Source organism: Anabaena sp. FACHB-595 (genome assembly GCF_048568275.1).
In the GTDB taxonomy this organism is placed as follows: Bacteria; Cyanobacteriota; Cyanobacteriia; order Cyanobacteriales; family Nostocaceae; genus Trichormus.
This window is the reverse complement of record NZ_CP183473.1, coordinates 1,787,817-2,500,000: the sequence shown is the minus strand read 5'-3', so window position 1 is coordinate 2,500,000 and position 712,184 is coordinate 1,787,817. Positions and strand designations below refer to the sequence as shown.

Genomic DNA, 712,184 nt, shown 5'->3' with positions numbered 1-712,184 from the left:
CCTCCAGCTACTAAGATGTTTCAGTTCGCTGGGTTGGCTCTTTCCTGTCTATATATTCAACAGGTAGTATTTAGGGTTGCCCCATTCGGACACCTCCGGCTCAATGTTTGCTTCCAACTCCCCGGAGTATTTCGTCGGTAACCACGTCCTTCTTCGCCTCTGTGTGCCTAGGTATCCACCATTAGCCCTTATTAGCTTGACCACAATTCCATTGGTTTTATCCTGCATTCACAGTTTGTCTGTGTCTGCCTGCTAATCTAATCGCGTTTTTATGCAGTTTTCAAGGTTCTGGCTAGGTACTACCCAGCAGTCTAACTCCCGTTAGTTGCTGAATTTTTCCTCTTTCTTGGCTTGCCTTTTCATGTGGAGGTTAGCGGACTCGAACCGCTGACATCCTGCTTGCAAAGCAGGCGCTCTACCAACTGAGCTAAACCCCCAAATACAATTCAAAATTCAAAATCCAAAATTCAAAAGTAAATAACTACTTTTGACTTTTGTCTTTTAACTTTTGACTTGCTTCAGGTGGGCCATCCTGGACTCGAACCAGGGACCTCACCCTTATCAGGGGTGCGCTCTAACCACCTGAGCTAATAGCCCATTATCGAACCAAATCATAGTTTGAAAGCTTTGACAATATCTACGACCGACCTAGAGTAGACCATCTGTTCCTCTATTCGCTTTACGCTTTCGATTCTCAGTTGGGTAGGTCTCCCTAAAAGGAGGTGATCCAGCCACACCTTCCGGTACGGCTACCTTGTTACGACTTCACCCCAGTCACCAGCACTGCCTTAGGCATCCTCCTCTCCTAAAAGTTGGAGTAATGACTTCGGGCGTTGCCAGCTTCCATGGTGTGACGGGCGGTGTGTACAAGGCCCGGGAACGAATTCACTGCAGTATGCTGACCTGCAATTACTAGCGATTCCTCCTTCACGCAGGCGAGTTGCAGCCTGCGATCTGAACTGAGCTACGGTTTACGGGATTTGCTTGCTATCGCTAGCTTGCTGCCCTCTGTCCGTAGCATTGTAGTACGTGTGTAGCCCAAGACGTAAGGGGCATGCTGACTTGACGTCATCCCCACCTTCCTCCGGTTTGTCACCGGCAGTCTCTCTAGAGTGCCCAACTTAATGCTGGCAACTAAAAACGAGGGTTGCGCTCGTTGCGGGACTTAACCCAACATCTCACGACACGAGCTGACGACAGCCATGCACCACCTGTGTTCGCGCTCCCTAAGGCACTCTTCCCTTTCAAGAAGATTCGCGACATGTCAAGTCTTGGTAAGGTTCTTCGCGTTGCATCGAATTAAACCACATACTCCACCGCTTGTGCGGGCCCCCGTCAATTCCTTTGAGTTTCACACTTGCGTGCGTACTCCCCAGGCGGGATACTTAACGCGTTGGCTCCGGCACGGCTCGGGTCGATACAAGCCACGCCTAGTATCCATCGTTTACGGCTAGGACTACTGGGGTATCTAATCCCATTCGCTCCCCTAGCTTTCGTCCCTCAGTGTCAGTTACGGCCTAGCAGAGCGCTTTCGCCACCGGTGTTCTTCCTGATCTCTACGCATTTCACCGCTACACCAGGAATTCCCTCTGCCCCGAACGTACTCTAGCTCTGTAGTTTCCACTGCCTTTACAAGGTTGAGCCTTGCTCTTTAACAGCAGACTTACAGTGCCACCTGCGGACGCTTTACGCCCAATCATTCCGGATAACGCTTGCATCCTCCGTATTACCGCGGCTGCTGGCACGGAGTTAGCCGATGCTTATTCCTCAGGTACCTTCATTTTTTTATTCCCTGAGAAAAGAGGTTTACAACCCAAGAGCCTTCCTCCCTCACGCGGTATTGCTCCGTCAGGCTTTCGCCCATTGCGGAAAATTCCCCACTGCTGCCTCCCGTAGGAGTCTGGGCCGTGTCTCAGTCCCAGTGTGGCTGATCATCCTCTCAGACCAGCTACTGATCGTCGCCTTGGTGCGCTCTTACCACACCAACTAGCTAATCAGACGCGAGCTCATCTTCAGGCAATAAATCTTTCACCTTTCGGCACATCCGGTATTAGCCACCGTTTCCAGTGGTTGTCCCCGACCTGAAGCTAGATTCTCACGCGTTACTCACCCGTCCGCCACTATCTCCGAAGAGACCGTTCGACTTGCATGTGTTAAGCATACCGCCAGCGTTCATCCTGAGCCAGGATCAAACTCTCCGTTTTGAAGACATTTGCTTTTAGCTCTTTTCGACTTCTCTTTATACACCTTAGCCTGGTGTTTTTTATTTTCTTGACGCAGGCTATTGTCGTATACTAGCTTTCAAACTATAATATTTTCAAGGTTCGGCTCCCTACCGAGCGGCGCTTCGTCGCGCCCCTCTCTCAGGCACTTATCCAATATATCCAACCTACTCAGTCTTGTCAACTCTTTTGGCAAAATTTTTTTGGATTTTATTTGCTGTCGCTACAAAGCTTATGGGATGAGGGTTTTAGGCTATAGTATTCCTGAAAGTTGTTAGGGGAGTAATACAGTCGTGAGTAAAGCTGGTGTTTTGCCACCTTGGCTGGTTTTAGATCCATTATTACGTGGGTGGTTGTTGGAGGATATTGGTAGGGGCGATCGCACTACGAATGGTCTGTTAGCCGCAGATGTTACTCTAGGATCAGCGAAGTGGATAGCGAAAACACCAGGGGTAATTGCTGGCTTACCAGTTGCAGCAAGGGTATTTCAGCTTTTAAATGAAAAAGTTAGCTTTGTGACTACTGTTGATGAAGGTGCTTTCTGTGAACCGGGACAGGTCGTGGCAGAAATTCATGGTTCGCTGGATGCTTTGTTGATGGGGGAACGGGTGGCTCTTAACTTGGCTATGGGATTGAGTGGCATTGCAACGTTAACTAAAATATATGTAGAAAAAATTGCAGATTTACCTGCTTGCTTAGTCGATACGCGCAAAACGACCCCAGGACTAAGACTTTTGGAAAAGTACGCGACTGCTATGGGTGGGGCGATTAATCACCGTATGGGGTTGGATGATGCGGTGATGATTAAGGATAATCATATTGCGGCTGCTGGGGGAATTGGTAAAGCTATTACGCGTATTCGTTCTCAGATTCCTTATACATTAACCATAGAAGTAGAAGCGGAAACTATTGAGCAGGTAAAAGAGGCTTTGGAATACAAGGCTGACATTATTATGCTCGACAATATGCCCGTGGATTTGATGCGTCAGGCGGTACAGTTGATTCGTCAGCAGGATAATGGTGTGAAAATTGAGGCTTCTGGGAACGTAACCTTAGAAACTATTCGCGCTGTGGCTGAGACTGGTGTTGATTATATTTCTAGTAGTGCGCCGATTACTCAGTCGAAATGGTTAGATTTGAGTATGAGAATTACATAAATAAAGATTGGGGTTTTAACTGTAGAAAAACACAGCTAAAAACCCAACCACCAAAATTATTTTACAAATTAGGCATTAACGATATAAGGCGAGTTAATTGCCGCTACACGATCGCCATCCACTAAAGCTTGATAAACTATGGCCACTACCTCTGCGCGTGTAGCGTCGCGGGTGGGGTTGAGTTGTTTGATGTTCGGGTAATTAACAATTATGCCTTTTTCTATAGCTTTCGCTACTTCATCTTTGGCATAATCTGGAATTTTAGCTTGATCATCAAATGCTTTGATGGTATTTGTAACGTTAGCAGATAAACCAAGTCCTAGTCCATTTACTAATGAGACTACCACTTGTACCCGTTGGATGTTGTCGTTGGGACGGAAGGTGTTATCAGGAAAACCAGCCAGAAATAGACCTTGATACGCCTGCTGGATTACTTTAAATGCCCAGAAGTTTTCTGCTAAATCTTTAAACCTAATTACAGCCCGATTTGGTGACGGGTTGAAGGCTTTGACTAACAAGGCTGCATATTGCGCTCTTGTCATTGTCGCATCTGGTTTAAAGGTGCCATCAGGAAAACCACTCACTATACCTTGTCGTACTAACTCCCGAATAAATGGTGCTGCCCAATGATTACCAATATCTTTTAAGTTTATAGGGTTAGGTGTTGGGATTGGTGTTGGTGTTGGGATTGGTGTCGGGATTGGTGTCGGGATTGGTGTTGGGGTTGGGATTGGTGTTGGGATTGGTGTTGGGATTGGTGTTGGGGTTGGGATTGGTGTTGGGATTGGGATTGGTGTTGGGATTGGGGTTGGGATTGGTGTTGGTGTCGGGGTTGGTGTCGGGATTGGTGTTGGTGTCGGGGTTGGTGTCGGGGTTGGTGTTGGTGTCGGGGTTGGTGTCGGGGTTGGTGTTGGGATTGGTGTTGGGGTTGGTGTTGGGATTGGTGTTGGGGTTGGTGTTGGGATTGGTGTTGGGGTTGGTGTTGGGATTGGTGTTGGTGTTGGAATCTGACTAACTATGAACTCTACATTGCCTGTAACTTTAGTTGTGTCTAGTTGATTACCTATAGAAATTAACTTATGAGAACTGGCGTTTTGCAAATCAAATTTGGCGTTATTACGTAGGGTATTGCCTCCAGGATTACTAGTATTACCTATATCCGGTAGAGCATTACCAATGACTGTCAAACCATCATCAGTATTATTTTCAACGAGATTATTACGTAATATGGGACGAGCAGTACCAGAAACAACTATGCCTGAACGATTCTCGTAAATCTTGTTATCTATCAGCGTGGGTGATGTAGTATCACTGACTGCGATGCCAAAGCCAGTTTTAAAGCAGATATTACCTTGAATTTGTCCTTTGGAGTTTTTAGCGATCGCCATTCCATTAGCGGCATTCTCTGTAAACACATTACCAGTAATTACTGGGTTGGCATCACCTGTAGCAAATACTCCCTCACGTTTGCAGTTAATGAAGGTGGAATTAGCAACAGTAGGTGTAGTTGATTCTATCCAAGCACCACTGCCACGACTAGCCGGATTTGTCACAGTTACGCCTCGCAGTTCGGCGTTATTCAGAAGTACAAAAGTGACATTTTGTCCCGCAAAAGTACGGCTGAGGTAGTTTCCACTACCTTCTATTAAAATATTGCTGCCTTTGCTGGTTTCATTACCTACCACTTTGACGCTAGAGGGGATTGTGAGAGGAAAAACTTCACCACTTGCAGCATTGTAATTACCGTTGGCCAATTGAATAGTTGTATCAGGAGAGGCAACCTTGAGGGCTTGAGTAATCGTTTTGAATGGGGCTGTTTGGCTACCAGGATTGGCATCATTGCCTGTAGACGGATTTACGTAAAAAGTCTGCGTCATATTTATACCGATTAAAAATACACAGCCATCCTAGCGCTAACCTTGAGAATAAGTGGCGATCGCTAAAATTTGCAACAATGACTACCAAATAAGCCTGAGATATTCCAGAAAAGCTTTCATAAAACTAAGCGCCGAATGAGAATTATCCACGTAGGATAATAGACGGAATAAACATTTGCATTCAACCTAGTTAATTAGTTAGGCTATTGATAATCCTGTTACTTGTCTGGCGCGATATGGATTTTGAAAACAAAACCACCGCCCCAACTCCTGATGATGTAGACTTTACGCCCTCGGCTACAATTTGTAAGCCATTGGAGATTTTGTGCAATACAGAGGCTTTACTACGTCGCCCCACCGTTGCTACACTGGCTCCACTATTACCCCCGAAATGGGGTAATGGTTTGCAAGTAGTGTCTACAGTTGCAGACGAATCTTTAAAGGAACTGGCAGAAATTGATTTAGAAGAAATTAGCGATTTTGAATTGCGACCTGCCAGGATTTTTATTGGGTTAAGTTTCGTCGGTTTTGGTGCGTTGATAGTACTAGTATTAGTACTATATTTGAACACTTTGCACCCGGAACTAAATACTGTTAAGCAGATTCGGCAATACTGGTATCAATATATTTGGTTTGTCAGCTTGGGTATAGCAGGGATGTTTCTTCTAGGTCGAGAAGCGATGCGTCCTCACCATGAAGAGTCAAAAGTTAAGAAATAAGAAAAGTATCAGAGTAATTGCTGTCTTTGATATTACATAACAAAGATAATTTAGATTGGTAACTTGATTTAGATGAATCAGGATGCTTTTATTGTTACCCCCAGGGTCAAAAATTTCTCTGCGAAAGGATTATGATCCTGCTTATCAAGATGGATATCACGAAAAAGCTGAAGCAGTCCAAAAATTACAGGCAAATATTCAACAATTAGCTCAGTATCAAGATATTCTCTATGCTCAAAATACTTATGCTGTGTTGATTATCTTTCAAGCAATGGATGCAGCTGGTAAAGATAGTACGATTAAACACGTAATGTCTGGGGTGAATCCTCAGGGGTTTCAGGTATTTAGTTTTAAAGCCCCTAGTGATGAAGAATTAGATCATGATTATCTGTGGCGATCATCAAAAGCGCTACCAGAACGGGGACGAATTGGCATATTCAACCGTTCTTATTATGAAGAATTACTAGTAGTTCGGGTACATCCAGAAATTCTTAAAAAGCAACAACTTCCTCATAATCATAAAGGGAATGAGATATGGAAACAGCGCTTTGAGGAAATTAATAATTTTGAGAAATACTTAGTCAATAATGGAGTGATTATTCTTAAATTCTTTTTGAATGTCTCTAAATCTGAGCAAAAAAGGCGGTTTTTAGAACGGATTAGATATCCAGAAAAGAATTGGAAGTTCTCTGTAAATGATGTGCGTGAAAGGGCTTTTTGGGATGATTATATGCAGGCCTATGAAGAGGTTTTTCAGCATACGAGTACTGACTGGGCCCCTTGGTATATCGTCCCAGCCGATCGCAAATGGTTTACACGTCTTGTAGTAGCTGATATTATCTGTACGAAGTTAAAACAACTAAATCTTAAATATCCCACAGTCAGTGAAGCACATCAGCAAGAACTATTAAAAGCTAAGTATATCTTAGAACAGGAAGCTTAAGTCACAATTGATAAAACTATTCATGTGTTAAATGAGCCAAAAAATCTCATCAATAAAAAGCTTCTATTTGTTTCAGAAAACGACTAATAAAAAAGGCTCAGGCAGAAACGCCTGAGCCATTGCTAAGTGCAATGAATGTGCTGGATTAATGTATTAAGCTTCAAGCATTACATCAATCAAGCTTAGTAACGGTTGCGTCCGCCACCACCACCATAGCCACCACGATTACCACCACCAAAAGAACCTCTATCTTCTTTTGGTTTAGCCTTGTTCACTTTGAGGTCACGTCCCATCCACTCAGCGCCATCAAGCGCTTCAATGGCTGCTGTTTCTTCAGCATCTGAACCCATTTCCACAAAACCAAAGCCGCGCATCCGGCCTGTTTCACGATCAGTAGGTAGCTGAACACGCTTTACAGAACCATATTCTGCAAAAACGGCATTCAGACTATCTTCTGTAACGTCGTAAGAAAGATTGCCTACATAAACTGACATAGATTGTCTCCGAAATCATAGGTACGTAGAGATTTAGGTTTCGGAGAAAAGTCTGTAAATACCAAAAGGAAAAGCCCGTCAATACTAAAAACAAACGCGGTCGCCGAATTAACTCTCACTTTCTAGTATGGCACAGCAACCAACTATCAGGGGGGAGTTACAAAAACCGTTACATAAGTTTATAAAAGCAATCGATACCTAAATACCTGTGATCATTATCTTGTTAATCTCATCTTAACTTCATAAACGGTCTTTAGTTGTTTTTTACCGTTGTATATTTGCGGGGTAACTTAGCAACGCCCACAATGTTACTCCGTCCTCCTTAGGTTCTTTTGTATCATTTGCGGATTCGAGCTTGATACTTTTGAAGTACTTTTTGGAGACTTTAATTACTTATTGTCAGCAAATTGCTAATTTTTACACATAAATTCTAAAAGAGGCTGAGGAATTGGGAACAATTCCGGAAGGTCTACAGTACCCTTAGTGACAATTTAAGCAAAAGAGGATTAAACAATGCCAGAAACTAAATCAAAACTTTTAATTCCTGTTGTTGGCGCGGCTGTAGTCGTAGCGGGAAGTATAGCTGCCTATATGTATCTTAAAGGGCCTTCAGGGGATGGATCTGGTGCTTTAGGTAGCGCTAAACTAGTACCTTCGACAGCATTAATGGCTACTTACATTACTACTGATCCACAAGCTTGGGAAAAGTTACAACAATTTGGCACACCTGAAGCACAAAAGTTAGTCGCTAAGGGGTTGGAAGACTTTAATAAAGAAATGTCGAAAGATGGCAACATTTCTTACGAAAAAGATATCAAACCTTGGGTTGGTGGGGTAATGGTGGCTGTTTTACCTCCAAACGCAGCGAAACCTGCCCAATTTAATGCACCTGCGCCTGGAGCAAATCCACAGATCGCTTTACGGCAAGAACCACAAGTTTTAATGGTAGTTGGGATTAAAGATAAACTGAGCGCGTTAAATTTTGCTAATAAATTAAAAGCACAAAAGGGTGTTAAATCCCAGGAAACTGACTATAAAGGTGAAAAAATTACACAAACTCAGGCTGAAACTGGAGAGCCAACATACAGTGCTGTTTTGAATAATAGTTACTTAGTTTTTTCTCCAGAAAAACCAATTGTAGAAAAAGCTATAGATACCTATAAAGGTCAACCATCCTTTGCGGCTAAAGAAGGAGCTAATAGTATTCTCAGCAAGGGTGTGGATGTAAAAAATTCCCTGGCTCAAGTCTACATTCCTGATTATCCAGGGATGGTGAGACAACTGATAGCCGCAAGCCCCCAAGGAAATCAAGTAAATCCCCAAACCTTGAAACAACTGGATCAAGTAAAATCGATGGCTGCGGGTGTGGGAGTGGATGATGCAGGGTTACGATTAAAAGCGATCGCTAATTTAGATCCCCAACTGAATAAATTCCAATATGAAAACTCTGAATCGAAAATATTAGGTCAATTTCCGGCTGAGACTTTTGCCCTCATTAGCGGACAAGGAATTAGTAAAGGGTGGTCAACAGTTGTCGAACAGTCGAAAGATTATCCAGAATTTAAGCAAGCGCTCGAACAAGTACGCGCACAGACCAAACTAGTTAATCTCGACTTGGATAAAGACATTTTTGGCTGGATGGATCAAGAATTTGCTTTTGGTGCAATTCCCTCGAACCAAGGTGTATTAGCTAGTATTGGTTTTGGTGGAGCTTGGGTATTTGATACCAGCGATCGCAAAACCGCAGAAGCCACTTTGACAAAGTTGGATAATCTCGCTAAAACCCAACAAATTAATATTACTACCAGAAATATTGGTGGTAAAGACGTTACCGAATGGCAAATTCCCCAACAAGGAGCTTTATTTGCCCACGGTTGGTTAGACCAAGATACCGTATTTTTAGCAGTTGGCGGCCCTGTTGCGGAAGCTTTGGCAAATGCCAAGAATCAAACCCTAGACAACAGCGACAGTTTTAAAGCCATTGCAGGTTCTTTACAAAAACCAAATGGGGGCTACTTTTATTTAGATATGGACAGAACGATGACCTTATTCAATCGTTTTGCAACGCAAACACAGCGACCTATCCCCCCAGAAGCTAACGCTGTTCTCAGTTCCATTCGGGGCTTGGGTATCACTGCTAATAGCCCCGATAAATCCTTGAGTCAAGTGGAGATTTTGTTAGCCCTCAAACCTAATACAGCAAAGTAGCCATTTAAACTCCCCGATTTCTCCAAGAAGTCGGGGATCTGACAGTGATGTCAACTTTTAAGTTTTACCTTGGTTTAGTAGATTTGCATCCCGCAAGTATGTCATAAGTAAAAAAGGCTGTTCAACGCAAACTGACTTATGACTGTTGCTATAAACAAAGCTCCTGGTATAGCTTCTCGCTTGGTGAATGGCATACTGGCCATTAAGCCTCTAGCCAACCTCGCCAAGCACCAAGCTAGGCAAATGATGATTAAACGGGCCCAAAGAATTGGCGTACCTTGGATCAATGAAGTCAAGACATTACAAGCCCGTAACTGGACAGAAGATTTTGCTCAAGTACAAAATCCGCAAATCACCTACCCAGATTACTACCTGACTTCATTTCACGGCTATGATGAGGGGGATTTAAGTTGGCAAGCAGCTTTTGAACTGGAAGTGGCGGCACGTACTGTCCATGCAGGAATTTGGCAGGATGGGAAAGCCGACGGTGATGCAAAACTGCGCCAAAGTTATCACGACATTCTCAAAGTGCAAGTTCCTCAACCGCAAGACATTCTCGACTTGGGTTGTAGCGTGGGTTTAAGTACATTTACCCTACAAGAAACTTATCCCCATGCTCAAGTTACAGGTTTGGATTTGTCTCCTTATTTTTTGGCTGTAGCTAAATATCGCGCCCAACAAAGTCAGGCTCAAATCAATTGGATTCATGCTACAGCCGAGTCTACAGGATTGCCAGATAAAGCTTTTGATTTAGTTTCGCTTTTCTTGATTTGTCATGAATTACCTCAGTTAGCAACCCAAAAGATTTTCGCAGAGATGCGGCGTTTATTGCGTCCTGGTGGTCACATATCTATCATGGATATGAATCCGCAAGCGGAAGCTTACAAGAAAATGCCGCCCTACATTTTGACATTGCTCAAAAGCACTGAACCATACATGGATCAATATTTTGCCTTGGATATTGAGCAGACTTTAGTAGAAGCTGGTTTCCAAACTCCAACAATTACTAAAAATAGCCCTCGTCATCGCACCGTTATTGCTCAAGTGCGTGACTGATTTATTCCTATTTCTGTGGGCGGTGATTCCACCATTAGTATTTTTGGGGTACTACTATTATCGTGTACCCCATGCCCCGCCTTTATCTGTGCTGTTGTGGTTATTTCTGTTAGGGGCAATATCTGGTTTTCTGGCCTTGGGCTTGGAATATGTGTTTGATTCTGTCGCCAATTGGGTATTAAACTGGCAAAGAATACAGCGATCGCTTTTTGGTATCGCTTTACGTCAACTGATAGCGATCGGCCCGATTGAGGAGGGTTGCAAGATATTAGCAGTTGTTGTTGCCAACTATTATTTTCAACGTCGTTATCATCTCACATCTAGTAGCATTTTCCTCTTTACTATCGCGGCAGCATTAGGATTCACCGCAGAAGAAAACTGGATTTATCTTTATCATGGCACAGCAACCATCCTTGACCGGAGTATTGGCACACCAGTACACGCCATGTTTTCTGCTCCTTGGGGATACGCCTTAGGGAAATATTTTCATGCAACTGAGCGATTAAATCACTACAGAAATTTGTTGGTACGAGCGGGGATTAACTCGGTGATTTTTCACGCTCTCGTAAATGTACTCTCTAGTGCTTGGCGTTATTCACCACCTCTACGTTTCCTCAGCTATGGTTTCTTTCCATTATTGGTGTGGATGTTTTGGCGTATGGAACAATTACTGCGTCAAGTTACATCCCAACGTCCCCTGAATTTAATATCTGGTCATACTTCCCTCCATCGTTACTGGCAAAGAGGTTTAGTCTTATTTGCCCTCATGCTAGGCGGTAATGCCATTTTTGGGCTGTTTCTTTTAGCTAGAGTTATTAGTCCCTTGAGTCCAGCACAGATTTTTTCACCCGATTTTTTCTGGCTGATTATGAGTCGGTTTTTAACTAATTTAGCTTTCGGAATCCTGGCTTGGTTAATTTATTTATATTTAAGACATGGATCTAGCGATCGCTACTTCTAATAATATCTGCGGTCATTGGTGATGGTATAGCTGGGAACTGGGGACTGGGTGAAAAGTCCTGTTGTGTCTAGGCTGTATAATCTATGTGATGTCCTAACACTACTGGCAACAGCTATAAAACACAACTATCATTCATTAGTCCAACTCCAGATAAATAGCAAAAAACAAGGTAAATTAGACTACCTGGCAATTCGTGGATTATTTTTTACCTTTAATAACCAACTAACTCTACCGCATCTCTGCCGTCCCAATCTTGTAAATAAACTTTGACCACTTCTTCTTTCGCTGTGGGTAACTGCTTACCAACAAAATCTGGATGGATGGGGACTTCCCTATGACCCCTGTCAACCAACACCGCTAGACGAATTACTTCTGGTCTACCGTACTCGTTAACGGCATTTAAAGCTGCACGAATTGTCCGTCCTTTAAAGATGACATCATCTACCAAAACGACTGTTTTCCCAGTCAAGTCAAGCGTAATGCTGGTTTTAGCTGGCGTTCGTAAACCAATTTGGTTAAGGTCGTCTCGATAGAAGGTAATGTCTAAGGCTCCTACACCGACATTAATACCTTCTAGGGTTTCAATCTGACGTGCTAGTAGTTCCGCTAGTGGAACTCCCCTAGTGTAAATACCTAGTAGGACTAATTGAGATAAATCCCGTGTTCTTTCAACGATTTGAGATGCCAACCGCGTTAAAGTACGGCGGAGGTCTTCGGCGGAAAGAATTTCAATTACTTTGGCAGGCGTAGCCATACAACGATACCCCTGAGAATGAGTTAATAGGGAGTGGGCGAAGTTAGGAATTGAGGCAGGGGGAAAGGGGGGAAATGTTTGAGCAAGTTTTCCCTTCTGCTCCCCTACTGCTTCTCCCTCATACCTTTAGCGTATCAGGAGTATAGCGACCGCCACACCTAGCCAGAGCAAAAAGCTATATCTAGTCAGTTGCAAAGCTATTTGAATGTGTTGTGGGTTGATGGGAGAAGTGGGATCTCCTAAGAGCGGTTTTTGCTTGGCTATCCCACCATACCAATTTGTCCCCCCCATCTGCACACCCAAAATGGCTGCATAGGCGCACTCGCTCCAACCTGAGTTGGGACTAGGATCATTAATTGCATCACGGCGACAAATTCGCCACACATCCCCAGGCTTCCCTGATAATAATCCTAAAGTTATCACTGTCAAGCGGCAAGGTAACCAAGTTAAGTAATCTTCTAGCCGCGCACTGAACCATCCTAAATATGTATATGGTGCTTCTTTGTAACCCACCATCGAATCGAGGGTACTGCTAGCTTTATATGCCAAAGCCAGAGGAACTGGCCCTACATGGGGAATGCAGATACCGACAATAGCATAAAACAGTGGAGCCATTACCCCATCTGTCGCATTCTCTGTCACTGTTTCTAAAACTGCTCGGAGGATTTCCGATTCTGGTAAGTTATCTGTATCTCGACCAACATAATTACTCAAAGTCTGCCGAGCTACTGTTAAATCGCCTGCTTTTAAAGGTTGTAAAACATCAATAGCTGCTTTGCCTAGACTTTTCAAAGCAAAACAACTAGCTAACATGATACTTTCTAGTGCGATCGCTAAAACAGGATTTAGCCATCTCGTCATTTGAATGATTAACCAACCAACCCCACCGCTACCAACAATCAAAATTATTGCAAGAATAATCCCAGCGATGCGTTGTGTGAGAGATTTTTGACACAGTTGGAGAAAAATTTTGCTCAACCATGAAATTCCCCATCCCATAACTTGCACCGGATGAGGCCAACCCCAAGGATCACCTATTAAATAATCTAAAATTACAGCAATGATTAAGACATAGATGTTATTAGTCATGAAGGAAAACAAATGTCAACCGACAACTGACGATTGCTAAACCACAAAATTTGCTTCTTCTCCGAGAGAAGCTTGCCAGCTACGGGCATCGTAATACAAATCTGCCAAAGTAATACTGTATAAAGCCTCTTTTAGTTTTTGGTTGAGTCTTTGCCAAAGGCTAAATGTTACCCAATCTTCTGTTTGTGCTGGGGTCGGAGTATGGCGGGGTAAATTAGTGATAGTTTCATCGACTGCCTCTAAAATTTGTCCTATGGATATTTTTGCTGGTTCTCGTGCTAGTTGATAGCCACCAATGCTACCTCGAATTGATTTGACTAAGCCAGCACGACGCATTTCTATTAGTAATTTTTCCAGGTATGGAGCTGGGATATCTTGACGTTTAGCGATCGCTTTCACAGATGCAGGGCCATAGCTAGGTTGCAAACTTAAGTCCAGCAAAGCCTTTACACTATAGTGTCCTTTGGTTGTTAGTTTCATTTTGTTAGTTGTCAATTGTCAGTTGTCAGTTGTTTTTTCATTACCAATGACTAATGACCAATGACTAAGGATCAGTTTTACTTATCATTTTTCTCCTTAACAATCAAGCCGACTAAGGAGACAACTTTTTACTCGACTTTAGAAAACTTAAATAAATATAGTTTAGCAGTGATTGATTAACTATATATAGTTATCCCGATTATCAAAATTAAATTGTCTTGCAAATATTGGGAATTGTGCAACAATTTTGCTTATGAGTGTAATATACTTGGCTAGGCTGAGATAAAAACTAAAGGATATTGTTCCTATTAGCTCAACGTCAGCTAAAATAAAATCGATTCAACTACTTAAACCCCTGATTTTTGACCTAAGTTGATGCCTAAACAGAAAAAAATAGAACCCCTAGTCGGTGAAGAACTGCTCAAAAAAGTCAAAGAGCTAGAGAACCTTAGCAAAGAAGAAAAAGCTAAACAGTGTGGCTACTATACCGTTACCAAAAATGGTATAGAGCGTGTCAATATGATGAAATTCTTAAACGCCCTAATTGATGCGGAAGGCATTCAGTTAGACAGCGCTCCCAATGCCAACGGACGTGGTGGACGGAGTGCTAGTTATAGAATTAGTGTGCAATCGAATGGTAACTTATTGATTGGTTCGGCTTACACAAAACAGATGAACCTCAAACCAGGAGATGAGTTTGTCATCACTTTAGGGAAAAAGCACATTCGTCTTAGACAAGTAGATGGCGAAGAAAGAGAAATCCTCGAAATCGCAGAAGCTACAGCATAATTAATAGTTAGTTGTCAGTTGTTGATTTTTCCAATGACCAATGACTAATGACTACTGACCAAACGGTAAAGTGTCTGGCGTGTGACTGCCAAGTTACACGTTAATGCAATTTGCTCCCTATCTAGCAACCCTAGAATATGGTCATGGTTGTCTCGTGCTACCACAGGTAACTGATGCAAACCTCTAACCTCCATGCGGTCTAAAGCCTCAGACAAAGGTTCATCACGCCAAGCATAGAGGATCTCTTTTGTACAGATATCGATGATGCTTTGATGGGTGAAATTACTTTGGATTTCACTTGCAGAATTCGGGTAATTTTGCCATACAGAAAGAGTACGGTTGAGGTCTTCTAGGGAGATAATCCCAACTAGTTGTTCTGCATCATCAATAACTAAAGCACTGCGTGTGCGATCGCTGATCATTTCCCTAGCAGCTTCTAAAATGCCCAAAGTCGCAGATAGCTTTTTTGGGCAAGCAAGCATAGCATCCTCTACTAAAATTTGCTGCAAAATTTCTACTTTTTGGTCTTTCGGAATTGAAAGACCAATTTGCTGTAAATTGGTATGAGAATTCGTATTTGGTTTAATCCTTTCTACTAGCCATACACTTAAACCCACAGCCGCCATTAAAGGTAAAACAATTCGGTAATCGCGGGTAAGTTCAAATAACATTAAAATTGAGGTCAAAGGCGCTCTCACACTTCCAGCTAGGACGGCAGCCATACCTACCATTGCATAAGCCGGAGGTGCTGCCATATATTCGCCAATTCCTGGCGCTATGAGTGTGAGAATCTTAGCATAAGCTGAACCCAATGAAGCACCTAAAAACATTGCCGGCGCAAACAAACCGCCAACAAAACCACTACCCGCACTAATGGCTGTTATCAGCAACTTTAAAACCAACAATATCAATAACAAATCTAGAGAAAATTTGACATCTTGCAGCATCGCTTGTACTGTGCCATAACCGATGCCCAAAATTTGTGGGAATTTTAAAGCTACTATGCCAATAATGAAACCCCCAATGATAGGGTGAATTGGCTGAGGAATTTTATCTAAAAATTTAAACCCAGGAATCGAACCGGCAAAACAAGCTTTTCCCCAATTAATAGATTGTTTATAAGCTACAGAAACCAAACTAGCACCCAACCCCAAACCCAGATAAAGGGGCAATTCCAAAGGGCTGCGGACTTGGTAAACAGGTAAAGCAAAAGCAGGTTGCGCCCCTAAACCAATTTGTGCAATTAAAGCCGCTACTACCGCCGCCAACAGCACTACACTCACGGCGGAAGTGGCAAAAGATGTTGCGCCCATGACTACTTCTAAGGCAAAAAATACCCCGGCAATTGGCGCATTAAATCCCGCCGCCAAGCCAGCGGCCGCGCCAGCACCTAAAAGTAAACGCTGACGTTCTTGCGAAACTTGTAATATTAAGGACAACAGCATTCCGAAATTAGCGCCAATTTCCACACTTGGCCCCTCTGGCCCCAAAGAAGCACCACTCCCCAAAGAAACGGCAGCCGCTAACATTTTTGTAACAGGACGTAATTGTCCTTTGATTTCGCCACCCTCAGAAGCGGCAATGAGTGAGGATAGTCCGGGGCCAAAGTCTTGTGTACGCCAGCGCATAAATCCAACTATTAGCCCTCCTAAAATGGGGACAAGAGCTAATGTCCAAGCGCCCCAAACACCAATTGCACCCATCAGATTTTCTAGCATCAGGTGGTGAATCAGCTCAATCAAATAGTGAAAAGTCACCACCCCCCATACCAGTGCCACCGCCAATGAGTACGGCTAAAAACAACACGATAGTTTCTGGGGAAAGTTGAAATCGGTTAATGAGATGTGTTACTTGGGAGGAAGGTGTAGGAAAAGCAGATGGTTCTGTTACCTTCCTTAGCTCAGTGGGAGGCAGTAGAGTCATTGAAAGGCGAGGTAAATGTAAGAAAAAATGTAAATTTTTATTTGCTATTTCTCATTGTCAGTCATTATTTATCAACCAGACAAGTAAATTTGGTGAACCAAATTTACAATCTGTAGCTAAAAAAAATTTTGCTAAACCAAATTTTTCTAGAGATAATGGTTAAATGAGAAAAGATGGATCAGAAAGTAACAATGGCAAATCACAAAGTGTAAGTAGCTTTCATGTAGGGCGTACACAAATCAAGGACGAAAAGAGGGTTACAGGTTTAGAGCTTTTTACTTAGCAGGAACTAAATGCCTCGCTACCGTTAATAGGACTCAGTATGGGCTTAAGCCCCGTTTGACTCACACAACTTTTTCAAGCTAGATGGTCATTTGATAGAGAACCTAAGGACGGAATGATGATAGACGTTGGACATTTATTCTTCTTATTCTCTATCCCCTGCCTTATATGGGATTTACCCTGACCCCTGTTTTCCCGATATTAATTCTCTTTATTAAACGCAAGAGTATGGTATGTACGCACTGAGTAGACGGGTGACAAATCAGCAAAAAACAAGAGACATATTTCATTAAATCTAGCTATACTCGTGTTGCAACCATTAAGTCGTCCTTAGTAGAAATACAACCGTGTGGGTGGTTAAAGGCTACTTTTATACTACACTGGCGCGTCTACTAAGTATTGCTGGGGAACTTAATATGGGTATTCTTAATATAGCGAGTAAATGGACTAGCGGACGAGGTAGATGAATACACACACCTTTGATAATCATTACGTTACTTGCCCAATTTGCCAAAGATACGCTAAGGCAAAACCAATCAAAAGTTATATGGGTTTATTTACTTGTCCGCATTGTCAGGAACGAGTGGTGGTTTGTCAAAGCGGCCATTATGTTCGTGACCCCTTTACGCTCAACCAGATCATGATATGTTCTGCTCTACGTCGTCAAAGTAGTCCTATAGCTAGAATTATAAGAGATTTTATCCTTTTTAAGCGTCCTTTGGTAGCTTTAGCGGTGGGAAGTGTGATTTTCTTGGGAATGATGACTATCACTCAACAAGAGACAAATTACAATCAGCAATTACAGCCAGGGACTGAGGAGGTTAAGTAGAGACTTTTAAGAGGAAGGGGGGCAGGGAGCAGGGAGAAATAAGAATTAATGATATCCTTCTCCTAACTCAGTACGTTGCTCAACGCCCCGCTAACCCTAAAATCACTCTGCACTTTTTTACAACCGATTAGTTTCTTTGGTTACTAGTTGCCAACCTTCAGTTTTGTCTAGTAGCTGAACAGAGTCTAATTGCAGACGTTGGGAATCTGATGAACTGATGAGTAGATACGGTTGTCTGTCGTAGTGCCAATGATGTTTTAGTTCTTCGACAGAGGCGGGAATAATATGGCGATCGCTATAAAAATCCAATGATGGGCGATGATAAGGAAAAGATGTATAAATCTTCTTTGCAGCTGGATTTGCTTTCTCTATCATGGCCGCTACAGGTTTTACAGGGTAAGCTTGCCATAATTCCCAAACCCAGTAGTTAGATTTCATCAACAGCAGCAGGGAAATATAACTACCCCAAAACAATATTTTGAGAAATTGTCCGTCGCCTCGTTCTGCTAAAATAGCTCCCATAATCATTGTCAAAGCGACTGCGGCAAAAATTAGCTGTAGGTCAGTTTTGGCAGCGATACCCCAACTAAAGTGAATGCTAGCAGCTGAAGCTACTACGGCTAAGATTGACAAACCAGCGACCCAAGTGCGGGGATAGGATGAGAGTAAAGGTAAGTTTTCTATTTCTGCTAACTGTGCGCCAAAAGCTAAGGCTAGGCTGGGGTAAATGGGGAATATATACCAAGCAAGCTTCACACTCATGAGAGAAATGAGTAGTAAATAAACTATGCTCCATACAAGTATGAGTCTTGCCCAGCTAAGATTGCGATTTTCCCAAAGTAACTTTGTCGTTTGTGGTAAGAAGATTAACCAAGGCCAAGTCCATTTAAGGAGTTCAACCATGTAAAACCAAGATGGTTGAGCATTCTTGTGATTAACTATACCCGTTTGTTGTAGGGATTGAAGAAGCAAGCCATTCTGGACAAAATCATTGCCATATTGTACTATTTGAGCGCCATACCAAGCAGCTACAGGCAAAATCCCAATGGCGATCGCTATCCATAGATAATAACTGGTAAGTAGCCTTGGTGTATCCCAAAACAAAAATACTAAGACGACTGCACCTAATAAAAAACCTGACAGTCCTTGAGTCAGACAAATTAATCCTAAACTTAAACCTATGCCGAGACAGTAGCGTAAATCTCGACGCGATCGCAATACACACAGCATCATCACCAACAAGAAACTCACCACCGCCCCTTCTAACATCGCCAAGCGCCCATAACGGACTACAGGCAGCATGGTTAAGTAGATTAAGGCACTATAAATCGCTGCCCAGCGTTGACGGAATATCTCTCTACCAAGACAGTATAGTAATGGTACTGATAAGGCGGTTAAAATTGCTCCTGGTAAACGTGTTGTCCATTCATTCACACCTCCTAAATAGTAAGCCCCTGCAATCAGTATGTGCATGAGAGGCGGTGTATCGTGATAAGGTTGCCCTCTTAGGGTGGGATATAGCCAACGTAGGGAATTGGCCGATTCTTGTGTTATTTCCCTAGCGATTTGGGCTATAGTTCCCTCATCCCAATCTTGCAGGGGTAATCCTCCCAAGTTAACGCTAAATAATAGTAATGCTGCAATTAACAACACTACTAGCCATAAGCGATCAATCCATTTATCAACTGCGCGGTGCTGTCTTTCCAGATGACCCCAAATAAAGCTTCCTTCCTGCATATTCTATGATAATCATTTTACTTGCTGGTTTGATTACATAGAGATCAAAGTGAATCTCTAATGTGCCACCCAGTAACAACTTGTTTACTGAATAAATACTAAATTCCCAGGTTAGCTCAATTTTCTCTAAGCAGCGATAATTTTTTGGGGAAATTTCCCTAAATTTTGCTTCAATTTATTTAATAATTATTGTCATGTAAAAATGATACAGACTTTTGGTAAAAATGGGGACTATTCAGACGTAGGGGAAAGGGTGCAAGGGAAAAAGAGAACTGTTAACTATCGACTAAAAAATAAAAATTACTTGTAAATCCCAGTGTTGATTTTGACGAATAATTTCAATTTGCCGGATAAATTCTCGGAAGTAAAATCTGCGCTCTGATTCTGATAGGTCTAACCAAAATTGAGGTATAGAAACTGCCTGAGCAACAGATAGCAAATTTACCGGAGGAAGGGTGGCTAATTTTGCTTGTAGTGTAGAAATTTCTGTCCGGAGTTTGTAAGTTCTTAACTTGGCTGTTTCTGTGTCTAAAATACCAGTTTCTACTAGATTAGGTAACTGTTGCAGTATATTTTGTTGATGAGCGATCGCTGCTTTTAAACTATTCTTAACAGTATCTAGTTGGGGAAAATTCATCCCTGCTACCGCCAAAGGTAATTCACTGCAAACCTTGGCAATTGTCTGTTCCAAAATCTCTTGGTAAGCAATAGCTCGACACTTGGGGCTTTGGGGACACTTGATGGGACGTAAATAAAGATACTCTTTGTCTTGATGGCGTTGGGTGACACGGGTAACTGTCATGTGTGACTGACACTGCTGACAAACAACCAAACCAGCTAGAGAACGGGGTGCGCTAGCACTACGGGAAGGTAAACGACTATTACGGCGTAGAAGTCGGTCAACTTGAGCAGCTTCATCTCTAGAAATGATGGGAATATGAGTATCAGAGATAATTTCCCGATTTTGATAAGCAGTATCCCCACGATAAACAGGATTAGTTAACCAACGCTTACCAGTGGTGACAGAGATTTTCTTGCCGTATTTTTTGGCTAAATAACGCACCGCACCACGCAAAGAACTATAGAGTAAAAAGTTATCAAAAAAATCCTTCACCACTGGAGAAGTACTACGGTCGAGAATATATTTATCTTTACCTCTGCGATAACCATAAGGTGCTTTACCAGGAGGTGGCGCAGCATCTAGACGATTACGAGCGTGTCCTTGACGAATGCGACGGCTACGATGTTGACGTTGAATTTCCTGTAACAATCTCAGCAAATCAGCCCGCAGATGAGAAGTTTCTGAGTTGTAGGCTTGCTCTATAGCGATGATGCCTATACTCATCGCTTCTAACTGATTGAGGCGATCGCTTACTTCTTCTAAATTATCCCCTAATTCCTCCAAACGCCGCACAATTAAATAATCACAAGATTCAGTTTGACAATCAGTCAATAATTGTTGCAATTCTGAGCGCTGTCCTAAATCCGCATACACCCGTTCCACCTCCCACTCCCAATTAATCTGCACAGGAGAGGTTTCTAGTAGAGGGTCAGTGTAAGTGTAGGCGATAATTTTCATTAGTTTAGTTGTCAGTTGTCAGTTGTCAGTTGACCGTTAACTGTTACTGTTGACTCAATTCGATAATGTTCCCATCTGGGTCTTGGGTGAAGAGTGCGGGACGACCGGAGGCGCTTGGTTGAATGGGGTAGTTTTTGTTAATTAACTCCTGCTTGGCTGCTTCTAAGTCGGCGACAGAAAAAGCTATATGGGGATTACGTCCCCACTTTTCGTTGGGGTTGTCGGTGGGTACATCTGACGCAACGATGAGATGAATTTGATAGTTACCGACTTGATACCATATACCCGGATATTTTAACGAACGGTCAATTTTGGACAATCCCAAAACTTGACTGTAGAACTGTTCCGCGCGTTCTAAGTCAGTCACGAGAATAGCTGTATGAAGACCTTGGGTAATCTGCATTGTTGGTAATGAGCGATGGAGTTCCGTCCATCGTAAGTGATGGCTTTTCATCTTCCATCCTACAGAAAATTACCCATTACCAATTACCCTCATTCTTAAGTTGTATACTCAGCGTTAATCTTCACATAGTCATAACTTAAATCGCATCCCCAAGCTTTGCCAGTGCCATGACCATTACCGACCTTGACAGAAATTAAGACTGTATCTTGCTGAAGATAAGCACCTGTGGCGGCTTGTTTTAAATACGCGCTGGCGGCGGCGCGGTCAAATGGGAGGGGTTGACCATTGTCTAAGAGTAAAAAATCTCCTAGCTGAATTTGCAGATTTTCCTGCTCGAAGGGAACACCAGCACGTCCGGCGGCGGCGGCGATGCGCCCCCAATTGGGGTCACGACCAAAGATTGCAGACTTCACTAATGATGAACCGGCAATAGTTTTGGCGATTTGTCTAGCTGCTTGTTCATCATGTGCGCCTGTGACTTGCACTTCTATAAGACAGGTTGCACCTTCGCCATCACGGGCGATCGCTTTGGCTAAATGCTGGCATACTGCTGTTAGCATGGCCTCTAATTTTTCCGATTCTGCACCGACTTCAGTAATGGCTGGGGTGCGAGACTGTCCATTGGCTAGGGCGATTAAACTATCGTTGGTACTGGTATCTCCATCTACTGTAATGGAATTGAAGCTTCTATCTGCTGCCCTAGTTAACATTTGTTGCCAAAGATGGGAGGAAACTGCGGCATCACAGGTAACAAAAGCTAGCATTGTCGCCATGTTGGGATGAATCATCCCTGAACCTTTGGCGATACCACCAATGCGGACTGGACGATCGCCTATAGTTGTTTCTAAAGCAATAGATTTTGTGACTAAATCTGTAGTGATAATTGCCCCGGCGGCTGCATCTGAACCTGTATCTGTAAGGGATGCTATTAGTTTAGGAATACCGTTGCGTAAGGCATCCATTTTAATTCGTTGACCAATTACCCCCGTGGAAGCCAACAGAATTAATTCGGGGGATATATTTAACTCTTTTGCTAACAACTCGGCACTTTCTTCTGCATCCTTAATACCTTGACTACCTGTAGCGGCGTTGGCTTGTCCAGCATTGCAAAGAATGGCGCGAGCGCTTTGCTTGGCTTGTAAACGTTGCCGACAGTAGTCTACACAAGCAGCCTTTACTTGACTGGTTGTGAATACACCAGATGCGATCGCTTCTACATCTGATACTATCAAAGCTAAATCTGGCAACCCCGAAGGTTTGAGTCCTGCTGTAATTCCCGCCGCCCGATAACCTTTTGGTGCTGTAATTCCACCAGTAATTTCCTGCCAGTCTGCCATCTTTATTTTTACCCCTACAACGAAATTTAGTGGCTTGACTGGCGATTATATCAATTCGCAATTTGCAATTTGTAATTCGTAATTTGTAATTCGTAATTCTTGACATGGGGTATTGCTTCTTTTCCCTGCTTCCCAGTCAAGTAAAAAAGGAGAGCCACTTGGGCAGCTCTCCAGATCATCAGGGTGCATCTACTTAGCACAGTATATCACTTTTGCCCTGAGGAGTAATACCCACTATTTATTTTTTGTATAAAGATTATTAAGAAATTTCACGGACAGTATTGAACTCAAAAAATCATACAAAGTTCTTGAAAAGGCAGGGGGAGAACTTATTCCAATATTTTCCCCCAATCCCCATTACCCCTTATCCCCAGAGGGGCCCCCACCTTCCCCAATCCCCACTATGAGATAAACTGACATTTATAAAATAGGCAGTGGAAGACTTGCACAAAAAGAGATAATATTAATCTTCTGGAAGGAAAAGTCGCAAAAAGAGGGACTAGAGTTTAAACATATTCCTTCTTTAACTTTCCCACTTATGAAAATCTTCAATATCCAATCCTTAGCGAAAAACATTTAAATCCTGTGACTTTGAGCTTGTCTGTTGCTAAATCTCATCGCCAACCCTGGCCCGGACTGATAGAAGCCTATCGTGAGTACTTACCTGTCAGCGACAAAACGCCAGTTGTGACTTTGTTGGAAGGTAACACTCCTTTAATTCCGGTGCCAGCGATCGCAGAACGTATCGGTAGACAAGTAAGTGTGTTTGTGAAATACGATGGTCTCAACCCCACTGGCAGTTTCAAAGACAGGGGGATGACTATGGCGATTTCCAAAGCTAAGGAAGACGGAGCCAAAGCGGTCATTTGTGCGAGTACAGGCAATACCTCAGCCGCAGCCGCAGCCTATGCTCGTCGTGGTGGGATGAAGGCTTTTGTATTGATTCCTGATGGTTATGTTGCCTTGGGTAAGCTGGCGCAAGCACTACTTTATGGTGCAGAAGTATTGGCAATTAAAGGCAACTTCGACCAAGCTCTAGAAATCGTCCGGGAAATGGCAGAAAGTTATCCCATCACGTTAGTAAACTCAGTCAATCCCTACCGCTTGGAAGGTCAAAAAACAGGAGCTTTTGAAGTGGTGGATGCTTTGGGTAATGCCCCAGACTGGTTGTGCATCCCAGTTGGTAACGCGGGAAATATCACAGCATATTGGATGGGTTTTTGTCAATATCATCAAGCCGGGAAATGCGATCGCCTACCCCAGATGATGGGCTTCCAAGCCGCAGGTGCAGCCCCCTTGGTAAATGGTCAGCCTGTATCCCATCCCGAAACCATCGCTACCGCCATTCGCATTGGCAAACCAGCGAGTTGGGATAAAGCGATCGCAGCCCAATCAGCCAGTCAAGGAAGTTTTAACGCCGTCACTGATGAAGAAATTCTCGACGCATACCGACTATTGGCATCATCAGAAGGTATTTTCTGCGAACCCGCTAGCGCTGCTTCCGTCGCCGGCTTATTAAAAGTCAAAGACCAAGTACCCACAGGCGCAACAGTCGTATGTGTCCTCACAGGTAACGGTCTTAAAGACCCAGATACAGCAATTAAACACAGTCACAGCCAATTCAAACAAGGTATTGAGGCAGATTTAAGCTCTGTAGCCAAGGCGATGGGATTTTAGGAGTTTAGAGACGCGATTAATCGCGTCTGTACAATTGTCATTACTCATTACTTCCCCTGCTCCCCTACTCCCCACTCCCCCGTCCTCGTTCCTTTGCCAAACTATCAATTGCATCACCCAAGGCAGTAGTTAAGCTTTTGCGGGTTTGGGCGTGGTTCTCTTGTTCGGTTTTCAAGGCTTGGCGTAGGCGATCGCGTTCTTTGATCACATCAACCAGTTTGGCTTTCAAGTCCTCTACGGTACGGATTTGTGCTAATTCTTGCTGTACGCCGGCGCTAGCTGCTGCATCGGGTAAAGTTTGTCCGTCAATCCCCTTGAGTTGTTGAATTTCCGCCTTGAGGGAGGCGATCGTTTGGCGAAAGAAATCCGTATCTGTGCGGCGTTGTTCTGCTTCCGTGTTGTAGAGTTTGCGCCACTTTTCAGCACTTTCCCAAGCAGCATCCCGTTCTTGTTGCTGTTCTATTAATTGCTGCTTGAGTGTTTGGATTTCTGTTAGCCACTGTTGTGTTAGGTGTTGACCAATTTCACTACTTTCAGCCATTTATTTACTTACTTCTCCTATTGTTGGACTATATAAACGCAATTATTCTTTAAATACGAAGTTTTAGTTAGGAAACTAATAAAACAAACAAAGTATAACTGCTTCTCTGTATAAAACAAGTGTGAGCCGAAATGCACAACTTTCAAGTTGCACATTTTGGCTCAGTACCGTGTCAATACAACGTAAAGATAGATAACACAGTTAAGCAACTTACCATAACCAGTTTTCCGATAGATGCGATCGCCAGTCAACTCTGGCACATTATTTAAGTAAACTTATCTGCCATCACTAAAAATCATGGTTCAGTCTCGTTTTGTTCGCTTCTTTCGTCACCTGAATTGGCACACACTCAAAAAAACGTTTACCAGGACAACGGAAAGACGACTGTTGGGACTGGGTTCCGAAATTGCCTTCAATGCGATGTTATCTTTATTTCCGGCAATTCTCGCCGTACTCACTGCTATTGGTTTCTTTGCAGACTCCTTGCAAGACACCTTTAGACAACTAGCAGCGCAATTAAGCCAAGTTGCACCAGAAGAAGCAATGGTATTGATTCGAGAGTTTGCTGGTAGAGAAATTGCCAACTCTCGAAATAGTGGCTTGTTTTCTCTAAGTTTTGTCATAGCTATTTGGACAGCTTCCGGTGCTGTAAGTACTGCTATGACTGCCTTTGATCAAATCCATCAAATCCCTCAAGAAAAGATGCGCCCGTTTTGGAAGTCTAAACTTGTGTCTTTAGGCTTAACAGTTGGGACTATCTTACTGTTGGTACTAGCTTCTTTCTTAGTATTTATCAGTGATTTATTGTTGGGAATGGTGGTAAACGAAAATGGTGCTTTGATTTTTCTATTGCATTTGTGGCAGTTATTACGCTGGCCTTTAGCATTAGGGATTGTAGCTACAGCCTTTAGTTTTATTTATCGTTATGGGACTAGTGTTTGGAAACCAGGCACACCGATAATGCCAGGGGCGATTGTAGCAGCAATTTTCTGGGCAATTTTATCTGCCTTATTTCGGCTGTATGTAGCGAATTTTGGTAACTATAACAAAGTTTATGGGGCTGTGGGGACAGTGATAGTTTTAATGTTATGGCTGTGGATGAGTGCGGCTGTTTTGTTAATTGGCGACCAATTAAACGTCACTGTCGGCGAAGAAATTCACTCAAAAGCATCCAAGGATCTACCACAAGAGGTTCGTCAATAAGTATCGTGACAACTCTTGTAAATTTCCCAAATACCAGTACAATGTTGAACAATTTTATTGCGAAAAACGAGCGATCGCCTGAATGCCTAATTCTTCTCCCAAGTTCCCTGATATTGACTATAATGCTCAAGCCGTTACTTTAAAGCGTCTACGTAAATTAAGCCGCCTGTTAGATACAGTCATAACTATTCCTGGCACACCAATAGCTATTGGCTTAGACCCACTAATCGGATTTATACCTATTGGTGGTGATGCTTTGGGTTTAATACTTTCCAGTTACATCGTATTTGAAGCAAGGCGGCTAGGTGTGCCTAAAAAGATATTGAGTAGAATGATATTTAATATCATCATTGATAGTTTATTGGGTAGTTTTCCCGTCATTGGTGACATATTCGACTTTGCGTGGACAGCAAATGAATATAACATCAAGCTAATAGAAAAACACTTAAATAGTCATTAGTCAACAGTCAACAGTCAACAGTCACCCTCCTCCATCTCCCCATTCGCCAATTTCTGCTGTAGAATGCCTTAACGAGTGTTGAGATCACTCATTGAGCAAAGACATGAAAGATTGGTGGCAAGAGACTTTCCCCAAGGGGCGGCAAAGTCTGATAATTAGTGACGTTCATGGGTATCCTGTACAAATTGCATACGGTGAAAAAGGTACAGGTAGGCCATTATTTCTCATACACGGTATGGGTAGTTGGAGCTATAATTGGCGTTATAGTGTAGCTCCATTATCTAAGTATTTCCGCGTCATTTGTGTAGATGCTAAAGGTTTCGGTTTTTCTGATAAACCTTGCTTGCGTCAAGAAAAGAATGGGCATCAAGTCATTGAATTAGAACGCATTATTCAATGTTTATGTGATGAACCAGCTATTGTTGCAGCTGAATCCTTAGGTGCATTGGTAGCTCTTGCCTTAGCACAAAAAAATGCCGAATTAATCGGACGGTTAGTAGTAATTAATGCGCCAATTTTTGCTGATCGTTTACCCCATTGGGCAATGTCTATACTTGCCCAAACACCAATAGAAATATTACAAACAATCGATGATTTGCGTTTAGCTTATTTATTTGCGCCCATAGTTCGAGAAGTTATGGCGGTAGAAAGACGTAAAGTACTGTTTGATCCGTCAATTTTGACTCAAGAAGATGTGTATTGGATTACTTACCCATTTATTGAAATTCCAGGAACTTTGGTTAAAGTTGCCGAAGAGTTACAAATAGCGGCAAGAGAAATCGAGAACTGGCAAGCAAATAAACCAAATATGCTCAGTGAAATTCAAAATAAGTTGAATTTAATTGAGGCTCCCACATTAATCTTATGGGGCGATAAAGATAGCTGGTTTCCTGCCAGCCACGGGAAAAAATTACATCAACACTTACCTAATTCCAAGTTGCAAATTTTAGATAACTGCTATCATGATGCTTCCACCGGTTCTGCAAAAGTTGTCAACAAAGAAATTTTACAATTTCTCAAGGAGACAGATTTTTTATAACCATGTTTATTTAATTAAAAAACATAAATTATTCCAACTATAGGAATCCTATTTGATTTGTGAACAAGACCAAGAGATAATACGGAGAGGGATAAAAGTCTAATAGTAAACAATGAAAAGTCAGCATTTACAAGCTACTACACTTGCGGGGGAAGTATCGCAGCAATATTTAAAAGAGGAAACTGCACTGAATGCGATTGCTGAATTACAAGATTTTATAGATATGTGTCCAGATGCGCGTGAAGTAAGGAAAGCATTGGCAGTCAAGCTAGTTTATCAAGGTTACTTGTATGATGAAATCCAAAAAATTTTAGACGTATCGCGAGGGTCAATCACAGGCTGGAAGCAAGCCTATGAAGAAACTGGAATTGACGGACTGCGACTAAACTACAAAGGGAGAAAGAGCTATCTGAATGCTAAACAACTCCAAGAGGTGTTGAGCTGGCTACAAACAAAAGATTGTTGGGAGCTTGGGGAACTAGAGTATCAACTAGCTTTTGAGTATGACGTAGTTTATGAGTCAAAGCAAAGCTACTACGACTTGTTCTCCGAAGCAGGAATCAGTTGGAAGAAAACCACAAAGGTAAATCCGAAAGCCGATGAGAATGCTGTTGCAGAAAAAAAAAGAGATTGAAACATTGCTGGCAAATAACCGAGAAGAAATCGAAACAGGAAAGTTAAGAGTATTGTTAATTGATGAGTGTCATTTAATGTGGGGAGATTTAAGTGGTTATGTATGGGGAAAAAGTGACCAAGAAATCGCAGTCCCAGTTGTCAACGAGCGAGATAAGCAGACATACTATGGGGCAGTTGACTATCTCCTTGGAGAATTAGTTCTCAAAGCTTATGATGCTGGAAACTCAAAAAATACTATCAACTACCTAGAATACTTACTAGCTAACTCTCCCGACCAGCGATTACTAATTTTTTGGGATGGGGCTAGCTACCACCGTTCCAAGGAAATTAGAGGTTTCTTGGACTCTGTTAATCAAAGCTTACCAACCGAGCAATGGAAAATACACTGTGTCCGTTTTGCCCCTAATTGCCCAGTACAAAATCCGATAGAGGATATTTGGTTACAAGCCAAAACATGGGTTAGACGTTTTTGTGCTTTAATTCCTTCATTTTCACATTTAAAGTGGATATTTGAGTGGTTTATTAGACACACTACCTTTGATTTTGACACTCTACAGATGTACGGAACTTATTCAAAAATCAAATAGGATTCCTATAGACGGTTAGTAGTTAGTAGGGTGCGTCAGTATGAATGATTTCTTGGTACAGCTAGGTTTTCTCGCACTGACGCACCCTTGTATATTAAAAGAAGTGGTAGACCGTCGCACCCTAGGTCATTAAAGACCGCTTTGTAGCATGGGTCACCACAACAATCTCTTTGACAGAACTCGAACAGTCGCCGGGGTCAAAGCTTTAAACTACTGACATTTAAAGTATACAGTCCGCATCGGGCAAGGATGAGTGAAATCAAGGGGATGAATTAAAAACTTCTTGACAAAATAGTTGAGATTCAAAAATGGAAAACATCTCTGTGTGGGTAGGCATTGACGTGAGCAAAGCGACCCTCGATGTTTATATCCGTCCCATCGGTAAAGCATTGAAGTTTGCTAATACAGAACTAGAAATATTTAATTTAGTTGAACAATTAAAATTTTATGATTTGAACCTCATCGTACTAGAAGCAACCGGAGGATTAGAAACAGAACTGGTCATTCAACTACAGGCAGCAATGCTACCAGTAGCATTAATCAATCCACGTCAAGGACGAAATTTTGCCAAAGCCACTGGTAAACTCGCCAAAACAGATGCTATCGATGCACAAATATTGGCACACTTTGGGGAAGCAATGAAACCTCAAGTGTTAAACATTGAGTCACAAGCATCTCGTCAATTAGGAGAATTAATTAGTCGTCGAAGACAATTAGTTGAGATGCAAACTGCTGAAAAAAATCGACGCTCACGCGCCCGTGGTAAAGCATTGGCAGATATTGAAGCACACATTGAATATCTTGACGAACGTCTCAAACAACTCAATCAAGAAATTGAGCAATTAACTCAAAACAATCAACAATGGATTGAAAAAGTTAATTTACTCAAAACTACTCCTGGTATTGGCCAAGTTATTTCGACAACTCTGGTTTCTGATTTGCCAGAACTCGGTCAACTCACTGCCAAACAAATTTCTCGCTTAGTTGGTGTTGCACCTATCAATCATGATAGTGGTCAACACAAAGGTAAGCGCATGATTAATGGCGGTCGCGCTCATGTTCGTGCCACTCTTTATATGGGTGCTGTTGTTGCTATGCGTCATAATCCGGTTATCAAGGCCTTTTATGAGCGTCTTGTCGAACGTGGTAAATCGAAAAAATTAGCTCTCACTGCTTGCGTTCATAAAATGTTAGTCATTTTAAATGCAATGGTTCGGGATAATTTACCTTGGCGTGTTACTGACAACTTACAACCCATTCCCAACGCTTAATCACAATTGACCGTTTTTATACTTGGAAATACTCTCCCTGATGATCCTATTGCCGCATTTGGGTCAATTTTTGATGCTCTTTTTTATCTTCACGGGAAATCCAGCAACTGGGGAAGATTCTGCGGCGAAGCGGAGTGGCTGGTGCGGGCTGCTACCATCTTAGCCAAGAGCCACAAGTCTTTTTGCCCGTACCAGCCACCGCAGAATCTAGCGCAGCGTTCCCCAGTTGCGTCAATGTTCAGAGTCCCGGTTTTTGTTAACGATCGCTTGACTTTCAAGACAGTCGCTACAGTTTCAATATTTTTTATCTGGAAGTCTCCAACCTTAACTAGTGCTGTATTTCTTCCCGCCTTCCTCATCCCATCACAACCCCAAATCGACGGCGATACGATGGGCGCAGGCGAAGCCAGAAAAGGCGACTGCATTTAAACCCTGTCCGGGAAATGTACTGTCTCCTACACAATACAGTCCCTTGATAGCGGTGCGATTAAAAGGCATGGACAACAATCCTCGCAGTTTACGTCTGGGAATGGGGCCATAAGTGCCGTCTTCTCGCCCTAAAAAGCGGCGATGGGTACGGGGTGTGCCTACTTCTAAATAATCTAAACCTGCATCTAAGCCAGGAAATATCTTTTCTAGTCTGTCAATAATTCGCCAGGCTGTCTCTTCTTTCTTCGCTTCGTAGTCACTCACAGACAACCCATGCCAATCATTCATCCAATTAGGCGTAAAGGCATGAATTATATGGTATCCTTCTGGGGCTAATTCTGGATCAAGCAATGTGGGTATGGAGACAAACAGTGTGCCTTCTGGTTGGGTCATATTTTGCCAATCTTCCAAGATAATATGATGGCATTCTGTCCCTTGAGGTAAGACTGACTCTTTGACCCCTATGTGTAAACTCAAAAAACTGGGTGATTTTTTATAGTTCTGTTGCCATTTTTTCTCATTAGATGGTATTTGATCTACAGGTAGTAATTTGTCAAATGTGTCCCACCGTGTAGCATTAGAAACTATCCGTTTGCCTCGATAAATTTCACCATTAGTTAGTTGCACACCGACAGCACAGTCTTTTTCAGTAATGATTTTTGCTACTTTGGCTTGATATCGAATCTCGCCACCAGCTTTTTCTAAGCCTTCTACGAGCTTCTGGGCAATTTGACCTACTCCACCCTTGGGGTAGTTAACACCGCCATAATGCCTGTCAGAAAAGACCATACCTGCATTAATCATCGGTGTCATCGCTGCTGGCACTACAGACCAGCAGTAACATTCTATATCGATAAATTTCAATAATTCTGGGTCTTTGATGTAGCGACGGGCGATATCCCCAGCATTTTGAGGCAGATACTTAAGTAAACCTAGACACGCTAAAGGATGTTGCAAAAACGATCGCAGCAAATACCGAGGTTCTTCTAATGACAACAACTCCATGCGGTTGAGACACTTAAATACTTGCCAACATTCGTCATAAAAGCCACGAATCCCCTCTTTTTCATGAGGAAAGTAAGCAGCAAGATTTTGCAAAAACTTATCATAAACCCGGTCAACTTTCAGGTTTAAGTTGTTGGGTAAGTGGTAGTGGATTTGTACAGGATCGGCGATCGCATCTACACTACTATTTACAGCTTGTAAAGCACGGGTGAGTAAGTTTGTAGTCCCTCTGTTCCCTAAGCCAAAAATCATGGAAGCTCCAACGTCAAAACGATAGCCTTGACGCTCAAAGTAGCCAGCACTTCCACCAGGAATGATATAGCTTTCTAGTACCAGAACTTTCGCTCCCTTGGTTGCGAGTTGGGTTGCTGTCACTAGTCCGCCAATGCCAGACCCAATCACGATGACATCAAACAAAGAATTTTGGGAAGTAGTTGAGGTTACGGACATAAAAGCTGCACTTACATGGAATTAACCAGCCAAACCGTATTTCATAATACATCTATATCTGGTAAAGCTTACGCAATTTCCTCAAATTTATCGTAAATAAAAACTCGACCCACAAGGGGATAGAGTTTTGTCAGTTGTCAGTTGTCAGTGGCAAAGATATGTAAAAACTTAATTTTGAATTTTGAATTTTGAATTGTTAAGTGTTTACCCATACAAAAAAGAGGGATGAGCCTGCTACCGCCGACTAATCCCGTCTGCCGATCCTTAAAGAGAGGAGAACACTGACAAATAATATAACTCGGATTGAGAATACCTGTCAACTATTAATGAAAATCTTTTGCATTAAATTTTGATATCTCTGATTTAGCTCACAAATCCCCATCCACAAAGCCAAATTAATTAGGACTTAGGCACCCAGATTTTCTGTTGAGACTGGGTGTAAGGGTTTCAAACCCCTATACCCCCATACCTTTGATCTTTCGTTTTCATACATAAGTCATAATTAATTACGAATTACGAATTACAAATTACGAGACAGAGTATGATGATGTTTCAGTTCTCATAGAATTAAAATTGGCAATTTCCGGCTATGACGGTACAACTGCGTGTTTACGTTCCTCCCCATCCTTTAATTAAGCACTGGCTGGCAGTTGCCCGTGATGCTGCCACACCTTCAGTCTTATTTCGTAGTGCCATCACCGAGTTGGGTAGATGGCTAACTTATGAAGCAGCGCGGGAATGGTTGCCTACAGAGGAGACGACGGTACAAACTCCCTTAGAGATATGCCCAGCGACTGTAATCAATCCCCAAGTGCCTGTGGCAGTGGTGCCGATTTTGCGGGCAGGATTAGGCTTATTAGAGGGGGCGCAAACTGTCTTACCTTTGGCTTCAATTTACCACCTGGGTTTGGTGCGTAATGAGGAGACATTGGAAGCTTCATGTTACCTCAACAAATTGCCAGAAAAATTTGACCCCCAAACTAGAGTGTTAATTACCGATCCGATGTTAGCTACAGGCGGGTCTATCATGAAGGCAATGTCAGAATTAACAGAACGTGGCGTTGACCCGTCTTTAGTGAGAATTGTCTCTGTAGTGGCAGCACCACCAGCTTTACAAAAATTGAATGCGGCTTATTCTGGTTTGATAGTTTACACCGCAACAATTGATGAAACGGTGAATGATCAAGGGTTTATTGTCCCAGGATTAGGCGACGCAGGCGATCGCATTTTTGGGACATGAGCTACTATGCAGCTAGGGAAGGAAAAAAATAGCTTAACTAATGTAAAAGTTGCTTCAAGGCGGTATTATGAGTCAGCGTGATGGTTTTGCTAGCGGTTTTTTCGCAGGGGCAGTATTCGGCGGCGTAGTCGGCGGTATTCTGGGTGCTGTGATTGCTTCTCGACAAAGTGAAGAATTAATCGAAGACGGGAAAGAGTTAATTAATGGCTCAGGAGAAAGCAGGAAAGTACCAAGCAAACGTCGTCAAATGATATCCCCAGATGGCGATAACCTAGAAATGGAATCAGCACGGCGATCGCTAGAAGATAAAATTGCCCAGCTAAATGCCACAATTGACGAAGTGAGGAAGCATCTGGGCAACGTTAATGGTAGTCCAGAACAGTCTATAGGCGATCGCTCCCTTAACAAAGATTCTTAAATAATTATTGTTGGAAGAAGGCAGGAAGCAGTACTCCTTCCTTTCCTCTTCCCAATCCCCAATCTCCATTTCTAAGATAATGGCGGTTAATGCGGCAACCATCCACATACGTCATAACTTAGAGTAAATTAAAATCAATAATAAGACCGCTTTAACACCTAGTAGGAAACTAAACCATCCATGAATTTACTGATTACTACGTTAGTTACATTCGTCACTATTTACAGCTATTTACTCATTATCCGGGTTCTTTTGACCTGGTTCCCTCAGATTGATTGGTATAACCAACCATTTGCAGCTTTAAGCCAAATAACTGACCCCTATCTGAATCTGTTCCGTTCCATTATTCCCCCCTTGGGTGGTATGGACTTTTCTCCTATCCTCGCCTTTTTAGTGTTGAATTTAACTGGCGACTTACTCAGAACTTTAACTAGACTGCCATTTGTACAGGGATTTTAATCAACCTGAGCCATAAACTTGTAGAGACGTAAGGTAAACAAGTCTCTACAAGTCTCTTCATTTCCAACTTACTTGCGGACTTGTGCGCTAAACCCAGACGCTTTGAACTGCTTCAGCTTGAGAGGTAAAGGCTGATTTGCAGGTACGGTAATTCTCAATTCAAAATCACTGGTTCCTGGTGGAACTTCAGCAATAGAACCCAGACGGGTACGGTTTTGTAATATCGGGTCGTTGTTAGCATCATAAATGCGCCCGTAGATATCTGCATCATAGACTGTCTTATAAGTACCATTTTCCGCTTTGCCGGTGACAATAAAGCAATTAGCGGATGTACTGCTGTTAGTAGCTACAGTCCCCTGTGCTAGTTCTGCTGGACACTCCTGATAAGACAAATCAGATAATTTAATTTGAGTCAACGCTATAGCAGATGGAGTCCATACCCAGGAAATCAACACCACCAGACAGGAAATAACGACGGTCGTGATGAGTTTAGCTAAAGGCTGAAAGTTGAATATTAGTGTCGTACTGTTTTTCTTTTTCATATCTGTATAAGGTAGCAAGGAAACATACATAAACTTTATAACGGGGACTGGTGACTGCGGACTGAGAATTGGGGGAGAATAACACAACTAACCACTGACAACCGACTAATGAATTTTATTTACTTTTGTAATAATTATTAGATTAGACCCTTGATCGCAATTCAGTTATGACTCCAGATGAGATTGCTACGGTATTGCAAACAGCTTTTCATCGTTGTGATGCAGCTAGCTGTCCTCTCAGTGCTAGGCAGAAGGAGATTTTATTGCAACTTGTGGAGGAAATTCAAAGGCAATCTTTTTCTGGTGGGTCAGATACTCCTAATCCTTTAGATGAACTCACCCCAGAAGAATTAGAAACATTTTTAGCTTTCGTTAAGACAGAAGAAGAACAAGACCGCACTTGGAAGGTGCAGTTACTCAACGACTGGCTGCATAACCAAGACTCAGGAAATGTGCAGTTTGTGAGAGAACGGTATGGGTTGCAGTGGCTAAACCGTGTTGAGTCACATCATTTTGACAAATATGCTTATTTTGAGGATGCACTAAAACTTAGAATAGGCGATCGCATTGAAGTTTCCAATGCCCTCTGGGAATGGGTGCAAGATGATGGCCCTTGCAAACGAGAATGGTTTGGTGCGATCGTAATTCAACTAGACGATGCTTCTACTAATTGCGTCGTGCGCTTCTACAACGGCGCTGAGTACGAAATTCCAGGTGTATATGAGTGGAATCGTTATAACTGGCGCTGGCCGAAGAGGTAGAAGGGGATAATGCAGGGAAAATAGGAAAGAAGAAGCACAAATCAACCTTATACTCGATGCAGGTTGATTGATGAGCGTTGCCCATATGTCGTCCCCTATCGAAATTATTTTAATATTAGCTACAACTTTTTATCAGGCGATCGCTATCTTAATAGAAAATCGACAGTCGCCACCAGGAAAACTGATTGATGTGGGTGGATATCGCTTACACCTCTACACGGCGGGACATTCTAGACCCACTGTGGTTTTAGAACACAGTTTAGGTGGAATTGAAGGTTATTTACTTGTGGAAGAAATAGCCAAACTGACACGAGTTTGCATATATGATCGGGCTGGATATGGTTGGAGTGATAATAGTCCTCATCCACGGACGAGTAGGCAAATTGTCGCAGAGTTAGACTTTCTCCTCACAATAGCAGGAATTGAGCCACCATATATTTTAGTAGGCAATTCTTTTGGTAGTTATAATGTGCGCTTGTATGCTCACTATTTCCCAGATAAAGTACTAGGAATAGTACTTACTGATGGACTCCATGAAACGGGAATGCTGAAAATGTCCATCTATTTACAGGCTTTAAAACTATTTTTTGTTTCTGGCTTTTTTATGTCTATTTTAGCCTCAATTCTGGGCATTATCAGATTACTCAATGTGATTGGCACATTTGAGATTATCAAACGAGAATTAATTAAATTTCCTCCAGCAGTACTCAACCCCATTAAGCGTTCTTTTTGCCGTCCCAAACACTGGATTACCATGATTAGAGAACTCTTAAATCTGGATAAAAGCAGCCGTCAACTTCACTTAACTAGGCAATTTAGGGGATTACCCATAGTTAGCATCAAAGCGAATACTTTTTTCCATCCTTCCCTTTGGACTATCCTGTTACCTATGAAAGCAGCTAATCATTTACGGGAGCAAATGCACAAGCAAATAATCAATTTATCCACAGATTGTGTACAAATTAATGCTGAAAAAAGCGGACATTTTGTTTGGATTGATCAACCAGAATTAATCATCAATGCTATTCAGATTATTTTAAACAAGCTTGATGGTGCAGATAATTAATTGGTAATCTCACTTTAGACCTAAGTGCTTAATTAAAGCTTGACGCATGACATCTACAGGAATATCGTCCTGCTGCAACCAAATTTTTAAAGCAGCTACACCTTGCTGAACTAACATTTCTAAGCCGTCGATAATAATTGCGCCTTGTTGTTGGGCTTTTTGGAGAAATTGCGTTGGTTTGGGAATATATATCAAATCATAGGCAATAGTACCAGTTTGTAAATTCACCAGTTCCTCTGCACTCAAAGGCGACTCATCAACCTGCGGATACATCCCTATCGGGGTTGTGTTCACCAGTAAGTTAGCTTGAGGGATGAGCTTTGCTAGATAATCCCAGGTATGCACTTGTAAATTCTCAGCAATGGGGGAATTTTCCCAACTGTGGCGAAATTCTTCTAAGCGTTGCACATTGCGCCCCACCACATGAATTTCCGCAAAACCCAGTTGATAACAACCAGCAACAACAGCTCTCGCAGCGCCACCATTACCTAAAATTACGGCGATTTGCTGACTCCAATCTCGTTTATATGTTGTCTGCAAAGGGGCAATAAACCCTTCTATATCTGTGTTTGTCCCCACCCATTGATTATTTTGACGGGTGACAGTATTTACCGCGCCTATAGCTTGAGCAACTGGGCTAATTTCGGAAAGCAGGGGGATGATTGCTTGTTTGTGAGGAATGGTCACACTAAAACCAACAACACCAATAGTAGCCAAAAGAGCGATCGCTGCTTCTAAATTATCTGGTGCTATAGGAAAAGGCAGATATACATAATCTAATCCTAATTGAGCGATCGCTGCATTGTGCATCACTGGTGAGAGCGAATGTTCCACCGGATGTCCAATTACCCCTAATAGTTTAGTTTTGCCTGTAATCATTGTTTTTAATCATTAGTCAGTTGTCAGAGACGCGATTAATCGCGTCTGTACAGTTGTCTTTTCCCTGCTTCCCCTACTCCCCATTCCTAGCTCTACAATTATTAAAAGCTACTTAACATTTCTTTGTAATATGCAGATAACTACAGCCCCTTCTACAACTCCAATTCCTGGGCAATATTGGCAGTGGCGAGGGCATAAGATTTACTACGTTCGTGCGGGGGAAAAGCAACCGCAGCGCCCACCTTTGTTATTGGTGCATGGCTTTGGTGCTTCTACAGACCACTGGCGTAAGAATATCACAGGACTGTGTGATGATTTTGAAGTATTTGCGATCGACCTTTTGGGGTTTGGGCGTTCCGCTAAACCTAAATTACAATATGGCGGCGACTTGTGGCGTGACCAACTCCATGATTTTATCAGTGAAGTCATTGGTCAAAAAGCAGTATTAGCAGGTAATTCCCTTGGTGGCTATGCTTGCTTGTGTGTTGCTGCTCAACTTCCTGAGAGCGCAGCTGGTGTAGTTTTACTCAATAGCGCTGGGCCATTTAGTGAAACTCAAGCCACACCAGAACCAGAGGCTTTACAATCACAAATTCAGCCCCCCAAACAATCCTCACCTTTACAAAAAAGATTTGGTAATAGTGTTAAGTGGATTTTTCGACAACCTTTAGCCCAATTTTTATTATTTCAATACGTGCGCCAAGGTTGGGTCATTCGTCGAACTTTAGAAAAGGTATATCTTGATAAAAGTGCAATTACAAACCAATTAGTTGAAGAAATTGCTCGTCCTGCTTACGATGTTGGTGCGCTGGATGTATTTGTCTCAGTTTTTAGCAGTCCTCAAGGAGAAAAAGTTGATGTGCTATTAAAGCAATTAACTTGTCCTTTATTAATGTTATGGGGTGAAGCTGATCCTTGGATGAATGCTAGAGAACGTTCTCAAAAGTTTCGCTTATATTATCCAGAACTCACTGAACATTTTCTTAGGGCTGGTCATTGTCCTCATGATGAAGTACCCAATCAAGTAAACCCACTTTTACAAGAATGGGTTTTGTCAATTGCTCGATGAATCAAGGGTTTGTACCAAGGTTGGGACGGTCTACTACTTCCCTCAATATACAAGGTTGGGTTAAGCAAAGCGCAACCCAACATTGACCTCGAAAACTCAACATAGATTCCTGGTGTTGGGTTTCCTTACGTCAAACGCCACTCGCCCCAAGCCGGGAGACCCGTCCAAGGCGGTGGCTTCCCAGCCTACAATTGTTTGCTCTTGTGTGTTGCATCATTTTAGTCGTGTCAGTCCACGACATAAGATTTATTATTTCATAAGAGATTTAATTTCTTGCTCTATTTGTCCACTAATAATTTCTTGACCCATGCTAGGTTGGGCAAGATTAACCTTCACGAAATTTATCTGATCTGCTGCCGAGAATTTATTATCTTTATTAGAATCTTTGATAATCTTGATAAAGATTTCCTTCCGTCCCGGTACAACTGCCCAATTAATAATTTTAGAATTGTTAGGTGTTACTTGTTGCAGATTCTTTCCCGACAAATCAGACATATAACCAATTACAGCATCTTCTTGATTGAATTTATTATCTTTATTCGTATCTTGATCAATAATTTGATAAAGCCAAACTCTTGTAGATGGCTGACCAGTTGTTTTTATTTCTACTAAATCAAAAGCCTGGATAATTGATTTCTTATTTAATAAAAGGTGACTTGCACCGTCTTCTTTACGATAAAAGATGAAGTTATGGAGTAACACATTATATCCTTTAGAAGAACGAGAATAATCGAAACTAGCTTCTTTTTCTATATCCCTACCTGTGGAATTAACTGGAATCATCAAATAATCTGTCGGCTCTTTAATAACTAAGTCGCCATAGATAATTTGAGGTTGTGTTTGTTGCTGTCCAACAGCCTGTGCTGATTCTGTTCTTTGGGAAATATTAGTGTTGCAAGATAAAGAAAGACTTGCTACGAATATTGGGGCTACAACATTCTTTAAAAAATTATTTTTTTTCATTACCTGTTCCTATCAGAAAATATTTCCATCTTATTATATGTGTTGCCAAAAATTAACCAGATTTATCAGTCTTACTCTGTCGAGTTAGTTTTTATGGTCTTTCGTAAGGTAACACCAAAAAATAAATTATTCCAAATTGACGGTTGTTAGGGTGCGTCAGTAGGAATAATTTCTTGGTACCACTAGGCTTTCTCACACTGACGCACTCTACATTTTGGATATTTTTTATCGGTAAGTTACTAAGCACTTATATCAAAATTCAACTTTTCCAGGTGAACAAAAAAATAGCCCACGAATGTGGGCTTGTCTGTACTATTTAAAGTGCATAAAATACCCCAAACAAAGTACTTTGGTTGCTTGAGTACCTGTCTTAAACTGGTAGTTTTACCCCAGTCTTTTTACTAGGCTTTCAAGCGTAAATTATGACACTCCTTGCATTATGTATAATACTTTATCATCTCTTTATGTTGAAAAGCATTAAAATATTGAAAAACCTGGTGCAGGTTGACCAGGTTTTCCAAAATTCACAGATTTCAAAATTGTTAAATTTAATAAGGAAACAGTTGAGAAATTTTACAACTAGGGTGGACATAAAAATTAGCAAATTCAGCATTCTTTGTTTTTCCGCTTTGGGATTTGGTTTTGCCTGCTTCGGGCTTTTTACCACATCACATAAAATATGCTGGGATTTGCTTGGGCTGATGACGGGAGACACCGAGTCATTACCCATTAAGTTTGGTTTTTGGTGTCTTGATATTTAAGTTAGCACCTAGTTAATTATGATCAAGTGTTAGTTTACTAAAGTTGATATTTTGTAGATTTTTGCAATAAAATCTTAAAGCTTTGATCCCCAACTATCTTTTGTGGATAATTGGGGTGATATTTAAGAAATCTTTTACCAATTCCACATCACAGGACTATCATCATGATGGTCGGTAACAATACGACCGATCGCATCAATTTCGCTAATTTCGTCAGTAGAGAGTTGAATATTGGCAGCTTGGGCATTATCTTTCGCTTGTTCAGGATAACGCGCACCGGCGATCGCATTCGTTTGGGGTTGGGCAATTAACCAAGCCAGTGCTAACTGCGCCAAAGTAGCGTTATGGCGTTCGGCGATGGGGCGCAGTTTATCTAAAGCTTGTTGGGCGCGTTCAAAATTTTCGCCTTGAAACAGTTTATTTTTAGCTCGGTTATCGGCTGGATCAAATTCCTGTCCGCGAGTAAATTTCCCTGTCAACAATCCCTGAGCTAAGGGCGAATAGGCCAAGATAGAAATATGATTTTCCACACAGTAGGGTGCTGCATCCTTTTCTACTTGTCGCCAAAATAGAGAATAGGGAGGCTGTAAGCTGTCAATTCTGCCATATTGTGAGGCTTCTGCTAATTGGGTGCGGGAAAAGTTAGAAACACCAATGGCGCGAATTTTTCCCTGCTCTTTCAGGTAGTTCAGGGCGTTCATGGTTTCCTCAATTGGTACTATCGCACTATTGAAAGCACCAGCAGGCCAATGAATTTGATACAAGTCTATGTAATCAGTCTGGAGATTTTTCAGGGAGCGATCGCAAGCTTCAATCACTTGATCATACTTGAGATGGTTGGCGAAAACTTTTGTTGCATATTCCACTTGGCCACGCACATCAGACAAAGCCTCAGCCACAATCTGTTCAGAATGTCCTTCGCCATAAACTTCGGCTGTGTCAATGGTGGTAATTCCTGCCTCAAAAGCCGCCCGAATGGTTTTAATCGAGTCAGCATCTTCAATTCCCACCCACATTTTCTTCCCGGCTTGCCAAGTTCCCATGAGAATGGGTGAGATTTTGACATCAGATGTGCCTAATGTTCGCTTTTCCATAAAAGTTCTCTAAATTCACTTCCCTGGATAGTTTCATACTTTAACGGTCTTTGCTTCAAATTAAATCAGAGTTACAGTAAATGCCGATGCTAATAGAATTCAAAATGCAAAATACCCTTTGCTACGCAACGCTACCGCGAAGGCTTCTCCAACATTGTCTTTAATTTTGAATTTTGAATTTTGAATTTTGAATTGGAGCGAAGCGACTTGACTACAACGGTGCATACCCTCAAAGAATGGGCAGTGGCGATAAATGCCTTAGAAGGCGGCAAAACAATCATGTTACTGCGGAAAGGCGGTATTCATGAAAACAAGGGACGCTTCCAAGTAGCTCATGAACAGGTTCTGCTCTATCCCACCTATGAACATCAACAGCCTTCCTTACTCAAGACTGAATATGCAGGTCTTGTACAGCCAGTAACATCTGGTTGGCATCCAGAAACGGTGAGGATAGGAAGTTGGGCGCAAATTACCGATATTCTGCCAATCAGTGATGAGGTAAGCGTCAACGCTTTATTACCTTTCCATATTTGGAACGAGAATTTTATTAGCGATCGCCTAAAATGGAAACCACAACAGCCAATATTTATTCTCCTCCTGCGGACTTACAAACTACCCCAAGAGCAGGAAATTCCCTACCGTGCAGAATATGGCGGCTGCAAATCATGGATTGATATCACCTCACCCATACAACTACAAGATTCTCAGCCAGTTTTGTCTGACTCTGACTATGGGCAGATTGTAGAAGAAATTCGGGCGATCGTGTAGTCATGGGTAATTGGTCATTATTCCTTCCCCATTACCCCTTCATCCCCACAGGGAACTCACCTTTTCTATTCCCTAGTCGCACCGTCAAAACTCTTTTTTTGAAATAAAACTTTAAATATTTTCTAAAAAAGTAACTCTTGATACATACGCTTATGAAAACCGCATATACCATTGAAAAAATCTTAATCCTAGATTAAAGGCAGGTATGAAGCTTCTTCGGCTTTTTTCCCTAATTAGCTGATGATAAGCAATCTAAATATCTCATATTTATTTACGTAATTGTACGATTTTAGATTGTACATAAGTTGACATACCCTAAGAACACTCAAATTATCCCACAAGGGTGATGTAACCGTTGACAAAATTCTGTCAATATGCAATATGCACTTAATGCAAAGGAGTCTGCCATGTATCGACAAATGTGCTGGATATCTAAGACTAGCGGAGATGGGGACAAGATTTTATATCTGCAAACTGCTCCCAGCCAGCCCTGGCGACCATACACAGCTTTTCCCCAATATTCAGTACCAGATTATCAGATTCCAGGTGGCTCAAAAGGTTGGGCAACCTATCAGAAGTTACTAAAAGCAGGCTGGACATTAGTTCCCAGCGCCCGTGCCAACGAATTTGGTAGCAGTGTTCATGCAGAGTCTATGGTTAATGGACAGTAGTCATTAGTCATTAGTTATTAGTTTCATATCTCCTCTGGGAGAACCTTCGCCGCGTGGGTCGGCTGCGCCTTCTAAGTCGCCTTCTTTGGTGACAACGATCGCATTAATATTACCCCAAGGATTAGTTTCTTTGATGTTATGTCCGCGTCGGCGTAAGTCTTGTAGGGTAAGCGCGTCTAATCCCCAAGTTTCTACTCGTAATTCATCGGGTAGCCACTGGTGATGTATGCGTGGGACAGATACGGCTGCACCAACATTCATATTGTATTCTAAAACATTGAGAATAATTTGCAAAACTTGAGTAATGATGGTGCTACCACCAGGCGCACCTACTACCATACGGAGGCGTTCGTTCTCGGTGATGATAGTTGGTGTCATACTCGATAAGGGAGTTTTGCGGGGTGAAATCGCATTGGCTTCGCTGCCTACTAACCCAAATACATTGGGAACCCCTGGCGCAGCAGCAAAATCGTCCATTTCATCGTTGAGCAAAATACCAGTCCCCGATGCAACCACTCCAGAACCAAAACCATAATTAACGGTAAAAGTGAGGCTGACTGCATTACGTTCTTCATCGACGACATTTATATGGCTGGTTTCGGGAGATTCATAGCGATTTGCATATATTCTCTGGGGAATCTCTGCTTTCTCCAATTGTTGTAAAATTTCTGGGGCAATGGGTTTGACTTGGGTTGAGGGTGTGGCTCTGTGTAAATCAATTTCTGCACGACGCTTTTTGCCGTAGGCTGGACTAATCAGTGCTTGTAGAGGAATTTTGACAAAATCGGGGTCGCCTAAATATTGTGAGCGATCGCTGTAGGTAATTTTCATTGCTTCTGTGAATAAATGCAACGCATCGGGATGATGCCAACCCCAGGATTTTAAATCTGTGTCACCAATAATATTTAACATCTGCAATAGCAACACACCGCCTGATGAAGGTGGTGGCATTGAGCAGATTTTAGCTTGACGGAAATTGCCACAGACAGGATTACGCCAGATGGGTTTGTAGGCTTTCAGGTCTGCTAAGGTAATTAAACCGCCATTTTTCGCCATATCAGCCGCGATCGCACGGGCAATATTACCAGTGTAAAAGCTTTGGGGATTTTGGGCGATCGCTTCCAAAGTACCTGCCAAATCACGCTGCACCAACTTTTCCCCAGGCTGATAAAATTCACCGTTGCGAGTGAAGATTTCCCGTGCTGCTTGGTTGCTGAGAATTGCTTGTTTGCGGGTTTCATAAACTTGGATTGATCGCCAAGTGGGTTTTTGATCAAGAACAAAACCATCTTTCGCTAGTGCGATCGCAGGTTTTACCACCTCATGCCAGGGTAATTTACCATAACGACGATGCACTTCATACATCCCGGCGATCGTTCCTGGTGTAGCTACCGCCAAATAACCGTTGACACTTGCATTTGGACGCACCTTACCTGCATCATCCAAATACATCTTTCTCGTGGCTTTGAGGGGTGCGCGTTCCCGAAAATCTAACGCTTTGATTTCTCCTGTTTTCTGGGAACGCATCAGCAAAAATCCCCCGCCACCAATTCCGGCAGAAAATGGCTCAACTACGGAAATTGCCAAAGTTGTGGCTACTGCTGCATCGACTGCATTACCACCTTTGCGTAACATTGCCACACCAGTCTCACTTGCCAAAGGATGGGCAGATACTACCATACCTTTTTTACTACGCAGAGGTAAGGTAATAGTGGCTGAGGCTAGTTGGGTGTAACAAAGAACCCCAAGGGAAAAAACTGTACATACAACCCGCTTTGACTTAGTAAACATAGGCATTTTTATACTTTTTCCAGGGAAAGAGGACAGAAACACTATGGGTATAATTGATTAGGTTCAGGTACTTGTTTACTAGCCTACATCTAGCAATGGCATAAATGACATCATCTGAGATCAGGGAACACCAAAAAATAAATTATCCGAAATTGATGGTTTAGTAGGGTGCGTCAGTGGGATAAAACCTAGCTATACTCATAAATTATTCATACTGACGCACCCTACATTTCGATAATTTTTTATCTAGCAGTCTCTTATGTTGTGCAACCTAGTTTTACTATCTTCTATTCCCGATTGCCTGCGATTTTTTGTAGATTATAGTAGCTAAATACACTGATATTCGCTATATTCCCGTAAGTACTATATTAAAAATATTCTTATGAGAATCACTTGGAAAAGTATAAAAATTTTTGCAGGTCTTGTCTGCACATTTAGCCTCACACAGTTTTTTGCTACAAATACTCCTGTCCAAGCAGCTGAGACAGTCGTAGTGAGATTTGGGTTATTTGCCGAATCTATTCCTGTGGCTGACTTACAGAAAGCGGCGGAGACTGGCGAATTTCCTAGCAGTTTAAACCTATTCACAAGACGATTATCAGAACAACAGCGCCGCACTATCATTGGAGCGCTGAGGATGAGAGTACCGTTGAATGTGGTAACCATCAGTAGGTTACTAAATACTCAAATTGGGACAACTATTCTCAATGACTTATCCACGGCCGTAGTTCGCAAAGATCAATCTGGTGCAAAAGCTTTAAGAGCTAGTTTGGTGTTGGGTTCTACTGCACCACAGGGTCTTTCTATTCTCAGCTTTATTGCTGCTTACCCCAGTCAGAGCCTAGAAATTAACCTACCCCAAGCTTTCCAAGTGGCGGGGAGTTTAAACAATGCTTTCTGGCGTACACAACAATTTATGCTGGCGATTAGTCCTCAACTTGATCCCACCAAACCGCAGATTTCCTTACCTTTTGACCCTAGCCAACCAGGAAACGCCCAAGTACAAGTACTGAAATTGAACTTGAACGATCAAAAACGCGATCGCCAAATTCCGGTGGATATATACTGGTCAACATCTGCAACTCAAGAAAAACCTGTAATTATCTACTCCCACGGGATGGGATCAGTCCGCACAGATTTACACTATTTAGCTGAACATTTTGCCTCCCACGGTTATATATTCGTCGCCTTAGAACATCCGGGAAGTAATCAGGCAAATACAGATTTAGCAAGCAAAGGCAAAGTGCGACTTTTACAACCCCAAGAGTTTTTAAATCGTCCTCAAGATGTCAGTTTTGTTTTAGATGTATTAGAAAAACTCAACCAAGCAACAGGTAATCCCCTACAAGGGAAACTGGCAACTGATAACACGATGGTGATTGGCTATTCTTTTGGCGGGGGTACAGCTTTATCCTTGGCTGGAGCCGAGTTACAAATAACCGGAATCAGAGAACGCTGTCAGAATAAATTAACTATTTTAAGCCTGGGAGAAACTATCCAATGTGTTGCTCAAGAATTGCCAGAAAAAACTTATCAACTGCGGGATAACAGAATTAAACAAGCAATAGCTTTAACTCCCACGACTTCATTAATGTTTGGCGAAACTGGTTTAACAAAGGTGCAAATCCCGACTTTAATTGTCGCTGCTTCCGCAGATAAAACTACTCCCGCTTTAACCGAACAAATTGTGGGATTTAGCAAAATTCCATCTCCGAAATGGTTGGTGGGAATCATTGGCGGTACACATTTGAGTGTGAAAGACCCCAGTGCCACATTAGATCAGGTAGACAAACCCAATACACCCCTAACTGGTGGTGAAATAGTCGGAGAACAGGCTACCGATGTTCGCCAATTTGTCAAGGCGATCGCTCTAGCAATGGCGGCACAACTCACGCCAGAAGCCGAAAAATATGCGGTCTTCCTCACCCCAGATTACGCTCAGTTGGCTTCAACCCAGTCATTTCCTTTTCGCATAGTTACAGAAATCCCCCCACAAGCTATTCCCATAGGTAAACAATAGTAAAGACGCGATTAATCGCGTCTCTAACAACCGTACAGACATGATTAATCGGGTCTCTGACTAATGACTATTAGTCCCATTTTCTAATACGGAACTCCTTATGAGCTTGAGAATTTCTGCTACGAGAATATTAGGGTCTAAAGGTTTATTAACATAGCCTTGGAATCCAGACATGAAAGCCATATTCAAGCTGTCTTCTGAGCCTAACGCAGTGAGAGCGATCGCCGGAATATTCCTGTTTTCTAATAGGGCATTGTTTCTAATTTCGTATACTAATGTATATCCATCCATATCGGGCATGGCAATGTCAAAAATCAAAATATCAAACTTTAGTTGTTTGATTGTTTCTAATGCTTCCGATGCTGATGTAGCTGTTGTTACTTGAACACCATAGCTTTCTAAAACGCAGGCAGTTAAAAACAGACTGTCAGCATTATCATCTACTGCTAAAATTTGCAACCCATCTAAAGACTGAAAATAATTTGTAACGTCTTGTGGATGCAGTTCTTCCGGGTTATTCGCCATGCTATTATAGCCTCCCTAGTTGCCTAAACCAATTACGGAGGAAGTCATACCAAAGGGCTAGTGACCTCTAGCCCTTTGGTATACATCTGTAAATCAAACTACCACAACCTGGGGTTGGTTGATTTAATGTGAGTCTCCAACAAAGGCACACCTATGGGAAGGGTGAAAGGAATCTTGCTCAAAGTTTACCTGTGAATACCCTATCAGCCGGGCCGGTCATATAAATTCTTTGGTCTACTTCTGACCATTCAATTTCCAAGGGGCCACCAGGTAATTCTACAGTGGCGAGGCGATCGCTTCTTCCAGTCAATACCGCCGCTACCAAGGAAGCACAAGCCCCTGTACCGCAAGCTAAAGTAATTCCTGCACCACGTTCCCAAACACGCATCTTTAAATAGTCACGGCTGACAACTTGAATAAATTCGGTGTTTGTCCGTTGGGGAAATGCTGGGTGATGTTCAAATTTAGGGCCGATGATTTCTAAAGGAATCGCCGCCACGTCTTCGACAAAAGTAATACAGTGGGGATTCCCCATGCTGACACAAGTAACTTCCCAAGTTTGCCCTTCTACTTCTAGGGGTTGGTTAATGACTTTCCCATCAGCAGCACCAAGAGTTGTCGGAATTTCCCCAGCTAGTAACCGAGGTAAACCCATATCCACCTTGATTTGTCCATCAGGGGTGAGTTGGGGGGTAATCACACCAGCCAAGGTATGAATACGATAGGTATCTTTATTACGAGAAAGCCCTTCCAAATCAGCCAGAAATGCAGCTAAACAGCGAATACCATTACCACACATTTCCGGTTCTGAACCATCGGAATTAAAAATCCGCATGGTGTAATCAGTACCGTTTTCTCCAGGTAAGGCAAAAATTACACCATCAGCCCCGATACCAAAGTGGCGATCGCACATCTCCACCGCTTTCTCTGGAGTGATTGCCGGCGTTTTAGAAGCGCGATTATCGATGAGAATAAAATCGTTGCCTAGACCGTGATACTTAGTAAATTCGATTGCCATTTTTCCCATGATGAATTATCAATGATTAGGTATTGGTGATTGGTAATTGAGAATAAATTTTCATCCACTACCCATTACCCATTACCTATTACCTATGACTTAATCCCTCAATTATTCCATCATTATCAAAAATGGCTATAACTGAATTTGACACTTCACTACCTAGTATTCGTCAACTACAAAACCTGATTAAACAAGCAGCACCAGTAGAAATCAAACTGGTGACAGGAGATGCAATTACAGGTAGGGTTTTATGGCAAGACCCTACCTGTGTGTGTATCGCCGACGAAAATAGCCGCCAAACTACTATTTGGAAACAAGCGATCGCCTATTTACAACCCAAAGGCTAGGGATTGGTGAGACCAGTCCTGTTCCCGTATCGTCCCGTAGGGAAGGCGGGTTTCCCGCGCCCTGGGAACTGGCGTTAGCGAGCTTGCGTTCGCTTTTAGCGTCTCGTAGAGAGCGTCACCCGAAAGGGAATTAGGAAAGAAACGAACATACCTTGATTCTGTTCGGCTTTCTTAATTTTGAATTTTGTTGGCGTAGCCTACTCTTCTCCTTCGGAGACGCTAACGCGAACGAGAACGCTACGCGAACCCGCAGGGTATTTTGAATTTTGAATTTTGAATTTTGAATTGTTAACCCCGCATCTCTTTAACTACTTCCGTCTCCTTGGCTTTTACTATGGGAATCGCTAGAGGTATTTCGTTGACTACGGCAAATAGAGGCTGTATTTGATTCAGACTTGGGAGGCTTCCGCATAGTAGAACTTGGTCGCCAGTCCGGAGGTCAATGTTGTCATTGGGAGAGCGAATAAATTTACCGTCTCGGCGTATCGCTTGTACTTTGATACCGCTTTGTATATCCAGTGCCAAATCCTTGAGGGTTTTACCCAAAACGGCGGAGTTAGCATCGACGGCTACCCACTGACAAGCGCTGTTTTGCCCTGGAACACCTACCTTACCTTGGGCAAATTCCTCTAATGCTGCTAGTTCTTCTTTAGCGCCGACAATCAACAAGCGATCGCCTGCTGCTAATTTGGTTTGATTGCTGGGATAATCGATTTCTTCACCGTTGGCGCGGCGGATTGCCATTAAGCTTACGCCTGTTAAATAGCGCATATCCGCTTCTTCTAAATTCATCCCAATTAGGGGAGAATCGGCTGGTAGAGCATACCAACGGCGATTTAAATCTTGAGTAGCTTGCTGTAAGTGGCGGGAAACTTCATCAGCGTTCCGTTCTGGGCGAAAATCTAAGTAATGATCGCTGCGGATTTGCTGCATTTCTTGTTGTAATAAACCTGATGTCCAGCCTACATCGGTTAATAAGTGAGTCGCCATTTCGATACTGGCTTCAAACTCTGGTTGCACGACTTCCCTCGCTCCCAGTTGATACAGCAACTCAATGTTTTTGTCCTGGGTGGCGCGAACCACCAAATCTAGTTCAGGACAGAGTTCCAGGGCGCGTTTCACACACAAACGGGTACTCATAGGGTCAGGAAGAGCGATCGCCATACCTTTGGCATGACTTACCCCTGCTGTTTCTAGAACGTGGAGGCTGACGCAATTACCGTATACATAAGGTATTTCCGCGTCTCGTAACTGTTGAATCCGGCTTTCTGATTGGTCGATAACGACTACAGGCATATTGTGTTGCTGCAACAACTTCACCAAATTCTTACCTACTCGCCCATAACCGCACACTACTACATGATCTTGAAATGGTAGGTCTTCTGATATATCTAATGCTTGACCTTCTCCAGCTATGTAGGGTTTGAGCCAAGGTATGGATTCGGCAAAGTTAAATACTGCTGGCAGTACACGTAACACAAATGGGGTAAGCATGAGTGTTACAGCTGTAGTCCCCAATATCAGTAAATATACGCGTCGGGAAACCAACCCCAGTGCCTGTCCCTCACTGGCTAACACAAAGGAAAACTCCCCAATCTGCGCCAATCCCAAACCAGCGATTAAGGCTGTTTTTAATGGGTAGCGGAATAGTTTGACCAAGGGAGTAATAATCAAGAACTTGCCCAAGAAAACTAAAGCTACCAACCCCAGAATTAGTTCTATGTTCTGCAACAAAAACACTGGGTCAATGAGCATCCCAATCGCTGCAAAGAATAAACTAGCAAAAATATCTCGTAGGGGTTCTACATAGGTCAGGGTTTGGTCGGCATACTCCACCTCAGATATCATTAACCCAGCGACGAAAGCCCCCATTTCAATTGACAGGCCTAAAGATTCTGTCAGCAGGGCAATACCCAAACACAGCGCCACCACACCTAATAAGAATAGTTCTCGGCTTTCTGTGCGGGCTAACAGTCGCAATAAAGGCGGTATGACCCAAATCCCAGCCGCCACCGCCCCAGCCGCAAATAGACCAATCCTGACCAAGGCTGTGAGGACGGCCACAACAATAACTTCCCCCGGTTCATGCAAAGCAGGTAACACCGCTAGCATTAATCCCAGCGCCAAGTCCTGGACTACCAAAATCCCCAGCATTACTTGACCGTGGGGCGTTTCCGTTTCGTTACGCTCCATCAAGCACTTGAGAACAACGGCTGTAGATGATAGGGAGAGAATCGACCCTAGAAACACGCCCTTAGCAGGTAAGGCTCCCCAGGCTCCCGTTAACCCACAAACCAGCACTGTAGTTAAGATTGTCAGGGCAATTTGCAGCCCACCACCACCAAGGGCGATCGCCTTTACTTTTTTCAATTCAGCAAAGGAAAATTCCACACCCAAGGCAAACAACAAGAAAGCAACGCCAAACTGTGCCAGAGTTTCTACTTGAATAACTTCTTTAATCAGCCCCAGCCCAGCCGGCCCCACTACCATCCCGCCGATGAGATAGCCCAGCAGCACAGGTTGTTTGAGCAACGCCGCAAACAATCCACCACAGGCAGCAACGGCGAGAACTGACACTAAATCAACAATTAATCTAAAATCTTCTTGCACCAGTTTTTCTAAGAACCATTAAGACCTATTAACTTTAGAATACAAATTTTTAACTATCTGGGGGAAGGGAACTGTACCAGGACAACAAAATTTATGTATTTTTTTAAAGTTAGGACTTATGCACGCAGATTTTTTGTTGAGATTGGGTGTGGGTGTTTAGGGGTGTAGGGGTGTAGGGGTGTATAGGGGTGTAAGGGTTTTAAACATTCATAGACAAATATTTAGCCAATTGTTCGAGTACAAGAGATTGAGCCGAGTGCAGAAAAAAGTGGTCGCCGGGGAATATATGTAAGTTAAAGTCAGCCTTTGTCTGCTCTCGCCATGCTTGCAACTCATCACAACTAACTTCCGAATCTTGTAATCCGCCAAAAACTGTAAGGGGACATTCTAAAGGTAATTCAGGAGTATAAATATAAGTTTCTAAAACTGCAAAATCAGCTCGTAAAATCGGCAAAAATAGCTGCATTAGTTCTGCATTTTCTAATACTGTCGATGGTGTACCGTTGAGATGGCGTAGTTCTTCTATAAAAGCTGGTTCGGGTAGATTATGAATAGGTGGATGTAAATCGGGAATGTGTGGGGGGCGACGACCGGATATAAACAAGTGAACCGGGTGAATATCATACTGTTTGTGCAGGAAACGCGCCACTTCAAAGCTGACCAAGCCACCCATGCTATGTCCCAGGAAGGCGAATGGCTTGTCTAAATATGGGTAGATAGCGGAGGCGATCGCATCCACAAGCGGTTCCATCTTGTGAAAAGGCGCTAACTGCATTTGTCTTCCTCGCCCAGGAAGTTCAATAGCACACACCTCTACAGATGCAGGTAGATAATTTGACCAAGTGCGAAAGATAAAAGAACTACCACCCGCATAAGGAAAGCAAAATAAACGCAAAGCCGCTACAGGATTTGGCTTGGGACAAATTACCCAAGAGTTGTAACTTGATGTGTTGGTCTTCATTACATTGAATTATCTGGGATTTTTTCTCAACAAAACCATTGTAGAGAAGTTAAACCTCTCTACAAATAGAAACTGAGAAATTATTTATGATTAATCGTTCCAGGATAATTACTCTATCTTTTTTACTAGCCTTGAGGGTTTTATTTAGTCAACACTTCCCGAAGATAACTAGTTTAGAGGACTATACTTTGACAATAGATGATTTAAACGCTTGCGTTCGTAATGCGTTAAACCTGGGACAGATTTTTCAGATTTTTCTAATTGCTGGTAAATTAAATCTTGTTCAAACGCCTCTATACGTTCTTTGAGTTCTCCATATAATTCTTGATGGCTGAACTCATTTGCAAGAGCCGAGGCAATTTTTTCTCGTTCTTGACCAAGTAATTGACCATTGAATTGATAGTTACCGTGAGTGTCTTGAGACAATAATTCCAGAGCGATCGCTAGCAACAGAGTATCATAAGCCCAAATTAATTCTCGACTAGAACTAATTTCTTCAGGAATTAAGTCGGGAATATTTTCCTCTTGTTCTTTCTGAGTACGTTCATAACAGTCTCGATAAAACTCTATTTGACTGAGAAAGTAAATCGGAAAACCTAAAGAACGTACCAAAACGCATAAACTACTTTCGTCTTCCGCGACATAGGGAGTTAAAGAACGGCTAAAGCGACTATAAAGTCGGAGTATTTCTTCTTTATCTTTTGCTCCTACCCAAAGTGTAATTTCTGGTTGAGAAGTTGGGTTTAAGTGAGCATCACTATCTTGAAGACGCAACAAGAGCTTCGCACTGTTATAAAGTTGATTTAATCTAATACTAGCTGTATTTTCTGCGATCAAATCTGATTTTAAAACGTCTCCAATGGATAACTTACTTAAATGTTCAAACTGCTTTCTGGCAAACAAATCCAGTTTGTTCTGAAATTCTGTGGACGAAATTTGCCATGATTGAGAACGACTAACTTCTTCTTGGGTAAATTTATTAATGGGTAGAGTTTTGAGAATATTTTGATGATAATAAATATCGATATCTGAGTTTGTTAAAATAGCTAATCTAGTTTCCGAATAATTTGTCGAGGCTTTATCATGTTGAGCAATTAAAATATCATATATTTGAGAAAAATTAGATAAACTTTGCCGTAAAATCTCAGTCTTTTGTTTAGATGTTTTAATCAAATGATTCGCTACTTCAACGCGGATATTTTGAGCATAGAGGTCATATTCTAACTTTAATTGGTCATTATAATTACGGCGTAATTCCACACCAGTAGCTTTTAAACTACTTTCTAGGCGTTTGATTTGCTTCTGAACTTTTTGAATGCGATCGCGGATACTGGTACTGTACTTCAGCCAAACTATACCTAAGTAACTGAGTACACTAACTAAACCCCAAAGTATGTAATTCAATAAGTTGACCCCTATCTGTTGTAATAATATCCAAAGGGTTGATTGGCTGAAAAGCCCGGTGAGCAGCAAAATCCCAATTAAGGCAATAGCAACGACAGCAGGAAAAACTATGAGATATAGAGAACGAAAACGGTTTTCTTCTGCTATCAATTCATTTAATTGATCTGTAGCTATTTCATGTTGATTTTCTAAATAATTTAACTGTTTTTGTGCCTGACTAATCGCTGTTTGTGCCTTGGAACGAGCATCTTCAATTGCTAATAAGCGGGTTTGTCTAGTTTGTTCGAGTTCTGCATTTATAGCTTGGTGATAGTCGGAAACAGCTACTTTTAATTGTTCTTGAATTTTCTGTAACTCTTGGGTGAGTGCTTCCGAATTAGTCTCAGCTATCGTGTCTTGTAATTGTTGTCTTTGGGATTTGAGTGTGAAGAATTGATTGAGTAGCTTTTGACTATTTTCTTTGTTGATTGTGATCTGCAACCGAGTATCTAAAAATGATTCGGCGGCGCGTAGTTCTGTAATCAGATTTTCTGGGTGATCGCTAATAGACTCTGTTTGCAATTCCAAATAAGGATTATTCAAAACAGTAGATAATCTAACAGCTTCATGTAAGCCACTAGTTGCAGCATCCGCATATTGATTAATCTTCTGGTCTAAGAGTTTGGTTAAGGTGGCTTGTGCTTGTTTACCACAAATTTCTAGAGTGCGCTTAGATGAAATCAGTTCTTTATTTTCAAATTGCTTATAAGCACATTGCAATTCCATCCCATATTCTTGTGTCTGGCCGGGACGAATATCAAGACGGGGGCTGAAATCTTGCCAAACTGGTTTACCGTTGTCTCGTTCTAATTGCTGCAAAGCATCGTTATAATCTTCGCTGAGGACAAATTCTTTAGCATCTAATAGTAATTGGCGATTTGCTTCAGGAGTGAGTTTTGCTGAGGGGAGAAACTCCTGGGTGATAATATCGGCTGCTAACGCTGTACTCAAACGATCTACAACTGTCTGTGCAGGAAAAAATAACTCCCCATAGCCAAAGGTACTGTAAGCAGGAAGTTTTCCCCGGATTGTATGCGCCCCAATCAACAATCCACCTGTCTCCGGTTCGACAGTCAAGAAACCTGCAAAAGCATCAGCATAACTATCTAAATTGACTCCTAGTTCCCCAATTCGTTCGTCAATCAGCCAACAATTATCAAAAGGAGGTCTTTTTTGAGTACCCCTAATGACAACTCCTTTAGTCATTTTGTCGTCTAATTCCTTCAGGAGTTGATAAGCCGCACTATAATCCTCAGTTCTGGCTTGAGCAAATAATCCTGGTAAGAGTAATAAAGCTTCCAAACTATGGGGAACGTCAGCAAAGTAGACATTAAATAGCCAATGAATCAAGCGGGATAGTTCAAATACCAGTTCTCGCGCCCGATGGTCGTTGGCTGAGAACATGATATAGATTCTATACCAAGAACTGATATCAACTCCAGCATTTTTCGCGGCGATCGCTTCTGGAGATTGGTTAACTGATTTAATTAAATCAATTAAGGTAGTTTGCAGGTCTTTAGCCCCTTCTTTAAACTGGTGACGCAGTTGGGAGACAGCAGTTTGTCTAGGGTTGGTGAGTGTGAGGTCAAAACTCGCATCGGCAAAAGAATCTAACTCATTACTAAACCCAAAAGTTTGACCGTCCCAAGTCAGAGTGTAAGCCTGAATTAAGCGACTTTGGGGGTTAGGAAGTTGTGGGAGTTGCCGCTTGATAGCTGCACATAAAGCCGTACTGTGAGGATCGAGTGCAAGTAAGATAGTTGGTTTTGGCATGAGGCTAGTACCACTACGCGGAATTTTAAATGCTGGTTTTGGCTGAGTAACAGTGAAAATATTTGCTTGATTTACACCGTTATGTATTAGCTAATCACATCCAAATCTTCTAAATAGGCATCAATTTCTTGAATTTCCATTTCCACCTGTTCTTTGATTGGCAGACCGACTCTATTATTCTTTAAAAGCTCATTAACTTGCTTAATATAGCTCTCTAGAGAAAATCTCGCTTTTTCTTTGTCTTGGTGGGTAATTTTATCGACTTTCTGAGCAATTTCTTTAACTAAAGAAACATTGTTTTTGAAAGCTTTAAATGCTGATTTGCGGTCATCTCCCAACAACAAAGTTCCACCTTCTAATTTTCTTGCTTGGTCTGTATGGACAAAATATTGCTTCCTCTCATTGACAATTAATGAATATGGATTAGGTGCTAAAGCTAAAGCAAACCAACGCAGCGCTCCGCCGTCATCTTCTGGAGGAATTAAATTTGCTAAATTCGTCCAATTACGGTGCAAATGTTTGAAGACCTTATCTGGATCTAGATAAGCCATCTCCATATCTTTCATCCCATTCAGAGTAAACAAAGGTACACCTATTTCTATACGAAACAGTGTGAGTTTATGAGGTTCACCTGTTGGTACAAAAGAAACATTACCTTTGCCTTTAGGTAGACGATTAGAAAGCGGGGGATTACTAAAAATAGTGTTGTTACTTTCGACTCCGTAGTAATAAAATTCTGTAATGACGTGTTGCTGTTTAGCAGGAATTTCGGAATCTTGATATTGCCACAAAGGAACTGCAAGTTTACCAAGTTGCTGTAAATCCTCTCCCGCATCTTCTGGGTTACTATCTGCTAATACTTGCTCAATATTCATACTAGTGAGTGGACGATAAGTTTCATCCATAAAGGCTAAGATTTCATCTTTCACATCTTCTGCCTTTTTCTCAGACCAATTAGTTAAACTTTGAGACTTTTCTCGATACCAACGGATAAAGTCTTCACCACTAACTTTGGGGCGTTTCGATTCTAAATCAACGCGTTGAATAGTATGGATAAACGGATTATCAGAATTTCCTTGGCGGCTAACTTCGGCGTAACTTTGTTCTACATCTCGATAAACTTTATCTAGGTTGCTGTGTATGCGTTGACATTGTTCCTGAATTTTTTCTATTCTAGTCCGCAGCATACCGCAGAGTTCCGCCGCCTTATCACAGCGTTTCCAGTGTAAGTATATCCGCCACTTTTGGTCAGCCCGTTCTTTATATCTCTGACAAGCTGCTTGAATAGTATTCTTATTGGGAAACCAAGCTTCGGCGGCTTCTTTAATTTTTTCTTCTTGGGGTTCTAATTTTAAAGTGGAAAAATTAGATTGAGCTTCTTTAGATTTGCGCTGTACATTCTGCTGTAACTCATCTATCTTTTGATAAAGACTACTCACGAATTTTAGAGTAGAAGCTAGACCATTGGGACGATTCAGACTACGCTCCAACCAAGCCTCAATAGTAGTAGTTGCAGTCTGTTCTAAGCGATAAAAATTCATCGCCAAATCTTTAGCCGTCCTTTGCTCCATTTGATCCAACTGTCGCTTGTAAAGTTCTTTGATAGTCGGTAAAGATGCGCGGTCATATTTCATTTCCCCGATTCTGAATTCTGGTTTGACTTGTCCACCGCGATCGCTCTCTGTCAAACTATCTAATACGGTAGTAGCTTCTGCTAATTTGCAATCTTGTAAAAAACGCTCAATTTCGCTGGCTATATCAATATTTGCAGTAGCAGCCATCAACTCGTTTTTCAATAAGTTCTGCGTGTCTTCTAGTTTCATTCGCTCGTACTGCTGTACTGGCAAAGCCAAAGTAGCAAAGCCAAAACTACAATAATTTATATTTCGTCCTCGGACTTTCTCTCCAACTGCCAAATAAGCACGAATATTATCAGCAACGTTGGCAGCATCTAGACCAATTTGAGAGCCAATTTGAATATACAAACCATCGGCGATTAAATTTTGTAAGTCGTTAGGACGGCTAACTACAGTACCATTTTTGTTCACACCATCCATCAAAAATACTGCATCGAAAGGAGGGCGATCGGCTTTGACTTTGGTAATACCATAATCAATCTCTAAAGGATTAGATGGTGACAAATTCCAAAAGTGTTCAATTTCTTTGAGAGCGCCATAAGCATTGGATTTTACTAGATGAGTTTGGGGAAGATTGGCAAATACTCTAGGTAATACAAATAATCCCGTAACATTGGAAAAGCTATTAAGATATTGTCTGGCTAAAAATGCCACATCTAGAAAAGTACCGCTACCCGTTCCTCCAGCTAAACTACCAACAATAAAAACTTCCACACCATCACGATTAGATACTTGAAATTTGTCTAAGAATGCTTGTTTACTACTGCGAATTTCGCGGACAGTATTAATCGCCTGACTAATTAAACCGTTAATATCGCCTACTTTTGCAAAGAAAGCCAACCGTCCACGGGCGCGAATCTGACCTGCACCACTAATCAAGCTGGATGTGGGAATATTTCTCGGCCACCATTCATCAATATGATCGTTCCGCGTTAAAGGTAATGGATTAGCGACGGAAATCGCATAAAGTTCATTAGGTTCTAAAACAACCTTAGTACCATCAGGTGATTTTTCCCGGCTTTGAATATTTTCAGTGGTATCAATAGAGAGAAAGCGAATAATGTCTGGTACGTCGCCATAAACATCGATGAAGCGCTTTTTCAACTTGAGTGCAACTTCATAACCCGTACCTCCTAAACCGATGACAACAGTAGGGCGAAAAACAACTGTGGGACGTGACATTTAATTTCCTCTAATATTTTTTAAAAATCTGTCAGCCCACTGTTTTGTTCATAGGGCCGTTGATTACCAATCCAGTTAAATCGCAGCTTTACGTTATCAACCTGGATTGTGTCTTCATCGTAAAGTTGATATGTAGTTATCTTTTCATTATTGACAAAAGTAATACCGCTTAAACTCCGTACATATACATATTTTTTACCAGACTGCCAATTGATGACTAATTCTGCATCACTATTTGTAGAGGCGATCGCTGGAACTAATGCACTCAAGTTGACTTTTTGCTTGTGCTGGTGAGTAAGGCTAATATATTGTTCTTCTGGTGATATGGGGACTGGTTCTAATAGTTCTAGTTCCCCTTCTAAATGGTTGCGAGTGCCAATATCTTGGGCTAATTCCCAAGGAGTTTTACGTTGAATCAAGCAAATTATGGTTAAGGTAATTAAGAAAAGCAGTAATATCAATAGCAACCAAATAACGATTTTCCGTCCCAGTGGCATTAAGATCCGTACCTGAACTTCGGCACTGAGGGGATTCGTCAGGGGGTGATCTGGAGTAACAACTACATTGAATGTACGCTTACCATCAAAACTACTATCAGCAACTTCAAGCTGTATAGGGATTTTGGTTTCTCCGACTGCCAAAGATACAGGTGTTGAAGGCTCCTTTAAAGAAACATCTTTAGTCTTGCCTTGCAGTTGTAAACTAGCTGTTCCAGATATATTGCTGCGAATTACTAAAGTTTGCTTTTGGCTAGTTTTTCCTGCTTCTACAGAATCGAAGTTTAGGCTATTTGGTTGCATTGACAATTGTGGTTTAATCGTTAAAGATAAATCAATAGCTTGTGGGGCAATAGCTTTATCAGTTGCTGTTAACAAAAACCGCAATTTTCGATTACCTCCCTGTGCATTTGCTGGAATTTGTAAACTTATAGGAATAACTTTTTGTTGATTAGCTGCTAAGTCAATTGTGCTAGGCAAAACTAGGCGAATACCACTTTTTTCTATGTCTTTTAGTTGCAACCTCACTTTAGCATTGACATTACTGATGCTATTAATATTTAGTGCTTTTGTAGTTGTACCTGGCAATACAGGCGGCAAATCAACAGTAGATAAACTAACATCAATCTGGGGTTTAATGAGTCTTGGCCTAATATTTTGAGCCAACTTGTTTAATTGCACTCCTCCAGGGTCACGCAAAACGCGCCCTTTGCCACAAAGTGCGGGATTACTGGCAAATTCATTTAATTGTTTTTCGTGTTCTTTCAATCCTAAAGATACGAAAAATACATAAGGTTTACATTCTTGTTCCCGTAAAAGTTGCGTACTTTGAGGAATCGGCACAGGATTAGGAATACCTTGGACATCTTCCAATCCATCTGTTAGGAAAACTATACTCACAGTCCTATCCGCAGTATTAGGACGTTGATTCAATTTTGCAGAAGTAGAGAGCGCTTGTTGTACTGCTTTCCCTGTGTGAGTACGCACACCATCAGCTTTGAGGTTATTAATTATTTGTTTGAGTTTACCCCGGTCTGGATTGCTGGCAATAGGAATTTCTTGAGCTTGCAAAGTTACATCACTATCGAAATTATAAATAGTAACTGTATCCCCTACTCTGGCAGTATTAACAAATTCATTAATAGAATTTTTGACTTGAGTAAAGATATTTCTTGTCCCGCCAACACCGCGCATGGAAGCAGAAGTATCTACTACTACAATCCAGTCAATTCCACCTTTGGGATTTTGAGCCAATACCCTAGAAAAATGAGAAATTGATAATATCAACAAGAGACAAATACTGGGTATTGAAGTAAATTTCAAAAAATATCTCAAGTAATTAAAATTCATGGATAGATGTCTCCAGTCATAAATTTATGACTTTTTCTGGAAATTAATGGGTAATGAATCTATTTTCAGTGATATTTAGCCAAAATATTTTGACCATCTTCACCAAGCTTATCTACCAAAGCTTCTATTTGTTGAATAGCGAGTTTTGAAGGTTTAGTATGCCCATTTTCCCAACGATTTACAGTAGGAAAAGTTACACCAAGAATTACCGCAAACTCTTCTTGGGTTAAACCCATAACCAGCCTAATTTCTTGAATGAATTGACCGATTTTTGGTTGTGCAAATATTATTTTCTTTTGGCGAGACATTCGACTTCCTAACCCATTAACTGGAGGAATGTAATAAGTGATATATCAAGTTATATATTAACTAGACAATTTAGGAATGTCACGTCTCTATAGTGTTCAGTGGATTTGCGTAAGTTTAAATAATATTTATAAATATGCTTAAAATTTTCTTAGAAATATTTCCTATATTAAATGCCTTATGTCTACGTAATCATAACAATATAAAAAATAAAATTTAGATTATAAATTTTGGCTTAATAATGTACTATGGCATGAAGCATACATCCTGTGATCCATTATCATCAATGTTTAGCAAGAAATTAACATTTTTTATTTTGCATATTTTATTGGTGGTAAATCTACTCATTCCAAAATCGTTAATGATTATTATATAGTCCAATAATCAGCACAATTCATGATGAGACGAGTCAAGACTTAGATTAGGCGATCGCCTCCATCAAGCAAATATCTTAAGAAAAATTTTATACTAAGCTTCTAAGTGTAAAAACTTTCTGCCGATGGGTTTTGCTAAATCTATCTATGGAATGAATCAGAATTATTGATGAAGCGATCGCAAGTATAGCAATCACATTCAATACAGTCATAGCTGACTATAACAACTGTATTGACCTGACAATACTGATCCGCAAATACTATCTCAACAAGAAGATTGGCTAGCTTTGCCCACCCTACGCATATTTCAAAGGCGAACAAAATTAAAGACAGTTGGAGTCGGGGATGTTTTACCCCAACTCAACTGATACTACGTGTAGATGTAGCGCAAAGTTTGTAGCAAGATCCCGGCTTCCGTCCCTCAGAACTTTGTAAGAGAGGGGTCTTTAACCCTTGAATTTACGATAAGGTTTCCATTAATCTTCACAGTATTTCAACTAAAAGGAATAATGCGGCGTAAAACTTGAGTTACTATGTCTCCTAATTGCCATTGTGCAGTTTTTGTGGGGAGTAGTAAAAGTTAAATATGACAGAAGTTATCAGCACGCAGTCTGTAGTAGATTTAGCTGCCATTGCCGGGAAATTCAAGTTTCCAGGTACAGTAACAAATGTTCAAGCCTTTGGTAGTGGCAATATTAACGATACTTTTTTAGTAACTGTTGATTCCTTAGAAGCACAGCATTTTGTTCTGCAACGGATAAACACTCAAGTGTTTCGTCAACCTGAACTGATCATGCAGAATATGCGTATCTTTAGTGATCATGTTCATCAACGTCTACAATACGCCCCCCCGAACCGTCGTTGGGAAGTTCCGCGCGTACTTTCCACCAAAGATAATCACGATTACTGCACAGATACTCAAGGGAATTTCTGGCGAGCGATTAGCTTTATTTCTGGGTCGCAATCTTTCGACACCATGCAAGATTTGGCACAAGCTCAAGAAATCGGCTATGCCTTGGGGATGTTTCACAACTTAATCAGCGACTTATCACCAGAAAAACTGGCTGATACTTTGCCAGGATTCCATATTACGCCGCTTTACTTGCGTCACTATGAACAGGTTTTGGCAACAGCTAAACCGCAACCATCCCCAGAATTAGATTATTGCTTGCAATTTGTGAGCGATCGCCAAAGTTATGCCTGTATCCTAGAAAATGCTAAAGCTGCGGGTGAGTTGCCGTTACGTCTCATGCACGGCGATCCTAAAATTAACAATATTATGTTTGATACTTTTACTCACAAAGCCGTCAGCGTTATCGACCTCGACACGGTTAAACCCGGTCTAGTACATTATGACATTGGTGATTGTTTGCGATCGGGCTGTAACCCTGCTGGGGAAGAAACAGAACATTGGGAAAGCGTTGCTTTTGACACTGATTTATGTCAAGGAATTTTACAAGGTTATCTGTCGGTAGCAAAGGAATTTCTCACCGATAACGATTACGCATATATGTATGATGCTATACGCCTCATCGCCTTTGAGTTAGGACTGAGATTCTTTGCTGACTACTTAGGGGGGAATGTTTACTTTAAAATCAAGTACCCAGAACATAATTTAGCCAGGGCGCTTGTGCAATTTAAACTGACAGAAAGTATCGAATCTCAAGAAGTCAAGATTCGTAAAATTATTCAAGATATAAAATGAGTCACCAGATATTTTCTCTACAACCATTCCCCTCGGAGGAATCTTTAGTTGATCTCAAAATTGCTGGTAATATTAGCCGCCATAATAATCAACTCACTATTAATTATCAGGTTGTTGGTGAATTAGCACCAGTTGAGATTCCTTCGTCTGTAGACATACCAACAAGAAAACATGAACTATGGCAAGATACTTGTTTTGAGTTCTTTATTGGTATTAAAGATTCTCAACAGTATTGGGAATTCAACCTCTCTCCCTCTCGAAATTGGAATATATACCGCTTTCATGGATATCGCCAAGGAATGCAGGAAGAAACAGCTTTTACTGCACTACCTTTTAGTATTGAAAATTACTCAGATAGTTTGGAAATGTCATTGAATGTCGATTTAGAAAGAATTATTTCTCCTGAACAACTTATTGATGTCGCAATTACTACAGTTATCAAACAAAAAGATGGCAAGATAACTTACTGGGCTTTAGTTCATCCAGGTAAAGAAGCTGACTTTCACATCAGGGATAGTTTTATAATTAGGCTATGAGATGTTGTCCCAGTTGTATATAGTATTTTTAACTAAGGGAATTCGAGATAAAAAAATATCCAAAATTTAGGGTGCGTCAGTGTGAGGAAACCTAGCTGTACCAAGAAATTATTCATACTGACGCACCCTACTAACTTTTTTCTTCCGTTCTGCCCTCTGGCAGATAAAAAATAATTATGTGATTTTAATAAATTTTTTGTGAAATCAAAAAAAATAACCTTAACTATTTGCTATACATAATTGAAAGATTCAGCTACAAAACAATGGGTTCTCTACAAATTACCAAGAAAATTTCATATTGTGCTGATATAACATTAAGCTTAACGTAAAAATCATTTACATAGACGTTCATTAGAGTCTATTAGAGTTCGTTGTAGTAATTAGCCATGATATACCGAAAATTCAAGTAGGTGCTTTATCTTGCTACATAAAACATCGTACTAATTAAAAATTTGCATAATTTTATGGAAAAAAAATTAGCTCCACAGTTTGATAATTTTTACCAAAGCTGTAGACGGTATTTCCAAAAACTGTCTCGCAATAAAAACTTTCGGAGTTTGAAAGTATACCTTTTGATACTTACTATAGTTATGGTGGTAATTATTAATCCCTTAAGCAGTAATATATCTGGAATTGTTAATATACTACCAACAACTACTGAGAAAATAACTCATAAATCATCTGCACAGCAAACTGATAAACAATCGCATAAAACCTCAAATAAAGCAGCGTATAAAACCTCTTGGATAGGTAACACTTTTGGTGGTAAAAAGTGGGTACAAATTCAAATGGAGGGTATATATGTTACTCCCAATGGCACAGTTTATGTAAATAGTCATTGGGATGAAGCTGGTAGAGAAGTAGGTATTTATAAAGATGGGGATGTGATTGGTAAAGCTGATGACTTACATGGTTGGGGAAGGTTGGGAGGTAAAGCAATTACAGCCAATCAAAAGTACCTCTATGTAGCTATGCGGCAATCCCACGAAGGCAAACCAGAAGATGATTACCCGCCCAAGGGAACCACTTGGTACAATGTCCGACGCTATGACTTGTCTGGAAAACCTGCGCCCTTTGCTGGAGGGCGTGGTTGGGATAAAAGTATGCTCATTGTCAATAGTAAAAATGACGTTACTGGACTAGCAACTAAAGACAAAGAGTTATATGTAAGTGATCCTGCCAACGATCGCCTCCGCGTTTACAATACAGATACCATGCAGGAACTACGCAGCTTTAGCGTTCCTAATCCTGGTGCGATCGCCGTTGATCGGCAAAATAACTTATGGGTTGTGCAAAAGAAAAAAATAGTCCGATATTCGCCTCAAGGTAAGCAATTAGCCCAACAAATCACCGATGTTGCCAACCCAAGTGCGATCGCCTTTGATCCTCAAGGTAGATTACTGGTAGCTGATAATGGGAAACGTCAGCAAGTACTAATTTATAACATCGCCAATAAACCAAAACAGGTAGGCACTCTCGGTGATAAAGGCGGTATCTATGGGGGTACTTCTGGCGAAGTCAAAGACGGGAAACTGTATGGTATTACCGGAGTCGGCACAGATAAAAGCGGCAATATCTACGTTAGCAATCATGGTTTTAATAGTACTGGTGCTGACTTGAGAAAATTCTCGTCATCGGGAAAACTCCAGTGGCGCTTACTCGGTTTGCAATTCATAGATAACGCCGATGCTGATCCTGATAGCGATGGTAGAGACGTGTTCACCAAAAACGAACACTTCGTCATGGACTACAGCAAAAACAACGGCAAAGAGTGGACATATAAAGGATATACCTTAGATAAGTTCCGCTACCCAGATGATGGACGACTCCACACCACACCCACATCAGCTTTTGTCCGTCGCTTGGGTGGAAAACGCCTACTCTATCTCTCCTCAGAAATGATGGCAGAACGGCTGTTGATATACCGTTTTGATGGTGAGATAGCTGTTCCCTGCGGCATTTTTGGCAAAAATCATCTCAGTTGGCCTCCTAACCAACCAAAAGACGGTAGCTGGTTATGGCGGGATGTGAATGGTGATGGTTCCATCCAAAACAACGAATACAAAACCTTGGGTGAAGAAGATGGTTCTGTCTGGGGTTGGGAAATAGACAGCAAAGGAGATATTTGGCAAGCGGCCGAAGCTGGCTACATTAAACACTATCCCTATCAAAAATTAGATAATCATGGCTGTCCCATTTATGGACAAGCTGTTGGGGGCAGAATACCCATGCCAGCACCTTTCAAAACTTTGACAAGAATCAAATACTTCCCCAAACAAGATGTTATGTATCTTGGAGGCTACACCAATGAACATCCTAACCTTGATGGTGATTGGGGATTAGTTGGTACAGAAATAGTTCGTTACGACAACTGGAGTAAAAAAAGAAACCTCCGGTGGCGAATAGTGCTTCCTTATAATCATCAAACAGACCCCAAATTACATATCAAATCAATTGATGTGGCAGGAGATAGAGTTTTTGCCGTTGCTAGTAAAAAAGCGGAAGTTTATGTCTATAAAGCCACCACAGGGGAAGCATTGCAAATGTTAACACCAGGTGCAGAAGTAGGAGGCGAAAGCGGCTGGATTGATATCCCCTACGGCATTCGCGCTTTTCGTCGTGCCAATGGTGAGTATTTAGTATTTGTGGAAGAGAACGCTAAAGGAAAGGTGTTGATGTATCGATTACCTGGGTGAATTAACCAGATAGATCCCCGACTTCTTCAAGAAGTCGGGGATCTAAAAGAACTTCCGGATCATTGTCACAAACTAAAGATTTCTTTTGTGGAACTAGAATAAAAATTATTTTTATGCGTATACTACATATTTTGAATCACGTCCGCGAAATTGGTAATGGCATCGTGAATGTGGCTGTAGATTTAGCTTGTCTGCAAGCCAAAAACAATCATGATGTAGCTGTAGCATCTGCTGGCGGAGAATATGAAACATTATTTGCTCAATATGGTGTTAAACACTTTGAGTTAAACCAAAGTCGGACACCCCTAAATTTAATTAATGCGGCTAGGCGTTATCGCGCAATTATCCGAGAATTTCAACCGGATATTGTCCATGCTCACATGATGACGGGAGTTGTGCTGGGAAGATGTCTTAAAGCTGATTCTGAATATGCTTTGGTGGCTACAGTACACAATGAATTTCAACGCAGTGCTGTACTCATGGGATTAGCAGATAGAGTAATTGCGGTGAGTCATGCTGTTGCTAAATCAATGGCTAGGCGTGGTATTCCTGAGCATAAATTGCGAGTAGTACCCAATGGGACATTAGGCAGCGTCCGTACTCGTAATATTAAAGAGTACTCACCAGTAGAATTACAACGACCAGCGATCGCCACTGTAGCCGGGATGTATCAGCGTAAAGGCATTGGTGAGTTAATCGCTGCTTTTGCACAGATTGCCCAAGATTTCCCCCAAGTTCATCTTTATCTAGTTGGAGACGGCCCGGAAAGGCAGATTTTTGAGGAAAAAGCCCAAGCTACAGGTTTGAGCAATACACGCATTCATTTTGAAGGCTTCCAACCAGAACCACAACGCTACTTATTAGCCGCAGATATATTTGTACTTGCTTCTCACCGTGATCCTTCTCCCCTGGTAATTCCAGAAGCCCGTGAAGCCGGCTGTGCGATCGTCGCTACCAGCGTAGATGGCATTCCAGAAGCATTAGACAATGGCAAAGCTGGTGTTTTAGTTCCCCCAAAAGATAGCTCTGCTTTGGCAGATGCCCTAGCAAAATTACTTAGTCAACCTCATCTGCTCAAACATTGGCAAGATCAAGCACAACAAAATTTAGAATTACTGACGGTTGGGCGTGTGAATCAACAAACTTTAGCAGTTTATGCTGAGGTTAAAATAGAAGTTAGAAACGTAATTTGTCATACCCTAAAAAAAAGCTAGTATGTTTTGCGGGGTCGTCAGATACTCCCGGTGGGTGGCTGATTTATGTTGCTCTGTAACAGTTTCAGCACCCCTAACCTCTACTCTTTTTCTCTATAAATTTTCAATGCACCAAAGTAGGAAACTTTGTGTATACTTTGATGAATCTTTTTAGGATGATTATTAAATTTAGTCTTTGCTATTAGTAGGAATTGGCTAAAAATATAAACTTTTATAGACAATAATCAATTAAATTTTACTTGGCTGTAGGTGCCATTTATCAGCTGACGGTTTTTCTGGATTGGGTCTGATGCTTTTCTTATGGGAAGCTGCACAACATCTTTGCTCCCAAGAAAAACGCTAAATGAATGCCGCTAACTGCTAAAGATATCTCTTTTCCCTGGAGAGGGTAGATTTTTAATGTGTATTTTTTAGTAAATTTAATTACTAAAATGTAATCTAATAGATACATATATTCACGTAAAACCCTGAATTCTACAGTTAAATAACCTTAAGGCTCATTAGGTTCACTTAGAAATTCAGTAATTACAGTGAGTAGAACTATGGTTTTTGACAGCTGTATTTCCGAGCAACATACTTATCAAGTTACACAGCAGCTAGAAAAAGAGTTGCGCCTTACTAATTTGCTGATGGATTGTGTCACAGATGCGGTGTTCTGGGTAAAACCAAACACCAGGATTTTATACGTTAATGATGCTGCGTGTAGTTTAGTAGGCTACTCCCGTGAAGAACTGCTTTGTATGAGTATTCAATACCTAAACTTAGAATTTTTGATGGAAGTTTGGTTACAGCACTGGGAAACTATTAAACAAAAAGGGTCTTTATATTTTGAATCTCTGTATAAGACTCAAGCAGGTTTAAGTTTACCTGTCCAAACCACTGTTACCTATATGGAAGAAGACGGTAGGGAATACGGCTGCATCTCCATCCGTGAGATTAAAAAACGTCAACCAGAGTCATTTCAGTTGCAACAAAATCCAGCACTAGATATTGTTGAAACCAAAAAGTCATCAGAACCCTGTAAATCAATATTTCCCTCTGGCTCTCAGCTCAATCAGGTCTTTAAATTTATTGAGTCTAACTACGACCAATCCATTGGCTTACGTGACGTAGCCCAAGCAGTTGGTTACTCCCCAGCTTATTTAACTGATCTAGTCCGGCGACATACAGGGGAAACTGTCAATCATTGGATTATTAAGCGACGGATGGTAGCTGCACGAACATTACTCCTAGAAACTGACCAGTGTGTGAATCAAATTGCTGAGGCTGTGGGGTATCAACACGAGGGTCATTTCTTCCGTCAGTTTCGCCAGTACCATGACACTACGCCCCATGCTTGGCGAAAAATGCAGCGTCAGGTGGCGACATCACAATAGAGACGAAAAAATTGCGAGTCCGATAAAAAGATTGTGCATTGTTTTCCCATCTCGTGTCTTCTAACCTGCTAAATATCTATTAGTCTCCCTTTTTATCAGAGTGTTTTAGAGGTGATGATGATCAACGAAAAAGCTTTTTATCGTTGATCATCATCAAACTTGTCTGCATTGTAAAAATGAAGCATTTCCGGCGGTTATTTTATCCACCTGCTTGGCCGATCGCTGCCAAAATTTCGGTAGCCTTGGTCTGTGCTGTGCTAGTACCGATGATTTTTACGGCTTACTACAACCTACAACAAAGTTTAAACAGTGTAGAGGCTGGGGAATATCACAAACTAGAGCTGCTAGCTAGCAGCAGCGCCAGTCGTCTTGATCAATTAATTATTGATTATCATCGGGTAGTTGCTCAAATTAGTAGCGATCGCCATGTGGTAGATTTTCTCTCAGCTACCACACCAGAAAACCATAAAGCTCAAGGCCCCAACCTACAACAGACCATCCAAAATGTCCTCCGTTCTCATCCCAACTTGGATGTTGTTTTACTGATGGATAAAAATGGTCAATGTCTGGCTGCAACAGATCCTAAATTTATTGGTGAAAACTATTCCCACATCCAAGGTAACTTTTATGGGTCTAGCACTTTACTTGGTGAAACTAGTGAAAATCCGGGTATGTTCTTTTCCCAGCCTGTACGCTCGCCTCATGGGAAAATTATCGGTCTCACCGTTATCAAAATTCGCCAAGCAGATATCTGGGTAATTATCAATGCTTTGCAACTATTAGGCTCCCAGAATTACGTCTTCGTCATTGATCAACAGGGAACTATTATCAGTCATCCTGATCCATCTGTGGTTAACCACAGCCTAAATATTCCTGAGTTAGGGGTGATGTTGAAAACTACACAACCAGGTCACGCCACCTATCACTTGCCAAAATCTCACATTTCCCAAATAGTCGGCTTTGCACCCTTAGCTACCCAACCTTGGGTATTGGGAGTTAACCAACCCAAAGCAGAGTTTACCGCGCCCTTGCATCGTCTGATTTGGCTCAATAGCAGCAGCGTGGTGATTGTTGGCGGAATTACGGCCATTATCGCTCTGCTGTCAGGGTTGAGTATTTCCCGACCGATTCACGCCCTCACCGCCGCCGCCCAAGCCTTGGAGGATGATAAGTTTGATGCTCAAGTAGTTGAGTTACACCAGAGTTTGGTGGAATTAGGTCATAGAGAAGATGATATCGGGCAATTAGTCCGAGTTTTTTCGGAAATGGCGGAGGAAGTCAGGTTACGCGATCAACGGCTGAAAATGCAGGTTCAGGAATTGCGAATCGAGATTGATCAAACCAAAAGAGCCAATCATGTAGCCGAAATAACCGAAAACGAACACTTTCAGCATCTACAACAAACAATCCAAAAAATTAAACACCAGGATATAACCACTCATGAAACCGAAAAAGAGTACTACCAGCGATTGCAGACTCAAGTGCAATCCTTAAAAGAGCGATCGCACAACAGCAAAAACCAGCCCTTAACAGATCCAACAGAACACACATAATTTATTTTCCAATCACCAATTACCCATTACCAAATATAATTTATGTCCCAAATCATCGCTATTCACTCATTTCGTGGCGGAACCGGCAAATCAAACATAATTGCCAATATAGCGGCTACTATGGCGTTACAAGGGCAGCGTGTAGGCATCATTGATACAGATATCCAATCACCAGGGATTCATATTATCTTTGGTCTTAAAGAAGAAAAAATTCAACTTACCCTCAATGACTATCTATGGCAACGCTGCGATATTCAAGATACTGCCTATGATGTTACAGATACACTAGTTACCGAACCAGGAAATACAACTAAAGTTAAAGGTAGCCTTTATCTAATTCCTTCCAGCATTAAAGCAGCAGAAATCGCCAGGATTCTCCGGGAAGGATATGATGTAGTCAGGCTTAATGATGGTTTCCAAGAACTGATCCGTAGTTTGAAATTGGACTATTTATTAATAGATACCCACCCCGGTTTAAATGAAGAAACTTTAGTTTCTATTGGAATTTCTAACGTATTATTAATTATCCTCCGTCCAGACAGTCAAGACTTCCAAGGAACAGCAGTAACAGTGGATGTCGCTCGTAAATTGAAAGCAGCAAAAATCCTCCTAGTCCTCAACAAAGCATTACCATCCTTGAATTTCTCTGATTTAAAACAACAAGTAGAACAAATCTATGACGTACCTGTAGCCGGGATTTTACCCCTGGCGGAAGATATGGTACAGCTAGGAAGTAAAGGTCTGTTTTGTCTGCGTTACTCCCAACATACCATTACGCAAATCATTCAAGAAATTACTGAGCAGATTGCTGGTTTAGTTGTGAGTCACTAATAGCAATATGAGCAATCAACAATCATTTCACACTCAAGTTTTGACCAACTTTGGCGCAACAGCTTTAGAGGTTGAGGAACTATTGATATATAACCAAAATGTTTTTGCTCACAATAGCTTAATCCATCCCCTACAATTTCCCTTATCCCCAGAACTCCATATAGAAGCTTGGGAAAAATATGCAGTTACAGCCAAAATGATAGGCGCATTTGCAGTACTCAAACAGAAGTTAGTACAGTTACAATTTCCCATCCAAAAAGGGATCTCTCAGACAGAAGCCTATAGAAAAGCCACTCGTAAGGGTGTATCAACAAATGGGATGTTAGAAGCATCTGGTTTAGTCTTACAGCAACCCCAAAAACTCCAATTAATCCTCCATCAAAGTTTGGCGGGAACAATCCCCGTATTACTAACTGAAAACAGAGAAGATTTTGTGTCTCTAGTGCAAGCCTTAACAAAGCATAACGAACCCCAACCTATTCCTCAATCAATGGGAGCTTGTATAGTTCGTGGGTTCAACAATTGGGACAGGATTCGTCAATATCGCCAAAAATGGGAAGTAGAGCATTTTGCCTCTAATTGGAATACAGAGTTTCAACGATTAATCCTACAGAAACATCTCTATCAAGATACATTTATTATTTTAAGTAATATCCCATATAGCAATATTTCAGCCGAAGAAATAGGACTAAAAGCATCACAATGGCAAAAATTGTCACTCACAATTCGTCTAGAACATGAATGTACTCACTATTTAACATATCGTCTATTTAACTCTATGCGAAATAATATATTTGACGAATTAATTGCCGACTATAGAGGCATTATTGCTGCTACTGGTTATTACCAAGCAAACTGGTTCTTACGATTTTTAGGCTTAGAATCATTTCCTCAATATCGAGAAGGAGGTAGACTGCAAAACTATCGCGGTAAACCGCCACTTTCTGATGGAGCTTTTGTAATTTTACAAGCATTGGTAAAAGCCGCCGCCGAAAACTTACAGCGTTTCCATGCTCAATACGCCCAAAAGCTAACAGATACTAATATGCAAATCCTAATGTTAATCACTTTGACATATTTGACATTAGAAGAATTGGCTACCCAAGAAGCACACTTTTTCATCCAGAACACTTTAGACAGATTACAGAGTAATTGCTTGGGACTTACACCAGCGTCATAGATTTTGTATCAACGTAGATAAATAATTGGTCTTAGTTATGACAGAAGTTTTACTCAAAGAACTAACTAAAAGTGATATTGACTGGATGGTTGCGATAGGTCATCAAAGAGAAATAGCGGCTGGTACTACACTTATTCAACCAGGAAAAGCTGCTGATTTTTTACATATTTTATTAGATGGTACATTCAGCGTTACTATCCCGCAACCAGAAGATAATCCCCTAACTCGTGCTTTTGCAGCTATTGAGGGGAACGAAATCTTCGGTAAGGAGATTGGGAGATTATCTAGGGGTGAGATAATGGGAGAAAGTCCCTTAATTGGGACACGTCCACCAGCTACTACGATTAAAGCTGTGGAAAAGTCCCTGGTGATGTCAATTCCGGTTGGAGAATTAGCGGCGAAATTACAGCAAGATGTGGGTTTTGCGGCGCATTTTTATCGAGCGATCGCCATCATTATTTCCGATAGAATACAAAATACCATCCATCAACTTGGTCGTCGTAACCTAGCACAAAGTCAACATCTACGAGATGTGCTGTTTATCCTGGGAGAATTACACGATAGTGACATAGATTGGATGATGGCTTCTGGTACTCCCCAAAAAATCCCAGCTAATACCATACTCATCCATGAACAAGGAACTGTAGACGCACTGTATATTCTCCTCTATGGAAAAATGTCCTTGTCTATTTCCCCAGATGAACAGAATCCTTTAGCGCGTGCTTTTGCAGCTATTGAGGGTCATGAAATTCCTGGTAGAGAAATAGCCAAATTATCTAAAGGTGAAATCATCGGCGAAACACCCTTTATAGATGGTAGTTTACCCCCTGCAACTGTTAAGGCAATTGAAAATTCTGTAGTCTTAGCAATTCCCCGACAGCAACTAGCCGCAAAGTTACAACAAGATGTGGGATTTGCATCAAGATTTTACCGAGTAATTGCGTCTTTACTGTCCCAGCGATCGCAAGCAATGGTGAGTCAGCTTGGTTATGGTAGGCGAGTTTATAGCCGGGGTCAATCTTTACGTGAAGGGCTAGAGTATGACGATGAATTAGATATTAACACTTTAGATAGGATGGCGATCGCTGGTAAAAGATTTGATTGGATGTTGGGAAGATTAAAAGTAAGTTAAATTTTTCCTAATAAATATCTAACGAAAAAAAACAGAGTCTTATCCAAAAATTCTGCATTGTTCTATTAGTTTATTTCTTTTAATGTTTTTGTTATTCATAAGAGGTATTTGTATGTCTATTGAAAGCGCAAAAGCTTTTTATCAGAGAATCACAACAGATCCAACTTTCCGCACTCAAATTGAAAGTTATTCCAGCGAAGAACGTATAAGTTTCTTACAAGGAACAGGATATAATTTCACAGAAGAAGAATGGGAAACTGCTACTGCTGAGATTTTAGAAACTAGTTCCCCTGATGAGGAACTTAACGAAGCGGAATTAGCAGCGATCGCTGGTGGAACAAAAACTATTCATTGGATCAAAGGTATCTTCCCTGGTGTAGTTGCTCTGTACGGTGTAATTCTTGATCCACTTGATCCACGCGATTATCTTTCATAGCTATCAAACGTCATCGCCGTAATTATAAAAGCTGTTATACGCATCATATAAATCCATAACAGCTTTTGACTTACACAGCTAATACCAAAACACTGGGCAAAACTATGTCTGAAAAACACCATCGAACCAGTTATGCCGTTTGGGAAATCACATTGAAATGCAATCTTGCTTGTAGTCATTGTGGTTCACGGGCAGGACAGGCAAGGCATCAAGAACTCTCGACAGCAGAAGCTCTTAACCTTGTTCAGCAATTAGCTGAGGTGGGAATTAAAGAAGTAACTCTCATTGGCGGAGAGGCTTTTCTACGTCCAGACTGGTTAGTAATTGCGAAAGCTATTACCGATGCTGGTATGCTCTGCGGCATGACTACGGGGGGTTATGGCATCTCTTTGGAAATGGCACAGCGTATGAAAGAAGCAGGAATTGCAAAAGTTTCTGTTTCTACCGATGGCATGGAAGCAACCCATGATCATTTACGGGGACGAAAAGGCTCTTGGAAGTCTGGCTTAAGAACCATGAGCTACCTTAAAGAAGTTGGCATTCTCTTCGGCTGTAATACCCAAATCAACCGTCTGTCTGCCCCTGAATTTCCTAGTATTTATGAGCATATCCGCGATGCAGGCGCGCGAGCATGGCAAATTCAACTAACTGTGCCAATGGGAAATGCCGCCGACAATGCAGATATCCTTCTCCAACCCTCTGAGCTATTAGACTTATATCCTATGCTGGCTCGTGTTGCTCAACGAGCTAACACCGAAGGGGTAAGAGTTGCTGCTGGTAACAACATCGGTTACTACGGGCCTTATGAACGGTTGCTGCGGGGACAAGGTAAAGAGTGGGGATTTTGGCGGGGTTGCGGTGCTGGGCTATCAACTTTAGGTTTAGAGGCGGACGGCACAATTAAAGGCTGCCCTTCCCTACCAACAACCGCTTATGCAGGTGGCAATATCCGAGAACGTCCACTAAGGGAAATTGTAGAACAATCCGAAGAATTGCAGTTCAATCTCTATGCTGGTACACCCGAAGGAACAGCGTACTTGTGGGGATTCTGCAAGACTTGTAAATTTGCCGAATTGTGTCGCGGGGGTTGCACTTGGACAGCACACGTATTCTTCAATCGTCGGGGTAACAATCCTTACTGCCACCATCGCGCCCTAGAATTAGCAAAGCGTGGCTTACGAGAGCGAGTTTATCCAAAAGTGTCAGCCCCAGGAGTTCCCTTCGATAATGGCGAATTTACCATCATTGAAGAACCACTTGATGCACCCTGGATAGAAAATGATCCACTCCACTTTACGGCTGACTCCATCCAATGGCCGGATAGTTGGCAAAGTAAATCTGAACTTTTTTATTCTGTAGCAAGATGAATCATTTAAACGAAGAAAATCAGGACGCAAACATTTCCTCTGAAGAACTGTTAGTTTCTCAACCTCTCCTACCTCGGTTTGCTTGGGAAGATGAACGAGCTTTTTTGAGAGAAGTAATTAAGGCTAAACAGGCTTTAGATATAGCAGAATTGACTGCTATTATTTGGCAAAAAACAAATCATTAACATATTTAAAATTAAAATAAAAAAAACGTAGTATTAACTAAAAAAAGTACATTGTGTCCTTAGCGTTTTTTTTATAAACTTAATTTAAGTAATAACTTAATTTCCACCTTAGTAGTGTTAGGAGATAAATGGAATGAGTGAGCAAACTAAAACTCGTAAAGATGTTGAAGCACAAATCATTGTGCAAGCATGGAAAGATGAAGCTTACAGACAGGAATTACTGAACAATCCTAAAAAAATAGTTGAACAAGAATTTGGTGTTCAATTACCAGAGGGAATAACAGTTCACGTCATGGAAGAAAATGCTTCTAACCTCTATTTTGTAATTCCTGCACGCCCTAACTTAGAAGATGTAGAATTATCAGATGAGCAGCTAGAAGCCGTTGCTGGTGGAGCGTTATGGACACTTACGCTCCTTTTAATTCCTATCGCTCATGGCGCTCTTGAAGAACATAATTCTAGAAAATAATCAATCTAAAAATTAAAGAATTCATGATTATGTAAGTCTCATACAGATGGAAGCTTAAACTAGTATTACATCTGATAAAACTTACTATTCTTTTCTTGAATTCATCAGTCCACCAATCAATTAAACCCTTAATTAGTTTAAGTAGGAAATAACCAAAATGAGCGAACAAACAAAGACTCGTAAAGAAATTGAAGCACAAATAATTGTTCAAGCCTGGAAAGACGAAACCTACAGGCAAGAGTTATTAAACAACTCTAAAGCTGTAATTGAAAGAGAATTTGCTATTCAATTACCAGAAGAAATAAATGTTCATGTAGTGGAAGAGAATGATTCCAATTTCTACTTCGTAATTCCTGCACGTCCCAATTTAGAAGATGTAGAGTTATCTGAAGAGCAGTTAGAAGCGGTTGCCGGTGGAAGTCTTGGAGATATATTCACTTTTGTTGAGAAAACTTATGATAGATTAAAAGACTTTGGCAAAGAAATATATAAAGCCATTGTAGATTAAAAGGTTTTGGTAAAGAAATACACAAAGCTTTTCTCCAGAAAACACTGTGATCATAGATTGTTCTAAAAATCACACTTCGCTGTAAATCAAGTTGGTGTAGGAGTTTTTTCTTACACCAGCAAAAAAACTCATCATGGACGATGGATAATACATTAAATTATTATGCAAAATTTAAATGATCCTAAAGTTATTATTAAATTCGTAATCATAAGCATTTTTGTGATTGTTGTTATTTTAAATGGAGCAATGCTTTATGATCAGGGAAAAGATTTTGGTGCCGAAATCTATAAATTCTTTTTTCCAAGTCCTAAATAATACAAATCATTAAAACATTTACAATGAAACCGGAGAGGTTTTTCATAAAAAGTAATAAATTAATTATTTTAAATTGATTATGAACGTTTCTAAGCAATCTTTAATTAAAATAATAGAGCGTTCTAGTAATATTTCTGAACGTCTTAGTAGTAGTTTTATTTTCAATGACCGTCAAATAAATGCAAATCAAAATAATGCTAAATTAGAAAAATGGTATCAATTTATCGCTAAAGGAAATCAACATAATTTTGAAAAGCGTTTATTGTGGGATGGCTTAGATACTAATACTATTAGCTGTGTTTTAGGTAATGTTAATCTAGCTGATGAAAAATATCTACCCAACTGGGTGGAAACTTTAAAAGCAGGAATGCAAGTTGCTACTTTTGTTATTCCAGAAAATTCAAACAACAAATTCTTACAGCAGCATCGGTATTTAGATCCTGAACGTCCGTTTCCGTTTGAAGAAATTCTGGTACCATTTGTTGATGTTGCTAAAAAAAAATTAATTGAGTCTGCTGGATCTAGCTATTATTTATTATCACAAAATGCTCATATTCAAATGGAACGAAGTCTCCTGGAGCATTTGACTGGTATTTGCATCTCTCCTTTGGAACTGGAGTTCTCAATTTTTCGCTCTTTAAAAAGTTCTCCCTTAGTTCGTTTTATTAATCAGTTGCAAAGTAATTGTTCTAAGCAGCAGTACACAGATTTTGTTAACAAATTACTTAAAGACGGACTACTGTCTTTCTTCCAAGAGTACAGTGTATTAGCTAGATTGATAGCAACATCTGTAGACTTCTGGGTAGAAGCGACTGGAGAATTTCTCTCAAGATTGGCATCAGACTCGGATAAAATTCAGTTGACTTTTCAGCCAGAGCAAAAATTAGGGCAAGTTGTTAGTGTTCAATTAGCAATGTCTGATTTTCATAATCGTGGCCGTGCTGTAATTGTGATTAAGTTTGCTTCAGGTTTCAAGCTAGTTTACAAACCTAAAAGCTTAGGCTTAGAAAAGGCTTATTTTGATTTTTTAGATTGGATTAATCAACAAAAAATTAACTTGCCCCTGAAGCTGCTGAAGATAATTAATTGCTCTAACTACGGTTGGATGGAGTTCGCTGAAGCTTTGCCATGTCAAGATCAAGACGCAGTGAAACACTATTATCAGCGTGCCGGTATGGTGCTGTGTATTGTGTACCTCTTAAAAGGGAACGACTGTCATTGTGAAAACTTAATTGCTTGTGGAGATCAGCCAGTTCTTGTAGATTTAGAGACACTTTTACATCACCGTACTTGGTTAAGTAAAGATGATGCTGATGCTAAATCTATAGCAAATGAATGTTTACAAGATTCTGTTGTTGGTACTGGTTTCTTACCAGGATGGCAAATTTTGCCTTATGAGCAAACTGAGATACTGAAGTTAGACTTCAGTGGATTGGGAGGTTTTGGTGAACAAGAGATGCCTTACCGAGCAATGAAATGGAAGCACATTAATACAGATAGCATGGTTATTGTACGCGAGTACACTAAATTACTACCAAAAAAAAATCGACCTTTTGGTGAGAATATTGATACCTCGCTGAATAACCACAGCAAAGAACTCATAGATGGATTTCGGCAGATGTACCAGTTCTTGCAACAAAGAAAAGAAGAACTGTTAGCAAGTGATAGTCCAATAACGGCATTTAGCAACCAGAAAGTACGGCTTGTAATTCGCAATACTACTGTTTACGCTTCTATTTTGCAGAACTCTTTAAATCATAAATGCTTGCGAACTGGAGTAGAACATAGTATTCAGTTAGACTTACTAAGCAGAGCATTTCTCTCTTCAGAAGATAAACATCCTTTATGGCCATTATTAGCAGCAGAAAAGCAAGCTTTAGAACAGTTAGATATTCCTTATTTCACGGCATATTCAGATAGTAATGTAATAGATATTAGTTCAGAGCAAACTATCAATAAATTTTTGAGTAGTTCTAGTTATGACGATGTTATTGCCCATCTGCGACAGATGGATGATGCAGATTTAGCGAAGCAGATTAGCCTGATTAGAGGTTCACTTTACTCATGTCTGACTAATGAACAACTAAATTCTTTACCATTAGAGAATCCTAACCTGTACATGGACATAGTTGCCCCCATAGAAAGACGAGGTATGTTACAGCAGGCGATCGCCATCGCTCAACAACTAGAGCAGCAAGCTATTCGCGGAAAGGACAATAGTGTTACCTGGATTGGGATGGGATACTTGTTTGAGGCGCAAAGGTTTCAATTACAGCCAGTAGGCAATAGTTTATATGATGGTTGTTGTGGCATATCTTTATTTTTAGCAGCACTAGCGTCTGTTACGAATCGAGCAGAATTTGGTGAATTATCCTTAGCATCTTTACAGTCCCTACGCAAAACTTTACAAGATCCACATATTGACCTTCAGCAAAAGCTAATTGGACAAATGGGTATTGGTGGTGCTACAGGATTAGCTTCTATTGTTTATGCCCTAGTTCGTATTAGTGAGTTTCTCGGCGAAGTAGAGCTGATTCAGGATGCTCAACAACTAGCTTCTTTGATGGTAATAAATGAAGCGACCGTTAATCAAGCACCTGGAGTAATGACTGGTGTTGCTGGTACAATTCTTAGCTTATTAGCTTTGTACAAAGCTACAAAAGAACCTGCTACTTTACAGCAGGCTATTAGCTGGGGCAATTATTTACTAGATACTCGTGTAACCGTAGATGAAGTCTATCAAGCCTGGACTAATGCTGAAGGCAAGGTACTACTAGGATTTTCTCATGGTGCTGCGGGTATTGCCTATGCACTGCTTCAATTATATGCAGCTACTGATGAGCCAATCTTTGCATCAGCAGCTCGAGAAGCTATTACTTTAGAACAACGTTTATTCTCGTTAAGCAGCAATTGCCAAGACTTGGATTTAGTTAGCATTGACAATAGCTTACTCTCATCTACAACTGAATGGTGTTCTGGGCTAATTGGTATTTCTGTGGCTCGGTTAGGAACTTTAAACATCCTCGATACAGATGAAATTCGTCAAGAATTAGATATAAATTTACATACAATACATCACTCAAGTTTACAGGTTTTAGATAACATCTGCTGTGGCAATTTTAGTCATATAGAAATGTTATTAGTTGCATCTAAGCAACTTTCACACCCAGAATTACTAGAAACAGCAAATAATCGAGCAACTCAAGTTTTGTCTAGAGCAAACCAGATTGGTTATTTTCAACTTCTTCCTCATTTACCAGCCGACGTATATAGTTTTGGTTTTTGTCAAGGAATAGCTGGTATTGGCTATGAGCTATTGAGATTATCATGTCCAGACTTACTACCTTCAATATTGTTATGGCAGTAAGTGAGTGAGACTTCCGTTAAAATTTGTTAACAAAATAAAACTTCTTACACCATTTTAAATTTTGGATTGGAAATCGCTTGGTGTATATGAGTTTTATATGTCCATCTGTTGCAATTATTTTCCAAATTTGTATGAGAGCGATTCAAAGGCAAAAATGTACTTTTTTACTTTAAAAATAGCATAAAAAAATCTAAAAAAAGGTGAGTTCTATCTGGAAAATGTGCATTGTATTGAAAAGTATTTTGATGGCAAAATGCCATTGCAACCTTTAAGGAGAAACAACAAATGAGTCTAGTAATGACATGGAAAGAACTCGAAGAAAAAATTATAGTAAAAGCTGGGCAAGATGAGTCTTTTAAGCAGGCTTTAGTATCTAATCCTCGGTCTACTCTGGAAAAAGAGGGAATTAATCTTCCATCCAGTATTGATGTTAATTTGGTGGAAACTACTCCAGGAAATTTATCTTTGCAGGCGTTACCAAATTCTGAGCAAGATACATTATCTGAAGCAGAGCTAGAGTCAGTAGCAGGTGGTAGAATTAGTGGCGAAGTTTCAGTTACGGTTAAAGTTAAGTTTTAAGTTAAATGTCTAGCCTAAAAATAAGATTTTAGGCTAGATAACTAGTGTTTTAAATTAATAAAATACAAATTCCTATTTTCCACGGCATAAACGAAAATTATATAAATAAAATCATGAGTGATGTATGTTTAGTATTAATGCCTTATGCAGCAGTTGAAAGACCATCAATTGCTCTTGGTTTATTAAAGGCTCGTCTACAACAAGCAAAGCTTGAACCAACAATTTTATACCCAAATATCCAGTTTGCAGAAGAAATAGGCCTTGATGTATATGCTATGATTAGTGAGAATTTTATTGAAACGTTCTTGGGTGAATGGACATTTTCTGGAGTGTTATTTCCTGAATTTAATCCTAACCATTCAGAGTATTTCGATCTTATTTCTCCATGTTTCAAAAGCTACGAGAATTATTTGCCTGATAGGAACCTGAAAGAAGCATTTTTGGCAGTACGTGAGCAGGCTACAGCATTTATTGAAAGTGTTGCTCAGTCTGTAGCCAATTTACAACCCCGTATTATTGGCTGTAGTTCTACATTTCAGCAGCATTGTGCTTCACTTGCTCTCTTGAAACGTGTACGAGAGTTAGCCCCGGAAATTATTACTTTTATGGGAGGTGCTAACTGTGAAGGGGCTATGGGGTTAGCTACTCACACACATTTTTCTTGGGTAGATTTTATCATTTCGGGAGAGGGTGACGATTTATTTAATGAGTTTTGCTATCAGCTTTTGGATGGTGGTCGAGAGGTTGATCCATCAATATTGCCTTATGGTGTAATTAGTCCATCTCATCGGACTTCTACCAAAATCAGCATAGCCGCGCCAAGAGCTTCCGTACAGAACTTAGATCAAGTACCAATTCCTGACTACGATGATTACTTTCAAACCCTCCATGCTTCTACACTTTCGCCCTACATTCAATCTGGACTTTTGATTGAAACCTCTCGTGGATGTTGGTGGGGGCAAAAACATCATTGCACTTTTTGTGGATTGAACGGAAGTGGTATAAATTACCGTTCTAAATCTCCTGATCGTGTGCTGAAAGAGTTTACCCAGCTATGTGAACGTTATGGACTGCGTAAATTTCAGGTGGTCGATAATATCCTAGATATGAATCACATGAATACGGTTATTCCGGTTCTTGCTGCTGGAGATGAAGCTTACAATATTTTTTATGAAACGAAAGCTAACTTAAGGTGGGAACATCTGCAACAATTGGCACAAGCTGGTGTTCGTTGCATCCAACCAGGCATCGAAAGTATGCACAACTCCATTTTAAAACTGATGAACAAAGGTAACACAGCCTGGATGAATGTGCAGTTATTGAAATGGGCTAGAGAATTAGGAATTATTGTATTTTGGAATATACTTGCGGACTTTCCAGGGGAGTCAGATGAGTGGTATGTGGAGATGATGGAATGGCTACCTTTAATTGCTCATCTCCAACCACCAAGCGGTGCATCAGAGATTCGTTATGACCGATTTAGTCCTTACTATGAGCGACCATCGGACTGGGGTTTAAACTTGTCTCCTTTGCGCCCTTATAAATACGTATATCCACTTGCGCCAGAAATACTTAGTGAACTTGCCTACTTTTTTGAAGACCAAAACAATTTGGTTACTCGTTATGCAACAGAAGAAAATGAACAAACAAGTGAAAAAACAGAGCGTCCAGGGTTAGAAAACTTGAAACTCTGGGTAAACCAATGGAATCGTTTATGGCAGTCTTTGTACTACAAGGAACATAAACCAGAGTATTTACCAATTTTGAGCATGAATGATAGTGGTAGCTTAATTACAATTTATGATAGTAGACCATGCGCTACCGAAAGTCTATTGTTTCTAGAAGGATTGGCTTATTGGGTTTATAAAGTTTGCGATCGCGCTTTGACTTATCGAGAAGTAGTGTCAGAAATTAATAAAAAGCTTGACGTTCCGGTATCCTGGGATGAAATATTCCCCATTGTATCTGAGTTACGAGAGCGTAAGATTTTGTTAGATATCGATGGCAGACTACTCAGTTTAGCATTAAAGGGGTCTTGTTCACCTTATCTATCAGTTTCAGAATTACCTGCTGGCTATATTGATCTTCATGAGTTCCGTCGCCACAATAGTAAATCTAGTGAGAAGGTTTTGTTACCAAACTAATGCTACAAAAAAAGGCAGTATATTCCGCAAAGAATCCTTAGAGCGTCTATCTTCTCCTGAAAGATTAGACCAACTGATGCAGGTAGTCAGTCCTAAAAGCTGGCTACCTCTTGTGGCGTTGGGTTCTATTGTGGGAGTTGCTTTTATCTGGAGTATTTATGGTAGCATTCCCATCACCGTTGAGGGTCGGGGTGTATTGATTTACCCTAGCAATGTTGTACCCCTACAATCCAAAAGTGCCGGGCAAATCATGGCGTTGAATGTGAAAGTGGGGGATGTGATTAAAAAAGGGCAGGTGTTGGCGACAATTGACCAAGCTGAACTGCGTAAGCAACTGCAACAACAGCGAGGGAAACTAACACAACTGGAATCGCAAGATAAAGCTGTTGGCTCACTACAAGGGCGGAGGTTGGAACAAGAGGAGCGATCGCAGCAACAACAGCGTCAGTACCTCCGGCAGCGTATACTGGAATTGGAAGCTATTACACCTTTACTCAAAACCAAAGGTAACACCTCTGTTGATCAGCAACGTCAAGGCTTACAGCAACGTCTCCAGCAAGCTCAAGCTCTGACTGCTGTGTTTCTACGGAGGATGAAAATTCGCCAAGAATTATTTCAAAAAGAAGGGGCGATTTCCGGTGATGAAGCCCTCAAAGCAGAACAGGAATATCTGCAAAACTTAGAAAAGATTGCTGATATTCAAGCACAATTAAAAGAACTTGATGTCAAAGAGACTCAACAAGAAAAAGATTATCGGGAAAATTTGACACTTGTGGCTGACTTGCAGTCACAGTTGAAACAATTAGATAGTCAACAGGCTTCCGTGGCTCAACAAGATTTAGAAAATGTCACGGCGAGAAATAAAGAAATTCAAGAGGTGAAGCGAGAGATTGGCTCTCTAGAACTGCAACTGAGTGATAATAGCCAGATTATTAGTCAACATAGCGGACGCATTTTAGAAATTACCTTGACACCAGGGCAAGTTGTTAACGCAGGTACACGGTTAGCTACCATAGAGGCGGAAAATCCCCAGAGTAAGTTGGTTGGTGTTACCTATTTTCCTGTGGCGGAGGGTAAGAAAATTCAGCCAGGGATGTCTATCCAAATTACTCCCCAAACGGTGAAGCGGGAACGCTTTGGGGGGATTGTGGGTAATGTCACCAGCATTTCTCGCTTCCCGATTACCAAGGAAGCGGCTGCTAATGAAGTCGGTAATTCTGAGGTGCTGGAAGGTTTAGTATCTCAACAGCAAGGATTAATACAAGTATTCTCTCACTTAGAATTAGATGCCAACACACCAAGCGGTTACAAGTGGTCTTCTTCCACGGGGCCGCACCTGAATATTTCTTCTGGAACTACTACCGTTGTGCGGGTCAAGGTAGAAGAACGCGCTCCCATCACCTTTGTTTTACCAATCTTGAGGTCTGCCAGTGGTATCTACTAAATCTACCGTAGTAACACTGGTTAATCCTTGGCAGTATGTAAAAAAAATACTACCACCTAGAAGGCTGCGAGTGAAAACGCCCACGCTGCTACAAATGGAAGCGGTAGAATGTGGTGCGGCTGCTTTGGGAATTATTCTTGGTTACTACGGTCGAGTTGTACCATTGCCACAACTGCGGCGAGACTGCGGAGTTTCCCGCGATGGCAGCAAGGCATCTAATATGGTGAAAGCTGCCAGAACTTATGGACTAGAAGCTAAAGGTTTTAAAAAAGAACTGAAGCAAGTACAACAATTACGCCCTCCTTATATTGTCTTTTGGAACTTTAACCATTTTGTTGTGGTAGAGGGATTTGGTAAACATCAGGTTTATATCAATGACCCCGCTACGGGGCCGCGTCATGTATCGTTACAAGAATTTGACGAGGGATATACCGGAATAGTACTGGTGATGGAACCAGGCGCAGAGTTCCAAAAAGGTGGTCGCAAACCCAGCATGATTGCATCTTTGTGGTCACGGTTACAGGGGGCTGAGAGTGCTTTAGTTTACTGCATCGTGGCAGGATTTTTCTTGACGATTATTGGGTTGGTAATCCCCGTATTTAGTCAAATATTTGTCGATGATATCTTGGTGCAGGGACGAATGTTATGGCTGCACCCTCTACTTTTGGCAATGGCGATCGCTGCTATACTGCAAGGATCACTCACATTACTACGACTACGCTACCTACGCCGACTCAAAATTAGACTAGCTGTGGGTATGTCTAGCCGTTTCCTCTGGCATATTCTCCGCCTACCAGTGAGCTTTTATGCTCAAAGATTTGCTGGGGAAATCAGTAATCGCACTACCCTAAATGACCAAGTAGCCGATGTTCTGGCTGGACAGTTAGCAACAACCATCATTGACACATTGATGGTGCTTTTTTATGCTTTGGTGATGGTGCAGTATGACTGGGTACTTACCTTGATGGTGGTCAGTTTTGCCGCCGTGAACGTCTTAACTTTGCAATGGATTTCTCGTCAACGGATAGATGCTAATCAACGATTAATTCAAGAATATGGGAAGGCGGCGGGTATATCTATCGCTACATTACAAAGTATAGAAACACTCAAAGCATCAGGGTTAGAGTCTGATTTCTTTTCTCGATGGTCTGGTTATTACACCAAGGCGCTCAATTCCCAACAGGAACTAGGAATTACAAACCAGACATTCTCAGTTTTACCCACACTGCTATCGGCTCTCTCCGCCATGTTGCTCTTGATAGTCGGTGGTTTCCGCGTGATGGATGGACATCTAAGTATCGGTATGCTCATCGCCTTTCAAGGTTTAATGTCTGGTTTTCAGCAACCCGTCAACAATCTCGTCAACTTTGGTACGACTCTCCAGGAATTAGAGGGAAACTTGATTCGTCTTGATGATGTGTTGGATAACCCCGTGGGGGAAGTAGGGGGTAAAACATCGTCTTCATCACTCCAGGCGCTTCCTAAATTGCAAGGATATGTGGAGTTAAAAAATATCACTTTTGGTTATAGCCGCTTGGAAGCGCCTTTAATTGAAAACTTTAATCTGTCAATTAAACCAGGACAGCGTGTGGCGTTAGTGGGGGGAAGCGGTTCTGGTAAGTCTACCATTGCCAAACTTGTAAGCGGACTGTATCAACCTTGGACTGGGGAAATCTACTTTGATAGTCAACCGAGAGAGGAGATTTCCCTCCAACTACTGACTAACTCTGTGGCGATGGTCGAGCAGGAAATTTTGCTGTTTGGCGGTACGGTGAGGGACAATTTAACCCTTTGGGATACTACTGTACCAGATAAAAACCTCATGAGGGCTTGCCAAGATGCTGCGATCGCTGATGTAATTTTCTCTATGTCTGGAGGTTATGATGCCGAACTCATCGAAGGTGCTGCTAATCTCAGTGGTGGTCAACGACAACGGTTAGAAATTGCCCGTGCGTTGGTAAATAATCCCTCTATCCTAGTTATGGATGAAGCCACCAGCGCCTTAGACGCAGAAACAGAAAAAATCATTGACCAAAATCTCCGCCGTCGGGGATGTACCTGTATTATCGTGGCGCACCGATTAAGCACTATCCGCGACTGTGACCAAATCATTGTCCTGGAACGGGGGAAAGTAGTACAACAAGGTACGCACCAAGAACTTTGGCAAGTTGAGGGTGCATATTCGCGTTTGATTCGGACGGAAGGATGAAATCAATTCAAAATTCAAAATTCAAAATTCAAAAATTTATTTCCCTATTTCCCAATCCACTAAGGTACTAAGTAAAAATCCTCCGCGCCCCTTTGCGCTTTCCTTCGCGCCCCTTTGCGTTAAAAAAATAACTCCGTACCTCACTTGTTTAGGAATTGCTATAGCAACCAACAACAATCACCTAATCTAAATAGCCAAAATGAAACTACAGGGGCAAACTTACATAATTAATGGCAATGAACCAATTTTACTCAATGACCCGTCGCGGGTTTGGGTGGTTCAATCTGGTTCTATGGCTTTGTTTGCAGTCACAGTGAAAGATGGCGTGATTGATGGAACTCGTCGTTATTTATGTAGTATTAGCCAAGGTGAGGCACTTTTCGGCACGGTTTATCAGCAACGCCAAATTCTCGCGGTTCCTATTGGGGAAGTTGAGTTACTGCTGTTACATCCAGAATGTTTTCGCGGGTTAGGAGCGAAAGCTAATGCTTGGATAGAAAATTGGTTAATGGAACTTAGTAGTGTATTGTGCCAGATTCCCACACCCAAAATTCAGGTAAAAACTGAGGGACAAGAACGATTTTCCTTAAATAATGGTCAAAATTTCCAACCAGCCGCAGGTTTAACTTGCTGGGTGCAGCTTCAGGAAGGGAATGTTTGTTTTCTGGGATTTGAGGAATTGATTTTAGCCACAGACGTAGCCTTCCCCATGAATGACAAAATGTGGTTAACCCCAGTCGGGGGAGTGCAACTAACAACTCATACTACTAGCGAATACGAAAATTCAGATATACTGCTGGCTGGTTTATCTCAATTACATACTCAAATCTTGTCTTGTGTGACTTTATTAGATGAGCAAGAAGCACAAGCAGAACTGACAAGGTTGCAAGAACGTCAACGCCTGAATCGTCGAGTCACAGCCGAAGCTTTAGGGGAACTATCATCAACCCTCAATTCTCAAGACGGTGACTTTTTCTTAGAAGGTACTCCTTTATTAGTGGCTGCTGGTGCAGTCGGTAGGGCTATGGGTATCAAGATTAGCCCTCCATTGCGTTCGGAAAATCTCCAGCGAGTGAAGGAACCATTAGAAGCGATAGTCAGGGCTTCACGTATCCGAATGCGCCGGGTGTTGTTGCGGGATAATTGGTGGCTGAAAGATGCAGGTGCTTTAGTCGCCTATACTAAAGAGAATCAACCAGTGGCGCTGTTACCTGCTGGAAATCGTTATGAAATTTTTGACCCAGTTAACTATAGCCGTGTGGTAGTAAACGAGGGTGTAGCTGCAACATTAGCTCCTGTGGCTTATATGTTTTATCGCTCTTTACCCGATAAAGCACTCAGGGCTATTGATATAGTCAAGTTTACCCTCCGAGGACACGGGTGGGATTTACTACAAATTTTATTTACTGGTATTTTCATTACCCTGTTGGGGATGATTACACCTTATGCCACTTCAATAATTATAGATAATGCCATCCCCGATAGCGATCGCTCTTTATTATTACAAATCGGCTTAGGGTTATTAGTTGCAGCTTTAGGTGCAGGTTTATTTCAACTGGCTCAAGGTTTTGCCTTGCTGCGAATGGAAACCTCTGGTGATGCTTCTACTCAAGCTGGTGTGTGGGATAGATTACTCAATTTGCCAGTCTCTTTTTTCCGAGAGTACACCACAGGGGATTTACTCTCACGAATTTCCTCAGTCAGTGCTATCCGTCGTCAACTTAGCGGTAGAACGCTGATTAATTTTATTACTAGTATATTTGCGTTATTTTACTTAGGACAGTTATTTTATTACAACTATAAATTAGCCCTGATTGCCGTTGCTAGTGCCGTAGTGGCGATCGCTATCACGACAATCTCTGGTATCCTTCTATTATCAAAAGTGCGACCTCTGTTAGAAGTACAGGGTAATATTTTCGGGCAAACAGTACAGTTAATCAACGGCATTTCTAAACTGCATATTGCCGGGGCTGAAGAACGCGCCTTCGCCGCTTGGAGTAAAAACTACACTCGACAAATCAAGCTAGAACTCAGCACCCAATTGGTAGAAGATTTTGTTGTAATCTTCAATACAATCATCCCCATCATTACCTCTGGAGTCCTATTCTGGTTTACCACCAAGCTCTTAGAAGAAGCTCAAACTTCCGGAAGTATCGCCTTTTCCCTTGGGACTTTTCTCGCCTTTAACACAGCCTTTAGCAACTTCACCAGAGGAACCACAAACCTCAGCAATACAGTTACCCAAATTTTACAAATTCTTCCCCAGTGGCAACGCACACAGCCAATTTTAACCACCATACCAGAAGTGAATCTCAGCAAATCTGACCCTGGCAGGCTGGCAGGTAAAATTACTGTAGATAATGTAACTTTTTGTTATCGTCGTGATGGCAACTTAACCCTGGATAATGTCAGTATCTCTGCTGAACCAGGAGAATTTATTGCTCTAGTAGGTAGTTCTGGAAGCGGTAAATCAACTCTGCTGCGGCTACTACTGGGATTTGAAACACCCCAAGCCGGCAGCATCCATTACGATGGTCAAGACCTTTCCGGCTTAGATGTGGATGCAGTCAGGCGACAGTTAGGTGTTGTGTTACAAAATGGTCAGCTAAATTCAGCTTCCATTTTTGAGAATATCGCTGGTGACGCACAGATTACCCTAGATGAAGCCTGGGAAGCAGCGCGGATGTCTGGTTTTGCTGAAGATGTTACCGCCATGCCTATGCAAATGCACACGGTAGTCAGCGAAGGCGGTGGTAATCTGTCTGGAGGACAAAGACAGCGATTGCTGATTGCTCGCGCCTTAGCATTAAAGCCCCGAATTTTGTTATTTGATGAAGCTACCAGCGCCCTCGACAACAGAACCCAAGCAATAGTCAGTGAAAGTCTAGATAAATTACAGGTTACCAGAATTGCGATCGCTCATCGACTAAGCACAATTCGCAACGCTCACCGCATCTATGTATTACAAGCAGGCCGGGTAGTACAACAGGGAACTTTTCAAGAGTTAGCAAATACTGAAGGGATTTTTGCTCAGTTGATGGCTCGACAAATGGCTTGATTGTTAATTCGTTTTTGTGAAGCGAAGATGGGAAAATTTGAGTGTATTTGGTTACAAGACTGGGATTTTGACTATGACAAAAAAATCACAACTAGTACTTTTAAAATTTAGTACACCAAGTTGCCAGTACCACGTAACTGTCGCAAAGAATTAATGCAAAAAGGACAGTCACACGTAAATATCCTAATTGCGGCTTCGCTTTCTTCATCGGTGAAATCAAGTTCTGCAACTGTATCATCAGATGGCCTGGATGAGACTACCATCGATTTAGGTGCAGGAGCAGCCTTTGGATCTCTTTCTGAATCTCGAATACACACAAAATCCTTCATACCGTGAGGATTAGTAATACAGGTACGACCATCATTAGTGTGTATTAATCGCTGAGTCAGGTTAGCCTGGGCAGGGTTGATTATCCCTAGTGTAGATACCAGCGATGTAAAAATTGAAGAACTGGCGAACAAACTAAGTATGAGTTTTCTGTTCATAAACTCCCTAAAAGAGTATAACTAAACGTTTAGGTTATGCGATTCACTATCAAATATCAAGTAAATTTTTGTACCCATTGATTTGATAATGCCCGTTACCGTAAGCTTATTCTCTAATTAGATTAAATTTCCGGACAAACTTGGCTTTCTCCTCTTGATAATGAAATACTGTTTAAGTATTTTTATTTAAATCGAAGCGTGAAAATAGCTTATTACTTCCCTCGTTATATAAGCCTGGGTATTTCACAATACCAAGTGTTGGATTTCTGAAATAAAAACTGTTTTTTGTGGATGGCTGTATTTAAGGGACTTCCAGATAAAAAATATCCAAGTAGGTAGTTCTTCCCCTACCTCTTTCCTGGACTCTAGTATCTGCCACTGGGCAGAAGTAAAATATCCACAATTTCCCCGACAGTTAAACCCCAACCTGCCAAAACAGTCAAAATCCAAAACGAATCTATTTTTTTGAAGCCGGCAAAACGCAGTTCTAAATCAGCTAAAAGAGTGGTTGCTATAGGAATAAGAAACAAACTTAATAACATTGACCAAGTTGCAACTAAAGCAATAGATGCACTTAAGACTATAACTACTACTAAAGTTCGAGAACCAAAAGAAACTATGGTTTCTAACCAAGAAATACTCTTGCGGACTACAGCTATAGCAATAGTGGCGATAAAAGCTCCGACTAACCAAACGATGTGATGTGCAGCAAGATACCACCCCAAAAGGGCATAAGCTAACCAAAGCAGTACTAGTGGCATCACAGGAATTTTTTGAAAATATCCTATATTCATAGTTCCTATGCTGATGAAGAATGCTGAGTTAAAAGACTCTCACCTTTGTGTGCGTGATGCTACGCGAACAAGGAAAAGACCAATGAGAGCATCGTCAAGGTTGGGGTATTCATAGTAGTACCAAAGTACCAAGTAATTCTTACTTTGTTCAGAAATCTGCACTCTGCACTGAGCATGGTAGAAATAATATTAGTCTTTAATCATATATTAATAGAATTAAATTGATATAATATTATCAACTCAAATGAGGATTTTGATATAATTGATATTATAACTTTAGATAACTTCAAAATACTAATTTTAATGTAATAAAAAATAATAGTTACTTAGAGGAAGTATCTTAATTATCAACTGTTAGTGTTTTGATAGCTGACTTTAACCAGTCAATATAAGTTTCCTCACGACGCACGATTAATTCCACCATTAGCCTATGTATTAATTGCTCACGAATCTCCACTTCATCTTCAACCGGTGGAAAGTTGATGGCTTCACAATTGCTGATTTTTTCATAGTGAGCTGCTAGCTGCTGTTGTAGTAGACTAGCGATCGCCTCATTCGATAACTGAGCTGCAAAAAATAATTGTACAAGTAAAGGTTCTCTGACTATAGGCAAGGGCTGGGGGGATTGCAGCCACCGTACAAACTCGGTTTTGCCCATTTCTGTGAGACTATAGACTTTACGGTTGGGGCGATCGTGCTGAATCTCAACATGGCAATTAATCCAACCCTGCTCAAAAAGCTTATCGAGCGTCTTATAAATCTGTCCTTGATCGGCTGGCCATAAGTGAGCAATACATTGATCGAAACAATTTGTCTTGAGGTCGTAACCTGTCATATCTTCTTTTTGTAGGAAACCGAGAATTATATATGCTAAGGACATAGACGGTTTTCCGAAAATAAAGTAGTAAATACTGCCTTTGATAGCTCCTATATTGATTATGCTAATATATGAATATTCATATATAAAAAACAAATGCCAAAACGAAAGCATTCTCAACAATAATATTTACTTTGTTGATGGCAGACAAAGAGTCTGCGCTATATTTTCGGAACTTACAGACCACAAATCCATCATACACAAAGCATAATTGAATGGATGACTGATTCCTGATATGGCATTGACCAAAGTAGTTTGATGAGAAGCGTTTGTGATGCCAACCTGAAGAGAAATTTCAGCTATTAAAGAATATCGTAATGGGAGGATCGATTCCATTGACTTCTAACACGCTTTTACAACGTATAAATCAACATCAGCACCTTAAGAATTTACGAAACAAATTACTCAAGCTGCACAAGGTTTTGCTAGACAAAGAACGCATTACCTATGAACAAGTGAGTGGCAGAATATCAAGTGGAGAATTTTTGCAACTTGTAATTAACCATGAGCAATTTGCTTGGTTACATAGTATTTCCGAGGTGATTGTGCAAATTGATGAAATCCTCACAGCAGATGAACCCATATCGCCAGATAACGTCAAAAACTTGATTGTCGATATCCGTACTTTACTCTCGCCATCAGAAGAGGGAAATACATTTGCTAGAAAATACTACACTGCACTGCAAGGTGAACCTAGCGTGGTTCTAGCACACGCAGAAGTGTCACAACTGCTTGCATCTGCTTGAGGACATATAAGCAGTCCCTGGATATGTTGATAGATAGGGTTCCTACTTAATTTTTGAGATACAAGTAGACATTGCCTGAGAAAACCATCATCAGGAAAGCGGTGGCTGTTCTCCACGTTAGATTTAAGAACCTGAAAGGATTCAAAAAAAAGCACTGTGAGACATCACGGTGCTTTTCTCTATCTACAGGAAGAATACATGATAGTACTCTGCTGTGTAAGATACTCAGAACTAAACATTTAAATCGTCTCAGCTAAAGCAATAGTCATATAGGTGAGGAAAATCTCAATTGTCCAGAGTAAGAAAGCAAGTGGTGTGATATTGATTACTTAAGGCTTCGCCATAACTTAAGAATTTTCATGTTCCTGATGATTATTAGTATGTCTGTCGGTTTCTAGAAGTCGTGACATAAACACATCAGGTTTTCTACTGACAACTGAGACAACTTTATCAATAGCAACTACTTCGCTGACTTTGACAATCATTTCCCACAAAGTATCTTCCTCCGTGTCTTTGTTGTGAGTTCTATGTTTAAAGCACAACAGATCATCCCAAATCCCAATAATGGTTGCGTAATACCATTTATCTCGTATCAGTATCCAGATTTCTTTCTCTAGGTAAGTTTGTAGAATAGATTTCACAATTAGTGCAGTAGTAGTAAAACGATGTGCTAAATACTATGTGGGTATGAAACACTAGCACAATCGTAAAAATGCGTAACTTGCTAGATACTTTACTAACAGTAATACGGAAGAACCCCTATTTATAACTTTGTGTAATCTTTACGTATTTAGGGTTGAAATTGTGACTCTATTTCTCTTTTAAATACTGTCACTTAGGAAATGAAAGTTTTATAAATATTTAAAAAATTCCTCTGGTACTAATCTAAGTTCACCAGATTTAAAGCGGTCAATATCTATCCACATTGCTCTATGTTTGTGATGCTCAGATTCATAAAATACTAAACTCTCCAACTGATGAAACTTGGGATCAGCGAAATCACATTGATAAAGCTGTATAATTTCATGTCCCTTTCTAGCATTAAATGTAAATAGGTTTTCCATACAACCTAGATAGCGAATATTTATTAATTCTGCTTGAATTTCTTCTTGGAATTCCCGTTTCAACGCTGCTAGACTGGTTTCGCCGAAGTCTACACCACCACCTAAAGCACGATAAAAAGTTGATTGCTTTACGGGGTCGTAGCCTTCAGAAACAAAAATGCGGTTACCATCTCGAACCAATCCTAAGACTATTACCCGAATTTCGCCGTGTTTAGTCATTTTTAGATTAATTATCGTAAATAGAGTGAGGGCGACTGTCACTATCTTCGACCGGCCAATTTTCATTCTCGCCGCCGACGTAGAATGCTTCAATAGTGACGTATTCTTCACTGAGTTGAGTAAGAGCATTGATCAGAAGATCAATAGCGATCGCATCACTAGTTCCTAAATCAAACCAACATCGCGCCCATTGTCCTTCATACTCAAACTCACCCATGTTGTGCATCAGCGCTAATAGGCTTTTGTCATAACCTCGTGAGTCATAATTAAGATAACTTAAATCAACCCCAGTTTCTTGTACCTGGAGATTTTCGGCATTAAATGCACCCAACTTCCCTAGATAAAACCAGGAATTAAAGACTTCTTCTACATACTGCTTTTCTCTTTGAGAAGGGATGGTACTAAATTTTAGCCACATCCACACATCAAATTGATCAAATTCACGAAATTGAATGTGCATTTTTCTGCAAATTTAACTCACTGCAAATAAGCATATCAGGGGATTGGGGATTGGGAATAAACAATCTCTATGTGTGCTAACTAAGTACACACTTTGTAAGTTCGTAGCAACTCCTCTTAAGAAAACTCAGCGTACCTCCCTTCTCTACAAGAGGCTGCGCCAACGGGTTCACCAGTCGCCTGCGGTTCGCGTAAGCGTCTCGTAAGAGAGGGAAACCCTCCCGCCGCGATGGTTCACCGCGCTTAACCTTACATACCTCTGCGTTTAAAAACACAATGATTTTAGATAAAGCTGTACTAAATTAGCAAGATAAACTAGAATCATCTTTTTTCTGCATCTTCCCTTAACCCAACAATTAATATGTCAAAGTTATTCCCTGGAGAAGTCTTCGCTAATACTGCTGATTTTGACACTGGGATTCGCCAATTATTACCTCGCTATGATGAAATGCTGGAGGTAATCTGTCGTTGTCTGCCTTTGACAAGTCGTCGCATTTTAGACTTAGGTTGTGGTACAGGCGAACTTAGTCTCAAAATACTCCAACGCTGTCCTGATGCTCAAGTCATTGCTTTGGATTATTCACCCCGAATGCTGAAATTTGCCCAAAATAAAATCGTCGCATCTGGGTATAAAGAACGTTGGACTGGTTTACAAGCTGACTTTGGCGACTGGGCTATCAATCCTGAGACGTTGAATATTGGTAATGAATTTGATGCTTGTGTATCATCCCTAGCCATTCACCATCTCTATGATGAAATGAAGTTACAGCTATTTCAGCGCATCGCTGCTAGTCTGACACCAAACGGTTGTTTCTGGAATGCAGACCCCATCTTACCAGAATCACCCACCCTTGCGGAAATTTACCAAGCAGCACGAGAAGAATGGGTAAGTGAACAGGGAAGCAATTTTACAGAAGTCCGCGCTAAAGTTGGCGATAGTAGCCCCCAAGGATACTCCAATCCAGACCAACTTGCTACTTTAGATACCCATTTGCAAATGTTGACAAAATCTGGATTTACAACGGTAGCAGTACCTTGGAAATATTATGGTTTAGCCGTTTTTGGCGGTTGGGTGAAATAAAGTTAGTGCTGAGTCATAAGTTAACAGGTAAGACAGATTTTGCCTCAAAAATGAATAAATATTTAATTAATCGTCTACTAGTTGCTATCCCCACACTAATTGCTATTAGTCTGGTTATATTTACTATTTTGGCATTAGCCCCTGGTGATCCAATGGGTGAATTTGCCCTGAATCCTTCCATCACGGCAGAGGTGCGGGAAAATATCAAAAGGTCTTTAGGATTAGACCAACCAATTCATATTCGTTATATCAAGTGGGTGATAGCTTTTGTGCGTGGGGATATGGGCTATTCTTTCACTAGTCGCAGTCCTGTAATTGATTTAATTCTGCAACGTCTACCGACAACATTATGGGTAGTTGGTGCTGCTTATTTACTAGGTGCAATTTTGGCTATTCCTTTGGGTGTGATTTCTGCCCTCAAGCGCCATACAATAATTGATCATGTTTTAACTACTTTAGTATTTTTCGGATTTTCTCTGCCAACTTTTTTCACAGGGTTACTATTTATTATTATCTTTAGTATTCAATTGAAATGGTTACCCTTTATTTATAACAGTACATTACAAGTAAAAGATTGGCAGAGTTTTATAGCCCAAATCCAACAATCTATTATGCCAATTTCGGTGTTAGCACTTTGGCAAACAGCTATGCTAATGCGCTTTGTCCGTTCAGAAATTTTGGAAAATATTCACCAAGATTATGTTCGGACAGCTTATGCAAAAGGATTATCCAAATTTGTAGTTATTCGACGGCATATTTTACGAAATGCGTTAATTCCTGTAGTCACATTAATAGCATTGGATATTCCTAGTGTGTTTACAGGTGCTTTGGTAACAGAAAAAGTTTTTCGTGTTCCTGGTATTGGTGCTTTATTAATTGACTCTATTTATAAAAATGACACGCCAGTGGTGATGGCAATTACCTTTATATATGCAATTTTAATTGTGATTTTTAATCTGGTTGCCGATATTCTCTATGGTTTCTTAGATCCTCGCGTTAAATATACAAAATAATTTATGTTAAAACGTTGGCTAAATCGCACTTCCACAATACCCGAAGTACCAATTATAAGTACTATCGCTGGGCAAGAAAGCCTCACTCAAGAAGCATGGCGAAAGTTTCGCGGTAATCGTCAGGCTATGTTGGGTGCTGTGGTATTACTGATTATCGTTTTGAGTGTTGTGTTTGGGCCTTTGATTTACTCTGTCCCTATCAATAAAATTGATTTTGCTAAGTCCACCCTACCACCTAGTTGGGAACATCCATTTGGGACTAATGATTTGGGTCAAGATATATTAGCCAGGATTTTGTACGGTGGCAGAATATCAATTGCTGTGGGTGTGTTTTCGATGGTGGTGGCGATAACGTTGGGGATACTCATCGGCGCACTTTCAGGATTTTATGGCGGTTGGTTGGATGTGGTATTGATGCGGTTAACTGATTTGTGTTTGGCTTTACCGCGCCTACCCTTATTGTTATTGGTGATATTCTTGTTTCGGGATGCCATCAAGGCGATCGCTGGCCCAGAACTAGGTATATTTGTCTTAGTCGTGCTAGTTATCGGCGGACTCAACTGGATGTCTGTCGCTAGGTTAGTTAGGGCTGGGTTTTTAACTGTGCGCGAACAGGAATTTGTCACAGCCGCCCGCGCCCTCGGTGCTTCCCCCAGACGGTTAATCTGGATTCATATTTTGCCAAATGTCATCAGTCCGGTATTGGTAGCAGCGACTCTCTCTGTGAGTACCGCCATCGTCACGGAATCTACACTCAGCTTTTTTGGTCTGGGCTTTCCTCCTGATGTCCCGACTTGGGGGCGGATGCTTTACGATGCACAAAACTTTTTGGAGTTTGCGCCCTATATGGTGGTTTTTCCAGGGACGGCCATATTTCTGACTGTGCTGAGTATTAACTATATAGGTGATGGTTTACGGGATGCCCTTGATCCTCGATTGTCTTAAATTAGCTAGGTGATTGGTGATTGGTAATTGGTGATTGGGGACAAATTAACTTCTCTTTCATTACCCATTACCCATTACCCATTACCCATTCCCCACAATTAGTTAATTTCTTAATTGCACCGGCATAGCCAAATAAGTCATCTTCAAACCACCCAGGGGAGTGAAAATTACTGGAGTTAGATTTTGGTTGATGTGCATTTGAATTTCTGGGGATGGTAAGGCTTTGAGTCCTTCCATTAAGTATTTGACATTAAAAGCAATTTCTATATCTTCCCCAGCAATTTCCGCATTCATCGACTCTCTCCCACTGCCCATTTCTTGAGCTTCACAAGATAAGGTCAGCTCTTGGGCAGTACTATCAATAGTTAGCTTGACGATATTATTTTTCTGGTCTGCTAGTACAGCAATTCTTTCTAATGTGCTTAAGAATTGTCGGCGTTCAATGGTCACTTGTCGCTCAAATTGGCGGGGAATAAGTTGGCGATAAGCTGGGTATTGACCTTCTAATGTGCGACTAGTTAGGCGTTGGTTTTGCCATGCAAAGACGACTTGACCTTGGTCTAAATATAACGCTATGGGTTCCTCAGAGGCGGCATTATGAGCCAACATCCTTTCTAGTTCGCGTAAGGCTCTAGCTGGTACTGTTACCTCTAATTGCTGGTCGTTATCTTCTAAGGGACGCTCATTAGTGGTTTCGACTACGGCTAGACGATGCCCATCAGTAGCGGCAAATTCCAAGGTATCTTGTTTAACTGTCAGATGTACTCCTGTGAGGACTTGCTTAGTTTCGTCGCCACTAGTAGCAAATAATGAACCCCGCAATCCTTCAATTAAGGAAGTAGCTGTGAGATAAATAGCTGTGGTGTTCTCAATTAGGGGTAATTCGGGAAACTCTCCCGCTCCCATTGCTCGTAATTGGTACTTTCCGGTTTTTGGGGTCAGGCTAACTATTAAACCTTCTCCGGTTGCTGTACCGTCGGTGGCTGATTCATCATCTAGGGTAATTTCTCCCTCTGGCAGACGTGAGGTGATATCTACCAATAATTTAGCAGGAAGTGCGATCGCTCCACTTTGCCATACGTCAGCATTAAAACTAGTACGGATACCCAAGCTAAGATCAAAGGCTGTTAAGCTTACTTGATTAGTTTCAGCATCCGCTTGCAACAGCACGTTAGCAAGTACTGGATGAGTCGGTCGTGATGGTACAGCACGATTGACGAGGGAAAGGTTTGTACTGAGGTCGCTTTGGGCGCAAACTAATTTCATGGGGAGTGGGGAATGGGGAGTGGAAATTGAAAATTAAGAAAAGTAGTTTGTAGTCTTAATTTTAAAACAGTGAGTGGTATAAAATCTTATCTGAATTTGCACCTTTTTAACTGTTTTTCTAGCGGGTTTCATTTTAATACAGGCATTTACAGGAAAATCCTACAACCAAATATAAAAGAGTTTTCTTTGTCTACAGCCTATTTAAATCTGTGGAAAACTTGTGGAAAAACCCTTCCTCTTTTCCACAGGGTAATTATACTTAAGCTAATCTTTGCTCATAAAGTGTCAAGTTTTCCACAAAAAACAGCTATTTTTCCACAGGCAAGATTTAAATTTAATCTAGCTTTATACAATTTTTAATATTTTCAAATCATTAATTGAAGCGAGGCTGTGGAAAACGTCGAATTTTTATGATCATGGTTTTCGAGAACGGCTATTCATCTTGATGCGATCGCTCAATTGACGTAAAGTTTGAGATAAACCGCGATCGCTTTCTACTAATTGAGCAATCTTGTCACAACTATATAACACCGTTGTGTGATCTTTACCGCCAAACTCCTCACCAATTCTAGGGAAACTTAAATCGGTATGTTGGCGCATGAGATACATCCCGATTTGGCGCGCCCAGCTAATTTCCCGCCGCCGGGAGTTACTTTTCAGGTCTTCAATTGAGATATCAAAATTGTCAGCAATCACCGTGAGAATGGCCTCAGGGGTAGCTTCTATTTTCTCCATTGGTGTCACTAACACTGGTGCAAGATTGGCAACAGTCATGGGTAAACCCCAAATGGAAATGTACGCTAGCGCTCTAGTTAAAGCCCCTTCCAACTCCCGAATATTAGAAGTAAAGTTAGTAGCAATATACTCAATGACATCACGAGGTAGACGGATTTTTTCGTACTCTGATTTTTTCTGCAAAATCGCCATTCTCGTTTCTAAATCCGGTGCTTGAATATCTGCAATCAAACCCATCGAGAACCGCGAACACAAACGCTCTTGCAGGCTAGGAATCTGATTTGGTGGACGGTCAGAAGCAATCACTACTTGCTTACCTGCCTCATGCAATGTATTAAAAGTATGGAAAAATTCTTCTTGGGTGTATTCCTTACCCTCAATAAATTGAATATCATCTACTAACAACACATCAGCAGCTCGATAATGTTCTCGGAAACTCTGCATACTGTCGTTACGAATAGCTGTGATGAGATCATTTGTAAATTGCTCGGTAGAAACGTAAAATATCTTAGAATTTGGGCAAATTTCCCAACGGTAATGCCCTATTGCCTGCATGAGATGAGTTTTTCCCAGTCCTACACCACCACATAAAAATAAAGGATTAAACTCTCTCCCCGGAGATTCCGCTACAGCTAGAGAGGCTGCATGAGCCATCCGATTATTAGCTCCGACGACAAACCGCGAAAATACATACTTGGCATTTAATTCTGTATTCGGTTGTCTGTTTTGATTCGGAGTTTCGTTGATAATATTTGTAGTTGGTAGTTCCCACTCTCCACCCCCACCAATTTCCTCAAATTCTTCGCCTTTAGCCACTGTAATGTAAATTTCTACGGGATGTCCCAAAATACTTTGTACGACATTAGCAATAGTAGAGATGTAATACTTCTGTAACCAATTACGCGCGAAAGGGTTAGGTGTAATTATTACCAGACAATTATTTTCTAAGCGTTCTGCATTAGCAGTTTTAATCCAAGTTTCAAAGGTGGGGCGAGATAGTTCTATCTGTAGACGCTCTAGTACCTGACTCCATAAATTGTCAATGGGCATTTCCATCATTTACCACCTTTGCTGCTAATCGTCACAATAGAAGATATAAGCAAGCACCAACTTAGCATTCAGACGCTCTAGACCTGGAACCAGCTTTTGAGTTGTAATCATGTTGGGACTTACGCATGAAGACGAGAAATTTAAAGTTGGGGTGAGGTGTAGGGATATAAGGTTATAAGTGTTCAAATACCTTACACCCTTACACTTTTCCCACGCAAAGAGTCTTGTTGCATAAGTCCGAATCAAGTTCAGACAAACCCAGTAGGCAACATCCTAGCACTCACTGACCAACACGGAGAAACAAAGACACATGAAGACATATAATGGCGAAGCAAACAAGATTCATACTTCGAGTTTGCCCCACAAGGGGGGCAGTAGTGCGATTTTGATGCTGCTGGGTGGGGTAACAGCTATGTTTCTAGGAAGCTGCTCCTTTCTACCCACAAGGACAATACAATCCCAAGCCAATCAATCTCAGCCCCAGTCTAATGATAATAGTCCAGCAATTGTCCCTCCAGCTATTTTTTCATCCACCGGCGACCCTAATTTTGTCGTCGGAGTAGTACAAAAAGTGGGAGGGGCTGTAGTTCGGATTGATTCTGCCAGAACAGTAACTTCCAGGGTTCCAAATGAATTTAATGATCCTTTTTTCCGCCGCTTTTTCGGAGATGGAGTGCCAGCACAACCAAGACAGCGAGTAGAAAGGGGTAGCGGTTCAGGTTTTATTATTAGTTCCTCTGGTCAAATTTTAACTAATGCCCATGTTGTTGATGGTGCTGATGAGGTAACAGTTACCCTCAAGGATGGTAGGAGTTTTGATGGTAAGGTACTTGGTGAAGACCCGGTAACGGATGTAGCCGTCATTCAAATAAACGCTAATAACTTGCCAACTGTCGCTGTCGGTAATTCTGAAGTTTTACAACCAGGTGAAGCAGTTATTGCAATTGGTAATCCTCTAGGCTTGAATAATAGTGTTACGTCAGGAATTATCAGCGCCACAGGTCGTTCTGGTAGTGATATTGGCGCAAGTGATAAGCGCGTTGACTATTTGCAAACAGACGCGGCGATTAATCCTGGTAACTCTGGCGGCCCCCTGCTCAATGCTCGCGGTCAGGTAATTGGTATGAACACAGCTATTATCCAAGGCGCTCAAGGTTTGGGATTTGCTATTCCTATCAACACTGTGCAGAAAGTCTCTCAGGAATTAATCACTCAAGGTAAGGTAGATCATCCCTATTTGGGTGTACAGATGGCAACCCTCACGCCACAAGTTAAGGAAAGAATTAACGAAAGATTTGGCGATCGCATCAATATTACAGCAGATAGAGGCGTTTTACTAGTTCGTATTGTCCCTGGCTCTCCCGCCGCCAATGCTGGACTTAGACCAGGAGATATCATTCAAAGCATTAATAATCAATCTGTAACAACCGTTGAACAAGTCCAAAAAATTGTAGAAAATAGCCAAATTGGCCAACCTTTACAAATTCAAATAGAACGCAATGGCCAAACAACACAAGTAAACGTCAGTCCAGCACCTTTACCTGCGCGGAGAGAGGGGTAGGGATTGGGTATTGGGGATTGGGGACTGGGGACTGGGGTCAAAATCCATAGCTAAGTATAGTTTACGATTAATCAAAATTACTAGCTGTAAAGCGTAAAGCCCCCGTATTTTTAATAAGCGAATGACTCAAAAAATCTGAAATTGTTACCATGTACTTAGTATCAGAGCGTAGAGTATTACAATTCCCGATTACCCAATCCCCAATCCCCAGTCCCCAGTCCCCATTCCCCAAATGAATCCCGAATTGCTCCCCATCATTCAATTAGGCAATCCCACGTTACGCCAAAAAGCTGCTTGGGTGGAAAATATTCATGATGCAACTATACAGCAATTAATTGATGACTTAATTGCCACAGTTGCCAAGGCTAACGGCGTGGGAATCGCATCTCCTCAAGTAGCACAGTCTTATCGTTTATTTATCGTCGCTTCTCGTCCTAACCCCAGATATCCTCATGCTCCAGAAATGGAACCAACCGCCATGATCAACCCTAAGATAGTGGGACATTCGACAGAGATAGTCGAAGGTTGGGAAGGTTGTCTTAGTGTTCCGGGAATTAGAGGATTGGTTCCTCGGCATCAAGCAATTGAGGTCGAATACACGGATCGTTATGGAAATTTACAAAAACAAACCTTAACTGATTTTGTTGCTCGTATATTTCAACACGAATTTGATCATTTAGATGGTGTACTGTTTATAGACCGCGTAGAAAGTAATTTAAATACAATTACGGAGGAAGAGTACCAAGAATTAGTAACTAAAAATACAAAATAAAAATTCTTTTTAAGAATTAAACCCAACAAGTTTTTTTAATGTATACTTAACCTATTGTTAACCTAGAAAGCCGGGTGTAGCTATCGAGTAAATGGCAAAAACTATTAGTAGTCGTGTAGAGTTAAGTCCGCATCTAACCCTGTCTTCTGACTTAACCTCTAATCAGCGTCAAAGCGATGAAGTAAAAGTGAATACGAATAGCAGTAGATTGGGAGAATATCCCCAATTGCAACTTTCTGCTACTGGTATGCAGGTTGTACACGCAACGAATGGACGCATACGGATCAAGGCGACTGATGGTAGTTTTAGCGCCAACGTCAAAACAATAACCCAACACTTAAAACACTATAAAGGTGTCAGAGAAGTTGCTACCAATGAGCAAACTCTCAGCATGGTAGTCATCTTTGATGAACATCAACTGTCACTACCGCAGATGTTGGGTATTTTGCAACAACTTAATATTCAAACAGCGCCAAATTCACCTTTATCAGACCCCTTTGCTCCTTGGAAATCTGTTGATTTTTGGAAAGAGCAGACTGTCTCATTTATTCCCTTAATGACAGGTTTGGCAGTGACAGGAGGTTTAGGTGTTAGTGGTTTAGCGGCAATTCCCATTTATATGATTACGGCAGATGCAACTCGGCTAGTAATTGACTATCTAGAACCGCAAATTACGGGATCAGATGCAGTCAAAGAGTCGGCAAAAGCTGTGATCATAACTGAAGAAAGTAAGCCAGCAACCGCAGGAAACAAAATTACTAAGACAACTATTAAGTCTGCACAAGTAACTTATAGTATCGTCCATGAAATTCATGGTAGGATTAGGTTCCACATACCTCAAATAGCTAGCGATCGCGCCTATGCAAAGCGTCTAGAAAGGTTATTAAAAACTGATCCTTTGGTTAGTAACGTGCGGATAAATTGCGATGCAGCATCTTTGGCGATCGCATATCAAGGTGGCAAAGTAGCTACATCTCATTGGGTGAGTCTGATGGAATTAGCCTTGCAGACAACCCTACCTACACAAGCCACAACAAAAATCAATCAGTCCACAGATATAGCCATAGAAAAATTGAGTACAAGTTCACCAACGTTGGCAGCAGAAGCAGTTAGTCAGCCAACAGAAACAAAATTGTTCTCCAGCGCAGACCAAACCCTAAATATTTCTCATTTCTGGGTTGATATGAAGCCTGCCGCATTATCCTATTCTTTAAATTTTATAGCTAACTTGCCGTTGTAGAACGTTCCCAAGTCAGGAACAATGGAGGAATCAAAATGGATGATTCTACATCCTCATCATCAGATGCTGTCCCGCGACCGCCGCGCCACAATTGCACACATCCCATAAAAGTATTTTATAGTGTTACCTACGCCCTACCCGGACAAGTAGCATTTTGTATTCCGCGAATTAGTGAAGATCCAAACTACTTGCAACACTTACAAAGCTTGCTAGCAAAGGAGACTGAGATTACCACGGAGGAAGTTCATCTCACTACAGGGTCTTTAGTAATTGCTTACCAGTCTGGACTAATGTCTGATATAGAGATGCGTGAGCATCTAGCTGATCTAATCCAGGCTGCTGATATGACGGATGATACAGACTTAACGCCTGAATCACCAGTCATAGAACCAGTAACTTCATCTCCTCCCCCTCAGTCTGTCACTCATTCACAACCAACTGAGCCACCGATAAAAGTAGCTCATAGCGTTGTTCATGCGATCCCTGGACGAGTGCGGTTTCATGTCCCGCAAGTCGCTACAGATCCAGCCTATGTCCAACGCTTAGAAGCTTTACTCCAATCAGACCCAGTAGTGATCAGTGAGCGAATTAATCGGGAGGCTGCTTCTGTTGTAATCACTTACAAACCAGGAAAAGTACAAAGGCCAAAACAGCAATTGCAAAGTATTTTCGCAGTAGCAGTATCACACTTTTCCAGTTTGATTCAATCTGCGGCAACTGCCAAGATATCCAGTCGTGTATAAAAGCAAGTCTGCATTCTCTCAAGGTCAGAGGCTAGATGTGCATCTGTCCTCCTCCCCAGTAGTTCCCAGAAAACAAGCTTACCCAACATATTTTGAGATTTAAGAAATGGCAAAAATGACAGTTCAACTAGCGTCGCTTCCTGTGCAAGAGTCTTATGTGACATTGGAAGAAAAGAGTGGGGAAGCATCCATAACTCCCCTACCTTACAAGACAGTAGGGGAACAAAATAACAGAGTGGCCTTAACTTCTGCTCAAGTGCAATCCTCTAAGAAAATTCCCCATGTCACTTATAGTGTTGTTCATGCAATTCAGGGTAGGTTGCGGTTGCGTGTACCTCGCTTACGCAACGATGCAGACTATGGACAACGGTTACAAACTTTACTGGAAGCTGATCCCCTAGTAACAACTGTCAAAATTAAGCCAGCAGCCGCATCCTTAGTTGTTAACTATAAAGCAACTGCTGTAACTGATGCCAAGATGCGATCGCGCCTTGATTGTCTCATAGTAGCTGCAAGTGACCCTGGCATCGTCCTGTTGAATCCGAAAAAAGTATCGCCATCAGAAGAAGAGGAAAAGCCTTGGCCGGGAATGCAGCTTTCGGTGTTAGCCACTGGTTTGGCGGTGCTTGGGGGGCCTTTTGGGGTAGCTGTCCCACCAATTGTCACGGCGGGAACCATTGCTCTAGCAACCTTACCCGTGTTTAAAAGAGCAGTAGATGGAATTGTCAAAGAACGCAAATTAAGTATAGACTTTTTAGACTTTATTGCGATCGCCATTACTACAGTCCAAGGACAATTTCTCACCCCATCCCTGATGTTGAGTTTAATTGAGATTGGGGAAAATATCCGCGATCGCACTGCTCGTTCTTCCAAAATGCAGACGTTGGATCTCTTGGGTTCATTGGGTCAGTTTGCTTGGGTGGAACGTGATGGTGAGAAGACCCAAATCCCCATCCAGCAAGTGTTACCAGGAGACACTGTGATTGTCTATCCAGGGGAACAAGTACCCATAGATGGCACAATCTTGAGAGGTAAGGCTTTACTTGATGAACAGAAGCTCACAGGTGAATCTGTACCCATTTTGAAAAAGCAGGGACAGTCTGTATTTGCCTCAACATTGGTACGGGAGGGCAAGGTATATATATTAGCCGAAAGAATCGGTAATGATACGCGGGCAGGGCAGAGCATTAAGCTGATGGAAGAAGCCCCTGTTCATGATACTCGGATGGAAAATCATGCCACCAAAATCGCCGAAATAGCAGTTGTACCAACTTTGTTATTAGGGGCAGCCGTATTTGCCATCACCCGTAACCCAGTTAGAGTAGCCAGCATTCTTACCCTGGACTTGTGTACAGGGATTCGCGTATCTATTCCCACAACGGTTTTAGCAGCCCTTTCCTATGCAGCACGACAAGGGATTCTCATTCGGAGTGGTCGCGCCTTAGAGCAGTTAGCAGAAATTGATACCATTGTTTTTGATAAAACAGGTACACTCACCCAAGGGGAAGTGGCCGTAATTGGCGTTGATAGTTACAACCCTGAAGTTGCTCATGATCGCATATTAGCGATCGCCGCCGCCGCCGAACAGCGTTTAACCCACCCCGTAGCCGAAGCCATAGTCCGCTATGCAGAAGCCCAACAAGTAGCGATACCCAGCCGCAGCAAATGGGATTATAAACTCGGTTTGGGTGTGAAGGCAGAAATTGACGGTGAAACTATTTACGTCGGTAGTGAGCGCTTTTTACGTCAGGAAGGCGTTGATATGGAAGTCCTCAACGGCAATGGACACAAAGCCACATCAGTGATTTATGTCGCCAGTAACGGGAAACTTCAAGGTAAAATAAGATATAGTGATATTCTCCGCCCTGAGAGTCGAGAAGTAATTTCCCAACTCATGACGGTGGAAGGTGTGGAAGTCCATATGCTCACCGGCGATAACAAGCGTACAGCCATGACTGTGGCCGCAGAATTGGGAATTGCCCCAGCGCATACCCACGCAGAAGCTTTTCCCGAACAAAAAGCAACAGTAGTCCGTGGACTGCACGAACAAGGTAAGACAGTTGCATTTGTTGGGGATGGGATCAACGATTCGCCAGCTTTAGCCTATGCTGATGTTTCTGTGTCCTTTGCCCACGGTTCGGAAATCGCCCGTGAAACAGCCGATGTGGTGCTAATGCAGAATGACCTACATGGATTATTAGAAGCAATTGCGATCGCTCGTCAAGCTAAAAGTTTGATTCGCCAAAACACTGGCATCGTCGCTATTCCCAACTTGGGAGCCTTATTGGTAGCGGTGTTGTTCGGTTTGAACCCATTAGCAGCCACAGTAGTCAACAATGGCTCAACAATAGTTGCTGGAGTGAACGGTTTACGCCCCATCCTCAAGCAATCCCCAAAAAAAGCTCTCCCAGCAGGGAGATGAAATGACTAATCTAGCTAGGTTAGGCTAGACAGCTTTCATACAAATTTTCAAACAAATTACTGGAGGAATTAATTATGCCTAAAATCACTGATTTAGTTGAAGAAGCCGGCGCACCTGGATTGATTGCAGGTATTGGCGCAGTACTGTTAGCACCTGTTCTCATCCCAGTTGTTGCAGGTATCGGTAAACCCATTGCCAAATCAATCATCAAAGGTAGTCTTGTTGCTTATGAAAAAAGCAAGGGAGCTTTTGCAGAACTGGGTGAAACCTGGGAAGATATCGTAGCCGAAGCTAAAGCTGAACTAGCAGAAGATAAGGAAACACCAGCATTTGAGGCTGCTAACACTATTGATAGTTCCTCTGATAATGGTGTATAGGTTAGTCAATTTCGTTTCCATAGAAGCGACTTGATTGATCTAAATATTGATGAGATGGGTAATTTACCCATCTCTAAAATTCCCTCGCTAATTAACCGCCGATGAAATTCTTTGATATCTAATTATTATTGGCGGAACCTGATTAGTAGGGTGGGCAATGCCCACCACAACCATGATACGGTGGGCATTGCCCACCCTACAGATGCTTAGATATTTATGTTCAAGCGCAGGCTACGCCAAATAATCAAATCGGATTCCTATATCAATATATTTATATTTGAAAATTTGCTATTCAAACACTAGTTTTATAGAACTTGTGAATACGGACTAATAATAAACCAAAGTATCAGTTTGGAGGGTGGCTCATGTTGACCAATAGTCATGGTAATCTCACGAAAATGCCAAAAGTTAAACAGAAAATCAACTTCAATACGCCATCCTCGCCTATATCTACAAAAATTATTAGTGATACCCCAGGAAGATTAAGGTTGAGAATTTCTCACTGTCACCGTCAAGCGGAGACAATGGAACATATTGCTAATGCACTAGATGCACAAGCTCATATTAACGAGGTGCGGACTAATGTTGATCATGGCAGTATTGTCATTAAATATAGTGAGAAAAATGGCACCTTGGATGATGTTTTGGCAACATTGAAAAATTTAGGAATTATTTTTGGCGAGATTACCCAAGGTAGCACCGAAGCAGCTACTACTGTATCAACTGCCGTTGTAGATTTGAATAAACGAGTCAGACAAGCAACCGATGGCGTTGTCGATATTCGTTTCCTTTTCCCCTTGGGACTTAGCATTCTCGCAGTGAGACAGCTAATTATTAAAGGTTTGCAATTTGAAATTATTCCTTGGTATGTGTTGGCTTGGTACTCTTTCGATAGTTTTATAAAATTGCATGGCATTACGCCACAAAAGCCAAGTACAGAGGCTGGGGAATAGATACTGGGGATGGGGGATTGGGGACTGGGATAATTTATTTTGAATTTTGTTGGCGCAGCCTACTCTGCGAGTTCTCCGCAGGAGTAGCCGTAGGCTATTTTGAATTGTTAAAGCCTCTAACCCCTAACCCCTAACTTCTAAAATTAGCTAAATACACGATGTTGCAAGGAAGGCATTTGGCGGCGGACTTGTTCTAGGCGTGAAGGGTTGATTTCCGCGATCGCAATTCCTGGTTTGTCACCGGCATCAGCTAAAATCGTTCCCCAGGGGTCGATAACCACAGCGTGTCCGTGGGTGAGGCGGCGACCGTAGTTATTACCTGTTTGAGCAGGTGCAATTACATAGGCGGTATTTTCAATAGCTCTGGCTTGCAGTAAAACTTGCCAGTGGTCTTTGCCTGTAAAAGCAGTGAAAGCAGCAGGTATAAAAATAATATCTGTTCCCTTGTCTGAGAGATGGCGGTAGAGTTCCGGGAAGCGGACATCGTAGCAAATAGAAACGCCGATATTGCCTAGATATTCCGAAAAATGGACGGGGGGTAATTGCTGACCGGCGACAACAGTACTAGATTCGCGGTAGGTATTACCATCAGGAACATTGACATCAAAAAGGTGTACTTTATTGTAGCGAGCAAGTTCTTCACCACTGGGACTGATGAGAATGGTGGTGTTATAGACTCTACCTGTATCACTTACCGGTACGGGGAAACTACCACCCAAAAGAGTCACTTGGTAGCGCTGCGCCATCGTTTTAATAAAAATCTCACTTTCACGAGCGATCGCTTCTGCTTGAGCCAGTTTATCCTGTTCTTCACCCATAAAGGAAAAATTTTCTGGCAAACCCACTAACTCAGCACCCCGACGCACCGCCAGATCAATTAATTCTTCTGCTTGTGCCAAATTCTTGTGTAAATCAGGCACACTGGTCATTTGAATAGCGGCAGCTAAATAAGACTTCATAGACTTAAAAAAACAGTAGAGTTGTGTGAGATAGATACTTAAATATACCGTTAGTTGGTGACTGGGAGTAGGGGTTGGGGACTAGGGATTAGGGACTGGGGTAGGATAACAACTGACCACTGACAACCGACCACTGACAACTAACTAATTCAATCATCCTACGGGCTATAGCCAACTGAACCCACTCAAGGTAAGTTGTTATCAAACTTTGATAAAAGCGCATTGCTGTGGATACATCTATTCTGATTCAAACTTTTATTGCTGTGTTCGTCTTGGCAGATGCGATAGGTAATATACCCATAGTTTTAGCTTTAACCAAGGGTATGGAACCGGAGGATAGGAATAGAGTAATTGATAAAGCGAGTATTGTGGCGATCGCAGTTCTATTACTATTTGCCTTTGGTGGTCAATATATTTTGACTTATTTAGAAATTAGCATGGCATCCTTACGGGTAGCCGGGGGGTTGCTGTTGCTGTTAATTGCTTTGCAAATGCTGCGGGGAGAATTGGAGACACCAATTACCGAAGAAGGAAGGGATGTGGCAATTACACCCTTGGCTTTGCCATTGTTAGCCGGGCCGGGTACGCTAACAACAGTGATGTTATTTATGTCTAAATCCCAAAGTCCACATTTGGCTGTAGTGTTAGGGATTTTGGCGGCGATGTTTGTTACTTGGTTGATTTTGCGCCTAGCAAATCCCATAGAAAAACGGATTGGTGTAGAAGGTGGGGTAATTGTCACCCAGCTTTTGGGTTTTCTCTTGGCGGCGTTGGCAGTGGAGATTGGTAGTACAGGGATTCGGGAGTTATTTTTGCAGTGAGTTGATTCTTTACTAATGGGTAATTGAGAATCAGTTCTTATCAATCACCCATTACCAGCTATTCATCTTTCAAATTAAACCTTCCGATTCGGCAAATTTCCGTAACCGTGGGAGACATTGACGCTGATAAAAACTACTTAATGTAGGAATTGCCAGCCCAAATTGCTCAGACAATTCTTTCCAACTTACTTCCGGAGGTAAGCGCTTGAGAATTAACACCTGACAGTTGACATCAGGACGGCCTTTTACATGAGTACCGCGCAGTTCTCCGCTCAAATCTCTCTTTACCCAAGTTTCCAACTCTTCCAAAATTGGTGGTGTTTCCGGCGTAGCTGCCAAATTCTCTACAGGATCAATAACATCACTGCTCTCACCTGATTTAGATTGACGAATCCTTAAAGGAACTGTTGTTGCTTGTTCTTTATTTTGGTTGATATAAAAGTCTTGTAATCTACGCCTAAGATAGGCATTCAGCCAGGTAATCACAGTCCCATAAGTAGGATCATATTTTTGTCCTGTCAACCCTTCACAAACGTTGCGACAAAAGTACAACCAAGTTTGTTGCAGTGCATCTTGATAGTAGGGAGTGTATTCCTTCCAAAGTTTACGGGAAGTCAAGCGAATAATTTGCGTGAGCAGCTTTTGACGCTGAGGGCTTCCGGGTGGATGTCCGCAGGCTTGAGCAACTAGGGAGCGTAGCTGTTCATCAAATTCAACCATAATCGTCTTGGAGAAAAAAGCAAGAAAGCGTTAAAACCAGCAAGAATATATTATTATTAAGCGTCACAATCCTCCAGAGGATAGCTCTGTATCGTAATGTTATCTCTGAAATTAGAAGAGTAAGCATAAATAAGTAATAAGTACTGAGTGAATTAGGAAACTCACTCAGTACTTGTGTAACAGTTATCAAAATGTAGGGGTGTCAACAAAATATTTACCCCTAAAACATTTGGTAAAATCCTGGTTTTTTGCCTACATATTAAAGCAGATCACAAACAACTAATATGTGCAGCGCTATAAATTTGTGTTTATAGTCTTAGCCAGGAAAAGAAATTTTCCCACCAAGGAAGTGTTAGATTACTTACTGTCAATTTCATTTTTTGACGGATATCTTTAATATTCCAGTTAGTTAACTTAGCTAGAGTTTGGGCTTCTTGTTCAAAACGTCTTGACAAAGAGCGTTTATATTCTCTACCAGCCTGACACGTTGCTTCTCCTGTAAATGGATGTTGCAATACATATCTTCCTTGAAAAGATTCACGGTTAGATGTTTCTTGAAACATCAAATCTTCTGGAAACTTGTCACGGGTGTAGCGGACGTGTAGGCGCGAGATAAAGACATTACTCACAGGAAATCGGCGAAAGCTAGGAGAAACTGGACTAGAAGCATCTCTATCTAACCAAAACACACCGGCTTGTTTTAATTCATCTGGAGTTAAAGGATCGCCAGAGCAGGGGTCACAACTACCCATGTCCCAGGCATATTCTAAGAAAGCGACTTTCTTACCTTCTTTGGTGTATGCCGTTTGGAAAGTGGACTTGTAAAAGTCGCCAAATTCTTCTTTTACAAATAAGGGAATATTGGCGTTAGAGGGGATTTTGACTGTCCGATAGTTGGTGATTTCCGCTTGACCTTTAGGTGAGAGGACATAGACAATTAAATCTTGCTCTGTAGTAGCGTTAATCATGCCTAAGCGGATAGGTAGCATGAATTTAGAGGACTTGTAAGCAATTTGCAGTGGGCGGAGAAATTGATAACCAGATTGCTCAAATTTATCTAAGTTGACCTTGGCAACAAAGAACTTCATTGAGGAGCGAATATAAGGCTTAAGTAGTTGTTTTGCACCTCTAGGAATTTTGTAACCATTGCGGTTGAGCCAAGTTTCCAAACCGCCAGATTCTTTGGCGCTTAAAACCACAATGTCATATTCTCCGACATTAAAGCGTGCCTCCACTGTGACACCCAAATTGCGATCGCCTCTTCTTCTTGCCACTCCAGATTCATTAACGGCGGCGCTAGGTGCTGGTAGTGCCTGTAGTGAGAAATCTTCCACAGCACAAGGATTAGAGTCGAAATATTCCACCAAGCGCGGCGCACTAAAAGCATCCAAACGCTCAATAATTTTGGGTTCAGCCACACGTACCTGCTCTTTTTTAATCACCGTCGGTACAGGTACAACCATCGCAAAATCTTTAACTTCACCCTGGTAGTCGTTAGCCATAGTCAACACAGTGCGATCGCCATCCCGCGCCAACACCACCTGAGATGCTTTGTTATATAACTTGGTATCAGCCTTAGCCACATAAAATCCACAAAACGCCCAAGCCGCAGGTGCAAAGCACAGCACAGCAAGCATTACCAAGAACAAAGGAACAAGTAATTTCAAACGCTTCATGTTATACCTCTGTTGTGAAAAGATGAGGAATATTAGGGACAGGAATTCTTTAATTTTGAATTCTCGTCACGAAGTGACGGGGGTGACTCCCCCAACCAAGAAAACAGTGGGGCTGACCAGAGAACATCAAAGAAAATGGTCAAAGGTGCAAAGGCGAACAATACCCAAAAAACTGCGGTGGGAACAAAGAAATAGTTCCGCAAAATAAACGTGAAAATGGCAATGCTAAATGCCCAAACAATCCGCCCAATTCGGGCATTAGGAATTGACCGGGGGTCTGTAATCATAAATAAGGCAAACAGCAATAAAGACCCACTCATCAATCGATGCCAATAAACATCCCAAGTCCAGCCCAACCAGAGATTACGCATGGCTTCTAGTAACGAGTAGCTTCCTAAAAAAGCGGCTGTTGTATCCCAGCGACCGATACGCTGTAAAATCATGCCACCAGCACCAACGAATAACAGCCCATACCACCACTCTTCACCCCACCGACCAGGGGAAACCCAAGCATCAGGAGTTAAAGCCAAGGCAGAGATGATGCCAAAATTAGCCGGGTTGAAGAAATGCTTATTGTTGACTTGAAAAACAAATTTACTAGCGATCGCGCTAGCTGCGGCTAAAGCCATTGTTGTCCAATGGTCAGCACGCAACAATAAGCTTAGTCCCAAGGAGGTAATCAACGCACTGCGGAGATTTATTTCAGGGAATGGGCAATAGGAAGTAGGGCTTGGAGACATTTCTTCTCCCCTGCCCCCTGCCCCCTGCCCCCTGCCTTGTTTCACCAGCGACAATAGCCATTGTGTTAATAGACAGGTGGCGATCGCTACTCCTATTAATTCCGGTCGCAATGTCCAGTCCCTTGTACTAATCCCTAGTATGAGAAACAAGCTCAGAAAAATAATTTGATAATCCCGTATATCTTTGAGCAACATTAACCCTTTATTCAGGGATTTCCCCTAGATTTTCCCTTAATCTAAGCGAGTTCAAACCTAAATCATATTGCCGTTACAGATTTTGTTACAAGTCAAGCTTTGTTTGGGGAGTTATTGTTTCTTAATTTTGCATTGGTCTAACTCACCCATTAGGTAGAGAACTAGAATGGAGAGTCGCTTCGTTAGTCAGAGGATATTTAATTTCAGGCTTTTTACAATCAGCTCAGGTTAGCTAGCAGTAAAACTCTCAGAAACCTATCTGGAGGCAATATGCAGCACGATGAGTTTATTGGACAGGTGCAACATCGCGCCCATCTCAGTTCGCGGGGTGATGCTGAAGTAGCCACCCGTGCTACTTTAGAAACATTAGCCGAACGTTTAGCTGGAAACGAACCGAATAACGCTGCGGCTCAACTACCTAAAGGAATTGCTCAATATCTGCAACACCAAGACGCAGGCGCTGGAATACGCTTTTCTTTAGATGAGTTTTTTCAGCGAATTAGTCTCAAAGAAGGGGTAGAACTACCACAAGCCGTGCATCATGCTCGTGCGGTGATTGAGGTCTTGACTGAGGCTATCAGCTCAGGGGAAATTGATGATCTTCGTTCTCAACTGCCATCAGAATTTGATCCTTTGTTTGAGGCAGGAAGTCAAGGAAAGATGCGATTTAATACTTAAACAGTGAATTGAGGTAAACCACCAGGAGTGTGACACCATGCTATTTAAAGATCGGACAGTAGCAGGTCAAGTTTTGGCTAAAAAATTAGCAGATTATGCTAATCGCTCCAATGTGTTGGTTTTAGCCTTACCTAGAGGTGGTGTACCTGTTGGTTTTGAAGTGGCTAGGGCTTTAAATGCTCCCTTGGATGTGCTGGTAGTGCGTAAACTGGGTGTACCAGACAATGAAGAATTAGCAATGGGGGCTATCGCTTCTGGTGGTGTACGGATACTAAATCAAAGTATTGTCAATGACATTCAAATCTCCGATGAAGTCATTGCCAGAGTTGCAGTCCAAGAAGAAAGGGAACTAGAAAGAAGGGAAAGTATGTATCGAGGCGATCGCCCTTTTCCCAATCTAAAAGGACAAACAGTGATTTTAGTAGATGATGGTTTAGCTACTGGTGCAACTATGTGGGCTGCTATAATTGCTGTTCGACAACAACAACCCAAAGAAATTGTGATTGCTGTGCCGGTTGCTGCACCGGAAACCTGTGAGGAAATGCAAAGCAAGGTGGAAAAAATCTTCTGCGCTAATACACCCAGTCCATTTTATAGCGTAGGTATGTGGTATGAGAAGTTTCCACAAACTACGGATGATGAAGTTAGAGAGTTATTAAACAAAGCTAACAATAACCATGAGCCATTATTGTCTGGGAATTAGAAACGCTGTTTCTTGATAATCAACATGAATAATGAATTAAAGCAAACTGCATCCCAACTGCTAGCAGCTATGCTATCCAATCCCCACATTTATACCCAAATTAGTGAAGAGGGTGGCTATGGACAAATGGAACAGGAATTAATTCTAACGGCTGTAGAGATGGCTGAAAGTTTAATTCATACCAATTTAAATTAGAGACAGGGCAGATGAGGTAAACTGAAAATCGTTGTTTTTAGATGTTTCTACTGATGGTTGGCGTGACATCAATAGAAGTAAAGGAAAGCTTGGATAATTTAGTAGAAAGGTTGCGTCAAGCGGAAACAGCAAAGGTCAAGGAACGCTTGCAAGTGCTGTACTGGCTCAAACAGGAGAATCCTTTTTTTTGCAGTTTTCTCATGTTGATACCCAATGCTATCAACAGTTCTTGAATGAATTTTCTCAAGCATATCCAGATAGTCTCAACATTCTTCAAGTTGATCAAGGCCGCTTTCATACAGGCAAGGAGCTGATTGTGCCTGAGAATGTGTTTTTGTTGTTTCAACCACCTTACTGTCCAGAACTCAATCCCATTGAGCGCTTATGGGGATATCTCAAAGCTGACCTCAAATGGGCTTCTTTCCAGACACTTGATCAACTCCAAGCCAAAGTTGATCAACTCTTGGCTGAGTTAACTCCAGAATTAATTATGTCCATTACCGGGTATTCTTTCATTCTTGATGCCCTATCTGCCCTAAACACCATTTAATTTGGTATGACATGGCGACAGTCCAACATTTTCAACGTCTTCAAACGCCCCAGTATTGCCTTGTTGGCAAAATCCTATTAGTTATAGTCAGGCGATCGCTTCTAAAATAGGATTATGCTGACAACTGACAATCAATTAATACGTCTGTCCCAAGGACAACTGAATTTACTCGAAACCTGTCCGCGTAAATTTCAACATACCCACTTAGAACATCTCAACTCACCTTCAGATCCCGACCATACGGACAAACTAACTTTAGGTAGCCGCTTTCACTTGTTAATGCAGCAACAAGAAATGGGTCTGCCAATTGATAGTTTCTTGCAAGCTGATACCCAACTACAAAACTGGATGTCTGGTTTTGCTAATGCAGCACCAGAAATTCTCACCCCAGCAACCGATAGACAAATTTTCCGAGAAAGTGAACACTACCGCACTCTACAATTTCAAGACTATTTGCTCACTGTTATCTATGATTTATTAATTGCAGACCACCAACAAGCTCAAATTCTCGACTGGAAAACATATCCTAAACCACCAGACAAGCGCAAGTTAGCCCAGAATTGGCAAACGCGTTTATATATGTATGTATTAGCTGAAACTAGCCAATACTCACCCGAAAATATTTCTATGACTTACTGGTTTGTACAATCTCAAGGCAAGCCCCAAAATATTCAATTTAGTTATAGTAATAATTTACACGTTCAAACAGCGAAAAAACTTCATCAATTACTAGGTCAATTAACTCAATGGCTGAATAGTTATCAACAAGGGACTTTATTTCCCCAAGTACCAGTAAATAGTAAAGCCTGTGATTATTGCCAATTTGCTAAAAAATGCGATGGGCTACGCCCCACCATTGGTGATCGTCTCCTACCGACAATCGGACATAAACTAAATAGTAGCGAATCAAATTCTCTGGAAATCACAGCACCAGCAATCAATAAATCTTTCCCTGCTCTCGATGCTATTGAAGAAGTATCACTTTAGAAAAAAGTACTTAAAATATATACCTCTTCCCATGTCAATAGACTAATTTAGCCTCTATTTTTTAACAAAATTATGGCCACCTTTGACGAAAATGATATTATTTACGTGCGTGAATTAGGCATAGATGATATCGCCCCTGTATATCATTTAGGAGAAGAACTATTTACTAGTGATTTATATCCTTACCTTTATCGTACTTGGGATGAATGGGAAGTAATTGGACTATATAACACAGATCCAGAGTACTGTTTAGTTGCCGAGACAGATGGAGAACTAGCAGGATTTATTCTAGGAACTATTATTACCAAAGCATCTTGGACTTATGGATACATTTTATGGCTAGCAGTTAACCCTAAATTTCAACGTCAGGGAGTTGCTGACAAATTAGTTGATAAAGTCGTTGCTCGTATGATCGAAGATGGGGCGCGATTTATGCTAGTAGATACTGACCCCACAAATACACCAGCAGTTAAATTTTTCAACCGCAAAGGTTTTGGCAATATCCGCCAACATATCTTCCTATCAATGAATTTAAGCAAGCATCCATATTATGGCAGACTAATTGACTACGAACATCAAAAAGCTGAGAGAGCAGGTTATAGACGTTCTCGTCCTGCCATTCGCGCACGTAAAGCAGATGGAGGTGCTAACGAGGTAGTCATTAATCCCTTAATCAATGAAACCCAAATTAATGATGAACAAAGTCCAATTTAGTTTTTGAATTAATTCAATGCAGTGGATTATAACAGCAACTGAACAGCCACCAGAATGGTTTATTCAAGCAGTGAAAAAGTATGTATCTGCATCTAAAGGGATATATGCAGCACAATTACTATGGCAACGGGGAGTAAAAGAAGAATCACAATTAGCAGCCTTTATTAACTTTAAAAATTATCAACCAGCCAGCGCCTTTGAGTTTGCTCAAGAGATGCAGTTGGCAGTGGCAAGATTACAACAGGCACGCAACAAAGGTGAAAAAATTACCATTTGGGGAGACTTTGACGCTGATGGAATTACTTCGACTGCTGTTTTGTGGGATGGTTTAGGTCAATTTTTTCAGCAACATCAACAGTTGAATTATTACATTCCTAATCGACTCAAAGAATCCCACGGATTGAATGAATCTGGTATCGCTAATTTAGCCAAACAAGGCTGTACATTAATCGTCACCTGCGACACAGGTAGTACAAATATTGATGAAATTATCTATGCCCAAAAATTAGGTATAGATGTCATAGTTACAGACCATCACACCTTACCTACAGAACGTCCACCAGTCACAGCAATTATTAATCCCCGTTATTTACCCAACGAACATCAGCTATTTCATTTATCGGGCGTGGGAGTAGCTTATAAATTAATAGAAGCCCTTTATAAATCCTTACCTGATGTACCCCAAAATCCTTTAGAAGATTTACTCGATTTAGTTGCAGTCGGATTAATCGCTGATTTGGTGCAACTTAGTGGTGATTGTCGTTATTTAGCACAGTTGGGTATTCAGAGACTGCAAACTGATTTTCAACAACCACCAGCCGCCAGGCGTAGACCAGGAGTAGGGCGATTATTAGAATTGTGCCAAAGGAATGGCGATCGCCCCACAGATATTTCTTTTGGTTTAGGACCACGCATTAACGCCGTTAGCCGCATTCAAGGCGATGCTAGTTTCTGCGTAGAACTTTTAACCAGTCGTGATATCAATCGCTGTCATCAATTAGCCGAAGTCACAGAACTAGCAAACACCAGGCGCAAATCTTTACAGAAAGATGTACAAGCACAAGTCACCCAAAAACTCACTCAGTTAGACTTATCCACCACCAGCGTCATTGTCCTTGAAGACCCCCAATGGCCAGCAGGCGTATTAGGCTTAGTCGCTGGACAAGTCGCCCAAGAAACAGGTCGCCCCACTATCTTGTTAAGTACTGAGGGACTGGGCAATGAGGAGGATTCTTCCCCATCTCCAATCCCTAATCTCCAACTCCTCGCTCGTGGTTCCGCCCGTTCAGTGAATTCCGTCGATTTATACCAATTGGTGAAACACCAAGCACATCTATTACATCGCTTTGGCGGTCATCCTTTTGCTGCTGGGTTGAGTTTGTTAGCCGAAAACATCCCTCTCTTTACCCAAGCAATTAATCAGCAACTACGGCAAACCTTGGGTAGTGTCAATCTCACCCCAGCAGTACAAGCAGATATAGTAGTCACAGTTGCAGACTTAGGTAAAGAGCTATTTTTAGAATTAAAACTGCTAGAACCTTGCGGTATGGGCAACCCCGTTCCCAAACTCTTGATTCAAAATTGCTGGTTTGAAAATGCTTGGCATCGCAATCAACAAGATTGGCAAGGTAAAAAAGTACAATATATTAAAGCCGAATTTGATATCCGTGACGACTCCAGCAAAAATCCCTTTCCCGGTATTTGGTGGGGACATTACAAAGATGAATTACCCATAGGTAGATGTGATTGCATAGCGGAATTAGACTACAACACCTTCAAAAAACGCTACGAAATCAGATTAATCGCCCTCCGTCCCAATCCCAACTCAGAACTCAAAACCCAACACTCAACTCAAATTCTTGACTGGCGCAACCTCCCCAATCCCCAATACCCAGTACCCAATCCCCAGTCCCTCATCCTAGAAGAATGCCCCATGAATTGGGATGATTTACGCGCCTGGTGGCGGCGATCGCTCTACAATAATCAACAATTAGTCCTTGCTTGGTCTAAACCCAATCTGCAACCACCGCAAGAAATTTGGTTGACCCTAGTTGGTATTGCCAAATATCTCAGTCGAACAAATCAATTAGCCACCCGCACACAAATTTTAGAAAAACTGAAAATTAGCGACAGAAGCTTACTTTTAGGCATCAAAGCTTTAAAATATTGGGGATTTACAGTCACAAGACAAGACCGGTCTTTGCAATTCATCTGGAGTTCTAATAGTGTAGTTGAAAGCAATGCCGACGCTGCTATTGCAGAATTTTTAGCAACCATCAGCGAAGAACAATTTCAGCAGAAATATTTTGCAGAAGTACCTTTGTCTACTATTGTGGCAATGGTTAACAGGGTTTAACATGAATTAAATTTCATAAATTATGAATAATTTTGTGACAGCCAAAAATTCTTGGGATGCAACTTTATATCAAGATAAACACGATTTCGTATGGCAATATGGCGAAGACTTGCTGCAATTACTCAATCCCCAACCTGGAGAATATATTTTAGATTTAGGTTGCGGTACTGGACAACTGACGGAAAAAATTGCCCAGGCTGGTGCAGAGGTTTTGGGAACTGATAATGCAGCCACAATGATTGAGAAGGCTAGACAAAACTATCCTCATTTGCATTTCGATGTTGCTGATGCGCGAAACTTTCGAGTAGATAAACCATTAGAGGCCGTATTTTCCAATGCCATGCTGCATTGGGTAAAAGAACCAGAAGCAGCGATCGCCAGCATACATCAAGCATTAAAATCAGGAGGGCGCTTTGTAGCTGAGTTCGGTGGTAAGGGTAATATACAAAACATTATTGAAGCTTTATACAATGCTTTAGAAACCCTTGGTATTTATAACCCACAAGCACTAAATCCTTGGTATTTTCCCAGCATTGGTGAATACGTTAATATACTAGAAAAACAAGGATTTGATGTTACCTATGCAGCTTTATTTAACCGTCCCACGACCTTAGCAGAAGGTGAGTTCGGCATGGCAAACTGGATTCAAATGTTCGCCAGTGCTTTTTTAGCAGGACTAACTCCAGACCAACAAGTACAATTAATTCGTGAGGTTGAAGCTACTCTCCAAAACAAACTTTATCACCAAGAATCTTGGACAGCAGATTATAGAAGAATCCGTATAGTCGCTATCAAAGCTCAATAATAGCTAGTCATCAACAAATATACATTACTCTCTCTAGAGCATATAGTCTCCAGCCACGTAATTTCAGTTATGCTTAGACACAAATTGCCATTATTACTAACCATAACTCTTAGTACCATTCCCATTTTGCCGATTCCATTATCGCTGGCGCAAACCACATCTATACCTCTACCTTCAGACGCACCTTTGGATCTAGATTTACTAACCCAACCAAAGGACTCTGTAATTACAGCTAATACAATTAACCTATCAGGATTAACCACTCCGAGCTTATGGTGGTCAAAAGAAAACTCTGAAAACAAGCTGCTAGATAATTGGATAGCATATCCAGCTACTGAAAATGAAGTTGGACGAGTAGATTTAATTGTCAATCAGCAAATTTGGAGCTTGTTAGACTATTTAGAACGTTATGATTTTGTAAATCGCCTGGGCAGTACTGCAAGAAGAGACGGTTACAATGTCCGAGTATTTAATTATCAAAAAGACCTACTAGGTTCTTATACCTGTAGCTATAATCCTATTTCTGCGAACTGTAATATTCAGTTGAATACTCAATACAAGTTACGTCGCTATCAATAGCAAATCACAATAATACCAAACAAAAACCCCCTTTTTTTAAAAAAAAGGGGGTTTTTGGTAGATTAAAGAACCTGGCACCGAGCGATTGTGGCATAGGGCAACCCCTAGACTATCGTAGCCATAGCAGCGTTTCACCTCTGAGTTCGGGATGGGGTCAGAGTGGTACCACTGCACCATAGGCACCAGGAAAACTTGTAGGGTCAGAAACCCTGAAGACTGCAAAAAACGCGATATGCCAAAGATTGTGAGGTCAAGCCCTCGGTCTGTTAGTACTCCTCAGCTTCATACATTACTGCACTTCCACTTAAAGCCTATAAACGGGTGTTCTGCCCGTGACCTTACCTACTTTTTGTAGTGAGAGCACTCATCTTGAGGTGGGCTTCCCACTTAGATGCTTTCAGCGGTTATCCGCTCCGCACTTGGCTACCCAGCGTTTACTGCGGGTACAATAACTGGTACACCAGCGGTGCGTCCTTCCCGGTCCTCTCGTACTAAGGAAGGCTCCTCTCAATGCTCTTACGCCTGCACCGGATATGGACCGAACTGTCTCACGACGTTCTGAACCCAGCTCACGTACCGCTTTAATGGGCGAACAGCCCAACCCTTGGGACGTACTTCCGCCCCAGGTTGCGATGAGCCGACATCGAGGTGCCAAACCTCCCCGTCGATGTGGACTCTTGGGGGAGATCAGCCTGTTATCCCTAGAGTAACTTTTATCCGTTGAGCGACGGCCATTCCATTCTGCGCCGTCGGATCACTAAGGCCTACTTTCGTACCTGCTCGACTTGTCGGTCTTGCAGTCAAGCTCCCTTTATGCCTTTACACTCGCCGCACGGTTTCCAAGCGTGCTGAGGGAACCTTTGCGCGCCTCCGTTACCTTTTAGGAGGCGACCGCCCCAGTCAAACTGCCCACCTGAAACTGTCCTTTTTCCGGATAACGGAAATAAGTTAGAATCCTAGCTTCGCCAGAGTGGTATCTCACCGTTAGCTCCATATTCCCCACAAGGAATACTTCATCGCTTCCCACCTATCCTGCGCAAGCGAAGCCCGGACACAATTCCAGGCTACAGTAAAGCTTCATAGGGTCTTTCTGTCCAGGTGCAGGCAGTCCGTATCTTCACAGACATTCCTATTTCGCCGAGTCTCTCTCTGAGACACCATCCAGATCGTTACGCCTTTCGTGCGGGTCGGAACTTACCCGACAAGGAATTTCGCTACCTTAGGACCGTTATAGTTACGGCCGCCGTTCACCGGGGCTTCGGTCGTCAGCTTTAAGCTTTCGCCCTGACCAACTTCCTTAACCTTCCGGCACTGGGCAGGCGTCAGCCCCCATACTTCCTCTTACGAGTTTGCGGAGACCTGTGTTTTTGGTAAACAGTCGCCTGGATCTCTTCACTGCGACCCACTTCTTAGGTGGGCACCCCTTCTTCCGAAGTTACGGGGCCATTTTGCCGAGTTCCTTAGAGAGAGTTATCTCGCGCCCCTTGGTATTCTCAACCTCCCTACCTGTGTCGGTTTCGGGTACGGGTACCATATGTTCATCACATTACTAGCTTTTCTTGACACTATCCTTCACCACTCGGAGTTCGTAAACTCCTCCCAAACCAATCAGGGTATGGCTATCTTTCATGCGTCCCTAATAATGCTCCCATACAGTAGTCAGGGATTGTTGACCCTGTGTCCATCGACTACGCCTTTCGGCCTCGCCTTAGGTCCCGACTAACCCAGAGTGGACGAACCTGGCTCTGGAACCCTTAGGGTTTCGGGGCATTGGATTCTCACCAATGTTTGCGCTACTCAAGCCGACATTCTCACTTCCGTCTCGTCCACAGCTGCTCGCCGCTACTGCTTCTTCCTACTACGGAACGCTCCCCTACCGATTAATAAATTAATCCCACAGCTTCGGTACATCGCTTAGCCCCGTTCATTTTCGGCGCAAGATCGCTTGACTAGTGAGCTATTACGCACTCTTTCAAGGGTGGCTGCTTCTAGGCAAACCTCCTAGTTGTCTAGGCAATCTCACCTCCTTTATCACTTAGCGATGATTTGGGGACCTTAGCTGGTGGTCTGGGCTGTTTCCCTCTTGACGATGAAGCTTATCCCCCACCGTCTCACTGGCAACGTGTGCTCTGGGTATTCTGAGTTTGTCTCGATTTGGTACCGGTCTCCCAGCCCGCACCGAAACAGTGCTTTACCCCCCAGATATAATCGTTACCGCTGCGCCTCAACACATTTCGGGGAGAACCAGCTAGCTCCTGGTTCGATTGGCATTTCACCCCTAACCACAACTCATCCGCCGATTTTTCAACATCGGTCGGTTCGGACCTCCACTTGGTGTTACCCAAGCTTCATCCTGGCCATGGTTAGATCACCAGGGTTCGGGTCTATAAACACTGATTATCGCCCTTTTCAGACTCGGTTTCCCTTTGGCTCCAGCATTTCCGCTTTAACCTACCAGTGCCTATAAGTCGCCGGCTCATTCTTCAACAGGCACGCGGTCATCCGTTTAATCGGACTCCCACTGCTTGTAAGCTAATGGTTTCATGTTCTATTTCACTCCCCTTGCGGGGTTCTTTTCACCTTTCCCTCGCGGTACTGGTTCACTATCGGTCACACAGTAGTATTTAGCCTTACGAGATGGTCCTCGCTGATTCACATGGGATTCCTCGTGCCCCATGCTACTCGGGATTCAGCTACTATCCTTTGACTTTCGACTACAGGACTTTCACCTCCTCTGGTGCAGTATTTAGCTGCTTCGTCTAGTCTCCGTGATTCGATATCGCTGTCCCACTACCCCAGTCAGTAAACCAACTGGTTTAGGCTCTTCCCCTTTCGCTCACCACTACTCAGGGAATCTCTTTTGATTTCTCTTCCTCCAGCTACTAAGATGTTTCAGTTCGCTGGGTTGGCTCTTTCCTGTCTATATATTCAACAGGTAGTATTTAGGGTTGCCCCATTCGGACACCTCCGGCTCAATGTTTGCTTCCAACTCCCCGGAGTATTTCGTCGGTAACCACGTCCTTCTTCGCCTCTGTGTGCCTAGGTATCCACCATTAGCCCTTATTAGCTTGACCACAATTCCATTGGTTTTATCCTGCATTCACAGTTTGTCTGTGTCTGCCTGCTAATCTAATCGCGTTTTTATGCAGTTTTCAAGGTTCTGGCTAGGTACTACCCAGCAGTCTAACTCCCGTTAGTTGCTGAATTTTTCCTCTTTCTTGGCTTGCCTTTTCATGTGGAGGTTAGCGGACTCGAACCGCTGACATCCTGCTTGCAAAGCAGGCGCTCTACCAACTGAGCTAAACCCCCAAATACAATTCAAAATTCAAAATCCAAAATTCAAAAGTAAATAACTACTTTTGACTTTTGTCTTTTAACTTTTGACTTGCTTCAGGTGGGCCATCCTGGACTCGAACCAGGGACCTCACCCTTATCAGGGGTGCGCTCTAACCACCTGAGCTAATAGCCCATTATCGAACCAAATCATAGTTTGAAAGCTTTGACAATATCTACGACCGACCTAGAGTAGACCATCTGTTCCTCTATTCGCTTTACGCTTTCGATTCTCAGTTGGGTAGGTCTCCCTAAAAGGAGGTGATCCAGCCACACCTTCCGGTACGGCTACCTTGTTACGACTTCACCCCAGTCACCAGCACTGCCTTAGGCATCCTCCTCTCCTAAAAGTTGGAGTAATGACTTCGGGCGTTGCCAGCTTCCATGGTGTGACGGGCGGTGTGTACAAGGCCCGGGAACGAATTCACTGCAGTATGCTGACCTGCAATTACTAGCGATTCCTCCTTCACGCAGGCGAGTTGCAGCCTGCGATCTGAACTGAGCTACGGTTTACGGGATTTGCTTGCTATCGCTAGCTTGCTGCCCTCTGTCCGTAGCATTGTAGTACGTGTGTAGCCCAAGACGTAAGGGGCATGCTGACTTGACGTCATCCCCACCTTCCTCCGGTTTGTCACCGGCAGTCTCTCTAGAGTGCCCAACTTAATGCTGGCAACTAAAAACGAGGGTTGCGCTCGTTGCGGGACTTAACCCAACATCTCACGACACGAGCTGACGACAGCCATGCACCACCTGTGTTCGCGCTCCCTAAGGCACTCTTCCCTTTCAAGAAGATTCGCGACATGTCAAGTCTTGGTAAGGTTCTTCGCGTTGCATCGAATTAAACCACATACTCCACCGCTTGTGCGGGCCCCCGTCAATTCCTTTGAGTTTCACACTTGCGTGCGTACTCCCCAGGCGGGATACTTAACGCGTTGGCTCCGGCACGGCTCGGGTCGATACAAGCCACGCCTAGTATCCATCGTTTACGGCTAGGACTACTGGGGTATCTAATCCCATTCGCTCCCCTAGCTTTCGTCCCTCAGTGTCAGTTACGGCCTAGCAGAGCGCTTTCGCCACCGGTGTTCTTCCTGATCTCTACGCATTTCACCGCTACACCAGGAATTCCCTCTGCCCCGAACGTACTCTAGCTCTGTAGTTTCCACTGCCTTTACAAGGTTGAGCCTTGCTCTTTAACAGCAGACTTACAGTGCCACCTGCGGACGCTTTACGCCCAATCATTCCGGATAACGCTTGCATCCTCCGTATTACCGCGGCTGCTGGCACGGAGTTAGCCGATGCTTATTCCTCAGGTACCTTCATTTTTTTATTCCCTGAGAAAAGAGGTTTACAACCCAAGAGCCTTCCTCCCTCACGCGGTATTGCTCCGTCAGGCTTTCGCCCATTGCGGAAAATTCCCCACTGCTGCCTCCCGTAGGAGTCTGGGCCGTGTCTCAGTCCCAGTGTGGCTGATCATCCTCTCAGACCAGCTACTGATCGTCGCCTTGGTGCGCTCTTACCACACCAACTAGCTAATCAGACGCGAGCTCATCTTCAGGCAATAAATCTTTCACCTTTCGGCACATCCGGTATTAGCCACCGTTTCCAGTGGTTGTCCCCGACCTGAAGCTAGATTCTCACGCGTTACTCACCCGTCCGCCACTATCTCCGAAGAGACCGTTCGACTTGCATGTGTTAAGCATACCGCCAGCGTTCATCCTGAGCCAGGATCAAACTCTCCGTTTTGAAGACATTTGCTTTTAGCTCTTTTCGACTTCTCTTTATACACCTTAGCCTGGTGTTTTTTATTTTCTTGACGCAGGCTATTGTCGTATACTAGCTTTCAAACTATAATATTTTCAAGGTTCGGCTCCCTACCGAGCGGCGCTTCGTCGCGCCCCTCTCTCAGGCACTTATCCAATATATCCAACCTACTCAGTCTTGTCAACTCTTTTGGCAAAATTTTTTTGGATTTTATTTTTTTGTCTCTCCCTATTCCCCCACAGCCACCCTTTTCAGGCAACAATGGTGTAGGAATTTTGCTGACTGAGGGAGGTTAGAGTATGAATTTTCAATCGGTAATAGCTACGTTGCATCAGTTCTGGGCTGAACGGGGTTGTTTGATTGCCCAGCCTTATGATATTGAGAAGGGTGCAGGAACAAAAAATCCCCACACGTTTTTAAGGGCGTTGGGGCCGGAACCTTGGGCTGTAGCTTATATTGAACCGTGTCGTCGTCCTACCGATGGGCGTTATGGCGAGAATCCAAATCGTTTCCAACATTATTATCAGTACCAAGTTTTGATTAAGCCATCGCCAGATAATATTCAGGATATTTATCTTGATTCGTTGCGGGCTTTGGGTATTCGACCAGAAGACCATGATATTCGGTTTGTGGAAGATAACTGGGAAGATGCGACGGTGGGCGCTTGGGGTACTGGTTGGGAAGTTTGGTTGGATGGGATGGAAATTACTCAGTTTACTTATTTCCAGCAGTGTGGGGGTATTGATTGCCGTCCGGTGTCCATTGAGATTACTTATGGTTTAGAGCGATTGGCAATGTATCTGCAAGAGGTGGAGGCGATTACGAAGATTCATTGGACGGATGATATTACTTATGGTGATGTGTTTCTGCAAAATGAGATTGAGCAGAGTACCTATAATTTTGAAGCGTCTAATCCTGAGTTGCTGCTGACGTTGTTTAATTTGTATGAGCAGGAAGCTAGTCAGTTAACGGAGAGGGGTTTGGTTTTACCTAGCTTGGATTATGTGATGAAGTGTTCGCACACGTTCAATTTGCTGGATGCGAGAGGTGTAATTTCTGTAACTGAACGCACTCGTTACATTGCAAGGATTCGTCATTTGGCGCGGAAGGTGGCTAATTTATATGTTGAACAAAGGGAGAAGTTGGGTTTCCCTTTGCTAAAAAATGTCCCAGTTGCACGGTAGAAACTTGTGCTTAATATTTGTTAAAACTTAGTAATATTTCTTAACCCTCTGTAAACAAAGGAGGGTTAAGTGTTTGTTTGACAAATATTCATGGTGCGAAAGAGATGGTGAATTGGAGTGAAGTTTTAGAACCGATTGCGGCTTGGTTTCGTTCTTTGGGGGTTCCTGAAGTGATTGTACATTGGGGACATCCTTTGATGATGGCGATTGTGATTTTTATTTTGGGTAGTTATGTTGCTTGGGCTGGTTGGCGGGGTAAGTGGCTGGAGGAGACAGATAAGGATGGGGCAATGAAGAATCGAATTGCTCATAGACAACTAGCGCCTTTGCTGTTTTTATTTTTGGCTGGTGGTTATACAGGTGGGGTGTTGTCTTTGGTGATGCAGCATAAACCACTATTTGAAAGTCCTCACTTTTGGACTGGTTCCCTTGTGTTGGTACTGTTACTCATTAATGGGGGAATTTCCTTGAGTGGATTTGGTGGTGATAAAAAAATTTTACGGGCAGCTCATGCTTATTTGGGCAGTGTGGCGATCGCTATCTTATTTGTCCATGCTGTTCTAGGCTTTAATTTGGGTATTTCTCTGTGATGTGTTGATACAACATTTATAATTCAAAGCCTGCACGCGCGGGCTTTGTTTGTATAAACCTGATGAACTATACTTCACGAGAAGTATCAAGAAGATTGCCATCAGGTGCTTGTGCAAGAAGTCTTATGATTCAAACTAGTGGTGTCATTATCTGCCTTGGCTACATTTTAGGATTGTTATTTACGGCAGTTCCGGGGAGTGGAGTGTGGATTTTAGTCTTAGGAATTGTGTGTGCAGTCTTTTTGAGAAGAGGGGCAAAACCACAACGACTTCTACAAAAATCAGCAAATGATGTAGTGTCTAATAGTTTACTCCTAACTCCGCTTCCACGAGTGTGGTTAATTGCTGGGTTGGTGGGGTTGTTAGCAAGTTTTTATTTTCAATGGCGTGTACCTCAACCAACAGCAACGGATATTAGTAAATTTGTCTCATCAGATAGCAATAATCAAGAACAACTGGTGATTGTGCGTGGGGAAGTCGCTAGTAATCCTCGCTTGACTCGCAGCCAAAGGGGGCAATTTTGGTTGCAAGTATCTCAGTTAGATGAAGTGAGAAATCAGAAAGATACGAAAGAAACTCAAAAAGGGGCGAGTGGTAAGTTATATGTAACTGTGCCTATACTCAAGGCTACTGGTTTACATCCTGGGCAAGAAATTGCGGTGACAGGGGTGTTGTATAAACCGAAGGCTGCATCAAACCCTGGGGCTTTTGATTTTAAAAAGTATCTGGAGCGGGAGGGGACATTTGCTGGCTTGATGGGACGGCAGATTAATATTTTGGATGAAGAGGAACAATGGGGATGGTGGCAAATTCGAGAACGGATTGTGCGATCGCAAGTTATGGGGTTAGATATACCAGAAGGGCCTCTTGTCAGTGCAATGGTGCTGGGTAGCAAAGCTGTTGATTTACCCTACGATATCCGCGATTTATTTGTACAAGCAGGATTAGCCCATGCTTTGGCAGCTTCAGGGTTTCAAACTTCACTGATTTTAAGTGTCATTTTACAGCTAACTAAGCGGGCAAAAAAGGTGACTCAGGTTAGCCTGGGTGCGTTGGCTTTGATTATTTTCCTGAGTTTAACGGGATTTCAGCCTGCTGTACTTAGGGCTGTGATTATGGGTTTTGCTGCTTTGGTGGGCTTGGCATTAGATAGGAAAGTGAAACAGTTGGGTTCACTGTTATTAGCCGCCACTATATTATTAGTATTTAATCCTTTGTGGATTTGGGATTTAGGTTTTCAGTTAAGTTTTTTAGCGACTTTGGGATTAGTGGTGAGTGTCCCGGCGATTACTAGTTTTTTGGGTTGGATTCCCCCAGCGATCGCCTCTTTGATTTCCGTTCCTCTGGCTGCTACAATTTGGACTCTACCGTTGCAACTATTCGTGTTTGGGGTTGTGCCTGCTTATAGTTTGCTACTAAATATTATTACCACACCGTTAATCTCAATTATTAGCATTGGTGGAATTATCAGCGCGATGTTTGCATTAATCTTGTCTGGTGCTGGTAGCTTTGTGGCAGGTTTTCTCCACTATCCCACTGATTGGTTAATTAAATTAGTCGAAATTTTCAGCCAGTTACCAGGGAATTCATTGATTGTAGGTAGCATCTCAACTTGGCAGTTATTGGCAATTTATGGACTAGTTTTCCTGGTTTGGTTAGTAAACTGGTGGCAGAAACGCTGGTGGTTTGCAGGTTTAATGGCTATTGGCTTGGTTTTATTTCCCGCTTGGCATTCTGCAAGTACGTTATCGCGGGTTACGGTATTAGAAGCTGGGGCAGAACCTGTGGTGGTTGTGCAAGATAGAGGTACAGTTACTTTAATTAATAGTGGGGATGAGGGTACAGGACGCTTTACGATTTTACCCTTTTTACAGCAGCAAGGTGTGAATCAAATTGATTGGGCGATCGCTACTGATTTTCAACGCAATAATAATGATGCTTGGTTAGAAGTTCTGCAACGTTTGGCAATTAAAAACTTTTACGCCTACGCTACCAATAAGGAAAATTCTCTAGCAGATCAAGCCATACCTCAAATCTTACAAAAGCAAAAGGGCATTTATCAACTTTTACCTGTTGGGCAAACTATTAATCTTGGTTCTACGGTAGCCCAATTAATCAACGAACAACCAATGATGCAGTTGCAAATGTTAGGCCAGAGTTGGTTATTGGTGGGGGATGTGGAACCGAAAGAGGTAGAAAGAATTATGAAAGCTGGAGGTTGGCCTAGTCCTCAAGTTTTGTGGTGTAATGCTGAGTCTTTAAAGGATTTAGTCATGATGCTCAAACCGCAGGTGGCGATCGCTTCTTCTGGTAGTCTTGAGAGTACGGTCTTATCTGAACTCAGTAAAACATCAACTAAAGTTTTCGTGACAGCCCAAGATGGGGCTATTCAATGGATGCCCAATGGTGAGTTTGAATCGTTTACTCAGGTGTCTGAGAGTAAGTCTTCCGTTTTGTAATATTTGGTTTTATTTCACACCGAAACAAGGAAAGTTGATTAAAGATTTTGGGCTAAAGCTACAGCACCCCATAATGGTGCATCGTCGGCTAATGCTGCCGGCACGATTTCCAATGGTACTTCTGGTAATGCTGTGAATCTGGCTGTTTCTTGTAATACAGTCCACCAAGTTTCCCCTGCTTTGGTGACGCTACCACCTAAAATAAAACGTTGGGGGTTAATGAGATTAGCTACGTTACCGATACCTACACCTAAAGCCCAAGCAGATTTTTGCAAAACAGCTTGAGCTAGATGATCTCCTTTTATAGCCGCTTCGCTGATTAGTTGACCTGTGAGTAAATTTAAGTTATTCCCTACCAAATTTCTGAGTATTTGTCCGTCTTCCCGTTCTGGTTGATTTTCTAAAATATCTTTGGCATTTTGCGCCATATAAGGCCCTGATGCTAAACGTTCTACGCATCCACGCTTACCACATAAACACATAGGCCCAGCAGGTTCTACAACTATATGGCCAATTTCACCAGCCATCCCAACTGCACCCCGCCAAGGTTTACCGTTGAGTATCCACCCGCCACCCACACCAGTGCTGATGGTAATGTAAAACAGGCTATCGTATCCTTGGCCTGCGCCAAAGTGCTGTTCGCCTAAAGCCGCAACGTTGGCATCGTTGTCTACACTGGTAGTTACACCAAACTCTTTCTCTAGCAAGCTTTTGAGGGGAATATTTTCCCAGCCAGGGACGTGATGAGATAGTCTGACAGTCCCAGTGGTTGCGTCTACGGGGCCGCCGAAGCTAACACCAATGGCGACGGGAGTTGCACCTTGGAGTAAGGAGTGAATGAGCGATCGCATAATTGCCAAGTCTGTGTTAGCATCGCCATTAATTGGGGAAAAGCGACGTTCATAACGCAACCATTCTCTAGAATCAGCATTTACTAACCCTGCTGCTAGCTTCGTTCCCCCAAAATCCAGCGCTAAAGTTAATTTCATCATTTTTTCGTCAAAAACCAATATTCAGGTTAAGTCTAGGACATCACAGCAAAAAGTTTACCTGTGCATTGGTTAAATCTATGATGTTATGTCATTTAATCTTATCTATTGAGAATTTTTATTATTTACATTGATTTATCCAATAGCTATAAATATGGATTTTTCTATATTTAAATGCTTATAAACCTTGCCCAGAAGTAGGTTTGTGAAACACACGGATTTAAAATTCATCATAAATATTAATAAATACTTGCATTTATGATTTCTTTAGGTTAAATTCAATAGTAGCTGTCTAAAGAATTATTTCTCACTGTGTACAGTTGAGTAAAATAAACACAGGGTTAATATCCAACTTATAAGTCCAGTCCGCATAAAAACTAAGATTTTTGGATAGTTCACCTGTATTTAGACGATTGAAACATAAATACACGAAATTCAAAACATCTTTTCCCGACAAAAGTTAAATGTGCTGAATGTGAGATAGTTAAAAACATAACGTCTCCTGAGCCTTCTACCTTTTTTTATAAAACTATTGATAAAAATTCTCAATAATATGTATTACCTGCCACCATCAATTTCATCTTCCTAAAAAATAGCGTTGTTGCCAAGACATGATACTTAGACAGTAAAAGTCTAAATCAATACTAGTTACAGAAAAACATAATTCAACTATCTTTAGGATTAATTTGTGATCAATATATTAATTTTTTATTCAGTAAATTCCCTCAAATCTATTTTCCAATGAGAAGTTATAACCTCAGTAAATTAGTCATAAATACTGCTATTCTTGCTCTATTTGCTAACAAGTTGAGTAAATACGTAGCTGTCAATTATTGCTTTGTGGCTTCTGACAAGTTAAACATTTGGAGATGTTAACCGGATATGACCAGGAAGTTATTGATATTTTATATAGAATTATTCTTAATAGGGAGGACGCTGATTGAAAATAATGTTATAAAGTGCCTACCTGGGGTTAGTCCTTAAATAAAAAGGATTAGTTTTGACTTTTTGAAATGGGAATTTTGTAATGTGGAAAACAATACTGTTTTTCATTAATTCGTCAACAAGAAAAATAAATTAGTATAGAAAAATGAGTAATATTTTTTGTTCAGACTACACAAGGAAAGTAGAGGAAGATATCATTGGTAGTGGTACTGATTACCAAACATATATTCTTGTTGAGTGTCCTCAACCCTGGCTAAAAAATGCTTTCAGTTCGAGATGGGTTCCGAATAATTTACAGATGCTGGTAGAAGAAGTATACAAAGCTAAACTACCAATTAGGTTTCTTTTAATTGCTAATGATCTTACCCATAAAGCAGATCATACAACCCTCTTAATTTATCAAAAACAAGAAGGCTTAAGTCGTGGATATTTCAAGCATGAATTTAAATTAACGCACATTGAGCAAGTAGCTGGTATTGTCAAAAAATGGTTATGGGGTAAGCGACCAGAGTCTGATATAGAAACAAATATAACGAGAGATATTTTAGTTTGTACACACGGTAGTTATGATAAGTGTTGTGCTAGATATGGTAATTCTTTTTATTTCCATGCTAACGCTACTATCTCCAATTTGAAGTTAGAAAATGTCCGAATTTGGCAATCAACTCACATTGGTGGTCATAGATTCGCACCCACAGCAATAGACTTACCGGAAGGGAGATATTATGGGCTTTTAGATCAGGATTCTTTTCTATCAATCTTGACACGTACTGGCGATATTCAAAGTCTAAAAAAAGTATATCGAGGTTGGGGAATTTTACCACCAGTTATTCAAGTTCTAGAAAGAGATTTAATGTTGAGTCATGGATGGAGTTGGTTTAATTACAGAGTTTCAGCCAAGATTTTAGAGCAAAGTTTGGACAACAATACTATGGTGGGTGAATTAACTTTTGAGCAAGGCTCTAGCTCTTTGTATACATATCGAGCTAAATTGATCAAAGATATAGATAGGACTATCAGTGTGAAGAGTTCTTGTAGTGCTAACCAAACTTCAACGATTGTCAAATACGCTGTAGCCGATCTTGGGTTAGTTACGGAAAATGTCCTAACTCTTAGTAAGTAGAAATCATAATTTATATTATATCAGAGGATTTATCTACTGAGAGCGATCGCTACACACATCGTCTTATGAGCCTATTGGCGTGGCAAAGCTAAAATATTGCAATGTATTTTTGAGAAAATTGAGATAAATCAATACTTTTGCTTTATTTTTCATAAATTATTTTAAGCTCTTGCCACGCCACTATATTGTTAACCATGTGAAGTTCTCCCTGAAGGTACCAGTATTTTCCCAACCAACTCTATGGCTGGCGAAGCAGATATCACCTGCGCCATCAAGCCTGAATGCTGTATAGATAAATATCTCAGAAATTTATGGTGGAAAATACGTAATTCATACATAATATTGATAGCTAAGGGTGAAATTACGGTTATACTCACTCAGATATTAAGTAGTAGTAAGTAAAAATACTCGTAATTCGTCTTTAATTGCTAAACAGTTGTTGATACTTGGCGGTATCTTCGCTTGTGGAAATTGTATCCTGGGGCTGTTAAACCGCCAATATTATGTATTGAGTGAGTTGAAACAAATGCTTAACAATCTAGTACAACATCTCCAATATAGGAAAAAACAATTTACACGTCTGCTTGAAAGACTACGCTCATATTTTTATGTATGGTTAAATGTAAAACACATTCATGGTAAGAGATTGACTTGGTGGAGTAAGTCTGATTGTACCGTTCTTTCTGTTGTTCGAGACTGTGAAGACTATATTGAATCTTTTATTCAACATTACCTAGCACTAGGTGTTAAACATATCGTCTTGATGGACAATGGTTCAAAAGATGGAACCATCTCGCGGGCTGCTAAATATAAACAGGTTACTATTGTGGAGTGCCATTTAAGTTTTGCAGAATATAAACGCGATATGCGTCAGTTCTTGATTGATCATTATTCGTTTAATCGCTGGTGTCTGCTAGTGGATTGTGATGAATTCTTTGATTATCCATGCTCTGATGAAATTTCGTTTAGAGACTTATTAGCATGGCTGGATATCCACAGATATAATGCTGTAATGGGACAGATGCTAGATATGTTTCCTCGTGGAGCAATTCAAACACAGAGTAATGGGAAAAATCTTGACTTTCTGCAATCGCATCGATGGTTTGAAATCGCAGATATCGAAGAGAAATTGTTACCTTCTGGACTGAGTAATAAAATGAAGGATAAGGCTAATTTAAAGTTACATTATGGTGGCGTTCGCAACAGAGTATTTAATAACTCACCTTTCCTCTCAAAGTTTGCATTATTGAAGCCAAACTTTCGATTACAGTTAGTTGGTAGCCATCTAGTACAATGGGCAAACATAGCAGATATTACTTGTGTTATGTTCCATTATAAATTTCTGCCTCAGTTTACACAAGTGGTTGATAAAGCGGTACGAGAAAAACAGTATTACAACAATTCTTCAGAATACAAACGCTATCAGGAAGTACTACTAGAGAACAATACATTAATTCTACATTCGCATAATTCAATTGAATATAGAAATATTAATCAGTTGTTAGAACTGGGGTTTATAAAAGTAAATAAAAACTATATTCAGTACAAACAAGAAATAAATCAAGGTCAAGAAAATACAAGAAATTAGTGATTTACTTGATGCTAATCAGAGCCACCCCAAGACCAAGCTGGATTGCCATTTTTTAAACTATTTTTTAGCACCACTAGGGGATAATTATTAGGATCAGAACCACCTGCCAAATCTAAGATAAAGTAAACTTTGCCTTTAACAAAGTGCATTCGTAAATAATTAATGTTTCCAGAGTAGTCTTGTCCATCAAACTTGGACATCCCAGCAGATGCCGAGCATTTGGTATATCTCGGCTTCAATTTTCCCACCCATGTAACGCTAAAGTTATTGCTAGTAAGCACTGAAATGTTACTAGCGTAGGCACTCAAGTTAACAGAGCCATCCGTTGTAAAACTACCTTCTTGATAAGGTCGGGGTTTTTCAGTAACCGAAACTTTGTCTGGACAACTTTGTTTTTGTTCATTTTCGCTATAAACTTTTAGCTCAATATTTTGTGATGGATTTTGTGCAGAGGTACTTAAGCTGGATAACAGAGGTACTAGAGTAATACCAGCACCCAGGATTAAAAGCCTAAATGAAATTATATTCATCCTGAAAAACCTTAGATACTAATATTTGATCTTTAGCAAATGATTTTGATATGTAACCATATGAGATATTAGAGCTACCTTTTTTTGGATAACTCATCAACTAGGTTCCCAGCATTTGGAGATTATGCAGAGTAGAATAAAGCCCTCCTGAATTTAACAGTTCCTCATGGCTACCTTGTTCCACTAATTCACCACGTTTTAACACAAAAATTCTATCTACGTTGCGAATTGTAGACAGGCGGTGGGCAATAATGATGGCAGTTCGCCCAATTAATAATTCGTTTAATGCTTCCTGCACTAAGGCTTCTGTACCAACATCGAGACTTGCAGTGGCTTCATCTAGAACCAAAATTTGAGGATTGCGAATAGCTGCACGAGCAAAAGCTAACAGTTGCTTTTGTCCACTAGAAAGATTTGTACCCCGTTCTCGCAATTTAGTATCGTAACCTAAGGGTAGTTCTTCGATAAATTCGGCAATATTTGTTTGTTGTGCGGCTGCTTGAATTTCCTCAAAAGTATAGTAATCACCTAAAGTAATGTTGCTTTTGACATTACCAGCAAATAAAAAACCCTCTTGTAAAATTACCGCCATATAACGGCGTAATTCTGCTTGAGGTAACTCGCGGATATCAATTCCATCGACTAAGATACGTCCTTGGGTGGGTTCGTAGAGACGACATAAAAGACGGATGATAGAACTTTTACCTGCGCCAGTAGGCCCTACTAATGCAACTTTTTCGCCAGGACGAATAATAAAGTCTAAGTCTTTGATGACGTAATCATCGTCTTTATAGGCAAACCAAACGTGTTCAAAACGTATTTCTCCCATGTTTGGAGTGTCGCTGATATTTTGAGATTCCAAATCAGCCACAATTTCATCAATGTAACCAAATTTAGCATCAAAAACGGAAAAACGAGAGTTGGAGCGATCGCTTATTTCTATCGGTTCATCTAAAATGTCGCTAACCCGTTCAATGGCCGTAAATCCAGATTGAATCACGGTGAATTTTTCCGCAAAATCTCGTAAAGGGTCGAATAAGCGTTGGGCGTATAAAATAAAGGTCGATAAAGTCCCAAAATCAACTTGATTGTCTGAAAGTAACCATCCACCCACCCACAATACACCAGCGATCGCAATTAAGCCAATCCATTCCAGAGTTGCGGAAACAGCCGAATCAAAAAAGATAGTTTGATCTACCTGTTTGGTATAGCGTTGGTTAGTAGTCCGAAATAACTCAGCATTAAACTTTTCCCGGCGGAATAACTGGACTACGTTAATCCCCAAAACATTCTCTTGTAGCTGGGAATTCAATAAAGAGAGTTCTTCCCTCGCTTTGTAATTAGCTTTGCGGTACTCTTGTTGGAAGTAAATAATTAACCAAGTAACTGGTAACAACATCACCAGGAGCAAAGAAGCAAGTTGCCACTGGATAGAAAACATTAAACCAGTAATGACCACCATCAAAACTACGTCAGAGACGATGCCAATAGCACCAGTGGAAAATACGTCTCCCAATACTTCTACATCACTGGTGAGTCGGGTAATTAGTTTACCAACGGGTGTACGGTCGAAGAAACGGACTGCCAGAGAAGTTACATGATGAAATAAGTCTTGGCGAATAGCGGCTGTAATTTTTTGCCCTAACTTCTGTAACAAATAGCCTTGGTAACCCGTCAACGCTAAACGAACAACAATTGTAAAGAGTAAGACTCCCTCAATTATATGTAGCCCTTGGGACAAGGGGCGATTTCTCAAAAACTCGTATGCGCTAGATTCCTTACGAATTAAGGATACAGCTTGTCCAATTAACAAGGGTTGTACGGCATTAGCCAAAGCAAGTGGTAATAGCAGTACCATTGCCAGAATTAGGAGTTTAGTATTACGCCGGGCGTAAGGAACCAAACGGGAAAACAGCCGCCAGTCATTGTTACGCCAACGGTTTCGTTTGTAAGATTTTTGGGAAAGTTGGTAGATGCTCATAGTAGGAGCATTATATTAATTTTTAATAGACTGTGTGTAAATTGTTTGATTAGAAAAACACCTGTCTGAAGGTAAAGTGCGCTTTCGTTGTGATGCAATGCCTGAGATAGAAACCGTAAGATTAAGACTCAGATGCTTTACTCTAGGTGACTCTCGAAAATAGTAGCGATCGCTCTTCCAGAAAACATAGCATCAAGACGAGTAATTGAGAAAATAGCCATGAAGTATCAAAAGCTAGCTTACTACGCCATCTCTCAATCACAATGGCAAGCAGATAATAGTTTGTATTTGATAGAACCTTAGTATCTTACAGGTACGTTAGTTACATTACTGCGAAACTGTACCATAGCTTCACTAGCACCAAAATATACCGCAATCTCAGATAAGAGCATTTTTCTTTGTGTTGCCCATAGTAAACCACGTTTGGGAATTTGCAGGCATCCTCCTAAATAAGTGGCTTCATCTTCGTTAATTTGTTGACGTTTTGGTAGCCCTGTTAATGGATCGAAACCAACCCGCTTATGATTTAACAATACATGAGCTATTTCGTGCATCACATTTGATTCGTATCTTGTATCTGCGTGAAGGGGATTATAAACAATTATTAGGGGGCGATCGCATACAATTGCTCCTGACCACTCATCACTGGCAAGTAATCTTTGTACTTGCTCTGCTGGTAAATTGGGAAACTGATCAGGTGTCAAGACTGTTGCCCCTAATTTAGCGGCTAGGGTGTTTGCTGGCAATCGCTCAAAAGCTTTCAATTGAATTAAGCTGCGTTGTTCAGTAGTGATTACCTCACAGCGTTGTCTAAAGTCTGTCGACAGTTTTTCAATTAATGACATAGTTATGGGTCTTGCTTCAATTCGTCATCTTGTTGCGAAAGGTCTCGATAGGCTGCTTTGACTAAGGACGCTAAAGCATTGGCGATCGCTGGATCAAGTTTTTTGTCGGCTCGTAATTGAATTGCGATCGCTTCAGGCGTATCTGGTTGATCCTCCTCCGTAGTTCTAAATAACTCCGCAGGTGGTACTTGTAGCCAGTTACAAAGCGCTAAAAATGTTTCCATGTCCGGCATTCTACCGCTCTCTACCCTTGATAGAGTAGATGGACTTACATTCCCAATTTCTACCGAAGTTTCTCGCAACCCTCTACTACCTCGCTTTTTGCGAACTAGGCTCGCCAAGCGTTCTATATCTAGATAACTTCCCATTCTCCTATCCTTGCGTCACGTAAAAATCAATCGTTTCTTAGTTGACACACCATAAATAATCCTGTATGGTATGTGCAACAAATGTATCATGAATGAAAAAAGCGTGGTGCTGAGTAAATCCTCTCAAAGAAGGATGATCGCTTATGGAAATTAGCGAATTTAACAGTCTTGTTATTGGTTTAGCAGAGTTTGTCCGCCGAGATGGCAAGTATCCATATCCAGAACTACTACGTCATGGTCTGAATAAACTAGCACTAGAGTTAACTGCTGTACCATATCCGCGTACTCTGAATGGTCTTTTAGTTCTACTGGAAAAACCTGTGAAAACTTGGTATCCAAGGCGCTTCATACCAAAAGAATTTGACTCAGATTTTGGCTTACTTTACGAAGGAGGACTTAGTGAAGAAGCAAATCGATACTTTTATGAAGAACTGCTTGAGCGGACAAAATTATCAGAGTCCGCAACTGCTACAACTCAGCAGATTGCTATAGAAAATCTCCAATTTCAAAGAATTTTGGCACGTTTACAAGAGTTATATAACAACGATAGTAATCCTGAAAGTGTGCAAAGGGAATATGTTTTACTGCGTCGATTTCTGATTGAGAATCGATACACAACTAAGGCACATATCCGCAAAGTATTTTTGAAAACAAAATATATTCACATCCAAGAAGTTGGAGAACTCTATGATGAGTGTGAAATAGAAGAGCCTTCCTGGAATTGCGATCGCTGCGGCCCTTTGTTTAAAAAGTATGGCAAGCTACGTGGTATTAAACCTAGTGTTTGCAACGACCATCGGCAAAGTCTGCCTTATGTGAAAAAGATTACATGGCAACATGGGTTGTGTCGCTTGAAGTTTGGGATTCACTTGCGTATCTGTTTACCAGGAATACCGGAAATACGGTTATTTGAGATTTTGGCAGAACTACAAAGTAAATTCCCACAACAGCTTTGCGCCATTCATCTTTACCCTGGCATTGATCGCTATGACTTACAACTGTGCTTCTGTGACCAAACAACCTGGGCTGTAGATATTAAGGATTATCAAAGTCCCTACAAGTTAGCACCGAAGTTAACACCTCTATTCAGCGAGGGAGATTTACGTTATCACGAAAGTTTTTATGTCATTCCTATCGAACGTTTGCAACAAACACAGAATTATCTAGAAATTCTTCGGGAGCAGGCGGCAAAACTGCCAAGCAGTATTCATCTTTTGAGTGATGCTGTTTTTGAGAAACGAGTGATTAATAAAATTGAAAGCTTGCTGGAGGGGAATAGCCAATGAGCCAGAAGACCTTATTTGAGCTACCAAGAGAGTTTATAGACCGCCTCGAACAGTTGAAGGATGAAGGCTTGGAGCGTATTCAGGCTGAATTGCTACTTCAGGTAGAGCTTTGCTTTGTGCTGATGGAGCGTTTGGGACTCGATGATGAGCCAGTTACTGCACCTTGGGCGGTTTTGAGTGGGATGCCCTTAAGACATCCGCGTTTACAAAACTTAGATGAGATGGCAAGAAAAGCGATCGCCAACGCTCGTCAAATTGCTCCATTTTCTGCCCGCTTCGCTTGGTTAGCTGCCTTGCGTTCTTATCTGAAGATTCCTTTAGATTGGCGTAACTACGGAGATTTCACACCGCAAAATTGGGATATCTATATTATTCATGCTGCTAAAAACCTCAGACATCCAGCAAATCAAGATGTATATGAACGGTGTTTAATAGCCAATTTGAATTTCCGGCTTCGTAAAGTTCAGCAAGTAGAGCTTGACGTTGCTTATCAATTCGAGGCGAAGACAGGAGAACAGACAGTTATAGTCCCAATCAAATTTACCCAGCAACAGGTACGTAATGCACAGATACAGCACTTACCCTGGTTTGCCACATCTCGTTCTCGCAGTTCTTTTTCCCTCCGCATTTCAGATTTAGAGCAAGATGCAGCCTGGATTGATGAACGAGAGGAAGCGTTAACCCGACAATATGGGTGGGATGAAACCGCCAAAGGACATTGGGTAAATCGCTTCCGCAAAATTAATTTCCACAGAGTACAGGAAAATGCCACACTGCTTCAGCAAGAGGAGCGGATTCTAGAGTTAGATGGCTTCACAAACATTGCTGGTATGGTTGCCTCTGGAAAGACCACCTTTTCGCAATTGCTGACTGTAAATATTGTGCGACATCATGGCGATCGCCGCATCACCTTAGTCGTTAGTGATGTGCAATCAGCGATTAAATTAGCTAACCAAATCAATTGGTGGTTCTGTGACGACCCAGAGAATGATGAGCCGATAGCAGTACCAATCTTGGGGCGCAGTAAACGGGATGCACACCTGCGGAGTTTCTCTACGTCGAAGGATTATCTTGAACATCAGCAACGTGGACAGCCTCACTGGGGTGAACGTTGGTTAGGCACAGCTTGTCCTCTACAGGGTCAGATTAATAAGCGTTCCTTTCAGGAATTTTTAAATAACAAACCCCTCAAACCAGGAACAGAACCTTGTTACTCTCTGCAAAAAATGCCTGCAAGCGATGTCTACGACGGGCTACGCCTACGCGCCAGACGAAGTAAAAGCAGAGGTTCATTTTATTTGTGTCCATTCTTTGCCAAATGTCCATCCCAACAGGTTTATCATGATATGCCAAATGCCCGTGTTTGGATTACAACTCCAGGCGCAATGGCAATGGCAGGATTACCACGCCATCTAGAGTTGCGTCCTATGAAAATAGGTGAACTCGTCTACGAACAATCAGATTTTGTTGTTTTTGATGAAGTAGAGACGGTTATTAAGTGGTTTGATGACACCTACGCTGAGGAGGTGGTGCTTACTGATGGTGGTAAAAACGGGGTTTTTGATGATATTGGCGTGAAAACAGAACAATTTTCCACAACTAACCGTGTGATGCCCCCGTTAACTCAGAGATGGACTGGTGCAGAACGTGATGCCCAAAAAGCAATTACAGCCACACTAACGCTACTTGATAAACATTTTGGACATCAGATTCTACGAGATTGGATTAAACGCGGTTACTTTACACCCAACACTCTGCTGTTTAAATTTGCCCGTCGTCTGGCGGGATTAGAAGAATTTGAATCTCCAGAAACCCCAGAAGCCCATTCGCAAGCCAATGCTCGACTGATAAAGCCAATTGTGCGTTATTTTGATGCACTACTCAACGAGGAAGATCCTTTACGGATGGATTCTCCTGAAAACCCAAGTCAAAATCCAGTGTATCGTCTGGCAGCGCTTATGCAGGAAATTAACAGCACTGGTGAAAGCGCATTAGATGACAAAATATACATAGCTTGCAGAGCTTGGATTCTGGAATTTTTTCCGAATACACAAAGGCGTTTAGAACGGTTGCGAACAGAATTAGAGAATCGTCAGCACAGTTCGCCACAATCAAGCAATGAGAATGAGGTAGATACTATAGAAACTTTGGCTTATCGCCTACAATTCGCGCTGACGATCGCTCTTTTGGATAGACACACGCGCATTGTCTTCTATGAGTGGCAAAATCGGCCCCAATCAATTACCGATGATTCACCCCATCAGCGTATGCCGACGGCGATGTTGAATATTTTGCCGCTACCCCTTACAGGACGACAATTCGGCACATATTACTCTAAAGACAATGAGAGCGATAAAAAATCCAAGAATCGTAGTAATAATGCCCTAACATTGTTTGCTTATACAAATATTGGACGTTGCTATATTCTTAACTTTCATCATTTACTAACAGACTTTAATGGACAACGCGGGCCTAATGTGCTGGCACTTTCTGGAACATCATATTTACCACATTCTACTAGCTTTCACGTTGGTAATCCGCAGGGTATTTTAATGCCGGAACAAGAGGCAATAAAAGCGATCGCTCAAAGTTACTTCAAGTTTCTGCCTCAATTCGACCAAAAGAACCAACCCCTGCGTATTTCCGGTAGCGCTGAACGAAAAAAAATGGGCTTATTTCAAGAAATAGCGCGATCGCTTATTGGTAGTAACGGTACAGGTCATCTAGGTCAAGAACTTAAGGAATTGAGACATCTTGGTGATGATGCAAATTACCACTGGCGCGATCGCGATCGTATTTTATTATTAGTCAACTCCTATGATCAAGCCCGTTGGGTAGCCAAGGAAATTGGTAATTGCTGGTCAAGTATGCAGGACTCTGTTTATCATTTAGTCCCTGATAATACAGATACATACACAGAGAATGACTTTGATGAAATAGACCGACTTCTACAACCAACTGACAAAGGTGCGCTCAATCGTGCAGATATTGAAACTTTCGGGCAAACCAACGGCAGAATTTTAGTTGCGCCGATGAGTGCGATGGGGCGTGGCTTCAATATTTTGAATGGCAATGGTAAAGCCGCATTTGGTAGCGTTTACTTTCTAACTCGTCCCTATCCCCATCCCCATGATACACAAGCGATCGCCCAAGAAATGAATCGACGCGCTTTAGACTGGGTGGATAAAGATGCCTTTACAGCCTGGTTACAGGGAGATGGAGTCGTTCAACGTGCAGAAAAAGTGCGGCAACTAGCAGCGCGTTATTGGCGATCGGTTGAACAGCGCTCATACTATAAAACTCTACGTGATGATAAGGAATTACTTGCTTATCCAAGATTTGATTTGGCTGCAACTACTGCTGGGTTAGTCATTCAAGCCGTTGGTCGTCTGTTGCGTGGCGGTGTGCCATTTCGTGCTTATTTCGTTGATGCTGCTTGGGCCCCTAAGAGTGCTGCCAGAATAGCTAATCCTGAACTGAATGAAAATGATACTGAACAAACAAGCCTACTCGTCGCCATGATATTACGAATTTGCGACTATGCCAGCGAGGAAAACAGCGTGGGCAATGCACTTTATCAGCCTCTTGCTGAGGCGATGGAAACAATTAATGACCTATATTTTTAGCTTTTTGCGTGCAGGAGTTGACAATGCCTAAAAAATCTGATTCAAATTCCCTTTTACTGGCGCGAATGACGCTTCGGGAAGATGCTTTAAAAAATTTGCAAATTGCGATACTTCAGTTTCCATTTGCCGAAATTATTGCGGAATTTCGTAACAGCATGGAAGAGGTTTTATCCCCAAATCGCAAAAAAAAGGTTCATGTACCTTACAGACAGTTGAATAATGGTTTAGTTGCCTGTGCATCAACTTTAACTCATGGTTTTGAGTATTTTGATAGAGGTGATTATCGAGCTTTAGCTGTAGGCACAAATGAAAATCCCCTTCGAGTTCCCACACCAGAACAAATACATGAGTTAGTGAGTATTTGGGCGCAGGAATGGACAAAGCAATTTTCTGGTAAGGGAAAAACAGATCAGGTCGCTAGTGTTTGCGATCGCTTCCTAGAAAAAATAGACATATTTCCCTCTAATTGGTTTTGGCAATCAATACCAACAGAAACCCTGATCCAAAATATTAACGCCGAAAAAGGACTTGGATTTCAAGCTATACCCAGCCTACTTGCAACTATATTGCATGGAAAAGCCTGTGTTATTCGCTCTGGACAAAGAGAGCAAGAAATTCGCTGGAGAAAAGCACAAGGCGATGGTTCAGGAAGAACGGGACTATTCCTAGTTAGTCAACCATTTGTTGCCTTTTACCTAGATGAGAACGGCAAGGAAAGGACAGGATATTTTGTCTATCGCTTAGATTTTCGCTTACAAACTCAAGCAGGAAGGTTTAATGAAATTAGTCAGATCAAACCTTGGATTTTCTTACATTTAAGTTGCCAGAGATATAGGAATCCTATTTGATTTGTGAACAAGACCAAGAGATAATACGGAGAGGGATAAAAGTCTAATAGTAAACAATGAAAAGTCAGCATTTACAAGCTACTACACTTGCGGGGGAAGTATCGCAGCAATATTTAAAAGAGGAAACTGCACTGAATGCGATTGCTGAATTACAAGATTTTATAGATATGTGTCCAGATGCGCGTGAAGTAAGGAAAGCATTGGCAGTCAAGCTAGTTTATCAAGGTTACTTGTATGATGAAATCCAAAAAATTTTAGACGTATCGCGAGGGTCAATCACAGGCTGGAAGCAAGCCTATGAAGAAACTGGAATTGACGGACTGCGACTAAACTACAAAGGGAGAAAGAGCTATCTGAATGCTAAACAACTCCAAGAGGTGTTGAGCTGGCTACAAACAAAAGATTGTTGGGAGCTTGGGGAACTAGAGTATCAACTAGCTTTTGAGTATGACGTAGTTTATGAGTCAAAGCAAAGCTACTACGACTTGTTCTCCGAAGCAGGAATCAGTTGGAAGAAAACCACAAAGGTAAATCCGAAAGCCGATGAGAATGCTGTTGCAGAAAAAAAAAAGAGATTGAAACATTGCTGGCAAATAACCGAGAAGAAATCGAAACAGGAAAGTTAAGAGTATTGTTAATTGATGAGTGTCATTTAATGTGGGGAGATTTAAGTGGTTATGTATGGGGAAAAAGTGACCAAGAAATCGCAGTCCCAGTTGTCAACGAGCGAGATAAGCAGACATACTATGGGGCAGTTGACTATCTCCTTGGAGAATTAGTTCTCAAAGCTTATGATGCTGGAAACTCAAAAAATACTATCAACTACCTAGAATACTTACTAGCTAACTCTCCCGACCAGCGATTACTAATTTTTTGGGATGGGGCTAGCTACCACCGTTCCAAGGAAATTAGAGGTTTCTTGGACTCTGTTAATCAAAGCTTACCAACCGAGCAATGGAAAATACACTGTGTCCGTTTTGCCCCTAATTGCCCAGTACAAAATCCGATAGAGGATATTTGGTTACAAGCCAAAACATGGGTTAGACGTTTTTGTGCTTTAATTCCTTCATTTTCACATTTAAAGTGGATATTTGAGTGGTTTATTAGACACACTACCTTTGATTTTGACACTCTACAGATGTACGGAACTTATTCAAAAATCAAATAGGATTCCTATATGCTCATGAACCATTAATAGAAACTAATTATGGACGTGATATCTCTGTGTTGATGGGTATGAATGAAGAGCGCTTATCTGGGTATGATATAGATTCTACTTTAATCAGACTCACTATTGACAATAATGGGAGAGAGGAGAGTAAGCAGTGGGAATTTCAATTACCAAATTTGCTATCTGCTTTTAAGGCGCGATCGCTTCAATCTAGTAGTGATATTCTACTTAATCCAATAAAATACAACAATTTACAAAATAGACCTGATTGGAAAAAAGATGAATATTATATAGTTCACGCTGAAGGATACAAGTATAAACATGAAAGCTCTAAAAGAAAACACAGCATTAAACCTGGATTTAGTTTACAGGAGCGCGGAGATATAGTAAATCAAGTATTGCAATTATTAGATAATGTACTTATTCCAGATGAGCCAATACAAACTGACATTCCTACTCCATCTGGACAAAATACGCCCTTGGCAATGCGTGATTACAAATTTATCTCCCAGCCTAAAACCATAACAAAACAGCAAAAAGAAAAGCTGAGTCAAGACAAAATTCAAGAACTTGTAGCTAAACATCATCAGGAAAGAAAAATAATCATTGCTAATGCTATCCAACGAGTATTAACGGGAAAATTTATGTATATTTTTCTGTTATGGCGCGAACGAGATACCCATGATATTGTCTATCAAAGTTTACGTGATGTCTTTTTATTAAATGAAGACGAAGACTTTCCTGATTATATTAAACTATTATCTGTGTGGATTGATAATGATAAACTTTTAAAGCCACTAGATACAAATGGATTAGCTCCTAAAGATGGTCAAGAGTTTGATAAACAAATTAGTAAAGAGTATCAGCATAAACGCGAAGAATGGCGCAAGTCTTTGTAAGTCAAACTTAAACCTTTGATTGACTGTTCCATCCAACCTTACTGCTTGGCAATTGTGGAAGTTGGACAAACCAAAAAGAAAGGATTATATCCACAGCAAAATATCTATGGAGCCGTTAGGGAAGCTTGTGTGTTAGAAGAACTTAGTTCCCAAATGGTGCAAACGGTTTCACCAAAATCTACTAACCAAGAAGATAATAATAAAAATGTTACACCCTCTTATAGTAAGAAAACTGAAGGGCGTATATTAAACGCTGTATTGGATTTGACACTACGTCAGACTGGCACGCTATATGGTTTACCTTCAGAAGTTTATGAACAGGCGGGGATAGAGAAGGAAATTGCACAAAACCTAGATGTGATTGCCTTGTGCCGTCGTAAAGTCAATCAAGCTAGGGAAAATATCCACTATGTTCTTGCTGTCCGTCTACGGGCAACGGGTGAGGTTGATGTATTATTTCCTAATACAAAGGATTGGATTCCTTACCCACGAGCAGGAATTGAACTTGGGAAAATTTTCTCACAGGTAAAACGCGATCGCCATCTTTTCAAAACAGTCCAATTAAAAGGGATAGAACTAGCTAAATTTGCGGCTGATGTATTCACGCAAATCAGCGATCGCCCCACACTGGTTTTAATCGAGGCTGAGGGATGGCGCAACGAGCGTGGTGAGGATAATGAAGGTCAAGCTTGGTTTCAATTGAAAAATGAATATCTTTTTGCAAAGCGTGATGTGTTAGATTTCCAACACGTTCCGGGTCATGGTTGTGTGTATCCCCGTGACCATAAAGCACTCAAAAACTTACTTGGAATCATCCGCTTACGCTCTGGCGATGAGACAGCCCAATATATCACTAATAGAGAAACCTGGGATGAAAACTCTTCAGCAAGGGATCTCATCAATTTAAGTGGTTTTTACGATATATCTATACCTGAGTTACTTCATTATTTCTCAATTGGTAAATTACCAACAACACAAAAAGCACAAGATACACTAACAACAAGGGAACTCTATATGCTTGATTCTCAAAATGACGAATACGGTGTAAATATTGCATTCAAGCATCAACAAATCTTAGAAATGGTTCCATTTTTCGTCCATCCAAATTTCCAAAAAACAGCAGAAAGTCTCAAAATACTTTGTCGAGTACCGCATTATCTACGAATTTCACCAGCATGGTCTATGGGTAATATTATCTCACCATATCCCTTGCATTTGGGTAAACAACTTATAAAAGATCATTTATGTGTTTTAGGCATAGAAATTTGATTTAATATTTCACGTCATCACTTCGTGCAGAGCCAACAACAACTCATTGACTGTGTAGGGCTTGGCTAAGAATGAGTTAGCACCAGTATTGACTATTTCGGTTAACTTAGTTTTCGATATGAGTCCACTGGTAGCTATAATTTTGACTTGGGGGTTAATTTTCTTCAAAGTGCGAATAGTGGTTAAGCCATCGAGTACTGGTAGCATGATATCCATTAATACAGCACTAATTTTATCGGCATTTTTGGCATAAAGAGCGATCGCCTCCACCCCATCACTAGCAACTAAAGTCTCATATTGATGACCTTCTAAAGATGTTTTGGTAATATCTTGGATTGAGACTTCATCATCAACAATCAAGATTAATTCTCCATGACCAGCCGGCGGTAATAGATGATCTATATGGGGTGCTTCCGTACCACCCACAGATGGTAAGTAAACTCTAAAGGTAGTACCCCGCCCTTCTTCACTATAGACATTGACGAAACCACCGTGACTTTTGACAATCCCTAAAACCGTGGAAAGACCTAAACCAGTACCTTGTCCTACAGCTTTGGTGGTAAAAAATGGCTCAAATATCCTATCTAAGTTTTCTGGAGAAATGCCCACTCCTGTATCCGACACCGTAATCATGATGTATGGGCCTTGTTTAGCTTCCAAGTTCATCCGGGCGTAGTTTTCATCAATCAATAGATTTTCCGCAGAGATTGTCAACGTACCACCATCAGGCATAGCATCGCGGGCATTGACGCAAAGATTCATCAGCACTTGATGAAGTTGGGTACTATCCCCAGAAACCATCCACAAGTCATTTGGTATATCTGTGTAAACTTCGATGGATTTGGGAAATGTTTCCTTCAAAATTTTCACAACTTCCACAATTAAATGTTTGAGTTGTAAAGTGATGCGCTTTCCTTCCACACCTCTGGCGAAGGACAGCACTTGCTTCACTAAATCAGCACCACGTTTAGCATTGATTTCTAAAATCTCTAGTAAATGCTGAGTACGTTCATCTGCGTCAGGAAATTTGAGTGGTAGTAATTGCGCTCCTGCTAAAATTGGTGTCAAGATATTGTTGAGGTCGTGAGCAATGCCACTAGCTAGAGTTCCGATACTTTCTAGGCGTTGAGTCCGAAATAATTGCGCTTCTAAATGTTTTTTCTGGGTAATATCTGTATCTACAGAGAGAATGGATTTTGGTTTTCCTTGCTCGTCATAGACTAAACTCCAACGACTAGCCACAACAATTTCCTTACCAGTTTTGGTAACTTTGTTTAATTCTCCTTGCCAATTACCTTGAGAGATAACGTTTAATAAAGCAGTTTCCACTTCTAGAGAAGGTTCACGAAATAAAAGATCACTAGCATTTTTACCTATCACCTCATGGGCTTGCCAACCGTAGAGATTTTCTGCACCTTTGTTCCAAAACAAAATTTTATTTTCTAAATCGCGCACACATATACCATCTGTGGTGATGTCTAATAAGGCTGCTTGTTCACGAATTTTAGCTTCTGCTAGTTTACGTTCACTAATGTCAATACAAGCACAAGTAATGCCAACAATGTCTTGTGACTCATTCCGCAATGGCTCGACAGTTAAATCATAGTATTTTGTCCCTAGAGGAGTACCGATAGACACCACCTGACGAGTCCCTATACCTGTAGTGAGGACATGATATTTGATGGCAGTGAGACATTGGGCATCCTGCTCAGACATAATTTCCGAGTCTTGTTTACCCAACATTTCTTCAACTGTCCACCCAGCAATTGGGTTATAAATCCAGGTATAACGTAAGTCTCTGTCTTGATTAAAAACGAAAATAGGAGAGTTTTTCAGCGCCACCCGAAACCGTTCCTCGCTGTGACGCAGAGCTTCTTCTACTCGTTGACGTTCTATGGCATAACGAATGGAACGTACTAATAAGTCTCCTGTGACTTGTCCTTTAACTAAATAATCTTGCGCTCCCTTCTGCATGGCTTTGAGTGCTAAATTCTCATCATCTATTCCCGTTAGCACGATGATGGGAAGAACGTTGGTCTCACGGTTAGCTCTGACAAAGGTATCTATACCCTGACTGTCGGGTAAAGACAAGTCTAATAACATGACATCAAAGCGTGGAACCGAACCATCAGAAGTATCACTAGCAAGAATTTTCAGTGCTTCCGATAATCGCTCTACTGGATATAACTCTAAATTGGCTGTATTTACCTCTTTGATTAACTCTTGAATTAAAAAAGCGTCACCAGGATTATCTTCTACCAATAAGACTTTGATAATTTCATCTGCCATTGCTTCACTCCGGTGGCAGCTTGACGATCGCAAACCAAAAGTTTTCTATGGACTGTACAATTCTAACGAACTGGTCAAAGTCAACAGGCTTAGTTATGTAACAATTGGCTGCTAGGTTATAAGCTTTGAGAATGTCTTCCTCGGCCTGGGAAGTCGTCAGCACCACTACTGGGATGCGTTTGAGATAACTATCAGTTTTAATCTCTGCCAATACTTCCCGCCCATCTTTTCTAGGCAGATTGAAATCCAGCAGCACTATATCTGGATGAGGTACATTGGCGTATTTATCTTGTTTTCGCAGAAATGCCATTGCTTCCACGCCATCCTCAACCACACTCAGATGAACGGAAATTTTGCTATCTTCTAAAGCAATACGGGTGAGTTCTACATCTCCTGGGTTATCTTCTACCAACAAAACCTCAATTGGCATAATCGCTGTTGTCATATTCACGATTGTTTCCCTGCTTGTTCTGGAATTGTGAAGTAGAATGTCGAGCCTTGACCCGGTTCCGACTCCACCCAGATATGACCACCGTGGCGCTCTATTATTTTCTTACAAATTGCCAAACCAATGCCTGTACCCGGATATTTACTTCTACCATGCAGACGTTGAAAAATGATAAAAATACGGTCTGCATATTGGGGTTCTATACCGATGCCATTATCACGGACTGAGAATAGCCAGGTTGTATGGGGACTGGGGACTGGGGATTGGGGATTGGGGACTGGGGGGGGATTGGGTCTTTCTCCCCCTGCCCCCGAAGTTCGCCCGGAGGGAAACCCTCCTTGCGACTTCTCTTCCTGCCCCCTGCCCCCTGCCTCTACTACTCCAACATGAATTTCTGGTGCTGCTTCTCGGCGAAATTTGATGGCGTTGGCGATGAGGTTTTGAAAAATCTGGGTTAGTTGGGTAGGGTCTGCCATGACTGTGGGTAAGGGGTCATGGGTAACAACTGCACCAGATTCTTCGATCGCTATTTTGAGATTGGCGATCGCTCGTTGTAAAATAACGCCACAGTCAACGGCGACAAATGGTTGTCCACGGGTGGTAACGCGTGAATAATTCAACAGGTCGTTGATTAAGGTCTGCATCCGCCTAGCACCATCAACGGCGTAGGTGATGAACTGTTCAGCGTTACTGTCTAGTTGATTTTTATACCTCCTTTCCAATAACTGTAAATAACTAGTCACCATCCGCAAGGGTTCTTGTAAATCATGGGAGGCTACATAGGCGAAATTTTCCAGTTCAGTATTAGAACGAGCGAGTTCTTGACTTTGCCTAGTTTGTAGTTCCAATAATTGTCCTTGGGATAAAGCAATTCCCATTTGGTTGGCTAGTTGTTGCAATAATTCCAACTCAAAGTTATTCCAATGGCGAGGATTTGTACACTGATGGGCAATCAGCAAACCCCAAATGCCATCCCGATTGAGAATAGGGACTACGAGGTTAGCTTTTACGCCAAATCCTTGCAAAAATTCTCGATGACATTCTTGAATATCTGCTTTAGTAACATCTACTATGGCACTGACTCGCCCTTGGCGATATTTATCAACGTAATCTTTTTGAAAACAAGGGTCAAGGATATTTTGTCCCAGTACCACAGGCCAGCCAGGTAACACTGATTCTTGTACTACTGTTCCCGAACCATCGGCCCAGAGTCGGAAAATCAATACTCGGTCTGCTTGCAAAAGTTTCTGCACTTCTTGAACTGATGTATGCAGAATCTCTTCAATATCAAGGGTTTCCCGAATTTTGACGGTGATTTCCGCGAATAATTGCGATCGCAAATTCTGTTTTTTTAATTCCTCTTCTGTTTGTTTGCGTTCCGTAATATCTGTATGGGAACCTACCATCCGTAACGCATTACCCGCCTCATCCCAAAGCGCCTGACCTCGGTCTAAAATCCATTTATAACTGCCATCTTTGCACAGTACACGATGTTCGGTAACGTAATGGGAAGTTTTTTTCGCCAAATGGTCTTGAACCGCTTGCATTACCCAATCTATATCATCAGGATGCACCCGCTTTGACCATTCATCAATGTGGTTAGTAATTTCGTCGTCTTCATACCCCAACATTTGTTTCCAGCGTGAGGAGAAGAAGACTTCATCAGTTTTGATGTTCCAATCCCAAATACCATCATTGTTACCAATTAAAGCTAACTGCCAACGTTCCTCACTCTCGCGCAGGGCGGCGGCTGTATATCGACGTTCGCTAATATCTTGGAAATAAACAGATAAGCCGTCTTTACTTGGGTAAGCATGAATGGCAAACCATTTGTGCAGTGGCGGGTAAAACTCCTCAAACTTGACACTGATTTGTTTGGCGATCGCGCGTCTAGTTTCACGATAAAATGTTGAATCTACGTGATCTGAAAATACTTCCCAGATACTTTTACCTAATAGCTCATCTGGTGTTTTCTCTAACAACTTGGAAGCTTGACCATTGACGTAGGTAAATCGCCATTCGTAATCTATGGCAAAAAACGCGTCAGTAATACTTTCCAGTATATTGGCAATCTGCTCTCTAGCTGTTTCCGACTCCGCACGCGCCGTTTGTTCATGCTTAATCAACAGTTCGCTAATCTGAGATACATGGGCGACATTGCGCCTCAGTTCTAGCTGACTAATGACTAGGCGACTTAAGGCAACCAGTGCATCAATTTGTGGCTGATTAAGTTGTTTTGGTATCCTGTCAATGACGCAGAGGGTTCCCAAAAAATGACCCTCTTGTGTCAACAGTGGTACACCTGCGTAAAATCTCACATGAGGGTAGGATTTAACGACTGGGTTATCAATGAAGCGATCGTCTGCTAAAGTATCCGGTATAACAACAACATCTTGCTTTTCCTGGCAAAGATAGGATAAACCCACATTCCGGGGCATTTCTGGTACGTCTATACCCAGTTTGGCTTTAAACCATTGACGATTTTCATCAATAAAATTGACTAAAGCTATGGGTGTGCCGCAAATAAACGCAGCTAACTGAGCCAGATTGTCATAAACTTCCTCCGGTTCAGTATCTAGAATTTGATATTGGCGTAAAGCTGCAAGTCTCGCCTGTTCATTCTGCAAAGAGGATTTCATTAAATTTTGGAGAAAAAATCCAGATATAAATTTTTGTTAAAAAAAGATACGAAATTATCTGAAAGTTTTATTTCAGAAATACAAAGTCGAACTATCTTATAGTTTAGACAAAGTTTTTAAAAAAAATTAACTTAAAAATAATTGTTAAACATTTCTATTTACAAGAAGATGCTTTCGTAAAGAAGTTTTTGTTGAAAGTATATAATCAGTTGCACCTTCTATCAGTGACAACTGACTACTAACACCTGACAAAACTAATTTAAACTTTAGTCAAAGCACCCTCTCGTAATTGCTCAACTAATTGATGTAAATTCCCTGTATTCAAGCGATAACTAAGGGGATGAGCAATTAACCGTGCCGTACTTTCATATAAAGTTGTAATTTCCACCAAACCATTTTCTTTTAAAGTCCGGCCTGTAGAAACTATATCGACAATTGCCTCAGACATTCCTGTGATTGGCCCTAATTCCACGGAACCGTAAAGCGGGACAATTTCCACAGGTAAATCTAAACCTTGGAAGAACTCGCGCGCCGAATTGACATATTTAGAAGCAACACGACTGTGAGCAGGTAAATCTAGCGGTGATTTGTAGGGACTAGATGCTTTTACCGCCACCGACATCCGACAATAGCCAAACTGTAAATCAACTAAATGAGCAACTTGTGGTTGTTTCTCACGGAGGACATCGTAACCAATAATACCAATTTGAGCTTGTCCATACTCCACATAAACAGGCACATCTTGACCTCTAACTAACAACCCTTTCGCCGTTCCACTAGCATCAGTGATTTGCAACTGACGATTCCCTGAGTCTAAAAAAGCACTAAAATCCAACCCTACAGATTGCAGTAGGCGGATGCTATTTTTGAGTAGTTCCCCTTTCGGCAACGCAACAGTTAACATTCGTTTTCTTGGTATCCTTGGCTAGAGACACTTTATCGTGTCCTTGTCTTAGCAGTTCATTAATATTGAGAATATCTCTAATGCTTACCTCAAGCAGCATGAGAATTTTATTGGTTGATGATGAAGTAGAACTCACTGTCCCCTTGAGCCGTGTGTTAACTCGTGAAGGTTACACCGTAGAAGCAGCTTATGAGGGGAAAAGTGGTAGTGAAATGGCGACAGTAGGCAATTATGACCTACTGATTTTAGACTGGATGCTACCAGGGAAAACGGGCTTAGAGATATGCCAAGAACTACGCCGCCAAGGAAAAATTACACCAGTTCTTTTCCTCACCGCCAAAGATACCCTAGATGACCGTGTACAAGGTTTAGATGCTGGTGCTGATGACTATTTAGTCAAACCCTTTGAACTGCGAGAGTTGTTGGCCAGAGTCCGTGCTTTATTACGGCGTTCTAGTTCCCAAACCTATGAAGCTACACCAGGAAGATTAACTGTAGCCGACCTAGAACTTGACTGTGAAAATCAAGTCGCCTACCGTCAAGGACGAGTCATTGAACTATCGCAGAAAGAAAGCCAATTGCTGCAATACTTTATGGAACACACGGGACAACTATTAACTCACGCCCAAATTCTGCAACATCTGTGGGAAGATAACGAGCCACCAAATAGTAATGTTATCGCCGCATTAATCAGATTGCTACGCCGTAAAATCGAGGTAGGCAAAGAACTTCCCTTAATCCACACAGTCTACGGTAAAGGCTATCGCTTCGGTACAAATTTAGTTGAATAAAAAAAGACCCTAGTTTTTATACTAGGGTCTAACCTAAATTTTATTGATAAGGAAATTATGTGTTGTCAAGCTTGGAATATCTGAGAATTAGCCTACATTGGCTAGAAGTAACTCTCTTTCTTCTGACTGGCGTATTTGTACTTGACCGTCATCGTTGACATCAGCAATGGCTGTGTCTCCCTCGGTGATTTCTCCAGACAGCAACACTTCCGCTAAGGAATCTTCTAGGAGGCGCATGATTGCACGGCGTAATGGTCTAGCACCGTAGCTGGGGTTATAACCTTCTGTTACTACTAATTCTTTGAACCGTTCGGTAACTTCTAAGGTAATTCCCTTCTCGGTCAGGCGGCTGGCGACATCACGCAGCATGATATCAGCGATTTGCTTGACTTCATCTCTCGACAGTTGAGTGAAGACGATGACTTCATCAAGTCGGTTGAGGAACTCAGGACGGAAGTAATTTTTCAGTTCTTCGTTGACTAAGTTGCGGATGCGGTTGTAACTAGCTTCGGCTTGGTTGTCAAATTCAAAGCCTAAACCGCCGCCACCTTTTTCAATTACCTTAGAACCAATGTTAGAAGTCAGGATAATCAAGGTGTTCTTGAAGTCCACTTTCCGACCTTTGGCATCGGTGAGGTGTCCGTCATCTAAAAGTTGCAGCAGCATATTGAATACATCGGGGTGCGCTTTTTCGATTTCGTCGAACAGCAACACTGTGTATGGTCTACGCCGCACGGCTTCAGTGAGTTGTCCGCCTTCGTCGTAGCCGACGTAACCAGGAGGAGAGCCGATGAGTTTAGAAACGGTGTGGCTTTCCATGTATTCGGACATATCAAACCGAATCATGGCATCTTCCGCGCCAAAGAAGTAAGCTGCTAATGCTTTGGCTAGTTCGGTTTTCCCGACTCCGGTAGGCCCGGAGAAAATAAAGCTAGCAATGGGACGGTTGGGACTCTTTAACCCGACTCTGGCGCGACGGATGGCGCGAGAAACCGATGTAACTGCTTGCTCTTGACCAATTAACCGTTTGTGGAGAGTATCTTCTAGGTGCAGAAGCAACTCAGACTCAGATTCTGTCAGCTTGTTAACTGGGACACCAGTCCAAGAGGCGACAATTTGGGCAATGTCTTCTTCATCCACAACTGGCTTGATGGTTTGGCCAGTGGTGGCTGCTTGCAGTTCTGTTTCTAGGGCAATTTCTTCGTCACGGAGTTTTGCGGCTTTATCGAAGTCTTGGAGTCTAACTGCTTCGTTTTTGCTTTTGGTGATGTCAGTCAGTTGGCGCTTGAGTTCCTTGTTAGGGGAAATTTGCGAGTTCCGCAGGCGCACACGAGAGCCAGCTTCATCAATTAAGTCTATGGCTTTATCGGGCAGGAAGCGATCGCTAATATATCTATCAGCCAATTGCGCTGCTGCTACCACAGCCTCATCGGAAATATGTACTTTGTGGTGCTGTTCGTAGGCTCCGCGCAAACCATAGAGGATATCAATGGTTTCGGCTACGGATGGTTCCCCGACCATAATCGGTTGGAAACGTCGCTCTAAGGCCGCATCGCGTTCGATGTATTGACGATATTCATCTAATGTGGTAGCGCCAATACATTGCAATTCACCCCTGGCCAAGGCTGGTTTGAGGATATTGGCTGCATCTAAGCCGCCTTCTGTTCCCCCTGCACCAACTAAGGTATGAATTTCATCTATCACCAGGATGATATTACCCGCAGAACGGACTTCTTCTACGATTTTCTTGATGCGCTCTTCAAAGTCTCCCCGGAAGCGAGTTCCCGCTACCAGAGAACCCATATCCAGGCTGACGACTTGTTTATCTTGCAAAATGTCGGGGACATCTTGGTTAATAATACGCTGTGCTAAACCTTCAGCGATTGCAGTTTTACCAACCCCTGGTTCACCAATTAACACGGGGTTATTCTTGGTACGACGGCCGAGAATCTGCACAGTACGCTCAATTTCTTTTTGCCGACCTACTACAGGGTCGAGTTTACCTTCTTTGGCTAATTTCGTCAGATTTCTGCCAAACTCTTCCATCATCGGTGTTTGGTTCCGTCTGGAACCGCCACCACCCACAACCACGGTTGGGTCTTCGCCTAAGCGACGGATGACAGCAGAGCGGACACTCTTGAGGTCAACACCAAGATTCTGTAAAACCTTAGCGGCGACACCTTCACCGGCTTCTGTTAACCCTAAGAGTAAATGTTCTGTGTTGATGTAGTTATTTCCGAGATTATGCGCTTCTCTAAAGGACTGCTCGAAGAGGCTTTTCACTTTCGGGGTAAAAGGAATTTCTGGCGGTACGAACCCAGAACCCCTACCAATGATTTTTTCAACCTCACGACGAGCGTCTTTAAGAGTCACACCCATCTCAGTCAGCACTTTGGCAGCAACCCCAGTTCCTTCTCCCATCAAACCCAGGAGAATTTGCTCAGTTCCTACGAAATTGTGTCCCAGGCGACGTGCTTCCTCCTGAGCGAGCATAATGACTTTGATGGCTTCGGAAGTGAAGTGTTCAAACATAGCGGGTTCTTGCTCCCTTGCTGCTTGGACTTTGGGTGACTTAAAAATTCACCCTTTTGTTAAACTTTTTTGTACTTTCTTAAAGACAATGTATCTTTATCTAAGGATAGGTGACAGTGGTGAGAGCCGTATTAGCTCAGGTGTAGTTGCCGTCATGAGTAATTATGGTGCGATGGCAAGAATCTGGACTCTGGACTCTGAAGGAATTTACACTCTACCTAAAGGTATAAACCATGACTGAAAACCACGGAAGTAAAGACCAACAACATCCACTCTACAACCGCGATCGCCCCTTTATAGATATTCTACTAACTCAAGAGGCGACAGACCATAATTTAGCCGAATTAGCTAGGCTCAAAATCCGCTATCAAGGCTTCCCTGGCGCAAGAGACATACAAAGCGACCTGAATAAAGTTTTGCAACAATGGGGGTTAACCGAAGCGGAACTATTCGAGAAAACCCGCCAAATACATCAAATAGGCGGCATTTATAAGAGTCGTGGTAAAAGAGATGAGCAGGATTGGAATTAATAGCAATTCAAAATTCAAAATACCCTACGGGAAGGCTTCTCTACGAGACGCTACCGCGAACGCCAACAAAATTCAAAATTAAGAATCGGCGCTTTGCTGTACTAACTAGTCATGTGAATCTCATCCCATTCAGAGGGGGATAGGGGTTGTGTCTCCAGTTCTATATCAAAACAATTGTTAGCAGCTGTAATTAAAGCTGAAATAATATCATCTACACTCAGGTTAAGTTTTACAGGGTTAAAATCTTCTACACCGAATACCTGTGCAAATAGTTCTGTATCTGGCTGGAGACGGATAGAACCATGTTGTAAGATTACGCCACCGCATCGCAATTGAGCGCTACCTATGAGTTTGGCTCCGGTTGGTAAGACTAAATCTGCACCTGTAGCTGTACCAAAACAGTTGGGATTGTGGATGTAACCACGTCCGGCTGTACCATAGCTTAATGCAAAACCGAGCGATCGCCATCCTTGAATTAAAAACTCACAAATCTTCTGGTATGCCACCAGGCGATTATCACCTAGTCCCGATGTTACCACAGCATAAGTTAAATCACCTTGGTGAAGTACTGCCCTACCACCTGTAGGACGACGCACCAAATCTAATTTTTGATTTTGCCAAGTCAGGTTTTGCCAATGTTCTGGATATTGGCGTTGATGATAACCAAGGGAAATGGCAGGTGGCGACCAAGTGTAAAATCGTAGAGTGGAAGGATACTTACCAGATTGGTGTTGTGTTAATAGCCAACGGTCAATTGCCATTTGTACGCTACCGGGAGCTGCTAATAAAGGAATTAGTCGCCAAACCTGCTTACTAGCCATCGAAAATTTAAAATTGCTTAAGCTGCACCAAATTCTGATTGTAAAGCTTCGTCATTGTCATCGGCGATCGTTGCCACAATAGTAATAATCCGCGAAACTTCCCCTGGAGATAATTCTGCCAGAGTGCGTGTAGAAATAACTACTACTTGATCCTCTATAATCCCAAAACGTGCCTCAAAAGTACTAGAACAGTTTAACTCCAGCAAATGACGCAACAACTTTGGTTCATTCTTGGCTGGTAATTTGAGTACTACTGACCAAACTGTTATCGTGTCTTCATCACTTTTGCCAGTGAGTTGAACAAATACTTCCACTGTGCCGTATTTAAACTTCCATAGATAACCACCTTCTGGAGTGTGACTAACCATTGCACTATCATCTTGTTCGAGGGAGTCAATGACATTTTCAATGACTTCCACATGATTAATGCTGGCTGTCTCTGTAATTAGTTCATCTATACATTCGTTATTAGTTAGGGTTTCTTGGTAGCTTGTCATACAGATTTTTCTCTCAATCTATCATTTGTGATCTACACATACTTTATAACTTGTGGGCTAAAATTGGGTTTAGTCTCAGGACGTAGGCAATGGGACTCTCAGGTTTGGTAGGGTACGTCAGTGCGATAGATCCTAACTATACTCAGAAATTATTCATACTGACGCACCCTACTGGCGTGTCAAGGCTAAAGAAAATGTAAATTCTGACCTGCAAAGATTTTGCATTATTTAGCCGTAGGGAAAAATTTTAGGCGATAGCGATAAAGTGCAACTGGGCGATCGCCTGCGGTAAAATAATTAGGATCTTGCGGCGAAAGGTAGACAGCAGTAACTTGATCTGCTTCAATTGCTGGGGATGATGTCGAAAGTTGATGGTAGGCGGTGGTAGATTCGACTGAATTTAAATAAGGAAGGGAACCGCCTTTAAATAATTGTTGGAAAACTTCTGTAGTAATAAATTTACCATCTGCTGTAGTTTCGGTAGCCCTTGCTGTAACGATGGAAATTAATTGCCGTTCCCCACGTAAAAATGTAATCTGACGATTAGGCGAATCTGGGTCTACTTTAACTGATAATACGGCTGCATCACCTAAATAAGACCTAGCTAAATTCAAACTGTTAAAAACTCTATCAGCAACCACAATTGTTGATTTAGCATCTATCTGAGGAAGGAATTTTAAGCCAATAGTGGGAGGTTGTACTTCTATAAATCGTACTAAAAAGCTGACGGGCTGATTTAGTTGCTGACGATTTCCTTCAAAACCAGGTGTAACAATATCCGGTGCTAAAGGTGCTGCTAAATCTACCAAGGTACTCTTAACTTCCCAAGTTCCAGCCATCCATTTAGGGTAAGCCAAATCCCCCTTAGCTGGCTGCACAGAAGTTAATTTTTTCCACTGGGGAAAATGAGCCAAGCGTTCAGATAGTTCACCTGCATTTGCATCTCCATTCCACCCCACTAACAAGAAAATAATTAAGCAAAAACTCCAAATAGCTCTTATTGTCAGCATTATCTATATCTATTTATTATTGATTTTTTATTAATCAGAGATTTAATCCATAGCAATTATTTTAGTTAAGCGATCACTCAACCATACAAAAATAAGATCCCCAGTTAAGGTATAATGGACAGCTAGGCAAACACCATAAGTTTCCCAGCTAACTATAATATTGATTTTCCATTGAAAGACCTCTATAATTTTCTAGTCTGATTATTATACTAATTCGCCATTAAAATAAAATATATTGAAAAGGACAATCAATGAATGAACACACGCAAGAGTGAAGTTTGTTTATTATACTCTGAATCAAATCAAGCTACAGCAAATCTTTTGAAAGATGCTTTAAATTACTACAGTATTGATATTTGGGAAGCACAAAATATATCTATAGGCAGCCAAATCATAAGTGAAACAACAAAGGCTTTAGAAAAGAATAAGTTCGTTATTGTTTTATGGTCTAATACATCTGTCAAATCAGCTTTGTTGACAAATTTAGCGGCGGAAGCCAAGAAAAATGGCAAGGTATTGATTTCTGTTTTGATAGAACCAGTAAAAATCCCTGGAGAATTTTTAGATATTCAATCTGCTAATCTTATAGGCTGGGATGGAGATAGGGAGAATGAGCAAATTGTTAAACTTTGGCGGCTCATTCAAGACCAGGTTTTAAAACATCGCCGTAAAAAGATAGCATTTAATAAATTTAATGCTATAGTTACCCTGTTATTAACTATTACTGGGCTAATAATTGCTGTTGCAACACCAGAAGTGAGATGTTTTTTAAAAATACAATGTTCCGAAAACTCATTTAGTAAAAGTAGTCAAAATTTACCTGATATAAATTCATCAAGTTCTGTATTAAAAAATCCTGAATCTCCTCTAAAATCTGATGATTCTTTATTAAAATCCTCTTCCAATCCCATATCAAATAAACAGCCTGAGTTAAACACCGCATCACCAATAGAAAATTTTACAACTATTGAAAGAGATGGGTTAGAATTTACTTTACAGAAGTGTGCAAGAAAAAATCAGAATATCAAATGCGAGTTGCAATTAATCAACACTCTTAATGATGATCAAAGACTGATTATGTATGGTAATTTTGCTGGTCTGAGAAGCAGAATACTAGACTTAGATGGTATTACCTACTTTGCTGAATCAGTTGAAATTGATGGAAATGTAGAAAAATATGTGAAGACGACTTTAATCCCAAAAGTTAAGAATAAACTCATTATTAATTTTACTAAAGTGCCTGCACAAGTAAACCAAATTCAAGTTTTGGAAATTGCAGCCGCCTATGGAAGGCCAAATAAAAACATAGAAGACGCTAGATTCCATAATATTGTTATATCCAACTAAAGTTGTACTGGCAAAGGTTCCCAAACCTCGCCGTACTTTTCTTTTAAAGCGTGCCAAGCTTCTACTTGTCCTGGTTCATATTCTCCAGGCTTACCCCATTGCAAAAATAAGCTTAAAGCCGACTCTTGTTTCTCATCTAAAAAACGGATAGCGTAAGTTGTAAAATTGCCTCTTTTGGCTTCACCAGTTTCAAACTTTACTTGCGTAATTTTTTCCATATTCAAGTGAAATTCAAAGCCTTCAGTGTGCATATTGGCATATTTACCCTTAGCTAATTCTGCATAGAATAGCTTTTCTATTTTTCCCCGTGCTTCTAATACAGCCGCGCTACTAGTAACAATTAACCGCAGAGTTCCCAATGTTTCGCAAGCTTCCAAAAAATCTTTCAGACTATGACTCATACCCGTTACCATTCCTTAGTAATGATTATTGACTATTGACTATTTTTCATACTGTTCATAGGCGCTGACAATGCGCTGAACTAGAGGATGACGCACAACATCTTTTTGGGTAAATTCACAAACAGCAATACCTTCAACGTGCTTAAGAACTTGTAAAGCCACTGTCAAACCTGATTGTTGATTTATTGGCAAATCAGTTTGTGTGATGTCGCCTGTAATTATCATGCGAGAACGAAAACCCAAACGAGTTAAAACCATTTTCATTTGGGCGGGTGTGGTATTTTGGGCTTCATCAACAATCACAAAAGCATGGTTGAGGGTGCGTCCCCGCATATAGGCGAGGGGTGCGACTTCAATAATTCCCCGTTCTATCAAATTGGGGACTTTCTCTTGGTCGATGAATTCGTAAATTGCATCGTAAAGCGGACGCAGATAGGGATTAATTTTCTGCTGCAAATCCCCTGGTAAAAACCCCAGTCTTTCACCAGCTTCTACCGCCGGACGTGTCAAAATCAGCTTTTCTACCTGATTGGCGAGGAGTGCTTGGACGGCTAGGACAACGGCCAGATATGTTTTACCAGTCCCCGCCGGGCCGATGCAGAAGGTGAGGTCACGCTTGCGGATGGCTTCGATATATTGGCGTTGTCTGAAGGTTTTAGCTCGGACTTCTTCACCCCGGCGGGTTCTGGCTAGGACATCTCGCTGTAGTTCTTGTAGTTCATATTCGCGGTGATTATCTACAGCTTGACGAGCTGTTAATATATCAGCACTGGAGATAGTGTTGCCCTGAATCCAGATACTTTCTAGCGATCGCACTAATTTTGTCGCTAAATCTCTTTGCGTTTCTGTACCATAGATATGTAACTCTTGCCCACGCAGTACTAAGGTGGCTCCTGTTTGCTGGGAGAGAATTTTGAAATTTTCTTCTCTATCACCTGCAAGAGCGATCGCACTGGGAATGTTAGGCAGCTGAATTATGAAAGCATCTGCCATAAGTATTTTTGTAATATATTAAGAAGCAATTTTGACTCGCTTTGCGTGTCAGTTGTGAGTTGTTTTTGATTTGCTTTAATGGCTTTTTTATCTCATTTTAGAACTGTTTATTTTTATACTATTCTATAATAAATATCTATTTAATCCTAGATTCCACAAAGGTTTTATCTAAATTCAGGGATAAAATTCGTTTCTATTATTCGTTAATAATGGAATATTTAATTATATTTAAATATTTATCAAGTAGAGACGCAATAACGTCTCCACTTTTCCAGGTTTGAGCTAAAAAATCACTACAAACCCTTAATTCACCCAAGGAATATTAAGTTCACCACATTAACCAAAGGCTTTCCTCTGATTTAGTAGCGGCCACCCTTGCGCGCAGCTTCTGCTTTGCGCTTGCGGCGCAAGCTAGGTTTTTCGTATCTTTCCCGACGTTTAACTTCTGATAAAATCCCGGCTTTTTGAATTTTCTTTTTAAAACGTCTAATTGCCGAGTCAATAGACTCATTCTCACCCAAACGGACTTCAGCCACTCCCTGGATTCACCTCCTGGAAGAGATTTTCACAGTTGTGTATCACCATCATTAACTGTATACGGTGGGTAAATTTTCTAGGTAGCAGCAAAAAGATGCTGACATCTTTTCACCACTTCCTCAGTTTATCGAAGTTTCTGAGCGGAGTTAACTAAAACCGCTCAGGCTTCTTCTCTATTGTTAACCTAGTACAGCACAGATTAAATCAATTAACCATTCAAAATATGTGAAAAGCTTGCTGAAATCAGCTTTTTGAATTTTGAATTCCGTGTAGGGGCGCTAACGGGTGCGTGGTTTAACAACCGGTCGCGGCGGGGCGTTTCCGCTTCTTTCTCGTGATATTGGCGGAGGCGTGCGTTCTTGTTGGTCTTCCTCAACAAACATTCCTTCTCGGCCTGGAGTGGTGCTGCCGTAAATGTCCAGGTAAACTGATTGTCCAGCAAGTTCTGCCGCAGCAGAAATCACTGTGCGAATCGCCTGAATATTACGACCTCCTCGGCCAAACACTTTCCCTTTATCTACACTTTCAAAGGCGATGCGAACCCAAGCCCGTTTCAGGGTGGGAGAAATTTCACAATCGACGCTTAAAGACTCTGGAGCTTCTAAAAATGGCTGCATCAAGAACTTGACTAGCCCGACGTAATTGGGGCTAGCTGTTAGTGAGTTAGCTGTAAGACTATGATGCGGGTTTTGCACTGACCTGTTCAAAGACATTTTGTTTTTGTAAGATGCGACGTACCGTGTCAGTAGGTTGAGCGCCTTGCTGTAGTCGCTTGACAATACCAGGAACATCCAATCGCACTTCATCAGTTCTAGGATTGTAATATCCCAACTCTTCCAAGGGGCGACCGTCGCGGCGAGAGAGGTTATTCATAGCGACAATACGGTAGCTCGCTTCCCGCTTTTTACCGAATCGTTTCAAGCGCAGTTTGATCATGATTGAAGAAACATTCTCCTGTTTGTAGGTAATTAAGGAAGCGGCTATCTTAAATCCAAGACTTCCTTTATTGAAATGCTAATTTTAACACTTGCTAAGGGTTTAGTGCTATTGGTCATTAGTCAAAAGTCCATAGCCCATAGTCAAAACCCTAATCTTTGACAGTTGGCTACAGATTTCCAAAACCTTTTTTCTTTTTGTCTTTGGGTTTTTTCTTCTTTGTGCCTGCACCGCCGCTATTGTAGCCGCGCCAGCCAGGGGCTGCGGGACGGTTACTACCACCACCGAACATATTACCCATTCCACCACCGCCACCGCCAAACATTCCGGGCATTCCTGGGAAATTACCTTGACCCATTTGCTGCATGAGCGATCGCATTTTTTGGAAATCAGCCACTAGTTTATTCACATCTGCTTCTTTATAACCAGAGCCAGACGCAATCCGTCGCCGTCGGTTGGGCGAACTTGCCAATAAATCAGGGTCGCGGCGTTCCTGCATTGTCATGGAATTAATCATCGCTTCACACCGCTTGAGTTGGGTTTCTCCCTGCTTTAGCTGATCATCTGAGAGTTTACCCATCCCCGGAATCATTTTGAGGAGACCCCCCAGCGATCCCATATTTTTCAGCATCCGCAGTTGCTTGACAAAGTCGGTAAAGTCAAACTTCGCTGACAGGATTTTCTCCTGCATTTTCTCAGCATCAGCTAAATCGAACTCTTCCTGGGCTTTTTCTACCAATGTCAGCACATCACCCATACCCAGAATTCGGGAAGCCATGCGGTCTGGATAAAAGGGTTGTAGGGCTTCGACTTTTTCCCCCACACCCACAAACTTAATCGGCGCTCCTGAAATTTGCCGTACCGACAACGCCGCACCACCACGGCTATCACCATCCATCTTGGTGAGAATTGCCCCAGTAATACCTATTTGCTCATGAAAGGTGCGGGTGAGGTTGGCGGCTTCTTGACCAGTCATCGAATCCACCACCAGCAACGTTTCGTGGGGTTGGACGGTTTCTTTTATTCTGGCTAATTCCGCCATCATGTCTTCGTCAATTTGCAGACGACCTGCTGTATCAATGATGACCGTGTTCACGCCCTCTGCTTTGGCACGTTCCACACCTTGACGAGCAATTTCTACAGGGTCTGCATCGCTTCCCAGTTCAAATACTGGTACGTCAATTTGTTTACCTAATGTGAGCAACTGGTCAATCGCGGCTGGACGATATACGTCTGTGGCTACCAACAAGCAACTGCGTTCTAATTTCCGTAAATGTAAAGCTAATTTGGCGGTGGCTGTGGTTTTACCAGTACCTTGTAAACCAGCCATCAAAACAATTGTGGGCTTTTGTTCCACTTCCGCCAGGGGAACATTCTCTTCCCCCATCACCTGTACTAGCTCATCGTAAACAATCTTGATGAACTGCTGGTCAGGTCGCACGCCGCTAATAACTTCGGCTCCCTGCGCCTTGGCTTCAACTTCGCTAATAAAATCTTTGACTACTTGGAGGTTAACATCTGCTTCCAACAGGGCGCGGCGCACTTCTCGCAAAGCATCTTGAATGTTAGATTCAGAAATTTTATCTTGCCCGCGCAGCTTTTTCCAGGCGGATTCTAAACGGTCTGCTAATGCGTCAAACATATCTTAGTTACAGTTATTGAGCCAATGGGGTGTCCGAACCAGCTATGGAATGCGATTCAGAAATTTTTATAATGTGCTATTTACCAGCTTAGTAGTTTTTCCCGCGACTTGAGCAGGAGGATACCATTGATCTGTTGGATGTCAATAATGAGTCCGTGATTAAAGAATTAGCTGATGATGTTGCATCCTGAGAATTAGTCCACAGTAAAGTAGCCGAACAAGCAGCATTGGCAGAATACGGTTAATTTGACTGTCCTAGTGTCTTTACTTGGCTTGTCGAAGGAGCTTGATTGGATATGTGAGATGGCAAAACAAACGATTAACTTGTAACAAAATTGTCTCGCCCCAACCCTAAATCTACGACATATAGAGGAGCGCTAGTTCAGATACCTGTTAGGTCAACCGTTTAATATCTGCACAGCTATAAATATCACTCTGAATTTTAGTTAATTAGATTAATTTTTATTTAAAGGAATTAGAATTTAGTATCAAAAATAACAATTCAATGGTTAAATATCAAACTAATATCACAATCTAAAGCTTGACCTTGTGAACTCTCAGGGAGCTAGCTGATTCATCAAGGGGAAATTTAACCAAGATATGAGTAGACGAATTAACCGACGCAGATTTTTAATTTACGGCTCTGCAACTATTGGTAGCAGCATTTTGCTGAAGGCTTGCGCTAATAGCACCCCAAACGCTACAAACAGTCCAGCCACCTCTGGGAATGCTTCTCCTGTGGCTGCTAGTGGTGGTAACACGATCAAAATAGGTATTCTGCACTCCCTTAGTGGCACAATGTCTATCAGTGAAAAAAGCGTTGTGGATGCTGAGAAATTAGCTATCAAAGAAATTAACGCGGCTGGTGGTGTTTTAGGTAAACAAATTGAAGCCATTGTTGAAGATGGTGCTTCTAACTGGGATACTTTTAGAGAAAAAGCCACCAAGTTGATTGATCAAGATAAAGTAGCTGTAGTTTTTGGTTGTTGGACTTCAGCTAGCCGCAAAAATGTTAAGCCAGTCTTTGAAAGTAAAGACCATATGCTGTGGTATCCCGTGCAGTATGAAGGTCAAGAGTGTTCTAAAAACATTTTTTACACAGGTGCAGCGCCAAATCAACAAATTGAACCTTCTGTTGATTGGTTGTTAAAAAATAAGGGCAAAGAATTCTTTTTAGTAGGCTCAGATTACGTTTTCCCTCGGACTGCTAACACTATTATCAAAGCCCAATTAGAAGCTTTAGGTGGAAAAACAGTTGGTGAAGATTATTTACCATTAGGTAACACGGAAGTTACACCAATTATCAGCAAAATTAAGCAAGCTTTACCTAACGGCGGGGTAATTTATAACACCTTGAACGGTGATAGTAATGTAGCTTTCTTCAAACAGTTAAAAGGTGCTGGATTAACACCAGATAAACATCCTTCTATGTCGGTAAGTATTGCGGAAGAAGAAGTTAAAGCAATTGGGGTTGAGTATTTAAAAGGCCACTACGCTGCTTGGAATTATTTCCAAACAGTAGATACCCCTGCTAATAAGAAATTTGTCGAAGCTTTTAAAAAAGAATATGGTGCAGACCGGGTGACAAATGACCCGATGGAAGCTGCATATATCGCTGTGTATTTGTGGAAGCAATCAGTAGAAAAAGCAGGTAGTCCTGATTTAGCAAAAGTGCGGGCGGCGGCTTATGGTCAAACCATAGATGCACCTGAAGGTAAAGTGACAGTCAATACTAATCACCACATATCTAAAATTGTGCGGATTGGTGAAGTTAGAGATGATGGTTTGTTTGATATTATCTATGCTACACCTGCACCAGTTGAACCAGTTCCTTGGAATCAATTTGTGAAAGAAACTAAGGGATTTGCTTGTGATTGGTCAGACCCAGGGAAGGGCGAAAAATATAAAAAGGCCTAATTCAAAATAATTCGTAATTCGTAATTAATTATGAATTACGAATTACGATGATAGCTTTTGGTGAAAAATAATGTTAACAGGTTTTTTAGATGCTGTATTTAATGGTATTAGCATCGGTTCTGTGTTATTAATTGCTGCCTTGGGATTAGCCATTATTTTTGGCTTGATGGGTGTGATTAATATGGCGCATGGCGAATTGATGATGTTTGGGGCTTATGCAACATTTGTTGTGCAGAATGGCTGTAAACAATTAGGTGGGTTTTGGTTTGAGATTTATATATTTTTGGCGTTAATTATTGCTTTCGTTTTCACCGCATTTATTGGATTAATTCTTGAAAGAGGTGTGATTCGTTATCTCTATGGACGACCTCTAGAAACTTTACTAGCAACTTGGGGCGTTAGTTTAATTTTTCAGCAGTTTGTCCGTAGTGTAAATTGGGTGTTAATAATTGGCTTGGGTTTGTTTTCTCTCTTGTTTTTTGGAGGTTTATGGATTTTAAATTCCCGCGCCAATTTAGAGAGGATTCGTAACTGGGTTGTGGCGGTGATTTTCTTGCTATCTTTGGGGGTAACAATCACCACTGGTAACGTATTAACTCAAACTTATCAACTAGCAGTAACTCAACCTTGGTTTGGCGCGCAAAATGTCGATGTAACTGCGCCTAGTTGGTTACAAACTGGCATATCTTTAGGTGGTGTGCAATTACCATTCGCCCGATTATTTATTATTGTTTTGACAATAATTTGTGTGGGTGGTATTTATCTATTTTTACAGCGTTCAAGCTGGGGATTAAGAATTAGGGCGGTAACACAAAACCGGAGTATGAGCGCTTGTTTAGGTATCCCCACCGAAAAGGTTGATGCGATTACTTTTGCTTTGGGTTCTGGTTTAGCGGGTGTGGCTGGGTGTGCAATAAGTTTGCTCGGTTCTGTAGGGCCGAATACGGGACAAAACTATATTATCGACACATTTATGGTGGTGGTGGTTGGTGGTGTGGGTAATTTAGCTGGTACTATTGTCGCTGCTCTGGGAATTGGGACAGCTAACTTTTTGATTGGTTCTGGGACTTTAGCTTTGTTATTTTCTCCTGTGAAGCCTCTAGCGGATTTATTGACATTTTTTGCTACCACAAGTATGGCTAAGGTGTTGGTATTTGTGTTGATTATTGTCTTTTTGCAGTGGAAGCCTGGGGGGATGTTTCCGCAAAAGGGTCGTAGTGTTGATGTTTAATTTTTTTTAATCTCACGCAGAGACGCGGAGGGCGCAGAGAATGAAAAAGGGAGGACGGTTAATATTAATTGAGGTTGGGGTGGTGGTAGCGATCGCTCTCATCCTCATTTTAATTATGCCACTGGTGCTGTCAGAGTTTCGCTTGAATCTGTTGGGGCGATTTTTGTCTTTGGCAATTGTGGCTTTAGGTATTGATTTAATTTGGGGTTACACTGGTTTGCTCAGTTTGGGACATGGTATCTTTTTTGGGTTGGGTGGATATGCGATCGCAATGTACCTAAAACTGCAAATCCCAGAGGGTGAGTTACCTGATTTCATGGAATTGTATGGTGTCACGGAACTTCCTTGGTTTTGGCGACCTTTTTATTCGTTCCCCATAGCAGTGGCGGCTGTGGTGATAATTCCAGGGTTGCTGGCGGGGTTATTAGGATATTTGGTATTCCGCAATCGGATTAAGGGCGTTTATTTTTCGATTTTGACCCAAGCGGCGATTATTGTATTCTTCAACTTTTTTAACGGTCAACAGCAATTTTTTAATGGTACTAACGGGCTAATAGATTTTACAACTTTGTTTGGTGCAACTGTCAGCGATCCAAAAACAAAATTTATCTTCTACACTCTCACAGTCCTGTTTCTCGCTGCTACCTACGGGATTTGTCGCTGGTTGACTAGCGGACGCTTTGGACGACTGTTAATTGCAATTCGAGACGATGAAAGCCGGGTGAGATTTTCTGGTTATGACCCTACAGATTTTAAAACATTAGTCTTTGCAGTTTCTGGTGCGATCGCTGGTATCGCAGGAGCATTTTACACCCTGCAAAGTGGTTCTGTCTCACCTAGAGCTATGGATATTGCTTTTTCCATTGAAATGGTGATTTGGGTAGCTGTGGGGGGACGCGCTACATTAATCGGGGCAGTTTTGGGAACTTTATTAGTTAATTATGCCCGTGCTTTTTTGAGTGAACAATTTGCCGAAATCTGGCTATTTTTCCAAGGCGCATTATTTTTAATTGTCGTGACCGTCCTTCCTGATGGCTTAGTAGGATGGTTACGTAGTCAAAACATTCCTTTTCTCAAACGCCCTCAACAAATTTCTACATATCCCAGTTTGGAAGAAGACCCAGAAGTACAACATGAACGCCAAAATCTTGGAAACTGAAAATGTTACTGTTAGCTTTGATGGTTTTAAAGCTCTAAACCAACTAAATTTTAGTATGGATGTGGGGGAATTGCGAGTAGTAATTGGCCCTAATGGTGCGGGTAAAACTACATTTTTGGATGTGATTACAGGTAAAGTTCAACCGACGATAGGCAGAGTTTTATTTAAAGGAAAAAACCTGCGTTCTTTACGTGAACATCAAATTGCACGGCGAGGAATTGGGCGCAAATTCCAAACACCTAGAGTTTATCTCAACCTCACGCCACGGGAAAATTTAGAAATTACCAGTAACCGAAAGAAAAACGTTTTCTCTACATTGTTTGGGCGTTCTCAATCTACGGAAGAAAATAGTATTAAAGGTTTATTAGAAACCATTGGCTTAACGCCTAAAGCAGACATACCCGCATCTTTGTTATCTCATGGAGAAAAGCAACGTTTAGAAATTGGAATGTTAGTTGGACAATCCCCAGATTTATTACTTGTGGATGAACCAGTGGCAGGTTTAACTGATGAAGAAACTTATAATATCGGCGAATTACTTTTAACATTAGCGCAGAGTCATTCAATTTTAGTAATTGAACATGATATGGAATTTGTCCGCCAAATCGCCAAGAAAGTCACAGTTTTACATGAGGGTTCGGTACTCTGTGAAGGCAATTTTGAAGAAGTCCAAAATGACCCTCGTGTCGTTGAAGTTTATTTAGGACAACAATGAGGGGTGTAGGGGTGTAGGGGTGTGTAGAATCAAGACAACAGACGCGATTAATCATATATCTAAACAATTGTACAGACGCGATTAATCGCGTCTCTGAACCAATATGCTAAATATTTCTAACCTTAACGTTTACTATGGCGAAAGCCATATTCTCCGCAATGTAGATTTAACTGTACCAAATGGGCAAATGATCTGTCTAATTGGGCGCAATGGTGTAGGTAAAACAACCCTACTGAAAACAATTATGGGTTTACTGAAACCTCGCAGTGGCACTATTAACTTAGCCGGGAATTTAATCAACTCCAAATCTCCAGACCAAAGGGCGAAAATGGGAATTGGTTATGTTCCTCAAGGAAGAGATATTATTCCTCGTTTAACAGTCAAGGAAAATCTGCTGCTGGGGTTAGAAGCTAGACAGAAACAGGTGAAAAAAGCTGAAATTCCGGAAGAAATTTTTAGCTTATTTCCTGTGTTAAAAACCATGTTATCGCGGATGGGTGGTGATTTAAGTGGTGGACAACAACAACAACTGGCGATCGCTCGTGCTTTAATGGGACAGCCTCAATTATTGGTTTTAGATGAACCCACAGAAGGGATTCAACCTTCAATCATCCTAGAAATTGAAGCAGCCGTCCGTCGCATTATTGAAACTACAGGTATTTCTGTTTTACTTGTAGAACAACACTTACATTTTGTCCGTCAGGCTGATTACTATTACGCTATGCAAAAAGGGGCTATTGTTGCATCTGGTTCCACTGATGAACTTAGTCAGGATGTGATTCAACGGTTTTTGGCGGTTTAATTCACGCAGAGGCGCAGAATCAATTCAAAATACCCTACGGGAAGGCTTCTCTACGAGACGCTACCGCGAACGCCAACAAAATTCAAAATAAAGAGTTTGAAATTTCAGCACATCAAATTTCATCCTCTGATTCAGCAACGCCTCAAATTTGATTAACTAGATGTTCTATGGTATCAGCGTCATTTGGCAAGGCGGCGGTGAGGACTTCGCTGCCTGTATCTGTAACTAAAACATCATCTTCAATGCGGATTCCTCGGACATCGGTAAATTGTGATAGGCGTTCCCAATTGACTGTGTATTGATATCTTGAGCGAGTTTTTTCATCGTTTAAGATGGCGGGAACTTGGTAGAATCCGGGTTCAATTGTGACTAACATTCCTGTACGTAGGGGACGATTTAAACGGAGGTAGCCTAAGCCGAAGCGATCGCTCCTTTTCTTCCCTTCTTCATAGCCGGCTAAATCGCCCAAGTCTTCCATATCGTGGACATCCAAACCCAAGAGATGACCGATACCGTGGGGGAAAAATAAAGCATGGGCATCTTTTTCTACTAAATCTTCGGGATTACCTCGCAAAATGCCTAAATTTACCAAACCTTCGGCAATAACCCTAGCCCCTAATAGATGAATCTCTGCATACTCCACACCAGGGCGGATGTTGGCAATGCAGGTATCATGGGCTGCTAAGACTACATCATATATATCCCGTTGTGTGGGAGAAAATTTACCAGACACAGGCCAGGTACGGGTAATATCAGCAGCCCAACCTAATTCTGTTTCGCCGCCGACATCGGCTAGTAATAAATCCCCTGGTTGCAGAGGATGGTGATACTGTTCGTTGTGTAAGACTTCACCGTGGACTGTGACAATACTGTTATAAGCAGTCGTCATGTTGTGAGCCAGGAAAACGCTTTCCATTGCGGCTCTAATTTCTGCTTCTATTTTGGCGTTGGTGGTGGCTGCCATGCCGGCTTTGTGGGCTGCTACACTCACAGTTGCAGCTTTGCGTAACTCAGCTAATGCGCCTGTGTCGTGGGTGAGGCGTAAGGTAACGATCGCTTTCGCTAATTCTAAATCAATTCCTTCTGGCTGACCTTGCGGTAAAACCCATCTGTTCAGTAGTTGGGATTGCTGCGTCCAAGTTGTAGCATCTTGGACGGCAATAGTGGCTGCACCTTCCAGGAAAGGCGTTAATTCTGATAAGGGTTGAGCTGCATCCGCACCAATAGTTTCAGCTATTTCCTCACGTTTTGGCGTTTCTCCATGCCATAGGGCGCTACCGGGTGCAGGATCATCGATAAATAATGTTAACTTACCTGCTTTTAGGTAAATTGCGGCGTTGGGTAGGGGTAAGCCAGCAAAATAGAGGAAGTGACTGCTAGCCCGAAACGGAAAACGATTGGCGGGAAAATTGCGCGCATTGCTACCACCTGACCATAAAATCGCGGGAAAATCGATGAGGTGGGCTAATTTTTGACGGCGATCGCGCAAAGTATCAGCTAGAGAACCCATAATTAGTTATCGCTATTTAATCGTTATCTTCTTTATCATTATCCTGGCTGTCATTTTCTGGCTCTTGATCATCATCATCTTTGTCATTTTCCCTGTTTGGTGCTTCAGGTTGTGTGGTTGATGGTTGTATTTCTGTAGGATTGGATGGCAGCTTTTGTTCAGCATTACAACCGACCAAGCCCACAAAAATTAGACCTGTAATGATTTTGAGTTGCAAATTACGGCTTGCATTGAACATTGACTCAGGCTTGTGGAGATAGTTTACTAATTTCTAAGGTACTGCATAGCCCGTTATTCATGCTCAATAGGACTTACCTTGTTAATTACGAATTATATTTTTAAACTTTATGGGACAACAAATTATTCAAGTAGATGCTTTCACCGCTAAACCATTCGCGGGTAATCCTGCGGCTGTCTGTGTTTTGCCTACTCCCCAAGATGACTCTTGGATGCAAAATGTAGCCCAGGAAATGAATTTATCGGAGACGGCTTTCTTAGTCAAACAAGATGATGGCTTCAATCTGCGGTGGTTCACGCCGACAGTGGAAGTACCGCTTTGTGGTCATGCAACCTTAGCCAGCGCTCATGTTTTGTGGTCAGAGGGGCATTTGTCCCCCGATGAAGTTGCTCATTTTCATACCAAAAGTGGTTTACTCATTGCCAAGCGCCAAGGTGATTGGATTGAGTTAGATTTTCCGGTAAATCATTCACAAGCAATAACAACGCCGCCTGAACTAGGTGAGGCTTTGGGTGTGCCATTGAAAGTAGTTGTACAGAACTCTTTGGGCTATTTGGTAGAGGTAGAGTCTGAGGATTTAGTGCGGCAAATGCAGCCGAATTTCTCTAAACTGGCAACCTTACTAACTGGTAATGCTATTGTAACCAGCCAAACTCGGACTGATTCCCAGTATGATTTTGTTTCTCGTTTTTTTGCTCCTGGTTTGGGTATAAATGAAGATCCAGTTACAGGGGCGGCTCATTGCTGCTTGGCTGCTTATTGGCGCGATCGCCTGGGTAAAGATGAGTTTGTGGCTTATCAAGCCTCTAGCCGTGGTGGGGTGGTGAAGGTGCGTTATGGGGGAGGCGATGCCTACGGCGGTTCGCAAAGCGACCATCGGGTATTTCTCGCAGGACAGGCGGTTACAGTTTTACGGGGGGAGTTAATTTAATGCAAAGGGGCGCAGAGGTACGCAAAGAGAAGTCTCCGCGTTCCTTTGCGTTTACCTCCGTGTTCCTCTGCGTTTGAAAATTAAGCGCCAGAATAGATAAATAAACCTATGTCTTATTTTCCATGTCTAGTAAAAATACAACTATGCTAAGTTGTGACTGGCCGATTGAGCAATTACCTGGATTGAGTCAAGAGGAACAATCCCGACTGCAAAATTGTGGGATTCAAACTACAGCAGGGCTTGTCAAACAGGGTAAAACTTTAGAGTCCAGGCTGGCTTTGGCGAGTAGATTACAAGTTCATCCGCAATATGTAAATAAATGGATCGCCTTAGCAGATTTAGCCAGGATTCCTGGTGTGGGAACACAATATTGTGGTCTGTTACTTCATGCTGGTGTTGCTTCTGTGGCACAGTTAGCCCAGATTCCCACTCACCGATTACACAAACAGATTTTACGCTTACAAGTCGCAACCTTGCAGCGTCGAGATTTGTGTCCAGCAATTGAATTAGTCCAGCAGTGGAGTCAACAGGCGAATATGGTCAATGGTCAACAGTCAACAGTTAACAGTTAACGGTGATTCCCTAATCTTTTGCTAGTACCCCATTGAGGAAGATATCAGCTAGGCCTTCTGCCATTTGCTGCATTTCTTGGGGGGAAGCGTCTGGCTGCATGAGAGTATTGTTAGAGAAGCCAGCGATCGCAAACATTCCCAGGAATACTTTGGCTACTAGATTGGCATCTGTTTTGCGGTAAATGCCTTTATCCATTGCGGTTTGGAAGAAGGCTTCGGCGACATCGGTCATTTTACCAATGACTTCTTCTTGAATGTGATCGCGCAAGTCTGGGTGAAACTGCACTTCCATGAAGCAAACCCGCATTAAGTCGGCGTTTTTTTGCAAATTCCACATCCGGCGACGCATCACCTGAGCGACTGCTTTATAGCTACCCATTTCGCTCAACTCTGTGAGCAAATCTGTGAGAATGTCCACCCAGCCAGCAGTTGCTACTTCTACCAAAATCGCTTTTTTGTTAGGGAAATGCCTAAACAAAGTACCTTCGGCTACACCTGCGGCTTGTGCTAAATCGCGGGTGGTAGTGCCATCAAAGCCTTGGGAGGCAAATAACTTTAGCGCTGCCTGTAAAATTTTGGTGCGTGTCTGTGCCTCTGAAGGCGGGGGAGAATTAAAAACTCGCATAATAGTTATTGTAAAATCTCCGGAACACTACTTGTAGCATTATTGTCTAACGTCAGGTACAAAAAGCACAGAAAGCTTAATACAAGATTAACGCTACAATTCTCGATTAACCTGTTGCTTAGGTAGTGGATATTTATTTACTTGTTGCTTATGAATCAACTTAGTCGTTCAATATCGCGTCGGCTGTTGGCAATCTTGATGGCAACAGTCGTTCTATGGTGGGGATGGACACCAGAAATAGCATTAGCACAAACGCCAATTGCTCTCCAACCAAGCAAAACACCAACTGCAAAAGTTCCTACTTCAATTCAACCCTATCTAGACCGGGTAATTAAAGATTTGACGGAGTTCCGGCTGGATAATGGCATGAAGTTTATTGTCTTAGAACGCCATCAAGCACCAGTAGTTTCCTTTCTCACCTACGCGGATGTTGGAGGTGTGGATGAACCAGATGGTAAAACTGGTGTCGCTCACTTTCTTGAGCATTTGGCGTTCAAAGGCACTACACGCATTGGTACAGAAAATTATCAGGCTGAAAAACCCTTACTTGAGCGCTTGGAGCAGTTAGACACACAAATTCGAGCAGCGAAAGCCAATGGTAAGCAAGATGATGTTGTGAGGTTGCAAGCGACTTTCAAGGAAGTAGAATCACAAGCTGGCAAATTAGTCAAACAAAATGAACTGGGGCAAATTGTCGAACAATCTGGGGGTGTAGGTTTAAACGCCAATACCTCAACGGAAGCGACACGTTATTTCTACAGTTTCCCGTCCAATAAGTTAGAACTGTGGATGTCATTGGAGTCTGATCGATTTCTTGATCCTGTAATTCGCCGGGAGTTTTATAAAGAAAAAGATGTGATTTTAGAAGAGCGGCGGATGCGGGTGGAAAATTCACCTATTGGGATGATGGTGGAGAGGTTCATTGATGCTGCTTATAAAGTTCATCCTTACAGACGACCGGTGATTGGTTACGACCAAGATATTCGTAACTTAACGCCAGAAGATGTACAGACGTTTTTTAACACTTATTACGTACCCAGTAATTTGACTATTGCTGTTGTCGGAGATGTGGAAGTAGCTCAAGTCAAACGCTTGGCGCAAACTTACTTTGGACGCTACAAAGCAGCACCTAAGCCACAGTCAAAAATTGCCACAGAACCCAAACAAACACAAACACGAGAAGTTACTTTAGAACTCGCTTCTCAACCTTGGTATTTAGAAGGTTATCATCGTCCCGCAATGACTCATCCAGATAATGCGGCGTATGATATTATTGCCAGCTTGTTAAGTAGTGGACGCACATCAAGACTATATAAGTCTTTAGTGGAAAAAGAACGTGTAGCATTAAACGCTCAAGGTTTTAGTGGTTTTCCTGGTGATAAATACCCCAACTTGATGCTGTTCTATGCTCTCACGGCTCCTAATCATACAGTTGATGAGGTAGCGCTGGCTTTAAGTAAAGAAATTGACAAGTTGAAAACTGAACCTGTATCTGCGGTGGAATTAGAACGGGTAAAAACTCAAGCCAGAGCTGGTTTATTACGCAGCCTCGATTCCAATATGGGTATGGCGCAGCAACTTCTGGAATATGAGGTAAAAACAGGTTCTTGGCGCAATTTGTTTAAACAATTAGATGACATTGTGGCTGTGACTCCTGCGGATATTCAGCGAGTGGCAAAAGCAACGTTTACGCCGGAAAATCGCACAATTGGCAAGTTGTTATCGAAAAAAGCATGAGTAATACACCGCAAATATGAGGAAAGCAGCAACAGATATGCACAGGCGTAAACAATTCAAAATTAGAAATCTAAAATTCAAAATGGCAAAAGGCAAAAGGTTTATTGTGGCATTGGTGGCTATTTTTGCCTTTTTAGCTGTAACTTTTAACTTTTCGCTGACGGCGACAGCAGCAGCCAAACACTACACAGAGTTGCAGTTTGCGCCCTTACCGGAGGTGAAGTTACCCAAGTACGAACGGTTTGTGTTGCAGAATGGCTTGGTTGTCTATCTCATGGAGGATAGGGAACTACCTTTAATTGGTGGTACCGCACTAGTCAGGACTGGGAGTCGTTGGGAACCAGCAGATAAAGTGGGATTGGCTAGCTTTACCGGTGGCGTGATGCGGACTGGTGGAACTAAGCAGCATTCACCTGATGATTTGAATCAAATATTAGAACAACGTGCCGCATCTGTAGAAGTGAATATTGGTGAGGCGGCGGGTAGCGCTAGTTTTGAGGCGCTGAGTGAAGATGTGGAAACAGTATTTGGGCTATTTGCTGAGGTGTTGCGATCGCCAGTGTTTGCTCAAGCTAAACTAGATTTGGCGAAAACTCAAGCTAAAGGTGGTATCGCTCGCCGCAATGATGATCCTGATGGTATTGCTTCTAGGGAATTTCGCAAGCTGATTTATGGCAAGGATAGTCCCTATGGTCGTATTACAGAGTATGCCACTATTAACGCGATCGCTCGTGAAGATTTGGTACAGTTCCACCAAAAGTATTTCCACCCCAATAATATGATTTTGGGCATTGTGGGAGATTTTGATGCTAAAAAAATGCGATCGCTCATTCAAGCTAAGTTGGGTAACTGGGCGCGTAACCCACAATTTACTAAACCAACTTTACCAAAAGTCTCCCCAGCAAATACAGGTGGTGTGTTTTTCGTCAATCAGCCCCAACTTACCCAAAGTAGTATTTTAGTTGGGCATTTGGGGGGTAAATTCGATAACCCCGACTATGCAGCATTGGATGTATTGAATGGGGTGTTAAATGGTTTTGGGGGACGTTTATTTAATGAAGTGCGATCGCGTCAAGGTTTAGCCTATTCTGTATATGGTTACTGGAGTCCCCGCTTTGACTATCCTGGGATGTTCATGGCTGGTGGACAAACCCGTTCCGATGCGACTGTGCAGTTCGTCAAAGCCTTACAAGCGGAAATAAAACGCATCCAAGCCCAACCAGTAACAGCAGAAGAATTAGCCCGTGCTAAAGAGTCTACTCTCAATTCTTTTGTATTCAACTTCCAAGACCCCAGCCAAACCCTATCCCGATTGATGCGCTATGAATATTACGGCTATCCGGCTGATTTTCTCTTCCGCTATCAAAAAGCCGTAGCCGCCACCACCATAGCTGATGTGCAACGGGTAGCCAAGCAATACCTCAAACCAGATAATCTTGTAACTCTGGTGGTGGGTAATCAAACCGCTATTCAACCACCGTTAACTCAATTAGCTGCTCAAGTCACACCAATTGATGTGACAATTCCTAGTCCACCACAACAAGCGCAGAATTAATAGTTGAGATCATCAAATCGGATTCCTATAAATGAGTGATAATCCCAGGTTCTCTAGAGAACCTGGGATTACTGTTTTGACGAAGACAAAGCAGCTTCACCGTTATACAAAATCAGCTTTTATAGACACAAATACTTGAATTATGTCTATAAATCTAGCCTAAAAATATTGATTTTTCTCAAGGACAAATCAAAATATAAGGCAGGACTTCCCATCTTTCCGATTAGGGAAAATCCCTGTAACGAGCTAACCGATATAATCGTATTGAAAGAGGCAAGCAAATGGTAAGAATAACAATTTCTGATCTTTCCCCCGATGATGAAGGAAAATCATTGAAAGACCTCACTACTTGGGAACTGAAGTCTGTGTATGCAGGCTTGGAAAGAAGATATGGCGGTAGAAGAAATCGAGTTGCTGAACCGTCAGAAGAGTCAACACCACCCACATTGAATGATACTAATGGAACTCTTGATCGATGGATGGATTCACTAGAATTACAAATTCAAGACCTGCGACAACAGCTTGGTATTAATTCATGATTGTTTGTTAATTACAACCTAATATTTATGATGTCGTGTATTTTGATATTAGTTTTTATCAAAATACACGATTTTTTATTACGCGAGTGCGTGTGATACCAATTCAAAATTCAAAATTAGGTAAGCCAAGCAGAATAAGAATTTTGGAGTGTTATAGCCCTAGCCAGATAGATTAGGACATCTAGTTCAGATAAAACCCTGACAACACAATGCTTCCAAGTCTGTTAATATATCTGTCGCGTTCGTTCTTTTTCACATTGGTGTTAGTTATCAGTTGCTTTTATCAGTTTACAAGTGCAGCAATAGCTTGGCGAACTAAGTTGAAGCGTTGAATTACAATACTATATTTTTCACAAAATATTGTGCCGCAGATTATCACAGTTAGCAAGCTTTAATTTTAGGTAATGTAAACATGAAAAACAGACATATGGAATTTATTTATGTCTTGCTGATTGAAGTTTTAGGCTTGATTTCCCTAAAAAAGATCAATAAAAATTGAATCAACGGTTAAGCAAAACAAACTTAATCGTTGACGGAATTCGCTAAACACAAACATTGTTTCAGGAGTCCATCATGGCGTTTATTGCTGTTAAAGAATTACAAGCTACTGGTGCAGAATTATTCCAAGATTCTGAAAGCTTCCTCAACGAGTTGAATAATCTTGACAATTCTGTTCATGGTGGTGGCTATAACTATTCCAATACCACAAATGGAGTTTTAGACTTAGCTGTGAAGGGATTTGAGTTTGGTGTTATCACCTATGGTATCGATGCCATTGGACACCTAGCTAAGTCCTACAGTGACGCTGGTAACGGTTATTACTAAATTTCCATTACTGACTGTGTAAAAACTGAGCAAAATAGCTCTGTTGCAATCGTGGCATGAGCGATTAAGTTTTGCAATTCTTAATCGCCTGCACTTCCTACTCAAAACCAAAATAGTTTTAGGAGTCCATCATGGCGTTTATTGCTGTTAATGAATTACAAGCTACTGGTACAGAATTATTCCAAGATTCTGAAAGCTTCCTCAACGAATTGAACAATCTTGATAATTCTGTTCATGGTGGTAATTATTCTAAAACTACCAATGGAGTTTTAGACTTGGCTGAAAAAGGATTTGAGTTTGGTGTCATCACCTATGGTATCGATGCCATTGGACACCTAGCTAAGTCCTACAGTGATGCTGGTAACGGTTATTACTAAATTTTCATTACTGACTGTGTGAAAACTGAGCAAAATAGCTCTGTTGCAATTGTGGCATGAGCGATTAAGTTTTGCAATTCTTAATCGCCTGCACTTCCTACTCAAAACCAAAATAGTTTTAGGAGTCCATCATGGCGTTTATTGCTGTTAATGAATTACAAGCTACTGGTACAGAATTATTCCAAGATTCTGAAAGCTTCCTCAACGAATTAAACAATCTTGATAATTCTGTTCATGGTGGTAATTATTCCAATACCACAAATGGAGTTTTAGACTTAGCCGTGAAAGGATTTGAGTTTGGTGTTATCACTTATGGTATTGATGCTATTGGACACCTAGCTAAGTCCTTCAGTTCTGCTGCGTAAATACTAAGATAAACGGATTTCTTGCAATTGTGGCATGAGCGATTAAGTTTTGCAATTCTTAATCGCCTGCACTTTCTACTCAAAACCAAAATAGTTTTAGGAGTCCATCATGGCGTTTATTGCTGTTAATGAATTACCAGCTACTGGTGCAGAATTGTTCCAAGATTCTGAAAGCTTCCTCAACGAATTAAACAATCTTGATAATTCTGTTCATGGTGGTAATTATTCCAATACCACAAATGGAGTTTTAGACTTAGCCGTGAAAGGATTTGAGTTTGGTGTTATCACTTATGGTATTGATGCTATTGGACACCTAGCTAAGTCCTTCAGTTCTGCTGCGTAAATACTAAGATAAACGGATTTCTTGCAATTGTGGCATGAGCGATTAAGTTTTGTATTTCTTAATCGCCTGCACTTTCTACTCAAAACCAAAATAGTTTTAGGAGTCCATCATGGCGTTTATTGCTGTTAATGAATTACAAGCTACTGGTACAGAATTATTCCAAGATTCTGAAAGCTTCCTCAACGAATTAAACAATCTTGATAATTCTGTTCATGGTGGTAATTATTCCAATACCACAAATGGAGTTTTAGACTTAGCCGTGAAGGGATTTGAGTTTGGTGTCATTACCTATGGTATCGATGCCATTGGACACTTGGCTCGTTCTTTCAGTTCTGCTGCATAAAAACTCAAATCAATAATTCTGTTAAGATTATGGCATCAGCGATTAAGCAATATCATGTTTAATCGCTTATAAATTCCATCAAATTACAGTCTTTTTCTGTGAGTAAAAGTAAACTATTTTTTGGTTTTTTCTTAAACCAATAAAATTATCTAATATAGAGTGTATTTAATCAATGTCAAATTTTTGCATTTTTCTAAAATGGCGAAAATAATTGTTTCTGAATTACATTCTCATGATTCAGAAAATTTTCTAACCGACCTAAATTATGAAGAATCTGGATTAATATACGGCGGTAATCAGTATTCATATAATCAAATATTTATCTTAGCAGAAAAAATATTTCGATTTATCACAATATCATTTGCTATTGCTACCATCCTAAAAATAGTTAATTCATATATTGGCAATAGTCATAAATAGATATAGAGCTAGTATTAGATTTTTGAAATATACAGAGGAAAGCCATTGCAGACTTAAAGACTTGTAGCCTTAGATCAAGTGCGTTGGGCGAAACCAACCCTACAAATATTTAGATATAAATGTTGTAACTCATCTTAAATATATGCCACCATTTATCCTCAACTCTCAAAATGTATGTGATTACTTAATTTCTTTAAACTTGTGTACTCTTGAGGAAGGAGCGTCGAGTAAAGTTGAACTGAAACCAGCAAAGAATTTTAATTTATTAATTACTTTCCCAGAAGAAAGAAAACTACTAGTTAAACAAGAACGTCATAACTTAGAAGGAAAGACGACTGGTGAGTTTGTTCTGGAATGGCGCATTCATGATTTTGTTAGCAGATTTCCAGAAATTAACCACATACGTTCCTATTTATCAGAAGCGATATACTTTAATTGGGAAAATTCTATTATCATTTTCAACTATCTTGATAACTATCAAGATTTGATGGATTTTTACATTAAAGAGAATTTAAATTTATTTCCCACCCAGCTTGCTAATGCAGTCGGGACTACTTTGGCGTTGATTCATCGCACCTCATTTAACTGTGAAGAATATCGAGATTTCTTTCAAAATCCTGGTGAGAGTAAATCTAACCCAAGAACACCTCATCTAAATCGAGGATTAGATAGACTAACTCCAGAGATATTTGGTAAGGTTCCTGCTGATGGTCTGAGATTTTTTGCCCTATATCAACTTTACGATAGTTTGGGACAGGCGATCGCACAATTAATCAACAGTTTTACTCCCTGCTGTCTTACCCATAATGACCTGAAGTTAAACAATATCCTCGTCTCCCTCAATTGGGAAGATATGAGTGATGAAAATATGGTGCGCTTCATTGACTGGGAACGTGGTAACTGGGGAGACCCTGCTAACGATTTAGGAACACTCATTGCCAGCTACTTGCAAATTTGGTTATACAGCTTGGTAACTGGTAAATCAATTGCCATTGAGGAGTCGTTACGTTTAGCTGCCACCCCTTTGTACGTTCTCCAACCTTCAATAAGAGAGTTGGTGACGGCTTATCTTACTCATTTCCCAGAAATCTTAGAACATCATCCCGACTTCCTACAACGAGTCATGCAATTTTGCGGTTTAGCACTCGTTACTGCTATTCAGGCTCAACTCCAGTACGAAAAAACCTTCGGTAATGTGGGTATTTGTATGCTACAAGTCGCCAAAAGTTTGCTGTGTCGTCCAGAAGCATCAGTGCAAACAATTTTTGGTGTCCAGTTATCAGACCTCTCTCCTGTAAGTTTGTCTCAGGTTTAATTAGGGAATCAGGCGTGGGGAGTGGGCGGTAGAGGGAGATGGGAAAGCTAAAGTGACATCCGCCTCATCTCCTTCATCTTCCTCATCCCTTCATATCCTACTCATATCATTTACTAACAAACCTCTATGCAAATATTAGATTCTCTATCTGTACAATTGTCAGATATTCCAGAGTTATTGCAGATATCATTGCAAGACATGATTCATAATATCGAAATACAGTCTCAGTATTGTATTAAGCATCCCAACTATAAACCCTTAGAATTACCTGAGTCTTCAGTCTCTCGGTTTCAAAAATTATCTTTGGATTTACAGAATAAGTATTTGAGTCAGCAACTGCGTAGTTTTCTCTACGGCATCTATTACAATGGCTCGTTGAAAAGTGTTCTGGCCTCTGATGCAGAGATATCTAATTTAGCCGTCAATAAAAATCTAGAAAACAACACATTTTTAGGTGTAGACCTAGCTTTTTACGATCGCCTGCATGAACATAATAAAGGTACTGGCTACTGGAGTTATGGTTGGCAAGTTCTCAGGGAAGAATCAGATGGGACTTTGGCAGTCCATCGGGATGGTTTAACTCTCCACGTTCCGCCGGATGGTTTGCGAACTCAGATGATGGGTAACTCTGCTGCTATCCAATTGCCAAAAAATCTCGTCCAAAACGGATTTTATATGGCGGTGGCTAATGCAGGTGCAGCGCAACAATATCAAACTTTGGTACGTGTTTATTTCAACTTAACTCCAGATGGTGCAGTTGCAGTCATGGATGCTTTGACTACACACCTCAACGCTATACCGATTGCTTTCACATTTAAAGCACTATACAACCCCTCTGATTATGTTCGCCATGACTCGGCAGTACTGTATTTTGATAAAAATGACTATGAAAAGGTTTACCCTGTTCTGAAGACGATATATGCAGAAAATCAAACGCATTTTCAGGCACAAGTACCCCTATTTACTAAGCTTATCGCACCAGGGTTAGCGATCGCCGAAGAACCAAACCATAGATTTGCCGAACAGGAAAGCTTTGGTACACACCGTTGTCAAATAATTGCTAATGGTTTGCTGGAAGCTTGGCAACAAGGTAATGATACGCCAGCAGGTAGAATGACTGCAATTTTACAACACTTCTCTTCACTCAACATCGAATTGCAGCGTCCCTACCTCAATGCTTATTCTGAAGATATCTATACACCTTTGTAGTTAAAACTTCATCTAAACGATGAAAGTTAAAGATGTATTGATATCTGTGTAAAGTTTGACTGTTGATAACCTCACAGTTATTGGGAGCTATTCCGGCGGGCAAAAGGGCTTTTTCTCAACATTTAAATTCACGTTTATAATTTAGGCTGATGACTCAAGAATCTTTCCAGCATCATCAACTTTGTAACTGTACAATTCTCACTGAAGAATGGGAGGCTATTCTCCAAGCTATATCTGTCGGTAAGTATTCTTGGGCTTGTGTTTTAATGCTCCATACTGCTGGATATAATCCTCTTACATATATACCATATCGTACATATATTCGCCTACTCAAAAATAATAGTATGCCAGATACAATTAAAACTCGTAAACTTCAGCATATAGGTGCAAAATTTGTAGCTATTAAAATAAAGATGATGGAATTAGATTAAAGTATATTTAAGTAATATTATCCCCAAAGTCTTATAGGGAAATCCAACTTTATTATCATACATATTTAATTAACTGTAGGGTGGGCATTGCCCACCCAAAGCATAATCAAAAAGGCAATTACCCATTACTCATTACCAAAATAGTACATCAACATTAGGCTGGTCTAGGCAATTCGGAAGAAGAATTATCATTTTGAGAAAGTTCAGCGACAATTTCTAAATTAGTGATTTGTTGTTGTAACCAATGGGTAAAGAAATCTTTAAGTATTTGAACCCGGCGTGATTCATCTAATTCTGGTGTAATGATTTCCTCCACTGCAATTATATGCACACCTTTGGGTGTAATTATTGGTTTGAGAAGCTGGGGAGGTGTAGCAGCAAAGACGGCTGCGGCTATTTCTGGGCGAAACTCCGAGCGATAGCGAATCCCTTGATAACCTCCAGCCCGGCGAGTTTCGGGACTTTGAATATATTGACGAGCGATTTCTTGGAAACTAATTTCACCTTCTTGCAAAGCATAAAATAACTCTAAGGCTAAGTCTTCATCATCTAGAATTACTTCATAGGTTGCAGCTCCAGTGTAATCAATTTTATGAGCATAAAAAAAAGGTTCAACTTTGTCAGCAAATAAATGTTCAGCCAATTTCATATGTAATAAGTTTGATTTGGCTACTTCCTCAAAATCATCGATAGTTAGATAGTGTTTTTGTAGCCAATTCCAAGTATCATCTGCCTTTAGCAAGCGGTTAGCAAAACGCATACTATCGGCAGATTGTTGTAGTTCTTCTACACTTAATTCAATACCTACTTTTTCAGCAGTATCAGCAATGATTTTCTGGGTAGCGATTGCTTCTAGTATACTAGGCATTTGAAAAGAGACTTTAAGATGAGTGATAATGTCCTCAACAGAGAGTTTTAAAAACTTTTCCATATTGATATTTGCTCCACCTATTAGCTTAAAATAATTAGTTTTCGAGGCAATCAGGCATTCTTTTATTATCATCGCCTCATTAATTATTTATAGTCTCTATCTAATGGTAGTTTTAATTATTTGATGCTTAGATGTTATTTATAAAGCAAAAATAAAATTATTGTAGTGGCGTGTCAAGCCTTAAATGTTGCATTAAAACATCTTTTTTATCCGCTTTCATCCCCGTACCCTGCGGGAAGCAAGCTACATCTGTGTTTAATTTTTTCAATTTAATGCACTATTTTAGTTTAGACAGTCCACTACTAATATGCCACGGTCTTTGCCTTGTTTCCTAAAGCTCTAAACCACCTTTTTGCAGCTTTTTGAAGGGGTCTAAAATAAAGTCAATGACTCGACGCTGGCGGATAATAACTTCGGCGGTGGCTGATTGTCCAGGGGTTAAGGTAATACGTTTATTCCCAGCTTGAATATAGGGATGATCTAAAGTAATATCCATTTCATAAACTTCTACGTTGCCTTGGCTAGTAGTTTGAATTTTCGAGTCAGGAGAAATCCAGCTAACACGTCCTGGTAATACTCCATAATCTTGGAAAGGATAGGCATCAAATTTAATTTTTACTGGCATTCCCACTCTCAAGAAACCACTGTGTTGACTAGGCATGGAACTTCTGAGAATGATTGCCGCATTCTTAGGCGCAATTTGAGCAACTATCTGTCCAGCTTCGACTACAGGGCCTGGTTTATCGATTGGTAGATCAAAAATCGTACCATCAACAGGCGATCGCACTACTCGTTGCTGAATCTGAATCTTGAAGGCGTTAATCTGGCTCTTGGTTTGGATGATTTCTGATTGTAGGGTAGTTAGTTGGTTTTGTAAGTCTTTGAGTTGTTCCTGACTCCTTAACAGTGCTAACTTACCTGTCTGCACAAGACTTTGATAGCTGCTTTGCTGTTCTTGGAGGCGGAGTTTTGCTTGTTCAATGTCAGCTAAGGTTTGGCTGACGGTGGTTTGATAATGGCTTTCTTTTTCTTGTAAGCGTAGCTGGGCTTGAGTAAAATCAGAGTTGGCTTGCAATAGGGAACGTTGACTGTCTTCCGCTATCTTTTCTAGTTCTACTACTTTAATTTGAGCGATCGCACCTTGTCTCAAAAGTCGGCGATAACGTAAAACTTCTTTAATATCTCTTTGCAAACGGCTATTGGCTAATTTTCTTCCTAGTTGACTAGTATTGATATCCTGTCTAGCCTGTTCAACTAGCGCTAATTTTTCTAACTTCTGTAAATTATATGTACTCTGCCTAGCATCCAGGTTTTGCTGCGCCTGATGCACTTGCGCCATTTTCTCTAATTCTTGGGCTTGGTTTTGCTGCTGTTGGATGTTAATTGTTAACATCAATTGGTTTTTTAGTAGCTCTTGCTGTCCTTGGCGATTGATGAGTTCTTCTAACCTTGTCTGTGCTTGTTCCACCTGGGATTGCAACACATCAGACTCTAATTCCAATAGCACTTGTCCCGCCTTGACAGTCGCCCCTTCTGCCACATTGACAGCCTTGACACTACTAGTAACAGCAACACCTAATTTTTGAGTTGCGCCTTGGGGTTCCAAACGCCCTCTAGCACTTCCCGTTTCATCAACCTTAGTAAACATTGCCCAAGGCAAAACAATGATGGTAAAGCTGATGAGCAAATACAGCATCGAGCGCGTCCAGCGCTGCGGTAACGCATCTAGTAGTTCTTCTGTGCCGTAAAACCAATCATTTGTCTGCGTCAGTGCCTGTGTCTGATAATCAACTAAATCATGACCACGTTGCACCTGAGCCGTCTGTGGTTGCACAAGTACAGATGATGAATTAACAGATGGGTTTGGCATAAATTATTTGACGGGATGTGGTGGGATATGGAAAAGTAGGCGGAAAGAGAACTGTTGATGGTTGACTGTTGACTGTTGACTCTTACCTCATTACTCACTACTCAACTGCTGTTGATTGAGGTAAAAGTAATGCCCTCTTCTGGCAATTAATTGATCGTGATTACCGCTTTCGACTAATAAGCCGCGATCTAATACCAGAATTAAGTCTGCGTGGCGCACGGTGGAAAGGCGGTGAGCAATAATGACACTTGTGCGCCCTTTGAGGATGGTTTTGAGGTTGTTTTGAATAATGCGTTCCGATTCGGAATCGAGATGGCTTGTGGCTTCATCTAACAACAATAGGCGGGGGTTTCCTAACAAAGCACGGGCGATCGCTAAACGTTGTCTTTGTCCGCCAGACAACATCCCCCCACCTTCACCAATTTGGGTTTCATAACCTGCTGGCATTTGTTTGATAAAGTCGTCCGCACCTGCTAAACGGGCGACAGCAATAATTTCTTCTAAGGAAGCCTCTGGGTGAGCAATGCTGATATTTTCGCGGATTGTGCCGCCAAATAAAAATGTATCTTGGTCTACAACGCCGATTTGTGAACGGAGCGATCGCAGGGCTATATTAGTTACATCTTTGCCATCAATGAGAACTTTTCCATCTGTCGGAGGGTATAGACCCAAAATCAGTTTAAATAAAGTGGTTTTGCCGGAACCACTGCGCCCTACTACAGCCACGGTTTGCTCTGGCTTGATTTCAAAGCTGAGGTTTTCTAAAATATTGCGATCGCTTTCTGGATGGTAACGAAATGTTACATTGTCAAAGCGGATATGACCAAGTAAATTACTGATAAATTGCCGATGTTGGTGTTGTAAATCTTCCTCTGGTTCTGCCTCTAAAACATCATTAATTCGTTCTGTAGAAATCACCACTTCTTGTAATTGATTCCACAAAACTACCAGCCTTTGAAATGGACGGATAATATTACCTAACAACATATTAAAGGCGACTAATTGCCCGATAGTCAGTTGGTTTTGAATCACCAACCATGCCCCAAACCAAAGTAGGCTGGTAGTTACCAGAGTTTCTAAGGCAGAACTAAAAATTTGTAATTTGTTACTAATTATCTGTCCACTGAAGGTTTTTCTGATGACATTATTCAGCAGTTCTTCCCAATGCCAACGTACTGTTTGTTCGATTGCCATTGAGCGAATTGAGCGAATACCAGAAAGGGATTGAATCAGATAACTATTTTCGTTGGCTGTAGCACTAAAAACCTCTCGACTAATGCGGCGTAAAAAGGGTGTAGCGATGATTGCCAATAACATAAAAGGCGGTACAATCGCTAAACTCATCAATGCCATTGCTGAACTATACCAAAACATCAAAGCTACATAGATAAACACTGTCAACAAATCTAAAATGATTGACAATGCTTCCCCAGTTAAAAAGCGTTGAATCTTTTGGTTTTCTTGGACGCGAGAAACAATATCCCCGACGTAACGCGACTCAAAAAACGACAAGGGTAAACGGAAGGTATGTTTAATAAAACCTACCAATAGCGAGATGCTGATACGGTTGGCTGTGTGGTCTAACAAATATTGCCGTAGTCCGTTCAATACCACACGAAATAAGCCAAATATCATCAACCCCAAACCGACTGCATTTAATGTTAAGGTGCTTCCTTGAACAATCACCCTATCTAACAATAATTGGGTAAATAGGGGTGTAATTAATCCAAACACCTGAATCAATACCGAAGCGCTGAATACCTCTACTAATACCCGTGTGTGGGGTTTGACTAACTCAAATAATTGCCAAAATGATGTATTTGCTTCTTCGTTTTCTTTCAGCTCGGTTGTCGGTTGCAACAACAAGGCGTAACCAGTCCAACCCGCTTTAAATTCAGCAATACTCAAGTTACGTTGACCGATCGCCGGATCACCGACAATTACCTGTTTTTTGTTAATCTCATAAACTACAATATAGTGTTTACCCTCCCAATGGGCGATCGCTGGTAAGGGTTGTTGTGCTAATTTATCAAAGCTAGCTTTTACCGGACGAGTAGTAAAACCAATGGTTTCGGCGGCGGCGGTTAAACCCTTCAACGATGCACCACTGCGATTGACGTTAGTTAAATCCCGCAGTCGGTTCACACTCAAACGCTTACCCCAATAGCGACTAATCATCACCAAACAAGCCGCACCACAATCAGCCGCACTTTGTTGCTCAAATATGGGATAGCGCTTAATCAGTCGTCCCCACCAATGACCAACCTGAAGACGAGGACTAGGGAAATAAGCTCGGCGTTGTTTTGGCTGTGGCTGCGGTTCCGGCTCCCTCACAACCGGAGAACGAAGACTAGGTAAAGGCGACTGAGAAGCGTTTTCCCCAGTCCCCAGTCCCCAATCTCCAGTCCCCAACTCCGGCCAATACTCCTGTGCTACTTGCCAATTCTCCTGCTTGAGAATATACACAATAGCTGATTGTGTGACTTGCCAATTGATTTGCTTTGAATATTGGGAGATGGTTCCGGGTTGGAATGTGCGTCCGTTATTATTTTCCAATTCTCCGCGACGCAATATCCACAGCTTGGTATCTGGAAATATCTGTGATGGTAGGGAACCAATATCTAAACTATGTCGCTCAAATAAAGCTAAGGCTTTGATTATCTCCTCAACTGAGGAATTTTGCGGCAACAAAGAGTTTTGACAACACAACACCAACAAATCCCAAGTTTCGGCGTGTTTTTTCAGGCGATCGCCAACACTGGAATTTTCGCCCATCAAATCTTGTAAAATCGTCTGGGGAAGATAACCCAATTTCAAGTTCACCGAAGCTCTAGCGACATAAGGAATAAAGTCTGCATCAGGAAACAGAGTCAATTCCCCAAAGGATGCACCAGTTGAAACGGTCGTAATTAAGTTGTGAGCGTCATCTAATAGCCTGACTTTACCCCCAAGAACAATATAAATCCCCGCCGATGCTGTCGCCGCTTGCCAAAATTGTTTGGCGATTGGTGGTTCAATAATTTCTAAACCTTGGATGCACTTTTCTAACTCCCGTTCTGACAAAGACTCACCCAATATATGAGTGAGTTGTTCCGCTAAATATTGCCGGGAAAACCCTGATGGCATTTTCCCACCTCCAACCCCAAGGGGGAATTCAAAATTTAATAGGACTTACTCTTTTGAGGCTGGGTGTGAGGGTGTAAGGGTGTAAGGGTGTAAGGGTTTCAAATATTTGTACCTCTATACCCCTATACCCCTGTACCCCTGTACCCCTGTACCCCTATACCCCTATACCCCTGTACCCCTAATTAAGAATTAAAAGACCAATTAAGACTAGGTTCAGATGTGGTTTTTAAGTCGCCAATTGTAATCGCAGCATCCTCTAGAGAATTAGTTTCTTTTGGTTGGGAACCTTTGCGTTTAGTGGAAAGTCCCATTTGTTTAAGCAGGCGATTAATGTGGCGATCGCTAATTTCAATGCCTAATTCCGAGGCTAAATGTTTGCTTAACCATTGAGCCGTCCAGTGAGTAAAAGCATACCCATAATCACGAGGACTATTGCTGACTAACTCTCTTAATCTTTCCAGATATTGAGTATTAACAATCTTCGGTCTACCTATGGGACGTTCATTCCATTTATGTGCTAAACCAGCCTCGGCTAAACCAATCCAATAACGAGCCATTTCTTGGGAACAACCTAATATTTCACAAATTTGAGTTTGAGATTTACCAATATCAGCCATTAACATTATTTCAATGCGGCGGCGATATTCTGGCTGTAAATTGTTTTGTAAATGTTTGAGTAAAGCCTTCCGTTGGAAAGGTGTTAAAAACTTGCTCTCTTGGTTTTCATAAGTAGCAAAAACTGTTTCTTGATTAAAACTGTGTGACATAATCATTACCAGTTGCTGTCTAATGTGAAACTGCGGTAAACTTGTGTATTACAACTAAAAAATTAGTTGCAAAATTAATCTCTCATCAATATCCGATGATGAGTGTCTACCCCCTTATCTGAGAAGATTAAGGCGGCTATTTATCAACATTTAGTACTCAGAATCTAGTAGCCATAGCAGTTGTACTATCGAGACTCCCACCTCGCTGCTAACGATCCACAACTAACAACTGACACGCGTAGCGTAGTAAAATTCCTTATCCAGTAGTAGTCAGCAAACCTAACAAAATATGCTGATAGCATATATGTCGTCTCTCCTGATAAACAGCATTATCTGGTAAAACACCTAGAACGAATTAGTTTTGCACTGGTTAACTGGAATAAATCGGCATTTGTTCTGAAGCTTGGTGTAATACTGGTATTTTTTTGCCGATACTTTTCTAAGGTCTAATACTCAAGTCTGATTTTTAGGATGTTACTGAACTTTGCACTTTTAGTTCAGAGGTAAGCCTCTTAATCTTTAAACTTAGTTTTTTTAGAGACTAATAAGAGGTTAAAGCCTGTTATACATAGGAGTAAAAACATATGCAGCTAGAGCTAGGTATAGGTGTAAACAATGCTATTTACATCCACCTAACAATAATTGTTTTCAGCAGTAGAATCTGATGTGCCTGGAGTTAATTAAAAGACTAAATTCTCTTAACAGTGACAGTGATTTAATTTAGTGTTTTACACCACTGTTATTCTTTTAAGAATTTTTCATCATATAGTCAATAGTTTTCGTTGGAAAACTTAAAACTTCATCAAATCTTTATATTAACCATGCAAAGAATAACTATTACTTATTGAACACGATAAAAGTTTGAATATTAGATTAGTTTTGCTTTTAGTTTGCGGACAAAAAATCAAACTGAATAACTGCATTTTTTAGTGGATTTCTTCTAGTTCAAGATAATAATTATAAAGATAATAAGTAGACATACATCTACCTTGAGCAGGAAATATATCGGATTCATATTTGATTTCCGAAAAGTCCTTGTATTGGACAATAACTACACTTATTAAGTAGTAAAGATACAATAAATTTGATTAAATTTACAATAACATAACTACTGATAAAAATATTTTTATACCAACAAAAATAATTTCCTTTTTTAGGTGTATATATCTTTACAAGAAAGCCAAGCAAATAAATTATATCAGTTATAATTATGTCACAGAATAACATTTGAAATTAGGTACTCTCTCAACAGAAAATGTAAAACTTGATTATTTATATTCTAATGAAATATATTTGGCTTCCAAGAATAGTTTTCAATATTCTTGTAATTGATTTTCTACAGATTAATTTAGAATCTTATTTAGTTCAGTAATCAACCATTGGTTAAACATATTATTGAGAATTTCTTGATATCTTTCCCCCGTTAATTCAGCAGGTATAAATTCCTCTACCATAAATAGGTGATAACCTTGCTCAGTTTGTAGGGGACTTATTAACTGTTTAGGAGATGTTCTAAAGATAACTGTGGCTACATTTACAGGGAGAGAAAATCGATAAACCTTACCTTCGTAACCGCATCTTTGCCTACGAACAGCATCAACATCATATAAATATGCAGCCTCATAGAAACTAATTTCCTCATCTTCAATTTGGTAGTAAATTTCTTGAGCGAGTTTTTCCGAATCGACAATAATTTGATAGAGACTAACTTGCTCAAACTCCAGTTGATTTTGAATAAAAAAAGCTTCTACTTTATCAGCGAATAAAAAATTAGCTAACTTTTGAGATAATAAGCGATCGCGTATACCCATTTCCCAATCCTCTGGGGAAGCCAACTGATCTGCTAACCACGCCATAGTATCTGCGGCTTTCTCTAAACGCTTTTCCCGACGCTGGCGGTTAGCCTCAGCCTCAATTTCTTCCGTTGTCACGGTGATTCCCCTAGCCTCAGCCACCTGCAAAATCAACCGTTGAAATAAGATTTTTTGATATACCTCTTTCAACTGCATATTTTTTTTGAGAAAATTGACAATTTCCTCAGGTGCAATAAATACTTTGGTTAAATCACTCATTGATGTAATTAGAAAGTGACTATATTGAATACTGGACTTATGAAAGGCTTTTTGGCTTGATGATTTTAGCAATAAGCAAGTGGTGCAAGATATACAGCAGGTTGTGACTAAATGAGGTACACAACTGGAGAACTAAATATAAAAATTATTCTTCTGCCTCCTGCCTCAAAGCAAGTGAATTTGTACCTCATGCAAATGAAAACTGCTATAAGTTAATAGTCATTAGTCAGAATTTATCTTCTCCCCCCCTTCTTAACACATAAAAAAGCTGGAGGCTAATTAATCGGGTTAGCTTCCAGCAGTATTAAGATTTGCTGTATAAATTACAAATTTATCTAGCAGAGGTAATCCTATCTGGTAGGACGAGGATTCCTAAATTTTAAAAAGGACAAGAACTATAAGTTCTACCAGCTACGACAACAGTCAAACCACCACTTTTATTCTTTTGTCTTGCTACTTTTGGTATGGTTCAAGCAATACCATTCCCAGTATAGAAAGTTTCCCGAAGTCCTCACCACCACATGAGAACTCGATATAGAGCATGAAAGTTAAGATTAGTAGGTGCCAGCAAACCAATCTTAATCCTTGCTCAACTTTCTCGAAAAAAGAACCGTTAGTAATAGTTAGCTTGTCCGTCTTGCTGTAGGATTTATTCAATTCCCCAAACACTAAGTGCTTCAGCAATAGCACTCAGTTTTGTAGGTTTCATAATTAGATAATTGTTGATTGTATCAACAACCTCTATTTGAGTAGCTATATTTAATGTATAGGATTCCACTACTGAAAATTTGCCATTTTGGCAGAATTTAGTAATTAATTTACATCTGCTGTAAAACTTGCCGAATGTGATCTGATGTCACCTCATCAGTAACTGTCACTACACCAATTTGAGTTGGTAAAACAAACCGTACTTTACCATCTTTGACTTTTTTATCTAATTGCAATGCCTCAATAATCCCTTCAATATCTAATCCCACTGGTAACTTTGTCGGTAAACCCGCTTTTTCAATTAAGGCATTTTGACGGTCTGCATCTGCTTGTTGCCACAGTTCTAAATTTACAGCGATTTGCCCAGCCGCTACCATACCGATACCTACTGCTTCACCATGTTTGAGTAGCCGATAGTTAGTTAAGCTTTCCACCGCATGACCAACAGTGTGTCCGTAATTCAAAATCGCCCTCAGTCCACCTTCTTTCTCATCTTTGCCGACAACATCAGCTTTAGCTTGGCAAGAACGAGTTAAGATAGCATCCACCAGTTCTGGTTTGATGTAGCGCAGTTGGTCGAGACGCTTACTCTGTTCCAACTGGTTGAATAATTCTGCATCCCAAATCACGCCATATTTAATTACCTCCGCCATTCCTGCGCGAAATTCACGTACAGGCAAGGTTTTTAATACTTGGGGATCAATTAACACGAATCGCGGCTGATGGAACGCACCAATCAAGTTTTTCCCGTGGGGATGATTCACACCTGTCTTACCACCAATAGCCGAATCTACCATTGCTAAGAGTGTGGTAGGTACTTGCACCACATTAATCCCCCGTAGCCAAGTAGCGGCGGCAAAGCCAGTCATATCACCAATTACCCCTCCCCCCAAAGCCACCATTGTGGAGGAGCGTTCTAGGCGATTTTCTAGGGCTATATCGTATAGTTTTTGAATAGAGTTAAGGGTTTTATAGCGTTCCCCGGCTGGCAAAGAATAACTTGCTACTTGAAATCCAGCAGCTTCTAAGGAATCAACAGCAACTTTGCCGAAATGCTTAAAAATCGTGGGATTAGAAACCAGTAATACTTTCTTGCCCAGTTTTAACCCAGCCAAGCTTTGACCAATCTGATCTAAACTTGCAGGTGCGATCGCAATCTCATAAGACTGCGTTGGTAGATTCACATTAATTACAGAAGTCATTACCCAAACCCCAACAAGCGCCGTGGGCTGTATTTTACCCTATTCTGGGGAGGAGATGGGATGACATATCTTTATTTCCAAACTTCAGTTAAGTCCAACACAAACCCCGGTAAGACATTTTCCCCTGACAAGTTGACAGGATGATTAAGGATTTCCACATCTTGACCTGGGCGATAAACTTCTACTTGTCGATTTTTGCGGTCAATTAACCAACCTAAACGAGCGCCATTGTCGATGTATTCTCTTATCTTGGCGCGTAACTTTTCTATAGAGTCATTCTTAGAACGTAGTTCCAGCACAAAATCAGGACATATCGGGGCAAAAGTCTCTTGTTGTTCTATATTTAGGGCATTCCATCGGTCTTGACGTATCCAGGACGCATCAGGAGAGAGCGCGCTACCGTTGGGAAGATGAAAACCGCTTGAAGAGTCAAAAACCACTCCTAACTTAGCTTGGCGGTTCCATAACCATAGTTGGGCGTTAATATCCGAATTTCTACACCCTGTATCGCTCCCAGTTGGAGGCATAACAATTAACTCACCCGTAGCAGTTCGTTCTAATTGTAAATCTCTGTTAGCCAGTGCTAACTGTACAAATTGTTCGTGGGAGACTGTCAGCGTTAGTGTAGGTGGAATATTGACAGCAAGAGTCGGGGATAAGTCAGTTTTTGTCATTGTTCCGTCCTGAAACTGGAACCAAAATATTAGTCTTCTAGTTAGTTCCAGATTAGCATTTACGCCAGATTTTCTTAGGGACTGGGGATTGGGCGAAAATCTTGGAGTAAGTTCTCCCCCTGCCTCCCCTGCTCCCCTGCCCTGCCCTGCCCCCCTGCCTCTTTTGACCAGTGACCAAAATTTAATGATTCAATAGAGTTAGTAGAATATTGTGGAGAAAAATAAATGTTGGCAATAGTAGCTTATATCGGCTTTTTGGCTTTGTTCACTGGCATAGCTGCTGGTCTGCTGTTTGGTTTACGCTCTGCGAAGATACTGTAGTGTGAAAAACTAGATTCCCAACTTCTTCAAGAAGTCGGGAATCTGAAGCGATTATGAATTACCCATGACTACAGGTTGTGGTCTTTGGGACGGAGGACGCATTTCTAAGCCGAGTAGGTTGAGCATTTCCTGATCAGCATCGTAATCTGGACAAGGTGTTGTCACCGTCAGCATTTTATTATCGTCGCTGGAAAAGATGGAATTTGCTCCTGCCATAAAACAAAAGGCTTGTTCCACTTGAGAAAGTCTCGCCCTACCAGCACTTAAACGCACATCCGATGTGGGCATAACTATACGTGCAGTTGCAATCATTCTGACTACATCCCAAACAGGTACATCTGGTTGATCTTCTAGAGGTGTGCCTTCTACTTGGGAGAGAATATTAATTGGTACGGATTCTGGATGAGGATTGAGGGTGGCTAAGGTTTGTAACATTGCCACACGGTCATCTATGCTTTCACCTAAACCGAGAATGCCGCCAGAACATACGGTAACATTAGTCTGTCGGACGTTTTCGATAGTGTTTAGGCGATCGCCATAAGTTCTCGTGGTAATAATAGTGCTGTAGTAGTCAGAGGAAGTATCCAAGTTATGGTTATAAGCATACAATCCTGCTGTCTCCAACTTCTTGGCTTGCTCAGATGTCAGCATTCCCAGAGTACAGCACACTTCTAAACCCATGTCTGTAACATCTTTGACCATTTCTAGAACTCGGTCAAATTGAGAATTATCTCGCACCTCCCGCCAAGCCGCACCCATACAGACACGGCTGACACCCTTTTGTTTAGCGTTTTGGGCAATTTCCACAACCGTTTGCTTATCAAGGAGTGCTTGGGGTTTGACTTCAGTTTGATAACGAGAAGACTGGGCGCAGTAACTACAATCTTCAGGACACGCACCTGTTTTAATCGATATCAGCTTACATACTTGTATTTGTTTAGGATTATGAAACTGCCGATGTACACTAGCAGCTTGATAAATCAACTCTAGCAATGGCGTATCATATACTGCGCGAATCTCTGCTTTGTGCCAATCGTAGCGTATTCTTCCCACCGACATCAGTATAGTATCCTTATTTCAGTATTAGGGACTGGGGATTGGGGACTGGGGACTGGGGATTGGGGGAGACAGCAAGAGTTTTGAGATGTTTCTTTCTCATTTCCCTCATCCCCTCATCTCTTCCCGCCAACCAATCTTAAAACCGTAGCTTGTACAAATCAAAGAACTCCCCTGGTTGTCGTCCAACTACTTTAGCACCAGCCGCGTTAATTATTTTTTCCCACTCGGTGACAGGTTCTAGAAACACTTCCGCGCCCAAGTAAGTTTCCAACACCGCCCAATCTTCAGCTTGAGGGTGTGCAGCGTTGAGGATATCAAAAACAAAATGTCCATCTGGTTTGAGTACACGCTTCACGGCTTGTAACACAGATGTCCAATATTCCAGGGGAAAATAGCAACTGAATCCTGTAGCGATCGCTAGATCAAAATAAGACAATGTGTATTTTAACTGATGGGCTGCCCCTAATTCCACGCCTTTGAATAACTTGGAGTTCAACTGGGAACCACGAGAATTGAGGGTATCTCGCGCTACATTGCTTACATCTTGCCCATAAAAAAATGCTTGCCAATCTCGCCAAGGATAAATCAAAAAACTAACTCCACAACCAATATCTAAACAGTGCTGATTTTTTTGGGGTTGGGCCATTTCCCAGAAAGGAGAAGCAATCTTTCCTGCCAATATGCCAGAAATCCATTCTCGATAAATCGGCATTTCCTGTACTTCTGCTGGTAGTTCTAAGGATTGATTTTGATACTGTTGGTTAAAGCGATATGCTACCTGTGCTACCCTTTGTTGCCATTTATCTGAACGATTGATGTTGTCTGTGTAAGGATTTTGTGAAGTAGACAGATGGCTTTGAGACGACTTTTGAGACATTAGGGCTACATGACTCCTGAAATTTATTGTGATTACAAAGTAAAATTAGACAACCTATTTAATCAAGGTGAGTTTTCTCAAAGAAAGTGTTTATGTGAAGGGTGTAAGATTTTTCTGCAAAAATTCTTGTTTGAGCTAACCGAAGAGCCTTTTGGATGGTAAAAGTGAGAAAAATCTGACTACTGAATACAATATATGGGCAGACTTTTTTGTTTGGCAGTCCCTCACAATTAGGAATTAGTAGTTATTTGCTTCGTCAGGAATTAAGACTCAGGACTCAAGACTCTCTATGTTAGCAGGCAAAATTTTACAGGGTGGAAAATACACCCTCATCCAAGAAGTAGGACGTGGTGGCTTTGGCATTACGTTTAAGGCTACTCATCATTACTTAGGACATGAGGTAGTGATGAAAACCATCAACGAACGACTACGCCAACACCCTGATTTTGCAAAGTTCGAGCGTCAGTTCCAAGATGAAGCCAGAAGACTCGCCACTTGTATCCATCCTAATATTGTCAGGGTAAGTGATTTTTTTGTTGAGGATGGATTACCTTACATGGTAATGGAGTATATCCCTGGAGAAACCTTAGGAGATGCTTTTGTTTTACCGGCCATACCTTTACCAGAAGAAACTGCAATTCATTACATCCGCCAAATTGGGGCAGCATTGCAGGTAGTACACAACAATGGTTTGCTGCACCGGGATGTTAAACCAGATAATATCATCCTCCGTCAAGGTACACAGGAGGTAGTGCTGATTGATTTTGGCATTGCCCGTGAATTTAATAGCGGTGTGCGTCAAACTCACACAGGGCTAGTATCTGAGGGCTACGCCCCCATCGAACAATATTTAACTCAAGCACCGCGCACACCCGCCACCGATGTTTATGGTTTAGCGGCAACTTTGTATGCACTGTTAACAGGACAAGTCCCCTTACCAGCATTATTGCGCGATCGCGAACAAATGCCAGCCCCCCGTGAACTACAACCCCACCTCAGTGCAGCCGTAAATCAAGCTGTCATGCGGGGTATGGCCGTAGAATCTCGCTTCCGTCCACCAACGGTTGCGGAATGGCTACAACTACTACCAGGTAGTGGCGTAAATTTGCCAATTCACGCATTACCTACTCATGTAGTGCCAACCATTGATTTGTCTGTGCATCTGCAAGAAAAGTTTTCTGGTGCCAAAACATCCGGTAGTGGTAAAAAACCATCACCCCTGAAAAATCTTGCCTTAATAGCTCAAAAGTCTGGCACTTCTCAAGTCTTCCTGGGTGTCATCATAGCTGTGGTTGCTGCCGCCGCCGGATTTAGTGCCACCAGCCTGTTTTCCCGCTCTTGGACACAGCCGTCGGCAAAACCCCTGTTTGAAGAACGCCCAATGGTACCAGTAGGAGGGAAACCTCAAGTTGATTCTAGTCAAGAGCGAGATAATACGAGACAAAACTCTCAAAATTATTCCGCAAGCGAAACTACACCTGTATCCCCTTCTAGAAGACGCAGGCGTAATCTAACTAACCAACCAAGCGAATCTTCCAATCCCAACAGCAATTCTTCAGAACAATCACCACAACCAAATACAGGAGAATCACAGCGCCGCAATTATGAACAACCAGGGCTGTCACCTAATACATCCTCCACACCATCCCTCGTAGAAAAATTGCGAGAAATCCGTTCATCTCGCACAGCCAAACCAGCCAACACTACAGATACTAGTCCACCGTCCTCAACTCAAAATTCCACCACACCAGTTGAGCCGCCAGCAAATTCTATAGTTGTGCCGGTACAACCCGCAGAGCCAAAAAATTCAGATTCTTCTGTGGTAGTTCCCACAGTGGAAGTAAAGCAAAATTCCTCTACTGATAGTCAAATTCCAGCACCGTCACAGAAAAACGAAAAATTTCCTGAGAATACACAAATTAACAATTAAGCATTGTAATCGGGAATGGGTAGCAATGATGCAGCAAAGCTTTCAGGGTTTATACTTATATCATATTTTTCGGGAAATGGTATGAGCCAATATCGTTCAGTTAAGGCTAAAAATAAAAACTAGTGTAGGTTGGGTGGAGCGATAGCTCCACCCAACCTACATTTCTCTGAACCGTATTGTGGTATGAGCGATCGCCTCTTTCGCCTCAAGCTGTCTTAAAAAAGCGAATGATTTCTCGCACATGATCGAGGAATTGTCCGTCAGTAGAAAGCTGGGCGATCGCATTTCTGGCTTCTCTGGATAATCGCTCATGTTCAGTTTGATTTGTAGCTCGTAATTCTTCTAAATTGGCAGCGATTTTCGCTAAGTCTCGGCGGGTTTCCTCACCAAAACGTTGTTGTGTGGCTACTAAAGAATAGGGCTGTTCTAAGTTAAATTGATCATCCAAAACTTGGACTTTCTGTTCTAATTCAACAAAGCGATGACGGAGTTCTACTATATCTTCGCGGGGATATTTCCATTCTTGGCTAATCATTGTTAGCCGCGCATAGATATACTCATAAGCACGAATTGCCGGTCTGAGGATTGTTAATAATAAAGCTGCGCCAGAACTGATATAACCTACGGCACTAATACCTGTGGCGGCGAGGAGATAAAGACCAATAGCTGAAAACAAGTGTAAAGCCAAAGCCACCCACAGCGATCGCTTGGCTAAACTTTGGACATATCGCACTTGTCGCTCATCCACAGGAATTTCTTTTTCCCTGGACTGTGCTGCTTCAGCTAAAACTTGTTTAGCTTGAAAATGAATATTCCAAGGTACAGTCACAATGACTAACAACCACCAAAAACTTGCCCCCCCAATTACCCAATCCAGAAAGCTACCCGCAGGTACATGAAACCATTGCAATACGCTAAAAGCTAGCAATACTGTAATGACAATTCCGGCAATAGAACTAATAAAAAAATTTACATACATATAGCCATTTCTCCAATAAGACTAATTTGTAATAGTCTTGCCAGGCTATTACAAATTACGAATTAGTTTCATCATGGCTATGCTGGAGGATTTATACAGAAAAGTCTGTGATGCTTTTTCCAGTTGCATATATGATTTATGGGATGAGATAGCTATGCCAAACTGGTTCCGTATCTTTACTAGTCTTATCTGGAAGTAGCAATCGCCAAGTTTTACCTTCTTGCTGGATTTGTAGGTAAACATCAAAGGGTTGTTGCAGTTTGGTTAACTGTCTCTTGGGTAACTGGAAAGTTAAGTCATAAGTTCCCAAAACGCGGAAGGCTGGCAGATTTTGAATTGTCAGGGGTTGTTCTTGGCGAATCTTGAGGTGTTTAATTTCAAAGCCTTGGAAATTTAAATCTAGCTGTTGATTAAGTTTTTCTTGGGTTTGTTCTAGCTGGAGTGCGATCGCTCTCTGCACTAATTCGCTAGTCGGCAATAAACCAATATTATTACAGCCCACTAATAATAGTAGTAATACTGCTGTGAAAAAAAACCGCACCATGTCACTTGTAATAGACTTCAGCGATAGTATAGCGGTAGATACCTGTAATTTTTTAGTCAATAGTCATTAGTCAGTAGTTATCTTTCCCAGATCCCTGCTTCTTCCCTATCCTCTATCTCTGGCGATGAAAAAAAGTTGGTGGCAATTTTTGGGATTAGTGATGGCGATCGCGATCGCCATTGTTGCTTACCATAGTTGGCAAGTGCAAAGTTCGTCTTCAGCATCTGCCCCAGTCACTGTTAAACTCAGTGGCTGGGGTGGTTCTCCAGTGGAGCAAAAACTATTGAAACAGGTTTTGCAAGACTTTGAAGCACAGCATCCACACATCAAGGTCAAATATGAGGTGATTTCTGACCAATATATGGATGTGATCAAAACCCGCTTGATTGGAGAAGCTGCGCCTGATGTCTTCTACTTGGATGCCCTGGAGGCTCCTTTTTTGATGAGCCAGAATGTGCTGGAACCACTGGATAATTACATCACTCCTGAATTTGACTTAAGTGACTTTGAAGCTAATCTCCTAGATAACTTTAAATATCAGAACCATATCTACGGTTTTCCTAAGGATTATTCTACCTTGGCGCTGTTTTATAACAAAAAAGCCTTTGCTGCTGCTGGTTTGAGCAGTCCCCCAGCGACGTGGACAGAATTACGCACCTACTCCCAGCAATTAACAGGTAAACTCAACAAGTATGGCTTTGGGGAAGCACCGGAATTAGCCCGTCAAGTTTACAAAATTAAAGCTTTTGGTGGAGAAGTTATCAATCAGAATGGTTATGCTACCTTTGCCAGTGAAGCTGGTTTAAGGGGATTTCAATTAGTGATAGACCAGTATCAAAAAGATAAATCATCTGCTCAAAAATCTGACGTAGGGACAAACTCAGGTAGTGAGATGTTCGGTCAGGAGAAAGTGGCAATGGTAATTGAAGGTAATTGGGCGATTCCATATTTACAAGAAACCTTTCCGCAATTGGAGTTTGCAACTGCACAATTACCAACGATTAATAACAAGAAAGGCACAATGGTATTTACTGTTGCTTATGTGATGAGTAAGCAATCACAGCATAAAGCCGAAGCGTGGGAATTAATTTCCTATCTCACAGGTAAAGCCGGAATGCAGAAATGGACAAGTACAGGCTTTGCTTTACCTACACGCAAATCAGTATCTCAAAAATTTGGATATGAGCAAGACCCATTGCGATCGCCTTTAGTTGCCGGTGTTGATGATGCTACACCCTGGCAGGTTGGTAAATACCCAGCGCCAATTGTGAATAATTTTGATAATCAATTTGTCAGTGCCTTACTGGGACAACAACCCTTAAAACAGGCGATGCTAAGGGCGCAGAATCAAGCAAATAAGCAAATTAGAGCAATGGAGTGAAGCTAGCCAGGGGGAAGAACTAAATTGCTATGTACAAAAGTTGCACAGCAACGTCTCTATTAAATACTTGGTAGCGATCGCCACCAAATAAAATCCTGTCATGTTAGTAATTAAAACTTGATAAATCTTGGTGTTGGGGTATTTAACAGTCTTGACTTTATTTAAATCCAGAGAATCAATCAACACATATATAAATACTACCATTACCATTAGAAAAACGAATTTCTATTTTTTCAGCCTGATTGGCATAGCACAGCTATCAATTACGATAATCTTTTTAAAGTCAGAGATCATCTACTACTGATTTGCCAATAGAATAATTTTGAAGACCCACGATATCACATCAACATCCCATCCGACCCAATCATCAAACGCATAAAATATCTTTTTTGTCTAGTCTTACTATATTGCAATTTCTTTTTAGATATTGCTATTTAACCCAAGCAAATCACAATTAAAACCTAATATTGAAATTTTACTCACTATCAGTTTAGCTAACTCGTTCTGCGGTCAATAAGATAATGAAGATTGACGAATTAACTATGCCATTCAACGAGATGCCGATTGATTTACATAATTTATATCATTTGATTGATCGTCATCCTTTAACGATTGATCCTGATAGTTATGTCATTGATGCTATTAGATTGATGAATCAACAAGGTAATAGTTCACAATCAACCAGCATAAACTCGCCGGGAACTTATAGCAATAAGAATTCAACACAAACTAGCTATGTTTTAGTAGTTAAGGCAGGAAATCTTTTAGGAATATTCACAGAACGGGATTTAGTCAGGTTGACTGCATCAAAATTTGATTTATCAGATTTAAAAATATCTGAGGTGATGACACAACCAGTGATCACGATGAAAATGTCAAACTTCCTAGATATTTTTACAGCTTTGTCCTTATTACATCAGCATCAAATTCGTCATCTGCCAATTTTGAACGATAGAGAGCAATTGATAGGGATTGTGAGTGCAGCTAGCCTGTTGCAAGGATTGAATCAGTTAGAAACTTTTTGCTGTCTGCAATCCTTACAAAAACCACAACAGATAGAATTTTTACGCTACCCATCTCGTAATCCTTTCCAAGAGCTGGAGCATCACGACGAATTTCTGGGATTTAGGAAGGTTTGGCAACGAGACATTGTTGAGGTTCAACAGCCAAAACAAGCATTACAGCAAAGTGAGCAACTGTATCGCCAGTTAGTTGAGCTACAAACTGAGGTAATTTTGCGTGTTGATAATTTAGGGAGACTGACATTTGTTAATCCAGTAGCTTGCAGAATTTTTGGCAAGCCAATGGATGAGTTAGTTGGTCAGCTAATATTTGAGTGGATGTTTCCTGAGGATGAAATCCCTCAAGCAAAAGAATATTTCCAAGCCCTCAAATCCCCACCCCATAAAATCAGTATTAGTGAGCAGCCTGTATTAACACCCAGTGGTATACGTTGGTTTCAATGGAATGTTATCGGCATTAAAAATACAATTGGCGAGGTTGTTGAGTTTCAAGGAGTAGGCAGAGATATTACCGAATGCAGACAGGCGGAAGAATCACTACGACAGAGTGAGGCAAGATTAAATTTAGCCTTGGAAGCTGCCAATATGGGTATCTGGGATTGGTACCTTTTGACCAATGAAACCATCTGGTCTGCCAATATGGGATTACTGTATGGTCTGCCAAGTACAACTTTATGTCCTAGTCCTGAAGACTTCCTGCAATTAATCCATCCTCAAGACCGAGAGAATTTCTCTCAGTCTGTCAAAAACAGTATTGAGCAAGGAATGCCATTTACCGTCGAATATCGGACTGTCTGGAAGGATGGTAGTATTCACTGGCTCAATAGTAGAGGTCAAGTCTACTATGACAAACCTGGTAAACCAATCAGGATGATTGGCACTACTAGAGATATTAGCGAACGCAAACAAGCAGAGGCATCCCTACGGGAAAGTGAAGAACTCTATCGCTCAGTGGTAACAGCCATGAGAGAGGGTATTATCTTGCAGGATAAGGTCAAAATTATTGCTTGTAATGCAAGTGCCGAGAGAATTTTAGGGTTAAGCAAAGAGCAAATATTACAACGTACCTGTGTTGATGAGCGTTGGCTGACGATTCATGAAGATGGCTCCCCGTTTCCTGGTGAACAGCATCCAGCAATGGAGACGCTACGTACAGGCAAACCCTGCTCTAATGTGGTCATGGGAGTTTACAAGCCGGACGGACAAATAAGCTGGATTTCGATTAATTCTCAGCCTTTGTGTCGGGAAAATGAAACGGTTCCTTATGCTGTAGTTACATCCTTTGCCGATATTAGTGAACAGCAAGCTGCACTACGCTTACGCCAACAAGCAGAGCAGAAAATCCGCGAGCAAGCAGCTTTACTAGATATAGCCACCGATGCCATTTTTGTCAAAGACTTACACACCAATATCTTATTTTGGAATCAAGGTGCAGAACGCTTGTATGGTTGGTCACAACAGGAAGCTATCGGCCGTAATGCCCAAAAGCTACTATATTCTGAAACTTCATTGCACCTGCATGAAGCAGCTCTCAACGTTGTTATGGAGTTGGGATTGTGGCAGGGGGAGTTGCAAAAACTGACTAAATCTGGCAAAGAAATTATTGTGGAAAGCCGTTGGACACTGATGCGTGATGCAGCTGGGCTACCCAAATCAATTTTAATTGTTGATACCGATATCACCCAAAAAAAACAACTAGAAGAACAGTTTTTCCGCACCCAAAGATTAGAGAGTCTGGGTACCCTTGCAGGTGGTATTGCTCACGACTTGAATAATATCTTGACACCCATTTTGGCAGCGTCCCAACTGCTGAAAGTCAAATTTCCCGAAGATAAAGGAGGAACACCTACGGCGGGCGGTACATCTTCCCAACACCTGTTAGAGATTGTGGAAAACAACGCCAGACGCGGAGCAGGTTTAGTCAAGCAGGTGCTATCGTTTGCACGCGGTTTTAAAGGAGAACGGACAATAGTCCAACTCAAACACTTAATTACCGATATTATTCTGATTGGTAAACAGACATTTCCCAAGTCAATTGAATTTACTAGTAGCTTTCCCGAAGTACTGTGGGCAGTCTGTGGGGATGTTACTCAATTACACCAAGTGTTGATGAATCTTGTCGTCAATGCCCGTGATGCCATGCCCAATGGTGGGAAAATCAACGTTACAGCAGACAACATTTTTATTGATGAAACCTATGCCAGCATGATTTTAGAGGCGCAAGTTGGCAATTACATTCAGCTGACAGTGACTGATACCGGTGCAGGAATATCTCCAGAAATCTTAAATAGAATTTTTGAGCCATTTTTTACGACAAAAGAGGTGGGAGTAGGTACAGGTTTGGGACTGTCAACCGTGCTGGGAATTATCAAAAGTCATGGGGGTTTTGTCAAGGTTTCCAGCAAAGTTGGTCAAGGTAGCCAATTTAAAGTGTTCTTGCCAGCAATTCCAGCAACGCCAGATTTAACGATAGAAGAGATAGAAACACCATCGGGCGATGGAGAATTAATTTTAGTTGTCGATGATGAAGCGCCAATTTGCGAAATTGCCAAGGTGATTCTCGAAAAGTTTAACTATAAAATTCTGACTGCCTGTAATGGTATTGAGGCGATCGCACTTTATGCCCAACACAAACATCGTATTAGTGCTGTTCTCATGGATATGATGATGCCAGAAATGGACGGTATCACAGCCATTCGCACCTTGAAAAAAATGAACTCAAAGGTACAAGTTATTGCTAGTAGTGGGATCAATTCTACGGAAACAGTGGCACAAGCAGCCATGATCGGTGTGCAGCAAGTTTTACCTAAACCTTTTACAGCCAAGGAATTATTAAATAGCCTACATCACGTACTTAGAAGTTGCGGTTAGAGTAAATGGGGGGAAGAATTATGTTTTTTCTCCTACATAAATACCCAAACAACGAGCGCTCTGTACCAAAGAACCTTGGGGATTTACGTGTAAAGGACTTTGAGCGACAACGTCCTGAATGGGTACTGGGATAGCTTCGCCATTTTGCCAAGCTACCATCTGCCCAAATTTACCTTGAGCTATTAAATCAACGGCTGTTTTCCCAAAAACTGTTGCTGTTAAACGGTCTAAAGCTGATGGGATACCGCCACGCTGAATGTGTCCCAATACAGAAACTCTGGTATCGATGAGATTTTTACTACATTGAGCAATTTGATCCGCAATATATTGACCGCGACCGCATTTAGAAGGCGCACAAGAAGAGGCAATATTTTCTTGCACATCTTCCAGACATAGTTTCGCACCTTCGGCAACAACAACGATCGCAAATTTGCGTTGCCAGCGATCGCGCAATTCAGCTATATGTTGACATAAACCGCTAATTGTGTATGAAATTTCGGGGATTAAAATTACATCTGCACCGCCAGCAATACCCGCGTGTAGGGCTAGATGTCCGGCGCTGCGCCCCATAACTTCGACAATCATCACGCGATCGTGACTTGCAGCCGTAAAAGTCAAGCGATTGAGGGCATCAACAATTGTATTCACCGCCGTATCAAAACCCACGGCGCGTTCTGTCAAAGCCACATCATTATCTATAGTTTTGGGAATCGCCACTAAATTCCAATTACCTCGGCTAGCCAGTTCATGGAGGATACCCAGACTACCATCACCGCCAATGACAATCAAAGCATCCAAAGCCAAAGCCTGATAACTGGCAAGCATTTCATCCACATGGGCTAAGGTATCACCCTTATTAATTGTGCCTAAAATCGTACCACCCATATTCAGCAGAGGATCGATACCGCGCAAATCCCAACCGTGCATATTGAGAGCGATCGCTTGACGCTCCCGTAAACCCTGAGTGGCATAAGGTATACCCAATACCTCCCAATCATAAGTAAGCGTTGCATGGCTAACAACTGCGCGAATTACGCAGTTAAGCCCTGGACAGTCGCCGCCACTGGTGAGGATACCAATTCGTTTACGCATATTAGTTTTGGCGTTAGCCTCTCTTAACAATTCAAAATTCAAAATTCAAAATTCAAAATTCAAAATTCAAAATTCAAAATTCAAAATTAAAGACAGTTAGAGTTGGGGATTTAAACCCCAACTCTACTGATACTACGTGTAGACATAGGGGTCTTAAACCCTTGAATTGACGATAAAGAAGCCGTAGGCTATGAGTGAATTTTGTAGCTTGCTTCTCTTCCGAGACGCTACTGTGTTGGCTTTAGCCTCTCGAAGAGTACCCGTAGGGTATTTTGAATTTTGAATTTTGCGAAAAGTTCTGTAGGCGGGTTTCCCGCCGTAGGAAACTTTTCAAGACGAATTTTGAATTTTGAATTTTGAATTTGTATTACCCGTGATAATGGGAAGGCTCGTAAACCCGCCCCCAGTCTGGTTGATAGGTTTGCAGCGCCCGCATATATTGAGCGCGTTCAAAGGCGCTGGGGTTGGGGCAGTGTTTTTGGCTCATGCTTCCTTGGAGTTGCTGCACAGATTCGTATTCATGTTTTTCCATCCATTGGCTCATTTCCTGTTCGATACACCTGATATGGTCTATGCCATGTCGCAATAAGACAGAACACAACATCGTAATATTGGCTCCCGCCATGAGCATTTTTAAGACATCATGCCCGTTGTGAATGCCACTGGTAGCAGCGAGGTGAGCATTGATGTGACCATAAAGAATGGCAATCCAACGCAGAGGTAAGCGCATTGCTTGAGGGGTGCTTAACAGTACATGAGGCTGTACTTCTAAGGTTTCTAAATTAATATCTGGTTGGTAAAAACGGTTAAATAGCACCAAAGCATCAGCCCCAGCATCATCTAAACGCTTGGCCATGTTTGCCATATTGGTAAAATATGGACTCAGTTTAATTGCTACGGGAATCTGTACAGATGCTTTGACAACTTTGAGCATATTGATATAACTCTGCTCTATTTGTTCGCTAGTTAATTCAGGATCGGTATGAACAGAATAAGTATTTAACTCCAAGGCTGCTGCACCTGCTTGCTCAATCATTCTGGCGTATTCAGTCCAGCCATCTAGTGAAGAACCATTCAAACTGGCAATGATGGGGATTTTTACCTTTTCCTTAGTTTTTTGAATCAGGTTTAAGTATTCTTCTGACCCCAGGCGAAAATCTTGGTGTTCAGGGAAATATGTTAAGGACTCAGGGAAACTCTCGGTTCCATAAGTTAAGTGATGATGTAACTCATAACTTTCTAAACTCAACTGTTCTTCAAACAACGAGGGTAGAACCACTGCTGCTGCGCCTGCATCTTCCATCCAGAGAATATTGTCTATTTCTCCAGACATGGGAGACGCTGACGGGACAAGTGGCGATCGCAATCGTAATCCTAGATAATTAGTAGTTAAATCCATGAGTATTTTCCTGAAAAACTTTTAAATATAGTCAACAGTCAACAGGTTTGGTAGGGTGCGTCAGTATGAATAATTTCTGAGTATATTTAGGCTCTATTGCACTGACGCACCCTACATTTTGGATATTTTTTATCTAGAAGTTCCTTATCCCTGTTTAACCTCTCTCGCAGCCAAATATTGATACATCTGCCACCGTATATTTACATCCGTTTGCGCTTCTTTGAGTAACTCTTTTGCCACTTCAGGGTTAATTTTGGTCAACATCTTGAAGCGGTTTTCTAAATACATAGACTCTTCCAGAGGTAGCGTTGGTGTGCGGGAGTCAAGTTGCAGGGGATTTTTGCCTTGCTTAACTAAATCCGGGTGATACCGATACAGTAACCATCTGCCAGAATCAACGGCAGCTTTTTGATTTTGCATTGCGGTACTCAAGTTAATACCGTGAGCAATACAATGGCTGTAAGCAATAATTAACGAAGGCCCAGGATAAGCCTCTGCTTCTAAAAATGCTTTTAGGGTGTGTTCATCCTTTGCACCCATCGCCACACTGGCAACATAAACATTACCGTAAGTCATTGCCATCAAGCCTAAGTCTTTTTTCGCAGCAGGTTTACCGCCAGAGGCAAACTTAGCTACAGCACCTTTGGGTGTGGCTTTCGACATTTGTCCGCCGGTATTGGAATAGACTTCTGTGTCGAGGACGAGAATATTTACGTTGCGTCCACTGGCTAAAACGTGATCTAATCCCCCATAGCCGATATCATAAGCCCAACCGTCACCACCAATAATCCAGACGCTCTTTTTCACTAAGTAATCAGCCAGACTCAGAAGCAGTTGGGCTTTGCTTGTCAATTCTGGGTTGACAATGGCTTGTAACTTTTGCTTGAGTATAGAAATGCGATCGCGTTGTTCCCAAATCTCAGCTTCATTGTTTTGCTGATGATTCAAGATATCATCGACCAATTCCCTACCTACCACCGTCGCCAGTTCTTGGAGTAATTGGGCGGCGATTTCTGCTTGTTTATCTATAGATACCCGGAAACCCAAACCAAATTCGGCATTATCTTCAAATAAACTATTAGACCAGGCCGGGCCTCGTCCTTGGGCGTTTTGTGTCCAAGGTGTGGTAGGTAAATTACCGCCATAGATAGAAGAACAACCGGTAGCGTTAGCAACAATCATGCGATCGCCGAACAACTGTGTTGCTAATTTAATATAGGGTGTTTCTCCACAACCAGCGCAAGCCCCAGAAAATTCAAATAATGGTTCCTGCATCTGTTGTTGATTAATGTGGGTCAGCTTCAGTTCCCGCCTATCGGGGTTGGGAATACTCAAGAAGAAATCCCAGTTTTCCCGTTCGGCTTGGCGTAACGGTAACTGCGGCTGCATATTAATCGCTTTATTGCGTGGTTGCGCCTTATTCTTTGCCGGACAAACATCAACGCAAATACCGCAGCCTGTACAATCTTCTGCTGCAACCTGAATGGTAAATTTTAACCCATGCCAATCATGATCCTTCGCATTGGCACTCTTAAAGGTTGACGGTGCATTCTCTAATTGTTCTGGTTCATAAACCTTACTGCGAATCACACTATGAGGACACACCATCACACACTTACCGCACTGAATGCAAACATCTGTATCCCAAACCGGGATTTCTTGCGCGATGTTGCGTTTTTCCCATTTCGCTGTTCCCGTGGGATATGTGCCATCGTTGGGTAATGCACTCACAGGTAATTCATCCCCTTCACGGGCAATGATTTTAGCCAGGAAATAGGGGATTGGGTATTGGTAATTGGGTATTGGGGATGGGGAAGAATCTTCTCTAGTAACTAACTCATACAAATTATCTAAGGTGGTATCAACGGCTTTGATATTCATTTGGACGATTTGGTCACCTTTTTTGCCGTAAGTCTTGCGGATAGATTTTTTAATTTCGGCTATAGCTTCTTCCCTTGGTAGTACATTAGATAGAGCAAAGAAACAAACCTGCATCACCGTATTAATTCTTCCAGCCATCCCCGCTTCACGGGCGACTTTATAAGCGTTGATTACATAAACCTTGAGTTGCTTCTGTTGAATTTGTGCCTGAATTTTACCCGGTAGGCGTTCCCACACTTCATCTTGATCATAGGGAGAATTTAATAAAAGAGTACCCCCCTGGACAATATCTTTGAGGATGGGGAATTTTTCTAAAAAGTCCCATTGATGACAAGCAACAAAGCTGGCTTGGATAATCAGATATGTAGAACGGATGGGTTGAGAACCGAAACGCAGGTGAGAAACCGTCACCGAACCCGATTTTTTCGAGTCGTAAACAAAGTAACCTTGAGCGTAATTATTTGTCTCTTCACCAATAATCTTGATGGAATTTTTATTCGCTCCTACGGTTCCATCAGCACCCAAACCGTAGAAAATAGCTCTAACTATATTGTCTGGCTCAATATTAAAGTCAGGGTCATAATCTAAACTGGTGTGGCTAACATCATCATTAATCCCAATTGTGAAATGATTTTTGGGTATAGTAGCTGCCAAATTATCAAACACCGCCTTAACCATCCCCGGCGTAAATTCTTTGGAAGACAACCCATAACGACCACCAACAACTTTAGGTAACTGCTCCCCTGCCTCATACAAAGCCGCCACCACATCCAAATACAACGGCTCACCCGATGCGCCTGGTTCTTTGGTACGGTCTAAAACAGCAATGCTACGAGTAGTTGGTGGTAAAGCGGCTATAAATCTCTGGCTATCAAATGGGTGATATAGCCGCACTTTGATGACACCAACTTTTTCCCCAAGGGTGTTGAGATAATCGACAGTTTCATGCACAGTTTCACAACCAGAACCCATAAGAACGATGACTCGTTCTGCTGTTGAATCGCCATGATATTCAAATAGTTGATATTGTCGCCCAGTCATTTGGGCAAACTCATCCATAACTTTTTGAGTGATGTCTGGACAAGCTAGGTAATAAGGATTAACGGTTTCTCTCGCTTGGAAATAAACATCAGGATTTTGGGCTGTACCGCGTAAAACTGGTTTATCTGGTGTTAAAGCCCGTGACCGATGGGCAATTACTAATTCATTAGGAATAAATGTCTGTAAATTTTCTGTTGTTAATAATTCGATTTTATTAATTTCGTGGGAGGTACGAAAACCATCAAAAAAATGTAAAAAAGGTATGCGTGATTCTAAAGTTGTTCTTGTAGAAATGAGCGCAAAATCATGGGCTTCTTGGACTGAAGCCGCGCACAGCATCGCAAACCCAGTCCCACGGGTAGCCATAACATCGCTGTGGTCGCCGAAAATTGATAGGGCTTGGGCAGCGAGCGATCGCGCCGCAATATGAAATACTGTAGGTGTCAGTTCTCCTGCAATCTTATACATATTAGGGATCATCAGCAATAATCCCTGAGATGCGGTAAATGTTGTTGTTAATGACCCTGTTTGCAACGCCCCATGTACGGCACCCGCTACTCCCCCTTCACTCTGCATTTGTACCACCGTCGGTACAGTACCCCAAATATTGGGTTTACCTTCACTAGCCCAAGCATCGGCCCACTCTGCCATCGGTGAAGAGGGTGTAATCGGATAAATAGCAATAACTTCATTGATTTGATAGACGACTTGGGCAACAGCCTCATTGCCATCTATCGTTGCAAAAGTTCTGTTTTTCATCTTCCTGGCCTGTGAGAGTTGCTGCACTAAATCATCAAACTATTAGTTTGACTGAGATTTAGCCCTTAGCTTCTATCTTGAAATTAAGCCCAAAAGTTGAGGAACTTGTGAAGAAATGCCAGGGACATTCCCATAGCTTTGTCCAGTACACACCATAAAACCAATTCGCAATGGGCTAACTAACGCCCCGCTTCTCTACGAGACGCTACCGCCGGCTACTCCTGCGGAGAACTCGCAGAGTAGGCTAACGCCAACGCAATCCGCAATTAATTCAGCCACCCGCTAGGGGTGAGGTTACATCAAATTCAAGTTTTTTTCAGCACTAAAGTGCTTACTACAAAGCTAAGAATAAAAATTTATCTGGCTAGCCATAAAGCAGCATTACGTACAAAAGCTTGAATATCTTCTAAAGCACGAGGTTCTAACTTCATGCCATTTCCTGGCGGTTCATCGACAAAAGAAGGGCAACCTTTTTCTGTGTCCCAATTGTAATCAACAAAATGATGAAAACTGGAAGTAGCGATTGCCCTACCCAGTCGATTTTGCTCTTTGTCTGTATAGTGTTCAGTTGCGACAATCAGGTTGAAGTTGCGGTGAGTAATTAGACTCTTTCCTAATGCAATAACTTGAGAATTTAAATTATTTGGGTTGACTCCAATACCACCTTCATGGGGATGAGATGGGAAAAATTCAATCAAGCCAGAAGGTGAATGAGGGTTATATAAGAGTTCATGAACTGGTTCTACAGGAGTGATTTTTTGATAATCTCCATTAGCTCCAGAATGGTAGTTAGGCCAGGAAATATACGTTGTATGTGGATCATCACGGCTCCAACGTGAATCGTCAGGATCTGGGTTTTTGGTATTAAAATAATGAACATCACCAATATCAATTAAACCGCACATAGAGCAGCCCATATCTTGATGGTCTCGTGTTGTGAGGATTCCACCACCCCGTTTTCTGAAAGCGTTAATTCCAGCAATATCTTTGTCTGTTAAACCATCACCAGTATCTAGAGCAAATAGCCAGAGTTCATCAAAGTCTGACTGGTCTAGTGTCCCTAAAATAGGGTCATTCCCGTCGGCATCAGAGGAGCGATCACGTGATAAAACTGTAAATAACGGTTTTCCTGATTTATCTTGAATAGATTTTAAATAATCCTGCAATAGAGAAAAACGAAAGATACTCCAGTCATCTTCAGTTGAGGCGATCGTTGTTTGTAAAAGAATGCGAATTGGTTCTGCCATAAAATTTTCAGGTGAATTATTCTACCAATTGACTCATGGCTATTAATGCTTGCATTACTTTACAACAAATTGCTATCAAATACCATAAAGACGAATTAAGACGAAACAATCCTCACACTTATGGAATTACTTCAAAATTCTCAATTGTGAGAAATAATTCTTCATCAGCTATTTGACTGTTGTAATCAATATTAATTTGAGTCGGATAACCAAATTGAATGAATTGTTTAAATTCAATTTATTTTTTGATTAAGAATCATTCAAAACCCCGATTTGAAGATTTCGGGGTTCCTGTTTCTCATGAGTTAAAAATTAAGATGCCAAATTTTAATTTTTAGCCGTCTTGCTAAAAAGTTTGTAGTACAACCACGTACTGATTTCTTTTAACGGAAACAACACATAAGTCAGAGGATTAATCGTCACGATAATATTGCGGAAATCTCGGCGCGCCAAAAACAAAATTGCACGAGCTACTTGCTGTGGTGACATCACTCCATAGGGATTGAGTTGACTTTTAAAGGGGCCAAGAATTAATTTGCGAATTATACAGTCCCCATCCAAGCGCTTGAGAGTCACAAGATTTCCTAATGTACGTTTGCTGAGTTCATAAAGCGGACTCAGTGCAGGAGAGGCTTCCGCCTCGGAAGTATTTACCCAAATTTCTTTGGTTGCTTTTGCTTGTGGCCCCTTCACTGTGGTTAAGAATATATCCATCAGCCGCAATGCAGAAAAAGCATTTACTTCATAAGAAGAGTTAATTGCTTCTGGTGTGCGACTGGTGTAAACATTAATTCCGTGGTTGATAATCAAAATATCTACTTTTTCTAAACTGGCTTTGAGTTCGGCTTCATTACCTAACTCCCAAGCGATGACTTTAAAACTACCATCGGTTGGTAATTTATCTGGATTAGTGGTTAAGGCCACAACTTTTGCATTCTGCTGAAGCAATTGCGCCGTCAATGCTTGGCCTAAAGCACCAGACGCACCAGTCAGCGCAACAGTTTTACCCTTGAGAGATAGTCCTGTTCCCAAAATCTTATCTACTAAGGAAAATACACCGCTATAATAAGCGTCAACATCATCAAAATGGTGCCGCCAATGGTAAGACCGATTTACCCACCAAACAGAAGGAATTGCCTCTAATGGGCCTGGTAGGTGATTATAATCTGTGTCGATTGTTCCTTGGAAATATCTCAGGGATGCGCCAAACAAGAATGTGCAAGCATAGGCTACTCCCAGCCACAAGCCGATTTGTTGGACAAATAAGGCAATTATCGTTAATAGGACTACTAATAGGCTTGATTCTAAAATATCGTGATAAAGTTGGGACTCTTGGTAAGCTTTGAGCGAAACTATCGACAAATCCCGGCGATATGCTGCATGATGCTTGTTGTGCCATTTACTAAGCCAATTGACTTGGTGACACAAGGCATGGTAGCTGTCTCTCAATATCTCTGCTAGTAGTAGGGAGACAAATCCCCAAATTGCAAACTGCCAGCAGGTATTTACTAGGACTGAATCAATCTTTACTCTAGTCAAAATTTCAGTTAAGCTTTCGGCTAATATTGGTATCATGTCTTTGCGCGTGTTACTTGTCTTAATGTTTGTTCATATTCTGATCAGAATAGATTAAGGCAGAGTTACAAAGCAAATTCAATTGGCTGTGTCAGTCTTTCTTGTTGGTGTGATGGGCGCACTCAAATTTCCAGACGTTTCACCCATAATATCAGTGATAATCAGCGAATCTCTACTAATATTCAGTATTCTATAACACAAAAATATTTAACTATACTGATAAGCCCCCAGTAAGTTACTCAAGGCTAAGTTTAAACTCTTACTAAAAAATGTTACCTAAACTTTAACTTCCCAGACGTGTATCTATCTTTGAGAGACAATAAAAATATAGAAGCAGTGAGGCTAGATTGACAATTAAATTCTGCTTCTATGAATTTGTTCCATACCTCATCAGACTTGATAGAAGCTACAAACGGAGGTGTACAATGACTCACGATTTTCCTATATATGACCCCAATACTTACCTGATTTTCAAAATCAGTATGCTAGTTTTAATGCTGCTTGTACTATTGATAATTTCCGCAGCTCCCGCCATTTAGAAATAACTCAACTCCATCTCAATTATCCCTATTGCCCCAATTTCTGTGAAGTTGGGATGAGATTATGCTAAACAGAAGCAATCTCACACAAAAGCTGGTAATCTTTACCGCTTTGTTAAGCAGTGGGCTAGTTTTTCATCAGCAAGTTAAAGAACCGCAAAGACTATTTCAGTTAAATTCCCACTTTTGGGTATCAGAGAAAAAAGTTAATATTGCAAATTTAGCAGATGGCAACTACCAGTTTTGTAGCCAACCTGATCCTCAAGATTGGCGAGATGGTGCAGGTGTTTGTGCCAATTTTCACAAAAATGGACATCGCTTTGATGGCTATTATGGCTATCCCCACTCGGATAACTTTGTCTGTATTCGAGGAAATATCAAAGGTAATTTGATTGCAGGTGAAGCGTTATCTATATTATGGGCTGATGAGGAGCAAAATAATATATCTACATCTGGATTTAAATGGGATTCAGAGGAGCGATTGACACTCAGCCAAGGTAATTTCATTAGTACTGCCAATCATGAGGATGCTGTGCAGTGGATTATTTATCGCCAAGCTTTACTAAATCTTGAGGGATTCTATCAATACAACCGCCCTCGGATGACACCTGTATCTCAACTATGTCAGTGGAGGTGAAATCACCAATTAACTAGCGTGGTTCCAGTCGCTTAACAACTCATATTCCTGTTTAATTTTTTTAGCTTTACGTAAAGGTACTCTAGGAGTGCCGATATCCATACTCATAAAAGATTGTTGTCTTTTTTTGTCCGATTTTTTAGCTGCTTTTGGACAAATAGTCTGTATAGTTGTCATTTTTGGATAAATCCTTGATATAAACCGAGAATTCAGTTTATATCAACAATTTCAAAACGGCAAATATCCCATAGACATAGCTTTGGGTCATATTTTTTAACCTATTAGTATATTTTGCAATGATGTGTCAGTTGTCATTTGTCAGTTGATATCAATTCTCTCAACTCACCAAGTTGGAATCCGATTTTCTTAATTACGTAGGCGTAAGCCTAACCGTAGACTCATACAGATTAAGAATTACAAGTACTAGTTTTTTGCCAAGAGTTAGGTGATTTTGTGTTGGGTGTATTCACAGTGAGGACAACTTCACCTTGAGGGCTGATTACCCATCCCGTAGCTTCTACAATATTAGTTTGGGTTGGAGTAGAGATGCTTTTGCTGATAGGAGAATTGGGGATTGTTTCTACATTACTTACAGATACCCAATCTGTAAGAACAGCATCAGAATAAAGGAGTTCATTAGGGTTGTTTGGCAAACCACCACGCCCGGTGATGATAAAACTGTCTTGATTTTGTCCTGCAACCGCTTGACAGACTTGGGCTAGCCGGGATTCAACAGGTTGTGTTGGTAAATTAATTAGTCCTTGGTCGGGTTGAACTTCTGGGGTATCGATTTCGACTGTACCGTTTAGCCCAAATTCAGAACTAGCGGTGATGTCGTTGGTGAGTGGATTCTCTTTTTCTCGAAACTCTATGCCAAAAACGCTAAAGGCATTGATGCTAACTTTACCACCTTGGCCTTTAAAAGCATTAGCTGTAATGTCACTATTTTCACCAGGAACGGCAACGATAAAGCCATTGGGAATATTAATAAGAATATTACCGCCATTACCACTGCCGCTTGTAGTACCTGCTCTAGTAGAGATGAAACTAGCACGGCGTAAAAGTAGTTGGTCATCTATTTGCAAATTGATATCACCACCATTACCTGATCGAGTTGTAGCATTCAAATTTGCTTTACCATCAAGGCGAATTTCGCGGGCATTAATTTCTATTCTGCCAGCATTCCCTGTACCCAATGCGTCCACTGTAACTGTAGCGCGATCGCGCACATTAAGTTGACCTGTAGTAATTAATATAGAACCTGCATTGCCACTACCTCGACTGCGAGCAAACAAGCCACTAGGGAATTGACCAATTGGCGAACTTCCGCTTATTTCTATAAAATCAGAGGCTTTTATTGTAATATTTCCCCCATTACCTTGACTATTTGCCAGAGTTGTAGCTGATATGACTGCACCATTTTGGACAAACAAAACTGGAGTATTAATTATTAAGGAGCCTGCATTCCCAGCGCCGGAAGTCTGAGCAAACACACCACTGGGACGTTCTCTAGAATCCTTCGTATTCCCACTTATTTTGACGAACTCTGATGCGGTTATTTTGATTGTGCCGCCAACACTCCGAATATCATTTCCTCTGGTACTAGCTGATATGTTGCCTCCATCCTCAACAATTAACCTACCCGCTTCAATCGTCAAATTTCCTCCAGGGCCTTTACCGAGAGTTAGAGTAAACAGCCCAGTATTAAAACCTGCATTTTCTAGGCCATTGGGTACTATTCCGGCCACTCGTACCGAATCAGTTGCCTTGACTGTGACATTGCCCCCGGAAGCGGTAGACTCAGCACCAGTTACGGATGCTGTTACCTGTGAGCCGTCTGCCAGGGTTAAGTTTTCTGCCTGGATGAAAATTCCGCGACTACTTTGGCTACCCTCTGTGTCTGCTACCACTTGCGATGCACGAGAGAGTCCAATTTGCTTACCTTGAATCTCGATATAGCCAGCACCTTGACCACTGACATCTACTCTAGATTGATTGTTGAGGAATACATCAGCTAATACTGCGTCATCAGAAAAACTTAAAATTTGGTTGTTGATGTCGTTATTAGCATTCAAATTTATTCCTACTGTACCTACTCCTAGTATTCCCCCCATAGCGATTTGGCCACTTTCTGCCTTGATTGTCCTACGCCGGAGAAAGCTAACATTACCACCATCTAGAGTTACATTTCCACCTACTAATGCCAGGGTTTTGCCTGTGGGAACTGCTAATTCCCCTTGCACATTTATCTCTCCCCCTGTTCTGCCAAATTGCAGTCCAATAGGTACACTCATGGTTAATAAAGGTTGGGGAGAAGTGGCGCTAAAAATGGTGCGATCGCCAAACTGAATTCCACTAGCTGTACTCGCCACGAAAGAACCACCTATATTCAGTGTGGCATTCGGCCCAAAAAAAATCCCATTGGGATTAATCACAAACAAATTGGCATTGACACCAGAAGTCTCTAACTTCCCGAAAATATCAGAGCGATTATTACCTGTAACTCTGACAAAAATGTTCTGGATGCTACTGTTAGGAGCTACGAAAAGTGCTGAACGTCCTTCATTAACGTTAAATTCTTGGAAACTATGAAATAGGTTATTACCCCGAACCGATCCTCCTGTAACTGCTTCGGTGGGATTATTATTGTAGTTTTCACTCACCTGAGACCTTTCATTACCTAAGGTTTGATCAGGAATAATGACACTTTGAGCAAAGGCGCATTGAGCAACAGAAGAAGCGATACTTATGCCTATAACACCAGCAGATGTTAGGGAAATTGCTAAGTTCAATTGCCATGAACTACCTTTGCCGTTTTGAGTCATTTCAGTTATTTAGCGTCTTTACTAGCTGAAAAATAGGGAATGGGACAGGGAGATGAGGCACAAAAGTGGGGAGGGGGGAGCAAGGAAAAAAATTACAGAAAGATTCCCCCTATTCCCCCTACCTCCTCACAAAGATATTTATGCAAACTACATAGGTTTATTATTCAGAATCAGGGTCGATTGCGGGAGATGTTGACGGATCAGCATCCGGATTAACAACCTTTTTTTTCGGCTTTGCTGATGGGTTAAATATTTCGTCAAATTCATCTGCAATGTCCCTTGGGTCGGGGCTGATTGGTCGATCATCACCATCATGAACGGCAAATATAGTTCCCAACTTTGATATTGCGCCAATGTTGAACCAAGAATTAGCTTGTCTTAATGTGTAAGCTGTCATATTGATGTACCCCCCTTGCAAAACATAGGAATTGAATCTGACAAGGCAGAAGCATTGCAACCAAGTCACAAAAACTTCATCACAAGTAATGGAAAATACAACTGTTAAGTAAGGGAACACAAAAAATACATTATCCCAAAATAGCTTTTAGTAGAGTGCGTAAATATGAATAATTTCGTGGTATTTCCGGATTTTATCTGACTGACGCACCCTATATTAGGGATATTTTTTATCTGGATGTTCCGAAAAAAACTAATCCATCTGTGTACTTATCAGTAACGGTTTCCATTTTTATGCAGTAATTTCACAATTTTTTAGCAGCCGGCCGTTTCTATAAGCTTCTTACACCACCAAATATGAAAAAGGGAATAGACCGAGGGATGAGAGGTTAATATTTTTTACTGAAAAGTGTTGCCTGACCTACAAAATTGGGAACTATGATTTATACACTACCCCTATGAGTAGAGTCGGTCAAGCAAGTAATAGCTTAATATTTTGGTATAACTATTAACTTAATAATCGCCTCCGGGTTATTGTCTATACATTTTTACTGGAAGTACAGTAGTTTGTGGATGAGGACTATAAATTAGGCTAAACCAGGAATAGAGCCGGATGACGATGGCTGAACTACAGATTACACTGTGTGTAATGTCTATCGCTCGTTGCTTTTAGCAACACTTAAATAAATTCTTAAAAGTCTTAATCCTGTTATATCAAAAATTACCTATGTCATTGCAACAGCGTAATTTTGGGGAGACTGGCGATTTGATCTTAGGTACGCAAAACCAAGAGCAAAACTTGCCAGAAACTTCGGCTCCTGTCGGCACACTAGCCCGCAGAAAAGGTACTATTTCGACATTTCTTGCTCCCTTAACTCAGGATACTTTTAAACAAGTTGTTACAGAAGTCGAGCAAAAACTCCAAATTGTGCATCAAACCCTGTCAATGTTGGATTCTCACGGGTTTGAAAATATCCTGCAAGAGATGTTGCAGTCAATTACCTTAAAAACTGGGGAATTGTTGGGGGCAGATCGGACGACTATATTTTTGCTAGATGAAGAAAAACAAGAATTGTGGTCGATTGTCGCCGCCGGAGAAGGCGATCGCTCCCTAGAAATTCGCATCCCCGCCGACAAGGGGATTGCCGGTGAAGTCGCTACTTTTAAACAAGTAGTTAATATACCCTTTGACTTTTATCACGATCCTCGGTCGATATTTGCCCAAAAACAAGAGAAAATCACTGGCTACCGCACATATACAATGCTGGCTTTACCGCTATTGAGTGAGCAAGGGCGATTAGTCGCGGTGGTACAGTTACTCAACAAATTAAAACCTTACAGTCCTCCTGATGCACTGCTAGCAGAACGGATTGATAATCAAGGTTTTACCAGTGCAGATGAGCAATTGTTTCAAGAATTTGCGCCCTCAATTCGCTTGATTTTGGAGTCGTCACGCTCCTTTTATATAGCGACGCAAAAACAAAGGGCGGCGGCGGCGATGATGAAGGCGGTAAAGTCTCTGAGCCAAAGTAGTCTGGATTTAGAAGATACCCTCAAACGGGTAATGGATGAAGCCAAGGAACTGATGAACGCCGATCGCAGTACCTTATGGCTGATAGACCGCGATCGCCATGAATTATGGACGAAAATTACTCAAGATAATGGTTCTACTAAGGAGTTGCGCGTTCCCATAGGTAAAGGTTTTGCCGGGATCGTCGCCGCATCCGGTCAAAAACTCAACATCCCTTTTGATTTATACGACCATCCAGACTCGGCAACTGCCAAACAAATCGACCAGCAAAATGGCTACCGCACCTGTAGTTTATTATGTATGCCTGTATTTAACGGCGACCAAGAATTAATTGGTGTGACCCAACTGGTAAATAAAAAGAAAACCGGAGAGTTCCCCCCCTATAATCCAGAAACTTGGCCGATAGCGCCCGAATGCTTCCAAGCGAGTTTTGACCGCAACGACGAAGAATTCATGGAAGCTTTTAATATTCAAGCCGGGGTGGCTTTACAAAATGCTCAGTTGTTTGCCACAGTCAAGCAACAAGAGCAAATGCAACGGGATATTCTGCGGAGTTTGTCCAACGGTGTGATTTCCACAGATAAGTCTGGGACAATTATTGCAGCGAATGAAAGCGCCCAGCGTTTGTTGGGGCTGGAATCAGAAGATCGTTTGGAAGGTAAACTCATCAGTGAGGCGATCGCCATTAAAGAAGGCGATTTTAGCAAATGGTGTCAAGATGCCTTACATGGGACAGACCTCAAAGGCCGCCAGCAATATTACCCAGACCGCACACTAGTAAGCACTGAAGCAGCACAAAATAGCATTAACCTATCGATTAATACCATTGCCGATGCTAGCGATCCCCAGCAAGTCTGCGGCGCGTTGGTGGTGATGGAAGATATTAGCGATGAGAAGCGCCTCAAGAGTACGATGTATCGCTACATGACTCAGGAATTAGCCGAGGAATTGCTGAAATTAGACGATGCTAAACTGGGAGGCGATCGCAAAGAAGTTTCCATCCTCTTTTCGGATATTCGCGGTTACACCACTTTGACGGAAAATCTGGAAGCCGAAGAAGTCGTAAGTATGCTCAATGAATATTTTGAGTCGATGGTAGAGGCTGTATTCAAACACAAAGGCACTCTGGATAAATACATCGGTGATGCGATTATGGCCGTGTTTGGTTCACCTTTGCCCTTAGAAGAACACGCTTGGATGGCTGTAAAAACATCTATAGAAATGCGTCATCGCTTACAAGAATTTAATCAAAAACGTTATGCAGCTAATAAACCCCGAATCAATATCGGTATTGGCATCAATTCCGACACCGTAATTAGTGGCAACATTGGCTCTAGTAAACGTATGGAATTTACAGCTATTGGTGATGGTGTGAATCTGGGTTCCCGCTTAGAAAGTGTGAGTAAGCAGTATGGTTGCGACATTATTCTCAGTGATAATACTTTTAAACCATGCCAGGAAAATATTTGGGCTAGAGAACTAGATTTTATCCGTGTTAAAGGCAGAAATGAGCCAGTATCTATATACGAGTTAATTGGTTTACGTTCTGACCCCATTGCTAGTGAAAAATTGCAGGTAATTGAGCATTATCACAAGGGACGGGAATATTACCTGCAACGTCAATTTTCCTTAGCAAGAGCAGAATTTGCCAATGTTTTAGCAGTTGATAAACATGACAAAGCCGCGATGTTGCATCTGCTACGCTGTCAGCATTGGTTACAATCACCTCCAACAGATTCAGAATGGGATGAAGGGGTGTGGACGTTTCAGGAGAAGTGATATCAATTCAAAATTCAGGTGAGTCTCCATTTGAGACTCATACCATTTCCCGAAAAAAATGCAACATTTTAGCCTTGCCATACCACTACGTGTAATCCATCATTACTTCGTAGTAGGGTAATGGATTTTGCCCTGCACCCATTAGCCAGCGTGCATCGGGTTTCCATGGGCCGTTGAGTTCTTCGCGGCGGCGGGTGTAGACGGTTAGTTTATTGTCTGCAAATTTCAGCAGGTTGTATTGCCAGGGATAACCGGGGTTAAGTTCGCGGGTGGGTGCGCCTGAAAGTACCTGCATCAAAGGACCAAAGCTTCATGAACAGTTAGCCCGTCGCAGGTTTCCGCTTCTTCCTCCACGGATGTGGACGTGTCCGTGGAGGAAGAAGCGGAAACCTGCGACGGCTAACTGTTCCATGAAGCTTTGGTCTTTGATGCGGTCTTCCCAGGCGCTATCTAGGGGATGATGCCATACTGCTATTTTGATGCAGTTTTGATAATATTGATTGCGGCGAATGTCTGTGAGGGCGTTGGTGAGTGCATTTATGTTAATGCTGGCACGGGATTTGTAATGATGATCCAATTGCCAAGCGGAGTTTAAGCCTAGAATGAGTAGGTTTTGGTTAGGGAAATGGTCTAGGGTGTATTGCTTCTCATACTCTAGGGGATAGGGTTGGTTTTTAATGGCTTGGTAGAAGTTGCTGAAGTGTTCAAAGCGTCTTTTGTGGTTTTCTGGATCTACAACTGCAATATATGCACCACCATCATCAATTACACAACTCTCATCCATTGACTCTTGATATTTTTTGCGAAGTGTTGGGATGTAACCTTCTTCCTCTGAGATTTGCCAATTGAGGTCATGATTACCAGGGGCGATGATAATTTGCTCAAATTTGAGGGAGAAGTCTTGGCGAAGTTCATCAAGGAATTTTTGGGCGGCTGCGTATTCGTCGGGGGTTGATTTGTTGGCGATGTCGCCGGAGAGAATGAGGGCATCAAGGTGAGGAATCTGGAGTTCTTGTTTCAAGTCCATCGCTAGTTGGTTAGACCACTTGTTGGCTTCGTCAGGTGTGCCGAAGTGCAGGTCTGAGAGGTGGAGGATGTACATTAGGGATGTTTTACTTGGCTGGGATGGGGGAAGATATAGTTGTGGTTTCTGTTCTGTGAGACATCTATAGTATTGACAGTTTTCTTGTATTGCTTCCAGTGCTTCTAGTGCAGAATACAAAGTATTCCCATTATTTGCTGACACAAACTCTTCATTTTCTAACCGATTCATGAGCATAGGAATAGCCTGCTCTGATTTGATTTCTCCCAGGGCAGATGCCGCACTATCACGCACAGAGGAGTTTTCATCTTCTAGTAAATTAATTAGCCCTGGAATAGCCTGCTCTGATTTGATTTCTCCCAGGGCAGATGCCGCACTATCACGCACAGAGGATTTTTCATCTTCTAGTAAATTAATTAGCCCTGGAATAGCCTGCTCTGATTTGATTTGTCCCAGGGTAGATGCCGCACGATAACGCACAGAGGAGTCTTCATCTTCTAGTAAATTAATTAGCCCTAGAATAGCCTGCTCTGATTTGATTTCTCCCAGGGCAGATGCCGCACGATAACGCACAAATGAGTCTTCATCTTCTAGTAATTTAATTAGCCCTGGAATAGCCTGCTCTGATTTGATTTCTCCCAGGGCAGATGCCGCACGATAACGCACATCGGAGTCTTCATGTTCTAGTAATTTAATTAGCCCTGGAATAGCCTGCTCTGATTTGATTTCTCCCAGGGCAGATGCCGCCCTTCTACGCACAGAGGAGTTTTCATCTTCTAGTAATTTAATTAGCCCTAGAATAGCCTGCTCTGATTTGATTTGTCCCAGGGAAGATGCCGCACTATAACGCACAGAGGAGTTTTCATCTTCTAGTAAATTAATTAGCCCAGGAATCGCCGCCTCTGATTTGATTTGTCCCAGGGCAGATGCCGCCCTTCTACGCACAGGGGAGTTTTCATCTTCTAGTAAATTAATTAGCCCAGGAATCGCCGCCTCTGATTTGATTTGTCCCAGGGCAGATGCCGCCCTTCTACGCACAGGGGAGTTTTCATCTTCTAGTAAATTAATTAGCCCAGGAATCGCCGCCTCTGATTTGATTTCTCCCAGGGCAGATGCCGCACTATAACGCACATCGGAGTTTTCATCTTCTAGTAAATTAATTAGCCCAGGAATCGCCGCCTCTGATTTGATTTCTCCCAGGGCAGATGCCGCACTATAACGCACATCGAAGTTTTCATGTTCTAGTAAATTAATTAGCCCAGGAATCGCCGCCTCTGATTTGATTTCTCCCAGGGCAGATGCCGCACTATCACGCACATCGAAGTTTTCATGTTCTAGTAAATTAATTAGCCCAGGAATCGCCGCCTCTGATTTGATTTCTCCCAGGGCAGATGCCGCACTATAACGCACATCGAAGTTTTCATGTTCTAGTAAATTAATTAGCCCAGGAATCGCCGCCTCTGATTTGATTTCTCCCAGGGCAGATGCCGCACTATAACGCACATCGAAGTTTTCATGTTCTAGTAAATTAATTAGCCCAGGAATAGCCTGCTCTGATTTGATTTCTCCCAGGGCAGATGCCGCACTATAACGCACATCGAAGTTTTCATGTTCTAGTAAATTAATTAGCCCAGGAATAGCCTGCTCTGATTTGATTTCTCCCAGGGCAGATGCCGCACGATAACGCACATCGGAGTTTTCATGTTCTAGTAATTTAATTAGCCCTAGAATAGCCTGCTCTGATTTGATTTGTCCCAGGGCAGATGCCGCACGATAACGCACAGAGGAGTTTTCATGTTCTAGTAATTTAATTAGCCCTAGAATAGCCTGCTCTGATTTGATTTGTCCCAGGGCAGATGCCGCACGATAACGCACAGAGGAGTTTTCATGTTCTAGTAAATTAATTAGCCCAGGAATCGCCGCCTCTGATTTGATTTCTCCCAGGGCAGATGCCGCACGATAACGCACATCGAAGTTTTCATGTTCTAGTAAATTAATTAGCCCAGGAATCGCCGCCTCTGATTTGATTTCTCCCAGGGCAGATGCCGCACTATAACGCACAGAGGAGTTTTCATGTTCTAGTAATTTAATTAGCCCAGGAATCGCCGCCTCTGATTTGATTTCTCCCAGGGCAGATGCCGCACTATCACGCACAGAGGAGTTTTCATCTTCTAGTAATGGATTGAGATGAGAAATTGCTTTTTCAGATTTAGTTAAACCTAGAAGGCAGATTTTGAATAATAAAGGAATTTTTAACCCAGGTATTAAATCAACTGTCTGCTGCTGCAACTCTGGCTTTGCTGCACCTGCTAACTTTGCGCCTAACTGGTAATCTACCTTTAAGGCTAAGTTCACCACTCGCACCGCCAGCGCCCTATCATCCACCAATTCCAGCATCAATTTTAGGGGTTCAGTCCATTTTAAATAATTTAAATACTCTCGCTGGAGAGAGTCATCACTGAGGCTTGGTAACAGCTTGAGCAAACATTCGGCGGTGTAATATTCCTGAATTAGTTGGTGGCGAAATTCAATTTGGTCATTTGCAGCCAGTTGAATTAAATCATGGTTGAGTAAATCTTTCAACGATTCTGATGCTTGGTCACGGGGTGGATTAAATCCTTCATCTTTCAAAAGCTGCGTTAAAACTTCCTCTGCTTTTGACTTGAGTATGGCAACATTCAATTCTGTCAGCTTATCCCCTTTGGTCATGTTGAACGCCAAATGTTGTAATAACCATGACCAATGATCCCGTGACACACCTTTAACTGGGACATTTGGCTTCAACTCGTTCTTATAACGTTGGGTCAACTCGCGAAACAGCAAACCCAAGTTCGGCGGGATGTCTCCTGTTTCAACAAACAATAAACACAGCATAAACAGCAGCAACGGTGTTTCCCCAAACTCCCGCAACCTGTCGCCTAAGTTCTGCAACATCTGTTCACCCTGTGCTGGCAAATAGGCGCGGACAAATTGCTGCATTTGTTCTGCTGTCAGGGGTTGCATTTCCAGCTTCTTGGTAATGCCCAAATCACCCCCCACGCCTAAATCCCGCGTGGTGAATATCATCGGCGTGGTTTTTTGGTTGTCTTGCCGGAATTTATATAAATCTTGTCGCGCTTTCTCTGAGGGTAATTCGTTGATACCATCTACCAGCAGCAAAAATTGCCCGTCAAACAGCAGTTGTTCTATGGTTGCAGTGTCTAGTAGTAGGCAATGGCGTTTCAAGAAATCCCGAATCAAGTCTAGGATTGAGGTTTGGTAATAGCGCAACTCTACTAGGATGGGGATTTGACCTAACCCCCCGACCCCCTTCCCTGCAAGGGAAGGGGGAGCTAATACTCCCCTCTCCGCGTCGGGGAGGGGTTGGGGGAGGGGTCTCTCCGCTTCTTCTAGCAATAACCGCAATAAAGCTGTCGATTTCCCTGAACCTGGTCGCCCTACTAGCAAAACGTGTTCTTGAGCATACTTTCGCAACCCTGCTAGCACGTCTAAACGCTCAACTTGCTCCTGGCTGGCGCTCCTTTCTTCCTTGGCAGATTGTACCGTCTGCACTATAAAATCTAACAGTAGGGGCGATCGCTTCTGCTCAATTCGCTGCTGTCCTACTACATCCGTCAACGTGTAAGCATTCCACCATTGGGCATAATCTTTGCAGAGTGATTCTAGGTAGTCATTCCAGTTGATCATGGTGTGCCGGATAGTGAAATGCTGATTTTGGGGAAAGAGAAAGGGATAGAGAGAAAGATTAAATGTTGCTTACCTAACTTCTAGTGAGTGTGTTTTATAGACATGGTTTAATTTACTGACTTAAATTGTAACTTTATTGTTCAGTTTATAATTCTCGTTCACGAGTATCAGCATCTCGTTCACGAGTATTTTTATCTCGTGGGCGAGTATTTTTGTCTCGTGGGCGAGTATTTTTGTCTCGTGAGTGAGTATTAGAATCTCGTGAGTGAGTATTAGAATCTCGTGAGTGAGTATTTTTATCTCGTGGGTGAGTATTTTTATCTCGTGAGCGAGTATTTTTGTCTCGTGGGCGAGTATTTTTATCTCGTGGGCGAGTATTTGAACATCTTAAGCCACTAGAATATCGATTCAGTAATCACAAACCTAACCCCCCAACCCCCTTCCCTACGAGGGAAGGGGGAGAATTAGCTCCCCTCTCCGCGTCGGGGAGGGGTTGGGGGAGGGGTCTTTCTAGGATGATTGAATTGCTGTACTAGGGGAAACACATCTAAGGTAAGCATTTTACGTTCATCTTTTGCACTCAGCCCTGTTTATGCTAACTTCATCTCAGTGAACTCTACTAACAACAATGTCTTACCCATTACCAACTGAAACCCAGTCTCAACCCCTGAGTGATTTTGAATTAAACTTGCTCAAGGAGGAATACTTTTTTCTGCAAAACACTATCGAAGACTACAACAAGCAGATTTGGGTAATCAAAGCACTGGGAATTACTGGGACTGGTGGTGTTTTAACATTGATGTTACAGCAAAGACCCAACGCTACAGCGATCGCTCTCATCGGTTGCACGATTCCCCTATTTTTCTGGATTCTCGAAAGTCAATGGAAACACTTTCAGCGCGGTTTCTATCCCCGCGTTTACGAAATTGAGTATATTCTCACTAATACATATAGTTTCAAAACCCCTGGGATTTACAGTAGTTGGTCGCATACCCACAAGCGCACCAATAACCCCAAGCGCCAAGGCTATCTCTGGGATGGTCTTTTAAATCGCAGTGTCTTTATCAGCTACGTTTTAGAAATAGCTTTTCTCTTGTTCATGGCGGCGATCGCTCCTATTATTTGGAAGTAGGATTAAACTTTACTAGAGGCGATCGCCACTACCCTTTCTGCTTGATTGACGGTAATCTTTCCTAAGCCAAACTTTTCAATGACTGCGGCGTTAGTTGTTAAGTGTGTACTCACCTCAGCCACTTTATACTGACTGGACTCGGAAGCCAGAACCGCCGGTAATAATAATTGATCTGCTAGGTGTTCATCAACTGGTGCGCCAGTTTCATGGAATTGTAATAGTTGTCCGCAAGCAATCTCTGCTACTTTTTCAGAAGACAATCGCAAACGTCCAAAGCCACCAAAACCCGTCAAACTATTACAATACTCAGCCGTTAAAAAAAATCCCCGCCCCTGGTGCAACACCTTTTTCACGTAACGCCTGCATAGATACCCGCAAACCTGCTGTACGTAACAAATTCTCAGCCCGATTTGCCATGCGCTGGGGTATATGTGCAGGTAATTCTGTCGCCACAGCTAGTCCTTGTACCCGCTTTAATTCTCCCCTTTCCAGCAAGTTAAGACCGCAGAGTTGACAGCCTCCCTTCACCTGTAAATTGACTTCTCCCCCACCCCTGGGATACCATCCCCAAGCACCTAACTTAACTTGTGCCTTGATTCCCATGCGACATAACATTGGCAGATATACTCGCTCAATGTAGGTGACTGTGGGGCTGAAAATGACATGAGTTCCACCCCGTAAGGTGATATGAGAATCACCATCTGCTAAAGCTAAAGGTAAGAGAATTGTCTGCAAAACCAGAGTAATCGCCCCAGCCGAACCACCTTGCTGTACTTCGCTGACATCAAAAATATAATTTCCTGCTTTTACCCCACCACCAGGTATAAATTCCAGCATCGTGGAACCTAAAGCATCACCTTGCAATTCCCCATGACAAATTCTCGCCGCCGCACGCACTGCTGTTAAGTGTTGTGCTGCTAATCCTGGCTTCCTGCGTCCGGCGCGAATGCCGGCAATACGTATGGGTTCACCAGTGATGGCGGCTAAACTCAGGGAAGTGCGGAGGACTTGCCCGCCTCCCTCGCCGTAGGAACCGTCAATGTTAATCATACTCAGTAGTCTGGGCGATGAATCAATTCAAAATTTTTGGGGATTGGGGACTGGGGATTGGGGATTGGGGACTGGGGACTGGGGATTGGGGACTGGGGATTGGGGATTGGGGACTTCTCCCCCTGCCTCCCCTGCCCTCTGCCCCTCTGCCTCAAGAATGGGAAGTGTCGAACTCAGTTATGGCGCTAGGTGTTGTTGTACTTGGGCTACTAGTTCATTTGTCCAATAGTTAGCTAGTTCGGCGTTGGCGGCTTCTACCATGACTCTGATGACGGGTTCCGTACCGGATGCCCGAACTAAAATTCTACCAGTATCACCCATTGCTTTCTCGGCAAGAGCGATCGCTTGTTGTACTGGTGTGCAGTTTTGCCAACTCAGGCGGCGATCGCGGTCTACAACTCGCACGTTCCGCAATAATTGGGGATAGGTCTGGAAGCTTTGGTCTATCAATTCGGCTAAGGAAACACCAGATTGTTTGACCAAACTTGCCAAGTGTAAGGCTGTTAACAAGCCATCCCCAGTCATTCCATAATGGCTACACAGGATGTGTCCTGATTGTTCACCTCCCAACATTGCCCCAGTTTTGATCATTTCTGCTTGCACATATTGATCGCCAACGGCGGTGCGAATTAATTTACCACCCTGTTGCTGCCAAGCTTTCTCAAAGCCCAGGTTTGCCATGACTGTGGAAACAATCAAGTTGTCTGGGAGTTGGTTTTGTTGTTTGAGGTACAATCCCCACAGGTACAGGATATAGTCGCCATTTACAGGACGACCTGTGGGATCTACAGCCAAAACGCGATCGGCATCGCCATCAAAGGCAAAACCTAAATCGGCGTTGTGTTCTTGCACAGCCGCTTGCAACATTTCTAGGTGGGTGGAGCCGCAGTTAACGTTGATGCGATCGCCATCTGCGGCATTATGCAGGGAAATAACTTCTGCCCCCATCTCTGCAAATACTGATGGTGCTAATCCCACGGCTGCACCCCAAGCTAAATCCAGCACAACCTTCATTCCCTGAAGATTCACTTTATTTTGCCAGGGTCGTTTTAAAGCTTCGCCGTAATTCTTCACCAATTCCCAACGTGAGTAATGCCGTCCACAATTACTGACATTACTTGTAATTGGCAGATTTCCCCGCAGACCTTTTTCAATTTCTGCCTGTAAAGCCTGGGATAACTTACCACCATTAGCACCAAAAATTTTAATCCCGTTATCTTCGGGAGGGTTATGACTAGCAGAAATCATCACGCCGCCAATGGCTTCACTCATACTAGTTAAATAAGCCACGCAAGGAGTAGGACATAAACCTAAATACCAAACTTCTAGCCCGGCTGCGGTTAACCCTGCACTCAAAGCCATCGCCAACATATCACTAGAGTTACGGGAATCCTGTCCTAAGATTACTGGCCCTAATTGATCAGCATGATTACGTAAAACTACGCCTGCCCAAAAACCAATTTGCAACGCTAAAGGCGCACTCAGTAATTCCCCTACTTTGCCACGAATACCATCTGTACCAAACAGAGGTGTTGCTGGTAGGGATATTAAACTGGGTGCAAAGTTGCTCTCAAGGACTGTTTCTAATCCATTGGATGTAGCTGCACCATCTATTACGTAGTTCTGAATCCGAGTTATAGATGAAACCATATTTTTAAACACCCCTCACATCACACTAAGAATTATTACTTTAAGGCCAGTTCGGCAGATTTTAAGGATTGAGTGCTGAGTAAACAACCCAGTTGCCAATTCCCCTTTGGATACTCTTCCCTACGGAACGCTCCGCGAACAGCGAAACGCAGTCGCCTGCGGAAAGCTCCGCGAATGGAGAAGCAAGCTACGCGCAGCGTCAAGTAGAAAGGGAAACCTTCCCGCAGCGCTGTCTCACCAGTTCCTATCAAACTCACGTAAATTTCCACTCTATTAAATAACTAAGAGTCAAGACTTTTTTGATTTGCTTTTATGATAGTTATTTTTCTTTGAAAAACAAATTTATTTTTCACGTTTTGCTTAAGTGAAATTACTTAAAAAAATGATGGCATTGTCAATATTTTATGAAGATTTTATTTACTGAGTTTTAATGCTCTTCAGTTTAACTCCTGACTTCAATAGTCGCCAGTACTACTTGACAACTTTACAGAAGTCTCATAAATTCCACGGTTTGCTCCAGCGATCACATTTCTCTGAATGCGGCTCTCCCCGCAAAATTTTTCTTGGTATTGGCATTTTTACTGGCTTGATTTGATATTTACTTAACAAAAGTACAAATTTTAGTTACTTAAAAAATATTAATATAAATTCTCATCAAATAGTTCTAATGTTACGTTTTAGTGGCATTTTTTAGCCGTCCGTAATTTAAAACTCTGGCAGTTGACCTTTTAAGGTTGAGAAATTTAGTATGAGCAGCAATTTAGCAAACAAACTACGTGTAGGTACGAAAAAAGCCCACACAATGGCAGAAAATGTAGGTTTTGTCAAATGCTTCTTAAAAGGAGTGGTAGAAAAAAGCTCTTACCGGAAGCTAGTGGCCAACTTCTACTACGTCTACTCCGCAATGGAAGAGGAGATGGAAAAGCATAGCCAGCACCCAATTGTTTCTAAAATAAACTTTTCCCAACTGAATCGTAAGCAGACTCTAGAGCAAGACCTGAGTTACTATTACGGCGCTAACTGGCGGGAACAAATTCAACTGTCGCCAGCAGGTGAAGCTTACGTACAACGCATTCGGGAAATCTCTGCAACCGAACCAGAATTGTTGATTGCCCACTCTTACACCCGTTATTTAGGTGATTTATCCGGGGGACAAATTCTCAAAAACATTGCTGTGACAGCGATGAATTTGAATGATGGGCAAGGAACTGCATTTTATGAGTTCGCAGATATTTCTGATGAGAAAGCTTTTAAGGCTAAATATCGTCAAACATTAGATGAGTTGGCAATTGATGAAGCGACAGGCGATCGCATTGTTGATGAAGCTAACGCCGCTTTTGGTATGAACATGAAAATGTTCCAAGAACTAGAAGGGAACCTCATCAAGGCAATCGGCATGATGCTGTTCAACACCTTGACTCGCAAGCGCACACGCGGCGCTACCGAACTAGCCACTGCTGAGTAATACCAATGCAAAATTCAAGATTTCTGAATTTTGATGAATTGGTGTAAATTTTCGTAAATTAAAGGGGCAACTTCCCTGGGTTTACCTGCAAAGAAGCAGGCGATCGCAGAGAAGTTGCCCCTAATGTTTGGCTATTGGGTACTGGGGATTGGGGATTGGGTACTGGGCGAAAATCTTGCAGTCACTTCTTCCCCCTTGCTCCCTGCCCCCTGCTCCCTGCCTCTTCTTAGAACATACCCATACCACCCATACCGCCCATGCCACCCATACCGCCCATGCCACCCATGCCGCCCATGCCACCCATACCGGCATCAGCAGGAGCAGCAGATTTTTTCTCTGGTTTTTCCACAACGATCGCTTCGGTGGTTAAAACTAGACCGGCAATGGAAGCGGCATTTTGCAATGCTGAACGCACAACTTTTGCAGGGTCAATAATACCAGCCGCAATCAGGTCTTCAAATTCCCCAGTAGCAGCGTTGTAACCGATGTTGAAATCGCTGTCTTTGACTCTGGAGACGATGACAGAACCTTCTGCACCAGCATTATCGGCAATCTGACGTAAAGGAGCTTCTAAAGCCCGTTTAACGATGTCAGCACCGATTTTTTCTTCTTCGTCAAAGTTTTTCTTAATCTCGTCTACCTTACTCGCCAAGTAAATCAGAGTTTTGCCGCCACCAGGAACGATACCTTCAGCAACAGCAGCTTTGGTGGCGTTGAGTGCGTCTTCGATTCTCAGTTTGCGGTCTTTGAGTTCGGTTTCAGTTGCTGCACCGACTTTGATCACTGCAATACCACCAGCTAACTTGGCAATACGTTCTTGCAATTTCTCGCTATCGTACTCAGAGTCAGTCTCTTCCAACTGTCGGCGAATTTGTGCAATCCGCTTTTGGATTTCTGGCTTAGTAGTATTACCAGCAACAATTGTGGTGTTGTCTTTTTCAATTGTGATTTTCTGCGCCGTACCCAAAGCTTCTAGAGAAGCGGTATCTAAGCTTAAGCCAATTTCTTCCGAAATTAGTTGACCGTCTGTGAGGATAGCGATATCTTGCAACAATGCTTTGCGGCGTTCGCCAAATCCTGGGGCTTTAATTGCCGCCACAGAAAGTACACCCCGTGCTTTGTTCACCACCAAAGTTGCTAGGGCATCTCCTTCTACATCTTCAGCAATGATCAGTAAGGGTTGACCCAAACGAGCTACTTTTTCTAGAACGGGGACTAATTCTTGAATACTGCTGATTTTTTTGTCAGTAATCAAAATCCGCACATTTTCCAACTCCACCGTTTGGCGCTCGTTGTTGGTGATGAAGTAGGGGGAAATATAACCTCTGTCAATCTGCATCCCTTCGACTACTTCTAGTTCAGTTGTCAGGGATTTAGATTCTTCTACAGTGATTACACCGTCTTTGGTGACTTTTTCCACCGCTTGGGCAATCATGGCACCAACTTCTTCATCATTACCAGATGAGACAGTGGCAACTTGAGCGATCGCACTACCTTCTACAGGCTTGGCGACCTTAGCAATTTCCGCTACCAAAGCCTCGGTAGTTTTATCTATACCGCGCTTGAGACTAACTGGGTTAGTACCAGCCGCGACGTTCTTCAAACCTTCTCTAATTAGGGCTTGTACTAAAACGGTAGCCGTAGTTGTGCCATCGCCAGCTACATCCTTGGTTTTGGATGCTACCTCTTGAATTAATCTGGCACCAGTATTTTCTAAAGGATCTTCTAATTCAATTTCTTTAGCGACGGTAATACCATCGTTCACAATTTGGGGTGTGCCATATTTTTTTTCTAAAAGCACGTTGCGACCCTTGGGGCCTAAGGTAATTTTTACAGCATCAGCCAGGGCATTGACACCCCGCTCTAAAGCACGCCGTGATTCTTCATCAAACGAAATAATTTTTGCCATGTTTCCTTTCTCTTGCGCTTCCATTAGACAATTTAGCACTCACAGGCTCAGAGTGCTAAGAACATCAAAAACTTTAGATCATGTGTGGAAGTAAAAAAAATTGATTAATATACACTTGATGCTCATGTAGGATACTGGCAGTAATGGTTGAATTGGGAGATGAATATCTACAACTCCCTTAGGTCTATAGGCATTGCTGACCCTAGCGGTTCCGGCTGGTTGGCAGTAGTATTCACGTTTATGTTGGCTTGGTTGGTAACGTGGCGTTTGATTCCCACGATACGTAAATTTGCCTTGCGGGTGGGTTGGGCTGACCAACCAAATGCCCGACGACTCAATCGAGAACCGTTGCCGAATGCAGGGGGTTTAGCCATTTATGCGGGAGTAATTGCCGCATTGGTGTTAGCTAGCCTTTTGCGACCCATTGAGCTACAAAACGTTTTAGCTCAGGTATTGACTATTTTACTAGGGGGTTCGATCCTAGTCTTGATCGGCTTTATTGACGATCAGTTCGGATTACCCCCCTCTGTACGGTTGTGGACGCAAATTATCACAGCTTTATTACTAGTTGCTAACGGTATTGTCGTTGATGTGGATTTCGGCACACCCATCGACTCCATTCTCTCAATGTTGCTGACTGTGCTGTGGGTTGTGGGTATTACCAATGCCGTCAACTTGATGGATGGGATGGATGGATTGGCAGGAGGCATTAGTTTTATCACTGCCATGAGTTTGTTAGGCGTATCTGCCCAATTCCCTAATAAGGCTGCGGCTACCTTAGTTCTGGCTGCTTTAGGTGGTGGGGCTTTAGGCTTTTTGCGTCACAACTTCCATCCCTCAAAAATCATCATGGGTGATGCTGGGGCGTACTTTTTCGGTTACGTGCTAGCCGCAACTAGTATTTTAGGTAGCCTGCAAAGAAATACTATATTTGCTCTTGGCCCCACCGTTTTATTTTTGCTGTTGCCAGTATTGGACACAACCCAAGTGTTTATTCGACGGCTGCTAGCAGGTAAAAACCCCTTGAGTACCCCCGGCAAAGACCACCTACACCACCGTTTACTCGATTGGGGATTTTCCCAACGTCATGCTGCATTTACCTTGTGGTCAATCACTTTGGTGTGCAACTTACTGGCAATGAGAGTCCAAGGGATGAGCGTGATGGTCATAGTTACCACGGCCATCAGTATTATTCTGCTGCTTGGCTTTACAGTCTGGCAAAGAATCCGTCAGCAGTCCTGATGGTTGGGAGCAGGGGGCAATCAATTCAAAATTCAAAATTCAAAATTAAGAAATAATGGCTCCTGATTCCTCACTCAGTACTCAGCACTCATTAAGCCATCACCATACCGCCATCGACATTAAATACTTGTCCGGTAATATAGGCGGCGGCGGGGTCGGCTGCTAGGAAACGTACCATACCGGCAATTTCCTCTGGTTGACCATAGCGACCTAGAGGGATGTATTGCAAAATACCCTCAGATTTGAGGTTGCTGGTCATGTCTGTAGCGATGAAACCAGGGGCGACGGCGTTAACGGTAATGCCACGAGAAGCTAATTCTTTAGCAACTGTTTTTGTAAAGCCAATCACACCTGCTTTGGCGGCACTGTAATTCGCCTGACCGGGATTACCCATTTGTCCAGCTACAGAGGTAATATTGATAATTCTGCCAGAACGTTGCTTGAGCATAAGTTTACTGACGGCACGAGTGCATAAAAATACACCAGTTAAGTTAAGGTCAATAACTGCTTGCCAGTCTTCTGGCTTCATTCTTAATAGCAATGTGTCGCGGGTAATACCTGCATTATTTACCAAAATATCGATGCGTTTGAACTTATCGATCGCCCCATTGATCAGATTGTCTACTTGCTCAACTTGTGAAACATCGGCTTTTAAGGCTACAGCTTCACCACCAGCACCTGTAATTTCTGCTACTACCTCATCGGCAGCAGTGCTAGAACTAGCGTAATTGACCACTACAGTAGCACCATAATTAGCTAATTCTAAGGCGATCGCTCGTCCAATCCCCCGTGAAGCGCCTGTAACAACGGCAACTTGTCCTCGTAAATTTTCACTTAAGATTGCCATAAAATATTCCTCTAGGTTTAAAATTCCCGCGCTAATTATCTTATGGCGATTTGTACCTACATCTCATACCATTTTGGATTTTAGATTTTCGTTGAGGAACTACTTGCTGTATCTAGTTTCTGCTTATCTATCGTTGGTCTGATCAGAGATTCAAAATTCGCTTATATCCTAGTGGTTCTGGCGACGAAATTGCAAATTGCACAAAGAAACTTGACTACAAAATAACCAACTCTCTCAATCCCTAATCCCCAGTACATATACCTTAAGAAAGAGATGCAAAGTTTAGCAACAATAAAAACAAAATAACGTTACACCATTTCTAGAAAGCAGACATTAATATTAGATTCAATCAATAAAAATGGTGTGTGTCACATGACTGAGAAAAAACAATTCAACAGCTTTGAAGAGATGCTATCTGGTTCTGATTTACCTGTTTTAGTAGACTTTTATGCTGACTGGTGTGGCCCCTGTCAGATGATGGGGACAATTTTACAACAAGTAAACAATCAACTTAAAGACCGCATACGAATTGTCAAAATTGACACAGAAAAATACACAGAGTTGGCAACTCAGTATCAAATTGCAGCTCTACCAACACTGGTATTATTCAAACAAGGTAAACCAGTAGATCGAATTGAAGGTGTATTGCAAACGCCCGATTTAGTACGGCGTTTGCAAAGTTTCGTTTAGTCAAGATTAAGTTAGAGATGCAAATTTTTGCATCTCTACATATTAATTATTATTAGGTAGAGAGATTGAATGTTCAAATCAATCTAAGCTATCAGGCATTTAATCTGCATATAAACGAGCCATTAGTCTTCTTCATTTTCCCGAATGGCTGTTTCAATTTCTTCTGGGTATACTGTGGCATAAACCCAAGCATTAGTTAAGTCAGTTGCAGATAAAGTGGGATAGTCTTTCAAAAGTTGAGCTTCACTAATACCTAACCTACGCGCATTAATTAAAACCCAAACAGGAATACGGGTTCCGGTAATACACGCATCCCCACCACACACATAGGCAGTTTTCTCAATCCCTCGCCAAGGGTTGCCCAAACTTTGAGCAAGTAACTGAATTGCCTGTGCTTTCTCGTTTGGTGTCAAGGCAAGTAGTTGTGATTCTAACTTCTGAAGTGTCATAAAATTGCCATGCCCAGAGGAAAGACATATTTATATATTTTAACGGAAACAGCATGATATTAAATGAGAGAAAGCGATAGTTGACGGAACCTCATCACTCTCACTCTATTCACGAATTTTGTCTCCTGTTGGCTAAGGGAATAAATTCACAATTTTTGATAATTTAAGTACGCCTGACATTTAAGCAGCACCATTCTTTGCGTTTCCACATAGTAGCGACTACCCAACCGTGTTTTTCTAAAGCCTCAGCAACAGAGGTAGATTGTTCAACTAAAATCCCGCTAAAAATAGCCCAAGTGCTAGGTTTAGATATCTCGCTGATTTCTGGGACTAATTGAATAATGACATCAGCTAAAATATTGCAAACAATACCATCTACCGGGCGTTCAATCAGTTTCTTTAAGATATCTACGCTACCTTCTGCTGGTACTAGGCGTTCTGGGTTTACTTCGTTGAGGGCGCGATTGCTGAAGGTTGACTGCACAGCTAAAGGGTCGGTATCTACTGCATAAACTTTCTGTGCGCCTAATAAAACTGCCCCAATCGAAAGGATACCAGAACCGCAGCCAATATCCGCAATTATGACAGGTTCTTGGTTCCCTCCTTTACTGATAAACGATTTGGGAACCTCACTCAATCTCATTTCTAGGGATTCTAGACATAATTGAGTAGTAGCATGGTTTCCTGTACCAAATGCTACGCCAGGGTCGAGGCGGATGATTAACCTATCGGAGTTTTCCGGTGATGGTAGCCATGCGGGGTTGATGAGAAAGCGATCGCCTATTTCCTGGGGATGCCAATATTGTTTCCAGCTACTCGCCCAATCTTCCTCATCAATTAGCTGCCAAGTCAAGGTAGGAGAAGATAATCCTATACACAGGGCATCTTGTTGCAACCATAGCCCCAGCGCCGCTAAATCTAATAACTGTGCTTGAAATATCGGCAAATAACCCTTAACTAAGCAAGAATCACCCTTACTTTCGCTAGCTGTACCACGACAACCAAAATCTTCCAGTCGCCAAGAAACAGAGTCTTCTAGCGCCGATTCACATGAAATCTGTAGTTCCCACCAAGTGTTTGCCATTTTTGAAAATTGAGAATCCAGAATTCAGGAGTCAGGAGAAATAATTTCTGCTGACTTCTGACTCCTGATTACTGACTCCTATAGTGTTACTGTATACGCGTCCCGAATGCCGGGTACTTTGGTGATTTCCGCTAAAATGCCATCTGGTAAAGGATCATCAATGCTGAGAGCCATAACGGCATCACCACGGACGATTTTCCGCCCTACCTGCATACTGGCAATATTGACATTAAAGCTGCCCAGTAAGGAACCGAGTTTGCCAATGATTCCTGGCATATCACGGTGCAAGGTAAACACCATGTATTTGCTTGGTGGGACGTTAATCGGGAAGCCGTCAACGTCGGTGAGGTGAATTTCCTTATCGCCTAGCAATGCGCCGGTCACGGAATGAGTACCTAAGGTTCCTGTCGCTTCCAGGCGTAGGGAACCAGCATAGTCACGGGCGGAAGCGTCGCGGGTTTCAATAACCCGGATTCCCCGTTCCTTGGCTTCTATGTTGGCGTTGACGTAGTTTACTCGTTCCCGTAGGGCTTGGTGTAGTAATCCTTTGAGGGAAGCAATTACTAAAGGCTGACTCTTGTTAGTAGCGAGTTCCCCTTGTAAGCGGACAGTGAGTAGTTCTACCCGCCCACCTGCTAGCTGTCCTACCAACTTACCCAAGGTTTCCGCTAACTGCATATAGGGTTTTAGTTCTTCCAACACATCGGGGCCGAGTCCGGGGATGTTGACGGCGGAACGTGCGGGTAAACCTAAAAGTACATCGCGGATTTGTTCAGCTACGTCAATAGCTACATTCACCTGGGCTTCTGTGGTGGATGCACCTAAGTGGGGGGTAAGAATGATATCTTTACCGATCGCTCTTAAATCTGATTCACCCAGTGGTTCCGACTCGAACACATCCAGCGCCGCCCCAGCAATTTTCCCTTCTTTAATCGCTGCGGCTAAGGCTGCTTCATCAATAATGCCCCCACGGGCGCAGTTGATAATCCGGGCGGTGGGCTTCATTTTCGCCAGAGTGGTGGCGTTGATGATGTGGGTGGTTTCTGGGGTTTTGGGAATGTGCAGGGTAATATAGTCAGATTGCTGCATCAGCAAATCTAAATCTACTAACTGACAGCCAATTTGTTCGGCCCGTTCAGTGGAAATGAAAGGATCGTAAGCTAACAATTTCATCCCCATTGCTTTAGCAACAGCCGCCACATGGGAACCAATTTTGCCTAAACCGACAACCCCTAAAGTTTTTTTATAAACTTCCGCACCTACGAAAGTTTTACGATCCCACTCACCGCGTTTCACGGAAGCGTTAGCATCGGGGATGTGGCGAGACAATGACAGCATCATCGCCAAGGCGTGTTCGGCGGCGGCGATAGTGTTCCCCTCAGGAGAATTGACAACAACAATTCCTCGACGAGTAGCAGCCGGAACATCTACATTATCCACACCCACACCGGCACGACCGATGATTTTCAGTTGTGTACCTGCTTCAATAATTTCTTGAGTGACGCGCGTACCAGAACGAATCATTAACGCGTCATACTGACCAATAATTTCTATTAATTCTGCTGGTTTGAGACCTGTATTGACATCAACAGTAGCGACTTGCGAGAGAATGTCAATGCCAGCCTGGTCAATAGGATCGGAGACGAGAACCTTAGACATGATTACATCATTTATAGTGACAAGTTTTGCTGCACAAGACTTTTTAGTTTAGACTTTATTCGTTACACTTCAGCAAAAAATCTGCGTTTTAATAACAACTTAACCTTCACTCACACCATGTACTAGAGGATATCAGAGTGTAGGTGTGGGGGTATAGGGGTATAGGGGTATGTGGGTGTAAGGGTGTAAGGGTGTGAGGGTGAAGCCACACCCCTACACCAAAGAAACCGCTATAATACTGATGAAAACACTGGTGTAGAAGATTTTGGGGCAACCCGTCATGCTAAACTTCAACTTGCCAAGGTACTTACCTTCAGCCGACGAACTACCAGACTCTGACGAAACACCAGTGGATAACGAACTGCAAGAACTTATCCCAGGATTACTAAAAGCAATTCTGCTGCTACTCTGGGCAGAACGGATGGACTGGTTTTTTGGTGTAGATATGGGTGTTTATTTTCACCCCGATCAACCACCAATTGTTCCAGATGGGTTTTTGAGCCTTGGGGTAGAAAGATTTTATGATGAAGAACTGCGTCCCAGTTATGTGCTGTGGGATGAACAAGTTACGCCAATATTGGTGTTAGAAGTTGTTTCTCAAAACTACCGCAAAGAATACAGTGATAAATTAAATGACTATGCCGCTTTGGGTGTACTTTATTACGTCATTTATTCTTCTCGCCGCCGTCGCAAACCCCATTTAGAAGTACATAAATTAGTGAACGGCAAATATGAATTGCAAGAAGGAAACCCAATTTGGCTACCAGAAATTGGCTTAGGAATTGGTTGCGAAAGGGGAAATTATTGCGGTGTAACGCGGGAATGGATGTATTGGTACGACGAAGCAGGGAAGCGTTATCCCACACCAGAAGAACAGATTAAACAGGCGCAACAACAAGCGCAACTTGCCCAACAACGCGCCCAGCAGGAAGCACAACGCGCCCAACAGTTGGCGGAAAGATTACGCGCCTTGGGAATAGATCCTGATAATTTGATTTGAGATTTAACCTTGACGTTTCTGCAATAACCTGGAAATTTCGTAACCTTAAACAAGTTGGTGTATATACTCGTATTCAGAATATCAACAGACACGGGTATGCTAATTGAATGGTTTGGTACTTGGATTGCAGGAAAAGCATTTGGATTTTTGGTTAAGACTATCATCAGCAAGGAATTTTTAGAAGAGTTAGTCAAAGATTACGCTAAAGATTTTTTCAGAAATATTATTCATAATGCTGTGACTGCGCCATTCCAGCGAGAACCACTACAGAAAGCTGAAGTAATGGCGTTTGCAGAATTTCTGCAACTCATGCAGCAAGATTTGGAATACGGTGAACTATCAAAAGAAGAAATTGAAAATTATACCCAGCCGTTACAGCAGTTTTTAAAGCAGCCAGAAGTTAAACAAATTTTGGGTGATGCTTTCGACTATGAATGTGAGGCTATCAATACTAAGAGATTACAAGAAATTTGGTATCAATTGGTCGCCTCTAGTTCCTTATCAGAAGATTTTAAATGGAAGAAGATAGGCAGAGAATATTTATCAAAAGTGAAGAAGATTATTCGAGAATTTCCCGAAATGAGGGCAATTCTTGATTCTCAGAATATAGAACAAATTAAAGAAAACACACAAGCCATAGCTGGCATTATTTCTCAATTCGATTTAAAACGCTATCAAGAAGCAATTAGTGAGCGTTACGGCAATTTAAAATTAGACAGTTTAGATACGACTGGCTACGCTTATAACGAACTCAAGTTATGGCGAATGTTCATAGCTCAAGATGTGCGGGAAGTGCATCAAGTTTTGCCGCGAGTTCATGAACTGCCGAAGGAACACTTTAGAAGGCTGCGAGAAACTGACCAGATAGAGGCAGAAATTGCTGCCGAGGAATTGCAAAAACTCACAAGGGTTTATTTAGAACAGCCACTACTTTCAGTATTAGATGTTGTTAATAATAAGCAAAGTTATAAATATGTTGTAATTTTGGGTGATCCTGGTTCTGGTAAGTCTACGCTGTTGCAGTATTTAGCTTTGAATTGGTCTGAGTCACCATTAGATAATGTGATCTCACAACCAATTCCTTTGTTAATTGAGTTACGTACTTATATGCGGCGGCGGGATGGGAATGAGTGTCATAACTTTTTGGAATTTTTGGATAAATGTAGCGGTGCAATTGAACATCTCAATCAACATCAATTACATCAACAGCTACAAGCTGGTAACGCTTTAGTCATGTTTGATGGGTTAGATGAAGTATTTGACCCTGGTAAGCGAGAGGATGTAATTACAGATATTCATCGCTTTACTAATGAGTATCCTAATGTGCAGGTGATTGTTACTTCTCGCGTAATTGGTTATAAACCGCAACGGCTTCGTGATGCTGAGTTTCGCCATTTTATGTTGCAAGATTTGAACTCAGCACAAATTCAAGATTTTATTCACCGTTGGCATGAGTTAACTTTCAGTGATGAAGCAGATAAACTTAGAAAATGGGAAAGGCTGCTAAGAGGAATTGAAAATTCAAAAGCCATTACAGAATTAGCAGGAAATCCTCTGTTGTTGACGATGATGGCAATTCTTAATCGTAATCAAGAATTACCTAGAGATAGAAACTCACTTTATGAACAAGCATCGCGGGTATTGTTGCATCAGTGGGATGTGGAACGGGCTTTAGTTGAAGATAAACGACTAGATCATAAGACTATTGATTACAAAGATAAGCAAGCTATGCTGCGTCAAGTTGCCTATAGTATGCAAACAAGTGGTGCGGGTTTAGCTGGTAATGTGATTAGTGCTGATCAATTAGAAAATATTCTGACTGAATATTTAAGAACTACAGAAATTAATCAACCCAGACAAGCTGCGAGGGTAATGAGAGAACAACTGAGAACTCGTAACTTTATGTTATGTTTCCTCGGTGCTGATTACTATGCTTTTGTGCATCGCACTTTTTTGGAATATTTCTGTGCTTGGGAGTTTGTCTGGCGGTTTGAGAAGGAACGCAGTCTTTCAATTGAGGATTTAAAAACGGAAGTTTTTGGCAAACACTGGCGTGATGAAACTTGGCATGAAGTCTTACTATTAATTGCTGGTATGATTGATGCCAAGTTTGTTGGTGAAATTATTGATTATTTAATGGTGCAGGATGGTGAAGAAAATAAATTCATCAATATGTTTTTAGCCGCTAAGTGTCTTGTCGAAGTGAGAAATCGTTCATTGATAGTGTCCATTTCTGATAAATTACTGAACTACCTAAAAAACTTAACTAAATATGATATCTGGTATTATTATCGCCCTGAATACGATTCCGAAGAAATTAAGTTTATTCGAGATATCCGCACTCAAGCAGTTAGAGAAATTGCAGCAGCTTGGCAAGATTCAACCGAAACTAAAACTTTTCTCCAACAACTTGCTACAGTGAATGATGACTCAGATGTAAGGCAGAAAGCAATACAAGAATTCACCCAGGCTTACAAAGATGATCCTACAACTCAAACATTTCTCCAAGAAATTGTCACTGCAAATAATTACTCAGTGGAGCGACGAATAGCAATACAAGAATTAGCTCGGACTTACAAAAATAACCCCACGACTAAAAGTTTTCTCCAACAAATTGCTACGGTAGATGATAGTTGGGATGTGAGAATGACAGCAGTACAAGAATTAATTAATGCTTACAGATATGACCCCGCTACTAAAGCATTTCTCCAAGAACGTGCCACTATGGATGATGATTTGGATGTACGAAGAACAGCAGCACAAGAATTAAATCAGACTTGCAAAGATAAATCCACCACTAAAATAATTCTCCAAGAACGTACCAATGCAGATGATGATTTTGTACGAATAATAGCTGTACAAAAATTAGCACAAACTTACAAAGATGACCTCGAAACTAAAACTATTCTCCAAAAATGTGCCACTGTAGATAAGCGTTGGGAAGTACGGCGGATAGCGATACAAGAATTAGTCAAAGCTTATAAAAATGAACCCACGACCAAAACTTTTCTCAAGGAATTTGCTATCAGAGATGATAGTTGGGATGTGCGAAAAACAGCATTACAAGAATTGGTCAAAGCTTATAAAGATGACTCTACAACCAAAATTTTTCTCCAAGAACTTACTACTATGGATAAACATTGGGATGTGCGAAGAACAGCAATACAAGAGTTAGTTAAGGCTTACAAGGATGACTCCACTATCAAAATTTTTATTCATAAACGTGCCATTGTCGATAATGATTCGGATGTGCGACGAACGGCCGTACAAGAGTTAGTTAAGGCTTACAAATATGACCTCACTATCAAAACCTTCCTTAAAGAATGTGCCATTACAGATGATGATTCGGATGTGCGACAGACCGTAGTCCAAGAATTAGCTAAGGCTTATAAAGATGACATCTGTACCAAAACCATCATCCAACAACTCGTTACTACGGATAATGACCCGGATGTGCGACGGACAGCCGTACAAGAATTAGTCAAGGCTCACAAAGATGACCCCAATACCAAAACTATTCTCCAGCAACTTACCACTGCGGATAATAGTTCAATTGTGAGATGGTCGGTAGTGCAAGAATTAGCTAAAGCTTTTAAATCCCAGCCTGAACTTTTGGAAACATACTACAACTGTGTTGTTAATGACCCCTTTGAAGGTAGCCATGATAGTTTTAGCCCAAATCCCCGGCGCGTTGCTCTTGAGATAATTATCAAACAGTATCCCCAGCATGAAAAAACTTTACCACTGTTGCGCGACAGAGCAGAGAATGATCCAGATGAGCAAGTGCGGGAGTATGCACAGAAAAAGTTGAAGGAGTGGCAGGGATAAAGGTAGGGCAAAGCTATTTCTAAGAAAATCAAGAGGCTTCAAGGCTAATTACTGCGAGTAGGGCTTAATCATATAGGGGTTGTCAAAGGTTTGTAAAAATTAATTAATTCCGTGCAGTAGGCGAGGTAGTTTAGATAGTCATCAAGGATAAAATTCTGTCCATGCGCCTGACTTCGCTTGATGTATTTCGCGGTATTACTATTGCAGGGATGATTCTCGTCAATATGGCGGGGGTTGCAGATGATGTCTATCCTCCCTTAGCTCATGCTGAATGGCATGGTTGCACACCAACTGATTTAGTATTTCCTTTCTTTTTATTTATTGTTGGTGTGGCAATGTCTTTTTCTCTATCCAAATACACCCAGGAGAATAAACCCACCTCGGTTGTTTACTGGCGCATCTTCCGCCGCGCCGCCATCCTCTTTGTTTTGGGTTTGTTACTCAATGGCTTTTGGAATAAGGGTATATGGACGTTTGATTTGAGTAATATCCGCATCATGGGGGTATTGCAGCGTATTAGCCTGAGTTACCTGTTTGCTTCCTTGACAGTCCTCAACCTACCGCGCAAAGGACAATGGATACTAGCTGGGGTTTTACTCGTCGGCTATTGGCTCACGATGATGTATGTCCCTGTACCTGACTATGGTGCTGGTGTGTTAACGAGGGAAGGCAACTTTGGGGCTTATATTGACCGCCTGATTATACCCAAATCTCATCTGTATGCGGGGGATGGGTTTAAAAATTTGGGAGACCCAGAGGGACTTTTCAGCACGATTCCTGCTATTGTGAGTGTTTTAGCTGGTTATTTTACTGGGGAATGGATACGTAAACAGCCAGTACAAACACGGACAAGTTTAGGATTAGCATTATTTGGGATTGGTTGCTTAATTGTTGGTTGGGGTTGGGGTTGGGTGTTCCCCATTAATAAAAAACTGTGGACAAGTTCTTATGTGGTGTTTACCAGTGGTTGGGCTTTATTGCTATTAGCCGCTTGTTATGAACTAATTGAGGTGAGGTTAATCAAACGCTGGGGTAAGCCTTTTGAAATTATGGGGTTAAATGCGATCGCTCTTTTCGTTCTATCAGTTTTACTCATTAAAATCTTAGTCAGAACCAAAATCGGTACAGGGGAAACAGCCCCCAGCACCTTTAACTGGATATACCAAAACATCTTCGCTTCCTGGGCTGGAACCTACAACGGTTCTCTACTATTCGCCCTAGTCACCGTACTATTATGGTGGGCTGTCGCCGTCCTCATGTACCGCCAACGCTGGTTCCTCAAAGTCTAGTAAGCTGTTACGCATTTAAATTGCGTATTTTCGCGCTTAGGTTGTCAAACGCAATCAAATGATAGAGGTATGGAGCTTTGAAATTATCAATCATCACTGCAACATACAATAGACCTATGCAGCTTGCATCTACTGCACTGCCAAGCATTCAAAGTCAAACTGACCGCAATTTTGAATGGCTCGTCATCAATGATGGGGCTAATCCTGACACCAGAGATATTATCACCAGCATTAGGGTAAATGCTGATTTCCCTATCACTTACATGGAAATGGAACACCCTGACCCTTGCAGTGGCTTTGGCTTGTGCTACGCTCGTAACCTGGGACTAGATGCAGCTAGTGGTGAGATTGTTTCATACCTAGACGATGACAACAGTATAGCCCCTGAATTTGTTGCCTCAATGCGGCAGTACTTTAAACAACATTCCAATCTTCGATATAGCATAGCAAGACAGCAGCGCCGCCGCGATGTCATCCGTAATGGTAATGTTGTTCGCCAAGGAAAGCCGTTTGTTTCACCTAGCGATTGCTGCTCCTTACAGCAGCTTTTATGGCAAAAAGAGATATTCGACAGCAATGGTTTCGTCCACCACCAGAGCAATGCTCCTAGATGGAACCCCCAGTTTCAAGTATTCGCAGACTACGAGTATTTACTGCAATCTGCTTGCATCTGGGGTGACAGTGGCTTTGGTTTCAATGACAGCATTCTTATTAAATATATCCAGTCTTCTATTGGTATTATTGGTAGTTCTAATTATGAGCAATGGGCAACTGAGCTATTGCTAATTATCACTAATCAAGCTAACTATTCCATCCTTCAAGGCAGTATTGTTGAACGCTTAGAACAGCTTGTAGATAGTTATAGTACTAAAGCACAAATTTCATTAAGTCCAAAAGCATTTTCTTTATAAAAAAAGAAAGCAGCTTATCAATAGTATAGGATTTACGCACCCAGATTTTCTGTTGAGACTGGGTGTAAGGGTGTAAGGGTATTATGGGGGTGTAAGGCTTTCAAACATTTATACCCCTACACCCCTATACCCTTCTCCAAACCCTTGATCTTTTGTTTTCATGCGTAAGTCCTTTAGTATATCAATCTGTTTTGAGACTAAATGATATCGGTGAAAATTGGTAATTGCTAATGATACAAAACAATTACCAATTACCAATTACTCATTACCTATTATCAGTTTCCGCCGAGTTCAACCAGTGACCAAATTCTTCCAAAAAGCGGTCGCTTAATATTGCTTCACGAATTTTTTGGGTAAAGCGAATGAGTTCGGTAATGTTGTGAATGCTCAATAAGGTGTAGGCTAAAATTTCTTGCGATCGCACTAGATGAGAGATATAGGCACGGCTGAAATTTTGACAAGCATAACAAGGGCAAGTTTCATCTATTGGGGCAAAATCTTCACGGAACTTAGCATTTTTTAAGTTCCAACGTTCGCCTTTGACCATTGCTGTACCGTGTCTCGCCCAACGGGTGGGAATGACGCAATCAAATAAGTCTATACCAGAGGCGATCGCAATTACCATCTCTCGATAAGTTCCCACACCCATCAAGTAACGCGGCTTGTGTGCTGGTAAAAGTGGTGCTGTAGCTTGCACAATTTGCGCCATCATTTCTGGTGGTTCGCCCACACTCACCCCACCAATGGCATAACCAGGTAAATCTAACTCAGTTAAAGTATTGGCAGCTTTAGCCCGTAAATCCAGATATACCCCACCTTGAACGATACCGAACAACGCTTGATCCTGGCGTTGATGAGCCGTAATGCAGCGTTCCAACCAACGGTAAGTCCGCTCAGTCGCCGCTTCTACTTCCTGGCGATTAGCTGGGTAGGGGGGACATTCATCGAACGCCATGATAACGTCAGCCCCTAAAATATTTTGAATTTCTATAGAGCGTTCCGGCGTTAATTTAATAATTTGTCCGTCACGAGGTGAGCGAAAAGTCACACCTTCTTCCGTAATTTTTCTCATTTCGCTCAAGCTGAAAACCTGAAACCCACCAGAATCGGTGAGCATCGGCCCATTCCAGCCCATAAATTTATGCAATCCACCACCACCAGCCACAATGGCTTCCCCTGGTTGGAGATGGAGATGATAAGTATTAGAGAGAACCATCTGCGCCCCAGTCTCCTTCAGCTGTGCTGGTGTGACAGTCTTTACATTAGCCAGGGTTCCCACTGGCATAAATCTCGGAGTTTCGACAATTCCGTGGGGAGTTAAAAAAATCCCAGATCTGGCTTTTGTTTGGCTACAACGAGCTAGGGATTGAAAGGAAAATATGGCACTCAAGGTAAGATTCAGTTTGTTTAAGTATATGGACAAAAATAATTAAGAAGTAGTTGCTCCTTACTTCAGCACTCACCAAAAATAATTGGTAATAAATAAACAGTAACTGATTAGTCATCACCCTTTACCGCTTATCTATTGCCAATTTTCAACTTTTATCTATTTGTTACATACTTGTGAATTTTCCCCACGACTTACTTAGACCTTGCTTATGCTGTGATGGATGGAGTTCAAAGAAGAGGAGAAAAGGGAAATTACAGTACACAGCGTGTCAGATTTAACTCTAATTCTTCTGCTTGATTGTTTGTTACATAGTTGTAAATTTTCACCACGGCTTACTTACTTATCAGCCAATAGTATGAAATTCATGCGACTTCAGAGAGTTTAATCATTGGCAGTAATAGTATTTTATTGTTGAGCTTGCTGAGACAATAAAAAGGAAAATATGGTCAAACTCATCCTCATTACTGGTGTCAGCCGAGGTCTGGGTTACGCTTTGACAGAGCGGTTTATTCAAGAAGGACATACGATTATTGGTTGCGCTCGTTCCCAAGTCACTGTTGAGAAATTAAGCCACAAATTTGGCTCACCCCACAACTTTGTCGCCGTGGATGTAGCAGATGAGGCACAGGTAAAAGCTTGGGCAGAACTTATACTCAAGGAATACGAACCACCAGACATATTAATTAATAATGCAGCAATTGCTAATCAACCAGCACCTTTATGGGAAGTTCCCTCTACGGATTTTTCCCAATTGATTGATATCAATATCAAAGGGGTTGTGCATATAATTCGCTACTTTATACCTGCAATGGTACAGAAGCGACACGGCATTATCATTAACTTGAGTTCCGGCTGGGGACGCTCTACTTCACCCTTAGTTGCTCCCTATTGTGCCTCTAAATGGGCAATTGAAGGGTTAACTCGTGCTTTGGCGCAAGAACTACCTGCTGGGATGGCGGCTATTCCCCTCAATCCAGGGATTATTCACACGGATATGTTGGATATTTGTTTTGGAGAAGAAGCCGTCAATTACCCACCGATTTCTCAATGGGTATTAAAAGCTGTTCCCTTTATTCTCCAGTTGAAACCCACAGATAACGGTGTACCCTTGACTGTTCCTAGTTGAAATTAAGGGTTGGGAGGAGGGGGGTAACGGAAGCAGGGGGAGCAGAGGGAGCAAAGGGGAAGAACTAATGACAACTGACCTGACTATCGATACAGCCAAACTCTTAGTAATGAGAGTAATTGTTCAGTGTCTACTGGTTTAGTGATGTAATCGGAGGCACCGGCTTCAATGCACTTTTCCCGATCGCCTGGCATGGCTTTGGCTGTTAAAGCAATAATGGGTAAGGTGCGGAATTGCTTTTGTTGACGGATACTACGGGTAGTTTCGTAACCGTCCATTTCTGGCATCATCACATCCATTAACACGGCGTTGATGTCAGGGTTGGCTTGCAGAATATCTATGCCGTCTCTGCCATTTTCAGCAAATAAGACTTGCATTTGATAGCTTTCTAACAAACTGGTGATGGCAAAGATATTTCGCAGATCATCATCGATAATTAAGATTTTGCGATTTGCTAAAATTGTGTCGGTTTGATGTAATTGTTCGAGTATTTGGCGTTGCGGCTGGGGTAAATTTGCTTGTACTCGATGCAAAAATAGGGAAGTTTCGTCTAGTAAACGTTCAGGCGATCGCACATTTTTAATAATTATACTCTCTGCTAGTCTCCTAAGTTGCGTTTCTTCTTGACGGCTGATTTCTTTACCTGTGTAAACAATAATTGGTAATTTCAATAAACTCGGTTCTTGTTTGATTTGCTCTAGCAGTTGTAAGCCACTCATATCAGGTAAACCAAGATCCAAAACTATACAATCAAAGTGCTGTGATCGTAAAATGTCTAAGGCTGCGGCTCCTGTATTCACGGCTATACTCTGGACATCACCATTACCAATAAGTTCGATAATACTTTGGGCTTGTACAGGATCATCTTCTATCACTAAAAGACGTTTTACCTTGCGGTCAATAAAGCTTTTGATTTCTGTTAACGTATGATTTAATATTTCTGGAGAGACGGGTTTTTGTAAAAAAGTAATCGCCCCTAACTGTAATGCCCTTTGCTCTCGGTCATCAACAGAAAGTATATGCACAGGAATATGTCTAGTTTGAGGATCGTGTTTGAGGCGGTCTAACAGCGTCCAGCCATCCATATCCGGCATATAAATATCTAGAGTAATGGCATTGGGCTGATATTGTTGTGCTAAGGCTAAACCTTGTTTGCTGTTTAAAGAAACAATAGCTTTAAAGCCTTGTTGCCTTGCCATATCTAGTAAAATTCGAGCAAATTTATCGTCATCGTCTATGATGAGTAACAGGCGATCGCCTTGTTGAATTATCCCTCGATCATCGGCGATACTATTAGCAATAGCAATGGGTTGTAAATTTTCTTGAAATACTGGCGACATCTGGTGTGGGGGTGATGTCTGCTGTTGTGAAATTACTGTTGTTTTAGTTTCTGGATAAGTTTGAGGTAAATATAGGGTAAAAGTACTTCCCTGTCCTGGCTGACTGACTAATCCGAGCCTACCACCTAACATTTGAGCTAGTTCGCGGCTGATGGATAAACCTAAACCTGTTCCTCCATACTTGCGACTGGTTGTACCATCTACTTGCTGAAATGCTTCAAAAATAATTTGTTGCTTCTCCTGGGGAATACCAATACCTGTATCACTAATAGCAAAAGTAATCATAGGATGATTGGTATTAATTTGGTCTAAGCCAATTCTTAAATTTACCCCTCCTTGCTCAGTAAACTTAAAGGCATTAGCCAAGAGATTTTTCAGAATTTGTTGTAAACGTTTAGGGTCGCTTAATATTGTTGACGGCAATCGCTCATCACGCTCAATACTAAAACTTAATCCTTTATCTTGGGCGACTTGCTGAAAAGTCCGTTTTATATAATCATGCAAATCAGCAAAATCTATCGGCTCTAGTTCTACCGATAAAGTACCAGATTCGATTTTTGCTAGGTCTAGAATATCATTAATTAACTCTAAAAGATCAGTTCCTGCCGAATAAATTGTTTGGCTATATTCTACCTGCTTATTACTTAAGTTACCACTTGAATTATCTGCTAGGAGTTTAGCTAGAATTAACAGACTATTAAGCGGTGTCCGTAACTCATGGGACATATTCGCCAGAAACTCTGATTTATATCTGGAAGACAATGCTAATTGCTCTGCCTTTTCCTCTATGAATTTTCTCGCTTTTTCAATCTCCTGATTCTTGCGCGCGACTTCATTATTTTGAAGTTCTAATAATTCTGCTTTTTCTTCTAGTTCTTCATTTAGTTGCTGTAATTCTTCGTTAGATTGTTGCAACTCCTGTTGCTGCTGTTTTAAAAGGAATTCCGAATTTTCTAAATCTTGTGTTTGCTGTTCTAGGAGTTGATTACTTTGTCTCAATTCTGCGGCTAAAGCCACAGATTCATCCAAGAGATTTTGCGTTTGTGCGCTAGCATAAATACTATTTAAAAATACACCAATAACTTCGCTAAATTGGTCTATAAATGTCAAATGTAATTGACTGAAACGATGAAAAGAAGCAATTTCAATCACGGCGATTACTTCTGTTTCAAACAGTACTGGTAATACAATAATATTTAGTGGTAAAGCTGCTCCTAAGCCGGAACTAATACGGATATAGTCACTGGGAACTTCCGTTAACAGGATTCTTTGTTTTTCTAAGGCGCATTGTCCTACTAATCCCTCTCCCAATCGCACAAAATTATTTAAATGTCGGCGCTCATTGTAAGCGTAGCTACCTATTAATTTGAGTGTAACCTCGTCATGAGTTCTATCAATCACATAAAATACACTTTGCTGAGACTCTACTAGTGGCGTTAGTTTTGACAAAATTAAACTAGACATACTTTCGAGGTTGCGCTGTCCTTGCAATAGCTGAGTAAATTCAGCTAAATTAGACTTGAGCCAATTTTGCTCCTCATTTTTTTGGGTTGTAATGCTTAGGTTAGCTACCATTTGGTTAAATGTACGTGTCAGGATACCAATTTCATCTTGGCGGATGCTATTTGGTAAAGTAACTGCTAAATCTCCGCTAGACATTCTCTCTGCTGCATGAGAAATTTGCTGTAATGGAAAGGAGATATGTCTAGTCAATAAATACCCAATTAACGCGAGGATGAAAGAGACAAGTGGAATGCTATAAGTAATAGTGGCAAGAGTATTGTTGGCAGCATTTTGTGCCATTGCTGTTCGCTGCTCTAATAATTTCAATTCTTCAGCATTCATCTGCTGGCTGATGTTCCTAATTTGTGCCATTACTGCTCTGCCTCTATCTGATAGTATAGATTTCTGAGCAGCTTCAAAACCTTGAGCTTGTCGCAAATCAAGCACAGTTTGCATCACCGCTCTTCTTTCATTAATTAGTGGCTCTAATCTGGAAATATAGCCATGTTGTTGAGGATTATCTGATGTTAACTTTTGCAGTTCTTTAACTCTTATATCTAAAGACTTTGTGGCTTTTTGATAAGGTTCTAAATAGCGCATTTCTCCAGTAATAATGTAACCCCGTTGCCCACTTTCTGCTGTGGACAACAGACTATTAAGATCAGCAATTTGTCTGAGTACTTGGTAAGTATGTCGTTCTTTACGGGAAGCAGCAATTAGTTCTTGAATACTTTGATAAGAAATAAAACCTATTGTACTCAGAATGGTGATGCTAATAGTAAATCCCGCTCCGATTTTAGAGCCAATTTTGAGACGGTTAAACATTATTACAGGATTATTGTCAAGCTAAGGTTGCTGTTATTAATTAATATCCGCAGTTTATACAAATATCTAATAACTAAGATATAACGAAAAGGTTGATTAAAAGAAAAGTATTGATTGTTAATCGCAGATTACAGAACGCAATTTTTTCAATTAAAAGCGGGAAAATTATAGGTTAAGTAAAATTAACGTTTACGCTTCCTAGTTAGGAATGCTACAAACAAAATTGTATTTTCAGCGTTTTTATGCAGTGCAAGCATCAAAACCTTATACAAACACTTGTTTTTCATTATTTGTCAATTAAATACCAAAGTATAAAATTTTGAGGTAGTTGATGCTTCATCAGCAGTTTTGCATATCTATTTTGACTAGCTTAGTAACCATTGTTGCTTACCCAGCGTTAACCTATAATCCCTTTTTGACACCATCTACTTTGCCTATAGTCCCAACAAATAGTCCAACTCTGTTAGCAGCAAGTTATCTTTCACCATTAGAACAGCAGGTGATTGAAGAAATGAACAAAGTGCGGACAAATCCTAGATCATATGTACCTATCATAGAAAATTATAAAAAACGTTTCCAAGGTAATCGGGTGAGAATTTCTAGTAATACCTATCTTGTTACCCAAGAAGGAGTCAAGGCGGTAAATGAGGCGATCGCTTTTCTCAAGTCAGCCCGTCCTGTGGGAAAATTAAGAGCATCTAAGGGAATGTCTTTAGGTGCTAGAGACCACACGAAAGACCAAGGCCCAAAAGGTGTAACTGGTCATGATGGTAGCGACGGTAGCACCCCCTTCACTCGCATTAATCGCTATGGAAAATGGCAAACCACGGCTGCGGAGAATATCAGCTACGGCCCAAATACTGCTCAAGATATTGTCATGCAATTGATTATTGATGATGGCGTACCATCACGCGGTCATCGTACTAATATTTTTAACGGTGCTTTTAAGGTCGCGGGTGTTGCTTACGGTAATCACAAAGTTTACAGGACAATATGTGTAATTACTTATGCAGGCGGGTTTTTGGAGAAATAAAACCAATTCGCAATTACGTTTTCTCACAGGATTTTAACCCCGCGACAAAACCTTTCGCCTTTAAAGGCGAGGTTTTAAACCTCATTGTTTCGATAAGGGAATAGAAACTAGAGACTTTGCGAAAAATTTTATTCATATTGTGGAGCTAAGTATATCTTATTAGCTCCCCAGTTATGAAATCACTGAAGAATAAATTGCAATTTTGGAAGTCTGTTCCCCAAGCATCACAAAACAGTCTGGAAATATCATTACCAAAGTCTACTCTATCACCCCTAGAACAACGAGTGGTAGAGGAAATGAACAAAGTACGGACAAATCCCCAAGCATACTTACCAATTTTGCAAAGTTACCGCCAGCGCTTTCAGGGGAACAAAGTTAAGTTGGCTGATTACGTTTATTTGCAAACTCAGGAAGGAGTAAAAGCAGTAGATGAGGCGATCGCTTTTCTCAAGTCAGCCCATCCTGTGGGAACATTAAGCATATCTGCGGGTATGTCTTTGGCTGCAAGAGATCACGTCCAAGACCAGGGTAAAACAGGTGCTACAGGACATTATGGCAGCGATTGCAGCGATCCTTTCACTAGACTTAACCGCTACGGTAATTGGCTAGTTACCGCAGGCGAAAACATTAGCTACGGTTCCAACACCGCCCAAGATATTATTATGCAGTTAATTATTGATGATGGCGTACCGTCGCGCGGTCATCGCACCAATATATTTAACCCTGCGTTTAACATTACAGGAGTAGCCTTTGGGATTCACGCCAGTTACAGACAAATATGTGTGATTACCTATGCAGGCGGTTATACGGACAAATAACCTATTCTGTTTTTAAGTTGCACAATCCATTGGTTAACTGTTAACAGTTAGCAGTTAACAACCCTTATTAGTAGCTATGCTATTTAGACGCGCACTAGCTTAATTCTTGTTTCCCTACTATTCAATGTTGCTTTTGTTTTCAAAAATTAAACTGATGCGCTTGACATTCATATATGCTTATATAACTGTAGAGATATTTAGCTATGTAAAGGAGTCTCATGGTTAATTCGCTGACAACTCCAGAGCCTCAAACGCTGAAGCCAGGTGTTAAAGCACCTGTACAGGAAACATTATTAACACCTCGGTTTTATACTACTGACTTCGATGCGGTGGCGAATTTAGATATTTCCGCCAATGAGACTGAGATTCGCGCAATTGTAGAAGAACTACGTGCTGACTACAACCGCCATCATTTTGTGCGTGATGAGGAATTTAAACAATCCTGGGATCATATTACTGGAGAGAAGCGCCGCGCCTTTATTGACTTTTTGGAGCGTTCTTGCACCTCCGAGTTTTCGGGATTTTTGTTATTTAAGGAATTATCACGCCGCATTAAGTCCCGTAATCCTCTATTAGCGGAAGCTTTTGAATTTATGGCGCGGGATGAGGCTCGCCATGCAGGATTTTTGAATAAATCCATGTCGGATTTAAACCTTTCCCTAGATTTAAATTATTTAACCAAAAATCGTACATATACCTTTTTTCCACCAGAGTGGGTGATTTATACAGTCTACCTATCGGAGAAAATTGGTTACTGGCGCTATATTTTGGTGCATCAACATATGCAGGAACATCCCGAATACCAGTTTTATCCCTTATTCCGCAAGTTTGAAAGCTGGTGTCAGGATGAAAACCGACATGGTGATTTCTTTAAGGCATTGCTGCGATCGCAACCTCAACTATGGAAAAATTGGAAAGCACGGTTGTGGGTGCGGTTTTTTCTGTTGACTGTGTTTGTTACTCATACCATGACTGTATTTGAACGGGCATCATTTTACGAATCCATTGGGATTCATCCCAGAAAATACAACAACAGAGTCATTCAAGAGACAAATAACACCTCAGCCAGAGCATTCCCCCTCATCTTGAATACTAATCACCCGTTATTTTTCTGGCGGTTAGAACAGTGTTGGGAAAATAATTTCAAACTAGCAGCAATTAAAAACAGCAAACTGCCCAATTTCGTAAAATTCTTCCAGAGAATACCACCCGCCACGGCGATTTTCTGGAATATGCTGCGGCTTTTCCTGATTAAACCAATTGATACGGAAGCAACACGGGGGACGGTTCTTTAAGAGGGGTTTAGGGGTTTAGGGGTTTAGGGGTTTAGGGGTTTAGGGGTTTAGGGGTTTAGGGGTCTAGGGGTCTAGGGGTTTAGGGGTTTAGGGATTAAAAACCTTCACACCCTCACACCCTCACACCCTTACACCCTTACACCCTCACACCCTCACACCCTCACACCCCCAAAACTACTGATTTGTCAGAATTAACTCCGGCTGTGTCTCTTCTGGGTCTGGCAAACCGTACATTGAGCGATAGAGTTTGTCGTATTCCTTAGCGGATTTGTACCAGCTGAAGTCTTGACTCATACCGCGTTTTTGTAGTTCTTGCCATTGTGGTTTGTAGCGGAAGCCTTCCCAGGCGCGAATCATGCAGGTAAATAAGTCGAGGGGTTCGTAGCGGTCGAAGCAGTAGCCTGTACCTGCTTCGTTGATGGGGTCGTGGTGGGATACGGTGTCAACCAAGCCTCCAGTGCGGCGGACGATGGGAATGGAACCGTAGCGTAAAGCCATCATTTGACTAATACCGCATGGTTCAAAGCGACTGGGCATCAAAAAGGCATCAGTACCAGCGTAGATGCGGCGAGATAGGGCATCGTTATACAGGAGGTAAGTAGCCATACGACCGGGGTAGCGGGATGCTAATTGCCACATTTGGGTTTCGTAGTAGCGATCGCCTGTTCCCAACAAGACGAACTGAGCATCAGTATAAGCCATAAAGCGATCGAGCATTTGGATGACTAAATCTAAGCCCTTCTGCTCGACTAACCTTGTCACCATGCCAATTAAAAAGGCATTGCTGTTAACTTCTAATCCTACTTCTTCTTGTAAAGCAATTTTGTTGGCTTTGCGTTTATCTAAAGTATCGGCAGTGAACGTTTGAGCAATATATTTATCATTAGCTGGGTCGTAAACTTCCGTATCTATACCGTTAACAATCCCAGATAATTTACCACTGATGAAAGACAGCAAACCTTCTATTTTCTCACCGTAAGCCGGGGTCTTGATTTGCTCGGCGTATGTGGGAGAAACTGTATTTACCCTGTCCGCAAACTGGACAGCCGCCGCCATTGTGTTGTGTCCCTGCATATACCAAGGACACCAAGTAATTTTATCTAAATACCAACGCCAAGGCCCTTGGTAAGCCAGATTGTGGATAGTGAAGACTGTGGTGATATCTGGTGATTGGTTCATCCACACAGGAATCATGCCCGTGTGCCAATCATGACAGTGAATAATGTCGGGTTTCCAGTAATTCCAGCAAAACTCAGCCGCACCATTGGAAAACAAGGTGAAGCGCCAGTCTTCATCATCTCCCGAATAAATCCGCCGGGGGGTAAAGGCTGGATGTCCAAATAAATACAAGGGAACATCAGTACCAGGCAGAACTGCTTCGTGAACTGTAAAGTCCTGAAACATGGCGTATCCCTTCCATATTGGATCTTTGGGAATCTCCATTTTGTCTGGCAAAAAGCCGTAATAGGGCAAGAAGATACGTACATCATGCCCCATTTTTCTCAAGACCTTAGGTAATGCACCGACAACATCACCCATCCCTCCTACTTTTGCAATGGGTGCTGCTTCTGCTGCCACAAATAGAATCCGCATGGTATTTTTTGTTTCCCTGATTCTGCCTATACAGTTATCAGTATCAGTTATCAGTTCTTAATTGTTCACTGTTCACTGACTACTGATTACTTATCTAAACATATATAGTTGACCAATCGATTAAGAACCACGTTGGATCTCTGCAAAGATTGTATTTAAAATCTCTTGCGCTCCTTGTTCACGGAGGAGTTCTGCTAATCTTATACCGATCGCTTCGGCATCACTAGCATTACCAGAAACAGTGTCTTTCACCAAGTTTTGACCGTCTACACTAGCAACTACACCTGTGAGGATTAATTCATTACCATTGATTTCTGTATTTACACCGATGGGTACTTGACAACCGCCTTCTAAACTGCGTAAAAAAGAGCGTTCAGCCAGACAGCGATCGCGTGTTTCGGGGTGTTCAATGGCTTTGAGTACGGTGATTAATTCCGCATCATCGGCACGGCATTCAATCCCTAAAGCGCCTTGTCCGACAGCGTGGAGAGAGATTTCTTTGGGGAGGATTTGGTGGACGCGATCGCCCATACCTAAGCGCTGTAACCCAGCAGCCGCTAAAATTAGACCGTCATACTCACCTGCATCTAGTTTAGCTAACCGTGTATTCAAATTTCCCCGTACATCTTTAAATGTCAAGTGGGGAAATTGGTTGCGTAACTGCGCCAAGCGTCGTAAAGAAGATGTCCCAATTACCGCGCCGGCTGGTAAGGTATCAATTTGCTTATCCTTAAAATTTTCATGCACTACTAGCGCATCTGCCGGGTTTTCCCGTTCTGTAATCGCGGCTAGTGCTAACCCTTCCGGTAAGTTAGTCGGCAAATCTTTCAGGGAATGGACAGCAAAATCAATCTCCTCATTGATCATTCCCACTTCCAGTTCTTTGGTGAATAGTCCTTTATCGCCGATTTTGGCTAATGCTACATCAAGGATTTTGTCGCCTTGGGTAGACATGGTGTGGACTTCAAAATTGATATCAGGGAAACTGTTTTGTAATTGCTCTCTAACCCAGTATGTCTGAACTAGAGCGAGTTGACTTTTACGAGAACCTATACGGATTGTGCGTCTAGCACTGGAAACAACTGAAGTCATAAAACAATATGTCAAACCAGGCGATAATTTCACTCTCATCTAGACTACCGCAGTGGGTGACTCCCTGATTGGTTTCCCCTGATGCAAATTAAGTTTATTTTGGCCTTTCTTTACACTCTTTTACATTATTTAGAATTACTCAACATTTTCTGATTTCTATTGTCAGTTGCTTTTGCTCTGGTTTAATACCCTACCCCTTTATCAGTGGAGTTGTTATAGGTCTGGTTGCAGATATTCTTGTAATTCTTGAGTACGCTGTTGTGTCAGCTTTTCTAAGCAATTCAAATAAACACTAGGGGCAATACTTCCCCCTTCATACTGACTGGATTCAAACTCACAGCTACTATCACGAAACTTAATCCACGCCTGCTGTGCAGCAATTAACTTTTGTTTTCTAGAACGTTGTAACTTTGGTAAAAGTTGTTTGTAGGCTTGGTTTAATTTTTTATCAGCATTTTGATAGGACTGTGTTGAACATTGATTAATTTCGAGTTGAGTTTGAGCATTGTCGCAATTGATGTTTTGAACCAAAAGCATTGGCTTGGCACTCGCCGCAGTGGAAAAAAGCAAAGTACTGCAAGCGAGAATGGGGATGAGTAGTTTCATGATGAATAAAAGGACAGGGGACAGGAGGGAGAGAAATATATTAGGGCATAATTTTTTGCCTGGAAGCACCTTACACCCTTATACCCCTACATTCTCAAACTAGAGTTTTACGGGCAAAGTGTCAGATAAAAAACGTTAACCTACCGCAAGAGGGAAGTGATAATTGCCCAAAAATGCTAGGAATAAGTTGGAGCTTCAGCGAATAGATACGCTGGGTGCAGTGCCATCGCAACTGATCTTCTATTTAATATGAATCGTTCTGCTTGTCTTATTTTTAACCCAGTTGCTGGTCAGGGTGATCCAGAAGTTGATTTAGCAGCAATTCGAGCCATCCTAGAACCAGAAATGGATCTGGATATTTACCTGACAACAGAGGAAATCGGCGCAGATAAACTGGCGCAGGAAGCTGTAGAACGGGGAGTAGAGACAATTATTGCTTCAGGGGGAGATGGTACATTATCTGCTGCGGCTGTGGCTGTGGCTGGGACTGATATTCCCTTGGGAATTATTTCACGAGGTACAGCCAATGCTTTTGCGGTTGCATTAGGAATCCCTGATACAATTGATGCCGCTTGTCGGACAATTTTGCAGGGAGTAACTCGCAATGTAGATGTAGCCTATTGTAATGACCTGCCGATGATTTTGTTGGTAGGTATTGGTTTTGAAGCGGAAACTGTGGAAAGAGCTGACAGGGAATCAAAGAAACGCTTTGGGATTATGGCGTATATCATGGCTGGCTTTCAAGAGTTGAGAGAATTAGAGAGTTTCGATGTAGAAATCGAAACCGAAGACAAAATCATCAAAACTAACGCCTCAGCCGTCACAGTGGCTAATGCTGCGCCTCCTACTTCCGTTTTAGCTCAGGGGCCGGCTGGCATTATTTATGATGATGGCTTACTAGATTTGACAATCGTAGCGCCTAATAGCAAAGCTGGAGCGATCGCTGCTACTTATCATTTGTTTCAGTCTGCTTCTTCAGGAAATGCTGCCGAGCGCGATGATATCGGTTATGTACGAGCAAAACAGTTTAAAATCACCGCAGACCCACCACAAAAGGTAGTGATTGATGGTGAGGTTGTGGGTAAGACACCAGTTGATATTAAATGTTTACCAGCAGCCTTAAAGATTTTTGTTCCGTCAGCACCAGAAGAGGAGCTAGTGGAGAAGCTGGAGGGATTACCCAATTTGACTATTGAACTGAAAGAACCAGCCGAAGATTAGGGGTGTAGGGGAATGTCACGCTTGTAAACGTGAAACTCCTGCTATGACTGGGTGTAGGGGTATGAGGGTGTAGGGGTGTAGGGGTTAGGAGAAGAACATTATTTATGAAGTAACGCCGTGTGCAACTTTCTCTCAAACCTAACCCCCAACCCCTTCCCTGCGAGGGAAGGGGAGCAAGATTCAAAGCCTCTCTCCGCTTCGGGGAGAGGTTTGGAGAGGGGTTTCAAAAATAAGTTGCACATCGCGTGAAGTATCTTGATTTAATTATTAGTTGTGTTTCCCTTACCCCCCTATACCCTTACCCCCTTACACCCAGTCTCAACAGACAACCTCGTTGCGTAAGTCTTAATTAAATATTTAGGAGTAAGTAGTATTGAAATTAGTCTCTGATCCAGCAATACCTAAAAAAATCCGCAAGATGCAGCAACGGGTACGATGGCAAGACCCGTTAATATTGGCACGGAATATTGACCAAACTCGGTTAGAAATTGAGGATGGCAAAACGGGAGATGGGGAATTCTCTTTTTTAGTAGTTGGTGATAGTGGTTCCGGGAAACATAGGGGACACAATCCCCAGCGCCAAGTAGCAGAATTGATGTTACCCCATCATCAGGAATGTGGTTTTCTCCTGCATACTGGCGATGTCATTTATCTGGTGGGGTCTAGTGAATACTACAAGCCAAATTTTATCCAACCCTATCGTGAGTTAATTGTTGGGGGAGAGAATCCCCGACAGATTGCTTACGACAAGATGGTGTTTAAGTTACCGATTCTACCTGTACCGGGGAATCACGATTATTATGAGTTACCCGTTTTATTAAGTTTATTGTCTGTTTCTACTTGGCCGCTTCGCTATTTATTGCGATCGCGTTTAGATATTGATGTTGGTTTCCGTGGTTCGGGTACAGGTGAAGCTTATGCCAAAGCCTTCCTCGATTATCTCAAAGGATTACAACTACCAGGAGATTTACCCCGTCATTTAGATCAACATTACACCGCCAAAACCGACACAGGGCGTTGTTTGGTTTATCAACCAGGAAATTTTACTCGCCTTCCCAATCGTTATTACACTTTTCGCTACAGTGGGATAGATTTTTTTGCTTTAGATTCCAATACATTTAACGATCCAGAGCCTTTACCCGCAACCAGACAAGGCGAGAGCGATCGCGCAACTTTAACCAAGCGCCGGGACGAGTTAGAGCGAGAGAAGATGCAGATGATTGAAACTTCCGCCAAATTAAACCCAGATAACCCCAGCGAAGCGGAACGTTTAGATGATTTGCACTCAAATGTGTCTCAAATTGAGGAAATTATTGTTGATATCGATAAGCAATTAACCACTGATTCCCAACCAGCGCAGACTGACACCGAACAACTAGACTGGCTCAAGCAGAAATTAATTGCATCGTGGAATAATCCAGCAGTGCGGGGAAGGGTAATTTATTTCCATCATCCTCCCTATGTCACTGAGGCGACCAAATGGCTACAATCTCAGACTCTGGCGATTCGCAGCCGCCTACGTGACGTATTGGATGCAGTGGCGCAAGAAATAGGTGACATCAATCAAGGTCGTCCCCTAGTAAATTTAGTATTGAACGGTCATGCTCACTGTTTAGAATATCTGCAAACCTTCGATACCGGACATGGTGATGCGAATGTACACTGGCTTGTCTGCGGTGGGAGTGGCTATAGCCTACGCCGTCAGCGCCAAGAAGGCCCAGATTTAATAGAAGATGGTAAATTGATGGCGCGATCGCATCTCTTCGTTGGTCGCAATGGTCAAGGTTCGCAAAAACACCGTCCCTATTCCTGTTTGCGTATTGATGTGACAGGCGATGAGCAACCGAAATTTATCGTCCGTCCTTTAGTTGCCGAATGGTATCAGCGTCACTGGCACAATTATGAACTTCCGCCTTTAATTATCTGAAAACCCAAAATCCCCATTACCCCTTATCCCCAATCCCCAATCCCCAGTCCCCAGTCCCCAGTCCCCAATCCCCTTTACCGAGAAATCCGATACTGCTGGGCTATGTAATAAAATAGGGGATAGTAATTGGGAAATTCTTGACTGGGGCTTTGTCCTTGCCAGTTATACTTAACTTTGTGTTGCGTCAGCGTTAGCGTCATCGAACTGACAGAATTACTCGCTTCTATCCCTAATATTCCAGTTAACCCTTGAGTTGTTTGAAAGTTATATTTCTCTGAGGTTGGAGATTCTATGAGTTGATTACTCGCCCAAGCTCGAATTTCTACTGAGTTGCTTTTGGGTGATACGAAAACAACTCCATCGGCGTTTGTTGGTGTTGCTAAAGCATTCCAGTTACTGGGATAGGGAAACTCAAAGCCATAGCGGACATTTTTGTAAGTTCTCCATGTGATATCTGTAACGTTGAAAACCGGGGCAGAACAACCGTACAAAATCAACAACAAAGCGATCACTGTACCAATACAAGTAGATTTAGTATAAAAAAATTTTATAAATTCCAGAGTTTTTACTGTCAATGTAGACATAATTCCACATTTCTTAAAAAGTGGAATTATCTGTATATATATGATTTGCGAGATCATTTTAGTCATTTGTCTCTACTTAGAGCTAATTAATAGTTTAGTCTTTTAAATCACTTAGATTAGTCATGATCTTTGTAACAAACCAAGATCAAATGTAAACAAAAGTAACAAAATAGCCGTCAAAGCGTTTTACTGTCTTGACAACTAAGACGGTAGTCGATACCGTTATATACATACCCGGGTAAGGCCATCGAAAAGTTATATGCAAACTAAGCAAAAGGTTACGTTATATCTATCGCCAGAACTGCACAAAAAGCTGAAGATTCGTTCGGCCATTGATTCCGAACCGATGTCTGAACTTGCTGAACGCGCCCTTGATTTCTACCTAACTAACTCTGATTTAGTTGACGAATTGGAGGCGGCTGCTTACGGACGAACTCACAAAGTTTATTCATGTCCTAATTGTGAAAGTTCAGTAGTATTACGTGATGGGGAACTGGTGGCTTTAGGAAACCAACCAGGACTAATTGGTCAAGACCATCTTCCCATTGATGAAATGGCTGAAGCAGAAACCCATCCCAAGGGTGAGGAAGAATTGGTTCCTTGCTAGATAGGAATTAGATAAGGAAGTCATAATTCTGTTGTTGTCACCAACAAAACGATGTCTTTACTGTACTAGGGTCTCAAGAAGGTCGATTTATGAAAGAAGAGCTCAACATTCTCATTCAAGCTCAATACCCACTAATCTACCTTGTGACCTCCGAGGAAGAGCGGGCAGAGCAGGCAATTTCCACAATCGCCCAAGTGTTAAGGCCCCAACGCCGAGTTTTTGTTTGGACAGTAACTCATGGCATCGTGGAGTATGGTCAGCCCCGGAATGTCGGTCAACATAATACTGTTTCGCCAGAGGCAGCAATAGACTGGATCATCCGGCAGAAAGAACCTGGTATATTTATTCTTAAAGATTTACATCCATTTATTGATGCTCCCGCGACTACAAGATCATTACGAGATGCGATCGCCAGCTTCAAGGGTATGCAAAAGAACATCATTTTGATGTCGCCGATGCAGCAAGTACCCATAGAACTGGAAAAAGAAGTAGTCGTTCTAGATTTCCAACTACCAGATATGTCTGAGTTAAACAAAGTTTTAACTCACCACCTAGACCAGAGCCGTGGCAGACGCTTGACCACAGAAGCGCGGGAAAAACTCCTCAGAGCAGCTTTGGGCTTAACCAAAGATGAAGCTGAGAAGGTATATCGCAAAGCGCAAGTAACTACAGGGCGCTTGACCGAAGAAGAAGTAGATATAGTTCTATCTGAGAAAAAGCAACTAATTCGGCGTAATGGCATCTTAGAATACATCGAAGAAGATGAAACCATTGACGCTGTAGGTGGCTTAGAAGAATTAAAAAAATGGCTCAAACAACGCTCGAATGCGTTCACAGAAAGAGCTAGAGAGTATGGCTTACCCCAACCGAAAGGGATGCTAATTTTAGGGGTTCCTGGTTGCGGTAAGTCGTTAATCGCCAAAACAACATCCCGCCTGTGGGGTTTACCACTGTTGCGTTTGGATATGGGGCGAGTTTACGACGGCTCAATGGTGGGGCGAAGTGAAGCTAATCTGCGTAACGCCCTGAAAACAGCAGAATCTATCTCACCAGCCATTCTCTTCATCGATGAACTGGATAAATCCTTTGCTGGTAGTGGAGGTTCTGGTGATTCCGATGGTGGTACATCCAGCCGAATATTTGGTTCTTTCCTCACATGGATGCAGGAGAAAAAATCTCCAGTGTTTGTTATGGCGACAGCCAACCGAGTAGAACGCTTACCTGGGGAATTTTTGAGGAAAGGTCGTTTTGATGAAATTTTCTTTGTGGATCTGCCCACACCTGAAGAAAGGAGTGATATATTCAAGATCCACCTGAGTAAACGCCGTGAAGACATCACCCGGTTTGATTTGGAGCAACTCGCCAAGATGTCTGATGGATTTTCCGGGGCAGAAATTGAACAAGCGTTAGTTGCGGCAATGTACGAAGCCTTTGCCCAAGACCGCGAGTTCACCCAATTAGATATTATTGCTGCGCTTAAAGCTACATTGCCACTGTCTCGCACGATGCAAGAACAGGTAACAGCCCTAAGAGACTGGGCTAGACAGAGGGCAAGACCCGCCGCAGCCTCCGTCGCTGAATACCAGCGCATGGAGTTTTAAAAGCTTTCCCTGCTAACCCAGGGGGAAAGGCTAGCCAACAAAAGCTAGCAGTTACGAGAAAAAAGCCGCTCCCACATTATGCGCGGCTTCCCTGAAAACAAACGTTGTCCTTTTTCTCAATCTTCTCATTGGAGGAAACCCAAATGTCTCACTTTAGCACTCTCCGCACCAAAATCACCGATGCCGAAATCCTCAAAGCTTCCTTGCGCGACCTGGGCATCAGCGTAAAGACTGAAGCTGATGTTCGTGGTTACAATGGTCAGCGCCTTCGCTCCGACATCGTTGCAGTTTTGGACGGCGAATATGATCTAGGTTGGTCTCGCAACAGCGATGGTTCTTTTGACCTAATCGCTGACCTGTGGGGCGTTGCTAAAAAGCACAACCAAACCGAGTTGATCAACTCCATCAACCAAAAATATGCTGTTAACAAAACCTTGGCTGAAGTAAAACAGCGCGGTTTACAAAACGCCAATGTGAAGTTGGTATTGCAATAACAATTTCTCTGCGCGTTCCCAAAGCTGCACGGGTTAACCACATCATAGCGGTTAGCCCGCTTTTTTTATGCCTTTTCTACTCCAGTAAATTCCAAAAGTAACCATCTGGTGCAATGAAAGAGAAACTTTTCTCTCGAAATTCATTTTCAATAATGCTGGTAAACTTTTGTACATGACTGGACTTGATGCGATCGCTATATGTTGCCAATCCTCGCACGCGGTAAGTGTAAAGAGACATTCCCAAGCTACCAGGCTGGGCGGCTTCAAAGCGTGACTCTAAATTCATGGCTTCGGGAAAGCGAATAACATAAAGTCTGCCACTACGTGCGGCCATCAAGTCAGACTGAGAAGAACGGGGGTCATCAAAGGTAGTGACAATAAACTTCTCCCCTGGTTTCAGGTCAAATAAATCCCGACCGGCTGGTGAAGATTCATAACTAGTTTCTACATCATCACGCACACGCAACAAACCCAAAACCTCTTCATAAAATTTCAGGCTTTCCTTGCTGTCATCCTGAACAATAATTCCGATATGGGTAAACTGGCTAGACTTAAATGTGCTAGCTTGGTTAATTTCTCCGTAATGGGGCAGAGTATAGCCAAATCGTTGGAACAATACCTGACGAGTCAAGGGTTGCAAGAGTAGCATTTCTCTTACTCCCACAGCTTGATCAACAAAAGGACGACTTTTTCTCTCTTTGTTATAAATTACTTCCCAATAAGGGTAACTATATCTCACAGCCCAACCGGAGGATTTTGCATCTTCTGCATGATTTAAGACAGTTAATATATCAGCAGTTAAGCTAGTAGCCCAACGATTACCCTTAATTTTCATGGAAGATAAACCCAAACCTGGATTTGTGGGGCTTTGCCAAACCATCAACCGAATCAAACCATGATCTGCATTTTGGTGATACAGGCGAATCGATCGCAAACCAGAGTTTACCCCATACAATTGATAGGCCAAGGCCTGGGGTAATTCACCAACTTGACCAATCCGATAGCCAAATTGCTCCCAATATTGAATCGCAAAAATGGGATCGGGAACGCCTATACATACTTCATATATACCAGCGATCGCCAAAGGCGGGGCGTAGCCCATCGCTGTTTCTTGCCCCTGAGTCATGCCAAATTCACATTGATCTTGCCTAGACTAGTCTACACTTTAGGAAATGGATGATGTCTGTATCAAGCTAGAAAGGCGGTTTAAATCTTGTAAGACAGTAGTAGCAGATTGGTAGCGATCGCTAAAATGATAACGCACCATCTTATCTAAAATTAGTGCTAGTTCTTCGCTAACTGTGGCATGACTGCGCCACATCACATTTCCCGTTTCCGGGTCTGGTGGGAGTTCTTGGGGTGGTATTCCCGTGAGTGCTTGAATCCCCATCATCCCCACAGCGTAAATATCACTAGCCAAACGAGGATGTCCTGCAAATTGTTCTGGTGGTGCATAGCCACGCGTTCCAATAGCGACTGTAGCTAATTCTGTTGTTTGATCAGTTGGCGGCTGCATCAACTTGACTGCACCAAAATCAATTAAAACTAAGCGATTATCTTCCGCCGACCTAATAATATTAGTTGGTTTGACATCTCGATGAATTACCCGATGTTCATGTACAAATGCCAAAACCTCTAAAACTCCTTTGAGCATTTCTACAACAAAAGCTTCACTCTGTAAACCTGCGACAGGTGGTAATTCCTCATGCAAAGTATGCCCAGCAATATACTGTTCTACTAAGTAAAATTCTTCATTCACTTCAAAATAAGCCAGCAGTGCCGGAATTTGCTGATGCTGACCCAAAGATTCTAAAATTTCTGCTTCTGTAATGAACAAACGCCGCGCCACTTGCAAAAACTTTGTATCCTTGCGTGCTGGCATTAACTTTTTGACCACACAAGTAGGATTCCCTGGTCTTTGAGTATCTTGTGCTAGATATGTGCGACCAAATCCACCAGCACCAAGTACACTGGAGATCGAATAACGACCACCCAATAACAAATCATCAGCATTTTTTCTGGGTGTGATCACAGCAGAATCATGGTAAGGGTATTGGTCATAGAACGCTGTAGTATCTGCTATTGCTGTCGCTTCGTTCAAGAGAATATTTAACTGCTCAATTACCTCTTGTTGTTTCTCCACTTGCAACATGATTACCTTAGTTTGTTGTTGAGTGCGGTAAGTCCTATAAGTCATCACACTCACCCCACTCATAACTAAAGTTAAAGCTGGTGGAATTAAAGGTATCCACCCAGCTTGCAGAAATAAACCAGCGCAAATTACTACCAAACCCGTTAAGGCTATACCCACAACTAGGACGACTAGTAAAGGATGCTTTAGCCGCCATGCCAAAATGCCACCCACTAATGACCAAGCCCACAGCCAAAGCAGTTCAGCCCAGTCAGGCCAGTACCACATCAGAGGTCGCCTATCCAATACCGCACTGAGTAGCTGGCTAGTGATCTGTGTATGTATAAAAACTGATGGGGTTCTGGTTGGTTGCCCTTTTGCTGCACTATAAGGTGTATATAAACCTGGATGAATACTAGATGCAGTCGTGCCAATAATTACCAAACGGTCTTTGACCAAGTTAGGGTTAACTTGGTTGTTTAAAACTTCTGTCAGGGTGAATGTTTGAGCTAAATGATCAGGATGACGATAATTGAGTAATATTTGATAACCTTTAGCATCCACACCTTTGTAACTACCAGAATTAGGTGTCAGGATGGGAAAGATGGTTTTATCAAGATAAAATTGATGTTTTTTAAAATCTACGTGAATACCTGTTTGCTCTAGGTAAGTAATTGCGGCTAAAGCTGCTATGGAGAATTGTGTCGCACATTTACTATCATTGGCTTCAGAAAACACCAAAGCACGGCGGACAACTTGGTCTGACTCAATATCAGAAATTACATCGTTATAGCCGATATTCTCCGGCGGGAAATTTGGCGGGGGTGGTATTTCTGACCGACCCATACTGCTTGATAAGCAGGCGCTGATAATATTGGTGGGATTTTCCAGCCCCATCCCTAGATTTTTCTGTTCTGGTCGGTAAAGATTGAGAGCAATAACACGGGGTTGATAGGATGCAAGTTTAGCTAACAATCGATTGATGGTATCATCAGCTAAAGTCCAACTTTTTTTTGCTAAATCCTCTTCAGTAATTGTAACTAGTAAAATTCGGGAATCAGGTGGTTCTGCTGGACGCGATCGCAACATCTGATCATAGGCTTTCAATTCCCAAGATTGTAACCATTTCAGTTCCCTAACTCCCCACACCAAAGCCGTGACTCCCAAACTAGTGACTAAAATTATTTGCCACCAGTTATTGTTAACAGCAGTGTCACGGTAACTTTTATCCTTTATAAAAGCAGCACGGAGTTTGTTTGATATTCCAATAATCACAGGATTGGGGCAGTAGCCAAAATTTTGTTACAAGCTGACCAACTAAAGCTTTCTTTAATTTAGCAAGTTACTGGCTACAGGCGATCGATAGTCATTAGTTATTAATCATTAATCAACTGCTATTCCTCATCTCCCCCATTTTACTACCTACACCCCTTCATCTTCTTCAACCAAATTAGGAACTGGGGAGGGTAAATTTAACTGAGGTTCTTCAAGTGAAGCATTAATGGTTACATCAGTGAAATAGTAGCCAATAATCTTGTCATAGTTGGAAGCAACGGCCAAGAAAGCCCCACCAAGTATGTAAATGGGTAATGGTAGGGCAAATCCTTTCACCCAATCAAATAACTCTGCTAGGGCAAACAAAACCACAAAACAAGCAAGCCAAACCCTCATTCTTCCATCCTCCGTGCAAGCATCTCTACTAATAGGGTAAATAGCTTGCATGATACTTGATGTTCAATTTAACCACAACTGCTCGATATTATTTAACAATTGCTGACTGTTGACAAGTCAACAACGGTTGAGCCGATCGCAATACTGCATCCAGTAAACCAGGAAACAAAGTCTCTAAGTCTTCACGCCGCAATCTATTGATGTGTTGTGTCCCTTCTTTACGGGTCAGAACTACTCCTGATTCTCGTAAAATTTTGAAGTGGTTAGACATAGTGGATTTGGCGATCGCAAAATCAAACTCAGCACAACATTGTTCCCCCTTGCTTGCTAACAATCGCACAATCTCCAATCGCGCTGGATCACCTAAGGCATACAGCACTCCTGGTAAAGAAATATCTTTTCGGTCTGGATGATACAGAAATCTCATAGTTGCATTATCTCTGAAAATAAATTATATTTTTATTATTCGATAATATCGAATAAACGAATTAAGGGGCAAGTAATATGTCATCCATTACAAATGTTACAGAAGCCACATTCAAGCAAGAAGTTCTGGATAGCAACGTTCCAGTTCTAGTGGACTTTTGGGCCCCTTGGTGTGGCCCTTGTCGGATGGTAGCGCCGGTTGTGGATGAAGTTGCTAGCGAATACGAAGGACTAGTGAAAGTGGTAAAACTGAATACAGATCAAAATCCCACTGTTGCCAGTCATTACGGAATTCGTAGCATTCCTACACTAATGGTTTTTAAGGGTGGAAGGCAAGTTAATACAGTTGTAGGGGCTGTTTCCAAGACCACATTGACTAAGACTTTAACACAGCATATTCAAGAAGCGTAACCCGCATTTCTCACAAGCTTTAGGTGTCTGATGAAGCAGAGAGGCAAAGGGGAAATAACCTGTATAAGAACTCTCCTCTGCTCCCTGTTTCTATCTCTCAAGTATCCACATCCCAATTACGAGAAACTGAGATTATGTCTACCAACATCAACCTATTCTCTTCCTACCAATTGGGAGAACTAGAATTACCCAACCGGATAGTGATGGCTCCTTTAACCAGACAAAGAGCTGGTGAGGGAAATGTACCGCATCAACTTAATGCTATCTACTATGGTCAACGTGCTTCAGCAGGATTAATTATTGCCGAAGCTACCCAGGTGACACCCCAAGGACAAGGGTATCCCCATACACCAGGCATCCATTCCCCAGAACAAGTAGCAGGGTGGAAACTAGTAACTGATACTGTACATCAACAAGGGGGCAGAATTTTTCTGCAACTGTGGCACGTCGGCAGAATATCTCACCCTGACTTGCAGCCAGATGGGGGATTACCTGTAGCACCTTCAGCCATTGCGCCTAAAGGTGAGGTATTAACTTATGAAGGCAAGAAACCTTATGTTACGCCTCGTGCTTTGGACACATCAGAAATTCCCGCTATTGTCGAACAATATCGCCAAGGGGCTGCAAACGCCCTAGCGGCTGGGTTTGATGGTGTAGAAATTCATGCTGCCAATGGTTATTTAATCGACCAGTTTCTTAGAGATGGGACGAATCAACGTACAGACGAGTATGGGGGTGCGATTGAGAATCGCGCCCGACTTTTATTAGAAGTAACCGAGGCGATAACAAGTGTGTGGGATTCCCAAAGGGTAGGAGTCAGACTATCGCCTAGTGGGACATTTAACGATATCCGTGACTCTCATCCTTTAGAAACATTTGGTTACGTAGCTCAAGCACTGAACCGCTTCAACTTATCCTATTTACATATCTTTGAAGCTATAGACGCAGACATTAGACATGGTGGCACAGTTGTACCTACTAGCCATCTACGCGATCGCTTTACAGGTACACTCATTGTTAATGGTGGTTATACCCGTGAAAAAGGCGATACTGTCATAGCCAACAAAGCAGCAGATTTAGTTGCCTTTGGGACGCTGTTTATCTCCAATCCTGATTTACCTGAACGCCTAGAGGTGAACGCACCACTCAATCAGGCAGACCCCACAACCTTTTATGGTGGTGGTGAAAAAGGCTATACAGATTATCCATTTTTAGCAGTTGCTAATAAGTAAGAGGTTGTAACCATAGGCTAGGCAGTCTCAATGAGACTTGTTTCATGGACACAGAGGAAAGACATCTTTTCTCTACACCCCTACACCCTGTTTCCAACATTGCATCATCAATCATAAGGGAGAATCTCATGAGTACCATCACCCAAATTCAACCGCTAGATGTACCTAGCGCTATAGTCCAGCGTCGCTCGATTAAAACTTTTAAAACAGACCCCATTGCCCCAGAATTACTGAAACAACTAGTAGACTTGACTGTAGCCGCACCCAGTAGCTTTAATATTCAAGATTGGCGAATTATTTTGGTGCAAGATGAGGCGCAAAAAGCAGCCCTTTGTGCCGCCTCTTGGAACCAAAAACAAATTATCGAAGCACCTGTAACTTTTGTTTTCGCTGCCGATTCCAGCGTAGGTGAAGGAGACTTAACCCCGGTTTTTGAAACAGCATTGGCCACTGGGGCTTGGAATGAAGGGACTGTGAATTATTTTAAAAATGCTATTCCCCAATTTCAAGCAGGACTGGGAGATAAGCGCCGGGAATATGCGATTAAGGATGCAATTATTGCTGCTACCCATTTGGTATTAGCAGCAGAAAGTTTAGGCTTATCCACCTGCTTTATGAATGGCTGGATTGAAGACCAAGTAAAAGAAGTAATTGGTGCGACGGATAATTCTGATTTAGCGATCGCTGTCTTAGTTCCTGTAGGCTATGCAGCAGAACCTCGCTTAAATCCAGGTCGTCTGCCATTGTCTAGCAACGTCTCTGTAGACAGAATTGATAATCCCTATGTAGGTTAGGGAGTAGGGAGGGGGGAAATCTTTGAGTAAGTTCTCCCCTCTGTTCCTTGCTCTCCTCAGCGAGTGGCTGTGCTTTTGCAGATGCGATCGCTTTTATATGGCGTACAGTCCTCTTTAATTACGAATTACGAACTACAAATTACGAATTATTCCCTTGTTGTATCCTCAAACTGTTGCGTAATTTGTATTTTTATATGTCTTCTAGCCACAAACTGCGGCAGTTACTTGCAAATCCTGAAATTATTGTAATTCCTGGTATCTACGATTGCCTGAGTGCCAAACTGGCTGAAAATATTGGTTTTGATGTGGTGGCTACCAGTGGTTTTGGTATTGCTGCATCTACTTTGGGTTTGCCAGATTACGGTTTTCTTACAGCTACAGAAGCGCTTTATAGTGTGGGGCGTATTGCTCAGTCCGTGAGTGTTCCTCTCATTGCCGATTTAGATACTGGCTATGGCAATGCTTTAAATGTGATGCGGACTATCAAGGATGCTGTGCAGTTGGGTGTGGCGGGCGTATTGTTAGAAGACCAAGAATGGCCGAAAAAGTGCGGACATTTTGAAGGGAAGCGAGTTATACCCACATCTGAACACGCTGGCAAAATTCGTGCAGCAGTAGAGGCGCGGGGTGATAGTGGTTTAGTCATTATTGCGCGTACCGATGCCCGTGGCCCACTGGGTTTAGAGGAAGCGATCGCCCGTGGTCATGCTTACATTGAGGCAGGCGCAGATATACTATTTGTGGAAGCTCCCCAGTCTGTGGCAGAATTAAAGGCGATCGCCTCAGCTTTCCCTCACACACCCCTAGTAGCCAATATTGTTGAAGGCGGCAAAACTCCCCCACTATCTGCATCAGAACTACAAGATTTAGGCTTTAAAATCGTGTTTTTCCCCCTTACTGGTTTATTGGCAGTAACGCAAACTTTAACAGCTTGCTTAAGTCATATTAAAGAACAGGGAAGCACAGCTAATTTTACTGACATAGTGAACTTTCAAGATTTTCAAGCCCTTGTCGGCGTTCCCCAATTTCTGCAAATGGAACAAAAGTTTAAATCGTAAGTCAAATAATTCTCATTTCCCGACTATGGCAAGATTAGCTAGGATCAGCATCTTGCCTTTGTGTTCAATTAACCTGCCATCTCAAAAGATTACCTTGAGTGGAGTAACATTCAAGCAACAAAACCCAGTAGTACCGAGGTTTTGTGATGTTTTCCCATATCTGAACTGAAGCGTATTGCCTTATACCCCTATACCCTTATACCCTTACACCCCTTTTACCCACTGTTAATTTTCAATTTTTTCCTCTAAATTGTGGGTACTCTATTAAATAAGTCTTATTTTTAGGTCTTTCTGCTCTATTTAACTTACCGTGACACTTTCAGAGGAAAGCGTCCGTCTATTTTATGTAAGACATCTATTAAAGTTATAAATTTGACCAAAAACTTCCCTGATAATTCCAGCATGAGCATGAAATAGCGAATATCAATTAAGTATCCGAAAGATTTTTTATGCTTTTAAAACTAGCCAAAAAAAGTACTATCCTTCGCTGCTGTACTTACTTATGTATTACTTTAGCCTCTTTAATTGCAGTCCTCAGTACAAATACTAGTGCCTTAACTCAAGTAGCAGGTAATTCGCAAATTCCCCAAAAACCTATAGCTATTCCTATTCCAACTCTTAGTACTAACTTGATTTGGCCTACGCAAGGATATATTTCCCAAGGCTTTCGCAAATATCAACATGAAGGAATTGATATTGCAGCCCCATCGGGAACACCAATTTTCGCGGCGGCGACTGGGAAAGTAGTCAAAGTCGGATGGGATGAATGGGGACTAGGTAATGCTATCGAAATCAAACATCCTAATGGTAGCGTCACTGTTTACGGACATAATCGCCGTTTGTTAGTCAGCAAAGGTCAACAGGTGAAACAAGGACAAATCATCGCGGAAATGGGGTCTACAGGTAATAGTACCGCACCACATTTACACTTTGAATATTATCCCAATGGGAAAGTAGCCGTTAACCCCATGACTGTTTTAACATCTTCTACCGCCAGCAAAATTTCCTCACAACCTGTTGCTAGTAATACAGCTAAAGTTAATCAAGCTAGGCGAGTACAGGAAAATCCCCCAACCAAACCTGAAAATAATTCTTCCCCCACTCCCTCCATACCAATCCCCATAGAACAGCCAGTCTCACCCGCGCAAAACATTCCCGTAGCGTTTGCACCGATAGTTACTGATACGAGATGCAGTGGTTTGACGATACTTGAAGGTGAGACAACAAATATACTAGTCCGAGTCTGCAACGAAAATGGGCAGTTGTTTTATATTGGTGAGTTGAAACAAAATCCAAACCAGCCCGTCAAAATACCAGCCTGGAGTATCGGTAAAAATAGATATCAGGCAGATAATGGTAGTTTCTCTTACGTAGTTAGTCCGGAACAAGTGGAAATTTGGCGTAATGGTAGTCAGATACGTACCGATAGTTTTTATACTTCTAATAAATAAAAAAATCAGGTTAACTATGAGTACAAAGATGAGCATTTGCTGATATTTCTTTAAATTTCATCAATGATGAAAAATGTGCCGACAATTGTTTTTATAAATTTTCTTACTTTTTGCTGATACATAAAGGGAAAACACTCTATGATCAGTAGTATAAAGTACACAAATCTGGTATTTATTGTCATCTTTTAGCTGTTAGACATAAGGTGTTCACTAATGGAATTTATTGCTTATTCTTCTATGGTCATTGCTAACCAAGAGGCAAATGGTCAAACTGAATATCTGGAATATGAACTACCAAAGTTTGATTTTAGCTGGGGTAAATTGCTCAAGTCTTCCGCTTGGCTATCTGTAGCCGGCTTAATGGTATTGTTTACAGCCCTGACTCAAGTTAATGGTGCTTTGGCCGCATACGTGCGTACTAACGGCAGTTGTCTAAATGTGCGTACCTCCCCTAGCATCAATGCCAAAGTCGTAGACTGTATCCCTAATGGAACTCAAATCAATTCCACAGGCAACGTTAATGGTTTTGCTCGCCTATCTGGTAACAGATACGTAGCGGCTAAATGGGTGAGTGGAATGTCTGGTGGTCGTCCTGGCAACCCCGGCCCTGGTGTTGGGGGGACTGTCACACTGCGCCTTGGTTCTCGTGGACAAGCAGTTTCCGCAGTGCAGAGAGCGATCGGAGTTGAACCCACAGGGTATTATGGTGCAGTAACAGCTCGACGTGTGCGCGAGTTTCAAGCCAATAATGGCTTACGTGCAGATGGTATCGTCGGCCCACAAACCCGCAACGCGCTGTTTAGAGGGAACCAAAACCAACCACCAACTGGTGGCCCTGTAACACTGGGTTTCGGTTCTCGCGGTTCAGCCGTTTCCGAAGTGCAGAGAGCGCTTGGTGTGGAACCCACAGGATATTATGGTACGGTGACAGTCCGTCGAGTGCGTGAGTTTCAAGCCAATAATGGTTTACGTGTAGATGGTGTAGTTGGGCCAGAAACTCGCAGCGCCTTATTTAGAAGTTAATAACTTTAGCGAAAATCTTCACCCTTACCCCATAGCTTATAACTATGGGGTAACTTATTTATTGGTTAAGTAAGTCACAGGGTGTAATCAGAGTTAGAAATGCAACGGTTATCATAAATATCTTGAATAATAGCTTCTGGTGTGCGTTCATCTTCCCAAGCACCAAAGGTTTCCATAAAATTATCTAGTGGATGAGTGGTTGGTACTGCTTTAGGTAGTGTGATGATTTCTCTAGCTATTAATTGTTCTGCTTCAGGAATACCTAAATTTTGAGTTTGTTCTTTAGCTATCACCATAATTTGCATTAATGCTATAGCTTGACGTAGAACATCACTTTTACTTCCGCCTAGCTTATTTGCCAATTCTTCTAATATCTGATTCAGTTCAGGTGACAAATCTAGGTTTAAGTGAACCATCCCTTGAGTATTAGTCATGGTTCTCTCCTTATGTAAAATATTAAGTATATCTTAGCTTGTCAGAGGCACTGAGAAGCGATGTCTGATGACAAAGCGCTATATGTCTACGCACTTACTCAAATTCCCACACGATTGAAATCGCAACTATTTATTCTATTAACAATCCTTTGTAGGTTGGGTGGAACAGAGTGAAACCCAACAAATCCTCTCTTTCCATAACAAAATTTTACGTATTAAATTATCTGGTTGAAATTAAGGTTATTTGGTGTTGGGTTACGGAGCAAATATCAATTTGTTATGCTGCAAATATACAAGCTTGCGCCTCTACCCAACCTACACCGAATGTCTCACTGTATCCATCCAGTCTAATCGATTAATTCCTTGATAGTGGATGTTATCAAAAACAATTTCTAAGCCATTTACCTCAATTCAAACAAATGGATTTATGATTTTTAATTTATTCTCTATTAGCTGATTATGCTGCATATCTTCTGAGTAAATGATGGAACATTCACTTAATAAGGCTGTAGATACAGCACTTTGCGCGACTAACTGGTACAGTAGCAACAGTGAGAAAAGTAGTTTTGGAGTTGCTGACTTGAGCATAAGAGAACTCCTAGTGACAACAGTTGTACTACTGCCAAAATATTTTTTGGTGAAAACTTGCGGATAAATGCTTTGAGTTGCCACCAGAGATGTTCTATGGGGTTAAATTCAGGTGAATAAGGTGATAAATAAACTACCCTTGCGCCTACGGACTCGATCATTTCAATAATCCCCTTCATTTTATGTGCTTTGAGATTATCCATGACCACTACTGCCCCTTTCCACAATTTCGGTAATAGCTCTTGTTCCACAAATTTTTTGAAGTCTTCTCCATTCATTGATGGCCCTAATGTTTTGAGGGAGAGGATTGATTTGTTAGTAATAGCCCCCACTACGGTAACTCTGCTTCCACGGTAAAATGGTTTGACATCATAAACTCTGTCTCCCTTTTTACTTCTGCCCATTCCTCTCGTTAATCCGAGTAATACGCCCATTTCATCTACAAAAACTAGGTCATCTGCAACAATATCTCGGACGCTTTCCCAGTAAGAAAGCCTTTTATTTTGTGTAATTTCTGTTCCTGCTTGACTACTTCGTACTGTTTTTTTTGAGGGTGAGCTTCTGTTTCTGAAGAAATCTGCACATTGCACTCTCACTTAACCTTACCCCTGTCTTTTCTTCCCAATACTCACAGTATTCGGCTAGGGTATAGTCTAGATGTTCTGCTACCATTTGCTCTATCTGTTGTTCATAACCAGATACTTGGCTTGGTTTTCCTCCTGTCGCTACACTTGGCTCTAGCGTCCCTTTTTCTCGTTTTCGCTTCACGAGGTTTTGTACTGTATTTTTACTTACCTTGAATCTTTCTGCTACTTTGCGAATAGATGTATTTCCCGCTTCGTAAACGCTAATAATTTTTGAGCGCAGGTCTACTGAGTAGGGTTTCATCTGATTTTTTACTTTTATCTTCTCAACTACTGTACCAAACCGTTAGACAAAGTGCTGTATAATCAAACTATCCCAATAAGAGTAGTTATATTTAGCGTGAATTTCTAATGCTTGTATAACCTCTGTTGTGTTAATTGCCTGAATTGGAAAGGTATTAACTATATCTGATATAATCGTGGTTGCATCAGTTTTAGATGTGATTTTTTTCTGGTTAAAAAATGAAATAATTCACCTAAGACCTGAGTGCTAACTAGCAGAAATGAATAATTATTTTTAATGATTTCTGCAACTTGTTGGGATTTTTCGAGCGGATTTTTAGCATAGAGATAAATCCAGAGGTTAGTATCGAGAAAAATTTTATCTTTCATAAATTTCGTCTCGATTAAATTTGTAATCTACGGGTATTTGGAAAGAGTAGTTATTAACTCGTGCTAGAAATTGCTGTATTTTTGAGGCTTGATGATCTTGATTAGGTTCGCTGGGTTCAATAATCATAACTTGCAGGGTTTTACCTTCTAATTCGGAACTGAGTTTTTCACTTAAAATAAGTTCGCCGTTGGTGCAGGTTGCTTTGATGATTTGCAGCATTATGAATAACTTTAAATCCTAACAAATAAATTTTCTGATTACATTATCTGGGGGAAATTCAGGTATTTTGGTGTTGGGTTACAATGCAAACATTAATTCGGACTTCTTTTTAAGATTTTTCGATCATCAAAATCATCAATCTTAGAATTAGGGTATCTGAATTGTTACGTAACCACCTGATCAATTTTTTCTATTTCCTGATTTTTATGCTGTTGATTAAATTCTTCAAACAAAGTAAAAAATCTATCCACTGCACTTTTTTCATCTGCTGAATGGAAAAGAATAATACTTGACCATAACTGACCTGTTTCTACATTAAATCTGTGTCTTATCCATTGTAAAAAGTTTTGAAATTCTACTTCTTCTTCTGTTAAGTTAATACCAATTTCTCGACGTGCAAAGTAGTAGCCGTCTAAAAATGCTTGCAGGCTAAAAATAGAATTTCTACCTAAGTACATCGCAGGTCTTTTTTTGATCTTTTGCAGTAAGTTGTATAAATTATTCATACTTGACTCACTAATTCTCTAGGTTAAAAGTAACTTTCTGTGATTTGAAACTCTAATCCTGCATCTAGAATAGGTGAATAGAGATTTTGTATCCAGTCTAATCGCGTTATTCCTTGATGGTGGATGTTATCAAAAACAATTTCTAAGCCATTTACCTCAATTATAACACCTTCATGATGACCTGTAGTAGCAATCAATTCACCAATGCTATCATCATAAATCCTGCCATAAATTGAATCTTGAGAATTTGTATCTATTTTAATATGCTTGCCATGAATACTTTGTCTGATCAAAAATTCTTTGATTGCTCTAGCACAGGGAATGCAATCAAAAATTCCGTAACTACTAGCAATTGCTATAACTTGTTGGTAGATTATATCCTCTTTATTCAAAATCGCCCTTGTTGCTAAATTTTAATATTTTTACCTTCATTACTATTTATCAGGGGTTAGTGTTGGGTTACGGCGTAAGTATTAATTCGTTGTGCTGCAAATATGCAAGCTTGCGCCTTAACCTAACTAACATTTAACTAAAAGCTAATACCTAATAATCTTCCTTCTTCATTCTCATCTGTAAGTCTAAGTCTGACAAAGGAATGAAAATTAAAGTCAAGTGCAGAAAACTCTGACTGTGGAATCATGTCTGAATTTAATGTGCAGATATATTGAAAGCCACGGCTTCTAGCCTCTCTATCTACTAACTGTAAAGCAAGAGATATTTGTCTTTCATCTACACCATCAAAAATTGTACTATCATGAATTAGTATTCGGGGTGAAGGATCTCGTTCTGACCAAAGCTGTGCCAGCATTAAATCATAGCAAAATATCTTCATTTTATCGATACCTTCACTACCATCTCGCCCAATTTCTACTCCAAAAGTAAAACCATTTTTACCTACATCAATGATAAGTCTTCCAGGAGTATCATAGAGAAATCGAGAGTTTATTCTGAATAAATCAATAGCACGTTCAGCTTGCTCATTTCGTTCTCCATAGTCGCGTCTAGCACGTTGAAGCAAGAGTTCTTTTTCAATTTTTAGGCTACTTCTTTCTTCTTCAAATTGTTTTAATTCTTCGATACGTTTATTAATTTCGTTTAGGTTAGCTACATTATCAAGATAAATTTCTTGTAGCATTGTATACTCTTCCAAAGCACCGTGCGTCTTTAAAACTTCTAATAATTCCGCACGCTCATTGCTTTTTTCTCGAATAAAATTTTCTCTAGAAACTAGATCCCGCCTAAGACGTTTGATTTCACTTCCTAAAAACTCTCTACGATTTTCTATTAATCGGCGATGAAATATTTCTACTTCTTCTAGCCTTCTAACTACTAATCCTGGCAATTCAATGCCAGCATTCTCATATATACTAACGATATCATCTGGTCTTGGTTCATCTTCTGATTTAAGACTAGATTGATAAAACTCTAGTAATTTCTGGTCAGTAATATTTTTATTTGTTGCCTCATGAATTTGCGATGTTAAAAAATTAACTCTTTCTTCTAATTCATGATATTGCTCTGCTACACGAAAATTGTTCAATGTTTCTTTTCTTTCACGTAGTTGAGCTTCGACCTGAACTTTTAACGCTTCAAGCTCACCTAACGAACCTAAAATTCCAATCGCAACGCCAGATTCTGTATCTTTTTTAAGTTTTTTAATATCTGTTATCAGTTTTTGTTTATCATTTAAAAGTTGCAATTCTCTTGCGTCTTCCCAAGCCAGACCAAGGAGAAAAGAATTATTAATTTGTTTTTCCCAACTCAGTTGATTTTTGTGATGCTCAAATGGTGTAGAAAATGCGTCTCTTCCACGACGGATAAAGTAAGAAATAAGTCCTCTAAAAGTAGGCTTGTATTTCTTATCATAATCAATGCTTAATCCAAATGTTAAATTTCCTAAAACAGCCTTCCAGTCATCCAAACTGAGAACCTTGTGACCTTCTTGTTCTTTGGGTTGAATAGGCCAGTTAGTAGTATTTCCATCTATTACTACCTCAGTCTTATCTTCAGTATTTCTTGTGACGGTGATAATTTGATTTGCAAGTGTAAGCTCTAAACTAAAAGCCCAACCACGAAGATTTCTAGAACCAAGTCCTTTAGCTTTCTGAATTGTTCCTCCAAGACAAAAGTGAATAATTTCAATGAGAGTAGATTTACCCAATCCATTACGGGAATCTCTTTGTCCAGAATCTTCTGTACGATCTGCTAAAACTATATTTAAACCAGGTCTGAACTCAACTGTTTTAAATGATGGCTGATTACAACGAACAGCATGAATCATTGATGACACCTCCGAAGTAATCCCATCTCCATCTCAATTGCTCCTATAGTGTATAGAAGATCAAGCGTTAGTACAAAACGTTCAAATGTAGCAACCTCTGGCATGGTAGAAACAGCACTCCAAAGAGATGAAACTGTTCTTGGTTGGTACAATTGTTCTAATATTTTAGCACCTACTCCTAACAAAGAGTAACTATAGGAATCCTATTTGATTTTTGAATAAGTTCCGTACATCTGTAGAGTGTCAAAATCAAAGGTAGTGTGTCTAATAAACCACTCAAATATCCACTTTAAATGTGAAAATGAAGGAATTAAAGCACAAAAACGTCTAACCCATGTTTTGGCTTGTAACCAAATATCCTCTATCGGATTTTGTACTGGGCAATTAGGGGCAAAACGGACACAGTGTATTTTCCATTGCTCGGTTGGTAAGCTTTGATTAACAGAGTCCAAGAAACCTCTAATTTCCTTGGAACGGTGGTAGCTAGCCCCATCCCAAAAAATTAGTAATCGCTGGTCGGGAGAGTTAGCTAGTAAGTATTCTAGGTAGTTGATAGTATTTTTTGAGTTTCCAGCATCATAAGCTTTGAGAACTAATTCTCCAAGGAGATAGTCAACTGCCCCATAGTATGTCTGCTTATCTCGCTCGTTGACAACTGGGACTGCGATTTCTTGGTCACTTTTTCCCCATACATAACCACTTAAATCTCCCCACATTAAATGACACTCATCAATTAACAATACTCTTAACTTTCCTGTTTCGATTTCTTCTCGGTTATTTGCCAGCAATGTTTCAATCTCTTTTTTTTTTCTGCAACAGCATTCTCATCGGCTTTCGGATTTACCTTTGTGGTTTTCTTCCAACTGATTCCTGCTTCGGAGAACAAGTCGTAGTAGCTTTGCTTTGACTCATAAACTACGTCATACTCAAAAGCTAGTTGATACTCTAGTTCCCCAAGCTCCCAACAATCTTTTGTTTGTAGCCAGCTCAACACCTCTTGGAGTTGTTTAGCATTCAGATAGCTCTTTCTCCCTTTGTAGTTTAGTCGCAGTCCGTCAATTCCAGTTTCTTCATAGGCTTGCTTCCAGCCTGTGATTGACCCTCGCGATACGTCTAAAATTTTTTGGATTTCATCATACAAGTAACCTTGATAAACTAGCTTGACTGCCAATGCTTTCCTTACTTCACGCGCATCTGGACACATATCTATAAAATCTTGTAATTCAGCAATCGCATTCAGTGCAGTTTCCTCTTTTAAATATTGCTGCGATACTTCCCCCGCAAGTGTAGTAGCTTGTAAATGCTGACTTTTCATTGTTTACTATTAGACTTTTATCCCTCTCCGTATTATCTCTTGGTCTTGTTCACAAATCAAATAGGATTCCTATAGTAGAAATATGTTTTGTTGGTAAAATCAATGAGGAGTTATAAGTAGAAGAATATTCTATAGAATTGGTCATCGCTCAAACACCTCACATTTCTCGAAGAGATATGATAGAACTGCCAAGCCAGCTGCGGCTTTCCTAAAATCTGAACTATTACCACAGGAAAATTGACGTAAAGACTCAAATAAAGCGTCTCCTGTAATTCCTTTTTGTAATAATTTTTGATACTCCGTAAGAAATCCTGCTGTCAATTTGTCTGGAAATTCAGGACGTAGAACAGCATTATGTTCAATAAAACGACCAACATCTTTGACTTTACCCATTCCCATTGTTATTAGAGAATGAACCTCTTGGGTGAGATGATTTTTTGATATTTTTTGTGTTATGTCTGTGAGGCTAAAGTTAATTTCAGGAGAAGCAGGTTGCATACCAAGAATAAATTTAGTCACAACATCTAGCTCATCAAATGTAATAGAGGGCATTTCACGAGCTATAGATTCTCTTCGTTGCATACTAATTGTGCTTATTTCTTCTTCCCAACCAGAAATTCTTTGTCGAATTTCTTTGATATCCTTTTCTAATTTAATCTTCTCTTTTTCATTCTCTGTATATCGATATTGATCTTCTAATTTTTTTTGTAATTTTCTATCCTCTTCAATGTGTTTCTTTAAATCTTGTTCACGTTCTTGCTCCATCTCCACAATTTACTTTCCTTTCAATCGCATAATCAAAGTTTTCCAAGCAGCTTCTAAGTCTATTCCTGTCCCTAGCTCTAATTCACCTTCATAGTCCAAAATAAAAGGGACAATAGGTATACCAACTTTCAATCTGTGCTTGAAATCTAATTCAGGGGCATTGATCACTTCCACTAATGCTGATTGACTAGGAGGTAAAGCAGTACCACTTTGTTGTAATTTATTGATATTTTGCTGTATTCCTTGTAAGATTAATTGCATTTCTCCATCTGTTACTTGATTAGTTTCTATTGCATCTAAAACCGTAGCAATCATAATCATCTGAGATTGATCTAACTGTTCAGTAAGTGCCGCAATTATCCTCTGTTCACCCGCATCATAACGAGCTAGTAGTCCTTGACGTAAGTGATTAATGTTTTCATAGATAGCCTTCTGACCAGCATACAATCTATCTATTTTGGTGTTCATCTGCTGCAACTGGGTAGCTACGTTCTGCATCTGTACAGTTGACTCACCAGTTATTTGCATTTGCAGTTCATCGTATTCCTTCTGATAACAATTAGCCGATTCACGCAATTGCTGAATTTCCCGCTCGTACTTAGCCTGGCGGCGTGGATCATCTTCATATCGCAAAGAATCTTGATACTTTTTGAGCAAATCTTGGTCTTGTCTAATGTTGTCTTCTAAGTGTTTGAGTCTTAGCTCGAAGTTGGAAGGCATCACGGTCTAAGAGTTATTACGTTAGCTTAAGTATGAAAATTACTGTAGCACTTTAGATAAAAAAATAGGAAAATATTGAATTATCATGAACAAATTAAAGAAAAGCTGAGTATTTAATTCAGTATTTACAATATGAAAAATCCCTACCATCTTGTAAAATTGGCAGGGATATAATATCTCAATTAAATAGAAAATTAATGCACCAATTCAATAGCCCGCTTAGTCAACGCCTCAGCAGTCAAACCATTAAACGCCATCAACTCACCAGCACTAGCTGTAGTTTCCCCACGCTTCCAGGCGAAGGTATCGCGCTTGCTGTTACTCCGCAACATGATTGGTTCTAACATCGCCGCCGCGCCACCAGTGACACCAATTAAGGCATCGCCAGCAAATAATTCGGCGAATTTAGCATCATCAATGAAACCGTTATCAGCTTCAGAACAGGTATCCCAAGCTACATCATGAGAACGATACAAACGGCGGGGGTTGATGATAGAAACTATCTTCACTCCGATACCTTCAGTTTCTAAGAAAGCTGCGGCTTCAAATACTGGAATTAATGTCATATCACCAATGACAGCAAACACAACTGTCTTACCACCAGCAATTTCATGTAACACTACTGCGCCATCTTCTAAACCTTGGCGAGTTTGTGCAAAACTGGTGCGAATTGGTAAGGGTGATTTACTGGTGGTGATGACAATTCCTTTATTCTTAGTTGTCAACGCCCAGTCATAACAAACTTGGGTACTGTTAGCATCGGGGGGGAATACTGGAAAAACATTGCCGTTCCGCATCATGGAAGCAAAATAAGCTTCGATTTCAGGACGTTGGTGTGTCCAACCGTTGCGTCCTTGTTCTAATGCGCCGGCGGTGAATAAGGTAATTGTTGAAGGTGTTTGGCGGCGTAATTCTGCCATTGCTTGGATGACGGTTTGCCAAATTGGTAAACCGTTGATGGCGAAAGATTCATAAGAACACCAGAGGGTTCTTGCACCCATCAAGGATAAACCAACGGCTAAACCTGCACAAGCATCTTCACTCAGGGGTTCGTAAACTTGCCCGTTTGGTGCTTGGTTATATAATTCGTCGGTGGTGGGGTGGATAATCTTTAAGGCTTGGTTGATGTTACCAATACCTGATGCTTCGTTTCCGTCGGCGTTGGTGACTAGGAATTTCGCATCTTTTTGTCCGACTGCACCCACAATTCGTCCCATTGCGGTGGTTGAAACTTTGGGTTCGCCGCCTACTGCGTATTCTTCTAAAGGTAACGCGCCTAAATCTGGCAATGGTAACTCAAATTCTGTCACCACTGTCTTAGCTGCGGGGCCGCCACCTGCGCGTTCGGCGTTGGTTCTGACGATTTGCCAAGCTTCTAGGGGTAATGCACGGGTTTTTAATGCACTCACAATGTGGGGTGCGTCTAGGGTGTCTTTGGGGTAGAGGTTGTGTGATTTTGCACCTCTGGCGTGAACGCCTGCACCTTTGAGTTGTTTGATAATAAAGACTGTTAACTTCCCACCCAGGGCGGAACGGGCAGCTTTATCTACAGCTACGAGTATCGCTTTGGTAAAGGCTAGGCGTTGCTCAAGGGAAAAGGCGGTACTATCAACATAATCCCCTGGTTGGTTTTGGTCGTCAAATTCTTTGGCATCAACTAAGATGACTTCCTCAAATCCATTACCTTGCCAGAATGCTGTCATCTGTGCGTTGGTTTTCAGGGAAACCATGCTGTGATGTTCTTGGCTGTAACCGTTCCACACTAACACCGGTAAGAAGTTGGTGACGCTGGGATAGGCGGTGTTAAAGTGCGCCATTGAACTCATGATGTAGGGTTCACCTAGTCCACCGTCGCCGAGGGTGAAGGGGAAAAGTTTGTCACGGTGGAGGAGTGCAGCCGCCATTGCAAAGTGCTGTCCTTGTCCTAGAGGGCCGGCGGGGGCGAGAATACCGGGGATGTAACCGGAGAGGTGTCCTAAGAGTCCATGCTTTTCGCGGAAGCGATCGCGCAATTGTTGTACTGTAGATATGCCCATATCCTCTAAGGAGCGATCGAGGAACATGGCACTATAAAACCCTGGTGCGTGATGTCCGACTTCGGTAATAATGTTTTTATACCCCAGCATGACCAAGGCTGCATAGGCTTCTGCTTGGCTAGCAAAGCCGCCGGGATGCCCAGATGCCTTACTTGCAGTGACTTGTAGTGTTAAGTAGCGGAGGGCATCAGCAGCTAGTAAGGTTTGATACACAGCTTTTGGGTCTTTCGGATCTGCGATCGCTACTTTTCCCGATTCTATCGCAGGTGTGGCACCATAAGTTTCAAAATCTGGTAGCGCCTCACCAAAATATTGAATACCTTCTGAAAATTCGGGAAGCGCTGACGAAGCCTTGGGTGTGATTGCAGTCATGCTGAGTACCTGATAAGGATGATGGGAAACTATTGATGCTCGATGAATTTAACAAAAATTTTACATCTTTAGCGTTGTATCAGTTTATAAGTGTTTGGCAATGCTAAATATAAGTAGTTCAAATAGTTCTGTTCCAAGTGATGGCAAATCATAGGGATAATGGTTACAACCAAAAAGGCAGAGATAACTAATATGGCAGCGTCTATTTATCCATCTCCAGTAGATAAGCTATTGACCTACGGTGATTGTAGTAAGATGCGAGATATCCCCAACTATGTGCAGAAATTTGGTTTTAATGCAGACCATGTTCCTGACTTAATTCGCATGGCGACCGATGCGGAATTAAATAATGCTGACCAAGATAGTGTAGAAGTCTGGAGTCCAGTCCATGCGATACGGGTATTGACTCAATTAAGTGCAGAAGCAGCAATTCAACCCCTGGTAAATCTATTTCACGAAGTCGATGACGATTGGACACCAGGCGAATTAGCTGAGTACTTTGCTACAGTTGGGGCTGCGGCGATTCCTACACTAGAAGCATATCTGGGGGATTCTTCTCATGATGCTTACCAACTCGCCGATGCGGCTACAGCCTTAACTAAAATTGCTGAGAAACATCCTGATTTACGTGACCGATGTGTAGCAGTGTTGACGCAAAGGTTAGAAGACTTTGCCAATAATGACCCAGAATTTAACGCTTTTTTGATTGGTGAATTGCTTGATTTACAAGCTGTCGAGTCTGCACCAGTGATAGAACAAGCGTTTGTGGCTAATCGAGTACCACCTTTCATTGTCGGTGATTGGGATGATGTACAGGTGGAATTGGGGTTGAAAACCCGTGAAGAAGTTCCCGAAAAAAGGTTTGCGCTGGAAGAATTAATCAATTACTACAAGCAGGAACTTGGACAACCCCGTGGTTTTGCACCACTTGTGAGTAAGAAGCCGAAGAAGCAAAAGAAAAATAAAAAACGCAAGTAATAAAGTGCTGAGTTCCTAGTCAATAATTATTTGGTTGGCTCAAATTCATATCTTGAAGTTTTCATCAGCCGATGAACTGTCAAATTTTCTCCAACTCAATAGCTGAAAAACTCACTCTGTGAGTGTTTTCTTATTTTTAATGTTGAATTGTTTATGATTTTGCCCAAACCCAGCTTAGAAGATATAGAAATCAAGTTGCTGTTAGAAGGTGTTTACCAATACTACGGTCATGACTTCCGCAACTATGCTGTGTCTTCGCTCAAACGCCGCATTTACAGCTTTATGCGCTTGGAGGGTGTAGATAATATTTCAGCATTACAAGAACAACTACTGCACGATCGCACTTGTCTAGAAAGATTTTTGCTGAGTTTGACGGTAAATGTCACATCTATGTTTCGTGACCCCAGTTTCTATCTGGCTTTCAGAAATCAAGTTGTACCCATCCTCCGCACTTATCCATTTATCCGTATTTGGCACGCTGGCTGTTCCAGTGGAGAGGAAGTTTACTCAATGGCAATCCTCCTACAGGAAGAAAATCTTTACCACCGTTGCCGGATTTATGCCACCGACACTAATGAGAAAGTATTACAAAATGCCAAAAGTGGGATTTTTCCGCTCAAAATGATGCAGGAATATACTCAGCTTTACTTAAAAGCAGGTGGTAAGCAGTCTTTCTCCGAATACTACACGGCGGCTTATGACCATGCGATATTTCGGGCATCATTACGAGAAAATATTATTTTTGCCCAGCATAATCTAGCCACGGATAGTTCTTTTAATGAGTTTAATGTCATATTCTGCCGGAACGTTTTAATCTACTTCAATCAGATACTGCAAAAACGAGTACACACACTTTTTCACAATAGTTTATGCAGTTTTGGCATCTTGGGTTTAGGAAAGCAAGAATCTATTAGATTCACTCCTTACGAGCAGTATTATGAAGAAATAGCCAAGGGTGAGAAACTCTACCGGAGGCTAAACTAGTGTCTTATAAAATTGTAGTTATTGGCACTTCTTTAGGGGGATTATCAGCACTGCAAACTGTTCTCGGAAATTTACCGGCTGACTTCCAACTTCCAGTGGCGATCGTCCAACATCGTCATAAAAATTCTGATGGCACTCTCAGGGGAATGATCCAAGAATCTGCTTTGTTACCCGTTAGAGAGGTGGAAGACAAGGACGAAATTTTACCAGGACAAGTTTACCTAGCTCCAGCCGATTATCATTTATTGGTTGAACCCGGTTATTTTGCCCTGTCTACTGATGAGCCTGTTTCTTATGCCAGACCATCTATTGATGTACTGTTTGAATCAGCTGCCGATATTTATGGGGAACAAGTCATTGGTGTAATATTAACAGGGGCTAATCAGGACGGTATGCAAGGGCTGAAAAAAATTAAAGCTAGGGGGGGGTATCACTGTTGTGCAGGAACCCACCACAGCCGCCAGCGCCATCATGCCGACAGCAGCAATATCTGCCGTTACAGTAGACTGGATTGTGTCACTTTCAGAAATTTCTCCCCTACTAGTAAATCTTGGTTACTCTACACGGAAATGAACTCATGCAGCCAGAACCCAAAGTCAACATCCTCTTAGTGGATGATAAAGTGGAAAATTTACTGGCACTAGAGGCAATTTTGGAGCGTCTAGGCGCTAATTTAGTCAGGGCGACTTCTGGGGAGGAAGCTTTGCGGTGTCTGCTGCACCAAGATTTTGCAGTAATTTTGTTAGATGTACAGATGCCAGGGATGGATGGTTTTGAAACTGCCACCCTCATTCGTAATCGTGGGCGATCGCGCCAAACTCCGATTATCTTTCTCACGGCTTTCAGTACCAGTGACCAAATGCTGTTCAAGGGTTATGCACTAGGAGCAGTTGATTATCTTCTCAAACCCATAGATGCAAATATTCTCACTTCTAAAGTTACAGTATTTGTTGAACTTTTTAAGAAAACTCAAGCAATCCAACACCAAGCAGCGCAACTGGCGGCGATTAACGCCGAACTAAGACAAAGTGAAGAACGCTTCCGTTCCTTGAGTACCTGCTCGCCCATAGGTATTTTTGAAACCGATACCGCAGGATGTTGTAAATATACAAATCCCCGCTATCAAGCAATTTGTGGCTTGGATGCGACAGAGAGTTTAGATAAAAGATGGCTGGAATCTGTGCATTCAGAAGACCAGGAAAGAGCGATCGCTAGTTGGTCTACTTATATTTATCAAGGCGGCGACTATTCAGATGAATTCCGCTTTCAAACAGTGGATGGTAGCCTGCGATGGGTGCAAGTACGCTCCTCACCAATGCTTTCTGGTAATGGTGAATTGCTTGGCTATGTCGGTACACTTGAAGATATTACCGCCCGTAAGCAATCCGAAGAAATTCGCGCTCAGGTAATCCGCGAACAAACCGCCAGACAAGAAGCAGAGGCGACAAATCGGATGAAAGATGAATTTTTGGCTGTTCTCTCCCATGAACTCCGCACCCCCCTAACTTCCATGTTGGGCTGGTCAAAAATTCTCCGTGCCAAAAAACTAGACGAAAAAGCCACAGCCAGAGCCTTGGAAGCAATTGAACGCAATGCTAATTCACAAGTGCAATTAATAGAAGATATTTTAGATGTATCCCGGATTATTCGCGGTCAACTGCGGCTAAATTTATCTCCCGTCAATTTGATAACTGTGGTGGAAGCAGCTCTAGAAGCAGTGCGTCCCCTAGCAGATACAAAAAATATGACCATCAACACTGTACTTGACTACACCTTAAGTCCCGTCAGTGGCGATTTTGCCAGATTACAGCAAATTGTCTGGAATCTCCTGACTAACGCGATTAAGTTCACACCGAAAGAAGGTCAAGTAGAAATCCGATTAGAAGGGATAAATGGTGAATTATCTGATGATTTGACTCATGCTCAAATCCAAGTCATTGATACAGGTGTTGGCATTGCAAGTGAATTTCTGCCTAAAGTCTTTGAGCGTTTCCGCCAAGCAGATAGTACCACCACGCGATCGCATAATGGATTAGGGTTAGGGTTGGCAATTGTCCGCCATTTAGTGGAACTGCACAACGGTACGATTTTGGCAGAAAGTCCAGGTGTGGGCAAAGGAGCTACCTTTACTGTGAGATTTCCCCTCATTCAAGAAAATAGGGAAACTCGACCAACACCAACGGAAAAACTTTCTGGGGATGCTGCTAACTCTTCTCCCCTTGCAGGCTTAAAAGTTCTCATTGTTGATGATGAAACCGATACTCGCAACTTTTTAGGCTTCTTGTTTGAAGAATATGGGGCGATTTCCTCCACCAGTGCATCAGTCGAGACTGCGTTAGCCGTTATCGAACAGTTAAAACCAGATATCCTAATTAGTGATATTGGCATGGCGGAACAAGACGGTTATAGTCTCATCCGCAAATTACGCTCCTTACCACCAGAACAAGGTGGTAAGATTCCCGCGATCGCTTTAACCGCATATTCACGAGAAGAAGACCGCCAGCAAATTATAGAAGCTGGATTTCAGCATCACCTCTCCAAACCGATTGATCCCAACAAATTAATTTCCGTAGTGGCCAGTATTTTCCACCTATCCCCAGCACTAAGCGGGTCAGTGTAAATACTTAACTGCTTCTCTCAAACAAAGCCCGATAAACTGGTTCTCCCCGATTCTGGGTTGTGGTTTCTCTCTCTGTAGCCACTGGGAGGGGATTTTCGGTTAACCATTCTCCTGTGCCAACTTTCTTAAAAGCTGGATTAGCAGCAAAGCGATCGCACATTTCCACAGCCACAAATTCCATATCTGATTGCAAAAATACCACGCCGCCCACGGCCAAATAATTAGCTATATCTTGAACTAACTCTGGTTGGACTACACGGCGTTTAGCGTGGCGAGTTTTAAACCAAGGGTCAGGGAATTGAATGGTCACACGCTGTAAAATCCCTGTAGGCAAAGAGGATAATAGGGGCTGTAGTGAATTATTGGCGTTGCAATATAAATAGTGGAGGTTGGTTAAACCCAACTGAGAACGAAACTGATTTGCCTCTATTACCAAAGATTCTCTAATTTCTAACCCCAGGAAATTCCAATTGGGTTCTACCTGCGCCATTTGCAACACAAATCTACCCCTAGCACAACCAATATCCAGGTGTAGCGGTTGGTGCGGAGTGCTATAAGCTTTTTCCCATTCCAGAGGATTGGCTGGGGTGAGATATTTTTGCGCTAGTGGGTTGACGTGCTGACGGACGCGAACAAATGGCAAAGCTGACACTCCTGAAATCACAACTTTAAATATAGCAATTAGTCAGTTGTCAGTTGTTGGTTGACTGTTGACTGTTGACCGTTGACTGTTGTTCTTTTCTACCAATCTCCAGTCCCTTATCCCAAAAACCACACCTAAACAGACGGACACCACTACCATTGGAAATATTAAAATTGCTTAACACTTCGTTACACTAAGAACAGCGAGTGAAGATAAAAACAAAAACTCGCACTCTGCAATTCAAGGTGAACGACATGAATGGCACAATCCGCGCCGGCAATCTCTTCGGCATTCCTTTTTATATCCATCCGTCGTGGTTTTTAGTTCTAGGCTTAGTTACCTGGAGTTATAGCGGTGGACTCTTAGCAGAATTTCCCCAACTTTCTGGGAGGCTGGCTGTGGTGCTGGGATTGGCGACGGCGTTGTTGTTGTTTGCGTCTGTCGTCGCCCATGAATTAGGACATAGCTTTGTTGCTATCCGTCAAGGAATTAACGTTAATTCCATCACACTATTTATCTTTGGTGGCTTGGCTAGCTTAGAAAAAGAGTCCAAAACACCAGCCGGAGCCTTCTGGGTAGCGATCGCCGGGCCTTTGGTCAGTTTATTATTATGTGGTACCGTCACAACAATTGGCGTGACTACGGCAGTCACAGGGCCATTGGCGGCGATTCTGGGAGTTCTGGCTTCTGTGAACTTAGCATTGGCATTGTTTAACCTGATTCCTGGCTTACCTTTGGATGGCGGAAACATCCTCAAAGCCATTGTTTGGAAGGTGACAGGTAATCCATATAAAGGTGTCACTTTTGCTAGTCGCGTAGGACAAATATTTGGTTGGGTGGCGATCGCTTCTGGTATCTTCCCCATACTATATTTTGGTAGCTTCGCCAACGTGTGGAATTTGTTAATCGGCTTCTTTTTACTACAAAACGCTGGTAACGCAGCCCAATTTGCCAGAGTGCAAGAAAAACTCACAGGCTTAACAGCAGCCGACGCTGTAACGACAGATAGCCCTATTGTTTCTGCCCATCTTAGCTTGAGAGAATTTGCTGATGATCAGATCATTCAAGGACAGAACTGGCGACGGTTTTTAGTTACCAACAACGCAGGACAATTAGTAGGTGCGATCGCTCTTGATGATTTGCGAAACATCCCCACCATATCCTGGACAGAAACTCAAATTCAACAAGTGATGCGGCCGATTCAATCTACCACCATCAAATCTAGTCAACCATTGTTAGAAGTAGTGCAATTACTAGAGCAACAAAAATTGTCTGCCCTCCCCGTAATTCTTGACAATGGCGTACTACTAGGCATTTTAGAAAAAGCCGCTATCATCCAGCTATTGCAAAACGGAACCCAACCTAACCCTGCATAATTTTCTCATCGAAAAAACGCTCCTTCTATCAAATCCCTTAGAGTTGCTGAGGGATTTTTTTTAATCATTATTATTGATGTATGCAGTCCATAGGGATTACCTATGGCAATTTCTTGATTTGGGTACCGGATACCACCTATTCTTGATATGAAATCCGTGTAAACTCATCAGTAGAACCACAGAGGGACACCAAAGGTCATTGGTGTACCGAAATCTTATGTAAATTTGCTCAATGGCAACCACAACCTTTCTAATGAAAAGTTACGAAAATGACTCAATTTCAAGGCTGTAACCGAATTTTATCCCTGATTGTGGTGAAACTTGTTTAAATAATAGATTTTTTTTACAAATAACTACGGTTAACCCTTACTAAAAAGACGATTCCTGTGTTAGAAGCAAGCGTATTCGCCACAATCTTATGTGGATTTTTCGGCATTATCCTCAAAAAAAGCCTTGTCATGAAGATCATCTCAATGGATGTCATGAGTACAGGGGTGATCGCCTATTACGTATTGATAGCCTCCAGAGAAGGTTTGTTCACACCAATTTTAGCAAGTGAACAAAAGGGGACTTACGCCGATCCGGTTCCCCAGGCGGTTATATTGACGGCGATCGTTATCGGTTTTTCGATTCAAGCCTTAATGCTGGTTGGTGTCATGAAGTTGGCACGGGATAATCCCACATTGGAAAGCAACGAAATCGAGAAGAACAATACCCCATGACTACTATTACCCTCACCTGGATTACACTACCGTTTTTACTAGGGTTCATCATTTATCTTGTTCCCAAACTTGACAAATACCTCGCTCTGGGTGCGGCTCTTGCCTCGGCCGGATACGCAGCCCAGTTATTTGTGGCTCAGTCACCCCTAGAACTGAGATTACTGGATAACTTCGGTGTCACCCTCACACTGGACGAATTAACGGGCTACTTTATCCTCACAAACGCCCTGGTAACGATCGCCGTTATCCTCTACTGTTGGCAAAGTGATAAGACGGCTTTTTTTTACGTCCAAACCATGATGTTACATGGTAGCGTTAATGCCGCTTTTGCCTGCACGGATTTTATCAGTTTATACGTAGCGCTAGAGGTAAGTGGGATTGCGGCGTTTCTCTTGATTGCCTATCCTCGAACGGACAGATCAATTTGGGTAGGCTTGCGCTATCTGTTTATCAGCAACGTAGCCATGTTGTTTTATTTGGTAGGTGCGGTGCTGGCCTATCAAACCAATCACTCGTTTGCTTTTTCTTCCTTACGCGGCGCACCACCGGAAGCGCTAGCCCTGATATTTTTAGGGCTACTGGTAAAAGGTGGGGTATTTGTATCAGGATTGTGGCTACCCTTAACCCACTCCGAATCAGACACGCCAGTTTCCGCATTGCTTTCGGGGGTTGTAGTCAAAACTGGCGTCTATCCCCTGGTACGTTGTGCGCTGATTTTAGACGAGGTTGACCCCGTAATTAGAATCTTGGGAGCAGGAACAGCTCTTCTGGGAGTAAGCTATGCAATCTTTGAGAAAGATACCAAGCGTATGCTGGCATGGAGTACGATTTCGCAATTAGGCTGGATTATGTCCGCGCCAGAGGTTGCTGGTTTTTACGCACTAACACACGGCTTAGTAAAATCAGTGCTGTTCTTAATAGCAGGCTCCTTACCAAGCCGAAACTTTAAGGAGTTAAAAAATAAGCCCATAAATACCTCTGTCTGGATTGCTTTAGTTATAGGCAGCTTATCCATATCCGGCTTTCCATTGTTTTCCGGCTTTGGGGCAAAGTTGTTGACAATGAAGAATCTGTTACCTTGGCAAGTTATCGTTATGAACGTTGCGGCTTTGGGAACAGCTATAACGTTTGCCAAGTTCATATTTTTGCCACATGGGGGAAAACGTGAGGTAAAACAAGGTTTATGGCCTGGAGTGATACTCCTGATCAGTGCGTTGATCGTCGCTAATATCGTTTATTATGACGCTTATACAGTTGACAACATCATCAAAGCACTAGCAATTATCGGCATTGGCTGGCTAGTGTATTTGTTTATTGTTCAAAGATTGACTATTAAACTCCCCCGTGTACTAGAACAATTTGAGCATCTTGTCGGTTTCATGAGTCTGATGTTAGTTCTACTCTTCTGGATGGTATTAGCATGACCGGATATCTAAATGTTTTATTGCGATTGGCTATCTGGTTCCTGCTCACTGCCAATCTGAGTGTGGCAAATATCATCATCGGTGTGAGTATTGCGCTCTTATTGCCACATAACGACAAAACCCAGGAAAAATTGAAGGATTGGTTACGGGCTTTGTGGCAAAGCATCATGGCATTTCCCATTGCCTATAAGGAAGCATTGGAAATCATCCTCACTCCCCATGATGAAGAAGTGATAGTTATGGAACGTGTCCCCGCCAGAAGGACACCCGGACTCATATTCCTGGATATATTCATCATTACCTTTACACCAAAAACCATTGTTGTGAAATACCACGAAGATGGCTGGTATGAAGTACACCGGATTCAACGGAGGAAAAAGCCATGAACCTGTTATTGATAGCAATGATTCTGGCTTTGCTCATACCTATCTATGAGGCTTGGAAGAATGAGCATATTTGGCAAAAAATGTTGGCATTGGCCAGCATCTGCTCCAAATCTGCCGTTCTCATCTTGATGGTATCCGTATTACGCGATGATTGGATGATCGGCATTGTTGGGGTGATGATCCTCAGTGTAGGTAATGCTGGATTAATGCTGTTGGCAAATGTGCTGAAACGGATGAGTGATATATGATAGATGTCTTAAGTTATACCTGCATATTTATAGGCATTATCTTCTGGTTTTGGGGAACATCTTTCCTATTGGGTAAGCGATCGCTATTATTCAAGCTGCATACCCTCTCAGTATCGGATACCCTTGGCTCAATTAGTATTGTCTTTGGGTTGCTCTTGCAAAGACCCAAAGAATGGCCGTTGCTCATTCTAGGTATCATTTGCTTGGCGATGTGGAACACAATGTTGGGGTATGTATTAGCATACTGTTCTAGTAATGGGGGTAAAGATGACTAAATACGATCTCTTCATCTACATCATTACCGCTTTACTACCGTTGTCTGCTTGTCTACTAATAGTACAAGTTAACCCATACCATGCCTTGGTAATTAGGGGCATCCTGGGAGCAGTGGCGGCCTTAGCCTATACGCTTTTGGGTGCGGCAGATGTGGCTTTGACAGAAGCATTAGTGGGTACGATGTTGGCCATAACTTTGTATGCGATCGCTGTTCGTTCATCCTTAGTTATGCGTCTTGGTATCATCGAAGACCCAGTAAGTGAGGCTGAAAGTAGTTTTGGGCAACTAATGGATGAGTTACGCAAAATTTTTGGCAAACGCTATATGCGTCTAGAACTAGTTCCCTACCCCAATAACCAAGCTTTGGAACGGGCGCTCATAGACAAAGAAGTTCATGCAACCTGTAGCAGATTGGAACATGACAACGGGTCTGAAGACCTCTCTTACCAGACTGCCATTAGGGTGAAACGCATCTATGAAATCATGCAAAGCGAACTTGCATCACCAGCAGCAGTCCTCACCTACGTAAATACACCAGAGTTAGGGGAGGAGCATAAATGAAATGGATCTACATTGCCGCCGGGATAGCGCTGTATATAAAAATGCTCGTCCTGCCGAATTCCGCACCAAAACTGCTGGATTTCTCTATCGTGGAATCGATAGTTAAAGATGGTGGTATACCCAATGCCGTGACAGTCATCATTCTCAGAAATCGGTTGTATGACACTATATTCGAGGTAATAGTATTTACAATCGCCATCATGGGCGCTTATTTCTTGCTGGCTAATGAAAGGCCATCCTGCGCCATCTATCGTTTCACAGATAAACCATCAATTGTGCTAGCGCGTTTGGGAGCAACAATTACCTCTTTGGTGAGTATTGAGTTGGCTATTCGCGGACATTTAACTCCTGGTGGTGGCTTTGCGGCTGGTGTGGCCGGTGGGACGGCAATCGGCCTTGTAGCCATTACCTCATCACCAGAGCGGATGGAAGCGATTTACAAGCGTTGGCACGCCGCCACCTGGGAAAAGATTTCAGTTTTAGTCTTCATCATCCTGGCAGTAATAACTTTGTCCGGATTAGAATTACCCCACGGAGAGATGGGCGCTCTTTTCAGTGGTGGGGTAATACCATTACTGAATATCCTAGTAGCAATCAAAGTTGCATTGGGTTCCTGGGCAGCTATTTTGGTGTTTATTCGTTATCGCGGATTGTTGTAAGCAACCAAATTATTGATTCACCCGATGTGCATCCCCTGCAAGGAGGAGCCACTGCGTTGCGCGGGTTCCCCCCGTTGTAGCAAGTGGCGTAGAAGCTTTAATTCTTGCTCCCCTTCCCTTGTAGGGAAGCGGTTGGGGGTTAGGTTTGAAAAAAGTTGCACACGGCGTTGATTCCCTATTTCCACCTATATAAGGATGTGCCAATAGATTTTCTGGTGCTAGAGTTTTCTTATTACTAGAAATTCTCGGAATTTAGAGCAATTGCTAGAATTATCTATTGTGGAACCTATTTTTTAGGAGTGAACGTGAACAATATTTTTATTCGTAAAGAATTTTTGTTGTTGCCAGGTTTAGCTGCTCTAGCAGTTTTTGGTAATAGTTTCTCTGCTCAGGCTCAAACAGTTATTCCTGCTGAGAGTCAACAGTTGACTGAATCATCTGCAACCGTGTCAGCAGACACAGAGGCACAAAATCAAGATTCGGCGATCGCTTACCCTATATCTAATGCAACTGAAACACAGCAGTTTCCCAGTGTTAATACACAGGATACAGCTACTCGTATCATCACACCTGTTCCTGGGACAGTAGCTACTACATCAGCTACCCTAGCACCAGAATATGTAGAACCTTCTGCTCAACCATCTGCTATACCATCATCTACATCCACAATTGCACAATCAGATATTGACCCAGGTAGACCAACTCGTGGCGGTAGAAGCTACATTGGTGTTGCCGGTAATATTGGTATAAGTGGTGATGACTCATCTCTGAGTGATGGTAACTTCGCAGCCATTAGCAAAATCGGGTTGACGAATGCTATCTCCGTTAGACCATCAGCAGTGTTTGGAAGTAACACCACAATTTTAGTTCCCATCACCTACGATTTTACCCTACAAGCCGCAGACGCTTTTAGTGAACCCCTAGCGATCGCACCTTACATCGGTATTGGTGCAGCCATTAAAACTGGTGATGAATCCCAAGTAGGGTTTTTAGCCTCCGGTGGTATTGACTTGCCACTAAATGCTCAATTTACCGCCACAGCCGCCGTCAATGCTGGCTTCTTCGATAGCACTGATATCGGTCTACTCATAGGTGTCGGCTATAATTTCTCTGGCTTCTAGTTGAATAGGGGATTGGGGATAAAAAAGTAAAAAGTAAAAGATTTTTTCTTTTGACTTTTACCTTGGATGGGGGATTGGGATTAATGTCCTCCAATCCCCACCTCTTTCAACTACTTAGGAGTCACTTTGTCAATAGTCTTAATCTTGCCATCGTCGCCTACTGTCCACACATCATAGACACCGATGACATCACCATTTGCATCAATATCAACGTTACCACTAGCTCCTTGATAGTTGATATCTTTGCCCTCCTGGAGTAACTTTAGCCCTTCACAAACATCAGTAACTTCTACACCAGGCGCACTAGATACATCACGGATTTTACCAGCAATACCCACACCAGTATTTTCCTTGGCGGCTTGGGCTGCCAACACTAACAAGGCTGTCGCGTCCCATGCTTGGGGTGCGAATTCTCCTGGCGCACTGCCTTTTTTCGATTGCCAAAGCTTTGTTAAGGCTTCTAATCCTTTACCATCGGAACCAGGAACTGTGCCAATGATGCCAGAGGCGATAAATTTACCATCAGCAGTTTTACCGACTTGCGCCGGAAACTCATCGGATTTCATGCCATCTGTCAGCATGATTTGTACACCTTGAGCCACACCTTGCTGATAGGCTGATTTTAGTAGTAAGCTACCTGTTTCTACGTAAAAAACACCAAGAACTGCATCTGGCTTACCAGCAAAGGCCGCCGCCGCTTCGGTTTCAAAGGTGGTTGCTTTGGGGTCGTAGCGTACAGGATTATTTTTGTTAACTACAGTCCCACCGAGTTTTTCAAAAGCTTGGACAAATGCTTTTTCAAAACCCACTCCATAGTCATTGTTAATCACAATGGTGGAAACTCGCTTAAAGCCTTTCTTGTTGGCAAGTTCGGCTAAGGCTGGGCCTTGATAGCTATCAGGGGGAACTGTCCGCGCCCAAAAGCCATTAAAGTCGCCTTTCTGCGCTTTTTCGGTAAATACGGGACTGGTACTACCAGGGGAAATTAGTAAGACTTTATTTTGGGCCGCAATGGAGACGGCAGCTGTGGAAACGCTGCTAGCAAAAGAGCCGACTACACCCGCAACCTTATCTACAGTTGCTAGTTTAGTCATACCAGCCGCGCCTGCTTTCGGGTCTGTTTGGTCGTCTACAGCCACTAGGCTAACAGGTTGACCATTCACACCGCCGCAAGCGTTGACTGTTTCTACTACTAAGGGAACAGCCGCAGCCATTTGTTGTCCAATAGATGCTAAATCGCCTGTTGCTGGCAGGAGAGAACCAATTTTTAGCCCTGACCCACCACTGGTCGCAGTGGTGTCTGTGGCTGGGGTACTAGTTGCGCCATTGTTAGCTGCGCCATTAGGTGTGGTATTACTTGTTTCACAAGCTGCTAAAAGAAAACCTGCGGTGAAGGTAGCTAAACCTAAACTGAGGGCAGCACTAATTCTTTGCATAGATTACTTTCACTCCTCAAAGATGCGGGAGCCTAAAAGTAAGATTTAAACTAAATTTTCAAGTTAGCTTAATCTTAACAGGACTCTAAATGTTAAATGATAACATCCACCTTTAGAGATAGAAGTACTTACCCCTAATATTAGTGTTATCTATTAACACTAATATCCTGTTGACAAGCAATAAAAACGGAGAGGGAGGGATTCGAACCCTCGGTACGGAGTTGCCTGCCGTACAACAGATTAGCAATCTGCCGCTTTCGACCACTCAGCCACCTCTCCAAGGTGACAAGAATAAATACTAGCAGCTATTTTTGTTGATGTCAAATAGTTTTTGTCGGTAGTCGGTAGTCAGTAGTCAGTAGTCAGTAGTTAGTGGTTTTTAGTCAAGGGTTTTTTACTCTGGACTATTGCCCCTTAAGGTACTTTAGGATAACCCCTGCTCCTGCGAAGACGCTACCGCGAACGGGAAACGATAGTTGTTTTCTGACGCAAGGCGACACGCCACTCCCTCAAGTCGGGAAACCCGCCCACGGGGGTGGCTCAGGAACGCACTATTTCACTGGTAACTATTGACTATTGACTAATTTTTATAACACTTGCGATCGCATCCAAGCTATGGGTAGGGTGCGTAACTTTTTCCATTGGGGGACGTAAGCGCGTTGACTGAAGACATCATAATCGTTGCGTTCAATCACATCTAAAATTTGACCGTATAACATAGAAGCTGCCCACACTGGCCAACGGGCATCGGGGGCCAGGTGAGTAATGCCCTTTTCTGCTTCAGCGTAGAATTGCCGCGCTCTCTCTATTTGAAAGCGCATGAGGGAGCGCCAGCGCTCATCTACAACGCCGTTGCAGAAGTCTTGCTCGGTGTAGTTAAATCGTGCTAAATCTTCCAGAGGAATGTAAATTCGTCCTCGTCTGGCATCTTCACCAACATCCCGCAGAATATTGGTAAGTTGATTGGCAATACCTAAGGCGATCGCTTCTTGTGTGGGAATATATAGTGGCTTGCTTTGATGCCAAGGTGCTGTGTTGGTGGTATTGTCTACCTCCATCACGGCTGTTGACATTAACCCTACAGTCCCAGCGACGCGGTAACAGTATAGGTATAATTCCTCAAAGGTTTCGTAGCGACTACGATGTAAGTCCATGCGCTGTCCGGCAATCATGTCCCGAAAGGGCTGAATGTCTAGATTAAAGCGTTGGATTGTGTCCACCAAGGCTACGTCGTAATTTTCTTTGGGGTGTCCCGCAAACATCGCTTCCAGATGCTGCTCCCATAGGTCTAGGGTTTCTGGCGTAGTAATGGCGGATGCGGGCCCGTCCACTAATTCATCTGTACGGCGACACCAGGCGTAAATTGCCCAGATGGCTTGGCGCTTTGCCGGACTCATCAGCAATGTACCCAAGTAAAAAGTTTTGGCATACTTGGCTGTGAGATGCCGACAAAGTTTATATGACTCGTCTACAGAGACCAGCGTTTTCATGCGCGGGGGGGAATCAGGCAGTTGCAGCATTCGTTGCAGGCGGTCGGGTTAGCGTTTGCAGGTTTGAGGTGTTGTCCTCTGGCAGCGATTCACAAATCGCCTGCGCTGTTAGCTTACCAGAAAGTACGGCCCCTTCCATACTGCCTAAATAGCGCTGCATGGTGTAACTCCCACTTAAAAAGAAATTGGCAATGGGGGTTTTTTGGGCTGGACGGTACTGTTGACGACCAGGAGTCGCTTTGTAAACTGAACGCGGCGTTTTTACGACGTGAGATTTCAGCAATTTTGCTGGATTATCTCCTTTAAAGTGGTCGGGGAAGAGTTTTTCCAACTCGACCATAGTAGCAGAGACAATTTCCTCGTCGGATTTACTAATCCAATCTTTGGCAGGAGCTAGAACTAATTCCAGCATTGAGCGGTCGGGATTAGCATATTCACGACAAGTGTTGCTCATATCAGCATAAACGCTGAGGAGGGGCGATCGCGAAAACAACAGGTGATCAATGTCTGTTAATTTCCGATCAAACCACAGATGGAGGTTAATTACTGGCACGCCTTCTAAACCTTCTAGCTTCTGGAAAAACTCCATTTGCTGCCAAGGCTGTGGCAACATGACTTTCAAGGGGTCAACTGCCATAGCTGACACGTAAAAGTCTGCCGTAATCACTTCATCTGGCTCTCCATTTAACCCGCGCAGCAAGAACCCTTTTACTGTACCATCCGGATTGAGCAAAATCTCTTTTAGAGGGGCGTTGAGCCTGACTTCTCCACCCCGTTCGGTGATGTAATCAACGATGGGTTGACACAGCCGTTCTGTGGGAGAACCATCCAAAAAGGCTATTTTGGAGCCATATCGCTCTTGCAGAAAGCGATTTAGGGCTGTTAATAAAATTGTGGAGGAAACTTCATCAGGATTAATAAAGGTTAAGGCCTTAGATGCAGCAATGAACACGTCACTTGCTACCCGCTCACCCACACCTTGCCTTTTCAACCAATCTGAGAAGCTGTACTTGTCCATCTCCTCGACATACTTCTGTCCTCGAACTATGGCTGGAAGCAGTCCAATGGCGAACCTAATCTTCTGCTCCCAGGTCAACATATCGTTGTTGCGAAGGATCGAGGCAATGATGTTAAAGGGAGAGGGGATATCCGGAACATCAAAACGTGAGAGTGTTCCAGGTTTATCTGGTTGATTAAAAATCAGTGTATGTTCTTTCCACTGGAGTCGGTCTTCAATACCCAACTCCTTGAGTAATTGCAGCATATTGGGATATGCCCCAAAGAAGGCGTGTAACCCGGTTTCGTACCAGTCGCCGTCAGAGTCTTTCCACGCCGCCACAAGGCCACCCAATACGTCCCGACGCTCTAAGACTATGGGAGTGTGACCTGCGTCCGTGAGATATTTCGCGCAGGAAAGTCCTGCTAGACCAGCGCCAGCGATCGCTACTCGCATTTAAACCTACTGTTCTTCAATATTTCTTAATGGTTTTGCCGTTCTCATTATACTTTGCAATCCGTTACATTTGGCAGTAATTGTGCGATCGCTTCTAGAAAAAAGTTTATACAGGGGACTGGGGACAATGAAAAAGCAGGGGAGCAGGAAGAGGAGTCGCAAGGACGGTTTCCCTCCGCCTGCTTCTTATCAATAGCTCAGATGTGAACTATCTCTATTGAGAGTGTAGGATAGGGGCTGAGATTATTTATGCTGTTAATCCAGTCTTTAGCTACACAACTATAGGTTAAGCATTATGCCAGCATTGCAGAGACTAGAACGCTTTGGAAATCACTTAATAATGGGTATTTCTGGTACTAGTTTGAGTGATGAAGATAAACGCGCTTTGGGTGAATTGAAACCAATAGGGGTAATATTCTTTGCTAAAAACTTTTTAGATGGTGTACCTTACGCGGTTTGGCTGGAAACTTTTCAGGAGTTACATAGCCAGATACAAGAATATGCAGAACGCGATTCCATGTTTTTTACCTTAGACCATGAGGGAGGACGCGTTGTAAGGACACCTTTACCGATTACGAGATTTCCTCAGGCGTTGTTGTTGCGATCGCAGGCTCGTGAAGTAGCAAAAGCCACGGCAATTGAATTAAAATCTTTGGGCATCAACTTATCTTGGTCGCCTGTAGCTGATATTTATTCCCACCCGCAAAATCCTATTATCGGTTCTCGCGCTTTTGGTAATACCCCTGATACGGCGGCGGCTGGTGCGCGGGAATATTATTTGGGACTGACAGAAGCTGGAATTGTGGGATGCGCCAAACATTTCCCCGGACATGGTGATACGAGTAAGGACTCCCATGTGGAATTACCAATTCTCAACCTGACTCCAGAGGAATTACAAAATCGAGAACTTATTCCCTTCAAAGCTTTGATTGAAGAAGGGATTCCCCTCATTATGACCGCCCATATTTTATTTCCCAAAATCGACCCAGATTTACCAGCTACCCTATCCCGCCCCATCCTCAAAACTATATTGCGGAAAGAACTTGGTTTTCAGGGTGTGGTCGTATCTGACGACTTAGACATGAAAGCAGTTTCAGATATGTTTATGCAAAGTGGTACAGTCGCGCGGGCTTTTAATGCTGGCTGTGATTTATTTATTGTTTCTCGTAATATCCACGCGTCTTCTATCGAGCGTACATATAAAATTGCGGAAGATTTTACTGATTGTTTAACTGATGGTAGCTTGGCTGAGTCAGTGGTAGAGTCCGCTAAGGAGAGAATCGAAAGACTATTGGCAGTAACTCCAGAATATTCTGTACAGGCGTTAGATAAAGATACTTTAGTCCGTCATGCCGAATTAGCGATCGCCTGTTGTTTTGAGAATAGTCAATAGTCAATAGTCAATAGTCCATGATTAAAAACCTTCATTTTTAACTGTTGATTAATGACTAATCACCCTAATTAACTTGAGTTCGGGTTAAAGATAAGAAGGTAAAACCAAGTCAAGATGAAGGCTAGGCTTCTTAGGTTGATTCTAAGAATACTTCTAGAACAAGCCTTTGAGGATATTAATATTGAGTAATTAAATAACGTAGTTACTTAAAGGATTTACTCAACTCAAATAAATTGTGCTTTCATTTTCAGTATAATTTTCATGGAACCCTTACCAGATACTTGGACAGATATTCAACCTGATACTGTATATGTTTCAATCAGTGGTCTGCTAGTTTCGTTTGCTAGTGAACAAATACAAATAGGATTAAAATATGATCAGAAAGGGAAACATTTAAAAGCCATTGAGAAAGGGCAAGTACCCCTTCGCGGTAATGTTGGGTTGGTGGCTTCCCAAGAATCAGGTTACGATTTGAAATCTAAAGTCTTAGGTAAAGGTGGCGACCGCCGATTTCATGCAAAATTCATTGATGGTATATTACACTTCCCTGGTTTGGTAACAGAACATTAAACCCACATAACTATGACAAGACTCGAATTAAAAAATCATCAAGTTTGGCGAGATTTAACTGAAATCTTAGAAAATTTAGATGGTAATATTCTTGTTCAAGAACATCTTGAACAATCTGATTATAAAGTATGCGGTTACTGGGATGAACAAGATAAATATTATGAAAAAATTACGTTACCTCGTCCCCTAGAAACGGAATTAGTTAGCAGTTCTATTGGTGTTACTCACACTGAACGTTTTTTACAACTAAAGTTTTCACTTAGAGCTTTTGGTACTTATGCCATACAAGCGCAGAATAATCATACTCAAAAGATTGGTGAATTAGTTCTTGTTTATGATGAAAATCTAGAATTTATTGATGAGAATTGGCTTTTAGATGTCGATTCTCCAATGCTTGAAATAAGTTAAACTTCACTTATTGTTTGCATCGATTTCTGGGCAAAATTCGTTGTGTCGTAAGATTCGGATCATCTCTCGCCCTGGATGTTTGAACAACACATAAAACTCACTATTGGGCATTCTCAAGCTTTCAGGAATGAGATAGGTTTCGATTGGTTCTGTTAGCACTAACCCATGCCCAGGAAATAGAATAATAGTAATCTCACCAGCACGTAGACATCCTAAAACTCTTGCAGGGACGCGCACATAAAAGGATGAAGTATCTTGTTGGTGCATACACTTTATATACCACTCCCAACCAAAGATTTAGTTAATGGCACTTCATCAGTAGGACAGGTTGCTGGGTTTAACACTATTTTCAGCTTACTACCTGTCCCTTTCCTTATCCCGAACTCAGGTTAATTAACCAAAATGTTTGATAATTGCGTCGGCAAATTCAGAACATTTTAGAGGTTCAACTGGTGGTTCGAGTAATCTAGCTAAATCATAGGTGACTTGACTGTTAGCGATCGCATCGCTTAAACCTTTCTTAATTAGGTCTGCGGCTTCTTGCCAACCCATATACTCCAACATCATTACCCCAGATAAAATGACTGAACCTGGGTTAATTCTGTCTAAGCCAGCGTGTTTAGGTGCTGTACCATGAGTGGCTTCAAACACAGCGCAGGAATCGCCAATATTTGCCCCTGGCCCCATTCCTAAGCCGCCGACAATAGCAGCCGCCGCATCAGACAAGTAATCGCCGTTTAAGTTCATTGTCGCCAGAATTGAATACTCATCTGGTCTGGTTTGGATTTGTTGAAAGATACTGTCAGCAATCCGGTCATTGACTAACACTTTTTCTTTCCACTTACCGTTACCGTGGCTTTCCCAAATTGAGTTAAGAACTGTTTCTACTTCCTTGACAATTTGCGCCTTTTTCTCTGGAGTAAGGGCATCAAAACCAGGGTCAATTTGACGGGCGTTGTCTTCCAAGGAAATGTTCGGGTTTTTCTCCTTGTTGCTTAAAATCCAAGATTCCCGTTCAGTGACAGTCTCTTGGCGGAACTCACTTGTAGCTAATTCGTAACCCCAATCACGGAAAGCGCCTTCGGTGTACTTCATGATGTTACCCTTATGCACCAAAGTCACTTGTTGCTTGTCTTTGGGTAATGTGAGGGCGTGTTTAATGGCGCGGCGTACTAGGCGCTGGGAACCTGTTTTACTGATGGGTTTGATCCCTATACCAGAATCGAGGGGGATTTGCTTTTTACCGTGTTCTGGGGTGGCGGGGATGAGTTCTTTGTTGAGGATAGAGATGAGGCGATCGCCTATTTCACTACCTTGTTTCCACTCAATCCCTAAATAAATATCTTCCGTGTTTTCCCGATAGACAATTACATCAAGTTTTTCAGGATTTTTGTGGGGTGAGGGTGTACCTGCATAATAACGGCAAGGACGTACACAGGCATATAGGTCAAAAATTTGTCTGAGTGCCACATTTAAGGAACGGATACCACCACCGACAGGGGTAGTCAAAGGCCCTTTAATTGCCACACCATATTCCCTAATGGCTGTTAATGTATCCTCTGGTAAATACTGATAAGTCCCGTATAAATCACAGGCTTCATCCCCAGCGTAAACCTTAAACCAGCTAATTTTACGCTTGCCTTGATACGCTTTGGCTACCGCCGCATCTAGTACTTTTTCTGTAGCCGGCCAAATATCAATTCCTGTTCCATCGCCCCGAATAAAGGGGATAATTGGATTGTCAGGCACAACCGGCTCACCATTTTTGAAGGTAATTTTTTCTCCGGTTGTAGGGGGGGTAATCTTGTTGTACATATTTCACACACTCCACAAAGATACGTTGTGTATTGGGGATTGGGGATTGAGGATTGGGTACTGGGGATTAGGATTTTTTGTTGTTTTCGCCTCTACTTTCTACTCCCTGCTCTCCTACCTCTTCCCACTCCCTCATTCATTGAGTCGCAGATTTTCCCCCTATTCATCTTTTTACAGCATTGGAGGATTTCGGTATAGGATTTTCAGTGAAACCGCCGCAATTTTGTACGATCAAAAATAGTAAACTACTTTTCGCTATCATTGCTTCGCCATAAAGAAGGCCGATAGCTGACCGCTTTTTCACGCTCCCGCTAATTACGAGTAATGGCATGACAGACCCAATGATTGTATCAGGCACTGCTAATGACATCGACTCCCTCCGGCAACGGCTAATCGCTGGGTCTATCCAAGTCCAACAACAGATAATCCTACAGTTAGCTGATGTGGGCAATGAAGGATTAGATGTTTTGATGGAATTTTTACTGAAACGTCGTGAGAACCCAGCGACTTGGATTGATGGGAAGGCCTACCAAGTCCTTTACGAGTCGGATGCACCTCAAGCCCAGGAATTTTTGCAAAATAATTTTCCTGAGGGCATTGTAACTCTAAAATCAAGCTGCGGGATTAATTACAATCCTTTGCAACAATTACTAGCTCAACAAGATTTCCAAGCAGCAGACCTCCTGACCATCGAAACCATGTGCGAAATAGCAGGGCCGATGGCTGTCAAAAGGAAATGGCTGTATTTCACTGACGTGGATAGTTTTCCCACCGATGACCTACAAACCATTAATCAACTGTGGATAGTTCACTCTGAAGGTAAGTTTGGCTTTTCCGTACAAAGAGACATCTGGTTGAGTTTAGGGAAAAACTGGGATAATTTCTGGCCGAAAATTGGCTGGAAAAGCGGTAATAATTGGACTCGCTACCCCAACAGCTTTACTTGGGATTTAACTGCGCCCAGAGGTCATCTACCCTTGTCTAATCAATTGCGGGGTGTGCGGGTGCTTGCTTCGTTATTTGCTCATCCTGCTTGGTCTAAGTGATGGGGATTGGGGACTGGGGATTGGGGATTGGGGGAAGGGAAAGAAAAGAACTAATGACAACTGACCAATGACTTATGAGTAATGCTACTAAACGAGAATTTTACGTCATCATTGAACGGGATGATGATGGGTATTATGTGGGAGAAGTTCCCCAACTAAAAGGCTGTTATAGCCAAGGAGAAACCATTGATGAACTAATGATAAATATGAAAGAAGTAATCGAACTATGTTTAGAAACTGAAACTGATGAAAATAAACCAGAATTTATCGGTATTCAAAAGGTAGTGATTTGATGCCGAAATTACCAGGTTTAACTGGAAAAAAAGTTATTAATACCCTTGAGAAATTAGGATTTCAAGTGGTGCGTCAACGAGGTAGTCACGTACAAATGGAACATGATGACGGTCGTTTAGTCACTGTTCCTGTTCATGCTGGTAAAACAATAGGTAGAGGGTGGCTCAGTAAAATATTACGCGATGCTGAACTTACAAGAGAAGAGTTTATCGCATTGCTGGAATGAAAAATTAGGGAAAGTTTCCAGTCGCCAAATTCAAAATCTCAGATAGGATAATGGCAAAAGTTCGTTTAGAAGATATAAAGCGTCGGTTTAACAATGTCACCGCAATTGAGGAAATCTCCTTTGAAATTCCGGATGGTGAGTTTTGGGTTTTGGTGGGGCCTTCTGGTTGTGGGAAGTCTACAATTTTACGAACGATCGCTGGTTTAGAAAATGCCACATCAGGTAATCTGTTTATTGGCGATCGCTTGGTAAATAACATCCCCGCAAGAGCGCGCGATGTGGCGATGGTGTTCCAAAATTACGCTCTTTATCCCCACATGACGGTGGCGGAAAATATCGCCTTTGGGTTGAAAATGCGGAAAATTAACCCGAAAATTGTCCAAGAACGGGTGGTGGATGTGGCGCGATCGCTTTCTTTGGATCATCTGTTAGATCGCAAACCCAAACAACTTTCCGGGGGTCAGCAACAACGGGTAGCATTAGGGAGAGCGATCGCCCGTGAACCACAAGTATTTTTATTAGATGAACCATTGTCTAATTTAGATGCCCAATTGCGAGATGATACTAGGGCAGAATTAAAGCAGTTACATCAACAATTAGGCATTACAACTATCTACGTCACCCATGATCAAGTCGAGGCGATGACTTTGGCTGATAAGATTGTGGTTTTAAGTGGCGGACGGATTCAACAAATTGGCGAACCTCAAGGGATTTATGCTCGTCCTGCTAATCAAATGGTGGCAACTTTTTTAGGTAATCCACCGATGAATATTTTACCTGCAACTTATCAACTTGCAGGTTTTGATATCAATGGACAATTACTCGCAATTCCAGCATTTCTCAGGGAGAAGTTACAACTCCGGTCAGCACAACGGGTGAATTTGGGTATTCGTCCAGAACACATATCAATTAATTCTGACGCAATTAATGACCAGAGTTCAGGATTGTTAGTCGATGTCAAATTAGTTGAACCTTTAGGAAGAGAAACATTAGTTCGTGTGAGTTTACCCGATTCAACGGTACTATTGAGCGTTCAATTGAGTGGAAACGTGCGTCTACATCCAGGCGATCGCCTTTCTCTACAACTTGATTTAAATCAGTTGTTTATTTTTGATCCTCAGACTGGCTATAAAATATCACCCCAGGATTAACTAAACAACTTCACCCCACTTTCAACCCTAAGCAAATGCGATCGCCATTATTCAGTCTAATGATATTTACCAAATTACATACAAGCCAGTCAATGCCGTCTTAAAAATTCGTCGCTGGGAAGATTTTAGCTGTATCCAGGAAATAGATTTACCTGAATGTACTATTGTCGATTTAATCGTTCCCAGTTATTTAGAGATCGCAGTCATTGGGGAATAGATAACAATCCTGCACCAACTTTGGTTCTCTATAAAGTTTGGGAAGTATCCCTACCCTACGAGGAAAATAATAGTAGTTTATGACTTCAAACGATTAGCAGTGAGGAGAATGATCGCAATCCCCAGCGTATAAGCAGCCAAATCTCGCCAGTCGAAAGTAGATCCAATTGTTAAATGGGCTAGACGGGAGTTTCGCCAGCCTAAAATATCAATGAGATTAAGAAACTGAAGAAACTCAATCAAGTAGGCAAATATCAGAGTCCCAATAGCAACCTTCCGTAGTGGAACTGCAATAAAAGCATGAACAAAGTAAGCAATCACCATGACAATTAAAACGTCGCCCAGTAACGGTCTAATCCAATCATCTCGGAAGAAGAGGGCAATGATCACAACTATTGCAAATAGAATCGCAAACAGGGTGAAAGAGGTACGATTAAATCTCAACCACTTGAGATTACGGAATTGTTTAGGCACGATTGATTTCCTGGGTGTGATTCGCCAGGATCGTAACATTGTTCTTTAAAATTTGTCTAAATTAAAAGTCTGATTGGTACGGTTTTGTGAGGTGCGTAGCTCCTGCCAAGTTAATCAATTTATCAAGTGAAGAATGCAACTTAGGTTTGAATTGATTTATAAGCTTTTTAGCAATATTCATATATTGGTTAAATTGCTGATTAAATATCATGTTGTAATTTATACGGTAGTTTGTTCAAAGGTAACATCTTCGTAAAGCTCGGCGATCGCTCCTTCAAACCCAATACTATTAAGGCGAAACATTTTATCCTGCTCTGTATAATTTTGCAGAATCCATAAACCATTATCACCACGTTTAAAACATTCAACTCGCTGACGTTTTGTATTAATCAAAACGTATTCTTTTAGAGTTTCGATTTCCTGGTAATCTACAAATTTATCCCCTCGATCAAAAGCTTCAGTAGAGTTAGACAAAACTTCTACAATTAAACAAGGAAACCTTTTATGATTAGGTGTTTCCTGATCACGTTGATCGCAAGTAACCATGACATCAGGATAGTAATATCTATTTAAAGATTCAATCCTGGCTTTCATATCAGCAATGTAAACACGACAACCAGAACCACGTACATGATTACGGAGAAGTGCAAACAAATTTCCCGCAACAGTGACATGAGCATCAGTAGCTCCAGCCATTGCATAAGCGTAGCCGTTGATGTATTCATGTTTGATAGGACTGGTTTCCTCTAACTGGAGATATTCTTCGGGTGTGAGGTATTCTGGTTCAGGTGAGGCAATCATAAGCAATTTCCAACATTTTTAGTTATCACGATTATTATGGGAAGCATCTTGTCACTATTAATACATATATGCGGCTTCCTGTTATTCCCTTAACTCTAATTTTAACTCTAGCTTCCCCATCTCTAGCACAAGCACCAACTCCAACCACCGAAGAACAGATAACACAAGCTGTGATGTTGAATAGTAGCGGTGAATCCCTTATTTACAAGGATTTTTTTGGTGTAGGGGAGTTACAAGCAGCTTTGGAAAACTTCCAGCAGGCGTTAGCTATTTTTAAAAAATATGGTGCTAAGGCTGGAGAAGCTAACAGCCTTGTAAATATTGGATATGTGTATTTTCGTAAAGCAGAGTACGGGAAAGCACTCGAATATTTTCAGTCCTCCTTAGATATTCGCAGGAAAATCAAAGACCGCCAAAATGAATGGATACCCCTTTCTTATATTGGTGAAGTATATGTCAATTTGGGACAGTATCCCAAGGCGCTGGAATATTATCAACCAGCTTTAGCTATTATCAAAGAACTGAAAGCAGCTAATTCCAAAGATTCTAGTTATGCTACTAGCGAAAAAACTCTGCTAGCTGATATTGGTGCGGTTTATTTTCGTATGGGACAGTATACAAAAGCTCTCGATTTTTATCAGCAAACATTGGCAATGCAAAAAGCTGATGATGATAAAATTGGTGGTATTCAAACTTTGAATAATATCGGTGTAGTTTACGTTAATTTAGGCAACTATAAACAAGCCTTAGATGCCTATCAACAAGGTTTAGCTGATCTGCAAGAATGCTGCTCGAATTATACTGGCACAAAAGCAGCAATTATTAATAACCTTGCCAGTACTAATTTTAGTTTGGGTCAATATAAAAAATCTCTAGAACTAGCCGAAGAATCAGCAAATATTTATAGCAAAATTAATCATGATGCAGAAAAAGCCACGAAACAAGAGATAAAATTACTTTATGATTATTTAGGTCAAAATTCCCAAGCTTTGCAACAAGTTGCCAGTCGTGCTAATGTTGGTGATGGGTTTGGTAAAGACTCTTTTCAGTTCCAAGGCAGAGCTTTAAATCTCAATAATATTGGACAAATTTACTTGAGTCTGGGTAAATATGACCAAGCATTAAAATTGTATCAACAAGCTCTAAATATATATAAAGAGAATAGCTATAAACCAGGGATTGCTGTAACTCTCAATAATATTGCTAAGGTGCAAAGTAATTCAGGTAAGTACCCGCAAGCTCTTGAGTTAAATCAGCAAGCTTTAACTATTTATCAAGAAATAGGCGATCGCACCGGGGAAGGTGTGACAATGAGTAATCTAGGGCAAATACACCAAAAGCAAGGCCAGCAGGAAAAAGCTTCAGGATTGTATCAGCAAGCTTTAGCCATGCACAGACAAGTTAGCGATAAAGTCAGTGAAGCTGCAACCCTCAAACTTTTAGGCGATACCCTGTCTGTACAAAATCAACCACAACTAGCGATCGCATTTTACAAGCAATCAGTCAACCTCACGGAAAGTATTCGCCAAAGTTTACGCACCATCCCCGCAGATATCCAAAAATCCTATACAGAAACCGTTGCTGAAAGGTATCGCCGCCTGGCTGATTTATTACTCAAACAAAACCGTCCCAGCGAAGCACAGCAAGTTTTAGATTTACTCAAAATCCAAGAAGCCAATGATTTTATCGGAAATCGCCGTAGTCAAAGCCAAATGACAACAGCAGTAGTTAATACTGGACAAAGGGGAGTGAATACAGAACCCCAGCCAAGCCAAAAATTACCACTGCAACCCCAAGAACAACAGATTTCCCAAAAGTATAGCGCCATTCAAGATCAAGCGATCGCTTTTGGGCAAGAACTAACAAACCTCCGCCAAACTCCAGCAAATGCACGCACAGCCATCCAAGAAAAACGCATTGCTGAATTAGTGAAACTTGAGCAAACAATCACGGCTGAGTTTAACAAATTTACCAAAACACCTGCTGTAGTCGCTCTTGTACAGCAATTATCTGCAAATTCTGGACAGGAAAATCTCAGCTTAAGACAACTTAATTCTTTGCGGGATAATTTGCGACAGTTAAATAAAAAAGCAGTATTATTATATCCCTTAGTGTTAGACGACAGATTGGAATTAGTTCTCGTCACGGCGGATGCACCACCAATTCATCGTCCAGTTCCCGTCAAACCAGCAGAACTAAATCAAGTCATTAATGAATTTCGACAAGCCATAGTTGTTCCCTATAAAGATAGTAAAATTCCAGCAAATAAATTATATAACTGGCTCATTAAACCTATAGAGAATGACCTGAAACAAGCTAATGCTCAAGCAATTATTTATGCTCCAGATAGCAAACTCAGATATATACCCTTAGCTGCATTATATGATGGCAAAAATTGGCTGATCGAGCATTATATCATTAATAATATTACTGCCGCTAGCTTGACCAAATTAAACAATAAACCCCAAGCCTCTCTACCAACTTTAGCCGCAGCATTCACCAAAGGCGACTATAAAGTAGCAGTAGGCGAACGTCAAGAAGTCTTTAGTGGTTTACAGTTTGCTAAAGTCGAAGTAGACAATTTAGCTAAGATAATTAAAGGCACAAAAATACTATTAGATAATGATTTTAGTCCCCAAGTTACAATCCCCCAAATGAACGATTATAAAATCGTCCATCTGGCGACTCATGGGATGCTGGTAAGTGGTGATCCAGAAAGTTCATTTATACTATTTGGTAATGGCGATCGCGTCACTCTCAAAGATATAGAAAACTGGTCTTTATCAAATGTTGATTTAGTAGTATTAAGTGCCTGTCAAACAGGTTTAGGTAATCAATTGGGTAACGGTCAAGAAATTCTCGGTCTAGGATACCAAATTCAATTAACAGGTGCAAAAGCTTCCATTGCCTCACTATGGGCTGTTTCTGATGGCGGTACACAAGCATTAATGGATAGCTTTTATAGTGTCTTAAAAACAGGTAATTTAACTAAATCTGAAGCTTTACGTACAGCACAACTTGCCTTGTTGATGGGTAATAATCAGTTTAATCATCCCTATTATTGGGCATCATTTATTTTAATTGGCAATGGGCTTTAAATTGTCAAGCTTTGAGAACCCCGACTTCTTGAAGAAATCGGGGTTCTGGTTTCGCTATTATTCCTTGTTATTCAATTAGAAATTGTAGCCAATACCTAATAGCAAACCAACATCAGTTTCATCCACAAAAGCTGCATTAACAGCACCATTTACAGTAAATCTCTCGCCTAAAGGAATATCAACACCACCAGTTAACAGTAAACCAATATCAGTATCGCCACTAGCTTCGATTGCTACACCAGCGCCAACATAAGGTGATACGGCGAATGGTTGCACAACACCAGGCTCTACTGCGCGGGGGGTGAAATCCAAAGTCAACGGCACTAGAAATACGGTATCATTACCAAAAACAGCCGATGGTCGGACTGATAGATTGCGCGTCAAACCAACTTTACTAATAACTGCAAAGTTGCTATCGCTGAGAGCTGTATCACCACCTAAACCAATGTTACCAGCAACCCCTATGTAACTAGAACCGCCACGGGTAGCTCTACCTGGAGTTACAGCACCCGGATTTTGTGCTTGAGGGGTTCCTTCTTGTGGCTGCTGACCAGTTAGATTAGGTGGAATCAGGACTTCGTTAATAGCGTGGATAACGCCATTGCTAGCTTGAATATTTGCTTGAACAACTCTAGCCTCATTAACGGCAATTTGATTATTGGCTGTGTCAACTCTCACATTGACTGGCGCATCGCTAGCAGTTGTCAATTGTCCAGAAGAGAGTTGGTTAGCCGTTAATTGACCAGGAACCACATGATAGCGGAGAATTCTCACCAACAACTCTCTGTTCTGTGGTTGTTGTAGTTGTTCTAGAGTACCCGCAGGTAACGCCGCAAATGCTTCATTAGTGGGAGCAAAGACTGTGTAAGGCCCTGGTTGCTCTAGAATATCTGTTAAACCTGCTGTCCTCAATAAAGTAGTCAAAGTACTAAAAGAGTTACTTGATGCTGCCAAAGCAACAATATTATTAGAACCTTGTGTACCTCCTGTCGTACCAGACCCACCCACTATGTAGTTAGCAGCTGCAACATTGCTAGGTAGAGGTTGTACTTGTCCTTGTCGAACTAAAGCTTGATACAAAAATGCTGCTGCTTCTCCACGGGTAAGAGATGTTGACGGATTCAGTTCTCTCACATTCGGGTAGTTAACAACTATGTTGCTTTGTGTAGCTGCGGCTACGCCGTTGACAGCATAGTCAGGAATTGCCGAAGCATCTGCATAGTTATTACTAAGAACACCTGATGCAGTATCAGTTGTAGTTAAGTTTAAACCACTGCTTAAAGCAACGATCGCCTGTACTCTAGGAATTTGTTGATTGGGGCGAAACACATTCCCTGGATAGCCAGAGAGAAATCCCGTTTCGTAAGCTTCCCGAATTGCTTGCGATGCCCAGAAACTCGCAGGTACATCTGTAAATCCAGATGCACTTAATTGTCGGACTGGTTGTTGATTAAACGCTTTTTGAATTAATGTGGCAAACTCAGCGCGACTCACTGCCTGGTTTGGTCTAAAAGTACCATCGGGAAAGCCAGCAATGATATTTCTTTGTGCTAAAGCTTGAATAAATGGTTGCGCCCAGTAATCTGAACTGACATCAGAAAAGTTGGAACTTGTAGTAGACGGAGTTTCTGTAGGAACAGGTGTTTGTGCTGAAGCTGGTTTAGAAACTATTAAGGGATTTGCTGTTATCGCTGTCATCCCCAAAGCCAGCAAAGTTGTGTAGGCTAATGACCGTCGAACCGAACTAAACATGAAAAATTCCTCCAAAATTAAGTAAATAAATTACACAAAGACATCAATTGACTATGGGAAACAACTGCTTGTATAGTTGATTCAATGAGAAGCCGAGACATTATTTTTGGTTTGGAAAATACCAAAATGATGAATATAATTTTCCTCGCAAACATCAATTTCGCTAACAACATAGTTTTCATCTTCTAAACTAAAACCCACAACATTATTTGTAAGTTTGAGAGTTATTAGATAGAAAAATATGTAGTTAGGAGATGCCAAGCCCATTATTATGGAAGGGGCTGGAGTCGAAAACGTCCATTCATAATCAACATCTAGTAATATTAGAACTGCAAAGGTTATTAGTCTTATAAAGAGAATTGTTACAGATATTAACCCGTTTTAATAACTAGCTAAAGGTCATATTTTCCAGATATTTTCTCATACTTTAGATAGTTGTACGCTCTTGAGCAATTCCGAGCTATCCAAAGTAAGTACACCCAAATAAATATTATTATGGAAAGAATATTTATGTCTGACTTCAAAAGTCAGGCGTAAGGAACTTTCAACCACCAAAAATGTCCCACACTTGCGGGGCGTAGAGAAAGCTATAGGATTCATACTTGATTTCTGAAATATTATGTAGGGTGGGCATTGCCCACCGTATCAAGGTTCTGCTGGGCAATGCCCACCCCTACAGATACTAAGATTTTTATGCGTAAGCGCAGGCTACGCCAACAATAATCAAATCGGATTCCTATATATCGGTCAATACGGTTCAGTTAAGGAAAAATGTGGTGGCGTGGCAAGGCTAAAATGATAGATTATGCTGGTCACTCCAGGATGCCTTATGAGCGTTCATCCCAAAGCACCGAAAATCTTGGATGGTGTGTTGCTTATGCTCAACCCTTGATATCACCAACTTTATGCTCAAGAATGTTCCTAAAAAATGGCTTTTTCGGATATTAATTACTATCATATCTGCACTATTATTTGCTATTTCATCTACAGCAATTAGTATTTATTCCTATGGAAGCAATAGTTACAATAACAAAGCAGATGCAGCAATAGTTCTAGGTGCAGCAGTTTGGGGGGAAGAACCATCACCTGTTTTTCGAGAACGAATTAACCATGCCATTAATCTATATAAAAATGGGGCTATTAGTAAGATTATTTTTACTGGTGGAGTGGGAGAGATTAACGAACTGGCTGAGGCTATTGTTGGCAGAAATTACGCCATAGCTAGAGGAGTAAAAGCAGCCGACGTCTTAACAGAAACTCAGTCTCGGACAACTTACCAAAATCTTAAAAATGCGATAGAAGTGGTGGGTACTAATGAAAAACCTACCAAATTTTTGATTATCAGTGATCCATTGCACCTAAAACGAGCCGTTTTAATGGCAAGAAATTTGGGAATTGATGCTTATCCTTCGCCTACACCTACCACTCGCTATCGCAGTTTTAACAGCCAAATGGAATTTTTAATACGAGAAACTTATTTTTATTTTATTTACCTTGTATTTAAAATTTAGTAACATTTACCTTCACACCAGAATCAAGTCCGGGGACTTTTAAATACTCTACTGGCTCAACACGTTGTGGTGTGCGATTATCTGCGGGATTGACACATTCTTTAAAAAGAGCATCTGGATTATTGAGTAAATCAAACGGGCTGAGACTTTCACATCCTTTTTTCTGTTCTAGGGGAATAGAAGTTTCTTGAAGATTTTGAGGTTGTTTTGTGACACTATTCCACTGACTATTGATTGTCACTGGTTCTGTGGTTAGAGCCGCAGCCTCATGGCGTTCAATGATAGTTTCTGGCAAATTCTCCTGGTTAATATTACCATTTTGGGGTAGTGCGATCGCTGGTGGGATTTCGCCCATCACCTCTGATGGAACGTAGCTCAGTACACTGACTACAATAATTGCAATGATGGAAAATGCTTTCATAGTAACATTACTCAATGATGAACTTTCAATCAAACTTATAATTTTCCGGCAACAGGAAATTAAATCATACTCAATAATTATAGTTTTAGGGAAAAATTTTTGGTAACAGGTAATAAGTTTAAAGAGATGAAACCCAAAGTGTATAGAGTAGCGATCGCTACAATTAAAATACTCTTTTAAACACAAGTTAAGTACAGCAATTAACATCAATTAAGTTTGACTATCTTGCGGATAAATGTGTTACCGAAAAAATTCCCGCATTACCCCTACCGGAGATGCACAAAAAGTAGTTGAATATGTACTAGTAACTGACCAAAAAATTGATAAGAATGAGAATTTTGGCTGCGACAGTTGTACTAACTTCTTCTTTGCTGATGACTGGGTTTATTCATACCTCAGCCTTAGCCAACAATGCGATGACACTTTCTCAGTCAACCCCTAAGTTGCAGCCAAACAAAGCTCAACCGATAAATATCAGTAAAGCTGAGTTTGGTGTAGCAGTCCGTGACGCTGGAGGGAAATTTAACTTCACCCCAACAATCAGAGTTCCGCTAGAAGAGGGTAGTAAATACGGTTGGCGGATTCAAATTCAAGATGTTAAAGGTCAAGTGACATGGCGCGAAGTTCTGCGCTTACCAAAACCCCCAGAAACTTGGGCTACAGATAACGGTGAAAATTTTACATTATCAGCAGATGGTACAGAAGCAGTCACCAAACGCACCCAGTTACCAAAGGACGGAGTGATTGAAAACTTTTGGACGATCGCACCAGGTGATCCACCTGGTAAACATATAATATATGTCTATGTAGATGACCATCTCGTCGGTAATTTTGAGTTTGAAATTGTTCCCAAAGGAAATCGGGAAGTTAAAGGTAGGGAACAACTAGGTAAGATTTAGGTAATTGGTAATTGGTAATTGGTAACCCGTAGGGTGGGCAATGCCCACCTTAATAAATTTAATTTTGAATTGTTATTTTTTGGTGTTCTCTTCATCTCTCTACACTAGCAATCTACAAGGTATCTTGGAAATGGAGGTCTGATAATTGCTGAGTGGCGATTATGAATACAGAAGAATTTCTGCGATTGATGGAAAAACAGCGCTCATGTCCTCAAACCCTACCGAAGGCGCTGCAAGCTCTGTGGTATGACAAACAAGGTGATTGGAACCAAGCTCATGAGATTGTACAAAACGCCAGTGATGTTGATAGTGCTTGGGTTCATGGGTACTTACATCGCAAAGAAGGCGATTTGAATAATGCTCGTTATTGGTATCAACGCAGCAGTCAGCCAGAGTTTGTTGGGGAGTTAAATCAGGAATGGGAACAGATAACTTCTTTCTTACTCAAGAAGGTAAATGCAATTCATGGATGCTGAAGCAATCAAACGCCGTTATGCAGCAGGGGAAAGGTATTTTCCCGCCGCGAACCTAATTAGAGCCAAGCTGATTGGAGTCTACTTACCTGGAATAAATTTATGGGGAGCAGACTTAAGCGGCGCTAACCTAGCGAAAGCCAAACTCTGGGGAGCCGATTTGAGTCAAGCCAACTTAGCCAATGCTAATTTGACTAGAGCTAATTTGTGCGGCGTGAAGCTGAATCAAGCAAATCTGCGGGGAGCTAAACTCAACTTGTCTAAGTTGTATGGAGCAGATTTAACTGGTGCTTATTATGACGAAACTACGAAATTTTCTAGAGGTTTTGACCCGGTAAGTAGAAATATGCGGCAGTTTTAACAAAAGCTTTGCCTTTTGGAGTTTGCTATGGTACTGTTTTTACAAACATCTGCACCTTGAAAATTAAATAAGTACATATAGCGTTTCTCGTTTGTCTGCAATACGTTTTGACTTCTATCCTACAAGGAGACAGGCTTTAAGGCTTACTCTGGAGGTTAAGTCTGTATTAGACTCAACTGCAAACCGCTATATTCTTAACTTGTAATCGAATGGTTAGTTTCGTCAAGTTATTTTATTAAGAAATGTAACCTGAGGGGGTCGCCTAAAGCCTGAAAAGCTTATTATCTCGTTGACCCCCTCAGATAGCTTACCCTATAAGGGTTTGAGTCACCTTGATGATGTAGTTATTGTCAATAAGCGATCTCTATTGACAGGTAAAATATACCCCCCTCAGTTTTACAGTTCTGTAAGTCTTATTTGGTAAGCTTTCTGTAAGTGTAGGGTTTTTAATCTCTTACCCCTCACGGGGATGGAAACTATATATCATACCAGCCCAACCAGTTGGAATTGCTCCAGCAGTTTTTAATCTCTTACCCCTCACGGGGATGGAAACTTGAAGCAGTTGCAGCCTTTTTGCGAGCTTCTTCTACTTGTTTTTAATCTCTTACCCCTCACGGGGATGGAAACAGTATGCTGACCAGCGCTCCACGCTTGGTCGATTTCATCTTGTTTTTAATCTCTTACCCCTCACGGGGATGGAAACGATCGAGTCAGATCTACCCAGCGGGCGCTGAGCGCTTTCAGTTTTTAATCTCTTACCCCTCACGGGGATGGAAACCCTAACTGTTCGGTTGCTTTTGTGGCAACCTAAAAAATTGTTTTTAATCTCTTACCCCTCACGGGGATGGAAACATAAAAGACATATTATGCCTTGTTTGCCCTATCATAGACAGTTTTTAATCTCTTACCCCTCACGGGGATGGAAACAAATATATTGAGCAACCTACGTTGCATACAATATAATCCAGAGTTTTTAATCTCTTACCCCTCACGGGGATGGAAACTTTATAAAACCGCCTCTACCTTGAGCAACATCTTGTTGGCGTTGTATAAATGCGGGATGAATTGAGACTTTTATACAAAGCAGAATATTGATTCTTTGCGCCTACTCTTCGAGTTCCGCTTGCAGTATGCGTGATACAAAAATCATCCCACTAATCAGCAACGCCCTTGTTTTTAAACTCTTACCCCTTGCGGGGATGGAAACTTCCATTCCAAACCTTCTGTGCCACACATAGAAAAAATGTTTTTAGTCTCTTACCCCCTGCGGGGATGAAAACACTAAAGGATGCTCAACCACCAAGCCTTGAAAATTAAGGTTTTTAATCACTTCCCCTCACGGGGATGAAACAGAAAGACGATCGCCTAAACTATCCAAATATGTAGAGAGACACAAATATTTGTAGGATAGGTAGAGCGATCGCCTTTTAACTAAAGCCTATGCAGATATCATCTTCCGGCTATATCCTAGCGTTGGACTTGGGAACAACTGGAAACCGGGCATTTATCTTTAACAATGCAGGTAAAATAGTTGCTCAAGCATATAAGGAACTAACACAACATTACCCCCAACCAGGATGGTTAGAGCATGACGCGGAAGAAATCTGGCAAGATACCTGCTGGGTGATGAAGACAGCCATCGTCAATGCACAAATATCTCCTAGTGAAATTGCGGCTATAGGTTTGACTGTACAACGGGAAACTTGCCTACTCTGGGACAAAACCACGGGGAGACCATTACATAAAGCCATTGTTTGGCAAGACCGCCGCACGGCTCCCCTGTGTCATCAGTTACAGGAAAAAGGCTATGCTCAGGAAATTTACAGTCGTACTGGTTTAGTAGTTGACGCTTATTTCTCCGCAACTAAACTCCGATGGTTATTAGACTACATCACAGGCGTTGATTTAAAAAATGTTTTGGCAGGTACAATCGATACCTGGATATTGTGGAAATTAACAGGTGGGAAAGTCCACGCCACCGACCACAGCAATGCTAGCCGCACCATGTTGATGAATTTGAAAACTGGTGAGTGGGATGAGCAACTACTAGAGATTTTGCAAATTCCTGCCCATATTCTGCCGCAAATTCAACCCAGTTTGGGAAAATTTGGTGTTACAGATACCAGCTTATTAGATGCAGCTATCCCCATCACAGCCATTTTAGGCGATCAACAGGCAGCTTTGTTTGGTCATGGCTGCGATCGCCCCGGTTTAATGAAATGTACTTATGGCACTGGTAGCTTTTTAGTAGCTCATACTGGCTCTAATATTGTTCGTTCTCAACATCAATTAATTTCTACAATCGCCTGGACACAAGCCGATAAACAGGAAAATATCAATATTGGCTATGCTCTAGAAGGCAGTATGTTTACTAGTGGTGCTTGTATCCAATGGTTGCGTGACGGCATCAAGCTAATTAAGACGGCTGCTGAAACTGAGACCATGGCAAATCAAGTAGCCGATAACGGTGGGGTGTACTTTGTCCCCGCTTTTAGTGGACTAGGCGCACCCTACTGGGATATGAACGCTAGAGGAGCTTTTTTTGGCATTACAGCCAGCGTCCAACCACAGCATTTAGTCCGGGCTGTATTAGAAGCGATCGCCTATCAAGTGTTAGAAGTAGTACAAGCCATCAATGCCTCTTGTAGTAGCCCCATGCAGCGCCTAATTGTCGATGGTGGTGCTTGTGAGAACAATTTCCTCATGCAGTTCCAAGCAGATGTTTTAGGTATTCCCGTAGAACGTCCCACCATGCGCGACACAACAGTACAAGGTGCAGCCTTCGCCGCAGGTTTAGCCGTGGGATTTTGGGATAGTTACACAGCATTAGTTAACCAACGCCAGATAGACCGCATTTTTGAACCAGGAGAAGGAAGCCAAAACGCCACAGCCAATTTTGCGATATGGCAAAAGGCAGTTAAACGGAGTCTTGATTGGGTGTAGGTATATAGGGGTGTAAAGGTTGAGAGTAGAGAAAGACTATTGATACTCCCCATTATCCATTATCCCGACTTAGCCGCCAACTTTAAATCCAAGGTATAAAAGCCAACTTTATTCGGTAATCTAGCAAATCGTCCTGTGCGATAACCCCGTGAGAGTTCATTCAAGACTTTGCCTTTAACCTCTCTAGTGTCTTCTTCATCTAGTTCTCCATAAAGTCCAGAGATGACTTGAGCCACACTAAAAACTTTACCTGGATGTTGTTTGAAGAAAACACTCAAAGCATCAATTAAAAATTGCCCTTCAAAAGGTTCTAACATGGGGACGACTTTGGTCTTCGGGATGATGACAGGTTTCTTCTTCTTACTTCTGCCATTTTGGGAGTAAGTATGAGTGCGGTTGGAACTTACCAGACCTAAATCCAGAGTGTAACATCCGGGTTCATCAGGGATGCCAAACCAAGCTTGTCTTTCTCTACCTTGTGTTAGAGATGATTGAACTCTACCTTTGACTACTCTAAAAATATAAGACTCCAACTCTCCATAAAGCGATCGCACAATAAAATCTATATGACATACTGCCCCAAGATGTTCTTCTAGTAGCTTTTTAATCGCTTCCATGCGGGTAAGAGATTGATACTCAGGTAACATCGGGATATCAGTTCCCTTAATGGTTTCTGGAGTAATTTCTATGGTTGGTGAAGAACTTGGTTCTGGAGACTCGTTGTTATCTTCATCTGTATTCACAAAACTCTCTATTTCCAAGCTTCCTGAGTTTTGGGACTCAACTTCTTTAGACTCCACCAAGTTAACCTCAGTGGGAGAAATCCCATTAGTTGCAGATGGTAGAGATTTTTTGGGGAAAGAGGTAGAAACGTCTGGAGAGATATCACCAATGGATATTTGCTCTTTCTTTTCCGCACTAGGAGACCAAGTAGATAATAAAGCTTCTACATGATCCAGCTGCGATCGCGCTTGTGTAAATAAGGTTTCGTACTCTTCTACAAGACGAGCATAATAGTCTCGTAATTCTAACAGTGGGGAGACGAAATCTTGAGGAGGAGGGTCTAATTGCAATTGAGAATTTATCATGCTTCAAATCAACCTAAATCAGTGTCGCTTTTGTAAATAGTTGGACGAGGCTTGGCTTTGCGAGTCGGCTGCTGAGACTTTTTCGGCGCTTGTGGTGGACGACATATCTCGCAATATAAAGGGCGAGGGCCAAAAGTCTCGCGTTTTGTCGCCTCGTTACACTCCTTACAGACAAAGTTAAAAACGCGAGTGTGAATTAGCCGCTTATGCGCCCTAACAGTATATTCTCTAACATCAATTAACTTACTGGTCATAATCAAGAGTATGGAATTACAAGTCTCTCAATATAGCTATTCAAGCAAATAAACTAGGATCAGTGTGTGTTTAGTTGTCTGTTTTATTCAAATTAGCAATTTTAGGAAAAACACTAGATGCCAACTTGGCAGATAACAAACTAGAAACATTAATTGCTTATCTTATTAGCATATAGCGCATTATCAACAACTAGGTAATATTTGCCACTATATATCTGACTTTTAGGAGATTTTTGTATAAATTCGGGACATATAGGAACCTGATTTGATTCTTGTTGCCATAGTTTGCGCTGGCGCTGAAAAACTTAGGTCTTTGTAGGGTGGGCAATGCCTACTAAAATAACCCTGAGAAAAAAGAGTTTTGCTATGGGAGTGGGAAATGATTTTGGCGCTTCAGTTGGGAACTCTCAACAGTAATTTCACTATATGCGGTATTGTGAAGCGTTAAGCTACCTCCCATGTTTGCGTTGTTAGGGCTGCTATGTTGAGTGCTGAGTAAATAGTCTATTAAGACATCTACTCAGCACTTAGGACTAATTAATTAGACTCAATACTATTCCCTTGGCTCTAACCAATATTGACTTTTACGACTTTATTTCTTTCTGACTCAGCTTTTGGTACAGTTAGCCGGAGGATACCGTTTTTGTACTCAGCTTGTACTTTGTCGTTTTGAATTAGAGACGGTAGGGGAATAACTCGTTGGAATTTACCATACCTAAACTCAGAACGAGTAATGCCATTTTCTTCAGTCTTAGTCTCAGACTTCCGCTCACCAGTAATCGAAATCGATTCAGGAGTCGCTTCTACATGAATATCAGTTGCTTCTAAGCCTGGGACTTCTAGTTTCAAATGAATAGCATCATCCTTTTCTTCAAGTTCAGCAGCAGGTACGAAGGCAAATCCCACTTTTTCAGCCCCATCAGTTGGCATTAACCTATCAAACAAGCGGTTTATTTGCCGTTGTAATGTATCCATTTCTCGGAATGGTTCTAACCGCTCAATTTCTCGGAATGGTTCCCATCTTGTAATTGCCATAATATCACCTCTAAAATGCAATATTTGCTTATAAGAAGGCTATTATTAAGCTTTTTGCTGGTAAACGAAGAGGTATATGATCGAATCAATCTGGAGTTTGGCAAAGCTTAATTTCTAGCTCCTTCACTAAAAGATTAGATCAGGATCAAACGCCTGTAGGTTCGGTTCCATAACCAAGAGCGATCGCAATAACCGTACCCACCCAAAACCATTGATAAATCTACCCTTTTACTGATGTTTTTTCCGATTACAGTACATAAAAAAAATAATAAACAATCCTGTGCCAAATAAATACTTTAAGGGATCAGGAATCCTGGGGTTAGGAGAGAAAAATCCCTCAATAATCCCGGCTATAACTAACATTGGCACAATCCCAAATAATAACTGCACTGCTTGAGAACCATAAAATTTCAAGGCATCACCTCGACGATATTCACCAGGGAATAAAATAGCTCTTGCTATCAACAACCCAGCCCCACCGGCGAAGAAAATGGCGGGTAATTCTAAAGCGCCATGAGGAAAAACAAATGCCCAAAAAGGATAAGCTAAATTATTCTGCCCTACCAATGTACCGATAGCACCAATGAGCAAACCATTAAATACCATCACATAAGTTGTGAATGCCCCGGCTGTCATCCCACCTGCAACCGCACCAAAGGACACCTTGAGATTGTTAATCATAATCCCACTAGATGCCAAAGGTTCAATCCCCACAATTGACCCCATCCACAATTTATGCTCATCTCGCACTTGAGAAATTAGGCGTTCTGGGACGATTAAAGACATGAATGTCGGGTCTTGCCAAGCATACCACCACGCAACTATTAGACCTAGAAAAAATAAAGCGGTAGCTGTGGCAGTGTACGCAAATGTTCGCTGAATCACTGCGGGTAGTTCCCATCGGTAAAATTCCACCACCGCTTGCCATTCTTGCCTTCTCGAACCTTGGTAAATCTGCGTATAGCCACGAGTTGTCAAGGATTGTAAATTATGTATCAAGATATTACCGACTTGCTGGGTCTGAGCGCGTGCCAAATCTGCCGCAACTGAACGATATAAACTAGCTAACTCCCGAATTTCTGTAGCTGGGAGAGACTTTAACCCTTTTGTTTCTACCTGTCTTAATAAAGCATCTAAACGCTGCCAGTTTAACTCTCGCCGGGCAATCCAACGTTGAATATTCATAAATTTTGGGAATATTAGCAATTAACGTACTTTAAGATAGCCTCAAATCCACACCCGTAATTTCAAGGAAATTTCGCATCTATGGCAGGAAACTTTGGTTCTCCCAGTCCCACGCAACCACTGAGTGTAGGAAATGTTGTCAGTGCAGGGCTACGGTTGTATCGTTCTCATCTTAAGGACTACTTTCTATTGGCATTGAAGGCTTATGTCTGGGTGCTAGTTCCAGTTTATGGGTGGGCCAAGTTTTATGCCCTTACATCGCTGATTTCGCGCCTGGCCTTTGGTGAATTGGTGAATCAGCCAGAAAGCATTTCATCGGGTGAACGTTTTGTTAATTCCCGACTGTGGCAGTTTTTGTTGGCAATGCTCTTATTACTTCTTGTTGGTATTGGCATTGGTTTAGGTGTAGTAATTTTATCTATTTTATTAGGAGTGGTATCGGCTGCATTTGTTGGCGGAGTAGGACAACAAGCCAACCCTGCGACTTATCTTGTGTTTATTCTCGCGGCTTTTGTCATCGGTATTGTGGCGCTATTAGGGATTTTGTGGTTGGTGACACGTTTTTACTTAGTAGATTTGCCTTTAGCTGTAGAGGAAGGTATCGAGGCTACTTCTGCCATTAGTCGCAGTTGGGAATTAACCCAAGGTCACGTTTGGCGGATACTGTTGATTTCCTTTGTTGGTTTCTTAATCACAATCCCAATTCAAATTGTGGTTCAGATTGCTACAAGTATTCTGCAAGCGGCATTTTTACCTTTAATCAGTGAGGGTAATACTGTATTCGCTCTGCTTTATTTTGTCCTGGTTTTAGTTCTTATTTCCGGCAGTGGTGCGTTGTTGATCCCCTTTTGGCAAAGCATCAAGGCTGTAATTTATTATGACTTGCGGAGTCGTCGTGAAGGGTTAGGCTTGCAGTTACGCGATCGCGAAATTTAACCCACCATTTCATAGTCCCAGCAGCCAGAACCCTGACCCTGAAAAGTTTTATTAGTTTTGAATTGATATGCACCTGTTCAACCGTGTCAAATACCGTACACCAGAAAGTGTAGAGATAGAGTTTACCGTTGCTGGTATCGGTAATCGTGCCTGGGCTTTAATCATTGATTATCTGATTTTAGCGGCGACTTGGGTAGTATTCTTCCTTGTCTGGGCTTTTATTTCCGCGCAGTTAGTAGATTGGTGGACAGAAACTTTCGGTTCGGCGACGGCTGTTTGGCTAGTGGCGATCGCATTTATTGTTAGCTTTGTTATGTATACGGGCTACTTTGTCTTTTTTGAGACTTTATGGCAAGGCCAAACCCCCGGTAAACGCTCAGTTAAAATTCGCGTAGTTCGAGATGATGGCAGACCAGTTGGTTTACAACAAGCTACTCTGCGAGCTTTATTGCGACCTTTCGATGAGTTTCTGTTTATTGGGGCTTTTTTAATTATTTTTAATAGTAAAGAAAAGCGTCTTGGTGATTTAGCCGCAGGCACAATTGTGATTCAAACAGAAACACCAACTACTTCAGCCACTTTCACTATTTCCGAACAAGCCAAGTCACTCTATGCAGAATTATCACAAATTACTGACTTATCAAAATTATTACCCGATGACTTTGCTGTTATTCATCAATATTTACAGCGACGTAGTGTAATGGGTAACAAAGCCAGAAGCGCTTTATCCATCAAACTAGCCGAACAAGTGCAAGCAATTCTGCACTTAGAAACGTTACCGGCAACTGTTACCTCTGATGTTTTTTTAGAAGCTGTTTACCTCGCTTATCGTGGAGTGGGAAGTGGGGAGTAGGAAGTGATGAATCAAGAATACTCAGTAACATATTCATCCCCCTGCCCCCTGCCTCTTATCTCCTCACCCAGCTTTCAAGTTGAAAGTGATGATTTGTTCCAGCAGTGCCATAACATCGCTACGACTGAGTTTTTCTTTACCGTTGGCGATCGCATCAATGGTTCCATGTGCTAATGTCAAGGGAATTTGACAAAAGTTGAGCGCTGGCCCATCTGGTAAAGCTTGGGTGTAAGCATCCGCTAGGGCGAGATTCCGCAGGGCATACTCCTGCATATTATTTGCGTCCCAACCGTCAGGAAAGAAGCTGACTCCACGCCCTAAATCTTCCACATGGTTACGTAGGATATTAACTGCTTGCAAACCTCTACCAAACCCAATCGCTAAAGTCCGGTTTGTTTGTGTGCCATCATACCAAGCCCATAAATCTGAGAGTAGCAACCCAACTGCACCAGCTACCCCAAAGGTATAGCGATCTAAGTCAGACTCTGTATGAATTTTCCAGTTGTTTTCTGCCCAATAAGCCATACGGTCTGACATAGCCGCCGTTGCATCCCAAATTCGCGGCGCAATTGTTTCTGGTGCAAGCAGAGACCACTCTCGAATCCTCATGGTGACTTCTTCCAGGGTATTCTCGTAACCGCTAAATCCGGCAGCGAAGGCATCAACAGGAAAACCATCAACCCCAGCTTGTAGAGTCAAGCTAATCCCACGCAACAGCTTTGCTTTTGTGGGGTTATCAAGGGTGGGATGGTCTTCGATTTCATCGATAGCACGCATACACAAGTATGCGGATGCGACTGCCTCTTGTAATCCTGGCGGTAAAATACTAATTGGAATATAAAAAGTACGACTAGTTTCTTTGAGGATTTGCAAGGCATCGCTACGTAAATCCATGTTTTCACTCCTCTGTTGATTTTTACACCACATCCCACTACCAGTTTTTTGATAATACTGGATATTGTTTTGACTAAACTGGAAAAACTAGAGATTAGCTAGTATTGCTCCTAAATATTAATGTTTTTTTGTATCAAAATTAACAAAATTTTCAATTTATTAAAATCACATCTATTTTGATGTGATTTGTGCTGTACGTATTTGCGTTGTTGTTTGATATTACATGATAAATTCTTGGTGTAAATATAAACAGTGATAGCAATGTGACATTCTGTAATATACCAAATTTATCTTGTTATTCAAAGTTAATTCCCCAGTATCGAGTCTTAAAAGTCCCTGTGGCAGAGATTAATTTTTAGATAACGACTACGTGCAACCTTAAGATATTGATAAACAAAAAAATACTCAATATGTGTGATGTGTCAGTTAGAAAAACTGTGGACGCACCGAAAAATTATTATTTATGTAACCATCTAAGAGGCTATTTTAAAAGTATTTTTGTCTGTATAGAAAACCTTTTTTCTTCGTTAAATATTATTTAAAATTAGTATTTACTGTCTGTTCAATGGGGATTAGAAACTATTTAGAAAATAAATAAAAAACTATATTTATTAGATAGATAAAGATATGAGATTGTCTTTCTTGTTCAAGATATATGAATTTGATTTAATCATTGTATATAATGACGTATCTATAGTGTGTGTATAGCCCGTACTATATATAATTCAAAAATCAAATAGTAGTCCTATATAACCTTTGGTGTAGGGAATATTATAAATTTTGAATACTGCATAATTAATTTTTATTTAACGTCTATCAAGGGCTTTCAATTTGTTTACATCAGTTGAGAAGAATATGTTAAAAATGAATTTCTGTTCATTTATTTATATTCATAGAAGCACTTTACCAGGACTAATTAGAAGTGCAAAAACAAAATGGTAAAGATTTTAAGTGTTAACAGCATTTAAGAAGATTTTAATTACTGACACAGCAAGATATATATATAGATAGATGTAAACCAATACTTTTGGCAGTAGTTTAAATCAGGTAACCGCGCATACCGATAGTAAATCATCCTAAACATTACAATCGTATAGGAATCCGATTTGATTATTGTTGGCGTAGCCTGCGCTTGTGTATAAAAATCCAAGTATCTAGTCCACTTGCTCCAAGCAGGGAACCTCCTTCTCAACGTTCGCAGAGCGCAGCGTTGCCTAGCAAAGACACTCCTCCAGAGAAGCAAGCGTTCGACTAATCTCACGCCGAAGTCTACCCGTAGCGTCCCCCAGGGAACGTAGAGAGGATCGGACTGCCTAGCTTACCAACGCAGTGGCTCCCCTACGCATAATTCAAAAATCAAATAGTAGTCCTATATATAAATAAAGTTACAAAAGCCTCAATGTTAGAATTCAACCACTTGCGACTGCACAATATGCACGGTTCACTAGTGGCAAAAATTGCGAGTGCGATCGCCACGTTGGTTAGTAGTTCCATATTAATTGGCTGGCTACTTGACATACAACTACTCAAAACATTTTTTTGGAGTAGTTCAGCAATAATGAAACCGAATACAGCATTATGCTTTACACTCTGCGGTATTTCTGCATGGCTTTTAGTAACGAAACCGTTGGGGGAACCACATTTTAGCCAGAGACACAAGCCCTACAAAAAACTGTCTAGAGCTTTTAGTGTCTCCACTACCATTATTGCTGGGCTGAAAATTTGCGAATATTTGTTTGGCTGGGAATTGGGAATTGACAAACTGCTTTTGGGTGATGTGCTTACTACCATCAACACACCATATCCAGGGCGAATGGGGTTGAATACAGCAATTAATTTTCTCCTCATAGGCATAGCTTTAGAACTGCTGATTTATCCACGAAATCATCGCAGCTATTGGTATGCTCAGATGCTCGTTCTCTTTACCACCGTGATTTCCTTACAGGTGGTTGTCAGCTATGCCTATAAAGTGAAATTTTCTTACACAATTAACCCGAATATTACCTCGATGTCCTTACAGACAGCATTATTATTTATAGTGCTGTGTATTGGCATTTTGTCTGGACGAGCAGAAAAAGGGCTAATGAAAATAGTGTTTAGCGATAGCTATGGGGGTTTAATTGCACGCCGCTTATTAGTAGCAGCGATCGCTGTACCTTTGTTTTTGGGGTGGTTAATCCTCGAAGGACAAAGAGCCGGCAGATATGGCCCAGCTTTTGCTGTTTCAGTCTTTGCAGTTATATTAATTGTCATTTTTGCGATCATCATCTGGCAAAATGCAGTAGTCATCGAACTCCTGAGCCAACAACGCGATCGCGCTCAAGAAACCTTGAAAGCTTATGAGGAAAAACTGGCAAGCCTTGTCGATGCCAATATTATCGGGATTATTTTTTCAGACATTTACGGTGGTATCCAACAAGCCAACGAAGCATTTTTGATGATGGTTGGTTATTCTCAAGAAGACTTACTTACAGGCAGACTTAATTGGAAAAATATTACACCACCAGAATATATCTACTTAGATGAGCAAGGTATTGCGGAAGCTCAAGTCAACCCCAAAGGAGCTTGTACACCTTATGAAAAAGAATACATTCACCAAGATGGTAGCCGCATTCCCGTATTAATTGGTTATGTATTGCTAGGAGAAAAGCGCGAAGAATCAGTTGCCTTTATTTTAGACTTAAGCGAACGCCAACAAGCACAACAGAAAATACTCCAACTGAATAAAGATTTACAGCGTCGCGTCGTCGAATTACAAACTTTATTAGATGTGATACCTATTGGCATCGGTATAGCAGAAGATCCAGAATGCCAACATATTAAAATTAATCCAGCTTTTGCCAAGCAATTGCAACTTTCCACAGATGTAAATGCCTCCCTCAGCGCTCCCCCAGATCAAAGACCAACAACATTTAAAGTATTTCACGAAGGTAGAGAACTTTTACCAGCAGAACTACCCATGCAGTACTCTGCGGCTCATGGTGCAGAAGTATTAGATTATGAGGTTGATATAGTTCATGACAATGGCGAAATCATCAAATTGCTGGAGTACGTTGCGCCACTGTTTGATGAAGATGGGAACACCAGAGGCTGTATTGGTGCATTTGTAGACATTACAGAACGCAAGCAAGCAGAGGAATTGCTGCGAAATGAGCAAAAATGGCTAGAAGATGTATTGAATCTGATGCCCAGACCATTACTGTTTATTGAGCCAGAAACAGCACGGGTCACCTTTGCCAATCGGGCAGCCGATGAATTAGCTGGTGGTGAATTTCCCAGGGGAGTAGCAGCCGAAGAGTATCACACTGTTTATCATTTCACAGATATCAATGGTAATCCCGTACCCAATGAGCAAATGCCTGGGGTAAGAGTTGCCAGAGGAGAACGTCTAGAAGGATTAGAGTTAGACTGGCATACCAACGATGAAGTTCTATCTTTACTCATATTTGCCGATACCTTACCAGCCATGCACGGTTATCCGGCAACCTGTGTAGTAGTATTTCAAAATATAACTCAGATCAAGCAGGCAGAAAAAGCTCTGTCCTTGGGTTATCAACGGCTAAAACTACTATTTAGTACAGCTAATGACCTGTTATCAAGTCAGGAACCAGTAGCGCTGATTGATAGTTGCTTCCAGAAACTGGCACAGCAAATTGGACTGGATGTTTATTTAAACTACCTGGTAGAAGACAATCCTCAATCTATGCGTTTAGCTTCTTATCGAGGCATTTGTCCGGAACTAGCGCAAGAAATCGAGTTTTTAAGGTTTGGGGAAGCTGTCTGTGGTACAACTGCTCAGGAACGTCATTCCATCGCTTTAGAGAACGTCCAGCAGTCAACCGACCCTAAAACACAGCTAATTCGCTCTGTGGGGATTAACGCTTATTACAGTTATCCATTGATTGCTCAAGGCAGACTTTTGGGGACACTCTCCTTTGGCAGTCGTAGCCGTGCCAACTTCACCGACAATCAAAAAGGGATGATGCAGGCGGTTTGTGACCAAATTGCGATCGCTATGGAACGGGTAGAATTGATTAATTCTTTGCAACGGCAGACAGAACAATTAACAGAAGCCAATCGCATGAAAGATGAGTTTTTGGCTATCTTATCCCATGAATTGCGATCGCCTCTCAACGCCATTCTCGGCTGGGCGCAGTTATTACAAGCTCGTAGGCTGAGTGAAGCGCAAACCGCCAAAGGCTTAGAAACCATCGAGCGCAACGCCAAAGCTCAAACCCAACTCATTGAAGACTTACTAGATATTTCGCGGATGATTAGAGGCAAGTTACGTCTCAACGTCCGTACTTGTAACCTGATTCCCATCATTGAAACAGCCATCGAGAATATTAACCTCGCAGCCCAAGCGAAAGAAATCGACTTAACATTCTTCTTAGAAAATCCAGCTACAGAAAATTTACCATTTCAGGTTTCCGGCGATTCAGAACGCTTGCAGCAGGTTATCTGGAACTTACTCACAAATGCCATTAAATTCACACCTTCCGGCGGCAAAGTAGAAGTTAGACTCACCAAAAATCCTGGTTGCGAACAAAACGAACTCATCACCAATAACTATGCACAAATCCAAGTCATCGATACAGGGATAGGTATTAACTCCAGCTTTCTACCTTACGTATTTGACCGCTTTCGCCAAGCTGATAGTTCCATCACCAGATCCCACGGTGGTTTAGGATTAGGTTTAGCGATCGTCCGCCATCTAGTGGAGTTACATGGCGGTACAGTTCATGTACATAGTCCCGGTGAAGAACAAGGTTCTACATTTACAGTCAAATTACCTCTCCTATCGGAAAATAAAGCAACTAGCATTGAGCCAATTAGCCCAAGAGGAGAAAATCTCACCCCCTTGCCTTTATGTCCTTCACTATTGGGGGTGCGGGTGTTAGTGGTAGATGACGAGTCAGATTCTCGTGATTTCATCAGCACAGTATTAGAACAATGTCAAGCTCAAGTGAGAGCAGTGGCAACAGCAAAAGAGGCATTACAGATAATTTCCCAATGGAAGCCGGATGTTTTGGTAAGTGATATCGGAATGCCAGAAGAAGACGGCTACTCCCTAATTCGCAAACTACGCTCCTTACCACCAGAACAAGGAGGAAACATTCCCGCCACCGCCTTAACAGCCTACGCCAGAGCCGAGGACAGAACAAGAGCCATTCAAGAAGGATTTCAACTACATTTACCAAAACCCATTGAACCCACAGAATTGGCTACAGTCGTCGCCAGTTTAATTAAGCGTGGTCAGTAGTCAGTTGTCAGTCAGCAGTCAACAGTCATCAATCATCAGTTGTCACTTATCCCCACAAAGCAACCCAAACCGAATTAACCCGCGCTCATAGCCGCGACGCATTAAGCCTAGTGATAAGGCTCCTTGGATGGTAGTCCAACCTGCGCGGAGTAAGCCGAATATTGCTTGGGGGGTAAAGGCGGAATCGATGACTATGTTCCAAAATTGGGCGACGGATTGCGACCAGTCGGCGGTGCGGATATTATTTAATGGTAGTTGACGTGCGATCGCTTCATACTCCGGCAACGAAATTACATAAGGCAAACAATACACCCGATAAATATCTTCTAGGTGTTTTTTTTCATCAGCCGTCAGTGGTGTTTTATCAGTGGGACGATGACACCATGTCACCATGATTAACTTACCGCCCGGTTTCAAGACTCGATAACACTCTTGCAAAAACTTGGTTTTATCTGGCATATGTTCGCCACTTTCTAGCGACCACACCAAGTCAAAAGAATTATCATCAAAAGGCATTGCTTGGGCATTTGCCACTAAAAACTGACTTCTACCACTTAAACCAGCTTCCTTGGCTCTTTCTGTGGCTCTAGCGGCTTGCACTGGACTCAGGGTAATTCCTGTAGCTTTAGCATTCAACTTTCCTGCCAAATACAGAGAACTACCACCAATACCACAACCCACATCTAGTATATTTTCTGCTGTTTGTACTCCTGCCCAAGTGAGTAATTCTTCAATTAAATCAATTTGCGCCTGACGGCGGTTTTTTTGTTCAGTACCGTCTGCACCATAATAGCCGTGGTGCATATGTTCGCCCCAAATCTCTTCCCACAGCCCAGAGGAAGCATCGTAAAATTGCTGAATTTGTTGGTAAAGTGTTGCACTCATGAAAAAAGCAGTGTTAATACAAAACAGAAATTAAAAAAACATATTCGTAGGCTACCATGTGTGTTTTTAATTAAATAAGAAAGTTTTTGCTTCCTCAGAGGGATCAACATTATGGCTCCTATCCGTAAAAATTTATGAGTTATAGCCTTAAATTAAACAACCACCATGAGCTAGATAATTTGAGGATTTTGACCGTTAAATATTGAATTTTTAATTGCTTATGACCGTTTCGCGCACAGTTTGCTTGGGATTTATAGCTGTCATCGTAGTAGGAACTATCTTGTTGATGATGCCTTTCTCCACTAGCAATGGTAATTGGAATGACCCTATTGTGGCAATTTTCACATCAACTTCAGCAGTTTGTGTAACTGGTTTAGCAGTAGTTGATACTGGTACTTATTTTTCTTTTTGGGGACAGTTCTTTATTGCCCTATTAGCGCAAATTGGTGGTTTAGGCTATATGACAACTACCACCTTTTTGATTCTGCTGATTGGTCGCAAATTTGACCTCCGGCAAAAAATCGCTATTCAACAAGCTTTAGACCGCCCTGGTATGAGTGGTAGCACCCAAGTTATTCGTTCAATTATTGCCACAACCCTAATTTTTGAAATTACAGGTGTCTTTTTATTGTTACCAGCTTTTGTCCCTGATTATGGCTGGAATCAAGGACTATGGTTAGCCATATTTCATAGTGTTAATGCTTGGAATAACGCTGGTTTTAGTTTGTTTAAAGATAACCTTATTAGTTATCAATCTTCTTCTTTAGTCGTTTTCACAATCACAGGATTAATTATCTTTGGGGGAATTGGTTATCAGGTAATTTTAGAAACATATATTTGGTTGCGCGATCGCATCCTCAAAAAAAAGGAAACTTTGGTATTTTCATTAGACTTTAAAGTCGCTACTAGCACGACACTAATACTTTTATTTCTAGGCACAATCGCCTTCTTTTGCATAGAAGTAAGAAACCCACAAACCTTTGGTTCACTCAATTTAAGGGATCAATTTTTAGTAGCTTGGTTTCAATCAGTTACTCCCAGAACTGCTGGCTTTAACACCATTGACATTGGCAAAATGACAACGGCGGGTCTATTTATCACAATTGCCCTCATGTTTATTGGTGCAAGTCCTGGAGGTACTGGAGGAGGAATGAAAACCACCACACTGAGAGTTTTAACTAGCTGTACTAAAACAATTCTTCAGGGTAAAGAAGAAGTTTTATTATATGAACGTAAGATAGCAGTTGCTCTCATTTTAAAAGCAGTTGGTGTTTTAGTTGGTTCTATAGCAACCGTCATTTTAGCCACAATTCTCATATCTCTTACAGACCCAAAACTAGATTTTATTCAAATTCTATTTGAAGTAGTATCAGCCTTCGCTACCGTAGGTCTTTCAACTGGTATTACAGCTAGCGTCTCCCCAGCAGCAAAGCTAGTTTTAATTATCACTATGTATGTAGGTAGAGTAGGAGTTTTACTACTAATGTCTGCTATATTAGGAGATCCGCGACCGACAAGGATTCACTACCCTGAAGAAAACTTACTCGTAGGGTAACTGAAGAAGATAGGAAGCAGGGGAAGTCAGGAAAAATTATTGGCAACTGACACCTAACAACTGACAACTAACAACTGATAAAATTTGAAAGAATAGGCAAAAGAAAGCTTTGAATTAATTTAGTCTAAGAGTTTTTGCTTTCAATACAGGGATTAATAATAAGGATTTCAACTGTGAATCTGTCATCGCTAGGTTTTTTTCGCAGTTTACGCAAAGATAATAACCAATTTGCTGTAATTGGCTTGGGTCGTTTTGGTCGTTCTGTCTGTTCAACACTGCATAAGTTAGGCTATCAAGTGCTAGCAACAGATATAGATGAAAAACGAGTATCAGCAGCGTTGACGGAAGAAATAGTTGGTCATGCTTTACAACTAGATTCAACCGAAACAGCCGCGCTTAAGGAAGCGGGTATTCTGGAATTTGATACAGTAATAGTGGCGATTGGTAACTATGTTCAAGAAAGTGTGATCACCACTTTAAATGTCAAGGAAGCTGGAGTACCTCATGTAGTTGCTAAAGCTTCTAGTGAAGTCCATTACAAGCTATTAAAGCGGGTTGGTGCAGATCATGTTGTTTTTCCTGAATATGAGGCGGGTTGTGCGTTAGCACGTACACTAACGAAGCCATCAATTCTTGATAGATTCGACCTCGATCCTGATAACAGTATTGTAGAGTTAATTGTGCCAGATGAATTTCACGGGAGAACTATTGCAGAATTGCAGTTACGCAACCGTTATGGGTTGAATTTGTTAGCCGTGAGTCAAGATGGTAAATTTCAAATTAACCCTAACCCCGGTAAACGTTTAGAACGTGGTACGGCAATGGTGGTTATAGGTTGTGATAGGGATATTAATCGCTTGCCAATTTAAAGCCTAAAAATATGACGGGCGTTTTGCCCGTCATACAAAAATTTGATAAAATTATGCAGTTTCCAGCTTCCTATTTTTAACGCAGAGTAACGTTGGGGTTAGCGCCGAGGCACGCATAGGTTTTTTGGTGATAAGTAGAACGGCTTAAATAATTCACGCTATGTCATTGCGAATGAAACGAAGTGGAATGAAGCAATCGCAAGGGTTATGCCGATTTTACAATCTGTTACATAGTTAGGTTTATTCTCACCGACTTACTTAGTTCGCTAGTTCTAAAATAATTGAGCGTATCTTTATCGAGAATTGGTATTAGGGAATATTGGTGGAAACTGCTTTTGTTCATCCGAGACAGGTACTGCACCAGAATTAGCTGGTTGTTCTTTTGGTGCTGTTAGTTGAGTTAGTTTTTCTAAGAGGTTATTTGTAGAGTTGTCTGTCGGCTTGGGTGTGGATGCTTGTCTTTGTTGCAGCTTCTGCTCCTCGATTTTCTGAGCAACTTGCTGCATTAACTGCTCAGTCTTCTCTGTTTGCTCCAGGTTCCCTTGTTGGCTGTATTCTTCCTGAGCGCGTTTGAAGGCGTTACTAGCTTTTTGCAGCTCGCCCTGGTTATATAAAGTTATTCCCAAGTTATAGTAAGCTAAGGCGTTTTTGGGGTCTTGGCGAACAGCTTGGGTATAAGCGGCTATGGCTTCCTCTGGTCGTCCTTGCATCGCCATCAGGCTGCCTAAACTACTGTAAGCTGCCGCATTTTTGGGATCTAACTTCAAAACTTCTCTATAGGCAACGATCGCCTCCTCCATTTTACCTGTTTGTTGCAGGGCGATCGCTAAATTATGATGAGCGTTGATTTTACTGGGTTCGAGATTAACTGCATCTTGGTAAGCGGCGATCGCCTCCTGCAATAATCCTTGTTCGTATAATACCAAACCCAAGTTATAATAAGCCTCCACCCTTCTGGGATCTATCACTAAAGCTTGGCGATAAGCTGTAATAGCACCCTCTTTTTTTCCTTGTTGTTGCAATGCTAAACCCAGGTTGTAATATGTTTCTCCCAAATTTGGGTTAAGTCTAATTGCTTCTCCATATTCCTGAACCGCCACATCTAGACGGTTTTGCATCAGGTAAATATTTCCTAGATAAGCTCTAGCCATTGCTAAATTGGGTTCTCGCTGCAACGCTTGGCGAAAAGCGTTTTCTGCACCTTGCCAGTCACTGCGGTTGTAGCGTGTAACCCCCTGTTGATAAAAGCTAGCTGTTTCCAAATCCCGCGAGATGGGAGTTTGTGCCAACAACTTGCTTCCTGGTAAATTCACAACCGGTGCAGCCAACACCAAAAAAGCTGATGCAGCACAGAGAACACCCAAATGCGGCTTTTGCCAATCTGAAATATGCTGACAGGTGATTGACGATAAACCGCAAAACCACTGTTTAATTTGCTGTTGTTTATACATAGTGGTATCTCTGTACTTATGGTTAAGATCCTTACAAGTAAGAGTACCCACTACAACATGAAAAATTAAAAGTTCAAAATTAAAAAATTTTGGCGGCAGGGGTAACTAATTTACAGAGGTTGTATGCAAACTCTCTTCTATTGCTCGACTCCTCTGGCTTCCGGTAGAATCAACATGGCATCACCAAAAGAGTAGAAACGATATTGAGAGGCGATCGCTTCCTGGTATATATTTAACAAGCGTTCTCTGCCAATTAGCGCACTTACTAGCATTAATAAACTAGAGCGTGGCAAGTGAAAATTGGTGATTAAACCTTCGACAACCTGCCATTTATAGCCAGGATAGATAAATAAGTTGGTTTTTCCACAAAATTCTTGTAAATTGCCAGATGCGGCTGCTCCTTCTAAGGCACGGACTACTGTAGTTCCTACAGCAATAATTCGACCGCCGGCTGCTTTGGTGGCTTTGATTTGTGCCACTGTGGCGGCGGGGACTTCAATCCATTCCTCGTGCATTTGATGAGTGGCTACATCTTCCACTTCCACAGGGCGAAAGGTTCCCACACCAACGTGGAGGGTAATAAAAGCTTGATTGATATTGCGATCGCGTAATTTTTGTAATAACTCTGGAGTAAAGTGTAACCCAGCCGTAGGCGCTGCGATCGCTCCTGGTTCCTCGGCATACACAGTTTGATACTGTTCATCTGCCGCTTGAGATGTAGTGATATAGGGTGGTAGGGGTATTTCCCCGAATTTATCTAAAAGTTGCACCAAAGATTGCCCCTCTGGTAAATCAAACTGTAATAAACGCCCTCCTGTGGCTTTGTCGGTTTCTAAGACAGTAGCGGTTAGCTGGTGGGGACTGGCGACTGAGTATTGGGGACTATTTTCTATTCCCAAATTCCTCATACCTAGTCCTTCAAAAATAATCTGTGTGCCTTTTTTAAAGCGTTTTCCTGGTTTAACTAAAGCCAACCAACAGTTAAACTTGCGCTCTTCTAGCAATAAAATTTCCACTTCCGCACCAGAGCTTTTACGCCCGTATAATCTTGCGGGGATGACCTTCGTATTATTCATGATTAATAAGTCACCAGGACGCAAAATATCCGGTAAATCACGAAAAATTTGATGTAGAGGTGGTGTTTCTTTACCTGTTGTTTGAGAATTGACGACTAGTAGACGAGAACTGTCTCTGGGAACTGCCGGATTTTGGGCAATTCTTTCTGGCGGTAGTACGTAATCATACCCAGCCAATGAACAATCTAAATTTGTATCCTCTGCTGCTGCACTAGAAGTTTGTTCAAGGTTTAATTGTAATATCTGTTTCTTCATTGAAATTCCCGATGCTTGGAATAAGTTTGTTTACATTTTTTTGACAAAAGTAGTCAATTTTAGACCTAAATTATAAGATTGACATTATGGCGTAACACTTAAGCAATTTGATAATAAATGGGTAAACTCCCCCATGCAAAGACGGGGGCATTTACCCTACCGGGATACCAATCAATTGAGGAAGATAGAGATGTAAGATTGGATTTGATCCCAAACACCATGATGGAATACCTATACTATCTGGCAAATGCCAGTTTAACTCTGAGGGTCGTTCAATATCTACACGGTAGACCCCAGTTACCTGTTTCGTTCGTTACCGTGATTCATCAAATAGATGGTTGGGTGGTTAGGATCAAACTTAAAAATCCCGTCTCGTCCCAAGAAGATGGTGATTTTCGAGCCTTCCTAAATGAACTGGGAATTAGCTATGAGCCACCGATGCGTGTGCAAATGGCACTGTGGAGCTTAGAAGCTGGACAGTGTCCTGTAGATGTTATGCGCCGCTATCAAGTTGCGATCGTTTCACATGGTAGCCCAGAAAGAGAAGAAATAGAAGCTTTCCGTCAACAGTTTGTTAGAGGACTAGGTTACTGTCCAGAAACACTCGCGTAAAATCGATGGTCATAAACTGTGTATTTGCTCATTGGTAATTGGTAATTAGTGGTAGCAAAATATCATTTACAACCAGTTACCAATGTCATGAAAAGATTCATTTTCTGGTAGCAAATATCAAAACAATTATTAAAATCACTAACAATATTAGGGACTTCCAAATAAAAAAATATCCAAAATGTATGGTGCGTCAGTATGAATAATTTCTGAGTATAGTTAGGTTCTATCGCACTGACACACCCTACCAAACCATCAATTTCGGATAATTTATTGTTTGGTGTTCCTTTAATAAATTAGACAGTCAAAAGCCGCCGGAATATATTCTTGTAACTGAAATTTATATTCTCCTATTGCAGCATGATCCTGCTGGGAAATTCCCTGATAAGCAACAATCGCCACATCGAAGCGACAGATATACTCAGCTTTATCAGGATATTTGGCTAAAAATATTTTTGCCGTCCGCTCAATTTTTGCTTGCTTTTTCAGCGTAATTGCACCTCGTCCTCCATCATCCCAATTACCTGGACTACGAGTTTTAACTTCGACAAATGCTAGTATAGATTCTTGATTATTTCTAGTGTGTTGGGCAATGATATCAATTTCGCCCCAACGGCAGGAAAATTGACGATGTAAAATTATCCAACCCGTAGATTGTAACCATTGGGCTACAAAGTCTTCGCCTAAGTTGGCAATATTTAAATGTGACATAAAATAATCGAGTAATCTAGAGTTTTTATACCAAGTTGCAGTCCAAGTTAATCACTTGGGCTAGGAATATAGAGTAGGTAACTAGTACTGCTGCTATATGGGAAAGAAGATTAGTTTTTTGAAGGGATATTTTGCCAGCCTGATTGAGCCGAAGTTCGTACCGACTGCGTTGAAGGTTGCGGTTGTTGTTGGCTCTATTTTATTTATTATCAATCATGGTAGCGCTTTATTGCAAGGAAATATGGGGCGCGATCGCTGGGTTTCGGCACTGCTTACTTATGTAGTACCATACTTTGTGAATATTCATGGCCAATATATTAGTATTCGTCGCCATAAATCACTGTAAAGTCATAAATTTATCTCAATTGTAGGGTGGGCAATGCCCACCAAGAAGATATACACTGGGCATTCCACCCTAATAATCATCTGTTTCACTTTTAAATTCTTAAAGCCATTGTCCACCTCGAAAACGCCAACGGGGAAATATAATTCTCATAATGCTTTGGGAAGCAATAAAAACTGCTAACCAAACCACACTGTAGTGTATTAAAAAAGTATCTGCTGGTAGTACTTCTTTCGGAATAGGTAATGGTAAGAAGCCAAAAATTTTAGCTCCACAAAAAACAAATATTAATTCCCAAATCCCAGCCATAAGTTGATAAGCTGCCGGCCAATCCCGATCCCAACGGAACTTTTGTAGATAGTTATAAAGGACATCCCACCCTAAACCAAAAATAGCGACATAAGCTAGTATCCAAAAATAAACAGAATTAGCACCGGGGCCAATTAAACCCATTGCAAAAGGCGAGGATACTAATACACCGACGGTAGCAAGTAATAACAGTCTGGTTTGCCAACGACCAAATAAAGTTGGAGTCATAGGAGTAATGAGTACGAAAGATAATTTATATTTTGCTCATGTAATTTGAATTTTTCTCGCTCACTTACTAATTAGTAATAACGAATTTTATGTACAATTTTACTACGGCTTCATTTCTAATAATTCGGGAACTGTCACAAATTTATACCCTTGCTGTTTCAGTCCACTAATAATCTGTGGTAGGGCTTTTACTGTTCTTTGACGATCGCCTCCACCATCGTGCATCAAAACTATATAACCAGGTTTTGCACCTTTAACAACGTTTTTCACAAATACTTCAGGTTTAGCACGGGGGTCAGTGTCGGCTGAAGTCAAAGACCACATGACTACAGCGTTTTTCTGGCTTTTAGCATAAGCGACTAATCCATTGTTTAAAACTCCTCCAGGGGGACGGAATAAATGAGTTTTCACCCCGGTAGTTTTGTAAATTAGGTCAGATGTGCGTTCAATTTCACTCTTGGCTGTGGCTTCATTCATGCGTCTATACCAATGATGCCAAGTATGATTACCAATAGCGTGACCTTCAGCTACAACTCGTTTAGCTATGTCCGGATTTGCTTGTATAGCTTGTCCTACCCAAAAGAATGTCGCTTTAATTTGATTTTGCTTGAGAATCTCCAAAATTTCTGGCGTGGTTTTTTGCCAAGGCCCATCATCAAAGGTGAGAGCGATGACTTTCTCGTTACTATTAGTTTGTACCTTATAAACTGTTTTCCCTTGATATTGAATCGGTACAGTAAAGGTCAGCTTGTCTAATTTAGGTGGTGGCGGCGATTGGGGTTTAACTGGCGATTCGACTTGGTTGCGGGGAACTGGTAAATCTTGGGTGACTATTACAGATTGGTTCCTGTGGAAGGCCAAAAGAGTACCCACTGTAATAGAACAAGTTACCAAAAAAGTGGCGATCGCCATCACGCCAAGAGATTTTTCTGTTTTCAGGTGGTTGTTGGTCATGTCAAGATTCCCAAAACTCACCCTATGATAGGCGAATATTTTTTATCTGGAGAAAATTGACATTAGTTATTTCCTCAATCCCATCACTTGAGCTGATAGTCCGGTCGGGTATGATAGCCGGCTAAATGTTCCCAGTGAATCACATCTTCCAATAGAGATTGATAACCCAGGGTATTGGGATGCAGACCATCTTCAGTTAAACGTTTGTTGCGCCAAGCGTCCCCCCGTGCCATCCATTGGTCGAAAATATCTAAATAGGGAATTTGCCGTTGATTGCAAGCAATGCGAGTTGCTTCTTTGTAGCGATATTGATCGGCATGATTAAAATAAAAGCAATTTAAAAAAGGCATTTTGGCTTCATCTACTGGAACCATCCCCACGAATAGCACAGGACAAAGCTGCTGCGCTTGGTCGAGTAAGGAAGCGATTTCCGATTCAAATAAAGCAAAATCTGTACAGTTACGTCCATTCAGACGCGTTAACCGCGCTGAATCGTTAACGCCGACAGAGAGAATAATTAAGTCAGGGACACGATTTCGCAATTCGCCACGATGCCGAAATTCTACCTCTAACCTTTGTGCTACTTGCTGAGTGCGATCGCCTCTAACTCCCAAATTGTACAGCACATGACCAGAGCTATCAGGCAGCATCCACCAGCGCCGCAACTGCTCCACCCAGCCCCCCTTATCTGGGTCGCCAAAGCCATATACTAAACTATCCCCCAGTGCGATAATCTTCAAAGGCTGACATTGAGTTGGTGATAAGGACAGCTGCATTGAGGAATAAGCGGGAAATGTTTGCATCTTAAAAAGACTGTATTTTATATCTTTACAAGATTCTATACATTTCTACACCATTACGGGGTATATTTTATTTCTTTTGTCCCAAAAGCTTGATTGAGGTGACAGTTGACAGTTGACAGTTATCATGGTTCAGTCCCCACTCCTGCCTAACCTCCTTAACCCTCATTTGTCACTCTAGGCAGAGGAAAAGCATCGGTGAGAGGTTAGAGTGATTGCACATTTGTCAAGAGGGTGCGGGAAAAGGGGATAAATCCAGGTTGGAGACTGTTTTTCGCAGGGCTTTGACAACTCCTAAATCTTGATTCTCTTTTGCAGCAAAGTACTTAATGGGGTCATCAGCGTTACCTTTATCGTAGGCAACGCTGAAATGGTACAAACCTCGAAAAATCATCTCCAAAGAAATGCGGTCAAATGGTAAAGCTAATTCATCAGCTACCGCATCTCCCAAGTCAACTAATACTGCATAAAAGAGCCAAGTTGCCCACACTTGTAACTTCACACCATTAATAGAACCAGTCCATAAATACGACAGTCCCAATAAACGTTTAACCACATAAAAAGCTTCTTCAATTCTCCATCTTCTCCGATATAAGTCAGCAACGACATAGGGAGGTAATATTTGCGGATCGAGGACAGAAGTAATATAAGAATAACTAGTTTTACCAACCTTGAGTTCAATTAAACGTAAAGTTAGAACGGGTGCGCCACGACGAACAGTACCCAGTTGAATCAATCGGTCTTTAACCGAATGGTCATAACTAAAAATCTTTCTGATAATGATTGTTGAGCAACTTTTGTGGGATGACACCATAATAAACCCTCTCTTGCTAGGAGACGATTTAACTCTTGAACACCAGGAACTTGCCGCCATAACAGTGTTAAGACTGCTGCTACCATTAATGATAAATTCAGAATTCTATCTCGTAATCCTAACTGCTTATAATATTTTTGTTGAGCAAAAACTGCTGGAGTTAATAAAGCTTTTAAGTGATTAGCTAGGGCTTCATTATCTATCGTGGGAGTGTGATGTCGCTGTGCATGGTCAGAGTTGACTTTTGGTCGCTTGGACATAGTAGTAAAGCAAACTTTCCATTACCTCGTTTGATAATTGAATTTACCTAACAATGTTGTCCACTGTTTACGTCGTTACAATACTTTTTTATCTGCTGTTTAAGCTATTAAAGACTTTTAAGATAATGATAATCAAAAATAGGGGGAGGAAGCGAGCGTCGCTCGCTTCCTCCCCCTCCTCCTCACACGATTATCATTCTTACTAAGGATGTTTTGAGTATTTTAACTGATTGACAAAAAGCGCTTTATCTTAACCTTTCACCAATGATCTAAGCCTTTAATTCGGTTACATTCTGATGATCTAACTATTCGGTAAATCGTTCAAGTTATTTTTACATGATGCCTAAATGAGTAATAAGCCGAGCCGGAGGCGGATAGTCTCCGGTGGGTGCAACTTGAGTAGTGCTATTTTATGACTCTGATGAAAGAAAAAAATTTAGGTTGGGTTGAACAACGTGAAACCCAACAAAACCAAGGATTTTTCGTGTTGGGTTACTCTACGAGAAGGCTGCGCCTACGTCCCTTAATCCAACCTACTCCTAAATTTACCAAAGCCTTAAAAATCAAGGGGTCTGAATTTTTATTTAACGAGAGCCATAGAAGAGTGGTAGTTACTCAGGAGTCAATACTGAAATTGGTTAAACATTTTTGGTGTACTTCGTGGTGGGAGTTGTGACCCCTCACCCCGTTTCCTGGTCTCACAACTTAAAATAAAAAAAACGACCACAGTGATTACCGTGATCGTAGACGAATTAACTATACAGTACTGATTCTACTACAAACAAACGTCTATTACCCTATCCCCCAAAAGGGGGTTTTTTTCCGGGTGAAATATGCTCTCTCGATTATCTGGGGATTGGGGACTGGGTGAAAGGTCTTTTTGTGGCTAGGTCGTATCATATATTGATGTCCTAACACTACTGGCGACAGCTATATCTCAACAAAAAATTAAGCTTGCTGCGCTACTAGGGCAACCAAAAGTTAGGCAGGATGGATTGACCTACTTTACGTACGGTTTGGTTGAGCGATCGCGCCACTTGAATATGGGCTTCATCTGCTTCTACTGGTAAAATCTCAACAGGTGTACCTTCTCCCAAATGTGACATTACTAAATTAGCCGCTTCCAAACCTGTAACATAAGCTTTTTCTTGTGACCAAGAACCGTGGCGATTGACAATCCAATCACCACTCATAAAGACATTATCGAAACTAGTCTTGGCAGGTAACATATAGGGATAGCTACCAGGGGCAAAGTGAGTCACTGCCTGGGGTAGGCGAATTACACTGCTATCAATTACTTTTGCTTCTCCAAATCCTGGGACACAGGTTGTTAAATAACTTTGAACTGTGGCAACAATTTCCTCATCACTCCAATTGAGAAACTGATTAGCATGATAAAAATCAGCTTCAATTACCGTTCCTGCCTCATTTTTATATTCATCATGTAAGGCATTCAAATCAAAGAATGTCCAACCTGTAGTATTATCGAAACCAAAACAAGCATTAGAGGGGCGGGGAATATCAATTTTGCGGTCAAACCAAAGTCTGGTTGCTAAAACATCGATTGCCCCTAAATTGTTTAAATTACGAAATTCGGCTCGACTTTGTAAACTAGGGCTACTAGAAACGATTTTTTTCATCCCAGTAATACCAACGGCAAAAATCACCGCATCAGCCTCAAATACTTCATTTCCACAAACTACGCCTGTTGCTTGATTATTACTATCAATAATTAAATCGGTAACTCGATGTTTGGGTAGCACCTTTGCCCCAGCTTTTTCTATACGTTCCACCCAAGGACGAAATATTTTTTCCCCCACAGTTCCCCGACACCAAACTACATCAAAATCAGCTTGGTGAGCCAAAATGAAAAAGTAAAGCATCCCCAATGTAGCGGCGGCTGAACATTGTTCCCCAGGGGCAAATAAACCCACCAATAACATTGGCTCAAAAGCTTCTTTGTACAGTCTTGCCGAAACCCCAAAATCTTTGAATAATTCCCTTGCGGTTACGCTGTCATAACGTCGCCAAGCCGCATCAGAATTATCAAAGTCAACCACTGCATACAGTAAAGGTAAGGCGCTGAGGCGGTCAATTAAGGGCAGACGTTGAAATTGAGTATAAACAAAAGTACCTAAAGGTGTGGGGAGTCTGGGCAAATCTTGAAAAATTGGTGATTCTACCTCCAAACCCGCAGGGGAATATTGGGCGGAACGAGTCCAGGTAGTGAAGGGATGAATGTTTAATTCATTAATGAGAGCAAATATATTTCTGTAAGGATACCAGAAGCCATGAATCCCAGCTTCTACAGATTTACCCTCTGTGGTTTGCCAACCAGCCACCAGTCCACCAGGGTAGGGGCCTGCTTCCAGAAGTGTTACATCATAACCCTGTTTTGCTAGTTGGTAGGTAGCACCTAAGCCAGCCCAACCAGCACCTACAACTATCACGCGTTTTTGTTGTGACCCTTCTGTCATTTTGCTCTCCTGTTGTGTTCCCTCACTCAACTAATCTATCAGTCCTGAGGGTGGGGAGTGGGGAACCGATAAGTGTAGGTTGTTGATTACTTTGCCCTGAAAACACGGGTAGAGGGTGTAAGGGTATAAGGATTGACTAAAAAAATTGCACTACTTTAAGTCGATAATAAATTAGAATTAAGCTTTTATTGGTTTAGTGTGCAGTTCTGAGTTGTCACAGGCAGTGCTTGGACAACAGAAATTAGAGATAAAAATCTACTTATTGATTGTTCCAGATTTAGAGAAGGAAACATTTAACTATCTATGGCTAGGCTATCTAACGAATTACAACGCCACTTTTTTGAAGAAGAAAGACCAGAAAAAGTAACTTTAGCAGATATTCTGCTGCTGGCTGGAGAAAGGATTTTTGGCTTTTTGCTGGTAATCTTGTCTCTACCATCAGCTTTACCTGTTCCTGCACCTGGTTATTCAACACCATTTGGTGTCCTAATTTTTCTATTAGCCATTCAGCTCATCGCTGGTGCCAAAAGCCCTTGGTTACCACAAAAAATGATGAATCACCCAATTGAACTGCAAACAGTCCAGAAGTTCTTGAAGGCGGGAATTCCTTGGTTAAAAAGAATTGAAGCGATCGCTCGTCCCCGTTTATCTTATATCTGTACTACTCTAGCAGGTAGAGTAACAATTGGGATTGCGATCGCCTTAATGGCAATTTCTATGATGATTCCCATCCCTGGAACTAACACTTTGCCAGCAATGGGTATTTTCGTGACTGGTTTTGGTTTATTAGAAGATGATGGTGCAATTAGTTTAGGTGGCTTAGTTCTCTGTATAATGGGCGCGATTTTAACTACTTCCATTCTCATGGCCTTAGCTTGGGGCGGTTCCAGTCTTTTAGATATCATCAAGACTTGGTTAGGAAGATGAGAAAATGGGGGGTGCTGAAGTGCAGCAGGCGGTCGTTCAGCCCATGCTGAGTTAGCAGAAAGGAGGCAAGATTTATTAATTTTGAATTTATTGCCCTTATACCCTTACCCCCCTACACCCTTACCTTTATTTCACAAACTCAGTCAAGAACTTGAAGGCTTCGAGGATATAGGTAGCGCATTCTTTAGGGGAAGTATTGTAAAACGATCGCCACGCTGAAGCCTTATCCTCATCATAGCGATCGCCGCGTTCTGGATGTTGTTCTAACCAAGCCAAGCGTACGGCGTGGCCAATGAGTACATCTAGTACTATGTATTCTTCGATTTGTAGGTTGGGGTTTCTAGAGGCGATCGCAGCTAGTTCCATTAATGCTTCAATATTAACTTGGCGATATTCTGGCGCTTCGATTTTATTTAGCAAATGCTCGATGCGTAGGGCAAAATTCTTTTCACCGGCAGTCATTTCTGACAGAATTACATCACTATCTAAACGATTGCGTCGCTCTAATTTATCGCCAATGACCAACCCTTTGCAATGCTGCATGATTAGCCAAACTTGCTGAAAGAAATTTTTCGGGACGCGGTTTAATGCACCCTCGGCTTGGCGGAAGCGTCGCCAACCACCGATAGGAACTTCCATTTCTTCGCTAATAGCAGGTAAGATCACCCAGTCAATATCAGTTACCTTTTGCTTGACGTGCAATGATTCCTGCTGGCGCAATAGTTGACTCATCCCTGGATAAGCTGTTAATACCTGCTGTAATCGTGTCTTAACTTCAAATGGTGGCAGTTCCATCAAGCGTTCGTAGGCTTCATCTTGGGTAACTTTTAACTCTTGGGCGAGTTCGCTGGTAATTAAGAGGATGAGATACCCAACTCTCAGGGTGAGTAGTCCTTGAAATGATTCGGTTTGTGATCTGATGAGGATACCCAGATAGATCAGGACTTCTTGCGTCAGCACGCGATCGCGGATATCCTCACGACAGAAGTGATTGATTTTATCAGCAATTTCATTGTGAGGCATCGGTACGGAAATCAATGACGCTTCACTGTAAGCCCTACCTACAGCTATTTGCTTACCTCTAATCAAAATACTTGTCACTGCATCCGTTAGTCCAATATCCACCATTTGCCGCAAACCAGCCGCCCGCCGCACCACTGCCCAAAAACCCAACTCCCCAGCTTTGGTGTAAACTTCATCCAGTAAATCGGCTACAGTAACTCGTTGATTTGTCCCAAACCCTGTATCAAACTCCAACCCCTGCAATCGAGTCAAAGTCTGCAATAATTCAATTTGCTCATATAAATTTTCTGATGCACGCAAGGATGACAGCAGAAAATCCAAGTTAGTTTCGTATTCCACCTGAAATTCTTGGCTATGTCCCAAACGCCAGTTTTTCCCAGGATGATAAGCCAAGTAATAACAACGTTTGCCAGCATCTTGCACTGCTGACTGGTAAAATTCCACATCTTGCAGGAAATCAATTCTTTGGATTGCCCCTGTCAGCATCAATTGATTCAGTCGCCCTAATTTTACTGCCACACCATTACATACACCATCTTTCAATTCCTGCATGAGTTCTAGTAATGCTTGAGAACCAGTTTCCAGCATGGTGTGAGTCAACATTAAAGTTAATATGGGACGACCTAAATCGCTCCAATACTTTTGGATGTATGCAAGTTCACTTCTTATCTGGTCTACCAAAAAATGGTAATCAAGGGTTAAGTAAAACTGCTGAGAATCTAAAAATGAAGGTAAAAAAACAATTGTCTCACCCCGGAGACGAAAAACTCTTGATGTAGTCAAACTTCTCAGCCGCCGCACTGGACGACCTGTTAAACCAAGTTTATCGTTACGCCCAATTTGGGTATAAATAGTTGATAGTTCACTAGCTTGTCTAACTTGAATTGGTGCTACTTGCTTTGGTGTTTGCGTTTCAATACCGTGAACTGCTAGTTGTGCTTGTAAGTCTTCATCTTCTGCTAACAAGACAATCTGCACTAAAGCTTCGCGTTTTTTACCTATAGTTAAGTGTCTGCCTAAGGGGTCAACATCACCAACGGCTAGTAACCCCTCACTCAACATTTGACCAAGATAATACAAACTCTGCGCCCAAACTAAAGGTACATTTTCATTTGGTAAACGGGGTTGAGTTTGGGGGGCTAACTTTTCCGCTTCCACATTTTCGGCGGGAACATAATACAATTCTGGTAATAAACGTAAGCTATGACCTATGTTGGCCGATACGCCATCACGCTCAATGAGTAACTTTTCTAACTGCTCTTGATAAAATTGCGCTTGTTTTGAATCATCACAAAATAACCCATCAAGGGCTAAATAAGTAAAAAATAATGGCCATTCGCATTCTATATGCTCAAACTGTTTTAGTTCCCAAGGTTCGTAGTGCAGACGTTGGGTGTCTTCTAAAACGGTTTGGTGTCCATCACGTAAAAAGCGTTTGCAGCCGTATTTGCCTTGGAGTTTGTTGATAATCTCGTTGAGGGTGCGTTCTCTCAATTGTGCATCTTCTACCGCAAACGCTGGATAGCTAATAATACTTAACAAAGCTGCATCAATTTCTTTAGAAGCAGATTCTCTAGGTAATAAGGATTCTAGAGTGCTGCGAGTGCGAGCGATTTCATCGGGTAGCACATGAATTACTGATGCTTGACTACCCCGCACACCAAACAAATCCAGTTCGTTCATCGCTTCTAAGGCAGCTTTTGCCATACCTACAGAACTGGCGTTTAACTCAGCATTGCCATGATTAATTTTATTACCCCGTTCCCAAATACCATAATCTGGTGTGCGGTAAGCTCGGCCGATGTAATAAACTAAATTTTGGACAAAGTTGACTTCATCAATGGTGTAAATTATCTGCAATCCGGAAGCAGTCATCTGTGCCAGCATCAATAAAAATATAGATGTGGCATCTAATTGCAAATGTCCCCATTCATCATCACCTACGACAATATCACCAGTAGCGGTGTTGTATTTGGCGTGTAACCCATCCAAAGGTGACTGAGTTTGTTTAAATTGTTCTACCTTGTGCGCCTGTCGCATCATCGCAAACAGCAACCCACGCATTAACTTAATGACGCTGTGTTCTAATTCATAGGTACGCCCTTGGTCTTCATCCACCTTACGGTACGCCAGCGCTAAACCCCAAACTGCCAAAATGCTGTAAACATTATCTCTGACCCAAGCATCTGTATAATCACCGTGGGCAGTAATTGCTGTACTCGCAGGTAACAAACCAGTGATGGGATTTTGACGTATCATAATCACGGTTTTGATTTGCTGGTAGTAATATTCCAGTCGAGCTTGTAATTCGGTGGCTGTTTTCATAATCTAAGTTAAACGCAGCTTGCGGATTTACCCTGTGGTGTCAATTATGTAAGCCAAGCCAAGGCGAGGGCGTATTACAGCAGAGGGTGGTGAGGATTTATTATTATCTCGCGTTAGTGAGCATTTGGTCACATGATTGTTAAGGAATGCTCACGAAACCCTTTCACAATGGGAAATATTACAGTTGCAGTCTTTTAACCCAGATTCCGCAGGTGCGATCGTAAATACTGTATTTTTGAAAATGACCAAGTAAGGCATAGTCGCAGGCATCTGTGATCAGATGAATCTAGTAGAACAAAGTAAATAATTAAAGGTTTGTAGTGAGAACTTTAGTTCTCTCTGCGAGACGCTCCGCGAACAGAAAAGGACTAAAGTCCTTACTACGAACTGAAGTCTAGTATTTTTACATCACTTAACATAGGTTGTTTTTTTCAAGTCGTTCTACTCATAAGTTAAAAGTAGAATATTTAACAACACGTATAATCAAAAAAAGTCCGCACAGGCGGACTTTACAGAAACCTAATTCCTAAACCTGCGACACTCCATCCAATAACCCGTCAGAGACAACCACACCATTAGTAGCTGCAATCTGATCAACAACTGTTAACTCGCCCAGGTTAATTAAAGGTAATAAATGGTCATATAATTGCATCGCTTGTAAACAATTATTGATATTAGCAACCGCAGTGTTATACACATCTACTTTTCCTTCCACGACACCAAGTAAGCGGTTATTATTATTAATCTTTTCCTCTGCTTCTTGTTGGAGTCTTTCTTCTAAATAAACTCTTGCTTGTGGGTACTGTTGTAAAATCCCATCTCCTTGCTGTTCCGCCATTGGTAACAATTGAGTTTTGAGAATTTGGTTAATAGTCTGACGGAAGGTTTTACGAATAGTATGAGAAACCTTTGGCTCAAAATCCAACTTTAATAATTGTCTAATTGCTGGCTCTGCTTCTACCATACTTTCGCTATCGTAACTTTGTGAAGTTTGCAGCAAAGTTTGGCGGAATTGATATATAGAAAAAGTATTTTCATCATAAAATTTTGGACTTTCTCTAACAAAGCGATCGCATTCTACACTAGCTGCATCTACTAGAGATTGAGTCACACGTTTTTCTAAAGCTTTGAGTTCTTGTTCAATTCCTGCATCGTTACCCAGCAAACGATACAACTGGCGATAATATTCTGATTTACGAATCTTCTCCATCAACCTTTGGAAAAGATTAGTCATTAGTTCCTGAGATGAATCTACTAATATATCTTCTAATTGGTTCGCCAAATAATAAAACGCCTCTACTAAAATTGCGAGTAATGGCGCAGTAGCATTACGTGGATGACTCAGAGTCGCACGACGATAAGCATCAGCTACAGAAAACGTATCCAATAATTCATCTAAACGACGAATCAACCGTGATTGCAATTGGCGAAAATCTGTCTCAAATCTGTCACAAGCATGATTAATTACATGATTAACCTCCTCTGTGATGTGTAGGTTGTAATCTTTACCAACTTGTTGCAATTGCTGATTGAGATATTGTAATTCCTGCGCCTTCATCATCTCAATTTCACGGGGCTGACTATCTAAGTCACGATGCACAGTCTGATAATGTTTTTTCAGATTAATACAAATATCTTCTAAATCATCGGCGAGATTTTTAAAAAGCTGGGGACGCTTTTCTTCAGTTAGATAACGTGTGATAGCTGTGCGAAATTCTTCAATCCCACTATCTTGAATTAATTGATTAATTAACGGTGTTCCCTGTTCAGCTAAAATCCGTATATAGTTTTGATTAGGTGTTTCAAAACCATTGAGAGAAATCCGAAAATTACTAGAAGCTAATTTACCAGAACTGACACAATAGTTATTAAAGGCGTAAACAAACTGTGGCGTTTCCTCATTACCATTTACACCTTTGGCACTTTCTCCAAAAATAGAATCTAAACCAAATCTATCTTGAGTACTTGTTTGTTTAATCTGACTCCCATAAAAACCGAGTAACCCACTGGTTTTATAAACCCTGCTTGTATCCCGGAATTGCGCGTTGATTAAATCATCCAAACGTTGCCTTAATTGATTATTATACCAAGTTTCGTCGATGCGGTTGAAGACATAAAACACGCGATCGCGTATTCCCCCATTTTGCCGCATCTTTTCTAAAAGTTCTGTTTCCTCTTTCGTCATATCACCAGCACAAGCAGGTTTCAGCACACACACCACCGCCGAAGTATCAGGATGTTGTATCTTGGCGTAGGTTAGTTGTGCATCTTTTTCCACTGGTGCATCAATTCCTGGGGTGTCAATAATTACGTTTCCATCTTGCAAAAGCGGATGGTTGCAAAAATATTCAATCTGTTTTAATACGGCGCTATTACTACCACGACGAGCATATCCAGCCGCTTCTTTCAGATTAGAAAAGTTAAAATGCTCCATCGAATATGTAGCATTATTTATTGTATGAATATGTTGACGATTCGCCTCATATCCTTGTAGTAAAAATATTAATGCTTTAGCTTGTTTGGCACGTTCTGATTTACTCTCTCCACCCTCCTGCTGAATAATTGCTTCACACCCTTGATGTAATAAGCTAACCACTTCAGCTTGATTAATATTAACTGCTGTCGTAAATCCCAACTGTTGACACAGAGAGTTTGCTTGTTCCCGAATTTCTACCTCACTTAAAAAAGTTAAAACTACCCGTTCTTTCTCTAATTCTGCATACTCAATTTTGCACTCTGTACCTGTAGCGTGTCCTTCTGCACTGTATAACAATTCCCGTTCTAATAGTGCATTAATAAGCATAGATTTACCTGCACTAAATGCACCAGCAAACACAATTTCAAACTTGGGAGAAATCGCTTTACCTAGAGAAGTTTGGACAGACGTGATATCTTGCGATCGCAAAGATAATTCCTGCTGTAAAAGTTGTAATATAGACTCAACTTGCTCTTTTAAATTATGACACTGTAAAGGCATACCCGACATAAAAGCACCTATAAGCTTCTATGTAAAACCTAGCAAAAACTTTATACTAAAACTTCAGTATTAATACATACCAAATTCATCTTGTTAACATTAGAGTTTGGCATATATTTGGAATTAATCAACTTGATTATTTAGCTTCCTACTTGACAAATCAGTTTAATATCATGTGTGTTGAATGGATTTCTCGTTTTCATCCGTAAGTCCTAAATCATCATCATGAGCATTATCGTCTTCGGTAGCATCAATATAGATTTAGTTGCCACAGCACCCAAGTTACCAGGTGCAGGAGAAACCTTACTGGGAGAAGACTTTTTCAAGGTTCCTGGGGGTAAAGGTGCAAACCAAGCTGTAGCATTAGCAAGATTGGGAGTTCCTACCCAGATGGTGGGACGCGTCGGCGCACAGAGTTTTGGTGCAGAACTGATGCAAAATCTGCAAGACGCTGGCGTACAAACTGACAATATTTTTGTAGATGAAACTGCAAGTTCTGGAGTGGCGATGATCACCGTAGCTCATAACGGTGAAAATCAAATAGCTGTCATTCCTGGTGCTAATGGGCGAGTCAATCAAGTAGATGTAGAACGATTATCACGCATATTACCAACAGCTACAGCCCTGCTATTACAATTAGAAATTCCTGTACCTGCCGTTATCGCAGCTGCCCAAGCAGCAAGAAGTAACAATATTACAGTAATTTTAGACCCCGCACCTGCACCATCAGATTTACCAACAGAACTTTACTCCTTTGTTGATATCATTACCCCCAATGAAGTAGAAGCTGGGCAACTTGTGGGCTTTCCGGTAGACGGGGAAGATGCAGCGCGAAAGGCAGCAGGGGTGTTATTGCAAAAGGGCGTGAAAAGTGCGATCGTTAAACTGGGCGCTAAAGGTGTTGTTTGTGCCACAAACAAAGAGACATTTTTTGTCCCAGCCTTCTCCGTGGATACGCTTGATACTGTAGCGGCTGGTGATGCCTTTAATGGTGGTTTAGCAACAGCACTTTATTCTGGGCTTTCCTTACATCAGGCAGTTATTTGGGGTGCGGCGGCAGGTGCTTTAGCCGCAACAAAATTAGGCGCACAAACTTCGTTGCCTGACAAGTTGACATTTGAGGCCTTCCTCAAGGAAAGGGTTTTGTGACTTTTGTGAAGTTTCTTATACTTAAAGTTTCCGAAATTCCTCGGATTGCACTTGAATTTAAAACTATTCAAGATACTCCATACAGGAGAGTAGATTCATGACCAAGCAAAACTTCACGAAAACATCTATCAACTTTGTAAAAGCTTTTCTGGCTGCCTCCACGATGATTATGGCTTCTGTTGGGCCTGCCCTTGCTAATAACAAAGTTGAAATTTTAGGTGCAGAATATGGTGGTAACGGTTGCCCTGATGGGTCTGCTAGTGTGAATGTTAGCCCTGATGGTCAAGAGTTAAGTATTCTATTTGATCAATTTATCGCTCTAGGCAATAAAGCAGCAGAACGTCGCAAAAGCTGTAATATGAGCATTCCGATTAAAGTACCCCAAGGCTTTCAAATTTCCCTCTATGATGCTGACTATCGGGGCTATGTTGCTCCTGGTACCACTGGGAGACTAAGAGCAGAGTACTTTTTTGCAGGTCAGCGCGGGCCAGTTTTCTCCAGAACATTTAGAGGCGAAACCGACTACAACGTCCGAGATAAATTAGTTACTGTGGGTAATGTTTGGTCACGTTGTGGTGACAGTGTAAATATGCGTGTGAATGCTGCAATGACTGCTAGTGGGCAAGGGATGGCAACTGTTGACTCTTTTGACCTAGCTCACCGTGGCTTGGTTTATCACGTTAAATATCGCAAGTGCCGTTAGGTTTTTTCAAAGCTAGGAGTCAAAAAACTCTTAGCTTTACCAAAATGTCAGACTGGGTTTCTTATATCTTGTAACTAACGACGTATCTTGTAACTAACGACGAAAATCGCGGCTACAAGCGGACTGAGCAGACTGATATGTATAGCAGTCTGAATCTCATGCAATTTCTATACCCTAAATCATGAACACATCCTGGGTACACTAATGACAACACTTAGTGTTTAAACATCATCAGGGTTGCGGCTGATGACAAATAACTCACAGGGGAAAATGAAATGGTAAAAACAAGTTATGAATTCGACCAACCTATTTTACCTGCCGGATTTTCATTAAAGGCTAATATCCTACTGCGTTTTCGTGCGGAAATACCCGAATCTCCCCGACGCAACCTTAACCTTTCCCTTGTAATTGACCGCTCAGGTTCTATGGCAGGTGCAGCTTTACATCATGCGCTGAAGGCGGCTGAATCTGTGGTAGATCAACTTGAGCCAAAGGATATTCTCTCAGTGGTCGTCTACGATGATGCAGTAGATACCGTTGTTCCACCCCAACCTGTAACTGACAAACCTGCGCTCAAAAAGTCCATACGTCAGGTGAGGGCGGGTGGTATTACTAACTTATCGGGGGGATGGCTTAAGGGCTGCGAATATGTCAAGCATCAACTCGATCCGCAAAAAATTAATCGTGTGCTGCTGCTGACTGATGGTCACGCCAATATGGGTATTCAAGACCCAAAGATACTCACAGCCACGTCAACCCAAAAAGCGGAGGAAGGTATTACTACAACTACTTTGGGTTTTGCTCAAGGTTTCAATGAGGATCTACTAATTGGGATGGCGAGAGCTGCTAATGGCAACTTCTACTTCATTCAAAGCATTGATGAAGCAGCAGAAGTTTTTAGCATTGAACTAGATAGTCTTAGATCTGTAGTAGGTCAAAACTTGAAAGTAACACTAGAGTTAGCTGATGGTATCACTCTGGTTGATACTTTAAGTCTTGCTAAAGTTAGCCAAAATGAAGCTGGTCAACCTGTAATTACCTTGGGGGAGCTTTACGAGGGAGAAGACAAACTTCTGGGTTTGAGTTTGATGATATCCTCTGCTCAAGTAGGTGAATTACCATTGATGAGGCTGCATTACAGTGCTGATGTAGTGCAGAATGACATTATTCAAAGTGTTTCCGGGACAACAGATGTTATAACCAAAGTTGGGACAGTTGAGGAATCAGCGTTAGCCTCTTCCAGTCATATTATCCTTGACCTCAGCCGCCTGACGATCGCTAAAGCTAAAGAAACAGCCCTCGAATTAGCAGAACATGGTCAGCATCAAGCTGCGGAAAAAACCCTCCGTGATTTGGTGCAGTATCTCCGAGACCAAGGCTTAAATGAGAATTTTGAAATTGCGGAAGAGATTGATCAGCTGGAGTATTTCGCAGGTCGAATCGCACAACAAGCTCTAGGTAACGCCGGACGTAAAGAACTGCGGGATCAAAGTTATCAGACAATGACGCGCAATCGCGGTGATTTGGCGGGGCGCGGTGTCACTGCTGGCGATGAAGTATACGCAATGCCGGTTGTCAATGAAATCGGTACTGGTGTGGAACTTTCTTGCGTCCGCGAAGGCGGTAAACTACGGATTAAAGTTATATCTGATGGTTACGACCAAACTAAAAATGTTCAATTTCCCCGTTCTATTCGTGCTGAAGGAGCGCGGTATATTGTTGAAGGGCTAGAATTGTCAAGCAATGGCTCTTTCTACCGTGTAGTTGGCAAAGTCAGCCGTTTTGCCAAACCTGGCGAAACAGATATTTTTGTTGCTCCTAGACAATCGAGGTCAACTAGCACAAGTAAAGCCTCCAAAGCCCCAGCTACTGCGGCTGATCTTCCCACCACTGATACCATAGATCATGGTGTTCTCATTCAATGCGTCAAAGATGGCAGCAAGTTACGCGCTAGAGTAGTTTCCGACGGATATGAACCGGATTGGAATATGCGTTTTCCCCGTTCCATTCGTGAGGAAGGAATGCTTTATGTGGTTGAGGAAGTGAAGACAGCACCCGATGGCAAGTCTTATATTGCTTCTGGTGAGATTAAGCGATTTTTACAACCGAATATTACTAACTAAATAGAAGGTAAGAGTTGGAAACATAAGACTTACGCACCCAGATTTTCTGTTGAGACCGGGTGTAAGGGTTTCAAAAATTTATACCCCTATACCCCTACACCCTTGTCTAAACCCTTGATTTTTCGTTTTCATGCGTAAGTCCTAGATGTTACCATTAAATAAATATTCGGTTCTGGTGGGGAGCAGTCACCAGAGGTAACGGGGAAAGTATACCTGCAATCTTTCGTAGGTGAACGGTGTAAGTCCGGCGCTGTCCCGCAACTGTGAAGGAAAGAAAACTCTTGTAACTTTCCCAGTCAGAACGCCCGCCGAAATTGACGATTCTCAACATCTGCGAGGTACGGATGACTACTGATAATTCTTTGGGTGTGGCAGAACACACACTATTTGTTTGTAAAACCTGCGCTAGTGTTTGGCAAGATGGTAAACGTGTAGGTGAAAGCGGTGGTCAAAAACTTTTAAATCAACTCCAACAGCTAGCACAAGAGTGGGAGTTACGCGATAAATTCCCTATCCAAGAAGTGGAATGTATGAGTGCTTGCAACCGTTCTTGTGTTGTAGCCTTTACAGGGAAAGGTAAATTAACTTATTTATTTGGGGATTTAGCTGTAGATGATCATGCCTCTGCGGTATTGGAATGTGCTGGTAAATACTACGATAAAGCAGATGGTTTACTACCTTGGTCAGAACGTCCCGAACCTTTGAAAAAAGGCATTCTCGCCAGGATTCCTACCTAACTTTTTTGCATTCAAAATGCAAAAGACCTTACATAAAGGTTGCGCCAACAAGCTCCCACTAATTGTCTTTAATTTTGAATTTTGAATTGGAGCGAAGCGACTTGACGATGCGCTTGTTAATTCTGGGTGGAACTGGAGATGCAGCCGAACTCAGTGCTAAAGTTGCAACTATTCCAGGTATTGAGGCGATCGCATCTTTAGCTGGTCGTACCCGTGAACCCTCTCTCCCATCTGGTAACGTCCGTGTGGGGGGTTTTGGTGGTGCGCCTGGATTAGCTGACTATCTGCGTCAGATGCAGGTTGATTTATTAATTGACGCTACCCACCCTTTTGCTGCACAAATTTCTGAGAATGCGGCGCTGGCGGCTGATGAGGTGGGGATACCACGTTTGATGTTAATCCGTCCTCCCTGGGTGAAAGTAGCAGGCGATCGCTGGATAGAAGTTGACACTACAAGCGCCGCCGCCGCTATTTTAAAAAATCAAGCCAAAAGAGTATTTTTAACTGTTGGCAGACAAGAACTCTCCGCCTTTGCTCATCTACAAGATATTTGGTTTCTCATGCGGATGATTGACCCTCCGGTTGCTGGTGTTTTAGTTCCGCCTGGGGTGATATTGTGCGATCGCGGCCCCTTTACCCTACCCCAAGAAAAAAACATCCTCATTCAACATAATATTGATACTTTAGTTAGTAAAAATAGTGGCGGTGATGCCACCTATGCCAAGATTGTTGCAGCAAGAGAACTAGGCGTACAAGTTGTCATGGTCAATCGTCCAGCCGTAACAGGCGGCGAACAGGTGACAGACACAGATGCGGCGGTAGCCTGGCTGCTAGAAAAGTTGTAATCATCAGTTCTGCTACACTCCGTTCATAACAGCCACTTAATTTTTGCTGTTGTACTCGGTTTCCAATGCTTTCAAAACTTTGAGATATAAGTCTTCCACTCTCTTAGTTTGAATATCGCCAATGGAAGCATAATGTGTCAAGCCAGGAGAACCATTAACTTCAATAATCACATAATCTACCATTGGTCTGGTAATATCTTGAGTAATTATATCCAAACCCATTAATCGTAATCCCATATCTTTTGTGACATTTAAAGCCAATTTCTGAAAGTCAGGATGAATATTGTCCGTAACATCCACGGCTTCACCACCACTAGATAAATTGGCATTATCTAAAAGATACACAACCTTACCGTTGGGAATAATACTGTTTAAAGTGAGACTTTGCTTCTGCAACTTGCGTTTAATCCTAAAGTCATCAACATCAATAATTTTTTTTCTCAAAGTTTGGATAAAACCATCTTGCTTACGTTGTATTAATTCTGTAACAGTTGATTTTCCATCTCCAATTACTGATAGAGGTAGCCTTTGATATGCCGCTATGATTTCATCGTCTATCACCACAATTCTATAATCTTTACCTAGATAAAATCTCTCAACAATCAATCCTGCATTAGCTCGAAATATTTTTTTTGCTACTTGATAATATTCCGTTTTATTATGTACTTTTGTAACTAATTTTCCTTGGCTCAGATTAATAGGTTTAATAATTACTGGAAATCCAATAAGTTTAGCATATTCAAATCCAGCATCAATATCTCTTTTATTACCTATTTTTTTACAAAACTTCTGACTAAAAAATGTTTGTCCTTCGGTCACATGATAACCAAAATGTTTAAGGAAAAATTTTGAATAACCCTTATCTTTTGCTATCTCTGCGGAACCAAAACCGTTAATATTTAATTTCGTGGTACTAAAAAATGATTTTTTCCCATTTTTAAATGTAATATGCCCCACTAATTCATATTCTGGATCTACCACAACAACCGCACCTATTTGGGGTGCTATCTTCTGAATTATTGACGTGACTAATGGCATTTTTTAGTCCAAAAGTATAATTTAATGCAGGAATTTTAACTAACATCTCAACCTTGGTCAAGATAAAAACTAATAACTAATAAATTCAATTATTTTGCCATTTATCTTGAAAGTTTATGTGAATGTTAAGAAATTATCTAAAGCAATCTAACCAAGATTTCATTCTTATTAAACACTTATATACTATATAACATAAGGACAGAATATATACTAGAAAACTCGATTTTATTGTAAGATTTAATACAACATATTTTAAATAAATACTAGTACTAAGTTTATCTGAAGAAATTATACCAAGAACTACAGTAATGGCAATTTACTAAATTTAATTTTCAGCGTAAGTTTTGTTTCTATCGTTGGAGATCGCTGCTAAACAACTGGAGTCAATAATCTGTAGTAAAGCCAGTCTATCGCTGATTTACAACTAGGAAGTGGCTACAATTCATAACTTAAGTTAGGTCTAAAATATAGCACTCAGTGTTGACAATTTTTAAATAATGGAATAACAAGGTGGCAGATCATAAAAAAAGAGTTAGTAAATTTCTGTTCAGATATTTACTAACACCTTACTGAAACTTTATACGGTTAAGACAATCATGCCACAAAACACTGAATACCCAACAACAAACTCTGAAACTCAGCCAATCGCCTATAAACAACGTCTAAATTCTTGGGCTATTGCGCGGTTGCTTCCTGATACACAACGTGAGATTGTGGCTCGCTTTCGCAGTCGTTCTGATGCAGATGGTTACATACAGCATCTACGCCAAGTAATACCGAATGCTTCTTTTATGATTGTTTTTGACTGTCAACGTGAAGAAGCAGCTATTTAAAGTTTGACTATGTTTCTAGCTCAGGGTGTAGGGGTGTAAGGCTTCCCTACCCCTAACTTGAAAAAGCATGGGAGGCTGGGGTAGCAGGGTGAGAAAGACATCTTTCATGTTTGACTGTGAAATTTGCTGCATCGGGACTGCATTTTTATGCAGCTTCGACCCAATATTCAGGGAATTTTGGTGAGATTATAGCGATCGCTTCCTGTAACGCTCTCATATTGCTAGATTTGCCAAGGATATCTACAATCAAGCAAACTAGCAGCAAATAACGATGGTATCTACTACTACACGTTTTTCAGATATTCCCAACCATTGGGCGCGTCCGTTCATCGAAGCTTTGGCAGCAAGACGGATTTTAAATGGCTATCCTGATGGAACTTTTCGCCCTAATAATTCAGTTACCCGTGCTGAGTTCGCCGCTATAGTTGCAGCCGTATTTAATATTTCCGTAAAACGTCCGTACATTAATTTTACTGACGTACCGACAAGTAATTGGGCAGCAAATGCCATTAAAAAAGCTTACGAAACCGGATTCTTGAGTGGTTTCCCTGATAAAACTTTCCGTCCTAGTAATCAAATCTCTAGGGGGGATATCTTAGTATCTCTAGTCAATGGACTGGAAATAGCGACAAAGATTAAACCGGATTTACTAGAAAAATTACCGGAAATTTATCAAGATGGAGCTAATATACCAGCTTATGGCAGAAATCAAATTGCGATCGCCACTAGTGCAGGTTTAATCTCCAGTTTTCCCAATATCAAATCACTTAACTTCACTACGGCGGCTACTCGTGGTGATGTCGCCACAATTATTTATCAAGCTTTAGTTTATCTCGGTCAGGCAGAAAAGATTGCCTCTGTTTACTTGGTGATACCCCCAAAACCCACCTTACCCACCGTGCGAGTCAGCCATAACAGAGAGTTCCGGGGGGCTTGGATAACCACAGTCTGGAATAGTGATTGGCCTTCCAAAGCTGGACTTTCTGTAGCTCAACAGCAGGCTGAATTGGTGGCAATTCTTACCCGTCTCCAACAGTTGAATTTCAACGCCGTAATTTTGCAAGTGCGACCAGAAGGAGATGCTTTATATGCGTCCGAGTTAGAACCTTGGAGTGCTTGGCTAACAGGGACTCCTGGCAAAGCTCCAGAACCATTTTACGACCCATTACAGTTTGCGATCGCCGAGGCTCACAAACGCAACCTAGAAGTCCATGCTTGGTTCAACCCCTACCGCGCCAAAACAAGCACCAGGAGTGCGCCTAACGTTCGTCCCCACATCTCCGTCACCAATCCAGAGGTAGTCTATCAATGGGGTAATCAATTGTGGATGGACCCAGGGATAAAAATTGTCCAAGATAGAGCTTACAACGTCATCATTGATGTTGTCCGCCGTTATGACATAGATGCAGTCCACCTCGATGATTATTTCTATCCCTATCCCATTCAAGGCCAGGCTTTTCCCGATGATAAAACCTACGCTGCCTATAAATCAGCAGGTGGACAACTTAGCTTAAACGACTGGCGACGGCAAAACGTTGATCAAATGGTGTTGCGACTGTCTCAAGGAATCAAAGCGACAAAATCTTACGTTAAATTTGGTATCAGCCCCTTTGGCATCTATCGCCCCGGACAGCCACCAGGAATCACAGGCTTGGATGCCTATAGTGTACTGTATGCTGATGCCAAGAAATGGTTAGAGCAAGGCTGGGTGGATTATTTAGCACCGCAACTATATTGGCGTACTGACCAAACCAATCAGAGTTATCCTGTATTGCTGAAATGGTGGACAGAAATTAATTCTAAGCGGCGACACATTTACGCAGGTAACAATATTGGACAACTTGACGGTAAGGCTTGGAAAAATGAAGAGATAGAAAAACAAGTCAAAATCAGCCGCAATCAAGCCGGAGAACTATCTCTGGGCAATATCTTTTTTAGCGTCAGTTCCATCATTGAAAATCGCCAAGATATATCGACAACTTTCCAAAATTCACTTTATACTACACCTGCCATAGCACCTGCTATGCCTTGGCAGACTGCAACTACACCACCTCCACCAAAAGAACTGCAAGTCAACAACCGCAGACTCAGTTGGCAACCAGGAGATAATCAACCAGTCCGTTCTTGGACACTCTATCGTCAAAGTGGCAGTAATTGGATACTACAGCGAGTCTTGTCTGCTGGGACAAACTTTGCCACAGTCCAACCAGGAACCTATGCTGTCTGTGCAGTAGACAGGTTAGCAAATGAGAGCCAGGGTGTAGTCATTAGCGTTAGTTGAGCGTGGGGAGTGCTGAGGGGGGAGTTGAGTAGAGAGTGGGAAATTGATTATTCTCCCTCATCCCTCTCATATCTCCCAATCCCCTCTTAACTAATTACAAAAATCATCTACTCTAATATCTCGCCAAATATCAGAAACTTGCCAGCCTGAGTTGCCAGCAGACTGAATTACAGGATTATCTCTTAAAGGAATATAGTTAGGTTCTCTAATATCTATATATAGTTCTTTTTGTTCTTCCATAATTGGTTCTGCTAGATCCATAGGATCTAAAGGCAGATTTTGATCTTCTGTTTCCTCCATCATTTTGATTTTTTTCAGAACTAATTTCTCGGATTTTTTTATTAGTCGTATATCCATTGGTTTTTTATGCCTTATACAGTGAGAGAAAAAGGATAATCTAAAGACTGATTTTTAGACACACTAGTACACTTCTTCAAGAATCTTGAGAGAGATCCGTAAAAAGGTTTTATGGTGTCTAATGTTGGAAAAAATACTCAGGAAAACTAGGATACACTAAATCCAGGTAAAATAAAACTTATGGGATAAAAATTTTATAGAAAATAAGGGAAGCTAATACCAAACAATTATGGACGACTAAATGTTTAGCTTGAATCGCCAGAAGCAGACAAATGATTTGCTTTACCCTTATTTCTCATCTCTTTAAAGATTTATCATTTTTATATAAAAATATTCATAAAACAAAAATAAATTTATTCCAGGAAAAATAAAAACGGGATGTATACACATTAATTATCATTGTTTTTAATTACAAGGCGACAATTATTCTATCTCAATTTTTGATGCAATTAGCTTAAGTAATGCCAATTAAGTTTGGCAGTGCTGGTTTGCCCGGATAAACAGGATTACAGATATTTTATTGAGTGCCAATGAAAGCGCCATTCTCTGCTGCAATCATAGCTATGGGCATTATGCGATCGCTCATCTGTAGATGAATTGCAGACTAACTTGGATATTCTCCTCTATGCCCCCAGAGTTTTACAGCACTTCCCAATGCTACGATTTGGATAGACTTGTACTAATGTATTCAGATTTTTGATGGCTGCCGATTTTGCCGCTTCCGTAATTCTAGATACAGCACTTTCTGTATCTGGATTAACTGATTATCTCCGCTTACTGCTGGAACATGATGAGCAACTACGGCAAGTGTGGGTAGTTGGGGAAGTTTCTAGTACTAATCATCACCGTAGTGGGTTATTTTTTACACTTCAAGATCCTGATGGTTCCGCAGCCATTAAGTGCGTGGTATGGAGTAGCCAAGTACCAAAACTTGCTCAACTACCCGTAGCGGGTGAACAACTAATTGTTTTGGGCAGTATTCGTTTATATCCACAAAGGGGAGAGTATCAATTATCAGTCTGGCAAGCTGTACCTGCTGGAGTTGGTTTACAAGCACTACGTTATCAGCAACTCAAAAATCGCTTGTTGGCTGAGGGGTTGTTCGACCCCCAAAGAAAGCGATCGCTTCCTATCCATCCCCAAACCATCGCCGTTGTTACTTCACCGACGGCTGCGGCTTGGGGTGATATTCAAAAAACCCTTAAACATAGATATCCCGGTTTACACGTTTTATTTTCTCCTGCCACAGTCCAAGGTGAACAAGCTCCAGAATCTATTGTGAAGGCGATCGCACGAGTAGAAAAAGATGGTCGTGCTGAGGTACTAATCTTATCGCGTGGGGGTGGTGCAGTAGAGGAATTAGCTTGCTTTAATGATGAGCGTGTAGTCCGCGCTGTAGCTGAGTGTTCCATACCCGTAGTTACTGGGATTGGTCATCAACGAGACGAGTCTTTAGTAGATTTAGTAGCTGATGTTTGTGTGCATACACCGACGGCGGCGGCAGAAAAGGTTGTACCATCACTGGCAGAATTATCCAATCAACATCGTCAGCGTATTATCGCCTTACATCAAGTTTTACTGCATACCCAAACCTCCGCAGAAAACCAACTACAAACACTACGCAACCGTTTGCAGAATCTCCGTTTAGATAGACACTTGCAACAAGAGGCGCAAAAATTAAATTGGCAACGTCAGCGATTGTTGCAGTTAACAATGGGGCGATCGCAGCAAGCCAAGCAGCACTTAGAACTTTTGCGACAAAAATTGATCAGCCTCGACCCCAAATCCGTATTACAGCGTGGTTATGCAGTGGTGAGACAAGAAAACGGTGCGATCGCTCGTTCTGCCGATGAATTAGCTGTAGGAAATGAGTTATTCATTCAACTGGCACAAGGTGAAGTTAAGGCCAAAGTGATAGAAGTAGAACAACGGCAATGAGGGCAGAGAGATTAATGGTTAAGCGTAAGAACTCCGATAATTCGGATACTGTGGCACATGGTAATTACGAGGCAAAGGTTGCAGAAATAGAAGCGATTATTTCACGGATTGAATCAGGAGAATTGGAACTAGAAGCCGTTTTTGAGCAGTTTGCCAATGCCGTCGAATATTTACGCCAATGCGATACTTTTTTACAGCAACGACAGCAACAGATGGATTTGTTAATTGAAACTTTGAATGATGAAGACAATTCAGAGTTATAAAAGTCTACCTTTATCTTCAACTCAAGGGTTGAAGACCCCTCTCTTACAAAGTTCTGTGACGCTCTCTACGAGACGCTAAAAGCGAACGCGGACTCGCTACCGCCAAAAGCCTACCCATAGGGTACCTCTCCCCTGCAAGTCCACTACGTTGGGCGGGTTTCCCGACTTGTTCGCGTAGCGTCTCGCAGAGAAGCAAGTGACGTAGAGGCTTCAAAAACCTAATTTTTCGTTGAGCTTCAGGATATTTAAGCCCCTCTCCGCGTCGGAGCGAAAAGTCTGAGCGGAGGTTTCCTCCGAACAGAACTTTTAAAGAGAGAGGGGTTTGGGAGAGGTCATCGGAACTGCCTTAAAATCAATCACTTTCTACTCCAGACAAACGAAAACTGCTGCAACTGACATCTTTTATTCGGTTGCTGGGTACTATAGGTTTATCTAAATAGCCATATCTTCATAAAGTCACCCACCAATGAACTCTATTTGTGTAAACGAAATGTAAACCTACGATGTTTTTCTCCTTATTTACTTAGAAAATTAAGATTTTGAAAAAAATCAGTATTTACCGAAAAATCTCAAAACTTAAAGAATGGTATAAAGTAAAAAATCCAATAATTGGGAGTTAGCAAAGCAGGGTTTTGCAAAATATATATAACTTTAATTATGCCTTTAGATAGGATCTATGGGCATAATTGTCGATTGTCAAAAAAAGAGAAGTTAGTAGCAAATAACTTGACAGGAAAGCAGCCATGAATATAAAACGCCAGCTAGTCAAGACAATCAGAAAAACAGCGAAATTATTTAGAAAAAGCATATTTAAACAAAACCATTTATCTACACTTAAAAGGCAGATAAACTCCACACTGCGCCATCTGTTTATTAACAAAAACCGTCGCAGAGCAGCAAATGCTGGATTTGTGCTACCAACAGTAGCAATGGTTGCTTTAGTAGTTGTTCTACTAACCACAGCAATTTTATTTAGGTCTTTTGAACGGGCTAAAAATGCCAGTAACGTCCGTGTAAACGAGGCAGCTCTCAATGCTGCTGCCCCTGCAATTGACCGCGCTAGGGCAAAAATCAATAAGCTATTTCAAGACCCAAGATTACCACGCGCTACACCAACAGATGACGCGCTTTATAGTACATTGACAACAAACATTGATGAGTATACTTTTGGCGACGAAACTCAGTTAAAACTTACTCAAAGTTCTAACGAACTTAGAACAGCGTGGATGTACCCTATAGATACAGATAACAACGGTAAATTTGATAGCTATGCTCTTTATGGAATTTACTTTAAAAATCCACCCGTGACTGGCGGACAATATACTCGTGCCAGAAACCCTCTAGAGGCAAGAACTCCGCCGATGACTGTTGGGACTGTCAGTAGCAGTTGTGGAGCAGGTCAAGATACAAGTGCAGCCTTGGTAGGTAACACAGGCTGGTTTAGAAATGGTACTAAGTTGAAAAAAGCCTTTTTTGCTTACACTGCCAGTGTTCCCATTACCACAGAACCCACAGACACCAATTATGAGAAGAAGAAAGGTAGTCAAGGCTTCTCGGCTTTAGAGCTTCAACAAGACCGAGTACAACTGCCTTTAGTTAACAACGCTGTTGTTTATGAAGATGACTTAGGAATAGCCCCTGGGCCTGCTTTTAGGTTAAATGGACGTATTTTTACTAACAGTAACCTTCTGGCTGGTTTACCTACAGGTGGTGATGGCATCAGACTATATCAGGTTAGTGGAAACGCATCCTGTTTTTACGATCCAGAAAACGCCAAGATAGTTGTTGGAGGCAATATTGGATCTGGAATAATTACAGAGAACAGTGATACCAATGGAGTATCAATTGATCTATATAAAGGTAAAACACCTGGTGCTGCCAATACTGCGCTGAGAAATTCATCAGTTAATAATAAATCAGTTTCTCATTCCCCAAGACAAATCGCTTACAATAGCCTAGCTTATACTCAACGTGTCAACCGTTTAGTTACTGCCCAAACAGCTAACGCTGAAAGTAGTGACCCGTCAGAAGTTACTCAAGGGATGCAAGATGTATTAACCAAGCAAGGTAGAAGCTTAACCGACTTAACGACTGCTGAAAGAGCTAGTTTACGCTTCAAGCAACTAGAGCTTTATTTTAGAAGACGTACCCGCAGAGTTCCTTATGCTGAAGTGGCTTTTGATGGTGATGCTCTAGGAGATTACAAAGTTGGTGGTACTAAGGAAAGTGAAGTATTACAAGGTGCTGACAATACTTTACGTCCCCCCGATCCTTGGATTTATCCTGTTGATCCTGCCGATGGCTTAAATGCAACCGGTTATGCAGGGTTGAGTTTAAATGCAAATGGGACTGACAAGCTCAGACCTTCTGCAACTGAGCCAAGTAAACTTTCAAGACAATTACAAGGTGTAGAAGGATACTTTGGCGATCGCGCTGTCGTTGGTAACAACCTACCTCAACTTTGGTGGGATCAAGCTAAAGGAGCATTTGTAGGGCCAAATGCCGATGATACCCAAACTATTAGTAACTATAAATGGGATGATGGCGATGGCGATCGCACTCGTCGCAGTCGTGTAGAAACATTGAAAGATTTAGGTAGTACAGACCGAGATGGAGATTGGGAATTAGCAGCAGCCCAAGTACCAAATAGTCCAGAAGAACCCGTCGGTGGCTTGCGAGTAGTAACTGGCGCGGGAATTTATTTGCCTAATACTGTTACTGCTACAAATTTGTCGTCAACTACCTTTACTGGACTTAACCAGCAAATTTGGCCTGATCTTTCACCTGTTAGAACCAGTTCAGTACCTAGCCCCATTCAACCTTATAAAGATTATGGACTAAACGTTACTTATGAAGTACGTCAACCAACAGATCAACCATATCTGCGGATGCGGGCAACAGCCGTCTATCACTACAAATCTGCTAGTTACAGTCAGACTAGTCCCACACCTATTGCTTGTGTTAGCAGCTATTATGACCCTACTAATAGCACTACGGCGCAAAATATATCAACCCTGCCAATTAATGGTGCAACTGGTGGTTTATCCAACAATGGTATAGTTTACCCTTTTCCTACAACTAAGACTGAAAGTTCTTACAGCAGTGTCCTGAGTTATCTGGCAGATTTAACCTATCCCAATGGACGTTCAATTGATGATAGATTACTGAGAAGAGCTTTAAACAAAACAGATGCGACGAAACGCACTCTCTCAGAAAAGTCTGCTGTGGATGCAGCAATTTGTGGCTTGGCAATTTTTGATGGTACTCTGAATACTCCTACAGATACAGTCATTGATCATGGCTCTATTTATGAAGTTGCTTTTTTAGACCCCAGACAAATTCAAGCAACTGATATTACGACTGGGAGTAGAAATTATGATCGATTTAGAAGAAACAGAAAACCTTTAGAAATCCGTGCCACTGTCTTAGATATTAATAAGCTGCGTAGAAAAACAATCGGTACCACCACACCAGCACAGGAATATTTATTACCCAATAGCGGTATTATCTACGCTACTCGTGATGATGCACTACTAGATTTAAGTGCGGCAGCAGATCCAAATGCTCCCACTGAAAGTGAGAGGCTAGAGAGTGCCGTAGATTACAGACTTGATCCTAATCGTCGTCCTAATGCCATTATGCTCATTAACGGTCAAAAAATTGCCCGTAATGACAGCAATACCTATCGAGACGCAGAGAAGGGACTGATTTTAGCTAGTAATTTGCCTGCCTATATTAAGGGTGACTTTAATCTTCACACTCAAGAGGAATTTAACACAGCATTAGATGCTGATTGGGGCAATTTCTACAGCCGCACCGGCTTAAATACTAACTTTGCTTGTCGTCCAGGCGACCCTAGATTACCGCAGTGTACAACTGGTGATCAATGGCGCTCTGCTGCGGTATTAGCAGATTCTCTGACTGTACTTTCTAATAACTTTAGATTTGGCTTCCGCAACGAAGCAGACCATGATTGGCAGCTTATCCAAAGTACAGTTCCTACTAGTCCGATTAACTATGCAACTGCCGGGACTTTCTCCACAGAAAACTCTTTTGTACCAGTTGCCAATTGGTTTAATCCCTCCGCCGATAGCAATGGAAATTTTCCAGCCTTTCCCAAAGATTTAGATGCAACAACAGGATTCCAAGGAAGTTCCTATCTCAACAACTTTGTCACCCCAATTGTACGAAAAATTCGGGCTAAACAGCTATTACTGGAAGTTTGTTACGCTAGTACTTGCGATGCGCCTAGAAATTGGACAATTAAAAATGCCTGCCCAACACAAGCCATAGGACAGAGTACTTGGAGAGATAAAGATAACAACGGTGTAGCAGATATTATTGGTAAACCAGCAACATCAATTAAAACAGGAGTCATTGGTGGTTCGCCAATAGACTGTAATACCAGTGATATTAACCCAAATAAACCATCTAGAATTGCCTTTGTACGTAATTTGGATACTGGTGCAATAACAACTCCACTAAAAGTTTATGGCGTTGCCAGTGATGGCAAAATAGCAGAGTTTGACTGGCCTTTAACAGGAACAACACTACCAAAAGACGGGGTAGATGCAAGCGGCCAGCCCTACTTCATACCTTGGCTAGAAGGAACTGCTTCTGGTAACAACATTCGTTATGATTTTGTGTTCCAACACAACAGACCATTTGGTACTCCTGAGGTTCCAGATAACGATTTTGTCAAAGCTGGAAAGCATGGTAATTGGTTACAAGAAGCCACAGCAACGACTGTCAACGTAATTGCCGCAGTTGGAGACACCCCAGCCGCAGTTCCTAAAACAACTAGCCCAACTCGTGGGGCGGAAGATAATGGTGGTTTACACAACTTTGTACGCTTGATTGAAAATTGGAATACTGCTGCTACCGAAACAGCACTCAAAATCAACGGGGCTTTTTATCAAGTTAAACGTAGCACTTATGCTACTGCACCATTTATGCCTGTATTTTCAGGTAGCGCCTATCAAATAAATAACTTTGGCGCTGGCGATAGAGGTACAGTTCCCTACTACCTACCTCCTCTGCGGCAATGGGGTTATGATGTGGCGTTACTATCTCAATCGCCTGACTTATTAGCCCAGAAATTAGTCACAATACCCGATGATTTGCCTGATGAGTTCTTCCGAGAAGTTGGTAGAGATGATCCTTGGGTGAGAATTCTGTTGTGTGCCAAGAAAGCCGCAGACGATACAAATGCCATAGATGCAGATCAACGTGGTTCTTGCTCGTAAGAATCAAATTCTCAAAGTAGGTGATGAGCAATGATCAAACTTAAAAAACAGCAACAAAAAACTTCTTGTAGTGATTCCGGTTTTACCATCATTGAGTCTTTGGTAGCAATCATCGTAGTAGCAATTTTGCTAACAGCGATCGCACCTGTACTAGTGATGTCAACAGCTACCCGTGTTCAGGCAAGACGTGTGGAACTAGCAACACAAGCTGCCAAATCCTTCATTGATGGTGTGAGAACTGGAGCGATCGCCGCACCAAGCCAAACCATTGAAGTTGCTGCTTCCAGCACATCTGATCCCAGACGGATTGCCGATGTTGCCGGTACACCACCGATCACGGGGAGACCAGAAGATTATTTAGTTAACGATTTAACTAAAATGGCACTCCCTTCATCGGCAAGTGGCTTGTACTGCTTTACAAGATCCGGCAATATCACCACAACAGATTGTACGAACAAACCATTTGAATATTACATTCAGGCTGCCCGAATTACTGTTCCAGGAAGTTCAGCCAATGATGGCTATCGCTTGGCCATTCGAGTTTATAGGGCAGATGTTGATTTTACGAAAACTCGAACTGCTAGTACTGGTCAATCTAATAAGAAAACACAAAATTCATTTACTGGTAACTTAGGCGATCGGCAAGCACCACTACTCGAAATGACAACCGACATTTCTAGCACTAGTACTTCCTTTAGGGCTTTATGTCAGCGTCTTGGAGTGGCGACGAATACAGCCTGTAATTAATGAGCAAAATCTCATGTGTATCTATCCATCAATATTCACTAAAGGGAAAACCAGAGTATGATGAGGGCATTAAAATTCCTGCTTCAAAACCAGTTGAAACGCTCCAAGCTCATAGAGGAAGTTGGTGGTTTTTCCTTGATTGAATTATTGGTAGCTATGATTTTGGCAGTATTGGTAATTACACCATTAATGGGCTTCATGATCAGCGTCATGAATGCAGACCGACAAGAACAGGCAAAGGTAAGCTCAGAACAAGAAATTCAAGCAGCAGTAGATTACATTGCCCGCGATTTGCAACAAGCTATCTATATCTACGATAGCGCTGGTATTGATGCTATTAGAAATGAATTACCTAGTTCAACCTCAACAGATAGAGTTCCTGTCCTAGTTTTTTGGAAAAGAGAACTAATTGAAGACATCATTACAGTTACAGCCGGTGAAAAAGATGATACTTATGTGTATTCATTGGTTGCTTACTATTTAATCAAAGACAGCAATACTAACTGGTCTAATGCTGCTCGTATTGCTAGGTGGCAGATTAGGGATGGTGTGCTGACAACGGCTAGTAGTGGTGTAACTTGCGATGGATATACAGGCAAATATATCAGTAATGATTATTGCCCAAGTAAAGGTTTTGCACTATTCAGCCTTGATGGCGCAGGTACTATCCATGAAAAGATGAACGCCTGGAAAAGACTCAGCCAATACACTACTAAAGATACTAATGGAGCAGATGTAGTGAATAATGTCACTCCCGGAGCGCCTGTAGTTTTAGTTGATTATATTGACCAGACAATACCAAACTCACCACTAATCATACCACCATCAAAGATTACCTGTCCTACTGGCTCAACGTTGGTAGCTCCAGATACAACTAATTTTAATACCCGCGATACGTTTAAAATGACGAGTTTTTATGCCTGTGTTGACAGAGTTAACACTACGGCACAGGTATTTTTGAGAGGTAATGCGATCGCCCGCCTACAAAGCAATAACCTCAATTATGCCGATAACAAAAGAGCTTATTTTCCAAATGCAAGTATACGAGTACAAGGACGTGGATATTTATTTACTCAGTAAATGCCGAAAACAATAGCGTAATTTAAGGCAGTAGATCATGAAGAAAACACGTTTACATCCGTTCAATATCGACAGGAAAAATAGCATAATCAAATCTTTATGTCTGCCTAATCGCCAGTTTGGAATATACACTCAATCAGATTCCGGCTTTAGTTTAGTAGAATTGATTGCAGTAGTGATGATGGTAGGTATATTAGCAGCGATCGCTCTTCCTGGCTGGTCTGCTTTCGTTAATCGTCAAAGAGTCAACAAAGCTAACGATGCTGTTTTAGCATCCATACAAGAAGCACAGCGACAAGCTAAACGACAAAAACTAAAATATAGTGTCAGTTTTAAAGTTGAAAGCCAAATTCCTAAGATTGTTATTCATCCTGATTCTGAAGCCGCATCTACTATTGTTGACACCCCATCTAAAAAACGCTGGCAAGTTCTAGGTGAAGATTTAGACATCCGCTCTACTGGACAAATCAAACTCTTGACCAATCTCACGAGCAAAAACAAAGTTAGTACTGCTGTCAATGCAAGTTCCACTTATTTAAACACACCACAAACAATTACTTTCGACTACATAGGTAGTCTAACAGGTCTAGAATTTGATCCGCCAGCACCAACTGGCTCCACTGCAATACCACATATCAAAATTGTTGTAGCAAATAATAACGTTAAGCGTTGCGTTATCTTAAAAACGATTCTGGGTGCAACAATGACCGAGAAAGATAACAATTGTAATTAAATAAGTGGATGATGTAGCAAATTTTCTTAAATCTTAGTAAGAATACTGTACAATAACCTGCACCTGCAAAGCAAAATTGAAATATAAGGTGCAGATTTTTAATTTTAACTTTTAACTAATTTAGCTTAAATATTTACTAGCCATCAGTTGCAGTTCAGCCTAAAATAACCTCGGTTAAGTCTTTAACATCATCCAGACACACCCAACCAGAAACTACAATCTAAGTACAAACTGCAAAAAATGACTGCAAATCTTGATTTAACTATAGCTATACCGACTTACAATGGTGCGAATCGTTTGCCAGAATTATTAGAACGGCTGCGAAACCAAATTAACACCGAAAATATTTCCTGGGAAATTATTGTTGTCGATAACAACAGCACTGACAATACAGCCCAAGTTGTACAGCAGTACCAAGAAAATTGGCATTGCTCCTATCCTTTAAAATACTACTTTGAAGCTAAACAAGGTGCAGCCTATGCCAGAAAAAAAGGTGTAGAAGTTGCTTCAGGTAAATTAATCGGTTTTTTAGATGACGATAACTACCCCATCCCAACTTGGGTAGCAGCCGCTTGTGCTTTTGCTCAAAAGTACCCCAAAGCAGGGGCTTATGGTAGCCAAATACACCCGGATTGGGAGGTAGAACCACCAGAAAACTTTAAGAGTATTATTCCTTTTTTAGCAATTACAGAACGCGGTAATAAACCTCTATTTTACGAGCCGAGAAAAAAACTTCTTCCCCCCTCTGCTGGACTGGTTGTCCGCCGGGAAGCATGGTTAGAGAGTGTACCAGAACAGCCAATTTTAACTGGTAGAGTTGCAGGTAATATGCTGACTGGGGAAGATTTAGAAATGCTGTGTTACCTGCAAAAATCGGGTTGGGAAGTTTGGTATAACCCAGAGATGGAAATATATCATAGAATACCAAGCTCTAGATTAAAAAAAGAATATTTAATTCCCTTCTTTAGAGGGATTGGTTTGAGTCGGTATGTTACCAGGACAACAAATGTTCAAGGATATTACAAACCATTTGTCCTTGTTGCATACATGATAAATGATACCAGAAAGATTATTTTACAACTACTTAAGTACGGAACCAAGATAAAAACTGATTTAGTCATAGCTTGTGAAACAGAACTGTTTTTCAGTAGCCTAATTAGTCCTTTCTATCTGTGGAAAAATGGGTACTTAACTAAAAGTGGTAAGTAAATAATTGAGAAAGCTGGGATTATGCAACAAGAACTACAAGAGATAATTGAAACGGTTGATTTTACCGTAGCTATTCCCACATGGAATGGTGCAGAACGTTTACCCCAAGTTTTAGACAGATTATTGGCGCAAACAGGTACAGAAAACCTACGTTGGGAAGTCATCGTTATTGATAATAATAGCAGCGATCGCACACCCGAAGTAGTAAGTGATTACCAAAAAAAATTTACTCAATGTCAGTTGAAATATTTTCTAGAAACACAACAGGGATTAGCCTATGGAAGACTCAGAGCAATCAAGGAATCCCAAGGTAAATTTGTTGCTTTTTTAGATGATGATAACTTAGCTGCGCCTGATTGGGTTTTACAATCTTATAATTTTGGCGAAGAACATCCCCGCGCCGGTGCATGGAGTGGTCAAATACATGGTGATTTTGAAGTTACACCACCAGATAATTTTTCCCAAATTCAGGCTTTTTTAGCTATTAGAGAACATGGTCAAAAAGCTTATATCTTTGATGCTGAAAATTTAAAACTACCCCCTGGTGCTGCTCTTGTTATCCGTAAACAAGCTTGGCGAGAAAGCGTACCGCAACAGTTAGTTTTTAAAGGGAGAATTGGAAAATTAATGATTGGTGGAGAAGATACAGAGGTTCTCTTATATATATATAAAGCTGGTTGGGAAATTTGGTATAACCCCAAAATGGAAATCTATCATAAAATACCCCACGGACGACTTGAAACAAGTTACTTAGTTAATGTCGCTCGTGGTTGTGGTTTATGTATTTTTCAACTCAGACTAATTAATGCTAAAAAAGGTGAATTGTCGATAATTTTGCTGAGAACAATTTTAGGCAATATTCGCAGACTATTTCACCACATAATGAAGTACAAAAATAATCTCAAGGGAGATATAGTCGCACTTGTAGAGTTCAATTTTTATTTGGGTAGTCTTTTGAGTCCTATATACTCACTCATGTTTTATTTCAATAATTTAACCAATGAAGATATAAGTTTAAACAATGACTGAATCCAATTTTGATTTACCAATAATTTCTGTAATTATCCCAGCTTATAATTGTGAAAAAACTATCAAAAAAACAATTGATTCGGTTTTAGATCAATCTTTTACTGATTTTGAATTAATTGTCATTAATGATGGTTCACAAGATGCAACATTAGACATTGTTTCTCAAATTGAAGATTCGAGGATTAAGATATTTTCCTTTGAAAATGCTGGAGGAAATGTTAGCCGGAATCGGGGTTTAAATCTTGCAGTGGGAAAATTCATCAGTTTCCTAGATGCAGATGATATTTGGACACCTAATAAACTAGAGTCACAATTAGAGGCTTTACATAACAATCCTGGTTTTCATGTTGCATATAGCTGGACTGATTATATTGATGAAGATGGTAATTTTTTAATTTCTGGTAGACGTGTAACACTTAATGGAGATGTCTATAAAAAGTTGTTTATCAACAATTTTTTAGAAAATGGCTCTAATCCTTTAATTTGCAAAGAAGCTTTAATTGCATTGGGAGGATTTGATGAATCACTAAAGGCCGCTCAAGATTGGGATATGTGGCTAAGATTAGCTAATAAATATTCTTTTGTGGCTGTTCCTTATGTCCAAATATTATATCGGGTTAGTAGTAATTCTCTATCTTCTAATCTGGTGAGACAGGAAAAAGCTTGTAAGCAAGTACTAGAAAAAGCTTATCAAGCAAGACCTGCGATTGGTAATCATATTTTGCATTTGAGTATAGCTAATCTTTACAAATATTTAGCTTGTAAAGCCCTGCAAAAGCCTTACAGTCGAAGTAAAGGTCTAGCTGCTGTTAAATTTATTTGGCAATATTTTCTGTATGATTCTTCTAGAATGAGGCGGATAAATTCTACATTAAAACTTTTATTTAAAGCTCTGATAATTATTATATTACCTGCTGGTTTATCTACAGAATTACTAGCAAAAATGAGGACAAAATCTCTCAATCCACAGTTATCAGCAATTTCTGGCAGTTAAAATATTCACAACATATATCCAGGTGCTTTTACTATCTCTATTTGATAATAAAAATGGCTTAAATTGCCAAAATGAACGGGGTTTTACACTTCCAGAGATATTGGCAGTTATTCTCATGGTTGGGATATTAGCAGCTTTAGCATTACCTTACTGGTTAACTTTTGTAGATACTCAACGCCTCAACAAAGCTCAATACGAAGTTCACAATGCCATACGACAAGCCCAAAGCCAAGCTAGTAAGGAAAAATTGACGTGGCAAGCTAGTTTCCGCGAACAAAATGGTATAGTTCAATGGGCAGTTCATCCTGCTAGTGTCAGCCCTACGAATGCTAATTGGAATAATCTAGATTCTCGTGTGCGTTTAGATGGAGAAAGCACTTTACAGCAATCAAACAATGTGAGGCGAATTCAATTTGATTATCGAGGAAGTGTTAAACAACCACCTCTAGGCAGGATTACTTTATCAAGTAAGTCTAGAGGCATGATTAAGCGTTGTGTCTATGTTTCGACAATTTTGGGAGCAATGCGTACAGCTAAAGAGCGTAATAGGGCTAATAGCGGCGGTGATTATTGCTATTAAGATATTTTTAGTTAGCTTAAACAAGGTATGCTGTGCTGAAATCATCAGAAACTTTACAACAGCACTTAATTATTTTCACGCGCTATCCAGAACCAGGGAAAACAAAAACCAGATTGATACCTGCTTTGGGTACTATTGGTGCTGCCAAGCTGCAACGGCAAATGACTGAATACGCTTTATTTCAGGTTAAGGAACTGCAAAAGTTAATTAATATATCTTTAGAAATTCGGTTTGCGGGGGGAGACCTGCAACTTATGCAAGATTGGCTTGGCGCTGAATTGGTTTACCATTCTCAAGGTGATGGAGATTTGGGTTCGCGGATGGCGCGATCGCTGTATGATTCCTTTCAAGGTCAGGCAAAGCAAGTTGTAATTATCGGTACCGACTGTCCTGGATTAAATTCTCATATTCTTGCTCAAGCTTTCGAACAAATTTATACAGTTGACTTAGTACTTGGTCCAGCCATTGATGGTGGTTACTACTTAATTGCTTTACGTCGCTTCATCCCTGAATTATTTGCCAACATCGACTGGGGGACTTCGCAAGTATTACACCAAACTGTGGATATTGCTCATCAACTCAACCTCTCATCCTATCACTTACCACCATTGGCTGATGTTGATAGACCAGATGATTTACCCATTTGGCAACGAATTTGGGAAACAGAAGTTAAGATGAGGTAGGTCAATTTATCTCATTCACCCTTGTATTATACAATACATAATTATCTTTAGTTACACTCTAGGAAACCGATGCCAATGTAGAGCAGTTTCCAACCCAAGGGTAAAAATTTTGTAACATGGTGGCATTGCGTTTTATTTCATATATATGGGTAGATTCATATAACAAGCAAGGTTACGGGAGCGATATTCAAGTAACTTTAAAGAGGACAATCACTCAATCTGAACTCAGTACGTACCAATTTGAAAAACTATGGTTAACCGCTTTGCTGCTGTAAATGCCTCCCTAATCCTTAAAATCGTAGGGATAGTCTTAATTGTTTCGTTTTTGCTGGATTTTCTGATTCTGTTATTGCCATTTCAACCTACAGACAGGTTATGGCAGATTAACCTAGCAACAGCACTAGTTGACCGGGGTATTGTCCCTTTGGTTGGCTTGGGAGCATTATTTACTGGCTATTGGATGGACAGTGCTAGCGATGGTGGCTCGAAAGGATTTGATTTAAGATTTCCCGTTTTAATACTCTCCAGCCTTTTGGGTTTAATGTTCCTGCTGATTTTTCCCTTACATCTCAATAATGTGAGACAAGCCAGTGTGCAAACAGTAAACCAAATCAATCAAGAGGCAGACCAGGCAGAAAACCAACTCAAAAACCAATTATCTCAATTTCAAGCCCAAGCCAACACCGAGCAAGGAAAGGCTCAACTAGAACAATTGCGAACCCAAGCTAAAGCTCAATTCACTGAACTGCTGCGAGATGATCAAAAATATCAACAAGCTTTGAATAATCCCCAACTTCCAACAGCGCAGAAAGAATTACTCAAGAAATTTAAAGCCAATCCTCAAGAATTAGATCAGTTTATTGCCCAGCAAACAGATCCTCAAGGACTGGCTAATCAAAGATTAAACCAAATTCGCCAGCGAAAAGAAGACGCTGCCAAGCAAGCTAGAGACAATGCGTGGAAATCTGGACTGCGAATTGGTATCAGCAGTTTGATCTTGTCTATTGGCTACATCATTATCGGTTGGTCAGGACTCAGAGCTAGCGGTGCTTTCCAAGGCGGTGGACGTAAAGGTAAAGTACCTGCACGCTAATTTAAGCTAGGGGCTAGGGCGTGTTTGTTAATCAACACTCTTAGCCCTTCGTTAGCCATAGGGTATATAGACTGTTTTTGGCAATACTTAAAGATACCTAGCGTTTAGCAAAATTACTGTAAGACTGGGCAATGTTTTCTATTTACATACTGACTTATAACGAAGAACTAGATATTGCAAGTTGTATAGAATCAGCGATGTTATCAGATGACGTCATCGTTGTAGACTCATGTAGTAGCGATCGCACTGTAGAAATTGCCAATCGTTATCCCATTCGTGTTGTGCGGCACGCCTTTGAAAGCCACGGTCGCCAACGTACATGGATGCTAGAGTCTCTCCCTCCAAAACACAAATGGGTATATATTCTCGAAGCTGATGAGCGGATGACACCAGAGTTGTTTGCCGAGTGTGAACAAGCAATTACCACTTCCGAATACATTGGTTACTACGTTGCTGAACGGGTGATGTTCATGAACCAATGGATTCGCCATAGCACTCAATATCCCCGTTATCAGATGCGTCTGTTCCAACATGGCAAAGTTTGGTTTACCGACTACGGGCATACGGAACGAGAAGTTTGTGAAGGCGCTACCAGCTTTTTAAAAGAAACCTATCCTCACTACACTTGCAGCAAGGGTTTGAGCCGTTGGATTGAAAAACATAACCGTTATTCTACGGATGAGGCGAAAGAGACTTTATATCAATTAGAAAATGGCAAAGTTGACTGGCGAGATTTGTTGTTTGGTAAATCGGAAGTTGCTAGGCGGCGTGCATTAAAAGACTTGTCTTTACGACTACCAGCTAGACCTTTGTTACGTTTTTTATATATGTACTTTCTCTTAGGCGGTTGTCTAGATGGACGTGCAGGAATGGCTTGGTGTACATTACAAGCTTTTTATGAATACCTGATTTTATTGAAAGCCTGGGAAATGAAATATCTACCTATCCCTAGTTTAGAACCGGAGATAGTTCCTAGCAGTGACAGCAACCAGGAAGCAGCAAAAGAGGAACTAGGGTCAAGGGATTAAACACTAGAGTCGTGATTTCACTTAGCTCAAAACTGACATAATTCTTAAGCCCACAAATAATAGGTTAAAATTTATAAAATTATATTTTCATAAACATCCCTCGTGTTTAGTTGTTGTAAATTGAAAGCATATCGTTCTCATCAATTTACTGGACTTGTTTTTACAGTCATAGCAGCTTTCAACATATCGCGGTAGGATTGTAATAACTAAGAAATTAGCAACAATCATTTACAAGTTGTACAAAGAAAAGTAAAGTCCTCACAGACAAACTAGTTTTTGTGCTACTTGGAATGTGTTTATATGGACAAGTATCGAAAAAACTTATTTCCGAGTGAACGCTTGGAAATAGCTTGGCTACAATTCCAATACTTGTCTTTGAGACTAAGGTTTGGAGTACAAAGGCTACACGTTATATCTGATTAATTAGACAAATTTACTGGAATGAGTACCAATAATGAAAGTTCCACTATCCTAAAAAAAGAGAATAAGGGCTTGGGAATTGACCGCCTAAAGCAGGACTTAAAGAATGACCTAATTGCTGGCTTGTTAGTAGTAATTCCCCTGGCAACCACTATCTGGTTAACAATTACCATTGCTAATTGGGTAATTGACTTTCTCACTCAAGTGCCTAAACAACTTAACCCTTTTGATGGATTACATCCCATAGTAGTAAATATACTTAATTTTGCAGTAGGGCTAGCTGTACCTCTACTAAGTATTTTGATTATTGGGTTAATGGCTAGGAATATTGCAGGAAGATGGTTGTTGGATTTTGGTGAACGATTATTACAGGCAATTCCTTTAGCTGGGCAGGTGTATAAAACCCTCAAGCAGCTTTTGGAAACACTACTAAAAGACTCCAATGGGAAATTTCGGAGAGTCATTTTAATAGAATATCCCCGTCGGGGAATATGGGCGATCGCCTTTGTTACAGGTGTGATTAGTAGTGAAATTCAATCTCAAATGCCTCGTCCAATGTTGAGTGTGTTTATTCCCACCACACCAAACCCGACTACAGGCTGGTACGCTGTAGTCCCAGAAGACGAAGTAGTTAACCTCTCCATGTCCGTAGAAGATGCTTTCAAAGTTGTAGTCTCCGGCGGCATTGTTGCACCGAATCCCTGTCTACCCGACCTAGACTTAATCCAAGAGCATAAAATAGAGAAATCCCTGCAAGAGATGAAGCAGATATAGAACAAGAGGGATAGGAAAGAAAATTCTGACTCTATTACTGTTACCGGCAACTCAGCACTTACCGCCAAATAAATCTAAAAAAATCCGGTAACTTCGTACCTAATACAGATAAGATGGTTGTCTGGCTTTGTCAAAATTGAATAATTTGTCACCCAGCAATTAAATTACTACTGAAATATTTAACTATTATGCAAGACCGTAAACCCCAGCAAATCGCTCGTGAACTGGCACTTTTAAGCCTGAGCCAGTTACCATTAAACCCCAAAAAATTAACCGAAGAACACCTGCCCAAACTAGTATTGGCTACAGTACGTACCTTGAGAGCAGAAGTACAAGATACCTTGGATAATGCGGCCGCTGAATTGCAACGTAGTAACGATCGCCTGTTAACCAGTCAAACACGGGCTTCAGACTTAAATACTGCGCGTAATATGCTGCAAGAAGCAATTTCCTACACACAAACAGCCATCAATCAGCTAGGTGCATCTGTTGAGTTTCCTGAATTAATTCAGCTAGCAAATCAAGACAAGGAAGTAGGCAGATATGCCATCAAACTTGTCAAAATCATCAATGAAGAACGCAGCGTGATTGATGAACAAATTACCTCTGCCCTAGTTGATTGGCAAGTTACTCGCCTGGCACAAATTGACCGCGATATTCTTCGCATTGCCGTAGCAGAAATGATGTTCTTTAATCTGCCCAACAGCGTGGCCATTAACGAAGCCGTAGAGTTAGCTAAACGCTACAGTGGCGATGAAGGACATCGTTTCATTAACGGTGTACTACGCCGAGTCTCAGACCAAAAAAAGGCGCTGAGTGTTTAGTACTGTAAAGATCTGTAGGTATGGCTGTGCTGAAACAAGTAGTGGAGTGTTGAGCAGAGTATTGAGTCAGATTTAATTCATCTCCTCTGCTCCCGTTCGGACTTCCCTGTGGGACGCTACGCGAACGGCGTGAGCGCTCAGTTGAACGTTGAAGCTCACGGCGGAAGCCCAGTCCCTGATCCCTTATCGAACAATCCGACTTTAAGAGGTGAGGATAACCAGGAGGTTTACACACTAGTTAGGAGTCCACAGTTAAATTAAACTTATAACTCATAACTCGTAACAACTATCACCGCTAGCTGCAATGGTTTTTAATTGGTTCCGTCGTCAAACTAACGATTCCTCGGATAGCCCATCGGAAAAACAACAACCAGAAACACCTCCAGTCACAGAATCTCAAGTAGAACCAGAAGCAACGTCAACTCCTGCTGCGACTGTCCCAGACTCAACAGCAGATTTATTGGCGTTTGCAAAGGCTGCTTACAAAAATCTTCAAGAGAAACAAAAATCTCAGGAAGTAGAAGTGACACTGGAATCAGTAGATGCCGAAACGCCAGTACAAACAACTGGCGTGGAAGAGGAGGCAACTGCTGAGACGGAAAATCTAGAATTATTAGTAGCCCATACTACCTCAGTTGAGGTGGTAGAAAATATCCCAACTCCCGTGATGGAAGGGGAAGTAGCTAATCAAGAGGAGCAGGAAGTAACTTCGACTAGACAAGAAGATGTAGAAATCAACTTAGAACCATTAGAACCAGTAGCAGTATCGGAACCAACCCCACCGCCTACATTATCATTCTTAGAACGAGCAGCCGCAGAACGGGAAGCTAGGCAAGAGCGATTAATAGCCAATGCGATTGAAGTACCGGAACTCGAAGTAGTTAGCCCAGTAGCGGCTAATGCCACATCAGAAACAGTTCCAGAAATTGCTGGAATATCCTTTGATGAAGGCTTTGTTTGGTCAGCAGAAGTGTTGGCAGCCCAAGGAAGACGGCCAGAAGATATATCGATTGAAGAAATTACTTGGCTCAAAAAGCTACGACAAGGATTAGACAAAACCCGTCGGAATATTCTTAACCAACTAAAGGCAATTGTTGGACAAGGGCCTCTCAATCAAGCAGCTGTAGGAGAAATAGAAGCTTTACTTCTGCAAGCTGATGTGGGTGTAGAAGCAACCGACTATATTATTAGTTCACTCCAGAAAAAACTGCGGGAAGAAATCACTCCACCAGAAGAAGCGATCGCTTACTTAAAACAAATCTTGCGGGATATGCTAGATGCACCCCTCAAAACTTCCCATAAAGCCAGTTTTGCTCCAGAGAAAGATAGCTTAAATATTTGGTTAATTACAGGAGTCAATGGTGCGGGAAAAACTACTACCATCGGTAAAATATCTCACCTCGCACAACAATCAGGTTATCGATGCTTGATTGGTGCAGCCGATACATTCCGAGCGGCGGCTGTTGAACAAGTAAAAGTTTGGGGTAAAAGAAGCGGTGTAGAAGTAATCTCTAACCCTGGTAAAAATACAGATCCGGCCGCAGTGGTATTTGATGCGATCGCCGCAGCCCAAGCACGAAATACAGAATTACTATTAGTAGATACAGCTGGGCGGCTGCAAAACAAGAAAAACTTAATGGATGAACTCAGTAAAATCCGTAGAATTATCGACAAAAAAGCCCCGGATGCCAAAATTGAATCGCTTTTGGTGTTAGATTCCACTTTAGGTCAAAACGGATTGCGACAAGCTGAAGTCTTCTCTCAAGCAGCTCAACTCAGTGGCGTAGTATTAACCAAGTTAGATGGTACAGCCAAAGGGGGGGTTGCTCTTGCTGTAGTGCAGCAGCTAGGCCTACCCATCCGCTTTATTGGTGCTGGGGAAGGCATTGAAGACCTACGCCCCTTTTCCAGCTACGAGTTTGTAGAAGCTCTCTTGAGTGGCTAAGAGGCAGGGGGCAGGGGGCAGGGGGAGAAATGACTCCAAGATTTTCACCCAATCCCCAATTCCTATGATTCCTTTTTGCCAATCTGATTTATTTTCGATAACATTACGGTTGTTATTTGCTAAAATTTCAATCTAATGCCGTCTTAATAGCGACCAAAGGAAGTTGTTTAGATGCAGCGTAGGCGATCTTGGATAGCAATTAAACAGCTTTCCTAAACTTATGACTACTTGAGGGTTGTCAGTAATCTTTAAGAAAACTTCATGTATTATCAGTAAATTGAAGTACATTAATGGAAATTCCTCTCCGAAGATAGAAATTTTCTCAGCAAATGTAATACTTATGTTGATTTAAGTCTTACGTCTTTATACTCTTGCAAAAGCGCTAAACTTTAACCCAATATGGTTTAGCGATCGCCAAATAGAAAATTTATTAATTGTCAATCTAAAATTAACCCCTTTCCAGTGCAATAACCTGTGCCTGTGCCTCCATTTTCCTCTCAACCCACGGACAACAATAATAGTGCTGCGACAGATGTCACACCAGTCGTAGCACTCAAAGAACTTGTGTCACGATTGCACCGGGAACAGAACAAAATCCAAGATTTGCTGAGTTCTTTAGGATTTGCCCTGAGGAGCTTCAATAATCTGAACCAGTTTTTGGAACTAATTCCTCTAATGGCAACAAGAGTGACGGATGCTGATGGTAGCGCGCTGTTTCTCTACAAACCTAATGGCCAAGTCAGATTAGAACAATTACATTGGCAAGACAGCCGCCAACGCAAAAACATCCGCAAAGCCTTAGAAACAGCTAGTAGCCAAATCACACTTTTACCTAACACTGCGCCTCTAGCTAACGCCACAGGAATGCTAGATGACCAGATGCACCGCTACCTGGGGCCAGATGTGCAAATCTTTGGTACGGCAATTTTAGTCAAGCATACAGAACGGGGATGGTTGTATGTATTAAGCCGCGATCCTGAGTATAGTTGGACAGAAACTAGACAAAAGTTAGTGCGGTTAGTTGCAGACCAAACCGCAGTGGCGATTGAAAACGACGAACTGGCAGTAGAACTGAGGAAAAAAGAACGTCTAGACCAAGAATTAGAAATTGGTGCAGAGATTCAAAGACGATTACTGCCACGTCAGTGTCCTCATATTCCTGGTGTTAGTCTAGCAGCACGCTGTAGACCGGCCAATCGCGTTGGTGGAGATTATTATGATTTTATTCCCACGAATCAAAGCCAAATTCACACATACACCAAACTTGGTCAAGATTCGGGTCGTTGGGGTTTGGTGATTGGTGATGTCATGGGTAAGGGTGTTCCTGCGGGGTTAATTATGACCATGATGCGAGGAATGCTACGGGGAGAAGTATTACACGGTAACTCTCCGGCGGGGATTTTGCAGAATCTCAACCGAGTTATGTATGCGGATTTGGAAAATTCTCACCGCTTCATCACGCTATTTTATTCTGAATATAATCCGCATAAACGAATTTTGTCCTATAGTAATGCAGCACATAATCCCCCTTTGTGGTGGCACGCAGCTACAAAAAGTGTTACCCGCCTAGATACTCTGGGGATGTTAATTGGGCTGGATGCTAATAGCCAATACGAAGACGGTCAGGCACAGCTAGAACCTGGTGATACAGTTATTTATTATACGGATGGTTTGACCGATGCGGCTGCGGCCAGTGGCGATCGCTTTGATGAAGAAAACTTTGTTACTGCTTTCAGTACGGCTTGTCGGTACTGTAACGGCCCAGAAGAAATTGTCGATTACCTATTCGACCGAGTTCAGCAATTTATCGGTGCTGACAGACAAAATAATGATGATATGACTTTAGTGGTCTTACAGATCGAATAATTTATCGAGTATAAAAGGGACTGGGGATTGGGGATTGGGCGAAAATCTTGGAGTAAATTCTCCCCTTGCTCCCTGCCTCTTTTCTTCCTATTAGGGTGAGTTGTGTTTAAATTTCTCACGAAACTTGACTATCTACTGAAGGAAACCTTCTTGGGTTTGCTGCGCGGTGGTTGGATGAATTGGGCTGCCGTCAGTACTGTTACAGTATTACTGTTTTTATTCGGCTTGAGTTTGCAAACTTCTTGGCAAGTAGAAAAGCTGCTCAATCAGTTTGGTAGCCAGTTAGAAGTATCTGTTTATCTTGATTCTGGTAGGTCAGCGCAAACTATTGAACCGTTTGTGGTGCAAATGCCGGATGTGGTAGGGATGCAAATTATTACTAAAGAGCAAGCCTGGACTAAATTAGTTAAAGAACTAGGAATTGCTGATATTGAAGGTGCTACACAACAGCTAGGGGAAAATCCTTTAGTGGATGAGATTAAGGTCAAAGCACGTAACTCTCAGTCTGTGCCGATTTTAGCAACTCAATTGGCTAAATTACAGGGAGTTGATACGGTTCAGTATATCGATGAGGCGGTTAAACGCATCGCCCAGTTGCATCGAGGACTCAATTGGATGACGCTGACAATCACAATGATTTTGACTTTAACAGCGATCGCTGTCACTACAACAACTATTCGTCTAATTGTGATGGCACGTCGGCGGGAAATTGAAATTATGCAGTTAGTGGGAGCAACTTCGGCCTGGATTTATCTACCGTTTATTTTACAGGGGATAGCTTTTGGTTTATTTGGTGGTGCGATCGCTTGGAGTTTTATATCTGTAATCCAACAGTTTACCGGGAAGTTACTCACCAATCAACCAGAATTTATTCAATTTATTAGCAATGGTTTACAACTCACGGCCACACAGGTTTTGCTACTACCTTTAATTTTGTTAAGCTTTGGTGCAACAGTAGGATTAATGGGTAGCTTATTTGCTGTCCGACGTTTTGCCAAAAGTTAGTAAGCAATGCGTGTCTAAATTGCATAACTATTAATAAAGGCTGTCAACGGTCAACGGTCAACAGTTAACCGTTAACAGTCCTCACAATGGATTGTGCAATTTAAAAGCAGAATAGCTTAGTCAGGACTTTAGTCCTTGTTTCCCCAGCACTAAACAAGCCTCAAAACTGATATGCTACTGAGCATTTAGTATTTATTACCTACTATGTCATCTCAGTGGGAACGTTTATTGCTTAATCTTGGTGAATGGCAAGGTTCATTTACTCGGTTTTCACCCCAAGGTCAACTTTTAAATGATATTCCAACGGTTGTTTCTTTGGCAGGATTGAATAACAATCAAACAGTCCGCCAGATTATTCGTCAAGAAGATACAGAAAAGGTTCTAGAGTATAGTTCCTTGGCCAGAAGTGTGCTGTTTTTTGAAAATGGTGCTTTTTCTCAAGGTTCAATTCAGTTAGCTCCATTCTCGGAATTTGGTGCAGAATTAGGTTTAATTCATGAAAATCGCCGCCTGCGCTTGGTGCAGTTATTTGACAAAAACGGTCAGTTAGACCAACTAACTTTAATTCGTGAACATTTAGCAGGTACACCAGCAACAGAGAACGCACCCTTACAAATTGATGATTTATTAGGCGAATGGCAAGGTGAAGCAATAACAATTTATCCTGATTGGCGATCGCCTGATACTATTTCTACAAACCTCAAATTACAACTAGATGAGAATGGGCGCTTAATTCAAACCTTAAATTTTGCAGGACGCGCCATAACTTCTACTGCTACTATCAAAGGCTCAATTATTCTCTTTGATCAAGACCCAGAAAAACAAGTACAAGTCTTACTTTTACCTAATGGTGCTTCTGCTACTTCTCCACTCAAAGTACAGGTACGTCAAAGCTTTATTTTAGAAGTGGGTTGGTTAATTCAACCAAACTTACGCCAACGTATGGTTCGTAGCTATAGCGATAAAGGCGAATGGGTGAGTCTAACTTTAGTCACTGAACAACGGCTTAAAACTCATAAGTTGTGACATATTAAAATCCGAAAAAGGGAAATATAAGTTTGTAGATCAGGTTATACAAACTTTAAGGAATTAAGTATGAAAAGCTTCAATTGCAAACCTGCAAAACCTTTGTGGGGAATTTTTGCTACCCTCACAGGCGCGGCTTCTATGCTAACAGCTATAGTAGCATCACCTGTTGCTGCACTTGCCACTACACCAGTATTTAGTTGTAGTGCTGAAGGTGTTTTTGTAGAAGTTTCCCGCCTCAATAATGGAACGTTACGCTACGCTGCATATAATATCCCGACCACGCTAAAACGTCCTGATCTCCTACTAGATGGTGGTACAGCCAGACGTAATGAAAACGGAGATGTTGTTTACAGATTTAGAAACAAAAATTATCTGTATGCTGCTGTGCAAGATACAGGTTATGGAAGAGTATTAGTTTATAAAAATAATCGGCTCATTGCTACAAAATATTGTGGTGATGTTTAAGATTAATTCCTAACACCCTACGGAAAGCAAGCTACGTAATTCCTAATTTGTGATTACGTTAAGCGCAAGTAAAAGAGATGACCCAACGCATTATCGGCTTAACTGGAGGTATAGCGACAGGTAAAACCACTGTCGCTAATTATTTAGCTAGCGCTCATAATTTGCCAATCTTCGACGCAGATATTTACGCTAGGGATGCAGTATCTTTAGGTTCGCCGATTCTGGATGCGATCGCTAGGCGTTATGGTAAAGAAATATTACTACCAGATGGCAGTCTCAACCGCCCAAAGTTGGGTGAGATGATCTTTCAGAATCAAGATCAACGCCATTGGGTAGAAAGTTTAATACATCCTTATGTGCGCGATCGCTTTCTCAAAGCAATTGCTGAATCCACTTCCCCAATACTGGTATTAGTCATACCTTTGTTGATTGAAGTGCAGATGACGAATTTAGTCACAGAAATTTGGGTAGTAATTTGTTCGGAATCACAGCAGTTGCAAAGATTAATGGAGCGCAATCACTTAACTTTAGAACAAGCACAAGCCCGAATTAATAGTCAATTATCTCTAAAAGAAAAAGCAGCGATCGCAGATGTAGTTTTAGATAACTCTTCATCTTTAGACGCACTGCTCAAACAAGTAGATATCGCTCTTAATTTTGAACTTTGAATTTTGTAGCTTTAGCTTCCAGTAGGGTATTTTGAATTGACTACATTTCTCCCCCAACTACTACATCTCGAATCCGTAAACTAGGGCCGCCACAACCGACAGGTAAGCCATTTTGCCCACCTTTACCGCAACCGCCAGATTCATCCCAATAAAAATCATCACCAATAGCCTCAATATCAGCCAAAGTTTGAAAAACATTTCCTGAAAGCGTCACATCTTTTACAGGTTCGGCAATTTTCCCGTTTCTAATCATCCAAGCTTCCCCGGCGCTAAAGGTGAACATTTCGCCATTAGTCATACCACCTAGCCAATTACGAGCGTAAACACCTTCTTTAATCCCAGTAAATAAGTCTGCAACTGGTGTTTTACCGCGTTCAATCCAAGTATTGGTCATCCGCACAATGGGATTGAAGTGATAATTGAGACAGCGAGCGTTACCCGTTGGCTTTTCCTCTAACTTACCGGCGGTTTCGCGGGAATGCAAGCGTCCTACTAAAACACCGTCTTTAATTAGCTGGGTAGTAGTAGCGGGTGTACCTTCATCATCATAAAAATAACTACCACGATGTCCTTCTGGGGCTGCACCATCAAAGATTTGCAGTTCTTTAGGGCCAAACCGCCTGCCGATGGTCATCACGTCTAGTAAATCTGGATTTTCGTAAGCCATGTCAGCTTCGGAAAGATGCCCAAAAGCTTCGTGAACAAATAAACCTGTCAGAACGGGATCGATAACCACAGTGTAAGTATTACCTTTAACTGATGGTAGAGACAAAGCTGCAACAGCTCTTTGTGCCGCATTCTTAACTTGAGTATCTAAATTAGTTAAATCCTCGTAGGCTTTGCGGGAACCTGTAGTTTCCCTACCAGTTTGCACTGTTTCACCATTTTTAGCAGTGGCAGCAAAGCGCATTTCCATATCCACCCAAGACTGTTGAATAAGAGTCCCTTCTGAAGTGGCGAGGATAATTTTTTGGCTACTGTCACTATAACGAACTGAGGTTGTAGTGATGCGGTGGTCAACAGTTTTGAGTAAATCAGTATAGCGATCGCATAATTCTTTCTTCTTCGCCAAGGGAACTTTTCGCGGATCTGTACCTGTCAGGGGTAGCCTGCATATAGCTTGTACTGAGTCCATAGGAGCCAGGATAGTTTCCTCATCTCCTACCATACGGGCGGCGGCGATCGCTTCTTCAATCCTGTCTTGAATCGTTGCCAATTGGTTAAAGCAGCTCAACCCCCAACCACCCTTATAACAAGCGCGGACGTGTCCACCAATTGAAATCCCTTCGCTGAGAGTTTCTACTTTATCGCCACGCAACAAGATATCAGTTCCTTCTGCTTCCTCTAGGCGAATCATTAAATAATCTACACGCGACGAATAACGGGCGATGAGGTCAGATAGTAAATTTTGTGTGTCAGCAAGTATAGTCGGCATTTCTTAGGTAGTCACCACAACGGACTGTATTTATTTTGCAATTATTTGGGTAATATCTGCTAACGGTTTCAATAATTAGGGGTATGGGGTTAGGGAGAGGTGTACTGACTTTTTCTCTAAATCAAATATGAGTCCCATCTCACTCTCTGGGTGCTGTTTAGTAAGCTAATGCCGTGTGCAACTTTCTCTCAAACCTAACCCCCAACCCCTTCCCTCGCAGGGAAGGGGAGCAAGATTCAAAGCCTCTCTCCGCTTCGGGGAGAGGTTTGGAGAGGGGTTTCAAAAATAAGTCGCACATCGCGTAAGCTACTCTGCTTTTAGGTTACACAATCCATCGTGAAGGCTGTTAACTGTTGACCGTTAACAGTCAACAGTCAATCTGTAGTTCAAGATTTATCAGATAAAAATTCTGTACTTTCTTCTGTACTTTCATAGTCAGTAAGTCTAACGTGTTCAAAAAACTGGGAGATCCAAGGTAGAGCCATTAAAATTCCTGTTAACACTAACAAAAATACAGAAATGCCTATAATTTGATCACGATTAATTTCTAACACTCCACGTAGAATTACCTCCCGTAATGCAGAAACTATCGTAATTTCTGCGGCTGCTCCTACTGATATTTTCTGTGATTGTAAGTAGTCTATTAACAAACGAAATAATTCTACCAAAATCAAAATAAACAAGATATCTGATGTGACTTCCCTCAAATCTAATGGTCGTAAAAAAGATAAAAACATATCACATAGACGAATGAGCATGACACAAAATAAGCCCATGCACAGGGAAATTACGATAATATCTTGAAAAAATTCAAGATTACTGACAATTCTATCTCTATGGAACCAACTATTTAATTTTGTAATTATTCTTTTAGGCATAAATTCTCTGGTAAGACCATAAATTATCTAACTTAATAATAAGCAATATAAAAAATAACTTTTATAAAATTTTTGACAGTTTGCCAAACCGATAACACTGATGAAGTAAAATAAAACAAATGTGACTTTAATTACATTTGTTTTCATATAAATGATAGAAAAGATACCTAATATAGTTTAGTGAACCTAAACAATTTTTAAAGATGCACCTGAGCTACCTGAGAAGACTTTTTAAGCGTCTTATGTGAATAAGATTCGCACAAAAATATAAAAAGACTTATCATAGGTGATAATGATTATCCGTATGGTAAGATTTGAGGCTTTTATAATATGATGGCCGACGTAATTACAGATTCAGTTCCCGTTACTGTTCTGACTGGCTATTTAGGCGCAGGTAAAACAACCCTACTCAACCATATCCTCACCTACGAGCATGGCAAAAAAGTTGCTGTCATCGTTAATGAATTTGGGGAAGTAGGCATTGATAACCAATTAGTTATTGATGCAGATGAAGAAATTTTTGAGATGAACAACGGCTGCATCTGTTGTACCGTTCGTGGGGACTTAATCCGGATCATTAGCAATTTGATGAAGCGCCGTGATAAGTTTGACCATCTAGTAATTGAAACTACTGGATTAGCTGACCCTGCACCAGTGATTCAGACATTCTTTGTAGATGAGGATATGCAAAGTCAACTGTCTTTAGATGCAGTTGTAACGCTGGTAGATGCCAAGCATATTTGGCAACATTGGGATGCAGACGAAGCCCAAGAACAGATTGCCTTTGCTGATGTGATTTTACTTAATAAAACGGATTTAGTTACCCCATCAGAATTAGATGAATTGGAAAAGCGGATTAGGTCGATGAATGCGATCGCCAAAATCTACCGTACTCGTAATTCTGAGTTAGCAATGGACGCTTTGTTGGGTGTGAAAGCCTTTGATTTAGATCGTGCTTTAGAGATAGATCCCAATTTTTTAGGTGAAGATGCCCACGAACATGATGATACTGTTTTTTCTGTGGCTTTAGTACAAGAGGGTGAACTCGACGGGGAAAAATTAAACGCTTGGATTTCCGAATTGTTGCGTACCCAAGGGACTGATATCTTCCGTATGAAGGGCATATTAAATATTGCTGGGGAAGATAATAGATTTGTCTTCCAAGGGGTGCATATGATATTCGATGGTAGACCCGATCGCCTCTGGAAACCCAACGAAAAACGCAAAAACGAACTAGTATTCATCGGTCGCAATTTAGATGAAGCCCAACTCAAGCAAGATTTTCTCGCTTGTTTTGCTTAAAAGACACTAGAGGGCTAGGGGGCTAGAGGCGAAGGACTAGTTAAAAAGATATTTACTAACCCCTAACCTCCAACCTCTAATCTCTCACCTCTCACTTCTCTAAACAACGTATGAACCTAACAAGCAGCAAAAATAAGGAATTTGAAGAACACTATTCAGGGATGCTGGCAGAATACGTAACAGCGATCGCCTGGTCTCCACAAGGGAATACTCTAGCCGCAACTTCGGCGGCTGGGGAAGTAGTACTGTGGCAGGATGGTGAGTTAACAACGCTGCAAGCTGGTAATGGCCAGTCTGTCGATTGTCTCGCTTTCTCCCCTGATGGCAAATTTCTCGCCGTTGGTGGACAAGATGGACGGGTGAAAATCTGGCAAGGACAGGAATTAATCGCCACCTTAGAAAATGCACCTGCATGGGTAGACAAGTTAGCTTGGAGTCACGCTAGCAACCAGTTGGCTTTTAGTTTGGGGCGTTATGTACAAATTTGGGACGCTGATACTCGTGAGGTTGTCACTACCCTGAATTTTGCCGACTCATCCGCATTGAGTATTGATTGGCGGATTGATGGTCAATACCTAGCAATTGGTGGTAACAAAGGCATCAAAATTTGGCACGCCCAAGACTGGGATGAAGAACCATATATTCTCAATATGCCTACTGTGAGTGTGACTATGGCTTGGTCGCCTGATGGTAAATTCCTGGCTTCAGGCAACATGGATCGTAGCGTCACCGTGTTGGAATGGAATAATCCCGACCCTTGGGTCATGCGTGGCTTTCCCGGTAAGATTCGCCAACTAGCATGGTCAGAAGCAACCACCAAACTAGGCGCACCAATACTAGCCTCTGCCAGTGTGGAAGGTATTGTGGCGTGGGAAAAGCTAGAAGATGAGAACTTGGGATGGGAAGCGCGAGTGTTAACTAATCATGTAGGTGTGATTAATGCGATCGCCTTTGCACCTAAAAGCTTCTTACTAGCCTCGGCTGCAACTGATGGCTGGCTTTGTTTGTGGAACAAAGCCAAGGAAGTATCCCAAATTCTTACGGGTGTAGCCGATGGATTTTCCGCCCTAGCATGGCATCCCCAAGGTAAGCTAATTGCCGCAGGTGGTGAAAAAGGAGAATTACTCATTTGGTCAAAGATTTTACGGGGTCAAGGATTTGGACGTAATTAATTAGTATTTATTCACTAAAGTTGAAGATAGTTAATAAATTGGCTATGCTGTATCAGAAATAGTAATTATTTGTGAATTATGTACTTAGTCAAACTAGTTTTACTGGCCTGTCCTGTACTGATCGCATCTATGTTGCTGGTAGCTAACCCAGCAAAGGCAGTTAGTATCAACTCTGTACTTGATACACAAGCCATTACAGCAGTGTCCACACAGCCCATTTCCCAATCGACCACTCTACACTTAACTCGCTCATCTAATCCCATCATCGATCAATTGGGTTGTAACTGCGCCAACTGCGTCCAAACTAAGCTTCAGTTATTACAAGGGAAGTTACCCACTGGTAATTTTTGAAGTGAAAAAGCATAAATTTTTGGAGGCACAGCATTGCTGTGCCTTTATTCTTATATTCAATTGACTCCTACAAAAATCTGATTTGACTATTGCATAATCTAAATACTACTAGAGTAGGCATTGCCCACCACAAGCCGACTGTAATATAAGAATCAAATGGTAGCCCTATAGGTAATAGCTAATAGGGAATCATTTGATCTTCCAGCCAACTAAAAATTAGTATAATTTGATTAACAAATATCTATTATTTTTATCCAGTCAACAACAGTAAATAATGCCAAAAAAAGTATTAGCCAACAATTTGTTACGAGTAATTTTAACTATTTTCACCACTACATTTGTTGGATGTAGAAATCAAACTACAAGTATATCTTTTACCCAGACTGCCAATGTGGTTGATGAAAATCTCCCGAAAGTTGTAGCAACCACAAGTGTACTGTGTGATTTAACTAGACAGATTGCTGAAAATACGATTAATCTCATCTGCTTAATTCCCCCTAACAAAGCACCTCAGCTTTATCAAGCAACAGCAGAAGATAAAAATGCTCTTGAGCAGGCTAATCTAATTCTCTATAACGGTTATAATCTTGAGTCAGAATTAATCAAGCTAATAAATACCACCAAAAACTCTGCACCTAAAATTGCTGTGAGTCAAATTGCAGTTCCTGTGCCACAGCAAATCCCTGTAAATTCTCGTAGAGTAAATAACCCTTATGTTTGGCATAATCCTAAAAATGCTATAAAGATGTTGGAAGTTATTAATAGCAACCTGAGAAAGTTGGAACCCAGTAATGCCTCCATTTATGGTGATAATACAAAAAAATTAAAACCGAATTAACTCAACTAGATAATTGGATTAAATTAAAAATTGCCACTATTCCCAAAGAAAAGCGCAAATTAGTAACAACTTATAATGCAATAAATTATTACACAAATGCCTATGGCATTCCCTCCACTACTATTGGCATTGAAGAACAAGTAACAGATCAGAGAATCAAAAATCTGACTCAGTATATCCAAAAATCTAATGTACCGACAATCTTTGCAGATATGACAGATACATTAAAAGTGATGGAATCTATTGCTACTGAGGCGGAAGTAAAATTGTCAGAACGGCAACTATACACTCAAGGATTGGGAGAACCAACAAGCGATGGTGACACTTATCAAAATATGATGATCGCTAACACACGCACAATTGTGGAAGGTTTGGGAGGTACATACTTGATATTTCAACCCAAAACCCCAAAGTAGTATCTAATTATTCTTCTTGTCCCATCATTGCTAATATTGCTATAGCTTGGTTCAATCAGTAAATAAATTTATTGATGTAAATGATAAAAACTCCACCCACCAGGGGATGGAGTTTTTGTCAGTAGTCAGTGGTCAGTGGCAAAGCGAAAAGTGCGGTCTTGGTTTCTACCCAAGAGGAGCAACTTTTCAAGAAGACACCTAAAAACCACCCATGAGGGGATGAGGCATTAAACCAGACCAGATCCTTTCAACAACTGACAACTGACACGCGCAGCGCAATAAATAAGTAACAACACTATTGTCACTTTTGCTTGCCCTATCCTAGACAAAAATCCTGACTAGGCAACATAATCTCCTGATGGACAATCAGTATCACTGTAAGATTTAATCGGAGTATTCTGAATTGTCAGAATTAATTTCCAAGGAAACCCATGAACAAATTTATCCTAACTCTAATTTCTAGCCCCGTTTTGATAGCATCTATTCTGTCTATGACAGTTATGGTCAATCATGCACAAGCAATTGAGCCAGAAGTCAAAAACACAGATAAGTTATCTTGTATCAGAAATAAACATAAGGTTGGTTTGGTCTGTGCTAGGGCTTCTGTTTTAGCCCAAGTGCCTAACTATGAGCCGGAAATAGAATTTTCCCAAGAAGATGCTCCTATGTTGGAGTTCAACGATGCAGAAAGCGATATAGCAATTACCTTGTTTGGTTGCGACTGTCCTGCTTGCATCAACTCTTTCCGTCAGATGCGCGGTGCAACTCCTTTGGTTTACTAAAATTGTACAAGCAAGCTAGCTATGAAAATACAGGAGGCAGTTTTTCAACGACTGCCCCAGATTTATTAGGGTAACAGATACTCTGGTTACCCTAGTGTATTTTGTCTGAGTCAATGACAACCAGCCCAAGTTATCCATCTGTGAGAGAGACCTAAGCGCAAAACTCTACCAGTGATTTCTTGCTCTGTAATTACAGCCCCAGAGAAATTTGCCCCTCTCAATTCTGCTTCCATGACGTTGCTACCAATTAAGTTTGCTTGTTTGAGATTAGCGCCACTTAAATCAGCACCGCTCATTTCCGCTTCGCTCAGGTTAGCACTGAATAAGTTTGCCAAAATTAAATTGGCACCCCGTAAATCTGCTCGACTGAGATTGCTTTGTTTTAAATTGGTGCTAATTAAGTCTGCACCGATGAAGTTGACTTCACTCAAGTTAGCTCCACTCAAGTTAGCTCCACTCAAGTCTGCATCAGTTAAATTAGCACGACTGAGATTACATCCGCTCAAATTAGCTTGACTAAGGTTTGCTCCACTTAAATCAGCTTCGGCAAAATTTGCCCCCCTCAAATCAAAAGCATAAAGGTTAGCTTGATGCAGATTTGCTCTGTGAAATTTTCGTTCTCCTGCGTTATATAGATCTAGAAGTTTATTAGCATCCATAAGGACACCTCTCAATGTTTGCGGGTAAGTAAGTCTAGTTGTGAATCAACACGAACCACACCACACCAAAGAAAATCTATTAAGTTTTGGGCAATAAGAATTTTAGGGAAAACTTGTAATTTTATTGTGCTAGATTTTTCAGTATTTTGTACAATCACTTAACGAAAGGATATAATCCCTGAGCGTAGTTTATAACTTAGGGTTGTGATGCTGAAGTTTTACTACAATCCCATCTCTGTTAATGCTCGTCGAGTTTGGGTAGCCTTACTAGAAAAACAAATCCCTTTTGAACCATTGTTGTTGAATCTCAATGGTGATCAGTTTCAAGAGGAATTCACGGCAATTAATCCCCTCCAGCGCGTACCTGTGATAGTGGATAATGGCTTACGGGTGATAGAATCTTTGGCAATTTTGGATTATCTAGAGACAAAATATCCTACTCCCTCGTTGATTCCTAGTGAGCCTGGAGCGATCGCTACAGTTCGTATGGTAGAAATGATCACAATCAGCGAGCTTCAGCCTGCTACAGTCATCTTGACTCGGCCATTAGTAGAATTAGATACCGATGCCAAAAAACTCGTATCGGCTCAAGAGGCAGTAGCGAAAATTTTACAGTTTTATGAAACTCTTTTAGGTGAACAGATTTACTTTGCAGGCAAAGATTTCACACTGGCAGAAGTGGTTGCAGGTACGTTGATTCCTTCTCTCCCCCTTTTTGGGTTCTCTTTAGATGATTACCCCCGTCTGCTAGCCTGGGCGGAACGACTAGAAGAGCGAGAAAGTTGGCAACAAACCACCCCAGATTTTGCATCCATCGCCGCCGCTATCCCTAACATCAAGGCAATTCTAGAACGCCGTTTTTAAGAATGGGGATTAGGGAGTCTAGACAATATGGTTCTGCCTCAAGGGAAAATCTACAACGAAACATAAAGATATAGCTAGGGATTAGGGACTGGGTACTGGGTGAAAAGTCTTTTTGTGTCTAGGTTGTATCATCTATTGATGTCCTAACACTACTGGCGACAGCTATAGCTTTTTCTGATCTAAAAATAGGGTGTAAAGGTATGAGAGTTTAGATGTTGAAAAATCTCATACTTTTACACCCTGGAAGAACAAAAAAGCTTTTTGCTTCAGTGTTATTTTTATTTTCTATGCCAAGAAACTTTAGGTAAAATTTGCTTTTGATCAACTCGTCCTTGATACTTGACAGCAAAGTTTAAGAGAGAATCTAGCAGAGAATCAGAGAGATAATGAGGTTGCAAACCTAAATCGAGTAGTTTAGTGTTTTTGGCATTGAAGTAATGTTCTTCTTTCTCGATTCTGGGATTATCGAGATTATTGATCTCTACATTTAATCCCAAGGCATTGCCAGCTTTTTTCACCATTAATGCCAAGTCACCAACACTGAATTGTTCAGTAAATTGGTTAAAAACACGAAACTCACCCGATGGAGCCGGATTAGCGATCGCTAGTTCCACACATCGCACCGTATCCCGAATATCCAAGAATCCGCGCGTTTGTCCACCTGTACCATAAACAGTTAGGGGATGACCTGTTGCAGCTTGAATACAGAAACGGTTTAACGCTGTACCAAACACACCATCGTAATCTAGTCGGTTAATTAAGAGTTCGTCCATCCCCGTTTCTTCGGTGAGAACGCCGTAAACCACACCTTGATTTAAGTCTGTTGCCCGCAATCCCCAAATCCGACAAGCAAAATGGATATTGTGGCTATCATGAACTTTACTCAAGTGGTACATTGAACCTGGTTGCTTGGGATAAGGTAGGGTATCCTTGCGCCCATTGTGTTCAATGGTGATGTAGCCTTCTTCGATATCAATATTAGGTGTGCCGTATTCCCCCATTGTTCCTAACTTCACTAGGTGACAGTCAGGAAAATCTTCCTTCATTGCATATAGCAAATTCAACGTACCCACAACGTTATTGACCTGGGTAACAACTGCGTGTTCGCGGTCAATCATCGAAAATGGTGCTGAACGCTGTTCGCCAAAATGGACTATGGCATTTGGCTCAAATTTATGCAACGCTTTTTGGAGAAATTCATAGTTGGTAATATCGCCAACAAACAGGTCAATAGATTTGCCTGTTAAATCTTGCCAGCGCTGGAGACGTTGCTGAATTGGTGCGATCGGAGTCAGAGTTTCGATACCCAGTTCATTATCCCAGTGCCGACGCACCAAACTATCTAATATTCCAACTTCATAACCGCGATTGGAAAGATAAAGTGCGGTTGCCCAACCGCAATATCCATCGCCACCAATAACTAGGACTTTCATTTTCACCAGTTTTTACTCGCTGATAGCTTAATCTATCAGGTTTGGGTACCCCCTCACTCATCATTCTGGAAGATGTGGAATCAGAAAGGACTCCTCATTTCCACGAGAAAACAATGTCTTCCTGCGGCGATCGCATTATGAGGATCACTCACTGATTGGTCTGATGAGCAAGCGAATAGTATCTTAAGATTTTGTTTACGAATTAGATATTCGATGATAAAGCAAGCATTTCAAGGAAGTACGGTATTTTGCACCACCCACCTTCTACATACCATTTCTCATGCAGATATCATTCCTATATGTGAGTCAATAGCCTGACCTTGGCTCAGAAAGTTTTAAATTTTGCCAAACGGCAACCAGATTTATTAAGCAATTTGAACTAAAAGTTAAGATTGATGTGACTCTATGTAACAGTCAGTAATCAACCAATCAGAGGTAGCAACTCCTTGAGGTAAGATCCTGAAAATAGGAAAAGGCGATTACATAGAGTCTTAAGACAATGGCACAGGATCGAAAATCAACAGTTATAGTCACTGGAGCTTCTTCTGGGGTTGGTTTGTACGCTGCAAAAGCCCTTGCTAAAAGAGGATGGCACGTCGTCATGGCTTGCCGCAATTTAGAGAAAGCAGAACAAGCCGCGCAAGAAGTTGGCATCCCCAAGGATAGCTACAGCATCATACATATTGACTTAGGCTCATTGGATAGTGTGCGCCAGTTTGTGAATGACTTTAGAGCTACTGGCAAATCCTTAGACGCTCTATTGTGCAATGCTGCCATTTATATGCCCTTAATCAAAGAGCCTTTACGCAGCCCAGAAGGTTACGAATTGACAATGACCACCAATCACCTTGGTCATTTTCTGCTGTGTAAGCTCATGCTTGAAGATTTGCAGAAGTCATCGGCTGTGGATAAACGACTTGTGATTTTAGGAACTGTCACCCACAACCCAGACGAGCTAGGTGGTAAAATTCCTCCGCGCCCAGACTTGGGTAATTTGGAAGGGTTTGCCCAAGGCTTTAAACCACCAATTTCTATGATTGACGGTAAGAAATTTGAACCAGTAAAGGCTTACAAAGACAGCAAAGTTTGTAACGTCTTGACCATGCGGGAACTACATCGCCGTTATCACGAATCTACCGGCATTACCTTCACTTCCCTTTATCCCGGTTGTGTTGCCGAAACACCACTATTCCGCAATCACTATCCCCTATTCCAGAAAATTTTCCCCTTGTTCCAAAAGTACATCACTGGCGGATACGTATCCCAAGAGTTGGCAGGAGAGAGGGTTGCAGATGTGATTGCTGCACCTGAATACAAACAATCTGGTGCTTATTGGAGTTGGGGAAATCGTCAAAAAAAAGATGGTAAGTCTTTTGTACAAAAGGTTTCTCCCCAAGCTCGTGATGACGAAAAAGCCGAACGCCTATGGGATTTGAGCGAAAAATTAGTCGGACTTGAGTCACAAAAGCCAGTTGCGCTCAATAGCTAGTAATTTGTGTTGGTTGTTGACGGTTGACGGTCAACTGTTAACAAACCGCATAAAAAAAATTCCCACCCAAGTCAATGCTTGGGTGGGTAATATTGAGTAGGTACAAATTAATGTATCTTAAATCATTACCAAGATTATTTAGTCTCTGTAAAATCAGCGTCAATTACATCATCACCACCATCAGATGAAGTAGTACCGCCATCTTGAGGAGCCGCACCTGGTGCAGCACCGCCACCAGCTTGTTGATAGATGTTGCTACCAACTGCGAACAATGCTTGTTGCAATTCTGGGGTCAGTTTCTTGATTTGCTCGTCGTCTTCCTTAGCAACCGCTTCCCGCAGGTCTTTCACTAAACCTTCAACTTTGGTTTTATCCGCTTCGGGGACTTTATCCCCCAATTCTTGTAGCTGCTTCTCAGCTTGGTAAGCCAAAGAATCGGCTTGGTTTTTACGCTCAATTTTTTCCCGGCGTTCTTTGTCAGATGAAGCGTTTTGTTCCGCTTCTCTCACCATGCGGTCAATGTCAGTTTTATCCAGAGTGGAAGCACCAGTAATACTGATGGACTGTTCCTTACCAGTACCTTTGTCCTTAGCGGTGACGTTCAGGATACCGTTAGCATCAATGTCGAATACCACTTCGATTTGGGGAACACCTCGTGGTGCTGGGGGAATACCATCAAGGCGGAAGGTTCCCAAGCTCTTGTTATCGTTAGCAAATTCCCTCTCACCTTGGAGGACGTGAATTTCCACGTTGGTTTGACCATCCACGGCGGTAGAGAATACTTCTGATTTCTTGGTAGGAATTGTGGTGTTACGGGGGATAATCTTGGTCATCACACCACCCAAGGTTTCTACACCCAAGGATAATGGTGTTACATCTAACAACAAGATGCCTGTAACTTCACCACCCAGTACACCTGCTTGAATCGCTGCGCCAACTGCCACAACTTCATCAGGGTTAACAGTTTGATTTGGTTCTCTACCTAACAGATTCTTAACGAGTTGTTGTACGGCGGGGATACGGGTAGAACCACCAACTAAAACAACTTCATCAATATTCTCTTTCTTGAGTTTGGCATCCCGTAGCGCCTGTTCGACGGGAATACGGCAACGGTCAATCAAGTCAGCACAAAGTTCTTCAAACTTAGCGCGAGTCAGAGTCATATCCAGGTGTTTGGGGCCGTCCTGGGTAGCGGTGATGAATGGAAGGTTGATTTCTGCTTGGGTCACGCTGGAAAGCTCAATCTTGGCTTTCTCTGCTGCTTCGGTTAAGCGTTGCAGTGCTTGTTTGTCTTTGCGGAGGTCAATACCTTCGTCTTTTCTAAACTGTTCAGCTAGGAAATCAACGATTTTTTTATCGAAGTCGTCACCACCAAGGTGGGTATCACCAGAAGTAGCCAATACTTCAAATACGCCGTCGCCTACTTCTAGGACAGATACGTCGAATGTACCACCACCAAGGTCAAATACGAGGATGGTTTCATTGCTCTTTTTATCAAAACCGTAAGCCAAAGAAGCGGCTGTCGGTTCGTTGATAATCCGCATGACTTCAATACCAGCGATCTTACCAGCGTCTTTAGTCGCTTGACGTTGGGAGTCATTGAAGTACGCGGGAACGGTAATTACTGCTTGGGTTACAGTTTCACCAAGATATTTACTAGCATCTTCCACTAGTTTGCGGAGAACCTTGGCAGAAATTTCTTCTGGAGCAAATTGTTTACCGGCTCCAGGAGAGTCTACCTTAACGTTACCGCCACTGCTGAGGACTTTGTAAGAAACTTCTGTAGCTTCGTTTGTAACTTCGTCGTAGCGACGACCAATAAAGCGCTTAACAGAATAGAAAGTATTTTCGGGGTTCATCACCGCTTGGCGCTTGGCGATTTGCCCTACTAGGGTATCGCCGTTTTTAGCAAATGCCACTACCGACGGTGTGGTGCGGAAACCTTCTGCGTTGGCAATAACTGTGGGTTTACCACCTTCCATTACTGCGACGCAGGAGTTAGTTGTTCCTAAGTCAATTCCAACTACTTTTGCCATTTTAGGTGCTGGCTCCGTATAACTACAAATGAATGGGAATATAAAGGGCTTAATTCTTGAACTAACTAGTGAAAAAAGCAGTCAGTTCAGTATCCATAACCTTTGATTTGGTCTTCCTGGCTGGGAAATTCCAAGTTATGCTGATATATATACTGAAGCTCAGGGATCGCCAGTCCATGAAGGGTGGTTTCCCGAACCTTGAATGGGACGGTTAATTTTAAAATTTGTTTTTAGCTGGTTCATGGATTAAACTGCTGTCACTCTGTCTAATTTATGAGAATTAATACTTTGAGTAATTAGGGTCAACCGTAACGTTAATGTGGTGTTTGCCGTCTTTAGAGATAAATAACCCTGGTTTGCCTAAGATAAACCCGGCAATAAATGACGCGATCGCTCCACTAATTACGTTAAGTTACTGATATAAATACATCATTGGTAATTGCTGATTCCCTTCCTGTCCCCAGTTTTTCTTAGATAAAATTACTACGGTGATACATAACCTTTCGCAAACTTGATGAAAAGCGCTGACAGACAAAATCCCCAATCCTCCTTTCCACGTCCTGACATCCTCGCACCGGCTGGTAACTGGGAATGTGCTAAAGCTGCTATAGAAAATGGGGCAGATGCGATTTATTTTGGTTTGGATAGGTTTAACGCCAGAATGCGGGCGCAAAATTTTACTGAGGCGGATTTACCGGAATTAATGGCATTCTTGCACCTGCGGGGTGTGAAAGGTTATGTCACCGTCAATACACTGATTTTTCCCCAAGAATTGGGGGAAGCGCAGCAGTATCTCCGCACAATTATTGCTGCTGGTGTGGATGCGGTGATTGTGCAGGATGTGGGTATTTGTCGGCTTATCCGTCATCTGTCACCGGATTTTCCCATTCATGCTTCCACACAAATGACCATCACTAGCCCGGCTGGCGTGGAATTTGCCAAGTCTCTTGGTTGTGAATTGGTAGTACTAGCCCGTGAATGTTCTCTTGCGGAAATTAACAAGATTCAACAGCAGATTGCTCAAAGGGCTGCTTCTCTACCCCTAGAAGTTTTTGTTCACGGGGCTTTATGTGTAGCCTATTCTGGTCAATGTTTGACTAGTGAAGCCTTGGGGGGACGTTCTGCTAATCGTGGTGAGTGCGCCCAGGCTTGCCGAATGCCCTATGAATTAACTGTTGATGGGGAAATTACAGATTTAGGGGAACGCAAATATTTACTCAGCCCCCAAGATTTAGCAGGATTAGAAATCTTGCCTGATTTGGTCAAGTCAGGAGTGACAAGTCTCAAAATTGAAGGGCGGTTAAAAGCTCCAGAGTATGTGGCTAATGTTACCCGTGTCTATCGACAAGCATTAGATCGGGTGATAGGACACTCACAAAGGGATCATGTATCACATCAAGAACGCTACGACTTAGAAATGGCTTTTTCTCGTGGACTTTACACGGGTTGGTTTCAGGGAATTAACAATCAAGAACTAGTTCACGCCAGATTTGGCAAGAAGCGAGGGGTTTACTTAGGTGAAGTCAGCCGCATTCGCCATGAAGAGGTGACAATTAAATTAGAAGCGCCTGTGAAGCCAGGGGATGGTGTGGTGTTTGACTGTGGTCATCCAGAGGCAAAAGAAGAAGGCGGTCGAGTCTATGGGGTAGTGCAGAAGGGTAAAGAAGCAGTATTAAGCTTTGGTCAAGGTAATGTGAACTTCCGCCGCGTTCATGTAGGAGATAAACTGTGGAAAACTAGCGACCCAGAACTTGATAAACAGCTGCGCCAAAGCTTTGCTGGCGATAATCCCCAATTTCAACGTCCCATAGACTGGGAAATTCATGGGGAAATTGGTCAGCCATTGATAGCGATCGCCCGCGATGAACTCGGTAACATTGTACAAGTAGAATCAGCAATCTCATTAGTTGCAGCCCACACCAAACCCTTAGATACAGAACGTCTACAAGAACAATTCGGTCGTCTTGGTAACACCCCCTTCCGTTTAAGAACCCTCACCAATCACCTCAGTGGTGCTGTCATGGTTCCCGTCAGTGAGTTAAATCGGATGCGGCGAGAAGTTGTCACTCAATTAGAAGAATTACGCAGTCAACCGAAACGCTGGCAACTACGTAGTCATGTTTCTTTTCAAGACCTCCTCCCCCCTTTATCTCCCCCATCCCCTATCTCCCCCTCCCTCATCGTTCTAGTCCGCAACCTCAAGCAACTCCAAGCCGCCCTAAAAACCGATGTCGAAACCCTATACTGCGAATTTGAAGATCCCCGCACCTACAAAGAAGCAGTAAAAATAGTACATGAAGTCAGACAAGAAAAACAAAAACTAAGCCCTCCCTCTGCCCCCGAAGTTCGCCCGGAGGGAAACCCTCCTTGCGACTTCTCTTCCGGCTCCCTGCCCCCTGCTTTTCCCCAAATCTTCGTCGCCCCACCCCGCATTACCAAACCCGGCGAAAACTGGATTTTACAGCAAGTCCGCGCCGCCAACGCCGATGGTTATCTGATCCGCAACTACGACCAGTTAGAATTTTTTGCAGGCGATATTTGCATTGGTGATTTTTCGCTGAATGTTGCCAACCCCTTAACCGCCGACTACTTTAAGCAAAACTTTGGTTTGAAACGGTTGACAGCATCCTATGATTTAAATATCAATCAACTAGAAAACTTACTTACCAGTTGCCCAGCCCAGTGGTTTGAGGTGACAATCCATCAACATATACCAATGTTCCACATGGAGCATTGTGTATTTTGCGCCTTTCTCTCAGAAGGAACTGACTATACCAATTGTGGCAGACCTTGTGAAAAACATGAAGTGAAATTGCGCGATCGCGTGGGTAGTGAACACGTCCTACAAGCAGACGCAGGCTGCCGTAATACTGTATTCAACGGCACAGCCCAAACCGGAGCAGAATACGTACAGCGTTTGATAAGCTTGGGTTTACGTCACTTCCGCCTTGAGTTTGTCAATGAGACACCTGAGCAAGTAACTAAAACAATACAGCGTTATCATCAATTACTGAAAGGTGAAATTACAGGTTCTCAACTGTGGCGAGAGTTAAAACTACAAAATCAGCTAGGTGTAACTCGCGGCCCCTTAAGTGTAGCAGCACTGCGATGAAATGCTTGCTGGGAGAGGAAAAGAATCCGCCACTAAAATTCATAAAAGCGGAGTCCTCCCTGTGGGACTCTACGCGAACGTGGGTGGTCGAAGTTGCTCACCCTGCCAATGCAGGTAATAGGTAATTGGACTACCATTACCTATTACCCATTACCCATTACCAGATTCCTCATCCCCTTGTGGGTGGCTGTATTTAATTTTGAATTTTGAATTTTGAATTTTGAATTGTTAACCTCTCACATCCTCAAGTCCCCTTGATATTCACACTTAAAACCTCGACTTTGCCAAGTTGACATATTTACTTTGCTCAGTTGCATAACTTTTGGGCATTGGGGCTGAATAATTTGACTCAAGCCAGCCCATAATATGCTACGAGTGACATCTAACCCTGTTTTGATCCAAGACTCCCGATTACCAGGAACACCAGTTTCTTTAACGACCTCAACTTCTACCCAAATACCATGAGCGCCTAAAAGAATCTGTGCCATCCATTTAGCTCTTGGTAAATGAGTGGGTGAAGTAATTAGTCTAACTTTATGCACTCCCCAACGTTTTAAAATTGGCACTCCATAGTAGAAATTTTCAAAGGTGGAATTGGCACACTTTTCCAGCCAAACATTAGACAAATCTGCCACCTCACGCTGGAAAATTAGCTTGATACATGGGTCTGGAGAACCTTGGGAAATTAAAATGGGAATTTGTGGATATTGTTTGGCTATTTGGGCAATATAAATTTCCCGTCTAATACTACCGCCAAGGACAAAGAAGGCATCTGGAGGCTGGGAAGAAGCAAAAACTAGGGTTATAGTGGTGATGATTAGCCAACTGCCAATTACCAGACATAAAACCCACACAAGTTTTTGTATTAATTGCCACTTTTTCCTTATATCTTCCCTTGTAGGGACTGATAAATTTCTGTTGAATTTGCGCCTCATGACACAAGATAAAAAAGCTTGGTTAGTTAAGCTTAAAAGACCAGCAATTCTCTAAGAGAAGTGCTATCTTATAAAATTAATATGGGGTGTAAAGATGACAGTAATAAAACTGTCACACTATTGTCACACTGCTAGATTAGACTAGCCAAGAAACTCAAAGAAATAGTAATGATTGTTAATAAATTAATGCAAAATATTAGCATACTTTAAAGGGGAGAATTAATGAGGGGAGTGTAGCTGAAAATTGAGTATAAAAACTTAAAACTTTACCGAAAGTCTGATTGCTAAACTGTCAAAATCACAATAAATCCCTGCTGATATACATGAACTCATCTGCGAAACATCACTCGCTGCTCCAGGTTGCTATGATTGGAGGAGCGATCGCTACAACAGCAACTGTATCTGTATTTGGCCCGGCTTGGACTCGTAGCGTTCGTGCCGCTTTACAAGACAGCCCCAAAGCGGTAGTAGACCAAGTATGGCAATTAGTAAATAACGAATATGTTGACGGCAAGTTTAATCAACAAGATTGGCTGGCAGTTAGAAAAAGTTTATTAAGCAAAGATTATTCATCTAAAGAAGAAGCTTACGTGGCGATTCGGGAAGCCCTGCAAAGGCTCAACGATCCATATACAAGGTTTATGGACCCCAAGCAGTTTGAAGTCCTTACCAGTCAAACATCTGGGGAAGTATCTGGTATAGGTATCCGCATGGAGTTGAACGAAACAACCAAGCGGCTGACTGTTTTAGAAGCCATAGAAAACTCTCCAGCCTTGAAAGCTGGGATTAAAGCAGGTGATGAAATCCTAGCAATTGACGGCAAACCCACTCAGCAAATGAAAGTGGATGATGCCTCTAAATTAATTCGCGGTAAAGAAGGTACAGCCATTACTTTACGTCTAGGACGTACTGGCCGCAACACTTTTGATTTGAAGCTCACAAGGGCCAAAATAGAAGTACCAACCGTTGTGTACAACCTCAAGCAAGAAGGTAGCAGACGGGTTGGTTACATCCGCTTACGGGAGTTTAGCGCCCATGCCGCCGAGCAAATGGCACGAGCTATCCGCAATTTGAACGGTCAAAAAGTAGATTCTTATGTATTAGATTTACGGGGAAACCCTGGTGGTTTATTACAAGCCAGTATTGAAATTGCTCGGATGTGGTTAGATGATGGTGGCATTGTCCGCACCGTTAACCGTCAGGGATTTAACGAAGATACAAAAGCTAACCGGACTGCCTTAACAAAACTCCCCTTGGCAGTATTGGTAGATGGTAACTCAGCTAGCGCCAGTGAGATTCTGACTGGTGCGCTCAAGGATAATAAACGAGCTGTAGTAATTGGTGGTCAAACCTTCGGCAAAGCTTTAGTCCAGTCAGTTCATGAACTACCTGATGGTTCAGGTTTGGCAGTGACGATCGCTCACTACTATACCCCCAACGGCACAGACATCAACCATAAAGGTATTACACCAGACATCAAACTAGAGTTAACCGACGCACAGGAACGCCAATTAGCCACCAACCCCAAACTAATTGGAACTCAAAACGATCCGCAATATGCCCGTGCGATCGCTGTATTATCTAGCAATACCTTTGCTCGTCCTCCCCTCAATCAAAACAATCAACCAATGAGTCTAGGTGCCAATGAGTTGAAGTTTTAAAAATCTGTTCTATGAGTGATTAGTTACCAGGTGTTCATATATCAGCATTTTTTTGCTCCATAATTCTGGAGCCATAACCAGAACCTGAGTGGTGCGGGAATACTAGAAAAAGAAAGAAGTCAGGCAGAGAATATCTGACTCACTCCTATACTAAATTAGTATTTCCCAACCCACACTCTCAGGTTTTATGAATCATCAGCAAAATGATCCAACCACCGCCAACAGCTTTTTGCCAATGGTATCGGTGGTTGTTCCTATTTATAACGGTGAAGCAGATTTACCAGAGTTAATTAGCTGTTTTTTATCTCAAATCTATCCCCCAGAAAGGGTAGAGTACTTATTGGTAGATAATAACAGCAGCGATCGCACCCTCTCCTTCATCGAAAAATCTGCGGCTAATTCCCCAATTAATATTCGTCCCCTCAGCGAAAATAAAATTCAAAGCTCCTATGCGGCTCGTAACATGGGAATCCGGGCTGCTGTTAGTGAAATTGTGGTATTCACAGATGCTGATTGCCGTCCCCAACCCCAATGGCTGAATGCACTAATTAAACCTTTTGTCAATCCAGTAGTGGTAATTGTTGCAGGTGAAATCGCTGCTTTACCAGGAAAAAACTTATTAGAAAAACACGCAGACCGCCAAGATACACTCTCGCAAAAGCACACCCTAGCTAATAGCTTTTGTCCCTACGGTCAAACAGCTAACTTAGCCATCAGACGCACTGCCTTTACTCAAGCCGGGTTGTTCCGTCCCTATCTCACTACTGGCGGTGATGCAGATATTTGTTGGCGAATTTTGCGGTCAAATATTGGTAGTTTAGAATTTGCCCCAGATGCCATTGTCCAGCATCGTCACCGTGCCACACTCAAGGAGCTAGCCAGTCAATGGCGACGCTACGGGCGCTCCAATCGTTATCTGCACGAACTACATGGTGTAAACTTAATGCCTGATATCAGCCTCAAAGATATTGGCTACCGTTTAACACGTTGGTTAATTAAAGAATTACCACGGGACAGCGCCAAAGCGATCGCAGGTAAAGCCAACTTGGTAGATGTATTCAATACTCCCATTAGTCTGTTCACCGCTAGAGCGCGTGCAGTCGGACAACGGAATACCAAACTACCCGAAGAAGCGAAGACAATTGAATGGTTGTAGGAAGTTTGAATTTTCGATCCATGATTCGCTACATTGGAACAAGGTAAACCATAGGAAATTTTTAGATGTCAGCACAATTGTTACTGGTAGATGATGAACCCGGATTGAGAGAAGCCGTCAAAGACTACTTGCAAGAAAGTGGTTTTAGCGTTCAAGTCGCCAGTAATGCCCGTGAGGGTTGGGATTTGATGCAGCAAAGCACACCAGACCTCGTAATTTCCGATGTGATGATGCCTCAGGTAGACGGATATCAATTTCTCAAGCAATTGCGCGAAGACCCCCGCTTTCAATCACTCCCCGTGGTATTTTTAACAGCTAAAGGGATGACAAGTGATCGCATCCAGGGATATCAAGCTGGAGTTGATGCTTATCTACCTAAACCCTTCGACCCAGATGAACTGGTAGCCATTGTCGAAAACTTACTTATCCGTCGCAACAGCAAGCCTCAAAAAACCACCGAAGAAGGCGAAACACCAGATATAGCCGAACTAGCAAATCAAATTGCTCAAATCAAAGCTTTATTAACTCAAAGGAATGCAATTTCCCAGTCACCAGCGCCTTTTAAAATTGACCTTACTCCCAGAGAACAGAGTGTTTTAAACTTGGTAGCTGAAGGACTAATGAATAAAGAAATCGCCCGCCGCCTCGAAACCAGCGTGCGTAACGTCGAAAAATACGTCAGTCGTTTGTTCAGCAAAACAGGAACTAACAGCCGTACTGAGTTAGTGCGTTTTGCCTTGGAACACGGACTAGCCAAATGAATCAATTCAAAATTCACTCATACCCTACGGGTACTCTGCGAGAACGCCTTTGGCGAACGCGGTAGCGCTCCGCAGGAAAGGCTACGCCAACAAAATTCAACATAAACTAGGACTTTAACTTTTCCCACAGCACACTTTACTCAGCCAGGAAAGGAAAGGATAACCCTCTTTCCTCCCCTGCCTTCCCTGCCTCAAAAGCTCGAACTGTATTGGGAAATATCTTAAGTAGCAGTACAAATACTATTACATTTAATAACTAAGGATATTGCAGCATCAACTGTCAATTTTTTTTAAGATGTGAGAGATGCCATTGCAGAATTTGGGGCAATTTTTACTATTAATCTCCGCACATAGAAGTAAAACCCTGGTCAGAGCCATTGCCATCACAAATAAGACCTCCAAAACTTTTATCAGTCTCAGAAACAAAACATTAGTGCTAGTAATTACTCATCTATATAAGTACAGTAAATGGTAAAAACTACGATTGTAGATGCTCTATTTAGCTTTTCGGAGAGTAGGGTAAATTTGAGCTTATTAACAAAGGCATTAAGTTATACAAGCCAACTCAATATTTAGAGCAAATAGGTAAATGGGCTAACTTATAAAAAATTAAGATTTTCTGCCCAGTATTTGATTTGCCACTACTCAAATTGCAACTTTATTTCTAACTATTGATTAGTATCAACAGCATTACGTAAACGCATCAATTGACGACGCATTTGAGGTGATGCTTTAAACTCAGACACTTCTTGTGCTTTTACAGACGCTTGTAGCATCTCTAAAAAGTCATCCGATCCTTCCGTTAGGGCATCTAGCAGGATCTGCATCAGTTGTTCGCGATCGCCCAACAAGCTTTTTTCCTCAACTAACCGGAATTTGAGATGTATTTCGCACTCATAGACACCGACTTCTATATTATTTATTTGCCGTGGTAATGCTTTCGAGTTCATAGTTTTAGAGATTCCTGTGCTTGGTGGTATGAAGTTGAGGAGATATATCTCCTACAAAATTTCTGTATAGTCTTTTGAATTCGTTTTGCCTGAATTAACAATTTCTTTTCAATTCACCGCATTTATCTTCCATTCCATGCTCCTGATTTTTTTTAGATAGATTTTTATTGTCGAAGATTGAATCTTCCTGTGTCAGTTGTATTTCAGGTAAGCCATAACTATTATTCAGTTTTTGAGATTATATACAATAAAGTTTCTGTAAGAAGTTGTTCTAGGTTTTTAAAGCTTTTCACATCAACTTTATTTTAAAGTCAACAATAGTTTGAGTTTTTACTGAACTTTTCGTGTTTACACGTAAGTAAATCCCTCATTTTTTTTGATTTTATTAAAGCTAGACGTAGTTGTATGCTAATTACGTAAAATTACCCAATGTACGTTTTGTTCATCATCAAATTCAGGAGTGGGAGATGAGCAATTTTATCAAAAGTAAAATCTTGGTTTTAAACCATAGCATAGACTCTAAGTTCAACTAAAGAAAATTCAATCAACCTCTGGGGAAAAGGGAAAAGAGGGGATAACTGACTCCAAAATTCTTCCCTAGTAGTCTGCCAAGAGAACTTTGCAAGGTTAATAGCAGCAAAAAAATCTCTTTCTCCCCCGAAGTTCGCCCGGTTCGCGTAAGCGTCTCGTAAGAGAGGGAAACCAACGCCACTTGCTATAAGTCGGGAAACCCGCCCAACAAAGTGGCTCCTCCTTGCGACTTCTCCCCCTGCTCCCCCAGCCCAGCAATTTTGGGTTGGTGAACTACTAGCCTCCAGCACCCATTTAATTTGAGTGCTTTGCAGCCCATATATAGCGTCTACAATTATTTCAGTGTAATTAACCTGAATCTGACACCCTGCTATGGAAAACGCAACGCTGCTCAAGTCTACAACCCGACACATCCGCATTTTTGCAGCAGAAATTGACCGGGATGGCGAACTAGTCCCCAGCAATCAGGTCTTGACCTTGGATATCGACCCGGACAACGAGTTCAACTGGAATGAAGATGCTTTGCAAAAGATTTATCGTAAGTTCGATGAATTAGTCGAAGCCTCAAGCGGTGCAGACCTGACAGACTACAACTTACGCCGCATTGGGTCAGACTTAGAACATTATCTGCGATCGCTCCTCCAAAAAGGCGAAATCAGCTACAATCTCTCTGCTCGCGTCACTAACTACAGCTTAGGGCTTCCTCAAGTGGCCGTTGAGGATAAATAGTACGCGATATCCCCAGAACCCCGACTTCTTGAAGAAGTAGAAGTCGGGGTTCTGACTTATTTTAATAAATGTGTTAATTTGAACAGCACTAAATCAATTAGATATTTATCATCCAATTGGAGTGCTGTACGAATTATATAAGCGTTAGCCTACTCTACGATTTCTCCACAGGAGTAGCCGCAAGCTAAACTTAAGCTAGTTTGCTTTCCTGCGGAACGCCACTCACACCTGTAGGGTATTACTAAGGATGAATTGTCCAGATGTTTAGCTTTTAGTATCTTAATTCTTAATTAAAGTTTATGACCGTTCCACAACTTATAAACTATGGAAATATCTGTGTTGTTTGCGATCGTTCATGATTAACGCAACCAAAGCAAACAATCTTGACAGGATGAGTGTTAGCGGCTCTAGCAAGGGAAAGCAACAGATAAATAAAAGCTATGATGAGGCTGTAAGGTTGACAAAGGAGTATGGTGTTTGCATAAGTTCAGATAAGTACTAATATCTGTTGGTATCTACCAGCTAAAATCATGATCCCACGATGGATAACTCGAATTCAAGAAATATGAGCGGTCTTCATTCTTGCCGCTACCAGTGCTGTTGAAACAATTGCCAATCGCTGATCGGTGCGAACACTATGGAAAATGATGCGGCAACGCTCTACTGTCCAAACGAACTTTGTCAGGCTGCGAACCCCCTGACACACAAGTTTTGCCAGCGATGCTCCACACCCTTACCCAAGCGTTATTTGTGGGTGGTGGGAGATAGTCTGAGTATTGGCAGTACCGGAGAAATATTAGCCGATCGCTATTTAATTATCAATCAGTCTGTTGTTTTAGATACTAAACCCGGTTTACTACCCCAAGCGCCCGATTTAGAAAATACCCATCCCATCAGACCTTATCTGCGGCTCATCCCCTATCGGTTAAATATCCCCCAAGTGTATGGGATGCTGCCGATAACCGATGGCTACGTCCACAGTCAAGTTCTATTGTTGGAAAAATCTCCTCTGTTCGCAGACAATTTAGCTCAACAGGTGCATTTGTGTAGCGAATTTACCGATGCTTGGCGCTACGCTACATCAATGCGCCAACTACATTGGCTGTGGCAAATTGCCAATCTTTGGCAACCTTTCAAGAGTGAAGGCGTTGTATCTAGCCTACTCAACCCATACCTGTTGCGGGTGGAAGGGCCATTAGTGCGGTTGTTGGAGCTGCATTCTGACTCGACAACGGCGCTAGAATTGCCACAATTGGGCGAATTTTGGCAACAACTACACCAGGAAGCCAAACCAGCCATAGCAGAATTTGTTCAGCAAATTAGTCATTTGCTAATTCAAGGCGAAATCAAATCCTCAGAGGTACTAGTTGCCGTTTTAGATAGAGGATTGGCAGAACTAAGCAAATCACAAACACCTACCATTCAAATTGCCACTAAAACCGACACCGGCCCCAGCCGTCAACGGAACGAAGATGCTTGTTATCCTCCCAGTGGCACACTATTGAGCAAACCACCCCAACCCACTGCCTTGGCTATTGTTTGTGATGGCATTGGTGGACATGAAGGCGGCAATGTTGCTTCTAATTTAGCAATTGAAACTATCCAGAAACAGGTACAACAGCTGACCAACGTACCACCAGACCACATTGAACCATCACTGTTGATAGCTGATTTAGAACGGGCAGCAGCCGTTGCCAACGACAAAATTAGTCAGCGCAATGACAGCGAAAATCGCCAAGGGCGAAAACGCATGGGTACAACCTTGGTGATGGCTTTACCTATTGCCCACGAAATGTATATTACCCACGTCGGCGACAGTCGCGCCTATTGGATCACCCGTCACGGTTGTTATCAAGTTACCCTTGATGATGATGTGGCATCACGGGAAGTAAGATTAGGCTACGCTGTCTACCGTGAAGCGGTACAACAAGGTGGTTCAGGTTCGCTGGTGCAAGCTTTAGGCATGAGTCCCAGCAGTTCACTACATCCCACAGCGCAACGATTTATCCTCGATGAAGATGGGGTGTTTCTGTTGACTTCCGACGGGTTAAGTGATTTTGACCGTGTAGAAGACTATTGGGAAACGGAGATTTTACCAATTCTCACGGGTGAAGAAAATAATATAGTTAACGTGGTTGAGCGATTGGTAGACATCGCTAACACGAAGAATGGACATGATAATGTGACGATCGCCCTAGTCAATTGTCGAATTAAATACACCGAACCACAAATCACTCTGAAGGCCGTTGTTCCCGACAGCACTCATATCAAAACTGTAAATCTGACATCAAGAGGGCTACAGCCAACCTTACTAGAGGCTAAACCAGAACAAAAAACTAAAGTAGTTCCCAGCAACTTACCCAATAGAATCAGCAAACTACCCCTAAATCTCATCGTGCCGTTAATCTTGGTGGCGACAGCTGGTGTCTTGGGATATTGGGTCATGTTACTGCGATCGCCATACGCCAATCCCACAGTCACCCCAACTGGGACTTTACCATCAGCCACCCAGAGTCCCAAAGTACAGCAGCGATCGGTGAATAATCTCGCACCTGGATGGATAATTAAAACTAACAGTGAAATCACCTTCAATCAACAAAAGTTACCCCCAGAAAGTTTTTTAGAAGTGATTGATAAAAAATTCAATCCTCAACCTGCTCCAGGGATTTATGAAGTATATTTACGTCTTTGTAACCCCCAGCCAGCTAGCACTAATAATTTAGCCACAGAACCTCTGCCACCTTCAGATCAACCAATCAAAACGGAATTAGCTCAACTGAAACGATTTGCTGTGACAGTTTTACAACCCAATCAAGACAGCCCTTGTGATAGTATCTCTCTGCCACGAGACATCTCACCTCCAGCAGCAAATACTCCTAACAATCCAGGTGCAGATGAATCAAATAATCGATAAACTGATAAAAACCTGAAATAATACAGATAATAACAAAACGCAATTTACAAGCCAAAAGTTTTTCTTAAGAAAAATTACAGTTGGCAATTATCGTAAATTCAAGAGTTTCACGCCCCTCTGTGACGCTCTCTACGAGACGCTAAAAGCGAACGCGGACTCGCTAACGCCAGCGGCCGGCGCACTCTACGGGATCTTGCTACAGACTTGGCGCTAAGTCTACAAGTAGTTTCAGTCTGGGCAAAATTCCCCTACTGAATACCCATAGCGGCGCGTAGGCAAAATATCTCGACTGCGACAGCCTCAGTAACCATAATTTTGAATTGTTCTTACCTCGTAGTGTGCTAATCCATGCCCTCCCTGAATCTGGCGATCGCCCGTCTCATCAACACTGGCAAAGATAGTTTCGCCATTTGGGTGGTAAAGGCTCCCTATCCCAGTGGCTATGTTTTGCGTGACTGTACTTGGCCTGCCGAACTCAGTCAAGTTTGGCAAGAATGGCAGCAAATGTTTGCTGGTCATAGTGGTATTCACATTTCTTCAGATACGAAACCTCCATTAACAAACTCAGTTCCGGGGAATATAGTCTCGCTCCCCTCCGGGCAAACCACTGGTTATAGTAGTCGCCTCATGCAATACCTGGGGATGAATTTATGGCGTTGGATATTCGAGGGGCCAATTCTGGGGAGTCTGGAACGTAGTCGCGGTATCGCTATGGGTCAACATACACGTCTGCGCTTTCGTCTGGAAATTCGTGACCCAGATTTAATCGCCCTACCTTGGGAAATTATGCAACGGGAACCAGGACAGCCTGCTGTATCCCTCTCCCCAGATGTGTTATTTAGTCGTACCACCAGTGAAGTTGAGGCTTTACCATATTTACGTATCGATCAAGCTTTAAAGGTGCTGCTGGTTCTCGGACACGATCAAAACCTGCAACTGCAAACAGAAGCCGCTATCCTAGAAAAAACCCTGTTAACTGGTGGTCAAGTAGCTGGTTATGGTCAGGGTTATGCGCCATGTACAGTTAAAACTCTCATCCAGCCTACACCCCAAGAGTTAATTCAAGAGTTAGAAACAAAAGCATATAATGTATTTTTCTACGCTGGTCATGGTCTACCAGGCCCAGATGGGGGATTGTTGTTTTTGCGCCCAGGAATGAGCCTGAACGGCATAGAATTATCCCAAGTATTAACCCGCAGCGCTTTAAAGTTGGCTGTATTTAACGCTTGTTGGGGAGCGCAACCAGCAGCTATTAATCATCAGGCCATTCCTGCTAGTAGTTTGGCAGAAGTTTTAATTCGTCATGGTGTGCCGGCAGTTTTGGCGATGCGGGATGAAATCGCTGATCATGAAAGCCACAGTTTTATTCAAGCCTTTGCCGAAGCATTGCGATCGCGCAAGCCCATCGATGAAGCAGTGGCGGAAGCCAGACAAGAACTGTTAACACTATATAAGTACAATCAACCCGCTTGGACTTTACCTGTTCTCTACTTACATCCAGATTTTGATGGTGAACTCATCAAAAGTTTTGATGAAAGTGTAACGGAAATGCCCGATACTGCTATTCCTAACTCTAATTCTTCAATGCCGATCGCCTCATTGCGATCGCTCTCCCCCGGAGGCCGCAGCTGGTTTTTAAGAACTGGTGTCACACGTATCGGTCGGACAAAAGATAATGATATCGTTATCCCGGAACTTTCTGTTTCTAAGCGACACGCCGAAATTTTGTGCCGGAATAATTTTACTGGTAATCAAGCCCGAACTTATTATCTCCAAGATTTCTCCACTTATGGCACGACCTGGTTTTTAGGGTCTAATGGTTGGCAACAACTTCTGCGGGAGGAAGTTCCGTTAAAATCAGGTATGCAGTTAAAGTTTGGTAGTTCAAGAGGTGAAATCTGGGAATTTATTATTGAAGATTCTTGAATGAATCATGGGGAAGAGATATTTTCATAATTTGATTATGGGCTTCTACCCGTGTGATTTTATCTTCTCAATTGGGAAAATATCTAGAATCGATCACCATCGTCACCTCTGTTATAGCTTTGGCCAGACATATTAGGACATCAAGCAAAGATAAAACCCTAACAATAAAAGGCTTCCAAGTCTGTCATACAGTCAACATTCAACAGCTATATCTATTGGGCTAGGGGAATTACCTTGAAAAATTTTTATTCATCAGGTAAGGGAGATTTTGTCATGAGTTAATAGCCAAAGTTTTGGAAAAACAGTCCACAATAAAACTAGGCATTAAACTAGATAAAAAACAAATGGCGACTAACAACTGATATAGCCAATGCAGTAAACGACTAATTTGAAGATTATAAAAAAACGTTTTTTTTTTGCGGAAATCCAAATCTGAGTGCTGTAGCTGTCAATGTCAACTAAATCAATTTATCAGGAGGCAATCAATGACTCATAAAACTAACGGTTCAGACGCTTGCCATTCTGTAGTATCTCAAATGGAATTAGATTTATTAGCAGCTTTATTAGAACCAGAGGATGCAGCCTATCCTTGGAATCCCTCTGACGATGAGTCAGAAACATATTTTGAAGAACTAGAGCGTAAATTTGCTCAAGATGTATCTGATGAAGAATTTACCACCAGGGCGCAGGTTTTTTACGACAAACTAGATCACCTATGGTCAGGAGTAACACCTTCTTCATACTACAATCATACTACGTTGTCGGTAGTTGTAGATCATCTTCAAGAAAATTTACATACAGCTTTTGCGACTGGTATCCCACAAAATTGGCTAAATGCGATCGCCACCAAAGCAGCAGAAATTTTCGCTTCTCAACAATCTCTAGGCGAACAACTAGTAGAGTGTGTACAGAGTGTATTACCCACATGGGAAGCAGATGACTTGTTGATTTTCGCCCGTCCCTATGCTTATTCCATGCGGAGCAGCGAAGGGCAAAATTTAACATCTATAGTTGATAACGTTAATAATCAAGAGTGGTCTGCTCTATCAGAAGTTGAGCAAGCAAAGTTAAGTGTAGCGATCGCTTACTATGCAATCAGACAACTCAATGATTCTCCGTCAGAGTCTTAAATTCTAAAGCTTTTTTATATATTTTGACCTTGATACTTTTCCCGTGAACAGTGATTTTGCTCACAGGTGACACTTTTGTCGGATTTTTTTAGTTTTTGAGTGTTAGGTTTTTAGGCACAAGGAAACACCATAGTGTAACCATAAGCCTATGCAAAAATTAGCGCAATCTACCCTAAGAGAGAGAAACAAAGTTTGGCAAAGATTTAGGTGTGAGCGCTCATTAGAACGCTCAGTTGAGTCATCGACCCTTACTCAGGAATCTATTTAGGATTTAGGATCAAGAAAACGGGTGGCAAAATTTTGCGATCGCGTTGGCGATAAAGCTCTAGCTTTAAGAATCGCTGCCATCAAGAAAGCATAAGACAAGACCCCAACAACAACTAAGAGTAAATTATTACTGTGTCCGGCTGTATTCCATAAAGCGTGAAGTGCGGCGGCGCTGAGGTAGCCAACGGCGAGAATTTGTTTAGCATGACGGGGTTTAAGAGCAGCTAACCCGATAAAATATCCCAGATAACCACTATAAGCCATGTGGCCGGCTGGCAAGCCTAAGATTCGAGCAATCAAAACTTGTAAACCCACTTCTGTACCTGCTTGTAAGGACGCAGCTGGTACATATTGTCCCAGAGTTTCCAATAAGGTAAAGCCTACAGCCGAAGCCGTTCCCAAGAGAATACCATCCAAAGGTTCCCAAACACCGACACGTTCTCGCCAAGCGGGTGGTAGTCCCAAAGCAATGAGATATACTCCCAATATGGGCAAAGCTTTGAGTAATTCTTCCATTAAGCCAGCACCAAAAAAGTACCCCACAAATAATTCTGTGAGGCTGCTGACAGGCTGATCTATGGGTGGTACGCTACCAGGAAGGACTTCCCGAAAAATGAAAATAAATAAATTTAATAAGGGACTGAGTAAAATCAGTGTTGTACTCAAAGCCGCACCAACTAACACCCACCAAGGTTTAGGCTTGCCGCAAAGTCGGTAAATAAAATAGTAAGCAGCCAAAGCTATATAAGTTGCGACAATCACTTGATTGGCTTGTGGCCTACCCACAGTTGCAAACATTAACACCACAAATACTACTGTCAGTATTCCTGGGACAAGATAAGCTTTGCGTGTTAAATCCTTACCAGTGGAAATAATCGGAAACAGCTGGGTGAAGCTCACCGAATCTGGTTTAGGGGGGTGCTTGGCTGAGGGTAGGGGTGCAACTTGGTTAGTGATGATTGTCGGTTGGGGAGCGACTGCGTACTCAAACAGGAATTGCGGCCCATCAGCACCCAAAGAAATGCGATCGCCTGCGTGTAACTCCTGGCATCCGTACAAGCGTTGACCATTTAAATAAGTACCGTTGGCACTATTCAAATCACAAAGTACCCAGCTAAATTTGCTATCTACAGATGAAGCAACGGGACGAACCACAGCATGACGACGGGATACCATCCGATACATCATGGCATCTAAAACAACTTGGCAGCTGGGGTCACGTCCAATTACCACTTCTTTACTGGTAAGCGAGTAGCGAGATTCTGACCCAAATGCTGCTCCGTTACCAGACACTAGCCGCAGAAAAGCATTATGTCTTGCGTTTTTGCCTGTCATCGAGTAGGTCTTTCCAAACTAATTCATAAAAAATACCTGGGCATTCGGCGTTAACCTCAGCCACACCAACAGCAGCATTGCTAAATACACTATAGCTCTACTCTCTGTGAATAAATTTAAAATTCACTCATGCAAAATTTAAAATTCTTTATCCTCATTGTGACAAGTATTCTCACTGCAAAAAGTATTTTTTGTATCTTTATTTATTAGATATATGAATTCTGGAAATCCGGTGATTAATTAAAAGTACAGCCATTGAACATATACTTAGTAATATTTACCACATTTTTTATATGTAGGAATAAAATTACCAATTGGCATACTAATTAGGACTTATACCCAAAGATTTTCTGTTGAGATCAGATTTCTGAAATATATGTAGGAGAGCCACTGCGACCTTACTGGTTTCTCGGCTAGAAGCAAGTGACGGTGGGCAATGCCCACCCTACAGATACTTAGATATTTATACGCAAGCACAGGCTACGCCAACAATAACCAAATCGGATTCCTATACTTATTGGGTATTCATTAAAACTGAAAATCTCGTATTTTGTCTTTTAAGTGTATTTTTTAGATCGAATAAATTCTGTAAAAATACTGTAAAAATCAAAGTCTTATATTCTATAGGAATCCTATTTGATTTTTGAATAAGTTCCGTACATCTGTAGAGTGTCAAAATCAAAGGTAGTGTGTCTAATAAACCACTCAAATATCCACTTTAAATGTGAAAATGAAGGAATTAAAGCACAAAAACGTCTAACCCATGTTTTGGCTTGTAACCAAATATCCTCTATCGGATTTTGTACTGGGCAATTAGGGGCAAAACGGACACAGTGTATTTTCCATTGCTCGGTTGGTAAGCTTTGATTAACAGAGTCCAAGAAACCTCTAATTTCCTTGGAACGGTGGTAGCTAGCCCCATCCCAAAAAATTAGTAATCGCTGGTCGGGAGAGTTAGCTAGTAAGTATTCTAGGTAGTTGATAGTATTTTTTGAGTTTCCAGCATCATAAGCTTTGAGAACTAATTCTCCAAGGAGATAGTCAACTGCCCCATAGTATGTCTGCTTATCTCGCTCGTTGACAACTGGGACTGCGATTTCTTGGTCACTTTTTCCCCATACATAACCACTTAAATCTCCCCACATTAAATGACACTCATCAATTAACAATACTCTTAACTTTCCTGTTTCGATTTCTTCTCGGTTATTTGCCAGCAATGTTTCAATCTCTTTTTTTTTTCTGCAACAGCATTCTCATCGGCTTTCGGATTTACCTTTGTGGTTTTCTTCCAACTGATTCCTGCTTCGGAGAACAAGTCGTAGTAGCTTTGCTTTGACTCATAAACTACGTCATACTCAAAAGCTAGTTGATACTCTAGTTCCCCAAGCTCCCAACAATCTTTTGTTTGTAGCCAGCTCAACACCTCTTGGAGTTGTTTAGCATTCAGATAGCTCTTTCTCCCTTTGTAGTTTAGTCGCAGTCCGTCAATTCCAGTTTCTTCATAGGCTTGCTTCCAGCCTGTGATTGACCCTCGCGATACGTCTAAAATTTTTTGGATTTCATCATACAAGTAACCTTGATAAACTAGCTTGACTGCCAATGCTTTCCTTACTTCACGCGCATCTGGACACATATCTATAAAATCTTGTAATTCAGCAATCGCATTCAGTGCAGTTTCCTCTTTTAAATATTGCTGCGATACTTCCCCCGCAAGTGTAGTAGCTTGTAAATGCTGACTTTTCATTGTTTACTATTAGACTTTTATCCCTCTCCGTATTATCTCTTGGTCTTGTTCACAAATCAAATAGGATTCCTATATAAACCTAATAAATACACAGAATTTACAGAAAACAAGAGAAAATTTTTATCTGTTAAATAGCTAAATTCAGTGATGACGAATAGATTTACAATAGCTATAATGTATGTTCAAAATAAATGACAGATAGTTAAATATCTGAATTTACATTTTGCAAATTTTCGGCAAATATTAGAGTTTAGTATTTTAATTCAATAACCGTAGTTTTCCCGCTACGGTTATTTTTTGCTAAAAGATGAAAATTTTCATAGTTGTATCTTGAATTTAATCATTTCCCGTGATTTTACCGCGCCAAAAAATAAGTTTTATGAATACAAAGAAAATATAGTTATTCAATTTATATCTGATGTTTTTAAAACCATTTAGCGGCTTAATGGTAATTGCCTCATTGACATTAAACGGAATAGCAATTACCTACAGTGGGCGGAGCGCTATTGCCGAAGCAAAGAGTAATAATTTTTATCTTCAAGTAGGCGCAGATCAACGAGGTTTTCCCATCGCTTTAGATTTGGCCTCTATCAATGGCACTAACTTTACTCTTGTCCAACAACATGGCGAAGGTATAGCTAAAAGAAGGCTTCATGCAGCTTGTAGTCAAGGTAGATTATTTACTAAAAAGTTTTCCCTCTACGCTGCCAATGGTAAATTAACCAGTGAAGATAAAACCGAGCAGGAAATTTTTCCTAAGCCAAAAACTCCTGATGCTGCTTCTATGGAAATTGTTTGTCGAGTAGCAAATAATCATCAAAAAAAATAATTTCTGATTACTAACGCTCTTCTATTACTCTCGTTAGATAAAAATTCATAATCCTTGATTGTTAAGGCTTTGATAAATTTACGAGTAGGTTGGGTTGAGGAACGTAGGCGCAGCCTTCTCGTAGAGTAACCCAACACGAAAAATCCTTGGTTTTTTTGGATTTCACTAAAGTTCAACCCAACCTACATTTTTTTATTTCATCAGAGTCATAAAAGAGTGCTAATCACTATAGTCCCCGACTGATAGAATAAGTCGGGGATTTTTGTTTGAAACTTTTGTGAGGTTTTAGAAGTCTGATGTTTCAAATTATGTGAAAAACCAACAATGTCTTCTACTAGCCAGGGCGTTCCAGGTTTGCCCGATTTGACCCATCCAACAGAGCTAATTCAGCTTGGGTCACAATTAATTACAGCTTCTCTATTATTAGTATTTTTAGTCATAGCTTTGGGAATAGCGATCGCTCTGATGAGTTTCGCTTTGCGACACAATTCGTCACAACAAACTATTTTTATTGGTGAATGGGCTATTCGTTATGCCCAAATTTTGCGGGGCTTGCAACACTTAGCCTTAGTATTAATTTTATTGGTGGGAGGATTTTTTCTCTCTTCTACCTTAAGTAATCGTTATCACCACTGGGAACAGGCAAAAATTGCCCAAGTAGTCCAAAGCGTTTCTGGGGATAAATTAGAACAAATCGCGCCGCAAGTGCGCTATGTCACCCAAGAACCTTATACTTACAACACTCAAGTTAATGGCAAAATCGTCAAAGTCAATGATACGCAACAGGTAAGCCGCTTACTATCCTTGGCAGGCTCGCAAATTCAGGTAAAGTTGGAACAAAGCACCGATGTACAAGGACGTAGTGCGGTTTATCGTGCAGACTACACTGCTGATTACAAAGTAGTCAACCGCCTCAAGGATATTAATAATTTCTTCTTTGAAATACAGCCGCCTAATGGCTACTCATTACTATCTAACTATAAAGTAGAGCGCGACCGCACCAGGTTAGAGCCAGTCAATCCAGGGAATTATAGCTTTGCCTTTCGTTTGGAACCAGGACAAGAAACCAGTTTTCGCGTTACTTATCAGGCGCAAGGAGGGCCGCGCTGGGTTTACAATAGCGCCGGACAGCTATTATCTAACTTTCGCCTGACAACAATAGCCAACTTTCCTGGGGCGGATTTTGCCAGTGGTATCGTACCGAAAGAGAGGAAAGCTGATGGACGCAGTACTCAATATACTTGGATATTTGATGATAATGTTTCTGTGAAAAACCCGTTTGGGGTATTCACGAATACAAACCCCATCCGCCAAACAGGCATTATTCCCCGTTTATTATTATTAGCACCAGCATTATTTTTGTGGTGGATCTTATTGCTATATTTATCTCTACCGATAAGTTTAACAAACGTAGCGATCGCCAGTAGTATCTACTTTGCTTGCTTGTTGACATTAACCTACTTAAGCCGCTTTATGGATGCTCAATTAGCATGGACGATGATTTCCCTTGTCCTACTAACCTTAACTTGGGGCTTGGGTTCCACTCGTAGTGCGTCTCTGGCTGCCATCATTTGTACCATCGCTGGGGCAGTAGTACCAGTATTGGGATTATTAGTACCATACAGTGGTCTGACCCTGAGCGTTGCAGGTTTACTGTCTGTGATTTGGTTGGCGGTGCGTCACTGGTATAACTGGAATATCTGGCAACCAGAGGATAGTAAAAGTTAATTAGAATCTGGTGTTTAAGGGTTCCATCAGTTTCTAACACGCCAATGGGCATTGATTTGTTTATACAAAGGTAGTCAAGGCGAAATACTCTACAGCAGGGTAGATGGTGGTAATTTAGAAAGACACGCAGAATTAGAAGTAGTGGAAAAGCGATCGCTACGACCAGATGATATCTACTATTAGTTAAATTCAGAAGGTATGATTTTTGCTGTCACAACTACATCTGGGAGTCCATCTGTCTTTATTTATGTCCTACGGTATTTGTTAATAAACGTTAGCAAAAAAGTATCGGAAAAAGAAAATGTCCGTATTTAGTAGACCCCTACCCCCCGTATTTAACAGTATTGAAGAAGAACGCCTACACCGCAAACAGCGTCTAGCAGCAGCTTTTCGCCTGTTTGGCAAGTTTGGCTTTAGCGAAGGAATTGCAGGTCACATCACAGCTCGTGACCCGGAATTTACGGACCACTTTTGGGTAAATCCCTTAGGGAAGTACTTTGGACACATTCGAGTTTCTGACTTGGTATTAGTGAATCGAGATGGTGATGTGGTCAAAGGCGACGCACTGATAAATCAAGCTGCTTTTGCCATCCATTCCCAAATTCATGAAGCTCGTCCCGATGTCGTCGCGGCTGCTCATGCTCACTCGATTTATGGTAAAGCTTGGTCTAGCTTAGGTCGTCTACTCGACCCTTTAACACAAGATGCTTGCGCTTTTTACGAAGACCACGCCTTGCTGGATGACTATACAGGGGTCGTTTTAGAAACTTCTGAAGGTAAACGACTGGCTGAAACCTTAGGTAATAACAAAGCGCTGATTTTGCGGAATCATGGCATTCTCACCGTAGGACACACAGTAGATGAAGCCGCATTTTGGTACATTAGCCTAGAGCGTTCTTGCCAAGCTCAACTACTTGCGGAAGCTGCGGGTCAACCCAAAATAATTGGCCATGAAACTGCCCGTTTAACCCATAGTCAAGTGGGTGAACCGAAAGCAGGTTGGTTTAGTTTTCAGCCTCTTTACGATAGAGTCGCGCGCGAAGAACCTGAATTGTTTGATTAGGCACAATTCAGGAGGCAGAAAGTCAGAGGAAAAGCTGTTAGAGGCTATTTATAAAGTAAATTAGTGAAAATCGGACAGACCTAGAGACCGGACATAAGTAGACATAACCTTTATACAGCAAGGGACAGAGGCAGACATCTAGACACAAAGTAGACAGTGGACAGAAAAACCCTAGCTCACCACTATCAGGGGTTTCTTATTTGCCCGCGCTTTGCGCCTTTTTATTAAATTCAAATTTCACATCGGTTAGTTTTTCCGATACAACCCATAGTTTTTTGGCGAGTGCTTGGTCTTTGGATAACTCGTTTGATTCGACTTTTATTGGATAGCCGCGCATTTCCATAAACCCATTGGGGCCGAAATATTCTGCGCCTTTTAAGCCTGCTTCGATTGCCGCCCGCAGAGTCGGTAACGCACCCATTGTGATGTCTTGAGCAACGATGCCGTTGAGATATTTCACAATGCCACCCGCAGTTCTCTGCAATTCGGTTGCAGTCCAGCCCGGATGCGAGGCGGTTACAAGTGTGTCGATACCGTTATCTTTTAGTTTTCGGTCGAGTTCGTAGGTAAAGTAGAGGTTGGCAAGTTTGCTGTCGCCGTAAGCTTTCCATTTAGCATAACTTCTCTGCTCCCAATTCAAATCATCGAAATCTATCTTGCCCATATTATGTGCGCCGCTCGAAACATTAACGATTCGAGAGCCTTCGGTGCTAATCAAAAATTCTAAAAGTTGTCCCGTCAAAGCAAAATGTCCGAGATGATTAGTGCCGAACTGCAATTCAAAACCATCCGTCGTTTTTGAATACGGCGGAATCATCACACCCGCATTATTAATCAGTAAATCCAGACGCAAATAATTTTTCCGAAAGTTTTCAGCGAAATTTTTAACTGATGCTAAATTCGCCAAATCAAGTTCCATCAACTTTACGTCGGCATCTTTATTCTGTTGAAGGATTTTTGCCAGTGCCTTGTTTCCTTTGTCCAAATTGCGAACCGCAATGATTACAGACGCTTGTTTATTAGCTAAAACCCGCGCCGTTTCGTAACCGATGCCACTGCTTGAACCCGTTACAATTGCTAGTCTTCCTTTTTGAGGAGGAATATTTTCAGCGTTCCATTTTTCATTTTTCATTTGATTTACTCTTCTCCTAATTAATTAATCGAATATTCGTTTAATGTACTCGAAAAAAGAATTAATTCGTTACTGCATCCCATGCAATTTTATAGGTGGTTTCTAACATTTTTTCGTCCAAAATCAAAGCACCACTAAAATGCTCTTTTATCAATCCAGTCAGAGGCGCAAAGGTAAAAGCGGTAAAAATTTCCAGGGGAATATCCTTAAAAACTTTCTCTTCTTTACCGCGATTGAACAAATCTAGCATTGGCTTAAAATAGCTCAAACTTTCATCTTTGCAAATGCGGTCAACCATTGGGGAATTAGCAAATTGCTCCGTAAAAGCAAATCTGACCGGATTTTTAATCGCGTATTTATAATAATTATTCCAGATCATTTTAAAGGCTTTCTCCACTGATAGGTTCTGGTTGACACCTTTTAAAATTTCTGCACTTATTTCCTGCTTCACGAACAAATATATTTTATTGAGAAGCTTTTCTTTGTTTTCAAAATAGACATATATCGTCGCTGGCGAAACATTCGCGGCTTTGGCAATTTTCGACATCGAAGTGTCAGCAAAACCATTGGCAGTAATCAGTTCGATTGCCGCATCACAGATGGCTTGATTTTTTTTATTGTCTTTATGCCTCATAGTTACTATAATAAACGAACATTCGTTTATTTACAAGTAAAGCTCAATTTGATGAGCAGTTAGGGGGAGATTTATTTTTTGGATATCCCCTATGCTATTTTTAGCCTAAAGTATAGGACTAGGTGCTATACTTTAACCAGAGAGACTAAAAAATGAAAATTTACAAAAACCGTACTTTTGACCGTTGGGCGCGAAAGGAAGGATTAAAAAATCTTAGTCTCTGTAACGCTGTAAACGAAATGGCACCAGGGCTTTATGATGCTGACCTGGGAGGTGGACTGTTTAAAAAACGCATAGCAAAACCAGGGAAAGGTAAGAGTGGTGGATTTCGGACACTAATAGCTACTAATAATGAAGATGTTGGTTTTTTATTTTTGGCTTTTCAAAAAACGAACGCAGTAACATTGACTCATATGAAGAAGAAGCTCTGAAAATGTTATCCAAGCAATTACTTGCTCATACACCAGAAGAGCTTGAGCAGGCAAAAAATAGTAATGCGTTAATAGAGGTGAGGTGATTTGTAATGCGGAAGAAGAAATCAGCAATTCTTGAAGCAGTTCATGAGACAGCAGAAGACCTACACAAAGCTGGGCTAATGAATCAAACTACATTGCGCGAATTTGAACACCTATGTCTACCTCCTATTGAGCCTCTAGAACCATTACAAATTAAAGAAATACGGGAATCATCTCAAGTCAGTCAAGCTGTTTTCGCACGTATTTTGAATATAAGTACTTCAACAGTTCAAAAGTGGGAAATAGGACAAAAGCGGCCTAGTGGAGCATCTCTTAAGCTACTGCACTTGGTAAAGAATCGTGGGTTAAACAGTGTGCTGTATTAAAAACCTCAAACTAAGAAAATCCCGTCCCGAATTTCTTACTTTTATTTGTACAGCCGAGACTTATCAATGATTTTGACAGCCAATGTGGAGTAGCTTTATTGCCCGGTCGAGACTATTTCTTGTTTTTTATAGTTTAGTGCCTTAAAAAAACTCATAAACCATAATCTAAAACATATACTTATTCCTGAAATGAGTGAAGCAGCCATATATGCTGTTATGACTAGGATTATGCTACGTCGTCTTGTTGCCTAAAGATTTACTTTATAAATAGTCTCTAAGCCTAAAAAATTAGACCAGTGTAGGTTGGGTGGAGGAACGGAACCCAACATTCTCAAGTCTGTGCTGGGTTACGCTATCGCTACAACCAACCTACTATTCTCTTAACTGAACCGGATTGAACTATCACGAAGAAACTATCAAGCCATTAAGTTAAACAAAAGCTATTTTTTCTTCTTGGTATTTTTATGGCTTTGCTTTCCGGCTTCAGAGTGCTGTTCGGGTGTACCACCACGAGTTTGCGTTTCTTCGCCGCTATCTTCAATTTCTTCGGTGTCTTCGCTTTCTTCGCCACCTTGTTTCTTGCGTCCACCACCATGAGAATGTTTACCGCCCTCACGGCCGATTTCCGCCATGTGTTCTCTGTCTTGGCTAACAGCTTCTCCGCCTTTGCGTCCAGCTTCACGAGCTTCTTCGGGGGTAAATTCGTGAGCAGTACCTTTTTCATGAGCAGCCTGTCCGCCTTTGCTGGCGATTTCACGTTGCTTGTCTTCATCCATAGAAGCAAAGCCACGTTTACTTGTATCTGACATAATCTTGCTCCTTGTTACTAAGCAGATTTGTTGACTTTTCAGCCAGTGAAAATCTTTATATGATTCGTTATCAATTTAGCCAAGTAATTTAGTGACCTTCATGTCCCATTAGTGGGAATAATTTATGATTGAGCCTCAACTTTTGACATATAACCGAAGTTACTAATTTTAAATAGACCGACAAAAGAACTAGAGACCAGAGGCTAATATTAATGAGTAGCTGAAATGAAGAGTTCTCTGCTGATATCTGCGGTTATGGCTCTTATTAACCCAATTTACAAGCTGATGGTAGATTTAGTCTTCTGATTCATTACCGATTATCCATTAAGCTGTCGCGTATTTAACTTGCAGTTCTTTTTGTGTTGGCTGTTAACAGTTGACAGTTAACCGTCAACAAACCATACAAGTGACTATGTAATTTAAAAGCGTAATGGCTTATCAATTAGCTATTACCTGCAATTTTTTGTATTAAACTGAGTAACCTAGAAATGTAGGTATTTTTTATTTAAAAGCTGAACCACAGACTATTAATCTAGGGTTTAGTATCACAAGCCTGCTACTGGCAGGTTTTATCGTCTTTATATTTTATCCGCTAGGTATTTTGCAAAAGTCTAATGATACAAACTCACTCTGAAGTCAAGCGCGTAGAGGAACTGCGCCGGTTGTTGCAACAAGCTAGCTATGCTTATTATGTCTCGGATGCACCTATCATGGAGGATGCAGTTTATGACCAACTGTATCGGGAACTGCAACAACTAGAAATTCAGCATCCAGAATTAGTTACACCAGATAGTCCGACACAGCGCATCGGGGAAAGGCCAGCAACACAGTTTCTCTCGGTACGTCACAATATTCCCTTATACAGTTTAGAGAATGCCTTTAATGTAGAGGAGTTGCAAGCCTGGGATCAACGTTGGCGGCGACAAGTTGCGCCAACGGAGGCGGAATATGTGGCTGAACTGAAAATTGATGGTTCGGCGATCGCTCTCACTTACCAAAATGGTATTTTAGTTAGGGGTGCAACTAGGGGTGATGGGGTGACGGGGGAAGATATCACCCAAAATGTCCGAACTATTCGCTCCATTCCCTTGCGGTTGAATTTTGATGGTATAGAAAAAGTTGAAAAGGTAGAAGTCAGGGGTGAGGCTTTTTTACCTTTGGAAGTGTTTAAACAAATCAATGAAGAAAGACAAAAAGCCGGGGAACAGTTATTTGCTAATCCGCGTAATGCGGCGGCTGGTACACTCAGACAGCTAGACTCCAGAATTGTGGCACGACGGCGGTTAGACTTTTTCGCCTATACCCTGCATATTTCGGGGATGGATGACGCGAGTATTGCTAATACCCAATGGGAAGCGTTGGAATTGTTGCAAAAAATGGGTTTTCGGGTGAATCCTAACCACAAGCTTTGTCAATCTTTAGCTGAGGTGGCAGATTATTATAAATACTGGGATACAGAAAGATTAAATTTACCCTACATGACCGATGGGGTAGTATTAAAGCTCAATTCCTTTAAGCTCCAAGAACAGTTAGGTTTTACCCAAAGATTTCCCCGGTGGGCTGTGGCGTTGAAGTATCCCGCCGAAGAAGCACCCACCCGTGTAGAAAATATTGCGGTGAATGTGGGGAGGACGGGGGCGTTAACACCATTGGCTCAAATGCGTCCAGTGCAGTTGGCGGGAACTACTGTTTCTAGAGCTACTTTACATAATAGCGATCGCATCGCGCAATTAGACATCCGCATCGGTGATACTGTCATTGTCCGTAAGGCGGGGGAAATCATCCCCGAAGTTGTGAGGGTAATTAAGGAACTGCGCCCGGCTGACACCCAACCCTTTATTATGCCTACTCATTGTCCTGTTTGTGGACAGCCTGTGGTGCGAGAGACGGGCGAGGCGGTGACTCGCTGTGTTAATGCTTCTTGTCCAGCAATTCTCAAAGGCTCAATTGAACACTGGGTGAGTCGTGATGCTTTAGATATTAAAGGTGTGGGGGAAAAACTTGTATATCAGCTTGTAGATAAAGGCTTGGTGCATTCCGTCGCTGATTTATATGACTTGACAACAGAGCGATTATTTGCATTAGAAAGAATGGGAGAAAAATCGGCACAGAAATTAATTGAGGCGATCGCTCAATCAAAAAATCAGCCTTGGTCAAGGGTATTATATGGTTTGGGCATCCGTCATGTGGGTAGTGTTAATGCCCAATTATTGAGCGAAAAATACCGCGCAGTCGCAGAATTATCTTCAGCCAAACAATCAGATATAGAAGGTATTTATGGGATTGGTGCAGAAATTGCCCAGTCTGTTTACCAATGGTTTCGCATTAATGCCAATCAAAGTTTAATTGAACGCTTACAAGCGGCAGGGTTAAAACTTGCGAACACAGAAGAAATACCAGTCATGAATAATGGTATCCTAAAACTAAATGGTAAAACCTTTGTAGTCACAGGTACCTTGCCAACCTTAAAACGGGATGAAGTTAAAGCTTTAATTCAAAAAGCTGGGGGTAAAGTGACTGATTCCGTAAGTAAAAAAACCGATTATTTGGTTGTAGGTGAAGATGCAGGCTCCAAATTAGAAAAAGCACAAGCATTGGGGATTGCCCAGTTAACTGAAACACAGTTGTTAGAAATTTTAGAAGAATAAAGACTAAGGATATTTTAAGCATTGAACTCTAGATATCGGGTCTACATCAACCAAATAAACTAAATTAAAATTTTTCCTCTTCCTAAGAGGATGTTTTAAAAGTCGAAAATTATACTAAGAGCCGCTCTCCCAGCCTATCCCTACGGTGTACACACAAGTTATTCGATCCCCCTAAATCCCCCTTAAAAAGGGGGACTTTGATTCTTTTTCCCCCTTTTTTAAGGGGGGTTAGGGGGGATCGAAACGTTATGGAGCAAGGTTGATCAGACTTGTATGTACACAGTAGCAGCCTATCCCCGTTAGGCAACGGGGATAGGCTTTAAAGCCCCCATTCCCCACAGGGAATGGGGTTAAGTTTTTAAGATTTTGATGTTAGTAATAATACTTTTCAAACATCCTCTAAAGTAAGAATTTGGTTATTCATTACAAAATCGAATAGCCAAATTCACTGTATCGCGTTAACATTTCGATACAGTAAACATAGACACAGCAAATTTCCCCAATTATCACTAAACACGTCGAATTATTTCGGCTAAACTCATGGACTCTAGGCGGCCTTCCAAGAAATCTCAACCCAATACTTCAACCGCTAAAGCCTCTGAAGAGCAAAAGGGTAACCAGGAAGAATTGTTTCCCATTGTTGGTATAGGAGCCTCGGCGGGAGGATTAGAGGCTTTCACAGAATTGCTGAGTCATTTGCCAACTGATACTGGTATGGGATTAGTCTTAGTTCAGCACCTCAGCCCCCATCAAAAAAGCTTATTGACGGAGATTCTTTCCCGAACAACCCAAATGCCTGTATCAGAAGTACAGGAGGGGATGGCGGTGGAACCAAATCATGTTTACGTCATTCCTCCCAATACCAGAATGACCATTGCTCAAGGGGTACTAAAACTGATACCTCTGGAAAAGATCCGGGGTGTATCGATGACAGTCGATAGTTTCTTGATTTCCTTAGCAGAGGATCGGGGAAACAGAGCCATTGGCGTGATTTTATCAGGGGGCGATTCCGATGGCGCACGGGGACTAGAAACAATCAAGGCGGCGGGTGGTATTACCTTTGCCCAGTGCGAGGAATCAGCCAAAGTCAGTAGTATGCCAAATACAGCCGTAGCTTCTGGTCATGTAGACTTTATCCTCACCCCCCAAAAAATTGCCGAGGAATTGGCAAATATCAGTTCTCATCCCTATGTTAATCATCCAACACCCAGCAAACAGGTTGACATCATGCCGGAAGGTACTGATTCACTCTCCATCATCTTTAGTCTGCTACGGGCTGCTACCGGGGTTGACTTTACCTATTACAAGCAGACTACCCTCAAGCGGCGCATCCAGCGACGAATGATGTTGTACAAACTGGAAAAGCTGGAGGATTACGCCCAGTATCTGCAAAATAATCAGGCGGAAGTGCTGGCATTATATCAAGATTTATTAATCAAGGTGACAGGGTTTTTCCGAGACCCCGAAGCCTTTGAAGCCTTAAAGACTAATGTCTTTCCCATTATTACTAAGAATCGTACGCCGGATTCACCCATCCGTATCTGGGTAGCAGGATGTTCAACTGGTGAAGAAGCCTACTCTATGGCTATATGCTTACTAGAATTTTTGGCAGATAAAGTCGCCAATACACCCATTAATATTTTTGCCACTGATATAAATGAAGTGGCGATTGAGAAAGCTAGAATCGGCGTTTACAAACCTAGCGAGGTAGCAGATGTCTCTCCAGAACGTCTACAGCGCTTCTTTGTGCAGGTAGAAGGTGGTTACCAAATTAGTAAACCAGTGCGGGAACTGTGTATTTTCGCCAGACAAAACTTGATCAGTGATCCCCCATTTTCTCGGCTGGATTTAATTACCTGTCGCAATGTCTTAATTTATTTGGGAGCTACTGTGCAGAAGAAGCTCCTGCCAATATTCCACTATGGTCTCAAATCAACTGGCTTTTTGATGTTAGGCACATCGGAAACAGTGGGTGAATTTTTTGATTTGTTTAACTTGGTAGACAGAAAGAACAAGATTTATTCCCGAAAAATAGCTCCGGCGCGGCTGGGTATAGATTTTATTTCACAAAACTATCCTTTGGAAGCATTTAACCCCCAGCCAAAAATCAACGAGGATGTTTTGAATAATCAGGAAATGCAAAAAGAAGCTGACCGGATTGTATTAAATCAATATGCTCCCGTTGGTGTTATTGTTAACGACGATTTGGAGATTTTGCAGTTTCGGGGACAAACTAGTTCATATCTGCAACCTGCACCTGGTAGACCAAGCTTTAATTTGCTGAAGATGGCAAAAGAAGAATTGCGGCTAGAACTACGTACCGCCATTCACCAAGCGAAAAAACAGGAAATGTCGGTGAGGAAAGAAGGCATAGAACTCAGGGAAGGTGAACAAGTTAGGCAAGTGAGGATTGATGCCATTCCTTTCCAACTAACTGCTGGGGGAGAACGCTACTTTTTAGTTCTGTTTGAGGATATGCCGCCATCAGTGACTGCGGCACCACAAGCAGCGAGCAAAAATCCCAACGTTAGCTCTAGACAGCGCCAACAAATGAATGATGAGCAGGAAATTAACCGCCTCGGACAGGAACTAGCAACTACAAAAGAGTATCTGCAATCAATTATTGAAGAACAGCAAGCCACCAATCAAGACCTGAGAGCAGCCAACGAGGAAATTCTTTCCAGCAACGAAGAGCTGCAAAGTACCAATGAGGAACTGGAAACTGCTAAAGAAGAAATTCAGGCCACCAATGAAGAATTAAACACAATTAACGAAGAACTACAACGGCGAAATGTCGAATCAAATCAGGTCAGCAACGATTTACAGAATCTACTTAGTAGTATCAATATTCCCATCCTGATGCTGGGAGGAGATATGCGGATTCGGCGCTTTACTCCCACCGCAGGGAGAATCTTTAACCTGATTGTTACAGATATAGGCAGACCACTGAGTGATATTAACCACAAATTGACTATTCCTGACTTAGAGGCACAAATTCTAGAGGTAGTAGGTACACTCAACCTGAAAACCCAGGAAGTCCAAGACAATGATGGGCATTGGTATGACCTGCGAATCAGACCTTATCGGACAATAGACCATAAAATTGACGGTGCTGTAGTCGTGTTAGTTGATATTGATGCCCTGAAACGCAGCACCGAAGAACTCAGAGCATCTAAAGATTACGCGGAAGCGATTGTGGCAACCATCCGGGAATCTTTAGTAATTCTGGATATAGATTTACAGGTGATTACCGCCAATCAGTTTTTCTACGAAAAATTCCAGGTAACACCAGAAGAAACAGAACACCACCTCATCTATGAAATTGGGGATGGACAGTGGAATATTCCTCAGTTGCGATCGCTCTTAGAAGACGTTCTCCCCCAACAAACCCAATTTCAAAACCTAGAAGTTGAGCATAACTTCGAGCGAATCGGGCAGAAAATCATGCGGCTCAATGCCCGGAAAATGACGCTATTAGACAATAGGCGAATGATTCTCCTGGTAATTGAAGATATCACCCAGCAGAAGCAGCTAGAGGCAGAACGCACCCATCTTTTGGCTCAAGAACAATCAGCCCGGAATGCGGCTGAAGCAGCCAATCATGCCAAAGATGAGTTTTTATCAATTCTCTCCCACGAACTGCGGAACCCGCTCAATTCCATGCTCGGTTGGGCTAATTTGCTACGAACGCACCAACTAGAAGAAGTTACAGTTAACCAGGGTCTAGAAGCCATCGAGCGCAGCGCCCAGGCTCAAAACCATCTCATCAGCGATTTGTTAGACGTTTCCCGCATTAGCTCAGGTAGGCTGAGGATGGATGCTCAAGAAGTTGAGCTGATTCCTGTAATTGAAGCAGCGATCGCTGTGGTTCGTCTAGCAGCCGAAGCCAAAAATATTCAAATTGAAACTAAGTTAGATCCCACACACACACCAATGCTAGGCGATCCAATTCGCTTACAACAGGTCATATGGAACTTACTATCTAACGCCATCAAATTCACCCCAACCAAAGGCAGAATTGATGTCACACTAGAGTACACTTATTTCCAAGCGCAAATTCAAGTTAAAGACACGGGTGCTGGTATCAAAGCTGACTTTCTCCCCTACGTTTTTGAACGCTTCCGCCAAGCTGATGGCACCAGAACACGCTCAAATCAAGGCTTGGGATTAGGACTTTCTATTGTGCGCCACTTGGTAGAACTCCACGGTGGTACAGTGGAGGTAGAAAGCCAAGGTGAGGGTCAAGGGTCAACCTTTACAATCAAGCTACCTGTGCAAGCTAACCGAAAAGAAAATCCTGTGGCGACGGTTCAAGAGCCAGTCACCTTAACCAATGTGCCAGAAATACCCACAGATAATCTACCTTCCCTAGAAGGTGTGCGGGTGCTGATAGTAGATGATGAACCAGATATCCGCCTACTATTCAAATTAGTACTTGAAGAATACGGGGTTAAAGTCACAGAAGTAGCTTCTGCAAGGGAGGCTTTATCAAAACTCAGAGAAAATCCCGGCTGTTACGACATACTCCTATCTGACATCGGTCTACCAGAGGAAGATGGTTATTTATTAATGCGTCAGGTGAGGGCGCTGAGTGCTGAAGAAGGTGGACAAATTCCCGCCGCCGCACTGACAGCCTACGCCGGTGATTCAGAATACACACAGGCTTTAGCAGCAGGTTTTCAAACTCACATCGCTAAACCCATCGAACCATATCAGTTGGTGTCTTTAGTTGCTTCCTTGGCGGGAAGGGTTAGGGGGGTGTAGGGGTGTGGGGAAGCTGACAAAAATCCTAATTCAGCACTTTTCTACGTAAACAATACAGGCAATTAACCACAATAAACCTGCTGCATAGCCAGCTAAAACGTCAGTAGGCCAATGTACCCCTAGATAAAGGCGACTAAAACCTATGGACAAAATTAAAGCCATAGTTGCGGCTAAAATCGGTCTGCGCCATTGGGGAAATTCTTTGGCTAAAACATAGCCGATGTAACCATAAACTGCGGTAGAAACCATTGCATGACCACTAGGAAAACTATAGTGGACTGCATTCACTAGATAATCCCACAATGCTGGACGCGCTCTACCAAAAAGCTCTTTTAACAGGAAATTTAGACCTATTGCACCTACTGTAGCTATACCCAAGCCTGTTGCTTCTCGATGGCGATTGTAACGCCAGAGATAAGAACCTAACCCTGAAGAAATTAATAAAAAAGGTAGTGGTTCACCCAAAAACGTGATGGACTGCATCATCTGATCAAGCAGGGGATTGTGCAGCCTTTGAAGCCCTAGTAAAATACTTTCATCTAGACCATATTTAAATAGCAGTCCGGCGCTAAAGGCAAAGGTAGTAGCTGTGGCTGCTGCGAGAATAACTTGAGTGTTGAGCTTGTCTAATTGTGGCGGTATGATGATCTGTATGTCTGGCTCTGCAATTCGGCTGAGATTAACAGAGACTCTTCTATAGTCCAAAACAATATCTTGTAGGAGAGAGGCAATAGCTTTTAGGCTAAAATTAGGGCGAAAAACCACCAACACATTACCCGTTAAATGATTAGCACTCACTTGGGTAATGATATCTATGTTTAATAAGCGTAATTCAATATATCTTTTCAGATCTTGGGAACCATGCAACCCCTTCACCTTAAATCTTGCTCTACCCTTAACAGCAGTATGTACTGCTCTAATCAAAGAGTATTCATCAGATAGATGACGAGAATCATCTTTAGTTTGAGATTTCAGCGATTCCTGTAATAACATTTTGCCAGAGGACTCAAAACTATAGTTTTGTCTCCTAATTCTAGCGACATTAACAATTCAAAATACCCTGCGGGAAGCGCCAGCGCTACAAAATTCAAAAATAATGCCTAAGTCTAGGATGGACAATGCCCACCATATCCAAATTTTTCGGGAAATACCCACCCTAATACATATAATTCAGTAATTAGATAAGAATCTTATCAGTAGCCATCATGAACTGTGTACACAAGAAAACTTGAAAAAGGGAAAATGAAACTATTTATTTTTGAAAAGATTGTTTAGGGTATGGAGTCGCTACGAGTTCTGAGAAACACGGATATAAGCAAATTACCAAGTCTGTCATTCTAGCTTATAACACTCGCTGCAACTCCATATAATCTCTGAATTGATTGATGAAATCCAAAAATTCTTCAGATGAGAGGAGATGAGAATAGAAGGGAACCAACTTTAATGCTTTACTCTTGGCTAATCAAAGGAATAATGTTTTTTCACGCCGCTTTTAATTTCCCATATACAGGACATTCCAACCGGAAAGGTTACTAAATCGCCTTTACCCATTTGTACTGGTTGTCCACCGTCAGGCGTAACAATGACATCACCTTCTAAAAAGTAACAAGTTTCTTGAGTATCATAAGTCCAAGGAAATTTTGAGACCTCTTTTTGCCAAAGTCCCCATTGGAAAACACCCAACTTCTGGAGTATTTCTGGACTAGGTTGATGCTCAATTTTGATTTCCATGTAGTTTATTCTCGATTCACAATTAGCAGTAAGACTGGATATCTTCTCCACACTTATCTACTAAATAACACAAAGCGCGAAAACGTAAACCAACAAATTGATCATACAGGGGATTGAGCTTACACATGGGGGGAATATGGGCAATAATCCGACCAAATACCACGATGTCACGCTCAAAAGGACACTGAGCAGGAATCAATTTTGCAATAAAGTGAGCTAGCTTACGATTTTGTATTTCTAGTGCATCAATCCACTGACGTAAAGGTTGTAATGGATCAATTTTAGATTGAGTATTTTTTGGCTGATTACCAATAGGATGAATAACAGCAGACAGAAAAATATGTTGCTCTTTTGTTTTCAGCACAGTCATAATATTTAATCTCCTTTGAGAGAATCAACTATTTGCCATTTCGCAACTTACCATACAATGTTTAACCTGAAATTATGAGGAATTTGTGAGGATTGACAATTAAAGCGTTAAACAGCTAGTTTTCAGGGATTTTGTAGGTAAATAAGGGGGACTGATTGTTATTTAAACTTAACTAGATAAGTAAGAACTGTCCCGTTAAATACAAAATAACAAAGAAAATATAAAAGTGGGATTTCTTTAACTTATTGATTGCTAATATTCCAGATAGCAATCCCATATCTTAAATTTAAATCTCCAGTTCTGAAACTACACAGTACCCTAAGATGTACCTTTACCAGCAAAAATACTATTTGCTGATGCTATAGCTATATTTCCTAAGGCTAAACTCTACGGATACTTGATTTTAGAGTATGAGGTATCAAATAAAATGTCTTATAGGTTACATAAACTGACCTGAATATTATTTAATAAGTTCCCAGTGATCCTCTGATAAGCATAAGCTAATGTACTTGTGTCCATGTTTTATCAAAACCTGAATAAACTGACATCCTCCATACCAGAAAATACCCTTTTTTACAGTAAAACTAACAAACAAACACAAGAAAATTTGAAAATTAAAAGGGACAAAATATGTCTTAGGGGAAAGGGGCGTGGGGAGCAGACTTTGTGTACAACATCTCTTTTACTGGCCACTGATCACTGACTATTGACTAATTAACAACTTTTCTCTGCCTCCCAAGGCTAGCAGCCATACTAGTACTACAATCCAGTGGATGAAGACGATCGCCCATAGGGAACTTGTCAAAGCATAGGCTATTGTACAGCACAATCCTAAAAGTCCGGTTAAGGTTAGGAATATTGGGTGAAAAAAGGTCGGAAACCCCCTCTGATATAGGGTTTTGGCGTTTAGGGGATGATAGAGGATAAACAAGAGTAAAATAAATCCTGCCCATAATGTCCATCCATACCAGTTAATTACTTCTAGAGGATGAGGAAGGAGTAATACGCGGAAGACTAATTCCTCGGCGATCGCAGGTGTGATGATTGCACGTAAGATGATCCCCAGTTGGTGGAGGGGATTGGCAGAGGTAAAACCCCACGACAAAAAGCCAGAACGCCAGCCTAAAGGTAAGGCGATCGCACTATATATTAAGACGGTGATCCCCACAACTAGCCAATCTCGTATTTCTGGCATTACTAAAGATGCCAGTAGGCGGTTTAACAAAATGGGTATAGGTGCAATGTTGGTAAAAGGTATGGTGATTTCTCCTAAACCCAACGTCGGTGCTACGGGGGCAATATCGGGGTTTTCGCCGCCGATTTGATTGGTGCGTAGAAACCAAAGTTTGGCACCATGTCTGAAAAATAAGGCGGCTATTTCATCGTGTGCTTGTCTGGGAAGCATCGTCCGCCAACTTGTCAAGGCGGCCCAAGGAGAGCGATCAGCTACGCTGGGCGGAACGCCATCGCGAAAAGGTTTTGTCCCATCCCCAATACCCGTAAGATAATCTGCGTGACTTTTCCAGTCTGCACGGACGATCCCCAAGGGAGTTAATTGGCGTTGCAAGTCTGAACTCAATCTCACTAGTTGCCCAAAGCGTTCAGTTTGGGGATCATCGGGATGATTACTCAACCACTGCTGAATGGCTGGGTTTGAGGCTACTTGCTGAGTAATTACTTGGATGGCGATATAGAGTGCTTGATTCGCATCTTGAACGCAAGAAGTCGCCGGGGTAACCGTGGCGCTACCAGTACCATCACCTGTGCGATAGCGCGCCATCATAATCTGCAATTGTCGCTGAAATCCTGTCAGGGGAGAAAGCTTGATCCCGTCAAAATTGTAGTCTTGGGTAACTGGTGCAAACTTAATTAAGACATCAGAGATGGGTCTTGTAGCGGCCCATCCCCATTGTAAGTTCCCCATGTAATCTGCCCAAGAATGTCTCCCAGCAATGATCCCATCTGAGTTATTGGCGTAAATTTGTTGATACTCAATGGCAAATTGTAATTCTTTGGTGATGGGATCACGAACTACTTGGGCTAGTCCAAAAGCGAAGTGTCCGGTGATTGTATATGCTGTGCTACCTTCACTTTTTTTACCACCAATACCACCAAAGTTATGCAGGACTATGGCGCGATCGCCTTCTTGCCAATTAGATGCGGTTAATTGGGATTGGCGGGTGGTGGGATCAAGTAAAACAGTCCGGATTGTACCTTTATCTTGGGGTGCAATCTGCCAATTCTGGTTTTTTATGTAGGTTAACCCTGGTTGTTGTCCTAAAACTACGTGTTGTGGCTGGATTTTTAAGAGCGATCGCGGTACTATCCCCTGAACAACAAATATTCCTTGAGTATTCTTTGCGCCATAAATATACCAACCCGCTTGTCCGGCGGGGGATTTTTCGATTTCTCTAGGTGTAGAGGGTGGGATATTGCGCGTATCAATTACTTGTTGAGGAATCCGCACCGTTTCCTCTATACCATCGAAATTACCGGAGACTCGATTGTAATGACGCACGCGAAAAAAATCACTGGGACAGGGGGAAGTCCCTAAACAAACTGGCGGTGCAGGATATTGACTACTAGCTGGTTCTGGATTGAGGATTTTTACTAAACCATAAAACCTGCCGGTAGCCATTACAGGTTCGTGGGCAATTTGCAGACGTGGCTGATTATCACTTTCTTTCACCAACTCACCATCGTCTAAGGTGACGATCACATCATCATTTGGTCTAGCACCAGCCAGGGATTGCAACGGCCCTACTTGCAGACGACCATTCAAGCGAAATGGGTGAATAATTCCCTTGGCTTGGCTTTCTCTTGTTTCATCAGTAAAACTTATATCTTGCTGCACAGCTTGCACATAAGACTGTGACTCTGGCTCGTTTTGCCATTCCAAACGCACAACTTTACCGATTAAATTTTGTGCTTCTGGCGGCGCGTGTTGGACTTCCATCCATACCCAATCTGATCCCGGCTGTATTTGCTGCTGATTTGGCAATACTAATCTACCTGCCCATTTGTCCACAGGTTGATAAAGGTCAGGGTTGACAGTTTGATTTGGTGGATAAAACTGTGATTGATTGAAGTCTTGCTGTTTGTGAATGGCGTAATTGCTTGATGGCGTATGTTCCACCGTAGACGTTCGCGGGTAAAACAGCAAGACAGCGATCGCACTCAGTAGTAATAAAACAACGAATATCCCAAATCGTAATTTCGTCTTCTGTTGCAACCGTTGTTTATTCGACGGTTTTTCATTTTGCATTGCTGTCAAATCATACCTTGGAGATTGGTTATGTCAGATATTGCCGCAAGTGTAAGACGATACTCAAGCCTTCCTGGCAGTTATGATACCAAAATTTCCAAATCCTCACCCACAAGGGCATAGGAATTTTTGTCATGGGTAATTGGACTATTAACTGTTAACAAGGCTACCTTTGATAAAATTTTATTTGTGATATTGGAAAGCTACAAATACTGAATTTATTCCGAACTGTAAGTGTCTTATATATCAACAATAATCATATATCTATATATTAGCACTTAAGCATATATGGAAATACTGGGACAGGAAAACCTTAGATATAAAAGTGTAATTGAATTTTTAATACTATTATTAAGAGTATTTGCAACGGCATTGTCAGTCATTTTTCATACAGATATATCTTAAAAAAGATAGCCGATTTAGGTGCTTGTGTAGAAAATAATGCCTATATAAAAACAGCCTATTCTACGTAAATACTATGTTTATCAATGTTTATTATCGAAATTAAGGTATTTTTTATCACTAGTCAGAAAAATGAAATTACTGTAAGTGGTCAAGTTCACATTAGGGATTTATTAGATAAACCAAATTGATTATATGAGTAATTAAGAGAATTATTTACTACATTCTTACTAGCAGTCTGAGCATTAGTATGTTATACGGATTAATGAGCAATTGTACAAATAGCAAAAGATTCTGCATTTTTGAATGCGATTTTAATTAGGGAATTTGTCATACAATTCCACAACCAATCTAGAAAATTTCGGCAAAATCATGGTTAACTCTGTCAATACCCGCCCCGAAATTTTATGGCGACAAGTTTGGGGATTAGCCGCTTTATTAGCTGCCATCATCTTCAGTTGGATGGCTTACAAGTTTTATCAACCGAGGATTTTAGAGGAATTGGAATTTGTCGGACTGGTTGGCTGGTTGGGGATATGGCAAGGGTTACTAATAGCTGTGATTGAACCGATGATTGGTGGGTTGTCCGATCGCATTCAGCAGCGTTTGGGTAGTCGCTTACCTATGATTAGTCTAGGGGTAGTCCTAGCTGGTGTCATTTTTGTAGCTGTATCACTGTTAGTTCAACAGAATTTACCCATAGGTATACGTTGGGTTGTGCCGGTGTTGATGACTGTTTGGGTCATCGCCATAATTATTTTCCGCGCCCCGGCGATCGCACTTTTAACGCAATTTGCCCCTAAAAGCGAGTTACCCCAAGCGAATGCAGTGTTGGTGTTCGTCTTAGGACTGATAGGCGCTATCAATCCCGTGTTAAATATTTGCCTCGACAATATGGGTGCATCTATCACCTTTCTTGTGGGAGCGATCGCTTTAATTTTGGCAGCATATATTATGCAATTATTCACGCCTAAACATTCGTTGCACATCTCTAGCCTCAACTCAGAACCAACGGTTAAGACTCCTGTGCAGATGTTTATCCTGATTTTCATCATTGGCTTAGGGACAGGAATTGAACTTAACCTACTTTTATCAATATTTCCCCAAGTATTACAAATACAACTACCCAACCTGACAGTAGAATTTATTGCTTCTGCCATGTTGTTAGTCTCGGCGATCGTCTCTGTTCCTTTGGGCGATTGGACAGCACAACTAGGTGCAAATAAATCTATGCTACTGGGTTTGGGTGCAATGACGGCCTTAATGGGGCTAGCCTTGTTAAATGACAGCGATAAACTGGCGATCGCTTTCATCCTGGCATTTGGTATTAGCTTCAGTTTAGTGTTTATCAGCATGATTCCCTTAGTGTTAAGTAAGGTTCACCCCAGTCGTGCAGGTTTAGGTACAGGACTATATTTTGGTGGTAGTGCCGGCGGTACAGCCATAGTTACGCTGCTCATCAAAGAATTAGGAAACACATCTATAGGTGCTTTTTTATTAGCTGAATTTGCTTTTGTATTAGTAAGTGTCTGTATTCTTTTAAGCAGAAGATTTCGTATATTGCCTTATTAATTTTTTAAAAACCCACAAACTAATATTTGATTTCTGGAATATGAGTAGAGTGGGCAATGTCCACCCTACAGATACTTTGTTTTTTAATACATTTCACAACTTCAGAATAGTTAAAAATACATTTCAGTTTTATCTATTGAAATTTCCTATAAACATATTCACAATTACGTCAAAAGTAATTATTGAAATAGAGTATGTTAAATAGGTGGATATCATATTTATTTCTGGGAAAATACCCATTAATTTAGTAATACTCACATCTTTATTGATAAATTATTTATTGGTAAGCAGAGTAAATGCTAAAACTCAAAAAAATATCGATTTAATCGAACATAATAATAATTATGAGGAACAATCAGAAGTAATATCTGTTGATTATTTGCGTTGGAGAAATAAAAATTATACACCAACCCTAGCGAATGAGCCAGCAAAAGTTTTTCCTAATCCCAATGAAATAAATGTTCCCACTCCAATTAATCCACTCCAAACACCAGATACTAACTCTGAGCAAGATGACACCTCTATTCAGCAAAATATCACTCCAGCTATATCAAAAAAAGATTTAGAATTATTTATATTAAATGCCCTTAGTAATAGCGCAACTAAATACCCTTGGATAATTGATCCCAGAGATAATTTTAGTTTTTATTCCTCGACTTTTAATCCTCTAAAAGATACGAGATATATTGATTTATCAACTAAGTTTTCTTCGGAAGAACCTGTAATTAACAGATTCACCTTTGCCGAGTTTCCCAAAAAAGATCAACTTTATTGGATATTACCAGGTAATCGGGTCGTTGTAGAAACTAAAGGTTGGCAAAGTGGAATCGTATATCAAGGAGAATCAACCGATAGTGTTACTAGACAAACCATTAGATTAACTCAGAGACTTTGGGGTATGCAGGCAGTTTTTTCACTTCCCCAAGGTGTTCAAGAACTCATAGACGAAATTGGGATTAACCAATTCGCTGTCGAATCAGTAGCGGCGGAAGTTAATAATCCTGTAGGCGTTACTGCTGCTCCTATTAATATTAATAGAAGTAGTGCAGATAATTCTATAACTTCTATTGTTCCTAATATTTCATCACTGACGACGGAAAAAGATCCTCTAATATTACAAAATTTTCCCACAAGTGATTTACAGCCATTATTAGGAGAAGTAGGTTTGACTCGCGGAACCGTAATTCCTGAAGACACTTTGAAAAAAGCAGGCTTTGTTTGGGGAAATCCTTTAACTAGGCAAAGAACTAGATTTATTCCTGTAATTACATCTAATCCAGGGATTAAAGTTGGTAACAGAGAGCAATTCGGTAACTTTGATTTATTCAATATTTTACTCAATAGATCAATCAGCGAAAATCAACAAAATTTATATTACTTAAATTCTTTATATTGGGTTTCTCTAGGCGAAAGACGCAGTAATTTAGGAATCAGGAATACAATTAATAAACATGACTGGCACAGATTTTATTTTAGCCGTCCTCATAGTCGTACACTATTAGAATATGACTCTTTAGAGCCTAAAGCGACCTATACTAATATTTCTAGCAATCCTGGATTTTCCTTATCTTTATCATTCTCGGAAACCAAAATAGACGAATTGCAAACAGCTAACTCTACATTAGGAATGTTAATCGGTGGTGTTTTTAACTGGATTAATTTTCCCCATCTAAATGCAAGTTTACAAGAAGCCCGCGAGAGATTATCTAGGCAAGAGGGTTTTGCAAATTTAGACTCAAAATCCACCCCAGGACAAAGAAGAAAAATTAACCAAGTACTGAATAGAAGCTTATTTTTAAGTAACCGTACTAGTGGTTTAGAGCAAGTTTCTGGAAAACTGACTTTTCCTAGCACTATCACACCTAATAGTTCGAGTTTATGGCAAATTCGGACTGGTAATCATCAGCGAGCAGTTCAATTAATTGATGGAAAGCGTACTTGGAATGAGGGTAAAACTTTTATCTCTAAAGCAGAAGTTTCTAATAATAGTTTTGGTCGTTTAACATCCGTTAATGTACCTTTTTCTTCACAACAGACACCAAACCGCTCCTTGGCTACGCGAGTTACTTTAACTGCTCCTGACGGTCAGGAGTATGTTCAAGATTGGAACTCAGCTAACATAACATCTGTTCCTATCGATATTCGTGCATTTGATATTGCTTTTGACCGCATTGAATTAAGCCAAGATGGTCAAATTAAGAATCATTTACAGACTTTTGGGGGATATTTATCTTTACCCGCGATAGAAGCTTTATGGGCTGGTTCTTCTGGGAAATGGAATTACAGTCTTAGTTCTGGAATCTGGTTTAATTTACAGCCAGATAGTGCATTTAATATCGCAAATAATTTTGGTTCTCAAGAAGCCATGTTAGGTATTTACACTAATGGAGTGTTGAATTTTATCAACACTCATATAGAATTTGATGCAGATGGAAAAACCCGAAGTATTACTAACCACATTCCATCTTTGCAATTTTCTTGGAACAGTGCAGCCAATTCTCAGAATCCGAATTACCTAAATTTAAGCTACTTTTTCTCTCACCAAAATAGAAACTTAAACTATTCTCTATCTACAGCCTTTCTACTTGTAGATAATCAATCTAGTCTCACACCATTAGGATTTATTCAGGGAAAATGGGGTTTAAATACAGGTTTAGAGTTTAATACTTCTGTAGAAATCAGAGATGAAGTTTTCTATACATTTGATGGTCTAAAAAGAATAAATCCTCATTGGTCTGTTGGTGCTTATTTACAAAATTTCCGAAATATTGACAAAGGCACCAGAAATCGAGTTTCTAATTTCTCTTATGGCTTGCTCATTCAGCATAATACTCCTGGTAGTAATAACTTTTGGGAGTCTCGAATTGGCATGAGTGGAGACATATTTGAGGCTCGTTTTGAAGGAGGCTTTCGATTTTGATATTGAGTTTATTGTGCTGTGTGTCAGTTGCCAGTTGTCAGTTGTTTTACTTCTGGTTTAACACCTTCCTTGTAGGCAGTCGAGAAAAACTCTATCCTCTTGTGGGTCGAGCTTTTTTTAGTGTTTTACCACAGAATAAAAAGATACTAGATTTGACAAACCATAGTCTATTCAAATGAATAAAATTAGAAAATATGTGGAAATTACTGGAAATTTCCTGTATAATTGTTAGGGTTTGGTGATTTAATTTTTCAGAGACACCACGTAAAACGACTATTGGTCAAACGTGTATGTACGGAAAAAAAGACCAGCTTCCCACAGCTGGTCTAGTTGATTCTTTTAGCGTTGTCTTCTCATATAGAGTTAAAACCCGGCTGCGTATTCCCAAAATGCAACGGGCAACTTTTCTTAACAATATTGTAACAGGCAACACAGTTTTTTTGAAAAAATTTACCGAAAAAAGATATACCCGGAGGTAATCAGCCTCTATCTTTCAGAATATTTCAAAAATGTCAATGGGGGGAGAAGAGGCTGACGGGTGTAGGGTTCTTACGCTATACCCTCAAAATATGGGTTTAGGGTGTAGGGGTATGGAGATATAAAGGTTTAGAGGTTGATGAAACTACTATTCTTTCGTTGTTGCGAGAGTCGTCACTCATTAAAAACCTACACCTGTGAGCGCAGAAGAGGCAGAGGCAGATGGGTAGCCATTAATGGCTATTAAGTAAAGGCAGGAATTTCTCAATGAGTCCAATTGTCACGGCTGGTAGTTCCAGCTGTGGAGTTAATCCTACATTTTCTAATTGTTGAAACACTCTGATTGCTTGGGGGTTTTGTTCGGCCAAACGTCGGCCAATTTCTGGCCCAGTGAACTGAGACTTTTGCCCCCAAATAATTGCTGTGGGGATGTTTAACTGTTGAATGTACAGGGATAAATCGAAGCATAAGTCACCCCGAACAAATGATAATGCTGCATACTCAGCGTTGGTCTGTTGGGCTGATTGTAAATAAGCTTCGACAATTTCGTCATATACTCGGTTAGCTTGGGCGAATTGCCGTTGTTCTAAGAAACTACGAATACCTGCACTACTAGCAACTCCAGTGCTGTATAGTACGCGATCCAGAAGAGGAATACTGACGATTTGAGCAAAAATACTGCGAGAATAGTTTTCGCCAAAATCCGACAGTCCGGCTGGTGTGACAAGAATAAGCGACTTAAATAAATCTGGATGTGCGATCGCTACTCTAATTGTAAATGCTGCGGTGAGAGAAGAGGCGATCGCTGTCACTGGTCCCGTACAAGTCCGCTCAAAAAACTCTCGAATAGTCGTTAAATAATCTTCAATTTGATAATTGCGCTCTGGATGTTCCGATTGACCCCAACCAATTAAATCTGGCGCTAATACGCGATATCCCGAAGCAAACGCGGGATATACTTTCGACCACTCATAAGCAGAAGACCCGCCGCCAAAGCCATGCAGAAACACCAAAGTTTCTTGGTCATTAGTCTTCTCATTATCCTGCCAAAGCGACCCTGTGGCAGTGTAATACACCATCTTACCCAGTGAAGTAATTATAGAGCGTTGCTCAAATCCTGGTGCTTGAAACATAGTGTTAGTTATTAGTTATTAGTTATTGGTCAGTTGTCATTAGTTTTTTTCTCTCCCTGCTCTCCTGACTTGAAAGGGGTGTAGGGGTGTGAGGGTATAAGGGTGTAGGAAAAGTGAAACCTGTTTCATCGGGACTGCCTTCTGCCTCTTACAATTGCTATTATCGATGAACCAAGAATTATGACACCTCTAGCCAGCGTCAGATTAAGTAGATGTAAAATCACTGGCTTACTTGTAAAGATTCAGTAATTTTTTTTTCATCACCTAAAATATTTTTTGCCTATAATTACCCGATAGCAAGGTTTACTGAAATTTCCTTTTGGTAGCGAGGATCACTTAGGCAATATTTGGGGATCAATTTTTTGTGGTAGTCTACAGAAAACTTACGGATAAATTATGAGTGTGTAAAACTATCTGCAACGCTCATAAACGATAGTTATATTTTATTTGTTAGCACATAAAACAAATAACTATCATTAGTTTTGTGATTCTCTAGGTAATGGTAAGGCGGGGTGTTGTGGTCAAGCAGGCTACTCTTCAAACGGATAAAGTACCAAGATTTGAAGATATTAAATTTGCACGTAATCAATTTGATGTGCAGAAACAAATTGTAGCTTCAGTTAAACGGAGCCAATCGGAAGAAGGAATTGACGTTAGTACGATAGATGCACAAACCTGTATATGTCTGAACTTAGAGGACTTAAAGTGCTTTGAAGTCGTAGACCATCAGTATGAACGTTGGGGAGTGATTTTTCAGAATTCACTAGCCATACAACCGTCAAACCCAGCTTTTCCGACTAATTCCGGCTTAACAGTGTTGATGGGTGCGCCCAAAAGTGGATTTTTGGAAGCGACATTCTTGCGTCCTGTGAACCAAGTAAGCGCTTGTGTCACTAGTTCACAGAGGCTGGTACTTTCTGCTTACGATCGCGATCGCCAGTTATTAGCCCAAAGTATACTCCCCAGCGCCAATCTTGCCAACTCAGACTCGGCCTTACCTCCTAACACTTTATTATCGGTCACAGTTGAGAACATTCACTCTGTTACCTTCTGTGCATTTGATGGTCAATTTACATTGAGTGAATTTCGTTTTTCCGTTTAAAAACAACCCAGAACAATTTTAGTAGCAAAATCGTTTGATCCACTTCAACCCAGGTATTCTTATAGAGTATTATTGATTGTCAATTTACAGTATTTGGTATTGGGAAAGCACGAATGCTTAGTATGGGTAAGACTGTGAGCTGATAAAACGTTATGAGTTCTGAGTAACGAGTGAAAATTCAACCTCACTAGTATTAAACATCCTAAGTCATCCTGTCCTTATACCAAGTGCAACTTATACATTAGACAATCTTGTAATGTTAGGTAGGTAAACACTGTGGTAAAGGCTTTGTCTTCTTGGCAGCAATTAATCAACCAGATGCCTAACTGGCTGCTTCCAGAGCTTAAGACTAAAGCCACCAAGCGGCGGACTTTTCAGCATCTCTCAGAGCCAAGCGGTCTTCTAGGCTTGCTGATAATTACTGTGGCGATGCTGTTGTGGAACTGGAAACTACTATTGGCTCTGCTGGTTGGTATTGGCGTAATGTCATTAGTCTACTCAATGCAAAAATGGGACTGGCAATTACGTTGGGTAGAAATTCAAAGGTTTTTTAGTGGCCCAAATCGGCGATTAGTCATAGCTGTAGGTGGTGGTGGACTCAGTACTGTCAGTACTTATATGGCCGCGTCAATTTTGGCTGACTCTCCTAGTCCTTGGATAGCGACTGGGGCGATCGCTCAAGGATTAGGGACATTGTTAACTATAATTTTACTTGTATGGCAACTTGTCAAATCTTATACTGGTAAAGAGGAGCAAAACTTTGAGCAGTTGTTCCTCAATCTTACAGAAACAGACTCCCTAAAGCGGTTGGTTACTTTACGCCGATTAACTAAAATCATCACCACTCAACAAATTGATTCAGGACTGCAACGAGAGATTAGCCAATGCTTGCAATTGCTACTGGCTCGTGAGGAAGAGCCAATAGTTCGGGAGGCGGCTTTGGATAGTTGGCAAGCTTTAGAGCAATCACAACCATTACAATCTAGTCCTATGCCAACTCTGATACCTTTATCAACCAAAGTTAAAGCAAGGGTTTCTCATTTGTAATCCCTGACTATTTACGATATAATCTACCATCCCGAACCTGAACTACAGGCCGATTACATCGGCGTACCAGTTGCTCATCGTGAGTAGTGACAATCACAGTTGCCCCAAAAGCATTTAATTTTTGTAGAATCTGCATTACTTGCCAAGAGTTATCGGGATCGAGATTGCCTGTAGGTTCATCAGCTAATATTAAGGGCGGCGTTCCCACTATCGCCCGTGCAATACTTACCCGTTGTTGTTCTCCTCCAGAAAGTTGATCAGGAAAGCAGTCAGCCTTAGAAAGCAAACCCACTAATTTGAGTGTAGGTTCTAAACGCCTCTGAATTTCCTTACGAGTGTAACCTTGTGCTTGCAAGACAAAAGTGACATTTTCCGCGACTGTTCGCTGGGGAATTAGTTTGTAGTCCTGAAAAACAATGCCAATACGTCGGCGTAATAATGATAAGCGATCGCCCCGTAAATTTGTGACACTACAGTCATTAACAATCACCTCTCCTTGGGTGGGTAACTCCTCGCCATACAAAAGTTTTAGCAGAGTTGACTTACCTGAACCACTAGGCCCTGTAATAAATAAAAATTCTTTCTTTTTGATCTCTAAGTTAATATCCAGCAAGGCATGGCAACCATTAGCATAGGTTTTGGTCACCCCATTTAACTGCACCATATTACTGGTAGTAACACTTTCCTCTTGGGTTGGACTTGCTTTTTCATGAATAGCCTGTTCGGCAGTGACTGGATTCGTTAATAGGGGCATTACTCAATTTTCCTTAGGCAATAGGCAACTGTTCAGTGTAATATTCATTCTTTCCTGCCTAGCTCGGCAGGTTTACCCTTCTCTGAACAGTATTAACTTAAAAATAAGGATTCCCAACTCATGCCTGGGAATCCCAAAATCAAAACTCAAAATTAAAATTTTTCTAATCTTCAAAATGGCGCAAGTACTATCTCTTGGGTGAGTGATGTACTAAATCGCACCCTTCATAGTCAAACGGTAAACAAAAGCTTTCACCGCAAACTGAGGCAGAGCCAACATTCGCCGCCAACGCCAAGGCTCTTTATATAAACGATATAGCCATTCCAAATTATTATTAGCCAACCAAGCGGGGGCGCGATCTTTGCTTCCTGACCAAATATCAAAACTACCACCAACACCAATCCAAATGGCTTGAGGACACAAGTGACGATTTTGGGCAATCCATAATTCTTGCCGTGGAACACCCAAACCAACCAAAATTACCTGTGGTTGTAATTGGGCGAGAGTTTTTTGCAGTTGTTGTTCTTCTTGTGCAGAATGGTAACCGGAGTGAGTACCTACTATATTCAAACTAGGTATTTTTTGCTGCCAATCATTCGCCGCTTGTGCAGTTACTCCTGGCGCTCCTCCATAGAAGAATACAGTTTTATCTGCTTGCTCTTGACCGATTGCTTTTAACAAAGTTTCCGCCAGTTCAATTCCCGGACAGCGCTGGACTTTTTGCCAACAAAGCCACCGCAAATACATCACCACTCCTGCACCATCAGGAATTACTAATTCAGCATTCTGAATTATGTTGTTCAATGATGTATTTTGCTGTGCCTGCATCGTCATTTCTGCATTGAGTGTCACTACATGAGCGCCTTTCCCCTGTCGCAGGCATTCCAGTAACCAACTCGGATAGTCACTCATTACATGAACTGGAATTCCCAGTACTGAAAACACTTTAGATGATGGAAACATAGCCCTTTAGCCTCACACCAGACTCTCTCGACGATAGTTTATCAAATTTTCTAATAGGTTGCCTCTAGGCTGATAGAGGAGTAAATTTATCCAAATAAGCCTTTTAAGACAACCCCAGATGCAAAACAAAGCCCTAATTTTGCTTATTTTGGATGATAAAAACAGCTTATACTGCTTAAGTAAGCTTTTATCAGTGATTTTTGACAAATCGCTAAAAACATTAACTTTTTTCTTTATTTTTGATGAAAAAACTACATAAGATAGTTAACAAACAGAACAGGCTAGTTTCCGTGAAGATATCTCAAAGACGAAAATTTTTTGCTGTAATCAACAATTCCAGAGCTAGCTGAGGGTGTGTTTATCTTGATAGGACTTACGCATGAAAAACGAAAGGTCAAGGGTTTGGAGAAGGGTATAGGGATATGAATCAATTCAAAATACCCTACGGGAAGCTAAAGCTACAAAATTCAAAATAAATGTTTGAAACCCCTACACCCTTACACCCGGTCTCAAAAGAAAATCTGGGTGCGTAAGTCCTGCTTGAGCCTGACACCTGCCAAAATAGAAAGCAGAATTAAATGCGTCGGTTTAGACAGAGTGCTTATATTTGAGGTATGGCTATCCGATTTGATGATTTAAGTGTAAGGTTTTCATGAGAGCGTGTATTAGTCATACACCCATGCACAAGACTACATGACGAGAAATTCTATATTTATTGTTGGGTAACTGCTGAAAACTGTATCTATGAAAAATTTCCGATAAATACGATTTTGAAGTTAAGCTAGCGTGACGGGTAGAAATTGACTATGAATAAAATTCGGATTGCGCTGATTGAGGATCATGATCTCACCCGTGTGGGTATTCGGACAGCACTGCTACAAAAAGAAGAAATTGAAGTGGTGGGAGAAGCTGCCAATGCGACAGAAGGACTAAATATGTTAAAAAAGGTACAACCAGATATTGCGATCGTCGATATCGGTTTGCCAGATAAAGACGGAATTGAGCTAACAAAGGAATTAAAATCAATCAGTAACGGCGCAGACTTACCAACAAAAGTATTGATTTTAACCTTGCGTGATAATAAAGAAGCAGTTTTGGCAGCTTTCGCAGCTGGGGCTGATTCTTACTGTATGAAAGATATTAGGTTTGATAATCTACTGGAAGCAGTTAGAGTAACTTATAATGGCAACGCTTGGATTGATCCAGCGATCGCCAGAATTGTACTACAACAAGCACAACAACAGTCTCCAAAACCAGTAACCACCATAACAGAAGCGAAAAATTCCTTCGCAAACTCAGAAACCGAAGATAACTTAGAGACTATCGACTCCTATACCCTGACGGAAAGAGAGTTAGAAGTATTACAGCTAATTGTCGAAGGCTGTAGTAACGCGGTCATCGCTGAACGCCTTTACATTACAGTCGGCACTGTAAAAACCCACGTTCGCAATATTCTCAATAAACTCTGCGCCGATGACCGCACCCAAGCTGCTGTCCGCGCCTTACGCTCTGGATTAGTGGGTTAAATTTACTAGCGATTTAAAGATTTACCAATAACTCAAAGAGTAAAGTTATACTTGTCAGACAAGTAAGCTTTTCATCAAAGATTACTTTTGAGAACGCCTTTTGACGACTCAGTGAGATAACAGTTGCCATATCTCGCTAATTTTTAGTATCCGAGAAAGCAAGTCAAATATGACGGAAACTAAGGTAGAAAAACTGAAGCTCATGGTAGTAGACGATGAGCCAGATAATTTAGATTTACTCTACCGTACTTTTAGGCGAGACTTTCAAGTATATAAAGCTAATCATGCCCGGAAAGCTTTGGAAATTCTAGCTCAAGAAGGCGAAATGGCTGTAATTATTTCAGATCAAAGAATGCCTGAAATGAACGGTACCGAATTTCTCAGCCTGACAGTAGAAAAATTTCCCGACACCATTCGGATTTTACTTACTGGTTTTACAGATGTGGAAGATTTGGTAGAAGCCATTAACTCTGGTCAGGTTTTCAAATACATCACCAAACCTTGGAACCCTGAAAGGCTAAAAAATCTAGTTGAGCAAGCTACTGATACATATCGGTTGGTCAAAAAGCGCACCCACGAATTGCGTCGGTCTTTGCGGCGGGAATCCTTATTTAACGCCGTCACAACAGCAATTCGAGAGTCCTTAGATTATGAGAGTATGCTGCAAAAAATCGCAGCTACCATTGGACAAACCTTTGAAGCTACTTGTTGTTTACTCAAACCAGTAGAAAACAACCGCCTCACTGCAAATCAGTTTTATTATCAAAATCCAGCATACAACTTACCTGATAGCGCCTTTGATCCTGCTACTTTAATTTCCCAAGTACTCGAAACCGGCCATTATCAAATTGCCCAAGAGATATACAATGACAATCCCTGTAACTACTTGGTTGTCCCCCTATCTTACCAACAGCACTTGTTAGCTGTCTTGGCTCTTTACCAGTGGGGACGAGAGCATCCTTGGCAAGACGAAGATATTCAATTAATTACGGGTGTGGCTGAACAAGCAGCTTTAGCCGTTTCCCAAGCAAAACTCTACCAACGCCTGCAAGAAAAACAACAGCAAATTAGTGCTGAATTAGAAGTGGCGCGGCAAATTCAAAATAATTTACTACGCCAAACCCTACCGGATATAAAAAGCGCAAAATTACAAGCTTGCTGCTATCCTGCAAGAGAAGTAGGAGGCGATTTTTTTGAAATCTTTGTTCACCCCCACCAAAGGTGATGTGTGGTTAGCAGTCGGTGATGTTTCCGGTAAAGGCGTACCTGCTGCTTTATTCATGGCTAGTGCAATTTCTGTTTTAAGACGGGAATTAGCCCAAGAAATCCCAGCCGAACCCAATGTAGTTATACACAATCTCAATCATGCCTTATGTGATGACTTAATTAGTAACAATTGCTTTATTACTTTTGTGCTAGCTCGTTATACACCTACTACTAGAGAGTTAGTCTATGCAAATGCTGGACATATTTATCCCCTGGTTTGGTCAAATCAAATTGCCCCAGAAAAACCTAACTATCTTACCGTGAGAGGCATTCCTTTAGGCATTTTACCGAAATGGCAGGCTAAGTCGGGTAGTTTGATTCTGGCCCCCGGAGATACACTACTGCTGGCCAGTGATGGTATCACGGAAGCAATGGTATCAAATAGCTTATTGAAACAAGTAAAAACCGTGGGTGGCGTTCAGCTAGCAAGTCATTCTATGCTGAATCAAGATGGTCTGTGGCAACTCTTACAACAAGAGCCTCAACCACTATCTCTCAACCATTTACTATCACGGATTCAGGCAGATAACCACATTCAAGAAGATGATCAAACCATACTCTCACTGGAGGTTTTGTAAGTTATGAAAAGTGAGCTTCACGTACCAAGCGACTTGAACTATTTAAACATAGTGGAACACTGGTTATTGGGATGCTTGAAAATCCAATTAGGAGAATCTGTTGATTGGTCAAGACAGTCCAGTCGCTTACGTTTAGCGTTAGTAGAAGCTTACTCTAACGTTGTGCGTCATGCCCATAAAGAGCAACCAAATTTACCAATCTTACTACGCTTGGAATTTAAAGAACGAGATATTGCTTTAGAAATTTGGGACTACGGCACAGGTTTTGATATGTCTACCTACTTCCCGCCCAATCCTGATGATAGGCAAGAAGGCGGCTATGGTTGGCTAATTATGAATCGTTTAATGGATAAAGTCGAATATCAGTTACAAGTTGATGGGGCTAATTGTCTCAAGTTAGAAGCTACTATACCGGAATTAGCTAATAATTAAAGCTAGTTTGGTAATTTGACAATCTGATTTGTAAATTGACTTATTTACTGGGACTCGTCAGCCCATAGTGCAGGCTACACTAACAAAAATCAAATAGGAGTCCTATATTTAGATTTGGCTGAATATTAATGCCAAACTCTACTCCTTACCATTAATACTAATATTGGTAAATCTATAACTGGCTGATGTACATTTCTGATGAAGGTTATTGGATTTTTCTCGCCAAACTGATTTAATCGGTTATCTGGCAGACATACTGCCTCATAATTGAAATGTCTATCCGCTACATTTAAAATGCGAACTATTGCGGAAATTAATGAAAAAATTAACCGTAAAACGGCGACAGTCCTAACGGTTGAGGAATTAAAGGCACGAGTTTTAGAAGTTGGTGTGAGTAAAGTTGCTCAAGAGGTTGATGTAGTTACTACTGGCACTTTTGAACCAATGGAATCAACTGGCGCTATTCTCAATCTCGGACACACTGACCCACCAATCAAAATTCGCCGTTGCTGGTTAGATGGTGTTCCAGCATACAGTGGTTTTGGGGCTGTTGATTTATACCTGGGTGCTAGCTGTGCTGTAGACTTGATGGACGGTGAAGAAGTCCGAGAACGTGGCGGCGGTCATGTGATCGAAGATTTAATCGCAGGTAAACCTATACACGTCAGAGCGCAAGGACAGGTAACTGATTGTTATCCGAGAGCGAGTTTTGAAACAACAATTACCCGCGACACGATAAATCAGTTTTATCTATTCAATCCTCGGAATCTCTACCAAAATTTTATCGTAGGTGTGAATGGAGGCGATCGCCCACTTCATACTTATCTCGGCCCCTTACAACCACGTTTGGGTAATGCTGTTTACTCCAATCCTGGGGCAATTTCTCCCCTATTCAATGACCCTAACTTACAACTCGTTGGTATTGGCACAAGAATTTTCTTGGGTGGTGGGATTGGTTATGTGGCTTGGGAAGGTACTCAACACTTTCCCTTACAAAAGCGCCTAGCCAATCAAACCCCAATTGGCCCGGCGGCGACTCTAGCTTTAATTGGTGATGCCAAGCAAATGGATGCTCGTTGGGTGAGGGGTTGTTATTTCAAAAGCTATGGTCCTTCGTTGATGTTGGGCGTAGGTATCCCACTGCCGGTGTTAAATGAAGAGGTTGTAGAACACTGTGCAGTTCAAGACCAAGATTTAGTAGCGCCAATAGTAGACTTTTCCATTCCTCGGCGCGTTCGTCCCACATTTGGTTTGGTGAGTTACGCCCAACTCAAGTCTGGGCGTATCACCATTGAGGGCAAAACAGTCCGGGCTGCTCCTTTGGCTAGTATGTTTCTAGCTCGACAGGTAGCCTTAGAGTTAAAACAGTGGATTGAGGCAGGTAGTTTCACTCTTACGGAACCAGTAGCACCGATTCCCAAAGAGCGTTCGTTTCTGCCTCAAGACCGTTGGACGGATTTTTAGGGATTGGGGATTAGGGATTAGGGATTGGGGATTGGGGATTGGGGATTAATATTTCTCCCCAGTCCCCCTACTCCCCAGCCTTCCCTGCTCCCTACTTCCCTGCCCCCTTCCTACTCCGTCGGCTTGGGTTTCTTCACCGGCTTGGGAACCGGTGCTTTCGGTTGGGGTTTGGAAACCGCAGAGGTTTCGCCACCGACTTTCTTGATTGGGCGGGGCGTTTCTCCTGGTCTTCTGGGGGGGAATGGTTTTCTGAAACCACCACGGGGGCCACCGCCGCCGCCGCCTTTAAACGGTGGTCGGCGTTTTTTGGGCAAGTCAGCAATCGCTTCTGCCGTTTGTACTACCAGAACGTCACCTTCTCGCTTGGCTTGGAAGTCCCAAAACTTCCCTACCGCTTTGGTGGTTAACACACCCCGCAGTTTCAACTTGAAATATTTGGGCTTATCAGTTGGTTTACGTGGAGCCTGCTTAATTTTAACAACTAAGCTTTTAGCATCGAAAGACTGATAAACTACTTCTCCACGGACGGAAAAACCACCATCAGGAATATTGGATGAAGGCGCTGGGGATTTTGTAGCTGCTTCTGGCTCTTCGGGTATGGTTTCTTGTGAAAGCGCATCTTGCTCATCTTCTTCTGTCGAATTTTTAGCCAGATTTTCTGGTTCCCAAACTCCGACGATTTGGATATGCAGAGTGTCGTTTTCTTGCCTTGTGCGGGGATAAACTACCCACAAATGGTCTTGTTCTAGGTCTAGATGATTTTTGACTAGGCTCATAATCCGACCCAGGAGGACGGCGTTGAGTTCTACGCCATCTGTGGTCAGTAAGATACCTTGGGTAAATTGTTCATCGCTGGCACGGTAACGACCCCGGACTAAACCAATGGCTCTGTATTGCATTGGTTCACTGGGAGGTGGAATTGGTTGCTGGCGATCGGCTAAGTTCTCATCTGTGGCATTCTCACTAGTGTTGAGTGACGAATTTTCAGGCTTAGAGGACTGGGGTGCTGCTATATGAATATTAGCGGCCGCCTCTATGTTAGTTTGAGGCTGATCTGAGGCAAAAGAGTTGGAAGATTCAGGCGAAGGCATCAGGTCGGAAGTCATAAAAACTCCTTGCGGCGGAGACACATCCCAATTATGGGATTTTACTAAAGCATCGAGAAAGAGCGCTTGTGTGGCTGATGAAAGTATATTGGCTTTTCACAAAATCACACGAAAACGCTCTATATAATTTTAAAGACGCTAGACTCGTCATTCTACTCTAAATCTGTAATTTAGCGCCTTTACACTAGTTTCGGAAGCATATCACAGCTTCTATTCTGATGGCTCCTCCTAAAGTCATCACTTACTTTAGCAGTGCTAACTTGTGGTTTGTTATAAAATTCACAGGTATTTGACGGTATTCCGCAAAGTTTTGGAAATTTTTAACTTTCTAATTTGTGTCGATAATAATGTGATTATAGATATGGAGGGCATTTAAATCGTGTCTCAACCGCGCAATCGGTGGATAGTTCAACTCATCTTGGCGCTAGCAGTTCTAGCTTTTGTGGGTGTTTCAGTTGTTCCCATTATTGGGGCGTTGAATGATAATACGTCACCCTCAAACCAGAATAGTGCTAGTAACCAAGGCGACTCGCTCGCCTCTAATCAACAATCCAAATTGGCAGACGAAGTACGTGGATATGAATTGGTTTTACAACGGGAACCAGAAAATCAAACTGCATTGAAGGGTTTATTACAAGCGCGGCTGCAACTTTTAGCTTTAAAACAAGGTAATGTCCAGAGCGTGATAGAGCCTCTGGAAAAGCTAGCCAAGCTTAATCCTAATCAGTCGGAGTATGGAGTGCTATTAGCCCAAGCCAAACAGCAAATTGGTGACAAGGAAGGGGCGGCTACAGCTTATCGCTCAATTTTGGATACCAAACCTGGTGATTTAAAGGCTTTGCAAGGGATGGTAGTTCTTTTGTTAGATCAGCAACGTCCAGAAGCTGCGGTTGGTTTGTTGCAAGATACTCTGACTAATGCTGCCCAAGCCAATACCATCCAGCCGGGGAGTGTGGATGTAGTGGCTGTACAGGTGCTACTGGGTAATGTTCATGCTGCTCAGAAACGTTATCCTCAAGCGATTTCGGCATTTGACCAAGCAATTCAGAAAGATACGAAGGATTTTCGTCCAGTTTTGGCAAAGGCTATGCTGTTGAAGCAACAAGGAAAAGCCACCGAGGCTAAACCTTTGTTTGATAGTGCCTTGGCTTTAGCGCCGGCTCAATACAAAGATGAGATTAATAAAGCCGCAACTGTATCTCCTGCACCTGCTCCGCCTGCACCTCCCGCTCCCACTCCTGAAAGCACCCCGAAGCAATAAAGAAAACTCTAACCCCCAATTTTTAGGGGGTTATTGATGAGTAGGATAAGAATTTTAAATGTTGAATTGTTACACTCCTTCAATAGCGGCGACAATACCAAAAATCAAAAATAGGCATCCGCCGGCAAAGGTAAGCTGACGTTCAGAAATTTTCCCGGCAATCATTTTGCCCCCAATGACAGCGATCGCCGCACAAATGGCATGACCTAAAATGGCTCCTATGGTGACACCAATAATGTTATTACCTGCGGCTAAGGCTATGGTGGCTATTTGGGTGCGATCGCCCCACTCTGCCATAAAGGTCAAGACAAAGGCTTCTAATATAATTGATAAGGGCGTTTTTTGTTTTGGTAGCTGTAAATCTGCTTTTTCTACGGCTGCTTTCGCCTCTTCCATCTCTTCCATCACTTCAGCTTTATCCGCCGCCGCCGACATCTTACTAGCGTCATACAACAGTTTCAGACCAAAGGCAATAAATAAGGTTATTTCAGCGTAATAAATGTACACTGGTGGCAATAGAGATGCAGCTTTGCCAAATAATACCGAGAGTATTGTCATTGCGGCTAAAGCGCCCACCACTCCTGTAAATACCCATCGTCGGGAATGGTGCATTGCCAAGATCATGGCGATGAAGAAAGTTTTATCTCCCAGTTCTGAAACTGTAATTAGTAATAAACCTGCGGTAAAAGCTGTTAGCACTCTCTCAAGCTCCTGAAAAATGTTTACCGATGTGAAGCTTGATGAATGCCAAAAGACCCCACCAAGCCACATCTTAAATGTGAACTTAGTGAAGGTCTCGCTTCCAAATATTTTCTAGTTGTCACCTGAACCAGGCTCATCGCCAGTATGTTGATTCAGATGTACTGGCTTTTGCCAGCAGCTACTCCCCTTCTTATCAGAATAAAATTGTATAGCAATTCTCAATGAATTGTAAATATATTTTTAGCTGTTGAGTGCAAATATCAGGACATATCCACCAATGCCATACTTAACTGATGCCAGGGAAATTCGTGCCATAGTTGCTGGATATACTCAAGCTACTACTTTATGGATAGATACCGAGGTCGCTGACTATAAAAGTCGTAATCCTCGATTATCGCTGATTCAGGTATTAGATGATCCTAACGATATGAGTGGCGATCGCGTTTACCTTTTGGATGTACTTGATCAGCCTGATTTAGTAGCTGACTTTGTTGATAAAATTATGGTAAACACAAATATTGAAAAGGTGTTTCACAATGCTAACTTTGATGTCAAACTTCTGGGCAATAAGCAAGCCAGAAATATTACCTGCACTTTAGAAATTGCCAAAAAAATTCCTTATTATCTCTTGCCAGTACAAAATTACCAACTGCAAAGTTTAGCTAAATTATTATGTAATTTTAATAATATTGATAAACAAGAACAAGGTAGCAATTGGGGACAACGACCTCTAAGCGAAGAACAAATAGAATATGCTTATTTAGATTGTATTTACCTGGCTCAAATCCATCGCCGTTTGTTAGAACTGCAAATAGAAAGCAACCCCGATCCAGAAACATTAGATATAACAGTTATCAACTCACGCTTTTCCCAAATAGAAGAACAGTGGAAATTGTTAAATTCTGAATATGAGTATCTACAAGAGCAATTAAAAAAAGCTATGCAGACTCAAAATATATCGGAAACTTCTACTTACAAACTCACCAGTTATCAACGCAAAGTTGTGAAAGTACAGTTTTCTGAGTTGTCTAATCTAGTACAAAATCAAGGTATTAGTTTAGATTTTCCAGTTACATTAACTCAGAAACTACAAAAAGATTTAGGGGAAAATATCGAACAACTATCTGTAGATATCGATGAAAATACTTATTTACGGCTAACCCTGAAAAATCAGGATGATTCGTAATTATTAATAGCCTAAAAATTAGAGCATTTTTGAGCAGTATAGCTTTGCTTACCCTAGTGAGATGCAAACAACAATAATTTAGGACTTACCCATGAAAACGAAAAATCAAGAGTTTAGACAAGGGTGTAGGAGTATAAATTTTTAAGAGCCTTACACCCAGTCTCAACAGACAACCTGGGTGAGTAAGACCTGTTCATATCATATTTAGTCTGAACCTGATCCAGACTTGGTTAGATTTATCAATTCTTAATTTAATTTTTTGAGTATTTTAACTGATTGACAAAATTTACTGCGCTTTTAATTCTCACCAACGCTCTTGGAATACACTATTTTTGTGGAGATTACAAAATTTTTTGGTGTCAATGACATTCCTGATTTATGTTGTTTTGATTAAAAAATTCTTTAAAGAGACAAAATTTTAGAAATTACTGAGATGATCTCCTAAAGATATTTGTTCCCTATATAGATTTTAATTTTTGCTTGACTCGCTTAGGTTCGCTAAATCCAATTTTGCGGAGCCTTTTGATGTCTTTAACTGATGACCTGCTGCAAGCTTTAAAGTTAACATTACCGGACAACAACGTAAACATCGTAGTTGCTTATCCTGGTTCTGGTGGTGATGGACCAAGCTACGTAGACCTTACAATCTCCAACGGTAATTTCCTCAATGGACTGTATGACACCTATTGCATTGATGCGAATCAAACTATTGTTCCAGGGCAATCCTACCAAGCGCAAGTTTATTCTAGCTATAATGACCCTCTGCCAACAGGGATAATTGATAAACCCGAAAACCTAGATGAGATTAACTGGTTAATTAACCAGAAATTCGTAGGCAAACAATCTTCAGGGGGTCTCGGTGCCTATACCTCCGGTGATATACAGGTAGCCATCTGGACTCTGCTTGAGAACACAGTTCCTTCCAACATATTAGGTACAGTAGGCGCATACAACCAAAACCGAGCCAATCAGATTGTTGAAGCAGCCTTTCAAAATGGTGGAGGCTTTGTACCTGGTATCAGCCAAGATGGCATACCTCAAGATATCGGAATTATTGTTGTTCCTGTTAACCAAACAGGAACTAATATTGCACAAAGTACCATTAATATTCTCAAGACAGCTGCTTTGGGTGATTTTGTCTGGGAAGACCTCAATGCTAATGGCGTTCAGGATGCCAATGAAGCGGGTGTAGAAGGTGTTACTGTTACCCTCACTGGTGGTGGCAAAGATGGTGTCATCGGTACAGCAGATGACACTAATGTCACCACAACCACAGATGCCAATGGTTCTTATCTATTTCCACTTCTTTTGCCTGGTGTAGAGTACAAAGTTACCTTTAGCAATCTACCAACAGGTTTTGTCTTTACACAGTCCAATCAAGGTAATGATACAACCGATTCTGATGCTGACCCACTCACCGGTCAGGCACAAATCATCGAGCTGAATCCAAATGAGTTCAATCGCACTATTGATGCAGGTATATATAGGAAGGCAAGTTTAGGAGACTTCGTATTCAAAGATGCCAACAACAACGGCATTCAAGATGCAGGAGAAGTTGGAGTTGGTCAAGTCACAGTCGAATTAATCAACCCAACAAATGGGGATGTCATCGCCACAACCACAACAAATAGCAGTGGTGGCTATCAATTCAGTGGTTTAACCCCAGGTAATTACCAAGTCAGATTCACAGCCCCCACAGGCTACATCTTCTCCACCGCCAACCAAGGCAGCAACGACGAATTAGACAGTGATGCCAACCCCAGCACAGGTTTAACCCAAACACTCACCCTGACATCAGGAGAATTCAACGGGACACTGGATGCAGGTTTAGTACCCCTAGCTAGTTTGGGTAATTTCGTCTTTGAAGACAAAAATGCCAACGGCATTCAAGATGCAGGGGAAACAGGTATTGGCAATGCCACAGTTAACCTCTTAGATGCAGCCGAGAATATCATCGCCACAGCCACAACAGATGATAATGGACTGTACTCATTCACCAACCTGCGACCAGGAGATTACAAAGTCCAATTTGTACAACCCAATGGCTTCAACGGTGTTAGTCCGCAGAATGTAGGTGGGAATGATGCCATTGATAGTGATGGGTTAGTTTCTGATATCGTTAACCTATCGCCAGGAGAGAATGACACCACAGTTGATGCTGGGTTCTACAAAACCGCTTCATTAGGAGACTTCGTATTCAAAGATGCCAACAACAACGGCATTCAAGATGCAGGAGAAGTTGGAGTTGGTCAAGTCACAGTCGAATTAATCAACCCAACAAATGGGGATGTCATCGCCACAACCACAACAAATAGCAGTGGTGGCTATCAATTCAGTGGTTTAACCCCAGGTAATTACCAAGTCAGATTCACAGCCCCCACAGGCTACATCTTCTCCACCGCCAACCAAGGCAGCAACGACGAATTAGACAGTGATGCCAACCCCAGCACAGGTTTAACCCAAACACTCACCCTGGCATCAGGAGAATTCAACGGGACACTGGATGCAGGTTTAGTACCCCTAGCTAGTTTGGGTAATTTTGTCTTTGAAGACAAGAATGCAAATGGAATTCAAGATGCCGGAGAAACAGGTATTGGCGATGCCACAGTCAAGCTCTTGGATACATCCGGAAATGTCATAGCCACCACCACAACAGATGGTAATGGATTGTATTCCTTTACCAACCTGCAACCAGGAGACTACAAAGTCCAGTTTATTCAGCCCAGTGGCTTTGATGGTATCAGTCCCAAGAATGTAGGTGGGAATGATGCCATTGATAGTGATGGATTAATCTCCGATGTAGTTAACTTGTCTCCTGGAGAAAATGACACCACTGTTGATGCCGGCTTCTATCAAACCGCTTCATTAGGAGACTTCGTATTCAACGATGTTAACAACAATGGCATTCAAGATGCGGGAGAAATTGGTGTAGGGGGAGTCACAGTCGAACTCATCAACCCAGCGAATGGGGATGTCATAGCCACAACCACAACAGATGCAAATGGTGGCTATGGATTCAGTGGCTTAACCCCTGGAGAATACCAAGTTAAATTCACCGCCCCAGCAGGTTACAACTTCAGCCTTGCCAACCAAGGAAACAATGATGCATTAGATAGTGATGCCAACGTCAGCACAGGTATCACCCAAACACTCACCCTGGCATCAGGAGAATTCAACGGGACACTGGATGCAGGTTTAGTACCCCTAGCTAGTTTGGGTAATTTTGTCTTTGAAGACAAGAATGCAAATGGAATTCAAGATGCCGGAGAAACAGGTATTGGCGATGCCACAGTCAAGCTCTTGGATACATCCGGAAATGTCATAGCCACCACCACAACAGATGGTAATGGATTGTATTCCTTTACCAACCTGCGACCAGGAGATTACAAAGTCCAGTTTGTACAACCCAATGGCTTCAACGGTGTTAGTCCGCAGAATGTAGGTGGGAATGATGCCATTGATAGTGATGGATTAATCTCCGATGTAGTTAACCTATCGCCAGGAGAGAATGACACCACAGTTGATGCTGGGTTCTACAAAACCGCTTCATTAGGAGACTTCGTATTCAACGATGTTAACAACAACGGCATTCAAGATGCGGGAGAAGTTGGTGTAGCAGGTGTAAGCGTTACCCTCACTGGTGGCGGTGCAGATGGCATTATCAATGGTATTGGCGATACTACCGTTACCACAACTACTAATGCCGGTGGCAATTACAATTTTGCCGAACTCACACCTGGTCAACAATATCAAGTCGGATTCTCTGGTCTACCAGCAGGATTTCAGTTTACTCAAGCTAATGTCGGCGCTAATGATGTTGTAGATTCTGATGCTAATCCCAGCACTGGCAAAACTCAGGTTGTCACCCTTGTCTCTGGTGAAAATAATCTCACTTTGGATGCGGGAATATACCAAAATGCTGGTGACTTATCAATCACTAAAACAGATGGTTTAACAAATGTCACCCCAGGACAGCAGATAACCTATACCATCGTGGCGCGAAACAATGGTCTGATTACTGCTACCAATGCGCTGGTGAGTGATATCATCCCCAGCAACTTGACCAACGTCACTTGGACAAGCGTGGCCAGTGGAGGTGCAACAGACAACCAAGCCAGTGGTACAGGCAACATCAATGATCACGTCACCCTGACAGGGGGTAGCAGCATTACCTACACAGTCACAGGAACGGTAGTTAGTAATGCAGCATCCACAGGTAGTTCGACCAGATTTGACTTTGATGGCAATAGTCCGTTGGATGGGACAGATGGCAATACACGCACATTCACCCAAAACGGAATTACGGTCACAGCTAGAGCCTTTAGCCGTGTTGATGGCACAAATGGTGCTTGGAGTGCGGCTTATCTGGGTAGCTATACTGGTGGCTTAGGTGTTACCGACAGTAGCGAAGGAAATGGCGGTAACAACACTCATGTGGTTGATAACGTTGGGGGAAGGGATAACTACGTCTTATTCCAATTTTCAGAAGCAGTGGTGTTGGATAAAGCTTATCTGCAATATGTCCTCAAGGATAGTGATATCTCTGTCTGGATTGGTAACTTTAACAATCCTCTCACGAATTTAAGTGACTCAACTCTCAACAGTTTTGGGTTCTACGAAGCTAACGTTACTACTAGTAGTAGCGATCGCTGGGCTGATGTGAATGCAGGTAATTATGTTGGTAACACCATTGTCATCGCTGCTTTAGATACAGATACCAGTCCTGAAGATAATTTCAAGCTTCGCTATCTGGATGTTCTCAAAGCCATTCCCGCTTCTTTGGTCAATACTGCTACGATTACTGCTCCCAATGGTTTCACTGATACCAACCCCAACAATAACAGTGCTACTGATACCAACACTATCGTTGCTCCATCTGGTGACTTATCAATCACTAAAACAGATGGTTTAACAAATGTCACCCCAGGACAGCAGATAACCTATACCATCGTGGCGCGAAACAATGGTCTGATTACTGCTACCAATGCGCTGGTGAGTGATATCATCCCCAGCAACTTGACCAACGTCACTTGGACAAGCGTGGCCAGTGGAGGTGCAACAGACAACCAAGCCAGTGGTACAGGCAACATCAATGATCACGTCACCCTGACAGGGGGTAGCAGCATTACCTACACAGTCACAGGAACGGTAGTTAGTAATGCAGCATCCACAGGTAGTTCGACCAGATTTGACTTTGATGGCAATAGTCCGTTGGATGGGACAGATGGCAATACACGCACATTCACCCAAAACGGAATTACGGTCACAGCTAGAGCCTTTAGCCGTGTTGATGGCACAAATGGTGCTTGGAGTGCGGCTTATCTGGGTAGCTATACTGGTGGCTTAGGTGTTACCGACAGTAGCGAAGGAAATGGCGGTAACAACACTCATGTGGTTGATAACGTTGGGGGAAGGGATAACTACGTCTTATTCCAATTTTCAGAAGCAGTGGTGTTGGATAAAGCTTATCTGCAATATGTCCTCAAGGATAGTGATATCTCTGTCTGGATTGGTAACTTTAACAATCCTCTCACGAATTTAAGTGACTCAACTCTCAACAGTTTTGGGTTCTACGAAGCTAACGTTACTAATAGTAGTAGCGATCGCTGGGCTGATGTGAATGCAGGTAATTATGTTGGTAACACCATTGTCATCGCTGCTTTAGATACAGATACCAGTCCTGAAGATAATTTCAAGATTCGCTATCTGGATGTTCTCAAAGCAACTCCCGTTTCTCTGGTCAATACTGCTACGATTACTGCTCCCAATGGTTTCACTGATACCAACCCCAGCAATAATAGTGCTACTGATACCAACACAGTCATAGCTGCTCCTGGTGTGCGTACCCCGGACTTCTGGGCAAATACAGAGTGGCAAAAGTTCTGGGATGGTAATCAAGGCAACGAGCCAACACAAAAAACACTGACTAGCGACCTTCTGTTCGCTCCTTATACCAACTCTGCCCAATCGGGAAAAGTACTTGATCCCGTGACTGGACAGTATCATGTGGGGTTACTCATCGGTGACTTCAACCGCAACGGTATAACTGATGCAGGAGAAGACACCCTCTTCTATACTCTCAATCAAGCACGCCAGATTGTTAATTCCTCCGCACATCCCAATGCAGATAAGCGTTATGATCTCGGTCGCTCTTTAGTGGCTAGTTGGTTAAATTATGTCGCGGGGAACCCCATTGACACCGCTAATGCAACTGATAAGGATGCTCGATACTATATCAAAGAAGGTATCAATTGGTTGCAAGCTTTAACTCCAGATGAAAATGGTGATAAGAAAGGTGATGGAGCCATTCATCAAATGACTGGTAGCAGTGTCACTAGCCCAGGGTTTAATGATACTTGGTGGAGTTATGGTATTTCCAGCGCATCGAGTTTACCAAATGCCTATAAATCCAACACCAATGTTTCCTATGGGATAGATGCTGGTACCACCATTAATAGTAACCTGGAGCATTACAACAACGGTTTGGGGCTTGCAGATCATGTTTTCTCTGGAGGAAACGCATAATAGCCTAGAAGACATCATTGTGATTAATTATTTTGATGACAATGTTTTTGTTTCCTTGAGTCTGTAATCATGCTTGCCACTAATTAACAGAATTGATCTGAGCGCATTTGAGAAAAATGTAGCTTAGATCAATTCTTGACAACATTTTTTAAATCAGAAAAATTATGAGCTTGTCAATTAAGATACGTACTTATATAAGCTCTATAATAATTTTGAAATAGCACCCAATTTAAAAGTTAATCTGTGTTAAGAAGATGACTATTTCCACTTCATCAAATCAAATTATAGGATTTAAATTATTAGAAGAATGGACAAATACAAAAACAGATTATCCTAGAAATTCTACAATTCATGAATTATTTAGAATTCAAGTATTAACAACACCTAACTCCGTTGCAGTTGAGTATAAAAATCAGAAGATTACCTATCAAGAACTTGAAAATAAATCAAATCAATTTGCCTATTATTTGCGGCATATTGGAGTAAAAAAAGAAACTTTAGTCGCTTTATATTTAGAACGTTCTCCTGATGTAATTATTGCTATATTAGCTATTTTAAAAGCAGGGGGAGCTTATTTGCCATTAGATATTTCCGCTCCTTTAGAACGATTGGAAACTATCATAAAGGATGCCGAAGCGTTCATTTTAATTACTCAAGAATCTCAATTAAATTATCTGGAAAAAATTACAGATGAGATTCAAACTATCTGTATTGATAACCAAAGTAATTTAACGGATTTTTCTGATGATATTTCTCTGTGTAGTGAAGTCACTGCCCACAATTTAGCCTATGTTATGTACACATCAGGCTCAACAGGTAAACCCAAGGGTGTTTGCGTAGAACATCGTGGTGTTGTACGACTAGTGAAAAATACGAACTATGCTAATTTTAGTTGTGATGAGGTTATCTTACAACTTGCTTCTATAGCCTTTGATGCAGCAACATTTGAGATTTGGGCTGCTTTATTAAATGGCGGAAAATTGGTATTGATGCCAATCAACATACCTTCTTTGCAAGAAATTGGTATGGCGATTAAACAATACCATGTTACTACTTTATGGTTAACAGCCGGATTATTTAATTTAATGGTAGAGGAGCAAATAGAACATCTAAAATCCTTGCAACAACTTTTAGCAGGGGGTGATGTTTTATCAGTGTATCATGTCAGTAAAGTCATAGAAGAATTACCAAATTGTCAATTAATCAATGGTTATGGCCCCACGGAAAATACAACCTTTACCTGTTGCCATAAAATTACTGTTAATGACCTGATAAAAGATTCAATTCCTATTGGTCGTCCCATTGCGAATACCCAAGTATATATACTCGATGATGTTTTACAATTAGTTCCTATTGGGATTGCCGGTGAACTCTATATTGGAGGTGATGGGTTAGCACGGGGTTATTTAAATAAACCGGACTTAACAGCAGAAAAATTTATTCCCCATCCTTTTAGTGATAAACCCAACAGTCGTCTCTATAAAACAGGCGATCGCGTTCGCTGGCTACCCGATGGTACAATAGAGTTTTTGGGACGAATTGATTTTCAAGTAAAAATCAGAGGCTTCCGGGTAGAATTGGGTGAAATTGAGGCAATATTAGCACAGCATCCATCAGTGCGATCGGCGGTTGTACTAGCACAGGAATACCAGCCAGCAGACAAGCGATTAGTAGCATACTTTACTAGGGAAGAAAATTGCAACACAGTAGCCCCTAGTGAATTACGCCATTTTCTCCAACAGAAATTGCCAAATTATATGATTCCATCGGCTTTTATCTCGTTGGAGAAGTTACCTCTTAATGCTAACGGTAAGGTAGATCGAAAAGCTCTACCGAATGTAGATAAAATCTGCATAGATACAGATAGCAATTTTGTTTCCCCCCGTACCCCGACTGAGGCAAGGCTAGCTAGTATTTGGGCAGATGTTTTGGGTATACAAGTAGGAATCTATCAACCATTTTTAGAAGTAGGTGGACACTCCCTTCATTCCACTCAGATTGTTTCCCGCGTGCGGGACTGTTTTGGAATCAATTTGCCTGTTTACGCAGTTCTAGAGGCATCGACAATTGCTGAGTTGAGTCGATGGATTGAATCGCCAGATCAGCAACAACAGCCTAAACAGAGTGTTCCAGCATTGCAACCCATTTCGCATCAAAATAACCTACCTCTGTCGTTATATCAGGAACGATTGTGGGTGTCAGAACAAAAATCTGGTTTCAAACCGATTTACAACCTACCAATGGCCTTTCGGCTAAAAGGAATTCTGCACATTTCGAGTTTGGAACAGGCCATCAACACAATTATTCAACGACACGAATCTCTGCGAACTACATTTCCCATTCTGGAAGGACTACCTGTTCAACACATTGCTTCAGAATTAATTATTGCCATTCCCATTCAGCAGGTTGAGAACGATGGGAAAATGGAGATACAACAGTTAGTCAATGCAGAAGCCAGACAACCATTTGACCTGACACAAGAGCCACCAATTCGCGCTCGGTTACTGCGGTTAACAGAGAAAGATCATGTACTGATGATCACGATACATCACATTGTTGCCGATGGTTGGTCATTAGGAATCTTTAACCAGGAGCTATCAGATATCTACGCAGCTTATACCCAACAATCTCCTTGTCCCCTAGCTCCACCATTATTTCAGTACAGAGATTTTAGCCTTTGGCATCAGCAACAGTTTCAGCAGCCAGAGGTATATACCCCTTTAGTAGAGTACTGGAGTCATCAACTAGCCGATGCCCCTCCTTTACTGCAATTACCAAGCGATCGCCCTCGCCCTCCATTACAATCTTTTCAAGGACGTATCCAATCATTTCAAATTGACTCAGAGCTAACGCAGCAACTAAAAAACCTCAGCCAACAGTCTGGATCTACGCTATTCATAACACTGTTAGCAAGTTTCGTGATTTTACTGCATTCCTACAGTAGTCAAAAGGACATGGTAATAGGTTCCGCAGTTGCAAACCGCAACCACACCGAAATTGAATCTGTCATTGGCTGTTTCTCTAACATTATGCCGCTTCGCATCAGTCTAGCGGGGAATCCGTCTTTTCTCAATTTACTCCAGCACTTACGCCAAACTACTCTAGAAGCCTATATCCATCAAGACTTTCCTGTTGAGCAACTGCTACCTACTCTACAATCAACCAGAGATTTAAGCTACTCTCCCTGGTATCAGGTGATATTTAATCTGCTGAATGTACCTATGAGTAATCTAGAGCTAACTGGACTGAACATAGAGTCACTACCAATTGAGAAAAATACTGCTCTATTTGATTTGTCTCTGTTAATGTGGGAAACAACCGCAGGCTTATCAGGAATCTTTGAATACAATAGTGATCTGTTCAATGAACGCACAATTGAACAGTTAATCCAAGACTTTCAGGTCTTATTACAAAAACTTTTAGCCAATCCAAATCAGAGTATTCGATCACTACCGATGTTGATGAAGGACGAACAATATTGGCAGCAACAGAAAAATCAACTAACTCACCATATCTCATCAAATATCAATCCACCTGGACAAGTCACGAACGCGACAGATTTTTTTCCTCAAGATGATTTAGAGCAGCAACTAATCACAATCTGGGAAAAAGTTTTGGGTGTTTCATCTATAGGTGTTAACGATAATTTCTTTAATTTGGGAGGACATTCTTTATTAGCATTACGCCTATTTGCCCAAATTGAGAAAACTTTGGGCAAAAAACTGCCCCTAGCAACTCTTTTTAAAGTACCAACAATTAAAGAACTTGCTCAGGTAATTCGGCACACAGAGAATTTAGAATCTTCATTTACTCTAAATTCCTCCCAATTTGATCCAGAAGATTATCGCAAACTTATGGCCATTAATGCTGGCCGTCAGGGAGAAAAACCTAGACCTGAGTCCTTAATCGTCAGTTTTAATCATCAAGGTAATAAACAGCCATTTTTCTTGTGTGCTAATGCTTTAGATGAAGTGTTGCCACTCGCACCATACCTTGGGCAGGAACAACCAATTTACTTTATGGAATCAGGTTTATCTGTCTTTAAACATAGAGCTACAGAAGAAAATATCCAAGCACTTGCGGCTTATCATCTGAATGACATTCTCACCTTGCAACCAAAAGGAGATTATATTTTGGGTGGTTTTTCTTTTGGTTGTTTAGTGGCTTATGAAATTGCCAAACAACTTGAGCGTCTTGGTAAAAAGGTTGCTATCCTCACAATAGTAGATTTTCCTGGTTCTGATCCGATTTTCCATTACTATTTAGCTAACATATTTCCCATCTTCCCCAAGATAAGACTGTTTTTACAACAGCCTCACAAAAGTCTCGCTAAAAAGAATAAAAACAACTCCTCTTCCAGAAAGAAGAACTTGCAGCCTCGTATTACACCAGGCTACTCTGGCAAGATTCACCTTTTTTTAGCTAGCGATTTGTCTTTATCTTACAAGTTATTACGTTTTCTTTTTCCTCTTTTTGGTTGGAATAAGCAAATAGTAGAGAGGGTTTACCAACTGCCGGGTAATCACAGAAGTTTGCTCGAAGAACCTCATGTGAAGGTGTTAGCAGATAGATTCACTCTTTTGTTTAGAGATATCAATTTTTAGCTTGATGTAGAGCGACAAATAATTTGTCGAAGTGGTCAAATAATTTGTCGCTCTACAACAAAAATCGGGATGACTGGATTCGAACCAGCGGCCCCTTCGTCCCGAACGAAGTGCGCTACCAAGCTGCGCTACATCCCGTTAAAAAAATTATACGGCCCCCTTAGCATAACATAAATAATAGTCAATACCGAAAAGATATCTACATCTATATATTATATATAGATGAATCGGAACGGGATTTGCTTGCTAGGATTAGATTTGTATAACATTCAGTGGTAAAAGCGGATTGTGACTGTAAAACCAGACTGGTTGCGGGTAAAAGCGCCTCAATGGGAGCGCGTTGGTAACGTTAAAGAAATTTTGCGGGATTTAGCGCTAAATACAGTTTGTGAGGAAGCGTCATGTCCAAACATTGGTGAATGCTTCCAAGCTGGTACAGCCACATTTTTGATTATGGGGCCAGCCTGCACCCGTGCTTGTCCTTATTGTGATATTGATTTTGAGAAAAAACCCAAAGCGCTCGACCCCACAGAACCCACACGATTAGCCGAAGCTGTGCGGCGGATGAGACTGAATCATGTGGTCATCACTTCTGTGAACCGAGATGATTTACCAGATGGTGGTGCATCACAGTTTGTCAAGTGTATTGCAGAGGTGCGCGCGGTTTCGCCTCAAACCACAATTGAGGTGCTAATCCCTGATTTGTGCGGTAATTGGGAGGCGTTAAGGATCATTCTCCAAGCATCACCAGAGGTATTAAACCATAACACAGAAACGATTCCTCGCCTTTATCGACGAGTCCGACCCCAAGGTAACTACGATCGCACCCTAGAATTATTGCAGCGATCGCGTCAAATTGCTCCCTGGCTTTACACCAAATCCGGTATCATGGTCGGCTTAGGCGAAACTAATGCCGAAGTTCGCCAAGTGATGCAAGACCTACGTGCTGTGGATTGCGATATCCTAACAATCGGGCAGTATCTCCAACCCAGTCAAAAGCACTTGCAAGTCAACGATTTCGTTACTCCAGAGCAATTTGCTGCTTGGCAAGTTTATGGTGAAGAACTCGGATTTTTACAAGTTGTCTCCTCACCTTTGACGAGAAGTTCTTACCACGCCGAACAAGTACGACAATTAATGGAGCGTTACCCACGGAACAAGTAGAAGCGTAATCAATCGTGTCTCTACAATTTTGAATTGAGAATTTTTAAATCGGTGCAAGAAACTACTATATCGATTTTGGGTGCAGGTGCTTGGGGTGCATCTCTAGCAAATCTAGCAATAGCCAATGGTAACAGGGTGCGTGTATGGTCACGACGAGGATCTGAAACATTGTCAGCAGTTTTGCAGGGTGCGGATATAGTTCTATCTGCCATTTCCATGAAAGGAGTGAGAGAAGTTGCTTCACAAATTCAATCTCTCACTCCTTCACCAGAAACTATTTTTGTCACGGCTACCAAAGGTCTAGAACCAGAAACGATTTATACCCCGTCGCAAATTTGGCAATCGTGTTTCCCCCATCATCCAGTAGTTGTCCTATCTGGGCCAAATTTATCTAAAGAAATCGACCAATCCCTACCAGCCGCCACGGTAGTAGCTAGTCGTGTAGCTACCGCCGCCGCTACAGTGCAGCTGGCATTTTCTTCGTCTCGTTTCCGCGTCTATACAAATCCTGACCCCGTAGGTGTGGAGTTGGGGGGTACACTCAAGAATGTAATTGCGATCGCCTCTGGTGTATGTGACGGTCTACATTTAGGAACTAATGCCAAAGCCGCTTTAGTCACGCGCGGACTCACAGAAATGGTTCGCATTGGCAATTGTTGGGGTGCAAAGACGGAAACATTTTATGGTTTATCTGGTCTAGGGGATTTGTTAGCTACCTGTAACAGTCCTTTAAGTCGCAATTACCAAGTTGGCTATCAATTAGCCGGTGGTGAAACACTGGCACAAATTCTAGCAAAATTACCAGGAACCGCCGAAGGAGTAAACACTTGTCAGGTATTAGTCCAACTAGCTAGGCAACAAAATATAGTTATCCCTATTACCGAGCAAGTTTACCGATTACTACAAGGCGAAGTTACACCACAGCAAGCCCTTGATGAACTCATGCTCCGAGATATTAAGCCGGAATACAACTAATTGGCGATTGGTGATTGGTAAGGGGTAATTGGTAATTGGTTAATAGTCAACTGACAACAAGTCCCCAATTTAACTCATCACTACTCATCATCCCCATTACTCCACACCATACTGAGTCCTCAAAAATCCTGAGAAAAAAATTAGAAAATCGTCAGGAAATTACTTATATACCCATGTAGATGTGACTATGCCGATAATAAACATAATTTTTACTGAAATATGTTTATACAACATACCCAAGTTACAGTTAATAGCCAACAAGGTGAAAACGCTGACTAAGTAATTCGGAAATTAAAATCTAATCGTAAATTTGAATAGCTATTGGTTCAATCAGACTCTCAACAGCCAACTATAGTTAGGCTGTAATGTCTGAAAACAACCACTAAGGTTTTTTTGTAAAAAAAATTTTAGTGAAAACCTTAACCGTGTTAGTTCATCTAGAATCACGGGAACAATAGCAACAGTTAAATAGCTGACCGCAATCTATTGTTACCTGGAGCCATAGAGACGATCTTATGCCAGCAACATCTTTTTACGCAGATGCCGCCTACAATACCCAAAAATCCCGCCAGGCTTTAGACCCTGATATCGCCATTGATGACAGTGATTTGTCGGTGGATGAGATCCAAGAATTAGAGATAGCTGCTGCTGATCCCGCTACTTTTGGTGCTAGCGCTAACCGTCGTAGTACAGACTTAGTACGTCTATACCTTCAGGAAATCGGTCGAGTCCGTTTGTTAGGACGGGACGAAGAAGTTTCTGAAGCTCAAAAAGTCCAGCGTTACTTAAAGTTGCGGATAGTGCTAGCTAATGCTGTCAAACAGGGAGATGAAGTTGCTACTCCTTATCTACATTTAATCGAAGTTCAAGAGCGTCTAGCATCAGAACTTGGCCATCGTCCTTCCTTGGAAAGATGGGCTGCTACTGCTGGTATCAACTTATGTGACCTGAAGCCAATTTTATCGGAAGGTAAACGTCGCTGGGCAGAAATTGCCAAGATGACGGTGGAAGAATTGGAGAAAATGCAATCTCAAGGTCTTCAGTCAAAAGAACACATGATTAAGGCTAATCTGCGCTTAGTCGTGTCTGTTGCCAAAAAATACCAAAATCGTGGTTTAGAATTATTAGACTTAGTTCAAGAAGGCACTCTCGGCTTAGAACGAGCTGTAGAGAAATTTGATCCAACTAAAGGATATCGTTTTAGTACCTATGCCTACTGGTGGATTCGCCAAGGGATCACAAGAGCGATCGCTACTTCTAGTCGCACAATTCGCCTCCCTGTTCATATTACAGAAAAATTAAACAAAATTAAAAAGGCTCAACGCAAAATCGCTCAAGAAAAAGGTCGCACTCCTACTTTAGAAGACCTAGCAATTGAGTTAGATATGACCCCTACCCAAGTGCGGGAAGTTTTACTAAGAGTACCCCGTTCTGTTTCTTTGGAAACCAAGGTAGGTAAAGATAAAGACACTGAGTTGGGAGAATTATTAGAGACTGACGGTGTAACTCCTGAAGAAATGTTAATGCGAGAATCTTTACAAAGAGACTTGCAACATTTATTAGCTGATTTAACTAGCCGTGAACGTGATGTCATCTTGATGCGTTTCGGTTTAGCTGATGGTCATCCTTACTCATTGGCAGAAATTGGCCGCGCTCTGGATTTATCACGGGAGCGAGTACGCCAAATTGAATCTAAGGCCTTGCAAAAACTCCGCCAACCCAAGCGTCGCAACCTTATCCGTGACTATTTGGAATCTCTGAGTTAGATAGTTAATAGTCAATAGTCAATAGTCAATAATCAATAATCAATAGTAAACAAAATCCATACTATAGATTATTGACTCTGGACTATTTATTTCATCACAACCAATTAAGCATAACGGCAGATTTTGCCCCTGGTCACGGAGGAAAACTCATCACCTTGTGATTGGAGTTTATACATTAATTAACATAATGTGATTTATTCTCGCCTAGCAATTTAACAACTACTTGTTACTTATAGGAAACTTTTGCATTTAATTAAAATGTATTTTTGCAAAGCATTGCTTGGAAACATAAAATAGTAACCATTGATATTACATAAAGTCAATAACTAAGATGCCTGTGTAGCTTGAGATTCACGATTAAAATTTTATATTATTGAACTTGTAATTTTCGATTTTAAATTGTTAATAATAAGCATTGTTACTAGGTTTTTGTAGGTGATTTTCACTAATCTTGATTAAAAGTTTAATAAATATTCTCAATAAGCAATGTTTGTTGCAAATCACTCCAAATATTTGTTATATTCTCAATTAACAAGCTTTGTTGAGAAAAATTAGTATGACTGTCTACACAAATACTTCGCTCAAGGCAGAATTAAACGAAAGAGGCTGGCGTTTGACCCCTCAACGGGAAACTATCTTACATATCTTTCAAGAACTTCCTCAAGGCGAACACCTGAGTGCAGAAGATTTATATCATCGCTTGGAAGCTGACGGTGAAGGAATCAGCCTTTCAACGATTTACCGGACGTTGAAGTTGATGGCTCGGATGGGGATTTTACGTGAACTGGAATTAGGCGAAGGACACAAGCACTACGAAATTAACCAGCCTTATCCCCATCATCACCATCACCTAATTTGTGTCAAATGTAACTCTACTATTGAATTCAAAAACGATTCAATCTTAAAAATTGGGGCAAAAACTGCCCAGAAAGAAGGTTTTCACCTACTGGACTGCCAAATGACAATTCATGCAGTCTGCCCCAAGTGCCAACGTGCGCTCATGCCACTTTAGCACCTGGGTAAGATAACAAGAGGAAGTTACTCAATAATCCAAAAATGAAGTTTTGAGAAATTCCTGATTAGTCGTTATCGGAGGTAAGCAAACTGTTAAGGAATCACGGTAAAAACATGGAAGCGGATGTTAAAAGCGTCCGCTTCTCACATCAGCTAGACTGACACCGTAGAATTCCTGGGCTTGCTTTATGGCTTTTTTCGTATCATCTGCCATCACTCCATTGAGTTGTCCTTTATAGAAACCCTTTTCTTGTAGTCGTCTTTGGATTTCTAAGACATTAAAATCACCCTTGGTAGCTTTAGCTTTATTCAGTGAGCTATGTAATTTTGCTCTGGTAGTGGGGCCAGCAATACCGCTAGCAGCCAGATAATTAGCAGCTTGAAATCTTTTTACTGCTTCTGCTGTGTAGGGGCCAAAATAACCATTTGGCTGTCCCTGTAAATATCCTGCTTGAATTAACTGTTCTTGTAGAACTCGCACAGCTTCGCCGCGATCGCCTACAGTAAGTTTATCTTTGACAGTTGCGGTTGCTCGCTTAGGGGGGTTTTCTCCACCAACACCTATTGGCGGTAATCTTCTAATTGTGGCTGGCCCAACAATACCGTCAACATCTAGTCTATACGCGGTTTGAAATCTTTTGACTGCTTCCTCGGTAATGGGGCCAAAAACGCCTGTAGCATTACCGTAATAAAAACCTGCGACTCGCAAACGTTGTTGCAGCGATCTCACCGCCTCGCCTTCATCTCCTTTGACAAGGTAGTTAGGATCACGGCGCTTGTTGGTGGCTGCATTAACACTAGCAGTTGTGGTATTTCTTGTAGTTTGTGTACGTGCAGCAGTTGTGGTGTTTCTTGTAGCTTGTGTACGTGCAGCAGTAGCTGTACTGTTTCTTGTGGTTTGTGTACGTGCAGCAGGAGTGGTTCTGACTTGAGTAGCCGTTGTGCTATTTTTTCTCGTTGGTGTACTAGGAGTACTATATTGTTGGACTTGGTTAGCTACCGGAGAGGAACGCCACTGGTCTAATTTTTCCAGAGTGCTGGCTCCTACAACACCATCAACTGGTAAGCCAGCCGCCGCTTGAAAGCGTCGAACCGCTTCTTCTGTAGAAAAATCATATACCTGAGTTACAGGAGCTTGATAAAAGCCTGCTTGTTGCAGTTTTTGTTGGAGATTTCTGACAGAAGGCCCTTGATCTCCTCTTTCCAATGCCCAGGCACTACTAACACTGCTGAGAACAGATAATGTCAGCGCTAGGGGTAGCATATGCTTCCAAGCTCTACTTGATAGGCGTTTCCAGTCTGGTGCAGCTGCTTTGTTAAATAAGTAGCTTAAAGACACCAAATCACCTGGGTCACTATCTTCGTAGGCGAAAGCTAGGTGCAAATACGCTATGTTGTCCATATTTGTTTCCTACACCATTTATTTTGCTTCGATGGTTGCTTCAGCTTGATGTACTAAATTACGCAAGTTTTCAAGTGTTTCTATATTCACATTTTCCCATAAACCGCGTTGGTTTGCCTCTAATAGTCTTTCAGCAATATCACGCAGTGCATGGGGATTTTTATTCTCAATATACGTGCAAACTACTGGATCAAGCAAGTAGGCCTGCATAACACCTTGATACATATAGTCTTCTACACATCTGGTAGTGGCATCATAGGCAAAGAGAAAATCTACGGTGGCTGCCATTTCAAATGCACCTTTATACCCGTGGCGCATCATTCCCTCAATCCACTTAGGATTAACCACACGAGAACGATACACTCTGGCAATTTCTTCTCGCAGTTGGCGGACACGCGGTTGGGATGGAATGGAATTATCACCAAAATATGTTTCGGGATTTTTCCCTTGTAGGGAACGTATCGCAGCCGTTAAACCACCTTGAAATTGATAATAGTCGTCCGAATCAAGCAAGTCGTGTTCGCGGTTGTCTTGATTTTGCAGGACAATTTGCATCTGTCCTAAACGTTGAGTAAAAGCTTCGGGAGAGGGGATTGGGGATGGGGGATTAATTTCTGTCCCTGCTTCTTGACTTTTGCCTGAAGAATAGGCGTAACAGCTCCAGTTGATATAGGCGTTGGCTAGGTCTTGGTCGTTTTGCCAGTTTTGTGATTCGATTAGGCCTTGGAGTCCGGCTCCGTAAGCACCTGGTTTAGAACCAAAAAGGCGATAGCGCGATCGCTCAAAGGCTGTTTCTGGAGTTAAGCCTTGTTGTATCCAAAAATCGGTGTCTTGGCGGATTTGGGCGGCTAGGGGGTTTTGTTCTGGGGGTTCATCCAGAGCCGCAACTGCGTTGACAGCTTGCTCGAATAAATCCATTAAATTGGGGAAAGCGTCACGGAAGAAGCCGGAAATGCGTAAGGTGACATCGACACGAGGTCTACCTAAGATGCTTAAGGGCAGTATATCTAAATCAACAACCCGTCGTGCTGCACCGTCCCATACTGGTTGTACGCCTAATAAAGCCAAAGCTTCGGCTATATCATCGCCACCAGTCCGCATCGTTGCAGTTCCCCATACAGATAAGCCTAGTGTTTTGGGATACTCGCCATGCTCCTGGGTGTAACATTCAACCAAGTTTTCTGCTGCTTTTCTACCAATATCCCAAGCAGTTTCTGTGGGGATGGCGCGTATATCAACAGCATAAAAGTTTCTCCCTGTAGGCAAAACTTCAGGTCTGCCCCTTGTGGGTGCGCCAGAAGCTGCACTGGGTATATATCCTCCATCTAGCCCATGTAGGAGGTTGGTAATTTCTGCGTGGGTTTGTTGAAGGGATGGGAGGAGTTTGGATTTGATCCAGTTGAGGACTGTGTTAAGTGGGGCAGGGGGAGATGAGGAGGAGGGCAGGGGGCAGGAAGAGAAGTCGCAAGGAGGGTTTCCCTCCGGGCGAACTTCGGGAGCAGTGGGGGGATTGATTAGTTGTTCTACTAATAGGGCGGCGTGTTCTTCTAGGGCTGTGACGGCATCGCCGACTGTGCGACAGGGATTTGGGGTTTTTGCGGCTAACAGTTTTTGGTCTTGTGTTGATAATGGGGTGCTGAAGTTGTCTGTGAGGGGGTCGAAGTCTAAGCCCCAAACGTTGGCTAAGGCTCTGGTGATACCTGTAGAGTAGCGGTTGGGGATGCGAGCGATCGCTACTATTAAATCCCTGAGTTGTCGTCCTTGGGGACATTGCCCAAAAATGTGCAAGCCGTCTCTGATTTGGGCTTCCTTCAATTCGCAGAGATACCCATCTAAGGAGTTCAAAATCAGAGATTCAAAATTGACGATATCTTCTTCCTTTTCAATACCTAAATCTTTGTAAAGATTTTCTTGGATGACTAAATCACGAATGCGATCGCGGATTACTCCCAAGCGGGAAGGATCTAAACTTTCTGCTTCGTAATACTCATCAACTAAATTTTCCAGCTTTTGCAAAGCGCCGTATAGTTCAGCGCGGGTCATTGGGGGCGTAAGATGGTCTATAATCACCGCCTGAGCGCGACGCTTGGCTTGGGAACCTTCACCAGGGTCATTGACAATAAATGGGTATAGGTGAGGCATAGGGCCAAAAACTGCTTCTGGATAGCAATTACTAGATAAAGCCAAGCTTTTACCAGGGAGCCATTCTAAGTTGCCATGTTTTCCCACATGAACAACAGCATCAGCACCAAAAGATTCTCTCACCCAATAATAAAAAGCTAAATAAGCATGGGTCGGTTCTAAATCTGGCGCATGATAATTCAAGTTGGGGTCAATATCATAACCCCGTGATGGCTGGATGCCTACGAAGACATTGCCGAACTGGATACCAGGAATGGGACAAGAAGACGAGGGAAAATTACTGGCTTGTTCTCCTAGTCCCCAATCCCTACCCCAACGCTCATTAATACCCTGCTGCACTGTTGCTGGTAAACCAGCAAAATACTCTTGATATTCCTCACTAGATAAGCTTTGCTGTACTGGGCGTATTTCTCTGCCTTCTGGGTCATTGGTTACACCAGCCGTGAGCAGTTGAATTAATTCGTCGCCATTGGCGGGTAGGTTTGACACGACATACCCAGATTGCTGTAAAGCTTTGAGGATTTCTACACAACTTTCTGGCGTGTCTAGCCCCACACCATTAGCTAGGCGGCCGTCGCGGTTGGGGTAGTTTGCCAAAATTAGAGCAATGCGGCGCTGTTGGGGCGGTTGGGAACGGAGGTGTACCCAATTTGCTGCGAGTTGGGCTACAAAGTCGATGCGATCGCTTATTGGTTCGTAAACTACCACATCTGTTTCTAAATCGGGATTGCGAGTTTGTATTGCCTTAAATGAGACAGCCCGGCTAATAATTCTGCCATCTACTTCCGGTAAGGCGACGTTCATCGCAATATCACGGGGAGAAAGTCCGTTTAACTGTGCTTCCCATTGTTCGACAAATCCGCCACTGAGAATCACTTGTAAAACTGGGACATCTAATTTTTCCCAAAGTTCGGTTTGGGGTGCTTCAGTTTCTAAACGGGCTAATGAAAAGCTTGTAGTGTTAAGTAAAAGTGAAATTTGTTGGGAATCTTTAGGCTGAAAAAAATCAATCAACTCTGCTTGCACATCAGGATCACGCAAAGAAGAAATAAACACCGGCACAGGCTGTAAATTTCTCTGCCACAAAGCCGCACACAACGCATCAATCACCTGAATATTTCCCGCCAAATAGTGGGCGCGGTAGAAAAGAATCCCTACTTTGGGGATTAGGGATTGGGAAGATGTGGGAGAAAATTCTACTTCGTTACCTTTGTCTCCTTGTCTATTTGTCCCCATTCCCCATTCATACAACCCAACACGAGGAACCCTTTGTGGCGCTGGGGGCTTATATGTAGTTTTTAAAGATACATCTGAAATAAGTTGTAGAGCGTTAACAATATTTTCTACACCACCTTCATAAAAATACTGCCATATTTGGTTAACAGTACCTACAGGCGCGGTAGACTGGGAGATCAATTCAGGATCGAGAGCATCGTCCCCAGGCATTACAATTAGGGTTATACCAGTGCGTTCCACGATTTCTTGGACAACTTCTAAACCATACGCCCAATAGGAACGTCCCCCTAGTAGGCGCAAAATAATTACCTGGGCAAGTTCTAAAACTTGTTCGGCATAAGTATCTATACTTATTTGTTGTTGCAATAGCAACAAGTTAGCTACTCTGATTGCCGGAAATGTAGCAGGTAATTTGGGGACTGCGGCTGCCAAGGTTTGAATATCGGTATCAGCAGCCGTAATCAACACAAAGGGCGCTGGGGTTTGTTCCAGAAAAATTACACCCTCTGACTGATTCCATCCTACCGATGTGGTACTTATACGATGCATAATCCTTTATTACCGCTTTAAACTGTTGGTTAGAACATAATCAATACATTTGTCAGCCCAGCCCCTCTTACCAGACTATCGAAAATGCTGAGTTCTCCTGATTTGAGCTTTTCTCGAAATTTGCCTTTAGTTGTATTCAATCAACTCGGAGAATTGTTGCAGCAGATGGCTCAATCGGTAGAAACTAGTACTTTGTTACTCACTGAATCCTTGTTATCACGGGTTCTCGTGCCGATGGAGTGGCACGGTCAGAGGTTTACTTTGGTGGTTTCTGAAGGATTTAGCGCGCTTTTGCTGGGAAACGGGAAGCAACAAGAAGTACCAGAGTCGGAAAGTTGGGTTCTTGCTATGCCTTCCCCATTGAATCAAAGCGCTACTGGAGATAGAGAAACACAAAAGCCAGAAATATACTCAACTTCCAGTATTCCACAGGCTGCTCAACCCACACTAACGCTAACAGAGCTTAATACTAGGTTGACATTTAATTCAGAGGCGATCGCTTCCTTCCTGGCAAAATTGAGAGACTTGTTTGGGGATGATTCCTATACTCACCAGCATCTTGAACGCTATCGGCAAATTTTAAAACCTAATGATGCTACACTCCAAAGTCAATTTACTTTGTTGTTATTAGAACATCTTTTGCCTAAGCAAAATGAGTCGGTAACAACTTCCGCCAGTGTAAATAATTCTGAAGAAGTGTATTCTTGTCAAGCAGTCGAAGATGCTCTCAAAAAGCAGATTTCCCAAGAGCGACTGTTAAATCAAGTTACCACCCAGATTCGCAAAAGCCTAGATTTGCCAGTAATTATGGCAACAGCGATCGCACAAGTACGGGAGTTTCTAGAATTAGACAGGTTAGTAATATATAAATTTGAGGGTTCTGGAGTCAACACGCAAAACACAAGGTCACCCCGCCTGCAAGACTGGCAAAATTACGGTGGTTGTATAGTTTATGAAGCTCGTGCCACAGATATCATCCCATCAGTATTAGATTATCAAGAACAAACTTGCTTCAGTCGTCATTCTCAATGTTGGGATAAATATCGTCAAGGATTTACCTTAGTTATCGATGATATTGAAACAGCTTATGCCTTAGAAGAATGTTTGTTGAATTTTCTAAGGGAAAGCCAAGTTAGAGCAAAGTTAGCAGCACCGATTATTTTTGAAGATAAACTTTGGGGCTTATTAATTGCCCATCAGTGCTATAATCCCCGCCAGTGGCATGATAGTGATAAGAATTTACTCATTTCCATTGCCGAACAATTAGCGATCGCCATTCATCAATCAGAATTAATGCGATCTCTGCAAGATTCTGCCCAAAGGCTCACGCAAGAAAAACAAACCCTAGAGCAGCGTGTGATTGAGCGCACAATGGCTTTGCGCGATGCCCTCTTGGCGGCGGAGGCTGCTAGTCGCCTCAGAAGTGAATTTCTCGCCACCATTAGTCATGAATTACTCACACCTTTAACTTACGTCATCGGGATGTCTTCTACTTTATTACGTTGGCCTTTGGGTGAGTTGAGTCAACGGCAAAGAGATTATTTACAAACAATCCACGACAGTGGTGAACATTTGTTAGACATGATCAATGACATCCTCGATTTATCACAAATTGAGGCGGGAAAAACCGTTTTAAATATTGCCGAATTTTCTTTAGTCAAAATAGCAGAAAATACTATAGAATCTCTACTAGAAAAAGCTTTATCAGAACAAGTCAATCTCAAACTGGATTTACAAATAGATCCTAGACGCGATCGCTTCACTGCCGATGCTGCACGAATAGAACAGATCCTTTGGAATTTATTAACTAACGCCATTAAATTTACCCCAGAGGGTGGCAATGTCACCTTACGGATTTGGGTAGAAGAAGATACCTCTATATTTCAAGTAGAAGATACAGGTATTGGTATTCCTGAAGAACAATTACCGTTATTATTTGAAAAATTCCAGCAACTTGATACACCCTATCGCCGCCGCTACGAAGGCACAGGATTAGGTTTAGCTTTAACTAAGCAATTGGTAGAACTGCACCGAGGACGCATTGAAGTTGAATCCACTGTAGGTATTGGCTCAATTTTCACCGTGTGGATACCATATCAAGAAATTAGGGCCTAGAGACTTTGCATACAAGTCTCTACTGACCGACGACCCGTCGTTGAAAAATAATCATTTCGTTACCAATAACTGGGTTACGAGCTATTAACTTATCTTGAGAATCAACCATTTCTAAGTGGGAAAAATCTAATTCTTGAGAACGCTGTAGGATTTGGGATGCTATTTGGTTCTGCTCTGATTCTTTGAGTGTGTACCAATCGTCATTGATTTTTACGGTCAAATTGCTGGTGCGGAAATTGGCTTGAATTGATTTTATGATGCCAGAAGCGATTTGATTGCTAATTTCTGCCACTTGATTTTCGATGGCTGCAATCAAGGTTTGTTCTGGGGTTAATTGTATTGGTGGTGTTGGTGTAGGAGTGGCTTCAGGTTCTGGTGTAGGTTCTGGTTCTGGTGGCTGAATTTGTGTTTCTGGTTCCGGAGTTATTTCTGCTGTTGGTGGTGGTTCTGGTAAGCTTGGCTCTGGTGGAGCAGAAATTGTGGGTGTTGGTGTGGGAACTTCCTCAACAGGGGGAAGTGTTGCTACTTCTGTAGGTTTGTTAGAGAAAATACTGGTAGTTGTCCACACTAAAACTACAGCGATACTAGCAATAATCCCCGTCAATGCAGTATCTGATAATTTGGTTGATAAATTAGATGGGATAAAAGCACGGCTTTTCAGTAAAAACCTACCCCATCTGGACTCTAGCTGTTGTAAAAAACTGGGAGTTGCTTCCGTACCCGGCGGCGGTGCTGTTTCCAGTTTCTCTACAGTAGTTTCTAAAATCCCAATTGTACCTCGCAGAAATCCGATAATTGCTGCCTTCCAAAGAGGCTGCGGGACTCTCCTCTGGCGGGGTTGATTGGCCGGCGTAACTGTCGGTTCCGGTTGATTGGGTTGTTCGGGAAGATTGTCTTGTGACATGGAACTTTTACCAAAACCAACAAATCAAAGACAAACTAGCTGCATCTTTTTGCTTGTTTCTCTTTTGCCCTAATGTATCATTTCATGGGTAATGGCTTCGGCTAATTTGGCTATTGATTAATTTGGTGATTTATGAATCTCAAACGCCGTCAATTTTTATTTTTAAGTAGTCTCAGCGCTGTTGGAACTGGATTATTAGCCTGGAAATTCGCCCATAAATATTACCAAAGTAGTGATTTGGCGATCGCCTCACCACCCAAAAAAGATTTACTTTTACGTTTTGTGTCGGTGGCTGACACGGGAACTGGGGCAAGAGGACAATATGCTGTGGCTAGGGCAATGACGCTTTACCACAAGCAAAATCCCTATGATTTAGTAGTTTTAGCTGGCGATAATATTTACAATAATGGTGAAATTGAAAAAGTGAACGCAGTTTTTGAGCGTCCCTATCAAGATTTGCTCAAACAAGGAGTGAAATTTCAGGCTTGTTTAGGTAATCACGATATTCGTACTGATAATGGTGATCCGCAAGTCCGCTATCCCGGTTTTAATATGAACGGACGGCGATATTATACATTTCGCCGCGATCGCGTACAATTTTTCGCTTTAGATACTAACAGTAATGCCGATTGGCAAAATCAGTTAACTTGGTTAGAAAAAGAATTAAGCAGTAGTAATGCCCCGTGGAAAGTAGTATTTGGGCATCATCCCATTTATTCATCGGGGGTCTACGGCAGTAATCAAGCTTTTATTAAAACTTTCACACCACTATTTCAGAAATACGGAGTCCAGCTTTATATCAACGGACACGAACACAGTTATGAACGCACTCGTGCTATTGACGGAACAACCTATTTAACTTGTGGTGCTGGTGCGGGTAATCGTCCTGTAGGGCGTTCAAAATGGACAGAATACTCTACCAGTGATTTAAGTTTTGCTACCTATGAAGTTTATCCAGATAGGATAGAACTAAATGCGATCGCTACTAATAACCGTATTTTTGACAGGGGAATTATTAGAAGGGTAGAAGTGTCAGGGGTGTAGGGGTGTAAGAGAGAATCACTTTTGACAACTGACAACTAACCACTGACCGATAATCAATGCGGCGCAAGCTGCTAGGCGATTAAAATCGCCGTCAAGTATTTTTCTGATTTTGAATGTACTCCTTAACCGCCTCCAGTGGTGCGCCCCCGACTGTAGAGACAAAGTAAGAATTAGTCCACAGCGTAGGTAGTCTTTGTTTCAGGTGTGGAAACTCTAAGCGTAGGTAACGAGACGTTGCGCCTTTAAACCGTTTAATTGCCTTGTGGACACCAAATTGCGGGTCAACCTCAATCAGTAGGTGGACATGATCCTCTACTACCTCCATTTCCAAAATCTCAACCTGAATTTCTGCTGCTATTTGTTGTAACAGTTCTTTTAGCCGTGTATCAACACCATCTTTTAATACCTTGCGTCTGTACTTGGGAGTCCAAACTATATGGTATTTACAAGAGTAGACTACATTGTTGTTAAATTTATATTTTCGCCTCATGCAATAATTATATAGCCTTATGCTGTATAATCTTTTTATGGGTGAATATACAGTTAGAAAACTAAAAATTGGTAACACTCAACAAATGAGTGATTTAGCTAGTGCATCTGGCGAGTTGTATTCTCGCACAGTAGTTAGTTTCTGGCGTACAGTTCGCAACAAGGATTTGTGGCTCAAGCCTTCATCTATGATGCGGTGGCATAACTCCAACAAATTACACGCTCACAGTGCAGATGCAGTTGTTCAGAGTTTTTACTCTAGCCTCAAATCATGGAGGACAAGACGCAAAGCAGATCCAAATGCTCACCCACCAAGACGACGTAGACGATTTTTTAAAGTTCAATGGAAGTCGTCAGCTATCAAGGTAAGAAATGGGAAGTTGCACTTATCCAACGGCAAGGGTAACGCACCCTTGATTGTTGATTGGAATTGGGAAACTCCCAAATTAGTGGAAATGGGGTGGGACGGCAAGCAATATGAAATTCGTGCTTGTTATGCTGTTAGCCAAACTCAAACAGTTGAAACTGGAACTGTTGTGGGTATCGACTTAGGAGAAATCCACCTTGCTGTCGCCCATGATGGAGAGCAAACTTTCATCCTGAATGGTCGATTGCTACGCTCTAAGCGTCAATATCAGAACAAACTTAAAGCCAAACTGGCATCATTAATTCATCAGAAAAAGAGAGGATCTAAACCTAAGAAAAGATTAGTTCGTTCCAAGCAACGTCAGTTAGCTAAAGTCAAAAACCAAATTAAAGATATCCTGCACAAACAGACCAGTAAACTTGTTTCTACGCTCAAATCTAGAGGCGTACAAACCCTGGCAATAGGTGATGTCAGAGATATTAGACAACGAATTAATTTTGGCACTAAAGTCAATCAAAAGCTGCATCAATGGTCACATGGCGAAACTCGCGCCTTTCTCACCTACAAATCTCAAAGGTTGGGGATGAAAGTCGAGATTCAGTGTGAGAGATACAGCAGTCAGGTTTGCCCATCATGTGGTCAACGCCACAAACCCAAAAACCGCACCTACAAATGTAAATGCGGATTTGAGTTTCATCGAGATGGGGTTGGTTGTGTCAATATTCGTAGAAAGTATCTGGGATGTTTTGATGTCCCAGTAGTCGGCGTTATGGCTGCGCCCATTGGCTTGAGATTTCGTCCTCATCTCCAGTGTAGCTCTGTGCAAGCGGTAGCAATGCACAGTGAAATAATCTCCTCACTTTAGTGATGGGGAGACAGTCAATAATGTAGTATCTACATTACTACTTACATAAAGCTTTCTCCTGCAACAATGTCAGAGCATCTTACCCTTCCAACAAATAAACCTCAAGTTACTCATTTCTCCTCTGGCCCTTGCGCCAAGCACCCTGGTTGGTCTGTGTCGAATCTGGAAAACGCCTGCTTGGGTCGTTCTCACAGGTCTGAAGATGGCAAAGCCAAGTTGTCTGAAGTGATTGAACGTTCCAAACAAATTCTCGGTTTACCTGCTGATTATCGTTTAGGTATCGTTCCGGCTTCTGACACGGGTGCAGTGGAAATGGCCTTATGGTCGCTACTGGGACAAAGACCTCTAGACATCTTGGCATGGGAAAGTTTTGGTCAGGAATGGGTCAAAGATGTTGTCGATGAGTTGAAGTTACCTGATGTGCGTCTGTTGAAAGCACCCTATGGCGGGTTACCCAATTTAGATGAGGTTGATTTTAGCCATGATGTGGTGTTTTTGTGGAATGGCACGACTTCTGGTGTGAGAGTGCCGAATGGTGATTGGATCAAAGACGATCGCCAAGGTCTAACCATTTGCGATGCTACATCTGCCGTATTTGCGATGGATATTCCTTGGGAAAAAATAGATGTATTGACTTACTCTTGGCAAAAAGTATTGGGTGGAGAAGCCCAGCATGGTGTGATTGTCCTCTCACCCCGTGCTGTGGAAAGACTCGAAACTTATGAACCAGCTTGGCCTATACCGAAAATTTTCCGCCTATCCCAAAAAGGCAAATTAATTGAAGGCATTTTTAAGGGGGATACCATCAATACACCATCGATGTTGTGTGTGGAAGATGCCCTAGATGCGTTGATTTGGGCGGAAATTGTTGGCGGTTTACCTGGTTTAATTAGTCGTAGTGAGGCCAACTTAGCAGCGATCGCTCAATGGGTGAAACAAAGCAATTGGGCAGATTTCTTAGCTGAGAAACCAGAAACTCGCTCTTGTACTTCAATTTGCTTAAAAATCATTGATGCTGCCTTTGCTAGCTTGAGTGCAGAAGACCAAGGCAAATTTACTAAGAAACTAGCAAAACTTTTGGAAAAACAGCAAGTGGCTTATGATATTGCCCCCTATCGTGCTGCGCCTCCAGGCTTGCGAATTTGGGGAGGCGCTACGGTAGAAACTGCTGATATTGAAGCTCTGCTTCCTTGGTTAGATTGGGCATACGTGACTGTCAAAAGTGAGTTTGTGCCAGTAGCTTGAAGTAATTCGTAATTTAGGACTTACGCACCAGGTTGTCTGTTGAGTCCGGGTGTAAGGGGGTAAGGGTATAGGGGTGTAAAGGTTTCAAAGATTTATACCCCTGTACCCCACACCCTTGTCCAAACCCTTGATCTTTCGTTTTCATGCGTAAGTCCTAATAATTAATCATTCGTAATTCGTAATTAACACTCTTAATTACGAATTGTGCGTTTTAAACAATTTAGAAATTAATTACTCATAAAACCAATAAAAATTAGCTTGATTATAGAATTTATTAATAATTATTATATTTATTTGTCCTTTATCTTCAATGAAAGGATTTAATTATCTGTCTGTATTTTCTACGGAAACCGTAAAAAATATACTAATCTCGATAAGTTAAATAACCATAATTGTAAATTTGTATTCCTCACAAGGGTTGGCTCTGTGAAGTTGTTAAGTAAGTCTTGGGAACTGCTTGACACAAATTATCACAGTAGTTAAATTTACATTAACCTAACAAAAATCAAGGTCATAGATAGCTGAATATTGTGCGGGATTCATATAGTGTTTGCACAATTTCTGGGAATTTATATCAGAAAACCTGATTCCGAGTTAGGATGAATGCTTAGTAAGCATTAGTATTAACATCGAGTTCAATTTTTTAGATTTTATGGACAAAAGTCCACAAGATGGCAGTATAATCCTCCCCTGAGTTTGGTGAGCCAGTCTCCCAGCGCGGGGGAGACAATAGGAGGTAAAATCATGCTCACACAGGATGTTCGCATTGCGCTCATGGATGTTGCTGATTTAAACCAGCTCAAGTGGGATTTAAATCGGCTGCAACCTGTAGATGTAGGCGAGTATATTACTCAATTGCCAGAAAAGCAGCGAGCGATCGCCTTTCGTCTCCTCAACAAAAATCAGGCAATTGATGTATTTGAATATTTGCCGACAGAAGTTCAAGAAGAACTAATTAACTCCCTGCATGATGCACAGGTGGTGCAACTTGTGGAGGAAATGAGTCCCGATGAACGGGCAGAATTATTTGATGAACTACCTGCTGGTGTCATCAAGCGGTTATTACGAGAACTCAGTCCCGAACAAAGACAAGCAACCGCTACTATTCTCGGTTATCCCGAAGGTACAGCCGGGCGGGTGATGACTACTGAATATGTGCGTTTGCGTGAAGGTTTGACGGTGGGAGAAGCCCTGAGTAAAATTCGCCGTCAGGATGAAGACAAGGAAACAATCTACTACGCCTATGTTACAGATGACAACCGCAAACTAGTACGGGTTGTTTCCTTACGACAATTGTTATTTACCTTTCCCGATGTCTTGATTCGTGATATCGCAAGCGATCGCGTTGTTAAGGTCAGAACCGATACACCCCAAGAAGAAGTCGCTCAAATTATGAAGCGCTATGACTTAATTGCCATCCCCGTAGTTGATCGGGAAGAGCGATTAGTCGGTATTATCACGATTGATGATGTAGTCGATATTTTAGAAGAAGAAGCAACGGAAGATATTCAAAAGTTAGCTGGGGTGAGTGGTGATGAAGCTGCTTTGTCTTCGCCTCTACTCACTATCCGCAACCGCTTACCCTGGTTGTTAGGAATTATGGCTTTGTATATTGGTGCAGCTAGTGCGATCGCTCCTTTTCAATCAATTATTGCTGCTGTACCAGTATTAGCTGTGATTATGCCCATATTTTCCAATACAGGGGGAACAGTCGGCATCCAAGCATTAACAGTTACTATTCGTGGTTTAGGTATAGGTGAAGTCACACCCAAAGATACTATGAAAATTCTGCGGAAAGAAATTTTCGCAGGTTTAGGGACGGCTGTAGTCTTAGCTATAACTATGTTTGCCCTTTCTTTAATTTGGGCTAAACCCCAAGAACGATGGGTAGCGGTGATTGCCGGTACAGTCATGGCAACTAATACAATGGTGGCTGTAACACTTGGTACTTTGTTGCCAATGGGTTTGAAACGCCTAAAATTAGATCCTGCTTTAGTCAGTGGCCCATTAGTCACCACAATGCTTGACACCATCGGCTTTTTAACCTTCTTAACTCTAATTGCTACAGCCTTAAACGTGTTTCACTTACCGACTTAGTTGTCAGTTGGCCTTTTTTGAATTTTGAATTTTGAATTTTGAATTGGAGCGAAGCGAGTTGACTATGGACTGTTGACTATGGACTAATGACTAATGACTAATGACTAATGACCAGTTATGCCTACTTCGACTTGGAATCGTCACCACGTCCTTTCTTTAGCTGACTTTACTGCTGCTGAATACGATATTGTTTTAAAAACTGCTGCCAGTTTTCAAGAGGTATTATCTCGGCGGACAAAGAAAGTACCAGCTTTGCAGGGACAGGTGGTGGCAAATTTGTTTTTTGAACCATCTACGCGCACTCGGAGTAGTTTTGAACTTGCTGCTAAACGCCTCAGTGCAGATACGCTAAACTTTGCTGCGTCTACTTCTTCCATGACCAAGGGAGAGACAATTCTCGATACAGCAAAGACATATTTGGCAATGGGTACTGATATTATGGTGATCCGCCATAAAGAAGCAGGTGTACCAAATGCGATCGCTCAAGAAATGGATCGTTTAGGTGTACGTGTTAGTGTCCTCAATGCTGGCGATGGTCAACATGAGCATCCCTCCCAAGGACTACTGGATTTATTTACTATTTGTAGTTTAATCGACCCGGCCAATCCTAGATTAGAGCTTTTGCAAGGGAAAAAGATCGCGATCGTTGGTGATATTCTTCATTCCCGTGTAGCGCGATCCAATATTTGGAGTTTAATTGCTAGTGGCGCGCAAGTGCATCTAGCCGCACCACCTACTTTATTACCCAAATTTTTTGCTGAGTATATCTTTGGAGAAGAAACAGCACCTCCTGGACAATTATTTATCCATTGGCAATTAGAACCAGCTTTGCAAGAGGCTGATTTTGTCATGACTTTACGCTTACAAAAAGAGCGTATGACTGCTAATTTATTACCTAGTTTGCGAGAATATCATCAATTGTTTGGCATTACCCGCGCTAAATTGCAACTATGTCAGCCAAATGTCAAAGTTTTACATCCCGGCCCTGTTAACCGTGGTGTAGAAATCAGTTCCGATTTGATGGATGATCCAGAATTTAGTTTGATTCAGTCCCAAGTTACCAGTGGCGTAGCGGTACGCATGGCATTGTTGTATTTAATAGGTAGTGGTAAGACTTGATCATCAGTAATTGGTAATGGGAAATAACACTAATTACCTATTACCTATTACCCATTACCAACGAGACAAACTATAACCCGATAATGTCAAGGTTAAGATAAAAATCTTGGTAGACAAAACCAAAAGCAAGAACCACCTTCACTACGTGGAGCATAACCAATACTACCCCCCCAACGCTCAACCGTAATTCGGCAAAAATAAAGGCCTAAACCAGATTTTCCACTACTTTTATCTTTACCTTGAGAAAACTTTTGAAATAAAGTGTTAACCGTTTCTAGTGGTACTCCACTGCCTTCATCATCTACAGAAACGTATATATAATTTTCTTTTGATTGTAAGCGGATAATTACTGTAGACTCCGGTGGGCTGTAGCGGACAGCATTTTCTAGTATATTAAAAATTACTCTATCTAAACGAGATTTATCTCCCTGTACTTTCCAGTTTGCTAAAGGATCAATAGCATCAGCTAACGTTAAGTTGATATTGTTTAATGTAAAACTAGGTTTTAAGGTTTCGACGACATCATTTATACAACCTAAAATATTTGGCGCTTCCTCACCATCAACAACAAAATTTTCTAATGCTATCATTTCCGCAGAAAATGTATCTAAAACTTTTCTCATCAGATTTTCTTGATTGAAAGATTGTTGTTGACAAACTTCCAAATAATTTCTTCCCTGAGGAGTTAAATTTTCAAATTCTAATAAAGATAAACACCCAACCATAGCATTTAATTGTCCCGCAATATCATGGATTAAACAATGAATTAGTATTTCTTGCTTTTGATTATTTTTTATCAATTGTTGATAATTTAGTTGCCGTTGTCGAGCCTCTTGTATAATATTTTGCCTATGTCTATAGCTTTCCTCTAAAACTTCAATTAATAATATTTTTTTATCTTCGACAAAAGTTGCATGAGCTTCAAATTGATATTCTTTACCTTGCGGATCTATTTGTATCCAGATACCCGAAGTTAAGTTTTTACAATTACTAGTACTCCAAAATTCTTCGGCATCAAACAGAAAGTTTTCTAAAAAATAAAATTCTTCTTGCAGAATGGAAATCTCCATCCCTAAACTGAATTTCTGCTGACAAAAATCCCTAAACCAACTAGGTAAATTACTAATAATTTTAAATAATCCAGCCTCGATTCTCTCTAATACAACAATGTTTAAAGCCGCAAATAGGTTTTCTGTAATATGTGCATTCATAATTATCAAGAAAGTTCAGCATGATAGTGCAGTTTAACAGAAATGACTATAGGAATACTATTTGATTTGTGAATTATAAGTAGGGTGGGTATTGCCAATCATGTCAGGTTTTTAATGGGCATTGCCCAGTCTACAGATACTTATGTTTGTTCAATAATCAAATCGGATTACTATATGCAGCAGAAACAAAGTTTAAGATGTTAAAGAAATGCTTTGCATTGAGAGACAAAGCATTTTTGTAATTTGTTATATTCTAAGAATATGACTGAATTTTAGCCTTTAGTTACTAGTTTTTTTAGATAAAGTTTAATAAAAATTATAAATAATTATACAAGATTATCTGGTGTAATCAAGGGTTACTGGTATTATTTTGATGCACTGACCCTAGACCAAGATGAATGAACATGAACGGCACTCTTATTGGCGTGCTAACACAACTTTAATTAGAAATCTTTTAATTATTTGGATGCTGGTTTCCATAGTTTTCAGCATTCTGTTAGTTCAACCATTAAATGGACTACGTTTTTTTGGCGTGCCTTTTGGCTTCTGGATGGCACAGCAAGGATCAATCCTAACGTTTGTGGTATTGATTTTTGTTTACGCTTTCCAAATGGACAAGCTAGACCGCAAACATAATATTAAAAAGTAAGGAAAAACTGTGTCAGTTGAAATTTGGACGATTCTCATAGTTGGACTCTCATTTGTTGCCTACATCTATATTGGTTGGCAATCACGAGTCAAGAGTAGCAAAGACTTTTTTGTGGCAGGTCAAGGTATTCCTTCCATTGCTAATGGTGCAGCCACCGCCGCCGATTGGATGTCTGCCGCTTCGTTTATTTCAATGGCGGGGCTGATTTCTTTTTTGGGTTATGACGGTTCTATTTACCTCATAGGCTGGACTGGTGGCTACGTGCTGCTGGCATTATTATTAGCTCCATATCTGCGTAAATTTGGTAAGTATACTGTGCCAGATTTTGTAGGCGATCGCTATTATTCTAATGTGGCGCGTCTAGTGGCAGTGGTAGCCGCAATTTTTGTTTCCCTCACTTATGTTGCTGGGCAAATGCGCGGTGTGGGTATTGTTTTCAGCCGCTTTTTGCAAGTTGACATTAACACAGGGGTCATCATCGGGATGGTGATTGTCGGCTTTTTTGCTGTGTTGGGGGGAATGAAAGGTATTACTTGGACACAAGTAGCCCAATATGGGGTGTTGATTTTAGCTTACTTGATTCCAGCGATCGCGATCGCCTGGAAACTCACAGGCAATCCCATTCCTCAGTTAGCATTTACTTTTAGCGATGTTGCTACGAAGCTGAATCAAATCCAAGTAGATTTAGGATTTCAAGAATATACCCAGCCTTTTGTCAACAAGACAATGCTGGATGTACTGTTCACCACAATCGCCTTAATGGTAGGTACTGCTGGCTTACCTCATATCATCGTCAGATTTTACACAGTTCCCAGTGTCCGCGCCGCCAGATTTTCAGCTGGTTGGGCGTTGTTATTTATTGCCATTCTCTACACCACAGCGCCGGCGCTTTCTATGTTTGCCCGTTACAACTTAATTACTACCCTGCACAATCAAACGATTACAGAAGTACAACAGCTAGACTGGGCGAATAAATGGGAAAAAACTGGATTGCTGAAGTTTGAAGACAAAAATAATGATGGTCGTCTCCAGTTAACCCCCAAAAAAGACACCAATGAAATTACCATTGACCGGGATATCATCGTGCTGTCTACACCAGAGATAGCAAAACTAGCACCTTGGGTAATTGCTTTGGTTGCGGCTGGTGGTTTGGCGGCTGCTTTATCGACAGCATCAGGATTATTACTCGTAATTTCTAGTTCCGTAGCCCACGATATTTATTACCGTATCCTCGATTCCAGCGCTTCGGAAAAGAAACGAGTGTTTGTTGGGCGCGTCATGGTGGGTTTGTCTGTTGTTCTCGCTGGCTACTTTGGTGTAAATCCACCGGGGTTTGTGAGTGAAGTAGTAGCTTTTGCCTTTGGTTTAGCGGCTGCAAGCTTCTTCCCAGTTATTGTACTCGGAATTTTCGACAAGCGTACCAATTCCGAAGGGGCGATCGCTGGGATGTTGTCGGGGTTAATTTTTACAATCGTTTACATCATTGGTGTGAAGTTTGGAGGTATGCAGCCTTGGTTTTTTGGCGTATCTCCTGAAGGAATTGGCACGTTGGGTATGTTGATTAATCTATTAGTGACACTCGTAGTTTCGCGCCTCACCCCACCGCCACCAGCCGAAATTCAGGCGATGGTAGAAGATTTACGTTCACCGTCTATTGAAGAAGACGTGCAACCAATTGGGCATTAGGAGTAATTCTTAATTTTGTTGGCGTAGCCTTGCCGTAGGCTATTTTGAATTGATATTACTACTGCCCCAACTCTTTGATATTATTCATCGCTTGCTGGTACAAGTCGTTATTGTTTTGTCGCTGGAAGATATCTGCTGCTTTTTGCAAATCTTCCAGCGCTCCTTGTCTGTCACCTTGGGCTGCACGGGCATTGCCTCGATTATTATATGCAGGGCCAAAGTTAGAATTGAGGCGAATGGCTTGATTGTAGTCTGATATGGCTCCTTGCCTATCCCCCTGGGATGCACGGGCATTACCTCGGTTGTTGTAGGCGATCGCATATTTGGGGTTGAGGCGAATGGCTTGGTTAAAGTCTTCCAGCGCTCCTTGTTTGTCCCCTTGGACAGAACGAGCATTGCCTCGGTTATTGTAGGCTTCGGCGTAGTTGGGGGAAAGGCGAATAGCTTCGTTGTAGTCGGTAATCGCTCCGGCGTTATCACCTAGAGAGGCGCGGGCGTTTCCCCTGCTGTTAAAGGCTTCGGCATCGTTGGGGGAAAGGCGAATGGCTTCGTTGTAGTCGGCGATCGCTTTTTGTTTGTCTCCCAAATCAAAGTAAGCTAATCCTCGTCCCCTATAGGCAGCGCTATAGTCAGGATCTAAACCAATCGCTTTATCATAGGAGGCGATCGCCGCTTGTGAATCACCTTGAGCGTGCTGTCTTTGCCCTTGAACGTAAAATTGCCCAGCTTGAGAATTGTTGGTTGTCCGACGGCTAGGAGGATTTACTCCTATTTCTGTTACCAACACTTCTTTATTATTACTACAGGAAACGCTGGTAATTGCGCTCAGTGCGGTAAGCACACCTATAGTTAATACTCTTTTTAACTTCACCCGCCCTTGCTCCAATAACCACCGTTTCATAACTTGCTCTAAACCGCTATGATAACTGGATAAAATTAGTACCAAACTCAGTCAATTATCCAACTAAATATTGGTTCTTACTGTATCCAGATATCCTGAGTCAATGAATTTTGGAGTTTAGATTGTTGATTTTAGATTGAATAAAGTCTTTTCATCAAAAATCAAAAACCTAAAATTATCATGATCAATTGACGTGCTGATCTCTTTTACCCACGGTTTAATTAACAGTTAATTACTGGATCAATCGGGAAATTTAGCAAATAAATTATTGCAGTAGAAAATTTACGGTGCTATGTGTTAGGACTTACGCACTCAAGTTATCTGTTGAGACTGGGTATAAGGGTGTAAGGGTTTTAAAAATTTACACCCCTACACCCTTAATTTTTCCCAGTCTATTAGCGATGTTAGGCGATCGCTGGTATTTTGATAAGGGACTTCCAGATCAAAAAATATCCAAAATGTAGGGTGCGTCAGTATGGATAATTTCTGAGTATAGTTAGGTTATATGGTACTGACGCACCCTACCAAACCATCAATTTCGGATAATTTATTTTTTGTTGTTCCCTAAGCGTACCCATAGGGTATTTTGAATTGATTACCTTTCCTACCCATTTGCGGAAGATTCAAACACACCCACAGGACAAGCAACATTCGTCCCACCTAAACCACAATAACCATTGGGGTTTTTCGCTAGGTACTGCTGATGATAAGCTTCCGCGTAGTAGAACTCTGGTGCATCTAGGATTTCTGTTGTAATCTTTTCATACCCTGCACTGCTGAGAGCTTGCTGATAAGCGTCGCGTGAAGCTTCTGCTAGCTGTTTTTGCGCCTCTGAATAGACGTAAATACCTGAACGATACTGAGTCCCCACGTCATTACCTTGGCGCATTCCTTGAGTAGGGTTGTGGCTTTCCCAAAAGACTTTAAGTAGCTGAGTGTAACTAATTACCTTGGGGTCAAATACTACCAATACAACTTCGTTGTGACCTGTCAAGCCTGTACATACTTCGTCATAGGTGGGGTTGGGAGTAAAACCAGCCGCATAACCAACAGCTGTGCTGTAAACCCCCTGCTGCTGCCAAAACTTACGCTCTGCACCCCAAAAACAACCCAAACCAAATAAGGCTTTCTCAAAACCGTCAGGAAAAGGAGGTTTTAGTGGGTTCTTGTTGACATAGTGGTTAGCCGGTACAGGCATAATTTGCGCCCTTCCAGGTAAGGCTTTTTCAGGGGTGGGCAACGCTAATTTTTTACCAAATCCAAATAGTGCCATTGATTTTGAGTCTGTGTTTTTACATACATCTTTAATTTACTTAATATTTTAAGCCTTCTGCCATCCCCAGTCATTTTTCTGGGGAGTCAAGAAGAGGAAAAGGGGCAGGGGGCAGGGTGACAAGGGGAAGACAGGGATTGAGCTTTTCCCATGTTCCCCTCCACACAAGAGTAAAAGGGGCAGGGAGCCAGAAGAAACCTGCTCCCCCTGCCTCTTATGGTTAACTTTCCGCAGTTTCTAATTCCATCGATACTGAAGCATGGACTAAGGGTAGTAGAGGGCCTAGTTGCTCTTGTCCATTCACAGCTAAATCACTATGACAGAGATAAATTTTCTGTGATACACGAGATAGCAAATCAGTCAAAATTCTTTCTAGTCGAGTTTGTTCTGCTAATTTTTCATCTTCTGCTGTCCAAGGTTGTCCTAACCTATCTTGTAAGAAAAATGGCGCACCGAATAAGGTAGCTGCACCACCTTTTGCCCACAGGGGAGAACCTGCATCCAGCCAAAAATGCCACTGGTGAAATCTTCGACTAGAACGATATTGGAAAATGGTGGCAATGGTGACAGCTTTTTTCACTGAGCCAATGGGACGTAAGGGGTAAGGGTTGGCGGTAATTGTACCCCGTCTTAGCAGTTGAATAAATTCTACGATGGGTGCGTTGACTGGGGAATCCTGCGGAATCAATTCTTCTTTTGTCTCTCCTACTTTTCTACTTTGCCGTAACCTAGTGTCAATTTCCCAATAATGCTGGGCTGTCTCTAATAATTCTCGTAGTGCGGCTAACTGATCATAGGGTAGGTTGCTGCCATTCCATAAAAAGCGTTGAATTGCTCTATCTAATAGGGAAATGGGGCTGGGAATCAGGCGCAGTTCTTGTTGCGATCGCTGCTCCTCTAACCACTGTAATATCTCACTATAGGCTGTGGTGGCTGCGTAACCAATCCGATCCCACCGTTCAAAGCTTGTTACTGGTAGTAAGTTGGGATGGTCGGGATGGGGGACAAAACAATAGTCAGCGATTAATCCTGCTCGTACTGGGTCGATTTTGGTGGGGACTGGGGATTGAGGACTGGGGACTGGGGACTGGGGACTGGGGGGTGTTGTTAGGGTTTCGGGGGGTTCTGGTTTTCTACTTAAGACAACTAGCATCTCAGCTACTGCATCCCGGTCTACTAAGCGTCCCAAACCTGGATAAACTAGCGCCAGCATGGTGAGCAACGCTCTGATGGGTGGCGAACTAATGAGGGGGCGTTGGTCGTTGAGGGATTCGACGGGGATATTTTGTTTGGTAAGGATTTCTGTTAGTGTATAGCGGGCGATCGCATCTAAACCAGGGGCGATAATTGCCACCTGTTCTGGTTGTACTTCCCCTGACTTAATGGCGTTGACAATTACTTCGGATGTTTGCCGTAATAGTTGGGCGCGGGATGTGGTTTGGACTGATTGCACCATCGGTGGTAAACCCGACGATAATATTATTGGTTCGCTGAGGGATTCGATCATTGGTGTTGCTAGTCTATCTGCCAATGATGCTGGTGCCAATCCCATCAAGGTTTCGATTTGGCAGCGTCTAGCCAATCCTGCCATATATTCGGGATCAGCTCCCAGTCCTAAGCGCACTCCACCATCAGGATTGTAACTAAAAGCGGCGATCGCTCCTTGATCTAACAACAACTCAAATAATTTCCGCACTACACTAGGATATTCATCCACATCATCGGCTAGCACAGCTTGATATCTTTTAGCTAGGTGTTGCTGGTAATGCTCATGGTTTAACAAGTGCTGACTGTAAAGTTCAGTAATAATGCCATAAGTCAGTAATCCTCGTTCTAAGCACCAATTGCGCCAATCTAGTAATAAAGATGCCAAAAATTCCGGTTCTAAATTAACGTTATTATCCTCTAAGCCTGTTTGCAAAACCTGAGCAATGTTTTCACAAGGGATACCACTATAAGCCGCTAGCTGCATCAAGTCCAAAATACGTCTGACCAAACGATATTCATTCACTCCCGCACGTCGTAATATTTCTTCATCTAAATGCGATCGCCAGAGTTTTGTTGCCAGTTCTTGCTCTGTTTCTGGGCGCAATCTTACAGGAAATTGTGCCTTTAGATTCAACAATTGAATCAGCAAAGGCCAAAATAAGATAATGTCATCCTGAAAAAATCCTAGTGGTGTTTTTACCCGAATTGGGTATTTACCTTGAGTATTAGTAACAATTTTGTCACCTAAATCTCGGCGATTATCATCATTCGCCGATAAAACTAAAACTCCCGGTTTAGCTTGTTGAATATCCCAAGATAAAGATAAAGATGTGCTTGCTTTTAATTTTGCTTTTTTAGTATAAAATAATTCATGAACTTGGTTGTCATGTTGCACCCAATCACAAAATTGTCTTACCAAACGAGTAGTCTTGCCACTACGGCTACTACCAACAATCCAAATAGAATGAGAAAGCACAAATTATCTCCTGAGCAGATTTGTTAATATATTTTTTGAGTTATTTTAAAGTAAATAAATCTTACTTAATCATTAATTTACAGATAAATGCCTACAATGAGGAATTCTATTTTTAGCGAAAAAATCTATCCTATTCTCCTGTCTGCTTATCGCTGGTATTTACGAACTCCAGAACGTTCTTTAGAAGAAGCTTACAAAGCTGCATTAAATATTAAAGCCATAGAAGATGAACACTTTAATGGTAACAAAATAGACTTTAACTCAGCCATCTACAGCAATAGTGTGATGGATTATTTTGAGTCTGATTTAGCCCAAGAGTTAAAGACAGCTAGAATGCGGCTAACTGAATTTCGTTTTAGTCGTTGGTTTTCTAATGAATCTCATCAAAAAGCTGCTCGCAAAGCAGGGATAGAGTATCCAAGCTCTAATGTAACTTTAGAAAAATTAAAATTCATTGATGAAGTCATCTCCAAATATATCATCACTGATTATGAAATAGTGGCACCATCTGGAGTTTCAGAATCACAGGTTAGAACAACTAGTTCACAACCACCTGAAAACCCATCACTTACCGACGCTTTAAGAACTAATGATATTAATAAGAATAATTTAGTCGAACGCATTTATACCCCAACATCACCACCACAATTAATCAAACAAAGAACAGAACAGAGTAAAAAATCGAGAGGCAAAGCAGATACAACAGGCATTTTGCCACGATCTATTTTGAGTACCATTGGGCGGTTACAAATTGAATTAGACCCAAATGCCGAACAGGATGTTATTAACAATTTCCGACAGGCTCAAAAAAGAAGTATCATATCGATTAGATTTATTTTACTAATAATTATAGTACCTCTTTTAACCCACCAATTATCAAAAGCTCTCATCGTTAGCCCCATTTTTAACCATTTTAAAAATGATCATACAGAGCAGATATTTTTGAACTCTGAAATGGAGGAAGAAGCATTATCAACCCTACATAGGTTTGAAGAAAGAATCAAATTTGAAAATCTGATTAGTAATGCACCTCCACTTTCTGCTGAAGCCATAGAAACTCAAATAAAAGAAAAAGCAGAAGAACTTGCAGCAGAGTTTCGAGGTGAAAGCTCTAATGCAATTAAAAATGTGTTTGCTGATATCTTTTCTGTTGGTGCATTTATCTGGTTGCTGCTTGTCAGCAAGCCTTCGATTATGGTACTCAAAGAGTTTTTTGATAATGTTGTCTATGGTCTCAGTGATAGTGCCAAAGCATTCATTATTATTTTATTTACTGATGTATTTGTCGGATTTCACTCTCCTCATGGCTGGGAAGTAATTTTAGAAGGTTTATCCCGCCACTGGGGACTACCGGCCAATAGAGATTTTATTTTCTTATTTATTGCAACTTTTCCCGTAATTTTAGATACTATCTTCAAATACTGGATTTTCCGGTACCTCAACCGCATATCGCCTTCCGCCGTCGCTACATACCGTAATATGAATGAATAAGAGCCATAAGAAAGTGCGTTGTCTAGATTTTGATCAAACTCAATGATCTCCGGTTCACTAGATTTGTATAGTTTTATATTTGCCTTTTTCTATTGTTTTAAGTATAAATACTGTTTGTATGTGAGTGTGTGTTAGTCGCTAGTCTCAGTTTTTTTAGATATGCTTTAACACCCCTTCCCCTTTTGGGTAGAGCCTTTTAGTTTAGCTGGGAACTACTCACAGGTCTATCTCGTCATTTTTGCTGACTGTGAATCGAGTAATAAATTGTGTCTAATAAAGTAATTATTTAGACATAAATGCCGTTAATAGCACTTGGCGTAGTCAAATACGAAGACTCATATCGTGAAAATGCCGTGTTTTTATGACTTTACTGACCTCATCAGAAGGTTTGCGGTGTTTTTAGTGTCTCTTGTTTTTTAATTTGTACTCGTTACCGAAATCAGGTTATTGCGGGTTGTATCTAGTCAATGTTCCTGCTTACATCAGTTACCAGCTAAATAACGACACCAACTAATCTGGACAAAGCAGTCCTGACAAAAAATTTCCCTGACTCATCACAACCTCCGCTACCGTTAGCAGTACTCACTGCTTTTAAATCCGTAGTGCAGAATCTTTATGTAACAAGGCTTTTGAGCCTATACCTTGCTAAAACTAGTAGGCTTTTGTTTTCCTGACTGACAGCAAAACTAGTTTATTGACAAAACCTAAGCAACCATCATGCCAAATCATCTATTCCACTGAATTTTGGCATTTAATTACTGATATTTTATGTGAGGTGAAAAATGTTCAAAATTTTATTTGATAGCGATTTAATATTAGATGCCGTCATGAATCGCACCGAACTTGCTGAGGATGTCAGGACGTTATTAGAAAATTTACATCCATCTATTCGATTATACTTAACAGATGTTGGGTTACAAAAAGTCTCTACTTATACTTACTGCTTAAAAAATAGCCAGATTCCTGAGATCATAGTTGATTGGTTACAAGAGCAAATTCAAATTTGTCCTATCGATCAGGGTTTGCTGCAAAAAGCACGTTATTCGCCTCTCAGAGATTTTGAATCTGCTGTAGAACTGGCTTGCATCAACCATTATCAATTAAATGCGATTGTTACTAATAAACCAGAAGATTTTATTGTTACTGCTCATCCATTATGCGTATGGTCGTTTGCTGACCTGTGGTTACGCGTCAATTTAGAAAGTCAATTACAAGCGACTATACATAGTTGATATATGACAAATCTAGACTGAAAATAGTACTATCACAATTTTAAAATCTTTATATCAAAACTACTTTAAACAAAAATTCTGTGATTTTGATAGATATTACTATAGGATTCATACTTGATTTTTTAAATCTGCGTAGAGAAACCACTGCGTTGGTAAGGTAGTCTAATCTTGTGGGTTTACCCGATGAGGAAATGCCGAAAGGGTTCCCCGGCTTGGAGCAAGTGGCTTTGAGCAATGCCACCCTACAGATACTGGGATTTTCATGCACAAGCACAGGCTACACCAACAATCATCAAATCCGATTTTTATATAAGAATAGGTAATAATTAATGAAATTTCTCTTCTACAACTTTTGAATATCAGCTAAGATTTATAGCTAAATTAAAATTTAGCTTAAGATATGTTAACAAAATCTTATTTACTCAAGAACAGACAAGACTAAATTTTTTTTTGTAATTTGATAGCGCGGGTTTTCTTTGGTGCTAGGATCTAGCACTATAGGTAAGATTAAAGTGCTGTAGCTGTGAAACAAAAGCCAAAACCAAGAATCGCTTTGTTGCGGGAAAAAGCAGGACTAACTCAGTTGGAACTGTCCCGTCTTGTTGGTGTGACTGAAAGCACTATTCAAAACTGGGAAAGTGGACGGACTGGAACAGACCACATTGAAAGAATTATTAGGTTTTGTAAAGCCTTGAATTGTCAAGTAGAAGACCTAATTGAGTATAAAGATGAAACAACAGAAACCTCTGTGAATAAACCAACTTCTTTAAGCGACATTCATCATCTGTTAGGAACTGAAGAGGCTACTTTTGCTAATAATTCTGAGGCTGGGTTTTCTCAACAGCCAAAAGCACCTGAAGCCAGTTTCTAACTGTCAAATTTAAATTATCACCTCCGACCAATTACTGGCATTATGCTTAGTAATTGGTAATTGTTTATCTGTGATTATTTATGGGAAGTCTAATTGGGAATTTTCTAAAGGAATTGATTGTTGCCATAGAGCATCAACTGTAATAAATTGGTAGCCTTGTTGTAGTAGTTGCGGAATCAGGATTTTAATGGTTGCAGCTACATCTTGTCCACCACAAGCACCATCATGTAGAACAATTAGTGAACCGTTTTGTACTTGGTTAATAACTCGCTGTATTACTTGTGTAACGCCAGGCCTTACCCAATCTTCTGGGACGACACTCCACATCACTGGACGATATTTCCATTCTTGTAAGAGATTTAAGGTTTTGGGTGTGAACAACCCATTAGGAGGTCTAACATCGCGCACTTTTTCAGGTGAGAGGTTACAAGCATTGTAGATGGCTGCTTGGGTTTTTTCTAAACTCTGTTGGAGTTCGATAGGCGATAGCATGGGGAAAGAGCGATGATCGTAACCGTGTAAGCCGATCCAATGACCACGATCGCATATTGCTTGAGCAATACTTGGTGAACGGTTAACACAAGCACCTAACCAAAAAAAGCTAGCAGTGATATTGTAGTGATCTAAGACTGCTAAGACTTGTGGGGTGTATTGGGGATGGGGTCCATCATCAAAAGTCAACGCGATCGCTCGACGATGGCGATCGCCACTCCAAAGACAGCCAGGAAAAGCTGGTTGTAGAATCCGATGAACAATAGGAAAAATTGGAGCTAGCTGAATTTTTACCATTCCCTCACCTCAGCTATGTGAGGTTAAATCTTAACAGATTTTTTCTGCTGAGATGGTGCTAAACGAGTAATCTTCGGTCTCGTCTTTCCCAATAACTCAAAAAATAGCTCCTCATATTGGTCAATTGCTTGCTCAAAAGAGAAGTTTTCTTCTGCAAATCGTCTACCTTGATTGCCTAACTTTGTCGCTAATGTCGAATTATTATATATATCCAATACTGCTGCTGCTAACGCTTCCGGTGATTCTGGTTCCACAATCATACCGCCACCACTTTCTTTAATCACCTTGGCTGCTGTACCAGTTGCGGGAACTGAACCAATAATTGGACGACCAGAAGCTAATGCGAGTGGAATCTTAGAAGGCATATTAAAAGCAATCACGTTGCTTTTCTGCACAATTAAGTTGACATCAGCCGTTGCCAACATTTGCGGTACCTGTTCTCTTGGTTGCAATGGTAAGAGTAGAACATTATCTGCTCCACAAGATAGACAATATTTCTGTAATCTAGATAAAGCCGTTGATTCACCAATAATGACGAAACTAATATCTGGAATGTGACGTAAATAGGTAGCTGCGGCTATTACTGTCTCTAAACCTTGCGTTAGTGCGATGTTACCAGAGTACATCACAACAAATTTGCCATCTAGTTGATGGACTGTTCTCCAAGAATTGTTTTTAGCTAAGGGACGGACAAAATTAACATTCACCCAATTAGGAATACAAAGAATTTTTTTAGCACTTACTCCCTTATTTATTAAATTCTCACGAAAGCCGTCGGCTATGACGCTAATCTTAGTGGCATTTTTATAAGCAAATTTTTCTATAATTTCGCAAAAGCGAATCATTAATTTATTGGTCATCAATCCGACGCGTACAGCTGCTTCGGGTAAGATGTCCTGTACATTTAACACTACGGGACACTTATAAAACAACCCAAGCAGGGTTGCTGGTAGTGAAACTAGAAGTGGCGGTACTGTTAATAAAATTAAGTCTGGTCTTTCGCCATTAAAAGCTTGTGGCAAACTAGTGAAGATAAAACTTAACTCTAGTAATAATCTATCTATTAATTTAGGTTTAGACTTAATTCGTAAATAACTACGCTGGATAGTTACGCCATTCTTTTGTTCTGTCACATACCACTTGCCTTTGTATCCATCGTAAATTTCCCGTTGTGGATAATTAGGCATTCCTGTAATCACTCGCACCTGATGTCCTCTCTCTACCAAACCCTCTGCCAGTTCAGTCATCAAAGGTGCGATACCGATTGGCTCTGGATAATAATTGTAGGAGTAGATGAGAATGTGCATGATTTATTAGTAATTTTTCTAATGTGTAACGGAAATTATTTTTGATATAGTTGAAACACTTAAGTTAAGTAACAATATATTCTTTGTTCGTAGATTTGTAATCGGAAACAATATTTAATATTAAAATTGATATTGCCTGTTTCTTTAGGACAAAAATATAGGGATATCTTTGGAAACATCATTTTCAGTTATCCAATTTTAAAATACACATTGCATATTATTTGTAATAAAAATACTGTAGGCATCAATTTACCTTATGTTGTAATTATTGCTTTTCATTACTCAACTCGTATTGTAGCTTTATAGCTCAGTTTTTTGAGGGTTTTTACTGATGGTTTATCAAATCTTTAAATTTTTCACGAAATTTCATTTAAATCTTAGAATCTTATAAACATACATTATTGGTAGACATTTCCCTTATACAAACGGACGTTTACGTCAAAAATTTTTAGCATTTGGTAAATTTATAATACTTTTAAGCCTAAGAAATATGAAATAAGCCAAATACTTACCCATTTATTTGTGCATTATCAAGCGAATAGATTAGGTTTACCACTTATTTATTCATCACTACCTATTGAAGCAATTCCTGAAAATGATCGCTCAAATACTCAAACTGGGGAAACATGAAACAACAATAGGGTGTGTTATATTGCCATACGCCACGCCATGTTGACATTTGGCGAAACGCGTTAGTCTACGAACACACCCAAAACTTCTTGTTTTTTAAAATTGATTTAGCTTAAAAAAGGCAAGAGGCAGTAGCCGGAGGCAAGCCGTAAGGCTGGGCAGATACGTCTACGACAGGCTCCAAGTATGGGGAGTGTCCCCAGGGAAGGTAGAGCAGGAAAAACAGCTTTTTTCGTCAGTTCATCATGACTACTTATATATTTGCAGTAACCTACCTGAATTTGGCTATGCCAGTCTTGCAGTAGCCAAATCTCGGATTAAATTTGTTCTAGACGATAGGTAACTGTTTACGGAATTAATTTCTTCACTACTGAGGGCTTGTTGACTATTGAGCTGTTTCAACAACTGCTTGACTAAATCTGTATCACTGAGGCGAAGAAGAGTGCTGGACTGGGTTTGTTCAACCAGAGACCAAATTTGACGTAGTGTTTTTGAGTTTATGGGGCAGACCTTCATCGCAATCACTCCCTTTACTACTGCATATAAGTGCTGTTAACAACCTAAAAAGAATCTTAAATTATAAAATCTAAAGAAAATCTTAAATATTACAAATATTTACTAATTAGATCTATATCTAATTAGAGGTGCGCCAGTGCGATGAAATCTAAACTATACTCGGAAATTACTTATACTGACGCACCCTAGCAAACTACGCTCAAATTCAAAAAAGAGCAAATTAACAACGCTTTAGCTGTGCCAATAACACAACTATCTCATCAATTGCTTGGCGCAAAGCACTTGCAGGCTGCTCCGATTGATTCACCATAATACTAAACGCTAAAGGTTCATATTGAGAGCTATTGACGTATCCAGATAAAGAAATTGCACCGCTTAATGTACCAGTTTTAGCTTGTACGATGCCTTGAGCTGGAGTATTACGAAGGCGGTTGCTCAAAGTACCACTTTTTCCGGCTATAGGTAAGGAAGCACGATATACATTGGCGGCTGGTGTTTTGGCTATTCCTTGCAAGGTTTGTACTAAAGCTTCAGGGGTGACTAAATTACGGCGTGATAAACCAGAAGCATCTATCAAAACATAACCTGTCGGGTCAACTCCTAATTTATTTAAGGTCACTTTAATAACATCTAAGCCAATATTAGCAGTACTTTTATTTTGCACTCTAGGTTGTTTGAAAGCCAATGCTCTTAACAATGCCTCGGCATACAGATTATTACTATTTTGATTTGTCTCTATCAATAATTGTGATAAAGGCGGAGACTGTACAGCAGCTAATTCCTGTTGATTAGAAGCACTAGAAGCAACTAATGTTGTACCCAAACTAATTTTTTCTGTGGATAAGGCACTACGAAAACGCCGCAGGAAGTAATAATTAGGATCAACTACAGGCAATTCTACTAAATATGGAGTGGAATTAGCTGCAATTTGTCCTTTAATTCGCAGCACTTTTCCTGTTAAATCACGGCTAACATCAATATAACTTGGTTGGTTTGCTGCAACTGTCACAGATTGATTGATGATCAACCATTGTCTTGCTTCATTGGGGTCATTCCACAACAATTGTGGAGTCTTACCTACAATTTGAGGAATAAGTTTTAAACCAAATACATTTTGATTCAAAATAAAACTATTGACTGGCGCACCATAATTTGACTGCACATCTTCCCATTGCCAAGTCGAGTTAACAATATCCCCTTGAATATAACTATCATCAGCAATTAGCTGATTAACTTGGGTGATACCTTTTTGTTTTAGTTGTTGTGCTAGTGATTGCAATTGAGTATCGCTGAGGCTAGGATCACCTCTACCAACAATAGTGAAATTGCCATTACCATTTTGATAAATTGAAGTACGAATACGAAAGTCTGCACCTAGTTGTTGTAAGGCAGCAGCTGTAGTCAGCAATTTAGCATTAGAAGCAGGAGTGAAGTATTTCTCTGCATCTCGGCTGTAAAGAGTTTGCATAGATGACAGAGGTTTGACTAAAATACCCCAGCGCACTCGATTGAATAAAGGACGATTGACTATTGTATCTATGGCTGTTCCCAATTCTGCCGGACAAATAGATTTTGTGGTTGGTGTAGGTGCGGTTGGGGTTTGGGCTTTAACTAGTTGCTGGGTAACACTAACTTGAACACTAATAAATAATGCCATCAAGCCAAGAGAAATTTTTCGGGGCATACAGAGTGTTTAAAACTACTTGATGATGATAACTTGCTTATGAATTGAAGCAACAGGTGCGGGAAAGCATTATTCTCTAATGAGAGGCTGTTAAACTGTGGAAAATCAGTATAATCGCGCTTTTATTGAGTTTATGTCATTAACTGCTACGGCGATCGCTTCACCCTGTTTTCAGGTTTCACAAAATGTAGGGGTCTAAATCCCGTTACAACACGGAAAAAGCGAATTGCGTTGGCGTTAGCCTTGCCCCAGGCTATTGCGAATTGGTTTAAGTTGGCGAGGTGGTTCCTATCTTCATTTGCACTATTACCATAGTGCCTTCATCAACCTTACTTCTCACATTAACAGAACCCCCACAATGCCATAACAATCTCTGGACAATTGTTAGTCCTAAACCTGCGCCATTGGTCTCATCAATTAGCCCCGATCGCACACGATAAAAGCAGTCGAATATTTTGGGAATTTCGCCTTCGGCAATACCGATACCTGTGTCACGAATTTCTAGTATGACGTATTCACCTTGTACCTTAGCTCTAACCCAGACCCGACCACCATTAGCTGTAAACTTGAGGCTGTTGTGCAGCAGATTAATGACGATTTGGCGCAATCCACCATTGACACACAAAACACTTGGCAGGTCTGTAGGGATGGTGTAGCCTAGCATGATGCCTTTTTCTTGGGCTACTGGTTGATAAGTGCTGACGACTCCAGGGACAATATCTGCAAGTTTGACAGCTTCTAAAGTTGTGGTTTCTAAATTATGCTCTAGTTCTACCAAAGTCATGAGACCGGCAATCAAAACACTTTGGCGATCGCACTGGGTATTTAACATTTGCAAATACCTCTGTCTTTGGTGTGGTTTCAGGGTGGGCGAATTCAACAGCGAAAGCGCAGTTTTCATTTGCGTCAAGGGTGTACGCAGTTCTTGACACACATTAGTTAAATATTCATCTTTCAATTGCTCTTTTGTTTGCAATTTTTGATTATGCTGCTGCAATTTAGCAATGCGTTCAACACTAATGCGACGATTAATTTCATTTTGTCGTTGGAGCTGCTTGGTGAGCATCTGGCTAATGAGGGCTGGCTCACAAGCAGTTGGGCAAATCAAATCGCTTGGTGCTATTGGCTTTAATTCAGAGGTAACCTCTTGTTTTATTCCATCTAACACACGCTGAATGACTTGATGTTCAACCGAAGTAATCGTTAATAGGGGTTGATTTTTATTATTTTGTGTCTTCCCCAAGGGACTAATTTTGTTATTTTGCCGTGGGCGATAAGCTGCTATTAAACTGCAAAATTTTGTCGATAATACTACCAAAAAATATTCTCGTTGTAAGTGATTATTTGGTAGTAATGGCACATTAAAATAATGCTCATACAAACAAGATAAAGACGTTAAATTTTCTTCTCCCACCTCTGATTTACTTTCTCCAACTTGGCAATTGTAAATACGACCAGAGTTATCCACTGATGACTGATAGCGGACTATTTCTGTAGACCAAACTTTTCCTGGTGGCAGCTTAATCCATAAAGTTGCACTGAGTTGCTGCTCAATCAGTAAGTCTATTTGCGCTCTCACCAGTGATAGCAAGGTCGCCGGACTGAGAGTCACTGTTTGAGAAGGCGCTTCCACTCCTAAAGCCAGCTGATAAACGGACAAATCCTTATGCAGAGAGTCATTCATGAGTTAAGCACAACCAATAAAAAGCAGGGGAGGAAAAAATAATTACTTTTTTGAAGTAGAGGGAAAGCCTAACTCATGATTGGTAGGGAGAAAAGCCACCCTGGCGCTTTGGTAATTGGTAACAGGTCTATTGCCAATTACCTATTACCAAACCCCCATCTACAAGGAGATGAAGATTTTCACAATATTACTTACATATATGTTTGTTACACAAAAGCCACGTAAACACAATAAATTATGAATGAAAAAATTACTAACTACTACTTTTGTTAATAAAAATGACCAGTTTGTATTGCAAAGATTATAGATTTATCATGTATTCTTTACAATAGCAGTTCTCAGTGATTTGTAGTATTCAGTAAATGCGATTAATTTTATACAGTAAGCCCGGTTGCCATTTATGTGAGGGTTTGCAGGAAAAACTAGAACAGATCCAAAATTTGAGTTTTGAGTTAGAAATTCGTGACATTACAACCGATGAAAACTTGTTTGCTGCCTATCAATATGAGATTCCGGTTCTTTGTCTGATAACGCCTGGAGACGAGAAAGAGCAAGCTTTACCCCGCCCTTCTCCCCGCGCTAGTGTTCAGCAATTGGCACAAATGTTGAGCAAGTATTTAGCCAATCCGGAAAAAAATAATGCAGAATAGGCGCAAGAAAGGCGTGTGTCGAGGTTCACAACATGAAATTGCGGGAATTACTAGCGACAGTAGACAGTGTTGAAAATTTACCTCCGGTTTTGGCGGATGCGGAAGTTAAAGGCATCAAGACTAATTCCCATGCTTGTGGTGCGGGTGATTTGTTTATTGGAATGCCAGGAACGCGGGTAGATGGTGGAGAATTTTGGCCTAGTGCGATCGCCTCAGGTGCGATCGCCGCGATCGTTTCTCCTCAAGCGGTGGAGAAAAATCCTCCCCATGATGAGGCTGTTGTCATTAGCTCTAACAACATGACTAAAGCTTGTGCCGCGATCGCCGCAGCTTTTTATGGTTATCCTGGGCAGAAACTCAAGCTAGTGGGTGTGACTGGTACTAATGGTAAAACTACCACTACTCACCTGATTGAATTTTTCTTAACTAAAGCTAAATTATCTACCGCCTTGATGGGGACTCTCTACACTCGTTGGCCTGGTTTTGAGCAAACAGCCACCCACACCACCCCCTTTGCAGTAGAACTACAACAACAGCTAGCACAAGCTGTCAATGCTGGTTGTGAGTTTGGAGTCATGGAGGTCAGTTCCCACGCCTTAGCACAGGGTCGGGTGCTTGGTTGTCCCTTTGAGGTGGGGGTATTTAGTAATCTCACCCAAGACCATCTGGACTATCACAGCGACATGGAGGATTATTTCGCAGCAAAAGCGCTGTTATTTAGTCCTGAGTACCTCAAAGGACGAGCAATTATCAATGCTGATGATACCTATGGTCAAAGATTAATCAAAGCTCTGAGTCCCGAAAAGGTCTGGAGTTACAGCGTTAATGATAGCAGTGCTGATTTGTGGATGAGTGACTTGAGTTATGAGCCTAATGGTGTGACAGGAACAATCCATACACCAGAAGGTAATGTCAGTTTCCGTTCACCCTTGGTTGGTCAATACAATTTAGAAAATCTTTTGGCGGCTGTCGGCGCAGTTTTACACTTGGGCTTAAACTTACAACTAATTGCCAATGCTATACCGGAGTTTCCTGGTGTACCCGGACGGATGGAAAGGGTGCAGATTAATCCTGACCAAGATATTAGCGTCATTGTCGATTACGCCCATACCCCAGATAGTTTAGAAAATTTACTCAAAGCGGCTAGACCGTTTATTCCTGGGAGAATGATTTGCGTATTTGGTTGCGGAGGCGATCGCGATCGCACCAAGCGCCCCAAAATGGGTAAAATCGTGGCTGAACTAGCAGATTTAGCCTTTGTGACTTCCGACAATCCCCGGACTGAAGACCCAGACAGAATTTTAGATGATATTCTGGCGGGGATTCCCGACACAGTACAACCGACAGTTATAGGCGATCGGGCGATCGCTATTCGTACCGCCATCTTACAAGCTCAACCCGGTGATGGGGTGCTACTGGCGGGAAAAGGTCATGAAGACTACCAAATTCTCGGTACAGAAAAAATCCACTTTGACGACCGAGAACACGCACGCGCCGCTTTGACAGAAAGAGAAAAATTATAAGGAATGTGTAGGGTGGACAATGCCAACCGTATCATGGCTTTGGTGGGCATTGTCTACCCTATGTGTATTTCAGCGTTGCTAAATTTTAGAGAATAAGCAAAAACTGTGGTACGTGATGACTTAAAATCTACGAGTCCTCTGATGAAACGTTCCCCTTCACTAAACGGTGAAACAAACGGCAAGGCCAAATGCAGGCTCCACAAAGAGTTACAGAGGCAATGGCTACAACAATACGCCAGTTATCCTTCAATGTATGAGTAGATTTTGATGACTCGTCTTGCCTATCTTGGGTTAGTTCTGGCAATGAGTGAGCTAGCTGACCAGCTGTACTTACCCCTTCAATCGCCGCTCCAATTAGATAAGCTACAAGGGCAATACCTAGCCAGTGATTCATGATATTTTATTTGTGAACTTTTGTGTTAATGATTTTCCTGTCCTAAAGATAACCTGCCTTCAGCAGTGTCTCGAATTAGGGGCAGTTTAGATGTGATGTAACTATCCAGGCTACTATCTACCTGTGCGTCGAGTCCCTGGTTGACTTTTAATTGCTGGGTGAGTAATTGTACTAGAGAGATATCATCAAATTGAAGTAAAGTGCTGACGTTAGTAGACTCAATTACAGCCCAAAGCTGGCGTATTATTTTTGTGGTGATCATGAGTCTCTAACCTCTTAAGCTTTTCTTTATAATTGCACATTTTTCGGATGGGTGGGGAAATATTTGTTGAAGAATTATCAAGCCATTGGAAGATAAAGTAGAATGGTTGGGTAAATTCTGGTATACGACATAACCAAATCTTATGGAAACCAAAAAGCTCCACATCTGTAAGCTAGAGGCGACTCAGGAATGGTTGTGTTTAGATGCAAGGGCTTACATTGCAGAATGTTTAGAAGCTTGTGTCACTGTGGAGATGCTGGCTGATTTGAGGGAAATCTTTCCACGTCAAGCATTGACAGTAGCTAGTGTTCAGGTTTGCGAATTGCAGAGAAAGCGCATTCAGCGATGGCTGAAAGAACAAAATGGAGAAGTCCATGATTTAGGGGAATCGTCCCAGGTTTTGCAGAGTGCTATGGATACATCCTTGGGTCAGTGTTCATCGTAATTGAGTCAGGCTAACTGTGCAAGCGATCGCCTCTGAAATAACTGCAAATATTTAAGGTGTAGGGGAAACAACTAATAATTAAGTCAAGATAAGTTACAGTAAGAGTTTCATGTTTACCAGCACGATATTTCTCTTAAAATGGTTGATACCGCAGTGAAAAGTGAATACCATTTTCTTGCAGTGTATTTCCCCCATCATTAATATTCGTTAAGGGAATACCATAATCTAAACGTAGGTTTAAGTCTCGACTTGGTTGCCAAAGCAAGCCTAAACCAAGACTAGAAATTGTCTGCGGTTGGGGGTTACCACCGCGATTATTCCACACAGTACCAATATCAAAAAACGGTGCTATCTGCAAAGCATTAGAGTTAGCAGTTAAGGGAAGACGGACTTCTATCGAAGCAGTGAACCCATTGTCGGCTACGAGTTTGTTTTGAGTATAACCACGAACTGTATCAAACCCACCAATACTAAATTTTTCTAATGATAATAAAGAGTCTCCCGTCAGTTGGGCATTGACTCTAGTTAGGATTAATGTTCGTGAGGATAATAACTGCACCCATTGAAATTGTCCTAACCAAGAAAAGAAGCGCCCATCCGTATCAGTATCGTTGACTGTAGCATCAAAAGCCCCAATACCAATGCTAAATTGGGATCGAGCTGCTAAAACCCTTGTGGCATCTCGTTTTACCCAATCTTGAGAAAAGCGAATGGCTGTAATTTTTGATTCTCCATCTTCCGCACCAGGAGAAAAAGAAAAAGGGATATTCTCAAGGAGAAATGTTTGCGAACGGCGTAAATCTAAACCTAAACTCAGACCAAGTTCTGTTTGGGGTTGGCGGTAGAGAGGATGACGATAACTGAGAGAATAGGTTTGAGTTTCGCTTCTAATGTTCAAATCGCGGAAATCGTCTGTAATAATGCGACTATTGGCATTATTCACCCGAAAGCTCAATGTGTCATTATTGCCATTTAGAGGAATTGTGTAACTGACATCGTACAAGTTGAGTCCTTCAGTAATTGTATATTCAGCAGCGAGGCGATCGCCAAAACCCAGCAAGTTATCATGATTCAAAAATACCCCTAGTTGAGTCGAACCAACACTAGGAGTTTGATTATTGGCTGTAAAAACTCCCCCATGAAATGCCGGCGCTTCAGTGATATTTACCAGCAAGATATTACTACCAGCAGTGCTGCCAGCGCTTAACTCAGCATTTACCCGTTGAATCACGGGGTCTAGTTGTAATAGTTGCAATGCTGCTTCTAGGCGTTGGCGATTTAATGGCGTGGAGGTAGCTTGGGCAAGACGCGATCGCACGTATACTGATTGAAGACTTCTTAACCCAGTGATCTCAATTTTCTCTAGTTCCCCTTCCACCACCTGAATTTTCACCACACCATCAGTCAGATTTTGATTGTTGGGTAAAAATGCGCCACTGGTGATGTAACCGTTTTGAATATAGAGTTCGGTAATATCTGAACGTAGTTGAATTAAATCTGCAAAAGTAACTTGACGCTTCTCGAATGGTTCAATCAACTTGGCGATTTCATTTTTTAAGACTGTAGCCCCCAAAACTTCGATTTTTTTGACTAAAAAGCTTTCACCAATAGGAGAATTAACATCCGATGGTGTTGGCACAGGAGGCACAGGAAGGATAGGTGTAGTAGTAGGAGAAGGAGGAGTGGGAGTAGCAGGACTAGGGGACGATTTAGGGATAGTTTGGTCAATAGTTTCTGGTGTAGTTGGGGGAATTGTCACCCCTGCTGGTGGTGTAGATTGGGCAGACGCGACACCAGGAACGCTAATTAAGGTTAGTAGCAGAAATAATCTAGAAAAGGGAAATTTTGCTTTGATTCGCGTATCATTTCTGCCTAAGTCAATATTTTTCACATTCTTGAAATTAACAATTAACGCACAAGTATTTTCACTTAAGTACAGTCTAAATTATCACGGTTATTCTTGACATACAAGCAATTAACGACATTTGAAATTGCATAAAACAGCATTGCCATTTGAGCAGAAGCAAGGTAGGAGAAAACTTAAGGGTGTAGGGGTAGGTAGGGTGTTGACTTTGATGAGATTGACCTATTTTTTATTCATACAATTTTGGTGTCATCATCGGTGAACCAAATTAAATGAGTAATGAGTGGATTATTTTTTAATCCAATCGAATTATGGTGGTCACAACTCAAATCTTTCTTACGCAGTTTTTCTCCAACTACAACAGAAATGCTTGATAAACTAATATCAGTTGCACACGACTTAATAAATCCTCGACATTTAAGAAACTGGTTTGCTAATTGTTGCTACTGTACCTCATACCATTTCCCGAAAAAAATGCAACAGATGCGTATCAACGTAGCGACTGTCTCAAATATTTTGTGAATTGGTATCATAGCAGCCGAAAATACTGTAAGTGTGGGCTTACAGATGTAAGCCCACACTTTGTATATATCTAGAACTATCAAATTAAGCCAAGAACAATAAACTAATTGTTCAAGTTATTTTTTCTTGACTCCTTAGTTAATGAGCGTTGCAGCAACAAATATACAGAAGGGACAAAATATAAAGCAATTAAAGTAGCTCCTCCTAACCCGCCGACAATGGTAATGGCAAGCGGTGGCCAAAAACCACTGGCATCTAATAATAGGGGGGTAAATCCAATAATAGTGGTTAAAGTAGTTGCAATGACATGACGGGTGGAACGGATGACTACTTTTCTGGCTGCATGGCGATCGCCTTGACGGGCTTTGGGGTCATGATTAAGGGAACTCAGAACCACAATTGAATCATTGACTGCAACGCCCATCAGACCAATCATGCCTAAAATTGCCGTAAATCCAAAAGGATAATTAAACAAAGCTAACGATCCCAATCCTAAACCCATCGATAAAATAGCAACCACTAGGATAATGCTTGCCAGGCGAAAAGAACTAAAAGTTAGAACTAAACTGGCGATCATCATAATCATTAACACCCCAACGGTAGAGATGAGGTTACTTAAAGCATCACCCCGTTCCCCTTCTTCTCCGCCAAAATCCCAAGAATAACCAGAGGGTAGGGTAAAGTTACTTGCTGTTAAACGATCTTGAAAGTCAGTCTGTACCTGAGCTGCTAGCATTCCTGCTGGAATAAAACCCTGTACAGTATTAACTCTTTTGCCGTTGCGACGAGAAATCGTCACCACATCTGGAACAATTTCCAAATTTCCTACAGCAGACAAGGGAACAACCCTATTACCGGACTGATTTGAGTTTTCTGGAGATAAAAGGGTTGATGAAGCAATATCCCCTAAATTCCCTCGTTGTGATTCTAAACTACGCACCCTTACTGGCAATTCTTCCGTCCCCTCGAAAATCGAACCCCCGACGATTCCCTCTAAATTGGTGTCCAATTGTCTAGCAACGGCGGTTTTGTCTAATCCTGCTAAACGCAGTTGTTCTTCATCTAGATTTAATGCCAACTTCGGTAAGGTTTCCGTTAAATTAGCGCGGGTATGGATGACATTGGGTGTTTTGGCTAATTCAGCTCGCAGTTGATCTCCTAACTCTCGCAATCGATCTAAATCAGATCCATAAACTCGCAGTTCAATGGGTGCGTCAAAAGGTGGACCTTGTTCTAACTGTCGGACAATAATTTGGGCTGCGGGAAAGGCTTGATCAAGTTCTTGTTGCAAGGTTCGGATTAAAGAGCCAGACTTGACATTTTTCTGAAGTTGGACAAGACCCTGAGCATAATTAGGAGAATTTTCCCGATTTTGAATCACATTGTAATAAAAAGGTGGCGCACTTTTGCCGATAAACCATTGAACATCGGCAATTTCGGGATGGCGTAACATCAATTCTCGCGCTTGAGTCACTTGGGATTGTGTTTGTTGCAAAGAAGCTTGAATGGGCAATTCAAAATTTACATAAAATTGACCGCGATCTGTTGGGGGGAAAAATTGCTGCTCCAGATTAGCCAAGGAGATAAAACCCCACAATGGTAGAATCAAGCTTAAAGCTATGCTCAATAAGGGTCTGCTGAAGGTGCGATCCAGACTCCAACTGTAAAGTTGTCCTAAGTGATGGTGAGAAAAACCCACTTGCCACCAACTTCCTGATGCTGGTGTGGGTTTCCAATAATGTAACCGACCTGCTAAAGCGGGAATCACCGTGAGAGCTAGAAATAAAGAACTAACTAGGGCGAGAATTACAGTTACCCCAATAGTTCCCGTAAACTCTCCCGTTCCTCCAGGTGCAGTGGCGATCGGTACAAAAGCCAGAACACTGGTAAATGTGGATGCCAGTAAGGGAGAAAAGATTTCCCGGACAGTAGTAGCAACGGCTTTTTTAGGTGTTAGTCCTTCTCGTAAATAAATTTGAACTTCATCTACAACGATAATGGCGTTATCAATTAACAGTCCCAAGGCAATAATCAGACCAGTCACAGAAATTTGATGTAGCGGAACTCCTAAAAGCTTCATGCTACCAAAGACCATGAAAACAGACAGAGGTAAAGCAGAACCAACAATTAACGAAGACTTCCAGCCCATCATGAATAGGGTAATGCCAACCACCAAAACAGCTCCAGTGATTAAATTCATTAACACTTCGTTGAGACGCTGTTCTACGTAATGACTTTGGTCAAACAGTATTTGCAGACCAACGCCGTTTGGCAGTTGTTGCTGGAATTTATTCAAGGTTGTATTGGCGATCGCTGCCCAAGCATCCAAACGCTGTTCTGATTCAACAAATGCAGAGATGGCGATCGCTCGACGACCCTTTACTAAAGCTAATTCTCTAGGGGGATCTAAAATTCCCTTTTTAATCTGAGCAATATCTCCTAGTCGTACTACATTGCTAGAGTTACCCAATTGAATTGATAAGCGATTAAGACGGTCAAGAGAATCAAGTTCCCCATTAATTTCTAATAATAAATTACTTTGGTTGCTCCGCAGTTGCCCTGCCGCAACTTTAGCATCACTCTGTAAAATTTGTTGAGATACGGATTGTATTGTTAACCCTAAATTCGTTAGTTGTTTTGGGTTAACCTCAATGGCAATTTCTTCTTGGGGGGTACCAAACTGCTCGACCTTTTCTGTTCCCCCAATCAAACGTAATTGATCGTCTAATTCTTGCGCCCAACGGCTTAAAATTGCATAATTTGGGGCTGATTCCAAATCCCAAGTCAAAGCGACAATTAAAGCATTAGCTTTAGGTTTCGACTGTTCAAATTTAGGAGTTGCGGCACCTGAAGGCAATAGGGGAATCGTATCATTGATTTTAGCCCGCACCCGTGACCAAACAGGATCGACATCGTTGATTGTTTCGTTTAACTCAACTGTAATGCTGGAGAATCCCAGACGTGAGGTGGATTCAATATTATTAATTTCTTCTACTTCAAATAGGGATTGTTCTAATTTATCGGTGATTAGGGTTTCGACCCGTTCTGGTGCCGCACCTGGAAAACTCGTTGTAATCACCGCAAATCGGGGAGTAATTTCTGGATCTTCAATGCGAGGTAAACTAAAAAAGGAAGATAAGCCCCAAACAGCGATCGCTAAAACTGTTAATATTAGTAGCCGGACATTCTGATAAAAAAGATTGTTCATAGGATATTTTTATAGTAAATTCAAGGGTTTAAAACCCCTCTCTTACAAAGTTCTGTGACGCTCTCTACGAGACGCTAAAAGCGAACGCAGACTCGCTACCGCTACGCTGCCGGAAGTCGGCGCACCCTGCGGGAAGCAAGCTACAGACTTTGCGCTACGTCTACACGTAATATCAAATTGGGATTTAAATCACCGACCACAACTGTCTTTAATTTTGAATTTTGTTGGCGAAGCCTTCCCGTAGGGTATTTTGAATTTTGAATTGTTAATTGGAACTCCCTAATGAGATAGGACGTACTTTTTGGCCAGGAACCAGCCGATTTGTGCCATTAGTAATAATTTGTTCATTACCTTCTAGGGTTCCCCGTACCAGAACCCGTTCCCCGTCAGTATAAAGAACTTCTACATCTTGACGTTCTACTTCAAAGCCTCCGGGAACTGTTCCTAAAATGTAGACAGACCACAACCCCCGTATACCACGTACTAATGCTGTTGTTGGCAGCCAATAACCGGAAGTTGATATCTTTTGTTTTAGTTGCCAATTGACGATTTGCCCTGCTGTTAAAGTTTTACTGGCAGCATCTTCCAATTTTAAAACTACGGTTATGGTACGAGTAGCTTTGTCTAGTTCTGGTAAGAAGGAATCAACCTTTGCCCGATAGGATTTTTGACCCACCTGTATTGATTGAACTTCCCCGATTTTAATTTGAGAGGTGAGGGATGCAGGAATGCCTATATGGGCTTTCACCTGTTCTACTTGAACCAGACGGACGATCGCTTGTCCACTAGAAACGGCTGTGCCTAGATCAAGATAACGCTGAGAAACTTTACCAGAAAAAGGAGCTTTGAGAACACTTTTTTCTAAATCAAGCTCTAAACTGGCTAGACGGCTTTGTAATTGTTTGAGGGCGGCTTTTTGAGCCTCAATCACTTCTGAACGAGTTCCGGCTAATAATTCATTGAGCTGACTTTGGGCTTGTTTTACCCTAGCCTGTTGAGCAGTAATCACTTCTGAGCGAGTTCCGGCTAATAATTCATCCAGTTGACTTTGGGCTTGTTTTACCCTGGCTTGTTGACTATTAACATCGGTAATCGCTTCGTCAAATTGTTCACGAGCGATCGCTCCTTGATTATAAAGGGCTTCTCGCCGCTTACTTTTAGAGCGTGCTAATTCTAACTGTTCCTGTAAATTATTGACATTAGCCCTTGCTGAGGCGATCGTTTGTATCCGAGGCCCTGATTGCATTTCCTTGAGTAGCGCCTGTTCTTGTGCTAGTTTAGCTCTCGCTGTATCAATGGTTTCTGCCCTCGGCCCAGCTTGCAACTCTCTCAATTGGAACAGAGCCTGTTGCTTTTGAGCAAATAATTCTTGCTTTTGAGCCATCAACTGACTGGTATCTAAACGGGCTAAGGGAGTGCCTGCACTCACCCATTGTCCTGCTTCTACCGCAAGTTGGACAACTTTACCAGCCCGTTCAAATCCTAAATTACTAGTATTTTGGGCAACAATTTCTCCGGTATAGGTACGAGACTGCTGATAGGAACTGGCAGCAACTAGATTATCCACTTCAACGGGCAGGAAATTTTGATTTTCTGCCATTGCGGAACTAATGGGTTCTACTGTTTGACGAATTGAACCCAGCCAAAAACCCAATCCCAACAAGAGTAGGCTACTTAGGCATAATCCCCAAGAAAACCTCAAAGAGCTTTTAGGAGTTTTATTCTGTTCAACAGAGGAGGCAGCAATCTCTAGAGTTTCTTCCGGTGATGAACATGAAGCAGGATTGGTATCTTGCATATTAACTATTTTCTTTCCTAAAGCAGTATTTGAAGGTTATTATCACTATCATCTCCTTAGGTCTTAATTACGCAGGAAATATTGCCCCAGGATGAATTTAACAACGATGACGATTTTTATTTTTGAGCCGAGAGCCAAATGCTAGTAAACCTAGCCCCAAAAAGCCGATGGTTATAGAAGGTTCAGGAACGTCTACAATTCTTAATTGAACTGGAAAACGAATCGAGACAATGGGATCTAAAGGACCGAAAGGATCGGAGACAGATACGAAATCAGGAACAACTCCAGCATCTTCACTCACCAATTGGATTTTATTCCCTCTTACATCTGCTAAAAACGCATCAGCTAAACCATAACTTAACCCATTAAGTCCCGCAACTTTAAATGCACTAAAGGGGTTGCTAATAATGGCTTCGGTGTCATCGTCAGGAGCGCGAGTTGCACCATATTCTAAAAATGAATAAATATCGCTATAGCCAAAGGTGACAAATTTGTTACCATCTAGCACAAGAAAACTTTCTACTTCGTCAGGATTAGCCGAATAGATACGCTCTTCTAATGTGGAAGTAGGAGAAGAAAAATAGTTCTGTCCATTGATATCCTCTCCTAAATTCCAAGTTTTGGTAAAGTCCCTATCTTTGGCACCAAAACTAAATCCAATCCGATCAGTCGTAATGTTATTCTCAGTTAAGAAAGTCGCAAAATTGCCAAAGCCTGTAATGTCATCAAGTAAAGTAGCTGCTTGTCTGGCCCCTGGTAGATTTTCAGGGCTAAAGTCAATCCCAGCAGCATAATAGGGAGCAGGATTATTAGGAGAATTGAGACTCATTTCTATATGACCGAATCCATAGGCCACAAATCCTTGAGGATCGGGATCTGTCGCACCCACGCGCTCTCCAAATAACCGTAGACAGTTATTAGATGAAAGGGGTCGAGTTTTGACAAATTTGACTGAGCTATAATCGAAGAAATTGCCAGTTTCGCAAGTCAGGCTTGCCGCACGCACTGGTGCTGCGGATATCATATTTGCGGTTGCTGTTACAGTCATCCCCAGTAATATAGAGAGGTATTGAGTTCGCATAGTTAGTTGTTCGACTCCAAATGATGATGTGGAATTAGTTCTTGATTTTTAACAATCAAACGGGCTAAGAGATTATTGGACAAATAGTTTAATTGTCAGTATACCTAGAAGGAATTACGTATAATTCTTAAAACTTACTATAAAACAGAAATTCCTCAGAGAAATGGAGAATCTTTAGCTAAATTCGCTGATTCTTTATAAGCTACTGAGGAATTGATGAAATCAAGTTATATTGGTCAATTTTCAGGAAAAACCTCTATCGAACACTTCTTTTGTGTCGTTTTATTTGGGTAACAACGCCACCTCCTGCCAAGAACATTAAACCTAAAATCGATGACGATTCAGGGACTTCTCGGACAATTCTGATTTCTATGGGAAAGGAAAATGTATAAATTTCAAATCCTCCATTGACTGAGACCGCTAAATCCTCTGGATCAAGAATGTCTTCAGAAAACTCTTGAATTTTTCCACCACCTGCTACTACATCTTGCAAAAAAGCATCAGCAATTCCTGATCCCAATCCCTCTAAGCCAGGTGCTTTGGAGGGGGAAACTGGATTAGAAAAAAATATATTGGGATTACCAAAGACGCTATCTGGGTTATCATCAGCTGAAGCAAAAAAGGTATCTGAATATCCAAACTTAATAATTTTAGTGGTTTGATACGTTAAATAACGCTCAAAACTTTCTGGACGCGCGCGGTAAATTGATTCTTCGACTGGAGAACCAGGACGACCAAACCAATCTTGTCCCAAAACATCTGCCCCTAAATTCAAGGATTGAGTTACAGAAAAGCCAGGTTTCTGCCCAAAACCGTAACCAATATCACTTAATGGAATGCCATTATTATTCAAGTAATTCATTAAGTTCGGAAAATTTGCGAGGCTTTCAAGGGTCGCAGAACGCGTCGCCCCCGTAGGATCTGGGCTATTTTCCCGACCAGTTACATAATAACGATTATTAAGATCACTGCGAAAGCCGACGTGTCCAGCATCTGGAGCATTCCGGTCTAGATTAGAGTAAGCTGCATATCCTTCATTCTGGTTTTGATCTCCAAAAAAGAAAAGAGATCCATTAGCTGGAAGTGGACGAGATTCAATAAATTCCAGTCGATCAAAATCAAAGGTTTGAGCTTGTGCTGCTTGAGGAATTGTCAAAACTGTAGCACTCGCTAATCCTAGTAAGCCAATGAGAAAAGTACGCATTATTTTTAATACACTCCTATCAATTGATTAGGTTTTTCGATTCTTCGTTATTTCTTTCTCGCTACTAATACTGTTCCCGTAACTACAAACATCGCCAGTAAGATGCTGGGTTCAGGAACAGAAGCAGTATCTAAGGGAATAAAACCCCGATCTCCTCTAGCTTCCCCTATTTTTAAACCAGGTATAAGACTTGCCACTTCATTGGCTGATTCTGGAGTTATGGCTGCATTGATAAGAAAGTTACTAAATTCTGTGGTGAAAACCAATTCAATGGGTTCAAGAAACCAAGTGCGATTTTTTAAATCGATTGTTGGGGCCTCGAAGGTATTAACAGTCATGATCGGTAGATTAGTTGTCACTGTATCGATCGCGAAAAATTCATAGTTTTCATTAAAAAAAACTGAAAGTTCGCCTAATTGTAGTGGCGACGCTACACTAAATTTAGTTGGGTCAAAATCAAAGAATAAACTGCCGTTAAACTCAATGGTTCCTGAGATGGGAACAAAAGTATCTGTCTCTTCATCATAAAGGAACTCAAAACTTGTTCCGCGATCGCCTGGATTAGTTGCTGGTGGTAACACTGGCCAACCGAAGTCAAAACCCTCTGCTGGAGGAACTACATTATCTACAACCGATAGATTTAAGCCAATAGCTTTTAGAGAATTCAAGGCATCAGCATCGAGTCTAATACTCTCCTGACCTGAGACAAAGCGATAGGGTCTAAAGTCTGCCGCTTTCACTGATGAAGACAATATGGTAACAGTCGCAGTTGCAGCAGTGATAATACTCAGTAAACCTGAAAATGTAGCATTTATTTTTTTCAGCATTTAATAGTCCCTTAATTTTTTCCAATTTTCAGAACTTGCCACAGAACTACAAGAGGATGTTTGAAAAGTTCTTTTGTTTGTGGCGAAACTGTTTAGACCCGATCTAAGAGGATGTTTGAAAAGTGATTGGATGTGATTTTAAGCACTCGTTGATCCCCCCTAACACCCCTTAATAAGGGGGTAAAATGAATCAAAGTCCCCCTTAAAAAGGGGGATTTAGGGGGATCTAAAATGTTTTGCTACCAAGCATGGGACTTTTCAAACATCCTCTAAGTTGTGAGCCTTAACTGAACTGTATTAACTTACTTACAATGTAGATTTCCTGCAACAGTTATTATTTGTGACTTGAGTTTAGTTTTTTTTAAATGCCCATACAATGGATTATTTTCTGCCAAAAATGGAGATTTTTTATGTAGAATTAGACGCAAGTCTTGTGCTGTAATTTGTAGAGTTCCAATCAGAGGAGAAAAAGGTAACTACCGTGTACAACGTAACAAATTTAACCGCAAATCTTCAGTTTAATTGTTTGTTACATATTTGTAAATTTTTTCCGCTACTCACTTAGTCATCACCGTTGCCATCTCTATACTTTCATTTCATATCACTGAATATCAAAAGTTACCAATACCTAGATATAGGAATCTGATTTGATTTCTGTTGGCGTAGCCTGCACTAGCGCATAAAATTCTCAGTATCTGTAGGGTGGGCATTGCCCACCGGCTCATAGTTTTGGTGGGCAATGCCCAACGCCACCTGCTCCAAGCCGGGAAACCCGTCCAACGCAGTGGCTCCCCTACGTGTATTTCAAAAATCAAGTATGAGTCCTATAGTTTTTTTAAACGTTTTTACTAGCACACTCATGTGGTTTCAAAATTACCTTGTTTGCAGTTTTTATGATTTATTTTTTCCCGAAACATAAACATAAACTATCTATTTTTGATATTATTATATAAATTAAATTTTCAATAATTTAATTTGTCAATTAAAGATTTTTGATTATAGATTACAAATCTAAACAAAGCACTTCATGTATATAAATTAATTTCGACTTAAATTATTTATAAATAAGATTTAATATTAAACCAATAAGCTACTTCATGGTGAAAGAAAAAGCATAATTCCTAAATTAACACTATATGCAGCTTTTTCTTAAACCTAACCCCCAATCCCTTTCCTACAAGCGAAAGGGAGTAATAATCAAAGCCTCTGAGTAGAACAACTCAAAAAAACGAACTATGTGAAGGTAAATAAATACATCTTCCTTGATATTTGCGATCGCTCTGTTGCCCTTACTCATTGGGGTTTAGACGAGTTCACAGTGCGAACTAGACTACATCCCATCAATTCGATTGTTAAGTAATGTAACAGAACGACATAAAGATTAGTATGTTTATTGATGAATAAATACACGGAGAGGACTCACGCACTTTATAAATAGACAGCCTACAGTAAAGTACCGCGTTGGGTTTATAAGCTTTCTATTGCCATCTCTTCTCACTTCTTCTGCCCCTTTAGTGTTAGTTCATAAGCTAATCAGAGATGATTTATAGAGTAAACCTTAAATTTGTAATGGCGTGTTAAAGCAAAGCATAACGCACCACTATCATACGGTACGTTACGGCTATATATAATTTGCTCACACACCCAAATCCTTACACAACCGTAACACACCCTACTTAATATTCACTTTATAAATGGTCTCTGCAACTGACATCTATAAAGTATGTATGACACAACCCGCATAATCAGACTTTCGTCCATGTATGAATCATACTTGCTGTAAAGGCTCACATTTATTAACAGCAAAATTATATTTTTATGTAATAAGATTGCATAAAAACTACTTTACACCCTGAATAATATAGATAAAAGCAACAAATTTACGACCTGACAATCTGGAAGAAATTTATTTCCACCCAAAGTCCAAATTCCATCTCAAACTATCAATTAGTAAAAATTGACATTATGTTTTCCAACCAAAATATTTCCTCTACCAACACATACTCTCAATCAAGCTTATCTGAACCAGTTTCCTTAATTCAGCATTTGATCAATCAAGTGAAGGAAGCAATATTTTGTTTAGATTATCAAGGTCACTTTCACTACATTAATGATGCTGCTTGTTCTTTATTAGGGCATTCTAGACAAAAATTGTTGAACATGACCATTGATGAAGTAGAGATGGATTTTCTTCCTTCAAGTTGGTCATACTACTGGCAATTACTTAAACAACAAACTTCCTTAACTTTTAAGAAAGTTTGTTCTTCTCAAGAATATCAATCCATAGAAGTCACTATTAAATCTCTAGAACATGGAAGTGAAGTTTTGGGCTGTATTCTAGCTCATACATTCTCGACAAAGAATCCAGATATTTCCTCTGATCAAGGTTTATATTTAGATGAAAAAAATCAGCCTGTTCACCCATCTAATAAGTCTTTGTCAAGTGCTGACTTTTATCCTAATTGTGTACAAATTCGACCAATTTTTGAATTTATTGAGCAAAACTATCACTTACCCATTAGTCTTAACGATGTTGCCCAAGCAGTCGGTTATTCTCCTGCATATTTAACTAATTTAGTTAAGCGTCGAACCCAATTAACGATTATTGATTGGATTCTCGAAAGAAAAATGCTAGAAGCTCGTTCATTATTAATTAACAGCGACAAGTCAGTAACAGAGATTGCTATGGCTGTTGGCTTTACAGATGCTTATTACTTTTCTCGTCGTTTTAGCCAGTATCATAAATTGTCACCCAGAAGTTGGAGACAAAAATATCAATCTTTGCAAACAATGAACTAATAAAAATCCATCTTTCCCTAAAAATAACCTATGGTTTACTGAGAGAAAACTTCATAGAATAGGTATTAAGACAGCTAGAATTTTAGCTGAATTAAATTTTTTGTTGACTCTTTCTCTAGCCTAAACTACTAAACAATATGAAAACCATTCAACCCTGCTCTGTAGAAGATATTCAAAGTTGGTTAATCGATCAGTTTGCTCAACAACTCGATGTTGATCCAGATGATATTGACATGGAAGAATCATTTGATAATTATGATCTAAATTCCAGTAAAGCTTTGATTTTACTAGGTCGATTAGAAAAATGGTTGGGTAAAGAGTTAAATCCCGTTTTAATATTCAACTACCCAACTATTGCTCAATTGGCTAAACGCTTGGGGGAATTATATCTTTGATTACCCATGTTTTTGCAATCAATCACTTAATTTAATGAAGAGCCAATAGATTTATTGTTATTACCTATCCTCACCAATATGATGATGTTATGATTGAGGCTAGTTTTCTAGATGTTTATCAAACCCGACATTTACTCTATCAACAATTGAATTAATAAAGTTGTAGAACGAGGAAAAACCAAAGCTCTATCCTTGGCTAACAGAAACCTCGTAAGAATTTTCAAAAAAAATTTCATATCAATATCTAAATTGACCAAGTGATGTGAGGAGCCAGACGTTTCCATTTCTCCTGTTCATCATGATGTAAAATCACGGATTTATAAGATGGAACCTATTGCAATTATTGGTATTGGTTGCCGTTTTCCTGGGGCAGATAGTCCTCAAGCATTTTGGCAATTGTTGTCTAACGGAGTTGATGCAATTACGGAAATTCCGGCTGAACGTTGGAATATTGACGAATTTTACGATCGCAATCCAGAAACTCCAGGGAAAATGAACGCCCGTTATGGTGGGTTTCTATCCCAAGTAGATCGCTTTGATCCGCATTTTTTCGGTATTTCTCCGCGAGAAGCCCTATTAATGGACCCCCAACAGCGACTGTTATTAGAAGTAGCTTGGGAAGCTTTAGAAGATGCGGGAATTGTCCGCGAACAACTGACTGGCTCAAAAACTGGCGTATTTGTTGGCATTTCCACCAATGATTACAGCCGCATCCATCCTGAGTTTGATAGCAATCCTCAAGGTTACGATCTCACAGGTAACTGTATTAATATTGCTGCGGGTCGTCTTTCCTATTTGTTTAACTTACGGGGGCCGAGTTTAGCTGTAGATACGGCTTGTTCCTCTTCTTTGGTGGCCGTGCATTTAGCTTGCCAAAGTATCTGGAATCAAGAGTCTAGCATGGCGATCGCCTCTGGAGTCAATTTGGTTCTTTCTCCCATTGGTAATATTGCGTTAAGTAAACTCAAAGCCCTTTCCCCGGATGGACGGTGTAAAACCTTTGATGAAAGTGCCAATGGTTATGTGCGGAGTGAAGGGGCTGGCTGTATTATTCTCAAACCTATTGCCCAAGCATTAGCAGATCATGACCCCATCTATGCGGTAATTCGGGGTAGTGCGATTAACCATGATGGTCGCAGTAAAGGATTAACTGTTCCCTACGGGCCAGCCCAAGAATCTTTGATACGTCAAGCATTGCAGCAAGCACAAGTCCAGCCTAAAGAAATTAGTTATGTAGAATTACACGGAACTGGAACACCTTTGGGCGATCCGATTGAAGCGATGGCTATAGGTGCAGTCTTAGGGGAAGGACGAGATGCAGCGCATCCTTGTTTGGTAGGAGCAGTTAAAAGTAATATTGGACATTTAGAAGCAGCTGCGGGGATTGCCAGCATCATTAAAATGGCTCTTGCCCTCAAATATCAACAAATTCCTCCCAGCCTGCATTTTCATCAACCTAATCCCTACATTCCTTTTGATCAGTTACCTTTACGGGTGCAGACTAGTCTTATTCCTTGGCCAAAAAGTAAGTATGGCGCGAAAGCCGGAGTTAGTTCTTTCGGATTTTCGGGAACTAATGCCCACGTAATTTTAGAAGGGGTTTCATCATTTAACTCTCCTGAACAACAAACTTGCAAATTCCCCCATTTATTACCTTTATCAGCCCATACACCCGCCGCAGTGCAAACCCTAGCGCTAGGGTATCAAGACTTGATTAACGCACAAAAACTGACTCCAGAATTTGTGCAGAATCTTTGCTACAGCGCTAGTGTCAGACGCACCCATCAATCCTATCGTAGTGCCGTTGTCGTCAATTCTCCCGAAGACTTACCATCTTGTTTACAAGCCCTAGCAACCGCAGATATTACCACCCAAACAAAACAGTCAAAACGCAAGCCCAAAGTTGCCTTTGTGTTTTCTGGACAAGGCCCCCAGTGGTGGGCGATGGGACGGGAATTATTAGCCCAAGAACCTGTTTTTCGGGCAGTGATTGAGGAATGTGATGCTTTAATTCAAAAGTATGCCCAATGGTCATTATTAACAGAGTTTGCTGTTCCTGAGTCTCAGTCTCGCTTCCAAGAAACCGAAATTGCCCAACCTGCCTTGTTTGCCTTGCAGGTCGGATTAGCTCATTTGTGGCGTTCTTGGGGAATTGAACCCAAAGCCGTGGTAGGGCATAGTTTAGGAGAAGTAGCTGCTGCCCATATTGCCGGGGTTTTGAGTTTAGAAGATGCAGTGCATTTAATTTGTCACCGGGGACGGTTAATGCAGCAAGCCACTGGTAACGGCAAGATGCTAGCAGTGGAATTACCAGCTACGGAAGTTGAACCTTTATTAACGGCTTGGGCTGGTCAATTGGAAATTGCCGCCATTAATAGTCCCACCGCAACGGTAATTTCTGGACAGTCTCAGGCATTGCAGATATTTGTTACCCAATTACAACAGCAACATCCCGATATTTTTTATAAAGAATTACCCGTTAATTATGCCTTCCATAGCCAACAAATGGCTCCCTTTGCTGAAGCTTTAGTTGAGAAATTATCACACATCCAGCCCCAAGCAGGAAGCCTAGCAGTTTTCTCCACAGTGACAGGCGATAAACAAGCTGGTGAGAAATTTAATGCTGATTATTGGGGTCAGAACCTCCGCCACACAGTTTGCTTTGCACCAGCTTTGACAGCTTTGATTCAATCGGGCTACACCCAATTCGTAGAAATTAGTCCACATCCCGTATTATCAGGATATATCAATGCCTGTTTGAGAAAGCAGGAAGTTGATGGGGTGATATTACCATCTTTAAAACGGGGTTTTGGAGAACGGGCAACCCTGTTAAAAAGTCTGGGAACACTGTATACCCTTGGTCACTCAATAAATTGGCAGTCTTTATATCCTGATGGCTGCCAAATGGTGGATTTACCCCTTTATCCTTGGCAAAGAGAATCTTATTGGGTCAGTGAATCTCAACCCCAGTTTCAAAAAGCACTACCAGCTTCTTCTTTACTAAATTTATTAGTAGCAGGAAAAACAGAACAACTCACCCAAGAATTAAGCAACCATCACCAGTTATCTCCTGAAGCTAAACAATTTATTCCCCAATTACTACAATTATTGGCTACAGGAAAATCTACAGCAAAAATTACTCAAGATTTAAGTAATGCCCGTTATCGAATTGAATGGCAACTTAGTCCTTTAACTGTAGATAATAAAACCTCTGAGGCTGAACGTTGGTTAATTTTTAGTGACAACCAAGGGCTAGGACAAGAATTAGCTGCTGTAGTTAATGACTCTTGTATTTTAGTTTCATCGGGTGAGAGTTACGAAAAATTATCATCCAGTCATTATCAAATTAATCCGCATCAAGCTGCTGATTTTCAACAATTATTAGCGGATATTTCTGAACCCATAACCAAAGTAGTTTATCTATGGAGTTTAGATAGTTCCATAAATTTAGAAAATTCTCAACCTCAGTGCTATAGTCATCTGCTGTATTTGGTACAAGCATTAGCTAAAATTAGCAGCAAAATTGCGCCTCAACTGTGGATTGGTACACAACAAGCTCAAGCTGTCACGCCCAGCTGCCATCAAATTAATGTTGCCCAAACCCCTTTATGGGGCATGGGTCAGGTCATAGCCCTAGAATATCCCCAACTTTGGGGCGGATTAATTGATTTTGGCAACCAGGATGTTGCGGCAACGGCCATAATTGCAGAGATGACGGCAAAAACTGGAGAAGACCGGGTAGCATTTCGGGATGGGAAACGATATGTTGCCCGCTTGATGCCGATTTCCGCTCCATTACCCGCACCCCAACCCTTAATTAGTGATGGCAGTTATTTAATTACCGGTGGTTTAGGGGCTTTAGGACTGACTCTAGCAGAATGGTTGGTACAACAAGGAGCGCGTCATTTAGTTTTAACTAGTCGTCAAGGGCTGTTAAATCAGTCTGAGGAGAAACAACAAAAAATCCGTGCTTTAGAAAATCAAGGGGCAACTGTCAAAGTTGTAGCGGCTGATGTTAGTGATTATCAGCAAATGTCTCAACTATTTGCACAAATCCAGTTAAATTCTCCCAAGTTGCGCGGAATTATTCATGCAGCCGGGGTATTAAATGATTGTTCGATTGCCCAAATGGATTCGGAAACCTTTACCAAGGTATTTCAACCCAAGGTTACAGGTGCATGGAATCTCCACCAACTCACCCAGGACTTATCTTTAGACTTCTTTGTTTGTTTTTCTTCCATGTCTGCACTACTGGGTTCACGGGGTCAACTTCATTATGCTGCTGCCAACTCTTTCTTAGATGGACTAGTTTACCATCGCCAGAGCTTAGGTTTACCAGGTTTAAGCATTAACTGGGGGCCTTGGGCTGAGGGGGGAATGGCTACCCAAGGTTATGAGGTGGGCTTAAAACGCATGGGTATTGAACCCTTAGAACCCACAGCAGCCCTGCAAGTTCTCGGCGGTTTATTGGGGAGTGCATCGATGCAAACTATGGTAGCAGCTATTAATTGGTCTGCTTTTGGGAAGATTGTTGCTGCCAAAGGACGAGTAGCTTTTTTAGAAGCATTATTGACCCAAGAAAGTAAAGATGGCAGCAATGGTGAGAATTTCCGCCAAAAATTATCAGCCGCACCCCTTCATAGACGACCAGCTTTACTCACCACCCAAGTACAACAAGAAGTTGCCCAGGTATTAGGTCACAGTGGGTCTTATGTACCGGAAGTTGAGCAGGGATTTTTCGATATGGGGATGGACTCTCTGATGTCTGTACAATTCAGGCATAGTCTTGAAGCTTTACTTGCTGTCTCTCTCCCCTCAACCTTGGTATTTGAATGCCCCTCTATTGGTGATGTGGTTAGTTATTTAATGCGAGAAGTGTTTGCTTGGCAACTCGATGCCGATGATTCATCTGCAATGGAATCACAAGCCAGTGTAGTTATAGAAAATACGATCGCCCAACTAGAGGGATTATCCACAGCAGAAACCGAAGCCCTCATGGAACAAGAAATCGCCGAATTACAAGCATTGCTGTCTTAAAGGAGAAATTTTAAATGCAAACTCAAGACTTAACACCTTTACAAAAAGCTATTATTGCCCTTAAAGAAGCCCGTACAAAGATTGAAAGCTTAGAACGGACACAAAACGAACCAATTGCCATTGTGGGTATGGGTTGTCGTTTTCCTGGGGATGCCAACAACCCAGAAAAATTTTGGGAGTTATTACGTCAAGGAAAAGATGGCATTACCACAGTACCACCCCAACGCTGGGATATTGATGCCTATTACGATGATGATCCTGATGTCCCCAATAAAATGTATGCCCGTTATGGGGGCTTTATTAACAACGTTGATCAGTTTGATCCGCAGTTTTTTGGCATTACCCCTAGAGAAGCGATCGCCCTTGACCCCCAACAACGGCTATTGTTAGAAGTAAGTTGGGAAGCCTTGGAAAATGCGGGAATTGCCCCACAAAAGCTTACAGGTACGCAAACAGGCGTGTTTGTTGGTATTGGTATAGATGATTATGCTAAACGGCAAATTAAACATCACATTCCCATTGATGCCTATACGGGATCGGGCAATGCTTTTTGTTTTGCGGCGGGACGTTTATCCTATCTTTTGGGATTGCAAGGGCCAAGTTTAGCCATTGATACAGCTTGTTCTACCTCTTTAGTCACCATTCATTTAGCTTGTCAGAGTTTACGCAATGGTGAGTGTAACTTGGCTTTAGCTGGGGGCGTGAGTTTAATGCTGTCCCCCGAAGTTACCCTGTATTTATCTAAAACCCGCGCCCTTTCTCCTGATGGTCGTTGTAAAACCTTTGACCGAGATGCTAATGGCTATGTGCGGGGTGAAGGTTGTGGGATGGTAGTTCTCAAACGCCTCAGTAGTGCCGTTGCTGACGGAGATCATATTTTAGCTGTAATTCGTGGCTCCGCAGTTAATCAAGATGGTGCTAGTAGTGGGTTGACAGTTCCCAATGGGACGGCGCAACAAGCAGTGATTCGTCAAGCTTTGGCTAATGCCAAGGTGACACCGGCACAAATTAGCTATCTGGAAGCCCACGGGACGGGAACTGCTTTGGGCGATCCGATTGAAGTGCGGGCTATTGATGGGGTTTTTGGTAAAGGACGTTCCCCAAATCATCCCCTGATTCTCGGTTCGGTGAAAACCAATATTGGTCACTTAGAAATTGCTGCCGGTATGGCAAGTTTGTTGAAAGTGATCTTATCCTTGCAACATCAAGAAATTCCTCCCCATCTTAATTTTCAGGAACTCAACCCCGATTTAGCTGCTTCGGCCAAGTCTTTAAAGATTCCTACCAGCATTATTCCTTGGCAACCTACAGAACAACCGAGAATGGCAGGAATTAGTTCATTTGGCTTAAGTGGAACTAATGCTCATATCATTATTGAAGAACCGCCCCAGTTAACGGTTACTCCGGCGGAAGTCGATCGCCCGCTTCATGTTTTAATGTTATCGGCAAAAAGTGAAGCTGCTTTACACACCTTAGCTACTGATTGGGAACATCTTTTACGCAACCATCCCGAAACGAATTTTGCCGATTTGGCATTTAGTGCCAATACCGGAAGGGGAAGCTTTAATCATCGCTTGGCAATTATCGCCCAATCAACCGCACAAGCAAGGCAAAATTTAGCCGCTTTTAATCAAAAACAACCATCCTTGAACGTTTTCAGTCAAGAAGTAGAAAAAGGACGACAACCGAAAATAGCCTTTTTATTCACCGGACAAGGATCTCAATATGTGGGTATGGGCAGACAACTCTATGAAACCCAACCTACATTCCGTCAAGCTTTAGACGAATGCGATCGCCTATTACAACCTTACTTAAAAGAATCCCTATTAAGTGTTTTATATCCCCAAACTCCCACAGCCAACCCCCTAATCAACCAAACTGCTTATACCCAAACTGCCTTATTTGCTATTGAATATGCTTTGTGTAAACTATGGCAATCATGGGGCATTCAACCCCAGGGAGTCTTGGGTCATAGTGTAGGCGAATATGTAGCGGCTTGTATCGCTGGTGTATATACTCTCCAAGAAGGCATAGAATTAATCGCCCAACGGGGACAACTAATGCAGGCCTTACCCCAAACAGGGACAATGGCGGCTGTATTTGCTCCGGTGGAAACCGTGGCGAGGGCGATCGCTCCTTACGCTAACGAAGTGACGATTGCTACTATTAATAGCCCGGAAAATGTGGTGATTTCTGGGGTGAAAGCAGCCATAGCTTTGGTGCAAGCTGATTTAACCGCCCAGGGAATTGATGTCCGTCCTCTGCAAGTCTCCCACGCCTTCCATTCTCCCATGATGGAACCGATGTTAGGGGAATTTAAACAAGTAGCAGCGAAGATTAATTACCAAACTCCTGGCATTGATTGGATTTCTAGCGTGACAGGGGCAGAAATTACCCACAGTATTGATGCAGAATATTGGTGTCAGCAAATACGTGATTGTGTGCAGTTTGCACCCGCGATGGAGACATTAGCCCAACAAGGTTACGATGTGTTGATCGAAATCGGCCCCCATCCTGTTTTAACCAGATTGGGAAAACAAACTTTATCCGATCCCCAAATCCTCTGGCTACCATCTCTGCATCGAGAACAAAACAATTGGCAATCTTTATTACAGAGTGTTGCCACCTTATCAGTTCATGGGGTAAGGCTTGACTGGTCTGGGTTTGAGCAAGATTATATTCGTCGTCGTCTGACTATACCTACCTATCCTTTCCAAAGACAACGGTATTGGTTAGCCGAAGCAGAATCTACTCAACCGGAAGTTATTCCTGTTGCTGCCATTTCCCCGGAAACATCAACAATTGTTGCAGCCACAGAAACCTTAGAAAGCCAGATTCTCTCCTTAGTGGCGAAGATTACCGGGATGAATCCTCAACAACTCAGTCTGGATGCCACTTTAGAGGGGGGTTTGGGCTTAGACTCGATTATGATGACCCAATTAATGAATGGGATTATCAAATTCATTCCCCCAGGACAAAGGGAAAGTTTCCATCAGGTCTTTTCTCTGCGGGATTTAATGCAAATATCAAATTTAGGGGAACTGTTAAAGGTTCTAGAACCTTGGCAAACTGTTGATTTACCAGCAACCACAGCAGTTGATGTAGTCCCATCTGCTGATATTCCCGCAATAGATCAGACAAGTGATGTTGTAGACATTCTCCATAGTCAATTACCTCTATTAGTAAGTTACTGGAGTCTCAATTCCAATAGTTTGTTTACCAAGGTACAAATTGAAGGTGACTTTAACCTGGAGATTGCTCAACAAAGTTGGCAAGCATTGATAGATAGACATCCCATGTTAAGGGCGCGGTTCCACATCCCCCAAGGGGCAACAAGCTTTGCAGACTATCAATTGCAAGTGTTGAAAAATCCCACCCCTCCGGCTATTCCCCTCAAGGATATCAGACATCTTGCTTCTGAGGAACAAACACAAGCGATCGCTCAAGAAGTCAACTATTGGTTAAATTATCGCTGGTCATTAACCCAATGGCCACTACATGGATTTTCAGTGTTACAACTATCTGATTCCGTCTATCAACTGTTCTTGGGAAATGAACATTTGATTGCTGATGGTTTGAGTAATCATGTAATTATCCGAGAATTTCTGGAAATCTATCGCGCTCTTATTGATCAAGATACCCCTGACCTTCCCCCGGCTGTATCAGTCGCTGATTATCAAGCGCAGGTGCGAGCAATGAACGCTTGGCAAGATGTTGAGGAAGACCGAGCTTTAGCAGCATACAACAACTCTCAACGTCATACTGCTTACCTGTGGAATCCCCAGCAAAAGATTCGTCAGCAAACTCCTTTATTTGATAATCAAAAATATATCCTGTCTGCGGAAACCACTGCCAAGTTAATCACCAAAACCCGTGAATGGCGAGTACCTATGAATACCCTCCTCTTAGGGGCATTTATTCAAACTGTGGCCAAACTGGATACCACCTCAGAAAAAATTGGCATACAAATCCCTACCAGTGGTCGGGTGTATCCGGGAGTGGATGCGTCAGGCGTAATTAGTAGTTTTGCTCAAAATTTAGCCCTGAGTTTTACCCCACCCCAAGCACAACAAGATTGGCAAACATTTCTCACCGAAATTCAGCAAACGGTTCAACAACACATTGGTAGTGGTTTAGACCGGGCGCAAACCAGACAAATGGGAGTTATTTTCCGGGATAGTTTTGTTTTAGAAAATGGCAGGATTCCAGACCACAGCCTTTCTTTAATCCAAGGAGCTTTAAAATCTAACTTGTATCTTCCTTATACAGGTCAAACCCACATTCATCCTAATTATGGGTCTTTATCTGTGACTGAGTATCAAGCAGGAGGAATGAATGCTTCCGGAACGATTGATATTTTACAAGAAATTTTTGATAGTCGTCTGCACTTGTTTGCTAGCTACGATGGCAACACCTTTGATGTGAAGGTGATTGATAGTTTGATGAAATCCTATCTAGCACACATTGAAGAATTAGCTACATTACCAATTGAAGAACAAGTTTCCTCAGCGTTGGTCTCTCCTATCTTTATCAATAAAGATATTGGGAAAAACTTACGCCAAGTTACTTCCGAAATTTGCCACTGGGCGATCGCAGAATCAGAAATGAGTGATGATTTAGAAGCGGATTTAGGACTCGATTCTCTAGAGCTAATTCGTTTGGTAACTCGTTTAGAAAGCGTGTATGGCAAAAATTATCGTCAAGCCCTCCTGAATTGCCGCACTTTACAGGAAATGGTGGTTGTTTTGAGTGCTGAATCCCTAGCCATCAGCGCGTAGGAACCAGAAACCGGGTTTTATCTATTCTTAATTACCGTAAACCCGGTTTCGTTGGTTTTGAGCAATACATTATTGAGTGAAGACACGATTCATCGCGTCTCTACAGATGGTTTATTTTTTCCAATTGGTATTACCTTAATGAGGTGCAAAAACAATAATTAAACGCATATAAACACCGATAAACGCTGATAAATTTATATTCCAGCCGACCAGTAAACGCTATAGTAGCAAGGATATTTTTAAATATGACCTTAACTTCAGAAATACCCTATTATCAGATTATTCAGCAAGCGCAATTAACCCCTGATGCGATCGCTGTTCTTGATGAAACCAATCCTCTGACTTATCAACAGTTAGATCGTCTCTCGAATCAAGTGGCTACTTATTTACGCACTCAAGGAGTAGCCCCCAATACCAGAGTCGGGATTATGGCTGAACGGGGAGCCAGAATGATGATTGGTATTTTAGGTATTCTCAAAGCTGGCGGGAGTTATATCCCCCTCGATCCTGGTTATCCCACTGACAGACTGCGTTACATCCTAGAACACGCCACTATCCAGACTCTACTTACAGAACATCAAGTTAGTCAACAATTAGTGGCTTGTGTTCAGGAAGCGTTACCTTTACAAACGGTGATGTTTTTAGATGAGGGTGAACCTTTAGGAGAAATTCAATCATTAACTCAAATCACTGCTGAAACCTGGCAAAGTTTAAGTGATGATGCTTTAGAACTTTGTAACAGTCCCGACGATTTAATGGTGATTCTCTACACCTCTGGCTCCACAGGTCGTCCCAAAGGGGTAATGCTGAATCATCGAGGTTACATGAATCGTCTGACATGGATGCAGAATACTTTTTCATTACAACCAGGCGATCGCGTAGCGCAAAGAACCTCTTTTTGTTTTGATATCTCGGTTTGGGAAATTTTCTGGACATTAATGTCAGGCGCGACTATTTGCCCTGTGCAACGGGAAGTAGTTCTCAATCCTTGGGAATTCGCTCGATGGATTCAAGAAACTCAAATTAATGTCATGCACTTTGTTCCTTCCCTGTTTGGGGAGTTTATTAGTGCTTTAGAAAATGAAACTTGGAGTTTTCCCCAATTACGTTGGTTGATGTTTAGTGGGGAAGCATTACCCATGTCCTTTATTCAGAGGTGGATTGACCGTCATGGACTCAAAACCGGACTAGCCAATCTTTATGGCCCTACAGAAGCTTCCATTGACGTTACTTGTCACTTGATTACGGAACGTCCTGATGAACGGCTGACGACGCAAATTCCCATTGGTAAAGCTATCGATAATGTTTATGTAAAAGTTCTGGACGGGGGGATGCAGCCTGTACAACCTGGAAATATGGGAGAACTGTGGCTTGGTGGAGTCCAATTGGCATTAGGCTATCTCAAAGATCCAGAGAAAACTGCTCAGGCTTTTTGTCCTAACCCCTTTACTGATATTCCTGGTGATTATATTTATCGGACAGGAGATTTGGTCAAAGAATTGCCAGATGGAACCATTGAGTATCATGGACGCATAGATCATCAAGTGAAAATTCGCGGTTTCCGCATTGAATTGGGAGAAATCGAAAGTGTGTTAACCACTCATCCCGATGTCCGTGAAGCCGCAGCTCTGGCCGTTGATTATGGGGAAGGGCAAAAGCGATTAGTTGCTTGTATATCGGGAAATAAAATCAAAAATCGTTTCCTCAAGGAATATCTAGAACAGAAGCTTCCTCATTACATGATTCCCCAAAGATTTCTCTGGTTGGATAGTTTACCCAAAAATCATAATGGGAAATTAGACCGCAAAGCATTAGTGACTCAATTAACCTCTGATTCCCCTGATTCCTCTCCTTCTTTACTACCTTTATTACCTCTAGGCCCAGCTCAACGTTGGTTAGTCAAATATTTTGAACCTCCTTATCAGTGGTTGGGTTATACCCGTTTTCTCTATCATCAATCCCTCAATGTAGATATCTTCAATCAAGCGGTTAATCACCTTGTTCATCGTCATGCCGCTTTCCGCACGATTTTTGTACAGAATCAGGGACAATGGCAACAACATATTCTCAATCAAACACAATCCTTTGTTGCTGAATATTGGGATGGTAGTCAGGTAAGTCAAGAAGAACGGAATCTGAAAATTGAGCAATACATGGAAGCAGTAGCCAAAAAAATTCAGATTGACAGTTGGCCGATGACGGCCGCGATCGTCGTAAAGGTGAGTTCTAATTGTTACGATATTACGATGATTGCTCACCATATGATTACTGATATGTTGAGCGCGACAATTTTATTTAAAGAACTTTGGAGTGCTTATCATCAACTTTTATTGGGTGTTGCTCCCACATTTCCACAGGCTAAATCCGAATCCTATGAACATTTTGTTCAATTATTAGTGAATGAGGATAACAAAGGAACCTTTGAGCATCATCTCAAATATTGGCAATCTCAATTCCCTGATGCTAAAAGCGGATTTGAGATTCCTATCGACCATGTGAAAGGGGTCAATATAGAAGCCTCGGCGGAAAAAGAATGTTTTCGCCTTAGTCAACAACAGACAGAACTTTTATTGAATCAAGGAAAATCTTATTATGGTTCTAATGTCTACTTGATCCTACTCGCGCCGTTATATCGTTTAATGGCTAATTGGAGTCATCGCCCAGGGGTGGTAATTAGTCATCGGAGTCACGGCAGAGATTTAGGACAAGGAAGTACTTTCATGGAAAGTATGGGGAATTATGCAATTAATTTCCCTGTAGGTATAACCTTGGGTTCATCTGCGATTTGGCAAGAAATTATTCAAGAGATTAGCGATCGCTTTCAAAGTTTACCCATGAATGGTGTAACCTATGATTGGATTGGCGATCGCTTACCTGAATACCTCTACCCTGACAGCAATCTAACTCCTATACGGGTTAATTATTTAGGGAATCGTTCTGTTCCTCCGTCTAACCTGTTTGAGTTTATACAAACTGTCCGAGACTGTCGTTTGTCACTCCCCGATCAAAAACGTACCACACTCATTGAATTTTTCTTTTTGATAGTTGATGGTCATTTAGAGATCACAATTGAATATTCTCGTAATTTTCATCTGGCTACAACAATTCAATCCTTAGGAAAACAATATCTCCTATTGCTTGAGGATCTTTTGACTCCTGTCTCTATCCAAAGCACTACTGACGCTCCTACGTTCCTACCTCTACGCTAGCTAACACCTCTATGCGTTTATAGAAGAATAGAAGTAAATATGGCTGACAACCCTTGTCTTGTAGGCAAGGGTTAATTTTTGAGCATCTACCTCAGTGATACGAAAAATCAAAGCTGTGGGTAGGGGAATCAGGGTATTAAGTTAGCAGAAACCTATACCATTGAACCCTTAAGCCATGTCTAAATCCTTGATTTTTCGTTTTCGTGCATAATTCCTATAAATCTACTGTTAGATACATAGTGCAGAAATAAAAAATCTCCATTTTTGAGCAATTTAGTTTAGTTTTTTGATGCAAAACTACTAAGGACAATAGAAGATATCCTACAGATTTTTATTTATTTTATCGTCCAACAGCAAAAAACAATAATCTCCATTTTTGACAGAAAATAATCCATTGTTTCAAGCATTAAGAGAAGATATATTGAAGTTATAAATAATTCAGTATTTACGGTTAATAGATTCAGGATTCACAACTGAATATGCCAAAAACAAAAATCGTAAATTTAGACCAATTGAGTTGATTCAATATATCTAACCCCAAAAGAATATGTAAATTACAAGCCTCTAATATTTTCCCTACTACTCATTATTGGAGAAGACAAAAGGAACATGGATACACAACAAAAGACCCTGAAAAATTCCGCTTTACAACAAACACCTATTGCCATTATTGGTATGTCAGCCTTGTTTGCCAAAGCAGAGAATTTACAACAATATTGGGACAATATACTAGCTAGAATCAACGGTATTTCTGAAGTTCCAGAAACAGCTTGGAGCCTTAAAGATTATTATGATCCAGACCCCAGTACGCCTGATAAAACTTACGCCAGAGCAGGGGGATTTCTCCCAGAAATCGATTTTGATCCCTTAGAATTTGGATTGCCACCGGATACTCTTGAAGCTTTGGATTCAGCAAATTTATTAGCGTTGGTATTGGCAAAACAAGCATTGAAAGATGCTGGTTATAGTGAAGGAAAAGAATTTAATCGAGAAACAACAGGAGTAATTTTAGGGGCTAGTGGACTTTGGAAAAGTATTACTCCCTTAACTGCTCGTTTACAATATCCCGTTTGGGAAAAAGTTTTAAAAAATAGTGGTCTATCCGCAGAACAGACCGAAAAAATTATTGAAAAAATGCAGGCAGCTTTTGTACCGTGGACAGAAAATTCTTTCCCAGGTATGTTGCCTAATGTGGTCGCAGGAAGAATTACCAATCGTCTAGATTTGGGAGGAACTAACTGTGTTGTTGATGCGGCTTGTGCTAGTTCTTTAAGTGCTTTAAAAATGGCAATTAGTGAACTGATTGAAGGTCGTTGTGACATGATGTTGACCGGGGGCTTTGACACAGACAACTCCATCCTCAACTATATGTGTTTCAGTAAAACCCCAGCTTTTTCTAAAAAAGACTATCTTAATCCCTTTGATGCTACATCCGACGGCATGATGGTGGGAGAAGGATTAGGAATGTTAGTTATCAAGCGGTTGGCAGATGCAGAACGGGATGGCGATCGCATCTATGCAGTAATAAAAGGTATTGGCACTGCCAGTGATGGTCGCTATAAAAGTATCTATGCGCCCCGTGTTGAGGGACAAGTGCGAGCTTTACGGCGAGCCTATGAAGATGCAGGCTTTTCTCCTGCGACTTTAGGATTAATGGAAGCTCATGGTACAGGTACGCCAGCTGGTGACTTCTGTGAATTTACCGCCCTCAATCAAGTTTTGACGGAAAATCAGGCAGGAAAACAACAAATCGCTCTTGGTAGTGTTAAATCTCAAATCGGTCACACCAAAGCTGCTGCTGGCGCTGCTAGTTTAATCAAAGCGACCCTAGCCTTACACCATAAAATCCTGCCACCGACCATTAATGTCACCCAACCTAATCCGAAATTCAAAATAGAAGAGTCTCCCTTTTATATCAATACAGAAACTCGTCCCTGGATACAAAATGGCGACATTCCTAGACGGGCGGGGGTCAGTTCTTTTGGATTTGGCGGCACTGACTATCATGTGGTTTTGGAAGAATATACCCCGACACTTCCCCAAGGAGGCGATCGCATCCATTCCACAGCCCAATCTATTTTATTGTGGGCTGATACGCCACAACAATTATCTCAAAAGTGTCAAGCGACTCTTGAGCAACTGCAATCTGACAACGGCGGCGAACAATATAATCAACTGCAAAATCACAGCAAAACAGCCCTCATCCCCGAAACATCTGCCCGTGTGGGCTTTGTGGCTACCTCTCTAGAAGAAGCCCAAAAATTACTAAAAGCAGCGATTAAACAACTGCAAATACAGCCCCAGGCTTTTGCCTGGGAACATCCCCAAGGGATTTACTACCGCCAAACTGGTTTATCTCTCAAGGGTAAAGTTGTAGCTTTGTTCCCCGGTCAAGGGTCGCAATATCTGAACATGGGGCGAGAAATTAGCTTGAACTTCCCAGAGATACAACAAGCTTATCAAGCTCTGGATCAGTTGATGGCTCAGGATAACTTGCCAGCTTTGTCTGATGTAGTCTTTCCAATTCCTGCCTTTAGCCCAGAAACAATCAAGCAACAGTCCCAACAATTACAGCGCACAGAAAACGCTCAACCTGCCATTGGAGCCTTGAGCCTGGGATTGTATAAAATCTTGCAGAAAGTAGGATTTAAGCCCGATTTTGTGGCTGGTCATAGCTTTGGGGAATTAACTGCACTTTGGGCGGCTGGGGTGTTTAGTGATGAGGATTATTGTTACCTGATCAAAGCCAGGGGGCAAGCCATGACTATTCCCCAAGGGTCTCATGATTGCGATCGCGGTACGATGTTGGCCGTCAGTGGTGATGTGGCAAAAATTAAGCAACTGATCGCCGGTATGACTAAGGTGCAGATTGCTAATTATAATGCTCCAGAACAAGTAGTACTGTCTGGTTCTAAACCCGAAATTGCCGCCCTAGAGAAAGTATTAAGCAAACAGGGCTACACTGTTACTCCTTTAACTGTTTCTGCTGCTTTTCACACCCCCTTTGTTCGCCATGCAAGTCAACCCTTTGCAGAGGCGCTCAATCGGGTGACCTTTAATACTCCTCAAATTCCTGTCTATGCAAACATGACGGGTAACGCCTATCCGACGGAGGCAACTGCCATCAGGCAACTGTTGGAAGCCCATCTTTTAAATGCCGTTCAGTTTGCACAGGAAATCGAAAATCTTTACGCCCAAGGAGGATATTGCTTTGTTGAAATTGGCCCCCGACAAATTCTCACCAACTTAGTTAAGCAGACATTAGGCGATCGCCCCCATATAGCCATTGCCCTCAACCCCAGTCGCCAAAAAGACAGTGATGTCCAACTGCGTCAAGGAGTCATCCAACTACGAGTAATGGGATTGTCCCTGGAGGATCTTGATGCTTCTCCCCGAAAATTGCCTGCTCAAAAAAGCAAATCTAAAGGATTATCTATTAAGCTCAATGCCACCAACTACATCAGTGACAAAACAAAAGCTGCCTTTGAATTTGCTTTCAAACCTGAGCCTGTAGTGCAGCTAGCTTCCACCCCTCTTGATCAGGTTGCTTCTGATGCAGCAACTGTTGTTTCAGATTCCCCTGCTCAACCTTTAGTGGCTTCATCAAATGATGAGATTGCCATTACCCCCGTCTCTGTGATGGAAGAGTCGGTATCTCTAGGAGAAATTTACCATCAATCTGATTACCAACTTATTATCTCTAAGGACGAAACAAATACCATGAATAACTCTACTCATAATACTGTCGCCTATCTTTTCCAACAGTTTTATCAACATCAAAAAGAAATGCTACAGGTTCACGAACAATACGTGAAGACTCAATCCCAGAGTTTTCAAGCATTTCTACAATTACTGCAACAACAGGAAGTTCTTATTCCTCAAGGTTCAACCTCTGCTATTGCGGAGCAAACAGTTGTTGTCCCAGCACCAGTGGTGGAACTTCCCCAGACACCCGTCGCTTCTGTGGTAGAACTTCCCAAGACCCCTGTTGCACCTGTAGTGGAATCTCCCAAGGTAACTCCTGCACCTGTAGCTGAACCCGTTCATATCTCCCATATTGCCAACTATTTAGAGCCTCGTTATTCTGCCCCTACTCCTCAACCCACATTAGTTGTCACTGAAACTGCTTCTCCTGCGGCTAGTGAAAGTTACATTAGCCGAGCATTAATGGAGGTTGTCAGTGATAAAACTGGTTATCCTACAGAAATGTTGGAATTAGAGATGGATTTAGAAGCGGATTTAGGCGTGGACTCCATCAAGCGTGTAGAAATTATGGGAACTCTACATGAATCTTTTCCTCAGTTACCCAAACTTAGCCCCGAAGAACTGGCGGAAAAGCGTACCCTGGCACAAATTGTCCAATATTTGGCAGGACAAATCATGGTGGCAGAAAAAAAAATAGCTTAGTTAATGTGGCTCCGAATCCTCGGAGTCATGGAGAGATTGGACGTTACCAGGTGAAACTGATGTCTTTACCCGCCCCTGATTTTTGGAATGTTCCTAACACTCCTTACCAAACTTGTTTATTAACCGACGATGGTTCATCAACCACGACTGAAGTGGCTCAATGTTTAAGCGATCGCGGATGGCAGGTTATAGTTCTCAGTTTCCCAAATTCTTTAGTTCCTAAGCGTCCTATCCTTCCTGCTACAGTTCACCGAGTAATTCTGACCAATTTGAGCGAAGAACATTTACAAGATCAATTAGCAGGGATTTTCCAGACCTACGGTTTGATTGGCACTTTTATCCATTTACACCCTATCAGCCAGTACCTTTACAATCAACCAGATACTCTAGTAAATCCTGATAAGGCAATTCTTAAGCAAGTATTTTTATTAGCCAAACATCTCAAATCTAGCCTCACTCAAGCGGCAAACCAAGGAAGGAGCAGTTTTCTGACTTTGGCTCATTTAGATGGAGAGTTTGGATTAAGTGGACAACAGGATTTTAGTGCAGTTAGTGGCGGATTATTTGGATTAACCAAAACCTTAAATTTAGAGTGGCCTGCTGTATTTTGTCGTTCCCTTGATATTAGCCCTGATTTAGATGCAGCTACTACTGCTCAAATTATTCTGGCAGAACTACATGATCCCAATGCCTTAATTCAAGAAGTGGGCTATACCACAAAAGGTCGTGTTACTTTGACTTGTGAATTGGCTGATTTAGGAGTTTAAATTGTCAGGAGTTTAGGAAAATAATCTCAACTAAACTCCAGTTAAATTTTGTCCATTAGCAATAGATTATATCAAGTTCGGCTAATTACATATAATTTGGTTTGATGTGGGGTAATAGCTAACAGGTATTTTTCACTATTACCCATTACCAACTACCAAGCGCCACAGATATTATTTGAATTTGGACGAACATGATATTATTACTCGTTTCATTTAACAGTTGTAGTCGATAAATAAAAACTGGCAATTACTTAATTCTCATCATGAATACTCATACTAAACTAAATTCATCATCTGTCGTTGTTGTCAGTGGTGGTGGCAGAGGAATCACATCGGAATGTATTATTTATTTGGCTCGAAAATATCAGTGCAAATTTATTCTGTTGGGTCGTTCTGCAATTTTAGCAACAGAACCGGAATGGAGCATTGGTTGTGTTGATGAGTCGGAGTTAAAAAAACGAATTATGCAACATTTAATAGAGCAGCAAGAAAAACCAACGCCCATAAAAGTGCAGAATCTTTATAAAAAAATATGCCAAAGTCGGGAAATTTATCAAACCCTAGCTGATATTAAACAAGGAGGCGGTGAAGCAGAATATTTAAGTATTGATGTGACAGATACCTCTGCTTTAAAATCTGCATTAGCTCCTGTCGTCGCACGCTTGGGAAGAATTACAGGTATTATTCATGGGGCAGGAAATCTGGCAGACAAGTTAATTGAGCATAAAACAGAACAGGATTTTCAAACTGTTTATAATGTAAAAATAGAAGGTTTACACAGTTTAATAAATTGTGTCGATATCGCACAATTAAAGTTTATTGCTTTATTTTCTTCTTTTGTTTCTTTTTATGGCAATGTCGGTCAATCTGACTACTCATTAGCTAATGAAATTTTAAATAAATACGCTTATTTGTTGCAAAGAAAATATCCAGAGTGCCATGTGGTTTCTTTTGGATGGGGGCCTTGGGATGGAGGTATGGTAACACCGCAACTGAAACAATTATTTACACAAAAAAATATTAAACTAATTCCTCTCAGGGTAGGGGCAGAAATTTTGGCGGAAGAGTTAACCCAAGACCACACAAAAGTTCCCCAACTTATTATTATGAGTCAAGGAATTTCCGTCTTACCAAAAGCTTTTAGCCCAGAAAAACATAGTTATCGTTTATATCGGCGCTTAACCTTACAGGGTAATCCTTTTGTTTACGATCATGTAATCGGCGGTAATGCTGTTTTACCTGCCGTCTGTGCCTTAGCTTGGATGACAAATATTTGCGAGCAATTTTATCCTGGTTATCATTTTTTGAGTTGTCAAAAATATAAGGTGCTTAAGGGTATTGTTTTTGATGATAACTTAGCTAATTTATACTGTCTTGATTTAACCGAAGTAGAAAAATCCGAGGAAGAAATTCAGTTAGAAGCGTTGATTTGGAGTGAAACCCCTAAAGGCATTCCTTTATATCATTATCGGGCATTAATCAATATTAGTCAAAAATCCCATGCTCAACAAGCTTTAACTTTTGAAGATTTTAACTATTATGAATCTTCTTTGAGTTTAAACCCTTATCAGGAGGGGATTTTATTTCATCATCAGAGATTTAGAGGTATTCAAAAGATTCTCGAAATCACTGCTAATAAATTAATTGCTTCATGTTTTTTACCAGAAATATCTCCTGCTGAACAAGGGCAATTTTTAACGCAGTCTTTTAACCCTTACACAGCCGATATGTTTTTTCAATGTTTATTAATCTGGGTAAGACAAACCTATGGCTTAGGTAGTTTACCGCTAGAATTAACGGCATTGAAACAGTTTTATACTCTTCCTTTTAACCAGGAATTTTTGATTAATTTATCTATTGAAGAGCAGAGTGAAACTAAAGTAGTTGCCAGTGCGATCGCCCATGATATTCAAGGAAAAGTATATCTAGAAGCTACTAATATGCAGGTAACTTCAAGTGCGCGTTTGAATCAATTATTTCTAAATAATACGGTTGCTTCTAAAAATACTGTTTGTATGTAATTGTTGTCTTTCTCTACAAACCCAATCATGTATTCGTCTTCTTGGAGTATCTATGGCACATTCTCGACTTGCTATTGTTGGCTTAGATTGCTTTTTAAATCAGCATTTAAATTCGGAAATATTCTCAGCCTTAATTTATGATGGCAAGACCATCAAAGACATTAATCATCTTGATACCGGGGTAGAATCTTTCACTGTTTTATCGAAAATATCTCATCAAGCCCTGCAAGACTGCCAAGTTAATTGTTATAAAAATGTTGCTGTCATTACCGCCAACAATCAAACCGTAACGGCAGAGAATTTGGGAAAACATCTATCTAATTTATGGAATTTTTCAGCGATTACATTTAATTTAGATGGACAGAAAGATTGTTTACTTAAAGCTTTAGAAATCGCCCAACTGCTGTTAACTGCGAAAGAAGTTGATACCGTCATTATTAGTGTAGTCAATTCTGAGCTTAATACTCATAGCGTTCATGGTGGAGCCATTATTGTAAAAGATTATGCAGTGGCTCAAAAAGATGGCGATCGCATCTATGCGGTACTAGAAAGCTTTACCCGCATTGCAGATACCCTCTCTCCTTCATCTGTAGCAATTCAACAAAGTTGTCAAAAAGCTTTGCAACAAGCCAACATCAGCCCTTCAGAGGTTGGCTATATTGAAGTTTGCCACCAAAGCCTTGTAGAAGAAAATAGCCCAGAATTTACCGGCTTAATTAATGCTTACGCTACCCATCAACATGACCTAACCTGCGCTGTAGGTAGCGTCAAGGCAAATTTGGGTGATTTGGGTATTGCGGCGGGAATCATTAGCTTAATTAAAACAGCCCTATGTGTTTATAATCGCTATTTGCCAGCATACCCCCAATGGCAGCAACCCCAACACCCGGAAATCTGGCAAAATAGCCCTTTTTATGTGCCTACAAGTTCTTATCCTTGGTTTTTGTCAAAAAATCAGGAAAAGCGCCAAGCTGCTGTGAATATGGTTGCAGAAGATGGCATTTATGGTCATATTCTTCTCTCGGAAGATCCGACCCAAACCAGTCGTAGTCTTAGCTATTTACCCTACGCTTCCTTTTACCTTTTCCCCATCGCGGCTGATGACGCTTCATCTTTGCAGACACAACTAGATGATTTAGCTGCCAGAATTGAAACTAGTTTATCTTTACCTCAGACTGCCCAAGAAAATTTTAGCCAGTTTCAACGTAATTCCCAGTCCCCTTATGTTGTGGCGATTGTTGGCGACAACAAAGAAACCCTACAACGGGAAATTAAACAAGCGAAAAAAGGTATTGAGAAAGCATTTAGGGAAGGAAAATCTTGGAAAAGCCCTAAAGGAAGCTATTTTACTCCCAAACCCCTCGGTAAACAGGGAAAAATCGCTTTTGTTTATCCAGGGGCTTTTAATTCCTATTTAGGTATGGGACGCAATCTGTTCCAATTGTTTCCCCAATTGTGGAACCGCATCGCCAGCTTAGTTAATGATCCAAATCAATTCTTACAAGCAAAACAACTCTACCCCAGAAGCCAATATTCCCTATCACAGCGAGATTTAGAAGCCTTAGAAACTGAGTTTATCGCCAAGCCTTTATCCCTACTAGAAACCGGAACTGGTTTTGCGGTGATGTTCACGGACATTATGCAGCAATATTTCCAGATTCAACCCCAGGCAGCTTTTGGTTACAGCATGGGGGAAAGTACCATGATGTATAGTTTGGGAGTTTGGCCTAATGCTGATGCAGGAAGTCAATATATCCATTCTTCCCCACTGTTTCGCGATCGCTTAATTGGGACAAAACAAACAGTAGCAGAATATTGGGGCGAACCGACTGGGGAAAATTTATGGAGTAGTCATGTGTTAATGGCTTCACCAGCAGCAGTCAAACAATGCTTAGAACAAGAACCACGAGTTTATCTTACCCATGTTAATGCACCCCAAGAAGTGGTGATTGCTGGCGACCCCCAAGGCTGTTTACGGGTGATTGAACGCTTACAATGTGATGCTTTTCGTTCTCCGTCGGATATGGTGCTGCACTGTGAAGCTATGCAGTCGGAATTTGCCGCATTTATGCAGCTGAACACTGTCAATATGGGAACACCACCGGACACAGTATTTTACTCCTCTGCTAATTATCAACCAATTCCTCTAGAACAGTTGGCGATCGCTCAAAACTTATCACAAGGAGTCTGTCAACCCTTGGAATTTCCACGTTTAATCGATCGTGCTTATCAAGATGGGGTCAGAATTTTCCTAGAGTTAGGATCAGGCGGTAGCTGTTCCCGTTGGATTACAGAAACTCTCCAGACACAAGATCACCTCGCTATGTGCGTTAATCGTCGAGGTGCAGATGATTTGGCTACCATTGTCAAAATGTTAGCCCAATTGGTGAGCCATAAAGTAGACCTGGATTTATCACCCCTCTATCTTCCCCAGGAAACACCAACCCAAATTACAACCCTCAAGGAAACAGTTCCAACTTCGGTAGCTTCTCTTCCTTGTCTATTTAATGAAGATGATATTTTAGAGTTTATTGAAGGAAAAGTATCAAAGGTTTTTGGCGAAAACTATCAAGAAATTGACAGCTATACTAGACGTGTAAGAATGCCTTCGCCTCCCTTTTTATTTGTCAGCCGTGTAACTCAATTAGAAGGAAAACTAGGAAATTATAAATCAGGATTTATTGAAACAGAATATGATATTCCCCCAGATGCTTGGTATACAATTGATGGTCAATTAACTGTTGGCATCTGTAAAGAAACTGGTCACGGACTGTTGATGTTATTAAGTTATTTAGGGACGGATTTTGAAAATCAAGGTAAACGCTCTTTCCGCTTATTAGATTTATCAGCAACCTTCCTCTTTGAACAGCCAGAAGCCATAAAAACATTGAAGTGTCGAGTCAAGATTACTTCTTCTGTGAAAACTGAAAAAAGTTTACTCATCTTTTTCCAAGGAGAAGCCTTAATTGGTGATCAAGTGTGGATGAAACTCCATGACGGCTGTGCAGGACTCTTTTCTGATGAAGAATTAGAACAAGGACAAGGAATTGTTGTTTCCGAAAGTGAAGCAAGAGAACGTCAGCGAATTACAAAACAACAGTTTACACCTCTACTAACTTGTTCTAAATCAAATTTCACATCAGAAGATATTCTTGCTTTAACTCTGGGTGATTTAGTCAAGTGTTTTGGGGAAAGATACCAACAAAATTCCATAAATCCATCCTTAAGATTACCACCAGCAAAACTACTCATGTTAGATAACGTGATGATGGTTAATCCACAGGGAGGAGTAGCCGGACTAGGATTAGCCATTGGGTCAAAAGAAGTCACACCGGAAGATTGGTATTACTTCTGTCATTTTCGGAATGATCCCACCATGCCAGGGAATTTAATGATTGAAGGATGTATCCAATTAGTGCAGTTTTATTGTTTATTTTTAGGGTTACAAACTCGAACCAAAGATGCTCGTTTTCAAATCATTCCTGGCAAAACTCAAGCAGCACGTTTTCGAGGACAAGTTACCCCCCAAACAGGCACATTAATGTATCAAATGGAGGTATTAGAACTTGGACTCTCTCCTCAACCATATGCTGTGGCTAATGTGGATGTTATTTTTGGCGGAAAAACCATTGCTACTATTAAAAATATTGGTGTTCAGCTTGTTGAAAAACCACTTGCCATCAAAAATTCTATCACTGAGCTTAATCATCAACCCGTTTTATTCAATGAAGAACAACTAAAACAATTCGCCAAAGGCTCAGTTTCTGCTTGTCTTGGTTCAGAATTTGATATATATGAAAATCGCCAATCTGTTCGCCTACCTAATGGAGAGTTTCAGTTAGTTAGTCGGGTTTTAGAAGTAGAAGGCAAGCGTCATGAACTGCAAAAAAATTCACAAATAATTACAGAATATGACGTAAAACCTGATGCTTGGTTTTACGAACATAATGCTTACCCCAATTTACCCTACTGCACCTACATTGAAATTGCTGGACAACCTTGCATTTTTTTAGGGGTTTATATGGGGGCAACCTTATTATCTCCTGATGACGATCTGCATTTTCGCAATTTAGATGGGCAGGGAAAAATTCTTAAAGAAATTGACCTCAGAAATAAAACTATTACTGATAAAGTCCGTCTTCTATCTACGACTGCCATTAAAGGGGCAATAATTCAAAAATATGAGTTTGAATTATCCTGTGAGGGAGAACCATTTTATCGCGGCAATATGGTCTTTGGTGACTTTAGCACTGCCGTCTTAGCCAATCAAGTGGGGTTAGACGGAGGAAAACGCCTGAAACCTTGGTATCAAGAACATGAAACCTCCGCTTTGAATTTAACAACAATTCTCTTAAAAGACCCCAATTGGCGGCAGAAACTCTATCAAATTAATCCGAATAAACCCCATTATCGCCTCTCGGAAAAATATTTAGATTTTCTGGATGAAATGCTCATAATTGAAGGTGGTGGAAACTATCAAAAAGGGTACATATATGCCAGAAAATCAATTACCCCTCAAGATTGGTATTTCCCCTTCCATTTTTATCAAGACCCGGTCATGCCTGGAGCCTTGGGAGTCGAATCAATTATCCAAGCTATGCAGGCCTATGCTTTGCAGTTAGACTTAGGCAAATCATTCAGAAATCCTCGATTTGGTCAAGCTATTAATCATGAAATAACTTGGAAATATCGGGGACAAATTACGCCAGAAAATCACTTAATGTCTTTAGAGGTTCATATTTCTAAGATTGAAGTCGAATCTGAGCGCATCACAATTATTGCTGATGCCAGCCTCTGGAAAGAAGACTTAAGAATTTATGAAATTAAAGATATTGCTTTGTGCTTAGTAGAAGCATGATTTACGCATGAAAACGAAAGATTAAGGGTATAGGGGTACAGGGGTATAAATAAATGTTTGCAACCATCACACCCTTACACCCTCACACCCCTACACCCAGTCTCAACAGACAACCTGGATACGTAAGTCCGCAATACCCATTCAATTATTATTTGAGGTTACCAAAAATGCTCACTCAAGGTACATCCATCGCCACCCTGAATCCTCCAGATTCTATTGCTTTCGATCATGAAAGTATTCAACAAAAATTGCTGAACTTACATCAACCTTGTTATGTATTTCTGAAAAATAATCAAGTAGGAGTATCCCATCAACCTATTGAAGGCATACAAGCACAAATGATGGTGAATGCCATCTTACCCCAAAAATTGGGCGATCGCAGTTTTCTTGATTTTCATGGAGTTAACTACGCCTATGCGGCTGGCGCGATGGCGGGGGGTATTGCCTCGGAAACCCTAGTCATTGCCTTGGGAAAAGCCGGATTTTTAGCCAGTTTCGGGTCAGCAGGATTAGTACCGCAACGGGTAGAAAAAGCTATTTTCCAAATTCAACAAGCCCTGCCTACTGGCCCTTATGCCTTCAATTTGATTCATAGCCCCTCAGAAGAAGCCCTAGAGCAAGGGGCTGTGGAACTTTACCTCAAACATGGGGTGAGGACAGTAGAAGCCTCAGCTTACATGGATTTAACCCCTCATATTGTCCGCTATCGTGCAGCCGGGCTACACCTAAATTCTCAAGGGGAAATTCAAACCCACAATAAAGTCATTGCCAAAATTTCCCGCTCTGAAGTAGCTCAAAAATTTCTGCAACCTGCACCGCTAAAATTCCTCAAATCCTTAGTAGAACGGGGATATATTACACCGTTACAAGCTGCTTTAGCCGAAAAAGTCCCCTTGGCGGATGATATTACCGTTGAGGCTGATTCAGGGGGTCACACTGATAACCGTTCTTTGGTATGTCTGCTACCCAGCATTATCGCCTTACGAGATGAAATTCAACACCAATACCATTATGACCATCCCGTAAGAGTAGGTGCGGCTGGCGGAATTGGCACACCGGAAGCGGCTTTAGCTGCCTTTATGATGGGGGCTAGTTATATTGTCACAGGTTCGATCAACCATAGTTGCATAGAAGCTGGAACCTCTGACCATACCAAACAATTATTAGCCCAAGCAAGCATGGCTGATATGGTGATGGCACCCTGCGCTGATATGTTTGAAATGGGGGTGAAGGTACAACTACTTAAACGGGGTAGTTTGTTCCCCATGCGCGCGCAAAAATTGTATGACCTTTATAAAACTTATGGAGGAATTGAAGAGATTCCCCCAGAGATACGTCAAACTCTAGAAACACAAATTTTCCGCAAAAATTTAGATCAAGTTTGGGATGAGACCGTTGCTTATTTTTCCCAACGAGATCCTGAACAAATTGCACGAGCTAATAACAACCCTAAACGGAAAATGGCTCTGATTTTTCGCTGGTATTTAGGATTATCTTCTCGTTGGTCAACTAGTGGAGATGAGCAGCGCAAAATGGATTATCAAATCTGGTGCGGCCCCGCAATGGGTTCCTTTAATGAATGGGTGAAAGGTTCCTATTTAGAATTGCCTGAAAATCGCACAGTTGTTGACGTAGCCACACATATTATGCAAGGTGCTGCCTATTTATATCGTCTACAAAATTTGAAATTACAAGGTCTTAATCTGCCATCTCAATACTGTTATTACAGTCCATTCAATATTTAGCTTCTAGCTCAATAATGCACACATATTAACAAGGGATTTATGACTAATAAAACAATCGATTCTCCTTTTGCTCCTGGACTGCCAGCCCTTTATATTGTGGCATTTTTATCAGGAATCTCTTTAGGGTTATTTAATCCATTTATTTCCACCCTAATGAAACAAAATAACATCAATGATATTGTCATTGGTGCTAACTCTACACTCTACTTTTTTATCATTGCTATTGGCACCCCATTAGTTACCAAAATTCTCCGTCAGATAGGTTTGCGTAAAACCATGATGTTAGGGTTTTTGCTCATGGGAATAACTGCACCTTTATTTCCCTTCACAACCCAATTGTCTGCTTGGTTTTTGATACGTGCCGTGATGGGTTTAGCTTGTTGTTTATATCTCATCTCTGGACAAACTGCTATCAACTATTTCTGTAATGATAAAAATCGGGGCATTGTTAATGGGTTAGATGCTTTATGTTTTAGCTTAGGATTTGGAATTGGGCCAGTCATGGGAGCAGCTTTTTACAATGCTTCCCCTAAAACAACATTCCTCTTAGGTAGTGGATTAATTTTGAGTGGCATTATTGTCGTATATTTAGGACTACCAGAAAAAGAGATTAAGTTTCAAATCCCCCGCTTTCAGATTATTAAAAAGCTTAGGCTTCCATTGCATGGTTCCTTTGCCTATGGGTTTAGTGTCGCTACATTAGTATCTCTTTATCCTCTCTATTTACTAGAACAAAATTATGGCGTTGAGCGCATTGGTTATATTTTTGGGTTGTTTATTTTAGGAGGATTAATATCAACAATTCCGGTAACTCATTTAGCTGATCGCATAGGTAAAGTTAAAGCGTTGAGGTGTAGTGTGATTGTCGTGATTGTTTCGGTTATTGGTCTATCTTTTATAGACGATCCTAATATCACACCTTTCTTCGCTTTTATTTCTGGTGTAGGAATGAGTCCTGTTTTTCCCTTGTCCTTGGCTTTAATTGGGTCAAGACTGGCAGTTGATGAATTATCCTCTGGCAGTGCTTTATTTACCTCCATTTATAGTGCGGGATGTACGGCTGGGCCAATTTTATCGGCAATAGTGATGACGTTGCTCGGAACGCAATATATTTTTATGCTAATGATGGTTATTTTTGTTTTATTTTTCCTGAGTTTAAGCAAACAGAATAAATATAACCGTTCACTTCTAAGCGTTGAACGTTAAGAGATTGCTTGAAAAGTTTTTGGTTGTCATTTTAAGCACTTACTAATCCCTCTAGCTCCCCCTTGTAGCGAGTGGCGTGGATTTAGGGGGATCTAAGTAGGTCAGTGTAAATAATTATTGTTGGAATAAGGCAGGGAGCAGGGGGAGAAAGAATTTGAGCCTTATTTACTTTTCTTCACATAGTTTGGTTTTATTGCACCGACTTACTTAAAATATTTAGCTTTTTAACGCAGAGTAACGCTGGGGTTAGCGCCAAGGCACGCAGAGATTTTCTCATGATATGGCTGTAGCCAGATATATTAGGACACCAAGCTAAGGTAAAACCCTGACAATAAAAAGCTTTCCAGTCTGTCAACAGTCAACAGCTATAATTCGCTAGTTTTAGATGAGGGTTGGTACTACTTATTTCATCTTCCACGATTGGGGTGCTTGTTCTTACAGGCATCCCTTCGTTTTTCATAGCTACTGCCTAGCGTTTAGATAAGAGTTTATCTACAAATGAGTATTAAAAGTAGCTGAAAGCTTTAATTGTTATAGTATTGCTTGATTATTATTTGGAAATTCTATTTCTAGAGAGGGATTACTAACAGACCTAAAAATAAGCTTTATAGTAAAACTATACACATTAATTTGTTGAGGTTAATTATCTTATCCTGAGTCATAAAAAATACAATAAAATCCCTTGCAGTGGAGGTGTGGCAAAGAACCGTGACCGAGTTTATTAGTAATAATGATAATCAAAATAACGAGGTATGGCTGGTCAATTTTTGCGAAAAACCTAATCCGGATGATTTTCCTGAGCATATCTAAGTAGAGAAGAATATATATATCATTCCTAATATTTAGGTATAAACGCCTTCATCTAGCCAGTTACTTTTGGTTTTTTAGTTACAGCTACGAAGGCAATAGAAAATACTGGTTTGGAGTTGTGTAACTGCTAATAAGAGACGCAGGAGTCAGGGATGAGCCAAAGTTTAGTCAGAGTGCTGTTGGTTGATGATGGCGAAAGTGATTACATCTTAACTTGTAATTGGTTCAGTGAATTTCGGGTAGCTAACTGCAAGTTAGAATGGGTAGATAATTATGAAGCGGCAAAAGTAGCGATCGCCAAAAATCAGCATGATATATATTTAGTAGACTATCGTTTAGGCTCCCGCAGTGGACTAGAACTGTTACGCGAAGCAATTGCCGATGGCTGCACCTCTCCGATAATTTTGCTCACAGGTCAAGGAGACGGAGAAATAGATATAGAAGCCATGAAAGCCGGAGCGGTAGATTATCTAGAAAAGAACCAACTGAATGCACCTCTCCTAGAACGTTCTATTCTCTATGCCATTGAGCGTAAACAAACAGAAAAAAAAATCCGTGAACAAGCAGCGCTGCTGGATATTGCCAATGATGCCATTTTTGTACAAGATTTAGATGGGCAAGTTTTATTTTGGAACGAAGCAGCAGCAAGGCTTTACGGTTGGCAAAAAGCAGAAGCAATTGACAACAAAACTCAAAATCTCTGGCAAGACAAAAACTTAGCCTTATTGCAAAAAGCACTGGAGACTCTACAGCAAAAAGGTTCATGGAAGGGAGAATTACATCAAACCACAAAATCTGGTAAAGAAATTATTGTTGAAAGCCGTTGGACATTAGTACATGAGTTTGGGAATAAATCCCAATGTATACTCATCGTCAACACAGAAATCACCCAAAAAAAGCAATTAGAAGCTCAATTTCTTCGCGCTCAACGATTAGAGAGTATTGGCACTCTTGCAAGTGGTATTGCCCATGATCTCAATAATGTTCTGGCTCCTATTTTGATGACAGCACAACTTTTAGAATCACAAATCAAAGATGAACGTTCTCGGCGACTATTGCCAATATTGATTACTAACGCTAAACGCGGGGCTAACTTAGTTAAACAAGTATTATCATTTACTCGCAGTCTTGAAGGTGAACGCACCTTATTGCAATTGAAGCACCTAGTGGGAGAAATTCAGCAAATTATTAAAGAAACATTTCCCAAATCAATTGATTTGGTGGCGCACATTTCTCAGAATCTTTGGACTGTTTCTGGTGATGCTACCCAGTTACATCAAGTACTGATGAATTTGTGTGTTAATGCCCGTGATGCGATGCCCAAGGGCGGTACGTTGAAAATCACGGCGGAAAACTTCTCGATAGATGAAAATTATGCCAAAATGAATATAGATGCCAAAGTCGGCCCCTATGTAGTAGTTACAGTTACTGATACGGGAATTGGTATTCCTTCAGACATATTAGATCGGATATTTGAGCCATTCTTTACCACGAAAGAATTGGGTAAAGGCACGGGATTAGGACTTTCAACCGTACTCGGCATTATTAAAAGTCACGGGGGTTTTATTAATGTATATACGGAAGAGGGCGAAGGCAGCCAGTTTAAAGTGTATTTACCTGCTCAGGATACCAAAGAGCTTTTAGAAGAAGCAGAGTTGGAATTACCTCCAGGAAATGGAGAGTTAATCTTAGTTGTCGATGATGAAGCTGCTATTAGAGATATTACGAAAACATCTCTAGAGTCTCATAATTATAAAGCAATTACAGCTAGTGATGGAATTGAAGCGATCGCCTTATATGCAGAACACCGAGACGAAATATCTTTGGTGTTGACAGATATGGTAATGCCCTCTATGGATGGCTTAACAACTATTCGGACATTGCAAAAAATTAATCCTCATGTAAAAATCATTGCTGTCAGTGGCTTGGCGGCTCATGATAAAGTCAACACAGCTTATAATATGGGTATCCAAGCATTTTTATCGAAGCCATACACCGCTTACCAATTATTACAAACAATTAATGCAGTCCAGCATAAGAATTAATTCTTGTTGCTAGGCTTATATTATTTGTAGAGTTGGGTAATTGCTAATTGGACTTGACGCATGAAAACGAAAAATTAAGGGTTTGGACAAGGGTATAGGGGTATAAATGTTTAAAACCCTTACACCCTTACACCCAGTCTCAACAGACAACCTCAGTGCGTAAGTCCTATGTTAATTAATAATAGTAATAAATAATTATATATTCAGTTGATATCTAGGACTATGAAATCAGTGCTGCCATCTACACCCATTGTTACGCTCAAACCCAAAATTGAAGATAGTTTTGCTATCACTTTCGCACCTTTATCTCTAGAAGAAATTCATGCTCTAGCCGATGACTCGGCTAATGGTGCGGTGGTAGTAATGAGTGGGATGGTTCGCAATCAAACCGATGGAAAACCTGTAGTTTCCTTAGAATATCAAGCTTATGAACCAATGGCATTGCGTGTATTTTATCAAATAGCGGCAGACATTCGCTCGGCTTGGCCTGCTGTCAATCGGGTAGTGATTCATCATCGTATTGGGCGTTTGCAGGTAGGACAAATCAGCGTTTTAGTAGCCATAGGTTGTCCCCATCGTAGTGAGGCATTTGCAGCCTGTCGCTATGCAATTGATACCCTGAAACATAACGCCCCCATTTGGAAAAAAGAACATTGGCAAGATGGTTCTAGCACTTGGGTAAGTATTGGTGCTTGTGAACAGTCAGGACAAAATTGCTAAAATTCCCGAATTAGTTGCCTATGCCCGTGTTTCGTCTAGAGAACCTACGGTGTACACACAAGTCCAAGTAAAGTAATAAGAGCAGGAGTTGAGGAGAGTGAGCGCACCTCAGAATTTACTCAATAAGCTCACCAAATTCTTCAATTTCAGCTTCACCCTTAACACGTCTACCACTTTCATCTCGTCCAATAAAATACCACTTGATTTTCTTGTTAATTAATTCAGCACTACCACCCCAATTTTGAAAATCAGTGTACTGACAATTAGGTAATATCATTCCTCTTGGGCAGGAATACCATTCAATAAAATCATTACGAGTAAAAGGTTTACCCGTGAAGTTTGTGAAGTACCATTGTCTTCCAATCCAAGTAAAAGCACCAAATTCTTCAATAACAACTGCTCCAATTAATGACTCAATTGTAGTGAGTTTTGCCATCTATGGCTACTACTTCTAAGTGATAATTGTCTCCTGGTTATTGATGAATTAAACCGAGGAAATGCTGCTGCTATATTTGGTTCAGTTTTTCAATTGCTGGACAGGTAAGAAGACGATTGGTCGAGTTATGAGGTTGATGTCTCGGAAATGTAATTGGTTGGTTTATTTAATGTAATGGGACATAAAGCTAATATTTACCTTGAGGGTTTAATAAAAATTAACGGCAGTAATTTTGGTATTTTTACTGGCAACTTAAAATCTCAATTGGAAAGAGATTCAAACAGTAATTGATTGAGACTACTTAAAAATTTAGAAAATCGCAAAATTAACAATCCCCCTAACTTATTTATAATTGCCACTATTAATACATCAGATGAATCTATTTATTATTTAGACAGCGCTTTTAAGCGTCGCTGGGACGGGGAATACATAGATGCTCCAAGCGATGATGGTATAGAAGATGATGAGAGCATAACTTATGATCTGCTTAAAGTAAAATTAGTTTTAGAAGAACATAAAGGCTTTGAGCGTTTTCGGAGATATCTAGTCAATCAAAAGCTGTAAAAGCCAGTAATATACAAGATGATTGATACCTTACTCGCACCATCTCTACCAAATTATTATGTAGAACGTCTCGAATACAGCCGAGAGTTAAAAACTCGTCTGCTGAAAAATTCATCAGATGTAGGTGCTTTGGTCGTGACAGCTATTGATGGCTTGGCTTCGGTTGGTAAATCTACCCTGGCAATGGCTTTGGCATATGACCAAGAGGTGCAAGCTCATTTTTGTGACGGGATTCTCTGGGTAACTTTAGGTCAACAGCCTAATCTTTTATCGCTGCTTAGTGCTTGGGTACAAGCATTGGGGGACTACAACTTTAAACCCATCAGTGTGGAAGCAACTTCCAATCAACTGCGTACATTGTTGTATGAAAAAGCTGTGCTGCTAATAATAGACGACGTTTGGAATATAGAGGATGCACAAGCATTTAATGTTGGTGGAGCTAGCTGTCAAGTTTTGGTAACAACCCGCGATGCAGAAATCGCCGAAGCTCTCGGAGCTAACCCCCCATGTTGTTTGGATGTGATGGAACCATCCCAAGCAATGGAACTGCTGACTAAAAAATTAGGACGCTCGATTACTGCTATAGAATATCAGCCAGCGCAAGATTTAGCTTCATCCGTTGGTTATTTCCCTCTGGCGTTGTCATTGGTAGCTGCTGAAATCGCCAGTTGTACAACTTGGACTCAATTATTAGAGGATTTTCAGCAAGAGGTAGCGCGATTAAAAAATCTTACTCGACCAAAAGCAGAAGAAATTACTGATGAAACCATTTTAAAACGCTTGCGCTTAACAGCATCATTAAATTTGAGTCTCAAGCGAATGCCTAAAGAAAAGCAGGAGCATTTTTCTTGGTTGGGGGTATTACCGAAAAATGTTACCATCACTAAGATGATGGCAGCGACTCTATGGAAAATGGATATATATGATGCTGCTAAGACATTGGAATACTTAGAAAATAAAGCAGTTTTATCGCCTGGAGTTCCTTTAAAAGATGGGACACCAACGTACCGTTTACATGACTTATTTCATGACTTAGCACGTAATTTGTTGACTGCTCCACCAAACCCAGAGGATGAAGATAATCTATCGGGGTTGGGTATAACTTTAGCCTCTGCTCACGCTACTTTTTTGGAGACATACCGAAATAAAACCTCTGAAAATCTTTGGCATACCTTACCCAATGACGGGTATATCCATCAGCATTTAGTTTGGCATTTGTCCAAGGCTCAAAAGGTAGAAGAAATTCACGAATTATTACGAGAAGATTCAGAAACAGGAGGTAATGGTTGGTACGAAGCTTGCGCGCGCCTATCACAAACTGCCAATTTTGTAACTGATGTTTTTCGTGCTTGGGAATTGGCAGAAAACTCCTGGACTGAAACAACCTTGGCTCAAGTTATTGGGTTGCAGTGTCGCTATGCTTTAATTATTGCATCCCTTAATAGTTTAACAGTGGATTTACCAGTAGGGCTGTTGGTTGCGTTAGTTGAAAAAAATATGTGGACTCCTGAGCAAGGACTCAGTTACGCAATACAAAGCTCGAATCCATCACAGAAAGCAAACTTGCTTACACAGCTAGCCAATCATTTGCCATCAAAGTTAAAAGAATTAGCACTGTCGAAAGCTCTGGCTGCTACTAGGAAGATTGATACCAGGGAGGCTGAGGATGAAAAGTTTCGCGTCCAGGTACTAAGTAGTTTGGCTGTTAAACTGCCACCAGAATTATTACCAGAGGCTCTGGCTGTTGCCAGGCAGATTGAGTATGAGAGCTATCGCGCCCAGGTACTAGGTAGTTTGGCTGACAAATTACCGCCAGAATTGTTACCAGAGGCTCTGGTTGCTGCCAGGGAGATTCAGGATGAGGAGTTTCGCGCCCAGGTACTAGGTAGTTTGGCTGATAAATTGCCAGAATTGTTACCAGAGGCTCTAGCTACTGCCAGAAAGACTGAGGATGAGTCTAGGCGTGCTCGAATTCTAAGTAGTTTGGCTGTTAAATTGCCACCAGAATTGTTACCAGAGGCTGTGGCTGCTGCCAGGGAGATTCAGGATGAGGATTCTCGTGTCTTTGTTCTAAGTATTTTGGTTGATAAATTGCCAGAATTATTACCAGAGGCGTTGGCTGCTGCCAGGGAGATTGAGAATAGCTACAATCGCCGCGATGCTCTAATTAGTTTGGCTAATAAATTACCACCAGAATTGTTACCAGAGGCTGTGGCTGCTGCCAGGGAAATTCAGGATGAGGCGAATCGCGCCGAAGTACTGGGAAGTTTGAGTGATAAATTGCCAGAACTGTTACCAGAGGCGTTGGCTGCTGCCAGGGAGATTGAGTTTGAATCAAGTCGCGCCTATATTCTAAGTAGTTTGGCTGATAAATTGCCAGAATTATTACCAGAGGCTCTCGCTGCTACCAGGGAGATTCAGAATGGTTATAATCGCGCTGATATTCTAAGTAGTTTGGCTGATAAATTGCCACCAGAATTGTTATCAGAGGCTCTCGCTGTTGCCAGGGAAATTGAGGATGAAAAGTATCGCGCCGAAGCCTTAAGTAGTTTGGCTGATAAATTACCAGAATTATTACCAGAGGCTCTCGCTGCTGCCAGGGAGATTGAGGATGAAAAGTATCGCAACGATGCTCTAAGTAGTTTAGCAAATAAATTACCACCAGAATTGTTATCAGAGGCTGTGGCTGTCAGAGAGATTAAGGATGAGAAGTATCGCGCCTATATTCTCAGTAGTTTGGCTGCGAAATTGCCGGAATTGTTACCAGAGGCTCTAGCTGCTGCCAGGGAGATTCAGTTTGAGTCAAGTCGCGCCCAAGCCTTAAGAAGTTTGGCTGATAAATTTCCAGAATTGTTACCAGAGGCTCTAGCTGCTGCCATAGAGATTCAGGATGAGGAGTATCGCGCCCAAGCCTTAAGAAGTTTGGCTGATAAATTGCCACCAGAATTGCTACCAGAAGTTGTGGCTGCTACTAGGGAGATTGAATATGGAGAGTTTCGCGCCTCTATTCTGGGTAGTTTGGCTGTTCAGTTGCCAGAATTGTTACCAGAGGCTGTAGCTGCTGCTAGGGAGATCGAGTATGATGCGTTTCATTCCGATGCTCTAAGTAATTTGGCTAATAAATTCCCAGAAGTGCTACCAGAGGCTCTGGCTGCTGCCAGGGAGATTCTGAGTGAGCATTGTCGCGCCGATAGCTTAAGTAGTTTGGCTGATAAATTGCCACCTGAATTATTACCAGAGGCTGTGGCTGCTGCCAGGGAGACTGAGGATGAGTACTATCGCGCCTATGTTCTAATAAGTCTAGCTGATAAATTCCCAGAATTATTACCAGAGGCGGTAGCTGCTGCCAGGGGGATTCAGGATGAGTATCCTCGTTCCTTAGCCCTAAGAAGTTTGGCTGATAAATTGCCAGAATTATTACCAGAGGCTCTCGCTGCTACCAGGGAGATTCAGGATGACGGGCATAATCGCGCCTATAATCTAAGTGATTTGGCTGATAAATTGCCACCAGAATTGTTACCAAAGGCTCTGGCAGCAGCCAGGGAAATTCAGGATGAGTACTATCGCGCCAATGCCTTAAGTAGTTTGGCTGATAAATTGCCACCAGAATTGTTACCAGAGGCTCTGGCTGCTGCTAGGGAGATTCAGGATGAAGAGTATCGTGCTGATGTTCTAAGTAATTTGGCTGATAAATTGCCAGAATTGTTACCAGAGGCTGTGGCTGCTGCTAGGAAGATTCAGGATGAAGAGTATCGTGCTGATGTTCTAAGTAATTTGGCTGATAAATTGCCAGAATTGTTACCAGAGGCTGTGGCTGCTGCTAGGAAGATTCAGGATGAAGAGTATCGTGCTGATGTTCTAAGTAATTTGGCTGATAAATTGCCAGAATTGTTACCAGAGGCTGTGGCTGCTGCCAGGGGGATTCAGGATGAGAAGCATCGCGCCCAAGTCCTGAGTAGTTTGGTGGATAAACTTTTACAAATACAAAAAACTCAACTTTTTTGTCTCTGGGGAAAAACTCTTCACATCTTATCTGTTTACACTCGCCCAGGCTTACTTAGTGATATAAATATACTAACTCCAATTATAGATACTTTAGGTGGCGAACAAGCATTGAGAGATACAGCTTCTGCTATCCAAGATGTTTCACGGTGGTGGCAATAAAATTTAAAAATCGCTCTTTGAGTCAACATACGTAAATATAACGATTGATAAAAGTCTTGGACATCGCGGGTTGTATTGTTACGATTGATGCAATGGGTTGTCAAAAAGAAATAGTTCACGCAATCGCTCAGAAACAAGCAGATGAGGTTAAAGCACTGCTGGAAAGGATAGCAGAGCTTTAACCTCTTGCTCTAGCCTTTCTATTTTTTGATCTTTTTCTTCTGGACTTATCCTTGAACATTACCATCTTTCTTCCCTCACCGGAATATCCCTGACTTTCCTACCTGGGCAGTTACTTAATATGCTTCAAATAAACCCAAAATCCTCATTTAGAGGCGCGATTTATCGCGTCTGATAAAGCTAATGATCCACACCAATTGCCACCCATTAAACTTTTCAAGCAAGACTTTCTAACTGAATCACCGCAAACGCTGATTCTAACGCCTGTATGCGGCTTTCTACCTGATTAATTTGGGCTGACAACTTGCCAGAAGACGCATCCTGTGTTTTCTGAGGCTGACAGAATCGCTGCAAGTCAAGGTGGGTAATGCGTCGCTGTACTTGTCCACGGGTAACAACTATCCAAACGTGGCGATGATGTGCGATCGCATCTTCTACTATAGATTCAATGGCGAGGGCAGCTGTTATCCCAATACTAGGGACTTCACTAAAATCTAATACTATTGCTTGATAGTTCTGCACGAATGACATCCGGCGAGAGATGCTTTTAGCTGCACCAAAGCTCATTGGCCCCCCTAATTTCAGCAGTAAAATATCCCCTCCGGCTTGGGTGAGAATTTCTTGCTCGGTGGGAGTAAGATTTTGATTTCCTGTGGGGTCAGTAATGACTTGAATATTATCACTTTGGACATCGCTTAACCGTTTAATTGTCAGGACATTGGCAATAAACGCTCCTACTAGTACCGCCGTAATTAAATCTACAAATACGGTGAGAAACAACACCAAATACATTAATCCCGTACCCTTCAAAGAAAGACGGGGCGCACGTTTGATAAATCCCCAATCGAGAATATCAATACCTACCTTGAATAAAAGTCCCGCCAGCACTGCATTAGGAATCTGCGCTGTTAATGGACTTGCCCAAAACACAACTAACAGCAGTACCAAAGCATGAATCATCCCAGATAAGGGCGTTTTCCCCCCAGCTTGGACATTTACAACTGTCCGCATGGTTGCGCCTGCACCGGGTAATCCGCCAAATAACCCCGCCAACATATTGCCAATTCCTTGCCCTATTAATTCCTTGTCAGAATCATGCTGAGTACGGGAAATATTATCAGCCACCAAGGAAGTTAACAGCGAATCTATCGATCCCAACACCCCTAACATCAGCCCATACCTGAGCATATCTGCTAACTCGCGGAGATTAAAGGTGGGCTTGTGGAAAGTGGGGAATCCGCTAGGAATCTTACCAATGCGCGCTATATCGGCATCTTTGAATACCACCACTGAAATAATTGTTACCGCCACCAAAGCTAATAGAGGGGAAGGTATAACCCGATTTAGTTTGGGTGGAGCAGCAAAGACAATAATCAACGTCAGTAACCCCAGCCCGACAGCCACCCAGTTAGGATTACTTAGATAGGCGGGCAGTTTTTGTAGAGTTGTGACTACGCCACCCGTGCCGGCATGACCCAATAAGGGGGGTAATTGCAGCAAAATGATAATTACGCCAATCCCTGACATAAAGCCAGAGATGACGGTGTAGGGCAGGAGGGTGATATATTGTCCCAGACGCATCACCCCAAACAGGATTTGCATTAGTCCGCCCAACATGACAACGGTAAATGCAATTTCTAACCCCGTATCGGGATAACGCGCCATCAAGGTAGTAATCACGGTTGTCACTACCACAGTCATCGGCCCTGTAGGGCCAGAAACTTGGGCTGGTGTTCCCCCAAACAAAGCCGCAAAAAAGCCGACGATGATCGCACCATAAAGTCCTGCGATCGCACCTGCACGGGAAGCGACACCAAAGGCTAGGGCTAAGGGTAAAGCGACAATCGCCGCAGTTAAGCCCCCAAATAGGTCGCCTCGCCAATTGCGAAAGTGAATTTTGTTGATAGGATTAATGGACACCGTATTATTACTCTCAATTAGAAGACTTGATCAACGAAAGACCAGTACGGGAATATTGCTGCTGCGAAGAATTTGAGTTGTGGTGCTACCAATAATCAGATGACGAATACGGCTATGTCCGTAAGCCCCCATCATCAGTAAATTAATCTTGTTTTCTTGCACATATCGAGCGATCGCTTTTTCTGGTTCACCTTCTAGGAGGCTACAAATCGGCTCAAATCTAGCTTTTTGCAACAATTGTTTAGCTTCATTCAGTCTTGTAGATGCTGTTTGATCTGAGTTACTTTTAGCTACTGTCAGTAAATGTACTTCTAAACTTTGAAATACAGGATAATCTACTAAAAATTCTAGTATTTTTTTCCCAGTTAAACTAGCATCATACGTTACTAAAATGCGATCAATTATTTTAAATTCGCGGGGAGTAACTAAGCATGGTTTACTACTACTACGAATAATCCGATCTAAATTCGCGCCTAAATGTCCCGATGCAAAATCTGCGGCTTCTCCCCGTTTACCTAAAACAATTAAGTCATGATTTTCTGCAAATTCATGGAAACAATCTACTAAAAATCCTGTTTTATTCGTTAACTTAAAATCTTCTATACCCTCAGCTTTAAGAGTTGCAGCAGCATTTTGTAAAATCAATTTTGCCCGTTGATTATTCAACTTGGCTTTTTCATGTTCTAAGTTAACTAATTCATTCAGCAATTGTTCTGAAGCTCCCAGCCCAATACTACCGCTTAAGTTACCCGTAGAAACTACCTTTTGACTGCGAATATCGGTGACAAACAAAACATTAATTTTGGCGTGAAATTGACTAGCAAACCAAGCTCCATATCGATATACATTTTCAGCATAAGCTGACCCATCGGTACAAAGTAAAATATTTTTCATGGTAGTTTTATCCCTTGTTAATCAAAGGGTGTAAAGGCAATCTACTGCTTATTCACAGCATCGGATTTTTGATGAGTTGCTAATTTATTCAACAACGTAGCACTAGCTTGATTCAGCCCGATTAGTTCAACTTCTGCCCCATTGCGGCGAAATTTCAATACTGCTCTATCAAGTACCTCCACTGCCCCTTGATCCCACAGGTGAGCATGAGTTAAATCAATGGTGACACGCTCCAGCAATTCGGTAAAATCAAAAAATCCGAGAAATTCATCTCTAGATAAAAAGAAAATTTGTCCCACTACTTTATAGATGCGATGCGTACCATCTTCACTTAGCACTTTATCGACAAATACCAATTGAGCAATCTTGTTAGAGAAAAATACTGTACTCATAACGATACCTGTCACAACACCCAGGGCAAAATTACGGGTGAAGATTGTCACAAACATCGTCGTTAACATCACAGCCGTTTCCGTGCGGGGAATGCGGGAGATATTTTTAAAGGATGTCCAGCGAAATGTCCCAATTGACACCATAATCATCACGGCTACTAGTGCCGCCATTGGCATTTGTTTCACCCAATCCTGTAAAAATAAAATGGCAATTAATAGGAACACTCCAGCCGCCAGGGTTGATAATCTCCCCCTTCCGCCAGACTGGACATTAATCACCGATTGCCCAATCATCCCACATCCGGCCATGCCCCCAAAAAATGCCGTAACTATATTTGCAATCCCTTGTCCTTTGGCTTCTTGGTTTTTATCGCTGGGGGTATCTGTGAGTTCATCTACTAGTGAAGCGGTTAAGAATGAAGCCAACAAACCCACGATCGCCAATGTTAAAGAATAAGGCAGAATAATCTTGAATGTTTCTAGAGTTAACGGCACTTGGGGCAAAGCAAAACTTGGTAATGCAGTCGGTAACTCTCCCATATCCCCCACTCTGGGAACTTTAAGTTTGAGTGCGATCGCGGCTATAGTCATCACCGCCAACGCCACCAAGGGAGAGGGGACGGCTTTAGTAAAACGCGGCAGAATATAAATAATCCCCAAGGAAAGGAGAGTCAATATATATACGGTGGGTGGTACATTCGTCAGTTGTGGTAACTGGGCGAGGAAAATTAACACCGCTAGGGCATTAATATAACCAATCATCACCGCCCTAGGTACAAATCTCATTTGACGGCCTAGTTGCAGGAATCCAAATACAACTTGAAAGACCCCTGTTAACAAAGTGGCTGCGAATAAATACTGCAACCCATGATCTTTGACTAAATCAATCATTAACAGAGCCATCGCCCCTGTAGCGGCAGAAATTGAACCCGGCCTCCCCCCTAAAAAGGCTGTCATGACGGCAATAATAAATGAGGCATATAGCCCCACTTTGGGATCAACCCCAGCAATAATCGAAAAGGCGATCGCCTCTGGAATCAATGCTAGTCCCACAACCGCACCTGCCATAATGTCTCGCTGAGTGTTAAAAAACCACTCTCGCCTCAAAATTGTTCCGTTCAAGTTTCCTCCTAGCGTCTCAATTAAAATAAAATTGCCAGTGCTTAATTCAGATTAAAAATATATCGATTGGCAATAAAATTTTGTAATTAATAATTCCTATTACCTTGCTGCAAGTTGTTCATGATATACATAATTACAATCAATACTTTCTTTATATCTTAATAATTAAAAACTACTAACTTGTAGTTATTTCATACTGATTGAAGACTGATTGAAGAGTGATATCATATATGGATAATTTGTCTTGTTTCAAACTGTTGGAATAATCTCTTGAATCAAGATTTTGAATCTTATTTTGGTATCAAACAGTATGTAAAAAGCTTAGTATGTGAACGATAAACTATATGCAGACTAATCTACAGACCGATAAAATAGCCTGTTTTTATGCAAGCATAGTTAATTACAAATACTTTTGATAATTGCAAGGCTCAGTTTGTCCTTTAAGGTGGACAATACCAACTATTTAAAGCTACTGAAGAGATAGTTGCCTGCGACATGAACTAAACCTGCTGAATATTGAATCAATACTAGGACATTTATTTCGTAACGTCAGCATATCACAGCGTCGTTACAATCGCAAAGCAGCTTCGCTATGATATTACTCTTTGCTCTTGGCAGAGATCGCCGGTGTCTTTGATTTAACTCCTGGCATTGGAGCGACAATTGGCATTACCCTAGTTTCGTTAATTGCTTGTGTCCTTCTCCAGCAAGTAGAAGAAAATTTACTCATGCCGCGCATTATGCAAGGCTCAATTAACATGAATCCAGTTTTTATGTTCTTTGCTTTACTAGTAGGAGCTAAGGTTGCAGGATTAGTGGGAGTTTTCTTATCAATTCCCTTAGCATGAGTGTTAATTAGTTTGTTTGAAATTAAAGAGATGCAAGGAGGGGAGCAGAAAAAATGAGGGGAGGCAAAAATGCGGGTATACAAAGATAAAGAGCAGGGAAGAACAATTACTGACTACTGACTTTTGATGAAGACCAAATGGGTAGCCGATTTACTTGTTGTACCGTTAATTCTGCGTAGGTTGTACCATCATTTTGGGCGACTTCTTGACTAAAATAGCTTTCATCTCCCTGATGTTGATGGGGGCCGCTACTGTAAACTGTATAGCGATTCTCACGACGAGCGCGATTATAAGGAGAACCTATAGTCCATCGCCATCGGGACGGAAAAACTATTCCGCCAATGTTTTCAATCCAATCTTGCTCTCCCCGAAAATGGTAAACGTGCTTTGCGACATCAAAGCCTTCATTACCATCAAATACACCTCCGAAGGAAACTACAGTAATTTCCACGGGAAGCCATTCGTCTAAATAGGGAGCAGCACCTAAAGCCACCTGAGCGCCGCCACTTGTACCCATTAAAATTAGCTGAATTGGTTCTTTTGGAGATGTGGGAATTGGTTGCTGTTTCTCCATTTGCTCGACAATTGTTAGAGCGATCGCTTGGTTGTAGATAGGCCCGTAGCGATTATCGGCGGAAACAGCCATTCTCCAGACATTACGTGCTTCTAGTATACGTTCGGTTAATGTAATTGTAATTTTAGCAGCGATCGCCCATGCTTCAGGCAGTGTAATTATTCCATTACTGGCTCAGGTGAAATTATCACTGCTAATTTTTATATTTGTAATCAACGCTTTCAGTGTAATAGCAGGTTACTATTTTTGGATATTTACCATTTGGAAAACCGGAAAACAGTTGCGATTATCTATTCCTACCTATAGAAAACTGCTGATTCCAATTGGCTTTGCTCATACTCCCCAAATCTTCAACTTTTTTACAGTGATTCCGCTTTTGGGAAGACCGATTGAAATTGGACTATCAGTCTGGAGTTTATTAGCAATAATTGTAGTTTTAAAAGGTTGGTTGAATATCAAATTGGTTAGGGCGATTTTAATTTGTTTAAGTGGTTGGCTAATTGTACAGATTGCCATTGGATTAATTCAAATTACACTCCAACGGCTGATAATTGAGACTAGTTAGAGAGTGCATCCCACTTTTTATGCTTTCAAAAATAATAAATAAGAAGGAAGGATTGTGACAGAAATCGGAAGTCAGGAACTAATTTTTGATTTTGAAAACATACTGAAACTTAAATCCATATTTAACAAGGCTCTTATCTTAAAATCCGTTCATAAATCAAATCCTCTGATTAATTTCATGTAAAAAAGTCTTAAACCAACAGAATTCAAAAATTTCAACATCTCATTTCGTTGGTATTAAGCACATAATTGCTCACTTTTTTGGAAAAAAGAACATTAGCAAGATGGTTCTAGCACTTGGGTAAGTATTGGTGCTTGCGAACAGTCAAACATGATCTAATTAATGTTCAATAATGGGGCAAATGGTTTTATGAGAATTATCAGGCTTTATTTCCCACCCAGAAAGTAATCCTGATAATTCTTGCCTCAAAATTAGTAATTGCTGAATTTGCTCATCAATAGCTTTTACCTTATCTTCTAGTTTAATTTTGATATGTTCACAAGGTAATTCTCCTCCATCGTGGACATTTAAAAATTCCTTGATTTCTGACAAGCTTAATCCTAAACTTTGAGCGCGCTTAATAAAGTGCAGTCGTGCCAAAACATCAGAATTAAATAATCTAAATCCTCCCTCGGTTCTGCCTGATGATGTGAGTAGACCAAGTTCTTCATAGTAGCGAATGGTTTTAATGGGTACGCCGCTTTCTTTGGCAACTACACCAATTTGTTTTGCTTCTGTTTGGGCTAACATACTTACCAAACCTTCAGTGAGATATGATTACTAATCTTATACTAAACTCTCCAGTTAACTAGAGAGTCAAGTTTCAAAGATTCTCCTGATGCACCGTGAGACCAATCTCCTGACTGTAAGATAATTCCAAGGTGTAATCTCATGAGAAACTAATGTGAGTAGCAGCTATTTCTTCACTCGCGTTTGCTGATTCGACGGCGATCGCACCACGAAACATATTCATCCCGCAGGTGAAAGCATATTCACCTATAGCTTTAGGGGTAAATTCCACAGTTATTACTTGATTGAGTGGTAAATCTGCGGCAATGTGAAAGTCTGGAATCAAAACCTTTTCTAAACAACTACTGGGATCTTTGCGTTCAAATTTCAGTCGTACTGGTTTCCCAACTTGTACTACAATCCGACTTGGATCATAGCCTCCATCAACGGTGATGGTTACTTCCTGAATATTCTCAACTGTTGCAACTGCTGTTTGTGATTTGGGTTTACTCAGCAAGAACCACCAGAGTTCTAAGCCAATTAGCCCCAATCCGCCGAGGGTAATGGCTAACTTGTTTCCTAATGGCTGGTTAATGGGTTGAAATTGATTGGTTTGGACTGAGTGCGCCTCATGTGATGTTTGTGCTGCTGCTTGACCAGATGCAATTCCGAAGACAATTCCTAAACTGGCTATACTACCGATGAGTGCTGTTTTGTTCACCATTGAAAAACCTCCTATACAAGTGTTTTAGGTTGGAATTTACGTAAACGCAGAGCATTTGTGACGACGGAAACCGAGCTAAAAGCCATTGCTGCACCGGCGATGATGGGATTAAGTAACCAACCAAAGATGGGGAAGAGAATCCCGGCGGCGATGGGAATACCCGCAACGTTATAAATGAAGGCGAAAAATAGGTTTTGGCGGATGTTGTGAATGGTGGCGCGGCTGAGTTGAATGGCTGTAACTATGGCTTGCAGATCGCCGGAAATTAGGGTGATGTCACTCGCAGCGATCGCCACATCTGTACCTGTACCAATCGCAATTCCCACATCGGCTTGAGCTAAGGCTGGTGCATCATTAATCCCATCACCAACCATGGCGACAATTTTGCCTTCTGCTTGTATTGCTTGCACTGTAGCGGCTTTTTGGTCGGGACGGACTTCTGCTAAGACTCTTTTAATCCCCACCTCACGGGCAATACTTTCGGCGGTGCGGCGATTGTCGCCTGTGAGCATGACAACTTCTAAACCGAGTTTTTGCAATGCTCTGATAGCTTGGGTGGAAGTGGGTTTAATCGCATCAGCAATCCCCATTAATCCGGCGATTTCCCCGTCAACTGCCAACCACACGGCTGTTTTACCCAGATATTCTAAGCGTTCTTTGTCTTGCTGCAAGGCTTGAGTGCTGATACTTAATTCTTCCATCCAGCGTTGTGTACCAATCTGCACAAGATGGTGAGTAACAATACCTTGTACACCACTACCTACCACGGCTGCAAAGTCTGTGACATCTGCTAAAGTTACCTCCTGAGATTGAGCATATCTCACAACTGCTTCTGCTAGGGGATGTTCAGAATTGCGTTCTAAGGATGCGGCTAATTGTATCAGCTTGATTTCGTTGCTGTTAGCAGTACCGTCAACTGTGACAAAATCTGTAACTGTTGGTTTACCTTGGGTAATTGTGCCGGTTTTATCTAAAACAATTGTTTGAATTTGGTGCGCTAATTCTAGGCTTTCAGCTCCTTTAATTAAAATTCCGTTTTCTGCACCTTTACCAGTACCTACCATCACCGAGGTTGGCGTGGCTAAACCCAAAGCACAAGGACAAGCAATAATTAACACCCCGACCGTGGTAATCAATGCCAGGGTGACATTACCCATAAAGTTATACCAAATAATAAAGGTGAGAATAGCGATCGCAATTACCGCCGGCACAAACCACCCCGTAACTTGGTCTGCTAATCTTTGAATGGGTGCTTTTGAGCCTTGGGCTTGCTGCACTAGTTGGACAATTTGCGCCAATACGGTGTCTTTACCAACTCTTGTGGCTCGAAACTTAAAACTGCCAGTTTTATTGATGGTTGCGCCTATCACTTCATCCCCTGGTTGTTTTTTCACAGGTATACTTTCCCCAGTTACCATCGCTTCATCAACTGTGGATGTCCCGTCAACTACTTCCCCATCAACAGGAATTTTTTCCCCAGGACGAACCAGCACCACATCACCAATTTCTACTTCCTCAATCGGTACATCTACTTCTCGCCCGTTGCGAATCAACCTGGCTGTTTTCACTTGTAAACCGATCAGCTTGCGAATAGCTTCTGAGGTTTGTCCTTTGGCGCGATTCTCAAATAGCCGCCCCAACAAAATCAAGGTAATTACAATTGCCGCAGTTTCATAATACACATCTGGCATCAATCCCTGGGCGATGAAAAAACTAGGAAATAAAGTTGCAAATAAAGAATAGAAATATGCTGCACTCGTACCTAAAGTAATTAGGGTATCCATTGTGGCCGCATGGCGCTGGAAAGCTTTCCAAGTGTTGATGTAGAAGGAGTAACCACACCAAAACTGTACAGGAGTGGTCAGGACTAATTGCAGCCAAGGGTTATGCAGCCATATGGGAATCAAAGGTAAGTCTAACCCTGTCATCATTGGTAGTGAGCCAATCACCAGCACGATGCCTATGATGCCCCCTACTGTGAGCTTTCGCATCAAATCACGGGATTCTTGCAGGCGATATCTTTTTTCTTCATCATCTTCTCCTGCCATCAAGTTTTGTTCTTGGAGGGGAGATGCAGAATAACCTGCGGCATCCACCGCATTTTGGATGGCTTGTAAATCTGTTTTTCTGGGGTCATAATTAACTGTTGCTTGTTCTGCCCCAAAGTTCACACTACATTCATTTACACCTGGGACAGAACTGATAGTATCTTCAATACTTTTAGCGCAGGAAGCGCAACTCATACCGCGTAGCTTAAGTGTCGCATTCTTCATTTGCGGACTCCAATTATCAAGTCATGTTCAAGACTGATTTCATCTTGAATCCTCCAGTGAACTGGAGTGTCAAGAGGGTAGAGGAAAAGAATTGGAACTACGCAAAAAGTCCTTTTTTAAGAGCCAAGAGCAGGGAGTTTCACAGGTGTAGGTTTTTAATCAAGTGATGAGTCCCCACTCTCACACTAACGAAAGAATAATAGTTTTATCAATCCCTACACTCTAAACCCGTATTTTGAGGGTGAAGTGTAAAAAACCTATATCAGCCTGCGATCGCCTATTGTCTCAATAGAGATGAGGAAAGATGTTCATGAAGGGTTTCCATCGGGTAGCGATCGCAAAACTGAATAACTACTAAAATTCCATGAGCATTATAATTATTTTATTATTCACCCACTGACTAAATTTAACAAGTAAGTCGCCACAATAAAATCAAACTATGTGAATAAAAATACATAAATCTGAAACCCTCTTCCTGCCTAACTTTTATACAGCAGACTCCGCAAAATCACTCACGGCTTTTACCTGACCATAACGATACATATCCACACCCAACCACTTAATTTGAAGTGAAACGAAACATTTTCTTGATTAAAGCTTTATACAAGAAAACGTATTACTACAGTTTTTTTATTTGGTTAACGAAAGTTAAAACTTATATATAGCAACCCACTTTGATTTTTGATCTTACTTGTGTAGACGAAGAACAGGGTACAGGATAAAGGGTATTAATTTGCAGGGTACACGCAAAAAGCATCTCTTCAATTGTTATACCAATTTGAAAAAAGAAAGAGACAGATAAGGAAATTTTAATCCTTGTTATATCTGCCTTGCTTAATCTTGAATTGGTATTAGTTTTTCAGAAATCAAATAGGCATCCTGTCACTGTTCAGAATTAATTGATAATAACTGAAGACAAAGAAATATGACGACCATTTCTAACTTAAATAACGGCATTTTTACTGTTAGCGCAGCAGGCAACGTCAGCGTTGATTTTCTCTATGACGGCGGGATGAATAAGGGAGAATTAGCAATTTTCAGCCTGGAAGGCATGGAAAATATGGCGGTGGGTTCTATAGAATTCATCCGAGAAGCAAGTAGACGCGCTCTCAGCAATTCTCAATCTGGTTATGTAGTTGTTCGAGATCAAACTGAACGCGCTCGTTTCACCGACCTGAATCAAGAATTATCCTGGGAAAAGGACTTTAACAGTGGCGTTTACAATGGGCCACAAACCTTTCAGATGAAAGCGGGTAGTAAATTTGCAATGATGTTAATTGCAGATAGTACCGTCTCTAAGATTGCTCAATATCCCACATCTAGCAACAATATCCTGTTTTCTTTTGGTTCAGTAGATAGCGCAACCGGAAAAGTTTCTCCCCAAATTGCAGACATCACTGGTAAGGGCAATACCTTCGGTTGGGAAGATAACAATACCTTAAAGTCTAATGATCGTGACTTTAACGATATGGTAGTGCAAGTGTTGGGTGCAACAGCCAATGCGCCCTCTCTCAAAGACTCCACCTACAGCAACCGCAACTGGTTAAATACCGGAGTCGGACAAGAATTATCAGACTACGCCAACCGCCCTCTGTTTGAAACAGGTACTTTTATCGTCAATGGCACTGGTCAAGTTAAATTAGACTATCTCTATGATGGCGGTGCCTATCAGGGACAATTAGCTGTATTTAGCCTCAAAGGTATGGAAAAATACCAGCCAGGTTCCTTAGCATTTATCAAAGAAGCGGCCACCCGTGCTTTAAGTAACTCTACACAAGGTCGCATTCTGATCAGCGATCGCCAAGAAGGAGCGCGGTTTGATGGTAATGTTAGCTGGGAAAGTAACTTTAATCAGGGCAGCTACCAAGGAATTGATTCTTTCACGATGAATGCTGGCGACGAAGTGGCATTCATGCTGGTACAAGATACTAGCATTGAGGAGATTTATCGCCAGCCGCAAAATAGCTACGTATGGGGAAAACAAGTCATTTTCTCGACCGACAAAAATCAGATCGTTGCTGTCGATAATAAGGGAACCCTGGCATTTGAAGATATGATCGTTGGCTCTAGTAATTCTTACATAGATTACAACGACGTTGTTTTCCAAGTCCAAGGACTAAAAAGCAACAACATCACTAACATGGATGCAGTCGTTAATCCTAATCAGGACTGGCGGACTACTGCTATTGGGCAGGAAGTACTCAAATATACTAACCGTACTATCTACAACGAAGGTGTTTTTCAGGTCGGCGAAACTGGAAAGGTAACTGTTGACTATCTTTACGATGGCGGTGGCTATCAAGGTCATTTAGCGGTCTTTAGTCTCACCGGCATGGAAAACTATATTCCTGGTTCCAATGCTTTTATTAAAGAGGCGACAAATCGCGCTCTCAGTAATTCTCAGATGGGTTATATCTTAGCTAGAGACCAACAAGAAGGGGCGCGTTTTACGGAAAAAATGCCTTGGGAAGCCAATTTTAATTTTGGCCCCTATCTAGGCGTGAAAACCTTTCAGATGAAAGCAGGCGATACATTTGCCTTTATGCTTGTACCTAACACAACTGTTCAGGAAATCAACCAAACTCCAGGTATCAGTAAATCTAGTACAGCATGGCAAATAGGTAAACTCCCTCTCTTTTCCATCCCCGAAGCTAACCCTAGTGTAGCTGGTGGACAGATGGTAGATATAGATGGCAACGGTACTTTTGCCTTTGAAGATATTCCTATTGCCGCATCTAATAGCGATCGCGATTATAACGATGTGGTCTTCCAAATCAAAGGAGCAAAAGGAACCGTTCAGTCAATAGATAACTTCTCCAACTTCGAGCGTGACTGGCGCACCACTACAACTGGAAAACAATTACTCGACTATGCTAATCGGGCTTCTTTCGATGAGGGTGTGTTCACTGTTGATCAAACAGGCCAGGTAAAAATTGACTTTCTCTACGATGGTGGAATGTATTCTCAGGGAGAAGTCGGTATCTTTAGCCTCAAGGGAATGGATATCTACAAAGCTGGCTCTGATGCTTTTATTCAAGAAGCACTTCGACGCGCCACCAGCAATTCTGCCAATGGCTATGTTGTAGTTAAAGATGCTCAAGATGGCGCTCTCTATAGTGACAATACTGGCGTTCTCGACTGGGAAGCTAACTTTAATGCTGGAGAATATCAAGGAACGAAAACTTATAATCTCCAAGCAGGGGATACTATTGGTTTTGTTTTCATGTCCAATGGCGCACTCACGGATGCTTTAACTGGACAAACTATAACAAATCAAAATAGACCTCTATTCTCAATGTCGGCGGCGAATTTAGAAGATCAAGTCCAAGTAGCAGGGGTGTTAACAGGCGATAAAGGAGCTATTCTTGGTTTCGACGACGTGCCGTTAAATCGCGTTCCTAATCGAGACTTCAATGATTTTGTGATCAGTATTCAAGGTGTTCAGTCTCTTGGCATTTCCAAAATAGAAAATGTCATGGCTCACAATCTTAATTGGGTTGATACAGCAATAGGCCAGGATATAATCAATCATTTTCAAACTGGCATCGTTTCATCTCTAACATCACCATCAGTTATGACTTTGGTTTAGACATGAAAGCTAATCACCTCAGCAAAAATATTGCACCTGAAGATTGAAATCACGGCTATACGAGCAGCCTACGGCTCCAGACTCAAACAAATTCATTTCACCTAGTCCGCCCAGGCGGACTAGATTTGTATAGCTAAGACCTTCAGTCGTTCGGGCTTGGTGCAAGATATTAAGTCTACATATCGTTAGTCAACATCTAGTTGATGGGAATACTAACAAAATGTAGATGTGCTGTGCATTGCTTCTCGAACAGAAGCAACAAGTGACTTGCTCCATGAGGTAGATATAAATGGATACTGCAAATTCCCAACCCATCATTCCTGGATATCAAATTAGCTCTCAAATTTATGCAGGCTCAAAAAGCCGAGTGTATCGAGCTACGCGCGAGCAAGATACACTCACCGTCATTATCAAAGTTCTCACCTCAGAATATCCCAGCTTTAACGAATTACTACAGTTTCGCAACCAATATACTATTAGCAAAAATCTTAACGTTACCGGCATCACTCATCCCTTATCATTAGATGTTTACGGTAATAGCTATATTTTGGTGATGAAGGATACGGGGGGAATTTCTTTACGCCAATATACCGAAACGGCTAAACTCACGCTAATTGAGTTTTTGGCGATCGCCATTCAATTAACCAATATTCTCCACGGCTTACATCAAAACCGGGTGATTCACAAAGACATTAAACCCGCAAATATTCTAATTAACCCACACACAAAACAAGTTGAACTCATTGACTTTAGTATCGCTTCATTACTTCCTAAAGAAACCCAGGAAATTAAAAGTCCTAATATTTTAGAAGGAACCCTTGTTTATATTTCCCCAGAACAAACTGGCAGGATGAATCGAGGAGTAGACTATCGCAGTGATTTTTACTCTCTGGGAGTGACATTTTATGAATTATTAACAGGAGAATTACCATTTAATAGCAATGACCCGATGGAATTGGTGCATTCTCACATTGCTAAACAACCAAATAAATTTAACCCTGAATCAATACCCCAGGTCATTTCAGATATTGTGATGAAGTTGATGGCGAAAAATGCCGAAGACCGTTATCAAAGTGCCTTGGGATTGAAACATGATTTAGAACTTTGTTTAACACAACTCAAAGATACAGGAGCAATTCAAAACTTTGAGATTGGTCTGCGGGATATCTGCGATCGCTTCCTGATTCCCGAAAAACTCTATGGACGGGAAACAGAAGTTGCAAACTTACTCGCCGCTTTTGAGCGCGTCGCTAATGGTGCATCGGAAATGATGCTAGTGGCAGGATTTTCGGGGATTGGTAAAACTGCGGTCATCAATGAAGTCCACAAACCGATTACTCGTCAGCAAGGATATTTTATTAAAGGTAAGTTTGACCAATTTAATCGCAACATCCCCTTTAGTGCCTTTGTGCAAGCTTTACGGGATTTAATGGGGCAATTATTGTCAGAATCGGACACCCAACTGGAGCAATGGCGGACGAAGATTCTCTCATCTGTGGGAAATAATGGGCAAATTTTGATTGAAGTGATTCCCGAACTAGAACGGGTGATTGGCAAGCAACCTGCTGCACTAGAACTATCGGGAATGGCGGCGCAGAATCGCTTTAATTTATTGTTCCAGAAATTTCTAGAAGTTTTCACTACAAAAGAACGTCCTTTAGTCATGTTTCTGGATGACTTACAGTGGGCAGATTCGGCTTCCCTAAATTTGATTAAACTGTTGATGGAGGATGAGAACTATCTGCTTTTGCTGGGTGCTTATCGAGATAATGAAGTTTCACCTGTACACCCCTTCATGTTGACAGTGACGGAACTAAAGAAAACGGATAAGACTGTCAATACAATTACCCTTGCACCTTTAGCTTTGAGTGATACCAATCAGCTGGTAAGTGATACATTACATTGTCCGACTGAGCGATCGCTCCTCCTGACTGAATTAATTGTCCGCAAAACCCAAGGTAATCCTTTTTTTACCACGCAGTTTCTCAAAGCCCTCCACGAAAATGAGTGGATTATATTTAATCGCCACCAAGGCTATTGGGAATGTGATATTTCCCAAATCAATGCGCTATCACTTACCGATGATGTGGTGGAATTTATGGCGCATCAGTTACAGAAATTACCCAGCGAAACTCAGCAAATACTCAAGTTAGCCGCTTGTATTGGTAACCAATTTGATTTGGTTACTTTAGCAATTGTTTCTGAACAATTACAAGCACAGACAGCAGTAGCTTTGTGGAAAGCCTTACAGTCAGGATTGATTCTGCCCCAAGGTGAAGTATATAAATTTTATTTGTCTGATGATCAGCAAAATCTTAACAATCAAAATATCAAAAATGTAACCTATCGATTTCTGCATGATCGTGTTCAACAAGCCGCCTATTCTCTGATTCCTGACGTACAAAAGCAAACCACCCACCTGAATATCGGTACTTTACTTTTAGCCAATTTATCAGTTAATGAAAGAGAAGAACGTATTTTTGAGATAGTTAACCATTTAAATATTGGCAGTAAATTAATTACCCAAACATCCCAAAAAGAGGAACTAGCCAAACTGAATCTGTTGGCAGGCACTAGGGCAAAGTCTTCTACAGCATACTCTGCGGCTTTGGCATACATTACTGCGGGGATGGAACTTTTGTCGGCTGATTGTTGGGAAATTGATTATCATCTTAGCTTGACATTGTTTAAAGAAAGGGCAGAAGTAGAGTATTTAAATGGTAATTTTGCCGCAGCCGAATGTTGGCTGCAAGAGACCATAGGCAAGGCCAAAGCGCCCTTAGAAAAAGCTGAAGTTTACAATATGGCGATCGTGCAACATACTCTGCAAGCCAATTATCCAGAAGCCATCCAAGCCGGTCGCCAAGCACTTGCTTTAATTAATATTGATCTTCCTGATGCAGATTTTGACATAGTACGTGATGCCGAATTAGCAATCATTCAAGCAACCTTAAAACAGCGTTCATTTTCCGAATTGATTGATTTGCCAATGATGTCCCAACCAGAGCAAAAAATGGCAATCAAGCTATTAATTAGTATGGGGCCACCAACCTATCGTTCTCACCAAAGACTCTGGTCTGTCATTTGTGCCAAAGCGGTTAATTTGTGCTTGCAGTATGGTAATACCCCAGAAATTGGTTATATCTATCCGGCTTTTGGTGGCTTACGAGGATACGCCTTGAGTAATTATCAAGGTACAAGTGAACTGCTGGATGTTACACTCCAATTAATCCAAACATTTAATAATAAATCTGCCGAAAGTGTTGCTTATCTGATGATTGGTAGCTCTTTGAGACATTGGTCTCATCCCCTCTCTGTTGCTACCGAAGATTATCTATCATCCTATCGAGTAGGTTTAGAGTCCAGTAATTTGCAATATGCAGCTTATGCGTTCGGGCATAATATGTATTGTCGATTTTATCAAAGCGTTCATCTAGAACAACTGTTTACCGAAATAGTGGAATCCTTGGCTTTCAGTCGAAAATATAAAAACCAGTGGGCGATCGATCTATTTTTGGGTGGACAAATAATCTTAGCTGAATTGATGGGGACAACGACTGATATTAGTGAGTCTAACTATTTAGAGCAATGTCGCCAGCATAAAAATTGGCAAGTAATTTGTATTTACAACATCCTCAAAAGCCAAATTCTCTTTTGTTCTGAACGGGTGGAGGAAGCATTCTTCTACAGCGAGCAAGCTGAGTCAGAAATTATTAACGTAGCGCCCCAAGGATTATTACCCTACGTTCACCATTGCTTTATTCATGCGCTTTTATTACTGACCCGCTATCCCACTTTGTCGGAACAACAACAGCAAAGTGCTTGGGAGAAAATTTCTACATATCAGCAAAAATTAGCGGTTTGGTCACAAAATAACCCTGTTAATTTCCTACATCTATCTTGTTTGGTTCAGGCGGAAATGGATCGGGTTGTAGGCAATTCTTTAGGGGCTATAGAAAATTACGATCGCGCCATTGCCGAAGCTAAAGCCAACACCTATTTTCAAGAAGAAGCTCTAGCAAATCAGCTCGCCGCCAAATTCTACCTTGATTGGGGTAAACAGAAGATAGCCACCAGCTATATGGAAGAAGCTTACTACTGTTATGCCCATTGGGGTGCAAAAGCCAAAGTAGATGATCTAGAACATCGCTATCCCAATTTACTATCTCCCATTTTCCAGAAAGCAGCACCAACTGTCAGTCCCTTAGTAACCCTAACCTCAATTGATATCCCCAATATCTCGATTCACTCCTCCACATCAACCAGCCGCTCATCCAGCACCAGGATTAATACAGCCCTTGATTTTGCAGCCATCCTCAAAGCCTCTCAAAGCCTCTCCAGCACTATTCAATTAGATGAACTACTGCAACAACTAACTCAGATTATTCTGCACAACTCTGGTGGCGATCGCTGCGCCTTAATCCTACCTAATAGTCGAGGAGAATGGCTCCTGCGCGCCATTGCAACAACTGACTTCACAGAACTTTGTTCCGAACCTGTGGAGGGTAATCTTAACTTACCCGTCAAGCTAATACAGTATGTCAAAAACACCCAAGACATTGTGGTGATTGACGAACTCAAAACCGATTTACCTGTAATTGATGAGTATTTACATCAGCAACAACCACAGAGTGTGCTGTGCTTGCCAATTTTAAATCAAGGAAATTTAATTGGGATTTTGTATTTGAAGAATTGCTCCACCCGTGCTGTATTTACGAGCGATCGCATCCTCATCCTCAACTTCCTCTGTACTCAAGCAGCCATCTCTCTGGAAAATGCTCGCCTTTATCAGCAAGCCCAAACTTATGCTCAACAGTTAGAACAATCCCAACTGCACATAGTCCAAAGTGAAAAAATGGCATCTTTAGGTAACCTAGTTGCCGGAGTTGCACACGAAGTTAACAACCCCATCGGTTTCCTTAACGGTAGTATCAGCAATGCCAAAGAATATGTCCACGATTTAATCGGACATTTACAACTCTATCAACAACACTATTCCCAACCTGTAGCACCAATTCAAGACAACGCCGAAGAGATAGATTTAGAATTTTTAGTGGCTGATTTACCCAAGTTGCTTAATTCCATGACTGAAGCAACTAAGCGGATCACATCTATTAGTACCAGTTTGCGTACCTTCTCCCGTGCTGACACCGACCACACAGTGAGTGCTGACATACATGAAGGTCTTGATAGTACCATCATGATTTTAAAATACCGCATTAAAGCCAACCAACACCGTCCTGAAATCATTATTCAGAAAGAATACGGCAAAATTCCGCCAGTCGAATGCTTCCCTGGTCAATTAAACCAAGTATTTATGAATATCTTGGCAAACGCTATTGATATGTTTGACGAGATGGCTCAAATGCACACATTTACCGAAATGCAAACTCATCCCCAGAAAATTACTATTCGTACTGAAGCAATTTCCAACCAAGTTTCTATCCGAATCCGAGATAATGGCAAAGGAATGAGCGCCCAAGTCCAACAAAAAATATTTGATCATTTGTTTACCACAAAAGGAGTCGGTAAAGGTACAGGATTGGGACTGGCGATCGCTCGTCAAATTATCACAGAAAAACATGGTGGGACAATCAAGGTTAATTCTATCTTGGGAGAAGGGACAGAATTTGCTATTGCAATTCCCCTCTAAGTTCGCGGTAAGGTCTAACTTATCCTCTAGGGACGCAACCTATAAACCCTTACTTGGCAAGGGTTTATCAGTGATTTTTTAATGCCGTTAATTTATCAAGCGGTCATATAACTTGGTAAACAACGGCTAAGAATCCCCTGCCTTTTCTTCCAAGTGACTGTAGTAAAAATTACTCAGGCAGGGGAGTTTCAATTAACTACCAATTCAACAACACCAGACTGATTGATATCTCAACATAGTTTAGCGGTAGTAGTAGTAAGGAGAGCGGTATTGATACTTCCCATATACACCCCGTCTCCCATAATCTCTGTTACCCCAATAATAATTAGGGTGATGGTGTCGGTGATGATGATAATGCGGTTTTTTGTAGTGATGGGAAGGATAATCTCGCTGAGGGTATGAGTAACTTCTTTCGCGGTAATAGTAAGAAGAGTCTCGTTTTGGATACAAGTAACCTCTTCCTGGATCAGCTTGAGACTCAGAAGGGAGAGCAGCAACAGCCGCAGTTCCCAGAAACAGCGCCATAACGATAGATGCTAAACGTTTCATGTGCTAGCCCTCATAGAAACTACATAAATTATCCCTATAGCTTCTCAAGGGGAGCCTTCTAACTCAGGGTAGATAAAGCTTCAATCAAAAGTCTGATAAGCTATGAAGCTTTTAAATTACATAGTCACTTGTATGGTTTGTTGACAGTTGACAGTTGACGGTTAACTGTCAACTGTCAACAGCCACCATGAAAAGATGTGCTTTGGAATTTTGAATTGATTAGTCTTTACACCCAACTTTCATTCAAAAACTACAGTGCGATTTCCATAAACTAAAACCCGATTTTGCAGATGTAGGCGCACGGCTCTGGCTAAAACGACTCTTTCTAAATCCTTACCCTTTCTAATTAAATCCTCAACTTCATCGCGGTGGCTAACTCTGACTACATCTTGTTCAATAATTGGCCCAGCATCTAATTCCGGAGTAGCATAGTGAGCTGTGGCACCAATAACTTTCACGCCGCGTTCAAAGGCTCTATGGTAGGGGTTTGCGCCTACGAATGCTGGTAAGAATGAGTGATGAATATTAATAATTTGCGGAAATTTCGTAATAAAGTCTGCACTAACAATTTGCATATATTTTGCTAATACAACTAAATCAATTTCATATTGTTGCAGTAATTCTAATTGTTGGGCTTCCTGTTCCGCTTTGTTATCTTTATTAATAGGAATGTGGCGAAAGTCGATGCCAAATTGATCTGCAACTACTTTTAAATGGGGATGGTTACTAATAATTAAAGGAATCTCAACCGCAATTTCTTTGGCGCGTTGTCGCCAAATTAAATCATAAAGGCAATGGTCTTGGCGACTTACCCAAATGGCAATACGTGGGATTGTATCAGAAAAATGTAGTTCCCACTTAGCGCCTAGAGGTTGAGCGATGGCATTAAACGCGGCCCCAATAATCTCTCGCGGCAAATTGAAACCCTCTAACTGCCATTCAATGCGCGTGAGGAATAACCCAGCCGCAAAATCGGTATGTTGGTCAGCGTGAATAATATTCCCACCATTAGCGTAGATAAAGTTAGCGATTTTAGCGACTAATCCCCGTTGGTCGGGACATGAAATTAGTAGAGTTGCAGTCGGGTTGGTCACGTCAGTTCGCTCCAAATTTGAAATTCAAAATACCCTAAGGGTGAATTCTGAATTTTATCTGTATATCTGCTTATTGGCTATTGGTGGGAGTTGGTTAAGGTAGATTTGGCGTGGATTGTGGTTCAACTTTATCCAAGCTTACAGGTTGTTTCCACTCTGATAGTTCTCTATTGACAGCATTTTCAAAATCTGTAGATACCAATAGCACATTTACCTTACCATTTGGTTGAGGTCTAGGGTCAGCTTGGGCATAGACAAAACGACGGTTAAAATCAGGCTTGCCCAGACTTAACTGATGGGTTTTTTGATTTTTGAGGTTAATGTTGATGGTGGCTTGGGGTTGGTCTAAACCAAATTCGGCTATTTGGTTAGCTGGTGTTGATATAGTATTCGTACTCTTTCCTTTTACCAATAAATCCATCAAATAACTAACTATAGGCTCGTTTGCAGGTTCTGATACAGGAGATTTAAGCAACCACTTAGGCTGATTAGACTGCGGGTTCCGTTCCAAATTCACCGTAAGTTTCTGAGTTTTTACAGTTAGAGACTGGACATCATCTTCTGTAAAAGAAAAGATTTGCTGTTGATTCTCCCTAGCCTCTTCTCGCTGAGTAGCACCTCGAATTTCCCAGAAATAAACAAAACCACCCAACCCCAGGGCTAACAATATTAAAATTAAAGTCTTTTTAGTCATTGCTCATTGGTCATGGGTCAACAGTCAACAGTTAACTCCTCTTATCTACGCTTCCACCAGATGGTGGCGGCGGTGACTAAGCCGAGTAAGGGTAAAACGAACAGAGAGGATAATGTTAAGAGGTTGGCTTGTGAGGTGGATAGGTTCATTCGTCTATTTTTTGGTTCTTTGGGACGAATCGAAAGGGGTTGCTGGTCTTGCTGACTTAGCCAGGTGACGGAGTTAAGGAAGACATCCCCATTTAATTGTTGTTGAAATATGGTGTTGGTGACAAATTCTGAATTCCCTATCACTACTAGCCGTGATTCGGTGGCTGGTTTTTCAGGCTTCTGTTCGCTTGGGGGAGTGAGATTTGCTGGAGTTGGTGTTATTGGGGATGGTGAAGGCGTGGGGTTTGCTGGTGTTGTTGTTATTGGGGATGGTGAAGGAGTAGGGTTTGCTGGAGTTTGGTTTATTGGGGATGGTGAAGGAGTGGGACTAGATGGGGCTGGTAGTGTTCTAGTTAAAGCTACACCCAAGGTTAAAGGCCCTTTCAGGTCTTTTTCGGGGTTAAACTGCAAATTTTCGTTTTGTAGGTCGCTTTCTGCCCAACTGTTGGGATACGCTTTGGTTTTTAATAATGGGGTAGACTCTACACCAGCTACCGGAGTAATTTCTAAAGGTCTGGCTAGGGGATAAAAGGAAATATTGTTACCAAACTCTTTTGTAATCGGGTGTTGTCCGTAATCTGTAACTATAGGTGCAGCAGGGCCGAGTTGTGCGCCAGTTCCAGAGACATCGACGGCTAAACGATCATCTAAGCGTACACCCCATTCTTGCAGTAAGCTGTTGAGATTGGGGTTAGTGCTGGGGTCAATCATGAGTAGAGCGTTACCACCACGATTGAGATAGTCTTGTAATGCTTTGACTTCTGCGTCAAATAATCCGCGTTTTGGGCCTGCTAGGACTACAACGTCAGCATCATCAGGCACTTTGGCATTTTCTACTAAATTCAAAGGTGAGGAATTATAGTTTTTATCACCCAATGCTTGGACTGCTTGAGAGATTGCACCTTCACCCGCAGTAATTGGGTGTTCGCCGTGACCTTGCAGGAAGTAGACTTTGGCAGTGCGATCGCTAATAATTTGTTGTAGGCGATTAGTTAACCGAATTTCTGACAGACGTTCATTCACATTCAGGGTTTGCACTAATTGTCGTCTGTTGCCAGATTCTAAATAAACCTCACCATAATCTTTAACGCCAAACTTTTCCGCTAGTCCTGGTCTAGTTTGGGGATTAATATACTCAAACTGAAAGTTAGGACTTTTGCGGCGATAATTTTCTAAAATTTGTCGGTCTTGGGGATTTTGGATGACATCAAACACCCAAACTTTTACTGGTTGTGGGAGATTTTGCACCAGTTGCTGTGACTGTGGTGATAGGGTAAATAGCTGGGCTTCTGTTAAGTCTGCCCGTATTTGGTAGCGACTCCCTAAAAAGTTTATCAGTCCCAAAATCACCAAAACTGCCAGAGTTGCCGCCAGAGCGTTAGTACCAGCTTGGGTAGAACGTCGTTTCCACCAATGACTACGCTGACTTTGCCACGCTAACCACAACCCAATGATGACAATTCCAGAAATTAATAATACTAGGGTAATTGTTCCCCAGGTATCAGAAACTAATCCAGACGTTAAACCCGCGACAATCAAAAAAGGGCCCAACCAAAATAAATATTTCCAAAGTTGCTTTTGTTGAATAATTTTCATTGGTCATTGGTCATTGGTCATTGGTCATTGGTCATTGGTCATTGGTCAACTGACAACTCACAACTGAACTAATTACGCTGAAATCTCAGTGCATCAATTGATTGGGCTGTGAGAAAGATTCCCAAAAATATGTAACTGGCAAATAATATTAAGGCGCTGGTGTCAAAAATGCCTTGAATGAAGGTGTTGTAATGTTTTAGTAGAGATAAATGTCCAATTATGTCTCCTACGGGGCCACCGATACCTTTAGCAATTACATCCACAAATAACAGCAATAAAACTAGGGCAAAGGTGAGGACAGCAGACAAGATAGTGCTGTCGGTTAAGGAAGAAATAAACATTCCTAAGGATAAAATGGCTGCTGCTAGTAAGATTAACCCCAAATGAGCGAGTAGGGGTATTGTAGCTGGCATTGGTGGATTAGAACTACTAAGGGCGATCGCTTCAAATAGTAGCAATGGTACAACTAGAGTAATGAAAAATGTCAGCACACCTAATAATTTACCAACGGCTACTGCCCAATTAGTGACTGGTGAGGTGGCTAAAAGTTCCAATGTGCCGCGTTTGCGTTCTTCGGCGTACAATCCCATCGACAACACTGGCAAGATAAATAATAGTAGCCAACCCAACCGATCTAAAAATGCCTGGATAAATTCCGCCGGCACATCAATTGGGGGGACTGGTACTCCTAGTTGTTGTCCTTGTACATCCAAAGAAGCGACATATACTAAAATGCCATTTGGCCCCAGTAAAATCATCACTAAGAATAACCCAGCGATGAACCAAAATACAGAGGCGATCGCATAAGCTAAAGGTGAGACAAAATAACTCTGTAACTCTCGGCGATAAATGGCAATAATATTACTCAGGATTATACCCATTTACGCTGCTTCTCCTTCGTTGGTTGCTGAATCCTTCACAGATGTGAGATTCTTTTCTTCTGTGGTTAGTTGCAAGAAGACATCTTCTAGGGTAGCGCTGACACGGCGCATTTCATACAAACCAAATCCCGAACTGATTAAACTTGTGGCGATATCTTTGCCGGCTTCGCTTCCCGGTTTTGAGAGTACACGCAAGTATGCACGGTTCTCTCTGGGAAGATGATGACCAGGAATAGATTCTACCAAGCTCACCCCAGGCACTTTTTGTAATACCTGCTTGGCTAGTGTGATTTCCCCCTCAACTTCAATTTCATAACCTGATCCACCTGTCAACTGGGTCATCAAATGTTCTGGTGTGTTTGTAGCTACCACCTTACCGCGATTGATAATGGCAACACGGTTACAGGTCATGCTCGCCTCTGGGAGAATGTGAGTAGAGAGAATTACTGTGTGGGTTCCCGCGAGGCTTTTAATTAAATTCCGTACATCGATGATTTGTCTGGGGTCGAGTCCCACCGTTGGTTCATCGAGGATAATTGCTGGTGGGTCATGGACGATCGCCTGAGCAATACCCACCCTTTGACGATATCCTTTAGATAATTTGCGGATAATTACTTTACGCCTATCCTCCAGATTACAACGTTTGATCGCTGCGTTTACCTTGAGAGAGCGATCGCCTGCGGACACCCCTTTAATTCGCGCCACAAAATGCAGAAATCCCTCCACCGTCATATCTGTATATAACGGCGGGGTTTCTGGTAAATAACCAATGCGTTGACGCACCGCCAAAGAATTGTCATGGACATCAAAACCAGCAATTTTAGCTGTCCCACTACTTGCAGGTAAATAACCAGCCAAAATTCGCATCGTTGTCGTCTTCCCCGCCCCATTCGGCCCCAAAAACCCCAAAATCTCCCCAGGTTCGACACTAAAAGTCACATCAGTAATTGCTGGGGTGGAACCGTAGGTTTTACTTAGATGTTCAACTTCAATCATCAGTTTCGTCGAGCAACTTCATCTAGGGTACTCAACAATATTGACATTTTCCCAACCCTCTTGACTTGATTCTAATTATCATGTTTTTTAAAATACTTCTTATGAAGTATTAACACTTAAATATATTTTTCCGCGAAGTCAACAATCCTAAGCTAAGACTCCGCATGGAACAAAAGAATACATAACGCGGTGTGCAACTTTCTCTCAAACCTAACCCCCAACCCCTTCCCTGCGAGGGAAGGGGAATAAGATTCAAAGCCTCTCTCCGCTTCGGGGAGAGGTTTGGAGAGGGGTTTCAAAAATAAGTCGCACATCGCGTAATACATACCTCTAAACCCAGAAAATGTCATTTTGGATTTTCTCAGATCAACCTAACCTACACATAATAGATAGTAAAGCCAATAGACAAAACTATGCGATCGCCCATCAACCTCTTCACCGTCGAAGAATACCTAGAACTAGAAAAATCCAGTGAGATTCGCCACGAATACCTGGGCGGACAAATCTTCGCCATGTCTGGCGGTAGTAAAGAACACAATCTTATATCAGGGAATATTTACTCAAGACTACGTTCCCATCTGCGGGGTACTTCCTGTAGCGTCTTCATGGCTGACATAAAAATCAGACTAAAACTCACCAATGAAGCCAAAAACTTATTTTACTATCCAGATGTTACAGTCACCTGCGACTCACAAGACAAAGACCGCTTTTACTTAAATTATCCCTGCTTAATTATCGAAGTTCTATCACCAAGCACAGAACTCACAGACAGAAGAGAAAAACTTGTTAATTACCGTACTCTAGAAAGCTTACAAGAATATATATTAATTTCCCAAGATGAAATCAAAATCGAAGTTTACCGCAAAGATAACCAAGACAATTGGTCACTAGAAATCTTAAGCCAGGGAGATGAATTAAAATTGAACTCTATAGGATTAACCCTCACGATGCCAGAAATTTACGAAGATGTCATCACTATATAAGGTCAAATAAATCATGCAGCTAGCCCTACATATTACAACCCGAATTATTCCCGATACAAACTTATCATCAGCATAATATGCGGGAATGATTAAATAACAGTTTGCCAAGATTATCCCAACCCATTCCCATTGTGATTTGCAGCGAAGCCCTGATATAAGTAGTGTTGTTTCATGATGGACGTAATTTCAACAAACTGTTGCTCAATCATTAATGGTGAACAATACGCCCATTACCACAGTCTATGTCAACCCAGCAACGGGGAATGACGCTAACACGGGTTCGCGGCAGAGTCCGTTTAAAACCCTTACCCGCGCTTTAAAAGCCACTCCACCAAAGATTGTCCAACTGAGTGCTGGGACTTATAACACTGCAAATAAAGAAGTCTTTCCCTTGGTTATTCCTGAGGGGGTAACAGTGGTGGGGAACGAAGCCAGTAAAGGCGCAGGAATTTTGATTTCTGGAGGGGGAGAGTACCAAAGCCCTAGCTTTAGTGTGCAGAATGTCACCTTAGTTTTACTCAATCGAGCGAGTCTCCGGGGTGTGACTGTCACCAATCCGATAGCTAAGGGTACTGGTGTGTGGATTGAATCAACTGCACCTAACATTGCTAATAATACTTTTACTAATTGTGGTCGAGAAGGCGTATTTACTAGCGGTACAGCCAAACCAGCGATTTTAGATAATGTGTTTTTGAAAAATACAGCTAGTGGTTTATTTATGGCACGCAACAGTAAAGGGGAAGTGTTGCGGAATGTGTTCCAAAAGAATCCTTTAGGTATCGCTATCAGTGACTTTGCTGCACCTTTACTCGTTAATAACAAACTATCAGAAAATCGGACAGCGATCGCTCTTTCTCGCAATGCCCGTCCTGTACTACGTCATAATTTACTCGTCAAAAATACCCAAGGCGGATTATTAATCAATGAAAACGCCCTCCCTGACTTGGGTAGCAGCCAAGATACGGCTGGCAATATTTTTAGTAATAATGGTGAATTTGATATACAAAATACTACAACCCAAAAATTAGTTTCTGTAGGCAATCAGTTAAATCCCACCCAAGTCAAGGGATTGGTGGAATTTCCCGCCGCCATCATCGATATTCCCATACAGTCGGCTAACATTCGTTTTCTTGACCTAGCTGGACATTGGGCAACCGCTTTTGTGGAAGCATTGGTAAACAAGGGACTAATGAGTGGCTTTCCCGATGGCACATTTGCCCCCGATGCACCAATCACCCGCGCCCAGTATGCGGCGGTGATTGCCAAAACCTTTCAACTCCCCGCCAACAATCAGCCGCCCAAATTTACCGATATCAAATCAGATTTCTGGGCAGCATCAGCCATCACCAAAGCCGCCCAGATGGGATTTATTAGCGGTTTTCCTGATGGAACCTTCCGCCCCATGCAGAACTTAAGCAAAGTGCAGGCAATCGTTTCCATTGTTAATGGTCTGAAATTAACTGGAGGTAGCCCCAATGTGTTAACTGTATACCGCGATCGCGCCCAAATTCCCAGTTACGCCACAAATCCCCTCGCCGTCGCCACCCAAAACAGCTTGGTTGTCAACTATCCCCAAACCGATAGACTAGAACCATTGCGAGATATTACCCGCGCCGAGATAGGGGCTTTAATTTATCAGGCATTAGTAGCTAATGGGCAAGAAAAAGCGATCGCTTCACCATATATAGTCAGCCCTGAAGTTGATACTCCCTCCTTCACCGACCTGACAGGACACTGGGCTGAACCATTCATTCGCGGTTTAGCCAGCATGGGGATCACCAGTGGTTTTGCTGATGGTAGCTATCAACCCAACAAACCCATGACCCGCGCCCAATATGCGGCGATGGTAGCAGTAGCCTTTAACCCACCAGCTAGAAGACCAGCTACAGATTTTGCTGACGTACCCAAGAATTTTTGGGCATACAAAGCCTTACAAATCGCCGCTAGTGGCGGCTTCGTCAGTGGTTTTAGCGATCGCACCTTCCGCCCCGACCAAAACGTCCAGAGGCTACAGGTCATCGTGTCTCTAGTCAACGGATTAGCCCTATCGACAGTTGATGGCAATAACTTACTCATCTACACTGACAATAATAATATTCCTGAATATGCTCGCAAAGCCGTGGTTACAGCAACGCAACAAAAAATTACTGTCAATTATCCAGACCCGAAACAGCTAGCACCAACCAGAGAAGCCACCAGGGCAGAAGTAGCCGCAATGGTCTATCAAGCCTTAGTCGCCATACAGAGAGCGCCAAGTATTAATTCACCCTATATTATTTCGACAGTTGGCAGTTGAACAAGTAAAATAAAAAACACTGCTTTTTTGTCGGAAAACTCTTGGTAATAAATCCTACAGCCAAAAACACGCTAAACACGCTAGGCTATATGCGATGGGTCGATGATTCATACCTATTGCCAGCAGCTAAAGGTCTTATGTCAACATCAGTACCAAACACCTATGCCAAATTGGCAAAAGCCCTACTCATTAACTATAGTTTTGACCTCAGTGGTTATCACGTTGATGAGTTAGTTAACCGTTGGCAAAAACAATATCCCGCCGACTGGCTGCATCTAGCAGTAATTGAGGCACTATATCAAGGTCGCTATAAAGCTATCTCAGTACAGCAACTCTTGGCATTTTGGCAAAGGCGGGGTCAGGAAATATATCATTTCAACATGGAATTTGAACGCCTGATTTGCAGCAAATTTCCTGAAAGCTTAACTCCAATGGCTGCATCCGAACAATATAGCAGACAAGGAAAAAACCAAAATCAGACCCTACAATTGATGAGTTTCAAACAACAGGAACAAGTCAAAGAAGAAGAGGAACCCCCAACCGAAAAGATGTTGGCACTTTCTAGCACGAGTGTGACAGCTAGTATTGAGGTAAGTGTAAGCCAACAAGAAGATTATCTGGGTCAGCCTTTCTCCCTCAACCCTGATATATCCACAAAACTGCTGCCAATATCAGTCACTCATCCACCTATTGGGCAGTTTACCCCACAAACAAGCGATCGCTCCGAGTCCTTCACCTCAAAACTCAAAGCAATATCTAACGAAAATTCCTAATGATGAACAACAGAAGACTTAATCATCTCTGTTAGTCTGCGGGCATTTCCATGAAAAATACTCTTATTTTGAAGCCATAACCTTAGTAATTGTTTCTATATCCACTTCTTATATTTAATACCAATCTTAAAAAAGAATGTGACAGATATTACAGCCCCAAATACTTGTCCTGTCTTGATTCTTAATTTTGAATTGATATTAGTACAACCACTAATAAAGTTAGTCAATCTCCGCGCCCCTCTGCGTTAAAAACATAACTTCAATACTTTGAGCAGCCTTCCCTGGTAGGGAAGGTGCTAGGGTTAAGTTCCGTCAAACTCCCCGTAATCCATTAACTAATTCTGACAGTCTTAGGTGTATTTCTGCGTCTCTTGTTGATACTTTCCTCATCAATATCTACTTCTTGAGAAGAGAGAACACTTTGATAATCACGACTGTCTTGATAGTAGGCGAATGTTCTGCTTAAATTTGCCAAATCTCTAGTATTGCTTTGTTCACGAGGAATTGTAGTCCAATTAGAAATTTCAACTAGACTAGCCCTTGTATAGCTAGAAGTTAATCCAGAAAGCGTCGTATTACTACTACCTGTGTTTGACAAAGTACTCAAATTAGCACTGGGGAGTGTACCACCATTCGCTGCTGTAGAAGTGAGAATCTGACGCGCTTGAGCATCCGTGAGATTATTCCTCGCACTCAGCATCAGCGCCACCACACCCGCAACGTGAGGAGCTGCCATTGATGTTCCTGGCATAAGACCATATTTAGCACCTGGAAGCGTCGAATATATACCTATGTCTAAGTTGCTGTATGCACCAGGGGCGGTGACGTATGCCATTGGAGTTGTTCCAGCACGATTGGAAAAATTAGTTAGGGTTCTATTATAATTAACTGCTCCCACAGCAATTCCAAACTGGTCTGCATAGCGAGCTGGGTAGCCAGGTGCTGACTCACTTTCATTCCCAGATGCGGAGACAACAATTGCTCCTTTACTGATGGCATATTGAATAGCTGAGAGAGTATCAGGTGAAGGATTAGATCCTCCTAAGCTGAGATTAATCACACGCGCCCCATTATCTGCGGCATAACGAATACTATTGCCTACGGAATTACCTGAATTTGCTCCTTGAGAACCACCCAACGCTTTCAATGCCATAATTTTGGCATTATAAGCAATACCAGTCACTCCAAAGGTATTTCTCACAGCAGCAATAGTACCAGCGACATGAGTACCATGACCGCCTTCATCTAGTGGAGTATTGTTGTTGTCGAAAAAGTTCCAACCATAGATATCATCGATGAAACCATTGCCATCATCATCTATGCCATTACCCGCAATTTCTCTGCTATTCCTCCACATATTGGCACTCAAGTCTGGGTGTGTATAGTCAACTCCACTATCCACAACCGCAACGATAACACCTTGACCAGTGTATCCCTTCGCCCAGACTTCAGGTGCTTTAATCGCATCCGCTCCCCAATCATTACCACCCAAGTCAGGGACATCAGCAAAGGTGCTTTGATTAAGGGCTTTGGCTACGGCGGCGGCGGCGTTGACTAAGCCATAACCTGTAGTGGAGTTAAATCCACCACCATTAGCAGGGTTTAAAGTAATGGGTGTGTCTACGTAAAAACCATTGTTACTTTCATTGCTCTCAGCAACAGATCCTGCTCCATCGGCTTTCAATATGACGTAGTATTTGCCAGGATTCAGAGTTGAATTAAACGTAATAGACGTGGAGCGAGAAATAACGCTACCAGGTGTCAGACTAGCATTAGCCTCAGTTTCAATACCTAAGTAGATATCATCATCACCGAATGCCGTATCTCGTGAAAGATAAAAACTTGTCTTACTGCCTCCAGCAGTTCCATTACCTTGGTTTTTCAGTTGATAGTTAACTTGCAGTGTAGTCCCGATGGCAGCACTACTAGCAGATGTAGCATTTTGGATCACTAAATCTGGTGCAGTAATCGTGATCGCTCTCGCAGCGACGTTATTATTTTCATTGCTTTCTCTTATTGTTCCATCACCATCAGCTCTATACAGCAGATAATAATTACCAGGAACAGTGTTGCTTCTAATTGTTAAAGATGTAGAGCGTGAAGCTACGGCAGAGGGTGCAAGACTAGAGATGGAATCAAAGCCTAAGTAGACATCATCATTACTGAGAGTTTGGTCTTGGGAAAGATAAAAATTAGTGAAATGAAAACCAGCATTGCCATTACCTTGGTTTCTTAATTGATAGCTAAGTGAAATTGTTGTCCCAATGTTTGCGCTGGTAGGAGCCGAAGGATTCTGGACAATTAAATCTGGTGCCGCAATTGTAATCGCTTTGGCGGTGACATTGTTGGTTTCGTTGCTTTCACTGATTTCACTATTGCCATCAGCTTGCAATAGCAGATGGTAGTTACCAAAATTGATATCCCTACTTATAGACCAAAGGTAAGATTCCGAACTATAAGTGCCAGCATTTAGTACAGGATAAAAGTAGTTCGGGTCAGAGGCTAGCAATATATCATCGTTACTAAGAGTTGTGTCCCTAGACAAATAAATCTTAGTTCTATGATTACCAGCACTAGCATTACCTAAATTCGCTACTTGGTAGTTGAGTGTAAATATGTTACCAGGGTCAACAATACTAGGAGCGGAAATATTTTGGATGATCAGGTCGGGTCTTGGGCCATTAATCGTAATAGCTCTAGAAACCACATTATTATTTTCATTACTTTCTGCCACTGTGCTATCAGCATCAGTTCTGAACAGCAAATGATAGTTACCTCCGGCGATACTATTAGCTATAACAATCGAGGCTGTTTCGGAACTGACAGCACCTGCGGCAATGCTATTGACTGCATCTGAACCTAACAACACATCATCTGTACTGAATGTTGTGTCTCTAGAAAGGTAGAATCTGGTGGTACTCGCAACGGCATTTCCAGCACCTTGGTTTCTTACCTGATAACTCAATGCGATCGCACTACCTACTGATGCTGTCGTTGCTGCTGTGGCGTTTTGAATAATTAAATCAGCTGTGTTAATTGTGATGGCTCTAGAAACCACATTATTATTTTCATTACTTTCTGCCACTTTGCTATCAGCATCAGTTCTGAACAACAAATGATAGTTACCAGCCGCAATGCTATTGGCTATGACAATCGAGGCTGTTTCGGCGCTTACACCACCTGCGGCAATGCTATTAACTGCATCTGAACCTAACAACACATCATCTGTACTGAATGTTGTGTCTCTAGAAAGGTAGAATCTGGTGGTACTCGCAACGGCATTTCCAGCACCTTGGTTTCTTACCTGATAACTCAATGCGATCGCACTACCTACTGATGCTGTCGTTGCTGCTGTGGCGTTTTGAATAATTAAATCAGCTGTGTTAATTGTGATGGCTCTAGAAACCACATTATTATTTTCATTACTCTCTGCCACTTTGCTATCAGCATCAGTTCTGAACAACAAATGATAGTTACCAGCCGCAATGCTATTGGCTATGACAATCGAGGCTGTTTCGGCGCTTACACCACCTGCGGCGATGCTATTCACTGCATCTGAACCCAACAACACATCATCTGTGCTGAATGTTGTGTCTCTAGAAAGGTAGAATCTGGTGGTACTCGCAACGGCATTTCCAGCACCTTGGTTTCTTACCTGATAACTCAGTTGGATAGTACTACCTACTGATGCTGTCGTTGGTGCTGTGGGGTTGTTTTGAATAATCAGGTCTGGATTCCCTGCCGAAGTAATATTAATTAGATTGCCAAAGGCATTATTATTTTCATTGCTTTCACTCACATAGCCATCAGCATCAGCATAGTAAATCAAATAGTAGTTACCAGGGTTGATGTTACTACCAATGGTGAATGTGGCTGACTCTTGTCTAGAAGCACCAGCCGCCAGACCACTCACATAGTCCAAACCTAGATATAAATCACTACTATCAATATTCAAATCTGGAGATAAGTAGAATTTGGTATTGCTATCACCAGCACTTCCATTACCTTGATTCCTGACTTGATAGTTAATTTGAATACTGCTCCCAACCCTTGCTGAGGTGGGAATTGAGGCGTTTAATACAGTTAAGTCTGGCTGGGTAATTGAGATTGCCGCGCCGAAGGCATTGTTATTTTCATTACTTTCAATCACATAGCCATTACCATCCACATAGTAAATCAAATAGTAGTTACCAGGGGTGATATTACTACCAATGCTGAGTGTGGCTGACTCTTGGCTAGAAGCACCAGCCGCCAGACCACTCACAGAGTCAAAGCCTAGATATCTATCACTACTATCGAGATTAAAATCGGGAGATAAGTAGAAGTAGGTGAAGCTGGCTCCAGCACTTGCACTACCTTGGTTTCTGACTTGATAGTTGATTTGAATACTGCTCCCGACATTAGCAGAAATGGGAATTGAGCTGATTGGTGCTGTTAGGTCTGGTAGGAGTGATGCTTGTGTAAAATTAGCGTCACTTATATTATTTCTTCTTAAATCATTACTTAGGTAGCTATTAGATGCTAAAACTTCTGTCGCTTCACCTGTGTAACTACTACCGATGATTGAGTTTATGGCAGCATCGAGGGGAAAGTAATCTTTATTACTATTAAAAATCCTAGAGTTCCTAGCAGATGATAATGTATCGCTTAAGTTGCTATATTCACGGGTAACACTCATGAACTATTTAACCTCAAAGAGTAAAAAAATTTATACAGACATAAATGCTAAAACTATCTATTCATCTAGCTAAAGACTAGATGCAGCAAAAATTATAATTATTTTTCCAAAATATAAATATGCAGAAAGATGCACAATTTAGCCGTGAAATTATCCAATGAAAGAATATTATTTTTATTTTTAAGTAGAAAACTAAAAATGACCGTAGTGTAAAAATTTGCTAAATTATCAAAAAGCTCATTTGCTTTTTGAGCAAAAAAAACGAATAGAGTGTTGCTCTATTCGTCCAAAAGTATGATTGTGAGTAATAGGTAACAACTAAAAAACTACGACTGCTTACACATTTGCTTGTTGACGTTGGTACAGTGACCAATACAAGCCTTTTTGTTGTAAAAGCTCTGGATGGGTTCCCCGTTCTGCAATCACGCCTTTTTCTAACACGAGAATCAAATCTGCTCGTTTTAGGGGTGCAAAGCGGTGAGCAATCAGAAACACAGTGCGGTTAGCAGAAATCTTTTGCAGATTTTGTAACACTTGCTGTTCGGTTTCACTGTCTAAAGCGCTGGTGGCTTCATCCAACACGAGAATCGGCGAGTCGGAGAGAAACAACCTGGCTAAAGCAATGCGTTGTCTTTGTCCACCTGATAAAGCTGTACCCCTCTCTCCTACGTTCGTTTCGTAACCGTAGGGCAATTGACTGATAAAATCATGGGCTACAGCTAATCTAGCAGCTTCCACTACCTGCTCGGCGGTAATATCAGGATTCCCCAATGTGATATTTTCCAAGATGGAACCGTTAAATAAGAAGTCTTCTTGAAGAACTACGCCAATTTGTTGTCTCAGGGAGGACAAATCTGCACTTTTGATATCAAAACCATCAATCAGAATCCGTCCTGATTCAATTTGATAAAGCCTTTGTAGCAACTTAGACAGGGTACTTTTCCCAGAACCACTACGCCCAACAATTCCCACAAACTGTCCTGGTTCTACATTAAAGGAAATCCCACGCAGTACGGGTTCTGTATTGGTTTTGTAGCGGAAAAATATTTGCTCAAAACTAACTTGACCTTTCAGGGGTGGTAAAACTAAACCAGTTCCCATCTCTGCTTCTGGGGCGACGTTGAGAATATCCCCAATCCGGTCTACGGAAAGTAGGACTTGTTGCAGATTTTGCCACAACTGTACTAGGCGTAAAAGTGGCCCTGTCACCCTACCAGAAAGCATTTGAAAGGCGACCAATTGACCAATTGTTAGTTTTTGGTCAATGACTAATTTTGCCCCAAACCACAGAATTAGTAAAGAGGAAAAGTTTGTGAGAAAGTCGCCAATATTACTGCTAATGTTGGATGTGGTAGAGGCTTTGAAACCAGTACGCACGAAACGAGCAAATAATCCTTCCCAGCGATCGCGTGCTACTGATTCAGCTGCATGAGCTTTGACAGAATGAATACCTGTAACTGTTTCTACTAAAAATGATTGGCTGTCGGCACTGCGGTTAAAGGTTTCGTTTAGCCAGTTACGTAAAATTGGTGTAGCAACTATAGTCAGTGTGGCAAATAAGGGCAGCACCGCTAACGCCACAAAAGTGAGAGGAATATTGTAATAAAACATCAATGCCAAATACACGACGGCAAAGATGCTATCTAAAATTACCGTTAGTGCTGTGCCTGTGAGAAACTGACGAATTTGTTCTAGTTCCTGAACCCTGGCTACGGTGTCGCCTACACGCCTGGACTCAAAATAAGCCAAGGGTAGGCGCATCAAATGACGAAATAATTGTGCTGATAAGCTTAAATCTAAACGTCTGGCTGTATGAGTAAAGATAAATAACCGCAGAATACCCAATATCGATTCAAACACAGCGATTAACAAAAGTGCGATCGCCATGACATCGAGAGTTGGTAAACTCTCCTGTACCATGACCTTATCAATCACAACTTGGGTAATTAGTGGTGTACCTAAACCCAATAGTTGCAAGGTAAAAGACGCTAATAATACTTCTGCTAAGAGTTTGCGATATTTCCAAACGGCTGGGGTGAACCAACTCAGGTTAAATTTTTCTTGTTTGGATATCAGTTCTACTTGCCACAACTGACCATCCCAGCATTGTTCCACCACTGATTGTGGTAGACTCTCACAAAGATTATCAGGATTTAAGGGATTAGCAATAATTAAGCGATCGCCTTTGACTCCATAAGCTATCACCCAAGAAGGATCAGGCGTGGACTCGGCTTGTAACAGCAACAAAGCTGGGAAAGTCAGCTGACGCAACTCAGCCCAAGTCATTTGCAATCTTCGCAGTACGAAGCCTAGTTTTTCTCCGGCTTCTACCACTTGTTTAGGACTTTGCCCCCGCAGTTGGCGTTGTACCCATTCCAAATTCACCGCATTTTCCAGGTGTTGGGCTGCCATTGTTAAACAAGCCGCACCCGTATTCCAACTGCTAACAAAAGGATAACTCAGGGTTACAGGTGTAGGACTTTGGGGAGTTTGTTCTGGAGGCGTAAGCGGTTGTTGCAAAGCAGGAGACTGGACGGATGTGACCTCATTCTCCATCTCAGTATGCTCTTGTTTCGACAATCCCAGCCAAAAATCTTCCATCGCGGGAGTAGATATTTCCGCCCACAGATGTGTATCCCAACAAGCCACTATCACTTCCTTACTAGCAGCTACGGCTTTGTATTCTCCCGGTAGCTTTTGTAAGTCACCAAACCAATCTCCCATTTGTATAGCAGCTAAGGATTGACCGCTTCCTTCCTCCCGCAAGCGGACTTTCCCAGCCACAATGAAAAACTGATAACCACCAGCTTCGCTTGACCAGATTTTTTCTCCCAGTCGATAACGACGGATTTCTAAACGTTCTTCTAAAAGGGATCTTTGTTCAGGCGTAAGCCAATTGAGAGGTGGTTGATTCCAAGGTATAGCAGCTAGCACTTTGATTTTTAGAGATTCGTTATCTAGAAGTTTTAATTCACTTGTAATTTCACCGTCAGCTTTTGAATTTTCTCTGCTAACCATTTTTCAAATAGTTCGTTTTGTAACGCTTGCTTGAGTTGAATATCATCTAAAGACGCTGGTAGAAACTGTTCCACCCGAAACAAACCATAACGTCCATCAATTTCTATAGGCCCGACTAATTGACCAGGAGTAGCCACATCAATAGCAGCCCGCAATTTGTCTGGCATAGTTCCCCGACTAATTGGCCCCATCATGCCATTAACCAGGCGATCGTCTAATATAGAATACTCTTTGGCTAATTGTTCAAAACTGCCCCCTTCTGCAATTTGCAGTTGTAATTCCTCTGCCAGTTCCCTACTATCAACCACAATCCGCGATATCACCACCCGATCCAAAAAGATTTTCTGCTCAATAAAATATTCTGGGAGTTTAGCTTCTGTCACCAAGGTTTTCAATTTTTCTAATTTAAAGTTAAAAGTAATTGAGGCATGGAACCTGGCATAGTCCGTACCATTGTTCGTTAACCAGTCTTGAAAGGCTTGGGGGTCAGCTAGTTGATTTTTGAGGCGAAAATCAATCACTGTTTGTTCAGTTAATGCCGGATTGATCTCTACGTCGTCTCGCCCTTGAATTTCCTGCTCAATGACGTACTGACGAAGGACATCACTAATAAATTGACCCAACTTCCCTGAGGATTGTAGGTATTTTACGGTTTGTTCAATTGAAATGGGTCGGTCATCAATGCTCAAAAATGATAGAGTTTCCATGAAATCACCTGGTAAAAACAGCTAAAGATAAGATTCTATAAACTATTAATAAGTAATGGCAACTTTAAAAGATAAAAATATTTCAGCTTAATTTGATTTTGTATTTTAATTGACATTTATTTGCATAGTCACATTTTTCTACTCCAGATATGAATCCGAGAAAGAATTTAAGCATATTTTCAGTAATATTAAGTAGTGAGTCCTAAGTCTTTGGTCTAAAAATAATTTTTTAGTCTCCAGTACATAAAACTATTACCCTAACCAAAAGAGCTTGCCCAAACAAAGGCAACTAACATGGCAGCGATCGCCCCAATTAAGGTGTTAAGAATATTAACAATTTCATTAGTTAACCATGTGTATTTCGATTGCAATGTTGCACCAATTACACTTTCTAAATTTGTGGCAATCAAAGCAGCCAACACACACCAAACAATTCCCAAGGGAGAAATTAAACCGACTCCCCAACCTATAATAGCGATCGCCACAGAACCCACCACACCAGCTAAAGTCCCCTCTAAACTCACAGCCCCCTCTGTACCTCTAGGAACTGGTTGCAAAGTCGTAATTAAGAAAGTACTTTTGCCGTAAGCTTTACCCACTTCACTAGCGCAGGTATCAGAAAGTTTCGTACTAAAACTGGCGACGTAACCGAGTAACAAGAGGGACTGGGGACTGGGGACTAGGGATTGGGGACTGGGTGAAAAAAGACCAGCATTTATAATTCCTATGCCTACAGCACACAGCGCCGCAGTTAAAGCAGAACCCCACACATTTTCCGGGCCTCTTGCGCCCGAACGCTTTTCGGCAATACCAAGAGCTTCTTTTTGTGCCATCCCGATACGTGTGACACCAGAACCTACAAGAAAATAAAAGGTAACTACTAAATATCCTTGCCAGCCTAAAGTACCCCAAATCAATATGCCCAATAACCAAGCATGAAACACACCTGCTGGGGTGAGCAGTTTTTTAGGGGCGAACCAGACTAAACTCAATAAAATAGTATTTAGTCCTAGTCCTACTAACCAAGGATTGGCAGAGCTAATAAATGAAAACATCAGCAAAAAACCACGAGTAGTTTCGCCAGGATATCAAAAGAATAACGAATTTTAGGACTTCTGTGGTTAATTTCCTTTACTTCCATCCAAACAGCGCATAGATTATATTCCCTTTACGGGTAAAGTTCACTATCAACAGGCAAAACTACCCACAAATTTTGTTAGTCGGATATGGGAGAAGGGGTGTAGGGGTTTAGGGGTGTAAGGGTGTAGGGAAAGAAATTTACCCACTTCTTACTCACCCCTTATTCCCGCTATCATGATGACAACAATGCTCACCCAACTCTGGTACAGGATCATAACCCCCTGGGTGGAATGGATGACAACGCAAAATGCGGCGAATCGCCATCCAGCCACCACGGAATACGCCAAATCTTTCAATGGCTTCGATGGCATACATTGAGCAAGTGGGTCGAAAGCGACAAGTCGGGGGATATAGTGGCGAAATAAACATCCTGTATCCCTTGATCAACCAAATAAATATTTGCTTCATAAGCGTCGCCCAAATCTTATAAATTGGTAAGAAACGTACAAACTTTCTATCTTGTATTATCTTTGTTAAACTTAGTTTCCGAATTAATCTCAACACCGCCTTTATGGCTGCAAATTACTATTGTTGCAGCTTGGGTATTCTTCATTCTGGCGATCGCTGGCTTGGTAAATCGCTTTGCCACTAGCGATTCGGAAATAGTCCGAAAAATAGTTCACATTGGCGCTGGCCATGTGATTTTACTGGCTTGGTGGTTAGATATTCCTGCCAGTGTAGGTATTGGTGCTTCTGTTGTGGCAAGTATAGTCACTCTGTTGTCTTACATTTTCCCACTTCTCCCAGGTATTAATAGTGTGGGTAGACAGAGCTTAGGCACATTCTTTTACGCTGTCAGCGTCGGCATTTTAGTGGCTTGGTTTTGGCACATACAGCAACCCCAATATGCGGCGATCGGCATGATGGTAATGGCCTGGGGTGATGGATTAGCGGCTTTGGTTGGACAGCGATTTGGTAAGCATAAATATAAACTTTTGGGAGCGCAAAAAAGCTGGGAAGGCTCCTTAACTATGGCTTTAGCTAGTTATTTGGTATGTAGTTTAATTTTACTTGGTGTATTAGGGAATGTTTGGCAGACTTGGCTTGTATCGCTAGCAGTGGCTTTTGTCGCCACTAGCTTAGAAGCCTTTTCTTTATTAGGTGTTGACAATTTGACAGTGCCTTTGGGTAGTGCTGCCATAGCATTTGCACTAATTCAGTTCTGGCCACTGCATTAAATGGGGAATAGAAAGAGGCAGGGGCAGGGAGAATAACTTTCGCCTTCAGAAAACGGTTACACTCCCCGCTACAGCTCGAAGTTGCTCCTCTTGGGTGGAACCTTCGCTAAGTGCAGCTATGCCCACAAGGCTTTACAGCACTTATTACTTAGTTCAGAATATTTTTTCAAAGTACTTGACATATCCCCTACACAGACTGCTATATTAATAAAGTCGAAAGCTTTGGGGCGTCGCCAAGTGGTAAGGCATCGGGTTTTGGTCCCGACATCCCTAGGTTCGAATCCTAGCGCCCCAGTTATTAATGATTAGAATCCATACCTCACTAGTAAATAATCATCGTATTCTTTGAAAAGATATTAAATAATACGATACAAAATCTATTAGTTTAAAAATTAGGTTCTTGCGCCTGTTTTATGGAGAATTAATACTAAAGTGCCAGTTTAATAAACTGCGTAAACGGAAATTGTTGAAGTTACGGAAACCATATCCAAGACGTTTAATCAGCTTAAGTTTATTATTAATACCTTCTACAGTACCACTGGTAGTTCTACCATCAAAATAACCAACTATTTCCCCAAACCATCTAATCATTGTTCCGATAGATTTGGGAAAAAGTAGCATGGCATCATACATCCAATCCAATAATTGAATGATGCTATCTCCCCAAGATGTGTGAGATTCAAAGATTTGTCTAAATTTTTCTTTCAAGGAGTGCATCTTTGCTAGAGTTGGTGATACTTCTTGGACAGCTTTCAGTCTGATTTTTTGCTCTTCGTTTAACGAGTCTTCATTTTTAATCAAGCTATATTTACTTTTATTTAATCCCGCTAATATTCGTTCTTTTTCTGATTTATCTTCTAAAGACATTGCTGCTTTTTTCTCGGATTTACGTATTGTATCTAATTCATCATTTACCTGTTTCATCACATGAAACCTATCAGCAGTTATATTTGCATTGGGCATTAATTCTTCGACTAGACTTTTATAAGGAGACCACAGGTCTATACTCACTTCTTGGATTTGCTCAAGTACCTTGAATCCCCATCCTTTCATGACTTCACCGATTTCTTCTATCCTTCTTGTCTTCACTATCTCAATTGGTTTACGAGTATCTAAATCTACTATTACTGCCAGATAATTTCCTTGCCCTTTCACTAAGGCTATTTCATCTATTCCTAACCTTTTTAATCCTCTTAAATTTATCTTCTGTATTTGGGTTACTTGCCTTTTTAACATCGATTCTACTTCCTCATCACTGAGGTCGTTTCTTTTAGCCACGCTATGAATGTTGCTATTCAATACTTGCTCTACTATGCTAGCTGCTAATCTTTTTGTATATCCTTTGCTCTTTTCTACAAACTCTAGTTTCTCACTAAACACTTTTTTACACTTATGGCATTTAAATTGACGACGATTTATTTTTAACAGAACTGGTTTTTCACTCCACGGTAAATCGTGAATCATTCGCCAATGGTCTTGGTGTATACTTTGAGTTACATTTCCACAATTTGGACAGCTACAATGGTTGACGGCTTTTTCGATTGTGATAATTATTCCTGCTCCTTCCACTTCTTGACAATCTAACACTTTCGTCTCTGGTAGATTGAGGATTTGCTCTACGGGAAATTTCATAACTATCGCCGCCAATTCCTGTGCTTGATCTATAATTATCTTACTTTCGGTAATTAAACATACCTTCAAAGCTGTAAAGTATTGTATCTACTCTAGTTTAGGCTTCAATCTTTATAAATTTTATCCATTAATTTTCATTACTTTTTGCTTTCTCCATAAAATATCCGAAAGAACCAAAGTTTACTTAGCCAAAATTGGAAATATCAAACCAATTTGGTCAAGAGAGTTACCATCTGAACCTAGTTCAGTCACGGTGATTAAAGATTGTGCTAACCGATATTTTCTTAGTTTTGTAGTAGAAGTTGAACCCAATACTACTATTGCTAATAACCAAAGTATAGGTATTGATTTGGGTCTAAAAACTTTTGCTGTCATGAGTAATGGAGAAAAAGCGTTAAGTCCTGACTACTCAAAACATGACCGCAAAATTCGTAAACTACAAAAGAAATTAGCACGACAACAAAAAGATTCAAAAAGGAGAAACAATACTCGCGTTAAAATTGCTAAACTGCATAACCAAATTGCTGATACTAGGAAAGACTTCTTACATAAGTTGTCAACCAAAATAATTAACGATAACCAAGTAATTGTTTTGGAAGATTTAAACGTGTCAGGAATGGTTAAAAACAGTAGACTATCTAGGGTGATTAGTTTGCAAGGGTGGCGAGAGTTTAGAAACCTTTGTGAAGCTAAATCAGAAAAATTTAGCCGTGATTTTCGCGTAATAGATAGATGGCAGCCAACAAGCCAAATATGTTCATGTTGTGGTTTTCGTTGGGGTAAAATCGACCTTTCTGTTCGCTCAATACTTTGTTTAAGTTGCGGTACTGAGCAAGAAAGGGATGAAAACGCATCTAGAAATATAGAAATGGTCGGCATGGGGCATCGGCACGACCTTAAACGGGCAGGGAGTGACTGTCAGACTACTTCGGTAGCAAGTTACTGTGAACTGTCAAGAATCACCGAGGTAGAATCTCGGTGAGTATGTCAACACGATCATTAACAACTGAAACAGGTTCGCCCAGCTTCCTGTTAACAAATAGAGACGATTATTTGTCTGGTGATTTTAAAGCCTGATCCAAAACTTGTCTAGCCTGTTCTGCTTTAGTTCGTGCTTCTTGGTAGCGTAGGTTTGCTTGAGCAAAATTCTTGAGAACTTTAAAACCTTCCTTGAGGCGAGTAATTTCTTCTTCCGTTACAGAATCATCGGAAAATAAAACATCAACAGCCTTGCGAATTTCTAAAGCTTCAGAGCGTGACTCCTGCACTTTTAGCTTGAGTGTGGCTAAGTTACTCAAGACTTGGACAGCTTGTGTAATCGAGTCTTCACCACTAACTGAGTCAGTAGATGGCTCTTTCACCTCTATTAATTGTTGAGGGCCAAATCCTTCTTCTAATTCTGTAGGCAGCTTACCAGCATCAATCAACTCAACCAACTGATCCATAGCTTTGTCGCGGGCTTTGGCTGAATCTTTCCCAGAAACGGTGAGGATAATTTCCGGACTTTGAGCTAGTGTGTACTGAACCATATTGTAATTAACCAGGCCTAATAAGCATATTTTAACATTAAAGGGAGTGGGAAGGAGATGGGGAGAAAGTAATTCCCAATTCCTACATAGCCTACGGCTTAGGCTTACACCTAAAAAATTTAAAATTGAGATAACTTCCAAAAACTCACAACTCACCACGCCAATAACAAGTCTCCGAGAATCAAACTTTATACTTGAGTAAAGGAGAAAAATTTCAACAGGAGGGGAAGAGCTATGGCTCCCAATCCCACTATTATGCAGGCTGTGGAAAAACTGGGTTACCGAGTCACTGTTGGTGATGTGGCAACTCAGGCTGGGTTAAATTTAGCGGAGGCTGGGCAAGGGTTGTTAGCTTTAGCTAGCGATGCGGGTGGACATTTGCAGGTAGCAGAAACGGGTGATATTGTTTACCTGTTCCCTCGAAACTTTCGGGATGTTCTACGGAATAAATATTTCAAGTTACGATTGCAAGAATGGTGGCAGAAGATATGGAAAATTCTGTTTTACCTAATTCGCATTTCTTTTGGAATTTTTCTAGTTGCTTCCATTGCACTGATTACTATTGCCATCTTTTTGATCATCACGGCGATGAATTCAAGTAACGATAATGACGATCGCAGTAGTAATTCTAGTGGTAGTTGGGGGTTTTTCTATTTCCCTGATTTATTTTGGTACTTCAGCCCTAACTATGGCTATTCTGCACCAGAAAGACAACGTCATAGCCAGGAAAGCAGTGATCTGAATTTCTTTGAGGCTGTATTTTCATTTTTGTTTGGCGATGGTAATCCTAATGCCAATTTAGAAGAACGCCGTTGGCAAGAAATTGCTACTGTGATTCGGAGTAGTCGTGGTGCAGTGGTAGCAGAACAAATTGCCCCATACTTGAACGATATAGGCGAAGTCTATCAACAAGAATACGAAGATTATATGTTGCCTGTGCTGTTACGATTCAACGGGCAACCAAGTGTTAGTCCTGAAGGGCAAATTGTCTATTATTTCCCAGAGTTGCAGGTGAGAGCCAGCAAAAAACAACAGCAGCCACTGTCAGTTTATTTGGAAGAATTTCCCTGGCGTTTTAGTGCGGCTAGTTCTGGACAAATTATGCTCAGTGCAGGTTTGGGTATAGTCAATCTAGTTGGTGCTTTGGTACTGGGTAGTTTATTGGTAGACGGTACGGTTGCTGCACAATTGGGTGGCTTAGTCGCTTTCGTGCAGGGAATTTATTGGCTGTTGCTGGCTTATGGGATCGGTTTTTTGGGTGTTCCTTTAGTACGGTATTTCTGGATTAAGTGGCGTAATGGAAAGATTGCCGGACGTAACCGCGATCGCCTCAGCCGTGCCAGAATATTAACCAGTGCCGATGCAGCTTTACAACAAAAAATCAACTACGCCAGTCAGTTTGCCCAAGAAAAAGTTATTGGCACTGAGGATTTAGTTTATTCTACCGAAACAGACTTACTCGACCAAGAAGTTGAGCGATCGGCGCAAATTGAGGCTGAATGGCTCAAAAGATTGGAGAGAGGGGAATAGGAGACAGAGGCGAGAAACAGCTACACAGCTACGACGCTTTTAAATTACATAGTCACTTGTATGGTTTGTTGACGGTTGACGGTTAACAGTCAACCGTCAACCGTTAACAGCCAACACGAAAAGATGTACAAGTTAAAGCAAGGGCAGCTTACCCAATCCCCAATCACTTGGCCTTGATGGGTGTGAGGGCGACACCACGATAGTAATGTCCTAGTATTTGCAGATGGTTAGCGCCGCGTAAAGCTAAATTATAAGCACCCCATTGGCTCATACCTAAGCCATGACCAAAACCTGCACCTTGGAGGGTAAAGCTACCATCTGCGCCTCTGGTGACGTTAAAGCGAGTACTTCTGAGTTTCAGGGCAGTACGCACTTCTTCACCTCGCAGGACTTTTGTACCTTTATCACCTACGACTCTTAAAGCTTTGACACTGCGGAACGGTGAGAAGGATTCGGCAACTACTTCCCTAATATTGCCCACACCAGAAATTCTGGAGCTAATTTCTGTTGGGGTAAAAGTTCTTTGCCAATTACATTCTTTAATGTTTTGGTCGTAGTCTTGAACAGCACGTAGATAAGGAAGGGGATTACTCCAAACATCTTCCACATTTTCCGTGTGTCCACCAGAACAAGCGTGGAATACCGAAAGAATAAGATTATTGTTATAGGTTAATACTTGCCCGGCTGTAGCATCAACGGCGGCATAGGTTGTAGGAGATTCGCTGCTAACACCTTTATAAATTTGCCAGCGATCTGGGGTATCACCTAAATCGTAAACCGGGTTACTGCGCTGTTGTTCTCGCTTGTATAGGGCATAGGTACGGGCGGCGATCGCTTGCGCTTTTAAGGCTTCTCCCGGCCAGCTAGAATTCATTTCTCCACCAACAACGCTGTAGAGATATTCTTCTAAATCTACCCAGTTGACAACATCTATACCTTTTTCAGTGGGGACAACCAAAGTTCTCCCCCGAAACCAGCGATCGCCTATATAAACAAATCCTTTACCAGATGGTTCAATCCAAAACAAACCAGACTGCCATTTATCTAAAGCCACTCCCCCAGGCACAGCTTGGGCATAAAAGGCACTCATTGCCGGCAATTGTCCCAAAGTACGTCCTGTACTATCTTTGACAATTGCCGTTGTGGAACTGCCAACTCTAGCTTGATTGACTCCCCTTTCAATGGCTACACGCAAAATGACAGAGGCTTGCGCTGGGGCAACCAAAGCGATCCACAATAAGATACCTAGCCACCAATGACGGACTTTAATCTGGGAAAGTAAAGAGCCTAACAACAGTTGAAATTTCATGCTGATCATCAAGTCACATTAGTATCTGTTAGCAGTTCTGAACTATAACGTCCACAACTTAAGATAAGACAGTTTCCTCAACTAAGAGGTTGCCACTTTCTAACAATTATGCAATGTGTTTTGGATTCGGGAGGACTGTTGACTAAACTGAGCGATAAGCAACGCGGAGGCTTTGGATGAGAATTATCAAAGAGGCGATCGCCATCAATCCACCCCAAAACCAATAGGGTAATAGTAAATATTTTTCCATCTGGGCTGTATCTGATAATCCCAAAGAACCAGCAGAATCACTAAATAGATAATTTAATTGATGGTAGGTACTGACGCAGGCTTGTACACCTAAAAATTGAATGGCAAATCCCTGCATCCATCGGGGGGCTTTGAGGGAAATTCCCAAAATGATTAATCCTAATAGGGGAATAGCTGCCAATCCAAAGGGGGAACGTACCCAAATTAATGTAGATATTAATAAAAAACTCCCCAGGATTTTCAGGCTCAGGGAGGCGGTAGTAAAACTACGGGAGGCTAAAATCAAGGCTGCACCTGCAAGTGGTGGACCCATTGGCCCGGCGGCGGCAACTAAACCTGGGCCGATGGGGCCTAAGGATCTGCTGATAGCATAGCTGGCTACACCGGAACCATTACCAAAAATTTGTAATTGCTGAAACTGACCACCCAAAAGCACAGCCATTAAGCCATGCCCCATTTCGTGAAACCAAGTAGCTAGGATGGTAAAGGGGTATAAAATATAATTTCCGCCTGGAACTTGCCACAACATTGCTGTAGCGATCGCTGCTCCCACTAACCAAGTTAACCCCATACGTTCAACTTCTATCGGGGCTTCTCGATGCAGTAAAGTTTCAAAATCTTTCCCTGGCTGGCTCATAATTAGTTTGTAATTCGTAATAGTCTTCGACAAGGCTTGCGCCTACGGAATTCGTAATTATTACTATTTTGTACCCATATTTTAGATATAAGGGTGTAGGGTTTTAAACAGTGATACCCCTACACCCTTACACCCCTATACCCTGAATTTAGTTAAGCGAGTTTAAAGAGGAAAGTTACCAAATCGCCTTTACCTAAACTGATGCGATCGCCTGGTCTGAGGCGGTGTCTATTGCCTGGTAGTAGAGGTAAATTGTTAATGTAAGTGCCGTTGGAACTGCCTACATCTTCTATATAGTGCGCGTCACCTTCTAAGCGGATATCCGCGTGTACCCTTGAGACAATCTCGGAGTTGGCAAAGCCGGAAACATCAACATCGGGAGGAATGCGATCGTTAGGTTTACCGATATGAACCACAGATAAGCTGGGCGGTAGTTCTATTTCCTGATCGCTTTGAACATGAACTAACCGAGCTGTAATTTGCTGTAATTGTGTTCTAGCAGGAGAAGGAGGTGCGGCTACAACAGTTTCTGGCGCTGGTGCTGGTTCTACTGCTGGAACTGGTTCTGGGGGCGCTACGGGTTCGGGTGGGGGAGTAGGAATACTTGCTTCTACCACTACGGGTTCGGGTGGTGGTGGGGCAGGTGTAACTTCCACTACTACAGGAGTTGCATCTGGGGGTGCTGCTACGGCTGTTGGTGGTAAGGGTGCAGGTGCAGGGGGATTCTCGTTAGCAACCGGATCAAGGCCTAAGGCATTGGGTTGTAACAATTCTAAAAGCGGGTCGGGATTAGCTAATGGTGGTACTTCTACTGGAACATCAGGGGCGATTGTAGCGACAGTAGCAGCAGGTGCGGCGACTGAGTGCAGGTTAAAGCCACACTGACCACAGAAAGCAGCATCAGATTGGACAGTTGCGCCACAGTTGGGACAATTACTAGTGGCGGGTAACGGCGTGTAGCAAGCTTCACATTGGACAGCGCCGTCTGGATTGGGGTGGTTGCAATTTGGACAGACGATCATTGATTTAAGCCTTTGTTCAAGAGCATCCTAAAATATATTGCTAACAAGCAAACTAACCTTGGGAGCGGCTTTTGCAGTAGACACCCAAAGGTTAGACTTGTTTTTATGAGAAATGCAGCAAGGCGGTGACTCTAGCTTCCGATTTTAACAATTACTCGTGATGGGAAAATCAAACTGAGAGTTCCGCGCCTGCGGCTGCATCCAGTAGCCACAAAAGTTCACCTTGGGGCTGGATGAAGCGGGATGGATAAGCTAAGTCATCTGCACTCGGAGCAAATACTTGAGCAAGGGCTGGCCGTTTGTTAGCACCTGCAACCACAAAAATTACACTGCTAGCAGCGTTAATGAATGGGTATGTGAAGGTTATGCGGGGATTACCGTCTTTATTACCCACAGTAATTAAGCGATCGCGTACTTGTAAAGCTTCTGTGTGGGGAAACAAAGATGCAGTATGGGCATCATCACCCATTCCTAGCAATACCACATCCAAAGCGGGAAACTCTCCGGGTGCAGAGTTAAAAAATGTTTGCAAGTGCTGTTCATACTTAGCAGCCGATACTGCCGGATTATTATCTAAGGTGGGGACAGCATGAATATTCTCGGCGGGGATATCAACGCGGTCTAGCCATGCAGTACGTGCCATCAGTTCATTACTATCGGGATGATCTGGTGAGACATAACGCTCATCTCCCCAGAAAACATGAATTTTATCCCAAGGTAATTTTTGGGCAGCGATCGCTTCATACAACGGCTTAGGTGTGCTACCGCCGGATAAGGCAATGGTAAATCGCCCCTGCTGTTTTATGGCAGTATCTAACTTAGTCAGGATCAAATCGAGCGATCGCGCAATTAGCGCTGTTTGATCCGGTAGGACTTCAACCGTTTTTTTCATGGCTTCATCATCACATTGCCTGCTTCCAGCAATACAATACCTAACTTCTGACAACCCCCCTTTTTAACTTTTGAAACTCTTAACATCAAAAATTAGGTGGGTATAAGTCAATATAATTTATCCTTATCACTTTCTCTAGCTGCTTGTCAGTAGTCAGTCGTACTAACCACTGAAGACAAGAACTAGTCAAGAAGAGGAAAAGGGGCAGGAAGAGAAGTCGTAAGGAGGGAAACCCTCCGGGCGAACTTCCCTACGGGACGCTACGCGAACGGGGGCAGGGAGATGTGGAGAAGGTTTCCCCCTGCCTCTTCCGGTCAAACAGTTAAGGAAATATTGCATCTGGCGGGGAAATTTTGTATAAAGTGCCGGCTTCCGCTATCTTAAGTTTTGAGATAATAAATTGCGCTTAACATGACTTCGCTTTTCCCACACCAAAAAGCCAAAGCCTTAAAACCCAATAGCCGTCGTCCTGCTAAGGAACTATGCAGTGAGTGCGGGCTGTGCGATACATACTATATTCATTATGTCAAGGAAGCCTGTGCTTTTATTACCCAGCAGATAGATACACTCGAAGAACAGGCACACCAGCGATCGCGCAATCTCGATAATCCTGATGAACTCTACTTTGGTGTTCATCAAGACATGATTGCAGCAAAGAAACAGCAACCAATCGCAGGCGCACAATGGACTGGTATTGTTAGCAGTATTGCCATAGAAATGCTGAATCATGGTTTAGTGGAAGGCGTTGTCTGCGTCCAAAACAGTAAAGAAGACCGCTTCCAGCCCATGCCTGTGATTGCCCGCACCCCAGAAGAAATACTAGCAGCGCGGGTAAATAAACCAACACTTTCCCCAAACCTTTCCATATTGGAACAAGTCGAAAAATCTGGGATGAAGCGACTGTTAGTCATTGGTGTTGGTTGCCAAATTCAGGCCTTACGTGCTGTAGAAAAAAAATTGGGTTTAGAAAAGCTCTATGTTTTAGGTACACCTTGCGTAGATAACGTTACCCGCGCCGGACTGCAAAAATTCTTAGAAACCACCAGTCGCTCACCTGAGACAGTCGTACACTATGAGTTCATGCAGGATTTCCGCATTCACTTCAAGCATGAAGATGGCTCAATTGAGAAAGTACCCTTCTTTGGCTTGAAGACCAACCAACTCAAAGATGTCTTTGCTCCTTCCTGCATGAGTTGTTTTGATTACGTCAACTCTCTAGCCGATTTAGTTGTTGGTTACATGGGCGCACCCTTCGGCTGGCAGTGGATTCTTGTCAGAAATGATACAGGGAAAGAAATGCTGGACTTGGTACAAAACCAGTTAGATACTCAGCCTGTGATGTCCGAAGGAAATCGACAAGAGGCTGTACAACAGGGAATATCCGCCTACGACAAAGGTGTGACACTTCCCATGTGGGTGGCAAAAATTATGGGTGTGGTGATCGATAAGATTGGCCCTAAAGGGTTGGAGTATGCGCGGTTCTCCATTGATTCCCACTTTACCCGCAATTATTTGTTTGTAAAGCGGAATCATCCTGAGAAGTTAGCAGCTCATGTGCCGGAGTTTGCCAAGCGCATCGTGGGGCAGTATAAGTTACCGGAGTGACCACCTTCAAGCCTCTCCCACAGCGTCGATCGCCGCCTCTAGGGCGATCGCCACATGACTCCAATGAGTCCCCCCCTGGCAATACACCACATAAGGCTCACGTAAAGGCCCATCCGCCGAAAATTCCAAAGTACTCCCCTCAATAAATGTCCCCCCAGCCATCACCACCTGGCTCTCATACCCCGGCATATCATCGGGAATGGGGTCAAGGTAAGAACCCACAGGTGAATTCTGTTGTACAGCCTTACAGAAGGCAATCAGCTTCTGCGCCGAACCCAATTTAATCGCCTGAATCACATCCCCACGGGGCGCAAGGGGTGCAGGATTGACTGGATAACCAAGTTTGTCAAATACATAACCAGTCAGGTGAGTTCCCTTCATCGCCTCACCCACCATCTGGGGCGACAAAAACAACCCTTGGAATAACAGGCGATTTTGGTCAAATGTCGCCCCACCGTAACTACCAATACCAGGAGCAGTCAGGCGACAAGCGGCTGCTTCTACTAAGTCAGCCCGTCCAGCTACATAACCACCAGCCGTCACAATCGTCCCACCAGGATTTTTAATCAAAGAACCAGCCATTAAATCAGCACCAACATGGGTAGGTTCCTGGGTTTCGATAAATTCACCGTAGCAGTTATCCACAAAGCAAACAGTGTGAGGATTTTGCTGTTTGACTAAATTAACAACTTTTTCAATATCGGCAATGGATAAGCTAGGCCGCCAGGAATAACCACAAGAACGCTGAATTAAAACTAAGCGAGTGTGATCAGTAATACTAGTACTTAAAGTTTGCCAATCGATAGATCCTTGGGAAGTTAACTCCAATTGGCGGTATTTTATGCCAAACTCAATAAGGGAGCCTTGACCTTGACCCCGTAAACCAATAACTTCTTCGAGCGTATCGTAGGGGGAACCAACCACTGCTAACATTTCATCACCAGGCCGGAGTACACCAAACAGGGCGCAAGCGATCGCGTGAGTTCCCGAAACAAACTGCACCCGCACCGCCGCAGCTTCAGCACCCATTACTTCGGCAAAAACTTTGTCTAAAGTTTCTCGACCTAAATCATCGTGACCATAACCACTTACACCAGCAAAGTGGTGCGCTCCTACACGCTGATTACGAAAGGCTTCCAGCACTCTTTTCAGATTTTGCTTGACCTGAGCGTCAATTCCAGAAAAAATCTCTAACAGTGCCTGTTCTGCTTGCCGCAGCTGTTCCAAGCTGTTCATTACTTCCTCGTTAACAAAAAAACTATAAATATGCGAATTGCGGAATCGCACAGACTAGGCTGAACAATTTTAATTCGAGTTACTGCATGACAATTGCTACTTCAACTAAACCTCAAATCAACTGGGTAAATACCCTATTTTTCCTTGGGCTACACATCGGCGCTTTGTTTGCCTTTATCCCTAGTAACTTCAGCTGGGCGGCAGTTGGTGTGGCTTTATTGCTTTACTGGATCACTGGTGGTTTGGGTATTACCTTAGGCTTTCATCGCCTTGTTACCCACCGCAGTTTTCAGACTCCCAAGTGGTTGGAATATTTTCTAGTGCTTTGCGGGACTCTCGCTTGTCAAGGAGGGCCAATCGAGTGGGTCGGTACACATCGCATTCATCATTTACATTCCGATACTGATCCAGATCCCCATGATTCTAATAAAGGTTTCTGGTGGAGCCATATTGGTTGGCTAATTTATCACTCTCCCTCCCACGCTGATGTTCCTCGGTTCACCAAAGATATTGCCGAAGACCCAGTCTATCAGTTTTTACAGAAATATTTCATTTTTATCCAGATTGCTCTGGGGTTGTTGCTGTTATATCTAGGCGGGTGGTCTTTTGTGGTCTGGGGAGTTTTCTTTCGCATCGTTTGGGTTTACCACTGTACTTGGTTGGTAAACAGCGCTACCCATAAGTTTGGCTACCGCACCTATGATGCTGGTGACAGATCCACTAACTGTTGGTGGGTAGCTGTCCTAGTGTTTGGTGAAGGTTGGCACAACAACCACCACGCTTTTCAATATTCAGCTCGTCACGGGTTGGAATGGTGGGAAGTTGATCTGACTTGGATGACAGTGCAATTGCTGCAAATACTCGGTTTAGCAACTAATGTCAAACTAGCAGACAAAAAGCAGTAATTAGTTTATTATGTGTCATTAGTTATTTGTCTAAAAAATGACTAATGACTTAGTAATTTTTTCGCAACCAAATATCTACTCGTTAGTTCTCAAATAGCTTCTGGAAATTAGTTACAGGTGCGCTTGGCTAGCTGAAGTTGCTATGATGCAGAACGTTAATTCTCAAGTACTTTGCGGCAAGTTACTTTTGTGGTGGCTTGGTAGAGGGTTTTGTTGTTATTCAGGTTTTCATGACTACATCAATCATCAAAAATCAGGAAATAAAAAATAAGCTTAGTAATCCCGAACTAAGGCTCAAAGATATTATTAAAACTCTGCCAAAGGAATGTTTTCAGCAGAACCGTCGCAAAGCGTGGACACAAGCACTACTTAGTGTTGTGATGGTGGGTTTAGGTTACTGGAGTTTGGCGATCGCACCTTGGTTTCTGTTACCCATTGCCTGGATTTTTACAGGTACAGCCTTAACAGGTTTTTTTGTGATTGGTCACGATTGTGGACACCGTTCATTTGCCAAACGTCGTTGGGTAAATGACTTGGTAGGGCATATATTTATGATGCCGTTAATATATCCCTTTCACAGTTGGCGGATTAAGCATAATCATCACCACAAACACACCAACAAGTTAGACGAAGATAATGCTTGGCATCCTATCAGACCAGAAGTTTTTGCCAGTTGGGGTAAAACTCGTCAGTCTGCCTTTAAGTTGTTTATGCGTCAAAGGCTTTGGTGGGTAGGCTCAGTTGGACATTGGGCTGTTGTGCATTTCGATTGGCGGAAATTCAAAGTTAAAGACCAAGCTGATGTGAAACTTTCTGTTGCTGTAGTAGTTTTATTTGCCGCAGTTGCTTTTCCCACCCTCATCGCTACAACTGGTATTTGGGGATTTGTAAAATTTTGGTTTGTGCCTTGGCTTGGTTATCATTTTTGGATGAGTACCTTCACCATTGTTCACCACACATATCCAGATGTTCCTTTTGAAGCAGAGAACAAATGGCATGAAGCTATGGCACAGTTATTTGGGACTATTCATTGTGATTATCCCAAATGGGTAGAAGTGTTGTGTCACGATATTAACGTCCACGTTCCTCATCACCTTTCTACAGCTATTCCTTCTTATAATTTGCGGCTAGCTTACAGCAGCATTCAAGAAAATTGGGGTGATTATCTACATGATGAACTTCGCTTTTCTTGGTCTTTAATGAAGCTCATTACTGACGAATGTCAACTGTATCAAACTGATGTTGGCTATCAGCCTTTTAAAGATTATTACGCAGGACGATAGGTTTTTTAGCCAGTACTATTAGCTAGTAGGATGCTTACTTAAAACCCTCATGGCAAAAAATAATTTATGATTCTGTAAATTCAATAAATTTTGGCAGTTCACTATTTACTGATGATTAATATGTGAATTGCCAGAAATTTTTGAATAACAATTCAGAAATCATAAATAATAACCCACACATTAAAATCCTATTGCTGGATGTGGCGTGCTTACCTGGGTCATTATCCATTAATGGATTCTCAATTCTGTCTTTTCATCTCTTGAACACTTCTTTGGATGTGTGAGAGCTATCTTCGCAGACATCGCCGAATCATAGTTACTCATTCCTACTTCCAGTAAAGTCCGATTTATATCCCACAACAGAATCAAGTGCAATCAACTACAATCCCCTCCGATAATTCTCCTAGCTTTGGCCAATCAGAGAATACCACTACACTGCCATTTACTCTTCAGGATTTAAAAGCGGCTATTCCGGCTGAGTGTTTTCAACCCAATGTCAGCAAATCACTATTCTACTTTTTTCGTGATGTTCTGATTGTCGGTTTGTTATACGCAGTCGCCCATTACCTAGATTCTTGGTATTTTTGGCCAATTTTCTGGTTAATCCAAGGAACGATGTTTTGGGCTTTGTTTGTGGTTGGACATGACTGCGGACACCAATCTTTTTCTAAGCATAAATGGCTCAATGATTTAATTGGGCATCTGACTCACACCTTCATATTAGTCCCTTATCACGGTTGGCGTATTAGTCACAGAACTCATCATAAAAATACTGGCAATATCGATAATGATGAAAGCTGGTATCCTGTGACTCAATCGCAATACAAGGAAATGCCATTAGGGCAAAAGATAGGCCGTTATTACGTATTTCTACTGGCTTATCCAGTGTATTTGTTTAAGCGTTCTCCTAATAAGGAAGGCTCTCATTTTTTACCTAGTAGCTCTCTTTTCAAGCCATCAGAAAAATGGGATGTTATCACCAGTACCGTACTGTGGAGTTGTATGGTTGGTTTGTTAGGTTTCCTAACTTATCAATGGGGCTGGATGTGGTTGTTAAAATACTATGCTGCACCATACATAGTGTTTGTAATTTGGCTTGATTTAGTCACATTCCTACACCACACTGAAGCTGATCTTCCCTGGTATCGTGGCGAAGATTGGACTTTCCTAAAAGGTGCAATTTCCAGTATTGACCGCAATTATGGTTTAGTCAATCACATCCATCATGATATTGGTACTCATGTAGCACACCACATTTTCTTGAATATTCCTCACTATAATTTGCTGAAGGCTACCGAGGCAATTAAACCAGTCATGGGTGAGTATTACCGCAAGTCAGAAGAACCTATTTGGAAGTCATTGTGGCGTTCTTGCGTGAGTTGCCATTTTGTCCCCGATACAGGCGGGAAAGTTTACTACACTTCTAACAATCAAGTAGTGAATAAGTAGATCAAAAAACTTAATATCATGTTCGTCTGAACCCTAATAATATTTGCGGCATTTGATCATCGTTGATATGTAAGTAAGAGTAGAAATTACCTATTAGCTATTATCACTCAAACCAAACATATTATAAGTAATGACCCGAACTTGATATAGGATGTTGACTACGTTGTGCTGTAAGCACCATATTTTCTGAACTTGAATCCATAAAATAAAGGCAAAAGAATTACTTCTTTTGCCTTTTTAATTTAGATGATAACTGTTAGACTTTAGTCTTCGTAATCGTCATCGTCTTCGTCATCATCCTCGTAATCATCATCTACTTCATCGTCTACTTCCACTTCCGCTTCTACGAGGTCATGGATTTCATCAGCAATCAACTCATCATCATCGAGAATTGAGCGACGGTTATTAAATCCAGTTTCCGCAAGACCGGGAGAATCTAAATTGTAGGCGCGAGCTGTACGGTCATCTAATACCATATCTAGAGGATCATCGGTTTCATCCAAGACACTGGTGGTTTCCAGCGTGGAATAATCTTCCAGCATCCCAGGTTCATCATAGGTATTGTAACCAGTTCCCGCCGGGATCAATCGCCCAATAATCACGTTTTCTTTCAAACCACGCAACCAGTCGGATTTACCCTCAATAGCTGCTTCGGTCAGAACCCGTGTTGTTTCTTGGAAGGATGCGGCAGAAATGAAACTGTCTGTATTCAACGATGCTTTAGTAATACCTAACAATACTGGAGTATATTGCGCTCTCGCTCCGCCAGTAATTGCCATTGCTTCATTCACCTGCTCGACTTGGCGCAATTCTACCAACTCACCAGGAAGCATAGTGGTGTCACCACCATCATCAATCCGCACTTTGTTGGTCATCTGGCGCACAATCACTTCAATGTGTTTGTCGGCGATGTCAATACCTTGGGATTGATACACCATCTGCACTTCATTCACGAGGAATGTTTGCACTTTTTGTAAGGCGTGGCTAGCACAAGCATAAACCCCGTCTTCCGAACCTAGACTGAAGAATACTTCCAGAATTTCGTGGGGATTGGAAGGCCCATCACTCAATGGTTGTCCGGCTGGTACAACGGAACCATCGGGCATGGCTAAGTTTTGCCCAGGGCCAAGAGGATAATCGGTGACTACCCCATTGGATTCTATAACTTTGATGGCGATCGCTTCATCACCATCACCGTACACTACCTTAACCTCCCCACCCCGTTTTGCTAAAATACAAGCTTCTTTGGGTTTCCGGGCTTCTAGTAGTTCTTCAATCCGAGGCAAACCTTGAATGATGTCTCCAGTTTTTGCCCGTTCAAACACTAGCAGCACTAAGTTATCACCCCGTTGCACCAAGTCGCCATCTTCTATTTGCAATACTGCACCAGGGCTGACTCGATAAGGACGACCAGCACGGATAGTCACGGCATAGTTCTGAGTGCTAAGGGCTGCGTCTTGAGTGGTGGTGCTTTCACCCGCATTTTTCACCCCTACAATTTGCCCAGATTCTTCGGCAAAGATACCAGGGGCAAGTTCTGTACCTGCGACGATTAAATCACCGGCTTTGACTTTGGGCTTGGCACTGATATTTAGTGTTGCCATGTCGCTATGACGCAGCACTAAACAACGACGCACTGCTTCGCTTCCTTTCTGCACTCCCCTGACAATCCCACCTTCTTTAGACAAGATTTGGGTACGTGCAACTACGGAACCGGGAACAATTGTGTCTCCGTCTTTTACCTCCAGGCTAGTTTGGGTACTGCCTTGGGTAGCATCGGCGGCGATGTCACGACGCAAAACTAAGGATTCCAAAATTACTAGCTGTAAGCGCTGAACATCTGCATCCTCAAGGTCAGGTATTAATTCAATATCTGCCGCTAGAGGAGAAGCATTATGTTCTTGTTCACCTTCCTGCTCAATTTCCAATACTAATTGGGTACGCAGGAGTTCCACACCTTCCACCGACTTGACGCGTTCTGAATCTTTGTAAGGCAGTCTTTGTACTGCCCGCATTTGAATCGAACGTCCTGTTTGTTGGCTAACAGATGTAGTAGATGGTACATCAGGGTTACTGGGTACAGCGAATTCCACCACTGGACGGCTCAACAGTGCTGGGCCTTCCGGCGATTCTACATACTGGATGTAACGCAGTTCTGTGGCGACTTGCCCTAATAGTTCTTCACCAGGTTGTAACAGGGTATTATCTCGCCCAATTACTGCTTCTGGATCATCTACCATGAGCAGTTCTCCTGGCTTCACTACCACTTCCCGGAGAATGTCATTTTTCTGGGTAACTTCTACCACACCACTGTTTTGGCAGAAGATGTCTTTAACAACTTCTGTACCAGCTTCGACATACTGTCCGTCTTCTACCAACAGCAAGGAGATGTCTTTGTTAACTTCGTGGGTTTCTTCGGGAATCCACAACAGTGTACCGCCCTGTACCACTTCATAACCAAGCTTGGCTTTACCTTTCTTTTGGACTTCTACACCCGCGAATTTCAGGAAACCACCGGTGGTTGTGCGATAGCGGTCATCAATTAACTCAGCGACAACTTGACCATTCTGCACTTTTGTGCCTGGGGTTGCCCGCAGGTTAAATACTTGGTTGTTACCGGTGGTAATTAAGTAGTTGTTACGACCTTGGGAACTCTGGACGGTGACTGTTGCTTGGTCTAAGACCACAGAAGCAGTAATGATTTCAATTTCTCTAGTACTCTTACCAGGGGTAGCTTCTGGTAAACGTACCACACCACCATGTATAGTAGTTAACTTAGTCTCTGCCAGTACACCGTTAGTTTCGACGCGATCGCCATTTTTCACTACCAATTCTGCACCTGGTGGCAAGTTATACACTTCCCCAGAGAGAATCCAAATCAAACCACCTCTGGCGGCTGTGGTAGTAGTGTTACCTTGACGGTCGGTTTTTTGTTCGGGAACAACTTCGGCAAACTTCACTTCTCCGGCTAAGTCAGAGGCCACATCTTTTACGGCTTTTTCTGTATTAGTCCGGGTGGTACGACCACCGAGGGCAACTTCTGCTAGTAATTGACCTTTTTTGACCTGTTGTCCATCAACGATATAGATTGTGGAACCTTGGGTCACATGAATTTCTTGAGGTGCTGGGGTTTCTGAACCTTCCTTGCGTGGTTCCAGAATCATAATCCCGTTGCTTTCTACAAACAAGGCATCTTCCCCGTGGCGGGTGCGATGGGTTCTTGTCCGCAGTTTCCGGGGTAGCTTGATAGTTCCATCCATTTTGGAACGGACTTGTTGTGCTACTTCCCCAGTAAACACACCACCAGTGTGGAATGTTCTCATGGTGAGCTGGGTTCCGGGTTCCCCAATACTTTGAGCCGCGATAATCCCGACAGCTTCGCCTAAATCTACCATTTTGGCGTGAGCCAAACTCCAGCCATAGCAGTGCTGGCATACAGAACGGGCAGCTTCACAGGTAAGAGGCGATCGCACCACAACTTCTGCCACCCCAGCTTTTTCTATTTCTTTGGCTAAGTCATCAGAAATGGGGGTATTGCGTGGGGCAATCACTTCTTTTGTTTTGGGATGGATCACATCTTCTCCCACCACCCGTCCTAGCAAGCGTGTAGATAGCTTGATCAAGGTTTTGCTACCTTCGGTCATCGGTCGGACGGGAATCCCTCTGGTCGTCCCGCAATCAATTTCCCGAATGATTACATCCTGGGATACGTCTACCAAACGACGGGTCAGATAACCAGAGTCGGCGGTACGCAACGCTGTATCTACTAACCCTTTTCTCGCACCGTAAGACGAAATAATATATTCTGTAACCGTCAGACCTTCGCGGAAGTTAGTTTTGATGGGTAAGTCAATAATTTCCCCTTGAGGATCTGCCATCAATCCCCGCATCCCCACCAACTGACGCACCTGGGAGATATTACCCCGTGCGCCAGAGAACGCCATCATGTACACGGAGTTGAGTGGGTTGGTCTGTTTGAAGTGAGTAACCACCTCGTCCTTGAGAGCTTCACTCGTACCGTTCCAGGTATCAATTACCTTTTGGAAACGTTCTACTTCCGTAATTTCTCCCCGTTGGTAACGGACTTCAGTAGCGCGAATTTCCTCTTCGGCAGCCTCCAAAAGACTCCGTTTGCTAGGTGGTACCATCAAGTCATCAACACTGATGGAAACCCCGGCTCTGGTAGCATAGCGAAAGCCTAAATCCTTCAACTTATCCGCCATCACTGCGGTACGCGCCGTTCCATAATGGGTAAACGCCCAAGAAATCAAATTTCTCAGTTGACCTTTGTCAACGACGCGATTGCGAAAAATCATCTTTTCGTTAGTCATTAGTCATTAGTCCTTTGTCGTTGGTCATTAGTCATTAGCCATTAGTGAATAGTCCCTAGTTATTGCGATTAACTATGGACTATTCACTTTGGACTCTTAACTAACTGGCAAGTGCTTCTTGAATCGCTTTATTGTAAATAACGCGACCTGGAGTGGTGTATATATACTGAGAAATTACATTTCCCTGAGCGTCTTCCCTGACTCGGCGGTACTTATATAGTACAGTCCGGCTACCATCTTCGTTAGTTGTCACCTTCACAGGTTCTGTATCTGGTTGGTCAGATTCTACATCACCATCAAACCGCACGTAGACATAAGCGTGTAAGTCAATTTGCTCTTGCTGGAAGGCCATAATCACGTCATCCAGAGAAGCAAAATACTTACCCGCACCTTTGGTAGCACCTGGGTTTTCCGCAGTTAGGTAATAAGCCCCCAATACCATGTCTTGGCTAGGTGTGATAATTGGTCTACCTGTAGCTGGTGAGAGGATATTGTTGGAAGCAAGCATTAACAACCTTGCTTCTGCCTGGCTTTCCAAGGATAGGGGGACGTGTACTGCCATTTGGTCGCCGTCAAAGTCAGCGTTAAATGCAGGACACACCAAGGGGTGGAGTTGAATGGCTCGACCTTCCACCAAAATTGGTTCAAAAGCCTGAATACCCAAACGGTGTAGGGTAGGCGCACGGTTAAGCATGACTGGGTGTCCTTCAATCACTTCTTCCAGGACATCCCAAACACTGGGGTCATTGCGAGAGATTAACTTTTTCGCAGCTTTGATGTTATTCACCATGCCACTGCGAATCAGACGATTAATGACAAATGGCTGGAATAGTTCAATTGCCATTTCTCTGGGCAAGCCGCACTGGTGAATTTTCAGCTTTGGCCCGACCACAATTACAGAACGTCCAGAGTAGTCAACCCGTTTACCTAACAAGTTTTGCCGGAAACGTCCTTGCTTACCTTCAATAATGTCTGATAAAGATTTTAGGGGTCGGTTGTTTGCCCCAACCACAGTACGTCCCCGACGACCGTTGTCAATCAAAGCGTCTACTGCTTCTTGCAGCATCCGCTTTTCGTTCCGCACGATAATTTCCGGTGCAAGAATCTCTTGCAGTCGTGCCAAACGATTATTCCGGTTAATTACCCGACGATATAAATCATTCAAGTCACTGGTAGCAAACCGTCCACCATCTAACTGCACCATTGGGCGCAAATCTGGAGGGATTACAGGAATCACTGTCATCACCATCCACTCTGGCTTAGAACCGGTAGCGATGAAGTTATCAATTACCCGCAGGCGCTTAATAAGTTTTGCTCGTTTTTGTCCTTTAGCACTGCCAATTTCTTCCCGTAGACTTTCCGCTTCTTGCTCTAAATTAATATCAGCCAGCAAGCGCAACAGTGCTTCAGCACCGATACCTACCTCTACACCTTGCAATTGAGAATCTTCACTATAGATTTGGTCTTCAATTTCTAACCATTGATCTTCACTCAGTAGCTGCTTGTAGGTTAGGGTTTCGGCATTACCGGGACTGAGAACAACATAAGAGTTGAAATAGACAATCTGCTCCACATCCCGCAAAGGCATATCTAGCAGAATAGAAATATAGCTAGGAATCCCTTTGAGATACCAAACGTGGGCTACTGGGGCAGCGAGTTTAATGTACCCCATGCGGTGACGGCGTACCCGTGACTCGGTAACTTCCACGCCACAACGCTCACAGACAATGCCTCTATGGCGGACTCTCTTATACTTACCGCAATGGCATTCCCAATCTTTCGCGGGGCCAAAAATGCGCTCACAAAATAAGCCATCCATTTCAGGCTTGAGAGTCCGGTAATTAATCGTTTCTGGTTTGGTGACTTCACCTACGACCTGACCATTAGGTAATGTACGCTCACCCCATTGGCGAATACGTTCTGGTGATGCCAAGCCGATTTTAACGTAGTCAAACTGATTAGTTTGGGCGGGTCTCATACTTAAGTGCTGAGTTCTGAGTAAAGTATTCAGTTAAAAGTTATGAATCAAGAAATTTGTCAGGTATGAGTACTGAGTTTTTATCCTCAGCACTCGGCAGGGGCTAAATACCCCGCTAGCGCTAACAGTCATCTCTATTCATCATCGTCCAAGGATTCGCGGGATAGCGATTCGTAGGTTGGTCGGGGTGGTGTACGGCGAGCTAATTGGTCTGCCATTAAATCGACTTCGACATCCAGGGAACTACCATCAGCTTGGGTTTCTACTTTATGTACAGCAATGTCTAACCCCAAGGATTGCAGCTCTCGCATCAATACCTTGAAGGATTCTGGTGTTCCCGGTCGAGGAATAGCCTTGCCTTTAACGATCGCATTTAATGCTTCGTTCCGTCCCTGCATATCGTCTGATTTCACAGTTAGCAGTTCCTGCAAGGTATAAGCTGCACCGAAGGCTTCCAATGCCCAGACTTCCATTTCCCCGAAGCGCTGACCACCTTGTTGGGCTTTTCCACCCAATGGTTGCTGAGTCACCAAGGAGTAAGGGCCTGTAGAACGGGCGTGAATCTTATCGTCTACTAGGTGTACGAGTTTCAGCATATAAGCTACGCCGATAGTTACTGGTCGGTCAAAAGCTTCCCCTGTACGACCGTCGTACACCATGATTTTCCCAGGGTCATCTGGGTTATACACCCAATCTTTACCTGTTTCATCCCTTGCTTCTTGTAATTTGCCATGCACGATGCGGCGAGATGACTCTTCCCCATACATTTCATCGAAGGGAGTAATCTTAAACCTGACACCCAAGGTATGACCAGCCCAACCCAATAGACACTCAAATACTTGTCCCACGTTCATCCGGCTGGGTACACCAAGGGGATTGAGGACAATATCCACAGGGGAGCCATCGGGTAAGTAAGGCATATCTTCTATGGGCAATATGCGGGAAATAATCCCTTTATTACCGTGGCGACCTGCCATTTTGTCCCCGACTTGGATTTTCCGCTTTTGGGCTACATACACCCGGACTACCATGTTTGCTCCTGGTGGTAGTTCGTCCCCTTGTTCACGGGTAAACAAGCGCACGTCCACGACACGTCCTTTCTCTCCGTTGGGTACACGGAGGGAATTATCTCTCACATCCCGTGCTTTTTCCCCGAAAATCGCCCGTAGTAGCTTTTCTTCTGGTGGCTGATCGGACTCACCTTTTGGTGTAACTTTTCCTACCAATATGTCTCCAGCTTCCACCCAAGCCCCAATCCGAATAATTCCCTGTTCATCTAACTGACGTAGGGCATCTTCCCCGACGTTGGGAATTTCTCTGGTGATTTCTTCTGGGCCTAGTTTTGTCTGGCGGGCCTCAATTTCATATTTTTCGATGTGAATTGAGGTGTAAATATCATCTTGTACCAGTCGTTCGGAAATTAAAATTGCGTCTTCGTAGTTATAGCCTTCCCAAGGCATATAAGCGACGACGATATTTTGTCCGAGTGCCAATTCCCCGCCTTCCGTGGAGGAGCCATCAGCTAGCACCTGACCAGCAACTACACGCTCACCAATCCGTACTAGGGGTTTTTGGTTGAGGCAGGTATCTTGGTTGGAACGCTGATACTTGGATACGGTATAGCGAATTTCTTGTCCCTTCTGACTTGTCAGTTGTCCGTTGTCAGTACTTTTGCCACTAGCTGTGGGTAGTTGCCCACTAACTCGGACACGTATTTCCGTGGCATCCACGTAGACAACATCTCCATCAGTACGGGAGACAATCACCATCCCTGAGTCTCTCGCACCTTGAGCTTCTAAGCCTGTTCCCACCAAAGGACGCTCTGGTTTCAGTAGAGGTACAGCTTGCCGTTGCATATTGGAACCCATGAGGGCGCGGTTAGCGTCATCATGTTCCAAGAAGGGAATCATACTGGTAGCTACAGAGACAATCTGTACTGGCGATACGGCTACATAGTCTACTTGTTCCGGCGTTGTGGTGGAGAATTCCTGACGATAGCGGACTGGTACTTGGGGACCAATAATGTAGCCATTTTCGTCTACGGGAATATCGCCTGGTGCTACCCGCAGGTCGTCTTCTTCATCGGCGGTCATGTAAGCGGCGGGTTGGTCAAATCTCACCCGACCATTTTCCACCGGTCTGAATGGAGTTTCTAAGAAGCCATACTGGTTAACACGGGCGTGGGTCGCCAAGGAACCAATTAGACCAGCGTTTGGCCCTTCTGGTGTCTCAATGGGACAAATCCGTCCGTAGTGGGAGGGGTGAATATCGCGCACAGCAAAGCCTGCCCGTTCTCTGGTTAAACCACCAGGGCCAAGGGCTGACAGACGGCGTTTGTGGGTCAGTTCTGCCAAAGGATTAGTTTGATCCATGAACTGACTCAATTGGCTGGAGCCAAAGAATTCTTTGATGGCGGCTACCAATGGTTTCGGGTTAACCAAGGATGCTGGTGTTAATACTTCTGCGTCAGAGACGGTCATCCGTTCCCGAATAATTCTTTCTAGGCGGTTTAAGCCTACTCTGACTTGGTTTTGCAACAATTCACCGACGCTTCTTACCCGACGGTTACCTAAGTGGTCGATGTCGTCAATACTACCGATGTCATACTCTAGGTTGATCAGGTAATCGACGGCTGCCAGAATATCGCCAGAGGTGAGGACGCGTACTGTGTCAGGAACTGATAAGCGCAATTTTTTGTTAAGTTTGTATCTACCGACTCGACCCAAATCATAACGTTTGGGGTCAAAGAAGCGGGAGTCTAACAATTGTTGCCCGCCCAGTACGGTTGGTGGTTCACCGGGTCGCAGTTTACGATATAACTCCATCAGAGCTTCTTCTTCGGAAAACTGCCCTTCTTTTTCGATGGTTTTCTGGAAGTACTCTGGGTGGCGCAGAGCATCAAAGATTTCGTTATCTGATAAGCCTAGAGCTTTTAAAAGTACTTGGGCTGAAAGTTTGCGGGTTTTATCTATGCGTACCCACACCAAATCATTCCGGTCGGTTTCAAATTTCAGCCATGCTCCCCGGTTGGGGATGAGACTGGCTGAATATGTGCGGCGACCGTTTTTATCGATTTCTGATTTGTAATAAACTCCAGGCGATCGCACAATTTGATTGACAATTACCCGTTCGGCTCCGTTAATAATAAACGTGCCGCGATCGGTCATCAAAGGTAGATCCCCGATAAATACTTCTTGTTCTTTGATGTCCCCTGTTTCTTTATTCAACAGGCGGGTAGGAACATACATTTGTACAGCATAAGTACTGTCACGGCGTTTTGCTTCTTCAACGCTGTACTTCGGCTCCTTAAGTTTGTAATTATGTCCTAAAAAATGCAGTTCTAATTTGCCTGTATAGTCTGTAATAGGACTAAAGGAGTTAAGTTCTTCGATCAGCCCTTCTTCTAAAAACCAGCGAAAGCTTGAACGCTGGATTTCAATCAAGTCGGGCAACAGAAAGGCGGGTTCAATATAATTTTCGCTAATCATGCCTCTACCTTTGTCAACCTGGTTAAATTTTTTAGATGACACTACAGTTAGTGTCATTAGCCGTTTGGGAACTTCTCCTGTATGCTCACCTGATTATTTACAGGCAATGGCAAACGCAGCAATTGAAGCTGGAGAGTGCGATTTTGACAAGAGGGGTAATAACCCCCAATTGCCAGTCAAGAGTATCCCTATCAAGCTACGCAGCCGATTTCCCAACAGCAGTTGTTTGTAATATTTTGGAATTTGATCTGTTTTCCTCACTTCCCCTCCCAAAAGCGCGTTAATTCGCGTGACGCAGCTCTAACCTTTTGTCTTACCGATATACCTTTTATACTCGTGGTGGTATCTCGAAATAAAGGAAATTAGCTGCATTATGGAGGTTTTGATTCAAAACGGCCTGATTTTGCTGGGTTTTAATCACAAGGCAATTTCTTTTAACAATTTTCTATAGGTTCAATTACAGGCGTTGTGTAGCCAAGGTTTATCTCAATTTGGGTTGAGATTATCCGCTTGTAGAGGTAGGAGGATGGTCAAGTTGATAACTTTACAAAATCACGTTTAGGAGTTATTAGTTCCTTCCTTCATCATTATGACGCACACAAAATGTTTTGGAGGGATTAATCTTAGCATATTTTTGTCCTCCTAGCGGTTTATTTATTTTGACTGAGAGCTAAGGGAAAAAGGGATCGGGGATTGGGTAGCGGGGAATGGGGAAGAATCAATTCAGAATTTAAGAATTTTTCTCCCTACACTCTGCCTTGTTTCTACTTAGTGAGTTTTATAACACCAGACCGAATAATTCACAGGCATTTTGGGCAGTTTGAGCAGAAATTACCTCTAGTGTTTCTCCACGTAACGCGGCTACTTGTTCGGCTACATGGCGTACATAAGCAGGCTCATTCCGCTTTTCTCCGCGTTTGGGAACCGGTGATAAAAAAGGGCAGTCTGTTTCAATCAGTAGGCGATCGCTTTTTACCATTGCAGCTGAGGCTTGAATACTCTTGGCGCTTTTGAACGTAACTGTACCGCTAAAGCTAATATAAAAGCCTAAATCGAGAAACCACTGGGTTTCTTCCGGCGTTCCGCCCCAACAGTGCATGACACCCCGAATTTTAGCGCCTGTACGCTCCTGCCATGTTTGCAAGACTTCTCTTACCGCCACCGCCGCATCCCGACAGTGAATAATTACTGGTAAGTTAAGTTGGGAGGCGATCGCTAATTGTGCCTCAAATACCATGCGCTGTTGCTCATCGTTATCGGCTTTATAGAAATCCAGCCCCGTCTCGCCAATTGCCACTACCTTAGAATCGGAACGAGCTAAAGATAAGATTTGCTCGCCTGTGTCACTTTGCCATTTATCCGCATCTAAAGGATGCAGGCCTACAGCAAAACTTAGTTCGGGAAATTGGTGAGCGATGGCTTGAATACTAGGAAACTCCTCCGGTTCAACACAGGAATGAACTAAATGCACAACTCCTGCTTCTTGCCAACGCGATCGCACCTCTGCCAAATCTGGCTGGAAGGTGTCAAAATTTAGGTGTACGTGGGTATCAATTAGCTGCATTTTTGTTAGTTGTCAGTTGTCAGTTATTGGTCGTCAGTAGTAAAAAAATAACTGACAACTAGCCACTGACAACTGACCATTATGCTGTTTGCTCGATGGGTTTGAGTTTGCTGGCAAGTCTAGACTTTTTCCTAGCCCCATTGTTGGGATGGAGTATGCCCCGTTTGACTGCTTTGTCGATTCTGCTGTAAGCCGCAGCTAGGCGTGTTTGCGCTTCCTGTTTTGATTCTGGAGTAGGATTAGCCGCATAGGCTTGTACAGCGCTGAGGTAATTTTTCATCAGCGTCTTAACTGATGATTTGTAGGTTTTGTTACGTACCCGATTGCGTTCTGCTATTTGGGCGCGTTTAAGGGCAGACTTATTATTGGCCACAGTCGATTCCAAAAAGAAAATTATATGTACACACACTACTAGACTTACTAATATAGCATCTGTGTTGCCAATGTGAAAATTTAGGAAAATTTTTTCAGTCAGGTTTTTTCTGAAGCTCAGTAAGCATATATGGGTAACAAAATCAACAATAAGATCACTAGTGTGTGCTAAACCGAAGAAAACAGTTTAAAATAAGGTACTCTAATCAAAAAATATCCATTCTCAAATTCTGCCAAACTTAGTCAAGTAGTAAGAACACCAGTTGTTTAGTTCGTTACCAAAATGAATTTAGTTTCATGAAAAACGGCAATGGTTAATCACCTGGAGTAGCGGTATAAACACCATTACATATCTATGCTACGACCAAGACTAGTTGCTAAAAGATAAACATAAGTAAAAATTATCTTCAGGGCCTGTTTTTCCTAATTAATTACACGAGAACTAGATGTGCCTCAGCGCAATCTTTCGACTCAGAAATTTCCGGGAAGAGGTTTAAGGGAATGAGGGATTGGCGCTCCTATTCCCTGCCGTAGTCAATAAAAGGCGATCGGACTGAGAAATTTAGTTGCCTCCCCAAGTAAATCAGGTGCTGGATACCTTGGGGGAGTATCAAAAAAATCCAGGTTAAGCTAGAAGAGAGAATTAGATAAGGCTTGGCATCCTTTGGGGTAAAAAGTAGAAATAATTCTCAAGCGGGTATATTCTAAATTTTGGCATTGTCCTTACTCCATGCTGCGAATCATTACTCAGCAGGCAGATGTTAAAGCAGAACTGCAAAGAATCTGCGATCGCACTCACGACGAACAGGTGCTTCACAAGGAAGCAACTGTGCGTGAAGTGTTGCAAGCAGTGAAACGCCAAGGCGACAAAGCTGTTTTGCATTACACAGACGAATTTGACAATCAAATTCTCAAGGCTGAAGAGTTGCGCGTTACAGGTTCAGAACTGGACGCAGCTTACCAACAGGTATCCCAGGAACTGCTGGAGGCGATTCAGCTAGCTAGCCGCCAAATTGAAGCTTTTCATCGTCAGCGAGTCCCCAAAAGCTGGGTACACTTTGGCGATGATGATATTGTCCTGGGCAAACGCTACACTCCCATAGACCGTGCGGGTTTGTACGTTCCTGGTGGTCGTGCTGCTTACGTCAGTACAGTGCTGATGAACGCAATTCCGGCGAGGGTGGCGGGTGTACCGCGTATAGTGATTGCGACACCACCAGGCGCACAGAAAGCGATTAATCCCGCAGTGTTAGTAGCAGCTCAAGAAGTTGGGGTGCAAGAAATTTATCGGGTAGGGGGGGGCGCAAGCGATCGCTGCTTTGGCCTATGGTACAGAGACAATCCCCAAGGTGGATGTGATTACGGGGCCTGGTAACATCTATGTCACCTTGGCGAAAAAACTAGTTTACGGCAATGTGGGGATCGATTCCTTAGCAGGTCCTAGTGAAGTGCTGATTATTGCCGACGAAGGGGCAAATCCTGTCCATGTAGCCACTGATATGCTGGCACAAGCGGAACATGACCCAATGGCTGCGGCAATTTTGTTTACCACAGACCCAGCTTTGGCAAAGAATGTCCAAGTAGCGGTGGAAAGACAATTGGTAGATCATCCACGGCGGATAGATACCGAAAAAGCGATCGCTCATTACGGTTTAATCGTGCTGGTAGAATCCCTAGATGCAGCAGCAGAACTCTCGAATGAATTTGCACCAGAACACCTAGAGTTAGAAGTTAAAGATCCTTGGGCTGTATTACCTAACATTCGCCATGCAGGAGCTATATTCCTCGGTTATTCCACACCAGAAGCCGTAGGAGATTATCTAGCAGGCCCCAACCATACCCTACCTACATCTGGTGCTGCCCGTTATGCCTCTGCCTTAAGTGTAGAAACTTTCCTCAAACATTCCAGTATTATTCAGTATTCCCAAACTGCGCTCAACAAGGTAGCTGGAGCCATTGACGCTTTAGCCACAGCCGAGGGCTTACCCTCTCACGCTGACTCAGTGAAGCGGCGAATTCAGCAAGATGAATGATGAGGAATGTTTAATTTTTTCCTATACTTTTGGCAAAAGTTACTCAGTGGTTGCAAACTGAGACTCTGGCCAGCTGTCGCCTCAAGGACAAAAAGCTTCGCATAGCGAAGACTCCACCATACAAACTTAGACCTAATGTGAGGCATTGTTGAGGTGTAGCTGCCAGTAGCTTGGTCTATCTACTTATATCAGGGGTCTACTCTGGAGGAGGCAACAGCAGTGGTAAAAAATGTTTTGGTAGCGCTAGATGGTTCAGAAATTGCCCCAAGAGTAGTTGAGGTATTAGATGAATTAGTGTTGTCACCAGACGGCACAGTAGTTTTGTGTCATGTGTTTCCTACAGCAGATTCAGAGATGGAATTACCTGCTGACCTTCCCCACCCAGAATCTACTACAGGTTCTTATTTTCAAATTGAAAAACAATTGCAATATTATCAAGACAACTTATCGGTTAAAACCGAATTAGAACTGGTGACAGGAAACCCAGCCGAAGAGATTATTCGTTTATCTAATATTTATCAAACCGACTTAATTATTATTGGTAGTCGCGGCTTAACTGGCATGAAACGCATTGTGTCAGGTTCTGTCAGCAATCAAGTAGTGGAAGAAGCTAATTGCTCAGTCTTGGTAGTCAAGCCCAAGTGAGGTTAGAGGTTAAAGTAGAGTTAAAGTCGGCTTTTCCCTACTTCCCACTTATATAAGCCAGTGGAGTTTGTTGGTACAGAATCTATCCAATCTCCAACTTTTCCAGAGTTGAGATTAACCGTTGAGCAAGTTTTATCTACTGAGTATTAGAAGTTTTTATTTTTCTTGAGTTGTTAAAAACTGGCGCAAACTTAATAAACTCAAGGTTTGTCCCAAGTTCAAGGGTAAAAGTGACACCCCTTCTAAACGCGACTGTACCCAACCGTCTCCCCAGTACCATTCATGAAAACCATCGATACCACCACTGAGTAGCAAGCGCAGACAGTTGGGTTTGGCTACATCTACTCGATGATGAATGGCTACCGGCCCAGCCCAGGTTGTAAACTGCAATCCTGTGTGTAGTTCATCTGGTGTTCCTGGCGCAAAGCGTTGTCCCATCAGCCATTTTTCTAGTTGTACCGGACGCAGCAAACTATCATGAATGGCGTTTGCTGATGCTACAATTTCGATTCGCAGTTGGCTTTGTTGAAAATTACCTAGCATTTGTAAAAGCGGGATGAATATGGGTTTCTATAGCCATCCTAAATCACAGATCAACAACTTGATTACCTATTACCAATTACCAAAGCCGCTCATCATAAAACATCTTTAACTGTGGATGCTTGCGTAAGTTCTGTATAAGTTAAGTTTTGTTATAATAGGATAATTATTTTTGTGCCTCTAGCTTAACAGCCAGAGCATTTGTTAAGAAATTATTATTGGTAAGGTTCTTCATGGCGGATCAATTAATTCGCGCCACAGCAGCCGATGGCGGAATTCGTGCAGTGGGTGTGATTACCACACGGTTGACGGAAGAAGCACGGCAGCGTCACAAGCTTTCTTATGTGGCTACGGCTGCTCTGGGACGGACGATGGCGGCTGGCTTGCTAATGGCTTCTGGCATGAAACGAGTTGGTTCTAGGGTAAACGTCCGGGTGAAGGGTGATGGGCCTTTGGCTGGGATTTTGGTAGATGCTGGTTTGGATGGGACGGTGCGCGGTTATGTAGGCAATCCACATATAGAATTGCCTCCCAATGCCAAGGGTAAATTAGATGTGGGTGGCGCGGTAGGAAATGGTTATCTCTATGTTGTCAGAGATATTGGTTATGGCTACCCTTACTCTAGTACGGTAGAACTGGTTTCTGGTGAAATTGGTGATGATGTGGCTCATTACCTCGTGACTTCTGAGCAAACACCTTCGGCGTTGATGTTAGGGGTGTTTGTTGGGGCTAGTGGTGTAACGGCGGCTGGCGGTTTGCTGGTACAGGTGTTGCCGAAAGCGGCTAGAGATGAAGCTTTAGTGGCAAAACTAGAATCGCGGGTGGGGGCTTTGTCAGGGTTTACGCCGTTGTTGCAAGCAGGTAAAACTTTGCCGGAAATTTTTCATGATTTGCTGGGTGATATGGGGCTGACGATTTTTCCCGAAAGCCAAATACTGCGCTTCCATTGCGGTTGCTCATTTGATCGCGTGTTAGGAGCATTAAAGATGTTGGGAGAAGCCGAATTACAAGATATGATTGTTAAAGATGATGGAGCTGAAGCAACTTGCGATTTTTGTGGCAGGGTTTATCAAGCAAGCAGTGAGCATCTCGCTCAATTAATTGTGGATTTGCAAACTGAGTCTTCTGTGTCGGGTTAATGTATAAAAGGGATCTGGATCTACTAATTATTAATGGTATTTAAAGGAAAGATAATGTAACAAGTAGCTTTTAAATTATGAGAAAGTTACTATGGCAAAAATAGCATTATCATTCTAAAACAGATCGCTATTCAACTATTTTGGTGTGAGAGATGACAGAGCGGGATATCCCAGAAAGTTGGCATCCAACCAGAGGAAGAAAACCAGATGAGATAGATGGTGTGTCCCGATCGCCACAAGTCGGTGATACCCAAGCATTTGGTGTCCCGGCTCCTGGTTCTGCTAATACGGTGAGGCAACGAATAGATTATACTACCGAAGAATTACCTATAAATCAGCAATCGCCAGTAACTAATATTACGAAAAAAAGTTTTGTTAAGTTGCCTCGCTGGATGCAGGGTTGGGTGGGTTGGGCTTTATTGTTAACGCTCCTTCCTGGTGGTATCGGGTTTCTGGCAATGGCAATGTTGCTGAAGTTGCCATCTGCGCCTAACTGTCCGGCGATGTTTTGGCCTTTGGCAAGTGCTTCAGTGCGGATACATTGCGCTCAATTGGCAGCTTCTAAACAAACGGTTGATGACTTGTTGCAAGCGATCGCTTTAGTCAAGCAACTGCCACAAGATCACCCACTGCGGGGCGAAGCTGACAGGTTTTTAGAAGACTGGTCGCGGGATGTTTTAGAATTAGCAGACGAGAGTTTTCAGGCAGGGAATTTAGAACAGGCGATCGCTACAGCCAAAAAAATACCTCAAGACCTGAAAGTTTATAAATTGGTAGATGAACAAATCAGCAAGTGGCAAACGATTTGGAACCAAGCTCAAGGCATATACACGGAAGCAGAAGAGGAACTGCGGCAACAACGCTGGCAATCGGCGTTCATGGTCGCTTCTCAATTACTGCGTGTAGATAATAAATATTGGGCAAGCGCCAAATACGACCAACTCAACGACATTATCACCTCATCCAAGGAGGATGTGGACAAGTTAGACAAAGCCCAAAGATTGGCTAATAGTAAAGTTGTAGATAATTTACTAGAAGCAATTAAACTGGCTGAGTCGATTGAGCAGAAAAGTTACTTGTATCGCAAAGCCCAAGAATCAATTCCCGCGTTTGGACGCAAGATGCTGGAGTTGGCACAGGCAAAGATGGATGCACGGGATGCAGATACAGCTTTAGAAATTGCTAGGCAAATCCCTGAAAGTACTGGATTGCAAGCGGAAGTTGAAGATTTTATGGCTTTGGGTGATGCTCAAAGGAACGCTTGGTTGGGTAATATTGCAGGTTTGGAAACGGCAATTAGTCAGGCACAACAAATTAACGCGTCTCGACCAAACTATGATCAGGCTCAACAGTTAATTAGCCGTTGGCAGTTGGAAATTGAAGATGTTGCCCGTCTAGAAAGGGCGCAGGGATTAGCGAATCAAGGTACAATCAATGACCTAGTAGCGGCGATTGCAGAAGCACAGATGATTCCTGGTGGTAATCCTCGTGGTTCGGAAGCTAGACAAAATATCAACCGTTGGCAGTCGCAAGTTGAAACTATCGAAGATAGACCATATTTGGATCGGGCGGAACAAATTGCCTTGTTAGACGATGTTAACTCTTTGCAGGCAGCGATCGCGGAAGCTGGTCAAATTCGTCAAGGTCGGGCTTTATATCCAGAAGCACGTAGAAGAATTAGAACTTGGGTAGGTAAGGTACAGCGCATTCAAGACCAGCCTTATTTAGATCAAGCACGGGAATTTGCAGCACGGGGTGATTTATCGGCGGCGATTAATGCAGCTCAAACCATAGCATCCTCCGGACGGGCGCTGTCTGGGGAAGCACAAACTGCAATTGATGACTGGCGATCGCAAATTCGCGCCAGAGATAACTGGAATCGCGCCAGGGAAGTGGCGGCGGCTGGTACTTCACAAGCTCTAGCGGAAGCAATACGCATAGCCAATCAGGTATCTAATAATAGTATTTTGCGGATGGATGCAAATGTAGCTATTGATCAATGGGGTCAGCAAATACTAGATATTGCTCGTTCTGAGGGTAGTTCTGATATGTCTAAGGCGATCGAAACTGCTCGGTTGATTCCACGCAGTAGTTCTGCCTATAGTGCGGCGCAGGAACAAATTAAAATTTGGCAGCAATTTCTCAATCCTGCACCTCAGCCTCAGCCTGAGCAATTTGAGCCTTCAACTATTATTAATGGGCAGTAGTTTGGATCTAAGCTATTGTGCTATCCCTGATAGGGATTGATGTTAAATTATGCTGAATGTGACGCGTGTAAACGTGAAACCTTAGTGTAATAACAATTCAATTAATGATTGCAACACATCCTTGGGTGAAGACGCGATGAATCGCCTGTCTACAGATGGTTTATTTGTCGCATTCTTTTTCAAATTGGTATAACTGGATGTAGGGGCTTTCAAGAGTAGGTTTTTTGTATTGAACCCCTAAACCCCTACATCCTTACACCCCTACATCTTAAGGATTTGCACTTATCTTCGTGTCATTCGGATGAGAGCTTAATGCACTCAGAGATTCGGAAGATTGGTATCTTGCCTGAACAATGGGGTAGGAATCCCAAACATTCTTATCAGTCAAAGATTTGACTAACTTGATATATTCGGCGTGCGCCCAAGCTAAAGGTGTGGCGCTATTCGTTCCTTCACCAGTGATGTATTTATGAGCAGTATTAGCACCAACACCATCCCACACTTGTTCAGGAAGCATGAGACTTTCGTTAGCAAAATATTCCATTGCTCGTACATAAGTATCCCGTAGTTTAGCAACCTCTTGATCGCTAATAGTTCCTCCATGTTTAGCTTTAGCTAACTCAAGTTCATAATGACCACGTTCACCAGTGAAGAACGGCCAAATCCTTCCTCTGCGATCTTTTTTCTGTCCGTCATCAATATCCCGAAAGTTACTACCATCGTTGATTTGTTCACCATAGCCATCATTGCCATAACGTCGGAATCCTGGATACTTTTTACCATCAAAAGCTATGTCATACCTAACCCTTAAAGCTTCTGAGAGGTTGATATTATCCAAGGCGCAAACACTGGCAGCAATGTGAGCATCATCTCCTTTTCTGACTCCATAACGTACCAGTTCCAAGAAACCACCATCTAAAATCTGGCGTTCATCCGCTTCTAGTAAACTATTGTTGTCGTGGATGCGACTTCCATCGTTAGGATCTGCATTAGGGGTAACTCTCAGAAGATATTCACTAGAGCCATTACAGTTCTTAACATCTCCAGTTGTGGTAAACATAAATTTATCCACATTCTTTTGATATTCATCTGCTTTACTGAAATAGAATGCGGCTGCACCAGGATCATCAGCTGCATTTTCAGCAATATCAGCTGCCGCAACTAACCCAGTAATAATCGCAGCCGTTGTAGAGGGGGAATATCCTGATTGTTCTTCCCATCGTTCTTGATGAGTGCTTGGTGGATTTATCTTGCGGTTGTTTGCTTGATTAGAGGTATGTATATTGACATTACCGCCATTAGCCAGAAATTCTGCGGCAGGTTTCAACATCGTGCGATATTGCTGAGTGATTTCACCATCCGACAAGACTCCGGCTTTCCACAATTTCCAACCCAACATAATGGGCATAGCAGTTTGATCTAACTGCACTCCCAGCCATTCCAAGGTTCCATCAACGTGAGTTTTTTGTAAAAACCAGCCTGTAGCCCCAGAGTTACCTAGTGTATCTGATTGCACTTGTACTTGTGGGAGGTATTTAAAAGCCGTTAAAGGAGTTTCTTTATCTCCTAAAGCTAACAACGCCATCGCCGCTTGATAAAAGTCTCTCGGCCAAACCGCTCGATAGCCTGTGGCAAAGGTGTCTGCGTTCACAGTATCTCCCCAAGGAACGGATAAAGAAGCAATTAAAGCCCCTGGATTTTCTTTATCTTCCATACTTTTGAGGGTGAAAGCACTAGCATATAGCTGTTTCCCCTTGTCACCAGTGTTGGCAATCATGGCCGGCAGATTGCTAAGACTTGCTAGATAATCTTCCCATCCTACAGCGTTGCCTTTGCCGTTGTATTTTGCTAACAGACTTTCGTAACCTTCTTTTAAAGAAGCATCGGCTTGTTCAGTTGCTGCTTCATAGGTGCTGCCAAAGCCTACAGCAATATTAAAGGTGGAAGTTTGTCCTTTACTGAGGGCAGGCAGTTGACCTATCATAGCTACACTCCCCGGCTTGCTCTGATCAGTGTAGTCATAAGTCCAGTCCATCACCCCGTTGTCTTTTAAATCTTGATAGCCGTCACTACGAGCTACATATCCAGCTGAGGTTTTCACAAAAGGTAATGAACTCTTCAAACTGAGATAAACAATTTCTCCTTCCCTAGCATTGAGACTATCGCTTTTGACAAAAGCTACATCTTCTTTGCCAGTATTATTCATGTGAGGATTGATGAGAATGTAGGGGGTAATGTTATCCTCATTCGCAGTAAAGATCACTTTTGTAAACAAGGTTTGGTGATCAGGATCGGTAAAGATGTGCTTTTCAATAGTGTATTTGCCTTCTTTATCCGTATTGATGACACGATAAGCGGGAGAAAGCGGTCTACCATCACTATCTTTATCTAGATAGTCCACCTTGCTTTCGGTAGCAACCTTCTCTTCGTCAAAAAAACCTTTTCCTGTGACTAAAAATTGTAAGTCGTTGATCTGGGCGCGATCGATTTCTCCATAAGCGGTTTCCGTCACAATGCCTTGAGCAATCGAAAACCAAACCTTGGAGATGGCATTTGTAGGAGCGCGATCGCTATATTTGTTATTCACATACTGTTCATAGGATGTTCCAATGCCTTGCTTTCCAGCATAAGACCAAACAGAGGAAACACCCGGTGCGCCTGGTGCAATACCACCGCCGACTGCCCAAGCAGCGTTTGTTCCTAAGAACAAAACCGAGCAAAGAGCAATTAAGTTAACTAACAACCAACGTTTCATATAGATGAGTTGTATTCCCTTGTGAGTACAATTGAGCTTGGTATTGATGGACTATTCAAATTTGAAAGTGAATGTACGGGTTTTGCCTGTGATCCAGTGGATCACATAGACTGAAATGCACATTTCGGGATATCTGCATTCAAATTACCCAGGTGCATTTCGCATAAAAATGTCTCCTATTCGCTTGTAAACAGCTACGACAGATAGAATTTTTTCCATAGTAAAAATAGTCTCACTATGCCAATGTTTTCAAAAAACTGATACTAGGGGCGAAAAAATACTCGCCACCTTTCATATTTATCCAGAGTTGAAAATTGTATTCTTCTGTTTCTGGTTCACCCCATTTTTTAGGCCATTTCTGAGTTCCTGATGGTTGACCAATTAACGGATCTGGGCCAGTATTCACCTGAACAAAATTCTGAGGATTAGCCCATCTTGATTGCATAAAATTAAACTGATTTTCAATATTGGATTGAAAGCAAAGAAACAGTAATCCTGAACCTGAAACTGGTTCTTTACTCGGATTATTTTCGCCATAACTCACTGCCCGACGAGTAATTCTATGACCTCTTTCTTCCTTAAATGCTTCATCAAAGTGACCATCAGTAGTTAGCAATCTAGCTGTATCTCCACGAGGATTAGTCTTGCGTGTATGAGAATGAAATGGACATTTAGTTGCTGCTAAATCGCCATCATAATTAAAGTTATTCGTGGGTGTAACTGCGTAAGTTGGTATATCTGAAAGAGTTACTGGAGTACCATCAGCAAAACGACCTACAATTAACGCTCCAGCTAAATTTTCCTGAATGTTTAATTTTTGAGCTAATTTACGCTGATCTTCGCGGAATGCTTTCACATTCTGTTCGAGTTTTCGGTAGACTAAATAACTGCCATAGCTATCTTTTGTGTTCCCGTTAGGATCTTCAACTAAAATACTATCCAAAGGAGCTTTCGGATCCCATTTATCAAAATCACAGTTGTTCACCCTCTCTCGCACAACGTCTCGTTTCATAAACAAGGGTTGACTTACACCATCAACAAAGCCAAAGTGTTCAATAATTTGTCCAGCCTGATTTCTGAGAATAAATCCATCTTCTCGGTGAACAATTTCCGCTATTTGACGTAGCTTTTGCGTTATTTGATTGACAATTTGTAATAAGTCTACAATGTCATCATCGGCAATCAAAACTAAGGCATGAATTTCACTCTGAAATCCTAGTTCCCAGGTTGCAATTTTAGGATCACCCAAGGAACTTCTAATTTCTTCATTTTTCATACCCATTCTAAAGGGCTTATCTCCAGGTATTTGAAACGGTTCAATTTCTAAATATTCATATCCGTGACGAGACAAGAAAAAGTTAGCGAATACATCTCCTGATACGCCTTTTTGTCTATATTTAAACGCTTCATCTGCCTGCTTTTTTGCAGAGGTTATATAAGTTTGAGCAAAACTCTGAATCCACTGCTTAACTACTTCTACTTGCTCAGGCTTGAATTGTAAAAATAGATGAACACTATGATCTCGTCCATGTCCTTTCAGAATATTACCCTGTAAATCATTCAGCAGATTTCGGTATTTACCAGGATTTTCTGAATCAATGCCATCTTCTGGTAAGTTTTTCAAATCTTTTTCAGTCAGTGCCATGAATTAATTCCTTTGCCAATTATGCTCATGCCAAAGTAACAAAATAGGGTTAAGCTGCAAGCTTGACTATCTTCGCCAGGGAAGGCTTACCTAAGTTGTTGAGGTAAAACATCATATAATACCCAGGAGGATAAAGATTTTTATTCTCTGGTGCTTTAAAGCTGATGGAAGACTCATCTCCTAAAACAACATCTTCTAGTGGCAATTGTGCTAACCGTTGTCCATAATCGAAAGAGTGAGTTACTGACCCCAGTTTTACCAGGACAAGAGAGCCATCTTTAGTCGCATTCTTGACAGATATAGTATTAGATTGACTGTATCCCAGCTTATTGGGAGCTTTAAGAATTTTAGGGCGAGAACCAGGCTTAAATAGATAAGGAGGACTGAAGATTTCCCCTTGCCAAATTTCCGCAGGCACAAAGGGTTCTTTGTCATCTTTAGCAAAATAGCTTTGAGGATTTTGATAATATTCTTCTAGATTAAATTCCTTCTTATTCTGTCCAGACTTATCTCTCAGATCGGCGAATTTATAATAGGTCTTGGCATCTTGTAAGATATCAACATGAGCAGTGCCATCTTCATCCCTTAAAGCGCGGTTAGCATTGCCCCCGATCGCTAAAACACGAGCATCCGGTAATAATAATGCTCCATTATGATATAGCCTGGGGAGTTTTGCAGGATTCATCGGCTTGGTTTGATAACCCCCAGGAGCATCAGCAGCAGTCATCAACAGAGGCTCATAGACAGGCTTATACTCTGGATATTCGCCACCATTAACAACTAATATTTCCTGCGTCGGTAAAATTACAGATTGGAGATTAGCTCTGGGCTTATCCAGAAAATTTGGCACAATTTCCCACTTGCCGTTCTTTTCACCACTTTTTGCCGGAGATAGCCAACGCTGTAAACTAGTAGCAACTCTTGATCCTGGTGGGAAACCATTAGTATTATTTAATCGCCCAAAGTTAATGCTATTAGTGCCGATGATGCCCCCAAGGAGTAAGACATCTTCTGAGTTGGGAACTTGTAGGGCTGTTCCATAGGCTTTGGAGCTTTCTGCCCTATCTGGGCCTACTTCAAAGCTGACAGATAATGCCCCCTCTGTATTCTCTTTGACAGACATTAAATAGCTTTTTTTACTGCTATGTGGGACTAAAACCCCAGCAATACCAGCCTCGTCTCCGGTAATCAAAAGTCTACCATCAGCAGTAGGAAAGACGCGAGGATAGAGGTCTATACTATCGTAGCTATCTACATCTTTGAGTTTGGTATTAAAAGGACTATTCTTGATAGTTGTGAGGTCTATGTACTGGAGCTTTTCTGTTTTGGGATCATAGATTTCTAAAGTGGGATTAATCTGATTTGGCGCATCAACTTTTAGTCCTGAAAAGATAACCACTTTACCATCAGCAAGGGAAATCAAACTGGGATACCACCGTCCTTGTTTGAGTGGTTTTAGAGCCGACCATGTTCCGGTTTTCCAGTTATACAGGTTGATTTGTCTATTACCTGTAAATGCGCCTCCTGGGTAATAGCGTCCAGTTCCACTGACAAAAAGAATGTTACCGTTGGATAGTTGCAGATGTCCGGTGCAGAATAAATCATTGGTTTCCCCAGCCTGGATAGATGGTGGGGAGGGAATGCGCTCAAATTTTCCAGTTACAGGGTCAAGAAGACCTGTATTATTGATGACATCATAATTTCTGACATCAACTCCCTCAACAAGATCGACGTTCTCTTGTTCTTTTACTTGAGTGGTGCGAAAACTACTACCATTAACTACTAAAACTTTTCCATTAGGTAGCAAGATTGTATGCACAGACTGCATTCTGTCTTCTGGAGGGGGCATAGGTAGAGTTTCCCAAGCCCCCATTTCTTCTTTTGTCCCAATTATGGGGGTAGCGATCGCCTGCTCCCAACCGCAGATACTAATAACGAAAGCCAGGATAAAGACTAGAAAAACCGAGACAATTGTTAGGCGTTTTGATTTGGAGACTATCATAGCCAACTATTTAGCGCTGATTTTATTTAATTCTTTTCGAGTTACCTTGATGGCCTCATGAGCAATATCGTAAGCATTGGGGTATTGATTTGGAGGATCTTCATCAGGTATCCAAAACTTACGTCTGGTCAGACGCAGAGAGTCCACAAAAGCGGGGATAGCATTGAATATCTCCACGGCGATCGGGCCGTCATAAACCTTGAGAATAGGTGCTAAAAAAGATTTCCAGGGAAGCCAACTGGTATGAAGAGCGCCGCGATCTGGGGGAGAAACTTGCACATAATGCAGTCTTCTTTGTTGGGCAAGATACTCCACTTGTGTTTTAAATATCTCTGGCCCCTCACCATCTAAGATTTCATGGGCGCTATCAATGACTACTCCCACTTGTTTACTCGTAACGCCTTTGAGAAACTCGATTAATTGAGATAATTTGTTGGGGCCTGGTGTTTCCCAATGGGTGATCGGTTCAATGGCTAATTTAACTTTTTTTCTCTCTGCATATTCGCCTAACTTATTCAGAACGGGTTGGGCGTTAGCATAACGAACTTTGAGATGTTCTTGAAGTTTATCACTCCAGATAGGTTCATTGAAGTCTGTTGTCGGAAAAACGCCGTAAGGGATGACAATTGGCCCCATCATAATTTCACCCCCTAAAGCGGCGGTGATATCAACCCGTGACTTTAGATACTCTAGAGCTTCTTGTCGTTGTTCTGGATAGCTAGAAGAAGGATCGAAGGTGCGGGTAGCTCCCACGTTAGTGGAAATTTTCACGTTTTCTAACCCTTCACTGTCCAAACAATGGCGTAGATTCGTGTAATTTTTTAAATCTTGGGCGTAATTTCCGGGAAGTCCGGGAGCAATGGGAAACTCAAACCCACTATAACCAAAAGTTTGCAGCTTTTTGATATGAGCTACCACAATTCGCCGATAATCTAAGTTATCAGGTTGCAAATTAGTGGTAAACATAAAAAAGCTGATGTAAATATCAGGCTTTGCTGGCAATTTACTCATTTTGTTATTTTTTTTGAATTGGTATTACTTAGTAGTCCTTACCCGTAAGCCATTGAATCAATGCGTCGGGATTCTCTATCACAGCTTTTGGATCAAACATCGGCCAAATATAAACAATACCTTCTTCGTCAAGACGAAAGAAGTTGTGTAGGGTGTATAGAATTCCTTTTGTTGTCCTCATCTGCCATACCCCACTTGCTCTTGGGTATTCAACAGTGGTTGACATGATGTTCACCTCTGACACACGGGTTGTCACACCCTTTAGAAAAGATATAACTTCCTCAATTCCTTTGAAAGTATTACCACTAATAGGACTCAGAAACTCAAGGTGACAAGAAAACTGTACTTGGGAAAAATCACCAGTTTCAAAAGACCGAAAGTAAGTTTTAAGCATCTCATGATATTTTTCTGTATCCATTTTTTTAGATTCCCAGGATTAGAGTTTTACAAGATTATCAAGGTTTTACATTCCAAATTTGACGAGAAATTTTCCAGCGATCGCAATCCTTTTTCATTAACCATAAAGCTCGATATTTGACTTGTCTTGATGGACTGCCATCTTTTGGGCGAATTGTGGCTAAAGAAATACCGATGACATAACCACAATCGCCTTTAACTTCGATTTCCTCGGCTGTGAAAATCGGATCAATATCTTGATTAGCTATGGTGTCAGCAAACCCTTCCAAAATATCTGGTATACCGCAGCGATCGGGCCCATTCGGTGGCATCCATAGAGCATCTTCCGTATACATATCGGCATAAGCAGATAAGTCTCTCCCCCGGACATTATCGGGATAGACTTCTTCAAATATGCTTCTGATCTGATCTTGATCATGCAATTTCATTTGTTTTCCTCGGTTACTAAAACTTATATATTCTGGCTCTTGCGTTGGTTTTATGATGTGGCATTGAAATAGCCGTTTTATAGCAAGGCTTAAGAACTTCAACTCCAGTCCTACTAAGGAATATAGGCTCTGATTAGATTTTATTTCTTATTCGACTCCATAAAAGGAACTGAAGAGCCTATATCCTTACCTTTATTTTTCCCATAAACACAGGTAAGGACTAGGCTGTTCCATATCTAAATTACATAAGTAGGATTGGCAAAATATCTATTCCACAATATTTGGATATGATGCAAAGATGAAACTTAGATGTGGAACAGCTTCCCAGATGTAGATAGTATGACAATGTTGAAATAGATTACAACAAAAGTGAATAGCAATTTTAAAGGTATGCTATTCATGGAAATAGGTTATAAGTCAGTCACTTGGCGTAAATAATTACGAGCTATTAAAGCATAAGTTAAAGGATTAGCTTTGTTTGGATCTTGTTCTGCCTCTACCATCAGCCATCCTTCATATTTAGCTTTAGCAAGCTCTTGTAAAATTGGCTGAAAATCAATTGCACCATCTTTATCTCCCGGAACAGTAAATATTCCTGCTCGGATGGAGTCTAAAAAGCTACGACCAGTTTTTTTCGACGCATCTAAAATTGGCTGACGAATATTTTTCAGATGAACGTGTTTGATCCGATTAGCATACTTTTTAGTGACTGCTAGAGGATCAACTCCTGCATAGTACAAATGACCAGTATCAAGCAGCAGCTTAACATTTTCAGAATCAGTACCTTTCATCAATCGGTCAATATCCGCGAAGTTTTCTACTCCTGTACCAATATGAGGATGATAAACCAACTGCATACCGTTTTCGTTGGCGATGGAACCCAGTTTATTTAGCCCCTTAACTAAATCCACCCATTGCTCGTCAGTAAAACGAGGTCTGTTAACTAAAGGGTCTACACATTTCTTTTGATGAACAGCACCACCCAATTCAGCAACCACAATATTTTTGCCCTTCATTTCCTTCATGAAAGCTACTTGCTTGTTGAATTCTTTAAGGGTTTCATCGTCCTTTCCCTCTGTGAATAAAGTTCCTACCCAAGGTTCAGAAATTTTCAAATCACGAAGTTTTAACTCTTTTTTTAAATCCTTGATTTTTGAGGGAAACTTAGGTGACATTTGCGAACCTTTGAAGCCAGATAGTGCCATTTCACTTAAAATCTGCTCAAAAGGGATAGGGGGGTCAAGATCAATAGTCAGATCATCACTATTACTCCAACCAGTCGGTGTGATGCCCAAATTGACTTTTGTGGGGTCGAATGTTGGGTTTAAGAGTGCAGGTTTAGATGAAGGAGTAACTAGAGATACTAGAACCGAATTGTTTCCACTTGGAGCAGCAGTAGCGGGAAGTATAAAGCTATTTATCCCCACCAAGATAAAGACAAATGATAGGGCAAATAAACGACGAATCTCTTTGATTTTGGACAAAATTGATGATCTATTAATCTTGCACTCATTTTTTGCCAACATGACTTATTGATTCCTATTCTTTGCTCAGGTATGTAAATTAGAACTCTCAAATAATCAGCAATGAGTTAAATATATATAGGACTCATACTTGATTTTTGAAATACACGTAGGGGAGCCACTGTGTTGGACGGGTTCCGGCTTGGAGCAAGTGGCATTGGGCAATGCCAACCAAAACCATGATCTGGTGGGCAATGCCCACCCTACAGATACGGATAATTTTATGTGCAAGCGCAGGCTACGCCAACAGAAATCAAATCGGATTCACATATAAAACTCATTGCTAACCATGAGAGTGAACTTAAAGCGGTGTGTAAATTTTCTCTAAATTTCAAGTGTCAGCACCGCTTCAAGTGAAGAATTCATTGATATGCCTTTGCGAGGATGAGTGTTCAAATATTCTCAGGACTCATCATCAAGATTATCGTTAGGATTCAGGTTTTACTGAGTAGCTCCAAACTTAGCGACATCTCCGTTATAAGTAGTTCCGTCAGGCATTAGCGAATTGGACAGATCGGTTCTATAGAAATTAGTTCCCTTAAGAATGGCAGATGATAATCTCGTATTTCTCATGTAGCTACTGGAAAAATCTGCATTCGATAAATTTGCTCTAGAAAGAACTGCCGCTTTGAGCTTTGTATTTTTCCCCGAAGCATTAGACAAATCTGCGTCAGAGATAACTGCCTCTGTTAAATCTGCATCGCCTAAATTAGCGTTTAACAATTTTGTCTTACTCAGAAGGGCATTATACAAATCTGCATGAGAAAGATTAGCCTCCGTTAGATTGGCACTTGATAAGTCAGTTCCCATCATGATAGCCTCTGATAGATTAGCTCCTGTGAGGTTAGCTCCTTCTAGCTTGGCATCATTGAGTAGAGAACCGGAAAGATTTGCTTTGGATAAATTTGCCCCAGCAAGTGCGCTACCATATAAATCTTTATTCGATAGATCAGCTCCTGATAGATCGCAATTAACACAGGCGTTTGTTACCAGTAACTTAGTCTGATCTGAAGGAACAAAAGCGTTAGCGGGTGAGATAAAGATCGTTAAGCTAAAGAAAATTGAGAGGGCAATAGTAGAGATTCTAAGAAACCAGGATTTAATACTCATGTTTGCTCTTTAAACTAGAAAATTGTGCAATTTTTTCAAAATCAAAGACGGGTCTTTTTTTACCCTTGGGTGAGGTTGAGGTTAACCCCTACACAGAAGAGATGTTAGCTTTTATTCAAGCTAACTAACGGGGGTTCGCTCCAAGTCCCGTATCCCTGGCCTTTCGCCCCAGGTGGGTTAACACCGATCGCCGGCCATAAAAGTCCTTCTGGATAGGCCTGCGGACTGATAATAAAGGTTCCATCCTTTTCTTTGGTGCCAAAAACTTCCCGCCAAGATTGTGGCAGTGCATACCAAGTAGCTATGTACCAAATCTTAATGATATTGCGGGCGATCGGGCCAAATTTTTCAGATGCCAATATTTGTTTGATAGATTCGTGGTTTTTTTCTGTTTTTTCAACCTCCAACTTATGAAAATTTGTTAAGAGTTCTCCAAATATATCTTCACCAATGATGTCCCGAATGTTTTCAAAATAAAGAGTAGCAAGGCCTGTTCCCTGCAATTGAAACTTGGAAAAACCGGTAAGAACCACTGAGAGATTAAGGAAATACTCCCTAAATTCAGGTGTATTAATATCCATCAATTATTTACCTCCACAAAAAGTTTAAATCTCAACTCAAAGTTAGCTAAAACTTATCTAACCGAAAAATAGGAGCCGCATTCACCTCTGGATTTCCTGGAATAGGATTACGCATTAAACTATTAGCCTGTTCTTTGAGGCGGAACATTCCCCCAACTGCGGGAATTAACTGCTCAGGATGCCCATCAAAAGCGTATTCAATTTTGGTTAAGAATTCTCTATAGGCAGAGTGAAACTCTAAGGCTGCTGTACGTACTTCCGAACCTTCTGGATAATCGCTCAGTTTGGCATTATCTTTAATGGGATAAACTGCCTTCCAATCTACGGTAAAGGATTTGCCTGTAGGCTCATTGGGCTGATCGGATTTTGTCGGATCATCCTTGTCGATCACATAATATTGCTCTAATAAGATTTGCTGAAAACGATAGTCATGGGCTAGTTCTCGTTCTGCATCATAGATTGTTCCACTTCTTGACCCTTCACCTTGATCTTGAATCACTTTCAAAGCTCGTATGGCTGAACGCAGGTCGGTCACAGGGATGATGTCTCCACCACCGTTATAGTAGTATTCGGGGGTGATTTGTCGCTGAGGATCGCCACAAAATAGATCAGGACCCTTTTCTTTATAGAGTGCGTTGAGACCACGAATGATCTCTGCATAAAATAAGCCAATGCTGTAGAAAGTCTTGGTCGGATCGCAGCCTACAACTTCTAGTAAATATTCTTGTAAGGTTCGAGACTCAACTAATGGATCACCTTCTTCAACATCCTGAGACCGTTCAATCTTACGAAAGGTCTCTATAGTCTTTTTGGAAAACTTGGTTAAACCTACTTTAAAGTCTGTAGATCCTGTAGGTAGATAGCTCGGATATTTGGGAATAAAGTTAGGTGCTGTCAGGACTGGTGATGCAAACGAGCCTCCCACGGCATTATAAACATTAGCTACAAGAGTTAGGTGTAACATTTCTTCTACAGCAACCTCCCGGATAATATGAAAAGCTTCTAAATTTGTTCCGGGTTTAATAGAGTAAAGGGCTGTCATGTAAGGGGGAATGGTTGCGTGTTCTATCTTCATTGCCTGGATGAGATAGTACTTCAATTGTTCAACTGTTGTAATCAACTTTAAGCTATCGGCGGCTATAGTCATAGTTTTATTTGCGATGTTTTTTCGACTTCGTAAAGGGTAATAGGGAGTGTCATTAAATAGGAGTAGAATCCTATTTATCTCTGAGTTTCAGCCCTTATGGATTTTTGGATTCAAAGTGCTGAAGCCTTTTTGTCATAGAGCATAATTTTCATTGATGATAAGCTCTAGCTAGCTTGCAGATTACTTATTTGCAAATTACTGACTGGCAAGTTATAAGAATTCAATTCTTGCAGCATATGCTCGGCCGTTCTAAAACTCAATGCCGCAATGGTCAATGTTGTATTGGAACTACCAATGGTTGGCATACTTCCTGCGCCGACCAGGAAAAGATTTTTATGATCCCAAGAACGCAGATAACTATCAACAACTGAATTCAATGGTGTTGTTCCCATGATATGAGTTCCCGAAAAGTGGTTTCCACCTTTGTATACGTAACCTTCACCCTCAAACTCAAAATAGGCGGGGTCTTGAGGATCGTAGTGAGTATAGTCTTCCGCACCTAAACGCTCGAAGATGACACGGGAGACTTTTCTGGTGTAAGCAAGGGTTCTACGACTGTAGTCGGGTAGGTTAAAGTTAATGACGGGACGATAATTACCCAGTTTATCTTTGTGCCTTGGATCGATAGTTACTCGGTTACCGTACTCAGGGAGTAATTCACACATGAAAGCCAACAGTAGTTGTCGTGAAATCCGACTAATCAATGTCTGGCGCAGTTCTTGGCCATATTTGTTTTTATTATCGACGGCATCTTCCACTTCACTTTTGGGTGATCCGGTAGCCCATCCCCAGCCATCATTGTGAATATCTACTGCGAAGGCGGATTGTTTTTTACGAAAGTCGCCTTTACGAAATGTTCCAATTCCTGATGTCACGAGAGGCCCTCGCATAGTACCAGTTACTTCAGGCATCAAAGCCCAAGCTAAGGTGAAAGGGTGATCCATTAAATACCGCCCTATCAATCTACTGGTGTTAGGCAAGTCAGAACCAAGCAATAGCCTAGCGTTTTCAACTGCATTCGTTGCTAAGACAAATAATGTTCCCTTAGCAATTCCTGTAGTGTACTCGCTAGAATTGGGTTTTTTATAGTGCTTATAGTGAATGGCAGTGATGCGACCAGTTTGGCGATCGTATTCCACTTTATAAGCCACTGCTTGGTAAAGTACATGAACTTTACCTGTTTCAAAGGCTTTACTTAAAGTTCTGCGAGCATCATATTTTGCTTGAACTGGACAGATAGGAACACAGTTAGCATTTCCTTGGCAACGTTCCCCATATTGAACAGGATGGACACTAGTAACTCCATCAGGAACAAAGAGGTTACCTTGATCATATTTAGGATTGGGTACTCCATTACGAGCTTGAGGAAACGTAGAGAAGCTTAATGTGTGAGTCTTGCCATAAAGTTCAACATTAGTGCCATTGACTTTCTCAATAACTTTTTGATCCAAGTAAGAGGGGGGGAGCTTTTCCATCGGGAAAACGTAGTCTTGGGGAAATTCAAGGCCTAGCGCTCTCTGCTCATCTACGTCTCCACAAACGCCCATTTCATGCTCGGCTTTGCGGTAGTACGGCTCAAGATCATGATAGTCAATCGGCCAATCAAGACCTTGTCCGTAAGTACTCGATAACTTGAAATCTTCCGGTAACATCCGTGGGGTTTTTGCTTCCCAGTGCATGGTTGTCCCACCCAGAACCCTTGTATAGGAACCAGCAAGAGGCATGGGGCCCTGCTCAATAAAATAGTCGTTGTAATCAGTGGGGCTTTGAACATTGGAGTTAGCGGGATATGGGGAGTTAGGATTTTTATCCACCGCTTTGTAGAAGGTATCAACGTAACTTTGAAAGCCTGCAAGAGTTAAATCCTTGTGTACTGTAGCTTCAATGATCAAAATCCTCTTACCCTGTTGACTTAATTCTTTGGCAACAATGGCTCCAGCTACCCCTGTTCCGACTATGACGGCATCATAAACGGTTTTAGATACTGTGTCACAATCGACATTTACCATTTGACTGAGGCTCATAGATTATTCCTTAAAAGTTGGTCTTTGACGCGAATCTCTTTGGCAATATCTCCAGATATGAAATGAGAGGAGTTTTGCTTCAGCAATGTCTTTATTGAAAGCTCCATTACTGATTTAAGGGAGTCAACACTAACGGGCTTTTTAATAATGTGCCAGTAAATTCTTCCAGAAAAGTCCGTAATGTTTACCTGTTATCAAGTCTAGTAACACACTAATGAGCTAATTCCGATTGCAGTAAATTAGGATACAAACCCCTTTCGTCAGAATGAAGACCTTTTGAGTAATCGATTTCTGAGTTTATAGATGAATATTGCCTCTGATTTACATAATTTTTAAGTTATGTCGTTGGCAAACAACATCATATTATCATCACCATAAAAACGTAGCTGTCAATCAGTAAGATTACGTAAACTATGTGGAATACACGCATTACTAAGGTTTTTTTGACTGCTTCACCTATAGTGTGACGTAGCCCATAACCCGCAGGCAATACATCCTGTTCTTATGTTTCTAGGTTTGGTTGGGGCTAGACAGCTTGATAAATTGCTGCCATACGCCGTAAAAGTGATTCGCTGTTAGCGAAATATTTCTTCACAGTTTTCCTAACTTATTTGGCAAATTAATATTGCATGAATTTGATTTAAAAAATTAAATAAAAGTTAATACTGAAAAGTTTATAAATTTCATAATTATTTAATTATATATGTCCAATATAGGAGTAATAACTGCTACTTATTACTTTTGGAGTTTGAGTTTATAAATAGGGGTTTTTCGGTAGAAGGAAGGGTGATACTGACGATACCTTGTTTTTCTGGTAAAGATAATGGTAGAGGCTTCGTCAAAACAGACTTTTTCTGTTCATTTAATAACCTAAATTTGGCTGGAGGTGACTGGGATAATCCACCAAAAGGTAATATAGAATAAGAACTGAAGATGATCCTGAGTAATCAAGCCTTAATTGCTCTGAGGAACTAATACAATCAGTGTATTTTTATCTGTTTGAGATGCGCGTCGCCCCTCCTCGTGAACGTCCAGACGCATTCCCCTCTGGTCTGGAATTGCTAAACAGCCGACTAATACAGTCAAACAAATTCTGTGCTTTTTTCACTCTCCTGTTTGTTTGCTGGCTTGTTAGCTTAATTCCTACGGAGATTATTAGTTAAATATAATACACCTGCCCCAGTACCCAGTAACGCTAGAAACGGTGGCTTAAAAGGTATCCAACCGCTCTGGTAAACTAAAATTACTGAACAGATGATGTAGAGACAGGCGATAGAGCCAACCACCGCTATACCTATATGGAGAGTACGGTTCAATCGCCAACAGACAATACCACCTACCAAAGCCCAGCCAAACATCCAGAGTGTTTCATAACCAAGAGGCCACCACCAGATGAGTTGGCGATTATCTAAAGTAGCACTGAGGATCTGACTGATCATTTGTCCATGCAATGTCACGCCTGGAACATCACCATAGACTGTACTCCAGTAATCAGCTTGTCTAGTTTGCCTATCAGTAAAGCCAATCAGTATAATCCGATTTCTAATTTTTTCAGCAGAAACCTTATTGTTCAAAACTTGTAAAATATTGACTCTAGGGGCAAAATTATAGGGATCGCGTCCAGAAACACGATATTTGAGCATCGTTTGATACCCTTCAAGCTGGTTATTGATATCCTGATAGCCGCCACCTTTTCCCAAAAGTTGGGGAATGAGAGCTTTACCAAATTGCATATCCTGCACATATTCTTTGCTCTTGATATCTAGAGGAGAAATGTACTTTTGACCTTGGGCTTCTAGATAGCGACGAGCAATTACTAAACTAAAAGCTTCTCGTGTATTGCAATATTTAGGGTCTGGGTTTTGCATCAAGTATTGTCGGCGCACAAAACGACCACCTTTAGCATCATCATCAACCAAGTCACTAAACCCAACTCGCGCTAAAGGCACTTCTGGGGGATGTTTAAGGCCAAGAATCTTTTCACCGCGATCGCTTATATAACTGTTTTTACAGACTGCAATAAAGTTTTCAGCTTGCTGCAAATGCTCTTTTAGGTTACCTTCGGCGGGAAAATCACGCACAAAATCCAACCCAATTACACTGGGTTGGTACTGGGAAAGAATTTTGAGTACTTTGTCTAAAGCCTGATCAGGAATTGAACCCCTGCCACCTGTATAGTCTTCATTCAACTTTTCAATACTTTCCGTATCAACATCGACCATTAAAAATCGTTCATCTTGTGGTTCATCACCACGTAACGACATCATCCGGTCATAAACTGCTAGTTCTAATGGCTGAGTGAATCCGAGTAACCTAGCAAGGAAAATTACTGTTGTCACGACCAAGCTAGTCAGCAAGACGCTACGCAGCTTAATTTTGCGATAGGGGAAAGCATGACTGGCAGCGAGATAATCTAATTGTAAAGTAGTAGGGGCTGGTTGTTTATTATCAGATTGCTTTAGCCATTCCTCAGAGGCTAGCAAATCTTTGCCTCGGAGTAAGAAGCTATCATCACGGTTGTGTTCCTCCCAGTCCTTCGCCTTCAGAAAAATCCGAGTGTGCGATCGCACATATTCTGGATCTGAATCTAGTGTTCTCGTTAGTTCGCCGAATTTAGTCAGAAAATCGGTGTTATGTTGGCTAAAATCAATCCACTGCACTTTTGCTAACCCAGGATGAAGAGTTGCACCCTTTATTTCCCGATACAAAACGGTAACGATTCGCTTATTTAAATTCATCGCATACTCTACCTCAGTCGTGCAGTAGGGTGAACTGAGAGATTTAGGCGAAATAATGAATAAGAAGTTATTGGCGCTTTCTATTCCTCGGTAAATCTCTTGCTCAAAGTTAGTACCAGAGGCAATACTTTCCTGATCAAACCATGTAGTTTTGTTTTGAATTTGCAGGGTATCGTTAAGCTTACGCGCAAAGTCAGAATCAGCACGAGAGTAAGAAATAAATACATCCAGCGCCGCTTGTGGGGGTTGCTTGAGGCTTTCAGCGATAAATTCTGCTTGTAAAGGTATGGGTGGATGTTGTGTGTTTTGTTGAGCTATCTTTAACCAGTCCTCGGCATGACGCAGATTGTGATGACGCAACAAAATACTAGGATTACGTTTTTGCCGTTCCCACTTGAGAGCTTTTGCCAGTAGGATTTTATGCTGTTCGTAGTAAGCTTCATCTCGACGCAGCACATTAATTAGCCTATCGGTATCGGCAGACTCTTTTCCCTGCTCTTCTTGATCTGTAAAGTCGATGAACTGTAAGATACTTAGTTCCACTGGAATCTGCTCTATATCTACGGGTTCAATCAACAAGGGAATAATCCGCTTTTTCAGAGAAAAAGCATAAGATAGTTCCATTTGACAGTATTCTGATTGCAAAGAGGCCGTCGACAAGAGAAGAACTACATTATCTGCTTCCTCAATGCCTCGATTAATCGACTCGGTAAAATCTGCTCCAGATTGAATATCTGTTTTGTTTGTCCAAACTGTGAAGCTTTCTCGCATCAAGATTTTGGCAATCTTCTCCATAAACAGCCTCTCGTTTTCTGAGTAGGAAAGAAACACCTGAGTCATTAGGTTGTTAGCATTCTTGATACTCTGACAAATAAATGCACAATGTAAATCGGTTGGTTCGCAGGGCGGTTGTTCATCTCTAAACCTAAGTTTTAGCCAGTTTTCAGCCTGTTCCCGTTCTTCACCAATCAACAGGTATTGTGACTGTTGTTGTTTTTGCTCCCATTCCAGGGCTTTGGCTAAAAAATAGGTGTGTTGATGCACATAGTCCTGATGACGGAGAAATAATTCTAGTAGTCCCGCCAATGATTTCTCAAAGTCATCGATACCCTCACGGAAGTATACCCAGTTAATCTTGCTAATAGCTGGGTGCATATTAGGAAAACTGGAATGTAACCCCTTGGCTTGATATTGTTCCCACTCACTAGCTTCTCGTCCAGGGTTGCGTTGCTGCCAAATTTCCTGAGTAATTTGCTCTACGTGCAGCAAGGGAATAATGCGTTTATTCCGGCGGAGTGCTAAATCTATCTCTTTACCACAATAGGGAGAGTTGACTGAGTGAGGCGCAATGATAAAGAGAAAATTGTCTGATTTTTCAATTCCATCGTCTATTTGATTTTGGAAGTCAACACCTAAAGGAATATCATTTTGGTCAAACCAAATGTCTAGCCCTGCTTCTACAAATCGCTGATGTAGCTTAGTTGCGAAGGCTTTGCTATCTGCTCTTCCATAAGAAATAAATGCACTTTTAAATTTATTCATATTACGTATTAATGCTGATTTTGAGAAAATTGCCTGGGTTACAGATCCTCAAGTGATATATATTGAAGGCATAAAGTATACTTAAATTATGGTAATCATACTTAAGTGAAACAGCAAGAATATAAATTCGGAATAACCCGTCTCTTCTTTGTTAGTTCTAGAAGGCTTTGAGCCAAATTTATAGCTGGGGACTGGGTAAAAAGTCTTGTTGTATCTAGGTTGTATCATCTATTAATTTCCTAACCTACTGGTGACAGCTATACTTGAGCGTGAATAGCATAACGATCAGAAAGCAGGTTAGCAATTTAACATAGTTTTTTGTAATTTATTTTTTTATATATGCTTCTGGAATAGCACTATGTAATCATTGGCCAATAGAGATAAACCTATTATCAGAAGTAGTTACAAGAATTTTTGCTATGGCTCTACTCATTCTCTAAAAAATTGGTTATTTTTACTATGTAACTGAATCTAAGGTCAATTTCAATACATTAAGTTATAAAGGTTATGAATTGCAGATTAGACATTAAACCGAGAATTACTACGTAAAATACTTAAATTGTTGCAACTTCTACTGCGAATAAATGGTAAATTTTTTCAGGCTAAATTTAAGCTCCAACCAAGCAGCAGCAGTTACGGTATCTGAAACCGCAGAGTTACCGGAGGCGCTAGAGCAATTAGGGCTAAGTAACTCCCGTCCTGTTTTAGTCATTGTTGGGGGTGCTAGTCAGACTAGCGAAGCTGACTTTTTGCGTATCCAAAGCCTGTTTGTGGAAGTCCTAGCACCAATTGCCCAAAGCTTGGGGGCTTATGTAGTAGATGGTGGCACGGATGCGGGAGTGATGCGATTGATGGGTGATGCCCGTAGCCAAATCAATGGGCAGTTTCCGCTAATTGGTGTAGCGCCAACAGCAAAGGTAATTTTACCCAATCAGACTACTATCCTAGCTGACGATGCCACACCCCTGGAGCCGCATCATAGTCATTTTGTCTTAATTCCTGGCAGTAAATGGGGTGATGAATCTCCCTGGATAGTAAAGGTAGCAACTCTCTTAGCTAACGGCTTACCTTCGATTACCGTCCTAATTAATGGTGGTGAAATTAGCTTTATTGATGCCTTAAATAGTGTGATTGCTGGACGGTTGGTGATAGTGATTGCTGGTAGTGGGAGAACAGCAGATAAAATTGCTTCTGCTTTGCGTGGATATGCTACTGATGAACGAGCTACAGAATTAGCCGCATCTGATCATATACAAACAATTGACTTAGAAGCAGCACCAGAAGAATTAATAGATACGATGACAAATTTACTTTTAAATTAGGATTGAATTATGGCTAATAAAGATGATTATCAAGAATTTCTTAAGGGGAAATTTACGAATTTAATTGACTCGTTGAATCTCTCAGAATTACAAACACAATTCTTATTTTCGCGTTGGTTAGACCAAATGTTGTGGATGGAAAGACAAGCAGGTAAATCACGGAATAGATATTACAGATTACGATTGGTCACAATTATTGGTGGTGTAGCTCTACCCGCTTTGGTAAGTCTCAATATTAACAGTTCTCAGGTGCGGGAAATTTTTGTTTGGGCTACTTTTTCCCTTAGCCAAGTTGTAGCAATTAGCGCAGCTGTTGAAGAATTTTTCCACTATGGAGAACGCTGGCGACACTATCGCCGCACGGCCGAATCTTTGAAAACACAAGGTTGGCAATTCTTTCAATTAACTGGGCCTTATGTGAATTATGAAACCCACGATAAAGCATTTAGTAACTTTGCCAATCAAGTAGAAGAGATTATTCAGCGAGATGTAGAAGTTTATGCTACTCAGGTTGTGCAAGAGAAGAAACAGCAAGACAATGGTAATGATGACAAACAAGATAATGTGAAAGAGAACGAAGAGAGCAAGGTATAAAGCTGAAAATCTGACAATTAAGTTTACCGCATCTGATGTTTCAATCCCTGATAGGGATTTGTGTTAATAGAAACGCTGCTTATTCCAGCTACTCAGCAGGAACAGCACAAGTTTCAATCCCTGATAGGGATTTGTGTTAATAGAAACATTTGATTAAATTTGATGAGGCACGAACTGAGTTTCAGTTTCAATCCCTGATAGGGATTTGTGTTAATAGAAACAAATCTGTGAATCCATCCGTAAGGGATTATCCGGTTTCAATCCCTGATAGGGATTTGTGTTAATAGAAACTTTACGGGCTAAAAGTAAGGTATCCTCACCGGATTTCGAGTTTCAATCCCTGATAGGGATTTGTGTTAATAGAAACTTGATATCCGAGCTTTTGTAAATGTGCAATAGCTGTTTCAATCCCTGATAGGGATTTGTGTTAATAGAAACCATACTTTGGCATCGTTGTTATTGAATAATAGTTGTCATTTGTTTCAATCCCTGATAGGGATTTGTGTTAATAGAAACCCTGTCTTGATACTTTCAACATTGGTCAGTGTAGAGTTTCAATCCCTGATAGGGATTTGTGTTAATAGAAACCAATTAAAGCAAGCTTTACAATACGCTGAAGATAGGTTTCAATCCCTGATAGGGATTTGTGTTAATAGAAACGTAACTTCCATTAGCTTGGCAGGCATTAGCCAAAGGTTTCAATCCCTGATAGGGATTTGTGTTAATAGAAACCAGAATTTAGCCCGTGATAAGTATTGTGCTGCCGTTTCAATCCCTGATAGGGATTTGTGTTAATAGAAACTTTCAGGTCAGGGTATTTTAAGATTGCCCGCCGAAGTTTCAATCCCTGATAGGGATTTGTGTTAATAGAAACTCGCATCAAAGAAAAGTTTGTTTTACCAGAGAAAATTGTTTCAATCCCTGATAGGGATTTGTGTTAATAGAAACCGCCCAGGTGTGGAAAGCTTGCTGTATTTGGTTTTCAAGGTTCTGTTTCGTCAATCTCAGATTAAGGTAGCTTTTCGGAAGCTGAGTTGTCAAGAGTGAATTGGAGAAAATTGGTGCAAAAGTATTTATGGTGAGGGTTTGGGGTGTTTGCGTCAACCTCAATTGTGGTGTTGGAGGGTTCAAAAGCATGAGTGGGAAGGGTTTGGGACGATAAATTTCAGTGTGTTTGCCCAACACCTATAGGTTGACGCACAAGTTAAGCAAAAAATACGGTGGTGTCTATTGGCATTTCGCCGCCAATGCGCTCAACTTTTCCTTGACAGCAAGCACAGAGGTGATAAAAACGGATGCTGTCTTGGTCTGGTTTGATGAGTTTGGCTAGACGCGATCGCAGTTTAGCATACTGAGTAGGTGTCAGGTCACATTCAAAAACGGAATACTGCATCCACTGTCCGTAAGATTTGAGAACTTTGTGAATTTTAGTACGGCGTTTATCTTCTGGTACATCGTAGGAAATTACTAAATAACGCCATGTGCGACTTAATATTCTGTAACAAGATCGTCGAACTGAAGAGGGTCACAATTGTGGCGATTAAGCCAGAAACAGACGGTATGAGCTAAAATCTTGCGATTGAGACGACTGGTAAGATGCCACATATCTCTCGCTCGAATCTTCTCTATATGAAATCTCTCAACTAATTGACCAATTACTGTTTCAATTAGGCGACGAAAGCGTTGCATTAATCGCACTGAAGATCGGCTACGAGAGTCAGACATATTAGAACGCAAAGGGGTTTGTAAAGTAATACCCACTTCTTTAAGTTCTCCTGACAAGAACTGACTTAAATAGCCCTTATCTCCGATTAATAAACCTTTAATTCGCGTGATTAAATCCCAAAGTGCGTCCCGTTCACTGCCATTTGCCGGAGTCAGGGTAAACCCACTAATAACTCCTGTGCCACTAACGATTAAATGCCCATGAAACCCATAGTACGTCTGTTTTTTAGCAGCACAAAAACCATAATCTGCAAGGGATTTAAAACTTCGGCAGTTGGGAGCGCGACTCAAGCCACACAAAGGTATTGGTAATCCATCAATCAAATGAAGTTGATCAGAGTATGCTCCTAAATACTGTGCTAATTTTTGTTGTATGAGTTCCTTGTACTGCCAACAATTAGCTGCTTGACGAATAAAAGCATAGCGACTCTTTAACTGAGGAAATAGCCCTAACCAGTGACGGTGAAAGTATTTCCAAATGTCTTTGTCAGCATCTATTCCCAAAAACTCTGCCACTACTTCCATTGTTAAAACTTCACTCTCCCTTAAACTCGGAGCAAAACCTCGTCTCTTGATTGGGTATATCTGGGTGATTTCCATCAGCACGTCGTCAACACAGCAAAATACGGCAATGATAAACTCTTCAATAGAAAACATTTTTCCCGCATTCCATTCACTGGTAACGATTTTCTCGCTCCAGTGCGGATTGTGGGAATTTTCTTTTCAATCGTTCATACACCGAACTTGTGTAACGAAACAATAAGTCGCACATCGCGTTAAATACATGAATCAATTCAAAATACCCTGCGGGAAGCTAAAGCTACAAAATTCAAAATTCAAAATTTATCAACTACCTCATGACCAAAGGGGGGTATTTATCTAGTTCTCCCAGGAGGTATTTAGCGAGGAGTCTAGCTTGGATTTCAAAGGTTTCTTGATAGGTATACTTTTTCTGCATAACAGGATGCTTGAATTGGGTTTGTTTCTTTTCTTGATATAATCTCAAGAAAATATGTAACCCTTCTTTAGTCAGTGAAACGGCATTGCTTATAGGTTCAGTAATAAAGTCTTTTGGTGAAAGCATCCGGCGATTAATTGCTGTGAGAACAACAGCATCGACTATTAAGGGTCGAAATTCTTCCATTAAGTCTAATGCTAGAGAAGGTCTACCATATCGCTCTGTATGCAGGTATCCTAAATAGGGGTCGAAACCGACGATATTTAAAGCTCCTTGAACATCGTGACGTAGTAAAGAATATCCTAAACTCAAGAGTGAATTTACTGGGTCTATGGGTGGGCGACGGTTGCGGGTATGAAAGCTGAAATTATCAACTCGAATTAATTGATTAAAGCAACCAAAATAGGCAGCACTACCAGCACCTTCTAAACCTCTGATTGTATTAATTGAATTGGCTTTGTCTATGGAGGCGATCGCATTGGATAATTGACTGATGTTACTATTTAAATCAACTTCATATCTGCGCTGTGCTTCTAGTAAAGTATGGCGGTAATTTTTCAGTTTACCTCTAATGAAACCTTGGGTAACATGAATTGCTTGCTCTGACTCTCCAGCTGCTTTCCATTGAGCAGCACGGACGAAAATATTTTTACCCATTTCTGGCTCTAAACTCGCAAGATATTTACCGTTATTAGTAAGAAATGTGAGGGGAATTTTTTTGTCAATGAGTTCAAAAATAGCCGCAGGGGAAATACTAGCCCGTCCCATCACAACTAACCCATCAACTTTAATTAAAGGTACATCTAAAATTACCTTTTTTTCAAATTTAACATTCAGACGTTCATCAACTTTACTAATAAATGAATCATCTTGTGTAACGTAAACAGTTCCCATGATTTCACCTACAATAGATGTAAAGATTATTCATCAGTACAAAATATTATTAACTAGAACCTGAATCTCAGCGCTCCTCTGCGCTTATCTCCGCGCCCCTCTGCGTTTAAAATTACGCCTAAGTTAACTAACTTCTTGGTAAGTTTTAACCCTATCAATAGCCTTGGGTAAACATTGTAAATTCAGACTGCATCCTTGACAGCGTTTGCTATAATTTGGTATGGGCATTATGCCTGTGGTGAGTAAATTTGTGACTGCTTGAATTGTAGCGATCGCACTTTTTCTTAACTCCTGATTTATCTCTACTAATTGCCTTTGGTGAGAGTGAGCATAATAGATATATCCAGTCGTAATAGTTTGCCCTGTCATCTCTTCTAAACATAAAGCTTGAGCGCAGACTTGTAATTCATCATTATCCCATTCGCCTTTACGTCCGCGTTTATATTCCACAGGATAAAATTGACCATCTGCTGATTCAATTAAGTCAGATTTACCAATGAGTTGATACTTGTCTGACTTCAACCAAATTGCTCGGACTTGCCAAGTTTCTTCTCGCTGATTTTCGCTGGTAGTGTGGACGCGATCATGTAAAGTTGTGCCTTCGATGGTGTATTGATTATCAATAAATTCGCCTGCACAAAACATCCGCCAACAGCGATGGGAACAATAGGCATATTGATTTAATGCCGCAATAGGAATGTATTCAATGTTCATAGTTTTTAGTTATTGGTTATTGCAGAAATTGCGGTGCAAAGTCTGTACACAATATTTCGTAGTTATAGCCGTAGCCAGATAGATTAGGACATCAAGCTAAGATCAAACGCTGACAACACAAGTCTGTCAACTGTCAACAGTCAACCGTCAACAGCTATAATAGTCATGATCTGCCTCTTCATCTCTTCTATCATGAAGAATACAACCGCCGAATCATGCCCATTCCCATTGTGGTTTTACGCCCTACCCCTGCATACATAGCGAAGTCAGCTAAGGCGTTGATTTGCTTAATTTGGATTGGCTCTATATCACCTAAAATCCGATAGTTGATTTCTCCAAGAATGCCAATAAATTTACTACGAGAATCGGCTAATATTTCTGTATGAATATTGAGAAATGAGGGAAATATTGCTTCAAGAGCAATTTCAGAAAATTCTATACCACTGTATTTATTCCATCGGGAAAGGAGGGAGTTAAATACACATTCTCTAGTGGGAAGGGTAGTGTCAAATTTTCCCTGGCGGAAGGCGGTGGGTGTGGTGAAGGTAAAATTTAGCGTGTGATTGTTGCCGAGCGATCGCAGGTCATTATTCTCACCAGCTTGCTCATATAATTGAGTATAGGTAATAGCATTTGCCCAAGGTTGGGTAGACTGGGGCGTGCCTTGAATGCTGGTAATATACAAGTTAGCCGGGCCGAGATGCCAAGGATGGTTAGGGTTAAGATTGAGCCATAGTTGCGTTAGTTGGCTAAATAAGGTGTCATCAAGTAAAGATATGCGCCACCAACAAGGCGTTCCGGCGGGGATGGCTTGCTGATGCAAGTATTGCAACGAGTAGCTATTAGGGATTTTCGATTTATATCTACCCCGTTCCTCTCCCTGAATTTGCAAGGGGGAAAGGGTGAAGGCTTTATCGGCGGTGGAGTCGTGCAAGCGATCGCCTAATGTGCTATCAACAGAACTAACAAGGGTGAGAAATAAGGCGTGTAAATGTCTACCGGTGAGATATTGCGGAGGAATGGGAGATTGGGGAAGCAGGTTTAAAACTAAGCTATGAGGCATTTTAACAATTCAAAATTCAAAATTCAAAATTAAGCTGACTTACGTTTTTTAGTGGTAGCTTGAGCAACTCTGGATTCAATGGTAAATTCTGGAATATCTGCGAGTTCTTCCTCACTTAAACTATACTGTTCACAAACCAAACTCAAACGATTTCCTGGCGTTTTCACAGCGTTAACAGAATGGGTTAAATCACCTTGAAAGTAAAGTAAGGTGTTCATTTGTGGTTTAATTTGCCCTAGTTGACGTTTGTGGGATTTGAGTACCAGTTCTCCCCCGTCCATATTTTCCGGTACACGCACATATAGGACGCTGACAAACATAGGCGGTTCTATGGTTTTGCAGTAGGAACGCAGAGAACGATCTATATGTGGATCAACGCGGGAACCTTCTTTGAGGAGTAAGGGGTTGAGGTAAAAAGCGTTACAATTGGCATGGAGAGCCAAGTCTAGATAGGGTTTGAAGTAGGGGAATTTTTGTTCTACTGTGGAGATATGCGATCGCCTAAACACCACAGAAAAGCCTTTTGTTCCCACAAAATCGCGGTTAAGGTTGTTGACTGCAAAGTAAGGACAAGCGTGGATTTCTCCCCACAAGTTGTTCAGGTAGTCGCCAGGGAAGGCGTTTGCTTGTTGTTGATAGTGTTTCACGGAGGATGAGAGGGAAATATACTTATAAATTGATGTTCAACAAATTCTCGCACCAATGGTACTAGAGTTGAATTACTTATCCCGCAATAAAAACTTCATCATCAGGCAGACGTAGCTGTTTAAACTTCATTGCTATTGTTAAAATTCCTGACAAGCCTGAAAATAATCTATATTCTTTTTCCATATCATTACAAACAATGGTTATTGGATAAGAAGTGATTCCTTGCTTGTTCAATTGGAAAATAACAGTAGCATTTGTTCTTGGGCAAATAATTACTCCTGGTAAGAGATGCTTATTCAAAGCTTGTATTAGGGGCGTGGGTCTTATTGCGCCTCCAGCACTGCGGATAATTTGACAATTTTTAAAAGCTGTTAGTTTGTTCAGTTCTGTACTGATAAATTCTTGCCAGTTATCGGTGTAGCGTAATTCAAAACTCAATTGATAAGTTTCATTAGCACGACTGGCGACTTCAATATAATCACCATTTTGGACAAATTCATAATAGCGTAATAGGTGAAAAGTATCTAGTCTTGTTTCCTCCGATTCATCTAGAATCAAACCATGAGGGTCACGAATGGAAAGAGTTTCAAACAGACTAGAGCGAAAACTAAATAAAGGTGCATAACTTATACTAAAAACTTCAGCAAATTCTTTTAATTCAGCTAATACATCGTCATCTTGTTTAAGCAATAAGTTTATGTATTCTTCTATGGTGGCTCGTCCGGATTGTAAATCTTCCCAATCTTCAATAAACTTGGCTTTGATAAAGGTTCTGACAAAAGCCTGACCACCTTTGATATACTTCCAATCCTTTTTGATTTCTTTGGGCGTTTTTTTGGCAATAGTTTCAGCACCTCGTAAAAGTTTCATTCTATAGCGATAATCATCCCAAGTTCTGTTTCCTTCAAAAATAGATTTTAGAGTATTGAATAACTCCAAAATTAATTTTTCCTCAGCTAAACCTTCAAGCATTTCTTCCAATTCTAATAAGGGACGGGCAATTTCTAGAAATGCTTCTGAACGCCAGTAAGCTTTTAAAAAAGGTTTATCCAAACAAGGAAGTGTTTCAAGTACATCTTTTAGCGCTGTACGTCCCCCAGTAGTATCTAGAGACGTTAAACCTTCTTCCCAGGCGTTAGCAGGTAAGTAAGCAATGGCTTCTGAATCAATATTAGTTTCAGATTTACCCAAAACACGCCCTACTCTACCAATTCTCTGCCAAAATGCGGCGCGATCGCGTGCTGAAAAAATCAACCAATCTAAATTTTGCCGTTTCGGTTTAGGGTGTCTTTCAAAGTTAAACCCTACATCTACAGTGCTAGTAGCCAAAATAATTTGACACTGCATAGCCCTTTCTCTATCTTTTTTGGGTGCAGGGCCTGTAATGCGTCCGATGTCATCACCAAGTCCTTGCTGTCGTAGTAAATCTGATAAACGATTAATATTATCAAGAGAGTCAAGAATTACAGCACCATTTTCATCAGGTCTTTCTCGAAAACGTTGTATAACTTCTGCTGCTAACTCTGCTAACCACTCTTCCTTAATATCTGGTTTTGGTCTTAATTCTAGATTAACTGCTGTTTGTGACGGTAAAAAACTAGTATTACCAGCTTCTCCATCAATTCTTGCTATCTTCACACCAGCTTGTTTTAAATTCTGCAATGCTAATTCACAAGCTGGTTCTGGTGTTGCTGTGAGTAAAACTACCTTGCGTCCGTTCTCAAAAAAGCGAAAAACTTGAGAATAAGCGAGATAAAACAGCATTCCTACTAGCTGTTTAGCATCGTAGAGGTGAAATTCATCAAAAATGACTGTCGAAAATTTGGTGTAAAAACCAGCAGCAATATTACCTCTATCTAGGTTGTTATATGCAAAGAAAGTTGCATAGTAAAAGATGTCAGGATTTGTGACTAAAATGATGGGTGTATTAGCCCCAATATCGGGAAAAACTGTAGCTGGATTCCGCAAAACATTATACAGCTTTTCCCCTGAACGACTACCAACTTTATCGTTAGGACAGCTTTTAATGTCTTTAGCAGAAGCAGATTTGACGACATGACGTAAGTTAGCATCACGCACAAATTCTTTTGCGGCTTCTGTTTGCTGTTCAATTAAAGCATTTGTTGGAGCAATGTAAATAGCACTTTTATTTTGCTGATGCTTTAATACTGTTAATCCTGCTTTAGTTTTACCTGTGCCAGTTGGTGCTAAATCAAGGATAATATCTGCATCCTTAGATTGTTCAAATACATCTACTTGATGCTGAAGTGCATTCCCCATAAAAGATAGTTCATCTGGCAAAGATGCACAAGCTGAAATACTGCGCGGTTCTAATCTGATAACTAATCTTTGATTACTCATTGTTACTTTCTCTACCGCAAAAATGTAAACCTGCTGGTACAATCATTTCTCCAACTTGCCAAGCAGCACCCCGAAAATGAAGATTTTTAATGATGGGTGCAGGAGGAATAGAAATTAAATCGAATGCTAAAGCCTCTATTTGCTGTGGTAAATCAGCAGCATTTAGATAATGTTGACTTTGATATTCACCTTCTGGTAGTAAAGTCACAGGAAATTCATTCAGCACATTCACCTTGACTTTACTCATGAATTTACCAAGGCGAATATAATTTGGTAATTGGTAATTTCCAAATACCAAAGTTTGAAATTTGTTTCTGCGTTCAATCATCCGCAGTCTTCCAGTTTGCGGAAAATTACTCGGTCTAAATGAACTTGGTTTTTTGCCTTGGCGTTGTAATGGTAAATCTTCTCGCGCCGTCGCCACCCGATTATTAGTCATCGCATACCAGTAAGCATCAGAAAGAGCATTGAAACGTTCAAATCTGAATGTCACCCTACCTACTGGTGAAGCTGGTAAGATATAAAAATCCTGTGCAATTGGTTGTAAATCTTCTTTGTAGGTTGGTCGTCCTGTAGCCTGACCTTGGAGTCGATAAGGGGAATTTACTCTACCTAAAGCATAGGTAAGAGCATAATTCCCAATTACCCCCTCAGTGTAATAGGTATCAGACAACTCCCTAGAGGCAAAAAAGACTGGTTCAAGACAGTATAATTCAACAAGTTTTGCCTGCTGAAAAAGAATTGTTGACATATTAACTCTCTACTTCAACTGGTGTATTTTTACCTTTACCTTTACCTTTACCTTTGTTTTTTTCAGGTGAAACCTGACGGAATGGTTCATAAGATTGGCTTAAACGTTTTAGAAAAGTATCTCGTTCTAATTCTGACCAATGAGTTTCTACATCAGTCAGTAAATCTGCTAATTCTGCTTCAGATAGCTGCACAGAAACCCCTCTCTTATTTTTCCAATTAGCTATTACTTGTTTGCTGGCTGTAATTAATTGATTAATATTCAAAGGGTGTTCTAACGGCTTACCTAGTGCATCATAGGTAGCTTGTACAAGTTCCAGAGAACTAGGAAGTTCGGTAATACTACCAAATACACCTAATATTTCGTTTTCCATGCGTCCAACACGACTGGAAACCGCACCGTAACGACTTGTAAAAAGAATATTACCGATGATATATCGCAGTTCATCCGCAGTTACATCTTTTAGGGTGACGACATCCAAAAAATGCACGCCTGGTTTGATGTATTCGCTGGTATTTAAAGCTGTTGAGGCGTTACCTTTTTCATCCCGCATTGTACCAGTTTCGTAGATGGCGTTTATGGTGCGATCGCCTACAACATCACTAGCAGGTAAAATACTAAAAGCGTCCTCAGTCCAAATGCGACTTTTTTGAGCGCCACCCCCACCAGCAGCGAAGCCGTAGAGGAAACAATCTACACACATTTCACAAGGTGCATTAGTATTCAAAGAACAAAGAGAGCCATCTTTAGGGTTAGTGTATAAAAGCTCATGCGCTCTTAAATGTTCTCGTCCATAGCGTCTTTCTGGTGCTACTTGTTTACGCTTAGTCATTACCAAACGTTGAATTATAGTTTTTTGATTTTCACCCTCTAAACCAGCTTGGACAAATTCGCTACACATTGGTTCACCTGAACCTTCTGTACGGAAGATAGTTTCAGAATGGGTTGTTCTTAAAATAACTAAAGTGATAAAACGTCCCTTGGGGAAATTCTCATAACTTGTTGCTAGAACTGAAGAAAGTTTTGAAATGGACATGATGAAAAACTCCTAATTATTTAAACAGTTGTAGTTGTTGCGATAGAATCATCTTCAGATTGACTTTTAAGTTGTTTACGTGCTTCCTCAAGGAAGAATAGATAAGCAGCTTCTAAAGTTTTTTGGTCAGATAAAAACTTTTCAGGACGTGCTGAATAAACCTCCTCATATAGTTTTCGTAATAGCTCGTAATAACGCTTGACCTGTTCATACTTTGTCGCACCTACGCCATGCTCACGGATACGGTCTAAGCGAGTATGATATTGCTGTACTAAAGCAGCAAAAATTACATCTAATCCCAAATAAGACTTTTGAGAACGAATAGCAGCAATAAAAGCTGTAAATGGTTCTGCTTGAGCAGTTCGTTTAAAAGAACTTCCCCAAATTTTTCCCTCTGCTGCAACTTGAGCAGCTTCCTTAAGATATTTAGTTAAGAGTAAGTTTTCATCCGGCATAAAGCTCTCCAGTAAAATATTTAACGGCTCACAAATGCGACTCCAAATAACACTCAAATTTGGTTCGTCTTGTTCTCGCAGAGTCCAACGCAGCAACACATAATAAAGTTCAATTGGTCTGACACAAGCACGAGCCAAATCATACAAACAATCATCAGCTTTCTGAATACTTGCAACAGATGTTGCTAGTTTGCCAATGCAACGTAGTCGCTCAAGAATTTTTTCTGCATCTTGGCGTTGCTGATATTGTCCATTTCCTAATAAAGTTTGCAGCGCAGAAGGAATTCCCTCTATTCGTCCGTAAACATCACTAAATAACTCCACCTCTAGATTGCTACTCAAGGTAAAAGGAAAGCCAATATCTAAAGATAAGGAAATTTCTAAAGCAAGTCTCAGTGATTTTAGTAAAGCTAAAGAATTATTAACATCTCCCCAAAGTAAAGGAATAATGACAGATGTATGAACAAAATCAGGACGCTTTGGTAATGCTAAACCGACTACTTTGTTAGCTTTAAATTCAAGCAGGTTATCTTTATATAATTTCAATTCATCAATAGTGACAGTACCACCTTCAGCATTTGTCGCTGCAAGTTGTTTTAAAAGTCCACGCCAAATTCTCAACAGTTCTGGTGCAGAACCTTTAGGTAATGCTAAGTGCAAATAAAGCGGGTCTTGTTTTTTAACAGCAGGAAAGTTTGCCCCAACTGCCATTAATTGATAGGCTAAAGCTGCAATTGAATCTGCTTGTCTTTTCGGTTCAGCACTGATACCACCTGGTAAGCGGTTAGAAAAAGCTTGTACTTTTGTACCAGGAGGCATATTATCTGAAATTAGCTCATCTATATCAGTAGAAGTAGAACCTAAAGAGCATCTTTGTCTGGGATTTGCTTCTACATAAGCATTTAAATGATCGACTCCATTTAAGCGAATAGCAAAAGGTAAATTTACCATTCTGCTAACAGCTGCAATCATCTCTTCAGATACTTCTGTTTCCTCAGATATTTGTGTACTTTCTTTTCTTAGTTGGAAAGATTCTTGTAGAGCTTCTTTAATACCCTCCATTCCTTTAACAGCAGCCTTAGCAGCAAATAAAGGTCGCCCATATTGACCATTAAACGACTCAATTGCAGTGCGCTGGAGTTCAGATATACCCGTATGATGAGCAATTTTATCCCAAGCTTCTTTAGGATTTAATCCGGCTTCACGGTAACTAAGATAAGCTGCCTTCAAACCTTCAGATATGGCAAATTCTTCTGCATTGCTTACAGGTAATAACTGAAGTTCAGATGCTTTTATTATTGCATCTGCACCAGCCGCTTCACCCCATTTAGTTATATCTTTAGAAATCTTGTCTGGTTTATAACCAGCTTTTTTTCTTTCTAAAAGAGCCTCAACATTTACTAATACTTCTTCAATATTTTGTTGGATAGCTTGATGAGAAATCTTAATACCATCCTTAGTAGCTCTGACAAGTCTTTCGATATTATTTCCAAAAACTTGGTCAATTTTAATTTGCCAAACAGCAGCTATTTCTTGTGTCAAATCAACATTTGGTAAAGCTCCTCCTTCAAAAAGTTCGCCATCAGGGAAAATCGCTAAAGGATTTAACCCATGTTTTTGTAAAACTTCTTCGCAAGCACCCAGCAATAGGGCTGTAATATAGCCTTTATCCTCAGAGATGCGGATTCTAAAGAGGTTACAGCTTCGTCCAAAAGCAACTGTTAACTCTTTTTCCAGTTTGCGAAAACGTTGTGCATCTGGAATTCCTAAATCAAATAAATCCGCAGATGTAAGCATCGCCGCCCATCGTTCAATATTTGGGTCTTCTGGTAAAAATCTTGCTCCATCGCTGACGTTATGACCTGAATGGCGCTCAATTAGCTTTCTGACTAACTCCAAATCAGCTTCTGAAACAACAAAGCTAAGTACACAAGCCTTTTCAAGCTGTTCTCGTAAAAATGCCTGATTTCTGGCTAGGGTTTTAACATTGCGTCCTTGGGTATCTAATTTATTCAGGTCATGAACCGCAGTTGCAGCTAGTAGCAAAGGTCTTTTATCTTCTGGGACTTCTGCGATTCGGCTGACTGTCAAAATGAACTGACACGCAGAATCGAGGTGTTCTGCAAGGGTTGTACCTGTTCTTACTCCGTACTGATGACGATGTGCATGATTTTCGTAAAGCTGGGGGCGAATTTCGGTGAAATAACGCTCCTCCAAAGACTTTGGAAGGCCATTTAAAAGCCGACTGCGCTTAATCATATTGAAAGATATAGATTTAATACCAAACTCAGTCTCATTAAGTGGTCAACAAACACCATAGTCCGTCCTAATTAATTGCGCCACTAGTAATAATTTTTACGGAATGAATTTTCAAGTCCTATTTTCAGGTGGGCGAATTCTGACTCTATCTAATTCAGCAGTTACAATTGCACCAGAGAATAATTCGTCTCCGTAAAGCTGAAGCACCTGCAAACAAACTATTGATTGTTCTTTGGTTGAGAGATTAACTAAACGCAAGATACCACAGTGAGGATTTCCCCGCAAAATTGCTAACTCTCCAAAATCTTTATCAAGGGTGACTAAAATCCTACCTTCACGATAGGCGGTTGCTAAAATTTCTTCATCACCTGGATCTTTTGGCCAATCTCCAGACCAAACTACATCATACCCAATCATTTGTAAATCGGTACGCACCCTAGCATTAATGCAAGTATCTAGTAGTATTTTCACCGTGGAGACTCTATCAATAAAGGTTCAACTCGTTCATGACCAACTAACCTTCGTGCATAGATTAAACAGGCTTGTATATCTTCCCGTTCTAACCAGGGATAAGCTTCTAGCAAGGTTTCAATCGTATCTCCTACTGCTAACATCCCTAAAATATGTTCAACAGCTAGGCGACGACCTCGAATAATTGGTTTACCGCCAAAGATTTGGGGGTTAAATGTGATTCTTTCTAGTAATGTTTGTTCGTTCATAGTTTATGTAATGACCTCTAATACAAGGTTTACCGAAACAAATATTGGAGTCAAGGGAAATTTTGGACAGCAAATGATCATCTGTTATGGTCGTTGACCTCACTAGCTGCTTTTTCAGGAAATGGGAGTAGCTGCAACTACCCCCGATAGGTGATGATAAATACTGTTTATGCGATCGCTTTTGATTTGATTACCAGTCGATACTCATACTGCTGACCTTGAATACGTCGTTTATCAAACTGATAACCACGCTTCTTGAGAGTGTGCATAGTTGCAGAAAATCGGTGGCTAACTTTCTCTACTAACTCTTCTGTAGAATGCCAGCAAGTGTCTGACATCACTTGAAGCATCCGATCTTGAAGATTGTCTTTCATCAGAAATTACCTCAATAGGTTTGCGCCAAAAAAGCCATATTAGTGCTAGCCTATGAGATACCACTCAACATAGGTGAACTAAAACAGCTTTGTTTTGGTTCTCCTTAATATAGCATTAGAATTTTGTCTGTAGTAAAAAAGTGTTTTCCATTCAAAAAAGTTTTGAATAGGTTTTTTTTAAGATGTATACTGGAGAAGCCTTGAAATTAAACTCGAATCCCTATCAGGGATTGAAATTGTAGAAAAGATGTGATCAAGGCATTTATACAACTCCTTAATCCCTATCAGGGCTTGCCAGCCAGAGCTATACTCTGGCTTTTTTAATATCTGCATAGCGAGTAACATTGTTTTTTGCAATTTCAGTTCCCGATTCACCTGGTATACAGATACAATAACTGTAAATAAGAGTTATATCAATATTGTAATTACATTTTATTGGATGTCTAGGAAAAAAGAGACAATTACACTTTCAATTCCCTCTGGGACAAAAGAACAGCTAGAAGAAATAGCCCGAAAACTTGGGATTTTCTGGGGTAAGTCTCCCAGTGTGTCTGGATTACTTGTAGCGATCGCTCAACAAGAGTTTGAAGTTGGTAAACCCTTCACTTTAAGCTCAACACAAGTAGCTGCGCTCCAGCAAGCCATAGGATTATTGAAGGACTCCGGTTTTATTGAACAAGCGCAAACTATCTCTAGTCTGTTATTGGAACGAGGTCAACTTGAACCGCCCATGCGCCAATTGCTACTCCAGCAAGTCAGCCAACCTGCTGAAGCGTGGCGCATTCTTGCAGAACAATTCCGCCAAAATCAACAACCTTTTCACTTACTCTATGCCAATCCTCAACTTGGAGACCTGTCTTTTACAGTGCGTTACGCCGAAATAGCTTTTGAAGAGAAACGTTTTTACTTAAATATTTGGTGTGATGAAACTGAAGATATCCCAAATAACGACTTTCCAGAACTCATACACAATCGCTGTCTACGTCTTGATAGAATCAAGGGTGTTGTGCCAGTCAACGGACACTGGCGACATGAAGGGCTAGATTACCTCAAAGTGTACTTGCACTTTTACAAAGGTCTGATTAAAGCTTATGAAGCAAAACCCAACGACATGAGTAACGAAGTGATTGGAGAGGTGCGCCAAGTCGTTAGGCGAGTATCAAATCCCTTCTGGTTAATTCGGGAAGTGCTGCGCTATGGGGAAGATTGTGTGATTATAGCGCCTGAAAATGTGCGCGATCGCCTCAAACAAAAACTCCTCACCCTCTGCCAGTTGTATGACATCGAAACCAGGAGTTAAAAAAGCTAGATTGTTATCAAATAAATCTGCGATCGCCTTTTACCCAGGACAATAACCTGGGTAAAGCCTTGGGGTTCTAGCGGCGTAAACTCCGAGGATCAAGGGCATCTCTTAACCCATCACCTAGTAAATTAAAAGCTAAAACTGTCAAAATAATTAACACAGCCGGCGGCCAAATTAACCAAGGTTGCAGCACTAATATAGAAGCATTGCTGGCTAGAGATAGCATATTACCCCAAGATGGGTCTGGTTGTTGAATGCCTAAACCGATGAGACTGAGTATTGCTTCTGAACCGATAAAGCTAGGAACCGCCAAGGTAGCAGAGATAATTACATAAGTAGCAGTTTGCGGCAGAACATGACGCAGAATAATATATATTGGCTTACCACCCATAGCCCTGGCGGCTTGGACAAATTCTCGTTCTTTGATTGATAGCACTTGTCCACGAATTACCCTGGCTAACCCAGCCCAGCTAATTACAGAAGTGATCAAAACTATGAGTAAAAATCGCTGACTGCTAGTTAAACCAGCCGGTAAAACTGCCCCCAAGGTAACCAACAGATAAATACTGGGGAAAGTCATCAGCACTTCTGCAATCCGCATAATAATGCTGTCCGTCCAACCGCCGAAATAGCCGGAAATACCCCCTATCAGCAAACCGAGGGGAAAAGTAATTACCACCCCAATAATGCCGATAAACATACTAATGCGCCCACCATGTAGGAGACGGCTGAATTGGTCGCGGCCTTGTTCGTCCGTACCTAAGATGTTGAGTTTTGCCCCATTATCTGCGCCGAATAAATGCCAATTTAAGGGGATACCGGGGATAATTGTGGTTTCTTCCCACTTGGGCGGTAGGGGTAAACTTAGCTGTAAGAGTCGGTATTCTGGCCCAGAGACAAATAAACGCACAGGTGAGGGCTTTTTATCGTCTACAATGAGTTGGCGATCGCCTGTTTCTAAGTCTGTATTGCCTTGTATTGTGGGATAAACGTGGGGGCCGATAAACTTACCTGATGTTTTTGAAACCCAATAAATCTTAGTTGGCGGTAATAGTGAACCATTCGGTTGAGAAGTGTAAGGGTCGTATGGAGCGATAAAATCAGCCGCAATCACCGCCAAATAAAATATTAAAAGTAAAATAGCCCCAAATTGTGCTAAGGGATTTTTCTGGAGTCTTTGCCACCAATTCATAATTTGTTTGCCTTTTGTCTGGTGTCAGTGGTCAGTGGTCTGTTATCAATGACCAATGACCAATGACTATCATCTAAGCATGGAGTTGTTCAACTAGGTAGAGATGTTCCTCTTGAGTTCTTTCATGTTCTACCACAAACACATTCGAGTAAAGATTAGCCATAATTTGTTTACCTTGCTGTGTCAGAGATAGATAGCGTAAACCATCTTTAATATAAGGATGAACACCATTCCAGTAAAACTTGGCATAGTTTTTGCGTAAATCGGCTGGCGTTTCATAGCCTAAAACTTTATTGATGCCAGTTTCTTCAAATTCATAGAATAAAGATGTAATTTTTTTCAAATAACGGGGGTCGCTTAATTGCCCAATTAAATCAGCAGCACGCACTAATCCAGCAAAATTAGTTGTTTCTTGATGGTCTTCTGCTGTCGGTACAGGAAAACGAGTCCATTCAATATTGCTTTTAATTACCTCAGCATCTATCAGTTTATGACCGCCAAAACGCTCATCAATAAATAGTTTAGCTCTATCGACATGATAAGGTGTCAGACTAGCATCAGAAGCTCCAGGCAACAGAGAAATCATTCTGCCATTATCACCAGTCGCATATAATCCTGCGTGTTCTTGGTCTTGTCGGCAGACTCCTTTAACATAGCCGATATCATGACACACCAAAGAAATGATGAAGTGTAACCAGTCTTCGCTAGAAACGCCACCTTCGCGGATGTGTTTACCACGCAAAATTTCTTGTCCTACAAGAGTAACTAATACTGAATGTTCGACATTGTGATAAAGCGCGTCACTATTGGCAATGTTTTCCAAAGCCATGCTACCAGCCCAAGCAATGATGTCTTGGTAATCATTCTTTAAACAACCATAAGTTCGAGTGTAACCTTCTCGAATTTGGTTCACAAAAGCATCAATTAAAATTTCCGTAGCGTTGAACATATTAGTTACTCAAGTTGGATAGCAATTCTCGCTTTGTTGTTGACAAAAATACATAATCAGGAAACACCCGACTAGAACTGAAGATAATTCAGATTCATCCTTTTTAACTCACGTATTAGTGTGTGTGCTAGCTAAATTTATGTTTCCGCTAGAAAATACATTGAGCAGTTAAGCTAATGCGCGTCTAAATTTTAGAACTACTAATAAGGGCTGTTAACCGTTGACCGTTGACCGTTGATAGTAAACAGCCCTCACGATGGATTGTGCAACTTAAAAGCAGAATAGCTTATCACTATCTATGTTCCGCATTTTTTCACTGTATGACGGTGATCTGGATACAGTAACATTGTGACGCAAGTATGCACGATGCCTGCGGTAGAAAAAATGTCACCTCTCCCTTCCCTGGAAAACGCTGCACGTTTTGTATAAGAGATTGTGCCAACACATAATGGAAATGCAGATATTATCTACACTGCAAAAATAGTGTTATAATTCTACCTGTGCTGTTAATGCGGGCGTAATTCAGTGGTAGAATGTCACCTTCCCAAGGTGAACGTCGTGGGTTCGAGTCCCATCGCCCGCTTTTATTTTGTTGTAGAGCGACAAATAATTATGCCAACGTTGACAATTTGTCTGTCGCTCTACATTAATTTACAGAAAGAGTATAAATTGAGAAGCCCGTGACGAGGATTGAACTCGTGACCTCACCCTTACCAAGGGTGTGCTCTACCACTGAGCCACACGGGCGAAATTTATTTAAATCTTAGATTTTGAACTAGGTTATAATTCAAAATCTAAAATTGAAGGTGGGCCGGGCTGGATTTGAACCAGCGTAGGTGTAAACCAACGGATTTACAGTCCGTCTCCATTAACCACTCGGACACCGACCCGTATGTCCCACGATTTACAATAATAGCAGCGTATTTTAGAAATGGCAAGTGGGTAATAAAAAATTTTTGGAGAACACCAAAAAGAGTTTGTAGTAAGTGCAAGAAGACTTACTACAAACCTTTCTAATCTAGGAGTTCCCCAGTTTCTTGGAGGGAGTGCAAACGGCGGTAAATACCTTCTTGACGCAAAAGTTCATCGTGGTTACCGACTTCGACAATCTTTCCTTGGTCTAGGACTACTATCTTGTCTGCTTCCCGGACTGTACTGAGACGGTGAGCAATGACGATTGTGGTGCAAGTACCCTGAATCGATCGCATCGCCAATTGAATTGCACGTTCAGACTCATAATCTAGGCTAGAGGTGGCTTCGTCAAAAATCAGCACATCGGGTTCTACTAGCAAGGCTCTAGCAATCCCCAAACGTTGTCTTTGTCCACCAGACAACCTCACCCCACGTTCCCCGACAACGGTGTAATAACCTTGGGGTAAGTGCTGCATAACTTCGTCAACTCTGGCTATTCTACAGGCTTCTTTCACCTCCTCAAAAGTAGCCTCAGGTCTACCGTAGGTGAGGTTATCCAAAACAGTCCCGTTGAAAACGTCTACTTCTTGGTGAACGATCGCCAGTCTGCGTCTATACTTACCTACATTCAAGGTGCGAATATCTTGACCATCAATCAAAATTTGCCCATCCTGGGGTTCAAAATAGCGTAAAAGTAGTTTCACCAAGGTAGATTTACCAGAACCAGAGCGCCCCACTAATGCCACGGTTTGGTATGGTTCAATGAATAAGTTGATATCTTGCAACACTTTCCGGCTAGCATCATAGCCAAAACTGACACCAGAAAATTCAACTTTGCCAGTAAATTTGTATGGTGAGGATGTGTTGTCTTCTTCCAAAAGACTAGCTGCATCGTATCCAGTCGGCTCTTGTAGAAACTCGTGAAACCGCAGCATTGAGGAATAGCGACGAGCAAACACTTCTGCTAATGTGCTAATCGGTTCTAACTCAGAATACGCCATGCTGGACAAGGTTAAAGTCATGACGAAATGACCAAGGGAAACCTTACCGCTTACTGTTGCGGCTAATGTTAAACCCAAGATGGTGAATACACAAAACTGAATCACAGTTTTTTGCCAAGTCAGCAGGTTAACATAGCCTCTGTGGATGCGATAATCTACCACCTTTAGCTCACGATCTAAACGTTGCTTTTGGCGCTTTAGTTCTTTCGATTCTGTAGCAAAAGCTTTCACCGTTTTGATATTGGTGATTAGTTCAGATGTGCGGCTTTCTGTGTTTTCCATGTATTTATCTAGAAGACTTTCGTGCCAAATTATTCTCTTTAACTGTCTCAAGCTAAAGCCGAGAATAAGGACGAAAGAAATTAGATAGAAAATCGCAATCCGCCATTCAATCAAGACAATAAATCCAAAAATTCCTAGTACACGAAATAGTTTGGGAATTAACTGTCCGGCGATTTCTGGATATGTCCAAGTGTGATTAGAAAGGCCTCTACCTAGCCTTCCGGCAATGCGTCCGGGGTTATTGACATCATAAAATTCTAAGGGGAGTGTGAGAATTTTCTCAATCGCTGATTGGGTTTTATCTCGACGTGATCTTAAAGCTATATCCCAGTGAAACCAACTGGTTAACCAAGGTTGTGTTGGCGCTCTCACTACGGTAACCAGAAAAATTAAACCCAGTAATACACCTAAAGATAGAAGTTTGCTAACTGGGTAATTCGTTAATTGTGATAGAGTGGCGATCGCACCTTCTAAGGGTTTATCTAAAGGTTGATTGGACAAAACATTCAAAATTTGCCCAATTGCATAAGGAACAAGTAAATCCACAACTTCGTACACGCTAGACGCTGCAATAGTGAAGGCACTCAGCTTCCAGTCGTCACGAAAGTAATTGACAATATCTTTAAATTTAGCCATGATGCACACTGTCCAAGAGCGCGAGCGTTAGCTTGGAGCTATCATGCTACATTAGTGTTACAGTTGTAGTCAATGGTTGGAAAATTAAATCACCCATTTGGGTGAGAAAGACAAGATAACTTTGACTACTTTCATTATTTTTTCAATTGTTCTAAATAAGCGGCAACCTTAAGCATAATTCTGCTACATCTTTGTTAAGAAAAGTTACAACGCTCTTAGCACAGGAATTATGTTTTATGGTAGATGCACATGAAAAGAAGGCACCACATCAGGTTGTAATTATTGGTGGTGGCTTTGGTGGACTTTATACAGCAAAGACTCTTGCGACAGCAAATGTAAGTGTTACTCTTATCGATAAACGTAACTTTCACTTATTTCAGCCGCTTTTATATCAAGTTGCTACAGGAACCCTATCACCTGGTGACATTTCCTCACCATTACGAGCTGTATTCAGTAAAAGTAAGAATACACAAGTGTTGCTAGGAGAAGTAAAGGATATTAATCCCAAAGCGCAACAAGTTATTTTGGATGATAAAGTAGTACCTTACGATACATTGATTGTCGCCACAGGTGCTAACCATTCTTATTTTGGTAAAGACCACTGGAAAGACGTTGCGCCTGGTTTGAAAACCGTGGAAGATGCGATAGAAATGCGTCGCCGGATATTTGGCGCATTTGAAGCAGCAGAAAGCGAAACTGACCCCGAAAAACGCCGTGCTTGGCTGACTTTTGTGATTGTAGGGGGTGGCCCGACTGGTGTAGAATTAGCAGGAGCGATCGCCGAATTAGCATACAAAACCCTCAAAGAAGATTTTCGCAGCATCGACACCTCAGAAACAAAAATTTTACTATTGCAAGGGGGCGATCGCATCCTTCCCCACATTGCGCCAGAGTTATCGCAAGTAGCAGCAGAATCTTTGCAAAAGTTGGGTGCGATTATCCAAACTAAAACGCGGGTGACCAATATTGAAAATGACATCGTTACTTTCAAGAAAGGTGATGAAGTCAAAGAAATTCCCTCAAAAACTATATTATGGGCAGCAGGTGTCAAAGCTTCCCCAATGGGACAAGTCCTAGCAGAACGCACAGGTGTAGAGTGTGACCACGCCGGACGTGTGATTGTAGAACCAGACTTGACTATCAGGGATTATAAAAACATTTTTGTCGTGGGAGATTTAGGCAACTTCTCCCATCAAAATGGTAAACCCTTACCTGGTGTTGCACCCGTAGCCACACAACAAGGAGAATATGTAGCCAAACTCATTAAAAAACGGCTGAAAGGTCAAACTTTGCCACAATTTCGTTACAATGACGTAGGCAGTTTGGCGATGATTGGGCAGAACCTAGCTGTTGTAGATTTAGGATTAATCAAGCTCCAAGGTTTCATTGCTTGGGTATTCTGGCTATTAATTCATATCTACTTCTTAATCGAGTTTGACACTAAATTACTAGTAGTATTTCAGTGGGCATGGAACTATATCACTCGTAATCGTCGCTCTAGATTGATTGCAGGTCGAGAAGCTTTTGTAGAACCAAAAACCGTGAATCAACAATAGCCGTGATTATCTAAGGCGAACTGCTTTCCCAGGCAATTTTGCAACCCATTCTGACTTCGAGCTAATTCCTCACCCTTCAGTTTTACCCAGTTTCGGAATTAGATTTGGTGATTTAAGCGATAATGTAACAGGTTTTTGGGATAACTCTGCAAATTCAGCGAAAGAACTCATGCTGCCATCCTGATAATACCCCCAGCACCCCTAAAACCTGTGCAGAGATGCTCGGAACTAGTATTCCATCAACCCAAAATTGCTGCCAGACTAAGCTAATGTACGTCCAAATTCCATAACCACTAATAAGGGCTGTTAACTGTTAACTGTTAACTGCTGACTGTTAACTGTCAACAGTCATTAGCGGTATGCGCCTACCGCAAGCGGAACGTCTGGCGGCGAATGCGTGTTAGGGTTAGCGGGGCGTAGCCCGATAAAAATCATCCCCTCAATCAGCAACGCCTGATTTTGAATTTTGTTGGCGCAGCCTTGCCATAGGCTATTTTGAATTTTGAATTGGTTACTAGGCTCTTGCAAGTAGCGGTGCAGCCGCTAAAAGAGTTTGGGTGTATGGATGTTGGGGATGAGAAAAAATCTGCTTTGTTAGCCCAAGTTCCACAATTTTACCGCCGTGCATGACAGCAATGCGATCGCACAAGAACCGCGCTAACCACAAGTCATGAGTGATAAACAAATAAGTTAACTCAAATTCTGCCTTGAGTTGTAACATCAAATCCAGCACTTGCGACTGCACACTAGCATCTAACATACTCACGGGTTCATCGCAGATTAACATTTTAGGACGAGTAATCAACGCACGAGCGATCGCTACCCGTTGCTGTTGTCCCCCAGATAAGTCTGAGGGGTAGCGCTGATAATAAACTTCTGGGGGTGTTAAGCCGACTTTTTGCAACATCCACAACACTTGTTCTTTCGCCTTAGCCGCATCAGCTAGGTGATGGATTAATAAAGGGTCAGCAATACTTTCTCCCACCGTCATGGCTGGATTCAGACAAGCATGGGGGTCTTGAAACACCATTTGAATTTGTCGCCGAGCCGCGCGGATTTCTTGGCGTGATAATTTAGTTAAATCTTGACCTAAAAACTCTACTTTGCCTGATGTGGGACGAATTAACTGCAATATCGTCCGTGAAAGCGTACTCTTACCGCATCCAGATTCACCCACTAACCCCAAAATTTCCCCTGGATATAATTCCAAGTTAATCCCATCTACAGCCTTAATAGTCTGACTCTCCGCCTTAAATAGTCGTTCTACAAAGTTAGGCTCTATCGTGTAGTACTGCTTCAGTTCTGTAATTCGCAGGATTGGCGATTGGGGACTAGGTATTGGGGACTGGGAGGCTTGGCTACTGCTTTCATCTACTGCTTGAATATGCAGAGCTGCTTTGAGGAGCGATCGCGTATATTCATGTTGGGGGTTTTTAAATACAGATTCAGTTGCACCCATTTCCACCATTTTGCCGTTATACATCACACCGATGCGGCTACAATATTCCCCTACCATTGCCAAATCGTGAGAAATTAGCAACAGCGCCATGTTTTCCTCACTGCACAGACGGGTTAATTCTTGTAATATCTGAGCCGAGACGGTGACATCTAAACTAGTCGTGGGTTCATCAGCGACAATTAACTTGGGGTTGAGGAGGAGGGCGAGAGCGATCGCTACCCTTTGGCGCATTCCTCCGCTAAACTCATGAGGGTACTGACCCCAACGACTAGCCGGAATCTTCACTTTCTCCAAAGTCGCTAGCGCCTTTTCCTTTGCTTCCTTGGCTGATAATTCCGGTGAGTGGGCTTGCAGAGTTTCAATACAGTGATTACCAATCGTCATCAACGGGTCAAGCCGCGTCATCGGGTCTTGGAAAATTAAAGCTACCGCTTCGCCCCGAAATTTCCGCAATTCGTTTGGTGTTAAATCAAATACCGCCTGTCCTTGAAACATCACTCGTCCTTCCACTCGACTAGAAGGTGGTAACAAGCGCATCGCCGCCCTTCCCAAGGTAGATTTACCACAACCAGATTCACCTACTAACCCCATTCTTTCCCCTGGTTGCAAGGTAAAAGATACATCATCAATCGCCCACTGTAGTTCTTCCCCGCTACGCTGCGGATAGGCGACACGCAAATTTTCTATACAAAATAATTCTTTATTCATAATTAGTTATCAGCCCAGTGCTACCAGCTTGGATATTTTTAAATTTAAGCTAGTGTATCAGATCCGCTAAAGTAGCTGTTCAAGACAATCAAAATTCTGTAACCGATGCTAACTTACCTTGTTATCGACGCTAAATCATATTTACAAGCGAATTGGTGCTACTTAACAGGGGAAACTGTGAGGTTTTGACTTACAGGAATCTGAATCAAAAACTCTGTTCCCTCACCAATAGTTGAGAAGCATTCTAGTTTACCGCTATGTCTTTCGATAATAATCTGCTGACTGATAGACATTCCCATTCCTGTACCTTTACCGGATGGTTTTGTAGTAAAGAACGGCTGGAAAATCTTGGCTTGAATATCTGCGGGGATACCGGAACCATTATCAGCGATCGCAATTTGCAACCACCGAGAATCTTTAACTGAAGTAGTAATAGTTATTTGGCTAGTTTTTTGTGTATCTGTTTTTTCTTCCAGAGCATCAATAGCATTAACTAAAATATTCATAAATACTTGATTTAATTGCCCAGGATAGCATTCTATTAAAGGTAAGTAACCATAATTTTTAACAACTTTAATTTCCTGATGTTCTGGCTTTTCTTTCAGACGATGTTGTAAAATTAGTAGAGTATTATCAATACCTTCGTGAATATCCACTGCTTTGAATTCTGATTCATCAAGACGCGAAAAATTCCGCAGTGATAGCACAAGTTTACAAATTCTATCTGTTCCTATTTTCATGGAACTCAGCATTTTTGGTAAATCTTCCTGGATAAAATCTAGGTCGATATGCTCTGCTAAGTTAACTATTTCCGATAAAGGCTCAGGGTAGTATTTATGATACAACTGCACAAACTGGATCAGATTTTCAGTATATTCTTGCACATACGTTAAATTGCCGTGAATAAAGCTGACTGGATTGTTGATTTCGTGAGCTATCCCTGCTACCATTTGACCCAAAGCAGACATTTTTTCACTTTGTACCATTTTCAATTGACTACGCTGTAGTTCTTCGAGTACTTGTTGCAATTGGTTATTTTTTTCACTAATTTCTTGATTCCTGTTTTCTAAGGTTTCGTTGTAATTAGTCAGTTGTTCGTTAGCTTGTTGCTGTTGTGTTAGTAATTTTTTAACCGTAGCAATTAATTGATTGAAGGAATTGCCAAGCACACCCAGTTCATCATCACGATTAATAGTTACTTGTAAATCAAAATTAGACTCTTCTGTAGAGCGTCTAGCTACATTAGTTATGGCTTGAATAGGAGAGGCGATCGCCCGACTGGTAAAAATTGCCAATATAACCGAAATAGTAACTGATATAATGATGCTAACAATGACAATTCTTTGAGCTATTCCGCTAGATGTTTGCTGAAATTCTTCAGCTTCTTCTGTTTCGGCGTATGCTTTTTGCAGCAGTTTATCCACGTCATCAGATATGCGATCAAACTTTAGGGATAGCTCACTATCAGTAAATTCCAGTAATATTGTCTGAGCTTTTTCAATCTCTCCTGGTATCTTTAAATTCAACCCCTGAATCTGCTGTTTTCGGAGTTCTAGTTCTTGGAAATACTGTTGCAGGACGTAATTATAAGTGTGCAAAAATTTTGGTAGTTCTGTAACATGGAGATCCCCCGAAGATACAGGGTGCATCTTGATGAAAGTCCTGATCTCAATCCAGGAATTCTCTATTTCCGCTTTATGGTGCAGCAAATAACTGTATTCCTGAGCGTAACGTTGGGGATATTTTACTAATGGAATCAGTTGTTGCTGATGAGTCCGCGCTTGCAAAATATCTATTTGCAAGTGGTGTAGTAATTCCATTTCTTCACGAGCGTGTTCTTCCCATTCGGAAGCTTGTCGTAGATAATTTTTCCCAATGCTGAAACCTGCTACTGTACCCAAAATACTAACCCCCAGGGCAATGGCGTATCCTAGACTAATCCTTTGCCCAACACTCAACTTGATAGTCAGCATAGAATCTACACAGTTACCTAAAATCTCGTAGATTCTATGATTCCCATGATTTTTATCTATTCTTACACCACAACTCCAGTCATCATCTAATCTTCATTTGTATCTGGTGGCTTTTGTTGCAGTATGGCTTGGCAATATTGAATTAGAGTATTGAGGCGATCGCTAATTATATTTATTCTTGTTTGTACTGTAGACGGTTGTCGCGCTCCTTGTAAAAACATCACATCTACTTCTAGCAGACGCAATTGTTTGCTAATTTCTGTCTTATAGGACTGTATACGTGCATCCTCCTCAGCTAAAGGTGCGATTTCTTCCCCAAAGAGTTGCTTTAACCCAGCTAGACGCTGGCTTGCTTCTGTGGCGACGATTTGATTCGTGTTGATCCCCTGACGGAACTCCAGTAGTAATGTTACTAGGCTCTGATATTTTTCAAGATTTAAAGACATCTAGTGCTATTTACGATAGTATTAATGTCAAGAAAATTATTTATACAATAAACCTAATCAGGCTATTATCAGCATCACCAGTCTCAAGTATTGTATTGAGGCTGTGTTTGCAATATACATTTTTTCCCATTTATGTTTTCGCCAACCCGAAGTAGACCACTACCATAGTCTCATAGGGTATCTCACACAGCGTTTACTGCCCTCACCAGGGTAACAGCATTACTAAAAAAAGTTGCTGTTAATTGCGTCAACCTCTCAACTATCCACCGATCACCTCTTCTATTGTATGAGCAGCATCGCTATTAGTTCCCCAACCGATCTTAGCCTTCCAGAATGGCTAAAGCAATGTTTGCGGGATTCATCAACACATGGCAGCAAAGCAGAAGACGACCGAATGTGTAGTGATAACACGTTAATCTGTCGGGCATTTGATTTTGCTTACCAACTGCATCACGGACAATACCGCAAATCTGGAGAACTATATATTAGTCATCCCATCGCTGTAGCCGGGCTGCTGCGCGACTTAGGGGGCAGTCCTGCTATGATAGCAGCTGGATTTCTTCATGATGTAGTTGAAGATACAGATGTCACAATTGAGGAAATAGAAGAGCGTTTTGGCCCGGAAGTCAAGCAGTTAGTGGAAGGTGTCACCAAGCTTTCTAAAATAAATTTCACCAGTAAGAAAGAAAGCCAAGCGGAAAACTTCCGGCGGATGTTTTTGGCAATGGCGCAAGATATCCGGGTAATTGTGGTGAAGTTAGCAGATCGGTTGCATAATATGCGAACTCTGCAATATATGTCAGAAGATAGCCGTCGTCGTTCAGCCCAAGAAACACGGGATATCTTTGCACCTTTAGCCAATCGCTTAGGGATCTGGCGAATTAAGTGGGAATTAGAAGATTTAGCCTTTAAGAATTTAGAGCCGGAAGCTTTTCGGCAAATGCAAAAGTATGTTTCTGAAAAGCGTGACGCACGGGAAGAGAAGTTAGCCAAAGCTACAGCAATTTTACGCGATCGCCTCCAGCAAGCAGGAGTTCGTTGTTTAGATATCAGTGGTCGTCCCAAGCATCTTTATAGCATTTACCAAAAGATGCACCGGCAGCAGAAAGAATTTAATGAAATTTACGATTTAGCAGCCCTGCGGATTATTGTCGAGACGAATGAGGAATGTTATCGGGCTTTAGCTGTAGTACATGACGCTTTTCGCCCGATCCCCGGCAGATTTAAAGATTATATCGGCTTACCCAAGCCCAACCGTTATCAATCTCTGCACACAGGTGTTATTGGTTTGACTGGTCGTCCTCTAGAAGTGCAGATTCGGACAATGGAAATGCACCGCATCGCCGAATACGGGATCGCCGCCCATTGGAAGTATAAAGAAACTGGTGGTTCTAACAGCCTGATAACTACATCCGATGAAAAATTTACTTGGTTGCGTCAATTATTGGAATGGCAAAGTGACCTCAAAGACGCACAAGAATATCTCGATAGCGTTAAAGATAACTTATTTGAAGACGATGTTTATGTTTTCACGCCCAAAGGCGATGTCATCCCTTTAAGTCCTGGGGCTACAACTATAGATTTTGCCTATCATATTCATACAGAAGTTGGTAATCACTGTGCCGGGGCGCGAGTTAACGGGCGCATGGTTCCCCTATCCACCAGATTACATAATGGCGATATTGTAGAAATTATTACCCAAAAGAATAGCCATCCCAGCTTAGATTGGCTCAACTTTGTGAGAACTTCCGCCGCCAAGTATCGAATTAAACAATGGTACAAGCGATCGCGCCGGGAAGAAAATGTGGCTCGTGGTCGAGAATTATTAGAAAAAGAATTGGGTAAAACTGGTTTAGATAGTCTGTTGAAGTCAGACGCAATGCGGACTGTTTCCGAAAAATGTAATTATCACAGTGCTGAAGATTTACTCGCAGGTATGGGTTATGGCGAAGTCACCCTCAACTTGGTATTAAATCGCTGGCGAGAAGTGGTGAAATCTCAACAGCCAGTAGTAGATACACCCATATTATTGCCTAAAGAACCATCCGCCGGTAAAGCACCGACACCCATCACCCGTGCAACAGATTCACCAATTGTGGGTGTAGAAGGTTTGGTATATCACCTGGCTGGTTGTTGTACACCAATTCCCGGAGAAGCAATTATTGGGGTAGTAACGCGGGGTAGGGGAATTTCCATCCATCGCCAAGGCTGTCATAATTTAGAAACGGTGGAATGCGATCGCCTAGTTCCCGTTAGTTGGAACCCAGGCGCAGAAAATAGAGGTCGTCCGCAAACTTACCCAGTCAATGTTCAAATAGAAGCCCTAGACCGTGTGGGAGTATTAAAAGATATCTTGTCTCGACTGAGTGACCAAGGGATCAATGTACGTTACGCCCAGGTAAAAACAGCCGTTAACCAGCCAGCATTAATAGACTTAGGTATAGATATACGCGATCGCCCACAACTAGAACAAGTATTCATCCAAATCAAAAAAATGAGCGATATCCTCAATATTCGCCGTGTTGGTCAAATTGATGAATGATGGGTAATTGGTAATTGGTAATGAAAGAGACTTTAATTTGTCCCCAGTCCCCAATACCCAATCCCCAGTACCCAATCACCAATCCCCAATTATCGCCCCGCACTATTAAGGTTATTAACAGCATTATTGCGTTCGCTTTCAATTTGCTTGACCAATGGACTAGGAAGCTGAGACCTTTTAGTTAAGGCTTTGTCAAAATTAGCGATCACTTCTCGAATTAATTGCTGGCTTTTCTCTTGGCTACCCTGTCCTTTGAGGATTTGCGCTTTGAGATAATACAACTCAGGGTTATCTGAAGCTTCTTTGATGGCGCGGTTAGCATAATCTAGAGCTTGAGAGTACTGCTTTAAATCACGATAGGCGATCGCAATACCTCGATTAGTTAAATACTGAGGCGCAGCGTTTGTTTGTAGGCGGTTAATCGCCTCATCTGGGTTGGCGAAGGGTAGACTCACAGACAACATCAAGTCCATATAACCTTTGAGCAAATTCAATTCTGGATCTCTAGGCGAAATCGCTTCTGCTCTATCCAGATATTCATATACTTGTCTGAGCCGTCCCAAAGCTTGAGGCGCGCCTCTGAGCGTACCTTCACGGCTAATAATTGCCCCTCCTTCTAAAAAATGCCCTACAGCTGTGTAAATATTGCCCCGTAATTCGTCAGTTGCAACTAATTTTTGTCCCGTTTCCAGGGTTTTCTTACCGTAATTACTCAGCCCCGTCAAATCTCCGTTAATGTATGCTAAAGATGCTTTCATGGCGTAAGCTAGAGGCTCATTGGCTTCACTGGAGATTGCTTGATTGAGATAACGTTCTGCGGTGGGATAATCACCCCGTTGAAAGACTGCTTTAAAAGCTTGTTCTGTATTGTCGCCAATGTTACGCGGTTTCTCTGCACGGAAGGGATCGTCAGCCCATGATGGATTGCTTGCCAAAGTTAGGGCGATCGCCACGCCAAAACTTGCCTGAGCTAGCTTAGTTACTTGAGAAAATATGATTGAGCGAGGAGAGGAAAAATTTTTGATCATGAATCAGCCTCAGAATAATTGCGGTTGAAAAAGTTGTATATGTTACTTAAAATGCGGAATTATTTAGTTATGATTTGCGTGTATAGCAGATAAAATACTCCTCACACTTAGACTTAAGTCATCATGTCAAGTTCCCAAAATTACCGTAATTATGGCTTTTGGGGAATCTGTCACAATAGAACAATCAAGATGAGCTTTGCTGGTAAATTGAGGCTGTAATTAAGTAACAATCTATAAATCCTGCGCGAAGTTTCCAGCCCCTCTCGTTGTAGTTAATCTTAGTTAGTGAGTTCTTTGCCAACATTTGGTAATCTTAACAAATGCTCTATCTCCGAAATCTGGTTTACCATCCCACCGCTTGCCCGACAGCAATCCTTAAGTCTGTCAATTTAGAATTACCCACACAAAAGCTAGGTTTGATTATTGGCCCAAGCGGGTCTGGTAAAAGTACTTTATTAGAAATTTTATCTGGGCTAGCCGAACCAACATCTGGTGGAGTTTTCTGGCGAGAACAAGAACTCATCGCCGAACAGCTACAGCAATTAGCAGGTTTGGTGTTTCAGTTTCCCGAACGGCACTTTTGCGGTGGTACGATTTTAGAAGAATTACGCATAGGGCATCCTGAATTAGGAACAGAACGAGTTAGACAAGCATTAGGTGAAGTGGGATTAGAGCATTTATCGCTTTCGGCTGCACCCTATGCTTTGAGTGGTGGTCAACAACGGCGGTTAGCCCTGGCAGTACAATTAATTCGTCAACCGAATTTATTATTACTAGATGAGCCAACAGCCGGATTAGATTGGTCAATGCGCCGGCAACTGGTGAACTTATTAGCCAAACTCAAACAAGATTGGACATTATTAGTAGTAACACATGATGCCGGTGATTTGTTGGCGATCGCTGACTATTGCTGGACATTAAACCACGGCGAACTCATATCAGTAGAGCCAGCGACATTAGAAGCGAAAGTTAAAGAACCACAGCCTATGGCGTGAGTCCAGGCTCAGACATAAGTGACGAGTGATGAGCGGCGCTCTCTGAGTCGAGCCGCACTCATCACTTAATACTCTTTTATTAGTGCTGAATTTCCAGATTGAGAATATAGCGCCCTAATTGGACTTTTTCAGCCCACAATTCATATTCCACACGTAAATGCTCTGGCAGTTCTTGTCCACTGAGAGTCAAGCTATTGGTATAGTTCCGTAAGCGGATGGGATCGCTTGGTTGTAATGACTCGGTTGGCAACCAATATCGACTTACCCCATAAACACCCTGTTCCCAGAAGTGACGATAACTCACTTGATCGTTACCTTGCATGGTCATAATTACTCGATATGGAGAAATTTCTAACCACAAAACTCTAGGACTAGCCGGAGCATAAGCTTTACTAGTACGTGGGGCAAGTTGTTCTTCTGGAGTATCGGGACTTGCTAATTCACAGGTGATGAGTGGCGGTGTAGTCAGTAATAAATGGAACCTATCAAGGTCTTTTTGATATAGTGTTCCAGCAGTTTCCACAACAGACCAGAATGGTAGGTCAGTTGATATAAGTGATAAGCACACGGGCTTGCGGTGATGGGTCAACATGGGAGCAATGAGGGCTAAAAGCTATTGAATGAGATGTAATTAATACCAGATGATCTACTAGGACAGGATGAGCAACTAAAGAGTAAAACCTGATTAATATTAACTGAAGTTGCTTATTTAGTAAGCTAAATAAACAAACATCAAAATAAATTTGATATAAGTCTAAAAAGTTCAAACTATACTTACTCTACGATGTATGAATTTGTAAGTAAAGCAAGTGAAAAGTTATACTTATGTGAATAATCTAACGTGATACATTCAAGATAACAGGATTTGTGGAAATCACTCTTCAGGGATTTATTTAACATTAAGGTAGCAATAATTAAAAAAACTCAACTAATTACACCCTTTACCAATGATACCAAGCGTGTAGTATGTAGTTAGTCGGACTGAATGTAATTTGGAATGCTGAGGAGTAGCGGGTAAAAGAAATTGTCGTTTGGAGGCGATCGCTATGTTAGTACTACTCTGGATTATAGTTGTCTGCTTTATTTGGTTGCTTGGCTTGAGTTTGTTGGCAGAAATTTGGTTTTATGAAGAAGAGCAAGATTCATCATCATGAACTATTGCAGAGAAAGCCTTTGGTGAATTAACAGAATCACCAGAGGCTTTTTTGCGAATTGGTAATTGGTAATTGCTAATGGGGAATGGAGTGAAGATAAAGAAAAGATTAATTATTATTTATCTTCCTGATGCTGCTCACATTTGGTAGTAATTGAATTCCTGCGCGTGATTAGTTGTTTTAGCGTAACTGTGCAATCATCTGTGCAGGATTCCAATAAGCACGGGTTGTTTGAATCTTTCCTTCAGCATTAACCTCAAAGATGGTAATTCCTGCAAACTTCACCGGCTTACCACTTTTGCTGACTCCAGCCATAGTCCATTTAACAGCTGCTTCATTAGCAGCAATGAAGATATGCTCGATTGTTGCTTCTAGTTTTTCAAATACCGCCTGTAACTGTCCAATGAACTGACGATATCCCTCATGAACTTGTGATGGTGGTTCACCAACCGGATCATGACTAATAGCATCTTCGGCAAAATTATCTATCCAGCCTTCTGGATTCATGCTTGTGATATTGGCAAAGTAAGCAGTAACAACTTGTTCGATTGCTTCTTGTGACATGGGAGGAATAAATATTAACTATTAACAGGAGAAGGGAATAGGGGTGTAGGGGTTTAGGGGTATAAATGTTTGAAACCCTCACACCTGGTATCAACAGAAAATCTGGGTGTGTAAGTCCTAGACTATTGATTAGTTTCTACCAAAACTGTTACGGATGCGATCGCTACTAACATTTCGTCATTTTTATCATTGAGTTCGGGAATAGCGCGTCCCTGGACTACCATACCCCCAAATTCTACTTTCAAGCTTTTGCGTCCGAAGGGTAAAACTGCTAACACTTCTTCTTCTCTAACTTTTTCTGGATAAGGTACTGCTACCTGGACTTCCACAATCATTTCATTGGGATGACTTAAACCAGCGACTTCCCACACACCCGGTAAGGCATTGTGAGCGATCGCATTCCGGACAGCCCTGGCTGCGGCTACTGTCGGTTCCTGCCCATGCTGATCTACTCCCATCCCCATTTCGATAATTAAGCGTTTAAGAGCCACAGTGACCTCCTGAAATATGCCATTCTCACTTTAATTAGGACTTATGCACCCAGATTTTCTGTTGAGACCGGGTGTAAGGGTGTAAGGGTGTAAGGGTGTAGGGGTTTGAAACCCCTATACCCCTATACTCTTCTCCGAACCCTTGATCTTTCGTTTTCATACTTAAGTCCTATTTAAGAAATCGGTTCAAACACCATTTGGGGAATTAACACACCTGCTTGCAATTCTCCTATACCCAAGAAAATATTTGTTTCTGCTTGATAAACTCGCACTTTACCAATAGTTTCTAAATTTAATTCAATTCGCTGTCCCTGACACCATTTTTGTGCAGATATGCTAGGTAAGGTAACTGACGGTAAACATTGCAAAGCTGCATCGGCGGGAGTTGGTTCAAAAGTCCCTGCTTGCAGTTGGGTTTCTAAGTCTGTCAAGGTGAGACTATCTGTTAGATTAAAGCCACTGCTGTGAGTGCGGATCAAAGCGGCGAGAGTTCCACCTGTGTGGAAAACTGCACCTAAATCACGAGCGATCGCTCTAATATATGTACCACTACCACAGGCGATCGCCACATCCAATTCGGGAAAATCTCCTTCCCGCCAATCCAAAACATCTATACTAAAAACTTCTACAGTCCGTGCTGGCACTTCTATGATTTCGCCTTTACGCGCCAAATCATATAAGCGTTTTCCCTCTACTTGAATCGCACTGTAAATGGGTGGTATTTGTTCAATCTTGCCGATAAATTGGGGTAGTGCAGTTTTCACCTCAGACAAACTCAATCCCCGACAAGGTTGGGAAGTAATAATTTCACCTTGCAAATCATCTGTTGTAGTCTGCACACCAAAACGGACAGTAGCTTTATAAGCTTTGTCACTAGGCAGATACTGCAATAAACGTGTAGCTTTGCCAACTGCGATAGGTAACACCCCAGTGGCTGCTGGATCTAATGTTCCCGCGTGTCCCACACGTTTGAGACGTAACATTTTTCTTAAACGTGCTACACAGTCGTGGGAAGTCCAACCAAATTGTTTGTTTAAATTAATAAAACCTTGCATAGTAACAATTCAAAATACCCTACGGGAAGCTAAAGCTACAAAATTCAAAAATAAAAAAGTAACTAGAGACTAGGGGTTAGTGTTTTTGTTCTCCACCCCCTGCATAGCACTTTCAAGCTAGACTAAAACAAATTATTGAGGAAGCGTTAATGATAAAGCCAAATGGGGTTAAAAGTGAAGCTGTAGAGGAATTAACTACAGTGCCAGAGGTGGAAAATTTGCCTGAGGCTGTGGATGATCCCCAAGATATTGATAATATTTTGAACTCATTAAAATCCCTGCTGAGTTCTGTAGAAAAGCTGCAAAAAGTTCGTCAGGAAGTGGGAGATATTAAACCTTTGATCGTGCGGATGCTTGATGGCGAACTGGTATCAGGTGAAGAACTAGAGCAGCTTAAGACTGGTGTAAGTAGTCTAGCTCGTCTAGTGCGCGCTTATAGTGACCACCAAGCAGCTTTGACTAAAGCCCAACCCGCTAGGCAATTACTAGACCAGGTTTTGAAAGAGCGCAAGACTAATTGAAACTCTGTAAAAGTCTTAGTTTGTGGATATTATAGACTCGTTGCTCCCATCAGGAAGGAGTTTGCAGGCGCGTTACACCAATAATTGTCATGGTGTAACTACAAAAAATCACTTGTTGACAAATATAATCATAATGACTACGCTTAAGAGAAGAGACAATCAAAAATAAAATTTTGTCAGCAGGGGTTAAATATATGTTTTCCAATCGAGAAGGTCAAAGAGTTCCTCAAGTCACCTTTCGGACTCGTCAAAATAACGAATGGGTGAATGTAACAACTGATGATTTATTTGCAGGTAAAACAGTCGCTGTCTTCTCTTTACCTGGTGCATTCACGCCAACTTGTTCATCTACTCACCTACCTGGTTACAACGAGTTGGCTAAAGTGTTTAAAGACAATGGTGTCGATGAAATCGTCTGTATTTCCGTAAATGATGCTTTTGTGATGAACGAATGGGCAAAAACCCAAGAAGCAGAAAATATCACTCTGATTCCTGATGGTAACGGCGAATTTACCGAAGGGATGGGAATGTTAGTAGATAAGACAGACTTGGGATTTGGCAAACGTTCATGGCGTTATTCCATGTTGGTGAAAGATGGTGTAATTGAGAAGATGTTCATTGAGCCAGATGTACCAGGTGATCCATTTGAGGTGTCTGATGCTCAAACAATGCTCAAACACATTAATCCTCAAGCAGCCAAGCCAAAATTAGTTTCCTTGTTTACTAAGGTTGGTTGTCCTTTCTGCGCTCGTGCCAAAGCGGCGCTACAAGAAAATGGTATAGAGTACGAAGAAATTACCTTGGGTAAAGGAATTACAACTCGTTCTCTGCGTGCTGTCACGGGTGCAACAACTGTTCCGCAAGTATTTATTGATGGTGTATTAATTGGTGGCTCAGAAGCCTTAACAGACTATTTGAGTACAATCAAACAGGAAAAAGTAGGAGTTTGATATCTCATTGATAACTGTATAAAGACGTAGTGCAATTCAGCCATATTAAGCTATTACGCTTTTAAATTACATACTCACTTGTATGGTTTGTTCACTGCTAACAGTTAACTGTCAACAGTCAGCAGTCAACACCTAATACGAAAAGATGTACAAGTTAAATACGCGACAGCTTAATCATTTGTATTTTGCTGAGTTGCACTACGTCTATCAAACTCTTACTTTTCAACCTACTGATTCCGCCAACGACGAGCAAATTCATTGAGTGTAGCTGCGGGAATTTGACTTTGCAGCCATTCCAAAGCCGCTACTTGATGGGGAAATTGGGTTGGGTCGTAGTTGAGAGCAACATCTACTAAACGAATTGTGGGAGTAGGAACCTTTCGTAAAGCTACCCAAGTTTTTGAGCCAACAATTCCATCAGCAGTCAGACCGTTGGCGCGCTGAAATTTGATCACTGCGGCTTGGGTTCCCGCACCAAAGATCCCATCAACTGATACCTTTACACCCTTGGCATTCAGCAACCTTTGCAATTCAGTCACAGCCGCACCAGAGTCACCTTGACGGAGTACAGGTTCTGCAACTTTAGAGGCTTCTTGAGCATTAGCGTTAGTCATGGGAAATTTCCTTTGTATTTAGGTGATTTATTACATGGGAAAACTACATTATTGATTGGACAATTTACGGAAGAATTTTTTCATCTCCTATTACCTATTACCCTATTTATATCGCGTTCCATCTTGGTGAATAAATTGTCTGGATTTGCCATCAGGACTAGGTGGTGTCATCAAATCTGGTACATCGGGATAAAAACCTTGGTCATTGGGGGTGCGATCGCCTACTTCTAAATACACCCCAACCACCGCAGACCTATTGACTAAATGATGTCCGTTCGCTTCACCTGCGGGAAATCCAGCCGCCATTCCTGGTGTGAGAATCTCTTCTCCGGCATCTGTAATTAAAGTCAGTTCACCTGCCAATATATAAATAAACTCATCTTGATGAGAATGCCAGTGTCTCAAAGCAGAAAAACTCCCTGGCTCTAACTGCACTAAGTTGACTCCAAAATTTTTCAACCCAGCAAAGTTGCCTAACCTTTGTCGTATCCGTCCTGCAACCATTGCTTTGAAAGCATCGGGGTAATTTGTGCCTCTTTCCATAGGCACATTTTTAGGGTCGATAATCATAAGATTATTAGCTAGTAAACAAGTTTGTTGTAGATTTTAGACTATGAAGCTTTTTTTAAGGCGATCGCCACTGAACCACTGACCACTAAACACGCTCCCACAATTCCTGTAGTTGTCAGACGTTCTGGGGGAATTAAATCAGGTGCAATAAGTGATATCAATTCCACTGCAAGTAAAGTCAATATCGGTGCTAAAGCTAATACTGCACTTACCCGTGAGGCTTCCCAATGTTCTAGAGATTCAGCAAAAGCACCATAGGCAATTACTGTGTTTAAAGCGCAAAAAATTAATGTTAATAAATGAAGATTGCTGAGTTGACTAATTGCCTCAAACTTGGTGAAAGGGGTGAAGAGTAATGTACATCCTCCATAAATAACTAGCATGATTTGGGCAGAAGATAGGGACTGTAATAATTGCTTTTGTGCTAAAGCATAAATAGCCCAAACTACTGCTCCTAAAGCTACTAAGGCACTACCGAAAACATAGTTATCATGAGATGTAATAACGTTAGTCAGTTGAGAACGAAAAAATAAAACGTAACCTAAAGTTAATATACCAACACCAAGCCATTGAAAGAAATTGTATCTTTCTTGAAAAAGAATTAAACCACCAAAACCTAACAAGAGGGGAGCTAATTGAATAATTACTTCAGCGTTTGCAGGTGATGTTAAGGCTAGACCTTGCATAAACAGAAAGTAATTAGAGGCTAACATGACTGTGGCGATCGCTAATAACTTCCAAGAATTAGCTTGTAACTGTTTTAGCTTTGGCAAGTTACCACGTATCCCTAAATACACAGCCAGCAAAGCAAAGGAAACTAAAAAGCGAAACCAAATAACTGTATACACATCAAGTGCTTGCAGTACGACCTTTAGCGCTAGTGGTAGAATTCCCCATAAAAAAACAGTTAGCAGAGATAAAGCCAGCCCTAAACGCCAGCGACCAGAACTGTGGTGCATAATAATTCGTAATTAAAAAATCTAGTAAAGTATCTGGGTAAAATGGGAAAAGCTCATCCTTTATACCCTTACACCCCTACACCCCTAATTAAAAGAAATCAATCATCCAAGGGGATTCACCCGCAAAGATTTGCCTAGCTTTGAGGAGTGCGGCTTCTGTCGCCTGGAGTTTTCCTGTGAGCTGCAACTGACGGGGTGTAAATAAACTGGTGTACAAGGATGCTAATCCTTTAATATCTAGCTGTAATTCACCTTTTCCACCTTTCGTTACTTCGCCTTTGCCATGTGCAACCGATAAGATAAATTTACCTTGGTTGGCGCTTAACAGGTCATCTTGTACTTCTAAATGTAACTCCGCTTCTACTCCTGGTGGATAACCCCGCGCTTCCAGTGCTTTGCAAACATCGACGATTCGCAACATCCAACGGTCTTGACTCTTGATTGTGGCGCTTTGTTCTGGTAGCACCAATGTCAACGCATCAATAACAGAACTTTTCCACGTTACTTTGTCAATCATCGAACGATGATTGGCAATAAATGACCAAAAACTTTGTACAGCAGCATTTGAAAGCATTACCCAATCTCTAATCCTGAGGATCGAGCCATCTTTGGTTCGCTCTTGAGTAAAGATGATGTAACCTTGTGGTTGGTCTTTGTCACCAATTAAATAACTATAGAGAGTTTCTGTATCAAGTGTGCGATTTAATCCTTGCCAAATGGCGGGATGTCGGTCTAAGTATCCGTGCGTCAGTTGCGCCTGTTGTTGATACAACTCATGAAAGATAGGATTATTTTTGAGAACTACGGGTTCTAAGGGTAAACAGGCGTGTTGAATTTGAATACTATCGGCGGGAATTTCCCACACACAATAACTACCAGCTTGTTCATACCCTACTTTTCGATAGAGGCGTTGTGTAGCTGGATAGAGAACCGAGATCGGGATATCTTGCTCAGAGATTTCTTGGAGGGTATGCTGAATAAGAGCGATCGCAGCTCCATCACCACGATATTCTGGCGCAATACCCACAGCCGCAATACCAGCCATTGGTACACGCTGACCCCCCCACCACTGACTCATCGGCAAAATTGCCAGTCCCCCTGCAACCTTTTGTTCACGGTAAATAACGCGAAAGTTTTCTAAGCCAATACCTTTGACATAAATTTCACTGTCACCAAAGGACATGACAAAGCACTGTTCAAGAATATTCCCCAGTTGTTGAATATTCTCTTGACTACCCTTGGTGTATTTAAATCCAGGTGTCATTGGTTCTACCATTAGAAGCATGAGTTACAATCATACTACAATATGTGTTAGTTACTCGCTTCGTTCTGTAGAATCACCCGATTGGGGGAAATTTGAGCAAATAGTTTGTAATACTGCTTTTGATTGGTATAATTTGTAACTTGCTATAAATCGTCTGGATTGACACCTAATTCTCTTAACTTTGCTGCAAGGCGTTCCGCTCTTGCTTGTGCAAAGTGTGATTGCTCCCACCCTGTCAGGAGTAAATTACCCTGATTATCCCACCAGCGTAACCAAGGTAATTCGAGATTCTGATATAGTCCTTGCCAAATACCTAACTCTACCCCCATTGTTTCAATAGGATAATGTCCTCGTTCATTAATGGGTAATAACTCATACTGCCCATGCACCAATTGATATATTTCTATATTGGCTTTTTTCACTTCATAAATGCCATAATATGGGACTCTAATTGCTTGTTCATAAACCCAAAATTTTCCTGTGATTGGCGTTTTATCTCGTTCTTCCTTCCCATCACCAGAGACAAATTCCAATACAATCAACGGTGCAACGTATTCTTGCCACAGTACATAAGAACGGCGAAATTGACCATTTAAAGTTGGTGGTACATTCGGTACATAAAACCAATCAGGTGCTTCTGCGCCTTTTTCCGGTGGTTCAGTGATGCGCCAATAAATACCACTATCTTGACCAATGCAATATTGTCCATCTGGGTGTAGCTTCTGCAAGACTGGCTCAATGGAATCGGTAAGCAATAGACTTTGAGGATGTTCTTGCAGGTTTTTCACGAAAGTACCGTCAGATTCTGGTAGCTGCGTATGGTCAGGCAGAGTTGATTCAACACCTAATGGTATTTGTGCTGAGGTCATGCTAACCTCCTAGATTTAAGGGGTTAATAAATAATATGGCATTTCTTGTAGTAGATTGCTATCTTAATTGATGCAATTATGTAGCAATTTATGCTAGAAATAGCACATCTATCTATGATTAATTCAGCTTATCCAAGTTAGCAGAGCAAAACAAATATTTTTGGAGTTACTACAAATGGCGGTCAACGATAGCATAATTCTTGATACTATCCTTGAGCAAAAAAAGAGTCAAATCGCAAAATTTTTACCCGATGATGATTATTTTAAAATGTTTACGTTTGAGCAAATTTTGAAAAAATTCGATATCATTAAGGCAACTAATTTCCAGACTCCCATACCACCATTTTCTGTTTATTATAAGCGATTGATATTTGAGAGCTTCTACAAAATTAAGACTTCCTCGTTAGCTAACTTTCTCCATCCAGACCCTGGACTCTTTCTCTATCACAATCATGTAAGAATAGAATTAAACACTGTGCGAATTGCTAACTTTACTTTTGTTCTTGGGATGCAGAATTTTGGCAAGTTTTTTGAACAAAATTACATTGGTAAACGTATGGTTCTTGCCAACTTAAAGGAATTTCTAATAAATCTCGTGTACCAGTAAAACCTTGTCCAATAAATAGTAATAGGGCAATGGTATTTAAGATAGTGTGGATAATTCGCCAGCGATGGGTTTTATCTTGATAAATATCCTGCACAATAGCTACAGAAAAAATCATTAGCAGTGATGCAGCTATGCCTATATAGTAATGCGACCAATACCATTCATTTGTCCGCCGAAATACTCCATCTTGACAACCAATAACAACTAAACCAACACCAGTTAAAGTAGCAAATACACCACGCCAGAGCTTTTGTTTTGCCTGATAGAGAAAGACTAAGGAAGCTATAGTTAAAACAAACATGAGAAGAATAAAAATAACTTGGGTTAAATTTTTATTCCATAGTTGATTTTTAATAATACTTTTGGCGATCGCATACCCTAAGCCAACTAAAGATATACCTACAACTGCACTACTTAACCACTCGCCTATGCGCCTATGTTCTGTCCCGACTACAGGAGGAATCTTGCTTTTACCTCCCGCTAATGTCTGCAAACGGCGTTGGCGCGTTTGCCAGGCAAAGTTACTCACAATGCCAATTAAAGGAAACACGAAAATGACGGCGATCGCTGGATGTATCAGACCTAAAAAATCGGCTATTCCCATATATATTTTGAGTGATGATTTCTGAGTAATGAATCGTATTTGACTGGTTGTTTAATTCACATCACTTATGAAAATTTATAAAATGGCATAGCCGAAAGTAGCATTAAATTTCCGACACCATATAGCTACAGATTTAAATTCTTGCAAATTAACATTATTTGGTAAAGCATAACGTTGATTGCCAGTTATTTTTTGCAACTGGGCAATACTCACATAATCTTTTTCTTTAATTCCCGATATTGGCGGTTTTTCAAAACGATACAGAATTACATACAAGTCTGGGCCTTGATCAGTTTTGAAATTTCGATCAAACTCCAGGTAGTTTTTCCCTGCTTCTTTCACTACGGAAACTTGTCCTTGAGTTGGATGTTCTCCAGCTTGGAAATTACCTGGCTTTACGTCAGTAGTAGCTACAGTTGTTGCTGTTGGTGTTTCAGTAACAGTCTGATTTGTACAACCAACGCTTAAAATACTAATTAACCCAATAATGATTAAATATTTATATTTCATAGGTTAAATATCCTTAAATTCTCAATTTAAGGACACTATATAGGTTATTGTCAGCTAAAAAATGAGTTAAAGCTGAGAATTAGTTAAGAATTACTTTTACTATGTTTAATATTATTTAACTATAGGGCTAGTATTTGATTTGTGAAATATACGTAGGGTGGGTATTGCCCACCGTATTATGGTTTTGGTGGGCATTGCCCACCCTACAGATACTTAGATATTTTCAAAAATTAAATATGATTCCTATATCAAATAGTCGGCATGATTTATTAATTGGCGCAGTCAGATTGTTGTTAATTTTGTTGAAGAGATAATGAGGGTGCAGTCTCTAAAATATGAAGAGTACTGAGTAGTTTTACCTCACTCCTCTCTGAGTAAGGTAAAATCTGACTTCTACAGCTTAATTTTTGCCATTTGGTCGTTGAATAATTGTCTCTACAACCCGCCGCTTGCCTTTCGGGTCTATCCCTACCATCCGCACATACTCACCGTCATAATCAACTAAGCAAGCCTCTAAAGTTGAAATAGCATCTGACTCTGCATCAATATGCAGAGTACCGCAACTCTGCCAAGAACCCGTGCGGAAACGGCGTGCATCTACGTGTTCAAAGGTAATTTTGTGACCTTGAGACAAGATTTGCCGGATTTGTTCTTGGGTTTCTAAACTCAAATGAGTATTAGATGTCTTTTGCTTGTGAGAACTATTATTGACTGGCTGAATCACTGGTGCTTCGGGGGGTGGCGCTGTTTGATAACCTCTCCCGCGATTTAATCGATTATACTCATCCACTAACTGAGAATTATCTACCCGTTGTTGTTCACCCAACACCAAGTTACCAGACTCGATTAAATGAGCCAGGCTGAAATCTGGCTTTTTAAATTCTGGCGGCGCTTCTAGGCTGTTCACTACGCGCAAAGATATCCGTTCAAACCCGACTTTATGGATGAAGTCGCGGATTTGGATATCGTAAATTCGAGAACGTAAAGCGCTAAAAAAGTCAATCGATTGCTTGGGGAAAGTATCAACTAATTGCTCAATTTCCCGTTGTGACAGTCCATCTTCCGCAAAAATCCCCCCAACAATTCCCACCTTATCATCACGGTTGGGTTCCCAATAGAATTTCTCCATCCGTCCATCCCGAATCAATGGCGCGTAGAGAGTAGAAAAATCATTACCTGTGACGATAATGGGGACACGCCGTATCGGGTTGGAATCATAACTACCCGGTAACTGCACATCTGTAGGATTATCAGCAATATTCATCAGCGTGGCATTTACCAACTGAGTATTTACAGTATATTGCGTACCTTCATCAAAGCGTCCTGCACCTGCATCTAAATCGTTAATCATCAGCACGCACATTTTACCGCGCACTTTGATCAGTTCTGCCGTTTCCCGATAACGCAGCCGAATCAACCGTGCTGGGTCTCCCGCATCGGGACTTTCCAATTCACCGCCAGAGATGAGTGTGACTTCAATACCCATCTTTTCAAAAGCTAACTCACATTGAAAGGTTTTCCCTTCTCCTTTACGTCCATGAATCCCTAAAATTAAGGGAACTCGCACACCAGGAATATTCAAAAAGTTTTTAGTGATGTGAACAGCAAGTTTATCCAGAAAACGCGGAGCGATATAATAACTCATAAAATTTATGACTGGTGATGCTTCATTAACTAATGCTAAGTTTTTTTGGTATCTATTGTTTATTAATCTTTTGGTAGATATCTAGTCTCACTACCACAAACGCGTTATAGGATAAGCATCAAAAACTGTATCAGCACTTAATACAGGTATATTTTCTACCATTGCTTGTGCAATTAACATTCTGTCAAAAGGGTCACGATGATGTAAAGGCAGTTGGGAAACAGTAATAATATGACTAATTTTGATATCTAGTATAGTTAGGTTGTTGATACTTATTTGTTGTGTAATAAATGTCTCCAATGGCAGATGAGAAGTCAGCTTGCCTAAAATATTTTTAATTCTTATTTCCTAGATACTAGCTATACTCAAATAAATCTAATTATTTTCACCCTTAACTAAATCTAACACGCGATTACTAAGTTTTCAATCATTTGTTACATACCAAATAAAGATATGTGTATTTATTAACAAAATCATTACATAACATATATTGCTGAAAATCTGCCAAATTCGTGACAGTTAGGCGATCGCCACTTTCCAAACATGGTATTTTTGTATCTGAAGCCCTCATAGACAGATACCTTCAATTAGTACTACTACATTTATATATAGACGATTCTTGTCTCCTAAATAGGGCAAACAAATTGCGTGGACGAGTACGCCATTCTCACCAGCTACACCAAGCTCTACAGGTTTTTGGGTGGTGATATCTCTTGGTACTACCTGATTTGTTAGCTTTGCTTTCCAGCAAAAAATATCACGGGTGTAAACTGGTTGTACATTTGGCGAAGTAACCATACAGAATCTTCATATCAACATCCTAGTTATTCCTGATGATGAAGGGCTAACGCCTAAGTAAAGCTGGAATTAAAACTAGGTAACTGTTTGACATCCTCACCGCCCTGAAAGTGCGGTGATTCCTAAGACTCACGACTTAGGTTTCTGTTTCCTTCCCTTGCGGGTTTTTTGCAACTGCCCTTTAACACTATGGCTATTAGGTCTTATGTTCGCTCCACAGACTGTAACGGTGTGTCCCACCGCCAAAATATTCCGGCTGGCGTTGATATCCCTGTCGTGGTGTGTTCCGCAGTTGGGACAATCCCACTCTCTAACATTCAACGGCAGTTTATCAACAATATGCCCACAGTTTCCGCAGCGTTTAGAGCTAGGAAACCAACGGTCAATCTTTACCAAGTTTCGACCATACCACTTGGCTTTGTAATCCAGTTGTCTTACCAATTCCGACCATGCAGCATCACTGATAGCACGGGCAAGCTTGGGATTTTTGACCATATTCTTAACCGCCAAATCCTCAACCACTATCGTTTGGTTTTCACGAACCAGTCGAGTTGTCAGTTTGTGCAAATGGTCTTTTCTAGAGTCAGAAATTTTAGCTTGAAGACGAGCTACTTTGAGTCTTGCCTTATCCCAATTTCGAGAGGCTTTCTGTTTACGGCTCAAAGACTTCTGTGCCTTAGACAACCTTTGGTAGTGCGCCTCATATGCCTTGGGGTTAGCAATCTTTTCACCTGTACTCAGGGTAACGAGAGAACTAACCCCAACATCCAAACCAACAGCACTATCAACTGGTTGCATGGTTTGGTCGGTTGGATCATTGATTCGCAAGCTGACAAACCAGCGTCCATTCGGTTCAAGTCTAACTGTGATGGTACTAGGTTCACATCCCTTGGGCAACTGCCTAGACCATTTAATAACCAATGGTTCAGAACACTTTGCCAAGTAGACTTGCCCATCTTTCCACCGGAAAGCAGATTTAGTAAACTCTGCGCTACCACCACTACGCTTCTTTTTAAAATTGGGATATTGCGCCCTACCAGCAAAGAAATTGGTGAAAGCAGTTTGCAGATGTCTCAAGCCTTGTTGCAGTGGTACACAGCTAACCTCATTCAAAAACTGGAGGTCATCAAGCTTTTTCCAGTGCGTCAACATAGCCGAAGTTTGAACGTAGTCAACTCGTTCTTGCTTCTCATACCAAGCCTCGGTTCGGGAAGCCAATGCTCGGTTAAAAACCAACCGCACACAACCAATCGTCCGGCGCAATATCTGTTCTTGCTCGACAGTTGGGTAAAATCGGTAGCGGTAGGCTTTTTCCATACCTCACATTTTACCATATTCCCTGTAAAGCCGTCCTCCGCTATCGCTCAAGGACTGGGTTTCTACCCATTTTTCTGATGAAAGCTTTATTGTTTGGTGGGTTGCTTGCTTTGTCTGCTGCTTTACCTGCGGCTGCTGTTGATTGGGTATTGGTAGCAGGTGATTCAGTTAAAGAACACTACATTGATAATGACTCCATTAGAACTGATGGTCAAAATTTTCTTTACAATACTAAGGTTATAGATTTTCAAAGACAAGAAATTAATATAACTAAACAAGGGATGAATTGTAATAATGCACTCAGTTATGGTTTTACTATGACTAGATTCACTATGAATGGCAGATTAATTAACTCTGTTACTTTCAATGAACCAAATTTTGTAAAAATCAGAGAAGGTTCTGCACCATCAATTATTTACCAAAGTCTTTGCCTTTAAAAGCCAAACGATCCCGCAAGTTGAGTAAATTCTAGTTTGCGGGAGCTAACACTTGTATCACAAGGGCCAGGGATTGCGCGAATGAAACTTTGTGCAGAACGCTCATATCTGTACCGTAACGTCCCCTCATCACGATAGTTAGGAACCCAAAACAACTGAGCTAATTGAGCAACTTCTTTTAAATAATTTTCCCACCAAATACGATCATCTAAACCAATTTAACCAAGCGTCCCAATTCTCTACAATTCTGGCAAATTCCGTATACCCTCCGGCTTGGGGATGAACACCATCATTAGCCTTAGCTTCATGCAGCCAAACACTAGGTTTTTCTAATAGTGGAAAAACATCTAAATAAGGCACATCCAAATCTTGACAAACTAAAGCTAGCTGTTGAGATAAATCAATAGTTCTTCTTCTTCTTCCTGGGTCTTGCTGCTCTATGTATGGTGCTGGACTAATCATTAAAACAGGATATAACTTTTTCGCCTGAGTTAAAATTTCTCGTGTATTTTTGATAGTTTCAGCAATACTCACACGAGGTTTACCATTTTCTAGAGTTGTATCATTTAATCCAAAAGAAAATACAACTAGACTATTATATTCTTTGTGCAACCGTAGCGATACTTCTTGTAACCAACGTTTGGCTATATCACTACTGGTATCTCGTCTAATACCTAAATTATAGTAGGTAACATCATAACCTTTTTTATTAGCATTAACGCATACTCTACCTGTCCAACCAAGACATTCAGGGTCACCAGTACCGTTAACGAAAGAGTCGCCAACAAAACAAATTCTGATTTGGGTTTTAGATTGTTTCGTCATAATACCTCCTCTTGGTATGTCGGATGATCTCTTAACCAAGAAACTGCAAAATCTACAGCATTTCTCATATTAAATAACTTAGTTTGCGCCGAACCAACTGTGGAGAGTTGCACCCGTTTAGTTTGTTCAAAAGCCTCCCCCATCTCCAAAAAACAGCTATTATCAATATCAATATCCATGAACCATTTCCAAACTCGTCGCCCAGCTTCTAAAATCGGCGCACCTTTTCTGACTTCCTGTGCTTGACCAACCCGGTACTCGGCTAAATGAAAACTAGTACAATTCTCATATCCAACCCCCAATAATAGCACCCAAGCATTCAAGTCATACAGACGCGCTAGTGGTGACTTTTCACCTAAAGAATAGTCAAGAGAATGATGGGAAATAATATTTTCCGCATCTTTTCCCCAAGCAGCAAAAGAAAGCTGTGGGTGAGAACTTCGCCGCACATTTTCCCAAGTTCTGAAGGTTTCCACAATTTGACCCATTCCTCGTGTAGGAGTCACTTTTGGGTCAAAAGCTGGCATGGTTTCACGGATAATAGTCCACCATTCTCTCGGAACTGGTGGTTGTTGCCATATAGCAGGGTCAGACAAATCGCCAGAATGGGTAGGCATGATTAAATTTCCGGCTGGTGTAATCACATCCATCAGTGCTTGAACTACTGCAACGGAACCGCCACACACCCAACCCAGTGAACTAAGAGATGAATGAACTATCACCGTCATACTTGAGTTAAGTCCAGCATTGAATAAGTCGGTGGCTAAACTTTGGCGAGTTCGAGGTGATGATGTGTTGACAATTACTTTTGCTTCATTCATAGAACTTACACATGAAAACGAAAATTTCAGGGTTTAGGGGTGTAGTAAATCTTAAGTCGGGTATTTTATGACTTTAGCCTAACGCAAAGATATTAAAGGATAAAAAAGGTTTTGTTCCGCATCAAACGCATATGCTTGAATCTGAGATTTATGAAAATTAGTCAATTTATTTTTGAAATCTATATTGCCTGACCAACCTGAATTTTTATACTTTGAACCATATATTTGGGAAATATCAGGTCTGGTCTGTCCTATAGATAAGATATCAACCACTATCAAATCATTAGATTCATTTGTGTAAGCCAATATTACTGCATCTGCTACTCTCGTGGGTATTTTAGCCCATCCAGTAATTTTTACAAAATTATTTTGCTCTTCTTGTATGGAATCAATATAACCCCATTCACATTGATTATTTATTTTTATATTTTTAACTATTCCAGGGCGTAAGACATTTAATTCACTCAAATTTTTAAATCTTGTAATAATTAAATCTAGATTCCAAGGATATATAGGTTCAACAAAGGGAAATAATAGTTTAATACAATCATTTTTTGGATAAAAATTGACTAATTGAATACAACTCTTAGCATAGTTATACTGATATTGCCATCCCTGCAAATCATTTAAGAGTTTAGTTGGATAATTCTTAGAAATATAAAATGCAGTTATCATACCTAAAAAATAGAAAACAAAATTTTTTAAAACTTGATTATTTTTATTTCGATGTTCTAGTAAATAAAAAATAACTACGATGATGGATAATGGTAAATAGACTAAGTGAATAATATAATCAACTCTTACTGCATGGCTCATTGTTGGGCTAGACATTGGCGCTCTAGTAATAGCGTTTAATATTCCGAGTGCAAGTGTGTAAAAACCAAGAGCAAACCACACGATTAGTTCTTTTTTTAGGGGATTTAAATTTAATATTAGTAACAACGTAAAGGTAAGCAAAAAAGTTACCCCTATAAATGTATCTAATTCATAGGATTCTCCTAAAATATTGCCTAAAAATGCCAAAAAATAAATTATGATGTCCTGCCAAGAATGTTTCAATATTTCGCTTGGTTCTGTATGATAATATGGATGAG

539 protein-coding genes, 10 tRNA genes, 5 rRNA genes, 16 pseudogenes, 2 CRISPR repeat arrays and 1 riboswitch (2 of these 573 cut by a window edge) are annotated in these 712,184 nt (G+C 41.6%); of the genes and pseudogenes, 290 read left to right on the top strand and 280 right to left on the bottom strand.

Annotated elements, in window-relative coordinates; translation table 11 throughout:
* From ACN222_RS10420 to ACN222_RS10405, 4 genes are all read right to left on the bottom strand, one after another.
* Positions 1-202: ribosomal RNA gene (locus ACN222_RS10420) — 23S ribosomal RNA — on the bottom strand; it reaches 2,626 nt to the left of the window's first position.
* 162 nt (positions 203-364) lie between these two features.
* Positions 365-437 (bottom strand) — tRNA-Ala (locus ACN222_RS10415).
* A gap of 86 nt (positions 438-523) precedes the next feature.
* Positions 524-597 (bottom strand) — tRNA-Ile (locus ACN222_RS10410).
* Between the two features lie 118 nt (positions 598-715).
* Positions 716-2,204, bottom strand: a 16S ribosomal RNA gene (locus ACN222_RS10405).
* The 16S and 23S rRNA genes sit together here with 2 tRNA genes alongside, the layout of an rRNA operon.
* 311 nt (positions 2,205-2,515) lie before the next feature.
* Between ACN222_RS10405 and nadC the strand changes: the two genes are divergently transcribed.
* Positions 2,516-3,379, top strand: a complete 864-nt coding sequence (nadC, locus tag ACN222_RS10400; protein WP_010996249.1) for a carboxylating nicotinate-nucleotide diphosphorylase — start codon at positions 2,516-2,518, stop codon at positions 3,377-3,379.
* A 68-nt stretch (positions 3,380-3,447) separates the two neighbouring features.
* Here the strand turns inward: nadC and ACN222_RS10395 are convergent, their stop codons facing one another.
* Entirely contained in the window at positions 3,448-5,256 is a 1,809-nt protein-coding gene (locus tag ACN222_RS10395; protein ID WP_010996248.1) for a DUF1565 domain-containing protein, read from the bottom strand.
* A gap of 236 nt (positions 5,257-5,492) precedes the next feature.
* Between ACN222_RS10395 and ACN222_RS10390 the strand changes: the two genes are divergently transcribed.
* Together ACN222_RS10390 and ACN222_RS10385 are read left to right on the top strand one after the other, a co-directional pair.
* The gene (locus ACN222_RS10390) at positions 5,493-5,975 is read left to right on the top strand and encodes a hypothetical protein (RefSeq protein WP_010996247.1); all 483 of its coding nucleotides are present in this window, start codon (positions 5,493-5,495) and stop codon (positions 5,973-5,975) included.
* Between the two features lie 72 nt (positions 5,976-6,047).
* A pseudogene (locus tag ACN222_RS10385) lies at positions 6,048-6,918 on the top strand (polyphosphate kinase 2 family protein).
* A 182-nt stretch (positions 6,919-7,100) separates the two neighbouring features.
* Here ACN222_RS10385 and ACN222_RS10380 read toward each other — a convergent pair.
* On the bottom strand, positions 7,101-7,412 hold the full coding sequence (locus ACN222_RS10380) for an RNA recognition motif domain-containing protein (RefSeq protein WP_010996245.1): 312 nt from the start codon (positions 7,410-7,412) through the stop codon (positions 7,101-7,103).
* A 513-nt stretch (positions 7,413-7,925) separates the two neighbouring features.
* Here ACN222_RS10380 and ACN222_RS10375 point away from each other — a divergent pair.
* The 3 genes from ACN222_RS10375 to ACN222_RS10365 all read left to right on the top strand — a co-directional run bounded on the left by ACN222_RS10375 (position 7,926) and on the right by ACN222_RS10365 (position 11,637).
* Positions 7,926-9,620: a DUF3352 domain-containing protein gene (locus ACN222_RS10375; RefSeq protein ID WP_010996244.1), complete on the top strand. Its 1,695-nt coding sequence runs from the start codon at positions 7,926-7,928 to the stop codon at positions 9,618-9,620.
* Between the two features lie 138 nt (positions 9,621-9,758).
* The gene (locus ACN222_RS10370) at positions 9,759-10,676 is read left to right on the top strand and encodes a class I SAM-dependent methyltransferase (protein WP_010996243.1); all 918 of its coding nucleotides are present in this window, start codon (positions 9,759-9,761) and stop codon (positions 10,674-10,676) included.
* On the top strand, positions 10,669-11,637 hold the full coding sequence (locus ACN222_RS10365; protein WP_010996242.1) for a PrsW family intramembrane metalloprotease: 969 nt from the start codon (positions 10,669-10,671) through the stop codon (positions 11,635-11,637). The genes ACN222_RS10370 and ACN222_RS10365 overlap by 8 nt, the downstream gene beginning before the upstream one ends.
* 211 nt (positions 11,638-11,848) lie before the next feature.
* On the opposite strand, the gene pyrR is transcribed toward ACN222_RS10365, so the two are convergent.
* From pyrR to ACN222_RS10350, 3 genes are all read right to left on the bottom strand, one after another.
* Positions 11,849-12,391: a bifunctional pyr operon transcriptional regulator/uracil phosphoribosyltransferase PyrR gene (gene pyrR, locus ACN222_RS10360; RefSeq protein WP_190449816.1), complete on the bottom strand. Its 543-nt coding sequence runs from the start codon at positions 12,389-12,391 to the stop codon at positions 11,849-11,851.
* Between the two features lie 126 nt (positions 12,392-12,517).
* A complete protein-coding gene (gene cbiB / locus ACN222_RS10355; RefSeq protein ID WP_010996240.1) occupies positions 12,518-13,480 on the bottom strand; it encodes an adenosylcobinamide-phosphate synthase CbiB in 963 nt (320 codons plus the stop codon).
* 36 nt (positions 13,481-13,516) lie between these two features.
* Complete coding sequence (locus ACN222_RS10350) at positions 13,517-13,960, bottom strand: Rrf2 family transcriptional regulator (protein WP_010996239.1); 444 nt, start codon at positions 13,958-13,960, stop codon at positions 13,517-13,519.
* A 375-nt stretch (positions 13,961-14,335) separates the two neighbouring features.
* Between ACN222_RS10350 and ACN222_RS10345 the strand changes: the two genes are divergently transcribed.
* A complete protein-coding gene (locus ACN222_RS10345) occupies positions 14,336-14,749 on the top strand; it encodes an AbrB family transcriptional regulator (RefSeq protein WP_010996238.1) in 414 nt (137 codons plus the stop codon).
* Between the two features lie 44 nt (positions 14,750-14,793).
* Here the strand turns inward: ACN222_RS10345 and ACN222_RS10340 are convergent.
* Positions 14,794-16,672 (bottom strand): annotated as a pseudogene (locus tag ACN222_RS10340) (chloride channel protein).
* 745 nt (positions 16,673-17,417) lie between these two features.
* Here ACN222_RS10340 and ACN222_RS10335 point away from each other — a divergent pair.
* Entirely contained in the window at positions 17,418-17,783 is a 366-nt protein-coding gene (locus tag ACN222_RS10335) for a hypothetical protein (RefSeq protein WP_010996235.1), read from the top strand.
* 117 nt (positions 17,784-17,900) lie between these two features.
* On the opposite strand, the gene ACN222_RS10330 is transcribed toward ACN222_RS10335, so the two are convergent.
* The 4 genes from ACN222_RS10330 to argJ form a co-directional block, all read right to left on the bottom strand.
* On the bottom strand, positions 17,901-19,520 hold the full coding sequence (locus ACN222_RS10330; RefSeq protein ID WP_010996234.1) for an ArnT family glycosyltransferase: 1,620 nt from the start codon (positions 19,518-19,520) through the stop codon (positions 17,901-17,903).
* 286 nt (positions 19,521-19,806) lie between these two features.
* A complete protein-coding gene (locus tag ACN222_RS10325; protein WP_010996233.1) occupies positions 19,807-21,099 on the bottom strand; it encodes a recombinase family protein in 1,293 nt (430 codons plus the stop codon).
* 43 nt (positions 21,100-21,142) lie between these two features.
* A complete protein-coding gene (locus ACN222_RS10320; protein WP_190449817.1) occupies positions 21,143-21,502 on the bottom strand; it encodes a VOC family protein in 360 nt (119 codons plus the stop codon).
* Positions 21,503-21,597: 95 nt separating this feature from the next.
* Positions 21,598-22,839 carry a bifunctional ornithine acetyltransferase/N-acetylglutamate synthase gene (gene argJ, locus ACN222_RS10315; RefSeq protein WP_010996231.1) on the bottom strand — a complete coding sequence of 414 codons (1,242 nt, stop codon included), beginning with the start codon at positions 22,837-22,839 and terminating at the stop codon, positions 21,598-21,600.
* Positions 22,840-23,424: 585 nt separating this feature from the next.
* On the opposite strand from argJ, the gene thrC reads away from it, so the two are divergent.
* Positions 23,425-24,516: a threonine synthase gene (gene thrC, locus ACN222_RS10310; RefSeq protein ID WP_010996230.1), complete on the top strand. Its 1,092-nt coding sequence runs from the start codon at positions 23,425-23,427 to the stop codon at positions 24,514-24,516.
* Positions 24,517-24,580: 64 nt separating this feature from the next.
* Here the strand turns inward: thrC and ACN222_RS10305 are convergent, their stop codons facing one another.
* A complete protein-coding gene (locus tag ACN222_RS10305; protein WP_010996229.1) occupies positions 24,581-25,057 on the bottom strand; it encodes a hypothetical protein in 477 nt (158 codons plus the stop codon).
* A 131-nt stretch (positions 25,058-25,188) separates the two neighbouring features.
* On the opposite strand from ACN222_RS10305, the gene ACN222_RS10300 reads away from it, so the two are divergent.
* From ACN222_RS10300 to ACN222_RS10275, 6 genes are all read left to right on the top strand, one after another.
* Entirely contained in the window at positions 25,189-25,326 is a 138-nt protein-coding gene (locus ACN222_RS10300; protein ID WP_158629525.1) for a hypothetical protein, read from the top strand.
* A 28-nt stretch (positions 25,327-25,354) separates the two neighbouring features.
* On the top strand, positions 25,355-26,260 hold the full coding sequence (locus tag ACN222_RS10295; protein ID WP_010996228.1) for a YihY/virulence factor BrkB family protein: 906 nt from the start codon (positions 25,355-25,357) through the stop codon (positions 26,258-26,260).
* A gap of 82 nt (positions 26,261-26,342) precedes the next feature.
* The gene (locus tag ACN222_RS10290) at positions 26,343-26,720 is read left to right on the top strand and encodes a DUF4112 domain-containing protein (protein ID WP_010996227.1); all 378 of its coding nucleotides are present in this window, start codon (positions 26,343-26,345) and stop codon (positions 26,718-26,720) included.
* Positions 26,721-26,823: 103 nt separating this feature from the next.
* Positions 26,824-27,759 carry an alpha/beta fold hydrolase gene (locus ACN222_RS10285; RefSeq protein WP_010996226.1) on the top strand — a complete coding sequence of 312 codons (936 nt, stop codon included), beginning with the start codon at positions 26,824-26,826 and terminating at the stop codon, positions 27,757-27,759.
* Positions 27,760-27,871: 112 nt separating this feature from the next.
* A protein-coding gene (locus ACN222_RS10280) for an IS630-like element IS895 family transposase (RefSeq protein ID WP_086558172.1) occupies positions 27,872-28,982 on the top strand; the annotation gives its coding sequence in 2 pieces (ribosomal slippage) (positions 27,872-28,377 and positions 28,376-28,982; 1,113 coding nt in all).
* Positions 28,983-29,290: 308 nt separating this feature from the next.
* Complete coding sequence (locus ACN222_RS10275) at positions 29,291-30,253, top strand: IS110 family transposase (RefSeq protein ID WP_010994426.1); 963 nt, start codon at positions 29,291-29,293, stop codon at positions 30,251-30,253.
* Positions 30,254-30,342: 89 nt separating this feature from the next.
* Here ACN222_RS10275 and ACN222_RS10270 read toward each other — a convergent pair whose 3' ends face one another.
* Together ACN222_RS10270 and crtH are read right to left on the bottom strand one after the other, a co-directional pair.
* Positions 30,343-30,678, bottom strand: a complete 336-nt coding sequence (locus ACN222_RS10270; protein ID WP_193371833.1) for a hypothetical protein — start codon at positions 30,676-30,678, stop codon at positions 30,343-30,345.
* Positions 30,617-32,137, bottom strand: coding sequence for a carotenoid isomerase (crtH, locus tag ACN222_RS10265; protein WP_010996225.1), 1,521 nt, complete (start codon positions 32,135-32,137; stop codon positions 30,617-30,619). The genes ACN222_RS10270 and crtH overlap by 62 nt, the downstream gene beginning before the upstream one ends.
* A 589-nt stretch (positions 32,138-32,726) precedes the next feature.
* On the opposite strand from crtH, the gene upp reads away from it, so the two are divergent.
* From upp to ACN222_RS10250, 3 genes are all read left to right on the top strand, one after another.
* A complete protein-coding gene (gene upp / locus ACN222_RS10260; protein WP_010996224.1) occupies positions 32,727-33,377 on the top strand; it encodes a uracil phosphoribosyltransferase in 651 nt (216 codons plus the stop codon).
* 67 nt (positions 33,378-33,444) lie between these two features.
* Complete coding sequence (locus ACN222_RS10255) at positions 33,445-33,795, top strand: hypothetical protein (protein ID WP_010996223.1); 351 nt, start codon at positions 33,445-33,447, stop codon at positions 33,793-33,795.
* Positions 33,796-33,975: 180 nt separating this feature from the next.
* Positions 33,976-34,254 (top strand): YggT family protein, encoded by a 279-nt coding sequence (locus tag ACN222_RS10250; protein WP_010996222.1) that lies wholly within the window; start codon positions 33,976-33,978, stop codon positions 34,252-34,254.
* Positions 34,255-34,322: 68 nt separating this feature from the next.
* On the opposite strand, the gene ACN222_RS10245 is transcribed toward ACN222_RS10250, so the two are convergent.
* Positions 34,323-34,796: a hypothetical protein gene (locus ACN222_RS10245; RefSeq protein WP_044522911.1), complete on the bottom strand. Its 474-nt coding sequence runs from the start codon at positions 34,794-34,796 to the stop codon at positions 34,323-34,325.
* A gap of 167 nt (positions 34,797-34,963) precedes the next feature.
* On the opposite strand from ACN222_RS10245, the gene ACN222_RS10240 reads away from it, so the two are divergent.
* Together ACN222_RS10240 and ACN222_RS10235 are read left to right on the top strand one after the other, a co-directional pair.
* Positions 34,964-35,557 carry a hypothetical protein gene (locus ACN222_RS10240; protein WP_010996220.1) on the top strand — a complete coding sequence of 198 codons (594 nt, stop codon included), beginning with the start codon at positions 34,964-34,966 and terminating at the stop codon, positions 35,555-35,557.
* A gap of 70 nt (positions 35,558-35,627) precedes the next feature.
* Positions 35,628-36,623, top strand: coding sequence for an alpha/beta fold hydrolase (locus ACN222_RS10235; RefSeq protein ID WP_237087556.1), 996 nt, complete (start codon positions 35,628-35,630; stop codon positions 36,621-36,623).
* 9 nt (positions 36,624-36,632) lie between these two features.
* On the opposite strand, the gene ACN222_RS10230 is transcribed toward ACN222_RS10235, so the two are convergent.
* Positions 36,633-37,502, bottom strand: coding sequence for a shikimate dehydrogenase (locus ACN222_RS10230; protein WP_010996218.1), 870 nt, complete (start codon positions 37,500-37,502; stop codon positions 36,633-36,635).
* A 130-nt stretch (positions 37,503-37,632) separates the two neighbouring features.
* Between ACN222_RS10230 and ACN222_RS10225 the strand changes: the two genes are divergently transcribed.
* Complete coding sequence (locus ACN222_RS10225) at positions 37,633-38,571, top strand: alpha/beta fold hydrolase (protein ID WP_010996217.1); 939 nt, start codon at positions 37,633-37,635, stop codon at positions 38,569-38,571.
* Positions 38,572-38,820: 249 nt separating this feature from the next.
* Here the strand turns inward: ACN222_RS10225 and ACN222_RS10220 are convergent, their stop codons facing one another.
* Together ACN222_RS10220 and ACN222_RS10215 are read right to left on the bottom strand one after the other, a co-directional pair.
* On the bottom strand, positions 38,821-39,534 hold the full coding sequence (locus ACN222_RS10220) for a hypothetical protein (protein WP_010996216.1): 714 nt from the start codon (positions 39,532-39,534) through the stop codon (positions 38,821-38,823).
* A gap of 895 nt (positions 39,535-40,429) precedes the next feature.
* Positions 40,430-41,389: an aldo/keto reductase gene (locus ACN222_RS10215; protein WP_010996215.1), complete on the bottom strand. Its 960-nt coding sequence runs from the start codon at positions 41,387-41,389 to the stop codon at positions 40,430-40,432.
* Between the two features lie 180 nt (positions 41,390-41,569).
* Here ACN222_RS10215 and ACN222_RS10210 point away from each other — a divergent pair, with 180 nt between their 5' ends.
* Positions 41,570-42,157: a DUF1802 family protein gene (locus ACN222_RS10210; protein WP_231865526.1), complete on the top strand. Its 588-nt coding sequence runs from the start codon at positions 41,570-41,572 to the stop codon at positions 42,155-42,157.
* 407 nt (positions 42,158-42,564) lie between these two features.
* Positions 42,565-42,828 carry a hypothetical protein gene (locus ACN222_RS10205; RefSeq protein WP_044522904.1) on the top strand — a complete coding sequence of 88 codons (264 nt, stop codon included), beginning with the start codon at positions 42,565-42,567 and terminating at the stop codon, positions 42,826-42,828.
* Positions 42,829-42,831: 3 nt separating this feature from the next.
* On the opposite strand, the gene ggt is transcribed toward ACN222_RS10205, so the two are convergent.
* Positions 42,832-44,625, bottom strand: a complete 1,794-nt coding sequence (gene ggt, locus ACN222_RS10200; RefSeq protein ID WP_044521200.1) for a gamma-glutamyltransferase — start codon at positions 44,623-44,625, stop codon at positions 42,832-42,834.
* Positions 44,626-45,001: 376 nt separating this feature from the next.
* On the opposite strand from ggt, the gene ACN222_RS10195 reads away from it, so the two are divergent.
* A complete protein-coding gene (locus tag ACN222_RS10195; protein WP_010996211.1) occupies positions 45,002-46,639 on the top strand; it encodes an alpha/beta hydrolase in 1,638 nt (545 codons plus the stop codon).
* A gap of 60 nt (positions 46,640-46,699) precedes the next feature.
* On the opposite strand, the gene ACN222_RS10190 is transcribed toward ACN222_RS10195, so the two are convergent.
* Positions 46,700-47,164, bottom strand: a complete 465-nt coding sequence (locus tag ACN222_RS10190; protein WP_010996210.1) for a response regulator — start codon at positions 47,162-47,164, stop codon at positions 46,700-46,702.
* A gap of 178 nt (positions 47,165-47,342) precedes the next feature.
* The gene (gene dapF / locus ACN222_RS10185; protein WP_010996209.1) at positions 47,343-48,182 is read right to left on the bottom strand and encodes a diaminopimelate epimerase; all 840 of its coding nucleotides are present in this window, start codon (positions 48,180-48,182) and stop codon (positions 47,343-47,345) included.
* Between the two features lie 131 nt (positions 48,183-48,313).
* Between dapF and ACN222_RS10180 the strand changes: the two genes are divergently transcribed.
* Positions 48,314-48,532, top strand: a complete 219-nt coding sequence (locus ACN222_RS10180) for an Hfq-related RNA-binding protein (RefSeq protein ID WP_010996208.1) — start codon at positions 48,314-48,316, stop codon at positions 48,530-48,532.
* Positions 48,533-48,820: 288 nt separating this feature from the next.
* On the opposite strand, the gene ACN222_RS10175 is transcribed toward ACN222_RS10180, so the two are convergent.
* From ACN222_RS10175 to ACN222_RS10150, 6 genes are all read right to left on the bottom strand, one after another.
* Complete coding sequence (locus tag ACN222_RS10175) at positions 48,821-51,142, bottom strand: cation:proton antiporter (protein ID WP_010996207.1); 2,322 nt, start codon at positions 51,140-51,142, stop codon at positions 48,821-48,823.
* A 199-nt stretch (positions 51,143-51,341) separates the two neighbouring features.
* Positions 51,342-52,103, bottom strand: a complete 762-nt coding sequence (locus tag ACN222_RS10170) for a thioesterase II family protein (RefSeq protein WP_010996206.1) — start codon at positions 52,101-52,103, stop codon at positions 51,342-51,344.
* A 168-nt stretch (positions 52,104-52,271) separates the two neighbouring features.
* Positions 52,272-55,319 (bottom strand): hypothetical protein, encoded by a 3,048-nt coding sequence (locus tag ACN222_RS10165; protein WP_010996205.1) that lies wholly within the window; start codon positions 55,317-55,319, stop codon positions 52,272-52,274.
* Between the two features lie 86 nt (positions 55,320-55,405).
* Complete coding sequence (locus ACN222_RS10160) at positions 55,406-58,138, bottom strand: tubulin-like doman-containing protein (RefSeq protein WP_010996204.1); 2,733 nt, start codon at positions 58,136-58,138, stop codon at positions 55,406-55,408.
* Positions 58,139-58,158: 20 nt separating this feature from the next.
* Positions 58,159-59,889 (bottom strand): vWA domain-containing protein, encoded by a 1,731-nt coding sequence (locus ACN222_RS10155; protein WP_231865525.1) that lies wholly within the window; start codon positions 59,887-59,889, stop codon positions 58,159-58,161.
* Positions 59,890-60,050: 161 nt separating this feature from the next.
* On the bottom strand, positions 60,051-60,293 hold the full coding sequence (locus tag ACN222_RS10150; protein ID WP_010996202.1) for a helix-turn-helix domain-containing protein: 243 nt from the start codon (positions 60,291-60,293) through the stop codon (positions 60,051-60,053).
* A 958-nt stretch (positions 60,294-61,251) separates the two neighbouring features.
* Between ACN222_RS10150 and ACN222_RS10145 the strand changes: the two genes are divergently transcribed.
* The 20 genes from ACN222_RS10145 to ACN222_RS10050 all read left to right on the top strand — a co-directional run bounded on the left by ACN222_RS10145 (position 61,252) and on the right by ACN222_RS10050 (position 88,969).
* Positions 61,252-62,370: a phosphotransferase enzyme family protein gene (locus ACN222_RS10145; RefSeq protein WP_010996201.1), complete on the top strand. Its 1,119-nt coding sequence runs from the start codon at positions 61,252-61,254 to the stop codon at positions 62,368-62,370.
* Entirely contained in the window at positions 62,367-62,906 is a 540-nt protein-coding gene (locus ACN222_RS10140) for a DOMON-like domain-containing protein (RefSeq protein ID WP_010996200.1), read from the top strand. The genes ACN222_RS10145 and ACN222_RS10140 overlap by 4 nt, the downstream gene beginning before the upstream one ends.
* Before the next feature lie 464 nt (positions 62,907-63,370).
* Positions 63,371-65,602, top strand: a complete 2,232-nt coding sequence (locus ACN222_RS10135; RefSeq protein ID WP_010996199.1) for an SMP-30/gluconolactonase/LRE family protein — start codon at positions 63,371-63,373, stop codon at positions 65,600-65,602.
* Positions 65,603-65,715: 113 nt separating this feature from the next.
* On the top strand, positions 65,716-66,816 hold the full coding sequence (locus ACN222_RS10130; protein ID WP_010996198.1) for a glycosyltransferase family 4 protein: 1,101 nt from the start codon (positions 65,716-65,718) through the stop codon (positions 66,814-66,816).
* A gap of 542 nt (positions 66,817-67,358) precedes the next feature.
* A complete protein-coding gene (locus ACN222_RS10125) occupies positions 67,359-68,192 on the top strand; it encodes a helix-turn-helix domain-containing protein (protein ID WP_044521195.1) in 834 nt (277 codons plus the stop codon).
* 176 nt (positions 68,193-68,368) lie between these two features.
* Positions 68,369-69,745 carry a cache domain-containing protein gene (locus ACN222_RS10120; RefSeq protein ID WP_010996195.1) on the top strand — a complete coding sequence of 459 codons (1,377 nt, stop codon included), beginning with the start codon at positions 68,369-68,371 and terminating at the stop codon, positions 69,743-69,745.
* Between the two features lie 42 nt (positions 69,746-69,787).
* On the top strand, positions 69,788-70,576 hold the full coding sequence (locus tag ACN222_RS10115) for a MinD/ParA family ATP-binding protein (RefSeq protein ID WP_010996194.1): 789 nt from the start codon (positions 69,788-69,790) through the stop codon (positions 70,574-70,576).
* A gap of 7 nt (positions 70,577-70,583) precedes the next feature.
* A complete protein-coding gene (locus tag ACN222_RS10110) occupies positions 70,584-71,756 on the top strand; it encodes a DUF7005 family protein (protein ID WP_010996193.1) in 1,173 nt (390 codons plus the stop codon).
* Between the two features lie 37 nt (positions 71,757-71,793).
* Positions 71,794-72,888, top strand: a complete 1,095-nt coding sequence (locus ACN222_RS10105; protein ID WP_010996192.1) for a cyclic nucleotide-binding domain-containing protein — start codon at positions 71,794-71,796, stop codon at positions 72,886-72,888.
* Positions 72,889-73,000: 112 nt separating this feature from the next.
* Entirely contained in the window at positions 73,001-73,324 is a 324-nt protein-coding gene (locus ACN222_RS10100) for a Nif11-like leader peptide family natural product precursor (RefSeq protein WP_044521191.1), read from the top strand.
* Between the two features lie 104 nt (positions 73,325-73,428).
* The gene (locus tag ACN222_RS10095; protein WP_010996190.1) at positions 73,429-74,691 is read left to right on the top strand and encodes a nif11-class peptide radical SAM maturase 3; all 1,263 of its coding nucleotides are present in this window, start codon (positions 73,429-73,431) and stop codon (positions 74,689-74,691) included.
* Complete coding sequence (locus tag ACN222_RS10090) at positions 74,688-74,876, top strand: hypothetical protein (protein ID WP_010996189.1); 189 nt, start codon at positions 74,688-74,690, stop codon at positions 74,874-74,876. The genes ACN222_RS10095 and ACN222_RS10090 overlap by 4 nt, the downstream gene beginning before the upstream one ends.
* Positions 74,877-75,009: 133 nt before the next feature.
* Positions 75,010-75,345, top strand: coding sequence for an NHLP leader peptide family RiPP precursor (locus ACN222_RS10085; protein ID WP_010996188.1), 336 nt, complete (start codon positions 75,010-75,012; stop codon positions 75,343-75,345).
* 157 nt (positions 75,346-75,502) lie between these two features.
* Positions 75,503-75,853 (top strand): NHLP leader peptide family RiPP precursor, encoded by a 351-nt coding sequence (locus ACN222_RS10080; protein WP_010996187.1) that lies wholly within the window; start codon positions 75,503-75,505, stop codon positions 75,851-75,853.
* 394 nt (positions 75,854-76,247) lie between these two features.
* On the top strand, positions 76,248-79,535 hold the full coding sequence (locus tag ACN222_RS10075; protein WP_010996186.1) for a type 2 lanthipeptide synthetase LanM family protein: 3,288 nt from the start codon (positions 76,248-76,250) through the stop codon (positions 79,533-79,535).
* A 285-nt stretch (positions 79,536-79,820) separates the two neighbouring features.
* Positions 79,821-80,114 carry an NHLP leader peptide family RiPP precursor gene (locus ACN222_RS10070; RefSeq protein WP_010996185.1) on the top strand — a complete coding sequence of 98 codons (294 nt, stop codon included), beginning with the start codon at positions 79,821-79,823 and terminating at the stop codon, positions 80,112-80,114.
* Positions 80,115-80,227: 113 nt separating this feature from the next.
* Positions 80,228-82,258, top strand: coding sequence for a RiPP maturation radical SAM C-methyltransferase (locus ACN222_RS10065; protein ID WP_419756899.1), 2,031 nt, complete (start codon positions 80,228-80,230; stop codon positions 82,256-82,258).
* Positions 82,233-83,702, top strand: a complete 1,470-nt coding sequence (locus tag ACN222_RS10060) for an NHLP bacteriocin system secretion protein (protein ID WP_044521187.1) — start codon at positions 82,233-82,235, stop codon at positions 83,700-83,702. Before ACN222_RS10065 ends, ACN222_RS10060 begins: the two co-directional genes overlap by 26 nt.
* The gene (locus ACN222_RS10055; protein ID WP_044521185.1) at positions 83,689-85,911 is read left to right on the top strand and encodes an NHLP family bacteriocin export ABC transporter peptidase/permease/ATPase subunit; all 2,223 of its coding nucleotides are present in this window, start codon (positions 83,689-83,691) and stop codon (positions 85,909-85,911) included. The genes ACN222_RS10060 and ACN222_RS10055 overlap by 14 nt, the downstream gene beginning before the upstream one ends.
* Positions 85,912-86,110: 199 nt before the next feature.
* Positions 86,111-88,969, top strand: coding sequence for an NHLP bacteriocin export ABC transporter permease/ATPase subunit (locus ACN222_RS10050; protein WP_010996181.1), 2,859 nt, complete (start codon positions 86,111-86,113; stop codon positions 88,967-88,969).
* A gap of 107 nt (positions 88,970-89,076) precedes the next feature.
* Here ACN222_RS10050 and ACN222_RS10045 read toward each other — a convergent pair whose 3' ends face one another.
* The 3 genes from ACN222_RS10045 to ACN222_RS10035 all read right to left on the bottom strand — a co-directional run bounded on the left by ACN222_RS10045 (position 89,077) and on the right by ACN222_RS10035 (position 91,128).
* Positions 89,077-89,454 carry a hypothetical protein gene (locus tag ACN222_RS10045; protein WP_044521183.1) on the bottom strand — a complete coding sequence of 126 codons (378 nt, stop codon included), beginning with the start codon at positions 89,452-89,454 and terminating at the stop codon, positions 89,077-89,079.
* A 365-nt stretch (positions 89,455-89,819) separates the two neighbouring features.
* On the bottom strand, positions 89,820-90,248 hold the full coding sequence (locus ACN222_RS10040; RefSeq protein ID WP_010996180.1) for a hypothetical protein: 429 nt from the start codon (positions 90,246-90,248) through the stop codon (positions 89,820-89,822).
* Between the two features lie 340 nt (positions 90,249-90,588).
* Positions 90,589-91,128 (bottom strand): PadR family transcriptional regulator, encoded by a 540-nt coding sequence (locus tag ACN222_RS10035; protein WP_044521181.1) that lies wholly within the window; start codon positions 91,126-91,128, stop codon positions 90,589-90,591.
* Positions 91,129-91,460: 332 nt separating this feature from the next.
* Between ACN222_RS10035 and ACN222_RS10030 the strand changes: the two genes are divergently transcribed.
* Positions 91,461-91,871, top strand: coding sequence for a hypothetical protein (locus ACN222_RS10030; RefSeq protein ID WP_231865524.1), 411 nt, complete (start codon positions 91,461-91,463; stop codon positions 91,869-91,871).
* A 347-nt stretch (positions 91,872-92,218) separates the two neighbouring features.
* Here ACN222_RS10030 and ACN222_RS10025 read toward each other — a convergent pair whose 3' ends face one another.
* The 3 genes from ACN222_RS10025 to ACN222_RS10015 all read right to left on the bottom strand — a co-directional run bounded on the left by ACN222_RS10025 (position 92,219) and on the right by ACN222_RS10015 (position 93,614).
* A complete protein-coding gene (locus ACN222_RS10025) occupies positions 92,219-92,512 on the bottom strand; it encodes a DUF6679 family protein (protein WP_010996177.1) in 294 nt (97 codons plus the stop codon).
* A gap of 210 nt (positions 92,513-92,722) precedes the next feature.
* Positions 92,723-93,154 (bottom strand): NUDIX hydrolase, encoded by a 432-nt coding sequence (locus tag ACN222_RS10020; protein ID WP_010996176.1) that lies wholly within the window; start codon positions 93,152-93,154, stop codon positions 92,723-92,725.
* A 7-nt stretch (positions 93,155-93,161) separates the two neighbouring features.
* Positions 93,162-93,614, bottom strand: coding sequence for a DUF3531 family protein (locus ACN222_RS10015; protein WP_010996175.1), 453 nt, complete (start codon positions 93,612-93,614; stop codon positions 93,162-93,164).
* A 360-nt stretch (positions 93,615-93,974) separates the two neighbouring features.
* On the opposite strand from ACN222_RS10015, the gene ACN222_RS10010 reads away from it, so the two are divergent.
* Genes ACN222_RS10010 through ACN222_RS10000 form a run of 3 tightly spaced genes read left to right on the top strand, consistent with a single transcriptional unit; the run spans position 93,975 to position 96,652 of the window.
* Positions 93,975-94,694, top strand: a complete 720-nt coding sequence (locus ACN222_RS10010) for a class I SAM-dependent methyltransferase (RefSeq protein ID WP_010996174.1) — start codon at positions 93,975-93,977, stop codon at positions 94,692-94,694.
* Positions 94,649-95,707, top strand: a complete 1,059-nt coding sequence (locus ACN222_RS10005; protein ID WP_231865523.1) for an ABC transporter permease — start codon at positions 94,649-94,651, stop codon at positions 95,705-95,707. The genes ACN222_RS10010 and ACN222_RS10005 overlap by 46 nt, the downstream gene beginning before the upstream one ends.
* A 3-nt stretch (positions 95,708-95,710) precedes the next feature.
* Entirely contained in the window at positions 95,711-96,652 is a 942-nt protein-coding gene (locus tag ACN222_RS10000) for an ABC transporter permease (protein WP_010996172.1), read from the top strand.
* A 102-nt stretch (positions 96,653-96,754) separates the two neighbouring features.
* On the opposite strand, the gene dnaN is transcribed toward ACN222_RS10000, so the two are convergent.
* Positions 96,755-97,918: a DNA polymerase III subunit beta gene (gene dnaN / locus ACN222_RS09995; RefSeq protein WP_010996171.1), complete on the bottom strand. Its 1,164-nt coding sequence runs from the start codon at positions 97,916-97,918 to the stop codon at positions 96,755-96,757.
* A gap of 414 nt (positions 97,919-98,332) precedes the next feature.
* Positions 98,333-99,709: a chromosomal replication initiator protein DnaA gene (dnaA, locus tag ACN222_RS09990; RefSeq protein WP_044522901.1), complete on the bottom strand. Its 1,377-nt coding sequence runs from the start codon at positions 99,707-99,709 to the stop codon at positions 98,333-98,335.
* A gap of 304 nt (positions 99,710-100,013) precedes the next feature.
* On the opposite strand from dnaA, the gene ACN222_RS09985 reads away from it, so the two are divergent.
* The 7 genes from ACN222_RS09985 to ACN222_RS09955 all read left to right on the top strand — a co-directional run bounded on the left by ACN222_RS09985 (position 100,014) and on the right by ACN222_RS09955 (position 107,771).
* Positions 100,014-101,264 (top strand): HhoA/HhoB/HtrA family serine endopeptidase, encoded by a 1,251-nt coding sequence (locus tag ACN222_RS09985; protein ID WP_010996169.1) that lies wholly within the window; start codon positions 100,014-100,016, stop codon positions 101,262-101,264.
* Between the two features lie 232 nt (positions 101,265-101,496).
* Positions 101,497-102,036 carry a peptide deformylase gene (gene def / locus ACN222_RS09980; protein ID WP_010996168.1) on the top strand — a complete coding sequence of 180 codons (540 nt, stop codon included), beginning with the start codon at positions 101,497-101,499 and terminating at the stop codon, positions 102,034-102,036.
* 91 nt (positions 102,037-102,127) lie between these two features.
* Positions 102,128-103,276, top strand: a complete 1,149-nt coding sequence (locus ACN222_RS09975) for a hypothetical protein (RefSeq protein WP_010996167.1) — start codon at positions 102,128-102,130, stop codon at positions 103,274-103,276.
* Positions 103,277-103,311: 35 nt separating this feature from the next.
* Positions 103,312-104,019, top strand: a complete 708-nt coding sequence (locus ACN222_RS09970) for a hypothetical protein (RefSeq protein ID WP_044521176.1) — start codon at positions 103,312-103,314, stop codon at positions 104,017-104,019.
* Positions 104,020-104,125: 106 nt separating this feature from the next.
* Entirely contained in the window at positions 104,126-106,441 is a 2,316-nt protein-coding gene (locus ACN222_RS09965) for a heavy metal translocating P-type ATPase (RefSeq protein ID WP_010996165.1), read from the top strand.
* A gap of 74 nt (positions 106,442-106,515) precedes the next feature.
* Complete coding sequence (locus tag ACN222_RS09960) at positions 106,516-106,818, top strand: DUF5132 domain-containing protein (RefSeq protein ID WP_010996164.1); 303 nt, start codon at positions 106,516-106,518, stop codon at positions 106,816-106,818.
* A gap of 365 nt (positions 106,819-107,183) precedes the next feature.
* The gene (locus tag ACN222_RS09955) at positions 107,184-107,771 is read left to right on the top strand and encodes an HMA2 domain-containing protein (protein WP_010996163.1); all 588 of its coding nucleotides are present in this window, start codon (positions 107,184-107,186) and stop codon (positions 107,769-107,771) included.
* Positions 107,772-107,914: 143 nt separating this feature from the next.
* Here the strand turns inward: ACN222_RS09955 and ACN222_RS09950 are convergent, their stop codons facing one another.
* The gene (locus ACN222_RS09950; RefSeq protein WP_010996162.1) at positions 107,915-108,730 is read right to left on the bottom strand and encodes a carbon-nitrogen hydrolase family protein; all 816 of its coding nucleotides are present in this window, start codon (positions 108,728-108,730) and stop codon (positions 107,915-107,917) included.
* Positions 108,731-108,957: 227 nt separating this feature from the next.
* Between ACN222_RS09950 and ACN222_RS09945 the strand changes: the two genes are divergently transcribed.
* On the top strand, positions 108,958-109,551 hold the full coding sequence (locus ACN222_RS09945) for a MarC family protein (RefSeq protein ID WP_010996161.1): 594 nt from the start codon (positions 108,958-108,960) through the stop codon (positions 109,549-109,551).
* 69 nt (positions 109,552-109,620) lie between these two features.
* Here the strand turns inward: ACN222_RS09945 and ACN222_RS09940 are convergent, their stop codons facing one another.
* The 3 genes from ACN222_RS09940 to ACN222_RS09930 form a co-directional block, all read right to left on the bottom strand.
* Positions 109,621-110,271, bottom strand: coding sequence for a hypothetical protein (locus tag ACN222_RS09940; RefSeq protein ID WP_010996160.1), 651 nt, complete (start codon positions 110,269-110,271; stop codon positions 109,621-109,623).
* A 308-nt stretch (positions 110,272-110,579) separates the two neighbouring features.
* Positions 110,580-111,947 carry a DUF2330 domain-containing protein gene (locus tag ACN222_RS09935; protein WP_010996159.1) on the bottom strand — a complete coding sequence of 456 codons (1,368 nt, stop codon included), beginning with the start codon at positions 111,945-111,947 and terminating at the stop codon, positions 110,580-110,582.
* A gap of 32 nt (positions 111,948-111,979) precedes the next feature.
* Complete coding sequence (locus ACN222_RS09930) at positions 111,980-112,882, bottom strand: Na+-translocating NADH-quinone reductase subunit B (RefSeq protein ID WP_010996158.1); 903 nt, start codon at positions 112,880-112,882, stop codon at positions 111,980-111,982.
* A 270-nt stretch (positions 112,883-113,152) separates the two neighbouring features.
* Here ACN222_RS09930 and ACN222_RS09925 point away from each other — a divergent pair, with 270 nt between their 5' ends.
* The 9 genes and pseudogenes from ACN222_RS09925 to ACN222_RS09885 all read left to right on the top strand — a co-directional run bounded on the left by ACN222_RS09925 (position 113,153) and on the right by ACN222_RS09885 (position 120,449).
* Positions 113,153-113,560 (top strand): DUF2267 domain-containing protein, encoded by a 408-nt coding sequence (locus tag ACN222_RS09925; RefSeq protein WP_010996157.1) that lies wholly within the window; start codon positions 113,153-113,155, stop codon positions 113,558-113,560.
* Between the two features lie 37 nt (positions 113,561-113,597).
* Positions 113,598-114,263: a phosphoribosyltransferase gene (locus ACN222_RS09920; protein ID WP_010996156.1), complete on the top strand. Its 666-nt coding sequence runs from the start codon at positions 113,598-113,600 to the stop codon at positions 114,261-114,263.
* 24 nt (positions 114,264-114,287) lie between these two features.
* Complete coding sequence (locus tag ACN222_RS09915; RefSeq protein WP_010996155.1) at positions 114,288-114,458, top strand: hypothetical protein; 171 nt, start codon at positions 114,288-114,290, stop codon at positions 114,456-114,458.
* Positions 114,459-114,579: 121 nt separating this feature from the next.
* A pseudogene (locus ACN222_RS09910) lies at positions 114,580-115,008 on the top strand (transposase); the annotation flags it as partial.
* Positions 115,009-115,122: 114 nt separating this feature from the next.
* The gene (locus tag ACN222_RS09905) at positions 115,123-115,995 is read left to right on the top strand and encodes a PD-(D/E)XK nuclease family protein (RefSeq protein WP_010996152.1); all 873 of its coding nucleotides are present in this window, start codon (positions 115,123-115,125) and stop codon (positions 115,993-115,995) included.
* A gap of 72 nt (positions 115,996-116,067) precedes the next feature.
* Complete coding sequence (locus ACN222_RS09900; RefSeq protein WP_010996151.1) at positions 116,068-116,709, top strand: GNAT family N-acetyltransferase; 642 nt, start codon at positions 116,068-116,070, stop codon at positions 116,707-116,709.
* 16 nt (positions 116,710-116,725) lie between these two features.
* Positions 116,726-119,065 carry a single-stranded-DNA-specific exonuclease RecJ gene (gene recJ, locus ACN222_RS09895; RefSeq protein ID WP_010996150.1) on the top strand — a complete coding sequence of 780 codons (2,340 nt, stop codon included), beginning with the start codon at positions 116,726-116,728 and terminating at the stop codon, positions 119,063-119,065.
* A gap of 22 nt (positions 119,066-119,087) precedes the next feature.
* Positions 119,088-119,870 (top strand): class I SAM-dependent methyltransferase, encoded by a 783-nt coding sequence (locus tag ACN222_RS09890; protein ID WP_010996149.1) that lies wholly within the window; start codon positions 119,088-119,090, stop codon positions 119,868-119,870.
* A gap of 69 nt (positions 119,871-119,939) precedes the next feature.
* Complete coding sequence (locus ACN222_RS09885; protein ID WP_010996148.1) at positions 119,940-120,449, top strand: hypothetical protein; 510 nt, start codon at positions 119,940-119,942, stop codon at positions 120,447-120,449.
* A 69-nt stretch (positions 120,450-120,518) separates the two neighbouring features.
* Here ACN222_RS09885 and rrf read toward each other — a convergent pair.
* The 5 genes from rrf to ACN222_RS09860 form a co-directional block, all read right to left on the bottom strand.
* Positions 120,519-120,636, bottom strand: a 5S ribosomal RNA gene (rrf, locus tag ACN222_RS09880).
* Between the two features lie 59 nt (positions 120,637-120,695).
* Positions 120,696-123,523, bottom strand: a 23S ribosomal RNA gene (locus ACN222_RS09875).
* A gap of 162 nt (positions 123,524-123,685) precedes the next feature.
* Positions 123,686-123,758 (bottom strand) — tRNA-Ala (locus tag ACN222_RS09870).
* Positions 123,759-123,844: 86 nt separating this feature from the next.
* Positions 123,845-123,918 (bottom strand) — tRNA-Ile (locus ACN222_RS09865).
* Between the two features lie 118 nt (positions 123,919-124,036).
* Positions 124,037-125,525: ribosomal RNA gene (locus ACN222_RS09860) — 16S ribosomal RNA — on the bottom strand.
* A gap of 317 nt (positions 125,526-125,842) precedes the next feature.
* Between ACN222_RS09860 and glyQ the strand changes: the two genes are divergently transcribed.
* The 3 genes from glyQ to ACN222_RS09845 all read left to right on the top strand — a co-directional run bounded on the left by glyQ (position 125,843) and on the right by ACN222_RS09845 (position 129,776).
* Entirely contained in the window at positions 125,843-126,727 is an 885-nt protein-coding gene (gene glyQ, locus ACN222_RS09855) for a glycine--tRNA ligase subunit alpha (protein WP_010996147.1), read from the top strand.
* Positions 126,728-126,831: 104 nt separating this feature from the next.
* The gene (locus ACN222_RS09850) at positions 126,832-127,317 is read left to right on the top strand and encodes a DUF4079 domain-containing protein (RefSeq protein WP_010996146.1); all 486 of its coding nucleotides are present in this window, start codon (positions 126,832-126,834) and stop codon (positions 127,315-127,317) included.
* A gap of 125 nt (positions 127,318-127,442) precedes the next feature.
* The gene (locus ACN222_RS09845) at positions 127,443-129,776 is read left to right on the top strand and encodes a ComEC/Rec2 family competence protein (RefSeq protein WP_044521166.1); all 2,334 of its coding nucleotides are present in this window, start codon (positions 127,443-127,445) and stop codon (positions 129,774-129,776) included.
* Positions 129,777-129,814: 38 nt separating this feature from the next.
* Here the strand turns inward: ACN222_RS09845 and ACN222_RS09840 are convergent, their stop codons facing one another.
* Entirely contained in the window at positions 129,815-130,765 is a 951-nt protein-coding gene (locus ACN222_RS09840) for an ROK family protein (RefSeq protein ID WP_044521163.1), read from the bottom strand.
* A 1,090-nt stretch (positions 130,766-131,855) separates the two neighbouring features.
* On the opposite strand from ACN222_RS09840, the gene ACN222_RS09835 reads away from it, so the two are divergent.
* Together ACN222_RS09835 and ACN222_RS09830 are read left to right on the top strand one after the other, a co-directional pair.
* Positions 131,856-132,833, top strand: coding sequence for a sucrase ferredoxin (locus ACN222_RS09835; RefSeq protein WP_010996143.1), 978 nt, complete (start codon positions 131,856-131,858; stop codon positions 132,831-132,833).
* A 526-nt stretch (positions 132,834-133,359) separates the two neighbouring features.
* Positions 133,360-134,421 carry a glycosyltransferase family 2 protein gene (locus tag ACN222_RS09830; RefSeq protein WP_010996142.1) on the top strand — a complete coding sequence of 354 codons (1,062 nt, stop codon included), beginning with the start codon at positions 133,360-133,362 and terminating at the stop codon, positions 134,419-134,421.
* A 14-nt stretch (positions 134,422-134,435) separates the two neighbouring features.
* Here the strand turns inward: ACN222_RS09830 and ACN222_RS09825 are convergent, their stop codons facing one another.
* The 4 genes from ACN222_RS09825 to ACN222_RS09810 all read right to left on the bottom strand — a co-directional run bounded on the left by ACN222_RS09825 (position 134,436) and on the right by ACN222_RS09810 (position 138,148).
* On the bottom strand, positions 134,436-134,954 hold the full coding sequence (locus tag ACN222_RS09825; RefSeq protein WP_010996141.1) for a hypothetical protein: 519 nt from the start codon (positions 134,952-134,954) through the stop codon (positions 134,436-134,438).
* A gap of 100 nt (positions 134,955-135,054) precedes the next feature.
* Complete coding sequence (locus ACN222_RS09820; protein ID WP_010996140.1) at positions 135,055-136,935, bottom strand: ABC transporter ATP-binding protein; 1,881 nt, start codon at positions 136,933-136,935, stop codon at positions 135,055-135,057.
* A gap of 299 nt (positions 136,936-137,234) precedes the next feature.
* A complete protein-coding gene (locus ACN222_RS09815; protein ID WP_010996139.1) occupies positions 137,235-137,780 on the bottom strand; it encodes an ImmA/IrrE family metallo-endopeptidase in 546 nt (181 codons plus the stop codon).
* Positions 137,781-137,782: 2 nt separating this feature from the next.
* Complete coding sequence (locus ACN222_RS09810) at positions 137,783-138,148, bottom strand: helix-turn-helix domain-containing protein (protein ID WP_010996138.1); 366 nt, start codon at positions 138,146-138,148, stop codon at positions 137,783-137,785.
* Positions 138,149-138,291: 143 nt separating this feature from the next.
* Between ACN222_RS09810 and ACN222_RS09805 the strand changes: the two genes are divergently transcribed.
* From ACN222_RS09805 to ACN222_RS09780, 6 genes are all read left to right on the top strand, one after another.
* Complete coding sequence (locus ACN222_RS09805; protein WP_010996137.1) at positions 138,292-139,434, top strand: hypothetical protein; 1,143 nt, start codon at positions 138,292-138,294, stop codon at positions 139,432-139,434.
* Positions 139,431-143,060 carry a hypothetical protein gene (locus tag ACN222_RS09800; protein ID WP_096637132.1) on the top strand — a complete coding sequence of 1,210 codons (3,630 nt, stop codon included), beginning with the start codon at positions 139,431-139,433 and terminating at the stop codon, positions 143,058-143,060. The genes ACN222_RS09805 and ACN222_RS09800 overlap by 4 nt, the downstream gene beginning before the upstream one ends.
* 23 nt (positions 143,061-143,083) lie before the next feature.
* Positions 143,084-143,908, top strand: coding sequence for a pPIWI_RE module domain-containing protein (locus ACN222_RS09795; protein WP_126987690.1), 825 nt, complete (start codon positions 143,084-143,086; stop codon positions 143,906-143,908).
* Positions 143,909-143,964: 56 nt separating this feature from the next.
* Positions 143,965-145,076, top strand: a protein-coding gene (locus ACN222_RS09790) for an IS630-like element IS895 family transposase (protein ID WP_096637129.1) whose coding sequence is annotated in 2 segments (ribosomal slippage) — positions 143,965-144,469 and positions 144,469-145,076 — 1,113 coding nt in all. Because the reading frame shifts where the segments join, the coding sequence is not laid out codon by codon here.
* A 68-nt stretch (positions 145,077-145,144) separates the two neighbouring features.
* A complete protein-coding gene (locus ACN222_RS09785) occupies positions 145,145-145,978 on the top strand; it encodes a hypothetical protein (protein ID WP_126987799.1) in 834 nt (277 codons plus the stop codon).
* 15 nt (positions 145,979-145,993) lie between these two features.
* Positions 145,994-147,247, top strand: coding sequence for an RNaseH domain-containing protein (locus ACN222_RS09780; protein ID WP_126987796.1), 1,254 nt, complete (start codon positions 145,994-145,996; stop codon positions 147,245-147,247).
* A gap of 9 nt (positions 147,248-147,256) precedes the next feature.
* Here ACN222_RS09780 and ACN222_RS09775 read toward each other — a convergent pair whose 3' ends face one another.
* From ACN222_RS09775 to hisG, 4 genes are all read right to left on the bottom strand, one after another.
* Positions 147,257-149,536, bottom strand: coding sequence for a response regulator (locus tag ACN222_RS09775; RefSeq protein ID WP_010996132.1), 2,280 nt, complete (start codon positions 149,534-149,536; stop codon positions 147,257-147,259).
* A 4-nt stretch (positions 149,537-149,540) separates the two neighbouring features.
* Positions 149,541-149,981: a response regulator gene (locus ACN222_RS09770; RefSeq protein ID WP_011321022.1), complete on the bottom strand. Its 441-nt coding sequence runs from the start codon at positions 149,979-149,981 to the stop codon at positions 149,541-149,543.
* A 2-nt stretch (positions 149,982-149,983) separates the two neighbouring features.
* Positions 149,984-152,623, bottom strand: a complete 2,640-nt coding sequence (locus tag ACN222_RS09765; RefSeq protein ID WP_010996130.1) for a GAF domain-containing protein — start codon at positions 152,621-152,623, stop codon at positions 149,984-149,986.
* A 259-nt stretch (positions 152,624-152,882) separates the two neighbouring features.
* Positions 152,883-153,527, bottom strand: a complete 645-nt coding sequence (gene hisG, locus ACN222_RS09760) for an ATP phosphoribosyltransferase (RefSeq protein ID WP_010996129.1) — start codon at positions 153,525-153,527, stop codon at positions 152,883-152,885.
* Between the two features lie 98 nt (positions 153,528-153,625).
* Here hisG and rppA point away from each other — a divergent pair, with 98 nt between their 5' ends.
* The gene (gene rppA, locus ACN222_RS09755; protein WP_044521154.1) at positions 153,626-154,318 is read left to right on the top strand and encodes a two-component system response regulator RppA; all 693 of its coding nucleotides are present in this window, start codon (positions 153,626-153,628) and stop codon (positions 154,316-154,318) included.
* Positions 154,319-154,405: 87 nt separating this feature from the next.
* Here rppA and ACN222_RS09750 read toward each other — a convergent pair whose 3' ends face one another.
* Positions 154,406-156,850 carry an ATP-dependent Clp protease ATP-binding subunit gene (locus tag ACN222_RS09750; protein WP_010996127.1) on the bottom strand — a complete coding sequence of 815 codons (2,445 nt, stop codon included), beginning with the start codon at positions 156,848-156,850 and terminating at the stop codon, positions 154,406-154,408.
* A 233-nt stretch (positions 156,851-157,083) separates the two neighbouring features.
* On the opposite strand from ACN222_RS09750, the gene ACN222_RS09745 reads away from it, so the two are divergent.
* Positions 157,084-157,380 carry a DUF3288 family protein gene (locus ACN222_RS09745; RefSeq protein WP_010996126.1) on the top strand — a complete coding sequence of 99 codons (297 nt, stop codon included), beginning with the start codon at positions 157,084-157,086 and terminating at the stop codon, positions 157,378-157,380.
* A gap of 101 nt (positions 157,381-157,481) precedes the next feature.
* Here the strand turns inward: ACN222_RS09745 and ACN222_RS09740 are convergent, their stop codons facing one another.
* The 3 genes from ACN222_RS09740 to ACN222_RS09730 form a co-directional block, all read right to left on the bottom strand.
* On the bottom strand, positions 157,482-158,201 hold the full coding sequence (locus tag ACN222_RS09740; RefSeq protein ID WP_044521146.1) for a lipoate--protein ligase family protein: 720 nt from the start codon (positions 158,199-158,201) through the stop codon (positions 157,482-157,484).
* A gap of 17 nt (positions 158,202-158,218) precedes the next feature.
* A complete protein-coding gene (locus tag ACN222_RS09735) occupies positions 158,219-158,698 on the bottom strand; it encodes a YbjN domain-containing protein (protein ID WP_010996124.1) in 480 nt (159 codons plus the stop codon).
* A 224-nt stretch (positions 158,699-158,922) separates the two neighbouring features.
* On the bottom strand, positions 158,923-159,708 hold the full coding sequence (locus ACN222_RS09730; protein ID WP_010996123.1) for a DUF6816 family protein: 786 nt from the start codon (positions 159,706-159,708) through the stop codon (positions 158,923-158,925).
* A gap of 255 nt (positions 159,709-159,963) precedes the next feature.
* Here ACN222_RS09730 and ACN222_RS09725 point away from each other — a divergent pair, with 255 nt between their 5' ends.
* Entirely contained in the window at positions 159,964-161,055 is a 1,092-nt protein-coding gene (locus ACN222_RS09725) for a toll/interleukin-1 receptor domain-containing protein (protein WP_010996122.1), read from the top strand.
* Here ACN222_RS09725 and ACN222_RS09720 read toward each other — a convergent pair.
* The 6 genes from ACN222_RS09720 to ffh form a co-directional block, all read right to left on the bottom strand.
* Positions 161,052-161,456 carry a ChuX/HutX family heme-like substrate-binding protein gene (locus ACN222_RS09720; protein WP_044521142.1) on the bottom strand — a complete coding sequence of 135 codons (405 nt, stop codon included), beginning with the start codon at positions 161,454-161,456 and terminating at the stop codon, positions 161,052-161,054. The genes ACN222_RS09725 and ACN222_RS09720 overlap by 4 nt on opposite strands.
* Before the next feature lie 39 nt (positions 161,457-161,495).
* Positions 161,496-162,449 carry a PhoH family protein gene (locus ACN222_RS09715; RefSeq protein WP_010996120.1) on the bottom strand — a complete coding sequence of 318 codons (954 nt, stop codon included), beginning with the start codon at positions 162,447-162,449 and terminating at the stop codon, positions 161,496-161,498.
* Positions 162,450-162,808: 359 nt separating this feature from the next.
* Positions 162,809-162,985, bottom strand: coding sequence for a 30S ribosomal protein S21 (gene rpsU, locus ACN222_RS09710; protein ID WP_010996119.1), 177 nt, complete (start codon positions 162,983-162,985; stop codon positions 162,809-162,811).
* 279 nt (positions 162,986-163,264) lie between these two features.
* Positions 163,265-163,699: a KH domain-containing protein gene (locus ACN222_RS09705; RefSeq protein ID WP_044521138.1), complete on the bottom strand. Its 435-nt coding sequence runs from the start codon at positions 163,697-163,699 to the stop codon at positions 163,265-163,267.
* On the bottom strand, positions 163,662-163,922 hold the full coding sequence (gene rpsP, locus ACN222_RS09700; protein WP_010996117.1) for a 30S ribosomal protein S16: 261 nt from the start codon (positions 163,920-163,922) through the stop codon (positions 163,662-163,664). Before rpsP ends, ACN222_RS09705 begins: the two co-directional genes overlap by 38 nt.
* A 169-nt stretch (positions 163,923-164,091) precedes the next feature.
* Complete coding sequence (gene ffh / locus ACN222_RS09695) at positions 164,092-165,564, bottom strand: signal recognition particle protein (RefSeq protein ID WP_010996116.1); 1,473 nt, start codon at positions 165,562-165,564, stop codon at positions 164,092-164,094.
* A gap of 600 nt (positions 165,565-166,164) precedes the next feature.
* Here ffh and urtA point away from each other — a divergent pair.
* From urtA to urtE, 5 genes are all read left to right on the top strand, one after another.
* Positions 166,165-167,481, top strand: coding sequence for an urea ABC transporter substrate-binding protein (gene urtA / locus ACN222_RS09690; RefSeq protein ID WP_010996115.1), 1,317 nt, complete (start codon positions 166,165-166,167; stop codon positions 167,479-167,481).
* 70 nt (positions 167,482-167,551) lie between these two features.
* Entirely contained in the window at positions 167,552-168,712 is a 1,161-nt protein-coding gene (locus ACN222_RS09685; RefSeq protein WP_010996114.1) for an ABC transporter permease subunit, read from the top strand.
* A gap of 40 nt (positions 168,713-168,752) precedes the next feature.
* Positions 168,753-169,871, top strand: a complete 1,119-nt coding sequence (gene urtC, locus ACN222_RS09680) for an urea ABC transporter permease subunit UrtC (protein ID WP_010996113.1) — start codon at positions 168,753-168,755, stop codon at positions 169,869-169,871.
* The gene (urtD, locus tag ACN222_RS09675; protein WP_010996112.1) at positions 169,846-170,586 is read left to right on the top strand and encodes an urea ABC transporter ATP-binding protein UrtD; all 741 of its coding nucleotides are present in this window, start codon (positions 169,846-169,848) and stop codon (positions 170,584-170,586) included. The genes urtC and urtD overlap by 26 nt, the downstream gene beginning before the upstream one ends.
* Before the next feature lie 103 nt (positions 170,587-170,689).
* Positions 170,690-171,388 (top strand): urea ABC transporter ATP-binding subunit UrtE, encoded by a 699-nt coding sequence (urtE, locus tag ACN222_RS09670; RefSeq protein ID WP_010996111.1) that lies wholly within the window; start codon positions 170,690-170,692, stop codon positions 171,386-171,388.
* A 142-nt stretch (positions 171,389-171,530) separates the two neighbouring features.
* On the opposite strand, the gene ACN222_RS09665 is transcribed toward urtE, so the two are convergent.
* The gene (locus ACN222_RS09665) at positions 171,531-172,898 is read right to left on the bottom strand and encodes an aminopeptidase P family protein (RefSeq protein ID WP_010996110.1); all 1,368 of its coding nucleotides are present in this window, start codon (positions 172,896-172,898) and stop codon (positions 171,531-171,533) included.
* Between the two features lie 16 nt (positions 172,899-172,914).
* On the bottom strand, positions 172,915-173,136 hold the full coding sequence (locus ACN222_RS09660; RefSeq protein ID WP_010996109.1) for a hypothetical protein: 222 nt from the start codon (positions 173,134-173,136) through the stop codon (positions 172,915-172,917).
* Positions 173,137-173,245: 109 nt separating this feature from the next.
* Between ACN222_RS09660 and ACN222_RS09655 the strand changes: the two genes are divergently transcribed.
* A complete protein-coding gene (locus ACN222_RS09655; protein ID WP_010996108.1) occupies positions 173,246-174,067 on the top strand; it encodes a PhzF family phenazine biosynthesis protein in 822 nt (273 codons plus the stop codon).
* Between the two features lie 122 nt (positions 174,068-174,189).
* Positions 174,190-174,639, top strand: coding sequence for a DUF4332 domain-containing protein (locus ACN222_RS09650; protein WP_010996107.1), 450 nt, complete (start codon positions 174,190-174,192; stop codon positions 174,637-174,639).
* Positions 174,640-174,649: 10 nt separating this feature from the next.
* Here ACN222_RS09650 and ACN222_RS09645 read toward each other — a convergent pair whose 3' ends face one another.
* On the bottom strand, positions 174,650-175,264 hold the full coding sequence (locus ACN222_RS09645; RefSeq protein WP_190449754.1) for a TetR/AcrR family transcriptional regulator: 615 nt from the start codon (positions 175,262-175,264) through the stop codon (positions 174,650-174,652).
* 150 nt (positions 175,265-175,414) lie between these two features.
* Here ACN222_RS09645 and ACN222_RS09640 point away from each other — a divergent pair, with 150 nt between their 5' ends.
* From ACN222_RS09640 to ACN222_RS09590, 11 genes are all read left to right on the top strand, one after another.
* Positions 175,415-177,001 (top strand): M16 family metallopeptidase, encoded by a 1,587-nt coding sequence (locus ACN222_RS09640; protein WP_010996104.1) that lies wholly within the window; start codon positions 175,415-175,417, stop codon positions 176,999-177,001.
* A gap of 82 nt (positions 177,002-177,083) precedes the next feature.
* Complete coding sequence (locus ACN222_RS09635) at positions 177,084-178,556, top strand: M16 family metallopeptidase (RefSeq protein ID WP_231865521.1); 1,473 nt, start codon at positions 177,084-177,086, stop codon at positions 178,554-178,556.
* Positions 178,557-178,837: 281 nt separating this feature from the next.
* Positions 178,838-179,095, top strand: a complete 258-nt coding sequence (locus tag ACN222_RS09630) for a hypothetical protein (protein ID WP_010996102.1) — start codon at positions 178,838-178,840, stop codon at positions 179,093-179,095.
* A gap of 573 nt (positions 179,096-179,668) precedes the next feature.
* On the top strand, positions 179,669-179,920 hold the full coding sequence (locus ACN222_RS09625) for a hypothetical protein (RefSeq protein ID WP_010996101.1): 252 nt from the start codon (positions 179,669-179,671) through the stop codon (positions 179,918-179,920).
* A 131-nt stretch (positions 179,921-180,051) separates the two neighbouring features.
* Positions 180,052-180,297, top strand: a complete 246-nt coding sequence (locus ACN222_RS09620; protein ID WP_010996100.1) for a hypothetical protein — start codon at positions 180,052-180,054, stop codon at positions 180,295-180,297.
* A 131-nt stretch (positions 180,298-180,428) separates the two neighbouring features.
* A complete protein-coding gene (locus ACN222_RS09615; protein WP_010996099.1) occupies positions 180,429-180,662 on the top strand; it encodes a hypothetical protein in 234 nt (77 codons plus the stop codon).
* Between the two features lie 109 nt (positions 180,663-180,771).
* Positions 180,772-181,005 carry a hypothetical protein gene (locus ACN222_RS09610; protein ID WP_010996098.1) on the top strand — a complete coding sequence of 78 codons (234 nt, stop codon included), beginning with the start codon at positions 180,772-180,774 and terminating at the stop codon, positions 181,003-181,005.
* Positions 181,006-181,114: 109 nt separating this feature from the next.
* Complete coding sequence (locus ACN222_RS09605; protein WP_010996097.1) at positions 181,115-181,348, top strand: hypothetical protein; 234 nt, start codon at positions 181,115-181,117, stop codon at positions 181,346-181,348.
* A 562-nt stretch (positions 181,349-181,910) separates the two neighbouring features.
* Complete coding sequence (locus tag ACN222_RS09600) at positions 181,911-183,083, top strand: phosphotransferase family protein (RefSeq protein ID WP_010996096.1); 1,173 nt, start codon at positions 181,911-181,913, stop codon at positions 183,081-183,083.
* 126 nt (positions 183,084-183,209) lie between these two features.
* A complete protein-coding gene (locus ACN222_RS09595) occupies positions 183,210-184,292 on the top strand; it encodes a T3SS effector HopA1 family protein (protein ID WP_010996095.1) in 1,083 nt (360 codons plus the stop codon).
* Positions 184,293-184,441: 149 nt separating this feature from the next.
* Positions 184,442-184,723 (top strand): HetP family heterocyst commitment protein, encoded by a 282-nt coding sequence (locus ACN222_RS09590; RefSeq protein ID WP_010996094.1) that lies wholly within the window; start codon positions 184,442-184,444, stop codon positions 184,721-184,723.
* A 154-nt stretch (positions 184,724-184,877) separates the two neighbouring features.
* On the opposite strand, the gene ACN222_RS09585 is transcribed toward ACN222_RS09590, so the two are convergent.
* The 7 genes from ACN222_RS09585 to ACN222_RS09555 form a co-directional block, all read right to left on the bottom strand.
* Positions 184,878-185,654 carry a peptidylprolyl isomerase gene (locus tag ACN222_RS09585; protein ID WP_044521130.1) on the bottom strand — a complete coding sequence of 259 codons (777 nt, stop codon included), beginning with the start codon at positions 185,652-185,654 and terminating at the stop codon, positions 184,878-184,880.
* A gap of 331 nt (positions 185,655-185,985) precedes the next feature.
* Complete coding sequence (locus ACN222_RS09580; RefSeq protein WP_010996092.1) at positions 185,986-187,524, bottom strand: HlyD family efflux transporter periplasmic adaptor subunit; 1,539 nt, start codon at positions 187,522-187,524, stop codon at positions 185,986-185,988.
* A 90-nt stretch (positions 187,525-187,614) separates the two neighbouring features.
* Positions 187,615-190,650, bottom strand: coding sequence for an ABC transporter transmembrane domain-containing protein (locus ACN222_RS09575; RefSeq protein WP_010996091.1), 3,036 nt, complete (start codon positions 190,648-190,650; stop codon positions 187,615-187,617).
* Positions 190,651-190,832: 182 nt separating this feature from the next.
* Positions 190,833-191,423: a helix-turn-helix domain-containing protein gene (locus ACN222_RS09570; protein WP_010996090.1), complete on the bottom strand. Its 591-nt coding sequence runs from the start codon at positions 191,421-191,423 to the stop codon at positions 190,833-190,835.
* Between the two features lie 1,337 nt (positions 191,424-192,760).
* Positions 192,761-193,489 (bottom strand): peptidylprolyl isomerase, encoded by a 729-nt coding sequence (locus ACN222_RS09565; RefSeq protein WP_010996089.1) that lies wholly within the window; start codon positions 193,487-193,489, stop codon positions 192,761-192,763.
* An 818-nt stretch (positions 193,490-194,307) separates the two neighbouring features.
* The gene (gene aroB, locus ACN222_RS09560) at positions 194,308-195,399 is read right to left on the bottom strand and encodes a 3-dehydroquinate synthase (protein ID WP_010996088.1); all 1,092 of its coding nucleotides are present in this window, start codon (positions 195,397-195,399) and stop codon (positions 194,308-194,310) included.
* Positions 195,400-195,470: 71 nt separating this feature from the next.
* Entirely contained in the window at positions 195,471-196,073 is a 603-nt protein-coding gene (locus tag ACN222_RS09555; protein ID WP_010996087.1) for a Uma2 family endonuclease, read from the bottom strand.
* Between the two features lie 225 nt (positions 196,074-196,298).
* Between ACN222_RS09555 and petL the strand changes: the two genes are divergently transcribed.
* Positions 196,299-196,394 carry a cytochrome b6-f complex subunit PetL gene (gene petL, locus ACN222_RS09550; RefSeq protein ID WP_010996086.1) on the top strand — a complete coding sequence of 32 codons (96 nt, stop codon included), beginning with the start codon at positions 196,299-196,301 and terminating at the stop codon, positions 196,392-196,394.
* A 51-nt stretch (positions 196,395-196,445) separates the two neighbouring features.
* Here petL and bioB read toward each other — a convergent pair whose 3' ends face one another.
* Positions 196,446-197,453, bottom strand: a complete 1,008-nt coding sequence (bioB, locus tag ACN222_RS09545) for a biotin synthase BioB (protein WP_010996085.1) — start codon at positions 197,451-197,453, stop codon at positions 196,446-196,448.
* Positions 197,454-197,589: 136 nt separating this feature from the next.
* The gene (locus ACN222_RS09540; protein WP_010996084.1) at positions 197,590-198,330 is read right to left on the bottom strand and encodes a class I SAM-dependent methyltransferase; all 741 of its coding nucleotides are present in this window, start codon (positions 198,328-198,330) and stop codon (positions 197,590-197,592) included.
* Between the two features lie 289 nt (positions 198,331-198,619).
* Here ACN222_RS09540 and ACN222_RS09535 point away from each other — a divergent pair, with 289 nt between their 5' ends.
* On the top strand, positions 198,620-200,260 hold the full coding sequence (locus ACN222_RS09535; protein WP_010996083.1) for a serine/threonine protein kinase: 1,641 nt from the start codon (positions 198,620-198,622) through the stop codon (positions 200,258-200,260).
* Between the two features lie 205 nt (positions 200,261-200,465).
* Here the strand turns inward: ACN222_RS09535 and ACN222_RS09530 are convergent, their stop codons facing one another.
* The gene (locus ACN222_RS09530) at positions 200,466-201,239 is read right to left on the bottom strand and encodes a hypothetical protein (protein WP_010996082.1); all 774 of its coding nucleotides are present in this window, start codon (positions 201,237-201,239) and stop codon (positions 200,466-200,468) included.
* 136 nt (positions 201,240-201,375) lie between these two features.
* Positions 201,376-201,783, bottom strand: coding sequence for a hypothetical protein (locus ACN222_RS09525; protein WP_010996081.1), 408 nt, complete (start codon positions 201,781-201,783; stop codon positions 201,376-201,378).
* 124 nt (positions 201,784-201,907) lie between these two features.
* Between ACN222_RS09525 and ACN222_RS09520 the strand changes: the two genes are divergently transcribed.
* Positions 201,908-203,164, top strand: a complete 1,257-nt coding sequence (locus ACN222_RS09520) for an ABC transporter substrate-binding protein (protein WP_010996080.1) — start codon at positions 201,908-201,910, stop codon at positions 203,162-203,164.
* Positions 203,165-203,191: 27 nt separating this feature from the next.
* Here the strand turns inward: ACN222_RS09520 and ACN222_RS09515 are convergent, their stop codons facing one another.
* Entirely contained in the window at positions 203,192-203,368 is a 177-nt protein-coding gene (locus ACN222_RS09515) for a hypothetical protein (protein WP_158303711.1), read from the bottom strand.
* A gap of 317 nt (positions 203,369-203,685) precedes the next feature.
* Here ACN222_RS09515 and ACN222_RS09510 point away from each other — a divergent pair.
* From ACN222_RS09510 to ACN222_RS09500, 3 genes and pseudogenes are all read left to right on the top strand, one after another.
* Positions 203,686-204,150, top strand: a pseudogene (locus tag ACN222_RS09510) (CBS domain-containing protein); the annotation flags it as partial.
* Between the two features lie 207 nt (positions 204,151-204,357).
* Positions 204,358-206,121 (top strand): annotated as a pseudogene (locus ACN222_RS09505) (PAS domain S-box protein); the annotation flags it as partial.
* The gene (locus ACN222_RS09500) at positions 206,116-207,057 is read left to right on the top strand and encodes an ATP-binding protein (RefSeq protein WP_410468477.1); all 942 of its coding nucleotides are present in this window, start codon (positions 206,116-206,118) and stop codon (positions 207,055-207,057) included. The pseudogene ACN222_RS09505 and the gene ACN222_RS09500, both read left to right, overlap by 6 nt.
* 18 nt (positions 207,058-207,075) lie before the next feature.
* Here ACN222_RS09500 and ACN222_RS09495 read toward each other — a convergent pair whose 3' ends face one another.
* From ACN222_RS09495 to ACN222_RS09470, 6 genes and pseudogenes are all read right to left on the bottom strand, one after another.
* Positions 207,076-208,149 (bottom strand): ATP-dependent 6-phosphofructokinase, encoded by a 1,074-nt coding sequence (locus tag ACN222_RS09495; RefSeq protein ID WP_010996077.1) that lies wholly within the window; start codon positions 208,147-208,149, stop codon positions 207,076-207,078.
* Between the two features lie 367 nt (positions 208,150-208,516).
* A complete protein-coding gene (locus ACN222_RS09490; RefSeq protein WP_010996076.1) occupies positions 208,517-209,548 on the bottom strand; it encodes a dihydroorotate dehydrogenase-like protein in 1,032 nt (343 codons plus the stop codon).
* A 144-nt stretch (positions 209,549-209,692) separates the two neighbouring features.
* Complete coding sequence (gene nifJ / locus ACN222_RS09485) at positions 209,693-213,229, bottom strand: pyruvate:ferredoxin (flavodoxin) oxidoreductase (RefSeq protein WP_044521124.1); 3,537 nt, start codon at positions 213,227-213,229, stop codon at positions 209,693-209,695.
* Positions 213,230-213,585: 356 nt separating this feature from the next.
* Positions 213,586-214,476: a hypothetical protein gene (locus ACN222_RS09480; protein ID WP_010996074.1), complete on the bottom strand. Its 891-nt coding sequence runs from the start codon at positions 214,474-214,476 to the stop codon at positions 213,586-213,588.
* Positions 214,477-214,594: 118 nt separating this feature from the next.
* Positions 214,595-214,693, bottom strand: a pseudogene (locus ACN222_RS09475) (DUF6174 domain-containing protein); the annotation flags it as partial.
* 110 nt (positions 214,694-214,803) lie between these two features.
* A complete protein-coding gene (locus ACN222_RS09470) occupies positions 214,804-216,051 on the bottom strand; it encodes a bifunctional sterol desaturase/short chain dehydrogenase (protein ID WP_010996073.1) in 1,248 nt (415 codons plus the stop codon).
* Between the two features lie 603 nt (positions 216,052-216,654).
* Here ACN222_RS09470 and ACN222_RS09465 point away from each other — a divergent pair.
* A complete protein-coding gene (locus ACN222_RS09465; RefSeq protein ID WP_010996072.1) occupies positions 216,655-217,227 on the top strand; it encodes a hypothetical protein in 573 nt (190 codons plus the stop codon).
* A gap of 9 nt (positions 217,228-217,236) precedes the next feature.
* On the opposite strand, the gene ACN222_RS09460 is transcribed toward ACN222_RS09465, so the two are convergent.
* The 3 genes from ACN222_RS09460 to ACN222_RS09450 form a co-directional block, all read right to left on the bottom strand.
* Positions 217,237-217,404 carry a hypothetical protein gene (locus ACN222_RS09460; protein ID WP_010996071.1) on the bottom strand — a complete coding sequence of 56 codons (168 nt, stop codon included), beginning with the start codon at positions 217,402-217,404 and terminating at the stop codon, positions 217,237-217,239.
* A gap of 230 nt (positions 217,405-217,634) precedes the next feature.
* Positions 217,635-220,052, bottom strand: a complete 2,418-nt coding sequence (locus ACN222_RS09455) for a filamentous hemagglutinin N-terminal domain-containing protein (RefSeq protein ID WP_010996070.1) — start codon at positions 220,050-220,052, stop codon at positions 217,635-217,637.
* 160 nt (positions 220,053-220,212) lie between these two features.
* On the bottom strand, positions 220,213-220,449 hold the full coding sequence (locus tag ACN222_RS09450; RefSeq protein WP_231865520.1) for a hypothetical protein: 237 nt from the start codon (positions 220,447-220,449) through the stop codon (positions 220,213-220,215).
* 726 nt (positions 220,450-221,175) lie between these two features.
* Here ACN222_RS09450 and ACN222_RS09445 point away from each other — a divergent pair.
* A complete protein-coding gene (locus tag ACN222_RS09445) occupies positions 221,176-223,758 on the top strand; it encodes a GAF domain-containing protein (protein ID WP_010996068.1) in 2,583 nt (860 codons plus the stop codon).
* A gap of 85 nt (positions 223,759-223,843) precedes the next feature.
* Here the strand turns inward: ACN222_RS09445 and ACN222_RS09440 are convergent, their stop codons facing one another.
* Positions 223,844-224,056, bottom strand: coding sequence for a hypothetical protein (locus ACN222_RS09440; RefSeq protein WP_419756898.1), 213 nt, complete (start codon positions 224,054-224,056; stop codon positions 223,844-223,846).
* A 12-nt stretch (positions 224,057-224,068) separates the two neighbouring features.
* A complete protein-coding gene (locus ACN222_RS09435) occupies positions 224,069-228,487 on the bottom strand; it encodes a HEAT repeat domain-containing protein (protein WP_419756897.1) in 4,419 nt (1,472 codons plus the stop codon).
* A 628-nt stretch (positions 228,488-229,115) separates the two neighbouring features.
* Here ACN222_RS09435 and ACN222_RS09430 point away from each other — a divergent pair.
* Positions 229,116-229,619 carry a hypothetical protein gene (locus tag ACN222_RS09430; RefSeq protein WP_010996066.1) on the top strand — a complete coding sequence of 168 codons (504 nt, stop codon included), beginning with the start codon at positions 229,116-229,118 and terminating at the stop codon, positions 229,617-229,619.
* Between the two features lie 2 nt (positions 229,620-229,621).
* Here the strand turns inward: ACN222_RS09430 and rtcA are convergent.
* The 3 genes and pseudogenes from rtcA to ACN222_RS09415 form a co-directional block, all read right to left on the bottom strand.
* Positions 229,622-230,669: pseudogene (gene rtcA / locus ACN222_RS09425) on the bottom strand (RNA 3'-terminal phosphate cyclase).
* A 177-nt stretch (positions 230,670-230,846) separates the two neighbouring features.
* A complete protein-coding gene (gene glmM / locus ACN222_RS09420) occupies positions 230,847-232,319 on the bottom strand; it encodes a phosphoglucosamine mutase (RefSeq protein WP_044521120.1) in 1,473 nt (490 codons plus the stop codon).
* 35 nt (positions 232,320-232,354) lie between these two features.
* Positions 232,355-232,576, bottom strand: a complete 222-nt coding sequence (locus ACN222_RS09415) for a hypothetical protein (protein WP_126987323.1) — start codon at positions 232,574-232,576, stop codon at positions 232,355-232,357.
* 491 nt (positions 232,577-233,067) lie between these two features.
* Between ACN222_RS09415 and ACN222_RS09410 the strand changes: the two genes are divergently transcribed.
* Positions 233,068-233,784, top strand: a complete 717-nt coding sequence (locus ACN222_RS09410; protein ID WP_010996061.1) for a heme oxygenase (biliverdin-producing) — start codon at positions 233,068-233,070, stop codon at positions 233,782-233,784.
* A 226-nt stretch (positions 233,785-234,010) separates the two neighbouring features.
* On the opposite strand, the gene groL is transcribed toward ACN222_RS09410, so the two are convergent.
* The gene (gene groL / locus ACN222_RS09405) at positions 234,011-235,693 is read right to left on the bottom strand and encodes a chaperonin GroEL (RefSeq protein WP_010996060.1); all 1,683 of its coding nucleotides are present in this window, start codon (positions 235,691-235,693) and stop codon (positions 234,011-234,013) included.
* Positions 235,694-235,852: 159 nt separating this feature from the next.
* Between groL and ACN222_RS09400 the strand changes: the two genes are divergently transcribed.
* Positions 235,853-236,935 (top strand): MraY family glycosyltransferase, encoded by a 1,083-nt coding sequence (locus ACN222_RS09400; protein ID WP_010996059.1) that lies wholly within the window; start codon positions 235,853-235,855, stop codon positions 236,933-236,935.
* Positions 236,936-237,026: 91 nt separating this feature from the next.
* Here the strand turns inward: ACN222_RS09400 and fabG are convergent, their stop codons facing one another.
* Positions 237,027-237,782 (bottom strand): 3-oxoacyl-[acyl-carrier-protein] reductase, encoded by a 756-nt coding sequence (gene fabG / locus ACN222_RS09395; protein ID WP_010996058.1) that lies wholly within the window; start codon positions 237,780-237,782, stop codon positions 237,027-237,029.
* Between the two features lie 372 nt (positions 237,783-238,154).
* Here fabG and trxA (ACN222_RS09390) point away from each other — a divergent pair, with 372 nt between their 5' ends.
* The gene (gene trxA / locus ACN222_RS09390; RefSeq protein WP_010996057.1) at positions 238,155-238,472 is read left to right on the top strand and encodes a thioredoxin; all 318 of its coding nucleotides are present in this window, start codon (positions 238,155-238,157) and stop codon (positions 238,470-238,472) included.
* A gap of 122 nt (positions 238,473-238,594) precedes the next feature.
* On the opposite strand, the gene ACN222_RS09385 is transcribed toward trxA (ACN222_RS09390), so the two are convergent.
* The 3 genes from ACN222_RS09385 to serA form a co-directional block, all read right to left on the bottom strand.
* Positions 238,595-238,921, bottom strand: a complete 327-nt coding sequence (locus ACN222_RS09385; RefSeq protein ID WP_010996056.1) for a DUF433 domain-containing protein — start codon at positions 238,919-238,921, stop codon at positions 238,595-238,597.
* Positions 238,922-239,084: 163 nt separating this feature from the next.
* On the bottom strand, positions 239,085-240,005 hold the full coding sequence (gene prmA / locus ACN222_RS09380) for a 50S ribosomal protein L11 methyltransferase (protein ID WP_010996055.1): 921 nt from the start codon (positions 240,003-240,005) through the stop codon (positions 239,085-239,087).
* A 78-nt stretch (positions 240,006-240,083) separates the two neighbouring features.
* The gene (gene serA, locus ACN222_RS09375; RefSeq protein ID WP_010996054.1) at positions 240,084-241,664 is read right to left on the bottom strand and encodes a phosphoglycerate dehydrogenase; all 1,581 of its coding nucleotides are present in this window, start codon (positions 241,662-241,664) and stop codon (positions 240,084-240,086) included.
* 280 nt (positions 241,665-241,944) lie between these two features.
* Between serA and ACN222_RS09370 the strand changes: the two genes are divergently transcribed.
* The 4 genes from ACN222_RS09370 to ACN222_RS09355 all read left to right on the top strand — a co-directional run bounded on the left by ACN222_RS09370 (position 241,945) and on the right by ACN222_RS09355 (position 248,692).
* Positions 241,945-242,664 (top strand): Uma2 family endonuclease, encoded by a 720-nt coding sequence (locus ACN222_RS09370; protein WP_010996053.1) that lies wholly within the window; start codon positions 241,945-241,947, stop codon positions 242,662-242,664.
* Positions 242,665-242,760: 96 nt separating this feature from the next.
* Positions 242,761-246,492 (top strand): HEAT repeat domain-containing protein, encoded by a 3,732-nt coding sequence (locus ACN222_RS09365; RefSeq protein ID WP_044521118.1) that lies wholly within the window; start codon positions 242,761-242,763, stop codon positions 246,490-246,492.
* Between the two features lie 161 nt (positions 246,493-246,653).
* Complete coding sequence (locus ACN222_RS09360; protein WP_010996051.1) at positions 246,654-247,781, top strand: acyltransferase family protein; 1,128 nt, start codon at positions 246,654-246,656, stop codon at positions 247,779-247,781.
* Between the two features lie 77 nt (positions 247,782-247,858).
* The gene (locus tag ACN222_RS09355; protein ID WP_084789083.1) at positions 247,859-248,692 is read left to right on the top strand and encodes a glycosyltransferase family 2 protein; all 834 of its coding nucleotides are present in this window, start codon (positions 247,859-247,861) and stop codon (positions 248,690-248,692) included.
* Between the two features lie 265 nt (positions 248,693-248,957).
* Here the strand turns inward: ACN222_RS09355 and tgt are convergent, their stop codons facing one another.
* A complete protein-coding gene (gene tgt, locus ACN222_RS09350) occupies positions 248,958-250,082 on the bottom strand; it encodes a tRNA guanosine(34) transglycosylase Tgt (RefSeq protein ID WP_044521114.1) in 1,125 nt (374 codons plus the stop codon).
* A gap of 442 nt (positions 250,083-250,524) precedes the next feature.
* Here tgt and ACN222_RS09345 point away from each other — a divergent pair, with 442 nt between their 5' ends.
* A complete protein-coding gene (locus ACN222_RS09345; RefSeq protein ID WP_010996048.1) occupies positions 250,525-251,208 on the top strand; it encodes an SDR family oxidoreductase in 684 nt (227 codons plus the stop codon).
* Positions 251,209-251,291: 83 nt separating this feature from the next.
* On the opposite strand, the gene ACN222_RS09340 is transcribed toward ACN222_RS09345, so the two are convergent.
* Positions 251,292-254,876: a response regulator gene (locus tag ACN222_RS09340; RefSeq protein ID WP_010996047.1), complete on the bottom strand. Its 3,585-nt coding sequence runs from the start codon at positions 254,874-254,876 to the stop codon at positions 251,292-251,294.
* A 331-nt stretch (positions 254,877-255,207) separates the two neighbouring features.
* Here ACN222_RS09340 and ACN222_RS09335 point away from each other — a divergent pair, with 331 nt between their 5' ends.
* From ACN222_RS09335 to acsF, 3 genes are all read left to right on the top strand, one after another.
* Positions 255,208-255,909 (top strand): CAP domain-containing protein, encoded by a 702-nt coding sequence (locus ACN222_RS09335; protein ID WP_010996046.1) that lies wholly within the window; start codon positions 255,208-255,210, stop codon positions 255,907-255,909.
* 173 nt (positions 255,910-256,082) lie between these two features.
* Positions 256,083-256,727, top strand: a complete 645-nt coding sequence (locus tag ACN222_RS09330) for a CAP domain-containing protein (RefSeq protein ID WP_010996045.1) — start codon at positions 256,083-256,085, stop codon at positions 256,725-256,727.
* A 218-nt stretch (positions 256,728-256,945) separates the two neighbouring features.
* Positions 256,946-258,022, top strand: a complete 1,077-nt coding sequence (acsF, locus tag ACN222_RS09325) for a magnesium-protoporphyrin IX monomethyl ester (oxidative) cyclase (protein ID WP_010996044.1) — start codon at positions 256,946-256,948, stop codon at positions 258,020-258,022.
* A 174-nt stretch (positions 258,023-258,196) separates the two neighbouring features.
* Here acsF and glgA read toward each other — a convergent pair whose 3' ends face one another.
* From glgA to ACN222_RS09310, 3 genes are all read right to left on the bottom strand, one after another.
* Positions 258,197-259,615: a glycogen synthase GlgA gene (gene glgA / locus ACN222_RS09320; protein WP_010996043.1), complete on the bottom strand. Its 1,419-nt coding sequence runs from the start codon at positions 259,613-259,615 to the stop codon at positions 258,197-258,199.
* A gap of 120 nt (positions 259,616-259,735) precedes the next feature.
* Positions 259,736-260,707: a hydroxymethylbilane synthase gene (hemC, locus tag ACN222_RS09315; RefSeq protein WP_044522887.1), complete on the bottom strand. Its 972-nt coding sequence runs from the start codon at positions 260,705-260,707 to the stop codon at positions 259,736-259,738.
* 213 nt (positions 260,708-260,920) lie between these two features.
* The gene (locus ACN222_RS09310; protein WP_044521112.1) at positions 260,921-261,313 is read right to left on the bottom strand and encodes a lysozyme inhibitor LprI family protein; all 393 of its coding nucleotides are present in this window, start codon (positions 261,311-261,313) and stop codon (positions 260,921-260,923) included.
* A 249-nt stretch (positions 261,314-261,562) separates the two neighbouring features.
* On the opposite strand from ACN222_RS09310, the gene ACN222_RS09305 reads away from it, so the two are divergent.
* Positions 261,563-262,534, top strand: a complete 972-nt coding sequence (locus tag ACN222_RS09305) for a YegS/Rv2252/BmrU family lipid kinase (RefSeq protein WP_010996040.1) — start codon at positions 261,563-261,565, stop codon at positions 262,532-262,534.
* Positions 262,535-262,907: 373 nt separating this feature from the next.
* Positions 262,908-264,461: a metallophosphoesterase family protein gene (locus ACN222_RS09300; protein WP_044521110.1), complete on the top strand. Its 1,554-nt coding sequence runs from the start codon at positions 262,908-262,910 to the stop codon at positions 264,459-264,461.
* A gap of 74 nt (positions 264,462-264,535) precedes the next feature.
* On the opposite strand, the gene ACN222_RS09295 is transcribed toward ACN222_RS09300, so the two are convergent.
* Positions 264,536-265,111, bottom strand: a complete 576-nt coding sequence (locus tag ACN222_RS09295) for a hypothetical protein (protein ID WP_010996038.1) — start codon at positions 265,109-265,111, stop codon at positions 264,536-264,538.
* Positions 265,112-265,304: 193 nt separating this feature from the next.
* On the opposite strand from ACN222_RS09295, the gene ACN222_RS09290 reads away from it, so the two are divergent.
* From ACN222_RS09290 to ACN222_RS09280, 3 genes are all read left to right on the top strand, one after another.
* Entirely contained in the window at positions 265,305-265,652 is a 348-nt protein-coding gene (locus ACN222_RS09290) for a hypothetical protein (RefSeq protein ID WP_010996037.1), read from the top strand.
* Positions 265,653-265,741: 89 nt separating this feature from the next.
* Positions 265,742-267,253, top strand: coding sequence for an AAA family ATPase (locus tag ACN222_RS09285; protein ID WP_010996036.1), 1,512 nt, complete (start codon positions 265,742-265,744; stop codon positions 267,251-267,253).
* Between the two features lie 143 nt (positions 267,254-267,396).
* Positions 267,397-267,747: a DUF1257 domain-containing protein gene (locus ACN222_RS09280; protein ID WP_010996035.1), complete on the top strand. Its 351-nt coding sequence runs from the start codon at positions 267,397-267,399 to the stop codon at positions 267,745-267,747.
* A gap of 76 nt (positions 267,748-267,823) precedes the next feature.
* Here ACN222_RS09280 and ACN222_RS09275 read toward each other — a convergent pair whose 3' ends face one another.
* The 4 genes from ACN222_RS09275 to ACN222_RS09260 form a co-directional block, all read right to left on the bottom strand.
* Entirely contained in the window at positions 267,824-268,873 is a 1,050-nt protein-coding gene (locus tag ACN222_RS09275; RefSeq protein ID WP_010996034.1) for a VOC family protein, read from the bottom strand.
* Between the two features lie 39 nt (positions 268,874-268,912).
* Positions 268,913-271,153 (bottom strand): CHASE2 domain-containing protein, encoded by a 2,241-nt coding sequence (locus ACN222_RS09270; RefSeq protein ID WP_010996033.1) that lies wholly within the window; start codon positions 271,151-271,153, stop codon positions 268,913-268,915.
* Between the two features lie 147 nt (positions 271,154-271,300).
* Positions 271,301-271,549, bottom strand: coding sequence for a hypothetical protein (locus tag ACN222_RS09265; RefSeq protein ID WP_044522883.1), 249 nt, complete (start codon positions 271,547-271,549; stop codon positions 271,301-271,303).
* 88 nt (positions 271,550-271,637) lie between these two features.
* The gene (locus ACN222_RS09260; protein WP_010996031.1) at positions 271,638-271,976 is read right to left on the bottom strand and encodes an ArsR/SmtB family transcription factor; all 339 of its coding nucleotides are present in this window, start codon (positions 271,974-271,976) and stop codon (positions 271,638-271,640) included.
* 77 nt (positions 271,977-272,053) lie between these two features.
* Between ACN222_RS09260 and trxA (ACN222_RS09255) the strand changes: the two genes are divergently transcribed.
* From trxA (ACN222_RS09255) to ACN222_RS09230, 6 genes are all read left to right on the top strand, one after another.
* Complete coding sequence (gene trxA / locus ACN222_RS09255) at positions 272,054-272,386, top strand: thioredoxin (RefSeq protein ID WP_010996030.1); 333 nt, start codon at positions 272,054-272,056, stop codon at positions 272,384-272,386.
* A gap of 134 nt (positions 272,387-272,520) precedes the next feature.
* On the top strand, positions 272,521-273,618 hold the full coding sequence (locus ACN222_RS09250) for an alkene reductase (RefSeq protein ID WP_044521106.1): 1,098 nt from the start codon (positions 272,521-272,523) through the stop codon (positions 273,616-273,618).
* A gap of 128 nt (positions 273,619-273,746) precedes the next feature.
* Positions 273,747-274,412 (top strand): nitroreductase family protein, encoded by a 666-nt coding sequence (locus ACN222_RS09245; protein WP_044521105.1) that lies wholly within the window; start codon positions 273,747-273,749, stop codon positions 274,410-274,412.
* A 194-nt stretch (positions 274,413-274,606) separates the two neighbouring features.
* On the top strand, positions 274,607-275,470 hold the full coding sequence (locus ACN222_RS09240) for an isocitrate lyase/PEP mutase family protein (RefSeq protein ID WP_010996027.1): 864 nt from the start codon (positions 274,607-274,609) through the stop codon (positions 275,468-275,470).
* 449 nt (positions 275,471-275,919) lie between these two features.
* The gene (locus tag ACN222_RS09235; RefSeq protein ID WP_010996026.1) at positions 275,920-276,921 is read left to right on the top strand and encodes a M23 family metallopeptidase; all 1,002 of its coding nucleotides are present in this window, start codon (positions 275,920-275,922) and stop codon (positions 276,919-276,921) included.
* A gap of 213 nt (positions 276,922-277,134) precedes the next feature.
* Entirely contained in the window at positions 277,135-277,944 is an 810-nt protein-coding gene (locus ACN222_RS09230) for a peptidoglycan-binding domain-containing protein (protein ID WP_010996025.1), read from the top strand.
* A 74-nt stretch (positions 277,945-278,018) separates the two neighbouring features.
* Here ACN222_RS09230 and ACN222_RS09225 read toward each other — a convergent pair whose 3' ends face one another.
* From ACN222_RS09225 to ACN222_RS09160, 14 genes are all read right to left on the bottom strand, one after another.
* Positions 278,019-278,378, bottom strand: coding sequence for a hypothetical protein (locus ACN222_RS09225; protein WP_010996024.1), 360 nt, complete (start codon positions 278,376-278,378; stop codon positions 278,019-278,021).
* A gap of 315 nt (positions 278,379-278,693) precedes the next feature.
* On the bottom strand, positions 278,694-278,789 hold the full coding sequence (locus tag ACN222_RS09220; RefSeq protein ID WP_126987333.1) for a papain fold toxin domain-containing protein: 96 nt from the start codon (positions 278,787-278,789) through the stop codon (positions 278,694-278,696).
* Positions 278,790-278,908: 119 nt separating this feature from the next.
* Positions 278,909-279,562 (bottom strand): IS630 family transposase, encoded by a 654-nt coding sequence (locus tag ACN222_RS09215; RefSeq protein WP_149028798.1) that lies wholly within the window; start codon positions 279,560-279,562, stop codon positions 278,909-278,911.
* The gene (locus ACN222_RS09210; protein ID WP_010994539.1) at positions 279,495-279,854 is read right to left on the bottom strand and encodes a helix-turn-helix domain-containing protein; all 360 of its coding nucleotides are present in this window, start codon (positions 279,852-279,854) and stop codon (positions 279,495-279,497) included. Before ACN222_RS09210 ends, ACN222_RS09215 begins: the two co-directional genes overlap by 68 nt.
* Positions 279,855-280,012: 158 nt before the next feature.
* Positions 280,013-280,222 carry a PIN domain-containing protein gene (locus ACN222_RS09205; RefSeq protein ID WP_044521103.1) on the bottom strand — a complete coding sequence of 70 codons (210 nt, stop codon included), beginning with the start codon at positions 280,220-280,222 and terminating at the stop codon, positions 280,013-280,015.
* On the bottom strand, positions 280,212-280,442 hold the full coding sequence (locus tag ACN222_RS09200) for a hypothetical protein (protein ID WP_010996023.1): 231 nt from the start codon (positions 280,440-280,442) through the stop codon (positions 280,212-280,214). Before ACN222_RS09200 ends, ACN222_RS09205 begins: the two co-directional genes overlap by 11 nt.
* A gap of 164 nt (positions 280,443-280,606) precedes the next feature.
* Positions 280,607-280,948: a hypothetical protein gene (locus tag ACN222_RS09195; RefSeq protein ID WP_010996022.1), complete on the bottom strand. Its 342-nt coding sequence runs from the start codon at positions 280,946-280,948 to the stop codon at positions 280,607-280,609.
* 23 nt (positions 280,949-280,971) lie between these two features.
* Positions 280,972-281,340 (bottom strand): papain fold toxin domain-containing protein, encoded by a 369-nt coding sequence (locus tag ACN222_RS09190; RefSeq protein ID WP_044521102.1) that lies wholly within the window; start codon positions 281,338-281,340, stop codon positions 280,972-280,974.
* A gap of 137 nt (positions 281,341-281,477) precedes the next feature.
* Complete coding sequence (locus ACN222_RS09185) at positions 281,478-283,229, bottom strand: ABC-three component system protein (protein WP_044521101.1); 1,752 nt, start codon at positions 283,227-283,229, stop codon at positions 281,478-281,480.
* Positions 283,226-283,381 (bottom strand): ABC-three component system middle component 6, encoded by a 156-nt coding sequence (locus ACN222_RS09180; protein WP_416365174.1) that lies wholly within the window; start codon positions 283,379-283,381, stop codon positions 283,226-283,228. The genes ACN222_RS09185 and ACN222_RS09180 overlap by 4 nt, the downstream gene beginning before the upstream one ends.
* A 51-nt stretch (positions 283,382-283,432) precedes the next feature.
* Positions 283,433-284,544, bottom strand: a protein-coding gene (locus ACN222_RS09175; RefSeq protein WP_096637129.1) for an IS630-like element IS895 family transposase whose coding sequence is annotated in 2 segments (ribosomal slippage) — positions 283,433-284,040 and positions 284,040-284,544 — 1,113 coding nt in all. Because the reading frame shifts where the segments join, the coding sequence is not laid out codon by codon here.
* Positions 284,545-284,685: 141 nt separating this feature from the next.
* Positions 284,686-285,309 (bottom strand): hypothetical protein, encoded by a 624-nt coding sequence (locus ACN222_RS09170; protein WP_049942406.1) that lies wholly within the window; start codon positions 285,307-285,309, stop codon positions 284,686-284,688.
* A 9-nt stretch (positions 285,310-285,318) separates the two neighbouring features.
* Positions 285,319-286,029, bottom strand: coding sequence for a hypothetical protein (locus ACN222_RS09165; RefSeq protein WP_044521098.1), 711 nt, complete (start codon positions 286,027-286,029; stop codon positions 285,319-285,321).
* A gap of 194 nt (positions 286,030-286,223) precedes the next feature.
* A complete protein-coding gene (locus ACN222_RS09160; protein ID WP_010996018.1) occupies positions 286,224-288,437 on the bottom strand; it encodes a phosphoketolase in 2,214 nt (737 codons plus the stop codon).
* Positions 288,438-288,629: 192 nt separating this feature from the next.
* Here ACN222_RS09160 and ACN222_RS09155 point away from each other — a divergent pair, with 192 nt between their 5' ends.
* The 4 genes and pseudogenes from ACN222_RS09155 (at position 288,630) to ACN222_RS09140 (ending at position 293,019) form a co-directional block, all read left to right on the top strand.
* Complete coding sequence (locus ACN222_RS09155) at positions 288,630-289,415, top strand: PBS lyase HEAT-like repeat protein (protein ID WP_044522877.1); 786 nt, start codon at positions 288,630-288,632, stop codon at positions 289,413-289,415.
* 153 nt (positions 289,416-289,568) lie between these two features.
* The gene (locus ACN222_RS09150; RefSeq protein ID WP_010996016.1) at positions 289,569-290,399 is read left to right on the top strand and encodes a CheR family methyltransferase; all 831 of its coding nucleotides are present in this window, start codon (positions 289,569-289,571) and stop codon (positions 290,397-290,399) included.
* Positions 290,399-290,972 (top strand): annotated as a pseudogene (locus ACN222_RS09145) (chemotaxis protein CheB). Before ACN222_RS09150 ends, ACN222_RS09145 begins: the two are co-directional and overlap by 1 nt.
* Positions 290,973-290,976: 4 nt before the next feature.
* Entirely contained in the window at positions 290,977-293,019 is a 2,043-nt protein-coding gene (locus tag ACN222_RS09140; RefSeq protein WP_010996014.1) for a hybrid sensor histidine kinase/response regulator, read from the top strand.
* A 4-nt stretch (positions 293,020-293,023) separates the two neighbouring features.
* Here ACN222_RS09140 and trmB read toward each other — a convergent pair whose 3' ends face one another.
* Complete coding sequence (gene trmB / locus ACN222_RS09135; RefSeq protein WP_044522875.1) at positions 293,024-293,662, bottom strand: tRNA (guanosine(46)-N7)-methyltransferase TrmB; 639 nt, start codon at positions 293,660-293,662, stop codon at positions 293,024-293,026.
* A 254-nt stretch (positions 293,663-293,916) separates the two neighbouring features.
* Between trmB and ACN222_RS09130 the strand changes: the two genes are divergently transcribed.
* The 9 genes from ACN222_RS09130 to ACN222_RS09090 all read left to right on the top strand — a co-directional run bounded on the left by ACN222_RS09130 (position 293,917) and on the right by ACN222_RS09090 (position 300,435).
* The gene (locus tag ACN222_RS09130; protein WP_044521094.1) at positions 293,917-295,038 is read left to right on the top strand and encodes a site-2 protease family protein; all 1,122 of its coding nucleotides are present in this window, start codon (positions 293,917-293,919) and stop codon (positions 295,036-295,038) included.
* A gap of 386 nt (positions 295,039-295,424) precedes the next feature.
* The gene (locus tag ACN222_RS09125) at positions 295,425-295,760 is read left to right on the top strand and encodes a cation:proton antiporter subunit C (protein ID WP_010996011.1); all 336 of its coding nucleotides are present in this window, start codon (positions 295,425-295,427) and stop codon (positions 295,758-295,760) included.
* Complete coding sequence (locus ACN222_RS09120; RefSeq protein ID WP_010996010.1) at positions 295,757-297,184, top strand: cation:proton antiporter; 1,428 nt, start codon at positions 295,757-295,759, stop codon at positions 297,182-297,184. Before ACN222_RS09125 ends, ACN222_RS09120 begins: the two co-directional genes overlap by 4 nt.
* Positions 297,181-297,570 carry a Na+/H+ antiporter subunit E gene (locus tag ACN222_RS09115; protein WP_010996009.1) on the top strand — a complete coding sequence of 130 codons (390 nt, stop codon included), beginning with the start codon at positions 297,181-297,183 and terminating at the stop codon, positions 297,568-297,570. The genes ACN222_RS09120 and ACN222_RS09115 overlap by 4 nt, the downstream gene beginning before the upstream one ends.
* Positions 297,567-297,818 carry a hypothetical protein gene (locus tag ACN222_RS09110; RefSeq protein ID WP_010996008.1) on the top strand — a complete coding sequence of 84 codons (252 nt, stop codon included), beginning with the start codon at positions 297,567-297,569 and terminating at the stop codon, positions 297,816-297,818. Before ACN222_RS09115 ends, ACN222_RS09110 begins: the two co-directional genes overlap by 4 nt.
* Complete coding sequence (locus ACN222_RS09105) at positions 297,815-298,093, top strand: monovalent cation/H(+) antiporter subunit G (protein ID WP_096637130.1); 279 nt, start codon at positions 297,815-297,817, stop codon at positions 298,091-298,093. Before ACN222_RS09110 ends, ACN222_RS09105 begins: the two co-directional genes overlap by 4 nt.
* Positions 298,086-298,655 carry a DUF4040 domain-containing protein gene (locus ACN222_RS09100; protein ID WP_044521091.1) on the top strand — a complete coding sequence of 190 codons (570 nt, stop codon included), beginning with the start codon at positions 298,086-298,088 and terminating at the stop codon, positions 298,653-298,655. The genes ACN222_RS09105 and ACN222_RS09100 overlap by 8 nt, the downstream gene beginning before the upstream one ends.
* On the top strand, positions 298,652-299,314 hold the full coding sequence (locus tag ACN222_RS09095) for a Na(+)/H(+) antiporter subunit B (protein ID WP_010996005.1): 663 nt from the start codon (positions 298,652-298,654) through the stop codon (positions 299,312-299,314). The genes ACN222_RS09100 and ACN222_RS09095 overlap by 4 nt, the downstream gene beginning before the upstream one ends.
* Before the next feature lie 299 nt (positions 299,315-299,613).
* Positions 299,614-300,435 (top strand): hypothetical protein, encoded by an 822-nt coding sequence (locus tag ACN222_RS09090; protein ID WP_010996003.1) that lies wholly within the window; start codon positions 299,614-299,616, stop codon positions 300,433-300,435.
* 110 nt (positions 300,436-300,545) lie between these two features.
* Here the strand turns inward: ACN222_RS09090 and ACN222_RS09085 are convergent, their stop codons facing one another.
* From ACN222_RS09085 to pds, 4 genes are all read right to left on the bottom strand, one after another.
* Positions 300,546-301,871, bottom strand: coding sequence for an ABC transporter substrate-binding protein (locus ACN222_RS09085; RefSeq protein ID WP_010996002.1), 1,326 nt, complete (start codon positions 301,869-301,871; stop codon positions 300,546-300,548).
* Between the two features lie 187 nt (positions 301,872-302,058).
* Positions 302,059-302,150, bottom strand: a tRNA-Ser gene (locus tag ACN222_RS09080).
* Positions 302,151-302,458: 308 nt separating this feature from the next.
* Positions 302,459-303,391, bottom strand: a complete 933-nt coding sequence (crtB, locus tag ACN222_RS09075) for a 15-cis-phytoene synthase CrtB (protein ID WP_010996001.1) — start codon at positions 303,389-303,391, stop codon at positions 302,459-302,461.
* Positions 303,375-304,814 carry a 15-cis-phytoene desaturase gene (gene pds / locus ACN222_RS09070; protein ID WP_010996000.1) on the bottom strand — a complete coding sequence of 480 codons (1,440 nt, stop codon included), beginning with the start codon at positions 304,812-304,814 and terminating at the stop codon, positions 303,375-303,377. The genes crtB and pds overlap by 17 nt, the downstream gene beginning before the upstream one ends.
* 295 nt (positions 304,815-305,109) lie before the next feature.
* Here pds and nagZ point away from each other — a divergent pair, with 295 nt between their 5' ends.
* The 3 genes from nagZ to ACN222_RS09055 all read left to right on the top strand — a co-directional run bounded on the left by nagZ (position 305,110) and on the right by ACN222_RS09055 (position 307,185).
* Positions 305,110-306,207 (top strand): beta-N-acetylhexosaminidase, encoded by a 1,098-nt coding sequence (gene nagZ / locus ACN222_RS09065; RefSeq protein ID WP_010995999.1) that lies wholly within the window; start codon positions 305,110-305,112, stop codon positions 306,205-306,207.
* A gap of 261 nt (positions 306,208-306,468) precedes the next feature.
* On the top strand, positions 306,469-306,777 hold the full coding sequence (locus ACN222_RS09060) for a hypothetical protein (protein WP_010995998.1): 309 nt from the start codon (positions 306,469-306,471) through the stop codon (positions 306,775-306,777).
* A gap of 12 nt (positions 306,778-306,789) precedes the next feature.
* Positions 306,790-307,185, top strand: coding sequence for a hypothetical protein (locus ACN222_RS09055; protein ID WP_010995997.1), 396 nt, complete (start codon positions 306,790-306,792; stop codon positions 307,183-307,185).
* Positions 307,186-307,188: 3 nt separating this feature from the next.
* Here the strand turns inward: ACN222_RS09055 and ACN222_RS09050 are convergent, their stop codons facing one another.
* Positions 307,189-307,452, bottom strand: a complete 264-nt coding sequence (locus ACN222_RS09050) for a hypothetical protein (RefSeq protein WP_010995996.1) — start codon at positions 307,450-307,452, stop codon at positions 307,189-307,191.
* Between the two features lie 126 nt (positions 307,453-307,578).
* The gene (locus tag ACN222_RS09045; protein ID WP_010995995.1) at positions 307,579-309,000 is read right to left on the bottom strand and encodes an NADP-dependent isocitrate dehydrogenase; all 1,422 of its coding nucleotides are present in this window, start codon (positions 308,998-309,000) and stop codon (positions 307,579-307,581) included.
* A gap of 329 nt (positions 309,001-309,329) precedes the next feature.
* On the opposite strand from ACN222_RS09045, the gene ACN222_RS09040 reads away from it, so the two are divergent.
* From ACN222_RS09040 to ACN222_RS09025, 4 genes are all read left to right on the top strand, one after another.
* Positions 309,330-310,046: a GUN4 domain-containing protein gene (locus tag ACN222_RS09040; protein WP_010995994.1), complete on the top strand. Its 717-nt coding sequence runs from the start codon at positions 309,330-309,332 to the stop codon at positions 310,044-310,046.
* Positions 310,047-310,120: 74 nt separating this feature from the next.
* Entirely contained in the window at positions 310,121-310,339 is a 219-nt protein-coding gene (locus ACN222_RS09035) for a type II toxin-antitoxin system HicB family antitoxin (RefSeq protein ID WP_010995993.1), read from the top strand.
* Positions 310,339-310,566, top strand: coding sequence for a type II toxin-antitoxin system HicA family toxin (locus tag ACN222_RS09030; RefSeq protein ID WP_010995992.1), 228 nt, complete (start codon positions 310,339-310,341; stop codon positions 310,564-310,566). The genes ACN222_RS09035 and ACN222_RS09030 overlap by 1 nt, the downstream gene beginning before the upstream one ends.
* A gap of 50 nt (positions 310,567-310,616) precedes the next feature.
* On the top strand, positions 310,617-311,717 hold the full coding sequence (locus ACN222_RS09025; protein WP_010995991.1) for an ABC transporter ATP-binding protein: 1,101 nt from the start codon (positions 310,617-310,619) through the stop codon (positions 311,715-311,717).
* 294 nt (positions 311,718-312,011) lie between these two features.
* On the opposite strand, the gene ACN222_RS09020 is transcribed toward ACN222_RS09025, so the two are convergent.
* Both ACN222_RS09020 and ACN222_RS09015 read right to left on the bottom strand, forming a co-directional pair.
* Entirely contained in the window at positions 312,012-312,407 is a 396-nt protein-coding gene (locus ACN222_RS09020; RefSeq protein ID WP_231865519.1) for a DUF2809 domain-containing protein, read from the bottom strand.
* 219 nt (positions 312,408-312,626) lie between these two features.
* The gene (locus ACN222_RS09015; RefSeq protein WP_010995989.1) at positions 312,627-313,208 is read right to left on the bottom strand and encodes a Uma2 family endonuclease; all 582 of its coding nucleotides are present in this window, start codon (positions 313,206-313,208) and stop codon (positions 312,627-312,629) included.
* A 68-nt stretch (positions 313,209-313,276) separates the two neighbouring features.
* Here ACN222_RS09015 and ACN222_RS09010 point away from each other — a divergent pair, with 68 nt between their 5' ends.
* Entirely contained in the window at positions 313,277-316,306 is a 3,030-nt protein-coding gene (locus ACN222_RS09010; protein WP_010995988.1) for a CHAT domain-containing protein, read from the top strand.
* Between the two features lie 75 nt (positions 316,307-316,381).
* Here ACN222_RS09010 and ACN222_RS09005 read toward each other — a convergent pair whose 3' ends face one another.
* The gene (locus ACN222_RS09005; RefSeq protein WP_010995987.1) at positions 316,382-318,058 is read right to left on the bottom strand and encodes a fasciclin domain-containing protein; all 1,677 of its coding nucleotides are present in this window, start codon (positions 318,056-318,058) and stop codon (positions 316,382-316,384) included.
* 905 nt (positions 318,059-318,963) lie between these two features.
* Here ACN222_RS09005 and ACN222_RS09000 point away from each other — a divergent pair.
* Complete coding sequence (locus tag ACN222_RS09000) at positions 318,964-319,569, top strand: YdcF family protein (protein ID WP_044521083.1); 606 nt, start codon at positions 318,964-318,966, stop codon at positions 319,567-319,569.
* On the opposite strand, the gene ACN222_RS08995 is transcribed toward ACN222_RS09000, so the two are convergent.
* Positions 319,559-319,990, bottom strand: a complete 432-nt coding sequence (locus tag ACN222_RS08995; protein ID WP_049942403.1) for a hypothetical protein — start codon at positions 319,988-319,990, stop codon at positions 319,559-319,561. The genes ACN222_RS09000 and ACN222_RS08995 overlap by 11 nt on opposite strands.
* A gap of 329 nt (positions 319,991-320,319) precedes the next feature.
* On the opposite strand from ACN222_RS08995, the gene ACN222_RS08990 reads away from it, so the two are divergent.
* From ACN222_RS08990 to glpK, 4 genes are all read left to right on the top strand, one after another.
* The gene (locus tag ACN222_RS08990; protein WP_010995982.1) at positions 320,320-320,889 is read left to right on the top strand and encodes a hypothetical protein; all 570 of its coding nucleotides are present in this window, start codon (positions 320,320-320,322) and stop codon (positions 320,887-320,889) included.
* A 161-nt stretch (positions 320,890-321,050) separates the two neighbouring features.
* Positions 321,051-321,365 carry a hypothetical protein gene (locus ACN222_RS08985; protein ID WP_044521081.1) on the top strand — a complete coding sequence of 105 codons (315 nt, stop codon included), beginning with the start codon at positions 321,051-321,053 and terminating at the stop codon, positions 321,363-321,365.
* On the top strand, positions 321,355-321,723 hold the full coding sequence (locus ACN222_RS08980; RefSeq protein WP_044521078.1) for a pentapeptide repeat-containing protein: 369 nt from the start codon (positions 321,355-321,357) through the stop codon (positions 321,721-321,723). The genes ACN222_RS08985 and ACN222_RS08980 overlap by 11 nt, the downstream gene beginning before the upstream one ends.
* Positions 321,724-322,165: 442 nt before the next feature.
* A CRISPR array of direct repeats spans positions 322,166-322,727; the repeat unit is 35 nt; unit sequence GTTTTTAATCTCTTACCCCTCACGGGGATGGAAAC.
* Between the two features lie 436 nt (positions 322,728-323,163).
* Complete coding sequence (gene glpK / locus ACN222_RS08975; protein ID WP_010995979.1) at positions 323,164-324,666, top strand: glycerol kinase GlpK; 1,503 nt, start codon at positions 323,164-323,166, stop codon at positions 324,664-324,666.
* 59 nt (positions 324,667-324,725) lie between these two features.
* Here glpK and ACN222_RS08970 read toward each other — a convergent pair whose 3' ends face one another.
* From ACN222_RS08970 to ACN222_RS08955, 4 genes are all read right to left on the bottom strand, one after another.
* Entirely contained in the window at positions 324,726-325,754 is a 1,029-nt protein-coding gene (locus ACN222_RS08970; RefSeq protein ID WP_010995978.1) for a hypothetical protein, read from the bottom strand.
* Between the two features lie 8 nt (positions 325,755-325,762).
* On the bottom strand, positions 325,763-326,008 hold the full coding sequence (locus tag ACN222_RS08965) for a hypothetical protein (protein ID WP_084789081.1): 246 nt from the start codon (positions 326,006-326,008) through the stop codon (positions 325,763-325,765).
* Positions 326,009-326,575: 567 nt separating this feature from the next.
* On the bottom strand, positions 326,576-327,043 hold the full coding sequence (locus ACN222_RS08960; RefSeq protein WP_010995977.1) for an Hsp20/alpha crystallin family protein: 468 nt from the start codon (positions 327,041-327,043) through the stop codon (positions 326,576-326,578).
* 228 nt (positions 327,044-327,271) lie between these two features.
* Positions 327,272-328,228, bottom strand: coding sequence for a stage II sporulation protein M (locus ACN222_RS08955; RefSeq protein WP_010995976.1), 957 nt, complete (start codon positions 328,226-328,228; stop codon positions 327,272-327,274).
* A gap of 81 nt (positions 328,229-328,309) precedes the next feature.
* Here ACN222_RS08955 and ACN222_RS08950 point away from each other — a divergent pair, with 81 nt between their 5' ends.
* A complete protein-coding gene (locus tag ACN222_RS08950; protein ID WP_010995975.1) occupies positions 328,310-329,164 on the top strand; it encodes a glycerophosphoryl diester phosphodiesterase membrane domain-containing protein in 855 nt (284 codons plus the stop codon).
* A 67-nt stretch (positions 329,165-329,231) separates the two neighbouring features.
* On the top strand, positions 329,232-330,017 hold the full coding sequence (locus tag ACN222_RS08945) for an RDD family protein (protein ID WP_010995974.1): 786 nt from the start codon (positions 329,232-329,234) through the stop codon (positions 330,015-330,017).
* 63 nt (positions 330,018-330,080) lie between these two features.
* Here ACN222_RS08945 and ACN222_RS08940 read toward each other — a convergent pair whose 3' ends face one another.
* Positions 330,081-330,911, bottom strand: coding sequence for a squalene/phytoene synthase family protein (locus ACN222_RS08940; RefSeq protein WP_044521075.1), 831 nt, complete (start codon positions 330,909-330,911; stop codon positions 330,081-330,083).
* Positions 330,912-332,310: 1,399 nt separating this feature from the next.
* Here ACN222_RS08940 and ACN222_RS08935 point away from each other — a divergent pair.
* Positions 332,311-336,174, top strand: coding sequence for an ATP-binding protein (locus ACN222_RS08935; RefSeq protein ID WP_010995972.1), 3,864 nt, complete (start codon positions 332,311-332,313; stop codon positions 336,172-336,174).
* Positions 336,175-336,216: 42 nt separating this feature from the next.
* Here the strand turns inward: ACN222_RS08935 and ACN222_RS08930 are convergent, their stop codons facing one another.
* Positions 336,217-337,059, bottom strand: coding sequence for a methyltransferase domain-containing protein (locus tag ACN222_RS08930; protein WP_010995971.1), 843 nt, complete (start codon positions 337,057-337,059; stop codon positions 336,217-336,219).
* 220 nt (positions 337,060-337,279) lie between these two features.
* On the opposite strand from ACN222_RS08930, the gene ACN222_RS08925 reads away from it, so the two are divergent.
* Positions 337,280-338,614, top strand: a complete 1,335-nt coding sequence (locus tag ACN222_RS08925) for a TrkH family potassium uptake protein (RefSeq protein WP_010995970.1) — start codon at positions 337,280-337,282, stop codon at positions 338,612-338,614.
* A gap of 173 nt (positions 338,615-338,787) precedes the next feature.
* Positions 338,788-339,483: a potassium channel family protein gene (locus ACN222_RS08920; RefSeq protein WP_011321462.1), complete on the top strand. Its 696-nt coding sequence runs from the start codon at positions 338,788-338,790 to the stop codon at positions 339,481-339,483.
* A gap of 293 nt (positions 339,484-339,776) precedes the next feature.
* Here ACN222_RS08920 and ACN222_RS08915 read toward each other — a convergent pair whose 3' ends face one another.
* Positions 339,777-340,934: a tetratricopeptide repeat protein gene (locus tag ACN222_RS08915; protein WP_044521069.1), complete on the bottom strand. Its 1,158-nt coding sequence runs from the start codon at positions 340,932-340,934 to the stop codon at positions 339,777-339,779.
* A gap of 137 nt (positions 340,935-341,071) precedes the next feature.
* Positions 341,072-342,265, bottom strand: a complete 1,194-nt coding sequence (queA, locus tag ACN222_RS08910; protein WP_010995966.1) for a tRNA preQ1(34) S-adenosylmethionine ribosyltransferase-isomerase QueA — start codon at positions 342,263-342,265, stop codon at positions 341,072-341,074.
* Positions 342,266-342,487: 222 nt separating this feature from the next.
* Here queA and ACN222_RS08905 point away from each other — a divergent pair, with 222 nt between their 5' ends.
* On the top strand, positions 342,488-342,877 hold the full coding sequence (locus tag ACN222_RS08905; RefSeq protein ID WP_041457080.1) for a hypothetical protein: 390 nt from the start codon (positions 342,488-342,490) through the stop codon (positions 342,875-342,877).
* 285 nt (positions 342,878-343,162) lie between these two features.
* On the opposite strand, the gene ACN222_RS08900 is transcribed toward ACN222_RS08905, so the two are convergent.
* Complete coding sequence (locus ACN222_RS08900) at positions 343,163-343,585, bottom strand: YraN family protein (protein WP_010995964.1); 423 nt, start codon at positions 343,583-343,585, stop codon at positions 343,163-343,165.
* Between the two features lie 97 nt (positions 343,586-343,682).
* On the opposite strand from ACN222_RS08900, the gene nrtS reads away from it, so the two are divergent.
* Positions 343,683-343,931 (top strand): nitrate/nitrite transporter NrtS, encoded by a 249-nt coding sequence (gene nrtS, locus ACN222_RS08895; RefSeq protein ID WP_010995963.1) that lies wholly within the window; start codon positions 343,683-343,685, stop codon positions 343,929-343,931.
* 99 nt (positions 343,932-344,030) lie between these two features.
* Here nrtS and ACN222_RS08890 read toward each other — a convergent pair whose 3' ends face one another.
* The 5 genes and pseudogenes from ACN222_RS08890 to ACN222_RS08870 form a co-directional block, all read right to left on the bottom strand.
* The gene (locus tag ACN222_RS08890; RefSeq protein WP_010995962.1) at positions 344,031-344,465 is read right to left on the bottom strand and encodes a hypothetical protein; all 435 of its coding nucleotides are present in this window, start codon (positions 344,463-344,465) and stop codon (positions 344,031-344,033) included.
* 102 nt (positions 344,466-344,567) lie between these two features.
* Positions 344,568-345,419 (bottom strand): polysaccharide deacetylase family protein, encoded by an 852-nt coding sequence (locus ACN222_RS08885; protein WP_044521067.1) that lies wholly within the window; start codon positions 345,417-345,419, stop codon positions 344,568-344,570.
* A gap of 83 nt (positions 345,420-345,502) precedes the next feature.
* Positions 345,503-346,222, bottom strand: a complete 720-nt coding sequence (locus ACN222_RS08880; protein ID WP_010995960.1) for a GDSL-type esterase/lipase family protein — start codon at positions 346,220-346,222, stop codon at positions 345,503-345,505.
* Positions 346,223-346,457: 235 nt separating this feature from the next.
* Positions 346,458-347,293, bottom strand: a pseudogene (locus ACN222_RS08875) (transposase); the annotation flags it as partial.
* 965 nt (positions 347,294-348,258) lie between these two features.
* Entirely contained in the window at positions 348,259-349,770 is a 1,512-nt protein-coding gene (locus ACN222_RS08870; protein ID WP_010995956.1) for a hydroxysqualene dehydroxylase, read from the bottom strand.
* Positions 349,771-350,073: 303 nt separating this feature from the next.
* On the opposite strand from ACN222_RS08870, the gene ACN222_RS08865 reads away from it, so the two are divergent.
* Positions 350,074-350,697 carry an exopolysaccharide biosynthesis protein gene (locus ACN222_RS08865; RefSeq protein ID WP_010995955.1) on the top strand — a complete coding sequence of 208 codons (624 nt, stop codon included), beginning with the start codon at positions 350,074-350,076 and terminating at the stop codon, positions 350,695-350,697.
* Positions 350,698-350,823: 126 nt separating this feature from the next.
* Here the strand turns inward: ACN222_RS08865 and ACN222_RS08860 are convergent, their stop codons facing one another.
* Both ACN222_RS08860 and ACN222_RS08855 read right to left on the bottom strand, forming a co-directional pair.
* A complete protein-coding gene (locus ACN222_RS08860) occupies positions 350,824-354,045 on the bottom strand; it encodes a glycoside hydrolase family 15 protein (protein WP_010995954.1) in 3,222 nt (1,073 codons plus the stop codon).
* A gap of 526 nt (positions 354,046-354,571) precedes the next feature.
* Entirely contained in the window at positions 354,572-357,031 is a 2,460-nt protein-coding gene (locus ACN222_RS08855) for a dynamin-like GTPase family protein (protein ID WP_010995953.1), read from the bottom strand.
* A gap of 216 nt (positions 357,032-357,247) precedes the next feature.
* Between ACN222_RS08855 and rbsK the strand changes: the two genes are divergently transcribed.
* The 5 genes from rbsK to ACN222_RS08830 all read left to right on the top strand — a co-directional run bounded on the left by rbsK (position 357,248) and on the right by ACN222_RS08830 (position 362,579).
* Positions 357,248-358,171, top strand: coding sequence for a ribokinase (gene rbsK, locus ACN222_RS08850; protein WP_419756896.1), 924 nt, complete (start codon positions 357,248-357,250; stop codon positions 358,169-358,171).
* 97 nt (positions 358,172-358,268) lie between these two features.
* The gene (locus ACN222_RS08845) at positions 358,269-358,874 is read left to right on the top strand and encodes a DUF4360 domain-containing protein (RefSeq protein WP_010995951.1); all 606 of its coding nucleotides are present in this window, start codon (positions 358,269-358,271) and stop codon (positions 358,872-358,874) included.
* Between the two features lie 275 nt (positions 358,875-359,149).
* Positions 359,150-360,997: a vWA domain-containing protein gene (locus tag ACN222_RS08840; protein WP_010995950.1), complete on the top strand. Its 1,848-nt coding sequence runs from the start codon at positions 359,150-359,152 to the stop codon at positions 360,995-360,997.
* 150 nt (positions 360,998-361,147) lie between these two features.
* A riboswitch (cobalamin riboswitch) is annotated at positions 361,148-361,325 on the top strand.
* A gap of 16 nt (positions 361,326-361,341) precedes the next feature.
* Positions 361,342-361,734 (top strand): DUF1636 domain-containing protein, encoded by a 393-nt coding sequence (locus tag ACN222_RS08835; RefSeq protein WP_010995949.1) that lies wholly within the window; start codon positions 361,342-361,344, stop codon positions 361,732-361,734.
* A 107-nt stretch (positions 361,735-361,841) separates the two neighbouring features.
* Positions 361,842-362,579, top strand: a complete 738-nt coding sequence (locus tag ACN222_RS08830) for a cobalt-precorrin-6A reductase (protein ID WP_010995948.1) — start codon at positions 361,842-361,844, stop codon at positions 362,577-362,579.
* 36 nt (positions 362,580-362,615) lie between these two features.
* On the opposite strand, the gene ACN222_RS08825 is transcribed toward ACN222_RS08830, so the two are convergent.
* The gene (locus ACN222_RS08825; RefSeq protein WP_010995947.1) at positions 362,616-363,617 is read right to left on the bottom strand and encodes a cyanophycin synthetase; all 1,002 of its coding nucleotides are present in this window, start codon (positions 363,615-363,617) and stop codon (positions 362,616-362,618) included.
* A 596-nt stretch (positions 363,618-364,213) separates the two neighbouring features.
* On the opposite strand from ACN222_RS08825, the gene ACN222_RS08820 reads away from it, so the two are divergent.
* Together ACN222_RS08820 and ACN222_RS08815 are read left to right on the top strand one after the other, a co-directional pair.
* A complete protein-coding gene (locus ACN222_RS08820) occupies positions 364,214-364,450 on the top strand; it encodes a hypothetical protein (protein WP_010995946.1) in 237 nt (78 codons plus the stop codon).
* Positions 364,451-364,721: 271 nt separating this feature from the next.
* Positions 364,722-366,731 carry a glycoside hydrolase family 10 protein gene (locus ACN222_RS08815; protein ID WP_010995944.1) on the top strand — a complete coding sequence of 670 codons (2,010 nt, stop codon included), beginning with the start codon at positions 364,722-364,724 and terminating at the stop codon, positions 366,729-366,731.
* Between the two features lie 90 nt (positions 366,732-366,821).
* Here the strand turns inward: ACN222_RS08815 and ACN222_RS08810 are convergent, their stop codons facing one another.
* Positions 366,822-367,088, bottom strand: coding sequence for a hypothetical protein (locus tag ACN222_RS08810; protein WP_010995943.1), 267 nt, complete (start codon positions 367,086-367,088; stop codon positions 366,822-366,824).
* Between the two features lie 699 nt (positions 367,089-367,787).
* On the opposite strand from ACN222_RS08810, the gene xseA reads away from it, so the two are divergent.
* The 21 genes from xseA (at position 367,788) to coaE (ending at position 392,707) form a co-directional block, all read left to right on the top strand.
* Complete coding sequence (gene xseA / locus ACN222_RS08805) at positions 367,788-369,026, top strand: exodeoxyribonuclease VII large subunit (protein WP_010995942.1); 1,239 nt, start codon at positions 367,788-367,790, stop codon at positions 369,024-369,026.
* Between the two features lie 14 nt (positions 369,027-369,040).
* Positions 369,041-369,289 carry an exodeoxyribonuclease VII small subunit gene (gene xseB / locus ACN222_RS08800; RefSeq protein ID WP_044521062.1) on the top strand — a complete coding sequence of 83 codons (249 nt, stop codon included), beginning with the start codon at positions 369,041-369,043 and terminating at the stop codon, positions 369,287-369,289.
* Between the two features lie 743 nt (positions 369,290-370,032).
* Positions 370,033-374,535, top strand: coding sequence for a hormogonium polysaccharide biosynthesis protein HpsA (gene hpsA / locus ACN222_RS08795; RefSeq protein WP_010995940.1), 4,503 nt, complete (start codon positions 370,033-370,035; stop codon positions 374,533-374,535).
* A 30-nt stretch (positions 374,536-374,565) separates the two neighbouring features.
* Positions 374,566-375,282 (top strand): hormogonium polysaccharide secretion pseudopilin HpsB, encoded by a 717-nt coding sequence (gene hpsB / locus ACN222_RS08790; protein ID WP_010995939.1) that lies wholly within the window; start codon positions 374,566-374,568, stop codon positions 375,280-375,282.
* A 57-nt stretch (positions 375,283-375,339) separates the two neighbouring features.
* Positions 375,340-376,362 (top strand): hormogonium polysaccharide secretion pseudopilin HpsC, encoded by a 1,023-nt coding sequence (gene hpsC / locus ACN222_RS08785; RefSeq protein WP_010995938.1) that lies wholly within the window; start codon positions 375,340-375,342, stop codon positions 376,360-376,362.
* Between the two features lie 37 nt (positions 376,363-376,399).
* Positions 376,400-377,095, top strand: coding sequence for a pilus assembly FimT family protein (locus tag ACN222_RS08780; RefSeq protein WP_010995937.1), 696 nt, complete (start codon positions 376,400-376,402; stop codon positions 377,093-377,095).
* Positions 377,096-377,335: 240 nt separating this feature from the next.
* On the top strand, positions 377,336-378,304 hold the full coding sequence (hpsE, locus tag ACN222_RS08775; protein WP_010995936.1) for a hormogonium polysaccharide biosynthesis glycosyltransferase HpsE: 969 nt from the start codon (positions 377,336-377,338) through the stop codon (positions 378,302-378,304).
* Positions 378,305-378,325: 21 nt separating this feature from the next.
* The gene (gene hpsE, locus ACN222_RS08770; protein WP_010995935.1) at positions 378,326-379,333 is read left to right on the top strand and encodes a hormogonium polysaccharide biosynthesis glycosyltransferase HpsE; all 1,008 of its coding nucleotides are present in this window, start codon (positions 378,326-378,328) and stop codon (positions 379,331-379,333) included.
* A complete protein-coding gene (locus ACN222_RS08765) occupies positions 379,326-380,327 on the top strand; it encodes a glycosyltransferase (protein ID WP_010995934.1) in 1,002 nt (333 codons plus the stop codon). Before hpsE (ACN222_RS08770) ends, ACN222_RS08765 begins: the two co-directional genes overlap by 8 nt.
* 22 nt (positions 380,328-380,349) lie before the next feature.
* Entirely contained in the window at positions 380,350-380,907 is a 558-nt protein-coding gene (locus ACN222_RS08760; protein ID WP_010995933.1) for a pilus assembly FimT family protein, read from the top strand.
* A 32-nt stretch (positions 380,908-380,939) separates the two neighbouring features.
* Positions 380,940-381,590, top strand: coding sequence for a TIGR04282 family arsenosugar biosynthesis glycosyltransferase (locus ACN222_RS08755; RefSeq protein WP_010995932.1), 651 nt, complete (start codon positions 380,940-380,942; stop codon positions 381,588-381,590).
* A 250-nt stretch (positions 381,591-381,840) separates the two neighbouring features.
* Positions 381,841-382,683 (top strand): HpsJ family protein, encoded by an 843-nt coding sequence (locus ACN222_RS08750; protein WP_010995931.1) that lies wholly within the window; start codon positions 381,841-381,843, stop codon positions 382,681-382,683.
* A 131-nt stretch (positions 382,684-382,814) separates the two neighbouring features.
* Positions 382,815-383,711, top strand: coding sequence for a glycosyltransferase family 2 protein (locus tag ACN222_RS08745; protein ID WP_010995930.1), 897 nt, complete (start codon positions 382,815-382,817; stop codon positions 383,709-383,711).
* A 441-nt stretch (positions 383,712-384,152) separates the two neighbouring features.
* Positions 384,153-384,905, top strand: a complete 753-nt coding sequence (locus tag ACN222_RS08740; protein ID WP_010995929.1) for a DUF502 domain-containing protein — start codon at positions 384,153-384,155, stop codon at positions 384,903-384,905.
* Between the two features lie 188 nt (positions 384,906-385,093).
* Positions 385,094-385,729, top strand: a complete 636-nt coding sequence (nusB, locus tag ACN222_RS08735; protein WP_010995928.1) for a transcription antitermination factor NusB — start codon at positions 385,094-385,096, stop codon at positions 385,727-385,729.
* 304 nt (positions 385,730-386,033) lie between these two features.
* A complete protein-coding gene (gene ftsY, locus ACN222_RS08730; RefSeq protein WP_010995927.1) occupies positions 386,034-387,674 on the top strand; it encodes a signal recognition particle-docking protein FtsY in 1,641 nt (546 codons plus the stop codon).
* A 474-nt stretch (positions 387,675-388,148) separates the two neighbouring features.
* Complete coding sequence (locus tag ACN222_RS08725; RefSeq protein ID WP_010995926.1) at positions 388,149-389,540, top strand: PP2C family protein-serine/threonine phosphatase; 1,392 nt, start codon at positions 388,149-388,151, stop codon at positions 389,538-389,540.
* 102 nt (positions 389,541-389,642) lie between these two features.
* The gene (locus tag ACN222_RS08720; RefSeq protein ID WP_010995925.1) at positions 389,643-390,545 is read left to right on the top strand and encodes a cell division protein FtsX; all 903 of its coding nucleotides are present in this window, start codon (positions 389,643-389,645) and stop codon (positions 390,543-390,545) included.
* A gap of 204 nt (positions 390,546-390,749) precedes the next feature.
* Positions 390,750-391,571 (top strand): DUF3598 family protein, encoded by an 822-nt coding sequence (locus ACN222_RS08715; protein ID WP_010995924.1) that lies wholly within the window; start codon positions 390,750-390,752, stop codon positions 391,569-391,571.
* A 69-nt stretch (positions 391,572-391,640) separates the two neighbouring features.
* Entirely contained in the window at positions 391,641-392,039 is a 399-nt protein-coding gene (locus ACN222_RS08710; RefSeq protein ID WP_010995923.1) for a hypothetical protein, read from the top strand.
* Positions 392,040-392,116: 77 nt separating this feature from the next.
* Positions 392,117-392,707, top strand: a complete 591-nt coding sequence (gene coaE / locus ACN222_RS08705) for a dephospho-CoA kinase (RefSeq protein WP_010995922.1) — start codon at positions 392,117-392,119, stop codon at positions 392,705-392,707.
* Positions 392,708-392,747: 40 nt separating this feature from the next.
* Here the strand turns inward: coaE and ACN222_RS08700 are convergent, their stop codons facing one another.
* Positions 392,748-394,142: a TldD/PmbA family protein gene (locus tag ACN222_RS08700; protein ID WP_010995921.1), complete on the bottom strand. Its 1,395-nt coding sequence runs from the start codon at positions 394,140-394,142 to the stop codon at positions 392,748-392,750.
* Positions 394,143-394,528: 386 nt separating this feature from the next.
* Positions 394,529-395,020, bottom strand: a complete 492-nt coding sequence (locus ACN222_RS08695; RefSeq protein WP_010995920.1) for a phosphate-starvation-inducible PsiE family protein — start codon at positions 395,018-395,020, stop codon at positions 394,529-394,531.
* Positions 395,021-395,350: 330 nt separating this feature from the next.
* Here ACN222_RS08695 and ACN222_RS08690 point away from each other — a divergent pair, with 330 nt between their 5' ends.
* The 5 genes and pseudogenes from ACN222_RS08690 (at position 395,351) to ACN222_RS08670 (ending at position 399,881) form a co-directional block, all read left to right on the top strand.
* Complete coding sequence (locus ACN222_RS08690) at positions 395,351-396,322, top strand: CobW family GTP-binding protein (protein WP_010995919.1); 972 nt, start codon at positions 395,351-395,353, stop codon at positions 396,320-396,322.
* Between the two features lie 110 nt (positions 396,323-396,432).
* On the top strand, positions 396,433-397,494 hold the full coding sequence (locus ACN222_RS08685) for a WD40 repeat domain-containing protein (RefSeq protein WP_010995918.1): 1,062 nt from the start codon (positions 396,433-396,435) through the stop codon (positions 397,492-397,494).
* Positions 397,495-397,572: 78 nt separating this feature from the next.
* Positions 397,573-397,845 (top strand): hypothetical protein, encoded by a 273-nt coding sequence (locus tag ACN222_RS08680; protein ID WP_010995917.1) that lies wholly within the window; start codon positions 397,573-397,575, stop codon positions 397,843-397,845.
* Between the two features lie 274 nt (positions 397,846-398,119).
* Positions 398,120-399,099: pseudogene (locus ACN222_RS08675) on the top strand (metal ABC transporter substrate-binding protein).
* A gap of 431 nt (positions 399,100-399,530) precedes the next feature.
* Entirely contained in the window at positions 399,531-399,881 is a 351-nt protein-coding gene (locus tag ACN222_RS08670) for a hypothetical protein (protein ID WP_010995915.1), read from the top strand.
* A 110-nt stretch (positions 399,882-399,991) separates the two neighbouring features.
* On the opposite strand, the gene ACN222_RS08665 is transcribed toward ACN222_RS08670, so the two are convergent.
* Positions 399,992-400,540: a pentapeptide repeat-containing protein gene (locus ACN222_RS08665; RefSeq protein ID WP_010995914.1), complete on the bottom strand. Its 549-nt coding sequence runs from the start codon at positions 400,538-400,540 to the stop codon at positions 399,992-399,994.
* Between the two features lie 207 nt (positions 400,541-400,747).
* Here ACN222_RS08665 and ACN222_RS08660 point away from each other — a divergent pair, with 207 nt between their 5' ends.
* Positions 400,748-401,404 (top strand): glutathione S-transferase family protein, encoded by a 657-nt coding sequence (locus ACN222_RS08660; RefSeq protein WP_044521052.1) that lies wholly within the window; start codon positions 400,748-400,750, stop codon positions 401,402-401,404.
* A 278-nt stretch (positions 401,405-401,682) separates the two neighbouring features.
* On the opposite strand, the gene ACN222_RS08655 is transcribed toward ACN222_RS08660, so the two are convergent.
* Entirely contained in the window at positions 401,683-402,837 is a 1,155-nt protein-coding gene (locus tag ACN222_RS08655; RefSeq protein WP_010995912.1) for an NAD-dependent epimerase/dehydratase family protein, read from the bottom strand.
* Positions 402,838-403,336: 499 nt separating this feature from the next.
* Between ACN222_RS08655 and ACN222_RS08650 the strand changes: the two genes are divergently transcribed.
* The gene (locus ACN222_RS08650; RefSeq protein WP_010995911.1) at positions 403,337-404,326 is read left to right on the top strand and encodes a protochlorophyllide reductase; all 990 of its coding nucleotides are present in this window, start codon (positions 403,337-403,339) and stop codon (positions 404,324-404,326) included.
* Positions 404,327-404,460: 134 nt separating this feature from the next.
* On the opposite strand, the gene dnaK is transcribed toward ACN222_RS08650, so the two are convergent.
* Entirely contained in the window at positions 404,461-406,362 is a 1,902-nt protein-coding gene (gene dnaK / locus ACN222_RS08645; RefSeq protein WP_010995910.1) for a molecular chaperone DnaK, read from the bottom strand.
* A gap of 514 nt (positions 406,363-406,876) precedes the next feature.
* Here dnaK and ACN222_RS08640 point away from each other — a divergent pair.
* Complete coding sequence (locus ACN222_RS08640) at positions 406,877-409,474, top strand: U32 family peptidase (RefSeq protein ID WP_010995909.1); 2,598 nt, start codon at positions 406,877-406,879, stop codon at positions 409,472-409,474.
* Between the two features lie 236 nt (positions 409,475-409,710).
* Here the strand turns inward: ACN222_RS08640 and ACN222_RS08635 are convergent, their stop codons facing one another.
* The gene (locus ACN222_RS08635; protein WP_084789080.1) at positions 409,711-410,409 is read right to left on the bottom strand and encodes a YdcF family protein; all 699 of its coding nucleotides are present in this window, start codon (positions 410,407-410,409) and stop codon (positions 409,711-409,713) included.
* Positions 410,410-410,732: 323 nt separating this feature from the next.
* On the opposite strand from ACN222_RS08635, the gene ctpB reads away from it, so the two are divergent.
* The 3 genes from ctpB (at position 410,733) to ACN222_RS08620 (ending at position 413,987) form a co-directional block, all read left to right on the top strand.
* Positions 410,733-412,070 (top strand): carboxyl-terminal processing protease CtpB, encoded by a 1,338-nt coding sequence (gene ctpB, locus ACN222_RS08630; RefSeq protein ID WP_010995906.1) that lies wholly within the window; start codon positions 410,733-410,735, stop codon positions 412,068-412,070.
* Positions 412,071-412,257: 187 nt separating this feature from the next.
* Positions 412,258-413,226, top strand: a complete 969-nt coding sequence (locus ACN222_RS08625) for a glycosyltransferase (protein WP_010995905.1) — start codon at positions 412,258-412,260, stop codon at positions 413,224-413,226.
* A gap of 65 nt (positions 413,227-413,291) precedes the next feature.
* On the top strand, positions 413,292-413,987 hold the full coding sequence (locus tag ACN222_RS08620) for a response regulator transcription factor (RefSeq protein ID WP_010995904.1): 696 nt from the start codon (positions 413,292-413,294) through the stop codon (positions 413,985-413,987).
* Between the two features lie 668 nt (positions 413,988-414,655).
* On the opposite strand, the gene ACN222_RS08615 is transcribed toward ACN222_RS08620, so the two are convergent.
* Positions 414,656-414,937, bottom strand: coding sequence for an Npun_R1517 family heterocyst differentiation transcriptional regulator (locus ACN222_RS08615; RefSeq protein WP_010995902.1), 282 nt, complete (start codon positions 414,935-414,937; stop codon positions 414,656-414,658).
* Between the two features lie 903 nt (positions 414,938-415,840).
* Here ACN222_RS08615 and ACN222_RS08610 point away from each other — a divergent pair.
* The 4 genes from ACN222_RS08610 (at position 415,841) to ACN222_RS08595 (ending at position 422,167) form a co-directional block, all read left to right on the top strand.
* Complete coding sequence (locus ACN222_RS08610; protein ID WP_010995900.1) at positions 415,841-416,197, top strand: NAD(P)H-quinone oxidoreductase subunit M; 357 nt, start codon at positions 415,841-415,843, stop codon at positions 416,195-416,197.
* 637 nt (positions 416,198-416,834) lie between these two features.
* The gene (locus ACN222_RS08605) at positions 416,835-419,111 is read left to right on the top strand and encodes a PP2C family serine/threonine-protein phosphatase (protein ID WP_010995899.1); all 2,277 of its coding nucleotides are present in this window, start codon (positions 416,835-416,837) and stop codon (positions 419,109-419,111) included.
* Positions 419,112-419,459: 348 nt separating this feature from the next.
* Positions 419,460-421,037 carry a CHAT domain-containing protein gene (locus ACN222_RS08600; RefSeq protein WP_010995898.1) on the top strand — a complete coding sequence of 526 codons (1,578 nt, stop codon included), beginning with the start codon at positions 419,460-419,462 and terminating at the stop codon, positions 421,035-421,037.
* A gap of 485 nt (positions 421,038-421,522) precedes the next feature.
* Positions 421,523-422,167: a hypothetical protein gene (locus ACN222_RS08595; RefSeq protein WP_010995897.1), complete on the top strand. Its 645-nt coding sequence runs from the start codon at positions 421,523-421,525 to the stop codon at positions 422,165-422,167.
* Between the two features lie 264 nt (positions 422,168-422,431).
* Here the strand turns inward: ACN222_RS08595 and ACN222_RS08590 are convergent, their stop codons facing one another.
* Positions 422,432-423,769, bottom strand: a complete 1,338-nt coding sequence (locus ACN222_RS08590) for a PrsW family glutamic-type intramembrane protease (RefSeq protein WP_010995896.1) — start codon at positions 423,767-423,769, stop codon at positions 422,432-422,434.
* Positions 423,770-424,401: 632 nt separating this feature from the next.
* A protein-coding gene (locus tag ACN222_RS08585; RefSeq protein ID WP_096637129.1) for an IS630-like element IS895 family transposase occupies positions 424,402-425,513 on the bottom strand; the annotation gives its coding sequence in 2 pieces (ribosomal slippage) (positions 424,402-425,009 and positions 425,009-425,513; 1,113 coding nt in all).
* A 418-nt stretch (positions 425,514-425,931) separates the two neighbouring features.
* Between ACN222_RS08585 and ACN222_RS08580 the strand changes: the two genes are divergently transcribed.
* The 4 genes and pseudogenes from ACN222_RS08580 to ACN222_RS08565 all read left to right on the top strand — a co-directional run.
* Positions 425,932-426,342 carry a hypothetical protein gene (locus ACN222_RS08580; RefSeq protein ID WP_010995894.1) on the top strand — a complete coding sequence of 137 codons (411 nt, stop codon included), beginning with the start codon at positions 425,932-425,934 and terminating at the stop codon, positions 426,340-426,342.
* A 324-nt stretch (positions 426,343-426,666) separates the two neighbouring features.
* Entirely contained in the window at positions 426,667-428,070 is a 1,404-nt protein-coding gene (locus ACN222_RS08575; protein ID WP_010995893.1) for a hypothetical protein, read from the top strand.
* Positions 428,071-428,121: 51 nt separating this feature from the next.
* The gene (locus ACN222_RS08570; protein WP_269083593.1) at positions 428,122-428,253 is read left to right on the top strand and encodes a hypothetical protein; all 132 of its coding nucleotides are present in this window, start codon (positions 428,122-428,124) and stop codon (positions 428,251-428,253) included.
* 115 nt (positions 428,254-428,368) lie between these two features.
* A pseudogene (locus tag ACN222_RS08565) lies at positions 428,369-429,133 on the top strand (class II aldolase/adducin family protein); the annotation flags it as partial.
* Between the two features lie 196 nt (positions 429,134-429,329).
* Here ACN222_RS08565 and ACN222_RS08560 read toward each other — a convergent pair.
* Positions 429,330-430,265: an SDR family NAD(P)-dependent oxidoreductase gene (locus tag ACN222_RS08560; RefSeq protein WP_010995891.1), complete on the bottom strand. Its 936-nt coding sequence runs from the start codon at positions 430,263-430,265 to the stop codon at positions 429,330-429,332.
* Positions 430,266-430,326: 61 nt separating this feature from the next.
* Positions 430,327-430,899, bottom strand: a complete 573-nt coding sequence (locus ACN222_RS08555) for a TetR/AcrR family transcriptional regulator (RefSeq protein WP_010995890.1) — start codon at positions 430,897-430,899, stop codon at positions 430,327-430,329.
* A gap of 152 nt (positions 430,900-431,051) precedes the next feature.
* On the opposite strand from ACN222_RS08555, the pseudogene ACN222_RS08550 reads away from it, so the two are divergent.
* Positions 431,052-431,416: pseudogene (locus tag ACN222_RS08550) on the top strand (type II toxin-antitoxin system RelE/ParE family toxin).
* Positions 431,417-431,422: 6 nt separating this feature from the next.
* Positions 431,423-431,740, top strand: a complete 318-nt coding sequence (locus ACN222_RS08545; RefSeq protein WP_010995888.1) for a helix-turn-helix domain-containing protein — start codon at positions 431,423-431,425, stop codon at positions 431,738-431,740.
* A 440-nt stretch (positions 431,741-432,180) separates the two neighbouring features.
* Here the strand turns inward: ACN222_RS08545 and ACN222_RS08540 are convergent, their stop codons facing one another.
* Positions 432,181-432,549 (bottom strand): KGG domain-containing protein, encoded by a 369-nt coding sequence (locus ACN222_RS08540; RefSeq protein WP_010995887.1) that lies wholly within the window; start codon positions 432,547-432,549, stop codon positions 432,181-432,183.
* 614 nt (positions 432,550-433,163) lie between these two features.
* On the opposite strand from ACN222_RS08540, the gene ligA reads away from it, so the two are divergent.
* Both ligA and ACN222_RS08530 read left to right on the top strand, forming a co-directional pair.
* Positions 433,164-435,197, top strand: a complete 2,034-nt coding sequence (ligA, locus tag ACN222_RS08535; protein WP_010995886.1) for an NAD-dependent DNA ligase LigA — start codon at positions 433,164-433,166, stop codon at positions 435,195-435,197.
* Positions 435,198-435,737: 540 nt separating this feature from the next.
* Positions 435,738-439,961: a chemotaxis protein CheB gene (locus ACN222_RS08530; protein WP_044521046.1), complete on the top strand. Its 4,224-nt coding sequence runs from the start codon at positions 435,738-435,740 to the stop codon at positions 439,959-439,961.
* 30 nt (positions 439,962-439,991) lie between these two features.
* On the opposite strand, the gene ACN222_RS08525 is transcribed toward ACN222_RS08530, so the two are convergent.
* The 4 genes from ACN222_RS08525 to ACN222_RS08510 all read right to left on the bottom strand — a co-directional run bounded on the left by ACN222_RS08525 (position 439,992) and on the right by ACN222_RS08510 (position 445,327).
* Positions 439,992-440,954, bottom strand: a complete 963-nt coding sequence (locus ACN222_RS08525) for a phosphatase PAP2 family protein (protein ID WP_010995884.1) — start codon at positions 440,952-440,954, stop codon at positions 439,992-439,994.
* A gap of 465 nt (positions 440,955-441,419) precedes the next feature.
* Positions 441,420-441,692: a cupin domain-containing protein gene (locus tag ACN222_RS08520; RefSeq protein WP_010995883.1), complete on the bottom strand. Its 273-nt coding sequence runs from the start codon at positions 441,690-441,692 to the stop codon at positions 441,420-441,422.
* A 22-nt stretch (positions 441,693-441,714) separates the two neighbouring features.
* Complete coding sequence (locus ACN222_RS08515) at positions 441,715-442,062, bottom strand: Mo-dependent nitrogenase C-terminal domain-containing protein (RefSeq protein ID WP_010995882.1); 348 nt, start codon at positions 442,060-442,062, stop codon at positions 441,715-441,717.
* A gap of 703 nt (positions 442,063-442,765) precedes the next feature.
* Entirely contained in the window at positions 442,766-445,327 is a 2,562-nt protein-coding gene (locus tag ACN222_RS08510) for a type II CAAX prenyl endopeptidase Rce1 family protein (RefSeq protein ID WP_010995881.1), read from the bottom strand.
* Positions 445,328-446,101: 774 nt separating this feature from the next.
* Here ACN222_RS08510 and ACN222_RS08505 point away from each other — a divergent pair.
* Positions 446,102-447,301: an MFS transporter gene (locus tag ACN222_RS08505; protein ID WP_010995880.1), complete on the top strand. Its 1,200-nt coding sequence runs from the start codon at positions 446,102-446,104 to the stop codon at positions 447,299-447,301.
* Positions 447,302-447,581: 280 nt separating this feature from the next.
* Positions 447,582-450,221, top strand: coding sequence for a hypothetical protein (locus tag ACN222_RS08500; RefSeq protein WP_237087536.1), 2,640 nt, complete (start codon positions 447,582-447,584; stop codon positions 450,219-450,221).
* A gap of 710 nt (positions 450,222-450,931) precedes the next feature.
* Here the strand turns inward: ACN222_RS08500 and ACN222_RS08495 are convergent.
* Positions 450,932-451,831 (bottom strand): alpha/beta fold hydrolase, encoded by a 900-nt coding sequence (locus ACN222_RS08495; protein ID WP_010995878.1) that lies wholly within the window; start codon positions 451,829-451,831, stop codon positions 450,932-450,934.
* A 499-nt stretch (positions 451,832-452,330) separates the two neighbouring features.
* Between ACN222_RS08495 and ACN222_RS08490 the strand changes: the two genes are divergently transcribed.
* Both ACN222_RS08490 and ACN222_RS08485 read left to right on the top strand, forming a co-directional pair.
* Positions 452,331-452,933, top strand: a complete 603-nt coding sequence (locus ACN222_RS08490) for a hypothetical protein (RefSeq protein ID WP_010995877.1) — start codon at positions 452,331-452,333, stop codon at positions 452,931-452,933.
* 276 nt (positions 452,934-453,209) lie between these two features.
* Complete coding sequence (locus tag ACN222_RS08485) at positions 453,210-453,980, top strand: hypothetical protein (RefSeq protein ID WP_010995876.1); 771 nt, start codon at positions 453,210-453,212, stop codon at positions 453,978-453,980.
* A 7-nt stretch (positions 453,981-453,987) separates the two neighbouring features.
* Here the strand turns inward: ACN222_RS08485 and ftsE are convergent, their stop codons facing one another.
* Both ftsE and ACN222_RS08475 read right to left on the bottom strand, forming a co-directional pair.
* A complete protein-coding gene (gene ftsE / locus ACN222_RS08480) occupies positions 453,988-454,734 on the bottom strand; it encodes a cell division ATP-binding protein FtsE (protein ID WP_044521043.1) in 747 nt (248 codons plus the stop codon).
* A 210-nt stretch (positions 454,735-454,944) separates the two neighbouring features.
* The gene (locus ACN222_RS08475; RefSeq protein WP_010995874.1) at positions 454,945-455,697 is read right to left on the bottom strand and encodes a WecB/TagA/CpsF family glycosyltransferase; all 753 of its coding nucleotides are present in this window, start codon (positions 455,695-455,697) and stop codon (positions 454,945-454,947) included.
* An 806-nt stretch (positions 455,698-456,503) separates the two neighbouring features.
* Between ACN222_RS08475 and ACN222_RS08470 the strand changes: the two genes are divergently transcribed.
* The 4 genes and pseudogenes from ACN222_RS08470 (at position 456,504) to ACN222_RS08455 (ending at position 460,963) form a co-directional block, all read left to right on the top strand.
* Positions 456,504-457,223 (top strand): response regulator transcription factor, encoded by a 720-nt coding sequence (locus ACN222_RS08470; protein WP_010995873.1) that lies wholly within the window; start codon positions 456,504-456,506, stop codon positions 457,221-457,223.
* 169 nt (positions 457,224-457,392) lie between these two features.
* Positions 457,393-459,067 (top strand): annotated as a pseudogene (locus ACN222_RS08465) (SpoIIE family protein phosphatase).
* A gap of 3 nt (positions 459,068-459,070) precedes the next feature.
* Positions 459,071-459,499 (top strand): ATP-binding protein, encoded by a 429-nt coding sequence (locus ACN222_RS08460; RefSeq protein ID WP_010995871.1) that lies wholly within the window; start codon positions 459,071-459,073, stop codon positions 459,497-459,499.
* 294 nt (positions 459,500-459,793) lie between these two features.
* Entirely contained in the window at positions 459,794-460,963 is a 1,170-nt protein-coding gene (locus tag ACN222_RS08455) for a homocysteine biosynthesis protein (protein ID WP_010995870.1), read from the top strand.
* Between the two features lie 110 nt (positions 460,964-461,073).
* Here ACN222_RS08455 and ACN222_RS08450 read toward each other — a convergent pair whose 3' ends face one another.
* A complete protein-coding gene (locus tag ACN222_RS08450; protein WP_044521042.1) occupies positions 461,074-462,069 on the bottom strand; it encodes a hypothetical protein in 996 nt (331 codons plus the stop codon).
* A 379-nt stretch (positions 462,070-462,448) separates the two neighbouring features.
* Here ACN222_RS08450 and ACN222_RS08445 point away from each other — a divergent pair, with 379 nt between their 5' ends.
* The gene (locus ACN222_RS08445; RefSeq protein ID WP_010995868.1) at positions 462,449-463,330 is read left to right on the top strand and encodes a tetratricopeptide repeat protein; all 882 of its coding nucleotides are present in this window, start codon (positions 462,449-462,451) and stop codon (positions 463,328-463,330) included.
* 69 nt (positions 463,331-463,399) lie between these two features.
* On the opposite strand, the gene ACN222_RS08440 is transcribed toward ACN222_RS08445, so the two are convergent.
* Positions 463,400-464,029 (bottom strand): TMEM165/GDT1 family protein, encoded by a 630-nt coding sequence (locus ACN222_RS08440; protein ID WP_010995867.1) that lies wholly within the window; start codon positions 464,027-464,029, stop codon positions 463,400-463,402.
* Between the two features lie 280 nt (positions 464,030-464,309).
* Here ACN222_RS08440 and ACN222_RS08435 point away from each other — a divergent pair, with 280 nt between their 5' ends.
* The 3 genes from ACN222_RS08435 to ACN222_RS08425 all read left to right on the top strand — a co-directional run bounded on the left by ACN222_RS08435 (position 464,310) and on the right by ACN222_RS08425 (position 476,347).
* Entirely contained in the window at positions 464,310-465,218 is a 909-nt protein-coding gene (locus ACN222_RS08435) for a ribonuclease D (protein WP_010995866.1), read from the top strand.
* A 525-nt stretch (positions 465,219-465,743) separates the two neighbouring features.
* On the top strand, positions 465,744-471,743 hold the full coding sequence (locus ACN222_RS08430; protein WP_010995865.1) for an SdrD B-like domain-containing protein: 6,000 nt from the start codon (positions 465,744-465,746) through the stop codon (positions 471,741-471,743).
* A 254-nt stretch (positions 471,744-471,997) separates the two neighbouring features.
* Entirely contained in the window at positions 471,998-476,347 is a 4,350-nt protein-coding gene (locus ACN222_RS08425) for a non-ribosomal peptide synthetase (protein WP_126987251.1), read from the top strand.
* A 64-nt stretch (positions 476,348-476,411) separates the two neighbouring features.
* Here the strand turns inward: ACN222_RS08425 and ACN222_RS08420 are convergent.
* A tRNA-Pro gene (locus ACN222_RS08420) sits at positions 476,412-476,485 on the bottom strand.
* A gap of 150 nt (positions 476,486-476,635) precedes the next feature.
* On the opposite strand from ACN222_RS08420, the gene lipA reads away from it, so the two are divergent.
* The 4 genes from lipA (at position 476,636) to ACN222_RS08400 (ending at position 481,264) form a co-directional block, all read left to right on the top strand.
* Complete coding sequence (gene lipA, locus ACN222_RS08415) at positions 476,636-477,511, top strand: lipoyl synthase (RefSeq protein ID WP_010995863.1); 876 nt, start codon at positions 476,636-476,638, stop codon at positions 477,509-477,511.
* 51 nt (positions 477,512-477,562) lie between these two features.
* The gene (locus tag ACN222_RS08410; RefSeq protein WP_010995862.1) at positions 477,563-478,486 is read left to right on the top strand and encodes an NAD(P)H-dependent glycerol-3-phosphate dehydrogenase; all 924 of its coding nucleotides are present in this window, start codon (positions 477,563-477,565) and stop codon (positions 478,484-478,486) included.
* A gap of 515 nt (positions 478,487-479,001) precedes the next feature.
* Positions 479,002-480,252 (top strand): RNA polymerase sigma factor SigC, encoded by a 1,251-nt coding sequence (gene sigC / locus ACN222_RS08405; RefSeq protein ID WP_010995861.1) that lies wholly within the window; start codon positions 479,002-479,004, stop codon positions 480,250-480,252.
* Positions 480,253-480,808: 556 nt separating this feature from the next.
* A complete protein-coding gene (locus tag ACN222_RS08400) occupies positions 480,809-481,264 on the top strand; it encodes a Fur family transcriptional regulator (protein WP_010995860.1) in 456 nt (151 codons plus the stop codon).
* A gap of 129 nt (positions 481,265-481,393) precedes the next feature.
* Here the strand turns inward: ACN222_RS08400 and ACN222_RS08395 are convergent, their stop codons facing one another.
* Positions 481,394-482,668 carry a peptidoglycan-binding protein gene (locus ACN222_RS08395; RefSeq protein ID WP_010995859.1) on the bottom strand — a complete coding sequence of 425 codons (1,275 nt, stop codon included), beginning with the start codon at positions 482,666-482,668 and terminating at the stop codon, positions 481,394-481,396.
* 18 nt (positions 482,669-482,686) lie between these two features.
* A complete protein-coding gene (gene cobN, locus ACN222_RS08390) occupies positions 482,687-486,595 on the bottom strand; it encodes a cobaltochelatase subunit CobN (RefSeq protein ID WP_010995858.1) in 3,909 nt (1,302 codons plus the stop codon).
* An 84-nt stretch (positions 486,596-486,679) separates the two neighbouring features.
* On the opposite strand from cobN, the gene ACN222_RS08385 reads away from it, so the two are divergent.
* Positions 486,680-488,710, top strand: coding sequence for a GAF domain-containing sensor histidine kinase (locus ACN222_RS08385; RefSeq protein WP_010995857.1), 2,031 nt, complete (start codon positions 486,680-486,682; stop codon positions 488,708-488,710).
* A 19-nt stretch (positions 488,711-488,729) separates the two neighbouring features.
* On the opposite strand, the gene ACN222_RS08380 is transcribed toward ACN222_RS08385, so the two are convergent.
* Positions 488,730-489,614: a hypothetical protein gene (locus ACN222_RS08380; protein ID WP_010995856.1), complete on the bottom strand. Its 885-nt coding sequence runs from the start codon at positions 489,612-489,614 to the stop codon at positions 488,730-488,732.
* A 132-nt stretch (positions 489,615-489,746) separates the two neighbouring features.
* On the opposite strand from ACN222_RS08380, the gene ACN222_RS08375 reads away from it, so the two are divergent.
* Positions 489,747-490,658 (top strand): metallophosphoesterase family protein, encoded by a 912-nt coding sequence (locus ACN222_RS08375; protein ID WP_010995855.1) that lies wholly within the window; start codon positions 489,747-489,749, stop codon positions 490,656-490,658.
* Positions 490,659-490,749: 91 nt separating this feature from the next.
* Here ACN222_RS08375 and tnpA read toward each other — a convergent pair whose 3' ends face one another.
* On the bottom strand, positions 490,750-491,148 hold the full coding sequence (gene tnpA, locus ACN222_RS08370) for an IS200/IS605 family transposase (RefSeq protein ID WP_010995854.1): 399 nt from the start codon (positions 491,146-491,148) through the stop codon (positions 490,750-490,752).
* Between the two features lie 19 nt (positions 491,149-491,167).
* Between tnpA and ACN222_RS08365 the strand changes: the two genes are divergently transcribed.
* The 4 genes from ACN222_RS08365 (at position 491,168) to ACN222_RS08350 (ending at position 496,840) form a co-directional block, all read left to right on the top strand.
* Positions 491,168-492,379 (top strand): RNA-guided endonuclease InsQ/TnpB family protein, encoded by a 1,212-nt coding sequence (locus ACN222_RS08365; protein ID WP_197535806.1) that lies wholly within the window; start codon positions 491,168-491,170, stop codon positions 492,377-492,379.
* A gap of 66 nt (positions 492,380-492,445) precedes the next feature.
* The gene (locus tag ACN222_RS08360) at positions 492,446-493,624 is read left to right on the top strand and encodes a phosphoserine transaminase (RefSeq protein WP_010995852.1); all 1,179 of its coding nucleotides are present in this window, start codon (positions 492,446-492,448) and stop codon (positions 493,622-493,624) included.
* 744 nt (positions 493,625-494,368) lie between these two features.
* Positions 494,369-495,721: a magnesium transporter gene (gene mgtE, locus ACN222_RS08355; protein WP_044521039.1), complete on the top strand. Its 1,353-nt coding sequence runs from the start codon at positions 494,369-494,371 to the stop codon at positions 495,719-495,721.
* Positions 495,722-495,838: 117 nt separating this feature from the next.
* Positions 495,839-496,840, top strand: a complete 1,002-nt coding sequence (locus ACN222_RS08350) for an aspartate carbamoyltransferase catalytic subunit (protein WP_010995850.1) — start codon at positions 495,839-495,841, stop codon at positions 496,838-496,840.
* 92 nt (positions 496,841-496,932) lie between these two features.
* Here the strand turns inward: ACN222_RS08350 and ACN222_RS08345 are convergent, their stop codons facing one another.
* The gene (locus tag ACN222_RS08345; protein WP_010995849.1) at positions 496,933-498,051 is read right to left on the bottom strand and encodes a sensor histidine kinase; all 1,119 of its coding nucleotides are present in this window, start codon (positions 498,049-498,051) and stop codon (positions 496,933-496,935) included.
* Between the two features lie 394 nt (positions 498,052-498,445).
* Between ACN222_RS08345 and ACN222_RS08340 the strand changes: the two genes are divergently transcribed.
* Both ACN222_RS08340 and ACN222_RS08335 read left to right on the top strand, forming a co-directional pair.
* Positions 498,446-498,700 (top strand): DUF4212 domain-containing protein, encoded by a 255-nt coding sequence (locus ACN222_RS08340; RefSeq protein WP_010995848.1) that lies wholly within the window; start codon positions 498,446-498,448, stop codon positions 498,698-498,700.
* Positions 498,701-498,709: 9 nt separating this feature from the next.
* Positions 498,710-500,386 carry a sodium:solute symporter family protein gene (locus ACN222_RS08335; protein ID WP_044521037.1) on the top strand — a complete coding sequence of 559 codons (1,677 nt, stop codon included), beginning with the start codon at positions 498,710-498,712 and terminating at the stop codon, positions 500,384-500,386.
* Positions 500,387-500,444: 58 nt separating this feature from the next.
* On the opposite strand, the gene ACN222_RS08330 is transcribed toward ACN222_RS08335, so the two are convergent.
* From ACN222_RS08330 to ACN222_RS08320, 3 genes are all read right to left on the bottom strand, one after another.
* Positions 500,445-501,287: a tetratricopeptide repeat protein gene (locus tag ACN222_RS08330; RefSeq protein WP_010995846.1), complete on the bottom strand. Its 843-nt coding sequence runs from the start codon at positions 501,285-501,287 to the stop codon at positions 500,445-500,447.
* A gap of 604 nt (positions 501,288-501,891) precedes the next feature.
* Complete coding sequence (gene msrA / locus ACN222_RS08325) at positions 501,892-502,560, bottom strand: peptide-methionine (S)-S-oxide reductase MsrA (protein ID WP_010995844.1); 669 nt, start codon at positions 502,558-502,560, stop codon at positions 501,892-501,894.
* 220 nt (positions 502,561-502,780) lie between these two features.
* A complete protein-coding gene (locus tag ACN222_RS08320) occupies positions 502,781-505,024 on the bottom strand; it encodes a hypothetical protein (protein ID WP_010995843.1) in 2,244 nt (747 codons plus the stop codon).
* A gap of 87 nt (positions 505,025-505,111) precedes the next feature.
* Between ACN222_RS08320 and ACN222_RS08315 the strand changes: the two genes are divergently transcribed.
* From ACN222_RS08315 to ACN222_RS08305, 3 genes are all read left to right on the top strand, one after another.
* On the top strand, positions 505,112-506,515 hold the full coding sequence (locus tag ACN222_RS08315) for a proton extrusion protein PcxA (protein ID WP_010995842.1): 1,404 nt from the start codon (positions 505,112-505,114) through the stop codon (positions 506,513-506,515).
* A gap of 782 nt (positions 506,516-507,297) precedes the next feature.
* Positions 507,298-507,747: a hypothetical protein gene (locus ACN222_RS08310; RefSeq protein ID WP_010995841.1), complete on the top strand. Its 450-nt coding sequence runs from the start codon at positions 507,298-507,300 to the stop codon at positions 507,745-507,747.
* A 523-nt stretch (positions 507,748-508,270) separates the two neighbouring features.
* On the top strand, positions 508,271-508,618 hold the full coding sequence (locus ACN222_RS08305; protein WP_010995839.1) for a helix-turn-helix transcriptional regulator: 348 nt from the start codon (positions 508,271-508,273) through the stop codon (positions 508,616-508,618).
* A 78-nt stretch (positions 508,619-508,696) separates the two neighbouring features.
* Here ACN222_RS08305 and ACN222_RS08300 read toward each other — a convergent pair whose 3' ends face one another.
* The 5 genes from ACN222_RS08300 to ACN222_RS08280 form a co-directional block, all read right to left on the bottom strand.
* Positions 508,697-509,398 carry a polysaccharide deacetylase family protein gene (locus tag ACN222_RS08300; RefSeq protein ID WP_044522858.1) on the bottom strand — a complete coding sequence of 234 codons (702 nt, stop codon included), beginning with the start codon at positions 509,396-509,398 and terminating at the stop codon, positions 508,697-508,699.
* 32 nt (positions 509,399-509,430) lie between these two features.
* Positions 509,431-510,714, bottom strand: a complete 1,284-nt coding sequence (locus ACN222_RS08295; protein ID WP_010995837.1) for a glycosyltransferase family 4 protein — start codon at positions 510,712-510,714, stop codon at positions 509,431-509,433.
* A gap of 915 nt (positions 510,715-511,629) precedes the next feature.
* Entirely contained in the window at positions 511,630-511,860 is a 231-nt protein-coding gene (locus tag ACN222_RS08290; RefSeq protein ID WP_190449739.1) for a hypothetical protein, read from the bottom strand.
* A 220-nt stretch (positions 511,861-512,080) separates the two neighbouring features.
* Entirely contained in the window at positions 512,081-513,544 is a 1,464-nt protein-coding gene (dacB, locus tag ACN222_RS08285; RefSeq protein WP_010995835.1) for a D-alanyl-D-alanine carboxypeptidase/D-alanyl-D-alanine-endopeptidase, read from the bottom strand.
* Positions 513,545-513,812: 268 nt separating this feature from the next.
* Entirely contained in the window at positions 513,813-515,228 is a 1,416-nt protein-coding gene (locus ACN222_RS08280) for a DICT sensory domain-containing protein (protein WP_010995834.1), read from the bottom strand.
* Positions 515,229-515,590: 362 nt separating this feature from the next.
* Between ACN222_RS08280 and ACN222_RS08275 the strand changes: the two genes are divergently transcribed.
* Both ACN222_RS08275 and ACN222_RS08270 read left to right on the top strand, forming a co-directional pair.
* On the top strand, positions 515,591-515,878 hold the full coding sequence (locus ACN222_RS08275; protein WP_010995833.1) for a glutaredoxin family protein: 288 nt from the start codon (positions 515,591-515,593) through the stop codon (positions 515,876-515,878).
* A 32-nt stretch (positions 515,879-515,910) separates the two neighbouring features.
* A complete protein-coding gene (locus tag ACN222_RS08270) occupies positions 515,911-517,401 on the top strand; it encodes a UDP-N-acetylmuramoyl-L-alanyl-D-glutamate--2,6-diaminopimelate ligase (protein WP_010995832.1) in 1,491 nt (496 codons plus the stop codon).
* Between the two features lie 127 nt (positions 517,402-517,528).
* Here ACN222_RS08270 and ACN222_RS08265 read toward each other — a convergent pair whose 3' ends face one another.
* Positions 517,529-517,795 (bottom strand): hypothetical protein, encoded by a 267-nt coding sequence (locus ACN222_RS08265; RefSeq protein ID WP_010995831.1) that lies wholly within the window; start codon positions 517,793-517,795, stop codon positions 517,529-517,531.
* A 25-nt stretch (positions 517,796-517,820) separates the two neighbouring features.
* Positions 517,821-518,057 carry a hypothetical protein gene (locus tag ACN222_RS08260; RefSeq protein WP_010995830.1) on the bottom strand — a complete coding sequence of 79 codons (237 nt, stop codon included), beginning with the start codon at positions 518,055-518,057 and terminating at the stop codon, positions 517,821-517,823.
* A gap of 142 nt (positions 518,058-518,199) precedes the next feature.
* On the opposite strand from ACN222_RS08260, the gene ACN222_RS08255 reads away from it, so the two are divergent.
* Positions 518,200-518,502 (top strand): hypothetical protein, encoded by a 303-nt coding sequence (locus ACN222_RS08255; protein ID WP_010995829.1) that lies wholly within the window; start codon positions 518,200-518,202, stop codon positions 518,500-518,502.
* A 133-nt stretch (positions 518,503-518,635) separates the two neighbouring features.
* On the opposite strand, the gene ACN222_RS08250 is transcribed toward ACN222_RS08255, so the two are convergent.
* The 6 genes from ACN222_RS08250 to ACN222_RS08225 form a co-directional block, all read right to left on the bottom strand.
* Entirely contained in the window at positions 518,636-520,393 is a 1,758-nt protein-coding gene (locus tag ACN222_RS08250; protein ID WP_096637126.1) for a ShlB/FhaC/HecB family hemolysin secretion/activation protein, read from the bottom strand.
* 598 nt (positions 520,394-520,991) lie between these two features.
* Positions 520,992-524,096: an efflux RND transporter permease subunit gene (locus ACN222_RS08245; protein WP_010995825.1), complete on the bottom strand. Its 3,105-nt coding sequence runs from the start codon at positions 524,094-524,096 to the stop codon at positions 520,992-520,994.
* Positions 524,097-524,361: 265 nt separating this feature from the next.
* A complete protein-coding gene (locus ACN222_RS08240) occupies positions 524,362-525,894 on the bottom strand; it encodes an efflux RND transporter periplasmic adaptor subunit (protein WP_010995824.1) in 1,533 nt (510 codons plus the stop codon).
* Positions 525,895-525,991: 97 nt separating this feature from the next.
* Positions 525,992-526,975, bottom strand: coding sequence for a PEP-CTERM sorting domain-containing protein (locus tag ACN222_RS08235; RefSeq protein WP_010995823.1), 984 nt, complete (start codon positions 526,973-526,975; stop codon positions 525,992-525,994).
* A 256-nt stretch (positions 526,976-527,231) separates the two neighbouring features.
* Complete coding sequence (locus ACN222_RS08230; protein ID WP_010995822.1) at positions 527,232-528,179, bottom strand: PEP-CTERM sorting domain-containing protein; 948 nt, start codon at positions 528,177-528,179, stop codon at positions 527,232-527,234.
* 47 nt (positions 528,180-528,226) lie between these two features.
* A complete protein-coding gene (locus ACN222_RS08225) occupies positions 528,227-529,006 on the bottom strand; it encodes a PEP-CTERM sorting domain-containing protein (RefSeq protein WP_010995821.1) in 780 nt (259 codons plus the stop codon).
* 1,965 nt (positions 529,007-530,971) lie between these two features.
* On the opposite strand from ACN222_RS08225, the gene ACN222_RS08220 reads away from it, so the two are divergent.
* The 13 genes from ACN222_RS08220 (at position 530,972) to ACN222_RS08160 (ending at position 563,803) form a co-directional block, all read left to right on the top strand.
* Positions 530,972-531,805 carry a helix-turn-helix domain-containing protein gene (locus tag ACN222_RS08220; protein WP_010995820.1) on the top strand — a complete coding sequence of 278 codons (834 nt, stop codon included), beginning with the start codon at positions 530,972-530,974 and terminating at the stop codon, positions 531,803-531,805.
* A 137-nt stretch (positions 531,806-531,942) separates the two neighbouring features.
* On the top strand, positions 531,943-532,200 hold the full coding sequence (locus tag ACN222_RS08215) for an acyl carrier protein (protein WP_010995819.1): 258 nt from the start codon (positions 531,943-531,945) through the stop codon (positions 532,198-532,200).
* A gap of 324 nt (positions 532,201-532,524) precedes the next feature.
* Positions 532,525-537,237 (top strand): type I polyketide synthase, encoded by a 4,713-nt coding sequence (locus ACN222_RS08210; protein ID WP_010995818.1) that lies wholly within the window; start codon positions 532,525-532,527, stop codon positions 537,235-537,237.
* A 14-nt stretch (positions 537,238-537,251) separates the two neighbouring features.
* Positions 537,252-542,015, top strand: coding sequence for a type I polyketide synthase (locus ACN222_RS08205; RefSeq protein ID WP_010995817.1), 4,764 nt, complete (start codon positions 537,252-537,254; stop codon positions 542,013-542,015).
* Positions 542,016-542,260: 245 nt separating this feature from the next.
* Positions 542,261-545,224, top strand: a complete 2,964-nt coding sequence (locus ACN222_RS08200) for an amino acid adenylation domain-containing protein (RefSeq protein WP_010995816.1) — start codon at positions 542,261-542,263, stop codon at positions 545,222-545,224.
* Between the two features lie 609 nt (positions 545,225-545,833).
* The gene (locus ACN222_RS08195; protein ID WP_096637125.1) at positions 545,834-549,631 is read left to right on the top strand and encodes a type I polyketide synthase; all 3,798 of its coding nucleotides are present in this window, start codon (positions 545,834-545,836) and stop codon (positions 549,629-549,631) included.
* Between the two features lie 5 nt (positions 549,632-549,636).
* Positions 549,637-550,398 (top strand): hypothetical protein, encoded by a 762-nt coding sequence (locus ACN222_RS08190; RefSeq protein ID WP_010995814.1) that lies wholly within the window; start codon positions 549,637-549,639, stop codon positions 550,396-550,398.
* A 263-nt stretch (positions 550,399-550,661) separates the two neighbouring features.
* Positions 550,662-552,419, top strand: a complete 1,758-nt coding sequence (locus ACN222_RS08185) for an SDR family NAD(P)-dependent oxidoreductase (protein WP_010995813.1) — start codon at positions 550,662-550,664, stop codon at positions 552,417-552,419.
* Between the two features lie 52 nt (positions 552,420-552,471).
* Positions 552,472-557,277, top strand: a complete 4,806-nt coding sequence (locus tag ACN222_RS08180; RefSeq protein ID WP_010995812.1) for a PfaB family protein — start codon at positions 552,472-552,474, stop codon at positions 557,275-557,277.
* A gap of 167 nt (positions 557,278-557,444) precedes the next feature.
* Complete coding sequence (locus tag ACN222_RS08175) at positions 557,445-559,022, top strand: PfaD family polyunsaturated fatty acid/polyketide biosynthesis protein (protein ID WP_044522853.1); 1,578 nt, start codon at positions 557,445-557,447, stop codon at positions 559,020-559,022.
* Positions 559,023-559,061: 39 nt separating this feature from the next.
* Positions 559,062-560,228, top strand: coding sequence for an MFS transporter (locus ACN222_RS08170; RefSeq protein WP_010995810.1), 1,167 nt, complete (start codon positions 559,062-559,064; stop codon positions 560,226-560,228).
* A gap of 962 nt (positions 560,229-561,190) precedes the next feature.
* Complete coding sequence (locus tag ACN222_RS08165) at positions 561,191-563,083, top strand: response regulator (RefSeq protein ID WP_126987257.1); 1,893 nt, start codon at positions 561,191-561,193, stop codon at positions 563,081-563,083.
* Between the two features lie 222 nt (positions 563,084-563,305).
* Complete coding sequence (locus ACN222_RS08160) at positions 563,306-563,803, top strand: molybdenum cofactor biosynthesis protein MoaE (RefSeq protein ID WP_010995807.1); 498 nt, start codon at positions 563,306-563,308, stop codon at positions 563,801-563,803.
* A gap of 115 nt (positions 563,804-563,918) precedes the next feature.
* Here the strand turns inward: ACN222_RS08160 and ACN222_RS08155 are convergent, their stop codons facing one another.
* The gene (locus ACN222_RS08155; protein ID WP_010995806.1) at positions 563,919-564,239 is read right to left on the bottom strand and encodes a hypothetical protein; all 321 of its coding nucleotides are present in this window, start codon (positions 564,237-564,239) and stop codon (positions 563,919-563,921) included.
* 291 nt (positions 564,240-564,530) lie between these two features.
* On the opposite strand from ACN222_RS08155, the gene ACN222_RS08150 reads away from it, so the two are divergent.
* From ACN222_RS08150 to ACN222_RS08140, 3 genes and pseudogenes are all read left to right on the top strand, one after another.
* Complete coding sequence (locus tag ACN222_RS08150) at positions 564,531-564,803, top strand: hypothetical protein (protein WP_049942393.1); 273 nt, start codon at positions 564,531-564,533, stop codon at positions 564,801-564,803.
* Positions 564,804-564,821: 18 nt separating this feature from the next.
* A complete protein-coding gene (locus tag ACN222_RS08145; RefSeq protein ID WP_010995805.1) occupies positions 564,822-568,967 on the top strand; it encodes an NB-ARC domain-containing protein in 4,146 nt (1,381 codons plus the stop codon).
* A 44-nt stretch (positions 568,968-569,011) separates the two neighbouring features.
* Positions 569,012-569,125, top strand: a pseudogene (locus ACN222_RS08140) (ISAs1 family transposase); the annotation flags it as partial.
* 238 nt (positions 569,126-569,363) lie between these two features.
* Here the strand turns inward: ACN222_RS08140 and ACN222_RS08135 are convergent.
* The 3 genes from ACN222_RS08135 to ACN222_RS08125 are packed head-to-tail and all read right to left on the bottom strand — an operon-like array spanning position 569,364 to position 573,421.
* Entirely contained in the window at positions 569,364-571,067 is a 1,704-nt protein-coding gene (locus tag ACN222_RS08135; RefSeq protein WP_010995804.1) for a SulP family inorganic anion transporter, read from the bottom strand.
* 30 nt (positions 571,068-571,097) lie between these two features.
* On the bottom strand, positions 571,098-571,961 hold the full coding sequence (locus ACN222_RS08130; RefSeq protein WP_010995803.1) for a universal stress protein: 864 nt from the start codon (positions 571,959-571,961) through the stop codon (positions 571,098-571,100).
* Between the two features lie 41 nt (positions 571,962-572,002).
* On the bottom strand, positions 572,003-573,421 hold the full coding sequence (locus ACN222_RS08125) for a SulP family inorganic anion transporter (RefSeq protein ID WP_010995802.1): 1,419 nt from the start codon (positions 573,419-573,421) through the stop codon (positions 572,003-572,005).
* Between the two features lie 653 nt (positions 573,422-574,074).
* Between ACN222_RS08125 and ACN222_RS08120 the strand changes: the two are divergent.
* A pseudogene (locus ACN222_RS08120) lies at positions 574,075-574,323 on the top strand (AI-2E family transporter); the annotation flags it as partial.
* Between the two features lie 106 nt (positions 574,324-574,429).
* On the opposite strand, the gene ACN222_RS08115 reads toward ACN222_RS08120, so the two are convergent.
* On the bottom strand, positions 574,430-574,969 hold the full coding sequence (locus ACN222_RS08115; protein ID WP_010995800.1) for a hypothetical protein: 540 nt from the start codon (positions 574,967-574,969) through the stop codon (positions 574,430-574,432).
* Positions 574,970-575,177: 208 nt separating this feature from the next.
* Between ACN222_RS08115 and ACN222_RS08110 the strand changes: the two genes are divergently transcribed.
* Complete coding sequence (locus ACN222_RS08110) at positions 575,178-575,462, top strand: hypothetical protein (protein ID WP_126987263.1); 285 nt, start codon at positions 575,178-575,180, stop codon at positions 575,460-575,462.
* A gap of 339 nt (positions 575,463-575,801) precedes the next feature.
* On the opposite strand, the gene ACN222_RS08105 is transcribed toward ACN222_RS08110, so the two are convergent.
* From ACN222_RS08105 to ACN222_RS08095, 3 genes are all read right to left on the bottom strand, one after another.
* A complete protein-coding gene (locus tag ACN222_RS08105) occupies positions 575,802-576,212 on the bottom strand; it encodes a heavy metal-responsive transcriptional regulator (protein WP_010995798.1) in 411 nt (136 codons plus the stop codon).
* Positions 576,213-576,351: 139 nt separating this feature from the next.
* On the bottom strand, positions 576,352-576,915 hold the full coding sequence (locus ACN222_RS08100) for a cupredoxin domain-containing protein (RefSeq protein ID WP_010995797.1): 564 nt from the start codon (positions 576,913-576,915) through the stop codon (positions 576,352-576,354).
* Between the two features lie 11 nt (positions 576,916-576,926).
* Positions 576,927-579,188, bottom strand: a complete 2,262-nt coding sequence (locus ACN222_RS08095; RefSeq protein ID WP_010995796.1) for a heavy metal translocating P-type ATPase — start codon at positions 579,186-579,188, stop codon at positions 576,927-576,929.
* A 925-nt stretch (positions 579,189-580,113) separates the two neighbouring features.
* Between ACN222_RS08095 and ACN222_RS08090 the strand changes: the two genes are divergently transcribed.
* Entirely contained in the window at positions 580,114-582,777 is a 2,664-nt protein-coding gene (locus ACN222_RS08090) for a DUF4114 domain-containing protein (protein WP_010995795.1), read from the top strand.
* A gap of 289 nt (positions 582,778-583,066) precedes the next feature.
* The gene (locus ACN222_RS08085; RefSeq protein ID WP_010995794.1) at positions 583,067-588,430 is read left to right on the top strand and encodes an ATP-binding sensor histidine kinase; all 5,364 of its coding nucleotides are present in this window, start codon (positions 583,067-583,069) and stop codon (positions 588,428-588,430) included.
* Positions 588,431-588,670: 240 nt separating this feature from the next.
* On the opposite strand, the gene ACN222_RS08080 is transcribed toward ACN222_RS08085, so the two are convergent.
* The 6 genes from ACN222_RS08080 to ACN222_RS08055 all read right to left on the bottom strand — a co-directional run bounded on the left by ACN222_RS08080 (position 588,671) and on the right by ACN222_RS08055 (position 594,389).
* Entirely contained in the window at positions 588,671-588,979 is a 309-nt protein-coding gene (locus ACN222_RS08080) for a hypothetical protein (RefSeq protein WP_010995793.1), read from the bottom strand.
* 239 nt (positions 588,980-589,218) lie between these two features.
* On the bottom strand, positions 589,219-590,073 hold the full coding sequence (gene purU, locus ACN222_RS08075) for a formyltetrahydrofolate deformylase (protein WP_010995792.1): 855 nt from the start codon (positions 590,071-590,073) through the stop codon (positions 589,219-589,221).
* Between the two features lie 94 nt (positions 590,074-590,167).
* Positions 590,168-590,767, bottom strand: coding sequence for a DUF4340 domain-containing protein (locus tag ACN222_RS08070; protein WP_010995791.1), 600 nt, complete (start codon positions 590,765-590,767; stop codon positions 590,168-590,170).
* Positions 590,768-590,808: 41 nt separating this feature from the next.
* Positions 590,809-592,512: a GldG family protein gene (locus ACN222_RS08065; protein ID WP_010995790.1), complete on the bottom strand. Its 1,704-nt coding sequence runs from the start codon at positions 592,510-592,512 to the stop codon at positions 590,809-590,811.
* A gap of 68 nt (positions 592,513-592,580) precedes the next feature.
* Positions 592,581-593,393, bottom strand: coding sequence for an ABC transporter permease (locus tag ACN222_RS08060; protein ID WP_010995789.1), 813 nt, complete (start codon positions 593,391-593,393; stop codon positions 592,581-592,583).
* The gene (locus ACN222_RS08055) at positions 593,394-594,389 is read right to left on the bottom strand and encodes an ABC transporter ATP-binding protein (RefSeq protein WP_010995788.1); all 996 of its coding nucleotides are present in this window, start codon (positions 594,387-594,389) and stop codon (positions 593,394-593,396) included.
* Between the two features lie 413 nt (positions 594,390-594,802).
* Between ACN222_RS08055 and ACN222_RS08050 the strand changes: the two genes are divergently transcribed.
* From ACN222_RS08050 to ACN222_RS08040, 3 genes are all read left to right on the top strand, one after another.
* A complete protein-coding gene (locus ACN222_RS08050; RefSeq protein WP_010995787.1) occupies positions 594,803-595,372 on the top strand; it encodes a Uma2 family endonuclease in 570 nt (189 codons plus the stop codon).
* A 211-nt stretch (positions 595,373-595,583) separates the two neighbouring features.
* Positions 595,584-597,668, top strand: coding sequence for a DUF1565 domain-containing protein (locus ACN222_RS08045; protein ID WP_010995786.1), 2,085 nt, complete (start codon positions 595,584-595,586; stop codon positions 597,666-597,668).
* A gap of 137 nt (positions 597,669-597,805) precedes the next feature.
* Positions 597,806-598,441: a hypothetical protein gene (locus ACN222_RS08040; RefSeq protein WP_044521018.1), complete on the top strand. Its 636-nt coding sequence runs from the start codon at positions 597,806-597,808 to the stop codon at positions 598,439-598,441.
* 331 nt (positions 598,442-598,772) lie between these two features.
* Here the strand turns inward: ACN222_RS08040 and ACN222_RS08035 are convergent, their stop codons facing one another.
* The 5 genes from ACN222_RS08035 to yidD all read right to left on the bottom strand — a co-directional run bounded on the left by ACN222_RS08035 (position 598,773) and on the right by yidD (position 608,392).
* The gene (locus ACN222_RS08035) at positions 598,773-603,119 is read right to left on the bottom strand and encodes a CARDB domain-containing protein (RefSeq protein ID WP_010995784.1); all 4,347 of its coding nucleotides are present in this window, start codon (positions 603,117-603,119) and stop codon (positions 598,773-598,775) included.
* Between the two features lie 336 nt (positions 603,120-603,455).
* On the bottom strand, positions 603,456-606,137 hold the full coding sequence (locus ACN222_RS08030; protein ID WP_010995783.1) for a peptidase domain-containing ABC transporter: 2,682 nt from the start codon (positions 606,135-606,137) through the stop codon (positions 603,456-603,458).
* Positions 606,086-606,844 carry a peptidylprolyl isomerase gene (locus ACN222_RS08025; RefSeq protein WP_010995782.1) on the bottom strand — a complete coding sequence of 253 codons (759 nt, stop codon included), beginning with the start codon at positions 606,842-606,844 and terminating at the stop codon, positions 606,086-606,088. The genes ACN222_RS08030 and ACN222_RS08025 overlap by 52 nt, the downstream gene beginning before the upstream one ends.
* 257 nt (positions 606,845-607,101) lie before the next feature.
* The gene (locus ACN222_RS08020; RefSeq protein ID WP_010995781.1) at positions 607,102-607,899 is read right to left on the bottom strand and encodes a TIGR00297 family protein; all 798 of its coding nucleotides are present in this window, start codon (positions 607,897-607,899) and stop codon (positions 607,102-607,104) included.
* Positions 607,900-608,137: 238 nt separating this feature from the next.
* Positions 608,138-608,392 carry a membrane protein insertion efficiency factor YidD gene (gene yidD / locus ACN222_RS08015; RefSeq protein WP_010995780.1) on the bottom strand — a complete coding sequence of 85 codons (255 nt, stop codon included), beginning with the start codon at positions 608,390-608,392 and terminating at the stop codon, positions 608,138-608,140.
* Between the two features lie 62 nt (positions 608,393-608,454).
* Between yidD and ACN222_RS08010 the strand changes: the two genes are divergently transcribed.
* A complete protein-coding gene (locus ACN222_RS08010; protein ID WP_044521014.1) occupies positions 608,455-609,162 on the top strand; it encodes a diacylglycerol/polyprenol kinase family protein in 708 nt (235 codons plus the stop codon).
* A gap of 223 nt (positions 609,163-609,385) precedes the next feature.
* A tRNA-Gln gene (locus tag ACN222_RS08005) sits at positions 609,386-609,457 on the top strand.
* A gap of 116 nt (positions 609,458-609,573) precedes the next feature.
* Here the strand turns inward: ACN222_RS08005 and ACN222_RS08000 are convergent.
* Positions 609,574-610,794 (bottom strand): ISL3 family transposase, encoded by a 1,221-nt coding sequence (locus ACN222_RS08000; protein WP_010995778.1) that lies wholly within the window; start codon positions 610,792-610,794, stop codon positions 609,574-609,576.
* 31 nt (positions 610,795-610,825) lie between these two features.
* Between ACN222_RS08000 and ACN222_RS07995 the strand changes: the two genes are divergently transcribed.
* Positions 610,826-611,776: a transposase gene (locus ACN222_RS07995; RefSeq protein ID WP_323790857.1), complete on the top strand. Its 951-nt coding sequence runs from the start codon at positions 610,826-610,828 to the stop codon at positions 611,774-611,776.
* Positions 611,777-611,843: 67 nt separating this feature from the next.
* Here the strand turns inward: ACN222_RS07995 and ACN222_RS07990 are convergent, their stop codons facing one another.
* Complete coding sequence (locus ACN222_RS07990; RefSeq protein ID WP_044521010.1) at positions 611,844-612,323, bottom strand: hypothetical protein; 480 nt, start codon at positions 612,321-612,323, stop codon at positions 611,844-611,846.
* A 234-nt stretch (positions 612,324-612,557) separates the two neighbouring features.
* On the opposite strand from ACN222_RS07990, the gene ACN222_RS07985 reads away from it, so the two are divergent.
* The gene (locus ACN222_RS07985; protein ID WP_010995775.1) at positions 612,558-613,853 is read left to right on the top strand and encodes a hypothetical protein; all 1,296 of its coding nucleotides are present in this window, start codon (positions 612,558-612,560) and stop codon (positions 613,851-613,853) included.
* A gap of 163 nt (positions 613,854-614,016) precedes the next feature.
* Here ACN222_RS07985 and ACN222_RS07980 read toward each other — a convergent pair whose 3' ends face one another.
* From ACN222_RS07980 to pgl, 4 genes are all read right to left on the bottom strand, one after another.
* Positions 614,017-615,171: a SpoIID/LytB domain-containing protein gene (locus ACN222_RS07980; RefSeq protein WP_010995774.1), complete on the bottom strand. Its 1,155-nt coding sequence runs from the start codon at positions 615,169-615,171 to the stop codon at positions 614,017-614,019.
* Positions 615,172-615,304: 133 nt separating this feature from the next.
* Positions 615,305-616,048 (bottom strand): M50 family metallopeptidase, encoded by a 744-nt coding sequence (locus ACN222_RS07975; protein WP_010995773.1) that lies wholly within the window; start codon positions 616,046-616,048, stop codon positions 615,305-615,307.
* A gap of 152 nt (positions 616,049-616,200) precedes the next feature.
* On the bottom strand, positions 616,201-617,070 hold the full coding sequence (locus tag ACN222_RS07970; protein WP_010995772.1) for an FHA domain-containing protein: 870 nt from the start codon (positions 617,068-617,070) through the stop codon (positions 616,201-616,203).
* Positions 617,071-617,239: 169 nt separating this feature from the next.
* Positions 617,240-617,962: a 6-phosphogluconolactonase gene (pgl, locus tag ACN222_RS07965; protein ID WP_010995771.1), complete on the bottom strand. Its 723-nt coding sequence runs from the start codon at positions 617,960-617,962 to the stop codon at positions 617,240-617,242.
* 411 nt (positions 617,963-618,373) lie between these two features.
* Between pgl and ACN222_RS07960 the strand changes: the two genes are divergently transcribed.
* Complete coding sequence (locus tag ACN222_RS07960; protein WP_010995770.1) at positions 618,374-619,567, top strand: Coenzyme F420 hydrogenase/dehydrogenase, beta subunit C-terminal domain; 1,194 nt, start codon at positions 618,374-618,376, stop codon at positions 619,565-619,567.
* A gap of 6 nt (positions 619,568-619,573) precedes the next feature.
* Here ACN222_RS07960 and ACN222_RS07955 read toward each other — a convergent pair whose 3' ends face one another.
* Positions 619,574-620,803, bottom strand: a complete 1,230-nt coding sequence (locus ACN222_RS07955; RefSeq protein ID WP_044521006.1) for an aminotransferase class I/II-fold pyridoxal phosphate-dependent enzyme — start codon at positions 620,801-620,803, stop codon at positions 619,574-619,576.
* An 86-nt stretch (positions 620,804-620,889) separates the two neighbouring features.
* Between ACN222_RS07955 and ACN222_RS07950 the strand changes: the two genes are divergently transcribed.
* From ACN222_RS07950 to ACN222_RS07940, 3 genes are all read left to right on the top strand, one after another.
* Positions 620,890-621,708 (top strand): acyl-CoA desaturase, encoded by an 819-nt coding sequence (locus tag ACN222_RS07950; RefSeq protein WP_010995768.1) that lies wholly within the window; start codon positions 620,890-620,892, stop codon positions 621,706-621,708.
* Positions 621,709-621,938: 230 nt separating this feature from the next.
* Positions 621,939-622,991 carry a fatty acid desaturase gene (locus tag ACN222_RS07945; RefSeq protein WP_010995767.1) on the top strand — a complete coding sequence of 351 codons (1,053 nt, stop codon included), beginning with the start codon at positions 621,939-621,941 and terminating at the stop codon, positions 622,989-622,991.
* Between the two features lie 369 nt (positions 622,992-623,360).
* Entirely contained in the window at positions 623,361-624,440 is a 1,080-nt protein-coding gene (locus ACN222_RS07940; RefSeq protein ID WP_010995766.1) for a fatty acid desaturase, read from the top strand.
* A 263-nt stretch (positions 624,441-624,703) separates the two neighbouring features.
* Here the strand turns inward: ACN222_RS07940 and ACN222_RS07935 are convergent, their stop codons facing one another.
* The 3 genes from ACN222_RS07935 to rpoB form a co-directional block, all read right to left on the bottom strand.
* A complete protein-coding gene (locus ACN222_RS07935; RefSeq protein ID WP_044521003.1) occupies positions 624,704-628,771 on the bottom strand; it encodes a DNA-directed RNA polymerase subunit beta'' in 4,068 nt (1,355 codons plus the stop codon).
* A 100-nt stretch (positions 628,772-628,871) separates the two neighbouring features.
* Positions 628,872-630,749, bottom strand: coding sequence for a DNA-directed RNA polymerase subunit gamma (locus ACN222_RS07930; RefSeq protein WP_010995764.1), 1,878 nt, complete (start codon positions 630,747-630,749; stop codon positions 628,872-628,874).
* A gap of 134 nt (positions 630,750-630,883) precedes the next feature.
* A complete protein-coding gene (gene rpoB / locus ACN222_RS07925) occupies positions 630,884-634,237 on the bottom strand; it encodes a DNA-directed RNA polymerase subunit beta (RefSeq protein ID WP_044521002.1) in 3,354 nt (1,117 codons plus the stop codon).
* Here rpoB and ACN222_RS07920 point away from each other — a divergent pair.
* On the top strand, positions 634,236-634,469 hold the full coding sequence (locus ACN222_RS07920; protein ID WP_044521001.1) for a hypothetical protein: 234 nt from the start codon (positions 634,236-634,238) through the stop codon (positions 634,467-634,469). The genes rpoB and ACN222_RS07920 overlap by 2 nt on opposite strands.
* 546 nt (positions 634,470-635,015) lie before the next feature.
* Here ACN222_RS07920 and ACN222_RS07915 read toward each other — a convergent pair.
* Both ACN222_RS07915 and rpsT read right to left on the bottom strand, forming a co-directional pair.
* The gene (locus tag ACN222_RS07915; RefSeq protein WP_010995762.1) at positions 635,016-635,801 is read right to left on the bottom strand and encodes a TatD family hydrolase; all 786 of its coding nucleotides are present in this window, start codon (positions 635,799-635,801) and stop codon (positions 635,016-635,018) included.
* Between the two features lie 79 nt (positions 635,802-635,880).
* Positions 635,881-636,174, bottom strand: coding sequence for a 30S ribosomal protein S20 (rpsT, locus tag ACN222_RS07910; protein WP_010995761.1), 294 nt, complete (start codon positions 636,172-636,174; stop codon positions 635,881-635,883).
* Between the two features lie 729 nt (positions 636,175-636,903).
* Here rpsT and hisD point away from each other — a divergent pair.
* Positions 636,904-638,206: pseudogene (hisD, locus tag ACN222_RS07905) on the top strand (histidinol dehydrogenase).
* Between the two features lie 219 nt (positions 638,207-638,425).
* Positions 638,426-638,851: a universal stress protein gene (locus ACN222_RS07900; protein WP_010995759.1), complete on the top strand. Its 426-nt coding sequence runs from the start codon at positions 638,426-638,428 to the stop codon at positions 638,849-638,851.
* Positions 638,852-639,007: 156 nt separating this feature from the next.
* Here the strand turns inward: ACN222_RS07900 and ACN222_RS07895 are convergent, their stop codons facing one another.
* Positions 639,008-639,394, bottom strand: a complete 387-nt coding sequence (locus ACN222_RS07895; RefSeq protein WP_010995758.1) for a hypothetical protein — start codon at positions 639,392-639,394, stop codon at positions 639,008-639,010.
* A 230-nt stretch (positions 639,395-639,624) separates the two neighbouring features.
* Here ACN222_RS07895 and hslO point away from each other — a divergent pair, with 230 nt between their 5' ends.
* Both hslO and ACN222_RS07885 read left to right on the top strand, forming a co-directional pair.
* Positions 639,625-640,530, top strand: a complete 906-nt coding sequence (gene hslO, locus ACN222_RS07890; protein ID WP_010995757.1) for an Hsp33 family molecular chaperone HslO — start codon at positions 639,625-639,627, stop codon at positions 640,528-640,530.
* Positions 640,531-640,682: 152 nt separating this feature from the next.
* Positions 640,683-642,737, top strand: coding sequence for a hypothetical protein (locus tag ACN222_RS07885; RefSeq protein ID WP_010995756.1), 2,055 nt, complete (start codon positions 640,683-640,685; stop codon positions 642,735-642,737).
* Positions 642,738-643,005: 268 nt separating this feature from the next.
* On the opposite strand, the gene ACN222_RS07880 is transcribed toward ACN222_RS07885, so the two are convergent.
* The 12 genes from ACN222_RS07880 to ACN222_RS07825 all read right to left on the bottom strand — a co-directional run bounded on the left by ACN222_RS07880 (position 643,006) and on the right by ACN222_RS07825 (position 661,660).
* Positions 643,006-645,492: a glucan 1,4-alpha-glucosidase gene (locus ACN222_RS07880; protein ID WP_010995755.1), complete on the bottom strand. Its 2,487-nt coding sequence runs from the start codon at positions 645,490-645,492 to the stop codon at positions 643,006-643,008.
* Between the two features lie 235 nt (positions 645,493-645,727).
* Positions 645,728-647,137 carry a Dyp-type peroxidase gene (locus tag ACN222_RS07875; RefSeq protein WP_010995754.1) on the bottom strand — a complete coding sequence of 470 codons (1,410 nt, stop codon included), beginning with the start codon at positions 647,135-647,137 and terminating at the stop codon, positions 645,728-645,730.
* Positions 647,138-647,186: 49 nt separating this feature from the next.
* Positions 647,187-649,139: a galactose oxidase early set domain-containing protein gene (locus tag ACN222_RS07870; RefSeq protein WP_010995753.1), complete on the bottom strand. Its 1,953-nt coding sequence runs from the start codon at positions 649,137-649,139 to the stop codon at positions 647,187-647,189.
* A gap of 6 nt (positions 649,140-649,145) precedes the next feature.
* Positions 649,146-650,150 carry a sugar phosphate isomerase/epimerase family protein gene (locus ACN222_RS07865; RefSeq protein WP_010995752.1) on the bottom strand — a complete coding sequence of 335 codons (1,005 nt, stop codon included), beginning with the start codon at positions 650,148-650,150 and terminating at the stop codon, positions 649,146-649,148.
* A gap of 28 nt (positions 650,151-650,178) precedes the next feature.
* Positions 650,179-650,568: a DUF4904 domain-containing protein gene (locus tag ACN222_RS07860; RefSeq protein ID WP_010995751.1), complete on the bottom strand. Its 390-nt coding sequence runs from the start codon at positions 650,566-650,568 to the stop codon at positions 650,179-650,181.
* 37 nt (positions 650,569-650,605) lie between these two features.
* Complete coding sequence (locus tag ACN222_RS07855) at positions 650,606-650,995, bottom strand: YybH family protein (RefSeq protein ID WP_010995750.1); 390 nt, start codon at positions 650,993-650,995, stop codon at positions 650,606-650,608.
* A 410-nt stretch (positions 650,996-651,405) separates the two neighbouring features.
* Positions 651,406-652,479, bottom strand: coding sequence for a myo-inosose-2 dehydratase (gene iolE, locus ACN222_RS07850; RefSeq protein ID WP_231865518.1), 1,074 nt, complete (start codon positions 652,477-652,479; stop codon positions 651,406-651,408).
* A gap of 480 nt (positions 652,480-652,959) precedes the next feature.
* Entirely contained in the window at positions 652,960-653,628 is a 669-nt protein-coding gene (locus ACN222_RS07845; RefSeq protein ID WP_010995748.1) for a pentapeptide repeat-containing protein, read from the bottom strand.
* A 104-nt stretch (positions 653,629-653,732) separates the two neighbouring features.
* Positions 653,733-654,209 carry a hypothetical protein gene (locus ACN222_RS07840; RefSeq protein WP_010995747.1) on the bottom strand — a complete coding sequence of 159 codons (477 nt, stop codon included), beginning with the start codon at positions 654,207-654,209 and terminating at the stop codon, positions 653,733-653,735.
* 46 nt (positions 654,210-654,255) lie between these two features.
* The gene (locus ACN222_RS07835; protein WP_010995746.1) at positions 654,256-655,356 is read right to left on the bottom strand and encodes a ferritin-like domain-containing protein; all 1,101 of its coding nucleotides are present in this window, start codon (positions 655,354-655,356) and stop codon (positions 654,256-654,258) included.
* Positions 655,357-655,520: 164 nt separating this feature from the next.
* Positions 655,521-657,380, bottom strand: a complete 1,860-nt coding sequence (locus ACN222_RS07830; RefSeq protein ID WP_010995745.1) for a GMC family oxidoreductase — start codon at positions 657,378-657,380, stop codon at positions 655,521-655,523.
* A gap of 1,136 nt (positions 657,381-658,516) precedes the next feature.
* Complete coding sequence (locus ACN222_RS07825) at positions 658,517-661,660, bottom strand: TIR domain-containing protein (protein WP_010995744.1); 3,144 nt, start codon at positions 661,658-661,660, stop codon at positions 658,517-658,519.
* Positions 661,661-662,244: 584 nt separating this feature from the next.
* On the opposite strand from ACN222_RS07825, the gene ACN222_RS07820 reads away from it, so the two are divergent.
* Positions 662,245-662,982, top strand: a complete 738-nt coding sequence (locus tag ACN222_RS07820; RefSeq protein WP_010995743.1) for a hypothetical protein — start codon at positions 662,245-662,247, stop codon at positions 662,980-662,982.
* Positions 662,983-662,991: 9 nt separating this feature from the next.
* Complete coding sequence (locus ACN222_RS07815) at positions 662,992-663,576, top strand: DUF4231 domain-containing protein (RefSeq protein WP_010995742.1); 585 nt, start codon at positions 662,992-662,994, stop codon at positions 663,574-663,576.
* A gap of 37 nt (positions 663,577-663,613) precedes the next feature.
* Positions 663,614-664,524: a CRISPR direct-repeat array (repeat unit 37 nt; unit sequence GTTTCAATCCCTGATAGGGATTTGTGTTAATAGAAAC).
* A 256-nt stretch (positions 664,525-664,780) separates the two neighbouring features.
* Here the strand turns inward: ACN222_RS07815 and cas2 are convergent.
* The 13 genes from cas2 to ACN222_RS07750 form a co-directional block, all read right to left on the bottom strand.
* The gene (gene cas2 / locus ACN222_RS07810; protein ID WP_044520995.1) at positions 664,781-665,071 is read right to left on the bottom strand and encodes a CRISPR-associated endonuclease Cas2; all 291 of its coding nucleotides are present in this window, start codon (positions 665,069-665,071) and stop codon (positions 664,781-664,783) included.
* On the bottom strand, positions 665,065-665,958 hold the full coding sequence (locus ACN222_RS07805) for an IS982-like element ISNsp1 family transposase (protein WP_010995738.1): 894 nt from the start codon (positions 665,956-665,958) through the stop codon (positions 665,065-665,067). The genes cas2 and ACN222_RS07805 overlap by 7 nt, the downstream gene beginning before the upstream one ends.
* Before the next feature lie 193 nt (positions 665,959-666,151).
* Positions 666,152-667,153 (bottom strand): type I-D CRISPR-associated endonuclease Cas1d, encoded by a 1,002-nt coding sequence (gene cas1d / locus ACN222_RS07800; RefSeq protein ID WP_010995737.1) that lies wholly within the window; start codon positions 667,151-667,153, stop codon positions 666,152-666,154.
* Between the two features lie 123 nt (positions 667,154-667,276).
* On the bottom strand, positions 667,277-667,867 hold the full coding sequence (gene cas4 / locus ACN222_RS07795) for a CRISPR-associated protein Cas4 (protein ID WP_010995736.1): 591 nt from the start codon (positions 667,865-667,867) through the stop codon (positions 667,277-667,279).
* Between the two features lie 190 nt (positions 667,868-668,057).
* Positions 668,058-668,930, bottom strand: a complete 873-nt coding sequence (gene cas6 / locus ACN222_RS07790; protein ID WP_010995735.1) for a CRISPR-associated endoribonuclease Cas6 — start codon at positions 668,928-668,930, stop codon at positions 668,058-668,060.
* Positions 668,931-668,959: 29 nt separating this feature from the next.
* Positions 668,960-669,577 carry a 2OG-Fe(II) oxygenase gene (locus ACN222_RS07785; protein ID WP_010995734.1) on the bottom strand — a complete coding sequence of 206 codons (618 nt, stop codon included), beginning with the start codon at positions 669,575-669,577 and terminating at the stop codon, positions 668,960-668,962.
* 76 nt (positions 669,578-669,653) lie between these two features.
* The gene (cas3, locus tag ACN222_RS07780) at positions 669,654-671,939 is read right to left on the bottom strand and encodes a type I-D CRISPR-associated helicase Cas3' (RefSeq protein WP_190449619.1); all 2,286 of its coding nucleotides are present in this window, start codon (positions 671,937-671,939) and stop codon (positions 669,654-669,656) included.
* The gene (gene cas5d, locus ACN222_RS07775) at positions 671,932-672,690 is read right to left on the bottom strand and encodes a type I-D CRISPR-associated protein Cas5/Csc1 (protein WP_010995732.1); all 759 of its coding nucleotides are present in this window, start codon (positions 672,688-672,690) and stop codon (positions 671,932-671,934) included. The genes cas3 and cas5d overlap by 8 nt, the downstream gene beginning before the upstream one ends.
* A 1-nt stretch (position 672,691) precedes the next feature.
* Positions 672,692-673,726, bottom strand: a complete 1,035-nt coding sequence (gene cas7d, locus ACN222_RS07770) for a type I-D CRISPR-associated protein Cas7/Csc2 (RefSeq protein ID WP_010995731.1) — start codon at positions 673,724-673,726, stop codon at positions 672,692-672,694.
* A gap of 20 nt (positions 673,727-673,746) precedes the next feature.
* Positions 673,747-676,440 (bottom strand): hypothetical protein, encoded by a 2,694-nt coding sequence (locus ACN222_RS07765; RefSeq protein ID WP_010995730.1) that lies wholly within the window; start codon positions 676,438-676,440, stop codon positions 673,747-673,749.
* Between the two features lie 111 nt (positions 676,441-676,551).
* Positions 676,552-676,911: a DUF5615 family PIN-like protein gene (locus tag ACN222_RS07760; protein WP_010995729.1), complete on the bottom strand. Its 360-nt coding sequence runs from the start codon at positions 676,909-676,911 to the stop codon at positions 676,552-676,554.
* Positions 676,908-677,159 carry a DUF433 domain-containing protein gene (locus ACN222_RS07755; protein ID WP_010995728.1) on the bottom strand — a complete coding sequence of 84 codons (252 nt, stop codon included), beginning with the start codon at positions 677,157-677,159 and terminating at the stop codon, positions 676,908-676,910. Before ACN222_RS07755 ends, ACN222_RS07760 begins: the two co-directional genes overlap by 4 nt.
* Positions 677,160-677,326: 167 nt before the next feature.
* Positions 677,327-677,533, bottom strand: coding sequence for a hypothetical protein (locus tag ACN222_RS07750; protein ID WP_010995727.1), 207 nt, complete (start codon positions 677,531-677,533; stop codon positions 677,327-677,329).
* Between the two features lie 439 nt (positions 677,534-677,972).
* On the opposite strand from ACN222_RS07750, the gene ACN222_RS07745 reads away from it, so the two are divergent.
* The gene (locus tag ACN222_RS07745) at positions 677,973-678,833 is read left to right on the top strand and encodes a helix-turn-helix transcriptional regulator (RefSeq protein WP_010995726.1); all 861 of its coding nucleotides are present in this window, start codon (positions 677,973-677,975) and stop codon (positions 678,831-678,833) included.
* Positions 678,834-678,909: 76 nt separating this feature from the next.
* On the opposite strand, the gene ACN222_RS07740 is transcribed toward ACN222_RS07745, so the two are convergent.
* A complete protein-coding gene (locus ACN222_RS07740) occupies positions 678,910-680,028 on the bottom strand; it encodes an ABC transporter permease (protein ID WP_010995725.1) in 1,119 nt (372 codons plus the stop codon).
* Between the two features lie 73 nt (positions 680,029-680,101).
* Positions 680,102-680,977 carry an Npun_R2479 family HD domain-containing metalloprotein gene (locus ACN222_RS07735; protein WP_010995724.1) on the bottom strand — a complete coding sequence of 292 codons (876 nt, stop codon included), beginning with the start codon at positions 680,975-680,977 and terminating at the stop codon, positions 680,102-680,104.
* A 511-nt stretch (positions 680,978-681,488) separates the two neighbouring features.
* Here ACN222_RS07735 and ACN222_RS07730 point away from each other — a divergent pair.
* Positions 681,489-681,560: transfer RNA gene (locus ACN222_RS07730), tRNA-Gly, on the top strand.
* Between the two features lie 92 nt (positions 681,561-681,652).
* On the opposite strand, the gene ACN222_RS07725 is transcribed toward ACN222_RS07730, so the two are convergent.
* The 3 genes from ACN222_RS07725 to ACN222_RS07715 form a co-directional block, all read right to left on the bottom strand.
* Positions 681,653-681,724 (bottom strand) — tRNA-Thr (locus ACN222_RS07725).
* A gap of 60 nt (positions 681,725-681,784) precedes the next feature.
* Positions 681,785-681,867 (bottom strand) — tRNA-Tyr (locus ACN222_RS07720).
* 123 nt (positions 681,868-681,990) lie between these two features.
* Positions 681,991-683,808, bottom strand: coding sequence for an ABC transporter ATP-binding protein (locus tag ACN222_RS07715; RefSeq protein WP_044520988.1), 1,818 nt, complete (start codon positions 683,806-683,808; stop codon positions 681,991-681,993).
* A 236-nt stretch (positions 683,809-684,044) separates the two neighbouring features.
* Here ACN222_RS07715 and ACN222_RS07710 point away from each other — a divergent pair, with 236 nt between their 5' ends.
* Positions 684,045-685,364, top strand: coding sequence for an NAD(P)/FAD-dependent oxidoreductase (locus ACN222_RS07710; protein ID WP_126987374.1), 1,320 nt, complete (start codon positions 684,045-684,047; stop codon positions 685,362-685,364).
* A 514-nt stretch (positions 685,365-685,878) separates the two neighbouring features.
* Here ACN222_RS07710 and ACN222_RS07705 read toward each other — a convergent pair.
* From ACN222_RS07705 to patD, 3 genes are all read right to left on the bottom strand, one after another.
* Positions 685,879-687,531, bottom strand: a complete 1,653-nt coding sequence (locus ACN222_RS07705) for a dipeptide ABC transporter ATP-binding protein (protein WP_010995721.1) — start codon at positions 687,529-687,531, stop codon at positions 685,879-685,881.
* A 158-nt stretch (positions 687,532-687,689) separates the two neighbouring features.
* A complete protein-coding gene (locus ACN222_RS07700) occupies positions 687,690-689,504 on the bottom strand; it encodes a sensor histidine kinase (protein WP_010995720.1) in 1,815 nt (604 codons plus the stop codon).
* An 86-nt stretch (positions 689,505-689,590) separates the two neighbouring features.
* Positions 689,591-689,950 carry a heterocyst frequency control protein PatD gene (patD, locus tag ACN222_RS07695; RefSeq protein WP_010995719.1) on the bottom strand — a complete coding sequence of 120 codons (360 nt, stop codon included), beginning with the start codon at positions 689,948-689,950 and terminating at the stop codon, positions 689,591-689,593.
* Positions 689,951-690,236: 286 nt separating this feature from the next.
* On the opposite strand from patD, the gene ACN222_RS07690 reads away from it, so the two are divergent.
* Positions 690,237-692,492, top strand: a complete 2,256-nt coding sequence (locus ACN222_RS07690; RefSeq protein WP_010995718.1) for a RelA/SpoT family protein — start codon at positions 690,237-690,239, stop codon at positions 692,490-692,492.
* Between the two features lie 89 nt (positions 692,493-692,581).
* On the opposite strand, the gene ACN222_RS07685 is transcribed toward ACN222_RS07690, so the two are convergent.
* Positions 692,582-693,520 (bottom strand): Sll0314/Alr1548 family TPR repeat-containing protein, encoded by a 939-nt coding sequence (locus ACN222_RS07685; protein ID WP_419756895.1) that lies wholly within the window; start codon positions 693,518-693,520, stop codon positions 692,582-692,584.
* 320 nt (positions 693,521-693,840) lie between these two features.
* Between ACN222_RS07685 and ACN222_RS07680 the strand changes: the two genes are divergently transcribed.
* Complete coding sequence (locus tag ACN222_RS07680) at positions 693,841-694,515, top strand: ABC transporter ATP-binding protein (RefSeq protein ID WP_010995716.1); 675 nt, start codon at positions 693,841-693,843, stop codon at positions 694,513-694,515.
* A gap of 79 nt (positions 694,516-694,594) precedes the next feature.
* On the opposite strand, the gene ACN222_RS07675 is transcribed toward ACN222_RS07680, so the two are convergent.
* The 4 genes from ACN222_RS07675 to truB all read right to left on the bottom strand — a co-directional run bounded on the left by ACN222_RS07675 (position 694,595) and on the right by truB (position 697,779).
* The gene (locus ACN222_RS07675; protein ID WP_010995715.1) at positions 694,595-695,107 is read right to left on the bottom strand and encodes a hypothetical protein; all 513 of its coding nucleotides are present in this window, start codon (positions 695,105-695,107) and stop codon (positions 694,595-694,597) included.
* A 742-nt stretch (positions 695,108-695,849) separates the two neighbouring features.
* A complete protein-coding gene (locus ACN222_RS07670) occupies positions 695,850-696,233 on the bottom strand; it encodes a nuclear transport factor 2 family protein (protein WP_010995714.1) in 384 nt (127 codons plus the stop codon).
* Positions 696,234-696,355: 122 nt separating this feature from the next.
* Positions 696,356-696,724, bottom strand: a complete 369-nt coding sequence (locus tag ACN222_RS07665; RefSeq protein ID WP_010995713.1) for a Lin0512 family protein — start codon at positions 696,722-696,724, stop codon at positions 696,356-696,358.
* A 173-nt stretch (positions 696,725-696,897) separates the two neighbouring features.
* Positions 696,898-697,779, bottom strand: a complete 882-nt coding sequence (gene truB / locus ACN222_RS07660) for a tRNA pseudouridine(55) synthase TruB (RefSeq protein WP_010995712.1) — start codon at positions 697,777-697,779, stop codon at positions 696,898-696,900.
* Positions 697,780-697,928: 149 nt separating this feature from the next.
* On the opposite strand from truB, the gene ACN222_RS07655 reads away from it, so the two are divergent.
* Together ACN222_RS07655 and ACN222_RS07650 are read left to right on the top strand one after the other, a co-directional pair.
* The gene (locus ACN222_RS07655) at positions 697,929-698,300 is read left to right on the top strand and encodes a hypothetical protein (protein ID WP_010995711.1); all 372 of its coding nucleotides are present in this window, start codon (positions 697,929-697,931) and stop codon (positions 698,298-698,300) included.
* 194 nt (positions 698,301-698,494) lie between these two features.
* Positions 698,495-699,250, top strand: a complete 756-nt coding sequence (locus tag ACN222_RS07650; RefSeq protein WP_010995710.1) for a redoxin family protein — start codon at positions 698,495-698,497, stop codon at positions 699,248-699,250.
* A gap of 227 nt (positions 699,251-699,477) precedes the next feature.
* Here the strand turns inward: ACN222_RS07650 and ACN222_RS07645 are convergent, their stop codons facing one another.
* From ACN222_RS07645 to ACN222_RS07595, 11 genes are all read right to left on the bottom strand, one after another.
* Complete coding sequence (locus ACN222_RS07645) at positions 699,478-699,864, bottom strand: peptidoglycan-binding domain-containing protein (protein ID WP_010995709.1); 387 nt, start codon at positions 699,862-699,864, stop codon at positions 699,478-699,480.
* A gap of 102 nt (positions 699,865-699,966) precedes the next feature.
* Positions 699,967-700,434, bottom strand: a complete 468-nt coding sequence (locus ACN222_RS07640; RefSeq protein ID WP_010995708.1) for a cupin domain-containing protein — start codon at positions 700,432-700,434, stop codon at positions 699,967-699,969.
* Between the two features lie 41 nt (positions 700,435-700,475).
* The gene (locus tag ACN222_RS07635; protein ID WP_010995707.1) at positions 700,476-701,393 is read right to left on the bottom strand and encodes a DMT family transporter; all 918 of its coding nucleotides are present in this window, start codon (positions 701,391-701,393) and stop codon (positions 700,476-700,478) included.
* Between the two features lie 88 nt (positions 701,394-701,481).
* Positions 701,482-702,657, bottom strand: coding sequence for a GNAT family N-acetyltransferase (locus ACN222_RS07630; RefSeq protein ID WP_044522841.1), 1,176 nt, complete (start codon positions 702,655-702,657; stop codon positions 701,482-701,484).
* 143 nt (positions 702,658-702,800) lie between these two features.
* Positions 702,801-703,526, bottom strand: a complete 726-nt coding sequence (locus ACN222_RS07625) for a Uma2 family endonuclease (protein ID WP_010995705.1) — start codon at positions 703,524-703,526, stop codon at positions 702,801-702,803.
* A gap of 491 nt (positions 703,527-704,017) precedes the next feature.
* On the bottom strand, positions 704,018-704,737 hold the full coding sequence (locus tag ACN222_RS07620; protein ID WP_010995704.1) for a DUF4079 domain-containing protein: 720 nt from the start codon (positions 704,735-704,737) through the stop codon (positions 704,018-704,020).
* Between the two features lie 75 nt (positions 704,738-704,812).
* Positions 704,813-705,247 carry a DM13 domain-containing protein gene (locus tag ACN222_RS07615; protein ID WP_010995703.1) on the bottom strand — a complete coding sequence of 145 codons (435 nt, stop codon included), beginning with the start codon at positions 705,245-705,247 and terminating at the stop codon, positions 704,813-704,815.
* A 400-nt stretch (positions 705,248-705,647) separates the two neighbouring features.
* Positions 705,648-706,892 (bottom strand): ribulose bisphosphate carboxylase small subunit, encoded by a 1,245-nt coding sequence (locus tag ACN222_RS07610; protein WP_010995702.1) that lies wholly within the window; start codon positions 706,890-706,892, stop codon positions 705,648-705,650.
* 90 nt (positions 706,893-706,982) lie between these two features.
* Entirely contained in the window at positions 706,983-707,192 is a 210-nt protein-coding gene (locus ACN222_RS07605) for a type II toxin-antitoxin system VapC family toxin (protein ID WP_323758634.1), read from the bottom strand.
* Between the two features lie 267 nt (positions 707,193-707,459).
* Positions 707,460-707,690 carry a hypothetical protein gene (locus tag ACN222_RS07600; protein ID WP_010995701.1) on the bottom strand — a complete coding sequence of 77 codons (231 nt, stop codon included), beginning with the start codon at positions 707,688-707,690 and terminating at the stop codon, positions 707,460-707,462.
* 129 nt (positions 707,691-707,819) lie between these two features.
* On the bottom strand, positions 707,820-709,007 hold the full coding sequence (locus tag ACN222_RS07595) for an RNA-guided endonuclease InsQ/TnpB family protein (protein ID WP_010995700.1): 1,188 nt from the start codon (positions 709,005-709,007) through the stop codon (positions 707,820-707,822).
* 77 nt (positions 709,008-709,084) lie between these two features.
* Here ACN222_RS07595 and ACN222_RS07590 point away from each other — a divergent pair, with 77 nt between their 5' ends.
* Positions 709,085-709,444, top strand: a complete 360-nt coding sequence (locus ACN222_RS07590; RefSeq protein ID WP_010995699.1) for a surface-adhesin E family protein — start codon at positions 709,085-709,087, stop codon at positions 709,442-709,444.
* A 204-nt stretch (positions 709,445-709,648) separates the two neighbouring features.
* Here ACN222_RS07590 and ACN222_RS07585 read toward each other — a convergent pair whose 3' ends face one another.
* From ACN222_RS07585 to ACN222_RS07575, 3 genes are all read right to left on the bottom strand, one after another.
* Positions 709,649-710,269: a GDSL-type esterase/lipase family protein gene (locus ACN222_RS07585; protein ID WP_010995698.1), complete on the bottom strand. Its 621-nt coding sequence runs from the start codon at positions 710,267-710,269 to the stop codon at positions 709,649-709,651.
* Positions 710,266-711,090, bottom strand: a complete 825-nt coding sequence (locus tag ACN222_RS07580) for an aminoglycoside N(3)-acetyltransferase (RefSeq protein WP_010995697.1) — start codon at positions 711,088-711,090, stop codon at positions 710,266-710,268. The genes ACN222_RS07585 and ACN222_RS07580 overlap by 4 nt, the downstream gene beginning before the upstream one ends.
* A gap of 78 nt (positions 711,091-711,168) precedes the next feature.
* A protein-coding gene (locus ACN222_RS07575; RefSeq protein WP_010995696.1) for a hypothetical protein crosses the window boundary here: on the bottom strand, positions 711,169-712,184 show its 3' portion. 712 nt of this gene lie beyond the right edge of the window; the window shows 1,016 of its 1,728 coding nt (coding positions 713-1,728); its start codon lies off the right edge, out of view; it ends in the stop codon at positions 711,169-711,171.

Bases quoted from the DNA above. Each gene is read 5' to 3' on its own strand.
- ACN222_RS07705 (WP_010995721.1), bottom strand. From the start codon at position 687,531: ATGAATAAAGAATTATTTTGTATAGAAAATTTGCGTGTCGCCTATCCG.
- urtD (WP_010996112.1), top strand. From the start codon at position 169,846: ATGAACGCCAAAATCTTGGAAACTGAAAATGTTACTGTTAGCTTTGAT.
- ACN222_RS08690 (WP_010995919.1), top strand. From the start codon at position 395,351: ATGATGGCCGACGTAATTACAGATTCAGTTCCCGTTACTGTTCTGACT.
- ACN222_RS09335 (WP_010996046.1), top strand. From the start codon at position 255,208: ATGCTTCATCAGCAGTTTTGCATATCTATTTTGACTAGCTTAGTAACC.
- ACN222_RS08145 (WP_010995805.1), top strand. From the start codon at position 564,822: ATGATTGATACCTTACTCGCACCATCTCTACCAAATTATTATGTAGAA.
- ACN222_RS07655 (WP_010995711.1), top strand. From the start codon at position 697,929: ATGATAAAGCCAAATGGGGTTAAAAGTGAAGCTGTAGAGGAATTAACT.
- ACN222_RS09105 (WP_096637130.1), top strand. From the start codon at position 297,815: ATGATAGATGTCTTAAGTTATACCTGCATATTTATAGGCATTATCTTC.
- tnpA (WP_010995854.1), bottom strand. From the start codon at position 491,148: ATGAGGCGAAAATATAAATTTAACAACAATGTAGTCTACTCTTGTAAA.
- dnaA (WP_044522901.1), bottom strand. From the start codon at position 99,709: ATGGAAATGCCCATTGACAATTTATGGAGTCAGGTACTAGAGCGTCTA.
- ACN222_RS07895 (WP_010995758.1), bottom strand. From the start codon at position 639,394: ATGCTAGGTAATTTTCAACAAAGCCAACTGCGAATCGAAATTGTAGCA.
- ACN222_RS09580 (WP_010996092.1), bottom strand. From the start codon at position 187,524: ATGCCAAACCCATCTGTTAATTCATCATCTGTACTTGTGCAACCACAG.
- ACN222_RS09590 (WP_010996094.1), top strand. From the start codon at position 184,442: ATGACTCAAGAATCTTTCCAGCATCATCAACTTTGTAACTGTACAATT.
- ACN222_RS08080 (WP_010995793.1), bottom strand. From the start codon at position 588,979: ATGAAACGTTTAGCATCTATCGTTATGGCGCTGTTTCTGGGAACTGCG.
- ACN222_RS09410 (WP_010996061.1), top strand. From the start codon at position 233,068: ATGAGCAGCAATTTAGCAAACAAACTACGTGTAGGTACGAAAAAAGCC.
- ACN222_RS08890 (WP_010995962.1), bottom strand. From the start codon at position 344,465: ATGACTCCAACTTTATTTGGTCGTTGGCAAACCAGACTGTTATTACTT.
- ACN222_RS08625 (WP_010995905.1), top strand. From the start codon at position 412,258: ATGAATCATCAGCAAAATGATCCAACCACCGCCAACAGCTTTTTGCCA.
- ACN222_RS07920 (WP_044521001.1), top strand. From the start codon at position 634,236: ATGCCTCTACCTTTGTCAACCTGGTTAAATTTTTTAGATGACACTACA.
- ACN222_RS08700 (WP_010995921.1), bottom strand. From the start codon at position 394,142: ATGCCGACTATACTTGCTGACACACAAAATTTACTATCTGACCTCATC.
- ACN222_RS09470 (WP_010996073.1), bottom strand. From the start codon at position 216,051: ATGATACCAATATTAGCCGAAAGCTTAACTGAAATTTTGACTAGAGTA.
- ACN222_RS07975 (WP_010995773.1), bottom strand. From the start codon at position 616,048: ATGAGCCAGCCAGGGAAAGATTTTGAAACTTTACTGCATCGAGAAGCC.
- ACN222_RS09540 (WP_010996084.1), bottom strand. From the start codon at position 198,330: ATGTCTCAAAAGTCGTCTCAAAGCCATCTGTCTACTTCACAAAATCCT.
- nrtS (WP_010995963.1), top strand. From the start codon at position 343,683: ATGGGAAAGAAGATTAGTTTTTTGAAGGGATATTTTGCCAGCCTGATT.
- hisG (WP_010996129.1), bottom strand. From the start codon at position 153,527: ATGTTAACTGTTGCGTTGCCGAAAGGGGAACTACTCAAAAATAGCATC.
- ACN222_RS08070 (WP_010995791.1), bottom strand. From the start codon at position 590,767: ATGACTAAAAAGACTTTAATTTTAATATTGTTAGCCCTGGGGTTGGGT.
- ACN222_RS09025 (WP_010995991.1), top strand. From the start codon at position 310,617: ATGGCAAAAGTTCGTTTAGAAGATATAAAGCGTCGGTTTAACAATGTC.
- ACN222_RS07950 (WP_010995768.1), top strand. From the start codon at position 620,890: ATGACAATTGCTACTTCAACTAAACCTCAAATCAACTGGGTAAATACC.
- ACN222_RS07580 (WP_010995697.1), bottom strand. From the start codon at position 711,090: ATGAATGAAGCAAAAGTAATTGTCAACACATCATCACCTCGAACTCGC.
- ACN222_RS07880 (WP_010995755.1), bottom strand. From the start codon at position 645,492: ATGAAACGTTGGTTGTTAGTTAACTTAATTGCTCTTTGCTCGGTTTTG.
- hpsE (WP_010995936.1), top strand. From the start codon at position 377,336: ATGACTGCAAATCTTGATTTAACTATAGCTATACCGACTTACAATGGT.
- ACN222_RS10000 (WP_010996172.1), top strand. From the start codon at position 95,711: ATGTTAAAACGTTGGCTAAATCGCACTTCCACAATACCCGAAGTACCA.
- ACN222_RS09645 (WP_190449754.1), bottom strand. From the start codon at position 175,264: ATGCGAGTTTTTAATTCTCCCCCGCCTTCAGAGGCACAGACACGCACC.
- ACN222_RS07840 (WP_010995747.1), bottom strand. From the start codon at position 654,209: ATGGATATTAATACACCTGAATTTAGGGAGTATTTCCTTAATCTCTCA.
- recJ (WP_010996150.1), top strand. From the start codon at position 116,726: ATGCAGTGGATTATAACAGCAACTGAACAGCCACCAGAATGGTTTATT.
- ACN222_RS09725 (WP_010996122.1), top strand. From the start codon at position 159,964: ATGAACACACGCAAGAGTGAAGTTTGTTTATTATACTCTGAATCAAAT.
- ACN222_RS07825 (WP_010995744.1), bottom strand. From the start codon at position 661,660: ATGAATAAATTTAAAAGTGCATTTATTTCTTATGGAAGAGCAGATAGC.
- ACN222_RS09245 (WP_044521105.1), top strand. From the start codon at position 273,747: ATGAGTACCATCACCCAAATTCAACCGCTAGATGTACCTAGCGCTATA.
- ACN222_RS09095 (WP_010996005.1), top strand. From the start codon at position 298,652: ATGAAATGGATCTACATTGCCGCCGGGATAGCGCTGTATATAAAAATG.
- ACN222_RS09605 (WP_010996097.1), top strand. From the start codon at position 181,115: ATGGCGTTTATTGCTGTTAATGAATTACAAGCTACTGGTACAGAATTA.
- ACN222_RS08470 (WP_010995873.1), top strand. From the start codon at position 456,504: ATGAATAAAATTCGGATTGCGCTGATTGAGGATCATGATCTCACCCGT.
- ACN222_RS07750 (WP_010995727.1), bottom strand. From the start codon at position 677,533: ATGAAAGACAATCTTCAAGATCGGATGCTTCAAGTGATGTCAGACACT.
- glmM (WP_044521120.1), bottom strand. From the start codon at position 232,319: ATGGTTTCATCTATAACTCGGATTCAGAACTACGTAATAGATGGTGCA.
- ACN222_RS09310 (WP_044521112.1), bottom strand. From the start codon at position 261,313: ATGAAACTACTCATCCCCATTCTCGCTTGCAGTACTTTGCTTTTTTCC.
- ACN222_RS08685 (WP_010995918.1), top strand. From the start codon at position 396,433: ATGAACCTAACAAGCAGCAAAAATAAGGAATTTGAAGAACACTATTCA.
- ACN222_RS09040 (WP_010995994.1), top strand. From the start codon at position 309,330: ATGACAGACCCAATGATTGTATCAGGCACTGCTAATGACATCGACTCC.
- ACN222_RS08615 (WP_010995902.1), bottom strand. From the start codon at position 414,937: ATGAACTCGAAAGCATTACCACGGCAAATAAATAATATAGAAGTCGGT.
- ACN222_RS08855 (WP_010995953.1), bottom strand. From the start codon at position 357,031: ATGTCGGGTATGCCTTTACAGTGTCATAATTTAAAAGAGCAAGTTGAG.
- ACN222_RS07590 (WP_010995699.1), top strand. From the start codon at position 709,085: ATGAAAGCTTTATTGTTTGGTGGGTTGCTTGCTTTGTCTGCTGCTTTA.
- ACN222_RS08995 (WP_049942403.1), bottom strand. From the start codon at position 319,990: ATGAAAGCATTTTCCATCATTGCAATTATTGTAGTCAGTGTACTGAGC.
- ACN222_RS08560 (WP_010995891.1), bottom strand. From the start codon at position 430,265: ATGAAAAATGAAAAATGGAACGCTGAAAATATTCCTCCTCAAAAAGGA.
- ACN222_RS08050 (WP_010995787.1), top strand. From the start codon at position 594,803: ATGCGATCGCCCATCAACCTCTTCACCGTCGAAGAATACCTAGAACTA.
- ACN222_RS08990 (WP_010995982.1), top strand. From the start codon at position 320,320: ATGAGAATTTTGGCTGCGACAGTTGTACTAACTTCTTCTTTGCTGATG.
- ACN222_RS10110 (WP_010996193.1), top strand. From the start codon at position 70,584: ATGAGCAATCAACAATCATTTCACACTCAAGTTTTGACCAACTTTGGC.
- ACN222_RS09160 (WP_010996018.1), bottom strand. From the start codon at position 288,437: ATGACTGCAATCACACCCAAGGCTTCGTCAGCGCTTCCCGAATTTTCA.
- ACN222_RS09120 (WP_010996010.1), top strand. From the start codon at position 295,757: ATGACTACTATTACCCTCACCTGGATTACACTACCGTTTTTACTAGGG.
- ACN222_RS07885 (WP_010995756.1), top strand. From the start codon at position 640,683: ATGACAGAGCGGGATATCCCAGAAAGTTGGCATCCAACCAGAGGAAGA.
- ACN222_RS10190 (WP_010996210.1), bottom strand. From the start codon at position 47,164: ATGGCGAATAACCCGGAAGAACTGCATCCACAAGACGTTACAAATTAT.
- ACN222_RS09965 (WP_010996165.1), top strand. From the start codon at position 104,126: ATGGCAAAAATGACAGTTCAACTAGCGTCGCTTCCTGTGCAAGAGTCT.
- cas3 (WP_190449619.1), bottom strand. From the start codon at position 671,939: ATGAGTAATCAAAGATTAGTTATCAGATTAGAACCGCGCAGTATTTCA.
- ACN222_RS08360 (WP_010995852.1), top strand. From the start codon at position 492,446: ATGTCAGAGCATCTTACCCTTCCAACAAATAAACCTCAAGTTACTCAT.
- ACN222_RS08545 (WP_010995888.1), top strand. From the start codon at position 431,423: ATGCGGAAGAAGAAATCAGCAATTCTTGAAGCAGTTCATGAGACAGCA.
- ACN222_RS08425 (WP_126987251.1), top strand. From the start codon at position 471,998: ATGACTATTTCCACTTCATCAAATCAAATTATAGGATTTAAATTATTA.
- ACN222_RS08025 (WP_010995782.1), bottom strand. From the start codon at position 606,844: ATGGAAACTCTATCATTTTTGAGCATTGATGACCGACCCATTTCAATT.
- ACN222_RS07595 (WP_010995700.1), bottom strand. From the start codon at position 709,007: ATGGAAAAAGCCTACCGCTACCGATTTTACCCAACTGTCGAGCAAGAA.
- ACN222_RS08860 (WP_010995954.1), bottom strand. From the start codon at position 354,045: ATGAAAACAGCCACCGAATTACAAGCTCGACTGGAATATTACTACCAG.
- ACN222_RS08510 (WP_010995881.1), bottom strand. From the start codon at position 445,327: ATGCAAAATGAAAAACCGTCGAATAAACAACGGTTGCAACAGAAGACG.
- hemC (WP_044522887.1), bottom strand. From the start codon at position 260,707: ATGACTTCAGTTGTTTCCAGTGCTAGACGCACAATCCGTATAGGTTCT.
- ACN222_RS09240 (WP_010996027.1), top strand. From the start codon at position 274,607: ATGTCTTCTAGCCACAAACTGCGGCAGTTACTTGCAAATCCTGAAATT.
- ACN222_RS09205 (WP_044521103.1), bottom strand. From the start codon at position 280,222: ATGAAAGATAAAATTTTTCTCGATACTAACCTCTGGATTTATCTCTAT.
- ACN222_RS10085 (WP_010996188.1), top strand. From the start codon at position 75,010: ATGAGTGAGCAAACTAAAACTCGTAAAGATGTTGAAGCACAAATCATT.
- ACN222_RS09290 (WP_010996037.1), top strand. From the start codon at position 265,305: ATGCAAACTAAGCAAAAGGTTACGTTATATCTATCGCCAGAACTGCAC.
- ACN222_RS08835 (WP_010995949.1), top strand. From the start codon at position 361,342: ATGACTACTGATAATTCTTTGGGTGTGGCAGAACACACACTATTTGTT.
- ACN222_RS10130 (WP_010996198.1), top strand. From the start codon at position 65,716: ATGCGTATACTACATATTTTGAATCACGTCCGCGAAATTGGTAATGGC.
- ACN222_RS07960 (WP_010995770.1), top strand. From the start codon at position 618,374: ATGACTTCGCTTTTCCCACACCAAAAAGCCAAAGCCTTAAAACCCAAT.
- crtH (WP_010996225.1), bottom strand. From the start codon at position 32,137: ATGTCCGTAACCTCAACTACTTCCCAAAATTCTTTGTTTGATGTCATC.
- ACN222_RS09750 (WP_010996127.1), bottom strand. From the start codon at position 156,850: ATGTTTGAACACTTCACTTCCGAAGCCATCAAAGTCATTATGCTCGCT.
- ACN222_RS08750 (WP_010995931.1), top strand. From the start codon at position 381,841: ATGGTTAACCGCTTTGCTGCTGTAAATGCCTCCCTAATCCTTAAAATC.
- ACN222_RS10350 (WP_010996239.1), bottom strand. From the start codon at position 13,960: ATGAAACTAACAACCAAAGGACACTATAGTGTAAAGGCTTTGCTGGAC.
- ACN222_RS09110 (WP_010996008.1), top strand. From the start codon at position 297,567: ATGAACCTGTTATTGATAGCAATGATTCTGGCTTTGCTCATACCTATC.
- ACN222_RS09595 (WP_010996095.1), top strand. From the start codon at position 183,210: ATGCAAATATTAGATTCTCTATCTGTACAATTGTCAGATATTCCAGAG.
- ACN222_RS10250 (WP_010996222.1), top strand. From the start codon at position 33,976: ATGAATTTACTGATTACTACGTTAGTTACATTCGTCACTATTTACAGC.
- ACN222_RS08815 (WP_010995944.1), top strand. From the start codon at position 364,722: ATGGTATCTACTACTACACGTTTTTCAGATATTCCCAACCATTGGGCG.
- ACN222_RS09210 (WP_010994539.1), bottom strand. From the start codon at position 279,854: ATGAAACCCTACTCAGTAGACCTGCGCTCAAAAATTATTAGCGTTTAC.
- ACN222_RS07985 (WP_010995775.1), top strand. From the start codon at position 612,558: ATGGCTCCCAATCCCACTATTATGCAGGCTGTGGAAAAACTGGGTTAC.
- ACN222_RS09200 (WP_010996023.1), bottom strand. From the start codon at position 280,442: ATGCTGCAAATCATCAAAGCAACCTGCACCAACGGCGAACTTATTTTA.
- ACN222_RS08970 (WP_010995978.1), bottom strand. From the start codon at position 325,754: ATGATAAATTCTCAATTGCAATTAGACCCTCCTCCTCAAGATTTCGTC.
- ACN222_RS10225 (WP_010996217.1), top strand. From the start codon at position 37,633: ATGCAGATAACTACAGCCCCTTCTACAACTCCAATTCCTGGGCAATAT.
- ACN222_RS08950 (WP_010995975.1), top strand. From the start codon at position 328,310: ATGGCAGGAAACTTTGGTTCTCCCAGTCCCACGCAACCACTGAGTGTA.
- ACN222_RS08540 (WP_010995887.1), bottom strand. From the start codon at position 432,549: ATGTCAGATACAAGTAAACGTGGCTTTGCTTCTATGGATGAAGACAAG.
- ACN222_RS07740 (WP_010995725.1), bottom strand. From the start codon at position 680,028: ATGAATTGGTGGCAAAGACTCCAGAAAAATCCCTTAGCACAATTTGGG.
- rpoB (WP_044521002.1), bottom strand. From the start codon at position 634,237: ATGATTAGCGAAAATTATATTGAACCCGCCTTTCTGTTGCCCGACTTG.
- ACN222_RS08670 (WP_010995915.1), top strand. From the start codon at position 399,531: ATGAACAAATTTATCCTAACTCTAATTTCTAGCCCCGTTTTGATAGCA.
- ACN222_RS08185 (WP_010995813.1), top strand. From the start codon at position 550,662: ATGAATACTCATACTAAACTAAATTCATCATCTGTCGTTGTTGTCAGT.
- ACN222_RS07715 (WP_044520988.1), bottom strand. From the start codon at position 683,808: ATGGCTAAATTTAAAGATATTGTCAATTACTTTCGTGACGACTGGAAG.
- ACN222_RS07735 (WP_010995724.1), bottom strand. From the start codon at position 680,977: ATGTTCAACGCTACGGAAATTTTAATTGATGCTTTTGTGAACCAAATT.
- ACN222_RS09585 (WP_044521130.1), bottom strand. From the start codon at position 185,654: ATGGAAAAGTTTTTAAAACTCTCTGTTGAGGACATTATCACTCATCTT.
- ACN222_RS10150 (WP_010996202.1), bottom strand. From the start codon at position 60,293: ATGTCTCGCCAAAAGAAAATAATATTTGCACAACCAAAAATCGGTCAA.
- ACN222_RS09960 (WP_010996164.1), top strand. From the start codon at position 106,516: ATGCCTAAAATCACTGATTTAGTTGAAGAAGCCGGCGCACCTGGATTG.
- dnaN (WP_010996171.1), bottom strand. From the start codon at position 97,918: ATGAAATTAGTTTGCGCCCAAAGCGACCTCAGTACAAACCTTTCCCTC.
- ACN222_RS09130 (WP_044521094.1), top strand. From the start codon at position 293,917: ATGAATGGCACAATCCGCGCCGGCAATCTCTTCGGCATTCCTTTTTAT.
- ACN222_RS09795 (WP_126987690.1), top strand. From the start codon at position 143,084: ATGCCTAAAAAATCTGATTCAAATTCCCTTTTACTGGCGCGAATGACG.
- ACN222_RS09665 (WP_010996110.1), bottom strand. From the start codon at position 172,898: ATGGGTTCTCTAGCTGATACTTTGCGCGATCGCCGTCAAAAATTAGCC.
- cobN (WP_010995858.1), bottom strand. From the start codon at position 486,595: ATGCATCGTATAAGTACCACATCGGTAGGATGGAATCAGTCAGAGGGT.
- ACN222_RS08210 (WP_010995818.1), top strand. From the start codon at position 532,525: ATGGAACCTATTGCAATTATTGGTATTGGTTGCCGTTTTCCTGGGGCA.
- prmA (WP_010996055.1), bottom strand. From the start codon at position 240,005: ATGGCAAACACTTGGTGGGAACTACAGATTTCATGTGAATCGGCGCTA.
- ACN222_RS10300 (WP_158629525.1), top strand. From the start codon at position 25,189: ATGCACAACTTTCAAGTTGCACATTTTGGCTCAGTACCGTGTCAATAC.
- ACN222_RS09575 (WP_010996091.1), bottom strand. From the start codon at position 190,650: ATGCCATCAGGGTTTTCCCGGCAATATTTAGCGGAACAACTCACTCAT.
- ACN222_RS09230 (WP_010996025.1), top strand. From the start codon at position 277,135: ATGGAATTTATTGCTTATTCTTCTATGGTCATTGCTAACCAAGAGGCA.
- ACN222_RS10220 (WP_010996216.1), bottom strand. From the start codon at position 39,534: ATGAAAAAAAATAATTTTTTAAAGAATGTTGTAGCCCCAATATTCGTA.
- ACN222_RS09985 (WP_010996169.1), top strand. From the start codon at position 100,014: ATGAAGACATATAATGGCGAAGCAAACAAGATTCATACTTCGAGTTTG.
- ACN222_RS08290 (WP_190449739.1), bottom strand. From the start codon at position 511,860: ATGAAGGTCTGCCCCATAAACTCAAAAACACTACGTCAAATTTGGTCT.
- ACN222_RS07970 (WP_010995772.1), bottom strand. From the start codon at position 617,070: ATGATCGTCTGTCCAAATTGCAACCACCCCAATCCAGACGGCGCTGTC.
- ACN222_RS09225 (WP_010996024.1), bottom strand. From the start codon at position 278,378: ATGACTAATACTCAAGGGATGGTTCACTTAAACCTAGATTTGTCACCT.
- ACN222_RS08200 (WP_010995816.1), top strand. From the start codon at position 542,261: ATGACCTTAACTTCAGAAATACCCTATTATCAGATTATTCAGCAAGCG.
- ACN222_RS09170 (WP_049942406.1), bottom strand. From the start codon at position 285,309: ATGGAGCAAGAACGTGAACAAGATTTAAAGAAACACATTGAAGAGGAT.
- ligA (WP_010995886.1), top strand. From the start codon at position 433,164: ATGATACAAACTCACTCTGAAGTCAAGCGCGTAGAGGAACTGCGCCGG.
- ffh (WP_010996116.1), bottom strand. From the start codon at position 165,564: ATGTTTGACGCATTAGCAGACCGTTTAGAATCCGCCTGGAAAAAGCTG.
- ftsY (WP_010995927.1), top strand. From the start codon at position 386,034: ATGGTTTTTAATTGGTTCCGTCGTCAAACTAACGATTCCTCGGATAGC.
- ACN222_RS10080 (WP_010996187.1), top strand. From the start codon at position 75,503: ATGAGCGAACAAACAAAGACTCGTAAAGAAATTGAAGCACAAATAATT.
- ACN222_RS09825 (WP_010996141.1), bottom strand. From the start codon at position 134,954: ATGAATATAATTTCATTTAGGCTTTTAATCCTGGGTGCTGGTATTACT.
- ACN222_RS09515 (WP_158303711.1), bottom strand. From the start codon at position 203,368: ATGGTAGTATTTATATATGTGTTGATTGATTCTCTGGATTTAAATAAA.
- ACN222_RS07710 (WP_126987374.1), top strand. From the start codon at position 684,045: ATGGTAGATGCACATGAAAAGAAGGCACCACATCAGGTTGTAATTATT.
- ACN222_RS10245 (WP_044522911.1), bottom strand. From the start codon at position 34,796: ATGAAAAAGAAAAACAGTACGACACTAATATTCAACTTTCAGCCTTTA.
- ACN222_RS08155 (WP_010995806.1), bottom strand. From the start codon at position 564,239: ATGGCAAAACTCACTACAATTGAGTCATTAATTGGAGCAGTTGTTATT.
- ACN222_RS09935 (WP_010996159.1), bottom strand. From the start codon at position 111,947: ATGAAGCGTTTGAAATTACTTGTTCCTTTGTTCTTGGTAATGCTTGCT.
- ACN222_RS08450 (WP_044521042.1), bottom strand. From the start codon at position 462,069: ATGACTTCCGACCTGATGCCTTCGCCTGAATCTTCCAACTCTTTTGCC.
- ACN222_RS08945 (WP_010995974.1), top strand. From the start codon at position 329,232: ATGCACCTGTTCAACCGTGTCAAATACCGTACACCAGAAAGTGTAGAG.
- ACN222_RS08205 (WP_010995817.1), top strand. From the start codon at position 537,252: ATGCAAACTCAAGACTTAACACCTTTACAAAAAGCTATTATTGCCCTT.
- ACN222_RS08060 (WP_010995789.1), bottom strand. From the start codon at position 593,393: ATGGGTATAATCCTGAGTAATATTATTGCCATTTATCGCCGAGAGTTA.
- ACN222_RS10205 (WP_044522904.1), top strand. From the start codon at position 42,565: ATGTATCGACAAATGTGCTGGATATCTAAGACTAGCGGAGATGGGGAC.
- ACN222_RS08940 (WP_044521075.1), bottom strand. From the start codon at position 330,911: ATGGATTTACGTAGCGATGCCTTGCAAATCCTCAAAGAAACTAGTCGT.
- ACN222_RS08295 (WP_010995837.1), bottom strand. From the start codon at position 510,714: ATGCACATTCTCATCTACTCCTACAATTATTATCCAGAGCCAATCGGT.
- ACN222_RS09660 (WP_010996109.1), bottom strand. From the start codon at position 173,136: ATGTTCAATGCAAGCCGTAATTTGCAACTCAAAATCATTACAGGTCTA.
- ACN222_RS09635 (WP_231865521.1), top strand. From the start codon at position 177,084: ATGGCAAAAGGCAAAAGGTTTATTGTGGCATTGGTGGCTATTTTTGCC.
- ACN222_RS09035 (WP_010995993.1), top strand. From the start codon at position 310,121: ATGAGTAATGCTACTAAACGAGAATTTTACGTCATCATTGAACGGGAT.
- ACN222_RS09430 (WP_010996066.1), top strand. From the start codon at position 229,116: ATGTCTTACCCATTACCAACTGAAACCCAGTCTCAACCCCTGAGTGAT.
- ACN222_RS09490 (WP_010996076.1), bottom strand. From the start codon at position 209,548: ATGGATTTAACTACTAATTATCTAGGATTACGATTGCGATCGCCACTT.
- fabG (WP_010996058.1), bottom strand. From the start codon at position 237,782: ATGGCAATCTTAAGTGAAAATTTACGAGGACAAGTTGCCGTTGTTACA.
- ACN222_RS07980 (WP_010995774.1), bottom strand. From the start codon at position 615,171: ATGATCAGCATGAAATTTCAACTGTTGTTAGGCTCTTTACTTTCCCAG.
- ACN222_RS09305 (WP_010996040.1), top strand. From the start codon at position 261,563: ATGAATCGTTCTGCTTGTCTTATTTTTAACCCAGTTGCTGGTCAGGGT.
- ACN222_RS07600 (WP_010995701.1), bottom strand. From the start codon at position 707,690: ATGGTTACTTCGCCAAATGTACAACCAGTTTACACCCGTGATATTTTT.
- ACN222_RS08275 (WP_010995833.1), top strand. From the start codon at position 515,591: ATGCGATTAATTTTATACAGTAAGCCCGGTTGCCATTTATGTGAGGGT.
- ACN222_RS08635 (WP_084789080.1), bottom strand. From the start codon at position 410,409: ATGAGGCGCAAATTCAACAGAAATTTATCAGTCCCTACAAGGGAAGAT.
- ACN222_RS08125 (WP_010995802.1), bottom strand. From the start codon at position 573,421: ATGGCAGGTGCGGTTGTGGGACTAGCATTGATTCCAGAGGCGATCGCC.
- ACN222_RS10320 (WP_190449817.1), bottom strand. From the start codon at position 21,502: ATGCAGATTACCCAAGGTCTTCATACAGCTATTCTCGTGACTGACTTA.
- ACN222_RS08435 (WP_010995866.1), top strand. From the start codon at position 464,310: ATGCCATACTTAACTGATGCCAGGGAAATTCGTGCCATAGTTGCTGGA.
- ACN222_RS08505 (WP_010995880.1), top strand. From the start codon at position 446,102: ATGGTTAACTCTGTCAATACCCGCCCCGAAATTTTATGGCGACAAGTT.
- ACN222_RS08430 (WP_010995865.1), top strand. From the start codon at position 465,744: ATGTCTTTAACTGATGACCTGCTGCAAGCTTTAAAGTTAACATTACCG.
- ACN222_RS09060 (WP_010995998.1), top strand. From the start codon at position 306,469: ATGGAACCCTTACCAGATACTTGGACAGATATTCAACCTGATACTGTA.
- ACN222_RS08825 (WP_010995947.1), bottom strand. From the start codon at position 363,617: ATGCCATTAGTCACGTCAATAATTCAGAAGATAGCACCCCAAATAGGT.
- ACN222_RS09385 (WP_010996056.1), bottom strand. From the start codon at position 238,921: ATGACACTTCAGAAGTTAGAATCACAACTACTTGCCTTGACACCAAAC.
- ACN222_RS10325 (WP_010996233.1), bottom strand. From the start codon at position 21,099: ATGAAAATTATCGCCTACACTTACACTGACCCTCTACTAGAAACCTCT.
- ACN222_RS09830 (WP_010996142.1), top strand. From the start codon at position 133,360: ATGCTTAACAATCTAGTACAACATCTCCAATATAGGAAAAAACAATTT.
- ACN222_RS09285 (WP_010996036.1), top strand. From the start codon at position 265,742: ATGAAAGAAGAGCTCAACATTCTCATTCAAGCTCAATACCCACTAATC.
- ACN222_RS10065 (WP_419756899.1), top strand. From the start codon at position 80,228: ATGAGTGATGTATGTTTAGTATTAATGCCTTATGCAGCAGTTGAAAGA.
- nifJ (WP_044521124.1), bottom strand. From the start codon at position 213,229: ATGAAAAACAGAACTTTTGCAACGATAGATGGCAATGAGGCTGTTGCC.
- cas7d (WP_010995731.1), bottom strand. From the start codon at position 673,726: ATGTCCATTTCAAAACTTTCTTCAGTTCTAGCAACAAGTTATGAGAAT.
- ACN222_RS08980 (WP_044521078.1), top strand. From the start codon at position 321,355: ATGGATGCTGAAGCAATCAAACGCCGTTATGCAGCAGGGGAAAGGTAT.
- ACN222_RS08610 (WP_010995900.1), top strand. From the start codon at position 415,841: ATGGAAAACGCAACGCTGCTCAAGTCTACAACCCGACACATCCGCATT.
- yidD (WP_010995780.1), bottom strand. From the start codon at position 608,392: ATGAAGCAAATATTTATTTGGTTGATCAAGGGATACAGGATGTTTATT.
- rpsP (WP_010996117.1), bottom strand. From the start codon at position 163,922: ATGATCAAACTGCGCTTGAAACGATTCGGTAAAAAGCGGGAAGCGAGC.
- ACN222_RS09890 (WP_010996149.1), top strand. From the start codon at position 119,088: ATGAATAATTTTGTGACAGCCAAAAATTCTTGGGATGCAACTTTATAT.
- ACN222_RS09625 (WP_010996101.1), top strand. From the start codon at position 179,669: ATGGCGTTTATTGCTGTTAAAGAATTACAAGCTACTGGTGCAGAATTA.
- ACN222_RS09810 (WP_010996138.1), bottom strand. From the start codon at position 138,148: ATGGGAAGTTATCTAGATATAGAACGCTTGGCGAGCCTAGTTCGCAAA.
- glpK (WP_010995979.1), top strand. From the start codon at position 323,164: ATGCAGATATCATCTTCCGGCTATATCCTAGCGTTGGACTTGGGAACA.
- ACN222_RS09345 (WP_010996048.1), top strand. From the start codon at position 250,525: ATGGTCAAACTCATCCTCATTACTGGTGTCAGCCGAGGTCTGGGTTAC.
- ACN222_RS09235 (WP_010996026.1), top strand. From the start codon at position 275,920: ATGCTTTTAAAACTAGCCAAAAAAAGTACTATCCTTCGCTGCTGTACT.
- ACN222_RS09785 (WP_126987799.1), top strand. From the start codon at position 145,145: ATGAATGAAGAGCGCTTATCTGGGTATGATATAGATTCTACTTTAATC.
- ACN222_RS08340 (WP_010995848.1), top strand. From the start codon at position 498,446: ATGAATGAACATGAACGGCACTCTTATTGGCGTGCTAACACAACTTTA.
- glgA (WP_010996043.1), bottom strand. From the start codon at position 259,615: ATGCGGATTCTATTTGTGGCAGCAGAAGCAGCACCCATTGCAAAAGTA.
- ACN222_RS07640 (WP_010995708.1), bottom strand. From the start codon at position 700,434: ATGATTATCGACCCTAAAAATGTGCCTATGGAAAGAGGCACAAATTAC.
- ACN222_RS08525 (WP_010995884.1), bottom strand. From the start codon at position 440,954: ATGTTATTACAGGAATCGCTGAAATCTCAAACTAAAGATGATTCTCGT.
- ACN222_RS10035 (WP_044521181.1), bottom strand. From the start codon at position 91,128: ATGTCCTTAGCATATATAATTCTCGGTTTCCTACAAAAAGAAGATATG.
- ACN222_RS08280 (WP_010995834.1), bottom strand. From the start codon at position 515,228: ATGAATGACTCTCTGCATAAGGATTTGTCCGTTTATCAGCTGGCTTTA.
- ACN222_RS08365 (WP_197535806.1), top strand. From the start codon at position 491,168: ATGCTGTATAATCTTTTTATGGGTGAATATACAGTTAGAAAACTAAAA.
- ACN222_RS10345 (WP_010996238.1), top strand. From the start codon at position 14,336: ATGCCTAAACAGAAAAAAATAGAACCCCTAGTCGGTGAAGAACTGCTC.
- ACN222_RS09045 (WP_010995995.1), bottom strand. From the start codon at position 309,000: ATGTACAACAAGATTACCCCCCCTACAACCGGAGAAAAAATTACCTTC.
- ACN222_RS08315 (WP_010995842.1), top strand. From the start codon at position 505,112: ATGCCTACAATGAGGAATTCTATTTTTAGCGAAAAAATCTATCCTATT.
- ACN222_RS08395 (WP_010995859.1), bottom strand. From the start codon at position 482,668: ATGGACAACATAGCGTATTTGCACCTAGCTTTCGCCTACGAAGATAGT.
- ACN222_RS09845 (WP_044521166.1), top strand. From the start codon at position 127,443: ATGATTCAAACTAGTGGTGTCATTATCTGCCTTGGCTACATTTTAGGA.
- ACN222_RS09920 (WP_010996156.1), top strand. From the start codon at position 113,598: ATGCTATTTAAAGATCGGACAGTAGCAGGTCAAGTTTTGGCTAAAAAA.
- ACN222_RS08655 (WP_010995912.1), bottom strand. From the start codon at position 402,837: ATGAAAGTCCTAGTTATTGGTGGCGATGGATATTGCGGTTGGGCAACC.
- hpsA (WP_010995940.1), top strand. From the start codon at position 370,033: ATGAATATAAAACGCCAGCTAGTCAAGACAATCAGAAAAACAGCGAAA.
- patD (WP_010995719.1), bottom strand. From the start codon at position 689,950: ATGTCTTTAAATCTTGAAAAATATCAGAGCCTAGTAACATTACTACTG.
- dnaK (WP_010995910.1), bottom strand. From the start codon at position 406,362: ATGGCAAAAGTAGTTGGAATTGACTTAGGAACAACTAACTCCTGCGTC.
- ACN222_RS09770 (WP_011321022.1), bottom strand. From the start codon at position 149,981: ATGACAACAGCGATTATGCCAATTGAGGTTTTGTTGGTAGAAGATAAC.
- ACN222_RS09955 (WP_010996163.1), top strand. From the start codon at position 107,184: ATGTTGACCAATAGTCATGGTAATCTCACGAAAATGCCAAAAGTTAAA.
- ACN222_RS09970 (WP_044521176.1), top strand. From the start codon at position 103,312: ATGGATGATTCTACATCCTCATCATCAGATGCTGTCCCGCGACCGCCG.
- ACN222_RS09600 (WP_010996096.1), top strand. From the start codon at position 181,911: ATGCCACCATTTATCCTCAACTCTCAAAATGTATGTGATTACTTAATT.
- ACN222_RS10090 (WP_010996189.1), top strand. From the start codon at position 74,688: ATGAATCATTTAAACGAAGAAAATCAGGACGCAAACATTTCCTCTGAA.
- ACN222_RS08880 (WP_010995960.1), bottom strand. From the start codon at position 346,222: ATGCAAACATTTCCCGCTTATTCCTCAATGCAGCTGTCCTTATCACCA.
- ACN222_RS08455 (WP_010995870.1), top strand. From the start codon at position 459,794: ATGCGAACTATTGCGGAAATTAATGAAAAAATTAACCGTAAAACGGCG.
- ACN222_RS08820 (WP_010995946.1), top strand. From the start codon at position 364,214: ATGCCACAAAACACTGAATACCCAACAACAAACTCTGAAACTCAGCCA.
- ACN222_RS08495 (WP_010995878.1), bottom strand. From the start codon at position 451,831: ATGTTTCAAGCACCAGGATTTGAGCAACGCTCTATAATTACTTCACTG.
- ACN222_RS09915 (WP_010996155.1), top strand. From the start codon at position 114,288: ATGAATAATGAATTAAAGCAAACTGCATCCCAACTGCTAGCAGCTATG.
- ACN222_RS08715 (WP_010995924.1), top strand. From the start codon at position 390,750: ATGTCATCTCAGTGGGAACGTTTATTGCTTAATCTTGGTGAATGGCAA.
- ctpB (WP_010995906.1), top strand. From the start codon at position 410,733: ATGAACTCATCTGCGAAACATCACTCGCTGCTCCAGGTTGCTATGATT.
- ACN222_RS08105 (WP_010995798.1), bottom strand. From the start codon at position 576,212: ATGTTAGCCCAAACAGAAGCAAAACAAATTGGTGTAGTTGCCAAAGAA.
- ACN222_RS08765 (WP_010995934.1), top strand. From the start codon at position 379,326: ATGACTGAATCCAATTTTGATTTACCAATAATTTCTGTAATTATCCCA.
- ACN222_RS08310 (WP_010995841.1), top strand. From the start codon at position 507,298: ATGTTCAAAATTTTATTTGATAGCGATTTAATATTAGATGCCGTCATG.
- ACN222_RS10100 (WP_044521191.1), top strand. From the start codon at position 73,001: ATGTCTATTGAAAGCGCAAAAGCTTTTTATCAGAGAATCACAACAGAT.
- ACN222_RS09275 (WP_010996034.1), bottom strand. From the start codon at position 268,873: ATGACTCAGGGGCAAGAAACAGCGATGGGCTACGCCCCGCCTTTGGCG.
- bioB (WP_010996085.1), bottom strand. From the start codon at position 197,453: ATGTCGGTGGGAAGAATACGCTACGATTGGCACAAAGCAGAGATTCGC.
- glyQ (WP_010996147.1), top strand. From the start codon at position 125,843: ATGAATTTTCAATCGGTAATAGCTACGTTGCATCAGTTCTGGGCTGAA.
- ACN222_RS08745 (WP_010995930.1), top strand. From the start codon at position 382,815: ATGTTTTCTATTTACATACTGACTTATAACGAAGAACTAGATATTGCA.
- ACN222_RS09370 (WP_010996053.1), top strand. From the start codon at position 241,945: ATGCTAAACTTCAACTTGCCAAGGTACTTACCTTCAGCCGACGAACTA.
- ACN222_RS07645 (WP_010995709.1), bottom strand. From the start codon at position 699,864: ATGACTAACGCTAATGCTCAAGAAGCCTCTAAAGTTGCAGAACCTGTA.
- cas5d (WP_010995732.1), bottom strand. From the start codon at position 672,690: ATGTCAACAATTCTTTTTCAGCAGGCAAAACTTGTTGAATTATACTGT.
- ACN222_RS09715 (WP_010996120.1), bottom strand. From the start codon at position 162,449: ATGGCAGATGCTTTCATAATTCAGCTGCCTAACATTCCCAGTGCGATC.
- ACN222_RS09530 (WP_010996082.1), bottom strand. From the start codon at position 201,239: ATGTATGTAAATTTTTTTATTAGTTCTATTGCCGGAATTGTCATTACA.
- urtA (WP_010996115.1), top strand. From the start codon at position 166,165: ATGAGTAGACGAATTAACCGACGCAGATTTTTAATTTACGGCTCTGCA.
- ACN222_RS07630 (WP_044522841.1), bottom strand. From the start codon at position 702,657: ATGACACCTGGATTTAAATACACCAAGGGTAGTCAAGAGAATATTCAA.
- ACN222_RS09265 (WP_044522883.1), bottom strand. From the start codon at position 271,549: ATGAGGGTTTGGCTTGCTTGTTTTGTGGTTTTGTTTGCCCTAGCAGAG.
- ACN222_RS07915 (WP_010995762.1), bottom strand. From the start codon at position 635,801: ATGCAGCTAATTGATACCCACGTACACCTAAATTTTGACACCTTCCAG.
- ACN222_RS10270 (WP_193371833.1), bottom strand. From the start codon at position 30,678: ATGCAGTCGCCTTTTCTGGCTTCGCCTGCGCCCATCGTATCGCCGTCG.
- ACN222_RS09630 (WP_010996102.1), top strand. From the start codon at position 178,838: ATGGTAAGAATAACAATTTCTGATCTTTCCCCCGATGATGAAGGAAAA.
- ACN222_RS10240 (WP_010996220.1), top strand. From the start codon at position 34,964: ATGACTCCAGATGAGATTGCTACGGTATTGCAAACAGCTTTTCATCGT.
- ACN222_RS08055 (WP_010995788.1), bottom strand. From the start codon at position 594,389: ATGATTGAAGTTGAACATCTAAGTAAAACCTACGGTTCCACCCCAGCA.
- ACN222_RS08045 (WP_010995786.1), top strand. From the start codon at position 595,584: ATGGTGAACAATACGCCCATTACCACAGTCTATGTCAACCCAGCAACG.
- pgl (WP_010995771.1), bottom strand. From the start codon at position 617,962: ATGAAAAAAACGGTTGAAGTCCTACCGGATCAAACAGCGCTAATTGCG.
- ACN222_RS08515 (WP_010995882.1), bottom strand. From the start codon at position 442,062: ATGACTGTGCTGAAAACAAAAGAGCAACATATTTTTCTGTCTGCTGTT.
- ACN222_RS09400 (WP_010996059.1), top strand. From the start codon at position 235,853: ATGAATATCTACAACTCCCTTAGGTCTATAGGCATTGCTGACCCTAGC.
- ACN222_RS10295 (WP_010996228.1), top strand. From the start codon at position 25,355: ATGGTTCAGTCTCGTTTTGTTCGCTTCTTTCGTCACCTGAATTGGCAC.
- hpsB (WP_010995939.1), top strand. From the start codon at position 374,566: ATGATCAAACTTAAAAAACAGCAACAAAAAACTTCTTGTAGTGATTCC.
- ACN222_RS10330 (WP_010996234.1), bottom strand. From the start codon at position 19,520: ATGCAGGAAGGAAGCTTTATTTGGGGTCATCTGGAAAGACAGCACCGC.
- ACN222_RS07875 (WP_010995754.1), bottom strand. From the start codon at position 647,137: ATGGCACTGACTGAAAAAGATTTGAAAAACTTACCAGAAGATGGCATT.
- nusB (WP_010995928.1), top strand. From the start codon at position 385,094: ATGCAAGACCGTAAACCCCAGCAAATCGCTCGTGAACTGGCACTTTTA.
- ACN222_RS09610 (WP_010996098.1), top strand. From the start codon at position 180,772: ATGGCGTTTATTGCTGTTAATGAATTACCAGCTACTGGTGCAGAATTG.
- ACN222_RS08095 (WP_010995796.1), bottom strand. From the start codon at position 579,188: ATGAAGAATGCGACACTTAAGCTACGCGGTATGAGTTGCGCTTCCTGC.
- ACN222_RS07820 (WP_010995743.1), top strand. From the start codon at position 662,245: ATGGTAAATTTTTTCAGGCTAAATTTAAGCTCCAACCAAGCAGCAGCA.
- ACN222_RS09885 (WP_010996148.1), top strand. From the start codon at position 119,940: ATGCTTAGACACAAATTGCCATTATTACTAACCATAACTCTTAGTACC.
- ACN222_RS09925 (WP_010996157.1), top strand. From the start codon at position 113,153: ATGCAGCACGATGAGTTTATTGGACAGGTGCAACATCGCGCCCATCTC.
- ACN222_RS09250 (WP_044521106.1), top strand. From the start codon at position 272,521: ATGTCTACCAACATCAACCTATTCTCTTCCTACCAATTGGGAGAACTA.
- ACN222_RS08900 (WP_010995964.1), bottom strand. From the start codon at position 343,585: ATGTCACATTTAAATATTGCCAACTTAGGCGAAGACTTTGTAGCCCAA.
- ACN222_RS09775 (WP_010996132.1), bottom strand. From the start codon at position 149,536: ATGGCAGATGAAATTATCAAAGTCTTATTGGTAGAAGATAATCCTGGT.
- ACN222_RS10235 (WP_237087556.1), top strand. From the start codon at position 35,628: ATGAGCGTTGCCCATATGTCGTCCCCTATCGAAATTATTTTAATATTA.
- ACN222_RS10375 (WP_010996244.1), top strand. From the start codon at position 7,926: ATGCCAGAAACTAAATCAAAACTTTTAATTCCTGTTGTTGGCGCGGCT.
- urtC (WP_010996113.1), top strand. From the start codon at position 168,753: ATGAAAAAGGGAGGACGGTTAATATTAATTGAGGTTGGGGTGGTGGTA.
- ACN222_RS09465 (WP_010996072.1), top strand. From the start codon at position 216,655: ATGCTAAACAGAAGCAATCTCACACAAAAGCTGGTAATCTTTACCGCT.
- ACN222_RS07955 (WP_044521006.1), bottom strand. From the start codon at position 620,803: ATGAACAGCTTGGAACAGCTGCGGCAAGCAGAACAGGCACTGTTAGAG.
- dacB (WP_010995835.1), bottom strand. From the start codon at position 513,544: ATGCCCCGAAAAATTTCTCTTGGCTTGATGGCATTATTTATTAGTGTT.
- ACN222_RS09805 (WP_010996137.1), top strand. From the start codon at position 138,292: ATGGAAATTAGCGAATTTAACAGTCTTGTTATTGGTTTAGCAGAGTTT.
- ACN222_RS08600 (WP_010995898.1), top strand. From the start codon at position 419,460: ATGCCCTCCCTGAATCTGGCGATCGCCCGTCTCATCAACACTGGCAAA.
- ACN222_RS09525 (WP_010996081.1), bottom strand. From the start codon at position 201,783: ATGGTGCGGTTTTTTTTCACAGCAGTATTACTACTATTATTAGTGGGC.
- ACN222_RS09565 (WP_010996089.1), bottom strand. From the start codon at position 193,489: ATGAGTGATTTAACCAAAGTATTTATTGCACCTGAGGAAATTGTCAAT.
- ACN222_RS10120 (WP_010996195.1), top strand. From the start codon at position 68,369: ATGAAGCATTTCCGGCGGTTATTTTATCCACCTGCTTGGCCGATCGCT.
- ACN222_RS10075 (WP_010996186.1), top strand. From the start codon at position 76,248: ATGAACGTTTCTAAGCAATCTTTAATTAAAATAATAGAGCGTTCTAGT.
- ACN222_RS08605 (WP_010995899.1), top strand. From the start codon at position 416,835: ATGGAAAATGATGCGGCAACGCTCTACTGTCCAAACGAACTTTGTCAG.
- ACN222_RS09615 (WP_010996099.1), top strand. From the start codon at position 180,429: ATGGCGTTTATTGCTGTTAATGAATTACAAGCTACTGGTACAGAATTA.
- ACN222_RS07805 (WP_010995738.1), bottom strand. From the start codon at position 665,958: ATGTTTTCTATTGAAGAGTTTATCATTGCCGTATTTTGCTGTGTTGAC.
- ACN222_RS09030 (WP_010995992.1), top strand. From the start codon at position 310,339: ATGCCGAAATTACCAGGTTTAACTGGAAAAAAAGTTATTAATACCCTT.
- ACN222_RS08665 (WP_010995914.1), bottom strand. From the start codon at position 400,540: ATGGATGCTAATAAACTTCTAGATCTATATAACGCAGGAGAACGAAAA.
- ACN222_RS08965 (WP_084789081.1), bottom strand. From the start codon at position 326,008: ATGACCAGTAAGTTAATTGATGTTAGAGAATATACTGTTAGGGCGCAT.
- ACN222_RS08260 (WP_010995830.1), bottom strand. From the start codon at position 518,057: ATGATCACCACAAAAATAATACGCCAGCTTTGGGCTGTAATTGAGTCT.
- ACN222_RS08160 (WP_010995807.1), top strand. From the start codon at position 563,306: ATGAAATCAGTGCTGCCATCTACACCCATTGTTACGCTCAAACCCAAA.
- ACN222_RS09720 (WP_044521142.1), bottom strand. From the start codon at position 161,456: ATGAGTCATAGTCTGAAAGATTTTTTGGAAGCTTGCGAAACATTGGGA.
- nagZ (WP_010995999.1), top strand. From the start codon at position 305,110: ATGCCAGCATTGCAGAGACTAGAACGCTTTGGAAATCACTTAATAATG.
- ACN222_RS10015 (WP_010996175.1), bottom strand. From the start codon at position 93,614: ATGCACATTCAATTTCGTGAATTTGATCAATTTGATGTGTGGATGTGG.
- ACN222_RS10010 (WP_010996174.1), top strand. From the start codon at position 93,975: ATGTCAAAGTTATTCCCTGGAGAAGTCTTCGCTAATACTGCTGATTTT.
- ACN222_RS10170 (WP_010996206.1), bottom strand. From the start codon at position 52,103: ATGAAGACCAACACATCAAGTTACAACTCTTGGGTAATTTGTCCCAAG.
- groL (WP_010996060.1), bottom strand. From the start codon at position 235,693: ATGGCAAAAATTATTTCGTTTGATGAAGAATCACGGCGTGCTTTAGAG.
- ACN222_RS09975 (WP_010996167.1), top strand. From the start codon at position 102,128: ATGGCAAAAACTATTAGTAGTCGTGTAGAGTTAAGTCCGCATCTAACC.
- ACN222_RS09005 (WP_010995987.1), bottom strand. From the start codon at position 318,058: ATGTTTAGTTCGGTTCGACGGTCATTAGCCTACACAACTTTGCTGGCT.
- ftsE (WP_044521043.1), bottom strand. From the start codon at position 454,734: ATGCCCCTATTAACGAATCCAGTCACTGCCGAACAGGCTATTCATGAA.
- ACN222_RS07670 (WP_010995714.1), bottom strand. From the start codon at position 696,233: ATGTCACAAGAAGCAATCGAACAAGTTGTTACTGCTTACTTTGCCAAT.
- def (WP_010996168.1), top strand. From the start codon at position 101,497: ATGAATCCCGAATTGCTCCCCATCATTCAATTAGGCAATCCCACGTTA.
- upp (WP_010996224.1), top strand. From the start codon at position 32,727: ATGACGGTACAACTGCGTGTTTACGTTCCTCCCCATCCTTTAATTAAG.
- acsF (WP_010996044.1), top strand. From the start codon at position 256,946: ATGGTTAATTCGCTGACAACTCCAGAGCCTCAAACGCTGAAGCCAGGT.
- msrA (WP_010995844.1), bottom strand. From the start codon at position 502,560: ATGGCACTATTTGGATTTGGTAAAAAATTAGCGTTGCCCACCCCTGAA.
- ACN222_RS09800 (WP_096637132.1), top strand. From the start codon at position 139,431: ATGAGCCAGAAGACCTTATTTGAGCTACCAAGAGAGTTTATAGACCGC.
- ACN222_RS10040 (WP_010996180.1), bottom strand. From the start codon at position 90,248: ATGAATATAGGATATTTTCAAAAAATTCCTGTGATGCCACTAGTACTG.
- ACN222_RS09340 (WP_010996047.1), bottom strand. From the start codon at position 254,876: ATGTTTAACCGTCTCAAAATTGGCTCTAAAATCGGAGCGGGATTTACT.
- ACN222_RS08100 (WP_010995797.1), bottom strand. From the start codon at position 576,915: ATGGTGAACAAAACAGCACTCATCGGTAGTATAGCCAGTTTAGGAATT.
- ACN222_RS08030 (WP_010995783.1), bottom strand. From the start codon at position 606,137: ATGGTTAGCAGAGAAAATTCAAAAGCTGACGGTGAAATTACAAGTGAA.
- cas4 (WP_010995736.1), bottom strand. From the start codon at position 667,867: ATGAACATTGAATACATTCCTATTGCGGCATTAAATCAATATGCCTAT.
- ACN222_RS07650 (WP_010995710.1), top strand. From the start codon at position 698,495: ATGTTTTCCAATCGAGAAGGTCAAAGAGTTCCTCAAGTCACCTTTCGG.
- ACN222_RS08245 (WP_010995825.1), bottom strand. From the start codon at position 524,096: ATGAACAATCTTTTTTATCAGAATGTCCGGCTACTAATATTAACAGTT.
- ACN222_RS10160 (WP_010996204.1), bottom strand. From the start codon at position 58,138: ATGTCACGTCCCACAGTTGTTTTTCGCCCTACTGTTGTCATCGGTTTA.
- coaE (WP_010995922.1), top strand. From the start codon at position 392,117: ATGACCCAACGCATTATCGGCTTAACTGGAGGTATAGCGACAGGTAAA.
- ACN222_RS07685 (WP_419756895.1), bottom strand. From the start codon at position 693,520: ATGATCAAAAATTTTTCCTCTCCTCGCTCAATCATATTTTCTCAAGTA.
- ACN222_RS07765 (WP_010995730.1), bottom strand. From the start codon at position 676,440: ATGATTAAGCGCAGTCGGCTTTTAAATGGCCTTCCAAAGTCTTTGGAG.
- ACN222_RS10370 (WP_010996243.1), top strand. From the start codon at position 9,759: ATGACTGTTGCTATAAACAAAGCTCCTGGTATAGCTTCTCGCTTGGTG.
- ggt (WP_044521200.1), bottom strand. From the start codon at position 44,625: ATGCCTATGTTTACTAAGTCAAAGCGGGTTGTATGTACAGTTTTTTCC.
- ACN222_RS07690 (WP_010995718.1), top strand. From the start codon at position 690,237: ATGAGCAGCATCGCTATTAGTTCCCCAACCGATCTTAGCCTTCCAGAA.
- ACN222_RS08385 (WP_010995857.1), top strand. From the start codon at position 486,680: ATGCTGAGTTCTCCTGATTTGAGCTTTTCTCGAAATTTGCCTTTAGTT.
- ACN222_RS08350 (WP_010995850.1), top strand. From the start codon at position 495,839: ATGCCTACTTCGACTTGGAATCGTCACCACGTCCTTTCTTTAGCTGAC.
- ACN222_RS07680 (WP_010995716.1), top strand. From the start codon at position 693,841: ATGCTCTATCTCCGAAATCTGGTTTACCATCCCACCGCTTGCCCGACA.
- ACN222_RS09140 (WP_010996014.1), top strand. From the start codon at position 290,977: ATGCAGCCAGAACCCAAAGTCAACATCCTCTTAGTGGATGATAAAGTG.
- ACN222_RS09010 (WP_010995988.1), top strand. From the start codon at position 313,277: ATGCGGCTTCCTGTTATTCCCTTAACTCTAATTTTAACTCTAGCTTCC.
- urtE (WP_010996111.1), top strand. From the start codon at position 170,690: ATGCTAAATATTTCTAACCTTAACGTTTACTATGGCGAAAGCCATATT.
- crtB (WP_010996001.1), bottom strand. From the start codon at position 303,391: ATGCTGCAACTGCCTGATTCCCCCCCGCGCATGAAAACGCTGGTCTCT.
- ACN222_RS07815 (WP_010995742.1), top strand. From the start codon at position 662,992: ATGGCTAATAAAGATGATTATCAAGAATTTCTTAAGGGGAAATTTACG.
- ACN222_RS09455 (WP_010996070.1), bottom strand. From the start codon at position 220,052: ATGACTCAAAACGGCAAAGGTAGTTCATGGCAATTGAACTTAGCAATT.
- trxA (WP_010996057.1), top strand. From the start codon at position 238,155: ATGACTGAGAAAAAACAATTCAACAGCTTTGAAGAGATGCTATCTGGT.
- ACN222_RS07935 (WP_044521003.1), bottom strand. From the start codon at position 628,771: ATGACTAACGAAAAGATGATTTTTCGCAATCGCGTCGTTGACAAAGGT.
- ACN222_RS09480 (WP_010996074.1), bottom strand. From the start codon at position 214,476: ATGGCAGAACCAATTCGCATTCTTTTACAAACAACGATCGCCTCAACT.
- ACN222_RS08640 (WP_010995909.1), top strand. From the start codon at position 406,877: ATGAAAAGCGCTGACAGACAAAATCCCCAATCCTCCTTTCCACGTCCT.
- ACN222_RS08460 (WP_010995871.1), top strand. From the start codon at position 459,071: ATGAAAAGTGAGCTTCACGTACCAAGCGACTTGAACTATTTAAACATA.
- cas6 (WP_010995735.1), bottom strand. From the start codon at position 668,930: ATGCCTCATAGCTTAGTTTTAAACCTGCTTCCCCAATCTCCCATTCCT.
- ACN222_RS08845 (WP_010995951.1), top strand. From the start codon at position 358,269: ATGACCAAGCAAAACTTCACGAAAACATCTATCAACTTTGTAAAAGCT.
- ACN222_RS08680 (WP_010995917.1), top strand. From the start codon at position 397,573: ATGTACTTAGTCAAACTAGTTTTACTGGCCTGTCCTGTACTGATCGCA.
- ACN222_RS08265 (WP_010995831.1), bottom strand. From the start codon at position 517,795: ATGAATCACTGGCTAGGTATTGCCCTTGTAGCTTATCTAATTGGAGCG.
- ACN222_RS08225 (WP_010995821.1), bottom strand. From the start codon at position 529,006: ATGCTGAAAAAAATAAATGCTACATTTTCAGGTTTACTGAGTATTATC.
- ACN222_RS09150 (WP_010996016.1), top strand. From the start codon at position 289,569: ATGATTTTGCCCAAACCCAGCTTAGAAGATATAGAAATCAAGTTGCTG.
- ACN222_RS09570 (WP_010996090.1), bottom strand. From the start codon at position 191,423: ATGATTATGTCACACAGTTTTAATCAAGAAACAGTTTTTGCTACTTAT.
- ACN222_RS09280 (WP_010996035.1), top strand. From the start codon at position 267,397: ATGTCTCACTTTAGCACTCTCCGCACCAAAATCACCGATGCCGAAATC.
- ACN222_RS07620 (WP_010995704.1), bottom strand. From the start codon at position 704,737: ATGGGAATAGCCGATTTTTTAGGTCTGATACATCCAGCGATCGCCGTC.
- ACN222_RS08020 (WP_010995781.1), bottom strand. From the start codon at position 607,899: ATGTTTTCATTTATTAGCTCTGCCAATCCTTGGTTAGTAGGACTAGGA.
- ACN222_RS10070 (WP_010996185.1), top strand. From the start codon at position 79,821: ATGAGTCTAGTAATGACATGGAAAGAACTCGAAGAAAAAATTATAGTA.
- ACN222_RS07855 (WP_010995750.1), bottom strand. From the start codon at position 650,995: ATGAAATTGCATGATCAAGATCAGATCAGAAGCATATTTGAAGAAGTC.
- ACN222_RS07585 (WP_010995698.1), bottom strand. From the start codon at position 710,269: ATGACGAAACAATCTAAAACCCAAATCAGAATTTGTTTTGTTGGCGAC.
- ACN222_RS08175 (WP_044522853.1), top strand. From the start codon at position 557,445: ATGCTCACTCAAGGTACATCCATCGCCACCCTGAATCCTCCAGATTCT.
- ACN222_RS08115 (WP_010995800.1), bottom strand. From the start codon at position 574,969: ATGGCTGTTTCCGCCGATAATCGCTACGGGCCTATCTACAACCAAGCG.
- ACN222_RS07830 (WP_010995745.1), bottom strand. From the start codon at position 657,380: ATGAGCCTCAGTCAAATGGTAAATGTCGATTGTGACACAGTATCTAAA.
- ACN222_RS07990 (WP_044521010.1), bottom strand. From the start codon at position 612,323: ATGGTTCAGTACACACTAGCTCAAAGTCCGGAAATTATCCTCACCGTT.
- ACN222_RS08065 (WP_010995790.1), bottom strand. From the start codon at position 592,512: ATGAAAATTATTCAACAAAAGCAACTTTGGAAATATTTATTTTGGTTG.
- ACN222_RS08830 (WP_010995948.1), top strand. From the start codon at position 361,842: ATGCGCTTGTTAATTCTGGGTGGAACTGGAGATGCAGCCGAACTCAGT.
- ACN222_RS07865 (WP_010995752.1), bottom strand. From the start codon at position 650,150: ATGAGTAAATTGCCAGCAAAGCCTGATATTTACATCAGCTTTTTTATG.
- ACN222_RS08220 (WP_010995820.1), top strand. From the start codon at position 530,972: ATGTTTTCCAACCAAAATATTTCCTCTACCAACACATACTCTCAATCA.
- ACN222_RS08330 (WP_010995846.1), bottom strand. From the start codon at position 501,287: ATGAAACGGTGGTTATTGGAGCAAGGGCGGGTGAAGTTAAAAAGAGTA.
- ACN222_RS07610 (WP_010995702.1), bottom strand. From the start codon at position 706,892: ATGAGTTATTATATCGCTCCGCGTTTTCTGGATAAACTTGCTGTTCAC.
- ACN222_RS07675 (WP_010995715.1), bottom strand. From the start codon at position 695,107: ATGTTGACCCATCACCGCAAGCCCGTGTGCTTATCACTTATATCAACT.
- ACN222_RS08595 (WP_010995897.1), top strand. From the start codon at position 421,523: ATGACTCATAAAACTAACGGTTCAGACGCTTGCCATTCTGTAGTATCT.
- ACN222_RS08345 (WP_010995849.1), bottom strand. From the start codon at position 498,051: ATGAATGCACATATTACAGAAAACCTATTTGCGGCTTTAAACATTGTT.
- ACN222_RS09650 (WP_010996107.1), top strand. From the start codon at position 174,190: ATGTCTAGTAAAAATACAACTATGCTAAGTTGTGACTGGCCGATTGAG.
- ACN222_RS09050 (WP_010995996.1), bottom strand. From the start codon at position 307,452: ATGCACCAACAAGATACTTCATCCTTTTATGTGCGCGTCCCTGCAAGA.
- ACN222_RS09930 (WP_010996158.1), bottom strand. From the start codon at position 112,882: ATGTTGCTCAAAGATATACGGGATTATCAAATTATTTTTCTGAGCTTG.
- ACN222_RS09445 (WP_010996068.1), top strand. From the start codon at position 221,176: ATGTCATTGCAACAGCGTAATTTTGGGGAGACTGGCGATTTGATCTTA.
- ACN222_RS08520 (WP_010995883.1), bottom strand. From the start codon at position 441,692: ATGGAAATCAAAATTGAGCATCAACCTAGTCCAGAAATACTCCAGAAG.
- ACN222_RS07860 (WP_010995751.1), bottom strand. From the start codon at position 650,568: ATGGATACAGAAAAATATCATGAGATGCTTAAAACTTACTTTCGGTCT.
- xseA (WP_010995942.1), top strand. From the start codon at position 367,788: ATGGCTGCCGATTTTGCCGCTTCCGTAATTCTAGATACAGCACTTTCT.
- ACN222_RS07835 (WP_010995746.1), bottom strand. From the start codon at position 655,356: ATGACTATAGCCGCCGATAGCTTAAAGTTGATTACAACAGTTGAACAA.
- ACN222_RS09900 (WP_010996151.1), top strand. From the start codon at position 116,068: ATGGCCACCTTTGACGAAAATGATATTATTTACGTGCGTGAATTAGGC.
- ACN222_RS09100 (WP_044521091.1), top strand. From the start codon at position 298,086: ATGACTAAATACGATCTCTTCATCTACATCATTACCGCTTTACTACCG.
- ACN222_RS10045 (WP_044521183.1), bottom strand. From the start codon at position 89,454: ATGAACAGAAAACTCATACTTAGTTTGTTCGCCAGTTCTTCAATTTTT.
- ACN222_RS07625 (WP_010995705.1), bottom strand. From the start codon at position 703,526: ATGACCTCAGCACAAATACCATTAGGTGTTGAATCAACTCTGCCTGAC.
- ACN222_RS08555 (WP_010995890.1), bottom strand. From the start codon at position 430,899: ATGAGGCATAAAGACAATAAAAAAAATCAAGCCATCTGTGATGCGGCA.
- ACN222_RS10230 (WP_010996218.1), bottom strand. From the start codon at position 37,502: ATGATTACAGGCAAAACTAAACTATTAGGGGTAATTGGACATCCGGTG.
- ACN222_RS09260 (WP_010996031.1), bottom strand. From the start codon at position 271,976: ATGAGATTTCTGTATCATCCAGACCGAAAAGATATTTCTTTACCAGGA.
- ACN222_RS07615 (WP_010995703.1), bottom strand. From the start codon at position 705,247: ATGAAATATAAATATTTAATCATTATTGGGTTAATTAGTATTTTAAGC.
- ACN222_RS08475 (WP_010995874.1), bottom strand. From the start codon at position 455,697: ATGTTTCCATCATCTAAAGTGTTTTCAGTACTGGGAATTCCAGTTCAT.
- ACN222_RS08255 (WP_010995829.1), top strand. From the start codon at position 518,200: ATGGAAACCAAAAAGCTCCACATCTGTAAGCTAGAGGCGACTCAGGAA.
- ACN222_RS10195 (WP_010996211.1), top strand. From the start codon at position 45,002: ATGAGAATCACTTGGAAAAGTATAAAAATTTTTGCAGGTCTTGTCTGC.
- ACN222_RS10095 (WP_010996190.1), top strand. From the start codon at position 73,429: ATGTCTGAAAAACACCATCGAACCAGTTATGCCGTTTGGGAAATCACA.
- serA (WP_010996054.1), bottom strand. From the start codon at position 241,664: ATGTCTAAGGTTCTCGTCTCCGATCCTATTGACCAGGCTGGCATTGAC.
- ACN222_RS08925 (WP_010995970.1), top strand. From the start codon at position 337,280: ATGACCGTTTCGCGCACAGTTTGCTTGGGATTTATAGCTGTCATCGTA.
- ACN222_RS08090 (WP_010995795.1), top strand. From the start codon at position 580,114: ATGACGACCATTTCTAACTTAAATAACGGCATTTTTACTGTTAGCGCA.
- trxA (WP_010996030.1), top strand. From the start codon at position 272,054: ATGTCATCCATTACAAATGTTACAGAAGCCACATTCAAGCAAGAAGTT.
- ACN222_RS08035 (WP_010995784.1), bottom strand. From the start codon at position 603,119: ATGAGTGTTACCCGTGAATATAGCAACTTAAGCGATACATTATCATCT.
- sigC (WP_010995861.1), top strand. From the start codon at position 479,002: ATGCCAGCAACATCTTTTTACGCAGATGCCGCCTACAATACCCAAAAA.
- ACN222_RS08530 (WP_044521046.1), top strand. From the start codon at position 435,738: ATGGACTCTAGGCGGCCTTCCAAGAAATCTCAACCCAATACTTCAACC.
- ACN222_RS09185 (WP_044521101.1), bottom strand. From the start codon at position 283,229: ATGATTCATGCTGTTCGTTGTAATCAGCCATCATTTAAAACAGTTGAG.
- petL (WP_010996086.1), top strand. From the start codon at position 196,299: ATGTTGGCAATAGTAGCTTATATCGGCTTTTTGGCTTTGTTCACTGGC.
- aroB (WP_010996088.1), bottom strand. From the start codon at position 195,399: ATGACTTCTGTAATTAATGTGAATCTACCAACGCAGTCTTATGAGATT.
- ACN222_RS09950 (WP_010996162.1), bottom strand. From the start codon at position 108,730: ATGAAGTCTTATTTAGCTGCCGCTATTCAAATGACCAGTGTGCCTGAT.
- pyrR (WP_190449816.1), bottom strand. From the start codon at position 12,391: ATGGCTACGCCTGCCAAAGTAATTGAAATTCTTTCCGCCGAAGACCTC.
- ACN222_RS08170 (WP_010995810.1), top strand. From the start codon at position 559,062: ATGACTAATAAAACAATCGATTCTCCTTTTGCTCCTGGACTGCCAGCC.
- ACN222_RS08740 (WP_010995929.1), top strand. From the start codon at position 384,153: ATGAGTACCAATAATGAAAGTTCCACTATCCTAAAAAAAGAGAATAAG.
- ACN222_RS09745 (WP_010996126.1), top strand. From the start codon at position 157,084: ATGACTGAAAACCACGGAAGTAAAGACCAACAACATCCACTCTACAAC.
- ACN222_RS10145 (WP_010996201.1), top strand. From the start codon at position 61,252: ATGACAGAAGTTATCAGCACGCAGTCTGTAGTAGATTTAGCTGCCATT.
- ACN222_RS08400 (WP_010995860.1), top strand. From the start codon at position 480,809: ATGACTGTCTACACAAATACTTCGCTCAAGGCAGAATTAAACGAAAGA.
- hpsC (WP_010995938.1), top strand. From the start codon at position 375,340: ATGATGAGGGCATTAAAATTCCTGCTTCAAAACCAGTTGAAACGCTCC.
- ACN222_RS09085 (WP_010996002.1), bottom strand. From the start codon at position 301,871: ATGCAAAGAATTAGTGCTGCCCTCAGTTTAGGTTTAGCTACCTTCACC.
- ACN222_RS09835 (WP_010996143.1), top strand. From the start codon at position 131,856: ATGAGTAATATTTTTTGTTCAGACTACACAAGGAAAGTAGAGGAAGAT.
- ACN222_RS10215 (WP_010996215.1), bottom strand. From the start codon at position 41,389: ATGGAAAAGCGAACATTAGGCACATCTGATGTCAAAATCTCACCCATT.
- ACN222_RS08660 (WP_044521052.1), top strand. From the start codon at position 400,748: ATGCTGAAGTTTTACTACAATCCCATCTCTGTTAATGCTCGTCGAGTT.
- ACN222_RS07845 (WP_010995748.1), bottom strand. From the start codon at position 653,628: ATGAGTATTAAATCCTGGTTTCTTAGAATCTCTACTATTGCCCTCTCA.
- ACN222_RS08840 (WP_010995950.1), top strand. From the start codon at position 359,150: ATGGTAAAAACAAGTTATGAATTCGACCAACCTATTTTACCTGCCGGA.
- xseB (WP_044521062.1), top strand. From the start codon at position 369,041: ATGGTTAAGCGTAAGAACTCCGATAATTCGGATACTGTGGCACATGGT.
- ACN222_RS09840 (WP_044521163.1), bottom strand. From the start codon at position 130,765: ATGAAATTAACTTTAGCGCTGGATTTTGGGGGAACGAAGCTAGCAGCA.
- ACN222_RS08085 (WP_010995794.1), top strand. From the start codon at position 583,067: ATGGATACTGCAAATTCCCAACCCATCATTCCTGGATATCAAATTAGC.
- ACN222_RS09730 (WP_010996123.1), bottom strand. From the start codon at position 159,708: ATGCTGACAATAAGAGCTATTTGGAGTTTTTGCTTAATTATTTTCTTG.
- ACN222_RS09055 (WP_010995997.1), top strand. From the start codon at position 306,790: ATGACAAGACTCGAATTAAAAAATCATCAAGTTTGGCGAGATTTAACT.
- ACN222_RS09365 (WP_044521118.1), top strand. From the start codon at position 242,761: ATGCTAATTGAATGGTTTGGTACTTGGATTGCAGGAAAAGCATTTGGA.
- ACN222_RS07755 (WP_010995728.1), bottom strand. From the start codon at position 677,159: ATGAACGAACAAACATTACTAGAAAGAATCACATTTAACCCCCAAATC.
- ACN222_RS10285 (WP_010996226.1), top strand. From the start codon at position 26,824: ATGAAAGATTGGTGGCAAGAGACTTTCCCCAAGGGGCGGCAAAGTCTG.
- ACN222_RS10165 (WP_010996205.1), bottom strand. From the start codon at position 55,319: ATGCCAAAACCAACTATCTTACTTGCACTCGATCCTCACAGTACGGCT.
- ACN222_RS09555 (WP_010996087.1), bottom strand. From the start codon at position 196,073: ATGACAAAAACTGACTTATCCCCGACTCTTGCTGTCAATATTCCACCT.
- ACN222_RS09535 (WP_010996083.1), top strand. From the start codon at position 198,620: ATGTTAGCAGGCAAAATTTTACAGGGTGGAAAATACACCCTCATCCAA.
- ACN222_RS09765 (WP_010996130.1), bottom strand. From the start codon at position 152,623: ATGAAATCCTCTTTGCAGAATGAACAGGCGAGACTTGCAGCTTTACGC.
- ACN222_RS10380 (WP_010996245.1), bottom strand. From the start codon at position 7,412: ATGTCAGTTTATGTAGGCAATCTTTCTTACGACGTTACAGAAGATAGT.
- ACN222_RS10125 (WP_044521195.1), top strand. From the start codon at position 67,359: ATGGTTTTTGACAGCTGTATTTCCGAGCAACATACTTATCAAGTTACA.
- ACN222_RS09940 (WP_010996160.1), bottom strand. From the start codon at position 110,271: ATGGTTGAATTTGATGAACAGCTACGCTCCCTAGTTGCTCAAGCCTGC.
- ACN222_RS09640 (WP_010996104.1), top strand. From the start codon at position 175,415: ATGAATCAACTTAGTCGTTCAATATCGCGTCGGCTGTTGGCAATCTTG.
- ACN222_RS10115 (WP_010996194.1), top strand. From the start codon at position 69,788: ATGTCCCAAATCATCGCTATTCACTCATTTCGTGGCGGAACCGGCAAA.
- ACN222_RS10305 (WP_010996229.1), bottom strand. From the start codon at position 25,057: ATGGCTGAAAGTAGTGAAATTGGTCAACACCTAACACAACAGTGGCTA.
- ACN222_RS08865 (WP_010995955.1), top strand. From the start codon at position 350,074: ATGGCTAGGCTATCTAACGAATTACAACGCCACTTTTTTGAAGAAGAA.
- ACN222_RS07745 (WP_010995726.1), top strand. From the start codon at position 677,973: ATGTCTAGGAAAAAAGAGACAATTACACTTTCAATTCCCTCTGGGACA.
- cas1d (WP_010995737.1), bottom strand. From the start codon at position 667,153: ATGGGAACTGTTTACGTTACACAAGATGATTCATTTATTAGTAAAGTT.
- ACN222_RS08710 (WP_010995923.1), top strand. From the start codon at position 391,641: ATGAAAAGCTTCAATTGCAAACCTGCAAAACCTTTGTGGGGAATTTTT.
- ACN222_RS08780 (WP_010995937.1), top strand. From the start codon at position 376,400: ATGAAGAAAACACGTTTACATCCGTTCAATATCGACAGGAAAAATAGC.
- ACN222_RS09450 (WP_231865520.1), bottom strand. From the start codon at position 220,449: ATGACAGCTTACACATTAAGACAAGCTAATTCTTGGTTCAACATTGGC.
- ACN222_RS10395 (WP_010996248.1), bottom strand. From the start codon at position 5,256: ATGACGCAGACTTTTTACGTAAATCCGTCTACAGGCAATGATGCCAAT.
- ACN222_RS08650 (WP_010995911.1), top strand. From the start codon at position 403,337: ATGGCACAGGATCGAAAATCAACAGTTATAGTCACTGGAGCTTCTTCT.
- ACN222_RS08270 (WP_010995832.1), top strand. From the start codon at position 515,911: ATGAAATTGCGGGAATTACTAGCGACAGTAGACAGTGTTGAAAATTTA.
- cbiB (WP_010996240.1), bottom strand. From the start codon at position 13,480: ATGACTAATAACATCTATGTCTTAATCATTGCTGTAATTTTAGATTAT.
- ACN222_RS10020 (WP_010996176.1), bottom strand. From the start codon at position 93,154: ATGACTAAACACGGCGAAATTCGGGTAATAGTCTTAGGATTGGTTCGA.
- ACN222_RS09655 (WP_010996108.1), top strand. From the start codon at position 173,246: ATGGGACAACAAATTATTCAAGTAGATGCTTTCACCGCTAAACCATTC.
- ACN222_RS09155 (WP_044522877.1), top strand. From the start codon at position 288,630: ATGGCAGCGTCTATTTATCCATCTCCAGTAGATAAGCTATTGACCTAC.
- ACN222_RS08870 (WP_010995956.1), bottom strand. From the start codon at position 349,770: ATGACAGAAGGGTCACAACAAAAACGCGTGATAGTTGTAGGTGCTGGT.
- mgtE (WP_044521039.1), top strand. From the start codon at position 494,369: ATGCTCACACAGGATGTTCGCATTGCGCTCATGGATGTTGCTGATTTA.
- ACN222_RS10290 (WP_010996227.1), top strand. From the start codon at position 26,343: ATGCCTAATTCTTCTCCCAAGTTCCCTGATATTGACTATAATGCTCAA.
- ACN222_RS08240 (WP_010995824.1), bottom strand. From the start codon at position 525,894: ATGCAAGATACCAATCCTGCTTCATGTTCATCACCGGAAGAAACTCTA.
- ACN222_RS09115 (WP_010996009.1), top strand. From the start codon at position 297,181: ATGACCGGATATCTAAATGTTTTATTGCGATTGGCTATCTGGTTCCTG.
- ACN222_RS07930 (WP_010995764.1), bottom strand. From the start codon at position 630,749: ATGAGACCCGCCCAAACTAATCAGTTTGACTACGTTAAAATCGGCTTG.
- ACN222_RS07635 (WP_010995707.1), bottom strand. From the start codon at position 701,393: ATGCACCACAGTTCTGGTCGCTGGCGTTTAGGGCTGGCTTTATCTCTG.
- ACN222_RS08165 (WP_126987257.1), top strand. From the start codon at position 561,191: ATGAGCCAAAGTTTAGTCAGAGTGCTGTTGGTTGATGATGGCGAAAGT.
- ACN222_RS09705 (WP_044521138.1), bottom strand. From the start codon at position 163,699: ATGTCTTTGAACAGGTCAGTGCAAAACCCGCATCATAGTCTTACAGCT.
- ACN222_RS07870 (WP_010995753.1), bottom strand. From the start codon at position 649,139: ATGATAGTCTCCAAATCAAAACGCCTAACAATTGTCTCGGTTTTTCTA.
- ACN222_RS09195 (WP_010996022.1), bottom strand. From the start codon at position 280,948: ATGAATAATTTATACAACTTACTGCAAAAGATCAAAAAAAGACCTGCG.
- ACN222_RS09740 (WP_044521146.1), bottom strand. From the start codon at position 158,201: ATGGCTAGTAAGCAGGTTTGGCGACTAATTCCTTTATTAGCAGCTCCC.
- ACN222_RS08935 (WP_010995972.1), top strand. From the start codon at position 332,311: ATGTTAGAATTCAACCACTTGCGACTGCACAATATGCACGGTTCACTA.
- truB (WP_010995712.1), bottom strand. From the start codon at position 697,779: ATGCAAGGTTTTATTAATTTAAACAAACAATTTGGTTGGACTTCCCAC.
- ACN222_RS09015 (WP_010995989.1), bottom strand. From the start codon at position 313,208: ATGATTGCCTCACCTGAACCAGAATACCTCACACCCGAAGAATATCTC.
- dapF (WP_010996209.1), bottom strand. From the start codon at position 48,182: ATGGCAATCGAATTTACTAAGTATCACGGTCTAGGCAACGATTTTATT.
- rbsK (WP_419756896.1), top strand. From the start codon at position 357,248: ATGAGCATTATCGTCTTCGGTAGCATCAATATAGATTTAGTTGCCACA.
- ACN222_RS08915 (WP_044521069.1), bottom strand. From the start codon at position 340,934: ATGTATAAACAACAGCAAATTAAACAGTGGTTTTGCGGTTTATCGTCA.
- ACN222_RS08620 (WP_010995904.1), top strand. From the start codon at position 413,292: ATGTCAGCACAATTGTTACTGGTAGATGATGAACCCGGATTGAGAGAA.
- ACN222_RS10335 (WP_010996235.1), top strand. From the start codon at position 17,418: ATGAATACACACACCTTTGATAATCATTACGTTACTTGCCCAATTTGC.
- ACN222_RS08230 (WP_010995822.1), bottom strand. From the start codon at position 528,179: ATGCGTACTTTTCTCATTGGCTTACTAGGATTAGCGAGTGCTACAGTT.
- ACN222_RS09735 (WP_010996124.1), bottom strand. From the start codon at position 158,698: ATGACAAGCTACCAAGAAACCCTAACTAATAACGAATGTATAGATGAA.
- pds (WP_010996000.1), bottom strand. From the start codon at position 304,814: ATGCGAGTAGCGATCGCTGGCGCTGGTCTAGCAGGACTTTCCTGCGCG.
- ACN222_RS10275 (WP_010994426.1), top strand. From the start codon at position 29,291: ATGGAAAACATCTCTGTGTGGGTAGGCATTGACGTGAGCAAAGCGACC.
- ACN222_RS08380 (WP_010995856.1), bottom strand. From the start codon at position 489,614: ATGTCACAAGACAATCTTCCCGAACAACCCAATCAACCGGAACCGACA.
- ACN222_RS09000 (WP_044521083.1), top strand. From the start codon at position 318,964: ATGCTCAAGAATGTTCCTAAAAAATGGCTTTTTCGGATATTAATTACT.
- ACN222_RS09620 (WP_010996100.1), top strand. From the start codon at position 180,052: ATGGCGTTTATTGCTGTTAATGAATTACAAGCTACTGGTACAGAATTA.
- ACN222_RS08960 (WP_010995977.1), bottom strand. From the start codon at position 327,043: ATGGCAATTACAAGATGGGAACCATTCCGAGAAATTGAGCGGTTAGAA.
- ACN222_RS09495 (WP_010996077.1), bottom strand. From the start codon at position 208,149: ATGCGTAAACGAATTGGTATCCTCACCAGTGGCGGCGACTGTCCAGGG.
- hpsE (WP_010995935.1), top strand. From the start codon at position 378,326: ATGCAACAAGAACTACAAGAGATAATTGAAACGGTTGATTTTACCGTA.
- ACN222_RS08235 (WP_010995823.1), bottom strand. From the start codon at position 526,975: ATGCGAACTCAATACCTCTCTATATTACTGGGGATGACTGTAACAGCA.
- ACN222_RS08040 (WP_044521018.1), top strand. From the start codon at position 597,806: ATGTCAACATCAGTACCAAACACCTATGCCAAATTGGCAAAAGCCCTA.
- ACN222_RS08375 (WP_010995855.1), top strand. From the start codon at position 489,747: ATGAATCTCAAACGCCGTCAATTTTTATTTTTAAGTAGTCTCAGCGCT.
- ACN222_RS08580 (WP_010995894.1), top strand. From the start codon at position 425,932: ATGTTTTTAAAACCATTTAGCGGCTTAATGGTAATTGCCTCATTGACA.
- ACN222_RS08130 (WP_010995803.1), bottom strand. From the start codon at position 571,961: ATGAAAAATATTTTACTTTGTACCGATGGGTCAGCTTATGCTGAAAAT.
- rppA (WP_044521154.1), top strand. From the start codon at position 153,626: ATGAGAATTTTATTGGTTGATGATGAAGTAGAACTCACTGTCCCCTTG.
- ACN222_RS10135 (WP_010996199.1), top strand. From the start codon at position 63,371: ATGGAAAAAAAATTAGCTCCACAGTTTGATAATTTTTACCAAAGCTGT.
- ACN222_RS08215 (WP_010995819.1), top strand. From the start codon at position 531,943: ATGAAAACCATTCAACCCTGCTCTGTAGAAGATATTCAAAGTTGGTTA.
- ACN222_RS08195 (WP_096637125.1), top strand. From the start codon at position 545,834: ATGGATACACAACAAAAGACCCTGAAAAATTCCGCTTTACAACAAACA.
- queA (WP_010995966.1), bottom strand. From the start codon at position 342,265: ATGAAGAAACAGATATTACAATTAAACCTTGAACAAACTTCTAGTGCA.
- ACN222_RS08695 (WP_010995920.1), bottom strand. From the start codon at position 395,020: ATGCCTAAAAGAATAATTACAAAATTAAATAGTTGGTTCCATAGAGAT.
- ACN222_RS08000 (WP_010995778.1), bottom strand. From the start codon at position 610,794: ATGAAATTTCCCGTAGAGCAAATCCTCAATCTACCAGAGACGAAAGTG.
- ACN222_RS09905 (WP_010996152.1), top strand. From the start codon at position 115,123: ATGCTGACAACTGACAATCAATTAATACGTCTGTCCCAAGGACAACTG.
- ACN222_RS07700 (WP_010995720.1), bottom strand. From the start codon at position 689,504: ATGCTGACTATCAAGTTGAGTGTTGGGCAAAGGATTAGTCTAGGATAC.
- ACN222_RS08905 (WP_041457080.1), top strand. From the start codon at position 342,488: ATGGAATACCTATACTATCTGGCAAATGCCAGTTTAACTCTGAGGGTC.
- ACN222_RS09685 (WP_010996114.1), top strand. From the start codon at position 167,552: ATGTTAACAGGTTTTTTAGATGCTGTATTTAATGGTATTAGCATCGGT.
- ACN222_RS08985 (WP_044521081.1), top strand. From the start codon at position 321,051: ATGAATACAGAAGAATTTCTGCGATTGATGGAAAAACAGCGCTCATGT.
- ACN222_RS09330 (WP_010996045.1), top strand. From the start codon at position 256,083: ATGAAATCACTGAAGAATAAATTGCAATTTTGGAAGTCTGTTCCCCAA.
- ACN222_RS09295 (WP_010996038.1), bottom strand. From the start codon at position 265,111: ATGACTAAAATGATCTCGCAAATCATATATATACAGATAATTCCACTT.
- ACN222_RS10390 (WP_010996247.1), top strand. From the start codon at position 5,493: ATGGATTTTGAAAACAAAACCACCGCCCCAACTCCTGATGATGTAGAC.
- ACN222_RS08930 (WP_010995971.1), bottom strand. From the start codon at position 337,059: ATGAGTGCAACACTTTACCAACAAATTCAGCAATTTTACGATGCTTCC.
- ACN222_RS07945 (WP_010995767.1), top strand. From the start codon at position 621,939: ATGACTACATCAATCATCAAAAATCAGGAAATAAAAAATAAGCTTAGT.
- ACN222_RS08810 (WP_010995943.1), bottom strand. From the start codon at position 367,088: ATGGATATACGACTAATAAAAAAATCCGAGAAATTAGTTCTGAAAAAA.
- ACN222_RS10140 (WP_010996200.1), top strand. From the start codon at position 62,367: ATGAGTCACCAGATATTTTCTCTACAACCATTCCCCTCGGAGGAATCT.
- ACN222_RS10180 (WP_010996208.1), top strand. From the start codon at position 48,314: ATGGCTATAACTGAATTTGACACTTCACTACCTAGTATTCGTCAACTA.
- ACN222_RS08955 (WP_010995976.1), bottom strand. From the start codon at position 328,228: ATGAATATTCAACGTTGGATTGCCCGGCGAGAGTTAAACTGGCAGCGT.
- ACN222_RS09815 (WP_010996139.1), bottom strand. From the start codon at position 137,780: ATGTCATTAATTGAAAAACTGTCGACAGACTTTAGACAACGCTGTGAG.
- ACN222_RS09435 (WP_419756897.1), bottom strand. From the start codon at position 228,487: ATGATCAACTGGAATGACTACCTAGAATCACTCTGCAAAGATTATGCC.
- ACN222_RS09165 (WP_044521098.1), bottom strand. From the start codon at position 286,029: ATGCCTTCCAACTTCGAGCTAAGACTCAAACACTTAGAAGACAACATT.
- ACN222_RS10105 (WP_010996192.1), top strand. From the start codon at position 71,794: ATGACAGAAGTTTTACTCAAAGAACTAACTAAAAGTGATATTGACTGG.
- ACN222_RS09520 (WP_010996080.1), top strand. From the start codon at position 201,908: ATGAAAAAAAGTTGGTGGCAATTTTTGGGATTAGTGATGGCGATCGCG.
- hslO (WP_010995757.1), top strand. From the start codon at position 639,625: ATGGCGGATCAATTAATTCGCGCCACAGCAGCCGATGGCGGAATTCGT.
- ACN222_RS08575 (WP_010995893.1), top strand. From the start codon at position 426,667: ATGTCTTCTACTAGCCAGGGCGTTCCAGGTTTGCCCGATTTGACCCAT.
- ACN222_RS08490 (WP_010995877.1), top strand. From the start codon at position 452,331: ATGGTAAGGCGGGGTGTTGTGGTCAAGCAGGCTACTCTTCAAACGGAT.
- ACN222_RS10255 (WP_010996223.1), top strand. From the start codon at position 33,445: ATGAGTCAGCGTGATGGTTTTGCTAGCGGTTTTTTCGCAGGGGCAGTA.
- ACN222_RS08590 (WP_010995896.1), bottom strand. From the start codon at position 423,769: ATGACAGGCAAAAACGCAAGACATAATGCTTTTCTGCGGCTAGTGTCT.
- ACN222_RS08885 (WP_044521067.1), bottom strand. From the start codon at position 345,419: ATGACCAACAACCACCTGAAAACAGAAAAATCTCTTGGCGTGATGGCG.
- argJ (WP_010996231.1), bottom strand. From the start codon at position 22,839: ATGGCAGACTGGCAGGAAATTACTGGTGGAATTACAGCACCAAAAGGT.
- ACN222_RS10050 (WP_010996181.1), top strand. From the start codon at position 86,111: ATGAAACTACAGGGGCAAACTTACATAATTAATGGCAATGAACCAATT.
- ACN222_RS09850 (WP_010996146.1), top strand. From the start codon at position 126,832: ATGGTGAATTGGAGTGAAGTTTTAGAACCGATTGCGGCTTGGTTTCGT.
- ACN222_RS08180 (WP_010995812.1), top strand. From the start codon at position 552,472: ATGGCACATTCTCGACTTGCTATTGTTGGCTTAGATTGCTTTTTAAAT.
- ACN222_RS09820 (WP_010996140.1), bottom strand. From the start codon at position 136,935: ATGAGCATCTACCAACTTTCCCAAAAATCTTACAAACGAAACCGTTGG.
- ACN222_RS09360 (WP_010996051.1), top strand. From the start codon at position 246,654: ATGCGCCTGACTTCGCTTGATGTATTTCGCGGTATTACTATTGCAGGG.
- ACN222_RS09460 (WP_010996071.1), bottom strand. From the start codon at position 217,404: ATGACAACTATACAGACTATTTGTCCAAAAGCAGCTAAAAAATCGGAC.